At 67.0% G+C, this 922,746-nt stretch carries 752 protein-coding genes, 4 tRNA genes, 1 other RNA gene, 13 pseudogenes and 1 riboswitch (2 of these 771 only partly in view); of the genes and pseudogenes, 489 read left to right on the top strand and 281 right to left on the bottom strand.

Translation table 11 applies throughout. The annotated features are described in order from the left end of the window. Positions 1–32: the beginning of a cysteine peptidase family C39 domain-containing protein gene (locus tag GII31_RS18040; protein WP_213244743.1), read on the bottom strand. The gene continues 934 nt to the left of window position 1, outside the view; the window shows 32 of its 966 coding nt (coding positions 1–32); it begins with the start codon at positions 30–32; the stop codon falls past the left edge of the window. Positions 33–270: 238 nt separating this feature from the next. On the opposite strand from GII31_RS18040, the gene GII31_RS18035 reads away from it, so the two are divergent. Together GII31_RS18035 and GII31_RS18030 are read left to right on the top strand one after the other, a co-directional pair. After that, on the top strand, positions 271–1,641 hold the full coding sequence (locus tag GII31_RS18035) for a dynamin family protein (RefSeq protein WP_213244742.1): 1,371 nt from the start codon (positions 271–273) through the stop codon (positions 1,639–1,641). A gap of 125 nt (positions 1,642–1,766) precedes the next feature. Continuing rightward, entirely contained in the window at positions 1,767–3,638 is a 1,872-nt protein-coding gene (locus GII31_RS18030) for a dynamin family protein (RefSeq protein WP_213244741.1), read from the top strand. 11 nt (positions 3,639–3,649) lie between these two features. Here the strand turns inward: GII31_RS18030 and GII31_RS18025 are convergent, their stop codons facing one another. The 4 genes from GII31_RS18025 to GII31_RS18010 all read right to left on the bottom strand — a co-directional run bounded on the left by GII31_RS18025 (position 3,650) and on the right by GII31_RS18010 (position 6,576). Next, positions 3,650–4,183 carry an RNA polymerase sigma factor gene (locus GII31_RS18025; RefSeq protein WP_260840086.1) on the bottom strand — a complete coding sequence of 178 codons (534 nt, stop codon included), beginning with the start codon at positions 4,181–4,183 and terminating at the stop codon, positions 3,650–3,652. A 236-nt stretch (positions 4,184–4,419) separates the two neighbouring features. After that, the gene (locus GII31_RS18020; protein WP_213244740.1) at positions 4,420–4,740 is read right to left on the bottom strand and encodes a hypothetical protein; all 321 of its coding nucleotides are present in this window, start codon (positions 4,738–4,740) and stop codon (positions 4,420–4,422) included. 174 nt (positions 4,741–4,914) lie between these two features. Continuing rightward, a complete protein-coding gene (locus tag GII31_RS18015) occupies positions 4,915–5,391 on the bottom strand; it encodes a hypothetical protein (protein ID WP_213244739.1) in 477 nt (158 codons plus the stop codon). Between the two features lie 108 nt (positions 5,392–5,499). After that, a complete protein-coding gene (locus GII31_RS18010; RefSeq protein ID WP_213244738.1) occupies positions 5,500–6,576 on the bottom strand; it encodes an NYN domain-containing protein in 1,077 nt (358 codons plus the stop codon). A 160-nt stretch (positions 6,577–6,736) separates the two neighbouring features. On the opposite strand from GII31_RS18010, the gene GII31_RS18005 reads away from it, so the two are divergent. Beyond that, on the top strand, positions 6,737–7,126 hold the full coding sequence (locus GII31_RS18005) for a hypothetical protein (protein WP_213244737.1): 390 nt from the start codon (positions 6,737–6,739) through the stop codon (positions 7,124–7,126). Positions 7,127–7,419: 293 nt separating this feature from the next. On the opposite strand, the gene GII31_RS18000 is transcribed toward GII31_RS18005, so the two are convergent. Continuing rightward, positions 7,420–9,051 (bottom strand): Hsp70 family protein, encoded by a 1,632-nt coding sequence (locus GII31_RS18000; RefSeq protein ID WP_213244736.1) that lies wholly within the window; start codon positions 9,049–9,051, stop codon positions 7,420–7,422. Positions 9,052–9,268: 217 nt separating this feature from the next. Here GII31_RS18000 and GII31_RS17995 point away from each other — a divergent pair, with 217 nt between their 5' ends. From GII31_RS17995 to GII31_RS17980, 4 genes are all read left to right on the top strand, one after another. Beyond that, entirely contained in the window at positions 9,269–9,706 is a 438-nt protein-coding gene (locus tag GII31_RS17995; RefSeq protein ID WP_213244735.1) for a hypothetical protein, read from the top strand. Positions 9,707–9,824: 118 nt separating this feature from the next. Next, entirely contained in the window at positions 9,825–10,184 is a 360-nt protein-coding gene (locus GII31_RS17990; protein WP_213244734.1) for a hypothetical protein, read from the top strand. 119 nt (positions 10,185–10,303) lie between these two features. Continuing rightward, on the top strand, positions 10,304–12,580 hold the full coding sequence (locus GII31_RS17985) for an Hsp70 family protein (RefSeq protein WP_213244733.1): 2,277 nt from the start codon (positions 10,304–10,306) through the stop codon (positions 12,578–12,580). A gap of 189 nt (positions 12,581–12,769) precedes the next feature. Next, positions 12,770–13,309 (top strand): hypothetical protein, encoded by a 540-nt coding sequence (locus GII31_RS17980; protein ID WP_213244732.1) that lies wholly within the window; start codon positions 12,770–12,772, stop codon positions 13,307–13,309. A 171-nt stretch (positions 13,310–13,480) separates the two neighbouring features. Here the strand turns inward: GII31_RS17980 and GII31_RS17975 are convergent, their stop codons facing one another. Together GII31_RS17975 and GII31_RS17970 are read right to left on the bottom strand one after the other, a co-directional pair. Next, positions 13,481–15,151, bottom strand: coding sequence for a DcrB-related protein (locus GII31_RS17975; RefSeq protein ID WP_213244731.1), 1,671 nt, complete (start codon positions 15,149–15,151; stop codon positions 13,481–13,483). Between the two features lie 246 nt (positions 15,152–15,397). Continuing rightward, positions 15,398–15,547, bottom strand: a complete 150-nt coding sequence (locus GII31_RS17970) for a hypothetical protein (RefSeq protein WP_213244730.1) — start codon at positions 15,545–15,547, stop codon at positions 15,398–15,400. 19 nt (positions 15,548–15,566) lie between these two features. On the opposite strand from GII31_RS17970, the gene GII31_RS17965 reads away from it, so the two are divergent. Continuing rightward, a complete protein-coding gene (locus GII31_RS17965) occupies positions 15,567–16,016 on the top strand; it encodes an NUDIX domain-containing protein (RefSeq protein WP_213244729.1) in 450 nt (149 codons plus the stop codon). A gap of 216 nt (positions 16,017–16,232) precedes the next feature. Here GII31_RS17965 and GII31_RS17960 read toward each other — a convergent pair whose 3' ends face one another. Beyond that, complete coding sequence (locus GII31_RS17960; RefSeq protein ID WP_213244728.1) at positions 16,233–18,044, bottom strand: Hsp70 family protein; 1,812 nt, start codon at positions 18,042–18,044, stop codon at positions 16,233–16,235. Between the two features lie 573 nt (positions 18,045–18,617). On the opposite strand from GII31_RS17960, the gene GII31_RS17955 reads away from it, so the two are divergent. The 3 genes from GII31_RS17955 to GII31_RS17945 all read left to right on the top strand — a co-directional run bounded on the left by GII31_RS17955 (position 18,618) and on the right by GII31_RS17945 (position 20,444). After that, a complete protein-coding gene (locus tag GII31_RS17955) occupies positions 18,618–19,043 on the top strand; it encodes a hypothetical protein (protein ID WP_213244727.1) in 426 nt (141 codons plus the stop codon). A 296-nt stretch (positions 19,044–19,339) separates the two neighbouring features. Further along, entirely contained in the window at positions 19,340–19,762 is a 423-nt protein-coding gene (locus GII31_RS17950; RefSeq protein ID WP_213244726.1) for a hypothetical protein, read from the top strand. A 505-nt stretch (positions 19,763–20,267) separates the two neighbouring features. Next, the gene (locus GII31_RS17945) at positions 20,268–20,444 is read left to right on the top strand and encodes a hypothetical protein (protein ID WP_213244725.1); all 177 of its coding nucleotides are present in this window, start codon (positions 20,268–20,270) and stop codon (positions 20,442–20,444) included. Positions 20,445–20,682: 238 nt separating this feature from the next. Here the strand turns inward: GII31_RS17945 and GII31_RS17940 are convergent, their stop codons facing one another. The 6 genes from GII31_RS17940 to GII31_RS17915 form a co-directional block, all read right to left on the bottom strand. Continuing rightward, entirely contained in the window at positions 20,683–22,212 is a 1,530-nt protein-coding gene (locus tag GII31_RS17940) for a carboxylesterase/lipase family protein (protein WP_322973033.1), read from the bottom strand. A gap of 49 nt (positions 22,213–22,261) precedes the next feature. Beyond that, positions 22,262–23,944: a SulP family inorganic anion transporter gene (locus GII31_RS17935; protein ID WP_213244723.1), complete on the bottom strand. Its 1,683-nt coding sequence runs from the start codon at positions 23,942–23,944 to the stop codon at positions 22,262–22,264. Next, positions 23,941–24,306: an ArsR/SmtB family transcription factor gene (locus tag GII31_RS17930; RefSeq protein WP_213244722.1), complete on the bottom strand. Its 366-nt coding sequence runs from the start codon at positions 24,304–24,306 to the stop codon at positions 23,941–23,943. The genes GII31_RS17935 and GII31_RS17930 overlap by 4 nt, the downstream gene beginning before the upstream one ends. A gap of 89 nt (positions 24,307–24,395) precedes the next feature. After that, the gene (locus GII31_RS17925; protein ID WP_213244721.1) at positions 24,396–24,878 is read right to left on the bottom strand and encodes a SixA phosphatase family protein; all 483 of its coding nucleotides are present in this window, start codon (positions 24,876–24,878) and stop codon (positions 24,396–24,398) included. Further along, entirely contained in the window at positions 24,875–25,228 is a 354-nt protein-coding gene (locus GII31_RS17920) for a hypothetical protein (RefSeq protein ID WP_213244720.1), read from the bottom strand. The genes GII31_RS17925 and GII31_RS17920 overlap by 4 nt, the downstream gene beginning before the upstream one ends. A 98-nt stretch (positions 25,229–25,326) precedes the next feature. After that, on the bottom strand, positions 25,327–25,782 hold the full coding sequence (locus GII31_RS17915; RefSeq protein WP_213244719.1) for a flavodoxin domain-containing protein: 456 nt from the start codon (positions 25,780–25,782) through the stop codon (positions 25,327–25,329). 240 nt (positions 25,783–26,022) lie between these two features. Between GII31_RS17915 and GII31_RS17910 the strand changes: the two genes are divergently transcribed. The 3 genes from GII31_RS17910 (at position 26,023) to mmsB (ending at position 29,766) form a co-directional block, all read left to right on the top strand. Further along, positions 26,023–27,558: a CoA-acylating methylmalonate-semialdehyde dehydrogenase gene (locus tag GII31_RS17910; protein WP_213244718.1), complete on the top strand. Its 1,536-nt coding sequence runs from the start codon at positions 26,023–26,025 to the stop codon at positions 27,556–27,558. A gap of 5 nt (positions 27,559–27,563) precedes the next feature. Continuing rightward, positions 27,564–28,745, top strand: coding sequence for an acyl-CoA dehydrogenase family protein (locus tag GII31_RS17905; RefSeq protein ID WP_213244717.1), 1,182 nt, complete (start codon positions 27,564–27,566; stop codon positions 28,743–28,745). A 151-nt stretch (positions 28,746–28,896) separates the two neighbouring features. Next, positions 28,897–29,766, top strand: coding sequence for a 3-hydroxyisobutyrate dehydrogenase (gene mmsB / locus GII31_RS17900; protein WP_213244716.1), 870 nt, complete (start codon positions 28,897–28,899; stop codon positions 29,764–29,766). Positions 29,767–29,788: 22 nt separating this feature from the next. Here the strand turns inward: mmsB and GII31_RS17895 are convergent, their stop codons facing one another. After that, positions 29,789–30,292, bottom strand: coding sequence for a MarR family winged helix-turn-helix transcriptional regulator (locus GII31_RS17895; RefSeq protein WP_260840085.1), 504 nt, complete (start codon positions 30,290–30,292; stop codon positions 29,789–29,791). Here GII31_RS17895 and GII31_RS17890 point away from each other — a divergent pair. Then, the gene (locus GII31_RS17890; protein ID WP_260840084.1) at positions 30,276–30,431 is read left to right on the top strand and encodes a hypothetical protein; all 156 of its coding nucleotides are present in this window, start codon (positions 30,276–30,278) and stop codon (positions 30,429–30,431) included. The genes GII31_RS17895 and GII31_RS17890 overlap by 17 nt on opposite strands. After that, positions 30,428–31,411 carry a DUF5336 domain-containing protein gene (locus GII31_RS17885; RefSeq protein ID WP_260840083.1) on the top strand — a complete coding sequence of 328 codons (984 nt, stop codon included), beginning with the start codon at positions 30,428–30,430 and terminating at the stop codon, positions 31,409–31,411. Before GII31_RS17890 ends, GII31_RS17885 begins: the two co-directional genes overlap by 4 nt. Positions 31,412–31,606: 195 nt before the next feature. On the opposite strand, the gene GII31_RS17880 is transcribed toward GII31_RS17885, so the two are convergent. Both GII31_RS17880 and GII31_RS17875 read right to left on the bottom strand, forming a co-directional pair. Continuing rightward, on the bottom strand, positions 31,607–35,353 hold the full coding sequence (locus GII31_RS17880; RefSeq protein ID WP_213244713.1) for an indolepyruvate ferredoxin oxidoreductase family protein: 3,747 nt from the start codon (positions 35,351–35,353) through the stop codon (positions 31,607–31,609). A gap of 221 nt (positions 35,354–35,574) precedes the next feature. Continuing rightward, positions 35,575–37,611: an MDR family MFS transporter gene (locus GII31_RS17875; RefSeq protein WP_260840082.1), complete on the bottom strand. Its 2,037-nt coding sequence runs from the start codon at positions 37,609–37,611 to the stop codon at positions 35,575–35,577. A 177-nt stretch (positions 37,612–37,788) separates the two neighbouring features. On the opposite strand from GII31_RS17875, the gene GII31_RS17870 reads away from it, so the two are divergent. The 20 genes from GII31_RS17870 (at position 37,789) to GII31_RS17775 (ending at position 62,444) form a co-directional block, all read left to right on the top strand. After that, entirely contained in the window at positions 37,789–39,366 is a 1,578-nt protein-coding gene (locus GII31_RS17870) for a carboxyl transferase domain-containing protein (RefSeq protein WP_213244712.1), read from the top strand. Positions 39,367–39,376: 10 nt separating this feature from the next. Continuing rightward, positions 39,377–41,500 carry an acetyl/propionyl/methylcrotonyl-CoA carboxylase subunit alpha gene (locus GII31_RS17865; RefSeq protein ID WP_213244711.1) on the top strand — a complete coding sequence of 708 codons (2,124 nt, stop codon included), beginning with the start codon at positions 39,377–39,379 and terminating at the stop codon, positions 41,498–41,500. A gap of 95 nt (positions 41,501–41,595) precedes the next feature. Then, a complete protein-coding gene (locus GII31_RS17860; RefSeq protein WP_213244710.1) occupies positions 41,596–42,741 on the top strand; it encodes an acyl-CoA dehydrogenase family protein in 1,146 nt (381 codons plus the stop codon). A gap of 75 nt (positions 42,742–42,816) precedes the next feature. Continuing rightward, on the top strand, positions 42,817–43,296 hold the full coding sequence (locus GII31_RS17855) for a MaoC family dehydratase (protein ID WP_213244709.1): 480 nt from the start codon (positions 42,817–42,819) through the stop codon (positions 43,294–43,296). Between the two features lie 4 nt (positions 43,297–43,300). Further along, on the top strand, positions 43,301–44,143 hold the full coding sequence (locus GII31_RS17850) for an HpcH/HpaI aldolase/citrate lyase family protein (RefSeq protein WP_213244708.1): 843 nt from the start codon (positions 43,301–43,303) through the stop codon (positions 44,141–44,143). Position 44,144: 1 nt separating this feature from the next. Continuing rightward, on the top strand, positions 44,145–46,127 hold the full coding sequence (locus tag GII31_RS17845) for an acetoacetate--CoA ligase (RefSeq protein ID WP_213244707.1): 1,983 nt from the start codon (positions 44,145–44,147) through the stop codon (positions 46,125–46,127). A gap of 171 nt (positions 46,128–46,298) precedes the next feature. After that, positions 46,299–47,348, top strand: coding sequence for a DUF5336 domain-containing protein (locus tag GII31_RS17840; protein ID WP_213244706.1), 1,050 nt, complete (start codon positions 46,299–46,301; stop codon positions 47,346–47,348). A 163-nt stretch (positions 47,349–47,511) separates the two neighbouring features. Continuing rightward, positions 47,512–49,092, top strand: coding sequence for a cell division protein PerM (locus GII31_RS17835; RefSeq protein WP_213244705.1), 1,581 nt, complete (start codon positions 47,512–47,514; stop codon positions 49,090–49,092). Between the two features lie 120 nt (positions 49,093–49,212). Further along, complete coding sequence (gene purN, locus GII31_RS17830) at positions 49,213–49,830, top strand: phosphoribosylglycinamide formyltransferase (RefSeq protein WP_407649993.1); 618 nt, start codon at positions 49,213–49,215, stop codon at positions 49,828–49,830. Then, a complete protein-coding gene (gene purH, locus GII31_RS17825; RefSeq protein WP_246221938.1) occupies positions 49,827–51,449 on the top strand; it encodes a bifunctional phosphoribosylaminoimidazolecarboxamide formyltransferase/IMP cyclohydrolase in 1,623 nt (540 codons plus the stop codon). Before purN ends, purH begins: the two co-directional genes overlap by 4 nt. Positions 51,450–51,467: 18 nt before the next feature. Further along, on the top strand, positions 51,468–52,214 hold the full coding sequence (locus GII31_RS17820; RefSeq protein WP_213244704.1) for a sulfite exporter TauE/SafE family protein: 747 nt from the start codon (positions 51,468–51,470) through the stop codon (positions 52,212–52,214). Between the two features lie 212 nt (positions 52,215–52,426). Then, positions 52,427–53,290: an ABC transporter permease gene (locus GII31_RS17815; protein WP_213244703.1), complete on the top strand. Its 864-nt coding sequence runs from the start codon at positions 52,427–52,429 to the stop codon at positions 53,288–53,290. 62 nt (positions 53,291–53,352) lie between these two features. Then, the gene (locus GII31_RS17810; protein WP_407649992.1) at positions 53,353–54,375 is read left to right on the top strand and encodes a taurine ABC transporter substrate-binding protein; all 1,023 of its coding nucleotides are present in this window, start codon (positions 53,353–53,355) and stop codon (positions 54,373–54,375) included. Further along, positions 54,359–55,201, top strand: coding sequence for an ABC transporter ATP-binding protein (locus tag GII31_RS17805; protein WP_213244701.1), 843 nt, complete (start codon positions 54,359–54,361; stop codon positions 55,199–55,201). The genes GII31_RS17810 and GII31_RS17805 overlap by 17 nt, the downstream gene beginning before the upstream one ends. Positions 55,202–55,267: 66 nt before the next feature. Next, entirely contained in the window at positions 55,268–56,236 is a 969-nt protein-coding gene (locus GII31_RS17800; RefSeq protein ID WP_213244700.1) for a TauD/TfdA dioxygenase family protein, read from the top strand. Positions 56,237–56,340: 104 nt separating this feature from the next. After that, a complete protein-coding gene (locus tag GII31_RS17795; protein WP_213244699.1) occupies positions 56,341–56,712 on the top strand; it encodes an ArsR/SmtB family transcription factor in 372 nt (123 codons plus the stop codon). Positions 56,713–56,750: 38 nt separating this feature from the next. Further along, the gene (locus tag GII31_RS17790) at positions 56,751–57,242 is read left to right on the top strand and encodes an SRPBCC family protein (RefSeq protein ID WP_213244698.1); all 492 of its coding nucleotides are present in this window, start codon (positions 56,751–56,753) and stop codon (positions 57,240–57,242) included. A gap of 118 nt (positions 57,243–57,360) precedes the next feature. Next, positions 57,361–58,794, top strand: a complete 1,434-nt coding sequence (locus GII31_RS17785; protein ID WP_213244697.1) for a sigma 54-interacting transcriptional regulator — start codon at positions 57,361–57,363, stop codon at positions 58,792–58,794. Positions 58,795–59,050: 256 nt separating this feature from the next. Further along, entirely contained in the window at positions 59,051–61,078 is a 2,028-nt protein-coding gene (locus GII31_RS17780) for a vWA domain-containing protein (protein WP_213244696.1), read from the top strand. Positions 61,079–61,274: 196 nt separating this feature from the next. Beyond that, positions 61,275–62,444, top strand: a complete 1,170-nt coding sequence (locus GII31_RS17775; RefSeq protein ID WP_213244695.1) for a phosphotransferase — start codon at positions 61,275–61,277, stop codon at positions 62,442–62,444. 46 nt (positions 62,445–62,490) lie between these two features. Here GII31_RS17775 and GII31_RS17770 read toward each other — a convergent pair whose 3' ends face one another. Next, entirely contained in the window at positions 62,491–63,153 is a 663-nt protein-coding gene (locus GII31_RS17770) for a hypothetical protein (RefSeq protein WP_213244694.1), read from the bottom strand. Between the two features lie 93 nt (positions 63,154–63,246). Here GII31_RS17770 and GII31_RS17765 point away from each other — a divergent pair, with 93 nt between their 5' ends. After that, entirely contained in the window at positions 63,247–64,029 is a 783-nt protein-coding gene (locus tag GII31_RS17765) for a DUF1707 SHOCT-like domain-containing protein (protein WP_213244693.1), read from the top strand. Between the two features lie 32 nt (positions 64,030–64,061). Here the strand turns inward: GII31_RS17765 and GII31_RS17760 are convergent, their stop codons facing one another. Then, positions 64,062–64,883 carry a hypothetical protein gene (locus tag GII31_RS17760; protein ID WP_213244692.1) on the bottom strand — a complete coding sequence of 274 codons (822 nt, stop codon included), beginning with the start codon at positions 64,881–64,883 and terminating at the stop codon, positions 64,062–64,064. Between the two features lie 116 nt (positions 64,884–64,999). Then, complete coding sequence (locus GII31_RS17755) at positions 65,000–65,944, bottom strand: AEC family transporter (protein WP_213244691.1); 945 nt, start codon at positions 65,942–65,944, stop codon at positions 65,000–65,002. 125 nt (positions 65,945–66,069) lie between these two features. Here GII31_RS17755 and GII31_RS17750 point away from each other — a divergent pair, with 125 nt between their 5' ends. The 3 genes from GII31_RS17750 to GII31_RS17740 all read left to right on the top strand — a co-directional run bounded on the left by GII31_RS17750 (position 66,070) and on the right by GII31_RS17740 (position 69,636). Next, a complete protein-coding gene (locus GII31_RS17750; RefSeq protein WP_213244690.1) occupies positions 66,070–66,762 on the top strand; it encodes a DUF4190 domain-containing protein in 693 nt (230 codons plus the stop codon). Positions 66,763–66,950: 188 nt separating this feature from the next. Beyond that, entirely contained in the window at positions 66,951–67,124 is a 174-nt protein-coding gene (gene rpmF / locus GII31_RS17745; protein ID WP_005191264.1) for a 50S ribosomal protein L32, read from the top strand. A gap of 145 nt (positions 67,125–67,269) precedes the next feature. Beyond that, entirely contained in the window at positions 67,270–69,636 is a 2,367-nt protein-coding gene (locus GII31_RS17740; RefSeq protein WP_246221937.1) for a CocE/NonD family hydrolase, read from the top strand. Positions 69,637–69,705: 69 nt separating this feature from the next. Here GII31_RS17740 and GII31_RS17735 read toward each other — a convergent pair whose 3' ends face one another. Next, positions 69,706–70,479, bottom strand: coding sequence for an SDR family oxidoreductase (locus GII31_RS17735; RefSeq protein ID WP_213244689.1), 774 nt, complete (start codon positions 70,477–70,479; stop codon positions 69,706–69,708). A 301-nt stretch (positions 70,480–70,780) separates the two neighbouring features. Between GII31_RS17735 and GII31_RS17730 the strand changes: the two genes are divergently transcribed. The 5 genes from GII31_RS17730 (at position 70,781) to GII31_RS17710 (ending at position 76,946) form a co-directional block, all read left to right on the top strand. Next, complete coding sequence (locus tag GII31_RS17730) at positions 70,781–71,740, top strand: AurF N-oxygenase family protein (protein WP_213244688.1); 960 nt, start codon at positions 70,781–70,783, stop codon at positions 71,738–71,740. After that, entirely contained in the window at positions 71,740–73,401 is a 1,662-nt protein-coding gene (locus GII31_RS17725; RefSeq protein ID WP_213244687.1) for an FAD-dependent oxidoreductase, read from the top strand. The genes GII31_RS17730 and GII31_RS17725 overlap by 1 nt, the downstream gene beginning before the upstream one ends. A 160-nt stretch (positions 73,402–73,561) precedes the next feature. Continuing rightward, complete coding sequence (locus tag GII31_RS17720; RefSeq protein WP_213244686.1) at positions 73,562–73,909, top strand: molybdopterin oxidoreductase; 348 nt, start codon at positions 73,562–73,564, stop codon at positions 73,907–73,909. Between the two features lie 131 nt (positions 73,910–74,040). Continuing rightward, on the top strand, positions 74,041–76,614 hold the full coding sequence (gene nirB, locus GII31_RS17715) for a nitrite reductase large subunit NirB (protein WP_246222345.1): 2,574 nt from the start codon (positions 74,041–74,043) through the stop codon (positions 76,612–76,614). Further along, entirely contained in the window at positions 76,611–76,946 is a 336-nt protein-coding gene (locus GII31_RS17710; protein WP_260840081.1) for a Rieske (2Fe-2S) protein, read from the top strand. Before nirB (GII31_RS17715) ends, GII31_RS17710 begins: the two co-directional genes overlap by 4 nt. 367 nt (positions 76,947–77,313) lie before the next feature. Here GII31_RS17710 and GII31_RS17705 read toward each other — a convergent pair whose 3' ends face one another. Next, positions 77,314–82,011, bottom strand: coding sequence for a molybdopterin-dependent oxidoreductase (locus GII31_RS17705; protein ID WP_260840080.1), 4,698 nt, complete (start codon positions 82,009–82,011; stop codon positions 77,314–77,316). Positions 82,012–82,183: 172 nt separating this feature from the next. On the opposite strand from GII31_RS17705, the gene GII31_RS17700 reads away from it, so the two are divergent. The 6 genes from GII31_RS17700 (at position 82,184) to GII31_RS17675 (ending at position 89,479) form a co-directional block, all read left to right on the top strand. Further along, positions 82,184–82,870, top strand: coding sequence for a response regulator transcription factor (locus tag GII31_RS17700; protein WP_213244683.1), 687 nt, complete (start codon positions 82,184–82,186; stop codon positions 82,868–82,870). A gap of 184 nt (positions 82,871–83,054) precedes the next feature. Next, positions 83,055–84,506 (top strand): sensor histidine kinase, encoded by a 1,452-nt coding sequence (locus GII31_RS17695; protein WP_213250645.1) that lies wholly within the window; start codon positions 83,055–83,057, stop codon positions 84,504–84,506. Positions 84,507–84,790: 284 nt separating this feature from the next. Next, positions 84,791–86,458, top strand: coding sequence for a trypsin-like peptidase domain-containing protein (locus GII31_RS17690; protein WP_213244682.1), 1,668 nt, complete (start codon positions 84,791–84,793; stop codon positions 86,456–86,458). Positions 86,459–86,656: 198 nt separating this feature from the next. Continuing rightward, positions 86,657–87,244 (top strand): MogA/MoaB family molybdenum cofactor biosynthesis protein, encoded by a 588-nt coding sequence (locus tag GII31_RS17685; protein ID WP_260840079.1) that lies wholly within the window; start codon positions 86,657–86,659, stop codon positions 87,242–87,244. 794 nt (positions 87,245–88,038) lie between these two features. Next, complete coding sequence (locus GII31_RS17680; protein ID WP_260840078.1) at positions 88,039–88,698, top strand: MspA family porin; 660 nt, start codon at positions 88,039–88,041, stop codon at positions 88,696–88,698. Positions 88,699–88,774: 76 nt separating this feature from the next. After that, the gene (locus GII31_RS17675) at positions 88,775–89,479 is read left to right on the top strand and encodes an MspA family porin (protein WP_260840077.1); all 705 of its coding nucleotides are present in this window, start codon (positions 88,775–88,777) and stop codon (positions 89,477–89,479) included. Positions 89,480–90,154: 675 nt separating this feature from the next. Here the strand turns inward: GII31_RS17675 and GII31_RS17670 are convergent. Next, the gene (locus GII31_RS17670; protein WP_213244678.1) at positions 90,155–91,120 is read right to left on the bottom strand and encodes a hypothetical protein; all 966 of its coding nucleotides are present in this window, start codon (positions 91,118–91,120) and stop codon (positions 90,155–90,157) included. 428 nt (positions 91,121–91,548) lie between these two features. Here GII31_RS17670 and GII31_RS17665 point away from each other — a divergent pair, with 428 nt between their 5' ends. The 3 genes from GII31_RS17665 to GII31_RS17655 all read left to right on the top strand — a co-directional run bounded on the left by GII31_RS17665 (position 91,549) and on the right by GII31_RS17655 (position 93,340). Then, on the top strand, positions 91,549–92,499 hold the full coding sequence (locus GII31_RS17665; protein WP_213244677.1) for an NADPH:quinone oxidoreductase family protein: 951 nt from the start codon (positions 91,549–91,551) through the stop codon (positions 92,497–92,499). A 209-nt stretch (positions 92,500–92,708) separates the two neighbouring features. Next, a complete protein-coding gene (locus tag GII31_RS17660; RefSeq protein WP_213244676.1) occupies positions 92,709–92,951 on the top strand; it encodes a type II toxin-antitoxin system Phd/YefM family antitoxin in 243 nt (80 codons plus the stop codon). Continuing rightward, positions 92,948–93,340, top strand: coding sequence for a type II toxin-antitoxin system VapC family toxin (locus GII31_RS17655; RefSeq protein ID WP_213244675.1), 393 nt, complete (start codon positions 92,948–92,950; stop codon positions 93,338–93,340). Before GII31_RS17660 ends, GII31_RS17655 begins: the two co-directional genes overlap by 4 nt. Before the next feature lie 24 nt (positions 93,341–93,364). On the opposite strand, the gene GII31_RS17650 is transcribed toward GII31_RS17655, so the two are convergent. The 5 genes from GII31_RS17650 to GII31_RS17630 all read right to left on the bottom strand — a co-directional run bounded on the left by GII31_RS17650 (position 93,365) and on the right by GII31_RS17630 (position 98,483). Beyond that, positions 93,365–94,684, bottom strand: a complete 1,320-nt coding sequence (locus tag GII31_RS17650; protein WP_260840076.1) for an alpha/beta hydrolase domain-containing protein — start codon at positions 94,682–94,684, stop codon at positions 93,365–93,367. Positions 94,685–94,764: 80 nt separating this feature from the next. Next, on the bottom strand, positions 94,765–95,169 hold the full coding sequence (locus tag GII31_RS17645; RefSeq protein ID WP_213244673.1) for a carboxymuconolactone decarboxylase family protein: 405 nt from the start codon (positions 95,167–95,169) through the stop codon (positions 94,765–94,767). Continuing rightward, the gene (locus GII31_RS17640; RefSeq protein WP_213244672.1) at positions 95,166–96,044 is read right to left on the bottom strand and encodes an NAD(P)-dependent oxidoreductase; all 879 of its coding nucleotides are present in this window, start codon (positions 96,042–96,044) and stop codon (positions 95,166–95,168) included. The genes GII31_RS17645 and GII31_RS17640 overlap by 4 nt, the downstream gene beginning before the upstream one ends. After that, positions 96,041–96,775 carry an SDR family oxidoreductase gene (locus tag GII31_RS17635; RefSeq protein WP_213244671.1) on the bottom strand — a complete coding sequence of 245 codons (735 nt, stop codon included), beginning with the start codon at positions 96,773–96,775 and terminating at the stop codon, positions 96,041–96,043. Before GII31_RS17635 ends, GII31_RS17640 begins: the two co-directional genes overlap by 4 nt. Before the next feature lie 241 nt (positions 96,776–97,016). Further along, the gene (locus GII31_RS17630; protein ID WP_213244670.1) at positions 97,017–98,483 is read right to left on the bottom strand and encodes an aldehyde dehydrogenase; all 1,467 of its coding nucleotides are present in this window, start codon (positions 98,481–98,483) and stop codon (positions 97,017–97,019) included. A gap of 64 nt (positions 98,484–98,547) precedes the next feature. Between GII31_RS17630 and GII31_RS17625 the strand changes: the two genes are divergently transcribed. From GII31_RS17625 to GII31_RS17590, 8 genes are all read left to right on the top strand, one after another. Then, a complete protein-coding gene (locus tag GII31_RS17625; protein WP_213244669.1) occupies positions 98,548–99,135 on the top strand; it encodes a TetR/AcrR family transcriptional regulator in 588 nt (195 codons plus the stop codon). Then, positions 99,132–100,373: a cytochrome P450 gene (locus GII31_RS17620; RefSeq protein WP_213244668.1), complete on the top strand. Its 1,242-nt coding sequence runs from the start codon at positions 99,132–99,134 to the stop codon at positions 100,371–100,373. The genes GII31_RS17625 and GII31_RS17620 overlap by 4 nt, the downstream gene beginning before the upstream one ends. A 1-nt stretch (position 100,374) precedes the next feature. Further along, positions 100,375–101,157, top strand: a complete 783-nt coding sequence (locus tag GII31_RS17615) for an SDR family oxidoreductase (RefSeq protein ID WP_213244667.1) — start codon at positions 100,375–100,377, stop codon at positions 101,155–101,157. Positions 101,158–101,334: 177 nt separating this feature from the next. Next, entirely contained in the window at positions 101,335–102,741 is a 1,407-nt protein-coding gene (locus GII31_RS17610) for a cytochrome P450 (protein ID WP_213244666.1), read from the top strand. Between the two features lie 42 nt (positions 102,742–102,783). Next, the gene (locus GII31_RS17605) at positions 102,784–102,978 is read left to right on the top strand and encodes a ferredoxin (protein ID WP_213244665.1); all 195 of its coding nucleotides are present in this window, start codon (positions 102,784–102,786) and stop codon (positions 102,976–102,978) included. Between the two features lie 30 nt (positions 102,979–103,008). Continuing rightward, positions 103,009–103,554: a Cif family virulence factor gene (locus tag GII31_RS17600; protein WP_213244664.1), complete on the top strand. Its 546-nt coding sequence runs from the start codon at positions 103,009–103,011 to the stop codon at positions 103,552–103,554. 7 nt (positions 103,555–103,561) lie between these two features. Continuing rightward, positions 103,562–104,839, top strand: coding sequence for a hypothetical protein (locus tag GII31_RS17595; RefSeq protein WP_213244663.1), 1,278 nt, complete (start codon positions 103,562–103,564; stop codon positions 104,837–104,839). Further along, positions 104,839–105,708 (top strand): SDR family NAD(P)-dependent oxidoreductase, encoded by an 870-nt coding sequence (locus tag GII31_RS17590; RefSeq protein ID WP_213244662.1) that lies wholly within the window; start codon positions 104,839–104,841, stop codon positions 105,706–105,708. Before GII31_RS17595 ends, GII31_RS17590 begins: the two co-directional genes overlap by 1 nt. 117 nt (positions 105,709–105,825) lie before the next feature. On the opposite strand, the gene GII31_RS17585 is transcribed toward GII31_RS17590, so the two are convergent. Next, the gene (locus tag GII31_RS17585) at positions 105,826–106,839 is read right to left on the bottom strand and encodes an NAD-dependent epimerase/dehydratase family protein (RefSeq protein WP_213244661.1); all 1,014 of its coding nucleotides are present in this window, start codon (positions 106,837–106,839) and stop codon (positions 105,826–105,828) included. Further along, positions 106,836–108,641 (bottom strand): fatty-acid--CoA ligase FadD1, encoded by a 1,806-nt coding sequence (gene fadD1 / locus GII31_RS17580; protein ID WP_260840075.1) that lies wholly within the window; start codon positions 108,639–108,641, stop codon positions 106,836–106,838. The genes GII31_RS17585 and fadD1 overlap by 4 nt, the downstream gene beginning before the upstream one ends. Before the next feature lie 123 nt (positions 108,642–108,764). Here fadD1 and GII31_RS17575 point away from each other — a divergent pair, with 123 nt between their 5' ends. From GII31_RS17575 to GII31_RS17535, 9 genes are all read left to right on the top strand, one after another. After that, on the top strand, positions 108,765–109,655 hold the full coding sequence (locus GII31_RS17575; protein WP_213244659.1) for a PaaI family thioesterase: 891 nt from the start codon (positions 108,765–108,767) through the stop codon (positions 109,653–109,655). A gap of 180 nt (positions 109,656–109,835) precedes the next feature. Next, positions 109,836–110,645, top strand: a complete 810-nt coding sequence (locus GII31_RS17570) for a TIGR03084 family metal-binding protein (RefSeq protein ID WP_213244658.1) — start codon at positions 109,836–109,838, stop codon at positions 110,643–110,645. Beyond that, positions 110,642–112,375 (top strand): acyclic terpene utilization AtuA family protein, encoded by a 1,734-nt coding sequence (locus tag GII31_RS17565; protein ID WP_213244657.1) that lies wholly within the window; start codon positions 110,642–110,644, stop codon positions 112,373–112,375. The genes GII31_RS17570 and GII31_RS17565 overlap by 4 nt, the downstream gene beginning before the upstream one ends. 3 nt (positions 112,376–112,378) lie before the next feature. Then, a complete protein-coding gene (locus tag GII31_RS17560; protein ID WP_213244656.1) occupies positions 112,379–113,566 on the top strand; it encodes an acyl-CoA dehydrogenase family protein in 1,188 nt (395 codons plus the stop codon). After that, positions 113,563–115,161, top strand: coding sequence for an acyl-CoA carboxylase subunit beta (locus GII31_RS17555; RefSeq protein WP_213244655.1), 1,599 nt, complete (start codon positions 113,563–113,565; stop codon positions 115,159–115,161). Before GII31_RS17560 ends, GII31_RS17555 begins: the two co-directional genes overlap by 4 nt. A gap of 13 nt (positions 115,162–115,174) precedes the next feature. After that, positions 115,175–117,169, top strand: a complete 1,995-nt coding sequence (locus GII31_RS17550) for an ATP-binding protein (RefSeq protein ID WP_213244654.1) — start codon at positions 115,175–115,177, stop codon at positions 117,167–117,169. Beyond that, on the top strand, positions 117,166–118,326 hold the full coding sequence (locus GII31_RS17545) for an acyl-CoA dehydrogenase family protein (protein ID WP_213244653.1): 1,161 nt from the start codon (positions 117,166–117,168) through the stop codon (positions 118,324–118,326). Before GII31_RS17550 ends, GII31_RS17545 begins: the two co-directional genes overlap by 4 nt. A gap of 40 nt (positions 118,327–118,366) precedes the next feature. After that, positions 118,367–119,182, top strand: a complete 816-nt coding sequence (locus tag GII31_RS17540; protein ID WP_213244652.1) for an enoyl-CoA hydratase family protein — start codon at positions 118,367–118,369, stop codon at positions 119,180–119,182. Then, positions 119,179–119,781: a TetR/AcrR family transcriptional regulator gene (locus GII31_RS17535; protein ID WP_213244651.1), complete on the top strand. Its 603-nt coding sequence runs from the start codon at positions 119,179–119,181 to the stop codon at positions 119,779–119,781. The genes GII31_RS17540 and GII31_RS17535 overlap by 4 nt, the downstream gene beginning before the upstream one ends. 45 nt (positions 119,782–119,826) lie before the next feature. On the opposite strand, the gene GII31_RS17530 is transcribed toward GII31_RS17535, so the two are convergent. Beyond that, positions 119,827–120,894 (bottom strand): integrase core domain-containing protein, encoded by a 1,068-nt coding sequence (locus tag GII31_RS17530; protein ID WP_246221935.1) that lies wholly within the window; start codon positions 120,892–120,894, stop codon positions 119,827–119,829. A gap of 148 nt (positions 120,895–121,042) precedes the next feature. Beyond that, positions 121,043–122,425, bottom strand: a complete 1,383-nt coding sequence (locus GII31_RS17525; protein ID WP_213244650.1) for a hypothetical protein — start codon at positions 122,423–122,425, stop codon at positions 121,043–121,045. A 51-nt stretch (positions 122,426–122,476) separates the two neighbouring features. On the opposite strand from GII31_RS17525, the gene GII31_RS22655 reads away from it, so the two are divergent. Continuing rightward, on the top strand, positions 122,477–122,686 hold the full coding sequence (locus GII31_RS22655) for a twin-arginine translocation signal domain-containing protein (protein ID WP_353735573.1): 210 nt from the start codon (positions 122,477–122,479) through the stop codon (positions 122,684–122,686). 86 nt (positions 122,687–122,772) lie between these two features. Here GII31_RS22655 and GII31_RS22530 read toward each other — a convergent pair whose 3' ends face one another. Beyond that, on the bottom strand, positions 122,773–123,066 hold the full coding sequence (locus GII31_RS22530) for a hypothetical protein (RefSeq protein ID WP_213244648.1): 294 nt from the start codon (positions 123,064–123,066) through the stop codon (positions 122,773–122,775). Between the two features lie 33 nt (positions 123,067–123,099). Further along, the gene (locus tag GII31_RS22525) at positions 123,100–123,339 is read right to left on the bottom strand and encodes a hypothetical protein (protein ID WP_213250920.1); all 240 of its coding nucleotides are present in this window, start codon (positions 123,337–123,339) and stop codon (positions 123,100–123,102) included. A gap of 599 nt (positions 123,340–123,938) precedes the next feature. Here GII31_RS22525 and rpsL point away from each other — a divergent pair. The 8 genes from rpsL (at position 123,939) to GII31_RS17480 (ending at position 132,245) form a co-directional block, all read left to right on the top strand. Continuing rightward, positions 123,939–124,307, top strand: coding sequence for a 30S ribosomal protein S12 (gene rpsL / locus GII31_RS17515; RefSeq protein WP_213244647.1), 369 nt, complete (start codon positions 123,939–123,941; stop codon positions 124,305–124,307). Between the two features lie 5 nt (positions 124,308–124,312). Beyond that, the gene (rpsG, locus tag GII31_RS17510) at positions 124,313–124,783 is read left to right on the top strand and encodes a 30S ribosomal protein S7 (protein WP_005193546.1); all 471 of its coding nucleotides are present in this window, start codon (positions 124,313–124,315) and stop codon (positions 124,781–124,783) included. Positions 124,784–124,978: 195 nt separating this feature from the next. Beyond that, complete coding sequence (fusA, locus tag GII31_RS17505; RefSeq protein WP_213244646.1) at positions 124,979–127,096, top strand: elongation factor G; 2,118 nt, start codon at positions 124,979–124,981, stop codon at positions 127,094–127,096. 185 nt (positions 127,097–127,281) lie between these two features. Next, a complete protein-coding gene (gene tuf, locus GII31_RS17500; protein WP_213244645.1) occupies positions 127,282–128,472 on the top strand; it encodes an elongation factor Tu in 1,191 nt (396 codons plus the stop codon). Between the two features lie 343 nt (positions 128,473–128,815). Then, positions 128,816–129,691, top strand: coding sequence for an alpha/beta hydrolase-fold protein (locus GII31_RS17495; protein WP_213250640.1), 876 nt, complete (start codon positions 128,816–128,818; stop codon positions 129,689–129,691). Between the two features lie 35 nt (positions 129,692–129,726). Continuing rightward, positions 129,727–130,482 (top strand): alpha/beta fold hydrolase, encoded by a 756-nt coding sequence (locus GII31_RS17490; RefSeq protein WP_213244644.1) that lies wholly within the window; start codon positions 129,727–129,729, stop codon positions 130,480–130,482. Between the two features lie 195 nt (positions 130,483–130,677). After that, positions 130,678–131,628 carry an o-succinylbenzoate synthase gene (locus GII31_RS17485; protein ID WP_407649991.1) on the top strand — a complete coding sequence of 317 codons (951 nt, stop codon included), beginning with the start codon at positions 130,678–130,680 and terminating at the stop codon, positions 131,626–131,628. Positions 131,629–131,660: 32 nt separating this feature from the next. Further along, complete coding sequence (locus GII31_RS17480; RefSeq protein WP_213244642.1) at positions 131,661–132,245, top strand: TetR/AcrR family transcriptional regulator; 585 nt, start codon at positions 131,661–131,663, stop codon at positions 132,243–132,245. An 80-nt stretch (positions 132,246–132,325) separates the two neighbouring features. Here GII31_RS17480 and map (GII31_RS17475) read toward each other — a convergent pair whose 3' ends face one another. Beyond that, positions 132,326–133,102 carry a type I methionyl aminopeptidase gene (map, locus tag GII31_RS17475; RefSeq protein ID WP_213244641.1) on the bottom strand — a complete coding sequence of 259 codons (777 nt, stop codon included), beginning with the start codon at positions 133,100–133,102 and terminating at the stop codon, positions 132,326–132,328. A 96-nt stretch (positions 133,103–133,198) separates the two neighbouring features. On the opposite strand from map (GII31_RS17475), the gene GII31_RS17470 reads away from it, so the two are divergent. Both GII31_RS17470 and GII31_RS17465 read left to right on the top strand, forming a co-directional pair. Beyond that, the gene (locus tag GII31_RS17470; protein WP_213244640.1) at positions 133,199–133,465 is read left to right on the top strand and encodes a helix-turn-helix domain-containing protein; all 267 of its coding nucleotides are present in this window, start codon (positions 133,199–133,201) and stop codon (positions 133,463–133,465) included. 74 nt (positions 133,466–133,539) lie between these two features. After that, the gene (locus GII31_RS17465; protein ID WP_213244639.1) at positions 133,540–135,486 is read left to right on the top strand and encodes a hypothetical protein; all 1,947 of its coding nucleotides are present in this window, start codon (positions 133,540–133,542) and stop codon (positions 135,484–135,486) included. 84 nt (positions 135,487–135,570) lie between these two features. On the opposite strand, the gene GII31_RS17460 is transcribed toward GII31_RS17465, so the two are convergent. Next, positions 135,571–135,966 (bottom strand): VOC family protein, encoded by a 396-nt coding sequence (locus GII31_RS17460; RefSeq protein WP_213244638.1) that lies wholly within the window; start codon positions 135,964–135,966, stop codon positions 135,571–135,573. A 74-nt stretch (positions 135,967–136,040) separates the two neighbouring features. On the opposite strand from GII31_RS17460, the gene GII31_RS17455 reads away from it, so the two are divergent. Then, positions 136,041–136,811, top strand: coding sequence for a TetR/AcrR family transcriptional regulator (locus GII31_RS17455; protein WP_213244637.1), 771 nt, complete (start codon positions 136,041–136,043; stop codon positions 136,809–136,811). Positions 136,812–136,853: 42 nt separating this feature from the next. On the opposite strand, the gene GII31_RS17450 is transcribed toward GII31_RS17455, so the two are convergent. Together GII31_RS17450 and GII31_RS17445 are read right to left on the bottom strand one after the other, a co-directional pair. Beyond that, a complete protein-coding gene (locus GII31_RS17450; protein WP_260840074.1) occupies positions 136,854–137,738 on the bottom strand; it encodes a universal stress protein in 885 nt (294 codons plus the stop codon). 500 nt (positions 137,739–138,238) lie between these two features. After that, a pseudogene (locus GII31_RS17445) lies at positions 138,239–139,663 on the bottom strand (amino acid permease); the annotation flags it as partial. Between the two features lie 272 nt (positions 139,664–139,935). Between GII31_RS17445 and GII31_RS17440 the strand changes: the two are divergent. From GII31_RS17440 to GII31_RS17420, 5 genes are all read left to right on the top strand, one after another. Then, positions 139,936–140,496, top strand: a complete 561-nt coding sequence (locus tag GII31_RS17440) for a hypothetical protein (RefSeq protein ID WP_322974136.1) — start codon at positions 139,936–139,938, stop codon at positions 140,494–140,496. Continuing rightward, complete coding sequence (locus GII31_RS17435) at positions 140,493–140,996, top strand: hypothetical protein (RefSeq protein WP_213244633.1); 504 nt, start codon at positions 140,493–140,495, stop codon at positions 140,994–140,996. Before GII31_RS17440 ends, GII31_RS17435 begins: the two co-directional genes overlap by 4 nt. Then, positions 140,993–141,619 (top strand): hypothetical protein, encoded by a 627-nt coding sequence (locus GII31_RS17430; protein ID WP_213244632.1) that lies wholly within the window; start codon positions 140,993–140,995, stop codon positions 141,617–141,619. The genes GII31_RS17435 and GII31_RS17430 overlap by 4 nt, the downstream gene beginning before the upstream one ends. After that, complete coding sequence (locus tag GII31_RS17425; RefSeq protein ID WP_213244631.1) at positions 141,619–142,230, top strand: hypothetical protein; 612 nt, start codon at positions 141,619–141,621, stop codon at positions 142,228–142,230. Before GII31_RS17430 ends, GII31_RS17425 begins: the two co-directional genes overlap by 1 nt. A gap of 88 nt (positions 142,231–142,318) precedes the next feature. After that, positions 142,319–143,539 (top strand): NAD(P)/FAD-dependent oxidoreductase, encoded by a 1,221-nt coding sequence (locus GII31_RS17420; RefSeq protein ID WP_213244630.1) that lies wholly within the window; start codon positions 142,319–142,321, stop codon positions 143,537–143,539. 50 nt (positions 143,540–143,589) lie between these two features. On the opposite strand, the gene GII31_RS17415 is transcribed toward GII31_RS17420, so the two are convergent. Further along, positions 143,590–144,645: a ferredoxin--NADP reductase gene (locus GII31_RS17415; RefSeq protein ID WP_213244629.1), complete on the bottom strand. Its 1,056-nt coding sequence runs from the start codon at positions 144,643–144,645 to the stop codon at positions 143,590–143,592. A 107-nt stretch (positions 144,646–144,752) separates the two neighbouring features. Here GII31_RS17415 and GII31_RS22470 point away from each other — a divergent pair, with 107 nt between their 5' ends. Beyond that, positions 144,753–146,039 (top strand): DUF6924 domain-containing protein, encoded by a 1,287-nt coding sequence (locus GII31_RS22470; protein WP_265795690.1) that lies wholly within the window; start codon positions 144,753–144,755, stop codon positions 146,037–146,039. Positions 146,040–146,076: 37 nt separating this feature from the next. On the opposite strand, the gene mftR is transcribed toward GII31_RS22470, so the two are convergent. After that, entirely contained in the window at positions 146,077–146,802 is a 726-nt protein-coding gene (gene mftR / locus GII31_RS17405; RefSeq protein ID WP_213244627.1) for a mycofactocin system transcriptional regulator, read from the bottom strand. Between the two features lie 216 nt (positions 146,803–147,018). Between mftR and mftA the strand changes: the two genes are divergently transcribed. From mftA to GII31_RS17380, 5 genes are all read left to right on the top strand, one after another. Beyond that, on the top strand, positions 147,019–147,123 hold the full coding sequence (gene mftA / locus GII31_RS17400) for a mycofactocin precursor MftA (protein WP_213244626.1): 105 nt from the start codon (positions 147,019–147,021) through the stop codon (positions 147,121–147,123). Further along, positions 147,123–147,470 carry a mycofactocin biosynthesis chaperone MftB gene (mftB, locus tag GII31_RS17395; RefSeq protein ID WP_213244625.1) on the top strand — a complete coding sequence of 116 codons (348 nt, stop codon included), beginning with the start codon at positions 147,123–147,125 and terminating at the stop codon, positions 147,468–147,470. The genes mftA and mftB overlap by 1 nt, the downstream gene beginning before the upstream one ends. 42 nt (positions 147,471–147,512) lie before the next feature. Continuing rightward, complete coding sequence (mftC, locus tag GII31_RS17390) at positions 147,513–148,802, top strand: mycofactocin radical SAM maturase (RefSeq protein ID WP_213244624.1); 1,290 nt, start codon at positions 147,513–147,515, stop codon at positions 148,800–148,802. Positions 148,803–148,850: 48 nt separating this feature from the next. Next, positions 148,851–150,062, top strand: a complete 1,212-nt coding sequence (gene mftD, locus GII31_RS17385; protein WP_213244623.1) for a pre-mycofactocin synthase MftD — start codon at positions 148,851–148,853, stop codon at positions 150,060–150,062. A 109-nt stretch (positions 150,063–150,171) separates the two neighbouring features. Then, positions 150,172–150,984, top strand: a complete 813-nt coding sequence (locus tag GII31_RS17380; RefSeq protein WP_213244622.1) for a mycofactocin-coupled SDR family oxidoreductase — start codon at positions 150,172–150,174, stop codon at positions 150,982–150,984. Positions 150,985–151,045: 61 nt separating this feature from the next. Here GII31_RS17380 and GII31_RS17375 read toward each other — a convergent pair whose 3' ends face one another. After that, positions 151,046–152,176: a CaiB/BaiF CoA transferase family protein gene (locus GII31_RS17375; RefSeq protein WP_213244621.1), complete on the bottom strand. Its 1,131-nt coding sequence runs from the start codon at positions 152,174–152,176 to the stop codon at positions 151,046–151,048. 199 nt (positions 152,177–152,375) lie between these two features. On the opposite strand from GII31_RS17375, the gene mftE reads away from it, so the two are divergent. From mftE to mftG, 3 genes are read left to right on the top strand one after another with little or no spacing between them, the layout of a single operon-like run. Then, entirely contained in the window at positions 152,376–153,116 is a 741-nt protein-coding gene (gene mftE, locus GII31_RS17370) for a mycofactocin biosynthesis peptidyl-dipeptidase MftE (protein WP_213244620.1), read from the top strand. Then, positions 153,113–154,555, top strand: a complete 1,443-nt coding sequence (gene mftF / locus GII31_RS17365; protein ID WP_407649833.1) for a mycofactocin biosynthesis glycosyltransferase MftF — start codon at positions 153,113–153,115, stop codon at positions 154,553–154,555. The genes mftE and mftF overlap by 4 nt, the downstream gene beginning before the upstream one ends. Positions 154,556–154,562: 7 nt before the next feature. Then, a complete protein-coding gene (gene mftG / locus GII31_RS17360; RefSeq protein WP_213244619.1) occupies positions 154,563–155,894 on the top strand; it encodes a mycofactocin system GMC family oxidoreductase MftG in 1,332 nt (443 codons plus the stop codon). Between the two features lie 28 nt (positions 155,895–155,922). On the opposite strand, the gene GII31_RS17355 is transcribed toward mftG, so the two are convergent. From GII31_RS17355 to GII31_RS17340, 4 genes are all read right to left on the bottom strand, one after another. After that, complete coding sequence (locus tag GII31_RS17355; RefSeq protein WP_213244618.1) at positions 155,923–156,411, bottom strand: hotdog fold domain-containing protein; 489 nt, start codon at positions 156,409–156,411, stop codon at positions 155,923–155,925. Between the two features lie 56 nt (positions 156,412–156,467). Beyond that, positions 156,468–157,199, bottom strand: a complete 732-nt coding sequence (locus GII31_RS17350) for an aspartate/glutamate racemase family protein (RefSeq protein WP_213244617.1) — start codon at positions 157,197–157,199, stop codon at positions 156,468–156,470. Positions 157,200–157,297: 98 nt separating this feature from the next. After that, the gene (locus GII31_RS17345) at positions 157,298–158,863 is read right to left on the bottom strand and encodes an NCS1 family nucleobase:cation symporter-1 (protein ID WP_213244616.1); all 1,566 of its coding nucleotides are present in this window, start codon (positions 158,861–158,863) and stop codon (positions 157,298–157,300) included. A gap of 205 nt (positions 158,864–159,068) precedes the next feature. Continuing rightward, entirely contained in the window at positions 159,069–159,767 is a 699-nt protein-coding gene (locus GII31_RS17340) for a GntR family transcriptional regulator (protein WP_213244615.1), read from the bottom strand. A gap of 363 nt (positions 159,768–160,130) precedes the next feature. On the opposite strand from GII31_RS17340, the gene GII31_RS17335 reads away from it, so the two are divergent. The 13 genes from GII31_RS17335 (at position 160,131) to rpsQ (GII31_RS17275) (ending at position 168,149) form a co-directional block, all read left to right on the top strand. Beyond that, on the top strand, positions 160,131–160,568 hold the full coding sequence (locus tag GII31_RS17335) for a MarR family winged helix-turn-helix transcriptional regulator (protein WP_213244614.1): 438 nt from the start codon (positions 160,131–160,133) through the stop codon (positions 160,566–160,568). Positions 160,569–160,656: 88 nt separating this feature from the next. Then, positions 160,657–162,297, top strand: a complete 1,641-nt coding sequence (locus GII31_RS17330; protein WP_213244613.1) for an MDR family MFS transporter — start codon at positions 160,657–160,659, stop codon at positions 162,295–162,297. Between the two features lie 547 nt (positions 162,298–162,844). Beyond that, a complete protein-coding gene (gene rpsJ, locus GII31_RS17325) occupies positions 162,845–163,150 on the top strand; it encodes a 30S ribosomal protein S10 (RefSeq protein WP_003938093.1) in 306 nt (101 codons plus the stop codon). Positions 163,151–163,169: 19 nt separating this feature from the next. Then, a complete protein-coding gene (rplC, locus tag GII31_RS17320; protein ID WP_213244612.1) occupies positions 163,170–163,823 on the top strand; it encodes a 50S ribosomal protein L3 in 654 nt (217 codons plus the stop codon). Next, positions 163,823–164,503 (top strand): 50S ribosomal protein L4, encoded by a 681-nt coding sequence (gene rplD, locus GII31_RS17315; RefSeq protein ID WP_213244611.1) that lies wholly within the window; start codon positions 163,823–163,825, stop codon positions 164,501–164,503. The genes rplC and rplD overlap by 1 nt, the downstream gene beginning before the upstream one ends. Before the next feature lies 1 nt (position 164,504). Then, positions 164,505–164,810, top strand: a complete 306-nt coding sequence (gene rplW, locus GII31_RS17310; RefSeq protein WP_213244610.1) for a 50S ribosomal protein L23 — start codon at positions 164,505–164,507, stop codon at positions 164,808–164,810. A gap of 32 nt (positions 164,811–164,842) precedes the next feature. Continuing rightward, positions 164,843–165,679, top strand: a complete 837-nt coding sequence (rplB, locus tag GII31_RS17305; RefSeq protein WP_213244609.1) for a 50S ribosomal protein L2 — start codon at positions 164,843–164,845, stop codon at positions 165,677–165,679. A 20-nt stretch (positions 165,680–165,699) separates the two neighbouring features. Next, positions 165,700–165,981, top strand: a complete 282-nt coding sequence (gene rpsS, locus GII31_RS17300; protein ID WP_005193585.1) for a 30S ribosomal protein S19 — start codon at positions 165,700–165,702, stop codon at positions 165,979–165,981. Between the two features lie 2 nt (positions 165,982–165,983). Further along, a complete protein-coding gene (gene rplV / locus GII31_RS17295; RefSeq protein ID WP_260840073.1) occupies positions 165,984–166,394 on the top strand; it encodes a 50S ribosomal protein L22 in 411 nt (136 codons plus the stop codon). A 2-nt stretch (positions 166,395–166,396) separates the two neighbouring features. Then, entirely contained in the window at positions 166,397–167,209 is an 813-nt protein-coding gene (rpsC, locus tag GII31_RS17290) for a 30S ribosomal protein S3 (protein ID WP_213244607.1), read from the top strand. Between the two features lie 3 nt (positions 167,210–167,212). Beyond that, entirely contained in the window at positions 167,213–167,629 is a 417-nt protein-coding gene (gene rplP, locus GII31_RS17285; RefSeq protein ID WP_005193588.1) for a 50S ribosomal protein L16, read from the top strand. Continuing rightward, on the top strand, positions 167,629–167,862 hold the full coding sequence (gene rpmC / locus GII31_RS17280; RefSeq protein ID WP_005193589.1) for a 50S ribosomal protein L29: 234 nt from the start codon (positions 167,629–167,631) through the stop codon (positions 167,860–167,862). Before rplP ends, rpmC begins: the two co-directional genes overlap by 1 nt. After that, the gene (rpsQ, locus tag GII31_RS17275; protein WP_213244606.1) at positions 167,859–168,149 is read left to right on the top strand and encodes a 30S ribosomal protein S17; all 291 of its coding nucleotides are present in this window, start codon (positions 167,859–167,861) and stop codon (positions 168,147–168,149) included. Before rpmC ends, rpsQ (GII31_RS17275) begins: the two co-directional genes overlap by 4 nt. An 89-nt stretch (positions 168,150–168,238) precedes the next feature. On the opposite strand, the gene GII31_RS17270 is transcribed toward rpsQ (GII31_RS17275), so the two are convergent. Next, positions 168,239–168,832: a hypothetical protein gene (locus tag GII31_RS17270; RefSeq protein ID WP_213244605.1), complete on the bottom strand. Its 594-nt coding sequence runs from the start codon at positions 168,830–168,832 to the stop codon at positions 168,239–168,241. Positions 168,833–169,113: 281 nt separating this feature from the next. Continuing rightward, the gene (locus tag GII31_RS17265) at positions 169,114–170,823 is read right to left on the bottom strand and encodes a vWA domain-containing protein (protein WP_213244604.1); all 1,710 of its coding nucleotides are present in this window, start codon (positions 170,821–170,823) and stop codon (positions 169,114–169,116) included. A gap of 137 nt (positions 170,824–170,960) precedes the next feature. Between GII31_RS17265 and rpsQ (GII31_RS17260) the strand changes: the two are divergent. Next, a pseudogene (gene rpsQ, locus GII31_RS17260) lies at positions 170,961–171,146 on the top strand (30S ribosomal protein S17); the annotation flags it as partial. Between the two features lie 91 nt (positions 171,147–171,237). Here rpsQ (GII31_RS17260) and GII31_RS17255 read toward each other — a convergent pair. From GII31_RS17255 to GII31_RS17235, 5 genes are read right to left on the bottom strand one after another with little or no spacing between them, the layout of a single operon-like run. Beyond that, positions 171,238–171,888: a Fic/DOC family protein gene (locus GII31_RS17255; protein WP_213244603.1), complete on the bottom strand. Its 651-nt coding sequence runs from the start codon at positions 171,886–171,888 to the stop codon at positions 171,238–171,240. A gap of 8 nt (positions 171,889–171,896) precedes the next feature. Then, on the bottom strand, positions 171,897–172,166 hold the full coding sequence (locus GII31_RS17250; RefSeq protein WP_213244602.1) for an antitoxin VbhA family protein: 270 nt from the start codon (positions 172,164–172,166) through the stop codon (positions 171,897–171,899). Between the two features lie 50 nt (positions 172,167–172,216). Beyond that, positions 172,217–173,038 carry an ABC transporter permease gene (locus GII31_RS17245; RefSeq protein ID WP_213244601.1) on the bottom strand — a complete coding sequence of 274 codons (822 nt, stop codon included), beginning with the start codon at positions 173,036–173,038 and terminating at the stop codon, positions 172,217–172,219. After that, positions 173,035–173,847 carry an ABC transporter permease gene (locus tag GII31_RS17240; RefSeq protein WP_213244600.1) on the bottom strand — a complete coding sequence of 271 codons (813 nt, stop codon included), beginning with the start codon at positions 173,845–173,847 and terminating at the stop codon, positions 173,035–173,037. The genes GII31_RS17245 and GII31_RS17240 overlap by 4 nt, the downstream gene beginning before the upstream one ends. Then, entirely contained in the window at positions 173,844–175,274 is a 1,431-nt protein-coding gene (locus GII31_RS17235; protein ID WP_246221933.1) for an ATP-binding cassette domain-containing protein, read from the bottom strand. Before GII31_RS17235 ends, GII31_RS17240 begins: the two co-directional genes overlap by 4 nt. A 718-nt stretch (positions 175,275–175,992) precedes the next feature. On the opposite strand from GII31_RS17235, the gene GII31_RS17230 reads away from it, so the two are divergent. The 7 genes and pseudogenes from GII31_RS17230 (at position 175,993) to GII31_RS17200 (ending at position 277,951) form a co-directional block, all read left to right on the top strand. Continuing rightward, the gene (locus GII31_RS17230; RefSeq protein WP_246221932.1) at positions 175,993–184,002 is read left to right on the top strand and encodes an amino acid adenylation domain-containing protein; all 8,010 of its coding nucleotides are present in this window, start codon (positions 175,993–175,995) and stop codon (positions 184,000–184,002) included. A gap of 53 nt (positions 184,003–184,055) precedes the next feature. Next, positions 184,056–243,974 carry a non-ribosomal peptide synthase/polyketide synthase gene (locus GII31_RS17225; protein WP_260840072.1) on the top strand — a complete coding sequence of 19,973 codons (59,919 nt, stop codon included), beginning with the start codon at positions 184,056–184,058 and terminating at the stop codon, positions 243,972–243,974. A 151-nt stretch (positions 243,975–244,125) separates the two neighbouring features. Further along, positions 244,126–257,154 (top strand): annotated as a pseudogene (locus GII31_RS17220) (amino acid adenylation domain-containing protein); the annotation flags it as partial. Positions 257,155–257,209: 55 nt separating this feature from the next. After that, a complete protein-coding gene (locus tag GII31_RS17215) occupies positions 257,210–274,528 on the top strand; it encodes an amino acid adenylation domain-containing protein (protein ID WP_407649989.1) in 17,319 nt (5,772 codons plus the stop codon). 51 nt (positions 274,529–274,579) lie between these two features. After that, positions 274,580–274,804 carry an MbtH family protein gene (locus tag GII31_RS17210; RefSeq protein WP_213244595.1) on the top strand — a complete coding sequence of 75 codons (225 nt, stop codon included), beginning with the start codon at positions 274,580–274,582 and terminating at the stop codon, positions 274,802–274,804. A gap of 400 nt (positions 274,805–275,204) precedes the next feature. Continuing rightward, positions 275,205–275,525 (top strand): hypothetical protein, encoded by a 321-nt coding sequence (locus tag GII31_RS17205; protein ID WP_213244594.1) that lies wholly within the window; start codon positions 275,205–275,207, stop codon positions 275,523–275,525. Positions 275,526–275,827: 302 nt separating this feature from the next. Further along, the gene (locus GII31_RS17200) at positions 275,828–277,951 is read left to right on the top strand and encodes a glycosyltransferase family 2 protein (protein ID WP_213244593.1); all 2,124 of its coding nucleotides are present in this window, start codon (positions 275,828–275,830) and stop codon (positions 277,949–277,951) included. Positions 277,952–278,005: 54 nt separating this feature from the next. On the opposite strand, the gene GII31_RS17195 is transcribed toward GII31_RS17200, so the two are convergent. The 5 genes from GII31_RS17195 to GII31_RS17175 all read right to left on the bottom strand — a co-directional run bounded on the left by GII31_RS17195 (position 278,006) and on the right by GII31_RS17175 (position 281,523). Continuing rightward, complete coding sequence (locus tag GII31_RS17195; protein ID WP_213244592.1) at positions 278,006–278,533, bottom strand: DUF4878 domain-containing protein; 528 nt, start codon at positions 278,531–278,533, stop codon at positions 278,006–278,008. Between the two features lie 110 nt (positions 278,534–278,643). Next, complete coding sequence (locus GII31_RS17190) at positions 278,644–279,717, bottom strand: alpha/beta hydrolase (RefSeq protein WP_213244591.1); 1,074 nt, start codon at positions 279,715–279,717, stop codon at positions 278,644–278,646. A gap of 85 nt (positions 279,718–279,802) precedes the next feature. Beyond that, positions 279,803–280,204, bottom strand: coding sequence for a hypothetical protein (locus GII31_RS17185; RefSeq protein WP_213244590.1), 402 nt, complete (start codon positions 280,202–280,204; stop codon positions 279,803–279,805). Positions 280,205–280,262: 58 nt separating this feature from the next. After that, the gene (locus tag GII31_RS17180; protein WP_213244589.1) at positions 280,263–280,655 is read right to left on the bottom strand and encodes a hypothetical protein; all 393 of its coding nucleotides are present in this window, start codon (positions 280,653–280,655) and stop codon (positions 280,263–280,265) included. A 79-nt stretch (positions 280,656–280,734) separates the two neighbouring features. Continuing rightward, complete coding sequence (locus tag GII31_RS17175) at positions 280,735–281,523, bottom strand: acetoacetate decarboxylase family protein (protein WP_213244588.1); 789 nt, start codon at positions 281,521–281,523, stop codon at positions 280,735–280,737. A gap of 127 nt (positions 281,524–281,650) precedes the next feature. On the opposite strand from GII31_RS17175, the gene GII31_RS17170 reads away from it, so the two are divergent. The 14 genes from GII31_RS17170 to GII31_RS22520 all read left to right on the top strand — a co-directional run bounded on the left by GII31_RS17170 (position 281,651) and on the right by GII31_RS22520 (position 290,141). Then, positions 281,651–282,361, top strand: a complete 711-nt coding sequence (locus GII31_RS17170; protein WP_260840070.1) for a response regulator transcription factor — start codon at positions 281,651–281,653, stop codon at positions 282,359–282,361. Between the two features lie 5 nt (positions 282,362–282,366). Beyond that, positions 282,367–283,644, top strand: coding sequence for a sensor histidine kinase (locus GII31_RS17165; protein ID WP_213244587.1), 1,278 nt, complete (start codon positions 282,367–282,369; stop codon positions 283,642–283,644). After that, complete coding sequence (locus tag GII31_RS17160) at positions 283,641–284,687, top strand: hypothetical protein (RefSeq protein ID WP_213244586.1); 1,047 nt, start codon at positions 283,641–283,643, stop codon at positions 284,685–284,687. Before GII31_RS17165 ends, GII31_RS17160 begins: the two co-directional genes overlap by 4 nt. Positions 284,688–284,843: 156 nt before the next feature. Then, a complete protein-coding gene (locus GII31_RS17155; protein WP_213244585.1) occupies positions 284,844–285,218 on the top strand; it encodes a LuxR C-terminal-related transcriptional regulator in 375 nt (124 codons plus the stop codon). Between the two features lie 420 nt (positions 285,219–285,638). Then, the gene (rplN, locus tag GII31_RS17150) at positions 285,639–286,007 is read left to right on the top strand and encodes a 50S ribosomal protein L14 (RefSeq protein WP_213244584.1); all 369 of its coding nucleotides are present in this window, start codon (positions 285,639–285,641) and stop codon (positions 286,005–286,007) included. Between the two features lies 1 nt (position 286,008). Continuing rightward, a complete protein-coding gene (gene rplX, locus GII31_RS17145) occupies positions 286,009–286,326 on the top strand; it encodes a 50S ribosomal protein L24 (protein ID WP_213244583.1) in 318 nt (105 codons plus the stop codon). Between the two features lie 2 nt (positions 286,327–286,328). Next, the gene (rplE, locus tag GII31_RS17140; RefSeq protein ID WP_213244582.1) at positions 286,329–286,907 is read left to right on the top strand and encodes a 50S ribosomal protein L5; all 579 of its coding nucleotides are present in this window, start codon (positions 286,329–286,331) and stop codon (positions 286,905–286,907) included. A 1-nt stretch (position 286,908) separates the two neighbouring features. After that, the gene (locus GII31_RS17135) at positions 286,909–287,094 is read left to right on the top strand and encodes a type Z 30S ribosomal protein S14 (protein WP_213244581.1); all 186 of its coding nucleotides are present in this window, start codon (positions 286,909–286,911) and stop codon (positions 287,092–287,094) included. Positions 287,095–287,679: 585 nt separating this feature from the next. Next, positions 287,680–287,925, top strand: coding sequence for a FitA-like ribbon-helix-helix domain-containing protein (locus tag GII31_RS17130; RefSeq protein WP_213244580.1), 246 nt, complete (start codon positions 287,680–287,682; stop codon positions 287,923–287,925). Then, positions 287,922–288,317 carry a type II toxin-antitoxin system VapC family toxin gene (locus GII31_RS17125; RefSeq protein WP_213244579.1) on the top strand — a complete coding sequence of 132 codons (396 nt, stop codon included), beginning with the start codon at positions 287,922–287,924 and terminating at the stop codon, positions 288,315–288,317. The genes GII31_RS17130 and GII31_RS17125 overlap by 4 nt, the downstream gene beginning before the upstream one ends. Before the next feature lie 92 nt (positions 288,318–288,409). Further along, positions 288,410–288,652, top strand: a complete 243-nt coding sequence (locus tag GII31_RS17120; protein WP_213244578.1) for a ribbon-helix-helix domain-containing protein — start codon at positions 288,410–288,412, stop codon at positions 288,650–288,652. Further along, complete coding sequence (locus GII31_RS17115) at positions 288,649–289,086, top strand: type II toxin-antitoxin system VapC family toxin (RefSeq protein ID WP_213244577.1); 438 nt, start codon at positions 288,649–288,651, stop codon at positions 289,084–289,086. Before GII31_RS17120 ends, GII31_RS17115 begins: the two co-directional genes overlap by 4 nt. Then, positions 289,047–289,607, top strand: coding sequence for a DDE-type integrase/transposase/recombinase (locus tag GII31_RS17110; RefSeq protein WP_213250631.1), 561 nt, complete (start codon positions 289,047–289,049; stop codon positions 289,605–289,607). Before GII31_RS17115 ends, GII31_RS17110 begins: the two co-directional genes overlap by 40 nt. Positions 289,608–289,931: 324 nt before the next feature. Beyond that, positions 289,932–290,141 (top strand): PIN domain-containing protein, encoded by a 210-nt coding sequence (locus GII31_RS22520; RefSeq protein WP_322973031.1) that lies wholly within the window; start codon positions 289,932–289,934, stop codon positions 290,139–290,141. A gap of 63 nt (positions 290,142–290,204) precedes the next feature. Here the strand turns inward: GII31_RS22520 and GII31_RS17105 are convergent, their stop codons facing one another. The 6 genes from GII31_RS17105 to GII31_RS17080 form a co-directional block, all read right to left on the bottom strand. Further along, positions 290,205–291,413, bottom strand: coding sequence for an MFS transporter (locus tag GII31_RS17105; RefSeq protein ID WP_260840069.1), 1,209 nt, complete (start codon positions 291,411–291,413; stop codon positions 290,205–290,207). Then, the gene (narI, locus tag GII31_RS17100; protein ID WP_213244575.1) at positions 291,410–292,159 is read right to left on the bottom strand and encodes a respiratory nitrate reductase subunit gamma; all 750 of its coding nucleotides are present in this window, start codon (positions 292,157–292,159) and stop codon (positions 291,410–291,412) included. The genes GII31_RS17105 and narI overlap by 4 nt, the downstream gene beginning before the upstream one ends. Positions 292,160–292,164: 5 nt before the next feature. Continuing rightward, on the bottom strand, positions 292,165–292,827 hold the full coding sequence (narJ, locus tag GII31_RS17095) for a nitrate reductase molybdenum cofactor assembly chaperone (RefSeq protein ID WP_213244574.1): 663 nt from the start codon (positions 292,825–292,827) through the stop codon (positions 292,165–292,167). After that, the gene (narH, locus tag GII31_RS17090; RefSeq protein WP_213244573.1) at positions 292,824–294,488 is read right to left on the bottom strand and encodes a nitrate reductase subunit beta; all 1,665 of its coding nucleotides are present in this window, start codon (positions 294,486–294,488) and stop codon (positions 292,824–292,826) included. The genes narJ and narH overlap by 4 nt, the downstream gene beginning before the upstream one ends. Further along, a complete protein-coding gene (locus GII31_RS17085; protein WP_213244572.1) occupies positions 294,488–298,216 on the bottom strand; it encodes a nitrate reductase subunit alpha in 3,729 nt (1,242 codons plus the stop codon). Before GII31_RS17085 ends, narH begins: the two co-directional genes overlap by 1 nt. 298 nt (positions 298,217–298,514) lie before the next feature. After that, positions 298,515–315,377, bottom strand: a complete 16,863-nt coding sequence (locus GII31_RS17080) for a non-ribosomal peptide synthetase (RefSeq protein ID WP_260840068.1) — start codon at positions 315,375–315,377, stop codon at positions 298,515–298,517. A gap of 399 nt (positions 315,378–315,776) precedes the next feature. On the opposite strand from GII31_RS17080, the gene GII31_RS17075 reads away from it, so the two are divergent. The 3 genes from GII31_RS17075 (at position 315,777) to GII31_RS17065 (ending at position 317,073) form a co-directional block, all read left to right on the top strand. Further along, positions 315,777–316,022: a hypothetical protein gene (locus GII31_RS17075; protein WP_213244570.1), complete on the top strand. Its 246-nt coding sequence runs from the start codon at positions 315,777–315,779 to the stop codon at positions 316,020–316,022. Further along, the gene (locus GII31_RS17070; protein WP_213244569.1) at positions 316,019–316,444 is read left to right on the top strand and encodes a TA system VapC family ribonuclease toxin; all 426 of its coding nucleotides are present in this window, start codon (positions 316,019–316,021) and stop codon (positions 316,442–316,444) included. Before GII31_RS17075 ends, GII31_RS17070 begins: the two co-directional genes overlap by 4 nt. Before the next feature lie 443 nt (positions 316,445–316,887). After that, entirely contained in the window at positions 316,888–317,073 is a 186-nt protein-coding gene (locus GII31_RS17065; protein ID WP_213244568.1) for a hypothetical protein, read from the top strand. A gap of 651 nt (positions 317,074–317,724) precedes the next feature. Here GII31_RS17065 and GII31_RS17060 read toward each other — a convergent pair. The 16 genes from GII31_RS17060 to GII31_RS16985 form a co-directional block, all read right to left on the bottom strand. Beyond that, positions 317,725–318,975 carry an IS256 family transposase gene (locus GII31_RS17060; protein WP_260840067.1) on the bottom strand — a complete coding sequence of 417 codons (1,251 nt, stop codon included), beginning with the start codon at positions 318,973–318,975 and terminating at the stop codon, positions 317,725–317,727. Positions 318,976–319,189: 214 nt separating this feature from the next. After that, entirely contained in the window at positions 319,190–321,715 is a 2,526-nt protein-coding gene (locus tag GII31_RS17055) for a LuxR C-terminal-related transcriptional regulator (protein ID WP_260840066.1), read from the bottom strand. Beyond that, complete coding sequence (locus tag GII31_RS17050; protein WP_260840065.1) at positions 321,712–324,207, bottom strand: helix-turn-helix transcriptional regulator; 2,496 nt, start codon at positions 324,205–324,207, stop codon at positions 321,712–321,714. The genes GII31_RS17055 and GII31_RS17050 overlap by 4 nt, the downstream gene beginning before the upstream one ends. A 107-nt stretch (positions 324,208–324,314) precedes the next feature. Next, positions 324,315–325,661: a lipopolysaccharide biosynthesis protein gene (locus GII31_RS17045; RefSeq protein WP_246221929.1), complete on the bottom strand. Its 1,347-nt coding sequence runs from the start codon at positions 325,659–325,661 to the stop codon at positions 324,315–324,317. Positions 325,662–325,664: 3 nt separating this feature from the next. After that, positions 325,665–327,239 carry a long-chain-fatty-acid--CoA ligase gene (locus GII31_RS17040; protein ID WP_213244565.1) on the bottom strand — a complete coding sequence of 525 codons (1,575 nt, stop codon included), beginning with the start codon at positions 327,237–327,239 and terminating at the stop codon, positions 325,665–325,667. Further along, positions 327,236–327,766 carry an FcoT family thioesterase gene (locus GII31_RS17035; protein WP_213244564.1) on the bottom strand — a complete coding sequence of 177 codons (531 nt, stop codon included), beginning with the start codon at positions 327,764–327,766 and terminating at the stop codon, positions 327,236–327,238. The genes GII31_RS17040 and GII31_RS17035 overlap by 4 nt, the downstream gene beginning before the upstream one ends. An 81-nt stretch (positions 327,767–327,847) precedes the next feature. Continuing rightward, a complete protein-coding gene (gene scoE, locus GII31_RS17030; protein WP_213244563.1) occupies positions 327,848–328,726 on the bottom strand; it encodes a (3R)-3-[(carboxymethyl)amino]fatty acid oxygenase/decarboxylase in 879 nt (292 codons plus the stop codon). A 103-nt stretch (positions 328,727–328,829) separates the two neighbouring features. Further along, positions 328,830–329,900, bottom strand: coding sequence for an alpha/beta fold hydrolase (locus GII31_RS17025; RefSeq protein WP_213244562.1), 1,071 nt, complete (start codon positions 329,898–329,900; stop codon positions 328,830–328,832). Between the two features lie 160 nt (positions 329,901–330,060). Beyond that, the gene (locus GII31_RS17020; protein WP_213244561.1) at positions 330,061–330,870 is read right to left on the bottom strand and encodes an SDR family NAD(P)-dependent oxidoreductase; all 810 of its coding nucleotides are present in this window, start codon (positions 330,868–330,870) and stop codon (positions 330,061–330,063) included. Positions 330,871–331,121: 251 nt separating this feature from the next. Then, positions 331,122–332,051: a hypothetical protein gene (locus tag GII31_RS17015; protein ID WP_213244560.1), complete on the bottom strand. Its 930-nt coding sequence runs from the start codon at positions 332,049–332,051 to the stop codon at positions 331,122–331,124. A 119-nt stretch (positions 332,052–332,170) separates the two neighbouring features. Then, on the bottom strand, positions 332,171–332,641 hold the full coding sequence (locus tag GII31_RS17010; RefSeq protein ID WP_213244559.1) for a hypothetical protein: 471 nt from the start codon (positions 332,639–332,641) through the stop codon (positions 332,171–332,173). A gap of 2 nt (positions 332,642–332,643) precedes the next feature. Beyond that, on the bottom strand, positions 332,644–333,948 hold the full coding sequence (locus tag GII31_RS17005) for a hypothetical protein (RefSeq protein ID WP_260840063.1): 1,305 nt from the start codon (positions 333,946–333,948) through the stop codon (positions 332,644–332,646). 89 nt (positions 333,949–334,037) lie between these two features. Then, on the bottom strand, positions 334,038–335,192 hold the full coding sequence (locus tag GII31_RS17000) for an SPFH domain-containing protein (RefSeq protein WP_213244558.1): 1,155 nt from the start codon (positions 335,190–335,192) through the stop codon (positions 334,038–334,040). Positions 335,193–335,297: 105 nt separating this feature from the next. Further along, a complete protein-coding gene (locus GII31_RS16995) occupies positions 335,298–338,564 on the bottom strand; it encodes a helicase HerA domain-containing protein (RefSeq protein WP_260840062.1) in 3,267 nt (1,088 codons plus the stop codon). Beyond that, positions 338,564–339,340, bottom strand: a complete 777-nt coding sequence (locus GII31_RS16990; RefSeq protein ID WP_260840061.1) for a hypothetical protein — start codon at positions 339,338–339,340, stop codon at positions 338,564–338,566. The genes GII31_RS16995 and GII31_RS16990 overlap by 1 nt, the downstream gene beginning before the upstream one ends. Next, the gene (locus GII31_RS16985; RefSeq protein ID WP_213244555.1) at positions 339,267–340,298 is read right to left on the bottom strand and encodes an endonuclease domain-containing protein; all 1,032 of its coding nucleotides are present in this window, start codon (positions 340,296–340,298) and stop codon (positions 339,267–339,269) included. Before GII31_RS16985 ends, GII31_RS16990 begins: the two co-directional genes overlap by 74 nt. Positions 340,299–340,654: 356 nt before the next feature. On the opposite strand from GII31_RS16985, the gene rpsH reads away from it, so the two are divergent. The 9 genes from rpsH to map (GII31_RS16940) all read left to right on the top strand — a co-directional run bounded on the left by rpsH (position 340,655) and on the right by map (GII31_RS16940) (position 346,213). Continuing rightward, positions 340,655–341,053 (top strand): 30S ribosomal protein S8, encoded by a 399-nt coding sequence (rpsH, locus tag GII31_RS16980; RefSeq protein WP_005187635.1) that lies wholly within the window; start codon positions 340,655–340,657, stop codon positions 341,051–341,053. Positions 341,054–341,066: 13 nt separating this feature from the next. Then, positions 341,067–341,603, top strand: a complete 537-nt coding sequence (gene rplF, locus GII31_RS16975; protein ID WP_213244554.1) for a 50S ribosomal protein L6 — start codon at positions 341,067–341,069, stop codon at positions 341,601–341,603. Between the two features lie 3 nt (positions 341,604–341,606). Then, on the top strand, positions 341,607–342,005 hold the full coding sequence (rplR, locus tag GII31_RS16970; protein WP_213244553.1) for a 50S ribosomal protein L18: 399 nt from the start codon (positions 341,607–341,609) through the stop codon (positions 342,003–342,005). A 46-nt stretch (positions 342,006–342,051) separates the two neighbouring features. Continuing rightward, the gene (gene rpsE / locus GII31_RS16965; RefSeq protein WP_213244552.1) at positions 342,052–342,684 is read left to right on the top strand and encodes a 30S ribosomal protein S5; all 633 of its coding nucleotides are present in this window, start codon (positions 342,052–342,054) and stop codon (positions 342,682–342,684) included. 3 nt (positions 342,685–342,687) lie between these two features. After that, positions 342,688–342,867 carry a 50S ribosomal protein L30 gene (gene rpmD, locus GII31_RS16960; protein ID WP_213244551.1) on the top strand — a complete coding sequence of 60 codons (180 nt, stop codon included), beginning with the start codon at positions 342,688–342,690 and terminating at the stop codon, positions 342,865–342,867. Positions 342,868–342,871: 4 nt separating this feature from the next. Further along, positions 342,872–343,312, top strand: a complete 441-nt coding sequence (rplO, locus tag GII31_RS16955; RefSeq protein WP_213244550.1) for a 50S ribosomal protein L15 — start codon at positions 342,872–342,874, stop codon at positions 343,310–343,312. 219 nt (positions 343,313–343,531) lie between these two features. Further along, positions 343,532–344,851, top strand: coding sequence for a preprotein translocase subunit SecY (gene secY / locus GII31_RS16950; protein WP_213244549.1), 1,320 nt, complete (start codon positions 343,532–343,534; stop codon positions 344,849–344,851). Then, a complete protein-coding gene (locus GII31_RS16945) occupies positions 344,848–345,402 on the top strand; it encodes an adenylate kinase (RefSeq protein ID WP_213244548.1) in 555 nt (184 codons plus the stop codon). Before secY ends, GII31_RS16945 begins: the two co-directional genes overlap by 4 nt. 19 nt (positions 345,403–345,421) lie before the next feature. Then, positions 345,422–346,213: a type I methionyl aminopeptidase gene (gene map / locus GII31_RS16940; protein WP_213250622.1), complete on the top strand. Its 792-nt coding sequence runs from the start codon at positions 345,422–345,424 to the stop codon at positions 346,211–346,213. A gap of 81 nt (positions 346,214–346,294) precedes the next feature. Here map (GII31_RS16940) and fdhD read toward each other — a convergent pair whose 3' ends face one another. The 8 genes from fdhD to GII31_RS16900 all read right to left on the bottom strand — a co-directional run bounded on the left by fdhD (position 346,295) and on the right by GII31_RS16900 (position 354,256). Then, complete coding sequence (fdhD, locus tag GII31_RS16935) at positions 346,295–347,137, bottom strand: formate dehydrogenase accessory sulfurtransferase FdhD (RefSeq protein ID WP_213244547.1); 843 nt, start codon at positions 347,135–347,137, stop codon at positions 346,295–346,297. 14 nt (positions 347,138–347,151) lie between these two features. Then, on the bottom strand, positions 347,152–348,219 hold the full coding sequence (locus GII31_RS16930; protein ID WP_246221927.1) for an IS110 family RNA-guided transposase: 1,068 nt from the start codon (positions 348,217–348,219) through the stop codon (positions 347,152–347,154). A 219-nt stretch (positions 348,220–348,438) separates the two neighbouring features. Then, positions 348,439–348,906, bottom strand: coding sequence for a D-aminoacyl-tRNA deacylase (dtd, locus tag GII31_RS16925; protein WP_213244545.1), 468 nt, complete (start codon positions 348,904–348,906; stop codon positions 348,439–348,441). Continuing rightward, a complete protein-coding gene (locus GII31_RS16920; RefSeq protein WP_260840060.1) occupies positions 348,849–350,144 on the bottom strand; it encodes an MFS transporter in 1,296 nt (431 codons plus the stop codon). The genes dtd and GII31_RS16920 overlap by 58 nt, the downstream gene beginning before the upstream one ends. Beyond that, a complete protein-coding gene (locus GII31_RS16915; protein WP_213244543.1) occupies positions 350,141–351,496 on the bottom strand; it encodes an LLM class flavin-dependent oxidoreductase in 1,356 nt (451 codons plus the stop codon). Before GII31_RS16915 ends, GII31_RS16920 begins: the two co-directional genes overlap by 4 nt. A 20-nt stretch (positions 351,497–351,516) precedes the next feature. Then, on the bottom strand, positions 351,517–352,305 hold the full coding sequence (locus tag GII31_RS16910) for an ABC transporter ATP-binding protein (protein WP_246221926.1): 789 nt from the start codon (positions 352,303–352,305) through the stop codon (positions 351,517–351,519). Beyond that, the gene (locus GII31_RS16905; protein ID WP_213244542.1) at positions 352,281–353,171 is read right to left on the bottom strand and encodes an ABC transporter permease; all 891 of its coding nucleotides are present in this window, start codon (positions 353,169–353,171) and stop codon (positions 352,281–352,283) included. The genes GII31_RS16910 and GII31_RS16905 overlap by 25 nt, the downstream gene beginning before the upstream one ends. After that, complete coding sequence (locus GII31_RS16900) at positions 353,168–354,256, bottom strand: ABC transporter substrate-binding protein (protein ID WP_260840059.1); 1,089 nt, start codon at positions 354,254–354,256, stop codon at positions 353,168–353,170. Before GII31_RS16900 ends, GII31_RS16905 begins: the two co-directional genes overlap by 4 nt. A 318-nt stretch (positions 354,257–354,574) precedes the next feature. Here GII31_RS16900 and GII31_RS16895 point away from each other — a divergent pair, with 318 nt between their 5' ends. Beyond that, positions 354,575–355,429 carry an LLM class F420-dependent oxidoreductase gene (locus GII31_RS16895; RefSeq protein ID WP_213244540.1) on the top strand — a complete coding sequence of 285 codons (855 nt, stop codon included), beginning with the start codon at positions 354,575–354,577 and terminating at the stop codon, positions 355,427–355,429. 16 nt (positions 355,430–355,445) lie between these two features. Here GII31_RS16895 and GII31_RS16890 read toward each other — a convergent pair whose 3' ends face one another. Then, entirely contained in the window at positions 355,446–356,159 is a 714-nt protein-coding gene (locus tag GII31_RS16890; protein WP_213244539.1) for an SIMPL domain-containing protein, read from the bottom strand. A 34-nt stretch (positions 356,160–356,193) separates the two neighbouring features. Further along, positions 356,194–356,598, bottom strand: coding sequence for a phage holin family protein (locus tag GII31_RS16885; RefSeq protein ID WP_213244538.1), 405 nt, complete (start codon positions 356,596–356,598; stop codon positions 356,194–356,196). 300 nt (positions 356,599–356,898) lie between these two features. On the opposite strand from GII31_RS16885, the gene infA reads away from it, so the two are divergent. The 8 genes from infA (at position 356,899) to truA (ending at position 361,921) form a co-directional block, all read left to right on the top strand. Beyond that, on the top strand, positions 356,899–357,120 hold the full coding sequence (infA, locus tag GII31_RS16880; RefSeq protein WP_005187701.1) for a translation initiation factor IF-1: 222 nt from the start codon (positions 356,899–356,901) through the stop codon (positions 357,118–357,120). Positions 357,121–357,282: 162 nt separating this feature from the next. Then, positions 357,283–357,396, top strand: a complete 114-nt coding sequence (gene rpmJ / locus GII31_RS16875) for a 50S ribosomal protein L36 (RefSeq protein WP_040515091.1) — start codon at positions 357,283–357,285, stop codon at positions 357,394–357,396. Positions 357,397–357,629: 233 nt separating this feature from the next. Beyond that, positions 357,630–357,998 carry a 30S ribosomal protein S13 gene (gene rpsM / locus GII31_RS16870; protein WP_005187704.1) on the top strand — a complete coding sequence of 123 codons (369 nt, stop codon included), beginning with the start codon at positions 357,630–357,632 and terminating at the stop codon, positions 357,996–357,998. Next, positions 357,998–358,405 (top strand): 30S ribosomal protein S11, encoded by a 408-nt coding sequence (gene rpsK, locus GII31_RS16865; protein ID WP_005187705.1) that lies wholly within the window; start codon positions 357,998–358,000, stop codon positions 358,403–358,405. Before rpsM ends, rpsK begins: the two co-directional genes overlap by 1 nt. Positions 358,406–358,428: 23 nt before the next feature. Continuing rightward, positions 358,429–359,034, top strand: a complete 606-nt coding sequence (rpsD, locus tag GII31_RS16860) for a 30S ribosomal protein S4 (RefSeq protein WP_213244537.1) — start codon at positions 358,429–358,431, stop codon at positions 359,032–359,034. A gap of 90 nt (positions 359,035–359,124) precedes the next feature. Further along, entirely contained in the window at positions 359,125–360,177 is a 1,053-nt protein-coding gene (locus GII31_RS16855) for a DNA-directed RNA polymerase subunit alpha (RefSeq protein ID WP_213244536.1), read from the top strand. A gap of 92 nt (positions 360,178–360,269) precedes the next feature. Beyond that, a complete protein-coding gene (rplQ, locus tag GII31_RS16850) occupies positions 360,270–360,977 on the top strand; it encodes a 50S ribosomal protein L17, sunset domain variant (protein WP_213244535.1) in 708 nt (235 codons plus the stop codon). An 89-nt stretch (positions 360,978–361,066) separates the two neighbouring features. Then, the gene (gene truA / locus GII31_RS16845; RefSeq protein ID WP_213244534.1) at positions 361,067–361,921 is read left to right on the top strand and encodes a tRNA pseudouridine(38-40) synthase TruA; all 855 of its coding nucleotides are present in this window, start codon (positions 361,067–361,069) and stop codon (positions 361,919–361,921) included. A 123-nt stretch (positions 361,922–362,044) separates the two neighbouring features. On the opposite strand, the gene GII31_RS16840 is transcribed toward truA, so the two are convergent. Beyond that, entirely contained in the window at positions 362,045–363,133 is a 1,089-nt protein-coding gene (locus GII31_RS16840) for an alpha/beta fold hydrolase (protein WP_213244533.1), read from the bottom strand. Between the two features lie 829 nt (positions 363,134–363,962). Between GII31_RS16840 and GII31_RS16835 the strand changes: the two genes are divergently transcribed. Further along, positions 363,963–364,643, top strand: a complete 681-nt coding sequence (locus tag GII31_RS16835; RefSeq protein ID WP_213244532.1) for a hypothetical protein — start codon at positions 363,963–363,965, stop codon at positions 364,641–364,643. A 514-nt stretch (positions 364,644–365,157) separates the two neighbouring features. Here GII31_RS16835 and GII31_RS16830 read toward each other — a convergent pair. From GII31_RS16830 to GII31_RS16815, 4 genes are all read right to left on the bottom strand, one after another. Next, the gene (locus tag GII31_RS16830; RefSeq protein ID WP_407649831.1) at positions 365,158–366,174 is read right to left on the bottom strand and encodes an alpha/beta hydrolase; all 1,017 of its coding nucleotides are present in this window, start codon (positions 366,172–366,174) and stop codon (positions 365,158–365,160) included. Positions 366,175–366,188: 14 nt separating this feature from the next. Next, entirely contained in the window at positions 366,189–368,081 is a 1,893-nt protein-coding gene (locus GII31_RS16825; protein WP_246221925.1) for an ABC transporter ATP-binding protein, read from the bottom strand. Positions 368,082–368,112: 31 nt separating this feature from the next. After that, a complete protein-coding gene (locus tag GII31_RS16820; protein WP_213244530.1) occupies positions 368,113–369,852 on the bottom strand; it encodes an ABC transporter ATP-binding protein in 1,740 nt (579 codons plus the stop codon). 149 nt (positions 369,853–370,001) lie between these two features. Continuing rightward, a complete protein-coding gene (locus GII31_RS16815) occupies positions 370,002–370,127 on the bottom strand; it encodes a hypothetical protein (protein WP_260840058.1) in 126 nt (41 codons plus the stop codon). A gap of 451 nt (positions 370,128–370,578) precedes the next feature. Between GII31_RS16815 and GII31_RS16810 the strand changes: the two genes are divergently transcribed. Both GII31_RS16810 and GII31_RS16805 read left to right on the top strand, forming a co-directional pair. Further along, positions 370,579–371,223 carry a hypothetical protein gene (locus GII31_RS16810; protein ID WP_213244529.1) on the top strand — a complete coding sequence of 215 codons (645 nt, stop codon included), beginning with the start codon at positions 370,579–370,581 and terminating at the stop codon, positions 371,221–371,223. Positions 371,224–371,312: 89 nt separating this feature from the next. Further along, entirely contained in the window at positions 371,313–371,942 is a 630-nt protein-coding gene (locus GII31_RS16805; protein ID WP_213244528.1) for a hypothetical protein, read from the top strand. Between the two features lie 107 nt (positions 371,943–372,049). On the opposite strand, the gene GII31_RS16800 is transcribed toward GII31_RS16805, so the two are convergent. Together GII31_RS16800 and GII31_RS16795 are read right to left on the bottom strand one after the other, a co-directional pair. Further along, positions 372,050–372,175 carry a hypothetical protein gene (locus GII31_RS16800; RefSeq protein ID WP_260840057.1) on the bottom strand — a complete coding sequence of 42 codons (126 nt, stop codon included), beginning with the start codon at positions 372,173–372,175 and terminating at the stop codon, positions 372,050–372,052. A gap of 245 nt (positions 372,176–372,420) precedes the next feature. Then, positions 372,421–373,905: a MinD/ParA family ATP-binding protein gene (locus GII31_RS16795; RefSeq protein WP_246222341.1), complete on the bottom strand. Its 1,485-nt coding sequence runs from the start codon at positions 373,903–373,905 to the stop codon at positions 372,421–372,423. A gap of 484 nt (positions 373,906–374,389) precedes the next feature. Between GII31_RS16795 and GII31_RS16790 the strand changes: the two genes are divergently transcribed. The 13 genes from GII31_RS16790 (at position 374,390) to ahcY (ending at position 384,886) form a co-directional block, all read left to right on the top strand. After that, a complete protein-coding gene (locus tag GII31_RS16790; RefSeq protein ID WP_213244527.1) occupies positions 374,390–374,782 on the top strand; it encodes a hypothetical protein in 393 nt (130 codons plus the stop codon). A gap of 9 nt (positions 374,783–374,791) precedes the next feature. Next, on the top strand, positions 374,792–375,112 hold the full coding sequence (locus GII31_RS16785) for a YbaB/EbfC family nucleoid-associated protein (protein WP_213244526.1): 321 nt from the start codon (positions 374,792–374,794) through the stop codon (positions 375,110–375,112). A 312-nt stretch (positions 375,113–375,424) separates the two neighbouring features. Further along, a complete protein-coding gene (locus tag GII31_RS16780) occupies positions 375,425–375,742 on the top strand; it encodes a hypothetical protein (protein WP_213244525.1) in 318 nt (105 codons plus the stop codon). Further along, positions 375,739–377,136 (top strand): hypothetical protein, encoded by a 1,398-nt coding sequence (locus GII31_RS16775; RefSeq protein WP_246221924.1) that lies wholly within the window; start codon positions 375,739–375,741, stop codon positions 377,134–377,136. The genes GII31_RS16780 and GII31_RS16775 overlap by 4 nt, the downstream gene beginning before the upstream one ends. Positions 377,137–377,182: 46 nt before the next feature. Then, complete coding sequence (locus tag GII31_RS16770) at positions 377,183–377,488, top strand: PE domain-containing protein (RefSeq protein ID WP_213244524.1); 306 nt, start codon at positions 377,183–377,185, stop codon at positions 377,486–377,488. A gap of 2 nt (positions 377,489–377,490) precedes the next feature. Further along, entirely contained in the window at positions 377,491–378,627 is a 1,137-nt protein-coding gene (locus tag GII31_RS16765) for a PPE domain-containing protein (RefSeq protein ID WP_213244523.1), read from the top strand. Further along, positions 378,624–379,457 carry an ESX secretion-associated protein EspG gene (locus GII31_RS16760; protein WP_213244522.1) on the top strand — a complete coding sequence of 278 codons (834 nt, stop codon included), beginning with the start codon at positions 378,624–378,626 and terminating at the stop codon, positions 379,455–379,457. Before GII31_RS16765 ends, GII31_RS16760 begins: the two co-directional genes overlap by 4 nt. An 88-nt stretch (positions 379,458–379,545) precedes the next feature. Next, positions 379,546–379,878, top strand: coding sequence for a WXG100 family type VII secretion target (locus GII31_RS16755; protein WP_213244521.1), 333 nt, complete (start codon positions 379,546–379,548; stop codon positions 379,876–379,878). Positions 379,879–380,011: 133 nt separating this feature from the next. Continuing rightward, positions 380,012–380,311: a WXG100 family type VII secretion target gene (locus GII31_RS16750; RefSeq protein WP_213244520.1), complete on the top strand. Its 300-nt coding sequence runs from the start codon at positions 380,012–380,014 to the stop codon at positions 380,309–380,311. 209 nt (positions 380,312–380,520) lie between these two features. Further along, positions 380,521–381,453: a cation diffusion facilitator family transporter gene (locus GII31_RS16745; RefSeq protein ID WP_213244519.1), complete on the top strand. Its 933-nt coding sequence runs from the start codon at positions 380,521–380,523 to the stop codon at positions 381,451–381,453. A 92-nt stretch (positions 381,454–381,545) separates the two neighbouring features. Next, positions 381,546–383,126: a sodium-dependent transporter gene (locus GII31_RS16740; RefSeq protein ID WP_213244518.1), complete on the top strand. Its 1,581-nt coding sequence runs from the start codon at positions 381,546–381,548 to the stop codon at positions 383,124–383,126. Beyond that, a complete protein-coding gene (locus tag GII31_RS16735; protein ID WP_213244517.1) occupies positions 383,123–383,305 on the top strand; it encodes a methionine/alanine import family NSS transporter small subunit in 183 nt (60 codons plus the stop codon). Before GII31_RS16740 ends, GII31_RS16735 begins: the two co-directional genes overlap by 4 nt. 129 nt (positions 383,306–383,434) lie before the next feature. Further along, positions 383,435–384,886 (top strand): adenosylhomocysteinase, encoded by a 1,452-nt coding sequence (gene ahcY / locus GII31_RS16730; protein WP_213244516.1) that lies wholly within the window; start codon positions 383,435–383,437, stop codon positions 384,884–384,886. Between the two features lie 100 nt (positions 384,887–384,986). On the opposite strand, the gene GII31_RS16725 is transcribed toward ahcY, so the two are convergent. Beyond that, on the bottom strand, positions 384,987–385,616 hold the full coding sequence (locus GII31_RS16725) for a dTMP kinase (protein WP_213244515.1): 630 nt from the start codon (positions 385,614–385,616) through the stop codon (positions 384,987–384,989). A 127-nt stretch (positions 385,617–385,743) separates the two neighbouring features. Here GII31_RS16725 and mtrA point away from each other — a divergent pair, with 127 nt between their 5' ends. The 3 genes from mtrA to GII31_RS16710 are packed head-to-tail and all read left to right on the top strand — an operon-like array spanning position 385,744 to position 389,800. Further along, entirely contained in the window at positions 385,744–386,430 is a 687-nt protein-coding gene (gene mtrA, locus GII31_RS16720; RefSeq protein WP_213244514.1) for an MtrAB system response regulator MtrA, read from the top strand. Further along, entirely contained in the window at positions 386,427–388,067 is a 1,641-nt protein-coding gene (mtrB, locus tag GII31_RS16715) for an MtrAB system histidine kinase MtrB (RefSeq protein ID WP_322974135.1), read from the top strand. Before mtrA ends, mtrB begins: the two co-directional genes overlap by 4 nt. Next, complete coding sequence (locus GII31_RS16710) at positions 388,064–389,800, top strand: LpqB family beta-propeller domain-containing protein (RefSeq protein ID WP_213244512.1); 1,737 nt, start codon at positions 388,064–388,066, stop codon at positions 389,798–389,800. Before mtrB ends, GII31_RS16710 begins: the two co-directional genes overlap by 4 nt. 94 nt (positions 389,801–389,894) lie before the next feature. On the opposite strand, the gene GII31_RS16705 is transcribed toward GII31_RS16710, so the two are convergent. Continuing rightward, positions 389,895–390,587 (bottom strand): ComF family protein, encoded by a 693-nt coding sequence (locus GII31_RS16705; protein WP_246221923.1) that lies wholly within the window; start codon positions 390,585–390,587, stop codon positions 389,895–389,897. A 508-nt stretch (positions 390,588–391,095) separates the two neighbouring features. Between GII31_RS16705 and hpf the strand changes: the two genes are divergently transcribed. The 9 genes and pseudogenes from hpf to GII31_RS16660 all read left to right on the top strand — a co-directional run bounded on the left by hpf (position 391,096) and on the right by GII31_RS16660 (position 402,686). Beyond that, entirely contained in the window at positions 391,096–391,866 is a 771-nt protein-coding gene (gene hpf, locus GII31_RS16700) for a ribosome hibernation-promoting factor, HPF/YfiA family (protein WP_213244511.1), read from the top strand. A 238-nt stretch (positions 391,867–392,104) separates the two neighbouring features. After that, positions 392,105–394,607: pseudogene (gene secA / locus GII31_RS16695) on the top strand (preprotein translocase subunit SecA); the annotation flags it as partial. A gap of 462 nt (positions 394,608–395,069) precedes the next feature. Beyond that, positions 395,070–395,648 carry an Rv3235 family protein gene (locus tag GII31_RS16690; protein ID WP_213244510.1) on the top strand — a complete coding sequence of 193 codons (579 nt, stop codon included), beginning with the start codon at positions 395,070–395,072 and terminating at the stop codon, positions 395,646–395,648. A gap of 86 nt (positions 395,649–395,734) precedes the next feature. Beyond that, positions 395,735–397,201 (top strand): wax ester/triacylglycerol synthase family O-acyltransferase, encoded by a 1,467-nt coding sequence (locus GII31_RS16685; protein WP_260840056.1) that lies wholly within the window; start codon positions 395,735–395,737, stop codon positions 397,199–397,201. 133 nt (positions 397,202–397,334) lie between these two features. Beyond that, positions 397,335–397,901 (top strand): DUF6912 family protein, encoded by a 567-nt coding sequence (locus tag GII31_RS16680; RefSeq protein ID WP_213244508.1) that lies wholly within the window; start codon positions 397,335–397,337, stop codon positions 397,899–397,901. Between the two features lie 104 nt (positions 397,902–398,005). Then, complete coding sequence (locus GII31_RS16675; RefSeq protein ID WP_213250605.1) at positions 398,006–399,202, top strand: ferredoxin reductase; 1,197 nt, start codon at positions 398,006–398,008, stop codon at positions 399,200–399,202. A 182-nt stretch (positions 399,203–399,384) separates the two neighbouring features. Beyond that, on the top strand, positions 399,385–400,686 hold the full coding sequence (locus tag GII31_RS16670; RefSeq protein ID WP_213244507.1) for a fatty acid desaturase family protein: 1,302 nt from the start codon (positions 399,385–399,387) through the stop codon (positions 400,684–400,686). 193 nt (positions 400,687–400,879) lie between these two features. Next, positions 400,880–402,106 carry a fatty acid desaturase family protein gene (locus GII31_RS16665; protein ID WP_213244506.1) on the top strand — a complete coding sequence of 409 codons (1,227 nt, stop codon included), beginning with the start codon at positions 400,880–400,882 and terminating at the stop codon, positions 402,104–402,106. Positions 402,107–402,137: 31 nt separating this feature from the next. Further along, positions 402,138–402,686: a nitroreductase family protein gene (locus GII31_RS16660; RefSeq protein ID WP_213244505.1), complete on the top strand. Its 549-nt coding sequence runs from the start codon at positions 402,138–402,140 to the stop codon at positions 402,684–402,686. A 26-nt stretch (positions 402,687–402,712) separates the two neighbouring features. Here the strand turns inward: GII31_RS16660 and rsgA are convergent, their stop codons facing one another. The 5 genes from rsgA to GII31_RS16635 form a co-directional block, all read right to left on the bottom strand. Continuing rightward, positions 402,713–403,822 (bottom strand): ribosome small subunit-dependent GTPase A, encoded by a 1,110-nt coding sequence (rsgA, locus tag GII31_RS16655; protein WP_246221922.1) that lies wholly within the window; start codon positions 403,820–403,822, stop codon positions 402,713–402,715. A gap of 40 nt (positions 403,823–403,862) precedes the next feature. Beyond that, positions 403,863–405,125 (bottom strand): 3-phosphoshikimate 1-carboxyvinyltransferase, encoded by a 1,263-nt coding sequence (aroA, locus tag GII31_RS16650; RefSeq protein ID WP_213244504.1) that lies wholly within the window; start codon positions 405,123–405,125, stop codon positions 403,863–403,865. 31 nt (positions 405,126–405,156) lie between these two features. Continuing rightward, a complete protein-coding gene (locus tag GII31_RS16645; protein ID WP_213244503.1) occupies positions 405,157–405,540 on the bottom strand; it encodes a VOC family protein in 384 nt (127 codons plus the stop codon). 4 nt (positions 405,541–405,544) lie between these two features. Next, positions 405,545–405,793 carry a hypothetical protein gene (locus GII31_RS16640; protein WP_213244502.1) on the bottom strand — a complete coding sequence of 83 codons (249 nt, stop codon included), beginning with the start codon at positions 405,791–405,793 and terminating at the stop codon, positions 405,545–405,547. A gap of 139 nt (positions 405,794–405,932) precedes the next feature. Beyond that, the gene (locus tag GII31_RS16635) at positions 405,933–407,618 is read right to left on the bottom strand and encodes a nucleobase:cation symporter-2 family protein (protein ID WP_213244501.1); all 1,686 of its coding nucleotides are present in this window, start codon (positions 407,616–407,618) and stop codon (positions 405,933–405,935) included. 352 nt (positions 407,619–407,970) lie between these two features. On the opposite strand from GII31_RS16635, the gene GII31_RS16630 reads away from it, so the two are divergent. Next, positions 407,971–408,609, top strand: a complete 639-nt coding sequence (locus GII31_RS16630) for a TetR/AcrR family transcriptional regulator (RefSeq protein WP_213244500.1) — start codon at positions 407,971–407,973, stop codon at positions 408,607–408,609. Here the strand turns inward: GII31_RS16630 and GII31_RS16625 are convergent. From GII31_RS16625 to GII31_RS16610, 4 genes and pseudogenes are all read right to left on the bottom strand, one after another. Continuing rightward, positions 408,606–410,162 (bottom strand): PH domain-containing protein, encoded by a 1,557-nt coding sequence (locus GII31_RS16625; RefSeq protein WP_213244499.1) that lies wholly within the window; start codon positions 410,160–410,162, stop codon positions 408,606–408,608. The two genes, GII31_RS16630 and GII31_RS16625, sit on opposite strands and share 4 nt — an antisense overlap. Further along, positions 410,149–410,667 carry a PH domain-containing protein gene (locus tag GII31_RS16620; protein ID WP_213244498.1) on the bottom strand — a complete coding sequence of 173 codons (519 nt, stop codon included), beginning with the start codon at positions 410,665–410,667 and terminating at the stop codon, positions 410,149–410,151. The genes GII31_RS16625 and GII31_RS16620 overlap by 14 nt, the downstream gene beginning before the upstream one ends. Positions 410,668–410,807: 140 nt before the next feature. After that, positions 410,808–411,158 (bottom strand): annotated as a pseudogene (locus GII31_RS16615) (SDR family NAD(P)-dependent oxidoreductase); the annotation flags it as partial. Positions 411,159–411,197: 39 nt separating this feature from the next. After that, positions 411,198–412,979, bottom strand: a complete 1,782-nt coding sequence (locus tag GII31_RS16610; RefSeq protein ID WP_260840055.1) for an acyl-CoA dehydrogenase — start codon at positions 412,977–412,979, stop codon at positions 411,198–411,200. Positions 412,980–413,406: 427 nt separating this feature from the next. Here GII31_RS16610 and GII31_RS16605 point away from each other — a divergent pair, with 427 nt between their 5' ends. Beyond that, positions 413,407–414,678, top strand: a complete 1,272-nt coding sequence (locus GII31_RS16605) for a polysaccharide pyruvyl transferase family protein (RefSeq protein WP_213244495.1) — start codon at positions 413,407–413,409, stop codon at positions 414,676–414,678. Positions 414,679–414,711: 33 nt separating this feature from the next. Here GII31_RS16605 and GII31_RS16600 read toward each other — a convergent pair whose 3' ends face one another. Continuing rightward, the gene (locus GII31_RS16600) at positions 414,712–415,884 is read right to left on the bottom strand and encodes an aminotransferase class I/II-fold pyridoxal phosphate-dependent enzyme (RefSeq protein WP_213244494.1); all 1,173 of its coding nucleotides are present in this window, start codon (positions 415,882–415,884) and stop codon (positions 414,712–414,714) included. Between the two features lie 195 nt (positions 415,885–416,079). On the opposite strand from GII31_RS16600, the gene GII31_RS16595 reads away from it, so the two are divergent. The 4 genes from GII31_RS16595 to GII31_RS16580 all read left to right on the top strand — a co-directional run bounded on the left by GII31_RS16595 (position 416,080) and on the right by GII31_RS16580 (position 418,687). Further along, a complete protein-coding gene (locus GII31_RS16595) occupies positions 416,080–416,271 on the top strand; it encodes a hypothetical protein (RefSeq protein WP_213244493.1) in 192 nt (63 codons plus the stop codon). Positions 416,272–416,307: 36 nt separating this feature from the next. Beyond that, a complete protein-coding gene (locus tag GII31_RS16590) occupies positions 416,308–416,571 on the top strand; it encodes a GlsB/YeaQ/YmgE family stress response membrane protein (protein WP_213244492.1) in 264 nt (87 codons plus the stop codon). Between the two features lie 74 nt (positions 416,572–416,645). Then, complete coding sequence (locus tag GII31_RS16585) at positions 416,646–417,296, top strand: SDR family oxidoreductase (protein WP_213244491.1); 651 nt, start codon at positions 416,646–416,648, stop codon at positions 417,294–417,296. Between the two features lie 8 nt (positions 417,297–417,304). Continuing rightward, positions 417,305–418,687 carry an FAD-binding oxidoreductase gene (locus tag GII31_RS16580; RefSeq protein ID WP_213244490.1) on the top strand — a complete coding sequence of 461 codons (1,383 nt, stop codon included), beginning with the start codon at positions 417,305–417,307 and terminating at the stop codon, positions 418,685–418,687. A 10-nt stretch (positions 418,688–418,697) separates the two neighbouring features. Here GII31_RS16580 and GII31_RS16575 read toward each other — a convergent pair whose 3' ends face one another. Beyond that, the gene (locus GII31_RS16575) at positions 418,698–418,829 is read right to left on the bottom strand and encodes a hypothetical protein (protein ID WP_260840054.1); all 132 of its coding nucleotides are present in this window, start codon (positions 418,827–418,829) and stop codon (positions 418,698–418,700) included. Between the two features lie 51 nt (positions 418,830–418,880). Between GII31_RS16575 and GII31_RS16570 the strand changes: the two genes are divergently transcribed. The 3 genes from GII31_RS16570 (at position 418,881) to GII31_RS16560 (ending at position 421,687) form a co-directional block, all read left to right on the top strand. After that, entirely contained in the window at positions 418,881–419,057 is a 177-nt protein-coding gene (locus GII31_RS16570) for a hypothetical protein (protein ID WP_213244489.1), read from the top strand. A 47-nt stretch (positions 419,058–419,104) separates the two neighbouring features. Beyond that, positions 419,105–421,231 carry a 4-alpha-glucanotransferase gene (gene malQ / locus GII31_RS16565; RefSeq protein ID WP_213244488.1) on the top strand — a complete coding sequence of 709 codons (2,127 nt, stop codon included), beginning with the start codon at positions 419,105–419,107 and terminating at the stop codon, positions 421,229–421,231. Positions 421,232–421,309: 78 nt separating this feature from the next. Continuing rightward, on the top strand, positions 421,310–421,687 hold the full coding sequence (locus GII31_RS16560; RefSeq protein WP_213244487.1) for a DUF5313 family protein: 378 nt from the start codon (positions 421,310–421,312) through the stop codon (positions 421,685–421,687). Here GII31_RS16560 and GII31_RS16555 read toward each other — a convergent pair. Then, positions 421,684–422,445: an SOS response-associated peptidase gene (locus tag GII31_RS16555; RefSeq protein ID WP_213244486.1), complete on the bottom strand. Its 762-nt coding sequence runs from the start codon at positions 422,443–422,445 to the stop codon at positions 421,684–421,686. The two genes, GII31_RS16560 and GII31_RS16555, sit on opposite strands and share 4 nt — an antisense overlap. 378 nt (positions 422,446–422,823) lie before the next feature. On the opposite strand from GII31_RS16555, the gene GII31_RS16550 reads away from it, so the two are divergent. Both GII31_RS16550 and rsrA read left to right on the top strand, forming a co-directional pair. After that, on the top strand, positions 422,824–423,648 hold the full coding sequence (locus GII31_RS16550; protein WP_407649988.1) for a sigma-70 family RNA polymerase sigma factor: 825 nt from the start codon (positions 422,824–422,826) through the stop codon (positions 423,646–423,648). Continuing rightward, entirely contained in the window at positions 423,645–423,977 is a 333-nt protein-coding gene (gene rsrA / locus GII31_RS16545) for a mycothiol system anti-sigma-R factor (RefSeq protein ID WP_213244485.1), read from the top strand. The genes GII31_RS16550 and rsrA overlap by 4 nt, the downstream gene beginning before the upstream one ends. Before the next feature lie 118 nt (positions 423,978–424,095). On the opposite strand, the gene GII31_RS22645 is transcribed toward rsrA, so the two are convergent. Further along, positions 424,096–424,170, bottom strand: a complete 75-nt coding sequence (locus tag GII31_RS22645; protein WP_370452957.1) for a 50S ribosomal protein bL37 — start codon at positions 424,168–424,170, stop codon at positions 424,096–424,098. A 126-nt stretch (positions 424,171–424,296) separates the two neighbouring features. Between GII31_RS22645 and GII31_RS16540 the strand changes: the two genes are divergently transcribed. Both GII31_RS16540 and GII31_RS16535 read left to right on the top strand, forming a co-directional pair. Next, positions 424,297–424,512, top strand: coding sequence for a biotin/lipoyl-binding carrier protein (locus GII31_RS16540; RefSeq protein WP_213244484.1), 216 nt, complete (start codon positions 424,297–424,299; stop codon positions 424,510–424,512). 29 nt (positions 424,513–424,541) lie between these two features. Further along, positions 424,542–426,077: a sensor histidine kinase gene (locus GII31_RS16535; RefSeq protein ID WP_213244483.1), complete on the top strand. Its 1,536-nt coding sequence runs from the start codon at positions 424,542–424,544 to the stop codon at positions 426,075–426,077. 285 nt (positions 426,078–426,362) lie between these two features. On the opposite strand, the gene GII31_RS16530 is transcribed toward GII31_RS16535, so the two are convergent. Beyond that, positions 426,363–426,617: a WhiB family transcriptional regulator gene (locus GII31_RS16530; protein ID WP_005190251.1), complete on the bottom strand. Its 255-nt coding sequence runs from the start codon at positions 426,615–426,617 to the stop codon at positions 426,363–426,365. A gap of 476 nt (positions 426,618–427,093) precedes the next feature. Continuing rightward, entirely contained in the window at positions 427,094–428,035 is a 942-nt protein-coding gene (locus GII31_RS16525) for a diacylglycerol/lipid kinase family protein (protein ID WP_213244482.1), read from the bottom strand. 121 nt (positions 428,036–428,156) lie between these two features. On the opposite strand from GII31_RS16525, the gene GII31_RS16520 reads away from it, so the two are divergent. Next, positions 428,157–428,693 carry a hypothetical protein gene (locus GII31_RS16520; RefSeq protein WP_407649830.1) on the top strand — a complete coding sequence of 179 codons (537 nt, stop codon included), beginning with the start codon at positions 428,157–428,159 and terminating at the stop codon, positions 428,691–428,693. 118 nt (positions 428,694–428,811) lie between these two features. After that, complete coding sequence (locus GII31_RS16515) at positions 428,812–429,603, top strand: ParA family protein (RefSeq protein WP_213244481.1); 792 nt, start codon at positions 428,812–428,814, stop codon at positions 429,601–429,603. A gap of 12 nt (positions 429,604–429,615) precedes the next feature. Here the strand turns inward: GII31_RS16515 and GII31_RS16510 are convergent, their stop codons facing one another. Then, complete coding sequence (locus GII31_RS16510; RefSeq protein ID WP_213244480.1) at positions 429,616–430,932, bottom strand: Rv3212 family protein; 1,317 nt, start codon at positions 430,930–430,932, stop codon at positions 429,616–429,618. Between the two features lie 27 nt (positions 430,933–430,959). Then, positions 430,960–432,624, bottom strand: coding sequence for a DEAD/DEAH box helicase (locus GII31_RS16505; protein WP_213244479.1), 1,665 nt, complete (start codon positions 432,622–432,624; stop codon positions 430,960–430,962). Positions 432,625–433,013: 389 nt separating this feature from the next. On the opposite strand from GII31_RS16505, the gene GII31_RS16500 reads away from it, so the two are divergent. Then, positions 433,014–433,727 (top strand): ferritin-like fold-containing protein, encoded by a 714-nt coding sequence (locus GII31_RS16500; protein WP_213244478.1) that lies wholly within the window; start codon positions 433,014–433,016, stop codon positions 433,725–433,727. 156 nt (positions 433,728–433,883) lie between these two features. After that, on the top strand, positions 433,884–434,114 hold the full coding sequence (locus GII31_RS16495; protein ID WP_213244477.1) for a DUF3107 domain-containing protein: 231 nt from the start codon (positions 433,884–433,886) through the stop codon (positions 434,112–434,114). A gap of 146 nt (positions 434,115–434,260) precedes the next feature. On the opposite strand, the gene GII31_RS16490 is transcribed toward GII31_RS16495, so the two are convergent. Beyond that, on the bottom strand, positions 434,261–434,887 hold the full coding sequence (locus GII31_RS16490; protein ID WP_213244476.1) for a TetR/AcrR family transcriptional regulator: 627 nt from the start codon (positions 434,885–434,887) through the stop codon (positions 434,261–434,263). A 169-nt stretch (positions 434,888–435,056) separates the two neighbouring features. Here GII31_RS16490 and GII31_RS16485 point away from each other — a divergent pair, with 169 nt between their 5' ends. Further along, entirely contained in the window at positions 435,057–436,058 is a 1,002-nt protein-coding gene (locus tag GII31_RS16485) for a DUF3152 domain-containing protein (protein WP_213250597.1), read from the top strand. A gap of 102 nt (positions 436,059–436,160) precedes the next feature. Further along, a complete protein-coding gene (gene moeZ / locus GII31_RS16480; RefSeq protein ID WP_213244475.1) occupies positions 436,161–437,336 on the top strand; it encodes an adenylyltransferase/sulfurtransferase MoeZ in 1,176 nt (391 codons plus the stop codon). Here moeZ and GII31_RS16475 read toward each other — a convergent pair. Continuing rightward, positions 437,306–439,780 (bottom strand): helix-turn-helix transcriptional regulator, encoded by a 2,475-nt coding sequence (locus GII31_RS16475; RefSeq protein ID WP_213244474.1) that lies wholly within the window; start codon positions 439,778–439,780, stop codon positions 437,306–437,308. The genes moeZ and GII31_RS16475 overlap by 31 nt on opposite strands. Positions 439,781–439,869: 89 nt before the next feature. Between GII31_RS16475 and GII31_RS16470 the strand changes: the two genes are divergently transcribed. The 7 genes from GII31_RS16470 to GII31_RS16440 all read left to right on the top strand — a co-directional run bounded on the left by GII31_RS16470 (position 439,870) and on the right by GII31_RS16440 (position 447,946). After that, the gene (locus GII31_RS16470; RefSeq protein ID WP_213244473.1) at positions 439,870–440,097 is read left to right on the top strand and encodes a hypothetical protein; all 228 of its coding nucleotides are present in this window, start codon (positions 439,870–439,872) and stop codon (positions 440,095–440,097) included. Positions 440,098–440,263: 166 nt separating this feature from the next. Continuing rightward, entirely contained in the window at positions 440,264–441,118 is an 855-nt protein-coding gene (locus tag GII31_RS16465; RefSeq protein ID WP_213244472.1) for a TIGR02569 family protein, read from the top strand. A 201-nt stretch (positions 441,119–441,319) separates the two neighbouring features. Next, positions 441,320–442,837, top strand: coding sequence for an MFS transporter (locus GII31_RS16460; protein ID WP_213244471.1), 1,518 nt, complete (start codon positions 441,320–441,322; stop codon positions 442,835–442,837). A 53-nt stretch (positions 442,838–442,890) separates the two neighbouring features. Further along, positions 442,891–445,446 carry a nitrite reductase large subunit NirB gene (gene nirB / locus GII31_RS16455; protein ID WP_213244470.1) on the top strand — a complete coding sequence of 852 codons (2,556 nt, stop codon included), beginning with the start codon at positions 442,891–442,893 and terminating at the stop codon, positions 445,444–445,446. A 93-nt stretch (positions 445,447–445,539) separates the two neighbouring features. Further along, the gene (locus GII31_RS16450) at positions 445,540–445,947 is read left to right on the top strand and encodes a nitrite reductase (NAD(P)H) small subunit (protein WP_246222337.1); all 408 of its coding nucleotides are present in this window, start codon (positions 445,540–445,542) and stop codon (positions 445,945–445,947) included. After that, complete coding sequence (locus GII31_RS16445; RefSeq protein ID WP_246221921.1) at positions 445,944–447,197, top strand: uroporphyrinogen-III synthase; 1,254 nt, start codon at positions 445,944–445,946, stop codon at positions 447,195–447,197. The genes GII31_RS16450 and GII31_RS16445 overlap by 4 nt, the downstream gene beginning before the upstream one ends. Then, on the top strand, positions 447,197–447,946 hold the full coding sequence (locus GII31_RS16440) for a sirohydrochlorin chelatase (protein ID WP_213250591.1): 750 nt from the start codon (positions 447,197–447,199) through the stop codon (positions 447,944–447,946). The genes GII31_RS16445 and GII31_RS16440 overlap by 1 nt, the downstream gene beginning before the upstream one ends. Positions 447,947–448,079: 133 nt before the next feature. Here the strand turns inward: GII31_RS16440 and GII31_RS16435 are convergent, their stop codons facing one another. Further along, positions 448,080–448,385 carry an MGMT family protein gene (locus GII31_RS16435; protein ID WP_213244468.1) on the bottom strand — a complete coding sequence of 102 codons (306 nt, stop codon included), beginning with the start codon at positions 448,383–448,385 and terminating at the stop codon, positions 448,080–448,082. A gap of 4 nt (positions 448,386–448,389) precedes the next feature. Further along, entirely contained in the window at positions 448,390–449,178 is a 789-nt protein-coding gene (locus GII31_RS16430) for an alpha/beta hydrolase (protein WP_213244467.1), read from the bottom strand. Between the two features lie 60 nt (positions 449,179–449,238). Between GII31_RS16430 and GII31_RS16425 the strand changes: the two genes are divergently transcribed. From GII31_RS16425 to GII31_RS16400, 6 genes and pseudogenes are all read left to right on the top strand, one after another. Next, on the top strand, positions 449,239–452,784 hold the full coding sequence (locus GII31_RS16425; RefSeq protein ID WP_213244466.1) for an ATP-dependent helicase: 3,546 nt from the start codon (positions 449,239–449,241) through the stop codon (positions 452,782–452,784). Continuing rightward, on the top strand, positions 452,777–456,178 hold the full coding sequence (locus tag GII31_RS16420) for an ATP-dependent helicase (RefSeq protein WP_260840053.1): 3,402 nt from the start codon (positions 452,777–452,779) through the stop codon (positions 456,176–456,178). Before GII31_RS16425 ends, GII31_RS16420 begins: the two co-directional genes overlap by 8 nt. Before the next feature lie 155 nt (positions 456,179–456,333). Beyond that, positions 456,334–457,419, top strand: coding sequence for a potassium channel family protein (locus GII31_RS16415; RefSeq protein WP_213244464.1), 1,086 nt, complete (start codon positions 456,334–456,336; stop codon positions 457,417–457,419). Next, a complete protein-coding gene (gene nudC, locus GII31_RS16410) occupies positions 457,412–458,509 on the top strand; it encodes an NAD(+) diphosphatase (protein WP_213244463.1) in 1,098 nt (365 codons plus the stop codon). The genes GII31_RS16415 and nudC overlap by 8 nt, the downstream gene beginning before the upstream one ends. A 48-nt stretch (positions 458,510–458,557) precedes the next feature. Continuing rightward, positions 458,558–458,836, top strand: coding sequence for a mycoredoxin (locus GII31_RS16405; RefSeq protein ID WP_213244462.1), 279 nt, complete (start codon positions 458,558–458,560; stop codon positions 458,834–458,836). A 78-nt stretch (positions 458,837–458,914) separates the two neighbouring features. After that, positions 458,915–461,067, top strand: a pseudogene (locus GII31_RS16400) (ATP-dependent DNA helicase UvrD2). Between the two features lie 28 nt (positions 461,068–461,095). On the opposite strand, the gene GII31_RS16395 reads toward GII31_RS16400, so the two are convergent. Continuing rightward, positions 461,096–461,560, bottom strand: a complete 465-nt coding sequence (locus GII31_RS16395) for an SRPBCC family protein (protein ID WP_246221919.1) — start codon at positions 461,558–461,560, stop codon at positions 461,096–461,098. A 226-nt stretch (positions 461,561–461,786) separates the two neighbouring features. Here GII31_RS16395 and GII31_RS16390 point away from each other — a divergent pair, with 226 nt between their 5' ends. The 4 genes from GII31_RS16390 to GII31_RS16375 all read left to right on the top strand — a co-directional run bounded on the left by GII31_RS16390 (position 461,787) and on the right by GII31_RS16375 (position 464,679). Beyond that, positions 461,787–462,152 carry a hypothetical protein gene (locus GII31_RS16390; RefSeq protein WP_213244460.1) on the top strand — a complete coding sequence of 122 codons (366 nt, stop codon included), beginning with the start codon at positions 461,787–461,789 and terminating at the stop codon, positions 462,150–462,152. A gap of 180 nt (positions 462,153–462,332) precedes the next feature. Further along, positions 462,333–462,620 carry a WhiB family transcriptional regulator gene (locus GII31_RS16385; RefSeq protein WP_260840051.1) on the top strand — a complete coding sequence of 96 codons (288 nt, stop codon included), beginning with the start codon at positions 462,333–462,335 and terminating at the stop codon, positions 462,618–462,620. 264 nt (positions 462,621–462,884) lie between these two features. After that, positions 462,885–463,664: a class I SAM-dependent methyltransferase gene (locus GII31_RS16380; protein WP_213244458.1), complete on the top strand. Its 780-nt coding sequence runs from the start codon at positions 462,885–462,887 to the stop codon at positions 463,662–463,664. Further along, positions 463,651–464,679: a polysaccharide deacetylase family protein gene (locus tag GII31_RS16375; protein ID WP_213244457.1), complete on the top strand. Its 1,029-nt coding sequence runs from the start codon at positions 463,651–463,653 to the stop codon at positions 464,677–464,679. The genes GII31_RS16380 and GII31_RS16375 overlap by 14 nt, the downstream gene beginning before the upstream one ends. Before the next feature lie 12 nt (positions 464,680–464,691). Here GII31_RS16375 and GII31_RS16370 read toward each other — a convergent pair whose 3' ends face one another. From GII31_RS16370 to GII31_RS16360, 3 genes are all read right to left on the bottom strand, one after another. Next, the gene (locus GII31_RS16370) at positions 464,692–466,008 is read right to left on the bottom strand and encodes an ABC1 kinase family protein (protein ID WP_213244456.1); all 1,317 of its coding nucleotides are present in this window, start codon (positions 466,006–466,008) and stop codon (positions 464,692–464,694) included. 51 nt (positions 466,009–466,059) lie between these two features. Further along, positions 466,060–466,992 carry a hypothetical protein gene (locus GII31_RS16365; RefSeq protein WP_213244455.1) on the bottom strand — a complete coding sequence of 311 codons (933 nt, stop codon included), beginning with the start codon at positions 466,990–466,992 and terminating at the stop codon, positions 466,060–466,062. 66 nt (positions 466,993–467,058) lie between these two features. Beyond that, positions 467,059–468,525 carry a zinc-dependent metalloprotease gene (locus tag GII31_RS16360; protein ID WP_213244454.1) on the bottom strand — a complete coding sequence of 489 codons (1,467 nt, stop codon included), beginning with the start codon at positions 468,523–468,525 and terminating at the stop codon, positions 467,059–467,061. 161 nt (positions 468,526–468,686) lie between these two features. On the opposite strand from GII31_RS16360, the gene GII31_RS16355 reads away from it, so the two are divergent. Then, a complete protein-coding gene (locus GII31_RS16355; protein ID WP_213244453.1) occupies positions 468,687–469,727 on the top strand; it encodes a YlbL family protein in 1,041 nt (346 codons plus the stop codon). A 127-nt stretch (positions 469,728–469,854) separates the two neighbouring features. Here the strand turns inward: GII31_RS16355 and GII31_RS16350 are convergent, their stop codons facing one another. Further along, complete coding sequence (locus GII31_RS16350; RefSeq protein WP_246221918.1) at positions 469,855–470,421, bottom strand: PPA1309 family protein; 567 nt, start codon at positions 470,419–470,421, stop codon at positions 469,855–469,857. Between the two features lie 215 nt (positions 470,422–470,636). Here GII31_RS16350 and GII31_RS16345 point away from each other — a divergent pair, with 215 nt between their 5' ends. Then, the gene (locus GII31_RS16345; protein ID WP_213244452.1) at positions 470,637–473,615 is read left to right on the top strand and encodes a UPF0182 family protein; all 2,979 of its coding nucleotides are present in this window, start codon (positions 470,637–470,639) and stop codon (positions 473,613–473,615) included. A 160-nt stretch (positions 473,616–473,775) separates the two neighbouring features. On the opposite strand, the gene GII31_RS16340 is transcribed toward GII31_RS16345, so the two are convergent. Further along, complete coding sequence (locus GII31_RS16340) at positions 473,776–474,081, bottom strand: hypothetical protein (RefSeq protein WP_213244451.1); 306 nt, start codon at positions 474,079–474,081, stop codon at positions 473,776–473,778. Between the two features lie 233 nt (positions 474,082–474,314). On the opposite strand from GII31_RS16340, the gene GII31_RS16335 reads away from it, so the two are divergent. Next, a tRNA-Met gene (locus tag GII31_RS16335) sits at positions 474,315–474,391 on the top strand. 414 nt (positions 474,392–474,805) lie between these two features. Here GII31_RS16335 and GII31_RS16330 read toward each other — a convergent pair. The 3 genes from GII31_RS16330 to GII31_RS16320 form a co-directional block, all read right to left on the bottom strand. Next, the gene (locus GII31_RS16330) at positions 474,806–475,180 is read right to left on the bottom strand and encodes a histone-like nucleoid-structuring protein Lsr2 (protein ID WP_213250583.1); all 375 of its coding nucleotides are present in this window, start codon (positions 475,178–475,180) and stop codon (positions 474,806–474,808) included. A 115-nt stretch (positions 475,181–475,295) separates the two neighbouring features. Beyond that, entirely contained in the window at positions 475,296–477,410 is a 2,115-nt protein-coding gene (locus GII31_RS16325; RefSeq protein WP_213244450.1) for a 3-hydroxyacyl-CoA dehydrogenase NAD-binding domain-containing protein, read from the bottom strand. 2 nt (positions 477,411–477,412) lie between these two features. Continuing rightward, complete coding sequence (locus tag GII31_RS16320; RefSeq protein WP_213244449.1) at positions 477,413–478,621, bottom strand: thiolase family protein; 1,209 nt, start codon at positions 478,619–478,621, stop codon at positions 477,413–477,415. A 425-nt stretch (positions 478,622–479,046) separates the two neighbouring features. On the opposite strand from GII31_RS16320, the gene GII31_RS16315 reads away from it, so the two are divergent. The 3 genes from GII31_RS16315 (at position 479,047) to GII31_RS16305 (ending at position 484,280) form a co-directional block, all read left to right on the top strand. Next, on the top strand, positions 479,047–480,726 hold the full coding sequence (locus GII31_RS16315; RefSeq protein WP_213244448.1) for a hypothetical protein: 1,680 nt from the start codon (positions 479,047–479,049) through the stop codon (positions 480,724–480,726). Positions 480,727–481,262: 536 nt separating this feature from the next. Then, the gene (locus tag GII31_RS16310; protein WP_213244447.1) at positions 481,263–482,081 is read left to right on the top strand and encodes a hypothetical protein; all 819 of its coding nucleotides are present in this window, start codon (positions 481,263–481,265) and stop codon (positions 482,079–482,081) included. 315 nt (positions 482,082–482,396) lie between these two features. Then, positions 482,397–484,280: a propionyl-CoA synthetase gene (locus GII31_RS16305; RefSeq protein ID WP_213244446.1), complete on the top strand. Its 1,884-nt coding sequence runs from the start codon at positions 482,397–482,399 to the stop codon at positions 484,278–484,280. Positions 484,281–484,434: 154 nt separating this feature from the next. On the opposite strand, the gene GII31_RS16300 is transcribed toward GII31_RS16305, so the two are convergent. Both GII31_RS16300 and GII31_RS16295 read right to left on the bottom strand, forming a co-directional pair. After that, complete coding sequence (locus GII31_RS16300; RefSeq protein ID WP_213244445.1) at positions 484,435–485,658, bottom strand: acyl-CoA dehydrogenase family protein; 1,224 nt, start codon at positions 485,656–485,658, stop codon at positions 484,435–484,437. 33 nt (positions 485,659–485,691) lie between these two features. Next, positions 485,692–487,062: an acyl-CoA dehydrogenase family protein gene (locus GII31_RS16295; RefSeq protein ID WP_213244444.1), complete on the bottom strand. Its 1,371-nt coding sequence runs from the start codon at positions 487,060–487,062 to the stop codon at positions 485,692–485,694. A 178-nt stretch (positions 487,063–487,240) separates the two neighbouring features. Here GII31_RS16295 and GII31_RS16290 point away from each other — a divergent pair, with 178 nt between their 5' ends. Continuing rightward, positions 487,241–487,900, top strand: a complete 660-nt coding sequence (locus GII31_RS16290; protein WP_213244443.1) for an MBL fold metallo-hydrolase — start codon at positions 487,241–487,243, stop codon at positions 487,898–487,900. Between the two features lie 205 nt (positions 487,901–488,105). On the opposite strand, the gene drmC is transcribed toward GII31_RS16290, so the two are convergent. The 3 genes from drmC to drmA are packed head-to-tail and all read right to left on the bottom strand — an operon-like array spanning position 488,106 to position 494,552. Continuing rightward, a complete protein-coding gene (drmC, locus tag GII31_RS16285) occupies positions 488,106–488,810 on the bottom strand; it encodes a DISARM system phospholipase D-like protein DrmC (RefSeq protein WP_213244442.1) in 705 nt (234 codons plus the stop codon). Continuing rightward, positions 488,800–490,842: a DUF1998 domain-containing protein gene (gene drmB, locus GII31_RS16280; protein WP_260840047.1), complete on the bottom strand. Its 2,043-nt coding sequence runs from the start codon at positions 490,840–490,842 to the stop codon at positions 488,800–488,802. The genes drmC and drmB overlap by 11 nt, the downstream gene beginning before the upstream one ends. Next, complete coding sequence (gene drmA / locus GII31_RS16275) at positions 490,842–494,552, bottom strand: DISARM system helicase DrmA (RefSeq protein WP_260840045.1); 3,711 nt, start codon at positions 494,550–494,552, stop codon at positions 490,842–490,844. Before drmA ends, drmB begins: the two co-directional genes overlap by 1 nt. Before the next feature lie 113 nt (positions 494,553–494,665). Between drmA and GII31_RS16270 the strand changes: the two genes are divergently transcribed. Further along, a complete protein-coding gene (locus tag GII31_RS16270) occupies positions 494,666–495,811 on the top strand; it encodes a helix-turn-helix domain-containing protein (protein WP_213244439.1) in 1,146 nt (381 codons plus the stop codon). After that, positions 495,808–496,326, top strand: a complete 519-nt coding sequence (locus tag GII31_RS16265) for a hypothetical protein (protein ID WP_213244438.1) — start codon at positions 495,808–495,810, stop codon at positions 496,324–496,326. Before GII31_RS16270 ends, GII31_RS16265 begins: the two co-directional genes overlap by 4 nt. Here the strand turns inward: GII31_RS16265 and GII31_RS16260 are convergent. Continuing rightward, positions 496,300–497,622, bottom strand: coding sequence for a recombinase family protein (locus GII31_RS16260; protein WP_213244437.1), 1,323 nt, complete (start codon positions 497,620–497,622; stop codon positions 496,300–496,302). The genes GII31_RS16265 and GII31_RS16260 overlap by 27 nt on opposite strands. A gap of 77 nt (positions 497,623–497,699) precedes the next feature. Between GII31_RS16260 and GII31_RS16255 the strand changes: the two genes are divergently transcribed. Both GII31_RS16255 and GII31_RS16250 read left to right on the top strand, forming a co-directional pair. Beyond that, positions 497,700–498,164, top strand: a complete 465-nt coding sequence (locus GII31_RS16255; protein WP_213244436.1) for a prevent-host-death protein — start codon at positions 497,700–497,702, stop codon at positions 498,162–498,164. A gap of 104 nt (positions 498,165–498,268) precedes the next feature. Continuing rightward, a complete protein-coding gene (locus GII31_RS16250; RefSeq protein ID WP_246221915.1) occupies positions 498,269–498,472 on the top strand; it encodes a hypothetical protein in 204 nt (67 codons plus the stop codon). A gap of 32 nt (positions 498,473–498,504) precedes the next feature. Here GII31_RS16250 and GII31_RS16245 read toward each other — a convergent pair whose 3' ends face one another. Then, the gene (locus GII31_RS16245; protein WP_213244434.1) at positions 498,505–499,755 is read right to left on the bottom strand and encodes an IS256 family transposase; all 1,251 of its coding nucleotides are present in this window, start codon (positions 499,753–499,755) and stop codon (positions 498,505–498,507) included. A gap of 261 nt (positions 499,756–500,016) precedes the next feature. Here GII31_RS16245 and GII31_RS16240 point away from each other — a divergent pair, with 261 nt between their 5' ends. Beyond that, the gene (locus tag GII31_RS16240; protein ID WP_213244433.1) at positions 500,017–501,312 is read left to right on the top strand and encodes a type IIL restriction-modification enzyme MmeI; all 1,296 of its coding nucleotides are present in this window, start codon (positions 500,017–500,019) and stop codon (positions 501,310–501,312) included. Between the two features lie 8 nt (positions 501,313–501,320). Here the strand turns inward: GII31_RS16240 and GII31_RS16235 are convergent, their stop codons facing one another. The 3 genes from GII31_RS16235 to GII31_RS16225 all read right to left on the bottom strand — a co-directional run bounded on the left by GII31_RS16235 (position 501,321) and on the right by GII31_RS16225 (position 509,083). Continuing rightward, positions 501,321–505,364: an Eco57I restriction-modification methylase domain-containing protein gene (locus GII31_RS16235; RefSeq protein WP_260840043.1), complete on the bottom strand. Its 4,044-nt coding sequence runs from the start codon at positions 505,362–505,364 to the stop codon at positions 501,321–501,323. Further along, a complete protein-coding gene (gene drmD, locus GII31_RS16230; protein WP_213250580.1) occupies positions 505,364–508,549 on the bottom strand; it encodes a DISARM system SNF2-like helicase DrmD in 3,186 nt (1,061 codons plus the stop codon). The genes GII31_RS16235 and drmD overlap by 1 nt, the downstream gene beginning before the upstream one ends. A 135-nt stretch (positions 508,550–508,684) precedes the next feature. Beyond that, a complete protein-coding gene (locus GII31_RS16225; RefSeq protein ID WP_213244431.1) occupies positions 508,685–509,083 on the bottom strand; it encodes a VOC family protein in 399 nt (132 codons plus the stop codon). Positions 509,084–509,256: 173 nt separating this feature from the next. Here GII31_RS16225 and GII31_RS16220 point away from each other — a divergent pair, with 173 nt between their 5' ends. Beyond that, entirely contained in the window at positions 509,257–510,420 is a 1,164-nt protein-coding gene (locus GII31_RS16220; RefSeq protein WP_213244430.1) for a DUF6924 domain-containing protein, read from the top strand. A gap of 7 nt (positions 510,421–510,427) precedes the next feature. Here the strand turns inward: GII31_RS16220 and GII31_RS16215 are convergent, their stop codons facing one another. Beyond that, positions 510,428–511,228 carry an inositol monophosphatase family protein gene (locus GII31_RS16215; RefSeq protein ID WP_213244429.1) on the bottom strand — a complete coding sequence of 267 codons (801 nt, stop codon included), beginning with the start codon at positions 511,226–511,228 and terminating at the stop codon, positions 510,428–510,430. Between the two features lie 33 nt (positions 511,229–511,261). Here GII31_RS16215 and GII31_RS16210 point away from each other — a divergent pair, with 33 nt between their 5' ends. The 10 genes from GII31_RS16210 (at position 511,262) to GII31_RS16165 (ending at position 519,750) form a co-directional block, all read left to right on the top strand. After that, entirely contained in the window at positions 511,262–511,639 is a 378-nt protein-coding gene (locus GII31_RS16210; RefSeq protein ID WP_260840042.1) for a hypothetical protein, read from the top strand. A gap of 52 nt (positions 511,640–511,691) precedes the next feature. After that, the gene (gene prfB / locus GII31_RS16205; RefSeq protein WP_213250577.1) at positions 511,692–512,807 is read left to right on the top strand and encodes a peptide chain release factor 2; all 1,116 of its coding nucleotides are present in this window, start codon (positions 511,692–511,694) and stop codon (positions 512,805–512,807) included. Between the two features lie 5 nt (positions 512,808–512,812). Continuing rightward, positions 512,813–513,766: a mechanosensitive ion channel family protein gene (locus GII31_RS16200; protein WP_213244427.1), complete on the top strand. Its 954-nt coding sequence runs from the start codon at positions 512,813–512,815 to the stop codon at positions 513,764–513,766. Between the two features lie 2 nt (positions 513,767–513,768). Continuing rightward, positions 513,769–514,215 (top strand): hypothetical protein, encoded by a 447-nt coding sequence (locus tag GII31_RS16195; protein WP_213244426.1) that lies wholly within the window; start codon positions 513,769–513,771, stop codon positions 514,213–514,215. A gap of 90 nt (positions 514,216–514,305) precedes the next feature. Further along, positions 514,306–514,992, top strand: coding sequence for a cell division ATP-binding protein FtsE (gene ftsE, locus GII31_RS16190; RefSeq protein ID WP_260840041.1), 687 nt, complete (start codon positions 514,306–514,308; stop codon positions 514,990–514,992). A 91-nt stretch (positions 514,993–515,083) separates the two neighbouring features. After that, positions 515,084–515,992: a permease-like cell division protein FtsX gene (ftsX, locus tag GII31_RS16185; RefSeq protein WP_260840039.1), complete on the top strand. Its 909-nt coding sequence runs from the start codon at positions 515,084–515,086 to the stop codon at positions 515,990–515,992. Between the two features lie 15 nt (positions 515,993–516,007). Next, entirely contained in the window at positions 516,008–516,481 is a 474-nt protein-coding gene (smpB, locus tag GII31_RS16180; protein WP_213244424.1) for an SsrA-binding protein SmpB, read from the top strand. Positions 516,482–516,485: 4 nt separating this feature from the next. Next, entirely contained in the window at positions 516,486–517,790 is a 1,305-nt protein-coding gene (locus tag GII31_RS16175) for a glycoside hydrolase family 27 protein (protein WP_322973077.1), read from the top strand. A gap of 113 nt (positions 517,791–517,903) precedes the next feature. Beyond that, the gene (locus tag GII31_RS16170) at positions 517,904–518,845 is read left to right on the top strand and encodes a neutral zinc metallopeptidase (RefSeq protein ID WP_246221914.1); all 942 of its coding nucleotides are present in this window, start codon (positions 517,904–517,906) and stop codon (positions 518,843–518,845) included. A 98-nt stretch (positions 518,846–518,943) separates the two neighbouring features. Continuing rightward, positions 518,944–519,750, top strand: a complete 807-nt coding sequence (locus tag GII31_RS16165; protein ID WP_213244423.1) for a molybdopterin-binding protein — start codon at positions 518,944–518,946, stop codon at positions 519,748–519,750. A 9-nt stretch (positions 519,751–519,759) separates the two neighbouring features. Here GII31_RS16165 and GII31_RS16160 read toward each other — a convergent pair whose 3' ends face one another. Next, the gene (locus GII31_RS16160; RefSeq protein ID WP_213244422.1) at positions 519,760–520,908 is read right to left on the bottom strand and encodes an acyl-CoA dehydrogenase family protein; all 1,149 of its coding nucleotides are present in this window, start codon (positions 520,906–520,908) and stop codon (positions 519,760–519,762) included. 215 nt (positions 520,909–521,123) lie between these two features. On the opposite strand from GII31_RS16160, the gene ssrA reads away from it, so the two are divergent. Both ssrA and GII31_RS16150 read left to right on the top strand, forming a co-directional pair. Continuing rightward, positions 521,124–521,497, top strand: a transfer-messenger RNA (tmRNA) gene (gene ssrA / locus GII31_RS16155). Positions 521,498–521,571: 74 nt separating this feature from the next. Further along, positions 521,572–521,775 carry a hypothetical protein gene (locus tag GII31_RS16150; protein ID WP_213244421.1) on the top strand — a complete coding sequence of 68 codons (204 nt, stop codon included), beginning with the start codon at positions 521,572–521,574 and terminating at the stop codon, positions 521,773–521,775. Between the two features lie 99 nt (positions 521,776–521,874). Here the strand turns inward: GII31_RS16150 and GII31_RS16145 are convergent, their stop codons facing one another. The 5 genes from GII31_RS16145 to GII31_RS16125 all read right to left on the bottom strand — a co-directional run bounded on the left by GII31_RS16145 (position 521,875) and on the right by GII31_RS16125 (position 529,100). After that, positions 521,875–524,043, bottom strand: coding sequence for an MMPL family transporter (locus GII31_RS16145; protein WP_260840517.1), 2,169 nt, complete (start codon positions 524,041–524,043; stop codon positions 521,875–521,877). 422 nt (positions 524,044–524,465) lie between these two features. Continuing rightward, positions 524,466–525,350: a formate/nitrite transporter family protein gene (locus tag GII31_RS16140; RefSeq protein ID WP_213244419.1), complete on the bottom strand. Its 885-nt coding sequence runs from the start codon at positions 525,348–525,350 to the stop codon at positions 524,466–524,468. Positions 525,351–525,637: 287 nt separating this feature from the next. After that, positions 525,638–526,168: a hypothetical protein gene (locus GII31_RS16135; protein ID WP_213244418.1), complete on the bottom strand. Its 531-nt coding sequence runs from the start codon at positions 526,166–526,168 to the stop codon at positions 525,638–525,640. Next, positions 526,165–528,378, bottom strand: coding sequence for a DUF2339 domain-containing protein (locus tag GII31_RS16130; protein WP_260840035.1), 2,214 nt, complete (start codon positions 528,376–528,378; stop codon positions 526,165–526,167). The genes GII31_RS16135 and GII31_RS16130 overlap by 4 nt, the downstream gene beginning before the upstream one ends. 104 nt (positions 528,379–528,482) lie before the next feature. Continuing rightward, on the bottom strand, positions 528,483–529,100 hold the full coding sequence (locus GII31_RS16125; protein ID WP_213244416.1) for an alpha/beta fold hydrolase: 618 nt from the start codon (positions 529,098–529,100) through the stop codon (positions 528,483–528,485). Between the two features lie 128 nt (positions 529,101–529,228). On the opposite strand from GII31_RS16125, the gene pgm reads away from it, so the two are divergent. The 3 genes from pgm (at position 529,229) to GII31_RS16110 (ending at position 531,915) form a co-directional block, all read left to right on the top strand. Beyond that, on the top strand, positions 529,229–530,872 hold the full coding sequence (gene pgm / locus GII31_RS16120) for a phosphoglucomutase (alpha-D-glucose-1,6-bisphosphate-dependent) (RefSeq protein ID WP_213244415.1): 1,644 nt from the start codon (positions 529,229–529,231) through the stop codon (positions 530,870–530,872). Positions 530,873–530,993: 121 nt separating this feature from the next. Continuing rightward, entirely contained in the window at positions 530,994–531,725 is a 732-nt protein-coding gene (locus GII31_RS16115) for a DsbA family protein (RefSeq protein ID WP_213244414.1), read from the top strand. Between the two features lie 117 nt (positions 531,726–531,842). Then, positions 531,843–531,915: transfer RNA gene (locus tag GII31_RS16110), tRNA-Ala, on the top strand. Positions 531,916–531,994: 79 nt separating this feature from the next. Here GII31_RS16110 and GII31_RS16105 read toward each other — a convergent pair. Together GII31_RS16105 and GII31_RS16100 are read right to left on the bottom strand one after the other, a co-directional pair. Next, on the bottom strand, positions 531,995–533,197 hold the full coding sequence (locus tag GII31_RS16105; protein ID WP_213244413.1) for a tyrosine-type recombinase/integrase: 1,203 nt from the start codon (positions 533,195–533,197) through the stop codon (positions 531,995–531,997). Next, positions 533,194–533,748, bottom strand: a complete 555-nt coding sequence (locus GII31_RS16100) for a hypothetical protein (RefSeq protein WP_213244412.1) — start codon at positions 533,746–533,748, stop codon at positions 533,194–533,196. The genes GII31_RS16105 and GII31_RS16100 overlap by 4 nt, the downstream gene beginning before the upstream one ends. Before the next feature lie 53 nt (positions 533,749–533,801). On the opposite strand from GII31_RS16100, the gene GII31_RS16095 reads away from it, so the two are divergent. The 7 genes from GII31_RS16095 (at position 533,802) to GII31_RS16065 (ending at position 538,582) form a co-directional block, all read left to right on the top strand. After that, the gene (locus tag GII31_RS16095) at positions 533,802–534,035 is read left to right on the top strand and encodes a helix-turn-helix transcriptional regulator (RefSeq protein WP_213244411.1); all 234 of its coding nucleotides are present in this window, start codon (positions 533,802–533,804) and stop codon (positions 534,033–534,035) included. Positions 534,036–534,441: 406 nt separating this feature from the next. Beyond that, positions 534,442–535,614 (top strand): AAA family ATPase, encoded by a 1,173-nt coding sequence (locus tag GII31_RS16090; RefSeq protein WP_407649987.1) that lies wholly within the window; start codon positions 534,442–534,444, stop codon positions 535,612–535,614. A 248-nt stretch (positions 535,615–535,862) separates the two neighbouring features. Then, positions 535,863–536,147, top strand: coding sequence for a hypothetical protein (locus tag GII31_RS16085; protein ID WP_213244409.1), 285 nt, complete (start codon positions 535,863–535,865; stop codon positions 536,145–536,147). Continuing rightward, positions 536,144–536,341 (top strand): hypothetical protein, encoded by a 198-nt coding sequence (locus GII31_RS16080; RefSeq protein ID WP_213244408.1) that lies wholly within the window; start codon positions 536,144–536,146, stop codon positions 536,339–536,341. The genes GII31_RS16085 and GII31_RS16080 overlap by 4 nt, the downstream gene beginning before the upstream one ends. Then, positions 536,328–537,062: a hypothetical protein gene (locus GII31_RS16075; protein ID WP_213244407.1), complete on the top strand. Its 735-nt coding sequence runs from the start codon at positions 536,328–536,330 to the stop codon at positions 537,060–537,062. The genes GII31_RS16080 and GII31_RS16075 overlap by 14 nt, the downstream gene beginning before the upstream one ends. Positions 537,063–537,099: 37 nt before the next feature. Next, the gene (locus GII31_RS16070; RefSeq protein WP_260840033.1) at positions 537,100–537,834 is read left to right on the top strand and encodes a hypothetical protein; all 735 of its coding nucleotides are present in this window, start codon (positions 537,100–537,102) and stop codon (positions 537,832–537,834) included. A 184-nt stretch (positions 537,835–538,018) separates the two neighbouring features. Continuing rightward, a complete protein-coding gene (locus GII31_RS16065) occupies positions 538,019–538,582 on the top strand; it encodes a hypothetical protein (RefSeq protein ID WP_213244405.1) in 564 nt (187 codons plus the stop codon). A 297-nt stretch (positions 538,583–538,879) separates the two neighbouring features. On the opposite strand, the gene GII31_RS16060 is transcribed toward GII31_RS16065, so the two are convergent. The 7 genes from GII31_RS16060 to GII31_RS16030 form a co-directional block, all read right to left on the bottom strand. Continuing rightward, entirely contained in the window at positions 538,880–539,143 is a 264-nt protein-coding gene (locus GII31_RS16060) for a hypothetical protein (protein WP_246221913.1), read from the bottom strand. A 215-nt stretch (positions 539,144–539,358) separates the two neighbouring features. Next, positions 539,359–539,889 (bottom strand): helix-turn-helix domain-containing protein, encoded by a 531-nt coding sequence (locus GII31_RS16055; protein ID WP_213244404.1) that lies wholly within the window; start codon positions 539,887–539,889, stop codon positions 539,359–539,361. 330 nt (positions 539,890–540,219) lie between these two features. Continuing rightward, positions 540,220–541,236, bottom strand: coding sequence for an aldo/keto reductase (locus GII31_RS16050; protein WP_213244403.1), 1,017 nt, complete (start codon positions 541,234–541,236; stop codon positions 540,220–540,222). An 18-nt stretch (positions 541,237–541,254) separates the two neighbouring features. After that, positions 541,255–542,286: a zinc-dependent alcohol dehydrogenase family protein gene (locus GII31_RS16045; protein WP_213244402.1), complete on the bottom strand. Its 1,032-nt coding sequence runs from the start codon at positions 542,284–542,286 to the stop codon at positions 541,255–541,257. A 228-nt stretch (positions 542,287–542,514) separates the two neighbouring features. Further along, on the bottom strand, positions 542,515–542,736 hold the full coding sequence (locus GII31_RS16040; protein ID WP_213244401.1) for a hypothetical protein: 222 nt from the start codon (positions 542,734–542,736) through the stop codon (positions 542,515–542,517). 25 nt (positions 542,737–542,761) lie between these two features. After that, positions 542,762–543,652 (bottom strand): IS982 family transposase, encoded by an 891-nt coding sequence (locus GII31_RS16035; protein WP_260840032.1) that lies wholly within the window; start codon positions 543,650–543,652, stop codon positions 542,762–542,764. Positions 543,653–543,706: 54 nt separating this feature from the next. Next, positions 543,707–545,101: a Na+/H+ antiporter gene (locus GII31_RS16030; RefSeq protein ID WP_213244399.1), complete on the bottom strand. Its 1,395-nt coding sequence runs from the start codon at positions 545,099–545,101 to the stop codon at positions 543,707–543,709. Between the two features lie 676 nt (positions 545,102–545,777). Here GII31_RS16030 and GII31_RS22640 point away from each other — a divergent pair. Together GII31_RS22640 and GII31_RS16020 are read left to right on the top strand one after the other, a co-directional pair. Beyond that, positions 545,778–546,497 (top strand): annotated as a pseudogene (locus GII31_RS22640) (SDR family oxidoreductase); the annotation flags it as partial. A 12-nt stretch (positions 546,498–546,509) separates the two neighbouring features. Beyond that, entirely contained in the window at positions 546,510–547,403 is an 894-nt protein-coding gene (locus GII31_RS16020; RefSeq protein ID WP_353735613.1) for an SDR family oxidoreductase, read from the top strand. Positions 547,404–547,568: 165 nt separating this feature from the next. Here the strand turns inward: GII31_RS16020 and GII31_RS16015 are convergent, their stop codons facing one another. Continuing rightward, complete coding sequence (locus GII31_RS16015; protein WP_213244397.1) at positions 547,569–547,844, bottom strand: nuclear transport factor 2 family protein; 276 nt, start codon at positions 547,842–547,844, stop codon at positions 547,569–547,571. 102 nt (positions 547,845–547,946) lie between these two features. After that, positions 547,947–548,783, bottom strand: coding sequence for a helix-turn-helix transcriptional regulator (locus tag GII31_RS16010; RefSeq protein ID WP_213244396.1), 837 nt, complete (start codon positions 548,781–548,783; stop codon positions 547,947–547,949). A 137-nt stretch (positions 548,784–548,920) separates the two neighbouring features. On the opposite strand from GII31_RS16010, the gene GII31_RS16005 reads away from it, so the two are divergent. Then, on the top strand, positions 548,921–549,748 hold the full coding sequence (locus GII31_RS16005) for an SDR family oxidoreductase (RefSeq protein WP_260840031.1): 828 nt from the start codon (positions 548,921–548,923) through the stop codon (positions 549,746–549,748). A 522-nt stretch (positions 549,749–550,270) separates the two neighbouring features. Here the strand turns inward: GII31_RS16005 and GII31_RS16000 are convergent. Together GII31_RS16000 and GII31_RS15995 are read right to left on the bottom strand one after the other, a co-directional pair. Continuing rightward, a complete protein-coding gene (locus tag GII31_RS16000) occupies positions 550,271–550,891 on the bottom strand; it encodes a response regulator (protein ID WP_213244394.1) in 621 nt (206 codons plus the stop codon). Beyond that, on the bottom strand, positions 550,888–552,078 hold the full coding sequence (locus tag GII31_RS15995) for a sensor histidine kinase (RefSeq protein WP_213244393.1): 1,191 nt from the start codon (positions 552,076–552,078) through the stop codon (positions 550,888–550,890). Before GII31_RS15995 ends, GII31_RS16000 begins: the two co-directional genes overlap by 4 nt. Before the next feature lie 152 nt (positions 552,079–552,230). On the opposite strand from GII31_RS15995, the gene GII31_RS15990 reads away from it, so the two are divergent. Both GII31_RS15990 and GII31_RS15985 read left to right on the top strand, forming a co-directional pair. Next, positions 552,231–553,322 (top strand): ABC transporter permease, encoded by a 1,092-nt coding sequence (locus GII31_RS15990; RefSeq protein ID WP_213244392.1) that lies wholly within the window; start codon positions 552,231–552,233, stop codon positions 553,320–553,322. Then, entirely contained in the window at positions 553,319–554,080 is a 762-nt protein-coding gene (locus GII31_RS15985) for an ABC transporter ATP-binding protein (protein ID WP_213244391.1), read from the top strand. Before GII31_RS15990 ends, GII31_RS15985 begins: the two co-directional genes overlap by 4 nt. 12 nt (positions 554,081–554,092) lie before the next feature. Here the strand turns inward: GII31_RS15985 and mhpA are convergent, their stop codons facing one another. The 3 genes from mhpA to GII31_RS15970 are packed head-to-tail and all read right to left on the bottom strand — an operon-like array spanning position 554,093 to position 557,803. Next, positions 554,093–555,727 carry a bifunctional 3-(3-hydroxy-phenyl)propionate/3-hydroxycinnamic acid hydroxylase MhpA gene (gene mhpA, locus GII31_RS15980; RefSeq protein WP_213244390.1) on the bottom strand — a complete coding sequence of 545 codons (1,635 nt, stop codon included), beginning with the start codon at positions 555,725–555,727 and terminating at the stop codon, positions 554,093–554,095. Beyond that, on the bottom strand, positions 555,720–556,667 hold the full coding sequence (locus tag GII31_RS15975) for a fumarylacetoacetate hydrolase family protein (RefSeq protein ID WP_213244389.1): 948 nt from the start codon (positions 556,665–556,667) through the stop codon (positions 555,720–555,722). The genes mhpA and GII31_RS15975 overlap by 8 nt, the downstream gene beginning before the upstream one ends. Next, positions 556,664–557,803, bottom strand: a complete 1,140-nt coding sequence (locus GII31_RS15970) for a VOC family protein (protein WP_213244388.1) — start codon at positions 557,801–557,803, stop codon at positions 556,664–556,666. The genes GII31_RS15975 and GII31_RS15970 overlap by 4 nt, the downstream gene beginning before the upstream one ends. 138 nt (positions 557,804–557,941) lie before the next feature. Between GII31_RS15970 and GII31_RS15965 the strand changes: the two genes are divergently transcribed. The 4 genes from GII31_RS15965 (at position 557,942) to dmpG (ending at position 561,689) form a co-directional block, all read left to right on the top strand. Beyond that, a complete protein-coding gene (locus tag GII31_RS15965; protein ID WP_407649829.1) occupies positions 557,942–558,577 on the top strand; it encodes a TetR/AcrR family transcriptional regulator in 636 nt (211 codons plus the stop codon). Between the two features lie 314 nt (positions 558,578–558,891). Continuing rightward, complete coding sequence (locus GII31_RS15960) at positions 558,892–559,695, top strand: 2-keto-4-pentenoate hydratase (RefSeq protein ID WP_213244386.1); 804 nt, start codon at positions 558,892–558,894, stop codon at positions 559,693–559,695. A gap of 12 nt (positions 559,696–559,707) precedes the next feature. Beyond that, positions 559,708–560,682: an acetaldehyde dehydrogenase (acetylating) gene (locus GII31_RS15955; RefSeq protein ID WP_213244385.1), complete on the top strand. Its 975-nt coding sequence runs from the start codon at positions 559,708–559,710 to the stop codon at positions 560,680–560,682. After that, positions 560,679–561,689: a 4-hydroxy-2-oxovalerate aldolase gene (gene dmpG / locus GII31_RS15950; RefSeq protein WP_213244384.1), complete on the top strand. Its 1,011-nt coding sequence runs from the start codon at positions 560,679–560,681 to the stop codon at positions 561,687–561,689. Before GII31_RS15955 ends, dmpG begins: the two co-directional genes overlap by 4 nt. A 138-nt stretch (positions 561,690–561,827) precedes the next feature. On the opposite strand, the gene GII31_RS15945 is transcribed toward dmpG, so the two are convergent. The 3 genes from GII31_RS15945 to GII31_RS15935 are packed head-to-tail and all read right to left on the bottom strand — an operon-like array spanning position 561,828 to position 565,311. Further along, positions 561,828–562,895: a VOC family protein gene (locus GII31_RS15945; protein ID WP_213244383.1), complete on the bottom strand. Its 1,068-nt coding sequence runs from the start codon at positions 562,893–562,895 to the stop codon at positions 561,828–561,830. Beyond that, entirely contained in the window at positions 562,892–563,764 is an 873-nt protein-coding gene (locus tag GII31_RS15940; protein WP_260840029.1) for an alpha/beta fold hydrolase, read from the bottom strand. Before GII31_RS15940 ends, GII31_RS15945 begins: the two co-directional genes overlap by 4 nt. Beyond that, positions 563,761–565,311: a bifunctional 3-(3-hydroxy-phenyl)propionate/3-hydroxycinnamic acid hydroxylase gene (locus GII31_RS15935; protein WP_213244381.1), complete on the bottom strand. Its 1,551-nt coding sequence runs from the start codon at positions 565,309–565,311 to the stop codon at positions 563,761–563,763. The genes GII31_RS15940 and GII31_RS15935 overlap by 4 nt, the downstream gene beginning before the upstream one ends. A gap of 186 nt (positions 565,312–565,497) precedes the next feature. Between GII31_RS15935 and GII31_RS15930 the strand changes: the two genes are divergently transcribed. Beyond that, entirely contained in the window at positions 565,498–566,145 is a 648-nt protein-coding gene (locus GII31_RS15930) for a TetR/AcrR family transcriptional regulator (RefSeq protein ID WP_213244380.1), read from the top strand. Between the two features lie 39 nt (positions 566,146–566,184). Then, positions 566,185–567,306 (top strand): amidohydrolase family protein, encoded by a 1,122-nt coding sequence (locus tag GII31_RS15925; RefSeq protein ID WP_213244379.1) that lies wholly within the window; start codon positions 566,185–566,187, stop codon positions 567,304–567,306. A gap of 5 nt (positions 567,307–567,311) precedes the next feature. On the opposite strand, the gene GII31_RS15920 is transcribed toward GII31_RS15925, so the two are convergent. After that, positions 567,312–568,541 (bottom strand): pyridoxal phosphate-dependent aminotransferase, encoded by a 1,230-nt coding sequence (locus tag GII31_RS15920; RefSeq protein ID WP_213244378.1) that lies wholly within the window; start codon positions 568,539–568,541, stop codon positions 567,312–567,314. A 94-nt stretch (positions 568,542–568,635) separates the two neighbouring features. Here GII31_RS15920 and GII31_RS15915 point away from each other — a divergent pair, with 94 nt between their 5' ends. From GII31_RS15915 to GII31_RS15895, 5 genes and pseudogenes are all read left to right on the top strand, one after another. Next, positions 568,636–570,141 (top strand): aminotransferase-like domain-containing protein, encoded by a 1,506-nt coding sequence (locus GII31_RS15915; RefSeq protein ID WP_213244377.1) that lies wholly within the window; start codon positions 568,636–568,638, stop codon positions 570,139–570,141. Positions 570,142–570,299: 158 nt separating this feature from the next. Then, a riboswitch (cobalamin riboswitch) is annotated at positions 570,300–570,478 on the top strand. Positions 570,479–570,618: 140 nt separating this feature from the next. Beyond that, positions 570,619–571,632 (top strand): ABC transporter substrate-binding protein, encoded by a 1,014-nt coding sequence (locus GII31_RS15910; RefSeq protein ID WP_213250566.1) that lies wholly within the window; start codon positions 570,619–570,621, stop codon positions 571,630–571,632. A gap of 92 nt (positions 571,633–571,724) precedes the next feature. Continuing rightward, the gene (locus GII31_RS15905) at positions 571,725–572,684 is read left to right on the top strand and encodes a FecCD family ABC transporter permease (protein ID WP_213250564.1); all 960 of its coding nucleotides are present in this window, start codon (positions 571,725–571,727) and stop codon (positions 572,682–572,684) included. Continuing rightward, complete coding sequence (locus GII31_RS15900; protein ID WP_213244376.1) at positions 572,681–573,448, top strand: ABC transporter ATP-binding protein; 768 nt, start codon at positions 572,681–572,683, stop codon at positions 573,446–573,448. The genes GII31_RS15905 and GII31_RS15900 overlap by 4 nt, the downstream gene beginning before the upstream one ends. Before the next feature lie 101 nt (positions 573,449–573,549). Further along, positions 573,550–573,871: pseudogene (locus tag GII31_RS15895) on the top strand (IS481 family transposase); the annotation flags it as partial. A gap of 115 nt (positions 573,872–573,986) precedes the next feature. Here the strand turns inward: GII31_RS15895 and GII31_RS15890 are convergent. Continuing rightward, the gene (locus GII31_RS15890) at positions 573,987–574,565 is read right to left on the bottom strand and encodes a TetR/AcrR family transcriptional regulator (RefSeq protein WP_213244375.1); all 579 of its coding nucleotides are present in this window, start codon (positions 574,563–574,565) and stop codon (positions 573,987–573,989) included. Positions 574,566–574,619: 54 nt separating this feature from the next. Between GII31_RS15890 and kstD the strand changes: the two genes are divergently transcribed. Continuing rightward, entirely contained in the window at positions 574,620–576,293 is a 1,674-nt protein-coding gene (gene kstD, locus GII31_RS15885) for a 3-oxosteroid 1-dehydrogenase (protein ID WP_213244374.1), read from the top strand. Positions 576,294–576,554: 261 nt separating this feature from the next. Here the strand turns inward: kstD and GII31_RS15880 are convergent, their stop codons facing one another. From GII31_RS15880 to GII31_RS15865, 4 genes are read right to left on the bottom strand one after another with little or no spacing between them, the layout of a single operon-like run. Then, positions 576,555–577,235 carry an NUDIX hydrolase gene (locus tag GII31_RS15880; RefSeq protein WP_213244373.1) on the bottom strand — a complete coding sequence of 227 codons (681 nt, stop codon included), beginning with the start codon at positions 577,233–577,235 and terminating at the stop codon, positions 576,555–576,557. Further along, entirely contained in the window at positions 577,160–578,506 is a 1,347-nt protein-coding gene (locus GII31_RS15875) for an adenylosuccinate synthetase (RefSeq protein WP_246221908.1), read from the bottom strand. Before GII31_RS15875 ends, GII31_RS15880 begins: the two co-directional genes overlap by 76 nt. Continuing rightward, entirely contained in the window at positions 578,503–579,459 is a 957-nt protein-coding gene (locus tag GII31_RS15870) for a hypothetical protein (RefSeq protein ID WP_260840028.1), read from the bottom strand. Before GII31_RS15870 ends, GII31_RS15875 begins: the two co-directional genes overlap by 4 nt. A 10-nt stretch (positions 579,460–579,469) precedes the next feature. Further along, positions 579,470–580,363 (bottom strand): hypothetical protein, encoded by an 894-nt coding sequence (locus GII31_RS15865; RefSeq protein ID WP_213244371.1) that lies wholly within the window; start codon positions 580,361–580,363, stop codon positions 579,470–579,472. Between the two features lie 101 nt (positions 580,364–580,464). Between GII31_RS15865 and GII31_RS15860 the strand changes: the two genes are divergently transcribed. Then, complete coding sequence (locus tag GII31_RS15860; protein WP_213244370.1) at positions 580,465–580,806, top strand: GNAT family N-acetyltransferase; 342 nt, start codon at positions 580,465–580,467, stop codon at positions 580,804–580,806. Positions 580,807–580,815: 9 nt separating this feature from the next. On the opposite strand, the gene GII31_RS15855 is transcribed toward GII31_RS15860, so the two are convergent. The 4 genes from GII31_RS15855 to GII31_RS15845 all read right to left on the bottom strand — a co-directional run bounded on the left by GII31_RS15855 (position 580,816) and on the right by GII31_RS15845 (position 583,784). Then, the gene (locus tag GII31_RS15855; RefSeq protein WP_260840027.1) at positions 580,816–582,318 is read right to left on the bottom strand and encodes a carboxylesterase/lipase family protein; all 1,503 of its coding nucleotides are present in this window, start codon (positions 582,316–582,318) and stop codon (positions 580,816–580,818) included. 132 nt (positions 582,319–582,450) lie between these two features. After that, positions 582,451–582,633: an alpha/beta fold hydrolase gene (locus GII31_RS22515; protein ID WP_322973028.1), complete on the bottom strand. Its 183-nt coding sequence runs from the start codon at positions 582,631–582,633 to the stop codon at positions 582,451–582,453. Beyond that, positions 582,618–582,998 carry an alpha/beta fold hydrolase gene (locus tag GII31_RS15850; protein ID WP_322973027.1) on the bottom strand — a complete coding sequence of 127 codons (381 nt, stop codon included), beginning with the start codon at positions 582,996–582,998 and terminating at the stop codon, positions 582,618–582,620. The genes GII31_RS22515 and GII31_RS15850 overlap by 16 nt, the downstream gene beginning before the upstream one ends. Before the next feature lie 15 nt (positions 582,999–583,013). Then, the gene (locus tag GII31_RS15845; RefSeq protein ID WP_213244368.1) at positions 583,014–583,784 is read right to left on the bottom strand and encodes an SDR family NAD(P)-dependent oxidoreductase; all 771 of its coding nucleotides are present in this window, start codon (positions 583,782–583,784) and stop codon (positions 583,014–583,016) included. Between the two features lie 250 nt (positions 583,785–584,034). Between GII31_RS15845 and GII31_RS15840 the strand changes: the two genes are divergently transcribed. Together GII31_RS15840 and GII31_RS15835 are read left to right on the top strand one after the other, a co-directional pair. Then, entirely contained in the window at positions 584,035–584,160 is a 126-nt protein-coding gene (locus GII31_RS15840) for a hypothetical protein (protein ID WP_260840026.1), read from the top strand. Next, a complete protein-coding gene (locus GII31_RS15835; RefSeq protein WP_213244367.1) occupies positions 584,145–584,846 on the top strand; it encodes a phosphosulfolactate synthase in 702 nt (233 codons plus the stop codon). Before GII31_RS15840 ends, GII31_RS15835 begins: the two co-directional genes overlap by 16 nt. Before the next feature lie 125 nt (positions 584,847–584,971). Here GII31_RS15835 and GII31_RS15830 read toward each other — a convergent pair whose 3' ends face one another. Continuing rightward, entirely contained in the window at positions 584,972–586,045 is a 1,074-nt protein-coding gene (locus tag GII31_RS15830) for an LLM class flavin-dependent oxidoreductase (protein ID WP_213244366.1), read from the bottom strand. 188 nt (positions 586,046–586,233) lie between these two features. Between GII31_RS15830 and GII31_RS15825 the strand changes: the two genes are divergently transcribed. From GII31_RS15825 to GII31_RS15810, 4 genes are all read left to right on the top strand, one after another. Beyond that, complete coding sequence (locus GII31_RS15825) at positions 586,234–587,265, top strand: aldo/keto reductase (RefSeq protein ID WP_260840025.1); 1,032 nt, start codon at positions 586,234–586,236, stop codon at positions 587,263–587,265. Between the two features lie 126 nt (positions 587,266–587,391). Beyond that, complete coding sequence (locus GII31_RS15820; RefSeq protein ID WP_213244364.1) at positions 587,392–587,706, top strand: FeoA family protein; 315 nt, start codon at positions 587,392–587,394, stop codon at positions 587,704–587,706. After that, on the top strand, positions 587,699–589,693 hold the full coding sequence (gene feoB / locus GII31_RS15815) for a ferrous iron transporter B (RefSeq protein WP_213244363.1): 1,995 nt from the start codon (positions 587,699–587,701) through the stop codon (positions 589,691–589,693). The genes GII31_RS15820 and feoB overlap by 8 nt, the downstream gene beginning before the upstream one ends. Then, entirely contained in the window at positions 589,690–590,340 is a 651-nt protein-coding gene (locus tag GII31_RS15810; protein ID WP_213244362.1) for a NifU family protein, read from the top strand. The genes feoB and GII31_RS15810 overlap by 4 nt, the downstream gene beginning before the upstream one ends. Before the next feature lie 7 nt (positions 590,341–590,347). On the opposite strand, the gene GII31_RS15805 is transcribed toward GII31_RS15810, so the two are convergent. Beyond that, the gene (locus GII31_RS15805; RefSeq protein ID WP_213244361.1) at positions 590,348–591,001 is read right to left on the bottom strand and encodes a response regulator; all 654 of its coding nucleotides are present in this window, start codon (positions 590,999–591,001) and stop codon (positions 590,348–590,350) included. After that, a complete protein-coding gene (locus GII31_RS15800; protein WP_213244360.1) occupies positions 590,998–592,161 on the bottom strand; it encodes a sensor histidine kinase in 1,164 nt (387 codons plus the stop codon). Before GII31_RS15800 ends, GII31_RS15805 begins: the two co-directional genes overlap by 4 nt. A gap of 150 nt (positions 592,162–592,311) precedes the next feature. On the opposite strand from GII31_RS15800, the gene GII31_RS15795 reads away from it, so the two are divergent. Both GII31_RS15795 and GII31_RS15790 read left to right on the top strand, forming a co-directional pair. After that, positions 592,312–593,226, top strand: a complete 915-nt coding sequence (locus tag GII31_RS15795) for an ABC transporter ATP-binding protein (protein WP_213244359.1) — start codon at positions 592,312–592,314, stop codon at positions 593,224–593,226. Next, positions 593,223–594,026 (top strand): ABC transporter permease, encoded by an 804-nt coding sequence (locus GII31_RS15790; RefSeq protein WP_213244358.1) that lies wholly within the window; start codon positions 593,223–593,225, stop codon positions 594,024–594,026. Before GII31_RS15795 ends, GII31_RS15790 begins: the two co-directional genes overlap by 4 nt. A 72-nt stretch (positions 594,027–594,098) precedes the next feature. On the opposite strand, the gene GII31_RS15785 is transcribed toward GII31_RS15790, so the two are convergent. Together GII31_RS15785 and GII31_RS15780 are read right to left on the bottom strand one after the other, a co-directional pair. Beyond that, positions 594,099–594,437 (bottom strand): histone-like nucleoid-structuring protein Lsr2, encoded by a 339-nt coding sequence (locus GII31_RS15785; RefSeq protein ID WP_213244357.1) that lies wholly within the window; start codon positions 594,435–594,437, stop codon positions 594,099–594,101. A gap of 228 nt (positions 594,438–594,665) precedes the next feature. Beyond that, complete coding sequence (locus GII31_RS15780) at positions 594,666–595,457, bottom strand: hypothetical protein (protein WP_213244356.1); 792 nt, start codon at positions 595,455–595,457, stop codon at positions 594,666–594,668. A gap of 1 nt (position 595,458) precedes the next feature. On the opposite strand from GII31_RS15780, the gene trhO reads away from it, so the two are divergent. The 5 genes from trhO to GII31_RS15755 all read left to right on the top strand — a co-directional run bounded on the left by trhO (position 595,459) and on the right by GII31_RS15755 (position 600,512). Further along, positions 595,459–596,334, top strand: a complete 876-nt coding sequence (gene trhO / locus GII31_RS15775) for an oxygen-dependent tRNA uridine(34) hydroxylase TrhO (protein ID WP_213244355.1) — start codon at positions 595,459–595,461, stop codon at positions 596,332–596,334. Further along, a complete protein-coding gene (locus tag GII31_RS15770) occupies positions 596,292–597,398 on the top strand; it encodes a CobW family GTP-binding protein (protein WP_407649986.1) in 1,107 nt (368 codons plus the stop codon). Before trhO ends, GII31_RS15770 begins: the two co-directional genes overlap by 43 nt. A gap of 141 nt (positions 597,399–597,539) precedes the next feature. Beyond that, a complete protein-coding gene (locus tag GII31_RS15765) occupies positions 597,540–598,667 on the top strand; it encodes an N-acetylmuramoyl-L-alanine amidase (protein ID WP_213244353.1) in 1,128 nt (375 codons plus the stop codon). 100 nt (positions 598,668–598,767) lie between these two features. After that, on the top strand, positions 598,768–599,649 hold the full coding sequence (locus tag GII31_RS15760; RefSeq protein ID WP_260840024.1) for an SDR family oxidoreductase: 882 nt from the start codon (positions 598,768–598,770) through the stop codon (positions 599,647–599,649). Between the two features lie 305 nt (positions 599,650–599,954). Next, positions 599,955–600,512, top strand: a complete 558-nt coding sequence (locus tag GII31_RS15755; protein WP_213250558.1) for a nucleosidase — start codon at positions 599,955–599,957, stop codon at positions 600,510–600,512. Positions 600,513–600,561: 49 nt separating this feature from the next. Here GII31_RS15755 and GII31_RS15750 read toward each other — a convergent pair whose 3' ends face one another. Further along, positions 600,562–601,428 carry a DUF6542 domain-containing protein gene (locus GII31_RS15750; RefSeq protein WP_213244351.1) on the bottom strand — a complete coding sequence of 289 codons (867 nt, stop codon included), beginning with the start codon at positions 601,426–601,428 and terminating at the stop codon, positions 600,562–600,564. Positions 601,429–601,488: 60 nt separating this feature from the next. Further along, positions 601,489–602,703: a DNA recombination protein RmuC gene (locus GII31_RS15745; RefSeq protein WP_213244350.1), complete on the bottom strand. Its 1,215-nt coding sequence runs from the start codon at positions 602,701–602,703 to the stop codon at positions 601,489–601,491. 90 nt (positions 602,704–602,793) lie between these two features. Here GII31_RS15745 and GII31_RS15740 point away from each other — a divergent pair, with 90 nt between their 5' ends. From GII31_RS15740 to GII31_RS15710, 8 genes and pseudogenes are all read left to right on the top strand, one after another. Continuing rightward, complete coding sequence (locus GII31_RS15740; RefSeq protein WP_213244349.1) at positions 602,794–603,078, top strand: hypothetical protein; 285 nt, start codon at positions 602,794–602,796, stop codon at positions 603,076–603,078. Between the two features lie 99 nt (positions 603,079–603,177). Beyond that, positions 603,178–604,452, top strand: a complete 1,275-nt coding sequence (locus tag GII31_RS15735) for an AI-2E family transporter (protein WP_246221905.1) — start codon at positions 603,178–603,180, stop codon at positions 604,450–604,452. Positions 604,453–604,458: 6 nt separating this feature from the next. Further along, the gene (ychF, locus tag GII31_RS15730) at positions 604,459–605,538 is read left to right on the top strand and encodes a redox-regulated ATPase YchF (RefSeq protein WP_260840023.1); all 1,080 of its coding nucleotides are present in this window, start codon (positions 604,459–604,461) and stop codon (positions 605,536–605,538) included. A gap of 33 nt (positions 605,539–605,571) precedes the next feature. Beyond that, positions 605,572–605,853 carry a type II toxin-antitoxin system RelE/ParE family toxin gene (locus GII31_RS15725; protein ID WP_213244339.1) on the top strand — a complete coding sequence of 94 codons (282 nt, stop codon included), beginning with the start codon at positions 605,572–605,574 and terminating at the stop codon, positions 605,851–605,853. Next, complete coding sequence (locus tag GII31_RS15720; protein WP_213244338.1) at positions 605,813–606,148, top strand: HigA family addiction module antitoxin; 336 nt, start codon at positions 605,813–605,815, stop codon at positions 606,146–606,148. The genes GII31_RS15725 and GII31_RS15720 overlap by 41 nt, the downstream gene beginning before the upstream one ends. Before the next feature lie 316 nt (positions 606,149–606,464). Continuing rightward, positions 606,465–606,719, top strand: a pseudogene (locus GII31_RS22635) (hypothetical protein); the annotation flags it as partial. Between the two features lie 38 nt (positions 606,720–606,757). Beyond that, entirely contained in the window at positions 606,758–606,910 is a 153-nt protein-coding gene (locus GII31_RS15715; RefSeq protein ID WP_213244337.1) for a hypothetical protein, read from the top strand. 166 nt (positions 606,911–607,076) lie between these two features. After that, complete coding sequence (locus GII31_RS15710) at positions 607,077–607,766, top strand: TetR/AcrR family transcriptional regulator C-terminal domain-containing protein (RefSeq protein WP_246221903.1); 690 nt, start codon at positions 607,077–607,079, stop codon at positions 607,764–607,766. 12 nt (positions 607,767–607,778) lie between these two features. Here the strand turns inward: GII31_RS15710 and GII31_RS15705 are convergent, their stop codons facing one another. Genes GII31_RS15705 through GII31_RS15695 form a run of 3 tightly spaced genes read right to left on the bottom strand, consistent with a single transcriptional unit; the run spans position 607,779 to position 610,782 of the window. Then, entirely contained in the window at positions 607,779–608,576 is a 798-nt protein-coding gene (locus GII31_RS15705; protein WP_213244335.1) for an MBL fold metallo-hydrolase, read from the bottom strand. A gap of 5 nt (positions 608,577–608,581) precedes the next feature. Beyond that, positions 608,582–610,195, bottom strand: a complete 1,614-nt coding sequence (locus GII31_RS15700; RefSeq protein ID WP_213244334.1) for a zinc-binding dehydrogenase — start codon at positions 610,193–610,195, stop codon at positions 608,582–608,584. Between the two features lie 23 nt (positions 610,196–610,218). Further along, positions 610,219–610,782, bottom strand: a complete 564-nt coding sequence (locus GII31_RS15695; RefSeq protein WP_213244333.1) for an ester cyclase — start codon at positions 610,780–610,782, stop codon at positions 610,219–610,221. A gap of 202 nt (positions 610,783–610,984) precedes the next feature. Between GII31_RS15695 and GII31_RS15690 the strand changes: the two are divergent. Continuing rightward, positions 610,985–611,101, top strand: a pseudogene (locus tag GII31_RS15690) (VOC family protein); the annotation flags it as partial. Between the two features lie 10 nt (positions 611,102–611,111). Here GII31_RS15690 and GII31_RS15685 read toward each other — a convergent pair. From GII31_RS15685 to GII31_RS15675, 3 genes are all read right to left on the bottom strand, one after another. Next, the gene (locus tag GII31_RS15685) at positions 611,112–612,794 is read right to left on the bottom strand and encodes an acyl-CoA dehydrogenase family protein (protein WP_260840022.1); all 1,683 of its coding nucleotides are present in this window, start codon (positions 612,792–612,794) and stop codon (positions 611,112–611,114) included. Between the two features lie 191 nt (positions 612,795–612,985). Then, a complete protein-coding gene (locus GII31_RS15680; protein WP_213244331.1) occupies positions 612,986–614,029 on the bottom strand; it encodes a hypothetical protein in 1,044 nt (347 codons plus the stop codon). Continuing rightward, positions 614,026–615,363 (bottom strand): hypothetical protein, encoded by a 1,338-nt coding sequence (locus GII31_RS15675; protein ID WP_213244330.1) that lies wholly within the window; start codon positions 615,361–615,363, stop codon positions 614,026–614,028. The genes GII31_RS15680 and GII31_RS15675 overlap by 4 nt, the downstream gene beginning before the upstream one ends. Before the next feature lie 60 nt (positions 615,364–615,423). On the opposite strand from GII31_RS15675, the gene GII31_RS15670 reads away from it, so the two are divergent. Further along, positions 615,424–617,082: a tetratricopeptide repeat protein gene (locus tag GII31_RS15670; protein ID WP_213244329.1), complete on the top strand. Its 1,659-nt coding sequence runs from the start codon at positions 615,424–615,426 to the stop codon at positions 617,080–617,082. A 62-nt stretch (positions 617,083–617,144) separates the two neighbouring features. Here GII31_RS15670 and GII31_RS15665 read toward each other — a convergent pair whose 3' ends face one another. Both GII31_RS15665 and GII31_RS15660 read right to left on the bottom strand, forming a co-directional pair. Continuing rightward, entirely contained in the window at positions 617,145–617,615 is a 471-nt protein-coding gene (locus tag GII31_RS15665; protein ID WP_213244328.1) for a lipoprotein LpqH, read from the bottom strand. A 156-nt stretch (positions 617,616–617,771) separates the two neighbouring features. Further along, positions 617,772–618,941: a CHAT domain-containing protein gene (locus GII31_RS15660; protein WP_213244327.1), complete on the bottom strand. Its 1,170-nt coding sequence runs from the start codon at positions 618,939–618,941 to the stop codon at positions 617,772–617,774. A gap of 153 nt (positions 618,942–619,094) precedes the next feature. Here GII31_RS15660 and GII31_RS15655 point away from each other — a divergent pair, with 153 nt between their 5' ends. From GII31_RS15655 to GII31_RS15640, 4 genes are all read left to right on the top strand, one after another. After that, positions 619,095–620,069: a glycoside hydrolase family protein gene (locus GII31_RS15655; RefSeq protein WP_213244326.1), complete on the top strand. Its 975-nt coding sequence runs from the start codon at positions 619,095–619,097 to the stop codon at positions 620,067–620,069. Positions 620,070–620,209: 140 nt separating this feature from the next. Continuing rightward, a complete protein-coding gene (locus GII31_RS15650; protein WP_213244325.1) occupies positions 620,210–621,181 on the top strand; it encodes an oxygenase MpaB family protein in 972 nt (323 codons plus the stop codon). A 26-nt stretch (positions 621,182–621,207) separates the two neighbouring features. Continuing rightward, positions 621,208–622,545 (top strand): cytochrome P450, encoded by a 1,338-nt coding sequence (locus tag GII31_RS15645; protein WP_213244324.1) that lies wholly within the window; start codon positions 621,208–621,210, stop codon positions 622,543–622,545. Between the two features lie 19 nt (positions 622,546–622,564). Then, positions 622,565–623,449 (top strand): SDR family NAD(P)-dependent oxidoreductase, encoded by an 885-nt coding sequence (locus GII31_RS15640; protein ID WP_213244323.1) that lies wholly within the window; start codon positions 622,565–622,567, stop codon positions 623,447–623,449. A gap of 222 nt (positions 623,450–623,671) precedes the next feature. On the opposite strand, the gene GII31_RS15635 is transcribed toward GII31_RS15640, so the two are convergent. Next, complete coding sequence (locus tag GII31_RS15635; protein WP_213244322.1) at positions 623,672–623,998, bottom strand: transglycosylase family protein; 327 nt, start codon at positions 623,996–623,998, stop codon at positions 623,672–623,674. Between the two features lie 426 nt (positions 623,999–624,424). On the opposite strand from GII31_RS15635, the gene GII31_RS15630 reads away from it, so the two are divergent. The 10 genes from GII31_RS15630 (at position 624,425) to GII31_RS15585 (ending at position 635,018) form a co-directional block, all read left to right on the top strand. Continuing rightward, entirely contained in the window at positions 624,425–625,207 is a 783-nt protein-coding gene (locus GII31_RS15630; protein WP_213250552.1) for an enoyl-CoA hydratase, read from the top strand. Positions 625,208–625,549: 342 nt separating this feature from the next. Beyond that, positions 625,550–626,836 carry an urea ABC transporter substrate-binding protein gene (gene urtA, locus GII31_RS15625; RefSeq protein ID WP_213244321.1) on the top strand — a complete coding sequence of 429 codons (1,287 nt, stop codon included), beginning with the start codon at positions 625,550–625,552 and terminating at the stop codon, positions 626,834–626,836. A 109-nt stretch (positions 626,837–626,945) separates the two neighbouring features. Next, positions 626,946–627,833, top strand: a complete 888-nt coding sequence (gene urtB / locus GII31_RS15620) for an urea ABC transporter permease subunit UrtB (RefSeq protein WP_213244320.1) — start codon at positions 626,946–626,948, stop codon at positions 627,831–627,833. Continuing rightward, positions 627,830–628,966 carry an urea ABC transporter permease subunit UrtC gene (gene urtC, locus GII31_RS15615; protein WP_213244319.1) on the top strand — a complete coding sequence of 379 codons (1,137 nt, stop codon included), beginning with the start codon at positions 627,830–627,832 and terminating at the stop codon, positions 628,964–628,966. Before urtB ends, urtC begins: the two co-directional genes overlap by 4 nt. Next, on the top strand, positions 628,963–629,826 hold the full coding sequence (gene urtD, locus GII31_RS15610; RefSeq protein WP_213244318.1) for an urea ABC transporter ATP-binding protein UrtD: 864 nt from the start codon (positions 628,963–628,965) through the stop codon (positions 629,824–629,826). Before urtC ends, urtD begins: the two co-directional genes overlap by 4 nt. 2 nt (positions 629,827–629,828) lie before the next feature. Then, positions 629,829–630,521 carry an urea ABC transporter ATP-binding subunit UrtE gene (urtE, locus tag GII31_RS15605; RefSeq protein WP_213244317.1) on the top strand — a complete coding sequence of 231 codons (693 nt, stop codon included), beginning with the start codon at positions 629,829–629,831 and terminating at the stop codon, positions 630,519–630,521. 17 nt (positions 630,522–630,538) lie between these two features. Next, entirely contained in the window at positions 630,539–631,246 is a 708-nt protein-coding gene (locus GII31_RS15600; RefSeq protein WP_213244316.1) for a GntR family transcriptional regulator, read from the top strand. 114 nt (positions 631,247–631,360) lie between these two features. Next, the gene (locus GII31_RS15595) at positions 631,361–631,777 is read left to right on the top strand and encodes a hypothetical protein (protein ID WP_213244315.1); all 417 of its coding nucleotides are present in this window, start codon (positions 631,361–631,363) and stop codon (positions 631,775–631,777) included. 184 nt (positions 631,778–631,961) lie between these two features. Further along, positions 631,962–633,635 (top strand): S1 family peptidase, encoded by a 1,674-nt coding sequence (locus GII31_RS15590; RefSeq protein ID WP_213244314.1) that lies wholly within the window; start codon positions 631,962–631,964, stop codon positions 633,633–633,635. A 9-nt stretch (positions 633,636–633,644) separates the two neighbouring features. After that, positions 633,645–635,018, top strand: coding sequence for a WS/DGAT/MGAT family O-acyltransferase (locus tag GII31_RS15585; protein ID WP_213244313.1), 1,374 nt, complete (start codon positions 633,645–633,647; stop codon positions 635,016–635,018). Positions 635,019–635,027: 9 nt separating this feature from the next. On the opposite strand, the gene GII31_RS15580 is transcribed toward GII31_RS15585, so the two are convergent. The 5 genes from GII31_RS15580 to GII31_RS15560 form a co-directional block, all read right to left on the bottom strand. Next, positions 635,028–635,957 (bottom strand): hypothetical protein, encoded by a 930-nt coding sequence (locus GII31_RS15580; RefSeq protein WP_213244312.1) that lies wholly within the window; start codon positions 635,955–635,957, stop codon positions 635,028–635,030. Between the two features lie 125 nt (positions 635,958–636,082). Further along, complete coding sequence (locus GII31_RS15575; protein WP_213244311.1) at positions 636,083–636,652, bottom strand: HhH-GPD-type base excision DNA repair protein; 570 nt, start codon at positions 636,650–636,652, stop codon at positions 636,083–636,085. Positions 636,653–636,710: 58 nt separating this feature from the next. After that, positions 636,711–637,430 carry a lysoplasmalogenase gene (locus GII31_RS15570; RefSeq protein WP_213244310.1) on the bottom strand — a complete coding sequence of 240 codons (720 nt, stop codon included), beginning with the start codon at positions 637,428–637,430 and terminating at the stop codon, positions 636,711–636,713. Then, positions 637,427–638,599: a hypothetical protein gene (locus GII31_RS15565; protein WP_260840021.1), complete on the bottom strand. Its 1,173-nt coding sequence runs from the start codon at positions 638,597–638,599 to the stop codon at positions 637,427–637,429. The genes GII31_RS15570 and GII31_RS15565 overlap by 4 nt, the downstream gene beginning before the upstream one ends. Before the next feature lie 283 nt (positions 638,600–638,882). Continuing rightward, on the bottom strand, positions 638,883–639,782 hold the full coding sequence (locus GII31_RS15560; protein WP_213244308.1) for an Rv1157c family protein: 900 nt from the start codon (positions 639,780–639,782) through the stop codon (positions 638,883–638,885). Positions 639,783–640,183: 401 nt separating this feature from the next. Between GII31_RS15560 and GII31_RS15555 the strand changes: the two genes are divergently transcribed. From GII31_RS15555 to GII31_RS15540, 4 genes are read left to right on the top strand one after another with little or no spacing between them, the layout of a single operon-like run. Next, on the top strand, positions 640,184–641,194 hold the full coding sequence (locus GII31_RS15555; protein ID WP_260840514.1) for a thiamine ABC transporter substrate-binding protein: 1,011 nt from the start codon (positions 640,184–640,186) through the stop codon (positions 641,192–641,194). Beyond that, positions 641,194–642,858 carry an ABC transporter permease gene (locus GII31_RS15550; protein ID WP_213244307.1) on the top strand — a complete coding sequence of 555 codons (1,665 nt, stop codon included), beginning with the start codon at positions 641,194–641,196 and terminating at the stop codon, positions 642,856–642,858. The genes GII31_RS15555 and GII31_RS15550 overlap by 1 nt, the downstream gene beginning before the upstream one ends. Further along, entirely contained in the window at positions 642,858–643,961 is a 1,104-nt protein-coding gene (locus GII31_RS15545) for an ABC transporter ATP-binding protein (RefSeq protein ID WP_213244306.1), read from the top strand. Before GII31_RS15550 ends, GII31_RS15545 begins: the two co-directional genes overlap by 1 nt. After that, positions 643,958–644,359, top strand: a complete 402-nt coding sequence (locus GII31_RS15540; RefSeq protein WP_260840020.1) for a (deoxy)nucleoside triphosphate pyrophosphohydrolase — start codon at positions 643,958–643,960, stop codon at positions 644,357–644,359. The genes GII31_RS15545 and GII31_RS15540 overlap by 4 nt, the downstream gene beginning before the upstream one ends. 2 nt (positions 644,360–644,361) lie before the next feature. On the opposite strand, the gene GII31_RS15535 is transcribed toward GII31_RS15540, so the two are convergent. After that, positions 644,362–644,538 (bottom strand): hypothetical protein, encoded by a 177-nt coding sequence (locus tag GII31_RS15535; protein WP_213244304.1) that lies wholly within the window; start codon positions 644,536–644,538, stop codon positions 644,362–644,364. Between the two features lie 141 nt (positions 644,539–644,679). Here GII31_RS15535 and typA point away from each other — a divergent pair, with 141 nt between their 5' ends. The 7 genes from typA to cofG all read left to right on the top strand — a co-directional run bounded on the left by typA (position 644,680) and on the right by cofG (position 654,568). Beyond that, positions 644,680–646,590 carry a translational GTPase TypA gene (gene typA, locus GII31_RS15530; RefSeq protein WP_213244303.1) on the top strand — a complete coding sequence of 637 codons (1,911 nt, stop codon included), beginning with the start codon at positions 644,680–644,682 and terminating at the stop codon, positions 646,588–646,590. A gap of 197 nt (positions 646,591–646,787) precedes the next feature. Next, a complete protein-coding gene (locus GII31_RS15525) occupies positions 646,788–648,857 on the top strand; it encodes an ABC transporter substrate-binding protein (protein ID WP_213244302.1) in 2,070 nt (689 codons plus the stop codon). 84 nt (positions 648,858–648,941) lie between these two features. Continuing rightward, the gene (mshB, locus tag GII31_RS15520; RefSeq protein ID WP_260840019.1) at positions 648,942–649,850 is read left to right on the top strand and encodes an N-acetyl-1-D-myo-inositol-2-amino-2-deoxy-alpha-D-glucopyranoside deacetylase; all 909 of its coding nucleotides are present in this window, start codon (positions 648,942–648,944) and stop codon (positions 649,848–649,850) included. Beyond that, positions 649,840–650,445, top strand: a complete 606-nt coding sequence (locus GII31_RS22510; protein WP_322973025.1) for a hypothetical protein — start codon at positions 649,840–649,842, stop codon at positions 650,443–650,445. The genes mshB and GII31_RS22510 overlap by 11 nt, the downstream gene beginning before the upstream one ends. Before the next feature lie 90 nt (positions 650,446–650,535). Further along, positions 650,536–651,657, top strand: a complete 1,122-nt coding sequence (locus GII31_RS15510; protein ID WP_213244301.1) for an FO synthase — start codon at positions 650,536–650,538, stop codon at positions 651,655–651,657. A gap of 134 nt (positions 651,658–651,791) precedes the next feature. Continuing rightward, positions 651,792–653,300, top strand: a complete 1,509-nt coding sequence (locus GII31_RS15505; protein WP_246222332.1) for a flavin-containing monooxygenase — start codon at positions 651,792–651,794, stop codon at positions 653,298–653,300. Next, a complete protein-coding gene (gene cofG, locus GII31_RS15500; protein WP_213244300.1) occupies positions 653,297–654,568 on the top strand; it encodes a 7,8-didemethyl-8-hydroxy-5-deazariboflavin synthase CofG in 1,272 nt (423 codons plus the stop codon). The genes GII31_RS15505 and cofG overlap by 4 nt, the downstream gene beginning before the upstream one ends. A 45-nt stretch (positions 654,569–654,613) precedes the next feature. On the opposite strand, the gene GII31_RS15495 is transcribed toward cofG, so the two are convergent. Further along, positions 654,614–655,153 carry a cupin domain-containing protein gene (locus tag GII31_RS15495; RefSeq protein ID WP_213244299.1) on the bottom strand — a complete coding sequence of 180 codons (540 nt, stop codon included), beginning with the start codon at positions 655,151–655,153 and terminating at the stop codon, positions 654,614–654,616. Between the two features lie 467 nt (positions 655,154–655,620). On the opposite strand from GII31_RS15495, the gene fdxA reads away from it, so the two are divergent. Both fdxA and dapC read left to right on the top strand, forming a co-directional pair. Then, positions 655,621–655,944, top strand: coding sequence for a ferredoxin (gene fdxA, locus GII31_RS15490; protein WP_213244298.1), 324 nt, complete (start codon positions 655,621–655,623; stop codon positions 655,942–655,944). A 99-nt stretch (positions 655,945–656,043) separates the two neighbouring features. Continuing rightward, the gene (dapC, locus tag GII31_RS15485) at positions 656,044–657,150 is read left to right on the top strand and encodes a succinyldiaminopimelate transaminase (protein ID WP_213244297.1); all 1,107 of its coding nucleotides are present in this window, start codon (positions 656,044–656,046) and stop codon (positions 657,148–657,150) included. A 15-nt stretch (positions 657,151–657,165) separates the two neighbouring features. On the opposite strand, the gene GII31_RS15480 is transcribed toward dapC, so the two are convergent. Both GII31_RS15480 and GII31_RS15475 read right to left on the bottom strand, forming a co-directional pair. After that, a complete protein-coding gene (locus tag GII31_RS15480; RefSeq protein WP_213244296.1) occupies positions 657,166–657,579 on the bottom strand; it encodes a type II toxin-antitoxin system VapC family toxin in 414 nt (137 codons plus the stop codon). After that, complete coding sequence (locus tag GII31_RS15475) at positions 657,576–657,854, bottom strand: type II toxin-antitoxin system Phd/YefM family antitoxin (protein WP_213244295.1); 279 nt, start codon at positions 657,852–657,854, stop codon at positions 657,576–657,578. The genes GII31_RS15480 and GII31_RS15475 overlap by 4 nt, the downstream gene beginning before the upstream one ends. An 80-nt stretch (positions 657,855–657,934) precedes the next feature. On the opposite strand from GII31_RS15475, the gene GII31_RS15470 reads away from it, so the two are divergent. Continuing rightward, entirely contained in the window at positions 657,935–659,974 is a 2,040-nt protein-coding gene (locus GII31_RS15470; RefSeq protein ID WP_213244294.1) for a GmrSD restriction endonuclease domain-containing protein, read from the top strand. A gap of 162 nt (positions 659,975–660,136) precedes the next feature. Here the strand turns inward: GII31_RS15470 and dapD are convergent, their stop codons facing one another. Beyond that, a complete protein-coding gene (dapD, locus tag GII31_RS15465; RefSeq protein WP_213244293.1) occupies positions 660,137–661,087 on the bottom strand; it encodes a 2,3,4,5-tetrahydropyridine-2,6-dicarboxylate N-succinyltransferase in 951 nt (316 codons plus the stop codon). Positions 661,088–661,223: 136 nt separating this feature from the next. Between dapD and dapE the strand changes: the two genes are divergently transcribed. The 10 genes from dapE to GII31_RS15415 all read left to right on the top strand — a co-directional run bounded on the left by dapE (position 661,224) and on the right by GII31_RS15415 (position 670,750). After that, positions 661,224–662,342, top strand: a complete 1,119-nt coding sequence (dapE, locus tag GII31_RS15460) for a succinyl-diaminopimelate desuccinylase (protein ID WP_213244292.1) — start codon at positions 661,224–661,226, stop codon at positions 662,340–662,342. Between the two features lie 276 nt (positions 662,343–662,618). Beyond that, positions 662,619–663,686 carry an IS110 family RNA-guided transposase gene (locus GII31_RS15455; protein ID WP_246221901.1) on the top strand — a complete coding sequence of 356 codons (1,068 nt, stop codon included), beginning with the start codon at positions 662,619–662,621 and terminating at the stop codon, positions 663,684–663,686. A gap of 74 nt (positions 663,687–663,760) precedes the next feature. Continuing rightward, positions 663,761–664,504 (top strand): LOG family protein, encoded by a 744-nt coding sequence (locus GII31_RS15450; RefSeq protein ID WP_246222330.1) that lies wholly within the window; start codon positions 663,761–663,763, stop codon positions 664,502–664,504. Next, positions 664,501–665,046: an LOG family protein gene (locus GII31_RS15445; protein WP_213244289.1), complete on the top strand. Its 546-nt coding sequence runs from the start codon at positions 664,501–664,503 to the stop codon at positions 665,044–665,046. Before GII31_RS15450 ends, GII31_RS15445 begins: the two co-directional genes overlap by 4 nt. 122 nt (positions 665,047–665,168) lie before the next feature. After that, positions 665,169–666,944, top strand: coding sequence for a long-chain-acyl-CoA synthetase (locus tag GII31_RS15440; RefSeq protein WP_213244288.1), 1,776 nt, complete (start codon positions 665,169–665,171; stop codon positions 666,942–666,944). Positions 666,945–667,077: 133 nt separating this feature from the next. Then, positions 667,078–667,944, top strand: coding sequence for a dihydropteroate synthase (gene folP / locus GII31_RS15435; RefSeq protein WP_213244287.1), 867 nt, complete (start codon positions 667,078–667,080; stop codon positions 667,942–667,944). Continuing rightward, the gene (locus GII31_RS15430) at positions 667,941–668,972 is read left to right on the top strand and encodes a glucosyl-3-phosphoglycerate synthase (protein WP_213244286.1); all 1,032 of its coding nucleotides are present in this window, start codon (positions 667,941–667,943) and stop codon (positions 668,970–668,972) included. Before folP ends, GII31_RS15430 begins: the two co-directional genes overlap by 4 nt. Positions 668,973–669,050: 78 nt before the next feature. Next, a complete protein-coding gene (locus GII31_RS15425; RefSeq protein ID WP_246221900.1) occupies positions 669,051–669,506 on the top strand; it encodes a DivIVA domain-containing protein in 456 nt (151 codons plus the stop codon). Positions 669,507–669,617: 111 nt separating this feature from the next. After that, positions 669,618–669,785 carry a DUF3117 domain-containing protein gene (locus GII31_RS15420; protein ID WP_005192435.1) on the top strand — a complete coding sequence of 56 codons (168 nt, stop codon included), beginning with the start codon at positions 669,618–669,620 and terminating at the stop codon, positions 669,783–669,785. Positions 669,786–669,913: 128 nt separating this feature from the next. Beyond that, a complete protein-coding gene (locus tag GII31_RS15415; RefSeq protein ID WP_322973076.1) occupies positions 669,914–670,750 on the top strand; it encodes a methyltransferase domain-containing protein in 837 nt (278 codons plus the stop codon). On the opposite strand, the gene glgA is transcribed toward GII31_RS15415, so the two are convergent. Then, entirely contained in the window at positions 670,741–671,952 is a 1,212-nt protein-coding gene (glgA, locus tag GII31_RS15410) for a glycogen synthase (RefSeq protein ID WP_213244285.1), read from the bottom strand. The genes GII31_RS15415 and glgA overlap by 10 nt on opposite strands. 143 nt (positions 671,953–672,095) lie before the next feature. On the opposite strand from glgA, the gene glgC reads away from it, so the two are divergent. Next, positions 672,096–673,319 carry a glucose-1-phosphate adenylyltransferase gene (gene glgC / locus GII31_RS15405; RefSeq protein WP_213244284.1) on the top strand — a complete coding sequence of 408 codons (1,224 nt, stop codon included), beginning with the start codon at positions 672,096–672,098 and terminating at the stop codon, positions 673,317–673,319. 31 nt (positions 673,320–673,350) lie between these two features. Here the strand turns inward: glgC and GII31_RS15400 are convergent, their stop codons facing one another. The 3 genes from GII31_RS15400 to cofD are packed head-to-tail and all read right to left on the bottom strand — an operon-like array spanning position 673,351 to position 676,342. Next, positions 673,351–673,929, bottom strand: coding sequence for an NUDIX hydrolase (locus GII31_RS15400; RefSeq protein ID WP_213244283.1), 579 nt, complete (start codon positions 673,927–673,929; stop codon positions 673,351–673,353). Next, positions 673,926–675,287, bottom strand: a complete 1,362-nt coding sequence (locus GII31_RS15395) for a coenzyme F420-0:L-glutamate ligase (RefSeq protein ID WP_213244282.1) — start codon at positions 675,285–675,287, stop codon at positions 673,926–673,928. The genes GII31_RS15400 and GII31_RS15395 overlap by 4 nt, the downstream gene beginning before the upstream one ends. Further along, positions 675,284–676,342, bottom strand: coding sequence for a 2-phospho-L-lactate transferase (gene cofD, locus GII31_RS15390; RefSeq protein WP_213244281.1), 1,059 nt, complete (start codon positions 676,340–676,342; stop codon positions 675,284–675,286). The genes GII31_RS15395 and cofD overlap by 4 nt, the downstream gene beginning before the upstream one ends. A gap of 819 nt (positions 676,343–677,161) precedes the next feature. On the opposite strand from cofD, the gene GII31_RS15385 reads away from it, so the two are divergent. After that, positions 677,162–677,395 carry a WhiB family transcriptional regulator gene (locus GII31_RS15385; protein ID WP_260840513.1) on the top strand — a complete coding sequence of 78 codons (234 nt, stop codon included), beginning with the start codon at positions 677,162–677,164 and terminating at the stop codon, positions 677,393–677,395. A gap of 99 nt (positions 677,396–677,494) precedes the next feature. Here the strand turns inward: GII31_RS15385 and GII31_RS15380 are convergent, their stop codons facing one another. After that, positions 677,495–678,004 carry a metallopeptidase family protein gene (locus GII31_RS15380; RefSeq protein WP_213244279.1) on the bottom strand — a complete coding sequence of 170 codons (510 nt, stop codon included), beginning with the start codon at positions 678,002–678,004 and terminating at the stop codon, positions 677,495–677,497. A 209-nt stretch (positions 678,005–678,213) separates the two neighbouring features. Here GII31_RS15380 and GII31_RS15375 point away from each other — a divergent pair, with 209 nt between their 5' ends. The 3 genes from GII31_RS15375 (at position 678,214) to manA (ending at position 681,270) form a co-directional block, all read left to right on the top strand. Continuing rightward, positions 678,214–678,705 carry a DUF3499 domain-containing protein gene (locus GII31_RS15375; RefSeq protein WP_213244278.1) on the top strand — a complete coding sequence of 164 codons (492 nt, stop codon included), beginning with the start codon at positions 678,214–678,216 and terminating at the stop codon, positions 678,703–678,705. 90 nt (positions 678,706–678,795) lie between these two features. Further along, positions 678,796–679,947, top strand: a complete 1,152-nt coding sequence (locus tag GII31_RS15370) for a hypothetical protein (protein ID WP_213244277.1) — start codon at positions 678,796–678,798, stop codon at positions 679,945–679,947. Then, the gene (gene manA, locus GII31_RS15365; protein WP_213244276.1) at positions 679,948–681,270 is read left to right on the top strand and encodes a mannose-6-phosphate isomerase, class I; all 1,323 of its coding nucleotides are present in this window, start codon (positions 679,948–679,950) and stop codon (positions 681,268–681,270) included. Here manA and eccE read toward each other — a convergent pair. Next, positions 681,194–683,074: a type VII secretion protein EccE gene (gene eccE / locus GII31_RS15360; RefSeq protein ID WP_213244275.1), complete on the bottom strand. Its 1,881-nt coding sequence runs from the start codon at positions 683,072–683,074 to the stop codon at positions 681,194–681,196. The genes manA and eccE overlap by 77 nt on opposite strands. A 247-nt stretch (positions 683,075–683,321) precedes the next feature. Here eccE and eccB point away from each other — a divergent pair, with 247 nt between their 5' ends. Then, positions 683,322–684,722, top strand: coding sequence for a type VII secretion protein EccB (eccB, locus tag GII31_RS15355; protein WP_407649828.1), 1,401 nt, complete (start codon positions 683,322–683,324; stop codon positions 684,720–684,722). Between the two features lie 60 nt (positions 684,723–684,782). Here the strand turns inward: eccB and hpxO are convergent, their stop codons facing one another. Then, positions 684,783–685,940, bottom strand: a complete 1,158-nt coding sequence (gene hpxO / locus GII31_RS15350; protein WP_213244273.1) for an FAD-dependent urate hydroxylase HpxO — start codon at positions 685,938–685,940, stop codon at positions 684,783–684,785. A gap of 115 nt (positions 685,941–686,055) precedes the next feature. Further along, positions 686,056–686,646 carry a TetR/AcrR family transcriptional regulator gene (locus GII31_RS15345; protein ID WP_246222328.1) on the bottom strand — a complete coding sequence of 197 codons (591 nt, stop codon included), beginning with the start codon at positions 686,644–686,646 and terminating at the stop codon, positions 686,056–686,058. A gap of 264 nt (positions 686,647–686,910) precedes the next feature. Here GII31_RS15345 and GII31_RS15340 point away from each other — a divergent pair, with 264 nt between their 5' ends. The 6 genes from GII31_RS15340 (at position 686,911) to GII31_RS15315 (ending at position 693,233) form a co-directional block, all read left to right on the top strand. Then, positions 686,911–687,507: an NADPH-dependent FMN reductase gene (locus GII31_RS15340; protein WP_213244272.1), complete on the top strand. Its 597-nt coding sequence runs from the start codon at positions 686,911–686,913 to the stop codon at positions 687,505–687,507. Between the two features lie 399 nt (positions 687,508–687,906). Next, the gene (nrdH, locus tag GII31_RS15335) at positions 687,907–688,140 is read left to right on the top strand and encodes a glutaredoxin-like protein NrdH (RefSeq protein WP_213244271.1); all 234 of its coding nucleotides are present in this window, start codon (positions 687,907–687,909) and stop codon (positions 688,138–688,140) included. Between the two features lie 283 nt (positions 688,141–688,423). Then, positions 688,424–688,894, top strand: coding sequence for a class Ib ribonucleoside-diphosphate reductase assembly flavoprotein NrdI (gene nrdI, locus GII31_RS15330; protein ID WP_213244270.1), 471 nt, complete (start codon positions 688,424–688,426; stop codon positions 688,892–688,894). 119 nt (positions 688,895–689,013) lie between these two features. Continuing rightward, a complete protein-coding gene (gene nrdE, locus GII31_RS15325; RefSeq protein WP_213244269.1) occupies positions 689,014–691,209 on the top strand; it encodes a class 1b ribonucleoside-diphosphate reductase subunit alpha in 2,196 nt (731 codons plus the stop codon). A gap of 49 nt (positions 691,210–691,258) precedes the next feature. Beyond that, the gene (gene nrdF, locus GII31_RS15320; RefSeq protein ID WP_213244268.1) at positions 691,259–692,263 is read left to right on the top strand and encodes a class 1b ribonucleoside-diphosphate reductase subunit beta; all 1,005 of its coding nucleotides are present in this window, start codon (positions 691,259–691,261) and stop codon (positions 692,261–692,263) included. A 676-nt stretch (positions 692,264–692,939) separates the two neighbouring features. Beyond that, positions 692,940–693,233, top strand: a complete 294-nt coding sequence (locus GII31_RS15315) for a ribbon-helix-helix domain-containing protein (RefSeq protein WP_213244267.1) — start codon at positions 692,940–692,942, stop codon at positions 693,231–693,233. A 93-nt stretch (positions 693,234–693,326) separates the two neighbouring features. Here the strand turns inward: GII31_RS15315 and GII31_RS15310 are convergent, their stop codons facing one another. Then, a complete protein-coding gene (locus GII31_RS15310) occupies positions 693,327–693,506 on the bottom strand; it encodes a type II toxin-antitoxin system ParD family antitoxin (protein ID WP_213244266.1) in 180 nt (59 codons plus the stop codon). 157 nt (positions 693,507–693,663) lie between these two features. On the opposite strand from GII31_RS15310, the gene GII31_RS15305 reads away from it, so the two are divergent. Both GII31_RS15305 and GII31_RS15300 read left to right on the top strand, forming a co-directional pair. Then, a complete protein-coding gene (locus GII31_RS15305; RefSeq protein ID WP_213244265.1) occupies positions 693,664–694,182 on the top strand; it encodes an NfeD family protein in 519 nt (172 codons plus the stop codon). Positions 694,183–694,236: 54 nt separating this feature from the next. After that, positions 694,237–695,811 (top strand): flotillin family protein, encoded by a 1,575-nt coding sequence (locus GII31_RS15300; protein ID WP_213244264.1) that lies wholly within the window; start codon positions 694,237–694,239, stop codon positions 695,809–695,811. Between the two features lie 152 nt (positions 695,812–695,963). On the opposite strand, the gene GII31_RS15295 is transcribed toward GII31_RS15300, so the two are convergent. The 4 genes from GII31_RS15295 to GII31_RS15280 all read right to left on the bottom strand — a co-directional run bounded on the left by GII31_RS15295 (position 695,964) and on the right by GII31_RS15280 (position 701,251). Further along, entirely contained in the window at positions 695,964–696,731 is a 768-nt protein-coding gene (locus tag GII31_RS15295; protein WP_213244263.1) for an SWIM zinc finger family protein, read from the bottom strand. Next, positions 696,728–699,610, bottom strand: a complete 2,883-nt coding sequence (locus GII31_RS15290) for a DEAD/DEAH box helicase (protein WP_213244262.1) — start codon at positions 699,608–699,610, stop codon at positions 696,728–696,730. The genes GII31_RS15295 and GII31_RS15290 overlap by 4 nt, the downstream gene beginning before the upstream one ends. 108 nt (positions 699,611–699,718) lie before the next feature. After that, positions 699,719–700,147, bottom strand: coding sequence for a pyridoxamine 5'-phosphate oxidase family protein (locus GII31_RS15285; RefSeq protein ID WP_213244261.1), 429 nt, complete (start codon positions 700,145–700,147; stop codon positions 699,719–699,721). 93 nt (positions 700,148–700,240) lie between these two features. After that, the gene (locus GII31_RS15280; RefSeq protein WP_322973024.1) at positions 700,241–701,251 is read right to left on the bottom strand and encodes an ABC transporter substrate-binding protein; all 1,011 of its coding nucleotides are present in this window, start codon (positions 701,249–701,251) and stop codon (positions 700,241–700,243) included. A gap of 403 nt (positions 701,252–701,654) precedes the next feature. Here GII31_RS15280 and ctaD point away from each other — a divergent pair, with 403 nt between their 5' ends. From ctaD to GII31_RS15265, 3 genes are all read left to right on the top strand, one after another. Continuing rightward, positions 701,655–703,412 (top strand): aa3-type cytochrome oxidase subunit I, encoded by a 1,758-nt coding sequence (gene ctaD / locus GII31_RS15275; protein WP_213244260.1) that lies wholly within the window; start codon positions 701,655–701,657, stop codon positions 703,410–703,412. Between the two features lie 89 nt (positions 703,413–703,501). After that, positions 703,502–704,737, top strand: a complete 1,236-nt coding sequence (serB, locus tag GII31_RS15270; RefSeq protein WP_213244259.1) for a phosphoserine phosphatase SerB — start codon at positions 703,502–703,504, stop codon at positions 704,735–704,737. 4 nt (positions 704,738–704,741) lie between these two features. Beyond that, on the top strand, positions 704,742–705,476 hold the full coding sequence (locus tag GII31_RS15265; RefSeq protein ID WP_246221897.1) for an aminoacyl-tRNA hydrolase: 735 nt from the start codon (positions 704,742–704,744) through the stop codon (positions 705,474–705,476). A 28-nt stretch (positions 705,477–705,504) separates the two neighbouring features. Here the strand turns inward: GII31_RS15265 and GII31_RS15260 are convergent, their stop codons facing one another. Continuing rightward, positions 705,505–706,491, bottom strand: a complete 987-nt coding sequence (locus GII31_RS15260) for an LLM class flavin-dependent oxidoreductase (RefSeq protein WP_213244257.1) — start codon at positions 706,489–706,491, stop codon at positions 705,505–705,507. Between the two features lie 181 nt (positions 706,492–706,672). On the opposite strand from GII31_RS15260, the gene GII31_RS15255 reads away from it, so the two are divergent. The 8 genes from GII31_RS15255 (at position 706,673) to GII31_RS15215 (ending at position 714,524) form a co-directional block, all read left to right on the top strand. Next, positions 706,673–707,497 (top strand): ABC transporter ATP-binding protein, encoded by an 825-nt coding sequence (locus tag GII31_RS15255; protein WP_246222327.1) that lies wholly within the window; start codon positions 706,673–706,675, stop codon positions 707,495–707,497. A gap of 158 nt (positions 707,498–707,655) precedes the next feature. After that, positions 707,656–708,501 carry an NUDIX hydrolase gene (locus tag GII31_RS15250; RefSeq protein WP_213250508.1) on the top strand — a complete coding sequence of 282 codons (846 nt, stop codon included), beginning with the start codon at positions 707,656–707,658 and terminating at the stop codon, positions 708,499–708,501. Between the two features lie 81 nt (positions 708,502–708,582). Beyond that, positions 708,583–709,374, top strand: coding sequence for an NUDIX hydrolase (locus tag GII31_RS15245; protein WP_407649985.1), 792 nt, complete (start codon positions 708,583–708,585; stop codon positions 709,372–709,374). Positions 709,375–709,777: 403 nt separating this feature from the next. Further along, on the top strand, positions 709,778–710,566 hold the full coding sequence (locus GII31_RS15240; RefSeq protein WP_213244254.1) for an enoyl-CoA hydratase-related protein: 789 nt from the start codon (positions 709,778–709,780) through the stop codon (positions 710,564–710,566). Between the two features lie 137 nt (positions 710,567–710,703). After that, a complete protein-coding gene (locus tag GII31_RS15235; protein ID WP_213244253.1) occupies positions 710,704–711,693 on the top strand; it encodes a class I SAM-dependent methyltransferase in 990 nt (329 codons plus the stop codon). Between the two features lie 25 nt (positions 711,694–711,718). Continuing rightward, complete coding sequence (locus tag GII31_RS15230; RefSeq protein ID WP_213244252.1) at positions 711,719–712,942, top strand: class I SAM-dependent methyltransferase; 1,224 nt, start codon at positions 711,719–711,721, stop codon at positions 712,940–712,942. A gap of 462 nt (positions 712,943–713,404) precedes the next feature. Continuing rightward, positions 713,405–713,998 (top strand): hypothetical protein, encoded by a 594-nt coding sequence (locus tag GII31_RS15220; protein ID WP_246221895.1) that lies wholly within the window; start codon positions 713,405–713,407, stop codon positions 713,996–713,998. 16 nt (positions 713,999–714,014) lie between these two features. Further along, on the top strand, positions 714,015–714,524 hold the full coding sequence (locus GII31_RS15215; RefSeq protein WP_213244251.1) for a hypothetical protein: 510 nt from the start codon (positions 714,015–714,017) through the stop codon (positions 714,522–714,524). A 42-nt stretch (positions 714,525–714,566) separates the two neighbouring features. On the opposite strand, the gene GII31_RS15210 is transcribed toward GII31_RS15215, so the two are convergent. Both GII31_RS15210 and GII31_RS15205 read right to left on the bottom strand, forming a co-directional pair. Next, entirely contained in the window at positions 714,567–715,310 is a 744-nt protein-coding gene (locus GII31_RS15210; RefSeq protein ID WP_213244250.1) for a GntR family transcriptional regulator, read from the bottom strand. A gap of 47 nt (positions 715,311–715,357) precedes the next feature. After that, positions 715,358–716,518, bottom strand: a complete 1,161-nt coding sequence (locus GII31_RS15205) for an acyl-CoA dehydrogenase family protein (protein ID WP_260840018.1) — start codon at positions 716,516–716,518, stop codon at positions 715,358–715,360. A 251-nt stretch (positions 716,519–716,769) separates the two neighbouring features. Here GII31_RS15205 and GII31_RS15200 point away from each other — a divergent pair, with 251 nt between their 5' ends. From GII31_RS15200 to GII31_RS15125, 16 genes are all read left to right on the top strand, one after another. Then, positions 716,770–717,765, top strand: coding sequence for a MaoC family dehydratase (locus tag GII31_RS15200; protein ID WP_213244249.1), 996 nt, complete (start codon positions 716,770–716,772; stop codon positions 717,763–717,765). Continuing rightward, complete coding sequence (locus GII31_RS15195; protein ID WP_213244248.1) at positions 717,762–718,913, top strand: CoA transferase; 1,152 nt, start codon at positions 717,762–717,764, stop codon at positions 718,911–718,913. The genes GII31_RS15200 and GII31_RS15195 overlap by 4 nt, the downstream gene beginning before the upstream one ends. Positions 718,914–719,032: 119 nt before the next feature. Continuing rightward, a complete protein-coding gene (locus GII31_RS15190) occupies positions 719,033–719,650 on the top strand; it encodes a TetR/AcrR family transcriptional regulator (RefSeq protein ID WP_213244247.1) in 618 nt (205 codons plus the stop codon). A gap of 285 nt (positions 719,651–719,935) precedes the next feature. Beyond that, complete coding sequence (locus tag GII31_RS15185; RefSeq protein ID WP_322974153.1) at positions 719,936–720,757, top strand: hypothetical protein; 822 nt, start codon at positions 719,936–719,938, stop codon at positions 720,755–720,757. Positions 720,758–720,882: 125 nt separating this feature from the next. After that, the gene (locus GII31_RS15180; RefSeq protein WP_213244245.1) at positions 720,883–722,004 is read left to right on the top strand and encodes a phosphotransferase family protein; all 1,122 of its coding nucleotides are present in this window, start codon (positions 720,883–720,885) and stop codon (positions 722,002–722,004) included. A 41-nt stretch (positions 722,005–722,045) separates the two neighbouring features. Next, positions 722,046–723,110, top strand: coding sequence for a DUF7064 domain-containing protein (locus GII31_RS15175; protein ID WP_213244244.1), 1,065 nt, complete (start codon positions 722,046–722,048; stop codon positions 723,108–723,110). A 53-nt stretch (positions 723,111–723,163) separates the two neighbouring features. Beyond that, positions 723,164–724,783 (top strand): phytoene desaturase family protein, encoded by a 1,620-nt coding sequence (locus GII31_RS15170; RefSeq protein ID WP_213244243.1) that lies wholly within the window; start codon positions 723,164–723,166, stop codon positions 724,781–724,783. A 27-nt stretch (positions 724,784–724,810) separates the two neighbouring features. Then, complete coding sequence (locus tag GII31_RS15165) at positions 724,811–725,863, top strand: MlaD family protein (protein WP_213244242.1); 1,053 nt, start codon at positions 724,811–724,813, stop codon at positions 725,861–725,863. Next, positions 725,863–726,888, top strand: coding sequence for an MCE family protein (locus GII31_RS15160; protein WP_260840016.1), 1,026 nt, complete (start codon positions 725,863–725,865; stop codon positions 726,886–726,888). Before GII31_RS15165 ends, GII31_RS15160 begins: the two co-directional genes overlap by 1 nt. After that, on the top strand, positions 726,876–727,868 hold the full coding sequence (locus GII31_RS15155; RefSeq protein ID WP_213244240.1) for an MlaD family protein: 993 nt from the start codon (positions 726,876–726,878) through the stop codon (positions 727,866–727,868). Before GII31_RS15160 ends, GII31_RS15155 begins: the two co-directional genes overlap by 13 nt. Beyond that, positions 727,868–728,953, top strand: a complete 1,086-nt coding sequence (locus GII31_RS15150) for an MlaD family protein (RefSeq protein ID WP_213244239.1) — start codon at positions 727,868–727,870, stop codon at positions 728,951–728,953. Before GII31_RS15155 ends, GII31_RS15150 begins: the two co-directional genes overlap by 1 nt. Before the next feature lie 35 nt (positions 728,954–728,988). Continuing rightward, positions 728,989–729,936: an MlaD family protein gene (locus GII31_RS15145; protein WP_213244238.1), complete on the top strand. Its 948-nt coding sequence runs from the start codon at positions 728,989–728,991 to the stop codon at positions 729,934–729,936. Beyond that, positions 729,933–730,943, top strand: coding sequence for an MlaD family protein (locus GII31_RS15140; RefSeq protein ID WP_213244237.1), 1,011 nt, complete (start codon positions 729,933–729,935; stop codon positions 730,941–730,943). The genes GII31_RS15145 and GII31_RS15140 overlap by 4 nt, the downstream gene beginning before the upstream one ends. A gap of 35 nt (positions 730,944–730,978) precedes the next feature. After that, on the top strand, positions 730,979–731,794 hold the full coding sequence (locus GII31_RS15135) for a hypothetical protein (protein WP_213244236.1): 816 nt from the start codon (positions 730,979–730,981) through the stop codon (positions 731,792–731,794). Then, positions 731,791–732,411: a cytochrome c oxidase subunit 3 gene (locus GII31_RS15130; RefSeq protein ID WP_213244235.1), complete on the top strand. Its 621-nt coding sequence runs from the start codon at positions 731,791–731,793 to the stop codon at positions 732,409–732,411. Before GII31_RS15135 ends, GII31_RS15130 begins: the two co-directional genes overlap by 4 nt. 3 nt (positions 732,412–732,414) lie before the next feature. Then, positions 732,415–732,711, top strand: coding sequence for a cytochrome C oxidase subunit IV family protein (locus tag GII31_RS15125; protein WP_213244234.1), 297 nt, complete (start codon positions 732,415–732,417; stop codon positions 732,709–732,711). A 62-nt stretch (positions 732,712–732,773) separates the two neighbouring features. On the opposite strand, the gene GII31_RS15120 is transcribed toward GII31_RS15125, so the two are convergent. After that, complete coding sequence (locus GII31_RS15120) at positions 732,774–733,661, bottom strand: PaaI family thioesterase (RefSeq protein WP_213244233.1); 888 nt, start codon at positions 733,659–733,661, stop codon at positions 732,774–732,776. Positions 733,662–733,893: 232 nt separating this feature from the next. Between GII31_RS15120 and GII31_RS15115 the strand changes: the two genes are divergently transcribed. Next, complete coding sequence (locus GII31_RS15115) at positions 733,894–735,270, top strand: DUF445 domain-containing protein (protein WP_260840015.1); 1,377 nt, start codon at positions 733,894–733,896, stop codon at positions 735,268–735,270. A gap of 159 nt (positions 735,271–735,429) precedes the next feature. Continuing rightward, complete coding sequence (locus GII31_RS15110) at positions 735,430–735,684, top strand: hypothetical protein (protein WP_213244231.1); 255 nt, start codon at positions 735,430–735,432, stop codon at positions 735,682–735,684. A 94-nt stretch (positions 735,685–735,778) separates the two neighbouring features. Here the strand turns inward: GII31_RS15110 and GII31_RS15105 are convergent, their stop codons facing one another. From GII31_RS15105 to GII31_RS15080, 6 genes are all read right to left on the bottom strand, one after another. Beyond that, entirely contained in the window at positions 735,779–736,834 is a 1,056-nt protein-coding gene (locus GII31_RS15105; RefSeq protein ID WP_213250505.1) for an LLM class F420-dependent oxidoreductase, read from the bottom strand. Between the two features lie 41 nt (positions 736,835–736,875). Beyond that, entirely contained in the window at positions 736,876–737,157 is a 282-nt protein-coding gene (locus tag GII31_RS15100) for a cytochrome C oxidase subunit IV family protein (protein ID WP_213244230.1), read from the bottom strand. Beyond that, entirely contained in the window at positions 737,154–737,741 is a 588-nt protein-coding gene (locus tag GII31_RS15095; RefSeq protein WP_213244229.1) for a cytochrome c oxidase subunit 3, read from the bottom strand. The genes GII31_RS15100 and GII31_RS15095 overlap by 4 nt, the downstream gene beginning before the upstream one ends. Beyond that, a complete protein-coding gene (locus GII31_RS15090; RefSeq protein ID WP_213244228.1) occupies positions 737,738–737,899 on the bottom strand; it encodes a hypothetical protein in 162 nt (53 codons plus the stop codon). The genes GII31_RS15095 and GII31_RS15090 overlap by 4 nt, the downstream gene beginning before the upstream one ends. Positions 737,900–737,981: 82 nt before the next feature. Next, complete coding sequence (locus GII31_RS15085; protein ID WP_213244227.1) at positions 737,982–739,184, bottom strand: phosphotransferase; 1,203 nt, start codon at positions 739,182–739,184, stop codon at positions 737,982–737,984. A 108-nt stretch (positions 739,185–739,292) separates the two neighbouring features. After that, positions 739,293–740,834 carry an acyl-CoA carboxylase subunit beta gene (locus GII31_RS15080; RefSeq protein WP_260840014.1) on the bottom strand — a complete coding sequence of 514 codons (1,542 nt, stop codon included), beginning with the start codon at positions 740,832–740,834 and terminating at the stop codon, positions 739,293–739,295. A 151-nt stretch (positions 740,835–740,985) separates the two neighbouring features. Here GII31_RS15080 and GII31_RS15075 point away from each other — a divergent pair, with 151 nt between their 5' ends. Further along, entirely contained in the window at positions 740,986–741,849 is an 864-nt protein-coding gene (locus GII31_RS15075; protein WP_213244225.1) for an SDR family oxidoreductase, read from the top strand. Between the two features lie 91 nt (positions 741,850–741,940). Here GII31_RS15075 and GII31_RS15070 read toward each other — a convergent pair whose 3' ends face one another. The 4 genes from GII31_RS15070 to GII31_RS15055 form a co-directional block, all read right to left on the bottom strand. Then, entirely contained in the window at positions 741,941–743,089 is a 1,149-nt protein-coding gene (locus GII31_RS15070; protein WP_213244224.1) for an acyl-CoA dehydrogenase family protein, read from the bottom strand. A 4-nt stretch (positions 743,090–743,093) separates the two neighbouring features. Then, entirely contained in the window at positions 743,094–744,245 is a 1,152-nt protein-coding gene (locus GII31_RS15065) for an acetyl-CoA C-acetyltransferase (protein WP_213244223.1), read from the bottom strand. Between the two features lie 96 nt (positions 744,246–744,341). Then, complete coding sequence (locus tag GII31_RS15060; RefSeq protein WP_213244222.1) at positions 744,342–744,953, bottom strand: TetR/AcrR family transcriptional regulator; 612 nt, start codon at positions 744,951–744,953, stop codon at positions 744,342–744,344. Beyond that, entirely contained in the window at positions 744,950–745,753 is an 804-nt protein-coding gene (locus GII31_RS15055; RefSeq protein WP_213244221.1) for an SDR family NAD(P)-dependent oxidoreductase, read from the bottom strand. Before GII31_RS15055 ends, GII31_RS15060 begins: the two co-directional genes overlap by 4 nt. 189 nt (positions 745,754–745,942) lie before the next feature. On the opposite strand from GII31_RS15055, the gene fabG reads away from it, so the two are divergent. The 31 genes and pseudogenes from fabG to GII31_RS14900 all read left to right on the top strand — a co-directional run bounded on the left by fabG (position 745,943) and on the right by GII31_RS14900 (position 777,572). Further along, positions 745,943–746,677, top strand: a complete 735-nt coding sequence (fabG, locus tag GII31_RS15050; RefSeq protein WP_213244220.1) for a 3-oxoacyl-ACP reductase FabG — start codon at positions 745,943–745,945, stop codon at positions 746,675–746,677. Next, entirely contained in the window at positions 746,674–747,465 is a 792-nt protein-coding gene (locus GII31_RS15045) for an enoyl-CoA hydratase/isomerase family protein (protein WP_260840013.1), read from the top strand. Before fabG ends, GII31_RS15045 begins: the two co-directional genes overlap by 4 nt. A gap of 37 nt (positions 747,466–747,502) precedes the next feature. Further along, complete coding sequence (locus GII31_RS15040; RefSeq protein ID WP_456071410.1) at positions 747,503–748,321, top strand: enoyl-CoA hydratase/isomerase family protein; 819 nt, start codon at positions 747,503–747,505, stop codon at positions 748,319–748,321. Beyond that, complete coding sequence (locus GII31_RS15035) at positions 748,318–749,100, top strand: enoyl-CoA hydratase/isomerase family protein (protein WP_213244219.1); 783 nt, start codon at positions 748,318–748,320, stop codon at positions 749,098–749,100. The genes GII31_RS15040 and GII31_RS15035 overlap by 4 nt, the downstream gene beginning before the upstream one ends. A 42-nt stretch (positions 749,101–749,142) precedes the next feature. Then, positions 749,143–750,840, top strand: a complete 1,698-nt coding sequence (locus GII31_RS15030) for a class I adenylate-forming enzyme family protein (protein ID WP_213244218.1) — start codon at positions 749,143–749,145, stop codon at positions 750,838–750,840. A gap of 133 nt (positions 750,841–750,973) precedes the next feature. Next, a pseudogene (locus tag GII31_RS15025) lies at positions 750,974–751,927 on the top strand (class I adenylate-forming enzyme family protein); the annotation flags it as partial. Positions 751,928–752,084: 157 nt separating this feature from the next. Next, positions 752,085–753,374: an aromatic ring-hydroxylating oxygenase subunit alpha gene (locus GII31_RS15020; RefSeq protein WP_213244217.1), complete on the top strand. Its 1,290-nt coding sequence runs from the start codon at positions 752,085–752,087 to the stop codon at positions 753,372–753,374. Between the two features lies 1 nt (position 753,375). Next, positions 753,376–753,918 (top strand): aromatic-ring-hydroxylating dioxygenase subunit beta, encoded by a 543-nt coding sequence (locus GII31_RS15015; RefSeq protein ID WP_213244216.1) that lies wholly within the window; start codon positions 753,376–753,378, stop codon positions 753,916–753,918. 19 nt (positions 753,919–753,937) lie between these two features. Next, positions 753,938–754,204 (top strand): hypothetical protein, encoded by a 267-nt coding sequence (locus GII31_RS15010; RefSeq protein ID WP_213244215.1) that lies wholly within the window; start codon positions 753,938–753,940, stop codon positions 754,202–754,204. Positions 754,205–754,249: 45 nt separating this feature from the next. Beyond that, a complete protein-coding gene (locus GII31_RS15005; RefSeq protein ID WP_213244214.1) occupies positions 754,250–755,461 on the top strand; it encodes an acetyl-CoA C-acetyltransferase in 1,212 nt (403 codons plus the stop codon). Then, positions 755,458–756,846 (top strand): OB-fold domain-containing protein, encoded by a 1,389-nt coding sequence (locus GII31_RS15000; RefSeq protein ID WP_213244213.1) that lies wholly within the window; start codon positions 755,458–755,460, stop codon positions 756,844–756,846. Before GII31_RS15005 ends, GII31_RS15000 begins: the two co-directional genes overlap by 4 nt. Then, on the top strand, positions 756,846–758,051 hold the full coding sequence (locus GII31_RS14995; protein WP_213244212.1) for an acetyl-CoA acetyltransferase: 1,206 nt from the start codon (positions 756,846–756,848) through the stop codon (positions 758,049–758,051). Before GII31_RS15000 ends, GII31_RS14995 begins: the two co-directional genes overlap by 1 nt. Continuing rightward, positions 758,048–759,295 carry an enoyl-CoA hydratase-related protein gene (locus GII31_RS14990; protein WP_213244211.1) on the top strand — a complete coding sequence of 416 codons (1,248 nt, stop codon included), beginning with the start codon at positions 758,048–758,050 and terminating at the stop codon, positions 759,293–759,295. The genes GII31_RS14995 and GII31_RS14990 overlap by 4 nt, the downstream gene beginning before the upstream one ends. Before the next feature lie 6 nt (positions 759,296–759,301). Then, on the top strand, positions 759,302–760,465 hold the full coding sequence (locus tag GII31_RS14985) for an acyl-CoA dehydrogenase family protein (protein ID WP_213244210.1): 1,164 nt from the start codon (positions 759,302–759,304) through the stop codon (positions 760,463–760,465). Between the two features lie 46 nt (positions 760,466–760,511). Beyond that, positions 760,512–761,813, top strand: a complete 1,302-nt coding sequence (locus tag GII31_RS14980) for a phytoene desaturase family protein (RefSeq protein ID WP_260840012.1) — start codon at positions 760,512–760,514, stop codon at positions 761,811–761,813. A 129-nt stretch (positions 761,814–761,942) separates the two neighbouring features. After that, positions 761,943–762,740, top strand: a complete 798-nt coding sequence (locus tag GII31_RS14975; RefSeq protein ID WP_260840011.1) for a hypothetical protein — start codon at positions 761,943–761,945, stop codon at positions 762,738–762,740. 50 nt (positions 762,741–762,790) lie between these two features. Then, complete coding sequence (locus GII31_RS14970) at positions 762,791–763,330, top strand: cytochrome c oxidase subunit 3 (RefSeq protein WP_213244207.1); 540 nt, start codon at positions 762,791–762,793, stop codon at positions 763,328–763,330. A gap of 122 nt (positions 763,331–763,452) precedes the next feature. After that, entirely contained in the window at positions 763,453–763,710 is a 258-nt protein-coding gene (locus GII31_RS14965; RefSeq protein WP_213244206.1) for a cytochrome C oxidase subunit IV family protein, read from the top strand. A 379-nt stretch (positions 763,711–764,089) separates the two neighbouring features. Then, a complete protein-coding gene (locus tag GII31_RS14960; protein WP_213244205.1) occupies positions 764,090–764,494 on the top strand; it encodes an SCP2 sterol-binding domain-containing protein in 405 nt (134 codons plus the stop codon). A 111-nt stretch (positions 764,495–764,605) separates the two neighbouring features. Next, the gene (locus GII31_RS14955) at positions 764,606–766,144 is read left to right on the top strand and encodes an acyl-CoA synthetase (RefSeq protein ID WP_213244204.1); all 1,539 of its coding nucleotides are present in this window, start codon (positions 764,606–764,608) and stop codon (positions 766,142–766,144) included. 14 nt (positions 766,145–766,158) lie between these two features. Beyond that, a complete protein-coding gene (locus GII31_RS14950; protein ID WP_213244203.1) occupies positions 766,159–766,950 on the top strand; it encodes a coniferyl-alcohol dehydrogenase in 792 nt (263 codons plus the stop codon). Between the two features lie 28 nt (positions 766,951–766,978). Then, positions 766,979–768,661 (top strand): phytoene desaturase family protein, encoded by a 1,683-nt coding sequence (locus GII31_RS14945; protein WP_213244202.1) that lies wholly within the window; start codon positions 766,979–766,981, stop codon positions 768,659–768,661. Positions 768,662–768,906: 245 nt separating this feature from the next. After that, positions 768,907–769,725: an MlaE family ABC transporter permease gene (locus GII31_RS14940; protein WP_407649984.1), complete on the top strand. Its 819-nt coding sequence runs from the start codon at positions 768,907–768,909 to the stop codon at positions 769,723–769,725. A gap of 6 nt (positions 769,726–769,731) precedes the next feature. Continuing rightward, complete coding sequence (locus GII31_RS14935; RefSeq protein WP_260840010.1) at positions 769,732–770,598, top strand: ABC transporter permease; 867 nt, start codon at positions 769,732–769,734, stop codon at positions 770,596–770,598. Between the two features lie 3 nt (positions 770,599–770,601). Further along, complete coding sequence (locus tag GII31_RS14930; protein ID WP_213244200.1) at positions 770,602–771,654, top strand: MlaD family protein; 1,053 nt, start codon at positions 770,602–770,604, stop codon at positions 771,652–771,654. After that, positions 771,654–772,676 (top strand): MlaD family protein, encoded by a 1,023-nt coding sequence (locus tag GII31_RS14925; protein ID WP_213244199.1) that lies wholly within the window; start codon positions 771,654–771,656, stop codon positions 772,674–772,676. Before GII31_RS14930 ends, GII31_RS14925 begins: the two co-directional genes overlap by 1 nt. Next, positions 772,673–773,656, top strand: coding sequence for an MlaD family protein (locus GII31_RS14920; RefSeq protein WP_213244198.1), 984 nt, complete (start codon positions 772,673–772,675; stop codon positions 773,654–773,656). The genes GII31_RS14925 and GII31_RS14920 overlap by 4 nt, the downstream gene beginning before the upstream one ends. Beyond that, positions 773,656–774,744 carry an MlaD family protein gene (locus GII31_RS14915; RefSeq protein ID WP_260840009.1) on the top strand — a complete coding sequence of 363 codons (1,089 nt, stop codon included), beginning with the start codon at positions 773,656–773,658 and terminating at the stop codon, positions 774,742–774,744. Before GII31_RS14920 ends, GII31_RS14915 begins: the two co-directional genes overlap by 1 nt. Then, positions 774,741–775,751, top strand: a complete 1,011-nt coding sequence (locus GII31_RS14910) for an MlaD family protein (RefSeq protein WP_213244196.1) — start codon at positions 774,741–774,743, stop codon at positions 775,749–775,751. The genes GII31_RS14915 and GII31_RS14910 overlap by 4 nt, the downstream gene beginning before the upstream one ends. Beyond that, entirely contained in the window at positions 775,748–776,758 is a 1,011-nt protein-coding gene (locus GII31_RS14905) for an MlaD family protein (protein WP_213244195.1), read from the top strand. The genes GII31_RS14910 and GII31_RS14905 overlap by 4 nt, the downstream gene beginning before the upstream one ends. Before the next feature lie 46 nt (positions 776,759–776,804). After that, positions 776,805–777,572 (top strand): hypothetical protein, encoded by a 768-nt coding sequence (locus tag GII31_RS14900; RefSeq protein ID WP_213244194.1) that lies wholly within the window; start codon positions 776,805–776,807, stop codon positions 777,570–777,572. A 103-nt stretch (positions 777,573–777,675) separates the two neighbouring features. Here the strand turns inward: GII31_RS14900 and GII31_RS14895 are convergent, their stop codons facing one another. Further along, positions 777,676–778,365: a TetR/AcrR family transcriptional regulator gene (locus GII31_RS14895; protein WP_260840008.1), complete on the bottom strand. Its 690-nt coding sequence runs from the start codon at positions 778,363–778,365 to the stop codon at positions 777,676–777,678. A 218-nt stretch (positions 778,366–778,583) separates the two neighbouring features. Here GII31_RS14895 and GII31_RS14890 point away from each other — a divergent pair, with 218 nt between their 5' ends. Continuing rightward, positions 778,584–779,546 carry a hypothetical protein gene (locus GII31_RS14890; protein ID WP_213250488.1) on the top strand — a complete coding sequence of 321 codons (963 nt, stop codon included), beginning with the start codon at positions 778,584–778,586 and terminating at the stop codon, positions 779,544–779,546. Between the two features lie 159 nt (positions 779,547–779,705). Here the strand turns inward: GII31_RS14890 and GII31_RS14885 are convergent, their stop codons facing one another. From GII31_RS14885 to GII31_RS14875, 3 genes are all read right to left on the bottom strand, one after another. Continuing rightward, positions 779,706–780,350, bottom strand: a complete 645-nt coding sequence (locus tag GII31_RS14885) for a TetR/AcrR family transcriptional regulator (RefSeq protein ID WP_213244193.1) — start codon at positions 780,348–780,350, stop codon at positions 779,706–779,708. Positions 780,351–780,418: 68 nt separating this feature from the next. Then, positions 780,419–781,849 (bottom strand): aldehyde dehydrogenase family protein, encoded by a 1,431-nt coding sequence (locus GII31_RS14880; RefSeq protein ID WP_213244192.1) that lies wholly within the window; start codon positions 781,847–781,849, stop codon positions 780,419–780,421. An 88-nt stretch (positions 781,850–781,937) separates the two neighbouring features. Next, positions 781,938–783,197 carry a cytochrome P450 gene (locus tag GII31_RS14875; RefSeq protein ID WP_213244191.1) on the bottom strand — a complete coding sequence of 420 codons (1,260 nt, stop codon included), beginning with the start codon at positions 783,195–783,197 and terminating at the stop codon, positions 781,938–781,940. Between the two features lie 246 nt (positions 783,198–783,443). Between GII31_RS14875 and GII31_RS14870 the strand changes: the two genes are divergently transcribed. Then, a complete protein-coding gene (locus GII31_RS14870; RefSeq protein WP_213244190.1) occupies positions 783,444–784,028 on the top strand; it encodes a TetR/AcrR family transcriptional regulator in 585 nt (194 codons plus the stop codon). Between the two features lie 75 nt (positions 784,029–784,103). On the opposite strand, the gene GII31_RS14865 is transcribed toward GII31_RS14870, so the two are convergent. Next, on the bottom strand, positions 784,104–784,931 hold the full coding sequence (locus tag GII31_RS14865) for a hypothetical protein (protein ID WP_213244189.1): 828 nt from the start codon (positions 784,929–784,931) through the stop codon (positions 784,104–784,106). Positions 784,932–785,062: 131 nt separating this feature from the next. Between GII31_RS14865 and GII31_RS14860 the strand changes: the two genes are divergently transcribed. After that, the gene (locus tag GII31_RS14860) at positions 785,063–786,064 is read left to right on the top strand and encodes a spirocyclase AveC family protein (RefSeq protein ID WP_246221892.1); all 1,002 of its coding nucleotides are present in this window, start codon (positions 785,063–785,065) and stop codon (positions 786,062–786,064) included. A gap of 60 nt (positions 786,065–786,124) precedes the next feature. On the opposite strand, the gene GII31_RS14855 is transcribed toward GII31_RS14860, so the two are convergent. Together GII31_RS14855 and GII31_RS14850 are read right to left on the bottom strand one after the other, a co-directional pair. Next, complete coding sequence (locus GII31_RS14855) at positions 786,125–786,724, bottom strand: TetR/AcrR family transcriptional regulator (RefSeq protein WP_213244188.1); 600 nt, start codon at positions 786,722–786,724, stop codon at positions 786,125–786,127. 10 nt (positions 786,725–786,734) lie between these two features. Further along, positions 786,735–787,418: a TetR/AcrR family transcriptional regulator gene (locus GII31_RS14850; protein ID WP_260840007.1), complete on the bottom strand. Its 684-nt coding sequence runs from the start codon at positions 787,416–787,418 to the stop codon at positions 786,735–786,737. Between the two features lie 388 nt (positions 787,419–787,806). Between GII31_RS14850 and GII31_RS14845 the strand changes: the two genes are divergently transcribed. Beyond that, positions 787,807–788,982: an ABC transporter ATP-binding protein gene (locus tag GII31_RS14845; protein ID WP_213244187.1), complete on the top strand. Its 1,176-nt coding sequence runs from the start codon at positions 787,807–787,809 to the stop codon at positions 788,980–788,982. A 162-nt stretch (positions 788,983–789,144) separates the two neighbouring features. Here the strand turns inward: GII31_RS14845 and GII31_RS14840 are convergent, their stop codons facing one another. Continuing rightward, a complete protein-coding gene (locus GII31_RS14840) occupies positions 789,145–790,509 on the bottom strand; it encodes an outer membrane protein assembly factor BamB family protein (RefSeq protein WP_213244186.1) in 1,365 nt (454 codons plus the stop codon). Between the two features lie 102 nt (positions 790,510–790,611). On the opposite strand from GII31_RS14840, the gene GII31_RS14835 reads away from it, so the two are divergent. After that, complete coding sequence (locus GII31_RS14835; RefSeq protein ID WP_213244185.1) at positions 790,612–791,373, top strand: acyltransferase; 762 nt, start codon at positions 790,612–790,614, stop codon at positions 791,371–791,373. A 31-nt stretch (positions 791,374–791,404) separates the two neighbouring features. Here GII31_RS14835 and GII31_RS14830 read toward each other — a convergent pair whose 3' ends face one another. From GII31_RS14830 to GII31_RS14815, 4 genes are all read right to left on the bottom strand, one after another. Next, complete coding sequence (locus GII31_RS14830; protein WP_213244184.1) at positions 791,405–792,070, bottom strand: AIM24 family protein; 666 nt, start codon at positions 792,068–792,070, stop codon at positions 791,405–791,407. A gap of 96 nt (positions 792,071–792,166) precedes the next feature. Next, a complete protein-coding gene (locus tag GII31_RS14825; protein WP_213244183.1) occupies positions 792,167–793,417 on the bottom strand; it encodes a glycosyltransferase family 4 protein in 1,251 nt (416 codons plus the stop codon). After that, positions 793,405–795,027: a 1,4-alpha-glucan branching protein domain-containing protein gene (locus GII31_RS14820; protein WP_246221890.1), complete on the bottom strand. Its 1,623-nt coding sequence runs from the start codon at positions 795,025–795,027 to the stop codon at positions 793,405–793,407. Before GII31_RS14820 ends, GII31_RS14825 begins: the two co-directional genes overlap by 13 nt. A gap of 32 nt (positions 795,028–795,059) precedes the next feature. Next, positions 795,060–795,860, bottom strand: a complete 801-nt coding sequence (locus tag GII31_RS14815) for a class I SAM-dependent methyltransferase (protein ID WP_213244182.1) — start codon at positions 795,858–795,860, stop codon at positions 795,060–795,062. Between the two features lie 236 nt (positions 795,861–796,096). Here GII31_RS14815 and GII31_RS14810 point away from each other — a divergent pair, with 236 nt between their 5' ends. From GII31_RS14810 to GII31_RS14795, 4 genes are all read left to right on the top strand, one after another. Continuing rightward, positions 796,097–796,876 (top strand): electron transfer flavoprotein subunit beta/FixA family protein, encoded by a 780-nt coding sequence (locus tag GII31_RS14810; RefSeq protein ID WP_213244181.1) that lies wholly within the window; start codon positions 796,097–796,099, stop codon positions 796,874–796,876. Between the two features lie 63 nt (positions 796,877–796,939). Further along, a complete protein-coding gene (locus GII31_RS14805) occupies positions 796,940–797,896 on the top strand; it encodes an electron transfer flavoprotein subunit alpha/FixB family protein (protein ID WP_213244180.1) in 957 nt (318 codons plus the stop codon). Between the two features lie 220 nt (positions 797,897–798,116). Beyond that, complete coding sequence (locus GII31_RS14800) at positions 798,117–798,962, top strand: GNAT family N-acetyltransferase (protein WP_407649827.1); 846 nt, start codon at positions 798,117–798,119, stop codon at positions 798,960–798,962. 5 nt (positions 798,963–798,967) lie between these two features. After that, a complete protein-coding gene (locus GII31_RS14795) occupies positions 798,968–799,882 on the top strand; it encodes a lysophospholipid acyltransferase family protein (RefSeq protein WP_213250479.1) in 915 nt (304 codons plus the stop codon). On the opposite strand, the gene GII31_RS14790 is transcribed toward GII31_RS14795, so the two are convergent. Next, complete coding sequence (locus tag GII31_RS14790) at positions 799,866–803,435, bottom strand: BTAD domain-containing putative transcriptional regulator (protein ID WP_213244178.1); 3,570 nt, start codon at positions 803,433–803,435, stop codon at positions 799,866–799,868. The two genes, GII31_RS14795 and GII31_RS14790, sit on opposite strands and share 17 nt — an antisense overlap. A 114-nt stretch (positions 803,436–803,549) precedes the next feature. Here GII31_RS14790 and GII31_RS14785 point away from each other — a divergent pair, with 114 nt between their 5' ends. The 5 genes from GII31_RS14785 to GII31_RS14765 all read left to right on the top strand — a co-directional run bounded on the left by GII31_RS14785 (position 803,550) and on the right by GII31_RS14765 (position 809,009). Then, a complete protein-coding gene (locus GII31_RS14785; RefSeq protein WP_213244177.1) occupies positions 803,550–804,950 on the top strand; it encodes an FAD-binding oxidoreductase in 1,401 nt (466 codons plus the stop codon). A gap of 100 nt (positions 804,951–805,050) precedes the next feature. Beyond that, the gene (locus GII31_RS14780) at positions 805,051–806,256 is read left to right on the top strand and encodes a cysteine desulfurase family protein (protein ID WP_213244176.1); all 1,206 of its coding nucleotides are present in this window, start codon (positions 805,051–805,053) and stop codon (positions 806,254–806,256) included. Further along, positions 806,253–807,359: a tRNA 2-thiouridine(34) synthase MnmA gene (gene mnmA, locus GII31_RS14775; protein ID WP_213244175.1), complete on the top strand. Its 1,107-nt coding sequence runs from the start codon at positions 806,253–806,255 to the stop codon at positions 807,357–807,359. Before GII31_RS14780 ends, mnmA begins: the two co-directional genes overlap by 4 nt. Positions 807,360–807,379: 20 nt before the next feature. Next, a complete protein-coding gene (locus tag GII31_RS14770; protein ID WP_260840006.1) occupies positions 807,380–808,387 on the top strand; it encodes a uroporphyrinogen decarboxylase/cobalamine-independent methonine synthase family protein in 1,008 nt (335 codons plus the stop codon). Positions 808,388–808,640: 253 nt separating this feature from the next. Further along, the gene (locus GII31_RS14765; protein ID WP_213244174.1) at positions 808,641–809,009 is read left to right on the top strand and encodes a hypothetical protein; all 369 of its coding nucleotides are present in this window, start codon (positions 808,641–808,643) and stop codon (positions 809,007–809,009) included. A 4-nt stretch (positions 809,010–809,013) separates the two neighbouring features. Here GII31_RS14765 and GII31_RS14760 read toward each other — a convergent pair whose 3' ends face one another. After that, positions 809,014–809,400, bottom strand: a complete 387-nt coding sequence (locus tag GII31_RS14760) for an MmcQ/YjbR family DNA-binding protein (RefSeq protein WP_213244173.1) — start codon at positions 809,398–809,400, stop codon at positions 809,014–809,016. On the opposite strand from GII31_RS14760, the gene GII31_RS14755 reads away from it, so the two are divergent. From GII31_RS14755 to ligA, 3 genes are all read left to right on the top strand, one after another. Then, a complete protein-coding gene (locus tag GII31_RS14755; protein WP_213244172.1) occupies positions 809,399–809,671 on the top strand; it encodes a hypothetical protein in 273 nt (90 codons plus the stop codon). The two genes, GII31_RS14760 and GII31_RS14755, sit on opposite strands and share 2 nt — an antisense overlap. Before the next feature lie 105 nt (positions 809,672–809,776). Then, complete coding sequence (locus GII31_RS14750; RefSeq protein ID WP_213244171.1) at positions 809,777–810,763, top strand: LLM class F420-dependent oxidoreductase; 987 nt, start codon at positions 809,777–809,779, stop codon at positions 810,761–810,763. 251 nt (positions 810,764–811,014) lie between these two features. Further along, the gene (ligA, locus tag GII31_RS14745; protein ID WP_213250473.1) at positions 811,015–813,102 is read left to right on the top strand and encodes an NAD-dependent DNA ligase LigA; all 2,088 of its coding nucleotides are present in this window, start codon (positions 811,015–811,017) and stop codon (positions 813,100–813,102) included. Positions 813,103–813,186: 84 nt separating this feature from the next. On the opposite strand, the gene GII31_RS14740 is transcribed toward ligA, so the two are convergent. Both GII31_RS14740 and GII31_RS14735 read right to left on the bottom strand, forming a co-directional pair. Continuing rightward, complete coding sequence (locus GII31_RS14740) at positions 813,187–813,678, bottom strand: hypothetical protein (protein ID WP_213244170.1); 492 nt, start codon at positions 813,676–813,678, stop codon at positions 813,187–813,189. 5 nt (positions 813,679–813,683) lie between these two features. Further along, entirely contained in the window at positions 813,684–814,154 is a 471-nt protein-coding gene (locus GII31_RS14735) for a DM13 domain-containing protein (protein WP_246221889.1), read from the bottom strand. Between the two features lie 182 nt (positions 814,155–814,336). Here GII31_RS14735 and GII31_RS14730 point away from each other — a divergent pair, with 182 nt between their 5' ends. Further along, positions 814,337–815,047 carry a response regulator transcription factor gene (locus GII31_RS14730; RefSeq protein WP_213250470.1) on the top strand — a complete coding sequence of 237 codons (711 nt, stop codon included), beginning with the start codon at positions 814,337–814,339 and terminating at the stop codon, positions 815,045–815,047. Continuing rightward, on the top strand, positions 815,044–816,213 hold the full coding sequence (locus tag GII31_RS14725) for a sensor histidine kinase (RefSeq protein ID WP_213244168.1): 1,170 nt from the start codon (positions 815,044–815,046) through the stop codon (positions 816,211–816,213). Before GII31_RS14730 ends, GII31_RS14725 begins: the two co-directional genes overlap by 4 nt. 15 nt (positions 816,214–816,228) lie before the next feature. On the opposite strand, the gene GII31_RS14720 is transcribed toward GII31_RS14725, so the two are convergent. Beyond that, positions 816,229–816,885 (bottom strand): ACT domain-containing protein, encoded by a 657-nt coding sequence (locus GII31_RS14720; RefSeq protein WP_213250467.1) that lies wholly within the window; start codon positions 816,883–816,885, stop codon positions 816,229–816,231. Between the two features lie 192 nt (positions 816,886–817,077). On the opposite strand from GII31_RS14720, the gene gatC reads away from it, so the two are divergent. Both gatC and gatA read left to right on the top strand, forming a co-directional pair. Continuing rightward, positions 817,078–817,389, top strand: coding sequence for an Asp-tRNA(Asn)/Glu-tRNA(Gln) amidotransferase subunit GatC (gatC, locus tag GII31_RS14715; RefSeq protein WP_213244167.1), 312 nt, complete (start codon positions 817,078–817,080; stop codon positions 817,387–817,389). Between the two features lie 59 nt (positions 817,390–817,448). Continuing rightward, positions 817,449–818,936: an Asp-tRNA(Asn)/Glu-tRNA(Gln) amidotransferase subunit GatA gene (gene gatA / locus GII31_RS14710; RefSeq protein ID WP_213250463.1), complete on the top strand. Its 1,488-nt coding sequence runs from the start codon at positions 817,449–817,451 to the stop codon at positions 818,934–818,936. An 80-nt stretch (positions 818,937–819,016) separates the two neighbouring features. On the opposite strand, the gene GII31_RS14705 is transcribed toward gatA, so the two are convergent. The 4 genes from GII31_RS14705 to GII31_RS14690 are packed head-to-tail and all read right to left on the bottom strand — an operon-like array spanning position 819,017 to position 822,900. Further along, entirely contained in the window at positions 819,017–820,027 is a 1,011-nt protein-coding gene (locus GII31_RS14705; protein WP_213244166.1) for an Rv0361 family membrane protein, read from the bottom strand. A gap of 34 nt (positions 820,028–820,061) precedes the next feature. Beyond that, entirely contained in the window at positions 820,062–820,952 is an 891-nt protein-coding gene (locus tag GII31_RS14700; RefSeq protein ID WP_213244165.1) for a hypothetical protein, read from the bottom strand. A 53-nt stretch (positions 820,953–821,005) separates the two neighbouring features. Continuing rightward, the gene (locus GII31_RS14695; RefSeq protein ID WP_213244164.1) at positions 821,006–822,286 is read right to left on the bottom strand and encodes an alpha/beta-hydrolase family protein; all 1,281 of its coding nucleotides are present in this window, start codon (positions 822,284–822,286) and stop codon (positions 821,006–821,008) included. After that, complete coding sequence (locus tag GII31_RS14690; RefSeq protein ID WP_213244163.1) at positions 822,283–822,900, bottom strand: hypothetical protein; 618 nt, start codon at positions 822,898–822,900, stop codon at positions 822,283–822,285. Before GII31_RS14690 ends, GII31_RS14695 begins: the two co-directional genes overlap by 4 nt. Positions 822,901–823,103: 203 nt before the next feature. Between GII31_RS14690 and GII31_RS14685 the strand changes: the two genes are divergently transcribed. From GII31_RS14685 to GII31_RS14675, 3 genes are all read left to right on the top strand, one after another. Then, positions 823,104–824,360 carry a sensor histidine kinase gene (locus GII31_RS14685; RefSeq protein ID WP_213244162.1) on the top strand — a complete coding sequence of 419 codons (1,257 nt, stop codon included), beginning with the start codon at positions 823,104–823,106 and terminating at the stop codon, positions 824,358–824,360. A 21-nt stretch (positions 824,361–824,381) separates the two neighbouring features. Continuing rightward, the gene (locus GII31_RS14680) at positions 824,382–825,098 is read left to right on the top strand and encodes a LuxR C-terminal-related transcriptional regulator (protein ID WP_213244161.1); all 717 of its coding nucleotides are present in this window, start codon (positions 824,382–824,384) and stop codon (positions 825,096–825,098) included. A gap of 96 nt (positions 825,099–825,194) precedes the next feature. Continuing rightward, positions 825,195–826,229 carry an ATP-dependent 6-phosphofructokinase gene (locus GII31_RS14675; RefSeq protein ID WP_213244160.1) on the top strand — a complete coding sequence of 345 codons (1,035 nt, stop codon included), beginning with the start codon at positions 825,195–825,197 and terminating at the stop codon, positions 826,227–826,229. Between the two features lie 19 nt (positions 826,230–826,248). Here the strand turns inward: GII31_RS14675 and GII31_RS22630 are convergent, their stop codons facing one another. Further along, positions 826,249–826,749 carry a PspC domain-containing protein gene (locus GII31_RS22630; protein WP_213244159.1) on the bottom strand — a complete coding sequence of 167 codons (501 nt, stop codon included), beginning with the start codon at positions 826,747–826,749 and terminating at the stop codon, positions 826,249–826,251. Positions 826,750–826,938: 189 nt separating this feature from the next. On the opposite strand from GII31_RS22630, the gene gatB reads away from it, so the two are divergent. Continuing rightward, a complete protein-coding gene (gene gatB, locus GII31_RS14665; RefSeq protein WP_213244158.1) occupies positions 826,939–828,450 on the top strand; it encodes an Asp-tRNA(Asn)/Glu-tRNA(Gln) amidotransferase subunit GatB in 1,512 nt (503 codons plus the stop codon). 170 nt (positions 828,451–828,620) lie between these two features. Here the strand turns inward: gatB and GII31_RS14660 are convergent, their stop codons facing one another. Further along, positions 828,621–829,820, bottom strand: a complete 1,200-nt coding sequence (locus tag GII31_RS14660) for a PQQ-dependent sugar dehydrogenase (RefSeq protein WP_246221888.1) — start codon at positions 829,818–829,820, stop codon at positions 828,621–828,623. A 133-nt stretch (positions 829,821–829,953) separates the two neighbouring features. Between GII31_RS14660 and GII31_RS14655 the strand changes: the two genes are divergently transcribed. Beyond that, positions 829,954–831,666 carry a DoxX family membrane protein gene (locus GII31_RS14655; protein ID WP_246221887.1) on the top strand — a complete coding sequence of 571 codons (1,713 nt, stop codon included), beginning with the start codon at positions 829,954–829,956 and terminating at the stop codon, positions 831,664–831,666. Positions 831,667–831,813: 147 nt separating this feature from the next. On the opposite strand, the gene ilvD is transcribed toward GII31_RS14655, so the two are convergent. Next, positions 831,814–833,658 (bottom strand): dihydroxy-acid dehydratase, encoded by a 1,845-nt coding sequence (gene ilvD / locus GII31_RS14650; protein WP_213244157.1) that lies wholly within the window; start codon positions 833,656–833,658, stop codon positions 831,814–831,816. Positions 833,659–834,018: 360 nt separating this feature from the next. Next, positions 834,019–834,603, bottom strand: a complete 585-nt coding sequence (locus GII31_RS14645) for a PH domain-containing protein (RefSeq protein WP_246221886.1) — start codon at positions 834,601–834,603, stop codon at positions 834,019–834,021. A 314-nt stretch (positions 834,604–834,917) separates the two neighbouring features. On the opposite strand from GII31_RS14645, the gene GII31_RS14640 reads away from it, so the two are divergent. The 9 genes and pseudogenes from GII31_RS14640 to ppsA all read left to right on the top strand — a co-directional run bounded on the left by GII31_RS14640 (position 834,918) and on the right by ppsA (position 843,414). Then, positions 834,918–836,891, top strand: coding sequence for an acetolactate synthase large subunit (locus GII31_RS14640; RefSeq protein ID WP_213244155.1), 1,974 nt, complete (start codon positions 834,918–834,920; stop codon positions 836,889–836,891). Next, positions 836,888–837,391, top strand: a complete 504-nt coding sequence (ilvN, locus tag GII31_RS14635; RefSeq protein ID WP_213244154.1) for an acetolactate synthase small subunit — start codon at positions 836,888–836,890, stop codon at positions 837,389–837,391. The genes GII31_RS14640 and ilvN overlap by 4 nt, the downstream gene beginning before the upstream one ends. Positions 837,392–837,516: 125 nt before the next feature. Further along, positions 837,517–838,530, top strand: a complete 1,014-nt coding sequence (gene ilvC / locus GII31_RS14630; protein ID WP_213244153.1) for a ketol-acid reductoisomerase — start codon at positions 837,517–837,519, stop codon at positions 838,528–838,530. A gap of 390 nt (positions 838,531–838,920) precedes the next feature. After that, a complete protein-coding gene (locus GII31_RS14625) occupies positions 838,921–839,139 on the top strand; it encodes a hypothetical protein (RefSeq protein WP_260840005.1) in 219 nt (72 codons plus the stop codon). Continuing rightward, a pseudogene (locus GII31_RS14620) lies at positions 839,060–839,251 on the top strand (hypothetical protein); the annotation flags it as partial. The gene GII31_RS14625 and the pseudogene GII31_RS14620, both read left to right, overlap by 80 nt. A 148-nt stretch (positions 839,252–839,399) precedes the next feature. Beyond that, entirely contained in the window at positions 839,400–839,876 is a 477-nt protein-coding gene (locus GII31_RS14615; protein ID WP_246222321.1) for a DUF4143 domain-containing protein, read from the top strand. Positions 839,877–839,892: 16 nt separating this feature from the next. Then, a pseudogene (locus tag GII31_RS14610) lies at positions 839,893–840,043 on the top strand (ketol-acid reductoisomerase); the annotation flags it as partial. A gap of 120 nt (positions 840,044–840,163) precedes the next feature. Next, positions 840,164–840,982: a pyruvate, water dikinase regulatory protein gene (locus tag GII31_RS14605; protein ID WP_246221884.1), complete on the top strand. Its 819-nt coding sequence runs from the start codon at positions 840,164–840,166 to the stop codon at positions 840,980–840,982. 32 nt (positions 840,983–841,014) lie between these two features. After that, the gene (ppsA, locus tag GII31_RS14600) at positions 841,015–843,414 is read left to right on the top strand and encodes a phosphoenolpyruvate synthase (protein WP_213244151.1); all 2,400 of its coding nucleotides are present in this window, start codon (positions 841,015–841,017) and stop codon (positions 843,412–843,414) included. Between the two features lie 96 nt (positions 843,415–843,510). On the opposite strand, the gene GII31_RS14595 is transcribed toward ppsA, so the two are convergent. Further along, complete coding sequence (locus GII31_RS14595; protein ID WP_213244150.1) at positions 843,511–844,179, bottom strand: chymotrypsin family serine protease; 669 nt, start codon at positions 844,177–844,179, stop codon at positions 843,511–843,513. A 351-nt stretch (positions 844,180–844,530) separates the two neighbouring features. Here GII31_RS14595 and serA point away from each other — a divergent pair, with 351 nt between their 5' ends. Continuing rightward, positions 844,531–846,126 carry a phosphoglycerate dehydrogenase gene (serA, locus tag GII31_RS14590; protein ID WP_213244149.1) on the top strand — a complete coding sequence of 532 codons (1,596 nt, stop codon included), beginning with the start codon at positions 844,531–844,533 and terminating at the stop codon, positions 846,124–846,126. Next, on the top strand, positions 846,123–847,133 hold the full coding sequence (locus GII31_RS14585) for a 3-isopropylmalate dehydrogenase (RefSeq protein WP_213244148.1): 1,011 nt from the start codon (positions 846,123–846,125) through the stop codon (positions 847,131–847,133). The genes serA and GII31_RS14585 overlap by 4 nt, the downstream gene beginning before the upstream one ends. 256 nt (positions 847,134–847,389) lie before the next feature. Here the strand turns inward: GII31_RS14585 and GII31_RS14580 are convergent, their stop codons facing one another. Beyond that, positions 847,390–848,595 (bottom strand): MFS transporter, encoded by a 1,206-nt coding sequence (locus tag GII31_RS14580; protein WP_213244147.1) that lies wholly within the window; start codon positions 848,593–848,595, stop codon positions 847,390–847,392. A gap of 132 nt (positions 848,596–848,727) precedes the next feature. Here GII31_RS14580 and GII31_RS14575 point away from each other — a divergent pair, with 132 nt between their 5' ends. Continuing rightward, complete coding sequence (locus GII31_RS14575) at positions 848,728–849,516, top strand: fumarylacetoacetate hydrolase family protein (RefSeq protein ID WP_213244146.1); 789 nt, start codon at positions 848,728–848,730, stop codon at positions 849,514–849,516. After that, positions 849,513–850,331, top strand: coding sequence for an alpha/beta fold hydrolase (locus tag GII31_RS14570; protein ID WP_213244145.1), 819 nt, complete (start codon positions 849,513–849,515; stop codon positions 850,329–850,331). Before GII31_RS14575 ends, GII31_RS14570 begins: the two co-directional genes overlap by 4 nt. 616 nt (positions 850,332–850,947) lie before the next feature. Here the strand turns inward: GII31_RS14570 and GII31_RS14565 are convergent. Beyond that, on the bottom strand, positions 850,948–853,731 hold the full coding sequence (locus GII31_RS14565; protein ID WP_260840004.1) for an Ig-like domain-containing protein: 2,784 nt from the start codon (positions 853,729–853,731) through the stop codon (positions 850,948–850,950). A gap of 100 nt (positions 853,732–853,831) precedes the next feature. Here GII31_RS14565 and GII31_RS14560 point away from each other — a divergent pair, with 100 nt between their 5' ends. From GII31_RS14560 to GII31_RS14545, 4 genes are all read left to right on the top strand, one after another. After that, positions 853,832–854,314, top strand: coding sequence for a hypothetical protein (locus GII31_RS14560; RefSeq protein ID WP_260840527.1), 483 nt, complete (start codon positions 853,832–853,834; stop codon positions 854,312–854,314). Between the two features lie 328 nt (positions 854,315–854,642). Continuing rightward, positions 854,643–856,118 carry a glutamate--tRNA ligase gene (gltX, locus tag GII31_RS14555; RefSeq protein ID WP_213244142.1) on the top strand — a complete coding sequence of 492 codons (1,476 nt, stop codon included), beginning with the start codon at positions 854,643–854,645 and terminating at the stop codon, positions 856,116–856,118. Between the two features lie 88 nt (positions 856,119–856,206). Then, positions 856,207–856,278: transfer RNA gene (locus GII31_RS14550), tRNA-Gln, on the top strand. 102 nt (positions 856,279–856,380) lie between these two features. Next, positions 856,381–856,453 (top strand) — tRNA-Glu (locus tag GII31_RS14545). Between the two features lie 219 nt (positions 856,454–856,672). On the opposite strand, the gene GII31_RS14540 is transcribed toward GII31_RS14545, so the two are convergent. Both GII31_RS14540 and GII31_RS14535 read right to left on the bottom strand, forming a co-directional pair. Next, positions 856,673–857,608 (bottom strand): polyadenylate binding domain-containing protein, encoded by a 936-nt coding sequence (locus GII31_RS14540; protein ID WP_213244141.1) that lies wholly within the window; start codon positions 857,606–857,608, stop codon positions 856,673–856,675. 137 nt (positions 857,609–857,745) lie between these two features. Then, entirely contained in the window at positions 857,746–858,480 is a 735-nt protein-coding gene (locus GII31_RS14535; protein WP_213244140.1) for an IclR family transcriptional regulator, read from the bottom strand. A 136-nt stretch (positions 858,481–858,616) separates the two neighbouring features. On the opposite strand from GII31_RS14535, the gene leuC reads away from it, so the two are divergent. From leuC to GII31_RS14520, 3 genes are all read left to right on the top strand, one after another. Next, entirely contained in the window at positions 858,617–860,128 is a 1,512-nt protein-coding gene (leuC, locus tag GII31_RS14530; RefSeq protein WP_246221883.1) for a 3-isopropylmalate dehydratase large subunit, read from the top strand. A 67-nt stretch (positions 860,129–860,195) separates the two neighbouring features. Continuing rightward, entirely contained in the window at positions 860,196–860,789 is a 594-nt protein-coding gene (gene leuD / locus GII31_RS14525; protein WP_213244139.1) for a 3-isopropylmalate dehydratase small subunit, read from the top strand. A gap of 205 nt (positions 860,790–860,994) precedes the next feature. After that, the gene (locus GII31_RS14520; protein WP_213244138.1) at positions 860,995–861,639 is read left to right on the top strand and encodes an HU family DNA-binding protein; all 645 of its coding nucleotides are present in this window, start codon (positions 860,995–860,997) and stop codon (positions 861,637–861,639) included. 102 nt (positions 861,640–861,741) lie between these two features. Here the strand turns inward: GII31_RS14520 and GII31_RS14515 are convergent, their stop codons facing one another. The 3 genes from GII31_RS14515 to cofC are packed head-to-tail and all read right to left on the bottom strand — an operon-like array spanning position 861,742 to position 865,703. Beyond that, positions 861,742–862,710: an NUDIX hydrolase gene (locus tag GII31_RS14515; protein WP_213244137.1), complete on the bottom strand. Its 969-nt coding sequence runs from the start codon at positions 862,708–862,710 to the stop codon at positions 861,742–861,744. A gap of 6 nt (positions 862,711–862,716) precedes the next feature. Further along, a complete protein-coding gene (locus tag GII31_RS14510) occupies positions 862,717–864,948 on the bottom strand; it encodes an RNA degradosome polyphosphate kinase (protein WP_407649824.1) in 2,232 nt (743 codons plus the stop codon). After that, positions 864,945–865,703: a 2-phospho-L-lactate guanylyltransferase gene (gene cofC, locus GII31_RS14505; RefSeq protein ID WP_246221882.1), complete on the bottom strand. Its 759-nt coding sequence runs from the start codon at positions 865,701–865,703 to the stop codon at positions 864,945–864,947. Before cofC ends, GII31_RS14510 begins: the two co-directional genes overlap by 4 nt. A gap of 184 nt (positions 865,704–865,887) precedes the next feature. Here cofC and GII31_RS14500 point away from each other — a divergent pair, with 184 nt between their 5' ends. Continuing rightward, positions 865,888–866,904 carry an NAD(P)H-dependent glycerol-3-phosphate dehydrogenase gene (locus GII31_RS14500; RefSeq protein WP_213244136.1) on the top strand — a complete coding sequence of 339 codons (1,017 nt, stop codon included), beginning with the start codon at positions 865,888–865,890 and terminating at the stop codon, positions 866,902–866,904. Between the two features lie 45 nt (positions 866,905–866,949). On the opposite strand, the gene GII31_RS14495 is transcribed toward GII31_RS14500, so the two are convergent. Together GII31_RS14495 and GII31_RS14490 are read right to left on the bottom strand one after the other, a co-directional pair. Beyond that, positions 866,950–867,621 (bottom strand): DUF3515 domain-containing protein, encoded by a 672-nt coding sequence (locus tag GII31_RS14495; RefSeq protein ID WP_246221881.1) that lies wholly within the window; start codon positions 867,619–867,621, stop codon positions 866,950–866,952. 66 nt (positions 867,622–867,687) lie between these two features. Then, complete coding sequence (locus GII31_RS14490; protein WP_213244135.1) at positions 867,688–867,924, bottom strand: Lrp/AsnC ligand binding domain-containing protein; 237 nt, start codon at positions 867,922–867,924, stop codon at positions 867,688–867,690. Positions 867,925–868,121: 197 nt separating this feature from the next. Here GII31_RS14490 and thiL point away from each other — a divergent pair, with 197 nt between their 5' ends. Genes thiL through GII31_RS14475 form a run of 3 tightly spaced genes read left to right on the top strand, consistent with a single transcriptional unit; the run spans position 868,122 to position 870,390 of the window. After that, the gene (gene thiL / locus GII31_RS14485; RefSeq protein WP_213244134.1) at positions 868,122–869,183 is read left to right on the top strand and encodes a thiamine-phosphate kinase; all 1,062 of its coding nucleotides are present in this window, start codon (positions 868,122–868,124) and stop codon (positions 869,181–869,183) included. Positions 869,184–869,191: 8 nt separating this feature from the next. Continuing rightward, positions 869,192–869,713 carry a gamma carbonic anhydrase family protein gene (locus GII31_RS14480; RefSeq protein WP_213244133.1) on the top strand — a complete coding sequence of 174 codons (522 nt, stop codon included), beginning with the start codon at positions 869,192–869,194 and terminating at the stop codon, positions 869,711–869,713. Further along, positions 869,710–870,390: a uracil-DNA glycosylase gene (locus GII31_RS14475; protein ID WP_213244132.1), complete on the top strand. Its 681-nt coding sequence runs from the start codon at positions 869,710–869,712 to the stop codon at positions 870,388–870,390. The genes GII31_RS14480 and GII31_RS14475 overlap by 4 nt, the downstream gene beginning before the upstream one ends. A gap of 3 nt (positions 870,391–870,393) precedes the next feature. On the opposite strand, the gene GII31_RS14470 is transcribed toward GII31_RS14475, so the two are convergent. Next, positions 870,394–871,191, bottom strand: a complete 798-nt coding sequence (locus tag GII31_RS14470; RefSeq protein ID WP_213244131.1) for an enoyl-CoA hydratase/isomerase family protein — start codon at positions 871,189–871,191, stop codon at positions 870,394–870,396. A 164-nt stretch (positions 871,192–871,355) separates the two neighbouring features. Continuing rightward, a complete protein-coding gene (gene rpmB, locus GII31_RS14465; protein WP_161927841.1) occupies positions 871,356–871,544 on the bottom strand; it encodes a 50S ribosomal protein L28 in 189 nt (62 codons plus the stop codon). 229 nt (positions 871,545–871,773) lie between these two features. Here rpmB and GII31_RS14460 point away from each other — a divergent pair, with 229 nt between their 5' ends. The 3 genes from GII31_RS14460 (at position 871,774) to recG (ending at position 876,292) form a co-directional block, all read left to right on the top strand. Continuing rightward, positions 871,774–872,193 (top strand): DoxX family protein, encoded by a 420-nt coding sequence (locus GII31_RS14460; protein WP_213244130.1) that lies wholly within the window; start codon positions 871,774–871,776, stop codon positions 872,191–872,193. Between the two features lie 197 nt (positions 872,194–872,390). Continuing rightward, positions 872,391–874,055, top strand: a complete 1,665-nt coding sequence (locus GII31_RS14455) for a DAK2 domain-containing protein (RefSeq protein ID WP_213244129.1) — start codon at positions 872,391–872,393, stop codon at positions 874,053–874,055. Then, positions 874,055–876,292 carry an ATP-dependent DNA helicase RecG gene (recG, locus tag GII31_RS14450; protein ID WP_213244128.1) on the top strand — a complete coding sequence of 746 codons (2,238 nt, stop codon included), beginning with the start codon at positions 874,055–874,057 and terminating at the stop codon, positions 876,290–876,292. Before GII31_RS14455 ends, recG begins: the two co-directional genes overlap by 1 nt. Before the next feature lie 2 nt (positions 876,293–876,294). On the opposite strand, the gene GII31_RS14445 is transcribed toward recG, so the two are convergent. Together GII31_RS14445 and GII31_RS14440 are read right to left on the bottom strand one after the other, a co-directional pair. Beyond that, positions 876,295–876,903, bottom strand: coding sequence for a DUF3558 family protein (locus GII31_RS14445; RefSeq protein WP_213244127.1), 609 nt, complete (start codon positions 876,901–876,903; stop codon positions 876,295–876,297). A gap of 41 nt (positions 876,904–876,944) precedes the next feature. Next, on the bottom strand, positions 876,945–877,298 hold the full coding sequence (locus GII31_RS14440) for a hypothetical protein (RefSeq protein ID WP_213244126.1): 354 nt from the start codon (positions 877,296–877,298) through the stop codon (positions 876,945–876,947). Between the two features lie 535 nt (positions 877,299–877,833). Here GII31_RS14440 and GII31_RS14435 point away from each other — a divergent pair. The 13 genes from GII31_RS14435 to holA all read left to right on the top strand — a co-directional run bounded on the left by GII31_RS14435 (position 877,834) and on the right by holA (position 891,295). Beyond that, on the top strand, positions 877,834–878,766 hold the full coding sequence (locus GII31_RS14435) for a hypothetical protein (protein ID WP_260840003.1): 933 nt from the start codon (positions 877,834–877,836) through the stop codon (positions 878,764–878,766). A gap of 131 nt (positions 878,767–878,897) precedes the next feature. Then, positions 878,898–879,614: an HNH endonuclease family protein gene (locus tag GII31_RS14430; protein ID WP_213244124.1), complete on the top strand. Its 717-nt coding sequence runs from the start codon at positions 878,898–878,900 to the stop codon at positions 879,612–879,614. A 401-nt stretch (positions 879,615–880,015) separates the two neighbouring features. Further along, positions 880,016–881,287, top strand: coding sequence for a glutamate-5-semialdehyde dehydrogenase (locus GII31_RS14425; protein ID WP_213244123.1), 1,272 nt, complete (start codon positions 880,016–880,018; stop codon positions 881,285–881,287). Continuing rightward, the gene (locus GII31_RS14420; RefSeq protein ID WP_407649823.1) at positions 881,284–882,177 is read left to right on the top strand and encodes an AAA family ATPase; all 894 of its coding nucleotides are present in this window, start codon (positions 881,284–881,286) and stop codon (positions 882,175–882,177) included. The genes GII31_RS14425 and GII31_RS14420 overlap by 4 nt, the downstream gene beginning before the upstream one ends. Continuing rightward, a complete protein-coding gene (locus GII31_RS14415; RefSeq protein ID WP_213244121.1) occupies positions 882,177–883,604 on the top strand; it encodes a vWA domain-containing protein in 1,428 nt (475 codons plus the stop codon). The genes GII31_RS14420 and GII31_RS14415 overlap by 1 nt, the downstream gene beginning before the upstream one ends. 43 nt (positions 883,605–883,647) lie before the next feature. Beyond that, positions 883,648–884,325 (top strand): nicotinate-nucleotide adenylyltransferase, encoded by a 678-nt coding sequence (gene nadD / locus GII31_RS14410; RefSeq protein WP_213244120.1) that lies wholly within the window; start codon positions 883,648–883,650, stop codon positions 884,323–884,325. 169 nt (positions 884,326–884,494) lie between these two features. Further along, on the top strand, positions 884,495–884,854 hold the full coding sequence (gene rsfS / locus GII31_RS14405; RefSeq protein ID WP_213244119.1) for a ribosome silencing factor: 360 nt from the start codon (positions 884,495–884,497) through the stop codon (positions 884,852–884,854). Further along, the gene (locus GII31_RS14400; RefSeq protein ID WP_213244118.1) at positions 884,851–885,564 is read left to right on the top strand and encodes a histidine phosphatase family protein; all 714 of its coding nucleotides are present in this window, start codon (positions 884,851–884,853) and stop codon (positions 885,562–885,564) included. The genes rsfS and GII31_RS14400 overlap by 4 nt, the downstream gene beginning before the upstream one ends. After that, positions 885,561–886,277 carry a diglucosylglycerate octanoyltransferase gene (gene octT / locus GII31_RS14395; protein ID WP_213244117.1) on the top strand — a complete coding sequence of 239 codons (717 nt, stop codon included), beginning with the start codon at positions 885,561–885,563 and terminating at the stop codon, positions 886,275–886,277. The genes GII31_RS14400 and octT overlap by 4 nt, the downstream gene beginning before the upstream one ends. Before the next feature lie 10 nt (positions 886,278–886,287). Then, positions 886,288–887,148 carry a DegV family protein gene (locus GII31_RS14390; RefSeq protein WP_213244116.1) on the top strand — a complete coding sequence of 287 codons (861 nt, stop codon included), beginning with the start codon at positions 886,288–886,290 and terminating at the stop codon, positions 887,146–887,148. A gap of 127 nt (positions 887,149–887,275) precedes the next feature. After that, entirely contained in the window at positions 887,276–888,724 is a 1,449-nt protein-coding gene (locus GII31_RS22625; protein WP_407649822.1) for a helix-hairpin-helix domain-containing protein, read from the top strand. Then, positions 888,721–890,220 carry a ComEC/Rec2 family competence protein gene (locus tag GII31_RS14380; RefSeq protein ID WP_246221880.1) on the top strand — a complete coding sequence of 500 codons (1,500 nt, stop codon included), beginning with the start codon at positions 888,721–888,723 and terminating at the stop codon, positions 890,218–890,220. The genes GII31_RS22625 and GII31_RS14380 overlap by 4 nt, the downstream gene beginning before the upstream one ends. Positions 890,221–890,317: 97 nt before the next feature. After that, on the top strand, positions 890,318–891,295 hold the full coding sequence (gene holA, locus GII31_RS14375; RefSeq protein WP_213244115.1) for a DNA polymerase III subunit delta: 978 nt from the start codon (positions 890,318–890,320) through the stop codon (positions 891,293–891,295). 222 nt (positions 891,296–891,517) lie between these two features. On the opposite strand, the gene rpsT is transcribed toward holA, so the two are convergent. Continuing rightward, a complete protein-coding gene (gene rpsT, locus GII31_RS14370; protein WP_213244114.1) occupies positions 891,518–891,778 on the bottom strand; it encodes a 30S ribosomal protein S20 in 261 nt (86 codons plus the stop codon). 211 nt (positions 891,779–891,989) lie between these two features. On the opposite strand from rpsT, the gene GII31_RS14365 reads away from it, so the two are divergent. From GII31_RS14365 to GII31_RS14350, 4 genes are all read left to right on the top strand, one after another. Continuing rightward, positions 891,990–893,141, top strand: coding sequence for a sulfotransferase family protein (locus GII31_RS14365; protein ID WP_213244113.1), 1,152 nt, complete (start codon positions 891,990–891,992; stop codon positions 893,139–893,141). 83 nt (positions 893,142–893,224) lie between these two features. Beyond that, positions 893,225–894,994 (top strand): circularly permuted type 2 ATP-grasp protein, encoded by a 1,770-nt coding sequence (locus GII31_RS14360; RefSeq protein WP_260840002.1) that lies wholly within the window; start codon positions 893,225–893,227, stop codon positions 894,992–894,994. After that, the gene (locus GII31_RS14355) at positions 894,991–895,974 is read left to right on the top strand and encodes an alpha-E domain-containing protein (protein ID WP_213244111.1); all 984 of its coding nucleotides are present in this window, start codon (positions 894,991–894,993) and stop codon (positions 895,972–895,974) included. The genes GII31_RS14360 and GII31_RS14355 overlap by 4 nt, the downstream gene beginning before the upstream one ends. Further along, the gene (locus GII31_RS14350) at positions 895,971–896,813 is read left to right on the top strand and encodes a transglutaminase family protein (RefSeq protein WP_213244110.1); all 843 of its coding nucleotides are present in this window, start codon (positions 895,971–895,973) and stop codon (positions 896,811–896,813) included. Before GII31_RS14355 ends, GII31_RS14350 begins: the two co-directional genes overlap by 4 nt. A gap of 21 nt (positions 896,814–896,834) precedes the next feature. On the opposite strand, the gene GII31_RS14345 is transcribed toward GII31_RS14350, so the two are convergent. Beyond that, positions 896,835–897,254, bottom strand: coding sequence for a type II toxin-antitoxin system PemK/MazF family toxin (locus tag GII31_RS14345; RefSeq protein WP_213244109.1), 420 nt, complete (start codon positions 897,252–897,254; stop codon positions 896,835–896,837). After that, positions 897,251–897,877: an alpha/beta hydrolase family protein gene (locus GII31_RS14340; protein WP_213244108.1), complete on the bottom strand. Its 627-nt coding sequence runs from the start codon at positions 897,875–897,877 to the stop codon at positions 897,251–897,253. The genes GII31_RS14345 and GII31_RS14340 overlap by 4 nt, the downstream gene beginning before the upstream one ends. 91 nt (positions 897,878–897,968) lie before the next feature. Between GII31_RS14340 and GII31_RS14335 the strand changes: the two genes are divergently transcribed. After that, the gene (locus GII31_RS14335) at positions 897,969–898,328 is read left to right on the top strand and encodes an endonuclease domain-containing protein (protein WP_213244107.1); all 360 of its coding nucleotides are present in this window, start codon (positions 897,969–897,971) and stop codon (positions 898,326–898,328) included. Between the two features lie 41 nt (positions 898,329–898,369). Here GII31_RS14335 and GII31_RS14330 read toward each other — a convergent pair whose 3' ends face one another. From GII31_RS14330 to GII31_RS14320, 3 genes are all read right to left on the bottom strand, one after another. Continuing rightward, positions 898,370–899,878, bottom strand: coding sequence for a bifunctional phosphatase PAP2/diacylglycerol kinase family protein (locus tag GII31_RS14330; protein ID WP_407649821.1), 1,509 nt, complete (start codon positions 899,876–899,878; stop codon positions 898,370–898,372). Positions 899,879–899,924: 46 nt separating this feature from the next. Continuing rightward, the gene (locus GII31_RS14325; protein ID WP_260840000.1) at positions 899,925–900,629 is read right to left on the bottom strand and encodes a hypothetical protein; all 705 of its coding nucleotides are present in this window, start codon (positions 900,627–900,629) and stop codon (positions 899,925–899,927) included. A gap of 68 nt (positions 900,630–900,697) precedes the next feature. Next, complete coding sequence (locus tag GII31_RS14320; protein ID WP_213244101.1) at positions 900,698–900,922, bottom strand: hypothetical protein; 225 nt, start codon at positions 900,920–900,922, stop codon at positions 900,698–900,700. Between the two features lie 197 nt (positions 900,923–901,119). Between GII31_RS14320 and lepA the strand changes: the two genes are divergently transcribed. From lepA to GII31_RS14285, 7 genes are all read left to right on the top strand, one after another. Continuing rightward, positions 901,120–903,087 carry a translation elongation factor 4 gene (gene lepA, locus GII31_RS14315; RefSeq protein ID WP_407649983.1) on the top strand — a complete coding sequence of 656 codons (1,968 nt, stop codon included), beginning with the start codon at positions 901,120–901,122 and terminating at the stop codon, positions 903,085–903,087. A 1-nt stretch (position 903,088) separates the two neighbouring features. Further along, entirely contained in the window at positions 903,089–905,119 is a 2,031-nt protein-coding gene (locus GII31_RS14310) for a M3 family metallopeptidase (RefSeq protein ID WP_213244099.1), read from the top strand. Between the two features lie 180 nt (positions 905,120–905,299). Beyond that, positions 905,300–905,500 carry a hypothetical protein gene (locus GII31_RS14305; RefSeq protein WP_213244097.1) on the top strand — a complete coding sequence of 67 codons (201 nt, stop codon included), beginning with the start codon at positions 905,300–905,302 and terminating at the stop codon, positions 905,498–905,500. A 240-nt stretch (positions 905,501–905,740) separates the two neighbouring features. After that, positions 905,741–906,823 carry a sulfate ABC transporter substrate-binding protein gene (locus GII31_RS14300; RefSeq protein ID WP_213250420.1) on the top strand — a complete coding sequence of 361 codons (1,083 nt, stop codon included), beginning with the start codon at positions 905,741–905,743 and terminating at the stop codon, positions 906,821–906,823. Continuing rightward, positions 906,820–907,698, top strand: a complete 879-nt coding sequence (gene cysT / locus GII31_RS14295) for a sulfate ABC transporter permease subunit CysT (protein WP_213244095.1) — start codon at positions 906,820–906,822, stop codon at positions 907,696–907,698. Before GII31_RS14300 ends, cysT begins: the two co-directional genes overlap by 4 nt. Then, positions 907,695–908,642 (top strand): sulfate ABC transporter permease subunit CysW, encoded by a 948-nt coding sequence (gene cysW, locus GII31_RS14290; protein WP_213244092.1) that lies wholly within the window; start codon positions 907,695–907,697, stop codon positions 908,640–908,642. The genes cysT and cysW overlap by 4 nt, the downstream gene beginning before the upstream one ends. 1 nt (position 908,643) lies before the next feature. Beyond that, the gene (locus GII31_RS14285) at positions 908,644–909,639 is read left to right on the top strand and encodes a sulfate/molybdate ABC transporter ATP-binding protein (RefSeq protein ID WP_213244090.1); all 996 of its coding nucleotides are present in this window, start codon (positions 908,644–908,646) and stop codon (positions 909,637–909,639) included. Here the strand turns inward: GII31_RS14285 and GII31_RS14280 are convergent. The 7 genes from GII31_RS14280 to GII31_RS22620 all read right to left on the bottom strand — a co-directional run bounded on the left by GII31_RS14280 (position 909,626) and on the right by GII31_RS22620 (position 916,601). After that, positions 909,626–910,420, bottom strand: coding sequence for an alpha/beta fold hydrolase (locus GII31_RS14280; protein WP_213244088.1), 795 nt, complete (start codon positions 910,418–910,420; stop codon positions 909,626–909,628). The two genes, GII31_RS14285 and GII31_RS14280, sit on opposite strands and share 14 nt — an antisense overlap. A gap of 34 nt (positions 910,421–910,454) precedes the next feature. Continuing rightward, complete coding sequence (locus GII31_RS14275) at positions 910,455–911,225, bottom strand: sirohydrochlorin chelatase (RefSeq protein ID WP_213244086.1); 771 nt, start codon at positions 911,223–911,225, stop codon at positions 910,455–910,457. A gap of 5 nt (positions 911,226–911,230) precedes the next feature. Further along, positions 911,231–912,532, bottom strand: a complete 1,302-nt coding sequence (locus GII31_RS14270) for a sulfate adenylyltransferase subunit 1 (protein WP_213244084.1) — start codon at positions 912,530–912,532, stop codon at positions 911,231–911,233. Then, positions 912,532–913,515, bottom strand: coding sequence for a sulfate adenylyltransferase subunit CysD (gene cysD / locus GII31_RS14265; RefSeq protein ID WP_407649820.1), 984 nt, complete (start codon positions 913,513–913,515; stop codon positions 912,532–912,534). The genes GII31_RS14270 and cysD overlap by 1 nt, the downstream gene beginning before the upstream one ends. Then, a complete protein-coding gene (locus tag GII31_RS14260; RefSeq protein WP_213244080.1) occupies positions 913,497–914,246 on the bottom strand; it encodes a phosphoadenylyl-sulfate reductase in 750 nt (249 codons plus the stop codon). The genes cysD and GII31_RS14260 overlap by 19 nt, the downstream gene beginning before the upstream one ends. Next, positions 914,243–916,324 carry a nitrite/sulfite reductase gene (locus GII31_RS14255; RefSeq protein ID WP_260839999.1) on the bottom strand — a complete coding sequence of 694 codons (2,082 nt, stop codon included), beginning with the start codon at positions 916,322–916,324 and terminating at the stop codon, positions 914,243–914,245. Before GII31_RS14255 ends, GII31_RS14260 begins: the two co-directional genes overlap by 4 nt. Before the next feature lie 187 nt (positions 916,325–916,511). Then, on the bottom strand, positions 916,512–916,601 hold the full coding sequence (locus GII31_RS22620; protein ID WP_353735616.1) for a putative leader peptide: 90 nt from the start codon (positions 916,599–916,601) through the stop codon (positions 916,512–916,514). Between the two features lie 112 nt (positions 916,602–916,713). Here GII31_RS22620 and hemW point away from each other — a divergent pair, with 112 nt between their 5' ends. The 5 genes from hemW to GII31_RS14230 all read left to right on the top strand — a co-directional run bounded on the left by hemW (position 916,714) and on the right by GII31_RS14230 (position 922,035). Continuing rightward, positions 916,714–917,913, top strand: coding sequence for a radical SAM family heme chaperone HemW (hemW, locus tag GII31_RS14250; protein WP_213250418.1), 1,200 nt, complete (start codon positions 916,714–916,716; stop codon positions 917,911–917,913). A gap of 93 nt (positions 917,914–918,006) precedes the next feature. After that, entirely contained in the window at positions 918,007–918,810 is an 804-nt protein-coding gene (locus GII31_RS14245; RefSeq protein WP_213244078.1) for an SDR family oxidoreductase, read from the top strand. A 27-nt stretch (positions 918,811–918,837) separates the two neighbouring features. Further along, complete coding sequence (locus tag GII31_RS14240) at positions 918,838–920,112, top strand: acyl-CoA dehydrogenase family protein (protein ID WP_213244076.1); 1,275 nt, start codon at positions 918,838–918,840, stop codon at positions 920,110–920,112. Positions 920,113–920,238: 126 nt separating this feature from the next. After that, positions 920,239–921,285 carry a phosphotransferase family protein gene (locus tag GII31_RS14235; RefSeq protein ID WP_407649819.1) on the top strand — a complete coding sequence of 349 codons (1,047 nt, stop codon included), beginning with the start codon at positions 920,239–920,241 and terminating at the stop codon, positions 921,283–921,285. Positions 921,286–921,360: 75 nt separating this feature from the next. Further along, positions 921,361–922,035: a TetR/AcrR family transcriptional regulator gene (locus GII31_RS14230; protein WP_213244074.1), complete on the top strand. Its 675-nt coding sequence runs from the start codon at positions 921,361–921,363 to the stop codon at positions 922,033–922,035. A gap of 219 nt (positions 922,036–922,254) precedes the next feature. Here GII31_RS14230 and GII31_RS14220 read toward each other — a convergent pair whose 3' ends face one another. Then, positions 922,255–922,746 carry the 3' portion of a phosphotriesterase family protein gene (locus GII31_RS14220; protein ID WP_213244072.1) on the bottom strand. The gene runs 468 nt beyond the window's last position, so only the last 492 of its 960 coding nucleotides appear in the window; the start codon falls outside the window, past its right edge; it ends in the stop codon at positions 922,255–922,257.

The raw sequence follows: 922,746 nt of genomic DNA, 5'->3' as shown, positions 1-922,746 counted from the left end.
TCGGGGTCGGTGTCGACTGCGAAGTCGGCCATCGTGTACTCCTTGTGTCGAATCCAGAAAACTCACAAGATGTGATTGCCTGGTCAGAGGGGGCGCCGATGGGAAAAGTTCCACGGACCTGCCTGAAATGCCGGTAAGAATCACGTCGTTTGCCGTCCCCGGTCCATTTCGACCGTTCGGACGGTGGCGATCGGCCGGGTGCCGTGTCAGAATCTGGGGTCGTACTTGAGTGCGGAAGATTCGGAGAGAGAGCATGGAATCGTCGTGGTGATGGAGGCGATCAGTGCACTGCTCAGCGCCGTCGAGCGCGTCGTACCCACCGAGGAGAAGCCTCAGGTGGCGTCGCTGGCGGCGCGGCTGAGCGGGGTGCCGACCATCGCGCTCGCCGGTCGCGTCAGCTCCGGCAAGTCGACGCTGGTCAATGCTCTCGTCGGAGCGCAGATCGCACCCACCGACGCCGGGGAGTGCACGCGGGTGGCGACGCTCTACGAATGCGGTGCCCCGGAACGATTCGAGTTGCATCCGCTCGGCGACGGCCAACCGGCCCGGATACGTGGGCTGGCGCCCGACGATCTCGGGATGCCACCCGGCCAGGTCGATTACGCCGTCGCCTACACACCACAGTCCCGGTTGCGGGATCAATACCGGGTCATCGACACCCCCGGCCTGAGCAGTCATGAGGTGACTTCCGAGAAGGCCACCCGACGGGCGCTGATCGACTTCGGTGGTCTGCCACAGCCGGAGGTGCTGCTGTTTCTCGTCGAAGGTGGGCATCTGCGTACGGACGAGGTCGACTTTCTGCGCGCCATGGGCGCGACCCGACTCAACACCATCGTGGTCATATCGCGCGCCGATGTGGCCGGCGACGGTGTTCTTGGCGCCACCGACCCGTTCGACACCGCCGCCGAGCATGCCGAACGCCTCGCGCGTGAACACAACGATCTGGCCCGCACTGCCATTCCGGTGGCCGGTCTGATGGCCGAGAGCGCCGAGATCGGGATCTCCGAAGCGGAGGCGGCCGCCCTCGGCAGGCTCGCCGACCTGGACGAGTTCGAGTTGGCCGAAGCGGTGGAACGTGGCGACGACCCGGTAATGGCCGCACTACACGACAAGGTCGGGCTGTACGGGCTCGTCCATGGCAGGCGGACTGCGTGTCGTGGCGCAATTGCTTTGTCGGACTGGCTTATAGAGCGCTCCGGTTTGGGTAATCTGCACCGCGCCATCAACGACCGGATCGCGCATACGGGGGGTGTGCTCAAGGCACGCACCACGTTGGCGGTGCTGCGGCAGTTGGCGTGGACGTCAGCGGCGCGGTCGGAGGTGCTCACGCTGCTCGAACGCGCCGAACTCAGCGCCGAATTGCACTGTTTGCGGGAGCTCGCCGCGATGGACCGGTTGGTGCTCAGTGCCTCCAGCAGCCCGTTGATCCAGGAGCTCGAACACGTTCTGCGCGCCGATAATCCGCGGCAGCTGGTGGGCGTGCCCCGATATGTCGGCGATGCCGAGTTGCGTGATGCCGCACTCGGCCGGATCTCCGCGTGCCGCAGTCGCAAGCTGACGGTGTTCTCGGGGGCCGAACGCGAAGCGCTCACGGTGCTCGAACGCAGCTACCAATTGGCGGCCGGGCGCGCCTTGGGCTGACCCTGCAGGAACACCACCATGGAATGCCGCGTCGTGAATCGGGGAACCTTTCGGTTCGCCGATCACTCCTATCGACTGACCACAGATTCCGCATGGATCGACAGCACCGATATGCAGGAGTGCCGATGACCAAGCCTGCTGCAGGCACCACAGTGGATACGCTCGTGGCGGCGCAGGATTCGCTGCGCAAACGCGACAAGATCGCCGAGGCCGACCGGATCGCCGAAGTGGCGGGCCGGGAACCTCCCACCCGGACTCTGGTGATCGTCGGCGAGATCAAACGCGGTAAGAGTTCACTGGTCAACTCGCTGATCGGCAGATCCGATCTGGCCAAGGTGGACACCAAAATCGCCACCTCGGCGCAGGTGCGGTACATCCCGACCGGCGTCGACACCCCCGACGGTTGGGCCGCGCTGATCCTGCCCGACGGGCGCCGCCACCCGATCCCGGCCGGTGAGGTTCTCGACTGGGTCACCGTCGACGGCGTGCACGCGGCCGACGACATCGACGGAGTAATCCCGATCGGTGCCGAAATCGCAGTTGACGCAGTACATCTAGCGGGAACCGTCATCGTTGACACGCCCGGCGTCAACGGGCTCAACCCGCAGCATGTGCAGGCTACCGTCACCGCCACCGAGGGTGCTTGCGCATTGGTGATGGTGTGCGATGCCCTCGCTCCGATCAGTGCGGCGGAGCTGGAATTTCTGCGCGGTGTCACCGCCGAGATCGGTACCGTGATTCTCGCGGTCACCAAGAAGGACAAGGCGTTACGCGAGTGGCGGACCGTCATCGAGGAGAATCGGCGGCTGCTCGCGCAGCATGCGTCGCAGTTCGCCGGAATTCCGGTGCTCGGTGTGTCGAATGCCTTCGCGTTGCGCGCGATATCGATCGGAGACACCGATCGCGCCGCATCGGCGTGGACGTCGTCGGGAGTTCCCGATCTCGGTCAGGTCATCAACACCGCGCTCGGTGATCCGAAACGGATCGTGCGCCGCAATGCCATCCAGTGCGCCCAGGTGGCACTCGGGCAATTGCGGGGCGAACTGGAAGCGCAGAAGCTGGCGATCGTCGACGCACCGAAGACCCACCGGGAGATGACAGAGGAAAAGGCGAGACTCGAAGAGCTGCAGGCCGCCCAGAAGGAATGGGGGACGCGGCTGACTCAGCGCAAGGACCGCCTGCAGCATGAGACCAACGCACAGTTGAGGAAATACGCCGACGAGTTGAAAACGCGATGGGAGGAGCAGATCGAGTCGATGGGTGCGGTGGCACTCAACAATCAGTCGCGGTCGGTGGTCGCGGATATATCCGTGGAGGTCGAGACGACGTTCGTGGGGATCGCCAGGCGGCTACAGGAGGAATTGACGGCAATCGCCGTTGACATGGTCGGTGAGGCGCAGGTGCAGGCAGGTCCGATGGCCACCGCGCTATCCGGGTTCGATGACATCGACCTGCGCCCGCCGAAGGAGTACGAGCGGTGGAAGGGATTCTTCGATCCGCATCTGGTCACCATGGGCGCGATGGGGCTCGCCGGCGGCGGTGGTGTCAGTACGGCGGCGGCCGGACTCGTCGGCGTGGCCGGGGCCGCGGCGGGGGCGGTGGTGGGGGGTGTGCTCGGCCCTGCCTGGGTGGCGTTCCTGGTGGGTTTTCGTGCCCGTCGAGTGGGCCGACAGAACCTCACCAGGTGGCTGACTGAGACGATTCGGCAGGCACGAGAGGATACGACGGCCGCGATCGGATCGGCGCTCAGTGAGTTTGTGCCCGAACTGCGACTGCGTTACGCCGATATCTTGTCCGAATCTCTCACCGAAACGCAGAAGCTGATCAACGAGTCCGCCGCGGCTGCTCGCGCCGACGATACCGAGCGGCAGAAGCAGGTCAATATCCTCGACACCGAACTGAAACGGATTACCGCTATTCTCAACGCTTTTCGTGCCGAGCTGGCCAAGTCTCAGGCGTCGGACGTTCCTTCACCGGCTGCCGCGCCCGCGTCGTGAGGGCGATGGTTCTACCCGCACCGCAGGTCGGCCAGTGCGGCCTGCAATGCGGATTTGGCGCGCGAGAGTCGGCTGCGGACCGTCTGCACCGGTATCGACAGGTGTTCGGCGATCTCCTGGTAGCTGAGGTCGCCGTACACCCGGAGCACGAACGTCACCCGGTAGGCGTCGGGGAGCTCGGCCAGTGCGGTCTGGATCCGGTCCGAGGTGGTGACATCGGCGGCGATATCGATGAGCGAGGGGGTTTCGTGGTCGTCGATGTTGTCGGCGGGCATCCGCTTCTTGGATTGGGCGATGGCCGCGTTGGAGGCGATGCGGTAGAGCCAGGTGGAGAATTTAGCGTCGCCACGGAAGGTGCCGATGCCGCGCCAGGCGGCGATCATCGCCTCCTGCAGGGCGTCCTCGGCGTCGAGCCGGTTGCCGGTGATGCGGTAGCAGACCGCCCACAGTTGGTTGCGTTGCATACCGACCAGCGTGACGAAGGCATGCCGGTCACCGGCGGTGGCCGCTCGGACCAGATGGTCGGTGTCTGCGGGGGTGCTCACGGGTACCGAACCAGCCGGTCGCGACTCCGGGTCCGGACGCGGTGGGCGAATGTGACCTTGAGCATCAGATGAGCATATATCGGCGTTGCTGTTTCAGGCACTACCCGACCGGAAAAGTTAGACGGTTGCAACATTCGTCTTTATCGGCGGAAACGAGTTCACCGCCCGCGCACCACACGGGAGTGCCGTTCATCTACTTGCGCATTCGTGAAATTATCCGCGAATCAACAGGGGTGCTAACAATGCCCCTGGCCTCCGTCGTCGCTGAAATCCACTAATTCGATGACGGTGTCGTCGTCGCAGAACTCGGAATCGAACGAATGGCTGTCCGGTTCGGTATCGACGGCAGCGTCGAACTCGTCGCCGGCGAGGTGGTCGTCCTGGTCATCGACGGCCTCCCCGGTGATCTCTGCCGGTGTATCGTACAGGTCGTAGTCCACGTCGCGGCCGTCATCGAACGCGGCATCCAGAGCGCCCTGCCAGGTCGCATCGGGTGGCGAGAGATCGGTGTCATCGATCTGGCTCCACCACTGCGGCAGTCCGTCAGGCGTGCTCATTGTGATAATGCTCCTGTCAGTCGCGGTGGATGTCGGCCGTACCGGATTTGATGTTCTACGACTCGACACTATGTGATCTGCGTCCATGCTCCCGACGGTGCCGAGGTTCGTTCAGGGGTGAGCCTCGCAGCGTCAAGCCCCGACTGCGGCTGCATCCGGGGCTTGAGGTATGGCTCAGTAGTATTCGGGGTTGCTCGGATAGCTGTCCTGGGAGTCGTAGATGCCGTCGCCGTCGTAGTCGCCGTCACTCCACGCCGCGGTACCCGACTGCCCGGCCATATCGACGACCAATCCGCCGACTCCGTCGTAGGAGGGCGTGCCGCCGACGACGCCGCTCGGCGCGAAGGTGTCGCCGGTCATCGTGTAGTCGCCGTTGCTGTAGGTGGTCTGCTGGGTGTCGGCGAGGCCGTCGCCATCGGTATCGACGTAGGTGACGCCATTGGTGACGACGGTCTCGTATCGGCCGTCCTGATTGAAGTCGCCGCCGACCGTCTCCATATAGCCGTCGGCGTTCGCGTCCACCCCGGCGCCGTCGATGTAGCCGTCCTGATTCTGGTCGAGGTGGATGGTTTCGGCGTATCCGTCACCGTTGGTGTCGGTCGCGTACGAGTCGTAGATGCCGTCGCCGTTGGCGTCGTATGCCTGCGTCATGGGAACTCCCCGGTGGCTGTCGGTGAATGGTGTCGACAGGTAGGAGGGTGCGTGGGGCGTCAAAGTTCCCACGATCGGCGAATTGCCTGAATTCATCCCGTGGGCGGCTCACGGTCGGCGTGCGTTGAACTTCTGCCAGAACATCTCGCGCAGCCGGTGTCGGACCGGTTCGGGGATGTCGCCGACAGCGAGGGCGTCGGAGGCGTCCATCAGCATCGCCCGGTCGAGATCCTGCGGGATCGACGGCCGCGACGTGGCGAGCGAGCGGACGTCCTCGACAGAAGCGGTGTCGAGGAAGGAGGACAGGACTCGTTCGGCGACTGCTTCGATGGTGTCGTCGTTGTCGACGTCGATGTCCGTGTCGTAGCCAGGCATCAGAAATTTGCTGATCTCCCCGGTATTGGAGCTGTAGGCCAGGGTGCTGGTCGGTTCCGGTTTGGCGACCGGTCCGGGTTTGACTATCGGGATCTGGGCGGACGCGGCGATGGTCGCCGGGGATGCCTTGCGCGGCTCGGTGGGGGTGGGCTTCGGTGCGGCGGGGTACGGGGCAGCCGGGCGTGGCCCGGGTTTCGGTCCGGGGCGGGCACCCTCCGACGGCCTGGCGGCGGGCTGAGGTTCGGTGCTCTCGGGTACCTTCCGGTCGATCTTGATCACCGCGGCGTCGACGGCCGCACCGTCGATGACGCGCATGTCGTCGACGGCGCGCAGCAGGTGCCGGCTGATGCCGTGCGGCTTTCCGGCGGCGTTGGGGACGGCCAGGACCACCACTTGCACGCCGTGCACCTGTGCTTCCTCGACGGCCTCGGTGAGGTCGTCGTCGCCGGACACGAGGAAGAAGACGTCGGAGGCGTTGTTGCGGGCGTGGGTGACCAGGTCGAGCCCGATGCGCAGGTCCACGCCCTTCTGCTCGCCACCGACCCCGAACCGGCCGAGCCGCAACTTCACCTTGGGCAGTTCACCGATCCGTTCCTGTCGGGCATCGGGTACACCGTCTTTCGCCGAGTCGTACCAGTGCACGCGCAGCGTCGGCCGGCCCGACAGGTCGGCGGCGGTGCTGATCAGCGCGGAGATGAGGGCGGCTTCGTCGACGTTGATGCCGCTGCGCAACGAGGTGCCGGTGGCCCGCGTGGCAGCGGAGGCGATGAGGTAGCCGACATCGACGTAGACACAATTGGTGGACCGCATGTGCGCAGTATGCCATCGTGCATCCGGATACCCGCATCTGCGGTGCGGGCCAGCGTTACGCCCCTCGTCGACAACGTTTCCGCCGCCGTGGGAACCTTCTCCCATCATCGGGCCTCATACCTGATCGACAGCAACCACACAGATAGATAAGGACACCCCGATGTCGGATGCAACAACCACCAACCAAGCCGAGCCCGTCGACCTGGACGGCGACGGCGTCATCGACGCGGCCTACGTCGACACCGACGGTAACGGCGTCGTCGACGCCCTGGCCGCCGACACCAACGCTGACGGCGTCATCGACACCGTCGCGGTCGACCTGGACGAGAACGGTGTGATCGACGGTGTCGCCGTCGACGCCGATGGTGACGGTGAGCTGGAGACGGTCGGTGTCGACGCCGACGAGGACGGCAAGTTCGAGACGGTCGCGGTGGGGGAGGATGTGGCGATCGACACCGACGACGACGGCGAGGCCGACACCTGGGTACAGGACGCCGAGCTGGATTCCACCGTGACCGACGACCCGATCGACGGCGCCGACCTCGTCTGAGCCACGTCCACCATGACCCGGCCGGTACACCGGCCGGGTCATGGTGGACGTGCGGACCCGTACGATCGCCGGCGGACTGTGGGTGGACAGAACAGGAAGACTGATCGAGATATGACGATTCGGGTGGCAATCGACTTCGGGACCTGACTGTGCTGGTCGATTCCTATCGCCGATGCGAAGGGTGGCGGGCGCCTTAGGGATCAGCGTGACCAGCTTGTCGAGGTCAGTGGTCCGCACCCGGTGATAGACCCCGGGACCGTCGTCCACTACCTGGGTTGCGGGGCCCGTGGGTGTCAGGCGGTGAAAATGACGACCAGCATGAACGCGTTCACAACGATTCCGAGCGCGCCCAGTGATATTCCGGTGATGGCCGGTGTGTTGCCGCCGATGGTGCCTCCGGAAGTTGCTATTTCTTTGCGTGCACGAATGCCCAGCCACAGTGCGGCGATCGCGAAAGGGAGTCCGAGCCCGCAGAGGAAGATTCCTACGAAACTGCACGCCAACGACCAGATCGCCGACTTGCTGTCGGTGGTCGGTGTGCCGACGGCGTTGACGGTGGTGATGATCGCGTCCGCGGTCGGGAGGGCGGGCAACTGGTGGTCGGCGACGAATGCGGGTGCGACCGAGATCAGCGCGTCACCGGCGTTCACCCCGGACTCCGGGCGCCAGTGGAGCGCTCGCACGCTACCCTCGACCGGCGAGTCCAGGGTGGCTGCGGGCATTCCTAGCGTTGTGCCGTCGTAGCAGGATGCGATTGGTTGGCCGATTCTCACGTGGCTGCCGGGTTGTGCGGTGAGCGTCAAGGTGACTCGCCCCGCCACGGCCGCCGGAATGGTGATCCGGGCACCCGGCGGAGCGGGTTCGGGCCGTCGGCTCGTGGTGGTGCTGTGGCCGAGGGCGCCGCGGACGACGACGGTCTTCGGATCGCCGAGGGTGGCGATCTCTCCCAGGGCGGCGAGTTCGTCGTGCACCAGCGGAATATGGCTTGATCCGCCGACCAGGTAGATGCGGCTCACCGGTTGTTCACTGATCGTGTGGGCGTCGGCGATCAACTGACGGGTGAGGTCGACCGAGCGCCCGATATCAGCCTGGATCAGGGTGTCGAATTCGCCGCGAGTGAGTTGGATGGACGTGCCACCGGGAACGGCGATGTGCGCCCGCGTCGCCATCGACAGTGTTTCTTTCGCGTTGCGCACGTTATCGACCAAGGTGAGTCGTAGATGGGGATTGTCCAGCTGAGCTGCCAGATGCGGTGCGGTGGCTTGTAGCTGACGGACCGTCCAGGAAAAGATGTGGCCGTCCAGATCGGTGCCGCCCAGGTTGTCCAGGCCGCGGCAGGCGGCAACCGAATAGGTGCCGTCAGCGGCTCTGTCGAGTACCGCGACGTCGCAAGTTCCCGCGCCGAAGTCGTACACGCATATGCGCGAGTCCGGCGGCAGGTGGTCCTGTAGCGAATAGTAGGTGGCCGCGGCTCGTGCTTCGGTCACCAGGGTGATATCCCTCCCTGCGATACCCGCTTGGGTGGCGGCGATGCGCAGTTGCTCCTGGCGATGACCGGCCCAACTGTCCGGGTGGGTGAGAACAACCTCGTCGAAGGTGGTGCCGGCAACCCGGGATGCTTCGCTCAGGACGTGGCGAAATACGGATGCGGCCAGTGCCGTACCGGCAAAGCGTTGTCCGCCCAGGTACACTTCATGCTCCTGAAGTCGTCGTTTCGGGTTGGCCTCGAACGCGGTGGGATCGGTGGCCGCCAGGTTGAGCGCAGCCGTGCCGACGACCAGCTGACCGCGGTCGGCGAATACCGCCGACGGCATCAGCGCCGACCTGGGTGATAGACGAATCTCGTGGGTCATGCCGGCGACGTCGGCGAATGCGGCCGCGGTGTTGGTGGTGCCGAAATCGATGCTCAGGCGAGTGTTTGCCATGGTTCCTCGGGTGGTCGTGTCTTGGTCGGCGGACGCCCGCCGTTCGTCTGTTGGCTATGAGGTGCGGTAACCGCTGTTGGTTCCCGCCGCGCCGAAAGCACGGTTGGTCGACGCCGTTCGCGGCCCCGAATATTGGTCTGCCCCCGGTGGAACCTTTCGCCCCTCGACCACTCGGATAGTTCATAGCTTCCGACACAACGAACATGAAGGAGTGAGCATGTCCTATCCCGCCAATCCTCCCCAAGGCAGCGGTGCGTTTCCGCCGTACGTCCGGCCCGGCGCCGACCAACCGAGGGCACGGCCCGGATCGGTGACCGCGGCGGCCGTGATCGGTCTTGTCTACTCGGCACTCATGGTGCTGGTGGCCATCGGAATGACCGCCCTGGTCGGTGGTGGCCTGGGTATAGCGTTGGCGCTGATTAACCTGGTGCTCGCGACGGCGTTGGCCTGGGCCGCATTCGTCGCCTTTCGAGGAGAGTCGGGCACACCGCTGCTCGCGGTGTCCCTGGTCATCATGGGAGTCAACGCCATCAGCCTGATCGTCCTGGTCCTCAATGACGGGCAGCCCGGCCTGGGGATTCTGGGGATTGTGATTCCGGGCCTGATCTTCAGCAATATCGTAAACGGCAACAGCAAGGCGTACTTCGCCCGGTAATCATCGACCGAAGACTGTCTACAGTCAGAGCCGAGCACAAAATCCTCGCTGCCGCGTTCGGCGTCGGCATCAACCCGGCCGGCACCGACCGGGGCACGCGACACATGAGGAGACCGACATGAATGAAACAGTATTCAACAAGGTATGGGCACTTGAAGCGCCGCCCAAGGTCGGACGGATCAAGGACCGTCACACCGGCACGCTGACCCTGAGTTCTGCCGGATTCCGTTATGTATCCCCGAAGCTGACCCGTGAGGTCCCTGTCGGACAGTTCGGGATCGGCGGATTCGGTGCTGCCGGTAGTGATATCGTCAACAGCTGGGTACGTGTCGTCTATCGGGACCCGATGGGTCTGGAACACGAACTATACTTCAACGACGGCCGATACTTCGGCTGGGGTGGCATATTCGGCGGCGCCGACAAGATCCGCGACGCCATCGCCCACGCGCAGAACAGCCGCTGGGGAAATACACCCTAGGGCGTGTCGCCCAATTCTTCCGCCGAGGGCGGCAAAGGGAACGGGGAGACGCGCCCTGGTCGCGGACGTATGCGTCAGATTCGGTTAGGGTTACGGCATCACTAGGAGATCGGCTATCGATGACAAGTGGGGTACGCACGCGGGTTGCCATTGATTTCGGTACCTGCAATTGTGCTGCGGCAATCCAGTTGGGCGACAACGTGCCGACGACAGTAAGGCTGGGGGACGGCGACACGATGCCGTCGGCGGTATACGCCGACGGACAGAACCTGCTGGTGGGCAAGGCGGCCATCAACAACGCGTTGATCGATCCGCCGGCATTCGAGCGGACGCCGAAACGGCACATCGGTGAACAACGAATGCTGTTGGGTGGACGCCAGATTCCGGTGGTTGAGGTGATTGCCGCGGTCCTCGGGGAGGTCCTGCGGGTCGTGCGACGGCACGCCGGTGTGATCGGCGGTTTCGACGAAGTGGTCATCACCCATCCCGAGGGGTGGGGCGGCGACCGGCTGGGTGTGCTGCGGTCGGCGGCCGCATCGGTGGGTGTGCCCACGGCCACGCTTCGCCTGGTGTCCGAACCCGAGGCCGCCGCCTGGTACTACTCGTCCCGAGAGGGCCTGTTGTGGGACCGACGATTGTGTGTCTTCGATTTCGGCGGCGGCACTTGTGATGTCGCGGTCGTCGACCACGACAATTCGGGGTTTCGGGTGGTTTCGGCGGCCGGCGACGCCGGTCTGGGCGGAGACGACTTCGACGGGCGACTGTTCGCTTGGACTGCACGGAGCCTCACAGCACGTGGTGAAGACCCGGCGTGGCAGGACAATCCGGCCATCGTGCTGACCCTGGCCGATCGGGTACGAGATGCCAAGGAAACGCTGTCGGAGTCGAGTCGGGCGGTTGTCGGGTTGCCGATGGGCGGTACGCCGCTGCAAATCACCAGACATGAATTCGATGATCAGGTATGTGATCTGGTCGAGCGAGCGGCCTGGCTGACACGTCAGGCGCTGGACGCGGCCGGACCGTCCGCCAGGCCGGTGGCGATCCTGCTGTCGGGTGGCTCCAGTCGTATCCCGGCGGTGCACGGGCAACTCGCGACCATCGCCGAGATACAAGCCTTGGGTGATCCGAAAACACTGGTGGCACGGGGTGCGTTGCTCGCATCGGCACCGGTCGGGGGGACTTCCCAAGGTGGCGGAGCGGAGGACCGATCGCGCCCTGATCACCGCACCGCCGCCGACCAGTTCCATGAACCCGACCAGTTCCATGAACCCGACCAGTTCTATGAACCCGGCCGAAGCCATGAACGAAGCAACGAGGCCGGGACCAACGACGAGCCCGGGCACACCTATGAGTCGGACGGCCATGGTCGAGCCGGTCACCGCGGCTTCTCCGATGGGGTGGATCGGCCGGGAATCGGTGATCGCACGGAGCTGGTTCCGATCACCGAGAGCCGGGTCCGGTTGTCAAACTCGGTGACCTATACCCGCACTGTATGGGGCAGTTCGGTGCCGGCGACCGAGCTGGCATCGGCGGCAACCACCATGATGGCGCCAGCGCCGGGGCACCGGTTGACCGAAGCCGGGGAACTGTCGGTATGGCTCCGCGACGATGTCGACGCGGCGACGCTCGTCATCACCGACCGGACGATACCGGGGTGGGCCGCTGGTGCCGGAGAATGGTTTCCCGGCTATCTAACGACGGTCGACCTACCGTGGCGTCGCCCCGGCGGGCCGCGGCGCAGTATCCTCACCGACCCGTATCTCATCGGTGGCTCTCTCGGCGCCCTTGCGATTGTGGTGGTGTCCGGTGTGGGTCGCGGCGGCGGCGAGTCGTGGTGGTTCCTGACACTGTTGTTGGCCGCGTTGGTGTTCGGCGTCGGCCTCGGTATGTCCGGCGCGCGAACGGCGTACTCCGCCGCGCTGACAAGTCCGGGGTGGTCGCGATCGGCGATCCTCTATGGCGTCAGCGGGGTGATCGCGCTCTTCAGTGGGCTTGTACTCGCCGTGACGACCGAGGGTATCCACGGCATCATCGAGACGGCCAAGGGCACGTTGCTGATGTATTCGGCGCTGGCCGTTCCGGCCGCCGTGGTTGCCACCATCGGGGCGGCGATCCGGGTTCGCCCCATCGATGACCCGATGGTTCGGGCGCGGGAAACCGCCGCCACTGCGGTGGCCGCGGGTGTCGCCGACGCCGACAGGGCAGTCACCTGGCACTCATTCGGTGGCGCCCGGCAACCTACGGCCGACGAGCGTCGACAGTTCCTCGCCGACACCGACGCACTCATCGCGAGTCTCGGTCGTACCATGGCCGACAGCGGCGATATCTTCGTCGCATTCCGTGTGCGCGGCATCATCACTCGACGTGCGGAATTGGTGCCGTCCCCGGGTCGTTGACGCGGCACCCGATGATCGGCGCTATGAACCGTAGGTGCTCCTCACAGCGGTGTCTCCGCGACAGTCGGCGCACCGCAACCGGTTGGTCGGCGATTCACGGTGGTGAGGAACTTTTCCCGCTCCGGCGTGCTCATAACTGTTATCAATCATCGGTCGACAACAACCGGCGACCAAGACGAGGAGACGACAATGACGCAGGGATTCGACACCGACGGCGACGGTGTCGCCGACACGCTGGCACTTGATACCACCGGCGACGGTGTTGCCGACGCATTCGCACGGGACACCAACGGTGACAACGTGATCGACACCTACCAGTTCGACCGTAACCAGGATGGTCTCATCGACGGTGAAGCCGTCGACATGGACGGCGACGGACACTTCGAGACGGTCGGCGCCGACAATGATCAGAACGGACTGTTCGAGACGATCGTCGTCAACGGCACCACCTACGTGGACACCGATGGTGAAGGTACGGCGGACACTGCGGTAGCGCCGGGCGGGACGAGCACGACCGGGAGTGGCACCGGACCGGGAAGCCCGCTGTGGAACGCGGCCTTCGACGAGTCCGGGAATATCCGGGATCAGAACGCCTACGATCTGATGCAGAAAATTCAGGACAGCGACAACGAGCAGATCGATGTGTGGTTGGCGCCGACCCCGGATGCCGACCGGGATTCGTGGAGTGATGCGGTCGACAGGGAGCCGTACGACTCGTCGGAGTACTGAGGATCGCTGAGCGGACGGTCTGTGCGGCCTGGCATCCAGAAGACGTTGTCTACCGGCCTGCCCAAGCTTGGGGGACAAGGGTTTTCGTGCATGGTAGATTCACTTGGCCCTGCACCGCCGATTTCCTGCCTGATCATCGGTCGTCGCTGTGGCTCTGCGTAGGTCTTACACCTAGGCCCCTCGGCCCAGCCGGAGCGTGGTCAGGGTGCGGCGGAAGACGTCCTCGAAACGATGGAACTGGGTCGACGGTGTGGTCGCTGTCGTGGTAAAGCCGTGTCCCGGTTCGACGTAGTACAGCTGCATCTGGGTGACGGGCACCCCGTCGGGCGGACGCCAGGAGAACACACGCAGATCACAGGACGTACCATCGTCCAATTGTATTCTCTCGAAGGAGATTTCCCGATAGTCGTCGAATTCCTGGCGCAGCAGGTCGCCCTGGACGGCACTGTACCGGTCGAGGCCGATCGACTCGTCGAGCGGTTCCACCGACACGATCGCATTGGCCTCGCCGTCGGGTGCGAACAGACTCACCGACACCTTCTCGAACCATCCGCCCGGGACGTGCACGGTGATCAGTGATTCCTCGGCCACGGGTCCGCCGGTTACCGAAATCACCTTCGGCGCTGCTGGGGGCATGGACGATGCGGCTGGCGTTGGTCCATCGACGTGCACCATCCGCGCCACCGGACGCGATGCCTGATCGGAGAACGACCACTGCGACGTGATGTCGACAGTGGTGACCTGGGTATAGCGGCCACTGTGGAAGTCTTCGGCCACCATATCCGGGGGAATCAGCTCTACGACGGCTTGCCCATTGTCGGCGATGGTGCCGCGCCACACACAGATTCCGGGAAATGGCCATTCGGTTATCGTGTACGCCGAGGCGGCGGGTGCCTTGCAGATCAGCGTGACCAGCTTGTCGACGTCGTCGGGCCTCAGGACGCAGCAAAATTCGGGCCCTTGGCTCGGGTTGCCGAGCGTGATGTCGGTACAGTGATCGGGGCGATTGGGTGCCGGGGTGATGCGGAACGGGTAATCATCGCTGTCCCAGTATAATTCAAGGGCGGCTGGTTTGATTGCCGAGCTGACTTCCGGGTCGGGGAAGAAGATCAGGGCCAGGACGGTGTTGTCGTCGGGTTCAGTGATCGAAAGATGTATCCCACGACCGGTGTCGATGATCCGTTGATCGGTCACTGCGTCATCCCCGAGGCATTCGACGGCAAAGCCCGACTCGGTGACATGCGACCCCAGCTGCCGGTACCACCTGGGTTGCCGGAGGCGCGGATAGTTGACGACCGTGGGTAGGGGTGCCCGAGAATGAGGTCGGCACCTTCCGAATGTGCCGCTGTCCCATACCGCGTGCCGGATATCGGCCACGCCGCCACCCGCGAAGTCGCCGAGCCATGCGAACATCCCCACCCAGCCGTTGTCGCCGAGATCCCCCATATTTCGGACCGGTAACGAGGCCAGATATTCAATGATGGCTGTTACACCGGATTCCGAGCTGCTCGTGCTGAATCCCATGACGTTATGCGGCGCCCGATGCGACCAGTTCTCGATGTATGCCCGACGCATCAGATCGTGGGTGCCGTTCACCTCATGTGGCGGAACCACCACGAAAGCGACGCTCGACCCGGCTGCGGGGCGTAGCCCGAGCAGGGCGATCGACACCGTTCGCTGAGCGATGGACGTACGCTCGTCCCAGGTGAGCAGCACGGCGAAACCCGGGTGGATGTCGACGACCGACCGGCCGGGAGCGGCGGCGATGACCTGTACGGGTGCGCCCGCCGAAATCGTGTGTAGCGTGTGCAACCCGGTGGTCACGTACCAGGAACTGTTCATCAGGTGAATCCCCATGCGATTCTGCTAAGGGGAGCAGGGGTTGGTATCCGAGTTGGAGAGGTCCTGTCCCGCGTGGTTGCCGTCGATCAGTAGGAGTTCTGGCTCGGGCTCAAAGTTCCTGCTTGTCCGTGGGAACTTTCTCCCGCTGGTCGGTCTCCTACCTGATTGACCACGACCGTACAGAGAGAATCACGAAAAGCCCATGTCGGATGCAGTAGTCAACACCCAGGGTTGGCCGGCCGATCCTCAGATCTCGATGGCGATGGTGTCGTCGACGCCGACGAGAACGGCCTGGTCGAGGCGGCTGCGGTAGGTGAACAGGGTGGTGAGGCCGAGTGAGGTTTGCGGGTCAGGTTCGACGAGGTGGTCCTGACCCCACGTGGAGGGTCGGGGCATGACCGATTGGGGAGCAACTATGGCACGTGAACCTATTCCGACGTGGAGTTTCGCACTTGTCGTCGTCCGCTTGGGGCGGCGGATACTGGTGGTGCACGAGCGCAAACACGGTGAGACGTGGTATATCCCCGCAGGGCGGGTCGAGGTGGGTGAGACCTTCGCCGATGCCGCGCACCGCGAGACCATGGAGGAGGCCGGCATCGAGATCACCCTCGATGGCGTGCTGTCGGTGAACTACCAGCCCGTCGACGGCGGCGCCGCGCGGGCCCGCGTGATCTATGTGGCATCCCCGAAGACCGACGACCCGCCCCGCACCGAACCCAACAAGGATACGCTCGGCGCGAGATGGGCGACATTCGATGAATTGCGAAAGCTCGATCTGCGTTCGTCCGAGGTGGTGACATTGGCGCGGCATGTCCTCGGCGGCGGAGTCGTCTATCCATTGACCATTCTGGGACCGGTTCGCTGACCGTCGTCGACCGCGCATCTTGCTGGAATCTGTACCGGGCGGGGGAAACCGCGGCGGTCGTCGGCGTCGCCGATGTCAACAAGCTGATCGTCGGGTATTCGCTCGCCGGCTCCCGGCAACCCACATCGGATGAGCGGCAACGGTTCCTCGCATTCCTCCTGCGCGGCACCATCGCTCGGCGCGCCAAATGGATCCCCTAATCCGAAGTGCGAAAGATCACAGGTACACCTGATTTTGCCACCAGCCGACCACCTGTGTGGCTGTCCGAACGCGTGGATCGTAACCGATGCATGACGCCGTCTTCGTGCTCCATCGGGTAGTGCATATCTGATGCCACGTGCCCGCGTTGGTGCTGAATGAGTACATTCTTCCGCCGGTGGTACCTGTCGGGGTGGTCCACGTGTTCTGTGAATTGGGTTCGGGCCAGGTGCCGTTCTCCGGTGGCTCGGAAAAGTTGACCGCGGTGATTTCGGTGGCTGAATCGGAGTAGTCGTACAGCACCACGCTGTAATACGGTGCGGATGCGTTGGAGGGTGGAAGGCATTGCACAGCCGTGTTCGAACCGCGCCACGGATCAGTCGGATCACAGGTGGCCACGGACTTGATCTCCGACGGCATCTTGGCCAGGAGCTGACATTGGCGTTCGGTGGGAGAGGTCTCGGTCGCGAAACCGCACCCACCGGAGCCCGACAAAACCTCACCGGTGGAACCGTTGTCGGCTGATGTGCCACCGTCGGAGTTGTCGGAAACATCAGTGCCGGAGCCTGCGGGTTCGTACGATCCGCCGGCGTTGTTCGGTGTCGGCGGATCGTCATTCTGCGCGATGACGACGACGGCTGCGACAATGGCGGTCGCGACGACGACGGCCAACGCGAGCATGCCGACGACCAGCGCCCGACGCTTGGGTGGTGGCGGGGGAGGAGGTGGTGGTGTGGGGTCCGGTCGGGGTCCGGGATCCGGAGGGATCGGTGGTGGAGTCACCGGCGCGGGTCGGGCGAGAGCCCCCTGAACGACGACGGTCTTGGGGTCGCCGAGGGTGGCGATGGTGCCGAGTGCGCTGAGTTCGCGATGGACCAGCGGGATGTGGCTGGACCCGCCGACGAGGTAGATCTGGCCCACCGGGGCGTTCGAGGAGCGGTTGGCGGCAGTGATCACGCGTTGGGTGAGGGCGACCGCGCGTTGTACGTCCCGGTAGATGAGTGAATCGAATTCGTTGCGGGTCAGTTGAATTGGTTCTCCGCCGGGGACAGGGATGATAGCGCGGTTGGCTGTGGAGAGGGATTCCTTGGCGTCGCGGACTCGGTCGATGAGAGTCAGCGCGGCGTGTGGGCTGCGTATTTGCCCGACGATGTGGGGGGTGTTGGCGGTGATGTGCCGCAGCACCCAGTCGTAGACGCGGCTGTCGATGTCGGTGCCACCGAGGTCTTCCAGGCCGTCGGAGGCGGCGACGATGTACTGCCCGCTGGGGGTGCGATCGAGTACGGCTACATCGCAGGTGCCGGCGCCGAAGTCGAAGACGCACAGCCGCGGGTCGTCGGGGAAGTCGTGGTTGGTGCTGTAGAAGTGTGCCGCTGCTTGGGCTTCGGTGATCAGGGTGATCTGCTGAGGGTGCAGTCCGGTGCGGGTGGCCGCTTTGCGGAGTCGCGCCTGCATATGTCCGGCCCAGCCGTCGGGGTGGGTCAGGATGACCTGGTCGAACGGTCCGCCGTGCACGGTGCTCGCGGTGGTGATTGCCGACCGGAGGACCGCCGCGGCGAGTTTGGTGGTCTTGTAACGGACGTCGCCGAGAAGGATGTTCGGTTCGCGGAGGCGTCGTTTCGGGTTGGGTTCGTAGGCATCGGGTCTGGTGGCGGACAGGTTGATCGCCGCTGCTCCCACGACCAGGTTGTCACCGTCGGCAAAGACCGCCGAGGGCATCAACGTAGAGGTATGCGACAGTCGGACCTCGTGGAGGTTGCCGTGGCGGTCGACGAATGCCGCGGCTGTGTTGGTGGTGCCGAAGTCGATACTGAGCTTCGATATGGTCATGGGTGCCCCCTAGGTCAACCGTGAACCTCTTGTCGTCCGAGCCGTTGTCGTCCGAGCTGTCGCCGTCGGTGGCCGCAGACTGTGGGCCGTCTCTTGCCGATGATGTCTGTCGGTGAACAGAAGTATGTCAGATCTGGAAAAGTTCCTCACCTTCCGCTGAAACAGCCTCCGGTCGGGTGCGCGGTACCCCCGAATCGTCACCTCGGCTATCGACGATGGGAACGGCGATATGCGGTGGATCGTGGTCATATCTCAGCCCCGATCCACCGCGTAGGGGTTCGGCCGTCGGCACGACATCGGGAGATCACTTACTGCGCATTCGAGAAATAGGAATGATTGTGCAAAATGCGAGTAGTCGATACTGTCGGGGTCGGCGAATCGGCGGAATGCCATGGCTCGTTTGCGGCATTCGAGTAGTCGACTACTCGTTTCATTTCGGCCGACCGCGCCTAAGGTTCGGCTATCGCTCGGATCTGCCGACGATTCTCGTCGCACCTGTTGTGTGATGGGGTAAACGGGTACGCGCCAACGTAGGTCAATGCGCGTGCTCGACTATCTACGAGGAGTGAATCAATGTACAGAAGATTTTCGGTGGCCGTGATGGCACTGCTCATGGCGATCGGACTGGCGGGATGGGGCGCGGCCCAGGCCGTTGCCGCTCCTTCGAACCATGGCAATAACAATGGGAGGCAGGTCTCCAACAAGCTCGACATCACGGTGTCGACGACGAACTGGAATTCGTGGCGGGGCCCGGAGGTGACCATCACCACCAGGTGGGGACGCTACGTCGCCGGCGCCCGGCAGGTCGACCGGTACCGCGATCACGGCCGGACCACCTTCCGCTATGTGGCCCGGGATCTGCCGTGGAACACACCGCTGAAGGTGAGCGTCTCCGGTGGCCGGTACTACGGTGACAATGAGGTCTACTTCGAGCGCACGTGGCGTGATCGGTTCGTCACCGAGTCGGTGTACCTGCGTCAGGGTGGTGGCCGCCGGTAGGCCCGGGTGAGCCGGTCCGTCGGCCGTCCGCCCCGTGCCGGTGATCCGGTATGGACCCCTACCGGTTCGACCGTAACGAGGGCGGTTTCGCCGACGGTCCGCGGATCCGTCGGTAGTCCGGTTGGACGACTCCCCGGGCCCATCGTGAAACAATTCCGGTAGTTGTGACGAAGTGCACTTCGAGGGGATCATCATGAGACGGACGAGACGTTGCATCGGAAGTGTGGCGCCAGATGCGTCCAACGGAAGGAATTTCAATGTTCAGAAAGCTCACGGTAGCGCTTTTGGCGCTGATTATGTCTGTGGGTCTGGCAGGTTTGGTGGCAGGTGAGGCCGCGGCGCGTCCGAACCCGACCGGGCCGGGCAAGAGCTGGATCAAGGAGACCAACCGGGTCGACATCACGGTGTGGACGACCACGACCTCCCGCCCCGATAACCGCGGCCACGGGCCGCGTTCGTTCGGTCAGGCGCCGACGGTGGTCATCACCGACCGCTGGGGCGGTGTCGTCGCGCATGCGCGGAAGGTCGGCACACAGAACAGCGGCCGGTCGGTCGGATACCGCTACGTCGTCCGCAACCTTCCCTGGAACACCGCGCTCACGGTCAAGGTGTGGGGTGCGGGCTCGTTCTACGGCGACAACCACGTCTACCTCAAGAAGCCGTGGCGTGGCGGTGTGGTCACAGACTCGGTGACTCTGCACCAGGCATGGCGCCGCTGATCGGCCCGGCACGATCAACGCCCGCGGGCGACGCACGTCGTCCGCGGGCGTTTTGCTTTTCCGGATGTTGTCGGTGAGCCGGGGTGGGCAGTCCGTGGCGGTCGGTCGGTCGGTGAACCCCCACTCCCGGGCGCGCGGCGGCACAGAGAATTTGCCAACTCGAATGAGCCGCAATACGTAGACACGGGAACGTGAGCTGGATTACCCTACGGTCTAGTAACCTACGTACACGTAACGTTGCTCGGGAGTTGGGAGGACTTCGGGCGAGATCCGTTCCGAAGTCGCGTTCCCGGCGCCGGGACCATCGCGTCGAGTGCCGACGGGGGGCTGCCACAGTCCGGCACTGCGACACGGGGTTCGTCTGAACGAGTCCGTGCGGCCGGGCCGCGTCCCGCGAGGGGTGGGGCGCGCGGGCCGCGCGTCACTCGTGTGCGGTCAGTGCCAACCGCAAAAAGTGCTGTAGATCAACAGATTTCACAAGCCTGCCAAACGTGAGGGGAAATCCGTGAACAACCAGATGGCCGTGGCGCGTCCACCCGTGGACGGCTCGCCCGCCGAGCCCACGGGGCCACGCAGAATGACCTCGGTCGCCGAACTGATCGGTTCGTCCCGCGACGATCTGATCGCCACGTTCGGACCGTATCAGGGAAACCGTCTCTATCTGCTGTGTAACGGCGGCTGATCGGTGGCGTCGGCGCCGCCGCACCTGCCGGTCACCTATAGTTTTCCGGACGGCGACAGTGCCGAGCCGGCCGCTCCCTGTCGCCCCTGTCACGGAGGCTGAGCCCGGCCAGACGCGTAGGACCCAGAAGCCCCAAACCCGGAAATGCCGGACCCGGGACGTCACGACGTATGGAGGCGGGAGATCGGGTTTCGGTGGACCGCCGGGCTGTGGCGTCGATCGGTCTTCGCGGGTGCGGTCACCGAAAGTGCAGGGTCTGATCACCCCACACCCGCCGGATGGCGGCGTCCAGGTCGTCGACAACACGGTCGGTGGCGTCGATGACCAGTGTCGAGCGGCATTCCTCGTCGAAGGCGGGCCACTGCGGTTCGACGCCCGACGGGATGCCGAGGTGTGCGAACGCAGTCCAGCGCCGGCGCATCCTGTGGGAGACGTCCTCACCGGTCTTGCGTCCGTCGAGGCGGAACGCGACCCCGGCGGGCCCGGTCAACGGGTTGCCCCACACGTACGGCAGTTCGGTCGCGTGTGTCGCGCCCATCTGCAGGGCCTTCATGACCTTTGTGGCCCAGTCGAATCGGTACAGGTATACGGGTGAATGGCGGCCGTGTGCCTCGGCCAGCCACACCGTCGGCATGCGGAAGGCGATGTCGCGGGCGATCCCGAGCCCGGCCACCTTGGTACTGGCCCCGGCGTACGCCGTGGACAGCGATTCCCTGGTGGGGACCGCCGCGGTGGGGTCCTCGGCGCGGATGGTGTCGAACATCCGCTTGATCTCGGGAATCTTCACCGGCATCAGCGGCGGCCGCATCAGTGTGAACAGCGCGGCCTCGTCCTTGTTGGTGCCGATCAGCAGCGGCACGGACATCGATTCGCCGGCCCGGTACACGTCCATCGGGTGCCGGGGCAGGAGGTCGCCGTCGACGACCGGCGCGAACGCGAGCGTGCCCGGTGTCTCCTCCGGAACCTGCCCGTACACCTTCATCGTGGCGGGCAGGATCTGCCGGATGTCGAGGTCATGCAACCGCGCCACGTCGCGGACCCCGATCCCGAGCACCGACAGCAGGTTGCCGGCCACCTTGGCGGCCCGTTCGCCGCCGTATACCGAGGTGGCGGGTGAGCTCTCGGCGATGGCCCGGTGGAACAGGTTCTCGGCCGCGGGCATGGTGAGCAGGGTGGTGACGATGCCGGCGCCGGCGGACTCGCCGAAGACGGTGACATTCTCGGGGTCGCCGCCGAATCCGGCGATCTCGGCCCGCACCCAGGTCAGTGCGGCCAGCACATCGCTCATCGCGGCGTTCGACTCGAACCGCGTGTGCCCGGGTTCGTTGAAGGTGGACAGATCGGCGAAGCCGAGCGCGCCGAGCCGGTAGTTGACGGTGACGACGACGACCTGCCCGTCGACCGCCAGCGTGGTCGCGTCGTACAGGCCCTGGCTTCCCGAACCGAACACGTACGCCCCGCCGTGGATCCATACCATCACCGGCAGCGACGCCCCGGGCGTGACGACAGTGGGACGCCACACGTTCAGGAACAGGCAGTCCTCGCTGAACGTGGCGTCCTTGCCGAGGTCGATGCCCGGGATCAGGGCCTGCGGGCACACCGCCCCGTATGTGGTCGCCTCGATGATCTCGGTGTGCGGTGCGGGTGGCTCGGCGCGCCGCCAGCGCCGGGCCCGGGCGTACCGGATGCCCTTCCACACGTCGGCGCCGGATCCCCGGGCGCCCCGGTACGATCCGTGCGATGTGGTGACGACAAGTCCATCGTTCATGCCTCCCATCCCACCATGAACGCGCGTGCGCGCAGTGCGGATCTGGCCGTCAGCCGGGCGTGGCGACGTGCCTGCGGGCGTGGCGAACGGCGTCGTCGAGATCGTTCATCAGGTGGTTCTTGTGCCGTAGCGAGTCGAAGACGCCGACACCGCTGAGTAATCGGTGGTGTTCGTCCTGCGCGCCTTTGAGGATGACGGTGATGCCGCGGCCCTCGAGGTCGCCGACGATCTGCGCGAGCGTGTGGGCCCCGGTCGCGTCGAGCATCCCGAGATGGGACAACCGGATGATCACCACGCGCATGTCCGGGTCGTCCTCGGCGCCGGTGGTGATCGCCGACGAAATACGTTCGGCAGCACCGAAGAACATGGCACCGTCCACGCGCAGGAGGGCGATGTGTTCGTCGCCGGGCAGGGGTTGGCCGGGAAGCGGTTCGCGGGTGACACTCGAGCGATGGGCGAGTTGGCGCAGCGCGAAGAACGCGGCCACCACGATCCCGATCTGCACGGCCTCGATCAGATCGAAGCAGATGGTGATGATCGCGGTCACGAGGAAGATCGCCGCGTCGGCGCGGGTTGATCGCAGGATCGACCGCACGGTGTGCAGCGAGATCATCCGGAACGAGGTCACCATCAGTACCCCGGCCAGTGCGGCGAGCGGTATGGCGGAGACCGGGCCGGTGGCCAGGTAGACCACGGCCAGGAGCACCAGTGCGTGCACGATCGCCGCGACCCGGGTACGTGCCCCGGCGCGCACGTTGACCGCGGTGCGGGCGATCGCACCGGTGGCGGGCATCCCGCCGAACAGGCCCGAGGCCACCGATGCGAGTCCCTGGCCGGTGAGCTCGCGATCGGGGTCGTACGCGGTGGCGGGTGCCCCCGTGGGTCCGGACGGCGTCATGGTGGCGGCGACGCGCGCCGACAGCAGCGATTCGATGGCGGCGAGTGCGGCGATGGCCGCCGCGGACCCGGCCAGCGACCCGAGTGCCCCGGGGTCGATGTCCGGCAGGGTGGGTGCGGGTAGTTCGGACGGCAGCTCGCCGATCTGTGCCACATCGAGGTGCAGGAGCCCGGCGGCGACGGCCACCACGACGACGGCGGTCAGCGATTCGGGGATCGACCGATGGATTCGCGGCAGGATCAGCATGAACGCGGCGACGGCCGCGACCACCCCGAGCGCGGGCAGCGTCCGTTCCCACTGTGTATGTGCGACAACGTCGATCGCGGCGACGAGGGTGCGTTCGCCGGACGGCGCGGTGGTGCCGAATGCCGCCGGGACCTGCTGCAGAAAGATGATCGCCGCGATACCGAGCGTGAATCCCTCGATGACCGGCCACGGGATGAATGTGACGGCCCGGCCCAGCCCGACGATCCCGGCGGCGAATACGATCAGCCCGGCCATGATGGTCACGATCGCGATGCTCCCCAGACCGTGCTGCGCGACGATCGGCGCGAGGATTACCGCCATCGCACCGGTCGGCCCGGATACCTGAACGTGGGATCCGCCGAACACCGCGGCCACCAGGCCCGCGACGACGGCGGTGATCAGTCCGGCGGCGGCGCCCACGCCGGAGGAGATGCCGAAGGCCAGTGCGAGCGGCAGCGCGACGACACCGACGGTGACCCCGGCGATGATGTCGGTGCGCCAGCTCGAGCGCAGTTGGGTGTAGTCGCTGGGGCGGGGCAGGAATCGGGTGCCTCGCCGAAGCACACTCGCCGGACCCGGGCCGCTCATGCCCGCGTCACCGGCGGTAGCGATGCGATGGCGTCGAATTGATCTCGTTGTGCGGCAAGGGTGTCGGCGAGGAACATGCGGGCGATCACCAGCAGTTCACGGATGGACGGATGGGCGAGCTGGTAGTAGACGGCATTGCCGGAGCGGGCGCTGGTGACCACCTTGTGGCGTTTGAGTACGCCGAGGTGCTGGGACAGCGAGGACGGCTCGAGTTCGGTGGCCGCGAGCAGTTCGCTGACCGGGGTCGGGCCGATGCCGGCGGTCAGTACCTCGAGCACCCGGATGCGGGCGGGGTGGGCCAGCGCCTTGAACAGGTTGGCTTTGATCTCGTACAGCGGCTGATCGGGATGTGTGTACGGCACACCGCCCCCTGGTTGATGAATTAACGGATTGATGAATTTCGCAATCCATGGTACGCCAGCGGGCGCCCGATGCGGAAGTGTCGGGTCGACTACCGGGGGATGCGCAGCGCGCGGAGTGTGCCGCCGCCCGGCCGCAGGCCGATCTCGGCCCACGGCACCGACACATCGACGATCGCGTACGCCGAGGTGGGGAAGCGGTCGATCTCGCCGTCGGGGTCCAGGGTCAGCGCGGTGGCCGGCATACCCGGTTCGTGCCCGACGACCAGCACGGTCCTCGCGTCGTCGGGTACGTGGATGCGCAGCGCCTCCAGGATCTCGAACGGAGCGCCGCCGTAGATGTCCTCGACGTAGTCGACCGGCGCGTCGATGCCCGTCCGCATCAGGGTCTGCCGGGTGCGGGTGGCGGTGGAACACAGCACCAGATCGATGCTCAGCCCGTCGTCGGACATCCAGTCGCCGGCGAGGGCGGCCTGACTGATGCCTCGGTCGGCGAGGGGACGGTCGTGGTCCCACACATCCGGCGGATAGCCGGATTTGCCGTGGCGCATCAGCACGAGGGTCCGGCCGCTCATGCGATGCCGGCCTGTGGGGTGCTGTCGGCCCGGTGCCCGCGTGACTCGATCTGTTTGAGCACGGTCACCGTCGCGCGCCATGCGGAGGCTTCCTGGTGCAGGTACATCGCATCGTCGGTGTTGCCGGCGGCGAACGCGGCATCGGCCTGGTCGTCGAGGTCGAGGTACTGGTCGACGGCCTCGGAGATCAGTGGATACAGTGCGCGCGCACCGAGTAGGGCGGCGTCGATGGTGTCCGTGTCGAGCGTGGCGAGCCGTTCGAGTTCTGTCCGGTGCGGGCAATTCGCGGTGCCGGAGGACCGCACGGCAGCGGGGGGCTCTGGGCAACAGCGGCCGGCGGGTTGGTGCATGAGAATACCGTAAGGGGCAACACCGGCGGCAACAACGAGCAACAGGCCCGTCTTGTCAGATTGTTGGTGTGAAGTACGCCGGTGGTGCCTCTGACGGGTCAGGCGGTGACCGAATCGATGACCGAGGTGAGCGCTCCGGCCCATTCCTCGGCCTGCAAGGTCGGCTTGATCGCGGACGCCGCGTCGTGCCGACCGTGGTCGCCCACCTGGGTGGCGCCGAGGTCACTGAGCTTCTTGGCCATGATCTCGCCGCCGTGGTTGAACGTCTCGTCGTAGATCGAGTCGCCGAGCCCGAACACGGCGAACTTCAGGCCGGTCAGGTCGGGCTTCTTCTCGTCGAGTTCTTCGGCGAACGGTTCGGCGCCGGTCGGCAGTTCGCCGTCGCCGTAGGTCGAGCAGACGATGACGTAGAAATCGGCGGCGTCGAGGTCTTCGACAGCGTAGTCGCTCATGTCGTAGATCGACGGGTCGTAGCTGGTGAGGACGTCGGCCACTGAATCGGCGACGATCTCCGCGTTGCCGCTCTCTGTTCCGTAAAGGATGACGACGGACATGTGGCAGCTCTCCTTTCGTTGTGAGGCAGGCTACCCCAGCCGACCCTGAGTCTTGAATACACGCAGGTAGTCGGGGCTGGGCAAATTTACTAGGATGTCCTAGTATTGTGAGTCGTGGGCCACAGCGCGCGCCCTGGCGAACAGTGCCGGACGTGCAGATCATCGGCTCCGATGCGTGCACCATGTCATGCCGCGTTCCGCTCGGCGGGATCAGCGGCGCACCGCGAAAGGCTGAATAATATGACGCAACTCACAGAGATCCGAAGCATTCCGCATTACCTGAACGGTGCCGCCGTGACGGTCACCGAAGGTCGCCAGGCCGACGTCTTCGACCCCAGCACCGGTGCGGTCCAGGCCCGGGTTCCGCTGGCCTCCGCCGAGGAGGTGTCGGCCGCTGTCGCCACCGCGGTCGAGGCGCAGCGCGGCTGGGCCACCTGGAACCCGCAGCGCCGGGCCCGTGTCCTCATGCGGTTTATCGACCTGGTCAACCAGAACGCCGACGAACTGGCCACCCTGCTCAGCTCCGAACACGGCAAGACCCACGCCGACGCCCTCGGCGACATCCAGCGCGGCATCGAGGTCATCGAGTTCTCCGTCGGCATCCCGCACCTGCTCAAGGGCAGCTTCACCGAAGGCGCCGGCCCGGGCATCGACATCCACTCGATCCGCCAGCCGCTAGGCGTGGTCGCCGGCATCACCCCGTTCAACTTCCCGGCGATGATCCCGCTGTGGAAGGCCGGCCCCGCCCTCGCCTGCGGCAACGCCTTCATCCTTAAGCCGAGCGAGCGCGACCCCTCCGTGCCGGTGCGGCTGGCCGAACTGTTCACCCAGGCCGGGCTGCCCGACGGTGTGTTCCAGGTCGTGAACGGTGACAAGGAAGCCGTCGACGCGCTGCTGACCCACCCCGACGTGAAGGCACTCGGCTTTGTCGGCAGCTCCGACATCGCCCAGTACATCTACTCGACGGCCGCCGCCCACGGAAAGCGTTCGCAGTGCTTCGGCGGCGCCAAGAACCACATGATCATCATGCCCGACGCCGACCTCGACCAGGCGGTCGATGCGTTGATCGGCGCCGGTTACGGTAGTGCGGGCGAGCGTTGCATGGCCATCTCGGTGGCCGTCCCGGTGGGGGAGGAGACCGCGGACCGCCTGCGCGCCAAGCTCGTCGACCGGGTCGTCGCGTTGCGCGTGGGCCACAGCCTCGACCCCAAGGCCGACTACGGCCCGCTGGTCACCGGCGCGGCGCTGGCCCGGGTGCGCTCCTACATCGACAAGGGCGTGGAGGAGGGTGCCGAGCTCGTCGTCGACGGCCGGGAACGCGCCAGCGACGAACAGCAGTTCGGCGACGAGGATCTCTCGGGTGGCTACTTCATCGGCCCCACCCTGTTCGACCACGTCACCAAGGAGATGGTGACCTACACCGACGAGATCTTCGGCCCCGTCCTGCAGATCGTGCGGGCCGCCGACTACGAGGAGGCGCTCGCGCTGGCCACCGATCACCAGTACGGCAACGGGGTCGCGATCTTCACCCGCGACGGCGACGCCGCCCGTGACTTCACCGCCCGTGTCGAGGTCGGTATGGTCGGCGTCAACGTGCCCATCCCGGTTCCGGTGGCGTACTACACCTTCGGCGGCTGGAAGCGGTCCGGTTTCGGCGACCTCAATCAGCACGGACCGGCGTCGATCGAGTTCTACACCAAGACCAAGACCGTCACCACCCGCTGGCCCTCGGGTATCAAGGATGGTGCCGAGTTCGTCATCCCGACGATGGATTGAGTTCTGTGACAGCGACTTTCGACCACGCGCTCGGCCCCGACGCTCTCGACGACGACGCCCGCGTCATCGCCGAGACGGCGGCGGCGTTCGCGGCCAAGAAGATCGGCCCGTATGCACTCGACTGGGATGAGAAGCACCATTTTCCGGTCGACGTCCTGCGCGAGGCCGCCGAGCTGGGTATGGCCGCGATCTACTGTTCCGAGGATGTCGGTGGCAGCGGCCTGACCCGGCTCGACGGGGTGCGGATCTTCGAGGCGCTGGCCCATGCGGATCCCGCCGTGGGTGCGTTCCTGTCGATTCACAACATGTGCACGTGGATGGTCGATCAGTACGGCACCGACGAGCAGCGTCGCACCTGGGTGCCGCGACTGGCGTCGATGGATGCGGTGGCCAGCTACTGCCTGACCGAACCGGGTGCCGGTTCGGATGCGGCGGCGCTGGCCACGCGGGCGATCCGCGACGGCGACGAGTACGTGTTGACCGGGGCCAAGCAGTTCATCTCCGGTGCGGGCACCTCCGACATGTACGTCATCATGGCGCGCACCGGCGGCGACGGTCCCCGCGGCATCTCGACGTTCCTCGTCGACCGGGATGCCCCGGGGGTGAGTTTCGGTGCGCAGGAACGCAAGATGGGCTGGAATGCGCAACCCACCGCCCAGGTCGTCCTCGACGACGTGCGGGTGTCCTCGTCCCGGCTGCTCGGCGGCAAGGAGGGGATCGGTTTCGGTATCGCGATGAACGGCCTGAACGGTGGCCGGCTCAACATCGCGGCCTCCTCCCTGGGTGGCGCGCAGGCCGCGTTCGATCGGGCGGCGGCGTACGTGGCCTCGCGTGAGGCGTTCGGTGGCAAGCTGATCGACGAACCGACCATCCGCTTCACCCTCGCCGACATGGCCACTTCGCTGCACGCCTCCAGGCTGATGCTGCACGACGCCGCGCGGGCTCTCGACGCCGGTACCCCCGACAAGGCCGAACGCTGTGCGATGGCGAAACGATTCGTCACCGACGCCTGCTACGCGGTCGCCGACCAGGCGTTGCAGCTGCACGGCGGCTACGGCTATCTGGCCGAGTACGGACTGGAGAAGATCGTGCGGGATCTGCGCGTGCACCGAATCCTGGAGGGCACCAACGAGATCATGCGGGTGGTGGTCGGTCGCTCGGTCGCCGCCCGGTTCGCCGAGGCCTGACCGCCACTCCGCCGACGCTCCTCGCACCTCGACCCGTGATGGTGGACTCCTCATCCCGGCGCGGGGAACGTCGGCCAACTCCGGCACCGAACGCCCGCAACTGCGTGAAAATAGTTCCTACCGACAACCCGAATGCGAAAGCGATGAACCAATGACGACGATAGCTTTTCTGGGACTGGGCAATATGGGTGGCCCGATGGCCGCCAATCTGGTGAAGGCCGGGCATGCGGTACACGGTTTCGATCCGGTGCCCGCGGCGGTGGAGATCGCCCAGTCCAACGGCATCAAGGTGTTCACCACGGCGGTCGAGGCGGTGGTGGGCGCGCAGGTGGTCATCACGATGCTCCCGAGCGGGCCCATCGTGAAGTCCCTGTACGAGGACATCCTGCCCGTGGCCACCTCCGGTGCGCTGTTCATCGATTCCTCGACCATTTCGGTGGACGATGCCCGGCGTATCAACGCCCAGGCCGTCGACCGCGGCTTCGCACAGGTCGACGCACCGGTGTCCGGCGGTGTCAAGGGCGCGGTGGCGGGCACGCTGGCATTCATGGTGGGCGGTTCCGATGAGGCCTTCTCGGCGGCCCGTTCGACGCTGGATCCGATGGCCGGCAAGATTATTCACTGCGGTGATACCGGTGCCGGGCAGGCCGCCAAGGTCTGTAACAACATGGTGCTGGCCGTTCAGCAGATCGCGGTCGGCGAGGCGTTCAAGCTCGCCGAGAAACTGGGTCTGTCCGATCAGGCGCTGTACGACGTGATCACCGGCGCCACCGGCAATTGCTGGGCGGTGCAGACCAACTGCCCGGTGCCGGGTCCGGTGCCGACCTCACCGGCCAACAACGACTACAAGCCCGGTTTCGCCACCGCGCTGATGAACAAGGATCTGGGGCTGGCGATGGACGCGGTCACCAGCACCGGGGCCCGCGCCCCGCTCGGCACGCATGCGGCACAGCTGTACCGGTCTTTCGCCGAGCAGCACGCGGATCTGGATTTCTCGGCGATCATCCAGACTCTGCGCTGAACCCGGTCCCGTATCGAGGGGATCAGAAGTCACCGGCGTCGTGGCGCAACGAATGAATTGCATCCACGAGGCCGGTGATCTTTTCTCCGGGTATGCCGACGTTGCCGAACACGTCCCGGTTGAGCGCGACGGTGGCCGTCTCGACGGTGGACCGGCCGGTATCGGTGATCGCCACGATTGTGGTGCGTCCATCTGTGGGATGCGGTTCGCGCAGCACCAGCCCGGCTTCCTCCAGCCGGCGGATCGCGTGGGTGACGCTGGTGACGTGTACCTGCAGGCGATCGGACGCCTTGGCGATCGGCAACGAGCCCGATCGCGAAAAGGCGAGCAGGCGAAGCAATTCGAAGCGGGCGAAGGTGAGACCGTAGGGCCGCAGGACCGCTTCGACGCGTGCCAGCAAAATCTGGTGCGCCCGCATCACGGAGGTGACCGCGACCATGCCGTCGGCGACATCGCCCCAGCCGGACTCGGTCCAATGGGCCCGAGCTTCCTCGATGGGATCGAAACTCATGCTGCGCCCGGACATGATGTTCAGATTAGGCCATGATGACCGATTCTTCGGCCTCGTGCCCGATCCGCTTGCCGCGGGCGCCGCGAATCCGTTCGGCATGAGCACCGCGAACACGCTCGTTCCCGGTCCCGGCGGCTCTACGATGGACGAGTGACCGGACAGACGCCCCCGCCCGATCCCACCGGGCCGGAACACACCAGGCCGGAGCCGCCGGGACCCGAATCCGAACCCCGATCGGGTAGGTTCCGGGCGCCCGGCGCCGACGACTTCGGGCCGATCCCCGGTGATCCGGTGCGCCGTGACCTGGGGCCCGGTGGTCCCGGACCGCACACCCCCGGACCGCACACCGCCGGGGCTCGTTCCCCCGGGCCTCATACTTCCGGGCCCGGCACTCCGGGCGGGGGATTCCCCGGGCAGACGGGACGGCCGGATCGTCGCGGTGCCGTGGCGCCGCGTCCGCCGGGCGCGCCCAGCTGGCCCTTTCCCGCCCAGCAGCCGCTCGGGCAGCCGCCCGCTCAGCAGCCGCCCAGTCGGCCTTTTGCCGCCCAGTACGGGCCGGGTCCGGCCCAACCGGGCTTCAATCGGGGTGGGCTCCCGGCCTCGGGCGGTCCCCGGTTCGCCGGCCCCGACGGTCCCGGTGCACCGTTCGCCGGCCCACCGCCCGGTCGTCCGGCGCGATGGCGGCCGCTTCGGCCCGGACTGCTGAATCGTTCGACTGTCCTTGTCCTCATCTCCGCGGTGGCCGGTCTGGTCACCTACACGATGGGTTTCGTCGACTGGGTGTCGTTCGGCGCCTCGGTCACCGAGGTCGAGCTGGACCGGTGGGGCAACGACCTGACCGGTGTACCCGGGTTCTTCTCCTACGAGATCCTGCTCAACCCGGGCAAATTCCTGATCCTGATGGGCGCGATGGCGGTGGCGGCGGCGCTGCTGGTGGTGCCGGCGTATCGACGGGCGCTGCCGGTGCTGGCCGTGCTCGCCTCGGGCGGCTGGCTGGCGCTGCTGTCGGCGGCCCTGGCGCTGCCCGGGGTGGTCGATCTCGGCGTGGGTGCGATCGTCGCGCTGATCTTCGGCTTCCTGCAGGCGGCGGCGCTCGTCGCGGCGGCCTTCGTCCAAGGTTTCGCGCGCGACTGAGCGGGCAGCGGCCGTGGGGTCCTGGCACACGGTGACGGTGCCGAGTATCGGGCCGGGCCCGCTCTGTCGTGGATCTGCGGCATTGTGGGTGCGTGGTTTCGAGGCTCGTCGCGCGCGCTCCTCATCCGGTGAGGAAGGTTGTGCTCCTTGTACTTCGATCGGTGAGGGGCTTACGCTTCTCTCTCGGTGACGAGGTCATGTGATCAGGTCGGCCAGTGTGCGCCGCACCGTATCGCGATACTGTGCGACATTGTCGAGCTTGATGTGTTCGTAGCCGCGCACCATGTCGGGCAGGGACAGCAGCCCTATGATCGCCGGCCGGTCGTCCACACCGATCCGGCCGTCGTCCCAGGCGGCCAGCACCTGCCCGATCACCTCCCGGTATTCGCCGATCAGTTCGCGTTCGGTGCGGCGGACCTCGGTGTACCTGAACGGATCGAGGGCGGTACCGCGCAGCCGCTTCATCCGGGCCAGCCCGGTCAGCGCCGGTCGCGCCCACCGGCCGAAGCCGACCTTATGGCGGAGGCCGAGCGCCCGCAGTGTCGGCGGATGCAGCCGCACCGCGGTGGTCGCGTCGTCGCCATAGGTGTGGGCGACGGTGGCGGCGAAAGCGGGGTCGGCGGTCAGCCGGGCCACCTCGTACTCGTCCTTGTACGCCATCAGTTTGTATAGGTGACGCGCCACCGCCTCGGTGACATCGGCGCCGAGAGCAGATCTGTCGACCCGGGCCACCACGGCCAGGTATTCGCGGGCGTAATCGCTGTCGGCGTAGGCCGCCAGCTCGTCGTACCGCAGGCGTGTCACCGCGCCGACAGCAGGATCGGTGATCCCGGCCGCCTCCACCGCACGCACCGCATCGGTCGACGGTGCGGTTTCGGCGTGCCGAACGCGGATGGCGAGCGCGGCCGCCAGTGCATCCGGGTCGGCCACCGACTGGCGGCCGCGACGGAAGGCCTGCATGTTGGTGTCCACCGCGACCCCGTTCAGCGCGATCGCCCGCTCGATCGACGCCGCGCTCACCGGCAGCGCACCGGTCTCGTGTGCGGCCCCGACGAGCAGCATGTTGGCGAACTGTTCGTCTCCGAACAGCGCATCGCTGGTGGCCACCGCATCCAGATACAGTGCCCGACCCACATGTTCGTCGATCGCCGAATGCACAGCGGCGTCGGCGGGAAAACCGACCTTGGTGTCGATCACCATCGCACCGGTGGGCATCTTGGTCGTCGACACCACGGCGGTGGTCCGATGTGCCTCGGTCACCGTGAGATTCACCGGATCGGTGCCCACCAGGGCATCGCACACCAGGTACAGGTCGCAGGTACGGGCCGCCACCTTCGCCGCCTCCTCCGCCGGCTCGGGAGTGATCTTCACATCGCTGACCACCGCACCGCCCTTCTGCGCCAGGCCGGTCATGTCGACGGTGCGCGCCGACCGCCCGTCCAGTGTCGCGGCGGTGGCAATCACCTGGGAGATCGTCACCACCCCGGTCCCGCCGATCCCGGTGATCCGCATCGAGAACGTCCCGGTCGTTCCGTCTCCGCGGCGGATGTCCTCCGGGCCGTTCCCCCCGTTGGTTGAGGTATGACGAGCCGCTGGGCGAGGAGCCTCGAAACCCGGTGACGTGACATTGTCATCGTGCGGGGTTTCGAGGCTCGTCGCCTGCGCTCCTCGCACCTCAACCGACGGGGGCACCTCAACCGACGAAGGGGGCACCTCAACCGACGAGGGCACCTCAACCGACGGGGGCACCTCAACCAGCGACGGGGGGATCACGACGGACAGGTCGGGACCGATGTCATCGACGCCGACGCGCTCGGGCGTGCCCGGGGTGACCGTCACGAACGCCGGACAATCTCCGTCCAGACACGAGTAGTCGAGGTTGCACGAGCTTTCGTCTATGCGGGTCTTGCGACCGAACTCGGTGTCCACCGGCTGCACCGACAGACAGTTCGATTGTCGGCCGCAGTCACCGCAGCCCTCGCAGATGCGTTCGTTGATCATCACCCTGGTGGCCGGGGTGTCCTGTTGTCCGCGCTTGCGTTTGCGGCGCTTGTCGGCGGCGCACTGCTGATCGTGGATGAGTACGGTCACTCCGGGTATCGCGGCGAGTTCTGTGTGCACGGTGAGCAACTCGTCGCGGTGGCGGACCCGTACCCCGGACGGTCGCGCGTCCCGCAGCAGCCGCCGGGTGCGGCGCGGATCGTCGGAGGTGACAACCACCCGCGACACCCCTTCGGACATCAGCAGCGATACCAGCTGTGCCAGTCCGGGTCCGCCGACGGCTTCCTGCCCGCCGGTCATGGCGACGGTGCCGTTGTAGAGCAGTTTGTAGGTGATGTTCTCGCCGGAGGCCACCGCCGCCCGCAGCGCGAGCGATCCAGAATGCGCGAATGTGCCGTCGCCGATGTTCTGCACGAAATGATCCTGGGACACGAACGGCGCCATCCCGATCCACTGCGCGCCCTCACCGCCCATCTGCGTGGTGCCCACCACGTCACCGACCTGCCGCGGATCCATCAGCAGAACCATGGCGTGACAACCGATTCCGGCTCCCACCAGGGTGCCGTCGGCGACCCTGGTGGAGCTGTTGTGGGGGCATCCCGAGCAGAAGTACGGGGTGCGCACCGCCAGTGGCAGCTCGATGCGGGTCCGGGTGCGGGCGGCGTTGCTGAGCCAGTCGCGTGCCGCCGGGACGTGGTGGTGGTCGGCAAGCCGGCCGGCCAGGCCGCGGGTGACGGCGTCGACGTCGAGTTCGCCGAACCGGGAGAACAGGGTGGAGCCGTTCTCGTTGACCTTGCCGACGATCGCCGGTGCACCGGGATGCCGGAACAGGATGTCGCGCAACATGGTTTCCACGAAGTCACGCTTCTCCTCGACGACGATCACCTCGCGCAGTCCGCGTCCGGTGGCGGTGTCGCCGATGAACGTGTGCACGATCTCCGGGTCGAGCGGGTACACCATGCCCAGCTTGAGGATCCGGATGCCGAGGCGGTGCAGATCGTCGTCGTCGATCTTGAACAGCCGCAGAGCATTACGCACATCGAGGTAGGTCTTTCCGGCGGCGACGATACCGATCCGGTCGTCGGGGGAGCTGACCACGATCCGGTTGATCCGGTTGCGGCGGGCGTACTCGAGGGCACGTGGAATGCGGACGGTGAGCTGGTTCTGTTCCAGCTCCATCAGGGACGCGCCCAGAAGTCTGCCGCTGGGCACGTGGGGGCTGCGTCCGATCGATTCGGGCCGCAATCGGTCCGGGTGCACCTGTGCGGTCGAGGCGCCGTCGGCGACGTGTGCGGAGATCTTGAGCGCCGTCCACACACCGGTGGCCCGGCTCATCAGCGCCGCATGGACCCCGAGGTCGAGGATGTCCTGCGAGTCGGCCGGGTACAGGGTGGGGATGCACAGGTCGGCGAGTGCCATTTCCGACGCCGACGGCACCGTCGAACTCTTGGCGCCGGGATCGTCGCCCACGATGGCGACGGCACCGCCGTCGGGATGGGTGCCCACGAGGTTGGCATGCCGGATCGCGTCGGTTGCCCGGTCCAGACCCGGGGCCTTGCCGTACCAGTATCCGACGACGCCGTCGATACCCGAATCCGCCCGCAGCCCGATGCCGGGGGCGAGCTGTGAACCCATCACGGAGGTGGCGGCGAGTTCTTCGTTGAGTCCGGGCCGGTGCACCACGTTCAGCGGTGCCAGGTGGGCGCGGCGACGGTCGAGTTCGAGGTCGAGTCCGGCGAGCGGCGAACCCTCGTAGCCGGACACGAACGATGCGGTGCGCAGCCCGAGTGAGTGGTCGAGGCGGGTGCGGTCGGCGATCATCCGGACGAGTGCGGTGATGCCGGTCAGGTAGACGGTCCCGTCCTCGCGGGTGTATCGGTCCTCGAGCCGGGTTTCGGTCGCGACGGGGGAGGGTGCGGGACGGTGCGGCGTGAGGGTCATGGGATCACCAGGCCTTATGTAGCGTCGCCGAGGGCCTGTTGGTGGTGGCCGGTCGCGACGGTTGTGTCGTGGACGAACCCGGGGGTGATGGGTTCTCCGCCATCGTAGGCCGCCGATGTGACCTGGCGCACTATTCGCCGGATCGGCGCTGTTCGATGTGCCGGATCGGCGCTGTTCGGCCCACCGATCGCCGTGCCCGGTCAGGCGCCGTGCCCGTCAGTTCAGGGCGTGCCCGCCGGTGGGGTGTTGCTCTCCTCGATGGCACGGCGACCGATCCGGTCGAGGGCGGCGGTGACGTCCGCGGTGAGGTCACCGCCGTCGGCGCTCTCGGGCAGCCATTCACGCACCTGGGTGACCAGCCAGTCGCGCCAGATGCGGGTCAGCGTCTCCACCTCGGCGCGACCGGTCCGGGTCAGGCTCAGCGTGTCGCCGTGCCGGGTGAGGTAGCCGGCGTCGATGATGCCGTCGTAGAACGAGGTCAGCACGCCTTCAGGGAGTCCGATCCGCTGTTCGAGGGAGGACTGGGTGGCCGTGACACCGAGGTAGCGTTCGCGGATGCCGACGGTCAGCACGCCCCAGGCGGTCGGCACGTCGATGTCATGGCCGGAGTCGGCGATCACGCGGCGCAACACCCCGTCGCGTTCGTTGCGCCGCAAGACCCGGCCGACGATCGTCTCCAATTGCACCCGGCTGCTGCCCTGCTCGGGCATCCCGAATCCTTCGGCCGGTCCCTGAGCGCTTTCTTTCGCGGCCTCGCGCATCGGCACCTGCGGCAGGAAGATCGCGAGCAGCAACGCCACGACCGCGACGGGGACGACCCACAGGAACACATCGTGCAGTGCTTGCGCGTAGGCGTGGATGATCGGCGCCTTCTGGGCGTCGGGCAGTGCGTGCAGGCCCGCCGGCGTGGTCGCCGCCGCCGGATCGGTCAGGGTCGCCTCGATGATCGCCGGCGGCAGTTCCGATCTCAGTGTGTTGGCGTAGAGCGTGCCCATCACCGCCGCGCCGAACGACATGCCCAGGGTGCGGAAGAAGGTGACCGCCGACGTCGCGGTGCCCAGGTCGGCGTAGCTCGAGGTGTTCTGGACGACCAGGGTCAGCACCTGCATCGTCAGGCCGATGCCCAGTCCGAGGACGAAGATGTACAGCGAGGTCACCAGGATCGAGGTGCCCTCGTCCATGCGGGACAGCAGGTACAGTCCGAGCGCGATCACCGCGGAACCGGCGATGGGAAACACCCGATACCGTCCGGTCTTGCCGACGTAGCCGCCGGCGAGGACCGACGTGAGCAGTAGGCCCACCACCATGGGCAGCATCCGGATACCTGAATCGGTGGCCGATGTGCCCTGCACGTACTGCAGGAATGTCGGCAGGAATGTCATCGCGCCCATCATCGCGAAACCCACGATGAACGACAGGATCGAGCAGATCGTGAACACCCGCCCGGAGAACAGGTGCATCGGCAGGATCGGTTCGGCCGCGCGGTGTTCGACAAGTACAAAGACGGCGAAGCTGAGCACCGACCCGGCGAACAGTCCGATGATCTGTACCGAATCCCACGCGTATTCCGATCCGCCCCACGACAACCCGAGCGTCACCGCGACCGCGCCCAGCGAGACGAAAACAATGCCCAGGTAGTCGATCTCGGCTCGGACGCGTTCGCTGATGCCCGGAATCGTCTTGAATGCCAGCGGAATCACGATCAGGGCGATCGGTACGTTGATGTAGAACGCCCACCGCCACGAGAGATGGTCGGTGAACAGGCCGCCGAGCAGTGGGCCGATGACGGTGGTGACGCCGAAGACGGCGCCGAGCGCGCCCTGGTACTTGCCCCGGTCGCGCAACGGGATCACGTCGGCGATCAGTGCGGTCGCGGTCACGGTGATCGCACCGCCGCCGATGCCCTGCACGGCGCGGGCGACGATCAGCCAGGCCATGTTGTTCGCGAGTCCGCAGAAGAACGAGCCGACGATGAACACGGCGACCGCGCTGATGAAGATCGCCTTGCGGCCGTACAGGTCGCCGAACTTGCCGGCGAGCACCGTCGACACGGTTTGGGCGAGTAGGTAGGAGGTGACCACCCAGCTCATGTGTCCGCCGCCACCGAGGTCGCCGACGATGGTGGGCAGGGCGGTCGAGACGATCGTCGAGTCGAGTGCCGCCAGCAGCATCCCGATGACGATGGTGCCGAAGATCCAGTTGCGTTGTGCCATCGAGACGGCCTGCCCGCCGGTGGGTGCTGCTGTGGTCGGCGTCACGATTCCTCCTGAAAGTTGGCGACATCGTAACCATCCGATCGGACGGTCGGGGCGGCTTGGGCCGTGCTGCCGGCGATCCGGACCGACTTGCCCGATTTCCCGGGGTGGATCGGCTTTCGGTGACGGGCGACACATGGTAGGTTCCATTTCGGTTAATCGCTACTAACTGAAAGGCTGATGGTGACCAGCACAGTCAGCTACCGCGACACGCACGAGGCCAATGTGGCCGCCCTGCGTGACCGCCTGCGTACGGTCGCCGAGGGCGGCGGTGCGGCCGCCCGGCAACGCCACCTGTCCCGGGGAAAACTCCTGCCGCGTGAGCGTGTCGACGGGGTGCTCGACGTCGGTTCGCCGTTCCTGGAGATCGCCCCGCTCGCGGCCATCGACATGTACGGGGACAAGGCACCCTCGGCCGGGATCATCGCCGGCATCGGCCGCGTCCACGGCCGTGAATGCATGATCGTCGCCAACGACGCCACCGTCTCGGGCGGCACCTACTATCCGATCACCGTCAAGAAGCACCTGCGGGCCCAGGAGATCGCCGCGACCAACAGGCTGCCGTGTGTCTACCTCGTCGATTCGGGTGGCGCGATGCTGCTGCAGCAGGACGAGGTGTTCCCCGACCGCGATCACTTCGGCCGTATCTTCTTCAATCAAGCCACCATGAGTGCCGCCGGCATCCCGCAGATCTCCGCGGTACTCGGCTCGTCCACCGCCGGCGGTGCGTACGTTCCGGCGATGAGTGACGAGACGGTGATCGTGCGCGATCAGGGCACCATCTTCCTGGCCGGGCCGCCGCTGGTGAAGGCGGCCACCGGGGAGGACGTCTCGGCCGAGGACCTCGGCGGCGGGCTGATGCATTCGTCGGTGTCCGGGGTGGCCGACCACCTCGTGGACAACGACGAGCAGGCGCTGGCCAAGGTGCGCGAGATCGTCGCCACCCTCGGGCCGCGCCGGTCGGCGGGGTGGGAGACCGAGCCGCCGCGTGAACCGCGGCGGGCCCAGACCGACATCTACGAAGTGGTGCCCACCGACCCGCGTATCCCGTACGACGTACGTAAGGTGATCGAGATCGTCGTCGACGGCGGAGAGTACACGGAGTTCAAGGAACTGTACGGCACCACGCTGGTCACCGCGTTCGCCCGTATCCACGGGCATCCCGTCGGCATTATCGCCAACAACGGCGTGCTGTTCAGCGAATCCGCCCTCAAGGGCGCGCATTTCATCGAACTGTGCGACAAGCGCGCCATCCCGCTGGTATTTCTCCAGAACATCACCGGATTCATGGTGGGCCGTGCCTACGAGGAGGGCGGCATCGCCAAGAACGGCGCCAAGATGGTCAATGCGGTCGCCTGCGCGCGGGTCCCCAAGTTCACCGTGATGATCGGCGGCTCGTTCGGCGCGGGCAACTACTCGATGTGCGGTCGCGCCTACAGCCCGCGATTCCTGTGGAGCTGGCCCAACGCGCGGATCTCGGTGATGGGCGGCCCACAGGCCGCCGACACCCTGGCCACGGTGCGCCGCAACCAGATCGAACGACGTGGCGACACCTGGGACGGCGACGCGGAAGAGGAGTTCAAGACGCCCATCCGCGAACAGTTCGAGCGGCAGTCCGACGCGTACTACTCCACCGCCCGGCTGTGGGACGACGGCATCATCGACCCGGCCGACACCCGCACCGTCCTCGGCCTGGCCCTGGAGACCTGCCGCCACGCACCACTGCCCGACGTCTCCTATGGCGTCTTCCGAATGTGAGCCCGCTGATATGTCCGCAACCGCCATTCGTACAGTTCTTATCGCCAACCGCGGCGAGATCGCCTGCCGTGTCATCACCACCCTGCGCCGCATGGGAATCCGCAGCGTCGCGGTCTATTCCGATGCCGATGTGAACGCCCGGCATGTCGCCGAGGCCGATGTCGCCGTCCGTATCGGTCCGGCCGAGGCGGCACAGAGCTACCTTGATATCGGCAGGATCGTCGGCGCGGCCCGCGCCACCGGAGCCGACGCGGTCCACCCGGGCTACGGATTTCTTTCCGAGAACCGGGGATTGGCCGCGGCACTCGAGGTGGCCGGGATCATCTTCATCGGCCCGCCCGCCGCGGCGATCGCCACGATGGGGGACAAGATCGCCGCCCGCGCCGCCGTCGCCGAACGGAATGTGCCGGTGGTGCCGGGTATTTCGCGGCCCGGCCTCACCGATGACGACCTGATCGCCGCCGCCCCGGGCATAGGTTTCCCGGTGCTCATCAAGCCGAGCGCCGGTGGTGGTGGCAAAGGAATGCACTGCGTCGAGGATCCGGTCGATCTCCCGGCCGCGCTGCGGCGTGCCCGGCGTGAGGCGGGCACGGCATTCGGCGACGACTCGCTGTTCCTGGAACATTTCGTCGACACCCCGCGGCATATCGAGGTACAGGTGCTCGCCGACAACCACGGCACGGTGATTCACCTCGGCGAACGTGAATGCTCGTTGCAGCGCCGGCATCAGAAAGTGATCGAGGAGGCGCCGTCGGCGCTGCTCGACGAGGCCACCCGCGCCCGTATCGGCCGGGCCGCATGCGATGCGGCGCGCAGCGTCGGCTACTCGGGCGCGGGCACCGTCGAGTTCATCGTGGCCGGCAAGCGGCCCGACGACTTCTTCTTCATGGAGATGAACACCCGACTTCAGGTGGAACACCCGGTCACCGAACTGGTCGCCGGTGTCGACCTGGTGGAACAACAGATCAGGGTCGCCCGCGGCGAGACGCTCTCGCTCACCCAGGACGACGTGGTCGTGCGCGGGCACGCCGTCGAGGCCCGGGTGTACGCGGAGGACCCGGCGTCCGGATTCCTGCCCACCGGCGGCACCATCGCACTCCTCCAGGAGCCGGAAGGTCCTGGGCTGCGGGTGGATTCGTCGATGCTACCGGGTCTGGTCGTCGGCAGCGACTACGATCCTATGCTGGCCAAGGTCATCGCCCACGGCGCTGATCGGGAACAGGCTCTGGAACGGCTCGACGCGGCGCTCGCCCACACCCGGGTACTCGGCGTCGTCACCAATATCGACTTCTGTCGGCACGTCCTGAACCGGCCCGAGATCATCGACGCCCGGCTCGACACCGGACTGCTCGATCGCCTCGTGGTGGATTATGTGCGGCCACAACCGGTTCCCGAGGCACTGGTGCTGGTCGGGTTGTGCCGCACCGGCGCCCGTGAGTGCGACGTGTGGCGCAATGCGGTGGGTTGGCGGGTCGGCGGTCCGGCGCCGGTGATCACCCGGATCGCCGACGGCGCCGACGCGTACACGGTGTCGATCGTCGTCGAGGAAGCGACCGGAACGTCGCTGCACGGTGTCGCGACGTTGACCCATGACGACGGCCGTGACCCGTGGACGGCGGGTATCGTGTACCACGAAGTTGCCCAAGGTGTTTCACGTCTCATCGTGAACGGCGTGAGTCAGTCGTGGTCGGCCGTCGACATCGACGGCACCTGGTGGGTATCGGGGGTGCCCGGTACCTGGCGATTCACCCTGGCGCGTTCGGTGCTCGCCGACGCGGACCCCACCCACGCCGGTGAGCTGGTCAGTCCGATGCCCGGTACCGTCGTCGCGGTACCCGCCGCCGACGGCGCACCGGTCGCCGCCGGTGCCCCGGTGATCGTGGTGGAGGCGATGAAGATGGAACACACCCTGACCGCACCCGTCGACGGTGTGGTCACCCTGTCGGCAAGGGCCGGCGATAAAGTGGGCGCGGGCCAGATCCTCGCGACAGTGACCCCTTCGCCGGTTGAGTCACCCCCTTCGTCGGTTGAGGTGCCCCCTTCGTCGGTTGAGGTGCCCCCTTCGTCGGTTGAGGTGCCCCCTTCGTCGGTTGAGGTGCGAGGAGCGCAAGCGACGAGCCTCGAAACCTCGTGAGATGACATCGTCGCCTCACCGGGTTTCGAGGCTCCTCGCCCAGCGGCTCGTCACACCTCAACCAGCGCGGTAGCAACAACGAAAAGGTAACCGACATGGAATTGACACAGGACTACACCGACCTGATGCACACGGTGCGTGACTTCGCGCGGACCGTCGTCGCCCCGGTGTCGGCCAAACACGATGAAGAGCACAGCTTTCCGTACGAGGTTGTGGCCAAGATGGGCGAGATGGGACTGTTCGGACTGCCGTTCGCCGAGGAGTACGGCGGCATGGGCGGCGACTACTTCGCGCTCGCACTGGCGCTGGAGGAGCTCGGCAAGGTCGATCAGTCGGTGGCGATCACCCTGGAGGCGGGCGTCGGGCTCGGGGCGATGCCGATCTACAAGTACGGCACCGAGGACCAGAAGCGGCGCTATCTGCCCGATCTTCTGGCGGGGAAGGCACTGGCCGGTTTCGGTCTGACCGAGCCGGGTGCCGGATCCGATGCCGGGGCCACCGCCACCACCGCCCGGCCGGACGGTGGCGAGTGGGTGATCAACGGCGCCAAGCAATTCATCACCAATTCCGGTACCGACATCACCTCGCTGGTCACCGTCACCGCAGTCACCGGCGTGACCGATGACGGCCGCAAGGAGATATCCACGATCATCGTGCCGTCGGATACCCCGGGTTTCGTGGCCGAGCCCGCCTACAACAAGGTCGGCTGGAATGCCTCGGACACCCATCCGCTCTCGTTCTCCGAGGCCCGCGTGCCCGTCGGCAACCTGCTCGGCGAACGGGGCCGCGGCTACGCCAACTTCCTGTCGATTCTGGACGAGGGCCGTATCGCGATCGCCGCGCTGGCCACCGGTGTGGCGCAGGGCTGCGTCGATGAGAGCGTGAAGTACGCGAAGGAACGGCAGTCGTTCGGCAAACCGATCGGGCAGTATCAGTCGATCTCGTTCGCTATCGCCCGGATGGAGGCGCGCGCACACGTCGCCCGCACCGCCTACTACGACGCCGCCGCCAGGATGCTGGCCGGCAAGCCGTTCAAGAAGGAGGCGTCGATCGCCAAGATGATCTCCTCGGAGGCGGCGATGGACAACGCGCGGACGGCCACTCAGATCCACGGCGGCTACGGCTTTATGAACGAGTATCCGGTGGCCCGGCACTACCGGGATTCGAAGATCCTGGAGATCGGCGAGGGCACCACCGAGGTTCAGCTGATGCTGATCGCCCGTGAACTGGGTTTCGCCTGAGCGCCGCACGTGTGAGCCGCCCACCGGCCCTCTGATATACCAGATGGGTCACACTCGTCGAAGGATGTGGGGAAATTGAGCGAGCGCATCGTGCAGCGCGGTCTGTGGTTCGAGGAATACGACATCGGCGCGATTTACGAGCACCGGCCCGGGCGCACCGTCACCGAGGCCGACAACGTCCTGTTCACCACGTTGACGATGAACACCCAGGCACTGCATCTCGATGCCGCCTGGTCGGCGCGGCAGCCCGGTTTCGGCGGTCAGCGCCTGATCAATTCGATGTTCACCCTCTCGACCGTCGTCGGGCTGTCGGTGGCGCAGCTGACCCAGGGCACCCTGGTGGCCAATCTCGGTTTCGGCGAGGTCGCCTTTCCCGCCCCGCTGTTCGCCGGTGACACCCTGTACGGCGAAACCGAATGCACCGGCAAGCGCGAATCCAAGTCGCGCCCCGGTGAGGGCATCGTCAACCTGACACATATCGGGCGCAATCAGCACGGTGACGTCGTCGCCCGGGCCACCCGCTCGACCCTCGTCCGTAAACGACCCGTGGAGTAATCGCATGACACAGTTGCTGACCAATGCCTGGACCCCGCCCGGCCCGGCGATGCTGTTCTGCCCGGCCGACCGGCCCGATCGCTATCGCAAGGCCCTCGACCGGGCCGATGTGGTGATCCTGGACCTCGAGGACGCCGTCGGCCCGGAGAATCGGCCCGCCGCGCGTGAGGCGCTGATCGCCAACCCGATTGATCCCGACCGCGTCGTGGTGCGGATCAACCCGGCGACCACCGGCGACTATCGGCGCGACCTCGCCGCCGTCGCCGAGACCGACTATCGGGTGGTGATGCAGGCCAAGTCCGAGACCCCCGAGTCGGTGATCGAGACCGCGCTGCAGACGATCGCGCTGGTGGAGACGCCGTTCGGCGCCACCAGGGTCAACGAGATCGCCGCCGTCAGCAACTGCATCGGCCTGATGTGGGGTGCCGAGGATCTGGTGGCCGGGCTGGGCGGCAAGTCGAGCCGCTTCGGTGACGGAGAGGAGAATCCGGGCACCTACCGGGACGTGGCGCGGTGGGTGCGGTCGGTGACCCGGCTGGCCGCGGCGGCGTACGGCAAGTTCGCCGTCGACTCGGTACACCTGGACATCGACGACGTGGACGGGCTGGTCGCCGAGATCCGTGACGCCGTTGCCCTGGGGTACGCCGCCACCGCCTGCATCCATCCCTCGCAGGTGGTGCACATCCAGGCCGGCTACGAGCCCACCGAGGACGAGATCGTGTGGGCGAAGAAGGTTGTCGACGGTTCGGCCGAGCACCTGGGCGGGGTGTTCTCCATCGACGGGCAGATGGTCGACGGCCCGGTGCTGCGGCAGGCACAGGCGGTCCTGGCCCGCGCACGGGGGTGACATGAGCACCGGTCAGATCGAGGCATTCGCCGAATCGGTCGGCCTGGGCGGCGCCGAGTACGGACGGCTGTGGCAGTGGTCGGTCGACAACCCGGCGACGTTCTGGCGCGCGGTCTGGGACTTCTACGGCGTTTCGGAGCGCGCGGCCGCGGCCGACGGCGGTCCGTTGGGTCCCGATGACCACGCGGTGCTGGCCCCGGCGACGTCAGGGGCCACGATGCCCGGCGCGCGCTGGTTCCCGGCGATGCGCCTGAACTATGTGGACCAGATCCTGGCGCACGCCGATCAGCCGGGCACGGCGATCGTCGGCGTCACCGAGGACGGCGAACGCGCGGAACTGTCGTGGTCGCGGCTGGCCGACCAGGTGGCCCGGCTCGCGGGCACCCTGGAGGAACTCGGTGTCGGTGAGGGCGATGTGGTCGCGGCGTATCTGCCCGACATCCCCGAAACGGTGGTGGCGTTCCTGGCGACGGTCTCCCTGGGGGCGATCTGGTCGGGTTGCGGTCAGGACTACGCACCCGAGGGGGCGGCGGCCCGGCTCGGTCAGCTGCGGCCCAGGGTGCTGTTCTCCTCGACCGGGTACCGCTTCAACGGCAAGCTCGCCGACAAGAACGCCGACAGCGCCGAACTGGCCGGTCTGCTGACAGATCTCGTCGCGCATATCGTCGTCGTCCCCGCCGACGGGCCGCCCGCGCCTGACGCTCCGGACGGGCCGGTCCGCGTGTGCGCTTTCGCCGACGCGGTGGGCGGTGCGCACCGCGTGCCGCCGCGCCCGGTGCCGTTCGACCATCCGCTGTGGGTGCTGTTCAGTTCCGGCACCACCGGTAAGCCCAAGGGCATCGTGCACGGTCACGGCGGGGTGGTGCTCGAACACCTGAAGGCCGCGGGCCTGCACGCCGATCTGCGGCGCGGAGACATCTTCTTCTGGCATACGGCGCTGAGCTGGATGATGTGGAACTTCCAGGTGGGCGGGCTGCTGACCGGGGCGACGATCGTCACCTACAGCGGCTCGCCGCTGTATCCCGACGCCGACCGGTTGTGGCGGCTCGTCGAATCCGAACATGTCACCTACCTGGGCACCAGCCCCGGCCAGTTGCGCGCCTCGCAGAAGGCCGGTCTGTCACCGGGCCGCGATCACGACCTGTCCACGTTGCGCACCCTGGGCAGTACCGGATCCACCCTGGCCGCCGACCTCTTCGGCTGGGTGGACGCGAATGTGTCTGCGGGCCTGCCGATCTCCTCGATCAGCGGCGGCACCGACGTGGTCTCGGCGTTCGCCGGTGGCAGTGTGGGTGTCCCGGTTGTCGCGGGCGAGCTTTCGGTACGTTATCTCGGTGTGGCGCTGGATAGCTGGGCGCCCGACCGCACTCCGTTGATCGGTGAGGTGGGGGAGATGGTGATCACCGCGCCGATGCCGTCGATGCCGATCTTCTTCTGGGATGATCCAGGCGGAAAACGTTACCGCTCAGCCTATTTCGACCATGAGTGGGAGGGGGGTGCGGCGTCCGGGCCGGTCTGGCGGCACGGCGACTGGGTAACGGTCACCGACCGCGGATCCCTGGTCATCCACGGACGCAGTGACGCCACCCTCAACCGGCACGGTATCCGGATGGGCTCGGCCGACATCTACGAGGTGGTCGAGGGCTTCGACGAGATCACCGAGGCCTTCGTCCTCGGTGTCGACGGCCCCGACGGCGCGTACTGGATGCCGTTGTTCGTCACCCTCGCCGAGGGGGCGGTGGTCGACGACGATCTACGGGCGCGCATCGCGGCCGAGATCCGCACCCGGCTCTCGCCGCGACACGTCCCCGACGAGGTGATCGAGGTGCCCGGCATTCCACATACCCGCACCGGAAAGAAACTCGAGGTCCCGGTGACGGCCATCCTCGCCGGCCGGTCCGAGGTGAACCTGGATCCTCGGTCGGTCGATGACTTCTCACTCATCGACCTCTATGCGCGACTGGGGCGTCAACACCTCTGGTGACGGCACGGGGACCCCGACCGAGGCTGTGCGCATAGGTGCGAATGCCTCCGATGTTCATGTGGATGTGACGGCGAGGCTTGCGAATCACCGCATCGGGTGTACTACCGTGGAACGAGGTCCATTGCGCTCACCGCGGGGGGCGACCACAACCGAGCAGGAGTACAGAGCATTATGTCGTATCAACCAGGTGGTGGCTACGGGCAGCAGCCCGGCGCTTCCGGTCAGTCCTACGGACAGTACCCGGGCTACGGTCAGCAGGGCCCCGGACAACAAGGTGCAGGACAGCAGGATCCGGCTGCCCAGCAGCAGTCGTACGGGCAGCAACAGAGCTACGGTCAGCAGCCGGCGTACGGGGGCGGAGCGCCCGGCTACGGCCAGTCGCCGCAACAGGCACCCGGCCGCTACGGCTACGGGGCGTCCGGCGCGCCGGCCCAGTCGAGCCAGGGGCTGCCCGCCAACACCTCGCTGATCCTGTCGGCGGCGGTCGGTGTCCTCGGCGTGATCGTGCTGTTCTGCGGTTTCGCACCCGGAATCTCCGACGAGAGTCTGTCGGTGCCTGTGTTCGGCACCAGTTCGCCGTTCGCGGCCCCGTATGTCGCCATCGTCGTCGCGGGTCTGCTCGCGCTCACCGCGTTCCTGCCCGGCGGCAAGACCCCGCCCGTCGGGGTGATCACCGCACTGACGGTGACGGGCACGATCGTCACGCTGTTCGCGATAGTCAAGAAGGGTGATCTGGACCCGGGCACCGGTGCCGGTGCCATCATCGTGCTGGTGGGCGGCATCTTGATGTCCATCGCCGCGGTGCTGTGGCTGCTCGTCGACTCCGGCCTGGTCAAGACGGGTCCGAGTGCTCCGGCCACCCCCGCCGGTGGCACACCGACCGCGGCTCCGGCCGCCCCCACGCAGCCCGGTGCGGACGCGGCGGGCACCCCCTACGGAGCGTCCTACGGCAGCTACGGCGCCGGACAGTACGGCCAGTCCGGCTACGGTCAGGGTGCGGCGGCCGGTCAGGCGTCCAACGCCCCCAAGCCGGCGACCGATCCGGGTGCTGCCGCCTCGGGCGGTCCGTCCTACGGCGGCGGCTACGGCAACACGCCCGGTTCGGACAGCGCGACCACCGTGTTCAACAACCCGAACCAGCCCGGCGGCGGTCAGCCCGGCGGGGGACAGCCCGGCGGGGGACAGCAGAGCAACTTCACCCCCGGCGGCTACGGCTTCTGAGCCTGCGCCGATACCCGGTCCAGCCAGCGAGGGTCTGCCGATCGGGGCAGACCCTCGCTGTTGTTTCGGCCACATCCCGAGTCTGCGGTGAGGATGTGAATTTTGGGGTTGGTGCGGCGCGTCTGACCGATGTTGCCAACGGGACGTGTCAGTCTCGGAAGTGATGGCGACACGAACGGCGACCCGGACCGACAATCTCGCGTCGCGCCTGAGGCAGGCGCGGCGCGACAGGCGTGAGCGCCGCATGGTGGTCGACGGTTCCACCCGCGAACTGCTCATCGTCGCCTTCGTCACACCGCTGGTCACCCTCGCGGTGCTCACCGTCCTCACGGTTCTCACCGTCCTGCTGGCCGGCGGCGGCCTGAGCGGGCTCGTCGGCACCATCGGCGCCCTGTGGCTCGCCGTCCACCAGGTGCCGGTCTCCCTGTCGGGGGTCACCCTCGGCGCACTCCCGCTGCTGCCGACGCTGCTGGTGATGGCCGGCACCGCGCGCGTCGTGCGGTCCGCCGGCCACGGACGCGACCGGGGCGAACTGGGCGCGATCGTCGCCGCGGCCGTCGGCGGGCCGATGGTGCTCACGGCGATGGCCGTGGCCGTCGTCATGGACGGATCGTCGACCTCGCAGATCCAGAGCCCGGACGCACTGGCCGCGTTCACCCACACGATGCTGGTCCACGCGGCCGCCGCCGCGCTCGGGGTGGGGGCCGCCCGGGGCGAGCACCGCGACGGGAGATATTCGCGTCCGCTGTGGGAACGGCACCTCACCGTCACCTCGGCCGACCGCACCGGGCTGCGGTTCGGTGTGGCGGCCCTGCTCGCGTTGTTGGCCGCGGGCGGTGTACTGGTGACGGCCCGGCTGATCCTCAACTGGGACCAACTGACCATCCTGTTCGATGAGGGCTACGACTTCGACGGCTACCTCGGCCTCGGTGTGCTGTCGGTGCTGTACCTGCCCAATCTGATCGTCGGTGCCGCCGCCGTCCTGGTCGGGTCGCGGGCGCAGGTCGGTACCGCCTCCGTCGATCTGATGAGCGTGACCGGCGGCGACGTGCCGCCGCTGCCGCTGTTGGCCGCACTCCCCGGCGAGGGGCTCGGCACCACCGGTGCCATGGGGTTCGCGGTGCCCACGGTGATCGCGCTGTTCGTGGCCGTCCGGTGCCGGTCGGTCAACCCGTTCTCGCACTTGCGCGCCGTCGCCGTCGCCGGTGCCGCCGCCGCGGGCCTGATCACGCTTCTCGCGCAACTGTCCGGCGGCCGGATCGGCGAACTCGGCGAGGTGGGTGTCACACCGGTCACCACCGGCATATTCACTCTGGGCTGGAGCGTCCTCGTCGGTGGTCTGGTCGTCGTGATTCACGCATTGCTGCCCTCCACCCGCGCGGCGCGCGCCGGCCGGTCCGGTGAACCGCGATCGGCCGACGCGCGGAACCGGAACGGACACCGCGACCGGGGCAATGCCACTGATCAGGACGACGATCAGGACTGGGACGACGAGCAGGACTGGGACGACGAGCAGGACTGGGACGACGAGCAGAATCGGGACCGTGACGACCTGGACGCCGAGGATGACCCGGACGCCGGGGACGGTGACCCGGACGAGGACCGGCCCGCCGGGACCGGCGACACCCATCGGGACGGTGGGACCAAGAAGTTTGACGACCTGGCCTTCGATTTCGGCGAGATGGATCTCGACGAGTACGACACCGAACGGGCCATCAGCCGCAAGCTCAACGACAGGATGTGAGTACCCACCCTCGACCTGGCGGCAGGTCACATCCGGGTCACGGCTAGGCTTGCACGAGTGAGTGCAACTCCACCAGGATCACCGTCGGTGACACCGCCGTCCACGGCATCGTCGCAGGTCGTGCCCGTCTCCGGTAGGGCGGCCCGCGTTGTGGTGCTCGCCTCCGGTACCGGTTCGCTGCTGGCCGCGCTCATCGAACGCTCCCGCATTCCCGGGTCGGTGTTCGAGATCGTCGCGGTCGGAGCCGACCGGGACTGCGCCGCGGTGGGCATCGCGCGCGAGGCGGGCATAGAGTCGTTCACCTGCCGCGTCGCCGACCACCCCGATCGCGGGGCCTGGGACGAGGCACTGCGTGAGCACGCCGCACGGGCCGAGCCCGATTGGGTGGTCACCGCCGGATTCATGAAGATCCTCGGACCGCGGTTCCTGGACGCGTTCGGCGGGCACATCGTCAATTCGCATCCGGCCCTGTTGCCGTCGTTTCCCGGCGCGCACGGGGTTGCCGAGGCCCTCGCCCACGGCGTCAAGGTGACCGGCACGACGGTCCACCTCGTCGACGCGGGTGTCGACACCGGGCCGATCCTCGCCCAGCGTGCCGTCGAGATCGGCGATGACGACACCGAGGACACCCTGCACGAACGCATCAAGATCATCGAGCGCGAACTGCTCGCAGACGTGGTGGCCGCCCTGGTCACCAAAGGCGTTGTTATCGAAGGACGAAAGGCCCGCATCCTGTGAACGCTCCCATCCCAACCGACGGTTCCATCTCCACCGTCGGTCGCCGACCCATTCGCCGGGCGCTCGTGAGTGTCTACGACAAGAGCGGGCTGCCCGAACTCGCCGCCGCACTGCACAAGGCGGGGGTGGAGATCGTCTCCACCGGTTCCACCGCGAAGACCATCGCCGACACCGGTGTGCCGGTCGTCGAGGTCTCCACCCTCACCGGATTCCCCGAATGCCTGGAGGGCCGGGTCAAAACCCTGCATCCCACGGTGCACGCCGGGATTCTGGCCGATACCCGCAAGGACGACCACCTCGCCCAACTCACCGAACTCGGCGTCGAGGCGTTCGAACTCGTCGTGGTCAACCTGTACCCGTTCACCCAGACCGTCGCCTCGGGCGCCTCGCAGGATGAGTGCGTCGAACAGATCGACATCGGCGGACCGTCGATGGTGCGCGGTGCGGCCAAGAACCATCCGTCGGTCGCGGTCGTGGTCAATCCCCGCGACTACGATGACGTCACCGCCGCCCTCGACGCCGGTGGATTCACCCTCGCGCAGCGTCAACTGCTGGCGGCCAAGGCTTTTCGGCACACCGCCGACTACGACGTGGCCGTCGCCTCGTGGATGTCGCGGGTCGTGGTGTCCGGTACCGGGCGAGCGGAGCGACGGGAGATTGCCGGTGAGGGCGGGTTCCCCGAATGGGCCGGAGAGACCTGGGAGCTCAAAGAGGTGCTGCGATACGGCGAGAACCCGCACCAGCCCGGCGCGCTGTACCAGTCCCAGCACCGGCCCTCGGGGCTGGCCACCGCCGAGCAGTTGCACGGCAAGCAGATGAGCTTCAACAACTACACCGACGCCGACGCGGCCTGGCGCAGTGCCCACGATTTCGACGGCCCGGCGGTCGCGATCATCAAGCACGCCAACCCTTGCGGCATCGCGGTGGGCGCCGACATCGGTGAGGCGCACCGCAAAGCGCATGCCTGCGACCCGGTCAGCGCCTACGGCGGTGTGATCGCCGCCAACCGCGAGATCACCGTCGAGATGGCCGAGCAGGTGGCCGAGATCTTCACCGAGGTACTCATCGCCCCGGGCTTCGCCGACGGTGCGCTGTCGGTGCTCACCCGCAAGAAGAACATCCGCGTACTGCGGGCGGTTCCGCCCACCGAGGGCGGGGTCGAGCAGCGTCCGGTATCCGGTGGCATGCTCGTGCAGTGGCGCGACGTGATCGACGCCGAGGGTGACAATCCGGCCAACTGGACCCTTGCGGCCGGTGACCCGGCCGACGCCGACACCCTCGCCGACCTCGAATTCGCCTGGCGGGCATGCCGCGCGGTCAAGTCCAATGCCATCCTGCTGGCCGCCGACGGCGCGTCGGTGGGCGTCGGCATGGGACAGGTCAACCGGGTCGACTCCGCACACCTGGCCGTCACGCGGGCCGGGGAGCGGGCCACGGGCAGCGTCGCCGCCTCCGACGCCTTCTTCCCGTTCCCCGACGGCCTGCAGGTGCTCATCGCCGGTGGCGTGAAAGCCGTTGTGCAGCCCGGTGGTTCGATCCGTGACAACGAGGTCGTCGCAGCCGCGGCCGAGGCCGGGGTCACCCTCTACCTCACGGGTGCGCGTCATTTCGCCCACTGATCGCCGGGCCCGGCCCCGATGAACCCCGTCGTCGAGTTCTTCTTCCTGCTCGCGGCCGGGTTCGGGGCCGGGTTGATCGGGTACGTCACCGGCCTGGCGTCGGTGGTCAGCTATCCGGCCCTGCTGGCGGTCGGGCTCAGCCCGGTCGCGGCGAACGTCACCAACACGGTGTCGGTGGTGGCCGTCGGTGTCGGCAGCACCGCCAAGGCGGGCAGGGCGCTGTTCGACGGTGACCGGCGCCGCACGATCCTGGGCATGGTCGCGTCGGTGATCGGCGGCATCATCGGTGCGGCCGCGCTGCTGCTCAGCTCCGACGGATCGTTCGAGGTGATCGTCCCGTTCCTGGTGGCAATCGCCGCGATAGCGTTGCTGTGCCAGCCGATGCTGAGCAGGCTCGCCACCTCGCATGAAGACCGGCGATGGCTGTTCGTCCTCGGGATATTGGTGATCGCGGTGTACGGCGGCTATTTCGGGGCGGGTGCTGGGATCATGATCCTGGCGTTGATGCTGGTGGTCACCAGTGAACCGCTGTGGAAGGCGACGCTGTCCAAGTCCCTGTTCCTCGGTATTTCCAACTCCGTTGCGGCCGTGGCCTTCTTGATCTGGGGTCCGGTTGATCTGTGGGTCGCGGTGGTGATGGGTGTCGGCTGTTTCGCCGGCGGCTGGTGCGGTCCGCCCGTGGTCAGACGGCTGCCCGCCGGGCCGCTGCGCATCACCATCGGCATCGGGGGTCTGGCACTCGCGGTGTGGCTGGGCGTGCGCTGAACCGGCGCACCGGATTCGGCCGAACCCCTGTCCCGGAGCCCGCTGCCACGCCCACCCGAAGGGCTGCGGCCGGGGTCGTCGCTCCCGGCCGCACCCTCATGGGCGTGGTGCACCCACCGCAGTGTGACCCAGATCGGTGATCACCGGCGACATTTCCTCACCGCGACGACAACTATGGCGCGGGGTCGGGTGAACGAACTACACCTTCTCGGGTGAGTCTGACTTCTGAACCACTGCTCGACGACGCGGTGCCGCCCCGGCCGGGCCGGGCCGACACGTCGACGCGCCTGCGCGCACTGGGATCCCGATGGGGGCTGCCCCTGCTGTCGGTGGTGGTGTTCCTGATCGTCTACCAGCTCGTCGCGGTCAGCGGCATCTGGAGTGAAACCTTCGTCCCCACCATCGGCACCATCTGGGACGCCTTCGTCAACCTGTCGACCACCCACGACGGCGTGCGCGGCTATGCCGACTACTACTGGTGGGAACACCTGTACATGACGTTGCGCCGCGTGCTCGCCGGCGTACTGGTCGGTGTGGTGGCCGGTGTGCTGCTGGGTCTGGCGATGGGCTCGGTCTCCTGGCTGCGGCGCCTGCTGGAGCCGTGGCTGACGTTCCTGCGGGCGCTCCCGCCGCTGGCCTACTTCTTCCTGCTGGTGATCTGGCTGGGCATCGACGAAGCACCCAAGATCACGCTGCTGGCCCTCGCCGCGCTGCCGCCCGCCGCCGTCGCCACCACAGCCGCGGTCAGCGCCGCCCCCGTCGCGCTCATCGAGGCGGCCCGTGCGCTCGGCGCCTCGCGCGCGGAGGTGATCCGCGACGTCGTGGTGCCCGCCGCACTGCCCGAGACGTTCACCGGGATCCGGCTGGCCGTGGGCATGGCGTACTCGTCGGTGGTGGCCGCCGAACTGTTCAACGGCATCCCCGGAATCGGTGGCGTGGTCAAGGACGCCAGCAACTACAACAACACCCCCGTCGTCCTGGTCGGCATCGTGTTGATCGGTCTGTCCGGTCTGATCATCGACGGGGTTCTGCGAGCAATCGAGCACCGTGCGGTGCCATGGCGTGGAAAGGCCTGAGAAGTCCCGTGAATATCCCCAACAAGTCCCGCGGTCGTTCGCGGACCCGTGTCTCCGCGCAGATCGTCGGTGCGCTGTCGGCAGTGCTGGTGGCCGTGCTCGCCCTGGCGGGCTGCTCGGTCGACCGCTCCGGTGCCGACGATTCCAAACCCACCATTCGCCTTGCCTACCAGGCGTTCCCGAGTGGTGATCTGATCGTCAAGAACAACAGGTGGCTGGAGGAGGCGCTACCCGGGTTCAACATCAAGTGGACCAAGTTCGATTCGGGCGCCGACGTGAACACCGCTTTCGTCGCCAAGGAGGTCGACTTCGCGGCCATCGGATCGAGCCCGGTGGCCCGCGGGCTGTCGGCGCCGTTGAACATCCCGTACCAGGTGGCGTTCATCCTCGACGTCGCCGGCGACAATGAGGCGCTGGTCGCACGCAACGGGACCGGCGTCAACTCCGTCGCCGATCTGCGCGGCAAGCGAGTGGCCACCGCGTTCGCCTCCACCGCCCACTACAGCCTGCTGGCCGCCCTCAATCAGGCCGGGCTCACCGTCAAGGACGTCAACCTGATCGACCTGCAGCCGCAGGCATCGCTGGCCGCGTGGCAGCGCGGCGATGTCGATGCCGTCTACACCTGGCTGCCGACGCTCGACGAGCTGCGCAAGGACGGCAAGACGCTGATCGCGAGCCGCGAGCTGGCCACCGCCGGCAAACCGACCCTCGACCTGGGTGTGGTGTCCACGGCGTTCGCGGAGAAGAACCCGGAGGCCGTCGACGCCTGGCGCACGGCGCAGGCGCGGGCCCTCGAACTGATCAAGTCCGATCCGGATGCGGCGGCCGAAGCCATCGCGGCGCAGCTCGGCACCACCCCGCAGGACGCCGCCAACCAGCTCAAGCAGGGCACGTACCTGACCGTTGCCGAGCTCACCTCACCCACCTGGCTGGGCACCGAGAGCGCACCGGGAAATGTTTCCCAGAACCTGTACAGCGCGGCGCGATTCCTCGCCGACCAACAGCAGATCCCATCCGCCCCGGCGCTTGAGGTGTTCCAGAAGGCGCTCTATACCAAGGGACTACCCGATGTCCTCAAGCAGTAAGACGACAGTCGCGCCCTCGACGGCGACCACCCCGGCCCACACCTCGTCGGCTGATGGCCGGCCCGGATCGATCAGCCTGCGCGGGGTGTCACAGATCTACGGCAAGGGCGCCGACCGGGTGACCGCCGTCGGTCCCGTCGACCTCGAGGTGGAGCCGGGCGAGTTCCTGGTCCTCGTCGGGGCATCGGGATGTGGCAAGTCGACCCTGCTGCGGCTCATCGCCGGATTCGAGCAGCCCGCGGAGGGCGGCGTCGAGGTATCCGGAGGTGCGGCCGTCCCCGGTCATACCTCGGGGGTGGTGTTTCAGCAGCCGCGATTGTTCCCGTGGCGCACCGTGGGCGGCAACATCGACCTCGCACTCAAGTACGCCGGTGTCGCCAAGTCCGAAAGGCTCGCGCGCCGTAAGGAGTTGCTGGAGCGGGTCGGTCTGATCGACGTGGACAAGCGCCGCATCTGGGAGATCTCGGGCGGTCAGCAGCAGCGGGTGGCGATCGCGCGGGCGCTGGCCGCCCGTACCTCGCTGCTGTTGCTCGACGAACCGTTCGCCGCGCTCGACGCGCTCACCCGCGAACGGCTGCAGGACGATCTGCGCACGGTGAGTGTGGAATCGGGCCGCACCAATGTGTTCGTCACGCACAGTGCCGAGGAGGCCGCGTTCCTCGGCACCCGGATCGTGGTGCTCACCAAACGGCCCGGCCGCATCGTCCTCGACATCGCCTCACCGATCCTGCGGACCGGTCTCAGTGCCGGGGAACTGCGTGATTCGCCCGAGTACACGGTGTTGCGCACCCAGGTGCACGAGGCCATCAAAGGCGCTGCCGAATAACCTGATCCGACTCCGCCGCCCCGGGCTGTCCGGGTCGGCGGAACTTCTGAACCACGGAGGAGTCCGATGTCTGTGACCACCCGGAACGCCGACACCGTTGCCGGCCCCAATACCCCTGCCGGCCCCAATACCCCTGCCGGCCCCGTTACCCCTGCCGGGACCGTGCCGATCCCCGGGCGGGCGGCTGTGTCCTCGGGTGTCGAGTTCGACATCGACGAGTTCGGCCCACGCTTCGGTGCCGAGATCCGGGGTGTCGACGTGGCCTCGGCCTCCGATGATCAGGTGCGGGCCATCCGTGCGGCGCTGGTGGCCTACAAGGTGATCGTCTTCCGGGGGCAGTCGCTCGACGACGGCGCGCACATCGAGTTCGGCCGCAGACTCGGCGAACTCACCTACGGGCATCCGGTGTGGAACAGCGGTGAGGTACCGGCGGAGGTGTACTCCCTCGACAGTGCCGACAACGGTTTTGCCGACGTCTGGCACACCGACGTCACTTTCATGGAGCGGCCACCGCTCGGCTCGATCCTGCGTCCGGTCATCCTGCCGCGTAACGGCGGTGACACCAGCTGGGCCGACGCCGAACTGGCCTACGAGTCGCTGTCCGCGCCGGTGCGTGGGCTCATCGACGGCCTGACCGCCGTGCACGATGGCAACCGCGAATTCGGCTACTACCTCAAGAATCGACGTGGGGGACGCGGAAATCTCTGGGACGGAAAGGAAGTGACCGAACTGGTGCCCGTTCGGCATCCGGTGGTGCGGGTGCACCCGGAGACCGGACGCAGGTCGCTGTTCGTCAACCCGGGTTTCACCTCGCACATCGACGGTGTGTCCGAGGCCGAGAGTCGCGGCATCCTCGACCTGCTCTACGCCCATCTCACCAAACCCGAACACATCGTCCGCCACCGTTGGCGCCTGGGCGATCTGGTGCTGTGGGACAACCGGAACACCGCCCACTACGCCAATCGCGACTACGGCGATGCCCGCAGGGTTATGCATCGCATCACCCTGCGTGGCGACGCCCCGGTCGGTCCGTAGCGCCGGCGGACCGTTCCTCGCGGCGGCTTTATCAACCAGAGGGTTGACAAAGCCGCCGCATAGGCGTTCACTCTTATTCAACCAACAGGTTGAGGAAGGGCTCGATGACGGATCAGCTCTCCAAGGCGTTCGCCGCACTCGCCGACCCCACCCGCCGCGACATCGTCGCCCGGCTGACACGGTCCGATGCGACGGTCGGCGAGATCGCGGAGCCGTACGAGGTCAGTCTGCAGGCCGTTTCCAAACATCTGAAGGTTCTCGAGGACGCGGGACTGGTCTCGCGGACCCGGGAGGCGCAGCGGCGCCCGGTTCATCTGGAAGCGGAGGTATTGGACCTCATGACCGCATGGATCGAGCGGTACCGCAGGCGGGCCGAGGAACGCTACACGCGCCTGGACGCCCTGCTCGAGGAGATGAACGGTGTCGACCTCCCAGACACCCCCGAACGCGACACCACCGAACGCGACGCCGGCTGACTCGACTCCCCCGGCCGCGGCAGAGGAAAGGCACCGGCATGACCACTCACACCCGTTACCCGCAGGCGGCCATCGAGGCCGACCCGAAGGTTCCGATTATCCGTATCACCCGCGACTTCCGGGCTACGCCTGCGCAATTGATGAAGGCGCACACCGATCCCGAGCTGTACTCCCGGTGGGTCGGCCCCGACGACGTGCCGTGCACGATCATCGACTGGGACGCCCGCGACGGCGGCAGCTGGCGGTATGTCGCGGTCGCCGGCGGCGACGAGCACCGTTTCCGCGGGTGCTTCCACACCGTCTCCGCCGACAAGATCGTGCAGACCTTCACCTGGGAGGGCATGCCCGACCAGGTGTCGCTGGAAACGCTCTCGTTCGAGGACCTCGGCGATGGCACGACCCGCCTGCATGCCCAGTCCCTGTGCGACAGCTTCGAAGCCCGCGACGGCTGGCTCGCCTCGGGGATGGAGGTGGGCGTCAACGACGGATACGCCGCCATCGACCGCCTGCTCGAATCCGGGGAGCTTTGAACACCGATGGCGGACCCGCGCGGTATCACCGGTCCGGGTAGCGGATCGGCCCGGCCGGCGGCGATGGTCCCACCCACACCGGCCGGGCGGCCGATGTCCCCCGGATCCGCGGAGTAGCGTGGACGGGGTGCCAGAGGAGACCTTCACCACAACGACCTCGCAGACCACCGAAACCCGCCACCCGGCCGCCCGTACGCTGGGCGAGCTGCGGGCCGGTGGCCACGTGCAGCGGACCGTCCGCGACGAGATCCGCAACAATCTGCTGACCGCGCTGCGGGAGGGCCGTGACCCGTGGCCCGGCATCGTCGGTTTCGAATCCACCGTGATCCCGCAGCTCGAACGGGCCCTCATCGCCGGTCACGACGTGGTGATGCTCGGCGAACGCGGCCAGGGCAAAACGCGTGTCCTGCGCACCCTCGCCGGGCTGCTCGACGAGTGGACGCCGGTCATCGCCGGGTCCGAGCTCGGTGAACATCCGTACGAGCCGATCACCCCGGCGTCCATCCGGCGCGCGGCCGACCTGCTCGACGACCTGCCCATCGAATGGCGTCACCGCTCGCAGCGGTACAGCGAGAAGCTGGCCACCCCCGACACCTCGGTGGCCGACCTCGTCGGCGACATCGACCCGATGAAGGTCGCCGAGGGCCGCAGCCTCGGTGACCCCGAAACCATCCACTTCGGACTCATCCCGCGTGCGCATCGCGGCATCATCGCCATCAACGAACTGCCCGACCTGGCCGAACGGATCCAGGTGTCGATGCTCAACGTGATGGAGGAACGCGACATCCAGGTGCGCGGTTACTCGCTGCGGCTGCCGCTGGACGTGCTGGTGATGGCCAGTGCCAACCCGGAGGACTACACCAACCGCGGCCGCATCATCACCCCCCTCAAGGACCGCTTCGGCGCCGAGATCCGCACCCACTACCCGCTCGAACTCGACGACGAGGTGGCCGTCATCGAGCAGGAGGCCGACCTCACCGCCACCGTGCCCGATGTGATTCTGGAGATCATCGCCCGGTTCACCCGATATGCCCGCGACCATCCCTCCATCGACCGCAGGTCGGGTGTGTCGGCGCGTTTCTCCATCGCCGCCGCCGAAACGGTCGCCGCCGCGGCCCTGCACCGGGCCACGGTGACCGGGGAAGAAACGCCGGTCGCCCGCATCGTCGACCTCGAATCGGTGGTGGAGGTGCTGCGCGGCAAGATCGAGTTCGAGTCCGGTGAGGAGGGCCGCGAACTGGAGATCCTCGAGCACCTGATGCGTAAGTCGACGGCCGATGCCGTGCGCGCGCATCTGGGTGGCGTCGACATGGGTCCGCTGGTCACCGCGCTGGAGGACGGCGAACCCGTCGTCACCGGCGACCGCGTCACCGCCGCCGACTTCCTCGCCTCCATCCCCGACACCCCGGTGGTCGAGGAGATCGCAGCCCGGCTCGACGCCGACGGCGAGGGCGAACGCGCCAACGCCGTCGAACTGGCGCTGGAAGGCCTCTACCTCGCCCGCCGCATCGGCAAGGAAGCCGACGAAACAGGCCAGACCGTCTACGGCTGACCGATGGCCGACGTCGCGGTGATCCCGCCCCTTCGCCGGTGGTGTGAAGACCTGCCAGGTCATGTCCCGGTGATCGCAACCCTTCGCCGGTTGAGGTGTGAAGAGCCGCCAGGCGATGAGCCTCGAAACCCGGTGAGACGACATCGGCACCGTGCGGGGTGCCCAGACTCGCCCGCCGGGCAACCGCACACCTCGACCAACGAGGTGGTGGCGTGATGAGTACTTTCCCGATCTACGCGAATCGAGGCACGTGACCATGGCTGACAAACCGGCAACACCGCGGCGCAGCTTCCACCGCGCCCGCTACCAGCGGTACACGGGCGGACCGGACCCGCTGGCCCCACCCGTCGACCTGCGCGAGGCGCTGCGGGAGATCGGCGACGACGTGATGGCCGGCTCGTCGCCACAACGTGCGCTGCGCGAGTTCCTGCGACGCGGCTCGCAGAACGTGCGTGGCCTGGACAAACTGCGCGAACAGATCAACCGCCGACGCCAGGAGTTGCTGCGTAGTCGCAACCTCGACGGCACCTTCCAGGAGATCCGCGAACTGCTCGACCGGGCCGTCCTGGAGGAGCGCAAGCAGCTCGCCCGCGACCTCGACGACGATGCCCGGTTCGCCGAGATGCAGATCGGGAACCTGCCCGCGTCGACGGCGCAGGCGGTGGAGGAGCTGTCGAACTACGACTGGCGCAGCGCGCGGGCCCGCGAGGACTTCGAGAAGATCAAAGATCTCCTCGGTCGGGAACTGCTCGATCAGCGGTTCGCCGGGATGAAGCAGGCGATGGAGGGTGCCACCGACGCCGACCGGCAACGCATCACCGACATGCTCGCCGACCTCAACAAATTGCTCGATGCCCACAATCGCGGCGAGGACACGACCGAACAGTTCCGCGAGTTCATGGCCGAACACGGCGAGTTCTTTCCCGAGAATCCGCGCAACACGGAGGAACTGATCGACTCGCTGGCGCAGCGGGCGGCGGCCGCGCAACAGTTTTACAACTCGCTCACTCCCGAGCAGCGAGCCGAACTCGATCAGCTCGCACAACAGGCGTTCGGTTCACCCGAGCTGATGAGTCAGCTGGCGCAGATGGATTCGGCGCTGCGGCAGGCCCGACCGGGTCTGGGCTGGGATGAATCGAGCGAATTCTCCGGCGGGCAGGGGATGGGATTGGGCGAGGGCGCCGCAGCCCTGCACGACATCGGCGAGCTCGACGCGCTCAGTGAACAACTCTCCCAACAGTATTCCGGTGCCCAGCTCGACGACATCGACCTGGACGCGTTGATGCGTCAGCTCGGTGAGGAGGCCGTCGTCGACGCCCGGCGCCTGGCCGAACTCGACAAGGCGCTGCGGGACGAAGGATTCTTCGACCGCTCCGCCGACGGTGAGTTCCGGCTGAGTCCCAAGGCGATGCGTCAACTCGGGCAGTCGATCTTCAAGGATGTCGCCGAGCAGATGTCGGGCCGCGGCGGCGAACGGCAGACCCGCAACAGCGGCCGGCTCGGCGAGCCCACCGGCTCCTCACGCGAATGGCAGTTCGGCGACACGGACCCGTGGGATGTGACCCGCACCGTCTCCAACGCCGTCCTGCGCACGCTGAGCGAATCTCCGGACGCGTCCGTGTCGGACCCCGATGCGGCGGTCCGCGCGATCGCCGACGGCGGCGTCCGCATCGACGTGCGCGACGTGGAGGTCGCCGACACCGAGTCGCGCACACAGGCTGCGGTGGTGCTCCTGGTGGACACCTCGTTCTCGATGGAGATGGAGGGCCGGTGGACGCCGATGAAACGTACCGCCATCGCGCTCAATCATCTTGTGTCCACCCGCTTCCGGTCCGACGAGCTGCATCTGATCGCCTTCGGCAGGCACGCCCGCACCATCGACATCGCCGAACTGACCGGGTTGCAGCCGCGCTGGGAACAGGGCACCAACCTGCATCACGCGCTGCTGCTGGCGCAACGTCACCTGCGGCGTTTTCCCAACGCTCAGCCGGTGGTACTGGTGGTGACCGACGGTGAGCCGACCGCCCACCTCGACCCCTCGGGTGAGCCGTTCTTCTTCTATCCGCCGCACCCGCAGACCATCGCGCTGACGGTCCGCGAACTCGACCACATCTCCCGGCTCGGTGCCCAGGTGACGTTTTTCCGCCTCGGTGAGGATCCCGGCCTGGCAGAGTTCATGGACCAGATCGCCCGCCGCATCGGCGGCCGTGTCGTCGCCCCCGACCTCGACGGACTCGGTGCCGCGGTAGTCGGCGACTATCTCCGCTCCCGTTCCCGCCGCTGACCCTCGGCCGTCCGAGTGTGGACGTGCCCCTCTGCCGCCTGAGGTGCGATGACTGCGGACGTGCCCCTTTCTGCTGGTTGAGGTGCGAGGAGCGCTGGCGACGAGCCTCGAAACCACACCACGGCACCCTCATCCCACCGCCCCCGAACCCTGATCCCGGACCACCTACTGTCGTATCAACGGTAGGATCGTCAGGATGGTGGAGATGGCAACGATCGCCGAGGTGGGACGCACCCTCAAGAACATCGCGCTCGGGGCGTCACCGTGGGTGCCCGGGCAGAGCCGTCATGGCGTCGGCGGGTTCACGGCCGACGAACTGACCGCGGCACTCGCGGGCGAGGTGCCCGGCGCCCGCATCGAGAGCGTGGACGTCCGCGCCGGTGACGCGATGACCACCGACCACGCCCATCTCGCCCTCACCTGGAACGAGGCCGGACGCACCGCCGGCCTGCCCACAGCACTGTTCACCAAAGGAACCCCCGCCGGAGCGTCGACACGCATCCTCAACTCGGCGTTCGGCCTGTGCCAGAACGAGGTTCGGTTCTACAACGAGCTGTACCCGGCGGTCGCCGACGTCACCCTCACCCCGTACGGCGCGCGGCTGCGCAGCGGCGGTCGGTTCGCGATAGCCCTGGCCACGCTCGAACCGCACGAGGCGACGTTCTTCGAACTCGGGCAGACCGTTCCGCTCGCGCACGCCGGGTCCGTCGTCGACGCACTGGCGACACTGCATTCGGCATACTGGGATTCACCGAGATTCGGTGGCGATCTGAACTGGCTCACCCCGTACTCCCGCCAACCCGGCTGGCCCATCGGGCAGCGGGTGATGCCACTGGTCAACCGTACCTGGCTGCAGCGCCGTGACGATGTTCCGCCGGCGATCAAACAGCTCACCACCGGATACCTCAAGAATCAGCGCGTCTTCGACGCCGAACTCGAATCTCTGCCGTCGACGTTCTGCCACGGCGACACCCACGCCGCCAACACCTTCGCCCGCGCCGACGGCACTGCGGGCCTGTTCGATTGGCAGCAGGTGCACAAGGCACCCGGCATGCGCGATGTCACCTACTTCATCGGCTGGTCGCTCGAACCGGATGTGCGCGCGGCGTCGGAAAGAGATTTGATCGCCCGCTACCTCGACGGCCTGCGGACCCACGGCGTGACCGGCGTCCCGTCCCTCGATGAGGCTTTCGCGCTGCACCGATGGTTGATGATGATTGCCTGGAACGCGGCCTGGGCGCCGCTGGCGATGTACGGCGGAGACGACCACACCCTCTGCACCCGGCTGTTGTCCCGCTTCATCGCCGCCCTCGATGACCTCGACACCGCGGGTGCGGTGCGTGCCGTTCTCGATCGACACGCCTGACCGCGTTGTGGCCGCGACGAGCCATCGGAGAAATGTCGCCGCGGTGTCAGCGGTTCCAGTTGTCCGGCGGCCGGTTGACCGGGTACCCGCCCGGATCGGCCGGCGGGTAGCCGGGGCCGGCCTGCGGATAGTTCGGGTAGCCGCCGGGCGGTGGATAGTTGGGGTAGCCGCCGGAGGCGGCCGGAGGGTATGTGGTCGGCGGTTGCTTCCGGCTTGCCCCGATGATCCACAGAATCCCGCCGACAACCGCGAGGAAGGCTCCAGCACCGCCACCGAACACCGTGAGGAGAACGCCGCCGACGCTCTGGAAGATCCCTGCCGCCGAGATCTCCGATGTTGCCACCGCATAGCTGTCGCAGGTGATCGTGTACGACCCGGATTCGGTGAAACCGACTCCCTGATACGACTTCACCGAACGGCCGTCGTAGGTGAACGTGGTGTTGAAACCCGAGGTGACGGTCGTGGTCGGAGCCGGTCCGTCGAATCGGCAGTTCGGCCGCTCGTAGTCGGTGCCCGAGCTCTGACCGAACAGGAATATCTCATCGCCCGCGTCGAACTGTCTGGTCACCGAACCTTCGATGACGAAGGCGTTGTCGGCCATGTCGGCGACCTTGCCGAAACCGGTCACGGCGAAGATGACGCCTACGACGACGGACACGAGCATGATCAGGATCCCCAGGATCGTGAACAACTTGCCGACTTTTGCCATGTCTGAATGGTTCCATACTCCGCAGTCGAAGTCAGGGTGTAACTGGGGGATTGTCCGGAGTCCGAACGACCGCACCGCCACTACGCTGGGTACATGACCACCTCGCCCGAGCCATCGGAGGGCCTCACATCAGGGTCCGACGGATCGACCACTCCAGCCGATCCCGCCGTGCCGGTCACCGCACCCGACCCGATTCCGCCGGTCAGCGCGCCCCAGCCGATCCCGCTGCGCAAGACCGATATCGCCGCCGCCCACGTACAGAGTCTTGACCCGCGCGCGCGACTGCGCGCCTCCGACGCCGATCGCGAACTGGTGCAACAGATTCTGTCGGCGGCCCTGTCCAATGGCAGCCTGTCGCTGTCGGAGTTCGACGAACGGTCGTCGAAGGTCTTGGTGGCCAAGACATTCGGCGACCTCGACAATCTCACCGACGATCTTCCGGTGGCTCAGCTGGGAGTGCCGATCCCGCCGGCATCGGGGGTCGTACCGGCATACCGGGCCGGCACCGGTTCGGGGCGCCGCCGGGTGCAGAACGCGGTCGCGGTGATGTCGGGGTGGGAGATCGGTGGCAACTCGGCGGTAGGCGGCAGCCTGCAGGCGTTCGCGCTGATGGGCGGTATCGATATCGACCTGCGCGACGTGGAGTTCACCGAACCCCGGCTCGCCATCCGCTGTGCGGCGATCATGGGCGGCATCGACATCGTCGTCCCACCCGACGTCACTGTCGAGGTGAACGGCTTCGCCCTGATGGGTGGCTTCGGCACCACGGCCGCCGGACTGGGTGCTCCCGGTGCGCCCACCGTCGTCGTCACCGGCCTCGCGCTGATGGGTGGCGTCGATGTCAAGCGCAAACCCCGCAAAGATCGTCCGAAATAGGGGCCGGCTCGGGCATATGCCCGAGCGGAGCCCTATTTCGGACGAACTTTGCGGATGCGGTGGCGACCCGCGTCGGTGACCGTGCAGATGTCGGCCAGTGCCTCGTCCCAGCCGAAGAGCACGTCGTCGTACGTCAGGCGCATTGTCATCCATCGCCCGGCCAGACTCTTGCGGTCGCGGCGCCGATCCTTGCGGTAGTTCTCGGGGCTGGTGTGATGAAGCCTGCTGTCGCACTCGATCAGGAGCCGACCGATACGCAGGTCGGCGTACCCGCCGATGGACTCGATCCTCGGTTGCACGACGACATGAAAGCCGCGGTTTCGCAGGCGGGTGCGGACAATGGATTCGGTTCCCGACTGCGACCGGGCGTCGCACGCCCGCATCCAGTCGGCCACCGGGCTCGGGATGTGTCCCATCCGGAATCGGAGTTCGTCGGCAGAGATCCGTCGTGAGTTCATCACCGAATCGGCGGCGGCTATCCAATGCTCGCGGGTCATGCAGCGCGCCGCGTACATCAGGGCGAGCGGAACATCGTCGACAGCCTTGGTGACCGGCAGCGGTCCGCCGAATCCGGAGCAGAAGCCGTCGGCCATCGATCTGCTGTATTTGCCGGCGCGCACGTGCAGGTCCGGGTAGCCGGGCGCGACCCACACCTGATGTTTGCTGAGTGCGGATACGCACCCGAGCGCACCGCCCCGGCGTACGGCGGCCACGACTTCGGGGTCCGCGGACCGGTCGGCATACCAGCCGCTGCGCACCCGGTGCAGGACGCCCGCGTCCAGTGCGTCGCGGATCTGGCGGTCTCGGTATCCGTGGGCGAGCAGGTCTGCTCGCCGGTAAACGTGATGATCCATGGGGATTGGACGCACGAGAAGCCTGTTTGGATCCATCGAAAATGCTTTCGTCGGATATAGGGGTCGGCGCCGCCATATGTCCGAGCCGGCCCCTATATCGGACGAAGTTTGCGGCCTCAGGCCAGCAGGAGGGCGATCACCGCGATGGTGGGGATGGAACCGAGGGTGGTGATCAGGGCGGTGTCGCGGGCCAGGATCTGGCCGCGGCGGTAGCGGGTGGCGTAGACCAGCACGTTCTGGGCGGTGGGCAGGGCGGCGATCACCACCTGCGCGAACAACTGGTGGCCGGTCTGGCCGAACCCGAATCGTGCCACCAGGTACACCATCACGGGCATCACCACCAGCTTGAGTACGCTCGCCAGCGCGATGTCGCGCCGCGGACTCTCGCCCTTCTTGAACACGGCGACGCCGGTCAAGGACAGGCCGAACGCGAGCAGCGCCGCCGGTACGGACGCCGAACCGAGCATCTCGAACGACTTCATGATGGCCTCGGGCGGTGTCCAGCCGATCAGCGAGATGATCAGTCCCGTGACCCCGCCGAGCACGATCGGGTTGGTGACCGGGGTGATCACCGAGTCGAGCAGGGTGGCGCGCCGGCCGGTTCCCGATTGCCGGCCGAGTGCGGTCAGGTCGAGTGCGGTCAGGGCGATCGGTGAGTAGATGAGGATCTGGAACAGCAGCAGCGGGGCGATGAACGAGGCGTCGTCGAGGACGAAGATCGCGATCGGCAGGCCCAGGTTGACGCTGTTCACATACGACGCGGACAGGGCGCCGATGGTCAGCTCGGGGATCGGCCCGCGCAGCCACAGACCTGCGATGAGCAGGTAGACCACCCCTATCGCGAAGGCGCTGCCGCCGGCGATGACCAAAGTGGAGGAGAACACCACCGACAGGTCCGAGGTCACCAGCGAGTGCAGCAGCAGCGCTGGGGTGCATACGAAGAACACCAACCGGGAGAGCACCTCGTGGGCGTGCTCGCCGAGTGTGTTGGTGCGTCCGAGCAGATACCCGGCGCCTACCACGATGAAGATGACGGTGAACCCGGATATCACGCCAGACATTTGAATGATTCTAGGGAGCCGGGTGGGTGTGACCGGCCACTCGCCGCGGTGGCGGGCTAATCTGGGCGGCATACGAGGGCCGAACCCGCCCGGGAAACCGGCGATGCTCATGGAGGCGACGATTCATGTCCAACTCGAACGGAACGTCCGACCCGGCGGGGCAACCGGACCCGAAGCCCGGTCCGGACCTGACCAAACGAGACGGCGCCGCGGCCGCGGAGACCTCCCGGTTCGGCACGACGCCGGAGGGCTGGTCGCGTGCTCCGGCCGACGGCGACGGCAGCCCCGAGCAGTTCGCGCCCACCCAGTTCGGCGTTCCGTCGCAGTTCGATGTGCCCACCCAGTTCGGGACCACCCCGACCCCCGCGCCCGACAATCCGTACGGGCAACCGGGCGCCCCCGATACGTACGGGCTCGGCGGATCGGGATCGGCCCCGTACAGCCCGTCCCCATACACTCCGCCTGCTTACACTCCATCTGGCTACAATTCGGGGCCCTACGACCCCGGCCCGTACGGTGCGCCGGGCTATGGCCCGTCGCCGTACGCGTACGGCGCACAACCGACCAACAACGGTAAGGCGATCGGGTCGCTGGTGTGCGGCATCGTCGCGGTGGTGGGACTGACTTTTTGCCTCGGGGCTCTCGTCGGTATCCCGGCGGTGATCCTCGGTCCGCAGGCGAAGCGGGAGATCGCCGCGTCGGGCGGAACGCAGACCGGCGACGGGATGGCGACGGCCGGTATCGTGCTGGGCTGGATCTCGATCGGCCTGACCGCGGCGCTGGTCGCGTTCTTCGTGGTGGTCGGTGCTTTCGGGTGACGGTCTCGTCGGCGCCGGAGCAGGCCGTTTTGGAGCTTTGCGGTCATCGGCGCTAGTCTGGTTGGGTTGTGTGTTGCGCCCGGCAGGGCGCTGCGCACAGTTCGGCCGGTCGTCCTACGAGCTTCGATGCGCATAACAGGCGGTCGCGCGAGACTTGTAGTGCAGACAGTAACAAGAAGGGTTCAACCATGGCTGTTCCGAAGCGCCGGATGTCGCGGGCCAACTCCCGTAGCCGTCGTTCGCAGTGGAAAGCGGACAATCCCGCTCTCCAGGAGGTGAAGGTGAACGGTGTTCCGCAGCGTCTGCCGCGTCGCCTCGTCAAGGCCGTGCAGGCCGGGATCCTCGATCTCGACCGTCGCTGACGGCTCCGTCACCGGGTAATCGGTGACCATTAGAAGATACTGACGACAGCCGCCCCGACCATGTGTCGGGGCGGTTGTCGTCGTCGGTGGCAAATGCCGTGGAATCGGGTGCCGGTGGCGCGGGCCTGGTCTAGTGTCGCGCACTATGGGGCGCCTTGCGGGTCGTGTCGATGTTCCGGCGGTGCGTCGAGCGCCGATCATCCCGGGCAGGACGATGCGGACCTGGGTTCCGTTCGTCACGGCCCTGGTGACCGCGGTCCTGCTCACCGTCACCCTGGCAGATCCGCCGCGCGCCGATGCCGCGGTGCGCACCGGTACCGGCGCCGGAAGTGTCACGCAGGCCTATCTGGTCGACGCGGAGCCGGGTGCGCGGGTGCGACTGATCGGTCCGTCGGGCGCGATTGCCGGTGGTGGTCGTGTGGATCGGCTGGGTTCGTTCCTGGTCCGGGAACTGGCCCCCGGCCCCGGCTATCGGTTCGAGGTCGCCGGCCGCGCCGGCAATACGTTCGCGGTGTTGTCCGGACAACCGCCGGACAGGTCGCTGTACCGGGGCCAGCGGTTCGGGGCGGGCTATCACTATGTGCGGATGCGAGACGGTGTGGAGCTGGCGGTGATGGTGCGGCTGCCGGTGGGTGCGACGATGGCCGACGGACCGTTCCCGACGGTCATCGAATACTCGGGTTACCAGGCTGCCGCACCCGGCGATGTCGCGGTCGGTGCGGTGCGCGAGCGGCTGGGCGACGCCGATCCGCTGGCGGCGTCGGTGGGAGTGATCCTCGGTGGTGCGCTCGCCCCGGCCGCGGGTTTTGCCACGGTCGTCGTGCAGATGCGCGGCAGTGGCTGTTCGGGCGGCGCGTTCGACCTGTTCGACTATCCGACGATCTACGACGGCTATGACATCGTAGAAATCGTTGCCGGCCAGCCGTGGGTGGCGGGCAACAAGGTCGGCATGGTGGGCATCTCGTTCTCGGGAATCTCGCAGTTGTCGGTGGCCGGGACGCGCCCGCCGGGTCTGGCGGCGATCGCCCCGATGTCGATCACCGACGATCTGTATTCGACGGGCTTTCCCGGAGGGATCTTCAACACCGGGTTTGCCAATTCGTGGATCACCGAGCGGCAGAAGGACGCGCGGCCCGCACCCGACGGCGGGCAGCCGTACGCGCGGGAACTGGTGCGGCGCGGCGACCGGCGGTGCCTGAACAATCAGAAGCTGCGTCTGCGGACGCAGAACATTCGCCGGTTGATCGAGGAGAACCCAACGCGCACACCCTCGTTGCTCGATCATCGGTCGCCGTCGTACTGGGCGTCGAAGGTCGACGTGCCGGTGCTGCTGACCGGTGCGCTGCAGGACGAGCAGGTGGGGGCGCAGTGGACCTCGATCATCGACGAGTTCAGCGGCAAGGACGACGTGTGGGTCAAGATGATCAACGGACCCCACCTCGACAGCGTGGCGCCGCAACTGCTCGGTTCCTGGTATGAGTTTCTGAATATCTTTGTGGCGAAACGGGTTCCCAGGTTCAGTGCCCCGCTGGTGGCTCTCGCGCCGGTCGTGTACGGGGCGAGTACCTCGACACCGGGGACGCCGGTGCGTACCGATCGGCTCGCCGGTGCCCGCGATGTCGACGACGCGCGACGGCGGTTCGCCCGGGATCCCCGGATACAGGTGTGGTTCGACAGTGGGTCCGGTTCGCCGGTGCCGGGCAATATTTCGGCGCACTGGCAGCGCGGGTTCGCGGCGTGGCCGCCGGCGTCGGTGGGTTCGGGGACCCGGCTGACGCTGGCCGCACGAGGGAGACTGACGGAAGCGAAACCGGCAGAAGGGAAACCGGCCGCAGGGCGTGCGCCGTCGTCGACGGTGTCCCTGCGTCCCGATCCGGGCTCGCGGCCCGCGGGCACGCTGAATGCGGTGGGCGCCTCGCAGGTCCCGTGGCAGGGGCTCCCGCCGTATCGCTGGTTGCAGGCGCCGGGACGGTCGGGTCTCGGGTTTATCTCTACCGCAAACGATCACGATGTGCTGGTGGTGGGTCCGGCGAGCCTGGATCTGCTGTTGGCGTCGTCTGCGGGGGACACCGATCTGCAGGCCACGCTCAGTGAGGTGCGACCCGACGGCCGGGAGACGTATGTGACCACCGGGCAGTTGCGGGCATCCTTCCGGGATGTCACCGCGGCGTCGACGGTCTTTGAGCCGCGGCGCAATTGGCTGAATCCGAGACGCTTACGGGCCGGTTTCCAGAGTGTGCGCATCGCCCTGAATCCGGTGGCGCACGTCTTCCGGAAAGGGTCGCGGATCCGGATCACGATCACCGCTCCGGGCGGTGACATGGCATCGTGGCGATTCGACACCCCGGCGACCGGCGGGCGGATCGTCGACACCATCGCGCTGGGTCCGGGCGGTTCTTCGCTTGTGCTGCCGGTGGTTCCGGGTGGGCGGGCGGGTGCGCCGCTCTCGCCGTGCGGCGGTCAGCGTGGTCGCCCGTGCCGCGTCTACCGCCCCGCGTTCAACGGCGGGTGAGCGGTGTTGGTGAGATGACGATGCCCGCGGCGCCTTGCGGTGCCGCGGGCATCGTGGACAGGGGTGCGGTCAGCTCTGCGCGAGGTACTTGTTGATGGTCCGCGAGACGAAGTTGGGGACGAACTTGGCGGCGTTGGCCAACACGGTGGTCTGCACGCCCACGGTGTAGGACGTGCGGTGCAGCAGCCGGTCCTGGGTACTCGGGTGCACCGACTCCCACACCTTGTCGGCGATCTGTTCGGGGGTGATGCGCACACCGAGGGTCTTGGTGGACTTGGCGTCGTTCTGGGCGAGTGCGGTCTTGGCCCACAGTGGCCAGATGCCGACGACGCGGATGTCGTCGTTCTCCCATTCGAGTTCGAGCGCCTCGGTCAGGCCCGCGACGAAGAATTTGGCCGCGCTGTAGACGGCGATCTCGGGCTGACCGTAGATGGCCGACGCGGAGGCGATGTTCACCAGGTGAGCGCCGGGGGTGCGGGTGAGGTAAGGGTGGGCGGCCTGCGCGCCGAGCGCGACGCCGAGCGCGTCGATCTCGATCTGGCGGCGTACGGCGTCCGCCGAGATGTCGGCGAGCAGACCCGCGACCAGGATGCCGGCGTTGTTGTCGAGCACGTCGAGAGTGCCGCCGGTGTGCGCGGTGAATTCTTCGAGCGCCTGCGCCCACTGCTTCTCGTCGCGCACGTCGAGGGCGCCGGTGATCCACTCGGGGTGCTCGGCCTTGACCGTGGCCAGGCCGTCGGCGTCGACGTCGTAGACGCCCACTGTCCAGCCTTCGCGGGAGAACCGCTCCGCGGTTGCCAGGCCGATTCCGGCCGCGCCGCCGGTGATGAGGATTGATGGCACTTGTGATGCTCCTGCCTTGATGAACACAGATCCGTGACCTGTGCGCGGTGCCCGATGGGCGATGTGCGCTGACGTGATGTGACCAGCAACTTACCGGCCAGTATCAGACCACCGAACACCGGCCCCGACCAGTGACTGTGATCTACGGCACTGTGAGTGGGATTACTGGCGAGGCTCTCAGTGGCGACTCGGAGCCGGCCCTTCCCGGCGTGAACGTGTTCCTGCTAACTTAACAACGACTATTGATATGACAGTGATCGTTGGTATGATCCAAGTCATACACCGGACGGAGGGACCCACGATGACCACCGCAATGGAACGTGATTTCGGCGGCAACGACGCTACTGACCAGGAGAATCTCGACAACGTCGTCAGCATGCGCGACGAGGGCGCCAACGAGGTCTCCAAGCGGCTGCTGGCCTCGGCGGCGCGGCTCTCGCGCAACGCGATGACCGAGATCGACTGGTCGGCGCCGCTCGACCCCACCAAGTACGGGTGCAGCCCCGAATGGTCCTCGCTCTACGGCACCTCCTACTGGGACGAACTCACCGAGGAGCAGCGCATTTCGGTCACCCGGCATGAGTTCTCGTCGATCATGTGCATCGGCATCTGGTTCGAGATGATCCTGCAGGAAATGGTTATCCGCGACCAGTACCTCGGTGCCTACCACAGCCCCGAATTCCAGTTCGCGCTCACCGAGGTCGCCGATGAGTGCCGCCACTCCATCATGTTCTCCAAGGCGTCGGAGAAGCTGGTCGGCCGCTCCTACAAGCCGCGCCCGTACGTCGGCTTCGCCGGTAAGTTCTTCAAGGCCACCGCCAAGAACGAGGTCGCCTACGCCGGCATTCTCGTCGCCGAAGAGGTGCTCGACGTGTTTCAGCGTGGCTGCATGCGCGACGAGCGCGTCCTGCCGCTCATCCGCACCGTCAACGAGATCCACGTCCTTGAAGAATCGCGGCACATGAAGTTCGCCCGCGAGCAGGTGCGCGACTCGGTCAAGGGCATCGGCGCGGCCCGCCGCCGGTTCAGTGCCCTCTACATCGCACTCGGCGCGTACTTCATCGTCTCCAGCCTGGTCCAGCGTCAGGCATTCGCCGACGCCGGTCTCGACGCCGACCGGGCGGTCAAGGAGATGAAGGGCAATGCGCACTTCCAGTCCATGATCCGCAGCAGCTGCGCCCACCTCATGGAATTCCTCGACGAGGTCGGCCTGCTCACCAAGCCCGCGATGTTCTGGTACCGGAAAGCGAATATGCTCTGATGTTTGTTATCACCCAATCGTGTTGCAGCGACGCGGCATGCGTCGCCGTGTGCCCGGTGAACTGCATTCATCCGACCCCGGAGGAACGCGGCTTCGGCAGCTCCGACATTCTGCACATCGACCCGCAGGCGTGTATCGACTGCGGTGCGTGCGCCGACGCCTGCCCGGTGAACGCGATCTATCCGGCCGACAAACTCGGCACCCGTGACAAGGTGTTCGTCGATATCAACGCCGACTATTACAAGAGCCACCCCGAGATCCGGTCCGGCTACGCCCCCACCGGCGCCGAATTGCCCGGCATGGCACCGTTTCCGGACGTGGTCGCCGCCACCGACGACGACTGGCCCGGCATCACCTACCCGGAGATCCCGAAACTTCCGGGGGGACTGCGGGTTGCGCTCGTGGGCACCGGGCCGTCGGGTGGCTACGCACTGCGTACGCTGCTCGACCGGACCGAGGCGACCGTGACCGTCATTGACAGGCTGCCGACTCCGGGCGGTCTGGTCCGTGCCGGAGTGGCCCCGGACCATCCGGGTACCAAGGGCGTGCTGCACGGTTTCGACCTGCTCTACCGCGATCCGCGTGTCACCATGCTCACCAATGTCGGGGTGGGCGACGGGCCCGACGAGGTGACCCCGGCCGAACTGGCCGATCACTTCGACGCGGTCATCTACGCGGTGGGCGCCAGTGAGTCTCGGCTCCTGGGCATTCCGGGCGAGGACCTGCCCGGCTCGACATCGGCGACCGATCTGGTGGCCTGGTACAACGCCGCACCCGGCGCCGACGCGGGCCCGCCGATCCGGGGTGTGGGCGACGACCGCGCGACGGGCCGCGCGGTGATCGTCGGCACCGGAAACGTCGCCCTCGACGTCGCCCGCATTCTGGTGTCGCCGCCGGAACTGCTGGCCACCACCGACATCGCCGACCGTGCCTTGCAGATCCTGCGGGAACAGAACGTGCACGAGGTGGTCCTGCTGGGTCGTCGTGGCCAGGATTCGGCCGCCTACACCGCACCCGAGTTCCGGGCGCTGTCGGCGATCCCCGGCGTCGACATCGAGGTCATCGACACCGCCGACGGTGAGGTCCCCGATCTGTCGGCACCGGCGAACCACGAACGCCGACGCATCGTGTTCCTGTTCCATTCCTCACCCGAGGAGATCATCGGCGACGACGCCGTCGACGCGGTCGCGATCCGTACCGGCGGCACCAGCCACAAGGTGGCCACCGACCTGGTCGTGCGGTCCATCGGCTATCGCTGCACCCCGATCCCGGGGCTGGCATTCGACGACGCGCGCGGGGTGCTGCGCAACGACGATGGGCGACTGCTCGACGAGGCGGGCCGGGTCATCCCGGGTGGTTACGTGATCGGCTGGGCCAAACGCGGCCCCAGTGGCGGTATCGGCGCCAACAAAATGTGCGCGCAGGCCACCGTCGAGGAGTTCATCGTCGATGCCGCGGCCGGAACACTGACCCGTACGGGCAAGGACGTCAAGGCGTTTGGTTCGCTGGTGCGCGGCCGCGTCAAGCACGTCATCGGCTATCGGGGTATGAAGGCCATCGACCGTGTCGAACGTCGTCTCGGTGCCGCCCAGGGCCGTCCCCGCGTCAAGTTCACCCAGCTCGCCGACATGGTCGGCGCGGCCGGCCGCCGTCGACGCTGACGGAGGTCAGCTCACCGGGATTCGTCATCTCACCGGGCGTTGAATCCTCGTGGGCCGACATTGTCGTCTCGCCGGTGTCGCCGCCGCCGGTGAGGTACTCACAACGCGGCCGTAACATCGCGGCAAGTCGCATTTGACCGGACCGACGGATAGTTGCGACATGTCCAGTACACCGCACTTCCTGCAGGGCGTCTTCGACTTCACCGGAAAAGGCCTGGCCGAGCCGGTGCCGATCGACGCGGCGTGCAGATTTGTGGTGCCCACCGGACTGACCGCGCAGCCGCTGTACTTCCGGGGCGGCAACGCTTCGCCCGAACTCATCGTGGTGACACTACTGCGCGACGGAAAACCGATGCGGCTGTTCCCGGTCGGGGCGCAGGACTCGGTGAACGTACCGCTGCGGGTGGTGGAGGACATTGACTCCGACGCCACCCTGGAACTGCTTCTGGCCGCACCCGACGGTGTCGCCGGCCAGGTGGTCATCGACTTCGGCATGGTGGTGTTCTGATGACCGGGGCGAGCGCAGCGACGGGGGATATCGGGGCGAGCGCAGCGACGGGGGATATCGGGGCGAGCGCAGCGACGGGGGATATCGAGGCGGGGGATACCGGCCCGCGGCTGTTGGTGGTGGGCAACGGCATGGCCGGCGCCCGGACGGTGGAGGAGATACTCGCGCGACGGGGCGAGCGCAGCGACGGGGGATATCGGGGCGAGCGCAGCGACGGGGGATATCGGGGCGAGCGCAGCGACGGGGGGTATCGGGGTTCCCGAGGCGGCGTCGCACGCGAATTCGACATCACGATGATCGGTGACGAACCGTACGGAAACTACAACCGCATCATGCTCTCGCACGTCCTGTCCGGTGAGGCCGACGTCGAGGACGACGATCTGATGCTCAACCCCATGGCCTGGTACCGGGAGAATGGCATCGCGCTGCATGTGGGGGACAGTGCGGAGTCGATCGACAGGTTCGCCAAGACGGTCACCTGCGCGAGCGGACGGGTCATCGGCTTCGACACGCTGATCATCGCGACCGGCTCCAACACCTTCTTTCCCAATATGGACGGTCTGCGCGAGTCCGATGGCCGGTTGGCGCGCGGGGTTTTCGGGTTCCGCACGATCGCCGACACCAACGGCATGCTGCAGATGGCGCAGGCCCGCGACGATGTGCGCGCGGTGGTGATCGGCGGGGGTCTGCTGGGGCTGGAGGCGGCGTACGGGCTGACCACGCAGGGTGTGGCGGTGGACGTGGTCCATTCGCCGGGACACCTGATGAATCAGCAGCTCGACGAGCGCGGCGGGAAAGTGCTGCGCAACAAGATCGAATCCCTGGGCGTGGGTGTGCATACCGGCAAACGCACGACCGCCGTCCTGAGGGGGGACGACGGTTCCGTGTGCGGTGTGGGTTTCGCCGATGGTTCCACGATCGCCGCCGACATGATCGTGGTGGCGGCCGGCATCCGCCCGAACATCGAACTCGCGCGGCGGGCGGGGCTGGTCACCGAACGCGGCATCGTCGTCGACGATCAGATGCGTTGCGAGGACGAGGGTTCGATCTTCGCGGTCGGTGAGTGCGCGCAGCACCGCAACGAGGTGTACGGGCTGGTGGCGCCGCTGTGGGAGCAGGCGGTGGTGCTCGCCGATGTGGTGACCGGCGCCGATCCCGATGCGGCATACCACGGTTCGCGTACCACCACCAAGCTGAAGGTGGCCGGGGTGGATGTGGCCGCGATGGGGGTGAAGGGCCCGGAACATCCCGACGACGAGTTTGTGCAGTTCTACGAACCGAAGAAGGGCATCTACAAGAGCGTCGTGGTGCGCGACAACAAGCTGATCGGCGCGATGCTGCTCGGCGACGTGTCCAAGGTGGGATTCCTCAGCCAGGCCTTCGACGACAAGGTGCCGCTGCCCGAGGAACGCATCTCGATGCTGTTCGACATGGGAACCCCCAGTGCCGCAACCGGTGCCGCCGAACTGTCCGACGACGCGGTGGTGTGTAACTGCAATGGTGTCAGCAAGGGCGACATCGTCGCGTGTGTGGGCTCGGGCTGCACCAGTGTGGCGCAGGTGTGTGCCAAGACCCGCGCCGGCAAGGGGTGTGGCTCGTGCAAGGGGATGGTCGCCGACATCGTGGCCCTCGCCGCGGGCGGGGATCTGACCGTCGACGCCTCCGCCGACTGGTACGTGCCGTCCATTCCGATGACCAAACCCCAATTGATCGAAGTGATCCGGGAGCGGGAGCTGCGGTCGGTGAGTGAGGTCATCGCCGAACTCGCCCCCGACGGTGAGGACGCGGCGGCGAAGATGCCGCTCGCATCGCTGCTGCGGGTGATCTGGGGCGCGGAGTGGAAACGGGAGGAGGGTGCCCTGTTCATCAATGACCGTGTACACGCCAACATTCAGCGAGACGGGACGTTCTCGGTGGTTCCGCAGATGCGGGGCGGGGTCACCTCGCCCGAACAGTTGCGCAAGATCGCCGACGTCGCCGAGAAGTACGAGATCCCGATGATCAAGGCGACCGGCGGGCAGCGGCTGGACCTGCTCGGGGTGCGCAAGGAGGATCTGCCCAAAGTGTGGGCCGATCTGGGGATGCCGTCGGGCTACGCCTACGGCAAGAGCTTCCGAACGGTGAAAACATGTGTGGGAACCGACTACTGCCGGTTCGGTCTCGGTGATTCGACCGCGCTCGGTATCGCGCTGGAAAACCGGTATCAAGGATTGGAGTCGCCCGCGAAGCTGAAGCTGGCGGTGACCGGCTGCCCGCGAAACTGCGCCGAGTCGCTGTGCAAGGACTTCGGCGTGGTCGCCATCGGCGAGGGCAAGTGGGAGATCTACGTGGGCGGGGCGGCCGGTGCCCACATCCGCAAGGGTGACGTGCTGGCCACCGTCGATTCGGCCGACGAGGTGATCCGGTTGTGCGGCTTGTTCATCCAGTACTACCGGGAGCAGGCCAAATGGCTCGAACGCACGTATGCGTGGGTGCCCCGGGTGGGTATCGAGGAATTGCGCGCGATCCTCGTCGACGACCGGGACGGGCTGGTCGAGGGCCTGCAGCGACGCATCGATGAGGCCGTCGCCGGTTACGTCGATCCATGGCTTGACCGGGCCGAACCGAAGTCGCCCGTCCAGTTCACGCCCGCCCTGCCGCTGCTGCCGCTTCCCGCGGTCCCGGCGCGCGGTGCGGCACCGTCCCCGTCGGTGGTGGCCTCATGAGTGTCGACACAACGTCGGGTACCGCGGTGGTGCTCGGACCGATGTCCGATGTCCAACTGGGGGAGGGCCGGGCGTACGCGGTCGGTGACCGGCAGATCGCCGTGTTCCGGCTCTCCGACGGCACTCTGCGCGCCACCGACGCGGCCTGCCCGCATAAGGGCGGCCCACTCGCCGACGGCCAGTCCGATCTGGGTGTCGTCGTGTGCCCGTTGCACCAGTACGCTTTCCGCTTCTCCGACGGCGGCTGCACCACCGCCGGGATCGGTGCGGTCCACACCTACCGGATCTCCGACGAGGCCGGGAACATCGTCGTCGTCATCGACCCGGACTGAGTTCCCGGCCGGGGTGTTCGGGATTCCCAAGTCGGTGCCAAGCCGGTTCCAAGGGCCCGGACGCATCCTTTCGGCATGTACTACGAACTGTTGTCCTCGCCGGCGTTCCAGATTGCGCACCGCGTCGTCGTGATCGCATCGAGCTGTGGCCTCATGGTTTTGGCCGCCTATCATCCCGCGCTGTTGCCGTGATCTGGGCGGGGTGGTCACCGGGGGTTTCGAGGCTCCTCGCCTGGCGGCTCGTCGCACCTCAACCGGCGCCTGGCGGCTCGTCGCGCCTCAACCGGCGGTTGGGGGCTCGTCGCTCCTCGGCCGGCGGATGGGGTTTCGGTCGCGGCTCAGGTGGCGGTGGGGCGTGAGGTGCCGGTCAGTAGACGTCGCGGACGTAGCGCTTCTCGGCGGCAAGGGCCTTGACGTAGGCCTCGGCGCTCTTGGGGGAGAGTTTGCCGTGCTGGGCGACGATGCCCTTGAGGGTACGGTCGACGTCCTTGGCCATGCGGGAGGCGTCGCCGCAGACGTATACGTGGGCGCCGTCGTGGAGCCAGCGGTATAGCTCGGCGCCCTGCTCCCGCATGCGGTCCTGGACGTAGATCTTGCGGTCCTGGTCGCGGGAGAAGGCGACGTCGAGCCGGGTGAGCAGGCCGTCGGACAGCATCGAGGTGAGTTCGTCGCGGTAGTAGAAGTCGGTGGCCGAGTACTGTTCTCCGAAGAACAGCCAATTGTGGCCTTCGTGGCCGAGGGCCTGCCGTTCGTGGAGGAATCCACGGAACGGGGCGATGCCGGTGCCGGGGCCGATCATGATCATCGGTGCGTCCGGGTCGGCGGGCGGTCCGAAATTCGCTGCGTGGGTGACGAACACGCCGATGTCCTGGTCGTCGTCGGCGTGGTCGGCGAGGAACGTCGAGCACACACCGCCCCGGGGTACCCCGAACCGGTTATAGCGCACGGTCGACACCGTCAACTGCACCTCGTCGGGCTTTTCCCGGGGACTCGACGAGATCGAATACTGGCGCGGTGTCAACGATTTGAACACCTCCACCCACTCCTCGGCCGAAGCGGTGACCGGGTACTCGGCCAGCACGTCCACCGGTTGCCGTCCCCACGCCCACTCGCCCAGTGCCTGCTTGTTGCCCGGCGTGGCCAGGTTGTGCAAGTCGTCGGAACCGTTGCGCTCGGCCACGAACCGTACGAAATCCGCCGATATCTTGGCGAATTCGAGGCGTTCGCGCAGCGCCCGGCGGAATGTCATGTCGTCGCCCCACACATTGACCCGGGTGTTCTCGTCCAGTCCGGTGACGGCGAGCCATTCGTCGATCAGCGGGTGACTGTTGAGTGGCCACACCCCGAGTGCGTCACCCGCGGTGTACGGCAGGATGTCGGAGGGCAGGTGGAAGGCGAGGTTGCGGACATCTTTCGCCGACCCGTCGGCGTTGAGCCGGTGATTGCGGGTCAGAGTGGTGACGAACGGCTTCTTCCGGGAGAAGGTGCCGGTCCTGATCGACGGTGCGGCCGACGAATCGGCGGGTTCGCTGACCACCACCACCCGGTCGTCGGGCGTGCCGGTCGAACTGTCGGGCGCCTGACGGTGACTCATCGCTGTGACGATCTTGTCGAGCCACCCGCCCGCGGTGTCTTCGTAGTCGGGTTCGCAATCGGCCCGGTCGGCGATGCGGGTGCCGCCGAGTGCACCGATCCGTTCGTCGAGTTTGCGGCCGTGGCCGCAGAAGTCGTCGTAGCTGGAGTCGCCGAATGCCAGCACCGAGAAGTTGACTCCCGACAGGTCGGGCGCGGAATCGGCGGACAAGGCGTCCCAGAACGAACTGCCGTTGTCCGGCGGGTCACCGTCGCCGGTGGTCGAGGACAGGAACAGGGTGGTGCCGGTGAGGTCGTTGATGTCGAGTTCGTCCATCGCGCGGGCAACCACCTCGCGGCCTGACTCCTTGAGCCGGGCGATGCACTGTTCGGCGAATTCCTCGGCGGTGCCGGTCTGTGAGGCCCAGGTGACGGTGACCTTCTCGGCGGGGGATTCGGCGGTGTCCGCGGTGGGGGTGCTGCTCAGGGCGGTGAGAACGGTGTCGAGCCAGGCCCGTGCGGTGTCGCCGTAGTCGGGTTCGCAACTGGCCCGGTCGGCGATGCGGGTGCCGCCGAGTGCACCGATCCGTTCGTCGAGGTTGCGGGCGTGGCCGCAGAAGTCGTCGTAGTTGGAGTCGCCGAAACCCAGCACGGCGTAGTTCACGCCGGCCAGGCTCGGCGCCGAGTCGGCGGACAGCGCATCCCAGAAGGAGCTGCCGTTGTCCGGCGGGTCGCCGTCGCCGGTGGTGGCCGTGAGTACCAGCACTGTGCCGGTGAGGGCTGTGACATCGACGTCGTCCATCGCGGACGAGATCACCTCGCGTCCCGAATCCTTCAGTCGCGCAACACACTCACCGACAAACTCTTCGGTGTTTCCCGTTTGCGAGGCCCAGATGACGGTGACGGTCTGTACCGCCGCCTCGGCGGTGGTCTCGGCGTCGATGATGACTTCGCCCGGTGCGGCCGCCGTGATACCGGCGGAACCGGCGGGCAGTGCAGCGGCCGCGCCGACGATGTGGCTGCGGGCGAACATTCCTGACAGCAGACCCGCCACCCAGTTGCGGATCTCGGGACGCAGCGGGGCGTCCGGCGGAATCGTGGGAACACCCGCCGGATTCGCCTGCAGGCCGGCGACGAGTCCGGCGAGATAGATGCGCTCGGCATCGTTGGGTTCGGGTGCGGCGATCCCGGTGACCCCGAGCGACTGGGCGAGGAGGGTGAGCAATTCTGGTCTCCATTTCTCGGTTGTCTCCGCACCCGCCGTTGTCTCCGCCGCTGTCGGCTCCGCATCCGGCTTGGCGGAGACGGCGGGGATCTTCACCTTGGTGAGGGTGACCGCGCACACCTTGAACTCGGGTTGCTGGGAGGCCGGGTCGATGGCGTCGGAGGTGACGGCGTTGATGGCGAGGTGCTCGCCGAACGAGTCGTTCCAGTGGAAGGGCGCGAAACAGTTGCCCGGTCGCACCCGGTCGGACACGGACGCGGGCAGCACCGCCCGGCCCCGGCGGGAGGCCACCTCCACCGGATCGCCCTCGCTGATGCCGAAACGTCCGGCGTCATCGGGATGGATTTCGATGAACGGCCCCGGATTGAGCTTGGTGAGTTTGGCGACGCGGCCCGTCTTGGTCATGGTGTGCCACTGGTGCGCCAGCCGGCCGGTGTTGAGCAGGATCGGATAGTCGTCGTCCGGCATTTCGAACGGATCCATGTGCGGCCGGGCGAAGAACTGGGCCCGGCGGTTCGGGGTGGCGAACGCGAGCCGCGGAATGCTGCCGTCCGGTGCGGTGAACAGGCTTTGGCTGATGCCGTCGTTGAGGTACCGGATGGGGTTGCGGGCACCGTCGGCGGTGGGGTCGGGCCGTTCTTCCGACGGCGGTGGGCACGGCCACTGCATCGGGGTCTTGCGCAGCCGGTCGTAGGTGACCCCGCGAATGTCGTAACCTGTTCGCGGATTATGGAATTGCTTGATCTCCTCGAAGATCTCCTCGGCGTCGGCGTAGGTGAACGCGTCGGCGTAACCCATCTCGCAGGCGACGCGGGCGATGATCTGCCAGTCGGGGATGGCCTGACCGGGTGCACGCAGCGCAGGCTCGAACAGCGTCAGGTTGCGTTCGGAATTGATGAACACGCCTGTCGATTCACTCCACAGGGAGGCGGGCAGCACGACATCGGCGTAGGCGCTGGTCTCCATGTCGACGAACGTCTCCTGCACGATCACCAGCTCGGCACGTTCGAGTCCCTCGATGACGGTTTTCCGGTTGGCGACGGACGCAACGGGATTGGTGCAGATGATCCAGCATGCCTTGATGTCGCCCGCGGCCATCTTGGCGTACATGTCGATGGTGCCGCCGCCGAGCCGGGTGTGCAGGGTGCCTTCCGGTACACCCCAGATGTTTTCGCAGAAGGCGCGGTCGTCGTCGGACAGGACGGCCCGCTGACCGGGCAATCCCGGTCCCATGTAACCCATTTCGCGGCCGCCCATCGCATTGGGCTGGCCGGTGAGGGAGAACGGTCCGCTGCCCGTGCGGCACAGGGCCCCGGTGGCCATGTGCAGGTTGAGCAGCGCGTTGGTGTTCCAGGTGCCGTGCGTGGACTGGTTCAGACCCATTGTCCAGCAGGACATCCAGTTCTCGGCGGTGCCGATGAGCTCGGCGGCCCGCCGTAGGTCGTCGGCGTCGATCCCGCAGGTCTGCGCGACCACATCCGGCGGATACTGGGCGGCGAATTCGGGCATCTGCTCGAAACCGTCGGTGAAGTCGGCGATGAATTCGGGGTCGGTGTGCCCGTTCTCGATGATCAGGTGCAGCAGACCGTTCAGCAGGGCGAGGTCGGTGCCGCCCTTGACCTGCAGAAACAGGTCCGCCTTCTCGGCGGTGGTGTTGCGCCGTGGATCGACCACGATCAGCTTGGCCCCCGCTTTGACCCGATCCATCATGCGCAGGAACAGGATCGGGTGGCAGTCGGCCATGTTGGCGCCGATGACGAAGAACACGTCGGCGTGGTCGAAGTCCTGATACGAACCGGGCGGGGCGTCGGAGCCGAACGTCTGTTTGTAGCCGGTGCCCGCGCTGGCCATGCACAGCCGCGAGTTGGACTCGATCTGATTGGTGCCGATGAACCCTTTGGTGAGCTTATTGGACAGGTACTGCGCTTCCAGCGACATCTGCCCCGACACGTACAGCGCGACGGCGTCGGGTCCGTGTTCGTCGATGATGGCGCGCAGGCGCCGGGCGGTGTGGGTGATGGCGATGTCGACGTCGATGGCGGTGGGTTCGTCTCCGCGTGTGGGCCGCACCTGGGCTGTGGTCAGGCGTCCACCCGCGTTCAGCATGTCGGCGGTCGTGGAGCCTTTGGTGCACAGCCGCCCGAAGTTGGTGGGGTGATTCTTGCGGCCGGCCGATTTGGTGACCTTCGCGTCACCGTCGACGGTGAAGTCCACGCCGCAGCCGACACCGCAATAGGCGCACAGCGAGGACACGGTCGTGGTGGTCACGCGCTCCAGGGTCGCCACGTCATGTTTCCCGTCGGCGCTGTGTCGGTTACGCGACCGTCAACCAGATCTCACAGCCCTGATCGCGATTGTGATGGATGCGGTACCGGTGGGCGTCACCAGCGAATGTGCGTGTCTCAGCCCGTTCACAGTCGTGGTCATTAAGACTGTATGTATGCGAATTCTGGTGGTCGACGATGATCGTGCGGTACGCGAGTCGTTGCGACGGTCACTGACGTTCAACGGGTACACCGTCGACACGGCCGGCGACGGTCTGGAGGCGTTGGAGAAGATCCTCGCCGACCGGCCCGACCTGGCGATTCTCGATGTGATGATGCCGCGGTTGGACGGGCTGGAGGTGTGCCGACGGCTGCGTTCGGCCGGCGACGACCTGCCGATCCTGGTGCTCACCGCCCGCGACACCGTGTCCGAGCGGGTGTCGGGGCTCGACGCCGGCGCCGACGACTACCTGCCCAAGCCGTTCGCGCTCGAAGAACTGCTGGCCCGGCTGCGGGCTTTGCTGCGCCGGTCGTCGGCCGTCGGTGAGGAGGAGTCGGAGGCGATGACGTTCTCCGATCTCACCCTGGACCCGGTGACGCGGGATGTGACGCGCGGGGAGCGCTCCATCAGCCTGACCCGCACCGAGTTCGCGCTGCTGGAGATGCTGATGGCCAATCCACGCCGGGTGCTCTCACGCAGCCGCATCCTCGAGGAGGTGTGGGGCTATGACTTCCCGACGTCGGGCAACGCGCTGGAGGTGTACGTGGGCTACCTGCGCCGCAAGACCGAGGCCGACGGTGAGCCGCGGCTGATCCACACCGTGCGCGGCGTCGGATACGTCCTGCGCGAGACCCCACCGTGATCACAACCTCCCCGTCGGTTGAGGTGCCAGCGTGCGCAACGTCCCTGTCGGTTGAGGTGCGAGCTTGCGAGCCTCGAAACCCGGTGAGCAGACGTTGTCGTCTCAGCCTCACGGGGTTCCGAGGCTCCTCGCCCGGCCACTCCGCGCACCTCAAGCAGCGATGGGACGAGGGAGCTGATTCATGATGCAGTTGCGGGCGCAGAGCGCCCGGCCCCGGGAGATGCGTGCGCCGACACCGCTGACGAGGTCGGTGTCGTTGCGCAGCCGCGTCACCGTGCTGTCGGCGACGGTGGTGCTCGTGTCGGTGAGCCTGATGGCGGCGGCGGCCTATTTCACGGTGCACCGGGCGATGTACGCGGACATCGACAAGCAGTTGGAGTCGCGGGCCGACGGTCTGACGGCGATGGCGAGCGTGTCGCTACTGCAGCGGCAACCGGAGGCGTTGCTGCAGGGCACGGTGTTCTCCACGAGCATCTCGGTGATGATGGTGTCGGTCGGCGGGCTGGCGTTGCAGATCGGTGATGTGCCGGTCGGTGCCCGTGAGCGGGCCATCATGGACACCCCGGAGTCGGCGCGGTCGGTGCAGAGCGTGCGCACGGTCGAGGGCAAACGGGTGCTGGCCCGCAAACTGCCCAACGGCAGCACGGTGATCCTGGCGGAGAGTCTGCTGCACACCGATCGGGTGCTCAAACGGCTGGCCTGGGTACTGCTGGTGGTGGGCGGCGGTGGTGTGGCCTTTGCCGCTCTTGCCGGTACCGCGGTGGCGCGGGCCGGGTTGCGGCCGGTGGCCAGGCTCACCAGCGCCACCGAACGGGTGGCCAAGACGCAGGACCTCACGCCGATCCCGGTGACCGGCAAGGATGAGCTGGCGCGGTTGACGGAGAGTTTCAACACGATGCTGGCGGCGCTCGCCGAATCTCGCGACAGGCAGTCGCGACTGGTTGCCGACGCCGGACACGAATTAAAGACGCCGCTGACCTCGTTGCGCACCAACCTGGAGTTGCTGATGGCGGCGAGTGCGCCCGGAGCTCCGGTGATGGACGCCTCGGACATGATCGAGCTGCGTTCGGATGTGCTGGCGCAGATCGAGGAATTGTCGACGCTGGTGGGCGATCTGGTGGATCTGGCGCGTGAGGACGCCCAGCACGTGATCCTCGAGGAACTCGACCTGGTGGAGATCACCGAGCGGGCGCTGGAGCGGGCGCGTAGGCGCCGTACGGACGTCGAGTTCACCACGACGCTGGTGCCGTGGTTCGTGTTCGGTGAGGAGCACGGGTTGAGCCGGGCCATTCTCAACATCCTCGACAACGCCGCCAAGTGGAGTCCGCGCGGTCATGCGGTGGAGGTGACCCTCGACCAGGTGGGTCCGACGACGGTCGAGCTGACGGTGGCCGATTCGGGTCCGGGTATTCCGGCCGAGGATCGGGAACTGGTGTTCGAGCGGTTCTACCGGTCGGCGGAGGCCCGGTCGATGCCGGGGTCGGGGCTGGGTCTGGCGATTGTGCGGCAGGTGGTGTTGCGGCACGGCGGCACGATCTCGGCCGAGCAGTCCGATGCGGGCGGGGCACTGATCAGGATGACGTTGCCCGGTCATCCCGTGGCGATGGAACCAACCCCGCGCGTCGTTCGTCAGTAGGATCAGGTGCGGCCGGCGCAACGGCCGTCGGGGTGGCTCGGTCCGTCCGGCTGCGAACGGACGGCCGGCGATGTGCCGGGTCGCCGGTGCCGGAAAGTGCCGGGAAGTTCATAGCCGTGCCCCAGGTTGACGTCAGTACCGCAAAAGACTGTGGCGGTACACATAGAGTCGATACCAACAACAATTGAATCAGCCGGTCCGCACAGGCCCGGTGAACCCACAAGTCGGCACGGCCGCCGGGGCACCAAGCCCGGTGCGCTCGTGGAGCGGATGAGGAGAACGAGATGACCGGTGGCGGCTCGCAGGGCGGCTTTCCCGGATACGGCGACCACGGCGCGGCCGGCGGTGGCAGCGGTGACGGTTCGGGCTCCCGCGGTCCCGCAGACCCGGATTCGGCCACCACCCGGATCGGCCGTGACGGCGCGACGACGCCGGAATCGGCCGGGTTCGGGGAACAGCCGACGAAGGCGGTGCCCAATCCTTTTGCCGGGCAGTACGGCACGGGTTCGATCCCGGCACAGTCGCAGTGGGCTGATCCTGCTGCGGGACAACAGTCTTCGGATTCGCCGTCCCCGGGGCAGCAGGGTCCGGGCGGCGGTGAGCAGTCGCCGTATGGCAGTTCATTCCCGCCCGCCGGCTATTCGCCCTACGGCGCGACCCAGCAGGTGACCGGCCAGCCGGTTTCGGGCCAGCCGGGTTCTGGCCAGTACGGCTACGGTCCACAGCCGTTCGGTGCGCAGAGCTACGGGAACCAGGGGTTCGCGGCAGCAGGTCCGGGATCAGGGCCGTCCTCGCCGTTCGATACTGAGCCCGAGGCCGGGCAGCCGCCCAAGAAGAAGGGCGGGCGCAAAGCGCTGGCGGCCGCGGGGGTGGTGACCCTCGCGCTGGTTGCCGGTGGTGTCGGCGGGGTCGTGGGCGCCAACATCGGTGACGACGACGCGACGTCCGTGACATCGGCCACCGGCTCCGGACCGCTCGGCGGCGACCCGAACAGTCAGGCCACCCAGCAGGTCGACGCACCGAAGGGGTCGGTCCAGGACGTGGCGTCCCGGGTGCTGCCGTCGGTCGTGTCGATCGATGTGGTGGTGGGCAACCAGCAGGGTGAGGGTTCGGGTGTGGTGCTCTCGGCCGACGGTGTGATCATGACCAACAACCACGTGGTCAGCCTCACCGGCACGCCCGCCGACGCCGTGCAGGTCAATTTCTCCGACGGCACGTCGGCGCGCGCCAAGGTGCTGGGCACCGACTCGATCTCCGATATCGCCGTCCTCAAGGCCGACAAGACCGGCTTGACGCCCATCTCGGTGGGTACCTCCAAGAATCTGGCCGTCGGCCAGGACGTGATCGCGATCGGCGCGCCGCTGGGTCTTGCGGGCACCGTCACCACCGGCATCATCTCGGCGCTCAACCGCCCGGTGTCCACCTCGCGTGAGTCGGGCACCACGTCGGTGATCGACGCCATCCAGACCGACGCCGCGATCAACCCCGGTAACTCCGGCGGTGCGCTGGTGAACGCGCGGGGTGCGCTCATCGGCATCAATACGGCGATCGCAACGCTCGGCGGCAGTTCGAGCTCGGAGGCGGGCAGCGGCAGCATCGGACTCGGTTTCGCCATCCCGATCGATCAGGCCTACCGGGTGGCCAAGCAGTTGCAGGAGACGGGCAGCGCCACGCACGCCGGGCTCGGCGTGTCGGTGCGGCAGACCGCGGGTGTCATCGGGCAGACGGGTGCGCTGCTCAGCGATGTACAGGCGGGCGGTCCGGCCGGCAAAGCGGGTATCCCGAAGGGCGCAGTGGTGACCAAGTTCGGTGACCGGCTGATCGCCTCGGGTGATGCCCTGGTGGCGGCGGTACGTTCGCATGAACCGGGCGAGCAGGTGCAGGTCACCTACGAGGTGGGCGGCCAGACCAAGACGGCGACGGTGACGCTCGAGGATCTGAAGGTCGGCTGACCCGGCCCCGGCCTGAGGCGTTCGACCCTGAGGTGTTCGACCCCGAGGAAGTCAACCCTGGGGAAGTCAACCCTGAGGAGTTCGAAAGAGTCCGGCCGTTCCGCTGGTGTGTGGTCGGCCGGACTGGTCAGATTGTTAGGGCGACGTATGCCGGTGGCCGCCGGGGACCCGAGCGCGTCGCACGGCGAGGAGGCAGCAATGAACAACCTGGGTTCCACGATCGATCCCGAGGACGTGGTGGCGGCCGACGCCGCCGCCCGCGAGTTTGTGCAGCGCCACCGTGACGACGACCCGGTGGTCACACCCGTCGACGAGATCGGCCGGGCTCTGGTGGTGGTGGTCGACGACCGCGCCGCGCATGGCGAACGGCCGAGCCCGCTGGGCCCGCTGGTGCGGGAATTGCTGGCGGAGGCGGGTTTTCACGTCGATGCGACGGTCAGCGTGCCGGGCGACGAGATCGAGATCCGCAACGCGGTGAACACCGCCGTGATCGGCGGTGTCGATCTGGTGGTGTCGGTGGGCGGTGTGGGCGTGGGTGCCCGCGATGTGACGCCCGAGGCCACCGGGCCGCTGCTGGATCGCCGGTTGCGTGGTATCGAGGAGGCGATCCGTAGTTCGGGTCTGGCGGCCGGCGCCACCGACGGTGGATTGTCGCGCGGGCTGGCCGGATTGTCGGGGCAGACGCTGGTGGTGAACATAGCCAGTTCGCGGGCGGCCGTGCGCGATGGCATGGCCACCGTCGCACCGCTGGCGAAGTATGTCATCGAGGCGATCAGTGAGTTCTGAATTCGGGAATTCCACGCTCGGGAGTTCCGGGTCCGGTGATCGCGGCCGGACCGGATCCGGCCCGGGAGATCTCGGCCCGGGGCGTCGCGAATCGGGAGATTCCGAGCCCACGCGCGCTGATTCCGGGGTGTCCGCATCCGGCGCGGACGCACCCGATCTATCCGATCGGGCAGGTGCTGACCTGCCCGAATCGGCCGCAGCTGATCGCCGACCATCCTCCGACGGCCGCGAGGCGGACTGGCGCCGCCGCCGCCGGCTCGATGCGATCTTCGGCTCGGGAGAGGGGCGATCACCGTCCGCAGAATGTGATGAAGATCACATTTCATTCACGGGTGAGTGGTACGCCTCCAATCGGCCACCGCATCACGCGTAGTGGCGGTACCGGGCAACATGCCGAGTGCTGCGTGTTTTCCTTCTGTTAACAGACGCGCATATTTCCATTCCCCACAGTGCATATGTTTCTGCACGGAGGCGGACGTCTCATTCTGAGGACAATTTGTGACAGGCCTGAGTGCATCTGTTGCCGCAGCTGAGACAACTCCGATACCGTTCGCGGTGATGTAACCGGCGCCCACCCTTCCGGGTGCCGGGGAGATCCTGCGGTCTACGTCTGAGTAGGACCCCTTCTCATCGGAGGCCGTGGTGGCCATGGCAGGAGTTGCAATGTTCGCGATGACGACCCGCACAGGCGGGGGTCGGACCACTCGCGGTCGCGCACATTGACCACGCCGGTGGCCGGGGGTGTGGGCGTAGTCCACGTCTTTAGAAGCCGAACATCCTCTGAGAGGGAACGAATGAGCAAGTTCAGCAAGCTTGGGCTGCGTCGTGCCGCTGGTGCGACAGCTCTGGCCGCCGTTGCGGCACTGGGCCTGGGAAGCACCATCGGAACGGGTGCGGCTGACGCAAAGCCGCTGCGCGATGGGTTCAAGTCCGTCAGCGGAATCGATGGCGAGAAGGCCAGTCTGTGGCGTCAGCACGAGTCGCAGTTCTCGGTCAAGCGCGTCGCCTACAACGGCCTCGGCCGCACCGCCCTGCTGTCGGGCGTGTACACGACCAAGCTCAGCAAGGATGTCAACGGTAACCTGCAGACCTACGTCCTGGCTGGCTGCCAGGTCGATGTGAGTGGCATCAGTGCGTCGAGTGCTGCCAGCCTCCTCATCAAGGCGGAGCCGTCGGTCAGCCTGACCGGTGGCCTCAGTGCACCGCTGCGGCCGGGCGAGGTCACCGCTTACACGGTCACCGACAAGGACATCGCCGCGGGCAAGGCCGGCGCGATCCAGCTGTCCAACTTCGAGATCGAATTCCCGAACTGCGGCGGCTACGCCTCGGCCCGTTCGGTGGTCAAGGTCATCGCCGCCAAGGGCTTCGAGATCAACGGCGATGACGACGTCGTGACCGGTGAGGGCACCCTCCTGCAGTCCACCCTGTACGGCCAGCCCTTCTTTGTGAGCTGACGTTCAGCAGATAACCAGAAGACCACTGAGATTTATCTGCCGAAGCGCAGATCTTCACACTCCACGAAGGGGAATCATGAGCAAGACCATCACGCGCCGCGTGGTCGCCGGAGTCAGCCTCGCCGCTGTCTCCGCGTTCGGCCTGAGCGCCCTCGGCGCCGGTGGCGCCGTCGCCGGCAAGGTGCCGGGCACCACCGCCACCAAGAAGCTCGTCGACGGCACCCCCGTCAAGATCGACCTGTTCGATCAGAACGTCCGCTACAAGAACACCATCGTCGAGTCCTTCAACCTGACCCGCGAGGTGTGGGTGTCGGGCAAGGTTCGCGTCACTGTCGGCGGTAAGGCCGAGGGTGGCAGCATTGCAGCTGGCTACATCATCGGTTGCCAGGTAGCCATTGGCATTGACTCGACGGCTGACGTTAGCGGTGATGTGTCAGGAACCCTGGCACCGTCTTCCAATGGTGCAACATTGACAACCGGGGGCGGCATCGACACCCCCGGAGACAGCGGCGTTCCCCCAACGGCTTCGGCGAACCTGTCCCTCGGTCCCGGTCAGGCCGGTTACGTGCCGATCATCCAGGAGGCCGATGACGACGACGATGCCGTCAACTCCTTCAGGTTCAAGGGTAAGAAGGGTGGCGCCGCGTTCAAGGACGAGTCCTTCAAGGTCACCGGCTGTGGAGGCTTTGCCGAGGGCAAGGCCAAGGTCAAGGTTACCGTCAACACCGAGGCCGTCAAGGGTGTTGTCAGCATCTACGGCAAGCCGTTCAGCCTCGGCTGATTGAGCAGAAACCGGTAGGCCGGTAAGGGCGGGTGTTCATAACAAGCGGACCCCGCCCTTATCGCTTCCGGCACCAGATCCGCTGGGCACCGATCCGGCGCATGTGCGATGCGGGCATCCGAGTTCCGCACGTCACCACCACATGAATGGAGAAGTCACATGGTAGGCAAAGATCTTCTCTGGCAATTCGAAAATACGCTGGTTTTCGACCTCGTCACCGGCAGCTCCGATGGGGGCACCGAGTGGGGCAGCAGCTAAGCGGGCTTGCTTCCGCTCCCAGCGCATCGTCAATCTTCATTTGCGGGCACGCAATAACTATACGATCATGAAAGGAATCCGAAATGGCACAGTTCGGTAATACCTTCGAATCCCTCCTCGTCAACCTGTTCGACGATGGCTCCTCGGGACAGAGCAGCGACGGCCAGTCCTCGAGCCCGACCACTCCGACGACGCCCGCTTAGCAGTAGCTGGCACGGCATCGACGAGAACCGCCCCGCCATATGCGGGGCGGTTTTCGTAGGAGGAGTGCCGATACTCTCCGCTGAAATAGCATCTGCCCGCTGTTGTTTCAGCGGCTTCTTGGTATCTCGTTGAGACTGGGCCGCGACCGTAGCGAGTAGGTGCTGGTGCTGGCAGATGGCATAGGCGGCGTATTCGGCCGGCAGTCGATGTACGTCAGTCGAAGACATCGGCGAGGACGGTGGCGGTGGCCGCGCGGGTTGCCCACGTTTCGAGTTGGTCGGGGTCCTGGCATCGGGTGATGCGCTCACGTACGGAGTCATCGACGTCGATGCCACGGGCGTGCAACACCGCCAGTACCATCCGGGCCTGGTAGGCGAAGCCCTGTTGCATCCCCTGTTGCATCCCTTGCTGGATCCCTTGCTGCATCCCTTGTTGCATGCCTTGTTGCATGCCTTGCCGCATACCTGTGGCGAGCCCTTCCTTGGTGGCTTCGGCCCTGATTTTGTCGATGAGTTCTCGGCCCCAGTCGGTGTCTGCGACCCAGGCGTGTGCTTGCGTGGTCATGATCATTCCCAGTCGTTGTCGGGCGGCTTCGGGTAAGACGGTCTGGCTGATCGCAGCGTACATCCGATGGTGAGGGATGTCAGGGGCGAAAACGGCGGGAAGTGCGTCGATGACGTCCGGGTTGTCGGGGTGGGTCATCGCCGAAAGCACGGCCAACTCGGGAGACGCCCGGGTGGTCGCGGCGTCGGTGATCGCCGGTATCTGTTCGGGACCCAGGACTGTGGGAGCGAACAGTCCGGTGCCGGTGTCGATTGGTGTGGCTGCCCATCGCGCGGTGCCGGTGTCCGGGCAGATGACCAGCAGGTATACCTTGCTTCGGAGTCTGCTGCGCAGTGCGCTGGCGTAGAGGGGCCAACTGAATCGCTTGCTGTCGTCGGGGCGGCGCTGGACTTCGATGACGATTCCGGCGACCATGTGGTGCTCGTCGTCGCGTAGCACGATGACGGCATCGGCAAGTAGTTGTTTGGATACCGGCGTAGTCAGGTCGCTGTCACCGATGGCGGCACTCTGGTGATTCGGGACCGAGACATCGGCGATGGCGGTGAGCAACTCGACTCCGAATTCTGCCCTGTTGCGGATGAGGTCCAGTGGCGCTTCGTGTTCGGGTGCGGGCATAGTAAGACGGTAGGGCCTGATCCGGTGTTCGATCAGTCGCGGACGGTTCGCCTTGCGACTTTGGGGACAACCCCTCTGTTGTGGACCAACCGCTTGGATACCTCGGCCGCCTTGTCGTAGTGGAGAACTATGTCTTCAAGTGTGGTTTCGGTTCGGCATGAGGCGATCGTCGAGTCGATTCGGTCGCGTCCGGGGTTTGCGGAGGATATGCCCACCGGCATCGCCGATATTTCTGTACCCAATACGATTCGGCGATGTTGGCCTCTGCCGCCCTGGGGGTGCGGTGCCGTCCGAGTGCGCCGACGCCGTTGTCGCGGTGAGTGATAGGGGCGGCAGTTGCCGCCTCCTTGTGACTTGAATTCCGATTCAGGTAAGGTGTCGCCATCGGCGCGGGACTCGCCGCGCCCCGCCGGAAGGGTGACAGGCACATGCGCGCGATCCACATCAGCAGACTCGACGGTCCGGAGGCGATGGAGGTCGTCGACGTCCCCGCGCCTGTCGATGACAGCAAAGTGCTCATCGACGTCAAGGCTGCCGGTGTCGCATTCCCGGAGCTGCTGCAAACGCGCGGGCTCTACCAGGTGAAACCGCCGCTGCCGTTTATTCCGGGCGCCGAGGTGGCCGGTGTGGTGGTGTCGGCGCCCGAAGGCTCGGGGCTGGTGACCGGTGACAAGGTCTGCGCACTTCCACTGATCGGTGGATTCGCCGAACGGGTTGTGGCACAGCCGGATATGGCGTTCAAGTTGCCCGACTCCGTATCGTTCGAGCAGGGTGCGGCGTTCATGTTCAACTACGGCACCAGTTACTTCGCGCTCATCGAACGCGGACATCTCGCCGAAGGTGACACCGTGCTGGTTCACGGCGCGGCCGGCGGAATCGGCACCAGCGCCATCCAGGTGGCCAAGGCGTTCGGCGCGGGCCGGGTCATCGGTGTGGTCTCCACCGACGAGAAGGGCGCCATCGCGCTGGAGGCCGGTGCCGACGAGTACGTGCTCGCCGACGGATTCAAGGATGCCGTGGGCAAGAACGTCGACATCGTCGTCGACCCGGTGGGCGGCGACCGCTTCACCGATTCGCTGCGCACCCTCCGCGAACACGGCCGGTTGCTGGTCATCGGTTTCACGGCGGGGCAGATTCCGACCGTTGCCGTGAATCGTCTGCTGCTCAACAACATCTCGGTCACCGGCGTGGGCTGGGGTGCGTTCTGCCTGCCGCGCCCCGGGCACATCGCGGGCGAGTGGGCGGCGATGCTGCCGCATCTGGCCGGCGGTGCGCTCAGACCGGTCCCGGGACCGGCCTTTCCGCTGGCGCGGGCCGCGGAGGCGGTGCAGTGCCTGGAATCCCGTTCGGCCACCGGCAAAGTGGTCCTGACTCTCTGACCCTCCTGCCGCCATCGTCCACCGGTACTGTCGGACGATGGCCTGAGGGTTGCCGGGTCGGCTACGGCGGCGGCGCCGGATGGCTGGTCTCGGAGCCATGAGCGCCGCCGAGCCGCCCCGCCATCGGTGGCTTCTGCACGTGGACCTCGACCAGTTTCAGGTGGCCGACGATCGTCGCGACAGGGGACTAACTTAGCTAACATGTGTTCATGGAGCAGTACAACGTGCACGACGCGAAGTCTCAATTGTCGCGGATCCTTGAGCGGGTGGAGAACGGCGAAGATGTGGTGATCAGCCGGGCCGGCGTCCCCGTCGCGAAGGTCGTCCGGTACCGGCGGCGCGCGGCACGTACCAGCAGGGGTGAGTTGGCGGGGAAGATAACCTACTCGTCCGACTGGGATTCGGATGAGGTGAACGCCCGAATTGCGGCAGACTTCGAGGGCAAAGGGTGACGGCGCCGAAGGGTGACCGACTCCTGCTCGATACCCACATCGTCCTGTGGTGGCTGACAGATTCCGATGAACTGACCGATGCGGTGAAATCCGCCATCGACAATGAGCCCGAGGTCTACCTCAGCGCGGCCTCGGTGTGGGAAGTTGCTATCAAACAGCAGATCGGAAAGTTGCGATCCGACCGGAATCTTGGTGCGACGCTGGAACAATGCGATCTTCAGCCATTGCCGATCTCGCTGCGACACGTGCGTGCGGTCGGCGAGCTACCACTCATCCACCGCGACCCGTTTGATCGCATACTCCTCGCACAAGCCCGTACCGAGGGTCTGACCCTGTTGACCAGGGATCCGATCGTGGCGTCCTATGGTGGTGCGGTCATCGTGGTGTGACGCGAACGGGGTTGTCACCGTCGGCTACTCGGGGATGAGGTCGGGGCGGGCGTCGGCGAGGAGTTCATCGCGATCGTCGGCGAGGGCGAACCCCGCGGTGATCGCGGCGTCGGTGTGGGCTCGGTAGGCGACGAGATACGCCTGGCGGGAACCGTAGCGGGCATGCAGCGTGTCGCCGGGGATCGAGCCGGTGGAACCGAACAGCATGCAGATGCGAGAAGGCGCGTCCGGTACGATCCCGGACAGAACCTGCGTGGGCGCCTCCACACACGGGGTGCGGACACCGCCCCGGGCATTGCCCAGCTCGTCGACGTCGAAGAACGGTTCGGCCGTCTCCACGCCCAACAGGGTGGTGACCACCGACAGCGGCGGCGCCACCGGCGGAGCCGTACCCTCGTGCACCCAGGAGTTCAGGTGGCGCAACGCCGCCCGCAACACGAAACGCTGCTGGCCCCGGTTCACCGGCTGAGGACAGCCCAGATACTCCTCGAACGGACCCACCTGATGCAGGTCGGCGTGCGCCGAACCGGCCACCTCCCAGGTGCGTACGGTCCCCGAATCCCGCTGGCGGGCCAGATGAAAGCGAAAATCGGTGAGCAGATCGGTCTCGGTCTGCACGGTGAACACCGGAACCGGAACGGAGCCGTCGATGGGAGTCGGCGCGCCCCGGAAGGTCGCGGCGATATCGGCGGCACCGCCCACCGGACCCAACGGCAGACCGGCCAGCGCGCGCGAATGAATCAGAAACCCGTCGAAGATGCCGTGCTGGGCGGCAAAGGTGTTGACGTAGGTGGTCAGAGCCATCGCAGACTGCGACTCGCCGATCGCCAGCACCTTCTCGACGGACAAACCGGCCAGCGGGGTGCCGGTGCGCAGAGCGCCGGCAATGGCGGCGAACATGGTGTGACAGTAGGCATCACCCGGGTGATGCAGAGAACCGTAACGATCCGGGTCCTTCGTCGCCAGACTGTCGCCGCCGATGCCCACCGACCCCGAACCGCCCTCGACGCCGACGAACTGCGCCGACACCCCGACCCACACGTACCCGCCGCGTACCAACTCCGGTGCCACATAGGTGTACTCGGCCGGGGTGTCGTTGCCACTGCTCACATTCAGCCACTCCACCACCACAGTGCCGTTGAACCTCGCGCCGTCCGCCGGCCGGCGCACCAGGATCCGCGTGGTGAACTCCGCGGCCGGAACCGGCCCGTCCGATGCCACGCCCTCCACTGAGCCCGACACCGCGTACTCGGTTTCGGTGTAGCCGGCGGCCGCGAGGTCGGGCCCGGGCACGGCACTGAGCAACGAGCACCCGTTGCCCCCGGACAGCGGTGCGAATTTCATTGTTCTCCTTGGGATTTACTGACGGTGGTCAGGTTACCCCTCGCCGGTTGTGGTACCCCGCACCTCAACCGGCGAGCGGGCTATTCGGCGGCCTTGGCCTGCTGCTTCTGGTAGTTCTTGATCACCTTGCCGAACATGAAATGCATCTTGGTGCCCAACGGCCAGCCGACGTAATAGCAGAGGAACAGCGAGATCTCCTCCAATTGCTGAGGGGTCAGCTCACCGTTGGTCAGCGCCGCACCAGCCTGGATCTCGGCGACGTCCTCCTGGCCCGCGGCCGCCAACGCACCGAGCAGCAACAGCCGGCGGTCCCGATTGGTCAAACCCTCACGTGTCCACACCGTGCCGAACACCTGATCACAGGTGTGGGCGAAGAAGTCGCCCGGGCCGTCGGACATCTCCCAGCCGTACACCTCCGACATCTTGGCCAGACCCCGCCTGCGGAGTTCGGTCTGCTCCGGTGAATCCACCGATTCGGTTGTCATGCTGATTCTCCTTCGATATGCGGGACGCCGATCGCGGCGGCGAAATCACGCAACGCGATCTCGCCGAGCGGCAGATCGACACCCAGTTCCCGGCCCAGATCCAGGGCCAGCGACAGGTCCTTTTCGCCCAATGTTCGCACCGGCGCGAAGATGCCGTACCAGAAATCATCGGATTCGATCGGAGCCGTGGTCTCGCGCAACATGATCGATCCCGCACCGCCGGTGATGGCATCGGTGTGCCGAACCACCTTGCCCAGCTTGGCGATGTCGATGCCGGCGGCCTCGGCCAGCCGCGACGCCTCCGCGGTGGCGGTGAACGCGATGAAATGCAGCAGGTTACGGGCCAGCTTCATCCGGGTACCGGCACCCACCTCGTCACCGGCATGGATCAGCATCTCGGCGGTCAGCTTGTAGGGCTCCTTGAGCCGGGTGTACGCCTCGCGCGGACCGCCCACCATGACCGCCAGCCGGCCCGATTGGGCGGCGACCGCACCCCCTGAGATGGGGGCGTCCAGGACGACGACGCCCTTCTCCGCGGCCTCGGCCGCCAGATCGATCGCAGTCCGCGGACTGATCGTCGAATGGATCGCGATGATCGTGCCCGGAGCGGCGGTCGACAGCAGACCGCCCTCACCCGACACCACCTGGACCACCTGCGCGTCGTTGAGAACACAGATGCCGATGATGTCGGCTCTCGCCCCGAGATCGGCAAGCGAATCCGCCGCGGCCGCACCGGCGTCCACGAGCGTGGCGACGGCCTTTTCGGACAGATCGAAGACGGTCATCGCGCCTTCCCACTTGGCCAGGCTCGTCGCCATCGGCCCGCCGATATTGCCCAGACCCACATAGCCCAGACGAATCGTGTTCCCACTCATGCCCGGTACACCTGACCGCCGTCGACGTTGAACACCTGTCCGGTGATCCAGGACGCCTCATCGGAGAGCAGGAACTTGAGCATCCCCACGTGATCCTCGGCCTTGCCGAACCGCTTGATCGGCAGCGCCTTGACCATGTCCTTCACCATCTCCTCGGGGGTGGTGGTGCGGGTGGCCTCGGTGTCGGTGGGGCCCGGGGCGATCGCGTTGACGCGGATCCTGTTGCCGCCCAGCTCTTGGGACAACTGGAAGGTCAGATTGTTGATACCGGCCTTGGCCAGGCCGTAGAAGCCGCTGTAAAGCCAGGCGGCGGTGGAGGACTGGTTGACGATGGCGCCGCCCTCGGTCATCTTCGGATACACCGCGCGGGTCACATTCAGCGCGCCGTCGAGGTTGACCGACATGAACTTCTTGTAGTAATCCCACGGCACGGTGATCAGGAAGTCGAGCTTCATACCGCCGTAGATCGCCGCGTTGTTCACCAGGCCGTGCACCGGGCCCGACTCGGCCGCGAACTCGGCCAGTGCCAGTGCTGAATCCGGATCGGCGACATCGGTGTGGATGTAGCGGCCACCGATGTCGGCGGCCACCTTCTCGCCGGCCTCGTCGTTGAGGTCGGCGATCACCACGGCGGCCCCCTCCTCGGCCAGGCCGCGGGCGTACGCCTCGCCGATACCACCGGCGGCGCCGGTCACGATGATGTTCTTGCCGTCAAAACGTCCGGAACTCATGGGATTCTTCTTTCTTCGTTGACTATCGGTGGTTGATGTTTCGGGTTTCGTCGCGCGACTGGGGCTTTGGTGGCCGGTTGCCGACATTGTCGTCTCACCGGGTTTCGAGGGTCCTCGCCTGGCGGCTCGTCGCACCTCAACCGGCGGAAAACGGGCTCCTCCTTGCCGGTTGAGGTGCGAAACCGGGATTCTGCCGGTTGAGGTGCGAGCCTGCGAGCCTCGAAACCCGGTGACCAGAGGGTCAGACGGGCCGGGCGACGGCCTTGATCTCCAGGTATTCCTCGAAGCCCCGGACACCCATCTCGCGGCCGATGCCCGATGCCTTGTAGCCGCCGAACGGTACGTCGGCCGCGTACCAGATGCCGCCGTTGATGCCCATGGTGCCGGTGCGCACCCCGTCGACGACCTTGTTGATGCGGGTCTCGTCGGTGCCGTACACCATGCCCGACAGGCCGTAGGGGGAGTCGTTGGCGATGCGGATGGCGTCGTCGTCGCCGTCGTGGGCGATGACCACCAGGACGGGTCCGAAGATCTCCTCCTGGGCCACCCGCGCCGAGTTGTCCAGACCCGAGATGAGGGTTGGCTCGACGTAGAAGCCCTTGTCCTTGTCGGCGGGGCGTCCGCCGCCGACCTCGATGGTGCCGCCTTCCTCGACGGCCAGCCTGATGTACGACTCGACGCGTTCGCGCTGGGTCGCCGAGATCAGTGGGCCGCAGATGGTTCCGGGATTCGTCGGGTCGTTGGCGGCGAGTCCGGCCATCGCGTCACCGGTGGCCTTGATGGCGTCGGCGAGTTTCGCACGGGGCACCACCAGCCGGGTGGTGATGGCGCAGCCCTGGCCGGCGTGGGTGACCACGGCGAAAGCGGCCATCGCGCAGGCGGAGCCGAGGTCGGCGTCGTCCAGGACGATGAACGCCGACTTGCCGCCCAACTCCAGGAACACCTTCTTGAGCGATTCGGCGGCGGCGGCCATCACCTTGCGGCCGGTGGCGGTGGAGCCGGTGAACGAGACGATATCGACACGCGGGTCCGACGAGAGTTGCGCGCCCACGGCGTGATCGGAGGAGGTGACGATGTTGATGACGCCGGGCGGGAAGTCGGTTTCCTCGGCGATCACCTTGCCGACGAGTGCCGCGCACCACGGGGTGTCCGGGGCTGGTTTGAGCACCACGGTGCAGCCGGCGGCCAGGGCCGGGCCGATCTTGGCGAAGTTGATCTGGTGCGGGAAGTTCCACGGGGTGATCGCACCGACCACGCCCACGGCTTCCGATCGCAGTTCGCGGTGGTTCTTGATGCCCATCGGTGTGGCTTCGCCCAGGTCCTGGGTCCAGGCATGGCTTTCGGCGAGGTCGGCGAAGTAGCCGAGATCGGTGATGGGGCCTTCGAGTTGCGGGCCATGGGTGAGGAAGACCGGGCAGCCCACCTCGGCGACGGTGAGTTCGCGCAGTTCGTCGGCGTGGGCGAGCAGGGCGTCGCGCAGCTGGCGCAGGCAGCGGGCCCGCAGCGCATGGTCGCGGGACCAGTCGGTGGTGTCAAAGGCGTTGCGGGCAGCGGCTATCGCGCTGTCCATATCGGCGGCGGTGGCATCGGCGGCCTTGCCGATGACCTCTTCCGAGGCGGGGTTGACGATGTCGAAGGTGCCACCGGATCCGGGGACGAGTTTGCCGTCGATCAGCAGATCGGATGCAACCGCGGGGCGAAGTGTCATGAACTGGAACCCTATCTGGACAGGTGTCTGGACTCACGTTCAAACCTAGTGTAGTGTGCCTCACATGTCCAGCCCCGTGTCCCAGGAAAGTACGCGTCGCCGACTCTCCGCTCAGCAGGCCGAGACCGTCGCCAAGCTGACCGACGCCGCCGTCGACGTGCTCAATACGGAGGGGTTCGACGGGCTGACCGTGCGGATGGTGGCCAAACGCGCCGGGGTTGCGCCGGCCACCGCGTACACGTACTTCTCGTCCAAGAGTCACCTTGTGGCCGAGGTATTCTGGCGCAGGCTCGCCGACGGTGTGCAGGCTCCCGATCCGGGCCTCGACCCCGTCGATCGCGTCGCGGGCGTGCTCCGCGCGGTATCGCTGGTGGTGGCGGGGGAGGGGCAGCTCGGCGGCGCGGTCACCGTCGCCCTGCTGGGTACCGACCCTGATGTCGAACACCTGCGCTGGCGGATCGGCGGCTTCATCCGCGTCCGCCTCGCCGAGGCCGTCGGGGTCGACCCGGAAAATCCCGGCCCTCTGGTCGACGCCCTGGAGATGCTGTACGCCGGCGGCCTGGTCCACGCCGGGATGGGCCATCTGAGCTACGAACAGACTTCCGAACGACTTGTCGCCGCAGCCCGAATGATCATGGAGAACCAGCAATGACCGATACGGCCACCCGTGCGGGAATGGAACATCTCATTCCGTTCGATCCGTACTCCTACGACTTTCACGAGGACCCGTACCCCACCTACGCCCGGCTGCGCGCCGAGGCGCCCGTGTACTACAACGCCACCCAGGATTTCTGGGCGCTGTCCCGGCATAAGGACGTGCGCAACGCATTTCGCGACACCGTCCGGCTGTCCAACAGCTGGGGCGTGTCGATGGACCCGTCGTCGTACGGACCCAACGCTCATCTGGCGATGTCGTTCCTGGCGATGGACGATCCCAAGCACATGCGTATCCGCAAGCTGGTGTCCAAGGGATTCACCCCGCGCCGCGTCAACGAACTCGGCGCGCGTATCCGGGAACTGACCGCCCAGCATTGGCAGGTCTGCCTCGACAAGGGCGAGTTCGACTACGTCGGCGACTTCGCCGGTCTGCTGCCGATGGATGTGGTGTCCGAACTGCTCGGCGTGCCCGAATCCGATCGCGCGCACCTGCGCGCACAGTCCGACGCGCTGGTGCACCGTGACGAAGGCGTGCTCGACGTTCCCGAGTCTGCCGTGTTCGCCTACCTCGAATTGCACCGCTACTACGCCGCCCTGATCGCCGAGCGGCGCAAGAATCCGGGGCAGGACATGGTCTCGGCGCTGCTGGGTGCCGAGATCCTCGACGACGCGACCGGTGAGAAGAGCTCGCTTTCGGACGACGAACTGATCGGCTTCATGATCCTGATGATCGTGGCCGGCAACGAGACCACCACCAAGCTGCTCGCCAACGCCGTCTACTGGGCCGCCCGCAATCCTGATCAGCTCGCGCGGGTGCTGGCCGACCCGGAACTGGTCCCGGACTGGACCGAAGAGACCCTGCGATACGACAATTCGAGCCAGATGGTGCTGCGCAAGGTGCTGTCAGACGCGGAGTTCGGCGGTATCACCATCCCCGAGGGCGACAGGGTCCTGCTGCTGATCGGCTCGGCCAACCGCGATGCCGACGTGTTCGGGCCCGACGTGGACAAGTACGTCATCGGCCGCGACAACGGACAGAACCTGATGAGTTTCGGTATCGGAACCCACTTCTGCCTCGGCTCCCACCTGGCCCGCCTCGAAGGCAACATCGGCCTCGCGCAGGTGATCGGCACCGTGAAGAACTACGACATCGACTTCGACCGGGCCGTCCGGGTGCATTCGGTGAATGTGCGCGGATTCGCCGAACTTCCGATGAAAGTGCAGGCACGCTGACATGGCATTCATCCCACATCCCGAACGACGCCCCGTCCTGGTGGCCGGTGCCTCCTCCGGAATCGGCGCGGCGACAGCCGAATGGCTCGCCGCGGCTGGACATCCGGTGGCCCTGACCGCGCGGCGCGTCGACAAACTGCAGCAGCTGGCCGACAAGATCACCGCTGCCGGCGGCGAGGCGGTGGCCGTGCCCCTGGACGTGACCGACGAACAGTCCGTGCTCGACTGCGTCGCCAAGGCCGAAGCGGCACTGGGTGCTCTGGAAGTGGTGGTCTCCGGTGCCGGCGATCTTGCGGTCGGGCGCTCCTACGAAACCCCGGTGGAACAGTTCACCGACCAGATCAACATCCACCTCAACGGTGCCTACCGCCTGTACCGCGCGGTGGTGCCCGGCATGATCGAGCGCACCCGAGGCGACTTCGTGTTCATCGGCTCCGACGTCACTCAGCGTCCGCGCACCTTCTCCTCGGCATACGTGGCCGCAAAATCCGGCATCGACGGCCTCGTCGCCACCGTGCAGATGGAACTCGAAGGCACCGGTGTACGCGCGGGCCTCGTGCGTCCCGGCCAGACCCTCACCGGCATGGGCATGGATCTGGACCAGAAGACCACCGAGGACATGCTCAACGACTGGATCAAGTTCGGCAACGCGCGGCACGGCAACTTCCTCTCGCCCGAACACATCGCCCAGGCGATCGCCGGAATGATCGCGATGCCCCGCGGGGCGCACATGCGCATCGTGGAGGTCGAAGCCGAGGGCGCCGTGCCGAAAACGAAGCACTGACCATGATCCCGCATCGGCCGGCGACCGGATGCCCGTGCGATCGGAATGTCGGCGGGTGTCCACCGGCATCGTCGGTCGGGGGTTTCGAGGCTCGCAAGCTCGCACCTCAACCGGCGGGAAGACCACAGCTCACGCCTGAATCGGCGACACAACTACCTGTGAAAGGACTGACACGTCATGACCGTCGTGACCGAATCGGGCCTGAGTGAAGACCTGAAAGAGCCCCAACGTGTGTCCGGAGGAGAGGGGGAGCACGGTCACCTCGACGAGCTCGCCACCGATCCCATCGCCCTGTTCTGGCGTATCCGCAACGAGTGCGGCGACGTCGGCAAGTTCCAGCTCGCCGACCGCGAGGTGGTGCTGGTGACCGGTGCCCAGGCCAACGAGGAGTTCTTCCGCGCACCCGACGAGGTGCTCGACCAGGCCGCCGCGTATCCGTTCATGACCCCGGTGTTCGGGGAGGGCGTGGTGTTCGACACCAGCCCCGAGGAGCGGTCGAAGGCGCTGCACAACCAGGCGCTCAAGGGTGCCCACATGAAGCAGCACGCGATCACCATCCCCAACGAGGTCGAGCGGATGATCGCGGACTGGGGCGAGCAGGGGGAAATCGACCTGCTCGAATGGTTCGGCGAGCTGACGCTGTACACCTCGTCGTCGTGTCTCATCGGCCGCAAGTTCCGTGAGAAGCTGTCCAAGCGGATCTCGGGGATCTACCACGATCTCGAACGCGGCACCGACCCGTACGCCTACGTGGATTACAACGCCGACATTGAGAGCTTCCGGCGCCGCGACGCCGCCCGCGCCGAACTCGTCGAGTTCATGGCCGGTGTGCTCAAGGAGTACGAGGCGAACCCGGAGTCGGACAAGGAGAAGCGCGACCTGCTCGACGTGCTGGTGTCGCTGAAGAACGCGGACGGCACGCCGATGTTCAGCGCCGACACCGTCACCGGCATGTTCATCTCGATGATGTTCGCCGGGCACCACACCACCCAGGGCACGGCCGCGTGGACACTGCTGGAGCTGTTGCGCAATCCCGGCTACATGGAGCAGGTTGTCGCCGAGCTCGACGACATCTACTCCGATAAGGGAGAAGGCAAGCCCGCCTACAGTTTCGCCGCGATGCGCCAGATCCCCAAGCTGGAGGCCTCGCTGAAGGAGGCGCTGCGTCTGCACCCGCCGCTGATCATCCTGATGCGGGTGGCGCAGGAGGACATCGAGGTGGAGGGCCACATCATCCACAAAGGCCAGTCGATCGCCGTCTCGCCCGCGGTGTCCAACCAGCTCGAGCCCGACTTCGTGAACGCCGGATCCTTCGACCCTGACCGGTATTTCGATCCTCGGCAGGAGGATCTGGCCAACCGGTGGACCTGGATTCCGTTCGGTGCCGGCCGGCACCGTTGTGTCGGAGCGCCTTTCGCCATCATGCAACTCAAGGCGATCTTCTCGGTGCTGCTGCAGAACTACGAGTTCGAGCTGGCGCAGCCGCCGGAGTCCTACCACAACGATCACTCCAAGATGGTTGTGCAGCTTGCCCAGCCGTGCAAGGTGCGCTACCGGCGGCGGACGTCGCCGGCGGCCCGGTAACGGCAGCTCCCGAACAGCCGAAGCAAGAAAGGCCGCACGCAGATGCGTATCGAAGTGGATCTGGACCTGTGCCAAGGACACGGCATGTGTGAACTGGAGGCCCCGGAAGTCTTCGAGGCGCACAAGGACTGGGTGGAGGTTCTCGACAAGGAACCCGACGAATCCCTGCGGGCCCAGGTGTTGGCCGCGGTCCAGTACTGCCCGACCCAAGCACTACGAATTGTCCCAGAAGCTTGACGAACCGACGACTGAACCATGGAGAGACACATGTCTTTTGATCGCGCCGAACTGGAAGAGATGAAAGAGCGCTGGCTCGCCGCCAACATCGAGGCCGAGAAGGCCGGTGACTGGAAGCCGCTCGCCGAGTTCTACACCGAGGACGCCACCTACGGCTGGAACTACGGCCCCAAGAAGGACTTCATGGCGGTGGGCCGTGAGGAGATCCGCGAACTGGCCCTCGGTCAGGAGATGGAAGGCCTGGAGGGCTGGACCTATCCGTACCAGGCGTGGGTGATCGACGACCGTACCGGCGACATGATCGGCCTGTGGAAGCAGGTCTACGAGGCTACCCGCGAGGACGGCTCGCACTACGCCCTCGACGGCATCCAGGGCTCCTGGTTCAAGTACGGCGGCAACTTCCAGTTCTCCTGGCAGCGTGACTTCTTCGACTACGGCAACGTGTCGTCACTGTTCATCGAACTGATGACGGACAAGAAGATGAGCGACTCGATGCTCAAGCGTGTCGAGAAGTCGGCCCCCGGCACCCTGCCCGGCTGGTACGACTACGGCACCGCGCCGGTCAAGTTCTGGTAGTCGCCCGATGACCAACGCAGCCCCCTACGGCGGCCTGAGTCAGGAGCAGTTGGCCACCATGGTGCCCGAACTGCTCCTGACCGGTCAGCTGATCGACCGTAGTGGCATGGCGCACCTCATCGGCGCGTTCGGACGTGATGTCATGGGGCAGGTCGCCATCGAGGAATGGATGGCGGCCAGTCCCGTGTACACCCACCGCATGCGCACCGCCCTCGGCATCGACGGCGACGGCGTGGAGGACATGTTCAAATGCCTCCAGCTCGACATCGGCGCACCACCGCAGTTCATGGACTTCCGGTACGAGATCGAGGACGAATACCACGGTTCGTTCGTACTCAATCATTGTGGCGCACTGCTCGATGTGGAACCGATGGGCGATGACTATGTCACCACCATGTGCCACGACATCGAGGACCCGACCTTCGACGCCACCGCCATCGCCACCAACCGGCGTGCCCGGATCCGGCCCATTCACCGGCCGCCACGCGCACCGGCCGACCGGCATCCGCACTGCGCGTGGACGGTCACCATCGAACCCGACCGCGAGGAACTGCCGCTGCCCGAGGACGCGGCGCGCATGTTCATGTCGCGGGCCGGTACGGTGGCGCTCTCCCCGATCGATACCTCCGCCGTCGATGGCTGGGTCGACTACCGCGGACCGCTCGTGGCCGACATCCAGTTCCGCGAATGGGCACACACCACGCTCACCCGGGTGGCCGAAGAGGTTGCGCTGCAACACCAACTACTGGCATTGGGCTTTCTGTGGAGCGTCCGCCGACAGACCGACGACGCCGACCAGATCCTCGACATCTACCGCAAACAGCTCAGCGGTATCGCCGGGATCGCGGCCGAACGGGTCCGCAATGCCCTCGGGTTGGGCAGCGGTGCGGCCGATCTGGCCAAGGTCTTCCGGCTGCATCCGTGCTTCGGTCCCGTCCAGTACACCGGGGTGAGTGCGGAGGTCATCGAAAATGCCGATGGCACTGAGGATGTGGTGGTGATCATCCCCGACGATTCACCCGCTGTCATCGACGGCGGCTGGGTGTCGGTGCTCGACGCCGAACATCTCGAACCGCTGCAGGACGCGGCCACCGCCGTCGGTGACCGCTGGGTTGTGTCCGCCGAGGACACCCAGGGCGGTCTGCGGGTCCGGATCACGCTGGGCGCCGAGAGCCGGCGGGAGTCGGGCGAGGTGGCCATCGCCCGGTTCAGCAAGGGAGCCAGCTGGGAGTTCGAGAACCGGGGCCGTTCCATCCCGATCACCCCGGTGGGTGCGAACCTCTGATGAATACACCAGGTCTGGCCGGTCAGGTGGCCGTGGTCGCGGGCGCCACCCGCGGCATCGGTCTGGCCGTCGCCTATCAGCTCGCCGGGTCGGGGGTGTCCCTGGTGATCAACGGCCGCGACCCCGATGCGGTGGACGCGGCCGTCGCCGAGATTCGTGGCAGCGGCGGCTACGCGGTCGGCGTCCGCGGATCGGCCGGCGAGGAGAGCGTCGCGCAGCAGCTGGTCGACACCGCGCTGGGTGAGTTCGGTGCGCTCGACATCGCCGTCAACTGCGCGGGAATCGCCGAACCGGCCGGTTCGACCGTCCTGACCATCACCACCGACGAGTTCCGCGCACAACTCGACGCCCACCTGATGAGCGCCTTCCACCTCACCCGGGCCGCCGGACGGGTGTTCGCCGACCAGGGGTCGGGGTCGATCGTGCTCACCGGATCGGCGGCCTCCCTCGGCATGTTCGGCGGCAGTGGCTATCCGGCGGCCAAGGGCGGGGTCAACGCGCTCGCGCTGGCCGTCGCCGCAGACCTCGGCCCCTCGGGGGTACGGGTGAACGTGATCACCCCCGGCGCCAGGTCACGGCTGTCGACGGGGGAGGACTACGAACGACACATCCACGGCCTGTACGAGCGCGGCATCCTCGACGAGTTCACCCGCGACGCGGCGCTGAACCCGGCACCGCCGGACTACGTCGCGCCGCTGTACGTGTTCCTCGCCAGTCCGGCCGCAGCTCACATCAACGGGCAGATATTCAGCGCCGCAGGAGGATTTATCGGTAAGTTCGAGCCGCATCAGCCGGGTTTCGTCGCCTATCGCGACCATGCCGACTCCGCCCCCTACACCCTGACCGAGCTGGTCGGACTACTCACGTGACACGGTGACCTCCGGTAAGTGGAGATCAGCTGCCGAAGACGGTGTGTCGCAATCACCGGTCCGTGTTTCGTGGCGGTCTTGCATCGGTCGGCCGCCGAACACCTCGGACGGACCCGGTCACACGCGTTCGGCCCGGCGCCGGTCGCGGCGCTCCACCCAGAAGCGGGCGCCCTCGGCGACGGCGTCGAGAACCGGACGCGGATGCCAATCCAGTTCGGTTTCGGCCTTGGCATGGCTCATCGGTGACATGAAGTGCATGAGACGTACCGTGTCGATGTTGAGGATCTGCGGTGTGCCGGTGACCTTCGCCAGCGCACTGCCGCCCGCGCCGATCGCGTACATCACCGGTCGCGGCAACACCGGGCGCGGTGGCCGCCGCCCGGCGGCCACCGCGGCGGTCTCGATGAGTTCACCCAGATCGAGAAACCGTTCGGAGACGATGTAGCGTTCACCGCTGCGGCCGCGCGCGGCGGCCAGCGTCATAGCCAGCGCGGCGTCGTCGACGGCGACCGACTCGGTGGCCATGCCCCGGGTGCGGAACGGAAAGCCACCCAGGGCAGGACCTTTGACAAAGACTCCGTGGTTGGTGGGTTTCCAGTCGTACGGTCCGTACGTGTTGGCCACACACATCGCCCGCACCGGCACCCGGCCCTCGCGCGCATACCGCAAAGCCACGTTCTCGGCCGCCACCCGTGACCTGATGTAGTCCGTGGCCACATCACCCCAATTGAACTCGTCGGTCTCATCGACCGTGCGGTCATGATGACCGATGGTGCCGATGGTGGAGGCGAACACGAACGACCGCAGATCGGCGCCCGCGGCGGCGTCGAGCACGTTGCGCAGGCCGTCGACGTTGGCGCGGAACAGCGGCGCCGGATCGATCAGCCAGGCGCGGGTGTCGACGGCACAGTGGAACACATCGTCCACCCCGCGCATCGCCGCGACCAGTGACGCGCGGTCGAACAGATCGCCGGTGACGCGCTCGATCCGACCGTCGCCGGCGGGGATCTCGTCGATAGCCCTGGTGTTGCTGGTGGCGCGGGTGAGCACGCGCACCTGCTCGCCGTCGGCGACCAGGCGGCGCACCACATGTGAGCCGAGAAAACCGTTGGCGCCGATCACCAGTTTCATGCGCCCGACACCTCGTAGGAGCGGGTGCGGGCAGGTCTGATCCATAGTTGCCCGCCGGCCGCGGTCGCGCCCTCGTTCTTGAGTTGGCGCTTGATGATCTTGTTGGTGGCGGTCGTCGGCAGGTCGGAGTTGATACGCACATAGCGCGGCCAGGCCTTCGGCGACAGGTCGCGCTGATCGCGGAGAAACTCCTCGAACTGCTGCGGGGACAGGGAGTCGTCGTCGCCCAGGACGATAGCCGCCATCACCGCATCCCCGACATGCTCATCGGGGACCGCGTAGACGGCCACCCGGTTGACCTGAGGTAGCCGCTGCAACACACGTTCAACGGGGCCGGCGGTCATGTTCTCGCCGTCGACACGCATCCAGTCGCCGGTGCGCCCGGCCAGATAGATCCAGTCGTCGGCGTCGACATAGGCCAGATCGCCCGACCAGTACATGCCGTCGTGCAGGCGTTCACCGGTTGCCTTGTCGTCGTTGTGGTAGCCGGTGAACAGTCCGCCGCCGCCGGTGTTGACGATCTCGCCGATCGCCTCGTCGGCGTTGAGCAGAGCGCCGTTCGCATCGAATCGCGCCCGCGGACATTCGGTGAGGGTGTCCGGGTTGTACACGGCCACACCGGGAAATCCTTTGCCGATGGAGCCGGCCGGGGTGCTCGGTTCGCGGGTGATGATCACCGCGAGCTCGGTGGAACCGTAACCGTCCCACAGCGCGCACCCGAACCGTCTGCTGAACTCGTCGAGATCGCGGTCGGAGGCCTCGTTGCCGAACCCGGCACGAAGCGGGGTGTCGGCGTCGTCGGGGCGTTCGGGGGTGGCCAGCACGTACGACAGCGCCTTGCCGACATAGTGCACATAGGTGACGCCGTAGCGGCGCAGGTCGTCGACGAAGGTGGACGCCGAGAACTGGGCGGGTACGATCGCCGCCCCGGCCACGAGCGCCACGCAATAGCCGCCGAGCAGCGCCGCCGAATGGAACAGCGGCATCGACAGGTAGCAGATGTCCTCGGAGGTGATGCCGAACTTCTGCACCAGTGGCGGGCCGGCGAACGGAATCATCATGTGCGCGAATCGGACCGGCTTGGGATTGCCGCTGGTTCCGGAGGTAAAGATCAGCATGAACGGATCCATCGGTCCGGGAACCGAATACGGAGTCAGATCTCCGGCCTGTGCTGTGCGGCCACGCCATTGGTCACCATCCACGTCGAACACCCGCACGCCGGGCAGGTCGAGGCCGTCGAGCAGCGGCCGGTGTGCCGCGTCGACAAGCAGTATCCGGCAGTCGGCGCGGGCGATATCGGCGCCCAGCGCCGCACCCCGGCGGGTGTTGTTGACCCCGACGGTCACGTACCCGCCGAGCGCGCCCGCGGCCAGCGCGATGAGCATCTGCGGGGTGTTGCCCAGCAGGACGCCGACATGCAACGGGACATTTCCCGTCGCTTCGCTCGCCGCGGTGTCATTTCCCGTCGCTTCGCTCGCCGCGGTGTCATTTCCCGTCGCTTCGCTCGCCGCGGTGTCATTTCCCGTCGCTTCGCTCGCCGCGGTGTCATTTCCCGTCGCTTCGCTCGCCGCGGTGTCATTTCCCGTCGCTTCGCTCGCCGCGGTGTCATTTCCCGTCGCTTCGCTCGCCGCGGTGTCATTTCCCGTCGCTTCGCTCGCCCCGGCGACCTCGATGGTGGCCGACGCCCAGCGGGTGGCCTCGGCGACGTACTCACGCCATGACCAGCGTTCGTCGTCGTAGATGATGGCGGGATTGTCGTCCTCGGCACGTTCGAGGAGCAGCTGTGTCACAGTGTCGGCCATCACACTAATTTAGAACATGTTCTCGTTGCCGCCTATGCCGGGTTTCGGCACCTGCTGTGATTCACCCGACACCGCATGGAACCTGAACTAGGCGTCAGGTGCGGCGCTTGGTAGACACGGTGCATGAGCTCAGCAGACACCGCCGACCAGGCGCCCGCCTTCGACAACCCGCTCACGCCGTTCGGCGTCGGCGACCTCGGCCGGGAAGGTCTGGTGGGCACGTTGGTGGGCCAGCTCGGCCCGCGCCTGGCCGACCATCGCGGCCGAATCGACCTGCCCGTGTTCGCGGTTCTGTTCGATCACGTCGGCGGCTTCCCGTTCTTCCTCGCCCAGGAGGACGGAGCGTCGACGTTGCAGTCGCGGCTGTCGATGTCGCTGCTCGCCGACGTCGCCGTCACCGAACGGCTCACCGGCCGCGCCGAGGTGCGAACCGATGACGGTACCTACGGGGTCAGCACCGTCGACCTGCGTACCGCCGCCGGGCGGCTGTGTGTGACCGGCACCGCCCGCAGCGTGCGGGTCGGTCGCGGTGGTGAGGACACCGACATGGATTCGCTCGCCGCGCCGTCCGCCGCCGGTGAGGGCTGTCTGCCCGAACCGATAGACCCCGAACTGTCCGGGCGTGACATCGTCGACGCGATCGCCGCCGGCGCCCTCGACCCCGGACCGATCGTCCGGCTGCTCGACGGCCGGATCGAGGAGGGACGGTTCGTGGTGCGCACCGCCCCCTGGATGGGCAATCACTTCGGCACCATGCACGGCGGGCTCATCGCCACCATCGTCGCGCAGGGGATATCACTTGCCGCGCAAGCTCATACCGCGCCGGGGGTGGACTACCGGGTTGCCGATCTGAGTGTCGGCTTCTATCGGTCGCCGGCCGTCGACGGCGGCGAGGTGATCGTCGAGGTGGAGCCGGTGAAGGTGGGCCGGCGCATCGGCTCGTTCGACGCGGTCCTGCGCACCCGCGATGGCCTGCTGCTCAGTAAGGCCGTCGCCGACGTGATTTTCCGCTAGGGCGGTCTTCCGCCGGGGCGATGCGCTGCCGGGGTGATGCTCTACGGGGTGATCTTCCGCCGGGTGTGGCGTGAGGAGTCGTCCGTCCTCCTTGCGTCGCGCCGGTGGGGTGTGCGGAGGCCGCTCATAAAACAAGCGTTCGTGCTTGCTTTTTTGTGGGAGGTGTGTGATCGTCTGAACATGGCGCTGATCGATGAGCTGATCGCGGACCTGCACGCCGAGTCGGCGAGCCTCGACGCGATCGTCGCGGACCTGCCCGCGCGGGACTGGGCCACGCCCACCCCGGCGGCCGGCTGGACCGTCGCTCACCAGATCGGGCATCTGTGCTGGACCGATATGGTGGCCACCATCGCCGTCACCGACCCGGACGCGTTCGGGTCGGTCCTCACCGACGCGTGGTCCAACCCGCTCGGCTTCGTCGACGCCGAGGCCGAGGCGATGGCCCGGTGCCGGCCCGCCGAGATACTCCGGGAGTGGCGGCGGTGGCGGCCCGGCCTGACCGATGCGCTGGCGGCTGTGCCCGCCGGGGCCGTGATCGCATGGTTCGGTCCGCCGATGTCGGCCGCGTCGATGGCCACCGCCCGGCTCATGGAGACCTGGGCGCACGGCCTCGACGTCGCCGAGGCGCTCGGGGTGCGCCGCGAACCCACCGACCGGATCAAGTCGATCGCGCATCTCGGGGTGCGTACCCGCGACTTCGCGTACCTGGTCAACGAACTCGAACCGCCCGCCGGACCGTTCCGGATCGAGCTGACCGCACCGTCGGGCGAACTCTGGACATGGGGACCGGTCGACGCGTCGAACACCGTGCGCGGCAGCGCCATTGACTTCTGCCTGCTCGTCACCCAGCGGCGGGCGTTCGGTGATCTGGCGTTGGCGGTGTCCGGCGCCGATGCCCGGACGTGGGTGTCGATCGCGCAATGTTTTGCCGGTCCGCCCGGGCGGGGACGAGGGGTCGGCGACGGCCCGGTACGAGGAGAGGAACGATGATCAGAGTCGGAAACGCGTCGGGCTTTTACGGGGACAGATTCACGGCGGTCCGCGAGATGCTCGAAGGCGGTGAGCTGGACTACCTGACCGGGGACTATCTGGCCGAGCTCACCATGCTCATCCTCGGCCGCGACAAGCTGAAGAATCCCGACCTCGGCTACGCCAAGACGTTCCTGCGGCAGATGGAGGACTCACTCGGTCTGGCCGTCGATCGCGGGGTGAAGATCGTCGTCAACGCCGGTGGGCTCAACCCGCATGGACTGACCGTCGCGCTGCGCGAGCTGGCCGACAGACTCGGCGTCGACGCGTCGATCGGCTTCGTCTCGGGCGACGACCTGCTGCCACGGGCACAGGCGCTGGGATTGGAGAATACCGACGGTGCGGGGACGCTCCTGACCGCCAACGCCTATCTGGGCGCGTTCGGCATCAAGGCGGCACTCGACGCGGGCGCCGACGTGGTGGTCACCGGCCGCGTCACCGATGCCTCACTGGCCATCGGCGCCGCCGCCGCCGCGCACGGCTGGGGGTACCACGACCTCGACGCGCTCGCCGGTGCGACCGTCGCCGGCCACATCATCGAATGCGGCGCCCAGGCCACCGGCGGCAACTACGCCTTCTTCACCGAGATCGGGTCCGCGACGCGCATCGGATTTCCCATCGCCGAGATCGCCGCCGACGGATCGTCGGTGATCACCAAACACGAGGGCACCGGCGGCGCGGTGACCGTGGGCACCGTGACCGCGCAACTGCTGTACGAGATCGGTGGGCCACGCTACCTCGGACCGGACGTGACCACTCGCCTGGACACCATCGAACTGAGCCAGGCGGGCCCCGACCGGGTGGCGGTGCGCGGGGTGCGGGGCGAGGCACCCCCCGCGACGGTCAAGGTGTCGCTCAATTACCTTGCCGGACTGCGCAACGAGATCAACGTGGTGCTCACCGGTCTCGACATCGACGCCAAGGCCGCACTGTTCACCGAACAGTTCGAGGCCGCACTGCCGACACGGCCGGCATCCCTGGACTGGACCCTCTCGCGACTCGACCGGCCCGACGCCGACACAGAGGAACGGGCCAGCGCGCTGCTGCGCTGCGTGGTGCGCGACACCGACCCGGCGATCGTCGGACGGACGTTCACCTCCACGGCCGTCGAACTCGCACTGGCCAGCTACCCCGGCTTCACGATGACCGCACCACCCGGACATGGCTCGCCCTATGGTGTTTTCGAACCCGGATACGTCGACGCCGGCGAGGTGGAACATCGGGTGGCGTTGCCGTCGGGGGTGGTGCAGCGCATCGACCCGAGCCCGCTGCGCGGCCGGCCGGCCGGCGACGAACCGGCCGAGCCGGTCGCCGGTTACACCGACCACGGTCCGACGCGCCGGGTGCCGCTCGGACTCATCGCCGGCGCCCGCTCCGGCGACAAGGGCGGCAGCGCGAACATCGGTGTGTGGGTGCGAAACCGGGAACAGTTCGACTGGTTGTCGGCGACCCTGGACACCGACAGGTTGCGCGAACTGCTGCCCGAGACCACGGATCTGGTGGTGCACCGCCATTCGCTGCCCAACCTGCTCGCCGTCAACTTCGTCATCGAGGGCATCCTCGGTCGCGGTGTGGCCGACAATGTCCGCTTCGACCCGCAGGCCAAGGGGCTCGGCGAGTGGTTGCGATCGAGGAATATCGATGTCCCCGAACGATTCTTGTCCGGCACAGGTGCCGGTGGGGAGGAATGAACAGTGCCGATAGGTAGCTCGGTGTGGGATACCCCCGAACGGCTCGCGCTACGGGCGACGGTGCGGGAGTTCACGGAGAAACTAATTCTGCCGCACCAGGACAGGTGGGAACGCGACGGCGAACTGCCGCATTCGCTGCACCGGGCGGCCGCCGACATCGGCCTGCTGGGGATCGGAATCGACGACGAGGTGGGCGGATCGGGCGGCGATCTGATCGACGTCACCGTCGTCGGCGAAGAACTGCACTACGCGGGAGCCGCCGGCGGCGTCTACGCCTCGCTGTTCACCCACGGAATCGCATTGCCGCACATCATCGCGGCCGCGGACCCGGCACAGATCGACACGTGGGTGCGGCCGACCCTGGCCGGTGAGACCATCGGCAGCCTGGCGATCACCGAGCCGGGCGGCGGCAGCGATGTGGGCCACCTGCGCACCCGTGCGGTCCGCGACGGCGACCACTACGTCGTGAACGGTGCCAAGACGTACATCACCTCCGGGGTACGAGCCGACTTCGTGGTGACCGCGGTCCGTACCGGCGGGCCGGGTGCGGCGGGGGTGTCACTGCTCGTGGTGGACACCGGCACACCCGGATTCACCGTCACCCGCGCACTCGACAAGATGGGCTGGCGCAGTTCGGACACCGCCGAACTGTCGTATGTGGATGTCCGGGTGCCGGTGGGCAACCTGGTGGGACCGGAGAACTCGGGATTCGCGCAGATCGCGGCGGCGTTCGTCACCGAACGTGCGGCCCTGGCGGTGCAGGCGTACGCCGGTGCACAACGCTGCCTCGACCTGACCGTGCGGTGGGCCCGTGACCGGGAGACCTTCGGCAAGCCGCTGATCTCCCGGCAGAGCGTGCAGAACACCCTCGCCGACATGGCCCGCCGCATCGACGTCGCCCGCACCTACACCCGCGCGGTGGTCGAACGGAAGGTGGCCGTCGAATCGGGAGATGCCGGCGCGGGCCCCGGCGACGACCTGCTCGCCGAGGTGTGTTTCGCCAAGAACACCGCCGTCGAAACAGGGGAATGGGTGGCCAACCAGGCGGTGCAGCTGTTCGGCGGACTCGGCTACATGACCGGTACCGAGGTCGAACGCCAGTACCGGGACATGCGGATCCTCGGCATCGGCGGCGGCACCACCGAAATACTCACCGCTCTGGCGGCAAAACGATTGGGGTATCAGCGATGACAATACTTCGCTCGAGTGTGGACGTCACCGGCGAGGCCTACGCCGACGCCGGTGCGGCGATGGCCGGGAAACTCGGCGATCTGTCCGCCGAATTCGACAAGGTGCTCGCCGGTGGTGGTGAGAAATACGTCGAGCGCCACCGCGCGCGCGGCAAGATGCTCGCCCGCGAACGGGTCGAACTGCTCATCGACCCCGATACCGCGTTCCTGGAATTGTGCCCGCTCGCCGCACACGGGTCACAGTTCCCGGTCGGTGCGTCGGTGGTGATGGGGATCGGTGTGATCGAGGGCGTCGAATGCCTGATCGTGGCCAACGACCCCACCGTCAAGGGCGGCACCTCCAACCCGTGGACCCTGCGGAAAATACTGCGGGGAAACAATATAGCGCTGGAGAACCGCCTGCCGGTGGTGTCCTTGGTGGAGTCGGGCGGGGCCGATCTGCCCACCCAGAAAGAGGTGTTCATCCCCGGCGGCCGGATGTTCCGGGACCTGACCCGGCTGTCGGCCGCCGGTATCCCCACCATCGCGCTGGTGTTCGGCAACTCCACCGCGGGCGGCGCCTACGTGCCCGGTCTGAGCGATCACGTCGTGATGATCGAGAACCAGTCGAAGGTGTTTCTGGGCGGACCGCCCCTGGTGAAGATGGCCACCGGCGAGGAAAGCGACGACGAATCCCTGGGCGGCGCACAGATGCACGCGCGCACCTCCGGCCTGGCCGACTACTACGCCACCGACGAACAGGACTGCATCCGCATCGGCCGGGGCATCGTCGCCCGCCTCAACTGGCGCAAGAAGGGGCCCGGACCGAACGTGCCGTTCCTCGAACCACGTTACGACGCTGAGGAACTCATCGGCATCGTGCCGCCCGACCTGAAAATCCCGTTCAATCCGCGTGATGTGATCGCCCGCATCGTCGACGACAGCGACTTCGACGAGTTCAAGGCCGAATACGGGTCGTCGCTGTGCACCGGCTGGGCCCGGATCCACGGCTACCCGGTGGGGATCCTGGCGAATGCGCAGGGGGTGCTGTTCAGCGCCGAATCGCAGAAGGCCACCCAGTTCATCCAGCTCGCCAACCGCAGCGACACCCCGCTGCTGTTCCTGCACAACACCACCGGCTACATGGTGGGCAAGGAGTACGAGCAGGGCGGCATCATCAAACACGGATCGGCGATGATCAACGCGGTGTCCAATTCGACGGTGCCGCACATCTCGGTCCTGATGGGTGCCAGCTACGGTGCCGGACACTACGGAATGTGCGGGCGCGCCTACGATCCGCGGTTCCTGTTCGCCTGGCCCAGCGCCAAATCCGCGGTGATGGGGGCGGCGCAACTGGCCGGCGTCATCTCCATCGTGTCGCGCGCCGCCACCGAGGCGCGCGGCGGTGTGGTCGACGAGCAGGCCGACGCCGGACTGCGCGCCATGATCGAGGCACAGATCGAACTCGAATCGGTACCCGCGTTCCTGTCGGGGATGTTGTACGACGACGGCGTGATCGACCCGCGTGACACCAGGACGGTGCTCGGCCTGTGCCTGTCGGCGATCGACTCGGCAGAGGTCACGGGCACCAGCAACTTCGGCGTCTTCCGGATGTGAGGGAAGCAATTACATGAGTATCACTTCAGTGCTGGTCGCCAACCGAGGCGAGATCGCCTGCCGGGTGTTCGCCACCTGCCGGCGGATGGGACTGTCGACGGTCGCGGTGTTCTCCGACCCCGACGCCGATATGCCGCACGTGCGGGCCGCCGACCTCGCCGTGCGGCTACCGGGACAGACCGCGGCAGACACCTACCTGCGGGGTGAGGCGGTCATCGGCGCGGCCCTGTCCGCGGGCGCCGATGCGATCCATCCGGGATACGGGTTCCTCTCCGAGAACGCCGGATTCGCGCAGGCGGTGCTCGATGCCGGTCTGGTGTGGATCGGCCCACCGCCGGCCGCGATCGAGGCGATGGGTGCCAAGGTCAACGCGAAGGAACTGATGCAGCGGGCCGGGGTTCCGGTGCTCGGTTCCATCGACCCGGCCTCGGCCACGGCCGCCGACCTGCCGCTGCTGATCAAGGCATCCGCCGGTGGCGGCGGGCGCGGCATGCGGATTGTGCGCGAGCTGGCCGACCTCGACTCTCATGTGGTGTCCGCCGCGCGAGAAGCGCAGTCGGCGTTCGGTGATCCGACCGTGTTCTGCGAGCCGTACATCGAACGCGGACACCACATCGAGGTGCAGATCCTCGCCGACACGCACGGCGGCGTGTGGGCGGTGGGCGAACGGGAATGCTCCATCCAGCGCCGGCACCAGAAGGTGGTGGAGGAGGCGCCCGCCCCGCTCGTCGACCGGGTCGGCGGCGATCTGCGGGACCGGCTGTACGCCGCCGCGCGGGATGCGGCCAAGGCGATCGACTACGTCGGCGCCGGGACCGTCGAGTTCCTGGCCGATGAACAGGGCCGGTTCTACTTCCTGGAAACCAACACCCGGTTGCAGGTGGAACACCCGGTCACCGAACTGACCACCGGTACCGACCTGGTGCAGTGGCAGCTGCGGATCGCCGCGGGCGAGCCCTTGGACGCCGCGGAACCGGTCAGTGACGGACACGCCATCGAGGTGCGCCTGTACGCCGAGGACCCTGCGGCGGACTGGCAACCCCAGTCCGGGGCGGTGCACGCCGTCGACATCCGGTCCGACAGCATGTTCTCCGGACTGTCCCGGCCGGGTATCCGCGTCGACGCCGGCATCGCATCGGGGTCGGTGATATCGACCTTCTACGATCCGATGCTGGCCAAGGTGATCTCGTGGGCGCCCGACCGGCGTCTGGCCGCCGCGATGCTTGCCCGCACCCTGGCTGATGCCGCGCTGCACGGGCCGGTCACCAACCGCGACCTGCTGGTGAACATCCTGCGGGACAAAGACTTTCTCGACGGTCACACCGACACCGGTTTCCTCGACGCCGCCGGCGACGGGTATGCCGCACTGGTCGCGCCGGCGGCCGATGACGATGCCGCGCGACTGGCCGCCCTCGCCGCGGCGTTGGCCGACGCGGCGGCCAATCGGGTGTCGGCGAGAGTCCAGGGCGGGCTGCCCGGCGGGTGGCGGAACCTGGCGTCGGGCTACCAGACCAAAAAGTTCGTGGCCGCAGGTGGTACCGACGAGATCGTCGTCCGGTACCGGCCGGCGCGGGGCGGGTATGAACTGCCGGACCACCCCGGGGTGCGGGTCGTCAGAACCGCGCCCGACGAGGTGCGTGTCGACGTCGACGGGGTGCAGCGCGCGCTGGCCGTTGCCCGGTACGACGACACCGTCTACGTCGACGGGCCGGGAATCGCCGTGGCGTTGCGGATCGTGCCGCGGTTCACCGACCCGTCCGCGGTGCGCACACCTGGCTCGCTGCTCGCGCCGATGCCAGGATCGATTGTCAGGATCGCCGTCGCGCAAGGGGATCGGGTGACCGCGGGTCAGCCGCTGATCTGGCTGGAGGCGATGAAGATGGAACACACCATCGGCGCCCCCGCCGACGGTGTCGTCGAGACACTGGCGGTCACAGAGGGACAACAACTTTCCGTCGGCGACGTACTCGCCGTGATCACCGAAGCAGCCGAAGGGGACGACGCATGAGCGCATTCACCGAAACCAGCGAGCACCGAGAGCTGCGCAACGCCGTGGCGGCTCTCGCGGCCAAATATGGGCGGGAGTATTTTCACACCTGCGCCAGAGAAGGCCGCAAGACCGACGAATTGTGGTCCGAGGCGGGCACACTCGGCTTCATCGGCGTGAACCTGCCCGAGGAGTACGGCGGTGGCGGGGCGGGCATGTACGAACTGTCGATCGTCATGGAGGAGATCGCCGCCGCGGGCACCGGCCTGCTGATGCTGGTCGTGTCACCGGCCATCTGCGGCAACATCATCGTCCGCTACGGTACCGACGAACAGAAGCAGCGGTGGGTGCCGGGCCTGGCCGACGGCACGTACACGATGGCCTTCGGAATCACCGAACCCGACGCCGGATCCAACTCGCACCGCATCAGCACCACCGCCCGCCGCGACGGCTCCGACTGGCTGCTCAGCGGACAGAAGGTCTTCATCTCCGGTGTGGACCAGGCCGATTCGGTGCTGATCGTCGCCCGCACCGAGGACGCCAGGACCGGCACACTCAAGCCGGCGTTGTTCGTGGTGCCCACAGACGCACCCGGATTCAGCCGCACCATGATCGACATGGAACTGCTGAACCCGGAGAAGCAGTTCCAGTTGTTCCTCGATGACGTACGGCTGCCCGCCGACGCACTGATCGGTGACGAGGACGCCGGCCTCGCCCAACTGTTCGCCGGGCTCAACCCCGAACGCATCATGGCCGCCGCATCCGGCATCGGACTGGCCCGCTACGCACTCGACAAGGCCGTGGACTATGTCAAGGACCGCACCGTGTGGAAGGCGCCCATCGCCACCCACCAGGCCATCGCGCATCCGCTCGCGCAGTGCAAGATCGAGATCGAGATGGCCAAGCTGATGATGCAGAAGGCGGCGGTCCTGTACGACTCGGGCGACGACCGGGGAGCCGCCGAAGCCGCCAACATGGCCAAGTACGCGGCCGGTGAGGCATGTGTGAAGACCGTTGACCAGGCGGTACATTCACTCGGTGGCAACGGGCTCACCGCCGAGTACGGGCTCGCCTCGGCACTCGCCCTGGCGAGGATCACCCGGATCGCGCCGGTGAGCCGGGAGATGATTCTCAACTTCGTCGCCCAGACGGCCCTGGGACTGCCGAAATCGTACTGAGCACGTCGTCGTGGGGTTTCGGAGCTCGAAACCCATTGAGATGACGGTGCTGGAGAAGGAGATCGTGGTGACCGAGACCAAGGTGCGGCAGGACGTCGACGCGGGAGTGCTGACGTTGACGCTGGATTCGCCGACCAACCGGAACGCGTTGAGCACAACGCTTGTCACACAGCTGGGTTCGGGGCTCGCGGAGGCCGCGCGAAACCCGGATGTGCGGGCGGTGGTGTTGACACACACCGGTGGAACATTCTGCGCCGGAGCCGACCTGAGCGAGGCCCTGGCGTCGGGTGCGACACCCGAACAGGCGTCCGCGCAGGGGACCGGTGCGATGATTGCGCTGATGCGTTCGATCCTGGAACTGCCGAAGCCGGTGATAGCCCGGATCGACGGTCACGTACGGGCCGGTGGGTTCGGTCTCGTCGCCGCCGCCGACATCGCGATCGGCGGTCCGGCGTGCACATTTGCGCTCACCGAGTCGCGGCTCGGGCTGGCGCCGGCGGTCATCTCACTGACAGTGCTACCCCGGCTTTCCTCGCGGGCGGCCTCACGCTACTTTCTGACGGGAGAGAAATTCGGCCCGGGGCAGGCCGTCGAGATCGGTCTGCTCACCGCGGCCGCCGACGACGCGGAAGGGATCGACGCACATATGACCGATGTACTGACCGGTGTTCGCAAGGCGTCGCCGCAGGGGCTGGCGGCGTCGAAGGCACTGACCACCGAACACGTCCTGGCGACATTCGCCGACTCGTCGGCCCGGCGCGCCGAGGAGTCCGCGGCACTGTTCGGCACCGATGAGGCACACGAAGGGATGACCGCGTTTTTGTCGAAGCGGAAACCGGCCTGGGATCTGACGTGACCGAACGCGTTCCGCAGCAAGAGCGTTCGCGTATCACCCGGGAAGGGTTGCTGCGCGCGGCCGTCGACGTACTGGCCGAGCAGGGCTGGTCGGCGGCCACCGTCGCCACCGTCGCCGCCCGCGCCGGGGTATCCAGGGGAGCCGCCCAGCATCATTTCCCCACCCGCGAGGCACTCGTCACCGCCACGCTGGAACAGATCTTCGCCGATCTGACCGAGGTGGCATCGTCGGCCACTGCCACTGCCACTGCCACTGGGGAGGGCGACCGCGTCGCGGCTGTTGTCCACCGCGCCGTCGGCATCTACACCGGCAAGGAGTTCAAGGCCGCGCTACAGGTGTGGGCGGCCGCGGCCTCCGACCCGGCCCTGCGCGAGCTGATCCTGCCGCTCGAGGCGAAGTTCGCCCGCGCCGCCCACCGCATGACCGTCGAGGCGCTCGGGCACTCCGACGACCAGGCACACATCCATCGCATCGCCCAGCTCACCCTCGACCTCGCGCGCGGACTCGGCCTGGCCGACACTCTCTCCGACGACTCCACACGCCGTGCCCAGGTTGTCGCGACCTACATCGACCTGGTGCGGTCGGCGCTGGGGGAGTGACGGGCGGTGCTCGGCCCCGAGCCGCGCCCGAGCAGGCGAGCGGGTTCAGAGGTTTCGGTGGAGGGCGGCGGTGATGGTGGCGGCGTCGGTGCCGTCGGGGTCCATCTGGCGATTCGTGGCCGAGCGGCGACCGGCGTACCAGCGGTCCACGGCGGTGGCCTGCTGCTCCAGATTGCAGTCGGCCCAGACGACGGGGTCCTCGCCGATGCGATAGACCTGGTCGCCGAGTTCGTTGCGGATCTGGACGTCGGCGGCATGGGAGAGAAACGCGGCCAGTGACGGGGCGTGCGCGATCTGCCAGGCGTGGACCAGTTCGTGGACGAGGATCTGGCCGATCGCCGGATAGAGGCGGTTGCCGTCGAGTGGGGCGGCGAATCCCTTGCGGCCCAGGTTGAGATAGGTGTGGCCATCGGCGCCGGGGAAGGCGAACGCCCGTCCGTTCTGAACCGAGATCGAGGTCAGGCGGACGTCGTCGAGCCAGTCGGCGTCACCGAACACCTGCACCGCGATCGCCCGCTCGTACCGGTCGAGCGGCCGGGAACGCACCCGCCACGCGATGGCCGCGGCGGCGATCGAGCCGGCCGCCGCCGACGCGACCACCCCGATCGGCCCGAGCCAGAACGTCAGCGCGAGCACGTGCGCGCCGGCCAGCAGACCGATCGTCGACGCCGGTCCGGGCAGTCGTGGGAAACCCGCGCGACGGGCGGCGGTCAGCAGCACGCCTACGGCGCCGCCGTAGACGCGGGCCACCCTGGTCGCGACCGGTGTCACGGCCCGGGCCAGTGCCGGGTTCGCCCGCGCGAATCGGGCCGCCATCACTTCGCCTTGGCGTGCGGCGGCGGCACCATCGTGCCGCCGCGCGCGGCCGGACGTTTGACGGAAGTCGACATACCAAAAGGTTACCTGTTGGTCCGGTGGGACGTGCTTGAGTTCACCGTGGGGTCTCCTGTGGTTGAACCAGTCGATGTACTCGGCGACGTCTGTCTCGACGTCGCCGACGGACTTCCAGCCACCGGTGGGTCGCATCACAGAGTTGCGGATGCATTCGGTCTTGAACAGCGAGTTCAGTGCTGCGGCCAGCACGTTGTCGTACGAATCGCCATGGCTCCCCACAGGAGAAGACTCGCAAGACCACCCACGGCGAGGGAGTCGAGACACCGCGGCCCGAGGACCGCGTCGAACGCGACTTCACCGCGTTGCCATGACTCTCATCCTTCGCTGGTTTGAGAGTCTCCATCAGACTCGGGGCGATTCACTGTGATCAGCTTTGCATGACCCAGTCCCGTATTCCGGGGATACTGTAGGCGATTTGCCATGTGCCCATGTGTTCGGATGCTCCGCCACCGGTGGATGGCACGGTTCCGGGTAAGAACGATACGTAGTTGATGTTGGTTTCCTTCGATGTAACGTCGTCAACCGCGGTGGCAAACTGTGCCTGGGTGGCTCGGGCGTCCCAGGTGGCTGTGGTGACCTGGCCGCCGTTGTCCTGGACGACGGCCATGGTCTCGTTCCCCATCGGGTATGCCTTCGCATCGCCCTGGGAAACGGTCACCCATAATCGCTTGTGTGCCAAGGGTGCCGCTTGATCGGAGGGCCATTGCCCGGCGACCACGTAGGACGTGGAGAACAGGTCGGGGTGACGGATGTTGAGGCCCAGCGTCATCATCGCACCCATCGACTGGCCGGTCGCGTGCATATGTGCCGTGTCAATCGAATACTGCGAGGTAAGGGTGTTGATCAGATTGACGGTGGTTTCGAATAGCGGTCCCGGGTTGTAGTCATCGCTGACGACGACAGTCTGGTATTGCGGTGCCACCACGAAACATTCGTGACGGGCCTGATCTTCAGGTGATGCCCAGCAGACCGCGCCGAGCCCTTGTACCAGTGTCCCTTTCACGTCGGCGCCGACGACGCTCGCGTCGTGCATGAACAGCACGAGCGGATACTTCCGTGCCGGTGAGTAGTTCTTGGGCACAAAGAGGTTGTACTGCAACGTCTGTCCGGTTGTGGCGTCGGAAAAGGTCTTCTGCTCGAACAGATCGACGAGCGGATCGACGGTCTTGGTTGTGGTGACCTCGGCGGTCGGGGTACCCGCATATGTGGTGCCTGCGGTCGTGGTGACCGCCCCGGTCTGGCTCACCGTCGCGGTCGCGGACTTGATCACCGGCTTACTGGACGATCCAAGGGGCGGGCCCGCAACGGAGGGGTCCTGACTTGCGGGTGTCGACGACTGCCCGGCCGGCGCTGTGCCGGCGGAGGGGTCCGTTGATCCCGAGGTTCCGCCGTTGGCCGGTTCGGGACCGGCCCACAGGAGTGCGTTTGAATCCGTCGGCGATAGTTCGACGATGACGAACGGGCCGTTGACCGGCGTGTCGGTGATTGCGGCTGACGTGTTCGCGTAGACCTTGGTCACTGTACGGCCGGTCACCGTAAACGAAGAGGTCGCAAGTTTGGTGGTGTCGATGTTCGAGTCGTATTCAATCCCGACCGCGATGAGTTTCTGTCCCTCGCCATACACCTGGGTGATCGCGGTCGCACTTCTCACGTGTTCCATCTCAATAGATGATCCGGAGGAGCACGCCGTGCCAATGGCCGTAACCGCGCCCACGCCGATGGTGCCGAGAATGAATTGCCGTCTGTTCATGGTTCTCCGAGGCTAGCAGCCTCTCGTGCCCGATTTCTGTAGTTCGGCTGGATGCCCGCTGTGAATCGGCGTCCGGGAACCGTGAGTGAATCACCGGCACCGATGACTCCCTTATTGTCGAGTGCCGACGTCGGAAGGGAGCAGATAACGACAAAGATTTCGCGACGGGCGTTTCTCGGTGGTGTGGCGGCCACCGCGGCGGCCTGCGTTTGGGTGAGGCCGGTGAATGCCTCACCAGCCCAAAAGTTGTTCTGCGCATAGTGGATCGTGCGCTCGACCCGAGGCTTGTCGGTCGGTGTACCCACCCTCGCAGTGTCGGTGACGAACCCGGCATGCCGACTGTAATCCTACCAACCCCGAGATAATCTCGGGTTCAGTGTGTAAGCCTGGGTAACAACAGGTTTCATGTTGTCCGGGATCAGCACCGCGAACACCTTGCGGCGCTTCCCTGTTTCCCCGTCATCAAGCATGCCCAGATGGCCGAAGTCGATCTGGTATTCCGCTCCGGGATCACCATCAACGATCCGCACCGTCGTGGTGCGGCGATACCCACACCGATCAGAGGCGAACCGGATCAACGTACGATACGGAACCACGATCCCCTGACGGCCCAACAGAACATGAATCTTGGTGACCGTCAACGGAACCGGATGCTCCTTCGTACCCCCTTTGGCTCAGGTCGTGATCTGATCAATCAACGGCACCAACGATTCTCGCGCCTGACCATGACCATCGGGCCGCACCGGACGAACCCCGGCCACCACCGACGAGATCAACTCCGCCGCCCGCGCCGCCGCCACGTACCGTCGGACCGCCTTGCGATCGACGCCCGCATGTGCGGCGATCGTAGGCAGCCCCGGCGCCGGCAACCCCATCGCCGACCCCAACCGCAACACTTCCCTGATCTCCTCCACAGCAACCTCCCTGTAGCCATGCCGCACCCGCTTCCATGACGTCGTCACAGCCGCGTCAACGGACAGACGAGAGGCCACCAGCGCGACACGCCGGTGGTCCCATAACTGGCAATCGAGGTGGCCCCATCCTCATGGCAAGAGATCAGCCCAGGGTGGTCCCTTCGCGGTGGCAGATGACACGTCGCACCTCACAACCGGCTGAAGGGGACGGCTCGACCAGCTGGAGGGGAGGATCGGGCGGTGGAGGGGACGGTCGGGTTGTGGTCGTCGTGGGTTTACCTCTTGTTTGCGCTGGGTAGGCGCTTTTTGACCTGTGCAAATCGGATCGGTAGAGTGAATCGCCGGTGCCCGGCACATGCTGGGCCAGTCTGCGTGCCCACCCGCATGCTCGGAGGTGACTCCGCGGAGGGCGTGCAGCGCTGACAGGCGCTGATACGAGGCCAGGCAACACGCCCGACCTCGGGGTAGCGATACGTGTACTGACCAGCACAAACGGGCTGGTGGGGCGAGTTGCGGAGTAACCGCGGACCTCGGTTCGCGGATGCTGCCCGGAGCACAAACCGCGACAACAGAAGATTGCCAACCAAGGAAGGGCCTCAGTGCCAACCATTAATCAGCTGGTCCGCAAGGGCCGCCACGACAAGCCGGCGAAGACCAAGACCGCGGCTCTGAAAGAGAGCCCGCAGCGTCGCGGTGTGTGCACGCGCGTGTACACCACCACCCCGAAGAAGCCGAACTCGGCGCTCCGGAAGGTCGCCCGTGTGCGACTGACCACCTCCGTCGAGGTGACCGCCTACATCCCCGGTGAGGGCCACAACCTGCAGGAGCACTCGATGGTGCTCGTCCGCGGTGGTCGTGTGAAGGACCTCCCCGGTGTTCGTTACAAGGTTATCCGCGGCTCGCTCGACACCCAGGGTGTCAAAGACCGCAAGCAGGCCCGCAGCAAATACGGCGCCAAGAAGGGATAAGCGACATGCCACGTAAAGGACCCGCCCCCAAGCGTCCGCTGATCAACGACCCGGTCTACGGTTCGCCGCTGGTCACCCAGCTGATCAACAAGATCCTCCTCGACGGCAAGAAGTCGACCGCCGAGCGCATCGTGTACCAGGCCCTCGAGCAGGCCCGTGATAAGACCGGCACCGATCCGGTCATCACCCTCAAGCGTGCGCTCGACAACGTCAAGCCCACCCTTGAGGTCAAGAGCCGTCGCGTCGGTGGTGCCACCTACCAGGTGCCGATCGAGGTCAAGCCGGGCCGCGCCAACACCCTGGCCCTGCGCTGGCTGGTCACCTTCAGCCGTCAGCGCCGGGAGAAGACCATGGTCGAGCGCCTGGCCAACGAGTTGCTGGACGCCTCCAACGGTCTGGGCGCCTCGGTGAAGCGTCGCGAGGACACGCACAAGATGGCCGAGGCCAACCGGGCCTTCGCGCACTACCGCTGGTGACGATATTCGCTTCGCGCAGTCGGTGGTAAATGGTGAGATGGTGATCATGAACCGACACGCTCCGGCCGGGACCCGGGCCCTCGCCACGAGCGGGGCCGCCCGGCCGGCCCGCCCGGCATCAGCCGGGCGGGGCGAAGCGACAACCGGCGAAAGCCACTACAGACTTACAGTCCACGAATTCCCGAAGGGAACGTAATGGCACAGGAAGTGCTCAGCGACCTCAACAAGGTTCGCAACATCGGCATCATGGCGCACATCGATGCCGGCAAGACCACCACCACCGAGCGAATCCTCTTCTACACCGGTGTGAACTACAAGATCGGTGAAACCCACGACGGTGCCTCGACCACCGACTGGATGGAGCAGGAAAAGGAGCGTGGTATCACCATCACCTCCGCCGCGGTGACGTGCTTCTGGAACAAGAACCAGATCAACATCATCGACACCCCCGGCCACGTCGACTTCACCGTCGAGGTGGAGCGTTCGTTGCGCGTCCTCGACGGCGCCGTCGCCGTGTTCGACGGCAAGGAAGGCGTCGAGCCGCAGTCCGAGCAGGTGTGGCGGCAGGCCGCCAAGTACGACGTCCCCCGGATCTGCTTCGTCAACAAGATGGACAAGCTCGGTGCGGACTTCTACTTCACCGTGCAGACCATCATCGACCGCCTCGGTGCCAAGCCGCTGGTCCTGCAACTCCCGATCGGTGCCGAGGACGACTTCGTCGGCGTCGTCGACCTCCTGGAGATGCGCGCGCTGGTCTGGCCGGGCGACGCCAAGGGCGACGTGACGATGGGTGCCTCGTACGAGGTGCAGGAGATCCCCGCGGATCTCGCCGACAAGGCCGCCGAGTACCGCGAGAAGCTGCTGGAGACCGTCGCCGAGTCGGACGAGGCACTCATGGAGAAGTACTTCTCGGGTGAGGAACTCTCCGTCGAGGAGATCAAGGGTGCTATCCGCAAGCTGACCGTCAACTCCGAGCTGTACCCGGTGCTGTGTGGTTCGGCGTTCAAGAACCGCGGCGTGCAGCCGATGCTCGACGCCGTGATCGACTTCCTGCCGACCCCGCTGGATATCGGCGAGGTGCACGGCCACAAGGTGGGTGACGAGGAACAGGAACTGATCCGCAAGCCCAGCAAGGAAGAGCCGTTCTCGGCGCTGGCCTTCAAGATCGCGGCTCACCCGTTCTTCGGCAAGCTGACGTTCGTGCGTGTGTACTCCGGTCACATCACCGCGGGCACCCAGGTGCTGAACTCCACCAAGGGCAAGAAGGAGCGCATCGGGAAGCTGTTCCAGATGCACGCCAACAAGGAAATGCCGGTCGAGGACGCCACCGCGGGCCACATCTACGCGATGATCGGTCTCAAGGACACCACCACCGGTGACACCCTGTGCGACTCGGCCTCGCCGATCGTGCTGGAGTCGATGAGCTTCCCGGACCCGGTCATCAACGTCTCGATCGAGCCGAAGACCAAGTCCGACCAGGAGAAGCTGGGCACCGCGATCCAGAAGCTCGCCGAAGAGGACCCGACCTTCTCGGTCAAGCTCGACGAGGAGACCGGCCAGACCGTCATCGGCGGCATGGGCGAGCTCCACCTCGACATCCTGGTCGACCGTATGCGTCGTGAGTTCAAGGTCGAGGCGAACGTGGGCAAGCCCCAGGTCGCCTACCGCGAAACCATTCGCCGGGTGGTGGAGAAGCACGAGTACACCCACAAGAAGCAGACCGGTGGATCGGGGCAGTTCGCCAAGGTCATCATCAAGCTCGAGCCGCTCGTGGACGCCGAGGACGGCGCCACCTACGAGTTCGAGAATGCTGTCACCGGTGGCCGTGTTCCGCGCGAGTACATCCCGTCCGTGGACGCGGGTGCGCAGGACGCCATGCAGTACGGTGTCCTCGCCGGCTACCCGCTGGTGAACCTGAAGGTGACGCTGCTCGACGGTCAGTACCACGACGTCGACTCGTCGGAAATGGCCTTCAAGATCGCCGGTGCGCAGGCCCTCAAGGAAGCCGCGAGGCAGGCCAACCCGGTCATCCTCGAACCGATCATGGCCGTCGAGGTCACCACGCCCGAGGACTACATGGGCGATGTGATCGGCGACCTGAACTCCCGCCGTGGCCAGATCCAGGCCATGGAGGAGCGCAGCGGTGCGCGCGTCGTCAAGGCGCAGGTGCCGCTGTCGGAGATGTTCGGCTACATCGGAGACCTTCGGTCGAAGACTCAGGGCCGGGCAAACTACTCCATGGTGTTCGACTCGTACGCCGAGGTTCCGGCGAACGTGTCGAAGGAGATCATCGCGAAGGCCACCGGCGAGTAGTAGTACCGCCGCCTGGTGGTGGGTGGACCACCTTCTCCGTCCACCACCGGCCCACGCGGAGCGCTTCTCGTGATGAGGACCGCGAGCGTCACCCCGGGCATCGGGGAACCACGGCGCGACACAACCCATAAATAGATCTCTGCTGGGATCCGCCCAGCAGTGCAACAGTCCAGGAGGACAATCAAGTGGCGAAGGCGAAGTTCGAGCGGACCAAGCCGCACGTGAACATCGGCACCATCGGTCACGTCGACCACGGCAAGACCACCCTGACGGCGGCCATCACCAAGGTGCTGCACGACAAGTACCCGGACCTCAACAAGAGCTTTGCGTTCGATCAGATCGACAAGGCTCCTGAGGAGAAGGCTCGCGGTATCACCATCAACATCTCGCATGTTGAGTACGAGACCGAGAAGCGTCACTACGCACACGTCGACGCCCCGGGCCACGCCGACTACATCAAGAACATGATCACCGGTGCCGCCCAGATGGACGGCGCGATCCTGGTGGTCGCCGCAACTGACGGCCCGATGCCGCAGACCCGTGAGCACGTGCTGCTGGCCCGCCAGGTCGGCGTTCCGTACATCCTGGTCGCGCTGAACAAGGCCGACATGGTCGACGACGAGGAAATCCTCGAGCTCGTCGAGATGGAGGTCCGCGAACTGCTGGCCGCTCAGGAGTTCGACGAGGAAGCCCCCGTCGTCAAGGTGTCGGCGCTCAAGGCTCTTGAGGGCGACCCGGAGTGGGCCAAGTCGGTCGAGGAGCTCATGGCTGCCGTCGACGAGTCGATCCCGGACCCGGTCCGCGAGACCGACAAGCCGTTCCTCATGCCCGTCGAGGACGTCTTCACCATCACCGGTCGTGGCACCGTCGTCACCGGTCGTGTGGAGCGCGGCTCGGTCAACGTGAACGAGGAAGTCGAGATCGTCGGTATCCGCGAGAAGTCGCAGAAGACCACGGTCACCGGCATCGAGATGTTCCACAAGCTGCTCGATTCGGCCGAGGCCGGCGACAACGCGGGTCTGCTGCTGCGCGGCCTCAAGCGTGAGGACGTCGAGCGCGGTCAGGTCATCGTGAAGCCGGGTACCACCACCCCGCACACCGAGTTCGAGGGCCAGGCGTACATCCTGTCGAAGGACGAGGGCGGCCGCCACACCCCGTTCTTCAACAACTACCGTCCGCAGTTCTACTTCCGTACCACCGACGTGACCGGCGTCGTGACCCTCCCCGAGGGCACCGAAATGGTCATGCCGGGCGACAACACCGAGATGAGCGTTGTGCTCATCCAGCCGGTCGCCATGGACGAGGGCCTGCGCTTCGCCATCCGCGAAGGTGGCCGCACCGTCGGTGCCGGTCGCGTCACCAAGATCGTCAAGTGATCTGCTGATCATCTGGTGATCTGACTCGACGAGTCATCGAAGACACCCAGCCGGGTTCACCGGCTGGGTGTCTTTGTGCGTGTCGGTCCGGTGCGGTCCATTCCGGTGGATAGTCCGTCACAAGGCTATATTCCAGTCACACTGTTCACTTTGGTAACAACCATGTTTCGATCTGTCCCGACCTCTCGCATTGCGAAGACTTGTCGCATTGACTGGTCGGGTGAGATCCCTGCCTGTCCGGATTTCCGCTCGACCGCTGACCGAGCCCCCGAGGCGCGGGCGTCGGCGGTCGACGCGTGTGGGCGCCTTCCTGGTGGTCGTGCTGATCGCGGTGGGTCTCGGGATGATCGGTGCGGGCCGGGCCTCGGCCGTCGCGCACTACCGGTTCCACATCGGCGGCTGCGGTATGCCGGCCACACCCGTCGACATGTGGGCCGGCTACGGCAACTACAAGACCGTGATCGCGCTCGACGGCCTCCGCGCGACCAGCCGCACGAGCGGCTGGGCGCACCAGACCAACATCGCCAAGATGGCCTACAGTGGGGTCAACGTGGTCCAGCCGGTCGGCGGGCTCGCCAGCTTCTACACCGACTGGGACGCCAAGTCGGGGAACAAGGTCAAGTACCGGTACCGCTGGACGTGCAGGCTCACCAAGATCATCGAGGAACTCGACGCCCGCGGGATGGCCGTCGGGCGCAGCGGCAAGTACGCCATCATGGGCATCTCGATGGGCGGCGGCGCGGCCCTCACCTACGGTGCCTATCACCGCAAGCGCATCTCGCACGCCTTCTCCATGTCGGGATACATCAGCCTGGCCTCGCCCGGTATGCGTACCGCGATCCGGCTGGCGATGATCGACGCCGGTATCGAGGCCGGGGTGGGTCCGTTCAACTCGGACGCGATGTGGGGGCCGCCGTGGAGTATCCGCTGGATCAACAACGATCCGGTCATGCAGCTCAACCGGATGCGCGGCATGAAGGTCCGCATCGCCTCGGCGACCGGTATCTGGGGCCGGTACAACACCGACCCCATCGGGTCGGTCAAGGGCACGCCGCTGGAGATACTCGCATTGCAGCAGGCCGGAATCTTCCAGGCCGCGGCCGCCGCCCAGAGTGTGCCGATCACCACCGACTACGCACTGCTGGGCACCCATCAGTGGGGCTACTGGCAGGACATGGTCTGGCGGGCCAAGAACTCGGGCTGGTTCCGCGACCGCTGATCCGGGCGTGCGGGCCACCCCCTACTCTGGACGGCATGCGAACCGTGTCCGGTGCCGACGGCACCACCCTCGCGGTCCGGACATCGGGACCACTCGGCAGCGGCACTACTCCGGTCCTGCTGGTGCACGGGATGGGATCGGACCACAGCACCTGGCGGTCGACGGCGGCGTTGCTGCGCGCGGCCGGGCGCCCGGTGATCGCCTCGGATCTGCGCGGCCACGGGCGTAGTGAGCACACCACCGACTACGGGCTCGGCACCTTCGCCGACGACCTGCGGGCCGTCATCGACGCGCTGGGTGTCGGGCAGGTCGATGTGATCGGTCATTCGCTGGGGGCGCATGCGGCGCTGCGGCTGGCGATGGACCATCCGGCGCGGGTGCGTTCGCTCGTGCTGGAGGAGGTGCCGCCGATGCCGCGCGACGACGCCGACCTCGCCGAGGAGATCACGATGGGAGCCGGTCTCGGGGAGCGGGTGCGGGGTGTGGCCGCGCTGCTGCGCAACCCGCTGCCGGTGCTGCGATCCGACCGTGCCGTCGGCGAGGCGGTGCAGCGCCAGTTCGCGGCCGCGGACCCGTACTGGTGGGACCGGCTGGCGCGCGTACGGTCACCGGCGCTGATCGTCTCGGGCGGCTCCCGGAGTTTCCTGCGACCGGATCATCTGCGCGCACTGGCGGCGAGTCTGCCCGGATCGGACTTCACGACGATCGACATCGGGCACAGCGTGCACCGCGACGCCGGTACCGAGTTCAACTCGGCCGTGGCGACATTCCTCGGGATCGGTCGGTCCTGAGTGGCCCGCGACCATCGGTGTGTGCGTCCCTGCGCGCCGGCCGGGTGCGCGATACTGGTCGGATGCGTGAGTTGATGATCGACGCGATGGGCTGTCGGTATGACCGGTAGCGGACCCGGGACCGGATTGCCGGCCGGCTTCGCGTTGCCCGACGCCGCCGATATCGACGCCACCGCGGTGGTCGTCTCCCTGCCCATGCGTACCCGGTTCCGGGGTATCACCGCGCGTGAGGTCATGCTGTTCCGGGGACCGGCGGGTTGGGGCGAGTTCGCCCCGTTCACCGAATACGACGACACCGAATCGGCGGCGTGGCTGGCGGCCGGGATCGAGGCCGCCTATCTCGGGCCGCCGCCCGCGCGCCGCGACCGGGTGCCGGTGAACGCGACGGTTCCGGCGGTACCCGCCGACCAGGTCGCCGCGATACTCGCCCGATACCCGGGGGCGACGACGGCCAAGGTGAAGGTGGCAGAGCCCGGCCAGAGCCTCGATGACGATGTCGCACGGGTGGCGGCGGCGCGCGCAGTGGTGCCGTCGGTGCGCATCGACGCGAACGGAGGCTGGTCGGTGCGGGAGGCGGTGACCGCCATCGCCGCGATCGGTGAGGTCGAGTACGTCGAACAGCCCTGCCGCACCGTCGACGAGTTGGCGCGGGTGCGTCGGTGCGTGGACGTGCCGATCGCCGCCGACGAGTCGATCCGCAAGGCGGGCGATCCGTTGCGGGTGGTGGCCGCCGACGCCGCCGATATCGCGATCGTGAAGGTGGCCCCGCTCGGCGGGATGCGTGCGGTGCTGGCGCTGGCCGAGCGGATCGGGCTGCCGGTGGTGGTGTCGAGCGCGCTGGACTCGGCGGTGGGGATGGCGGCCGGGGTGGCGGCGGCGGCCGCGCTGCCGGAATTGGGGCTGGCCTGCGGGCTGGGTACCGGATCCCTGTTCACCGTGGATGTGGCACCGTCGTTCGTGCCGGTCGAGGGATCGGTGACGCCGCGCTGGTTCGGGGCGACGGGGAGTGTCACCGGGGCGAGCGGAGCGACGGGGGATATCACCGCCGGCGGTGTCGAGATTCCGGGCATGTTGCGGGTGGATGCGTCCCGTGAGCGGTGGTGGCGTGCGCGGCTGGCCCGCTGCCACTCGTTGCTGGCGGGCTGAATTGTGTATGTGTACGAACGGAGTAGCACGTGATGTCAGGCCGCAAGACCCGGAACACCCTCAGCTCGCAGGATCAGGAATTGATGATCCTGGCGGCGGCCGAGTTGGAGTTCACCGAGGCCGGGGTGCGCAAGGCGAACATCGACACCGTCGCCGCCCGCGCGGGGGTCAGCCGGAGCACCCTGTATCGGCGGTTCGCCAACAAGGAGGAACTGCTGCTCGCGGTGGCCCAGCACGTGTATGACCGGGTGATGCGTGAGCTCGACACCGCGGTGGCCGGGCTGAGTCCGCAGGATGCGGTGGTGGAGGCGTTCGTGGCGGGCGCGCGGATCATCGAGCAGGACAACCTGGTCCGACGACTGCTCGTGGACGGTGACGTGAAGGTACTGACGGCACAGATGCCCGCCCTGTTCATCGAGTTGGCCATCGCGCGGGTCGCGTCCACGTTGCGCCGGGCCGGTGCCCGGATGCCCGATGCCGATCTGCATGACGTGGTGGAGATTCATGTGCGGCTGGTGATGTCGTTCATGGAGGTGCCGCCGTCCGATACCGGCCGGTGGGCGCCCGCGAAGGTCCGCGACACTGTCGGCAGGTTCATCGCCCCGATGGTCTGGTAGCCCCACCGCGGGTCGAGACGTGAGGAGCCGCCGGGGTGGTGAATCCCGCGAGGGTTCCGGCGGCGGCCGGCGGGACGGACTCAGTCGGCGAGGGTGAGGATGCGCGGGCCGTCGTCGGTGATGGCGATGGTGTGTTCGGTGTGCGCGGTCATCGATCCGTCGGCCGAGCGCAGTGTCCAGCCGTCGGGGTCGATGGTGAGCCGGTTGGTGCCGCGTGCCCACCACGGTTCGATGGCCAACGTCATCCCGGCCCGCAGACGCAGCCCGGTGCCGCGTTCGCCGAGGTTGGGGATGTGTGGGTCCTCGTGCATGGTGCGGCCGAGTCCGTGCCCTCCGAACTGGGTGTTCACGGTGTAGCCGTCGTCGATGGCGACGGCGCCGATCGCGGCGGAGACGTCGCCGAGGTGCCCGCCCGGCACGGCGGCGGCGATTCCGGCGGCCAGGGCCCGCCGGGTCGAGTCGATGAGTCGCTGGTTGGCCTCGCGTTCGGGGCCGCCGCTGCCGGCGATGACGGTGATCGCTGCGTCGGCGACCCAGCCGTCGATGGAGACGGCGAAGTCGAGGGTGAGCACGTCGCCGTCGGCGAGGACGTGGCTGCGTGGTTTGCCGTGCAGGACGGCGTCGTTCACCGACAGGCAGATCACGTTGCGGAACGGTCCGTCGCCGAAGGAGGGCGCGTAGTCCCAGTAGCACGATTGCGCACCGCGTTCGGCGACGAGCTCGCGCGCGTGGTGTTCGAGGTCGAGCAGGTTCACCCCCGGTTGTGCCCGCGCGCCGAGGGTGGCCAGGGTCTGTGCGACGAACCGCCCGGTGACCGCCATCTTGTCGATCTCCTGTGGCGTCTTCAGTTCGGTCATCGGTTTCTCCTGGTTCGATTCGGCCGGTATAACAATACCGGTATTTGTATACCATGTACGGTGGTTCGGCTGTCGCATACCGACTACCCTGGCCGCATGGTTCGCGTTCCCCTCACCGCAGAGCAGGTCGCGGCAGGACGGCGTCTCGGCGGAGTCATCCGGGCCGCTCGCGGAGACCGGGATCCCCGGCGCATCGCCGTCGCCGCCGGCATCTCGCCGGAAACGCTGCGCAAGATCGAAAGCGGGCGGATGCCCAGCCCGGGTTTCGGCACGATAGTCGGTCTCTGCGACGCACTCGATCTGCCGCTGGCGGAGGCCGTCGACGCCTGGCGCGGCGCCGTCGCTGACCAGTCCATCGCCTGACGCATTCGCGCGCATCGGTTCCCGGGAAGTCGAACCGGGACGAAGTGTCGGGGGTGGGGCATACGATCGTCGGCATGACGTCCCGACCTGATGTGACCCGGCTCGTGCTGTTCAAGCATGGCATCGCCTATCTGGAACGCAGCGGTCCGGCCGACGGTGACTTCGAGTTGTCGTTCCGGAAGGGCGACATGAATGACGTGCTCAAGTCGCTGTCGGTCGGGGTTGTCGCCGGAGATGCGACGGTGGAGGCGCTGGCGTACGAGGCGCCGACCGATCCCGACGACGAGCTGGCCCGGCGCAATCTGTATCTGGAACCGGGCGAGGCGCTGCCGGGGCTGCTGACGGCGGTGCGTGGCCGGGTGGTGGAGGTGCGGACCGCCGACGGGGTGACCCATCGCGGTGAGGTGATCGGAGTCGACGAGAGCGGGACCGGCACCACCGGGGTGCGGCGGCTGCTGGCGATCCGTACCGACTCCGCGGCCGTCGGGCTGGTCGATCTGGCGCAGGTTCGGTCCATCGGCTTCGCCGACGACTCCTCCCGCAGCGACCTGGCCTATCTGATCGACCGGTCGCGGGCGGCCACCGCCGGGGAGAACCGGACGGTCCGGGTCGTCGTGAACGGGCGCGCCGATCGTCTCGACATCTCGTACGTGCTGGCCGCGCCGATCTGGCGGATTTCGTACCGGCTTGTGCGAAAACAGGATTCGGTGACGATTATCGCGATGGGGATTGTGCACAATCCTGTCGATGAGGATCTCACCGACGTGGAGCTGACACTCACCACCGGGCAGCCGGTGTCCTTCGACATCGACCTGTACAACGCGCGCTGGGCCGGGCGGGCGCTGATCGAGGAGGCCGAGCGTGGTGGGGTGGTGCCCACCAGCTACGGGCAGGCCTACGGCGGCGCGGACATGGATCTGCCCGACGCCGAGCTGCCTGTACTGGAGGTGCCGGCGCCGGTCGGCAGGCTGATGGCACGTTCTTTCGCTACCGAGAAACTGGCCGTAACAGGTTCTGCCGGTGAATATTTCGAGTACAGGGTGGGTGTTCCCGTCTCGCTCAGGCGTGGTACCGCGGCAATGGTCCCATTGGTGGTGGCCGACCTGGACGGTGTTGTCACCGAACGCATCTGGCGGGACGGATCGGGCCCAAACCCCGACATCGTGCTCAGTTTCGACAACAACAGCGGCGCGGTGCTGGAGGAAGGTCCGGCGGTGGTCTATGATGCGGCGGCGGGGGACGGTGCCGAGGGCTTCGGTGCTGCCGGCTACGCGGGCGAGGCGATGATGCCGTACACCACGCGTGGCACTCATGTGCGGCTCGGCTTCGCCCGCGACCTGTCGGTACGATGCGGCCGGTCGTCGACGGTGAACACCGTTGACACCCGTCTGCGGCTCACGGCCAGCGCGCTGGTCGCCGAGATGCGCCGCGACGAGATTCACACGATCCGGGTGGAACACGACGACGACTCGGAGACGGAGGTGATCGTCGAACTGCCCAGGAATCACGACACCACCCTGATCACCCGCGCCGGGTACCTCACGCCGTTCGAGGAGACCGCCGACCATCGCCGGTTCAGGGTGACGGTGGCGGGCCGCGGCGTCACCGAGGTGACGGTGGGCGAATCGAGGGTGCTCTCGCGGTACACCGGATACCCCGACCTCACCGGTCCGGCGCTGGACGAGTGGCTGTCACAGCGGCTGCTCGACCGCACGACCTTCGATGAACTGTCCGCGGTGATGGCGCACCGGATCCGGGCACGGCACCTGGGTGACCTGGTCGAACAACTCGAAGCCGAACGGGAAGCGGTGTATACCAACCAGTCCCGGGTGGCCGAACAGCTCAAGGTGCTCGGCGAGGCCGGTGAGGAGGGTCGGGTGCGGCAACGGACCGTCGCCTCGCTGGTGTCCCTGCAGGACCGCGAGGCCGCACTGGACGCCGAGATCGACAGGACCAAGGCGGCGGTGGCCGCGGAACTGGCCGCCGCCGAGGACCAACTGGCCGGGCTGGTGCGGGAGTAGCCGGCCCGCGCCGTTCGATCGTGCGGCGCGCAACGCCGCCGTGCCGCTCGTCGGCGCGACACGACAGGGGTTCGGCCGGTCCTGTCAGTGTGTGGGATCGAGTGGTTCGACCCATTGGACCAGTTGGTAGATCACGCCGTTGGGGTCGGCCATCTGGAAGAAGCGTTCGCCCCACGGCTCGGTGTCGATGGGGGTGACGATCTCGACTCCGCTGTCGCGCAGTCGTGCGTAGTCGGTGTCGATGTCGTCGACGGTGAACACCACGAGCAGCCCGTCGGCGGTGCCCGACGCCGAGGATGGTGTGAACGTCGGTAGGCCCGTCCGCAGGTAGATCAGGTTGAAACCCGCGTCGGGACGGGTCAGTGAACTGAAGCCGTCCGCCGACATGACCTCCTCGAAATCCAGGTATGTGCGGGCCCATTCGACTGATGCCCGCACATCGGGGACGTTGACGGAAATGGCGGATGCGGTGATCTGCATGGCGGCTCCTCGGCCAGGTACTCTGTACGTTGTACAACGTACATCGTATAGCAAAGATGTGCCAGAATTGCCCCATGGCCGACAACAGAACCGGGGCCGGTGAGCCCAGCCGCACTCTCGCGCTGTTGTGGGGCGAGCAGTCCGCACCCGCGCGGCGCAAGGGGCCGGCCCGGTCGGTCACCGTCGGCCAGATCGTCGACGCCGCTGTGTCGCTCGCCGACGAGCACGGCCTGTCGGCGGTGACCGTTCGTGCGGTCGCCGACAAGGTCGGTGTGTCGGCGATGTCGGTCTACACCTATGTGCCGGGAAAGCCCGAACTGCTCGACCTGATGGTCGACACCTGCTACGCCCGCATGGAACGCCCCCGGTGGGGGCGGGAGCGCTGGCGCAGACGGCTGATCGCGGTCTCGGAGTCCAATCGTGCGTTACTGCTGGCACATCCGTGGCTGACCGAGGTGGCCGCACTGAGCCGGCCGCCGTTGGGGCCCGGGGTGATGGCGAAGTACGAGCACGAGCTGGCGGCACTCGACGGCACCGGGCTGTCCGATATCGACACCGATGCCGCGCTCAACTATCTGCTCGGTTTCGTCCGGTCGCACTGCCGGGCCGCACACGACGCGGTGCGGGCAACCACCGATTCGGCGATATCCGACGCCGATTGGTGGGCGGCCAATCAGCCCGTCCTGGCCAGGGCCTTCGACGCCGAGCGCTATCCGCGGGCGGTGCGTATCGGCGCGGCCGCGGGCGAAGCCCAGGGCAGCGCCTGGAACGCCTACCTCGCCTGGGAGTTCGGGCTGGCCCGGACCCTCGACGGTCTGGCGGCACTGATCGATTCGGCGCGCTGAACCGGTTCCGGGGCCAGCGCGTGAGTGGCCGGGTCGGGAGTGTCACCGGGGCAGGACGACCACCGGTACGGGGGAGTGCCGGATCAGTGTGGTCGAGCGTGAACCGATGAACACCCGGCGCAGCGGACCTTCGCGGGTGCTGCCCAGCAGCAGCACCTCGCCGCCCATCCAGTCGATCGAATCGACGGCCTCGCGCCACCCCCGCCCGATGGCGAGGTCGGTGATCGTGTCGTCGGCGACGAGTCCGTCGGCGCGCAACGCCTCGTGCGCCCGGGTCGACTGGGCGATCCACTGGTCCAGGACCTCGTCCTCCCCGGCGAGCCCGACCAGCGGCGGATACATGGCGCCGCCGCGTACCGCGAAGGTCACCACCCGCAGCGGCGCGGTCATGGTGTCGGCCAGCTCGTGTGCGCGGGCCAGGACGGCGCGGTCCTGTGGGTCGTCGCCGGCGATCGCCACCGTGACCCTGGTGAGCAGGCCGTCGCGGGGAGACCGGTAGCCGCGCGGGCTCAACCCGACGGCAACCTCGCACCGGTGCAGCAGGGCGTCGGCGGTTGAGCCGACGACGATCTGCCCGAGCTGGCCGTCGCCGGTGGAACTGAGCACCACCGCCGCTGCCCCGATCCCGGCGGCATGCGCGGCGAGCGCGGTGGCGGCCGCACGATGGTCGAGGCGGTCGAACCGCCAGGTCAGCGCTGCCGGGTAGCTGTTCATGTAGGCCGACACCTCCGAGTACGCCTGGTCGATGAACCGGTCGGTCCAGTCGACGAATTCGGCATCGACCCGCGCCATCGACGGGTTGGTCCACGGTGTCGGCGCGACCGTCGCGATCACCAGGTCGGTGTCCAGGGATTCGGCCAGCATCGCCCCGAGCCGGATGCCGGCCGTCCCACCCTCCCCGGGCACATAACCCACCACGATCGTCATCGCGTAGGCCCCGTGACGGTCACACGCTGCACACACGGTGTGTCACCCAGTTCGATGAGGGCCGACAGGCGATCCTCCGGCGGGAAGTCGTCGCCGTCGATGCGCTGGGCGATGTCGAAGGCGGCGCGGTAGTCTCGCCCGCCGACGGACCGGGGCACCTCGATCAGGCCGACCGTCGTCGGATCGTAGGCGCGATCGTCGACGAAGACGCGACCTCCCCGGGTGGGGGCGGCCTCGACGTTCGAGCGCGCCTCGCTGCCCGCACAGGTGACCGTGCGCGCGGCGGCCCAGTCCTTGTCGTCGACGGCGGTGAAGAAGTCGGTGATCAGTGACGATGCTTCGGTGAGGGTGGTGGCGTCCTCGTTGTGGTCGCCGTGGTTGTAGACGGCGCCGAACGCGAAGAGCGCCACCCCGGCCGCGGCCAGGACCCCGGTCCAGATCTTGAAGCCGCGCCCGAGCGGGGCGGTCGCCGAGGAGCCGGACCGTTCGGCCGGGAGGTGGTTGAGTTTGCTGGACTTGCGTCCCCACACCAGATAGATCGTCACGAATACGAGCACCCACAGTCCGAACGCGAGGTAGGTGACGAGCTTGAGACCCGAGAGGATCCACAGGCACGCGGCGATCGACAAGATGGGGGTCACCGGGTAGCCCGGCACCCGGAACGAGCGTTCCAGGTCGGGCATCGTGTTGCGCAGGATGAGGACCCCGGCGGAGACGACGCTGAACGCGGCGAGCGTCCCGATCGACACCATGTCGATGAGTTTGCCGATGGGCAGCAGTCCGGCCAGGAGGCCGACCACCACGCACACCACCACGGTGTTCCACACCGGTGTCATCGTCCTGGGATCGACCTGGGCGAACTTGCCGGGCAGCAGTCCGTCGCGGCCCATCGCGAACAGGATGCGGGTCTGCCCGTAGAGCACCACCAGTGTCACCGAGAAGATGGAGATGACCGCACCGGCGGCGAGCAGCGTTCCCGGCCAGGTGGATTCGGTGACGCGTTCGATGATCACCGCGAGCCCGGCCTCGGCCTGGTCGGGGGAGGCGAATTTGGGCCAGGCCTGCGCGCCGATTCCGGCGACGGCGACCAGCAGGTAGATGGTGACGACGGTGATGAGCGCACCCATGATGGCCCGTGGCATCGCCTTCTGCGGGTCCTTCACCTCGTCGCCGGCGGTGGACACGGCGTCGAGGCCGATGAAGGAGAAGAAGATCGCGCCCGCCGCCGCGGTGATGCCGGCCGCGCCGAACGGGGCGAAACCGGCGAAGTTGTCGGTGGAGAAGGCGGTGAAGGCGATCCCGGCGAACAACACCAGCACGGCCAGTTTGACCAGCACCATGACGGCGTTGGTGCGGGCCGACTCGCTGGCGCCGCGGATCAACAGGAAACAGCACAGTGCCACCAGGACGGCCGCCGGAAGGTTGAACCAGCCCGGTTCAACGCCTTCCTCGGTGAGCGGCGCCGCCGACAACGCCTGCGGGAACCGGAAACCGAACAGGTTGTCGAGGAGTTTGTTGAGGTAGCCGCTCCATCCGACGGCCGTGGCGGCGGCCGACACCCCGTATTCCAGCAGTAGGCAGGCGCCGATGGCGATGGCGACGAGTTCGCCCATGGTCGCGTACGAGTAAGAGTAAGACGATCCGGACACCGGGACCGACGAGGCCATCTCGGCGTAGCAGATGGCGGCGAGCCCGGCGGCCAGTCCGGCGACGAGGAAGGCGATGATCACCGCCGGACCGGCGTCGGGCACCGCCTCGGGCAGCACGAAGAAGATACCGGTGCCGACGGTGGCGCCCACGCCGAACAGGGTCAGCTGGAAGGTGGTGATGCTGCGTGCCAGGTGCGGCTCGCCGCCGACGTCCGCGCCCCGGGCCTGCGTACTCCCGGGCGGATCGACCGGTTTGCGGCGCAGCAGTGTCGCCATCGAGATCGGTGCGGTTCGAGATGCTGTCATCGCCAACACTCCTGGAGGCCCGGGTGCGTTCGATTGTGCGCCCTGGTCTGCGCGCGTGCACGGGGAACGCGCGATGTGGCGCGGCTGCCGGTGCGGATACTGTAATGGTCACGGCGCAGGGTCGGACGGGAACACGGGAGAGGTGACGATGGCGCGCAGCGAGGTGCTCGCCCGCGAGCGGGCCGCGCGCGTGGCGCTGCGCGAGGCCGTCGACGATCTGCGCGCCGCGCAGGTCGCCGCAGGTGGCGGCGCCCGCGCCGCGGTGGTGGCGGTGGGCGGCGGTGGTGGCCGTGGTGGTCTCGGTGGTGGCGGCGGGCTGGGGGGTCGCACGATGGGCGGCGGCCTCCGGCCGGATCACCGACGCAGGCTACGAACGGGCGGCCACAGATCGGGTCACGCTGCTGTTGAGTCCGGACTACCGGCAGCCCGGCCGCGCCCAGCGGATCCTGGCCGGCGCGACCGGCGAGTTCTACGACGAGTTCGCGCAGTCCGCCGACGCGTACACCCGGTTCGTCGCCGCCCGCGGCACCGTCGCCGAAGGACTGGTCGACGGCGCGGCGATCAGCGGCCGGACCGAGGCCGGCGCGACCGTGCTGGTGGCGGCCACCGTGCGGTTCACCGGGCCCGACACAGGCGCGAACACCACAGGCCAGACCACGCCGGGTTCGGACGGCGGGGGCACGGCCACCGGGGACCCGGATTCGGGCGGGACGGGGGACCGGACGCAGCGATTCCGGCTGCGGGTGTTGCTGACCGATTCGGACGGCGGCCCGAAACTCGCGGCGGTGCAGTACCTGCCATGAGACCACCAATCCCGGCGGCGGTGCGCCGCCCGATCATCGGCACCCGGACCGCGATCACCGCACTGGTGTCCGCACTGTTGGTCGTCGCGGTCCTGGCCGCCGTCGTGACGGTCGCCGCCCGCGACGGCGATCCGGTGGTGGACCGCGACGATCTGCGCGCGTCGTCCGGCCGCGTCGTCGCCGCCGTGTTCTCCGTCGCCGCCGGATCATGGAAGGCCGATCGTAACCGGGCCTCAGCCCTGGTGACCGCCGATTTCGCCGAATCCTACGGCGACCTGCTGCAGGGTCCGCCGCAGTCGGGGGTGCGCAGCGTGGTCTGGCGCCCGACATCGTCGTCGATCATCGAGTCCGGCCGGGACTGGGGTGAGACGCTCACCGCCTTCGACGTCGTGACCACGCCGGAATCGGGGGAGCCGGTGACCACCACCCACACCCTGTGGGTGCGGCTGGCCGAGTCGGCGGGCACCTGGAAACTGTCTCGGGTCTGGGAGGTCGCATGAGCGGCACCGGCGATCGGGTCGAGGCGGCCTCCGACCGGGTGCGGGCCGCCGAACGAAACGCCAGGCTCGCCCGGATCGCGGCGGCCGACGAACTCCGGACCGGTGCGATCGCCCGTACCCGGATGCTCAAAGCGGCTGTCGCAGTCCTGATCGTGGTGGCCGTTGCGTCGGCGGCCGCGGCGATCGTCCTGTTCGCGACCGGTGCGGAAGGCCACGACGATGCGGGCCGGGCGCAGGTGCTGGCCGCGGCCACCGAGGGGGTCACCACGATGCTGACCGCAGACCCCGCCGACCCGGAGGGTTTCGCCGATCGGGTGATCGCGGTGTCGGCGGGCCCGCGCCGCGAACAGCTCACCGCCGCCCGTGACGTGCTGATGGGTGAGGCCGCCGGGCTGACCGCGCCCAGTGTCGGTCACGTGGTGGCCGCGGGTCTGCGCATCGATCCCACCGATGGCGATGCCGAGGGTTCGGCCGCCGAGGTGCTGCTGGTGGCCGAGGCGTCCGATCCAGAACTCGTCGGCAGCCTCTCGCAGGGCGACAGGATCACCCTCACCGTGCGGCTGGTGCGTACCGCCGACGGATGGCGGATCACCGGTGCGGTTCCGGTGAAGGCGGGGTCGTGATGACGGATACACGTCGCGTGGGCCGCGGTGCCGGCCCGTTCACGCCGCCGGCCCCCGCGCGCCGACTCGGCCCGGGGTATCGGCGGTGGCTGACGATGTGCGCGGTGATCGTGGTTCTCGCGCTGGCAGTGGGGGTGGTCGCGTTCGTGGCCGCGGCGCGTTCGTCCACCGGGATGAGCCGCGATCATCGCGACCTGTTGCAGGCGGCCACCCGTGATGCCGTGCAGGAGTTGATGACCTTCTCCCCGGCGACGGAGCAGCGGGACCGCGAACGCGTCGCCGTGCATCTGACCGGCCGGTTGGCCGCCGAGTACGGCTCGCAGGGGCCGGATGTGGTGTTCGTGGGGGCACGGCGGCTCAACGTCACGATGACCGCGAAGGTGGTCGGGGTGGGGGTCCGGACGGCCGGCCACGACGGGGACGATGTGGGCTGGACGCGCATGCTGGTGTTCGTCGATCAGACGATCACGGTTCCCGGCAACGCCGATACCACTGACCAGCGGGCCTCTATCGCCCGATGGGCGTTTATGCGTAATGTCGACGGGAATTGGCGACTGGCCGACCTCACTCCCGTGGGCCGGGTGGCGGGAGGCGGCAGTGTGCCGCAATAGCATCCCGGTTCCGCGAATATCACCGGGCGAGCAGATTTGACGGGGAAATGCGACCGCCCGATCGGGCAGACAAGGAGAACAATCGCACATGGGTCAGAACGCTGGGGTGGTCATCGTCGGTGCGGGACTCGGTGGAATCCGGGTTGCCGAGGCGGTGCGCACCGCGGGATACGACGGTCCGGTCACGTTGATCGGGGCCGAGGCACATCCGCCGTACGATCGGCCGCCGCTGTCGAAGGGGGTGCTGGCGGGTAAGCAGGAACGCCCGGATCTCAAGCCGGAGAACTTCTTCGCCGACTCGTCGATCGATCTGCGGACCGGTCGCACGGTGGTGTCGGTCGATCCGTCGGCGCATACGCTGATCGTGGCCGAGGCCGGTGATCCGGAACGCACGGAGACCGTCGCCTACGGCAAGCTCGTGCTGGCGACGGGGCTGACGCCGAGGACCTTTCCGGGTGTCGACGGGGGGCTGTCGGGCCTGCACACCTTGCGGACCATCGACGAAGCACTCGCCTTGCGCGCCGAAATCGACGGTGCGCGTTCGGCTGTGGTGATCGGCGCCGGGTTCATCGGCTGCGAGGTGGCCGCCACCATCCGTGAGCACGGGGTTCCGGTGACGCTCGTGGAGCCCGCACCCACACCGCTGGCGGCCGCGCTCGGTGAGCAGATCGGCGCGTTGGTGACCCGGTTGCATGTCGGCAATGACGTGGACGTGCGTGCCGGGGTAGGGGTCACCGAGATAGTCGGCGGCGGAGCCGGACCCGATGCGAAGGTGACCGCCGTCAGGCTCGACGACGGCACCGAGTTGCCCGCCGACATCGTCGTCGTCGGCATCGGATCGATACCGGTGGTCGACTTCCTCGACGGCTCGGGTATCGCGCTGGCCGAGCCGTCGGCGGGTGGCGGGATCGCCTGTGATGGCAGTGGTAAGACCTCCGACGAGGACGTGTACGCGGTCGGCGATGTTGCCAATTGGCTTGATGACGAAGGTAATCCGAAGCGGGTCGAGCACTGGAATCATGTTGTCGAGCAGGCTTCGGTCGTTGCCGCGGCCATCACCGGTGGTGAGCCGGTACGTGGGGCGGTGCCGTACTTCTGGAGTGACCAGTTCGACGTCAAGATCCAGGTGCTCGGCGAGCCGCGCGTCGATGACGACGTCCACATCGTGGACGACGACGGCAAGAAGTTTCTCGCCTACTACAGTCGCGGCGGAATCCTGACCGCGGTGGTGGGGGCGGGTAAGGTGGCCGCGGTTATGAAGACCAGGCCCAAGCTGATGACCGAAACCCCGATCAGCGAACTGATCTGAGGGTTTGCCGCACCCCCGTACCGATCGGTGCGGGGGTGCGGCGCATCGGCTCAGAACTCCACGCGCAGCCGGTCCGCGGTCGGTTTGGACTGGCAGCCCAGGATGTATCCGTCGGCGATGTCGTCGTCGTCGAGCGCGCCCGGATTGTCCATGTCGACGGTGCCCTCGGTGAGAGTGCAGGCGCACGAACCGCATTCGCCTTCCAGGCACGAGTACGGAACGTCGATCCCGGCGGCGATCATGACGTCGACGAGGCTGCGTTCGCGCGGCCACCGCAGTGTGTGCGTCTCGCCGTCGAGTTCGACCTCGACGGTCGCCGCGTTGGCTTCCTCCTCGGCGGTGGGGGCGTCGATGTCGATATCGGTGAAGGGGTCGCCCGACAGCGAGCTGTAGACCTCCGAGTGCACGTCGTGGTGGGGGAATCCGGCGGCGGCCAGACCTTTGTGAACGGCGTCCATGAAGGGGCCGGGACCGCACAGGTAGGCGTGGTGGCCGACGAACGGGGAGAACACCCGCGCCAGCGTCGTCTCCGAGGGCAGGCCGGACAGGCTTTCGAGCCAGTGGATGACGGTGAGCCGGTCGTCGTGGGCGTGGGTCAGCTCACGCAGTTCGGTGGCGAAGATGACGTCGTTCTCGGAGCGGTTGGCGTAGAAGAACACGATCGGCGCACTCCCGGCGGCGAGGGCGGTCTTGAGGATGGACATCACCGGGGTGACCCCGCTGCCGGCGGCGATCAGCAGCAGCGGGGCGTCGAGGTCGGTGGGGGTGAAGACGCCGCTCGGCGGCAGCGCCTCGATCTGCGATCCGGCCGTGAGGTTGTCGCACACCCAGTGGGAGCCGTAGCCGTCGCGGGTGCGTTTGACGGTGACCTTGGGCAGTTCGCCCGACAGCGGCGAGGATGCGAGGGAGTAGCAACGGGCCACCGACCCGGTCCGGTCGCTCGGTATGCGCAGGGTGAGGAACTGGCCCGGCCGGTATCCGGTGAACTTGTCGGCCATCGCGGCGGGGACATCGAAGATGATCGACCGGGCGTCGTCGGTCTCGTCGACCACGTCGGCTACGGTAAGGATCACGCTGCGGGAGCTGTGGGGGGTCAGGTCGGTCATCGATTCTCCGCCTCTTGGTGCTGTACACCACAAGTAGAACATGTTCTAGTTTTGCTTGCCAGTCCCTCGGCCGACGTGGGTGTGCGTGGCGCTGTTATCGTCTGCGAATGGGTACCGGGGCGAGCGGAGCGACGGGGGATGTCACCGGGGCGAGCGGAGCGACGGGGGATGTCACCGGGGCGAGCGGAGCGACGGGGGATGTCACCGGGGCGAGCGGAGCGACGGGGGATGTCACCGGGGCGAGCGGAGCGACGGGGGGCACCCCGACGTGGGAAGAACTCCTTCGCCGAAACCGTGCGACCGCGACCAGCGCCATCCGCGCGACCGTCCATACCTCCGGGCCCGGTGGTCTGCGCGTACAACACGTCTGGCACGCACCTCCGGACCTGTGGCGGATAGAGGACGCGGACGGGAACCCCGAGCGGATCGTCGGCACCCGCTGGTGCTTCGACCGGTCGGGTGAGGTGATGGTGCGCACCGATAGGTTCGCGCAGCGGGCCACCGGCGCCGCGCATGCCGGCGGTCCCGAACAACTGCTCGTGCTGCACCGTGACTGGCCGGCCGAGGCTCCGCGCACGGCGTCGTTGCAGGCGATCGTGCTAGACGCCGACGGGACAGGGGGACGCTCGGCCACCTTCGAGGCTCCCGAGGCACCCGAACCTCCCTACCGTCCGGTCGGCACGATCGAGGCCGCCGTGGTCGGCGGCCGGGCCGGGTGGACGGTGCACTGCGTGCGCACCGCGAGCGGGCACCCGATCACCTGGACATTCGACGACGAGACGGGAGTCGTCATCGGCCGCAACGCCGGTGGGTTCGGTGCGATCGAACTCGTCGATGTCGAGATCGCCGACCACTTCTCGCCCGCGGTATTCGGTTTCCACGGCGCCTTCACCGATCTCGCGCAGCTGCGCCGCGACAGCGAACGCGGCATGTTGCTCGATGAGGACTACCGTGACAACCAGGGTGCCGGGGATGGCCTGGAACGTCACCTCGGCACCTTCGTGCCGCTGCTGGTGCGCACCGACTTCACCGACAGATCGTCGTGGGAGGCGGTGGTGGGCGTGGTCGGCGGCCGCACCAGTGACGGCGACGAACCCGACTTCACGCTCATCGACAACCCCGACTACGACGGGTGGACGCCGGAGCGGTTCCTGGAGGTCATCGACGGGATTCCCGACTACGTCCTCCTCGCCGACGCCACCACCATGACCCACCCGGACCTGCCGGTGCTGTTTCTCTCCACCGCAGACCCGGCCGCCACCTGGGCCGGCCGCGGCGCGCGGGTGCGGGTCGCCGCCCGTTCGGTCGCCGCCGTCGACGCCGCGCTCTCGCTCGGAGACCGGACCGTCGCCGACATCGCCGCGGCGGCCGGCCGCGACGGCGTGTACCGGTGAGGGCGGTGTGTGCTGACGGCGTGGGCGGGCCCGTGAATCAGTGGAGCGCGCCGACGCCGTCGGCGAGCAGGTCGCTGCCCGCCTCGATCAATGCGAGCAGATCGGCGCCGGGGTCGGCCAGCCACTGCTCGTAGGCGGCCAGGGCGGTACCCAGGCACAGCCAGCCGATGGCCTGGGGAAGGTGTTCGTTCGAGTCCGCGCCGAGCCGGGCCGCACAGAAGGTGGCGATCACCTGCCGCCAGTCCGCGTACATGATCATCGAATGAGCTTGCAGGGCTGGGACTTCCAGGAGCAGCCGCAGGCGGCGGCGATGGTTGTCGAGTTCGCCGTCCGGTATCTCGTTGAATGTCACCAGGGCCTGGCGCAGCGCATCGGCGATGGGCAGATCGTCGGGTATCAGCGTGAGCCGGGTGCGCATCGCGTCGAGATGGGCGGCGAAGTCGCCCCAGGCGATGGCGTTCTTGCTCGGGAAGTAGCGGAACAGGGTGCGCCGCGCGATGCCCGCGGCCTCGGCGATGTCGTCGACGCTGGTCTCGTCGAAACCCTTGCGGGTGAACAGGTCGATGGCGATGGTGCTGATCTGGGCGTGTGAGGTGACCGGCCGGCGGCCGGGCTGCGGCGGGGGGACGAGCGGATGCGGGACCCGGCCCGGGGCGGCCCTCCCGGCTGCCGCGGCTTCCGTCTCCGCCCCTGTTGCGGTCACCGTTTTCGCGGTCAGCTCTGTCGCGGTGGTGCGGTCGGCGGCGACGTGATCGACGGCCATGGTCACCTCCCCCGGTGGGCCTGGGCGGCGCCGCGGGAGGGCGGTGCCGGGGTCATCGTTGTCCGGAATCATCGTATTCCCGATGCCGCCCGCCAGGGAAAATACCTGGATCGGACTGTCTGTTCGGCTAGTTTCGGCCGGGTAACTGGATTGATGCACCGGGTGCCATTATAGTATGTCGTGATCCGCATCACTACTGATACAGGAGGATGGATCATGGCAGACCAAACAGCCAATATGACCGAGGTGACCACCCCCGAGCTCGTCGGCGAATCGCTCGTCGAAGAGGTGTCGATCGATGGGATGTGCGGGGTCTACTGATGTCGGCCCCGGCAACCATGCCGGACTCCGGCGGTCGTGGAGACACGGCCGCCGGGGCCCCGGCGCAGACACATACATCCGGCGCCTTCGACCTCGGCGCCGCCTGGGTGCTCAATCCGAAGGTGGCATTGCGTCCCGAACCGTTCGGTGCGCTGCTCTATCACTTCGGCACCCGCAAGCTGTCATTCCTCAAGAACCTGACCGTCGTCGCCATCGTGCAATCCCTCGCCGAGCAGCCCTCGGCCGAGGCCGCGCTGGCCGAACACCGCATCACCCACGCCGAACGTCCCCTCTATCTGCAGGCCCTCGGGGCGCTCGCCGACTCGGGGATGATCACCCGGCGCTGACGCCGCCCTGCCCGTACCCACACCACCACCTGGAGACTTCCGATGACCACACTTGAGATGCCGCCCAGCGCAGCAGATCTGGCAGCGCAGGTACGGGCTACGCCGCAGCTCGACCTGCCCGCCCCGCCCAAGGTCGGCCGCCTGGTCGATCAGTTCGAAAAGGGCCTGGACGCGCCCATCTGTCTCACCTGGGAACTCACCTACGCCTGCAACCTGGCGTGCGTGCACTGCCTGTCGTCGTCGGGCAAGCGCGACCCGCGTGAGCTGTCCACCGAACAGTGCAAGGCCATCATCGACGAGCTCGAGCGCATGCAGGTGTTCTACGTGAACATCGGCGGCGGCGAACCCACCGTCCGCTCGGACTTCTGGGAGCTCGTCGACTACGCCACCAGCCACAAGGTGGGCGTCAAGTTCTCCACCAACGGCCTGCGGATCGACAAGAAGGTCGCCGCGCGTCTGGCCGCGTCCGACTACGTCGATGTGCAGATCTCGCTCGACGGCGCCACCGCCGAGGTGAACGACGCCGTGCGTGGCAAGGGCTCGTTCGACATGGCGGTGCGGGCCCTGGAGAACCTGCACGAGGCCGGCTTCAAGGACGCCAAGATCTCGGTGGTGATGACTCGCGAGAACGTCTCGCAGCTCGATGAGTTCAAGGCGCTCGCCGACCGCTACAACGCCACCCTGCGCATCACCCGCATGCGCCCGTCCGGCCGCGGCGCCGACGTGTGGGATGACCTGCACCCACTGCCAGAGCAGCAGCTCGAGCTGTACAACTGGCTTGTGGCGCACGGTGATCGCGTGCTCACCGGTGACTCGTTCTTCCACCTGGCCGCATTCGACCAGGGTGGGGGAGGACTGCCCGGCCTCAACCTGTGCGGCGCCGGCCGCGTGGTGTGCCTGATCGACCCGGTCGGCGACGTGTACGCCTGCCCGTTCGCGATCCACGAGAACTTCCTCGCCGGAAACATCCTGTCCGGCGGCGGTTTCCAGGAAATCTGGCAGCGTTCGGATCTGTTCACCGAACTGCGCGAACCGCAGTCGGCGGGCGCGTGTGCCAAGTGCAACCACTTCGACGCCTGCCGTGGCGGCTGCATGGCCGCCAAGTTCTTCACCGGTCTGCCCCTCGACGGACCCGACCCCGAATGCGTTCAGGGTTACGGGGAGTCGCTGCTCGCCGGTGAGCGCACCAAGCCGACGGCCAACAAGGATCATTCGCGAGGCACTCCGCTGACGCTGATGACCCGCGGCTCCGACGGCAGCTTCACCCCTCTCGGGCGGCCGTCCAAGAGCTGTGACGAGAATCCGCTGGCCGGGTTCAGTCCCGTCGGCTGACGAGGTCGACCCACCACTCAACGCATCAAACCCAAAGGCGAAAGATCAATGGCGAACTTCAAGCTGACCAACCCCTGGGCCCGAAATCCCTGGTTCGAGACCGTTGCCGAGGCTCAGCGGCGGGCCAAGCAGCGCTTGCCCAAGTCGGTGTACTTGTCTCTCGTGGCCGGTACCCAGGGCGGCATCACCGTCAACGACAATGTGGACGCTTTCTCGGAGATCGGTTTCGCCCCGCACGTGGTGGGTGCCCAGGACGAGCGCGACATGTCGACGTCGGTGATGGGCGTGGATCTGTCGTTCCCGGTGATGATCTCGCCGACCGGCGTGCAGGCCGTCGACAAGGACGGTGAGGTGGCGGTGGCGCGGGCCGCGGCCGCCCGTGGCACCGCGATGGGTCTGTCGAGTTTCGCCAGCCACCCGATCGAAGAGGTCACCGCGGTCAACGACAAGATCTTCTTCCAGATCTACTGGCTCGGCACCAAGGAGGAGATCCTGGCCCGCGCCGAACGCGCCCGTGAGGCCGGTGCCAAGGGCCTGATCGTCACCACCGACTGGGTGTTCAACATCGGTCGTGACTGGGGTAGCCCGGAGATCCCGGAGAAGATGGATCTCAAGGCGCTGATCCGATTGGCGCCGGAGGTCGCGGTCAAGCCGCGCTACGCCTGGGACTGGTTCAACAAGGGCAACCTGACCATCCCGGATCTGACCGCCCCCAACGTCTCCCACGGCAAGGGGCTGCCGGGCCCCACGTTCTTCGGTGCCTACGGCGAGTGGATGAACACCCCGTCGCCCACCTGGGAGGACCTGGAGTGGTTGCGCGAGCAGTGGGGCGGGCCGTTCATGGTCAAGGGCATCACCCGCATCGACGACGCCAAGCGCGCCGTTGACATCGGCGCCACCGCGATCTCGGTGTCCAACCACGGCGGTAACAATCTCGACGGCACCCCCGCCACCATCCGGCTGCTCGGCCCTATCGCCGACGCCGTCGGCAAGGACGTCGACGTGTTGCTCGACGGCGGAATCCGCCGCGGCAGCGACGTGGCCAAGGCCGTCGCCCTCGGCGCCAAGGCCGTGATGGTCGGCCGCGCTTACCTGTGGGGTCTGGCCGCCAACGGCCAGGCCGGCGTCGAGAACGTTCTCGACCTGCTGCGCATGGGGCTCGACGGCGTGCTCATGGGTACCGGCCACAAGTCGGTGCACGATCTGAGCCGCGACGACCTGATCCTTCCGGAAGGATTCGAGCGCTCGTACGGCGGGTAGTCCGCCGCACATCACACGAACAGCCCCCGGCGACGCGAGTCATCGCGACGCCGGGGGCTGTTCGCGGTATCACACGTAGCCAAAAACTAGAACGTGTTACAGTTTTTGTATGGGTAATTTCGACGGCAAGGTCGTCTACATCACTGGTATCGCCAGAGGCCAGGGACGCAATCACGCGCTCCGTTTCGCACGCGAGGGTGCCTCGATCATCGGCCTGGACATCGCCGGCCCGATCGCCGAGCACACCACATATCCGCCCGCCACGCGCGAGGACCTGGATGAGACGGTCCGGCTTGTGGAGGAGGCCGGCGGCAAGATCCTCGCCCGGCAGGGCGATGTGCGTGACCTCGCGTTCCAGCAGCAACTGGTGGCCGACGGGGTCGCCCAGTTTGGCGGACTGGACTTCGTGGTGGTCAACGCGGGCGTGCTCACCTGGGCCCTGACCTGGGAGATGACCGAGGAACAGTTCACCGACGTCATCGACATCAACCTCGTCGGTGCGTGGAAGACGTTGCGCGCCGCACTTCCCGTGATGATCGAGGGGGGAAACGGCGGCTCTGTCGTTGTCGTGTCGTCGGTGGCCGGACTGAAGGCGATGCCGGTGCAGGCCTCCTACAGCGCGTCCAAGTACGGGCTGACCGGGCTGGCCCAGACGCTGGCGAAAGAGGCTGCCCCGTACCAGATTCGGGTCAACTCGCTGCACCCGTACGCGGTCAACACCCTGATGGGTGTGGGCGACACCTCTGCGGTAGAGGCATTCGTGGATCCGAAGTTCTCCCGGTACTTCCCGTCGATGATGGACCACAACCCGATAGCCGATCCGGACGAGATCTCCGACGCCATCCTGTACCTGTGTTCGGATTCCGCCAAATCCATCACCGGAGTGCAGTTCCCGGTCGATATGGGTCATTCCAAGGTCTGACGGATCACGAACACCGATGAGGGGTACCTCCCGACGGGAGGTACCCCTCATCCGTTACCTGCTATACCCAGACGGTTGCGGGGTCGGTTGCCTCCGTGGTCGGTCCGGCCGGTGTCTCGGGTGAGGTGCGCGAGAACCGCGGGGCCACCTGAGCCTGCCGTACGCCGTCGATCTCGACGAGATTGGCGCGGGCCGCCATGTGCGGTTCGTCGGGAGCCTCACCGAATGTGAGGACGGGCGAGACGCAGGCATCGGTACCGTCGAACACGGCGGTCCACTCCTCGCGGGTGCGGGTGGCGAAGGTGTCGGTGAAGACCTTGCGTATCTCGGGCCAGCGCGAGATGTCGCCCTGCCCGGGCAGGGCGGCGGCGTCCAGGCCCAGTCCCGCGAGGAGTTGGGCGTAGAACTGCGGCTCGATGGCGCCCACGGCCATGTACTTTCCGTCGGAGGTCTCGTAGACGTCGTAGAACGGCGCGCCTGAGTCGAGGAAGTTCACGCCCCGCTCATCCGACCATCGACCACTCGCGCGGAAGGCCCACATCATCTGTCCCAGAAGCGAAGCGCCGTCGACCATGGCGGCATCGACAACCTGTCCGCGGCCCGACGACTGGCGTTCGAGGAGCGCCGAGAGGACACCCACGACCAGGAACATCGATCCGCCGCCGAAGTCGCCGAACAGGTTCAGCGGCGGCACGGGGCGTTCCCCGGCACGGCCGACGGCATGCAGCAGTCCGGTCAGTGAGATGTAGTTGATGTCGTGACCGGCCCGATCGGCGCGCGGGCCCTCCTGGCCCCACCCGGTCATCCGCCCGTACACCAGGCCGGGGTTGACCTCGGCGAGATCGTCCGGCCCGAAACCGAGACGTTCCATCACGCCGGGACGGAAACCCTCGATGAGCACATCAGCTTTGGCGATGAGGCCGAGCACGGTCTCCCGGTCCGCGGGACTCTTGAGGTCGGCCTCCACCACCGTGCGCCCGCGCAGCAGGGCGTCACCGACGTCGCCAGGCGCCGGCAACTGGCCGGGCCGCTGTACCCGCACCACGTCCGCGCCGAGGTCCGACAGCAGCATCGCGGCGTGCGGACCGGGGCCGATGCCGGCGAATTCGATGACCCGGATCGCGTCCAGGGGGCCGCTCTTTCCGCTGGTGTTGCCGGTCTTCCCACTGGTACTACCGGGGGTGGATGTCATGGCTTCCGATCTCCTCAAGGAATGGCGACCCCGTCCTGCCGGCCGGTGCCCGTCGGCTGCGTGGTCTGATGATTGTGTTGTCGGTCACCACAGCTTGGCACAACCCGAGCGATCGTTCGGGAAGGGGTGGGCAAATCATATATGTGTCGGGGTCGGGTTGCCCTTACCTCGATGCCGACGCATCGCTAGAGTTGACCGAATGACGCGTGGCACGGGACTCGGCGCACTCTGCTGGCCTGAGCTTGACGGTTCTGCCGTCACATTGCTCGTTCCACTCGGCGCCGTCGAACAGCACGGCCCCCACCTTCCGCTCGACACCGACATCCGGATCGCCGACGCCGTGGCCCGCCGTGCCCAGCCCCGGCTCGCCGGCGACCGACCCGATTCGGAGTTGTTCATCGTGGCTCCCGGTCTGCCGTACGGGGCCTCGGGCGAACACGAGGGCTTCCCGGGCACGGTCTCGCTCGGCCATGAGGCGCTGCGGCTGGTGCTCGTGGAGTACGGGCGCAGCGCGTGCCGGTGGGCGCGTCGGATCGTGTTCGTCAACGGACACGGCGGCAACGGCCGGACCCTCGTCGATGCGGTGCGGCTGCTGCGCTACGAGGGGCGTGAGGTGGCCTGGTTCGCCTGTGGCCATCCCGGTGGCGATGCGCATGCCGGTGATACCGAAACTTCTGTGCTGCTCAACCTTTCACCCGACGACGTGCGCCTTTCGGAGGCTGTCGCCGGTAACCGCGCACCGATCGCGGAGTTGCTGTCGCCGATGCGATCCGGCGGGGTGGCCGCCGTCAGCGCCAACGGCGTACTCGGCGACCCCACCACCGCCACGGCCGACCGCGGCGGCACGCTGCTCGCGGGGTTCGCCGACGCCCTGGTGGCGGCCGTCGGCCGCTGGGACGTCGACGAGCGCGGGCTGCTGCGGGGCGGAGCCGCCGCGTGAGTGTGCCGGACAGCCGCGGCCGGGATGACGGTGTCGCGGCCGCGCGGACCGACCTGCCGGACGGCTTTCAGGTTCAGGTCGACCTACGGTGCGCGCAGCGCGGCGATCTGCGCTATCTGGTCGGCGGGTCCCCGACACGGATGCTGCGCCTGTCCGAAGCGGCGCTGGGGATGATGTCGGCGGACGGACGTATCGCGGTGTGTGACAGCGCCACGCGCACGCTCTGCCGACGCCTGCTCGACGCCGGGATCGCCCATCCTCGGCCGATGTTCGGGCCGTCCGCAGACCAGGTGACCGTGGTGGTTCCGGTGCGCGACAACCAGGAGGGGATCGACCGGTTGATCCGGACCCGTGGCAAGGCCCGGATGATCGTTGTCGACGACGGTTCGGAGCCGCCGATCACCGTGCACGGCGACGGGGTGAGTGTGCTGCGGCTGGACCGCAATCAGGGTCCGGCCGCCGCCCGCAACGCCGGAGCGGCCACCGCGACAACTGATTTTGTGGCGTTCATTGATTCGGACTGTGTACCGGCCCCGGACTGGCTGACGATGCTGCTGCCGCATTTCTCCGACCCGGCGGTGGCGATCACCGCCCCCCGAATCGTCGGGCTGAACACGCGGCCCGGGTTCTTCTCGCTCGCCGCGCGCTATGAGAACGGCTACTCCTCGCTCGACATGGGGCCGGCCGAGGCGCCGGTGGTGCCGTCCACTCCGATGCCGTATGTGCCCAGCGCGGCGATAGTGTTGCGGCGCAGTGCCTTCCCCGGATTTGACGAGTCGTTGCGGGTGGCCGAGGATGTGGATTTGTGCTGGCGTCTGCACGACGCGGGCTGGCGGTTGCGCTACGATCCGGTGGCTCGGGTGGCCCACGAGCACCGCACCGGTCTGCGCACGGTGCTCGATCGCCGGCGCTTCTACGGCACCGGAGCCGCCTATCTGGCCGACCGGCACGAGAGGCTGGCCGCGCCGATGGTCATGTCGGCGACCATGGCCGCGGCCGTCGTCGCGTTGCTCACCCGCACCGCCACCGGCTCGGCCATCGCGCTGTTGCTGCTCGGACAAATGGCGGTCCGGTTGCGCCGACGGCTCGACGGGCTGCCCCGCGCTCCGCTGGTTGCCGTGCAGATGACCGGCAGGGCTGCGGGTTTCGGTCTGCTGCAGGCGGGTTCCGCGATCTGCCGGCATTACTGGCCGATAGCGCTGCTGCCCACGCTGTTCTCGCGCCGGTACCGCACGCTGGTGGTGGAGGTCGCGATTGCCGAGGGACTCATCGACTGGGTGCGGCGGGTCATCAGCGAACCGGGGGTGCGGCCTGCTCTGGGGCCGGTCAGCTACCTCGTCATGCGCCGGCTCGACGACCTGGCCTACGGGCTCGGGCTGTGGCAAGGGGTGATCACCCATCGCGACGCGGGCGCACTGCGGCCCGTGCTGAGCAAGTGACCGCGCGGTGGTTCACGACGTCGTCATCGTCGGTGCCGGCAGTGCGGGATGCGTACTGGCCGAGCGATTGTCCCGGCATCCCGACCGTTCGGTGCTGCTGCTTGAGCGCGGACCGGGGTGGCCCGGCACCGAGGTGACCGACCTGTACCATCTGCCCGTCGGTGCCGATGCCGCCCGGCTGGGGCGCACCGTCGGTTACCCGGTGAGGCCCGACGGGTCGACGGTGGTGCGCGGGAATGGTATCGGCGGTTCGGCCGCGGTCAATGGCGCCTACTTCCTGCGGTGGCATCGTGACGACTTCCGATCCTGGGAGCACACCCTCGCCGACATCGACGCCGCCTACCGTGACGTGGAGTCGGCGATGTCGGTGAGTGCCTTTCGCGATGACGAACTGACCGATACGACACACGCTTTCGAGCAGTGGTTCGGGCCGGTGGCCGGCGGCCGGTCGTCCGTCGATGCCGGGAGGGGTCCGGCCGGCCGGGAGGGTATCGATAGCCGGTGGCCGAGGGTCGGGGTGAACAGGGTTCGGTCCAACAGTATTCGTGACGCATGCGGCGGACGCCGGGTCACCTCGGCGGAGGCGATCCTGCGGCCGGCGCTGGATCGTTCGAATCTCACGGTGCGTATCGGGGCGGAGGTGACCGCACTCGAGCGGTCCGGTGATCGGGTGACCGGCGTGCGTTGCGGTGCGGAGGTGATCGGCTGCGGCGAGGTGGTGCTGTGCGCGGGCACGCTCGGCACGGCGTCGTTGCTGTTCGGCTCCGGGTTCGCGGCCGGATCCCTGCGCATCGACGAGCACCGGGAGATCCTGGTGCACTATCAGCCCACCACCCCGGCCGAGTGTCCGGTGCCGCTGCTGCCGTCGGTTGCGCACACCGAATCGGGTGTGGAAATCCGCTGCTACGGCGGTGATTTCGCTGACTACATCGACGGTGTGCCGCGCGTCGGTCCGGCGATGGGGGTGGCCGCGATGTCTCCGGCGACCTCAGGTGAACTGAGATGGGACGGCATCGGGCTGACTGTCGACCTGGGTGCGGCCCCAGACCTTCCCGCCCGGCTGGGGCCCGAACTCGACCAGGTACGGGACATGCTGCACTCCGCCGCTTTCCGTGGCCTCGTCGTGCCGAGTTCGGTGCGGGTCGATCCGGTGGTGCGCACCTCGCAACACGCGTTCGGCTCATTGCCCATGGGCGAGCGAACCGACCGGTTCGGCGTAGTCGAGGGTGCCCGCGGACTGCGCGTCGTCGACGGGTCGATTCTGCCCGTCGGCGGGCGCAGCGGTCCACACGCCACCATCACCATGCTGGCCGGGTTGATCGGGGCGAGCGCGCGGTGAACCCGGACCCGTCGGGGGTTGTTGCAGGTCAGGCCGGAGTCACCCATGTGGTGATCTCGCAGTGGACCACTTCGGTGCCGGCGGTGTCGCGGATCTCGATGGATACCACCACGTCGGTACCGTCGGTGACGGTCGCGAAGTCGATCGGGGTGGCGAGGGTGGCGGTCGCGGTGAGCCGGGTCGTGGCCTTGGTCAGGTACGAGGCCGACATGCCCTTGGGGATCCAGCGGTGGGTGGTGGGGGTGGTCGCTTCCATCAGCATGCCCATCGCGACCTCGGCGAGGTTGCACGCGGCGATGGCGTGGAACGTGCCGATGTGGTTGTGCACCCCGAACCACTTCGGTGCGGTGACCACACAGCGACCGGGTTCCATCTCCGAGACGTACGGCAGGACGGTGCCGAAGTAGGGCACCCGAGCCACCATGCCCAGCGAGAAGACGGCGTTTCCGACGATGTTGTCGGGCAGCTTCCGGCGTAGGCGGTAGGTGGCGCTTCCGGCTGATGCGGCGATCGACATGGACACGATCTTACCGCTGGGTAAGAAAGGTGTGCTACCGAGCCTCGCCGACCAGCTCAGGAGCCGCGAGCGAACGGTTCGAGCAGACCGGTATACCGTTTGGCCGGGGGGGCGGCGAACTCTCCACCCCGGGTCCCGGTCCGGGCGCCGACCGACGCAAGTGCGGACAGCATGCCCACCCCGGCGGCCACTCCGTCGATCACCGGCGCGCCGATGTCGGCGCCGATCCGCGCGGCCAGGTCTGCCATCCCCGCGCAACCGAGCACGATCGCATCGGACCTGTCGTGCAGCAGCGTCTCCGCGCAGGCCGCGGTGATGATGTCGGCCGCATCCGGGTTGGAGTCCAGATCGAGGACCGGGATCTCGCAGGCATGGACTCCTCGGCAGCTGCGGGTGAATCCGTAGTGGTCGACCAGATCCCGGGCTCGGCCCACCGTCCGTGACAGCGTCGTCACGATCGAGAATCCACGGCCCAACGGCGCGGCGAGATGCATCGCTGCCTCCGCGATCCCGAGCACCGGTGCCACGGCGATCTCCCGCGCGGCGTCGAGGCCCGGATCACCGAAGCACGCCAGTAGATATCCGTCGGCACCGGGGTTGGCGTCGACGGCTGCCAACACGCCGGGGACCGCGAGCGCCTCGTCGTAGTGGCTCTCGATCGAGACCGGCCCCATCGGTGAGGTGACGCTGACGATCTCGGCGTCGGGCCGGGCGACCGAGCGGGCCGCGGCGTCGATGCCGGCGGTCATCGACGCGGTCGTGTTGGGGTTGATGACGACGATTCGCATGACGACTCCGGGCGTAGGCGGTGGTTCGAATACGGGTGAACGCTCCCCGAGGGCATGCGATGCCCTGATGACCGGGGAGCGTTCCACTCGGTTCGGCCTCAGAACAGGGTGCGGTCTGCGCTCCCGTCAGCTGCGTCTTCGCCGACCACCGGCGCGACGCCGGTGTCATAGAGGAAGCTGTCCGGCGCGTAACGCATCCCCAGCCAGTAGACCGCTCCGGCCACCCCGGCACCGATGAACCAGGTGAAGCTCGCCGCGTAGGCGGTACCCCAGATGACCACGCACAGTGGGGGAACAAGGCCCACGACGGTGGCGATCACGGCGACCGGGTTCACCCCCTTGCGGTAGGCGTAGGTGGCTCCCGGTTCCATGCTGAACAGATCGTCGACCACCACCTTCTGCTTCTTGATGATGTAGAAGTCCACCAGCAGGATGCCGAACAGCGGGCCGATCACCGCGCCGAGGGTGTCGAGGGTGTAGTGGATGGCGTCGGGATTGTTGAACAGATTCCACGGGGTGATCAGCACCGAACCCACAGCAGCGATCATTCCGCCGGTACGCCAGGTGATCTTGGTGGGCGCGACATTGGAGAAGTCGAAGGCGGGGGAGACGAAGTTGGCGACGATATTGATACCGATGGTGGCGATCGCAAAGGTCAGCACGCCCAGAACCGCGGCGGTGGTGTTGTCGATGCGGTCGACGATGTGCACCGGGTCGGTGATGATCGCTCCGCTCTCGTCCTTGCCGATGACCGTGACCGCGGCGGAGACGGTGCACACCACCAGCAGCGAGAAGAACAGGAAGTTGACCGGAAGGCCCCAGAAGTTGCCCTTCTTCACCTCGCCGAATGTCTTGCCATATCGGGAGAAGTCTCCGAAGTTGAGCATTGGACCCGAAAAATAGGACACCACAAGGGCTATCGCGCCGATAGTCGCGGTCACCGAATCCCAGCCGACCTTGCCCGGGCCGACGGACAGATCGAGCGATACGTTGCTCCATCCGGCCTTGGCGATGAGATAGCCGGCGAGGATCACCATGACGACATAGACGGCGGGTCCGCAGAAGTCGATGAACTTGCGGATGGTTTCCATGCCGTTCCAGAAAACGACGGCCTGTAGAACCCACATCAGAATGAAGCCACCCCACCCGAGGAGGCTCAGGCCGAGGAACCCGTAGTCATCGACGTTGTCGTATTTCGCCAGACTTGGCCAGAACTTGAGGGCCAGCAGGCCGAATGCCACCGACGCCAGGTATGTCTGGATTCCGTACCAGGCCACCGCGATCAAGCCGCGCAGAATCGCCGGAATATTGGCGCCCATCACGCCGAAGGACACGCGGGTGGTCACCGGGTAGGGAACCCCGGCCAGCTGGGAAGGTTTGGCCACCAGGTTACACAGGATGTTGACGGCCACGATGCCGATGATCAGTGCTACCAGCACCTGCCAGGCCGCGATGCCGAGGGCGAATAGGCTGCCGGCGAAAACATAACCGCCGACACTGTGAATATCGGACATCCAGAAAGCGAAGAAGTTGTACCAGGTCCAGCTTTGTTTACGCAGCGGCGCGAGGTCGCTGTTGGTCAATCGCTGGTGATACTCGAGCTTTATGACGCTTTCGCCCGCGGCGCTGTGCGCGGCCTCGGATGCGTCCATCGTGGAAGTCATATATTCTCCTCGGTTAACCCGCCGGTCGGGTCGACGTTGACTGCACACAACCTAAGAAGGCTGTGTTACTCGGCGATTACCTCGCGGATATATTTTTCGCCGCCGCCGCCGCCGCCGCTGTCCGGTCCGAAGAACGGCCGACCGGGTCTTCCGGGGCGTTCGATGCGGGCATCGACAACCGGGGACAATAAAATTGTGCGGTGACTTACCGATGATCCGGTCGAAGCGTGAGATCGGCTTCGGCCATGGCTATGGCATCGGCAAGACGCGCATGATGGCTTCTCGCGAGGGACAGCACGGTATCGGTGTCACCGGCCGCGACCGCGTCGAGCGTTCGGGCGTGGTCGTCGTTGAGGGTGTGCTGGATGTCCTCGGACACCGATCGCATCACCTGAAATGGCTCGGTGAGATTCCAGGTCGACTCGAACATGTTGAGTAGCCGCGGCATCGCGCAGGGCAAGACGAGTTGCCGGTGGAACTTGCGCGAGACATCGTGAAACGACTTGCGGTCGCGGAACTTCGTCGCGGTCAACAATTGCTCGTGATACCTGCGGGCGCGGGTCAGGTGGTCCTCGGTCATCTTTTCCACGGCGCGGGCGAGGGCGGCCTCCTCCAGCACGCCACGGACGAAGTAGATCTCGTGCAGTTCCTCCACCGACAGCAGGCTGACGTTGTAGCCGCCGTGCGGCCGATGATCGACGAGACCCTCGCCGATCAGTGTCTTGAGTGCCTCGCGCACCGGAATAGTGCTGATGGAGAACGCGTATGCGACGTCCGCCGGGGGGATCTGGGTGCCGGGTGGCACCGACCCGGACAGGATGAGGCGGCGCAGCTCCTCCAGCACGTTGGCGCGGGTGTTGCCCGAGCGTGTCTCGGCGAGTTGGGCGATGAGGTGGTTGGACACCGGGCGGGGCGGCACTCCTCACCGCCCCTGTGACATCTGCATGGGTCCGCGTGACATCGACCGGGAACCCGGCGGACGCCTCCGCGCAGTCGGTGGCATCGCCGGAGCGTGCGGCGCGGTCTGTCGAGTCACCTTGCAGAGCGTACGGCCACCGCCCGCCGTCGGCAGCGCGAACGGCGACGCGGAAGCGGACGGTCGGTGGCCGGCGGACCGGGCGGTGGTCGGATGGCCCGGTCGGCCGGGCGGTGTCGGGGTGTGGTGCGGCGCCGCGTGGGAGGAAGGTCACCCGGTCGGGCTGGGGCGGCGGGTGCGGGCAGGTGTAAAGTTACTTGTGTCAATCAACTATATAGAAAGGTTTTGCCAATGGCGCCGCGACGTGAGACCGTCGTCGAACTCGTCGACGAGATGTCGTTGCTGATACGCGCGGCACGGGCGATGGTCCAGCATTCGAGCGTCCGCCTGGACATGCCCGTTCCGTTGCTGGGCGTGTTGTGGGCGCTGTACACCCACGGCGCGCTGAGGCAGAACCAACTCGCCGAGAGGCTGTGCATCAGCGAATCGGCGCTCAGCCGGCAGATCGCGGCACTGGCCGCCGACGGGCTCGTCGAACGGACCCGGAGCGAGGAGGACGGACGCGTGAGTCTGGTGCAGATCAGCGACGTCGGCCGCGAACGGATGAAGGTCGGACTCGAACATCGCGTCGACGACTACGCGCCCAAATTCGCGGCCTGGTCGGACGAGCAGACCAGAGAGGCGCTCGACACCGTCGCCCGGCTCCGGCGCGCGATCGCCGCCGAATGACAGGACGACCCGCTCCGGCCCCACAATCGGCCGCACGGGGTCGTCAAGCAGATCTTTCAGGGATGTGAAGCAAGTAGAGGATGAGGAAATGAGTTCACCAACCGCAGCGGCGGAGGCATCGCCCACCACCGCCATGACGCACCGCGAGGTTCTGGAGGCCATGACCGGCCTGCTCGCGGGTCTGTTCACGGCCCTGCTGTCGTCGACGATCGTCGCCACAGCCCTGCCGACGATCGTCGGCGACCTCGAGGGCACACAGACCCAGTACGCCTGGGTCGTCACGGTGGCGTTGCTCGCCAACGCCGCGTCCACGCCCATCTGGGGCAAACTGTCGGATCTGTTCAACAAGAAGCTCCTGGTCCAAACCGCGCTGGTGGTCTTCGTGGTCGGCTCCGCAGTGGCCGGTGTCGCGCACAACATGGAACTGTTGCTCGTCGGCCGCGTCATCCAGGGCCTCGGCATGGGTGGTCTGACCGCGCTCGTGGTCGCCATCATCGGCTCCATCGTCGCGCCGCGCGAACGTGGCCGGTACTCGGGTTACATGGGTGCGGTGATGGCGCTGGCGATGGCCGGTGGACCCGTCCTCGGCGGCGTCATCGCCGACAGCCCGCTCGGCTGGCGCTGGTGCTTCTATGTCTGCATCCCGCTCGCGGTGATCGCCCTGGTCGTGCTGCAGCGCACGTTGCACCTGGAAACCCAGCGCAAGGAGAACGTCCGCATCGACTGGCTGGGTGCGGCCCTGATGACCGCCGGTGTCAGCATCCTGCTGATCTGGGTCTCGTTCGCCGGTAAGGACGACTACTACGACTGGATCTCCACCGAGAGCGCCCTGTACGTCATCGGCGGCGTGGCGCTGCTGGCGCTGACCGTCTTCGTCGAATCCAGGGTCAAGGACCCGATCATCCCGCTCAAGATCGTCACAGAGCGCACCACCGCCCTGGCGATCATCGCCTCGATCATGGTCGGCCTGGCACTGTTCGGTGCCATCACCTTCCTCGGGCAGTACTTCCAGACCGCCCGGCACTACAGCCCCACCGAGGCCGGTCTGCTGACCATCCCGCTGGTCGCCGGCATGCTCACCGGCACGCTCGTATCCGGTCAGATGATCACCCGGTTCGGTAAATGGAAGCCGTTCATCATCGGCGGATCCATCCTGCTGACCGGCGGGCTGCTCCTGCTGGGAACCATCGACCACGCGACGAACATCGTGCTGATCAGCGTCTACATGTTCATCATGGGTCTGGGAACCGGTTCGCTGTTGCAGAACCTGGTCCTGGCGGTGCAGAACACGGTGAGTGTCGAGGACATCGGCGCGGCCTCGTCCAACGTCGCGTTCTTCCGGACCTTCGGCGGTGCGATCGGTGTGTCGGTGCTCGGCTCGGTGCTCGCCACCCACGTCGCGGACCTGTCCAAGAGCGGGCTGGCCAAGCTGGGCGTGGACACCACCAGGCAGTCCGGCGGCGGCAGCCTCGACCTCGACGCGCTGCCCGAACCGGTGGCCGAGGTGATCCGGCACGCCTACGGCGACGCGACGGCGACGATCTTCCTGATCGGCGCGGCCTGTGCCGCGGTCGCGATCGTCGCGATCTTGTTCATCCCGAACAGGCCGTTGCGCAAGACCATCGACATCGAGACGCCGGCCGTCGCGGCCGAGGTGGTCGAGGTGGCCACGGAGATCACCGGTGCCGATACCGAAACCGACGAGCAGAGCCGCTCCACCGCCGGTTGAGAGGCGAAGCGCCCCTTCTTGCTGGTTGAGGCGTGAGGAGCGCAAGCGACGAGCCTCGAAACCCGGTGAGCCGACGATGGCATCCCACCGGGTTTCGAGGCCCATCATCGGACGGCGCCTAAGCCGACGAGGGGCACCGCGGCCGGCACCAGGGGCGCTTCGGCCGGCGAGGTGTGCCGATTTGAACCCGACAGCCCCGATGGTGCATACTTGTCGGGTTGCCTTGACCGGCGCCGTGGTGAACTGCTGCATCGGGTGAGGTGAATGACTCCCAGGCTCCCGACGCGGGATCTGGCGTGTTCCGCGTGCAACCGATCAGGTTTACGGCCACGACACGCCCGACCGCGGGTGCCGGAGCGCAACAGGTTCGTTCAAGCAACGAGCCAACGTACAACGATAGATGAACAGCGTCGATCCCCGAATCTCACGCGGGTGGTCATGTGACCGTCGGCCTTCGCGCCGATGCCCCGGTGCCGTCGTGGCAGCGGATGCGTAACGGACACGCGGTGTTTGTCTGTCGAGAACAACTGACGGAAGAGGACACAGCGTGGCGGGACAGAAGATCCGCATCAGGCTCAAGGCCTACGACCACGAGGCGATCGACGCTTCGGCGCGCAAAATCGTGGAGACCGTGACCCGTACGGGTGCACGCGTCGTCGGCCCGGTGCCGTTGCCCACCGAAAAGAATGTGTACTGCGTCATCCGTTCGCCGCACAAGTACAAGGACAGCCGCGAACACTTCGAGATGCGCACTCACAAGCGACTCATCGACATCCTCGACCCGACGCCGAAGACCGTCGACGCGCTGATGCGCATCGACCTTCCGGCCAGCGTCGACGTCAACATCCAGTAGGGCGGGGGCGAGAAAAGACATGAGCAACCAAGCCAGTACCAAAGGCATCCTGGGCACCAAGCTCGGCATGACGCAGGTTTTCGACGAGAACAACCGCGTCGTTCCGGTCACCGTCGTTCAGGCGGGCCCGAACGTCATCACCCAGCTGCGCACCGCCGAGCAGGACGGCTACACCGCCGTGCAGCTCGCCTACGGCGCCATCGACCCGCGCAAGGTCAACAAGCCTGTCGCCGGTCAGTTCGCCAAGGCCGGGGTCACCCCGCGCCGGCACCTGGCCGAGATCCGCGTCGCCGATACGGCCGAGTACAGCGTCGGCCAGGAGCTGACCGCCGAGATCTTCGCCGACGGAGCGCTGGTCGACGTGACCGGCACCTCCAAGGGCAAGGGTTTCGCCGGCGTCATGAAGCGTCACGGCTTCGCCGGTCTGGGTGCCAGCCACGGCGTTCACCGCGTGCACCGCGCTCCCGGTTCGATCGGTGGCTGCGCCACCCCCGGCCGCGTGTTCAAGGGCATGCGGATGGCCGGACGCATGGGCAACGACAAGGTGACCACGCAGAATCTGACCGTCCACAAGGTGGACGCAGAAGCGGGTCTGCTGTTGATCAAGGGCGCGATCCCCGGCCGCAAGGGCGGCATCGTGGTGATCCGCGACGCAGTGAAGGGTGGTGCGTAATGAGCACCGATCTGACCAAATCCGCAACCAAGCTGACGCTGGACGTCAAGGCCGCCGACGGCTCCGTCAACGGCACCGTCGACCTGCCGGCAGAGCTGTTCGACGCACCGGCCAACATCTCGCTGATGCACCAGGTCGTCATCGCACAGCAGGCTGCCAAGCGTCAGGGCACCCACGCGACCAAGACCCGTGGCCAGGTCAGCGGTGGCGGCGCCAAGCCGTACCGCCAGAAGGGCACCGGTCGGGCACGCCAGGGCTCCACCCGCGCACCGCAGTTCGTCGGCGGTGGCACCGTCCACGGCCCGCAGCCGCGTGACTACAGCCAGCGCACCCCCAAGAAGATGAAGGCAGCCGCCCTGCGCGGAGCCCTCTCGGACCGGGCCCGCAACGAGCGCATCCACGTAATCACCGAACTGGTCGCCGGACAGGTTCCGTCCACCAAGTCGGCGCGCACCTTCCTCGAGTCGCTCAGCGACCGCACCAAGTTCCTGGTGGTGCTGCCGCGCGAGGATCTGACCGCATGGAAGAGTGTGGCGAACCTGCAGAACGTTCTGCCGATCGCCGCGGATCAGCTCAACACCTATGACGTCCTCGATTCCGATGACGTGGTGTTCAGCGTCGAGACGCTCAACGCGTTCATCGCCGCGAACACGAAGACCGCGAAGACAGAGGAGGCGTGAGATGGCGACCATTGCCGATCCTCGCGACATCATTCTGGCGCCGGTGATCTCGGAGAAGTCCTACGGACTCATCGAGGATGACGTGTACACCTTCGTGGTGCACCCGGATGCCAACAAGACGCAGATCAAGATCGCCGTGGAGAAGATCTTCGGTGTCAAGGTGGCCGGCGTGAACACGCTGAACCGTCCGGGCAAGCGCAAGCGCACCCGCTACGGCTACGGCCGTCGCAAGGCCACCAAGCGCGCCATCGTCACGCTGGCCGAGGGCAGCAAGTCCATCGAGATCTTCGGAGGCCCGGTCAGCTGACCGGGTTTCGAAAGTAGGGACTGAATTCAACTATGGCTATTCGTAAGTACAAGCCGACAACCCCCGGTCGCCGCGGGTCCAGCGGCTCCGACTTCGCCGAGGTCACCCGTGACCACCCGGAGAAGTCGCTGGTCCGCCCGCTGCACGGCCGCGGTGGCCGTAACGCGCACGGTCGTATCACCACCCGGCACAAGGGTGGCGGCCACAAGCGCGCCTACCGAGTCATCGATTTCCGCCGCAACGACAAAGACGGCATCAACGCCAAGGTCGCTCACATCGAGTACGATCCGAACCGCACCGCGCGGATCGCGTTGCTGCACTACGTCGACGGCGAGAAGCGATACATCATCGCACCCAAGGGCCTGAACCAGGGCGCCGTCGTCGAAAGCGGACCCGGTGCCGATATCAAGCCCGGCAACAACCTGCCGCTGCGCAACATCCCCACCGGTACCCAGGTGCACGCCGTCGAGCTGCGTCCGGGCGGCGGTGCCAAGATGGCCCGCAGCGCCGGTGCCTCGATCCAGCTGCTGGGCAAGGAAGGCCCCTACGCCACGCTGCGTATGCCTTCCGGCGAAATCCGCCGTGTCGACGTGCGCTGCCGCGCCACCGTCGGCGAGGTGGGCAACGCCGAGCAGTCCAACATCAACTGGGGCAAGGCCGGCCGTATGCGGTGGAAGGGCAAGCGCCCCACCGTCCGCGGTGTGGTCATGAACCCGGTCGACCACCCGCACGGCGGTGGTGAGGGCAAGACCTCCGGTGGTCGCCACCCGGTCAGCCCCTGGGGTCAGCCTGAAGGCCGCACCCGTAAGAACAAGGCCAGCGACAAGCTGATCGTCCGGCGTCGTCGCACCGGCAAGAACAAGCGATAAGCACAGGAGGGAGTTAGAGAATGCCACGCAGCCTCAAGAAGGGCCCGTTCGTCGACGACCACCTCCTTGCGAAGGTGGACGCCCAGAACGAAAAGGGTACCAAGCAGGTCATCAAGACCTGGTCGCGCCGCTCGACCATCATCCCCGACTTCATCGGTCACACCTTCGCCGTCCACGACGGTCGCAAGCACGTGCCGGTGTTCATCTCGGACAACATGGTCGGACACAAGCTGGGCGAGTTCGCGCCCACCCGCACGTTCAAGGGTCACATCAAGGATGACCGGAAAGCGAAGCGCCGGTAACCATGAGCACACAGACTGAAAACCCGACCGCCAAGGCCACGGCGCGCTTCGTGCGTGTCACGCCGATGAAGGCCCGTCGCGTGCTGGACCTGATCCGCGGCAAGGATGTCGACGAAGCGCTCGACATCCTGCGGTTCGCCCCGCAGTCGGCGTCCGAGCCGGTGTACAAGGTGCTCGCCAGCGCCATCGCCAACGCCACCAACAACCTCGGTGTCGACCGCCGGACCCTCGTGGTCAACACGGCGTTCGCCGACGAGGGCCCGACGCTCAAGCGGTTCCAGCCGCGTGCTCAGGGTCGTGCGTTCCGTATCCGTAAGCGCACCAGCCACATCACCGTGGTCGTCGAGTCGCTGCCGGAGAAGGCGACCGCGGGCCGTGCACGTTCGCGCCAGCCGAAGAAGAAGGGAGCCTAGTAGTGGGCCAGAAAATCAACCCGCACGGCTTCCGGCTGGGTATCACCACCGACTGGAAGTCGCGGTGGTACGCCGACAAGCAGTACGCGGAGTACGTGAAAGAGGATGTCGCCATCCGCAAGCTCCTCTCGCAGGGGCTTGAGCGCGCCGGCATCGCCAAGGTGGAGATCGAGCGCACCCGTGACCGGGTTCGCGTCGACATCCACACCGCCCGTCCGGGCATCGTCATCGGCCGCCGCGGCGCCGAGGCCGACCGGATCCGCGGCGACCTGGAGAAGCTGACCGGCAAGCAGGTTCAGCTCAACATCCTCGAGGTCAAGAACGCCGAGTCCGAGGCCCAGCTCGTGGCCCAGGGTGTCGCCGAGCAGCTGAGCAACCGTGTGGCATTCCGCCGCGCGATGCGCAAGGCGATCCAGTCGGCGATGCGTCAGCCGAACGTGAAGGGCATCCGGGTCCAGTGCTCGGGTCGTCTGGGCGGCGCCGAGATGAGCCGCAGTGAGTTCTACCGCGAGGGACGCGTGCCGCTGCACACGCTGCGCGCCGACATCGACTACGGGCTCTACGAAGCCAAGACCACCTTCGGCCGCATCGGCGTGAAGGTCTGGATCTACAAGGGCGACATCGTCGGCGGCCGTCGCGAACTGGCCGCTGCTGCTCCGGCATCGGAAGACCGTCGTCCCCGCCGTCCCAGCCGTCCGCGTCGCAGCGGTTCGTCGGGCACCACGGCCACCAGCACCGAAGCGGGTCGCGCCGCCGACGCTCCGGCCGAGGTTCCCGCGAATGCCGGTGCGGCCACCGAGAATCAGGAGGGCTAGCCCATGTTGATCCCTCGCCGGGTCAAGCACCGCAAGCAGCACCACCCCAGCCTGAAGGGCCAGGCATCGGGTGGCACCAAGGTCACCTTCGGTGACTACGGTATCCAGGCGCTCGAAGGCGCCTACATCACCAACCGGCAGATCGAGTCCGCTCGTATCGCCATCAACCGGCACATCAAGCGTGGCGGCAAGGTCTGGATCAACATCTTCCCGGACCGCCCGCTCACCAAGAAGCCGGCCGAAACCCGCATGGGTTCGGGTAAGGGTTCTCCCGAGTGGTGGGTCGCCCCGGTCAAGCCGGGCCGGGTGCTGTTCGAGATGACCTACCCCAATGAGGAGATCGCTCGCGAGGCCCTGCGTCGCGCGCAGCACAAGCTCCCCATCAAGACCAGGATCGTCACCAGAGAGGAGCAGTTCTGATGGGACTGGGAGTGGCAGCCGCAGAGCTGCGTGACCTCACCGACACCGATCTGGTCGACCGTCTGAAGGAGTCGAAGGAAGAGCTGTTCAACCTTCGTTTTCAGATGGCCACCGGCCAGCTCGACAACAATCGTCGGCTGCGGACCGTGCGTCGCGAGATCGCCCGGATCTACACCGTGATGCGTGAGCGTGAACTCGGCCTCGCGGCCGGGCCGGACGGTGACGACGCATGAGTGAGGACCAGAACGTGACCGAAACCCAGGCTGAGGTCCGTAACCGCCGCAAGGAACGCATCGGTTACGTCGTCAGCGACAAGATGCAGAAGACCATCGTGGTCGAGCTGGAAGATCGCAAGAGCCACCCGCTCTACAACAAGATCATCCGGACCACCAGCAAGGTCAAGGCACACGACGAGAACGGCGATGCCGGCGTCGGTGATCGCGTGCGGATCATGGAGACCCGCCCGCTGTCGGCGACCAAGCACTGGCGTCTGGTCGAGGTGCTGGAGAAGGCCAAGTAGGCCCGATTCACAACCATATGAAAGTTGGCCCACTTCCGAAAGGAAGTGGGCCACTTTGTATTACACCCGGTATTACGCCCGGCGTGTGCTCATGGTTTCACACCCTGGTCGGCGCAGTCGAACGCACTCGTGTGGGCGTCCCACATGTAGCTGAAGCTGGAGTCGGCGATGTTGTCCGACCCGGTGGGCTGCCAACTCGAGCCGACGAATGTGTAGTAGTTCTCCTCGCGGCGCCCGCCGCCGGGTACTGCTATCCCTTCCGAGGTGGCAGCAGTCAGTACGGTCAACGCGATCTCACCGGGCTGCCGGCACCTGACGGAGTCTTGTCCACCGTGCGAGGAGCGCAAATACCAGATACCTCTCTGTTCTGCACCGGTCAGGTTCGTTCTGGGTGGTTCAGGTAGGGCGACGAGGCGGTCGCCGTCCCAGCTGATCACGGCGAACTGCTCGGCATTGCCGCTACCGTCGACGAGGTGCAGTACGAGGTCGGCGCCGTGGGCACGACTGAGCAGGAATGCGCCGCGATAGATATCGGTCGGGTCGGTATACGGCACACCTGTGACGCTGTGGGCGATGCTGTGCCGGGTGCCGTTGATCGCGACAATTGTCGTGACTCGACCTGTCGCATAGGCGATGCCGATTTGATCGGGGGTCCCGTCTCCGTCGACGTCGGTGTTCGCCACATGTGTGCAGGTGCCGGGTGCACCTGCACACGGGTCGACCACTATGGCGGTCTGTGTGGCATGAGATGGCGAGGTCGATTCACCAGGCGGAGCCGATACCGATTCCGCGGGCGGGCGCGATGCCGATCCGCCGGGCGGACGCGACGCGTTGTCGTTACCGGAGGAACTGCCGCAACCGGCTGCGGCGAACGTTGCGGTAAGGATCGTCAAGGCAGTGATCACGAAGCGGCGAGAGTGGGTCACGGGCAGGACCATTCTGTGGAAGGGGTTGAAACGCAGGGCTATTCGCCGAAGCCGACGTAGGTCACCTTGGTGACGGTGAGGGATTGGAGGGGCCTACTGCCGTCTTTGCCGTAGGTTGCCGTCCACGTGGAGCCGCGTCGGAAGGGGTCGGCATCGCCCTGCGACCAAAGGTAGGTCACGTCTGTGCCGATGCCACCGCAGCTGTACTGTCCCTTGGCGTCGGGTGCGGTCTCGTTGGTAACTGAGAATCCGCGGACGAGGCTGTAGGCGCATGTGATGCCACCTTCGAGCGTGACCCACAACGGCATATGCGGCGACATCGCCTTGGGAACCACCGTGAGCGCTTTCGATGGTGTCTTGAGGGTCAGGACCTTCCGCTCCGGATCGATTACGCACAGCAGTGCGTTGCCGTTGAACGATTTCGCACAGACGCCTTGATCAATTCCCGACGACCCCGAACACCAGTACAGGCCGTCGTCGACGACGCCCGGCACGGGGGAGTGGTCACATCCGTAGTAGCCGTGATTGTGGGTGGCGTCTTTCATCCATCCAGCGGTCGTCGAGCCTGTCTTCGTCACGGGTCGCAGTACCTCCGTGACAGGTCCGCTTGCCCCGGATTGTGGGTGAGTACCGCATGAGCACACGATGATTCGCGTCACCTTGGCGCTGTCGCCGGAGCCGTCGAAGGTGATCCGGTAGCCCGCATCGGAATTCGAATCAGCATTAAACGTGTAGGTGACGGTGTCGCCGGTCTCTCTCGCCTGGGCGGTGGGGTTGCCGTAGTAGCGCTTCACCTCGGCGAAGGTGCTGCCCACGGTGATCCCGTCTATCGTACGTCCGTGATAGGGGCGGATCTCGGTCAGCGCGCCGTCGGAGCCGAACACCCAGCCGCAGTCGCGCCAGACGATGACGGTCGTGTCGCCGTCGCGGCGCCCGCCCGCCGGAAAGTCGCTGTGCTGTTTCCGAACGTCGATAAGCTTGGTGCCCAGGGCGATACCATCCAGCGCGTCGCCGTTGATCAATGCCGTGGTGTCACCGCTGGTGGTGGCCAGCAGTCGAGCCTCCAATTGCGCGGAGTTCTGTGCGGCGACGAATAGCCCATCGCTCGCGTCGGCGATGCACCGCAGTGCTGAACTGGCGCGTCCATCGGTGCGGAATCCGACAGTCGAGATCTGCAACTGAGGGTGAGCTTTCACCAGTGTGCGAGCTACCGGGCACGGCGGGCGACCGCAGGTATCCTTCCCGTCGGAGACCAACACGATCGACGCGGGTCCCGGTGCTGTCAACAAGGCCGCGGCGCGGGTGAGTGCTTCAGCGATCGGGGTGAGCCCGCGCGGGGTGAGCCCGTTGATGGCGGCGGTGGCTGTGGTGCGGTCGACGCTGCCGAGTGGTACGAGCGTGCTGACGTCGCGACAGCCTTTGGCGTGTTCTGCCGGGGTGGTGCCGGTACCGGTTCCGTAGGTGAGGATCGCCAGCTTGGCTCCCTCGGGCAGCGCGTCGACGAGTCCACTTGCCGCCGACTTCGCCGCGTCGATGCGCTTGCCGGGAGCATCGTTGGTCAGCATCGAGTCGGAGGCGTCGACGATCAGCACGGTAGGCGCGATGGCGGTGGCTGTGGTGGTCGAGGCTGCGGAATTCGACGCAGCGGAAGCTGAGTCGGCGGGCGCGGCGGTGCCATTGCGTGAACAAGCGGCGACGCCGAGCATAAGGGCGATCGACAGTATGGCGATGATGTGGCGAGCACACATGTCCGTATTGTTCCGGTCGGACGGTGTCCGGTGATATACCCCAAACAGCTGAACTCACAGCAAAACGGGCGTTCGGGAACACTGTCCCGCGGTGAATGGTCGCAGGCAGGGCTCCGCAGGATCGTGACCCCGGCGAGGTCAAGCTGGAAGATCGCAAGAGCCACCCGCTCTACAACAAGATCATCCGGACCATCAGCAAGGTCAAGGCACACGACGAGAACGGCGATGCCGGCGTCGGTGACCGCGTGCGGATCATGGAGACCCGCCCGCTGTCGGCGACCAGGCACTGGCGTCTGGTCGAGGTGCTGGAGAAGGCCAAGTAGGCCTTTCCCGAAGCCCTGAAGCGGCCCGTTTCCCCACTCTGTTGACGCGGAGCACAGGGGGAGCGGGCCGCTTCGCCGTTTCCGGGCGCCGCTACCCGGCCGGAGCGATGAGCGCACGAAGAAAAGCGGGCACCAGGTAGGCCGGGTCCGGTTCGGTGTCCCGACCCCACGCGGTGCCGACGGTCACCTCGGGCAGGCTCAACCGGGAACCGTGGATCCAGTCGGCGATGCTCACCCGCGAGTAGTCGACCTCCCAACCGTGCTCCCGGGCCAGCAGCCGGACGAACAGCTTGCCGGCCCGCCCGTTGCAGTCACGGAACGGATGGGCGTAGTTGAGCCGCGCGTACACCTGCGCCAGGGCGGCAGCCGTCTCCTCGTGGCCCAGCGACGCCCAGCGCTGCCCGCGGACGAATCGTGCGGTCTTGCCCAGCTGGCCGTCGATGATGTGGGTGGGGGCGAAGGAGACGCTGCCACGAGCCAGTTCGTAGCCACGGCACCGGCCCGCCCACGGATAGATGTCGCCCACCAGGGCCACATGCAGCGCCTTGAGATGGTCGAAATCGTAGGTCGCGGCGATGGCGGTGGAGCCGTCGAGGATGCGCAGTTCGGCGTCACACGCCAGTACGAACTCGGCCCGCTGCAACTGCCGGGCGTCGGTGATGCCGAGCGAGTTGGCCAGGATGTAGGTGCCCGGGATGAACGTGGCCTCCCACTCGGCACGGGCTCTGCGCTGTTTGAACACGGTCGGGGTCAGCCGCCGAGGCGCCAGGCCGCGAGCAGGTCGGCGCGGCTGACCTCGCCCTGGCGAAGCCGGACCATCGTCGTCACGAACTCCTCATCGGGGTCCAGGCCCTCGTGCATCGCGCTGCCCAGGGTGCCGACGAGGTCGGCGCGGGCCCGCGCCGACAGCGGTGCCAGGACATCGCGGAAGCGGCCGGCCAGGTCCGCGGACTCCGGTGCGCCTCGCTCGGGGTCCGCACTGCCGGGACCCGCCGACGGTGGCGGTTCGGAAAGGCTCATGTGACGACTGTGTCAGCAAGTGCGGACATCCGCAGGCTTGGCGCGGGGAGTCAGCGACCCGACGCGGCCTTGTGGTATCCGCGCAGCGCCGGATAGATCGACAGACCCAGGATCACCACCGACCAGATCACCACCAGGATGAAGTGTTCGGTGACCGGACCGCCCAGCGACAACGACTTCATCGTCTCGACGGCCGGTGACATGGGCTGATACTTGACGATCGGCTGCAACCATTCCGGATACATCTCCAGCGGCACGAACCCGGTGTTGAAGAACATCATCACGCTCGAGAGCAACGACAGATACGGCACCAGGGTGACGCCGGGACGGGTGCTCACGGACACCGCCAGAACCATCATCGCGAAGGCGACCGCATACATGAACGCCACGGCGATGATGGGCAGCACCGTCCAGATGCCGTTGGGGAATCTGAACCCGATCAGGCTGCCGACGGCGAGCAGTACGCAGGTGGTGATGATGATCCGGATGAGTTCGCTGACGATGCGGGCGGTCAGGTCGGCGCCGCGGCTGATCGGCATCACGTACAGCCTGCTGAGCAGGCCGGTGGCGCGTTCATTGTTGAGCCGGATACCGGCGACCATCGACCCGAACATCGAACCGATCAGCACGATCATCGGTACGGTCCGGTAGGCGCTGTTCTGGCCGGTGGCGAGCTCGATCGAATCGCCGAGCACCACTTTGAGCATGACCATCGAGAGCGCGGGCATGAGGATGCTTTGCAGCATGGTGACCGGTTCCCGGGTCCAGACGATGAGCTGTCGCCCGATCAGCGGAACAGCCTGCGAGATGAGCGCTCGCAGGCTGCCCTCCGGTGGTGCGTCGGCCGGTGCCGGCATGATCATGATGGTCATCGGGTTGCCTTGTTCGCCTTCCGGATTCCCAGTGTCAGCAGCAACGAGCCCAGCGCCAGCAGGCCCAGGCACCACCAGACGGTCGGGCCGATCGTGTACCAGGACGCGTTGCCCTCGTCGAGGGAGCGCATAGCCGTCGCGAGCTGCGAGATCGGCTGGTTGCGGACGAACGGCCGAATCCATTCGGGGAACCGTTCGATCGTGCTGAAGCCGGTGGAACACATGCCCAGGATGATCATCGGCAGACCGGTGAGCTGACTGGTTGCCTGCGGCGAGGTGGCCATCATGCCGATGCCGTCGGCCAGGAGGCTGACGATGACCCCGATCGCGAGCGCGAGCGCGTACAGACTGATGGTGCCCCACAGTCCGCCCTGCGGCCGCCAGCCGATGACCAGGCAGATGAGGCTGGCGAAGATGATCGACACGGTGAGCAGGCCGACATTGGTGGCCATCCTGGCCAGGGTCGGGATCGCGCGGTTGATGGGCAGCACCCGCAACCGCTGGTCGATGCCGGTACCCAGGTCCATTGATGCCCGCATCGCCGAGGTGCCGGCGGCGAAGCCGACGGACTGCAGCACGATGATCGGCATCAGGAACTGGGCGTAGTCGATGCCCTGCCGCTCCATCACCCGGTGAAGCGGGAGGTAGAAGCACACGGCCAGGAACAGCGGGGAGACCACCGAGAAGATGAACTCGCCGCTCTTGATGACGTTCAGGACGCCTCGGCGGGTGAGCGCGGACAGCTGCCCCCACGAGCTGATCGACGTGGGGGACCGGCCGAGCAGTGTCGTGGTGTCGGCCGCGCTCATGAGTCGGAGTCCCCGGCGGCGTCGGGATCGGTCAGCCGCAGGAACACCTCGTCGAGGGAGGGGCGGCGCATCGTGATGTCCGACAGCCGTAGCCCGCTCTCACTGGTCCGCCGGACGACCTCTACCAGCGTGTCGGCACCGTCGGGCGCCGGAACGACCACCGTCAGGCCGGTCTGCCGGTGACCCGGTGGCAACAGGTCGGCGAGGATCGCGAGCAATCGCGGCAGGTCCGCGGCGTGTTCGGGGGTGACATCGCAGTACGAGGCGCCGGTCGCGGCCTTGAGCTCGTCGGAGGTGCCCTCGGCGATCACCCGGCCGCGGTCGATAACCACGATATTGTCCGACAGCATGTCGGCCTCTTCGAGGTACTGGGTGGTCAGCAACGTGGTGACACCCGCGTCCTTGAGCTGTTCGACCAGTGCCCACACGTCCTGTCTGCTGCGTGGATCCAGGCCGGTGGTGGGTTCGTCCAGGAACACCACCTTGGGTGAGGTGACCAGGCCGCAGGCGATGTCGATGCGGCGGCGCATACCACCGGAGTACTCCCGGACCCGTTTGTCGGCGGCCTCCACGAGGCCGAAATGTTCGAGTAGATCCGCACCCCGGGATTTGGCCTCGTCCTTGCGCAGGCCGAGGAGCCGGCCGAACAGGATGAGATTCTCCCGCCCGGTGAGCCCCTCGTCGAGGGCGGCGAACTGACCGGTCAGGGAGATCATCCGGCGGACCGCCGGTGCCTCCTCGGCCACGTCGTGTCCGTGGATGAGTGCCGTGCCGCCGTCCGGTTTGAGCAGTGTGCACAGCATGTTGACGGTCGTGGTCTTACCGGCCCCGTTGGGGCCGAGGAGTGCCACGATACTGCCCGCGGGGACACTGAAGGTCACGTCGTCGACGGCGAGGGTGTCCTTGAAGCGTTTGTGCAGATTGACGGCCTCGATGGCGATGGCCGACCGTGCGGGGGTGGCCGGGGTGTGGGTCGCGGCGGCGTGGACCGTACGGGCCGGGTTCGCCGGAGCAGCGGCCACGGCACCGGATAACCGTCGCGGCGCCGGTCCGGTGATCGGTATGCGCAGGGTCTCCTGATCGTCGTCGTAACCCGAGCCGTACTGCCCGCCCGAACTGTACCCGGAGAAGCCGTTGTGCCCGCCCGACTCGTGCGCGCCCGAGGTGTCCCGAGCTTCCTCCGGTACCGTCCGGCGCGAGTGCGTGGGCCCGCGCGACGTCGTGGTCACGGGGTCCGGTGACATCGAGGGCTGTCGTCGCGCCCGCAGATTGGGCGTGGTGGAGGGCGCGTAGCCACGTGCGCGCAGGTCGTCATCACCGTCGCGGGCGACCCGGTTCATCGAGCTATGCGGACCGTCGGCTGACGCGTCACCCGGGAATGCCGACGTGTCGGCGGGGTCGGGCGTAAGGCCTGCGGCCTCAGGCATGGTGCTCCTGGTGTCGTCGCTGGGATGGCTGTCGTGTCCGGCGGGGCGCGATGCCGCCTATGGGCATGGTGACTATCGACTTTGTGAAAGCATACTTCCCGGTTCTCGTGTGCCGGCCCGACACTGTCACGGCACTGCATCGATATGCCGGTGCGGCACTCGCCTCGCCGCGGGCGTGGCTACGGTCGAACGTCGAATGACATGCGATGTTCATGCAGATGTGTGTGACGACCGCTGTCGGTGACCCAGGAGGAGGGCCTCACGACTATTGATGGTGCATTTTCAATCGTTCGGGCTACTTTTCGGAGGCGATGTCCCTGCCCGGCCCACCGGTCCGGCGGGCTAAGTGCAAGGTCAGTCGCCTCTACATGCACATTCGCCCGTCGGTCGGGGGGATGGTCCGTGTCGTGCGTCGGCCACGGGGTGACAGAATGGTTGATGCCCTATGGTTAAACGCTCGGTATCGAACTCAGGAGTCGCTACGTGGTTGTAACGTCCAGTGTGCTCTGGTCGAACACCGGGGTGGCGGTAAACCGGGTTACGGTTTGGCGAACAGACACGCGGCTACGAGGCGGGAGTGAAGGGCGGTACGGATACGGCGCGGCGCTACCTACGTGATTTCCGGTGTGGGGGTGCAGAACACGTGGTGGTCAGAGGTGGCGAGCGAGGGAGGTAGAGGTCGATGACTGGGTCGAGCGCGGACTGCGGTGGAGATTCCGTGGAGCGTGTGGACGGCGTCGAGTCGTTGCCCGGCACTGTGCTGCCCGACGATCTGTTGCCGCTCACCCCCGCACAGCGCGGCATGTGGTTCGCCGAGAACCTGTCGCCCGACTACTCCGTCAACATCGCCCAGTACGTCGATATCCAGCACGCACCCGGCGGTTTCGATGACCGGCTCTTCACCGAGATCTGCGAACTCGTCGGCAAGCAGATCCAGTCGCCGTACGTGCGGATCACCGAGGTCGATGGCGTGCCCATGCAGTACGTCGACCTCGACTTCGACCAGCATTCGCAGATCATCGACCTGCGTGAGGACGCCGATCCCGTAGCGGCGGCCATGACCTGGATGGAAGCGGAATACCGCCGTCCGGTCGATCTGATCACCGATCAGTTCATCGTCCTGATTCTGCTGCGCGTCGCCGACGACCGCGTATTCTGGTACATGCGCAGCCATCACATCATCGTCGACGGCTATGCCGCGCTGTCCATCCTGCGTCGCATCGTCGACCACTACAACGCCGTACGCCGCGGTGAGCAGGTCGTCGACGTCAAGCCCGCGGCGACGATGGCCGAGATCGTCGACTACGAGAATTCCTACGTCACCGGCACCCGGCGCACGACCGACCGCGAGCACTGGCTGGAGCGGGTCCAGAATCTGCCCGAGCGGGTCACGTTGTCGCATGTGCCCACCACCGCGCCGCTGTCCTTCGACAACGTCGTGGTCAGCCAGGCCCTCGACGCCTCGCTGCAGGCACGGCTCGAAGCGACCGCCAAGGAGTGCCGTTCGTCGATGGCGGTGGTCCTCACCGCGGCCTTCAGTGCCTTCCTGGGGCGGATGTCGGGTACCGACGACATCGTGATGAGTCTGCCGGTCACGGGCCGATCCACGGCCAAGATCAAGCGGTCGGGCGGCATGGTGTCCAACATCCTGCCCATCCGGCTGCGGGACGTGTCGGCCCAGACGGTGCGTGAGCTCATCGGATCGGCGCAGTTGGAGATGACGGGGGCGCTGCGGCACCAGCGGTACCGGTCCGAGGACATCAAGCGCGACGCGGGTATGGACGGCAGTTCTTTCGGGTTCGGCCCGCGGATCAACATGGTCTTCTTCGATGAGCCCATCGCCATCGACGGGGCTGAGGTCACCTATCGCATCCTGACCTCGGGCATCCTCGACGATCTGTTGGTCAACCTGTACCAGTCGAGCCCCGGTGCGCCGCTGGTGGTCGATCTGCACGGCAATCCCCACCTGTACACCCGGGTCGAGATCGAATCGCATCACCGGCGCTTTCTGGCATTCGTGGAGCGGATGCTCAATGACCTCGACGCCGGTGTCCGCGACATCGAACTGCTGCTGCCCGGCGAGGCCGCCGACCTCACCGCGCTGCAGACCGGTCCGGTCCGGGCCTGGGACGAGCGCTCCGCCTGCGACACCGATCTGCTGGCGCTCTTCCGCGCGCGGGTGGCCGAGCACCCCGATCGGGTGGCGATCACCGACGACACCGCTGAGTGGACCTACGCCGAGTTCGACGCCCTCCGGCGCGCGCTGGGGGCGCGGCTGGTGGCCGACGGCGTTCGTCCGGGTGATCGCGTAGGCGTGGTACTTGATCGCGGCATCGAGCAGGTGGTGGCGATCTACGCGGCGCTGACCGCCGGCGGTGCGTACGTGCCGCTCGATCCGACCTCGCCCGAGGGCCGTCGTCGGCTGGTGCTCGACACCGCCGGGCCGACCAAGGTCATCGACGCCGAATACCTGGCCGAGATCGGTTTCTCCGCGGTGCCGGGCGAGTTCGGGACCGACGGGCCGGTGATTCCCCGCGCGGCGCGCACCGCCTATGTCATCTTCACCTCCGGGTCGACGGGTGTGCCCAAGGGCGTGAACGTGAGTGTGGCCGCGGTGTCCAACCGGCTGGCCTGGATGCAGGCGCACTATCCGGTGGGCGCCGGTGACGCGGTCCTGTACAAGACACCGTTCACCTTTGACGTCTCGGTGGGCGAGCTGTTCTGGCCGCTACAGGTGGGCGCCCGGATGGTGATCGCCCGCGCGGGCGGTCACCGCGACCCGGCCTATCTGCGCTCGCTCATCGTCGAGCGCGAAGTGACCAACGTGCATTTCGTGCCGTCGATGCTGGACGTTTTCGTCGACGCGGCCACCCCGGGCATACCCGCGCTGCCCGCCTCGGTGCGGCGCGTGTTCACCTCCGGCGAGGGTTTGCCGGCGGGGCTGGCCCACCGGGTCGTCGGCGAGTCCGATGCCGCGCTGATCAACCTATACGGGCCGACGGAGGCCGCGGTCGAGGTCACCGAGTACCAGGTGACCGGCGGTGAGCACGCCATCCCGATCGGCCGTCCGGTGCCCAACACCCGCACCTATGTCCTCGACGCGCAGCTGCGCCGGGTTCCCGTCGGCATCGCCGGCGAACTCTATCTGGCCGGAGTGCAACTGGCCGACGGCTACGAGGCCCAGTCGGCGCTGACCGCGGAGCGTTTCGTCGCCGATCCGTTCGTATTCGGTGAGCGTATGTACCGGACCGGCGACCTGGTCCGCTGGAACGTCGGCGGCGACCTCGACTACCTCGGCCGCACCGACTTCCAGGTGAAGATCCGTGGCCAGCGGGTCGAACTCGGCGAGATCGAGGCGACCCTGCGCGGTGCGGGCAGCATCGACGGCGCCGTCGTGATGGTCCGGCACGAGACCGGCTCGCCCGCGATCGTCGCCTATGTGCGGCCCAAGGCCGGTACACCGGTGGCCAACCTGTCCGACGCCCTGATGCGCTGGTGCCGCCGGCATCTGCCGCGCTACATGGTGCCCTCCTCCGTCGTGGTTCTCGATGCTTTTCCCGTCAACACCTCGGGCAAGCTCGACCGCGCCGCGCTGCCGGTGCCGACGCTGGTCCTCGATGAGACGGTCGAGTATGTGGAGCCGGAGACCCAGGTCCAGCACCGACTGGTCGCCGTGCTGTCGGAGCTGCTGGAGTCCGAGCGGATCGGTCTTCGGGACAATATCTTCACGCTCGGGGCCGACTCGCTGATCGCGGCCCGGCTGGCGGCGCGTCTGCGTAACGAGTTCGGTGTGGCGGTCTCGCTCAACGACATCTTCGACAGCCGGGACGTGGCCGAGTTGGCCACCGCGATCGACAGCGCCGACAACGTCGGGCAGCGGCTTCCCCTGCATGCCGGGACACGTCCGGCGCGTATCCCGGTCGCGTTCGCCCAGGCGCGGATCTGGTTCATCAACCGGATGGATCCGGACGCCCCGACCTACAACATGCCCGGTGCCGTCCGGCTCGGCCCGGACATCGACCTGCCGGCGCTGCGCACGGCGGTCCTCGACGTGGTGGCCCGGCACGAGATCCTGCGTACCAGGTTCCCGGCCATCGACGGTGAGCCCGTCCAGGAGATCCTCCCGGTCGCGGATGTGGCCGACCGGTTCGCCATGGACGTCATCGACTGTGCTCCCGGCGAGTTGGACGCCACGGTCACGGCCCAGGCCGCGCGGGGCTTCGACCTGATCTCCGAGATCCCGTTCCGGGCCTCGGTGCTGCGATCGGGCGGCGACTACGTCCTGGTCCTGGTGCTGCATCATGTGGCCGGCGACGGCGCGTCGCTGCGACCGCTGATCTCCGATCTCATGGCCGCCTACCTGGCCCGCCGCGACGACCACGCGCTGATGTGGGAGCCGCTGGCGGTGCAGTACGCCGACTTCGCGATCTGGCAGCGCGCCGTGCTCGGCGAGCCGGACGACCCGGACTCTCAGCTGAGTCACGAGCTGGCCTTCTGGCAGGACGAACTGTCCGGCCTGCCGGAGTTGCTGGCGCTCCCGACGGACCGGCCCCGGCCGCGCACCCCGACGGGGGTCGGCGCGTTCCTCGACACCGAGTTGTCGTCGGAGACCGCGGCACGGGTGCGGACCCTCGCGGGCCGGCTCGGGGTGACCACGTTCTCGGTGCTGCACGCGGCGCTGGCCGTGGTACTGCACCGGCTCGCCGACACCGACGATGTGGCCGTGGGCACCGCCGTCGCCGGTCGTGACGAGCCGGAGACCTCCGATCTGATCGGCATGTTCGTCAACACGGTCGTGTTGCGCACGCTCATCGATCCCTCGCTGTCGGTGGCCGAGGCGGTGGCCACGGCCCACCGGTCCCGCACGCGCGCGCTGCAACATTCGCAGGTCCCGTTCGAGCAGGTCGTCGACGCGGTCGCGACCAATCGTTCGCGGCTGCACAGTCCGTTGTTCCAGGTGATCCTGTCGATGCAGCGCGACCCGGTCGGGATCTCCGCCGACGATGGCGGGCTCGACGTCCTCGACGCCCGCGTGCCGGTGGCCAAATACGATCTGGGCCTGACCGTCATCGAGTCGGACGCCGGGGCGCCCCGGCTCGCGCTGGAGTTCTGCTACGCCACCGACATCTTCGATCACGAGACCATCGCCGACCTCTCCCGGCAGTTCATCCGGGTCGTCGAGGCGATGGTGGCCGACCCGGCCCGGCCGGTCGGCCGGATCGACATCGTCGACGATGGGGTGCTGGCGGGTCTGCGGCAGCCGCTGCCCGGCCCGCCCGGACAGACCCTGCGTCAGTTGTTCGCCACGGGCACCCGTTCGGTGGGCCGGCTGGGGCCAGCGGTCAGCGGTGCCGGCGAGATCATCTCGCACCGGCTGTTCGGCGCCCGGGTCAATCAGCTGGCCCGTGACCTGATCTCCCGCGGCATCGGTCCCGGAGATGTGGTGGCCATCAGCATTCCGCGATCGCCGCAGTCGGTGATCGCCCTGGCCGCCGTGGCCACGGCGGGTGCGGCGTTCGTGATGATCGATCCGCGCCATCCGCTCGACCGTAAGCAGGTGATGGTCGCGGACTCGGACCCGATCGTCGGGCTGACCGTCGGCGAGGTCGCAGAGCTGGCGGAACTGGACTGGATCGTCCTGGATTCGGCGGATGTGGAGCTGCGGCTGGCCGGCTACAACGGTGCGGCGGTGTCCGATGCCGAGCTGGTTCGGCCCGCCCACGTCGCGGACGTGGCGTATCTGCTGTACACGTCCGGCTCCACGGGGGCGCCGAAGGGGGTTTCGGTCGCCTCCGGTGGGCTGGCGAGTCTGTGCGCGGACACGATTGAGCGGCTCGGCCTCGACCACGACTCGTGCGTGCTGCATGTGTCGGCCCCGAGCTTCGATGCCACGGTCCTGGAGCTGATCATGGCGCTGCCGGTGGGCGCGGAGCTGGCCGTCGCCGATTTCGACACGTTCGCCGGCGCCCAGCTCGAGGAGTTCATCAACGAGCATCAGGTCACCCACACGTTCCTGGTGCCGGCGCTGCTCGACACTCTGGATCCGGTCCGGGTACCCACGCTCACCACGATCTGTGTCGGCGGAGAGGCGCTGCCGCCGGATGTGATGCGTCGCTGGGTGTCCCAGGACCGCCGCGTGGTCAACATCTACGGGCCCACCGAGACCACGGTGTGGGTCACCGTCGACGACCCGTACTCGATCGACGACGAGATCACCATCGGCCGGCCGGGAACCTCGGTCGGGGCCCTCATCCTGGACCGCGGTCTGCGTCCGCTGCCCCTCGGGGTTCCGGGTGAGCTGTACATCAGCGGTGATCGGCTCGCGGAAGGGTACCGGAATCAGCCCGGTCTCACCGCGGCCAGGTTCGTCGCCCACCCGTTCCTGCCCGGTGCCCGTATGTACCGCACCGGCGACCGGGCCACCCTGCGCGCCGACGGCCGCATCGAATACCACGGCCGTACCGATTTCCAGCTCAAGATCCGCGGTCAGCGGATCGAGCCGGGTGAACTCGATGCCGCATTGCTGTCGCATCCGGATGTGCGCAACGCCGTCAGCCTCGGTGTCGACGGCCCGTCGGGTGAAAAGGTCCTGGTGGCCTATGCGACGCTGTGGCCGGGGGCCGCGGTGACCGGTGAGTCGTTGGTCGCCTATGTCACCGACCTGCTGCCGGTGTACCTGATTCCGCTCACCGTCAAGATCGTCGACGAGTTCGCCACGACCGCCGTCGGCAAGGTCGACCGGTCCATGTTGCCACCTATCGACTTCACCGAGGTCGTGGGTGCCTTCGTCGCTCCGCGAACCCAGCTGGAGTCGGTTGTCGCCGACATCTTCGGTCAGGTTCTGGGCGTGGACCGGGTGAGCGTACACGATTCCTTCTTCGACCTGGGCGGCAACTCGCTGTCGGCGACCAAGGTCGTCGCGCGGATCGGTGCGGTCGTCGACCGCCAGGTGCCGGTGCGGGAACTGTTCGAACATCCGACCGTCGCCCGGCTCGCCGAGTACGTGTCGGGTCTGATGGCCGGTCAGGCCGCACCCCCGCTGGGGCCGCGAACGCGTGCCGCGGTGGTTCCGGTGTCGGGTGTGCAGCGCAGCATGTGGCTGATCAACCGCGCGGACCCGCATTCGCCGGCCTACAACATCGCGATGGCGCTGCGGCTGGCCGGTCCGCTCGATCTGGCCGCGCTGCGCAGTGCGGTGGGTGATCTGGTCCGCAGGCACGAGACACTGCGCACCAGCTACCCGATGATCAACGGTGAGCCGTCGCAGGTGATCAGCCCGCCGGACGCGATCATCGCCGGTCTGGTGCTCAATCCGGTACCGGTCGAGGGAGCGCTGGACGAGGCGATCCGCAAGGTCACCGCCACGGGTTTCGACATCACCACCCGGCCGCCGGTGCGACTGGCGTTGCTCCGGACCGGCCGGGACGAGTACGTGGTGGTGCTGGTGATTCACCACATCAGTGCGGATGGTGCGTCGATGGCGCCCCTGGCCCGGGATCTGATGACCGCATACGCCTCCCGGGTCGCCGGTACGTCCCCGACGTGGGCGCCGTTGCGGGTGCAGTACGCCGATTACACTCTGTGGCGTTCGGAGCGGCTGGCCGCGATCGGTGCCGACGGTGTCGACGAGGAGACCCGTCAGCTCGATTATTGGCGCGGCCGTCTGGCGGATGCGCCCGAGGTCATCACGCTGCCCACCGACCGGGCCCGTCCACCGGTGCCGACGTTCGAGGGCGAGCAGGTGCCGTTCGAGGTGTCCGCGGAGCTGGTGGCCGGACTCGAATCGGTGGCGCACGCGCACAACACCACGTTGTTCATGGTCACCCAGGCCGCGTTCGCGGTGCTGCTGGGCAGGCTGGCCGGCACCACCGACGTGGTGGTCGGCACCCCGTACGTCGGCCGCGGCGACCCGGCTCTCGATGATGTGATCGGTATGTTCGTCAACACGCTGGCGTTGCGCACCACTCTGGACTCCACCGAGATGTTCGGTTCGCTGCTGGAGCGGGTCCGGACCTCGGACCTGGCCGACATGGCCAATGCGGATGTGGCGTTCGATGAGGTTGTCGGCGTGCTGGGGCGCTCGCGCACCAGTGCCTTCAACCCGGTGTTCCAGACGATGTTCGCCTTCCAGAATCTGGACTTCCCGACCGTCGAGTTGGCGGGGCTGGAGATCTCCCCGGTGTCCGAGGAACTGGTGGCGGCCAAGGTCGATCTGCAGCTCACGCTGTTCCCCAGCGATCCGACGGATCCGGGGCAGGCCGATCCGGACAGGCCGATGCGCGGCGAGTTGCTCTTCGCGACCGATCTTTTCGATGCGGCGACGGTGGCCAGGCACGCTCAGCGGTATCTGCGGATCCTTGAGCAGATCGCGGAGGATCCGTCGCGGGTGGTCGGTGACATCTCAATCGCCACCCCCGACGAACTCTCCGACGCCCAGGCGGGTGCGGAGGAGAAGGCGCAGTTGCCGCTGCCCGAGCTCGTCGCGTCGGCCGTCGCGGCCACTCCCGATGCCGAGGCGTTTGCCGATGGCGGAATGACGGTGAGCTTTGCCGCGTTGTCGGCGATGGCCACCGCGATGGCGGCGACCCTGCCCGATGCCGACTCCGCGCTGATCACGGCACTGATGAGTCTGGTGCCGAGCTTGGCAGTGCAAGGACCGGAGAAGCTGGGCGAAGCGCTGGACACACTCCGCAGCAACGCGACAGCGTCGACATCGTCCACACTGTAGATGGCTCGAAGACTTTCTAAGACGTTTGCTGAATATCGAAAGTACGGAAAAACGTGACTGATCTCGAAGTGTTGGCTGCTGCATTCTCCAGGATCTGGGGAGCCGAACCGTCAACCGTCGATCTGATCGGCTTCGCCGCCGCCGCGGCTCCGGACCTGCCGGCTCTTCCCGGGACGCAGGTGCCGGTGACTTTTGCCCAGCTCAATGCCCAGATCTCGGCGACCGTGACGGTGTTCGCGGCGCAGGGGCTGGACACCGAGGCCGCGGTCGGTGCCGCCGTGACCCCGGCGCTGCTGGCGGCCGGCACGGCGCCCGGTGATCTGGCGGCCGCCACCGGTGAGGCGATCTCGGCGATCCGTACCGCGGCGTTCGATCTCGCCGGTTCGGCGGATCTGGGCTCCCTGCCGGGTATCTTCGCGTCGATCGCGGCGCGGTTCGGCGACAGGACAGCGGTGCGCGATACCTCCGGTGCCTCGCTGACCTATGCCGAGCTCGATGAGCGTTCCGATGTTCTGGCGGCCGGTCTGATCGCCGCCGGCGCGGGACCGGAGACGCTGGTCGGTGTGGCATTGCCGCGTGATGCCGATCTGATCGTCGCGCTGCTCGCGGTGTCGAAGACGGGTGCGGCATATCTGCCACTGGATCAGTCCCATCCGCTCGATCGGCTGGCGACGATCGTCGATGACGCACACCCGGTACTCGCGTTGACCGACGAGGCGACGGTCGGGGCGTGGGCGGAGTTGAACGTTCCCCTGGCCACCATCGCGGAACAGTCCGCGGCCGCCACCGAGCGCACTCGTGCCGCGATCCCGTCCCGGGTCGACGGCAGGCATCCGGCGTACGTGATGTACACCTCCGGCTCGACAGGTAAGCCCAAGGGTGTGGTGGTCACGCACGCCGATGTGGTGGCGTTGCTGTCGGCGATGGGTCGTGAATACGACTACACCCCCGACGATGTGTGGACGATGTTCCAGTCGTACGCCTTCGATGTGTCGGTGGGCGAGATCTGGGTATCGCTGGCGTGGGGCGGCACCCTGGTGGTCTTGGACTACCTGACCACCCGTACCCCGGACGAGTTCGCACGGGTTCTGCGCCGTGAGCGCGTGACGGTGGTGAACCTGACGCCGTCGGCGTTCTATCAGCTCGCCGGTGCCGTGCGCGAGCCGTCACCGGAGACATTGTCACAGTCGGTGCGGTCGATGATCTTCGTCGGCGAGGCCCTCGACTTCGAGCAGGTGCGGCGCTGGTTCGCCGATCGGCAGCGCTACGACGGCAACGACGGTCCACAGCTGAACAACATGTACGGGCCCACGGAGGCCACCGTATACATGACTCGCCGGGAGCTGACCCCGGCTTTTGTCGCATCTACGCTGGCCAGCGATGTGGGTGCGGCGCTCGATTCCTCACGGATGTACGTGCTCGACTCCCGGCTGGCCAAGGCACCCGACGGCGTGCCCGGCGATCTGTATCTGGCCGGCGATCAGCTGGCCCGCGGCTATGCGGGCCGGTTCGCGCTCAACGCCACCCGGTTCGTGGCCGACCCGCACGGGGCGCCCGGCGACCGGATGTACCAGTCCGGCGACGTGGCCATCTTCCGCAACGGCAGCCTGGAGTTCCTTGGCCGCGCCGACGACCAGGTCAAACTGCGTGGCTATCGCATCGAACTCGGAGAGGTCGAGGCGGCGCTGCTGTCGGCGGACGGGGTGAACGCCGCGGCCGCCGCGATCAAGGTGCGGCCCGGTTTCCCCGATCAGCTCGTCGGCTATGTGGTCGGTGCGTCGGCCGACGGCGGCGAGCTCGTCGCGGCCGATATCAAGCAGGCCGCCGCCACCAAGGTGCCCGACTACATGGTGCCCGACATCATCATGGTGCTCGAGCAGTTGCCGCTGAACGTCAACGGCAAGCTCGATCGTCGCGCCCTGCCCGACCCGGTGATCGAGTCGACGGTGGAATACATCGCGCCCGAGACCAACACGGAAACCGTGCTGGCCACGATCTTCGCCGAGGTGCTCGGTGTCGACGAGATCAGCGTGCTCCAGTCGATCTTCGACATGGGCGGCAACTCGCTGCTGGCCGCCCGGATCGTCGGGCGCGCCTGTGACGAACTCGGTGTCGATCTGAATCTGCGTGACCTGTTCGAGGCGCCCACCGTCCGTGCCTTCGCCGAACGCGCCGGCCAGGTGGATGCGGGTCTGCCGCCGGTCACCGCGGTCGTGCCGCGCCCGGACCGGATTCCGGTGTCCTTCGCGCAGGCCCGGATGTGGTTCATCAACCAGATGGACACCGCGTCGGCGGCGTACAACATCCCGGTGGTGCTGCGCATGAGCGGCGATCTGGATGTGTCGGCGCTGCGCGCGGCTGTGGTCGACGTGGTGATGCGGCATGAGGTGTTGCGCACCGTTTTCCATTCCGACCGTCAGCAGCTGAGCCAGATCGTCACGCCCGCCGAGTCGGTGGACGCGAATCTGGACTGGGCGGTGGCCGGGTCGGCGGCCGAGCTGTACGACGCCGTCGCCGAGGGCTTCGACGTGTCGGTGCGGACGCCTATCCGGGTACGGGTGCTGCAGACCCTGGCCGGCGATTCCCGGACGCAGCCCGAATGGCTGTTGGCCGTGGTGGTGCACCACATCGCCGCCGACGGCGAGTCGATGCTGCCGCTGGTCTCGGACATGCTGACCGCCTACGTGGCGCGGGCGGCCGGCCGGGCCCCCGAGTTCGAGCCGTTGCCGGTGCAGGTCGCCGACTTCGCTCTCTGGCAGCACGCCGAGCTGGGTTCGCCCGACGACCCGCAGTCGGTGGTGGGCAAGCAGCTGGCGTACTGGACCGGGCAGCTGGACGGTCTGCCGGATGTGCTCGAGTTGCCGACCGATTTCCCGCGTCCGGAGGTGGCGTCGGGCCGGGGCGGCAAGATCACGGTCGGGATCCCCGCGCTCGTCGGCGGGCAGATCGATGATCTCGCCCGGGGTTACGGCGTCACCCCGTTCATGGTGGTGCACGCCGCGCTCGCGGTGCTGCTGGCCAGGCTCAGCGCCTCCGAGGACATCGCGATCTCGACGCCGATCGCCGGGCGCGGGCATGCTGCGCTCGACGGGCTGGTCGGCATGTTCGTCAACACCCTGGTGTTGCGTTCTGCCGTGGCACCGGGAATGACGTTCGTGGAGTTGCTCGATCAGATCCGGTTGACCGATCTGGATGCCTTCGCCAACTCCGACGTGCCGTTCGAGACGATCGTCGAGGCCTCGGCCCCGGTGCGTTCCCAGGCCTTCGAGCCGCTGGCGCAGGTGATGTTGTCGTTCAATCCGGCGGCCGAGGTGGCAACTCTCGACATCTCGGCGGCGGGACTGCAAGTCACCGAGATCGATCCCGAAGATGTTCCGACGCAGCGCGATCTCACAATCGTGGTGTCCCCGGGAAGTGATGGGTGGCGGTGTTCGGCCACCTTTGCCACCGATCTTTTCACCGAATCCACCGTCGCCGCGATGATGGCTCGTTTCGTCCGGTTGTTGTCGGTGCTGACCGATGATCCGCTGCGTGTGGTGGGCGACGTGGATCTGCTGTCGGCACACGAGGTCGAGCGTCTGGCCGAGCTGCCCGCGCCCGTGACCCACACCATGAACGCGGGCCGCTCGCTGGTCGATGTCTTCAACCAATCAGCTGCGGCGCATCGTGATTCGACGGCGGTCAGTGCCCATCCGGGTACCCCTCACGAGCAGGTGCTGTCGTACGCGGAGTTGGCGCGCCGTTCGGATGCGATTGCCGCGAGTCTGGTGTCCCGAGGTGTGCGGCCCGGAGATCTGGTGGGCGTGGCCACCGCGCGGTCGGTCGATCTGGTGTCGGCGGTCGTCGGTGTGCTCAAGGTGGGTGCTGCCTATCTGCCGCTGGATGTGACCAACCCGGTCGGTCGCCTGAGTCATATCGTCACCGATTCCGGTGTGCGCGTGGTGATCACCGATAGCTCGACTGCCGGCCACGAGTTGTGGACCGTCATGCCCGCCGATGTGGCGGTCGTCGACGTCGCCGCGTTGATCGCGGACTCCGGTACCGGCTTCGTCCCGGTACCGGTGCTCGCCGATGCGCGTGCGTATGTGATTTACACCTCCGGTTCCACCGGCCTGCCCAAGGGGGTGGAGGTCACCCACCGCGACGTGGTGACCCTGATGGACACCACGGTGGAGGATTTCGACTTCCGGTCCGACGACGTGTGGACGCTGTTCCACTCGTACGCCTTCGACTTCTCGGTGTGGGAATTGTGGGGCGCCCTCTATCGGGGCGCGCGGTGTGTCATCGTCGGGGCCGAGCTGGCGCGCGATCCTGACGCATTCTGGGAAGTTCTTGCGGCGCAGGGCGTCACGGTGCTCAGTCAGACTCCGTCGGCCTTCTACCAGCTGATCGACGCGCGTCGTCGTGCCGGTGAGCGGGCGGCGGGGAACTCCTCGTTGCGCTACATCGTGTTCGGCGGCGAGGCGCTCAGTTTCGATCAGGTGCGGCGATGGTACGACACGTTCGCAGCCGACGATGCCCTGCTGGTCAACATGTACGGCATCACCGAGACCACGGTGCACGTCAGTTTCCGTGCGCTCGAACGTGACTCGGTGTCGGCGTCGGACGCCTCCTACATCGGCCGCCCGCTCGCCTCGCTCGGTATCCACATCCTCGACACCCGGCTCAATCCGGTGCCGGATGGTGTCGCCGGCGAAATCTACGTCACCGGTGGGCAATTGGCGCAGAGCTATCTGAAGCGCGCGGGGCTGTCGGCGACCCGGTTCGTCGCCGACCCGCATCCGTCGTCCGCCGGCGGATCGCGGATGTACCGCACCGGAGACCGGGCCCGCCGGGTCGCCGGCGACATCGAGTACCTCGGTCGCGGCGACTCCCAGGTCCAGCTGCGCGGTTTCCGGATCGAGTTCGGCGAGGTGGAGGCCGCTCTGCTGCACGCCCCCGGAGTGGTGGCGGCCGCGGCGCGGATCATCGTGGCGCCCACCATCGGCGAGCAACTCGTCGGCTACGTGGTGGCCGATGCCGATGTGGAACTCGATGTTCGGCAGGTACGCGAGACCGCGGCGCTGTACGCGCCCTCGTACATGGTTCCCTCGGTGGTCCAGGTGATCGGGGCGTTGCCGCTGACGGCCAATGGCAAGCTCGATCGCGATGGCCTGCCCGAGCCGGACTTCGGTTCCCTCGACGTGACCTATATCGCGCCCGAGAATGACAGGGAGATCCTTGTCGCCCAGGTGTTCGCCGATGTGCTCGGGGCCGAGCGGGTCGGGGTCACCGAGTCGTTCTTCGATCTCGGTGGCAACTCGCTGTCGGCCACCAGGCTGGCCGCGCGGACCGCGGAGGTGCTCGGCGTCGATGTGGCCATCCGCGACGTCTTCGACGCGCCTACCGTGAGGTCGCTGATCGTCAAGGTGTCCGACAACGCCAGTGCACTCGCCCCGGTCACCATCGTGGTGCCGCGGCCCGATGAGGTCCCGCTGTCGTTCGCCCAGCAACGCATGTGGTTCATCAACCAGTTCCAGCCGGGACTGCCCACCTACAACATTCCGGCCGTCGTCCCGGTGACCGGCGCGCTCGATGTCGATGCCCTGCGCACGGCCGTCACGGATCTCGTCGCCCGGCACGAGGTTCTGCGCACTGTCTTTCCCGCCGTCGATGGTGTTCCGGTGCAGCGGATCTGCGACATCGCCGAGTTCGACGAGCAGCAGGTCTGGGCGGTCGTCGGTTCGCGGGAGGAGCTCGAGAACGCGCTGACCACCGGTTTCGACGTGCGCTCGGAGTGGCCGCTGCGCGTTCGCCTGTTGCCGTCGGCCGATACGCCGGACGCGTACTCGCTGGCCGTCGTGGTACACCACATCGCCGCCGACGGTGAGTCGATGCTGCCGCTGTTCTCCGACGTGATCGCCGCCTATTCCGCGCGCGTCGACGGGCGGGCACCCGAATTCGATTCCCTCACCGTTCAGTTCGCGGACTACGCGATGTGGCAGCATGAGGTCCTCGGCTCACCGGACGATCCGGATTCGGTGGTCGGCAGGCAGGTCGGCTACTGGCGCGAGCGATTGGCGGGCATCCCGGACGTGCTCGACCTGCCCGCCGACCGGCCCCGGCCCAAGGTGTCCTCGCATCAGGGTGCGGAGGTGTCCTTCGCGGTGCCGGCGAGTGTGGTCGACCGCATCGGAGCGGTGGCCAGGGAACGCGGAGTCACCCCGTTCATGGTGGTGCATGCGGCGCTGGCGGTCCTGCTGTCCCGGTTGAGTGCGACCGGCGACATCGCCATCGCCACCCCGATCGCCGGCCGGGGATCGGCCGCTCTGGACCGCGTGGTCGGCATGTTCGTCAACACCCTGGTGCTGCGTACCGAGGTGACGCCCGAGATGTCGTTCGCGGAGCTGCTCGAACAGGTCCGGACCGTCGATCTCGATGCCTTCGCCCACGCCGACGTGCCCTTCGAGTTCGTCGTCGAGGCCATCGACCCGGTGCGGTCGGAGGGCTTTTCGCCGTTGGCGCAGGTCGCGTTCTCGTTCGATCCGGCCTCGTCGGTCGCCGGCGCGGACATCTCGGTGGCCGGGGTGCGGTTCGCGCCCGCCGAGGCGCCGCTGCTGACCGCCAAGGTGGACCTGTCGCTGATCCTGCGGACCACGCAGGACGGCAGCGACTGGTCGGGCTGGATGGTGTACGCCACCGACCTGTTCGACCAGGCCACGGTACAGCGGTTCGGTGACGGGCTGGTTCGGGTCCTGACGACTGTGACGGCCGATCCGGCCGCGGCGGTCGGTGACGCGGCGGTGCAGGCGCCCGAGCATCAGCGTGAGATGCTCGCCCTCTCGGAGGGTGAGGAGTCGCTCGCGGTGGCGGCCACGGTCGCCGATATGGTCGCGGCGCAGGTGGCCTCGCGTGCCGACGAGACCGCACTGATCTTCCGGGACCGGCGGGTGTCCTACCGCGAATTCGGCGCTCGGGTGAATGTTCTTGCCCGCGAACTGATCGCAGCGGGAATTGGGCCCGAGACCCCGGTGGGGATCGTGATCGACCGTAGCGTCGAGATGTTCGTGGCCGTCCACGCGGTCATCGCGGCCGGCGGCCAGTACGTTCCGATCGCCACCGACGCCCCCGCCGACCGGGTGCGCTACATGACCGAGACCGCGGGTGTCGGCATCGTCCTGGTCGTCGACAATGGTGCGCGCGTCGACGCCGCCCGCACCATTGTCGTCGACTGCTCCGGTGCCGCCGATCTGACCGTTCCGCCGGTCACCGACGCCGAGCGGATCAGCCCGCTGCGCGCCGACTCGGCGATCTACACCCTGTTCACCTCGGGGTCCACCGGCCGACCCAAGGGCGTGACCCTCTCGCACGCCGCGGTCGCCAACGTGCTCACCTGGTTCGACGCCGACGGCCAGGGCAGCGCCCATGTGGCGCTGGCCAAGACGCCGTACACCTTCGACGCGTCCGGTCTTGAGCTGCTCGCGCCGCTGACGATGGGTGCGGCGGTGGTGATCGCCGAACCCGGTGGGCATCGGGATCTGGCGTACCTGATGGATCTCATCGATACCCACCGGGTGTCGCTGCTGCAGTTCGTGCCGTCGCTGTTGTCGGTGTTCGTCGACGCGCTCGAGTCGGCGCCCCGGCGGCTGCCCGCGCTGCGCCGGATCTGGGCGGGCGGTGAGGCACTGCCCGCGTCGGTGGTGGCCCAGACGTACCGGCTGCTGCCGGATGTGGTCCTGGTCAACAAGTACGGTCCCACCGAGGCGGCGATCGATGTCACCGCGCGGGTGATGGAACCGGACGACGTGGTGGTGCCGATCGGTGTCCCGGGTGCGAATACATCGATGTACGTGCTCGATTCGCGGCTGCGTCCGGTGCCCGAAGGCGTGCCGGGCGAGCTGTACCTCGGCGGTGTGCAGGTGGCCCGCGCCTACGTCTCGCAGCCCGCGCTGACGGCCGAGCGGTTCGTCGCCGACCCGTTCCATCCGGGTGAGCGGCTGTACCGCACGGGCGATCTGGCCAAGTGGAATGTCAACGGTGAGATCGAGTATCTCGGCCGCACCGACTTCCAGGTCAAACTGCGCGGCCAGCGACTGGAGCTCGGCGAGATCGAGGCCGTGCTGGCATCGGTCCCGGGCGTAGTCCACGCCGCGGCGATGGTGGCGTCGACGGAGTCGGGGGCGGAGTTCCTCGTCGGCTATGTCGCGCCCGCCACCGCCTCGATCGACGACGTCAAGTCGGTGGCCGCCGACTCGCTTCCGTCGTACATGGTTCCGACGGTGTGGGTCCGGCTCGAGGACGTGCCGTTCAACTCGTCGGGCAAACTCGACCGGCGCGCCCTGCCCGCCCCCGACCTGGAATCGGCCGCGACCGCCGACTACGTCGCTCCCGAGTCCGCGGACGAGGCTGCTCTGGCGGAGATCGTCGCGGAGCTGCTGGGGTTGCGGCAGGTATCGGTCACCGAGTCGTTCTTCGACCTGGGCGGCAACTCGCTGGCCGCGATGCGGCTGGCGGCCCGGGCCGGTGACGTCCTCGGTGTCGAGGTCGCGATCCGTGATGTCTTCGGCTCGCCGTCGATCCGTGAATTGGTGGCGACGGTCGCGGGACGGTCGGCCACCTCGGTGCCCGTCACCGCCGTGTCGCCGCGCCCCGAACGGATTCCGCTGTCGTTCGCGCAGCAGCGCATGTGGTTCATCAACCGCTTCGATCCGTCGTCCTCGGCGTACAACATCCCCACCGTGCTGCGGCTCACCGGCACCCTCGATGTGCCCGCGATGGCCGCCGCGGTGGCCGATGTCGTCGCACGCCAGGACATTCTGCGCACAACCTTCCCGGCCGCCGACGGCGTTCCGTACCAGCTGATCGGCGCGGTTGATGAGTTCGACGCTCGTGGGATCTGGCAGACCGTCGATGACGAAACCGCGCTCTACGCGGCGGTGACCGGCGGGTTTGACGTCACCACCGAGTGGCCGTTGCGGGTACGGCTGTGGCAGTCCGCGCCGGATGCGTATGTCCTGGCCGTCATCACCCACCACATCGGTTCGGACGGTGAGTCCAGACTTCCGCTGATCACCGACGTGGTGACGGCCTATGCGGCGCGGGCGGCCGGCCGCATGCCCGAATTCGGACCGCTGCCGGTGCAATTCGCCGACTTCGCCATCTGGCAGCACGCGGCGCTCGGTGCGCCCGACGACGCCGGGTCGGTAGTCGGACAGCAACTCGACTACTGGCGCCGACAGCTCGCGGGCCTGCCCGACGTGCTGGACCTTCCCACCGACCGCCCCCGCCCGCACAAGGCCTCGCAGCGCGGTGAGTGGATTACGTTCACCATGCCCGAGGTGCTCGGCACCCGGATCGAACGGGTCGCCCGGGACAACGGTGCCACACCGTACATGGTGGTGCACGCGGCACTCGCGGTGCTGCTGTCGCGGCTGAGTGCCACCGATGACATCGCGGTGGCCACCCCGATCGCCGGTCGCGGCCAGCGGATCCTGGATCCGCTCGTCGGTATGTTCGTCAACACCCTCGTGCTGCGCACCGAAGTGCGCTCGGATGAGACGTTCGCCGGACTGCTCGACAGGGTCCGCGCGGTCGACGTCGAGGCATTCGCGCATGCGGACGTTCCGTTCGAGACGGTCGTGGAAGCACTCGACCCGGTGCGGTCCGAGGCGTTCGCGCCGTTGGCGCAGGTCACGCTCTCATTCGACCCGGCCGCCGCCGCGGCTGCCGCCGATGTGTCGATCGCCGGCCTCGACATCACGCAGGTGCAGCCGCGATCGGTCGCCGCCCGCGATGACATGACTGTTGTGATCCAGTCGGGCGCAAGCCGTTCCGACGGTGACGCGGGGTGGTTCGGGTCCGTGGTGTATGCCACCGACCTGTTCGACCAGGCCACGGCCCGTGCCTTCGCCGACCGACTGGTCGCGCTGCTCGACGCCCTGACCGCCGATCCGCGGACCGTCGTCGGCGACGCGGTGCTGCTGACCGCCGACGATGTGGCCGCCGTCGCGGCGGCCGAGCGCGGACCGGTGGTGCCGGTGACCGCCGATTCGGTGGTGGATTCGGTGTTCGCGCAGGTCAGCCGTACTCCGGAGGCGCCGGCAGTCTGGTTCGAGGGGCGAAGTGTCTCTTATGCCGAGTTCGGTGCGCGGGTGAGTGTGCTCGCGCGGGACCTGATCTCGATGGGCGTCGGCCCGGATACCGCGGTGGCGCTGTGCATTCCGCGGTCGGTCGAGATGGTGGTGGCGATCCACGCGATCGTCGCCGCCGGCGGCCAGTACGTGCCGATCGGCCTGGGTACCCCGGCCGATCGCATCCAGTACATGCTGGAGACCTCCGGCGCGACACTGATCCTCGCCACCGAGCACACCGTCCCGGCCCTTGCCGAAGCGACCACTTCGCCGGTTGAGGTGCGAGGAGCGCAAGCGACGAGCCTCGAAACCCCGCAAACCGGCAACGTCCGCATCCACGTCATCGACTGCACCGCAGAGGTCGACCTGGCCACCCCGCCGGTGACCGACGCCGATCGGGTTGCCCCGATCCGCCCCGATGCGGCGATCTACACGCTGTTCACCTCGGGTTCGACGGGCCGCCCCAAGGGGGTGACGTTGCCGCACGAGGCGGTGGTGAACCGCCTGTGGTGGGGTGTCGACGAACTGCCCATCGACGGCTCCGACACGGTGATCCTGAAGACGCCGTATACCTTCGACGTCTCGGTGCCGGAACTGTTCGCGCCGCTGATGGTCGGTGCGCGGATGGTGATCCTCAAGGAAGGCGGCCACACCGAGCCGCTGTATGTGGCCGATGTGATCGAACAGACCCACGCGACGATGGTGCATTTCGTGCCGTCGATGCTGTCGGTGTTCGTGGACGTGGTGGGCACGGGCCGGATCGCGGCGATGAATTCGGTGCGGATCATCTCGATGACCGGTGAGGCGGTGCCGCCCGCGGTTGCCGCGCAGGTCCGGGAGGCGTTGCCGGGCATCCTGTTCTACAACCTGTACGGCCCCACGGAGGCGGCGGTCGAGATCACCGCCGAGAACATCGAGCGGGTGTCGGCCTCCGACGGTTCGGTGCCGATCGGCGTGCCGATCTGGAATTCGTCATCGATGGTGCTCGACGCGCGTCTGCGCCGGGTGCCCGAGGGTGTTGCGGGTGAGCTGTATCTCGGCGGTGTGCAGCTGGCGCGTGGTTACGCCGCGCGTGGTGATCTGACCGCCGATCGCTTCCTGGCCGATCCGTACGGCGCGCCGGGTGCGCGCATGTACCGCACCGGGGACCTCGTCCGCAGAAGTGCTGACGGCGTGTTGGAATACCTGGGACGCACCGACTTCCAGGTGAAGCTGCGTGGTCAGCGCGTCGAGCTGGGGGAGATCGAGTCGGCAATCGCCTCGGCACCCGGTGTGGTGCACGCGGCGGCGACGGTGCTGGAAACCGAGTCCGGTGATCAGCATCTTATCGGCTATGTCTCGCCGGCGACGGTCGACACCGATGTCGTGCGTGCGTCGGTGGCCGCGATGCTGCCGGGGTACATGGTGCCGTCGGTGTGGGTGGGTATCGAGGAGGTGGTGCTCAACTCTGCGGGCAAGCTGGACCGCAAGGCGCTGCCCGCACCCGATTTCGCCACCGTCGAAGCCGAATACGTGGCGCCGGAGTCCGGCACCGAGGCGGCGCTGGCGGAGGCCTTCGCCGATGTCCTCGGTGCGCAGCGTGTGTCGGTGACCGCATCGTTCTTCGATCTGGGCGGCAACTCGCTGTCGGCGATGCGTCTGGCCGCGCGTGCCGGAGATGTTCTCGGGGTGGAGGTGTCGGTGCGCGAGGTGTTCGACGCCCCGACGGTGCGCGAGTTGATCGCGGCCACCACCGGCAACGCGGAGGTGCTCGCGCCCGTCACCGCCGGCCCACGCCCGCAACGTATTCCGTTGTCGCCGCTGCAGCGGCGCATGTGGTTCATCAATCAGTACGACACCGTCTCGGCCGCCTACAACATCCCGATGCCGTTGCGTTTCACCGGCTTGATCGACCTCGACGTGCTGCGTGCGGCGGTGGCCGATGTGGTTGCCCGGCACGAGATCCTGCGCACCCGCTATCCGTCCGACGAGATCGGTCCGTGGCAGGAGATCGTCGACGGGCAGAGCGCCGCCGGTGCCCTGGACTGGGCGCGGTCGGATGCTCAGGCAGAGTTGTTCGCCGCGGCCCGCACCGGATTCGACGTCGCGACCGACCTTCCGCTGCGTGTGCGGTTCTGGCGCTCGCCGGACGGCAACACGACTGATGTGCTTGTCGTCGTCCACCACATCGCCTTCGACGGTGAGTCGGCCAAGGTGCTCGCCGCTGATCTGCTCACCGCCTACGCCGCGCGTTCGGCCGGTGACGCACCGCAGTGGTCGCCGCTGCCGGTGCAGTACGCCGACTACACACTGTGGCAGGCCCGCGAACTCGGTGATATCGACACCGAGGGCAGTAGGCTGGCCCGCCAGCTCGATTACTGGACGGGCACGCTGGCCGATCTGCCGGCGGTCACCGATCTGCCGATGGACCGGCCGCGTCCGGCGGTGTTCGATCCGGCGGGCGGACGTGTGCGGATCACCGTCCCCGACGAGGTGGCACAACGTATTCCGGAGTTCGCCGCCGAACACAACGTCACCCCGTTCATGGTGTTCCACGCGGTGCTCGCGATCACTGTCGCGCGACTGGCGGCCACCGCGGATGTGGTGATCGGCGCACCGATCGCCGGTCGCGGCGACGCCGCCCTCGACGGCCTGCTCGGAATGTTCGTCAACACCCTGGTGCTGCGGACGCCGGTGGATGCGGGTGCTGGTACCGCGGAACTGCTCGCGCAGGTCCGCGCCACCGATCTCGACGCCTTCGCCCATCCCGACGTGCAGTTCGAGCAGCTGGTGGAAAAGCTCGCGCCCGAACGCTCCACGGCGTACACGCCGCTGTTCCAGATAGTGCTCACGCACACCGCCGGCGATCTCGACACCGGTGCGGCGGTGCCGCTGTCCGACGGTGGGGTGTCGGTCGAGCCGATCACCCTCGATGTCGACGAGGTCAAGTTCGACCTCACCGTCGGTGTCCACGAAGGGTCGCGTACGACTGTCGAATTCGTCTACGCGGCTTCGCTGTTCGACGAATCGACGATCATCCGCCTGGCCGCGGTGTGGCAGCGGGTGCTCACCGCCATGATCGACGACCCGGCCCGGGCCGTCGGTGACATAGACATCATTCGGGACATAGACATCATTCGGGACATAGACATCATTCGGGACATAGACAGCACAGGGGAATCCGTGACCAGCGAGCCGACTTCGGGGCAGGCCCGCCAGATGACTCCCACTGCGGGAATGCCGTCGGCCGAGCGCACAGGCGCGCCCATCGGCGGAACGGCGGAAACGGGTACCCTCCCGGCGATGCTCGCCGAACGCGACCTCGATCCCACCCATCCCGCGCTGATCTGCGGCGACGACGAGATCGATTACGAGGAATTCGAAGAGCGCACCAACCGTGTCGCCCGCGAGCTGATCGCCCGCGGCGCCGGTCCCGAGGACGTGGTGGCGGTCGGGCTCGAACGTTCCATCGAGTCGGTGGTCGCCGTATTCGGCGTCATCAAGTCGGGCGCCGCGTACGTCCCGATCGACCCCGCCTATCCGGTCGATCGCATCGAATACATGCTCTCGGATTCGGGTGCACGCCTCGGGATCACGAGCGAGCAGACGCGCGCCAAGCTGGGTGATTCGGCGGCCACCTGGCTCGACATCAGCGAGTTGGAGGCCACCGGACATCCGACCGACCCGGTCTCCGATGCCGAGCGGCACGGTTCGGTCCGCGTGACCAACCTCGCGTATCTGATCTACACGTCCGGTTCCACGGGCCGGCCGAAGGCGGTGGCGGTCACCCACTCGGGTCTGCCCAATCTGTTCGCGACCGCCGAATCCCTCAGCGGCACCCGCGAGGACAACCCGGACACCCGCGTGCTGCACGTCTCGTCGCCGAGCTTCGATGCCTCGGTGTGGGAGATGCTGCTGACCGTGCTGGCCGGGCACACCCTGGTCATCGCACCGCAGTCGGAGTACGCGGGCGACGTGCTCGGCGAGGTGATCGAGCGCGGCGAGGTCACCGACATGCTGATCACGCCGACGGTACTGGCCACCGTCGACCCGGCCTACGCGGAGACGGTCCGCACCCTGATGCCCGCCGGTGAGGCGTGCCCGCCGGAACTGGTGCAGCGCTGGGCCGCCCGCGGTCGCCGCATCTTCAACATGTACGGACCCACCGAGTGCACGGTCATCTCCACCCGCGCCCGGCTGATGCCGAAGAAGCCGATCACCATCGGCCGCGGCATCGAGGGATTCACCACCCTGGTTCTCGACGCCCGGCTGCATCCGGTGCCCCAGGGCGTCACAGGTGAGCTGTATCTGGCCACACCTGCCCTGGCCCGTGGTTACCTCGGGCAGCCCGACCGTACCTCGACGACGTTCATCGCCAATCCCTATGGTGCTCCGGGCGAACGGATGTATCGCACGGGCGACCTCGTGCGCATCACCAAGTCCGGGGACATCGAATACGCCGGCCGCGGCGACCACCAGGTGAAGGTGAGCGGCCAGCGCATCGAACTCGGCGAGATCGAGTCGGTGCTCGGCGACGTCGCCGGCGTCACCCGCGCCCTGGTCGTCGGCGTCAAGGACGAGGGCACCGGCCGTACCCGGCTCGTCGGCTACCTGGAGACCCCCGGCGGCGACGTGAACGTCGACGATGTGATGACACAGGCCGCCGAACGTCTTCCGGCACACATGGTTCCGTCGCAGTTGATCACTGTGGAGGAGATGCCGGTCACCCCCGGCGGCAAACTCGACCGGGATGCGCTGCCCGCGCCGGGCGCGGTGGCCGAGGACGAGTACGTAGCCCCCGGGACCGATGCCGAACGCACCATCGCGGGCATCGTCGGCGGCCTGCTCGGGCAGGACAGGATCAGCGTCACCGACTCGTTCTTCGCGCTCGGCGGCGACTCGATCATGTCGATCCAGCTGTCGTCGGCGCTGCGCACGGCGGGATTCGAACTTCGCCCGCGTGACATCTTCGAATTGAAGACGGTCCGGGCACTCGCGGGTGCCGCGGCCGGCAGTGCGGCCGTGGTGCTCGCCGAGCTCGACGGGGGACCCGCCGGCGAGGTGACGCTGCCGCCGCTGATCGAGTGGATGATCGAACGCGGCGACAGCCCCGCCGACTACGCCGACTTCTCGCAGTCGCGGGTGCTGGTACTGCCGGCGGGCACCACCGAGCAGACCATCGCAGCGGTGTTGTCGGCGATGGTCGCCTGCCACCCCGCCCTCACCGCCACGCTCACCGTCCCCACCGGTGACACTCCGAACCCCGGCGGTGTACCGGTGATGCGTACCGGTGCGGTCGACTTCGATGCCGCGGCGGCGATCACCGTCGACACCGCGGCCGGCGCACCCGGAAGTCCCGAGTTCACCGAGGCGGTCGAGGCCGCCCACACCGCGGTGCTGGGCCGGCTCGACCCGGCGAGCGGCCTGATGGTGGCCGCCGCCGCACTCCTGCCCGCCGACGGCGCGGACGGGCGCCTGATCCTGGCGATCCATCACGCTGTCGTCGACATCGTCTCGTGGCAGACGGTGCTGGCCGACCTGGTGACCGCCGCCGGCCAGCTCGGTGCCGGGCAGGCGATCGCCCTGCAGGCCGAGGGCACCTCGGTGCGGCGCTGGGCACAGGTGCAGGCCGAACTCGGTGCCGACCGCGGCGCCGAGATCGACTACTGGCGCAGCCAGTTGCCCGAGACACCGGAGTGGTTCGGGCACACCGTGAACCGCGCCACCGACCGGGAACGCGCACTCGCGCGGACCGCCGTGCGGGTGCCGTCCGACGTCACCGAACGTCTGCTGTCGGAGGTGCCGGAGGCATTCCGCACCGGACCGTCGGAGGCGATGATCGCGGCACTCGCCGCGGCGGTCGACCGCTGGAGCCGCGGGCACGGACTGGCCGCCGCCCGCGTGTCGATCCTGCTGGAAGGGCACGGTCGTGCCGAGGAGATAGCCGCCGGTGCCGATCTCGCCCGCACAGTCGGCTGGTTCACCGCATTCTCGCCGGTGTCGGTCGATGTCACCGACACCGATCCGCGAGCACTGGTCAAGCAGGCCAAGGAAGCCATCCTGAGCCAGCCCGGTGACGGAATCGCCTTCGCACCACTGCGTTACGGGCCGCACCGGGACGCCTTCGCCGATGCCCCGATGCCCGCGGTGTCGTTCAACTACGCCGGTAACCGTGGCGTGCGTGCCGACGACGACGCGGCACTGGCATCGCTCGCGTTCGCGCCGGCCGCCGAGGGCTACGATCTGCCCGGTACACGGTCGGGAGCGATGGTGGCCTCGGCGGCGCTGACCTTGGACGCCGGAATCGGCAGTGACGGCGGCAACCGGGTACTGGTGGCCAACATCGGCTACCTCACCTCGGTGCTCTCGGCGGACGACGCCGCCGAGATCGGCCGCCACTGGGTCGAGTACCTCGCCGAGGTCGTCGATGCGGTGGCCTCCTCGGACGGCCTCGTGGGCCGCAGCCCCTCGGATGTGGTGGGGGTCGACCTCACCCAGGCCGACGTCGATGTGCTCGACGCGCGCTACCCGACCGCGCAGCTGTGGTCGCTCTCGCCGTTGCAGCAGGGCCTGTACTTCCAGTCCCAGCTGGCCGCGGCCTCCGACGGCGCCGTGGACGTGTATGTGGCGCAGGCCGTCCTGCAACTGGGGCAGGTCGACGCCGAACGGCTGCACACCGCCGCCCGGCAGGTGGTGGCCCATCACGCGGTGCTGCGGTCCGGATTCGTGTCCGCGCCGAGCGGTGCGGTGGTCACCGTCGTCCACGATGAGGCCGAACTTCCCTGGGCGGTAGTCGATCTGACCGGCCTCGAGGAGTCGGTCGCGCAGCGGCGCGTCCAGGAGATCGTGGAGGAGCAGCGCGCCATCCCGTTCGATCTCACCGATCCGCCGCTGGTGCGGTTCGTGCTCGCCATGCACGGTGATTCGTCGACGCTGGTGGTCACCAACCATCACATCATCCTCGACGGGTGGTCGGGCCCGCTGGTGGTGGCGGACGTACTGGCGCTGTACGCGCTGGGGCGGCCGTTCACCCCGGTCACCGACTTCTCCGAGTATCTGGCGCAGATAGCGCGCACCGACGACGCGAGCGGCCTGGCCGCGTGGAACGAGGTCCTGGCACCCGTCGACAGTCCGACGATGGTGGCCGCCGGGCAAGAGGCGCAGCGTGATTCGCTGCCGCGCGATCGACGTGAGCGTCTCGGCGCCGAACTGACCGCGGGCCTGGAGGCCGTATCGCGGTCGACCGGCGCCACGATGGCCACGATCACCCAGTTCGCGTGGGCGGTGCTGCTCTCGCGGCTCACCGGCAACCGGGTGGTCACCTTCGGTGAGACCGTCTCCGGTCGTCCGGCCGACCTGCCCGGCGTCGAGTCGATGGTGGGCCTGTTCATCAACACGCTGCCCGCGGTCGTCGACGTCGACCCCGACGCGTCGATCGCCGACGTGCTCGCGAAGCTGCAGGCCGACAAGGTCAAGGTTCTTGACCATCAGCACCTGGGGATGCCGCAGATCCTGGCCCACACCGGGCACGGACCGCTCTTCGACACGCTGACGGTGTTCGAGTCCTACCCCGTCAACACCGACACCCTGACCACCGCCGACACATCCTCGGCCGGTCTGGACGTACGGCAGGTCGACGTTCTCGACTCGGTGCACTATCCGCTCGGCTTCGGTGCGACGCCGACCGATGACCAGCTGCAGCTGCGGCTGGCATACCTGCCGTCGGTGTTCACCGACGCGCAGATCGAGGTGTTCGTACGTGCACTCGCGCACATCCTGCGGGTTGTCGCCGAGGGGCCCGATACGCCGACGCGGGAGATCGGGCTGCTCGACGGACCCGACCGGGAGCAGTTGCTCGCGTGGTCACGTCCGGCGGCGCCCGTGGTCGGGCGTGAGCTGGTCAGTGACCTGCTCGCGGCGCGTGCCGCCGATGCCGCGGACGCGACCGCGCTGATCTTCCAGGGGCGTGGTGTCTCTTACGCTGAGCTCAATGCCCGGGCGAGTGTCCTTGCACGCCAACTGATCGCGTTCGGTGTGGGCCCCGATACCGCGGTCGGGGTGATGATCGGCCGATCGGTCGAGATGATGGTCGCCATTCACGCGGTGCTCGCCGCCGGCGGACAGTTCGTGCCCATCGACACCGAAGCCCCGGCCGACCGGGTCGAGTACATCGTCGAGACCGCCAACCTCGCACTGGTCATCACCTCTGCGACCACCCCCTCCGGGGCCGACGCGGATCGGTCGCTGCCGTCCGGCGTGGCAACGGTCGTCGTCGATGCCGGTGGTGCCGTCGACTTGGGTACCGCACCGGTGTCCGACGCCGAGCGCAGTGCGCCGGTACACCCCGACAACGCCGCCTACACGGTGTTCACCTCGGGCTCCACCGGACGCCCCAAGGGCGTCACGGTGTCGCACCGGTCGCTGATCACCGAACTCGTCGCCGACCGCGACCACTACGGTTTCGACGGTTCCGACGTGTTTCTGCAGGTGCTGGAGTTCACCTTCGACCCGTCGGTGATGGAGTTCCTGCGCCCGGTCCTGGTGGGTGCGCCGCTGGTGCTGCTGGCGCCCGGTGAGCACCGCGACCCGGTGGCGCTCTCGGCGGCGATCGCCGCCCATGGCGTGACCACGGCCATGATCGTGCCGTCGATGCTGGCGGTACTGCTCGACGTGCTCGGCGACGACGTCGCGTGGGCGTCATCGTTGCGGCGGATCAACACCGGCGGCGAGGCGGTCCCCCCGGCGGTCGCCGCGGGTGTGGCCGCCACCTGGCCGGGTGTGCGGGTCTTCAACCAGTACGGCCCCACCGAAACCACCATCTACTCGACGATTCAGGAGTTCGACCCCGAGGTCGGCCGCATCACCATCGGCCGTCCCGTCGCGGGCGTCGCCGGCTACGTCCTCGACGAGCGGCTGCGGCTGCTGCCGGTGGGTGTGCCGGGCGAGCTGTATCTCGGCGGCCCGCAAGTGGCGCGCGGATACGCTGCACGTGCGGATCTGACCGCCGAACGCTTTGTCGCCGACCCGTTCTCGTCCGACGAACTCGGTACGGCGGGCAACCGTCTCTACCGCACCGGCGATCTCGCCCGGTGGACGGACGACGGCGAGATCGAGTACCTGGGCCGCACCGACTTCCAGGTGAAGTTGCGTGGTCAGCGCATGGAACTCGGCGAGGTCGAGGCAGCTCTCACGGCCGCGCCCGGCGTGGTGTACGCGGCGGCGGCTGTCGCCACCTCACCCACCGGGGCACAGCATCTGGTGGGGTACCTCTCACCCGGAGGCGTCGACGTCGAACACGTGAAGTCGGTCGTCGCGCAAACGCTGGCGACCTACATGGTGCCGACGGTGTGGGTGGCGCTGGAACAGATGCCGCTGAACTCGGCGGGCAAGGTCGACCGAAGATCTCTGCCTCAGCCCGACTTCGCCGCCATGGAAAGCGAATTCGTGGCACCGGCCACCGGCACCGAGTCGGCGCTGGCGGCCGTGTACGCCGAGCTGCTGGGCGTGGAGCGGGTATCGGTGACCGCGTCGTTCTTCGACATCGGCGGCAACTCGTTGTCGGCGATGCGGCTCTCCGCCCGGGCGTCCGAGGTGCTCGGCGTGGAGGTGTCGGTCCGCGACATCTTCGGCGCGCCGACTGTTCGTGAGCTGATCACCGCCGTCGCCGGCAACACCGCGGCCCTGGCTCCGGTGACTGTGGTGTCGCCGCGCCCGCAGCACATTCCGCTGTCGTTCGCGCAGCAGCGCATGTGGTTCATCAACCAGTTCGACACCAACGACGCCACCTACAATCTGCCGGCCGTTCTCGAGCTGACCGGATCGCTCGACGTGGCGGCGCTGCGTTCGGCGGTCCTCGACGTGGTGACCCGGCACGAGGTGCTGCGGACCTCGTTCCCGGCGGCCGACGGCACGCCGTACCAGTCGATCGGCGATCTCACCGAGTTCGATGACCGCGGCATCTGGCGGGCCGTCGAGACGGAGGCCGATCTGTCGGCGGCGGCGACAACAGGTTTCGACGTCAGCGGCGAATGGCCGCTGCGCGTCCGCCTCCTCGAACGCGGACCGGGCGATCATGTGCTGGCAGTCGTCGCACACCACATCGGTGTCGACGGCGAGTCGATGCTGCCGCTGGTCACCGACATCGTCACCGCCTATGCGGCGCGCGCCCACGGGCAGGCGCCGGAGTTCGCGCCGCTGGAGGTACAGTTCGCCGACTTCGCGATCTGGCAGCACCAGGTTCTCGGTACGGCGGATGACTCCGATTCTGTTGTGGCACAACAGCTGGAATACTGGACGGACAAGCTCGACGGTATCCCCGATGTCATCGAACTGCCGACCGACCGTCCGCGGCCGCAGATCGCCTCGCATCGCGGCGGCCGTGTCGCATTCACGATTCCCGCGCACATCGCCGAACGTATCGAACCGCTGGCCCGTGATTTCGGGTCGACCCCGTTCATGGTGGTGCACGCGGCATTCGCCACGCTGCTCTCGCGGCTTACCGCGAATGGTGATGTGGCGGTGGCGACTCCGATCGCCGGGCGCGGCGACCGGGTGCTCGATCCGCTGATCGGCATGTTTGTCAATACGCTGGTGCTGCGTACCGAACTCGCGAGCGGTGAGACGTTCGCTCAGTTCCTCGAACGTGTTCGTACCACCGACCTCGATGCGTTCGCACACGCCGACGTCCCGTTCGAGGCGATCGTCGAGGCCGTCGATCCCGTTCGTTCCGAATCGTTCTCACCGCTCGCGCAGGTGATGCTCTCGTTCGATCCGGCCGCCTCGATCGCCGACGCCGATGTTACCGTCGCCGGAGTCGAGATCAGTCCGGTGACCCTGGACGTGATCCCGGCCCAGGTCGACCTGACGATGTCGGTGTCGACGGCGGCGTCCGGCGATCTGGACGAAGGCAGCTGGTCCGGTGCGTTCACCTACGCCACCGACCTGTTCGACGAGTCGACGGTCACCGAGTTCGCCGCTCGTTTCGTGCGGGTGCTCGACGCGGTCACCGCCAATCCGGCCATCGCCGTGGGTGATGTTCCCGTCCTGGTCGAGGCAGACCGTGACGCCGTCCTCGCGCGATCCGTGGGTCCGGCTGCCGTTGTCCCGGCCGGTACCGTCGCTGATGCGCTTGTGGCGCGGGCTGCTTCGACGCCTGAGTTGTCGGCGTTGTGGTTTGAGGGGCGCAGTGTCTCTTACGCCGAGTTGTCGGCGCGTACCAGTGTGCTTGCCCGTGAGCTGATGTCGGTCGGGGTTGGGCCGGATGTGGCTGTCGGTGTGTGTATCGACCGCTCGGTGGAGATGGTCGTGGCAATCCACGCGGTGGTCGCCGCCGGTGGCCAGTACGTCCCGATCGCCACCGATGCTCCGGCTGATCGTGTCCAGTACATGCTGGACACCGCCGGTGTGGGTGTTGTCCTGGTGTCGGACTCGTCATCTCACGTGGTGTCGGGGCTCGTCGCTGACGCTCCTCACACCTCAACCGGCAATGAGGATTCGTCGGTTGAGGTGCCGCGAGCGCCGGCGAGTGGCCTCGAAACCTGGCGGGCCGGGAATGTCCGCACGATCGTCGTCTCGTGTGATGGTGAGGTGGATCTGTCGACCGCTCCGGTCACCGATGCTGAACGTATAGCTCCGTTGTCGTTGGATAACGCGTTGTACACGCTCTTCACCTCCGGTTCGACGGGTCGGCCGAAGGGTGTGACGGTGTCGCATCGTGCGGTGCTCAACCGCCTGTGGTGGGGGTTGGATGCGTTTGCGTGGGGTGTGGGCGACAGGGTGATTCAGAAGACGCCGTACACCTTTGATGTGTCGGTGCCGGAGTTGTTCGCGCCGTTGTTCACGGGCGCTCAGGTGGTGATCGCGCGTCCGGGTGGTCATGCGGATCCGGAGTACATCGCGGATCTGATCGCTGAAACTCAGGCAACCTCGGTGCATTTTGTGCCGTCGATGTTGTCGGTGTTTGTTGATGTGGTCGATCGTGACCGGTTGGCGCAGTTGACGAGCTTGAAGTGGGTGTTTGCTTCGGGTGAGGCTTTGCCGGCGGCTGTGGTGGCTCAGGTGCACGAGGTGTGGCCGTGGGTGGGTATTCATAATCTGTTCGGTCCGACTGAGGCTGCGGTTGAGGTCAGTTGGGCGGATGTGTCGGATGCGCCGGAGTCGGTGACGATTGGTGCGCCGGTGTGGAATACCGAGACACTGGTGTTGGATGATCGTCTGCGTCCGGTGCCGGTGGGTGTTCCGGGTGAGTTGTATCTGGGTGGTGTGCAGGTGGCGCGTGGTTACGCCGCGCAGCCTGATCTGACCGCTGAGCGGTTCATCCCGGATCCGTACGGTGACCCCGGTTCACGGTTGTACCGCACCGGTGACCTGGTGCGCTGGAACACCGACGGCACTATCGAGTATCTGGGTCGTACGGACTTCCAGGTGAAGTTGCGTGGTCAGCGCATCGAGCTCGGCGAGATCGAAGCGGTCCTGGCGGCCGCACCCGGAGTGGTACACGCCGCTGCCACCGTCGCTGCCACCGAGACCGGCGCCGAGCACCTGGTGGCCTACCTGGCACCGGCCGGCGTCGATGTGGACGCGGTCAAGGCGGCCGCGGAACACGCGCTGCCGAACTACATGGTGCCGTCGGTGTGGATGGTGATCGATGAGGTGCCGCTCAACAGTGCGGGCAAGCTGGATCGTCGTGCCCTGCCCGCACCCGACTTCGGTGCCCTCAGCGCCGACTACGTGGCCCCGCTCGGTGCTGTTGAGGAACTTCTTGCCTCGATCGTCGCCGGTCTGCTCGGCGTGGACCGGATCAGTGTCACCGAATCGTTCTTCGCGCTCGGCGGCGATTCGATCATGTCGATCCAGCTGGCGTCGGCGGTGCGGGCCGCCGGGTTCAATCTGTCGCCACGGGAGATCTTCGAACGACGCACCGTACGGGGGATGGCTGCGGCAATCACCGACACCTCGGCCCGACTACCCGAACTGGCCGAGCCTGACGGTGGCGCCGTCGGTGTGATGCCGGTGCCGTCGGTGGTGTCGTGGATGCTCGAACATTCCGACACCGCCGCGGATTTCGCCGACTTCAACCAGTCCGCAACCCTGGCCGCACCGAAAGGCCTGACCGAGGACGTGCTGGCCGAACTGCTCGGCGAACTCGTCGCCCATCACCCGATGCTGTCCGCGTCGCTGGTGCCGACCACCTCGCCGACGGCCGGCTGGGAACTCGTTGCCGGTCGCGAGTTCGATGCCGCGGCGGCGGTATCGTCGTTGACCTCCGAACATGCCATCGGAACGGATGGTTTCGACGCGGATCTACAGTCGGCACACGTCGCGGCCACCCGCCGATTCAACACTGCCACTGGTCAACTGGTGCAGGCTGTGCTGGTCACCGACGCAACAACCGGTGCAGCGCGCATCGTGCTCACTGTTCACCATCTCGGTGTGGACGCGGTGTCGTGGCGCGCGATCATCGAGGACCTGGTCACCCTGTGGGCGCAACGTAGCGGAGGGCACCGGTATCAGTTGCGGGCCACCACCACCTCGCAGCGCGCATGGATGACGGCGCTGGCCGGCCGCACCGATGCCCATATCGCCGAGGCGGACTACTGGCTGGACCGTCTTCCCGAGCACCGCAACAACTTCGGGACCGAACTCGACCCTGCCCGCGACCGCCAGCACACCACGGTGACGGTGACCGGCCAGATCGACGCGACAGTCACCGAAGCGATACTCACCAGTGTTCCGGACGCGTTCGGTAGCAAGGCGACTGCGGGCAATGTCAACGACGTGCTCCTCGGCTCCCTGGCCCGCGCGGTACGGGCCTGGCAGCATGACCGCGGTCTCGTCGATCACGCGCCGATCTCGGTGCTCACCGAAGGCCACGGCCGCTACGAAGACGTCCTCGAAACCGGACCCGAGCCGGTACGCGCCGACCTGTCCCGGTCGGTCGGCTGGTTCACCTCGATCGCACCGCTGGCCCTCGACCCGGCCGCCGACATCGTGCACGCGATCAAGGCCGCCAAGGAAGAACGCCTGGCCCAACCGGATTCGGGCATCGGATTCGGTTGGCTGCGGTACAACAACGTGACATCTCCCGTCGCTGCGCTCGCCCCGGTTGCCGGTCTGGCCGAGCGTCCGCTCCCGGCGATCCTGTTCAACTACCTCGGTGCCGCGGGGGCGGGCGCGGACTCCGGAGATCCGTTGCCGCTGAGCGGTGTCCGCGGACCGGTCTACGATCCGGCACCCACCGGTGCCATGGCCGCCCTGGCGGCACTGAACCTCAGCGTCGGCGTTGCCGTCGGCGACGACGGTTCGCGCCGCCTCAACGTGATCGCGAATGTGCCGCGGGCAATCCTGTCCGAGGCCGACGTCGACGACCTGATCGGCTTCTGGGCCGCCGAACTCACGTCGGCGGTTGACGCGGTGGCGCACACGTCACCGGGTTTGTCACCGTCGGATGTGCCGGGCGTCGACATCTCCCAGGACGATCTCGACGACCTGGCCGTTCGTTACCCCGGTTCGGATGTGTGGGCGCTGGCCCCCTTGCAACGTGGTCTGTACTTCCAGGCCGAGTTGGGCCATGCGGCGGCCGACGACGCGGCGGTGGACGTCTATCTCACCCAGGTGGTGTTGCATCTGGGCAGCACGGTCGACGTGACCAGGCTGCGTGGTGCGGTTGATGAGATGGTGTCCCGGCATCGGGTACTGCGTTCGGGCTTCGTCCGCACACGTGGTGGTTCGGTTGTCGGACTCATCCAACCGTCGGTAGAGGTTCCTTGGCAGACAATTGATCTCGGAGACATGTCGGGGACCGATGCCCGTGCTCGTATTGCCGAGATCGGCATCGAGCAGAAGACTGTTCCGTTTGATCTGGCGGCGCCGCCGCTGCTTCGGGTGGTGGTGGTGCGGCATGCCGACGGTATCGGTGTGGTCATCACCAACCATCACATTCTCTTCGATGGCTGGTCGGGTCCGTTGGTGCTGGCCGATCTACTGGCCTTGTACGCGACCGGCGATGTGTTCACCGTCGATACCGGCCACGATTTCGCCGACTTCCTCGCCGCTGTTGCCGCCAAGGACACCACGGCCGGATTGGCGGCCTGGCGTGGCGTGGTGGAACGTGCCGACGGCGCCACCCTGGTGGCGCCGGGTATCGAGGCGACTGTCGACTCGATGCCGCGCAAACACGCTGCCGTCCTCGGTTCGGAGATCGTAGCTGCGCTGGAATCAGTTGCTCGGAAACATAATTCGACGATCGCGACGACGCTGCAAACGGCCTGGGCGATTCTGCTGTCTCGGATCACCGGCAATCGGGTGGTCACCTTCGGTGAGACCGTGTCAGGGCGCCCGGCAGACCTGCCGGGGGTGGAGACGATGGTTGGTTTGTTCATCAACACTCTGCCGGTGGTGGTCGATGTCGACCCGAACGCGCCGGTCGCGGCGGTCATCGAACAGGTGCAGGCCGACAAGGTGGCGGTCCTGGACCATCAGTATCTGACCCTGCCCGAAATCCTGGCAACCACGGCAGTGCCGGCCGGATTCGATACTCTGACGATCCACGAGTCGTATCCGGTGAATACCGAATCGTTGTCGGCCGCCGACACCGGTGCGGCGGCCGGTCTGCGGATTCTCGAGGTCGAAGCCAGTGACGCGACCCACTATCCGCTGAATATGGTGACTGCTCCGGTCGCTGACGGATTGTCCGTGGAAATCAAGTATCTTCCGGGCGCGTTCGCCGACGATCAAATTCAGGTGTTCGCCGACGCTCTCCTGCAGATCTTGTGCGGTATCGCTGCCGACGCCGACCGGGTATGCGGTGACATCGAGCTCCTGAATTCCGCTCAATTGGCCGTCGTTGAGGCCGCCGAGTGGGGTGATCGGGTTGATGTGCAGTCCGCAACCACTCTCGACAGTCCTGTATTCGCGCAGGTCACACGCACTCCCGAGGCGACAGCGCTGTGGTTCGAGGGGCGAAGTGTCTCCTATGCGGAGTTCGGTGCACGCGTTAGCGTGCTTGCCCGCGAACTGATCTCACTCGGGGTGGGGCCGGACACCGCGGTAGCCCTATGTATTCCTCGCTCGGTGGAGATGGTCGTCGCCATCCACGCGATTGTGGCGGCGGGTGGTCAGTACGTGCCTATCGGCTTGGGCACTCCCACGGACCGTGTGGAATACATGGTGGAAACCGCAGCCGCGGAACTGGTGCTGGCTGTTGAAACCACAGCCCCCGCAATGGCGCAGGTGCGCGGGCCGCAGGCGATGAGTGCCGGAACCGCGCAGGGCAACGGGATCCATATCCACTTGGTCGACTGCTCAGGTGATGTCGACCTGGCGACCCCGGCGATTACGGCTGCGGATCGGTTGGCTCCGGTGTCCCCGGACAACGCTGCCTACAGTCTGTTCACATCCGGTTCCACGGGCAGGCCCAAGGGCGTCACCCTGTCGCACAGGGCTGTGCTGAACCGGCTGTGGTGGGGTTTGGACGAACTCCCGATCGACCAGTCGGACACGGTGATTCTGAAGACGCCGTATACTTTCGATGTATCGGTGCCCGAGTTGTTCGCGCCGTTGATGGCGGGTGCGCGGCTGGTCATCCTGAAAGAGGGTGGGCATACCGAGCCGCTGTACGTGGCCGAGGTCATCGAGGATACGCGGGCCACTATGGTCCACTTCGTGCCGTCGATGCTGTCGGTGTTCGTCGACGTCGTGGGTACGCACCGAATCTCGGCAATGGATTCGGTGCGCATCATCTCGCTGACCGGCGAGGCGGTTCCACCCGCAGTTGCCGCGCAAGTGCGCGAGGCGTTGCCGAACATTCTGTTCTACAACCTGTACGGCCCCACTGAGGCCGCGATCGAGATCACCGCCGAGAACATCAAGCGGGCAATGGCATCCGACGCGTCGGTGCCGATCGGTGTGCCGATCTGGAACTCGTCCGCGCTGGTTCTCGACGCACGCCTGCAGCGGGTCCCGGCAGGGGTGCCGGGTGAGTTGTACCTCGGTGGTGTCCAGTTGGCGCGAGGCTACGCATCGCGGGGCGATCTGACCGCGGACCGGTTCATCGCCGACCCGTGCGGCGAGCCGGGCACCCGCATGTACCGGACCGGCGACCTGGTGCGTCGGCGTACCGACGGGGTGTTGGAGTACCTGGGTCGCACCGACTTCCAGGTCAAACTCCGCGGCCAGCGAGTCGAACTGGGCGAGATCGAGTCGGCGATCGCGTCGTCGCCGGGCGTGGTGCATGCGGCGGCGACCGTGCTTGAATCGGCGACCGGGGACCAGCACCTCATCGGATACGTGTCTCCGGCGTCGGTGGACACCGAGGCGGTGCGAGCGTCGGTGGCGCAGTCGCTGCCGGTATACATGGTGCCGACCGTCTGGGTGGGTATCGATGACGTGACACTCAACTCGGCGGGCAAACTGGATCGTAAGGCTTTGCCCGCGCCGGATTTCGAGACCGTGGCCGCGGAGTTCGTGGCGCCGGCAACCGCGGTTGAAGCGGCGTTGTCGACGGCGTTCGCCGATGTCCTTGGTGCTGACCGGGTCAGTGTTGCCGGCTCGTTCTTCGACCTCGGCGGTAATTCGTTGTCCGCTATGCGGTTGGCGGCGCGGGCGTCGGAGATACTCGGCGTAGAGGTAACGGTGCGTGATGTGTTCACCGCGCCGACCGTGCGGGAACTGATCGCGGCTACGACCGATCATGCGGGCGCGCTCGTGCCCGTTACCAAGGCCGATCCGCGCCCCGAGCGAATCCCGTTGTCCTTTGCCCAGCAGCGGATGTGGTTCATCAACCAGTTCGATACCAGCGCAACCGCCTACAATATCCCGGTCGTACTGCGCCTATCCGGGACGCTGGACGTGCCCGCCCTTCGCGCGGCCATCATCGACGTGCTGAACCGGCACGAGATCCTGCGGACCGTCTTCCCCGCCGTCGACGGTGTGCCGCATCAGGTGATCGGCGACATCGCAGAGTTCGACGGCCGCGGTATCTGGCGTACGGTTCACTCCGACGACGACTTGTTCGCCTCCGTGGCAAGCGGTTTCGATGTCACCCGGGAGTGGCCTGTGCGTGTCGTTCTCCGCGAGACCTCAGGTGGTACGGCTCCGGAGGTCAATGAGTATCTCCTGGCCGTGGTTGCCCACCATATCGCCGCCGATGGTGAGTCGATGCGTCCGCTGGTCACCGATATCGTCACCGCATACGTGGCGCGGGTCGCCGGAGTCGCGCCGGAATTCGTACCGCTGGATGTGCAGTTCGCTGATTTCGCGATCTGGCAGCATCGCGTGCTGGGTTCGCCCGGCGATGCGGATTCGGTGGCAGGTCGGCAGCTGGGGTACTGGCGTGAGCAGTTGGCCGGTGTTCCCGACGTGTTGGCACTACCGACCGATCGGCCGCGGCCACCGGTGGCCTCGCAGCGGGGTGGGCGGGTCCAGTTTGCGATTCCGGCGTCGTTGTGCGCCAGGATCGAGCGGACGGCGGCCGGTCATGGGGTGACCTCGTTCATGGTGGTGCACGGTGCGTTGGCCGTATTGCTGGCACGGTTGACGGCGTCCGACGACATCACGATCGGTACTCCGGTCGCCGGTCGTGGTCAGGCAGCGTTGGACCGGTTGGTCGGAATGTTTGTCAACACGCTGGTGTTGCGGACGCGGATGGACCTCGGTGCGAGGTTCATCGATGTCCTCGCTGATGTCAAGGACACCGATCTGGCTGCGTTCACACATGACTCCGTCCCCTTCGAAGCGGTCGTCGATGCGGTGAGCCCGGTCCGTTCGGAGGCCTTTGCGCCGTTGACGCAAGTGTGGTTGTCGTTGTTCCAGAACGCCGCTGAGACCGCACCTTCCGGGCGAGATGCCGCCGCCGGTGACGACTTGATGGTGTCGGCGGTCGACCTCGATGCCGCACCGGTTCAGGTTGACCTGATCATCGAGATCGCGGTAAACGAACCCGGAACCGGTTGGTTCGGCAGTGCACGGTTCGCAACAGACCTGTTCGACGAGCCGACTGTCGAGTCGATGATGTCCCGGTTGATCATGGTCCTCGATGCCGTGACACGGGATTCGTCGGTTGTGGTCGGTGATGTCGCACTGCTCGACGATGCCGGGGCCACCTGGGTTGCCGAGCTGGCGCACGGTGTGGATCTGATTGGTGCCGAACCGTATTCAGTCACAGGTTCGATTCCGGCGACACTGGCGGATGTGGTGGTCCAGCGGGTTGCCGCTTGTCCCTCGTCTCCGGCGCTGATCGCCGGCGAGGTGACACTGTCGTATGCCGAGTTGGGTTCGGCAGTCGCGGCGTTGGCGCTGCGACTGGGTGAGCTGGGTGTGGGTGTCGAGGATGCGGTGGCGGTGTGTTTGCCGCGATCGGTGTCGTTGGCGGTAGCGGTGTACGCGGTCGCGGTGGCCGGTGCGCAGTTCGTGCCGGTTGACCCGGAATCCTTGGCCGATCGGATGTCGTACATCGTGGAGACCGCGGGTGCGCGGGTGGTGTTGGTTCCGGCCGGTGGTGGTTCGGAGCAGGTTGCGGTGGCCGTGGAGCGGACCGGTGTTCGGATCGTCGAGGTCGATGACGCGCAGGTGATCGCGACGGCACGTGCGGGGGATTCGGTGCCTTTGGGTGAAGTCGCACGGGCATGTGATGTCGATGCCGCGGCATACACGATGTTCACATCGGGGTCGACGGGTCGGCCCAAGGGTGTGGTGGTGTCCCATCGTTCGGTGGTGACGCATCTGCGCCACGATGTGGCGGTCAATGGGTTCACTGATCGGGATGTGTTCGCGCAGGTGCTGTCGTTCACCTTCGATCCGGCGGTGCTGGAGTTTTTCCGGCCGATCGCCGTAGGCGGTTCGCTGGTGATGTTGACCGGTGACGAGCATCGTGACCCGACCGCACTGGTGGCGTTGTGGGCTCGGCATCGGGTGAACACGGTGATAGTGGTGCCGTCGATGCTGGCCACGATCATGGAGGTCGTCGACGATGCGGTGTTGAGGACGATCGGACTGCGGGTGTTGTGTGTGGGTGGGGAACCGATGCCACAGATGTTGGTGGACCGGGTGGCCCACATATGGCCCGCGGTGGTGGTGGCCAATCAGTACGGTCCCACCGAGGCGACGATTTACGCCACACGTGCACAGTTGTCCGCGCATCGGCCGGTGACGATCGGTGCTCCGGTGTCACGGACGGTCGCGAGGGTCCTTGACGGCCGATTGCACCCGGTGCCGGTGGGGGTGGCCGGCGAGTTGTACCTCGGTGGTGCGTTGGTGGCGCGCGGCTATGCCGGGCGGTCCGCTCTGACCGCCGAGCGGTTCATCGCCGATCGGTTCGGCGATGCGGGTGACCGGCTGTACCGCACCGGTGACATCGTGCGGTGGAACACCGACGGCGACCTGGAGTATGTGGGCCGTACCGATTTCCAGGTCAAGCTGCGTGGGCAGCGGGTGGAACTCGGTGAGATCGAGGCGGTCCTCGTCGCAGCACCGGGTGTGTCCCATGCCGCTGTCACCCTCGTGGGCAAGGGTGAGGATGCGGTGCTGGTGGGGTACGTGTCACCGTCCTCGGTGGATATCGATGCGGTCAAGGCCCATGCGGCGGCGTCGTTGGCCGGGTTCATGGTGCCCGCGGTGTGGGCGCCGGTGGAGCACATGCCGCTCAACGCGGCGGGCAAGATCGACCGCACGCAGTTGCCCGCACCCGATATCGAAGGCGACAGAGCCACCCGGTTTGTGGCACCTCATACCGGTTCCGAACACGTCCTCGTGACGGTGTTCGCTGAACTGCTCGGTGTCGAGCGCGTGTCGGTCACCGAGTCGTTCTTCGATATCGGTGGGAACTCACTGTCGGCGATGCGCCTTGCAGCGCGGGCATCGGCGGCGTTGGGTGTGAACGTGTCGGTGCGTGATGTGTTCGCTGCGCCGTCGGTGCGTGAGCTGATCGCGGTGGTGTCGGGTCACGGGGCGGCGCTCGTGCCCATCACCAAGGCCGATCCGCGGCCTGACCGAATCCCGTTGTCGTTCGCCCAGCAGCGGATGTGGTTCCTCAATCAGTTCGATCCGACACAGCCCACTTACAACATCCCAGCGGTGCTGCGGATCAACGGCGATCTCGACGTGGACGCGTTGCGGGAGTCGGTCACCGATCTGCTTGTGCGGCACGAGGTGCTGCGGACATCGTTCCCGGTGGTCAATGGCGAACCGGCTCAGGTGGTCGGTGATATCGCGGAATTCGCCGACCGGGACGTGTGGTCGATCGTCGAGGCTGAGCAGGATCTGACCAATACCGTCACATCCGGATTCGATGTCACCACTGATTGGCCGATACGGATCCGATTGCTGCGCAGTAATACCGATGAATTCATCCTCGCGGTTGTGGTGCATCATATCGCCTCGGACGGCGAGTCGATGTTGCCGTTGGTGACCGATCTCACTGTGGCCTATGCCGCTCGGGTGCAAGGAAAAGCACCTGATTTCACGCCGTTGGAGGTGCAGTTCGCCGACTATGCGATCTGGCAGCACTCGGTATTGGGGTCGGCTGCTGATCCCGAGTCTACGGTGGGTCGTCAGCTGGGTTATTGGCGTGATCAACTCACCGGTGCTCCTGACGTGTTGGATCTGCCGGCTGATCGTCCGCGGCCGCTCGTCGCGTCGCATCGTGGCGCGCGAGCAGACTTCCAGATTCCCGCCGAGGTGGGTGCTCGGGTGGAGGCGGTGGCACGTGAGCACGGTGTTACCCCGTTCATGGTGGTTCATGCGGCGTTGTCGACGTTGCTGGCCCGGTTGAGCGCGACTGCCGATATCACTGTTGCCACGCCGATCGCCGGCCGTGGTGATCGGGTACTTGATCCGTTGGTCGGTATGTTTGTCAACACGTTGGTGTTGCGGACCGAGGTGTTCGCCGGTGTGTCGTTCGCCGAGTTACTGGAGCAGGTGCGCACCGTCGATTTGGATGCGTTCGCTCATTCTGATGTGCCGTTCGAGACGATTGTCGAAGCTCTCGATCCGGTGCGTTCGGAAGCGTTCTCGCCGCTGGCGCAGGTGATGCTGTCGTACGATCCGGCAGCTTCGGTTGCTGATACGGAAGTATCGGTGGCCGGACTGGAGATCAGTCCGCTCGCCGCCCCGATTGTCCCGGCGCAACTGGATCTGTCAGTGCTCGTCGCGCCGCGCGGCGATGGCTTGGACTGGGCTGGTTCGGTGGTGTTCGCCACCGAACTGTTCGAGGAGTCGACGGTGTTGTCGATGGCGGACAAGTTCGTTCGGCTTCTGGACGTACTGACTGCTGACACGTCGATTGCAGTTGGTGATGCGTCGTGGTTGTCGGCGGACACCGTCCGGGCGGCGTTGGACGCCGCTACCGGCCCCGAGGTTGTTGTTCCGCGTGGCACGGTCGCTGATGCGCTTGTGGCGCGGGCTGCTTCGACGCCTGAGTTGTCGGCGTTGTGGTTTGAGGGGCGCAGTGTCTCTTACGCCGAGTTGTCGGCGCGTACCAGTGTGCTTGCCCGTGAGCTGATGTCGGTCGGGGTTGGGCCGGATGTGGCTGTCGGTGTGTGTATCGATCGTTCCATCGAGATGGTCGTGGCAATCCACGCGGTGGTCGCCGCCGGTGGCCAGTACGTCCCGATCGCCACCGATGCTCCGGCTGATCGTGTCCAGTACATGCTGGACACCGCCGGTGTGGGTGTGGTGTTGGTGACGGACACGTCATCTCACGTGGTTTCGAGGCTCGTCGCTGACGCTCCTCGCACCTCAACCGGCAATGGGGCAACCTCGTCGGTGGAGGTGACCTCTTCGCAGGTTGAGACGTTCTCTTCGTCGGTGGAGGTGTCGCCTTCGTCGGTTGAGGTGCCGCGAGCGCAAGCGAGTGGCGTCGAAACCTGGCGGGCCGGGAATGTCCGTACCATCGTCGTCTCGTGTGATGCCGAGGTGGATCTGACGGCACCGCCGGTCACTGATGCTGATCGTCTGGCTCCGTTGTCGTTGGATAACGCGTTGTACACGTTGTTCACGTCGGGTTCGACGGGTCGGCCGAAGGGTGTGACGGTGTCGCATCGTGCGGTGCTGAACCGTTTGTGGTGGGGGTTGGATGCGTTTGCGTGGGGTGTGGGCGACAGGGTGATTCAGAAGACGCCGTACACGTTCGATGTGTCGGTGCCGGAGTTGTTTGCGCCGTTGTTCACGGGCGCTCAGGTGGTGATTGCGCGTCCGGGTGGTCATGCGGATCCGGAGTACATCGCGGGTCTGATCGCGGAGACGGAGGCGACGTCGGTGCATTTTGTGCCGTCGATGTTGTCGGTGTTTGTTGATGTGGTCGATCGTGATCGGTTGGCGCAGTTGACGAGCTTGAAGTGGGTGTTTGCTTCGGGTGAGGCTTTGCCGGCGGCTGTGGTGGCTCAGGTGCACGAGGTGTGGCCGTGGGTGGGTATTCATAATCTGTTCGGTCCGACTGAGGCTGCGGTTGAGGTGGCGTGGGCGGATGTGTCGGATGCGCCGGAGTCGGTGACGATTGGTGCGCCGGTGTGGAATACCGAGACTCTGGTGCTCGATGATCGTCTGCGTCCGGTGCCGGTGGGTGTTCCGGGTGAGTTGTATCTGGGTGGTGTGCAGGTGGCGCGTGGTTACGCCGCGCAGCCTGATCTGACCGCTGAGCGGTTCATCCCGGATCCGTACGGTGACCCCGGTTCACGGTTGTACCGCACCGGTGACCTGGTGCGCTGGAACACCGACGGCACTATCGAGTATCTGGGTCGTACGGACTTCCAGGTGAAGTTGCGTGGTCAGCGTGTCGAGTTGGGTGAGATCGAGGCGGTGCTCGCCGCAGTACCGGGTGTGGTGCACGTGGCCGCCACGGTGGTCTCCGCCGAGACCGGTACCGAGCATCTGGTGGCGTACCTGTCGCCGTCGAGCATTGACGTAGACGCGGTGAAAGCGGCTGTTGCGCAGTCGTTGCCGTCGTACATGGTGCCGTCGGTGTGGACGCTCATCGATGATGTTCCACTGAACAGTGCGGGCAAGCTGGATCGGCGTGCGCTGCCATCACCCGACTTCGCTTCCGTCACGGCCGAATTCGTCGCGCCGGAAAGCGGTACCGAAGAGTCGGTGGCACAGGTGTTCGCGGAGTTGCTTGGTGCTGATCGGGTGTCGGTGACCGAGTCGTTCTTCGATATCGGCGGCAACTCGTTGTCGGCGATGCGGTTGGCGGCCCGGGCGTCGGAGGTGCTCGGGGTTGCGGTGTCGGTGCGTGACGTATTCGAGGCGCCATCGGTGCGTGCACTGATCACGGCAACTTCCGGTCATGGCGCCACGGTCGCGCCGATCACCGCGGTTGTGCCACGGCCGCAGCGGATTCCGTTGTCGTTCGCGCAGCGTCGCATGTGGTTCATCAACCAGTTCGATCCGACCCGGCCGACGTACAACATCCCCGCGGTCCTGCGCCTGTCCGGCGAACTCGACGTCGACGCGCTGCGCATCGCCGTGCGTGACGTGCTGGGCCGGCACGAGGTGTTGCGCACCTCGTTCCCGGCCGAGGACGGTCATCCCTACCAGCTGATCGGTGATATCGCCGAGTTCGACGACCGCGGAGTGTGGCGAGTCGTTGACTCCGACGACGACCTGTTCACCAGCGTGTCAACCGGTTTCGACGTGGCGCGGGAATGGCCGCTGCGCGTCGTGGTGCGTGAACAAACCGGCGGCGAATACCTGCTGGCCGTGGTCGCGCACCACATCGGCGCCGACGGTGAGTCGCTGCTGCCGCTGGTGACCGACATCGTCACCGCGTACGCGGCACGCACCGCGGGTGAGATCCCGTGGATCGAGCCGCTGACGGTGCAGTTCGCCGATTTCGCGATCTGGCAGCACGACGTGCTCGGCGATCCCGCCGACGAATCGTCGGTGCTCGGTCGTCAGCTCGCCTACTGGCGCGGCAAGCTGGCCGGCGTCCCCGACGTTCTCGAACTGCCCGCGGACCGTCCCCGTCCGCTCATCGCCTCCAACCGGGGCGCTCAGGTCGGATTCGAGATTCCCGGCGATATTGCCGCCCGTGTCGAGGCCGTTGCCACCGAACGCGGTATCACCCCGTTCATGGTGGTGCACGGCGGGCTCGCCACGCTGCTGGCGCGGCTGTCGGCCACCGAGGACATCGCGGTCGCCACCCCGATCGCCGGTCGTGGCCAGCGGGTTCTCGATCCGCTGATCGGTATGTTCGTCAACACCCTCGTGCTGCGCACCACCGTCGCCACGGGCGGATCGTTCGATGAACTGCTCAACCAGGTCCGGAGTACCGACCTCGACGCCTTCGCACACTCCGACGTGCCGTTCGAGGCGATCGTGGAGGCGCTCGATCCCGTCCGGTCCGAGGCGTTCTCGCCGCTCGCTCAGGTGATGTTGTCATTCGATCCGGCGGCCTCTGTCGCTGATGCCGACGTGTCCGTCGCGGGTGTGCAGATCAGCCCCGTCACGGTGGACGGCGTACCCGCACAGCTCGACCTGTCGGTCGCGGTATCCACCGCAGACAGCGGATCGGCATGGTCCGGTCTGGTCACCTATGCCACCGATCTGTTCGACGAATCCACCGTCGCAGAGTTCGCCAACCGGTTCGTCCGGGTACTCGGCGTGCTGACCGCCGACCCGTCGATCGCGCTCGGCGACGCCATCTTCATCGACGACGCCACCCGCACCGCGGTACTCGCGCGGGCCGTCGGTCCTGACGTCGCGGTGCCCGCCGGTACCGTCGCCGACGCTCTTGTCGCGCAGGCTGCGTCGACCCCCGATGCGCCCGCGTTGTGGTTCGAGGGGCGAGTTGTCTCGTACGCGGAGTTGTCGGCCCGGACGAGTGTGCTCGCTCGTGAGCTGATCTCGATCGGTGTCGGTCCGGACGTGGCAGTCGGTGTGTGCATCGATCGCTCGATCGAGATGATCGTCGCGATCCACGCTGTGGTTGCCGCGGGTGGCCAGTACGTGCCGATCGCCACCGACGCTCCCGCCGACCGTGTTGAGTTCATGCTCGATACCGCCGGTGTGGAGATGGTTCTGGTCGTGGACACGTTCGGGATCGGCGGCGTCCGCACCATCGCCGTGTCGTGTGCCGACGAGGTGGATCTGTCCATCGCACCGGTTACCGATGCTGAACGTTCGGCGCCGCTGACGCCGGATAACGCGCTCTACACGCTGTTCACCTCCGGTTCGACAGGCCGCCCCAAGGGGGTGACGGTGTCGCACCGGGCGATCCTGAACCGGCTGTGGTGGGGTCTGGACGCCTTCCCCTGGACGGTCGGGGACAGAGTGATTCAGAAGACGCCGTACACGTTCGATGTGTCGGTACCGGAGTTGTTTGCGCCACTGTTCACCGGCGCGCAGATGATTATCGCCCGCCCGGGCGGCCATGCCGATCCGGATTACATTGTCGATCTGATCGAGGAGACCGCGGCGACGTCGGTGCACTTCGTACCGTCGATGCTGTCGGTGTTCGTCGATGTTGTCGACCGTGACCGGTTGGCGCAGTTGACGAGCCTGAGGTGGGTGTTCGCCTCGGGTGAGGCGCTGCCGGCCGCTGTGGTCACGCGGGTCCACGATGTCTGGCCGAACGTCGGTATTCACAACCTGTTCGGCCCTACCGAGGCCGCGGTCGAGGTCAGCTGGGCCGATGTATCCGACGCGCCGGAGATGGTGACGATCGGTGCGCCGGTGTGGAACACCGAGACGTTGGTTCTCGATGATCGCCTCCGTCCGGTGCCGGTCGGTGTTCCCGGGGAGCTGTACCTCGGTGGCATCCAGATCGCGCGCGGTTACGCCACGCAGCCCGGTCTGACCGCCGAACGGTTCATCCCAGATCCGTACGGTGTCGATGGCTCACGGCTTTACCGGACCGGTGACCTGGTGCGCTGGAATGCCGACGGGAACATCGAATACCTGGGCCGCACCGACTTCCAGGTCAAGTTGCGTGGCCAGCGCGTCGAGCTCGGCGAGATCGAAGCGGTACTCGCCGCCGCACCGGGCGTGGTGCACGCCGCCGCGACGGTGGCGCGGGCCGAAACCGGTGCCGAACATCTCGTGGCGTACCTGTCTCCGTCCACGGTCGATGTGGATGTGGTGAAGTCCGCCGTGGAGCAGGCACTGCCGTCGTACATGGTGCCGTCGGTGTGGATGCTGCTCGGCGAAGTGCCATTGAACTCGGCGGGCAAACTGGACCGTAAAGCGCTGCCTACTCCCGACTTCGGTGTGGTGAGCCTGGACTATGCGGCCCCGCTGGGTGCGGTTGAAGAGCTTCTGGCCTCCATCGTCGGGGGCTTGCTCGGTGTTGACCGCGTCAGCGTCACCGAGTCATTCTTCGCGCTCGGCGGTGACTCGATCATGTCGATCCAGCTCGCCTCCGCGGTGCGGGCAGCGGGCTTCGATCTGTCGCCGCGAGAGATCTTCGAACGGCGCACGGTGCGCGGGATGGCCGCCGCCATCACCGACACCTCGGCGCGTCTGCCCGAGCTGGCTGAGCCCGAAGGTGGTGCGTCCGGTGTGATGCCGGTGCCGCCGGTGGTGTCGTGGATGATCGAACATGCCGATACCGCAGCCGATTTCGCCGACTTCAACCAGTCGAACATCCTCGCTGCCCCCAATGGTCTGACCGCGGACGTGCTGGCCGAGCTGCTCGGCGAACTCGTCGCCCACCACCCGATGCTGTCGGCATCACTGACATCTTCGCCGGCCCCGGTGCGAGGAGTGCAGGCGACGAGCCGCGAAACCCCGCAAGAATCCCTTGGCGGCGCAACGGCATGGGAGCTCGTCGCAGGCAACGACTTCGACGCCGCCGCGGCGGTGTCCGCGATCAGTTCCGAACACACCGTCGGCACCGAAGGATTCAACGCCGATCTGGTGACCGCGCACGAACAGGCAACCCGCCGGTTCGGCACCGCCACCGGACAACTGGTGCAGACCGTGCTGGTCACCGATCCGGCCGGTACCGGCCGGATCGTGCTCGCGATCCATCACCTCGGCGTCGACGCCGTGTCGTGGCAGGCCATCATCGAGGACCTGGTCACCCTGTGGGCTCAGCGTTCGCAGGGGCAGCCGTACCAGTTGCGGGCAACCACCACCTCGCAGCGGGCATGGATCACCGCACTGGCCGAACGCTCCGGTGACCACGCCGGTGAAACCGGGTACTGGCTGGAACGACTCCCGCAGCGGCCCACCGACTTCGGCACCGCACCGGACCGGACCCGCGATCGTGTCTCGACCTCGGACACCTATCTGCACCAGGTGGCCGCGGAAATCACCGAACCATTGGTGACGACGGTGCCGGAAGCCTACGGCGCCAACGTGTCCGACGCACTCCTCGGTGCCTTCGCCCGGGCCGTTCGGTCCTGGCAGCGCGACCGCGGCATCGTCGATGATGCGCCCGTCTCAGTTCTCATCGAAGGCCACGGCCGTTATGAGGACGTCCTCGAATCAGGGAGCAACCCGGCCCGGGCCGACCTGTCGCGTACCGTCGGCTGGTTCACCTCCATCGCACCGCTGTCCCTCGACCCGGGCGCCGACATCGTGCACGCGGTCAAGGCGGCCAAGGAAGAACGTCTGGGACAACCGGATTCGGGAATCGGCTTCGGCTGGCTGCGCTACGGCCCGCACGCCGACAGTGAACTCGCAACCCGCCCGCTGCCGTCGGTGGTGTTCAACTACCTCGGCGCGAGCGCGGGTGGCAGCGGATCCGACGCCGAACCGCTCGCATTCGGCGGTGCGGCCGGACCGGGACTCTCACCGTCGCCGGCCGGCGGCATGGTCGCGCAGGGTGCGCTCACTATCAACGCCAACGTCGGTACTGTCGCCGGGCAGCGCCGTCTCGGCGCGTCCGTCACCTACCCGCGCGGCGTGTTCGCCGAGGACGACATCCGCGACCTGATGGACCGCTGGACAACCGAACTCGGGGCAGTTGCAGCATCCGTCGCCGACGGCGCGGATCCCGGTCTCTCGCCATCCGACGTACCCGGCACCGACATCACCCAGGCCGACCTGGACCTGCTCGCGACCCGGTATCCGGGTGCGGACGTGTGGCCACTCGCGCCACTGCAGCGCGGCCTGTTCTTCGAGTCCGAACTCGCCAGTGCGTCCGATGCTGCTGTCGATGTGTATGTGGCGCAGGGTGTCGTCACCGTCGGGGCGATCGACGCGCATCGGCTACGCGAGGCCGCGTCCCGGTTGCTGACCACGCACCGGGCGCTGCGGGCAGGGTTCGTGCTGACGGCGAGTGGTGCGGCGGTGTCGGTGGTGCCCGCCGACGCCACCCTGCCGTGGACGGAGCTGGATCTGGCAGACGCGGCAGATGACGTTGTAGCCGAACGTATTTCAGAGATCGCTCAGCAGCAGCGACTCGTCCCGTTCGACCTGACCGCACCGCCGCTGTTGCGGTTCGTGCTGATCCGGCACGGTGGGGCGTCGACGCTGGTGGTTACCAATCACCATCTGATCCTCGACGGCTGGTCCGGCCCGCTGGTGATGGCAGACCTGCTGGCCCTGTATGCGACGGGACAGCCGTTCACCGGTGTGCAGAGCGCCGATTTCGGTGACTACCTCGACCTGATCTCACGTCGTGACGAAGCGGTCGGCATGGCCGCGTGGAAGAAGGTGCTGGACAAGGTCGACGGACCGACGCTGGTGGCGGCCGGGCAGACCGGCAGCACCGACGTACTGCCGCAGGAGGTGCACACCTTCCTCGACGCCGAACTGGTGTCCGGGGTGGAGGAATCGGCACGCGCCAACGGTGCGACCCTGGCGACCGCACTGCAGGTGGCGTGGGGTGTGCTGGTGTCGCGGCTGACCGGTAATCGGGTCGTCACGTTCGGCGAGACGGTGTCCGGACGCCCCGCCGAATTGGCCGGTGTCGAGACGATGGTCGGCCTCTTCATCAACACCCTGCCCGCGGTGGTCGACGTCGACCCGTCCGCGAGTATCGCGCAGGTGCTGGCGGCAGTGCAGGACGACAAGGTCGCGGTGCTGGACTACCAGCACCTGAGCCTTCCCGACATCATCAGGGGCACAGGTGTATCCGTCGGGTTCGACACCCTGGCGGTGCACGAGTCGTACCCGGTCGACGCGCAATCGCTGTCGGCCGCCGGTCAGCAGGGCGCCGACGGTTCAGGTGGTGAGCTGGGCATTCGATCGGCACAGTTCACCGACTCGACCCAGTACCCGCTCAATCTCGGTACCTCACCCGCCGCCGGCGGCGGGCTCGCGGTGCGGCTGGCGTATCTGCCGGCCGCGTTCACCGCAACTCAGGTCGAGGTGTTCGCCGAGGTGTTCACGCAGATTCTGCGGGTGATCGCGGCGGAACCGCAGACATTGACCGCCGATATCGCCCTGGCTTCGTCGGGAACGCTCGACACGGTGCTGGGATTTGCCGATGGGCCCGCGCTTGCGGAGGCCCCGCAGGTGGTCGGAGGGGACACGATCGTCGACCTGCTCGCGAATCGGGTGTCGGCGACCCCGGAGGCGACGGCGCTGTGGTTCGGCGACCGGTCCGTCTCGTACGCCGAGCTCGGTGCCAGGGTGAGTGTCCTTGCCCGTGAACTGATTTCGCTCGGTATCGGGCCGGACGCCGCGGTCGGCCTGATGCTGCCGCGTTCGGTGGAGATGATCGTGGCGGTGCACGCGGTGCTCGCCGCCGGTGGCCAGTTCGTGCCCATCGACCCCGCGGCGCCCGCCGACCGGGTGGAGTACATCACCGCGACGGCGGACGTGTCGGTGATCGTCACCGGTCCTGACGCACCGGCCACTGTGGCCGGAGCGGCTATCGAGTCGGTTGTCGCCGTGGATTGCTCGGGCACGGTCGACCCGGCGACACCGCTGATCGGGGTCGCGGACCGGCGCGGTCGCGTGCATGCGGAGACCGCCGCTTACACAATCTTCACGTCGGGTTCGACGGGCCGGCCCAAGGGCGTGACCGTGTCGCACGGTGCGCTGCTGACGGAAGTGATCGCGGACATCCAGTACTACCGTCTCGACGAGTCCGACATCTTCCTGCAGACGCTGGAATACACGTTCGATCCGGCGGTGTTGGAGATCCTGCGGCCGGTGACGACGGGGGCGCCGCTGGTGTTGTTGGCACCAGGCGCCCACCGTGATCCGCGGGCGATCGAGACTGCCGTGCGTGGCCGGGGCGTGACCACCATGATGATCGTGCCGCCGATGCTGGCGGTGATGGTCGAGGTGACCGCGGACGACCGGAGTTGGGCCGCGACCCTGCGTCGGATCAATACCGGTGGTGACACCTTGCCGCCGGCCGTGGCCGCGGCTGTGGCGGACGCCTGGCCGTGGGCGCGGTTGTACAACCAGTACGGACCGACCGAGACGACGATCTTCTCCACGATCGATCAGTACGATCCGGCGGTGCCGCAGGTAACCATCGGCCGCCCCCTGGCCGGTATCCGGGCATACGTGCTCGATGAGCGGCTGCATCCGGTGCCGGTGGGAATCCCCGGTGAGCTGTATCTGGGTGGTGCGCAGGTCGCGCGTGGCTACGCCGGACAGGCCGGCCTGACCGCGGAGCGGTTCGTCGCCGATCCGACGGGGGAGCCGGGCCGGCGGCTGTATCGCACGGGTGACCTGGCTGTGTGGGATGCCGATGGCCGACTGACCTACCTGGGCCGTTCGGACTTCCAGGTGAAGCTGCGCGGCCAGCGCCTGGAACTCGGCGAGGTGGAAGCGGCACTTGCCGCGGCACCGGGCGTGCGGCACTCCGCGGCCACGGTGTCCTCGACTGAATCCGGCGCTCAGCATCTGGTGGCGTACCTGTCGCCGGGCAGCGTCGACGTGGATGCGGTGAGAGCGTCTGTGGCGCAGACCTTGCCGGTGTTCATGGTGCCGACGGTCTGGAATGTGCTGGACGAGGTGCCGCTCAACAGCGCGGGCAAGATCGATCGTCGCGCTCTGCCTGCGCCGGACTTCGGTTCGTTGACGGCCGACTACGTCGCTCCGGACACCGATACCGAACGGTTGCTGGCCGACGTGTTCGGGCAGCTTCTCGGGATGGAGCAGGTGTCGGTCACCGAGTCGTTCTTCGACCTCGGCGGCAATTCACTGTCGGCGATGCGCCTGGCGGCCCGTGCCGGCGAGGCGCTGGGTGTGGAGGTGTCCGTCCGCGACATCTTCGGCGCTCCGTCGATCCGCGAGCTGATCGCCGCGACCGCCGACCACGCCGCGGCCCTCGCCCCGGTCGTCGCGGTCGATCCTCGGCCGCAGCGTATTCCGCTGTCGTTCGCGCAGCAGCGGATGTGGTTCATCAACCAGTTCGATCCGACCGAGGCCACCTACAACCTACCCGCGGTCCTGCGGCTCACCGGTGAACTCGATACCGCGGCGCTGCGCGTAGCCGTGCTCGATGTGGTTGCCCGGCACGAGGTGCTGCGGACCTCGTTCCCGTCAGCGGACGGCAAGCCGCACCAGTCGATCGGTGCGATCGGCGAGTTTGACGAGCGTGCGATCTGGCGGACGGCGGACTCTGAGGCCGATCTGTTCGCCTCGGCGACAACCGGTTTCGATGTGAGCCGGGAATGGCCGCTGCGGGTGCGCCTGCTCGCGCAGGGCGAGCAGGAACACCTGCTGGCGGTGATCGTCCACCACATCGGCGCAGACGGCGAATCCATGCTGCCGCTGGTCACCGACATCGTCACCGCATACAGCGCCCGCGTCGACGGGCAGGCGCCGCAGTGGGAGCCACTGGCCGTGCAGTTCGCGGACTTCGCGATCTGGCAGCATGAAGTGCTCGGTAGCGCCGACGACGCCGATTCGGTGGTCGGCCGCCAACTGGGCTACTGGACCACCCAGCTCGCCGGCCTGCCCGACGTTCTGGAACTGCCGGCGGACCGTCCGCGGCCGCAGGTCGCTTCCCACCGCGGAGACGTCGTCAACACCGAGATCCCCGCCGAGATCGGTGACCGCATCGTCGCCATCGCCCAGCGGTACGGTGTCACCCCGTTCATGGTCGTCCACGCCGGCTTCGCGACGCTGCTGTCGCGGCTGTCGGCAACCGACGACATCGCCGTCGCCACCCCGATCGCCGGTCGAGGCGACCGGGTGCTTGACCCGCTGGTCGGGATGTTCGTCAACACCCTGGTACTGCGTACGCAGATCGCCCCGGGTGAATCCTTCGCCGACTTCCTGGGCCGAGTCCGGGTCACCGACCTGGATGCCTTCGGCCACGCCGATCTGCCGTTCGAGTCGCTGGTGGAGGCACTCGACCCCGTTCGCAGCGAGGCATTCTCGCCGCTCGCGCAGGTGATGCTGTCGTTCGATCCGGCGGCCTCGGTCGCCGATGCGGGGGTGTCGGTCGCCGGTCTGCAGGTCGGTGCACTGCCCACCCGGACCGCCGCCCAGCTCGACCTGTCGTTCGAGGTGTCCTCGGGCGCGGCCGGTCAGGGCTGGCCGATCGCCGCGATCTTCGCCACCGATCTGTACGACGCCGACACCGTGGCGACGATGGTTGAGCGGCTCGTCCGGATCCTCGACGCCGTCACCGCCGACCCCACAGTCGCGGTCGGCGACATCGCGCTCACCGGCGACGACACCGCCGTCCTGGCGGCCTCGGCCGGCGAGACGATCCCGGTTCCGGCCGGATCGATCGCCGATGCTGTTGCCGCGCAGGTGGTGTCGGTCCCGGATGCGACCGCTGTGGTGTTCGGGGACCGGGTTGTCTCGTTCGCCGAGTTCGGTGCGCGGGTCACTACGCTTGCGCGTGAGCTGATCGCGGCCGGTGTGGCTCCCGATGTGGCTGTCGGTGTGGTGATCGACCGCAGTGTCGAGATGATGGTGGCGATTCACGCGGTGGTCGCCGCGGGTGGCCAGTACGTGCCGATCGCGACCGATGCTCCGGCCGATCGTGTGCGGTACATGCTCGATACCGCCGGTGTACGGATCGTGTTGGTGACGGACACGTCATCCCACGTGGTTTCGAGGCTCGTCGCTGACGCTCCTCACACCTCAACCGGCGGCAACAGCTCGTCGGTTGAGGTGCGACGTGCGATTTCGGCCGGTAGTGATGGTTCGTCTGAGGTGCGACGTGCGACTTCGGCCGGTAGTGATGGTTCATCGGTTGAGGTGCGAGGTACGGGCCTCGAAACCTCGCAGGCCGAGAGCGTCCGCACCATCGTCGTGTCGTGTGACGGTGCGGCAGATCTGTCGGTTGCCCCGGTGACCGATGCCGATCGGATCGCGCCGATTATGGCGGATACGGCCTTGTACACGTTGTTCACCTCGGGTTCGACGGGTCGTCCGAAGGGGGTGACGGTGTCGCATCGTTCGGTGCGGAACCGTCTGGCCTGGATGGCCGACTGGTACGGGCTGTCGTCGGCGGACGTCTATGTTCAGAAGACACCGACCACATTCGATGTGTCGGTGTGGGAGCTGTTCCTGCCGTTGATGGCCGGCGCGACGCTGGTGATCGCCGAGCCGGACCGTCACGGTGACCCGGCGTACGTGGCCGATCTCGTCGAGAGGCGGCGGGTGTCGGTGATGCACTTCGTGCCGTCGATGCTGTCGGCGTTCGTCGACATGCTGGGCGCCGATCGTCTGGCGGATCTGGTGTCGCTCGGTGTGGTGTTCACCTCCGGTGAAGCACTCACCGCGCAGCCGGCGCGGGCACTGCTGACGGCGATCCCGTCGGCGCGGCTGGTGAACCTGTACGGCCCGACGGAGGCCGCGGTCGACGTGACCGCGTACGAGGTGCGTCACGGGGATACCGTGATCCCGATCGGTGTTCCGGTGCCGAACACCACGACGCTGGTGCTGGATGCCCGTCTGCGTCCGACACCGGTGGGTGTGCCGGGTGAGTTGTATCTCGGTGGCGTGCAGGTGGCACGTGGCTATGCGGCACGCACGGATCTGACCGCCGAACGTTTTGTGGCCGACCCGTTCAACACGGGCGGCGGCCGGCTGTACCGCACGGGCGACCTGGTCCGGTGGGGCCGCGACGGTCAGCTGGAATATCTGGGCCGCACCGACTTCCAGGTGAAGTTGCGCGGTCAGCGTCTGGAACTCGGGGAAATCGAGGCCGTGCTGGCATCGGTACCGGGTGTGGTGCATGCGGCGGCAACCGTCGCCACCACCGACGCGGGTGCCCAGCACCTCGTCGCCTACCTGTCGCCGTCCGGTGTGGACCTCACCCAGGTGCAGGCGGCGGCCGAGGCCGCGCTGCCCGCCTACATGGTGCCCACCGTGTGGAACATGCTCGACGACGTGCCGCTGGGCAGTTCCGGCAAACTCGACCGCAAGGCCCTGCCCGCACCCGACTTCGGAGCGCTCACCGGCGATTACGTCGCACCGCTCGGCGCGGTCGAGGAACTGCTCGCCTCCGTGGTGGGCGGTCTGCTCGGCGCCGACCGGGTGTCGGTCACCGAATCGTTCTTCGCCCTCGGCGGCGACTCCATCATGTCGATCCAGTTGGCCTCGGCGATGCGGGCGGCGGGATTCGCCCTCTCCCCGCGCGACATCTTCGAACACCGAACCGTCCGCGCGATGGCGGCGGCGATGACCGATCCGAGCGCACATCTGCCGGAACTGGCCGAGCCGGACGGTGGTGGCGCGGGCGATATGGTGATCCCGCCGATCGTGTCGTGGATGACCGAATACGCCGACATTCCGGCCGACTTCGCCGACTTCAACCAGGCCGTGGTGCTCGCCGCACCGCGCGGTGTGTCCGTCGACGTGCTCGCCGAACTGCTCGCCGTGCTGGTCGCGCAGCATCCGATGCTGTCGGCGCGTCTGACCCGAACCGGCGGTGACTGGGCACTGACCGCGGGCACCGAATTCGATGCCGCATCCGCTATCTCGGCGATGACTTCCGCACATGCGTTGGGCAGCAGTGGCTTCGACGACGACTTGGTGGCCGCGCACGCCGCCGCAGCCGGTCGTCTGGACCCGGCGACCGGCCGGATCATCGAACTGGTGGTGTTGGCCTCCGCAGATGGTGTGGGCCGCATCGTCACCGTGATCCATCACCTCGGTACCGATGCGGTGTCGTGGGCGGCGATCATCGAGGACCTGGTCACGCTGTGGGCACAGCATTCGGCCGGTCATCCGCTGCACCTGCGTGACACCGGAACCTCGCTGCGGGCCTGGTCCGCGGCGCTGGCCGAGCGTATCGGCGAACGTGAAGCCGAGACCGGATACTGGCTGGACCGGTTGCCGCAGCGGCCCACCGACTTCGGTGCGCCCCTGGACCGTAGCCGGGACCGGGCGTCGACGGCGGTGTCGCTCACGCACACCGTCGACCCCGATGTCACCGAAGCCGTGCTGACCACGGTTCCGGAAGCATTCAGCAGCAAGGCTTCCGGCGGCAACGTCAACGACGTGCTGCTCGGTACGTTCGCGCGGGCGGTCCGCGGTTGGCAGCACGATCACGCTATCGCCGACCACGCACCCGTCTCGATCCTCCTCGAAGGCCACGGCCGCAACGAAGAGGTCCTCGAGACCGGAGCAGATCCGCGGCGCGCCGACCTGTCCCGGTCGGTCGGCTGGTTCACCACCATCGCCCCGGTGTCGATAGACCCCGCCGATGATGTGCTCCATGCCGTCAAGGCGGCCAAGGAAGAACGTTTGGGACAACCGGATTCGGGCATCGGTTTCGGCTGGCTGCGCTACCGGGCGGCCACAACCGCCGAACTCGCGCAGCGGCCGTTGCCGTCGATCCTGTTCAACTATCTCGGCGCCGGTGGCCGGTCGGCCACCGAACCCGGCCGGGAGCCGTCACCGTTCACCGGCGTGCCCAACCCGGGCTTCGCGGCCTCGCCCGCCGGAGCGATGGCCGCGCAGGCGATTCTCGCGATCAACGCCGGTACCGACATCGTCGACGGCCGGCGCTGCCTGACCGCGACCATCGCCTTCCCCGAAGCGGTCCTGGGCGCCGACGCCGTGCGGGAACTGATGGACCGGTGGTCGGCCGAGCTGGCCGCGGTCGTCGACGCGGTCGCCGCCGGCTCGCCAGGGCTGTCGCCGTCCGACGTTCCGGGTGCCGCCGTCACGCAGGCCGACCTCGACGCGCTGGCCGAGCGGTTCCCGGGCGCCGATGTATGGCCGTTGTCGCCGCTGCAGGGTGGTCTGTACTTCCAGGCCGAGATGGCTGACGAGCATGCGCTCGACGTCTACCTGACGCAGGCCGTACTCGACCTGGGGCCGGGCGTCGACCTGGACCGTCTGCACCGGGCCGTCGACACCCTGGTCGACCAGCATCGGGTGCTGCGCTCGGCGTTCGTGCGCACCGACAGCGGTGCCGTCGTCGCCGTGGTCCCGACGTCGGTGCGGGTGCCGTGGCAGATCGTCGACCTCGGCGCTCTCGCCGGAGAAGAAGCCCGGACCAGGGTCGCCGGCATCGCCGCCGCCCAGAAGACGGTGCCGTTCGACATGGCCGCGGCCCCGCTGCTGCGGGTGATCGTGGTGACCCACGCCGACGGGATGAGTGTGGTCATCACCAACCACCACATTCTGTTCGACGGCTGGTCCGGACCGCTGGTGCTCGCCGACCTGCTGGCCCTGTACGCCACCGGTTCGACCTTCACCGGCGCCGCTCCGGAGAGCACGGACTTCGCCGACTACGTGATGTCCGTCGCGCGCAAGGGTGACACCGGGCTCGACGTCTGGCGGCAGATCGTCGGCCGCGCCGACGGCGCCACCTTCGTCGCACCGGGTGCCGAAGCCACCGTCGAGGCGATGCCGCGCAAGCTGCACGCGCTTCTCCCCGCGGATGCGCTCGAGCGTCTCGAAGCGGTTGCTCGCGAACACAACGCCACTCTGGCCACCGCTCTGCAGGCCGCGTGGGCGGTGCTGCTGTCGCGGATCACCGGCAACCAGGTGGTCACCTTCGGTGAGACCGTCTCCGGACGCCCGGCCGAACTCACCGGCGTGGAGTCGATGGTGGGTCTGTTCATCAACACCCTGCCGGTGGTCGTCGACGTCGACCCGGCCCGGACCGTGGGCGGACTCCTCGAAGCTCTGCAGGCCGACAAGGTGAAGGTGCTCGACTACCAGCACATTCCGTTGCCGAAGATCTTCGCGGCCGCGGGAGTGGCGGCATCGTTCGACACCCTGATGGTGCACGAGTCGTACCCGATCAACACCGACTCGCTCTCGACCGCGGACGCCGGTGCAGTCGGCGGTCTGGAGATCGTCGGCATCGAGGCCACCGATGCCACGCACTACCCGCTGAACATGATCACCGCACCGGTCGCCGACGGCCTCGCCGTCGACCTCAAGTACCTGCCGTCGGCGTTCAGTGCCGAACACGTGCAGCAATATTCGGATGCGCTGGTACAGATCCTGACATCGTTCGCCATGGGCGATGACCGCGTACTCGCCGACATCGACCTGCTCACCGACACCCGTCGGGCGCAGGTAGCCGAACTCGAACGTGGCCCGGTCGCACAGGTTCCGGCCGGTACCGTTGCTGATGCTCTTGTGGCGCGGTCTGCTTCGACTCCTGAGTTGTCGGCGTTGTGGTTTGAGGGGCGCAGTGTCTCTTATGGCGAGTTGTCGGCGCGTACGGGTGTGCTTGCGCGTGAGTTGATTGCGGCTGGGGTGGGGCCGGATGTGGCTGTGGGTGTGTGTATCGACCGCTCGGTGGAGATGGTCGTGGCAATCCACGCGGTGGTCGCCGCCGGTGGCCAGTACGTCCCGATCGCCACCGATGCTCCGGCTGATCGTGTCCAGTACATGCTGGACACCGCCGGTGTGGGTGTGGTGTTGGTGACGGACACGTCATCTCACGTGGTTTCGAGGCTCGTCGCTGACGCTCCTCGCACCTCAACCGGCAATGGGGCAACCTCGTCGGTGGAGGTGACCTCTTCGCAGGTTGAGACGTTCTCTTCGTCGGTGGAGGTGTCGCCTTCGTCGGTTGAGGTGCCGCGAGCGCAAGCGAGTGGCGTCGAAACCTGGCGGGCCGGGAATGTCCGTACCATCGTCGTCTCGTGTGATGCCGAGGTGGATCTGACGGCACCGCCGGTCACTGATGCTGATCGTCTGGCTCCGTTGTCGTTGGATAACGCGTTGTACACGTTGTTCACGTCGGGTTCGACGGGTCGGCCGAAGGGTGTGACGGTGTCGCATCGTGCGGTGCTGAACCGTTTGTGGTGGGGGTTGGATGCGTTTGCGTGGGGTGTGGGCGACAGGGTGATTCAGAAGACGCCGTACACGTTCGATGTGTCGGTGCCGGAGTTGTTTGCGCCGTTGTTCACGGGCGCTCAGGTGGTGATTGCGCGTCCGGGTGGTCATGCGGATCCGGAGTACATCGCGGGTCTGATCGCTGAAACTCAGGCAACCTCGGTGCATTTTGTGCCGTCGATGTTGTCGGTGTTTGTTGATGTGGTCGATCGTGACCGGTTGGCGCAGTTGACGAGCTTGAAGTGGGTGTTTGCTTCGGGTGAGGCTTTGCCGGCGGCTGTGGTGGCTCAGGTGCACGAGGTGTGGCCGTGGGTGGGTATTCATAATCTGTTCGGTCCGACTGAGGCTGCGGTTGAGGTGGCGTGGTCCGATGTGAGTTCCGCGCCCGGCGTGGTGACTATTGGTGCGCCGGTGTGGAATACCGAAACCCTGGTCCTGGACAACCGTCTGCGGCCGGTACCTGTGGGTATCCCCGGCGAGTTGTACCTCGGTGGCGTCCAGATCGCTCGTGGTTATGCGGGGCAGCCGGGGATGAGTGCTGAACGGTTTGTCGCCGATCCGTACGGTGAGCCCGGTTCACGGCTGTACCGGACCGGTGATCTGGTGCGGTGGAACACCGCTGGTGAGATCGAGTATCTGGGTCGTACTGATTTCCAGGTGAAGTTGCGTGGTCAGCGCATCGAGCTCGGTGAGATCGAGGCGGTGTTGGCGGCGGTGCCGGGTGTGGTGCACGCGGCGGCGACCGTCGCCGCGACCGAGACCGGCGCCGATCATCTGGTGGCGTATCTGGCCCCGGCCGACATCGATGTCGAAGCGGTGAAGTCCGCTGCGGCACAATCGTTGCCGTCGTACATGGTGCCGTCGGTGTGGATGCTGCTCGATGAGGTGCCGCTGAACTCGGCGGGCAAGCTGGATCGCCGGGCTCTGCCCGCACCCGACTTCGGTGCGGTGAGTGCCGACTTCGTCGCCCCGCTCGGTGCGGTGGAAGAGCTCCTCGCCTCTGTCGTCGCGGGCCTGCTCGGTGTGGACCGGGTCAGTGCCACCGAGTCGTTCTTCGCGCTCGGTGGTGACTCGATCATGTCGATTCAGCTGGCTTCGGCGGTGCGGGCGGCCGGGTTCGATCTGTCGCCGCGGGAGATTTTTGAGCGGCGCACGGTGCGGGGGATGGCTGCGGCGATCACCGATACCTCGGCGCGTCTGCCTGAGCTGGCCGAGCCCGAAGGTGGGGCGGTGGGCGCGATGCCGCTACCCGCGATCGTCTCGTGGATGCTTGAGCATTCGGACAGCGCAACCGATTTCGCCGACTTCAACCAGGCGGTCACCCTGGCCGCGCCGCGGGATCTGACCGTCGAGGTGCTCACCGAGCTGGTGGCCGAACTGGTCGCGCATCATCCGATGCTGTCCGCTGCGATGGTGCCGTCGGCGAGCCTCGACGCCCCACGACACGACCTCGCGGTCGCAGCCGCGTGGCAGTTGTTCGCCGGTGCCGACTTCGATGCCGCCGCAGCGGTGTCCGTGATCAACTCCGAACACGCCGTCGGTACCGCCGGATTCTCGGCCGACCTCACCCGCGCCCACCGACTGGGGGCGGGCCGCCTCGACCCGGCCACCGGCAGCATGGTGCAGGCGGTACTGGTGACCGGGGCGAGCGCGGCGACGGGGGATGATACCGACGCGGCAGGCGTCGGGCGGATCGTGCTCACGATCCATCACCTGAGCGTGGACGCGGTGTCATGGCAGGCGATCATCGAGGATCTCGTCACCCTGTGGGCCCAGCGTTCTCAGGGCCATCCGTACCGGTTGCGGGTCAACACCACCTCGCAGCGCGCGTGGGCCACTGCCATCGCCGAGCGTGCCGGTGAGCACACCGGTGAGGTCGGTTACTGGCTCGAACGGCTGCCCGAGCGGCCCACCGATCTCGGCGCCACGGTCGACCGGGCGCGTGATCGCGTCAGCACGCTGCGCGCGCACACCGGTTTCGTCGACGCCACCGTCACCGAAACGGTCCTCACGGCCGCGCCAGAAGCGTTCCGGTCCAACGTGAGTGATGTGCTGCTGGCCGCACTCGCGCGGGCCGTGCGCTCGTGGCAGCGCGATCACGGCATCGTCGACGACAACCCCGTGTCGGTGCTCGCCGAAGGCCACGGACGGTACGAGGAAGTCCTCGAAGCCGGGCCGGACCCGGTGCGGGCCGACCTGTCGCGGTCGGTCGGCTGGTTCACCAGTATCGCACCGCTCAACCTCGACCCGGCCGCCGACGCGGTACACGCGGTGAAGGCCGCCAAGGAGGAACGGCTCGCACAGCCGTACTCCGGCATCGGATTCGGCCCGCTGCGTTACGGCGCCGCGACAGAGCTCGCAGCCCGTCCGCTGCCGTCGATCGTGTTCAACTATCTGGGTGCCGGTAGCGGCGGAACATCCCGGGCCAGCGGAACGACGGGGGGATCGTCGACAGCCGCCGCGACCGAGCCGCTGCCGTTCATGGGTGCCGAAGGCCCCGGCTACCCGGGTTCGCCCGCCGGCGGCATGGTGGCCCAGGGGGTTCTCAACATCAACGTCGCCACCGTCGGAGTCGACGGCGGACGCCGGCTCAGTGCCACCGTCAGCTACCCGGCCGGTGTCATCGGCGAGGCCGACGTGGCAGACCTGACCGCACGCTGGTCGGCGGAACTGGCCGACATCGCCGCCTTCGTCGCCGCCGGCAACGATCCCGGTCTGTCGCCGTCGGACGTTCCGGGGACCGACATCGGGCAGGCCGATCTCGACGCCCTGGCGCAGCGGTACCCGACCGCCGACGTGTGGCCGCTCGCACCACTGCAGCGTGGCCTGTTCTTCGAGGCCGAACTGGCCGCCGCCACCGACGCCGGCGTCGACGTGTACGTCGCCCAGTCTGTCGTCGCGCTCGGCGACATCGACACGGCCCGGTTGCGTAGTGCCGCCGACGGCCTGGTCGCCCAGCACCGGGTGCTGCGGTCCGGCTTCGTGCTGACCGACTCCGGGGCGGTGGTGTCGGTGGTGCCCGAGCAGGTGACGGTGCCGTGGTCCGAGATCGATCTCGGCGACATCACCGACGATGCCGCATCGCGCCGTGTCTCGGAGATCGCGACGCAGCAGCGGGTGCTGCCGTTCGACCTGGCCGTACCGCCGCTGCTGCGGTTCGTTCTCGTGCACTACGGCGCGTCGTCGACGCTGATCGTCACCAACCATCACCTGATCCTCGACGGCTGGTCGGGTCCGCTGGTGATGGCCGATCTGCTGTCGCTATACGCCACCGGCAAGCCGTTCACCGGCACCCGGCCCACCGACTTCGGTGACTACCTGCGGCTCATCGCGCACCGCGACGAAGCCGCCGGAGTACAGGCCTGGCGCGAGGTACTCGCGCCGGTCGAGGGCCCGACGCTGGTCGCCGGAGCCGTCGAGGCCAGCGAAGCCCTGCTGCCGCGCGACAGCGAAACCGTTATCGACGGTGAGCTGATCACCCGCGTCGAAGCGGTGGCCCGCGAACACGGCGCCACCCTGGCCACCGTGCTGCAGGCCGCGTGGGCGGTGCTGCTGTCGCGGATCACCGGCAACCAGGTGGTCACCTTCGGTGAGACCGTCTCCGGACGCCCCGCAGACCTCGACGGGGTCGAATCGATGGTGGGCCTGTTCATCAACACCCTGCCCGCGGTGGTCGACGTCGATCCGTCGGCGACGATCGCGCAGGTGCTGCGGCGGGTGCAGTCCGACAAGGTGAAGGTGCTCGACTATCAGCACCTTTCGCTGCCCGACATCGCTGCGACATCCGGAAGCCGGATCGGCTTCGACACGCTCGTGGTGCACGAGTCGTATCCGGTGGATGCGGCGGCCATCGAGAACGCCGGCGCATCGGGGGCAGGTGGTCTGGCGGTGCGTTCGGCCGACTTCAGCGACTCCACGCACTACCCGCTCAACATGGTGACCATGCCCGAGGGCGACGGCCTACTGCTGCGCCTGAAGTACCTGCCTGCCGCGTTCACCGAAGCTCAGGTGCAGGTGTTCGCCGGTGCGCTGGTGTCGATCCTCGATGCGATCGCCGCTGATCCGGACGGCCTGACGGCGGACATGGTGTTGGCTTCCGCCGACGTTCTCGACGCCGCGGTCGCGTCCGGGACCGGCCCGGTCACCACGGTTCCGGCCGGTACCGTTGCTGATGCTCTTGTGGCGCGGGCTGCTTCGACTCCTGAGTTGTCGGCGTTGTGGTTTGAGGGGCGTGGTGTCTCTTATGCCGAGTTGTCGGCGCGTACGGGTGTGCTTGCCCGTGAGTTGATTGCGGTCGGGGTGGGGCCGGATGCGGCTGTTGGTGTGTGTATCGACCGCTCGGTGGAGATGGTGGTGGCTATTCACGCCGTCGTTGCTGCCGGTGGTCAGTATGTGCCGATCGCCACGGATGCTCCGGCTGATCGGGTGCGGTTCATGCTCGAGACTGCTGGTGTGGGTGTTGTCCTGGTGTCGGACACGTCATCTCACGTGGTTTCGAGGCTCGTCGCTGACGCTCCTCACGCCTCAACCGGCAATGGGGCAACCTCGTCGGTTGAGGTGCCGCGAGCGCAAGCGAGTGGCGTCGAAACCTGGCGGGCCGGGAATGTCCGTACCATCGTCGTCTCGTGTGATGCCGAGGTGGATCTGACGGCACCGCCGGTCACTGATGCTGATCGTCTGGCTCCGTTGTCGTTGGATAACGCGTTGTACACGTTGTTCACGTCGGGTTCGACGGGTCGGCCGAAGGGTGTGACGGTGTCGCATCGTGCGGTGCTGAACCGTTTGTGGTGGGGGTTGGATGCGTTTGCGTGGGGTGTGGGCGACAGGGTGATTCAGAAGACGCCGTACACGTTCGATGTGTCGGTGCCGGAGTTGTTTGCGCCGTTGTTCACGGGCGCTCAGGTGGTGATTGCGCGTCCGGGTGGTCATGCGGATCCGGAGTACATCGCGGGTCTGATCGCTGAAACTCAGGCAACCTCGGTGCATTTTGTGCCGTCGATGTTGTCGGTGTTTGTTGATGTGGTCGATCGTGACCGGTTGGCGCAGTTGACGAGCTTGAAGTGGGTGTTTGCTTCGGGTGAGGCTTTGCCGGCGGCTGTGGTGGCTCAGGTGCACGAGGTGTGGCCGTGGGTGGGTATTCATAATCTGTTCGGTCCGACTGAGGCTGCGGTTGAGGTGGCGTGGTCCGATGTGAGTTCCGCGCCCGGCGTGGTGACTATTGGTGCGCCGGTGTGGAATACCGAAACCCTGGTCCTGGACAACCGTCTGCGGCCGGTACCTGTGGGTATCCCCGGCGAGTTGTACCTCGGTGGCGTCCAGATCGCTCGTGGTTATGCGGGGCAGCCGGGGATGAGTGCTGAACGGTTTGTCGCCGATCCGTACGGTGAGCCCGGTTCACGGCTGTACCGGACCGGTGATCTGGTGCGGTGGAACACCGCTGGTGAGATCGAGTATCTGGGTCGTACTGATTTCCAGGTGAAGTTGCGTGGTCAGCGCATCGAGCTCGGTGAGATCGAGGCGGTGTTGGCGGCGGTGCCGGGTGTGGTGCACGCGGCGGCGACCGTCGCCGCGACCGAGACCGGCGCCGATCATCTGGTGGCGTATCTGGCCCCGGCCGACATCGATGTCGAAGCGGTGAAGTCCGCTGCGGCACAATCGTTGCCGTCGTACATGGTGCCGTCGGTGTGGATGCTGCTCGATGAGGTGCCGCTGAACTCGGCGGGCAAGCTGGATCGCCGGGCTCTGCCCGCACCCGACTTCGGTGCGGTTGCGGCAGGATACGTCGCCCCGGCGACCGACTCCGAAACCTCGCTGGCCGCGGTGTTCGCACACCTGCTCGGCGTCGAGCAGGTGTCGGTGACCGAGTCGTTCTTCGATATCGGCGGCAACTCGTTGTCGGCGATGCGCCTGGCCGCCCGAGCCTCCGATGCCCTGGGTGTGGAGGTGTCGGTGCGTGATGTGTTCTCCGCACCGAGTGTTCGGGAACTGATCGCCGCGACCTCCGGTCACGGCACCGCTCTGGCCCCGATCACCGCTACCGTGCCCCGGCCGCAACGGATTCCGTTGTCGTTCGCGCAGCAGCGGATGTGGTTCATCAACCAGTTCAATCCGGGATCGGCCGCGTACAACATGCCCGCAGTACTCCGGTTTGGTGCGGCCAGGGAGGTCGATACCCGACTGGACCTCGAAGCGCTGCGGTTGGCTGTCATCGATGTGCTGTCCAGACAGGAGGTGTTGCGCACGACGTTCCCGGCAGAGGCCGGAGTGCCGTGGCAGCACATCGGTGATGTGAACGAGTTCGATGCTCGTCACATCTGGTCGGTAGTCGATTCGGAGGCCGATCTGGTCGCCGCTGCCACAACCGGATTCGATCTCACTGCCGACTGGCCGGTACGGGTTCGGGTACTCCCCGAAGGCGATTCGGTGCTATTCGCCTTGGTCCTGCACCACATTGCCGCGGACGGGGAGTCCTTTGCTCCGCTGTTGACCGACATGATCGCCGCCTATATGGCACGGTCCGCCGGCCGGATACCGGACTTCGCACCGCTGGAGGTGCAGTTCGCCGACTACGCGATCTGGCAGCACACGCAGTTGGGTTCACCCGATGATCCCGATTCCGTGGTGGGCCGCCAGCTCTCTTACTGGCGTGAGCAGTTGCGCGGAATCCCCGACGTCCTGGCATTGCCCACCGATCGGCCCCGTCCGCCGGTGGCTTCGCAACACGGCGGGAACGTCGGGTTCTCGCTACCGGAAGAACTCACCGAACGTATCGGGCGAACAGCCCGCGCCCACGGCGTCACTCCGTTCATGGTTGTGCACGGTGCACTGGCCGTGCTGCTGGCTCGACTGAGCGGATCCGACGACATCACCATCGGCACTCCGGTCGCCGGTCGTGGTCAGTCGGTGCTGGATCGACTGGTCGGCATGTTCGTCAACACGCTGGTCCTGCGGACCCGCGTAGATTTCGGAGCGACGTTCGATGACATCCTTGCCGACGTCAAGGCCACCGATCTGGCCGCATTCACCAACGACGCGGTGCCTTTTGAAGCGATCGTCGATGCGCTCAACCCGATACGGTCCGAAGCGTTCGCGCCACTGACCCAGGTGTGGTTCTCGGTGCAGCAAGATGCCGGGGCGGAACTGATCCCAGCCGACGGAATCACCGCTGACGATGCACTGGTGGTCTCTTCCGTCGACACCGGACCGGCGCCGGTACAGGTCGATCTCATCATCGATATCGACACCCGGGCATCGGCAGGCCACTGGCAAGGTAGCGCTCGGTTCGCGACCGACCTGTTCGACGAGGCATCGATAGAGCTTCTGGTGTCGAGGTTGGTCATGGTTCTCGATGAGGTGACCAAGGACTCGTCGGTGGTGATCGGCGATATCGGATTGCTCGACGAAGCAGAGGCCACGGCGATCGCATCGCTTGAGTCCGGTGTCGATATCGAGACTGACGGTACTGATCCGGTGATCGTCGGCGAACAGGTCACGCTGGCGGATCTGGTGGTGCGGCGGGTGGAGCAATCACCGTCACAACTGGCACTGATCGCCGGCGACGTGAGGTTGTCGTTCGCCGAACTGGGATCGGCCGTCACATCGCTGGCACAGCAGCTGGGTGTGGCTGCGGAGGACGCGGTTGCGGTCAGCATGCCGCGGTCGGCGTCGCTGGCGGTGGCGGTATACGCCATTGCGGTGTCCGGTGCCCAGTTCGTGCCGCTCGACCCTGAGGCACTGACTGATCGAGCGTCCTACATTCTGCGTACTTCGGGTGCACAGGTGATTGTGGTGCCCGCAGGTGGGGTATCGGCCGAGATCGCCGAAGCGGCCGCGCGTGCCGGTGCCCGTCTCATCGAGGTCGATGACGAGGCGGTGATCGAGGCCGCACGTGGAGCCGACGCGGCGGATCTGGAGTCGGTCGTCCACGTGCCTCGGATGGATGCGGCGGCGTACACGATGTTCACCTCCGGGTCGACGGGTCGGCCGAAGGGTGTTGTGGTGTCGCATCGCTCGGTGGTGACGCATCTGCTCCACGATGTGGCAGCCAACGAGCTAACCGCGCGCGATGTCTTCGCGCAGGTCCTTTCGTTCACATTCGATCCGTCGGTGCTGGAGTTCTTTCGGCCGGTCGCCGTTGGCGGTCCGCTCGTCATGCTCACGCAGGACGAACACCGGGATCCGGCCCAGTTGGTGTCGTTGTTCGTCCGGAATCAGGTGTCAACGGCGATCATGGTGCCGTCCATGCTCGCGACGATTCTGGAGATTGCCGCCGACACGTCGCTCAGAGCGATTCCGTTCCGGGTGTTGTGCGTTGGCGGTGAGACGATGCCGGCAGCGTTGGTGCGTCGGGCGTTCGAGCTGTGGCCGGGATTGCTGGTACCGAATCAGTATGGGCCGACCGAGACGACGATCTACGCGACGCGAGCGGAGCTGTCACCGGGGGTCCCGGTGACGATCGGTCGGCCGCTGTCGAAGACCGTGGCTCGGGTGCTTGATGAGCGTTTGCATCCGGTTCCGGTGGGTGTCGCCGGTGAGCTGTACCTGGGTGGCGACTTGGTGGCGCGCGGCTACGCGGGGCGGCCCGGATTGACCGCTGAACGGTTCATCGCCGATCTGTACGGTTCAGCCGGCGAGAGGCTGTATCGCACCGGTGATGTGGTGCGGTGGACGGCTTCGGGCGAGCTGATGTACGTGGGCCGGTCTGATTTCCAGGTGAAATTGCGTGGTCAGCGTCTGGAGCTGGGGGAGATCGAGACCGTCCTTGCGTCGGCGCCGGGCGTGTCGCATGCCGCAGCCGCGTTGACCGGTAGTGCTGCGGACGCGGTCTTGGTCGGATATGTGTCACCGGCGTCGGTGGACCTGAATGCGGTCAAGGAACACGCATCGGCGTCGTTGGCCGCGTTCATGGTGCCGTCGGTGTGGGTTCGGCTGGAGACCATGCCGCTCAGCGCCTCGGGAAAGACCGATCGCAGGGCGTTGCCCGCAGTCGGCGCGGGCGGAGCGGATCGGGAGTTCGTCGCACCTGAGACCGGGCGGGAACAAGTCCTCGCCGCGGTGTTCGCCGAGTTGCTCGGCGTCGATGAGGTGTCGGTGGCCGAGTCGTTCTTCGACCTCGGCGGCAACTCGCTGTCGGCGATGCGTCTGGCCGCCCGAGCCTCCGATGCGCTGGGTGTGGAGGTGTCGGTGCGGGATGTGTTCGACGCACCGAGCGTGCGGGAACTCATTGTGGCCGTGGCCGGGAACTCCGCGGCACTGGCTCCGATCACGGCGGCCGACCCGCGGCCCGCACACATCCCGCTGTCGTTCGCGCAGCAGCGCATGTGGTTCCTCAACCAGTTCGATCCGGCGGCGGCGACCTACAACATCCCGGTCGCGCTCAGCGTCTCGGGCGATCTGGACGTGGATGCGCTGCGGCAGGCCGTGATGGATGTGGTGGCCCGGCACGAGGTGCTGCGCACCACCTTCCCTGCGGTCGACGGTGAGCCCTACCAGCAGATCCACGATGTGGACTGGGCACAGGCCAACCTCGACTGGCAGGTCGTCGACTCGCAGGACGAGGTCGCCGCCGCGATGTCGACGGGCTTCGATGTGGCCCGCCGGCCCGCGTTCCGGGTGCGGCTGCTGCGCACCGCCCCGGCCGAATGGGTGTTCGCGGCGGTCATTCATCACATCGTCGGTGACGGTGAGTCGATGCGTCCGCTCGTCACCGACGTGATGACCGCCTACATCGCCCGGTCGGCCGGACATGCGCCGGAGTTCGCGCCGCTGGAGGTCCAGTTCGCCGACGTCGCGATCTGGCAGCACACGATGCTCGGCGACCCGCGTGATCCCGAATCGGTGGCCGGCGGCCAGCTGGCGTACTGGCGACGGCAACTCGGCGGCCTGCCCGACGTACTCGAGCTGCCCGCAGACCGGCCGAGGCCCATCGTGGCCTCGTCGGCAGGTGCGCAGATCGGTTTCACCGTGCCCGCCGACGTGTCGGCCCGCATCGACGAACTGTCGGCCCGTCGCGGGGTCACCGCCTTCATGACGGTGCACGCCGCGCTCGCGGTGCTGTTGTCCAGACTCACCGCGACCGACGACATCGCCGTGGCCACCCCGATCGCCGGGCGCGGTGATCGGGTGCTCGACCCGCTCGTCGGCATGTTTGTCAACACTCTGGTGCTGCGGGCCGAGGTCGATCCGGTGATGTCGTTCAGTGACCTGCTCGATCAGGTCCGGTCGGCAGACCTGGGCGCCTTCGCCAACGCCGACGTACCGTTCGAGGCCGTCGTCGACGCCGTCGACCCGGTGCGGTCGCAGGCATTCGCACCGTTGGCGCAGGTGATGCTGACGCTCGTGCATACGGGCGGGAGTTCACCGGACGCGCAGAACTCCGACGGTGTCCAGGCCGGTGGTGTGCGGGTCACACCGATCGACGCGCCGCTCACATTTGCCCAGCGGGACCTGTCGGTGAACATCGGTGTGGTGCCGGGCGGTGAATGGGGTGGATCGCTCACCTATGCGACCGACCTGTTCGACGAGGTGACGATGCGTACCTTCGCCCGGCGTCTGGTGATGCTTCTCGACGCGCTGACCGCCGCGCCGGACGACGCGGTCGGCACCGCGCCGATCATCGCAACCGACGAACGTGACAACCTGGCGCAATGGTCGAGCGGTTCGGTGATGACTCTGACGTCGCGGACTATCACCGACTCGCTGGCCGTCCTCCGTTCGGGCGATAGAATTAACGGTTCGGGTGCCCTGGGCGATAATCGACCTGGTGACAACTGAGCGGTGAGGGCATCGCGTGGCGTGGTGACACGCCTGGCGATGCCCCCACGGCGACGTTGCCCACCGCCGACCAGCAGGTACCCGGGTACGACACCCGGAGACACCGGGTACGTCGTGACCAGCCGGCAACCAGGACAAGGGGCAGTAACACGTGGCTGAATTCATTCAGGCAGCTACAGGTTCGGAGCGGATCGCACTCGCGTTCGGCGGCCGGGCAGTGGGCTACCAGGAATTTTCGGCCCGCGTGGCGGTTCTGGCCCGTGACCTGATCTTGCGTGGCGTGGGCCCCGACGTCGCCGTCGCCGTCAGTATCGATCGTTCGGTCGAACTGCTGGTGGCCATCCACGCCGTCGTCGCCGCCGGCGGCCACTACGTGCCGCTCGACCCCGAGGCGCCCGCCGATCGCGTCGAGTACATGCTGCGGACCTCGGGTGCCCGGATCGTGCTCGTGGCCGGGGACACGGAACCTCACGGTGTTTCGAGGCTTGTCGCTGACGCTCCTCACACCTCAACCGGCAATAGCTCGCCGGTTGAGGTGCCGCGAGCGCAGGCGAGTGGCGTCGAAACCTCGCACGGCGACAGCGTCCGCACCGTTGTCGTCGACTGCTCGGGCGAGGTGGACCTGTCCACGCCGCCGGTCACCGACGGTGAACGCCTGGCGCCGGTACGTCCGGAGACGGCCCTGTACACACTGTTCACCTCCGGCTCGACCGGTCGCCCCAAGGGCGTGACCGTGTCGCACGAGGCGGTGGTGAACCGCCTCGAATGGATGCGTCTGTGGTACAGCCTCACCGCTGACCACATTTTTCTGCAGAAGACCCCCACCACCTTCGACGTGTCGGTGTGGGAGTTGTTCCTGCCGCTGCGCGTCGGCGCCGGTCTGGTCATCGCCGAACCGGGCCGGCACGGCGACGCCCAGTACCTTGCCGACACCATCGCCGCCCACCAGGTCGGTGTCGTCCACTTCGTTCCGTCGATGCTGTCGGCGTTCGTCGACGCGCTGGGCGGGCAGGTTGCGCGGCTCGACTCGTTGCGATTCGTGTTCACCTCCGGTGAGGCCCTCACCGGGGGTCCGGCGAACGCCCTGCTGTCGGCGTTGCCGTCGCTGCGGCTGGTCAACCTGTACGGCCCCACCGAAGCAGCCGTCGACGTCACCGCATACGAGGTGCGGCAGGGCGACCGGACCATCCCCATCGGTGGACCCGTGCCCAACACCTCGACGATGATCCTGGACCGCCTGCTCCAGGTGGTTCCCGCCGGTGTTCCGGGTGAGCTGTACCTCGGCGGCGTGCAGTTGGCCCGCGGCTACGCCGCCCGCGCGGACCTGACCGCGGAACGATTCGTCGCCGACCCCTTCGGCGAGCCGGGCAACCGGCTGTACCGCACCGGCGACCTGGTCCGCTGGAACTCCGGCGGCGATATCGAATACCTCGGCCGTACCGACTTCCAGGTCAAGCTGCGCGGGCAGCGTCTCGAACTCGGCGAGGTCGAGGCGGTCCTGGCATCGGCGCCCGGCGTGGTGCACGCGGCCGCCGGGGTCACCCGGCTGGCGGGCGGCGATCACCTCGTCGGCTACCTGTCTCCGGCCGACGTCGACATCGAGGCCGTCAAGAAGGCGATCGCCCAGATCCTGCCCGAATACATGCGGCCCACCCTGTGGGTTCCGCTCGACGAGATGCCGTTGGGTTCCTCCGGCAAAGTCAACCGCCGGCTGCTACCGGCACCCGAACTGGAATCGCACGAGTACGTGGCCCCGGCCAATGAGGCCGAGACGGCGGTGGCCGCGGTCTTCGAAGAGCTGCTCGGCGAGGGGCCGGTCTCGGTCACCGCCTCGTTCTTCGACCTCGGCGGCAATTCGCTCGGCGCCACCCGGCTGGCCGCCCGCGCGGGTGCCGTACTCGGTGTCGAGGTGTCGGTGCGGGAGGTGTTCGACGCGCCGTCGGTGCGGGAGCTGATCGCGGCGGTCGCCGGTAACGCCGTCGCCCTGGCGCCGATCGTCGCCGTCGACCCGCGCCCGGACCGGATCCCGTTGTCGTTCGCGCAGCAGCGCATGTGGTTCATCAACCAGTTCGACAAATCCAACGCCACCTACAACATCCCGGCAGTCCTGCGGGTGACCGGCCCGCTCGATGTCGACGCGCTGCGCGATGCCGTCGTCGACGTGGTGGCCCGCCACGAGGTGCTGCGTACCACCTTCCCGTCGTCGGACGGTGTGCCGTATCAGCGCATCGGCAAGGTGTCGACGATCGGCGCCAAACTCGACTGGGACATCGTCGAGGACCTGTCCGAACTCGAAGAGGCCGTGGGGGAGGGTTTCGACGTCACCCGGCAGTGGTCCCTGCGGGTGCGGGTTCTGGAAGTGGGTCCGGAGGAGAACGTGTTGGCGGTGGTGGCACACCACATCGCCGTCGACGGTGAGTCGATGCTGCCGTTGCTGATGGATCTGGTGACCGCCTACACCGCGCGGGCCGCCGGCGACGAACCCCATTTCGCCCCGCTCCCAGTGCAATTCGCCGATTTCGCGATCTGGCAGCACGAGGTTCTCGGCTCGCCGGACGATGCGGAGTCGGTGATCGGCAAGCAGCTCGCCCACTGGCGTGAAGCGCTCGCCGGAGCCCCCGATGTCCTGGAGTTGCCCGCCGACCGGCCGCGGCCGAGAATCGCCTCGCACCGTGGCGCCTCCACCGACTTAGAGATTCCCGCAGCTATCGGCAAACGTATCGAGGTACTCGCCGGACAGTCCGGTGCGACCCCGTTCATGGTGGTGCACGCGGCACTTGCCGTGCTGTTGTCCCGGTTGAGCGGCACCGACGACATCACGGTCTCCACTCCGGCAGCCGGCCGTGGACAGGCCGTCCTCGACCCGTTGATCGGCATGTTCGTCAACACCCTGGTTCTGCGTGCGCGGGTCGATCCGGCGACGTCGTTCGCCGCGCTGATCGAGCAGGTACGCGGCACCGATCTCGATGCATTCGCCCATGCCGACGTGCCCTTCGAGTCGGTCGTCGAGGCCGTGGACCCGGTTCGCTCCGAAGCGTTCTCGCCACTGGCGCAGGTGACCCTGTCGTTCGATCCGGCGGCCTCGGCCGGTGACGCGGCCGTGTCGGTGGCCGGGATCGGTTTCGAGCCCGTCGCCTCACCCGTCGTTCCCGCGCACACCGACCTGTCGGTGGTGGTGCATTCGGGTCCCGCCGACACGCCGTGGTCGTTGTCGCTGCTGTACGCCACCGACCTGTTCGACGAGTCGACGGCGCATACGATCGGGGAACGATTCGTCCGGCTTCTGGACGGGCTGACCGCCGATCCCGGTGTGGCCGTGGGCGATGCGATTCTGCTCGATACCGCCGACGAGCGTGCGGCACTCGCCGCGGCCGAGGGTGAGCCGTTGAGCGTGGGGTTCGCGACCGTCGCCGACATGGTGGCCGCGCAGGTCCGTGCGCGTGGCGACGGGGCCGCGCTCATCTTCGGTGAGCGCAGTGTCTCATACGCCGAGTTCGGGGCCAGGGTCACTACCTTTGCCCGGGAACTCATCTCGTCGGGTGTCGGTCCGGAGTCCGCGGTCGGCGTCATGATCGACCGCAGTGTCGAGATGTTCGTGGCCATTCACGCCGTCATCGCCGCAGGCGGCCAGTACGTGCCCATCGACACCGAGGCGCCCGCCGACCGTGTGCAGTACATGATCGACACCGCCGGGGTGGAACTGCTGCTGGTCGCCGACACGGAGAGTCCGGTGGTTTCGAGGCTCGTTCCTCACACCTCAACCGGCAAGGGGCAGAACCCCTCTCCACGTGATGAGGACGATTCGACCCCCTCGCCGGTTGAGGTGCGAGGAGCGCAAGCGACGAGCCCCGAAACCTCGCGAGCCGGCACCATCCGCACTGTCGTCATCGACTGCTCCGGCGATATCGACCTGTCAGCAGCCCCGATCACCGACGCCGAACGGATCACCCGGCTGCGGCCGGAATCGGCGATCTACACACTGTTCACCTCCGGCTCCACCGGTCGCCCCAAGGGTGTGACCCTCGACCACGCGGCGCTGGTGAACGTCCTCACCTGGTTCGACGCAGCCGGACAGGGCGCCGGTGAGGTGGCGCTGGCCAAGACTCCGTATACCTTCGACGCCTCCGGTCTGGAGTTGCTGGCGCCGTTGACAATGGGTGCGGCGGTGGTGATCGCCGCACCGGGCGGGCACCGCGACCTGGCCTACCTGTTGGGTCTGATCGAGACGCACGGAGTGTCGATCCTGCAGTTCGTGCCGTCACTGCTGGCGGTGTTCCTGGAGGGAATGGAATCGGCGCCACGCGAACTGCCCGCGCTCAAACGTATCTGGGCCGGAGGCGAGGCGCTGCCCGCCTCGGTGGTCGCCAAGGCCGCACGGCTGTTGCCCGATGTGGTGGTGGTGAACAAGTACGGACCGACCGAGGCCGCGATCGACGTGACCGCGCGGCCGATGGCCGGCGACGAGACAACCGTACCGATCGGCGCCCCGGGTGCGAATTGCTCGATGCTGGTGCTCGATTCGCGACTGCGGCCGGTGGCCGACGGGGTACCGGGCGAACTGTATCTGGGCGGGGTGCAGATCGCCCGTGCCTACGCCTCGCAGCCGGGGCTGACCGCCGAACGTTTCGTTGCCCATCCCGTAGCGCCGGGTGAACGTCTCTACCGCACCGGAGATCTCGCCAAACGGAATCGCGCCGGTGAGATCGAGTACCTGGGCCGCACCGACTTTCAGGTCAAGCTGCGCGGCCAGCGACTCGAGCTCGGCGAGATCGAGGCAGTCCTGGCGGCGTCACCGGGCGTGGTGCACACGGCCGCGACGGTTGCCGCCTCCGACACCGGTGCCGAATTCCTGGTGGGCTACCTGGCGCCTGCCACGGTCGACCTGGATGCGGTGAAGGCCGCCGCCGCAGCGGCATTGCCCGCCTACATGGTGCCCACGGTGTGGGTTCTGCTGGAGACCGTGCCGTTCAACTCGTCGGGCAAACTCGACCGGCGTGCGCTGCCCTCGCCTGATCTGCAGACCGCCGCGGCCGAGTACGTGGCGCCCGACACCGACACCGAGCGCACACTGGCCGCGGTGTACGCGGACCTGCTCGGCCTGACCCGGGTGGGCGTCACCGAGTCCTTCTTCGATCTCGGTGGCAACTCGCTGGCCGCGATGCGTCTGGCCGCCCGGGCCGGAGAGGCGCTCGGCGTGGAGGTCTCGGTGCGCGACATTTTCGATACCCCCACCGTTCGCGGCCTCGCCGCCGCCGTCGTGGGAAACCAGGTGGCGCTGGCCCCGATCGTGGCCGTCACCGATCGTCCCAAGCGCATCCCGTTGTCGTTCGCGCAGCAGCGCATGTGGTTCATCAACCAGATGAATACCGATTCGGCCGTGTACAACCAGCCGACGGTGCTGAAACTCTCCGGCGACCTCGATATCGACGCTCTGCACGCCGCGCTCGTAGATGTTGTTGCCCGGCATGAGGTTTTGCGCACCACATTCCCGGCGGCCGACGGCGTGCCCTATCAGAAGATCGGCCGCGCCTCCACGATCGGCGCCAAACTCGACTGGGACGTCACCGATGAGCCTGCCGAGTTCGCCGAGGCCATCGGCGCCGGATTCGACGTCACCAAGCAGTGGCCGATCCGGGTACGGGTACTCGAACTGGACGATACCGACGACTACGTGCTCGGCGTGGTCACCCACCACATTGCCTCCGACGGTGAATCGCGCACCCCGCTGATCACCGATATGGTGACCGCCTACAGCGCGCACGCCGCCGACCGCACCCCCGAATTCTCCCCGCTGGAGGTACAGTTCGCCGACTACGCGATCTGGCAGCATGAGGTTCTCGGCTCGCCGGACGACCCGGAATCGGTGGTCGGCCGCCAGCTCGAGTACTGGCGCGGTCAGCTCGCCGGCCTGCCCGACGTGGTGGACCTGCCCGCCGACCGGCCGCGGCCGTCGACTGCCAGTGGTCGGGGGGCCGCCCTGGGCTTCGAGATCTCGGCCGACACCGGAAGCCGCCTCGTCGAGTATGCGGCGCAGGTCGGTGCCACCCCGTTCATGGTGGTGCACAGCGCACTGGCGGTGCTGCTGGCCCGGTTGTCGGCCGGCGACGACATCGCGATCGGTACACCGGTCGCCGGCCGTGGTCAGCGTGTCCTGGACCCGCTGATCGGTATGTTCGTCAACACGCTCATCCTGCGCACCCACGTCGACGGATCGCTGTCGTTCGGCGACTTCGTCCGCAACACACGGGCCGTCGACCTCGACGCCGTCGCCAACGCCGACGTGCCGTTCGAGACGGTCGCCGACGCCGCGGGTGCGGTGCGTTCGCAGGCGTTCTCACCGTTCTCGCAGGTGTGGCTGAGCCTGAACAGGGCCGTGCTCCCCGAACTTGCCGACGTCGACACCGCCACCGGAGAGGTTGCCGGGCTGACGGTCTCGGGCGTCGGAACCGACGAGGTGCCGGCCAAGGTCGACCTGCTCGTCGGCATCGGTCAGACCGACACCGGACCATGGCATTCGTCGATGGTCTACGCGACCGATCTGTTCGACGAGGCAACCGTGCAGGTGTTCGCCGACCAGTTGCTCGCGATCATCGACGCCGTGCTCGACAATCCCGATATCGCCGTCGGCGACATCGAGTTGGGCTCGGGGGTGAGCGGGTTGACCAGGCAGCGACCGTCGGTCGCCGCACCGGCACCGGTCACCAGGCAGATCGTGGACGCCGACTACGTTCTCACCGGCGGTCGGGGTGTCGATCCGGTGGTGCTCGGTGACCTGTTCGCCCGTGCCGCCGAGAAGTGGGGCCCACGGCAGGCGGTGATCGACGGCTCCGGTGCCACGCTCAGCTATACCCAACTCGATGAGCGGTCGAATCGTCTGGCGCGCTGGCTGATCGGTCGCGGAGTCGGCGCCGAGGACCTGGTGGCGATCTCGATGCGCCGTTCGGTGGAACTGCTCGTCACCATCGCTGCGGTCGCCAAGACCGGTGCCGGTTATGTGCCCGTCGACCCCGATTACCCCGCCGACCGCCGTCAGGCGTTCATCGCGGATTCGGCGGCGTCGCTGTGTCTGACGATCATCGCGGACGCGGACGCGGACGCGGACGGTTCCGGTGGCGCCACGGCGGACATCGAATACGTGCTGCTCGACGACCCGGCGGTGGAGGCCGAGGTCACCGCGCTCGACGGACGGCCGATCACCGACGACGACCGGCTGCGCCCGATTCGCCCGGACAACCTCGCTTACATCATCTTCACCTCCGGTTCGACGGGCCGCCCCAAGGGCGTGGCCGTGACCCACTGGGGTCTGGCCAACCTCGGCCGCGAACTGGTCGACCGGGCCAACGCGGACGAGTACTCGCGGATCCTCGGGTTCGCCTCGCCGAGCTTCGACGCCTCTGTGCTCGAATACATGATGGCGCTCACCGCCGGTGGTGCGCTCGTCTACCGTCCGGTCGACGCGGTCGGTGGAGATGTGTTGCAGGACTTCATGTCCCGGCAGGCGGTCTCCCACCTCTTCCTGACCCCGACTGTCCTGGCGACACTCGACCCGGCGACGCTGCCCGCGCTGCGGATGGTGTACGTCGGTGGCGAGGCCGTACCGCAGTCCCTCAAGGACGCCTGGGCGCCGTTCCGCCGGTTCCAGAACCTGTACGGTCCCACCGAAACAACCGTTGCCGTGACGATCTCGACACCTCTGTCGGTCGGCGCCCCGGTGGTGCTCGGTGATGCGTTCACCGGGACCGGACTGATGGTGCTGGACGGCCGGCTGCGTCCGGCGCCGACGGGTGCGGTGGGTGACCTGTACATCACCGGCTTCGGGATGGCGCGCGGGTACCTCGGCCGTGCGGCACTCACCGCGGGCGCGTTCGTGGCCAATCCGCACGGCAACCCCGGCGATCTGATGTACAAGACCGGCGACCTGGTGCGTGTGCGCCGAGGCGCCGACGGCGCGACCGAACTTGAATACGCCGGGCGTTCGGACGACCAGGTGAAGCTGCGGGGACTGCGCATCGAACTCGGCGAGATCGAGTCCGTGCTCACCGGGCACCCGTCGGTTCATTCGGCGGTCGTGGTCGGTGTGGGCGGGTCGGTGGCCACCGCGCTCGCCGCGTACGTTGTTGCCGACAAGGGCGCCGAGATCGACGTAGACGAGTTGAGAGCCGCTGCCGGACAGCATCTTCCCGACTACATGATCCCGGCCTCGATCATGGTGCTCGACGAGTTCCCGCGCACCCCGATCGGCAAACTCGACAAGAGCGCGCTCCCCGAACCCGTCATCGAGGCGGGGGAGTACGTCGCACCGCAGACCCCACGGGAAGAGGCCGTCGCCGCGGCGTTCGCCGAGATTCTCGGTGTGGACGAGCTGTCGGTGACCACCTCGTTCTTCGAAGCGGGCGGAAACTCGCTGTCGGCCACCAGGGTCGCGGCGCGGGCGTCGGCCGCCCTCGGCGTGGAGGTCACGCTGCGCGACGTGTTCGAGGCGCCGAGCGTGCGTGAGCTGATCGCCGCTGTCGCCGGGAACTCGACCGCGCTCGCACCGGTGACGGCCGTCGACCCGCGACCGGACCGGGTCCCGTTGTCGTTCGCGCAGCAGCGCATGTGGTTCCTCAACCGGTTCGATCCCGGCCTGTCGACGTACAACATTCCGGCGGTACTGCGTCTGTCCGGGTCGCTGGATGCGCAGGCGCTGCATGCGGCGGTCATCGACGTGGTCAGGCGCCATGAGGTGCTGCGCACCACGTTCCCGGCCGCCGACGGCGTCCCGTACCAGCTGATTGCGCCCATCGAATCGGTTGCCCCGCAGCTGGACTGGGCGATCGTCGACTCGCAGGCCGAGGTCGAGGCCGCCGTCACGAGCGGATTCGATCTCACCGCGCAGTGGCCGATCCGGTTCCGGTTGTGGCGGACCGGTGAGGACTTCGTGTTCGCGCTGGTTGCCCATCACATCGCCGCGGACGGTGAATCACTGGCACCGCTGGTCACCGACCTCGTCACCGCTTACGCGGCGCGCGCCGCCGGGCAGCAGCCACAGTTCACCGAACTCGAGGTGCAGTTCGCCGACTACGCCATCTGGCAGCACGAGGTGCTCGGCTCACCCGAGGACCCCGAATCGCCGGTCGGCCGTCAGCTCGCCTATTGGACAGAGCAACTCGCGGGCATGCCCGATCTACTGGAACTTCCCACAGACAGGCCCCGGCCGCCGGTGGCCAGTCAACGCGGCGCGGTCATGTCGGTACCGGTTCCCACCGAATTGTCCTCGGCCATTGAAGAACTCGCCACCGATGTCGATGTCACCCCGTTCATGGTCTTCCACGCGGCGCTCGCGGTCGTCCTGTCGCGGCTGTCCGGGGCCGACGATGTCGCGGTGGGTACCTCGGTGGCCGGCCGCGGGCAGGCGGCACTCGACCCGCTCATCGGCATGTTCGTGAACACGATCGTGCTGCGTACCCGGATCGACGGCGGCCGGTCGTTCCAGGATCTGCTCGCCCAGGTCCGGCAGACCGACATGGACGGCTACTCGCACGCCGAACTGCCGTTCGAGACGTTGGTGGAGGCGCTCAATCCGGTGCGTTCGGAGGCATTCGCACCGCTCGCACAGGTGCTGTTGTTCTTCAACAACGGTGCTCCCGCACGCCCGGTCGCCGTATCCGGCATCACCGTCAGCCCCGTCGAGGCACCGGCCGCGACTTCCCGGGTCGATCTGACCGTCGGCGTCGGCGCACCTCCCGGGGCACAGTGGGCCATCTCGCTCGAATACGCCACCGACCTGTTCGATGCCGCCACCGTCGACGCATTCGGCGCCCGGTTGCTGTCGCTGCTCACGCAGGTCACCGCCGACCCGGAGATCCTCGTCGGTGACTGCGACCTGCTGCTGTCCTCGGACACCGTCTCCGGCGACGTGGAGTGGGGTCCGGAGATGTCGGTGCCCGCCGGCACCGTGGCCGAGGCCGTCGCCGCGCAGATCGCCCGCACCCCCGACGCGGTCGCGTTGCGATTCGAGGACCGCGAGGTGACCTACCGCGAGTTCGGTGCCCGCGTCAACCGACTCGCCCGCGACCTGATCGCAGCCGGTGTCGGACCGGAATCGGCCGTGGCGGTATGTATTCCGCGTTCGGTAGAGATGATGGTGGCCATTCATGCGGTAATCGCCGCCGGTGGCCACTATGTGCCGATCGCCGTCGACGCCCCCGCGGACCGGGTGCAGTACATGTTCGACACCGCAGGTGTCGAGATCGCGGTGGTCTCGGACGTGTCATCAACCCCGCGAGCCGAGGGGGTTCATACCATCGTCGTGGACTGCTCGGGATACTGCGACCTGTCCGAACCGCCGGTCTCCGACCCCGATCGCCGGGCCCGGCTGACCCCGGACCACGCGGTGTACACGCTGTTCACGTCGGGCTCCACGGGCCGGCCCAAGGGTGTGACCCTGACCCACGAGGCCGTCGTCAATCGCCTGTGGTGGGGTCTGGACGAATTGCCGATCGACTCCGGCGACACGGTGATCCAGAAGACCCCGTACACCTTCGACTGCTCGGTGCCCGAACTGCTGGCCCCGCTGATGGTGGGCGCGAAGCTGGTGGTGCTGCGCGACGGAGGCCACCTCGAGCCGCTGTACGTGGCCGACGTGATCGAACAGTCGCGGGCTACCATGGTGCATTTCGTGCCGTCGATGCTGTCGGTGTTCCTCGACCTGGTGGGCACCGAACGGCTGGCCGCGATGTCGTCGATCCGGATCATCTCCACCACCGGTGAGGCATTGCCGCCGGGTGTGGCCGCGCAGGTGCGTGAAGCGTTGCCGCACATCCTGTTCTACAATCTGTACGGCCCCACCGAAGCCGCCGTCGAGATCACCTACGAGAAGATCGAAACGGTTTCCGCCGGCGACCTGTCGGTGCCGATCGGTGTGCCCGTATGGAATTCGTCGGCGGTGATCCTTGACGCCCGCCTGCATCGGGTGCCCGACGGTGTGCCCGGCGAGCTGTACCTGGGCGGTGTGCAACTGGCCCGCGGCTACGCCTCGCGGGGCGACCTCACCGCCGACCGGTTTATCGCCGACCCGTACGGTGCGCCCGGTGCGCGGCTGTACCGCACCGGCGATCTGGTGCGCCGGTCGCCGGACGGGAGCATCGACTACCTGGGCCGCACCGACTTCCAGGTGAAGTTGCGTGGCCAGCGCATCGAACTCGGTGAGATCGAATCGGTCCTGGCGTCGGCTCCCGGTGTGGTGCACGCGGCCGCGACCGTCGCCGACGGTCCGGGCGGTTCTCAGCATCTGGTCGGCTATCTGGCCGGCCGGCCGGGTCAGCGGCCCGATGTGGACGCGGTCACCGAGGCGGCACGACGTGCGCTGCCCGTGTACATGGTGCCGAGCGTGTGGATGGTGCTCGACGACATCGCGCTCAACTCCGCGGGCAAACTTGATCGTAAAGCGTTGCCGGAACCTGATTTCGCCTCGGTCGAAGCGGAGTTCGAGGTGCCGGTCAACGCCGCCGAGGAGGCGGTCGCCGCGGCGTTCGCCGACGTGCTCGGTGTGGACAAGGTGTCGGTGACCGGTTCCTTCTTCGATCTCGGCGGCAACTCGCTGTCGGCGATGCGGCTGGCCGCCCGCGCCGGTGACGCTCTGGGCGTGGACATCTCGGTGCGGGACATCTTCGAGTCGCCCACCGTACGCGGACTGGTCGTGGTGTCGTCCGGCCTGGGAGTCGCGTCGACCCCGATCACCGCCGTCGATCCGCGGCCGCAGCGGATTCCGCTGTCGTTCGCGCAGCAGCGGATGTGGTTCATCAACCAGTTCGATCCGGCCCAGCCCACCTACAACATCCCCGCGATCCTGCGGCTGCGCGGCGATCTCGACGTGCCCGTGTTGCGCTCGGCCGTCATCGATGTGGTTGCCCGCCAGGAGATCCTGCGGACCAGCTTCCCATCGGAGGACGGCTCCCCGTATCAGCTGATCGGCGACATGGCCGAGTTCGACAGCCGGGGTGTGTGGCGCACCGTCGACACCGACGAAGAGGTGCTCGCCGCCGCCGCAACCGGATTCGACGTCACCCGGGAATGGCCGCTGCGGGTGGCCCTGCGCGGCGGTGACGGCGACTACCTGCTCGCGGTGGTCGTCCACCACATCGGCGCCGACGCCGAATCACTGGCACCGCTGGTCACCGACATCATCACCGCCTACACCGCCAGGCTCGCCGGGCAGGAACCGCGGTGGGAGGCACCGACAGTGCAGTTCGCCGACTACGCGATCTGGCAGCACGAGGTGCTCGGCTCCGCCGACGACGCGTCATCGGTGGTCGGCCGCCAGCTCGACTACTGGCGCGAGCACCTCGCGGGCCTGCCGGACGTGCTTGAACTACCGGCCGACCGGCCGCGCCCGCCGGTCGCCTCCCATGTCGGCGCACGAGTGACCGCCGAGATCCCGGGACCGGTTGCCCAGCGCGTCGACGCTCTGGCACGCGACCTGGGCGCCTCGCCGTTCATGGTGGTCCACGCCGCACTGGCGGTTCTGCTGGCCCGGCTGTCGGCGACCGACGACATCGCCATCGCCACACCCATCAGCGGCCGGGCGCAGGAAGTGCTGTCGCCGCTGATCGGGATGTTCGTCAACACGTTGGTGTTGCGCAGCGCCGTCGACCCCGATCAGCCGTTCACCGCGTTGCTCGAGCGCACCCGCACCGACGACCTCGACGGATTCGCGCACGCCGACATCCCGTTCGAAACCCTCGTCGAGGCGCTCGATCCGGTGCGCAGCGAGGCATTCTCGCCGCTCGCCCAGGTGATGCTGAACTTCAACCCGGGTGCGTCGATCGCCGATGCCGAGGTGAGCATCGCGGGTCTGGAGGTGTCACCGGTGGCCGCGCCCGTGGTGCCCGCACAACTGGATCTGACGGTGGTGGTATCGCAGGCGGCATCCGGCGAGGGCTGGCCGGTATCGGTGCTCTACGCCACCGAGCTGTTCGACGAGAGCACGATCGCCGCGTTCTGCCGGCGGTTCGTCGCCGTGATCGACGCGCTCACCGCCGACCCGACGCTGGCCGTCGGCGACGCACCGCTGCTGATCGGTGCCGAACACGACCAGGTGGCGGCCTGGTCGGGCGGACCGGTGCGGTCCGCACCTGAACGCAGCGCCGTGGACTGGCCGGCCGAACGGCTCGGCGGTACATCGGACGCGGTCCGATGACCGGCACCCGAACAAGTGACGACCATTCGACGATTTTCAAAGGGGCATGACCACAGTGGCTGAGTTCGCTGAAATGGCCGCGACGGCTGACCACACCGCACTGATCTTCGGCGACCGGCATGTTCCGTACGGCGAATTCACGGCGCGGGTATCGACTCTCGCGCGCGAGCTGATCGCCGACGGCGTCGGACCCGACGTCGCGGTCGCGGTCCGCATCGACAGGTCGGTGGAACTGCTGGTCGCGGTGCACGCGATCGTCGCGGCGGGCGGCCAGTACGTGCCCATCGCCACCGATACCCCCGCCGACCGTGTCGGGTACATGCTCGACATGTCGGGCGCCCGGTTGATGCTGCGATCGGCGGATGCGGCCGATCCGGCCGAATCCGGCGGCATCCGAACACTGGTCGTCGACTGCTCCGGTGATGTCGACCTGGCCGCGTCACCGGTCACCGACGCAGAACGGGTGTCGCTGCTGAGTCCCGACAGCGCCGCCTACACCCTGTTCACCTCCGGCTCGACAGGCCGGCCGAAGGGCGTGACGGTCACGCACCGGGCGCTGGCGAACCGACTGGACTGGATGGCCGACTGGTACGGGCTCGGCGCGGGCGATGTGTTCCTGCAGAAGACGCCGACGACGTTCGACGTGTCGGTGTGGGAATTGTTCCTGCCGTTCGTGATCGGTGCCCGGCTGGTGATCGCCGAGCCCGGCGGCCATGCCGACCCCGACTACCTGGCGGACACGATCACGCATCAGGGTGTCTCGGTCATCCACTTCGTGCCGTCGATGCTGTCGGCCTTCGTCGACGTGCTCGGCGGCGACCGGATCGCCGCGCTGACGTCGCTGCGGGCCGTATTCACCTCCGGCGAGGCGCTGACCTCGCAGCCCGCGCAGGAACTGCTCGCGGCTTTGCCGGGGTCGCGGCTGCTCAACCTGTACGGGCCCACCGAGGCCGCGGTCGATGTCACCGCATATGAGGTGCGGCGCGGCGACGACCTGATCCCGATCGGCGCACCGGTCACCAATACCGCCACCCGGATCCTGGACCGGCGACTGCGCATGGTCCCGGTGGGCGTGCCGGGCGAACTCTACCTCGGCGGGGTCCAGTTGGCCCGCGGCTACGCCGCGCAACCGGGTCTGACGTCCGAGCGGTTTGTCGCCGACCCGTTCAATCCGGGTGTGCGCCTCTACCGCACCGGTGACCTCGTGCGGTGGAATGCCGCCGGCGTGATCGAATACCTGGGCCGCACCGACTTCCAGGTCAAGCTGCGCGGTCAGCGACTGGAACTCGGCGAGGTCGAGGCGGTGCTGGCCGCCGCTCCGGGTGTGGTGCACGCCGCGGCGGCCGTGGCCACCACGAACGGCGGTGAGCAGCATCTGGTCGCCTACCTCGCGCCCGGCTCCGTCGCCGTCGAAGAGGTTAAATCGTTTGTGGCGGCACGACTTCCGTCGTACATGGTCCCCACGGTGTGGACCGTGCTCGACGAGGTGCCGCTCGGCAGCTCCGGTAAACTCGACCGCCGGGCCCTGCCCGCACCCGACTTCGGTTCCGTCGAAGCCGAATACGTCGCACCGGTCAACGCAGTCGAAGAAGCGGTGTCCGCGGTGTTCGCCGGGGTACTGGGTCTGGACCGGGTATCGGTGACCGATTCGTTCTTCGATCTCGGCGGCAACTCGCTGTCGGCCACCAGACTCGCCGCCCGCACGGGGCAGGAACTCGGCGTCACGGTGTCGGTGCGCGATGTGTTCACCGCGCCGACGGTCCGGGAACTCATCGCCGCGGTCTCCGGAAACGACGAGGCATCGGCCCCGATCGTCGCGGTCGTGCCGCGGCCACAACGGATTCCACTGTCGTTCGCGCAGCAGCGCATGTGGTTCATCAACCGGTTCGAACCCAGATCCGCGGTGTACAACCTGCCCGCGGTGCTGCGGCTCACCGGCGAACTCGACGTGCTCGCACTGCATCAGGCGATCCTCGATGTCATCGAGCGGCACGAGATCCTGCGCACATCGTTCCCCGACGACGGCGGCGTGCCCTATCAGCTGATCGGGGAGATCGGCGAGGCACCGGACCGGAAGGTGTGGGAAATCGTCGACTCCGAGGCCGAACTGTGGGGCGACGTCACCACCGGTTTCGACGTCGGCACCGAATGGCCCATCCGGGTGCGGCTGCTCGTCGCCGGACCCGCCGAATACCTGCTCGCGGTGGTCACCCATCACATCGGCGCCGATGGTGAGTCGTTGCTGCCGCTGGTCGCCGACATAGTCACCGCGTACGCCGCCCGCGCTGCCGGTGCGGCTCCGTCATTCGCGCCGATGCCGGTGCAGTTCGCCGACTTCGCGATCTGGCAGCACAAGGTGCTCGGCGCGGCCGACGACCCCGCGTCCACGGTGCGTCGCCAGCTCGACTACTGGACGGCGCAATTGGCGGGTCTGCCCGAGGTATTGGACCTGCCGGCGGACCGGCCGCGGCCACAGGTGGCCTCCCATCGCGGCGCACGGATCCGGTTCGGTATCCCGGCACACGTCGGTGCCCGCGTCGAGGCACTGGCCGCCGGACTGGGTGCGACACCGTTCATGGTGGTGCACGCCGCACTCGCCGCGCTCCTCGCACGACTGACCGCAACCGACGACATCGCGATCGCCACGCCGATCGCCGGCCGAGGTCAGGCGGTCCTCGACCCGCTCGTCGGCATGTTCGTCAACACACTGGTGTTGCGAACCCGGGTCCGGTCGGGCGAATCGTTCACCGGTCTCGTCGAACAGGCTCGCATCGCCGACCTGGACGCGTTCGCACATGCCGACGTACCGTTCGAAACGGTCGTGGAGGCCGTTGATCCTGTTCGCTCCGAAGCATTCTCGCCACTGGCCCAGGTGATGCTGTCCTTCGATCCGGGTGCCTCGGTCAATGAGGTCGACACCTCGGTGGGCGGACTGGCGGTCGAACCGGTCGCCGCGCCGGACGTCCCCGCCCAGCTCGACCTGCTCGTCGTGGTGTCGTCGGCGCCGGACGGACACGACTGGCTGGGGTCGATGGTGTTCGCGACCGATATATTCGACACCTCGCGGGTGGCGGAGCTGAGCGAGCGGTTCGTCCGGCTGCTCGACGAACTCACCGCCGAGCCCGCCCGCGCGCTCGGTGACGCCGGCCTGCTCGGGGTGGCCGAACGCGACACCGTCGTGGCGCGGTCCGTCGGTCCCGATGCCGTCGTTCCGGCCGGTACCGTTGCTGATGCTCTTGTGGCGCGGTCTGCTTCGACTCCTGAGTTGTCGGCGTTGTGGTTTGAGGGGCGCAGTGTCTCTTATGGCGAGTTGTCGGCGCGTACGGGTGTGCTTGCGCGTGAGTTGATTGCGGCTGGGGTGGGGCCGGATGTGGCTGTGGGTGTGTGTATCGACCGCTCGGTGGAGATGGTCGTGGCAATCCACGCGGTGGTCGCCGCCGGTGGCCAGTACGTCCCGATCGCCACCGATGCTCCGGCTGATCGTGTCCAGTACATGCTGGACACCGCCGGTGTGGGTGTGGTGTTGGTGACGGACACGTCATCTCACGTGGTTTCGAGGCTCGTCGCTGACGCTCCTCGCACCTCAACCGGCAATGGGGCAACCTCGTCGGTGGAGGTGACCTCTTCGCAGGTTGAGACGTTCTCTTCGTCGGTGGAGGTGTCGCCTTCGTCGGTTGAGGTGCCGCGAGCGCAAGCGAGTGGCGTCGAAACCTGGCGGGCCGGGAATGTCCGTACCATCGTCGTCTCGTGTGATGCCGAGGTGGATCTGACGGCACCGCCGGTCACTGATGCTGATCGTCTGGCTCCGTTGTCGTTGGATAACGCGTTGTACACGTTGTTCACGTCGGGTTCGACGGGTCGGCCGAAGGGTGTGACGGTGTCGCATCGTGCGGTGCTGAACCGTTTGTGGTGGGGGTTGGATGCGTTTGCGTGGGGTGTGGGCGACAGGGTGATTCAGAAGACGCCGTACACGTTCGATGTGTCGGTGCCGGAGTTGTTTGCGCCGTTGTTCACGGGCGCTCAGGTGGTGATTGCGCGTCCGGGTGGTCATGCGGATCCGGAGTACATCGCGGGTCTGATCGCGGAGACGGAGGCGACGTCGGTGCATTTTGTGCCGTCGATGTTGTCGGTGTTTGTTGATGTGGTCGATCGTGATCGGTTGGCGCAGTTGACGAGCTTGAAGTGGGTGTTTGCTTCGGGTGAGGCTTTGCCGGCGGCTGTGGTGGCTCAGGTGCACGAGGTGTGGCCGTGGGTGGGTATTCATAATCTGTTCGGTCCGACTGAGGCTGCGGTTGAGGTGGCGTGGGCGGATGTGTCTGATGCGCCGGAGTCGGTGACGATTGGTGCGCCGGTGTGGAATACCGAAACCCTGGTGCTCGATGATCGCCTCCGGCCGGTGCCGGTCGGTGTGCCGGGCGAGTTGTACCTCGGTGGTGTGCAGGTGGCGCGTGGTTATGCGGCGCAGCCTGGTCTGACTGCTGAGCGGTTTGTCGCCGATCCTTTCGGTGAGCCGGGTTCACGGCTGTATCGGACCGGTGACTTGGTGCGGTGGAACACTTTCGGTGAGATCGAGTACTTGGGTCGTACTGATTTCCAGGTGAAGTTGCGTGGTCAGCGTGTCGAGTTGGGTGAGATCGAGGCGGTGTTGGCGGCGGTGCCGGGTGTGGTGCACGCGGCGGCGACGGTCGCTGTGACTGAGAGTGGTGCTGAGCATCTGGTGGCCTACTTGGCACCCGCGTCGGTGGATGTGGAGGCGGTGAAGTCCGCCGCGTCGCAGGCGTTGCCGAACTACATGGTGCCGTCGGTGTGGATGGTGATTGATGAGGTGCCGCTCAACAGTGCGGGCAAGCTGGATCGGCGTGCCCTGCCGGATCCTGATTTCGGTGCGGTGAGCCTGGATTATGTCGCCCCGCTCGGTGCGGTGGAAGAACTCCTCGCCTCTGTCGTCGCCGGTCTGCTCGGTGTGGACCGGGTCAGTGCCACCGAGTCGTTCTTCGCGCTCGGTGGTGACTCGATCATGTCGATTCAGCTGGCTTCGGCGGTGCGGGCGGCCGGGTTCGATCTGTCGCCGCGGGAGATTTTTGAGCGGCGCACGGTGCGGGGGATGGCCGCGGCGATCACCGATACCTCGGCGCGTCTGCCTGAGCTGGCCGAGCCCGAAGGTGGGGCGGTGGGCGCGATGCCGGTGCCGCCGGTGGTGTCGTGGATGCTCGAACATTCCGACACCGCAGACGATTTCGCTGATTTCAACCAGTCCGTAACCCTGGCCGCGCCGAGTGGCCTGACCGAGGACGTGCTGGCCGAGCTGCTCGGCGAACTCGTCGCCCACCACCCGATGCTGTCGGCATCACTGACACCCTCGCCGGCCCCGGTGCGAGCAGCGCAGGCGACGGGCCTCGAAACCCCGCAGGAATCAGTCGGTGGCGCAACCGCATGGGAGCTGGTCGCGGGCAACGACTTCGATTCCGCCGCGGCGGTGTCCACGCGCGTCTGCGGGCATGCCGTCGGCACTGACGGGTTCGACACCGATCTGCGGGCCGCGCACGTCGAGGCGACCCGCCGGTTCGATACCGCGACGGGACAACTGGTGCAGGCGGTGCTGGTGACCGATCCGTCGGGCTCCGGGCGGATCGTGCTCGCGATCCATCACCTCGGTGTCGACGCGGTGTCCTGGCGGGCGATCATCGAGGACCTGGTCACCCTGTGGGCACAGCGTTCGCAGGGGCAGCCGTACGCGTTGCGTCCGGTCAGCACCAGCCAGCGCGCCTGGATCACCGCGCTCGCCGCACGGGCCGGCGACCACGCCGACGAGGCCGCCTACTGGCTGGAGCGGCTCCCGGCCCGGCCGACCGGATTCGGCGCAACCCTCGACCGGACCCGCGACCGGGTCTCGACCACGCGAACCGTCACCCACCAGGTCGATACCGAGGTCACCGAGGCCGTACTGGCCGATGTTCCCGAAGCCTTCGGCGGCAACGTCGCCGACGTCCTGATGGCGGCGTTCGCACGGGCGGTGCGCTCGTGGCAGCACGACCACGGCATCACCGACGATTCGCCTGTTTCCGTGCTCACCGAAGGCCACGGCCGCTACGAGGATGTTCTGGCGAAGGGGCCGGACGCCGTCCGCGCCGACCTGTCGCGGACTGTGGGGTGGTTCACCACAATCGCACCGATCCGGCTCGATCCGACGGGCGACATCGTGCACGCGGTCAAGGCAGCCAAGGAAGAACGTCTGGGACAACCTGATTCGGGTATCGGATGTGGTTGGCTGCGCTACGGCACGGAAGCCGACGAGGCCATCGCAGCCCGTCCGCTGCCGTCGGTGGTGTTCAACTACCTCGGCGCGGGCAGGCGTTCGACCCGCACGGCAGGTGTCGCCGAGCCAACCCCGTTCGCGGGTGTCCCCGGCCCGTTCTACGACGCCTCACCCGCGGGTGGCATGGCGGCGCAGGCGGTGCTCACCATCAACGTCAACACCGTCACCGGTGACGGTGGTCGGCAGTTCAACGCCTCCGTCATCCACCCGCCCACCGTGATCTCCGGTGACGACGTCTCCGACCTTATGACCCGGTGGTCGGCGCAGTTGGCGGCTGCCGTCGACGCCGTGAGCGCAGGCCCTCCGGGGCTGTCGCCGTCGGATGTGCCGGGCACGGGCATCACCCAGGCCGAACTCGACGCACTCGCGCAGCGGTACCCGGGTGCCGATGTGTGGCCGCTCGCGCCCCTGCAGCGCGGCCTGTTCTTCCAGTCCGAATTGGCCACCGGTTCGGATGCGGCCGTGGACGTGTATGTGGCGCAGGCAGTGGTTACGGTCGGCGCGATCGACGCGGACCGACTGCGAGGTGCGGCGGCACAGCTGTTGGCCACCCATCGGGTGCTACGGTCGGGCTTCGTTCTCACCCCCGGCGGTGCGGTGGTATCGGTGGTTCCGACCGAGGCCGAGCTGCCGTGGACAGAGGTGGACCTCGGTGATGGATCCGACGACGTTGTTGCCGAACAGATATCAGAGATCGCCCAGCAGCAGCGGGTGACCCGGTTCGACCTCGCCGAGCCGCCACTCGTGCGGTTCGTACTGATCCGGCACGGCGAATCGTCGACCTTGGTCACCACGAACCACCACCTGATTCTCGACGGCTGGTCGGGTCCGTTGGTGATGGCCGACTTGTTGGCGTTGTACGCGACGGGTCAGCCGTTCACCGGTGCGCAGAGCACCGACTTCGGTGACTATCTTGATCTGATCGCCCGCCGCGATGATGCGGCCGGTATGGCGGCGTGGCAGCAGGTGCTGGCTCCGGTCGACGGTTCCACTCGGGTGGCGGCCGGGATGACCGGGACCACCGATGCCTTGCCGCGGGAGGTGCATACCTTCATCGGCCCCGAGTTGGTGTCGGGGGTGGAGGCGTCGGCGCGGGCCTGCGGTGCGACGCTGGCCACGGCGCTGCAGGTGGCGTGGGGTGTGCTGTTGTCGCGGCTGACCGGTAACCGGGTGGTCACCTTCGGTGAGACGGTGTCCGGGCGTCCCGCAGATCTGCCGGGTGTGGAGAGCATGGTGGGTCTGTTCATCAACACGCTCCCCGCGGTGGTCGATGTGGACCCGGATGCGAGTGTCGCGCGGGTGCTGGCCACGGTGCAGGACGACAAGATCGCCGTGCTCGACCACCAGCATCTCAGCCTTCCCGAGATCTCCTCGGGCACAGGTATATCCGTCGACTTCGACACCCTGGTGGTGCACGAGTCCTACCCGGTTGACGCCGAATCATTGTCGGGCGCGGGAGTCGCCGATGGCGGTGACGGATCTCAGGATCGGCTGGGGATTCGTTCGGCTCGGTTCACCGACTCGACCCATTACCCTCTCAACCTGGGTACCTCGCCCGTCGGTGGTGGGCTCGCTGTTCGGCTGGCGTATTTGCCGGATGCGTTCACCGCGGGTCAGGTTGAAGTGTTTGCCGAGGTGTTGACTCAGGTGCTGCGGGTGATCGCGGCTGATCCGCAGACGTTGACCGCTGATATCGCGCTGGTTTCGCCGGAAACACGTGACACGGTGTTGGGGTTTGCCGATGGGCCTGAACTTTCGGGGGCTCCGCAGGTGGTCGGCGGGGATACGCTGGTGGATTTGTTGGCCGAGCGGGTGTCGGCGGCCGCAGAGGTGACTGCGTTGTGGTTCGGTGACCGTTCGGTGTCATATGCCGAGTTGGGTGCTCGGGTGAGTGTTCTTGCCCGTGAACTGATCTCGCTGGGGGTGGGCCCGGAAGCGGCGGTGGGACTGATGCTGCCGCGTTCGGTGGAGATGATCGTGGCGATTCATGCGGTACTGGCCGCCGGTGGTCAGTTCGTGCCCATCGACGTCTCCGCGCCCGCCGACCGGGTGGACTACATAACCGCTACCGCGGGTGTGTCGACGATCATCACCGGCCCGGACTCCCCGACCACAGCACGTAGCGCAGGCATCACATCGTTTGTTGTCGTGGACTGCTCGGTGGCGATCGACTCCGTCGCCGCGCCCATCACTGATGCCGATCGGCGTGGCCGGGTACGCCCGGAGTCGGCCGCGTACACCATTTTCACCTCGGGATCGACGGGCAGGCCCAAAGGTGTGACGGTCTCGCACGCGGCTCTGCTCGCGGAGGTGGCCGCCGACCGTCAGTACTACGGACTCGATGAATCCGACGTCTTCCTGCAGACATTGGAGTACACCTTCGACCCGTCGGTGCTGGAGATCCTGCGCCCGGTGTCGGTCGGAGCGTCGCTGGTGCTGTTGGCGCCCGGAGCCCATCGCGACCCGCGGGCCATCGAATCTGCCGTCGCCGACCGGGGCGTCACCACCATGATGATGGTGCCGTCGATGCTGGCGGTGATGGTTGACGTGGCCGGTGACGCCGATGGTGGTTGGGCGTCGACTCTGCGCAGGATCAACACCGGCGGTGAGGCATTGCCGCCCGCGGTCGCGGATGCGGTGTCGGCCGCCTGGCCGTCGGCGACGCTGTACAACCAGTACGGACCAACCGAGACCACGATCTTCTCCACCATCGACGCCTACAACCCGGCAGAGCGGAAGGTCACCATCGGTCGTCCTGTCGCCGGAATACGGGCATATGTACTCGACAGGCGATTGCGTCCGGTGCCCGTTGGGATTCCCGGCGAGTTGTATCTGGGCGGTGTTCAGGTTGCGCGTGGGTATACGGGGCAGCCCGGGCTGACCGCGGACCGGTTCATCGCAGATCCGGTGGGGCAGGCGGGTGAACGGTTGTACCGCACCGGTGACCTCGCGGCATGGGATGCCGATGGCAGACTGAACTATCTGGGGCGCTCGGATTTCCAGGTGAAGTTGCGCGGTCAGCGGCTGGAACTCGGTGAGGTGGAAGCGGCACTCGCCGCGGCCCCTGGAGTACGGTATTCGGCTGCGACCGTAGTGTCGACGGAGTCGGGTGCCCAGCACCTGGTGGCCTATCTGTCGCCCGACACCGTCGATCTGAATGCGGTGAAGGCGTCGGTGGCGCAGACGTTGCCGGCATTCATGGTGCCGACGGTCTGGACAGTGCTCGCACAGGTGCCACTCAACAGTGCCGGAAAACTCGATCGTAGCGCGTTGCCCGATCCGGATTTCACTTCCGTCGCAGCCGAATACGTGGCACCCGGCACCGATGACGAGCGGTTGCTGGCCGGTGTCTTCGGCACACTTCTCGGGCTGGACCGGGTGTCGGTGACCGAGTCGTTCTTCGATCTGGGTGGCAACTCGTTGTCGGCGATGCGGCTGGCGGCCCGTGCCGGTGAGGCCCTGGGCGTCACCGTGTCGGTGCGAGACGTGTTCGAGGCGCCCAGCGTGCGCGAACTCGCCGCGGCCTCGGCGCGGCTCGGTACTGGCCTGGCACCCATTGTGGCCATATCGCCACGACCGCAGCATATTCCGCTGTCATTCGCGCAGCAGCGGATGTGGTTCCTCAACCGGTTCGATCCGGGACTGCCCACCTACAACATTCCGGCGGTGCTGCGGATCACCGGCCGCCTCGATGTCGCCGCCCTGCGTACGGCGGTGGTGGACGTGGTCCGCAGGCACGAGGTGCTGCGCACCACCTTCCCGGCCGTCGACGGCGAACCGTATCAGCTGATCGATTCGCCCGAATCGGTGGACAAACACCTTGACTGGGCGATCACGGGATCGCCCACCGACATCGAGCACGCCGTGACCACCGGCTTCGACGTGACCACGCAGTGGCCGTTGCGGGTGCGGGTGCTGCACACGCCGAGCGATTCCGGCCCCGACGAATACGTACTGGCGCTGGTGGCCCACCACATCGCCGCGGACGGCGAATCCAGGATTCCGCTGGTTCGCGACATCGTGACCGCCTACGCCGCACGCAGTGTCGGCCGGACACCCGAATTCACCCCGCTGGAGGTGCAGTTCGCCGACTACGCGATCTGGCAGCGTGAGAACTTCGGATCCGCGGACGACCCGGAATCATTGCTCGGCCGTCAATTGGCCTACTGGACACAGCAACTCGCCGGACTGCCGGACGTACTCGAGCTGCCCGCCGATCGGCCCCGCCCGGTCGTGGCCGGACATCACGGTGGCCGCGTCGATCTCGTGGTGCCCGGCAGTGTCGTCGGTGCGGTGGACATTCTTGCCGCACAGCACAATGCCACCCCGTTCATGGTGTTGCACGCCGCGCTGTCGGTGCTCTTGGCGCGTTTGGGATCCACCGAGGACGTGGCCGTCGGAGCGTCCGTCGCCGGGCGCGGTCAGGCGGTACTCGATCCGCTGGTGGGCATGTTCGTCAACACTCTCGTGCTGCGCGCGCGGATCGATCCCGGTGAGTCGTTCACCGAACTGCTCACCCGGGTCCGGCGCGACGACCTCGATGCCTTCGCTCATGCCGACGTACCGTTCGAGGTGCTGGTCGAAGAGCTCAACCCGGTGCGCAGCGAGGCGTTCGCGCCGCTGGCCCAAGTCCTGCTGTTCTTCAACGAGACCGGTCTGGACACCGGTGAGCAGACACCCGCGCCGGACGGTTCGGGACTGAGCGTGCAACCGATCGCCGCGGACTCGACCACCGCTCGCGTCGATCTCACGTTCTCGGTGGCCACCCGCGGCCCGGGCGAGCCATGGTCGGTGGGCGTCGAGTATGCCGCGGAACTCTTTGACCGGGGCACCGTGGAAACCTTCGGCCGACAGCTTGTCGACCTGCTCGCCGGTCTCACCGCACGACCCGGGTCGGCCGTGGGCGATGTGGATCTGATGGCCGGAAGCGATGATCGGATCGCCGCCCGCGAATACGGCGATATCGTCCCGGTGCGGTCGGACACGACGATCGACACGGTGGTGGCCGCACAGATCGAGCGCACCCCGGACGCCGTCGCCCTGTGGTTCGACGGGCGAGAGGTCGCCTACGGTGAATTCGGTGCCCGGGTCAACGCCCTGGCACGACAACTGATCGCAGCCGGAGTCGGACCGGAGACGGCCGTCGCCCTGCGTATCCCGCGATCGGTGGAAATGGTGGTGGCCGTTCACGCGGTGCTCGCCGCCGGTGGCCAATACGTACCGGTCGATGTCTCGGCACCCGCCGAACGTGTGCGGTACATGTTCGAGACCGCGGGTGTGACCGTACTGCTCGTCACCGCCGGCGCCGATCCGGGTGCGGTGGCCGCCGGGGTGCGAACGATCGTCGTCGACTGTTCGGATGCGGTCGAGCGGTCGGCCACCACGCCGATCACCGACGCAGAACGGCTCGCGCCAGTCCGGCCCGACGCCGCCGCCTACACACTGTTCACCTCGGGATCGACCGGCAGGCCCAAGGGCGTGACCCTCAGTCATCGTGCCGTGCTCAACCGACTGTGGTGGGGTCTGGCCGAACTGCCGATCGATGAGAGCGACACCGTGGTGCTCAAGACGCCGTACACGTTCGACGTGTCGGTGCCCGAACTGTTCGCACCACTCATGGTGGGGGCCAGAGTGGCGGTGCTCGACGCCGACGGACACCTGAATCCGCACTATGTGGCAGATGTCATCGAACGGACACGGGCGACGATGGTGCACTTCGTGCCGTCGATGCTGTCGGTGTTCTGCGACGTCGTCGGAGGCGACCGGATCGCCACGCTGACCTCGGTGCGGATCGTCTCGACCACGGGTGAGGCGCTGCCGCCCGCGGTGGCCGCCCAACTGCGTGCCGCGTTGCCGGACGTGTTGTTCTACAACCTGTACGGGCCGACCGAGGCCGCGGTGGAGATCACCGCCGAGCGTATCGAGGCGGTGCAGGCGGGTGCTTCATCGGTGGCCATCGGTGTGCCGGTGTGGAACTCGTCGTCGGTGGTGCTCGATTCACGCCTGCACCGGGTGCCGGACGGGGTGGCCGGCGAGTTGTACCTCGGCGGTGTCCAACTGGCGCGCGGGTACGCGGCGCGGCCCGACCTGACCTCCGAACGTTTCGTCGCCGACCCGTTCAACGCGGGCGAACGGCTCTACCGCACCGGCGACCTGGTCCGCAGGCGGACCGTCCGGGGCGAGCGCAGCGACGGGGGATTGCGCAGCGTGCTGGAGTACCTGGGCCGCACCGACTTCCAGGTGAAGCTGCGTGGCCAGCGTGTTGAACTCGGTGAGATCGAGTCGGCGATCGCGTCGGCGCCGGGCGTGGTGCACGCGGCCGCGACCGTGCTCGAAACCACTTCCGGCGAACAACATCTGGTGGGGTACGTGTCACCGGCCTCGGTGGACACCGAGATGGTGCGTGCGGCCGTGGTGTCGGCGTTGCCGGTGTACATGGTGCCCACCGTGTGGGTGGGCATAGACGACGTGGTGCTGAACTCTGCGGGCAAACTTGACCGCAAGGCATTGCCGGCACCGGATTTCGCCTCGGTGACCGATCTGCACGTCGAGCCGGCGACGGAGGAGGAAGCCACCGTCGCCGCGGTGTACGCGGAACTACTGGACGTTGAGAGCGTCGGGGTCACCGAATCGTTCTTCGACATCGGCGGCAACTCACTGTCGGCGATGCGGCTGGCGGCACGGGCATCGGATGCGCTGGGCGTCGAGATCACCGTCCGCGACGTCTTCGAATCGCCCAGTGTGCGTGAGCTCGTCGAGGCGTCGTCAGCCAATTCGGCGGCGCTGGCACCCATCACCCGGACAGATCCGCGGCCCGACCGGATCCCGCTGTCGTTCTCGCAGCAGCGGATGTGGTTTATCAACCAGTTCGACGGCGATTCCCCCGCCTACAACATCCCGGCCGTCGTCGAACTGGCCACCGACCTCGACGTGGACGCGCTGCACCAGGCCGTCGTCGACGTCGTCGCCCGGCACGAGGTGCTGCGCACGGTGTATCCGTCCGCCGACGGTGTGGCCTACCAGCAGATTGAGGACATCGATGGCTTCAACCGCAATACGGTGTGGCAGGAGGTGCGCGCCCAGAGCAGTATCGCGACGGCCCTGTCCACCGGGTTCGACGTGACCACCCGATGGCCGCTGCGGGTGCGCCTGTGGCAACCACGCGGCGGCGACCGCCCGTATGTGCTGGCCGTGGTGGCCCACCACATCGCGGCGGACGGGCAGTCGATGGCACCGCTGATGAACGATCTGGTGACCGCGTACACCGCCCGCGCCGCCGGACACGCGCCGGCGTTCGACGAACTGCCGGTGCAGTTCGCCGACTACGCCCTCTGGCAGCATCGTGAACTGGGCTCGCCCGAGGACCCGGCCTCGCCGCTGGCCCGGCAGCTCGGCTACTGGCGGGACCGGCTCGCCGGACTGCCGGACGTGCTGGACCTGCCCGCCGACCGGCCACGGCCGTCGGTGGCGAGCCGGCGCGGCCGTCGAGTGCGGTTCGAGATCCCGGAGACCGTGACGGCCCGGATCACCGAGCTGGCGACGGCATCACGGACCACCCCGTTCATGGTGATCCATGCGGCGCTGTCGGTGCTGCTGGCGCGACTGAGCGCCACCGACGACATCGCGATCGGTACCCCGGTCGCCGGACGCGGCCAGGAGGTCCTGGACCCTCTGGTCGGTATGTTCGTCAACACGCTGGTGTTGCGTGCACGGGTCGAGGGCACCGCGTCGTTCGGCGAGTTGCTCGATCACGTCCGCGACATCGACCTGGCGGCCTTCGAACACGGCGTCGTGCCGTTCGAGACCGTCGTCGAAGCGGTGAACCCGGTGCGCTCCGAATCGTTCGCGCCGCTCACCCAGGTCTGGCTGTCCGTGGAGAAGGGTGCGGCCGCCTCGCGTCCGCCCGCCGATGGCCGGCCTGCGCCCGACGCACTGGTGGTATCGGCCGTCGACAGCGATGATGTGCCGATCCAGGTGGACCTGATCGTGGAGATCGTGGCAGCCGAGGCGGGCGAACCATGGCGCGCCGCCATCCGGTTTGCCACCGACCTCTTCGACGAGACGACCGCGGCCCGGTTCGGCGACGGACTGCGGCGGCTGCTGGAGTCGGCAACCGCAGAACCGCGGATACCCGTCGGTGACCTGCCCATCCTCGACATCGAGCAGGCGGTCGCGCTCGGCGAATGGTCGCACGGTGTCGCCCATGTGGCGCCGCGCCACGATGCGATGTTGGCGGATCTGTTCGTCGAACGGGTCGCCGCGACACCCCGTACGGCGGCCCTGGTGACCGACGAGGTCGTGCTCGACTACACCGGACTCGACCGGATGGTCGGTGAGTTGGCCACCGTCCTCACCGACTCGGGCGTCGGCCCGGACGATGCCGTCGCGGTGTGTATGCCGCGGTCGATCACCCTGATCGGCGCGCTGCATGCCTGCTCGATCGCGGGTGGACAGTTCGTGACCGTGGATCCGGCTGCTCCCGCCGAGCGGATCAGGTACCTGCTGCGTACGTCGGGGGCCCGCGTGATGCTGGTACTCGCCGACGATGCGCTGCCGGAGGTGATGGCCGCGGCCGACGAGTGCGATGTCCGGGTCGTCGAGGTGTACGAGGACGTGCTGCTGCAGGCCGCGCACGATGAATCATCGGTGACCGCCACCGAGATCGTCGCCGCACAGTCGTTCGTGCGCTCGCCCGACGCTGCGGCGTACACCATGTTCACCTCGGGATCGACCGGACGGCCCAAGGGCGTGGTGGTCTCGCACCGGGCCATCGTCGCCCACATGCGTCATGACGCGGCGTCCCACGGCTACGGTGACGGGGAGGTGTTCGGTCAGGTGTCGGCAGCGACGTTCGACGCGTTGGTGCTCGAGCTCCTGCGTCCGATTGCCGCGGGCGGCACCCTCGTCGTGCTCGCCGAAGGTCAGCAGCGTGACCCGCGTGCGCTGGCCGAGGTATTCGCCCGGCACTCGGTGACCGCGGTGCTGCTGGTGCCGTCGATGCTGTCGACGATGCTCGATGTGCTCGACGAGCGGCAGCTCTCGTCGATCAGGCTGAACCATCTCGATGTCGGTGGCGAGGCGGTGACACCGGCGCTGGTCCGTCGGGTCAATGAGTTGTGGCCGTTCACGCGCATCCGCAACATGTACGGTCCGACCGAGGGCGCCATCTGCGTCACCGCCACCGAAGCGCTGAGAGACCCCGGACCCGCCGTGCCGATCGGCGGACCCACCTCGTACACGGTGGCCCGGGTCCTGGACGCGCGGCTGCATCCGGTGCCGGCGGGCGTCCCCGGGGAGCTGTACGTGGGTGGTCCGCAGCTGGCGCGCGGATATGCCTCGCGCGCGGATCTGACCGCCGATCGATTTGTGGCCGACCTGTACGGAGCACCGGGTGAGCGGCTCTACCGCACCGGCGACCTGGTGCGCTGGGTGCGCACCGATCAGGGTTCCGGTGGTGAGCTGGAGTACCTGGGCCGCACCGATTTCCAGGTGAAGCTGCGCGGTCAGCGCATCGAACTCGGTGAGATCGAGTCTGTGATCGCGGCATCGTCGGGGGTGGTGCACTGCGCCGCGGCCGTGGGGGTGGCGTCCGGCGGCGGCCAGTATCTGGTGGCCTATGTCTCGCCCGCGTCGGTGGATACCGACGCGGTGCGGGCTGAGGTCGCCGATTCGCTGGCCGCCTACATGGTGCCGTCGGTGTGGGTGTCACTGGACGAGTTGCCGTTCAATGCCGCGGGCAAAATCGATCGCCGCGCACTGCCCGAACCCGACCCGTCGGCGTTCGTTGCCGGCTTCGTGCCCCCCGCAGGACCGATGGAGACCATCGTCGCGCAGGTCTTCGGGCAGGTACTCGGGCTCGAACAGGTGTCGGCGACCGCGTCGTTCTTCGACCTCGGCGGTAACTCGCTGTCGGCGGTGCGGGTCGTCGAACGGCTCCGCGCCGACCACGGCATCGATGTCGGGCTGGCCGGTCTGTTCTCGGACCCCACGGTTCGGGGGATCGCCTTCCAGGTGGAATCGGAGGCCCGCGCGGCCAACGGAGTGCTGCTGACATTGCGCGCCCAGGGCGACCGGGCACCGCTGTTCTGTGTGCATCCGGCGGGTGGTCTGTCGTGGTTCTACGGCGGACTGGCGCCGTATCTGCAGGACAGGCCGATCTATGGTCTGCAGGATCCGCATGTGGTCGCCGATGAACCGACCCGCACCGACGCGGACGAACTCGCCGCGAGGTATGTCGAGGAGATCCGCCGGGTTCAGCCGACCGGTCCGTACCACCTGCTGGGCTGGTCGGTCGGTGGGGTGATCGCCCAGGCGATGGCCACCCTGCTGCAACGTGACGCCCAGACGGTCGCCTACCTCGGGGTCATGGATACCGCGCCGCTTCCGGTGGTGCCGGAGTCGGGCGATGCGGCGGTATCCGGTGCTGAGGAGCCGGTCGCCGACGCCCGGGCCGTGGATGTGGACGATTCGGCCACCGCTGATTCGGCCACCGATGCCGGGTCCACGGCACCGGTGGCCGCCGACGGTGATCTCCCGGCTGCGGGTTCACCCACGTGCCCCGACGTCGGCGCCGCACACGACGGTGAGGAGCCGGCGCAGCCGGACGGGACCGAGCCGGACGGGGCCGAGGTGGTGGCCGACCTCCTCGGCGGTTGGCGTGATCTGTTCGATCTCGGTGACCTGACGGTCAGCACGCCTGAGGAGGCGGTCGACGTGGTCCGGCAGCAGATCGCCGCGATGGGTCTGTTCACCGAGGACGAGGTGGGCCGGGTGATGGATTCCTTCTCGTCGGCCGGCGCGGTGCTGTGGGGCTTCCGGCCGCGGCACTACGAGGGTGACCTGCAGGTGTTTGTGGCGACCGCCGACAAGGACGATCCGTCGGCGGTGGCCGAGGCGTGGCGTGGCTACGTGTCCGGCAAGGTGAGCGAGGTTCCGGTGGACACCTACCATCTTGGTCTGGCCAATCCAGAGGCACTGTCGGTGATCGGTCCCGAGCTCGAGCGGGCGCTGCTGCATGCGGCGGCCGGGCGGAGAAGTGGCGGCGAGCAGGACGCGTAGCCGATATCACGACATGCCCTACAGTGTATTTCTGAGAAAAGGAGAAAGTGAATGACCAACCCCTTTGACGACGAGAACGGCCGTTTCTTCGTGCTGGTCAACGACGAGAACCAGCACTCGTTGTGGCCGACCTTTGCCGACATCCCGGCCGGCTGGACGAAGGTGTTCGGCGAGGAGAGCCGTGAGGCCTGCTTGAAGTACGTCGAAGAGAACTGGACGGACCTGCGGCCCAAGAGCCTCATCGACGCCATGGAGGCCGACAAAGCACAGAGCTGACGGGCGCGTTCCGTCATGCGTGAATCGCCCCGCCGGCCGCTCGTGTAGGCCCGGGGCGATTCGTCGTGCCGCGAGTAGGTGGGTGTGATCGGGCAGTGTGCCGGGATCCTGTTACACCTGCGTTACATTCTCGCTGTCCCCAGTTCTGGGGGCGTGAAATATAACACTTCGACATCGACCCTGCTGCCCCACCTGTCACACGAGTGACCTCAGTCACCTTGCATCTCACCAGCAACAAGCGTCCGATACGAATTTGTTACAAAACCCGCTGTAGCTATTGATGAAGCACCGATCGTAAGGCACAGTAGAGAGCAGGAAATTTCGGTCCCGGATCCTGGGGATGGACCCCCATCTGAAGGGCCACGGCTGTGGCGGACTTTGCGCAGACGAGGAGGGTGACATGTACAACGATCCTGAGATTCGGGATGTGATCACCGATATCCATCAGCGCGCCCGGACTACGCCGAGTCTGGTAGCGGTGCGTCTCGATGGCCAGGCGATCACCTATCGCGAACTCGACGAGCGGATCGTCGACTACCGCACCGTGCTGGAGCGTTACGGGATGTCGGGAGGGTCTCCGTTCGCCGCCGCACTTATGCATTGCGTGCCCAATCTCAGCGGGCGTGATCTCTCCTGCGCCCGTCGGATCAACGACGCGGCCGTATGGCTCGGACGGCATCTCGACCCGCCGGCCCACGGCGGTCTGCGCGTCGTCAGCTGACGCTCGCCGCGTTCCCCGTTTTCTCAATCGGTGCCCGAGTCCTGACTCGGGCGCCGATTTTTCTTTCGTCCGTGGTGATGGTGCTCACATTGCTGCGTTGGAAGTGTTCAAGGTGGGTATATGTATTCCTCGAATGGCGGCTCGGGGTGGCTGTCGCTAGACTTTCGGCTGACGGCTATCTGCTCTGAAAGTCGTTGTTAATCAAGCTAAGTGGGGATTCTTGGCTGATGTCAAGGCTGTGGACAGAGTTGATGACTCCACGATGAAATCTGCGTGAAATCACAGGGGGTCGGGGAATTAGAATGGATAAAGCGGTTCCGAACGCGGCCGGAGTATCGACGCCGCGGCATGCATTGCCGGATGGGCCTCTTCAGCCTGCCGGCGACGGTTCCGAGGTCAGGGTCGCCGAGGCGCTGGTCGCGCATTTCGGGCGTCCGATGGTGGTGAACGCGCACAGGCGGGGCAGATCGCAGTTCCTGGTGACGATCACGCTGGGCGACTGCAACGAGTACGGGAACCCACGAGAGCCCGAATTGCTGAGGCTGCTGGTCGACACGCTGCATCACGAGGTCGTGGCAGGGCTGATCGCCTTGGAGGTGGCCTGGGTCGATCAGGACAGTCACTCGGTGGTCGCCCTCATGAGTGCGCCCGGCGCTGCTCGGCTGCGAGCCCGCGTGGGCGACATCTGCCGGACCCTGACCGGTACGTCCTGGGTGCTCGATGACGGGACGGTGCACCGGATCGTGCTGGGTGCCGGCTATTCGCGGATCGGCAGCGAGGTCACACGGCAGGAGGTCGACGAGGCTGTCGAGACGGCGCTCGGCGCGGCACGGCGTTCGATGGCGCGCCGCGACCTGGTCTGCCTGGGCCCACAGCGTACGCGCAAGGCGTGGCGGGGGCTGCCGGCCCGGCTACGGTTGCCGGTCCAGATTCTCTTCACGCTGTCGGTGAGTATCCTCGGGCCGTACGCCGTCTTGCGTCTCGCGTACTCCCACGGTGTCGATCTGTCCGGCTACGCGTACATCGGCATCGTCATCGCCCTCGGTTTCACGGCCCTACTGATCTGGGCGGAAACGTTGTGCGCGCTGTCTCGGCCCAGGCTTCCCGCGATGCCCGACATTCCGGCACCGACCGCGACGGCGGTGGTGGCCGCCTATCTGCCCAATGAGGCCGACACCATCGTCGAGACTCTCGGGCACGTACTCGGGCAGCAGTACCCCGGCGAGTTGCAGGTGATCCTGGCGTACAACACGCCCGTGGATCTGCCCGTCGAGACGGAGCTTCGGGCGTTGGCGCGCAAGCATCCGGAACTGATGCTCCTCAAGGTCGAGGACAGTACGTCCAAGGCCCAGAACGTCAACGCGGCTCTCGGCGTGGCCGTCGGGGAGTTCGTGGGAGTCTTCGACGCCGACCATCACCCGGCCCCGGATTCGTTCACCCGGGCGTGGCGATGGATAGCCGACGGCGCGGACGTTGTCCAAGGGCACTGTGTGATCCGGAACGGGAACGAATCGTACGTGGCCCGCGCGGTGGCAGTGGAGTTCGAACAGATCTACGCGGTCAGCCACCCGGGGCGCGCGCGGCTCCACGGCTTCGGCGTTTTCGGTGGATCCAACGGATTCTGGCGCACCGATATGCTTCACGAGGTGCGGATGCGGGCAGACCGCCTCACCGAGGACATCGATGCGTCGCTGCGTTCGTTGCTGCGCGGTTCGACGATCGTGAGCGATCCGGACCTGCTCAGCCGCGAACTCGCCCCGGTCACCATGGCCGCGCTGTGGCGGCAGCGAATGCGATGGTCACAGGGCTGGTTTCAGGTTTCGGTACGTCAGTTGTCGTCGGTCGTGACCAGCCGGACGATCGGGATGAGACAACGCGTCGGAATGCTGGTCCTGTTCGGATGGCGGGAGGTGAACCCGTGGGTGTCGCCGATGGTCTTCGGCGTCCTGCTGTTTGTATTGTGGCGTGATGACCACCTGTCGTGGGCGACTCCCATATTTCTGCTCACGACGCTCTACACGCTGTCGGCCGGGCCGGTACAGCTGATGTTCGCCTGGAAGCTGGCCGCACCCGATATCCGTGCGCGCACGAAGTGGTTTGCCTGGTACCTGGTTTTCGCCGCGCCGCTGTACACCGAATGGAAGAACCTGATAGCCCGTATCGCCCAGCTCAATGAACTCATGGGCGACCACGAATGGCACGTCACCCCCCGCGGGACTATGCGTGTTCATAAACCGGCGTCGGCACCACCGCGCGCCGAAACCGCAGACGCTGCCGAAATCGCACACTGTGCCGAGACCGCCGATCGTGCCGCGCGGCGGGCCGACGAGCGCCCGGCGGAGGTGGCGGCACCCGACCGGAAGTCCGGTTGGGACCCCGAACTCGCGATGCGCATCCCGGTGCTGCCCGAACGCAAGGCGGTATGAGAATTGCCCGGTCCGATCCAGGAGAAGGTCGGGCCGGGCAATCTCACCGTAGGGTCAGCGACTGTACTGCTGGGCGAACGAGGTCAGCATGTTGATCGCTTCGGAACTCAGCTTCCAGGAGCCGTCGACCTTGGCGTACGTCAGCTCCACATCCACCGGCATCGGCGCGTGGGGGCTCTTCACCGCCACCGTTGCGGTGGCCGTGTCGCCGCTGACGCTCACCTTGGACACGGTGTACACCTCGGGAGTGTAGCCGGCGGCGTTCGATGCCTTGGCGAAAGCCTGCAGCGTGCCGATCACGGCCGGGTTGCCGGAGTCGACGACCTTCTTGAGGTCGTCGGCACTCGTCTCGTCGGATACGGCGGTGCGCAGAATGGTCTGCGCGCTCTGCTCGGTGAGCTCGGAGAGCGTGTCCGTGTCGCTGTCGGATGTAGGAGTGGTCGCATCGGATTCGGAAACGGTCTGCGATACGGCAGTCGTCGTTGAAGTGGCACTCGAACTGTCGTCGTCCGAGCACGCGGCAACACCCAGGACGGCGGCACCGGCGATGGCGGCGGCCGCGAGGGGCCTTCTCAACATCATGTGTACTCCTTTGATCAAGGTGGCCCTCACCAACCTACTCCGGGCGTCCGGCCGGCCCGTGAACGACACAAGCCCCGGCCGTGCGGCCGGGGCTTGTGTGCGGTGGTGATTCAGGCGCCGAGATCCTTGGCGAGCTTGGGCCAGGTGCGGTGCAGGTCGCCTTCCCAGTAGGCCCACGAATGGGTACCGGTGGGACGGAAGTCCACGTTGACCGGGATCTTCAACTGATTGAGCTTGTCGACCATCTGATGCGTGCACAGGTTGGCCGCGGCCTCGATACCACCGCCGACGATGAGCAGGTCGGCCCAGACCAATGCGTTGCCCTTGGGCTGATCGTGGAGACCGTCGCGCTTACCGGGGAGCCCGCTTCCGGTGGTGAGGTAGATCTTGGTGCCACGGAGCTTGGCCGCGTTGAGGTACGGGTCGTTCTTGCGCCAGCCGGCGCCCGTGAGCGGGCCCCACATGTTCGTCATGTCGCCGCCGCCGCGAACCTCCACGACCTGCTTGATGTATTCCTGGCCGAGCGGATCACTGGTTCTGGCGCAGCCGCTGAAGCCGGCCACCGACTTGTACAGCCCGGGCGCGGCGATCGCGATGTTCAGAACGCTGGTGCCGGCCATCGAGATGCCACCGATCGCGTTGACCTTGGTGGTCTTGAAATTCGCGTCGATGATCGGCGGGAGTTCCTTGGTGAGGAAGGTCTGCCACTTGCTGCGGCCGAGCTTCGGGTCGTCCTTCTGCCAGTCGGTGTAGTAGGAGAACGCGCCACCGATGGGGGTGACCACGAAGACGTTCTTGTTCTTGAAGTACTGCTTGTACTTGGTCTTGGCGTTCCAGGTGGCGCCGTCCTCGCCGCCACCGGCACCGTTGAGCAGGTAGAAGACCGAGCGTGCCTTGCTCTGATCGTGCGGGGTCAGCACGGTGACCGGTATGACCTTGTCCATCGACGGGGAGTAGACGGACACCGTCACTTCCTGCTTGTCGACCTGGACCTTGGCCTCGACCTTCGCCGCCTTCTGAGGCGCGGCCTGCGCGATGCCTCCGCCGGCGAGCGGGATCAGGGCCGCGACCACCGCGATGGCCGCTGCGCGCTTGCCGCGCGTGCGAACACCGGTCCGTCTGCTGGCAGATTTCAACACTGGCACTCCGTCCTGGTCGCGTTGGTGCGGCGACGTGGTTTGCATGAGGCACACTACCCGCGGACCCGGACAGCGCACAGGATTCTCCCAGACGCACAACCTATGGCGCGCATCACATAAATCGGGTGGATCAGCAGTTGGCCGAGCCGCCGCTGCCGTTGGTGGCCGCATCGACGATCCGGCCGTTGATGCGTACCTCGCAGCGCGCGTAGCTGCCGCGAGAGGTGATCTCCGTTCCGGCCGGTTGCTTCGTCGAGGCGCGGTGCGAAAGGCGCAGGCGATACTTCTCGCGGCCGTGTCCGCTCGGGTTGGGGCCGAAGTGCGAGTAGGTGCGCTTCATCAGCGTACCGTTCTGGCCGTAGTAGCTGAACGTGTTGCGCGCTGTGTCCGACCAGTACGTGTAGGTGATCAGCGAGCCTTTGGCGGCGGTGTGCGGCGTGATGGCCGGTGCGGCGTCCGCGGTGGTGGGCGCGGTCAGTGCGCCGGCGGCGATGCCGAGGGCAGCCGCGGCAGTGGCGAAGCGTCGTTTCACGACCTTGTCTCCTTGTCGACGGGACGGACCCGGGTGGGTGACTCTGGTGGGCCGGCGATCAGCAGACCGCGAAGCCGCCGCTGACGTTGCGGGCCGAGTCCACGCGCCGGCCGTCGATACGGACCTCGCATTTGGCGTACTTACCGCTGCCGGACCGGATGCGGATGCCCGCAGGCTGTGTCCGCTGGGCCTTGAAAGTAACGGACAGGGTGTACGCGCCGCCGCCGGTGTCGCTGAACCGCGCGTGGTGGTTGGTCGTGATGAGCGCGCCCTTGAAGCCGTAGTAGTGGTACACGTTGCGGCGGGAATCGGACCACAGTGTGTACGTGATGTCGGACCCGGCAGGTGCCGTGTGCGGGGTGATCCGGGGGGCTGCGTCGGCGGTGCCGGGCACTGTCAGCGCGGTCGCGAGGCCTGCGAGCGCGGCGGAGACCGCCAAGGTGCGTTTCACGATTGTTCTCCTAAGGGAAGAGGTCGGGGCTCAGAGTACCCGTCCCTGTCGGGCCTTTCGAAAAAGTAGATCGCTTGAACTACACCGCACTGTTACCAGTCGGGTCGACTGTTTCGGCGTCACCGAAGGACATTTCCAGATGGCCGACCGAACTGGTCATCAGTGCGCGGCGGCTCAGCTTCAGCCCGGAAAGCTCCCGCGCGATCTCGTGGTCACCGAGGGTCAGCGACGCCCCGCCCAGCCGGGTGCGGGTTCCGGCCGTGCCGGTCATCCGCCACGGTGTGGCCCGTAGCACCCCGTCGAGCTGCGAATAGGCATTCAGTACGGTGTCGCCGGAGGTGTCGGGTACGCGCAGACCCTTGCGGACGGACACGTCGACGATCAGCCTGCCGTCGGCGCTCACCCGGCCGTGTTTGGTGGCGGAGTCGTGGTCGACGTCGAAGTGGGCGAGGGTCTTGGGGAAGCCCCAGATTCCGCGGCCGGCGGCCAGGGTGAATTCGCCGTCGACCGGCAGCCGGTGGATGAGCGCACGGGCGTCGCCCTTGGCCAGGGCCCGCAGCGCCGCGATCCGCGAGGCAGGTGGATCCGCGGGGTCCTCGACGAGGAAGCACACACCGAACTCGTTGTACGGCCCGAGATCGCCGTCGATGTAGTCGACGAAGACCAGCATGCACATGGTGCGGCCCGGCCGGATCTGCAGCGGCCGCAGGCGCGTTGTGCCGTCGCCGGCCCGCGCGATGGCCGCCGACACCGCGGTCGCGTCGGCGGTGAAGCCCGCGACGAAGCACGTGGCGTGGCGGATACGTACGGGTATGGTGACGGTGCGGTCGAGGATCTGATGGGTGGGCGGTGTCGGATCGGCGGGCATCGGGGCAGCTCCTGTACGGTATTCGACACAAAACTAGAACATGTTCATCTTATGTGACGATGTTGCCCGCGGTCGATGCCGTGGCGTCCGGCGTCTGTGCTTTCGGGGGGCACTAAACTCATCGACCATGACGGGGCTATCGGGCGACCGAGTACTACGGGTCGGAATGGTCGATGACCACCGATCGCCGATCTGGGGAATCGAGCGGCTGCTGGAGGCGGAGCCGGATCTGGAAATGGTATGCGCGGGGAGCACCGTCGACGAGCTTCTCGGTCAGGCGGGACAGCTCAGCGAAGGTCTCGACATCGTCATCCTCGATCTTCGGCTCGGCGACGCGTCCACGCCCCGGGAGAACGTGATCCGCTTGACCGAGGCCGGTATCGGGACCGTGGTGTACACCTCCGGCGAGCACCCGGCGCTGCTGCGGTCGGCGGCCAAGGCGGGTGTGCTCGGTGTGGTTCTCAAGTCGGCGGCCGAGGCCGAGATCATCGGTGCGATCCGGGCGGCGGCGCAGGGCAACGAGGTGCTGACCACCGAATGGGCGGCGGCCATCGACGGCGATCCCGAACTGGCCGCCGTCGACCTGAGTCCGCAATTGCAGCGCGTGCTGGCGCTCTACGCCTCGGGGGAGACCTCGGCGACCGTGGGCCGATCGCTCGGTGTCACCGCCGACACGGTCAACGAATATCTGAAACGGATCAGGCAGAAGTACGCCGACGCCGGACGGCCCACCCGGACCAAGGTCGATCTGTTCAAACGTGCGGTGGAAGACGGCTGGCTGCCCGTGCCCGAGCGTGGTGCCGATCGATCGGCCGGGTCGGCCGCGCACGATCATTGATGGGAGTGGGTTCGCAGCTGGCGGCGTGGCGGGACCGGGCCGGCGAGATCCTGATGCGCCCGCGCACCGACCGGAAACGGATCGTCGCGTCCCAGACCGTGCGGCTGCAGGTATTCGGCGGGTACCTGCTGCTCAGCGGTGTCGTGGTGAGCCTGGCGATGGGCGTCCGGTCGATGCCGACCGAGCACGCGGCCGCGTGGTTCGACCCGGTCGCGGTCGCGCTGGTGGTAATCCCGACGGTGGGCGTGGTGCTGGCCGCGGCCCATCGCAACGCGCGCATGCTGGATATCTCCACCCGCATCTACGTGGGCGGATACTTCATCGCCATCGCGCTGTGGGCGGTGGCCTGGGACGGTGTGCCGATCGACGACGTGCGCGTCAACTGGCTGACCAGCCTCATCGGCCTGGCCGCGTTCGCGGCGGTGATCATGCAGCCGTTCGCGGTGGCGCTGTTGGTACTGCTGCTGAGCGTCATCGGCTATGTGTGGATGAGTGCGATCTCCTCGGTCGACGGCCTGAGCCGGGACCTGATCGCGACGGCGATGTGGCCGCTGCTGTTCACCGCGCTGCTGCTGACCCTGGCTCGCAAGACACTGAACACAGTGCGTGAATACGATGACGCGCGCTCGATGGCCATCGAGGAGGCCGTCGAGGAGGCGCGGCTGGAGGCCGGTAATCGCGAGCGGGCCCGTTTCGACGCGCTCGTCCACGACAGGGTCATCGCCACGCTCATCGCGGCCGAACCCGGTGCGCAGAGCCCGACCACGATCGCGCAGGCCCGCTCGGCGCTCAGCGAGCTCGACCGGCTCGCCTCCGGTGGCCTCGACGGGGCGACCATCGGTGACACCGAATCGCTGGCCCGGCTGCGCAACGCGGTATCCGATCTCAGCGACCGGGTGGAGGTACGTGTCGAGGCCCGGTTCGACCTGGGCCGCGAACCCGATGCGGACGGCGGATCCGACAGTGGTCCCGAACCGGTGTCCTACCCGTCGCCGGTGGTGCACGCTCTCAGCGAAGCCGCAGGTGAGGCGGTCCGCAACAGCCTGCGGCACGCCGGGGACGACGCGAACATCGCAGTGCTCATCGAGATGAAGCCGCGATTCGTGCGCGTCACCGTTTCCGACGACGGACGGGGTTTCGACCCGGCGGCGGTCCCTCCCGAACGCCTGGGCATCGCGGTCAGCATTCGTCGCCGGATGTCCCTGATCGACGGCGGCTGGGGCAGGCTGGCCAGTGTCATCGACCGGGGCACCACGGTGCAGGTGGGGTGGAGTGGCTCATGACCTCGATGCTGCGCCAGCGCTATCTGCTCGACCCGCGCCGGGACGGTCTGACCGACGCGATGGGGCTACCTACGTTCCCGTTCCGGCTGCAGGTCGCGGTCTTCGTGCTGTCGTGCGCCGCGCTGGCCGTCGTCGACCCGACACCGGTCAACTGGCCGGTCTACCTGCTGGGGCTGGTGCTGGCCACTGCGGGGGTCACGGTGGCCGCGCGTGCGTCCGGCGACCCGGTCGACACCCGGAGTGCGGTGCTCTCGGCGGTGTTGTCGATGCCGGCATTCCCCGCGATTCTCATCGCCTACGACGGAGTGGCCTGCGCGGGCGCGCTCACCATCGCGGGGGTCGGGGCGCTCAGCGCTGTGCTGCTGATGCTGCGTGGCGCGATGCTCGTGACGCTGGCCGCGATGGCGTTGTACGTCGCGATGGGGTGTGTGGTGGGTATCGCGCTGGGTATCGATCCGGTGCCCCAGCTGCTCCTGCACTTCAACCTGGCGCCCTCGCTGTCGATCGTCGGATTGTGCGCGATCGTGGCCCGTCCGGCGGTGTCGGCGGCGATGGCGCTGCGCACCCAGATCACCCAGGAGGCGGCGGCCGGCGCCGCGCAGGCCGCTGCACTGCGGGAGAGGGATGCCCAACTCGGGCGACTCGACAGCGATGCCCGCGAGATGCTGGAACGGATCGCCGTCGGTGAGGAGTTCAGTATCGCCGACGTCCGGCGGTGCCGCCTCATCCAGGCCAGATTGCGCGACGGCATCCGCGCGCCGAGTCTGGACTCGCCCGAACTGTCCGATGCGGTGTGGGCCGCCCGCGACCGGGGAGTGCGTGTCACCCTGCTTGATGACCGGGCGGGCGGTGCAGACACCATCAAGGAGGAACTGGCGCGGGTCCACGCGTCGGCCATCGATGTCATCGCCGGGGCGAAGGCGACCGACGAGGTGACGGTGCGGGTGCTGCCGATGGGCCGCGAACATCTCGCGACCATCGTGTCCCGGTCGCCGGACGGCGGCGTTCGGCGTGAGTTCTCTCTTGACGGCTCGCTGACCTGACGTTTTTCGTCCCGAATCGCGATGACCCTATTTCTGGGTCTAACGTCCAAGTCTTTCGTCCCATAGTCTCTTCCGCACATGCGAGGACCATCAACTCGACGTTGTTCCGATCATGACCACCAGAGCACTTGATGCCGATCCGCAGGGGGTTAGGACATGGGATTTGACGGTAGGACCTCGGCTCGCGCGGTCAGGAGCGAGGTTGCGGGTGCGCGCCCGGCCCCACTCGGGCGGGAGGCCGTCCAGGACGCGCGACTCGCACGGCTGGCCGACTATCGCCCTCATTCCGTCTTCGGTCAGCTGACCAAACCCGACCTGTCGGCCCGTGAGGTCGAGGTCCTGCTCACGTGGCTGGCCTCGGATTCCAAGGAGCAGGCGGCCGAGGCGCTGTTCATCTCGGCATCCACGGTGAGTACCCACCTCGCGCGCATCCGCGCCAAGTACACCGCGGTGGGTCGCACAGCGCCCACCAAGACGCACCTGTTCGCCCGTGCTCTCCAGGATGGTTACACCAGCCTCGACCGGTGGTGATGCCGTGCTTATGCGGCGGGCCTTGGTTGTTGATGCCTTGACCCCCGTTCTTCCTCCGTCGTTCGCGCGGGCTCCCTTCGAGGCTCGTACCTCGCACCTCAGGACGGCGCCTTCGTCGCCCGGCTTTCTCCGTCGTCCAGAACGGGGCGGCCTCAACAGTCAAACCCGCCTGGGCGACCAGGATTCCGGGTGGCGTTGGTAGTGGCCTCTTACGTTGGTTTGGCATCTACCTGGGTGTTCGCGTACGATTGACGGGTTGCCTACGACGCTGCGTGCGTCGTGAATCGGTTCGCGAACCCACTCCGGCGGTCATCTTGATGGCATTCCCGGCGGCAGGCGCGTGTCCGACGGCAGCAGACCGTGTGCGTCGGGTCGGAAATCCGGCGTACATAACGTTCCAGGTCAAGGAGACTACGCACTGTGATTCAGCAGGAATCGCGTCTGCGCGTCGCCGACAACACCGGTGCCAAGGAAATCTTGTGCATCCGCGTGCTCGGCGGATCGTCGCGACGCTACGCAGGCATTGGTGACGTCATCGTCGCCACTGTCAAGGACGCCATCCCCGGTGGCAACGTGAAAAAGGGTGAGGTCGTCAAGGCCGTCATCGTGCGCACCGTCAAGGAGCGTCGCCGCCCGGACGGCAGCTACATCCGTTTCGACGAGAACGCTGCCGTCATCCTCAAGGGTGAGAGCGACCCGCGCGGTACCCGCATCTTCGGCCCCGTCGGCCGTGAGCTGCGTGAGAAGAAGTTCATGAAGATCGTGTCGCTGGCACCGGAGGTGATCTGACATGAAGGTGCACAAGGGTGACACCGTGATCGTCATCTCGGGCAAGGACAAGGGCGCCAAGGGCAAGGTCATCCAGGCCTTCCCGAAGACCCAGCGTGTCCTCGTCGAGGGCGTCAACCGAATCAAGAAGCACACCGCCGCGTCGGCCAATGAGCGCGGTGCCTCCTCCGGCGGCATCGTGACCCAGGAAGCCGCCATCCACGTGTCCAACGTGATGGTTGTGGACTCCGACGGCAACCCCACCCGCGTCGGGTACCGCATCGATGAGGAGTCCGGCAAGAAGGTCCGGATCTCGCGCAAGAGCGGGAAGGACATCTGAGCATGACCACCACCGAGAACGTGACGCCCCGCCTGAAGACCCGCTACCGCGAGGAAATCAAGGCCGAGCTCAACAAAGAATTCGACTACGCCAACGTGATGCAGATCCCGGGCGTGGTCAAGGTTGTTGTCAACATGGGTGTGGGCGATGCCGCCCGCGACGCCAAGCTGATCAACGGTGCCGTCGCCGACCTGGAGCTGATCACCGGTCAGCGTCCGGAGATCCGTCGCGCCCGCAAGTCGATCGCGCAGTTCAAGCTGCGTGAGGGCATGCCGATCGGCGCCCGCGTCACCCTGCGTGGCGACCGGATGTGGGAGTTCCTCGACCGCCTCGTGTCGATCGCACTGCCGCGTATCCGCGACTTCCGTGGCCTGTCGGACCGTCAGTTCGACGGCAACGGCAACTACACGTTCGGCCTGAACGAGCAGTCGATGTTCCATGAGATCAACATCGACAAGATCGATCGTCCGCGCGGTATGGACATCACTGTCGTCACCACCGCCACCAATGACGACGAAGGCCGTGCGCTGCTGCGTCACCTCGGCTTCCCGTTCAAAGACAACAACGCCAAGGAGGCCTGACATGGCAAAGAAGGCTCTGGTCAACAAGGCCAACAAGAAGCCGAAGTTCGCCGTGCGCGGCTACACCCGCTGCAACAAGTGCGGCCGCCCGCACTCGGTGTACCGCAAGTTCGGCCTGTGCCGCGTGTGCCTGCGCGACATGGCCCACGCCGGCGAACTGCCGGGCGTGCAAAAGTCCAGCTGGTGACCCGCCCGGCTCGCTGAGCCGACCTCGAAACCACCGACAGCTCCCACCTTCGTCTCGAAGATGGGGGCTGTCGGCGTTGTGGCCGTTTCAGGTTGCCGTTGAACCCGGTTTCCGGGATCAACAGCAACCTGAGTGGCGGTCGTGAGCACTACGACGTCATCATCGCTTGCTTAGGACCTCAAACCCGTTGCGAAGCAATAGGTCACGTGCCCCTCGTGACTCCTCCGCTAACGTTCCGGACCTCGGGGATCAGGATGCCGTCCCCATCAACGAATCGGCCGACGAGCTGCGGAGTCATGCCCTCCTGGTGCGAATCGCCTGTGATCTGGTGAGAATCAAGCAGTGCGACAACAAGTCCGACCCTACCGGAGAAGACGTACGTACGCACCAGACGTTGCGCGTCGACCAAGCGGCAGTGGGTGAGGTAGAAGTATCCGTCGGTCAAGCGAACCGCCGCGATCCACACCGTCAACGAGATGATGGCACCTTGTATCGCGGCCGAGCAACTGAACAACAGGGGAGAAAGAGATGACTCAGCATAGTGCCGAAACCTGATGCATGAAAGTAGCATGATAGTCTCATGTAGTGAGCACCCTTCAGATTCGGAACCTCCCGGACGAGTTGCACGCGCTGCTCAGTGAGCGGTCGGCGCGGCTGGATATGTCGATGTCCGAGTACGTCACCAGACTGTTGCGTGACGATCTGAGCCGGCCGCTGTTCGATGACTGGGCCGACGCCATCCGGGGCGACGGACCACGGCGGCCCATCGACACTGTCGGTGCACTCGACGCGGTTCGCGAGGAGTACGACGCCGCCGACGCTCAAACATGAGGCGGGTTGTCGACGCGAGCGCCCTGATCGACTCACTTCTCCCATCGGATCGCCAGGACGCAGCCCTCGCCGCAATGTCGGGACGTGAGCTATGGGCGCCGGCGGTCATCGACATGGAGGTCAGCTCCGCGATATGGCGGCTTGAACGCACCGCGCAGATCAGTTCCGGCGAAGCTGAGCGTGCCGTCGCGGCGCTGTGGACGGTGCCGTTGCGTCGTGCGCAGAACGGGCAGATATCCCGTGCGGCATGGAGATTGCGGAAATCCCTGCGAGTCTCCGATGCGTTCTATGTGGCGACGGCACAGCTACTGCATGCCGAGCTGATCACCGCCGATGCGCGGCTGTCCCGCGCTCCCTCGCTCGTCATCCCGATCGTCGTGCTCCCGCACTGAGCTCGCCGTACTGTCTGCAAAGTATGGGCCGTGTGTCGTCGCCGGATGCGGAGAAGACCACTGGCCCGGCAACAGCAGGTACCATATATGGCATGCACAAGACCACGGTGTACCTGCCGGAAGAACTCGACCAGAGGCTGGAGGCCGAGGCGAAGGCTGAGGGCGTCAGCAAGGCCGAACTCATCCGCAGAGGAGTGACCAAGCTGCTCGACGAGAGTCGTCGGCCCCGGCAGGCGAAACCGTTTCCGGTCTTCCGGAGCGGACGTAGTCGGACTGTCGACGAGCTGCGGGAGGATTTGGTCGGGCAGATCGCCGAGCGTGCCGCGCGTCGATGATCGTCATCGCCGATACGTCGGCGCTCTTCGCGCACTTCGACGCTGACCAGGACGAACACGTGCGTGCTCAGGAGGTGATGGCCGCGGAGCGGATGGTGATCTCGCCATTCGTTCTTGCCGAACTTGATCACCTCGTTCACCGTGATGTGGGGTACCGGGCCGCGGTACTTGCTGTTGAGTCCCTCACCGACAGGATCGCCGACGGCGACTACGTGCTTGCCGCCGTCTCGAACGACGACCTCACCGCGGCGGCGCGCGTTCGACAGCGATACGCGGACTTGAGGCTGGATCTGGCGGATGCGGTGGGCGTGGTGATCGCCGACAATTTCGGCACCAACCGCATCTTCACCTTGGATCAGCGTGACTTTAGGGCGATCGTTCCGTTGACTTCGGGATTCGACAGCTTCACGATCCTGCCCGCAGACAGAATCTAACACCTGAACCTCCCCGGTTTGAGTGGACACCTGAGATAGCGGGGCGAAGGGTCCTGCTGGGAGGATGTCAGCATGTCCAGGACGCGTCGGTCGTTTACAAACACTCACGTCGGGTACTGGGCTGGTCGCTGGCTGATCACATGCGAACCGAGTTGGTCGAGGCCGCCGTGGACGCTGCGGTGTTCACCCGTGGCGGGTCGGTGGCCGGCACCATCCTGCATTCGGACCGGGGCAGCCAGTACACCGGCTACGACATGGCCGCGGTCTGCGGCAAGCACCGCTTGCGGCGCTCAATGGGGGCAACGGGGATCTGCTGGGACAAAGCCGGTGCCGAATCGCTGTGGTCGACCGTCAAGCACGAGTACTACAAGCGCCACGCGTTCACTACCTACGCGAATCTCACTGCGGGACTTGACAAGTACATCCGATTCTACAACCATGGCAGGAGGCACGCGGCGTTGGGCATGATCTCGCCCATCGACTTCGAGATCAGGTCATTGGCAAGTCAGCAATCAAGCTAACCGTGTCCACTTTTCCGGGGTCAAGTCCCGTCGCCCATTGTTCGCCGACTGGGCGGCCGGCGTCCGGGGCGATGGACCCGGCGACCTATCAACACTATCGGTGCGCTCGACACGGTCCGCGAGGAGTACGACACCGAGCCATGAGGCGGGTTGTCGACGCGAGCGCCCTGATCGACTCCGTTCTCCCATCGGATCGGCAGGACGCGGCCCTTACCGCGATGTCCGCAGGCGAGCTGTGGGCGCCGCCGGTGATCGACATGGAAGTCAGCTCCCCGATATGGCGGCTCGAACGTACCGCGCAGATCAGTTCCGCAGAAGCCGAGCGTGCCGTCGCGGCGTTGTGGACGGTGCCGCTATGCCGCGCTCAGAGCGTTCAGATTTCCCGATTCGCGGAGATTGCGGAAATCTCTGCGAACCTCCGATGCGTTCTACATGGCGACGGCGCAATTACTGGATGCCGAGCTGATCACCGCCGACGCGCGACTGTCCCGCGCGCCGTCGCTCGGCGTCGCGATTGTTCTGTTGCCGCGCTGAGATGGCCCGAGCCACATTTTCGACTCGTCGAGCTGATCGCGGCGGGCTCCTCGGCGATTTTCCTCAGGTGCGGTCTTGCTTACGGATGACGAAGGCGGTGGTCAGGGCTGCGGCCACGGCGAAGGCAGACAGGAGCGCCAGGCCGAGGGTGTAGCTGTGGGCGTCGGCGTCGTAGGTGGCGCCCATGACCATCGGCGGGAAGAAGCCGCCAAGCCCGCCGGCGGCGCCGACGATTCCGGTGACCGATCCGACGCGTTCGGGCGGGGCGACCTGGGCGACCCAGGTGAACACCGAGCCGGATCCCAGGCCCATGAACAGCGCCATCAGCACGAAGTCGATGCCGGCGGGAATCTCCAGGGGTGGCTTGGTGAGCATCCAAATCGCCAGAACCGCGGCGCCCGCACACGAAATGAAGGTGATCAGGCGGGGGCCGTATCTGTCGGCGAGCACACCGCCGGCGGGGCGGGCGATCACGGCTGCGATGGCGAATCCGGCGGTGCGGGTGCCGGCGCCCTGGGTGTCGATGGAGTAGACGTCGTTGAGGTAGGTGGGCAGATAGGTGGAGAAGGCGACGAATCCGCCGAACGCCGCCGCGTACAGGAAACCCATCTCCCAAGTGATGGGCAGTTTCGCGGCGCCGACCAATTTCGGCAGCACCGGGTCGTGGTTGGGTGCCCAGCGGGGTGAATCACGCATGAATGCCCGGCAGATCACGGCCACCACGACGAGTACGACGGCGATGATGACGTGGGTGGTGAAGTAACCGAACCAGTCGACGAAGCGCGGGGTGAAGAACGCCGACAGTGCGGTGCCCCCCATGCCCGCACCGAAAACGCCGGTCGCGAAACCACGTCTGGACGGGTCGTACCAGGCGTTGACGAACGGGATGCCGACGGCGAAGGTGGTGCCGCCGACACCGAGGAAGAATCCGGCCACCAGCAGCAGCCAGTAGCTGTCGAGTTCACCGGCGACGGCGATGAGCAGTACGAACGGCACGGTGGCGATCAGCAGCGCCGGGAACATGGTGCGGCCGCCGTAGCGGTCGGTGAGCGCGCCGGTGATGATGCGGCCGAGGGAGCCGACGAGGATGGGGATCGCCACCAGCACCGACTTCTGGCCCGCCGACAGGCCGAGGTCGGCTGCGTACGTGATGGCCAACGGCCCCACCAGGTTCCACGCCCAGAAGCTGACGGTGAAGGCCAGGGTCGCCAGTGCCAGGTTGGTGGCCTGGGCGCGGGAGGTGATCGGGGGTGCGGGGGTTGCGGTGGTCATCGGTCGCGGTCCTTCACTCCGACGGGAGCCCAACCACGCCTGGTGGGCCGGGCACCCGGTGCGGGATGCGGGTCACGGCTGCGGTAGACGATGTAGGGGCGGAACAGGTAGTGCAGTGGCGCGGTGAAGATGTGAATGAGACGGGTGAACGGGACGAGGCAGAACAGGGCCATACCGACCAGAACGTGTACATGAAAACGCAAGGGGGCTTGCGACATCGCGTCGATGTCGGGCTGCAGAAAGAAGATCGACCGGAACCACGGGGCAACGGTTTCCCGGTAGTTGACGCCGACCCCGTGCGGGTCAACGGTGCCGACGAGCGTGATGAACGTGCCCGCGAGCAGTGCCGACACCAGGACCACGTACATCAGTTTGTCGTTGCGGGTGGTGGCCATGAACACCGGTCCGGTGCGCCGGCGCCGGTAGATCAGCAGTGCGCATCCGACTACCGTGGCGGCGGCGGCGATGAGGCCGGAGATCGCGGCCGTCCAGTGGTACAGATCCTCGGAGATGCCGAAGAACTCGGTCCATGATTCGGGGATCACCAGGCCGATGGCGTGACCGGCGATCACCACCAGGATGCCGTAGTGGAACAGCGGGGAGGCGATGCGCAGCAGCCGTGACTCGTACAGCTCCGATGACCGCGTGGTCCAGCCGAATCGATCGAACCGGTAGCGCCAGATGGTACCGCCGATCACCAGAAGCAGTGTCACGTAGGGGATCACACCCCACAGAAAGACTTCCATGTTTGCTATCTCCGGTTCGGTGCTTGCGTCGGCTGTAGCGGAAGCAGCCGGGGATCGTACGGTTCGAGTCCGACGGATTCGAACGGTGTGCGGTGTTGCGCAATCGGATTCAGGTCAGATGGGGTGTCGGGCAAGGTGGCGATGACGGCGGTGAGGGCGTCGGAGTACAGGCTGCCCCGGTCGCGTAGTGCCCGTTCGATCTGCTCGAGTGCGCCGCGATAGCGGGTGAGGAGTTGCAGGCCCCGCTCCTGGTCCGCGCGGGCGGTGAACTCCAACACGATGGGCAGATGGTCGGGCAGTTCGCCGCGCAGGTCGGTGACGAAACCGCTGTCGCGGTAGAGCTGTTTGACCGCGCCGAGCGACTCACCGCGCCGCCTGGTATCGCCGTCGGTCCAATATGTCAGGTACAGGGTGTGATTGCGAGACAGGTCGAACACATCCACGTATGCGTGGCACAGTTCGTCGGGGTCGGCGCGCAGCAGGGCCTCGACGACGTTGCCGAGCAACGCCACCGGCCCGCTGCGCGGTTGTTCGTCGAGGGCCGAGCGGATCAGTGGCAGTAGTCCCAGCAGCCTCTCGTCGGGGTAGCTCAGGCACCACGACGCGCCCTGATGGACGATCCGCCAGTCCGATATCGCGGGTTTGTGTTGCAGCAGAGGAATTCTCATGTCCGTGGCGCCTTCTCCGGGAATAGTCCCGCCGGTGCGCCGTTGCCGTCCCAGTTGAGCAGGTTGGTGCGTCCGGCGAGCGCGGACTTCCCGGTGGGGGAATCACTGGTCTGTCGCTGACGCAGGGCGTGGAAGGTTTCCACCGACACCGGCGCCGGGCGTCCGCTGGCCTCCCCGAACATGCCGGAGTCGAACATTCCGGGGCCGCCGTCGTAGTCGAGCGAACACGCCGTCTCATCGAGACCACCGGCCTGTTCGCTGTGCGCGGTCGGAATCACATAGCGGTCATCGTATTTGGCGATGGCGAGCAGTCGGTACATCTCGTACACCTGCTCCTCGGTCATGCCGACCGCGGCCGGGATCTCGGGCCGTGTCTCGCGGCCGAGGGTGATATCACGCATGTACGAGCGCATCGCGGCCAGCTTGCGCAGCACCCCGTCGACGATGGTGGTGTCACCTGCGGTGAACAGCTCGGCCAGGTAGTCCACCGGAATCCGCAGCGCGTCGATGGCGCCGAACAGGGTGGTGTGCGATTCGGCGTCGTGGCCCTGATCGGCCAACAGATCGACGATGGGCGAGAGCGGCGGGACGTACCAGACCATCGGCATGGTGCGGTATTCCGGATGCAGCGGCAGCGCCACCTTGTACTTCTTGGCCAGCGCGTACACCGGTGACCGCCGGGCCGCGGCCAGCCAGTCGTCGCTGATACCGTTCTCGCGGGCGGCGGCGATGATCGTCGGATCGTTCGGATCGAGCAGCAGGTCGAGTTGCGCCCGGTACAGGTCCTTCTCGTCGGGTGTCGACGCCGCCGCCGTCACCGCGTCGGCGTCGTAGAGGAACACCCCGAGATACCGCAGCCGGCCGACGCAGGTCTCCGAACACACCGTCGGCAGCCCGGCCTCCACGCGCGGGTAGCAGAGGGTGCACTTCTCCGCTTTTCCGGATTTGTGGTTGAAGTAGATCTTCTTGTACGGACAGCCGGTGATGCATTGCCGCCAGCCGCGGCATTGATCCTGGTCGACCAGCACGATGCCGTCCTCGCTGCGCTTGTAGATCGCCCCGGAGGGGCACGAGGCCATACATGAGGGGTTGAGGCAGTGTTCGCAGATGCGCGGCAGGTAGAACATGAAGGTCTGCTCGAAGCTGAACTTGATCGCATCCTCGGACTCTTTGCGGAGCTTGGCGACGATCGGATCGAGGTGGCCGAGTTCGGTCGTGCCGCCGAGATTGTCGTCCCAGTTGGCCGACCAGGAGACTTGCATGTCCTGGCCGGTGAGCAGTGATTTGGGCCGGGCGACGGGAAAGTCGTCGCCCAGCGGCGCCTCGACGAGGGTCTGGTAGTCGTAGGTCCACGGTTCGTAGTAGTCGTTGATGGTGGGCTGTACGGGGCTGGCGAACAGGGTCAGCAGCTTCTGGAGCCGACCACCGGTGCGTAGCCGTAGCTTGCCGCGACGGTTGAGCCGCCAGCCGCCGCGCCACTTCCGCTGATCCTCGTATTGCCGTGGATAGCCCTGTCCGGGACGGGTTTCCACGTTGTTGAACCACACATACTCGGTCCCCGCCCGGTTGGTCCAGGCCTGCTTGCAGGTGACCGAGCAGGTATGGCAGCCGATGCATTTGTCGAGATTCATCACCATCCCGACCTGAGCCATGACGCGCATCAGTAGGTCACCTCCTGGTTGCGTTTGCGGATCGTCGACACCATGTCGCGCTGGTTTCCGGTGGGCCCGAGATAGTTGAAGGCGTACGAGAGTTGGGCGTACCCGCCGATCAAGTGGGTGGGTTTGACCAGCAGCCGGGTCACCGAATTGTGGATGCCGCCGCGCCGTCCGGTGGCCTCGGACTTGGGTACGTCGATGGTGCGTTCCTGAGCGTGATGCACGTATATAACACCTTTCGGCATGCGGTGGCTGACGACGGCCCGGCACACCAGCACCCCGTTGGCGTTGGTGCATTCGATCCAGTCGTTGTCGGCGACGTCGATGGCGGCGGCGTCGTCGGGGCTCATCCAGGCCGTCGGGCCGCCGCGCGACAGTGACAGCATGAACAGGTTGTCCTGGTACTCCGAATGGATCGACCACTTGGAATGCGGGGTCAGGTAGCGGACCGTGATCTGTTGGGCACCATCGGGTCCCAGTGTCGGCTCGGCGAAGAGCCGGTGCATGTCCAGTGGCGGCCGGTAGGTGGGCAACGACTCGCCGGTATCGATCATCCAGTCGTGGTCGAGGTAGAAGTGCATCCGGCCGGTGAGGGTGTGAAAAGGTTTGAGTCGCTCGATGTTGACCGTGAACGGGGCGTATCGCCGTCCGCCCGTCTCGGACCCGGACCACTCGGGCGAGGTGATCACCGGGACGGGGGCGCGTTGGGTGTCGGCGAAGGTGATCCGCTTTTCCTCCGATCCGCGGGCCAGGTCGTCGAGCAGGAAGCCGACGCGCTGTTGCAGGGTGCGGAAACCCTGCACGGCGAGTTCGCCGTTGGTGGTGCCCGACAGTGTGAGGATGGCCTCGGCGAGTTTGGCGTCGGTGTCGATGGCGGGCCGGCCGTCGCCGGCGCCGCCGAGCATCACCCCGTTCGACGTGGCCAGCTTCCCGGTCTGCTCGGTGAGGTCGAAGGTGACGTTCTTGACGGTGAAACCGAGCTTGTCGGCGAGTGGCCCGATCGAGGCCAGCTTGTCGGCGATCGCCGTGTAATCGCGTTCGGCCACCACGAAATTGGGTGCGTTCCGCCCCGGTCGCACCGGATGTTCACCGTCGCGCCAGTCGGCGACCCGCCCGTGCGGTTGCGCCATCTCACCGGGGGTGTCGTGCTGCACGGGCACACTCACCAGATCCTTGCGCACACCCAGGTGCTTGCGGGACAGGTCTGAGAGCCTTTGTGCCAGAGCGTGGAACAGGTCGAAGTCGGTTTTTGCCTCCCACGGCGGATCGATCGCGGGGGAGAAGGCGTGGACGTACGGATGCATGTCGGTGGAGGACAGATCGTGTTTCTCGTACCAGGTGGCCGCCGGTAGCACCACATCCGAGAGCAGGGTGGTGGAGGTCATCCGGAAGTCCGCCGACAGCAGCAGATCGAGCTTGCCCTCGGGTGGGTCGTCGTGCCAGGCGATGTCGACGGGCCGAGGTGTGTTCGGGTTCTCGTGACCGAGCACGTTGTGATGGGTGCCGAGCAGGGTGCGCAGGAAGTATTCGTTGCCCTTGGCTGAGGATCCGAGCAGATTGGACCGCCACAGCACCAGAGTGCGCGGCCAATTCTCCGGGGCGTCGACGTCGTTGATCGCGGGCGTGAGCGAACCGTCCCGCAGCCGCGTGGCCACATAGGATGCGGGGCTGTCGGCGGTGCCGGCCTCGACGGCGGCCGCCGCCGCCTCGCCCACATCGAGCGGGTTGCTGCCGAACTGTGGGTAGAACGGCATCCAGCCCAGCCGCGCCGACTGGGCGATCGCGTCGGCGGTGTGTTTGTCGCCCAGGGAGCCGGTCGCCAGCGGCGAGGCCAGCGATGCGGTCGAGTAGCCGTCGTTGCGCCACTGACCGGTGTGCATGTACCAGTACGACGTGCCGGTCATGGTGCGGGGCGGCCGCGACCAGTCCAGCGCGTTGGCAAGCGATATCCAGCCGGTGATGGGGCGGCACTTCTCCTGCCCCACGTAGTGGGCCCACCCCCCACCGTTGCGGCCCATGCAGCCGGTGAGGATCAGCAGGGTGAGAATGGCGCGATAGGTGGCGTCGCCGTGGAACCACTGGCAGATGCCGGCACCCATGATGATCATCGAACGACCGTCGGAATCGACCGCGTTGCGGGCGAACTCTCGGGCCACCCGGATCGCCGCCTCGGCGGGCACGCTGGTGATCTCGGCCTGCCAGGCCGGGGTGTACGGTGCGTTCGCGTCGTCGTAGCCGGTGGGCCACCGTCCGGGCAGTCCGTCGCGGGCGACACCGTATTGTGCGAGCATCAGGTCGAAGACGGTGGTGACCAGGTGACCGTTGACCCGCACCGCGGGCACCCCGCGGGAGGTGATCACCCCGCTGCCGTCCGGGGTGTCGAACGCGGGGAACGACACCGGAACCGCCTGCGCCTCGGGGCGTTCGAACAGGGTCAGGGCCGGGGTGACGCCTTCGAGGTCGAGGTTCCATCTGCCGTTGCCGTCGGCCGAGTACCGGAAACCCATGGATCCGTTGGGAACCACCGGCGCTCCGGTGCTCTCATCGAGCAGCACGGTCCGCCACGCCGCGTCCTCACCTTCTGCATTCGCACTGTCCGCACCCCCGCTATCCCCGTCGAGGTCTTCTTCTGTCACGAACTTCCCTGGAACATAACCGGTTTCGTGTTCGTCGAGGTGGATCAGGAACGGCAGATCGGTGTAGGTGCGCACATACTTGTCGAAGAACCCGGTGCGCCGCTCGACGAAGAACTCCGTGAGAATCACGTGTCCCATCGCCATCGCCAGGGCGGCATCGGTGCCGGCCTGCGCCGGCAGCCATTCATCGGCGAACTTGGTGTTGTCGGCGTAGTCGGGGCTGACGGTGACCACCTTGGTGCCCCGGTAACGGACCTCGGCCATCCAGTGGGCGTCGGGTGTGCGGGTGACCGGCACGTTGGATCCCCACATCATCAGATAGGTGGCATCCCACCAGTCGCCGGACTCGGGTACATCGGTCTGATCACCGAACACCTGCGGGCTGGCGACCGGAAGGTCGGCGTACCAGTCGTAGAACGAGGTCATCACGCCGCCGATGAGCTGAATGAATCGTGTTCCCACACAATGCGAGACCATCGACATGGCGGGGATCGGGGAGAATCCGGCGCACCGGTCGGGGCCGTACTTCTTGATGGTGTGTACGTGTGCGGCGGCGGCGATATCAATGGCCTCCTCCCAGCTCACCCGCACCAGGCCACCTTTGCCGCGGGCCTGCTGGTATGCGCGACGGCGCAGTGGATCGCCGACCACATCGGCCCAGGCCAGTACCGAATCGCCCAGGCGCGCTTTGGCGTCGCGGAACATCTCGACCAGGACTCCACGCGCGTACGGGTATCGGACGCGCGTGGGCGAATAGGTGTACCACGAGAACGCGGCTCCGCGCGGACATCCTCGCGGCTCGTACTCGGGGCGGTCCGGTCCGACCGACGGATAGTCGGTTTCCTGGGTTTCCCAGGTGATGATGCCGTCCTTGACGTACACCTTCCACGAGCAGGAGCCCGTGCAGTTGACGCCGTGGGTGGATCGCACGATCTTGTCGTGACTCCACCGGTCCCGGTAGAACACATCTCCGGCACGCCCGCCCTCGCGGAACACGGCACGACCGTCGTCGGACTCGTCCCAGCGGGTGAAGAACCTGCCGAGGTCGAGAAGTGCCGTCGCGGCCTTCCCCTGGACATCAGATGAGCGGGCCATGGGGCCACCATACGAGCGACTGCTGCTGTCCGTCGGAGTTTGATTGCACGTCCGCGATACCCACAGCCGTTGTGGTAACTCCGATGTCACAATCGTTCCGGCAACGTCCGGTATGCACAGTGGCTTAAGTCCCTAGCGTGGCATGCATTCATCCCGATGTGTTCCCCTGAAATTGCGCACGAAAGGTGAATAACCCCTCGAAAGCGCGAAAATCACAGGAATTCAGATGCGGATGTGAGGTCTATTTCGTTATCGGCACGATCAGGAATAGGTCGTCATCGATCGTTGACCATCGACATCAGTAGCCCAGCCGCCCGGCATACCGCCCGACGCACTCCGGGGAGAGCAGATCGGCATGGCGGCACGGTGCCTCGATGACACGGACCGGTCCCGCGAGGTGACCGGACCAGTCCGCTACGGCGGGCGGTCCGGCGGTGCGGTTGTTGCCGGTGGGGTCGATGGCAGCGGAGACGGCGGCGGTCACGAACACCGTGGCACCGGTGAAGACACCCGGATGCCACACCGCGGCAGCCGGACCGGCCTGCTGATACACCGCGTGCAGGGCCGCGACATCGGCATCGCTGAGTGCGGCGAGCGGACCGCCCGCACTGCGCACCACCCTGGCGATCTCCGGCAGTCCCGGTTCGGGCCCGTCGGCGGGCATCGCGGCCCCACCGAGCTCCGCGAGCAGTTCCCGGGTCGACGGTTGCCGTTGCAATTCGGGGCGTGCGGACACGACGTAGGTGTCGAGCAGGGTGAGCTGTTCGACGATCCGACCGTCGCGTTGCAGGGTGGCGGCGATCTCGTGGGCGACGAGTCCACCGATCGACCAGCCCAGCAGGTGGTAGGGCCCGGTGGGTACGATCTCGGTGATCAGCCGGACGTAATGTGCGGCAAGATCACCGATCAAGATGGTTCCCGACCGGGTGGCGATATCGGTGCCCGCAAGCCCGGGGTGCTGGAGGCCGTACACGGCCCGACCCGCGCCGATGTGCGGCAGCAGGGCGCTGTAGCTCCACGACAATCCCATCGCCGGGTGGATCACGAACAGCGGCGGCGGGGTGTGCCCGTCGGCCGTGGGCCGGCGCAACGGCAGGACAGTGGCGAACGCGGGCGACACGGTGGTGGGTCCGGTTGTGGCGAGCGCGACGGCCAACTCCGCCGGGCTGGGTGCGGCGAACAGCATTTGCACGGTGACCTCGGTGCCGAGCGCGGCGCTGAGCCGCGTCGCCGCAGTGGTCGCCAGCAGGGAGGTTCCGCCCAGGTCGAAGAAGCCGTCATCCGCCCCCACCGCGTCTGCCCCCGCGGCGCCGGGTTCGGCCGGGTCGCCGCCGACGTCGAGGCCGAGCAGCCGGGTGAACTCGGCGGCGATGATCGATTCGGGTCCGGGCGCCGGTGCCCGGCCGGGAGCGGTGCGCGGTATCGGCAGCGCCCGCTGGTCCAGCTTTCCGGCCGGGGTCAGCGGGAGTTCGTCGAGGACGGCGACGGTCGCGGGCACCATGTGCCGGGGCAGCCGGCGGGCGACCGATGAGCGCAGCACAGTCGGGTCGGGCGGCTGCGCGGCGGATCGGTCCCCGATCACATAGCTGCGCAATATCGCAGTGCCGTTGCGGGTGTCGACGACGGTGACGGCGCTGCGTACACCCGGCTGCGCGGCGAGGACGGCGTCGATCTCGGAGAGTTCGATCCGGAAGCCCCGCACCTGTACCTGGGTGTCGGCGCGGCCCAGGTACTCGAGAGCGCCGGCCGCCCCGGATGCGGTGACGGTCCACCGGACGAGGTCGCCGGTGCGATATATCCGCCGCCCGGCATGGCCGGGACCGAGTGCGGCGGGAGCGGCGACGAAGCGGGCCGCGGTCAGAGCCGTCTGCCCGTGGTAACCCCGCGCGATCTGATCGCCGAGCAGGTACAGCTCACCGGTCACGCCGGCCGGTACCGGATGCAGGCGCGCGTCGAGGACGACGGCGCCGACTCCGGCGTTCGGGCCGCCGATGGTGACGGGGGCGTCGCCGAGCAGCACGCCGCTGGTGGTGGTGACGGTGGCCTCGGTGGGGCCGTAGAAGTTGACCATCGTGCGGCCGGCCGCCCATGCCCGCACCACCTGTGGGTTCGTGGCCTCGCCACCCACGCCGAGATGCGTCAGCGACGGTGCCGCCGCCGGATCCATCCCGGCCACCGCGGCCGGTGTGATGAACGCGTGGGTGATGCGGTGCCGGTCGATGAACGTGGTGAGGTCGGCGCCGCCGTAGATGCCCGGCGGCACGATCACCGCGGTCGACGCGGCGGCGGTGGACAGCAGCATCTCCAGGATGGCCGCGTCGAAACTGGGTGATGCGAAATGCAGTACCCGCGAAGTGCTTTCGGTGTTCATACGGCTTCGCAGGGTGGTGCTCAGGGCGGCGATGCCACGGTGCGGGACCAGGACGCCCTTCGGTGTTCCGGTCGATCCGGAGGTGTAGATCAGGTACGCCAGGTGGTCCGGGGTGAGCCTTGCGCGTCTTGCCGAGTCGGCGATCGGCGCGGTGGACACCAGCGACAGCAGGGAGCGGGTGTCGGGGTCGTCGAGCAGCACGGCGTGCCGTCCGTCGCGTAGTGCGGCGTCGGCGGCGGTGGTCACCACGAGCGTCGCGTCCGAGTCGGTGAGCATGTGCGCGATCCGTTCTGCCGGATAGCCGGGATCGATCGGCAGATACACCGCGCCGGTCTTGACGATCGCCCAGAAGGCGACGAGCGCGTCGACCGAGCGGGTCAGGGCCATGGCGATCACCGGTTGATGTCCGTCCCAGCGCGATGGGAGACGGCCCAGCAGCACCCTCGCGAGCGCGTTGGAGCGGGCATCCAGTTCGGCGTAGGTCATCGAACATGCTGTCCCGGTGCAGTTGTCGCCGACCACCGCCACCGTCGCGGGCGCCGACATGACGGCGCCGGCAAGGATCTGGCGGACGGTGACGGCCTCGGGGGCCGGTGATCCGGCGGCCGGTGCGATCGCACGGATCTCGCCGGGTTCGGTCACCGCGATGTCGCCGATCGTGGCCCCGGGGGTGGTGACGATCGTGGTGATCACCCGCACGAGTCGCCGCAGGAGTGCGGCCGCATGACTGTCGTCGTAGCGTCCGGTGTCATAGGTGAGGCTGATACGTGGGGCCGCGGCCGACTCCCGCATCCCGGTGACGGTGAACTGCGCGTCGAATTTCGCTGCTCCGGTGTCGGATTCGCGGACCGTGGCACGCAGCCCAGGCAACACGTCGAGGTGTGCGTCGACGGTGTCGGCGTAGTCGTGCACGGACAGTACGATGCCCACCAGCGGATGACGCCCGGGCACCCGATCGGGGTTGACGGCCGCGACGACGTCGTCGAACGGCGCGTCGAGATGATCCCAGGCCGCGGCGTCGTCGGCCGTCACCTGCGCGAGAAGCGTTTCGGCGCTGTCGGAGTGGGCCAACACGGTGCGCAGTGCGAGCGTGTTGACGAACATGCCGACCACCCCCGGATAGTCTGCGCGGCCCGCGGCGGGCGTGCCGATCACCAGATCGTCACCGGTGCCGAGTCTGTGCAGCAGGATCGCCAGCGCGGTATGCAGCATCGAGAAGGGCGTGCTGCGGCGGGCGCGGGCAAATCCGATCAGGCTGTCGCGCAGCGACTCTTCCAGTTCGATCGACACCGTCGCACCGGACGTTCGGCCCGTCGGCGGGTGTCCGACCGGGGGCAGAGTGGTCTCGGCGGGCGCACCCCGCAACGCATCGGTCCAGTACGCCAGCGCCGCTGAGGCCCGATCGGCCTGCCCGCTGCCGGTCCGGCCTGCTCCGGCCATGGCGAAGGCGTAGTCGCGGTAATCCGGGCCCGCCGGTTCCCACACGGCGCGGCGCCCGGCGGCGCGTTCGGTGTACGCGGTCAGCAGGTCGCCGACCACGATCGGCAGCGATGCGCCGTCGGCGGCGATGTGATGGACGAGAAGGACCAGCGCGTGGTGGTCGGCCTCGCACCGCACCAGCGCGGCCCGGAACGGTGCCTCGACGGTGATATCGATTCCGGTGTCGCACAACCGGCCGGCACAGTCGGCGGCGTCGACGTCCTCGCGTACCGGGAGGTCGCCGACGACCGAGGCCGGGTCCGCCACGATGGTGCCCATAGCGCCGTCAGGGGTGTCGGCGAATGTGGTACGCAGCGCCGTATGTCGGGCGACCACGTCGATGAGCGCGTTCCGCAACGATGCGATATCCAGATGACCGTGCAGTTCGACGATCAGCGGCAGCAGATAGTCGGCGGACCGGGGTGCGCTGCGGGCGAACAGCCACAGCCGTCGCTGCATGGGGGCCAACGGTATTCCGGTGATCGGTCGCGGACCGGCGGGTATGGCGGGAGCCGGTGATGCCGGCAGGGCCGGTGATTCGGGCAACAGTGCGGCCAGCTCGGCGGGGCTCGGTGAGGTGAACAGTTGCCGGACCGAGGTGTCGACGCCGAGGGACCGCAGCCGGGATACGAGCGTGGTGGCCGTCAGCGACGTCCCGCCCAGGTCGAAGAAGTCGTCGTCGGCGCTCACCGGTGCTCCGCCCAGAACGTCCGAGAACGCCTGCGCGATCAGTGCTTCGGTGACGGTCCGCGGGGCGCGGCCACCGTCGCCGTCAGGGATCGGCAGCGCGGCGACATCGAGTTTGCCGTTGCGGGTGCGCGGGAACTCCTCGAGCACGGTGATGCTGGTGGGCACCATGTGCCTGGGCAACCGTCGGCCGAGGGATTCACGCGTCCGATCGGCCAGATCCGGTGCCGCGTCGTCGTTCCCGATGAGGTAGCTGCGCAGGACGGGGGAGCCGCGTCGATCGTCGACGACGGTCACGCAGCCGCGTACACCGGGGCAGTCGCCGGCCGCGCTGTCGATCTCGGACAATTCGACCCGGAATCCTCGGATCTGTACCTGATCGTCGGAGCGGCCCACATACTCCAGGGCGCCGGCGGTGGTCCATCGCACCAGATCGCCGGTGCGGTACATGCGTTGCGAGCCCGTGCGTTCCAGCGTCGCCGGCACCGCGAGGTACCGGGTGGCGGTGAGCCCCGGCCGGCCCTGATAGCCGCGGGTCACCTGCTCGCCGAGCACATACAGCTCACCGACCACCCCCGGCGGCACCGGATGCAGCCGGGTATCGAGGACGGCCACCGCCACACCGCGGTTCGGCTGCCCGATGGTGACCGGATCGCCCTGCGCCACCTGGCTGTTGGTGACGATGATCGTCGACTCGGTGGGGCCGTAGACGTTATGCAGGACGCGTCCCGGCGCCCACCGGCGTACGAGATCGGCCGGCACGGCTTCGCCGCCCACCGCCAGTTGGGTCAGCCCGGGCACCGCGGTGGGGTCCATGCCGGCCACTGCGGCCGGGGTGATGAAGGCGTGCGTGATGCTGTTGCGGGCGATGAACGCGGTGAGGTCGTCGCCGCCGAGGATGTCGGGGCCGGCGATCACCATCGTGGACGCCGACGCGGTGGCCAGCAGCAGTTCCAGCACGGACGCGTCGAAGCCGGGGGAGGCGAAGGCCAGGACCCGGGAGCCGGTGCGCGGGCGCATCATCGTCGCGAGTTGTTCACTCACCGCGCCCAGACCCCGATGCGGCACCAGAACACCCTTCGGGGTGCCTGTCGATCCCGACGTGTAGATGATGTACGCCAGATGATCGACCGTGATGGCGGGGCGTTCCCGCCCGGTCAACGGTTCGGCGGACGAAGCGGCTATCTGCCGGAGCACCGCCAGATCATCGAGGCAGAGTGCCGGTGTGTCGGGCCGGTCGGCCGTGATGGCGGCCGCGGTGGCCCGGTCGGCGGCGAGAACGAGTTCGGCGCGGCTGTCGGTGAGCATGTAGGTGATGCGATCGCGCGGATATCCGGGGTCGACGGGCAGGTACGCGGCGCCGGTCTTGGTGATCGCCCAGATCGCGATCAGCGCGTCGACGGACCGGCCGACGGCCATCGCCACCACGCTTTGCCGCCGTGGATCGCCGTTCACGCCCCGCTCGAGCAGAACCCGCGCGAGCCGGGTGGAGCGGGTGTCGAGTTCGGTGTAGGTGATGGACACGGCGGCGCCGTTGTCGGTTTCCGAGATCGCCGCGATACCGCCGGGGTCGGAGGCGACGGCACGGGCGAACAGTTCGGCCAGAGTTGCCGGCCGCCCCGCCCGCGGACCGGCCGCGGGGGTCAACCGGGCCAGCTCGTCCGGGCCGCTGAGGGCGATGTCGCCGACGGGAAGTTCAGGTGTTTCGGTCAGCGCGTGCAGGACCCGGACAAATCGATCGGTCGTGGCGCGGGCGGTCTCGTCGGTGTACAGGTCGGTCGCGTAGGTCAGGGTGAGGGTGGGCCGCTCGGCTCCGGCGGAGACTCCGGTGATGGTGAACTGGGCATCGAACTTGGCTACGCCGGTGTCGAATTCGCCGCACGAGAGTGACAGGCCGGAGTCGTCGGGAGCGCCGGGGGTCAGGTTGTCGGCAAAGCCGTGCACGGACAGTATCACCCCCAGCAGTGGATGATGGCCTTGTCGCCGAGTGGGGTTGAGTACGGCGACGACGTCGTCGAACGGGGCGTCGAGGTGATCCCAGGCCGCCAGGTCGTCGTCCCGGACCCGGTCGATGAGCGTGGCCGCGGCTTCGGCCGGATCGATGAGTGTGCGCAGTGCCAGCGTATTGACGAACATGCCCACGACCTCGGAGCAGTCGAGTCCGGCTCCGGGCACGCCCCGGTTGCTCACGGGTGTGCCGATGACGAGATCGTCGCCGGCGCCGAGCCGGTGCAGCAGAATGGCCAGCGCGGTGTGCAGGACGGTGAACGGTGTGGTCCGGTGTGTTCGTGCCACGTCGATCAGTTTGTCGCGCAGGGATGTTCCGAGTTCGACGGAGACGCTCGATCCGGGCGGCGCGCTCTCGCGGGCCGGCGCCGGCCCCGAGTACGGTACGGCGGTGTCGGTGGGGGCGTCGGCGAGGAGTCCGGTCCAGTAGTCGGTGTCGGCGGCGGCGGACTCCAGCGCCTCGTCCGAGGTCATCGCCAGGGTGTAGTCGCGGAAATCGGGATAGGCCGGTTCCCATGGTGCGGTGCGACCGGCCACCCGTTCGTGATAGGCGGCCGCCAGGTCGCCGACAAGGATCGGCAGCGATGCGCCGTCGGCGGCGATGTGATGGATCACCAGCAACAGCGTGTGCGTGCCGGGATCGACCGCCACCAGCACCGCCCGCAACGGTGGACCGGATGCGAGATCGATTCCGGTGGAAAGCAATTCCCGTGCATACTCGTCGACACCGCCGTTGGTGCGGACCGGCAGATCGCCGACGGCCTCGGCCGCGTCCATGAGCGCGCCCTCGGCCCCGTCGGGGGTTTCGGTGTACACGGTGCGCAGCACGGCATGGCGGGACACGATGTCCACGAGCGCCCCGCGCAGCGCGAGCGTGTCGAGGTCGCCGCGGAATGTGATGGTCAGCGGCAGCAGATAGTCCGCGGCCGACGGATCGGTCCGGGAGATCAGCCACAGTCGTCTCTGGTTGGGTGCCTGCGGAATCCGCGTCTCCGGGCGCGGCCCGAGGTCGCGCTGCCGGACGGGTGCGGCCCCGTCGAGACGGACCAGCCGGGCGAGCGCTTCGACGGTCGGCTGGTCGAAGACCGCGCGCACCGGGATGCGATCGCCCGTGTGCACGGCATTGATCCGCGAGATCAGCGTTGTCGCGGTCAGCGAGGTGCCGCCGAGTTCGAAGAAGTCATCGGTTGCGGCGATCGACCCGGCTGGGTGCCCGATGATATCGGCCACGACCCCGGCGACGGCGAGTTCCTCGGCGGTGTCCGGGGCCCGCCCGGCATCGCCCGGGTCGTGCGCCAGGATCGGGGCGGGGAGCGAGGACCGGTCGACCTTACCGCTGGTGGTCAACGGAATCCGGTCGAGGACCAGCACCGCGTCGGGCACCATGTGCCGTGGCAGCCGTCCGGCGAGCACTGTGCGCAGACCGGGGCCGGTGATGTCGGCGCCGGGCTCGACGGTCACGTATGACGCCAGACCTGCCGACGCGCCGTCACCGTGCGGGACCGTGACCGCGAACTCGACCGACGGATGCGCGAGCAGGGCGCCGTCGATCTCACCGAGTTCGATCCGGAACCCGCGCACCTTGACCTGTTTGTCGGTGCGGCCACGGTAGATGAGCCTGCCGTGATGGTCGGTCATCACCAGGTCGCCGGTCCGGTACATGCGTTCGCCGGGCCGATCGGGATGGGCCACGAACGCCGCCGCGGTCCGGCCGGGCTGCCCGTGGTAGCCGCGGGCCAGGCCCGGACCGCACACATACAGTTCGCCGGGCACGTACGGCGGCAGCGGGTGCAGGCGTGCGTCGAGCACCAGCAGCCGGGTTCCGTCGACCGGACCGCCGATCGGGATCGGTCCGGTAGCTCGCAGCGGTTCCGAGATCGTCGCCGCCACAGTGGTTTCAGTGGGCCCGTACATGTTGATCACATGCCGGCCGGGAATCCACGGCGCGATGTGTTCGGTGCGCAGCGATTCGCCGCCCAGGCCGAGTGTCCGCAGGTGCGGCAGCGGCCGATACGATGCCGCCGCGAGCGCGGCCGGGGTGATGAACGCGTGGGTGATGCGTTGATCGTCGAGGAAGTCGACCAGTTCGTCTCCGCCGTAGATATCGGTCGGTGCGATCACCAGCGTCGCACCCGAATTGGCGGCCAGTAACAATTCCAGGATCGATGCGTCGAAGGTGGGTGAGGCGAAATGCAGGGTACGCGAGCCCGGCTCGACGCCGAAGCGTCGGGTCTGGCTGTCGGCGAAGGCAATCAGCCCCCGGTGGGTGACGGCCACACCCTTCGGCCGTCCGGTCGAGCCTGATGTGTAGATGACGTAGGCGACCGATGCCGGGTCCGCGACGGCCGGTGCCGTCGCCGGGACCTCGTGCCGACCGGAGTCCAGATCGGCGATCCTGATCCAGGGAATCCGTTGCGGCAGTGTGGCGACGGAGTCTTCGGCGGTGATCCCGAGGACGGCCCTCGAATCGGCCACCAGATGTGCGACGCGTTCGGCCGGCTGCCGGGGATCCACGGGGACGAAGGCCGCACCGGCCGTCGTCACCGCCCACACCACGGCCACCGATTCGATGGACCGGGAGACGGCCACGACCACGGCATCTTCGGCGCCTATCCCACGGTCGGCCAGGGCCACCGCCCAACGCCGGGTCAGGGCACCGAACTCGCGGTAGGTCAGCGCGCGCACACCGTCGGTGACGGCCGGACGATCGGGGTGCGCGGTGACGACGTCGGCCAGCAGCAGCGCCAGATGCCGTGGTTGCCGGGCCGGCACACCCACGAGGGCGGCGGCCACGCAGTCGTCGGGGACGTGGTAGTCGTCCAGGCGTCGATCGGGGTCGGCCACCACCTGCTCGGCGAGCCTGCCGAGCACCAGGGCCAGGCCCCGCACGTGCTGGTCGGCGAACACCGTCGCGTCGTAGGTGAATCGTGCTACGTCGCCGCGAACCCGCACCTCCAACGCGAAACGTGTGTCGCCGGTGTCGAGTTCCTCCGGGGTGACCGTCAGGCCGGCCAGGTCGATCGACGGAGTGGACGGCAGATTCTCCACCGACAGGATGACGTCGAGGAGTCGCGGTCCGCCGGGGCGGGTGGATCCGTCCGCCGATCCGGGCGCGGCGGCCAGGACCTCCTCGATCGGGATGTCGGCGTGCGAGAAGGCGTCCAGGTCGGCCGTCCGGACCTTTGCCAGCAGATCCGCGAACGTCTCCGACGGGTCGATCCGGGTGCGTAGGGCCACCAGGTTGACAAACATGCCGACCACATCGCCGAGGCGGTGGTCGTCGCGACCGGCGCTGGGCGTGCCGATGATGATGTCACCGCCGTGGTGCCGGACATCGATGTCGGTGTGCGTGCGGAACAGCAACAACGCCACCAGCGCGTGCACCGCCATGAACTCGGTCGCACCGGAAGGATGTCGGGTGTCGACGCGTCCGCGCAGGGCCTCGCGCACCGACGCCGGGAACGGCACCTCGATGAACCCCGCACGTGCGCCGCGCGAGTCGTCGTCGCGGTAGTCGGCACTGGCCATCACCGCCGGGGCGGTGCCGATACCGGCCAGCTCCCGCGCCCACCAGTTCGCCGACGCGGTGAGGTCCAGGGCGGCCTGGCGGCGCAGGTAGTCCCGGTAGGTCACCGGCAGCGGGGTCAGGGACGGTGCGTTTCCGCCGGTCAGGTCGGCGTAGGCGCGGGTGATGTCGCGGGCCAGCGGCGCCATCGACCAGCCGTCGGCGGCGATGTGGTGGATGACGACCGTGAGCTTGTGATGGTCGGGGGCCAGCCGGTGCAGCCACACCCGCAGCGGCAGTTCGGTGGTGAGATCGAAGGGCAACCTGGCCGATTCCCGTGCCAGCGCGAGCCACTCGTCGGCGTCGGCGGTGACGGCCTCCAGGGAGAAGGTGACCTCGCCCGCCGGTCGGATGTCGAGCACCGGCCTGCCATCGGACTCCGGGTAGCGCGTGCGCAGCGGCTCGTGGCGTTCGACGGCGGCCAGCAGCGCACCCCGCAGAGCATCCACGTCGAGCGGTCCGCGCAGATCCAGGGCGAACGCGATCGCATACTCCGCGCCGGCCTCGTTGATCCGGTTGGCGAACCACATCCGGTGCTGAGCGGTCCCCGGCTCGGCGGGGGCACCGGGATCGTGCACCAGACCCGGCAGCTCACGGACGTCGGGGGTGCATTCGGCGACAAACCTCGCCAGATCCGCGATCCGGGGGTGCTCGAAGATCGCCCGGACCGGGACGCGCCGGCCGGCGAGTGCTTCGAGTTGCCCGCCCATCACCGTCGCCAGCAGGGAGTTGCCACCGAGGGCGAAGAAGTCGTGGTCCCGGCCCACCGAATCGGGTTCGAGTTCCAGGATTTCGGCGACGGTCGCGGCGATCCGGGCCTCGATCGGTCCGCGCGGGGCCACGTACTCGGCCGTGCCGACGATATCGACATCGCCGGCCGCGAGTGTCCGAGGGTCGGGAAGTGCCCGCAGATCGGTCTTGCCCACCGGGGTCAGCGGGATGGTGTCGACTCGTACGATCGTCGGCGGGACCATGTGCGCCGGTAGATGATCGGACAGCACGGTGCGCAGGGCGCGTAGGTCGAGCCCGGTACCGGTGACATAGGAGACCAGAGCGGCTTGCGTTCCGGTACCTGATACGACAGTCGCCGATCGGGTCACCGACGGATCGCCGGCGAGGACCGCGTCGATCTCACCGAGCTGGATGCGGAAGCCGCGGATCTTGGTCTGCTGATCGATACGGCCCCGGAACTCGAGCCGACTATCGGCACGCCATCGCACGAGATCACCTGTGCGGTAGAGACGTTCACCGTTCTCGCCGTACGGGTTGGCGACGAACCGGGACGCGGTGATCGCCGCCGCACCGTGATATCCGCGGGCCAGGCGACCGCCGCCGATATACAGCTCGCCGACAACGCCGGGTGCCACCGGGCGCAGTCGCTCGTCGAGAACCAGCAACGACGCCCCGCGCAGCGGAGAACCGAGCGGCACCGAGCCGTCCGCGAACACGTCCGCGGCGGTCAGCGGGTCCGACGAGGTCACCATGACCGTGGTTTCGGTGGGGCCGTATCCGTTGAACAGCATCCGGTCGATCGACCACTGACGCACCGCGTCGGGGTTCGGCGCCTCCCCACCGATCACCAGGGACCGGAGTTCGGGGACGTCGGCCGGCGACATCGCCGTCAGCAGCGACGGTGTCATGAACGCGTGGGTGATGCGATGGCGAGCGATGAAGTCGGACAGCTCGCGGCCGCCGACAATGCCGGGCGGCACTATGTACATTGTCGAGGACGTAGCGAGCGGGCTGAGCAGTTCGAGGATCGAGGCGTCAAAACTCGGTGAAACAAGTTGTATCGTACGGCTGTTCGAATGAACGCCGTAATTTTCGACGGCGGAGGCCAGCAGATCTGCCAGGCCGCGGTGGGTGACCGCCACGCCCTTCGGGGTGCCGGTGGTGCCGGAGGTGTAGATCAGGTAGGCGATGTGATCGACGCGAATCGGTGCGGTGCGTTCGGCATCGACGATCGGTGCCGACGAATACGCGTCGAGTTCGGCGGCCAGTTCGGGGCTTCCGAGAACGATGGTCCGGTGTCCGGAGTCCGGGCCGGATTCGGGATCGGTGTCACCGGCGTGGTCGATATCGGTGATCACCAGCCGTGCACCGGAATCGGCGAGCATGAACGACCGGCGGCGAGCGGGGTAGGCGGGGTCGACCGGCACCCAGGCGGCACCGGTGCGGGTGATCGCCCAGATCGCCACCAGCGACGCCATGCTGCGCGGCAACGACACCGCCACATACTGTTCGGGTCCGGCTCCGGCCCGGATCAGCACGCGGGCAAGCCGGTTGGCGAGGCGATCGAGTTCGGTGTAGGTGAGTGACCTGTCGCCGTCGACCACAGCCGTCGTCCCGGGCGCCTCGCGCACGGCATCGGCCAGGAGTTGCGACAGGTGCCGGGGGGTGCGTGAGGCGCGACCGGGCGCGGGCACGAGAGCGATGCGTTCGTGCGGTTCCAGAACCTCGATGTCGCCGATCACGATGTACGGGTCAGCGGTGACCGCGGCCAGCACCCGCTGCAGTCGGATGGCCAGGGCGTCGATTGTGGTCCGATCGAAAAGATCTGTTGCGTAGGAGAACTCGATATCCATCCGGGACGGCAGGCTGCCCGTGGTCACTCGGTGCGGGACGAACGACACGTGCAGATCGAATTTGGCGATACCGGTGTCGACGCGCGAGGCCGTCACCGACAGTCCGGGGAAGTCCAAGTCGATGGCGACATCGTCGTCGAGTCCGACGGCCACGCTGAAGAACGGCTGGCCGGTGCCACCGCGCGCCGGATTGAGTTCGGCGACGATCCTGTCGAACGGATAGGAGGCGTTGTCGAAGGCGTCGAGATCGGCGGACTTGACCTGTGCGAGGAACTCCGCGAACGTCAGTGACTTGTCGGTTCGGGTGCGCAGCGCGAGCGTGTTGACGAACATACCGACCAGCGAGTCGAGTTCGGCTGCGCCACGCCCCGATACGGCGGTGCCCAGCACGATGTCGTCGGTGCGGGAAAGGGTGCGCAGCAACACCGCCACCACCGCGTGCAGCACCATGAACATCGTCGCGTCGTGGGCGGCCGCGATGTCGCGGAGCCGGACCAGTACCTCGGGGGCGATCGCCGAGTGCGCCGTGGCTCCGGCGAGCACTCCGCTCGTTGGTCCCGCGCTCGTTGGTCTCGCGCTCGTTGGTCTCGCGCTTGTTGGTCGTTGACCGGTGTAGGGCAGTTCGGTTTCAGCCGGGGTGTCGCGCAGCGTGCGTGACCAGAAATCGAGTTCGGCCGGGGCGCTCGAGCGGGGATCGTCGAGCCAGGTGTGGGCGGCGAGCGCGGCCCGGCTATAGCTGACCGGCAGTGCGGTCCATGCGGGGGCGGTGTTCTCGCGGCGTGCCCGGTAGGCGGCGGCGAGGTCGGCGGCCAGGGGAGCCAGCGACCAGCCGTCGGCGGCGATGTGATGAATCACCATGGTCAGGCTGTGATCGTCGTCTGCGTGGGTGACGAGTCGGGCCCGGATCGGCAGGTCGGTGGCCAGGTCGATGGGCAGCCGCGCGAAGTCGCGGTCGGAGAGCGCATCCCCGCTGTGGGTGTCGAGTTCGATGAGGTCGGGCCGGACGTCGACGATCCGCTGGTACGCGATGCCGTCGACCTCCGACACCGTGGTGCGCAACGGCTCGTGGCGGGCGACCACGTCGTTCAATGCGGCACGCAGCGCCTCGACGTCGAGCGGTCCGACAAACCGTACGGTGAACGGGATATGGTAGGCCGCCGATTCCCGGGGGTCGATCCGGGCGGTCAGCCACAGTCGGTGCTGGGCCGGGGACAGCGGTACCGCCCGCTGGTCGGCGGTCAGTGTGTCATCGGTCAGTGCGTCGGCGGTCAGTGCGTCATCGGGGCCGGTCGGTGCCGCCGATCCCATATTGTCGGCCACGTCGTCATCGGTGACGCCCGACTCCCGCAGCGCGGCGACGATGCCCGCGGCGTCGTCACCGTCGAAGATGGCCCGGATACCGATCCGGCGCCCGGTCGCCGCGGACAGGCGTGCGGCGACCCGGGTGGCGGCCAGCGAATTGCCGCCGAGGTCGAAGAAGCCGGTCGTCATCGACACCCCGGTGTGGTGCGGTGCACCGATCTCCGGTGCGTCGGCGATACCCAGGACATCGCCGATGGTGCGGGTCACCAGCCGCGACAACCGGTCGGTGGGCACCACCATCTCGGCGTCCGGTTCGCCGAGTACGGGTTCGGGAAGTGCGCGACGGTCGAGCTTGCCGCTCGGCGTGAGCGGCAGATCGTCGAGGACGACTATCGCCGTGGGCACCATATGCGCGGGCAGATGCGCGGAAAGCTCTTTGCGCATGACCTGACTGTTGAGATTGTCGGCACCGCAGACATATCCGGCGAGGATGGCGGTGTCGGCGGTGGTCCCGCCGACGATCACGGCGGCCGCCGAACGCACCCCCGGCAGCTGGGTGAGTGCGCTTTCGACCTCGCCCAGTTCTACGCGTTGCCCGCGGATCTTGACCTGGGCGTCGTCGCGGCCCACGTACTCCAGTGCGCCGTCGATCCGCATGCGCACCAGGTCACCCGTGCGGTACAGCCTCTCGCCCGGGCCGCCGAACGGGTCGGCGACGAATCGGGAGGCGGTGAGCGCGGGCCGGTTCACATACCCGCGGGCCAGTTGTACCCCGCCCAGATACAGTTCTCCGATCGCCCCGGCGGGCTGTGGCCGTAACGCGCGGTCGAGTACCCGGACGGTGGTGTTCCAGACGGGGCGGCCGATGGGAATCACCGAATCGTCCGCGCGGCAGTCATTGTGGTGGGTCACGTCGATGGCGGCCTCGGTGGGCCCATACAGATTGTGGACGGGCGCCGGGCAGATCGCGGCCATCGCGGCGACGGTGGTCGGTGTGAGCGCTTCGCCGCTGGTGATGATACGGCGCAGGCCGCGCAGATCGTCCCCGGCGCCGTCGGCGTGGGCGGCGGCGAACGCCGACAGCATCGACGGCACGAAATGCACCGTGGTGACACCGTGCCGGGCGATCGTCTCGCGCAGATACCAGGGATCGCGATGTCCGTCGGGGGTGGGCACCACCAGACCCGCGCCGACGATGAACGGCCAATAGAATTCCCACACCGACACGTCGAAGGTGGCCGGGGTCTTCTGCAGGACGCGATCCTGTTCGGTCAGCGCGTATTCCGCCTGCATCCAGCGAAGCCGGTTGACGATGGCACGGTGACTGATCACCACACCCTTGGGCAGGCCGGTGGAGCCGGAGGTGAACAGGACATACGCGGGGTGGTCGGGCCGGGGCCGGGCGGGTGCGACGCCGGTGGTGTCGGCGGCCAGATCGTCGAGGGTCACCACCGGGACATCGATGCCCGCGTGTGGGGTATCGGCGGCGATGACGAGTGCCGGCCGGGCCGTGGCGAGAATGTGCGCGCGTCGCGGGGCCGGTTCACCGGGGTCGATGGGCAGGTACGCCGCACCGGAACGGGTGACGGCGTGCAGCGCGACCACCTGGTCGACGGACCGGGGGATCATGACCGCCACCACCACTTCGGGCCCGACCCCGCGTGCGGCCAAGGCGCGGGCGATCCGCTCGGCGCGCACGCGCAGTCCGGCATGGGTGAGGGTGGTGTCCAGGTCGTCGGTGAGGGCGGTCAGTTCACCGTGCTCGTCGGCGGTGGCGTCGAGCAGATCGATCAGTGTGTGTTCGCCGACGGTGACGTGTTCACCGGCGGCGCCACGACCGTCGGTGCCCGGATCGGCGGGCAGCGTGACGGCGGCGACGGGAGCGTCGGGGCCGACGTGTACCAGCTGATGGAGCAGGTCGATGATCCGCCGGTGGTGCAGCTCGATGTCGTTGGCACTGTATATGTTCGGATTCGCCTCCAGGTCCAGGCGCATGCCCCCGTCGAATCCGCGGTAAAGATTGATCGACATGTCCTCGACCGGCCCGGTGGTTACCACGTTGACGTCGGCGCGGGTGGGACCGAAGTCGAGGTGGGACATGAACATCATCACGTTCACCATGGGCCCGAAGAACCCGCGGCGGCCCTGCGCGGCGGGCAGGATCTCGGTGGAGATGTCCTCGTGGCGGAACCACTGATGCCGCACCGCTCCGGCGATCTCGGTGTCAACCCGGGCGAGTAGCTGGGCGACGGTCGGCGACGTGCCGTCATCGCCGGTCAGGCGCGCGCGGATCGGCAGGACGTTGGAGGTCACGCCCGCGCAGCCACGTAGTTCGTCGGTGTCCCGGACGGCGAGTGGTAGGCTCAGCGTCGCATCGTCGACGTCGTTGAATCGGGCGAGATAGATTGCGACGGCGGTGGCCAGGATCGTGGCCGTGCGGACCCCGGACTTCTTCGCGAGGTCCCGGATATGTTGCGTCAGCGTGCTGTTCAGGTCGGCCGATCGGACGATGGCCACGGGTGCGGCAGGTTCGGAGGTCGCTGAGAACGACATCATTTCCGGTTCGTCGGCCGATCCCGCGAGGCGTTCGGTCCAGTACGCGAGGTCGGCGGCGAAGCGTTCGGACTGCCGGTAGTGCTCGTCGACGCCGGCGAGCTGCGCGAGGGACAGGGGTTCGAACGTGGGCAACTGCTCACCGGCGACGCCCGCCGCGTAGTGCGCGGCGACCCGGGCCATCGCGATGGTGGCGCCATAGCCGTCGAGGACCAGATGGTGGCACCACAGGTACCAGATCGAGTGACCTTCGCCGAGGTGCAGGAGATGGGTGGTGACCAGTCTGTCCGCGAGCACGTCGACGGGCGTGGAGCGGTGGTTGTCGATCCACGACATAGCGGCCTGCCGTGGATCGTTGGATTGCGAAAGGTCCACGTGGCGCAGTGTCAGATCGAGGGAGGTGTCGACGACGAGTCGCGGCTCGTCATCTCCGGCCGGCTGCAGCCGGGCGAAACCCGACTGGGTCTCCATGCATGCGGCGACCGTGGCCCGTTCGAGCAGGTCGGCGTCGACCGTGTCGTGGAACTCGAAGAACGCGGCCACCGACATCGGGACGTCCGGGTCGAGCTCCTGCGCGTAGAAGATTCCTCGCTGAGCCGCGGTGAGGCGCATCGTGCCATCGGTAGCGGGCGCACTCGTCTCTGCAGTCGGGCGCGACGACGTCTCGGGGGAACTCAAGCGGGTAACTCCTTGCCAACATCAATCCGTACCCGGTCGGGTGCGGTCCCCCTCACATCCGGCCGACAAGTACCAAACAGTACGTCGGGTACTAGGACGTAAGGCTATCCCGACCCATGACAAAAGTCCTAGCCGAGTAGGGCATTTGAGACCGTTGGGTGTATCGCGCATCACACTAGGACGTTGCGCGCGAGCGCTGCACAGTCCAGTTGTGGCGACACGTGCAAGGCGGCCCGACCGTCCTTCGCTCTCGGTTCCCGGCGCCCGGGCGGAGGCCGGGACACCGGGGGCTTCCTGCGGAGATGCGCCGCGGCTGAGTGCTAATATGCTTTTATGCGCACAACTGTCGATCTTCCCGCTGAGCTGATGCGTGCGGCCAAGGTTGCCGCCGCGGATCGCGGCATGACTTTGAAAGAGCTGGTCATCAAGGCTCTGACCAGAGAGGTCGCGGCCGGGGTCAACGATGGGCAACGTGTCACGTTTCCGCTGATCAAATCCGATGGGCCTCGCGTGGATATGACCAACAGCGACATCGAGGCCGCTCTCGATGCCGAGGAAGTGGAGAAGTACACCCGATGATCCTGGTGGATGTGGGTGTCTGGCTGGCCGCGGCGTGGGGACGGCACGTGCATCACGAGCCCGCGGCGCACTGGTTCGACGCACAGACCGAGGACTTGATTCTGTGCCGAGTCACGCAGACCGGTCTGTTGCGGTTGATGTCCAACCCGTCGGTGATGGGCGACGATGTCGTGACTCGTGCGCAAGCATGGCAACACGTCGATGCGATCGCCGCCGACGAGCGGGTGATCTGGGCAGACGAACCCGCTGCCCTGGACACCGTTTTCCGGGCGTTTTCCGCACAGCCTGACGGTAGCCACAAACTGTGGACCGACGACTACCTCGCCGCGTTCGCTCATTCGGCAGGCGCTGGTCTGGCGACGCTCGACCGCAAACTTGCCGCGCGATATCCATCCGTCCGAGTGCATACGGTGCGGCTGTAGCCGGGCCGTGTGCCACCCGCTCCAATTGCTGGTCGCGGGCGTTGCTCATCGTACGCGGAACGGCGACCCGCTGGTATCGAATTGACTGCATACCAGGCGATTGGCGGACTGACGCCAGCGACCACCACCCGAGCATCAGTGCGCATGTACGAGCAACTGCCCTGGCGTCGAATCTGCATGTACTCGGCCGTCACGGTCATGTTCGAGACCGCAGGGTATTCGGCGCTGCATCTACCTCATCATGATCCAGGATGCTCAGGGTCAACGTCAGACATTTCGCACGGCTGGGTGTGCCTTTCATAGCGTCTTCCTGCCCGTGCCGGGCATGTTCGTGCGCTTCGGACGGTCGGTCCACAGCAGACGGGCGGACTATTCTGCACATAACCCGCTTACGTCATTCGAAGGCTCCATCCAGAGTCCGCTGCATCGGAGCCGAACTTATCGTGAATCATGTCTCGATTTCTGCCCTGGATCTTGAACGATCCTACCCTTCTCTGTTGTTTGGCGGTGAATATCCAGTAGCAACCCTTGTTGCACGCGATCAGAACCTGGTCGCCTTTGGCGAAGATCGAGAGATCTCCGTCGTCTTCGGTGTGCTTCATGAGCATGGCAATTCAACTCTCAATTGAATGCGTGAGGATACTTTTTTGACTCATTTTAGTGCCCATTTCACGATACGGTAGAAATTCTACACTAACTATGGAATAGTCCGTATTCTCGGCGTGGATCCAATGTTTCCCGGATCGACTGTGACATCGCTCAAATTCCTGTTGTTGGATCGGCCTGTTTAATCACGACAATTCGGGTTGCGCCCAAGACTGCCACTGTCTGCGGTGCCGACCTGCCCGGTGTGATGTGGAGGTGGCCGTACGGTTGGCCGGGAAGCGTGGTGGTTGCGGTGGGGTGCCGGCGGGATGCCAGTGGAGTGCCGGGCATGATTCTTGTGCGAGACGCGCATTCGGACACACTCCAGGGATAGTTCGATGAAGCTTCCTCAATGATCACCGGTGCCGTCGGGCGGCGATATGTGAGCCGACTACCTATTTTCCTCCGACGACTACTCAATTGTGCGATATGTGCAGGTGGAGGCGTGGTTATCGCGACAGTTGCATCTGTTCGGGATACAGTCCGAACGTACGGTTCGGGGGATGCGCGACTGACCGTAGGGACGCTTTCGACGGCTTGGGCGCGGTGCTGTTCGTCGCGATCGATAGCGACCGCACGTCGCTCAGGTCAAGTCCCGCGTAGTGGTGTAACTGGTTGTGGTCCTTCGTAGGTGGTCAGGCGGGTAGTTGGATCAGTGGGTCGGTGTTCACCTCCGGTGTGTGGTCGGTGTCGGTGACGGTCAGTCGGCAACGGCTGAGCACTTCGAGGCCGAGGTAGCGGCGGCCTTCGGCCCATTCGTCGGTCTGCTCGGCGAGCACTGCGCCAATGAGACGGACGATGGCATCGCGGTTCGGGAAGATGCCTACGACGTCGGTGCGGCGCCGGATCTCGCGGTTGAGTCGTTCTGTGGGGTTGTTGGACCAGATCTGGCGCCACACGTCATCAGGAAACGCGGCGAATGCCAGCAGGTCTTCACGGGCGTCACCGAGGTGTTCGGCCACTTCGGGTAGGCGGTCTTCGGTGTATTCGAGCAGCCGGTCGAACTGGGCGTTCACCGCACCAGCAGTGGGTTGGTCATAGACGCTGTGCAGCATGGCCTTGACCGCTGGCCACATCGACTTCGGACACACCGCCATCAGATTCGCCGCGTAATGGGTGCGGCAGCGTTGCCAGGCAGCTCCCGGTAGGTTCGCTGCGATCGCCTCGATGAGCCCGGCATGGGCATCGGAAGTCACCAGGCGAACTCCGCCCAGGCCGCGGGCCACGAGGTCGGCGAAGAAGGTGTTCCACGAGGCTGTGGTCTCACTGGTGGCGACCTGCATGCCAAGCACCTCACGATGACCGTCACCATTGACTCCGGTAGCCAGCAGCACGACGGCTTTGACGACCTGCTTGTTCTCGCGGACCTTGATCGTCAACGCATCCGCGGTGACGAACGTGAACGGTCCCGCCTCGTCCAGTCGGCGGTGACGAAACGCGGCAACCTGTTCGTCGAGGTCTTCGGCCATGCGGGAGACCTGCGACTTCGACAACGAATCGATGCCCAGGGTCTTGACCAACTTGTCCATCCGGCGGGTCGAGACCCCGGCGAGATAGCAGTCAGCGACCACGGTGATCAGCGCGGACTCGGCGCGTTTGCGGCGTTCGAGCAACCACTCGGGGAAGTAGGTGCCCGACCGGAGCTTGGGCACGGCGACGTCGATGGTGCCTACGCGGGTATCGAGGGGTCGGTGGCGGTAGCCGTTGCGGTAGTTGGTGCGCTCTTCGGACCGGCGGCCCCATTCGGCGCCGCACACGGCGTCGGCATCCGCAGACAGCAGGGCGTTAATCACTGTCTGCAGCAGCTCGCGCATCAGATCCGGTGACGCGTCGGTCAGAGCTTGGCTCAACAGGCCGGCCGGGTCGACAATGTGGGGTGCGGTCATCGTGATGACTCCATTCGAGGATTCTGTGAGAGGTTGACTCGAAGGATCACACGGTGACCGCTTCCATACCGACAGCCACACGCTGCCGGCCACGGTCCTGGTCACCGAGTTACACCACTCTATGGGGCACTACTGTCGCTCACGGAGAACGCGTCGACAGTTGCGTGTCACTCGGGGGCGTTCACCGGTGCGGCCGTGGATCAAACGGCTGTGCTCACGAACTGATACGTTCGCGGACTTTCGACCGGAATGCCGTCACCGTCGACGGTCGGATGCCCAAGGCCTGCGCCACCTCGGCGCGGGAACTGCCCGCCTCGGTCATCGCATGGATCTCCAGTTCACGGGGCGAAAGATTGACGCCCAGTTCGGCGGCGAGAACAGCGGGTGACAGAAAGTCGTCGGCGGTGCGGCGGAGCCGGCCCAGTCGCGGCGTCAGGCCGTGTGCTTTGCGCCGCGATCCGCACGCCCGCAACGCCACGATGGAGTGTGCGAGTGCGTCGGCGGCGTAGGGAATATAGCCGAGCTCGGCGAATTCATCGCTGACGGCCTGTAGCCCGCGGGCATCGCCGTCGAGGAACGCGCGCGCATGGGTCGCCATCAGCTGGGCGATCGCGCCCTCACCCCGGTACCTGGGGTCGCAGAGTTGCCGGGCCGCGTCCCGATCGCCGAATCGGACCGACCAGTACAGGTAGATCATGCCGTCGGCGACCTGCTGGTGGGAGAACAAAATCGCGGCCGCAGAGCGGAAACAGTCGATCGGCGCGGAAATCTCGCCGCCGGCAGCACGGACGAACCCGTCGCACTGAATCAGGTTCACCTCGGTCCAGTCGTCGATGTGGAAGGTCATCGATTCGCACTGCTGCCGGGCCCATCGCGCGCCGTCCACGTCACCGAACATCGCCCGGACCCCGGCCAGCGATGCCGCGACACCACGACCCAGCCCGCTACGGTCGTCGGCGGGCAGCGCGTGCAGACTGTCCAGGGCCAGACGCTGCGCCTTGCCGAACCGGCCCTCCGCGATGGCCACCAGCGTTGATGTCGAACACGCTACCGCACGCGGAAGTGACTGGAGTGCAACATTGTCGGCGAATCGGTCCGCCACAGCCCGTGCCTCGTCGAGTCGGCCCCGGGCGATGTGGATGAGGGTGACGGTGCGGAGTGCGCCGACGCCTACGAGGGGACCGACCGCAGCCGACAAGTGCACCGCGTCCTCGCCGATGACCGTCGGTCGATGGGTCTCACCGAGTCTGCGCAGCACTTCGGCCTCGACGTAACGGGCCAGCGCAACCCACACCATGTCATCCCACTCACCTGTCAAACACGCACGTGCACTGGACAATGCCTCAGCGAGTCGGCCGGCGTTGAGCGTGACTATCGCCCGCATGGCGTGGGTAGCCCCGCGCAGCGGCGGCAGTGCGATCAGCGGGCACAACTCGTCCAGCAGCCTCAATGAACGAGTGTGCTCACCGATGGCGGCCGAATAGTGCACGCACGCCGTCACCAGGTACGTGGCAAGTCCCACTTCGTCGAGAGTGTCGACATCAATATCATCGAGCAGTCGTCGCGCGCGGACCGCATCGCCCTGGGCGGCCACCGCACGAACCTGTTGGCAACGGGCGAACGGTGAGGAATCAACCGATGCCGCCAACGACGCCAGCCGCTCGGACAACACGAACTGACCGTTGTTGAACGCAGTTGCCGCGGCGTCGAGATTCGCCTGCGCGGGCAGTGGCCGACCGATCTCGTCGGCAAGCCGGGCCCGGTGCAACGCGGCGACCGGGGTGGTTGCCGTCGCCAGTACATCCACCAATTCGGCGGTGAGCTGGGCGCGGCGCAGCCGGCCGAGTCGGCTGTACACCACGTCACCGATGATCGCGTGTGCCGGGTATACCACCGCACCGGTGGTGGTCACCAGATCGGCAGGAGCGGATGTGGCGGTATCGCCGAGGCCGAGTGCGGACACCATCGCCATCGACAGCGGATTGAGAATACTGAGAAACTCCAACAGTTTTCGGGTGTTCGGACCGGCCGTGTCCACGGCGGCCCCGACGATCGCGCCCAGTTCCGGGGTGACAACAAACTCCCGTCTCAGGAAGTACGTTCCGTCTGGCCGCCGATCGAGCGCGCCGACCGAACCGGTGACCAGATGCCGGACATAGAACGGGTTGCCCTCGCACTCGGCGTGAATCCGCGCCACATCTGCGTAATCCATCGGTGCGAGCAGGAAGTCGCCAATCACTGTGGCGACTTCATCGACCGACAGCGGGTCCGGCGTCACGTGCACCGCCCGTGTCACCGTCAGTGCCGCCACCAGGGCCGGGTCGACGTCGGCGAGGGTCGTCGATCGGCTCATCACCACCACTCCGGGTGCCGCACCGGCCCGGACCAACTGCGCGAGCACCGTTGCCGACGCCGTGTCGAGCTGATCGGCGCCCTCGACGGCCAGTATCGCCTCGCGTTCGGTCAGGCGTTCGGTGAGAGCGGCGAGAACCGCTCGCACGTCACCTAGTCCGTCTATCGGAACGACCGGAACGAGCGCGCCGAAGGCGTTGTCGCGTAAGGACTCTGATCCGATCACCCAGTCGATTGCCGACCCGCGTCCGGTCAGCGCGGCCCTTGTCAGACTGGTCTTGCCGATTCCCGCCGGCCCGGTGACCACCACCGGGCGCCGGTCATGCACCGCGGTGATGATGGTGCGTGCTTCGGCCGGTCGCGGCAGATACGGCCACACCCGGCTCACGCCGAAGGACTCCATATGTGCGCGGCCTCTCCGCGGGAGCGCACACCGAGTTTGGCGCACACCCGCAACACGTGCCCCTCGACGGTGCGCACCGACAACTCGAGCTGGTCGGCGATCTCCTTGTTGGACAACCCCCGACACACCAGCTCGATGATCTGCTTCTCCCTCCTGGTCAGTCGGGCGCCGTCCTCGATGCGCTGTTGCGCCGGTGATCTCAGTCGATCGAAGCGGGCGGACAGTAGCCGGGCCTGGGTCCGGGCCGCGTACGCACCCGGTCCGTCGTGGGCATCGTCGAACGCTTCGGCGGCCTGTGCGGCGGCGTCGGCGGCGGTCGGCAGGTTGCCTGCCGTCTCGAAGTCCCTGGCGACGGCCCGCAGTGCTTCGCCGTCCTGGTGCTGCCAGGCATCGGCGTAATGCACTGTCAGTGCAAATCTGCTGAGCGGATTGTGTCGTCGGGCAAGGTCGCGCAGAGCGGTCGGTACGCAGGCTTCGTCGGGGTGGCACAGCCGGGTGGCCAGTTCGCTGCAATCGGCGGCAACCGCGGGTGCGCCGCCGGCGACGGCATCATGTGCGGCGTCCTGCAACATCGCCACCGCGTCGTCGATCCTGTTGTCGGCCACCATCACCCACGCGCGATTGGTGACATCCATCGAGGTGAACGAGGTGACCGTAGAACCTCCGGGTACAGGCGATGCCGACACCGCGAACTCGGTGTCGATTGTTCCCGATTCCATCGCCGATATGCGGGCGATCAACCCTGTGAACAGTTGTCGGCCCACCGAGTCGACGAAGATCTCGGCTCCCTCGTGCAGACCGGCACGCGCCTGCGCGAACTGACCGGATTCGGCGTACGTGGCGGCGGCCACGAGTGCGGCCATCGCACGCACTCGCGGCGGGGCAGTGCGGGTGTCTTCGATGAGCCGGTCGGCACTGGCGCAGGCACGGGCCACATCCCCGCACATACGCAGCGCCATGACACGAGTGCCACGCATATAGAGGTTGAGCATTGCGTCCGAGGTCGTCGGCCCGGGACCTGTGCCGACCGGGTCGGCGAGCGCCAGAATGGCCCGGACCGTGTCGATATCGCCGGCGACGGCGAATGCGTTCGCGTACAGCGCGGCGATCCACGTTCCGACGATGGTGTCGGCGGCCAGTGCCCTGGTGACCGCCGCGCACGGGTCCGCTGTGAGAGAACGCAATTCGCCCGGACCCCGGCCCGCCCACACCTCGACGCATCCGGCCACGGCGACCAGCGCGGGGAATCTCGGGGTCGATGCTGCCAGCAGCTCGCGCAGCTTCGCCACATCCGCCAGATGCAGTGCGGCCCAACCCACCGACTCGGGCGGGCTGGGACAGGCGCTGCCGAGCCGGATCGTGGTGAGGTGTTCGCCCTGGCGCAGCGCGGCGTCGGCGGCTGCCGCCAGTACATCCGGGTCCGGACGCGGTGTCAACCGGCTCAGCTCACCGGCCAGCATCAGGGTCCGGTCGGTCGTGTCGTCGTCCGCGCCCGGGTCGGTGGAACGGCGCGCGGCCAGCAGACAGCCGTCGGCCAGCCGCTGCGCCCACATCGCGGCGTCCAATTGCCGGGTACCGGACGCCGCCCACGACGCGAGGTACGGTTTGCGTAGCCATACCTGGCGGCGGTCGGCGTCGAGCACTCCGCACTTTTCCGCCGCCACCAGATCCTCCACCGCACACACCGCCAGCACCGCGTCGAGGGGAATCCCTCCACCGCAATGGGACTCGCAGGCCAGCGTGGCCACCGCCAGGGACGCGACCACCTGCTGGACCGGCTCGGGCAGTGCCGTGAACTCCGCACACGCCTGGTCGTGCAGGCGGGGAGTGAGAGCCGGCGTCCACCGGAATACCGCGACATCGCCGGTCTCCACCCAGCAGCGGCGCTCGATCGACAGGGCGACACCTTCGACGAACGCGGCGGGGCTGCCACCGGCCCAGCGCAACAACCGGGACACCCCCGAGGCGGTGGGTGCCCGACCGAGCGCCGCCCGGAGGTAGTCGGTCGCTTCGTCGACGGTCAGGTCGGCCAGATCCAGGCGGGGCAGGTGGCCATCTTTCCAGATCGTGGCGATGGCCGCAGGCGCCGACCGGTCGGGTGTCTCGGTCCGGCAGGTCAGGAAGGTCGGGATGTGGTCGTGAACCGCCAGGGCGTGCACGATGGCCGCGGACCCGGCGTCGAGCAGATGGGCATCGTCGATGGCCAGGGCCGCGGCGTCGGACCGCAGGCGTTCGGCCACCACCCAGCGGGCGGAGTCTCCGGTGGTGTCGGACAGGCCCGGAAAAGCGAGGCCGAGGTTGCCGAGCGTGCCCGAAATCATGGTGACGGGGCCGCCGATCGTGCGTGTCAATTCCAGTAGGGCTGTCGTCTTGCCCGAACCCGGGCCACCGATGATGACGCAGCCGCCGGGGAACGTTCCGCTGTGCGCCGTCGCCCGATTCAGGGCCTGGGCGCTCCGCACTTCGGATAGCGACATCGACACCTCTCACATAATGGGGGGCAGAGCCGCCCTATGGGTAGGTGAAACCGCATTCTTAGCCCGAACGGTGTCCGATCGGACAGGTCGGGGTCGGGATAGGGGGTTCAGTGCCGGGGGTTGGGCTGCGCGGGAACCGCCCGGAGGTCGGTGCGCAGCCGCCGCCACAGCGGCACCGCGATCAACAGCGAACCGAGGGTTTCCACCGCGGCGTACGTCCAGCCGATGCCGGTGATGCCGTGCCGCGGGATCACCCACAGGCAGCCGGTGATGACGCCGACGGTGGACACCACCTGCAGCGCGACCGCAGGCGCCATGGTGCGGTGTACCCGGCACAGGCACGCGAACACAACTCCGGGTGCGCTCGCGATCGGGACCAGCGCCGCCGCCAGCATCAGCGACCACGCGTTGGCCGCGTAGTCGGGGCTGACCAGCCACAGTGCGACCGGACCTCCGACCCCCAAAGCGCACGCGGCCAGCACGCTGGCCGCACCGAACAGGCGCAGGAATCTGCGCAGGAGGGCGGCGAGTTGCTCGGGGTGGGCGGCGGCCTCGGCGATAAACGGCCCGCACACCATCAGCACCGCCACCAGAATCGCCGAGACGATGGTCCATGACACGGTGAAGTAGGCGGTGTCGGTGGCCCCGGCCTGCACCACCACCAACAGCGGCAACACCAGCGGGGTGATGCTGGCCAGCGCCGCGATGCCGAACGTGCTCGCGAAGTAGCTCAGCAGCTGCCGATTGGGCGGCAACGACGGCTCGGTGCGGGACTGGGCACGGACCGACATCACCACCACGGCCTGCACCGCGATCACCGCGACGGCCGCCGTGAGCACCCACGACACCTCGATCGCCGTGCTTCCGGGCATCGATCCGCCGGACATCGAATCGTTCCGGTCGGCCACGGTGATGCCGAGCCCGCACAACACGGTGAGCTTCAGCACGGCGAGGGTGATGTTCTTGACCGCGGCCCACCGGGCGATGCGCAGACCCACGAGCACCGAATCGGCCAGCGCGAAGGCGGCCAGCACGGCCACGCACAGCGGGAACAGCCCCTTGCCCGTGGTGGACCCGAACAAGTCGTCGGCCGGACCGACGGCGATGAAGATCGCGCCGAGGGTCAGTGCGAGCGTCCCGGTCACGACGTAGCCGCGGATCAACAGTCCGCCGGTAAGGCGTCCGGCGAGCGGAAGGAAGCGTTCGTACAATGCGCCGAGACTCAGGTTGGCCAGCGTCGACAGCATGACCGCGGTGTTGATGACCGCGCCGGCGCGCCCCACCTCGGCTTCGACGAAGAAGCGCGCGGCCAGCGCCCAGAACACCAGGCCGAGCGCACTGTTGATCAACCCCGCCGCCATCAGCGCGGTTGAATTGAACTCCAGGCTCTGCCACCGTGACCGGCCACCCGGGTCGGTGGACGGTTCGGCTCCCATGGTGACCTGCTCTGTCACGGCCTAGTTGACCTGACGGTCCCGGCCCGACCAGAATTCGGCTCGCAGTTCACGACGCAATATCTTGCCACTGGGATTACGCGGAATCGATTCGACGATGTGATACCTCGCTGGAAGCTTGAACGCCGCGAGCCGCGTGGAGGCGAACTCCACCAGCGAGCGCGTCTCGATCTGGGCACCCGCGGTCACGGTGACAAACGCGTGGATCGCCTCGCCCCAGCGTTCGTCGGGGACGCCGATCACCGCGACATCGTGTACCGCCGGATGCCCGGCGAGCACGTTCTCGATCTCGGCCGGATACACGTTCTCACCCGCGGAGATGATCATGTCCTTGATGCGGTCGTGGATGTACAGATATCCGTCGGAATCCAGGTATCCCGCGTCGCCGGTGATGATCCAGCCGTCGACGAGGGTTGCCGCGGTCGCCTCCGGCAGCCGCCAGTACTCCAGCATCCGGGCCGGGGTTCGCAGATGCACCTCGCCGACGACTCCCACCGGCAGCGTCCGACTGTCGTCGTCGACGATGCGGCACTCGACACCGGGATAGGGGCGTCCGGCCGCACGCATCCGTGTGGTTCCCGGGCGATGCTGGTCCGGCGGCAGGCAGACGGCGGTATTGCCGGTTTCGGTGAGTCCGTAGATCTGTGCGAAATCGCATCGGAGGATCGTCATCGCCCGTTGCAGCAGATCCTCGCTGATGGGTGATCCGCCGTAGATGACCTTGCGCAGTGAGGCGAAGGTGCGCCGCGACACCGACGGATCGCTGAGCAGGATCTGAATCATCGCCGCCGCCATGCAGCCGGTGGTGACACGGTATCGCGAGAACAGGGCGAGCGCGTGTTCGGCGCTGAAGAACGGCATCACCGCATTGGTGATCCCGGCACGGAAACCCTGCATCGCCCACCACAATCCGCCGATGTGGAAACCAGGCAGGCCGATCAGGCTCACATCGCCCTCGCGCCAGTCGATCCAGTCGACCCCGGCCTCGGCGAGCAGGTCGCCGATGGCGAAGAAGCTGCGTTGCGGCAGTACGACACCCTTGGGCAGACCGGTGGTGCCGCTGGTGTACAGCTGGGCGATCGGGTCGTTCTCTGTGGTGTCCGGTATCACCGGAGCGTCATCGAACCGGTCGAGCCAGTCCGGGTAATCGCTTGTGTCATAACGAATCATGGTGACCGAGGGCAGTTGTTCGGCGGTGTCGGTCGAGCCGTCGGCGAACAGGAACATGGCCTGTGAATCGTTGAGGATGTGCGCCACCTCGGGGGCCGACAGTCGCCAGTTGACCGGGACCAGGACGGCCCCGATCTTGGCCACCGCGAACAGCAGCTCGTAGTAGTGGGCGCTCTCATGCCCGATCACCGCGATCCGGGTGCCGGCCTCGGCGCCGGCGTCGGCCAGGGCGCGAGCCAGTCGGTTGCTGGTGCCGTCGAGATCGTGGTAGCTGAGCGTGGACTGCGCGGTCACCACCGCCGGATGCTCTGGTATCCGTGCGGCGTGAAAGGCGAGTGTTCCTGTGAGGGTGCGGCATTCGGGAAAGTAGAGCCGATCCTGGGTGATCTGGTGAGCGGTGTCGGTCATCGCTTCACCGGCGGCTGGACGATGGCCAGGCGGACGGTTCCCGAGCACTGCCCGCCGGTGTCGTCACTGAAGGCGATCGCGGTGTCCAGGACCAGGAGCCGGTTGCCGGCCATCGTCGATGTGACGGAGAACCGGCCGGTGAACGCGGTTGATGCGATGGGCCGGATGAACTTGGACGTGGTTTCGACGATCAGGACATCGGGCAGTTGCTTGGCCCAGTAGTCCTCCAGTGTCCACGGCGCGAACTGCGGGGTGAGGTCATCGCGTACCGCCACCGCAAGGGCGTGGTACATCAGCTGGTTGTAGCAGATGATGAACTCGGCCGCGTTGAAGTGGCCGGTGTCATCGATGTAGCAGGGCTCGGAAATGCTGTAAGAACCTGCACTACAAAGGTTTCCGTCTTCGACGGTGACTGTTGGCGGTTCGGTGAGATAGATGGCCCGTTTGCCGGCGTACGGGGCCATGACCCGTGTGAAAAGCTCGGCGTCGGAAAGTCTTCGATGATGTTCGGGCAGGGTGACGGTCATGTCGGGATAGTCCAATCGTGAGGCGAGACCGGGCCGGACAGATCGTGTGCGGCCCGGTCTCGCCGGTAAGGCGGGTAGTGCTCAGACCGGCTGGAGGGTTGCTCCGTCGGACACGGTGACGCGGTGTGAGACGGTCGGTTCCGGCGTGGGGGTGTGTAACGCACGATGGATCAGCGAGCGGTTGTCCCACATCAGCAGATCACCCGGTTCGGGGGTCACCAGGTGGGTGCCCGGCTGCGAGCAACTGTCGTCGAGTTGGCCGGTGGCCTCGAACAGGCGTTGTAGCAGGTCCTCACCCAGATCGTTGCCGTCGCCGTCCTGGATTCCCACGGTGAAACCTTCACTGATATACAGCACCGGCTCACCCGTACGTGGATGCTTGACGACGGTCGGGCAGATGTGCGGCGGGGTCTTGGTCTCCACCTCGCGGATGACCTCACTGAGCGGCCGGTAGACATCGCTCGGGCGGATCTTGAAGTACTTGCGCACCGAATGGACGCTGTAGGTGCCCTCGATCTCGCGTTTGAGGTCCCCGGGCAACCTGCGGTAGGCGTCGGCCATGTTGATGTAGAAGGTGCCCCGGTTTTTGATGGGGATGACTTGCGGATAGATGAAGGTGATGGCGAAGGGGTCGGACCGGAACTGGTAGTCCGAATGCCAGAACTTTCCGGTGCGCGGCACACCGATCTGCTTGCCGTCCTTCGGAACGTTCGACGAGACGAAGATGTCCGGGTGCTCGGGGTGTTCGTACATCGGTTCGTAGTAGCGGACGACGTCACCGAATCGGCGCGCGAATTCGAGGTAGTCGGGGCTGGGCAGATCCTGGTTCTTGAGAATCACCAGCTTGTGTTCGAACACGGCGTCGTGCAATTGCCTGATCTCGTCATCGGTGGCCACCTGCGGAATCAGTCCGCGCACAGTGATTCCGAGTTGATTTGCCGACACGGTAGAAAATTCCATAGCGCCTCACCAAGTCTAAAATTAGGTAAGCCTTAGCTAACACTATTTACTGTCTCTTTGCAAACCGGCCGGGTGTGCCCGGTTGATGTGGGGCACAAGGTCCCTACGGTGCGTGGTTGAGGCTGTCCAGACACCGCTCGGTGATGAGATCGGCGCACAATGTGGCGACAAAAGTGTCCCGCAACGGATCGTTGTGCCGCTCGCAGATCTCGGTGAATTCAGTTTCCGAGCCGGTGAAATGCCGCCACAGTTCGATGTGGTCGATGTATTCGCGGCTGAAGGCGATCGTCATCGGGTGGTCGAAAGGGCGCAGGCGGTGCCGATCGTGAGACCGCCGGCCACGCTCCCAGGCGATGTCCTGTTGCGTCTTGACGTCGAACTGCACGATACCGCACGCCGCGACCCTGGCGTGGGTGAGCAATCTTTCGTGCATCGGCGGGGTGGCGGCGGCCGGAGCGCCGTCGCCGCGGGCTCGCCCGGCCGGCGGATTCGCGGAGTCGGTCGGGTTCGCGGGCGCGGAGCGGGCCGGGACCCGCGGATCAATCAGCACCAGCGGCGCCACCTGCGCTCCGGAATCGCGCAGCAGTCGAGCGCACTCGAGGGCGACGACCGCACCCGAGGAATGTCCGGCCAGGTGGTAGACGCCCGACGGTTGGATCGCACGGATCTGCCGGACCTGGCGCCGCGCCTGCCCCTTGAGGGTCAATTCGGGGATGCCCCGCGTTTCCTGGCCGCGCCCGTGCAACGAGTAGACGGTGATGTCGGGCTCGAGCGCGGCGGCGAGTCTGACAAAGCTGAGCGTTGACGCACCCGCACCGGCCACGCAGAACAGCGTGTCACCGGGCGGCGAACCTTCTTGCAGCCGAATGGTCGTCGATGTCCGGGTGCGGAAACCGCGGCTGCGGACGGCGTCAATATGTGCGGCGAACTCGCGCAGCGTCGGGTGCTCGACGAGGTCTGCGGGGGTCAGTGCGACGGCCCAGTCGTACCGGAAACCGTCCAGCATCTCGACCACCTGCAGTGACGAACCGCCGAGATCGTAGAACGTGTCATCCGGGCCCACATCGACGCCGCCGAGCGCCTTCGCCCAGCGCTGCGCCAGCAGTTGTTCGGTGGTGGAGCCCGTCTGACGGCCCCTGGTTGTGCGCAGGATGCGGCGGCGACCCAGCGGCATCGCACTCCTCCTGACACATACCGACGGCCGTCAACCCGTCGGCGACAATGCGCGACGAGTTTGTTATGGCTTGCCTAACCAGGGCCTTGCCATCGCGAATCCTGTCACAGTGGACTCACAGGGTCAAGAGGTGTTGTGAGGTACCCCGGGGAGTCCGAGGTCAGAAGTCGGAACCTCCGTCGACGTTGAGGTCGGCGCCGGTCATGTATGTGTTGGTCCGCGACCCGGCGAACGCGATGACCGGCCCGATCTCGGCGGGCAGGGCCGCGCGGCGGATGAAGGCGGGATGACCGAACTCGGCGTCGATCGAGTCCATGACCGCGTACAGATCATCCAGGTCGGGACGACGGTCCTCGGGAAGCCGGGACAGGTAGTCACGCAGGCCCTGGGACAGGAACGATCCGGGGGAAACCGTGTTGACCAGGATTCCCTCGGGTGCAAGGGTTTGCGAGAGGTTCTTGCTGACGCTGGTCAGTGCGGCCTTGGCGGCGGTATAGGCGATCAGGGTGGGCGACTGGCGTCGCACCGAATGCGCGGACACGTTCACGATGCGTGCCCACTGCGCCTTGCGGAGCAACGGGAGTGCGGCCTCGACACATTTGACGGCGCTGAGGGTGCCGATGTCGAAGGTGGCGTGCCAATTGGCATCGTCGACGGCATCGAGCGGGCCGATGCCCACATCGACCGGCCCGACGGCGTTGACCAGCGTGTTGACCACGCCCCAACGCTGCCCGATCGTGGCGAACGCGGCGTCGATCTCGGTGCGGCTGTTGAGGTCGGTGGGAATCGGCAGGACGTCGGCGGCGCCCAGCTCGGTCAGTCGCGCCGACGTATCGGCCAGACCCTGCTCACCCCGGGCCAGCAGCGCCACCTTCGCGCCTTCGGCCGCGACCGTCTCGGCCGCCGCCCGGCCCATCCCCTTGGTGCCGCCGTTGACCACGACCACGGCGCCGGCAAATCCCAGATCCACGTCTCAATCCCTCCACCGATCGACTCTTGTTCAGCTTACTGTAAGCCATTCGGTTTGGATGACGGTCGTGGCCACTGATAACCCGGCACCTGAGTCGAGGAACTGCGCCAACGCGACTGAAATCACGTTGGGCACCAGGTGTGCCTTCGCTCCAGCGTGGCGACGCCGGCTTGATCAAGAATCTGAACTGACTGAGATCATCACGCGGGACGGCATACCTTCCCCGATCTACAGTTCGTGATCATTCCTCGTCAGCCGACGGTCCAGCGGTACAGCGTCGTACCGGGCGGCTTCTGGTGCGACTTGTCGAGGGTGGTCACCCCGACGGTCTTCAGTGTCGACCTCTTCGGGACCTCGATGACCCTGCAGAAGTCACCAGTGGAGGCAACGTTGCCGGTGGTGTTCTTGCACGAATCGAACGGCTCGCTGAAGGTCAGCGTGCTCACGAGCTGGTCGTCGGAGGTGCCGAAGGAGAACTCCGGGTTGATAATCACGTTCGGCTGAGCCTCGTAGGGACGATCGTCGGACATCACCTCGACGGTGAAGCGCAGGTACTTGATCGGACCGTAGGAGTTGCGCTTGTTTCGGTTGATGCGCAGGAAGTCGCTGCTCGACAACGGTGCGACCTCGGTGACAGTGAACTTCACCTTGCCCTGGCGACCCTCATAGTCGGTGTACTTGACCAGCACCGGCTCGCCGAGCTTGACGGTGGTGCCCTCCGGTGTGGTCCCGGTGATCGGAGCATGCTTGTCGGGCTCGGGTACCTTGCCCGCCGCGAGGATCTGGCTCAGCTCGTCATGCTGCGCCGTAGTGCCTATCCACCCGTCGCACTTCTTGCGGAACGCCTCGAAAACCTGCTTCGTCTGAGTGACGATCTGGTTCTGTACGGCAGGATCCTTGGTCTCGTTGAGGCGGTTGGCCAGCGAGGCGCCCTGCTCGGCAAGCTTCTTCAGCTCCGGATCGTGGATCTGGTCCAGCTCGTCCGATGTCAGCACGACGGCGGACAGCGTCGTCGTACCGCCACTCTTCTTGTAGCGCTCGAGAGTCTGTGGGACATCGGACACGGCGCGCCACACGGCACCGCAGTCGGCCGTCGCCTTCTCCTCCGGACTGTCGGAACACGCACCCAGCGCGAACGCAGCAGACAAAGCGAGCGCGACCGCGCTCCATCGTGAAGCCAAGAGACTCCCCCTCCCAGATACGAACGGCGTGATGTTAGCAGCGCTCCGCAGAACCACTGAGCGCGACCGGCCCGACACGCAATTGTGTCGGGACCTTCTCCCCGCGTCGCATACCCCGTCTAGCCCGAGAACGGGTTCTGCTTGGTGACCTGCTCCAGTTCGCCCACCTCGAGTCGTTGCCCGAGGATCAGCCTTCCGGTCACCGATTCCAGTGCGCCGACCCACCATTCGGCCCTGGCCAGCACCGGCTCGGCGACCGATCGGTCGACGGCGCTCAGGGCGACCAGGCGCTGAGCCACATCGTCGGCGGCCAATTCGATCTGCACACGCCCGTCGATCAGCGAGATGTCGGTGCCGGGCGCGTTGTGCAGCGGCGTGAGGGCGTCCCGGATGCGCCGGAACAGCCGTGCCTCCGGGGAATGTCCGAGTGCCCAGCCCTCGGGCGCCTCGATAGACCTGCCCGGATACAGCTGCGTCGACTGCTGCAACTGTGCCCGAGAAGACCTGCGCAACATCAGCAGCAGTGCGACCACGGCAACCGCTACACCGGCGACAACGAGCACAATGGCGCCCAGTACGAGGATTCCCATCGCTATCTCACCGCCTGTACGAGAATGACTATCGCCGCGATGAGCGCGAGGGCGGCGACGATCGCGGAGATGATCTTGGTCTTACTGTACGGCCGCGAACCCTGCACCTCGCCGGTGACACCGTTGATGTACACCTGGAACGGTTTCGAGTCGTACACCACCGTCAGCAGCCAGATGGGCAGCAACAGATACCGGAACTGCAATGGGTTGAATCGCGATTCCGACGACGAGATGCGCTGCTTGTCGCCGCCGATATCGCGGCGCACCGTCGACGTGATCCGCGCATCGATCTCCTCGCGGCGGGCGATCTGGAAACCCTCATCGGGGCCGATCTCATAGGTGCGGGCGAGGTGACCGGCCAGATACTCGCCGGTGAACGGGCGTGCCGTCTGGATCGGCCACGGCTTGAGTTCCTCCACACGCTCCGCATCGATGCCCTTATTTGCCAGGGCTGCAACATCTTTGAAGTTATCGACCACCTCGCCGTGAACGTGGCTCCAGCGGGTGCGGGTTTCGGTGTGCCTATCGTCTCCCTCGCCGACGACGACTGTGTAGTCGTCACCGCGCTGCCCGGAGTAACGGGTGTAAGCGGTGGTGTCGTAACTGAAGTACGAGAAGTACACGCTGGAGAACGAACCGAGGGTGCGGTATTTCTTGAACTCCGTCGGCGCGAACCAGCGTGAACTGATCCATTTCTCGATATTCTGCCGCGCCTGTTTGCTGTCGACCCCGAACGGGATCACCCCGTCGACGGGCAACGTCTTGGGCGCGTCCTGAATGTCGTCGCGCTGGATCGGTGACGCGCAGTACGGGCAGCGGGTTGCGGTCAGTGTTCCGGTGAACACGGTTGTGCCACCGCAGTTCTGGCACACCACCTGGTGTTCGTCGGAGGCTGCGGGATCGTCCGCCGACAACAGCCCACGGGTGCTGCCGGCCGCGACCTCGGAACTGCGCAGATCGTGCAGACCGATCCTGGCGTCGGTGCGGGCGATTTCGCGGGTGCTGTTGCAGCTGGGGCAGCGCAGCACGCCGGTCGCCGGATCGAACACCAGGTTGGCGCCGCAATTGACGCACGGAAACGTGCGGGTGTCCTCGGTGGCGTGATACTGGCCGGCCCGCCCGGAGCGTGAGTCGGGCACCGGGGCCTGCGCGGCAGGCGGTCGTCGGTCCTGCGGCGGCCCGGCCTGCCGGGGCGGGATCGGTGGCGGGCTGCCCGCACCCGTGGGTGGCAGCGGTGGTGGGGCGCCGGGCGGTGGAGGTGGCGGTCCGTCGGACGGCAGCGGTGGCGGCACGGGGGGAGTGGTCATCGAGGGATCCTCTCGGACAAGAATGCGGCGGTCTCAGGTCGGGTGCTGAACCTGGCCGAGCATCTGGACCGGTGAAATCTGGCGAGTGTCTAGGCCGGGGGCATCGATGGCGGCAGCGGCGGCGGAACGGCGGGGAACAGCGCGGCGAGTTCGGGAACCTGCCCGGCCGCCGTCCACCCGGCCATGTTCGCCGACCACACCAGCGTCTGCCTGGTCACCGAACCGGCGGCGATGGACTGCTGCAACTGCGCGGCCGTGTACGGTCCGCCGGCCTGACCGTTCTGTTCCACGTGATATTGGGTGGCCGTCGGCAGCGGCGGTGGTGCCGCCGCGGGGGCCGGAGCCGGCTGTGCGGGACCGGCGACGGCGCCGCCCATGCCCATCTGCTGGCCGAGCGCCATACCCATACCGGCACCCAGGAAATCGCCCACCGAACTGCCGCCGGGATTGGCCGCGCCCGCGACCATCGCCTCACCGAGCTTGCCCTGCTGATAGCGCTGCATGTCGTCGACCTGATTGAGGAAACCCTGCTCCTCCACACCGCGCGCCACGCCCCGGGTCATCGCCGCGGTGATCTCCTCCGGCAGCGACACGTTGAGCAGAATGTCCTCGATCCCGAGTCCGTACTCGTCGTCGACCCGCTCCTGGACGAACACCTTCAGCTTCTGCGAGAGCTCACCGACCTTGCCCTGCAGATCGATCACCCCGACGCCGGTCTGCAGGATCATGTCGGAAAATGCCTGCGCGATGATGCGCCGCAGCAACTCCGAGATCTCATCGACGTTGACGTTGCTGTCGGTGCCGATCACCTCACGCAGGAAGATCGCGGGATCGGCCACCCGCACCACACACATGCCGTTGGCCCGGACCTGCACCATCTTGAAATCGGGGTCGCGGATGGTGATCGGGTTGGGGGTGCCCCACCGCAGTTCGGTGACCGGCCGGGTGTTGATGAAGTACACCTCGGAACGGAACGGGCTCTTGAAACCGTGCTTCCACCCCTGGATCGTTGACAGGATCGGCAGATTTTCGGTGGTCAGCTCATAGTTACCCGGCCCGAAGGTGTCCGCGAGCCGGCCGCGGTACACGAACACCGCCTTCTGGCCCTCCCGGACGATCAGCTGGGCACCGTTCTTGATTTCGTTGTTGTAGCGCGGAAAACGCCACGCCAGCGTCGTGCGAGTGTCGTCGAACCATTCGATGATGTCGACGAGCTCGCCCTTGAGCTTGGAGATCACGCCCATGTCTCTGCAGTCCTCCGGTCGGTGATGCGTCAGGAGCGTTAGCCAGCCTAGTCACTTCCTGCGGGTTCGGGAGGAAGTGTCGTGCCATCGGATGAGTGGTGCGGATCAGTGCGAGGACGCCGAGGTGCGGGCGATCGCAATGACCTCCTCCTCCGAGGGCGGGCTCGGCGGGTGGTAGCTGAGGCACAGGGGGGTGCGGATCTTGGTGAATGGGCCGCCGTCGACGGCCGCGTAGTAGACACCGGTGGTCAGACGGCCGATGTCCGAAACGTCTGAACTCTTGGCTGCCGCGAGTTCCTTGGCCGCAGAGATGTGGACCGGCGACTGGAATCGGCCGAGGAACTGGTTGGAGGCGTTCCCCGCGATCTTGCTGTGCAGGCCTTTAGGTGCCTGAGTCGCGAAGATGAGGCCCAGCCCGTACTTCCTTGCCTGAGCTGCCAGTGCCAAGGTGCTTTCCGTGCATGTCGTGGTTTTCTCCGACGGTGCGAAATTCTGCGCCTCGTCCATGACCAGGACGGCACCGAGCGGTTTGTTGCCGGCCGGGTGCTTCTTGATCCACGCGAACAGCGACATTTGTAGTTGGCCGATGAAGTTGTTGCGCTTGTTGGCGTCGGGCAGACCGGACAGGTTGATCACCGAAACCCTGGCACGGTAGCCGGGCGGAGGTGTCAGCAGGACCGACGGGTCGACCGGTTCGTTGCTGTACACGTGGTCGGTGATCAGGTCGGAACGCAGGTTGTCCGATAACTCCCGCCCGAGTTTGGGGCTGTCGGCGAATTCGCACAAGGTGTCGGGGAGGTCGGCGAGCAGGTCCACGAGCGTGTCGATGGTGCCGCCACCGGTCCGGCCGAAATGTTCGATGGTCTGTTTGAGCGTGGCCATCATGCGCTTGTGCTTGGCCGACTTGCCGATCGCGAGGGCCCGTGGCGCCAACGCTCCGAGCGCCGAGGCGACTGCGGCGCCGAACTCGTCGGGGTTGTCGACGACCTCGGTGAAGTCGGGCAGCATCTGGAAGCTCAACGGCCGCCCCGACATCTTTCCCGGAGTGAACACGGCGACATCGGTGTTCGCGATGTAGTCGCGGGCCGCGGTCTCCTCGTCGGCGTTCGGCCATTCACGGGAGCCCGCCGGCCATGGCTGTCCGAGGCGGGCGAGGTCGTTGTTCACATCGAGAACGATGGATGAGACTCCACGCAAAGCGCACTCTTCAATGATGCGCCGGATGAGAACTGTTTTGCCTGAACCGGATCCGGCGAAGATCACCGTGTGTTTGCGCAGTGCCTCCAGGTCGATGCCGACCTCGCGCGCGGTCAGTGCGCCGACCACCGACCCCAGGGTGAAATGATCCGGTCGCACCTGGATGGGCTCTGGGTGCGGTGCCGGAGCCACTGGTTCGGCGTTGCGGGTGGGTTCGTCGTCGGCGGACGGTTGTGGAGAGATGGAAGTAGTGGCGTTGTTGCTCTCGGGGTACTCGGGCCTGTCATTATCTGGACCGTCACTGTTCTGCGGGTGAACATCCGGCGGGGGTGGAACCGCGCTCGGTTCGTGATCCGGTTCGTGCGGTGAGGGTTCACCGGAAGGAGCGCCGGAACTGTCCCCGGTCGGGGATAGGATTTGATCGAGCCACGCGATTCGTGACACGGGGTTCCGTGACACGATCCATTCACCGAGACGGTCGGCGTGTTCGGCGCGAAGCGCGCGCACTGCGATCAATACCCGGATGTCGTCGGCGGACCAGGCGATCACCCGGCCACCGCGATCGATGAATTCGGTGACCACGGTTGCGGTCTTGGGGCCCGACGGCCACGGTGCCTGCCGCAGGATGACCAGAGTATTGAGGTGGTTGGTTAATCCGGCTGCGGCGGAGGCTTTCGCCAGACGGGTCTGTGCCGCAATCGCGTTGGTCGATGCGATGGCCCGGAACGACCAGGATTGTTGGGCGTCGGTGTCCGGGTCGATGGTCCGGCGAAGTCGGGCATGGAGATTGGGTTGCTTACCCGGCCTATCATCCCACCGGTAGGATTCAGCGTCGGCCGCGAGGGCACCGACCCAGGTCGCCAAACCGGCCATCAATAACTCCGGGACACGGGTGTCCTCCGTCGACGGGTCGATGATCGCCGTCGGATCGGCTGCCCGGATCAAATCGTCGAATCGCTGGTCGAGCGCGGCGAACTCAGGGTCGTCGTGAGCGGTCACGGTCTTGGTGGTACTGCTGTCGCGGAGGGTCATCATCTCCGATGATGTTCCCGTGCGCAGACATATCCCAATGTGCCGATCGGCGGCCTGCATCAGCGTGCGTGGGGTGTGGTTGATGGATTCGGCCAGAGCGGCCTCATTGATCGGCCAGGTCGGGTACGGCGGGGTGAAGGAAGCTGTTTCGTAGAACGCGGCGAATCGTCTGGCCAGTAGGGCGCGGCCGAAGTCGGCCGACGTCGGCCGTTGCAGTGGCGGTAGTTTGCGGAATCTGTCGACGACCGCGCGTGGGGCTTCGTCTTCGAGGATGGTCCAGGCAGTCGACAGGCATGACACAATTGACGTTGTCCGGCTGAGTGTTTCACGTAGGGTCATCAAGCCGTGCGCGATGGTGTCGACGGCGCTCTGGTCGGAGTGTCCGTCGTGGTCGGTCACGATGAGGGTGTCGAGCTGGTCGATCGCGAGCACGGCCGCTTCGTCCATGGCCAGGATGCGCGAAATATTCTCGACGACCTCCTGGTATCCGAGCCTCTTGACCTGGATGCCCCAGGTCTTGGCTTCGTCGTCATCGTCGAGTTGGAGAAAAAGGAAAGCGGCACCGAGGTCCTGGAGAGCGAAATCCTCTGCGGCGGTGAGGACAAGGGCGCGCAGAATGTGCTGAGAACGTCGGCGGTGCGTGGGGTGCTTGCGGTAGACACGACGGATGAATCGTTCGAGAATCTCAGGTGACAGCGGCGCGTCGCCGACGATCGACCGCTGGTCGTCGGGGGACAGGCCGGCTTCCCGGCCGAGTTGGTCGAGAAGCTGGACCAATTGTGACGAGTGGGTCGGCGACGGCCGATTCAGGTCTTCGGTGATGCACACGATGATCGATTGCCAAAAGTTCGTACCATCGAGGAGCTTGGCGAGAAAGAAGTAGCCGCCCGCGTTCTGGACTCGTTCGCGGACCTGTCCCAGCAGGTGTGTTTTTCCCGATCCGGCGGGCCCCTGGATCACCACGCCGAGCGGGCTCGCTGCCGTGCTGGCCCGCGCATCGCTGAACGATCGCATCGTCTCGTCGATGACGGCGCTATGCAGGCCGTCGACGTGTACCAAGGCCTGAGGTTCCCAGATGTCGTCGCGGGTGGTCGCCCAATCCAGTCGGATCGATTCGAGTGCCCGTCGTGTTTGTGGATCCATCAGTCCTCGATCGCAAACAGGTGGCAGAACTGATTGCCGACCCGAACCGCTGCGGCACGATCCTCGGCGGTGAGCGAAGACTGCTTCTCGTTGGGCTCAAGGCGGACGCCGGGCTCATGCTGCAACGCGACCAGGGTTGCGTCGAAGTCGTTCCGGTCGATGTCTGCCAGCGAGGCGCGCAGTTCGGCGACCCGCACCCACGCGCCGGGGCGAGAACGCATGCCGCCATATGCCGCGCGCACGCGGGCTCCGAGGTCGGCTGCAGGACCTGCGGACGTCTGGTTTGCGGATTTCTGTTGCGGGGGCGCCTCGATACCGAAAATGTCCGACAACAGTGTGTCAGTGGCGCTCAGGTAGCGGCCGATGCCGCGCAGGACCTCGGCCAGCGCTCTCTCCGCGGTTCGTGCCTTCGGTGGCGTCGGTGCACTGAGTTCCGCCGAACACCAGGCCCAACCGGCGTCGGTGAGGGTGTGGACGTAAGTCCGTGTGACCATTGAGGACTCGACCAGTCCCAACTTGTTGAATTTCGCCCTGCGAGTCGGAGTCATCTCGGGTGCGATTGCCTTGAGGTCCGGGTTCCGGATCGTGGTCGCATGAGCCATCAGCGCGAAGAGGATGGTGCGTTCGGGAGGCGACAGTGCATCGTTGGTCACAGGGTGATCTTTCCTTATTGCCAGGGTTGCTGCCCAGTCTTCGGTCGGCCTAATCGCTTCGAGCGCGCACGACTTCGCGGAGTTCGGTGACGACCGCCCCCACATCATCGAGAACTCGTTCATTCGGATAGCGCAGGACCATATAGCCGGCAAATTGGAGGAGGTTGTCGCGCAATCGGTCTGCGGCGTATTTCTGCGGAGCGCGATGGTCGGCGCCGTCGAGCTCGACGATGATGCGTTCGTACCGCCACTGCAGGTCGACGCGGATGGGCTGAGCCAGTGCATCCAGACCATCCACGCCACGGTTCCACACCCGTTCACTCGCCCACGGTTCACGCGCCAACGCCCGTTCGAGGAACTGTTCGGCTGCGCTGTTCGCCGCGGGTCGGCCACCGAACGGGGTGAGCGTGATGGCCGCCGATGCCGTGGCCGTATCTGGGGATCCGGAGGGGACGGCTGTGGCTGTGGCCCCGCGGTCGCAACGCAGATTGATGCACGGTATCCGGGTGAGCTGGTCGAATTCGTGGCCGACGAGCCACACGGTGAGGCGTCCGGCATGTGCCAGCCACTCGGCCGCAGACCCGATCGCTGCCGCCCTGTCGGTGACCTCGTAGTCCGCGGTCACGACTATGACGATGTCGTCGCGACCGTAACTGCGCCGAAGCAGATCGGCCAGACCGGACAATCGGATATCGGTCGGGTACTCGGATCGTGGTTGTGTGTTCGATGCGGCCGACCGGGCAAGATCGACGACGAACGGTGAGTAGGCGGTGGTCTGTTTGCTCATACGCCGGGCGATCGCTACTGCGGCTGCAACACCGAGCGAACCTCTATCAGCCGTGAGGCCGGCGTCGCCGAACGCCGATAGCCATGTCGGGTACAGATTCAGCACGGCGTTCTGCAGTTCCCCGGCGACCAAGTCGACGATCGTCCGCGCCCGGGCACCTGATTCAGGAGGGCAGAGCCCGACGACGATCGGACTGTTCGGGGCATCGATCTCCGTCAGCGCGTCAAGGTCGTCACCGCTCACGCCGAGCACGCGCAGCGCCTTTCCCGCCCGGATCGCCTCCTGCCACCACATCGGCCCGCCGCCTTCATTGGGATTGATGCTGGATGCATTCTCACAACTGCATCCGATGGTAGGTGTGGCTACTGACAGCTGCAGCTATCTGGAATGGGTCGACAAGCGGTGGGGTTTGGGACCTGATCCGGGACGATTTGGGTTCTGACCGCAGGTTCCCTACACTTGAGCGGTTGCCTGGGTGAACTGTGCCCCCAGGAGCCACAACTTCATACCCGACGCGGTGCCGGCGAAAAGCCAATGGCATCGCCAGGGGAGAACCTGCACAACTGTCCACTTCGTGGAAGGCCCACCGGGGGAGTGTCCGCACTCCCGCGTTGTATGGGAACCACTACGAGAAAGGTTGACGGTCAACCATGACCATGACTGACCCGATCGCAGACTTTTTGACACGTCTGCGCAACGCCAACTCGGCGTACCACGACGAGGTCACCCTTCCGTCGTCGAAGATCAAGGTGGCTATCGCAGAGATCCTCAAGCGCGAGGGTTACATCACCGACTTCCGCACCGAAGATGCAGAGGTCGGCAAGAGCCTGGTCGTCTCCCTCAAGTACGGCCCGAGCCGTGAACGCAGCATCGCCGGTCTGCGCCGCGTCTCCAAGCCGGGTCTGCGGGTGTACGCGAAGTCCACCAATCTGCCCAAGGTCCTGGGCGGCCTCGGCGTGGCCATCATCTCCACGTCGTCCGGCCTGCTCACCGATCGTCAGGCGGCCAACCAGGGCGTGGGCGGCGAAGTCCTCGCCTACGTCTGGTAAGGGAGGCTGAACAATGTCGCGTATCGGTAAGAATCCCATCGCCATCCCCTCCGGTGTCACCGTCTCGATCGACGGCCAGAACGTCACCGTGAAGGGCCCCAAGGGCGAGCTCACCCACACCGTCACCGAGCCCATCGCGGTTGCTCAGGAAGACGGCAGCATCGTGGTGACCCGTCCCAACGACGAGCGCCGCAGCCGTGCCCTGCACGGCCTCAACCGGTCTCTGGTGAACAACCTCGTCATCGGCGTCACGCAGGGCTACACCAACAAGATGGAAATCTTCGGTGTCGGCTACCGCGTGCAGGCCAAGGGCAAGGACCTGGAGTTCGCGCTCGGTTACAGCCATCCCGTGCCGATCGAGGCTCCCGAAGGCATCACCTTCGCCGTCGAGTCGCCCACCAAGTTCTCGGTGTCGGGTATCGACAAGCAGAAAGTCGGCGAGATCTCGGCGGTCATCCGTCGCCTGCGTCGCCCCGACCCGTACAAGGGCAAGGGCATCCGCTACGAGGGTGAGCAGATCCGTCGCAAGGTCGGAAAGACGGGTAAGTAAGCCATGAGTGAAACCAAGATCGATCGCAAGCCGCTCGGCAAGGACGTCTCGACTCGTCGTCGCACCGCGACCGCGAACCGGCACTTCCGTCTGCGTAAGAAGGTCGCCGGCACCGCCGAGCGTCCGCGTCTGGCCGTCAAGCGCAGCAGCCGCCACATCCACGTCCAGCTGATCGACGACCTCGCCGGCAAGACCGTTGCCGCCGCGTCGTCGATCGAGGCCGAGGTTCGCTCGGTGGACGGCGACAAGTCGGCACATGCCCGCAAGGTGGGCGAGCTGATCGCCGCCCGTGCCAAGGCCGCCGGTGTCGAGGCCGTCGTGTTCGACCGTGGTGGCAAGGACTACCACGGCCGTATCGCCGCGCTCGCCGACGCCGCCCGCGAGGGAGGCCTGAGCTTCTGATGACCATCTCGACCAGCAACACCACAGTGACCGGAGGGAACCTCTGATGCCCGGACGTCAGCGTGACGGCGGAAACGGACCCGCCGGAAACGACAACAACAACAACAACGAGCGCCGCGGCCGCGGCGACCGCCGTGACCGCGGCGGCCGTGATCGCGAGCAGGACCGCAATCAGCTTGAGCGCGTGGTCGCGATCAACCGCGTGTCCAAGGTGGTCAAGGGTGGCCGTCGATTCTCCTTCACCGCTCTCGTGGTGGTCGGCGACGGCCAGGGCCTCGTCGGCGTCGGCTACGGCAAGGCCAAGGAAGTTCCGGCCGCGATCCAGAAGGGTGTCGAAGAGGCTCGCAAGAACTTCTTCCGCGTCCCGCTGATCGGCGGCACCGTGACCCACCCGGTTCAGGGTGAGGCCGCAGCCGGTGTCGTCATGCTTCGTCCGGCCAGCCCCGGTACCGGTGTGATCGCCGGTGGCGCGGTTCGTGCCGTGCTCGAATGCGCCGGTGTGCACGACGTTCTCGCCAAGAGCCTCGGCTCCGACAATGCGATCAACGTCGTCCACGCCACCGTTGCCGCGCTCAAGATGCTGCAGCGCCCCGAAGAGGTCGCGGCCCGTCGTGGCCTCCCGATCGAAGATGTGGCACCGGCCGGTATGCTCCGCGCCCGTGCCGGTCAGGGAGTGTAGATCATGGCCGAACTGAAGATCACTCAGATCAAGGGCACCATCGGTACCAAGAAGAACCAGCGTGACAGCCTGCGGACCCTCGGCCTGAAGGGCATCCGCAAGACCGTCACCCGCGAGGACACCCCGCAGAACCGCGGTCTGATCAACGTGGTGCGCCACCTCGTGACAGTCGAAGAGGTTTAAGCAAATGACCATCAAGCTTCATCACCTTCGCCCCGCGGAGGGCGCGAAGACCGAGAAGACCCGTGTGGGTCGCGGTGAGGGTTCCAAGGGTAAGACCGCCGGTCGCGGCACCAAGGGCACCAAGGCACGCAAGAACGTGCCCGCCGCATTCGAGGGCGGCCAGATGCCGATCCACATGCGGCTGCCGAAGCTCAAGGGCTTCACCAACCGCAACCGGGTCGAGTACCAGGTTGTGAACGTCGGCGACATCGCCCGGCTGTTCCCGCAGGGCGGCACCATCGGCGTCGACGAGCTCGTCGCCGCCGGCGCGGTCCGCAAGAACCAGCTGGTCAAGGTGCTCGGCGACGGCGACCTGTCGGTGGCCGTCAACGTCACCGCCAACAAGTTCACCGCCGCGGCCAAGGAGAAGATCACCGCCGCCGGTGGTAGCGTCTCCGAGCTCTGACAAGCTCACGAGCCGCCGGACAAGAGCAGCCTCATGCGCTTCTCTTGACCGGCGGCTCGCTGCGGTTTGTGTCGGCCGCCAGTCGGCCGTTCATTAGCGAAACCGACAAAAGTCCTGGTCACACTGTGGCCGACGAGCCGGTTTCGGCGCCACTGTTAGAGTTTCACATGACGTTCCCGGCCACCTCGGCCGACACCACCCCGGACTAGGAGGAACTTAGTGCTCTCCCCCCTCGTCGCGGCCTTCAGGACGCCGGACCTGAGGAAGAAGATCCTCTTCGTCATCGGCATCGTCATCCTGTACCGCCTCGGCGCTACCATCCCGTCCCCGGGCGTGAACTACAAAGTAGTGAACGACTGCATGGACCAGATCAACTCCGGTGACAACCAGGTCTATGCGCTGATCAACATGTTCTCCGGCGGCGCACTTCTGCAGCTGGCGGTGTTCGCGATCGGCATCATGCCGTACATCACCGCGAGCATCATCGTGCAGCTGCTGACCGTCGTCATCCCGCGCTTCGAACAACTGCGCAAAGAAGGCCAATCCGGCCAGGCCAAGATGACGCAGTACACCCGCTACCTGACGGTGGCGCTGGCCCTGCTGCAGTCGACGGGCATCGTCGCTCTCGCCTCGCGCGGTCAGCTCCTTCCCGACAGCTGCACCGGCGACGTGCTCAACGACGAGTCGGTGTTCGCGCTGACGATCGTCGTGCTCGTCATGACCGCGGGCGCCTGCGTCGTCATGTGGATGGGCGAGCTGATCACCGAACGCGGCGTCGGCAACGGAATGTCGCTGCTGATCTTCGCCGGTATCGCCGCCCGTATCCCCGCCGAGGGCAAGGCCATCCTCGACCAGCGTGGCGGACTCGCCTTCGCGCTGGTGTGTGTGGCCGCACTGGTCATCGTCGCCGGTGTCGTGTTCGTCGAGCAGGGCCAGCGCCGTATCCCGGTGCAGTACGCCAAGCGGATGGTCGGTCGCAAGATGTACGGCGGATCGTCGACATATCTGCCGCTCAAGGTCAACCAGGCCGGTGTTATCCCGGTGATCTTCGCGTCGTCGCTGCTGTATTTGCCGCAGCTGATCCTGCAGCTCACCGCGGGCTCCGACGACACCTCGGGCTGGAAGAAATTCGTCAACGACTATCTGACGGATCCGACCAGCTGGTCGCACATCCTGATCTACTTCGCGATGATCATCTTCTTCACGTACTTCTACGTGGCGGTCACCTTCAACCCTGAAGAGCGGGCCGACGACATGAAGAAGTACGGCGGCTTCATCCCGGGTATCCGTCCTGGCCAGCCCACCGCCGACTACCTCGGTTACGTGCTGAGCCGAATCACGCTGCCCGGTTCGATCTACCTCGGTATCATCGCCGTGTTGCCCAATGTCTTCCTCGACATGAGCAGCGGTGGCGCGGCCAGCGGCCTGAACTTCTTCGGTGGAACCGCGGTGCTGATCATGGTGGGTGTCGGTTTGGACACGATGAAGCAGGTCAACAGTCAATTGATGCAACGGAAGTACGAAGGGTTCCTCAAGTGAGACTCGTTATTCTCGGTCCGCCCGGCGCGGGTAAAGGTACACAGGCAGAGCTGCTGAGCGAGGCGCTGGGAATCCCGCACATCTCCACCGGCGATCTGTTCCGGGCCAACATCTCGCAGGGCACCCCGGTGGGCATCGAGGCCAAGAAGTACCTCGACGCCGGCAACCTGGTTCCGTCGGAGATCACCGTCGACATGGTGCGCGCCCGGCTCGCCGAGCCCGACGCCGTCAAAGGCTTCATCCTCGACGGGTTTCCGCGCTCGACCGAACAGGGCGATGCGCTCGCCCAGATCCTCGCCGATCTCGACGCGACCCTCGACGGTGTGCTGTCGTTCGATGTCGACGCCGACGTGGTGGTGGAGCGGATGCTGTCCCGTGGCCGTGCCGACGACACCGAGGACGTGATCCGCAACCGGCTGTCGGTGTACGCCACCGAGACCGCGCCGCTGCTGGAGTACTACGCCGGACAGGTCACCACCATCGACGCCGTCGGTGATGTGCAGGAAGTCCATCAGCGTGTGCTCGCGGTGCTCGCCGCGGTGGAGAAGTGAGTCGTCGACTCACGTGAGTGTGTTACGTAGAGGCAGAAAGCGCGTACCGTTTCGCACGGCCGGCGAGGTCGATGCGATGGCGGCGGCGGGGGCGGTCGTCGGGGCTGCCCTCGTCGCGGTACGTGCCGAGGCCACAGCGGGAATGTCGACCCTCGACCTCGACGAGATCGCAGAATCGGTGATCCGCGAGGCGGGGGCGACCCCGTCGTTCAAGGGCTACCACGGCTTTCCCGGATCCATCTGCAGTTCCGTCAACGATGTGGTGGTGCACGGCATCCCCACCAAGGACGCTGTCCTGGCCGAGGGCGATCTGGTGTCCATCGACTGCGGTGCCATCCTCGACGGCTGGCACGGCGACTCCGCCTGGACGTTCGGTATCGGCGAACTGTCGCAGGCCGATTCGGATCTGAGCGAGGCCACCCGGTTGACGCTGGAGGCGGGCATCGCCGCCATGGTCGACGGTGCCCGGCTCACCGATATCTCCCACGCTCTGGAAAAGGCGACCCGCGCCGCCGAGGTCACGTTCGGTCGCAGATTCGGCATCGTCTCCGGCTACGGCGGTCACGGCATCGGCCGCGAAATGCACCTCGACCCGTTCCTGGCGAACGAGGGCAAACCGAACCGGGGGCCGCTGCTCGTCATCGGTTCCACCCTCGCCATCGAGCCGATGCTCACGCTCGGCACCACCGAGACGTCGGTGCTCGATGACGACTGGACCGTCGTCACCGATGACGGATCGCGGGCCGCGCATTGGGAACACACCGTCGTCGTGACCGGTGACGGACCGAGGATCCTGACCACGCGCCCGTAGCGCGACGTCGGCCCGAACAGTCCCGTCGGTTCACCGGACCGACGCCGGATACCAGCGGCGACGGGCGGTGCCACATCGCACTCACACCGGTGCCGCCCCGTCGATGCGGTCCTCACGGGTATAGGCGACGAGGGAGTCGCCGCGGACGAAACCGAGGAGGGTGAGGCCGGATTCGTCGGCGAGGTCGGCGGCCAGTGATGATGGGGCGGACACCGCCGAGAGCATCGGGATTCCGGCCATCACCGCCTTCTGCACCAATTCGAAACTGGCACGGCCGGATACCTGGAGGATGTGGCCGCGCAGCGGCAGCAGTCCCTGGGTGAGGGCCCAGCCGACGACCTTGTCGACGGCGTTGTGCCGGCCTACGTCCTCACGCACCACCACCGGCTCACCGGTGGCGCCGTCGAAGAGTGCGGCGGCGTGCAGGCCGCCCGTCTTGTCGAAGACGTTCTGGTGATCACGCAGGCGGTCGGGCAGCCGCAGGAGCATGGTGGCGGTAACCGTCAGCGGGTCGTCGGCGACACCGAACGACGACCGGGTGCCGATCGCGTCGATGCTGTCCTTGCCGCACACCCCGCAGGCGCTGGTGGTGGTGAAGCTGCGCGCCAACTCCGGCGCGGGGGGAGCCACGTGCGGGGCGAGCGCGAGGTCGAGGACGTTGTAGCTGTTGGCGCCGTCGGCGTCGGCGCCCGCGCAGTAGCGGGCGGTCAGCAGGTCATCGGCTCCGGTCAGCACACCCTCGGACACCAGGAATCCGGCGGCGAGTTCGACGTCGTGGCCGGGGGTGCGCATGGTCACCACCAGCGACCGGCCGCCGACCCGGATCTCCAGTGGCTCCTCCACCGCGAGCGTGTCCGGTCGCCGCACGGTGTGCCCGTCGCCCCTGATTCGGGTGACGGGGCGGCGGGTGGTGATACGTCCCATGCGTTTCTCCTATGTCAAGCCGCTTGGGCGAGGGCGGTCGTCGCGGCGGCGTGATCGGCGGTCATGCGGTTGAATACGACGCGCGCGAGGCGCCGTTTGAGGCATCGCAGGGCCTCGGGTGTGGACATGCCTTCGGCCTTCTTCTTCTCGTAGTAGGCCCGGCCGAGGCCATCGAGTCGGATCTGGGTGACGGCTATGCGGTGGATGGCTGCGTTCAGTTGTCTGTTGCCTGACCTGGTGAGCCGGACCCGGCCCTTGGTGTTGCCCGACCAGACCGGGATCGGCGCGATCCCGGCATGCCGGGCGAACGCTGCCTCGGATTTGAACCGGCTGATGCCGGCGGCTTCACCGACTAGCTTGGCCGCGGTCAGGGCGCCAACACCGGGCATGGCCAGCAGCGTCGGCGCGGCCTGCTCGACCAGCCCCGCGATCCGCCGCTGGAGCTGGTTGATCCGCACCGTCAGATCGACGATGTCAGCGAGCTCGTCACGGGCCAGTTCGGCCACGATCCCGGGCGCGCCAGCGAGCCGGTCAGCAAGGATCTGCTGGTGCTTGGCCAGGTCTAGAGACGTCGCCTTCGGCGCCCATGCAGGGTCGAGTTCGTGGACGCGCCACAGTAGTCGGTTGATCGTCGCCGTGCGGTGTTTGACCAGGTCATCACGCCTGTCGACCAGCAGCTTCAGCTCCCGCGACTGCTCATCATGGGAGGCGATCGGAAGGTCCGGCTCGCGTAACGCGGCCCGGGCGACCGCGAGCGCGTCGATCGGGTCCGACTTGCCCCGCGTGCGGGCGGTACGTCGCTGCTCGGCCATCATCTTCGGCGGCACCCGCACCACCTGCTGGCCCACGGTCAACAGATCACGCTCAAGTCGTGCTGAGAGGTGGCGGCAGTCTTCGATCGCCCACAGCAGCTCGGTCCCGAACCGTTCACGCGCCCACGCGACGGCCTTGCGATGGCCAGCGGAGTCCGCGTCGAACGTCTTGTGGCCGAGCTCGCGGCCAGCCTCATCGACAGCGACAAACGTGTGCGTCCGCTTGTGTACGTCGGCTCCAACAACAACCATGGTGGTTGCCTCCTTCACTCAGATGCGAGGACGATTGGGCCGGTCGGCGGACACATCTCAGTCGGGGCGACGCCACGCTCCTATCAAGTCACGCCGGCCGGTCCTTCACACCCGATGCCGGCAAAACGCATGCTCGTCAGCCCGAAGGCGACACCAACGCTATGAGCCAGGCACCGAATGCTCAGGATCCAACCAGCCACCGATGGCGGCTGCCTTAACCCTGACACTGAGCCAACGCTAACGCCGGTCGGTGTCCAGGATGAGGGTGACCGGCCCGTCGTTGACCAGCGACACGTGCATGTGGGCACCGAAGCGCCCGGTGGCGACGGTGGCACCGAACGATCGCAGTTCCTCGACCACGGCGTCGACGAGTGGTTCTGCCACCGGTCCGGGAGCGGCGGCGTTCCACGACGGTCGGCGACCCTTGGCGGTGTTGGCGTACAGGGTGAACTGGCTGATCACCAGGATCGGTGCGCCGAGATCGGCGGCGGACAGTTCGCGCTCGTCACCGGGCAGGATCCGCAGTCGCCAGAGCTTGTCGGCAAGGCGCACGGCGTCATCGGTGGTGTCGTCATGGGTGACGCCCACAAGCACGACGAGGCCGTGCTCGCAGGTGGTGCCGGTGCCGGGGATGTCGAGGACGGCGACTACTTCGCCATCGACGGTGACACTCGCCTGGCTGACTCGCTGGATGACCGCTCGCATCGGTCCAGGATGCCAGCCTCGCCGGTGCGGTGCGTGCGGGGCAGGAACACCCCGAACACCACCGCACCGGCGAGACCGACCAGCCCGGTGCACGCCGATGCCGCGCCCAGCCCGAGCAGCCCGGCCAAGGCACCGACCGCCGCGGGTGCGCCCGCCGACCCGCCGTCGTGCAGCAGCCGCCACAGAGCGAGGAACTGCGGACGGGCATCCTCGCAGGCGGCGTCGGCGCCGATCGTCATGACCAGCCCATTGGTGAGGCCGTTCGCCGAGGCGACGACGAGCGCCACGATCCACACCCCGGCCTCGGAGTCGGCCAGTGGAATGCACAGCAGGCCGGCGGCATAGAGCGTCATCGCCGGGACGGCCATTGCGCGCCGGCCGAACCTGTCGAGGCCGACCCCGGCCGGATACGACAGGCCGACGTCGAGTGCGCCCGCCACACCGAACACGAGGGCGATCGTCGCACCCGACATACCGATGTGCTCAGCCCACAGCGGCAGCACCACCGTTCGCGAGGCCCGGACCGCGCCGAGTGCCAACGCCCCCGGGCCCAGACGCAGCAGTGTTCCGCGTTCGCGGGCGGCGACCCGGCGGATCGGTAGCGACACGGTGCGAGCGCGCGGCTGCGGCGGGTCGGCCATGGTCGCGAACAGCACGCCGGCGATCACCACCATCGCCAGCTGCACCGCGAACACGTACGACAGGTGGCCCGAACCCCCGTCGTCGCCGGTGGTTTCCGCCCCCAGGATGACGGCGGTGATGAACGGGCCGAGGAAGAAGCCGAGCCTGCTCATGCCGGCCATCGCCGAAATCGCCCGTGCCCGTTGCCCGAACGGCACGACCGCGGTCAGGTACGACTGCCGCGCCAGCCCCCACACAGCCTGCGCGAGGCCGAGCAGGACCACTCCGGCGCCGAGCGTGAGCAGCGAGACGTCGGCCACGCACAGCAGCGCGCCGATCACGCCGATCGCACTGCCGATGGCGATGGACCAGCGTTCCCCGATTCGTGCCACCAGGCTTCCGGCGGGCAGATCGGCCGTGACCATACCGAGCCCGCCGCCGGCCACCACCAATCCGGCCTGCGACACCGACGCCCCGTGGGCCAGCGCCGCCAGCACCACGATGGGCGCGGTGGCGCCGCCGGCCACACCGAGCAGACCTGTCGGCAGGTGGACGTGCAGGGCGAGCGTGCGGGCGGATGCGGTCTCGCCGGTACAGGCGGGGTCCGAGCCCCTCAACTGGCGCTCTGCGCCGACGCCTGCCGGACGGCGAACTGGTTCTCCGGCCGCGGCAGGCCGAGATGATCGCGCAGGGTGGTGCCGGTGTATTCGGTACGGAACAGGCCGCGGCGCTGCAGTATCGGTACGACGTGCTCGGTGAAGTCGGTGAGTCCGCCCGGGTAGTAGGGCGGCATCACGTTGAACCCGTCGGCGGCGCCCCGGGTGAACCACTCCTCGATGGTGTCGGCGATCTGTTCGGGGGTGCCGGCGACGACCCGATGTCCGCGCGCCCCGGCGAGCCGGTGCAGCAGTTCGCGGACGGTGGGCCGTTCCTTCGCGACGATCTCGGCCACCACCTGCTTGCGGCTGCGCTGGTTGTCGGTGACGTTGCCCGCCTGGCCGAATGCGTCGAGGGGGACCGGGGCGTCGAGGTCCAGGGCCGATAGGTCGACATCGGCGATGCCGCGAATCTGCTTGAGGCCGTAGGCGGGAACGGTGAGCTTGTTGAACTCGCGCTCCAAATCCTTCGCCGCTGCCTCGGTGTCGCCTATGAACGGGCTCAGGCCGGGCAGGATCTTGATGTGATCGGGGTTGCGGCCCAGGCCGCGTGCCTGGTCCTTGATGTCGGAGTAGAAGGCCTGCGCGTTGGCGAGCGATTGATGCGCGGTGAAGATCGCCTCGGCGTACCGTGCGGCGAACGCACGCCCGTCGTTGGACGCCCCCGCCTGCACCAGCACCGGATAGCCTTGCGGGGAGCGAGGTGCGTTGAAAGCGCCGCGCACCGTGAGATGTTCGCCGACGAACTCGGCGCGGTGGATCTTGTCGGTGTCCGCGTACTGTCCGTTGTCCCGGTCGAGGACGACCGCATCATCCTCCCAGGAATCCCATAGCCGGGTCGCGGTGTCGACGAACTCCGCGGCCCGTCGATACCGCGCCTGCGGATCGGGATGTGCGGTGAGGCCGAAGTTTTCGGCGGCGGCATCGGTGGAGGTGGTGACGATGTTCCAGCCGGCCCGACCCTTGGAGAGGAAGTCGAGTGTCGAGAACAGGCGCGCCAGATTGTACGGCTCGTAGTAGGTGGTGGAGGCGGTGGCGATCAGACCGATTCGTTCAGTGGCCGCGGCGATCGCGCCGAGTACGGTGATCGGTTCGAGCCGGCCCGCGGTGCTGAAGGCGGCCTCACTGCGCAGCGCTGGGCCGTCGGCGAAGAAGACCGCATCGAAAAGCGCTGCCTCGGCGGCCTTTCCGATCTCCTGGTAGTAGTCGGCATCGAAGATGCGGTGCGGTTGGCTGCGTGGGTGACGCCATGCGGCCTCGTGATGGCCCGCGGGATAGATGAAGGCATTCAGGTGGAGCTGTTGTGTGCTCACGGGTGTGTTCCTTCCGTCGGTCAGTGAGTGGTGATGTCGACGCCGAGCGCGGCGAGCAGGGCTTCGCGATGGGCGACGAACTCGGGGTCGCGCAGGGAGCGCAGGGGGCCGAGCGAATCGAGATCGCGGTCGGCGACGAACCGGCCGTTGTCCAGGACCAGGACCCGGTCCGCGAGGGTGATCGCCTCGTCGACGTCGTGGGTCACCAGCAGCACCCCCGGCCGGTACTTGCCGCACAATTCGCGGAGCAGGCCGTGCATGCGGATACGGGTGAGGGCGTCGAGCGCGCCGAAGGGCTCATCGGCGAGCAACAGCTCGGGTTGGCGCACGAGCGATCTGGCGAGTGCCACCCGTTGCTGTTCGCCGCCGGACAATTCGTTGGGCCAGGCCCGCATCCGGCCTTCGAGGCCGACGTCGGTGAGCGCGGTGCGCCCGGCGTCGGCGGCGTTGCGGCCCGACAGCCCGAGGGTGACGTTGGGCAGTACCCGTGACCACGGGAGCAGGCGCGAATCCTGGAACACCACGGACGAATTGCGGGCGACGAACAGGTCGCCGGTGCCGTCGACACCGACGTCGAGCCCGGCGACCGCGCGCAGCAACGTGGACTTGCCGCTGCCGCTGCGGCCGAGCAGGGCCACGAACTCACCGCGCGCGATGGTCAGGTCGATCTCGTCGAGGACGGTGCGCTCGCCGAACCGGCGGGTGAGCTTGTCGGCCACCAGAACCGGATCGTCGACCACTGCCCGGTGTGCCGCCGGTGTGGGTTGGTGCCCAGGAGAATCGATCAGCTGCCCAGTGACTTGCGCCATGTCAGTGCCCTCCGTTCGATGATGCGTACCACGGTGTCGCTCAGGAGACCGAACACGCCGTATACGACGAGTCCGACGACGACGATGTCGAGTTGCCCGTAGGTGCGGGCCTGGTCCATCAGATAGCCGATACCTTTGGTGGCGTTGATCTGTTCGACCACCACCAGTGCCAGCCACGAGGTGGTGACGGCCAGTCGCAGGCCGGTGAAGAAGCCGGGGATGGCGCCGGGTAAGGCGACCCGCCGGATGAACTCGAGTCGGGAAAGACCCACGGTCTGAGCGAGTTCGACGTGCCGCAGATCCACGCCACGCAACTGGGCGTGGGTATTGATGTAGATCGGGACCAGCACGGCCAGGGCGATGATGGTGATCTTCATGGTGTCGCCGATGCCGAACCACATGATCGCCAGCGGGATGATCGCCAGAGTGGGGATGGCGCGTTTGATCTGCACCGGCCCGTCGAGCAGGGCCTCTCCGAGTCGGCTCAGGCCGGCGACCAGCGCCATCACCAGGCCGGCGAGTACGCCGATCACCAAGGAGATCGAGGCCAGCTTGAGCGAGGCGAGAATGTTGTCGGGGAGCCGGCCGTCGGACCACAGGTCGGCGCCCGTCTCGGCGATCGTCCAGGGGGCGGGCAGCGTGCGTTCGTCGATGAACCCGGTGGCCGAACCGATGAACCAGATCGCCACCAGCAGCGCCGGTCCCAGCAGCCAGCCGCCGCGGATCGGGTTTCCCGGGCCGAGCCTTCGCCGTGGCGCGCCGGTGCGATGTTCGAGGCCCGGATAGTCGTCCGACCTGTCGGTGTCGCGTGGTGGGGCGGTGTTTTGGTTGCGGGACAGACTGTTCCGCGCGACTGTGGTGGTCATCGGATGACTCCCGATTCACTCGGCGCGCCCGATTCCTTCTTGGCGTCCTCGATCACTGGGGTGAAGCGGAGATCGAAATCGTCTGCTGCGCGCACCTTCTTGGGCAACTGGCCGGCGTTGTCGAGAACGTCGATGGTGGCCTGCTGGCGTTCGATCAGCGCGTCGTCGAGCGGCGGGAAGGCGACGGTGCCGGTGCTGCGCAGGATGCGCCGGCCGTCGTCGGCGGTGACGTTCTGATTATTGACGTAGTACTGCTCGATCCACTCGGCCGGATGGGTGTTGGCCCACTGGTATGCCTTGATGACCACGCCCACGAGGTGGCGCAGCGCGGCGGCCTTGGCCGGGTCGGTCAGTGATTCGCCGCGGGCGTACACGTAGCTCAGGCCCTCCGAGACCCGGCCGAGGCTGTTCGGATCGACCGTCGAGGCGCCGTCACGACCGAAATCGCGCAGGTAGCGGGTCAGTCGCGGCTCGTTCAATGGTGCCACATCAACCTGATTGGCGCCCAGTGCATCCGAGAACTCCGCGAGTTTCAGCTTGACCAGCCGGACATCCCTGACCTCAAGTCCGGCATTGGCCAGGGCACGCAGTACCACGGCCTGCTGGGCGGTACCCTCGGCGTAGGCGATCTTCTTGCCGCGCAGATCGGTGGCGGTCTTCACATCCGCCCCCGGGGCGGTGGCCAGATCGTAGGTGGTGAGGCTGTTCTGCAGCGCCAGCACGATCGGTACCTTCTGATCGGTGAGTTGCGCGTGGATCGGGGGCACGTCACCGACTCCCGCGATATCGGCGGTGCCGGCGCGGAACGACTCGAGGACGGCGGGCCCGCCGGTGAAGTTGGCGTATTCCAGCTTGTAGGGCAGGTCCTTGTCGAGACCGGATGCGGCGAAAAGGGTTTGGTACTTGTTCTGTTGGTCGGCCCACACGATCGTGGTTCCGGCGGGGATCTCGGTGGGCAGATCCTTGCTCAGGTCCACCCCGTGGTCGTCGGAGGAGCCGCAGGCGGTGAGGACCAGCGCGATGATCGCGAGGAGGGCTGACAGGATCGGGAGGGTGGCGGATCGGGTGTTCCGGCTGATGCGCACGGTGTTCGCTCGCTTCGGTGTTGACGAATCAGGGTGGTGAAAGCAGTCGGGGCACGGCCAAGCGGTGCGCCCGATAACTCGGGTAAGAGTGCCAACACGGCCGTGCACACCCAACGGTTGGATTCGGGCTGAGAAATAGTCGCCCCCAAGGAATGAGAACGTGCGATCCTGCGTTGACCCGGATCGGCTGCGGGCGCAGAAGACCCCGGAACGGCCCGGTTCGTCGGGAGCGGTGCCGGGGGCCAAGGCGTGTCCGCCACATACGGGTGGCCCCACACACGGGCCACCCGCATACAGGGAACGACGAAGGGAACCCCGATGTCCGGTGATGATGACCTGAGCTCGCGGGCGGCACACAAGAAGCGGTTCGGCACATACGGTGTCTGGGGCGGATTTGCGCAGTTCTCCGCCGACGAGGTGGCCCGGTTCGAGCGACTCGGGCTCGGCACCGTCTGGCTCGGCGGGTCACCGGCGCACCTGCGGCCGGTGCGAAAAGTGCTCCAAGCCACCGAGAACATCACCGTCGCCACGGGCATCGTCAACATCTGGAACACCGACCCCGCGGTGATCGCGGGCGAGTTCCGGGCGCTGGACGAGGACTTTCCGGGCCGCTTCTACCTCGGTCTGGGCGCCGGTCATCCCGAGGCCACCTCGGAGTACACGAAACCGTATGAGGCACTGACCGACTACCTCGACGTGCTCGATGCCGAAGGGGTTCCGCGCGATCGACGGGTGCTCGCCGCGCTCGGGCCGCGGGTGCTGAGACTGTCGGCGCGGCGTGCCCTCGGCGCGCATCCCTACCTGGTGCCGGCGGCCCACTCGCGGGTTGCCCGCGAGATCCTCGGGCCGGAGGCGTTGCTCGCCCCGGAACACAAGGTGGTCCTCGACGCCGACCCGGTCTCGGCGCGAGCGGTGGGCAGGCCGCCGGTCGATCAGCCCTACCTGCACCTGGTCAACTACACGAACAACCTGCGCCGGCTCGGATACACCGACGCCGACATTGGTGCCGGCGGCAGCGACTCGCTCATCGACGCGCTGGTGGCGCACGGAGATGCGGCCGACGTCAAGAAGCAGATCGACGAGCACCTGGCCGGTGGCGCCGACCACGTCGCCATCCAGATCCTCGGTTCGTCGGCACCCGCCGAACAACTCGCCGCGATCCTGGGGGCCTGAGCGGGTCCCGGCCGGGCTACGTGAGTGTGAACGACACCGTGACCGTGAAGGTGAGGGTCTGTTGTCCGGGGGAGATGAGAACCGCGGCGTCGAGAGCGCTCTCGCGGGCATAGTTCTTGGGGGAGGCGCCGCTGACCTGCTCGTCGATCGAGAGCACCGGGCCGAGCTTGTCCCCGGACAGGGACGCGTACTGTTCGGCGCGGGTGCGGGCGTCGGTGAAGGCGCGGGTGCGGGCCTGTTCGAGCAGGTCGGCGTCGTCGTCGATGGACAGGCCGACGCTGGTGATACGGGTGTTGTCGCCACCGGCGTCGACGGCCGCGCTCAATGCCACGGAGGCGGTGCCGACGTCGCGGACCTTGATGGTGAGCGTATTGGCGGCGGTGTACCCGCCGATACCCGACACCTGCCCCGGTCCCGGGCTGGTGTGTCGCGGGGACAGCGAGACCTGCTGGGTCTGCACGTCTTCGGCCTTGACGCCGACCTTGACCACGGCGTCGGTGACGGCCTTGATCTTGGTGTTGGCCTCGTTCAGGGCTGTCGACACGTCGTCGCCCTCGGCCTCGACGCCCACCACCGCGGTGACGGTGTCGGGGACACCGGTGACCTCGCCGGTGCCGATGACGGTGACCCTGCGGGGTTCGTCGCCGGCGGAACCGTCGTCGCCACAACCGGCGAGCAGTCCCGCCGCGACAACCGGAACCGACAGCAGGATCAGCGGACGTGTGGTCATCGGGCGCCTTCGGACGATTCGGATGACACCGACCCTATCGGTCGGCCCACCGCCACGGGTCCTCTTTCAGCGTCAGGTCGAGGATCCAGCTGACGATCGAGACGACGATCGCGCCGAGGATCGCCGACCAGAAGAAATCGTCCACGGCCAGCCCCCAGTGGGTGGTGTTACGCGTGATCCAGGCCGTCAGCTCCAGCATCAGCGCGTTGATCGCGATGTGCACGAGCCCGATGGTGAGGATGTACAGCGGGATCGCGAACAATTGCACGACAGGTTTGACGACCGCGTTGACCAGGCCGAAGATGATCGCCACGACAACGACGATGCCGATCTTCTCCCACGTCTCGTCGCCACCGACGAAGTCGAGGCCGGGCACGATCAGCGTCGCTATCCACAGGGTGATCGCCGTCAGCGCGGTGCGCACCAGAAACTGCTGCATCAGCCAAGTGTGCCAGGCCGACGCCCGCGCGTGCAGGCCGGATCGCCGGTCGCGCCCGCGGAGCTTTCTCGTGGCGGACGCCGCTTCGGCGTCGCATTTGGACCCGATAGCGCACTAGGCGTAACATGGATCGTCGGTGCGCGTCGCGTGCCCGGTTTTCGCGTGTCATCGCTCCGGCGGCGGCTCGTGGCCGGGGAGGCGCACCACGGTGGTCTCCGGCAGCGGAGTGCCATCACCCTAACGGATAGACATGGATTCAACCGGGCTTGCGGGCAATCGCACGCCAGGATCGCGGAGGATATGGCGAAGAAAGACGGGGCCATCGAGGTCGAGGGGCGTGTTGTCGAACCTCTGCCCAATGCGATGTTCCGCATTGAGCTGGAGAACGGACATAAGGTCCTCGCCCACATCAGCGGCAAGATGCGGCAGCACTACATCCGCATCCTGCCTGAGGATCGGGTGGTCGTTGAGCTTTCGCCCTACGACCTCGGACGTGGCCGAATCGTGTACCGGTACAAGTAATCGGGTCTGGTAGTCACACCACTGGACCGCCCAGCCGGTCTGGTGGGCAGGAAGGCGTGTCCGGTCTGGACTGACGAGCGAGGGGGAGCTTGCGATCCCGAGCGAGGAGGGAAGACCGGACTCAAGCCCGACGCCCAGCAGGCCCATGTTAAGGAGCGAGACGTGAAGGTTCAGCCGAGCGTCAAGCCGATCTGCGAGAAGTGCAAAGTGATCCGCCGCAACGGCCGGGTCATGGTGATCTGCGACAACCTGCGCCACAAGCAGCGTCAGGGCTGATCACAGCACCACTCGTGGTCGCTTGAGACACACAACTGAATACGCAAGAACTGAGTTAGGCACGACCAGAGCTGAACAGACTTTTGTGAAGCCCTCCCAGCACCAGCGTCGGCATACGCCGCAGGCGCCCACCCCCGGTTCAGAGGCCGGGGCCCGATACGGATTCACCACGGAATCCGCACAGGCGGGACGGACTGGGAGCAGACCTCTGACAAGTAAAGGAATCACGCCACATGGCACGTGTTGCTGGTGTGGATCTTCCCCGCGAAAAGCGGCTGGAGATCGCACTCACGTACATCTACGGAGTTGGTCGCACCACCTCCAAGGAGATCCTGGCCGCCACCGGCCTGAGCGCCGACCTGCGCGCCAAGGATCTGACCGACGCAGACATCTCTAAGCTGCGCGAGTACATCGAAGCCTCGGTGAAGGTCGAGGGTGACCTGCGCCGCGAGGTCCAGGCCGACATCCGTCGCAAGATCGAGATCGGCTGCTACCAAGGCCTGCGCCACCGTCGTGGTCTGCCGGTCCGCGGACAGCGCACCAAGACCAATGCCCGCACTCGTAAGGGCCCGAAGAAGACCATCGCCGGGAAGAAGAAGTAATGCCTCCGAAGTCACGCGCCGCAGGCCCCAAGAAGGGCACACGCCGTCGGGATAAGAAGAACGTCCCGCACGGCAACGCACACATCAAGTCGACGTTCAACAACACCATCGTCTCGATCACCGACCCCAACGGCAACGTGATCAGCTGGGCGTCGTCGGGTCACGTGGGCTTCAAGGGTTCGCGTAAGAGCACCCCGTTCGCCGCGCAGCTCGCCGCCGAGAACGCCGCCCGCAAGGCGCAGGAACACGGCGTCAAGAAGGTCGACGTGTTCGTCAAGGGACCGGGTTCGGGTCGCGAGACCGCCATCCGGTCGTTGCAGGCCGCCGGCCTTGAGGTCGGCACCATCTCCGATGTCACCCCGCAGCCGCACAACGGTTGCCGTCCGCCCAAGCGGCGTCGGGTCTAAGCGGGAAAGGAACAGAGAAACTCATGGCTCGTTATACCGGCCCCGCCACCAAGAAGTCTCGTCGTCTGCGTGTCGATCTCATCGGCGGAGACCAGGCGTTCGAACGTCGCCCCTACCCGCCCGGCCAGCACGGCCGCGCGCGGATCAAGGAGAGCGAGTACCTGCTCCAGCTGCAGGAGAAGCAGAAGGCCCGCTTCACCTACGGCATCCTGGAAAAGCAGTTCCGCCGCTACTACGAGGAAGCCAACCGTCGCTCCGGCAAGACCGGTGACGAGCTGCTGCGCATCCTCGAGACGCGTCTCGACAACGTCGTGTACCGCTCCGGCATCGCCCGGACCCGTCGCCAAGCCCGCCAGCTGGTCAGCCACGGCCACTTCACCGTCAACGGTGTGAAGGTCGATGTGCCCAGCTACCGCGTCAGCCAGTACGACATCATCGATGTCCGGCCGAAGTCGCTGGCCACCACGCCGTTCCAGATCGCCAAGGAGCTCGTCGGCGATCGTCCGGTTCCGGGCTGGCTGCAGGTGGTTCCGTCGACGCTGCGGATCCTGGTGCACAACGTTCCCGAGCGCGCCCAGATCGAGATCCCGATCTCCGAACAGCTCATCGTCGAGTTCTACTCCAAGTAGTCCTCAGATCGCTACAGCCTTACAGCACAAGCTGTTCGGTCCACTTCTAGGCCGTCAAATAGCGGTCGGCCATAGGGAGAAATCCACCAGATGCTCATCTCACAGCGACCTGCCCTCACCGAAGAGATCGTCGCCGAGAATCGGTCGAAGTTCGTCATCGAACCGCTCGAACCCGGTTTCGGCTACACCCTCGGTAACTCGCTGCGCCGTACCCTGCTCTCGTCGATCCCGGGCGCTGCCATCACCAGCATCCGCATCGACGGTGTCCTGCACGAGTTCACCACCGTCCCCGGCGTGAAGGAGGATGTCACCGACATCATCCTGAACCTCAAGGGCCTCGTGGTGAGCTCCGAGGAAGACGAGCCGGTCACCATGTACGTGCGCAAGCAGGGGCCGGGCACCGTGACCGGCGCCGACATCGTGCCCCCGGCCGGTGTCACCGTGCACAACCCCGATCTGCACATCGCCACCCTCAATGACAAGGGCAAGCTCGAAATCGAGCTCGTCGTCGAGCGTGGCCGCGGTTATGTTCCCGCGGTGCAGAACAAGGCGTCGGGTGCCGAGATCGGCCGGATTCCGGTCGACTCGATCTACTCGCCGGTCCTGAAGGTCACCTACAAGGTCGAGGCCACCCGCGTCGAGCAGCGCACCGACTTCGATCGGCTCGTGCTCGACGTCGAGACCAAGAACTCGATCAGCGCACGCGATGCGCTGGCGTCGGCGGGCAAGACCCTCGTCGAGCTGTTCGGGCTCGCCCGGGAGCTCAACGTGGAGGCCGAGGGCATCGAGATCGGGCCGTCGCCGGCCGAAGCGGATCACATCCAGTCGTTCAGCCTGCCGATCGAGGAGCTCGAGCTCACCGTCCGGTCGTACAACTGCCTCAAGCGCGAAGGTGTGCACACCGTCGGCGAGCTGGTTGCCCGCACCGAGTCGGACCTGCTCGACATCCGCAACTTCGGCCAGAAGTCGATCGATGAGGTGAAGGTCAAGCTGCACGCGCTGGGTCTGTCGCTCAAGGACAGCCCGGCCAGCTTCGACCCGTCGCAGGTCGCCGGTTACGACCCGGCCACCGGCACGTGGTCGGACGATGCCACGTTCAGCGATGAAGGCGGCGAGGATTTCGCAGAGACCGAACAACTCTGACCGAACAGCGCTGGGGGCTGTAGCCCACCATCAGAACCCGTGACTCGAGGTCTTCGGAAAAGATCGAGAGTCGTCTCTTCTAGGAGATAGCAATGCCCAAGCCCACAAAGGGTGCCCGCCTCGGCGGGTCGGCGAGCCATCAGAAGGCGATCTTGGCGAACCTCGCCACCTCGCTCTTCGAGCACGGCCGCATCACCACCACCGAAGCCAAGGCCAAGCGGTTGCGCCCGTACGCCGAGAAGCTGATCACGCACGCCAAGCACGGCAAGCTCGCCAACCGTCGTGAGGTCCTCAAGGTCATCCGTGACAAGGACATCGTGCACGTGCTGTTCGAGGAGATCGGTCCGTCGTACGCCGATCGCAACGGCGGCTACACCCGCATCATCAAGACGCTGAACCGCAAGGGCGACAACGCCCCCATGGCAGTGATCGAGCTGGTGACCGGTGAGACTGTGTCGACCGAGGCCAACCGCGCCAACCGCGCGGCCGCGTCCAAGGCCGCCGAGGCGCAGAAGGCGGCCGAGGCCACCGACGCCCCCGAGTCCGAGGAGACCGCCGCTCCGGTGGGTCTGCTCGACACCTCGGAGGCTCCCGCGGCCACCGGTTCGCACGCCCCGCTCGAGGACGGATCGCAGCCGGAGGGCTTCCCGATCAAGGGCAACGAGAGCTCCAAGCTCTACCACCGCCCCGGCACCCGGTTCTACGACTCGACGGTCGCCGAGGTCTGGTTCGCCACTGACGCCGATGCCGAGGCCGCGGGTTACTCGCTGCCGCCGAGCCAGCAGGAGTCGGAAGACTGAGCAGCAACGCTGCCCACGAACCCGTCGTCACCTCAGGTGACGACGGGTTCGTTGTGTGTGGGATCAGCGGGGATACGCAACGAGGCCCGGTGAATCAGCTCAGCGGGTTAGTCCGTCTGCGGCTCGATGTGGGTTACGACGGAACGGATTTCGCGGGCTGGGCGCGGCAGACCGATCAGCGGACGGTATGCGCGGTCCTCGAAGACACCCTGGCGATGGTGTTGCGGGTGCCGGTGCGGCTTACCGTCGCCGGCCGCACCGATGCGGGAGTACACGCCACCGGGCAGGTATGCCACGCGGACATCCCGGAGTCGGCCCTCGACACCCGCAGCATCGCGGGCGATCCGTCGATGCTCGTCGGAAGGCTGGGCAAGATGCTGCCCGACGATGTGCGGGTCAAGGAGATCCACCGGGTGCCCGCCGACTTTGATGCCCGCTTCTCGGCGTTGCGACGGCACTACGAGTACCGGCTTACCGATGCCCGGTGGGGTGCCGAACCGGTGGTCGCCCGCACCACAGCCGCGTGGCGTCGGCCGCTCGACGTCGACGCGATGAACGCCGCATCACAGACTTTGTTGGGGCTCAACGATTTCGCCGCATTCTGCCGGCGACGTGAGGGCGCCACCACCATCCGCGAGCTGCAACGCTTTACCTGGCGCCGCGACGACGACGGTGTGCTGGTCGGATCGGTGAGCGCCGACGCGTTCTGCTGGTCGATGGTCCGCTCCCTGGTCGGCGCCGTCGCCAGTGTCGGAGACGGCCGTCGCGACATCGGCTGGTGCCGACGGTTGCTCGGTGCGACTGAACGCAACCAGCAAGTACCTGTCGCAGAGGCCCGCGGATTGTGCCTGATCGGTGTCGACTATCCCGCCGACGCCGAACTCTCGGCTCGCAACGCGATCACGCGTGACGTGCGAACTCCCGGTGGCTGCTGCGGCACCTGAACCCTTGCCGCCCACCGTGCCGGTTGAGGCGCGAGGAGCACGAGTGACGAGCCTGGACCGACGGGTGGGTCGCCTTCCGGCCGCCGCCGCGGATATTCGGAATCGCCCGGCTGAATCGGTGGGTCAGGTGGCGCTGCGCTCGTCCTCGAACGCTTCGAGCACCTCGTCGATGGTCTCCTCGTCACCTTCGAAGTCGGCGGTCTGAGCGCCTCCCGAACTCATCAGTTCACGCCACATGAGCGGATCGAAATCCAGCGGTGTGGTGCGTTCGATGAAGTCGATGAGGGTGCGGGTGAAGCGTTCGGGATCGTCGTGGAACGGGAAGTGACCGGAGCCCTCGAAGGTGACGAGCTCCGAATGCGGGATGACGGTGTTGGTGATGATCGCGTGATGGTAGGGGATGACGGTGTCCTCGTCGCCCCAGAGCACCAGCATCGGCAGGCGTTCGGTGAGATAACAACGGTCGAGCATGGTGACCGACTGCCCGCGCCAGTCGACGACGGCGTGCAGAGTCCGCAGGAACGCCTTGGAAGCGCCCGGGTCGGCGAGTCCGCTCACAACCCGCAGTAGGTCGTCGTGGTCCTTGAGCGCCCCGCTCGGTGACCAGCCGGCGGGGACACCGGGCAGACGGGGTGCATCGGCCAGCTTGTCGACGCCCCAGCGCACTGCGGGCAGTACGCCGGGAATCCGGAGCATGGCCAGGAGTTCGCCGGCTCCGGGCAGGGTCACCATCCGCAGGACGGGGTTGACCTCGCGCATCACCCCACCCGCCGCGACCAGCACGAGCCGTTCGACGAACCGGGGGAACTGGTAGCAGAACTGCATGGCGACGCCGCCGCCAAGGGAATGGCCGATCACGGTGACCTTGGGGATACCGAGTACCACCAGCAGGTCACGCATACCGTTGGCGAAAGCGGCCACCGAATAGTCGGCGCGCGGCTTGTCGGACTGGCCGTGGCCGAGCAGGTCGGGAGCGATCACGGTGTAGTGCTGAGCCAACGTGGGAATGATCTCGTCCCAGGTGGACGAGTTGTCGCCGATGCCGTGGATCAACAACAACGCGGGGCCGCCGCCGGCGATCCGGAACGCGCGCCGGTAGCCGTGCACCGTCCGGTACTCGATCCGGATCCGGGTGTCGGAGACGGGACGGAGGTTGGGCGCGCCGGGTCGGGTGCCGGGTGGCGGGGTGTGGGGCTTGTCGGGGCCGGGCACGGTGACTCCTCGGTGAGCGGCGTCGCGGGCTGGCTGGATGTGGCACCGGATGCGACGTTTCCGGCGTCCACCCGACAGTCAACCGTATGTTCGCCGGATATGCGCGCCGAAGTCGTCCAGGAGCAACCGGGTGGTGGGCAAACGCTCAACGGGGCCGGGTTCGTGCTCGGGCGGCGCTGGGACGGCTTGTGGCGCGACCATTGTGGAGTCGTGATTACCGCGTGATATTAGTTTAGTTAAAGAAGGATTTGCGACAGGAATATACTGAAAAGCTCGTGATGGTGCCGGTAGTGCAGCCCGATCGGCGGGTGTCAACAGATGGTCCCGTGATTCTTGATCAGTGTTCTGCGCACACTATGGGCGCCCGGCGTTGCCACCATCTCGTTCGCATTTCACACATACGAAGAGAGAGAACGGATTCGATGTTCAGAATCCGTTCTCTCTCTGGTGGATCGAAAACTAGTCGCCCGACGAACCGCCGCCGTCGATGAGGCCGCCGACGATGCTGCCGACGATGTCGCCGATGATGTCGCCCTGGCTGGGAACGCCGCCTTCACGAAGTGCCATTATTGCTCCTTATAGGTGGGTGGTCATGGCCGATTCGGCCATGACCAGAAGTTAGCATAGAGGATCAGGAGTGTGCCAGCTTTTCGGATTTGTGGGTGGAACGACCACATATCGAGTCGTGATCGGGGCGCAATACACCGGGGGCGAGTTGGCAAACCTGCCGCTGTGTGGCCGGTCGTGGTTTAGTCTGCCCATCGGGACCCGAGGCCGTGGCGATCGGATCGGGCGAGGAACGGCGACGAGCCGAGATGGAGGTGGGCGGGTGAAGCCGACAGGCCGCGGGCCGATGGTGATCGGAGGCCATGACCGTGAGGTGAGTTGCCGGATGCTGGGTCCCGGCGACCGGGAACAGGTGGTGGATCTGGTGAGTGCTGCCTATCTGGAGTTGCCTGTGTACCGCTGGTTGTTCGGGGACGCGCTGTCGTATGAGTCTGCGCGCTGGCTGGCCGACATCCGGTGCGGTGTGCTGGAGTCGGGGGATGCGTTCGGCGCGTTCGACGCTTCGGGCGTGCTGGTCGGTGTCGTTCTGCTGCGGGTGCCGGGCCGTTCGCCCGCCCCGGCCTCCGAGGAACAAGTGGCATATACCAAGGCCTTTGTCACGGCGCATCCGGACTTTGCGCAACGGTACGCGGCCATGCGCGATGCCGACGCCGCGGTGTGGTCAAATCCTGAGGCCATCGACGTAAGCCTTGCGATCGTCAGCCCGAACACCCGCAATACCGGGGTGCTGTCGGCGCTTGTGCTGGAGGTTGGGGACCTCGCCGAGGCCCGCGGCGAATCGGTTGTGCTGCGGACCAACGATCCGGCGCTGGCCGACATGTACCGGCGCAAGTGGTCCTTGGCCGATCGTGGTGCCCACGCGCATGTTGCGGGCTTGACCGTGTGGACATTCGAGGTGGTCGCCGCCGACATTCCCGCGATCAAGGCCGGCCTGCGCGCATAGCTGATTCTGGTCGTCCACGACTCGCCGATTCTGGTCATACACGACAAGGCCGGTCACGCTCAGCGTGACCGGCCTTGTGTGCGGCATATCCAGAGGCTGAGGCTACTCCGAGCTCAGCCCCGACGTTCCTCACTCGGAGGAACTGTTGACAATCTGATCCGCGACGGCGCCGACGATGACCGTTGCGATTGCGCCACCGATGACGTCTGCCTTGTGAGCCATGTGGGTCTCCTCTGTGGGTAGCGATCCGGCCTGGATGGCCATGGGAAAGCTAACACCCACCAGCGGCCCGCTATATGACCCGGAACACACCAGCATGAAGGGTTATCAATTTGTGACAATATGGTTGTAATGGGGAGAGAGTGTGCAGCTCACAGGTGCTAGGAGAAGTGAACGCTGTTATTACACAATGATAACTTTCACGAAGGATTCAACTGTTGTATACGTGCTCCGGGGGCGACGATTCCGCCCCTCTCGCGGTCGATCGGCGAGAGGGGCGGGACAGAGAATCGTCTCAGCGCAGAGCCTGCTCGTAAAACGACCACGAACGGTGCAGCTGTGACTGCCAGTACAGCCACGAATGCGAGCCCGCGGGCTCGAGATCGACGGTCGCCGGAATCTTCAGCGTGCGCAGGCGCTGGGCGAGATTCTGGGTGCAGTACAACGACCCGCCCTCCAGGACGCCGCCCACCACGATCTGATCGGCCAGCGTCTTGGCGTCCGTGACGTAGCGGAAGTTGTCGTAGCGGCCGGGCAGACCCGAGCCGCTCGACAGGTAGAGTTTGAGACCACGCAACTTGTCCGCGTGCACCACCGGGTCATTGGCCCGCCACGCCGGACCGTCGAGCGGCCCCCACATGTTGGTCGCATCGCCGTTGCCCCGGGATTCGACGACGAGCCGGATGCTGCGCTGCCCGAAGGCGTCCGAGGTCTGGGCACAACCGCTGTAGGCGGCCACGGCCTTGTACAGGCCCTTGTGCTCGATCGCCAGGTTCAGAACCGACGTGGCCGACGACGAGATGCCGCCGATGGCATTGCGGCCGTTGGTGTTGAAGGTGGCGTCGATGACCGGTGGCAATTCCTTGCCGAGGAAGGTCGACCACTTGTACACACCCAGTTCGGGGTCGGGCTTCTGCCAGTCGGTGTAGTAACTGAACCGTCCCTTGTTGGGGATCACCACGTAGAGGTTCTTGTTCGCGGTGAACTTCTCGATGTCGGACTTGTTGAGCCAGTTGGCGTTGTCCTCGCCGCCACCGGCACCGTTGAGCAGATAGATAACCCCGCGCGGCCTGGACTGATCCTTCGGCTTGATGATTGTCAGCGGGATGTCGTTGTTCATCGACGGCGAATGCACGACGATGTCGGTGACCCGATCGGACGTGGAACCGGCGTCGACCAGCAGCGACGACGGATCGGCGGACGCGACCCCGGTCGCCGAGGACGCGATCAACGACAGTGCGGTGACCGCGGCGGCGATCGCCCCCACCCGGGCGAACGCAGTGACGGGACGCTGACCGATGCGTACTTTCAACACAAGACCTCCATCTATTCCCAGGGAACCGTCGTGTTGATACGGCCCAATACCTGTGTCGGTGTTTCGTCGTAACTGGCCCGGCGGGCCCCCCGAGTGCGCGAGGCGACGTCGGAGACATCCTCTTGCCTGTCTCGCTCGCATCGTTGAGCGTAGCTGCCCCCGGCGGCGATCAGATCACGATGGGTGCCACATTCGACCACCCGGCCGCCTTCAAGGACGACTATCTGGTCGGCGAGGGCCGCCGTGGCCAGGCGATGGGTGACCAGCAGGGTGGTGGTTCTGCTGCGCAAGCGCAGCAGTGCCCGCTGAATCAGCAGTTCGGTACGGGGATCGGCGGAGCTGGTCGCCTCATCGAGCACCAGGATCCGGGGCTGGGCCGCGATCGCTCGGGCCACGGTCACCAGCTGGAGTTCACCCGCGCTCAGGTTTCCGCCGTCATTGCCGACCGTCGTGTCCAGGCCCTCGGGCAGAACGGACACGATCTGGCCCACATGACTGTCGACGATGGCCTCGGCCAGGGCCAGTTCACGTGCCCCCGCATCGCTCTGGTCGTCGGTCTCGCGCAGCCCGTAGGCCACGTTGTCGCCGACGCTGCCGGTGAACAGCCACGGCTCCTGGGCGACGGCCGCGATCATCGAGCGCGTCCCCGCCCTGCCCAGGTCGGTGACATCGGTGCCGTTGATCCGGATGCTGCCCGAATCGGGGGTGTAGAAGCACTGCAACAGGCTGGTCAGTGTGGTCTTGCCCGACCCGGTGGTTCCCACGATCGCCGTGGTGGTTCCCGGTGGCATCGAGAACGAGACCTCGTGCAGCACCCGGGCGCCGGGATCGTAGCCGAAACCGACGTTGTCGAACTCGATTCGCGGTGGACCCTCCGGCGAGACCGGCAGCTCGGCGGCGTCGACGGCCGGATCGGATTCCGCGGGAGTCTGCAGCAGGTCCCGCACCTGGCCCGCGGACACGGCACCGGACTGGATGCGTGGCAGGAAGCCCGCGAGTTCCTTGACCGATCCGGCCAGCTGAGAGGCGAAGACGACCACGACCTGTGCGGCGCCGAGGCTCAGGTCGCCGTTGATCACCTGCACACCGCCCACCACCGCGAGGATGAGATATACGATCGCGTTCATGCAGGTCAGGGCAGGAGCCAGAGTTCCGGCCGTCCACTGTGCCGACCGCATCGACGAGAACAGGGTGTCGTTGAGTGTGGTGAACCGCTCCCTCACGAGGTCATCGGCCTCATAGGCCTTGAGCATCTGCCGCGCGGTCAGCTCCTCCTCGAAACTTCCGGACAGCGACGAGGTGGCCTGCCACTGCCGCGTCAGGTTCGGCTTGGCGCGTTTGGCGACGACCATCGCGGCCACCGCCGAGACCGGCGCGGACAACAGGATGATCGCCGCCAGCAGTGGCGAGATCCAGAACAACACGACGGTGGTGAACACCGCGGTCAGCAGATTGGTCGGCAGTGAGACGAACAACGGCCCGAGCACCGTGGTGGCGTTGTCGATGTGGGTGGTGGCCTTGGCCATCAGCTCACCGCGTTTGGTCGACTCGGTGAACCCGATGGGGACCCGCGGGATCAGTTCGGACACCTTGGCGCGCAGCCTCGCGATCGACAGTTGCACGGTGGTGGTCAGCAGCAGCCCCTGGGTCAGCGTGCAGACATAGCTGATCAGGTAGATCGCGGCGGCCGCCACGATCAGGGTCCACAGCAGGTCCCAGTCCATCGCGCCCGATTCGGCGCCGACCGGTCCGGTGGTGCCGTCGACGATCACGTTGGTGGCGGCGCCCAGGATGATGGGGGTGGCGAGCGTGCCCACCGTGGCGAGAACGGCCAGGGCCGACACCGCCGCCATCCGCGGACGGCTCACCCGGATCTGCGTCAGCAGCCAGGCCAGTGTTCTCATTCCGGTCGTATCCTCCGGCGACGAGGTCTGCTCAGACACCGGCCACCGCCTGCGCATCGGCCAGTTCCCGGTACACGGTGGAATCGGCGAGCAGCGAACGATGCGTCCCGACGGCGACGATGCGGCCCGCCTCGATGACGGCGATCTGATCGGCGTTCCGTATCGACGAGACACGCTGGGTGCCGATCACGATGGTCGAGGTGGGGCATGCGGTCCGGATGGCTCGGACGATCGCCTGTTCGGTGTCGGTGTCAAGGGCGCTGAACGGCTCGTCGAGAACGAAGACGTCGGGACGGCGCAGAAGGGCCCTGGCAAGGGCCAGTCGCTGCCGTTGTCCACCGGAGAAGTTGCGGCCTGCGGGTGTGACCTGCGCGTCCAGGCCCCCGTCGCGTTCGCGGACGAAGCCTGCCGAGGCCAGGTCGAGGGCCTGCCACAGTTCGTCGTCGGTGGCGTCGGTCCGGCCGATACGCAGGTTGGTGGCGATGGTGCCGGTGATCAGGGACGTGCCGGCGGAGATGTAGGAGATTCTGGACCGGACCTCGGTGGGCGCGAAGTCGGTGGCGTCGGCGCCGTTCCAGCGGATGCTGCCCGCCGTGGGATCGATGAGTCGGGGCAGCAGTGCGAGCAGCGTCGACTTGCCGCTCGCGGTGCCGCCGATGATGCCGGTGGTCGATTGCGGCCGCAGGGTCAGGGAGATCGAGTCGAGCGCGGGGGATTCGGCACCGGCGTAGCGGAAGCCGACCCGGTCGAGGTCGATCAGCGGGGCCCGGTCGGTGACACCGCCGGCGGTCAGGCCCGCCGATTGGCCACCGGGGCCCGCACCGTCGATGGACGGCTCGCAATCGCGGATCTCGATGATGCGGGCGGCGCTCGCGCTGGCCCGTGGAATCACTCCGGCGACCACCGAGAGCGTCGAGACGGCGACGAGGATCTGCATCAGGTAGCCGCTGGTGGCGGTGAGCTGACCGATCCTCATCCAGCCGTGGTCGATGAAGATCGCCCCCAGTGCCGACACCGCGACCGTCGCGAGCCCCGAGACGAGGGTGACCGTGGGCAACAGCGCCGTCTGCCAGCGTCCCATCCGGAGCGCGACGGTGAACAGATCGGTGTTGGCCTCCTCGTAACGGGCCAGTTCGGTGCGTTCACGGCTGAATGCGCGGATCACCCGTTGTCCCGAAAGCTGTTCGCGGATGACCCGATTCAGGGCGTCGATGCGCTTCTGCAGGAGTGTGGCGGCGGGTATGAGTTGCCGGATGAACAGGCCGATACCCGCCGACAGGATGATTCCGGCGACGATGATGACCGGAGACAGACGCCACCCCTGCACAAGTGAGAGCACGGTGGCCCCGACCAGGATGAACGGGGCCGTGACCGCGACCGCGAGGACCGCGAACAACAGCACCTGCACGTTGGATACGTCACCGGTGGCGCGCGTGAGCAGGCTGGGGACGCCGAAACGGGATGCCTGGGCGTCCGACAGCAGGGCAACCCGGTCCCGGACCGATATCCGCAGCTCCCGTGCCATCGACGCGGAGATGTGCGCCGAGAGGTATGTCGCCGCGAGCGAGACCACGAGGTTGACCAGCGCCACGATCAGCATGTAGCCGCCGACGCGGTAGATGGTGCCGGTGTCGCCGGCCATGATGCCGTCGTCGATGATCCGGGCGTTGAGTGCGGGCTGTGCCAGCGCGGTGAAGGTGGCGGCGAGCTGACACAGCGCGAACAGCGCGACGAGCCGCCACCGCGGAGCCAGTGCTTCGGTGAAGAGCACCGACAAGGGCCTTCGCCGTGCTGTGTGGGTGTCCTGAACGGGATGCGCGGAGGCGCGACCGGTGTCTGTCATGGCCCTCTAACAATACGAACGAGCCGCCCCGCGTGTTGCGCGGGACGGCTCGATCCAGGTCGGCAGGTGTGCCCGGTTCAGGAACCGGTGCTGCCGGTTCCGCCGGCGTTGCCCGCGTCGCTGCTGCCGGCGCCGGTGAAGATGGCGTTGCCGATCTGCTGGATTGCGTCCTTGATGACGGTGTCGGGACCGATATCGGCCATGGTGTCGCTCCTGGTAGTTCGTGGGTTGCTAGGCGTAGGGATGAGCAGAATGGGCGGTCAGTGCGCCGTCGATCACCCCGGGTGGCTGGGGAGCCGGCGGATCAGGAGCCGGTGCCCTGCGAGCTGACGTCGCCTGCGACCGCCTGGACGGCCTGCGAGATGGTGGCGTTGAGGACCTCGTCCACGGTGTAGCCCATGTCATTGCTCCGATCTGGATGTGAAGAACGTCAGCAATCGCTACTTCGGATTGCGCAAGGCTAACCTAACATGGATGATCCCGTCAGAGTAAAGCGATGGTCATGGTGAGGTAAAGACAATGGCCCGCGGCATCTTCGGATGCGGCACTGGATGCATTCGGTTTACCGGTCTGAACTGCGGTGATGCCGCAGGTGTTCGCGTGGTGGGACTATGGATGAGATGAAGATCACGGACGGGACGAAACGGAGACGGCGTGTATACCTCGGAAGGCCTGACCACGCGGGCGATCAGACTCGACGATCGCGCGGAATGGGCCCGGGCAGTGGAGATCCTGGTCCAGGCCATCCCGGAGATTCCACACTTTCGATGGTTGATGGGTGATCTGATGTCCCCGCCGCTCGTCCGCTGGCTGGCCGAGGTCGTGTTGTCGCCGGCGCGCACCGAAGGCGTGCACGGCACGTTCGACGAATCGGGAGAGCTGTGTGCCGTGGTCGTGTGGTCCGCACCGGATCACCCCGCATATGCGCCCGACCCGGAGTTGATCGCGAAGGGGGCTGAACTGTTCGGGCGGGACGCCGGTTTCGTGGCGCGCTATCGGGAGAGCCAGGAGGCCGACGCCGAGACGTGGTCGGTGCCCGGTGCCCTCAACATCTCGATAGCGGCCGTCGCGAGCGACTACCGCCGGCGCGGAATACTCAGTGCCACAGTGGCGCCCGTGGTGGAGGAAAGTATCAGGCGCAACGTTCCGGGGGTGATCAGGACCGGTACGCGGGACCTCGCCGACGCCTACGCCAGACTGTTCGCGGCCGTCGAGCTCGGCAGCTATAAGCTCAGTGACGGGTCGACGGTCTGGGTACTCGAGGTGCCGGTCGGCGGGCGGGCACGGTCACCGCACTGACCCGCGGGCGAACAGCCAGGTCCGTCGGCAGCTGCCCGGCGTCGGCCGGGAAACGGCGATTGCGGCAGCAGTGAGAGTCGGAGGTCCGGATGACGGCGACACCGAGCGGGATGATCGCACGTGCTGTGCGGCTCGACGATCCCGCCGAGCGGGCGCGTGCGGTGGAGATCGTCGCGCAGGGCATTCCCGATATTCCGCATTTGAACTGGCTGTTCGGTGATCTCATGTCGCCGCGGTTGGCGCGTTGGTTCGCCGAGGTCGAGCTCAACCCGGCGCGGCAGAGCGGCGTGAACGGGGCGTTCACCGAATCCGGTGAATTGCTCGGGGTCGTGGTGTGGTCGGCGCCCGACCATGTGAAGGTGTCCCCGCTGCCCGAGCAGGTCGAGGAGGGCCGGGAGCTCATCGGTGGCAACGAGGCATTCATGGCCAGATTCAAGGAGAATGGCGACGCCGAACGGAATTCGTCGCGGGTCGAGGACTCGGCGAGCGTGGTGCTTGCCGCCGTGGCGCCGGAACATCGCCGATCCGGTGTGCTGCAGGTGGCGGTCCGGCCTGTCATCGAAGAGGCCACCGCACGTCGGCTGACCTTTCTGCTCCGGGCCGGGACGAGAGAACTGGCCGATGCGTACACCCGCACCTTCGGTCTCATCGAAGGGGAGAGCTATACCCTTACCGACGGGCCGACGGTGCAGGTCCTGGAATGGCGACCGCCCGCGTAACCCGGTCCGGGGTTGCGGCGTGATCCGGGCTCGGCGTGGCGTGGGGTACGAAAAGCCAAAACCGCCCCACATCGCTGTGCGGGACGGTTTTCGTATTGTTCGGCGCGCTACGGGGTGGACGAACCGGTGCTGTCATCGTGCCAGGTGGTGGTATCGCTGCTGGCGAGGCCCTCGAGGAGCTTGACGATCTGACCCAGTGCGTTATCGGCGCCATTGCCCTTGGTGGTGTGCATTGATTCCTGCTTTCGATCGTGCGAGCTGTTGCTTCGGCGGTGTCGGCCGGAGCTCGCATGAACACTAACCTGAGAGCGATTCAAATCACAATCGAGGCCTATCGACATAGCCTATTTGCTTAGGCGAGCGAATGATATTTCGCTATGGTCCAGCTTTGGAGGGGGTGAATCCTTTCGTCCGTCGGGTGACCGGACGCATCCGGTGACTGTGCGACTCGGCAGACTATTGTGACCGGACCGGTCGATTACCGGCCCGGCTGCCGAAAGGTGCTCGCGAAATCGTCGGCCATCGTCGCGGCGAGTTCCACAAAAGCGAGCCGCGTCTGCTTGTTGATCAGGTCGAGGTCGATTTCGGCGCCCTCGGCCAGATGATCGTCGAACGGGATGCGCTGCACCGCACGGCAGCGGGTGAGGAAGTGTTGTGCGAGCTTGACCGTGTCGATGGTCGACGCGCCGGGGCGGGCCGAACTGAGCACCACGACCGATCGCGGTACGAGGTGGGCGTAGCCGTGGGAGCTGAGCCAGTCGAGGGTCGCCGCAGCACTGCGGGCGCCGTCCATCGCCGGCGAGGTCACCAGGATCACCGCATTGGCCAAATCGAGAACGCCGTTCATGGCCGAATGGCTCAGGCCGGTGCCGCAGTCGGTGATGATGATGTTGTAAAAGCGCTGAAGCACCGACATCGCGGTGCTGTACTCGGCGGCGTTCAAGGTCTCCGCGGCCGCCGGGTCGCGCTCGGAGGCGAGCACCTCCAGGCGGCTCGAAGCCTGCGAGGTATGTGCGCGCACATCGGCGTACGACGTCACCGATTGCTCCGCGATCAGGTCGCGCACCGTAGATCCGGTCTGCTGAGGCACCCGCTGCGCCAGCGTACCGAGATCGGGATTGGCGTCGACCGCGATCACCCGGTCACCGCGCAGCCAGGCGAAGGTGGAGCCCAAACCGACCGACGTGGTGGTCTTGCCCACCCCGCCCTTCAGGGATAGGACCGCGATCCGGTAGTCACCGCGCACCGGTCGGTTGACACGTTCGAGCAGCCGGGCGTACTCGATGTCTGCCGGTGATTCGCCCGGATTGATAGCCCCGCCGGACAGGGTGTGCACCAGGCGCCGCCAGCCGTGGGTGGGCGCGCGCCGGTTCGTGCGCAGCAATGCCACGTCGTCGAGTCCGCCGACGAGCATCGGGGGTGGGGGATTCGGGGGTCCGGCCGGGGTGGCCATCGGTACCGCGCCGGGGCCGGTGGGTGCGGCCGGCGCCGGTGGGCTGTCGGCGGGGTGGCAATCGGTGGCTGCGGGCTCGCCGGGACGGACGGACCGAACCGGTGACGACAGCGTCGCCGGACGTCCCGATCGCGACCGGCGCGACCGGAAGGGGACTTGTCCGGCTGTCGGGTTTTGTCCGGCGGCCTTGGTCGGTCCGGTGGGCGGAGTGCGCGCAGTTGCGGCCGAAAAGGGCTGCCCGGCCGGTCCCGGAACGTCGGACCGCGTTGTGGGTGGCGCGAATTGAGGTGGCCGGGCGGCGGATTCGGGAGGGGCGGGAGTGTCCGTGATGTCCCGTCGCAGAGGGGGCAGGGGAGGCCGCGGACCGTCGGGGCGTGGCAGTGGACGGGCCGGATCGATTGCCGCCCTTCGGGACCGGGGTGTGTCCGGGGTTGATTGCCGGGCGCGTTGTGTCGGTGGAGGCCTGTTGACGCGCCGATCGGCGGGCGGCGGACCCTCGGTTACCCGCATGCCGGGTCGCGGCCACGCCGGCAGAGGTGTCCGCGGGCCGTGCGGGGCCCCGGCCGCACCAGGGGAGTCGGGGCCCAGCGGCGGCCTGGCGGGGAAGGGGAGCAATGCGCCGGTGCCGTCGGTGGTGTTGTCGGTCATCGATCAGCTCCCCATCGGCGTGGTGGACGGCCGGTGAGGCCGATGGCGTGCAGTCTACCGAACCCGATACGAGGTCCTGCTGCCGTCGCCGGACGGTTATCCACAGGCGCGCGGCGAGGCCTCAACGAATGCCGTGAGCGACGACATCACCATGCCGTCGCCGGACGGTTATCCACAGGCGCGCGGCGAGCCTATGGCCAGCCGTGGGTGTATATGGCACTATCACCTCAGCGCAACCGACAAGCCGGACAATCACTATCTGCACAACTGTCTGGTAGCTGGTCAAGATTATTGTGGTACAGGGTATTCCATGTAGTGCAATTGATAGTTGACACGGTGTACCCAGGTGCGCCACAACAACGATACGGGGGTATTCGGGTTGAAGAAGGGTGCAACGCTCACCGATCAGTGGTGGGCACGCTCGCAGGGTGATTGTTCCAGCGGATTCGCCGACGCGTTGGCCACGGTCAGGTCGCGGTCCGGTGCGGTCACGGTGACGGCGACCAATCAGGGCCTGCCGGTGTCGATCAAGATCTCCGATGACGAAATGCGGTGCGATATGGCGGGGTTGGCCCGCGAGATCACCGCCCTGTGTCACAGTGCCGCGATGGTGTCCGGAATCCGTTTGCGGGCACAGCTTCTCGAAGAGGGTGTGGATGCCGACGTGGTGGGTGCGATGGGACTGCCCACGCCGGACGACCTCGCCGAGCTTGAGCGCTCCGTCGACGATATTCGGTGAGCGGGCGAAATGAACTGGGAAATAGATGAACTCGAATCCCGGGCGCGCACGCAACTGAGTCGGATGCAGGACTTTTCCGACCGACTCGGGGCAATCGCGGTACGTGAGACATCGCCGGACGGAATGGTTTCCATCGAGGTCGACGGTGTGGGCGGGGTTCGTGGTATCGAGTTGTCGCCGCAGGCCGGGCGGCTGGGTGCCTCGCGTCTCGGGGAGACGATCGTCGCCACCGCGGCCTTGGCCGCGCAGCGGGCGTTCGCCCGGCGTGCCCGGATCACCGAGGAATTCACGGAATCCTTCGCCGAACTGCTGGGCAGTCGGCCTCGCTGACGTCAGGGGCCACTGAACATCCGGCACCACTGACATCCGGCACCACTGACATCCGGCACCACTGACATCGGGCACCACTGACATCCGGCCCACCGGCAGACGACCGGCGCATGGCGGTCCGCGTGATCGAGTCGGTGCCGGCCCGCCCGTGCCGCCCGCGAATGTCGGCCGCTATGTGCGCAGTCGCATCCCAATTTCGTTGTCACCACAGGTAATTGATTGTCGCCACATTGTTGAATATCGCCGGGCTATCGAGTAATGCAACGTCGGGTAGTCGGCAGATGGACTCGGCGACTGATGAAGGGGGAATCGATGAATACCACTGTCGTTCCTGATGCGGTCCGGATCTACGGGGAGAGTGCGGCCGCCATCGGCGTTGCCGTGGCCGGTGCCGGTGCGATCAACGCCGGCGCCAATACCGCTGCGCTCATCCCCGTGTTCGGCCTGATCGGGCAGGAATTCCTGGCGTCGTTCATCGGCGCCCAGGCCAATCATCTGCTGTCGGTGGGTGAGGTGTCGGCAGTCCATCTCGGCACCGCCGCGGCCGCCATCCACGGCGCCGCGGACTTCGAGGGTACCGATCGTGACGGTGCATCCGGCATCTCGCACACCCTCGGGATGAAGGCATGAGTGCGGGCGATGCGGGGACCCGGAACGGTGTGGTCGGGGTCGGCCACCCGCTCCGCGGTGACGTCGGGGAGATGTCGGTCAACGACATGATCGCCGCGACGCCGCTCGGGCCGATTCTCGATCGCCCGGTCAACGACATCCTGTCCGGGCTGTCGCTGCCCACTCTGCCGCGCGTCCCGGAGATTCCGCCGCTGCCGGGGCTGCCGGTACTGCCCACCCTCGACCTGACCGCGCTGCTCAAGCCGCTCACCGATCTTCTCGGCGGTTTCGGGACCGGGAACCTCGCAACCGCCGCGATCGACCCGTCGAAGCTGTTCACCGCGTTGTCGGGGGCACTCGACAGTGCGGTGTCGACATCGTCGGGCGCGCTGAAGGTGGCCGCGCAGATCTGGGACGGTCAGGCGTCGCAGGCCGCGCTGATCAAGAACGTGAAGGTCGGTGCCGACACCACCGCGGTATCCAGACAGGGCGCCACGATGTCGATCGACATCCAGGCCGCGGCCACTATCGTCGGTACCGGGCTCACCCAGGTGCAGGGCATCATCGCGGCGACGGTGAGCAAGATCGGCGCGACGCTGCCGGTCATCGGGACACCGGCCGGACAGGGGCTCGCGCTGGGCTTCGCGGCCGAGGGGCTGGCGCAGGCGATCGCGGTGGTCACCGCCACCCGCGCACAACTGCTGGGACCGACCGCCCACATGAGTACCAACGGGCTCAAGATCAAGGTCACCAACGTGCCGCGGGTCAACGGGGTCAACCCGTTCTCCGTCGCCGGTTCCGCACTCGACGCGGTCACCCCGGTGGTCAGTGCGGCCAAACAGATCCCGACCGAGCTCACCACCCGCACCACTCCGGACCCGGTGAAGACCGTTCCGACAACCACCACACAGACCACGACGACCACCACGAAGGCCGACAGGTTATTGACCGCGACACAGAACGATCCCCCGGTACGGTCCGCCGCCGCGGGCCCGGGCACAATCGGCCACCCGTCCTCGGCGCAGCTGTCGGCAAACGCCCCGGGGCTTCCTACGGGTGGGCCGGCATCGCAGACGCCCGCCGGTACCTATCGGCCGACGATGCCGACCGGCGGCGCCGAACCTGCGGTGGGGCCGGGCGTCCGAACCCTCGCCGGAAGCAGTACGTACGGGCCGGGCGCGCCGATGGCCGCCACGCCGGTCGGCGGCGCGGCTCGCGGTGGCGGGGACGGCGCCCACGGCAGCGCGGCCTACCTCGTCAACGAGGACAACGGGCGCAGGGTCGTCGGCGAGACCGGGCCCGCCGTGCCCGCGGTGTTCGGCGACGACGACCGCGTCCCGGCCGAGCGGGCACCGGCACCGGACATCGCGTTGAGGCTGAACCTCTCCCTCTCCGCCGACATCGGCAGGTCCTGATCCCGGTGCGGCCGGGGTATTCCTACTTGTGAATCGAGCAACTTCCATGACCACACATGACTTCTGGGTGGACGCCCATGCGTTGCGGGTCACCGCGGCACAATTCGACACCTACGCCGAACGGATCTGTGATGTGGCACGTACACGTGGGCCCGCACTGACCGTCCGGCCGGCGGCACTGGACGAGGTGTCGGCTGGTGTGGCCCGCTCGGCGGGCGCGGGCGGCGACCGGTTCGTGTCCGAGATCGACTCCGGCGCAGCGGAACTACGTGCGGTGGCGGTAGTGCTTCGTGCGCATGCCGACGAGGTGGACACCGCCGATGAGCGGCTCGCCACTCGATTGCGGCTGTAGCGATGGTCGGGTTCACAGGTGTCGAATGGGAGAACAGGACCGCGCTGCGGCTGACCACCGATCTCGCCGCGGGCCCGGGCGCCATGCCGCTCGCGGAGGCGGCCGCGGCCTGGACCGGTGCCGGTGGTGACCTCGCCCAGATCGGCGTCGACCTCAGCGCGACGGTACGGCGACTCGGTACCGTGTGGAGCGTCGCCGACGGGCCGGAGGTGAGTGCGGCGTTGCGCCGTATCGTCGACTGGATCGCCGAAATATCCCGCTCCGCACATCAATCAGGCGATCTCGCCGACCGTCAGGCCGCGGCCGTGGAGGTGGCGCGAAGGACGATGCCGCACCCGGACACGATGGCCGGGACCGAACTCTCCCGCGCACTGGCGGCCATCGGTCCCGCCGGTGCGGTCCTGCTGGGGATCATGGCCGACGTGGAGCACGCGCAGCAGTCGGGACGGCTGCGTGCCGCGCGGGTGATGGCGGCGTACGAGCAGGCCGCGACGGAGGCGGTCCGGTCCTGGTACGCGCCGACCGGACCACCGACGGCGCTCGCGACCAAGCAGGGACTCGCCGACCCGGTGGTCGGCGACACCGAACGACACACCGGCGACCACGACGTGACCGGACCACGGGAGCCCCGGACATCGGTGACGGGGACCGGGGCCGGCACGCCGGGCATAGCCATGGCCGGTGTGTCCATGGTCCCGGGCCCGGCCGCGCCCGGGAGATACACCCACACCAGGGTCGGTGCGACCGGTGGCGACGGTTCCGGAACAGGCTCGCGGACAGCGTGTTCGGCGACAATCGACGAGACCGGCGTCATCGGGAACGCGGCACGGTCACCGGCGCCCGCCGGCACATCACCGGGAACCGGAGCCGTGCCCTCGGCGGTGCCCGCAGCCGCGCCTGTCCCGGCACAACCGGCGCCAGGTGCCCAGGCCTCCCCGACGGGTGACCGATGGGCCCGCGTCGAGGCCGACGCCGCGCCCGGCGACAGCGATCGTCGACCGACCTGGGCCGATATCGCGGTGATGGATGTCGCAGCGGTGGATGTTGCGGTGATGGATGTCGCGGCAGCTGACCACGTGTCCGGCACGACCACCGCTCAGTCCGCTGCGCCACCGGAAGCCGGAGGGGGTGACCGATGACAGCGCCCGCCGAATACGCCGTCGGAGCCGAAGGTCTGAGTGCGCTGCGGGCGGCGATCGGAGTGCAGACCTGGCCCGCGGTGCTCGACGAACCACCGACCGGCGACGAGGCCCGGCCCGCGGGCGACGAACCGGCGGACAGGGACGGCCCGACGGACGAGATCCCGTGGTGGCTCGCGGAAAGCCTGCGCGTCCTGGCAAATCCGTCGTGTCACATCGAGATCAGAACCGTTGATGACAGTCGGGGCGATATCGAGAGAACCTGTGTCGCGGCCGGGCCGGGCCGGGTTGTTGCGGCGACAGCCACACGGCGGTGCGGCGACGGCATGACAACGATGTTCCGTGACCTGGGCACACCCGCCGATCTCGTCCGCGACGGTCCGGCCGTCCTGGCCGCCGCCGTGCGGCGGTACTTCGGCGACGCGGCCACACCCGCGTTCGGGTCGGTGACCGCGCCCCGCGACCACGTCGTCGACATTCTGCGGCATGCGGCCGGACTGGAGGACACGGCGCTGCGCGAGGCGGTGGCCGACGGTCTGCGCCGCCTGTGCGCCGACGATCACCGGGCACGGAGCGCGGCGGCATTCGCGACCGCCGGTCGGCGCAGCGAGATAGTCGCCTACGCGGCGGCCGGTGCGGTCCGGACCCGGTCGTCGGGGGCCGTAGGGATCTTCGAGTGCGCGGGCGGGCGGATCATCGCCAGTGCCGCCGACGCCGCGGACGGCCGACTGTGGACGACCTTGTCCCCGGGCACCGGCCACCGTATCGAGCAGTCGGTGACATTACTGCTCGAACCACTCCACGGGCTCATCGCCGCCGGGGCGCACTGACCGTGCGCGCGTCACCGGCACCAGCGGCGACACCATCGGTATCCACCCCAACCGGCTCGCTCCGGTTGTCTCAACAAGAGGAGAAACAATGCAGTTCGGTTCATCCAACGGAGTGTCCATCGATCTGGCGGCCAGCCAGTCCTCGGCCAACTCCATCAGCACCATCGTCGGTGAGATGAAGGGGATCCTGGGCCAGATCCGGACCTCGGCGGGCACCGGCCAATCCACGTGGAGCGGGCAGGCGGCCATCGCCTTCGGCAACACCCACAACAACTGGCAGGATGTCGCGACCCGGCTCAACACCGCACTCAACGAGATCGAGGCCAACCTGACCACCAGCTTCAAGGGTTACGACAGCCAGGACTCGGAGGTCGCGAGTGCGGTGACCCAGAGCGTGGGCACCTCGACCCTCAAGCTCTGATCCCGCTCGCGGCCTCATCCGGTCGGGCCTCATCCGGTCGGGCCTCCGCCGTCGTCTGGAGTCCGCCACAGAATCCACCGTCGGGCGATCGTGTCCACCAACCTTTCACCACTCACAACCTCAGGAGCACACCATGTCCAACAACGGCGTCATCGCCTACAACTTCGCCGGCCTCGACACTCTTTCCGGTGACCTCAAGAGCCAGTTCGCCAAGCTCGGCGCGCTCGCCGACGAGCTCAAGACCCAGGTCAACAAGCTCGGTGCGAACTGGCAGTCACAGGAGGGTGCCGCGTCATATCAGGCGGCGCAGAACAAGTGGGACATCGCTTTCGCCGATGTCCGCACCCAGCTCAACGGCCTCGGCAGCGGTGTCGAGAACGCGGGCGTGATGATGCGCAACGCCGACCGCCGGGTGCGCGACAGCTTCGCCTGATCCGCCGGAGACCACCGCATCGCCCCGACCGGGTCGCCACACCGGCGGCTCGGCGGGGCGATGCACCGTCGACGCAGTATCGTCAACGCTGATCGAGCCGCGTCGACCTGTGCAGGGCCGAGGTCCGCACGGATCGGTCCGCGTGAGCGTCCACCTCACGTGCCGATCAGGCCGGTTCCGACCGTGTCGTCGCCGAATTCAGGAGTGCCGTGTCCGCAGAGGGATCCAAGCGCGCGATCATCGCCGCGCTGCTGGCCAACGCAGGAATCGCCGCAGCCAAGTTCGCGGGCTTCCTCATCACCGGATCGTCATCGATGGCCGCCGAAGCGGTGCATTCGGTGGCCGACACCTCCAATCAGGGCCTGCTGCTGCTGGGGCAGAACCGCGCGGCCAAGAAGGCCAACCGGCTGCACCCGTTCGGCTACGGCCGCAGCCGCTACTTCTACTCGTTCGTGGTCGCGCTCGTGCTGTTCACCCTCGGGTCGATGTTCGCGATCTACGAGGGCATCGAGAAGATCCGGCACGCGCACGACCACGGACTCGAGTCACCGATCGTCGCGGTGGTGATCCTGGTGGTCGCGATCTGCCTGGAGAGCTACAGCTTCCGGACCGCCTACAAGGAATCCAAGCCGCTCAAGGGCGATGCCACCTGGTGGCAGTTCATCCGCAACGCACGGACCCCCGAGCTTCCCGTCGTGCTGCTGGAGGACACCGGTGCGCTCATCGGTCTGGTCCTGGCGCTCGGCGGTGTCGGACTGACGATGATCACCGACGACGCCATCTGGGACGGCGTGGGCACACTGTCGATCGGGGTGCTGCTCGGCATCATCGCGGTCGTGCTGATCGTCGAGATGCACAGCCTGCTGATCGGTGAGGGTGCCACCGACACGGAGGAACGGACACTGCTCACCGAGTTGGCCGCGACCGACGGCGTCGACCGGGTCATCCACATGAAGACCCAGTACCTCGGTCCCGACGAGATGCTCGTCGCGGCCAAGATCGCCATCTCCCCGGGCAGCGACATCGGGAAGATCGCCGACACCATCGACGCGGCGGAACTTCGTGTGCGCACCTCACTCCCGCAGGCGCGGCTGATCTATCTCGAACCCGATATCGACAAGGGTGGGGACGACCGGAGCTGAACCCTGCGTAACCGGCACGAGAACCGGCACCGGTGCGCTAGCGTCGATGCGGTGACGGGGGCCCGGTCTCGACGAGGTGAGAGGACGCTGCGGTGGCAAGTGCGGACACGGCCGGTACGAGTGCGCCGGGCCAGAACAGGGAGACCTGGACGCGCAACTCCGGTTTCATCTTCGCCGCCATCGGTTCGGCGGTGGGGCTGGGAAACATCTGGCGTTTTCCCGGCGTCGCCTACGAGAGCGGTGGCGGCGCATTCCTGATTCCTTATCTGATCGCGCTGCTGACAGCGGGTATTCCGATCCTGTTCCTCGATTATGCGATCGGCCACCGCCACCGGGGGACCGCGCCGCTCGCGTTCCGCAGGATCAAAAAGCCGGCGGAAGCACTGGGCTGGTTCCAGACGATGCTGCTGTTCCTCATCTCGATCTACTACGCCGCCGTGATCGCCTGGGCACTGAGCTACTTCTTCTATTCGTTCACCCAGAAATGGGGCGACGATCCGGCCGACTTCTTCGTCAACAAGTACCTCAAGGTCGACGATCCGGGCGTGTCGACGACCGTCGTCGGACATGTCGCACTGCCGCTGCTCGCGGTCTGGCTGGTCGCGCTGGTGGTTCTGGCGCTGGGCGTGGCCAAGGGCGTCGAGAAGATGAATTACATATTCATCCCGCTGTTGTTCGTCGGTTTCACCGGACTGGTCATCCGCGCGGTCACCCTCGACGGTGCGGTCGACGGACTCAACGCCCTGTTCACACCTGATTGGGGTGCGCTCACCGATCTGGACGTGTGGATCGCGGCCTACAGTCAGATCTTCTTCTCGCTGTCGATCGCGTTCGGCATCATGATCGCCTACTCCTCGTTCCAGCGCCGTAAGGCGAACATGACCAGTTCCGGTCTCGTGGTGGCATTCGCCAATTCGTCGTTCGAGATACTGGCGGGTATCGGGGTGTTCAGCGCGCTCGGTTTCCTCGCACATCAGCAGCAGGTCGCGGTGGCCGACCTCGAAGGCCTCACCGGTCCGATCCTGTCCTTCGTCACGTTTCCCGCGGTGATCTCGGAGATGCCCGGGTCGGCATTCTTCGGTGTCTTGTTCTTCGGGTCGTTGGTGATCGCGGGTTTCACGTCGCTGATCTCGTTGCTGATCGGCGTTTCCAACGGCATTCAGGAGAAGTTCGGAATCGGCCGGACGACGGCTGCCGTCGGTGTCACCGTCGTCTGCGGACTGATCTCGCTGGGCCTGTTCTCGACCACCACCGGCCTCATCGCGCTCGACACCATCGACATGTTCGCCAACAACGTGGGTGTGGTGTCCTCCGCGATCATCATGACGGTGTTCACGGTGTGGGTCGCCCGCAACGCGGATCTGCTGCGACTGCATCTGAGTGCGGTGTCGACGTTCAAGGTGGGGCGGTGGTGGATCGTCCTGATCGGTGTCGTCGGACCGGTATTCCTGACGATCATGCTGGTCGACAAGCTCCTGTCGGTGATCCAGGACGGCTACGAGGGCTATCCGACGTGGTACATCGGTGTGTTCGGCTGGGGTGTGATAGCCGTGGCGATCATCGGCGCGATCGCGCTGACCCTGCCGTCGTGGCGCGGCCGGGACGATCCGGGCTTCGTGCCGTGGCCTCCGGAGGCCGAACTGCTCAACCGGGAGAAGGAGGCGGTCCGATGAGCACGTCCGCGATCGTGATGCTGATCATCGCGGTCACCATCGTGTGGGGAGGGCTGGTGGCCGCCATCGTGTTCATCAGGCGGTACCCCGACGTGGTGGATGGCCCGTTCGAGGACCCGGACCTGGTGCATGAGGACGAGGTACGCGCCGGGCTGCCCCATCCCACCCGCGACACCTGAGTCGGCGGCCCGATACTCACACACCGCACCTGAGGGCACCCTAACCAAAGGCCGTCGGATAGCCTCGGAGTCGACTGCCTACGCGCCGGACGACAACAGTGCCGTGCTGCTATCGACGAAGGGTTACAGATGACATCTGTGGACACGCTCAACGGGATCGACTTCAAGGTCGCCGACCTGGCGCTGGCCGAGTTCGGCCGCAAGGAGATCGACCTGGCCGAACACGAGATGCCGGGTCTGATGTCGCTGCGCCGCGAGTACGCCGATGTGCTGCCGCTCAAGGGCGCGCGCGTCTCGGGTTCGCTGCACATGACCGTGCAGACCGCCGTCCTCATCGAGACGCTCGTCGCTCTCGGGGCCGAGGTCCGCTGGGCGTCGTGCAACATCTTCTCCACCCAGGACCATGCCGCCGCGGCCGTGGTCGTCGGCCCGCACGGCACCGTCGAGGAGCCCAAGGGCGTGCCGGTGTTCGCGTGGAAGGGCGAAACGCTCGAGGAATACTGGTGGGCCGCCGAGCAGATGCTGACCTGGCCGGGCGAGCCGGCCAACATGATCCTCGATGACGGCGGCGATGCCACCATGCTGGTGCTGCGCGGAGCCGAATTCGAGAAGGCCGGTGTGGTGCCGCCGGCCGACGACGATCATTCGGCCGAGTACAAGGTGTTCCTGGAACTGCTGCGCACGTCGTTCGAGAACGACAAGACCAAATGGTCGACGATCTCCGACTCGGTGCAGGGTGTCACCGAGGAGACCACCACCGGTGTGCTCCGTCTGTACCAGTTCGCCGCAGCCGGTGATCTGACATTCCCGGCGATCAACGTCAACGACTCGGTCACCAAGAGCAAGTTCGACAACAAGTACGGCACCCGCCACTCGCTGGTCGACGGCATCAACCGCGGTACCGACGTCCTCATCGGCGGCAAGAAGGTGCTCGTCTGCGGCTACGGCGACGTGGGCAAGGGATGTGCCGAATCGCTCGCCGGACAGGGCGCGCGCGTGCAGGTCACCGAGATCGATCCGATCAACGCGCTGCAGGCGCTGATGGACGGCTTCGACGTGGTGACCGTGGAGCAGGCGATCGGCGAGGCCGACATCGTCATCACCTCCACCGGCAACCTGGGCATCATCACCCTCGACCACATGAAGCGGATGAAGAACCAGGCCATCCTGGGCAACATCGGTCACTTCGACAACGAGATCGACATGGCCGGCCTGGAGGGTTCGGGCGCCACCTGCCTCAACATCAAGCCGCAAGTCGACAAGTGGACCTTCGACGACGGCAAGTCGATCATCGTGCTCAGCGAGGGCCGCCTGCTCAACCTCGGCAACGCCACCGGCCACCCGTCGTTCGTGATGAGCAACAGTTTCTCCAACCAGGTCATCGCGCAGATCGAGCTGTGGACGAAGAACGACGAGTACGACAACGAGGTCTACCGTCTGCCCAAGCACCTCGATGAGAAGGTCGCCCGCATCCACGTCGAGGCACTCGGCGGCACCCTCACCAAGCTCTCCAAGGAGCAGGCCGAGTACATCGGGGTCGACGTCGAAGGCCCGTACAAGCCGGAGCACTACCGCTACTGAGCATTCGGAGCAGTCGCGGCACCACGTGATTCGGCAATACGTGAAACGGACGCCCTCGCCCACCCGGTCGGGGGCGTCCGCCCGTCACGACCACAACCCGTCACGAACGCAATCGGTGGGCGAGTTCGGCCGGGTCGGCGCCGTCGGTGACGATCCACGGTGAATGCCAGTGTGTGCGCGCCAGCTGGTGATAGACGACGTCGACGCGGTGTTGCAGGCTGTTGTCGCGCTCGTAGAAGTCGCGTTCGCGCGCGGCGGATTCCTCGCGCCCGCGGGCCCGCGACATCGCGACCTCGGGGGTCACTCCCAGCAGCACGTGCCGGTCGGGGACCGGCAGACCGAACCGGCCGAACTCCAGCTCGTCCACCCATGTCACCACCTCGCCGTCGGCGTCCTGCCCGAGCCGCCCGGCGTTGTACGCGGCGTTGGAGGCCACATACCGATCGCAGATGACGATGTCGCAGTCGGCGACCGCCGCGGCGATGGACGCATGCGCCGCACGCCGGTCCAGCGCGAACAGCAACGCCATGGCGTAGACGCTCTCGCGCAGATCACCGTGGCCGCCGTGCAGGGCCTCGGCGGCCAGGTCGGCGTGCACCGACCGGCCGTAGCGGGGGAAGGTGAAATGTGCCACGCGCAGCCCCCCGGACTGCCAGATGGCGGTCAGCGCCGTCACGAGAGTGTTCTTGCCCGCACCGTCGAGCCCTTCGATGGCGATGAGTTGGCTCATGACCGGAGATGGTAATCGTCGCCGCTATGGCGCACCGTGCCGCCCCGAACGAAAAAGTCCAGGTCGGGAGCGGGGGGTCGGCCGGTACGGCGCGTCATATTCGTCGTTTTCCGGCGAAGATGCCACCATGGGATCCATGAAGCCACGGATCCTTGTTGTCGACGACGATGCCGCGCTCGCCGAAATGCTGACGATCGTGCTCCGTGGCGAAGGTTTCGAACCGTTCGTGGTGGGCGACGGGACCCAGGCGCTGACGGCGGTCCGCGAGATCAGGCCTGACCTGGTGTTGCTCGACCTGATGCTCCCGGGCATGAACGGTATCGACGTATGCCGGGTGCTGCGTGCCGATTCGGGCGTGCCGATCGTCATGCTCACCGCCAAATCCGACACCGTCGACGTCGTCCTCGGACTGGAGTCCGGCGCCGACGACTACATGGTGAAGCCGTTCAAACCGAAGGAACTCGTCGCCCGCATCCGCGCCCGGCTGCGCCGAACCGACGACGAGCCGGCCGAGCTCCTGTCGATCGGGCCGGTCGAGATCGACGTGCCCGCGCACAAGGTCAGCCGCGACGGTGTCCCGATCTCCCTCACCCCGCTCGAATTCGATCTGCTCGTGGCACTGGCCCGTAAGCCGCGACAGGTGTTCACCCGCGATGTGCTCCTCGAACAGGTTTGGGGCTACCGGCATCCCGCCGACACCCGGCTGGTCAACGTGCACGTGCAGCGACTGCGCGCGAAAGTCGAAACCGACCCGGAGAACCCGGAGATCGTGCTGACCGTGAGAGGGGTCGGCTACAAGGCCGGACCGCCGTGATCGGACGTTCCAGGAGAATCAACAGCACCCTGGGGCAGATCACCCGGGCGGCCGCACGATTCGGCCGCTCGTCGAGCAGGATCTGGCGGCGCTCGCTGCAACTGCGAGTGGTGGTCTCCACACTGTTGCTGTCGTTGGTGGTGTTGATGGTGCTCGGTCTGGTTCTGGTCAGCCAGATCACCGACAGCCTGCTCAACGTGAAGCTGGCCGCCGCCACCGAGGCACTCGACCGCTCCCGTGTCACCGTCGAACGAGACCTGTCGAGCAGCGACGGTGCGATGTCCACCGAGAACCGGCTGCGTCAGACCCGGTCACTGCTCACCGATCGTAGGTCGGGCTCCGGCCAGGGAACCGACGACGTCGGAACGTTCGACACCGTGCTGATCGTGCGCAATTCGGTCCGCGACAGTGCCGAGACCGGCGCCGGACCGGGCAACGAGATCCCCGACAACCTGCGCGACATGGTGCAGGGCGGGCAGGTGGCCTACCAGTACTCGTCCGTCGACAACGGCTCCGGCACCGATGTTCCGGCACTCATCATCGGCACCCCCACCAACTCGGCGATCGCCGGGCTCGAACTGTATCTGGTGTTCCCGCTGACCAACGAACAGAACATGGTGAACCTCGTGCGCGGCACCCTGCTCACCGGCGGAGTGGTGTTGCTCGGACTGCTGGCCGCCATCGCCTGGCTCGTGTCGCGGCAGGTGGTGATCCCGGTCCGATCCGCATCGCGCATCGCCGTGCGTTTCGCCGACGGCCGGCTCAAAGAACGCATGCCGGTCCGCGGTGAGGACGACATCGCGCGTCTGGCGATGTCGTTCAACGACATGGCCGAAAGCCTGTCCAAACAGATCACCCACCTCGAGGAGTTCGGCGGCCTCCAACGCCAGTTCACCTCCGACGTCAGCCACGAACTGCGGACGCCGCTCACCACCGTCCGGATGGCCTCGGATGTGCTGTACGAGGCCCGCGACGAACTCGACCCCATGTATAAGCGGTCGGTCGAACTGCTCGACAAGGAGCTCGACCGATTCGAGACGCTGCTCACCGAGCTCCTGGAGATCTCCCGGCACGACGCGGGCATGGCCGAACTCGCCGCCGAGCGCATGGACATGGCCATCCCGATCGAGGGCGCCATCGCCACCGTCCGCCATCTCGCCGAGGACACCGGCACGACACTGGTGTTCGACCTGCCCGAGGAACCCGTACTGGCCGAGATCGACCCGCGCCGTGTCGAGCGGATCCTGCGCAACCTTCTCGCCAACGCCATCGACCACGGTGAACGCAAACCCGTCACCCTGACCATGCGTTCGGACGGCGACGCCGTTGCCATCACCGTGCGTGACAACGGCATCGGGTTGCGGCCGGGGGAGGAGAAGCTGGTCTTCAACCGTTTCTGGCGTTCGGATCCGTCCAGGTTCCGGCGATCGGGCGGTACGGGACTCGGCCTGGCCATCAGCATTGAGGACGCCCGGCTGCATCAGGGCCGGCTCGAGGCGTGGGGCGAACCGGGCAACGGCGCCTGCTTCCGGCTCACGCTGCCACTCGTGCGCGGCCACAAGGTGCTCGGCAGCCCGCTGCCCCTCAAACAACCCGGCCATCCCAAGGCCGCCGTCACCGAAGGTGAGCTCACATGACCGCCCGCAACCGGGCGACGATCATCGGTGCGTTGCTCACGGTGCTCGCCGTCGTCGCCGGCTGCGGAGCGATACCCGACAACTCCTCGCCCCAGCCTATCCGCGCCTTCCATCGCGAGAACCCGCCCAACGCGGTACCCGTGCCGCAGGCCGACATGGATTCGGAGGCACTGGTGCGTGCCTTCGTCAAGGCCACCGCCAACCCGCGCGGCAACTACCGCGCCGCTCGCAAGTTCCTCACCAGAACCGCCTCCGCACAGTGGGACTCCAGCGGTGACATGGTTGTCGTCGATGAGGTCAATGTGTTCATCGACGAGCGCAGCGCCACCACCGTGCGGTTACGGCTCGTCGGCGACAACGTGGGCACACTGCGTCCCGACGGCCAACTCCTGCCCGCCACCGGACGTGTCGCGGCCACTTTCGATCTGCGCCTCGTCAACGATCAGTGGCGTATCGACGGCCGCCTGCCCAGCGGCACGCTCATCGACAAGAACCAATTCGAATCGCTCTACCGGTCGGCCACTCTCTACTTCCCGAACAACGAGCGCACCGCCCTGGTACCCGATCCGCGCTGGCTGTACGCGGGCACCGACACCGACCCCGGCACCCTCATCCGGCGACTCATCGCCGGACCGGCCGCCGACCTGCGCGCCGCCGCGGGCACCGCCTTCCCCCGGACCGCCGCGTTGCGCGGCAAGGTCGGCGCCGTCGCCGACGGTGGGGTTCAGGTGCCGCTGACGGGCATCGGTGAACAGTCCGATGCCGACCAGCAACTCATGGTCGCGCAGATCGTGTGGACCCTCGAAGGGCTGGAGATCGCCGGTCCCTACCAGATCACCGATGACGGCCACCCGATCCGCGAGGACCACGCCGACGGCTGGCAGAGCACCGATGTCGCCGGACTCGATCCCAACGGAACCGTCACCGCGGACGCCGGACTCAGCGTCATCCGGGATGGCGCGCTTCTGCGGGTCGGTGCCACCACCACCCCGGTGGCCGGTGAACTCGGTACCGGTGACGATCTGCGCAGCGCCTCGATCTCGCCCGACGGCAAACGGGTCGCCGGGGTGCTGGCCCGCAGGCCCGGCGCCGCATCCTCCGAACTCGTCGCCGCCCCCTACGGCGGCGCGCCCACCACGCTCGTGGTCGCCGACTCGATCGCCCGGCCGTCCTTCGGTCATGACGCCGGGACGATCTGGTCGGTCGTCGATGGCCGGGTCCAGCGATGGGAACGTGGTGAGGACGGTGCGGACCACATGTCCGCCGTCGACATCACCGCTGTCAACAACGTCGTTCGTGGCGCCGTCACCGAACTGCAGGTCGCTCCCGACGGTGTGCGCGTGGCGATGGTCGTCGACGGTCAGCTGGTGTTCGCCGTCGTCTCCACCAACATCGAGGGCCGGGTCATGCTCAGTGGTCCCCGCATCGCCGCCTACAACGTCGGCAGCCGGGTCACCGCCATCGACTGGGCCTCACCGACGACGCTCGTCCTGGCCCGGGACGCGCCCGAATCACCGGTACTGCAGCTGTCCATCAACGGCACCCAGGCGGTGGGGCTGCTCAGCGGAAACCTGTCACCGCCTGTGCGTTCGGTCGCCGCGGACCTGTCCACGGTCTACGTCGGCGACAGCCGCGGCGTGCTCAGTCTGGGCAGCACCAACGGCGAGCCCGACCAGTACTGGACGGAGGTCGAGAGCGCGATGACCCCAGGAGCCACACCGGTATTGCCGTGAGCTTCGCCGCGGTCGGACAGGTGGCCGCGGGGGCAACGGACTGCCGCCTCTCGGACGGCCTCCGCTGTCCGGGCCGCCCAGTGTGTGGGGACCGCTAAGCGGCGGCGAGGACCAGTACCGCGTCGAGTGCGATTCCCCGGGCGGCCAGGACCCTGGCCGATTCGGCGGCGGTGGTGCCGGTGGTGATCACGTCGTCGACCAGGACCGTGACGGCGCGCGGGTGCAGGCGCGTGTGTGTTCTCGACCGGATCCGGCCGGACAGGTTGCGGGTGCGTTCGGCCGCCGACAGGCCCGCTGAATCTGCCGTCCAGGCCGCGGTGTACAGGGCCGGCACCACCCGGACGCGGGCGCCCAGCCCGGTTGCCGCCGCGCGGGTCATCGCCGTGACGGTGTCGCCGCCGCGCCGCCGGGCCGACGTCGCCCGGGTGGGGGCGGGCAGCAGTTGCAGCAGCGGACCGTCGGGCAGCTCGCCCCAGTGCGCCAGCACGCGCAGGGCGTGTGCCAGTGCGGCGCCCAGGGGTGCCGCCAGGTCGGTGCGGCCGTGTTCCTTGCCCGCGATCACCGCCCGCCGGGCCGGGCCCCGATACCGCCCGCACGCCCACACGGGGGCGGGCACGGGCACCCGGGTGGTGATCGCGATGGGCGAATCCGTCAGCACCGCGGCACACCGCGGACACCAGCGGATGCCGGGACGATCGCAGCCGGCGCAGCACAGCGGCACGGCCAGGTCGATGCCCGCCCGAATCACTTTCCCGCAGAACGCCTTCAGCTGATGTGGTGTGCTCACACCGACACTCTGCCAGGGCGTGCTGCCAGACCCAAAGGTCCTGTCCACACCCTGCCCGGCAGGAGTCCGATGGATCGAATTGGTCCCCACTAGCCGACATGCTCGCCGGAAACGTAGCCGTTCGGCGAACTTCGGGCTACGGTCGAAGGCACGAAAGGTTACCGGCGACGATGCCGGTACCTGGGACCACCCGACCAGGGCGGTCCATGCGTCAGGGAGGTGATAGCGCGTTCGTGAGTGCCAGCCGTCGGCTGGTATGGCCACCATCCCCGTCTTCACGGAAAATCGGAGCCGTCGGGTCACGGAACGTCGAACGCTATCAGGTGGTGAGACCCGCAGAGATATCCGAGATCCCATGTACCGCAGTCTGATCGGATGTCAAGAGTCCGATCGACCACAGCTGTGGAGTGGGGGCCGGGTCATCTGCGCAGACGCCGCCCGGATATTCGCCGGACCGTCAGGCCACGGTGACCGCGTGGACCGGGGAAGTAATTCAGGAGGAAATTGCATGTCCAGTGTCATCCACCGCAAGGGCCAGCGTGAACCGAAAGTCGACGCGCGAGCGATCCGCGACGACGAGATCGATTCGGCATTCGTCGTGCCGCCGGGGACCATCGAGTCCGCCGAGCCCGCGGAGCCTGACGCCGCCGTCGAGTTCACCGGCCGCAACGTGACCATTCCCGACCACTATCGGGTCCACGTGCGCGACAAGCTCGCTCGGCTCGAACGTTTTGATCCTGGAATCTTCCGCTTCGACGTGCGGTTGAGCCACGAACGTAACCGCAGACAGTCCAAGGTGTGTCAGCAGGTGGAGCTCACCGCCATCGGCAAGGGGCCGGTGGTCCGCGGCCAGGCGGGTGGGGAGAACTTCTACTCCGCACTCGAGACCGCGGTCAGCAAACTCGAATCCGGCCTGCGCCGGGTCAAGGACCGCCGGCGTGTCTCGCACGGCAACCGCACCCCGATCTCGGTGGCAACGGCGACCGAGGTCGGCGCACCGCCACTGCGAGGTGATCAGCTCGCCCACGAACTGTCACAGCCGGTGGACGAGAGCGAGCAGACCTGGGACGACGGCGTCACCGAACGCACACCGGGGCAGATCGTCCGCGTCAAGGAGCACAAGGCGCCGCCGATGACCGTCGACGACGCCCTCTACGAGATGGAACTCGTCGGTCACGACTTCTTCCTCTTCCATGACAAGGAGACCGACAAGCCGTCCGTGGTGTACCGGCGCCACGCGTTCGACTACGGACTTATCCGCCTGGCCGACACGCACTGACGCGCCGCGCCGCACACCCTGGGGTGGGTTCACACAAGTGGACCCACCCCAGAGTCATGTCGGGTCCGTGGGCCGGTGGCCGTCGCGTGCCGGTCAGCGTCTACTCAGCCGGGCTGAGTACCATGGTCGGCGATCTGTGCTTCGGTGGCCGCGGTGGGAAAGTCGCGGTGGGAAACCGGGTGGGGATTCGGGGCGTCGGACGACGGATCCGAAGGACTGAGTGAGGATTGGCAACACGGTGCTGAACAAGCTGCTGCGCATGGGCGAGGGCCGCATGGTCAAACGACTCGATGCGATCGCATCCCACGTCGAAGCGCTCTCCGACGAGATGGAGGCCTTGTCGGACGCGGAGCTGAGCGCCAAGACCGACGAGTTCAAGGAGCGCTACGCCGGGGGCGAGACCCTCGACGAGCTGTTGCCGGAGGCGTTCGCAGTAGCCCGCGAAGCGGCGTGGCGGGTGCTCGACCAGAAGCACTTCCACGTACAGATCATGGGCGGTGCGGCGCTGCACTTCGGCAACATCGCCGAGATGAAGACCGGTGAGGGCAAGACCCTGACCTGTGTGCTGCCGGCTTACCTCAACGCCATCTCCGGCGAAGGCGTGCACGTGGTCACCGTGAACGACTACCTGGCCAAACGCGACTCCGAATGGATGGGGCGCGTCCACCGCTTCCTCGGTCTGGAGACCGCGGTGATCCTGACCGGGATGAGTCCGGACGCCCGCCGGGAGGCGTACCGTGCCGACATCACCTACGGCACCAACAACGAGTTCGGCTTCGACTACCTGCGTGACAACATGGCGCATACGCTCGACGAACTGGTGCAGCGCGGCCACTACTTCGCGATCGTCGACGAGGTCGACTCGATCCTCATCGACGAGGCGCGCACCCCGCTCATCATCTCGGGCCCCACCGATTCGTCGAGCAAGTGGTACGCCGAGTTCGCCCGCATCGCCCCGTTGCTGGAGAAGGACGTCCACTACGAGGTCGATATCAAGAAGAAGACCGTCGGCGTGCACGAGGCCGGTGTCGAATTCGTGGAGGATCAGCTCGGCATCGACAACCTGTACGAGGCCGCCAACTCGCCGCTCGTCGGCTACCTGAACAACGCGATCAAGGTCAAAGAGCTCTTCCACCGCGACAAGGACTACATCGTCCGCAACGGTGAGGTGGTGATCGTCGACGAGTTCACCGGCCGCGTGCTCGACGGTCGCCGGTTCAACGAGGGACTTCACCAGGCCATCGAGGCCAAGGAGCGGGTGGAGATCAAGGCCGAGAATCAGACGCTGGCCACGATCACCCTGCAGAACTACTTCCGCATGTACGACAAGCTCGCGGGCATGACCGGTACCGCCGAGACCGAGGCGGCCGAGTTCGACCAGATCTACAAGCTCGGTGTGCTGCCGATCCCCACCAACCGGCCGATGATCCGCAAGGACCAGTCCGACCTCATCTACAAGACCGAGGAGGCCAAGTTCGCCGCGGTCGTCGACGACATCACCGAACGGCATGAGCTGGGCCAGCCGGTGCTGATCGGCACGACCAGCGTCGAACGGTCGGAGTACCTGTCCCGGCAGCTGGACAAGCGCGGCATCCCGCACTCGGTGCTCAACGCGAAGTTCCACGAGCAGGAGGCGCAGATCGTGGCCGAGGCCGGCCGGATCGGCGCGGTCACGGTGGCCACCAACATGGCCGGCCGCGGCACCGACGTGGTGCTCGGCGGCAACCCCGACATCATCGCCGACGTGCGGCTGCGCAAGGCCGGACTGGATCCGGTGACCACGCCCGAGGAGTACGAGGCGGCGTGGGACGAGGCCATCACGATCGCCCGCGAGGATGCGGCCGAGCAGGCCAAGGCGGTGCGCGAGGCCGGCGGTCTCTACGTGCTCGGTACCGAACGGCACGAGTCGCGTCGTATCGACAACCAGCTGCGCGGCCGGTCGGGACGTCAGGGCGACCCGGGCGAGTCGCGGTTCTATCTGTCCCTGGGCGACGAGCTCATGCGGCGGTTCAACGGTGCGGCACTCGAGGCGATCATGACGCGCGTCAACCTGCCCGACGACGTGCCGATCGAGGCCAAGATGGTCACCCGTGCCATCCGCAGCGCGCAGACGCAGGTGGAGCAGCAGAACTTCGAGGTCCGCAAGAACGTCCTCAAGTACGACGAGGTGATGAACGAGCAGCGCAAGGTCATTTACGGTGAGCGGCGCACCATCCTCGAGGGCGAGGACCACGCCGACGAGGTGCGGCGGATGATCGACGATGTCGTCGGTGCCTATGTGGACGGTGCGACCGCCGAAGGCTACGCCGAGGACTGGGACGTCGACGAGCTGTGGCGGGCCATGCGCACGCTGTATCCGCTCGAACTCGACCCCGACACGGTCTTCCACACCGATGTCGACGGGACACGGGACGATGTCTCGCCGGAGGATCTGCGCGAGACCCTGCTCAATGACGCGCACGAGTCGTATACCGCCCGCGAGACCGAGATCGATCAGATAGCCGGCGAGGGCGCCATGCGCCAGCTCGAGCGCAGCATCCTGCTCAACGTGATCGACCGCAAGTGGCGTGACCACCTCTACGAGATGGACTACCTGCGCGAAGGCATCCATCTGCGTTCGATGGCGCAGCGTGACCCGGTCGCCGAGTATCAGCGTGAGGGCTTCGACATGTTCACCGGCATGCTCGAAGGCATCAAGGAGGAGGCCCTGGGCTTCCTGTACAACGTGCAGGTCCAGACGCAGGAGATCGCACCCGCGCCGTCGCTCAGCAAGCCGGTGCCGGCGCCGATGCTGTCGGCGGCGGCCGCCGCACAGGCGGAGAACGAGGCCGCCGGTACCCAGGCCCCCGCCGCGCTGCGCGCGGTCGGGATCGGCGAGGGCGGTCCCGCCGATTCGGAGATGACCTACAGCGGTCCGGCGGAGAACGGCGGGGTGGAGATCCTCACCGACGAGGAGGAAGAGGGCGACCCGGCGTTGACCTCGCGTCGCGAGCGCCGAGCCGCGGCCCGTGCCGGGACGAAGGGCGGAGCCAAGCCGCCGAAGTCGAAGAAGCGCCGCCGCTGACAGTTCGCGGACGTACCGCTCCTGCCTTCCATCAACCGTGCAACGGCGTGTCGCATGCGGCACGCCGTTGCACTTGATTTGGTGAAAGAAAGTTGCCCCTGAAAGGGAACCAAACGGTGTTTCGCTGCGTCCGATTCCCATGCAGACACCTCGAGTAGTTATCCGCACCGCGCCCGACTACGAACGTCCGGCCGTCGCGGCATCCGCACCGTCCCCGTCGGGCGACCCGCGCCGACCGCACGGTCCGGGCGGGCAACAGCGGCAGCGTGGGCGGTCCGGGCAATCGGGCGCCGGGGCACGGACGGCCCCACCCGCGGCGCCGCACGAGGGCGCTCAGGTGCGCACGTTCGCCATCGGCGCCCTCACCGTCGTGTTCGAGGCCCTCGACGGTCGTCGTGGTTTCGGGCAGTTATCGGCGTCGGTGGCGCCGGAGCTTCTCGACCGGCTCACCGTGCTGCGCCGACTGGGCGTGCGCCCGCACGCGCGTGAGTTGCCCGTCGCGACCGGTACCGCGACGCTGCGCCGCGTCCACGTGCAGATGAGCGGCGACGGTTCGGCGAGGATCTTCGGCAGTTATACGATCGGCGGCCGGGTACGCGCCTTCTGCGGGGTCACCCGGCGCACCCCGCACAAGATTCCCCGGCCGATCGACGCGGATGTGCTCACGCCCGCACGCTGGGAGTATCGCTGGCAACTCGTCGCGCTCGACTTCTGCTGACGCCGACCGGCCGCGTCGGCGGGATCGCCCGACAGCTACGCGGGCGCCGGGTATAACGTTATGCCGGTGAGTGCTCGAGGTGCCCGATGACACGGCTGAGTCCCAGGGATGCGACCTTCTATTTCCTCGACGAGGCCGGGGCGACGACGCACCTGGGCGCACTGCTGATCGTCGCACCCGACACGCCGACCAAGGCGAAGCAGGCCGGGGCGAAGCAGGCCGGGGAGGCGTCGGCGCCCGCGCGGCCGGCGCTCGACTACAAGCGTCTGGTCGAACTGGTGGAGAACAGGCTGCAGCTGGTGCCGCGCTACCGGCAGCTGGTCATCCCGGTCACGCTCGGGCTTGCTCGGCCGGTGTGGGCCGACGACCCGGATTTCGACATCAACTTCCACATCCGGCGCGCCGGGCTGCCGGCGCCCGGGGCGACCGATCAGCTCGACGACCTGGTGTCGCGGATCATGTCGCGGCCGCTGGACCGGACTCGGCCGCTGTGGGAGATGTACCTGATCGAGGGGCTGGCGGACGGCAGGCTGGCGGTGCTGACCAAGTCGCATCGCTGCCTGGTGGACGAGATCGAGCACCGCGAGATCAGCGAGGTCCTCACCGACGACTCCCGCGAGCAGGAGATGATGCCGGAGGATCTGTGGATGGCGCGTTCGGTGCCGACCGCCTCGCGGCTCGCGGTGGGTGCGATCGCCGAGGCGGTGGCCCGGCCGGGGGATCTGATCAGTTCGGTGCTCACCGGCAACGGCCTGGTGTCGGAGGCGTGGTCGCTGGCCGGGCGCACCGTGCGGCGCACCGGATCGCTGGTGCAGCAGGTGATGGATTCGGCGCCGGCGAGTCCGCTCAACCGGTCGAGCACGCCGACGCGATCGTTCACCGAGGTGTCGGTGCCGCGCCGTGGCTGCGCGAAGATCGCCGAGCGCTACAACTGCACCGTCAACGACGTGGTGCTCACCATCATCAGCGGGGTGCTGCGGCGGTGGAAACTGTCGCTCGCCTCGACCATCGCGCCGGGCGACACCGTGCGGGTGGTGCTGCCACTGTCCTCGCGCGATCCGTCGATGCAGCACCGAATGGATACCGAGCCGCGATCGGTGGCCGTGGGAACGCCCGGATTCGTCACCGATCTTCCTGTGGGCGAGGACAACCCGTCGATGCGCCTGGTGCAGGTCGCGGGTCTGGCCAACCGCTACGCGCATTCGTCACGCCGGGTGTCGATGGGTATCCGGCCGATCCTTCCCGAACTGGGTATGGTGCCGTTTGCCGAGTTCAGTTCACGGGCGTTGAGCACCATCACCAGCCGCCCCTACAACGTTCCGGTGACCATGCCGAGCGCGCCCATCTCGCGTCGATATCTCGCCGGGCACAAGGTGTCGGACATGTATTCGGTACCGGTGTTCCTGCAGCAGCACGCTCTCGCCGTAGGAGTGGTCGAATACTGTGGCACCCTGCAGTTCTCGTTCATCGCTGATCGCGGTGTGCTACCGGATCTGGTCGCGATGTCGGAGTACGTCACCGAGTCGTACGAGGAGCTTCTCGCGGCCTTGTGAGGTGCGGCAAGGGCGTGTCCCCCAATTCTTCTGCCGGGCCCCGATTCTTCTGCCGGGCCCCAATTCTTCTGCCGGGTATCGGGCCGCCGAGGGCGGCACAGGGAAGTCGGAGACATGCCCTAGGCTCGTGGTCATGAGGATCTACCTGCCCGCAACTCTGGCGATGCTGATGCGGTTGGGCGAGTCGGGGGAGTTCACGCCGGTCGGCGGCACCGCGTTCGCGCTCACACCCGCGTTGCGGGAGTCCTATCTGTCGGGAGACGACGAGGAACTGTCCGAGGCCGCGATGCGTGAGGCGGCGCGGGCATCGTTGCGCCTGCTGGCCGGTGAGTCGCAGGTGTCGGCGGACGGCGGCGCGCGGCCCGAATCCGAGCCCACTGTCGGCACGCCCGAACCTGTTGACATACAGAGGTTTCCGCCCCGGCGGGTGGTGGTCGCGGCCGACGTGGAGGAGGTGCGGCTGCGCCCGGATCTGGATGCCGCGGTGGTGAAGGTGCCGGGTCCGGTGCCGTTGTCGGCGATCGCGTCGGTGCATGTCGACGGTGCCGACGCCGAGGATGCGGTGCGTGTGGCGGTGGTGGTCGTGGACGCGGCCGATCTCGGTGATGAGGACGCCGAACTGGCCGTTGGCGACGTGGAGGATTTCGATCTGGCCTGGTACGCGACCCAGGAGTTGCCGTTCCTGCTCGAATTGCTCTGATCGGCCGGGTCGGCCGGGATGGGCGTGGTGGCCGTCGAGCGCAAGTTCCGGTACCGTAACCTACGCATGCGTAGGTTTGCTCGGCTCACTGAATGAAGGTGCATATGGTCATGGGTATCGATGATCGCGGCGTGAACGATCCCGGTGTGGATGGTTCTGGTGTGGACGATCGTGAGCCTCGTGCGCGGTCGTGGCGGGAGCGTTTCGAGGCGCCGGTGGCGCACGTCTCGTCGCAGAATCGCGCGGCCAACTGGGTTCGTGCGGCCGCCGCGCGGATAACCACGCCGCTGCTGCCCGACGACTACCTGCATCTGGCCAATCCGTTGTGGTCGGCACGCGAGCTGCGCGGCAAGATCGTCTCCGTCAGTCGGGAGACCGAGGACTCGGCCACCATCGGCATCAAGCCGGGCTGGGGATTCTCGTTCGACTACACGGCGGGCCAGTATGTGGGCATCGGTGTGCTGGTGGACGGCCGCTGGACCTGGCGGTCGTACTCGCTGACATCGGTCCCGGACATCTCCCGCTCGGACAAGACGATCTCCATCACCGTCAAGGCGATGCCCGAGGGCTTCTTGTCGACGCACCTGGTCAACGGTCTGCAGCCCGGAACGATCGTGCGGCTGGCGGCTCCGCGCGGCGAGTTCGTGCTGCCGGACCCGTTGCCGCAGAAGATCCTGTTCGCCACGGCCGGCAGCGGTATCACGCCGATCATCTCCATGGTGCGGATGATCCGTCACCGCGGCCAGGAAGCCGACATCGTCCTGGTCCATTCGGCGCCCACGCGCGACGATCTGCTGTTCGGTGACGAACTCGCCGAGCTCTCGGGCGACGGCGTCGTCACCGTGCACACCGTGTTCACCCGTTCCGACGGCAAGCTGACCGCACAGCGCCTGGCCGCGTTGTGCCCTGATCTGGCCGACCGGCAGACGTGGGCGTGCGGTCCGGCCGGTTTCCTGGAGATGCTCGAGCAGACGTTCGCCGACGCGGGCGTCCCCGACAACCTGCACCTGGAACGGTTTGCTCTCGAACGCGGCGCGTCGGGGGCACAGGGCGGCGAGGTCACCTTCGGTCGTAGCGGCCGGACCGCGACCGTGGACGGCGCGACCACGCTGCTGGAGGCGGGCGAGCAGTCGGGTGTGTTGATGCCGTTCGGCTGCCGGATGGGTATCTGCCAGAGCTGTGTGGTGATGATCGACAAGGGCGCCGTGCGCGATCTGCGCACCGGCCGCGAACATGTCGAAGGGGAGCGGGTGCAGACCTGTGTCAGTGCCGCGGCGGGGGACTGCACTCTCGACGTGTGATCGGCGCGGAGAAGACGATAGGGGGCGTGGCCTCGGATTCCGGTGACGGAAATCCGAGGTCACGCCCCTTTTTCCTCAGCCCGCAACCGTGGATCGCCGAGGGCTGGACAACTACGCTACCGTAACCTACGATTGCGTAAGTTACGGTTACGTAGTCGATGGGTTGGAGATAGACGGAAACGATGGCGATTACTGACATCCCCGAATACGCGCACCTGTCCGAGTCGGACGTCGAGGCGCTGTGCGCCGACCTCGACGCGATCCGCGCGGACATCGAGGCGGACCGCGGTGAACGTGATGCGCGCTACCTGCGCAACACGATCCGCTTTCAGCGAGGCCTCGAACTCGCCGGACGCGTGATGATCGCGGGTTCCACGAAGCGGCCACTCTGGTGGGCGGGCGCCTCGGTGCTCGGCGTCGCCAAGATCGTCGAGAACATGGAACTCGGGCACAACGTGATGCACGGGCAGTGGGACTGGATGAACGATCCGGAGGTGCACTCCACGACGTGGGAGTGGGACAACACCGATCCGTCCGCGCACTGGAAGCACACGCACAACTACATCCATCACAAGTACACCAATGTGCTCGGGATGGACGACGACGTGGGCTACGGCCTGCTGCGGGTGACCCGCGACCAGCGCTGGCGCCCGTTCTACCTGGGCAATATCGCGTACAACACGATCCTGGCGCTCGCCTTCCAGTGGGGTGTTGCCGCGCAGCACCTGGAACTGGGCAAAAAGCGCAAGACGCCCGAGGCCAAGGCCGAGTTCCGCCGCGACCTGGCCGACGTGGGCAGCAAGGTGGGCAAGCAGGTCGCCAGGGACTACCTCGTGTATCCGGCGATCGTCGCGGCCACCACGGGCACCAAGGCCGGTCGTGCGCGGGCCTTCGGCAAGGCGGTCACCGCCACCGCCCTGGCCAACGTGATCCGCAACGTGTGGGCCAACGCGGTCATCTTCTGCGGACATTTCCCCGACGGCGCCGAGAAGTTCACCAAGCAGGACGTCGACTCGGAGACCCAGGGCGAGTGGTACCTGCGGCAGATGCTCGGCAGTGCCAACTTCCGGTCCGGTCCGGTACTGGCGTTCCTGAGCGGAAACCTGTCGTACCAGATCGAGCACCACATCTTCCCGGATCTGCCCAGCAACCGGCTGGCCGAGATCTCGGTGCGGGTGCAGGCGCTGTGCGACAAGTACGACCTGCCGTACACCACTGGCTCATTCCTGCTGCAGTACCTGAAGTCGTGGCGGACCATCGCCAAGCTGTCGCTGCCGGACAAGTACCTGTCGGCGACCCGCGACGATGCGCCGGAGACGGCATCGGAACAGCGGTTCAAGCAGGAACTGTCCGAGGGTGAGCGGCTGCGGACCACCATCGACCCGGACACCGGCCGTCGTCGTGGCCTGCGCACGGCCATCACCTCGCTGCGTGGCAGGGGACGCCGGTCGGTGGGCATCGTCACCGAACGGAAGGCTGCGTAGCGCACCACGCGACGGACAGGCGCCGACGAGTAGAGCTCACCGCGCTCCCGTGACAGCACAGGCCGGCCGTATCTCTCACCGGGTGAGGGGTACGGGCCGGTCTCGTCATGACGGCGACACCACGGCCGCAAATGGGGGCCGTGGTGTCGGGCTCGCACGCCGGACATCCGTCACCGAGTGCATACTTGTACCAATGGCGATTTCCGATATCAATTCATACGCGCATCTCACCGATGCGGACGTCGAGGCCCTGGGGCACGAACTCGACGCCATTCGTCGCGAGGTCGAAGCCGATCGCGGCCGGCGAGACGTCCGGTACCTGCACCGGACGATCAAGCTGCAACGATCCCTGGAGCTGTCCGGCCGGGCGGTGCTGCTCGGCAGCCACCGCAGATCGTTGTGGCTGCTGGGCACGGCGGCCCTCGGGCTGGCCAAGATCATCGAGAACATGGAGCTCGGGCACAACGTGATGCACGGGCAGTGGGACTGGATGAACGATCCCGAGGTGCATTCGACCACCTACGAGTGGGACATGGTGTGTGCGTCGCCACACTGGAAGCATTCCCATAACTACATCCATCACAAGTACACCAACGTCATCGGGATGGACGACGACGTGGGCTACAAGGTTCTGCGGGTCACCCGCGACGAGGCATGGGAACCGCGCCGGCTCTTCCAGCCGATCACCAACGTCGTACTCGCCTCGACCTTCGAATGGGGCATCGGCCTGCACGATATCGGTCTGCGCGAGATCATCGACGGTGAGAAGCCCAGAGAGATCGGAGTGCCACAGCTGAAACTGTTCGGCCGCAAGATTATTCGGCAAATGGGCAAGGACTACGTACTCTTTCCTGCGCTCACCGGACCGAATTTCGTGAACACCCTCACCGCCAACGCCACCGCGAACCTGATCCGGAACCTGTGGGCCTATGTGGTCATCTTCTGCGGTCATTTCCCGGACGGGGCCGAGAAGTTCACCGTCGAGAGTCTGGAGCACGAGACGCAGGGCCAGTGGTATCTGCGGCAGATGCTCGGCAGCGCGAACTTCCACGCAGGCCCGGTGATGGCGTTCATGTCGGGCAACCTCTGCTACCAGATCGAGCACCACCTGTTCCCGGACCTGCCGAGTAACCGGCTCGCCGAGATATCGGTGCGCGTCCGGGAACTGTGCGAGAAATACGACCTGCCGTACACCACCGGATCGTTGCCGGTGCAATACCTCAAGACGCTGCGCACCATCAACAAGCTCGCGCTGCCCGACCAGTTGCTGCGCGACACCGCCGACGACGCACCCGAAACCGCCTCCGAACGACGCTTCGCGTCGCTGCCCGAACCGAAGGGTCTCCGGGTGTCGGGTGGCCTCAAAACCGCCATCGCGGAGCTGCGTGAACAGCGCAGACGGCGCAAGGCCCGGCGGTAGTCGCGGCGCGGCCGGTGGGTAGGGTGGCGCCATGGGATCCGACACCGTGACGTCCGTCCGTGAAGCGATGCTGGCTCGCTGCTCCTGGTCCAAGGTGACCGACGACGCGCCCACCCACGATCAACTCGTCGCCCTGGTCGCCGCGGCCGGCCGGGTCGCCGACCACGCGGGCCTGGCCCCATGGCGACTCATCGAGCTGCGCGGGGGTGACAGGGAACGGCTCGGCGCCGCGTTCACCGAGGTTCTCGGTCACGACGGCTCGGCGGACAAACCGCTGCGCGCGCCGCTACTCATCGCGATCGTATCGAGCACCACCGCGCACCCCAAGGTGCCCGATTGGGAGCAGGAGGCGGTCGCCGCCGGAGTCGGGCACGCGCTGAGCCTGCTGCTGGACGAGGCAGGCTACGGCGTCATCTGGCGGACCGGTCCGTTCACCCGGGCCGAACCCGTCGCCCGTCTGCACGGGCTCGGCGACAACGAAAAGCTCCTCGGCTGGCTGTACGTCGGCGGAAAACCTGACGGGGCACCCGTCCGCCGGCCCGTCGACGCCGAACGATGTGTGACCCGGCTGCCCGACTGAGGCCCCCGACTGAGGCCCCCGGCATCTCAACCGGCCGGCGGTGCGGCGGGCGACTCCGGGTCGTCGGGGGCGGGTGTCCCCGAGGTCACCGCGATCAGCAGCCGGCGGACCGCCATCGCCCGCCGCCGTGAATGCCCAGTCAACGCGTCGAGCGCGCACTCCGGATCGGCGGGAGGGCCCAGGTGTGTACAGCCGCGCGGGCATTCGTCGATCGTGTCCCGCAGGTCGGCAAACGCGTCGACGATGTCGTCGGGCTCTACATGAGCCAGCCCGAACGACCGGATACCGGGGGTGTCGACCACCCAATCGTATCCCGTGGCTTCGCCCGCCACCCGGCCCGCGGGGCTGTGTTCTTCGGTCCGGCCCAGCGGCAAGGCCACCGACTGGGTCGAGGTATGCCGGCCCTTGCCCACCCCCGACACCTCGCCGGTTGCCCGATCGGCTTCGGGAACAAGTCGATTGACCAACGTCGACTTCCCTACACCCGAATGTCCCACCAGTGCGGTGATCTTGCCCGCCAGCATCGCGGTGACCTCGGTCAGATCGTCGTCGCGCCCGGCCATCACCACCGGCAGATCGAGATCGGCGAAAGCGGCCGTGAACTCGGCCGGATCGGCCAGATCCGACTTCGTCAGACACAGAATCGGTGCCAATCCGCCCACATACGCCGCGGCCAGGGCGCGTTCGACGAAACCCGTCCGCGGCGGCGGATCGGCCAACGCCGTCACGATCAGCAACTGGTCGGCATTGGCCACCACGATCCGTTCGTACGGATCCGTGTCGTCGGCGGTGCGCCGCAACACCGTCGACCGTTCGGCCACCCGCACGATGCGCGCCAGGGAGTCCTTGCGTCCGGTCAGATCACCCACCACACCGACCCGGTCACCCACCACCACCGGGGTGCGGCCGAGTTCCCGGGCCCGCATCGCCACCACCCGCCGGTGCGGATCCCCGTCGATCACACAACCCCACCGGCCCCGATCCACCGACACCACCATCGCATCGGCCGCATCATCATGTGACGGACGGGTTTTGGTTCGCGGGCGCGAACCCTTGCCCGGCCGCACCCGGACATCGGACTCGTCGTAGCTGGCCGCCGCGCGCCGGCGGTGCGCCGAGGCGTTCACCGCGGCCACGATGCGGCCCTTCCTGCCGGCGGGTGCGATGAGACGGCCATCAGCCCGCGATCATCCGCTGCCACATGGCGGGGAAATCGGGGAGCGTCTTGGCGGTGGTCTCGATGTCGTCGACGTCGACATCGTCGGTGACCAGGCCGATCAGGGCGCCGGCGGTGGCCATGCGGTGGTCGGCGTACGACAGCCACCTCCCGCCGTGCAGTGTCGCCGACTCGATGCGCAGGCCGTCGTCGGTTTCGGTCACACGCCCGCCGAGACGGTTGATCTCGGTGGCCAGCGCGGTCAGCCGGTCGGTCTCGTGGCCACGCAGATGCGCGATCCCCGACAGTACCGACGTGCCGTCGGCGAGCGCGGCCAGCGCGGCGATGGTCGGGGTGAGCTCCCCGATGTCGTGCAGGTCGATACCGATGGGCGACAACCGATCCGGACCGGTGACCGTCAGCAGTCCGTCGGCAGATGTGACCTCGCAGCCCATGTCGCGCAGAACGTCGGTGATCTGGGCGCCCGGCTGCGTGGTGATCGCCGGCCAGTTGGGCACCGAGATGCTGCCGCCGGTGGCCGCGGCGGCCGCCAAGAACGCCGCCGCATTGGACAGGTCGGGTTCGACGACCCAGTCGACGGCTGTGATCGGCCCGGGCGCCACCCGCCATGTGTCGGCCCCGGATGCGTCCACCGATACCCCGGCCGTGGTGAGCATGTCGACGGTCATGTCGATATGCGGCGTCGACGGAACCGGTTTGCCCACATGATGGACCGTCACACCGTTGTCGAAACGCGGCGCCGACAGCAGCAGCCCGGACACGAACTGCGAAGACGCCGACGCGTCGATCGTCACCGCGCCACCGGGCGCCGTGCCCCGGCCGTTGACCGTGAACGGCAGCGCATCGCCGGCCACGTCCACGCCCAGCACCCGCAACGCGCCCAGAATCGTCGACTGCGGCCGGAGACGCGCCTGCTCGTCGGCGTCGAAGCGGACCGGACCGGACGCGAACGCCGCGACCGGCGGCAGGAACCGCAACACCGTGCCGGCGAGCCCGCAGAACACGTCGGCCCCGCGCAGCGGCGCGGGGGTGATGCGCACGGTGGTCGCCCCCGGAGTGTCGGGTTCGATACCGACGCCGAGCGCCGACAGCGCGCCGAGCATCAGGTCGGTGTCCCGGCTGCGCAGCACTCCGCGCACGGTCGAGGGACCGTCGGCCAGCGCGGCCAGGATCAGGGCGCGGTTGGTGATGGATTTGGATCCGGGCAGCTCGACGGTGGCCGTCACCGGCCCGGTGACCCTGGGGGCACGCCATACAGTCATGCGTTCAGTCTGTCATCACCACGAGAGGCGGCTACGTCCGCAGGTCACGCCGCAGGGGGTGGTCCTCCGGGATCTCCACCACGATCAGCGCGCGGCCGTCGGGATCGGCGATGTGCATCTCGATCAGCCCCCATGGTTCGGTGACCGGTTCGCGGGTCACGCTCACCCCGGCGTCGCGCAGCTGCTTCTCGGTGCCGGCGATGTCGCGGACCTGCAGCCACAACACGGCGCCGGAGGTTCCCACCGGATCCGTCGACATGTGTCCGGGCACCTCGATGAGCCCGGAGCCGGCGTGAAAGACGATCCCGCCCGGATATTCGCGGGCCACGGCGAGACCGAGCTGATCGCGGTAGAACCGTTGCAGCCGCACCGGGTCGGGTGATCGCAGCAGTACCCGGCTGGTCAGTACCTCCACCCGCTCACCTGCCCTCGGTGGTGCCGCCGCTGCCGCCGACGGCGTGGCCACGGTCGATGGGCGCCGAGGTCCGGGCGGCGTCGTAGACGGCCCTCTCGCGGGCGATGCGGTCGGTCTCGCCGATCGGTGTGGCGTCGCCGAATGCGAACGGCGACCCGTGCTCGTAGGTGTGAGGAACGTCCGGATCGGGTTCGGGGGCGGGTTGCGGATGGGAGCCGGGCTCTGCGGTGCCGAATTCGTGTGGACTGGGCATACCTTCCACGATAGGCGTCGCGGCACCGGATCCGGTGTCGTTGGGGCTATGTGTTTGTTGCGGAACGGCTTTCGCCGCAGACTCGGCACACACGCGAACGGCGGGCCCCTGAATCCGGCGGCCCGCCGTCGGGCGGAGGTCAGCTGCCGCCGCGGGTGGAGAAGCTGCCGTGGGTATAGCCGTCCCACTTCTCGAACAATCGCAGCACCTTCGGATCGCCGAGCCCCTTGATCCAGTCGCACAGATCCTTGGGCGCCGACGGGTTGGTGACGATGAACGGGTGCAGACCCTCGTCCCGTTCGGCGAGATACCGCAGGGTCTCCTCGGAGGTCGCCGGGTCGGCGGCCAGCAGTGCGTCACGCGGGTCGAAGGCGGGACCGCGCGGGGCGTCGGAGGCCGCCGGCGCCACGTCGATCTCGCCGGTGTTGTGGTAATCGACCGGGTCGGGTGAGGTCGACCTGGTGTTGAGGATCAGATTCAGGACGATCGCGCACACCGCACCCGCGGAGATGCCCGAGTGGAAGATTGTCTGGAACCAATCGGGGAACTGGTGATACAGGTCGAGCTTCACATTGACCGGTTCGTCGCCGGATCGGTCGGTGTAGTAGAGGCTGGCCTCGGTCAGCATCGCCACGCCGATCGAGATCGCCACCACCAGGATGTTGGTGTTGTCGAATTTCACCTTGGACAGGGTCCGGATGCCGCTGGCCGCGACCATGCCGAACAGCGCCACGCCGGCACCGCCGAGCACCGCCTGCGGAATGCCCTCGACGACCGCACCCATCTTGGGCAGCAGACCGAGGATCACCAAGATCACGCCCGCGCAGGTCGCCACATGCCGGGTGCGGACGCCGGTGATCGCGACCAGACCCACGTTCTGGGCGAAGGCGGTGTACGGGAAGGTGTTGAAGATGCCGCCCAGGACAGTGCCCGCGCCGTCGGCACGCATGCCGTCGGCAAGCCTGCGCGGGGTGATCTTTTTGTCGACGATCTCGCCGACCGCGACGATGTCGCCGGTGGTCTCGGTCATGATGACGATGGCAACGATGATCATCGAGATGATCGCCGACAGCTCGAATTCGGGCATGCCGAACTGGAACGGCTGCGGAACGCCGATCCAGGCGTTGTCGCCGACAGAATCCCACGTGGGCATCCCGAACGGGATGGACACCAGGGTGCCGATGATCAGACCGAGCAGCACCGACACGCGGCGGATCGAGTCGGGGGCGAAGCGTTCGATGGCCAGGATGAGAACGAGGGTGCCGAAACCGAAAGCGATGGCCTGGGGATCGCCGAAGTCCTCGCCGGTTGCGGTGCCGCCACCGAACCAGCCGGCCGCCACCCGCATCAGCGAAATACCGATGATCACGATGATCGTGCCGGTCACCAGGGGTGGGAAGAATCTGATGAGTTTGCCGACGACCGGCGCCATCACGATCATGAAAACACCCGACGCTATCACCGCGCCGTAAATGGCGGTTATGCCATGGCTGGTGCCGATCGTGATCATCGGACCGACGGCCGCGAACGTGACGCCCTGCATCAGCGGCAATCGAACACCGAATCGCCAGAAGCCCACCGACTGCAGCAATGTGGCGATACCGGCGACGAACAGGTCGGCCATGATGAGGTGGACGATGTCGCCCTCGTCGAGTTCGCCCGCGCTGACCATCGCCCCGCCGACGATCAGTGGAACGGCAACCGCGCCCGCATACATCGCGAGCACATGTTGCAGACCGAGCGGGAACAATTTGACGAACGGGGGAATCTCATCAACGGGATGTGGCGTCTTCTTCCCGTTCTTTATCGTATCGAGGACAGTCATGGACAATTGTGTACGGGCAGGTTGTTTCCGCCGAACCGCATGACGGTGACGGCGATATTTCCCGCAATTAATATCAGTGCCGGCCGCCGGCGCAATGGCCGAATGACACGCCCGACATCCGCGCACCAGGAGTCGCCGGTGCCGAGCGGGTGGATCCCGACCGGCTGTGGGGATCGCGATCAGGACCGTCCCGTGGTCATGGGTCCTGGGCCGTACCCTGCGCGAGCGCGGGCGAGTGTGACCGGGGTCTCGCCGGGTGTTAGTGTGTGTCACCATCCTGAGGGTGCGGCATCGGACAGGGGCGTGCGATCCGGGCCGAACCCCGACACGACGGAGTGGACCAAGGGGGCAGATGTCGGACTCTTTCGACCTCGATTGGGCGGGGCTGCGCCGTATCCCGCAGCAGGCCCGTAGCCGCGAGCGGCTGTTGCAGGTGTTGGCCGCGGCCGATCGCATCTTGGTCTCCGAAGGACCGGCGATGCTGACCACCACCCGCGTCGCCGCGGAGGCCGGGGTGTCGGTGGCCTCGCTCTACCAATATCTACCCGACCGGGACGCGATCATCGAAACCCTCGCCGAGACGTACCTGCATCGGTTGGAGACCCGGATGCGACTGCTGCTCGAGCTGTCGGGTCGGCGCACCTGGTCCGATCCCGTAGGGATCCTGTTCGATACCTTCGTCGACGCGTACCGGGTCGAGGACGGTTTCCGTGCCCTGTGGTTCAGCAGGTCGTTGACCGAGGCGACGCAGGCGGTCGACCGGGAGCACAAACTGCGGATGACGCGGATGCTGCGGAGCATCCTGACCGCACAGGGCATCGCGGATTCGCCGCGCCTGGAGGTGGTCACCCGGGCCGCGCATCTGGTGGCCGACACCATGCTGCAGGAGGCCTTTCGTTCCGACCCCGACGGCGATGCCGCGCTGATCGACGAGGCCAAGACCATCCTGCGCGGCTACCTGCGCGAGTACCTCGCCACCGCCGAGTTCTAGGTTTCCCGATCCCGGGTGCCGGGGTCCGGGGTGCGGGGGTTTGGGGTACGGGGACGGCGGAGGAACGGTTCGACGAGTCCGGGTGAGATCCGCGCCGCAAGTGCGCTCGCGTCGGCACCGTCGACGTCGATGATGCCGTACGCCTCGGTGCCCGCGGCGCCGGCGGCCACCAGGGTGACCAACCCCTGACGACGCTGGAACCAGGTGGCGCGAACCGACCAGCCGATGATGCCGTCCGGGTACAGCAGATTGCGGTGGCGCGCCGTCGTCGGCGGCGCGATCACCAGGGCACGGTCGGTGAAGCGGTGCCCGAGATTGCGGTAGCGCAGTTCACCGACCGCCGCACCGGCGCACAACAGCGCTACGACCCCGGCGATGGCCACCGCGAGCGGCAGCGGCCCCGGTGTCCACGCGACGATCAACGCGGTGGACAGGACGAGCGCACCGACGACGGCGCGGGTGATCCGGCGCCGCCGGGCGGCCCGCGGGTGCGCGACGAGCGGTGCCGACAGGTCGCCGCCCGCCCCTGACACCGCCCGGCCGACATGCCCGACCACGTCGGCGGGGGCCGGTGGCAGCAGCAGCGGATGCTTCTGCGCGCCGGTGGCGATGGCGTGCAGCCGGGCCCCGCGCAGCGGCCGCATCAGCAACGGCTCGTGCAGATGCACACCGCGCACCCGGTTCTCGTCGAGCGTCGTCGACGTGGTGGTGAACAGTCCGCGACGCACCCGAAGCGTGCCGTCGTCGTGGCGGGACAGGGTGAAATCCCAGTAACTGAGCACGTATGCGGTCACCGACAGCAACGCTCCGACGGCGATGGTCACGATGATGCCGACGACGATGACGACTGCGAGCGGGATGTCGTCGATCTGATCCCACAGGCCGGTGCCGAACTCGGCGGCGTGATCGAACAGCCCGAGTTCGTCGGCCAGCTGCGCGCCGAAACCGAAAACCGCTGCCGCGGCTGCAATACCGAGCAGCGAGAACGGAGCGAAGCGAAGCCAGCGCGACTCGTAGCGGGCAAGGATGACAGGTGGGTGCGCGGAACCGGGGAGAGCGCCGGCCTCGGTATCGGCGGGATCGGAAGGTACGCCGGTGGGCATCAGATGGTCGCGCAGCGCGCTCGCGTACCGCTTGTCGACGGCGGTGAGCACCACGTTCGACGACGCCTTGTCGCCGCCGGTGCCGATGGTCACCTTCTCCAGCGCGAGCAGCCGATGCACGAGAGAGGCGGTGGTTTCGACGCTGCGGATACGGTCGCGCCGCGCCGTGGCCACCTTGCGGTTGACCACCCCGCTGCGGACCCGGACGTGTTCGTCGGTGGCCTGATATGTGGTGGCCAGCCATGGCACCACCGTCACCAGCGGGGCGAGCACGATGGCGACGACGAGCGCGATGACGGGTGCGGCCTGGGCGGCGAAGACGATGCCGACCAGACCGGGCAGCAGTTGCGGGGCCAGTTCGATCGGCCGCACCACCATCATGCCGGGGGACAGGCGATGCCAGGTGTCGGGCCCGTCGACCCGGGGTGCACCGCCGTCAGGTCGCGTCACCGGTGTGCTCCTGGGTGGCGATGGTCAGGTCGGCGGCGGTCCGAGCGGCGACGGCCGCGTCGAGCCCGACGATTTTGACGGTGCCCGCCGACGATGCGGTCGTGACGGTGAGGGTGGCCAGCTTGAGCAGTTGTTCGAGCGGCCCGGCCTCGGTGTCGACCACCTGGATGCGGGCGATCGGGATGATCACCGCGTGCCGGGTGAACCAGCCCGACTGGGTGTACACCGCATCGTCGGACACCTCCCACCGGTGGAAGTGGTACCGCCACGCCGGTACCACCGCGACGTAGAGAACGAGCAGAGGCAGTGTCGCCGCCAGCACCAACAGGGGGATCCACCGATACGATCCGCTGAACGCCACGGCGATCAGCGCCCCGATCGCGACCGGAACACCGCAGATCAGCGGCACGATCCGCCACAGTCGCTTGGCTCGCGGATCGACGCGGTGGACCGGCTCACGCAGGCTCAGGTTAACGGCGGATGGGGACGTCGGTGTGGGTTCCATCATTTCCCAGTATGTCGGTTCGGCCGACACAATCGTCCGATATAGGTGCTGGCTCGGGCATATGCCCGAGCCAGCACCTATATCGGACGAAGTTATCCCGGTCAGTTGATGGTGATGCCGCCGTCGACCGGGATGATCTGGTCGATGACCTGGCGGAACTGTTCGGGGGTTTCACGGGTCGCCGGCACCGCGGTGCCCACGTCGGCGTTGTTGATCAGGATGTCGACCCTGCCGAACTCGGCCAGCGCGGCGTCGACGGCGGCGCGGCGCTGTTCGGGATCGGACACATCGGTCCGCACCGGCAGGGCCTTGCGGCCGGCGGCCTCGACGAGTGCGGCGGTGTCGGTGAGCTTCTCCAGACGCCGCGCCGCGAGCACCACGTCGGCGCCGGCCTCGGCGAATCCCTTCGCGAACGCGACGCCGAGGCCCGACGATGCGCCGGTCACGATCACGACCTTGTCGGTGAGGGCGAACCTGTCCATGATTGTCATTGTGTAGGTTGGCCTTTCGTGTGAATCGGTAGGCGTTGGTCAGAACCATTCGGCCGGGGTGTCGAGGGTGGTGCGATCCTTGGCCATCACGAGGTCGAACATCGGGCCGGTCTTGGGTAATTCGTAGGTGAAGAAGTAACGGGTCGCGGCCCGCTTGCCGTCGTAGAAGTCGCCTTCCTTGCCGTCTGCGGCCAGAAACTGCTCCAGCCACAGCCAGGCCAGGACGGTGTGCCCGGTGGCCTCCAGGAACGCGGTCGCGTTGGCCAGTGCCACGGCGGGGTCTGCGTCGGCCCATGCGGTGAGCACGGCGGCCGGGATCCGCTCGAGGGCCGCCCGCAACGCGGCCGCGTAACCGGCGGCCGCCCCGCCTGCGGCGGTGGCGCGGTCGATCGTCTCGGTGATGGTCTCGACCAGCACCCGAAGACCTGTCCCGCCCTTCATCGTGAACTTGCGGCCCAGCAGGTCGATGGCCTGAACGCCGTGCGTGCCCTCATGGATGGGGTTGAGCCGGTTGTCGCGATAGCACTGCTCGACGTCGAACTCCTTGGTGTACCCGTAGCCGCCGTGTACCTGGATCGCCAGATCGTTGGCGGTCAGGCACCACTGCGACGGCCAGCTCTTGCTGATGGGCGTGATCACATCGAGAAGCAGTGCGGCACGGGCACGTTCGTCCTCGTCGCCGGTGGTGGCGACGCGATCGACCAGCAGTGACGACCACAGGCAGAGCGCCAACGCACCCTCCACGTACGACTTCTGCGCCAGCAGCATCCGCTTGACGTCGGGATGTTCGATGATCGCCACCGGCTTGGCGGCGGGATCCTTGGCGTCCACCGGCCGGCCCTGCACGCGGGTCTTGGCGTACTCCACCGACTGCAGGTAGCCGGCGTAGCCGATGGCGGTGGCCAGGAAGCCGACGCCGATGCGTGCCTCGTTCATCATGTGGAACATGTAGAACAGGCCCTTGTGCTCCTCGCCGACGAGGTAGCCGAGCGCGCCCTGCCCGTCGCCCACCGGGAACGTGCCGTCGCCGAAGTTGAGCAGGGTGTTGGTGGTGCCGCGTTGCCCCATCTTGTGGTTGAGGCCCACCAGAGCGACGTCGTTGCGGGTGCCGTCGGGCAACACCTTGGGCACGATGAACAGGGAGATGCCCTTGACGCCCGGCCCGCCGCCCGGCGCCTTGGCCAGCACCAGGTGGACGATATTCTCGCCGAGTTCGTGATCGCCGGCCGATATCCACATCTTGGTGCCGGTGACGCGGTAGGTGCCGTCACCGACGGGGGTGGCCTTGGTGGTGATGTCCGACAGCGACGACCCGGCGCCCGGCTCGGACAGGCACATCGTCCCGAAGAACCGGCCCTCCAGCATCGGCCGCACCCAGGTGTCGATCTGGTCGGGCGTGCCGTATTCGGCGAGCAGGCCGGCATTGCCGACGGTCAGGAAGGTGTACGACGACATCGCCGGGTTGGCGGCCTGGAACCAGATCATCGCCGCCTGGTGCACGGTGGCCGGCAGGCTGCCGCCGTCGAGTTCGGTGCCGAAGGGCCCGGCGATCAGTCCGGCGGCGAGAAATTCGCGCACGGCGTCGCCGGTGGCGTCGGGCAGTACCACCTTGCCGTCGTCGCCGATATACGGCTCGTTCTGGTCGCAGTACTTGTTGAACGGCGCGTACTTCTTGATCGCGATGTCCGATGCCAGGTCGAGGACTGCGTCGAAGGTGTCCTTGGAGTGCTCGGCGTATCGATCGGCCTTGGTGAGTTGTTCGACGTCGAGCCACTCGTAGAGCAGGAAGTCGACGTCGCGGCGGGAGATCGGGTCGGCCATGAGAACTCTCCTCAGGATGGTCTTGTCGGGATGGTCTTGATGACCTCGTGGAACTAAGCGATCGCTCATAGAGTAAGCACTCGCATATGATGCACCTCACGTATCGGCCGCGGGCGGTGGTCGCGGCGTTCGCCGCGTGGCAGGCCCGCCACCACAAACACCCCAAGGTTGTGTAGTACGAGCTGTATGCCCTCGACCCACACCACTTCCGGGGGCGATCATCGGAAACATCGTTCACGAGGGGATCCGGTGCGGTGCGTACACTGTCGACAATCCCGACGAGGCGGTGCCGGCCATCTCGTCGCTGTGCGGGGACGTATGCCGCTGGTTCCCGAGCCGTACCCGCTCGGACCCGGCGGCGGTCGGTGCCGACTCCGCCGGGCTCGCCCTGCGCATGGTGCGGTGAGGGGTCGGTACAGTCGCAGGCATGCAGATCAGGGGACTGGACCCGGCCGGTGTCGTGGACAAGCTGCGCGACCCCGACCTCGTGGAGAAACTGCGGCGCCGCGAGATCATCTACCTGATCGCGCCGTCGGGCTACCCCAACTACGGCGACGAACTGATCGCCCGTGCCTGGCTGAGATATCTGGCGAGGGAACGGCCGCGGGCCACCGTGGTGCTCGACTGCCACTCCCCGGGCCAGGCGGCATTGCTGTTTCGGGGAGTGCATCCTCGTGCGGTCTTCGTCGACACCGTCTGGAAGCTCACCGTGCACGCAGGCGGGCTGTCGGGTGAGGTGGCCGACACCGAGGGCCTGGACCCGGACCGGCCGTGGGAATGGGTCGCAACGGCGGCAACCGAATTCGGGCACGCTCCCGGCCTGGCCGAGGGCGTCGACCTGTTCCGGCGGGCATCCTCGGTGCATCTGCTCGGCGGCGGCTACGTCAACGCCGTGTGGCCGTACCAGGTGAGTCTCGTGTCCGCGGCCGCCGCGCTGGCGCGGACCACCGGCGTGCCCGCCTACGCGAGTGGGCTGGGACTGATCCCGGCAGTCGCCGAACCCGCGTTGTCCGCCCTGCGTGAGGCGGCGCGCGTGTTCACCGTGTTCGACGTGCGCGACACCGCCTCGGCCGCGGCACTGGGCGATGACGCGCGGCTCGGTGGTGACGACGCATGGCTCGCGTGGGGAGATCGGCGACTGCTCACCCGGCGGCCCCGGCCGGCTCCGGGCGGTGTGACCCTGTGCATCCAGGCCGACCTGACCGAGGATTTCGCCGCATTCGGGCAGACCGGCGTCGACGCGCTCACCGAGGTGGTGCGCCGGACCCTGGACGCGTGGGAGGTGCCCGGGTCGGCGGTGACCGTGGTGGAAGGGATTCCGGGCAAGGACATGACGGTGCCGGTGAAACTCGCCGACCGCCTTGAGGGGTCGACGTCGGTGTCGTTCCTGGACATCTGGCGGCGCGGACTGCCCGCCGGCCGTGGAGACACCTGGATCAGTACCCGGTTCCATCCGCATCTGATCGCGGCGGCCGCGGGCGCGTCCGGCGTCGCGCTGGTTACGCGACCCGACTACTACACCACCAAGCATGCCTCGCTCGCCGACATCGGTTCGCGCTGGACGATCGTCGATGACCCCGAGCAGATCCCGGATCGCCCGCATTCGGGTGGTTTCACCGTCGCGGACCGATCCCGTGCCGTCGAGGCCAAACGTGTACTGGCGGCGGAGCTGTACGGCCGCAAACGGATCCACGGCTGACTCGCCCCTCCGGTCGGCCTGTGCGGCACCGGCTCAGCGGGTGAACCGGGCCAGCCGGGAGATCCCTTCGGACAGTTGTGATCTGTTGACCGAATAGGACAGCCGGACGAACCGATCGGCACCGGCGACGCCGAAATCCTTTCCGGGGGTGAGAGCCACGTGCGCCTCGGTGAGGGCGCGATCGCAGAACCGGGAGGCGGTCAGTCCGGTGGAGCTGACATCGATGTACACGTAGAACGCCCCGTCGGGGACCACCGGGACGTCGAGGCCGATCGCGGCCAGGCCCTCGAGCACCAGCGTTCGGCGTTCCCGGAATTCGGTGCGCCGGGCCTCGGCCACTGCCAACGATTCTTCGCCGAAACAGGTCAGTGCCGCGAACTGGGACGGGGTGGGCGGGCAGATGTAGTAATTCTGCGCCAGCCGCTCGAACACCTCGACCAGGTCGTCGGGCACGATGGCCCAGCCGAGCCGCCAGCCGGTGAGGCCGAAGTACTTGGAAAAGCTGTTGATCACAATCGCATCCGGGTCGGCGGCGAGCACGCTGCGCGGCGGCAGGTCCGGATGCGACCCGTCCGGATCGGCCAGGCCGAGGTAGATCTCGTCGACGATCCGCCGGCCGCCGCGGGCGCGGGCGACATCACAGATCGCGGCCAGTTCGCCGGCCGGTACCGATGTCCCCGTCGGATTGGACGGGGTTGCCACCATCACCACGCGGGTGGCGTCCGTCCACGCGGCCGACACCGAGTCGGCGGTGAGCTGGAACCGGTCGGACACCGTCGTTGGGACTAAATGCACTGCTGCGCCGAAGCTTTCGGCGAACTGCCGGTTGCATGGGTACGACGGATCGGCGATCAACACCTCATCGCCCGGGTCGACGAGGGCCGCGCACGCCATCAGCAACGCCGCCGACGCACCCGAGGTCACCACCACCCGCCGCGCCGGGACGTCGCAGCGGAAATGGTCGGAGTAGAACCGCGCGATCGCCTCCCGCAGCGTGGGCGATCCGAGCGCGTCGGTGTAGGGGAGTGGACGGCCGTCGCACAGGTCACGCGCCGCGGCCAGGAACGCCGGCGGCGCCCCGAAGTCGGGTTCACCGATGTTGAACCGGATCACGTCGTGGCCGTCGGCGATCAATTCCGCCGCGCGCCGGCCGTATTCCATCGCGTAGAACGGGCTGATCGCGGCGGCACGGCGGGAGATCCTCATGTCTGCGATTGTGTCAGGCCCGCTGCCGGTGCCCGGCGGGTCACCGCCGGAACCAGGCATGCTCGTTGCCGCTGAGGGCGTGGGTGATGCACGGTCGGGATCCATGATGGGCGAAGGTCACGGGGCACCCTGATTTATCCCCCAAACAGGCGTCTCAGGGTGTCGCCGCCGACGGCGGGCGGGCATGGTGGAGGCATGAACACATCAGCTCCTTTCAACACCTCCACCGGCGGTGGTCTGGGTTTCTGGAAGATCCTGGCCGTCATCGCCGTCATCCTCATCGCGTGCGCGGTGATCGTTCCGATACTCAAGGGTCTGTTCTGGGTGGCGCTCATCGGACTCGCGCTGTACGGCGGATTCATGCTTTTCGGCAAGTCGAATCAGTAGCATCGCTACTACCGACTCTTCGAAAGCAGGTAGGTCATGTTGGCACTGGGGTTTTTCGGCTGGGTCATCATCGGCGGTCTCGCCGGATGGATCGCGGGCAAGGTCATGGACGACAAGAAGGGCCTGATCCTCAATATCGTGCTCGGCATCGTCGGCGGCCTCCTCGGCGGCTGGCTGCTCAAGATCATCGGCGTCGACGTCGAGGGCGGCGGGCTGATCTTCAGCTTCGTCACCTGTCTGGCGGGCGCGTGCCTGGTGTTGTGGATCGCCAGGCTCCTCGGGGCCCGATCCCGGGGGTAGCCCGATCTCGGAGGTGGTGACGCCGTGGCTCGCTACTGTGGGATAAGACAATTCACCCCACGAGAGCAGGCCCCATGAGTTCGATCGCCATCATCGGCGGGCACGGCAAGATCGCGCTGCGCCTGGCCGCAATTCTCACCGGCCGTGGTGACACGGTCACCTCGATCATCCGCAACCCCGACCACGCCGACGACATCATCGGCACCGGTGCGACCCCGGCCGTCGCCGACATCGAAACCCTCGACACCGACGTCCTCGCCGAACTGCTCGGCGGGCACGACGCCGTCGTGTTCTCCGCCGGGGCCGGTGGTGGCAATCCGGCCCGCACCTATGCCGTCGACCGTGACGCGGCGATCCGCTCCGTCGACGCTGCGCGGGCCGCCGGGGTCCGCCGTTACGTGATGGTGTCGTACTTCGGAGCCGGACCCGGCCACGGCGTCGACCCCGGTGATTCGTTCTTCCCGTACGCCGAGGCGAAGGCGGCCGCCGACACCTATCTCAAGGCCTCCGACCTGGACTGGACGATTCTCGGCCCCTCCCGGCTCACCGACAATCCGGGCACCTCGGCCATCTCCGTCGGCGCCGGCGGCATCGAGACAGCGGAGGTGAGCCGGGACAATGTCGCACAGGTCATCGCCGCCGTCCTCGGGAATCCTGCGACCGTACACCGGGTCATCGAGTTCAACGACGGCCCTACGCCCATAACCGAAGCCCTCGGCGGGTAGTGGTGACGATGTCGCCGCAATCGGCCCTGGATCGTCTCGCCGCGATCGTCGGCGCCGCCCACGTGATCACCGACCCGGACACCCTCACCGGGTATCTCACCGACTGGACCGGCCGGTGGACCGGTGTCGCCGACGCCGTGGTTCGTCCCCGGACCTGCGAGGAGGTCGCCGAGGTGATCGCCGTGTGTGCGGCCGACGGCATTTCGGTGTGCGTGCAGGGCGGCAACACCGGCCTTGTGGGCGGCTCCATCCCACCGGCCGCCGGGGATTCGCCGACGCGGCTGACCATCGTGCTCAGCACCGCCCGGATGACCGACCTCGACGACGTCGACGTGATCGGCCGTAGCGTCGGTGTGGCGGCGGGGGCGACTGTCGATGCCGTCGACCGGCACGCGGCACGGCACGGGCTGCGGTTCGGGGTGGATCTGGCCGCCCGCGAGTCGGCGACCGCCGGCGGCGTGGTGGCCACCAACGCGGGCGGCATCCGGATGATCCGGCACGGCAACACCCGCAGCCAGGTGCTCGGTATCGAGGCGGTGCTCGCCGACGGCCGGATTCTGCGTCGCTGGTCGCCGCTGATCAAGGACAATGTCGGCTACGATCTGCCCGGTCTGCTCGCGGGCAGCGAGGGCACCCTCGCGGTCATCACGAAAGTCCTGTTCTCACTGGTCACACCGCCGGCTGCGACAACCGTCGCGGTGGTGGCCGTCGACAGGGTGGCCGCGGCCACCGAACTGATCGCGGTGGCGGGCAGGCGCGGGCTGGTCGTCGAGGCCGCCGAGATCATGACCGAGGCCGGAATCGAACTGGTTCACGCACACGGTGCGCGGCGTCCGGTTTCCGAACCGGCGCCGTTCGAGTTTCTCATCGAGGTCTCCGGGGCCGGTGCGGTGGACGAAGAGCTGTTCGCCGCGATCGAGGACATCGACGGGGTACTCGACGCGGTGGCCGAGCCCGGTCCGGCGCCCGCCCTGTGGGCCGCCCGGGAGACACACACCGAGGCGATCGCCCGCGACACCAGCACGCCGGTGGTGAAACTGGATGTGTCCGTTCCGATCCGGTCCTTGCCCGCCGCCTTCGACCGACTGCACGCGGTACCCGGCGACCTCGGCATCGGGTGCCGGCCGATCCTGTTCGGGCACGTCGGTGACGGCAATATCCACGCCAACTTCCTCGACGTCCCCGCCGCCGACGTCCACCGGGTCACCGAGGCGGTGTTCTCCGTCATCGCCGATCTCGGCGGCAGTATCTCCGCCGAGCACGGCATCGGCCGGGCCAAGTCCGCGTGGATCGGGCTGGGCCGCGGCGATGTCGACCTCGGCGTGATGCGCACCCTCAAGACGGCCCTGGACCCGCAGGGCCTGCTCAACCCGGGAGTCATCTTCGGCTGACCGGCTCTCGTCACCACCGATCACATATCCGGACGTCCAGGAGGTCGCCGGCCAGTCCCGTGTTCGAGTCCACGACTTCGCCATCTCGCTCGACGGTTTCGGTGTCGGGGAAGGCCACACCGGGCAGTCGCCGTTCGGCCATGCCGCACCCGACTCCTGAGAATGGGCCTTTCCGACCCGCACGGGCACCGAGATGGGTCTGGACGGTGAACGGCCGGGTTCCGCGGGCATCGACGAGACGTTCGCCGGTCGATGGAACGTCGGGCTCGAAGAGCTCGAAGAACGCTTCGGCATCGAATCGGTGACCTCGCCGAGCGGAGTCATACACGTGTCGTCCTCGCGCCGCCGTGACCGCGCGCGGGGAGACTGAGCCGCACTCATCCGGCGTGCCGGGCCGAATGCTGCGACGATGGTCGGGTGAGCACCGTTGACCGTACGCGGCTGGTGGAGTTGGCGGCCCGGCTGGGCGTCGCCGACAGCTACGTGGGCTGGGACAAACTCGATCACGAGGTGGCCGACGACACCCTGATCGGTGTGCTGGCCGCGCTCGGCGTCGACACCGAGCGCCCGGACTGGGTCGGGGCGGCGCTGGCCGATGCCGACGCCGACGATTGGCGGGATTTCTTGCCCGCCGTGACCGTGGCCGTCGAGGGTTCCGGTCACTGGTTCCACGTGCACGTACCGCACTGGGATCCGGTCCACGTGTGGATCACCGACGAAGGCGGCCGGTCGGTTCCGGTCCGGCAGGCCGATCACTGGGTGGAGCCGCGGGAGATCGACGGCGTGCTCACCGGACGGGCGAGCTTCATCGTCCCGCCGGAGCTGGGTATCGGCTACCACACGCTGCACGCGCACAATCCGGCGCGCGAGAGCACCGTCGAGGCCCCGCTCATCGTGACTCCGGCGCGGCTCACCACCGCCGACGCCCTCGGCGACCGGCAACGATGGGGGCTGGCCGTTCAGCTGTACTCGATCCGATCGGCGGCATCGTGGGGGGTGGGTGACCTGGGGGATCTGGCCCGGATCTGTGAGATCGCGGGCACCGGATACGGTGCGGACTTCGTGCAGATCAACCCGTTGCACGCCGCTGAACCCACACCGCCGGTGGAGGATTCGCCATATCTGCCGACCACCCGGCGCTTCGTCAACCCGCTCTACATCCGCGTCACCGACATCCCGGAGGTCGCGCGACTGTCTAAGGGGCTGCGCAAGAAGTTGGGCAAGGTCACCCGGGAGTTCGCGGCGGTCAACACCTCGGCCCGCACGATCAAGCGTGACAAGTCCTATCGGCAGAAGCTGCGGTGGCTCAACAAGATCTATGCGGCGGGCCGGTCGGAGGAACGGGCCGCGGAGTTCGCGGCGTTCCGGGAACGCGAGGGTGAGGGCCTTGTCCGGTTCGCCACCTGGTGCGCCCTCGCGGAACGGTACGGTTCCCGCACCGACCGCTGGCCGGATCGGCTCGGCGATCCGGAGCAACTGGCGCGCAAGGTGTCCCGGCTCGCCGATCGCATCGACTTCCACTGCTGGCTGCAATGGATCTGCGACGGGCAACTGGCCGCCGCCGATTCCGCGGCGGCCCTGGCCGGCATGGCGATCGGGGTGGTCGCGGACCTCGCGGTCGGGGTCAACCGCACCGGAGCCGACGCCTGGGCGCTCAGGGATGTCCTCGCCCAGGGGGTCGGTGTCGGCGCGCCACCGGACGGATTCAACCAGCAGGGGCAGGACTGGAGCCAGCCGCCGTGGCATCCGCGCCGACTCGCCGAGGCCGGCTATGCGCCCTACCGTGACATGCTGCGCACCGTTCTCCGTCATGCGGGCGGAGTGCGTGTCGACCACATCCTCGGGCTGTTCCGGCTGTGGTGGATACCTGAGGGCAACCCGCCCTCGGCCGGCGCCTACGTGCGCTACGACCACAACGCCCTCATCGGAATCCTGGCACTCGAGGCGCAACGCGCCGGAGCCGTCGTCATCGGCGAGGACCTGGGCGTATTCGAACCCGTCGTGCAGGACACGCTGTGTGAGCGGGGCATTCTCGGCACGTCCATCCTATGGTTCGAACACGGGCCGTACGCACCCATCGCACCCGAGGAGTATCGGGCGCTGTGCCTGACTGCCGTCACCACCCACGATCTGCCGCCCACCCTCGGCTACCTCGCCGGGGACCACATCGACCTGCGCTCGCAACTCGGTCTCCTGGAAACCGGTGAGGAAGCCGAAAGGGCCCGCGACGTACGCGACCGTGACGCCATCGTGAACCTGGCCGTCGAACGCGGCCTGCTCGCTGCGGGCGCCGAACTCGTCGACCGGACGACCGTCGAGGCGCTGCACCGGCTGATCGCGCGCAGCCCGTCGGTGCTGCTCAGCGTCGCCCTCGTCGACGCCGTCGGGGAGCGGCGCATCCAGAACCAGCCCGGCACCACCGGCGACCGGTACCCCAACTGGCGCATCCCGCTGGCCGACGACACCGGGACCGCGGTTCTCGTCGAGGACCTCGCCGACAACCCGCGCATCGCCTCGCTCATCGACGCGCTCACCAGGGGGTGAGGCGATGGCGTCGGCCCCCGCCGACGCCTTCGCCGGTGTGGCTGTGCCGAATCGGCGGTGAGTGCGATCATGGAGGGCATGTCACGTACCGAGCCTTCCCTGATTCAGCGCGTGAAGTACCTGCTCGGCCGGCCGTTGCCCGACGAGATGCGCGAGTGGGTGCGCAACGACGTCACCGGGCCGGGGGCCGCCCGCCGCTATTTCATGCGCGGCATCGTGCCGCTGATCCCGATCCTCATCGCGTTCGCGTTCGTGCCGGGACCGGTGATCATCCGGCTGTGCATGATGCTGTTGCTGCTGCTTCCACTGCTCTACTTCCAGTTCGCTCTGATCAAGGTGTACCGCCGGCACCTGCTCAGCACCAACGGCCTGGACCCCGAGCTGATCAACGCGACCCGCGATCGTCGCCGGGACAGCACCCGGAGCGAATACGAAAGCATCTACCGGCGGGACTAGACCCGAGCCAGCAACTCCGGACCGTTGTTGGCGACCCGGTTGACCAGCGGCGACACCTCGCGGATGGCGATGGCGTCGGCGAGGTGGGCCGACGGTGCGCGGAACAGTGCGCTGGGCGCCAGGTGATCGGGGTCGAGCCACCGATCCCACTGGTCGAACGGCATGATCAGCGGCATCCGGTCGTGGACCTCGCGCAGTGCACCGACGGCGTCGGTGGTCAGGATCGAGCAGCTCAGCAGCGGAGGAGCGGTCGCATCGTCCGTCGGGTGCCACACCGACCACAGCCCGGCCATGAACAGCCGGGTGCCGTCGCGCGGTGACATGAAAAACGGCACCTTGGTGGGTTTCCCCGTGCTGTCGAGCGGTCCCTTCTTCCACTCGTACCAGCCGTCCATCGGCACCAGACATCGATACGACCGCACCGACGACCGGAACGAACTCTTCTGCGCCGCCGTTTCGGCGCGGGCGTTGAACAGCAACGGTCCCTTGCCCGGTCCCTTCGACCACGACGGCACCAGGCCCCAGCGCATCGCCCGTATGCGCAGTCGGGGGTCGTCGTCGGGCTGAGAGTAATCGTGACGGCTGACCACCGTCATCACCGTGGTGGTGGGGGCGACGTTGTAGCTGACACCCGGCACACCCCTGGCCGCCGCCACCGGGTCGGTGCCCTCGGCCGGGAGGTCGGGAACCTCGTTGATCGCGTCGATCTCGGCGGCCAGCTTCGCCGGATCGGTGGTCACCGCATAACGTCCGCACATCCGTCCATGGTGTCGTACGTCGGTACCGGGCGTCGCGCATAGAGCGCCGCGGCCATGGCCGTGAGCGACAGTTTCCCGGGGACCGCCCGATCGCCTCCGCCGGCGGCCGGGTCGTTTCCACCACCAGCGTCGTGACGATCCGGTCGGGGTCGACGCCCGGTGTGGACGACGTACGGAACAAACTCCTACGGGACTCTGTTGGCAAGTCATGTCACCTGCCCATGCCGACAGCGGAGGTCGAAAGCCGTGAGCGCCAGCCCCAGCCTGCTTCCCCGAGAGTACGGCGACGAGTCGACCGCCCCACATGCACCCGGCGGGGAGGCACCGTCGGTAAGCTTGTCCGACAGCAGTGGGCGCCCCGGCACGTTGCCGCGGCACATCGAGTTCCGTCAGGTGCTCACCGTGCCGCAGACGCCGGTGCCCGCGCCGGTCGACATCGAAGGGATCGCAGTGGCTGACTCGGATTCGGGCGCGACACATGGTTCAGCCGTGGAGGCGGACGGGCACACGACATCGGATGCCGCGCCCCGCCGCGCCGACCCGAACGAATCGGATACCGAGCTGAGCGCCAGATTCGAGCGGGACGCGCTGCCGTTGCTCGACCAGATGTACGGCGCCGCGCTGCGGATGACACGCAACCCGGCCGACGCCGAGGACCTGGTGCAGGAGACCTACATCAAGGCCTACACGGCGTTCGCCTCATTCCGCGACGGCACCAACCTGAAGGCCTGGCTGTACCGGATCCTGACCAATACCTACATCAACTCCTACCGTAAGAAGCAGCGCCAGCCCGCGCAGTACCCGACCGACGAGATCACCGACTGGCAGCTGGCCGCGACGGCCGAGCACACGTCGACGGGTCTGCGCTCGGCCGAGATCGAAGCACTCGACGCGCTGCCCGACGACGAGATCAAGCAGGCCTTGCAGGCATTGCCGGAGGACTTCCGGATGGCCGTCTACTACGCCGACGTCGAAGGGCTGCCGTACAAGGAGATCGCCGAGATCATGGACACCCCCATCGGGACGGTCATGTCGCGGCTGCACCGCGGCAGACGCCAGCTGCGGGAACTGCTCTCCGAGGTGGCCCGCGAGCGCGGTTTCAATCGTTCGCCCCAGGGTGCCGGCGCGAGCACGGCTTCCGCCAAGAAATCCGACGACAAGAAGGCTGCGCCCGGAGCGCGGAAGAGCGAGGTATCACGGTGAGCGTCACTGAACCGGATGGCACCGGCGTGCCGGGAGATGCCGACCCCGAGTTCGTCACCCTCGATTGCAGCGCGGTACTCGCCGACGTGTGGCTGCTGCTGGACAACGAATGTGACTCCGATGCCCGGACCCGGATCCAGGGCCACATCGACAACTGTCCGTCGTGCCTGGCGCATTACGGTATCGAGCGTGACCTCAAGGCACTGATCAGCCGCAAGTGCGGCGGCGACGAGGCCCCGCAGGGCCTGCGCGATCGGCTGCGCATCGAGATCCGTAAGACCGTCATCAGCCAGACCACGGTCGTCTTTCCCGACGACAACGGTCGCTGACCCGCAGCCCCGGCCTTAGGGAAACGGGGGTTGGGCGGATGCGACAAGACCCGGGCGCACCGTGTGCGGTCCCGGGTCTTGTGGGTCGAACTCGACGTTTGTCGTTTACAGACGTATGTCAGGAGTTCGGGCGCTTGCCGTGGTTGGCTGCGTTCTTCTTGCGAGCGCGCTTCTTGCGTCCACGCTTGCCCATGGCGGATCTCCTTTGATGTCTACCGTTGGTCAGCGTCGATCATCCCACGTCGAGGCCCGCACCCGGAAATCAACCCCGCCGCCGGGGCCCGTCCCGCGACCGCGCGGGGTCGGCTAGATTCTCCTCATGGCTGAAGATGTCGTCGCGGAGATCGTGGCAACCGTCCTGGAGGTCTCCGCGTCAGCGGGACAGCATGTCGAGGTGGGGGACACCCTGGTGCTGCTCGAATCGATGAAGATGGAGATCCCGGTGCTCGCCGAGGACGCCGGCACCCTCGCCGAGGTGAAGGTCGCGGTCGGCGATGTGATCCAGGCCGGCGACATCATCGCCGTCTACCGATAGCCGGCAGCGACCTCCAGGTGCGGGGATAGATGTCGACGCTGGTTGATCTGCTCGCCGAACACACCACACTGTCCGATGCCGCGGCCGGGCATCTGCAGCGGCTCGTCGCCGAATGGCAGTTGCTCGCCGACCTGTCGTTCGCCGACCTGATGCTCACGGTGCGCGGCGACACCGGGGCAATGGTCACCGTCGCCCAGTGCCGGCCCAACACCGCCTCCACGGTGTTCCCCGCCGACGAGGTGGGGCGCATCCTCGCCCCCGGCGCCGACGACCAGGTCGCCAGAGCGTTCGCCGACGGACGGATTCACCGCGACGAGGATCCGACCTGGCACGGTGCGGTCGCCATCCGGCGTGAGGTGATACCGGTGGCGAATCCGCTCACGCCACCGGAAGCGGGTACCGACCCGGCGATTCTCGGGGTGCTGATCAGGGCCACCGACCTGACCCATCCGCGGCTGCCGTCCCCGTTGGAGATGGCGTACCAGGAATCGGCACACGACCTGTGCCAGATGGTGGCCGACGGCACCTTCCCCGAACAGGAGGGCAACTCGCAGGGATTGTCGACGCCGCGGGCCGGTGACGGATTCATCCGGCTCGACCCCGCCGGTGTGGTCTCCTATGCCAGCCCCAACGCGTTGTCGGCATTTCACCGGATGGGGTGGACCTCCGAACTGGCCAATCGGCGGCTCACCGAGGTGGCCGCGGATCTGCTGACCGACAGGTTCGAATCCGAGGATGTGGCCGCGATGGTCGACACGGCCGTCGGGCTCGGGCGGGCCACCCAGGTGCCCTACCGCGACGACGTGGGCATGCGGATGGAGGTCGACGCCCGCCGGGCGACGGTGCTGCTGCGTGCGGTGGCCCTGCGCCCACGCGGCACACGACATGGTGCGGTCATCCTCATCCGCGACGTCACCGAGGTCAAACGCCGCGACCTCGCACTCATCAGCAAAGACGCCACCATCCGCGAGATACACCACCGTGTCAAGAACAACCTGCAGTCGGTGTCGGCGCTGCTGCGGCTGCAGTCGCGGCGCACCACCAACCCGGAGGCGAAAACCGCACTCGACGAAGCGGTCCGGCGGGTCGCGTCCATCGCACTCGTACACGAACTGCTGTCGGGGAGTGTGGACGAGGAAGTCGACCTCGATGAGGTCACCGACCGGCTGGTGCCCATCCTCGTCGACGTCGCCGGCGAGTCCCGGGTCTCGGTGCGGCGCGTCGACCGGCTCGGTGTGCTGCCCGCCGATCAGGCGATGCCGCTGGTCATGGTCCTGACCGAGCTCATCCAGAACGCCATCGAACACGGCATCGGCAGCGGCGACGACGAGGCGAACCGGACCGCGCACATCGAGGTCCGCGCCAGCCGAGACGTGCGCGAACTGGTTATCGAGGTGATCGACAACGGTGCCGGCCTGCCCGACGGGTTCGACCTGAGCACCTCCGACAGATTGGGCCTGCAGATTGTGCAGACGATGGTCTCGATCGACCTCGGCGGCACTCTCGACATGCGCCGTGCGGACACCGGCGGTACCGAGGCCCGGGTTGTGGTCCCGCTGCGCTGAACGGTTGCCCGTGCCGCCCCCTGCGGCCCACACCGGACACTGCGACGGGGATTCGGGATCACCGGAGGCCGCGGCCAGAGTCCGGGAGGTGGCGAACAGATCCGTACGGTGACGGACATGGGAACTATGGTGGGGCGAAGATCACGCTTGATCCGGAAACGTGCCTGGTCCGAAGACGGGGCTTGATCCGAAGACTGGGCTTGATCCGGAAACGACGATGGGCCCGGCAATGATGCCGGGCCCATCGTCAGTGATTCTCCGACAGACGAATGCCGGAAACCGAAGTCACACGGAGCTGCGGGTGCGGGTCCGCGCGTTCCGGCGCTTGAGGGCGCGACGCTCGTCCTCGCTCATGCCACCCCAGACGCCCGCGTCCTGTCCTGACTCGAGCGCCCACGACAGACACTCGGCGGTGACCGGGCACCGGCCGCAAACAAGCTTCGCGTCGGCGATCTGCGCGATGGCCGGTCCGCTCGTTCCCACGGGGAAGAACAGTTCCGGATCCTCGTCACGACAGATGGCCTTGTGCCGCCAGTCCATTCCAACTACTCCTTCTGCGTGCTGCGTGCACGGTTCGACAATGCTTATAAAACTTCGGATGGCTGTAACCGATCGTTCACACGGAGGCACCAGATGTTTCCGTGCTGTTGCTTGTGAATACTTTCACGAATTCAGCCGAAGTCAATGGTGTTCCGTTAACACGTGTGCAATGTCACCCTTTCGGCGTATAGCACTTGTGCTGTGGAGCTGGGTCAAGGGGTGCTTGCACCGGTTGTGTACCGATGCACTATGCTACGCCGGGTTGGTCTCGCTGTCACCGGATATTTTGCGAATGTGTATCTGGTTGTGACATTTTGCACTAGCGCTTGAAAACCGTCTGACCTTGCAGTACTCGGCGGTAACCAGCGGTTGTGGCGGCTCGGTCGACCCCGGGTCTCACGCGCCGTTCACACGGGCTCCCACGCCCGCACTGTTCACTCGGCGGTCGGCGGTGGGGTCGGGCGACACCGACCCGATCAGGAATCGGAGACGGGCGCGACCACCGTGATGGCGTCGGCACGACGGCCGAAACTGAGGTGGGTGTGGGTGCCGATGTAGTCGCCGTCCATCTGCACGTCCAGGGGCGTCTCGGCCTCGAAACGCACCCAGTTGAGGTCGTCGTTGCGATACAGGTGGCGGGCCTTGGGGGAGCTTTGCGCCAGGAGCCGGGTCGCCAGCGGCAGATTGCGCACCACCGAGGTCGAGGTGGCGGCGAACAGGCCGAGCCCGGTGTTGAAACCAGTGCCGGGGTTGGTGCGGATCTCGCGGGTGCCCAGGTAGGTCCACGGGCTGGTGTTGCTGACGAATCCGAATTTGACGCCGGTGATGGGGTCGTGGCCGGGGACGTGCGCGGTGAAGCTCGCGGGGTTGGTGGCGTTGGCGAAGAACGAGGTGACGGTGGTCCACAGATAACGGCTGGGTGTTGCGGTTTTTCCGTTGTGCCGTTTGCGTTCCATCTCGCGGACGACGATGGCGTCCATGCCCATGCCGGTGTTGAACAGGAACCAGCGGTCGGCGGTGTGACCGAGCCCGATGGAGCGGTGCTGCCCGGTTTCGAGGAGTTCGATGTGCTGGCGGGTTGCGGTGAGCGGGTCCGCGTTGACGCCGAAGGTGCGAGCGAAGACGTTCGCGCTGCCGCCCGGGATGACACCGAGCTGCGGTTGTGGACGGGTGGTGAAGTCGGCGGGGGCGCCGAGCATGCCGTTGACGGTCTCGTTGACGGTTCCGTCGCCGCCGTGGACCAGGACCGCGTCGTGGCCGGCGGCAACCGCCGCGGCGCCGAGTTCGCTGGCGTGCCCGCGGTGCGTGGTGTGTTCCACGTCGACGGTGAACCGCGATTCGAGGGTGTGGACGAGGGCGTCCCGTCCTGCCGCGGTGGTTGCGGTGGCGAAGGGATTGACGATCAGCATGACGCGCACGAGAACCCAGGATATGGGGCCGGAGGGTCTTCGGCTAAATCTGCGGTGGGTCGGGTGGGCCGTCCGGTGGGCCGACGGGGGATTACCTCGCGGTCGGCGCGGGGCGAATAGGGTGGTCTGCGTGAGTGAGAATCGTCCCGGCAGAAGCGGCGGTACGGGTGGTCGGGGAGGCGCCGGTGAGCCGGAACCGTCGGCCGGTGTCCAGGACGTCGATGGGGTGCCCCGGTATGTACGGATCGCGGGGGCGATAACCATGGCCCAGGGCGCGGTGGCGATCGTGATGGCGGTCATACTGGTCATCCGGGAGGCGGCGGGCCACAAGGAGGCCGCGATCAGTGGCTACGGCACGGCGGCCTGGTTCGGGATCATCTTCGGGGGTGTGCTGGCCGGTGGCGCGGCACTGTGGACCGGTCGCCGCTGGGGCCGGGCGATCGCGGTGGTGGCGCAGTTGCTGTTGCTGCCGGTGTCGTACTACCTGGTGACCAGCGGTCAGGCGGTGTTCGGGGTGCCGTTGGCGTTGATCGCGATCGGTGTTCTGGTGTTGCTGTTCATGCCGTCGTCGGTGCAGTGGCTGGCCAACGACTACGCGCCGGACGCACAACCCGGCGATACGGGCCGGCCGGGGCAGGGCCGTGATCGGGGCCGGCGGCCGCGCTGACGCGATGACATACCCGCTGGTGCGGGAGTTGCCGGGGTGTGGTTCGTTCGGACGATGTCGGCGCGGCGCGGTGCGATGGTGACGCACGTCGGTGGACCTGACCTCGTATGGTTGGGGAATGACACGGATTCTGGCGGTTGCCAATCAGAAGGGCGGCGTCGCGAAAACCACGACAGTGGCCTCGCTCGGGGCAGCACTGGCCGATCTGGATGCGTCCGTCCTCGTCGTGGATCTGGATCCACAGGGGTGTCTGACGTTCTCGCTCGGCCACAATCCGGATGAGCTGGAGGCCTCGGTCCACGATGTGTTGCTGGGCGATGAGGAGATCGCCGATGTGCTGCTCGACACCGGCGACAAGGTGACGTTGCTGCCGGCCACGATCGATCTGGCCGGTGCCGAGGCGTTGCTGCTGATGCGTCCGGGCCGCGAATACGCGCTCAAGCGTGCGTTGGCGGAGGTCGCCGAGGATTTCGATGTCATCCTGATCGACTGCCCGCCGTCGTTGGGGGTGCTCACCCTGAACGGATTGACCGCGGCCGACCAGGTGATAGTCCCGCTGCAGTGCGAGACGCTGGCACATCGGGGTGTCGGGCAGCTGATGCGGACGGTGACCGAGGTGCAGCAGATCACCAACCCGGGGTTGCAGTTGCTCGGCGCGGTGGCGACGTTGTTCGACGCCCGCACCACTCACAGTCGCGATGTGCTCTCCGATGTGGCCGACCGTTACGGGTTGCCGGTGCTGGATCCGCCGATCCCGCGGACGGTGCGGTTCGCGGAGGCCTCGGCATCGGGCACATCGGTGATGCAGGGCCGAAAGAACAAGGGCGCCACCGCTTATCGCGAGCTGGCAGAAAATCTGTGGAAGCATTGGGAGGCCGGCGAACAGGTGCGCACCTCCGACTTGTCCTGACCTTCGGCACGCTCAGTCGGGCGGGCCGTACACGGCCACCGTCGACGACCACTGCTCGACGACCCGGTCGCCGAGTACCCGTAGTGCGATCTGGCCGTCGCGATCGCGGTCGTAGCCGTCGCGGCGGTAGCCGATCGTGCCGGTCTCACGCATCGTGGCCGGATCGCGCACGCTTATCCCGGAGTCGATCGGCAGCAACAGTTTTCCGGCCATCACCTGTCCGGGGCCGAGTGTCTGCGGTACCTGGAACAGCGGCCGCATACTGTTCGCGTCGAGTACGACGGTGGCCTGCCCGGTCCAGAAGGTGGTGAGTCCGTCGCCGGTGATCGAGGCGTTGACCCTGGGCAGGGACTGCTGACCGTTGACGGTGTTGGTGCGCTGCTGCACGCCGTCGACGCTGAACTGCCGGACGGCCGCGCGGCGCGGTGCGGCGCTGTCGGCGACGGGCGCAGTGTCGGGTTCGGGTGGGTTGGCGCCGCCGTCGTAGACGGCGATCGTGGTGCCACTCATGGCGACCACCGCGGGCGGCGGGCCGTCGGCGGTGCCGCGGGTGATGATCGTCGACCCGAACTGGCGGACCTTCTCGTCGTCGTCCTGATTGATTCCGAGCACCGTCAGCCGGTAGCCGCTGTCACCGTCGCAGTGTTCGACCACGGCGAGCCGGTCGGTGCCCAGGACCGCGGAGGAGATGACGCATCCGGTGCGTTGCGGCTGCGCGTCGGGTTTCACCGGCGCATCGATCCTGCCGTATTCGATGCCCCGCACCAGGTTCGATCCCCACGTCTCGAGTCGGGTGCGGCCCTGGGCGAGCACGTGCCCGGATCCGGCGACGAGTTCGACGGCATCGTCGGCGTCACTGGAGCGTGCGCCCGACCGTGCTCCGGTGTCGGCACGCAGGGCCGTCACCTCGCTGCATCCACGGGAATCGCGGTACACCGACAGCACGGTGTCGTGGGAGTCGGTCCAGGCCGCGAGTACCCCGCACAGCTGCCGGTTGCGGTGATAGCGCCACACCGGGGTGCCGGTCGCCGGATCACGTCCGGCCACGGCCCCCTCGTCGCCGGTGACGACGAGGGACCGGGTCAAGGCCGGGATGTGGGTGGCCGCCGACGGCGCCTGCCACAGCGGTACCAGTGCGGCGGGCACCTCGGCGGCGCGCTCGGCGGCCGGAACGATGCGGCCGCTCTGGTCGAGTGTGGTGTGCCGTACCGGGCTGAACCACCAGATCACCGCACCGGCGACCAGTACCGCCACCACGATCAGCACGCTGATCAGCAGATCGGTCCGGGTACGCCGTTCCGGTGCGAGCCGGGACCACCTAGGTCGCATGGCATCCCAGGGTAGCGGTGCGCGAGGTCATTCGGCCGCCGCGACCGCCTCACCGGATGCCGATGCGCCGTCGGCGGTGTCACGGGCCGGTGTGCGGCCCGATCCGCCGCGTCGGCGCCGACGGCGGCGCGGCGCCTTCGCGGCCCCGCCGCCCTCGGCCGCGTCGGTTGCGGTGTCGCTCCCGGTCGCGGCGGTCTCGGTGTCTTTCGGCAGGTTCTCGTCGGTCCGGGTGCCGCCGTCCGTGGCTGCCGGCGAATCGGAGTCGCCGGTGCCGGAGTCGGCGTCGTCGACGGGCCTGCCGCCGCGGGTCCGCCTGCGCGAACGGGTCCGGGTCGGCGCCGACCGCTCCCGGCGCGGCCGGGGCTCGGCGGACGCCTCTCGCGGCGGCGGGGTCACCCGTCCGGTCGCCGACTCGGGTACGTCAAGGTCGGTGCGCAGGTTCTCCGAAGTCGAATACGTCTCCACCGGTTCGGGGATACCGATGCCCAGCGCCGAATTGATCAGCTCCCAGCGGTGCAGCTCGTCCCAGTCGACCAGTGTGATCGCGATGCCGGTGCGGCCGGCGCGACCCGTACGGCCGATGCGGTGCACATACGTCTTGTCGTCCTCGGGGCACTGATAATTGATGACGTGCGTCACATCGTCGATGTCGATGCCGCGCGCCGCCACATCAGTGGCAACAAGCACGTCGATCGTGCCCTCGCGGAACTTCTTGAGTGCCTTCTCCCGTGCCACCTGCCCGAGATCGCCGTGTACGGCGCCGACCTTGAAACCGCGTTCGGCCAGATCGTCGGCGACCTTCTGCGCGGTCCGCTTGGTGCGGGTGAAGATCATCGTCGCGCCCCGGCCCTCGGCCTGCAGGATGCGCGCCACCAGTTCGGCCTTGTCCAGCGCGTGCGCGCGATAGACGAACTGCGCGGTGCGGTCGTGGACCGCCGAATCGTTGGCCTGTTCGGCGCGGATATGCGTCGGCCGGTTCAGGAATGTGCGGGCCAGCGTCACGATGGGGCCGGGCATCGTCGCCGAGAACAGCATCGTCTGCCGATCGGCGGGCAGGCTCGCCAAGATGCGTTCGATGTCGGGCAAGAAGCCCAGGTCGAGCATCTCGTCGGCCTCATCGAGGACCAGTACCTGGACCTTGCCGAGGATCAGATGGCCCTGCTGGGCCAGGTCGAGCAGTCGTCCCGGTGTGCCGATCACCACGTCGACACCGGTCTGCAGTTCAGCGATCTGTGACTCGTAGGGGCGGCCGCCGTAGATCGAGGTCACCCGCAGCGGGCGGGTGTCGTCACCGAGCGGAACCCGGACCTTCTTCGCGGCCAGTTCGATGTCGCCGGTGACCTGGATGCACAGCTCGCGGGTCGGCACGATGATCAGGGCGCGCGGTGTGGTGTCGAGGGCGCGGACCCCGGTGGTCTCCGCGTTCGCGAGGCGGTGCAGCAGGGGAACACCGAAGCCGAAGGTCTTGCCCATGCCGGTGCGGGCCTGACCGATGAGGTCGTCGCCGGCCATCGCCAGCGGAAGGGTCAGTTCCTGGATCGCGAAAGTGTGGGATTTGCCGTCGGCGACGAGCGACTCGACGATCTGCGGGTCGACGCCGAGTTCGGCGAACGTCGGCGGCACATGCGCCTCGTCGACGATCGTCGTGTGGACGTCATGTGATCCCGCGGTAGTGGTATCGGGGTTGGACATATTCGGTTGGAGCCTTTCGGTATTGCGTCAGCACGCACGCACCTACTCAGCTGCGGACGAATCGCCCCCGGACGCCACACCGCACCTGCGGAAGGGCGTGCCGGGCGATCACAGACCGGCTTCCCGGCGCCGAACGCGATGGGCGCGTTCACGCGGGGCGACCTGGTGATCGCGATTGTGCTCAGGTTGTGCGCGCACAAGTCAGGTGCCGCGACCGCCTCGGGAAGTCCACGGTCACAGTCAGGTCACAGTGGGACTGCCCGGCCATGCTCATCGAATCGTCCAGGAACAAGGACACACAGATCGACGGACATCGCGGTCGGCGATGGCACCACCGCACAGTGTACTGGTAGTTGGTGCCGTCCGGCCGCAGTGCCTACGATCGGCGCATGACCTCGACAGCCGCGCCCTCGGGAGGCGCCACCGGCCGACCCTCCGCACAGACCGGTCAGGCGGCCATCACGGGCGCGTCCGCGACCACCAAGATGTTCGCGATTCTGCTGGCGGGCGAACATGCGGCCTTCACCCGGCTGATGATCGAATCGCAGCTGGCCCCCGATACTGCCGGGCAGGTCGCGCTCGGCAAGCTGATCGCCGCCGAGGTGGACCACTACAACACCCTCGAACGCTTCATCCGCGCCGCCGGCATCGACCCGGTCGACGCCATCACCCGCTATCGGGGGGTCTTCGACCAGTACCACGGGGCGACCACGCCGTCGAACTGGAACGAGGTCCTCATCAAGGCGTATATCGGCGACAACCTCGCCGCCGACTTCTACGCCGAGTTCATCGACGTGGTGCCGGCCGTGCCGATCGGCGACACCATCCGCGAGGTGATGTCGCAGACCGACCACTCGCAGTTCGCGTGTGCGCACGTGCGCGCGGCCATCGCCCGCGACCCCGACAGCGCCGCCCCCCTCAAACTGTGGGCCCGCAGGCTCCTCGGCGAGGCCGTCACCCACGCCCAGTGGGTACTCGCCGCAGAGGAGGACGTCACCGATCTGCTGTTCTCGGGGATGACCTCCCTGCAAGGTGTCGCGAACTTCTTCGACACCGTCGAACAACGCCATGCCCAGCGGATGGCCGACCTCGGGCTCGTCTAGAACCTGCGGCCGGGCACGGTGTTGCGTCGGCCATGGCCTGCTGCGTTCGCTGGTAGCGGAGTGGTGAGTGGTGCCGGCGCCTTCTGCACTAACGTGGGGGCGAAGCTTTGGTGATGTGATGCCGGGTCTACCGGCTGCGGATGGAAAAGGGTGGTCATGGCCGTAGAAGTGAAGATCGGGATCGTCGACAGCCCGCGTGAGCTGGCCGTGCAGACCGCGCTGTCGAGCGACGAGGCATACGCCGCCGTGCGGGCGGTGCTGGCCGGTGACTCGGCGTCCCTGGAACTGACCGACGACAAGGGTTCGCGGGTGCTGGTTCCGGCCGCGCGAATCGCCTACGTCGAGGTGGGCGCCGCCGAGGCACGCAAGGTGGGCTTCGGTTCCTGACAGACAGGACACAACAGCTGAGGAGGGCTCCGGTTCACGAACCGGAGCCCTCCTCAGCTGTCAACGACGTAGTGGTCGAGATTCAACCCTGTCTGTCGCGTTCAACCCTGTCGCGTTCAACCCTGTCGCGTTCAACCCTGTCGCGTTCAACCCTGTAGCGGCACGTGGGACAGTCCACCCCAGAGCAGGGTGACGGTGGTGTCGATGGCGGTCTGCTTGTCGACCGGCCGTTTGGCTTCGAGCCAGTAGCGGGCGTTGACCTGGCTGGCCCCGACCAGACCGGCCGCGAGCATGCGTGAACGGTGCGGGTCGAGTCCGGAGTCGTGCATGACGAGGCCGTAGACGGCGTCGACACAGCCCTCGGTGGCGCTTTCGATCCGCCGGATGACCGCGGGGTCCATCGCATCGGAGGAGAAGATCAGCCGGTACCCGGAGTTGTCCTCGTCGATGAAGTCGAAGAACGCCTTGACCGCGGCGCGCACACGCTGCTTGTTGTCGGTGGTGGTGAGGAGCGCGGTGTTGACGTCGCTGACGAGCTTTTCCGCATGCGAGTCGACCACTGCGAGGTACAGGTCGAGTTTGGAAGGGAAATGTTGGTAGAGAACAGGTTTGCTGACTCCGGCGTGAATGGCGATCTCGTCCATGCCGGCGGAGTGGTATCCGCGCTCGACGAAGATCTCACTGGCCGCTTCCAGCAACTGCAACCTGCGCGCACTGCGCGGCAAGCGCGTGCTGCGTCCCGCGTTGGCGGGTGAGTTCGTGGCAGTCGACATGCTCTGAGAGTACTCGTGCTGTGACGATGTGTTGGTTCGGGCGGTCCTGTGCTGCCGGACGGCCGACGGGACGCACCCCGTTCACGTGCATGGCAATCGCCGTGGCCTGTGAGAAAGTTGTCTCGTGACTGGCCCAGAGGAAGGTGAGCGAGGTTCGGCGCCCGATCCGATGAGTGCGGGGTTCGGTACCGGCGGTCCTGCGTGGGGACGGCGGAACCGGCCGTATCCGGACCAGCCGTTGCGAGCCCGGTGGGATCCCACCGACAGCAGCGGCCGCCGGCGGGTGGACCGTGATGCGCAACCCGAGCCTAAGCAGCGGAGCGCGCTGGGCCGTTTCGTGTCCACCTACGGGTGGCGCGCGTACATGATCCCGGCGCTGACGGTGCTGACCGTCGTGCTGTTGGTGCTGACCATCCGCAACGGCGAGCCCGCGGCGCTGGACGACGGTCCGGCGGATCTGACCGCGCGCAACCTCGACATCAACAAGACGACGACCGCGGTCGGTGCGCCCAGTGAGCAGGTCAATCCCGACGCGATGCCGGCGGGCGTGCTGCCGGCGGGCGGTCCGTTCACCGCGCAGGGCGAAAAGGTGTATCACCAGGTGCGGGAGTGGGGCGCGCAGGTGGGCACCGGTCAGGTGTACACCTACACCGTCGAGGTGGAGGACGGGGTGGACCCGCAGAATTTCGGCGGGGAGGCGTCGTTCGCGAAGATGGTCGACGCGACGCTGGCGAATCGGCGCAGTTGGATCGGTGACGGGAAGATCGCGTTCCGGAGGGTCATCTCGGACAATCCCGATATGCGTATCTCGCTGAGTTCGTCCGGGACGGCGCGGGAGCTGTGCGGCTATCAGATCAAGTTGGAGACGTCGTGCTACTACCCGCCCGACAAGCGGGTGGTGCTCAACGAGGCCCGCTGGGTGCGGGGCGCACATTCCTACCAGGGCGATGACCTGCTGTATCGGCAGTATCTGATCAACCACGAGGTCGGTCACGGAATCGGCTACGAGCATCATCTGCCGTGTCCGCGCGACGGTGCGCTCGCCCCGGTGATGATGCAGCAGTCCTTCGGTGTGTCGAACAAGGACATTCTCACGTTCGACCCGGACATCGACGCCGATCCGTCGTTCGTATGCACACCCAATCCATGGCCGTTCCCGGACAAGGGCTGATCGCATGTCGGGTCGGCGGTGACGTAAAGCCCGGGCGCGGGATTACCGGGGCGGCCGGCGCCGTTGAGGACGGATAAGACCAGTCCAACACAGGAGTTTGCCGTGTCTACTCTTCCTCCGCTGGTACAGCCGGCGGCCGAACTCAGCAACGACGAGGTCGCCCGATACAGTCGGCACCTGATCATCCCCGATGTGGGTATGGACGGGCAGAAGCGGCTGAAGAACGCGAAAGTCTTGGTCATCGGTGCGGGCGGGCTGGGCTCGCCGACGCTGCTGTACCTGGCGGCCGCCGGTGTGGGCACCATCGGGATCGTCGAGTTCGATGTGGTCGACGAGTCGAATCTGCAGCGGCAGGTGATTCACGGCCAGTCCGATGTGGGCCGGTCCAAGGGGGAGAGCGCCCGCGATTCGATCCACGAGATCAACCCGTACGTGACGGTGAATCTGCATCAGCGCCGACTGGAGGCCGAGGGCGCGGTGGAACTGTTCAGCGGGTACGACCTGATCCTGGACGGTACCGACAACTTCGCCACCCGCTACCTGGTCAACGATGCGGCGGTGCTCGCGCACAAGCCGTACGTGTGGGGTTCGATCTACCGGTTCGAGGGGCAGGTGTCGGTGTTCTGGGAGGATGCGCCCGACGGTCGGGGCATCAACTATCGGGACCTGTATCCGCAGGCGCCGCCGCCGGGGATGGTGCCCTCGTGCGCGGAGGGCGGGGTGCTGGGCATCCTGTGCGCGTCGATCGGTTCGATCATGGGCACCGAGGCGATCAAGCTGATCTGCGGAATCGGGGAGCCGCTGCTGGGCAGGCTGATGGTCTACGACGCCCTCGACATGACCTACCGGACCATCCGCATCCGCAAGGATCCGGACGGGGCCAAGATCACCGAGCTCATCGACTACGACGAGTTCTGCGGTGTGGTGTCGGCCGAGGCCGTCGACGCGGCGGCCGGTTCGACGGTGACCGCCGCCGAGCTGAAGGCGAAGTTCGATGCCGGTGAGCGGTTCGCGCTGATCGATGTGCGGGAGCCGGTGGAGTGGGACATCGTGCACATCGAGGGCGCCGAATTGGTGCCCAAGGGCGACATCCTGTCGGGTACGGGGCTGGCGAAGATCCCGCAGGACAGGCCGACGGTGCTGTACTGCAAGACCGGCATCCGGTCGGCGGAGGCGCTGGCCGCGCTCAAGCGGGCGGGGTTCGCCGACGCTACGCACCTGCAGGGCGGGGTGACGGCGTGGGCCCATCAGGTGGACGCGTCATTGCCGGTGTACTGAACCCGCTCCGGCCCCGAGTAGCCGGGGCCGGGTTCCGGACGGGCGGTGGCCGGTCTGCCGTGGATGCCGAGTTTGCGGTAGGCGCGGGCCACGTGATTGCGCACCGTGGTCACCGACAGACCGAGCTCGTCGGCCACCTCCCGCGCCGTCCAGCGCCGCGTGTACAACGCCATCACCTCCGCTTCGCGCGGGGTGAGGACGTCGGCGCGGCCCAGTGATCGGCGCAGCGCGGTGACCATCGGCGCCGCCGGCCCGCGGGGTACCGATGTGCCGGCCGCCAGTGCCGCATCGAGGGCCGACGCCAATTGTTCGGCGTCGATGTTGTTCTCGCGCATGGTTCTGCGGGCCCTGTCGATGTCGGTTCGTCCGGACCTGCCGCGACGGGCGGCCAGGACCGCGGCGGCCAGGTGGGTGTGATGCTCGCCGGTGACGGCCGCACCGGGCAGTGCTGCGGCGTCCTTGAGTGCGGTTGCGGCCCAATCGCTGTGGCCCGCGCAGGCGCAGGTGAGTGCGAGCCATTGCCGGGCGATGCGTTCGTCGCTGCGGTGATGGCTGCGCCGTAACAGTTCGGCCGCGGTGCGTGCCGACCCGGCCGCCTTTTCGAAATCGCCTGACCAGAAGGCGATCTCGGATCTCAGTGTGGCCAGCCAGGCTCGCATGCGCAGGTCTCCCAGGGTGACGGTGGCTTCGGCGGCCGTGGCGTGAAGGTCGGCGGTGGTCAGATCGAGTACATGAATGTTTGTGCGGCACCGCATCGCATGGAGCTGTGTGGGGCTGAGCCCGTGTGTGGCGGCGTCGGCGATGGGCGGCAGTAGGGCCAGGGTCGCGGTGTCGGCGGTCAGATCGGCGGCGAGGAAGGCCGCCGACCATGCGGCTCCCCGCACGGCCGGATCGCCGGTACCGGTGATGATCTTCAACGGTGTTGTCGTGTCGGGGTTTCCGGTGTAGGTGCGCAGCAGCGCGCCGGCCACGACGACCAGCGGGTGGGTGCGGTCGGTGATCCGGTCGAGTCGCGCCGTTGCGGCGTCGGGATCGGCGTCTTTGATCAGGGTGATCAGGGCGGCCGGCGCCGCCAGTTGTGGGCCGAACCCGCCCAGGGTCTGGCCGATGTGGTCGATGCTGTGGGCGACCTCGGCACCCGACTGGGTTCCCAGGAGCATGGCGTGCAGCCAGCCGAAGGCGGTGTCGGGGCCGGGCGCGGCGCGCCACGCGGTTTCCGCGAAGCGGCGCGCGGTGTCGGTGTCACCGGCGCGCAGCGCGTGATCGGAAGCCGCGACGAGTTCGTCGACCGGAGGATTCTCACCGATCTCCAGCGCCCAGCGCACCCGTGCGACGGGGTCCGCGACGGCGGTACGCAGGCGCCGGGCGTGCTGTCTGCGCCGGGCCCCGGTGCGTCGTTCGTTGACTGTGTCGGCAACCAGTGCCGACCTGGGCCGCACGCCGTCGCCCGTGGCGGCCACCAGGTCCTCGTCCTCGAGGGTGTGCAGGTCCTCGAGCAGGTTCAGCGTCTCGGCCGCGGCCCAGTCGAGGTGACCGGCCTGGGCCAGCAGGTCGAGGGTGTCGGCGCAGGTTCCGGGCAGATCGGTGAGCCGGTCGGCGACGGCACCGGATGTCCGGTCGTGGGCGAGTGCGCAGATGAGTTCGGGGTTACCGGCGGCGGCGGCGATCAGGGCTGCGGCCCGCGGGGTGTCCGGCAACCCGGCCGATCGGCCGAGCAGGCGCGCGGCGTCGTCGCCGAGCGGGCCGATCCGGTGCTGCGCCCACGATCGGGTGAGCAGCGGCAGGCCGCATGCCCACGGTAGGTCGGCGCCGGTCCGCGCCGACGCCACGAACGCCGGTGCGTACAACTCGCCGACCGCGGCGATGAAGGCGCAGGTGGTGGTGTCGGCGTGGTGGAGGTCGTCGACGATGATCGTCGCGGTGTGCCGTTCGGCGCCGAGCGCGTGGTGGAGCGAGCGGAGGTGGAGCGCGGAGTTGACGGGCCCGATCAGGTGCACGGGGCCGGTGCGGCGGGCGGCGAATTCGGCGAGTACCCGGGTCCGGCCGAGTCCGGCCGAACCGGTCACCAGCACACCACCGTGGGTGCGCAGCAGGGTGCCGATCGTGTGCAGGTCGACGTCGCGGCCGACGAGCGGGACCGGTACCCGGCCGCCGCCGGGCAGCCCGTGCAGTCGGTAGCGGCCACCGGTGCGGGTCAGGGTGTGCGCGGGCAGGTGGTTGTGCAATCTGCTGATCGCGGTCCGAAGTGTCGCCGGGGGATCTGCGGGTGGGTGTTCGGCCCAGACCATGGCGATCAGGTCGTTGTCGTCGACACCGTCGGGATGCCGGAGCAGCACCCCGAGCAGCCGCTGCAGGGTGGGGCGGATGGGGATCCGGTCGCCGGTGTTATCGACGAGATGGGTGTCGGGGATGGTCGCGTAGGCCACCGCGCGAGGACGCATCATCCGATGATGGCACGCATTTCCATGATGAGTTGCCACCTGATCAATCAGTGATCATGTGGGGTGGTCGACAGCCGATCACCATCGAGGTCATGTGGAAACTCGTGATGGTGATGTGGACGTCGGCACTGGCCTGGATGGTGTGCCTGGTATCGGGAGGTCTCGCGCTGACCTGGGCGTCGTCCGACGGGATGGGCGATGAGGCGGTGCTGGCCGCCGGGGTGGCGGTGTTCTCGAGCGCCGTGGCGGTGGGCACGATCGCGCTGGTACGGGCATGCAATCGCCGCAACGGGACCACATACACGATCTTCACCCTATGACGGCGATGCCGACCCGGGGCGGTGTCGCCCCGGATCGGCGGTTCACCACGGGCCGGCGGTTCACCACGGGCCGGCGGCACCGGACATACGGCCGAAAGAGCGCCATGGTGGCAGGTGTTCGCGTCGTTGGGTGCGATAGTAAGTTCGCATCGCTAACCTCAACGATGTGAACACGTTCGCCCCGCCCGACCATGTGCTCAATACATTCGGTCTGACCGCGCATCCGCCGATAGAAGTCGGTGATGTGTGGCACGGTGGCTGGCGCGTGGGCGAAGTGGTGCTGTCCCTGGTGCCCGACCACGCCCGGGCCGCGTGGTCGGCGAAGGTCCGCGAACATCTGTACGTCGACGGTCTGCGGATCGCGCGCCCGTTCCGGGCCACCGACGGGCGATACGTGGTGTCCGGGTGGCGGGCCGACACCTACATCGCCGGCAGCACCGAACCGCGCCACGACGAGGTGCTGGCGGTCGCCGATCGCCTGCACGCCGCGCTCGCCGACATCGAACGGCCGCGTTTCCTGGCGCAACCACCGGCGCCGCCGCACACCGACGTCGACGTGTTCACCGCCGCCGACCGTGCGGCGTGGGAGGACACGCCGCTGCGTTCGGCCCGGGCGGCGGGGATGGCCGAACCCGTCTCCGTCGACGGGCAGACCAGCGTCGAGGCGCTCAAGATGCTCGCCAAGCTGCGCAAGCCGGTGGAACTGCCATCACAGGTGGTGCACGGCGACCTGTTCGGGACGGTGCTTTTCGCCGGTGCCGCGGCCCCCGGTATCAGCGATATCGTGCCGTACTGGCGGCCGGCGGTATGGGCCTCGGCGGTGGTCGTGGTGGATTCGCTGGCCTGGGGCGGTGCCGACGAAGGCCTGGTCAACCGCTGGGCCGATCAGGATGAGTGGCCGCAGATGTTGTTGCGTGCCACGATGTTCCGACTGGCGGTACATGCGCTGCACCCGCGTTCGACGGGTGGGGCACTACCCGGCCTGCTGCGCGTCGTCGACGTGGTGCGGCTGTTGGTCTAGTCCCCGGCCGCATCCGGATCGGACCGGCACGGCATCTCTCACCTTCGCCACGGTGATGTGAGAACAACGTGATTGTTCGGTCACCGACGGGCAAACCCGCGAAACACACGCTTTCTACCTTGGATCACAACCGACATCGGGGTCGGCGACATATCGGCACCGGCGCCGGTACCACCCGACAGATGATCCAAGGGGAGTCATATGCCGTCAACTCTGTTGGCCAACCTGCGGCGCGACCGCACAATCACCGATTGGGATCCCGAGGACCGGGAGGCCTGGGACAACGGCAATGCCGCGATCGCCAAGCGCAACCTGGTGTGGAGTGTGATCTGCGAGCACGTCGGATTCTCCATCTGGTCGTTGTTCTCGGTGATGGCCCTGTTCATGGGGCCCGAGTACGGGATCAGCCTCGACCAGAAGTTCATGATCGCGGCGACGGCGACGTTCGTCGGTTCGTGCCTGCGCATTCCGTACACCCAGGCCACGGCGCGTTTCGGTGGTCGCAACTGGGCCATTTTCAGCGCGATCGTGCTGGTGATCCCCACCGGGCTCACCATGATGCTGATGATGAACCCGGGAGAGTTCGGTTTCGGCTGGTTCCTGGCTGTCGCGGCGATCACCGGTTTCGGCGGCGGCAACTTCGCCTCGTCGATGACCAACATCAACGCCTTCTACCCGCAGCGGCTCAAGGGCTGGGCGCTGGGCCTGAACGCCGGCGGCGGCAACATCGGTGTGCCGGCCGTGCAGTTGATCGGTCTGCTGGTGATCTGGCTCGCCGCCGACAGTCCCGAGATCGTGTGCGCCTTCTACCTGCTGCTGCTGGCCGTCGCCGGTGCGGGTGCGGCCCTCTACATGGACAATCTCGATCACCAGACCTCCAGCGCCACGGCGATGATCGACTGCCTGCGGCACCGCGACACCTGGGTCATCGGCATCCTGTACGTCGGCACCTTCGGCTCCTTCATCGGTTTCGGATTCGCCTTCAGTCAGGTCCTCAACATCAGCTTCACCTCCTCGGGCGCCGCCAAACCGGCACTGGCCGCGGCGCAGATCGCCTGGATCGGCCCGCTGCTCGGCTCGCTGGCCCGTCCGTACGGAGGCAAGCTCGCCGACCGGATCGGCGGCGGCAAGGTCACCATGTACACGTTCGTCGGCATGATCGCCGCCGCGGCGATCCTGGTGGTCGCGGGCACGATGGCCGACAACAACGGCAAGGTCATCGACAGCGGACACCTGGTGGGCCTGATCGTCGGCTTCATCCTGCTGTTCCTGCTTTCCGGTATCGCCAACGGCTCCGTGTACAAGATCATCCCGACCATCTGGGAGGAGAAGGCGCAGTCCCGCACCGACCTGGGCGCGATGGAGAAGGTCACCTGGTCGCGGTCGATGTCGGGTGCGCTGATCGGTCTGGCCGGCGCGGCCGGCGGCCTCGGCGGCGTAGGAATCAACCTGGTGCTGCGGGCCAGCTACAAGTCCAATCAGTCCGCGACGGTGGCGTTCTGGATCTTCATGGCGTTCTACGTGCTCGCCGCGGTGATCACCTGGTGGTTTTACGTGCGCAGCCGGTCGGTCGTGAGCAATGAGACCACCGACATCGTGGTCGAGGTTCCGGGTACCGCCCCGGCGGCGGACATGTCCGCGGGGGGCGCCGAGGCGGCGGTGGAAACCGCCGGGCAGCCGAAGGTTTCGACATCAGCCGGAAACGGGACGCTCGCCTGACGGCGTACGTCCGCCACGCAGACACCGAATACGGTTCGAGGAGAAGTATCAAGATGAGCAGGCAGACAGTGGTGGTCGCGGGCCACGGTATGGTCGGACACCGGTTCGTGCAGGCTTTGCGCAACCGTGATTCCGGGGGTGACTGGGACGTGGTGGTGATCGGCGAAGAGGCCGACCCCGCCTACGACCGGGTGGCACTTTCCTCCTATGTCGGTTCCTGGCACCGTGATTCGCTGGCACTGGACGGCAACACCTACGCCGGTGACGAGGCGGTGGTCAGCCATCTCGGTGAGTTGGTCACCGGGGTCGACCGCTCCGGCAAGCGGGTCACCACCGACTCCGGCCGGGTCGTCGACTACGACGCGCTGGTCCTGGCGACCGGGTCGTATGCCTTCGTCCCGCCCGTCGACGGCCACGATCACCGGCGGTGCTTCGTCTACCGCACGCTCGACGATCTCGACGGCATCCGCACCGCCGCAGAGGCCGCCGGGCCGGGGGCGGTGGGTGTGGTCGTCGGCGGCGGTCTGCTGGGGCTGGAGGCGGCCAACGCGCTCAAGCTCCTCGGAATGACCCCGCACGTGGTGGAATTCGCACCGCGGCTGATGCCGATGCAGGTCGACGACGGCGGCGGCGCCGTGCTCAAGGGCCTGATCACCGACCTCGGCCTGCACGTGCACACCGGTGTGGGTACCTCGAGTATCGCCGATCACCCGGACGTGCCCGACACCCTGCGGGTCACCCTCAGCGATGATTCGACCATCGACGCCGCGCTGGTGGTGTTCTCCGCCGGTGTGCGCCCGCGCGATCAGCTGGCCCGCGAGGCCGGTCTCGACGTCGGCGAACGTGGTGGTGTGCTCACCGACTCCTATTGCCGCACATCCGATCCCGATGTGTACGCGATCGGTGAGGTGGCCGCCGTCGACGGCCGGTGCTACGGCCTGGTGGCACCCGGATACACCACCGCAGAGGTGGTGGCCGACCAGTTGCTCGGCGGTGACAGCCGTTTCCCGGGTGCCGACATGTCCACCAAACTCAAGCTGCTCGGCGTGGACGTGGCGAGCTTCGGCGATGCGATGGGCACCACCGAGAACGCGCTGGAGATCGTCTACCACGACCCGGTTGCCGGCCGGTACGCCAAGGTGGTGCTCTCGGACGACGCCAAGACGCTGCTCGGCGGCATCCTGGTGGGCGATGCCTCGGCGTACGCGATGCTCAAGCCGATGGTCGGCCGCGAGATCCCCGGGGATCCGTCGTCGTTGATCGCGCCGTCCTCGTCGGGGCCGTCGATCGGGGTCGACGCACTGCCCGACGACGCCGAGATCTGTTCGTGCAACGGTGTTTCCAAGGGCACCATCTGCTCGGCGATCGCCGAGGGCGCGTGTGACCTGGCCGCGATCAAGGGCTGCACCTCGGCCGGGACAACCTGCGGTGGCTGCCTGCCGTCGATCAAGTCGCTGCTGGCCGCATCCGGAGTAGAACTGAGCAAGTCGCTGTGCGAACACTTCTCGCAGTCCCGCGCCGAACTGTTCGAGATCGTCTCGGTCACCGGCATCCGGACCTTCTCCGGCCTCATCGAACGTTTCGGCACCGGTCAGGGCTGCGACATCTGCAAGCCGACGGTGGCCTCGATCCTGGCGTCCACCTCCAGCGAGCACATCCTCGACGGCGAGCAGGCCGCTCTGCAGGACACCAATGATCACTTCCTGGCCAACATGCAGAAGAACGGCTCGTACTCGGTGGTGCCGCGGATGCCCGGCGGCGAGGTGACACCCGAACAACTCATCGTGATCGGTGAGATCGCCCGCGACTACGGCCTCTACACCAAGATCACCGGCGGTCAGCGCATCGACCTGTTCGGGGCTCGCGTCGACCAGCTCCCGGAGATCTGGCGGCGGCTGGTGGCGGTCGGCATGGAGTCGGGGCAGGCGTACGGCAAGAGCCTGCGTACCGTCAAGAGCTGCGTCGGCTCCACCTGGTGCCGGTACGGCGTGCAGGACTCGGTGGGGATGGCGGTGTTCCTGGAGAAGCGCTATCGCGGCCTGCGGTCACCACACAAGATCAAGTTCGGCGTGTCGGGGTGTGCGCGGGAGTGCGCGGAGGCCCGCGGCAAGGACGTCGGCGTCATCGCCACCGAACACGGCTGGAATCTGTACGTGGCCGGCAACGGCGGACAGAGCCCCAAGCATGCGGTGCTGCTGGCCGGCGGAGTGGATGACCAGACGCTGGTCGCCTACATTGATCGGTACCTGATGTTCTATATCCGCACCGCGGACAGGCTGCAGCGCACCGCGCCGTGGCTGGAGTCCCTGGACGGTGGTCTGGACCATCTCAAAGCGGTGGTCTGCGACGACAGCCTGGGCCTGGCCGCCGAATTGGAGGAAGCGATGGAACGCCATGTCGCGGGGTACCGCGACGAGTGGGCGGCGGTGCTCGACGACGAGGAGAAACTGAGCCGCTTCGTCTCCTTCGTCAACGCCCCGGACGTCGCCGACCCGACCATCCGCTTCGCCGACTACGAGCGGCGGGTACCGGTTCTGCTCGACATGCCCCCGATGCCTCCGGCCCCGGCCGGGGTGTCCACCGAACAGGATTCACCGGCGTCGGTGTAACCGGACCCGACCGATCGGCTCTTCCCAGCCCGAAGGAGCACTGAAATGACAACACAACAGACAACCGACGAGACCCTGGTCGCCCCGCGCTCGATGGTCCGGGAGGTGGCGGCGACCCATCCCGGCGCCGTCGACGGATCGTGGGTGCGGGCGTGCATGCTGGCCGACCTCTCGATCGGCCGCGGCGTGGGGGTCCTCGGACCGGATTTCGAACAGGTCGCGCTGTTCCGCGTGCCTGCCGCCGAATCGGACCGCGAGGCCGGTCCCGGCCGCAGCAAGCTGTACGCGGTGGGCAACATCGACCCCTTCGCGCGGGCCGCGGTGATCTCGCGTGGGCTGACCGGAGACCGTGACGGCGAGCCGATGGTGACCAGCCCGCTCGGCAAACAGGCATTCTCGTTGCGCAGCGGCGTGTGCCTCGACGACGACTCACGGTCGTTGTCGAGCTATGCGGTCGTCGTGCGGGCCGGCGCCGTCGAGGTGTTCTTCCCGAAACGATGAGTACCGGACCAACTGGGAGCGTCGGTCCGGTCGGGCGGACGGCATCCACCCGCGCCAGGACCGTCCCGCCCGCACCCGGCGCCGACACGTCCGACGACGGTGACGGAGGTGATGCCCCGTTGCCGCTGACCGGATTCACCATCGGACTCACCGCCGCACGCCGCTCGGAGGAGTTCGGCGCACTGCTCGCCCGGCGCGGCGCCCAGGTGATGAGTGCGCCGACGATCATCATCGTGCCGCTGGCCGACGATTCGGCGCTGGCCGAGGTCACCGAGGAGATCATCGCCGATCCGCCCGATCTGATGGTGGCCACCACCGGCATCGGCTTCCGTGGCTGGGTCGAGGCCGCGGAGGGTTGGGGGAATGCCGAGGAATTGCTGGGGGCGCTCGGCGGCAGCAGACTGATCGCGCGTGGCCCCAAGGCCAAGGGTGCCATCCGGGCCGCCGGACTGACCGAGGAGTGGTCGCCCGACAGTGAGTCGTCCTCGGAGGTGCTCGACAAACTTCTCGACGAGGGTGTCGAGGGTCTGCGGGTGGCGGTGCAGTTGCACGGGGCGACAACCGAATGGGAACCACTGCCGGACTTCTGCGATGTGTTGCGGGCTGCCGGTGCGAACGTGCTGCCGGTGCCCGTGTACCGCTGGAACGTCCACCCGGACGTGGCACGGATCGACAAACTGATCGCGGCCGTCATCCGGTCGGATCTGGACGCGATCACCTTCACCAGCGCACCCGCGGTGGCCGCGCTGTTCACCCGCGCGAAGGAACTGGGCAAGATGGCCGCGCTCACCCACGCCATGCGTACCTCGGTGCCGGTGTTCTGCGTGGGTTCGGTGACGGCGGGGCCGATTGAGGCGCAGCAGATTCCGACGATATACCCACACCGCTACCGGTTGGGCGCGCTGGCCCGGCTGATCACCGACGAACTGCCGCGGCGCAGCCACCGCCTCCGCGTGCACGGCCACGACACCGCCATTCGCGGCCAGTCGGTGATAGTGGACGACAAGCTGCTCGAACTGTCGGCGACCAGCATGACCCTGCTCAAGACCCTGGCGGTCAACCCGGGCAGGGTGGTCTCGCGCACCGACCTGCTCGCGGGTTTGCCCGGGGACAGCTGTGACACCCACGCCGTCGAGGTGGCCGTGGCCAGACTTCGTGGCGCGCTGGGTGATCCGAAGATGATTCAGACCGTGGTCAAGCGCGGGTACCGGCTGGCCGTCGACCTGGAGTACGACGGGGAGGACGAATGATGGAGACACCTTTGCCCCTCGGCGACCGGATGCGGGAGGTGAATCCCGTGATCGTTGCTCATGGGACGCGAAACCCGCATGGCGTCAACATGATCGCCGAGATCGCCGCCGCCGTCGGTGAGCGGGTCGGAACCACCCGGACCGCGTTCGTCGACGTTCTCGGCCCGACACCGGCCGAGGTGCTCAACGATCTCGCCGACGATCGTCCGGCCGTCATCGTTCCTGCCTTCCTGGCATCGGGATATCATGTGCGCCAGGATCTTCCGGGATATATCGCAGAGTCCGGACGTTCCGGATCGATCGTCACGCGCGCACTCGGGCCCGACCCGGTGATCGCCGCGGTGCTGCGATTGCGGTTGATCGAGGCCGGCTGGGAGCCCGGTGACACGGTGGTGCTGGCGGCGGCCGGGTCGTCGGATGCCTCGGCCCGGGGGCAGGTGCATCTGGCCGCCCGGCAGCTCGAATCCCTGATCGGGGGCCGGGTTGAGGTCGGTTTCATCGCCACCGCCGAACCCACTGTGCCCCAGGCGATCGCCCGTTCCCGGCGACTGCTGCGCCGCGGCGGGAAACTCGTCGTCGCCAGCTATCTGCTGGCACCGGGTCTGTTCCATTCCCGGCTGCACACCATGGACGTGGACGCGGTCGCCGAACCCCTCGGCGCCGACCCGCGCATCTGCGACCTCATCGTCACCCGGATGCGCGCCGCCGTCAGCCCCTACCGTCGCTCCACCGCAGTCACCTGGCGCTGAAATCGCCACCCCTCGCCGGTTAAGGTGCAAGGAGCGTAAGCGACGAGCCTCGAAACCCCGTGAGATGACGCGTGGCGGGTTTCAACGCTCACAGCGCTCAACTCGTCGCAGCCCTCGACACGCAATGCTCCGATCATGCCGTGGGCGGCTGCCACCGGCATTCCCGCAGCCGGATCCGGCCGTCGGCGCAGGGCACGCCTTCCTCTCGCAGCCGGTCGAGTTGACGGTTCTCCAGGTGGGCGGCGGGCCGGCCGCTCGCGGGGACCACCCGGTGCCAGGGGAGGTCGGCGGAGTCGGTGCGCATGATCCAGCCCACGATCCGGGGAGACGACAGACCGACGGCGGTGGCCAGGTCGCCATACGTGGTGACCCGACCTTCGGGGATTGCGGCGACGAGGGCCCGGACCGCCTCGATGTCGTTGTCGGAAACAGTAGCCATCGGGCTACCAGATCGCCTCGCGGATCAGCCGGGCCACCAGGCCGGGTTCCAGGAACGGCACCATGTGTTCGCAATCTGCATGCAGCACAGTCACATCCGGTCCGCAGTCGGCGAGGAATTGTTCGCTGATGAACGGGGGGTCGACGCGGTCGGCGACCACGATCGTCGTCGGAACACCTTCGGGTGCGGCCACCGCTGGCCGGGCCATCTCACTCCACGCGGTCGCCGCCGCCGGTGCGCTGACCCGCCACTGCACCCGGCCCGCGGAGTTGGGGACCAGGTGCGTGGTGATCTCGTGCTCGAGAATGTATTCGGGCACCAGCGCCCATCCTTCGGCGCGTTTGGCCGAGCGTGCGGCGTCGGCATCGGCGTAGTCCCAGTGCTCCAGGCTCAGCGTCGACACCTCCAGCGCCCGCTGCGGGTCGAGGCCCTGCGCCGGATCGAGCGCGATGACCGCCCGCACGCGTACCGCCGACGCGGCGAGCCGGTGCGCCAGCCGCATTGCCAACGCGCCGCCGAATGAATGTCCCACGATCACCAGTTCAGTCGGATCCTCTATGGCGACAATATCTTCGAGACCGTCGAGGTTGGCCTCGAAGGACCACGGAGGGGTGAACGGTGACTGTCCGTGCCCACGCAGATCGGGTGCGAGGATGCGGACCTCCGGCAGGTCGGCGGCCAGGAAGCGCCAGCGGTCACCGTGCCCGGTCAGCCCGTGGATCGCCAGAACCGTGGGTGTTCCGGTCGGCACCTCGTGGCGGGCCGGACCGAAAGCGTGGGTGAACAGAGTCATGCGGCCATTATCCCGGACGCCGGGCGGGCAGTGTCGGTGGCGCGTGATTGCATAGGGATCATGTCCCGACGGTCACAACCACGCAATCAGCCAGTGCGGGGTACCGCCCTGCGCGCGCGGCTGATCGCCGCACACGGCGACATGGGTGCACCGCGCCGGTGGCCCGAGCCGGTGCGCAGGGTCATCGACGACGTACGCCGATCACCGGATGCGCGGGCGTGGCGGCCGTACCGGGTGCACGGCGGACCGGGCACCGGTAAGACGGCGCTGGTCGTCGACGCCGCCGTCGCCAGGCTGTCCACACCCGGCGTCGACCCCGAATCGGTGCTGGTGATCGCGCCCAGCCGGCGGGCGTCGATCGCGCTGCGGGAGGAGATCACCCGGCGGGTACTGGCCGGCCGGGACCCGGCCGTCGGAACCGCCGGGTTCGGCGGCGCGTTGCGGGAGCCGCTGGTGCGTACCGTGCATTCGTACGCCTTCGCGATCCTCCGGTTGCAGGCCGCCGCACACGGCAATCCGCCGCCCCGGCTCATCACCGGTTCCGAGCAGGACGTGGTGTTACGGGAGTTGCTCGCGGGCGACATCGAGGACGGGGCCGGGTACTGGCCGGTACACCTGCGGCCCGCGCTGGGTACGGACGGATTCGCGCAGGCGTTGCGTGATCTGCTGATGCGGGCGGCCGAACGTGGCGCCGGTCCTGAGGAACTGGTGGCGTTGGGGCGCAAGCATAAACGTCCCGAATGGGTGGCGGCCGGCCGTGCCTATGCCCAGTACGAGCAGACGATGCTGCTGCGCGGCAGCGTCGGCCTGTCCACCCCGGGAGCCTCCGCGCCGGCCGTCGACGCCGCCGAACTCGTCGGGTCGGCGTTGTCGGCGTTCGCCACTGATCCGGACCTGCTCACCGCCCAACGCCGTCGCATCCGCCACCTCATCGTCGACGACGCCCAGCACCTGGACCCGCAGGCCGCCTACCTGCTGAAGCTCGTCGGCACCGGTACCGCATCGACGATCATCACCGCCGACACCGACCAGTCGGTGTTCGGATTCCGCGGCGCCAGCCCGGTTTTCGCGGATGGCCTCGCCGAGTCCGGCAGCGACCACGACATCGTCCTCACCGAGGACCTGCGTTCGCATCCCGAGGTCAACCGCGTCGGCGGACTGCTGGCCCGTCGGCTGCCCGGTGCCCGCCCGCACCCGTATCCCGAACCCCAGGACCCCGAACCACAAGACCCTGAGCAACCCGACGCCGAGGAGCGGCCGGGGTCGGCATCGGTGCGGGTGTTCAGCTCGGCGGCAAAGGAAGCCACCGCCGTGGCCGATCTGCTGCGCCGGGCGCATCTGTTCGAGGGGGTGCCGTGGTCGCAGATGGCGGTGATCGTGCGCTCCGTGTCGTTGTCGATGCCCGCGTTGCGGCGCGCGTTCCGGTCGGCCGGGGTACCGATGAGCACCCAGACCTCCGATCTGCCGCTGCACCGCCAGCGCGCGGTGACCGGCCTGATGCTGGTGCTGCGCGCCGTCGCCGCCCGCGATGATCCGGCCCTGTCCGAGCGAGGGAGGAAGACGGGGTCTGAGGGGCCGGCCGGGACCCGACCATTGGATACAGAGCTGTTCGGGATCGACCACACCGTCGAGCTGATCACCGGGGTGATAGGTGGCGCCGATCCGGGCGCGATGCGCAGGTTGCGTCGCGGTATCCGGCGGTACGACGAGGCCCATCCTGCGCAGATCGCCGGTGACGGCCAGGTGCCCGATTCGCTGGTGTCGTTGCGGGCGGCGATCCTCGACGACGCCGTGGCCGATCGGTACGCGAAAGCCTTGTCCGACACCGAACTCGCGCCACTTAACCGGGTGCGCAAGGCCGTCGGCGCCGGGTATCGGGCGCATGCCGGCGGAATGGGACTCGAACACACCCTGTGGGCGGCGTGGCAGGCGACCGGACATGATCGGCGCTGGGCGGCAACGGCTTTGCGGGGTGGTCCGATCGGCGAGCAGGCCGACCGGGATCTGGACGCGGTGATCGCGATGTTCGAGGTCGCCGGAACGTTCACCGACAACCTGCCCACGGCCGGACCGGCCGCGTTCGTCCGTCATCTGACTCAGTTGCAGATTCCCCGCGACAGTCGTACCCCGCATGTGGCCGCAGAATCGGTGTCGGTGATGTCGGCGCATGCGGCGGTGGGCCGCGAGTGGGAGGTCGTCGCGGTGGCCGGGGTGGCCGACGGTCTGTGGCCGTCGCTGCGCAGCCGGGGCAGCGTGCTTGCCACCGGGTCGCTCGTGGATCTGCTCGACGGCGTGCATCCCGATGCCGTCGACACCGTTGCCCGTGGGTCGGTGGCGCTGGCCGACGAACGCAGGCTGTTGCTGGTGGCGTGCAGCCGGGCGCGGCGCACGCTGATGCTTTCGGCGGTCGATGACGGCGACACGTCGTCGCCGTCCCGGTTTCTGTTGGAGATCGCCGACACTCTCGGCCTGACCACATCGGACCCGGCGGACGGGCAGGCGCCGCCCGCAGATCTGCCACTGGACCCAGGCGTCGACAGGGTGTTGTCCCTGCCGTCGCTGGTGGCCGCGCTGCGGACCGCGCTGGTGGCGGGAACCGAAGGTACGGAACCGGAGTCGGTGCGCCGGGTGCAGGCGGCGGCTGCGTTGTTGGCCGAGCTGGCCGACGCGGATGTGCCCGGTGCCCACCCGCGCGACTGGTACGGGCTGGCCGGACCCAGCACCGATGCCGCGCTGTGGACGCCCGACGACGGGCCGGTGGTGCTGTCCCCGTCCACCACCGAGACGTTGTCGCTGTGTTCGCTGCGCTGGCTGCTGGAGCGGCACGGGGGCCGGGACGGCGATCAGGCTCCCGCGGTCACCGGCACCCTGGTGCACACGCTGGTGCAGGCCACGGCCGGCCGGATCGACCCCGCCGAGGTGACCGCGGCACTGCGGGAGGTGTGGGATCGGGTCGACAGTGGTGCGGCGTGGTTCTCGCGACGCGAACTCGAGCGTGCCGAGGCGATGCTGGCCAATTTCCGTGAGTGGCTGAGAGTGTCGCGGGCCGATCTCAGCGAGTTCGGGGTGGAGGCCGATATCGACGCGGTGCTGCCGCCGGAGAGGGGCGACGGCGGCGAGGATGGTCCGGCTGACCCCGCGGTGCGTCTGCGAGGGCGGATCGATCGCCTCGAACTCGATCACAGGGGGCGTCCGGTGGTGATCGACGTGAAGACCGGAAAGACCCCGATCTCCAAGGCCGACGCGCAGGAACACGCCCAGCTGGCCACCTACCAGGTGGCGCTGACACTCGGCGGGGTGCCGGGGCTGGGCGGGAACAAGAACGGTGAGGACAAGAACGGTGCGGACAAGAACGGTGTGGGGGACACCGGGGGTGGCCGGCTGGTGTATGTGTCCTCGTCCAATCGCACCACCGGTGCGTCCGAACGAGTGCAGGACCCGCCCGATGCCGAGGTGATGGACGAATGGATCATGTTGATACGCAAGGCTGCCCGGGCATCGATCGGACCGCGGTATGCCGCCTCGCCCAATCCTGGTTGCCCGCACTGCCCGGTCACCACCAGCTGTCCCGCCCACCACGAGGGCAGGACCGTTCTCGATGATTAGTGCGCGGGCGTTGGCTGCCGCATTGGGTTTGCCGTCGCCGACGGAGGAACAGGTGGCCGTCATCGAGGCACCGATGGAGCCGGTGCTGGTGGTGGCGGGTGCCGGCGCGGGCAAGACCGAGACGATGGCCTCACGGGTGGTGTGGCTGGTGGCCAACCAGCTGGCCGGGCCGGAGGAGGTGCTCGGGCTGACGTTCACGCGCAAGGCGGCCAGTGAACTGGGGGCGCGGATCCGGCGGCGGCTGTCGATGCTGGCGGGTTCGCCGGCATTGCGTATGTGGGATCCGGGTGGGGAGTTGGCCGCCCGGCTGCGCAGCGCTGATCCGGAGGTGAGTACCTATCACGCGTACGCGGGCAGGTTGATCGCCGACTACGGGCTGCTGTTGCCGATGGAGCCGTCGTCCACGCTGCTGTCGGAGACGGAGTTGTGGCAGTTGGCGTTCTCGGTGGTGTCGAACTGGGTGGGTGAACTCGACACCGACAAGACGCCCGCATCGGTGACCGAGGCGGTCTTGTCGCTGTATTCGGAGTTGGCCGAGCATCTGGTGGACGTGTCCGCGCTCGCGACCGCCGGTGACACTCTGTACGGGCTGATCGACACGCTGCCCAAGGCGCCGCGCCAGCGGGCCGAGCCGAGTCAGGCGCTGCGCAAGGTTCAGGCGGTGATCGACGAGCGGCGGCAGTTGGTGCCGCTGGTGGTGGAGTTGGGTGCGGAGATGCGCCGGCAGTCGGCGCTTGATTTCGGGTCGCAGATGTCGATGGCGGCGCGGCTGGTGCGTGACAATCCGGAGGTGGCCGAGTCCGAACGCGGCGCGGTGCGGGCGGTGTTGCTCGACGAGTATCAGGACACCGGACATTCCCAGCGGATCCTGTTGTCCTCGTTGTTCGGTCGGCAGATCGGGGGAGGGGGGTCGGTGGCGGTGACCGCGGTGGGCGATCCGATCCAGTCCATCTACGGCTGGCGTGGTGCGTCGGCGGCCAACCTGCCGCGATTCACCCGTGATTTCCGGTGGGCGGACGGTTCGCAGGCCCGGCGCCTGGAGCTGCTGACGAGTTGGCGCAACAGCAGGACCGCGCTGAAACTGGCCAACGAGACCTCCGAAGAGTTGCGGCGCAGGGGTATTCCGGTGAGCGTGCTGCGTCCGCGCGAGGGTGCGCCCGCCGGTGTCGCGAGATTAGCGCTGTGCGACACCGTCATCGACGAACGCGACTGGGTGGCCGACCGGATCGAGGACCGGTACCGGGCCGCGGAGGAGGCCGGGCGGACCCCGCCGACGGCGGCGATCCTGGTGCGGCGCAACGAGGACTCGGCGCCGCTGGCCGCCGCGCTGGCCGCCCGGGGTATTCCCGCGGAGGTGGTGGGCATCGGCGGCCTGCTGCACGTTCCGGAGGTCGCCGATATCGTCGCGACGCTCAAGCTGGTGGCCGACCCGCTGGCGGGGTCGGCGGCGATGCGCCTGTTGACCGGTCCGCGCTGGCAGCTGGGGGCCGCCGACATCAGCGCGCTGTGGCGCCGGGCCCGCGAACTGGCGGTGGCGTCGGGCTATGGGACGTCGGGGGCGGTGGCCACCCGGGAGGAGTTGGACAAGGCGCTCGACGCGGTGCTGCCGACCGACCTGATCGACCAGGCCGGTATCGGTGACGCGCTGGTGGATCCGGGTGACCCGGACCGCTACAGTCCCGACGGCTATGCCCGGATCCGCGCCTTCGGCGGGCAGGTGGAGTCGTTGCGCCGCAGGATCGGTCAGCCGCTGCCGGAGCTGGTGGCCGATGTGGAGCACACCCTGGGAGTGTCGGTGGAGGCACAGATCCAGGCGCGGCGGATGCGCGGAACCGTCACCGGCCGTGAGCAACTCGACGCATTCGCCGCGTACGTGTCGAGGTTCGCCGACCGGCCCGGCGCGAATCTGCCCGGTCTGCTGTCGTTCCTGGCCGCGGCGCAGTCCATCGAGAAGGGGCTCGAGCCCGGACATGTGGAGGTAGCCGAACATCGGGTGCAGATTCTGACGGTGCACGCCGCGAAAGGCCTGGAATGGGATGTGGTGGCCGTGGTGCATCTGTGTGACCGGATCTTCCCGGGAGGCAAGGCCGATTCGACGTGGCTGGGCAGTGCGCGGGAACTGCCCGCCGAGCTTCGTGGTGATCTGGCCGATGCCGGCACGAAAGGTGCTGAATCAGAGGGTTTTCCCCGATGTGATGTGTCCGGGGCGGCCGACCGCAAGGAGTTGGAGAATCTCCTGGTCGAGCATCGGGAGGCCATCAAGGAGCGTCGGCTGGAGGAGGATCGCAGGCTGTTGTATGTGGCGCTGACCCGCGCCAAGGACGAGTTGCTGGTGTCGGCTCACCACTGGTCCGAGGGCGATGATAAGCCGCGCGGTCCGTCGGTGTTCTTCGACGAACTGCTGGAGATCACCCGGTCGGCGCTGGCCGATCCGGCCGCCGACTCCGAGGGTCTGCGACTGGATGAGGTGGCCGATCCGCCCGAGGACGGCGACAGCAATCCGCTCGCCGAGCTGGACGCCTCGCGGCCGTGGCCACACGATCCGCTCGCCGGGCGGCGGGAGGTGATGCGTGAGGCCGCGGACCGGGTGTTCGGCGCCCTCGCCGGACGGGAGGCGCCGGGCCTGTTCGACGCGCCGGCCGAAGCCGCACCGCGAAAACCCGGGCGTGGGAGCCGCAAACGTGGCCCTGCCGCATCGGCTCCGGTGGTGGCCGACCCCGACGATCCGGTGATCGCGGCCTGGCGTGCCGAGGCCGACGCACTGCTCGCCGAACTGCGCAGTGTCAACCAGGCGCTGATCGAGGTGGAGTTGCCGGCACATCTGTCGGTGAGTCAGCTCGTCGAACTCGACGCCGACGAGCAGACTTTCGCGCAGCGCCTGCGCCGGCCGACCCCGTTTCCGCCGAATCCGACCGCGAGGCGCGGCACCGCCTTTCACGCCTGGGTGGAGCGTTGGTTCGGGGCGACCCGGCTCCTGGACATCGACGAGTTGCCGGGGGCCGCCGACGCGACTGCCGCGCCCGACTCCGATCTGGACGCACTGCGGGAGCGGTTCCTTGCCTCACGATGGGCTCAGCGCACCCCGAGCGAGGTGGAGGTGCCGTTCGAGACGGTGATCGGTACGACGGTGATCCGCGGCCGCATCGACGCGGTATTCGCCGAGGGTGAGGGCCGCTGGCTGGTGGTGGACTGGAAGACGGGGTCGGTGCCCGAACCGGCCAGGCGGACGTCGTTGATCGTGCAGCTGGCCGCGTACCGGATCGCGTGGGCGCAGCTGGCCGGGGTACCGGTGGAGAAGGTACGCGCCGCGTTCCACTACGTGCGGTCGGGGGAGACACTCGAACCGGACGATCTGCCCGACCGGGAGGCGCTCGCGGCGTTGCTGGCCAGATAGGCGCGGAGGCGGCCGGCGAATCCCGGTGCGGCGTGCCGCGTCCGCCCCTGCTTGCGAAACCGCCGGAGGGTATTAGATTCAAGGTCTTGTGAGGCATGTATCGCGCGCTACGCGACACCGGGCGTCGGTTGCCGGACGCGGGTTGACGATGACCGATGGGCGTCGGTGTGGCCGTCCGTAACCGGATCCGGCTGCGCTCGGATCAGTTGTCGGAGGGGCCCGACTACGCGCTCGTGGGCGTCATCAGTATTCCCGAACTGCAGGCCAGCCCGTGGCGGGCGATCGGCAAGCGGGTGGTGTTCGCGGTCGTGGCGCTGTTCTTCACCGCGGTGATCGTCTACCTCGACCGCCACGGCTACCGCGACGCGCAGGGCAACGCGCTGTCGTTCCTCGACTCGCTCTACTATTCGGCGGTCACCCTCTCGACCACCGGCTACGGTGACATCACGCCGCTGTCGCCGCAGGCGCGGCTGGTGAACATTCTGATCATCACGCCGATGCGTGTGCTGTTCCTGATCGTGCTGATCGGTACCACCCTGGAGGTGCTCACCGAGCGTTCGCGGCAGGCCTTGAAGATTCAGCGATGGAGGAACTCAGTGCGTAATCACACGGTGGTGATCGGTTACGGCACCAAGGGCCGCACGGCCGTCGAGGCGATGATCGGCGACGGCATCAAACGGGCCGAGATCGTCGTCGTCGACGCCGACGCGGCGGTGCTGGAGGCGGCCGCGCAGGACGGTCTGGTGACGGTGCGCGGTGATGCCACCAAGTCCGATGTGCTGCGGCTGGCGGGGGTGGCACACGCGGCATCGATCGTGGTGGCCACCAACCGCGACGACACGGCGGTGCTGGCGACGCTGACGGCCCGTGAGATCAATCCGCGGGCCAAGATCGTCGCCTCCATCCGGGAGGCCGAGAATCAGCACCTGATGCGCCAGTCGGGTGCGAATTCGGTTGTGGTGTCGTCGGAGACGGCGGGCCGGTTGCTGGGCATCGCCACCAAGACCCCGACCGTGGTGGAGGTGATCGAGGATCTGCTGACCCCGGATGAGGGCTACTCGATCGCCGAACGCGAGGTGGACCCGACCGAGACCGGCGGCTCGCCCAAGCACACCAAGGACATCGTGCTCGGGGTGGTTCGTGAGGGCGTGCTGTACCGCGTGGACGACAGTGAGGTGGAACAGATCGAAGTGGGCGATCGCCTGCTGTACGTACGACAGGGCGGACCGGCCGATGACTGAATCCCGACGTCAGGCGCTTCGGTTCACGCTGACGCAGCCGCCGCTGTTGTCGCGTGCGACATTCCACCGTGCCGACGAACTGCGTGACGACCCGGCCGCGCTGCTGTCGGGCTGGCCGTCGGCGCGGGTGCTGCTCGTCGATTCCACCGGACGCTATCCGGTGACCGGCGATGGCACGCTGCACTGGGTCGATGCGCAGACGCTCGGCCCCGAACCGGGCCCCGATGCGGTGTTCCTCGGGGTGTCCGACGCGGTGTCTGCCGGAGTCTCCGACGCGCAGGACGCTTCCGGTCACCTGTGGGCGCGGCGCGTCGATCATGTGGACGGGCCGACCGCCGACCCCCGCCGCGGAGCCGAACTGCTCGGCGCCGACGAGGCGGGGCTGCTGGTCACCGCCCTGGGCATTCTCAATTGGCATGCCACCGCTCGTTTCTCGCCCGTCGACGGGGTACCGATCGTCGCGGCGCGCGGCGGTTGGGTGCGCCGGCCCGCACTGGGCGGCCCGAACCTGGCCGGACACAACAAGGCGACCGCCGCCGACGAGTTCCCGCGTACCGATCCGGCGATCATCACGGTGGTGCACGACGGTGCCGACCGAGTGCTGCTCGGCCGGCAGGCGGTGTGGCCCGACGGCTGGTACTCGACTCTGGCCGGTTTCGTCGAACCGGGTGAATCGCTGGAACAGTGCGTGATCCGCGAGGTGCACGAGGAGGTCGGCATCACGGTGCGCGACCCGCGGTACCTCGGCAGCCAGCCGTGGCCGTTCCCGCGATCGCTGATGCTCGGATTCGAAGCGCTCGGCGACCCCGACGAGCCGCTGCGCTTTCTCGACGGCGAGATCGGCGACGCCATCTGGTTCCATCGCGACGAGGTGCGCGAGGCGCTCGCGGCGGGCGGCGGCTGGTCGCGCGCCGACGGCGCCCGGATATCTCCCGTCGCCCCGGCATCTCCGCTCGCCCCGGCATCTCCCGTCGCTCCGCTCGCCCCGGCACCGGCCGGTGCCGGGGCGCCGCGGCTGCGGCTGCCCGGTTCGATCTCGATCGCCCGCGCCATGATCGAGGCGTGGGCGGACCCGCAGGCCGGACGGTAACGCGACTCCACCCGGAACACCGCGCCGACCTGTGGTGTTATGTGCTGCATGAGCAATGTGATCGATGACGACACGCGTACCTCCGACGACGGCGAACTGACCATGTACACCACCTCGTGGTGTGGTTACTGTGCACGGCTCAAGACCGCGCTCAAGGCCAGCGGTATCGGCTGGCAGGAGATCGACATCGAGGTCAACCCGGATGCGGCCGAGTTCGTCGGCAGCGTCAACGGCGGCAACCATGTGGTGCCCACCGTGCGGTACGCCGACGGCAGCACCGCCACCAATCCGTCGATCGCCGAGGTGAAGGCCAAGCTCGGAGTGTGATCAGAGCGAGCGGAGCGACGGGGGATGTGCAGGCGAGCGGAGCGACGGGGGATGTGCAGGCGAGCGTAGCGACGGGGGATGTCCCGGTCACCCGGCGAACGGGTGTGCGAAGACGCTGTCGTAGGGCCCTGCGATAGTGGTGTCGTGCCCGACATCCTCGATGGTCTCGATCCCGAGCAGCGTGCCGCCGTCCTCGCTCCGCGCGGACCGGTGTGCGTGCTGGCGGGTGCGGGCACCGGCAAGACCCGGACCATCACCCGGCGCATTGCGCATCTCACCACATCGGGGCAGGTCAATCCCGGCCAGGTGCTCGCGGTCACGTTCACCGCGCGGGCGGCCGGGGAGATGCGCGGGCGCCTGCGCTCGCTCGAGGTGGGCGGAGTACAGGCGCAGACCTTTCACGCCGCGGCGTTGCGTCAACTGCGCTACTTCTGGCCGCAGGCGTTCGGTGGGCTGCGCTGGGAATTGCTCGACAACAAGTTCCAGATGGTCTCGCGGGCCGCGCACCGGGTGGGTCTGCCCACCTCGAAGGAGGCGGTCCGCGACCTCGCCGCCGAGATCGAATGGGCCAAGGCATCGCTGATCGGTCCGGCGCGCTATGTCGAGGACGTCGCCGAACTGGGCCGTGACACACCGCAACCGGCCGAGCGTGTCGCCGCCGTGTTTGCCGCGTACGAACGGCTGAAGGTCGACGAGAACGGTGATCGGCTCTTCGATTTCGACGATCTGCTGATCTACACCACCGAGATTCTGCGGACCGACCGGGCGATCGCCGAGGAGTTCCGCGAACGTTATCGTTGCTTCGTCGTCGACGAATACCAGGACGTCACCCCCGTGCAGCAGGGCCTGCTCGCTGAATGGCTGGGTGCCCGGGACGATCTGACGGTGGTGGGGGATGCCAACCAGACCATCTATTCGTTCACCGGTGCCACCCCGTCGTACCTGCTCGACTTCACCCGTCGATTCCCCGATGCCACCCTGGTGCGGCTGGAACGCGACTACCGTTCGACACCGCAGGTGGTCGACCTCGCCAACCGGGTGATCGGGCAGGCGCGCGGCCGGATCGCCGGTACGCGGCTGCGGCTGCTGGGTCAGCGGTCGGCCGGGCCCGAGCCGGTGTTCGCCGAGTATCCGGACGAGCCTGCCGAGGCGGCCGCCGTGGCGCTGAAGGTGGCCGACCTGATCGAGCAGGGGGTGCCGGCGTCGGAGATCGCGATTTTGTACCGGATCAACGCGCAGTCGGACAATCACGAACAGGCGCTCACCGAGGCCGGTATCCCGTATCAGGTGCGCGGCGGCGAATCGTTCTTCGCCCGCACCGAGGTGCGGCAGGCGATGCGCGGGCTGACCGAGGCCGCGCATCGCGACGATCTGCCCGCCGACGCCGATGTGCCGATGGTGACCCGTGCCGTGCTGGCCCCGCTGGGGCTGTCTCCGGATGAACCGTCGGGCGCGCAGGCGCGGGCCCGCTGGGAGTCGCTGCGGGCGGTCGCGGCCCTCGTCGACGATCTTGCCGTTGCCCAGCCCGATCTGACGCTGCGCTCGGTGGTGGCCGAACTGAACGCCCGAGCGCAGTCCCGGCACCCTCCCACCGTGCAGGGCGTCACGTTGTCGTCGCTGCACGCGGCCAAGGGCCTGGAATGGGATGCGGTGTTCCTGGTCGGTCTGACCGACGGTTCGTTGCCGATCTCGCAGGCCATCAATTCCGGTTTCGAGGCGATCGAGGAGGAGCGCCGGCTGTTCTACGTCGGTGTGACCCGCGCCCGGGAACATCTGCGGGTGTCGTGGGCGCTGGCCCGCAACGAGGGCGGCCGGGCCCGGCGCCGTTCGCGCTTCGTCACCGACGACATCGTGCCCGACACGTCACCGGCCTCCCGGATCGCCGAACCGGCGCCGGTACGCCGCGGCCCGTCGTGCCGGATCTGCGGCACCCGTCTCGTCGGGTCGGCGGCCGCGCTGCTCGGCCGCTGTGAACGCTGCCCGGCCGACATCGACGAGAATCTGCTCGCCGAACTGAGGCAGTGGCGCGACGAGGTCGCCGACGCCAAGAAGGTGCCCGGTTTCACCGTTCTGAGCGAGAAGCTGCTCACCTCGATCGCCGAACAGGCCCCGGCCACCCCCAGGAGTTGATCAAGATCCACGGCATCGGCCAGAAGAAGCTCACCGACTACGGCGACGACATCGTCGCGATCGTCGTGAGAACGCGGTCATCCGGTCGTCTGCCCGGCTAGTGGTAACGGATTCCGGCCGCCCGGATGGTCAGGGACGGTCTTCGGCGAGCGCCTTGATCCGCCGGAGCGTATGACGGATTCCCTCGTCAGCATCCTTACGGCGGATGGTGAACCATTTCTCGGCATCATCGCCGTACCTGTCGACGTAGAAGGCGCTGCCCGTTTCGGTGAACTCGGTGTACTCGGTGAGCAGCGTTCCGGTCGATGACGGCTCGAGTCGGTATCCCCAGCGGGTGCCGGTGACGACGACCTCCCAGGAGAATTCGCTGTTCGGGTCACTCGCGACAACGGCCGACACGGTTGACCATTCCTGGTCAGTGGTGCGGTTATGGCCGGTGAAAGTCGCGCCGACGCCGCGTTCGCCGGTATCCCATTCGCATCGGTAGCACTGCGGACTCCACTCCCCGGTTCGGGTGACGTCACTGACGAGTGCGAACACAACCGGCGGTGCGGCATCGACGGTGAGGGAGTGACTGAGTCGGTAGGTCATCATGTGTCCGAGGCTAGCCCGCGAGATGGCGCGCAGGGGAGGGTCGGATCGTCGGCGGGTCATGCCGCATCTTCGTGAAAAGTGCTGGTCAAAATTAGGTTGTGTGGTTTCTGATCGGCCTCTACTCTGGTCAGCACGACACGGGGAGAGTGTCGTGTGTCCCACATCGGGTGGGCTCGCCCAGTACCCAGCAGTCTCCCGATCGAGCACGGAAAGGAGTGTCGGACCCATGAACAATCGAGTCGATGATCAGCTCGTCGCCGGCGCTGCTCCGTGCGCGGCCGATGTCCATCCGGCGGCCTCGTCGCCGTTCGGGTATCCGGCCGTGACCGATCGGGTGTCGGGCGTTGGCCATCCGGCTCCGGGGGCAGGCGCTGAACATGCGCACGCCACCGCCCGCGCGACCGCGGTACAGGCACAACACGTCGACGGACTGCATTGTTCGTGGCGTGGATGTGAATTGTCCGGCAAGGCGAAGCCCGCTCCCGCGGCAATCGCATCTGTCGGCGCACTGCGTATCGCCGAGGCCGGTATCGACGCGATTGCGCGAGCCAGGCAAAGATTCCCCGTGTTCTTGCCGAAATCCCTGAAATAGGGAGATCGGGCAGCACAGGCCACGGCGGATCGCGAAGACGAACCCCGTGGCCCTTTTGATTGTGAAACCTCGTGATCGTTTCCCTCCCCCCCGGAGCGGACGTCCGAGGACCACATCCACGGCGGCGGGTCAGTCACCAAAGACCGACAGCTTCAAACCGAGATGTGGAGACAACAAGTCATGACCGTTGAGTGTGTACTCGAGTCGTGTACCGGGGCGGACCGCAAGGCCGCGCTCGATCTGCCGTGCCAGGTGGCAGACGCCGACCTGTGGTTCGCCGAGGACCCCCGTGAGCTCGAACAGGCCAAGGCACTGTGCGCGCAGTGCCCGCTTCGGGCCGAATGCCTGCGGGCAGCCCTCGATCGGGGCGAGCCATGGGGCGTGTGGGGCGGCGAGATCTTCGATCGGGGCACCGTGGTGGCGCGCAAGCGCCCACGCGGCCGCCCGCGCAAGGATGCCGTCGCCTGATGTCCGGCCGTCGAGTGCGGTCCGGCCGGGGCGCGGTTGACAGGCAGGTGAGACGACAACCGGTAGGCCACCCTGACGGCGAGGGCGGCCTACCGGTCGTCGTGGCCACGGCACGGATCCCCGGTACCGACGAATTCTGGGTATCGTCGCAGGTCATCGCATACAGACGAGGCAAAAGCCCGACAATGTGCAGCTTAGGGTAGCCTAAACCTGCGATAGTGTTGCCCTGACATCGGCTCGGGGCCGACTGGGGAACGGATGACGATGACCATTCTGGACGTGAATCGGACTGCCCTGGCCAAACAGGTCCTGGGTGAGGACGGTTACCGGCGGGCGATCCGCAAGTGGGGGATCTGGAAGCAGCGTCCACGGGTGGGCCATGTGCGGTTCGGGCAGCTGCGGCGCACCGAACCGATCTGCCGCGAATATGGTTTCGCGCGGGGACTGCCCATCGACAGGTACTACATCGAGAACTTCCTCGATGAGGAGCGCGCGTTGGTCACAGGCCGGGTGCTGGAGATCGGGGAGCGGACCTACACCGAACGCTTCGGCCACGACGTCACCGCATCGGACATGTCGCACTTCAACGAGGTGCCCGGCGCCACCTATGCTGCCGACCTCACCGACGCCCCGCACATTCCCGGCGACACCTACGACTGCATCATCATCACGCAGACGCTGCAATTCATCTTCGACATGCGGGCCGCCGTTGCCACGCTGCACCGCATTCTCGCACCGGGAGGGGTGGTGCTGTGCACCGTCCCAGGAATCAGCCAGATCGCCGATCCTGACTGGCAGGCGAGTTGGTCGCTCAACGATCAGACCGCGCGGTGGTTGTTCGCCACCGCATTCGACGACAGCGACCTGAAGATCACCACCAACGGCAACGTGCTGTCGGCGACGGCGTTTCTGCACGGGCTCGCCACGAGCGAGTTGACCACAGACGAACTCGACGTCGTCGACACCGAATATCCGGTGACGGTGACCATCGTCGCCCGGAAGGGAGCGGCCACACCCGAATCGGACGCCGATGGCGATTCCTGATGTGAGGCTGGTCCGGTCGGGAATCCGTCGGCGGGTGCGCGCATATCGTCCGCGTGGCGGGATCCTGATGTACCACCGGGTGATCGATACGGCGGTCGACCCGTGGGGCGTCTGCGTGTCGCCGGAGAAGTTCGGCGAACAGATGCAGGTGCTTGCCGAGTCACGCGGCGCCGTCGGCATCGACGGTTTCGCCGGTGGGGGCCGGGCGTACCGCACGTCCGGCCGCCGACTCGCCGTGACGTTCGACGACGGCTATGCCGACAATGTGGCCGTCGCGCTGCCGATCCTGGAACGGCACGAGATTCCGGCGACCGTGTTCGTGATCGGCAACGCGGTCGGCCGGACCCGGGAGTTCTGGTGGGACGCGCTCGACCGTGCGGTACTCGCACCTGCGGTGCTGCCCGGCGAACTGGAGATCAACCTGGGCGCCGATCGGCGCCGCTTCACCATCGGCGACGGTTCGGACATGCGGGCGGGCGACGGACGCTGGCGTGCCGACATCGACCAACCCGTCACCGACCGGCAGCGACTGTTCTTCGAGCTCTGGAATGCGATCGTGGTGCTCGATCCCGATGAACAGAACCAGGCCGCCGATGAACTGCTCGCCTGGTCCGGACAGCCGGGGTCGGTGCCGCCGATCATGATCGACGGCGACGAGTTCGCCGCGCTCGCCGGGCATCCATTGATCACCATCGGCAGCCACACCCTGGACCATCTGTCGCTGACCGACCTGTCGCCGCAACGGCAACGCGCACAGATCCATGACGGGCACCGGCGGATCGAGGAGCTCGCCGGGCGTCGGGTCACATGCATGTCGTTCCCGTTCGGGCGCTTCGACGATTCATCGGTCGGCGCGGTCCGTGAGCTCGGCGTCGACATGGCCTGTACCAGCGTGCCCGAGGCCGCGACGGCCACCGACGATCGGCACCGGCTGCCGCGACTGCAGGCCCTCGACATCGGCGGCGACGAGTTCGCCCGGTGGCTCAGGGACGATCACCGGCTGCTGCGGACCTGAGCGGCATCCGGTTCAGCCGGCGACGCCGGGCACCCACTTCTCCATGATCGACCGGTAGGGGGCCTCGGCGTTCATCTGCGCGGCGATGCCCACACACCCGGCGAGCACCCGGAACACCATCACATACTGTTTGGGCACGTTCAGGTGCCGTGACGTCTTGTACACGTCGCCGCGGATGTCGGTGGCCTGCCCCGCGGCCCGCTGTAACCATGCGCGGGTGAAGTGGAACGACTCGGTGTACAGCGGGTCGACGTACGGTTTGAGGTAGTTCTCGATGTCAACCGCACTGACCTTGGCGACATGGCTGGGCCGGATGAAATCGGCTTTGACCAGGAGGTCCTTGAGTTCGCTGTAGCGCTTGTCGCGGGCCAGCCGCAGAATCGGGCCGACATCGGGCGGGAGGCCGTCCGGGAAGTGGCCGACCGCGCCGAAGTCGAGCACCCCGAAGCGGCCGTCGTCGGCGAGGAAGAAATTGCCGGGGTGCGGGTCGCCGTGCAGCAGACCGACCCGGACCGGCGACGAGAACTCGAAGGTGGCGAGTCTGGTGGCGGCATCGTTGCGGGTGGCCTGGTCGCCGGTGCTGATGATCCGCGAGAGCGGAATGCCGTCGACCCATTCGGACACGATCACCTTCGGGGCGCTGGCCACCACCTTCGGTATCACGAAGTCGGGATCGTCGGCGAACGCCTTGGCGAAGGCGCGCTGGTTGTCGGCCTCGCCGAGGTAGTCGAGTTCGGCCTCGGTGCGGTCGATGAGCTCGTCCATCATCGACTTGACGTCGGTGCCGGGAGACATGCGCTGCATGAGTCCCGACATCCGCGACAGTGTTTTCAGGTCGGCCTTCAGCGCGTGATCCGCGCCCGGGTACTGGATCTTGACCGCCACCTCGCGGCCGTCGGACCAGACGGCCTTGTGGACCTGGCCGATGCTCGCGGCGGCCGCCGGATCGTCGGAGAACTCCTTGAACCGGCCGCGCCACCGGGTGCCGAGTTGCTGGTCGAGAACGCGGTGCACCGTGGCCGCGGGCAGAGGCGGCGCCTCGGCCTGCAGCTTGGTGAGAGCCTCGCGGAACGGTTCGCCGTACTCCTCGGGGATGGCGGCTTCCATGATGGACAGCGCCTGTCCGACCTTCATGGCACCGCCCTTGAGTTCACCGAGTACGGCGAACAACTGCGCGGCGGCCTTGTCCATCAACTCCTGGTTGACGGTGTCCTTGTCCTTGCCCGCGATACGTTTGCCCAGCCCTGCCGCCGCCCGTCCGGCGATACCGATCGGCAGGGCCGCCAGTTTGGCATTGCGTCGGCCCGACCCGCGGGTGATCTCATTCATGCGACTCCTTTCCCCACCCGCGACATTAGCGGACTGCGGCCGCCGCCGATCCTAGTAAGCCGCAGATGCTTCCCGGCAGCCGCACAGCGGATGAGGTGTCCAGTGCCGCAGTTCGAATCGGGTCGGTCCGGGGTGCAGTTCGAGGACATGATCGACCAGCTGCGGCGGACCGGGCCGGGCCCGGCCGTGGGCGATCGACGCCACGGCGTCGGCCAGTTCCTCGATCTGCCATTGGGCGAGTGCGGCGGTGGCCCGTATCTGGGCGAGCGCGGCGTCGGAGGTGCGGCCGACCAGCCCGGCGGCGATGACCGGCCACTGCGGTTCGACCGTGGTGCGGTGATGGTCGGCGCAGCGCAGACAACTGGTCCGGCCGGGCAGCACGAGCGGCCCGATCAATCCGGCGCCGTCGCGCATGCGGACCTGTAGGTGGGCCCGGCCGCGGCGCATCAGCGTGTCCACGACGTGCGGGTCGGGGACGAGATGGTCGGCGAGAATCGTCAGGTTGGCGTCGTCGAATCCGGTCACGGCGATGCCGACACCCGGCAGGTGCGCCCGCAGCCGCGTGGTCAGCGGCCCGCGGCCCTCGATGCTGACGCGTACCGGCCGCCGGGTCTCGTGCTGCCGGGGCTCGTGTTGCCGCAGGGTACCGGCGGTGGCGTCACCGACCGGGTGCGGTGGGTCCTCGGTGAGGCCGGCACCGATGAGTGCGTGGACGACGCCGGTGATGTCGCGGCGCGTCAGGCCGACGGTGCGGGCGCGGCGGATGATGTCGTCCCGGCGTCGGCGGACCCGCATCCAGCCGAGCAGCGCGCACATCCTGTCGATGTCGATGTCGTCGGCCACGATCAGTTCAAGGCTGCCCGCGGGGCCGGAACCGATGCGGATCCGGTTGCGCGTCAACGCGATGACATGCACGTGCGGGTGCAGTGCGGGAAAACTCGTCGGCGGTGACGGCGTGGTGTCGGCGATGATCCCCCTGCTCATCAGGCAAGTGTGCCAGCCGAATCAGTCGCTCCGCGGTGTCGATCTCGCGGCTGTGGATAACCCGCGCTACCCGCTCGTGCCGCCGTTGTTCTTGTCACCGTCCTGCTCGTCGGTGTTGTTCTGCCGTCCGCCCTGCTCGCGCTCCTGGGCGAGGGTGCGTTCGAGTTCGGCGATCGGATCGTCGAAAGCGCTTGTGTCGCCACCGATGACCCGATCGACGAAGGCGGCCGGGTTGTCGAGGTCGGTGGAGTCGGGGATCAGGTCGGGGTGTGCCCACACGCCGTCGCGGGTGGCGACGTCGGAGGCCTCCAGCAGTTGCCGCCACAGCGTTGAGGCCTCACGCACCTTGCGGGGCCGCAGCTCGAGTCCGATCAGCGTCGCGAAGGTCTGTTCGGCGGGACCGCCCGAGGCCCGCCGCCGCCGCATCGTCTCGGTGAGCGCGCCGGTTCCGGGGATGCGATCGCCGAGGGCATGGGTGACAACCTGCTCGACCCAGCCCTCGATGAGGGCCAGCAGCGTTTCGAGCCGGGTGAGCGCGGCCTGTTGTTCGGGGGTGGTCTTCGGCTCGAACGATGCCGAGGAACTGATGAGCTCTTCGAGCTTGGACGGGTCGGAGAACAACTGGGTGGGATCGAGGTCGGTGGTGAGCTGTTCGATTCCGCTGAAGTCGATGCTGATGCCGCGCGCGTACTCCTCGACCGTCGACAACAGCCGCTGGCGCAGCCATGGCACGTGTGCGAACAGCCGGACCGCGGCCGCCTCGCGGGCGGCGAGGAACACCAGCACTTCCTGCGCGGGCTGTTCGAGGCCGTCGGTGAACGTGGCGATCGCCTCGGGCAGCAGCACCGCGACACCGTCGGGCGCCAGCGGCAGACCGATGTCGGTGCCGCCGAGCACCTCCTTGGCGAGTTGGCCGAGTCCCTGACCGAGCTGGGTACCGAAGGCCATCCCGCTCATCTGTGTGAGCATGCCCATCATCGGTCCGGCGAACTGGGCGGCCTCGGCCGGCAGATTGCTCTCCCACGTCTTGGAGAGCTGGACGGCGACCGGGTCGCAGAGTCGTCGCCACGTGGGCATCGTCTCCTCCAGCCACTGCACCGGTGTCCAGGCCACGGATGTGCTGATGCCGCTGGGGAACACGGCGGCGTCGTCGAGCCACACCTCGGCGAGCCGGATCGCGTCCTCGACGGCCTTGGTCTCACCCGTGCTGACCGGGGTGAACCTGCCGATCTGCTGGCGGGCGAGGTTGCCGGCGAGCTGGTAGTTGACCGGCCCCGCAGATCCGCCGGCCGACATTCCCGACCCCATGCCGCTGAACAGGCTGCCGAGTTGGGAGAACATCTGCCCCAGCGCGGCGGGGTCGAACGCGGACGGGTCGAAACCCGGTGCGCCCGCACCACCGAACCCGAACGGGTTCTGGCCGCCCGGGCCCCTGCCCGGGTTGTCGTCGCCTTTCCCGCCGCTGTTGTCGCCGGAGTCATGGCGGTCCTCGTCGTCGCCGGATGAGGAGAAACCGAAGGGCAGGTCAGTCATGCCTTCAACGGTACAGTTCGGATCCCGGGGATATCGGTCCGAGGCGTTCGCCGTGAGCGATAGCCGGTGCCCGATGGGCGGGCGCCGCCGCGACGATGGGAAGCCGGAGGAAGACAGGGGCGTGAGGGGCAAAATCAGGTCCGCCGCATACACTGGGCCGAATGAGTCTGAAGCCCGGCCTTCGGCGCCTGGTCACCGTGGCCGTGACGGTACTGGCATTCGTGGCGCTTCTGGTGATCGGTACATCCGTCAAGGTTCCCTATGTCGCATTGGGGCCGGGTCCCACCGTCAACACCCTGGGCATGGCCGGTGACAAACCGGTGGTGCAGATCGAGGGGGCCCAGGTCGACAAGACCGCGGGCAATCTCAACCTGACCACGGTGTCGGTCGTCGACGGGATGAGCCTTTTCGACTCGATCGGCAAGTGGGTGTCGGGCGAGTACACACTGTCGCCGCGGGACCGGGTGTTCCCGTCCGATCAGTCGCCCCAACAGGTCCGCGAAGGCAATCTGCGCGACATGACCGACTCGGAGGACAACGCCACGCTGGCGGCGCTGCTGCATCTGAATCGACCGACCGAGCTGATCGTGGAAGACGTGGCGGCGGACGGTCCGGCCGCCGGCGTGTTGCGTAAGGACGACGTGCTGGTGAGTGTCGCCGGCGAGCCGGTCAGGACGACCGCCCAGGTGCAACAGATCATCCGCGCGCTGGCGCCGGGCACCGCGCTGGCGCTTGAGGTGCGGCGGGGCACGGCGATACAGCACGTCTCGGTCACAGTGGGCAAGCGGCCGGACGATCCCAAGCGCGGATACCTCGGCGTGACGCCGGAGCTGCGCAACGCCGATCCGAATCTGAAGATCACCTTCAACGTGGGTGACATCGGCGGTCCGTCGGCGGGTCTGATGATGACGCTGGCGGTGATTGACAAACTCACTCCCGGCCTGCTGAACAGCGGCAAGTTCATCGCCGGAACCGGCACGATCGATCCGGACGGCAATGTCGGGCTGATCGGCGGTATCACCCACAAGACGCGTGCGGCCAGGGACGAGGGTGCCACGGTGTTCCTGGTTCCGGTGGGCAATTGCAGCGAGGCCAAGGGCGACAAGCCCGACGGTTTGGAGCTGGTCAAGGTGAACACCCTCGATGACGCACTCGGTGCCCTCGAGAAGCTGGGAGCCGGACAGCCGCTCCCGCAGTGTTGATCCCCGCAGTGTTGATTCCCGCAGTGTTGATTCCCGCGGTGTTGATTCCCGCAGTGCTGCCCAAAGGATGGGATCGGTCGGGTTCGGATCGGGTGGGATCGAGCGGAGCCTGATCCGGCCCCGGACGTCACAGCGTCGACGCGAGGGCCGCCACCAGATTGGGGGCGAGGTCGGGATGGGTGAGGAGTTCTTGGGGGTCCTCGTCTCCGGTTTCTGGCTTGAGCTGCATGAGGACCAGCTGCGTTCCGCCGCGCAGCGCGCCGACGATGAGCCGGGCGACCCGGCTTCCGGGGTGCGTCCTGGCGACTTCGCGGGCGGCGGCCTCTGCGGCGTCCGGGTCGCCCAGGAGTGGTTCGAAGGCGGAGTCGAGGGCGGCCTCGGCCTCGGGCGGGACGACGACAACCTGCAGGACGAGAGCGCAGCCCGCGACGGCGTCGGGCCACGAGGTGGTGGCGAGGACCTGTTCGAGTTCGGCGTGGTGGTCGTCGGTGTCGAGGCGGAGCGGGTCCTGGGCCACGGGACTCAGTTCGGAGTCGTCGCCGGCGTCGATGAGTCCGGGGTTGGCCGCGGCGAGGACGTGGGTGGGGACGAGGGCGAAAAGGGCGGGGGGCTGGTTCCAGCCGTCGGCGCCGACATATGTGGCGACATCGCGCAGCGCGCTGCCCAGCGCGTCGGGGGTCAGTGCGGTACTCACCCCTTCATCTTGCCCGTATCGCCGCGATCGGGCCCGGGTGGTGTCGGGTGCCGGTTCTATCAGGTCGGCCGTGCGGTGACCGTGCGCAAGTAGAGTGGGTGACCGATGTCCGGCTTCGCCGTGGTGCGGGGCGGGTGGTGGCATTCTGGTGGTCACTGCCATGTGGCTAGAGTTCTGGTAGATGTCCGAATTGGGAACTTTGGAGAGTAGGTCAGGTGAGCGTTCGCGGGCCGGCGGGATTGCCGACACTGTCACGCAGAAGCAAGGTGGTGATCTGGATCGGCGTTGCCGTCCTGATCCTGCTGTTGGTGGGCCCTCGTGCCGTCAGCCTGATCACTGATTGGTTGTGGTTCTCCGACATCGGATACACCGAGGTGTTCTCCACGATCATCTGGACGCGGATCATCGTGTTCCTGGTGGCGGCGGTGGTCACCGGGTTGATCGTGTTCGCGGCGATCGCGGTCGCCTACCGGTCCCGGTCGGTGTTCGTGCCGTCGGGGATCGGACCGGATCCGCTCGCGCGGTATCGCACCACGGTGATGAGCCGGGTGCGCTGGTTCGCGGTGCTGCCCCCGGTGCTCATCGGTGTGCTCGCCGGTCTGGTGGCGCAGGGGTCGTGGTCCACGGTTCAGGTGTTCCTCAAGGGTGAGTCGTTCGGCGTGAAGGACCCGCAGTTCGGTCTGGACGTGGGCTTCTACGCCTTCGATCTGCCGTTTTGGCGTTTCGTGCTCAACCTGCTGTTCGTCATCGTCGTGGTGGCCTTCGTGGTGAATCTGCTGACGCACTACCTGTTCGGGTCGATCCGGCTCGGCGGTGGTGGCGTCGCGCCGTCGATCTCCATGTCGGCGCGGGTCCAGCTGTCGGTGCTCGCGGGCATCTTCCTGCTGCTCAAGGCGGTGGCGTACTGGCTGGACCGCTATGCGCTGCTGTCGAGTGAACGCAAACAGGAAACGTTTACCGGCATGAGCTACACCGACGCCAACGCGGTGCTGTCCTCGAAGCTGATCCTGATGGCGATCGCGATCATCTGCGCGGTGGCGTTCTTCGCGGGCGTGGTGCTGCGCGACCTTCGGGTCCCGGCCCTGGCGACCGTGCTGATGCTGGTGTCGGCGTTGCTGATCGGTGTGGGATGGCCGCTGGCGGTCGAGCAGTTCTCGGTCAAGCCGAACGCCGCGCAGAAGGAGGCCAAGTACATCGCGCGAAATATCGAGGCCACCGAACAGGCGTACGGCATAGGCGAGGACAACGTCACGGTCAGAGACAACTGGGCCTCGACCGACCCCGATCCGGCCACGGTCAACGGCGACAAGGCGACGCTGTCCAATATCCGCATCCTCGACCCGAACATCGTCTCGGGCACGTACACGCAGTTGCAGCAGCGGCAGAACTTCTACGGCTTCCCCAGCCAGCTGTCGATCGACCGGTACAAGGTCGACGGCGAACTGCGCGACTACGTGGTGGCGGTTCGCGAGATCGATCCGGACCGGCTGGCCGGCGACCAGGCGAACTGGCTCAACAAGCATCTGACGTACACGCACGGCAACGGTTTCGTCGCGGCCCCGGCCAACACGGTCCGCAAGGCCGCGGCCGACGAGAACGACACCCAGGGTTCGGGTGAACCGGACTTCCTGGTGGGCGACCTGAGCAACTACCGGTCGGAGGAGTACCGCAAGAATTCGCCGATCAAGGTCACCGAGCCGCGCATCTACTTCGGTGAGCTGATTTCCAAGGGCACTCCCGACTACGCGATCGTCGGTTCCGACGGTGCCCCGGCCCGTGAATACGACACCGACAACACCAAGTACACCTATCAGGGTGACTCGGGGGTGTCGCTGGGCAACTGGCTCAACCGGTTCATGTACTCGGTGAAGTTCGGCGAGCGCAACTTCCTGCTGTCGAGCGAGATCAACAAGAACTCCACGATCCTGTACAACCGGGATCCGCGGGACCGGGTCAAGAAGGCGGCACCGTGGCTGACCGTGGATTCGAAGACGTACCCGGCGGTGATGTCGGACGGCTCGATCAAGTGGATCGTCGACGGTTACACCACGCTCGAAAGCTATCCGTACGCGCAGAAGACATCGCTGCAGGCGCTGACCACCGACGCGCAGGAGCTCAACCGCGGGCAGACCGGACGTACCCAGGTCAATCGGACCGTGTCGTATGTGCGCAACTCGGTGAAGGCCACGGTCGACGCGTACAGCGGTGAGGTGAAGCTGTACCAGTTCGACGACAAGGACCCGGTGCTCAAGACGTGGATGAAGGTGTTCCCGGGCACCGTCGAAACACGTGCCGAATTCGACAAGCAGGGCGATCTGCGTGACCACGTGCGGTATCCGGAGGATCTGTTCAAGATTCAGCGGACCCTGCTGGCGAGGTATCACGTGAAGGACCCGCAGGCGTTCTTCCAGGGCAGCCAGTTCTGGTCGGTGCCCGCGGACCCGACCAACGAGCAGGCCGACCGCCAAGGCCTCGATCAGCCACCGTATTACTTCGTGGCGGCCGATCCCGACGACAAGCGTTCCTCGTTCCAGCTCACCTCGGTGATGACGCGGCTGAACCGGCCGATCCTGGGTGCCTACATGACGGCGTCGTCCGATCCGGACGATTACGGCCGGATCACGTTGCGCACGTTGCCGCTGAGCTCGCAGCGAGTCGGTCCCAAGCAGGCGTTCAACCCGATGAAGGCCGACCCCCGGGTCTCGGAGAACCTGAAGAACCTGGAGAACACGGCCACCACCCAGTTCGGCAACCTGCTGACACTGCCGGTGGGCGACAACGGCGTCCTCTACGTGATGCCGCTGTATGTGCAGGCCAAGGGTGAGGGTTCGTATCCACGTCTGTTCCGGATCGTGACGCAGTATCAGGACAAGATCGGCAGTACCGCACGCATCGGTTACGCCTCCACCACCGCCGGTGCGCTGGCGCAGGTGGGTATCGACCCGGAAAACGCGGTCACCGTCCCCGGCGAGACGACCACGCCGAACCAGCCCGAGGGCAATCAGCAGGGCACGACGACGCCGCCGGCGACGTCGGGTGGGCAGTCGTCGCAGCGTGACAATGCGGTCGCGGCGATGGGTTCGGCGCTCGACGAGCTGAAGGCCGCCCAGCAGGCGGGCGATTTCACGGCCTACGGCGAGGCCTTGGACAAGCTCCAGCAGGCTGTCGACGCATACGAGAACGCCGGAGGCTGATCCTCGGGCGGAGTGCCTGCGCGGCGGAGTCCCCTGGTCCTGGTGACCGGGGGACTCCGTGCCTTCTGTTGACGTCGTGCTTTCCGTTGACGCGGTGCCTTGTGTTGACGTCGTTCGTCCGTTGCCGGTGTGCTCTCTGCCGGCCGTGTGGCTTCTGCCGTCAGTCGCGGTACTCGTGTAGGTATCGCCGGGTCTCGGCGTCGGTGTTGTCGGGCAGGAGCGGACTGTGGTGGGTGCGCCGGGTCAGCATCACGAAGATGGTCACCGCGCTGCCGAAGGCGAGTGCCGCGGCGATGCCGTAGCCGATGGCGGGGCCCGTGCTGTCGCCGGCAAGGTGTACCAGCCAGAGCGCGGCCGTGGTGAATCCGGTGAGAACGAGGATGAATCCGACGTAGCTCATCGGGTGGTTTCCGTGGCTTTCGTGCCTGTGCGGGTAATGGGTGGTGTACGAGCTGTGGGCGGTCATGGGAACCTCCTGTGGGTCGCCTCCTGCTGATCTGGTGTAGGGCAAGTCTCAGCGTACGCCTGTGTGTGCCAAATCACATATGCCGCTGATCGGCGGATATGTCGCAGAATCCACGTCCGTCGCCGGGATTTGTCGCCTGTTGCGAGTAAATTCCCAGTTCAGAGCGTGTCGAGGGCTACGTGGCAACTGATTTGCGTGCGCGCTTGGCCGCCCTGTAACGTGGTGTTCACCAACGCGGGGTGGAGCAGCTCGGTAGCTCGCTGGGCTCATAACCCAGAGGTCGCAGGTTCAAATCCTGTCCCCGCTACCAACGACGCCTCCGCCGGTGATTCACCGGCGGAGGCGTCACTTTTCCCCGGCGTGACGCCTCGATACGGGCCTGTCGCCGATCGCCGATGTGGGCCCGCCAAGGCCGTCCGGTCTGATTCGCGATGAGAGTTGCTCGCGGGCTGTCTCTTTCGATGCCAAGCTTTGTGTGGTGGTGCGAACTGGTATGCACCGCAACGCTATCGGATATCGAAACGAAAGTATCCAATTCTACGGGAGATCAATTCACCTGATACTGTCGGCAATCTGCCGCACCCGAAAATGTGGCTCGGGATAGTTGTGTGATCCCTGTCGTCCCATCTCGGGATATGACAGCGGCCGCGGTCGACACCGGAAAACCAGTACCGCCGCGGCCGTGAACCACCGGGCTGCAAGAACCACTGGGCTGAAAGAAAGGTCAGTGAGCTGCTTCGTACGCCTCGATCACCTCGCGGGCGATGCGGCCGCGAGGTGAGACGCTGAATCCGTTCTCCACCGCCCATTCGCGGATTTCGGAGGTGTTGGAACTTCCGCCGCGGGCTGCTGTGCTGCTCGGTGCCGGGGCCGCCGGACGACCGAAGGTTGAACGCTTACGGCCACCGACGCGGGTGGAGGAGTCCAGCAGCTTGGCAACGGTAACCTTACCGTTCTCGATCTTGTCGAGGTTGGCACCGGAAACGTCCAGTTGATATTCGACGCCCAGCCACGTCCACGAAATCGTGTGCTGATCGTCCGGGTCGAGCTCCTTGCCGTCGAGGTCGTCAACAAAGGTGACAGTTTGAATCTTCGCCATGCGTACACGGTAACCGAACATCGGCACATTGTGCGAGAACTGGCCGTGTTTGCGAATGAAATAGCCCCGGCTCACCGATGACGGTGGCCGGGGCTATCGGCTTGTGACGACCGGATCAGTGGAACTTTCGTCCGGCCACCTTTTCCGAGATCCCTTCCCGGTCAAGCAGTTGCGTGATTCCGCCATTCCAGAACTGGAATCCGGCGCCCGTGATCATCGCCAGATCGATATCTTCGGGCGCCGATGCGACACCTTCGTCGAGCATCCGGCGGATTTCGTCGGCGAGGCCGTCGAGAGTGATGCTGCGCACCTCTTCCGGCGACAACTGCTTGTCGCCGACGGTGAGCAGAGCCTCGACCTCCGGGTCGAGCTTTCCGTCGGCGCCGTAAAACGACCGTTTGCCCGCCTCAACCACCTTGTGCAGATTCTCCGACAGGTAGAACCGGTCGGGGAACGCCTTGGTCAGCGTTTCGTTGTTGTGGTAGGCGATAGCCGGGCCGACAAGTGCGATCAACACATACGGCGGCATGGGTGCGACACCGGCGAATGCCGAATCCACGACGGCGACCGGGGTTCCCTCATCGGCGATGCGGGCGACCTCTCCCATGAACCGGCCGAGCAGCCGGTTCACGATGAACGACGGCGAATCCTTGACCAGAATGGTGGTTTTGCCCAGCTTTTTCCCGGTGGCGAAAGCGGTGGCCAGCGCCGCGTCAGAGGTGTACTCGCCCTTGATGACCTCCAGCAGCGGCATCACGGCAACCGGGTTGAAGAAGTGGAAACCCACCACCCGTTCAGGGTTCTTCAGTTTCGAGGCCATTTCGGTGATCGACAACGACGAGGTGTTGGTGGCGAAGACCGCTGTTTCGGGGGCCACCAGCTCGGCATTGTGGAAAACGGTCTGCTTGACGCCCATTTCCTCGAAAACCGCTTCGATGATGAAGTCGGCGTCGCCGAATGCCTTCTGGTAGTCGACCTCTCCGGTCACCAGTGCCTTGAGGCGATTGGTGGCATCCTGGGTCGCCCGGCCGGCGGCGAGCTTCTTGTCGAGTTCGGCGTGCACATACGCCACACCCTTGTCGGCGCGGTCCTGGTCCAAATCCACCAGCACCACAGGAACTTTGAGCTTCGAGACGAACAGCAACGCGAACTGCGAGGCCATCAATCCGGCGCCGATGATGCCGACCTTGGTGACCTTCTGTGCCAGATTCTTGTCGGGTGCGCCGGCCGGGCGTTTGGCCCGCTTCTGCACCAGCTCGAACGAGTACAGCGATGCGACCAGCTCCGGTGTCCGCGACATCGCGACCAGCGCGTCGTCCTCGGCGGCGAAACCGTCGTCGGCGGTGGCGGTCTTGGCCAGCGTGAGCAGCTCGATGGCCTTGGCGGCGGCGGGGGAGGTGCCACTGGTCTTGCCCGCGACGAAGGCCGCGGCCTTGGCGACGGCGTCGTCCCAGGCCTGGCCGCGGTCGATCTCCGGCCGGGACACCACGATCTCACCGGTGAGCACCTTGTCGGCCCACACCAGCGACTGCTCGAGGAAGTCGGCGCCGTTGAACGCGACGTCGGCGATACCCAGGTCGCGCACCTGCAGGCCCTTGAGCACCCTGCCGTTGTTGAGCGGATTCTCGATGAACACCTTGGCGGCGTTCTCCGGACCGATCAGGTTGGGCAGCAGGTAGCCGCCGCCCCAGCCGGGGATCAGGCCCAGCATCACCTCGGGCAGGCCCACGGCCGGGACCGAGTCGATGACGGTGCGGTAGTCGGCGTGCAGCGCCACCTCCAGGCCGCCGCCGAGCGCCAGACCGTTGATGAACCCGAACGACGGCTTACGGCGCTGATTCGGCCCGCTCGCTGCGCTCCCGGCGCCGCCGCTGATCTTACGGAACACGGCGTGACCGAGTTCGGCGATCGTGCGGATGCCGTCGGGGCCACCGGCCTGCAACGAGGTCAGGTCGGCGCCGGCGGCCAGGATGAACTGCTTGCCGGTGACCGCGATCGCGTCGATGTCGTCGTCGGCGAGGGCGGCGTCGTAGGCGGTGTTCAGCGACACCAGCGACTTGGGTCCGAACGTGTTGGGGCGGGTGTGGTCGAGCCCGTTGTCGAGGGTGACCAGGCCCAGTACCTTGCCTGAGGCCAGGGTGACCTTGCGCAGATGCGCGGTGGTCACCACCTCGTCGTCGCTGTAGAGCTTCGCCACGTCGGCGAGCAGGGTTTCGATGGGGGTGCTCATGATCAGGCCGCGCCCTTCTTCTCGCCGTTCCAGTGCGGGTTCTCCCAGATGACGGTGCCGCCCATACCCAGGCCCACACACATGGTGGTCAGGCCGTAACGGATCGACGGATCCTCCTCGAATTGCCGGGCCAGCTGGATCATCAGCCGCACGCCCGAGGAGGCGAGCGGATGGCCGAAGGCGATGGCGCCGCCGTACGGGTTGACACGGTCGTCGTTCTGGTCGATGCCGTAGTGATCGAGGAAGGCGAGCACCTGCACGGCGAACGCCTCGTTGATCTCGAAGGCGTCGATGTCCTCGATGGTCAGTCCGGCCTTGGCCAGCGCCTTGTCGGTGGACGGAATGGGGCCGACGGCCATCACCTCGGGTGCCACGCCCGCGAATGCGTAGGTGACCAACCGCATCTTGATGGGCAGACCCAGTTCCTTGGCGGTCTCCTCCGAGGCGAGCAGCGAGGCTGTGGCACCGTCGTTGATGCCCGCGGCGTTGCCGGCGGTGACTCGGCCGTGCGGGCGGAACGGCGTCTTGAGCTTGCCGAGGTCGTCCACGGTGGTGCCGGGGCGCATCGGTTCGTCGGTGGTGGCCAGGCCGAAACCGAGCTCGGCCGAGCGGGTGGCCACGGGTACCAGGTCGGGTTGGATCTTGCCGTCGGCGTATGCCTGCGCGGCCAGATCCTGCGAGCGCACCGCGTAGGCGTCGGTGCGGTCCTTGGTGATGGCCGGGTAGCGATCGTGCACATTTTCGGCAGTGTTGCCCATGACCAGCGCCGACGGGTCGACGAGACGTTCGGACACGATCCGCGGGTTAGGGTCGACGCCCTCACCCATCGGGTGGCGGCCCATGTGCTCGACACCGCCGGCGATGGCGACGTCGTAGGCGCCGAAGGCGATCGACCCGGCGGTGGTGGTGACCGCGGTCATCGCGCCCGCGCACATGCGGTCGATGGCGTAGCCGGGGACGGACTCGGGCAGGCCGGCCAGAATGGCGGCGGTGCGGCCGATGGTCAGGCCCTGATCGCCGGTCTGGGTGGTGGCCGCGATGGCGACCTCGTCGATCCGCTCCGGCGGGAGTTCGGGGTGCCGGCGGACGAGTTCACGGATCAGCTTGACGACCAGGTCGTCGGCGCGGGTTTCGGCGTACTGGCCTTTGCCTTTACCGAAAGGTGTGCGAACGCCGTCGACGAAGACGACCTCGCGCAAGGGGCGTGTCAACAGACTCTCCTCAATCTTTGAGTTCTTCGAAGTGAGCAGGGGAGTCCCGCGCTCAGCACCGGCCATGTTACTCGCTGGTAGCTTGTGCCGCGCGTGGATGCCCCGTGGTTGGCCGGGGTCTGATGGTGAGGCCGACGAAGCACTGTGGCGGCGATGTACGGACCTGTGGACAACGGAGCTGACTGCGGCGGACCGATCGCCTAGTGTTGTCGACCGGGGAGCGGTGAATACCGCGAGGGAGGGAACCGGCAGTGGGGGATGTACCGGGTTGCGGCGCGGACAGCGGCCGCGGATCGATGATGCGGCAGGCGCAGATCGATGCCCTTGGAGTAGCGAGAAGTGTTCCGGTGCAATCGGTCCGGACGCCTTGGTCGATGCGGTCGGCGGCACTCTTCGCGGGGATCGGAATGGTATGTGCCGCTGGGATGTCGGCGTTCGTCTGCATTGTTCGCACAGGTGCGGTGCGCGGTGGTGTGCAGCCGGATGATCGATTGAGGTTCGATCAACTGTGGCTTCCGGCGAATGCGATCGTGGCAATGGCGACGGTTGCCGTGTGCCTCATCGCGGGTATTGCTCTGATCCGAGGTTCCGCTTCGCGGCAGGTGGTGACGGTAGCGGTGGTGGCCGGGCTGATCTTTGTCGGTGCGGTGGGCCTCGTCGTGGGCGTATCGGATGCTCGCGATCTGATATTTGCCGCCGGTAGCTGGCCGCGCCCATCTCTGTTGCTGTGGACCTACATATCGGCGGTCGCCGGATTCGGTGCGATTATTATTGGTACACAATCATTGTCAGATAACAGGCGCGGGGTCCGAAATCTCTTGGCTGCGGCATGTGCGGTGACACTCGTCGCCGGCGGCGCGACGCTGATCGCCTGGCCGGACGACAAACCCGATGTGTCGCCGGTGATCGTCACGGCCGACATGCACGACGTGCGGCTCGGCCTGCCCGATTCGGTGACCACCCGGCCCGCCAACCTCGAGAATCCGACGTGGCTGTGGCCGATAGCCGCGGTCGGTCCGGGATTCGTCTCGCTCGGCCGCAGAGATGGGACCCCTGGCCACAACACCGACTATCGCTTCGCCGTCGGTGCCCACGAATGGGCCGAATCCTCGTACAGCATCAGATTCACCAACGGCGACGACCTCACACCTCGATGGTGGATGCGGCTGCCCTCACACGGCTGGCTGTCCCGAGTTGTCGTCGTTCCCGCCCACACGGTGATCGTGGCCACAGTGACGACCGAAGAGGGATCGCTCACCTACGGGATCGATCCCACTGCGGGCAGAATCCGTTGGTCACGGCCAGGAGAACTGATCGGCGATCTCCGCACCCTCTCTACGAGGACGCCCGGCCCGCTTCCGCCGCCGACCTCCGAGATGACGACCGCGTCAAGCTTGGTCGATATCGAACCCCTCGGACGTGCGGTGACGGCTTGGTCGCCGGACACCGGCGCCGACCTCTGGCAACACGACGTCGGGCCGGACTGCTCGGCACACTCGATCGAGGATGAGCGGACGTGGATCAACGTGGGCGTGAGTTGCCCCGGCGGAGTCAAGACCGATCGCGCCCTCGATACGCGCGACGGCCGGTACATCGGGGAATGGTCGATGTTCGACAACCGGCGTGAACCCGGTAGGAACTGCGCGCCCTATATGTGCGTCGCCCGGATTCCGCAGGATCAGGCAACCGGGGATGTTCAGTTTTCCTGGTACGACTTCCCCAACGATCTGGTCGACATGCGGACGGGAAGGACGGTGCTGTCGGTGTCGGCGGGCGAGTTTGTGGCCTGCAACGACGGCGGCGACTGCATTGTCTCCGACCGGGAAAACAATGTGCGGGTGGCACGTGCCGGCGGAACATCGGTACGTGTCAGGGGAATTGCCGGCGTACACGGCAGGCCGAGCACGGGAACAGTGGTGTCTTTGCGTGACCAGATCGTATGGCGGACCGGTGGGTCCGAGGTGGTGGTGATGCACAGGGCAACGGGCACGGCCACGATGTTTGCGGCGCACGACACGGCGAGCGACAGCGGGACACTCGTGCAGGCCGGGTATCTCTTTATCACCGACAGTGGTCGCGCCGTGATCCTGCCGAGGGGGCGGTGATGTCGGGTGACGTGGACGGCCAGGGAGCGACGAGGCCCGGAGTGCCAGCAGGAAGCCGGTCGGCAATTCCAGGTGAACTTATCGGTGCAGCAATAGGTTTCGGTGCTGCTGCGGCCATTCTCGGCGGCTTGTCGATTGCCTTGTCGGCCGACCTCGCCAGTGTCGGCGTCGGGGTGGGAATCGCATCCGCGGCGTTCGCGGTCGTCGCCGGAATGACCGTGTCCGTTCACGCGTGGCGCATCCGTCAGCGCACGTCCGTTCCGGGCTTCGCCATCCTGAGTACAGGCACCCGGCGTGGCTATCTGATGCTCGGGGCAGCCTGCCTGTGGCTGGGTGTGATGGCTGCTCGTCGGGTGTCGGCCCCGCCTGACATCCTCAGGGCGGTCGACGGGGCCGGAGCGACCGTTCTCGCGGCGATGGCCGGTGCCTGCGGGGGAATCGCCGCGCTGGTGACGGCTGCGGCGACCCCCGAGGTTCGCCGTGATCGTGGCCGGCGCGATCTTGCCGCAGGGCTTGTTGTGGCCGTGGTGTGTTCGGTGACGGTCGCCGGTACGGCCAGGCAGTTCTATTCCGCTTACGGCGCCTGGTCGCCGGCGGTGGCCGAACAGGTTCTCGTGCCGGATCTGCCGGTCTCTGTCGGCGCCGTCGCCTATCGCACTCGGCTCGCCGAATCGCCCGATGCGCTACTGAAGGCCGGCGCTGGTTTTGTGATCAAGACCGGTTCCCGGCTGATCGCCTACGGCGGTCGCAGCGGAAAGGTGCGGTGGCAGGCGGACTTCTCGCAGATCGGAGTCAAGGACCTGGACCTCTCGGATATTTCGCAGGGAAAGGTTGCGGGTACCGATGTACTGCGGATCCGGGTAGGCGCAGTCTTGTTCTCGCTCGACGAGATCACCGGGAGAATCGTGAAAACTGAACATGTGAACGATGATTCGAATGGTCCTTCGGCGCTGAAGGGGTTCCGAGAGGAACTTCGTGACCTGAGGTTCGGGGACGGTGGGACTGTCACCGCGAGACAATCTCTCAAGGGGCCCCGAGTTATTCGCCTCGATTATCGGGCTGACCTTGAGGAGAAGCCGAAGCGCACGGAGATACAGGTTGTCGACGCCGGGTTCGCCCGCCCCAACCTCGAACGTATCGGCGGTCATGTTGTGGTTGTCGCCTCGCCTGCGAACCTGTACGAAGTCGATCCGGTCGCCGGTAACGTTGTCGGCGCACACACCAACCCGTGTGCGCCTGATGGCGAAACTCGGCTCTACTCGGTGCCTGGGGCGTTCGTGGTGTGGTGCAGGCACTTCGAAGCCACGGCCATCAGCCACGATGAAATCGTCGGCCTTGTCCCACGGACTCGGTGATTTCACCCAGTAGCCGACGTCCCCGGCCGCCGATTTTCCCAGCCTGATCCACCCAGATCAGGCGACGAGTACCTGCGCGACGTACGCCTGCACGATCGGCGGCACCCGCGTCCCGGCGTCCGATACTCCGTGGTGGACGGAGGATGGCAGATGGCGTCACCGGGGTGAGGTGGCACCTACCGTTTGTCGCGTCCGGCCGACCGATCGGCGCAGCCTTGCCGATGCATCGCCTCGGCAATGTGGCTGCCTATACAGTTTGGGGGAAAGTGTGACGTAGGTCGCGACATGGTGGTCGTGACGAGAAGGAGGAACCAGATGGGTAAGTACGCCGACGCATTCGACCGCAGTATCAGCGACCGGGAATCCTTCTGGCTCGACGCGGCACGGGCCGTCGACTGGGTGACCCCGCCCGGCACGGCGCTCGACGAGTCGGCGGCCCCGCTGTACCGCTGGTTCCCCGGCGCCGAACTGAACACCTCGGTCAACGCCCTCGACCGGCACGTCGCCGCGGGCCGGGCCGATCAGGCCGCGCTCATCTGGGATTCGGCGATGGTGGGGGAGGTACGCACCTACACGTACGCGCAACTGCTCGACGAAGTGTCCAGATTTGCGGGTGTGCTTGCCGCGCAGGGCGTCGCCAAGGGTGACCGGGTCATCATCTACATGCCGATGATCCCCGAGGCCGCGATCGCAATGCTGGCGTGCGCGCGTATCGGTGCCGTCCACTCCGTGGTGTTCGGCGGATTCGCCGCCCCCGAACTGGCCACCCGCATCGATGACGCCCAGCCGGTCGCCCTTGTTGCCGCATCGGGCGGTATCGAACCCGGACGCACCATCGAATACCTGCCGATGGTGGCCAAAGCACTTGAGTTGTCCGAGTTTCCGCCCACCACCGTCATCGTCAAGGACCGCACGCAGGTGGCCGGTTCGGCAGCCGACCACGACGGCTGGCTCGACTGGGACACCGAGATCACCGGCGTCGCACCCGCCGACGCGGTCACCGTGGCCGCCACCGACCCGCTGTACGTGCTGTACACCTCCGGCACCACCGGCAAACCCAAGGGCGTGGTGCGCGACAACGGCGGACACGCCGTCGCGATGACCTGGTCGATGACCAACGTCTATGGCATCAACCCCGGTGACGTCTTCTGGGCGGCCTCCGACGTCGGCTGGGTCGTCGGGCACAGCTACATCGTGTACGCGCCGCTGCTGTCGGGCGCCACCACCGTCATGTACGAGGGCAAACCCGTCGGCACCCCCGATGCGGGTGCCTTCTGGCGGGTTGTCGCCGACCACAAGGTGAACGCACTGTTCACCGCCCCCACCGCGATCCGCGCCATCCGCAAGGCCGACCCGGACGCCAAAGAACTCGCCAAGTACGACGTCTCGTCGATGCACACACTGTTCGCAGCCGGTGAGCGCCTCGACCCCGACACCTACGAGTGGGCCACCCAGGTTCTCGGGGTGCCGGTCGTCGATCACTGGTGGCAGACCGAAACAGGCTGGGCGATCGCCGCCAACCTGCGCGGCCTGGAGCCGTTGCCCCTCAAGGCCGGTTCGCCGACCGTCCGGGTGCCCGGCTATCAGGTGGAGATCCTCGATGCCGGCGGCACCCGGATCACCGACGGCAGCGAAGGCAACATCGTCATCAAACTGCCGCTGCCGCCGGGCACCCTTGTCGGCCTGTGGCGCGACGACGACCGCTACCGCTCCTCGTACCTGTCGGCGTTCGACGGCTACTACCTGACCGGCGACTCCGGCTACATCGACGCCGACGGTTACGTGTTCGTGCTCGGCCGCTCCGACGACGTCATCAACGTCGCCGGACACCGCCTGTCCACCGGCGGTATCGAGGCCGTGGTGGCCTCACATCCGGCGGTTGCCGAATGCGCCGTGATCGGCATCCACGACGACCTCAAGGGTCAGCGGCCCAGCGGTTACGTGGTGCTCAAATCGGGTGTCGAGATCGATCCCGACACGTTGCGTTCGGAACTGGTGAAGCTGGTTCGCGACGAGATCGGCGCCGTCGCCACCTTCCGTGACGTGACCGTCGTCGCGGCGCTGCCCAAGACCCGTTCGGGCAAGATACTGCGTAAGACGATGCGCCAGATCGCCGACAACGAGGAGTACACGGTGCCCTCCACCATCGAGGACCGCGCCGTCCTCGACGCGCTCGCCGCACAACTCGGCGGCAAGTAGCCCCCGTTGATGGTTGAGGTGTGAGGAGCGAAAGCGACGAGCCTCGAAACCCGGTGAGGCGACATTGTCATCTCACGAGGTTTCGAGGCTCATCGCCTGGCGGCTCTTCGCACCTCAACCAGCAGCGGGGTGATCGCTCAACCAGCGAAGGTGATCACTTCAGTTCGGCGCTGCTCTTTCCGAGAACCCGTCGGGCGATGATCAGGTTCTGGATCTGCTGGGTGCCCTCGAAGATGTCGAGGATCTTGGAGTCGCGGGCCCACTTCTCGATCAGCAGGCGCTCGGAGTAGCCGAGGGTGCCGGTCAGCTCCACCGTCTTGTTGGTGATGTCGGTGACGGTGCGGCCGGCCTTGGCCTTGGACATCGACGCCTCGGTGGAGTTGGGGATTTTGTTGTCGGCCATCCAGGTGGCACGCATCGTCAGCAGGTAGGCGGCCTCGAAATCGGCTTCCATCCGGATGAATTCGGCCGCGGCGGCATGCTGGTCGGCCGCGGGACGGTCGTAGTCGATCTCCACGCCGGCCTCCTCGAGGATGCCGCGCAGCTCTTCGAGGGCGGCACGCGCCAGACCGACGGCCATCCCGGCCACCAGCGGACGGGTGTTGTCGAAGGTCTGCATGACCCCGCCGAATCCCTTCTTGACATCCACCTCGGGGGAGCCGAGCAGGTTGTCCTTGGAGACGCGGCAGTTGTCGAAGCGGATGACGGCGGTATCGGACGCCTTGATGCCGAGTTTGTGTTCCAGGCGCACGATCTCCACGCCCGGATGTTCACGCGGTACGACGAACGACTTGATCGCCGCCCGGCCCAGGCTCTTGTCGACTGTCGCCCACACCACGATGTGGGTGGCGCGCGAACCGGAGGTGACGAAGATCTTCTCGCCGTTGATGACGTAGTCGTCGCCGTCGCGGGTGGCGGTGGTGCTTACCGCGGCCGAGTCGGAGCCGAAGCTCGGCTCGGTGATGGCCATCGCGGCCCACACCTTGCCGAACTTCTTGAGCTGCTCGTCGGTGGCGACGGCGGCGATCGCCGAGTTGCCCAGACCCTGGTACGGGATCGACAGCATCAGGCCGACGTCGCCCCACGAGGTCTCCATGACATTGAGGACCGACTGCATGTTGCCGCCGTTGACGATCTCGCCCTCGGCCTTCGGCTTCTTCTTGGCGGTCTGACTGCGACCGCCGTCGGCGCCGGCACCGGCCTGGCCGGTTTCGGACAGGCCGTCGTACAGGCTGGCGAGGGTGTCGAGCTCGACCGGGTAGGCGTGCTCGGCCAGGTCGTACTTGCGCGAGATGGGACGGAAGATCTCCGCGGCCGCCTGGTGCGCCTGGTCGATGGTGACGTGCAGCTTCTTGGGAAGCTCAAGGTTGATGGCCATGAGTGTTCTCTCCTAAACCCTTCTGCCGCGCCGTCAGAGGACGACGATGCCCTCGCCGATGCCCGCGCCGCGCAGGTCGCGGTACCAGCGCTCGACCGGATGTTCCTTGGTGAAGCCGTGGCCACCCAGCAACTGCACGCCGTCGAGGCCGATCTGCAGGCCCTTGTCGATGGTCAGCTTGCGCGAGAGTGCGGCTTCGCGGGCGAACGACAGGCCCTGCTCGGCACGCGAGGCACCACGCAGGGTGACCAGTCGGATGGCGTCGAGTTCGGTGGCGATGTTGGCCACCATGAAGGCGACCGCCTGCCGGTTGGAGATCGGCTCGCCGAACGCCTCACGCTCGTTGACGTAGGGGATCACGTAGTCGAGTACGGCCTTGCCGGTGCCGGCGGCGAGCGCCGACCAGCCCAGGCGCGACAGGCGCACCACGTCGCGGTAGGCGGCGAACGCCTCCTCGCCGGGCTCTTCGCCCAGGAGCGCGGACTCGGGCACGGCCACATCCTGCAGCAGCAGTCGGCCCATGCCCGCGGCGCGCACGCCCATGCCCGGGTCGGCCTCGATGATCAGGCCCTTGGAGTCCGACTCGACGATGAACAGGGCGGGCTTTCCGTCGAGCTGGGCGCCGACGATGAACAGTTCCGACGATCCGGCGGCCGGAACGAACGACTTCACACCGTTGAGGCGGTAGCCGCTGGGCACGCGGGTGGCCTTGGTCGCCAGGGCGAACGCGTCGAACAGCGGTCGCGGTTCGGCGATGACCACGGCCGACTGCGGCACGTTCTCGCCGGCGAAGTCGGGCAGGTAGGTCTTCTGCTGGCCCTCGGAGCCGAAGTTGGTGAGGGCGGTGGCCACACCGCTCGGGGCGAGCAGCGGCAGCGCCAGACCCATGTCGCCGTACGCCATGGCCTCGGCGACCAGCGCGTTGGTGACCACACCACGCTCGGAGGCGGCGCCGTCGTATTCCTCGGGGACGTTGATCATGGTGATGCCGAGTTCGGCCGACCGCGTGAGGATGTCCTCGGGCGTGGTGGCGTCGTGGTCGGCGTCGTAGGCGGCCGGGCGCAGGATCTCGGTGGCGAAATCGGTGACCGTCTCGGTGATCATCTGCTGCTCGTCGTCGGGCGTCAGATTGAAGTAGTTCTTGGTGGACTTGGCCGGGCGGGCCGCCTCACCCGAGCCGCCCTGTACCTTCTTGAAGGCCCGGCCCGCGGCGCCGAGGGACTGGAAGCCGGTCTTGGTGGCCTGGTAGGCGACCCGGTTGATGGGCTCGCGGAGCTGGTACTTCTCGGCGAACTCGGAGCCGGTGACCGTGGTCAGCACGCGCATCGCGGTGCCGATGAAGTTGCGGGGATGCGGATTCTTTCCGACTGCGGAGGTGTCGCGCGGTTCGGCGTGAGTGGTCATGTCCTCAGCTCTTCTTCCTGGGCCCCCGGGGCGGGTGTCCCCGGGACTGGATGGAAACGTTCGCACCGATCTTACTCGGTAGTAAGAACAGACCTTACTACTCGGTCAGAACGATGTCACGCGTCGGTGCGAACGTGTTTCACCGACGTACGGACGGGTGCGGTGCGAGAGTGGATACATGCAGATCACCCACTTCGGCCATTCCTGCCTTCTGGTGGAAATCGACGGCACCCGGATCCTGTTCGACCCGGGCAATTTCTCCCACGGCTTCGAAGGACTCACCGGGCTCGACGCGATCCTGGTGACCCACCAGCATCCCGACCACTGCGACGTGGCACGCCTGCCCGACCTCGTCGCCGCCAACCCCGGTGCCGTGCTCTACGCCGACCCGCAGACCACCGCCCAGATCACCCGCGACGACGTCGCCGGATCATGGACGGCCGCGCACGCCGGCGACCAGGTCGCTGTCGGCGAGGTGTCGGTGCGGGTGACCGGCGGTCGGCATGCCGTCATCCACCCCGAGATCCCGGTCATCGACAACGTCGCCTACATCCTCGACAGCGCCGACGACCCCGGCCGGTTCATGCATCCGGGTGACTCGTTCTACATCCCGTTCGAGAAGGTCGATGTCCTCGCCCTCCCGTCGGCCGCGCCCTGGATGAAACTGAGCGAATCGGTCGACTACCTGCGCGCCATGGCACCCCGCGTCGCCGTCCCCATCCATCAGGCAATCCTGTCCGATGCCGGCACCGGCATCCACTACGGTCGGCTGGCCGACATGAAAGCTGCCGCCACCGAGTTCCGGGTCCTCGACAGGGAATCGGCCGTCGAGATGTGAAGAAGTTGCTCCGGGTCTATCGGCAAACTCAGACCGGCCGCTGCCGCACCCAGCGGTACGACCGCGTTAATGACTTTCATGCAAGCCGTTATCGGGTCCGTGGGGGCGAAACCGAACCCTTCACGGAGACCATCGATCACGACCTCGCGCTTCTCGGCGATATGGCCTGATCGCCTGGTGGGCTAAATAGTCCGTTGTCACGCTCTCAGGCCAGTTCGTACAGGGTGCCGTGTTTGCCGGCCATAGTGGATTCGACGGACCGCGCGAGGCCCGAGTCCTGGACGAGGAGCCCGAACTCGATGTTCCGGTTCTCCGCGCTGAAGGAGAAGTTGGCGCTGGTGAGCAGTAGCATCTCGTGGTCGATGACGACAAACTTGGCGTGGCTCACTACGAGCCGGCCATTGGGCAGTTCGGCTGACTTATAGATAGTTGCGCGTGGAAGTTGGGTCTTTACCTTTGCCGCGTCGGCCTTGTCGCCGTCAACGTATACGGTGACATCGACGCCGGGCTCCTCGGATGCCTCCTTCAGCACGGTCCACATCTGGGAGGTTTGCGCGAAGTTGTAGGTCGCGCATACGACGGACTGACGAGCAGCCTGGACCAGGTGATGGAACTGCCCGGTGAGGTGGCCGGTCGTTGCCTCGTTTCCGGGCATGGTCCACACCGGGGTGAGGTCGCGGTTGTGCGACTTGGCCCCGGCGATGGCGCGCAGGACTCCCGCAGCGCGCTCCGCGTCGTGGTGGTCGAGCCCGGCCTCGCCAAGGAGTCGCTTCGCTTCGGCGCGTCGCGCGGTGTTCACCACCGCCAGCGCTTTGACTACATGCCTGTCTGAATCAAGCTGGACGGCGAGCGCCTCGGCCTCCCGGGCGGTCAGGAACTCCCCGAGCGCGACGAACGGGTCAGAGGGCATCCGCGCTCCCGAAGAACCCCGGCACGGTCTCGCCGGTGGCCGACGGCAGGTCGAGTAGGAATCGCCGGTCGAGGAAGCGGTTGGCCTTCTCACAGGAGGTTTCCGAGGCGAAGGCACAGCAGTGGCAGGCGGCGCCGTGCAGGAAGTCCTCCGGGTCACTCGGGACCCGGCTTGCGCACACCGGATCAGACGAGCAGCGCGCGGCACGACGCAATGCGGCCACCACGAGTCGCCTGAGGCGATCGGGCTCGGATAATGCCACCAGGCCACCCAGAGTGCCCGCGCTGTCCGATGCGGTAGTGCAGATCAACAGTCCGGCGGCGGCCTCGCGCTGCGGGGTGCGGGTCCAGCCGTAAATGCGTTCACTGAGGCTGGCCGCGCCGTACCCGCTCGACATCGCCATCTCCCGGATGAGTGTGTGCGCGAGGGTGTGCAGCAACCAGTAGCGCGGTGCGGGTAGTCGGGAGTCGGGCTCGACATCCTTTGCTGTCTCGGAAAACCTGCGCCGGAAGTTGCGTTCGTGTGACGCCCGGTGGGCCTCCCACAGCGGCGTGTTGCTGATGGACTGTTCCCAGTTGTCCACAGCGGCCAGATCCAGTTGCAGGAAGATGCCTTCCCCCCGATCCTCGGTCGCGGGTACCCACTTCGGCCTGCGGTCGCGCGTGAGAGTGACCAGGCGTCCGGGCAGATCATTCACGCGGTCCATCTCGTCGAGGCGGGTGAATCCGAAAACGGCGTTGACCTTCTTCATCTTGTTGACCGCGACCACCCGGCTGATTCTCGGATGCAGGTCGCTGTCGCGTGTCATCTCGGTGACCATGAGGCCGTCGGCGTTTGGTTGCTGCTGGAACAGTGTCTTCTTCTGGAGGTACCGCCATTCGGGAACGAGTAGTTCGACCGGGTCCCAACCTTCAAGCTTCTTGTTGCGCTCCTCGTCTGACTCGGCAGGGGTGAGTGCGTCGCCGACGGCGGCAGCGATATCGCCATCCGTGAAGCCTTCGAGGTCAATACCGTTCGCGGTTGCCAGTGCCTTGATGACCGCGATTTGGCTACCGAACTGCTTGATCTGTTCGATTCCGAGTGCGGCGCGCAGGCGATCGGAAAGCGCGTCCTTCTCTTCGGCGTCGCTGCGTGGTATGACGATCACTGACTGGGTTGAGGCGAACCACAGATTGGATGCACCCATCATGATGAGTGCCGGCTTCGCCTCACATTCCTTGTCGAATGCGTTGAGGTGTGGGTGGCGCCCACGACACTTCTGCGGCAGTTTCTCTCGTCCGATGGACCCCTGTGCTTCGGCCATGCCCCGGGTCTGACCACAGGAGGCACATGCGATGGTTGATCCGACACTTTTGCCGACGTTGGCGTCGCGCATTTTGAGGTCGGGCAGTTCAGCTTTGGGGCACTTCTTTCCACGGTGCACCCATAGCGAGTATGGAAACTCGTCCAGGTGACCGTTGGTGCAGGTCAATAGATGCTGCGCGGGGACAGCCGGGCTACCTGGTCCCTTCTTGGGCTTGCCGCCACGACCCGGGCAGTTCTTGTGGGTGAACTCGGCATGGTCGGGTCGGAACGGTTGGGTGTTGGTGTAGTGGAATCGGGGTAGCGGTCCGAGGTAATCGCAGCCGGTGCACCGCAGCCACTGGGGAAACACGCGGGCGGGTATGCCGAGGTCGGAACCTTCGGTGGACATGCCCATCCGCTGCGGCTGCCACGGGTAGGGGCGCAGCGAGTCCACCTGTCGTCCCAGATGATCGCGAACGACTTTGAGGAGCCGCGGTTCGATAATTGTTGGAATATGAGTGCGGCGCTGCCAGATCCGGTCCCAGTCGCCCAGGCCGGCTGGCATGATTGAGAAGTGCGGCAGGTCCATGATGGCGCCGGGGCCGTAGGTATAGAGCAACGACGAAGGTCTGGCGGAGCCCACCTTGGCACGGTTCTTGACCGCGTTCTTTTCTGCGTCGCTGATCGGGTCGAGTTCCTCGTCGGTGCTCAGCATGTCGTCGTCTGATTCCGGTAGCACGTCGGTCATCAGTTCTCCTCCTCACTGGGGAGTTTCCAGTCGTCGACGTCGTCGGGCGTTCTGGCGAACAGTAGTTCCGGGACAGGACTGACCAACAGGTTGATTTCGGGCTGTACTTCGCGCATGGAGTTGGCGATCGCGAAGGGCGGCTCCTTCGATCCTCCGGCGGACGCCTGGAGATTCTCCGGACTGATGATGAGCGGGAGGTACTTGTCGCCCTCGCCGGTTCGTTCGTAGACGAGTGTTTGGCCACCGGCAGTCGCACTGGCGGCACGTGTGTCCCAACGTCCGATCCTGTTGATTAGCAGGTCGTTTGCTCGTTTGATCGAGGCTTCTTCGGGGGCGGCTGCGGCGATACGCTTCTTCAGTTTCGCTACGATCGCCTCCACCGCAGTGCGTTGATCTTTGATCCGCCACGCCGCACGTTCCGGTGAGAGCCCGTCGGCAACCGACGCCTGTACGACTCGGGCAGCGCTGACGAGGAGCCCACTGATGCCGCGCTCGAGCGAGGTCGGCGAGAAAGGCGTCACCGACAGCGCTTCGACTTGGGCGTAGAACGTCTCGTGATAATGCCGGAATTGTTCGAAATGCGCGAGGTCCCGGGGTCGTGCCCAGTTTCCCAGTGACACAACTAGTCCCGGCCGGTCGGAAGGATCGCGTCCGACGCGTGAGGACGCCTGGATGTATTCGGCCGTGTTCTTCGGCTGGCCGACCACGAGCATGAGCCCCAGCCGCTGCACGTCCACACCCACCTGCAGCATCGATGTCGCGAGTACGACGTCGAAGGGTGAGTCGGCTTCGGAGCGGCGCGGAACCTTCTTGCCGTCCTTGGCGTCGGCGATGCGTTGATGAGCGGCCGCTGTCGTATCGTAGTCCGGATCGAATTCGAGCCCGAGTCGGTCGAGGTTCGTACCGATCTCCGCCGACCCGATACGTGAGGTCAGTTCACCCTTCTTGAGCAGGCCGAAACTCGCTCCGCGCCTACTCGGGAATCCGGAATCCTTGCGTGGCCGTTTGACTCGGCTCTGGACGTCGTCGGTGACGTAGCGCGCCATACCGGCCAGTTCGCGGGTGGCGTTGAAATAGCCGACCAACGTCATGTACGGATCGGCGGCCGCACCCGCCTTGTCGAGGAGTAGTTGCCCGGCCGACAGCAGCACTTCCGCCACGCGGATCTCGGCGCTCGACAGCCGGACACCCTGCGCGCTGACGCCGATATAGCGACGACCCGGGTTCTTGGAATCGATCGGGACTTCCTGCGAGAAGTAGGTGTCGGCGACGTCGAGGACCTGCGGCGGGAAGATCTCGACGAGGCGGCCATAGAGTCCGCGCACTTGGTCTTGGGCGTTGCGGGATGTCGCGGTGGAGGCCACGATGAGTGGTTTGACCGATGCGCCGTCGGGTGTCTCCCACGACGACAACGTTTCGACAACCACCTCGAACAGGCCGACGGAGGTGCCGAGCGCGCCGGTGATGAGGTGCAACTCGTCCTGGATGATGAGGTCGGGCGGACGCAGTCGGCCGACGGGTGCGACAGTCGCCGCCGGTAGGCCGTTTTTCGCCGTATGCGACCCGACGTTGCACGCCGGGTAGTCCTGGTGGACGTAACCATGCCGTCCGCAACGTCGGCTGACGTACCCGAACAGTGCGGCGGCCTCGCCTTCCCGTGCGAGCCGGGCAAACTTGTCGACGGTGGCGATCACGAATGCCGGTGTAAGGCGGTAGATTTCCTCGTCGACGGTCAGTACCGGCAGTCCTTCGCGGACGGCACCGCCTTTGGCGAATGGGCACCGAGCCAACTCATCGCCGCAGTGCACGAACACGCGGCGGTAGTTGGCGTCCGCTTTGACCTGCTTGCCGGTGATCGGTGTGCCGCACCACGGGCACCGTTGAATCTGCAGGACGGTCAGGCGATGCCCGTAGCCCTCGTTCACTTTCTTGAGTTGTTCGTCGGCCTCCTCGAAACGTTTGGGGCTGACATCGGTTCCAACCCACAGGCCGATACGGAAAGGTTCTGTTCCCCAGGTCGTTTCGTCTTCGAGGCGGGCGAGTTCTGCGGCGCAGACAAGTGTGGTCGCGCGCTGGAACTGCTGCGCGGTGAGCAGCCGAAGCGTGTAACGCATCAACACCGCGATACCGCTGCGGCCGTCGAGCGGTCCGTCGGCCGATTCCACGACGCCTTGGCGACGTCGGATTGCGAAAGTGTATGCCGCGAGCCCGAGATACGCCTCGGTCTTGCCGCCACCGGTCGGGAAGAACAGCAACTCGACGTTCGACAGATGCTCCGAACTACGGACTGTAGTTGTCGGGTCGGTCAGCGCGCCGAGCTGCATCAGGATGAAGGCGAGCTGGAACGGACGCCACGACGCGGCGGCAGGCCCGCGCGCCGCCACAATCTCCTGGGCCGCGTCGATGGGTAGCGCGGAGTCGGCGGCCCGAGCCGCGGCGACCTGCGACGCGATGCGCTGGTCACGCATGACCCGGTTCATGAACTGGAAGCAGCGCAGCGCCTCGGCGTCGGTGACGACATGGTCGAGCCCGGCGGCGAGCCGTTTGTGTGCGTGGCGGGCTTCCGACAAGGCCGCGTCGGCGGTCTCCCGAAGGTGCTGGGGCAAGTCGGCGGCGGCGGCTTCCTGGGTGCCGAGCCAGGTGTTGTAGCCGTTGACCAGTGGCTCGAGTCCCGCGCGCAGCCCGTCAGCAGACACCGTCGCCAGTGCGTCCATCGACAACAGCGCATCATCGACCGACCGCGCCTTTGTCTGAGGTGTCTCGCCGATAGGGAGCCACGTCGTTTCGACGGCTGTGGCGCGACGGGCCCCCGTCCTCACCGTCCAGTCGGCTGAGCAGGTTCGGCCGATGGCGAATTCCATGCGGTTGCGATACTGCAAGTTGAGGCGTTTGATCTCGTCGTCGTGTTCGGGCCAGTCGTGGTCCATCACGTCCTGCACCGGTAGGAAGACTTCGGACCCGCCGGCGTCGACAAGCAACTTGGTTTGGAAGATCCACATGTTCAGTGGGATCGGCATAGGGGTTTCGCGGTCGTTGCACAGTGCGATCTCGACGAGCACCCGACCGTACGCGGCGTCGTCGTAGCGATCGACCCGCAGCACAATCGACTCCCGCAACACCACGGTTGCCGTGCGGCCGGGACTCAGATCGGCGAGGCGGATGGTGCGAGTTTCCTCGACCGGTGTCCGCTGATGTTCGCGCACCGGATTGCCGGTCTTGGTGACCTTGCCAGTTTCAACCGTCTCGTAGGTTCCCCACGACGCGACCACACGAAAGGTATCGAGGTCGGCCGGGACTTGGAACCGCAACCCCATCGATGCGGGGATCATCAGTCCCTGCTTGGGGGCGCGGTCCTCCACATCGTCGTCTTCAGCATCGGCCTCGGAGTCGTCGGCGGCGTACGTTGGAACACCGCGGCCCTCGGCGGCACCGTCGGTGTCGGTGCGCACTTCGATGATGTCGTCACCGTCGGTGTTCTCCGATGTCGCGGTCGCGGCGCCGGAAATTTTGACCGGCGCGATATGACCGACCAGGTACTGCGAGCGAGGGCTGTACGGCAGCGTTTCCTCAGGACCGTGGATCGGGCCGAGCAGTTCGCGTTCGAGGATGTCGACGAGGTTCTCGCGCACCGCGTTCGACGACCCGTCCAGGTCGTAGTTCAGCTCGTACGTCGCCTGGGGGCCTGTTGCCTGGGTAGCTGCCTCTGCCATGGCGGTCAGTCTGCCTTAGGGGTCGGACAATGGTCCGTTGAATCGGTCGTGTCGGACCCATCGGCCATACTCCAACCATTGGGAAATCCCCAAAGCATGGTTAGGGTGGGGGAATGGACGCGATGGTTGAGCTTGGTCAACGGGTCCGGAGTCGTATGCCGGCGGGGATGAGTCAGAACCGTCTTGCCGAGCGTGTCGGTATGACACCGGACGCGTTGTCGCGTGCGCTGAATGGCCGACGCGGACTGTCCTTAACTGAGGTGACGTCGATCGCCGAAGTGTTGGGTGCCGACACCCACTGGCTCATCACCGGCGCCGACGACCCGTTCGCGGTGTCCGTCGCGGCCCGCCATTCGTGGGATGCCCGCAGCAGGGTGCGCGTCAACAACGGCCGCGCCGACGATCAGGTGGTTCTCGATCAAGTGGTCGCGCTCTACCGTGCCGCCTACCCGCCGCACGGGCCAGGTGCCTCGGTCGAGCTCCCCGCCGACCCATCAACGCTGCGGGACCTGCTCGGACCGTCGTTCACTCGGACGTTCGCCGACGTGACCGAGCAGAATCTCGGTGTCGATGTGATCCGAATCCCGGGCTTGAAGACCGACTACTCCGTCCGGATCGGCGGCAGGGGAGTGATCGTTCTGGCGACGCGGTCGAGTTGGTTCCGCAGCAACTGGTCCCTGGCGCATGAGCTCGGGCACCTGGCTTTGGGGCATCACAGTTCTTATGGTCCGTCGCGCCGGGATCAGCCCGACGAACAGGCCGCAGACAAGTTCGCCGCCGCGCTGCTCCTTCCCGCAGCAGTGGCGGACGAGTTCACCACGCTGACGAGCGAAGCGGACGCTGCGCGGGTCGTATGGGATTTGGGAGTGTCCACCGAAGCTGTCCGGAACCGACTTCGCAGCACCGGAAGCCAGCTGACGGAGGTTGTCGCGGCGGCGTTGGAGAAAACGACGCCACGGCTGCTACAGGACAACCGTGCGGCGATCGGACTCGCGACCGAACCTGATCCCATCGTCGTGCGGGAACAGCAATCGTCGGCGCGCCGGGTCCCGCTCACGTTGCTCTCGGCGCTGCAGCACCAAGTCGACCGGGGCTCGGCGTCGCCGGAGCTGTTGGCGTGGGCGCTCGATGTACCCGTCGATGACATCGACTTCCCCGAACCTGACGACGACGCGGCCGCTGACGCGTACGCCGTGATGCTCACCGACCGCCCGACAGTGGCCGACTTGCGGGCTATGGTCACCGGCGCGGCCGGATGACTGATGAGCTGTCTTGGCAACACATCACCACTCGCCGCGAGGCTCGGATTCTGCAAGGGTTCACCTGCACCACCGACCTCCCACGGACTTCTGGCGGGCGAAAACTGCCGCATATCCGACCGTGGGAGTGGGAGGCGCAAGCCCACCTGCGGCAGCTGTGGCAGCGGCTCCGGCCTGGTGATCTTGTCTTGGTGGGGCGCGCGGAGTCCGAGATACTCGCGTGCGCCCACCTCCAATTCGACCGGCAGGACGAAGTCCTCAATGCGTTTCACGTAGTGGCCGGAGTATCGATGACGGTGCGTGGCCAAGGCGGACAGATCGCCGACCAACTCCTCTCACAGGCACGTAAAGTCGCCGTCGAGCGGGCGACCGAGTTGGAGTGCGTGGAGGTTGTGCTCAGCGGCAAGATCCACGTCAGCAATGGCGCGAGCGAACGAATGGTGGTTCGCGCGGGCTGGGAGCCGCAAGGACCGCCGACCGATTACCAGCTATGGGCGGCGATCCTGACTCTGTGATTCCGGTACGGAAGGCTGTTCGGCAGCCGAGTCCCGCCACCGGAGCAGCACCCTGTTCTCATCGAAGTAGCGGCCGACGACACCCCGGCGGACGCGCAGACTCGCCAGTTGGGTGAGCAGAATCTCCCGCCGCGCCTCGTCGCTGTTCCCGGCAGCGGCCCAGTGAGCCCGCACCGTGGAACCACCGAGAGGTTCGGCGCCACGCTCATCCAGCAGCCGCGTGATGAGATACGGGTCGAAAGCTGAACGACTCATCGTCTGGCGACACGACGGACAATAGAGGACGGGTCGCTTCTGGTTCGTGCCCCGACACATGAACACGTCACAGTCGTCGCAGCGGACGACGCGGGAGAGGAACGGGCTGGTGGGTTCGCGTTCGCTGCGCTTACGGGCCTGCGGCGTACTGCGCGAATCGAGGAGCATCTGCAGCGTCCTGAACTCTTCGGTGGTGATGACCGCCAGCGTCTCGTTGACGACCGCCTCGCCGGTCTCGTCACGGAACACCGCGAATGGGTCGGCACGTTTGGCGCTTTTCGGCCGCCCCGGATTATGCGGGGTCATTCCGGCCAGTACCGGGTTGCGGAGGATACCGTCGACGGTTTGCCGATTCCATCCGGTCGCCCCCGACTTCCGTCTGGCGATCGAGCCTTCGGGCAGTGGTGCCCCTGCGGTGGTCAGCCAGGTGGTGATGGCATTGACGGTCGCTCCGCCGAGTGCCTTACCCACGATCTCGGTCAGCCACGGCTGCCGCTCCGGGTCTTTGACCAGCACCCATCCCGGACCGTCCGGGTTCGTCGACGACCGGTAACCGTACGGAATACCACCGCCCGCCCAGCGGCCGTCCTTCAGCAGCTGCGCCCGCGCCGCTCGCACCCGAGCGCGAATCGCCTCGGCCTCCATCTCCCCGAACACCGCCAGCATCACCGCAAAAGCCCGCCCCTGCGGGCTCGTCATGTCGATCGGATCCTCGACGGCCACGAGACCGGCACCACGCTTCTGCAGTGCTTCGTCGGCGTGCAGAAAGTCGAGTACGCGCCGGGCGAGCCGGTCGACCTTCCAGATGATGACCGCATCGAAGTCGGTCGCCGCGAGCAGTGCGGCCCACCCTTTCCGATCCTCGGGCTTGTTGGCCGTGGCGGACACACCATCGTCGATGAACTCGCCGACCACCTCCCAGCCCCGCGCCTCGGCGTACCGACGACACGACAGCAGTTGGCGGGCAATCGAAACGGACTCTTCCTTGGTGACGCTGAGCCGTGCATAGAGCACGCAGCGCCGTGCTTGTTGTGTATTCACCCACCCATCTCAGTGACGAGGCATGCGTCACCCTTTGCGCGATGGAGTTCTGAATACATTCCGAATATGGTGGCTGCATGACGACGTCGACTGCACGCCGCACCTCTACGCGCAGATCTTCGGACCTGAGCAGGCACTCTGCTGAGGTATTCGCCGAAGCTGAGGACCACCCTGTGACGGTGACCCGCCGTGACGGTGATCCCCTTGTGCTGATGTCGCAACGGGAGGCCGACAATCGTGCCCGGTTGCTTGAGTTCGCCGCACAACTCATCGGAGTAGTGGTGGACGATGATGGCCCGCTCGCCGGACGGATGGCTCGCGCGTTTCCCTGGATGTTCGCGCTGTCCCCCGACGACAGGGAGACCTGTGCCCAAGACCTCATCAACGCCGCACGAGCGTCGTTCTCCACCGATCAGCCGCATCTGATCGTTGCGGAACTGACTTCGTGGCGAGAAACTTCGACCGCCATTGCCGCCGGGTTGGGTGGAGCCGAGGTGGATTGGCTCGATGAGAGTGATGACACCGCCGTCGAGCGCCCGTAGCGATGGGAGAACGCGGAAAACTGGTCCCACGGCCGCCGAAGAGGGTTGAGTACGAAATCTGTTTCGCGAGCACACAGGCACGGAGGGGATGGCAGGACTTGGCAGTGACGACCCGCAATCCACTGGCCGACGCGTGGGACTTCCTGACCCGGACTCCGACGGCGGTAACGCCGACCAACTATCCACTGCGCGGAGAGCTCGGCGACATCGTCCGCGATGGCGAGACCTACACCCGATGGCAGCATAAGCCAACCCTCAAAGGGTCCGCCCGCATCTGGTTCTACGTCCAGGGGTCAAGTCCCGCGTAGTGGTGTAACTGGTTGTGGTCCTTCGTAGGTGGTCAGGCGGGTAGTTGGATCAGTGGGTCGGTGTTCACCTCCGGTGTGTGGTCGGTGTCGGTGACGGTCAGTCGGCAACGGCTGAGCACTTCGAGGCCGAGGTAGCGGCGGCCTTCGGCCCATTCGTCGGTCTGCTCGGCGAGCACTGCTCCGATGAGCCGGACGATGGCATCGCGGTTCGGGAAGATGCCTACGACGTCGGTGCGGCGCCGGATCTCGCGGTTGAGTCGTTCTGTGGGGTTGTTGGACCAGATCTGGCGCCACACGTCATCAGGAAACGCGGCGAATGCCAGCAGGTCTTCACGGGCGTCGCCGAGGTGTTCGGCGACGTCGGGTAGGCGGTCTTCGGTGTATTCGATGAGTCGGTCGAACTGGGCATTGACCGCACCAGCAGTGGGTTGGTCATAGACGCTGTGCAGCATGGCCTTGACTGCTGGCCACATCGACTTCGGACACACCGCCATCAGATTCGCCGCGTAATGGGTGCGGCAGCGTTGCCAGGCCGCTCCCGGTAGGTTCGCTGCGATCGCCTCGATGAGCCCGGCATGGGCATCGGAAGTCACCAGGCGAACTCCGCCCAGGCCGCGGGCCACGAGGTCGGCGAAGAAGGTGTTCCACGAGGCTGTGGTCTCACTGGTGGCGACCTGCATGCCGAGCACCTCACGATGACCGTCACCGTTGACGCCGGTAGCCAGCAGCACGACGGCTTTGACGACCTGCTTGTTCTCGCGGACCTTGATCGTCAACGCATCCGCGGTGACGAACGTGAACGGTCCCGCCTCGTCCAGTCGGCGGTGACGAAACGCGGCAACCTGTTCGTCGAGGTCTTCGGCCATGCGGGAGACCTGCGACTTCGACAACGAATCGATGCCCAGGGTCTTGACCAACTTGTCCATCCGGCGGGTCGAGACCCCGGCGAGATAGCAGTCAGCGACCACGGTGATCAGCGCGGACTCGGCGCGTTTGCGGCGTTCGAGCAACCACTCGGGGAAGTAGGTGCCCGACCGGAGCTTGGGCACGGCGACGTCGATGGTGCCTACGCGGGTATCGAGGGGTCGGTGGCGGTAGCCGTTGCGGTAGTTGGTGCGCTCTTCGGACCGGCGGCCCCATTCGGCGCCGCACACGGCGTCGGCATCCGCAGACAGCAGGGCGTTAATCACTGTCTGCAGCAGCTCGCGCATCAGATCCGGTGACGCGTCGGTCAGAGCTTGGCTCAACAGGCCGGCCGGGTCGACAATGTGGGGTGCGGTCATCGTGATGACTCCATTCGAGGATTCTGTGAGAGGTTGACTCGAAGGATCACACGGTGACCGCTTCCATACCGACAGCCACACGCTGCCGGCCACGGTCCTGGTCACCGAGTTACACCACTCTATGGGGCACTACTCGTCCATCCAGGACCGAACCGTTCACCTCGAACAGGTACACACCAGCCACCCGAACGAGACGAAGTAGGTGGGGCCAGGATCAGGTGGCACCACTACCCGGCCGGTGACCAGGTGTAAACGTTGCGAATGGGTGCGACCTCGCTCTTGCGAACAAACGGCACCCTCGGGCTCATCGCCACCAACACCGTCGCCCAAGGCGACAGCCGCGAAGTCGGACTCGACGCGATGGTCGAGGGCGGGTTCACCATCACCCGCGCGATCCAATCCCGGTCATGGCCAGCCGCGAGTGCCAACCTCGAGTACGCCGCCGTTTGGGGGACAGTCGGATCAGTCGCCGACGATGTGCCACGGGTTGCCGACGACATCGAAGTACGTCGCATCAGCACCCTCCTCGAAGCGCAAGGGTGCACTGAAGGCAACCCAATTCGGCTCGCCGAGAACGCTGGCATAGCCTTCCAGGGATGCATCGTGCTTGGCATGGGATTCGTCCTCGAGCCGGCAGAGGCGCAAGAGTGGATTGCCGCAGATCCCCGCAACACCGACGTACTCTTCCCATACCTCAGCGGCGAGGACCTGAACCAGCGTCCCGATGCAACAGCCTCTCGCTGGGTCATCGATTTCAACGATTGGTCTGAGGACCGCGCGCGTTCTTTCGCGCTGCCGTACGAACGTCTGGCCCAGCGTGTGAAACCCGAACGCCAGCGACGAAGACAGGACGGTCAGTACGCGCTGAGAAAGCCACTTCCCGAACGTTGGTGGCAATATGCGGAGAAACGTCCCGCTATGCGTAAGGCTATCTCAGGGTTGTCTGAGGTGTTGGTCATCGCTCGTGTCAGCAAGACTGTCATGCCCCTCCGGGTCCCAACTAGTCAGGTATTTCACGAGAAAGTTGTCGTCTTCGCTACCGCGTCATTCGCTATGCAAGCGCTACTCTCCTCGAGCCTCCACCAATTGTGGGCCATAAAATATGGCACTACGCTTCGAACTGATGCCACGTACACGCCTGACCTCGTGTTCGGATCTCTCCCTAGACCCGAGTCGACCGATGTACTGCGGGACGTTGGTTTGGCCTTGGACTCAGAGCGACGCGAGATTATGGCACGTCGGGGAGTCGGGGCCACTAAGCTGTATAGCATGGTCAACAATTTCGACCTCCGTGACGATACCGATATTGCGCGCTTGCGTGACCTACAGGTTGCAGTCGACGAAGCCGCAGTGTGCGCCTATGGCTGGAACGACTTAGAACTCGACCACGGGTTCCATGTGTACCGCCAAGTCGCTCGATGGAGCGTCAGCCCTCGTGCACGCATAGAGTTGCTCGATCGACTTCTTGACGAGAATAAGTCGCGCACCCTAAATCAGGATGCGCATACCGGCGTTGCAGACTTGGGTGTACGGGGCGAGGCATCGTTGTTCGACTGAGGAGGAGGTTATTCGAATAAAGTAGCCTCAGCGCCCGTCATTGTCACCTCGTCCACGGCAGTCTCGTTGACATGGCCTACTCGCGAATGGTTCAGCTCAAGGAGTCGATCAAGGAGTTCGATGCGAGCTGCGGGATCAGGACTCCAGCGTCGAACCTGCCGGTACGAGTGGAACCCGTGCCGAAGCGGAAGGTCCCATCTATACGCTTCAGCGACTGCGTGGTCAATCTCAACCTGAAGTTCCCGGATCCTACGAACGTCGACATCGACGACTTCGGGGTCGTTTACGAAGTTGTAGAGTTTCGTAAGACCAACGCCTCTCCGCTTCATAATATCCCGACGTTCTACGTCAAGAGCAAACCCTGCTGTCTCCATTCTTTCAGTCGGTTCGGGCATCGGGAAGGTAAGAAATACATCCGATGGAGAATAACTCAAGTCGTTCTTCATCGCACCGGAGTACTTGCGCGCCCAGAAATAGTGTAGCGAGGATGATAGAAGAGTCAGCAGCACACGGCTCTCGGACGCGAAGACAACAATTTTGTGGCTCGGGACGATTCCTCGGGGAATGAGCATCGGCTGCGCAGTGTTGCTGACTTGCGCGAGGACCAACACCTCAGACAACCCTGAGATAGCCTTACGCATAGCGGGACGTTTCTCCGCATATTGCCACCAACGTTCGGGAAGTGGCTTTCTCAGCGCGTACTGACCGTCCTGTCTTCGTCGCTGGCGTTCGGGTTTCACACGCTGGGCCAGACGTTCGTACGGCAGCGCGAAAGAACGCGCGCGGTCCTCAGACCAATCGTTGAAATCGATGACCCAGCGAGAGGCTGTTGCATCGGGACGCTGGTTCAGGTCCTCGCCGCTGAGGTATGGGAAGAGTACGTCGGTGTTGCGGGGATCTGCGGCAATCCACTCTTGCGCCTCTGCCGGTTCGAGGACGAATCCCATGCCGAGCGCATAACAGCCTATGAAAGCGATTCCCGAGTTCTCATCAAGTCGCACAGGGTTCCCAACGGTTCGACCCTCCGCTTCAAGCAAGGTGCTTACGCGGCGAACGTCTGTGTCATCGGACACCCGCGGAACGTCGTCATCCACCGGACCGACTGTCCCCCAGACGGCGGCGTACTCGAGGTTGGCACTGGCCGCTGGCCATGACCGCGACTGGATCGCGCGGGTGATGGTGAACCCGCCCTCGACCATTGCATCGAGTCCGACTTCGCGGCTGTCGCCTTGGGCGACGGTGTTGGTGGCGATGAGCCCGAGGGTGCCGTTTGTTCGCAAGAGCGAGGTCGCACGCAGGAAGAAGTAGGCGACGAGGTCGGCGCTTCCCCGGCGGCCTTCGGCGATGATGTTGACGAACGAATCGCGGACGTTGGTTCCCATCGCCCCGGTCAGTTTTTGCCCACCGAGGAACGGCGGGTTGCCGATGATCGCGTCGAATCCGCCGTTGTCGACGACTACGTCCGGTGCCTCGATCACCCAGTGCAACGGTTGCCAGCGCTCATAGTCCGTGTCAACGGTCGGCGTCAGACCTTGCGCGAGCATCGTGTCGAGGACTTGTGCATTCTCGTCGGCGTCGTTCTTCACGGCAATACGAAGGGTCTCGTATTTGTCGTCGAGCGCCCGACCCGGCTTGCTCCCAACCGCAAGGCCGGCGGCGACGATTCCATCCGCCCACCTGCGGAGCTGGTTGCTCAGTTCCCGCGAACGCCGATGTTGCCGACGCTTGGCCGCCGTCGCCAGCATCGGATCACCTTCCTTGACCGGGCTGGTCAAGTCCTTGCGGAGGGAGGCTACCTCCTTGAGGATGCCGTCGATGTCTACGTCGAACTCCTCGGAGAAGACGAACTTCGGCTTCTTCTTCGGGTCGATGTGGAGGTTGCGTAGCTGCCTGCGGTCGGTGATCCCGAGAAGCGAGTTGCCGACGAAGATCTTGTCGTCGACGAAACTGAACGGCTGGTCGCGATCAAGTGAGACGAGCCAGAGTGACAGCTTGCACATTTCGACGGCCATGTCGTTGATGTCGGCGCCGTAGAGGCACCGCGCCACTACTTCGCGGATGGCCCAAGTCTTGAGCTCAGCGCGATCCTCGCGAGCAGGGTCCTCGGCGACGAGTGCTTCGACAAGCCGATCCGCGAGGTAGCGGCCGGCCGCGACAAGGAATGCACCCGAACCGCAGGCAATGTCAGCGACCTTAAGGCTCCGCAACTCTGACGGTGACCTCAGCTTCCACTCGTCCTGGTTGGCTGTCTGGTGCGGACCGGGAGAATAGCAGAGTGGTTGAAGTGCGTGCAGCACAACATCTTCGGCCAGCGACTTCGGGGTGTAGTGCGCCCCGGAGTTTTTGCGGGACGGGGTCTCTTTGACGACGAGACCACCGTCGAGGATTACGAACGGGCGTTGGCGCAGGTCGAGGCGGATCACGCCGAGCCACGGTTTCACTCGATCCCGGAGGTCGAGGTTGTCACCCACGGCCTGGGTGAGGGCGCTGACGACGTTCGGTTCGACATTGGCGCTTATCGCCTTGGCGATTGCTGGCATGGTTGATGGTTTGCATGACGGCTGGTCTTCGAGCACATAGGTGCGGATGGCTGCGGCCAGCTTCTTCGGGTCGGTGTGTTGGGTCGCCAGCTCTTCGAGCTTGGCGAGTGGAATCTCGGGTTCCTCGCCGAGTTTGCCCTTGAGGCCGACGATAATTTCGTCGGCTACTGTGGCGGTGTACCCGAGCAGGCCCTCGTAGATGTAGCCGATCTGTTCAACATCGATGTCGCGGAAGGAGATTCGTCGGGCTTCGCTCTTGATGTCGGCGACTTGTACCGATCGTAGGACGTGCAGCATGACCCGGTCGGAGACGGTGATCGCCAGGGTTCCGTGATCGTTGATCTCGGTGAGGAACGGGAAGCGGTCCGGGTCGAACAAGGAGCCACCGTAGGCTGGCATCCGAAGGTTCTCGAAAGTCGCCCCCTGGTAGAGGGCCTGGCTGGTGGCGAGGAGCCGGTGCCACGTCAACGATGTGGCGTCGAGTGCTTCTTCGCTTTCCTCGGTTTCGCGGGCCTGGAGGCGCTCCAACTCGCGGGCAATTCCGTAGCCCTGCTCGAACAACTCACCCGACGGCAGTAGTCCACGTTCCTCGGCGAACAAGAGGAACACGGTCCGCATCATCACCGTGACAGCCGCTTCATACGTGTCGTGAGTGCGCGTTGGCAGCGGGTCGGGGAGGCCACGGCGGCGGGCGTCGGACGCAGACTCGGAGAAGGACTGGATCAGCAGCTCGACGGCCCGGCGGACCTGCGCACCAAGGGCTTCGGTGATCTCTTCGGCAGCCGCTACGGATTCCTCGAACAGGACGGGCAGTCGTTCCGACGGATCACCGCCGACAAGGTGCTGCCGCCCGATGAGCGTGAAGAAGGCGTCGCGGGTGCGCGACTCCTCGATCCAGGTGAGGGCGTCGATGATGCCGGACGCGGCGACCGCCCCGTCACGGGCGCAGACCAGACCCCACCAGCGGCCGTCGGTGACAATACCGATCGAGACCTTGCTCTCCCGCAACATGACTTCGACGCGGTCGATCGGGGTGGCGGCCCATAGGTCGCCCGGTGTTTGACGTAGTGAGTCGACGGAGTCGACGACATGCACGATCGCACCGATACCGTCAGCACCGCTCAATGACGCCTGCGCCCGGATCGTCACCGCACGGTTTGGTGATTGAGCCTGCGCGTCGGGCACCTCACCCCACGACAGCGACTCAGCCCACCCTGCCACATCACGCAAGATGGTCTCCACCCACTTGTCGCGCGCGACGCGGTAAGAAACCCGCACCTCGTCGGCGTCAGGGGCTTGATCGAGTTGCTCCCAGGCGCCCTCGAAGTCCTTGCGGGCGTCGACGAGTGCGGTTTTGCGTTCGTCATCGAGGCTGGGCATGCCCTGCGGCCATACCCGCTTCAGCGGCGGGATCGCCAGGAATGGGCCGTCGGTGTCGACGAGTTCGAGCCATGCTCGATGCTGGTCGGTGGCATTGATCTTCTTGCCGCCGCGACTTGCTGTGCGTGCCATCAGCTGACCCACCCTTCTGCATCAGTGCCAGTTAGTGCGAACACGACAGCCGCCGCAGTGGTGTGTGGCTTCACGTCCGCGTAGCGGTCGGTGATGGCGGCGATCTCTCGTGCCTCCTCGTCGTCGAGTTCATCGAAGCGGCGGTTCATGGCGTCGATGTCACGCCGCCACTGACGCTGCTGGTCGGGGTCGGCGAACAGTTGCCCCTGAGCCTCGGCTTCCTCTGCGCGTAGCCGGACCAGGGAGTCACGCAGGTTGGTGCGGAACGCCGCGAAAATCTCCTTGGCACGCTGGACATCTGCGGCCTGGCGCTTCGCCAGCTGCTCGGTGACCAACTGGTGCCGACGGTCTGCTCGGGACTTCATCGACTCTTCGAGACGCAATCGCAGCGGTGCGTCGGGGACATTCCACAGGTCACAGAGTTGTCGGCGAACTTGGTCGTCCGCGAGGGACAGGTGCCCGCGGTCGAGTGCCTTGTCGAGGGCGGCTTCGGCCTTCTCCTCGGCCATCGCCCGGCGACCCTTCACCCGAACCCCCGCCAGGAAAATCTCTTCATGCAGGCGCACGCCGCCACGCCCAACCAGCACCATCCGGGTGACGGCTGCGACGAAGGACTCTTCGAGGTCGTCGACCACCACTGCGGTGACCCGGTTGAGTGGCGAGTCGACACTCCACAGCGCGCGCCGCAATAGCCGCTGAGCCTTCTGGACAATCGGATGCCCAAGGTGGACATAGACAAGATCGGCGCGGCCTTCGGCGGTGGCCGGGTCAAAGGTGATCGGTCGCAGTTCACCGGGTTTGAGTCTCGTGTCAAGACCACGGAGCGCGTCATGCCAACCAGCCGTCAGCGAGGGCACGGTGAAGACTTCCGCATCGGTGTCTTGCGCGAACTTGTCGGTGGGGAGCAACGGCGACTGGTGATTGATGCGCAGAGCGGTATCGACGACGCGTCGTAAATTGGCCGGGTCGAGGTGCATCTCGGTGCGTGACCCGTCGTATCCCTGCTCCAATTGGGTCAGGCGGGCGTTCAGTTCCATACCGCCGGCCAGCGCCGAGTTGATGACCTCGTTGGCGTCGACACCCTTTGGCTTCTTCTTCGTCTGCCTCCGCTTGCCGAAATGGCCCTGGATCTCTTCGCCGACAACCTGATTCGCTGACCCGAGATCGTATTCGACCTGTGCGATCTTGCGGGCGATGCGCTCCATGAAGTTCAGATCGGTGGCGTATGTCGAGGAACCGGCGACCGGCACGAAATGGAAAACTTCCGGTGCCTCGGTCTGACCGTAGCGGTCGATGCGGCCGATGCGTTGTTCCAGGCGGGACGGGTTGAACGGGATGTCGAAATTGACCAGCCGATGGCAGTGGGTTTGCAGGTCGATGCCCTCACCGGCGGCGTCGGTGGCGAGCAGGACACGGACCGGTTCGGTGGCCGGGTCGGTGGTGAACTGCGTACGGATGTACTCGCGGTCCTCGGTAGGAGTGGACCCCTGGATGACAGCCAGCCGATCCTCGGTGTACCCACGCTGATTGAGCACCCGGGTCAGCCAGTCGACGGTGTGGGCGTACTCGGTGAACACCACCACCCGCTCATTCGACCAGTGCTTGCCATCCGGTCGGCAGATGGCGTCGAGATGTTTGATCAGCCGGTCCAGCCGCGAATCGGCCCGGCTCTCGTAGCTCAGGCCCCACTCGATCAGGGCGTCGAGCTGGCCGGGTTCAGCGGCGATCAGCGGGTCCGACCCCTTGGATTCACGCAGTTTCGTCGTCTCGTCCTGCTCCCACAGGCCCTCCTCCTCGTCGGCCTGACCTTCGCCGAAGAGATCGTCGTACTCATCGTCGGACAACCCACGCCCGGCTTTCGACGAGAGGTAATGGCTCAGTGTCATTCCGAACGCGAACGGGCTGGACAGGAAACGCTTCTTCAACAGCATCGTGACGATGTCGCCGCCCGGTTTGGTGCCGTTCAGCTTGGCGCTGGCGGTCACGATCTCATCGAGCAGGGAAAACATCTGCTGCTCGGAGTCGGTCGGTTCGACGCCGAGAGCCTCGACTATGCGTTTCTTGAAGCCTTTTCCGGGCAAGTCTGTTTTGAGCCTGCGGACGGTGACGTCCTTCAACGCGGCGGCGTCGAGACTCGCGCCGCGGGCGAAGCGGTGCGGGTCGATCATTTCCATCAGTGCCGTGAAGGACTCGGGATGGCCGTTATGTGGGGTGGCGCTCAGGAACAAGCGGTGCTCGCAGCGCTCCGCGAGTCGGCGAACGGCGACGGTACGTTGCGTGTCTACCGCATAACCTCGGCCACCGGCGATCACCGACGGACTCGACGGCGCGACGTGGTGAGCCTCATCCACCACGAGGATGTCGAAGGCGTAGCGTTTCCCGATCTTCGGGTTGGTCGCCTGGGAGTAGACATCACGGAGCAACCGCTGCGCACGGACCTGCGGGAGCCATGCCATGCTAACGATGACCCGTGGGAACAGCTGGAACGGATTGGCGTGCAAACCGTGGGTCCGACGCACCTGCGCCATCAACTCAGAGTTGACGATGGTGAACTCCAAACCGAACTTCTCGCGCATCTCGTCCTGCCACTTCAACGCCAGACTCGGCGGACAGACGATGACCGCAGTGCGCGCGCGATGACGCAGCAACAACTCCTGAATCACCAGTCCGCCCTCGATGGTCTTGCCGAGACCGACATCGTCGGCGAGGAGAAGATTCGTGCGCGGAGCCCCGAGGGCACGGCGGAGTGGTTCGAGCTGATACGCCTCGACATTCACGCCCGACCAGAACGGCGCCTGGTAACGGTTGGGGTCGGCGCTGGTCACCGCGCCCCACCGCATCGCATCGATGAAACCGGCCAGCGTGGCTGGCTCATCAAAAGCATCGGCGTGGATCACATCGGGAAGTCCCTGAGCAGGCGTGACGGTGTGTCCGACTTCGAGATCCCACACCACCGAGAGCTGCTCGCCGAGCCGGTCCTCGTCGAGTGACTGCAACTCGACAACATGCGAGAGACCAGGGGCGGACTCATCGGCTGAGCTGCGCGTCAAGCCTTGTGCTTGTACATCGGCAACCGCCCACATCGACCCACGCACCTCGACCACCTGGCCCGGTTCTGGGAGCGTTGGCAGAGCAGACCGGCTGCTCCGGGAATGCCGGTCATCGAGCGTGGTGTTTTCGGCCATCGTCACAGGAATAAACGTATCAATGGGTTCGTACAGACGGGGTTTACGGCGGTCACCGACCAGCGTTGGGTGAGCGTAGCGGGCGGCGATCGGCTGTTGAACCCGAAAATCCGGACCCAACAGGAACATTTCAGGTCAGGCAGGTGGTGCGAAGAACTCGAGCGCGATGTTGTCCGGGTCGCGGAACGAGATGCCGGAACCGTAGCGCGCGTGTTTGATACCGCTGCGCGCGACGCCGAGCTCGTCGAGCCGGGCGACCCAGCCGTCGAGCTGGTCGCGGGTGATGGTGAACGCAATGTGATCGAGGCCGACGCGGCGCTCGTCGAATGTTTCGGCGGCGGGCTGCTCGGTGTGGGTGTGCAGTCCGAATAGCATTCCGCCGTCGAGGGCGAACACATTGTGGTGGAAGGTGCCCGACTCCTCATCCTCGTCGAGAACCGGCTGGGCGTCGAAAAGCTTTGCGTACCAGGCGGTGCTGGCCGCCAGGTCGGAGACCGTGATCGCGATGTGGCCGATGCCGGGGAATGCCGCCATTGTCTCACTCCTTCACCGAGGTGTCCGACCGGACGCTAGTCGGCTGTCGGCCCGGTGGCAGCGAATCGACGCTGTGATGTCCGATCGGACAGGTCGAACGAACCATGCGGCCAGGGCGAAACGGCGATCGCCCACCGCGGCTCGGCGAGGCTTGTTAGCCTCGCCGCATAGCAGTGCCGACGTGGGATGAGCTGATAGACCGCAACCGGACCACGGCATCGAAGGCGATCGGTGCGACGGTGTACTCAGCGGGCAACGTGGGCAACGGCTGGGACGCCGAACGGGTGTGGTTCGCGCCGCCGAACCAGTGGCGGGTCGAGGACGACGACGGTGTCTCCCTGGTGGCCGGACCGCGGTGGACGTACCGCCGGGTGGAGGGGCGTCTGGAACGCAGTGCGGCGCCGTCGACACCGCGGATCGACACCGGAACCGTGAACGCATGGAACCACATGCCCCGCGAGCTGCTGGTATTGTACCGGGACTGGCCCGCGCCTGAACCCGAACCCGAGGTCTCGCGGCATGGGACGTCGCGGCGGCCGGTCGCCGGATTCATGCCCGCCGGTGGCCGCGCCCCGGAACCGACATATCTGCCGCTCGGCCCGGCCGAGCAGGCTGACGTCCGTGGCCGGAATGGGTGGACCGTCCCCTGTGAGAAGACCAGGACAGCGCCCTATCGGCAGAAGGTCACCTGGACTTTCGACGACGAGACCGGCGTCGTCATCGGTTGCAACGTGGGTGCGCAGTTCAGCACCGTCGAGGTCGCCGACCTGGTGGTGACCGACGCGTTCGGCCCGGAGGTGTTCACCTACGACGGTCCGTACATCGACTCCGCCGTCGCCGAACGCGAACGCGAGCAGGAGCGGTCGCGGGAGACGCACTATCGCGACAATCGCGGTGCCGGGAACACCGTCGAACGGTACGTCGGCACCTACGGTGTGCCGCTGATCCGGACCGGTTTCAGCGACGACGACGCGTGGAACACCACCGTCGACACCGTTTACGCACCGATCCACGAGGGGTTCGAGGAGTACGAAGTCGGTCTGGCGCTGATCGACAACCAGACATATACGGGGTGGACCGTCGATAGATTCCTCGACCTGATAGCCGACCGGCCCAGCTATATCGTCATCGCCGACACCATGACCATGGCCCACCCGGAGCATCCGGTGCTGTTCCTGGGCACCGATGCCGCCGATACCGAATCGTCGCACCGCGGCCTCGAATTGCGTGCAGCGGCAGCTTTCGCAGGTGTGGTCGAGGCCAATCTGTCGATCGCGAATGTGTCATGGGAAGAGTTCATCGAGACGGCGGGCCCCGACGGTATCTGCCGCGCTTGAGGCAGGGTCAGCGGGTGAGTGCGGCCAGGACCGCGTCGTGCAGGTGACCGTTGGTGGCCACGGCGCTGCCGCCGCCCGGGCCGGAGGAGCCGTCGAGGGCGGTGAACCGGCCACCGGCCTCACGGACGATGATGTCGAGCGGCGCCAGATCCCACAGCGACACCTCGGGTTCGCAGGCGATGTCGACGGCCCCTTCGGCGACGAGACAGTAGCTGAAGAAGTCTCCGTAGGCGCGCACCCGCCACACCTCGTCGGTGAGCCCGAAGAATTTGTCGCGCAGTCCGCGCTCGGCCCAGCCGGAGATGCTGGAGAACGACAACGACGACGATTCCAGCTGCGTGACGCCCGAGGCGGAGATGGCGTGCGCGGGCTGGTCGTCGAAGGCGACGAACGCCCCCAGACCGGACCCGGCCCACCAGCGTCGGCGCAGCGCGGGGGCCGACACCACGCCCACGACGGGCACGCCGTCGACCAGCAGCGCGATCAGCGTCGCCCATATGGGTACGCCGCGCACGAAGTTCTTGGTGCCGTCGATCGGGTCGATCACCCACTGACGTCCCGACAGCGCCACGTCGCCGCCGAACTCCTCGCCCAGGATCTCGTCGCCCGGCCGTATCGCGGCCAGTCGCTCACGCACCATCGCCTCGCACGCCAGGTCGGCGTCGGAGACCGGGGTGAGGTCGGGCTTGTCATCGACACGCAGGTCGACGGCACCGAACCGGCGCATCGTCAGCACGTCGGCCGATTCGGCCAGTGACAACGTCAGTTCGAGATCATCGGAAATCGAGTACGGGTTCTCAGTGGACACGATGGCCAGCGTAGCGCCGGTAGGCTGGCGACCATGCTTGAGTTCGTCTTCATCATCGTGCTGGTGGCCGTGATCGTCGCGCTGGTGGTGCAGTGGCGGGGCGGGCGCGGCGGGAAGGTCCTGTCGCCGGGCGCCGCGGCCCAGTTCGTCCAGGGCGTGTTCACCGTGACAGGTGTGTCCGAGCGTCCGGTCGGGACCGACAAGAACGGCGAGAGTTACTGCACCATCTCCGGCACCATCTCCGGTCCGCAGACGAATCCGACCGAGGTGTACGGGACGCTGGTCGTCGGCGCGCTCGGCCAGTGGCCGCAGATCGGCACCGACATGCCGGTCATCTACAAACCTGACAAGGCCGAGACCACGTGGCGGTTCGGGACCGCCCAGCCGCCGCCGGAGGCGCCCGGGGTGTGACGGTGGGGCTGTGACGACGGCTCCCGGCCGTGAGGCGGTAGGCTCGATCACTGTGCATCCCGATGTGACCGTTGATCTCGAATCGCTCGACGCGACCCTCACCACCGTCGAGAAGGTCGTCGACCTGGAGGAATTGCGCCGTCGCATCGACGAGCTGGAGATGCAGGCGTCCGATCCCGAACTGTGGAACAACCAGGACCATGCCCAGAAGGTGACCAGCGAGCTGTCGCACGCTCAGTCGGAGTTCCGTAAGGTGAGCGAACTGCGCCAGCGTCTGGAGGACATGCCGGTCCTGTACGAGCTGGCCGAGTCGGAGGAGGGCGAGGACCGCACCGCGGCCCTGGCCGACGCCGACGAGGAGCGCGCCTCGCTACGCGTGGACATCGAGGCGATGGAAGTCAAGACGATGCTGGCCGGCGAGTACGACCAGCGCGACGCCCTGGTGAACATCCGGTCCGGTGCCGGTGGTGTCGACGCCGCCGACTGGGCGCAGATGCTGATGCGGATGTACATCCGGTGGGCCGAAAAACACAACTACGGCGTTGAGGTGTACGACACCTCCTATGCCGAGGAGGCGGGCATCAAGTCGGCGACGTTCGCCGTGAAGTCGCCGTACATGTACGGCACGCTATCGGTGGAGCAGGGCACCCACCGGCTGGTCCGGATCAGCCCGTTCGACAACCAAAGCCGCAGGCAGACGTCCTTTGCCGAGGTGGAGGTGCTGCCGGTGGTGGAGACCACCGACCACATCGACATCGCCGAGACCGACCTGCGGGTGGATGTGTACCGGTCGTCGGGTCCGGGCGGACAGTCGGTCAACACCACCGATTCCGCCGTCCGGCTCACACACATACCCACCGGTATCGTGGTGACCTGTCAGAACGAGAAGAGCCAGCTGCAAAACAAGGCCGCCGCGATGCGCGTGCTGCAGGCCAAGCTGCTCGAACGCAAACGACAGGAGGAGCGTGCCGAACTCGACGCACTCAAGGGCGATGGCGGATCCAGCTGGGGCAATCAGATGCGATCGTATGTGCTGCACCCCTACCAGATGGTCAAGGATCTGCGCACCAACGTCGAGAACAACAATCCGTCGGCCGTCCTCGACGGTGAGATCGACCCGTTCATCGAGGCCGGTATCCGCTGGCGGATGGCGTCGGCCGACGCCTGATCGGTATGTTCGCTGACGCGGGCGCGGCACCGTCGACGACGGTGGCCGCGGCCCAGGTGCCCTTCGAGTCGATGATCGGGGACTGGTACCGGTGGGTGGTCACCGACGGCCTGTCGATCCTGCTGTGGGTTCTCGGCGCGGCCATCGTGATCCGGTTCATCCGGTGGCTGGCCGAACGGTACGAGACGCGGATCGAGGCGGACTTCGCCGACAGCGACATGCTGGTGCGGACCGAGCGGTCCAAACACATGCGGGCGGTGATCCAGGTGGTCGCCTGGACGTCGATCGTGATCGTGGCGCTCGTCTGCGGTCTGAAGATCCTCGGGGTGCTCAATGTGCCCGTGACCAGCCTGGTGGGGCCGAGCGCGGTGATCGGCGCAGCACTCGGTTTCGGCGCCCAGCGGGTGGTGCAGGACATCCTCGCCGGATTCTTCGTGGTCACCGAGAAGCAGTACGGGTACGGCGACGTGGTCGATCTCGCGGTTACCGGCGGCAGCAACAAGCAGGGCACCGTCGAGGACGTCACGTTGCGCGTGACCAGGCTGCGCACCAGCGACGGTGAGGTGGTGACCGTGCCCAACGGGCAGATCATCACCGCCACCAACCTGTCGAAGGACTGGGCTCGGGCCGTCGTCGACGTGCCGATCCCGAGCGAGGCCGACATCGCGTGCGTCACCGAGATCCTCGATCAGGTCGGTGAGCGATTCTTCGAGGAAGAGCGCTGGCATAAGTTCCTGCTCGACGCGCCGGCCCCGCTCGGCATCACCGACCTCGAGCTGGAGTCGCTGACCATCAGGATGGTGGCGCGGACGTTGCCGGGTCAGCAGTTCGCGGTGAGCCGTGCGCTGCGCAGCCGAATCGTGCGGGCGCTCGCCGCCGAGGGCATCAGCGTCCGGGAGGTACCCACGCACACCGACCCGGCCCCGGTCGGCGGTTCCGATGAGGGAGGTGCGCGGTAGCCATGGGTGAGGACGGACCCAAGGTCATCTACCGCACCCGCATCCGGGTGCGTACGGCGGTGCTGGTGGTGGCGTTCCTGGTGCTGCAGGGCGTCTACGGCTACACGTCGGAGCGGTATCCGGATGCGCAGAAGCAGGCGGCGCGACAGGTCGTCGACAACCGGCAGGTGACCCCGACCCCGGAAACGTCGGTGTGGCCGTCGAGTTCGGTGTCCACGTCGTCGATACCGGCGAGCAGCACCGACGAATCCGGCACCCCATCGACGACAGGCACGGAGCAGACCGGTGCGGACCGGTCGTCGGACGGCGATACCGGGACGTCGACGAGCACCGGCGGGCGGCCGAAACTGACCACCACCTCGGTGCCCGGGATACCGGTACCGATCCCGCGGATCACCACCGAGGACGGGGAGGAAACCACCACCGCCGAGGAGTCGTCGGCACCTTGAGGGACGTCCGCGGCATCCGGCGCTCGGACTCGCGCGGTCCCGCGCGAGTCTGAGCGGAGTTCTCAGCGGCCCTGGCTACACTGGCTTGCTGTGATCAAGCTGGAGAACGTCTCGATGAAGTACAAGGCGTCGAGTCGGCCCGCCCTGTCGGGGCTCGATGTGGAGGTGGACAAAGGTGAGTTCGCCTTCCTCATCGGACCGTCCGGTTCGGGTAAGTCGACGTTCTTCAGGTTGTTGCTGAAAGAGGACCGGCCCACCGCCGGGGAGGTGTACGTGGGCGAGTACCACGTCAACCGACTCAAGGCCCGGATGGTGCCCAAACTGCGCCAATCGGTGGGGTGTGTGTTCCAGGACTTCCGGTTGCTGCAGCAGAAGTCGGTCGCCGACAATGTGGCGTTCGCGCTGGCGGTGATCGGCAAGCAGCCGTCGGTGATCCGCAAGGTGGTACCCGAGGTACTCGACTATGTGGGTCTGAGCGGCAAGGCCGACCGGATGCCCAACGAACTGTCCGGCGGCGAGATGCAGCGTGTGGCGATCGCTCGCGCCATCGCCAACCGTCCGCTGGTGTTGCTGGCCGACGAGCCCACCGGAAACCTTGATCCGGAGACCAGCGAGGAGATCGTCGATGTCCTGGACCGGGTGAACCGGCGCGGCACCACGGTGCTCATGGCCACCCACGACCGGCACATCGTGGACGCGATGCGGCGACGGGTTCTCGAATTCGACAGCGGGCATCTGGTCCGCAACGACGAACGCGGCGTGTACGGCATCGGCTGACCGTCCCGACTCAGCGGACCCCGACCGCCCCGACACGGCGGCCCCCGACCCGGCGGACCTGCACCCGGGCGACATACGACAACGGAGCACGATGCGCGCGAACTTCATCTTCAGCGAGGTCCTCAACGGGCTGCGCCGCAACGTCACGATGACCATCGCGATGATCCTGACCACCGCCATCACCCTGGCGATGTTCGGCGGCGGCCTGCTGGTCATCCAGATGGCCGACAAGAGTCAGAAGATCTTCCTCGACCGCGTCGAGATGCAGTTTTTCATGAACCTCGATGTCAGCAAGTCCGATCCGGACTGCACGAAGGCGCCGTGCGCCACACTGCGCACCGAGTTGGAGAACGCGCAGGGTGTGGCGACGGTCACCTACATCTCGCAAAAGGAGTCGTACGAGGCCTCGAAGGAGGCGTTCGCCGACAGCCCGGAGATCGCCGAAATGATCGACCCGTCGAGCACTCAGGCCGCGCTGCGGGTGCGGATGAAGGATCCGGACCGGTTCGGCGCAGTGCTCGACGAGTTCGCCGACCGCAAGGATCTGGGTGTGGACAGTGTTCTGGATCAGCGTGATCTGGTCAAACGGATCTTCAGCGTGCTCGACGGCGCCCGGAACGGCGCGTTCGCGGTGGCGGTGGTCCTCGCTGTCGCGGCAATGCTATTGATAGTCAATATGATTCAGATCGCGGCATTCACCCGCCGGACCGAGGTGTCCATCATGCGGCTGGTGGGTGCGACCCGCTGGTACACGCAGCTGCCGTTCCTGCTCGAGGCGATGGTGGCCGCGCTGGTCGGTGCGTTCCTGGCGATCGGTGGGCTGTTCGGTGCCAAGGCGCTGTTCTTCGACCGGGCCCTCGAAGACCTGTACGGTATCAATATTCTTGCCCGCATCACCAATTCGGATGTCCTGGTGGTGGCGCCGTGGTTGATTCTGGGCGGAATCATGTTGGCCGGAATCACCTCGTATGTCACGCTTCGTGTGTACGTACGTGAATGAGGAGGTGAGATAACCATGCCCAAGGAGAAAGGTCGCAGTGTGATCGCGACCAACCGCAAGGCGCGGCACAATTACGCCATCCTCGACACCTACGAGGCCGGGATCGCGTTGGTCGGCACCGAGGTGAAGGCGCTGCGCGACGGCAAGGCGTCGCTGGTCGATGCGTTCGCCACGGTCGACGACGGCGAGGTGTGGCTGCGTGGGCTCAACATCGCCGAATACGGCAACGGTTCGTGGACCAACCACGCCCCCAGGCGGAACCGGAAGCTGCTTCTGCATCGACGTGAGATCGATAATCTGATCGGCAAGATCCGCGACGGCAATCTGACGCTCGTCCCGTTGTCGCTCTACTTCAACGACGGCCGGGTGAAGGTCGAGCTGGCGCTGGCCCGCGGCAAGCAGGCCCACGACAAGCGTCACGACATCGCCCAGCGCACCGCCAGGCGGGAAGTGGAGCGGGAAGTCGGCAGGCGCGTCAAAGGTATGTGAGGTGATGGGCATCCGCCGGGTCCTCGGGGGACGACCGGACCACGACCGTCGGGGCCGGATCGCCCGTGCCGTGGTCGCCGCGCTCGCGCCGGCGATGGTCGTGGCCGGATGCACCGCCGTCCCGGAGGATCGGATCGGCGGCGAGCGTCCCGCCATCGACGGTGTGGCGAAAACCCCGCCGATGGGCTGGAGCAGTGCCCAGTCACTTGGCTGCGAGGTGTCGGAGACGGCGATCCATGAGCAGGCCGACGCCCTGGTGTCGTCGGGTCTGCGCGATGCCGGGTACCGGTATGTGATCGTCGGCGATTGCTGGTCCGCGCGCGAACGGGCGGCGGACGGCGCCCTGGTACCGGACCCTCGCCGCTTTCCGTCCGGGATGACCGCGCTGGGGCGGTATCTGCACGATCGGGGTCTGCTGTTCGGGCTGTCGTCGGCGGCCGGTACCCGCACCTGTGCCCAGCATTCAGGTCGTAGCGCGGGCAGCACCGGCAGTCTCGGACATGAGGCGCGTGATGCCGCGACATTCGCCGACTGGGGTGTGGACTACCTTGCCTACGACTGGTGTTCGGCGCAGTCCGACCGCGACGAGCAGATCGCCGCGTTCACCGTGATGCGTGATGCCCTGCGTGAATTGGGCACGCCGATCGTGTACGCCATCAACCCCAATCGCGGACTCGACACGACCCGTCCGGGATGGGACTCGTACTGGGGTGGCGTCGCCACGGTCACCAGGGTGACCGGTCCGACGGTGCCCGCCTGGTCGACCGAGGGCCGGGACCGCAAGGCACAGGGGGTCGTCGAGGTGATCGACGCGCTGGCGCCGCTGGCCGGTCGGGTGCGGCCGGGAACCTACAACGACCCGGGTCTGCTGCCGGTGGGTATCGCGCCCGGCTCCGGTGAACTGACCGAATCGGAGCAGCGGACCCAGGTGTCGATGTGGGCGATGATGGCGGCGCCGTTGATGGTAGGCGTCGACCTGACCCGGATGCCCGGGTCGGCGATCCGCATCCTCACCAATCGCGCCATCGTGCGGATCGACCAGGACGAGCGGGTCAGCGCGGGTGCCCGGGTCGCGGGCAATCCGGAGGTGTGGTCGCGGGCGATCGGCGACAGGGGACTGGTGGTATCTCTGACCAACCGCGGCCCGGCGCCGCGCAGATTGTCGGTGTCGTTGCGCGATCTCGGACTCACCGGTGACGGTCGGGTCGCCGGTGTGGATGCCTGGACCGGCGACCGGTACCGGGCTGTCGACGGCAGACTTGCCGTGACGGTGGCCGCGCACGACACCGCCGTCCTGACGATCGTCTGACGATGTCATTCGGCTTGCCGACACCGGCTCCGCGTCGACCGGGGACCTGCTAGGTTCGCTGTCACACAGACCCGACAGGGTTCCCCGCAGCTTCTCGTGATCGGAGACGTGCCGTGCCAGTGGCCCGCGCCGGAAAAGTGTTCGTGCTGGCCGTGGCGCTGGTGCTGGGTGTCGGCACCGGGTGTTCAGACCTGTTGTCCTCGGACGGCGACCCGGCCGGGACGCCCGATACCCCGGTTACGTCAACGGCTGTGGTGAATCCGAAAGCCTGTCTGCCCGATTCGTGCCCGCAATTGCCCACGCCGGCGCAGCAGTTCGACGGCAGCGGGGTGACTGCCGACAATGCCGACACCACGGTGTCGCCCTACCTGGTGTCGCTGCTCGACGACCTCGACGATGCGTGGGGCGGCTGGTTCGTCGAACTCGACTGGGGTGATCCGTCGACGGGCCGCGCACTGATCGAACCGGGCACCACTTTTCGGACGGACTGCACTGACGGTGATGCCACGATCGGCGCCGTGTCTTCGGATATGAAGAACGCCTTCTTCTGTGGCGTCGACTCACAGCCGAACGGGCAGGGCGCAATCACCGAGGGCACGGTCATCCTGCCGGTGGAAACGTTCGTCGGCATCTGGCGCGGCGACGTATTCGGGGCGTCGGTGCCGTCGGCCGTCGTGGGTGATTTCACCGCGGCCACGGTGGTGGCGCACGAATACGGGCACAACGTGGTCTTCCGGATCGCGCGGGCGCTCGGCATCCCCGACAGTTCATACCCGCAGGGCAACAATCGGGAGCTGATCGCCGACTGCTTCGCGGGTAACTGGGCGGCAACGGTATTCGATCGCGACGACCTGTCGGTCCGCAACATCCTGCAGGCCGCGACGCTGCTGCCGCTCATCGGCGACCCTGGCCCCGACCAAGGGCATGGGACGATCCGGGAACGCGCGGCAGCGCTGACCACCGGGCTGACCGGCAAGGCGCTGCCGACCTTCGAGCGCCGCGGTCAGCCGGTGGACTGTCTCGTCAAGTACTGGCCGGAACGATTCTCCGGCTAGGACATTCACCGCGCGAATCGAGGCCCCGCGGCGCACATCGCTCATCGGTGGGAAGCGGTATGTGAGCGATCGGCCCCCTGCGGGAAACGATCGCGTGAATGGCAGGCAATACGCCGGCGCGATCCTTGACGTGCGGCCTCGATGCGGCCGACAACTACTACGGGGAGGTGTGGTCGATGCATTCGATGACCCGGAGCGTTGCCGACGTGCGGTCCAAGCTGCGGTCGGCCGTGCCGCGGCTGCCCGTCCGAGACGACGGCCGGGCGGCTGTGACGGCGGCATGTGTGTTGCCGGTGGGCGGTCCGGAGGCGCCGCATGATCACACCGTCGACATCGTGTTGCCGCACTACCTGCGTTCGCTGGGGGTGGACTGCGTCCGGGTGCTGCGGTGCGCCGACGATACCTCCAGCATCCGGGAGGCCATCCGGTCGGCATCCGACGTCGACCTCGTGTGTGTGGTGGGCGCCATCGACAGCCCCGATGACTGCGTGCGTCCGGCGCTCGGTCAGCTCGGCGCCTCGACCGTCGTCGACGGAGTGCGGTGCGATCCCGGTGGCACACAGATCGTGGCGCAACTGTTCGCCGGGCCCATCGTGCACTGCCTGCCCGCGGAACCGTTCGCGGTGACGGCGGCGGTGTTCGTGGTGACCGCCGCGATCGTCGACGCCCTGACCGCGACATCGTCGGTGATACCGAGTTTCACGACGGTGCCGCATGCCTTCTCGGTGGTCGACGCGGTGCGGGTGTTGCCCGCGACCCGGATCGGTGACGGTTCGTGGCATGTCGAGGACGCCGACGGTGCCGACTCCCACGGCGGACTCATCGACCGGGACGCGATAGCGCTGGTCTCGCCGTCGTCGGATGCGGGAGTGGCACTCGTCGAGCTGATCGAACTGCCGCGGTAGCCCCGGGAACTAGACGCCCAGGCTGCGGCCGATCAGATCCTTCATGATCTCGGTGGTGCCGCCGAAGATCGTCTGGATGCGGATGTCGGTGTAGGCGCGGGCCACACGGTACTCGTTCATGTAGCCGTAGCCGCCGTGCAACTGCAGGCACGAGTCGACGACCCGTTTGCTCAGCTCCGTGCCCCACCACTTCGCCTTCGAGGCGTCGACCGCGCTGGCCTCGCCGTCGAGTACGCCCTGGATGCAGCGGTCGATGTAGGCCTCGGCGACGTCTAGTTCGGTGGCCATCTCGGCGAGGGTGAAGCGATTGGCCTGGAACGTGCCGATCGGTTTGCCGAATGCCTTGCGGTCTTTGCAGTACTGCAGTGTCTCCTCGTACACCGAACGCGCGATCGCGGTGGCGGTGACCGCGATCGACAGCCGCTCCGACGGCAGGTTGTGCATCAGGTGATAGAAGCCCTGATCGACCTGGCCGAGAACGTTGGCGGCCGGAACCCGCACATTGTCGAAGTGCAGTTCGGCGGTGTCCTGCGATTTCAGGCCCATCTTGTCGAGCTTGCGGCCGCGTTCGAAGCCCGCCATACCGCGTTCGACGACGAGCAGCGAGAACGCCTTGTGCTTGGCCGCGGGGTCGGGGTTGGTGCGGCACACCACCACCACGAGGTCGGAGTTGATGCCGGAGGAGATGAAGGTCTTGCTGCCGTTGAGGACCCAGTCGTCGCCGTCGCGGACCGCGCTCGTCTTGATCCCGGCGAGGTCGCTGCCTGCGCCGGGCTCGGTCATCGCGACGGCGACGATGGTCTCGCCGGTGGCCATCCCGCGCAGCCAGCGCGTGCGTTGTTCGTCGTTCGACAACGAGGTGAAGTAGGGCACGACGACGTCGTTCTGCAGAGTGAACGCGGGGCCGGCGTGGCTGGCGCGGGCCATTTCCTCGGCGACGACGACGTTGAACCGGAAGTCGTCGACACCTCCGCCGCCGAACTCCTCGGCCACGTTGAACCCGACGAGCCCGGCCTCGCCGGCCTTGCGGTAGATGTCGCGATCGACCTGACCCGCTGCCTCCCATTCTTGCGCGTGCGGCTCGATTTCCCGGGAGATGAACGCGCGAACCGTGTCGCGGAACTGTTCGTGCTCGGGTTCAAAGATCAGGCGCTTCATCGCGTGCCTTCCAGGTGGCGGGGTGTGTCGTAGGTAACCATACAAGTACCTCCCGGGTGACCGATCGTTCGGTCGGGCCACCTGTCGGAGGCCGGTATCCGCAGGTTGTCGCCGCTATAGGGCCGCAGCCGGACCACTCGGGAAATTGGGGATGAAAAGACGGCGAGAGGTTGTTAGTATCGAGTGCCCGCCGGAAAACCGGAGGGACCTGACTCGGGGCTGATCGGATTCGACTACGTGCGCCGAGGCAGGGGAAGCGTGCCGGTGCAGGCTGGAGACCACCGTATAAGCGTCGCGGCAACCAATTAAGCGCCGATAAGAATCAGCGCGACTACGCCCTCGCTGCCTGAGCAGCGACGGCTAGTCTGTCGGCCCGAGGGTGCTCTCACCTCGGTCCCCGGCATCATCTTCGGGAGCTCACCGTCGCCGCCGGTCGCGGGTGGCGACGGGACAACTCACAGCGACTGGGATCGTCATCTCGGCTTGTTCGCGTGACTGAGAGATCCGAGTAGAGACGCAGCGGACTGCGCACGGAGAAGCCCTGCCGACTCGACGGAGGACCCGGGTTCAATTCCCGGCAGCTCCACGGAAGTCCCCCACCTGTTTGCGCAGGTGGGGGACTTTTTTCGGGCCCTATCGCCGCCGGTACCGTTTGCGGGCGCCATGCTCGTGGCAATCGGCGTGGTCCTCTACGCAGCCGATGCCCAGGCCGCCGGAACGGCTCTGGTGTTCGCCGGAGCGGGATCGATCGGCGCGGCGGCTCTCGTTCTGCTCCTGTCGAGCCCGGACAAGCGCGGTGCGGCGCTGAAGCAGGGTGTGATCCCGCTCCTCGCCGTCCTCGCCGTCGCCATCGGTCTCGGTGTCTGACGGCCGGAGAGCACCGCAGATCGCCACGACAAAGAGTCTGTCCCCGCCTGTGAGGCCGCATGAACGACACCCGCGGGCACCCCCATTCACCACCATGAGCTATTTCGGCGATCCTGCACTATCCGATCCCGTGCCGATCAGTGGACCAGGTTTGCCTCCGTCATCACCGGATCCGTGCATGCCGTCCACCCGCGGTACCCAGTTGAGCCATGACGGCCAGTACCAGTTGTGCCGTCCCAGGATCTCCATCGTGGAGGGAACCAACAGCATTCGCACTACCGTCGCGTCAACGAAAACTGCCACCGCCAGCCCCAGCCCCATGGCCTTGAGACCTCGATCGTCGAAGAAGATGAAGCTGGCAAAGACGCAGACCATGATCGCTGCGGCTGCGGTGATCACCCTCGCTGTTGCCGCCAGGCCTTCGGTCACCGACGTGGTGGGGTTGCCGGTCGTGAGGAATCGCTCCCGGATGCGTGAAACCAAGAACACCTCGTAGTCCATTGCCAAGCCGAATGCCACGGCGAACAGCACGATCGGCACCCAGGCCTCGGTCGGACCCACTTTGCCCACCCCGATGAGTTCCATCCCCCAGCCCCATTGGAAGACCGCGACGATCACGCCGAAGGATGCCCCCAACGACAACAGATTCATGATGATAGCTTTGACCGGCACCACCAGTGATCGGAATGCCAAGGCCAACAGAATGAACGAGCAGGCCAAGACGACTGCGACCATCAGCGGAAGCCGCTGAAGTGTTAGTTCGGCGAAGTCGCTGCCACCGACCGTCGCTCCGGTCATCTCGATGGGGAGTCCCGAGCTCGGCACGATGTCATCGCGAATGTGGTGGACGAGGTCCAGAGTCGCGGCTTCTTGAGGCCCCGTCGTCGGGGTCACGATCAACATCGTGACTTCGTTTCCGTCGACGGACCCGACTCCGATCGGCGGACTCACCGACGCAACACCATCGGTCGTGTCGAGCTCGGCCGCGAGTGCGGCCAATTTATCGCCGTTGTCAGGGTTGTCAGGCAACTCGGCAACCAGGAACAGCGGACCGTTGGACCCGTCGCCAAAGCCACGGGCCAGGTCGTCGTAGGCGATTCGGGTGGTGTCGCTGGTCGCCCGATTCCCGGCGTCGCCGAAGCCGAGGTGCAGATCATAGGCCGGAATCAGCATGATACCGAGGATGATCAAGGCCGACAGCACACCAAGGTAGGGATGCCGCTGAACGATTTTGCTCCAGCGTTGGGCCAACGCCCCCTCCGAGCCCGGTGTGGTGCGCAATCCGGGAACGGCCAGCCTGTTGACTCGGGTACCGACGATCGCAAGCAGAGCAGGAAGCAGGGTGAGCGCCGCGACCAGCACTGCCAGGACACCAGCGCAACCGGCCAATGTCATTGTCGGCCCGATGACTCCGCCCTGGGTAAGCAGCCCGGCGATGGCGATCGTCACCGTGGCGCCCGCGAACACCACGGCACGTCCAGCGGTATTCATCGCGGAGATGATTGCCTCCGGAACGTCGTGGCCATCGGCAAGAGCTGATCTGAACCTGGTGAGAATGAGCAGCGCGTAGTCGATTCCGACACCGATTCCGAGCATCGCCGCCAAGGACACCGCGAAGTCTGGAGTCTCGATGACATTCTGCAGCAAGATCAGGATCGACGCTCCGACTCCGACGCCGAAAAGTGCCGTCAGCAGGGGCAAACCTGCGGCCACCACAGTTCCGAAAGCGATCAGTAGGATGATCATCGCCAAACCGAGACCGATGGCCTCGCCCACCCCCGCGGGAGCGACATCGGCAAACCAGTCCCCGGCGAAGGATAATCGGACGCCGTCTGCGTCGAACTCCGTTGCGGTGTCCTTGATCTTCTCGACCAACGCATTGCGCTCGTTGTCGGAGTCCGATTCGACGGTCAGTGTCGTGTAGGCAACCCGCCGATCCGGTGAGATTGCGACATTGCGCGAGAGTCCGGTCGCGTAGAGGTCCGCCATTCGTGTGGTCGGGTCGATCTCGGTGATTCGCTCACGTAGTGCGTCGACCTCCGCACGCACCTCAGCGTTGTCGATCCCGCCGGCGACCGATGGGTCGACCGCGAAAACCACCCGCGCCTCATCGGCCGCCGATCCTCCGCCGGCAGCATTCATTGTCGCCAACGCACGTCCCGATTCGGTCCGGTCATCGTCGGCGAAGTCGGTAATCGAGTCACCCCCGAAGGCGCCCGCCAATATGATGCACGACACCACGGCAGCCACCCAGCCGCCCACCACCATCCACCGATGCCGTACCGACCAACCCGCAAGTGAATTGAGCATGGAGCTGATCGTTCCCTAGTCGTCACGTTCTTGGGAATGGGGGATTCCCCCGATCTGCCCCTGACAAGTACTCCCGACAGTCGACCTCATGATGTGCAATATCCGTGACTTGTACTGGCGCGCAACGTGATCACCGAGAATATCCCCGATGGCCGGTCCGGTGCCGGTGCCGAGGTCTCCGTCATGTGGGCGGAATCACAGCGGATGCACCGGGTGGATTCAATGTCGTTCGGCCACATGACAGAAGTGCCCCCGACCGGCAGACGGTTCGTGTGATCGTCGCAGCAGTCGGGGGCACATTGTTTCTCCCCCATTTTGGTGTCATCCGTTCGGACCTCGGCTGCGCGGGTGGGGCTGCCGAACTCCGAACGGATCGCCGGTCAACGGGTTGCGTCGACCCGGACGTTTTCGGCCACCGCGATGTCGGTGGTGTGCGGTGCCAGGGCAGTGGGCAGCCGCGGCTCACGAGTCTTGGCGTGCGTCCAGTACATGGTCAGGCCGACGAACGACAGACCGCCGACGATGTTGCCGAGCACGGTGGGGATCTCGTTCCACACCAGGTAGTCGCCGATGGTGAAGTCGGCACCCAGCAGCAGCCCGGACGGGAACAGGAACATGTTGACGATCGAATGTTCGAAGCCCATGTAGAAGAACAGCATGATCGGCATCCACATCGCGACCGCCTTGCCGACGACGCTGTCGGACATCATGGCGCCCGCGACACCGGTGCACACCATCCAATTGCACAGCATGCCCCGCACGAACAGGGTGAGCATGCCGGCCGCCCCGTGGTCGGCGTAGCCGACGGTCCTGCCGTGCCCGATTTCGCTGATCGCCTGGCCCACCGCGTTCGGTTCGGTGTCGAATCCGTAGGTGACGATGATCGCCATCAGGACGGCGACGAGGAACGCGCCGAGGAAGTTTCCGAGAAACACCAGTCCCCAGTTGCGCAGCAGAGCCTTCATCCCGATGCCGGGCCTGCGGTCGATCCAGGCCAACGGGACCAGCATGAACACCCCGGTCAGCAGGTCGAAGCCCATCAGGTACAGCAAGATGAAACCCACCGGGAACAGCAGCGCACCCAGCAGTGGCTCCCCCGTGTTCACGGTGACGGTCACCGCGAACGCCGCCGCGAGCGCGAGGATCGCGCCGCCCATGAACGCGCGGACGAGGGTGTCGCGCGTCGACAGCAGCGCCTTGTACTCGCCCGCGTCGACCAACCTGTTCACCAGGTCTGCGGGTTTCACGTATGCAACGTCGGACATCGATTCCAACTCCTTGTGCACCACACGGGTGCGGCATCTGTCGGTTCCGCCCGCATCGTCGGGGGCAGGAGGTCTGCCGAACAGAGTTGTTCGTGGGGATTGCCGAGGGTTCACCGGTCTATTGCGGCGATGACGCCAACATCGCACGCGGGCCGTGTCGTCGGGTGAGCTTTCACGATCGCGCGGTGACATTCGAGATGCCGGCCGACACCGACTCCCGACAGGGGCGAGACGGGTACGTGCTGACCGGACAGCGGTGACCGCAGGTCAGCACTCATTCAATTCGGTCACCGCCGACCGCCGACAGTACCGTCCGGCCGGGTCCGGCCTCCGGCGACACCGACACCGACGGCCAGGAGAGCGACCCCGATGACCGAGAGGTACCGGGTCCACTCGGTGTCGCCGATATGGGAAAGCTTCAGCGCGGCCTCCATCCAGCCGACCAGACCCGCCGACAAGACCGCCGCGATGACCGCGACGGTGCGCCGGCCGGCGAGAACGGCGATCGCCGTCACCGTCGCGGCCGCCGCGAGCAGACCGTGGCCCCAGACAAAGAACGCCCGCGCCACGGTCGTAGGCCATCCCGGACGAGCATGTGTGCCGCACAACTCGGGCACCCGTCGGGCCGCGTCGACGAACGTGCTGCCGCCCGGGTCCTGGCCGGGCACCCAGTTCGCGGCGTACAGGCACAGCAGCGTGGCGATCGCCCCGCACACGGCGAGCAGGCCCGCCGCTCCCGCCCTGTGGTCGGCGACCCTGCCCACACCGAACCCGGCCCGGCGCCGCGGTCCGGGATCGGTGGGCCGCGACGCCGTCACGGCGCGTGCGCGTGACGATCGCCCGGCCGGGTCATCGTGGTCAGGGACTTGGCGTACACGCTGCCCAGCGTCAGGATCATCAGCCCGCTGACGATGAACACGATCACCCGGAACACCCCGTCGAGCGCGGCCAGATCGAACAGGAACAGCTTCGCGACGGCCGCCGCCACCAGTATCAGCCCGGCGGTCAGCGTCAATGCCCGCAACGGTCCGTCGGCACTGCCGAACGCTGCGCTCGTCGGAACATTTCCCGTCGCTGCGCTCGCCGGAACATTTCCCGTCGCTGCGCTCGCCGGAACATTTCCCGTCGCTGCGCTCGCCCCGGGCCGTCGGCGCGTGTAGCCGAGCAGGACGGCGGCCGTCGTCATCCACACGATGGTCGCCGCCACGTGTCCGGCGCGGAAGCCCGCATCGGGGTCGACGAGGACGCCGACGCTCACGCACAGGTCGGTGATCGCGGCCACCGCGACGAACCCGGAGAAGCACCACATGATGCGCGCCGATTCACGGTCGGTGAGCCGCTGGTAGCCGTGGCCGATCGCGATCGCCGCCGTGCCCAGCACGATCGCGTACAGCGGCTCCCATGACTGTCGCGGGCCGTCGAGTTGATCGTTGACGACAAGTGCGGCGAGTCGATCGGCGTTCAGGAAACTCAGCGCGCCGAGCGTGCCGAAGGCTGTCGCGATGAACAGGACGGCCTTGCCGGTGTCACCGAGGACGGGTGCGGCCACCGCGCACACGACCGCGACGGCCAGGACGGTGACCGCGAGCGCCGGCCCGCCGAGCAGCATGGTGGCGGCGGCGAACACGGCTGTGGCCGAGGCGGCCAGCCAAATCTGCCGGACGGCGGGCGTCACACCGGGTAGGCCGGGCGCGGTGTAGACCACGACCAGCAGCACAGCGGCGCAGCCGAGCAGGCAGATCGCGACCGGCGCCGACTGCGTCGAACCGCCCGCGACCGCGAACGGGACGAGCGAGAGTGCGGCAGCCACCGCGTACTGGGCACCGAGACCGGTGCGGCGCAGTGCGAGCAGGGCACCACCGAAGGCGAGAACGACGCCGAGCAGGCCCGCGACCGGGTACAGCCACGCCGACATGCCGTCCACGCGGAGGTCGTCGGCGTTGGTCACCAGCACGCCGGTCAGGGTGGCAGATGTGGCGACGACCCGTGCGGTGAACAGTCCGACCCAATCGTGGTCGATCTGCGTCAGCAGTCCCGCCGCCGACAGCGCCAGCATGAAACACGCGGTGACCAGGTCGAATCCGCCGGTGATGATGGGTGCCAGAACCATCAGTGGGACCATCACGAGCAGCCCGAGGGCCTCGCTCGACCACCGGTGCGCCAGCGCCAGCCCGGCCCCGCCGATCACTCCGCACACCACCAGGCCGACCGGCTCGGGCAGCCAGCGATAGATGACGGTGGCGGCGAGAACGTCGAGATAGGCGGCACCGACACCGGTGGCGCACAGCGAGATCGCGCCGGTCCGGTATCCGGGTCTGCCCGACAGCCATAGACCGCCGCCGACCAGTGCGGCGGCGAGGACGCCGCCGCCGGCAACTCGTAGACCGGGCCCGAGCCAGCCCGCCTGCGCGGCCAGCACCAGCAGCAGAACGACACCGATCAGGGTGACGCCGACGCCGAGGCCGGCGAGGATCCTGCCGACCAGACCGCGATCGAACGCCGCCGACAGACGTTCGGAAAGAGGGACTACCGGGGGAGCGGGGTAGTGCGGCGCACCGTACGCGGGCATCGGGGGCATTGTGGACCGGGCAGGAGCAGGGTGGCCGGCCGGTCCGATCGGCTGACCGCCCGCAAACGCTCCCACGCCGCCGGGAGGCCGGAATCCCGGTGCCGGATATCCGGCGGCCGGCCCCTGGGGGAACGGTCGGGCCTGATGGCCCACGCCGGTCGGGACGGAGCAGGGAAATGCGGTGCCGGCGAACGCCGGGGTGACCATGGTGTTCATGCCGGAGAACACGGTATTCGGTCCGGCGGCGATCGGATCGGCCGGAACGTGCGGTGGCGCGGTCGGAACCGGTGGTGGCATCGGCGCTGCGGGGGTGGGTGCCGCACCGGATCTGAGCAGCGCGGTGAGCGAGTCCACCTCGGCGCCGACCCGCGCCAGGCGCGCCGACAGGTCGGTGACGTCGTCGGACAGCCTGTTCAGGCCGGTCAGGACGGCAGCTCGGGAATCTGCGGGCGTTGTCATGGTGTCGAGTCTGGCGTCGGTGCCACCGGGGCACATCCGCACAACTACCTACTGTCGACGACACCGCCTGCGCACGGGTGAGAACAGTTGCGAGGCAGGTCCGCTCACCGTGCGAGCGCGCGGGCTTCCTCGAGCGAACGCCCGACGAACCGAAGCGCCTCACCCTGCCAGGTGAGTATGTGGTCGAGCATCGGATGGCCCCCGCCGGGGATCGGTACATATGTCGCGTCGACTCCGCGTGCGGAGAGTTCGGCGACACCCTTCTCGGTGCGCCGTGCGTAGGTGCGGGTGTCGGCGGTGCCGTGCACGGCAACCACCCGGACGTCGTCGTGGATGTGTCGCCAGTCGGCGAACTGCCACCACGGGGCGAGGGCGAGCAGTGATCCGACGCTGTGGTGCGCGGCCAGCCGCGCACCGACCCGGCCGCCCATCGAATGCCCGATGAGCGCCACCGGAATCCCCGGATGGCGTGCGGTGATGTCGTCGAGGGCTTTGCGCGCGTACAGCATCGGACTGTTCTGCTCCCCGTTCCAGCCGTACACCCGATAGCGGACGTCGCGCACCGCCACCGCCGACCCGTAGCGGGCGCGGATGGAGGCACTGAACGGGTACATGCGCATCGCGGACCCTTGGAGTGGGCTGAACGGTTTGTAGCTGGAATCGGTACCGCCGGGCAACACCAGGACGGCCAGTGCCGGGGACGACGGGGCGCGCAGAAGCATGCCTGCCGTTCTACACGATGTGCCGGCCGCGATGTCCGGCCGGCGACGATCTGGGGCCGGTCTGTGGACTGACGGTGAACGTGGTGTGATCATGCGCGCGCGGACCGCTCCGATGGCAGAATCGGCCTATGGCTCACCCGCGCGCAGGAACCCCGGCCTTACCCGAAGATCTGATCGACGTCGACGCCGTCGAGCGGGCCTACTACCAGAACAAGCCCGATCCGTCGGATCCGTTGCAGCAGGTCGTGTTCGGTACCTCCGGGCATCGCGGATCGAGTCTGGACAACGCGTTCAACGAGGATCACATCCTGGCGACGACGCAGGCGATCGTCGAATACCGTGCGGGGGCGGGGATCACCGGGCCGCTGTTCATCGGTTTCGACACCCACCTGCTGTCGATCCCGGCATGGCGCAGCGCGCTGGAGGTGCTCGTCGCGAACGGGGTCAGCGTATGCACGGCGGCCGGTGACGCGTTCACGCCCACCCCTGCGGTCAGTCACGCGATCCTCGCCTTCAACCGTGACCACCCGGGTGTGCTCTCCGACGGCATCGTCGTCACCCCGTCGCACAACCCACCCCGCGACGGCGGATTCAAATACAATCCGCCCAGCGGCGGTCCGGCCGACACCGGCATCACCTCGGTGGTCGCCGATCGGGCCAACCAGCTTCTCGCCGAAGGTCTTTCCGGGGTCAGGCGGGTGTCGTTCGAGGCGGCGCGGGCCAGTGACCTGGTCGCCGACCACTCCTTCATCGACGGCTACTTCGCCGATCTGGCCGGCGTCGTCGACATCGACGCCATCCGCTCGGCGGGTGTGCGGATCGGCGCCGACCCGATGGGCGGTGCGTCGGTCGGCTACTGGGCCGAGCTGGGTGAACGGTTCGACCTGCCGAACTTCACCGTCGTCAACGCCACGGTCGACCCCACATTCGGTTTCATGACCCTCGACACCGACGGCAAGATCCGGATGGACTGCTCCTCGCCGAACGCGATGGCGTCGCTGATCTCCGCCCGCGACAACTACGACATCGCCACCGGCAACGACGCCGATTCCGACCGCCACGGCATCGTCACCCCCGACGCCGGTCTGATGAACCCGAACCACTATCTGGCCGTCGCCATCGAATACCTGTTCACGCACCGCCCCGGCTGGAACCCGGCTGCGGCGGTGGGCAAGACACTCGTGTCGTCCTCACTCATCGATCGGGTGGTGGCCGGTATCGGCCGCACGCTCCTGGAAGTGCCGGTGGGATTCAAATGGTTCGTCGACGGCCTGCTCGACGGGTCGATCGCGTTCGGCGGAGAGGAGAGCGCGGGGGCCTCGTTCCTCACGTTCGACGGCAGGCCGTGGTCCACCGACAAGGACGGCATCATCCTGGCGTTGCTCGCCGCCGAGATCCAGGCGGTGACCGGACAGTCGCCGTCGCAGCACTATCGCAGGCTCGCCGACACCTACGGCGAATCGGTGTACGCCCGCGTCGACGCCCCGGCCAGTCGCGAACAGAAGGCGACGCTGGCCAAGCTGTCGGCCGACCAGATCACCGCCACCGAACTCGCCGGTGAACCGATCACCGCGATCCTCACCGAGGCGCCCGGGAACGGCGCGGCGATCGGCGGGCTCAAGGTGACCACCGAGAACGCCTGGTTCGCGGCCCGTCCGTCGGGCACCGAGGACGTGTACAAAATCTACGGCGAATCGTTCAAGGGCGCCGATCACCTGGCCCAGGTGCAGGAGCAGGCGCAGGAGGTCGTCGACGCCGCGCTCGGTGGGTGACCCGGAAACGTCGGGCACGCGTTCAGGAAGCTCTTACGGCCTGGTCGCTAAAGTTGTCGAGGAGACACTCAGCCCGGCCGTGTCGTGACGGCCTGGCTCTGAACAGCAGAAGGACAGGTCAGTGAGCAAAGACCGCAAGCAACAGGTGCCCAAGGTAGGAAAATCGGGGTACAAGCCACAATCCAACTCGAGCACGATGACCTACATCCTGTTCGGTGTGGCGATTGTGGTGATCGCTGCGGTCGTCATCGGCGGCATCGTGTGGAGCAACAACGACGGCGGCGAGCAGGTCGACGAATCGCAGCTCACCAACACCGCGCTGGCCATCGGCGAGGAATCCGCACCCGTCACCATCGACGTGTTCGAGGATTTCATGTGCCCGGCCTGTGGCCAGTTCGAGGCCTCGCAGGGTCAGCAGATCCTCGAAGCGGTCAACAACAAGCAGCTGCGGGTGCGTTACCACATGCTCAACTTCCTCAACAGGAGTTCGGCATCCGGTGACTACTCCACCCGCGCGGCCGCGGCCTTCCAGTGCGTCGCCGACGGTGGCGAGAAGCAGGACGTGATCGAGAAGTTCCACTCCACCCTGTTCCAGAACCAGCCCACCGAGGGCGGTTCAACCGACCACGACAACAAGCAACTGGCCGAGTTCGCCGCCGACGCCGGCGCGAGCAGCAACACCCAGGCGTGCATCTCCTCGGGTGCCCGCGTCAAGAAGGCCGAGGAGAACGCCGACGCGGCGCAGCAGACACTCGCCAAGGCCACCGGCGGACAGGTCAGCACCCCATCGGTGCTGCACGACGGCAAGCTGGTCACTCTCAGCGACACCTGGCTAACCGACCTCCTGAAGTAACCGTTATCGTCCCGGTCGCCGCGTTTACGCAGGTGACCGGGACGATTTGGTGAGCGTGCCGATGGTGGTGTAACTTTTCAAAGGCGCTCAGGGAAACCGCGAGCGACAACCGAATACGGGGCTATGGCGCAGCTGGTAGCGCACCACACTGGCAGTGTGGGGGTCAGGGGTTCGAGTCCCCTTAGCTCCACCGATGAGAAACCCGTTCCGACCTGCGTCGGAACGGGTTTCGTCGTTGGTGGGGTCGTTGCCTACCCTCGCCGGATTGCCTAACTATTGCCTACGGCCTTGGAAAATACGTCAGCGGCGGCCTTGAGTCGGTCGTCGCTCACGCGCCCGTAAACCGCCGTCGTCATGCGCTCGCTGTGGCCGTGCCACGCCGCCACGACGTCGGCGGGTACGCCCGCCGCCCGCATACGCGAGACCGACGAGTGCCGAAGGTTGCGCAGCGTGATCGGCGGGAGCTTGGCCGCCTTGCGCCGAGCGGTGAACAACCGCGTGTAGTCGCGCACCGGGAGCGGCGACCCGTCGATCCGAGCGAGGATGAGATCGCCCTCGGCCAGTGGCCGGCCGACGGCCATGCGCTCGCGGAGGTGGGCGGTGCGCATCGCCTTGACCATCGCGAGTTCGCGCGGCGGGATCGGCAGGTCGCGCACGCTGCGCGCGTTCTTCGGGTCGCCGACGACGTCGCGCCCGTTGACGTCGACCCGAGCCTGACGGATACGCAGCTCGCCCGCGTCGAGGTCGAGATCCGACCAGCGCAGCCCGCCGACTTCCTCGCGGCGTAGGCCGAGCAGTGTCAGGGCGAAGCAACCAGCGAGGCGATGGTCGGCCACCGAGTCGAGAAACGCCGTCATCTGCTCGGGCGTCCAGATCTCACCCTCGGCGACGGCCACAATCACCTTCTGACCGGGCGCGTCGAGGTTGGCGGTCGGGTCGTAGTTCACCCACCGCATCCGCACCGCGTGCGCCATGACGGCCTTAACCGTGACGATCGCGCGCCGCTTGGTCGAGGCCGCGAGCGGTCGGCCGGGCTTGGGCGTGCCGTCGGCGTTGGTGCCGGGCTTGGTGGTCAGGTTCAGCGACCAGTCGACCAGCACCTCGGGCGTGAGCTTCTGCACGGCCACCGACCCGAACGCCCGCCGGGCGTATGCCAGCGACTCGCGATCGGCGCGGATCGTGTTCGCGCGCGTGCCGTCGTCGGCGGCGCGCACCTTGAGCCAGTGGTCGGCGACGTCGTCAAAGGTGCGTTCGGACTTGGCCGACCACGTGTGCGCGTCCCACTGCTTGCGCTGCTCGGTGATCCATTCGCGAGCTGCGCCCTTGGTCGAGAACGTGCGGTAGGGCCGAACCTGTTTGCCGGTCACCGGGTCGGTGCCGAGGGTCGGCCGGGCTCGCCAACGCCCGTCGGCGAGCTTGGTCAGACCGTCGTCGGTTCTCGGGCCGCGCTTGCGGGTGTCGTCGGCGCTCATCGGTTCGTGTCCTTCTGTCGGGGTTGTGGGCGTTTCGGCAGGTCGTCGGCGTCGAGGAATCCCTCGGCCTTGGCCTTGGCGAGTAGGCGGTCGGCGGTGCGCGTCGACACCACGAGGTCGTCGGCGACGGTCTGGCGCACGGGCAGCCCGAGGGCGAGCGCCCGGTCGGCGATCCGCGCGGCGTCCCACACTCGCGGGTCGGCGTCCTCGGGTCGCGTGCGGGTCTCGGCCTGGTCGCTCGCGTAGGCGACCTGGCCGCCGAGTCGCGCGATCCACTGCGCGGCCGAGTATGCGAGGCGGCGGGCCGGGATCTCGCGGAGCGCCGCCGGGTCGACGGTAGTTCCCGCGTCGGCGATGACCGACAACTCGGTGAGCTGTGGCTCGCGGCCGGTTGTCACGACGCGCACGACGTAGGTACGCGGGTGTCCGTGAAGGCGGATCGCGACGCGTTCATCGGGTGCGGGCGCTCGAAACGGACTGCGGCGCTTGGGCTGTGGGTCGGCGTATGTGATTGAGGCAACGTCTCCCCGGTCTCGCCGTGCTGTGCTCATGTTGGCGACTCTACACGCTAGACATTCGCCATGCGAGTAACGACGCTAGAGACATGACCACAACCGACAGCACCGCCGCCCCGACACTTGACGAGCTGCGCGAGGGACCGCCCACCGTGAGCATCGAGCGCGCCGCCGAATACCTCGGCGTCTCCCGCGCTTACGGTTACCGGCTCGCGCAAGCCGGGCATATCCCGACGATCCGCCTCGGCGCGCGGCGTCTGCGAGTCCCGGCGGCGGCGCTGTATCGGCTGCTGACTGAGGGCGAGACCGCCACCTCGGCGTAACGAGACCAACTAGCGCGCGGTGATCCGGCGAGACCGGCCGGCATGGTTTCGGACCTCGGCCGGTCTCGCCGTCAACTTGTGAAGTGAGGCAAGGGAATTGACCAAGAATGAGAGTGCCCGCCCGGTGGCCTCACCGGACGGGCAACGCGAACCCGAGGGCACGGGGTCGGTCTTCGATCCTACCGCTCTCGCGGCGGAAACGGTGAGCCCGTTCCCGAGCAACCCGCCGACCGCCCGGGCGACCGCCGAGCGTGAGGTGGCGACCGAGGCGCGTCTCAAGCGGTGGGCCGGTTGCCGTTTCGCGCTGGCCGATCTCCCGACGACCTCGCAACTGTGGGCGCGCAAGCTCGCCGACAAGGTCGAGCGCGACAACGCATTCACGCTCGGGAGCAAGACGCCGACGCTCATGGTCAAGGGTGACGCGGCGGTGTCCGCCGGCGCGACCGACGACCAGCTCGCCGCACTGACACCGCTCGACCTCGACGGGATCGCGGCGCTACTGATAGAGGCAGCCGCGATCGCCGACGACGTTCGCCGTCAGATCGGCACGCGCTCCCGCTCGCTCGCCGCGCAGCGCGAGGCGGCCGTGGTGCCGCCCGCCCCGACGAACCTCGCTGATCTGCTCGCGCAGCCCGACGACGAGGCCGCCTACCGCGTCGGCGAACTGTGGCCCACGGGCGGGCGTGTACTGCTCGCCGCGCAGTTCAAGGCCGGTAAATCGACACTGGTCGGCAACGTGTTGCGGTCGCTGGTCGACGGCGACAAGTTCCTCGACAGGTTCGACGCGGTGCCGGTGGGTCGGGTCGCGTTGATCGACACCGAACTCGACACGCGCACACTGCGCCGCTGGCTGCGCGAGCAGGCGATCGACAACACCGAGCGAGTCTCGGTTCTCCCGCTGCGCGGTGCGGTCTCGACGTTCGACATTCTCGACCCAGCGACGCGTGCACGGTGGGCCGCGCAGCTCTCCGGTGCCGACGTCGTGATTCTCGATTGTCTGCGGCCGATCCTCGACGCGCTCGGGCTGAGCGAGGACAAAGACGCCGGCCGGGTTCTGGTCGCGTTCGACGCGCTGCTCGCCGAGATCGGCGCAACCGAGGGCTTGGTCGTGACGCACATGGGGCACGAGGCCGAGCGCGCTCGCGGTGACTCACGGTTGCGCGATTGGCCCGACGCCGAATGGAAGATCGCGCGCGGCGGTGACGACAGCGATGACGACGGGCGGCGGCCTCGATACTTCTCGGCGCTGGGCCGTGACGTCTCGCTGCCTGAGGGGCTGCTCACGTTCGATCCCGAGACCCGCCGACTCGCGTACGGCGAGGGCAACCGACGCGATTCCAACGCCCGCGCAGCGCTGCCCGAACTCATGGCGTTGATCCGAGCCGAGCCCGGCACCCTGTCGAAGAACGCCGCCGAGATCCGCCTACGCGACGAGCACGCGATACCGCAACGCGTGGCGCGTCAGGCCATCGCCGCCGCGATTCGATCGGGCGATCTCGACGTCACGGCCGGGCCGCGCAACGCGAAGCTGCTCTCGCCCGGGGCCGATCCGTTCACCGTCGAGGCGGTCGGAATATGAGCCAGCTCAACAGTTCAACGCAGTTCGTCAAAACGAACTGTCGAAGTCCCGAGATCGAGTTCGTTAGTTCGTCTATAGGACGAACTAACTCACTCGGTGCGAACTGGCGGGGTCCGGGGCGACCTCGACGTAACGAACTCAACCGACATCGGGCGGCCATGGCCCGAGAGCGGTGTGACACCGCACCCGTCGCCGACACACAGCTACCCAACGCCGGGAGCTGTGACCAACCCGAGGGAGCAACCGACATGACCGCGATTCACGAACTGAGCCGAGAACGCCGACGCCGAGCGGCGGCGGCCGAGCTTGGCCTCGGCCCTGACCTGACGCCGCTGCCGCCGAGAGCTGCGCTCGACCGAGCCCGCTCGGCCGCCGACGTGCTCGACGCCGAGAGCGGCGGGCACCGCGACGCCGTCGAGGTGACCTCGGCACTCGCTGCGGTCGCGTCGGCCGAAGCTGCGGAGCGTTCCGCCGCCGCGCTCGAATCGATCGCCGCCGCACTGACCCGCCTCGCCGAGGTGGCCGAGCGGTGAGCGCACCGACCGCCGGCTATGACGCGCTCGGCCGGGAGACCGCCGACGCGTTCATGGCCGGGCGTCTCGATACCGACGGCCTCGCCGAGGTCGCCCGGCACGTGCTCGCGCTCGACCTCGCCGGCGCGTTCACCGCTGTCCGTTCTGGCATGTCCGCCACTCACACCGAAGGGAAACACCATGCCCAAGCCTGACCAGCCCCAGCCCGGCGAGCGCGAACGCGCGGTCGCTGCGCTGAACCTGCGCCGCGACGGCCTGCCGTACCGCGAGATCGCCGCCCGGCTCGCCTACGCCGACGAGAGCGGCGCACGTAAGGCGGTGAGCCGCCTACTCGACCGCGTCGAGGCCGAGGGGGTCGCCGAGCTGCGCCGCCTCGAATCCGAACGCCTCGACGCGCTCATGGCCGGGCACTGGTCGGCTGCGATCGCCGGTGACACCGACGCCGCGCGGATCGTGCTCGGCGTGATCGACCGCCGTACCAAACTGCTCGGCCTGAACGCACCGACCGCCGTGTCGGTCGGCGTCGAGCCGATCGGTGAGCGCGAGTTCGCCGAGGCTGCGGTCGAGCTGATCGCGTCGTTGCGCCCCGACATGGCCGACGCCCTCGCGGGCACGCTGCCCGGGATCCACGGTGCCGCCCGATCGGCGGTGCCCGAGGGTAACCAGACCAGCGAGCCGGTTTCGCCCGCGAGCGTGGCGCACAGCGCCGAAACCGACGTCGAGTCGTGGGCCGACGTGGACGACTACCCGGTGCGCGCACCTGCGCCGGCCGCACCCGAGCCCGTCGAACCCGAGCCGGTCGCCGAGCCCGAGCCGACACCGCGCCGCGTCTACGCACCGCCGTCCGCGTTCCCGGGCTTCGCCCAACGCCTCGGCGGTAACCGGCCGACGACGATCATCCACAACGCGCCGTAATCGACTGCACAACAACGACTTAGGAGGAATCGTCACCATGACAGTTCGACACACCACGCGCCGCGACATCGACCACCGCGACACCTCGACGCCGACACACGCGGCGCTGCGCGCCCGACAACGCCGCTGGCCCGCTCGTACCGAGCCGATCATCTACGACCAGACCGAGCAGCGAGCGCGGCGGCGCAACCGCTTACCCGTCGCGCTCGACGGACGGTTCGATCTCGCCGTCGAGGTCGCCGCGATCCTCGGCCCGGTCGCCGAGGTGGTGGCCGCCGAGCCGAGCCCGGGCGCGTACCTCGCGCCCGCCGACGAGGTGATCGACGCGACGTTCGCCGCCGTGTCGACGCTGGCCGACCTGCTCGCCGATCGTGGCGCGCGCGGCCAGCTCGACGCCGTGCGACCCGACGATCGAGGCCGTGCACGCCGTGCGCTGCGCGCTCTCGCACCGCGCCCGAATCGGCCGACTCTGACCCGCGACGATCTCGCCGGCGGATCGTGGGCGGCGACCCTGGCCGACATGGCGCGCCCGTTCGCTGAGCCGCTGGCCGACTACCTCGGCCGCGTCGTCTCGCCCGACGGTGAGCCCTCGGCGGTGAGCGACACCGTGGTCGAGGCGCTGCGCGGGATCGACCGAGCGGCGCTCTCGCTGACCCGCCGGGCCGAGCGTGCCGCGTTCTATCGCCGCGAGTGCGCCACCTCGACGCCGAGATCCGAGGCCGACCAGCACCGGGAGACGCTGCGCGAGCTGGGAATCGAGGTCGAGCGGTGAGCGCCGACTACTTGCACGCCTGCACCGGCTGCGGGACGCCGACGGTCCGGTGGCGCGGCACCGTGCACGGGTACACGTGCGATCGGTGCATGACGGCGCGGATCGGCCTCGATCGGCCGCCGACACGACAGCAGCGGCGAAACGCCCACTACATCGAGCAGGGACACCCGAAGGAATCGAACCGATGACCAAGACACTGACCGACCTCACCGCCACCGAGCGGCGCGAACTGACGACCGCGCTGCACGAGGCGGCGCACGCCGTCGTCGGGCGCGTCATGGGCCTGACCGTGCGGCGCGCCGTGATCCACGCGCCCGACAGCCTCGGCCACGCCGGCCGCTGCGAGTTCGCCGCCGCACCGCTCGGCAAGCCGGGCGAGGTCGACCTCGCCGGTACTGTCGCCGAGCTGCGATTCGAGCGCGGCCCGAGGTTCAGCGCCTACGCCGTGACCGACCGCCTCGGCGTTCACTGCGACGACCGCGACGCGCTGACCGCGAGCGGTGACCCGGGCACCCTCGACCGAACGCGCCGAGTGGTCGAGACCACTTGGCGGCCGATCCGCGAGCTTGCGGCTCGGCTGTACGGGTATCGCGAGGTCAGCGGCGAGCAGGTCGACGCCGCGCTACGTCTGTCCGAGTACGCCGACGAAGCGGTGATCCAGCTCTCGGCGATCCGCTCGGGCCGCTGGCCCGCCGCCCGGCCGATCGTGCCCGGTGGCGGCGACCAGTGGCGTCTACACCTGCACTGACGCGAACGCGTGTTCGGGGCTGCGGGCGATTGCCTACCGATTGCCTAAGACACCGAGACACCCGGTGCGACTCGGTAGACGCATGAGGACGTAGAACCGCTGGCAGGCGCGACGCCGAGCGACGCGGGAGACACCCGAGTACACCCGTATTCACCCTGGCAGTGTGGGGGTCAGGGGTTCGAGTCCCCTTAGCTCCACAAGCAGAATCCCCCCTGCGTCGGAGGGGTTTCTCATTCCCGGGGTAGCCCGACTCAGAGCCTCAGTGGGCCAACGGTGGGCCAAGGGTTTCAGTGGGCCTCACAGCCGCCCGTTGGCGAAGGGCAGACGGCCGTGGTGGTCACGGAACGCGGCGATCATGGCGCTCTCGGTCGGGGCGGCGTCGGCGTCCGATATCTCGCGCCAGCCGACGAGAAAGTTGGCGTGACCGGCGAGCTGCCAGACACGGCGGCCTCCGGTGTGCGCGACGGGCTCACCGGCTCCGTAGCGGCGGTACTCGCTCAGGCGCACATGGAGTCCGCGACGCCCGGTCTTTCCGGCGTTGGCTTTGCCGATGTAGATCACACGGCTCTCCGGTACCCAGCGATCCTGGAGGGCGGCGATGGGCTCGGTGCGGTCGATGCCTTTGAAGTGGCCTGCCGGTGATACGTCCAGTCTCCTCCATGATTCGGTCTCTCCACAGCGGGAAGTACGCCCGTTGCTCGGCGAACGTGAGGCGCAGGTCAACTTTGTTGGTCGCACCAGCACGCAAGCGTCGAGCAACGGGCGAAACCCCGCCATTACCCCTTGCGCTCCTCAGCAATCTCGTGGCGAGCAGTGCGTACGGCGTCGCGGTAGTCCTCGGCGGGCACGTCGTACAGGCCGCTTTCCTCGGTGTCATCCACGAGAACTTGCAATGCCTTGCGCCGCTCCACAGTCCGCTGCGACTGGTAGTCGAGCAGGTCACCCAACTCCACGCGCCGGTGACGGCTGCCCTCGACGGTCTCGAAGGGGATCTTGCCGCTCTCTAGCAGTTTGATGAGCGTGGGGCGGCTGATGCCGAGGTAGTCGGCGGCCTCCTGAGTCGAGAGCTTCTGATCGACCGGAGCGACCACGACTGCACGGTGAGCGCACATGGCTTCCACGATCTGTGTCAGCGTGCTGTAGACCTCCAGCGGGAGGGGGATTTGCTCACCGTCGGGGCCGAGGAGCGTGGCGGGCTCATCGTGGTGGTCGAGGAACTTCGACAGGTCCATGAGGGCGTCGAGGTTGGTGGCGTCTGTCGGAGGGAAGAACGTTCCTTTTCGGCGGGGTGCGGTGGCGGTGCTCATGTAGCCAGTTTGCCGACTAATCGAAATAACCGCAATGCCTGATGATGGGCTGTGGATAGTCCACGGCTACCCACGCGTGCCGACGGTGCTCACCGGAGGCGGTGATCATCGCCGCGTCGTTGGTGTTGCGTGCCAGGCTGCGGCGGATTCCGGCTGAGGTCCGATCGCGACGATCCGCGGGAGTCCCTGAGCAGCGGGGGAGCGCCACAGCCTCCCACGCACGTGAGCCCGTCGAACCAGGCCGGCCGTCCACCTGTCCGGGCCGCGAGTGCGGCCGAGATGCCGTACCACGGAAACCCGCGCATCGTGGCGAGGCGCGGACGAGAGGCGTCAGCGGCGCCGGGCGGTCGGGGCCAGCTCGTGGGCGCCGTAGCTGTTGTCGTCGGGGTTGACGGTCACGCCGGGCGCGACGATCTCATCGATCCGGTCCAGGACGTCGGCGGAGAGGGGGGTTCCGGCGGCGGGCAGCTGGGACTCCAGCTGGTCCATGGTGCGCGGGCCGATGATCGCGCTGGTGACGCCCGGGTGGCGGATGACAAACGCGATCGCCAGCTGCAGGAGCGGGATCCCGGCGTCCTCGGCGAGCAGGGCCAGGGTCTCCACGGCGTCCAGCTTGCGGAGGTTCGCGGGCGCGGTCATGTCGAAGCGGGCGCTGGGCCGCGCCGAGGAGGTAGGCCGTCCCGCGGAGTCCTTCCGCCAGCGTCCCGACAACCAGCCGCCCGCGAGGGGGCTATAGGTCAAGGTGCCCATGCCGTGCCGCTGCACGGCGGGCAGGACGTCCTCCTCGATGCCGCGCACGAGGATCGAGTACGGCGGCTGCTCGGTGACGAAGCGCTCGAGCCCCCGCTCGCGGGCCGCCCACTGGGCCTCGACGATCTGCGAGCCGGAGTAGGACGAGGAGCCGAGGTATCGGACCTTGCCCTGCCGGACGAGGTCGGTGAGCGCGCCCAGGGTTTCCTCGACGTCGGTCGTGGCCGAGGGGCGGTGGACCTGGTAAAGGTCGATGTAGTCGGTGCCGAGCCTGCGCAGGGAGTCCTCGACGGCGCGCATGATGTACTTGCGCGACCCGCCGGAACGGTTGGGACCCTTGCCCATCGGCATGAAGAACTTCGTGGCGAGGACCACGTCGTCGCGTCGCCCCTGCAAAGCCTTCCCGACGATCTCCTCGCTCACGCCCGCCGAGTAGACGTCGGCCGTGTCGACGAAGTTGATCCCGGCGTCGAGCGCTCGATGGATGATGCGGATGCTGTCGGCCTTGTCGTCGTTGCCCCATGGGCCGAACATCATCGTGCCCAGGGCGAGGGGGCTGACGGACACGCCGGTGCGTCCGAGCCGGCGGTATTCCATGGGGGCTCCTTCGATCGGTCAGGGGCGGACGAGGACCTTGAGGGCCTCGCGGTCGGCCATCGCGCGGTATCCGTCGGGAACGCCGTCCAGGTCCACGGTGCGGTCGAAGACGCGGCCGGGCTCGATCGTCCCGTCCAGCACCAGCGGTAGCAGCGTCGGGATGTAGGCGCGGGCCGGGGCGACGCCGCCGGTCAGGGTCACGTTGCGCAGGAAGCCGCCGAACCCGAACGGCACCCCGGAGTACTGCGGAGCGCCGACCCGACTGATGACGCCGCCGTCGCGGACGATCGCGAACGCTGTCTCCAGCGCGGGCTTCAGCCCCACGGCCTCCAGGACGACGTGGGTGCCGTCGCCGCCGGTGAGCTCGGTGACCCGGGCGATGCCGTCGTCGCCGCGTTCGGCGACCACGTCGGTGGCCCCGAACTCGCGGCCCAGATCGGTACGTGCCTGGTGGCGGCCCATCAGGATGATCCGCTCGGCGCCGAGCAACTTCGCCGAGAGCACGGCCGAGAGCCCGACCGCGCCGTCACCGATCACCGTCACGGACTTGCCCGGGGCGACGCCGCCGGTGACGGCAGCGTGGTACCCGGTCGACATCACATCCGAGAGCGCCAGCAGCGACGGGATCAGCGCCTGGTCGAATCCGGCGGGGACGACCACGAGGGTGCCGTCGGCCTGCGGGACACGGACCCGATCGCCCTGGCCGCCGTCGTTGGCGCCGCCCCAGTGGGCCCCGTGGCGGCAGGAGGTCTGCAGGCCCTCCCGGCAGAAGTCACAGGTCCCGTCGGAGGCGACGAACGGGGCTATCACGAAGTCGCCGACGGCGACGCCGGAGACCTCAGCGCCGGTCTCCTCGACCACGCCCACGAATTCGTGGCCCATCCGGCGTGCCGTCTCCGAGGCCGCCATGGATGCGTAGGGCCACAGGTCCGATCCGCAGATGCAGCCGGCGACCACGCGGACGACCGCGTCGGTGGGCTGTTGGATCACCGGGTCGGGGACCGTCTCGATGCGGACGTCCCCGGCGTGGTGCATGACTGCTGCGCGCATGTGCGTGTACTCCTGATGTCATTCGGTTCTCGGCGGCCGGCCCAGGACTGTCCGTGGTCGCGGCCTCCGGCTGAATCGGTGGGTGCACCCCGCCGGTCTTCGCCCTCAACTATTCGACCGCGGATGAGGATCGGGAGGAAGCTACTGCCAGTACCTCCCATCCGGGCCTCACGCGGCCGCTCCGGCTGCGCGCCGGTGCTCAGTCGAGCAGGTCCAGGCCAGTCAGCCTCAGCTCCTCGACGTCCAGGCGTGTCTGGATTCTGCGGGCGACGGCGTCGTCGATGGCCCCGTCTCGTTTGAGCCTGAGCAGTACCCGCGCTTGCGGGCGAGCACCGCCAGCCGCAGCCGTGACTGGTCGTCCGCGACGCCTATCGGCGCGGCGCCGCTTTCGTTCTCTTCGCGCGCATTGGAACGGCGGTCAGCGTCGTCGGGATCGTTGTCGCCTTCCACTAGATGGTTGATTCCTTGGACGCGGTCAGTGGTCGTACGCGATCAGGGATCGTTTGGTGGTGATGCCGGTGGTCCAGTTGTGCCAGATGCCGGCGGACATCGCCAGGAGGCGTTGACTCACTCGGGCGAACACTCCGTGGGTGGTCCGGCCGCCGTGTTTCTCCAGGCCGAGCTGCCCTTTGAGGGTCTGGTTGACCGATTCGATCCACTGCCGCACCCCGCCGAGGTTGCCGTTGCGGTAGGTCTCGTCCTTGCGGTCCGGGCGCAGCAACCGCAGGCCCATCGCGGCGGTTGTGGCAGCGAACGTCTTTCCGGAGAAGCCCTTGTCGGCGAGCAGCACCTGCCCGGAGCGGATGAGGTGGTGATCGCGTTCGAGCAGCGCGGTCACCACCTCGCGTTCACCGATCTTCGGATGCGCCAGGCACCACATGATCGGCATCCCGTCGCCGGCGCACACCAGATACAACTTCAAGCCCCAGTAGAAACGCGAGTGTGACGCGCAGTAGCCGTATCCGGCGTGCCCGGCCAGGCCGGACCGCTTGACCGTTTCCCTTGACATGCCACACGGAACCGGGGTGGCGTCGGTGATCCACAGGTCGTCGAACCACGACGGTGAGAGCCGTGCCACCGCCTGAATTGTCTTGCACAGCAACCCTCGTGCCGCCCTGACACGCTTGTTGTAGTCGGACTGGCCCGGCAGATACGGGAACAGTGCGCGCAGTTGCTCGTTGCCGTGGACGTGCCGGATCCAACGCCGTTCACTGTCGAACCCGAGCAACACCTGCGCTACCGCGAGCGTGAGCAGTTCGGCATCGGAGAGCAGCGGGCGCCAGCCGCGTCCCGAGCGGGGTTCGACGACGTGGTCGTCGATGAGGACATAGAGTTCAGTCAGGAGGGTTTCGAGTTCTTTCGTCACACATTGATCTTGAAGCCCTCCGCCTACCTCGTTGCCGACGGCACCTTCAAGGAATCAACCATCTAGCGGGGGCTTCGTGAACTCGAGGTGTCGGTGGTAGTCCTGGCGGAGCTGCTCGCGCGCGTGCGTGCCGATGCCGAGTTCATCGGCCAGCTCGTCGATCGCCGCGACGGCGGCGCTGCTCAATGCTCGTTCGGCGAGTTGCTCCTCCTCCTGCTCCTGCGCGTCCTCGGGCAGGCGCGCCCAGCGCACGATGACCGGGAGGAGTGGGCCCTGCACGAGCAGGGTCAGCAGGATCACTCCGGCGGTGACGAAGACGATCTCGTCCCGCCCGGCCAGGGCATCGCCGGCGTCGGTCGTGACGGGCACGGCGAGGGCGATCGCCAGGGACACCGCGCCTCGGAAGCTCGCTGCGGAGCTCACCATGCGGGCGCGATAGGTCATGCGGCGTTGCCGCTGGGACGGGCGTCGATCCAGCAGCCGGATCACCGTGATGCTCAGCGTTTCGAAAGCGAAGCGGACCACCATGAGGATGATCCACACTGCGATCGTGATGGCGGTGAGCCGGCCGACGGTCTCGGCGGAGATGTCGCGGACGACAACCTGCGCCTCGATGCCGATCAGCACGAAGAGCGCGCCGTTGAGGAGGGTCGATCCCAGCGGCCAGACCGCCTCGGTCTGGGCGCGCGAAGCCGCGGTGCTGATCCGCGGGCCCGCGTAGGCGACGATCAGTCCGGAGGTAACGACCGCCAGCACACCGGAGGCGTGAATCAGCTCCGCTGACAGGAACGCGGTGAAAGGTACGAGCAGGAGCGCGATGTTGATCACCAGCGCTTCCGTCAGTCGCCGCATCACCGAGACGGCGAGCAGCCCGACCACGACGCCGGCGGCGATGCAGCCCACGTACGACAGGGTGACTATCGCCGTGACGTCCAGCGGCGTATAAGACCCGCCGGTCGCGAGCCCGACGGCGATCGCGTAGACCACCAGCGCCGTGCCGTCGTTGGTGAGGCTCTCGGCTTTCAGGAGCGTGAAGTTGCGCCGGGGCAGCATCCGGCCGGGCGCCGCCACCGCGGTCGCGTCCGGAGGCGCGACCGCTGCACCGAGAATGAGCGCGGCCTCCCACGGCAGGCCCATGAGGTGCGCGATGCCTGCGACGGCGAAGGCGGTCGCCACCACCAACAGGGTGCTCAACAGGACGATCCCGCGCAGGTCGCGCCGGATCGAGCGCAGCGAGGTGGTCAGGCTCTCCCAGAACAACATGACCGGCAGGAACAGCAGGAGCACCGTCTCGGGCGGCAGCTGTACGTCTCGCACCTCCGGTACGAAGGCAAGCAGGATGCCGAGCACCACCAGGGCGAGCGGCGTCGCGATCCGCAACCGCGGCGCGAGGAGCGTCCCTGCCAGGACCGCTGCCCCGAGCAGTACCGTGACCTCCAGTCCGTCCATTCCTGGCTCCTGTCCATCACCATCAGTCAACCGGGCGGATCACCACGTCGAGGCGACGGTGTCCTGTGCGATATGGCCGTCCGGCGTCCGCTCGAACCTCATCGTCAGCCGCAGTCGCCACGTCCCGTGGCCGCCCCATCAATCCTCGGCCCGGTCGAACAGGTGAACCAGGTACCACGGGTATCCCTGTGCGCACCGGCATCGGCCGGGAACCCGCCGACGTGGCAAGGTCCGACCCGTCGATGCCTGATCGACGGGTCGGACGACGCCGCTCAGCGTGACATAGATGTCGAAACAGTGGAATTGGGTGAGTGCGAGCGCCCGTCCCCGGTCGTTCCGTGAGGTCGAGACGGTCTCAGGAGGGGCGCGGTGAGTCGTCGAGGCTCCGCTGCGCCGGCCGGTCAGCGTGCAGGCTTGCCAGCAGCGCGAGGGTATCTGCCTATGGGCTGCCGGGTTCCGCGCTGTAGATGATCATCGTCAGGCCGGCGTCGGCCGTCAGTTCCATCGGCTCGTAGTTCAGCTCGAGGAGTTCACTCGCTGAGGCGCACACGTCGAAGGGAGGTACTGACGGTGTCTGGTAACGGCGCTCACCGCCGGACGAGGATGTGAGGGCAGGGATGGACGAGGCGGGGATCGCTTCGGACCTCACAGATCGAAAGGGGACAGAGGGAACATCATGACCAGTGTCATCGTCGCCATCGGGGCGGGTCTGATCGAGCAGGCCATCGCCCGCCGGGTGGGCTCCGGCAAGCATGTGCTGCTGGCCGACGTGCGCCAGGAGAACGCCGACGCCGCTGCGCGGGTGCTCGCCGACGCGGGGTTCGAGACGAGCACCGCCGTGGTGGATGTCTCCTCCCGCGACTCGGTGCACGCGCTGGCCGAGACCGCCACCGGCCTCGGCGAGGTCACCGGCGTGATCCACGCCGCCGGAGTCTCGGCCAGCCAAGCAAGCATCGCCCAGATCCTGCACGTCGACCTGTACGGCACCGCCCTCGTCCTCGAGGAGTTCGGCCGCGTGATCGCCGCGGGCGGATCCGCCGTCGTCATCTCCTCGTAGTCCGGGCATCGCCTCCCGGCGCTGTCTGTGGACCAGGACCGGGCGCCGGCGACCACGCCCGTCGACGAGCTGCTCGCCCTGCCGATGCTGCAGGCCGGTCGGCTCAGCGACGGCCTGCACGCCTACCAGGTCTCCAAACGCGCCAACGTGCTCCGCGTGCAAGCCGAGGCCGTGCGCTGGGGCGAGCGTGGGGCGCGGGTGAACGCGATCAGCCCCGGCATCGTCATCACCCCACTCGCCCGTGACGAGCTCAACGGCGCGAACGGTGCCGGCTACCGACGGATGATCGAACTCGCCCCCGCCGGCCGCGCCGGCACCCCGGACGAGATCGGCACCGTCGGCGAACTGCTCATGACCGAGCGCGGCGCGTTCATCACCGGCAGTGACGTCCTCATCGACAGGCGGCGGCACCGCGTCGTTCTTTTACGGCTCGATCTCCGGCCAGGCCCCGACCCCGAAGGACTGACAGTGACGCCCGAGAACTCCACGGCCCTCATCGTCGGCGCGACCGGCAGCATCGGCCGCCACGCCGTCTCCGAGGCGCTCCGCCAGGGCTACGACGTGCGCGCCCTCGTCCGCGACCGCAACGGAGCCGAGCGCCTGCTGCCGGACGGAGTCGAGTTCGTCGTCGGCGACCTCGCCCGTCCTGACACGCTCGACGCGGCCGTCGACGACGTCGACGCGATCGTCTTCACACACGGCTCGAGCACCCGGGAGTCCGACGTCCGCGACATCGACTACGCCGGCGTCGCGAACGTGCTCGCCGCGCTCGCCGGCCGGCCGGTGCGGATCGCGCTGATGACGGCCGTCGGCACCACCCGTCCCGGCGTCCCCTACGCGGCCTGGAAGCGCCGCGGCGAGCGGCTCGTCCGGGCCAGTGGCAACGACTACACGATCGTCCGCCCCGGCTGGTTCGACTACAACGACGCCGACCAGCGTCGCATCGTCATGCGCCAGGGCGACACCGCCCAGTCCGGCGGACCCGCCGACGGCGTCATCGCCCGCGACGAGATCGCCCGAGTGCTCGTCGACAGCCTGAGCTCCGACCCCGCGAACCGGAAGACCCTCGAGCTCGCCGCGGAGAGGGGTGCGGAGCAGGACGACCTCGCCGCGGTGTTCGCTGCGCTCCGTCCCGACGAACCCGGGGCGCTGGACGGCGTCCTGGACACCAACACGGTGCCGGTGGATGACGAGCCCGCACGGTTCCGCGACGATCTGTCACGGATCGCCGGAGGAAGCCAGTAATCAGGAGCGGGTCCTGGCCGAGACGCCGGGCCCCAGCCCGGCCCGGGCCAGATCCTCGTCCGCAACCGGGCGTCGGCGACGAACAACGCCGACCTGCTGATGCTCGCGAAGGCCGATCCCACGAGCGGGGGCCCTGGCCGGTAAGACCATCCACCCGTTCCTCTGTCAGAATGTGCCGGCCACGGATTGCATGACTCTCCATTCACCATCCACTTTGGCCAGGCGGGCGGTGCCGGTGAGGTTCCACACCCGGCGGGTCCCGTAGATGGTGGCATCGATGCTGGTGCGACTCTCGATGATCGCGGTGTCGCCATCGATGGTCAGTTCCCATGCCACCTCTTCGCTGGAGTGGTATTGTATCTGCCCGCTGCTGATGTCGGCGAGCCATTCGTCCTTCGGCTGGACGTAGCCGCTGATGTTGAGTGGCTGTGAAGCCGTCATCGAGGAGACGATCCAGCGTCTCCACGTCGTCGGCGAGTACGGACGCCCAGTGGCGTGGACGTCCGGAAGGGACGGTTGAGCCAGGCACCACCGGTGCACCTCTTACTCGATCGCGGCTTCCAACCGGTCGAGTGCGGCGCGCCCGGCTGATCCGGGCGAGGCCGAGTACACAAACAGCAGCAAACCCTCGTCTCCGCCCAGTTCCATCGCCTCGTAGTCAACCTCGACGTCTCCGACGACCGGATGACGGATGAGCTTCGTGCCGCTACGACTGAAGCTGACCTCGTGTGACGCCCACAACTGCCGGAATTCCGGCGACTGCTCGTTGAGATCGGCGATCAGCGCATTGAGGTCCTCATCGACCGGGTACCGGCCGACCGCATAGCGCAGCATGGCCGTGGTCTCCCAGGCTCGCTGGTCCCAGTCCCACCACGAATCCTTGGACGCCCGGTTCAAGAACAGTTCCCTCGGGTAGTTCGCCGTCGAGCCTGCATTGGGGGTATCGGAACGGTACAACTCCAGCATCAACGGGTTGATCGCCAGGATGTCTACGATCGAGTTCTGGACGAAGCAGGGCACCCCGCGGGTTTGCTCGACCATCGCCCGAACCGACGGACGCAGCACAGTGGTCGAGCGCGTCCGCTGCGAAACCAATATCCCGGCCCGGCCCTGATCGACCAGGTCGAGCAGATGGCGGCGCTCAAACTCATCAAGCCGCAGGGCACCCGCGATCGCCTCCAGCACCTGATCGGACACCCCCGCCAACTGGCCGCGCTCAATCCGGTTGTAGTAATCGACGCTCACGTTGGCCAGCAGCGCAACCTCCTCGCGACGCAGTCCCGGCACGCGCCGGCGACCACTGACCGCGAAACCCGCATCCTCGGGGCTCACCGCGGCGCGCCGCGACCGGAGGAACTCACCTATGTCGCCGCCCGTCATGACCTCACTTTAGGGTGCCCTGCCAGGACACGGATCAGCACGACCTTCCAGACGCCGGTGGCAAACGCGTTTCCTTGAAGGTGTCGCCGCTCCCGTCCGAACGGAGCCGATCGACGAGTCAACCCGAGGAGAACAGAATGAACAACCAAGTCGTCGTCGTTACCGGAGCCGGCTCGATGGGTCTGGCCATCGCCCGCCGCGTCGCCCAGGACCGCACCATTGTGCTGGCCGACATCAACCGGACCAATCTGGATGCCGCCACGACCCTCCTCACCGGCGAGGGCTACCGGGTGACAACCCACGTGGTCGACACCTCTGATCCCGCCTCGGTGGCCACACTGGCCGCCGACGCCGCCGCGCTCGGCGATGTGCACACGCTGATCCACACCGCTGGGGTCTCGCCCAACCTCGCGCCCGCACAGAAGATCATCGCGGTCGATCTGATCGGCACCGCTCACGTCCTGGAGCAGTTCGGCAAGGTCATCGCCGACGGTGGTGCCGGTGTCGTGATCGCCAGCCAGGCCGGCCATATGGGCGATCCGCTCTCCGCCGACCTGGCAGATTCCTTGCGCGTCACCCCCGCCGCGGAGCTGGCCGACCTCGAGTTCATCGCCGCGATTGATGACCCCGGCATGGCGTACGGCGTCGCCAAGCGGGCCAACTCGCTGCGGGTCCAGGCGGAGTCAGTCACCTGGGCCGACCGCGGCGCCCGGCTGAACGCGATCAGTCCCGGAGTGATCTGCACCCCACTCGCCATCCAGGAGATGGACGGACCCAACCGGGCCGGCTACGAGAACATGATCACCACCAGCGCAGCCGGACGTATGGGCACCCCCACCGAGATCGCCGAACTGGCCGCGCTACTGCTCGGCGAGAACGGAAGGTTCATCTCCGGCGCCGACTTCCTGATCGACGGAGGCGTCATCGCCGCCATCGCCACCGGACGCTACACCCTCGGCGGCTGACCCCGGCCGCCCGGACCGCGGTCGCCGTCGCGACCGCGCTGCGCGCTGAGGAATGAGGTCGGCTGCTTCGTGGATACGGGAAGGATCGAACCGTCCACGGCGGATCGTCACCTCCCGACGGGTGGGGAGGGCGAAGCCGCCAGAGCCACAGAGGCCGGTCGCACCGATTTTCTCCCCGTCCACGAACGCGCGGTCGCCGAGGTAGACGACTCCGGCGTGGAAGCCAGTCGGTGTACACGTCTTTGGCCATACTCAGAGCGGTCCAGGACTAGGTGTAAGTCTCATCCAGGATGCTCATGCGTTCACCGTGCCCGGCACCGAGCTCACGGGCTCACGGGCTCTTCGCCGTCGGCCTGGTACCAGCCGCCGCCGCCGCCCGTGCCGTGGTGGATGTGCCGGTTGTTGCGGCAGCCCCACGCTCCCAACCGTCACGATATGGTCGGCGTGATGGGCCGCGCCGGCGCAGCCGGAAACAACGCGTCCATGGAGTCGTTCTCCGGCCGGCGGCGGGGCGTCGTGGGTTTACCGGAACAGGCCGGAGTCGCGGGCCGTGGCGACAGCGGCCGTGCGGGAGGAGACGCCGAGTTTGGTGTAGATGTGCACGAGGTGGGATTTCACCGTCGCTTCGCTGATGTGCAGGCGCGTGGCGATGTCGTTATTCGTCGCGCCGCCGGCAACGAGGCGCAGAACTTCGAGCTCGCGGGTGCTGAGGCCGGGCCGCGGTGAGCGCATCCGGGCGAGTAGGCGGCCCGCGATCGCGGGGGCCAGGGCGGTCTCTCCCGCGGCGGCGGCGCGGATCGCGGCGATCAGCTCATCGGGTGGGGCGTCTTTGAGGAGGTAGCCGCTCGCGCCGGCCTCGACGGCGCCGAGGATGTCACCGTCGGTGTCGTAGTTCGTGAGCACCAGCACCGCCGGCGGTGCTGGTAGGGCGCGGATGCGGCGGGTGGCATCGGCACCGGTCTCCGCCGTCCCGAACTGCAGGTCCATGAGCACGACGTCCGGCCTCAGGTCGGTCACGAGGGCGACGGCGTCGTCGGGTGTGGCGGCTTCGCCGATCAGGTCGAGATCGGGGTCACCGGCAAGCATCGCACGCAACCCCGCGCGCACCACGGGGTGATCGTCGGCGAGCACGATCCGGATCATGGCCGTGTCCTGCTTTCCGTCGGGAGCGGCAGCCGGGCGGTGACCTCGCTGCCGTGGCCGGGGGCCGAGGTGATGGTGAGGGTGCCGTCGAGTTGTTCGACCCGCTCGCGTATGGCGTGCAGTCCGAACGAGCCGGCCTCGGGGGAGTCAGCGACCGCGGTGGACACATCGAAGCCGTGCCCGTCATCGCGCACCACCAGTGATACGGCGTCGTCTGCGGCGAGTGCGATGGTGATCCGGGTGGCGTTCGCGTGACGGATCGCGTTGGACAATGCACCCTGAGCGATGCGCAGCAGTGCGGTCTGGGTGCCCATCGGGAGGGCGAGGTCCTCGGCGGTCACCTCGATCGGGACCGATGCGCGGTCGGATTGCTCCTGGCCGAGCCTGCGCAGCGCGGCGGCGAGGCCGTCGTCGAGACGGGCGGGGGTGAGTTCGCGGATGATCTGCCTCGTGTCGACGAGGCTGTCGGCCGCGGCCTCGCGGGCCGTTCTCAGATACCCGGCGCCGGGTTCGGGGGTGTCGCGTTCGGCGGCCCGCAGGAGCATCTGAATCGAGGAGAGCCCCTGGGCGACGGTGTCGTGGATGTCGCGGGCCAATCGTGCCCGCTCAGCCAGCGCGCCCTGTTCGCGCTCGGTGTCGGCGAGTTGCTGCCGGGTGTGGATCAGTTCGGTGAGGAGTCGTTCGCGTTCCTCGGCTTCGCGGGTGAGCGCGCGATAGGCCAGCCCGATGAGCAGGGCGACGCCGGCGCCGATGAGCGGGCCGATCACCCCGCCCACGCTGAAGCCGAGGTGCAGGCCTAGCGCGAAGATCGCGAACGCGGTCGTGACCACGATCGCCGCGACCCCGCGCGGGCCGGGCAGGACGTGAAGGTAGAGGAAGAAGAGGGGGAAGACCAGGTAGGCGCCCTCGGGGCTCAACCATGTCAGCACTGCCCACAGCAGCGTGAGCGCCGCCGCCCAGCCGACGGCGAAGCCGCGCCGCGGGATCTTCGTCCGGAGCGCGCGGGCGGCCCCGGCGCCGGTGAGGTAGACCGCGACGAATGCGATCCCGACAGTCAGTACCCATACGGCGGCCGGGGACGAGACGACGAATGCGCGCAGCACGGCGAAGCCCGCGAGCCCGATGAGCAGAGCGTGCAGGCCGAGCCGGAGACCGGTGAACACCGGGGCGAGGGTGGAGTGCGGCATGACAATCCCCAGCCTATGCGAGTCGGTTTCCCCGGCCATCAACCGAAAGGTTGACCGCGAATCCCATGATTCGGGCGATGCCGGCCCTTGCCTCCGGAGACGAGGGTTGAGGGGTGGCTCGTGCAGAGTGCGCGAGGGGAAAGGTACTCATCGTGTTCGTCGCGTGGAGAGAGCTGCGGTTCGCCCGTGGCAGGTTCTTGCTCATCGGGGCCGTCGTCGCCCTGATCACCCTGCTCGTCGGGTTCCTCTCGGGGCTGACCGGAGGGCTTGCCGCCCAGAACATCTCCTCCGTGCTACACCTGCCCGGCGACCGTCTCGTGCTGCAGCAGCCCCAGAGCAGCGCACCGAGCTACGCCACCTCCTCCCTCGATCCGGACACCGTGCGGGCGTGGGAACACGCTGACGGGGTCACGTCGGTGACACGGGTCGGGATCGTCCAGTCGCGCGCATCGGCCGACGGCACCGACGACCCGACCGGTGTCGCGCTCTTTGGGCTACCGCCGGATGCTTCGGGCACCGGATCGGGCCCGCTGGTCGACCTCACCCCCGCCCACGACAACGAGGTCGGTCTCTCCGCCGGAGCGGCCGAGGACCTCGGCGTTGAGGTCGGTGACACGATCTCGATCACCGGTACCGACTTCACCGTCGCCTCCATCGGCGGGGACCTCTGGTACAGCCACACCCCGGTCGCCGTCATGTCGCTGGACGCGTGGAGTGCGGCCGGCAAGCGTGTCGGCGGCACCGGGGAGGCGACCGTCCTCGCCGTCACCGGCGACGCGGACTGGGCGGCCATCGGTTCCGAGACCGGCACGGTCGCCCAGACACGACTGTCGAGTCTGACCGCGCTGGAGGCGTTCCGGTCCGAGATCGGATCGCTCGGGCTCATGATCGCCATGCTGTTCGGCATCTCCGCCCTCGTCGTGGGTGCGTTCTTCACCGTGTGGACGATGCAGCGCGCCGGCGACATCGCCGTCCTCAAGGCGCTCGGCGCCACCACCGGTTCACTTATACGAGACTCCCTCGGCCAGGCTCTCATCGTCCTGGCCGCCGGGATCAGCGTTGGACTCGCCGCCGTGCTCGGCCTCGGCATGCTCGCGGGTCGGGCGCTGCCGTTCATCGTCAGCCCGCTGACCACCCTCGCCCCGGCCGCCGTGATGGCGGTACTGGGTCTCGCGGGAGCCGCGTTCGCGCTGCGCTCGGTCACCAAGGCCGACCCGCTCACCGCCCTCGGGAGCAACCGATGATCGAACTGCAGGACGTCACCCTCACCTTCCCCGACGGCCAGAACCGCATCACCGCCGTCGACCATGTCACCCTCCGCGGCGACAACGGCACCGTCACCGGCATCACCGGACCCTCCGGATCGGGCAAGTCCAGCATCCTGGCCGTCGCCGCGACCCTGATCCGCCCCGACTCCGGCGGCGTCCTCATCGGCAACGACACGGACACTGTCGACGCCGCCCAGCTGTCGAGGACCGCCGCGACCACGCTGCGCCGCGAGCGCATCGGCATCGTCTTCCAGCAGTCCAACCTGCTCCCCGCGCTGACCGTGCGTGAGCAGTTGCAGGTCATGGCCCGGCTCGGCGGGGCCGCCGTCCGGAACAGGCGGGTGAAGATCGATGCCCGTGTCGGGGAGTTGCTCGATGCGGTGGGCCTCACCGAGCACGCCGACAAACACCCTCACCAGCTTTCCGGCGGGCAACGCCAGCGGGTCGCGATCGCCCGCGGCCTCGTACACGACCCTGAGGTTCTCCTGGTGGACGAGCCCACCAGCGCCCTCGATCAGGAGCGCGGTGCCGAGATCATGCAGCTCATCGCGCGGCTTACCCACGAGCGTGGCACGGCCACACTGCTCGTCACCCACGACCTGATCCACCGCGATGCCCTCGATGCCCTCGTCGCCGTCGTCGATGGCCGGATCACCACCTCGGTCGCCGCCCTGCCCGCCACCACGCGCCGAGTACGACAGCGCGGGAGGGAGATGGTGTGCTGTTGTGGATGAGAATGCGATATGTCAACCCGCATCGGGGATTTGCCGGCGGGGAACCCGGGGGGTCGGCGGTCCGCATCCGGCGTACGCGGTGTTGCTGTTGACGGCTGTTTGCGGGGCGTAGGTGTACACTGCGGCGACGGATTTTCCGGAGACCATCACATACCGGTCGGGACGAACTACTGCCGCTCGCTGGCCGGCGTCCGAGAGCCATTGTCCGAGAGATGATCCGGGTTCCAATTCGATGACGTCCGTGCCGCGTCGGGAGAGTTCGGTTCGCTGGTCCGACCTGGGTGGATCGAGGGTGACCAGGGCGAATCGGGGGCCGACGATGTCGTCGAAACGGCTTTCGCCGTCGACAAGGGCATTGGGGCACAGGGTGCCGGCCAGTTGCCGCGACGACAGATGCGCGACTGCGGGACGAAGTGTGGCGGGCAGGGCGGCGGCCGACCGCGGGCGAACGAACGCCGACGGCGGCAGCGGCGCGGTCGTGCTGTCGACAGCCTTGGCGGCCAGTGACGGAACGTACTGGGTGCGAGGTACGATGACGCGGCGCAAAGTGTTTCCGGTTCTTCCGCCACTGGTCATGATGACCCCGACCGTCATCGCCAGCCGGATGAGGCCGACGGTGTGTGGTTTGCGTTCGGCCTGGTAGCTGGCGAGCGCGTCCGGGCCGAGTGTCCCGTTCAGCACGGCCGCGAGCTTCCAGGCGAGGTTGTGTGCATCCCGGAGTCCTGAGCCGAGACCTTGGCCGATGAACGGGGGTGTCAGGTGTGCGGCGTCGCCGGCCAGCAGGATTCGGCGGTCGTGCCACCGGTCGGCGACTCGCGCCCGGAAGGTGTACTCGGTGCTGCGCACCAGCCTCACGTCGGTGTGGTCGTCGCCCAGCCACGGCCCCAGCAGTGGTGCCAGCGTGGTCAGGTCCTGGTAGTGGTCGGCGGTTTCGGAGTCGTGCAGCCGGAATTCCCACCGGTACCGGGTGTCGCCGATCCGCATGAATGTGCCGGCCCGGTCGGGGTCGCAGATTTGATAGACGCCGTCCCACGCGTGCAGGTCGCGGGGCGTGTCGATGTCGACGACCAGCCAGCGTTGGGTGAAACCCAAATCTTGCCAACGGCTTCCGATCTTGCTGCGCACGATACTGTTGGCTCCGTCGCAGCCGATCACGTAACGTGCACGCAGCACGCGCCGCTCGCCGGAGACCCGGCCGGCGGTGAGCACCCGGACCCGGTCACCTTCGATGAGGACATCGAGTACCTCGGTGTCGGGGACGAGGGTGACCAGGTCGCGCTCGGCGACCGCCGCCCGCAGTACCGCCTCCAAGTCGGGCTGGTCGTACATCGACGCACTGCGAAAGCCGTGCCGGCCGACCGGTTGGTCCCGTCGATACTCGCCGAGCGTCCGCAGTTGCGCGTCCACCAGACGCAGACCATGCCCGGCACGCGAGATCTCCGCGAAGGCGTCGGCGACACCGATGTGACCGAGGATGCGCAGCACCTCGTCGTCGAGGTGCACGGCCCGGGGCTGCGGGTAGATACCCGGCCACCGTTCGACGATCGTCGACGCGATCCCGAGGTCGGCCAACAGCGCCGCGGCGGTGAGTCCGGTCGGCCCCGCACCGACGATCAGAACCGTTGTGTCGACCGTTGATTCAGGCATATCTGACCACCGTGCGCTGAGTACCCAGATCGAGGGCGCCGTCGGCGGTGGCGGCGGTGAGTTCCACGACGTCTCCGTCCCGCAAATACTTCGGATTATTGCTCTGCCTGTCGAAGAAGGTCTTCCACTTGACGTGCGGCGGCAGCAGCGACCCGATGATCTCCACGACCTTTGCCGGCGCACTCAGCGCGGTACCGGCGGGGGTGCCGGTCAGCAGGACGTCGCCCGGGTCAAGTCGCTGAAAGCCCGACAGTCCGGTTACCGCCGCCAAAGGTGAGAACACGATGTCGTCACCGATCACCATGTCCTGGCGTACTTGACCGTTGACTCGCAGCGTCAGGTGCAGATCGCCGAACCGGTCCAACTCTCCGGCCTCCAGCAACACCAGCCGCGGCCCGAGCGGAGTGAACGTCGGATACGACTTGGCCTCGTAGAACTGGGTTTTGGGCAGCTGAAGGTCGCGCGCCGATACATCGTTGGCGATGACGACACCGGCGACGTACTCGGCCAGGACTTCCCTGGTGACCGGTGTCCCGACCGGGAGCGACTTGCCGAACACCAGACCGATCTCGATCTCGTAGTCGAGGAGTGTCACGTGTACGGGTTTGACGATGTCATCGTACGGTCCGGAGATCGACCCGGACGTCTTGCGGAAGAACGTCAGTGGAACGGTGTCCGGGTTCATTCCCGAATCGGTTATGTGCGACCGGAAGTTGGTCATCTGCGCGACAATCCGGCACGGCGCGCTCACCGGTGAGATCGGTTCGAGGAGCGCGACGTCGGTGAGGTCGCCGGTGCCCGATGCGGCGGCGTCGACGGCGGTACGGTCGGTGAGAAGTTCGGCGGTGGTGCTCGCGGCGGTGTCGACGCGGCGGGCGGCGGTGGCGTCGTCGGTGAGCACCCACCAGGCGTCGGCGGTGCGGAGGACGGAGATGCTCATGCGTTGGGTACCTTCAGTAGGCCGAGCAGGCGTTCGGCGTCGAATTCGTTGTCGGGGGTTGCAAGGGCGCTCAGGATCGAACGCACCTCCTTCATCGATCTGGTTCCTGGCTTGACGCCGAGGAAGTCGGCGGTGGCCGGTGGTCCCCACTGCGCCAGACCCGACGCGGTCATCGGTGCCCAGCCCGGGTTCAGTGAGCAGTCGAACAGGTCGCCGTCGGCGTAGTGTTCCACCAGGAATCCGTCCGGATCGCGCCAGTAGTCGAAGATCTGGCTTCCCTGGATGTGCCGGCCGATGCCCCACGACCGGTAATGGCCACGGCCACGCAGGAATTCGCCACCACGAGCAAGGGTATCGAGGTCGGCAACCTGGAATGCCGAGTGCACATAGCGATTCGACGGCCCGAGCGTCATCGCCAGAGTGTGGTGATCGGCGGGCGTGTCGCCGCGGTCGCAGCGGATGAAACTCATCACCGGTCCCCGGGCGCGTTGTCCCGGGTAGAACAGGAAGTCACTGACGATCAGCCCGAGATGTTCGAGGTACCAGTTCAGGGTTTCCAGGTAGCGGTTCGATTGCAGGACGATATGTCCGATGCGCTGCACCTGCGCCGGTGCCAATGGGGCGCGTTGGGTGGTGTTGACCCGGGCGGGGTGGTCGCGAAAGTTGTACTGCCGTTCGGCGGTTGCATCGGGGAGCGCCGGGTGAGTGATCGCCCCCGATATCACGCGGACCCGGGCGCCGCCGGGGTCGGCGGCGGTGACGGCGATGCCGCCGAGTGTATCGGGCAGTGGCCGGGGTGCGATGCCCAACCGGTTCGACAGCCGGAGCAGGTCGTCGTGATCGGCGGCGTGGAACGCGGGGCCACGGAAGACCGACCGACGGCCTTTGCGCACGATCACACACGGCGGCCCGGGTAGCGAGCCACGCAGATGCAGTTCGTCGTCGGTGTGCAGGGTAGGTGTGAAACCGAAATCGGCAGCGAACGCCGCGGTCCTGGGCAGGTCGGGTTTCTCGAACTCCAGCCAGGCCAGCCCGGTGGCTTTGATCACGGGATTGGGGTGCCTGCCGGGATGCTCGCCGGGCAGCGCGCCCTGATCGACGTGCAGTCCGTGGTGGACGTCGTGGTCGACAGGCATTGCCGCACCACCTTTCGCAGAGACAACTACTAACTGACGAAATCGTCACATATGAGCCCAGGGTTGGTCAAGGGATTCTGACGAAATCGTCATAAATGATGTTCGCTAGCATCGAGGTGGATGACGGAGGAGATGTCGATGGCCATCGGGAATGAGGCGACGCCGACTCGTGTCGACCGGCGCAAAGCCGCGACTCGTGCCGCGCTCATCGGTGCCGCGCAGAAACTGCTGGCCGAGGGGCGCCAGAACGTGCCGGTCCTGGAGATCACCACGGCCGCCGACGTCGGCATGGGTTCCTTCTACAACCATTTTTCCAGTAAGGAGGAGCTGTTCGAGGCCGCTGTCCTGGCGGCACTTGATGCGCACGGCGCGATGATGGACGCCTACTGCGCCGACCTCGACGACCCGGCCGAAGCGTTCACCCAGAGTTTTCGGCTAACCGGACGCATGCACCGCCGGCTACCCGAACTGAGTCTGGCCATCCTGCGGGCGGGAGGGGGTCTGGCCTACGCCGAGCGTGGTCTGGCCGAACGTGCCCGCCGCGACATCGGAGCCGCCGCCGCCGCGGGCCGGTTCGACGTCGCCGACCTGGACGTCGCAATGATCGGGGTGGTCGGCAGTGTTGTGGCGTTGGGGCAGTTCCTGCATGATCACCCCGACCGGGACGACGCTGTCATCACCGACGCGGTGACCCGCACCCTGCTGCGCGGTTTCGGGATGAGCGCTGCCGACGCCGAACAACTCTGCGACCGGTCGCTGCCGGATCCAGCTTGATATAGAGACGTGCTTTGGCTGGAGTACAGGTGCCACCAGGTGGCACCTGTACTCCGTGTTGGCCTGCCGGACAATCGCGATCGTGGTGTGGTCGGCGGCCGCGGCCCGGGTGACGCAGCGAGGCCGCGCATGTCTCGGCCGGCGCCGTGTCGACGTTCGACGGCGCGCCGCGGGAGATGGTTGAGCGCGATCAATCGAGTGTCTGCGTCCGAGGGCTCTCCGGTATGCCGAGTGGCCGCGGCTCACACTTGTTAGTGTAGCGGTCACTACATTAAGGTGGGGGCTACTCAACCCGACCCTGAGGAGCGCCCGCAATGAGTGACGCATCCGTTCGAGCCGGCACCGATTCGATCGAGCAGTTGGCCGAGAGCCTGCATGAAGCCCTGATCCGAGCACGTCCGGTTCCGCCGCTCACCGAGCGGAATCCCGCGCTCGGGGTCGCCGACGCCTACGCGATCCAGCAGATCAATCTCGGCCGTGCGTTGGCCGCCGGGGCCACGTTGGTGGGTCGCAAGATCGGCCTGACTTCCGAGCCGATGCAGAAGCTGCTCGGCGTCGACGAACCGGATTTCGGATACATCCTCGACTCGATGCTCGTCCCCGACTGCGGGACAATCGTGAGGTCGCGTATGTGCGCTCCGCGGGTGGAGCCGGAGATCGCTTTCCGTCTGTCACGACCGCTGTCGGGTCCAGGCGTCACCATCGACGACGTTCTGGACGCAACGGAATACGTAGCCGCCGCACTGGAGATCGTCGACAGCCGGATCGCCGACTGGCGAATCACCCTGCCCGACACGGTGGCCGACAATGCCAGCTCCGGGATGGTGGTGCTCGGCTCGTGGGTGGACATCAAGGACGTGGCTTCGCTCGGCACCGTCGCGGCCTCGTTTGCCGTCAACGGCGTGACCATCGACTCCGGGCTCGGGTCGGCGGTGTTGGGTCATCCGGCCGCGGCGGTGGCCTGGCTGGTCAACGCGCTGGCGCCCTTCGGTACCGGAATCGAGGCCGGACAATTCGTCATGTCCGGTTCGATCACCGGCGCCTCTTTTGTGGACACCGGTGACACGGCATCGGCCCAGCTCGCCGGCCTCGGCACCGTCTCCGTCCACTTCGCCTGAGGGAGAAGAATCATGTCCGACAACGTATCCGCGCCGGGAGACTACCCGGTTGCGATCATCGGCTCCGGCAATATCGGCACCGATCTGATGCTCAAGATCATCGCCGGGGCGGGACCGCTGCGAGTGGCCGCCATGGTCGGTATCGACCCGGCATCCGACGGGTTGGCCCGTGCGCGCGGGTTCGGCATCACCACGGTGTCCGACGGAGTGGAGGGACTGTTGGCCCTTCCCGATTTCGACGCCGTCCGGCTCGTATTCGATGCGACTTCGGCCGGTACGCACCGGGCCAACTGGGCCGCACTCAAGGACAGCGGGGTGCGAGTCCTCGACCTCACCCCGGCATCGATCGGCCCCTACTGTGTGCCGGTCGTCAACCTCGATGAACACCTGGACGAACCCAATCTCAACATGGTCACCTGCGGTGGGCAGGCGACGGTCCCCATCGTCGCCGCCGTGGGCGCGGCGGCACCAGTGGCCTATGCGGAGATCGTGTCGGCGATCTCGTCGCTGTCGGCAGGTCCCGGCACCCGCGCGAACATCGACGAGTTCACCGAGACCACGTCGGCGGCGCTGTGCGCTGTCGGCGGCGCCGGACGGGGCAAGGTGGTGATGATTCTCAACCCGGCTGATCCGCCGATCATGATGCGTAACACCGTTTTCTGTCTCGTCGAGGGATCGCCGGACCATCATGCGATTGAGAAATCGGTCCAGGAGATGGTGGCGCGGGTGCACGCGTATGTGCCCGGTTACCGGCTTACACAGGACGTGCAGTTCGAAACCTTCGGCGTCGACGACCCACTGTTCATCCCTGAAACGGGAAAGTTCGTGGGTACCAGGGCCACGGTCGTGCTCGAAGTCACCGGCGCCGCCCACTACCTGCCCGCGTATGCCGGAAACCTCGACATCATGACCTCCGCGGCCATGGCGACCGCCGAACGAATCGCACGCCACGCCAACGCAACCACCCGGTCGGGAGCACACCGATGAATCCTTCACCACAGATCTACGTCAGCGACGTCACCCTGCGCGACGGCCAGCACGCCGTCCGCCACCAGTATTCGATTGAGCAGATGGTCGCCATCGCCACCGCACTCGACCGGGCAGGCGTCGATTCCATCGAGGTGGCCCACGGCGACGGGCTGTCCGGGTCCAGTTGTGTCTATGGTTTCGGCGCGCACACCGACCTCGAATGGATCGAAGCGGTTGCCGGTGCGGTCGACAACGCCGCGGTGGCGACGTTGCTGCTCCCCGGTATCGGTACGGTCGGCAATCTCAAGGATGCCTACCGCGCCGGTGCGCGTATCGTGCGTGTCGCCACGCACTGCAGCGAGGCCGACATCTCCGCCCGGCACATCGCGGCCGCCCGCGAATTGGGTATGGACACCGTCGGATTCCTGATGATGAGTCACATGATCACCCCCGCGGACCTGGCGGAGCAGGCGGCGAAGATGGAATCCTACGGCGCCACCTGCGTGTACGTTGTCGATTCCGGCGGTGCGATGACGATGCCCGATATCGCGAGCCGGGTCGACGCGCTCCGCCGGACATTGGATGCGGCCACCGCCATCGGTATCCACGCTCATCACAACCTGAGTTTGGGTGTGGCGAATTCGATTGTCGCGGTGGAGCACGGCGCGACACGCGTGGACGCCTCCCTGGCCGGGATGGGTGCGGGCGCCGGTAACGCGCCGTTGGAGGTGTTCATCGCCGCCGCCGCCCGAATGGGTTGGGAGCACGGCTGCGACCTGCATGCACTGGAGGACGCCGCCGACGACATCGTCCGGCCGCTGCAAGACCGTCCGGTCCGCGTAGACCGCGAAACACTCACCCTCGGCTATGCCGGGGTGTATTCCAGCTTTCTGCGCCACGCCGAGAATGCCGCCGCACGCTTCGACGTCGATGCTCGCAGCCTGCTGGAGGAAGCCGGGCGGCGTGGGATGGTGGGCGGCCAGGAGGACATGCTCATCGACATCGCACTCGATCTCACGAGGTAGTGGCCCGAACGGCGACCGGCCAAGGACGCCGACGCGATCAGCGTCACGGTGAGGGAGCTTTCACGCTGATTGGTCGTCGTGAAGGTAACGGTCGTGTCCTGACCGGAGCTCCCAGCTCGACGGTCATGGTGCTCGGGATCAGTCGTCGGCGATACCGGGACCGCTCAGCGCGGCCACCGGGTCCTCGTGGTGTCCGAGATTGCCCACGGCCTCTCGGACGCGCGTGAATGCGTTGACGAACTTGTCCACCTCGGGCCGATGCCCCCAGATGCTGATGCCCTGATGGGTCGTCGGTTCCCACGCGTTCTCGTCGATGACGATCGGATTCCAGCCGGTTTCCCACTCGAAACCGGACGGTGTGCGGGCATAGAAGGACAGTTCTTTGTCGTTGGTGTGTTGTCCCATCGACATGGTGATACCGAAGCCCAGTTCTTTGGTCCGCTGGTACGCCTGCATCATGTCGTCGAGTTCGGTGACCTGAATATTGAGGTGCTGCACCCTGGTTCGGACCGGATTCAGTGGTGCGTCGCGCATATTGGCGATCGCGATCGAATGATGACGTTCGTTGACCCGCATGAACCGGATCTTCATGCGGGCGCCGCTGATCGTCTCATCGATGTAGTCCGAGAGGCGGGCGTCGAAGACAGTGGAATAGTAGCCCCGCATCTGGTGCGGATTCTTGGTGACGACGGCGACATGCCCCAGACCCGATTCGCCGGTCACGAATCCGCCCGAAGCCACCGCGACCAGCGGCTCGGTTGTGGTGTGCGCGCGGGTGAACAATTCTTGGACAAGACCATTGGGCCCCGGGAATCGGACGGCGCGTTCCACTCCGCGTAGCTGGGCCTCCTCCGGTCGCAATTCGACCAGCGGCACACCGTGCGCGATCACCCGGGCCAGCACGCCGTCGAAGGATTCGTGGTCGTCGATCTGCCAGCCGATTGCCATGACGTCCTCGGCCGGGCCACGCCGCAACAGGAATCGGGTTTTGTGGTCGTCGAGCCGAAACCGCAGTACATCGCCGGTCGGCGTGTCGACGTGCAGCCCGATCGCGTCGCGACCGAAGCGTTCCCAATCGCTGAACTTGCGAGTCTCGATCACGATGTAGCCCAGATGAACTCGTCCGAAGATCGACGAATCCGGGGGCGCGGGTGCGGCGGGTAAGCCCGCGGTGGTGGTGCCGGTCGGCGAATAGGCCGTGATCATCGCAGTCCTCCATCGGTTGCGGTGAGGAAGTCGATGACAAGCCTGTTGAACAGGTCCGCCCGTTCCCACTGCAACCAGTGCCCCGTCGCGGCGGTCATCACCAGATCGGCGTTGGGGAGGGTCTTGTGGAGACGATAGCCGCCTGCCGGGCGGTTGACCTTGTCCTCGGCTCCCCACAGGATCAACGTCTGTGTGTGCAGGTGGGTCAGCCGCGGATCGCGGGTGAGGTCCATCTTCCACACGGTCTTGAGAGCCCCGGGACCAGATGGTCGGCGCAGCGGCGGATTCGCCACGACCTCCGGATCGATCGACGCCCGGTACCGTTCATCGATCACCTCGTCGGGGACGGCGCCCCCGTCGAAGACGAGATAGGTGCGGACGAAGTCGGCGAGCTTGTCCCTCGACGGTCCGTCGCCGGTGTAGTAGCCGAGCAGACAGTTCAGTCCCCTGGTCGGTACACCGCGCGTGGTGCCGATCCCCCCCGGCCCCATCAGGACGAGCTTGCGGACGCGGTGCGGGGAGTCCAACGCCAACCGCAGTGCGCACGCACCGCCGTAGGAATTGCCGATCAGGTCGGCGGTGTCGATGTCGAGCGCGTCGAGCAGCCCGCGGATTCCGTCGGCGAGTGAACCGAACGGGTCCGCCTGGTCGAGGTTCTTGCTCGACTTCCCGTATCCGGGCATGTCGGGCACAATGACCCGGAAATGCTGTGCGAGAGCATCGATGTTGCGGCCGTAGTTGGCCACACCGGAGGCACCCGGGCCGCCACCGTGCAGCATGACGACGGGAGTTCCCGAACCCGCCTCGACGTAGTGGATGTCGGTGTCACCGTTGACGGTGACGGTGCTGGCGGTCAGTTCGACTGTCATGACGCCATTTTCATCGAGCCGGGGGGTGGGGGTAGGGGTGTGCCGGGGGATGCTGCGGCGTACACGAATCCGTCGGGCCGGATCGCGACCGTCTCGGCGTCGTGCTCACGCAGCCAGGTGGTCAGGATCCCGGTGGCGTCGACGATGCTGCCCGGCGTCCCGGGGCGGTTCGCGACGATGATCGTGGGTACGGCCACGTCACTCCACGCCGTCGGGCGTGGCGTCGCCGATGTGGTGAGGACGGTCCACCCCTTGCCGCGCGTATCGTCGAACCGCACCGTGGTGCCGTTGTCGTCGATGACGTCGGGCTGTGGGAGTTGCCAACCGCGTGCCTTGTGTGCGGTGGGGTGGACGAAGCCTTTGGGGTAGTGCGCGTTGGGAATCCAGTGTGTGGCGACGATCCACTTGGCGAAGCCGGGGATTCGATTGAGGCCGCGCATCGTGACGTTGCGGATCGCGGCCACCCATTCGCGGCGTTCGGTGATGAGGCGACCGCTGAACACCGCGTGATCGGTGGTTTCCCGCACGTGCGGATCACGTTCGGTCTGGTAGCTGTCGAGCACCGACTCGTCGAGGTTTCCCCGGATCACGGCCTCAAGCTTCCAGCACAGGTTGGCGGCGTCGCGGACGCCGGCAGCCATGCCCTGCCCGATCCACGGCGGCATCGCGTGCGCGGCGTCGCCGGCGAGGAAGACCCGGCCCACTCGCCACCGGTCGGCGAAACGCACGTGGTGGCTGTAGATCACCGCGCGCAGGATCTTCACCTGCTGGTCGGTGATGCCCTGATCGTTGAGGACCCGCCAGATGCTTTCGCCCTTGACCAGTTCGTCTTCGTCCTCGTCGGCGCGGACCGGGAACTCCCACCGATGATGGTCGAGCGGCGTGGGGCAGTCGACGGCCGGCCGTTTCGGGTTGCAGTGGAACCGCAGGCGCGAACTGCCCGGCCAGTCCTGGAGGACTTCGGTGTCGATGACGACCCACCGTTCGGAGAAGGTCTTACCCGCATACCCGACGCCGAGGATTCCGCGGATCGCCGACGACCCGCCGTCGGCGGCGATCACATACGACGCGCGAATCCGGACGAACTCGTCGGTCACCAGGTTCGCGGCCAGCACCTCGACGGACTCCCCGTCTTGTTTCACCTTCAGCGCCTCGTGCCGGGTGAGGATGGTGACGTTGGGGAACCGGTCGGCCCCCTTGCGGAGCACGCCGTCGACGGCGGGCTGATAGATGAACTGCTGAGCTGGATGACCTGCTCCGCGGGAGGGTGGGCTGACCTCGGAGAACGGCCGGCCGTCGGCGTCGACGAAAGCGACGACCCCGCCGGGAAGCATGCTTTCCTGCAGTTCGTCGGCCAGTCCGACGCTCTGCCAGATGCGCATGACCTCCTCGTCGGTGGAGATGGCGCGGGCCCGTCCGTAGATGTCCGGGTCGCGTTCGAGGACTACGACCCGCAGCCCTGCCTGTCCGAGAATGTTCGCCGCGGTGGCGCCCGTGGGGCCGTAGCCCACGATCGCCACGTCGAAAATGGAGTCTGTCTCGCTCACGTTCTGTTCCTGATGTTGGACCGGGGCCACCGAACCCGCTCGTGTTCCGGCTGAACACGAGCCCGATAGTTTGGACCGAAGGCGACTCGCACGGGGCGCCGCGGCGATTCAGTGATGCTGTAGTGATCACTACAGTAATTGTCGGGGTGCCGTGCGTCAATGCCCCGACGAGAAAGGAGACCCCAGATGGCCGCAGAATCGGCACGTAAGCGACGGGCCAACGGAGAGGAATCGCGCAATAAGATCCTCGACGCCGCCACCGAGATCGCCGGGGAGCGCGGCTATGAAGGCACGAGCATCGGGAGGGTGAGTAAGCAGTGCGGTTTGCCGGCGAGTTCCATCTATTGGCACTTCAAGGACAAGGACGACCTCATCGCGGCGGTGATCGAACGATCATTCGCGGACTGGCTCTCGGCATGGGAACTGCCCGACGCGTCGACACCTCGGGACCGGGTGATCGAACTCGGCCGCCAAGTGGCGAAGTCCCTGCTGGCGTCACCCGATTTTCTTCGGCTCGGTCTGATGCTCGCCCTGGAGCGGCGTCCCGAGGAACCGCGCGCCCGCGAAAAGTTTCTTCAGGTACGCGCGCAGGCGACCGAACGGATGATGGCGGTGGTCCGCGACCTGGCACCCCAACTCTCCGAGGATGGCGCTCGTCAGGTCGTCCTGTACGCGATCGCCGCAGCCGACGGCCTGTTCATCGCCAAGGAAATCGGGGGTGACGACGTCGATCTCGGCGCGCTGTTCGAAATGCATGCGCACGCGGTACTTGCGGTGGTCAGTGCCTATGGCGGTATTGTAGCGATCGATACAGGAATCCGGGCCCCGGAATGAGCTGACCTGGCCGGGCATCAAGACGCAGGAGTCGACGCCGTGAACAAGCCCCAGACCCAATCGGACCCGGCGGCCTCAGGCCCCAGTCGTCGTCGACTCATCCAGGGCGCATCCCTCGCGGCGGGGGCGGTGCTCGCCGGGGCGGCGACCGCGACGACCGCAGGACCTGCCGGTGCCGCGCCTACCGGGCGCTATCGGATCGATCTGCACGCCCACTTCCTTCCACCGGAGTACCGCTCGGCGCTGCTGTCCCACGGACATGTCACCATCGGTGGCTACCCGACCCCGGCGTGGTCGCCGGACGCGGCGATCGACTTCATGGATCGGTGGGGCATCGAGGCGCAGGCGCTGTCGATCTCCGATCCCGGTGTCGGATTCCTACGGGGTAAGGAGGCCCGCGACATGGCGCGCTACTGCAACACCTACGTTTCGCGGCTGTTCACCCGGCATGGCAAGCGATTCGGCGCGTTCGCGGTGCTGCCGATGCCCGACGTCGCGGCATCGATCACCGAACTCGCCTACGCACTCGATACGCTGCGCCTGGACGGTGTCGTCCTACTCAGTGCCTACCACGGTGTGTACCTCGGTGATCCGCGGTTCGAGCCGCTGATGGCGGAGCTGAATCGGCGCGGCACCTACGTGTTCATCCATCCGGCCGCCATCCCGGATTCGGCGAAGCCGGGGCTGCCGCTGCCGGACTTCTTGTACGAGTTCACTTTCGACACCACCCGAGCCGTGACCTGGTTGATGGCCACCGGGGTGATGAACAGGTACCCTCGTATCCGGTTCCAGCTCGCACACGCCGGCGGTACCGTCCCGTTCCTGTCACACCGGCTGGGTGTGGTCTCGCAGTCCGCCGTCGGGCAGGCGCTACCGAAGATGGCGCGGGCCTCGCTACTGGACACCAAGAAGCTGATCTCACGGTTCTACTACGACACCGCCCTGAGTGCCTCGAAAGCAGCGATGAGTGCGGTCGGTGCGGTCGCCGACCGCTCGCACATCGTGTTCGGGTCCGATTGGCCGTTCAGTGCGCTGACCTTCAGCGGCGGCGGAGATCCGGCGCCGGGACTGAGCGAGGTGTTTACCGCCGCGCAGCGGCGGGAAGTGGAGCGGCTCAACCCGCTCACACAACTGCCGAGGCTTGCCGCACGACTACGATGACGCACCTACCGTCGTCGGCGATCGAGGTAGCCGCCGATCGACGCGACCGCCTGCTCCAGGACCGCGTCGTCGGGTAGGCAGACGATGCGGAAATGGTCGGGTTCGGGCCAGTTGAAGCCGGTGCCGTGGGTGACCAGGATGTGTTCGGCGCGCAGCAGATCGAGGACGAACTCCTCGTCGCTGTCGATGCCGAACAGCTCGGTGTCGATGCGGGGGAAGCAGTACAGCGCTCCGCGCGGCGCGACGCAACTCACCCCGGGGATGGTGTTGAGCGCGTCGGCGGTGAGCGCGAGTCGCCGCTCCAGCACCCCGCCGGGGTCGACGATGTCGGCGGGCAGTGGAGAGCCCGGTGTTCCGGCGCCGAGGGCAAGGGCGATCGCGTGCTGGCCGGTGACATTGGGGCAGACCCGCATGTTGGACAGCAGGGTGATTCCTTCGAGGAGATCACCGGCCAGGTGCAGGGGTCCGGTCGCCACAACCCAGCCGGCGCGGTACCCGCACACGCGATAGGCCTTCGAGAGGCCGCCGAATGTCAGGCACAGCACGTCGTCGCCGGCGGCGCGGGCGGCGTAGTGATGCCGCGCCTGGCCGAACACCAGCTCCTCGTAGATCTCGTCGCTGAGCAGGATCAGTCCGTGGCGGCGGGCGATGTCGGCGATCCCGCGCACGGTCTCCTCGCTGTAGACCGCCCCGGTCGGGTTGTTGGGGTTGATCAGTACGAGCGCGGTGGTTCGCGGGGTCACCTTCGACTCGATGTCCTCCAGCGACGGATTCCAGCCGTCGGACTCGTCGGCCAGATAGTGCACGGGTACACCGCCGGTGAGGTTCACCGCACCGGTCCAGGTGGGGTAGTCGGGTGCGGGCACGAGGATCTCATCACCCGGGTTGACCAGCGCCTGCAGGGTGAGGGTGATGAGTTCACTGACCCCGTTGCCCAGGAACACGTTGTCGGCCCGCACACCGTCGATCCCGCGCCCCAGATAGTGCTCGGCCACCGCCTGCCGGGCCGCGGGGATGCCGCGTGAATCCGAATACGCTTGGGCCGTATCCAGGTTGGCGGCAACGGCGTCGACGATCTCCGGGCGTGCGACGAGCCCGAAGGGGCGCATGTTGCCGAGGTTGAGCCGCAGCACGTCATGTCCCTGGCCCTCCAGGCGCATCGCTTCGGTGAGGATCGGGCCGCGGACGTCGTAGCGCACGTTTTTGAGGCGGTGGGATTGCCGGAACTTCGTCATGACGCCATTCCATCGCGTAAGTGGCCGTTGATGAAGGTCCACTTCCGTCAATTCGGCGGGACCACTTTGGCCCGGATCGGCCTACTCTTGTGCCATGGCCCGTACCGCTCGCCCCGGATCCCTGGTTCTCGACGACGTCTCGGGAGCGGCGGATCTGGTGGGTGCGATCGTCGACCGTATCGCCGACGGTGTGCTCGCCGACGGTGACCGGCTGCCGTCCAGCCGTGCACTGGCGGGGCAGACCGGACTGTCCCGGGGCACTGTGGTGCGTGCCTTCGACGAACTGGCGGCCGCGGGATTCATCGTCGCCGAACACGGTTCGGGAACGCGGGTGAGTGCGGGCGTGGTACAGGCGGCGCGGGCCGGGGCGCGCACCCGGGGCCTGCGCGAGGCCGTACCGGAGAGGGCGCTCGCGCCACGACGGGGGCGTTCGGTCCGTGACCTGCGTCCGGGGATTCCCGATGCGGGCCTGGTCGACCGGCGGGCGTGGCGCAGCGCGGTCCGGGCGGCGGCCTCCGACGGCATGGCCGGACTGAACCCGTGGGAGGAGCCGAGTCCGCGACTGCGCGCCGAACTGTCCGGCCACCTGCGCCGGCATCGAGGCATCGCCGACGCCGATCCGTTGCTGTTCGACAGCTCGCGTTCGGCGATCGCCGCGCTGTGTGCGGCGTTCGCCGCCGAACGTAGGGCTTCTTGTGGTCGGGTCCCGGTCGGCCCTCAAGACCGGGCCGGGCCAACCGAACCCTCCGATGCGTGCGGGATTCCGTTCCACATTGAGGACCCCGGCTATCGCGGGGCCCTGCTCATGGCACGTGAGCAGGACCTCGATGTCCGGTTCCACCCCGTGGAAGCCGACGGACTCGACGTCGCCGTCCTCGGCGACGAGCCGGGCATCGTGTTCACCACGCCGGCGCATCAGTATCCGCTCGGTCACCGGATCAGTGTCGACCGTCGGGTTGCCCTCGTCGAATGGGCCAGGCGAACAGGATCTTTGGTGATCGAAGACGACTACGACGGCGAGTTTCGCTACGGCGTCGCCCCGCTGCCCGCGCTGGTCACACTGCCCGGCGCGAGCGGGTGCGTGGCGTATGTGGGCACCTCGTCGAAGTCGGTGTCGCCGGATCTGCGCGTCGCCTGGTGCGTGCCGCCCGCCGCGCTGCGCAGGTCCGTCGAGCGGTGGCTGGCAGTGCATCGCCGAGGGCCGTCGGCGCTGCCCGCCGACGCGCTGGGTGAATTCATCGGCTCGGGCGCGATGGACCGCCACCTGGCCAGGGCCGCCCGCGTGTACAGCGATCGCCGCGCCAGGCTGGTGGCCGCACTGGCCCGCGAATGCCCCCGACTGGCCGTCACCGGGGTCGAGGCCGGTCTGCATCTGTGTGTGCTGCTACCGGGACTCGACGACGAGGCGGTGGTCACCGGACTTGACCAGGCCGGCTGGCGCACAAGGTCATTGAGCAGCCAGTCGGCAACACACGCGGTGTCCGGGCTGGTGCTGTCCTATTCGCGGCTCGGTGGCCGCGGAGCGGGGGAGTTCGCGTCCGCGCTGCGCGTGGTGGTCGGGCGCGTGCGGGGTCAGGAGTTCGGTCCGGCCGGTCCTTGAGCCGGAGGATCGCTTCGTGCAGGTCTCTTTGCAGCAGTTCGGCATTCCAGTGCGGTGTTCCTTCGGAAGGTCACCGGCATTCCTGGCGCTGTGTAGGGCCGACCGTAGCAGCGGCGGCCGGGAGTCGGCGGGCACGATGTCCGAGTTCGGGCGGTCCGTCCTATACTCAGCGGACCAGCATGCCCACATGGGCGGGGAACCCGGTGCAAATCCGGGACTGACGCGCAGCGGTGAGAGGGACGTGCCGGACACGATGCCACTGGTCGAGGAAGACCGGGAAGGCGCCCGGCGGCGGTTGATCTCGAGTCCGAAGACCTGCTGGTATCGTGCGGGCCGCCGCCCGCGCGATCGCAGGACAACGGCCCCGCGAGATGGGCCGCGACCAGAAGGAACCTCGTTATGCGCGCTCGGCGTACCTCCCCGTCCCGACGCTCGACGCTCTCACCGCCGCGGGCTTTCGCGCGCCGACGTCCGTTGATGCTGGGTACCGCGCTGCTCGGCGCGGTCGCGGTGGTGCTCGCCGGATGCTCCGACGTCGACCACGAAGGGGACGACGCGGTGGCCGGTGAAGGCTTCCCGGTGACGGTGGAGAACTGCGGTGAGAAGGTGACGATGAACGCCGCGCCGCAGCGCATCGTGTCGATGAACCAGGGCACCACCGAGGTGCTGCTGTCACTGGGCCTGGCCGATCGGGTGGTGGGCACCGCCACCTGGACCGACCCCATCCTCGATTCGTTGGCCGGGGACAACGAAGGCATCAAGCGCCTGGCCGACAACAAGCCGTCCCTGGAGGCGGTGCTCGCCGAGAACCCCGATTTCGTCACCGCCTCGTTCAGCTCGACACTCGGGGACGGTGGCGTGGCCACCCGCGCCCGGTTCGACGAGCTGAAGGTCCCCAACTATCTGGCGCCGTCGGACTGCGAGGGCAAGGTCGCCGACGGGGGTGACGGTACGCGGGAGAGCCCGGCGAGCCTCGACCAGGTGTACAAGGAGATCACTCAGCTCGGTGAGCTCACCGGTACCTCGGACAAGGCGACGTCGGTGATCGACGACCTCAAGGGACGGGTCACCGCTGCCCAGAAGTCGGTGAACGCCCAGGGCGTCAGCGTCCTGTACTGGTTCGCCAACGCCGAACAGCCGTATATCGCCGGCTGCTGCGGGGCGCCCGGCATCATCACCAACACGCTCGGCCTCAAGAACGTCTTCGATGACACGAAAGCCGAATGGCCGCAGGTGAGTTGGGAAGCGGTCGCCAGTCGTAACCCGCAGGTACTGGTGCTCGGCGACCTGACCCGCAAGAGCCAGACCGCCGAAACCGGCGAGGCCAAGATCCGGTTCCTGGAAACTAATCCGGTGACCAGGGAGATGGACGCGGTCAAGAACAAGCGGTACATCCTGGTGACCGGTGCGGAGATGAATCCGTCGCTGCGCACCGTGTACGGCATTCAGAACGTCGCCGACGGGTTGGTCGAACTCGGCTTGAGCAAGTGACCGCGACCGCCACGGTCCGCGATGGCGGACGGCGGTACGGCCGTGTCGGCGGGATCGCGGTGCTGTGGGTGGGTGGACTGATCGCGCTGGTCATGTCCATCGCGTTCGCCATCACGATCGGACCCGCCGGGCTGGGGATCGGCGATGTGCTGCGATCGGCACGCGCCCACGTCGTCGGCGGCAGCACCGGGCTCACCGCGCTCGAGGATGCGATCATCTGGGACTCGCGGCTGCCGCAGTCGTTGCTCGCGGCCACGTGCGGCGCCGGTCTGGCGGTGTGCGGTGCGGTGCTGCAGGCGCTGCTGCGCAACCCGCTCGCCGACCCGTTCGTGCTCGGTATCTCCTCGGGTGCGTCGGTGGGTGCGGTGGCGGTGGTGCTGCTGGGCGTGGGATCGGGAGTCGTCGGCATGGCCGGCGGCGCGTTCGTCGGTGCCGGACTGGCCTTCTCGCTGGTGCTGCTGCTGTCGTGGCTGGCCGGCGGCACCACCGATCGGGTGCTTCTCGCCGGTATCGCGGTGACGCAGCTGTTCTCGGCACTCACCTCGTTCATCGTCTACACCGCCGCCGACGCGGAGCAGACCCGGGGGGTGCTGTTCTGGCTGCTCGGTTCGCTGTCGGCGCCCACCTGGTCGCAGGTGCAGATCTGCGCGGCGGTGGCGTTGATGGGTGTGCTGGTGTGCTTGTTCTCATCGGGTTCGCTGGATGCGTTCACTTTCGGCAACGACACCGCGCTCTCGCTCGGTGTCAATGTCGCCCGCGCCCGGATAATCCTGCTGACGGTGACCGCGCTGCTGACCGCGGTGATCGTCAGTGTTGCCGGTGCCATCGGTTTCGTCGGCCTGGTCCTGCCGCACGCGGCGCGTGCACTGGTGGGGGTGCGCCACCGCATCATGCTGCCCACGGTGGTGATTCTGGGTGCGCTGTTCCTGGTGTGGGCCGATATCGCGGGCCGGGTGCTGGTCTCGCCGCAGGAGCTTCCGATCGGCGTGGTGACCGCGATCGTCGGAGTGCCGGCGTTCGTGATCATCCTGATCAGGCAGGGCCGACGATGAAACTCACCGCCACCGGCGTCCGCTGGAAGGTGGGCCGGCGCACCATCCTCGACGGGATCGACCTGTCGGTCGCCGAAGGTCAACTGGTGGGGCTGATCGGTCCCAACGGCTCGGGCAAGTCGTCGCTGCTGCGGCTGCTCGCCGGGTTGCGCAGGCCCAGTGCCGGGGTGATCGAACTCGACGGCCGGTCGTTGCAGTCGTTGCCGCGCAGGGCGGTGGCCCGCCGGATCGCGTTCGTCGAACAGGCCGCGGTCACCGATCAGAACCCGCTCGTCCGTGACGTGCTCGACCTGGGACGCACACCGCACCGGCAGGCGTGGTCGATGGTCTCGGACACCGATCGGGCGGTGATCGACAGGGTGGCCCGCGACACCGACATCGAATCGATGCTGCTCTCGCACTACGGCTCGCTCTCCGGCGGGGAACGCCAGCGGGTGCAGATCGCCCGCGGATTCGTGCAGGAACCGGAACTGCTGATCCTCGACGAGCCGACCAACCACCTCGACATCAAGTACCAGCTGAGTCTGCTCGAGCTGGTCGCCGAGAATGTCCGGCGCACCGGCACCGCGGCCATCATGGCGGTGCACGATCTCAACCTCGCCGCGATGTACTGCGACCGCATCGTCGTCCTGGCCGGCGGTCGCGTGGTGGAGGAAGGAATCCCGCGCGAGACCATCACCGCCGCCACCATCGCCGGTGTGTTCGGTGTGGATGCCGACGTGACCGTCGACGACGGGCTGTGGGTCCGGCTGCGGCGGGGCTAGACTAGCTGTTCTTCCCTGAGCGGTTGTGAACGCGTGAGGTGAACGAAGCCTCCGGGCAGGGTTGGGTTCCCACGACTCGCGTCCACACCACGGAGGCGGTCATGACTCACGCTAATGCACCCTTGACCCCGGGAGCGCGTCGTCGTCTCGCGGTGTTGATCGTCGAGGACGGCTGACCCTAGCGGCCGGCGTGCTGTCGCACGATTCCAGCGCTCACCGTCGACAGCGAAGCGGTGGGCTGATCGCTATCGGGCCGGGCCGTCGCTGACTGATCGGTCCTCGCGGCCGCGTCGGTCACCGCAACGAATCTCCCGCAAACGTGAACGCCGGATCATTGGTTTGCGGTTCACCCGGCGGTGGGGACCACACGGGATCGCCTATCACTTCGGGATCGCCCGTTCCACGGTCGGGCGCTCCATCACTACAATCACCACCGACCACATACCGGCATCGGAGGCCAGACCCCCGCCGACCGAGTCCCTAACCTCTCGGGGAGAAGCAACTAACTACCGGTTGCGCACCCCGGAATGGGTCCCGATCACCGGCAGGCCAGGTACGACTGCAACGCCGAATCGATGCACTCGATCAGAGCGACGTTCTCGTCGGTCTCACCCATCCAACGCCGGAAGCCGAACTCGACCACCGCCAAGAGGCTGCAGACCGTGGTTCCGGGCATCCAGTCCCGCTCGGGGTCACAGCCCATGCGCTCCGCCGCGAGGCGGATTAGCTCCCGCCGGTCGGTTTCGGTTATCAGGGCAACCCGGTCGAGGACACCGGGCACGGCGCGGATTACCGCACGCCAGCGCAAGTGCAGTTCCGGGTCGATCTGGGAGGTCTGGGCGCGGATCGCCTCGACGAGTCCGGCGATGACATCGGATCCAGAGTATGCGGAAAACAGCGCGACGATACCGGCGCTACTCGATCGTAGCGGCCGCAACAGTAGGTCGACCTTGCTTGGGACGTGCCGGAAGTACGTGCTCGGTGAGACGCCGGCCGCGGCGGCGATCTCCTCGGTCGTCACCCGCTCGTAGCCGTGTTCCACGAAAAGTCGCAAGGCAGCCGCGTCGATGTCGCTGCGCACCCGGAGTCGCTGTTTGGTCCTGAGTGAGGAAGCCATGAATTCATCAAACGCGGTTGTGGATAAACTCGCAACCTGATAGAAACTGTCACCATGAGTTTAACTGTCACAAATGAGGTAGACCTCGTGGTGGTGGGAACCGGCGCCGGAGGAATGTCCACTGCCATCAGCGCGGCCGGACATGGACTGTCGGTCTGTCTACTGGAGAAATCCGCAACCTGGGGAGGCTCAACGGCACGCTCCGGGGGCGGCGTGTGGATCCCAGGGAACGACATCCTCCGTCGTGAAGCCCCCGCCGACCATCTGGAGGATGCGCGCCGGTACCTGCACGCCATCGTGGGCGACGACGTATCGCCCGAGCGCATCGACGCGTACATCGACCGCGGCCCGGAGGCACTGCGGTTCCTCATTGACCGGTCCGAGCTGGACTTGCATTGGGTACCCGGGTACAGCGACTACCTTCCCGAACAACCTGGCGGCCAGGCGGCCGGGCGGTCGGTGGAGCCCCGTCCCTTCGACGTCCGGCGCCTGGGTGACGACGAGACGACCCTGACGCCCTTCTATGCGAAGGCCCCGGCCAACATGGTTGTCCTGCAAGAGGATTACCGGTGGATCAGCACAGGTCTTCGCACGTGGCGCGGACCCTGGCACATGCTGCGAATCGCCACCCGCACAGCAGTCGCCCGAGTCCGCGGACAACGCATGGTGGGCCTGGGGAATGCGCTCGCCGGGTCGCTGATGCTGGGCGTGCGCCGGGCTGGTGTGCCGGTGCTGCTCAATACCGCCGTCGTTGATCTGATCACCGAGGGCAACCGCGTGACCGGCGTCGTGACCTCGGACGGTGCCCGGATCGCGGGGCGCCGCGGAGTGGTGCTGGCCTGCGGGGGATTCGACCACAATGAGGAGATGCGGCGCCAATACCAGCGAGAGCCCGCGAGTGCGGCGCTGTCGCTCGGGGCTACCGGTAACACCGGTGACGGGATCCTGGCGGCCCAACATTTGGGAGCTGGCACGGCCTTGATGGATGACGCCTGGTGGGCGCCGTCCATTCCGCTACCACGCCGGCCGTGGTTCGCGCTCGCAGAACGATCCCTACCACGCAGCCTGATGGTCAACGACCGTGGCCGGCGATTCATGAACGAATCGCTGCCCTATGTTGAGGCGACCCACGCAATGTTCGGTGGGGCGCGGGGCGCCGGTGACGGGCCGGCGGAAAACCTGCCCGCCTGGCTGATCTTCGACCAAGGTTACCGGGACCGCTATATGTTCGCCGGCAGACCTGCGCGTACGCCACTTCCGCAAGCGTGGTTCGACGCAGGAGCATTGATTCGGGCCGACTCGATCGGCGCCCTGGCAACGGCGATCGGCGTCGAACCACACGCACTGGAATACACCGTCACCCGCTTCAACCGCTTCGCCATGGACGGGGTGGACACCGACTTCAGCCGCGGCGAGTCGGCATACGACCACTACTACGGCGACACCTCCAACAAACCCAACCCGAGCCTGGGACCACTGGACAGAGCTCCGTACTACGCTGCGCAAATGGTACCCGCTGACCTGGGAACAAAAGGGGGACTGTTGACCGACCACGTCGCACGGGTCCTGACCGACGACGGGCTCGCGATAGACGGCCTGTACGCGGTCGGCAATACCGCAGCGGCAGTGATGGGCCGCACCTACGCCGGCCCGGGAGCCACCATCGGCCCGGCTCTGGTCTTCGGCTACCTCGCCGCGAGACATGCTGCAGGACTGGAACCTCGCTGACATGCCCCGAGTGGCACGTGTCCAGATATTCTTCTGGCGACCATTAATCCATCTTGGTGAAACATATTGCATAACAACGATTTAGACGGTTCTCGGATGGTGGAATGACCTTAGTTAAGGGTTCCCGGCATTGCGCGAAAAACCGCGCTAACGCACCTCACGGGTGAACACCATTCGAGGTAGACGCGGGTACGTGCGGGTACTCATGGGAGCGGTACCCTCAGCATTACGTGAGTGTCGTCGCGGATGCACGGCTAGCGCTCAGACCCACTTCCAGAGTTTGGGTGGACGGCCGCCGGTGGCCGGCGCGGTTCCCGCCTCGGCCAGTGCCGCGTTCTTGGCGAGGTCGCGGTTGAGGTTGGCCCGGTGCGGCGGCCGACCGTCGAGTTGTTCGGTGATGGCGACGGCGTCGGTGGCCGAGAACACCGGCCCGGTCAGCGCTCGGGTGAACCGGGCGTCCCGCCACAGTGAGTCGGCCAGCAGGACGCGGGCGGCCTCGATGATGGCGTTGTGGTCGAAGGCCAACTCGGGCACTTCCCCGAACGGGAACCATTCGGCGTGGTCAGCCCGTCGGGCTGCCGCGTCGTCGAATACCGCCCACATGGCGATCGACAGGGACGGCCCGCGCGGATCGCGGGCGGGCTCGTCGAAGGTACGCAACTGGCCGACGGCGTCGGGGGCACTGAGCCCGAGCTTGGCGAGCGCCCGCCCGGCGGCGTCGCGCAGACGTTCACCACTGGTCACCACCACACCGGGCAGGACCAGCTGTCCGGTGAACGGTTCGCCCGTGCGCCGATGCACACCGACGACGACCCGCCGATCGTCGCGCCGATAACTGAGCGCGACGACGTCGACACACACGATGCTCAACAGATGAGGTTCGGGCACAACATCCTTCGGTCGGTTCGCTGCGGACCTGCCGCGATGAGGACCACCGGGCATCCGGTTGCCGAAGTTATCATCTCAAGCACCTCCTCGACAGTGCCGGGCAGCGGCCGGTAGTCCGGTCGCGCCGCCGCCGCCCGCGCGGTAAGTGCCTCCAGCTCGCCGGTGTCGGTGCCCGACGGTTGTGGCAGGGGATCGGCGGTTCCCGACCAGCCGGTGGCCACCGACAGCCCGGCGGTACCCACCGCGTCGAGGTGCGAGACCCCGATACCGTCGACTCCGCCGGCCGCGGCCACTGCGTACCGCAGCGCCGGCAGATCCAGATGTCCTGTCCGCCAGGTGCCTTGGTATCGGCCCTCCTTGTTGTGGACGTCGGGCAACGCGAGTGCCGGGTCCTCGGTGGGCATGGGCCCGGCCCCGTGCCGGGTGGCATAACTGCGCGTCAGGCCCAGCACATAGGGCCGGTGACCCGCCGCGCGGAGCGCGGTCACCAGGTTCCGGGGCGTGATTGTCGACCAGGTGGTGTACGGGTGGAAGCCGTACCACTCGTCGAGCAGCACACCCTGGCTGCCCTCGAAGATCACCGTCCCGGACGACAGCGCGTCGCCCAGGTGGGCATCGATGTCGTCGGCGACGCGCACCTGCGCGGCGATCTCACATAGCGCGTCGGCGATCGCCGTCACCGGTTCGTGTGCCGCGTCGGGGTGCCGCACCGATTCCAGCAGCGGCCGTGCGTAACCCGCCAGGGCGTCGAGGGCGGCGACGGTGTCCGGACGGTCCCGCAACGTGCCCATGGTGAGCGCGGGGGCGTCGGGGAGGTCGGCGTGGACCGGGAAGTTGCCCACCGAGTCCCCGCGCCGGGCCCGGGACCCGACCGCCAGCGCGTACGCCCGGGTCTCCCCGACGCCCTCTCCACACGAACCGTGCCGTGCCGCGCCCCGGGCGATCTCGCGGGCCCGGTTCATCGCCACGTGGATCGGTGTGGTCACCAGCGCGTTCGCGTCGACGGTGAGCAGCCCGAACGGGTCGCCGACCCCGAGCACCGCCAGTTCGGCGGCCTCGGTGGCCAGCGAGATCGGGTTGACCAGCATGGGTGCCCGCGCGATGGTGCGCACCCCGCGCAGCGTGCCCGAGCCGAACTGCCGGAACGTGTGGTGCCGTGGGCCGTGACACACGTTGTGGGCCGCCTGCCCACCCCCGGACCAGCGCACCACCGCGGCGGTGTCACCGATCGTGGAGGCGAGGTAATCGACTGTGGCGCCTTTTGATTCGTCGCCGTAGCCCAGTCCAACCACCACGATCGGCCGGCCCGGCACCCGCGCGGTCACAGGTCCTCCGGCAAGCGGCCACCACCGGCGGGCACCGGGCGGTCGGCGAAGGGGATGAGGGCCTTGCCGACCGCGCGGCCTGCGGTCGAACCAGCGTCCTTCAGGTCCGCCAGACCCTGCTTGAGGTCGATGGCGTCCTCGGTCATCCCGATCGTCAGTGCGATCAGGTCGGCCACCCCGGCGGGGTCGTCGAGTTTGAGGAAGCGTTCACCGACCAGCGGGCGCCAGTGGTTCTCGATCTCCGGATCGTTGTAGTAGCTGGTGAGATCGGGCAGCACGTAGAAGGTGTGCCAGCGCCGGGCCAGTTGCTCGTACACCTGCTCGACGGCCAGGTCCTCGGTCAGTTCGTCACCGAGGACGCGGCGCACCGACCGCGCGTAGACGGCGGGTTTGTTCATCTCGTCGCCGATGAAGAACACATATCCCTTGCGGCCGCGCCGATCCCAGGCGTCGGTCTGGGCGCGGGTGTTCAGGAAGTACGCGGCCAGCGCGTAACCCTCGCGCTTGTCGCCGCCGCCACCACCCTCGAGATAGATGTTGCGCAACTGCTCATCGATCCGGTTGTCGGATTCGAACTGACCGATCTGCAACGGTACGTCGTCGAACTGGTCGTCGCCGATGGCGCCGATCATGATCTGCGGGTCGGTGGTGTACCCGCCCCGCGTGAGCAGGCCGAGCAGGTCGGCGAGCCGTTTCTGTACGGTCACCGGCACCATTCCCATCGATCCGGTGACGTCGAACAGGACGACGATCGGTGTCGAGGCGGGGTGCTCGTCGCTGTCGCGGGACTCGCGGCGCGTGGCGCCGAAGACGTCGAGTTCGGGTGCGGCGGTGCGCTGATCGCGCGGCAGGTTCCGCATCCGGTTGCTGTATCCGAAGTCGGGGTCCCCGGCTGCCTTTCTGGCCGCCGCGGCCGCGTCGAATGCGCTTGTGTCCCAGTATCCTCCGCCCATGATGGGCCTCCTATCGACTGTTGTTGGGGTCGGGCATCGTGAACGGCCGGAAACGTCTGCGGCCGTAGGTGTGTCGCAACAGCAGGTTGTATTCGGCCAGTTGCCGCTCGGGCGGTAGGTGCCGCGCCGCGCGCATGAACCGGGACTGGCGCGGGTCGCCGGATCCGAGCATCGTGTCGGTGAGCTCGGCCAGGGCCGGCCCGTCGCCGCCGGTCGCCGCGGTCCACCCGGTGAGCACCACGCCGTGCTGGTCGGGATGGATGAGCACGGTGTCGATGCCCAGGTTGCCGTGTGGCCGGCGCGCGGTGGCCAGTGTCATCAGGATCCGGCGCAGCATCCACGCCCAATCGCGCCCGTCGAGACCATCGGGGTATGCCGCATGGACCTCGCGCAGTGACACCATGCCCGGCGGCACCCGATAGGCGATCCAGCCGCGTCCGCCGGTGACCTCAGCGTCGATGATGTCGGGCAGGAATGACGACATTCCGCTGAGTGCGACGTCGGGCCAGACCTCGCCGAGCGCGCCGGTGCAGCGCCCGCCCGCGGCGCGATCGAGCTCGATCCGTACACCGGCTTCGGCGCCGGCGTAGCAGGCGACACGCTCGTCGGCCCACAGGCGCACTCGTAGCGGATAGGTGCCGTGGGTGCCGATGACGTGCGGTCCGGGTGTGCTGTCTTGCTGCCAGTCCGCGTACAGCTCGGACAGCCGGGCGGCCGCGCCCCGGGCGTGGTCCTGTCCGGTGGCGGCGGTGCGGTCGGGGTGTACCGCGGCGAGCAGGGACCGGAAGGTCCGGCGGGCGGCCAGCCGGTCAGCGCTGTTGCGGGGGTCGCCGGCGAACAGGTCACGGGCGGCGGTGGCACGGCAGATCAGGGTGATCGCCTGCCCGGGGGTCGTCTTCCTCATGCCTTTTACTCTAACAGAGTAAAAGAATCTGTCAATGGGCCTACCCCGGACGTGGACCAAAAGCGGCATCGGCCGCCGGGGTACGGGGCTACCGTGAATGCATGAGTACGGAGATCCCGGTTCCCCCGCCGACCCTCGCCCTCGACCCGGAGCCCGCGCTACGCGACAACCCGGGCAGCGAACGGTATGAACTGTGGTCCGGCGACGAACTCATCGGCCTGGAGGGATACCGGCATCGTGACGACGGCGCGCTCGTACTGCTGCACACGATCGCAACCGACGCCTACGAGCGAAAGGGGTTCGCCCGGCTGCTCGTCCGATCGGTTCTCGATGAGGTTGCCGCGCAGGGGCTCACGATCGTTCCGGTGTGTACCTATGTCCGGTCGTTCCTGGAGCGCTTTCCGCAGTATCAGGTGCTCGTCGCCGACGACACGCGGGAATGAATGGCCCGATCACCGCCGCGCGGTGAGCATGGCCCGCACCGACCGGTAGTCATCGGCTCGAAGTGCCGAGGGGGTACCGAAAACCTTTACCGGACTTCCGGTTTCCTCGTACCGGGGCCAGCCCGGGTCCCCGTCGGTGACGAAATCGACCGCTGCGCGATGTACTTCGTCGGCAAGTGGCCGGGGCGGATGCCCGCCGGTGAGCGGCGCCAGCGCCGGACCGTCGAGGCAGTCGAAGAAGAACGGCACATCGATGCAGTGGCCGGCCAGGCCGTCGTTGCCCGACGGCCACGAGAACCGGTACGTCCAGGTGGGGCCCGGGCCGCGGGCCTCGAGTATCCGCAGCACATTGGCCCGGAACACCGCGTCGGTCAGCACCCGGCCGGTCAGCCGGATCTTGCCGAGCGCTGCCACCTCGGCGTTGGCGGCGAGGTATGCGGTGCGGGCGTCGCCGCTCAGCCCCGCCGTGCGCAGGAGCAGGTTACGGGGGATCCACCGCAGCACCGCCCCGCTCCGGGCGGCCACCGCGGTGAACTCGTCGTCGGCCGAGCCCACCACGAACGGTTTGTCGCCGCCGATGCCCTCCCGCAGGGATGCCAGCGGCGAACGCCGGATCAGGTCCCCGTCGACGGTCGGCCCCAACGGCAGCCCGCCTGTGCGCATCGACCTCAGTGTGCGCGGGCCGATCCTGGTCTGGTCCTTCTGTAGTTCGAGGATGCGTTCCTCCGGCAGTGCCGACCAGCCGAGACGGGTCGGTGCCACCCCGCCGCGTTCGGCAAGTGCCCGCCCGAACTCCTGCGCCCTGGCCGCAGGCAGCGCGCCCATCGCGCCGGAGAGGCAGTACGCGCTGTGGAACAGGTGCTGTGCGGACTCCATGCCCAGCAGCGTGGTCACCGCCCCGCCGCCCGCGGACTGACCGGCGATGGTCACTCGGCCCGGGTCACCGCCGAATGCCGCGATATTGCGCCGTACCCACTCCAGGGCCAGTAGCCAGTCGCGCACACCGCGATTGGACGGCGCGTCCTGGATCCAGCCGAAACCGTCGAAACCGAGCCGATAGGAGATGGTCACCGTGACCACACCGTCGCGGTTGAAGTTGCGGCCGTCGTACCAGGGACTGGCCGGCGAACCCGCGTAGTAGCCGCCGCCGTGGATCCAGACCAGCACCGGCAGACCCGGAAACCGGCGGCGGGGTGCCGGAGTGAAGACGTTGACATTGAGGGTGCTCGGTCCCGGCACGCTCGGCTCCGGGATGAGGGTGACGCCCGGATCACCGCGCTGGGGGGTGGCGCCGAACGCTGTCGCATCAAGCACCCCGTCCCACGGGGCTTTCGGGACGGGGGCGGCAAACCGGAGTTCCGCGACCGGTGGCTCGGCGAACGGGATCCCCAAGAACGCCGCCGACGACGCCGCGCCGGTACCTCCGGTGGTAGGCCGCCACCAGCCGCGCACCCGGCCCTCGGCGGTCGCGACCTCCGGATATTGTTCCCGTGCACCCGTATCCGACCCCATGGCACGAATCTACCGGCATGTTCGGGCGGTGTCTCATGCCCCGGCGGTGGATGTCACAGGGCGCGGATGTCACAGACGGTGGATGTCCGAGGCGGTGTATCTCACGGACGGCGTCTGTCCCGGTCGTGAGGTTCACACCTTGGACAGAAACCCCGGGACGGCGTCGGTGAAGGCGTCGTTCACGTCGCCGGCGACCATGTGCCCGGCGCCCCGGACGTCGACGAACTCCGCGTGCGGTACCAGATCGAGAAACTCGCGCGCGTCGTCCTCGGTGAGGACGTCCGATTCTCTGCCCCGGATCAGCAGGACCGGCAACGTGAGTGCGCGCGCCGCGGCGAACAGGCGCTCACGGTCGACGACATCAGGCCGCTGAGTGAGGCCCCGATCAGCACCGGATCGGGGAAGGTGCGGCCCAGCACGTCGATGTCGTCGACGAGAGCGTCCAGTGAGTAGTCGCCGGTCGCCGACCATCCGCTGTCGCCGTGGCCGCGCAGATCCACCGACACCGCCGTCATGACGCTGCCGGCGATGGTGCGGGCCGTGGCGCGCCACGACTGCCGGGTCTGGCCACCGCCGTGCAGGAGGATCGCGGTGCCGTCGGTGTCGGTGTTCTCGAAGACATCGGCCGCCAGGGTGAGGTCGTCGCGGTCGATCCGGTGCCGCGTCGGGAGTGTTGGCATTTGTCGGGATTCCTCTCAGCTCGTGGTGTATCCGCCGTTGATCGGGATGGTCTGGCCGGTGGTCCAGCCGCCGTCCTCGGACACCAGCCACGATACGGCCGAGGCCACGTTGTCGTAGGTGCCGAGCCTGCGCAGCGGATATCGCTTGGCGTGGGCCAGCATCCGGTCGGTACCCGCCACCTCGGCGGACACGATGGTCCCCAGTGACAATGTGTTGCAGGTGATTCCGGCGCGGCCGAGTTCCTTGGACAACGATCGCATCAGCGATGCGCCCGCCGCCTTCGATGCCGCGTACACCGCCATCCGCGCCTCACCGGTGCGTGCCGAATCGGAGGTGATGGTGATGATGCGACCCCAGCGGAGTTCGGTCATCTGGCCGATCACCGCGTGGGTGCATTGCAGGACGCCGTAGATGTTCAGCCGGATCATCGCGTCCCAGTCGTCGGGGGAGGTCTCGGCGAACGGGGCGAGGGCGACGCCGCCGGCGGGGATGCCCGCGTTGTTGACGAGGATCGCGATCGGGCCGAGCGTGTCCCGTACGTCGTCGACGATGCGGGTGACGGTGGCCGGGTCGGTGATGTCTCCGGGAACCGAGACGGCGCGCCCGCCCGCTGCGACGACGGCGGCGGCCGATTCCTCGGCGCGTGCGGGTACCAGGTCGTTGACCGCGATCGCGATGCCGTCGGCGGCCAGCCGCAGCGCGGTGGTGGCACCGAGACCGCGGCCGGCGCCGGTGATCAGTGCGACACGCGGCGTCGGTGGGGGAAAGGGCGGTTCGTCGGGCATCGACGGTCTCCGATCGGTTCGGGCGGCAACGGGTGGCTACTTCGAAACTACAACCGTTGCCCTTACCGTTGACGGCCGCGTTCGAATATTCGACTTGGCCGCGGTGTGTCGGCGTCCGATTCCGGGTGGGGACCGGAATGTGAGCACCTTGTATTCCGCGCGGGAGCTACCACTGCGGCCGAGAGTGCGCAACACTTGACGAATAATAAGGTAAGGCTAACCTGGATATCACCACGATATGGAGGTAGTCATGACAGACGTTCAAGCACTCGCGCGTTTCGTGGCCTCGGCGGATTACGACCAGCTCAGCGACAAGGCTTTGCAGCAGACGACGGATTCTCCGCGCGGTTCCCGGCGGAGATGCCCGCCGACCTGACGGTGGTCCTGGCCGACGGCATCAAATGGGCGGGCGGATCGTTCTCGCTCGTCCCCTCCGAACAGGTGAAGGCGTGCAGCGACATCGCCCATGACCATGGTGCGTACGTGTCCTCGGGCGGCTGGATCGAAACCGTCCTGCGCTACGGTGACGATGCCGTCGACCAGTACCTCAAGGAGGCCAAGAACGTCGGGTTCGATGTCATCGAGATCTCCACCGGCTTCATCATGCTCAACACGTCGGGACTGATCCGGCTGGTGGAGAAGGTGGTCAAGGCGGGTCTCAAGGCCAAACCGGAACTGGGAATCCAGATCGGGTCCGGTGGCGACTCGGGCGAGGCCGAGCTGGCCGCGGAGACCAAAAAGGATGTGGGCGACCTCATCTCACGTGCTCAGAAATGTCTCGATGCGGGTGCCGACATCATCATGATCGAATCCGAAGGCATCACCGAGAACGTCGGCGTGTGGAACACCGGGGTGGCCGCATCCATCATCAACGGCGTCGGCCTGGAGAACGTGATGTTCGAGGCCGCCGACGGACCCGTCTTCGAGTGGTATGTCAAGAACTACGGCAACGAGGTCAACCTGTTCGTCGACCACAGTCAGATCCTCCAGCTCGAAGGCCTGCGCCAGAACATCTGGGGCAACAAATCCACCTGGGGGCGGGTGATCAACCCGGCGCCATAGCCGCGTCCCCATTGCCGCGATGCCCAGGTGCTGCCGTCGAGCGTACCTGGGCATCGGTCTTTTCCGGGACGCGATCTTCTTCGGGGCAGCGACCTTCTTCCGGCGTCGTCACCGGCCCGCGGCGGCTACCCCCGCAGCAACGGCAGGAGCCGGCTGCCCTGACGTTCGATCTCACGCAGGTACGGGGTATCGGACAACACGAACTGGGTGATGCCCAGATCGGCATATTTGCGAAGCGATTTGGCCACGTCCTCGGCCGAGCCGACCAGCCAGGTGGTGCCCGCCCCGCCGCCGCCGAACGTGCCGGGGGTGGTGTACAGATTGTCGTCGAGGACCTCACCGCGCGCGGCAAGATCGAAGAGGCGGCGCTGGCCGACGGCCTCGCGGCGCCGGACGAAATCGGTGGCGGTGGGCTCGGATTCGGCCATCTGCGCCACCCGGGCCTGCGCCTCCGACCATGCCTGGTCGGTGGTATCACGGATGAATGTGGTGATACGCAAACCGAATTCGAGAGGAGCGTGCTGCCGGTCGACGGTCTCCGAAAGCTTCTTGAGTCGGTCGATACGCTCGGCGACACCGTCGAGCGGTTCACCCCAGAACAATTGGACGTCGGCCTCGGCGGCGGCCACCCGCTCGGCCGCCGCCGAGGCGCCGCCGAAATAGATCTTGGGATGCGGGCGTCCCTCGCGGGCGGCGATACGCGGTACCACCGTGGAATTCTCGACGGAGAAGTGTTCACCCCGGAACGTCACGTTCTCCTCGGTCCACAGTCTGCGGATGATCTGGATGAACTCGCGGGTGCGGTCATAGCGGTCCGCCTGCTGCGCCTCCGCATCGCCGTACGCGCCGAGATCGTCCTTGCCGGAGACGATGTTGATACGCACGCGTCCGCCGGTCAGATGATCGAGGGTGGCGATCGACGAGGCGAAATTGGCCGGCCGCCAGTATCCGGGCCGCACCGCGATGAGTGGCTCGAAGGTGGTGGTGCGCGCGGTGAGCGCCGTTGCCACGGTGACGGTGTCCGGGCGCCCCCACGAGGTGCCGATGAGCGCACCGGTCCAGCCGTTGCGCTCGAGCGCCAATGCGTGCCCGGTCAGCGTCTCCAGGCTGTTGTGGCCGTCGACGGCGGTGTCGCCGCGATGGCCGGGCTCGTTCTGATTGGGGATGTACCAGAGGTATTCGGACTCGGCGGTGCTCATGACGTTCTCACTTGCGTGGTCGGGGATATGCGGCCTACGAACCTCACGAAAGCTAGTGCCGCACAGGCGTAGCGCGACGACTTGCGATCACCGCGGGCACAACGGGTGACCGGCGGTCCGGGCAGCGCCTAGGTTCGCGGCAGAACTGCCACGTGTGCAGCACACGAGCCGCAACCGGAAGGAAACCCGTGTCCTACGGACCCACCGAACTCACCTATACCGCCGATCCCGCCCGCTACGACAACGCGACATTCCGCCGGACCGGCCGCTCGGGACTGGACTTGCCCACCTTCTCTTTCGGCCTGTGGCAGAAGTTCGGCGCCGACTACGCCTATCAGACGCAACGCGAGATCATTCTGCACGCCTTCGACCTGGGCATCACCCACTTCGACAACGCCGACCGGTACGGCCCGCCGCACCGCGCCGCCCAGCACAACTTCGGCCGGGTCCTGGCCAAGGATCTCGCGCCGTACCGCGACGAACTGATTCTGTCCACCAAGGCCGGCAATCCGATCGGGCCGAGTCCCTATCTGAAGGGCGGATCGCGCAAGTCGCTGCTGGCCTCGCTCGATCACAGCCTGCGTGACCTGGGCACCGACTACGTCGACATCTTCTACCACCACAGCCCCGATGAGTCGACGCCGCTGGAGGAGACGGTGTCGGGTCTGGTGTCGGCGGTGCGCTCGGGCAAGGCGCTCTACGTCGGCATCTCCAACTACCTGCCCGACCGCGCGCACGCGATCGCCGAGGCACTGGCCGCGGAGGGGGTGCCGCTGCTCATCCATCAGCCCCGATACTCGATCTTCGATCGGCGCATCGAACAGAACGGTCTCCTGGACGCCGCCGAGCGCGACGGATTCGGTGTGATCGTGTACTCGCCGTTGGCGCAGGGCCTGCTGACCGACAAGTACCTGGAGGAGATCCCCGAGGGAGCGCGTGCGGTCAACTCGACGTTCCTGAACCCCGACGTCATCGACGACACCTACCGCCGGCGGGCGCGGGAGCTGAACAAGCTGGCCGAATCCCGTGGGCAGTCCCTCGCGCAGCTGGCGCTGCAGTGGGTGCTGCGCCGTCCACAGGTCACCTCCGCGCTGATCGGGGCCAGCTCCACCTGGCAGCTCGATCACAACGTGGCCGCCGTCGACTTCCCGGAGTTCGCCGACGACGAGCTGGCGCTGATCGACGAACACGGCGTTCACGGCACCGGACTCGCGCTCTGACGAGCACCCCGTGGCCGGGCCCGGTGATCCACGTCGCGGATCAGGGTCATTTGGGTTGATGTAATGGGACTTTGGCCCCGTGAAGTGCGGTTTGCCTAAGCGTACGTTTCGTACTCGAGGTGAGAAATGTCTGAATCAGCCCAGCCCGGACCCGGCCACGACGGAGTATCGGCGACCGTCCAGTACAGCACACTCGATCGTGTCCGTCCCGGCCATACCGCAACCGTGGTCGGTATATCCGGCAACGCGGAAGGCCATGTGGCGCACCGCCTCGCCGCGATGGGGCTGGTGCGAGGCACGGAGGTCACGGTCCTGCGCGCGGCCCCACTGCGTGATCCACGACAGTACCGCTTCCGGGACACCTCGATCTGCCTGCGCGGCGTGCAGACCTCGCTGATCGACGTCGAGATATCCGGCGAGGCCGGTGGCGGCCATGACTGAGCACTGCGATCACGGGTCGAGCACCGAAGCCGCCTGTCCACATTGCGATTCCGGTCCCAGGACGGAGAACCGGACGCTGGCGGCCTCGTCGGCGAAGGTCGCACTCGTCGGTGCGCCCAACACCGGGAAGTCGACGGTGTTCAACGCCGTCACCGGCCTGAAGGCCAAAACCGGCAACTACCCGGGCGTCACCGTCAGCAGAACGGTCGGCATCGTCAAGGTCGGTGACAAGCAGATCACGCTGGAGGATCTGCCGGGCACCTACGACCTGACCCCCGTCAGCATCGACGAACAAGTGGTCGCCGACGTGCTCGCCGGGGAGATCGAGGGCGTGGAGAAACCCGACGCGATCGTGGTGGTGGCCGACGCGGGTACCCTGCGTCGATCATTCGGGCTGATCGCCGACGTGATGTCGCTGGATCTGCCGACGGTGTTGTGCCTGACGATGCTCGACGAGCTGGCCCGCCGCGGCGGCTCCATCGACACCGACAAACTCGGTGCGGCCCTGGGTATTCCGGTCGCCGCCATCGACGGGCGGCGTAAGGGTTCCGGTGCGCGGGTCCGGGATCTGCTCGGCGACATCGACCACTGGTCGCATCCGGTGATCGACCCCCCGACGTCGGGCACCGAAGAGTGGGCCGCGTGGAGCGAGTCGGTGCTGGCCGAGGCCGACTACCGTTCACCCGATCCCGATCCGATTACCGAGCGCATCGACAAGGTGCTGCTGCACCCGGTGATCGGCACACTGATCTTCTTCGCGGTGATGTTCGGCTTCTTCCAGACGATCTTCGCGGTGGCCGCACCGCTGCAGGACTATGTCGAGACGGGCTTCGGGCACCTCGGCGACTGGGTGTACGAGGTGGGTGGTGACAACTGGTTGACCGGCTTCATCGCCGACGCCCTCATCGGCGGCGTGGGCGGTGTGCTGGTGTTCGTGCCGCAGATCGCGCTGCTGTTCGTCCTCATCACCTTCCTGGAACAACTCGGATACCTTTCGCGCGCGGCCTTCCTGATGGACCGGGTGATGGGCACGGTCGGGCTCGAGGGCCGGGCGTTCGTGGCGATGCTCTCGTCGGTGGCCTGCGCTATCCCCGGCATCATGGCCACCCGCACCATGCCGTCGGCGCGCCAGCGATTCGCCACCATGATGTCGTTGCCGCTGATGACCTGTGCGGCCCGGATGCCGGTGTACACGCTGCTCATCGGGATGCTCGTCGCGTCCGAGTCCAAGGTGTGGATCTTCAACGCGCAGGGCACCGTGCTGTTCGGGCTGTACCTGCTCGGGGCGATTTCGACCATGACCGTCGCCAAGATCATCTCGGTGTTTTCCCGGCGCCGCGGGCCGGTGATGCCGTTCACGATGGAGATGCCGCCGTACCGGGTGCCGTCGTGGAAGCTGATGCTGGTCGAGATCTGGTCCCCGGTCAAAGGTTTCATCCGCAAGGCCGGCACCATCATCCTGTTCGCGACCGTGGTGCTGTGGGCGTTGCTGAACCTGCCGATACGTTCGGACGCCGCTCTCGAGTCGGCAGGTATCGACCCCACCGACTCGGCGGCGGTGTCCACCTACACGATGAACCACAGTATCGCCGCGCGACTCGGGCACAGTGTGGAGCCGATCTTCGATCCGCTCGGTTTCGACTGGAAGACCAACGTGGCCGTGCTGTCGTCGCTGGCGGCGCGGGAAACCTTCGTCGCCACCCTGGGCCAGATGTCGGCGGCCGAGGACCCGGAGGACCCGGCGGCCCGGCTCGAAGAGGCCCGCTACGACGACGGATCCAACAAGGGCGACAAGGTGTTCACCCCGCCGACCATCGTGGCGCTGCTCGTCTTCTTCGTTTACGCACTCCAATGCACCTCGACGCTGGCGGTACTGCGCCGCGAGACCGCCACCTGGCGCTGGCCGATCATCATCTTCGCCGCGTACTCGTTGCTGGCCTGGGTGATGGCGTACATCGCGCACACCATCGCCGTCTGGGTGTGGTGACCGCACCCGTGCTGAACAGAGTCGTGCCGAACAGAGCGCGGGCCGCCGCCAGGCACGGACACCCACGCGAGACCGTCGCACTGGACCTGCCGACGGTGCGCGTCGGTGAGCGCGCCGCGGCCGTCCCGATGCACCCCGAACCCGGCGACCTGCCGGGCCAGATCCGGTGGATCATCGGACCCGGCATCCTCGACGTGCGCGGACCGGTGCGGGCACCGGGTGAACTCGGCCGAATGCAGCACGACGGGACTATTCGCGAGATCACCGTCGGACCGCGTTCGGTGGTACTGACCGCCGACGAGGCGGCGTGGCGCCGGATCGGGTCGGCGGTGCGTACCGCGCTCACCGACGCCTTGCGCACGCCCGGCGACTGGCGGCCGGATACCGCGGCATCGAGCGGTCAGATGTCCGACGAGGCGATCGCCCGGATCGTGCACGAGGTGATCGGCACCCGGGTCGGGGACTACGTCCGCTCACACGGCGGCCGGATCGAACTGGTCGGGGTACACGACGGTGTGGTCACCGTCGACCTGTCCGGTACCTGTCGGGATTGCCCGGCGTCGGCGGACACGCTGCGTTCGGGTGTCGAGGCAGAGCTGCGGCGGCTCTGCCGCGATGTCATCGGGGTGCGGGCCCGCAGGCGCTGAAACCCGCTCAGGCCAGCCCGGCGTCGTGCATCACGATGGCCACCTGTACCCGGTTGGCGGCACCGAGTTTTCCGAAGATGTGCGAGATGTGGGCCTTGACGGTGGCCACGCTCATGAACAGCTCGGCGGCGATCTCCGCGTTGGAGTTGCCCGTGGCCAGGCACACCGCGACCTCGCGTTCACGGTCGGTGAGCAGTGCCGCGGCCCGCCGTGCGGCGGCCGACCGGTCGCCGCCGGAACCATCGACGACCTGCTTGATGAGCGCCGCGGTCACCGACGGACTCAGCGCCGGCCGTCCCGCCAGCACCTCACGGATCGCGTCCACGATCTCCGGTGGATCGGTGTCCTTGAGCAGAAAGCCGTCGGCGCCGACAGCCAGGGCGCGCACCACGTAGTCGTCGGCGTCGAAAGTGGTCAGCACCAGGATCGCCGGCGGCGTGGGCAACTGCTTGAGGGTGCGGGTGGCGTCGATGCCGTCGAGGACGGGCATCCGCAGATCCATCAGCAGCAGATCGACCGGGTCGGCGGTGTACATGGTCACCGCCTCACGGCCGTTCGCCGCCACGGCGACAATCGCCAGATCGCTCTGGCCGCCGAGCAGCAGACGCAGCCCTGATCGGACGAGTGGGTCGTCGTCGACGAGCATGATGCGTGCGGTCACGAGGTCCACGGTAGCCACACGTGCAGAACGAAACGCCGGTCGTCGGTCAGTGTCGCCGAGTACCGCCCGCCCGCGAGCGCGACCCGTTCGGCCAGGCCGACCAGACCGAGCCCCGACGCGGGAACACCGGCCGGTGCGGTCAACGGCAGCGGGTTGTCTACCAGCAGGTCGACGCCGCCGCTCCCGGAATCCTTGAGCCGCACCGAGACCAGCACGCCGGGCGCGTGTTTGCGGGCATTGGTCAGTGCCTCCTGCAGGCAGCGGTACAACGTGCGCAGGAGTGGCTCGGGCAGCTCGGCCAGCTCCATCGACCGCGTGTACGTGACGCGCGTTCCGTCGCGCACGCCGTCGGCGATCAGTTCGTCTATGTCGAAAGCCCCCGATTGTGGTTGTTCGGGATGGGCGTCGCCAGGGTCGTCGCGCAACACTCCGAGCACCTCGCGCAGCTCGTGCAGCGCCAGGTTGGCGGTGTCCCGGATGGTCTGCGCGGTCTCGCGCATCGCCCCGGGCGGGAGGTCGGTGCGAAAGGCGAGTGCACCCGCGTGCATGCTGATCGCCGAGATGCGGTGTGCCACGATGTCGTGCATCTCGCGGGCGATGCGGGTGCGTTCGAGGGTGCGGGCACGTGCCACCTCCGCGTCGCGTTCGGCCTCGGCCAGCACCGTTCGCGCCCGCAGTTCGGCCAGGAGTTCACGTCGCGACCCGATGTACATGCCCCATGCCACCAGCGCCGCGGTGACCATCGTCGCCGCCCCGTACTGCACCGCCTGCGATTCCGGCCGGGGCGTGCCGAAGAACTGCTGCGCCACCACCGTCATCATCAACCCCAGCAGTGCCTGCGGAATGATCTCGACCCATCGGCGTCGCGTCGAGAGCGATACCAACGCCAAGCAGGCCGGACCTGCGCAGGTAGCCGACACCGTTGACGCGACATTGATGACTGTGTTGACAGCCACGGGGTGCGAGCGGCGCCATCCCACTGCCACGAACGATGCCGCGCCCAGCGCCAGGTCGGCGACGAACTGCCACCGCACATGTTCCCAGAGATACGCCGCGCGGCCTTGGTCGGCGAACCCGATTGCACTGACCAGCAGCATCAACGCCAGCCGCCACGCATGACTGCGCGCGGTGAGCACGGGCTGATAGTCCTCGGGGCGCACATGGACAACGCTATCGGCATCGCGGGAAGTCGGGGACTTCCGGTGGAAACCTCGACCACAAGTATCGGGGTGGAATCCGACTTTCGGCCGATGCCCGATTCGTACCGCCGCCCGATGTGCGCGGTGCCGGGCCGGACGAGGATGGAGACCATGATCACTGTCGAACACCTCACCAAGAGATACGGCGACTACGTCGCGGTCGATGACGTGTCGTTCACGTCGAAACCGGGACGGGTCACCGGATTCCTCGGACCCAACGGTGCCGGGAAGTCGACCACGATGCGCATCATCGCCGGTCTCACACCCGCCACCTCCGGAACTGCCACGGTCGACGGCACCGCCTACCGGGACATGCCCAACCCGGCCACCGAGGTCGGGGTTCTGCTGGACGCGTCCGCGCAGCACGCCGGGCGCACCGGCGCCGAGATTCTCCGGCTGAGCGCGATGACCCTGGGCGTCGGCAAGGGCCGCGTCGAGGAGATGCTGGACATGGTCAGTCTCACCCCGGAGGAGTCCGGGCGCCGGGTGCGCAACTATTCGCTCGGTATGCGCCAGCGTCTGGGAATCGCCAACGCGCTGCTCGGCAACCCTCGGATCCTGATCCTCGACGAACCCGCGAACGGTCTGGACCCGGCCGGTATCCACTGGATGCGGACCCTGCTGCGCGACTACGCCGACCGCGGAGGAACGGTGCTGCTGTCCTCGCACCTGCTGCACGAGATCGAGATCATCGCCGATGACCTCGTCGTGATCGGGCACGGTCGCATCGTGGCGCAGGGCACCAAGGAGGAACTGCTCGCCGGTAATGGAACCCGGGTGCGTTCGCTCGATGACGACGCGCTGCTACGGGCGATGACGGCGGCCGGTATTGTCGCGCGGCCGGTCGCCGAGGGTGGCTTTCTCGCCGACGTCGCGCCCGAGGTCATCGGCAGGCTCGCCGCCCGTGTCCAGATACCACTTGTCGAACTGCGTCCCGGTGACGGGGCCAACCTGGAGCAGATGTTTCTCGATCTCACCGCGGCCACGGCGCGGGAGAGCACAACCACCCAAGGGGCTCGGCCATGACAACCACACCCACCGGAACCACACCCACCGGCAGCGGTGTGCACCGTCCGGGAATCCCGTTGGACAGACTCGTCCGGGTCGAGTTGCGAAAACTCGTCGACACCCGTGCCGGCTTCTGGTTGATCGCCTCGATCGGAATCATTTCGCTGGCCGTGATGATCGGCATCCTGGCGGGCAACCGGAACAATCCCGAGAACCTGAACTTCGGCGAGTTCTTCGGCCTGATGAACATTCCCACCGCGATCATCCTGCCGGTGATGGCGATTCTGCTGGTCACCGGCGAATGGAGTCAGCGGACGGCGCTCACCACATTCGCGATGGAACCGCGACGGGAACGGGTGGTACTTGCCAAACTCGCCGCCGCCTTCATCGCCGCGGTGGGTGCCGTCGCACTCAGTCTGGTGCTCGGGGCGGTCGGCAACGTCATTGCCGGAGTCGTCTATTCCGATCCGGCCGGCGCGTGGTCGATGCCTGTGGCCGGCATCGTCAATTCGTTCGTCATTCAGATCTTCAATCTGTTGCTCGGCTTCGCGTTCGCGGCGCTCATCCTGAACACGCCGGGAGCGATTGTCGGCTACTTCGCACTGCCGACCGCGCTGAGCATCGTGAACGAGCTGTTGCCCTCGTTCCGGGACAGCGTGGGCGAGTGGATCGATTCGTCGCTCACGCAGGTTCCGTTCCAGTCGGGTGACTGGGTCGGCGGCGGGGAATGGCTGCGCCTGATCGTCTCGGGCATAGTCTGGATCGGCATTCCACTGACGCTGGGCATCATGCGGATTCTGCGTACCGAGATCAAGTGATCGTGCTGTGGGAAGGTGCGTGCGGCCCGGTTGTCGAAACCGGCCCGCACGCACCGCTGTGCGTTCCGGACGTCAGTGCGCGGCCTCGTACGCCTCGATGATGAAGTGGGCGATCCGGCCTCGATCACTGACCTCGTAGCCGTTGTCCTGTGCCCATTCCCGGATGGCCTGGGTCTGTTCTTTGCTTCGCACACCTTTGACCGCGGTGCCACGATGAGACGCGCGGGCCGGTGAGGTCGGCCGGGAAATGGCGACATAGGTGGCGAGCGTGTCCCGGAACTCTTCGGCGTGCTCGGCTGAGGTGTCGAACTCGTACGACTTGCCGTCGAGGCTCCACTCGATGGTTTCGTATTCGTCGAGAGCCGCGCCGTCCAGATCATCAATGACCTGGATCACTTCCTTCTTTGCCATTCTGCGCTCCGTTCGTGATTGCCAAGTCGTGACATGTCGATATCGGTCGAGCCTGTCGACCGAAAGGGTGAAACAAGCATACAACAGCGAGTGGGAACCTATAGTTCGGCTGATGTCCGCGGGTTTGTGATCAGATGGTCCCGAATGCGCGTGGGTCGAATTCCTGCCATAGCGAATCGAGGTCGATACCGAAACATACGCCACTATTCACAGGAAAATGTAAGGTTTCTATCCCGTCGGGCCGGTCGGCATCGTACTGATGTCCGGGTCGTCTTCCGTAAGCATCGATTTCGGCGCGGGATCGGAGGCGTAGATCACGGCGAATTGCTTGTCGGTGATCATGAAACCGCTATTGGACCTCGATTCGAGGCAATATAGACCCGACACATCGGCCAGACACGAAATCCGCGACATCGTGATCGTGGTGCCGTAGGGCAGCACGGTACTGCGATACAGAAGGTTGACCTCCGTGCCGGCGTCGCACAACCCCGGCCGCGAGCCGTCCCTGGTCAACGTGACCAGATTCTCGCTGCCGTCGCAGGTCATCCCGGCGCTGTCTGTGCCCGAGGCGCCGGAGCCGGGTGCGCCGGTGAGATCGCCGTCGTTGTTGCGGCATACCAGTGTGCGATTGTCGAACGAGGTGGAGCAGTTGATCTCACGGTCGGGGGTGGAGAAGTGGAAGCCCGACGCCGTACCGCGCGATCCCGTCGGGGATGTGGCGCCTCTGCCGTAGTCGGCGGTGTCGGCCCGCGGGGCCATGGCGATGACCCGTCCGATGGTCCCGGACCGAAGCCGGTCCGGGGTGTCGCCGCCGGTCTCCTCGGAGGTGGGCGCCGTCGTCGTGGAGGGGGCGGTGAACGTCGACAATTCGTCGGTGGGCGGCAGCACGATGCCCTCGGGTGCCGAATCGTCGAGCAGTGAGCATCCGGCGATCAGCAGCGGCGCGATCATCGCGAGCCCCGATCCGGCGGTCCGTCGGCGCGACCGCGTCCGGTGTGCGCCGAGTCCGTACCATGGCACCGTGGCAACCCCTAAGATCGTGCTTTTCTACGTGTTCACCCCGTTGGCGGACCCGGAGGCGATCAGGCTGTGGCAGCAGGCGGTCGGCGAGTCCGCCGGGGTCACCGGCAGGATAATCGTGTCCACCCACGGGATCAACGCCACGGTCGGTGGCGACATCTCCGAGGTCAAACAGTACGTCAGGGCAACCCGCCGGTACCCGCGGTTCGCCGACGCCGACATCAAGTGGTCCGACGGCACGGGGACCGACTTTCCCCGGCTCAGTGTCAAGGTCCGGCCCGAGATCGTCACCTTCGGGGTGCCCGGTGAGGTCGAGGTCGACGAACACGGCGTCGTCGGCGGCGGCACCCGCCTGACACCCGAGCAACTGCACCGGCTCGTCGCAGACAGAGGAGACGACCTGGTCTTCTTCGACGGCCGCAACGCCATCGAGGCCCAGGTCGGCCGGTTCAAGAACGCCGTCGTCCCGCCGGTGGAGACCACCCGCGACTTCGTCCCACTCCTGGACAGCGGCGCGTTCGACGAGCTCAAGGACCGCGCCGTGGTGACCTATTGCACCGGCGGCGTGCGCTGCGAGGTCCTCACCAGGCTGATGAGGGCACGCGGTTTCGGCGAGGTCTACCAGCTCGACGGCGGCATCGTCCGATACGGCGAAACCTACGGTGACGACGGACTGTGGGAAGGATCGATGTACGTCTTCGACGACCGGATGACCGTCGACTTCTCCGACCACACCGAGGTGATCGGGCGGTGCGGCGAATGCGGTGCGCCCACCAGCAACATCGAGAACTATCCGGATCGGCTCGGCCGCGAACTGCGCGTGGTGTGCCCCGACTGCGTGCCGGCGGGCACCGCGGTCGCCCCCGCGAACTCGTGAGCGTGCGCCGGCACCGGGAGGCGATCCCGGTGGTCATCGTCGCCGGATTTCTGGGTGCGGGCAAGACGACACTGCTCAACGCGCTGCTCGCCAATCCGGTGGGTGCGCGACTGGGGGTGATCGTCAACGACTTCGGTGCGATCAACATCGACGCGCTGTTGGTGGCCGGGCAGAGCGCGGGCACGATCAGCTTCGGCAACGGATGCCTGTGCTGCAGCGTCGATGCGGACGGCCTGGGACAGGCGCTGGCCGGTCTGGCCGATCCGGCGGCCGGGCTGGACGCGATCGTCGTGGAGGCCAGCGGCATCGCCGAACCGCGGGCCCTGATCAAGATGATCGCCGGGATCGCCGATCGGGCGATCCGGTACGGCGGCCTGGTCTACGTCGTCGACGTCGCCGCCGTGACGGCCACCGTGCGGCGTCACCCCGAGATCGGCGGCCACATCGCGATCGCCGATCTGGTGGTTGTCAATAAGGCGGACCTGGTCGACGGCGAGACACTCGCGGAGGTACTCGCAAAGGTCGCCGAACTCAATCCGACGGCGCCACGGGTGGTCACCTCCGACGGCCGGATCGATTGCACGGCGCTGTTCGATCCGGCGCCACGCCCGGACGACGACGCCGATGTGCCGCGACAGTTGACCCTGGACGAACTGCTCCGCGGCGAGGGGCCGGAGTGCGGGCACGGTGGCCACCTGCACGAACAGTTCAACTCGGTCTCGGTGCAGGTGCCCGGCGTCCTCGATCCGCGCAGGCTCGCGCAGGTGCTCGAACGACCGCCCACCGGGTGCTACCGGATCAAGGGTGTGGTGTGGCTTGCGGGAGCCGACGAGCAGTTCGGGGTGCATGCCGTCGGCGGCTTCGTGCGCACCGAGCGGACGGGCTCCCGGCGGCTGCCGGCCGCACCGGGCAGCAGCCTCGTCGTCATCGGCACCGGCCTGGACGAGGCTCGGGTCAGGGCGCTGCTGGAGGGGCTGGTCGCCGCCCCGGACCTCGACGACGAGTTCGGGATCCTGGGTATCATGCGGCATCTTCCGGCGGCGTCACAGCTGCCTAACGATTGATCCCGCAGGCTCTCGCGGAGTTACCTTTCTGGCGAAGATCTGGTTCACTTGTTACAAATGAGGCTGTTGTGACCAGTGTTGCGCAATTGAAGGGAGGCGGCACGGAACCCGCACACCCGTGCGGCGTCGTGCCGAAGATGCATGAACAACACCCGATTCGCTCGAAAGCGCATATCCGTGGCCATGGTGACGTTCGCGGCCACCGCGTCGACACTCGCCGCGACCACACTCGTCGCACCCGACGCCCACGCGGCCCCGCGAACGGCGTCGCTGGCCGGTAAGACCGTGTTCCTCGATCCGGGGCACCAGGGCAGCGCGGCCGGGAACCGGCTCAACGCCCAGGTGCCCGACGGCCGAGGCGGAAAGAAAGACTGCCAGACCACAGGCGCCACCGGAGTCAACGGCGTGCCCGAACACACCGTCAACTGGCAGATCGCCCAGCTGGTGAAGGCCGGGCTGGAAAGTCAGGGTGCCAAGGTGGTACTCAGCCGCCCCGACGACACCGGATGGGGCGGGTGCGTCGACAAGCGGGCCGCGGCCGCGAGCCGGTCCGGCGCGGCCGTCGCGGTCAGTCTGCACGCGGACTCCACCTCCACCGGCGCCGACGCCACCAACAAGGGCTTCCACATCATCGTGCCCACACTCCCGATCCCCGACGCGACCGTCAACCGGGTGCAGTCCGGGGCCGGGCGAACCGCATCGACCGCGATGCGGGACGCCCTCGTCGGAGCCGGTCTGTCGCCGGCCAACTACGGGGGTGTGACCGACGGCCTGCAGACCCGATCGGACATCGCCGCGGTGAATCTCACCAAGGTGCCGGTGGTGTTCATTGAGATGGGCAATCTGTCGAACCCGGCGGAGGCCGCGGCGCTGACTTCCAAGGAGGGACAGCTCAAGTACGCGCTCGCCATCACCGACGGCATCACCCGGTACGTCACCAAGTCGGGCAACAAGGTGGTGTCCACGGCCGCGTCGAAGACCCCTGCCATGGATACCACTGCCATGGATACCCCTGCCTTGAAGACGCCCGACACGACTCCGGTGAGCACGGGCAACCCGCCCGATCCGACCACCCCGGCCGCCGACGACGACAACCCGTTCACCGGGCTGCGATCGGTGCTGCCGTTCGTGGAGAAGGTGATGGCCGCCGACGACACCTCCGAGATCATCAAACTCCTCACCACCGACGGATCGGACGTTTTCTCCGACGTGCTCAAAGCGATGCTCGAGGTCGTGTACGGTCTCGCGGGAGGCAAACTGCCGATCTGACCCCGCCGACCCGACCGTTGGACCCACCGGGTTCACAGCACACCTCACGCGAGTAACGGGGTGGCGTGAGCGCCGACCGATCGCTGATTAAGGTCAAGCTATGGCATTGAAGGAACTCGTCGTCATGAAGCCGCCGGTGCCCACGCTCCGTGGTCGCACGGTTCTCATCACCGGAGCGGCCAGCGGCATCGGCCGGGCGACCGCGCTCGCCGCCGCCCGCGACGGTGCCCGGCTGGTGCTCACCGACCTGCGCGCCGCCGACCTCGACGAGGTAGTCGCCGAGATCGCCTCCTCCGGCGGCACGGTCGCGCTGCACCGGGCCGGGGACGTGTCCGACTACGACTGGGTGGTGTCCTTCGCCCGTGAGGTCGATGAGCAGGTCGGCACGATGGACGTGGTGATGAACGTGGCCGGCATCTCCGCGTGGGGCACCGTGGAGAACCTGGAGCACCGGCACTGGCGGGCGATGGTCGAGGTCAACCTCATGGGGCCCATACACATCATCGAAAGCTTTGTGCCGCAGATGGTTCGGCGTGGCGAGGGCGGCCACCTGGTGAATGTCTCGTCGGCGGCCGGGCTGCTCGCACTGCCCTGGCACGCCGCCTACAGCGCCAGCAAGTTCGGCATCCGCGGGGTGTCCGAGGTGCTGCGGATGGACCTGCGTCGGCACAACATCGGGGTCTCGGTGGTGTGCCCGGGCGGTGTGGCCACCCCGCTCGTCGGAACCGTCGACATCGTCGGCGTCGACAAGAATGATCCCAAGGTGCGCAAACAGATCGACAACTTTCACAAGATCGCCGTCACCCCGGAGAAGGCGGCCTCGGCGATCATCTCCGGTGTCGAGAAGAACAAGTTCATCGTGTACACGTCTTTCGACACCCGCTTCGGTTACTGGTGGAAGCGCAAGTTCGCGCTGCCGTACGAAGTGGTGATGCGCATCGCCAACAACAGGTTCAGCGCACTGGCCCGCCCGAGAGCGTAAACCACCGCGCAGACCGCACGCCGACGAGGCGATCGGCAAGCACCGGCTCGGTGCACGGCGGACATCGGGAGACCGATCTGGCGATGCTCGAACTGGTCGGCGTCCGGCTTTCGGACGATATTCTCGACGGCTATCTGACGGAGTTCCCCATCCGGCCGGCCGCCGCGATCGGGTGCCGCCGCGATCGGGTGCCGCTGCACCGGCTGCATCCGCGCGCCGTCCATGCCGTCGGTCACGGACCCGGCTACGGGCACCGCGCTCGGCCGGGCTGCGCGGGCCAACGCCGCAATGGCAGCATAGGCGGCGTGACCGTACTCGATCCCGGAATCCTGCTCGTGTCCGCCACCCGATCAGAGGCCCGCTACGTTCCCGACGACGCACGCCTGCTGATCACCGGTATCGGCAAGGTCGCCGCGGCCGTCGCCGTGACCCGCGAGCTCGCGGCCGGCGCGCCGACCCGCCGCATCGTCAACATCGGCACCGCCGGAGCGCTGCATGATCACCACGCAGGTCTGTTCCTGCCGTCGACGGTCATCGAACACGACATCAGCAGCGAGGCGCTGCAGGCCATGGGGTATCCGGTGGTCGACAGCTGGAACCTGGACGGCGGCGACGGCACCGTGCTCGCCACCGGTGACACCTTCGTCGCCGATCCCGTTCACCGGCAGGCGCTCGCCGTCCGCGCGGATCTGGTCGACATGGAGGGCTGCGCCGTCGCGCACGTCGGCGCCGCGTTCGAGATTCCGGTGACGTTGGTGAAGGTGGTCAGCGACAGTGCCGACGAGAAGGCACTCGACTGGCCGCAGCTGGTCGACCGGGCCGCACGGGACCTGGGGGACTGGGTGCGCGCCGAACTGTCCTGACCGGTGATCCGGTGCACACTCGGCCTCACTTGATCGGGTGCCCGCCCGATCAGGTGAGGTCGGTCGGCGGTGTCTCGAACGCCTCGGTGCGCTCGGCGGCGGGCGCACCGGGAATGAAGGATTGGGCGGCGGCCCGTGACACCTGTCCGGCCGTCGCCCGCCGCTGACCACCGGCGGCGGTGTGGGCCGGAGCGGCGTGAGCCGGCTGGCCGGTACGGGCGGTACGGGACGCCCCGGATTCGCCGGCCTGACCGGGCGGCCGTGTCCGGCGTGTCCGGCTTCGCTCCGAGGGGGTGATCACCGTCTGCTCACCGGACGACGGCGGTTCCCGATCACCCCGGTTCGGATCGCCCCGGTCCGGATCGCCCCGGCGGGCCTGTCGGGTGGTCGTGCCCGCGGAGTCGGTTGTCCGGGGTGGTCGGGTGTGCTTGCGCCTGGTGGTCGAGTCGGCGGTGCGCGGCGTGGACGAGTCGGGTTCGGCTTCTCTGGTGATGTACCAGCGGCCGACGACCAGGGCCAACGTCACCAGGAAAGTGAACGCCAGCCACGGGAACACATCCGCGATCGGCAGGAGGACCTGCAGGATCAGGCTCTTGAGGCTTGCCGCCGATTCGTCGGTGTTGGCCGTGTACAGGGTGATGATGCCCACGCCGAAGGCGACCAGCGGAGGTTGCGCGGCAGCGGTGAACAGGGCCCGTCGGCGCACCAGCAGGGCCGCGGCGACACATCCGACCAGGAAGCAGAACCTGAACGTCCCGCCGAGTTCGCTGGTGCTGCGGGCGTCGATACCCGCGCCCACCGCGGTGACCGCGACGGCGATCAGAACCGCTCCCCACCAGGGAACACCGCGCATGGCGGGCAACACCGACTGTTCATCGGCGGGCACCGCCGATGCGGTTCGTTGCGCAGAAAACACATTTAGACGGTACCGGTAATGGAGCCCGATGCGCCGTACCGCTGTGCAGGTGTCTTCCGATCAGTGTTGCTGGGTACGACTCCCGGGGATCATGGGGCGGACGGTGTCGTCGTCGTCGGCGCGCTCCGGCGCGGCCGATCTGGGCACCGCGTCCACCTCCGCCGGTGTGGTGGGTTCGGCCAGGTCACCGAGAGCATCGAGATCGGCCAGCTTGCGCGCGGTGACCGCGACTCGGGTATCGATGACGCCGATCACCGAGTTGTACGACTCGACCGCGCGACGTAGCGACACCCCGACCCGGTCGATGTGACTGAGCACACTGTCGATCCGCTGATGGAGTTCGACGCCGAGCCGGTGGATCGTGGCCGCATCCTGCGCCATCGCATCGGTACGCCACGACAGGGCGACGGTACGCAGCAGCGTCATCAATGTCGCCGGTGTAGCCGGCACCACGTTCAGGCCGAACGCGTACTCGATCAGATCCGGATCGGCGCGGGCGGCGGCGTCGAGCACCGGGTCGCTGGGCAGGAACAAGACGACCAGCTCGGGAGTGTTGTCGAAGGAGGACCAGTACGCCTTCGACGAGAGTTGTTTGATATGCCCGCGCAGCGCCCGGGCGTGCGCCGTCAGGGCATCGGCGATCGCATCGGGGTCGGTGTCGGCGGCCGCCTCCAGGTAAGCGTGCAGTGGCACCTTGGAGTCGATGACGATGTTGCGGCCCCCCGGCAGATGTACCACCATGTCGGGCCGGACCCCGGACGGATCGTCGCCGCGGCTGCCCGCGCGCGAGACCTGCGTGGAGAAGTCGCAGTGCCTGCTCATGCCGGACAACTCGACGACGCGCTCGAGCTGGACCTCACCCCAGCGGCCCCGGACATGCGGGGTGTGCAGAGCGTTGGTCAGCGCGCGGGTCTGGTCCTGCAGCCGGTGCGAGGTCTGGTGCATGCCCCGGACCTGCTCGGTCAGACCGGCGTAGGCGTTGATGCGGCCGTGTTCGACGCGGCGCAACTCTTCGCCGAGCTGGTTGAGGGTGCTGCGTAGCGGATCGACCAGATGTCCCACCGCCGATCCGATGGCAGCGGATTGTCTGCGCGCGGCGTCCTCGGACGCCGCGGCGAGGGCGCCCGCGGCCATCTCGTGCGACGACCGCAGGGCGGCGGCCTCGGCGCGGGCGGCGGCCAGTTCGGCCCCGCCGCGGGCGGCGCGGGTGGTCCAGCCCAGCGCGAAACCCACCAACAGCGCGATGGCGGTCAACACGACGGCGGCGAGACTCATGGGTCACATGATGCCCGGTGGCTACGACAATCGGTCCCACGTTGCCGCCACGTTGGTGATGCAGATCATATCTGGTGTATTAATGAGTGCATGAGCACACCATTTCGTCTGGGCGGCACCGATCCGGGAGCCGGAGACGTACCCCTGTCGGAATACCCGCGATGGGCGCTCGATGTTCTCGCCGGGCTCTACGGTGCCGACGCCGTCGACGCCGAGGTCCGGCGCGAGGAGCACCGGACGGCACCGGCCCCACGCCCCGACGGAGTGACCGTTTCGGCGACCTGTCTCGAACTCGAGGCCATCACACAACTGGCCCGGGCCATCGAAGGGTGGTTCGGGCGTCGTCGGCGTGCCCGGCACGCCGATCCCGCCTGATCGCCGGAATTCGGTTGAATTCGACTGTTCGGCGGAACCGTGTGAGCGGCGATCAGCGCGTCCCGCTCGGAAGACACCGAAGTGTGTGAGGATGCGAGGGTGACTGACACACCCGACGGGGGCGGTGCCGCCGCATCCGGGCAATTTCCGACTCGTACAGCCGTCTTCTTGAGTGGGCTGCGGTCGACGGCCGTCGTCAGCCTGCAGGTGGCGGCGTGCGCGCTCGGCCTGTGGATCCTGTTCTGGGTATTGGGCAAAACCTGGGTGGTCCTGCTGCCGGTGCTGTTCGCCATCGTGCTGTGCACGGTGCTGTGGCCGCCGGTCCGGTGGATGGTTGCCCACCGGGTGCCGCCGGCGGCCGCGGCGGTGGTGATGATGCTGGTCGCCCTCGGGGTGGTTGCCGGAATCCTCGCGATCATCGTGCCCACGATCATCGACCAGGCGCCGGACTTGGCGAGCAAGGCCACCGACGGCATCAATAAGGTGTACGACTGGTTGCAGGGGCCGCCACTCAACATCGACGACAACCAGGTCGACAACGTCGTCGACACCATCATCGACAAGGTTCAATCGAGCGCCACCACCATTGCCGCCGGCGTGTTCTCCGGTGTCGGCACCGCCACCTCGATCATCGTGACGCTGTTCACCACGCTGGTCCTGGTGTTCTTCTTCCTCAAGGACGGGCCGAAGTTCGTGCCGTGGCTCGACCGCACGGTGGGACGTCCCGCCGGCTACCACATCGGCGAAGTGCTGCGGAGGATGTGGGACACCCTCGGCGGATTCATCCGCACGCAGGCGTTGGTCAGTTTCATCGACGCCTTCTTCATCGGTCTCGGTCTGCTGATCCTCGACGTTCCGCTGGCCTGGGTGTTGGTGGTGATCACCTTCCTCGGCGGCTTCATCCCGATCGTCGGCGCGTTCGTCGCCGGTGCGCTGGCCGTGCTGATCGCACTGGTCACCAACGGCCTGACGACGGCGCTGATCGTCCTGGGCATCATCATCGCAGTGCAGCAGTTGGAGGGGAACGTGCTGCAGCCGTGGCTACAGGCCAAGTCGATGGATCTGCACGCGGTGATCGTGCTGCTCGCGGTCACTCTGGGCAGCTCGATGTTCGGCATCACGGGCGCCTTCCTGGCGGTGCCCGCGGCGGCGTGCCTGGCCGTGGTGTTCCGTTATGTCAACGAGCAGATCGCCGAACGGGCGGGGGAGACACTACCGCCGGTCGGTGCTCCGCTCCCGGAGATGGGCCACGACGACGAGCCTTCTTCCGACGATGAGGGCGCGGGCGTGCCCGCCGGCTCCGGTGGCGCGGCCGACAAGCCGGAATCGGAGCAGGACGGTGGTGAGGACGCCGGGTCGCGCCCGATAGACTGACCCCTCGTGAGCCTCACCCTCGGGATCGTCGGTCTGCCCAACGTCGGCAAGTCCACCCTCTTCAACGCCCTGACCCGTAACGACGTCCTCGCCGCGAACTACCCGTTCGCGACGATCGAACCGAACATCGGTGTCGTCGAACTGCCCGATGCCCGGTTGACCCGGCTCGCCGAGATCTTCGGCTCGGAGCGGATACTGCCCGCCACGGTGTCGTTCGTCGACATCGCCGGCATCGTCAAGGGCGCCTCCGAGGGGGAGGGGATGGGCAATCAGTTCCTCGCCAACATCCGTGAGGCCGACGCCATCTGTCAGGTGGTGCGGGTGTTCGCCGACGACGACGTGGTGCACGTCGACGGCCGTGTTGATCCGCTCGCCGACATCGAGGTCATCGAGACCGAACTGATCCTCGCCGACCTGCAGACGCTGGAGAAGGCGATCCCGCGGTTGGAGAAGGAGGCGAAGAAGAACAAGGATCTGGCCGAGAGCCTCGCCGCCGCCAAGCAGGCACAGGAACTGCTGAACTCGGGTAAGACCCTGTTCTCCCAGCACGATTCGTTCGATCTGTCGTCGGTGCGCGACCTGCATCTGATGACCGCCAAGCCGTTCCTGTACGTCTTCAACGCCGACGAATCGGTGCTCACCGACGCCGACAAGAAGAAGGAACTGCTGGCGGCCGTCGCCCCCGCTGACGGCGTGTTCCTCGACGCCAAGGTCGAAAGCGAACTCCTCGAACTCGACGAGGAGGACGCCCAGGAACTCCTCGACTCCATCGGCCAGGACGAACCAGGCCTGCGCTCCCTCGCCCGCGCCGGCTTCCACACCCTGGGTCTGCAGACCTATCTCACCGCCGGTCCCAAAGAGGCCCGTGCCTGGACGATCAACCAGGGCGACACCGCCCCCAAGGCCGCAGGTGTCATCCACACCGACTTCGAAAAGGGCTTTATCAAAGCCGAAATCGTCTCCTTCGACGACCTCGACGCCAACGGCACCATGGCCGCCGCCAAAGCCGCGGGCAAGGTTCGCATGGAAGGCAAGGACTACGTCATGAAAGACGGCGACGTCGTGGAATTTAGATTTAACGTATAGCGTTACTGACGATCTCCGTTATATACTGGTCGAGTGATCAGGTCGTTCGGGAGCAAGGACACCGAGCGCATCTGGCACGAGCAGTACGTCACGGGCGTTGATCGGGTCGTGCAGCGAGCGACGCTGCGGAAACTCGAACTGATCCATGCGGCGAAGGCTGTTGAGGACCTCAGGATCCCGCCGGGCAACCGGTTGGAGCAGCTTGTCGGCGACCGTCGCGGGCAGCACAGCATTCGAGTCAACGCGCAGTGGCGGATCTGCTTCGTCTGGACAGATGGAGGTGCGGAAGATGTCGAACTCGTCGACTACCACTGAGGCCGACCTGATCGAGCCCATTCACCCGGGAGAGATCCTGATGGAGGACTTCATCGAGGGCTTCGGGATCACGCAGAACAAGCTCGCGGTCTCGGTCGGTGTGCCGCCGCGGCGGATCAACGAGATCGTGCACGGCAAGCGGGGGATCACGGCCGACACGGCGATTCGCCTGGCGCGCTATTTCGGGACGTCCGAGGAGTTCTGGATGAACCTGCAGGCGAATTACGAGCTGCGACTCAAGCGCCGTGTGTTGCGGGATGCCGTCGCCGCGATCACGCCGTTGGAGGTCGCGTGAGTGCGGCTTCACGTTCGCCGGGTTGGGTTGCTCATGTTCGTCAAGTTCAAGCCCTCATGTCTGCTGATTCGAGGGAATGGAACTGAACGGATGTGTTCCCCGCCGTCTCAGTGAGATCTTGGCGGGGCAGGTGCAGATCGAGCCGGTGATGGCGCTGCATGGTCCACGGTCGGTGGGCAGGTCAACGGTGCCTCCATTCGCTCACGTCCCCAAGGGGAGCTCGAGGGAGCTCGGGAGAACCTGCTCGAGACGCTCTCAGCGGATGCTGGTGCTGTCGTGAGCACCGACCCGTCGTCGACGGCGACGCGAGCTGAGTATGTCGATCGCGTGTGCTCCGGTGGGTTGCCTCTCGCGCTGCGGCGATCAGGTCCGGCCAGGGCACGGGTGGTTCGACGACTTCGTCCTAGCGTCCGTCGAGCGCGATGCTGTCGAACTGAGCAGGATCCGCGAGCGTCAGGCGCTGGCGGACCGCCTCGGGTATGTTGCGGCGCCGACCGGTCAGCTGCTGAACGCGACAACGGCGGCTGAGAAGCTGGGCGTCAGCAGGCCCACCGCTGAGAATCATCTCCGGCTTCTTGAGGATCTCTTCCTGATCGTGCGTCTCCTCGCGTGGGGCAAGCCCCCGGGAAGGAGTTCCGTGCTCGGGCCCAGCTCCGTGACCTGCTGGGGGAGAGGTTTATCGGAGGCATCATGCTCATGACCGGTGCCCGTTCCTACACCTACGAGGATCGGCTGCATGTGATGCGCATCGACCGACTCTGAACGCCAGTCCCTACCTGAACGTCGCGCACATGGTTCTTTGTGCGGAACGTGGTCGAGTTCCACTCTAATGTAAAGCGTTACTGACGGAAGTCGTTATGTCACTGATGATTCGGAGAGACTCGCCCAGAAAATACCCACTATGTGGATTTATGGCACAATCGACGTTGTGAAGAACGCGGCAGGTGCACGTCGAGGTCGGCCGCCGAAGGGTGCGTCAGTGTTGTCGAGGGAGACTATCGTCGGCGCGACCTTCCAGGTGATCGACACAGCGGGCGTCGGCGGCGTCAGCATGCGTGCCGTGGGCCGGGTCCTCGGCGTCGACCCCAAGAGTCTCTACAACCACGTCGACGGTAAGGAAGGCCTTCTGGATGCCGTAGCCGAGGCGCTTCTGAGCACTCTCGACCTCCCCGAACCGACGGGTGATCTGACGACCGACTTGAGAGCGATCGCTTACGCGTTCCGAGCCCGGGCCCTGTCGCACCCGGAGGCGGCGTCACTGGTCCTCACCCGCCAGCTGTCCTCTTTCGAGGGCCTTGCGCCCATTGAGGCGGTACTGAGAATCCTGCGCGACGCGGGCTTCGACGTAGAGGAGTCGGTCCATCTTCTTCGAGTTGTGCTCGCCGCGTTGATAGGCACGCTCCTGCGCGAGGTCAATGCGGGACCGACCTACGGGTCAGAGGATGCCGCTGGTATCGCGGAGCGTACGGCTGTCCTTGAGGCCAGTGAGCTGCCCGCGGTGACCGCTGCCGCTTCTCACCTGGCGAGATTCGATGCGGACAAGGAATTCGAGTACGCGGTTGAGTTGGCGCTGGATGCCGTGGTTCATCGTGCGCCGAAGGGGCAGAACCAGCGCTGAGCAGAGCGATCGTCATGCGGTGTTCCGCACTGCTCGGAGGAGCGCCGGGTCATGGGCGTTGACGATCTGCAGGCCAGGATCGCCCGATGCCCACAGTTCGGCCAAACGGTGGTGGTTGTCGCGGACTTTCGGCCAGTCGTAGGCGATGACGCGCTCCATTCCGGTGAGAGCGATCGGCGCTCTGCTGTGTCCGTCGATCTGCCCGTGGTGGTAGAACGAGTCGCCGGCGTGCAGGATCCAGCGGTCGTCGCCGGCGTCGACCGCGACTGCGGCGTGACCGCGACTGTGGCCCGGCAGGGCCAGCAGAACGACTCCGTCGGCGACCTCGGTCAGTTCGGTGGCGGTGGCGAAGCCGTGCCATTGGTCGCCGACCTCGGGATGGTGGCGAACCAGGTCGGGGTGGTGGTCGCGCTGGGCCGGTAGGTAGCGTGCCTTCTCGGTGACCGTCCGCGGGGCGAGTGCTGCCGTGGCTTCGTCTCCGGTGAGATGGACTCGCGCCCAGGGAAAGTCGGCGAGTCCTCCGACGTGGTCGGCGTCGAAGTGGGTCAGGATGATGTCGCGTACGTCATGCGGATCGAACCCGAGTGCGCGGATCTGGTTGATCGCGGCTTCGGCCTCGTCGAAGACCGGGCGGACGTAGAACCGGGACGGCCCGAACAGCTTTCCGGGTGCGCGGCCGTAGCCCAGGCCCAGGCCGGTATCGACCAACGCCAGCCCCGAGGGGGTTTCAACAAGCAGGACATGGCAGACCAGTCCGCTGGGTACGCCCCATGGGCGCATGGTGCCGCAATTGAGGTGATGGACTTTCATAGTGCCTATCCCAACTCGGCGAGCAGTGCGGCCGCTACTTCGGGGTCTCCGCCGATCAGCGCCGGATCGATCTCCTGGATGGGATTGGATCCGTCCCAGCCCTCGGCGGCCATCTTGATCAGACCGAAGACGAATGCTTTGGTGCCGCCGAGGTCGCTGATTTCGATGACGGTCCCGGGATGGGTTTCGGTGGCCAGGTAGGCGAAGCGGCCGTCGTCGCCGCCGATACGACCCTCTTGCCCGACGGTGAATCCCGCGGCCAGGGCGCGGTCGTAGAGGTCTTGGTAGTTCTCCGACCAGTATGCGACGTGCTGAACTCCTTCGTTCCCCGCGTCGAGGAAGTCCTTGTACATCGAGGGCGCGTCGTTGGTGGGGGTGATCAACTCGATCTGGATGTCGCCGCTGTTGGCCACGGCCACGTCCATCGCCATCTCTGACGGCTGTCCGCGGTAGGTGAAGTCGCCGGGCTTGACGTCCTTGAGGTAGAACCAGGGCCCGATACCCGACTGGACGAACCTCGCCATCGACGCCTCGATGTCCTTGACGACGTAACCGATCTGGCGGATGGAGCCGAAGAAGTTGGCCACCGGTACCGGCGCGGGTGCGGCGCCGGTATGGGCCTCGGCGAAGGAGAGGACGATCTTGCCGGTGGCGCCGTTGGCGCGCAGCTTCTCCGCCGCTCTTGCGGCGTCCTCCGGTGTGTACACGCTGTCGAGACGGCCCGTTACCGTGCCTTCGGCGACTGCGGGCAGAGCCTGGTCGGCCAGGGCGGCGACGACCTCGCCGAGTTCGGTACGGGTCCGGATGCTGAACGTCGTACCGATCAGCTTTTGACGTCGGAAGGCGACGGTGTCCAGGTTGAGGTTGGTGGCCGGTCCGGCCAGGCGCCCGATGCTCACGATGCGGCCACCGATCGCGGTGGCGTTCGGCAGCGACCCGAACTGGGTGCCGCCGACGTGGTCGAGGGTGATGTCGGCGCCGGCGCCGTCGGTGGCGGCCAGGACCGCCTCGATGAGGTCTTCGTTGCTGGTGTCGACTGCGGCGTCTGCGCCGGCGTCGAGGAGGACCTGGCGCTTGTCGGGGCTGGTGGTCGTCGCGATGACCTTGCCCGCGCCCAGGGCTTTGGCCAGTTGGATGCCGATCAGGCCGATGGAGCTGGTGCCGCCGACGACGAGGACACTGTTTCCGGCGGCGAATCCGGCCTGGGTGACGAGGGCGTCATGCTCGGTGATCAGGCCCACCGGCACAGTGGCGGCTTCCTCGAAGGAGAGGCCGTCGGGGATAGGCACCATTAGTCGGGGGTGGCCCAGCGCGTAGTCGGCGAATCCTCCGGTGGTGATGCCCATGACCCGGGTGCCGGCCGGCAAGTGCGGGGCGAGGGGGCTGCTGCGTTCGACGATGCCGGCGATCTCCATGCCCGCGGTGAACGGGCCGTCCTCCTGGGAGTTGGCGGTGTATGAGCCTTCCAGGGCGTACAGGTCGGCACGGTTGAGGCCTGCGGCGTGCACCTGAATACGCAAGGCGCCCAGCTGCTCGGGCAGATCGACCTGTTCAAGGGTCCAATCGTCGCCCTTGCCGCCGATCAGTGCGCGCATGGTGTCAGTTCTCGTGGTGGTCATCTTCGGTTCCTTCCACAGTGGGGTCAGTCGGTGAAGTCGGGCGGAGTCGTGGTCATCAGCCTGGGGTCGGGCTGGGAGCCGGCCATGGCAAGCGCGCCCTTGAGCACACCGGCGAGTGTGGCGAGGTCTTTCGGGCTGGACTTGTCCAGGCCGCCGATGAGCTGCTTGAGGATGGTGAGCTGGTCGAAGTAGATGCGCTCGATGATCAGGTGCTCGTCCTCGTCGAACACGAAGTACGCGGTCATGCGGGTCCGGTGCTTGCTGCCGGTCGGCGGGATCTTGCCCAGATACCCCTTGTGCGTGCCCAAGAGCCAGAACTCGACGATGACAGCGTCATGGCTGTGCCGGAAGGCGATGATTTCGTGGTCCTGGTCCGGGAAGGCCGCGCGAGTGTCGTTGTAGTAGTCACGCACTTCCTGATCACCGTCGTGCACGATCATCTGAGCGATCAACTCGTAGTGCGGATGCGGGAACGTCGAGAGGGTCGCGTCCCAATCCTGTATCACCTCGTCATGGAAGTGGTCCAGGACGAGCTTCTCGCGGGCGCGGAGAACATCTTCCGAAGGAAGAGTGAATCGGTCGGTCACGGAGGGGCCTCCTTGATGCGTTCGGGGCTGTTGACCGGGGTGAGGCCGGGCGGTGTGGCTGATCGAACCGTGAATGAAGGTCGGGGTACGGCAAGTCAGCGACATCAGCCAGTGGAAACCCCGTCGTGACTCCTTGATTAATCCACGACGTGGGTTATTTGTTGCGCCGTCGACAATATATCCACGGCGTGGATTTGTCGAGGAGTACATCTATCCGGCGGCGATCGAGACGCCTCCGACGCTGCCCAACGAGACCGGCATGCATCGCGTGGCCATTTCCGTCGACGATCTCGACAGGGTGCTCGAGATCGCCGCGCGGGCGGTGGCCGTCAGTGGCGGGCGAGGATGGTCTGCAGGTCGGTACCCACCGGCAGCGTGCCGTATTCGAAGCCACGGTCGTCGCCGAGCCGGGCGGCGATGAATGCCTCGGACACCGCGGTGGGGGAGAACCGCACCAGCAGTGAGGCCTCCAGCGCCAGCGCCATCGACTCGACGGTCCGTCGGGCGCGGCGTTGCGCCGCGGCGGCATCGAGTCCGGCCAGTTCGGTGAGCTCGCGGCGTAGCCGATCCAGGTGGCCGTCGAGAACGGGGTGTGTGCCGCGCGCGAGGTTGACCTCGGTGTCGAAGGCGGCCACCGACTCCGGTTCGCGGGTCATGGCGCGCAGCACATCGAGGGCGATCACATTGCCCGAACCCTCCCACACCGCCATCACCGGCTGCTCGCGGTAGCGCATCGCCAGCGGGAAGGCCTCGGTGTATCCGTTACCGCCCAGGCATTCCAGTGCCTCGTAGGAGTGATGCGGTCCGCGCTTGCAGATCCAGTACTTGGCGACGGCGGTGGCCAGCCGGCGGAAGGCGCGTTCGGCATCACCGGCGTCCTCGTCGTGGGCGCGGGCCAGCCGCATGGCGGTGACGGTCGCGGCCTCCGATTCGAGTGCCAGATCGGCGAGCACCGCGGTCATCGCCGGCTGATCGGCGAGCATGGCGCCGAATGCGGTGCGGTGGCGGGTATGCCACAGCGCCTCGGCCACCGACTGGCGCATGCCGGCGGTGCTGCCGAGCACACAGTCGAGGCGGGTCTGGGAGACCATCTCGATGATGGTGCGCACCCCGCGACCGGGCTCGCCGATCATCACCGCGACGGTACCGTCGAGTTCGATCTCGCTCGATGCGTTCGACTTGTTGCCCAGCTTGTCCTTCAACCGCTGGATGCGGAACACATTGCGGGTGCCGTCGGGCAGTACCCGGGGCAGCAGGAAGCAGGAGAGTCCTTCGCCGCCAGGACCTTCCGCCTGGGCCAGGACCAGGAACGCATCCGACATGGGTGCCGAGCAGAACCATTTGTGACCGGTCAGCAGATACTCGGCCCCCGGGCCACCGGCGCCCACCGGCCGGGCGACGGTGGTGTTGGCGCGAACATCGGACCCGCCCTGCTTCTCCGTCATCGACATTCCGAAGATCGCCGATTGCTTGTCGGCGCTCAGGTCGGGGGAATAGCTGCGCGAGAGCGCTTTCGGTACCCACAACGCGGCCACGTCCGGCTGCAGCTCCAGCGACGGGATCACCGCATGGGTCATCGACACCGGGCAGGCGTGACCGGGTTCGATCTGGCCGAACAGCAGGAAGATCGCGGCCCGCGCCACATGTGAACCGGGCCGCGGATCGTCCCAGCAGCGGGTGTGCGCGCCGTGGGCGACCGCGGCGGAGATGATCCGGTGATACGCCGGATGGTAGTCGACATCATCGATCCGGTGTCCCCACCGGTCGAAGGCGCGCAATTCGGGCGTGTGGATGTTCGCGAGCGCCGCGTCCTGCTGGAACCGGGCGGAGCCGACCAGGGCGCCTACCTGCCGCAGTTCGTCGTCGGCCCAGCCTGCGTCGTGACGGGTAACCGCCTCGGCAAGAACAGGATTCAGGTCGTACTCGTTGACGTTTACACGCGGTTCCGGTTGGTTGAACACCTCGTGCGTAGGGTGGGGTCGCGGATGTGTGACGGGACTGGTGGCGGTCATCGATCACCTTCTCCTCGGCGTGCCGCCCGCACCCGCCCGGCTCCCTGCGCCGGTATGCATGTATGACGCACAGGTTTGTATGGCAGACAGTATGCCCCTGATCCCTGCCGGTCAAGGCCCCTCACTGCCGGTCGTGACGGTATTGCGGTCCCGGATCGCCGGTGTTCACCCCGGGTGGGTTCGCGGGCGCCTCAGTACGAGTTGTCGGCGACGATCTGTTCGGCGACGAACAGGCCGGCCGGTTCACCGTTGCCGTCGATGCGCTCGCGCACCAGTGCGCGTACCCGCTCGCGTGAGGTGCGCGAATCGCGGGCGTCGACTCCGCCCACCGCAACAACCAGCGCCGACCAGTCCGTACGCCATGCCTGTGCTGCGTTGAGCGGCAACGGGATCGGGATGGTTCCGGTCGGATCCAGTGTCGCGCGCGCGTGGAGTTCGGGTTCGGGCAGCGACACCGCCACCTGTACCGGTTCGGCCGTCCGGCCGGGCAGCAGCTCGATCCGGATCTGGGCGACCACCTCGGGCGCGGCGTCCACCGACCAGCTGATCGTGTTCTCGGCGGCGTCGAAGGTGTGCGCCGGCACCGACTCCCACGGCAGTGACGCCCGTCCGTGGGCTATGCCCGTACCCGGTCCGGCGGACCTGCCCGGGCCGGCGGCCAGGGCATAGTCGTCGGCATTGCCGGACGGGATCGACATCGGTTCCGGTTCTTCGGCGTCCAGGTCGAGTAGTAGCCGATGCAGGTTGCGCACGTCCGGCCGGGGATGTCGCGCCAGTGCCGCGATGTCGGCGTCACTGTGCCCGCCGAGCGCCGCGCGCGGGTCACCGTCGAAAGCGGTGCCGTCGAAGTACATCTCGCAATCGGTGGTGAGGACGGCTACCTCCGCGTCGAGCACCACGGCGGGCAGGGGGTCGATGCCGTCCCTGATGCTCGTCGGCCACCAGCGGCGCAGCCAGTGACCCCACGCCAGCCGGTGCAGCAGGGCGAGTTCGCGGGGACCGGTCACCTCGACGTCGGTGTCGCGGCGGGTGGCCGGCGCCGTCAGCGTGTCCACGTGCGCCGATTCGCCGACGATCCGCCACAACCAGTCGGCGTCGCCGGCTGCCCACAGCTGCAGATGCGGGGCGGCGTCGCGAGGTTGGTGCAGGTCCCAGGTGAACGTGCCTCCGGCCACCTCCAGAACGAGCGCCGACCAGGGCGTCGCCGGCGCCGCGGGGGCGGAGGAGATCCTCATCGGCCCGTCCTCTCGATGGCCGAACGGATACGTGAACGCTGATCGTAGCTGACCGATCGGGCGATTCCCTCCAGCAGATCCAGCAGTGCGACCGAATCGAATTCAGCTGTACCCACGTGTGATTCGGTCACCGACCGGCCGTGCAGGCGGACCCATAGCCGGTTCATATACGGTCGCCAGAACACCGCCAGGTCGTCGGCGAGACCTGCGCAGGCCGGCGGCTGCGACAGCAGATACCGACGGGTGTAGGCGATATGCGCCTGCGTCGCCAGCCGCCGGGACATTGTGTCGGCGAAGGCATGCACGCACGACTGCGGGGCCAGCGGGCGCAGTTGCGCCGCGACCACGACACCCACCAGCATCGCCGCCTGCCACACCGCTCCATCCAGCGCCCACGGGGCCCGTGAGCGCACGATCTCGTCGTCGACAAGTTCGCCGATGGCGGGCAGGTCGCCGCGGTCGCGGGACCGGCGCAGGGTGGTGCTCACCCGGGATGCGATCGATCTGTCCAGCGGACGCTCCTCACCCGAGCCCCGCAGCGACGGCCTCGTGGGTGGTGATTGTGCCGAGAGCGTCGGCACGTCAACGACTTCGACGATCGTCACCCCGCAGGAATCGAGCAGGTCGGCGATCGTCGACCCCGGCGTGAAGACGGCGAGTCCGATCCGGGCCGCGAGCCCTGACCCGGCCAGCCGATCCCAGTGCGCGTCACGCTCGGCGGTGGTCGCCGAACCGTTCAGCAACGCGTCCAGCAGGGCTGCCGTCTCGGTCCCTGCGGGTGGGGCCTGGTCCCCGGTGGGCGCGGCGGCCCACACCCGGTCCAGCTGGGCGTCGAGGTCGGCGTGCTGACGGTCGAGGTGGGCGGCGAGATCGTCGACCGATCGGCCTTCGCCGGGGCGGTGGATGTCGTCGATCATCTCCGCGGCGACGGCCCGGGCGTCGGGACCCGGCGGACCGAAGGCGACCGCGAGCTCGAACGCACGCGGAAAGTACTGCTCCTGGATGTTGCCACCGGTGATCCCGGCCGCTCGGCGGCATGCCTTGAGCTCGGCGAACCAGCGCGCGGCATCGGCGATACGCGGTGTGGCCTCGGCGATCAGCACGGCCACCTCGCCCTGGCTGTCGGCCTCGAGCAGTGGCCTGCCCAGCGCCGGATTCGCACGAATCCGCAGCACCAGCGGGTCGAGGAGGCACTTCACCGTGCGCGCGAGCGGTCCGCCGTCCCGGCCCGTCATCACCGACAGTGGATCGGTGCCGGTCCCGATGACGGTGTCGGCGACGGCCGTGCGCCATGCCTCGTCGATCACCGCGGTGCGCGGACGGGGAGCGGTCACGGGTATCGGCCTTCTGCTGCGGTGCGTGCACAACTGTCCCGCAGAATCTACCGTGAACCCATGGTCGAACTCGATGACGAGGCCGTGCGGGTGCGCCGGCTGGTGGAGATCCTGGCCGGACAGTTGCAGGCCGGCGACCCGCAGTGGTCGGCGACCCTGGAACAGGCGCGGACCGTCGCAACGACCATCACCGACCCCCGCTCGCGGATCGACGCCCGACTCCGGGTGGCCAACATCGATCACGTGATCAGCCTGAATGCCGGCGATGTGAGCGGGGCGCTCGGACATTTGGACCGCTGCCTGGAACTGATCGGTGCCGCGCGTGTCGTCGATGTCGCCGAGGCCGACCAGCGCAGACTCGACGAGCAGGAATGGGGTGTGCGGCTCAACCGCAGTCAGGCGTTGCAGGCGATCGGCGACATCGACGGCGCCGACGCCGAGTGCGTCGTCGCATTGGATCTGGCTTCGCGCACCGGCAACGCTGGCCGCCATCGGGCGGCCACCCTGTGCACTGTCGCGGCCATTGCCTCCGAACGTGAACAATGGTCGCGGGCACTGCGTTATGCCACCGAGGCCGTCGATGAGTGCGCGGCGCACAATCCGGCCGCGCTCGGGGTCGCGCTGGTCAATCTGGCTCAGGCACATGCCGCGATCGGTGACTACGACGAGGCCTCTCGGGTGGCGGACCGGGCTGAGGCGGTTGTGGACGACGTGCAGTCCGGGGCCGCGCTGGCACATGTGCGCGGCTACATCGCCATGGGCCGCAAAGATGTGGAGCGTGCCGCCGAACTGTTCGGCGAATACGCCGAATCGGCGAAGGAACACGCTGATTTCCTTGAGCCGCACCATCGGTCGGAATCGTTGAAGGCTCTGGGTTTCGGTGTGCACCGGCGTGACCCGCTGGGTGCGCGCGAACATTATCTGGTCGTGGTCGAGCGGATCAGGGCCGAGGAGGGCGCCCCGATGACACTGGTGGCCGCGCTCGTGCAACTGTCGGGTGCGACGCAGGATTGTGCGCTGACCGAAGTGGATCCGGTGACGGCGCAGGCGTGGCACGAGGAGGCCGTCGGTCTGGTCGCGCAGGCCGCCGATCTGGCTCTGGCACACAATCGGCCGACGATGGCGGCGGTGTGCGACCTGACGGGGGTGCGGTACGCCGAGCAGTTCTTTCGTGAGGCGACCGCCGTCAACCGGCCCGCGTTGCGGGCGGCGCTGGCGACCGTCCTGGCGGCCGCCGTATACCTGCACCATGCGAGCTTCTCCTCCTCCCGTCACGCGCAACGCCGGCACTTCGCGGCCGAACGTGGCACGGAGGCGTTCGCGCTGGCCTTCGTCGTGGCCGCCCGGTTGGGGGCCGGCGACGTCATCGCCGAACTCGTCGAGTTGCGCAGTGCGGCAGCATTCTTCATACCGACTCGCGGCGTGCGGGACATCGGGGACTCCGGTACCCGCACGCCGCGCGAGCAGACGGGCCGCGAGCAGTTGGGCAGTGCCGGATCCGGCGGCGCCGACGGTGATGTCCCCGGCCGCCCCGATCTCGCCGACCTGATGATCGGTGACGGCCCGGCACCGGCGGCCGGCGGCACCCCGTCACTGGTGGCGACCGCACCGCCGCCGCTGCTGCTGACCCCGTCCGCGGTCGTGCTCACCGAGGCGTTCGACGTCGCGCGTACGCGATTCGGCCTCGTCGACGACCGCGACGCGGTGGCAACCTGGTAGCCGCGGTGACCGCCGCCGGGCTCGGCCCGGTACCGGACGGTCCGCCGCGGCGTGGCCGGACATCACGGGCAGGTGACCTTGATCTCGAAGGACTTCTTCGACGGCGCGGTCGGGTTCGCGGTGTCGACGGCGGTCACATTTCCGGAGATCATGTACTTCTTGCCGTCCTTGGTGGCCGTGGCCTCACCGCCCGGGGTGCCCTTGACCCAGCCGAGCACCTGGCCGCCGGCCGAGCCCAGACCCACCGTCTCGACCTGTGGGTTGTCGCCGGTGGTCAGGGTCGCGCCGACCCCGGTGCCCGCGCCCGCGGCGGTGCCGTCGCCGATCGCGATCACCCACTTTCCGGCCTGCTCGGTGCAGACGACGGTCGTCGATCCGAGATCGAGCGCCTTGCCCTCGACGGTCACCGATGCCTGGCCACCGGACTTGACGGCGTCCGGGGATGCCGATGTGTCGTCGTCCGAACAGGCGCTCATGGCGCCCATCAGGCTGATGGCGGCGATGCTGACGATGAGGGACTGGATCTTGCGCATGATGTTCTCCTGAGGTTGTTCGTATCCGGCACCCGCTCCGGGGAGAGCGGTGCGGCCCGGTCTTTCGTCCGGGACCGGCGGCGCTGGTGGGCCCGCTGAGAAGAAACCTAGAAGCGTGATCGGCCTACCGATCACAGGTTGTGCGCGATATCCACATCACACGGTGGTGGTGAGTGCCGACCACAGCAACGGATTGTCGGCGGGTCGGCCGTCGTCGTACCAGCGTGTGCGGGATTCGGTCTGCCCGCGCCGCAGGTCGCCGACCGGGTCATCACCACGATGCGCGGCGTCGACGGCCAGGACCAGTTCCTCCAGCGGCGCACGGTCACCGAGATCGCCCGCCCGGGCGAGCGCCCGGTTGGTGGGCACCGCCCACCGGGTGGCCGTCACCAGATGCGCGCCGGCCGCCAGCGCGGCCATCGACAACCCCATCCCGTCGGGGTGGGCGAGGTCGCCACCGGAGTTGCAGCCGATCAGCGCCGTGCGCGGCGGGAACATGTAGTCGCCGGTGAGCATGTCGTGGGCCCGGAGTGGGAGGTGTGCGCCACCGTTGTCGGTGCAGCACAGGTGCAGCGCAGCGTCGACGCTCTCGCCGGTGGTCTCGGCGGCGCTGACATGCCCCACGTACAGCAGGCGAGAAGCACTGATCATGTTCTCGCGCAGCCATTCCCGGTCGATGTCGGTACGCCTGGCCAGTTCGCGGTAGCTCGATACCATGGGATGGATGCCGGCCGAGTCGCGCATGAGCGCGGCCAGCGGGGAGTTGTCGGCAGGTCTGCCCAGAACCGATCCGAGTGCGGAGGAGGCCGACTGTCCGGGGATGCGCGGATCTATCACGGCCACCGCCGGGCCGCCCGGCCGATCGGTGGAGCGGCGGCGCGGCACACTCGACGGAGCCGAGGACACCACGTCGGCGAGGTCGTCGACGGTGGTGTCGTCGATCAGCAGCATCTCCCACGGCACCCGGGTCAGCGATTCACTCGGCTGGATGCGCAGCAGCGGGCGGTGCGGAGCCTGCCGGATCGCCGCCACGAGGTCGTCCGGCAGCAATACCCGGCTGAGGTCGCGGGCCAGCCGCGCCGTCGATTCGGGATGCGAGAACGGTCCGCGCAGCAGTGCCCGGTCGATACCCTCGGACACCGTTTCACCCGGCAGGGCATCGGGTACCGCGCGGGCGAGCGTGTCGCGGACCGCGGCTATCTGGGCGGCGCCGATCGCGGCGACCCCTGTGAACGGGTCGGGGCCGTCGGCGCGAATCCATCGCCACGTCAGGTATGCGTCGCCGGCCTCGGCGAACTTGACCAGCAGCGTCTGTGTGTCGGGCACTACTGAAGTGTGCCAGCCGCCCCGCAAACTTCGTCCGATATGGCGGCCCGCTCGGACATATGCCCGAGCCGACCGCCATATCGGACGAAGTTTGCGGGTAACGATTCGGGAGCACTCCGGGATGTCACGTATGAGGTTGTTGATACTGGTGTGATGACTGTTGCGCGGCGATGTGCTGTGGTGCTGGGGACGGTGCTGATCGCGGGTGTGTTTCTGATGGCACCGGGAGTGGTGCGGGCCGAGCCCGCGCCGCAGTGGCGGTACACCCTGGTCGGATTCAGCAGTGCCAGTGCCCGAGATATGGATGTGTACGAGTCGCCGGACGGCACCGACTTCACGATGATCGGAAAGTCAGCGTACCGGCCCGCGGTCGGGTATGTGCGCGATCCGAGCATCGTCAGGCACACCGACGGCATGTATTACGTCACCTATACCACCGCCGACGGTGCCACCATCGGTATCGCGCGCAGCTCCGACCGCCTCGGCTGGGAGCATGTGCGCACTGTGCCGTTGCCGCTGTGCTGTGCCTTTCTGTGGGGGACCGGTGACGGAAAAGGCCCGGTCGCACCGCCGCTGTTCTCCGGCTCGGCGGGGTTCAGGGACGGACCGTCGTTGTCGCCGTTCACCACCAAGGCATGGGCACCCGAGTGGTTCGTCGACGGTGACCGCGTGCACATCATCGTCTCCCTCTCCACCGGTGGCGGATTTGTGCCGTACCTGCTCACCGCGACCGATTCGTCACTGCGGAAGTGGGGCTGGCCGGTGCCCATCGCCGGGATCGGTGCCGACCATATCGACACCACCGTGGTGAAGGTCGGGTCGCTCTATCACGCGTTCACCAAGAACGAGACGAAGAAGCTCATCGAGCATGCCGTCGCGCCGGCGCTGCGGGGACCGTATTCATTTGTGTCACCGGGAAAGTGGGGGCACCTCATTGAGGGCCCGGCGGTCATCGAACTGCCGGACGGAAAGTGGCGGATGTACCTCGACGCCTACGCCGAACGCAAGTACCTGTACTCCGACAGCGCGGATCTGACCACCTGGTCGACGCCGAAGGAGTTGCCCGGGCTGTCCGGGACGGTTCGTCACTTCAGTGTGCTGAGAGAGCCCGGGATTCCGGTGGGCTGAGAGGAGCGACTCGGCGGGAGGGCGCGAAGGCAGGTCTGGTTGTGGTGTTCATCACGTGCTACTTTGAGCATCAAAGAAACAAACTAGCCGATCCATTCCAACAGTCCGGATCGTCGCGAGTCAGATGCCTGGAGTAGTCGATGACCCTTGCCGACAGCACCACCCCCGATACGCGTGATGCAGTGGCGAACGACGCCGCCCCGACCTTCGAGGACGGGGTGCGGCAGGCGCGCCCGATGCCGGTGTCCACCGCCGAGGTCAACCAGGTCGAGCCGCTGGGGCCGCACTCGCTGGTGTGGAAGTACTACGGCGACCACCGGCAGGTCCTGGGCTTCCAGCGTGTGGCCGGCACCGAGAACTGCATCGAGCAACTCGCCAAGGGTGTCGAGGACCATTCGGTGATCTTCTCCGACTTCATGGGCCGGGCCGAGCGTACCGTGCCGCCGATCATGAGCACCGTCTACAGCGCCGAACCGCACGCCTGGGGGCGTAAGGTCCGCGACTTCCATCGCAACATCAAGGGCACCGTCGACAGTGACGGATCGTCGTACCACGCGATGAACCCGGAGCTGTTCTACTGGGCGCACGCCACCTTCGTCGATCAGGTCATCTACGTCGCCGACACCTTCATCCGCAGGCTCAGCCACGAAGAGAAGGCGCAGATCTTCGAGGAGAGCAAGCGCTGGTACGCGCTCTACGGTGTCGACGACCGCGCCGAGCCCCAGACGTACGAGGAGTTCCTCACCTACTGGGACGACATGCTCGAGCGCTTCGTGCCGACCAAGACCATCATGTACGCGACCGGTTACCTGCGAAAAGGTCTGCCGCGACCCAAGCGGGTTCCGCCCGCGGTGTGGTCGATCGTCTCGGTTCCGGTGAACGCCCTGGTGCGCACCCTCGTCATCGGCACGCTGCCCCGCCAGATGCGCGAGGTGTGCCAACTCGAGTGGAACGACCGGATGCAGAAGCGCTTCGACCGGATGGCCGCTCTCATCAGGGCGCTGAACCCCGTCATCAACAGGCTGCCGGTGGATAAGCTGTACACCCCATGGGCGGCGCAGGCGTGGGCGCGGACCGGGGTCGACCCCCGCCGGATCAACAACGGACGATAACAGCCCGAACGTCAGGAGTGATCGAGATGACCAATTACCTCGCCCCCGCACCCGCCGGCAGTGGATTGAAGCCGGTGCCGTGCTCCAACGTGCCGGGCGTGATCGATGTTCTTACGACACGACGTGACCCATACGAAAAAACTGCCAAACGGGTGGCGGCGATGGGTCCGATCTCGGGTATGAACGCCTTCGGGATCAAGATCGTCAACGTGTCCGGCGCGGCCGGTGCGCAGGAGATCCTGATGAACAAGGACAAGGCCTTCGCCAACGGTCCGGCGTGGAGCTTCTTCATCGGGCCGTTCTTCCATCGCGGTGTCATGCTGATGGACTTCGATGAGCACCGCTATCACCGCCGGATCCTGCAGGCGGCGTTCACTCCCACCGCGCTGAAGGGCTATCTGCAGGAGATGCAGCCGGTGATCGCCGAGCGGGTACATCAGCTCCCGACCGGCCAGGTGGAGATGTTCAGCTGGATCAAGCAGTTGACGCTGGACGTGGCGCTGGAGGTCTTTCTCGGTGTGGAATTGCCCCGCGCGGAGGCGGACAAGCTGAACAAGGCCTTCATCGACACCGTGGCCGCAGGGACCGCCCTGGTGCGTCACCCCGTTCCGGGCGGTCGCTGGTGGCGGGGTCTGCGCTCTCGGAAGGTGCTCGAGGAATTCTTCTACGCCAACATCGCCGCCAAACGTGCCCATGAGACCCCCGACCTGTTCTCGGCGCTGTGCCACGCCGAGAGTGAGGACGGTGACCGGTTCACCGACGAGGACGTGGTCAACCACATGATCTTCGTCCTGATGGCCGCGCACGACACTTCCACGATGACCATGTCACAGATGGTGTACTGGACGGCCAAGAACCCGCAGTGGCAGGACCGGGCCAGGGAACAGTCCCTTGAGCTCGAGCCGGAGATCGGCTTCGACACGCTGAACAGGTTCACCGACCTCGACCTGATCATGCGGGAATCGCTGCGGATGTGCCCACCGGTTCCCGCGATGCCGCGGATGGCGCTGAAGGACACCGAGGTCCAGGGGTACCACATTCCCGAGGGGTCGATCGTGGCGGTGCTGCAACAGACCAATCACCGCGATCCGGCCTACTTCACCAACCCCGACGTCTTCGATCCCGATCGCTTCTCGCCCGAGCGTGCGGAGGACCGCGGACACCGGATGGCGTGGTCGCCGTTCGGCGGCGGGGCGCACAAATGTATCGGGCTGCACTTCGGGCAGATGGAGATCAAGACGGTGATGCACCGGCTACTGCGTGAATTCGAATGGTCGGTACCGGACGACTACGAGGTACCGATGAACTACAGCGCGCTGCCGGTACCCAAGGATAACCTGCCGGTGTTCATCCACCGACGCTGACGACACGGATCGGAACGACATGAGCAGGATATGGAGGGGCCGGAGACAGGCCGGCCCGCGCGGATCAGTGAGCGGAAAGGTCGTCGGTATCACCGGCGGAGCCCGTGGAATCGGCTTTCGGACAGCGCAATTGCTCACCGAGGCCGGAGCGGTGGTGGCGATCGGCGATGTCGACGCCGATGCGGTGGCAAAGGCGGCCGCAGAGATCGGGATCGACGGCGGTGGGGTCGATGTCACCGAAGGCGGATCGTATGCGGACTGGCTCGACGGAGTCGAGGAACGGCTCGGGCCGATCGACGTGCTCATCAACAACGCGGGCATCATGCCGGTCGGATCGTTCCTCGACTACGATCCGGCGATCATCCGGCGCACCGTCGAAATCGACTTGCTCGGGGTGTACACCGGGTCACAGCTCGCCGCCCGGCGGATGGTCGAACGCGGTTCCGGGCACATCATCAACATCGCCTCGGTCGCGGGGCGGATGGCGACACCGGGACTCACCGTCTACAACGGTGTCAAAGCAGGGGTGATCGAATTCTCCGAGGCGCTCGACGCCGAGCTCGAAGGCCAGGGAGTGCGGGTGTCCGCGGTTCTGCCGACATTTGCCCGGACCGGGCTCATCTCGGGACTGCAGACCAACAGCGTCGTACGTGCGGTCGAACCCGACGACGTCGCGCGGGTGATCGTCCAGGTCGTCGCCCGGCCGCGTGTCCGGGTGACCGCACCCGAGAACATGCGCTGGGTGCACACCAACGCGATGCTCGGCGAGGGGATGAAGCGGCGGCTGCGCCGGTCGACCGGGATCGACCGGATCTTCCTGGACTATGACGCGGGCGCACGGGACGAGTACTCGCGACGTATCGCGGGTCCGGTCAGTCGTCCACGGACCGCACAGACCGGGTGACCCCGGGGACCGGACGGGCCGGACGCACACGGGTGGCTTCGGGCCACCGTGCCGGGTGGATACGGATCGCGCGGCCCTGACGGGCGCGTTCCCGAACGCCGAAGGGCGGCCCCATGACGGGGCCGCCCTTCGGTGGCCATGAGGGTGGCTGCATCGGGGCGCGGTCGGCCCTGCGATGTGCCCTCGGTGGGCCGTGAGGCCCACAGCCCGGTTCGGCGGTGCTTACAGGTAAGCGCCGCACACCGGCCATGCGCCGGGGCCCTGGCTCACCAGGGTGTTCTCGGCGACGCGGATCTGCTCGTCGCGCGGAGCCAGGTGCGGCATGCCGTAGCCACCGTTGGCGGCCCAGGTGGACGGCGAGAACTGCAGGCCGCCGTAGTAGCCGTTTCCGGTGTTGATGCCCCAGTTGCCGCCGCTTTCGCACGCTGCGACCGCGTCCCAGTTGTGGCCGGCGGCAGATGCGGTGGCGGTAGCCAGACCGAAGGGCACCGCGGCCAGTACGCCGATAACGCCGGCTCGGGCGGCGAACTTCTTCATGGTGGTCGTCATCGTTTCCTCCTGTCGTCCGCCCTGTGTCGGCGGTGCGATTCTCGGACCGGTGACGACACTAGAGGCCGATAACGGCGCGGTCACATCGCATTCGTGACCTGCGACGAGCGGATAACAGTCGGATAACACCTTTGTTGTTTGGCATTTTGCCTGCATATCGCTGCTATTTGTAAACAATTACAAAAGCAGATTGTGAATCGAAATGTGACGGATAACACTGTCGAATTGTGAAACCAATCACTCAAATATAAGTAGTTCTTTCATCAACTCGCCGGGGTATGGCCGGCGCGGATTCGCGAGAAACTAGCAATGCGGCCAGGTGAATCCTGGTCGATATCGGTGTTGACTGGGGTGGTACGGATCGCCGATGAAGGGACTACGCGCATGAGCAACAGTGACTCCGTCACCGATCAAGCGTCGAGTGTGATGCAGGACACTCCCGTGCCGGTGGTTGTGGAGGTCGAGGCGCCGCTGGGCATCATCACCCTGAACGCCGCGCGCAGGCGAAACCCGCTTTCGGCGGCCACGATGACGGCGGTCACGGAGGCCTTGCGCGCGCTGGGGGAGAACGAGGGTGTTCGCGTGGTCATAGTGCGGGCGGACGGACCCGCCTTCTCGGCCGGGCACGATCTGGCAGAACTGCGCGATCGGACGCAGGAGGACGAGCGTGCGGTCTTCGATACCTGCGTGGAGCTGATGACCGCAGTCCATGACCTCGACCGGCCGGTGATCGCCGAGGTGGCCGGCGCGGCCTTCGCCGCCGGGTGCCAGCTGGTGGCCGCCTGCGACCTGGCCGTCGCGTCGACCGAGGCGACCTTCAGTACACCCGGGGTGCGGATCGGGTTGTTCTGTTCGACGCCGATGGTGGCACTGACCCGCGCGGTGGGCCGCAAGCGTGCGATGAAGATGCTGCTGACCGGCGATCGGATAGACGCGATCACCGCGGCCGAGTGGGGTTTGGTCAACGATGTAGTGGCACCGGACGAGCTGGCCGGTGCGGTGCGCGAGTTGGCCCTGCGGATCGCCGGATCGAGCAGGTCGACATTGTCCATCGGTAAGCGGGCGTTCTATGCGCAGGTTGACGCCACCGAGCCCGATGCCTATTCGATGATGGCGGCGACCATGGCCGACAACGCGATGACCTGTGACGCGCAGGAGGGGATCGCGGCGTTCCTGGAGAAGCGGCGACCGGTGTGGAGTGATCGATGATCGCGCGCTGAACCGCACCGTCACCCGTGCGCGGTGGACCCGCCCTGCGACCTGGGTCGACGAGAACCCGCCGACGGCAACGTCGGCGGGTTTTTCTGTGGCGGACACTCTGCACTATCGAGAAATCGTGGTGGTAACGACCCGGAAACCGGTTGTTCATCGCGATTCACGCGTCAGTAACACGCCACCCCTATCTTTCTCTCTTGTATACAAACCTTGTGTACGTGGTTATCCCGCGCCCGGTGTTCAACGATGATTATGTGGCGCCAAGTGCTGTACTCGTGCTTGTGATGCGCTCCCTTTCCCGGTGTCATCATGTTCTGCTCTTAGAAAGGTTCATCTATGTCGTCAGACCTCACGACGCGGCCCGCGTCGTCTCGCCGCCGAAATTCCCGCCGCCTCGCGCTGGCGCTGCCCGCCGCATTGTCGGTGGTGGCGGTGGCGCTGAGTGCCTGCGGTGCTTCTGCGGATGAGGAGAGTTCGTCCTCGGCGGCGTCGTGCGTGGACACCTCGGGTGCCAAGATCAAGGTCGGATCGCTCAATTCGCTGTCCGGTACGATGGCTATTTCCGAAGTGACAGTTCGTGATTCAATCAAACTCGCGGTTGAGCAGATCAACGCCTCCGGCGGTGTGCTGGGCAAGCAGATCGACCTGGTCGGCGAGGACGGGGCCTCGGAGCCGACGGTGTTCGCGGAGAAGGCCGAGAAGCTGATCAGCGGCGATTGTGTGGCCGCGGTGTTCGGTGGCTGGACCTCCTCCAGCCGCAAGGCGATGCTCCCGGTGTTCGAGGACAAGAACGCGCTGCTCTATTATCCGGTCCAGTATGAGGGCCTGGAATCGTCGAAGAACATCTTCTACACCGGCGCCACCACCAATCAGCAGATTGTTCCCGCTCTGGACTATCTGAAGGAAAAGGGAATCACTTCGCTGTATCTGGTGGGCAGTGACTATGTATTCCCGCAGACCGCGAACCGGATAATCAAGGCGTACGCCGGTGCGAACGGCATCGAGATCAAGGGCGAGGACTACACGCCGCTCGGCTCGACGGACTTCTCCACCATCGTCAACAAGGTTCGCGCGTCGAACGCCGGTGCCGTGTTCAACACGCTCAACGGTGACTCCAACGTCGCCTTCTTCCGCGAGTACAAGAACGTCGGACTGACCCCGGCGACGATGCCCGTGGTGTCGGTGTCGATCGCAGAGGAGGAGGTCGGCGGCATCGGCGTGCAGAACATCGAGGGCCAGCTGACCGCCTGGAACTACTACCAGACCGTCGACACCCCCGCCAACAAGGCGTTCGTCGAGGCGTACAAGGCCAGATACGGCGCCGACAAGCCCACCTCCGATCCGATGGAGGCGGCCTACACCTCGGTGTTCCTGTGGAAGAAGTCGGTGGAGAAGGCCAACTCGTTCGCGGTTCCGGACGTGCAGAAGGCGTCCGGCGGAGTGAGTTTCGACGCCCCTGAGGGCACTGTGACCATCAACGCCGAGAACAACCACATCACCAAGACCGCCCGGATCGGTGAGATCCGTGACGACGGTCTGATCTACACCGTCTGGGATTCGGGCCAGCCCATCGAGCCGGACCCCTACCTCAAGGGCTACGACTGGGCCGAGGGTCTGGGATAGCCGACGACACCGCCCGGCCGCGTCGGCGCGCCATGCGTGCGGCCGGCCGGGCGGTGTCGGTGGTTCGTGTCCTCGCCCGGCGAGGCAACCGACATAGAGAGGGAGAGGCGTGGAAACGCTGATAGGGCAGACGTTCACCGGCCTGAGTCTGGGCTCCATCCTGCTGCTGGCAGCTCTGGGGCTGACGCTCACCTTCGGCCAGATGGGCGTGATCAACATGGCGCACGGTGCCTTCATCATGGCCGGCTCATACACCGCGTACACCGTCCAGGAACATCTGGTTTCCAATACCGATGTGTCGCTGATTGTTTCACTTTTCATCGGGTTCATCGTCGCGGGCCTGATGGGGGTGTTGCTGGAGGTCACCCTCATCCGGAGAATGTATGATCGCCCGCTCGACACGCTGCTGGTCACTTTCGGTGTGGGACTGGTGTTACAGCAACTCGCCCGCGACATCTTCGGGGCGCCCGCGGTATATGTCGACGCGCCCGGCTGGCTCGACGGGTCCTACGACATCCTCGGCGCGGTAGTGCCCAAGACCCGGATCTTCATCCTGGTGCTGGCGCTGGTCTGCGTGTGCGCGGTGGCCGCCGCCATGCGGTACACGGCAGCCGGCCGACGCATCAGGGCAGTGGTGCAGCACCGGGATCTGGCCGAGACGAGCGGTATTTCGAGCCGTTCCACCGACATCACCACCTTCTTCGTGGGTTCGGGCCTGGCAGGTGTGGCCGGTGTGGCGCTGACGCTGATCGGTTCGACCAGCGCCAACACCGGGACGTCGTACCTGGTGGATGCGTTCCTGGTGGTGGTCCTCGGCGGCCTCGGCCAGATCAAGGGCGCGGTGATCGCCGCGTTCGCTCTCGGCCTGCTCAATTCGTTCATCGAATACAGCACCACCGCATCGGTGGCGAAGGTCATCGTGTTTGTCATCATCGTGATCGCGTTGCAGGTCAAACCGCAGGGCCTGTTCACGGTCCGGACGAGGAGTCTGGTGTGAGGAACAATCTCGCGAACAGCTGGAAGGTATACGCGGGCTTCGCGATCGCCGCGATCGTACTCTTCGCGATCGCCCCCGCGATGCTCTCGGACTTCCGTCTCAACCAGTTGGGCAAGTACCTGTGCTTCGGCATCGTCGCGGTCGGTATCGGCCTGGCCTGGGGGCGTGGCGGCATGCTCACCCTCGGGCAGGGCGTGTTCTTCGGCCTGGGCGCGTACATGATGGCGATGCACTTGAAGATCGCCGACGCCGAACTGCGTGGCCAGGACGTGCCCGACTTCATGCAGACCGCGGGCCTGACCGAACTTCCCGGCTACTGGGTGCCGTTCACCTCACCGGTGGTGACCATCGTGGGCATCGTGGTACTCCCGGTGCTGGTCGCGGTGGTGCTCGGTCTCGGGGTGTTCAAACGCAAGGTCAAGGGCGCCTACTTCGCGATCCTGTCGCAGGCGCTGGTGGCCGCGTTCGCCACGCTGCTGATCGGTCAGCAGAAGACCACCGGCGGCAGCAACGGCCTCAACTACTTCCGGAGCTTCTTCGGTCTCGCGCTCAACGACCCGGCCAACCGGCGGCTGCTGTTCTTCATCACCGCGGCGACATTGCTGATCATCGTGGCCATCACCCGGCAGATCATGTACAGCCGATATGGGGAACTCCTTGTGGCTGTGCGTGATCAGGAAGAGCGGGTCCGCTTCCTCGGTTACGATCCGGCCAACGTGAAGGTGGTCGCCTACGCGGTGGCCGCACTGTTCGCCAGCATCGCCGGAGCGCTCTTCGTACCGATCGTCGGGATCGTCTCGCCCAACGACATCGGCGTGGTGCCCTCGATCGCGTTCCTCATCGGGGTGGCCATCGGCGGACGCACCACACTGCTCGGACCCGTCCTCGGCGCTATCGCGGTGGCCTGGGCGCAGACGAGCCTGTCGGAGAACTTTCCGTCCGGCTGGACTTACGCACAGGGCCTGATCTTCATCTTGGTCGTCGGATTCTTCCCGGCGGGCCTGGCCGGCCTCGGCGCGGTGGCCCGTCGCCGGAAGAAGCGGTCCGATACGCATCCGTCGGCGACCTCCGATATCGCGACCATCACCACCGATGCGGGCACCGTACCCGCGGAAGGGGCCAAGACGCCATGAGTCCGGCCGCACAGACAACCACCACCGACACGCCCCCGGGACCGATCGCCGGCGGCAACGCGGGCATGGACAGCGAATACCTGCAGATCCGCAACCTTGCAGTGCAATTCGACGGCTTTCGGGCCGTCGACGGTGTGGACCTGACTCTGATGCAGGGCGACCTGCGCTTCCTCATCGGACCCAACGGCGCGGGCAAGACCACCATCATCGACGCGATCACCGGTCTGGTGAAAGCCACCGGCTCCATCCAGAAGTCGGGTGTCGAGGTGGTGGGCAAGAAGGTCCACCAGATCGCCCGGCTCGGCATCGGCCGGACCTTCCAGACCGCGAGCGTCTTCGAGGAACTGACGGTGTTGCAGAACCTGGACATCGCGGCGGGCGCGGGCCGGTCGGTGTGGACGATGCTGCGCAGGCGTCCGGCGCAGATTCCCGACGACATTCTCGAGGTACTGGAGACGATCGGTCTGGCCGATCATCGCGAGACCAAGGCCGGGGTGCTCGCACACGGTCAGAAGCAGTGGCTGGAGATCGGAATGCTGTTGGTGCAGAACGCGTCCGTTCTGCTGCTCGACGAACCGGTGGCCGGTATGAGCGGCGAGGAACGCGAGGAAACCGGTCAGTTGCTGCGTCGTATCGGCGGTGAACGGACGGTCGTCGTCGTCGAGCACGATATGGATTTCATGCGGTCGTTCGCCACGTCGGTGTCGGTTCTGGCCCGGGGCAAGGTGATCGCCGAAGGGTCGGTCGCCCAGGTGCAGGCCAACCCGAAGGTGCAGGAGGTCTACCTCGGTACCGCCGCCGCTGTCGGGAGTGCCCCTGTCGGGAGTGCCGACGCCGATGCGTCCGCGGAGAAGGAGTGAGCATGCTGGTTTTGGAGGACGTGCGCGCCGGATACGGCCGGACGGAAGTGATTCACGGTGTGAGCCTTGAGGTTCCAGCCGACGGGGTGGTCGCGGTGATGGGACACAACGGCGCCGGCAAGACCACCCTGCTGCGGGCGGCGGTCGGTCTGGTGAAGACGAACTCGGGAAAGATCCTGTTCGACGGCGAGGACATCTCGTCGTTGCGGCCGAGCGGACGGGTGCGCCGTGGCATCGCCTATGTGCCACAGGGACAGCAGAGCTTCCCGCAACTGACGACGGCAGAGAACCTGCAGGTGGTGGCCGATGGCCGCACACGCGGTAAAGAACTGATCGGTGAGATGCTCGACCTGTTCCCGGCACTCAAGGATCTGCTCGGACGCCGGGCGGGCCTGCTCTCGGGCGGCCAGCGCCAGCAGCTGGCGATCGCGCGGGCACTGATCACCGAACCGAAGATGCTGATCCTCGACGAGCCGACCGAGGGCATCCAGCCGTCGGTGGTCGCCGAGATCGAGCAGACCATCACCTCGCTGACCGAGCGCGGCGGTCTGGGCGTACTGCTCGTGGAACAGCACATCGGGTTCGCGCTCGGTGCCGCGCAACGCTACTACGTCCTCGAAAGCGGGCGGATGACGTCCTCGGGTGCCGGTGGGGCAGGCTCGGAGCAGGCCGTGCGCGAGGCGATGACCATCTGACGTGCGAGGTGGGTGAGATGTCGGGGACCACGGACAAGAAGCGTGTGCGGCGGCGAGAGCCCTTGTCGCAACGCATCTATCGAGAACTGAGCAAGGATCTCGCGGCCGGTGAGTTCGGCCCGGGAGCAACACTGGGCGAGGAGCGCCTGGCCGAACGATATCGTGCCTCGCGTACCCCGGTGCGCGAGGCACTGGTCCGGCTCATCTCCGACGGGCTGGTCGAACGGCGCGGCACCATGCTGTATCCGGTGCGGTCGCCGGCCGACGGGCTGGCCGAGTACTACGACGCGCGGGCACTCATCGAGGTCGCGGGCCTGGACCGGGTCCGCGCAGGGCTGTCCCGGGCGCACGATCCGGCCGTGCTCGCGGTGGAGGCCGACCGGTGGCGGGCGATGCGTGCGGAACCCGGTGGCGGCGATGTCGGGGCCGACATCGACTTCGTGCTGGCCGACGACCGCTTCCACGTGGCGCTGCTCGCCGCCTCGGGCAACGGCGCCCTGGCCGAGGCGCTGGTGGCGGTCCAGAAGAAGATCCGCGGCGTATGGCTGCTGGACTATCCGACACCGGGCAGGACACGGATGATCGTCGAGGACCATCTGGTGATCGTCGACGCGCTGCGGGCCGGTGACCTGGACACCGCACGCGCGGTGCTGACCGCCCACATCGACGATTCCCGGCGGCTGGTGCAGGCCGCACCCGGCGCGGGCCACGGCCGTCCGGCCTGACCCGGGCGTCCGCCGGTATCGGCGACGGTGACGGTGGCGGGCCCGGTGCCGGGTGTGGACACTGGAGGGCAGCGCCCGGCACAAGGCGTCGGTGCCCACACAAGGGATGTGATCATGGCAGGCAACAACTGGAACAACGGTCCGTTCGGTTTCGGCCCCGAGGACTTCGATCGTTTCGCGCGGGAGGCCGGCGAAGAATTGCGTGAGGTGGTCGGGCGGCTGTTCGAGAGCAAGGGCGCGCCGGCGGCGTGGTCGGCGATGTTCGAGTCCGGATTCGCGCCCAGGGCGCCGCACACCGCACCCGCGCCCGAACCGGAGACCACCGGCGACACCGGGTCGGGGGTGTGGGCGGTGTTCGTCGTCGACGACGGCGGCGGTGCTCGCGTCGAGCAGGTGTACGCCACCGAACTGGACGCGCTGCGCGCCAACGCCCGCAACACCGATCCGCTGCGCAAGGTACGTTTCCTGCCTTACGGCATCACGGTGAGTGCGCTCGACGAGGAGGACCGGGGTACACCGGAGCCCAGGTGACCGCGTGACCCGGTGTTCGGGAGCGGGGCGGCTATCCACAGGTGGTCGCGTCCGTCGCTGACAGGCGCCCGACCGTCGGGTACGGTCTGGGACCAGCGGGCCGGGTTCGCGCACTTCGCGTGACCGTACCCGCGGGGTGACCGGGGGCGGCGCCGCCGATCGGCGCCGGGACGAGGGGGGCTGCGTGCTACGCAGGATCGTGGGTGTTGTTCTGGTGTCGGGGCTGTTGCTGGCGGGCCTCAACGGGTCGTGGTGTGTGGTGGCCGCGGCGGACGAGGGAAACGCGGCGGTGGTCGAGAAGGTGGGCGCTTCGCTCGTCTTCATCAGGACCCAGTTCATCGGACAGGTGAGGATGTCCACCGAAGCCGGTACGCAATGGTCGGATTCGTACGTGGTTGCCGGACAGTGCACGGGATATGTGGTCGATCCGCGCGGCTACATCGTCACCGCGGGGCATTGCGTCAACGGCGCCGACAAGGAGATCCACAACGCACTGCGGATGAAGTTGCTGGCCGAGGCCGCGCAGGTACTGGGCAAGGGCAGTGAATGGGTGCGCAACTGGTATCAGGTGGCCGTTGCCCAGGAGTGGCTGATCCGGGGTGATGAGAAGACCGCCGGGCCGGTGGTGGAGGTGTCGGTGCGGCAACCGGCCGGTACCGGTCAGGTGTTGCGATCGTGGGCCGACGCCCACGTGGTGGACTTTCAGGAGTTCACGGCCGGTGACAACGCCATTCTCAAGGTGGCTCCGGTACGGGAATTGTCGCCCCTCGTGATCTCCGGTAGGACGCCCACTCCAGGTGACGACGTGGTGAGCGTCGGATTTCCCGGTGCGGTGCGCGCGAACGCGGGCGGTGCCGCGGTGCCGCAGCCGTCGTACAAGACCGGAACCGTGTCGTCCCGGCAGGTCGACGTTTCCGGAATCACCCGTACCGAGGTCTCGGCGACGATGGGCAGCGGTATGTCCGGTGGGCCCACCGTCAACGCCAGGGGCGAGGTGATCGGCACCAACTCGTCGGGCAACTCGCTGCCGGAGGAGAACGACAGCTTCAACTTCATCACCGACAACCTGGCCCTGCGGACGTATCTGTCGGCAAACAATGTTGTTCTGGCGCAACCGGAACCGGAGGACCGGCGGTCGGTGTGGGCCTGGCAGGTGGTGCTGGCCGGCGTGCTTGCCGCGGTGATCGTCGTGATGCTGGTCGTCATCTGGCTGCGCAGGCGCCGCCGGTCCGTGCCGCCGCCCGCGTTCCACCTGCCCCCGTCCGGGCCGCCGCCGCACAGTCCTTACGACGCGGCGCAATTCGCCCGGCCGCCGATGCCGACTCCTCCGGTTCGGCCACAGCAGGTCTCCGTGCCCGGTCCGCCGGTACATACCGCCCCGGTTGTGCGATCGGCGCCGCACGGGCATGTGTCCCAGCAGGTGCCCCCGTACCATCCGGCGCCCAGTCCTCCGGTACCGCGCGAGCAGATCGGGCACCAGCCCGTACCGCTGTGGCGTGGTCCGACGATGATGGCAGGCCCGGCCGGTGGTGTGGCGGTGGGGATGCGGGCAGCATCACATTCGCCGGCGCCGCTCCATGTGCGGCCGACGGTGCCGGTCGCGGTTCCGGTTGCGGCCCAACCCCCGACACCCCAGAACCCGACACCCCAGAACCCGACACCCCAGACCGGTGCGGTGGTCCGGACCGGAACGCCCCAAGCGGCTGCGGTTCCGGGCGGGCGGCCGCCGGAGGTATCACTGCGACAGGCGACGGCGGACAACGATCCGGGGCCGACGATTGTGGGGCCGACGATCGTGGGGCCGACGGCGGTCATCGCGCTGCCCGCGAACCCGGCCGCCGCCGAACCGGATCGGTAACGTGGACGGATGCGGAGACTGTCGGCGCCGGATGCGGCGATGTACTGGCGATCGGCGATGCTGCCCAGCGACCAGTTCGTGGTCTACTGCTTCGATGCCCCACACGAACAGGTCGACCTCGTTTCGGTGATGGCCGGACTGCGCGAACGCTCTTGTGGGATCAACGATCTGCGGCTGCGGATCCTGCCCGTACCCGGCGACCTCGACCGTCCGTACTGGGTGCGGGCCGACGTCGATCACGCCGCGTTCGCCGTTCATCGCCCGGCCACCTGGGGCGAGTGTCTGACGATGATCGCCGAACTCATCGACGATCAGCTTGATCCCGCCGAATCTGCTTGGCGGGTACACCTTTTCGGTCCGATCGCTGATGCGCCGTGTGGAGACGGGGGTGGCGACGGCCCGGCCGTGGTGGCAGTCGTGCAGGTCAGTCACGCGCTCGCGGACGGGCGCGGAACCGCTGCCATCTGCCGGGCGCTGTTCGGCACCGGCGGTCGCGAGGTGACAGATCCCGCCGGCGACGTCGCGGGGTGGACAGGGGCGGTGCGGTGGATACGGACGATGCGGTGGATGCTGGCGGCGGCGGGTGTGGTGCGACTACCGGTGTCGGTTGGCTCGATGATCTGGTTCGGGATGCGATCATTCATCGAATACCGCAGGGCCGCAACAGAACAAATCGCCACGCCGACCCGCGCACCGCAGCCGGCCGGTGTGCTCAACAGGCATCCCGGGAGCCGGCGTTCGCTGCGTGTGATCGTGCTGCCGCGCCCGTCGCTGTCCGCCGATCACAGCGTGACCGTCGTCGCGCTGACCGCGATCTCGTTCGCACTCGACGAACTGCTCGGTCCGGCGCCGCGACGTGCGATCGAACTCACCGTCGGTACACCGCCCCGGGCGGGGCAACGCAACAACTTTCGCAATGCGGCGATCGAGCTGCACCCGGAGTCGACCGGCGCGGGCGAGCGGATGGCACGGATCGCCGAGGAGGTGGCCGTTGCGCGGCGCTTCGTGGCCGACCCCGATCCGGTGGCCGTCGCGGCCCGGCGCGCCGAATCGGCCACCCCGGCGTTCCTGGCGCACTGGGGAGTCCGGCAACTCGAGGCCGATACGCCGCCGAGCACCGTCACCGGGGTCACCGTCGTGTCGTCGGTCAACCGGGGGCCGGCGGACCTCATGCTGGCCGGGGGTGCGGTGCGGTTCACGGCCGGCTTCCCGGCGCTGTCCCCGGCGCAAGGACTGACCCACGGCGTGCACGGCATCGGCCTGACCGTGGCGATCTCGGTGACCACGTCACCGGAGATCGTGGACGTGGACTCCTACATCGCGATGCTGCGCCGCGGACTCGACCGGGTCACCGGTGACGGCGAGGGCCGTGCGGCCCGCTGAGTCCGTCGCTCAGCGCTCGTGACTGTCGTCCTCGGGCGTCGAGGAACCGAGTGCCCGCGATTGGCCGTGGCCCGACGACCCGCCGACGGGTGTGCGTGGTTTCGCCGTGAGCCGTTTGGGCAGGCGCTCAGCCAGACCGCCGAGCGGCGCGACGCTCTGGGTGAGCAGATCAACCGTCGCCGACAGTTCGTGCACCGTGTCCTGCATCGCGATGAGTGTCGGTGCGAGCTGCCCGATCATCTCGGTGAGTTCGGCGATGCGGTCGAGCGGACCGCCGGGCGCGATCGCGCGTTCGACGGCACCGCCCTCACCGACGAGTTGCTCGAGCAGACCGTCGTCCTCGACCATCCGGTCCAGGATTCCGCCTGGTGCGCTGATCTTGTCGAGCACGCCGTCGGGCGCGGTGAGTTTGTCGAGCACACCGCCCGTGGTGGTCAGCCGCTCGAGGATTCCCTCGTTATCGGTGATCTGATCGATCACGCCGCCCTCACGGGTGAGACGGTCGATGGGGCCGCCCTGCGCGGCAACCCGCATCAGGATGCCGTCCTCGGCGGTGATCTGATCGAGCAGACCACCCCTGGCGGTGGCCTTCTCCAACAGCCCATCCTTGGCGACGAGGCGGTCGATCACCCCGCCGTGCACCAGCAGTCGTTCGAGGGGACCGCCCGCGGCCAGGATGCGGCCGAACGGGCGGTCGGGGCCGAGCAGATCGGCGAGCTGGGTCAACAGGGCGATCGGGGTCCGGGCGACGCCGAGTTCGTCGCTGTCATCGATCCCGAGGGACTGGTTGATCTCGTTCTGCACGCTGTCGGCGGTGACCCGGGCGATGTTGACGGCCGACTCCGACGCCGTGAGCACGACGCCGGTGATGGCGAAGCCCATGCGGAAGGGCAGCCCGACGAGGGCCCGGGGCGAGGTTCCGGACGAGGACAGATCCATAGGACCAAAGACTAGGCCACCGGGTGCGGGCCGTGCGCATGCCTTGCGCAAACGCGCGCATGGAATCCATCGGGGGAATCTGTCCGGGAATCCGACCCGGGGAACCGGCCCGGCGCCCGTGATCGCTAGGTCGACGCCTTGGCGGCGGCCTTCGCCGCCTTTTTGAAGTCACGAACCTTCTGCAGCGAGTCGGGGCCGGTGACATCGGCGACCGAACGGAAACCGGTCTTGCTGTAGTCGCCGGTCACGGTGGTCCAGCCGGCGGGTTTGACGCCGAGCTGTTTGGCCAGCAGGGCCACGAAGATCTTGGCCTTCTGCTCGCCGAACCCGGGCAGCGCCCGCACCCGCGCGAACAGGTCACGCCCGTCGCGGGCCTGCGACCAGATATTCTCGGCATCACCGTCGTAGTCGGCCACCACGGTCGCGGCCAGCGCCTGCACGCGGGCGGCCATCGAACGCCCGTACCGGTGCACGGCCGGCGGCGTGGCACACAGGTCGGCGAACGCCTCGGGGTCGGCGGCGGCGATCGCCTCCGGGTCGAGGGTGCCCAACCGCTCCTTGATCTTGGCCGGTCCGGCGAAGGCGCGTTCCATCGGGAATTGCTGGTCGAGCAGCATCCCGGTGAGCAGCGCGAAGGCGTCGGAGGACAGCAGTTCGTCGGCGACCGGGTCCTGGGCGATGTGGAGTTCAGCCATGAGCTCATCGTAGTGAGCCCTGGCCGCGACACCAGCCATCTGCCCCGGCCCGCCCAGATCAGTCGGTGCGCAGGCCAGGGGTGGTCGTCGCGGTGACCAGCGAGGTGACCAGCAGCCACTGCGCGGCGAAGTAGGAGCCCAGCACCCATGTCTCGGCGACCAGTCGCGAGCGCGGATCGGTGAGCAGGTACCGGCGGTTGATGATGGCCAGGTCGGACAGAACGAACAGCACCCCGCCGGCGCGCAGTGCGGGCTGTGGCCGCGGCGCGTCGGAGGCCAGCGCCGACATCGTCGCGAGCGCGTTGCCGTACGGGCCGAGTACCGGGAGCGCCGCCGGATCCTTGCGGGCAAGGATGACGGCCGATTCACCGAGCAGCGCCAGTCGCGGCAGGAGTTTTGCCACCCGCGGGCGGGCGCCCCGCCGCACCAACAATGCGCACAGGCAGGCCTGTGCGCCCGCGAACAGGCCTGCGCCCAGCGCCAGGTGCCGTTCGCGCAGGTCGGCATCGGTGCCGAATTCCTCCAGCAGCATCGCGCGGTCACCCGCCGCGGAGAACGCGACGGCCCCGACGAGCAATGCGGAGTCGGCCGCGCGGGTGTTCTCCTTGCCGATCGTCGATACCGTGACGGCGCCCAGCACCAGCATCGGCAGGGGTTTGGTCAGCGCGGCCAGTCGGCGATGCCCGCGGGCGCCGGCGATGGTGGCCGCTGCGGCGCTCGCCGTGTACAGACCGGCGGCGATCACGGCCCGTGACGGTGTTCGGCGGGAGAGTGTCATGAGGTTGCCACACGGATTACCGGAACGAACGAGCAACCACGTTCATCGTCGCGGGAGGTGTTCGACACAAAGGCCAGCTCGGTGCCGAACCGGGACTTGATCGGGGCCAGTCGGAGCCCGTGCGAGGAGGCGAGGGCGCGCGGCAGGGTTTCGGTGGTGGCATCGGTGACCAGGTCGGCGAATCCGCCCTGCAACGTCGTGGTGTTGAGCCAGGCGATCCGGATCGGGCCGGTGGCCGCAGTCTTCTTCCCGGCGCTGCTGTTCGGGGCCTGCCCGGTCGGGGCGGGGGCGGCCCGGAGCCGTCGGTCGGCTGTCGTCGTGCTCGTGGGGGTGGGTGTGGTCACCGGTGCCAGTGCGAACGCCACCTCGCCGGTGTCGACGAGTCGCGGGTCGATCGCGGTGGGCAGGACGAGCCGGGGCAGATTCTGGGCCCGGGTCGCCGCCGCGAGGGTGCGCGGGGATTCGGCGACCGGCCACCGCCCGCTGAGGTGCCCGACGAGAGTGGCCAGGCCGAGCGGATTGTCGGAGGTGGGCCGGGTGCAGATGGGCGCCGACACCGGGGTGAACGTTCGCAGACCGGTCCGCTGCCCTGCACTCCGGTCCGGCCGTGTCGTCGGCCGTGGTGCCGCGGTTCCCGGTGCTGTGGTTCGTGATGCTGTGGTTCGTGATGTCGTGGTTCGGTCCGCCGCCGTTCCCGGTGCCTCGGTGGGGGTGCCGGCGTATCCGCGGTGCGTTCGGCCGATGTTGTTGTACACGGTGGCCACCGCGCTGTTGAGCGCGTCGACGGACAACTGGCCGTTGCTGGCCAGGATCACCTGGGCGGCCTGTATCGCCATTTGGTCGATTCCGGCGGCCTTGAGCATACGCACGACGCCGGCCAGTTCGCGGTCGAGGGGTACGGCGATCGCCTCGATCTCCTCGCGGGTGGGCAGTCTGTTCCCCGGTGTGGTGCGCTTACGGGTGGCCGACTTTTTCTTGGAGCCGGGGTTCTGGTGGCTGTTCTTCTGGGCGGTGGCCTTGGGGGCGGTGGCCGTGGGAGCCGCCTGGGCCGTGCCGGCGGGCAGCGCGACCCCGAACGCGGTCACGGCGCCGATGGCCAGCGTTGCCGTCGCGACCCGGACCGTCCCGGTGCGGCTGCGTGCTTGTCCGGTACTCAGGCTCCCGGCCATGCGTTCTCCTCGGCGTTGGTGACTCCACGGGTGGTACGTCCGGTGCTGCGGCTGGTGGCCACGGCGTATCGGCGCGGCCGGTGCTGATGTTGCTGATGTTACTAGTGATGTTAGCGAACCATTGATCGGGCGGGAATTCAACCACTTGTGGTGCGTCGTGATGCTCTTGCGACGTCGCGGCCACCGAATGCGCTCCCTCGGACGCGCGTGCGCCGGGGGTGGAGAAACACCGACACCCCCGGCGCTGCCGGGGGTGTCGGTGTGGAATGTCGGCTGTCGCCGATCAGATGATGGCCAGGCCGATCGTCGGGGCGATACCGCACGAGGCGACCTTGCCCTTGCTCGTGGTGGTCACCGTGCCGTGGATGGTGGAGATGACACGGCCCTTTCCGGTGCGGGCGATGCCGGTGAAGGTGCCGGGTCCGTCCGCGACGTTGATCCGCTCGTTGCGCTTGAGCTCGGTCTGTCCGTTGCGGCCGGTGTCGATGTTGAGCCAGCTCACCCACAGCTTCTGGGCGGGGTTCTTCACCGCGGGACCGGTGCCGAGGGCGGTGTACACGTAGCCGGCCTCACCGGTCTTGGGGCCGGGAGCGGGTGCTTCCTGCGGACCCGCGGTGGTCAGGGCCCGTCCGAGCGAGGCGGTGAAACCGTCGGACAGGCCCATGCAGCCGATGCCGATGGTGGGGTACAGGAACTCCTGGATCTTCGGGGCATTCGGTCCGGTCGGGATCACCGGATCACTTTCGGCCTTCTTCCTGGTGTACTTCTTGGTGTCGGCCTCGGGAACGACCTTCGTGCCGGCCGCCTTCTGCTGGGCGATCAACTTCTTCTCGCCGGGTGTGCCGACGAAATCCATCACCGTGTTCCAGATCTTGGTGGCATCGGCGGGAACGCCCGGCGCGGTCGCGAGCGAGCGGGCCTGCCGGATCAGCCCGGCATTGACCTTCCCGTCGGGGCCGGGGGTGGTGACCGCGCCGATGATCGCGGGCGCGAACACGCCCATCGTGTCGAGGACCCGTTTGTCGACGTTGCCGATGGACTTGGGGCCGACCGACTTCGATGCGGGTGCCGCGTGCGCTGCCGGAACGGTCAGCGACGTGGCGGCCGCGATGGCAGTTGCCGCGAGGACCAGGCGAGCCGCGCGCCGGGGGCTACGCGAGGACGGGTGGGCTGGCAGGCGCACTGTGATGAGTCCTATCGGTCGATCGGGGTCCGGCCGCGGGGAGGTCCCCCTAAGGTCGGTGCCCCAGAGGTTGATTCAAGGAGCGGGTCGCCGCACATTCTACGCACAATCGCGTCGGTGACTAGTCAGGAGGCTACCGCAGAGTTATGTCTACTTATGATAGAGAAAGTGTAATTGTAATCTAGTGTGACGAAAGTTGCTGGGGTGGTGTGCGGTGTTGGGCCGGGCCACACCCAGTGGTCGACTTTTGCCTGGTTAGATCGGATATGCCTGCCGGAGGCAGACTGTCGACGGCGTGAATATCAACCGGGAGGACCACCAGAGTGAGCGTCATCAGGCTGTGCGGCGGACGCCGCAGTAGGGGAGTGGGCACACCGTCCCGGACCGTCACCGTCGCGGCGATGGTCGCGGTCTGCGGCGTGCTCGGCGCGGGACTGACCGCGTGCGGCGATGACGACGACGAGTCCTCCGGCGCAGGTGGTGAGGTCACGATGCTGACCCACGACTCGTTCGAGCTGCCCGACTCGGTCTACGAGACCTTCACCGAGGAGACCGGATTGACCCTGCGGGTCATCAAATCCGGTGATGCCGGCAAGCTCGCGTCCACGATCTCGCTGACCCCGGGGAAGCCGAAGGCCGACGTCGTCTTCGGGATCGACAACACCTTCGCCTCCCGCCCCATCGAGAACGGCGCACTTGAACCGTACAAGTCGCCGCTCGCCGAGGACGGGGCGTCGGCCTATGCGGTGGCGGACTCGAACAACGAACTGACCGCGGTCACCCGTGGTGATGTCTGCCTCAACCTCGATGACTCCTGGTTCGAGAAGAACGACGTGGAGCCGCCCAAGAGTTTCCGTGATCTCACCGATCCCAGGTATGCCAACCTGTCGGCATTGCTCGACCCCGGCACCTCCTCGCCGGGCATGGCCTTCCTGCTCACCACCGTCAACGCCGACCCCCGTGGCTGGCAGGACTACTGGAAGAAGCTGGCGGCCAACAAGGCGACCATCGTCTCGGGCTGGGAGATCGCCTACAACCAGCTGTTCTCGGCCGGCGAGGGACGCGGCCAGAAACCGATCGTGCTGTCCTACGCGTCGTCGCCGGCCGCCACCCCCGGAACCTCGGCACTGCTCGACAGCTGCTTCGGCCAGGTCGAGTACGTCGGGGTCCTCAAAGGGGCCAAGAACGCCGCCGGTGCCCGCAAGGTCGTCGACTTCATGGTGAGTCAGACCGTGCAGCGTGAGCTGCCCTCATCGATGTACGTGTATCCGGTGCAAAAGGACACGCCGCTGCCCGACGGCTGGCAGGACCGGGCGCCCGTCCCGTCGTGGACGGTCAAGATTCCGCCCGCGGTGATCGCCAAGAACCGTGAACAGTGGCTGCAGCAGTGGCGAGACGCCGTCGGGCGTTGATGTCCCGCGTGCCACTGCCCCGGCTGTCCGGCCGTTGGGTACCGGCACTGATCACGCTGGTACCGGCGCTGTTCGTCGCGGTGTTCTTCGGGTGGCCGGTGCTCGCGCTGGTCCACCGCGCCGTCATCACCTCCGACGGGGCCGGGATCGGTGAACTGCTGGGCAACGCCGACGCGTTCGAATTGCTCGCGATCACTCTCGGGCAGGCGCTCGCCTCGACCATTCTGGTCGCGGTCGTGTCCATTCCCGTCGTCTGGCTCGTGGCGCGGGTGGACCTGCCCGGCTCGAGTCTGCTGATGATGGTGGTGACCGTGCCCTTCGTGCTGCCCACGGTGGTGGTCGGCATCGTCTTCCGGGCCGTGTTCACCGGTCCGCTCGCCGGGCTGGGCATCGAGTCCGGCTTCTGGGCCGTGCTGATCGCGCACGTGTTCCTCAACGTCGCCGTGTTCGTGCGGGTCGTCGGGGCGGCGCTGCGCTCGCAGGCAACCCGCGCCGCGGAGGCCGCACGCTGTCTCGGTGCGACCCCGGTGCGGGCATTCGTCACGGTGCTGTTGCCGCCGTTGCTGCCGGCGATCGGGGCCGCGGCGTCGCTGGTGTTTCTTTTCTGCTCCACCAGTTTCGGCGTGGTCATCATTCTCGGCGACGGCAGGCTGCGGACGCTGGAGACCGAGATCTATCAGCAGGCAATCAGCTACTTCCGGATTCCCGAGGCGGTGGCGCTGTCGTTGCTGCAGATCGTGGTGGTGATCGCGGCCCTGCTGCTCACCAGGATCTTCACCGATCCGTCCGCGTCCGGGGCGGCGGGGGGACCGGCGCACCGGCGGCGGCCGCACGGTCTGGGGTGGGTGCCGGTGGCCGCTGCCGTCGTCTACACCGTGGTGCTGTTGGTGGGGCCGTTGCTGGTGCTGGCGATCCGGTCGGTGCGGCCCGCCGCCGACGGCGGCTGGACGCTGCGCGGGTATCGGGCGCTGGCCGACGGCGTCAACGGCATCAGCCCACTCGACACCGTCGGCTACTCGCTGACCACCGCGGCCTCGGCGACCCTCATCGCGACGGTGGTGGGGACGCTCGGGGCGCTCGCCCTGCATCGGGCCTCGGGGGCGGTGGCCGTGGTCGGCAACGTCCTGGCGATGATTCCGCTGGGTGTCAGCGCCGTCACCCTGGGTTTCGGATATCTGATCGCGCTGTCGGAACTACCTGCCCGGGTGGCGGCGTCGCCGCTGGTCATTCCGTGTGTGCAGGCGCTCATCGCCGTGCCGTTCGTGATCCGGGTACTGCTGCCGGCGCTGGCGTCGGTGCCGCCCAGGCTGCGGCAGGCCGCGGTGGTGTGCGGCGCCTCGCCGTGGCGGGTGTTCATCACCATCGACCTGCCGACGATCGGTCGATCGCTCGGTGCGGCGGGCGGTTTCGCCTTCGTGATGGCGCTCGGCGAGTTCGGCGCCACCGGATTCCTGGCCCAGCCGGACACCACGACACTGCCCGTGCTCATCGGCTCGGCCCTGAGCCGCCCGGGTGCGGACAATCTGGCCACGGCGATGGCCTCGGCGATGCTGCTGGTGGTTGTCACCGCGATCGCCGTCGGTGTCATCGAATTGTTCGGTCCGCGGCCGCACCGCTCCCGTACGGGGCAGTCGGATCGGCCCGGGATACGGGCGGTGATCTGATGCTGGAGATCGACTCGATCGCGGTGCGCTACGGCGCCGACGTAGTGATCGACGACCTGAGCTGGTCGGTCGGTGCGCAGGCGCCGGCAGCGGCGCTGCTCGGTCCGTCGGGGTGCGGGAAGTCGACGCTGCTGCGGGCCATAGCCGGACTCGAACCGGTGGTTGCCGGACGGATCTCGTTCGACGGTCAGGACCTGGCCTCGGTGCCGGCGCACCGGCGGGATTTCGGGGTGGTGTTCCAGGACGGGCAGTTGTTCGACGGCCGGTCGGTGGCCGCGAACGTGGCCTACGGGCTGAAGATGCGCCGCTGGCGTCGCCGCGACATCGACGCCCGGGTCGAGGAGATGCTGTCGCTGGTCGGCTTGGCCGGCCTCGGCGGCAGATCGGTGCGCGAGATCTCCGGTGGGCAGGCGCAGCGGGTGGCACTCGCCCGGGCGCTGGCCCCGCGGCCCCGGCTTCTCCTGCTCGACGAACCGCTGGCCGCGCTCGACAAATTGCTCCGCGACCGACTCGCCGTCGATATCGCGGCCATCGTGCGCGAGACCCGTACGCCCACCGTCATCGTCACCCATGATCACACGGAGGCCGCGCTGATGGCCGATCGGGTGTCGGTGATGCGGGACGGGCAGATCGTGCAGACCGACACCCCGGCCCACCTGTGGCGCAGTCCGATCGACGAGTGGACGGCCCGATTCCTGGGTATCACAACGATTCTCGACACCACGGTGTCCGGCGGTGTGGCGGACTGCGCGCTCGGCCGGGTCGTCCTCGACGTCCCCGATGGTGTGGTACGTCTCGGTTTGCGTCCAGAATCTGTTGTTGCCGAACCTATTTCCGGGAGCGAGAAATCTGTTACCGGCGATACCGGGGCCGGCTCGACGCCGGCGGAGGTGATGCATGTCGCGGTGCTGCCCGGTGGGGTGCGGTTGGATGTGCGCCCGCACCCGGATGTCGGTGATGAGGTGATCGCGGTGACCTCGCGATCGGACCGGATAGCTCCCGGCGACCTGGTGTGCCTGCGGCTGGACGCCGACCGCGTCGCGGTAGTGGGGCCGGATCGGGCCGGGCCGGATGCCCGGACGGACCCGGGGGTGCGGCGGTGAACAGGATCGTCGTGGCGGCGGCCATCATCGACGACACGTCGCGAATGCTGCTGCTCGCGCAGCGCCGCTATCCGCCGGAGGTCGCCGGGCTGTGGGAACTGCCCGGTGGCAAGGTGGAGGACGGCGAGAGCCGACGGTCCGCGCTGGAGCGGGAGATCGCCGAGGAACTCGGCACCGCGATCGAGGCGGGTGAGCAGGTGGGTGCGGCGGTGGTGTTGCGGCCAGGACTGGAACTGGTGGCCCTGCGCGCGCGTCTGGCCGGGCCGCCGCCGCGGGCCCTCGATCACACGGCGCTGTGCTGGGTGGATGCCGGCCGGCTACGGGCGATGGCCGCCGCCGGTGAGCTGGTGCCGGCGGACACGGCGTGGGTGCCGGACCTGCTGGAGCTGCTCGCCTGAGATCAGGCGGCGCGGGCCTTCTTCAGGGCGTGGGTGAGTTCCTTCTTAGACATGTGACGGGTGTCGAGTTTGCCCATCCGGTGAATCACGACGGGGCAGCGCACACACCGCGTCTTCTTGCGGCAGCACTTCTTCTTCGCCTTCAGGCCCCCGACCTTCGCGGGATTCACCTTGCCCATGGATTCACGTTAGCACCGCCTAACATAAATGCCCCCGTAACCCTGTGATCGGCGTCGCACAGCACCCAAGCGGTACCATAGGCCGGTTGACCTGCCGATCACGGCCGGTTCACTACTGCCCAACACCTGGAAAGAGAGTCAGTGAGCGCTGCCCCCAACTTCCGTAACGTCGCGATCGTCGCGCACGTCGACCATGGTAAGACCACGCTGGTCGACGCGATGCTCCGCCAGTCCGGGGTTTTCGGCGAGCGAGCCGAACTCGTCGACCGGGTCATGGACTCCGGTGACCTCGAACGCGAGAAGGGCATCACCATTCTCGCCAAGAACACCGCGGTGCACCGTCGACAGCCCGACGGCACCGAGTTCGTCATCAACGTCATCGACACCCCCGGCCACGCCGACTTCGGCGGCGAGGTCGAGCGCGGTCTGTCGATGGTCGACGGTGTCGTCCTGCTGGTCGATGCCTCCGAGGGTCCGCTGCCGCAGACCCGTTTCGTGCTGCGCAAGGCGCTGGCGGCGTCGCTGCCGGTGATTCTGGTGGTCAACAAGACCGACCGCCCCGACGCCCGTATCCAGGAGGTCGTCGACGAAAGTCAGGACCTGCTGCTCGACCTGGCCTCCGATCTCGACGACGAGGCCGCCGAGGCGGCCGAACTCGCCCTTGAACTGCCGGTTCTGTACGCCTCCGGCCGGGCCGGTATCGCGAGCACCGAGCAGCCCGCCGACGGCGAGGTGCCGGCGGGGGAGAACCTCGACCCGTTCTTCGATGTGCTGCTCGAATACGTGCCCGCGCCCAAGGGCGATCCCGCAGCGCCGTTGCAGGCGCACGTCACCAACCTCGACGCGTCGGCGTTCCTGGGCCGGCTGGCCCTGGTGCGCATCCACAACGGCACTCTGCGCAAGGGACAGCAGGTGTCGTGGTGCCGCGAGGTCGACGGCGAAGCCGTGGTCGAACGTGCCAAGATCACCGAACTGCTCGCCACCGTCGGCGTCGACCGGGCGCCCGCGGAGTCCGCCGTCGCCGGTGACATCGTCGCCGTCGCCGGTATGCCCGAGATCATGATCGGCGACACCCTCGCCGATCTGGAGAACCCGGTCCCGCTGCGGCGCATCACGGTCGACGAACCCGCGATCTCGGTGACCATCGGCACCAACAGCTCGCCGCTGGCCGGCCGGGTGTCCGGGCACAAGCTGACCGCCCGCATGGTCAAGAGCCGCCTCGACTCCGAGCTCATCGGCAACGTCTCGCTGCGGGTGCTCGACATCGGCCGCCCCGACGCGTGGGAGGTACAGGGCCGTGGTGAACTGGCGCTCGCGATCCTGGTGGAGCAGATGCGCCGCGAAGGCTTCGAACTGACCGTCGGCAAGCCGCAGGTGGTGACCAAGAAGGTCGACGGCAAGGTGCACGAGCCGTTCGAGCATCTCACCGTCGACGTTCCCGAGGAGTACCTGGGCGCGGTCACCCAGCTGCTGGCCGCCCGCAAGGGCCGGATGGAGCAGATGAACAACCACGGTACCGGCTGGGTGCGCCTGGAGTTCGTCGTGCCCTCGCGTGGCCTGATCGGTTTCCGTACCGACTTCATGACCGAGACCCGCGGCACCGGTATCGCCAACGCCGTGTTCAACGGATATGACGCGTGGGCCGGGGAGATCCGCGCCCGGCACACCGGTTCGCTGGTGTCCGACCGTGCCGGCAGTGTCACCCCGTACGCGATGATCCAGCTCGCCGACCGTGGCACCTTCTTCGTCAACCCGGGCGATGACAGCTACGAGGGGCATGTCGTGGGCATCAACCCGCGCGCCGAGGACCTCGACATCAACGTGTGCCGCGAGAAGAAGCTCACCAACATGCGGCAGTCGTCGGCGGACGTGATGGAGACCCTCGCCAAGCCGATGCAGCTCGACCTTGAGGGCGCGATGGAGTTCTGCGCCGCCGACGAGTGCGTCGAGGTCACGCCCGAGGTGGTGCGGGTACGCAAGTTGCACTTGGATTCCTCAACGCGTGCCCGCGAGCGTTCGCGCGCCAAGGCACGCGACCAGTCTGCGGGCTGAGGGTCTGCGGGCTGAGGGTCTGCGGGCTGACAGTCTGCGGGCCGGGCGGCCTGTGAGTCCGAACGGGCTGTGAGTCCGAACGGGCTGTGACTTCGACCAAGCAGGGGGCCGGCACCGCCTACTGTGGTGGATCAGGGCGTGACGGCGCCCGATCCACCACGGTCACAGTCACGTGGTCCGGTACGACTCCGAAGGAGATGCGACGGGTGCGCGAACGACGCAAGGCGGTGCTACCCGCGCTCGCCACGGCGATTCTGCTGATAGCCGGATGCAGTGCCGACCCGCCCCCACCGGTGCGGGAGACGGCCCCCCCGGCCACCCCGGTGCCCTACCCGGACGACAAGACCATCTATGTCGCCACCGGATCGATCGGTGCGGGATTCAACCCGCATCTGGCCGCCGACCAGGGTGTGGTGACCACGGCGATCGCGGCGATGACATTGCCGAGTGTGTTCGCGCCCGTCCAGACACCCACCGGCATCCGATGGGACCTGCAGGAGGATTTCGTCACCTCGGCCGAGGTCACCAGGACCGAACCGTTCACCGTCACCTACCGGATCCACAAGAACGCCCAATGGTCCGACGGGCTCCCGGTGACCGGCGATGACTTCAGCTACCTGTGGAAGCAGATGTCGCGCCGGCCGGGCACCGTGGCCCCGGCCGGCTACCGGCTCATCGACTCGGTCGCCACGAGTTCGGGCGGCAAGACCGTCGAGGTGCGTTTCGCCGCCGCCTTCCCCGCGTGGCGGGAACTGTTCACCGGTCTGCTGCCCAGCCACGTCCTGCGCGGCACGCCGTCGGGATTCGAGACCGGCATGGACAGCGGGATGCCGGTGTCGGCGGGCCCGTTCCTGATCCGCTCGATCGACCAGACCCGTGACGAGGTCCGGCTCATCCGCAACGACCGATACTGGGCACAGCCCTCCGAGCTCGATCAGGTTGTGCTGCGCCGTGCCGGTACCGTGCCGCAGATGGTCGCCTCCATCCGGGTACGTGACTCGGCGATCGTGAACTTTCCCAGCGGGCAGTCGACCCAGGCTGAGCTGTCGGCGGTGCCGGGTACCGCGACCCGCCGCAATCCGGTACCGCGGGCGCTCACCGTCAGCGCCAACACCCGCACCCCGGCGATGCGCGAGCTGGGTGTGCGCACCGCGATCCTGGGCGTGATCGACCCGCAGGTGGTGACGTTCGCGGCAGCCGGCGACGAGGTGGCCACACGATTCGCCAACACGGTGTACGCGCCCTCGGACGCCGGTTACCGGCCCGTCGACAGGCAACGTCCGGACAAGGCGCGCATCGAGACGTTGCTGACCGACGCCGGATATGTGCGCGGTCCGGTGGTCACCGACGACGCCGACGAGGATTCGGTGGACGGCGGTGATTCGGGAAGCGGCGGTGACTCGGGAAGCGATGGGGTGCCGGGGTCGTCGACGGTGCCGCAGTCCCCGACGACGACCGGCGCGCCGGGTCCGTCGTCACCGGATGCGTCCGGGGTGCCGTCCGGCACGGCGGGCGAGAGCGGCGCCCCGGCGAGTGAGGTCAGCGGCACCACGGGTGAGAGCACCGAGCGCGACGATTCCGATGTGCCGTCGGTCCCGGTGGGGGTGGCGCCGTTCCAGAAGGACGGCCGCGACCTGACGATCCGGGTCGGTGCGATCTCGGGGGATCCGCGTGCGACATCGGCGGCGGCGACGATCGTCGATCAGCTGCGTGCGATGGGTCTTCGTGCCCGCACGCGACTGCTGGCCGGCAATGAACTGTATGGGTCGGCGCTGATGGAGTCGGAGGTCGATCTGGTGGTCGGCTGGACCGGGCTGGGTATGCCGCCGGCCGTCACGTTCGCCTCGCAGGTCGACTGTGCGGCACCTAAATCCGAATCGGCCGACGCGGAGGTGTCCGGCTCCCCGACGGCGCCGACGACACCCGCAGGTTCATCCCCCGGGTCACCGGCGCCCACGTCGACGCCCGGCGCGGGGCCCTCGTCGTCGGGTGTTCCGGCCGACGGTGCGGATTCGGACTACATCAGCAACACGTCCGGGTTGTGCGACGAGGAGCTGATCAGGCTGGCGCGCGCGGCGCTGTCGGCGCAGGATCCGGCTCCGCTGCTGGAAGAGGCCGAGCCGCTGCTGGCCGCGCAGTCGGTGTATCTGCCGATCTATCAGGAGTTGTCGCTGGTCGGGGTGACCGATCAGGTGACCGGCGTGCCGTTGTCCGGACCGATCCAGGTGGGGATCTTCGGTGATGCCGACCTGTGGGATCAGAAGTGACGCCCGTGACCGGGGCGAGCGCAGCGACGGGGAAGTCGACCGGGGCGAGCGCGGCGACGGGAATCGAACAAGAAGGGTGCGAGTGTGGATGAATCGGTGACGGCAGGTCGCAGGCTGCTGCTGGTGCATGCCCATCCCGACGACGAGACGATCATGACCGGTGGCACGATCGCCCGCTATCTGGCCGAGGGCGCGCAGGTAGCGGTGGTGACCTTCACCCTGGGCGAGGAGGGGGAGGTGATCGGTGACCGGTGGGCGCAACTCGTCGCCGACGGCGGAGCCGATCAGCTCGGCGGGTTCCGCATCTTCGAACTCACCACGGCATTGGCGGCGTTGAGTCCACCCGATGCGTCGGCCGAACGGGTGCTGCGGCCCCGGTTCCTGGGCGGTGCCGGACATTTCCGCGATTCGGGGATGGCCGGCTCGCCGTCGGCGCGGCATCCGCGCGCGCTGGTGCAGGCGCCGCTGGACGCGCCGGTGGCCTTGCTGGCCGACATCATCACCGAGTTCGCCCCGCAGGTGGTCGTCACCTATGACCCTGCCGGAACCTATGGGCATCCCGATCATGTGCGGGTGCACGAGGTGACCGCGGCGGCGTTGCCGATCGCCCGCGGTCGGCTCGGCACCGACATCAAGGTGTACGAGTCGGTGACCGGGCAGAGCGCACTGGAGTCGGGTCTGCGGGCGGCGGCGGGACGCGTGCCGTCGGGCTGGCGGATGCCGCACGAGGGTGAGCTGCCGCGCTGTCCCGACGATGTGATCACCGCCGAGGTCGATGTCCGCGGGGTGTATGCGCGCAAGGTGGCGGCGCTGGCCGCGCATGCCACCCAGGTGACCGTGGCTCCGTCGGGCACCGAGTACGCGCTGTCGAACAACATCCTCACCCCGATCAGTGAGGTGGAGCATTTCGTGCAGGTGGACGGACCGCGTTCAGGTGCGGTGGGCCGCGAGAGCGATCTGTTCGCCGGACTGGACTGCGGGTATGGCGGCTGAGAGGAAGCGGCGCGGCGCGTCGGCGAAGAAGCGCCGGAACGCGGCGGCGAAGAAGCACAAGGACGCTGCTGAGGACAAGCGCAAAAACCCGACATCGGCTCCCACGGGTTCTCTCGCGCCCCCGAACGATCCCGCCCCGGCGCGGCCGCAGACCCTGGTGGGCACGCTGAAGGTGTCTCTGGCGCGCATCGCCACGGAGGTGGCCGAGGCGTGGTCCGGGCCCAGCGTCGTCTTCGACCGGGTGATGCTGGGATTGCTGGTGTGCGCGGCGGTTCCGGTCGCTCTGTTGTCGGTGGGATTCGCCCCGCAGCGGTTTTTCGGTGAGCCGATCCCGGTGGTGGCCGTTCTCGCCGGGCTGGCCAATGCGGTGTTGCTGTGGCTGGCCGCCGGGTTCACCGGTGGTGTCGGTCGGGTGGCGCCGCTGATCGTGTGGTTGTTGACGCTGATGGTGGCCGCGATGGCGGGCCCCGGGCACGATGTGGTGTTGCCGCTGGACGGCACGACTGTGCTGCCGACATTTCTGCTGGTGGTGGTGGGGGCCGGATTGCCGTTGGCCCTGTTGTGGTCGGGACGGTTGAACACCGGTCCACGCTGACGGGGCGGTGATGCGGCGGCGATCCCACCGTCCGGGTCGGGTGCCGGAGCCCCCGGTGGTTCTGGAGCCCCCGGTGGTTACAGTGTGATCATGGTCCTACGCGCGTGGGCTCGGGATGTGGTGGCCGAGACGTCGGATGTTCGTGCGGCGCTGCGGCGTGTGTCGGCCGATCCGACCTCACCCACCGACGACGACTGGGCGGCGTTGCTCGGCGCCGACGGCGACGAACTCGACGAGTTGTGTGCGGTCGCCGATTCGGCCCGGCGGTCGGTGACCGACCCGGACGCGTTGACGTTCGTGGTCAACCGCAATGTCGATACCGCGGTGATCGCCGCCGGCGGCCCTGACGTGCCGGATCTGGCCGAGCTGGTCGGTGAGGCCTGGCGGCTGGGTGCCACCGAGATCTGTATGCAGGGACCGCTGCCGGCCGACGCACCCGCCGACGGTTATCTGCGGTTGATCGAGCAGGTCCACCGCGCGGCACCGGAGATCCATCTGCACGCGTTCCGGCCGCCGGAGGTGCGTGACGGCGCCACACGGATGGATATGCCGGTCGCGGCGTTTCTGGGTGCGGCCCGCGATGCGGGGCTGGGTTCGGTACCGGGTACCGCGGCCCAGATTCTCGACGACCAGGTGCGGGCGCGGTTGTCGGGTGGGTCGGCGCCGCCGGTGTCCGAGTGGGTCGAGACCATCGAGGCCGCCCACGATGTGGGGTTGTTCTCCACGTCCACGCTGCTGTACGGGCATGTGGAGTCGCCCCGGCATGTGGTCGCGCATCTGCGTCTGCTGAACGAGATCCAGGAACGGACCAACGGCTTCAGCGAGCTGATCGTCATGCCGATGTTGCCGTCGGCGGCACCGGCATATCTGGGCGCCCGTGGTGTGGCCTCGCGGCGGGAGACGCGTGCGGTGCATGCGGTGGCGCGCCTGCTGACGTTCGGGCGTATCGCTCATCTGCAGGTGGCGTGGACCAAACTCGACCCGGATTCGGTTCTCGACGTGTTGCGCGGCGGAGCCGACGACATCGGGGGGCTACTGCTCGACGGTGTGTTGATGCCGGAGGCCGGTCAGGAGGCGGGCCGGGTGCTCTCGGCACGGGAGGTGGCCGACATCGCGGCCCGCGTCGGTCGCACACCGGTGCAGCGCACCACCGGCTACGGCGCTCCCTCGGCGGCGTTGTTGACACCGATCCCGCAGGTGCACGGTCGGTGAGCCGGGCGAGCGAAGCGACGGGGGATGTGGTCGCGAGCGAAGCGACGGGGGATGTGGTCGCGAGCGAAGCGACGGGGGATGTGGTCGCGAGCGAAGCGACGGGGGATGTGGTCGCGAGCGAAGCGACGGGGGATGTGGTCGCGAGCGAAGCGGCGGGGGATTCGGTCGCGACTGATGTCGATGTGGCCATCGTGGGGGCGGGTTTCGCGGGTATTGGCATGGCGACGCAGTTGATGCGGCGCGGCCGGGAGTCGTTCGTGGTGCTTGAGCGGGCCGATGCCGTCGGCGGTACGTGGCGCGACAACGTGTATCCGGGAATCGCGTGCGACATCCCGGCCCACCTGTACTCGTTCTCGTTCCGGCCGCCCGCCGACTGGGCGACGTTGTTCCCCCGAGGCGCCGAGATCCGGGATTACCTGCAGCGCACCGTCGATGAGGAGGGCGTGGCGCCGTTCATCCGGCTCGGGTGCGAGGTGCTTGATGCGCGTTGGGACGCGGAGTCGGCGCGGTGGTCGGTGACGACCACCGGCGGCGGCCCGGTCCGGGCGCGGATGCTGGTGCTGGCCGTCGGCAGGTTGTCCGAACCGCATAGTCCGCAGGTCGAGGGTCTTGACGGGTTTTCCGGGACGGTGGTGCACACCGCGCGGTGGGATCCGGGTGCGGTGTCGGGCGGTGAGCGGATCGGTGTGGTGGGCAGCGGGGCGTCCGCGGTGCAGATCATCCCGCATCTTGCGGAGTTGGCCGAGGAACTGGTTGTCTTCGCGCGTACTCCGGCTTATGTTGTGCCGCGCAGGGATCGGGCGTTCAGCGCGGAGGAGCGGGCCCGGCTGCGCGATGTCGGTGCCGCGAAGGAGTTGCGGGAGCAGTTGCTGCTCGATGCCGATCGGGCGTTCGCGCAACGGTTGCGGCTGGTACCCGATATCGACCAGATCCGGGATCTGGCACTCGGCCATCTACGCGATCAGGTTGCCAATCCGATTCTGCGGCAATATCTCACACCCGACTATGAGATCGGCTGCAAACGTATTCTGCTCAGCGATGACTACTATCCGGCGCTGGGGCGGCCGAATGTGGTGTACGAGCCGAGTGCGTTGACCTCGGTCGTGGAGAACAAGGCGTGTGCGGCGAACGGTGCCACGCACGATCTCGATGTGCTGGTGCTGGCCACGGGATTCGAGGCGACGCGCCCGCCGGTGGCGGTACGGGTTCGCGGACGCGACGGGAAGGTGCTCGACGATCATTGGTCGAAGGGCATGGTGTCGTACGCGTCGACGACGGTGGCCGGTTTTCCCAATATGTTCGTGATCGACGGGCCGAATGCCGCGCTCGGCCACAACTCGGCCATCTACATGATCGAGACGCAACTCGACTACGTGCTGGGTGCCCTGGACTATGTTGCCGCCGAGTCGGTGTTGTCGCTGGAGGTGTCCGCGGAGGCGGAGGCGGCCTACACCGCCGAAATCGACGAGCGCAGCGCACCGACGGTATGGCTGACCGGCTGCAACAGTTGGTATGTCGATCCACGCAGCGGTCGGCTCACGTTGTTGTGGCCGGGTACGGCGGTGTCGTTCCGTGAACGCAACGGAACCTTCGACCCGGCGCCGTATGTGGTGTGTGTCGACGGCGCGGGAGGTGTTCGATGACCACGGGGTTGGTGTCGATGGCGCTGGACGCGGCACGGGTCGCGGCGGCGACGGGCCGGTCGGCGGCGCTCGACGACGTGGTGACGTTGTTGTCGTGCCGGGGTGCGGACCTGCGTGAGTTGCAGTCGGTGGCCGCGCGGCTGCGTGACGAGGGTCTGGCGGCGGCGGGCCGGCCGGGCCGGATCACGTACTCGCGCAAGGTCTTTGTGCCGCTGACGCGGCTGTGCCGGGACCGTTGCCACTACTGCACTTTTGTGACCGTTCCGGGCAAGCTGCGCCGCGACGGCCACGGCATGTATCTGGAGATCGATCAGGTTGTGGCGCTGGCCCGGCAGGGGGCGGCGCTCGGCTGCAAGGAGGCGCTGTTCACGCTCGGTGACCGGCCCGAGGACCGGTGGCCGGAGGCCGGGGAATGGCTTGCCGCACGCGGCTATTCGTCGACTCTGGACTATGTGCGGGCCGCGTCGGTGGCGGTCCTGGAAGGCACCGGACTGTTGCCGCATCTGAATCCGGGCGTCATGTCATTGGCGGAGTTGCGCGAGTTGCGTCCGGTGGCGCCGTCGATGGGCATGATGCTGGAGACCACCGCTCGGCGGCTGTTCACCGACAAGGGGCAGCCGCATTACGGAAGCCCCGACAAGGACCCGCTGGTGCGGCTTCAGGTGTTGCGCGACGCGGGTACCGCGAAGGTGCCGTTCACCACCGGAATTCTGGTCGGTATCGGCGAAACCCTCACCGAGAGAGCTGAATCGCTACTGGCGATCGCCGATGTGCATCGTGCCTACGGGCATATCCAGGAAGTGATCGTGCAGAACTTCCGGGCCAAGCCCGATACCGCGATGCGCGGGGTGCCGGATGCGGAGATGTCGGAGTTTCTCGCCGCCGTCGCGGTGGCGCGGGTGGTGATGGGGCCGGAGGTGGCGATTCAGGCACCGCCGAATCTGGTGTCGCAGGAGGAGTGCGCGGCGCTGATCGCCTCGGGGATCGCGGATTGGGGGGGTGTGTCGCCGCTGACCCCCGATCATGTGAACCCGGAGCGTCCGTGGCCCAACCTGGACACGCTCGCCGATCTGACGGCGCGGTGCGGGTTCACCCTGACCGAACGGGTGACCGCCGAACCGCCGTTCGTCCTCGACCGTGAGAGTTGGATCGACGATGCGCTCACCGGGCATCTCGACGCGCTGGCCGACCCGGTGACGGGTCTGGCGGCCGATGTGCGGCCGGCGGGTCTGCCCTGGCCGGGGGTGCCGGCGGCTCGTCCCGCCTGACGGCCCGGCCCGGCCGGTGGGTCGAGCTGGGACGGTGGGCCGAACTTACTCGGGGAGTTGTTTCAGCTCGGTCCGTGTGCGTCGCAACGTGCCGTGGTCGGTGACCTCGTAGTACGACTGCGCCGTCAGCGGTGGCGAGTACACCTGGACGGTGAGGGTCGGAGCGGCCTCGGGTACGGCGTCGGCCGGGTCGGGGCCGCGCATCAGATCGTGCACCCAGCCGATCGGGAACGATGCCTGGTCTCCCGTGCCGAGGACCCGGACGCGCAGGTCCTCACCGGTCCAGTGATATTCGCGCAGCGATCCCGACATCACGGTGAGCGCGCCGAGTGAGCCGGCGTGATCGTGCAGTTCGGATTCGCCGTCGTCGATCCAGCTGACCAGCCACAGTTCGAGGTCGTCGCGCTGTTCGAGGCGGGTCGCCGATCGGTTGGCGCGGTCCCATCGGGAGGGCAGGAGGGCGTCGTAGCGGCCGTCGAGGATGTCGGCGACGCCCTGGTCGGCGATCCGCAACAGATCGGCGGGGCGCAACCGGGTGGGCAGGTGCCGGGTCTGTGGGGGTCGAGCGCGGCCAGGTGCGGACATGCCCGCGCGAGATGTCCCCGCTTGAGATGTCCCCGCTTGAGATGTCCCCGCTTGAGATGTCCCCGCTTGAGATGTCCCCGCTTGAGATGTCACGGATGCCGTCATGACGTCCACAGTGCCCGACCCGGGTTCCGCGGTCGACGGTTAGTTGCACGCTGATCGCAAGCGCGCAAGCGCGCAAGCGCACATAGCCCCCGGCAGTTGTGATCCGTGTTACTCGTAGGTCCGGAAGGCGCTGGTGAGGTCATCGTAGTCGCTGGTTAGGGCACAGTCAGTTTTTCTTCGGGGAGGTGTAGGGCGGATACTGTGGTGCGCGATCTTTTCGCTGGGCACAGGCGTGCCCGCGAGAGGGTTCGCAGGTGGTGCAATCAGCCCTTGCGCCATTTGCCGCCGCGGCACCCAACCGCCGACACCGGTCGCCGGCATCGGCCCGACGCGGCGGATACGAACGTGCAGCGAAGGAGAGAGTGGTGACCTACATCATCGCGGAGCCTTGCGTCGATGTCATGGACAAGGCCTGCGTCGAAGAATGCCCGGTGGACTGCATCTACGAGGGCGGGCGGAGCCTGTACATCCAGCCCGACGAATGCGTCGACTGTGGTGCCTGTGAGCCGGTGTGTCCGGTCGAGGCGATCTTCTACGAAGATGATGTACCCGACGAGTGGGAACCGTACGTCAGTGCCAACGCCGACTTCTTCGACGACCTCGGTTCGCCGGGCGGCGCCAGCAAGGTCGGCAAGACCGACTACGATCCGCCGTTCGTCGCCGCGCTCGCGCCGATCGAGGAATAGTCTCGAGCCCGTAGTGACACGGCCGCACGTCACGCGCTGAATGCGGTCGGCGGTCGGTCGATGAGGCCTGCGGAGACGGGCTCAGGGAATGGGGAACCAGTGGGAATCGCAGCACGTCGCAGGGTCAGTTCGACGCTGCCAGACTTTCCGTGGGACACGATCGCCGGGGCGAAGGCCACTGCCGCCGCACACCCCGACGGTATCGTCGACCTGTCGGTCGGCACACCCGTCGACCCGGTCGATCCGCTGATCCGGCGCGCTCTCGACGACGGTTCGCGGTTTCCGGGGTATCCGACGACGATCGGCACCACCGAGTTGCGCCAGGCGGCGGCCGCCGCACTGACCAGGCGCTACGGTGTGGCGGAGCTGGGCACTGATCAGATCCTGCCGGTGATCGGTACGAAGGAGGCCATCGCCGGCCTGACGTCGACACTGGGTTTCGGTGCGGGCGACACGGTGGTGATCCCCGAGGTCGCCTATCCGACGTACGAGGTGAGTGCGCTGTTGGCCGGGGCCACCGTGCTGCGGGCGGATTCGACTGTGCAGATCGGGCCGGCGAGCCCGGCGCTGATGTTCATCAACTCCCCGTCCAACCCCACCGGCAAGGTGCTGGGTATCGACCATCTGCGCAAGGTCGTCGAGTGGGCCCGGCAGCGCGGCGTGATCGTGGCTTCCGACGAGTGCTACCTGGGTCTGACCTGGGAAGGTGAGGCGTACTCGATCCTCGACCCGCGCGTGTGCGACGGCGACCACACCGGTCTGCTGGCCATCCATTCGCTGTCGAAGGTGTCGAACCTGGCGTCGTACCGGGCCGGGTTCTTCGCCGGCGACCGCGACCTGATCGGCGAACTGCTCGCCGTCCGCAAACACGCCGGGCTGATAGTGCCGTTCCCCATCCAGGCCGCCATGACCGCCGCGCTGAACGACGACACGCACGTCGACGCCCAGCGGGAGCGGTACCGTGTCCGCCGTGACGTGCTCAAGACGGCCGTCGAGAATGCCGGATTCACCGTCGACCACTCCGAAGCGGGCCTCTACCTATGGGTCACTCGCGGCGAGGACTCCCGCACCGCCCATAGCTGGCTGGCCGAACGCGGCATCCTCGCCGCCCCCGGCGACTTCTACGGCCCGGCCGGCACCACACACGTCCGGATGGCCCTCACCGCCACCGACGAACGCATCGCCGCCGCAGCCGCCCGACTCTGACTCCGATTCCCCCAGTCAGAAGCGTTCGGTGGCCGCGCCGGGTGCGATCACGTCGATCCCCGCCGACCTTGCCGCTTCAGCGAGCCTGCGGTCATAGGTCAGCACCGCCGCGGCTTCGAGCCGGATTGCCGCCTCAAGATGCAGGGCATCGAGGGTTCGAAGGAAGGGCATCGGCAGGAAGCCCGCATTGCGGAACGCCGCCCGATCGAGGGCTGCGAGCGAGATACCTTCGAGAATTCGGGTCACGTCGGCATGGTCGAGATCTTCGCGGACCGCGAGGCGACGCAACTCGGTCTCGAGCAGATCGCTCGATACCAGCGTGACATCAGCTGTGTCCAACCACTCCTCGACGTGTGCGCTCTCGGGTTGTTCGATCAGTAATGCACCGAGTGCCGACGTGTCAACGTAGACGACAGCTCGATGGGTCACGCGCGGTCACTGCGCAGGTCATCGAGGATTGACTGGGGCTCTTGGGTAGTGCGCTTGCGCACGATCCGCAGATCAGCCCAGCCACCGGTGCGGCGGGCCGGACGTGTGATAGGCAATGCCTGCGCGGGGGCGTCGAGGGGAACGATCCGCCCGACGGGAACGCCGCGATTGGTGAGAACGAACGAGTGGCCCTCACTGACCGACCGCAGCACCCGACCTGACTCGTTACGCAACTCTCGCTGCGACAGGCTCTCCAACGGTTCAGGCGTACTCACGAACTCGATCGTAGCACGTGCGCTACGGAACCGAATGGGTTGATCGGTGATAGTGAATTCTTCGACCAATCCAGGGATGCGTGCGATCGGATGCGACCCACTTTCTCGGGGCAATCGTTATCCAGCAGGTTCCGACGACGCTCGGCGGGCTGCCCACCTGGAACGTCATCGACGGCCAGCAGCGGCTCACCACGATTCAGCTGCTCCTCGATGCCTTGCACGCCGAGTTGGAGCATCGGGGCTGGGCACAGCTTGCCGGTCAGATTCTGCCGCTGGTTGAGAATCCGGCCGACTACTGCGACGACGAGCACGATCGTTACAAGTTGTGGCCTACCAATCGCGACCGCAACGCCTTCGTCTCGGTGATGTCGGCGGCAACACCGGTCGACTACGCGGTGGTTGCGAAGTCTCGGCTGAGCGATGCCCATCGATTCTTCGCGGAGTCGATCAGCACGTGGCTCGGGGACGACGTCGGTGAGCGCCGTGCACGGATGCTCGTCGCGACCGTCATGGAACGGTTGGAGATCGCGAGCATTCGTCTCGACGCGAACGAGGACGCGCAAGCAATCTTCGAGACGTTGAACGCCCGTGGTACTCCGCTGTCAGCTGCCGATCTCATCAAGAACTTCGTCTTCCAATCGTTCGCTGGCGCACCGTCGGATGCGGAAACGGCATACCTGAGCTACTGGGCAGAGTTCGAGACGCCCTGGTGGGAGACCGAGATCACTACAGGGCGAATCAAGAACTCCCGTGCATCGCTGTTCCTCTGGCAGTGGCTCACCGCGCGCACCCTGGATGACTTTCCGATCCGCGAGGTGTTCACCCAGTTCAAGCACTATGTCAACACTGTCGCCAAGGACGTGGGTGCCCTCCTGCCTCAGATCAAGGCGGCCGCCGACCGTTACCGGGCTGCCATCGAGGGCTCGGAGCAAGTGCATGGGCCGCTCAGCCGCGTCGAGCTGTTCAGCTACCGGGTTGGGACGCTTGACTCGGAGATCTCGCGCCCGTTGCTGATATGGCTGGATGAGCCCGAACAATCAGGCATCCCTCCCGCCGATCGCGGCAATATCCTCGCAACCCTGGAGAGCTGGTTCGTGCGGCGGGCTCTGGTCAAGGCACCATCGCAGGGATCGAATCGCTTCATCATCGACCTCATGCAACATGTCAGCACACAGCCGAAGGAAGAGGTCGCCGCCGCAGTCACGGCTTATCTTGAGACGAACCATACCTCGGTCGGGTACTGGCCGGGTGATGCGGAGGTGCGTGAGGCGCTCACAGGGGCAACTGTCTACCGGAGGTACCGGCTTGCTCGTTTGCGTATGGTGCTGGAGGCTATCGAAGACGAGAAGCGTGGATACCCCGACGGCAAGAAGCTCGCTATGGGTCCGATTGCTCGGGGCATAGGTACCATCGAACACCTCATGCCGCAGAAGTGGCGCAAGCATTGGCCGGCCGACCTGACCGAAGACCAGGAGTCGGTTCGTGATCGTGTCGTGCAGCAGCTCGGCAATCTCACGCTGGTCACGCAAGAACTCAACAGCAAGTTGAGTAACGGACCGTGGACAACAAAGCGTGACCATTTCCTGCAATACGACGATGTACTGCTCACAAAGGATGCGTTGAACCCGGGTGATACTTGGGACGAACTGAGTATCGAGCAGCGCACAGACCAACTGGTGGAGCAGATTCTGAATCTTTGGCCGACTCCGGCGGGCCATGTCGGCCTCATAGGTGGCTCGGGTCTGGCACCTGCTGCCGTGAGCGTGGACGTTGCGCAACTCGTGGCGACAGGTTGGCTAGAGCCAGGCACTCGACTGCGGTGTCGTTATCCGGGTTCGCAGCATGCAGATGCTCTTGCGCTTGTTGCGCAGGACGGTCGGCTATATGTCGGCGACGTCGCATTCCAGACTCCATCGGGAGCCGCTAGTTCGATCACTGGGAAGACCGCGAACGGATGGTGGTGGTGGGTGATCGAAGGAACTCAGACCAGCCTTCAGGACATTCGCGAGAACTACGTGGCGAGCCTCGGTGAGGCCGACGCCGAGATTGCGGACGACGAGCCCAGCGGGAGCACGGGTCAACTAACGCTGGTCGTCTACGACGATGACCGGGCCGAGTAGCGAGCGATGCCCCTCTCACGGCAGCCTTTGAACGTGACGGCGTCACCTGACTTATCGTCTGGGGGTGGATCTTGCTCCGCGTCATGGTTTCGGTCCGCCTGTCGACGGACCGAAACCACGGGCAAGGTCAGATGTGAACGCGACGTGGGCGCGTCGCGAGGCTCAGTCGTTTTTATGCAGGATGTGGTTGAGGGCGATGCCGTCGCCCTTCCAGGGCAGTACCTCGACGGCGCCGGTGATGCTGTTGCGACGGAACAGCAGGTTGGAGGCGCCGGCGAAATCGCGGGCGCTGACCCGGGTGCCGTCGGGGCCGGTCACCTTGGTGCCGGCGGTGACGTACAGTCCGGCCTCGATGACGCAGTCGTCGCCGAGCGGGATACCGCAGCCGGAGTTCGCGCCGAGCAGGCACCGTTCGCCGAGTGCGATGATCTCTTTGCCGCCGCCGGACAGTGTGCCCATGGTCGACGCACCGCCGCCCACGTCCGAGCCGTCGCCGACGACGACGCCCGCCGAGATACGGCCCTCGACCATCGAGGTGCCGAGGGTGCCGGCGTTGAAGTTGACGAAACCCTCGTGCATGACGGTGGTACCGGATGCCAGGTGTGCGCCCAGTCGCACACGGTCGGCGTCACCGATCCGGATGCCGGTGGGGATCACGTAGTCGACCATCCGTGGGAACTTGTCGATGTGGGTGACGGTCACGGGGCCGCGGGCCCGTAGCCGCAGCCGCGTCTTCTCGAATCCGTCGACGGCGCACGGGCCGTGGTTGGTCCACACCACGTTGGTGAGCAGCCCGAACTGGCCGTCGAGGTTGATCCCGTGGGGTGCGACGAGCCGGTGCGAGAGCAGATGCAGTCGCAGGTACACGTCGTGGGCGTCGATGGGGGCGGCGGCGATGTCGGCGATGGACGTGCGGACCGCGACGATCTTGACCCCGCGTGCCTCGTCGGTGCCCACGAGCGGTTCGAGGTCGGCGGGGATGTCGGCGAGGTCGAGGATCTCCGTGCCGGTGGTGGCGACATCGTTCTCGAGTGCGGGTTCGGGGAACCAGGTGTCGAGGACGGCGCCGTCGTCGGTCAGGGTGGCGATACCAGTTGCGATTGCTCCAGTCACGTGGTGCAGTTTACGGCCTGCCCGCGGGTGCGGGCCGCGCCGATGTGTCCGGCTGCGGCGGTGAATGCGATGAGGTGAACGGGAAGGGCCAACCCGACGGTGGGATTCGTGGCGGGGCGCCGACTACCGTGGACGTGTGAGCATCCCGCAGCTGGACCTGAGCGCCGATCCCGTCGAACTGACCGCGGCTCTGGTCGATATCGAGAGCGTGTCGCGCGACGAGAGCTTGATCGCCGATGCGGTGGAAGCGGCGTTGCGGGCGCAGACCAGCGGTTTCGACGTGGTCCGGCACGGCAACTGCGTGCTCGCCCGCACCGATCGTGGTTTGCCGACACGGGTGCTGCTCGCCGGGCATCTCGACACAGTGCCTATCGCCGGGAACGTTCCGCACCGCCGGGGTTCGGGTTTCGACGAGCACTACGGCATCGACGACGAGTTCCTGCACGGGTGCGGTACGACCGACATGAAATCGGGTGACGCGGTGTTCCTGCATCTGGCGGCGACCCTGGAGAACCCGGCACACGATCTGACGTTGGTGTTCTACGACTGTGAGGAGATCGCCGCCGAGTTCAACGGTCTCGGGCACATCCAACGCGATCTGCCGCACTGGCTGGCCGCCGACGTGGCGATCCTCGGCGAGCCGACGTCGGGCCTCATCGAGGCGGGCTGTCAGGGCACGCTGCGGGTACGCCTGACGGCCGGTGGAACACGCGCGCATTCGGCCCGATCGTGGATGGGGGACAACGCCGTTCACAAGCTCGGCGATGTGCTCACCACGTTGGCGTCCTACCAGCCGCGCCGTGTGGACATCGACGGCTGCGAATACCGTGAGGGGCTTTCGGCGGTGGCGATCGGCGGTGGCGTCGCGGGCAATGTCATCCCGGATGCGGCGCACGTCGACGTGAACTTCCGGTTCGCACCCGACCGGAGCATCGACACCGCGCTGGCGCATGTCCGGGAGGTGTTCGCCGCTCAGCTCGATTCGGGATCGGTCACGCTCGAACTCACCGATGCGGCGGCGGGGGCGCTGCCGGGTCTGGCGCATCCGGCCGCGGCGGCGCTGGTGGCGGCCGCGTCAGGGCGGTTCCGGGCGAAGTTCGGGTGGACCGACGTGTCCCGGTTCTCCGCGCTCGGGATTCCGGCGGTCAATCTGGGGCCGGGCGATCCGAGCCTGGCGCACCGCGCCGACGAACGGGTGCCGACGAGTCAGATCCGTGAGGTGACCGATCTGTTGCGCGGCTATCTGTCGGCCTGATCGATTGGCCGGGGCAGAATCGTTTCAATCCCGAAACGAGCTGTCACGCGCTGCTAGCGTTGCGTCAGTGTCAGGGTTAAGGCAGCCGCCATCGGTGGCTGGTTGGATCCTGAGCATTCGGTGCCTGGCTCATAGCGTTGGTGTCGCCTTCGGGCTGACGAGCATGCGTTTTGCCGGCATCGGGTGTGAAGGACCGGCCGGCGTGACTTGATAGGAGCGTGGCGTCGCCCCGACTGAGATGTGTCCGCCGACCGGCCCAATCGTCCTCGCATCTGAGTGAAGGAGGCAACCACCATGGTTGTTGTTGGAGCCGACGTACACAAGCGGACGCACACGTTTGTCGCTGTCGATGAGGCTGGCCGCGAGCTCGGCCACAAGACGTTCGACGCGGACTCCGCTGGCCATCGCAAGGCCGTCGCGTGGGCGCGTGAACGGTTCGGGACCGAGCTGCTGTGGGCGATCGAAGACTGCCGCCACCTCTCAGCACGACTTGAGCGTGATCTGTTGACCGTGGGCCAGCAGGTGGTGCGGGTGCCGCCGAAGATGATGGCCGAGCAGCGACGTACCGCCCGCACGCGGGGCAAGTCGGACCCGATCGACGCGCTCGCGGTCGCCCGGGCCGCGTTACGCGAGCCGGACCTTCCGATCGCCTCCCATGATGAGCAGTCGCGGGAGCTGAAGCTGCTGGTCGACAGGCGTGATGACCTGGTCAAACACCGCACGGCGACGATCAACCGACTACTGTGGCGCGTCCACGAACTCGACCCTGCATGGGCGCCGAAGGCGACGTCTCTAGACCTGGCCAAGCACCAGCAGATCCTTGCTGACCGGCTCGCTGGCGCGCCCGGGATCGTGGCCGAACTGGCCCGTGACGAGCTCGCTGACATCGTCGATCTGACGGTGCGGATCAACCAGCTCCAGCGGCGGATCGCGGGGCTGGTCGAGCAGGCCGCGCCGACGCTGCTGGCCATGCCCGGTGTTGGCGCCCTGACCGCGGCCAAGCTAGTCGGTGAAGCCGCCGGCATCAGCCGGTTCAAATCCGAGGCAGCGTTCGCCCGGCATGCCGGGATCGCGCCGATCCCGGTCTGGTCGGGCAACACCAAGGGCCGGGTCCGGCTCACCAGGTCAGGCAACAGACAACTGAACGCAGCCATCCACCGCGTAGCCGTCACCCAGATCCGACTCGATGGCCTCGGCCGGGCCTACTACGAGAAGAAGAAGGCCGAAGGCATGTCCACACCCGAGGCCCTGCGATGCCTCAAACGGCGCCTCGCGCGCGTCGTATTCAACCGCATGACCGCCGATCACGCCGCCGCGACGACCGCCCTCGCCCAAGCGGCTTGACATAGGAGAAACGCGTGAGTCAACCAGATCTGCCGCCCACCCCGGATACGTCGGCCAGCTACGCCGGACCGATCATGTTTCGCCGCGACCCGTCCGAGGAGACCACCGACCGGCATCTGCTGGCCTGGGTTGACCCGCGTGACCCCAACCTGCGGGTGGACCGCACCGTCCGCGATTCGTGGCGGGTACTGCGCATCCAGTCCGAGTTCGTCGCCGGCTTCGACGCGATGAGTGAGGTGGCCGAGGCGGTCACGGTGTTCGGGTCTGCCCGCATCAAACCGGACACCGAGGCCTACCATCTGGCCGTCCGGCTCGGTCAGGCGCTCGGGGAGGCCGGCTACGCGGTGATCACCGGCGGCGGTCCGGGTGTCATGGAGGCCGCCAACCGTGGTGCCTACGACGCCGGCACCCAGTCAATCGGTCTGAACATCGAGTTGCCCTTCGAGCAGCACATCAACCCGTGGGTCGATGTCGGCATGAATTTCCGGTATTTCTTCGTGCGTAAGACGATGTTCGTCAAGTACGCGCAGGCGTTCGTCTGCCTCCCGGGCGGCTTCGGCACCCTCGATGAGCTTTTCGAGGCGTTGACCCTGGTGCAGACCAAGAAGGTCGGGCGGTTTCCGATCGTGCTGATCGGCCGTGAGTACTGGGGTGGCCTGATCGACTGGATGCGTGAGCGGCTGCTCGGGGAGGGGATGATCGCGGTCGATGACCTGGATCTGCTGCACGTGGTCGACACCCCCGAGGAGGCCGTGGAGATCGTGAAAACCGCGTGCCCCACCTGTGGCAAGGACGATAACGGACGGCTGGTCCGATGAGTGCCCCGATCACGATCTGCGTGTACTGCGCCTCCGGTCCGGTCGACGGGCACTACCTGGATCTGGCGGCGGAGGTGGGTGCGGCGATCGCCGCGGGCGGTCACACCCTGGTCTCGGGCGGCGGCAATGTATCGATGATGGGTGCGCTGGCCCGGGCGGTGCGTGCGGGCGGCGGTCGCACCGTCGGGATCATCCCCACCGCGCTGATGGAGCGGGAGGTGGCCGACGTCGACGCCGACGAGCTGATCGTCACCGACACGATGCGTCAGCGCAAGCAGGCGATGGACGACCGCGCCGACGCGTTCATCACTCTCCCCGGGGGGATCGGCACGCTCGAGGAACTGTTCGAGACGTGGACCGGTGGCTTCCTCGGGATGCACGACAAGCCGGTCGTCCTGCTCGATCCGGAGGGCTTCTACGCGCCGCTGCTGGACTGGCTCAACGCCCGCCTGGCCGACGGGTTCGTGTCGCGGCGGGCCATGGACCGGTTGCTGGTGGTCGATTCGGTGGTCGGTGCGCTCGAACTTGCTACCGGCCGGTAAAGTGATCTGCACCACCGGTGCCGGCGGTGACGGTTCCCTGCGGGGGGCCGGCCTCAGGGTATCCGGTGTTCACGTGTGCACTCGATGGCTGTGGCCAGAAGACCAGGGGAGATCCGAAACATATGGGCAACGACGATCGTAAGACAGTCGGTGTGGCCGACGTGGCACGCGGACTGGTGAAGATGGCCCCCGACATTCCGGGCATCGTCAAGCACGCTCCGGGTCTGGTCCTGCGTTCGCCTTCGATGAAGAAGACCATCGGCCTGATCTTCCAGAACCTGGCGAAGGCGCATCCGGAGCGCCCGTTCGTGCGGTTCGAGGGCGTCACCACCTCTTACGGCGAGGCCAACCGCCTGGTGAACCGGTACGCGGCGGTACTCGTGGAGAACGGCGTCGGTAGCGGCGACGTGGTGGCGATCCTGTCGAAGAACTGCCCGACCGATCTGTACGTCATCCTGGCCACGGTCAAACTCGGCGCGACCGCGGGAATGATGAACTACAACCAGCTCGGGGATGTCGCCGAGCACAGCCTGTCGCTACTCCAGGCCAAGGTTCTGGTGTACGACCCCGAGTGCGCCGACGTGTATCACTCGGTGTCGTCGGCCGCGTTGCCGCCGCGGGCCTTCGACTTCACCGCGCTGAACGTGGCCGCCGACGGCAAACCCGACACCGATCCGGCGATCACCAAGGAACTGCCCGCCGCCACCGACGCGTTCTACATCTTCACCTCCGGCACCACCGGCCTGCCCAAGGCCAGCGTCATGAGCCATAACCGCTGGCTGGCCAACTATTCGGGAATCGGTGGTCTCGGGGTGCGGCTGCATCACGACGACACCATGTACGTAGCGCTGCCGCTGTACCACAACAACGCGCTGTCGGTGTCGCTCGGATCGGTCCTGGCCGGTGGGGCGTGTGTGGCGATCGGCCGCAAGTTCTCGGCGTCGAAATTCTGGGACGACGTGATCCTCAACCGCGCCACCGCATTCTGCTACATCGGTGAACTGTGCCGGTACTTGGCCGCGCAGCCGCCCAAGGAGACCGATCGCGGGCACTCGGTGCGCCTGATCGTCGGCAACGGTATGCGCCCGGACATCTGGGAAGAGTTCGCGCAGCGATTCGGTATCGACCGGATCGTCGAGTTCTACGGCGCGAGCGAACTCAACATCGCCTTCATCAACGCGTTCAGCGTCGACAAGACCGCCGGGTTCTGCCCGTTGCCGTACGTGATCGTCGACTACAACGACGACGGCAGCCCCAAGCGGGATGCCAAGGGACGCCTCTCCAAGGTGGGTAAGGGTGGTACGGGCCTGTTGCTCGCCCAGATCAGCGACCGGGTCCCGCTCGACGGCTACACCGACGCCCAGGAGACCGAGAAGAAGGTGATCCGCGATGCCTTCAAGGACGGTGACGCCTACTTCAACTCCGGTGATCTGGTACACGATCAGGGCTTCTCGCATGTCTCGTTCGTCGACCGACTCGGCGATACCTTTCGGTGGAAGGGTGAGAACGTCGCCACCACCGAGGTCGAGGGCGCGGTCGACGTGGTCGACGGGGTCGAGCAGGCCGTCGCCTACGGTGTGGCGATCCCGGGTACCGATGGCAAGGCCGGCATGGTCGCGGTGAAGCTGTATGACGGGCAGAGCCTGGACCCGGTGAAACTGGCCGCACATCTCTACGACACGCTGCCCGGGTACGCGATCCCGCTGTTCGTGCGCATCGTCGACGAACTGGAGGCGACCTCCACGTTCAAGACCCGCAAGGTGGAGTTGCGCAACGAGGGCTACGGCGAGGCGGGCGGTGACCCGCTGTACGTGCTCGCCGGCCGGATGAAGGGCTATGTCCCCTTCTACGACGGGTACGTCGCCGATGTCGCCGCCGCGAAGGTTCCGCGCGGGTAGCGCCCGGGCGCGCCGGGCCGGGGCTGTTCCCGGGGCCGGCTGACGGCCCCGGGGCGGCGACCGCCCGCGCGGGACGGGGCCGGGGATATTCACCGGGTGCCGTTAGTGTGGGAAGTATGACAGTGGGGAACCCATGATCTGGCCAACCCTGTGCGGCCGTCCGGTGGCAACCGACCGCGCGCTCGTGATGGCCATCGTCAACCGCACCCCGGATTCGTTCTACGACCGGGGTGCGAGCTTTGCCGACGCACCCGCGCAGGCGCGGGTGCACCGGGTTGTCGCCGAGGGCGCCGACGTCATCGACATCGGCGGGGTCAAGGCGGGGCCCGGCGAGGAGGTGGACGCCGCCACCGAGGCGCAGCGGGTCGTGGGCATGATCGGCTGGATCCGGGAGCAGTACCCCGACGTGCTCATCAGCGTCGACACCTGGCGCGCGGAGGTGGCCGCCAAGGCCTGCGCCGAAGGCGCCGACCTGATCAATGACACCTGGGCCGGGGCCGACCCGGAGTTGGTGTCGGTGGCCGCGACGATGGGCGCGGGCATCGTGTGCTCGCACACGGGCGGGGCGCGGGTGCGTACCCGTCCGCACCGCGTCGCCTACGACGACGTGGTGTCCGATGTGCTCGCCGAGGTGACCTCGGCCGCCGATCGGGCGCTGGCCGTGGGCGTGGCCCGCGACTCGATCGTTATCGACCCGACGCACGATTTCGGGAAAAACACTTTCCACGGATTGGCCTTGTTACGTCAGCTGAAAGATCTTGTTAATACCGGTTGGCCGGTGTTGATGGCGCTGAGTAACAAGGATTTTGTGGGGGAGACTCTTGGTGTGGATCTCGCAGACCGGCTGGAGGGAACACTCGCCGCAACAGCATTGGCCGCCGCCGACGGCGCCCGGATGTTTCGTGTGCACGAGGTTGCCGCCACCCGACGCGTGGTCGACATGGTCGCTGCCATAGCGGGAACGAGAGCTCCCGCCCGAACAGTCAGGGGACTTGCATGACCAAACCAGCCAAGCGACGCACGCCGAGCAAGATCAGCACGCGCGACAAGGCCGCGATGTGGCCCGCACCGGCCGACACGGGCAGCCCCAGGCGGGACTGGTCCGTCACGCACACCTGGGAACAGCCCGACTGGACGATCGAGGAGCTCGTCGCCGCCAAGGACGGCCGCACCATCTCGGTGGTGCTGCCCGCGCTCAATGAGGAGGAGACGGTCGCCGACGTGATCGCCTCGATCATGCCGCTGTACCCGGATCTGGTCGACGAGGTCATCGTTCTCGACTCCGGGTCGACCGACGCCACCGCCGAGCGTGCCACGGCGGCGGGCGCGCGGGTGATCAGCCGTGAGGAGGCGGTGCCCGAACTCGAACCCGTCAAGGGCAAGGGTGAGGTGCTGTGGCGTTCGATCGCGGTCACCGGCGGAGACCTGATCGCCTTCGTCGACTCGGACCTGATCGATCCCGATCCGATGTTCGTGCCCAAGATGCTCGGCCCGTTGCTGATGAATCCGGAGATCCATCTGGTGAAGGGCTACTACCGGCGTCCGCTGAAGACCGGTGGGTCCTCCGATCCCAACGGCGGCGGCCGGGTGACCGAGCTGGTCGCGAGGCCGCTGCTGGCCTCGCAGAAGCCGGATCTGACCGCGGTGCTGCAGCCGCTGGGCGGCGAGTACGCGGGTACCCGTGAGCTGTTGTCGTCGGTACCGTTCGCACCGGGTTACGGCGTGGAGATCGGCCTGCTGGTCGACACCTACGACAAGTACGGCCTGAACGGCATCGGACAGGTCAATCTGGGTGTGCGCACGCACCGCAACCGGCCACTGATCGAGCTCGGCGTGATGAGCCGGCAGATCGTGGGAACGTTCATGCGGCGGTGCGGTTTTCCCGATTCCAACGTGGGTCTGACCCAGTTCACGGCCGAACCCGACGGTTCGTTCAGCCCGCATACCACCGATGTCTATCTGGAAGACCGCCCGCCGATGAGCACCATCCGCCCGGAAGCGGCCGGTGACGAGGAGATCGCCTCGTAGCCGGCGGGCGCGGGAGTTGATGGACCGCCCACGAGCGGGTGCGGCGATCGGCCGGGCACGCCGTGCCACTATGGAGGCGTGCAGACAATCCTGATCTATCTGCTGGTGATGGCGCTCGTGGTGGTGGTGGTCTTCGCGGTGGTCTGGTTCGTGTTCGGCCGGGGCGAGGATCTCCCCCCGCTGGAGCGCGGTACGACGCTGACCCGGCTGCCGCGGGCCGGGGTGTCCGGGGACGATGTGCGGGCCCTGACGTTCACGCAGGCGGTCCGTGGCTATCGCCAGGACGAGGTGGACTGGGCGCTGGAGAAGCTGGCCCGCGAACTCGACGAGTTGCACGCGGTGGTGGTTCGGCTTCGGGCGCGCCCGGAATCATCCGGCGGGCCGGAATCACCCGAGAGCGCCGGCCGCCCGGAATCAGCGGAGGGTCCGGAATCAGCGGAGGGTCCGGAATCACCCGGAGGCGGGGTATCACCGGAGGTTTCATCAGGGGTTTCATCGGACCACGGGCAATCACTGGACAGTACTGACGGGTAACATGGATGGCTGTGCCGGTTACCCGGTGCCGGACCGGCACGTGATCGGCGTGTACGGGTGGTGCGGCAAGTACTATATGAGCCAGGCAGTTGCTCTGAAGGGAGTTCGAGAATGGCGGCGATGAAGCCACGTACTGGGGATGGTCCTCTCGAGGCGGCCAAGGAAGGGCGTGGAATCGTTGTCAGGATTCCCATCGAGGGCGGCGGACGCCTTGTTGTCGAACTGACGCCCGACGAGGCCAGCGCACTCGGCGAAGAACTGCGCGGAGTCACCGGCTGACCTCGGGTGCTTTCGTCCGGCCCGCGCTCGGCGCGGTGCTTGACGAACTGCGCTGCCCGGTCTGTGCGACCCGAGGCGCATCAGCGTCGGTCGCGTCATCGTCCGGTGACGACGGCCTTGTCGGGTCGCTGCGCGCCGGACCCGGGGGCCGATCGCTGATCTGTGCGGCGGCACACTCCTTCGATGTCGCAAAACAGGGATATGTCTCGTTGCTCGACGGGCGCAGTCGTGGATTGCGTTCGGACACTTCGACGATGGTGGCCGCGCGCGAGCGCGTGCACGGTGCGGGGGCGTTCGATCCTGTGGCGGCGGCGGTGGCCGAGATCGTGTCGGCGGTGATCGCCGAGACCGTGGGGCCGGCGGGTCCGGTCCATCCATACGGTCCGGTCGTCGCGGACATCGGTTGCGGTACCGGGCACTACCTCGCGGCCGTGCTCGACGCGCGGCCGGATGCGCGGGGAATCGGTATCGATCTGTCCAAGTCCTGCGCCAGGGCGACCGTGCGGTCGCACATCCGCTCCGCCGCTGTGGTGGCGGATGCGTGGTCGGGGTTGCCGATTCGTTCGTCGTCGGTGGCCGCGGTGTTGTCGGTGTTCTCACCGCGCAATGTCGCCGACTTCGCCCGCATCCTGCGACCCGGTGGGGTGGTGGTGACGGTGACCCCCGAACCCGGGCATCTGGCCGAACTCGCGGGTCCGATGGATATGCTGCGGATCGCCGAGGACAAGGATGCCAGGCTCGACGCCGATATGGCGGCGCAGTTCGAGCCACCGTCGGCGCGCTCGCTCACCTACCGGGTCGACGCGTCGGCTGCGCTGGTGGCAGATCTGGTGGCGATGGGTCCGACGGCATTTCATCGCGGCGAGGCCGAGATCGCGGCCTCCGCACAGGCGATGGCGGGTGATCGGTCCACGGTCCCGGTCACCGTCGCGGTGCGAGTGGCGGTGTTCCCACTTCAGGGCTGAGGACTGGCGGGGTGTGCGCCCGGGCCGGATTGGGCCTGGATGAGAGTCGAGCGGTACACCTGGAGGGTCTGTTCGGCGATTGCCGCCCAGGAGAACTCCGCGGCGGCCCGCTCGCGCCCGGCGATGCCCATCGCGGCGGCCTCGGCCGGATTGTTCACCACGGCGTTCACCGCGTCGGCGAGCGCATGCTCGAACCCGGTCGGGTCGGCCGGATCGTACGGTACGAGGCTGCCGGTGACGGTGTCCTCGACCACCTCGGGGATACCGCCGACGGCCGAGGCCACCACCGCGGTCCGGCATGCCATCGCCTCAAGGTTGACGATGCCCAGCGGTTCGTACACCGATGGACAAACGAAAACACTTGCCGCGGTGAGGATCTCTCTGATCCGGGGAAGGGGGAGCATGTCCCTGACCCAATACACACCCGCCCGTGCCGCAGAGAGCGCCGCCACCGACGACTCGATCTCGGCCCCGATCTCCGGGGTGTCGGGCGCGCCGGCGCACAGCACCAGCTGGATCGATGGATCGAAGTGGTGGGCGGCGGCCACCAGGTGCGCCACGCCCTTCTGCCGGGTGATCCGGCCGACGAATGCGACGATCGGCCGGTCCGGGTCGACGCCGAGTGCGGTCAACGTCGACTCCGGTCCGTACGGGTCGTCGACCGGATACCACGATTCGGTGTCGATGCCGTTGCGCACCACGTGAACACGGTCGGGGTCCAGACGCGGATAGGTGGTGCACACGTCGGTCCGCATCCCGGAGCTGACGGCGATGACCGCGTCGGCGTATTCGACGGCGTTGCGCTCGGCCCAACTCGACACCCGGTAGCCGCCGCCCAGTTGTTCGGCCTTCCACGGCCGCATCGGCTCGAGGGAGTGCGCGGTGAGAATGTGCGGGACGCCGTACAACTGGGCCGCGAGATGACCGGCCAGGCCCGTGTACCAGGTGTGCGAATGCACGATGTCGGCACCGGCGGCGCCGACGGCCATCCGCAGGTCCGTGGACAGTGTGGTGATGGCGGCGTTGGCCCCGGCCAGTCCGGGGTCGGGCCCGTACACCGCCGCGGTCGGGCGTTCGGCGCCCATGCAGTGCACCTCGACCGTGGTCAAAGCACCGAGATGTCTGACGAGTTCGGTGACATGTACACCGGCACCGCCGTAGACCTCGGGAGGATACTCACGCGTCATCATCGCCACCCGCATGCGCACGACGCTAGTGCTCCGGTCCGCAGTCCGCCACACAACCCGACAATTGGTGACGAAAGGTCCCGAACGTTCGAGGGTCTCGTGAGTATTGCCCGCTCGTTCGTATGGCCAGGGTCCCCGTTGGCGGTTAAGTTGAGAGGGTGAGATCACAGCCGCACGTGCTCGGTATTGTCCTCGCCGGCGGCGAGGGCAAGCGCCTGTACCCACTGACCATGGACCGCGCCAAGCCGGCCGTGCCGTTCGGGGGTGCCTATCGCCTCATCGACTTTGTCCTGTCGAATCTGGTGAACGCCGGTTACGAGCGGATTTGCGTACTGACGCAATACAAGTCGCATTCGCTCGACAGGCACATCTCCCAGACGTGGTGGAGTTCGGGCTTCCACGGCGAGTACATCACTCCCGTGCCGGCCCAGCAGCGGCTCGGCCCGCGCTGGTACACCGGCAGTGCGGATGCGATCTTCCAGTCGATGAACCTGATCACCGACGAGAAGCCCGAGTACATCGTGGTTTTCGGCGCCGATCACGTGTACCGGATGGATCCGTCGCAGATGGTCGAGGCCCATGTGCGCTCGGGTGCCGATGTGACGGTGGCCGGGATCCGGGTGCCCCGGTCCGAGGCCTTCGCCTTCGGCTGTATCGACGCGGACGCCTCCGGTCGCATCACCCGCTTCCTGGAGAAGCCCAAGGATCCGCCGGGTACCCCCGACGATCCGGACGTCACCTTCGCCTCGATGGGTAACTACGTGTTCACCACCGACGCGCTCGTGCAGGCGTTGCGGTCGGACGCCGCCGACTCGGACTCCGATCACGACATGGGCGGCGACATCATCCCCGCCTTCGTCGCCCGCGAGTCCGCGTACGTCTACGACTTCAAGGACAACGAGGTTCCCGGTGCCACCGAACGTGACAAGGGCTATTGGCGCGACGTGGGTACGCTCGACGCGTTCTACGACGCCCACATGGATCTGGTATCGGTGCACCCGGTGTTCAATCTGTACAACAGGCGCTGGCCGATCCGGGGCGAAAGCCTGAACCTGCCCCCGGCCAAGTTCGTCGAGGGTGGCCACGCCGAGAACTCGGTGGTCGGTGCCGGCTGCATCATCTCCGGGGCGACCGTCACCCGCTCGGTGCTGTCCTCGGACGTGGTGGTCGAGACCGGTGCGATCGTGGAGGACAGCGTGCTCATGCCGGGAGTCCGCGTCGGAAAGGGCGCGGTGGTGCGCCGCGCGATTCTCGACAAGAACGTCGTGGTCGCCGACGGTCAGGCCATCGGTGTCGACCCGGAGGCCGATCGTGCCCAGTACTCGGTGAGTTCGGGCGGCGTGGTGGCCGTCGGCAAGGGCGTGACGGTCGGCGGCACCTGACCGGGCTGCCGTACCTGACCGGGCTGCGGGTTCAGGCGCCGGTGGACCGGCGAAGAGCGATGCGGGCCTGCCCGATCAGTTCGGGCAGGTCGGTGCCGTGGTTGTCGGGCAGGGCGTCGACGGGCCACCAGGCCAGGTCGGTCGATTCGTCGCTGCGGGTGATCGGTGGCAGCGAACCGTCGGATACGGGTGCGGTCACCGCGACGAACCGCACATCGAGGTGGCGGGTGGGTACACCGAGCGAACAGGTGATGGGGTGGGTGTGGAGCCCGGCGATACCGGCGCTCAGGTCGAGGTTCTCGATCCCGGATTCCTCCCGGCCCTCGCGCAGCGCCGCGTCGGCGATGCTCGCGTCGTCGGGTTCGCAGTGTCCGCCGAGCTGAATCCAGGCGCCGACGCGTGGATGCAGGGTGAGCAGCACGTGGCTGTGGGTGGCGTCGAGGACGATGACCGAGGCGGTGAGGTGTCCGGGTACCGATCGCCGCAGGCAGGCGTCGGGTGTTGCGTCGAGAAACGCGAGGTAGGTGTGGCGCAACGTGTTCTGCGCCTCGTCGGGCGGCTGCCAGGCACTCAATGTGGCGACGGCCGACCGGTGCAGTGCGGTGCTCACAGTTCCACGACCAAGCCGACGGTATCGGCGGGCGGGCGCAGTCCCGCCTCGCCGAGGGGGTATCCGACGGCGATCGCGCCCAGCGGTTCCCAGTGCGGGTCGAGACAGAGTACCTCGCGGACGGTGTCGGCGGCGAAGATGGTGGAACCGATCCAGCAACTGCCCACGCCCCGCACCGACAGCGCCACCAGCAGCGCGTTCACCGCACCGCCGGCGGCAACGGTGAACATGGTGTGCTCGCAGGTGTTGCGGCGTTCGTCCGGATAAGTGTGCGCGCCGTCGCCGACGAGGAAGGGTATGACCACCTCCGGCGCGGTGTAGAGGATATCGCCCCGGGCCAGTCGCCTGTCGATGGATTCGGCTGTCATGGAATCGGATCGGAGGTCGGTGCGCCAGCGGTCGGCCATCGCCTCCAGCAGCTTTGCCCGGCGGGCACGGTCGCGCAGCCAGACGAACCGCACCGGGTGCGTGTGATGCGGCGCGGGTGCGGTGAGCGCATCGGCACACGCCTCGCGCAGGATTTCCGGTTCGACCGTACGGGAATCGAAGGCACGGACCGAACGCCGCGTCAGCAACGCCTCGAGCCGGCCCTGCCGGATTGCCTCCTCGGTGCCGAGCCGAAACAAGTCGTCCTCGATGGGCCGCACCAGATCGCGGGCGGTGGTGCCGTCGTCGATCACCCGCAGGCCGCGCACAACGGCCACGGGCACGCCGCCGAGCTTTCCCTTGGCGAGGTCGGCGGCGGCGGCGATCTCATCGGCGACCGCGATGTCGGTGACGATCAGCGGGTTGCCGTAGGAGTCCACGGAGCCGTCGTAGCCGTGCGATACGGCGATGCCCGCCGCTCCGATCGCCACATCGGTCTGCCCGGTCCGCCAGGCCCGGCCCATGGTGTCGGTGACGATGACACCGACTGTGCGGCTGGACAGCTCATTGATCCGGCGACGGAGAGCGGCGGCGCTGGCGTCGGGGTCGAGGGGGAGCAGAGCGAGTTGATCGCGGGCCACGTTCGATCCGTCGACACCGGCGGCGGCCTGCACGAGCCCGTTGCGGTTCTCGGTGATCCAGGTGGCGTTCCTGCGGGCCAGGATGCGGACGGTCTCCTCGCTGATCAGCTTGCGGCGCAGCCGGTCCCGTTCCTCGGGGGCGGTCGGCGCCGGCACCATGCGGCCTTCGGTCTTGGAGAAGATCTTGCTGGTCACCACCACCACGTCGCCGTCACGAAGGCCTGGTCCACCGGATCGATCTGTTGCGCCGATGATCTCGGCGGCGATGTCCGAGCCGGGACCGAATTCGCCGAGACCGGTGACCGGGAAGATCTCGATCGCCGAACCGGGCGCGTGGTCGGTGATGGTCATCGGTTCTCCCCGTCGATGTGCGGTGTGTCGACGGCCGGTGTGTCGACACCGACGAGCGCGCAGGCGTCGGCGACTATGCGCGCGGTGGTGCGCGGGTCGGTCATCAGCAACGGTGCGTTGCCGACGGCGATACCGTCGACCCGGGCCTGGTCGCCCTCGGCGATCAGCCAGCCGTCGAGGATTCCGTTTGCCCGGCGCGGACCGTAGTGCGCGGCGATGGCCTGTGCCGAGGTGGACACCCCGATCGCGGACAGGCACTCGTCGGCCATGCCGCGCAGAGGCTTGTTGTCGATGACCGGGGATACGCCCACAACAGGCGCCCGCGTGGTGCGCAGCGCGCCGCGGATGCCGGGTACGGCGAGAATCGCCCCGATGCTGACGACCGGATTGCTCGGCGCGAGCAGGATGATGTCGGCCTCGGCGATCGCCTCGAGCACTCCGGGGGCGGCGGTGGCGCGGTCGGCGCCGATCTGCACGAAGCCGTGCGCGGGTAGCTGGGCGCGATGGCGCACCCACCATTCCTCGAAGTGAATGGCGACGTATTCGCCTTCCCCGCCACCGGGTTTGGCGACCTTCACATGGGTTTCGCAGCGGTTGTCGGTGGCCGGCAGCAACCGTACGCCGGGCTGCCACCTGCGGCACAGTGCGGCGGTGATGTCCGACAGCCGGTATCCGGCGTCGAGCATCTGCGTGCGGATCAGATGGGTGGCCAGGTCGCGGTCACCGAGACCGAACCAGTCGGGATCGGCCCCATAGGCGGCCAATTCTTCTTTGGCGTTCCATGTTTCGTGTTCGCGACCCCAGCCGCGCTCGGCGTCGATACCGCCGCCGAGGGTATACATGCAGGTATCGAGGTCGGGACAGATCCGCATTCCGTGCATCCGGACGTCGTCGCCCACATTGACTATCGCGGTCACCTCATGATCACCGGCCGAATCGGCCGGTTCGCCCGATTCGGTGAGTGGGGGAGGAAACGGAGTCGGGCCGAGCAGCTCACGTACGCCGAGCAGGAATCTGGCGCCGCCGACACCACCGGCGAGCACGGTCACTTTCACCGCATCGAGTCTAGGGCATACCGTGCCGGCGGTCGGTCGTGGTGTTCATGTCGTTCCGTAGTAGTGGGGGTCCTGGACGGTCTGGACGGTCTGGGCAGTTGGTATGACCGGGGTACGGGCAGCAGGGGTATAGGTGCGCGGACTCGGGGCGCCCGGATCGCAGAACACCTCTCGGGTGTTGCGCAGTGCCACGATATGTCCGTACGCAGGACGGACGGCTGCTGTCACCGGTAGGTTTATGGTCCCCGGCGAGGTGGTGTTTGTCGCTGTGAACCGGTTGCCGCCCGTGGGGGACGGAGGTTCGTGATCGGGTGGACGCGGTCGGGAAGGATCGATATTGACTGATCTTGGATTCGGACTTGACCGGAGCGCGCAGGGGCGTGTGTAATCACAACGGTGTCATTTATGATTTGAGATCGAAAATGGTTGAGAGTCCTTGGATGTCACAACGTTCGATCGAATGTTCGATTATTTGCCGACGTGAAGTACTTATTCGGGGTGAGTGATGACACGAAGGATTGTCCAGATCGGCTCGGCCGGTGGCCGGGCGTGGTCATCGGGGGTGTCCGATGACCGGATCGGCGGCGTGTGCCGCCGTGTTGAGGGTTTGAGTTCTGACAGCGACCGGCCGATCGTCGGCACTGACTTTCACGAGGGAGGGGCTCCGAGATGACTTCCGACCACTCGATCGAGAATCCACGTGAAGACCTAGATGCCCGGGAGTTGGGTGGTACACGGGCTGACAGCGTGGAATCTGTTGTTGCGCAACCGAGTTCGGGCGTGCGTCATTTGTCGTTGGTGGCCAACGATTTTGACGACATGTTTGACGAGTTGGAGCACCAGTGGCAGGACCGCGCACTGTGCGCGCAGACCGATCCTGAGGCATTTTTCCCTGAAAAGGGCGGATCGACACGTGAGGCGAAGCGAATCTGCCACGGCTGCGAAGTCCAGGCCGAGTGTCTTGAGTACGCATTGGGCAACGACGAACGGTTCGGTATCTGGGGCGGGCTCTCCGAGCGGGAGCGTCGTCGCATCAAGCGCGGAATCGTCTGACAGGTTTCCCAACACACTGCCGCCGGAGTGACCACATCGCTCCGGCGGCAGTGTGTTTTCCGGGGTCTTCCTCCGGGTCGGCCGTCACGGTGTCACGCCCTAGTCCGGGCCGTTGTCGATGGTGTCCTCGTCGACACCGAGATGGGTCGCGACCTGCTGCACGAGAACCTCATGGATGAGTTCGAGCAGGTCGGACCCCCGTTTGGCCCGCATCTCCAGCGGGCGTCGAAAGAGGATGATCTGCGCGCGCGTGGGCCGTCCGTGCACGTCGATCCCGGCGGGTATCAGGCGCGCGAGCGGGACGGCGCCGTCGGCCGTCACCTCGTCGGGCCACTGTACCGAGTCCGGATCCATCGGCAGCATCCGCGGGATCTCGTCGACGGCGATGTCCAGATCGGCGATGCGGTCGTGCCAGTGCTGATCGATGTCGGCGAAGGCTTCGAGTGCGTTGCGGTCGAAGTCATCTGACCTGCTCATATGAGCAGGCACCGTCTGCGGCAGCAGAGGGGCGCGCAGACCGCGGCCACGCCGGTCCCGTCCCGCGCGGGAGGTGCCCCGGCGGTTGAGGGTGCCGGCTGGTTCGTTCCGGCGTCGGGGATCGGTGCGCATGGCGAAAGTGTAGTGCCACGGCGTGTCCGGACGTGCATCGCGCGCCGACTCCGGTGCGGCGCGCGCCGCCGGCAGGCGACCGGTGGTCCGCGGATCGAACCGCTGCCACGCTTGTCACCAATTGCGGTGACAAGCGTCCGGTGATTCAGTGTGCGTGTTGGTGCGTGTCTGAGGTATCGGTAAGCGCTCCGGCACGATAATCTCGTGGGGTGAAACTTCCACGACAGTGCTGCAGGCCCGGTTGCTCGCGGCCTGCCGTGGCGACTTTGACGTTCGTCTACGCCGAGTCGACGGCGGTGGTGGGACCGCTGGCGACCACGGATGAGCCGCATTCCTGGGACCTGTGTGAAGACCACGCCCTGCGGATCACCGTGCCCCGCGGATGGGAGATGCTGCGCAGCGAACGAGGGTTCTCGGCCCCGGTCGCCGAGGACTACGAGCTGACCGCACTGGCCGAGGCGGTGCGGGAGGTCGGCGGCAGATCGCGGATGGCCACCGAGAGCATGGCCGGGTTCGACGGCCTCGACGAGACCCGGGTGGGTCGGCATCGCCGGGCCGGGTTCTCGCCGCGGTTGCCGGGGGAGACCATCTACGACCGTCCCATGCGCGGCGACGGCGGTGGCGGTCAGCCGTTGTCACCGGTGAAGCCGCGGCCCGGCAGGCGTGGGCACCTGCGGGTACTGCCCGATCCCGTCGACTGATTGCCGATCTGCGATCGGGGTGACCCGTTCGATACAGATCACCGCGGACGGGGTGCGCGGGTTTTCGCCACGGGACATTAGGGTGTAATCATGCGCACCGGGATTCCGGATCTGGATGATGTCGAGGGATTGGTGGCACTTGACGTCGATGGGCTGTTGCAGTCGGTCGCGCGTGCGGGTGCTCAGGTTCGCGCGGTCGCCGAGGCCGTGCGCGAGGGCGGCCTCCGGCCGCTGGCCGATCTGCGTCCACGCAGCGTCGTAGTTGTCTTCGGTTCCAGCCGTACCGCCGCCTGCGCTGCCGAACTCGCTGTCGCGGTGCTTGCCGCGCACACCGATGTGCCGCTGGTGTGTGGTCCGGCGTTGCCCGGATGGGTGGGTCCGCTCGATGTGGTGGTGATCGTCGGGGATGACGCCGGTGATATGGCGCTCGCCGATGCCGCGGCCCGGGCCGCCCGCCGCCGTGCCGAGGTCGTGATCGGTGCACCGATGGAGGGTCCGCTGCGCGATGCGGTGGGCGGCACCGGCATCGATCTGTCCCCCCGGGTCCACGTCGACCGCCGATTCGGTTTCGCCGGCTTCGTGGCGGTCATCGTGTCGGTGGTGATGGGTCTGTCGTCGGTCCGGTTCTCCGGTGCGGGTCCCGACCTCGACGCTCTCGCCGATGCGCTCGACGCGGAGGCGGCCACCAACCATGTTGCCCGTGAGTTGTTCCGCAACCAGGCCAAACTGCTTGCGTCACGAATGTCGGGCACCACCATGGTGCTCTGCGGCGACACACCCGCCTCGGTCACCGTCGCCGCACACGCGGCCCGGACGGTGCTGGCCGTCGCCGGCGATGCGTGCGGAGCGGCCGACGTCGCCGACGCGGTGGCGCTGGTCCGCGATCACGGTTCGGGCGACGCGCCCGTGGACTCACTGTTCCACGATCCGTTCATCGACGGTCCGGCACCGCGGGCCACCACCATTCTGGTACTGGGCGTGCCGCGCCACGAATGGCGTCTGCGCCGCCTGCTGGGCGCACTCGGAGACGCGGTGTTGGTCGTCGGATCCACGCCCGCCGACGCCGCCCCCGCTGCTTTTCCGGTCGCCGGGTCTCTGGTCGGGCAGGAAGATCGGCCGATCTATCCCGATTCACCGAGTGATGCGGGCGGCGATCTTCCCGCCGATCTGGAGGCGTTGTTGTTGGCGTTGCTGCGTGTGGACATGGCCGCGGTGTATCTGCGGCTGATCAGGGGAAGCTGAATGGAACTACTGGAAGGGGTGGTCCGCCCGTATGCGTGGGGGTCGCGGACAGCCATCGCATCGTTGCAGGGCCGGCCAACCCCCTCGGCACATCCGGAGGCCGAACTGTGGTTTGGAGCGCACCCGGCCGCACCCGCGCAGTGTGTGAGAGATACCGCCGTCGAACAGAATTCGTCCGACAGTAACCTGCTGTCGGTGATCCGGGAGGATCCGGCGCATGAGCTGGGTGCGGCCGTGCTCGGCAGATTCGGTGAGCGGCTGCCGTTCCTGCTCAAGATCCTCGCCGCCGAGGAGCCGCTGTCGCTGCAGGCACACCCGACCCTGGCGCAGGCCGACGAGGGTTTTGCCCGGGAGAACGCACTGGGGCTCGCGCTGGACGCGCCCGAGCGCAACTACCGCGATCCATGGCACAAACCCGAACTCGTCGTCGCGGTGACGCAGTTCGACGCACTGGCGGGTTTCCGTCCGCCCACCCGGACCGTCGAGCTGTTCCGCGAGTTGCAGGTGCCCGCACTCGACCCGTACCTGGGGTTGCTGGCCGGACAAGCAGATCGAGACGGCCTGCGCGCGTTGTTCACCACCTGGTTGACCTTGCCGGACAAGGCGATCACCACATTGGTGACGGCGGTTCTCGAAGGCGCTGTCGCCGTGCTCGAGTCGGGTGCTGACACATTCACCGACGAACTGCGGACGCTTCTCGAACTGGGTGAGATGTATCCCGGTGATCCGGGCGTGCTCGCCTCGCTGCTGCTCAACCGGGTGCGCCTGAATCCTGGTGAGAGTCTCTATCTGCCGGCGGGGAGCCTGCACGCCTACCTGCACGGAACCGCGGTCGAGATCATGGCGAACTCCGACAACGTGCTGCGGGGAGGCCTGACGCCCAAGCATATCGACGTACCCGAACTGCTCCGCGTGCTCGACTTCACCCCGACGTCGGACGACGAGTTGTTGCCCACGGTCCGGACGCTGGGCGCCGAACGCATCTACCTGACCCCGGCCGCCGAATTCCGCCTGTCCCGGATCGAATTGGACGGGACCGGATTGCTTTTGTCGCAATCGATCTCGTTCGACATGCCGGGTCCGCAGATGCTCGCCGTGCTGGGTGGAACGATCGAGGTCCGTGCGGCCACCGGCGATACGGTGTCCGTTGCCGCCGGATCGGCGCTGTGGCTTGCCGACGGAGATCCGGATGTCGTCGTGCGCGCGTCGTCGTCGCGGGCCACATTCGTGCGGGTACTCGTTCCGGTCAGTCAGGTTGCGGCACCGGGACAGGTGCCGGCGGTACCGGGATCGGCCGGCGCGGGACCGGACGCGCCGGAGTAGGGCGGGATATCGCCGGGCGGCCGGCGATGATCGTCCATTCATAGTCCACTGCCACAACCGATAGTGTTGTGGTGCCGGTGTGTGTGTCGACGCTGAAGGAACGTTGATCGTGGCGGTCCTGCCTGATGAACACGGTCGAGGAGGGTGTATCGCCGGGCCTGGCCGAATCGTCGTCCTGTCCCCGTATGTGAAAGATCGTGACGCCCGGCGAGTCCTCGGGCGGTGTGCGCCCGTCGTAGACGTGTACCGGTGACCACAACCCGGTGGGCTCGGTCGGGACGGCGCTGAGCCGGTCCGGCGAATCCACAGTGGCGATCATCGGTTGCCACCGGGTCTGATCGTCGGTATGCAGAACGATCCGCGCACCGGTGGCGATGGCCCGCAGTACGATCTGCGCGGCCAACGGCCACTGCGCGTCGATGATCACCCGCGACACTCCGGGTCCGGCGAGCGGCAGGGCCACCGGTCTGCCCTCGCGGTCCGCACCCAGGAGCTGTCCTGAACCGCTGCACGGCAGGGCTGTTCGCCGCACCAGCTGGGTGGCCGCCGAACCCCGCACCGGCGCCACGTGGTGCCACACGGTGTGCGAGTCCGGGTGGAGGAGACCGGCGAACGAGGCCACGGCCTGGTGGCCGCACAATGCGTGGGTCTCGGGCGCCGGGTCCGGTTCGGTGGGCGGGAGCCCCTCACCCGCGGTGGTGACCATACGGGTCAGCGCGCGCACGTAGGGTGCCTCGGCCGTACCGGTGAGGTTGATGACGGTGGTCGTGGCGACAACGTCGGAGGGGAGTTCGCCGCCGACCGCGGGGTGGGTCGCCGAATCGATGGCGGCATAGCGTTCGGCGGCGCCGCCCCGGTCGACCGGGATCGTCCGGCACCGCAGGCCGTCGGAGTTGAGATGGTCCCAGTGTTCGCGGCCACAGGACTGGTCCCGGCCGCAGGTCAGTTCGTGTAGCACGCCGGGAATGTCCGCGGCGGCAAGCACATCGGCCGTCAGGCCCTGTTCGTTGATGCGCGCGGCCACCCGCCTGGTGGCCACCGCGACGGTACGCAGCGTGCCGTCGGCCCCGCCTCCACGCCGCGCGATCGCCTCGGTGCAGCTTCTCGGATCGAGGCGCACGACCACGTACGTGCTGGTGCGCGGGATGGACCTCATGGGTCCCAAAGTTTCTGCGTATGAGCGTGATACCGGGTCCGGAGCATTCTCGTGCGGGGTATGGACGAGCACATCGATCGAATGCAGGACGATGTCGAACTGGGCCAGGCACTCGGCCAGCGGAGCAAGCGCGAGCTGTGGCTCGGTGCCCGGGCCGCTGTCACGTCCGGTGCGGGTGAGGTGACGGATCGCCGGTGAGGTGGGCCGGACCCGGATCACGGTGACCAGCATGCCCGCCGACACCGACACACCGATGTCCTGCCGGGACCGTGCGGCCCGGATCGGTGCGGGGACCAATGCGTCCGTCAGTGGGCCACCGGCCGCGGGGACGTCGAGCACGTCCACCCCGAACGGTGCCGGGTCACCGGATGGCCGGCCGGCCGGTGCCGTGCCGGTCTGTGTACTTCTGGATCGTGACATATTGATACGAAACATGATTCGTGTCCAGAATGAGCGGACCGCCCGGATTCGGGTGCAACACCACCAACTCCCGATCAGTGCCGTCGCGACGGTGCCCACCACGGCGGCCGACGTTCCGGAATAGCGGTTCCATACCCCGAGTACTGCCGCCGCGGCGATCTGGACCGTGAGCAGATAGCCGATCCCGCTCTGGGAATCGGATTGCGGCAGTGTCCGGTTCGATGTCACGCTACCCCCCTTGGCGCGGAAGCGGCCGATGCGCGCAGACTCTGCTGTGCATGAGGCTCTCGCCCGGCCGCCGTCGTTTCGATACGCTACTACGGCATCAACCCGCCGCGAAAGGGCCGTACGCCGGCCCTGTGGATTGCCGATCCGCCGATGCGTGGCATGGGGGAGATCGCATGGCTGACTGTGTGGGGAGGACACATTGGCAAGGCAACTGACTACGCGTGCGCAGGTCAACGGATACAGATTCATGATCCGCAGGCTCGAGCACGCCCTGGTCCGCCGGGACGTGCGGATGATCGACGACCCGATGCGATCGCAGACCAATGCGCTCGCGGTCGGTGCGGTACTGGCCGTGGTGATCCTGGCGGGCTGTGCCATCTGGGGCATGATCCGGCCGCAGGGGGCGATCGGTGATTCGGTGATCGTCGTCGGAAAGAGCAGCGGGGCAACGTATGTTGTGGTGTCGGGGCGCCTGCATCCGGTGCTGAACCTGGCATCGGCCAGGCTGATCACCGGCAGATCCGATTCGCCGCGATCGGTCGCCGACAATAAGCTGGGCAGCTATCCTCGCGGACCGCTGCTGGGGATTCCAGGCGCCCCCTCGGCCCTGCCCGGGGCCGGCGAGGCCGCGCGGGCATGGACGGTGTGCGATGAGGCGGACGGCTCGTCGGGAGCGGCCGGGTCCGTACGGCTCAGCGTGATCGCGGCGCCGCCGGAGGCGGCCGGAGGTGCGGCTCCGGCGGGACGGCGTTCGGCACTGCTGATCTCGTACGCGGACACCACGTATCTCGTCTACCGATCCGAGGGCGAGGGGTCCGCGGTGCGGGCCCGGGTCGATATGAACTCGGCCGAGGTACGGTCGGTCTTGCACCTGGACGGGATCGAGCCACGGCCGGTCAGCGCAGGTTTGCTCGCGCTGTTCCCGGAGGTACCGCCGATCGAGGTTCCCCCGATTCCGGGGAAGGGCCGCAAGGGTGTCATCACCGACCCGGGGGTCGGGGTGGGGTCGGTGGTGCGGTCGGTCGCCGTCAACGACGTGGTCTCGTACTACCTCGTGCTCGCCGATGCGATACAGAAGGTGGGCCCGGTGGCCGCCGAGATCCTGCGGACCGTGGATCTGCGTGGATCGGGCGCGGTGACCACGGTGGCTCCCGCCCGGATCGCCGCGCTGCCCACCACCACAGCGGTGGCCGTCAACGACTTCCCGGCGGCGGTCCCGATCATCGCATCGGCCGAATCCCGGCCGGTCGTATGCCAGTCGTGGTTGCCGGCCGTCGACGGTGGGGCGGCGCGCATGACTCTGCTCCTGGGTTCGGCGCCACCGGTTCCCGCCGGCGGTGTGCCGGTGCCGGTGGCGGGCGCGGACGGCGGCGGCCCGGCCGTCGACAGCGTGTACCTGCGGCCGGGCAGTGGTGAGTCGGTGATCGTCACCGGTATCGAACCCCGCAGTGCGCGAGCACAATCCCGCTACTACATCGGTGACTCGGGAGTGCGATTCGGGCTACCCGATCAGCAGGTGGCGTCGGTGCTCGGGCTGTCGGCGGAGCCTGTGCCGGTGCCCTGGCCCATCATCTCTCTGCTGCCGGTCGGCCCCACCCTGAGCAGGTCCGCCGCGCTCGTGGCGCACGACGGTCTCGGCCAGGGCTGAGGCACGCCCGGCCGGAGACGGCAGGCGGGGCCGACCGTGTGGCCTGCCCGCACACGTGTCTCAGGTCAGCGGACCGCCGATGATGTTGCCGACGATGCCGCGCAGGATGTTGCTGCCGTCCTCCTCGCGGAGTTCGGCGTACCAGGCCGCGGTCTTCTCCGGATCCTTGCCGTGTGTCACGTCGCAGCGTTTGCGGGCACGCAGCACCAGGTCGCCGGCGCGGGCGGTGCGCGCCGACTCGTACGCGGCCAGTGCCGCGTCGATGTCGCCGGGATGGTCGGAGAAGGCGGACTGCAGGCTGACGGCGTCCTCCATCGCCGAGCAACCGCCTTGGCCGATATCGGGTGTGGTGTTGTGGGCGGCATCGCCGAGGAGCGCGACACGTCGCTTGACCCACGTGTGGAACGGGTCGAGGTCGAGTATCTCCACGCGGTTGGTGGTTGCCGGGTCGAGCTTGTCGATGAGCTTGCGCACACCCGGAGCCCAGTCACCGAACTCGTCGGCCAGGACCTCCCGGGCAGTTCCCCGCTCGTAGGGAACACCCTGCGGCATAGGCACATCGAAGAAGAAGTAGAAGCGGTTCTCCGATACCGGCATCACCGACACCCGCCGGTTCTCGCCCACATAGGTCGTCCATTCGGTGGCGGCGCCGATCTCCTCGTCGACCTCGACCAGTCCGTTGAAGTTCACGTAGCCGGCATAGCGTCGATCCACCGGTCCGCCCAGTACATATTCGCGGGTGAGGGAGCTGGCACCGTCCGCCCCGATCATGAAATCTCCTGTGGCGGTAGAGCCGTCGCTGAAAGTGACCGTGACTCCCGCCTCGGTCTCAGTCAGTGACACCATCTTCCGGCCGAAGGCGATGTCGTCGAATCCGTAGGCGTTCATCAGCATCAACTGCAGTTCGGCGCGCGCCATGGGGTACGGCCGCTGGCCGACCTCGTCGATCAGTGGTTGCATACTGAACCGGCACATCGTCTCGCCGGTGCGTGCCTCGAGGTAGCTCATCGTGTCGACGATGCCGCCGAGCGCTGCCGCCTCGGATTCCAGGCCAAGGTGATTGAGGCATTTGACGCCGTTGGACCATACCGAGATGGCCGCTCCGACTGGCTTGTTCTCGGTGACCCGTTCGTAGACCTCGACCTCGATCCCGATCTGCTTCAAGGCGATCGCCGCGCTGAGTCCGCCCATTCCTGCGCCGACAACGATTGCTTTCATCGTGTCCTCGTCTCCCTGTTGATGTCCGGGCATGTCGCGGTTCAGGGTAAGTCCGCAGCACCGGCCGCGCATCGCGAGCGGCTGCCGAAGGCGCCCGGCGGGACCGGGGGCGGGTTCAGAGCGCGGCCCGCGCACCCGAGACCAGGAGCCGGACCATCGCCTCCCATTGATCGAAGATCGTCTCGGTATCCAGGCCGACAACGTTGCGCATATGGGCGACCGCGGAGGCGTTGAGCGGCGTCTGGATGGCGACGGTGAGCACCTCGACCCTCGGTCCGAGGCCGAGTAGCCCGAGCAGGAATCCGACGTGGGTGGTCGACGCTGCCCACACGGGGTGGCTCAGGAAGGAGCCGCCGGCGCTGTCGGCCTCCAGGAGCACGTCCAGATGGGTGACCGTCATCTCCAGCCGGGCGCGACCGTAGGCGATGAGCCGCTCCAACGGCGGTGCGCCGGGGCCCAGTGGCGGCGGGCCGGACAGGAATCCCTGCTGGAGTTCTGCCTCGGAATGGTCGAGCAGGGCGATCATCAGGCCGGTGCGGCTGCCGAAACGCCGGAACACCGTTCCCTTCCCGACACCGGCCTCGTGGGCGACGGCCTCCATCGTCAGCGACGAGACCGGCTGTGTCGCCATCAATCGGTGCGCGGCGGCCAACAGCAGTCTGCGGTTGCGTGCGGCATCGGCGCGCTCGGGTTCAGCGGCGAACAGTCCGGCGGAGTGCGGCGAGAGCGGGAGTGCGTGTGTGTGAACCGGGACGACGCGGCTGCGGGTGGTGCGGTCGGCGTCGTCCGGCCCGGGACTGTCCGGCACGGGACCGTCCGGTCCCGTGCTGTCGGCTGCCACGTCGTCGGACACGCCACCGAGCCTATCCCTTGCACCCGTCCGGAATATATCGGACCCCGGTCCGGTTAGTCGTGGACAGTAGATAGTCATGGTCACGTGGATCACGATGCTTCAGGAAGGGGCATATTCATGTCGCAGGATTCGATCGAGAACGATCAGGTACGGCCGGCCAAGGTCGTGGCGCTCGTCGGCAGTCTTCGCCAGGCGTCGGTCAACCGGCAGCTCGCGCAGGTCGCCGCGGACAACGCGCCCGACGGTGTTCGGGTGAGCGTGATCGACACGCTCGGCGCACTGCCCTTCTACAACGAGGACACCGATCCGTCGGTGAATCCCGCCGCGGGCGAGGTCGACGCTCAGGTCGCGGGGTTGCGGACCGTCGTCGCCGACGCCGACGCGGTGCTGATCGTCACCCCCGAGCACAACGGCAGCATCCCCGCAGCGCTCAAGAACGCGATCGACTGGCTGTCGCGGCCGTACGGAACCGGTGCCATCAAGGGCAAGCCGGTCGGTGTGATCGGCGCGGCGCTCGGCCAGTACGCCGGCACCTGGTCGCGCACCGAGACCCGTAAGTCCGTCGGCATCGCCGGCGGGCAGGTCGTGGAAGAGGTCGAGGTCGGCATCAACTCGTCCAAGCTCGGCGAGCAGGGCGTGTCCGCTCCCGAGGTCGTCGAGCAGGTCGTCGGCGCCGTCACCCGGCTCACCGGCGAGGTCGCCGCTGCCGTGTAGTGCCCGGTTCACACCACCGGCCGTGTCCGGTCGTCCGCAGGGGCGTCCCGGGCGCGGCCGGCGGTGGTGTGAGGGGGTTGGCCGGGCGTTCGCGCGACACTCCCGATGACCAGGGAGTCTAGGATCGCGGACCGCTTCTACCTGCGACTTTCACGTATGTAATTCCCAAGGTCTAGTGGCGTGGGCAAACGCTACCCACTAGGTGTAGTGTTTGTGGAACCGGCGGGGCGGACTGACGAGCGATCGGTGAATCGCGGATCACATGCACGAGGTTTGAAGTCGCGTACGAGACTGTTGGGTCGCGTAGGTCACGAACTTCGCGCTGGGGAGGCTTCCCGAAGGGGCGCCTCGCAGCACCGTTCGAGACAGCAGCAGCAGTCAGATCACGAGGGAGATTCGATGGCTATCACCGTCTACACCAAGCCGGCCTGCGTGCAGTGCAACGCAACGTACAAGGCCCTCGACAAGGCGGGTCTGTCGTACGAGGTCGTCGACATCAGCAAGGACGACGCCGCCCGCGATTACGTCATGGCGCTCGGTTACCTTCAGGCCCCGGTCGTCGTGTCCGGTGACGAGCACTGGTCGGGATTCCGTCCCGATCGCATCAAGGCACTGGCCACCAACGCAGCCTGACCGCGCCGTCGGGCACAGCAATATCAGAGGACGGTCCGGGTCCGGCGCACGTGCCGGGTCATCGGGTACGGATCGGCAGGATGTAGTGAATCGGCGGTCGTACGACCGATCGACGGGAATGCGATGGGGAAGTCGAATTCTCTCGTATCCGATTCACCGGATCTGACGACCCACGCTCGCCGACCGCACCGTCGTTTCGCCGGTGCGGTCACCCGGCGCGTCCGCCGTCCGGCACGTTCGCCCTGTCGGTCGGCAGTTCACCCGTCAGATGGAAGGTGCGGCGATGCCCAGCCACGAGCTGCCACTCCACCACGAGCTGCCACTCATCGTGTACTTCTCGTCGGTGTCGGAGAACACCCACCGCTTCGTCACCAGGCTCTGCGCGCGTGCGATCCGTATCCCGGTCAACGATCGGCACGGCACCGTGACCGTCGACGAGCCGTACGTCCTGATCAGCCCCACCTACGGTGGTGGCAAGGTCTCGTCCGCGACGGGCGGCGGGTATGTGCCCAAGCAGGTCATCAGATTCCTCAACGACGCGCACAACAGATCTCTGATCAGGGGCGTGATCGCTGCGGGAAACACCAACTTCGGCGAGGAATTCTGCCTCGCCGGTGACGTGATATCGCGTAAGTGCGGTGTACCGTACCTGTACCGGTTCGAACTGATGGGCACCACCGACGACATCGAGCGGGTGCGTTCCGGACTGGCGGAGTTCGCCACCGGAATGAGTGCGTACCACGCGCCCGCCTGACCAGTCCGATCCAGGTCTACCGCCGATATACCTGCACGCCAGCCCCTTTCATTTGTGTCACTGTCACATCCACCCTGATTCCGCCCCAGACGTATCCGTCGTGTCACCAGGAGCATCCCGTGTCGCCAACCGCATCAGTCACCGACAACATCGCGTCGGCAAGCCAGTCCGGTGTGCACGCCGGTCCGTCCGGACATGAACCGGGCGACCTCGACTATCACGCGCTCAACGCGATGCTCAACCTGTACGACAGGGACGGCCGGATCCAGTTCGACCGGGATCGCGAGGCCGCCCGGCAGTACTTCCTGCAGCACGTCAACCAGAACACGGTGTTCTTCCACGACCTGGACGAGAAGCTCGACTACCTGGTGGAGGAGAACTACTACGAGCCCGAGGTGCTGGACAAGTACGACAGGGAGTTCGTCAAGGGCCTGTTCAAGCAGGCCTACGCGAAGAAGTTCCGCTTCCCGACGTTCCTCGGCGCATTCAAGTACTACACCAGCTATACCCTCAAGACGTTCGATGGCAAGCGCTATCTGGAGCGGTTCGAAGACCGGGTCTGCATGGTGGCGCTGACGCTCGCCGAGGGTGACACCGCTCTCGCCCGCAACCTCGTCGACGAGATCATCGAGGGCCGATTCCAGCCGGCCACTCCCACTTTCCTGAATTCCGGCAAAAAACAGCGCGGCGAGCCGGTAAGCTGTTTTCTGCTTCGCATCGAAGATAATATGGAATCCATTGGTCGGTCCATCAATTCGGCGTTGCAGCTGTCCAAGCGTGGCGGTGGTGTGGCCTTGCTGCTGAGCAATGTGCGCGAGCACGGCGCGCCGATCAAGAAGATCGAGAACCAGTCCTCGGGTGTCATCCCGATCATGAAACTGCTGGAGGACTCGTTCTCCTACGCCAACCAGCTCGGTGCGCGGCAAGGTGCGGGTGCGGTGTATCTGCACGCCCACCATCCCGACATCTACCGCTTCCTCGACACCAAGCGGGAGAACGCCGACGAGAAGATCCGTATCAAGACGTTGTCACTGGGTGTGGTGATCCCCGACATCACCTTCGAGCTGGCCAAGGCCAACGACGACATGTACCTGTTCAGCCCGTACGACGTCGAACGCGTCTACGGGGTGCCGTTCGCCGATGTGAATGTCACCGACAAGTACCACGAGATGGTGGGCGACAAGCGGATCCGCAAAACCAAGATCAAGGCGCGCGAGTTCTTCCAAACACTCGCCGAGTTGCAGTTCGAGTCGGGTTACCCGTACATCATGTTCGAAGACACGGTGAACCGGGCCAATCCGATCGACGGCAAGATCACCCACTCCAACCTGTGCTCAGAGATCCTGCAGGTGTCCACACCGTCGACGTACAACGACGATCTCTCGTACGCCGAGGTCGGCAAGGACATCTCGTGCAACCTGGGTTCGCTCAACATCGCCAAGACGATGGATTCACCCGACATCGGGCAGACCATCGAGACCGCGATCCGGGGTCTGACCGCGGTCAGCGATCAGACCGCGATCACCTCGGTACCGTCGATCGAGAAGGGTAACAACGAGTCCCACGCCATCGGTCTCGGGCAGATGAACCTGCACGGCTACCTGGCGCGCGAGCGGATCTTCTACGGCAGCGACGAGGGCGTCGATTTCACCAACATCTACTTCTATACGGTGCTCTATCACGCGCTGCGGTCGTCGAACAAGATCGCCCGCGAACGTGGCCGGGCGTTCGGTGGTTTCGAGAAGTCGACCTACGCTTCGGGCGAGTTCTTCGCCAAGTACATCGACCGGGCATGGGAGCCGAAGACCCAGAAGGTGCGGGATATCTTCGGGCAGGCCGGGATTCATATCCCCAACCAAGACGACTGGCGCGAGCTGCAGGCCGCGGTACAGCGTGACGGCATCTACAACCAGAACCTGCAGGCGGTGCCGCCGACCGGTTCGATCAGCTACATCAATCATTCGACGAGTTCTATCCACCCGGTCGCGGCGAAGATCGAGATCCGCAAAGAGGGCAAGATCGGCCGCGTGTACTATCCGGCGCCGTACATGACCAATGACAACCTGGACTACTATCAGGATGCGTACGAGATCGGGTACGAGAAGATCATCGACACCTACGCCGCGGCCACCCAGCACGTCGATCAGGGGTTGAGCCTGACCCTGTTCTTCAAGGACACCGCCACCACCCGCGACGTCAACAAGGCGCAGATCTATGCGTGGCGCAAAGGCATCAAGACGCTCTACTATATCCGGCTGCGCCAGCTCGCCATCGAGGGTACGGAGGTGGAGGGTTGCGTCAGCTGCATGTTGTGATGGCACAACGGAATTCATCCATCACGCCCGTTAATTCCAGGAGAGTCCGATGACCACCACCGAGAGCCACAGCCCCGCCGACGGCGCACCCATCAAACTGGTGAGCCGGGTATCGGCGATCAACTGGAACCGTGTTCCCGACGAGAAGGACGCCGAGGTCTGGGACCGGCTGACCGGCAACTTCTGGCTGCCCGAGAAGGTTCCGGTGTCCAACGATATTCCGTCGTGGAACACGCTCACCGAGTACGAGAAGCAGCTGACGATGCGGGTGTTCACCGGCCTGACTCTGCTCGACACCATTCAGGGCACCGTCGGCGCGGTGTCGCTGATCCCCGACGCGGTCACCCCGCACGAGGAGGCGGTGCTCACCAACATCGCGTTCATGGAGTCGGTGCACGCCAAGAGCTATAGCTCGATCTTCTCCACGCTGTGCTCCACCAAGGACATCGATGAGGCGTTCCGCTGGTCGGAGGAGAACGAGCACCTGCAGCGCAAGGCCCGCATCGTCATGGACTACTACCGTGGCGACGACCCGCTCAAGCGCAAGGTAGCCTCGACGCTACTCGAGTCGTTTCTGTTCTACTCGGGCTTCTACCTGCCGATGTACTGGTCGAGCCGGGCCAAGCTCACCAACACCGCCGACGTCATCCGGCTCATCATCCGTGACGAGGCCGTGCACGGCTACTACATCGGCTACAAGTACCAGCGCGGCCTGGAAACCCAGACCGCCGAGCGTCGTCAGGAACTCAAGGACTACACCTTCGAGTTGCTGTTCGAGTTGTACGACAACGAATCGGACTACACCGAGGCGCTGTACGACGAGGTGGGTCTCACTGAGGACGTCAAGAAGTTCTTGCGCTACAACGCCAACAAGGCGCTGATGAACCTCGGCTACGAGGCGATGTTCCCCAAGGATGAGACCGACGTGAACCCGGCGATCCTGGCGGCACTGTCGCCCAACGCCGACGAGAATCACGATTTCTTCTCCGGCTCGGGCAGTTCCTATGTCATCGGCAAGGCCGTCAACACCGAGGACGAGGACTGGGACTTCTAAGCGCGAACTCGGTCTCCTCGGCCGTTCAAGCCGGGGCGAGCGCCGTCTATCGTTCGAGCTGATCGGTAACGTTCGGTGCGTCGCGGACGAAGGTCGTTTTCCACGACAGCAAGCGATCGTTGTGAAGCCTGGGCGGTTTCGGAACTTGTCAAGCGGGACACGCCGGAGGCTATGGACGCACACTCGGATTTGTCCGCACAGATCCTGAACAACCCAGTCGTCCGCGACAATGTGGAGTCGGAGTTGATTCCGGCGATCTATCGTCGATTGCGTGCCGAGTAAGCCTCGTAGCCACTGTTGCCTGCCACGGCTGTGCCCTATGCGTCGGAGCACGTCCCGGAGCTGCTACGCGAGGGTTGTGTGTACGAAACACTCGGAGTATCGTGTACGTAAATAGTCGGGGGTGACTGTGACGCGTGTGCTGGTGCAGGTGCACGAGTCGGCACTGGAGCATGGGCTGAGTGTCGACGAGGTGGTTCGAAATGTGGATCGAGGGTGTGGATGAGGTGGTGATCGACGATGACGAGCCACCGCGATACCTGCGGCTTGCATTTGACGATGCCGGCCGACCCTGGGAGATTGCCGCATTGCGCTTCGGGAACGGTGCACGGGATCTTGTTATCCACGCGATGCCTGCGCGAAGGTCGGTTGTGGCGAAGGTTCAGAGGAGGCGTCGATGAGTGACCGGGTGGCAAAGCCGGTGAACGGTTCTTTCGGGAGTATCAACGGGGTGGAGATCACCGAGGAGGTGCTAGCGCGGCTGGTCAAGAACGCCGAGAGCGGGTTTCCGGGTGCGACCTTTCGGGAACCCGGACGGCCGTCGCGAACCGACGAGCCGACCCGCGCTGTCACGGTCAGGCTGAGCGAGTCCGAACTCGCCGCGGTGATGGCGCGCGCCGATCGAGAGCATTTGACACGTTCCGAGGCGATACGCGAGGCACTCGAGCTATGGGCACACGCATCAGCCTGAGCGGTGACCTTCCCGCGTCACCAACTGCGTCCCGCGTATCGGATTCTGCGACATCCGATACGCGGGACGCAGTTCGCTACGCGGGAGCGGGGCTCATGAATCGGTGTCGTCGGAGCGGTGGTTGAGGTAGATGATCCGCTGCTCGTGCTCCTCCAGGAGACGCAGGCCGGCACGGATGACATCGCTGGCCGATCCGTAGCGTCCGGACTCGACGAGATCGTGCACAAACGCGTTGAAGTGATCACCCAGGATGATCGAGGTGTTCCGGGCCACAGTGCCCTCCCTTCGGATGATGTATTATTAAGTAATACTCGCCTGGTCGTGATGGTACCGCGTCGGCTGAATGGGTTACGGGAGGCATGCGGGGCGAGGCCCATACCGCTTATCGTGCGGGGGATCACGTGAGGCGGTCACACGGAAGGGGTGGCGCGTGACGGTTGTGTTCGGAGTTGTTTTCGCGATCGGTCTGCTTGCATTGCTCGCCGCGCTCTTTGCCGGCGAGATCGGCGAGGTGGGCGAGATCGGCGACGACGGCGGTCTGCCGTTCCTGAGTCTGACGACGCTGGCCACGGCCTTGTTCGGGTTCGGTGCGGGTGGCCTCGGTGCCGACCTCACCGGCCTGCCCACGCCGGCGGCCATCGGTATCGGTGCGGGTACCGCCGCCGTGCTCGTCGGGATATTCCGGGGCCTGCTGCTCCCGTACATGCTTCGGCAACAATCGAATTCGCACTTCGGACGGGCGTCGTACCTGGGTATGACGGGCCGGGTCGAGCTCCCGATCGCCCCCGACGGATGGGGCGAGATCACCATCGTCGATCCGGACGGTGCGCGCGTGCGGCTCAAGGCCAGAAGCGAGGAAACGGCCACGCTCAAGGCCGGTGAGCAGGTGTACATCTGCGACATCGATGCCGAATATGTTCGAGTGGTGTCGATTCCGGCGCTGGACTGACCGAAGTTTCGGCGTCACAACAAGACCTGACAACACAACACAGAGGGAAACGGGGTGCACATGGTTACGATCATTGCAGTGATCGCCGTCGTGGCGATCGTGGTGTTCATTCTCATTCCGGTGATCTACGTCCGGAACTACATCAAGGTCCCACCCAATGAGGTCGCGGTGTTCACCGGTCGTGGGGCGCCCAAGGTGGTCCGGGGTGGCGCGCGTTTCCGGATACCGGGCATCGAGCGGGTGGACGTGATGTCGCTCGAACCCTTCAACGTGAATATCAATCTGCAGAATGCTCTGTCCAACAACGGTGTTCCCGTCAATGTCGAGGCCGTCGGCCTGGTGCGTATCGGTTCGGCCGATGAGGCCGTGCAGACCGCCGTGCAACGGTTCCTCACCTCCGACAGCAATGAACTACAGCGCCAGATCAACGAGATCCTGGCCGGCAGCCTCCGCGGCATCACCGCGACGATGACCGTCGAGGACCTCAACTCCAACCGGGACACCCTCGCCCGCAGCGTGGTGGAGGAAGCCGGCGGCGACCTCGCACGCATCGGCATGGAGGTCGACGTCCTCAAGATCGCCGGCATCTCCGACCGCAACGGTTACCTCGAATCGCTCGGCCAGCGCCGTATCGCCGAGGTCAAGCGTGATGCGGCCGTCGGTACCGCCGAAGCCGAACGCGACTCGCAGATCTTCTCCGCGAAAGCACGCCAGGAGGGTTCGACCGCGCAGGCCGAGGCCGACACCGCGATCGCCACCGCCAACCAGCGCCGTGACGTCGAACTGGCCAGGTTGCGCGCGCAGACGGAGGCGGAGAACGCCGAGGCCGATCAGGCCGGTCCGCTCGCGCAGGCCCGCGCCGAGAAGGCAGTCGGCATCGCCAGGGAAGAGGCGGAGGCGGCCCGTGTCGAAGCCCGCACCGAGGTGGAACGTAAACGTACCCTGCAGTCGCAGGCCTCGCTGGAAGCGGACGTGATCGCCCCGGCCGAGGCCGAACGGCAGGCATCGGTGGCGCGCGCCGAAGGTGAACGTCAGGCCGCCATCCTGCATGCGCAGGCCGAGGCCGAGGCTGCCCGGCAGTCGGGTGCGGCCAGCGCCGACGCCCGCAAGCTCGCCGCCGACGCCCAGCGATCGGAAGCGCAGGCCCAGGCCGACGGTCTGCTCGCCAACCGTGCCGCCGAGGCCGACGCCCGCAAGCTCGCCGCCGAGGCGTTGCGCGCCGAACAGCAGGCCGAGGCCGACGGTCTGAAGGCGAAGCTGGAGGCCGAGGCCACCGGTAAACGCCAGATCGCCGACTCGCTCAACGCGTTCAGCGAGCAGGCCGTGCGGATGGAGATCCTGCCCGCGGTGCTGCAGGCGCTGGTCGAGGCCACCGGAAAGTCGGCCGAGCAGCTCGGCAACATCGACAAGATCTCGATTATCGGTGGATCCGCGGAGGCCAAGTCCTCGCTCGGCGGACTGCTCGGGATCTCCCCGCAGACCATCGCCGGGGTCATCTCCACACTCGAGGACTCCGGTATCGACGTCACCGGCCTGGTCAACGGCCGGGGCGCGGCGAAAGCCGAGCCGGTGGCGCCGAAGGGAATCGTCACCGCCGACGACGCCGAGGCGACCCAGCTCGATGCTTGAGGTACCAGGCGCAGCTGGGCGGTGAGCTCCGAGACCCGATGAGGTAGCCGTGTCCGCAACCACCTTCACCGGTGGTTGCGGACATTCTCGTGTTGTGGGGTTCGCGGGCCCGGCGACGTGCCTCGCGCACCTGCGCCGGGTGAGTGAACGACTCAGCCGGCCGGCGGATCGACGACGAGGACGTCGTAGAGTTCGGCGAGCTGGTCGACGGCCTCGCCGACGTCGCCGGCCGCAATGCCGCAGGCGCGCAGCGCAGCGTGCAGGGCCTTGATATCAAGGTCCATGATCGGATTCATCCGCGGCGGATCCGGCAGTGGGGGCAGCGTCGGCGCAGCCGGCAACGACAGGGTGGAGTCGGCGGACGCGGCGTCCGGTGTCGTGGTGCCTGACTGGGATTCGACCGCCGAGAGCAGTTCGGGCAGGTCGGTGCCCATCAGGGTGAGCAGCGTGGTGGCGTGCCTGTCGATCTCGGCCGCCACCTCGTAGGTGACGGCGAGAACGTGAATACAGCGGACCGTGTCGTCGGGACAACTGCACTCGGAGGCGATGTCCGCGGATTCGGTGGGCAGGACAAGTTGGCCGAGCACCTCGGGCTGGGTGCCGCGGGTCAACGACAGCAGGTCCTCGACGGAGTTCTGTGAGCGCAACAGCGTTGCGACGGTGGGGGCGTGGACGGTGCGCATCGTGACCCGCACCTGGAACGGCTCGAGCTGGCTGCCGTCGACAAGAGCGGTCACCAGGCCGTTCCCGATGGTCAGCTGCCGGACGTTTCGGTCTCGAAAGTAGCTGCGGGCCTTGTTGATGCGGCGAGAATCGACGGGGCCCACGTCGCGTCCCTCCACCACATCACACAGGGCGCGCGACCACGGAGTCGCCGCGTAACCGCGGGTCGGCGTGCGTCCGCCGCCGCGCGGGCTCATTCGCCCACCGCCTCGTCGCGCAGCGCGAACAACTCGTACAGCTCGTCGTTGCCGAAGTCGCCGAGCCAACTCTCACCCGTGGCGACGGTCAACGCCGACAACTCGCGTTTGCTGTGGATCATGTCGTCGATCCGCTCCTCCACGGTGCCCACGCACACGAAGCGGCGAACATGCACGTCACGGCGCTGCCCGATGCGGTACGCGCGGTCGGTGGCCTGGTCCTCGACGGCCGGATTCCACCACCGGTCCACGTGAATCACGTGGTTGGCGGCGGTCAGGTTCAGACCGGTGCCCCCGGCCTTCAGGGTCGCCACCATGACCGGCGGCGCGTCGTCGCCCGATTGAAAACGGGCCACCATCGCGTCGCGGTCGGTGCGCGGGACCCCACCGTGCAGCAACGGGACCTCGGTGCCGAGCAGTCCGCCGAGCCACCCGGTCAGCAACTCGCCGAACGCCGCGAACTGGGTGAACACCAATGCCCGATCACCCTCGTCGACAAGGGTTGTCACGATGTCGGCCAGCAGTTCCACCTTGCCGGACCGGTGACCGTCGCGGCGGGTGACCGGTGAGCCGTCGGCGAGATAGTGGGCCGGATGGTTGCAGATCTGTTTGAGCCGGGTGAGTGCGGCCAGTACGGTGCGTCGGCGCAACACCCGCTGCTCCCTGTCGCTGAGGGCTTCCATCAGCTCGTCCACGACGGCCCGGTACAGACCGGCCTGCTCGACGGTCAGGTTGGCCCGGACTGTCAGTTCCTTCTTCGCCGGCAGATCGGGAATGATTGCCGGATCGGTCTTCTCGCGGCGCAGGATGAACGGGCGGGTGAGCCGGCCCAGATGCCGCAACGCCGCCCGATCGCGTTCGCGTTCGATCGGTTCGGCGAACCGCGCCCGGAATACCGAACCGGAACCGAGGAGTCCGGGATTCACGAAATCGATGACCGCGCGCAGATCTTCGAGCCGATTCTCCACCGGGGTGCCGGTGAGCGCGATGCGGTGGTCGGCGGGGATGGTACGGATCGCCTTGGCGGCAGCGGTGTTCACATTTTTGATGTGTTGGGCCTCGTCGACGACTATCCGCCGCCACGGACGTCCGGCCAACAGCGCTCGGTCGCGGGTGGCGGTGGCGAAGGTGGTGATGACCACGTCGGCATCGCGATGCTGCGCCGCGAATGCCGCGCCGCCCGCGCGGTGCGGTCCGTGGTGCATGACAACGCCGAGTTCGGGTGCGAAACGGCCGATCTCGCGTTGCCAATTGCCGATCACCGACATCGGGCAGATCACCAACGTGGGCAGCGAGGCGTCGTCGGGCCCACTGCCGCGTCGCTCGTGCGCCAGTACCGCGATCACCTGGACGGTCTTGCCCAGGCCCATGTCGTCGGCCAACACCGCGCCGACCCCGAGACCGGACAGGTGGGTCAGCCATTCGAATCCGCGCTGCTGATAGGGGCGCAGCGTCGCGTCCGACAGCGTTGCCGCCGGAAGTTCGGGCGGACGAAGCGAACCCGCGTCGGCGATGTCGTCGAGCCAGGACATGCCCGAGACCGTCGTGACAGGCACGCCGGTGCGGTCGTCGGCGCCGGTCACCAGATCGAGCAACTCGCCCATGCCGGGCGGTGTGCCCGCCGCGGCGGCGGCGCGCTGGGCGGCGATGAACCCGGCGGCCCGCGTCAGCGCGGCCCCTTCCGCGTGCATCCAGATTCCCCGCACCCGGACCAGAGCGCCCTTTTGCCTGGCCAATTCGTCGATATCGGCATCACTGAGCGTGACCGCGTCGCCGCCGGTGCCGAGCGCCAGCCGCCACTGGAAGTCACGCACCGCGCGCAGCCCGACCATCGCGTTGCGGCGCGGACTGCCCACCACCGGTCGCCCGGTGAGCGAGAGCGTGGGCCGGACATCGGCGACGGTGCGCGGCAGCAGGACCGTGAAACCGGCCCGGCCCAGTGCCGATACCCCGTCGGAAAGGAGTTCGGTCACCGCGTCGGTGGTGAGCAGGTAATCCAGACTCGAGCGGTCCGGCCGGGCCTGCCGCAGCGGCCCGAACGCGGTGACCGCCGCCGCCAGATCGGTGGTCACCCGGTCCAGATCGGTCGGCGCGAGCCGGTGCGGAGCGACCGGCTCGAGGTGTCCCTCGGCATCGCGCAGGCAGACCTGGAACCGCCACAGCACCTCGGTGTCGAGATCGGGTGGGTCCTCGTCCTCGTCGGGCTCGTGCAGCCGGAACACCAGCGAGGTCTCGTCACCGCCGGCGCTCTCCTGCCACGAGAGCCACGCCGCCCGCGCCGCACCGGCCCGGCTCTGTGTCACCGCCTCGTCCGTCGAGCCCGGCAGTAGAGCGTTGACGAATCCGAAGCGGTGTCCCCCCGGCCCGCCGGCGCAGGCCGCGCCCGAGGTGTCGGATCCGATCGATCCCAGACGAGCCCGGCACAGGTGATCGGTGAGCTCGATGACCAGATCGTCGACGGCGGCGCGCGGGTCGGGATTGTTCGCGGCGATCAGTTCGGGGGCCGCGCCCCACAACACCGCCGACCAACTCCGCCACACCGGGGTGGAGATCGGCTGCCAGCGCACCAGTGGTGCGCCCGCCGTCGAGGTCACGGTGGGGGCGACGCATCCGGCGCCGACCACGCGCCGCACCCCGTCGAGCAGGTGGCGGTACCACGCGATCTCCGGTGATGCCGACAGCGATCGTGAGGCGTCCAGAAAGACCACGGTTGCGGTGATGCCGAGGGTGGCGGTGGCGGCGAAGTCCCGGCGGCTGTCCGAGCCGATGACGGCGACCCTCGTGCTGAACCGCCGGCCGGCGAGCAGCGCGGCGATCGGATCAGGGAGGGCGGTGATCGGATCAGGGGTGGTGCCGGGGACATCGGGCCACAATGCCATCCCGGCCCCCGGACGCCAGAGGGCGTGGAGGCCGAGCGGGTGACGCGGTTCGGATGTGGTGGCGATGATCGAACACTTTATCGGCCACCGGTGACATCAGGTCGGCGCTCAGCCCGCGTGGGCCGCAGAGGGAGCCTGCGGTGCGGTCCTGGGGATGAAGTGTTGTGCGTCGAGGATCAGCACCACCCGATCGTCGACATCGGCGGGAACCGGCTCGTCGGGGTTGCCGTAATGGCGACCGAGTTGGCGGTAGAAGTCGCCGTCGGGATCTCCGCCGACGGTGACCAGCCAGCCGGTGATCTCCAGCACGCGTTCCGGGATGTCGGGGTCGGTGATGATGAACGAATAGTTGGGGTTGGCCTGTAGCGGCACGAACTTGCGCCGCGGGATGGTCTGGCTCATCCGCAGGTGGGCGCCGTCCCAGGTGAACCGCATCGGCTGTTGGCTGGGGCGGCCGTCGGGGGAGACGGTCGCGAGGATCCCGATGAGCGGCCGCTCAAGCAGATCCCGGTACTCGTCGGGCAGTGTGTGGATCATGGGTTCGATGGTAGCGACCCCGGCCCGATATTGAAAAGCTTTCGGTAGGCATTCCCGTAACGGTCCGACGAGGGCCCGGTGATCGGTCGGCGATCACGACGCCGAGTCCAAGGACCCCTTCACGTCGTTGAGCACGAGCCACGCCGCGGCCAGCCCCGACGTCGAGTACCAGACCGTGTCGTCGACGGCCAGGACCCGCTTCCACGTGGGTGCGCCCATGTCGAGCCAGCGGTCGCTCTCCAGAATCGAACGGGCGTGTCCGAAGGCGGTGCTGCCCTTCACATCCGGGCCGGTCACGTCGCCCGCGTCCCGGTAGCTCACGTAGATGAGATCGGCATCCGCGTCTGTGAGGTTGTCGTCGGTCAGCCCGGTGCTGCCCGGCCGGCGCTGGGAAACCGGCCGCTGTACCCCGATCGCGGCCAGCACCTGCGCGGCGAACGAGTCGGTACCCTCCATGGTCTGCCCATCGGCGGCGAACCGCACCAGGGACACCTCGGTGTGCACGGCATCTTTGCGTGTGCCGGTCCTGGTGGCCTCCCGGGTGAATCGGGCGAGCAGGTCGGTGGCCGCCGTCGTCCGGTTCAGCGCCGAGGCCACCGACAGGTAGCGATCGGCCCAGTTCGCGGCCGGATCGGCGGTGGGGTCGACGGTCACAACGCGGGTCCCGGCGAATCCCGCCGCGCGTGCGGACGTGTCCGGTGTGGTCAGCACGATGTCGGGGTCCGCGGTGCCGACCGCGGCCGCGTCGGGCGACTCTCCGATCGTGGGCACCGAGGCCAGCTGCGGGCCGAGGTAGCGCGGCACGTCGCCGTCGGCCACGGTGATCCCGGTGACCTTGGCGCCGACGCCGAGCGCACACAGGTCGTCGAGCAGCAGCGGATCGGTGACGACGATCCGGTTCACGTCCTGCTTGCCAGGATCGGGGGCGGTCGGGGCGAAGCAGGTCTTGGCGTAGTCGCGGTCGGCGCCGACGATGTTGACCTCGGCCAGTCGTGTGGTCGGGGTGGAGATGAGTGAGCCGTCCGGGGTGGTCAAGGTCTGGTCGTCGCCACCACAGGCGCTCACCAGCAGCATCGCCGCGGTCAGCGCCGCCACTCCGGTCACCGCCCGAGTGGACAGGGCGGGTCGTGAGCGGGTCGGTCGGAGGCGGGAGTTGCTGGTTCCGGGGCGGCATCGCACCCGCCCAACGTAGTGGGCGGTCTCGGAAACCGGCAACCGGCTCGCGGCGACCGGCACGGGCCTCGCTCGGCGGCCCCGGGGACCGATCCGGCCGGCATCGCCCGGTCGCGGCGCGCCGCGCCGCGCACGCGGTCCGACCCTCCTGAAGGCATTCTGACCTGCATATATGCGTGCGGCACCGGATCAAGTACGACAGTTCGTAGGACCCGCTCTGTCAGGGCGGTCCGGAGGGTTTAGGATCACTACAAGCGCTCGGCACTGCCATGTGCCGACCCAGGGGCGGATTGTCCGTCGCCCACGACACAAAGGTCGCGCTAGAGGAGGATCTGTGACTGCGGTAGACCAGCCCGCCACGCAAGTGGCACCAGTGCGTCCGTTCCCGGAGCGCTATCAGCCCAAGGGCTCGTTCTTCTACAAGCTCATCACCACGACCGATCACAAGCTGATCGGAATGATGTACATCACCACCTGCTTCGCGTTCTTCCTCGTGGGTGGTCTGATGGCTCTGCTGATGCGCGGCGAACTCGCGCATCCGGGTATGCAATTCCTGTCGACGGAACAGTTCAACCAGCTGTTCACCATGCACGGCACCGTCATGCTGCTGCTGTACGCGACGCCCATCGTCATCGGTTTCGCGAACTTCGTGCTGCCGCTGCAGATCGGCTCGCCCGACGTCGCGTTCCCGCGTCTGAACGCGATGGGCTTCTGGCTCTTCCTGTTCGGTGCGCTCGTGGCCCTCGGCGGCTTCCTGACCCCCGGTGGTGCCGCCGACTTCGGCTGGACCGCCTACACTCCGCTGACCGACGCGGTGCATTCGCCGGGTGTCGGCGCCGACCTGTGGATCATGGGTCTGGGCGTCGGTGGTCTGGGTACCATCCTCGGTGCGGTCAACATGATCACGACTGTGGTGTGCCTGCGCGCCCCGGGTATGACGATGTTCCGGATGCCGATCTTCACCTGGAACATCCTGGTCACCAGCGTGCTGATCCTGCTGGTGTTCCCGCTGCTCACCGCGGCCCTGCTCGGCCTCGAGGTCGACCGCCAGTTCGGCGCACACCTCTACGACCCGGCCAACGGCGGCGTCATCCTGTGGCAGCACCTGTTCTGGTTCTTCGGCCACCCCGAGGTGTACGTCATCGCCCTGCCGTTCTTCGGCATCGTGTCCGAGGTCTTCCCGGTGTTCGCCCGCAAACCGCTGTTCGGCTACTCAGGCCTGGTGTACGCGACCCTGGGTATCGCCGCGCTGTCGGTGGCCGTGTGGGCGCACCACATGTACGTCACCGGTGCGGTCCTGCTGCCGTTCTTCTCCTTCATGACCTTCCTGATCGCGGTCCCGACCGGTGTGAAGTTCTTCAACTGGATCGGCACCATGTGGAAGGGAAACATGACCTTCGAGTCACCGATGCTCTTCTCGGTGGGCTTTATCGTCACGTTCCTGTTCGGTGGTCTGACCGGTGTGCTGCTCGCCAGCCCGCCGCTGGACTTCCACCTGTCCGACTCCTACTTCGTGGTCGCGCACTTCCACTACGTGCTCTTCGGCACCATCGTGTTCGCCACCTACGCCGGCGTCTACTTCTGGTTCCCCAAGATGACCGGCCGGATGCTCGACGAAGGCCTGGCCCGCTGGCACTTCTGGCTGACCTTCATCGGCTTCCACACCACGTTCCTGGTCCAGCACTGGCTCGGCAACGAGGGCATGCCCCGTCGCTACGCCGACTACCTGCCGTCGGACGGATTCACCGAACTCAACATCATCTCGACCGTCGGTGCGTTCATCCTCGGCCTGTCGACGCTGCCGTTCCTGTGGAACGTCTTCCGCAGCTACCGCTACGGCGAGGTCGTGACCGTCGATGATCCGTGGGGCTTCGGCAACTCGCTCGAATGGGCCACGAGCTGCCCGCCGCCGCGGCACAACTTCACGGAACTGCCCCGCATCCGGTCCGAGCGCCCCGCGTTCGAGCTGCATTACCCGCACATGATCGAGCGGCTCAAGGCCGAGGCGCACGTGGGTCCCGGCCACGGCAACGCCAAGGAATCGGTCGGCGCGGGTTCGGGCGGCGGTTCGCTGCCCGGCGGATCGCACTGACACCGGATCGAATACAGCACGCGGAACGGCCCTCGCTCAGCGAGGGCCGTTTGGCGTTGCGGCGATCGCGCCCTCTACGATTTGGACTCGTGGCCAATTCCTCCGAGGAGACAACAGTTCTGATCACGGTCACCGGGCCCGACAAGCCCGGTGTGACCTCGACCCTGATGGGAGCACTGGCAGGTCAGCGGGTGAGTCTTCTCGACGTCGAGCAGGTCGTCATCCGCGGACGGCTGACGCTCGGGGTCCTCGTGGCGAGCACCGGTGACCCGCAGGACGTTCAGGAGGTGGTCGAGCAGGCCATGGACTCGGTCGGCATCGACGTGCACGTCGATGTCGGCGTCAACTCGGGCAGCCGGAGCCCGTCCACACATGCGGTGGTGCTCCTGGGCAGCCCGGTCACCGCGCGAGCGTTCCGGGCGGTCGCCGCGGCGCTGGCGGCCCAGGGCGGCAACATCGATTCGATCCGCGGGATCGCCGACTACCCGCTCACGGGTCTGGAACTGATGGTGAGTGTGGCCGGCCGCGACGATGTCGCCGCCGACGCGGTACTGCGCAAGGCACTCGCGGAGGTCGCCGCCGGACACGAGGTCGACATCGCCGTCGAACGCGGCGGCCTGGCCCGGCGGGCCAAACGGCTGATCGTGTTCGATGTCGACTCCACCCTGATCCAGGGCGAGGTGATCGAGATGCTGGCCGCCAAGGCGGGCCGTGAGGCCGAGGTCGCCGCGGTCACCGAGTCGGCGATGCGCGGCGAACTCGATTTCGCGCAGTCGCTGCACCAGCGGGTGGCCGCCCTGGCCGGTCTCGACGCATCGGTCATCGACGAGGTCGCCGCTTCGCTCGAGCTGACGCCGGGCGCCCGCACCACGATCCGGACCCTGCACCGCCTCGGGTATCACTGCGGTGTGGTGTCGGGCGGCTTCCGCCAGGTGATCGACCCTCTCGCGGCCGAACTCGAACTCGACTTCGTCCGGGCCAACACGCTGGAGATCGGCCCCGACGGCACACTCACCGGAAAGGTGGTCGGCGAGATCGTCGACCGTCCGGGCAAGGCGCGCGCCCTGCGGGCATTCGCCGAGCAGGTCGGTATCCCGATGGCGCAGACCGTGGCCGTCGGCGACGGCGCCAACGACATCGACATGCTCAGCGTCGCGGGGCAGGGAATCGCGTTCAACGCGAAGCCGGCGTTGCGTGAGGTGGCCGACGCCGCGCTCAGTCACCCGTTCCTGGATGCGGTGCTGTTCATCCTGGGCATCACCCGAGACGAGATCGAGGCCGCCGACGCCGCAGACGGGGTGCTGCGCCGCGTCCCGCTGGACTAGTCTCGTGAACCCGGACGAGCAGCACGTGGGTATCGAGGCGTACCGGCGGCTGACCCGCTACGTCGGCGGGCACGAGGACCCGCCCGATCCCGCCGACGTACTGGCGATGCAGATGGTGCTGCGCATCGAGAAGACCTCGCCGCCGGACCGTACCGATCTGCTGACCGCCGCGGCCCGCGCGGTGGCCCTGCTGTGCCTGGACGAACGGACCGAGGGCGAGGGTCCGTGGGCGGCGCCGATGGACGCCTGGTGTGATGCCCGGATCCGCAAGATCGCCCGCCGGGCGCGGGGCGCGCAGTGGGAGGCGGCCCAGCAGGTGTGGGGCGTCACCGCCACCGAAGGCGATGCCGGTGCCCGGGCCTACGTTCCCGGCCGGGTCGGGGACATCGACCGGAGGATCGGCAAACTGCAGATCGGCGGCACCGACGTACCCGGTGAGCTGCAGACGGCACCCGGCCCCGGCGTGGTCCTGTGGCTCGGTCCGGACCTGAACATGACCGTCGGCAAGTGTGCCGCCCAGGTGGGGCATGCCGCGATGCTGGCGGTGCGCCTGATGTCCGCCGGGGACGCCACGCGATGGCACGACGACGGCTGCCCGCTGATGGTGCGTCAGGCGGCCACCGGACGCTGGCACGCACTGCTGGAGGCGGACGCGCGGGGCACGGCGGTGGCGGTGCGCGATGCCGGGTTCACCGAGATCGCGCCCGGCTCGGTCACCGTGATCGCCGACATCGGCTGACCCGTCGCCCTGCCGCCACGGCGGGGGTTCAGCCGACTGGTGCCGGAACGGGGGCCAGGTGGGCGAAGGTGTTGCGCCACACCTCACGGTCGGGGGCGAACGAGGCGAGGATCAACTCGTCGGCGTCGGCGTGTCCGGTGAACCAGTCGAGGTATTCGCGCACCTGCGCTGGGGTGCCGACGCCGCAGTAGGTCATCATCTGTTCGATCTGGCGTCCCTGCGGCATCGTCAGGATCGCGTCGCACTCCTCGTCGGTGAACTGCCGGTCGCGTGCGAACAGGACGTTGATGCGGGCCCGTTTGGCCGCCCGCAGCTGGGCCGCGGCGCGATCGGCGTCCTCGTCGGCGATCACCCCGACACCGGCGATCACATATGGTTGCGCGAGTACGGCAGACGGGCGGAACTCACGCCGGTACAGGGCGACGGCCTCGGTGAGGGCCTGCGGTGCGAAGTGTGAGGCGAAAGCGTAGGGGAGCCCGAGCGCGGCGGCCACCTGGGCGCCGAACAACGACGAACCCAGGATGTAGAGTGGCACGTCGGTGCCCGCACCGGGGGTGGCGGTGACGCCTTCGACGTGGGACTGCCCGGTCAGGTATCCCTGCAACTCCAGAACGTCCTGCGGGAAGCGTTCGGCGTCGGCGATGGTGCGGCGCAGCGCGGTGAACGTCTTCTGGTCGCTGCCGGGAGCCCGGCCCAGGCCCAGGTCGATACGCCCCGGATGCAGTTCGGCCAGTGTCCCGAACTGTTCGGCGACGGTGAGCGGTGCGTGGTTGGGCAGCATCACGCCGCCGGCGCCGAGCCGGATGCTGCTGGTGTGGGCGGCCACATGTGCGATGAGGACCGCCGGGGCCGAGGAGGCGATGGTGGACATGTTGTGGTGTTCGGCGTACCAGATGCGCTTGTAGCCCCATTGTTCGGCGCCTCGGGCCAGGTCGACGCTCGCGGCGAAACTGGCCGCGACGGTTTCCGAACGGCCTACCTGTGCAAGATCGAGAATCGAAAGATCAACGGACATATGGAAGTCAAGGGATTCGGGCGCCCGGGTATTCCGGCGGGCAGATTGTGCACCGTGTTGTGGACGTGGCGGTTTTGCACGTGGCGAGGCACGTGTGGCGGGGCGGTGATGCAAGATGGACACCGTGACATCGCCGCAGAGTGCCGCCGCCGAATCAGACTCCGTGCTCGAATCAGACTCCGTGCTCGAATCCGATCCTGATCTGCTCATCGATTTTCGTGATGTGTCGGTGGTCCGTGACGGGAAAACACTTCTCGGGCCGGTGTCCTGGCAGGTCGAACTCGACGAGCGCTGGGTGATCATCGGTCCCAACGGCGCCGGTAAGACCACTCTGATGCGCCTTGCCGCGGGCGAGCTGTACCCGACGACCGGTGCCGCGTTCGTCCTCAATGAGCAACTCGGCCGCGTCGAACTGCGCGAGTTGAGCACCCGGATCGGGGTGTCCAGTCCCGCACTGGTGGATCGGGTGCCCGACGACGAGGTGGTCAGCGACGTGGTGGTGTCCGCCGGCTACGCAGTGCTCGGGCGGTGGAAGGAACAGTACGACGATGTCGATCGGTCGCAGGCGGTGGAGTCACTCGAATCGATGGGTGCCGAGCATCTGGCCGACCGTGCGTTCGGCACCCTGTCGGAGGGGGAACGCAAGCGGGTGATCATCTCGCGCGCGTTGATGACCGACCCCGAACTGCTGTTGCTCGACGAACCGGCCGCAGGGCTCGACCTGGGCGGGCGGGAGGAACTGGTGGCCCGGCTCTCGGATCTGGCACAGGACCCCGACGCCCCGGCGATCGCGTTGATCACCCACCACGTCGAGGAGATCCCGGCGGGCTTCACCCACGCCTTGCTGCTCTCGGAGGGCGGGGTGATCGCGCAGGGACTGTTGCCGGAGGTACTCACCAGCGCCAATCTGTCCACCGCGTTCCGCCAGCAGATCATGCTCTCGAAGTCGGGGGGCCGGTTCTTCGCGCGGCGTAGCCGCAGGGCCGGGGGACACCGCCGGGCCTGACACCGGGACGGGTACTCGCCGACCTCCGCCGATCGTGCGATCGGTCGGCCCGCTAGGGTCGAGACAGCGCGGTCCCCGACGGTGGGCCGACGAGTGCAGGAGGTGCGGCCATGGCAGATCAGTCACGGGTGGATAGGTCGGCGATGGATAGGTCGGTGATGGATAGGTCGGGGTCCGGGGTCGACCCGGACACCGGGGCGGCCGTTCCGGCACAGCCGTCGGTACCGCGTGATGCGGCCACGGTGCTGCTGGTCCGCGACGGCACCGACGGCGTGGAGGTGTTTCTGCAACGGCGCGTCAAGACGATGGCGTTCGCCGGTGGGATGACGGTATTTCCCGGTGGCGGTGTCGACGAGCGTGACGCAGAGGCCGATATCGCCTGGAGCGGCCCGGATGCCCAGTGGTGGGCGCGGACCTTCGGATCCACCGAACCGGTCGCGCAGTCGCTGGTATGTGCGGCGGTCCGTGAGACGTTCGAGGAATGCGGCGTGCTGATCGCCACCGACGTCGACGGCAGATTTCCCGAACCCGGCACCCTTGCCGACGAGCGCGCGCGGCTCGTCGACAAGTCCCTTTCGCTGGCCGGCTTCCTGACCGCCCGGGGATTGACGTTGCGTGCGGATCTGCTTGCGCCGCTGTCGCATTGGATTGCCCCGGTGATTGAGAAGCGACGCTATGACACCCGTTTCTTCATCGCGGCCCTGCCCGCGGGTCAGCAGGCCGACGCCGAGACCTCGGAGGTGTCGGTCGCGGGCTGGTTGTCGGCGCGTGAGGCGCTGCGCCGTTGGGCCGATCGGCAACATTTCCTGCTGCCGCCCACCTGGTCGCAGCTGCGCGAGCTCGCTCGTCACGACACCGTCGCCGAACTCATGGCGGCACCCCGTGAGATCACCACCGTGATGCCGGAGGCGACCACGGCGATGATGACCGGGCTGCGGTTCCCGTTCTCGGACGAGTACTTCGTCGAGCTCGACGGCCGGTTGCCGTCCGACGCGCTCCGCTGAGCGGGACGTTTCAGGAGCGATATGCCAGAGGAGAAGTCCCTCGACCGGTGGCTCGTCGAGGCAGGGCAGCGCACCGCGCCGATGCCGGAGGTGATCGCCACGCCGCGTGATGCGGCGACGGTGGTTCTGGTGCGGGACGGGGTGTCGGGGCTCGAGGTGTTCTTGCTGCGCAGGGTCGCCGAGATGGCGTTCGCCGCGGGGATGACCGTGTTTCCCGGCGGCGGCGTCGATGCCGCCGACGACACCGACGTGGATTGGGCCGGGCCGGGGCCGTCGTGGTGGGCCGACAGGTTCGGTACCGATCCGGTGGCCGCCCGGATGCTGGTGGTGGCCGCGGTCCGGGAGACTTTCGAGGAGTGCGGGGTGCTGCTGGCCACCGGCGGCGACGGACTGGTCCCATCGCCCGGTGAGGTGGCCGCCGACCGCGACGCGCTGGTGGCAAAGGAGTTGTCGTTCGGCGGCCTCATGCGCCGCAGAGCCCTCACACTGCGCGCTGATTGGCTTGCGCCCCTGGCGCATTGGATCACTCCGCCGGTGTCGGTCAGGCGGTACAGTACGCATTTCTTCCTCGCGGCACTGCCCGACGGGCAGGAGGCCGACGGTTCCACCTCCGAGGCCTCCGCGGTGGCCTGGGTCCGGCCCGGCGACGCTCTGGAAGCGTGGTCACGAGGCGTGCATTCGCTGCTTCCGCCAACCTGGGCGCGGTTGCGTGAGCTGAGCTCGTACCGCACGGTCGCCGACGCCTTTGCCGCCGAACGGGCGGTCGAGGTGGTGGGCCAGGACGACGCCGCGGACCCGTACGGCCTGACGTTCGACGGCTCGGCCGACTATTTCGCCATGTTCAACGCACGGGATGATCGATCCGGTCGGTGACACCGCGGATCCGGTCGGTCACGGTGCCCCGATCTGCCGGTTGACGTGCCCTGATCAGCCGGTGATCCGGTGATCCGGGTGGCTCGGCTCGGCGGGGATTCGGGACCTCCATCGGCGATTCGGGGATCTCACCCGTCGGACCGGTGTCCTTCCGGGTTGTCGCGGTCGGCCCGGTCGAAAGTACTCCGACCGGGACTCGAGGGGGCAATGGTGCGTCCGCCCACTGTGCGCTCAACGCTATCGGCTGGTCGTGTTCCCACCTCGCCAACCGTGGTGGTCGGCGTCACCGATGGCAGGCGAGTTGCCGAGTGACCGCAATTAAATCCCGTAAGCCATCCGATAAGGCAAGCGTGAGCTAACCCAAGGGTTGCTTGACGGCGCCGGAACGGTAGCCTCGGTGTCCATGGCCGAGTATGTCACCCTCGAAACCTCCGCGGACCACCCCGGTGTGGGCACGATCCTGCTGAGCAGACCGCCGATGAACGCGCTGAGTCGGCAGGTACAGGCCGAGTTGGCCGCAGCCGCACGTGAGGCGTCGGTGCGCGACGACATCAAGGCCGTCGTCGTCTACGGCGGCCCCAAGGTGCTGGCCGCGGGCGCCGACGTGAAGGAGATGAACGACCTGAGCTACGCGGAGATAACGAAGATCACCGCCGACCTGCAGGCCGACCTCGGTTCGATCGCGGGCATCCCCAAGCCCACGGTCGCGGCGATCACCGGTTACGCCCTGGGCGGCGGCCTTGAGGTGGCCCTGGGCGCGGACCGGCGCATCGCCGGTGACAACGCGAAGCTGGGCGTGCCGGAGATCCTGCTCGGCATCATCCCCGGTGGCGGTGGCACCCAGCGGCTCGCCCGGCTCATCGGCCCGGCCAAGGCCAAGGATCTGATCTTTACCGGCCGCTTCGTCGGTGCCGAGGAGGCATTGGCGATCGGGCTGGTCGACGAGGTCGTGGCCCCCGATGACGTGTACAGCGCGGCACTGGCGTGGGCCGGCCAGTTCGTCGGCGCCGCTTCGGTGGCGCTGGCCGCGGCCAAGGCCGCCATCGACCTGGGAGTGGAAACCGACCTGGCGACCGGCCTGAAGATCGAGGAACAGCAGTTCGCCACGCTGTTCACCACCGAGGACCGGACCATCGGCATGGCCTCGTTCGTCGAGAACGGTCCCGGTAAGGCCACGTTCGTCGGCCGCTAGTTCGCGCCGTCGGCCTGGTCCGCGCCATCGATCGTGTCCGTGGCATGGAACTTGTCCGGGCCGTAGCACTTGTCCGGGCCGCAGCACTTGGCCACGTGACTGGACACTTTGTACTACCCCTGAAGAAAGCTGAGACGATGACGACCGAACCCACCATCGATCCCGAACCCAACCCGCACGCCACCGAGGAGCAGGTGCAGGCGGCACTCAAGGACACCAAGCTCGCGCAGGTGCTCTACCACGACTGGGAAGCCGAGACCTACGACGAGAAGTGGTCGATCAGTTTCGACGAGCGCTGCATCGACTACGCGCGTGGGCGTTTCGACGCGGCCATCGGGGCGGACGATGCTCCGTTGCCGTACGGCCGGGCCATGGAACTGGGTTGCGGCACCGGATTCTTCCTGCTCAACCTGATGCAGTCCGGCGTGGCGGAGAAGGGTTCGGTCACCGACCTGTCGCCGGGCATGGTGAAGGTGGCGCTGCGCAACGCCGAGAACCTGGGCCTGGACGTCGACGGCCGCGTCGCCGACGCCGAGAAGATCCCGTACGACGACAACACCTTCGATCTGGTTGTCGGGCATGCGGTGCTGCATCACATCCCGGACGTCGAGCTGTCGTTGCGCGAGGTGCTGCGGGTGCTCAAGCCCGGCGGCCGGTTCGTGTTCGCCGGTGAGCCGTCCACCATCGGTGACTTCTACGCCCGCTGGATGAGCCGCGCCACCTGGTGGGCCACCACCAACATCACCAAGATCGGCCCCTTGCAGTCGTGGCGCCGCCCGCAGGAGGAACTCGACGAGTCCTCGCGCGCAGCGGCTCTGGAGGCCGTGGTCGACATCCACACCTTCGATCCGGACGAGCTGGCCGGCATCGCCCGCAGCGCGGGTGCCACCGACGTCAAGACTGCCACCGAAGAGCTGGCCGCCGCCATGCTCGGCTGGCCGGTGCGTACCTTCGAGGCCGCCGTACCCGCCGAGAAGCTCGGCTGGGGCTGGGCCGGATTCGCCTTCGGCGGCTGGAAGCGGATGACCTGGCTCGATGAGAACGTCCTGCGCAAGGTCGTTCCGCAGAAGTACTTTTACAACGTCGTAGTCACCGGTGTGAAGCCCGGCGAGCCGTCGGACGTCTGATCGCCGATCGATAGGGGGCGGCGCGTTGGGCTATTCGTTCACGGCCGACGACGTCGCCTTTCTGCGGTCGGGGCAGGGACATGCGGCGTTGCGTGCGGCCTCGTCGCTGCCGCTGAGTCCGGCGTCGATGATCGCCGACATCGGTGAACTGCGCGGCAGGTACACGCCGTTCGACGCCGCGTTGATCGAGACGGTGACCTGCCGGCGCAGGGCACGGACCAAACTGCGGCACGCCGATGATCTGCTGTTGACCGACGACGCGGTGCAGCAGGCCACGGCATGGCCGGTGGCGCAGGCACGTTCGGTGGAGATCGTGCGGCGCTATCCCGATGCGGTGGTCCATGACGTGACCTGCTCGGTAGGGGCCGAACTTGTGGAACTGTCCTCGCGGCTCGGTGTGGCGGGTGTCATCGGCAGCGACATCGACCCGGTGCGCGTGGCGATGGCGGCGCATAACGCCGGGACCGTCGAACTGTCGGCGCCGACGGTGCTGTTGCGCGCGGATGCGCTCACCCGGGCGTCCTCGGCCGATGTGGTGCTCGCCGACCCGGCTCGGCGTACCGGATCGGGCCGGGTGTTCCGGCTCGACCAGCTCACCCCATCGCTGTTCGAGCTGTTCACCGTGTATGCCGGGCGTCCGTTGGTCGTGAAGTGTGCGCCGGGGCTCGACCATCAGAACCTGCGCGAGCAGTTCGGATTCGATGGGGAGGCGCAGGTCACCTCCCTCGACGGTGGTGTACGTGAAACCTGCCTCTGGTCGGGGCCGGGTACGCGGCCGGTGCGCCGGGCCACGGTCCTGCGTAGCGGTGAGGGCGGTGCGGTCGCGCGCTACGAGATCACCGATGACACCGACGACGACGTCCCGTCCGCCGAACCGGGGGAGTGGATCATCGACCCCGACGGCGCGATCGTGCGCGCCGGACTGGTGCGCCACTACGCTCACCGGCACGGGTTGTGGCAGTTGGATCCGCAGATCGCCTACCTGACCGGTGATTCGGTTCCGGAGGCCGGCCGTGGGTTCCGCATCATCGGACAGACTACGGTGTCGGACAAGGTATTACGCAAAGCCCTGCACACACTCGACTGCGGCGCGCTGGAGATCCTGGTCCGGGGACTCGACGTGGACCCAGATGCCTTGCGTAAGCGACTCAAGCCCAAGGGGACCCGGCCGCTGTCGTTGGTGCTCACCCGCATCGGACGCAAAGGTGTGGCGTTCATCTGCGAACCCGGGGTGCGCGGCGAACGTTGATCGGGTCAGCGTTTGATTGTCCGGACGGCGTCCGGTGCCCGGATGCGTGGCCGCGAGATCAACGATGGGCGAGAGGTCCTCGCGGTCGCGGGCCCGTCGGTTCGCATCGATTCGGTCGGGGTCGAACTTCTTTTGTTGCGCAACCTGATTGAACACCCGGAGGAGCGGCGCGGCATCGGTACCGTAGCCGGCGCCCCATTGCCGATTGAACGGGTTGCTGGCCTCGTCGGCGTTGACGAGCGTGTCCCAGAATCAGGCCGCGCCGATATGCCGGTCTATTGGTATCGGCGCTCCCTGTGGGTGTGGTCCCGTCGGTGTGAGCGGGTGGCCACCAAATACGGGCGCCGCGAACGCGGGAACTTTGTCGGACTGCCCGCTCTCTGAAGAGTTGACCGGAACGAACGACTGAACGTACAAGCTTCCACCGCTGGTGCGGGTGGAGGACCTGGGAGGAGTGACCTGATGGACTACGATATCGATGGCGACGGAGTGGCCGACGCATTCGACACCGATAACGATGGGGCCATCGACTACCGCCGATTCGACACCAACGGTGACGGTCTGTTCGACGTGTTCGCTTACGATTCGAACGGTGACGGAGTCGACGACATCATCGGGTACGACACGAACGGCGACGGCGTGGTCGATCAGGTGAGGATGGACGGCGACGCCGACGGATACCTGGAGGTGGCCGCGTTCGATTCGAATCAGGACGGTGTTTTCGAGGTCGTACACATCGATACCGATCGCGACGGACACTTCGACCGTTCGGTCAGCGGCGAGCCGTCGCACGCCCAACAGGTCACCTGGAACGATACGGGCCGTGGCTACTCGGTCTCCGAACTGCCGGGCGGCTACATCACCCCGAACATTGTCGGTGACAACGGATTGTATGAAGAGCTTGCCGCGCAGCACCAGCCGGGTGCGAGCGCCTTGTGGGAAATCAACAACAGCCACAATACGGCCGTGAACGAGATCTGGTTGGAGACGGACAGCGACGGCGACGGGATCGCCAACCATCGCGACATGTATCCGAACGACCGTGGCCGTAACTGATCGACCGGAGTATCCGATGGTCCACCAGCCATACGAAGAGCCTTATCCATCCGGCCCGCTGGGTATCTTGCCCGCCGACCGTCTTCTCCCATACTCGTCGCAATCGATCCAGGGCGAGGGCTCCACGCATCTGTCCATCCTGTGTCAACAGTCATGCGACCCGGTGGCGGTGGTGGCGACGGCACTGTTCGAGGACCTGCTGGTGCGGGGGAAACAGATCGACAAGATCACCATCGACGGCGACGGCGACAGTCTCCGGGTGAGCGTGTCGGTCGGTGGAGAGGTCGGCAACACCCACTACATAGTGAGCACCAGACCGGACGGACCGCCCGGCTACCATCATCCTGTCCACCCACGTACGAGATCGTTCCTGTTGTCGTCGTCGATGTATTGCCCGGCTCGGTCGGATGCGAACGACATGACCACCGACGGCAAGGGTGCGACCGGGCAACGATCCCGACGCGGCGCTGCCCGATTCTTTGGGGCCCGGTTCCTTTGGGGCCCGGTTCCTCCGGGCCGGAGGTGAGGTCCTCGCCGCAACGGGATCGAGGCTGACCGGGCAGTTGCCCTATGCTCCCGACCTGCGCAGGGTCACCCGGTACGTGTAGTGCTCGGGGAGGAAGTAGCTGACCGCCAGCTCGACGCCGACCCCACGCGCGTTGTTGTACAGTCGGTCCACCCGCAACACCGGATGCCCCACCGGGCAACCGAGCACCTCGGCGACCCGACGCTCGGCCGTGGCCGCGGTGATCGACTGTATACATTCGGAGATCGGTTCGGCCAGAAGCGGTTCGAGCAGTCCGATCATGGTGTGTTCGCTGACCGCGCCCGCCGACACCTCAGGCCTGCCGACGATCAGTTCGGCTACCGGAGCAGGCCACCACACCGTGGTCAGCACGAACGGAACATCGTCGTGGGAGCGGGTGAAGACGATCCGGTAGACCACGTCGGTGTCCAGCCGCAGGCGACCGGCGGCGGACACGTCCACGCGCCGGGCCGGTGGTTCGACCACCCGCATCTCGGTGTCGGCCGACAGATTCATCAGATCCTCGATCGACCCGAGCTGACGAAGATACCTGCCGGCGTTCTCGCTGGCGAACGTGCCCCGACCCGGTATCCGGTAGACGGCGCCTTCACCGACGAGCTCGAGGAACGCCCGGCGCACGGTCTGCCTGCTCAGGCCGAACTCGGCGGCGAGTTCGGCCTCGGTGGGCAGGCGCACACCGTCGGGGTAGTGGCCGGCCATGATGCGGCCGCGCAATTCGGCCGCCAGCGTGCGGTAGGCCGGCTCGGACTGCTCAGGCGCGTTCATCGATCACAATCCTGCCACCGGTGCCGGGTCGCGGTCACGACGGCGTGTCAGATGCCGCCACGGGCGACCAGCTGTCCGGCGATCACGGTGCGCTGGATCTCGTTGGTGCCCTCACCGACGATCATCAGCGGCGCGTCGCGGAAGTAGCGTTCGACGTCGAACTCGGTGGAGTAGCCGTAACCGCCGTGGATCCGGACGGCGTTGAGCGCGATCTCCATCGCCACCTCCGATGCGAACAATTTGGCCATCCCGGCCTCCATGTCGCAGCGCTCGCCGCTGTCGAAGCGACGGGCCGCGTGCCAGGTGAGCTGGCGGGCGGCGGTCAGTTTGGTGGCCATATCGGCCAGATAGTTGCCGACGGACTGGTGCTTCCAGATGGGTTGCCCGAAGGATTCGCGTTCCTGCGCGTACCGCAGTGCGTCCTCCAGGGCCGCGGTCGCGACACCCAATGCGCGGGAGGCGACCTGGATGCGGCCGGTTTCCAGGCCCTTCATCATCTGCGCAAAACCTTTGCCCGGCACGGTGCCCAGGATCGCCGACCGCGGTACCCGGTAGTCGTCGAACGACAGTTCGCACGTTTCGACGCCCTTGTAACCGAGTTTCGGCAGATCCCGGGACACGGTCAGCCCCGGTCCGTGTTCGGCGAGTACGATCGAGATCCCGCGATGGCGGGGTTCTGCCTTCGGGTCGGTCTTGCACAACAGTGCGATGAGGCCGGATCGGCGCGCGTTGGAGATCCACGTCTTGGAGCCGTTGATGACCAGATTGCCGCCGTCGGCCCGGGCGACGGTGGCCATGTTCTGCAGGTCCGAACCGCCGCCGGGTTCGGTGAGCGCCATCGTCGCACGCAGCTCACCGGAGGCCATCCGTGGCAGATAGTTCTGCCTCTGCTCCTCGGTGCCGAAGGTGGTCAGCAGCTTGGCGACCACCGTATGCCCGCCCATCGCACCGGCCAGGCTCATCCAGCCGCGGGACAGCTCTTGGGTGACCTGCGCGTAGCACGGCATCGACACCGGCGCGCCGCCGTATTCCTCGGGGACGGCCAGTCCGTAGATGCCGAGTTGCTTCATCTGCTCGATCCACGTCTCGGGGTAGGCGTTGTCGTGTTCGACCTGCTGCACCGTCGGCTTCACATCGCGGTCGACGAACGCGCGCACCGTCTCGACCAGCATCGTTTCTTCGGCATTGAGATCTTCTGTTGCGTTCATCTGACACCTCGCGTCGTACTGCCCAGATTTGTACGGCCATATTGTCGCTACCGGGTTCGTAAGTCAAGTTACGGCTCGGTATTCACCGAGCTATCAGGGCTATTCTGTAGTAAATATCCTGTTCACGCAGGATGTGCGAAGGCGCACTTCTCCTGACGCCGACGATCTGCTAGAACAGGAGGGGCGTTTTTTGGCCGCACATTTGAGACCTGGTTACCACCATCACCTCACCGAGAATCGAGACACCATCGATGACAGACGAGCGAATCCGCGTCGGAGGCCCCTACTTCGATGACCTGTCCGTCGGCGACGTCTTCGACGGAGCACCGTCGATCACGCTGACCGATGGTCTGGCGGCGAGCCACCAGGCGATCCTCGGGGATCGGCTCCGGCTTCCCCTCGACGCGACGCTGGCACACGCGGTGACCGGCGGGGGACCACCCGCCCATCCAGGTCTGGTCTGCGATCTCGCGATCGGGCAGTCGACTCTGGTCACTCACCACGTGAAGGCGAATCTGTTCTACCGGGGCCTGCGGTTCCTGCGGTACCCGCTCATCGGCGACACGCTCACCACCACCACCGAGGTGGTGGGACTCAAGGAGAACTCGACCAGACCAGGCCGTGCCGCAACAGGATTGGCGGCGCTGCACATGGTGACGGTCGATCAGCACGGTGAGACCGTGCTCGACTTCCACCGGTGTGCCATGATCGCGCTGTCGGCCGACGCGGACCCGGACCGGGTGGTCCACGCCGACGACCTGTCGGCGATCGGGCCGGCCGACCCGCCCGAACCGGTGCTCCCGCCATGGGACCTCGCGCGCTATCGCACGGAGGTCTCGGGTGAACACTTCACCACCGACCTCGTCGGCAACGTCTACCTGTCGAGCGGCGATGTGGTGTCGAGCGCACCGGAATTGGCCCGCCTTTCACTCAATGTCGCTGCCACCCACCATGATCAACGGATCGCCGGCCGCCGCCTGGTCTACGGGGGGCACACGATCGGGCTGGCACTGGCCCAGGCCACCCGGGCGCTGCCGAACCTGGTGACGGTGGTGTCGTGGGATTCCTGTGATCACACCGGACCCGTCCACGAAGGTGACACCTTGTCGAGCGAACTCCATGTCGAGGAGGCCGCCGAGGCCGCCTCCGGTGGTGTCCTCACCCTGCGCTCGCGTGTCTTCGCGCATGAATCCGATGGCAGCGCACGTGATGTGCTGGATTGGCGGTTCCGGGCGGTGATGGCATGAGCGCCCGTCCGCTCGAGGGTATCCGGGTGGTGGAGGTGTCGAGTTTCGTCGCCTCGCCGCTGTGCGGGTTGACCCTGGCGCAGCTCGGCGCCGAAGTGATCCGGATCGATCCGGTCGGCGGCGCAGCCGATGTCCACCGCTGGCCGCTGACCTCCGACGGCCACTCCATCTATTGGACGGGGCTGAACAAGGGCAAGAAGTCGGTGACCGTCGATCTGCGGTCGCCCGAAGGTCAGACGTCGGTGCAGGATCTGGTGACCGGCTCGGGTCCCGGCGGTGGCATTCTGGTCACCAATGCCGGTGGGCGCCAATGGATGAGCCACGACACGCTGGCCGCGCTCCGGCCGGATGTGATCACCCTGGAGCTGCTCGGTCGATCCGACGGATCACCCGGTGTCGACTACACCGTCAACGCCGGTATCGGCTTTCCGTCGATCACCGGTCCGCTCGATGCGGCCGGTGAACCGGCCGGAGTGGTGAATCATGTTCTGCCCGCTTGGGATGTCGTCTGCGGAATCTATGCCGCGCTGGCGATCACGGCGGCGGTCCGCCGCCGCGAACAGACCGGGACCGGTGCCCGCATCACGCTGCCGCTGGAGGACACCGCGCTGGCGATCGCCGGAGCCCTCGGCTATCTGACCGAACCTCAGGTGAACGGAGCGGTGCGGCCGGCCACCGGCAACGACGTCTACGGCACGTACGGAACCGATTTCGAAACTGCCGACGGCGGGCGCTTCATGATCGTCGCCCTGACGCCCCGGCATTTCCGTGATCTGGTGCGGCTCACCGGGACCACCGACGCGGTGGACGCGGTGGAGAAGTCGCTGGGGGCCGATTTCTCCACCGACACCGACCGATTCAATCACCGTGCGGTGCTCACCCCGCTCTTCGCGGCCTGGTTCGCCCGGCATACCACCGCCGATGTCGAGGAAGCACTCGCATCGTCGTCGGTACTGTCGCAGCGCTACCGCGACTTCGCAGAGGTCGCCGGTACCGATCTGACCGGCAACCCGCTGTTCGCGCCGCTCGTCCAACCCGGTCTCGGCGAGTATCTCGCGGCCGGTCTGCCCGCCGTGTTCGACGGCGAGCACTATCACACCGGACCCGCACCGGCGCTCGGGGCGGACAACGGCACAGCGTTCGGATAGTTCCGGCGGCGGCGCGGGGGCGGCACGAGGCCGTCGTCGCGCCGCTGTGGTGTGCGGCCGGCCCGTGGTGCGGCCCGCTGTGCTTTTGAATGAGATTTCAATCGTGACATACTGGGGCAATGTCAACGCCACCCGCGCAGACCCGGACCGAGCGCCGTCGCGCCCGGACGCGGCAGAACCTCACTGCGGCGGGGCGGGAATTGATCGCCGAGAAGGGCGTTGCGGGCCTGCGTATCCAGGACATCACCGAACGTGCCGATGTTGCCATGGGCTCGTTCTACAACTATTTCCAGACCAAGGACGACCTGGTCGACGCGGTTGTCGCCGAAACCCTGGAAGAGCTCGCGCGCACGTCGGTGCAGTCCGACGATGAGTCGCAGGACCCCGCGTACGGCGTCGCCCGGGCCGCGCGCCGCATCGTGCGGCTGGCCTTCGACGATCCGGGGTTCGCGCGGTTGCTCATCAACCTCAACCACGCGGGTCCGCTGTTCGAGCACGCGATGTACCCGTACGCACGGGCGTTGGTCGATCGCGGTATCGAATCGGGCCGGTTCTCCACCCCGGACGTGGATCTGATGCTCAACCTGATCATCGGGGGATCGTTGTCGCTGATCCGCGGCATCGTCGACGGCAATTTCGGTGAGGGCACCGAGGTCACCCATGCCGAGGTCGTCCTGCGAGCGCTGGGTCTGGACGCCGCGGACGCCGCGCACGTCAGCCGCGCTTCCGTCATCTGATCCGAACACACTCCGGCCGCTCGCGCGGTCTACTGCCGAAGGCACCGTCGGCCCCGACCGGCCGGGGCTGTGCCGGTTGTGCACAATTTCTAGTCTGAACTAATTTTCAGTCTTGAGTTCTCCTTCATTCGTGGTGTAATGTGAGTCACGTTCCAAATGGCAGGCGACCACGCCGCCATATCCAGGCCGAGTCCGGTCAAGCCCCCGTCCTCGACGACAGGAGTGACGTTGCACCCCGCTTTCATCCTCGCCGCGCCGGCTATACCGGCCCACCCGACGACGCAGATGCCGGAGTCGGCGGAGATCATCTTCACGATCTTCCTCGGGCTTCCGGTTGCGATCGGATTGTTCTTCGCCATCCGGCACCTGCTGACCGGCCGCGGCCCATTGCTGCTGATGTGCCTGCTGGGCGGTGCGCTCGCGTGCCAATTCGAGCCGATAGTCGACACCTTGGGTCTGTGTTACATCCGCGAAGGCGCGATGATGACCACCTTCTCCTCATTCGGTCGCGACTTTCCGTTGTTCATCAATTTCGTATATATCTGGTACGTGGGCGGTCTGGCCTACCTCGCCTACCGCATCTTCTCCAACGGCGTGACGGTCAAGGGGATATTCCAGCTGTACGTCATGGACGTCTTCATCAATATCTTCCTGGAAAGCCCGGGTGTGTTGATGGGCGCGTACGAGTACTACGGCCCACAGCCGCTGAACTTCTGGGGTCTTCCGCTCTGGTGGGTGTGCGTCAATCCGATCATGCCGATGACCGCCGGCGCGTTGATCTATCGACTGCTTCCGCATCTGCAGGGGTGGAAGATCGCCCTGGTCATCGCATTTATCCCGATGGCCGACGGAATCGCCAACGGAGCCACCGCATGGCCGATGTGGACAGCGCTCAATCTCAACACCTCGCTCGTGGTGTCCCATCTCGCATGGCTGGTGACGCTCGGACTCGCGATCACCGCGGTGTGGATCCTGTCCTTCGTGGTCTGCCGGCCGGACGACGAGGTGCTGATCACCTCCAAACTCGGCATCGTCAAAGCCGCGATCTTCGGTATCCCCGTCGACAGCGAGCCATTGCTGCAGAAGGACATCCAGCCCCAGACGTAGTCAATCGGTCACAGAGGCAGTCAATCGGTCACAGGCATAGTTGTTCTGCCACAGACATCGTCGATCAATAACAGTCGATAGAGGCTCCCGCACAACTGATCCCATTTTCGAAGGGAAATAAAAAAATGGCACTACAGAATTCGACGGATCCGGCCGAGGCCGCCCGGGCACTGGAAAAGTGGCTGCAGCAGAAGCTGCCCGAGGCAGGTGACATCGTGGTCTCGGACGTGAACACACCGTCGGCGGCCGGGCTCTCCGCCGAAACCCTGCTCTTCGGCGCCGCATGGACCGAGGACGGTACGCGGGTCGCCCATCAGCTCGTCGCCCGGGTCGCCCCGTCGTCACCGGGGATCTTCCAGCACTATCGCCTCGACCGCGAATTCGCGGTGATCAACGCGCTGTACAACACCGGCAGCGTACCGATCCCGAAAGCGTGGTGGTACGAGGAGGATTCGTCGGTGCTGGGTGCCCCGTTCCTGGTGCTGTCGCGGGTGGACGGGCGAATCGCGGCCGACGACCCGCCCTTCACCGCGGCCGGCTGGGTCGCCGAACTGCCGGCCGATGAGCAGGGTGTCCTGGTGGAGAACTCGCTGGCCGGGATGGCCGCGATCCACGCCGTCGACCGACAGGCGGCAGCCCTTCCCGCACTTGACAGTTCCGGCGCCGACGGCGACGAACTCATCACACGGCACCTGGAGATCTGGCGCGAGTACTACCGCTGGGCGGGTGCGGGCGAGTCGAGCCCGACGATCGACGCCGGCTTCCGGTGGCTCGAGGAGAACCGGCCCGCCGTCGTCGGGCCGACCGTGCTCAACTGGGGCGACGCGCGGCTGGGCAACCAGATCATCGGCGACGATCTGTCGGTGCTGGCGACCATCGACTGGGAGATGGTCGACTTCGGCACGCGCGAAATGGATCTCGCGTGGTGGATCTTCATCCTGCGGCACCACACCGAGGGGATCGGGGTGCCCCGGCCCGACGGTATCCCCGATCGCGAGGCCATCGTGGCGGCCTACGAACGCATCAGTGGTCAACCGGTCAACGACCTGCACTACTACGAGGTCTTCGCGGCGGTCCGCCTCTCGGCGATCATGTTCCGGGCGGGCAGTCTGATGATCGAGATCGGGTTCCTGCCCCCGGACGCCCCGATGAAGCTCAACAACCCGGCCAGTCAACTTCTCGCCGGTCTGATCGGGTTCGACATACCCGACGGCGACGCGCAGACATTCATCGGCAACCGCAACTGACCGAACCGCCCGCAGGATCTACGACCGAAGGAATTACGACTATGTCACTGGTAACCCAACCCGGCGAAAGCGATCTGTGGCTGGCCCGGCCCGCCGACGGCGCGCAGTGGAATCCGCACACGATTCATACCCACTATTTCGGCTTCGCCGTGCCCGAGGCGCAGATCGGTGCCTTCCTCTATGTGCGGTGGATGCCCGCCTTCGGCCTGATCCAGGGCGGTCCGGTCCTGTTCCAGGGCATGGACAATGTGCACACCACCGACAATCTCTTCCAGGACTATCAGATGACGATGCCCTGGCCCGAGGTCGTCGACAACGCCTACACCACGGCGAACGGGCTGCGCGTGGAGTTCCTCGAACCCGGGTCCCGAATCCGGGTGGCCTTCGACAGCGGTGACGGCGCCGTGGCATTCGACACGGTCCACGAAGCGGTGACCCCGCTGCTGGCCCGCGGGCACATCGTGCCCGGTGAGGACGATCATCACGGTGATACCACGGTGGCGGCCACGGGCGGTTCCGAACAGTTCATGCATGTGACCGGTACCCTCACGCTGCACGGTGAGCGGTACGCGATTGACAGCCACTATCCCCGGGACCGGTCCTGGGGTCAGGTGCGGGAAGAACGCCGCGGCGGTCCTCGTCCGATGCCGCCGGTGGGCTGGTCGCCGATGTACTTCGGCGAGGATCTGATCTTCAACCAGATCAGCGTCGAACATCCCGACACCGACCCGGCGTGGGCCGATGCCTTCGAGTTCCCGGCCGGCGCACCGACGCACCATTTTGCCTGGGTGGTGGAGAACGGGGTGACCAAGGAGATCGTGCGCGTGCATCGTCAGGCACACGAGTATCACCCGACCCTCGACGTCGTGACCCGGCAGACCGTCGAGGCGGAAGCCGCCGACGGTACGGTGTACCGATTCACCGGTGAGGCCATCGCGGCGGCGAATGTGCCCGCATGGCCCAACGCATCGTTCCGGGACACCGTCTACCGCTGGGATGACGGACGTGGCCGGGTGACGCATTCGACGTACCAGGAATTGTGGTACGACAAATATCAGAATGTGATGAACAATCGCCGTCGCGCCGTGACCTCAGCCGGCCGCTGACAATGATCAGCCGAATTTCTGATGACCCTTCACTATCTGGAGCCTACTGATTCATGATCACCGACATCGACCTGTCCGCATACGAATTGCCCGCTGAGACCGACTATCTCATCATCGGTGCCGGACACAACGGATTGACCGCCGGTTCCTATCTTGCCCGCGCCGGCCATCAGGTGACGGTCGTGGAGACCTCGCCTACGCTCGGCGGAATGACCTCGACCAATGCGATCATGCCGAAGGCGCCGGGGCACCGATTCAACGAGGGCGCCATTCAGGCCACCGGCATCTACAACGTCTCCGGTGTCACCGAGGACCTGGAACTGCACAAGTACGGTCTCACCCTCATCCCGGTGGATCCCGCCCACGTGCAACTCGCACCGGACGGCAGCTCGCTGGCGATCTGGACCGATGCGAGCCGTACCGCCGACGAACTGCGCAGGTTCTCCCGCAAGGACGCCGACACCTGGCTGGAACTGGCGAACGCGCTTGCGCCCGCGATGGACATCGCGGTCGCCTACATGAAGACCCATCCGCTGCGGCCGTGGTCGAAAGAGCTCGGCAAAGCGATACTGCGCGCCTCTGCGCACCCGAAAAGGCTTGCACCACTGATTCATTTCGCGACGGCATCGCACACGGAGTTTCTGGAGGAGACCTTCGAGACGGAGCTGCCCAAGGGCGCGTTGGCGGCGATGGCGGCGTTCTCCCAGATGCGCCTGGACATGACCGCATGGTCGATGATCTACCTGGGCATCGTCCAGAAGGTTCCCAATGCGATGCCGATCGGCGGTACCGGTGCGCTGCCCGCGGCGATCGCCCGGTATCTACTGGCGCACGGCGGCACCATTCACCCGAACTCGCCGGTGGCCGAAATCGTTCTCTCGCACGGCCGCGCGACCGCGGTCAAACTCGTCGACGGGCGGACGGTGCGCGCGCGCAAGGGAATCATCAGTGCCTGCAATCCGGTGGTGACGTTCGGCGAGCTGCTGCCCGAGGACGCCCTGGACCATAGGCTGGCCACCCGTGCCAAGGACATCCCGATCCGGAAGACCCATGCCACGTCGCTGAAGATCAACGTCGCGCTCGAAGGCGAGGTGTCGATGGAGCGGCACGAGCAGTGGCGCGGCGACGGGCTCGACATCCGCAAGCACCTCGTGTCCTGGCATACGCTCGAAGAGCAGGACGCGGCGTGGAACGCTGTGGTGCGGGGTGAATGGCCCGAGATCGTGCCCAACAGTTGTTCGATGATCCCGTCGGCGGTCGACCCGACTCAGGCACCGCAGGGCCAGAGCACATTCTGGTTCTGGTCCGGCGTCATCCCGGTGACACCACGCGAACCGTGGGATGACGTGCGGGACAAGATCGGCGATGCCGTGCTGCGCGACTGCGCCCTCTACTACAAGGGACTGGACAGCCTGGAGATCGATCGCCGGGTCCTCGGCGGACCGGACATCGAGGAGAGGTTCAACGCGCCGGCCGGCAATGTCTACCATGTCGATCCGCTGATCACCCGATTCGGTCCGCTCAAGCCGGCACCGGGGCTGGGCGGCTACAGCCTGCCCATCGACGGGCTGTTCCTGAGCGGGGCGGGCACCCATCCGGTCGGCGGTGTGTGCGCGCTGCCGGGCAAGCTCGCGGCCGAAGAGGCACTCCGCGTCGAGGCGAAGCGGCGCTAGGCGTCGGCGACAGCGGATAGGTGACCGATGGTTTCGGGGTTTCTGGTCGGCTCGGAGCGGGCTCGGCAACGCAGGCTGCGGCGTACCGGCGCGGTGGGGGCGGCCACCGTGGCGGCCGCGCTGGTGGTGGGAACGGCGGTGGTACCCGCATTGCGGTCGGACGGCGACGATGCGGTGAGGGTCTCCATCGTCACCGACAGGGTCGGTGCTGGTATCGATGAGGGCACCGCGGTGATGCTGCACGGTGTCGAGGTCGGTACCGTCACCGCGCTCACGTCCCGCGACGACGGCACGGCGGAACTGTCGGCCACGCTGCGGCGCGGGCTGATCGACGGCGTCAAACAAGATCTCGAACTCGACTTCCGGCCGAAGAACTACTTCGGCATCAGTGCGGTCACGATCGTCGAGGCCGGGAGCCCGAACGCCGGGCCCCTGCGCGACGGTGCCCGCGTGATGCGCCGCGACCTGGCCGACAACACCATGGCGACGATGATCGAGCAGGCCTCGATCGTCACCGGCGGAACACTGCAACAGGACATGGTGAACTCGATCGACCGGGTGCTGACCTACGCCGACACGCTCGAACCGCTCTTCCATGCCGGCGTCGTGTTCGCCGACGAGGTCGCCCAGGTGCAGCGCAAGACCCCGGCGTACCTGATCGACCGGTACAACGAGGTGGTCGGCTCGTTGCCGCCGTTCGTCAACGGGATCAGTGTGGCGGTGGATTCGATCTACCGCAGTCCGCTGCACCCCACGGGCGATGAGATGCAGAACCGCCTCGCCGAATCGTTGTACGCGGTGGCCGACAACTTCTTCACGTTGGTCGGGCGCCTGCTCAACGGCAACGCCGACAAGCTCGCGCCCGCGACGGCGGTCATCGGGAAGGCATCCGAACTCCTGCCCAACATCGGTGCCGGCGCGGTGAACACCGAATCGGTGGGTGACCTCCTGCGGCGACTGAACGGAGCGTTCACGGCAGGGCCCGACGGCGGGCCGGTACTGAATCTCAAGGTCCTCCTCGAATCGAACCGCTCCCGCGCCGCCCAGGCCGGTGACCGGCCGGCGAATGGCGGTCGATGATGCGGGAGAGGCTAGCGGGTTCGGTGCGCGTCCTGTCGCCGCTGTGGCGGCTGTGTCTGGCGGCGGTGGTGGCCGCCGGGCTGATGATGCTCATCATCGGTGGCATCACCACGCCGATCAGGGGCGGTACCGACGACTACTCGGCAGATTTCACCGACACCTCCGGCCTGCGGCCCAACGCCGATGTCCGGATACGCGGCGTCAAGGTCGGCAAGGTCACCGCCATCGACCTCGAACAGGACGCCACCACCAACAGCGTCCGGTCGGTGGTCTCATTCACGCTCGACAAGAACCACCGGGTGACCGGTCGGTCCACGGCTGCGGTGAAATACGCCAACCTGTCCGGCGTTCGGTATCTCGATCTGGCGAATGTGGATGGCAGTGGAAACACGTTGCGGCACATAGGACTCGAAAACACCACGCCGTCCTTCAACATCACGAGGCTGTTCAACGGTCTGCAGCCGGTGTTGCAGACGTTGAGTACCGACGAGATCAACCGATTCACCGAGAACGCGCTGACGGTGCTACAGGGCGACGGAAGCGGCCTCGGCCCGATGCTGGCGAGCGTGGACAAGCTCAGCCGGTACACCACCGATCGGGGGCAGGTGATCTCCGCGCTCGTCACCAATATGTCGAGAATATCGGACACCCTGGGTGGGAAATCGCCGCAGATCGTCCAGTTTCTCCGCGAAATGGAAACCCCGATCGACGCCGCCAACTCGGTGCTCGACGAGTTCCGCAAGGCCGCAACATTCGGACCACCGTTCATGCGGCAGATCGATCACCTCCTGCAGGCGCTGGGGCTGGAGCAGGGGCGCGAAATCGACCGCCAGCTCTCGGAGGCCTTCCCGACCATCGATGATGCCTGGAAGTCGCTGCGCCTGCTGCGCTCGATGATCCAGAGCATCCAGCTGCCGGCCGTCGCGGACGGCAAGGACAACCGGTGCTCCAAGGGAAGGCTCGACATGCCCGGTCTCGCACAGGTTCTCGTCAACGGTGTCGGGGTGAGCGTATGTCGCGGCTGAGGAAGCTCGGTGCTGCTGTGGCGGGAAACGATCTGCTGGCCGGTATCACCGCCTGTGTAGTCGTCGCGGCGATGATCGCCGGTGCGGCATGGTTCTACCTGTCCCCGCCGGGACGGCAGACCGTCTCGTTCACCACCCGTGACGCGGCGGCGATCAAAGGCGGCGACGACGTCCGCGTCGCCGGGGTATCGGTGGGCAAGGTGGCGTCGGTGGACCTGCGCGACAACGATGTCCGGGTGTCACTGGACGTCGACAGCGATATCCGGATCGGTGACCGGACCTCGGTGCGGGTGGAGCTGCTGACGGCGGTGGGTGGCTACTTCGTCACCATGACCCCCGGCGGCGCCGTCACCACCGGCAGCCACGAGATCTCGCCCGAACGGGTCACCGTTCCCTACACCATCGCCGATATCCTGCAGGAGTTACCGCGGGTCACCGATGACGTCGACGGCCGGCCGGTGGACGAATCACTGCGACAGGTGGCCGACGGACTCGCCGACAATGTGAGTTCGCTGCGCACCACGATGCGGGGCCTGCAGACGATGGCCGCCATTGTCGACAAGCAGAAGTCACAGGTGGAGTCCGTCCTCCGGATGGCGAGTTCCTACACGGTCACCTTCAATGACAGCAAGGTGTTCATCTTCGATCTGGTACGGCGCGCCAACATTCTGTTGTCGCAGTTCCATACCTATCGGGTCGGATTCGTACGCGCCTACGCAGAACTGGGCAGCGTTCTGGAACGGCTGGCCCTGGTCGCCCGCTTCTACTTCACCCACCGCGACGAGATCTTTCCCGTCATCGACCAGATGCGGGACAAAGCAGGAGAGATGACAACGGTGATCGACAAACTTGTATCCCAGTTGGGGCCGGCGCGCGACGGTCTCCTCACCCTGCTCGGGGGCACGTCACCGGACCGCTCGACGCAGTGGATCATCGACGCGACATCGATGTGTCTGCCGGTACCAGGACAGAGATGCTGATGAGCAGGCAAAGATTGCGCAATGTCGCGGTTCTGGGTGTGGTGGTTGCCGTCGTCGTCGCGGCTGTCGCGTTCGTGGGTTCACGCGGATCGAGGTCGGTGTCGGGCTACTGTGCCTATCTGCCTGACGCCATCGGTCTGTACGAGGGAAATCCTGTGACACGCATGGGTTATGAACTCGGCAAGATCACCTCGATCTCGGCCGCCGGTACCGGTGTCCGGGTCGGGTTCTCCGTGGAAGAAGGACGCACGATACCGGCCGGGGCCGCGGCGGTCACCCGTTCGAAGTCGGTGCTGGCCGACAGATCGCTGGAACTGGTGGGCAACTCGACCGGGCATGCACTCGAACCCGGCGAATGCATCTCCCGGGAGAACTCACACACCCCGAAGAGCATTTCCGAGATCATGGGTTCGGCCGCCGATCTCGTCGAAGAGATGGCTCCCGGCGGCGATGACCGCACGATCGCGGACTCCGTCGACGCGATCGCACGAGCGATGGACGGCGGCGGTGCGGACCTGGACAAGCTGCTCCGGACCGCATCGTCGGCGGTGAAGAACCCGGACCGGATGATCTCCGACATCGGCGCCATCATCGTGGCCACCGGTCCGCTGACCGGCGCGGTCCTCGACCAGTGGCGGGACATCGCCTCGATATTCCGGAAACTCCCGGCATCGATGCGGATCGGCGCCGACGAGATGTGGCCGGGCCTATATCACATGATGTGGGGGCTCAGTCCGGTGTTGCAGATGGTGTACGACGTCATGGGGAGATACGGCGAGGACATCTACCGGCTGCTGGACTTCGCCGGCACGGCCGAGATTCCGATGGCCAAGGTGAACTCGGTGAGCCAGGCGCTCACCGTGCTGCCGACTCTCGCGAGCGCGGCCACCCTGACCGTGGTCAAGGGCAAGGGGGCGGCGGTGCGCGTGTCCGGCCCGGCAGTCACCGTCAAACACCAACGGCCCGAAATACTGTGCCAACAGCTCAACGGAATTCGCACAGGCAGTTGTCAGGTGCTCCGCGACGGGCCCGAGCCCGCTGCCAAGGTCAATGTCATGGGACTGCTCGGGGAAGTGCGGAGGTGATCGGCCGGAGGAGGAACTGGTCACGATGTGTGGTCGTGGCGCTGACCGCCCTGATCGTCGCCGGATGTGCGGTCGATCCCGGAACCTTCACCTCGTCGGTGCGGTCCGGTGGCGGCGACAGGACGCTGACGATCCGGTTCGCGGATGCGCTGAATCTGCCCACCGGAACCGATGTCACGTTGAACGGGCTGCGCATCGGGTCGGTGTCCTCGGTGCGGCTTCACCGATCTCGTGTCGACATCGTGGCCAAGGTGCGCGAGAACTCGCGGATCACCACCGACGCCGCCGCGTCGATCCGGCAGGACACGGTACTGGGCGACCCGTACGTGGCGATACTGTCCTCGGTGTCCGCGCCACTGCTTGAGGGAGACACCATCGAGCTCGAACGTACGGCGTCGGCACCTCCGCTGGAGGACACGCTGTCGGTGGTCGCCAACTTTGTCAACGCCGGCAGTATCCAAGACATCGAGAAGGTGATGAGGTCGGCCAATACTGCTCTGCCCCATAGGAAGCAGACCACAAGGGTTGCCCGGATCGCGTCGATCGACCTGCGCAGTCTGGCCGCCGACACCCGTCGGATCGACCAGATGCTCGACGGTCTCGATGCCACCGCCGGCACGGTGAACCGGTGGCTGCCGTCCCTGTCGCAGGCGCTGGCCCCCAAGGGAATGCACTGGTGGAGCCAACTGTCGAACGCATCCGGTGGAATCGGCGTACTGCTGCCGAGCATCGGCAGCGTGTTCGAAGGGGGTATGTGGCTCATGCCGATGCTCACGAGGCTGAACGGTTCGGCCGACGTCATGGTCGAGTGGGTGCACGCGGTTGCCCGCAACGATGACCAGATCCGGAAGTTCGTGGTCGACAACTTCTTTCCGTTCGTGCAGAGTCCGCGTATGAACATCGTCACCGCCACTGCCGCCGAGGGACAGGAAATGATCGGGACCATCACCCGGCTGCTGCGAATGCTGGGAGCCGTCCGATGAGGAGCCGGAGGTTGTCGGCGCCGGCCGCCCGATCGGCCCTGTCGGTCGCGGGACTGCTCACGCTGATCGTCGTGGCGCTGGCCTACCTGGGCTCGGTGGGCGTCAGCGTGACCGAGAATCGGCATGTGCGGACCGCGACGCTCCACGTCCCCGACGCGAACGGTCTCGTGGAAGGATCACGGGTGCTGTATCTGGGGATCCCGATAGGCCGGATCGTCGGGGTGACATCATCGGGCTCCGGCGTCGAGATCGCCTGGAACTACAAGACCAGGTACCGGATCCCGGAGGATTCGCACTACCGGGTCGACAATCTGTCGGCATTGGGGGAAAGCTACCTGGGTATCACACCGCAGGTCGAATCCGGCCGGGCATTGCCCGACGGCGTGCGGCTCACCGGTGCACGCACCACCGTTCCCACGACCTTCACAGAGCTGTCGGCCCGCCTGACCAGATTGCTGGAGCAGGTCAATGTCACCAATGTCCGCAAGATCATCACCGAGACCAACACCGGGCTGGTGTCGGACCCGGTCGTCATCGATCAATTGGCCAGGGCCGGTGCCCTGCTCGAATCCACGGTGCTCACGACCCGGGGGTCGTTGCGGGATCTGCTCGAGAGGTTCCAGACCTGGCTCGACCATGGTGCGGCGATCAGCCCCTACGCCCGCGCGTCGGGCGTACCCATCGCCGACTTCGGCACGGGATTCTCGAAGTTCCTCGGCATCGCGGCGGGGACGAAGGAGTACACGCCCGACCATCGCGACGGATTCGTCCCCGCGACGGATTCTCCGCGGCTGCTGAACGAGGTCGCCGGACCGCTCCTGCAGAAGATCGAGCGGGTGCTCGACAATGTCTCGCCCGCCGCCCAGCAATGGGGCGTGGCATCCATGCCGTCGGTGACCTCGGCCGTCGAACGGATGCGTTCGGTCGATGTCAGCGATCTGATGCGGACCGCGATGGCGACGGCCGGTGACGGCGACGGGCTGGTGGTCCGGGTGGGCGGTCGGTGAGTGATGCGGCGTACCGACAGGGAAGGTTGAGCGAAATGGTCTCTACCGGATACAAGTTCACCGACGAGGATGTTCTCGCCGATATCGAGTTGACCCGGCGGATACAGGTATTCGGCGCCTGGTGCGGCCCGGCATTCGTGCTGTTGCTGTTCGGTTGCTGGGGGTTGATGGCCGGCTTCATACCGATGATTCCGCCCGATGCCGCCCCGGGTGAGGTCGCCGACCGATACGCCGACAACCAGGCGTTGCTGTTGGTGGGCCTGATTCTCGGCATGGTCGGCGTGTTCTTGACCCAGCCTTACTTTTTCGTCGTCAGTATGCAGATGCGCAGATCGGCACCGGGGGTACCCGCACTGGCCATAGTGCAATTCGGGGCCGGCATCGTCACGACCGTTGTGCTGTTGATCCCCATGTTGATTTTCATCGTCGGCGGGTTTCGCCCTGAGCGGTCACCCGAGCTGACCCAGATGCTCAACGACATGTCGTACATCATGTTGATCCTGCCGTGGCCGCCGATCCTCGGCCAGAACATCCCGCTGGCGATATCGGTATTCAGCGACAGGCGCCGGCGTCCTGTGTTTCCCCGGTGGGTCGCCTATGTGAATCTGTGGATAGCGGTTCTCGTGACACCGGCGAGCCTGCTCATCTTTTTCAAGGTCGGGCCGTTCGCCTGGAACGGGCTGCTGGGATTCTGGATTCCGGCGGCTGTGTTCGCGAGTTGGTACATAGCGATGACCTACGCGTTGCTCCGCGCGGTCAGGGACGAGGCCGAGGAGGCCCGGCGTGCGGTCATGGCGGACGGCGACGCCGCCGGGGGCGCGGCGGCAAGGAAAGGTGAGGCAGTCGTATGACCACTCGGGAATCTGTGTTGCCACCACCGGTGGCCGACAACCACTCAGGGCCCTCGGCGCACCCCCGGCGGGTGCCGGGTGAACCCGGACTCTGGCTGATCATCCTCGGCGACATCGTGATGTTCGCGGTCCTGCTGTGCGTGTTGCTGTACTACCGGAGCTCTGATCGCGCGGGATACGCCGCAGCGCAATCACATCTGTCGATTTCGCAGGGACTGGCCGAGACCCTGGTTCTGCTTGCCAGTTCGCTCGCGGTGGTGGTGGCGGTCGTCGCCTACCGGGCGCAACGGATCGGCCGGGCCAACGGCGCGATGCTGATCGCGCTGGGTCTGGGTGCGGCGTTCACCGTGTTGAAGGTCGTGGAGTGGTCGACACACGCCGCCGACGGTCTCACGCCGCACAGCAATGACTTTTTTATGTTGTACTACATTTTGACCGGGCTGCATCTCGGCCATGTCGTGGTCGGGATGTTCGTCCTCGAACTCGTCCGCCGGATGGCCAAACGGCCTTTGCCGGGCAAACACGACACCGACTACTTCGTCGGGGCCGCGGTGTTCTGGCACATGGTGGATCTGATCTGGCTCTTTCTGGCCCCGCTGTTGTTCTTGGTGGTGTGACCGATGGATACGAATTCTTCCCTCTTACGCGATCCGGTGCTGCGGTCCTCGTGTGCCGTCTGGCTCGCAGTGGTGATGATCACCGTGGTTTCCTGGGCGCTCGGGGCAAATCACGGATTGTCCGAGAACGCCACCGCCGTCGTGATCATCTCGTTGGCGGTCATCAAATCCATCGTGGTCGCCGCGTACTTCATGGAGTTGCGGGACGCGCCGCGCCGCCTCGCCTATGCGGTGTACGCGACGCTGGTGGCAACGGGTGTGGCGATCGTGGTGTTCATCGTGGCGGCCCCGCCCCTATAGACCCCTGCCGTTGTGGACCCACCGCCCTGGCCGGGCCACGCCGGGCCACGCCGGGGGGGGGGTCACGGGGTCCGCAGGCACAGCGTGGCGGTACTGCGAGCGAACAGCTTCCCGGACTCGTCACGCAGGTCGATGGTCATGACGACCAGTCGACGGCCACGGCGGATGATGTCCACCGCGAACTCGTATCCGGCCGCCGACGGGCTCGGCGATCGCATCAGTTCGATGCTCAGGTCGGTCAGCGCGCAATCGCCGGCACCCTCATCACGCAGTGCGTCGCCGACGATGTCGGTCACCGCCGCGGTCGCGCTGAGAATGCTGCCGCCCTGCGCGGTGCCCAGTGAGTTGAGTGTCCATTCCGGTACCTGCCAGCGGACGCCGAACCGATCGGCCGACGATCCGTCGTTGATCCGGGTGAGACCGAGGTGGGTCGAGAGCGGCTGCTGGTCGTCGAACGCCGCGGGGTCCGACCGGAACTCCGCGAGCAGGTCGTCGGGCAGGTTCGGCCGCACGGTCTGCACGGATCGGCATCGTGCGGCCGCGATGAGTGTGGTACCCGATTCCATCCGGGCGGTGGCCAGACCGGTACCGGTGTGGTCGTCGACCGCCAGTGGGGAGGCGGTGGCGATCACCTCGTCGCCGATGACCTCCCAGGGGGCCATCGACACCGAGATGTGCGAGACCACGTATTCGTTCTCGGGCCGCAGCAGGTAGATGCCCGAGCCCGCGGTGACATCGAGGAGGATGCCGAGGGATGCCAGGCCCGCACGTCCTTGCCGGTCGCGCTGCCAGGCCTGGACCCGCTGGGCGAACGCGACCTCGTCGGGGGCCGTCGCATGGGCGAGCCGAACGCCGGCGGTGTTGCCGGCGGGGTCGGTGGTGAACTTCGCGAGCAGTGTCGCGGGAAGGGTCCGGGGATCGGGATGACCGGGCTCGGGAGAGTTGCGCACAGGGTCACGGTAGCAAGGGCTGTGGGTTCCGGGCACGATCCGGTCGCTCCCTATTCAAATTTGACTTCGATATCGATCGCGACCCCCTGGCGGCTGAGACATCTGCCATATTACGAATTTAATGCAGAATAAAATATGTGAGATTGGCATCCTGACGTGGAAAGCGCGTCATCTCCGTCCGGCGATCGGCCGGGCGCCAGGTGGACGCAGTCATGTAGGAGAAGCAAGAGCAGTGCAGACATGGGCGCAGATCACCGACGACTTCCACCGGAACTGGCCGATCTATGTGGCGATGCCGTTCGTGGCTGCACTGATCGGCTGGGTCACCAAGGTCGTCGCCATCCGGATGATGTTCCGTCCGCATACGTTCAAGGGCATCGGGCCGATGGGGTGGCAGGGCATCATCCCGAAGCGGGCTCCGCAGATGGTGACCGTGCTGTGCGAGACACTGACACCCCGGCTGGTCAATGCTCAGGAGATCGCCGAGCGGATCGATGCCGCCGAACTCGCGGCGCTGATCGATCGTCCGTTGCGTGCCGAGGTCGCGCGGATCACCCGTAAGGTGCTGGCCGAGTATCAGCCGACGCTGTGGGGCGTGCTCCCACCGCTCGCGCAGGACTTCCTGGTCGAACGGATCCAGCGGTCGGCTCCCGATGCCATCGTCGCGGTGGTCGACGGGGTCGTCGATCGTATCGACGACGTCTTCGACCTGCAGACGATGGCGACCAAGGAGTTCCTGGACGATCCGATCACACTGGAATCGATGTTCCGGGACGTCGGGCGGCGGGAGTTCGCGTTCATCCGACGCAGCGGTCTCGTCTTCGGATTCTTCATCGGCCTCGTGCAGGTCGCGGTCTGGGCGCTCACCCACAATCCCTGGGTCATGCCCCTGTTCGGGTTGTTCACCGGCTGGTTCACGGACTGGGCGGCGCTGCGGCTGATCTTCTACCCCCGGGAACCGAAGAAGTACTTCGGCCTCGTCACCTGGCAGGGATTGTTTCAGCAGCACCGGGTGCCGGTGGCCAAGGAATACGGTTCGCTGATCGCGACAAGGGTGTTGACGCCCGACAGACTCATCCGGAGTATCTGCGGCGGCGGCGATTCCGCCGACGTGGTGAACGTGGTCGCGCAGGTGCTCGAGACGGAGTTGTGCAAGGAACTCGGTGATCTCAATCGCTATGTCGACCTGGAACTGCGGGAGCTGCCGCTGTTCCGGGACCTGGACCTGGGCGCCCTGCGAATCGCGGGCCTGTCGGCGACCGGGCTGGTGAACGGTTTGCTGGACGTGCTGAGCGGGCCGACCAGGGGTGTCGCCGGTGTCGGCCTCGATCTGACGCAGATCGAACCGATGTGTGCGGCATTCGCATCCGAGGCGGTGGACGTGTTGCCCGATCTGCTGCTCGGCTCGGCGGAGCGATATCTGGTGCAGACCCTCGACATCGAGGGCACGATGTCGGAGAAGATGGCCGCGATGACGCCCCAGGAGTTCGAAGGGGTGCTGCGGCCCGCCTTCCGTGCCGATGAGAAGACCTTGATTGCGGTCGGTGCGGCGCTCGGCTTCCTCGTCGGTGAGCTCCAGGTCCTCCTGGTGGAGCATATGACGAGATGATCGATTGCAGCACAACAGATTCAGATCGGTAGCACAAAATTCTTCCGGTCGGCAAGAATGGGGGTTGACGCACTATTACGCTCCGTGTAGCGTATTACGCAGAGCAGAATAACGCTCGAATCCTTACCGGAACCCCCCTCACAAGATTGGAGACCTCCCATGGGAGCTCGACGCAAGAACACCTTCACCACCTTCCTCAGCGACGTGATCGACGACAGCAAGGCGCTCGTCGACGATCTGATCGACCGGGCTCAGGAGTTCGAGGAGAAGACCCGTGATGCGGCGACATCGGCTCTCGGAGATGAAGATTCGTCTTCGCCCAGCGCAGATGAGGTCGCCGGCCTCAAGTGCGCGCTCAGTGAACTCACCGAGAAGGTCGACCGGCTGGCGGCGGTCAAGGCCGGCGCCAAGTAGCGCTACCGCGGTAACGGTAGACACGACGATCCACCGCCCCTGGGGTATTCGCCCGTAGATCCGGCGAATCCCGTCGGTGCGGTGGATCTGTCGGTCAGCCGCCGATCAGCGCGCGCAGCGTCTGCATGTCCTCGAGACGCTCGGGGTGAGTGGGGGCGACCGGCTCGACCAGTGCGCAGCCGACGCCCGCCGCCTCGAATGCCGCGACGCGTTCGGCCACGGCCGACTTCGTGCCGATCATGGATATCGCGTCCACCAGGTCGTCGGGCACCGCCGCGGCCGCCGCCTCCTTGCGTCCGCCCAGATAGAGGTCCTGGATCAGTGCGGCCTCGCGCTCGTATCCGTATCGCACGGCCAGCGCGTTGTAGAAGTTCTTGCCGCGGGCACCCATACCGCCGATGTAGAGTGCTGCGTGGTCCCGGACGGCCTGCCTGGCCCGTTCGATCTGCTGCCGGTCGTCGGTGACGAGCAGCGAGGCGGTCACGACGATCGTCAACGGCGGCAGCGCGGGATCGCGTTTGGCGGTTCCCTCGCGCAATGCGTCGCCGAATGCGGCACGGGCGTGTTCGGGATGGAACAGGAACGGCTGGAACTCCTCGAACAGCTCGGCGGCCAGTGCGGTGTTCTTCGGGCCGGTGGCGGCCAACAACATGGGGATCCGGTCGCGCACGGGATGATGCATGAGCTTGAGCGGTTTGCCCAGACCCGAGCCGCCGCGTTCGGGTGTGAGCGGAAGGTCGTAGTGGGTGCCGTGATGTTCGACCTTCTCCCGGCGCCACACCTGACGGCAGATGTCGACGTGTTCGCGGGTGCGGCCGATCGGAAAGTCGTACTTCACGCCGTGAAAGCCCTCGATCACCTGGGGGCCGGACGCACCGAGTCCCAGCACGGCCCGGCCGTCGGAGACGTAGTCGAGGCCCGCTGCGGTCATCGCCAGGTTGGTGGGGGTCCGGGTGTAGAGCGGCAGGATCCCGGTCTGCAGTTCGATCCGTTCGGTGCGCGAGGCGATATAGGCGAGCTGGGTCACCGAATCGAAGGTGTACGCCTCGGGGACGGCAACACGTTCGACTCCCACGCGCTCATAATCGACGATGGCGGCGACAGTCTCGCGGAAATTCTCCGCACGGTACACCTGCATACCGAGTTTCATTGACATTCTGGGCATCTTTCCGGATAGGCGACTATTGCGGGTTACCGCAGGATGAGTACGAGTGAGATGAGGCCGACGACCAGCAACCAGGTATCGGCGAATCGTTGCGCAGTGGTGCCGCGCAATTCCATGAAGTCCATGGCGACAAAACGTGCCTTGATAAAGGCGAGTACGGCTGCGCAGGCGGCGGCGCCGCGGACGCTAAAGATGTCGCTGATGCTCGGCACGGTGACCAGCAGAGCCACGAATGTCAGAGCGACCAGCACCAGGAGTACCGCAGTGGCCCGGTCGCGAGGAGCGATCAGGGGAGAACGGACGTTCATGTGTGGCTCCCGATGTAGACGAGCGAGAAGATGACCAGCCACAGCAGGTCGACCATGTGCCAGTAGCCCGCGCAGCATTCGGCGAACCGAATCGACTGCTTGCGGCCGGTGCGCTGCCCGTGCCTCCACGTCATCAGCAGCACGCTGCCGATGGCGACGTGCATCAGGTGCAATCCGGTGAGCACGAAATAGTACGTGAAGAAGGTCGACGATGTCAGGGTGTGATCGCCGGCGATCTCGACGCTGTATTCGGTGATCTTGATGACGGCGAAGCACGCCGCACCGCCCAGCGCCCAGGCGATCAGGGTACTCGGATCGGATCCGGCCCGTTGTGCGCGGACCGCCAGCACCACGGCATAGGACGAGGCCAGCAGGATCAGGGTGTTGATCAGTCCCGGCCACACGCTCACATGCGCTGCCTCGCGGGCAAACCCGGATCGGTCGCTGCCGAATTCCCACAGATATGCGATGAAGAACCCGGCAAACACCGTCATATCGGCGAAGACGAAACCCCAGAACGGTGCTTCGGCGGGTAGCCTTGTGTGGGTAGCGCTTTCGCTCGGTGCGGTATCGGTCTTGCTCATCTTGAGGGCTCCGCTTCGTCGTCGGTGTCGACGGCCACGGGCCGCAGTGCCGAGTAGCGGACGAACAGTCCCATCACCACCAGAAATATCGTGTACGTGGACAGTGCGAGCCAGAAGATCAGAACCCCGTTCCAGGCGAACGGTCCGCGATGGATCACCAGCGCCAGCACATCGAAGGAGAAGGTGAACGCGATCCAGCAGTTGAGATACCCGCACTGTGGACATAGTTTTCCTGATTCGCTACCAGCGTGGCGCGCGGTCGAGGCTGCGCAGTGAGTTGAGATCGACGATGGCCTGCCCCGTTCGCTGTACGAGGGTGCGGACGTGCGCCTCGGGCTGAAGGGGCGAGATCTTGCCGACGAGATGGGTATATGTCCAGTAGATGAATCCGCGAAACATCTGTTGCCGGTATGCTAGGAACGCTTCATCAACTGTCGGGGGTTTGCCCCCGAACTCGGCCAGCCGGTCGACGTATAGTTCGATGAGGTCGTGCTCCCACTCGCGTCGGTCGTCGGTGGTCAGCGCCGCGCTGAGCGCATAGCTCACATCGAGTGCCCAGCCACCGCGGCCGATGCCTTGCCAATCGTAGAGATTCAGCGAACCGTCGGGCAGACGAAACCAGTTTCCGGGATGGACGTCCTGGTGTAGCAATGTCATTGGTCCGTCCACGTTGTACTCCAGCGACCGCATCAGCGCGGTCCGGATGTCCTTCTTCCGGTTCTGTAGTATGTCAGGGACCTCCTCGCGGAGCATGCGCATCGCCACCGTCGCACCGCGGTCGAAGCCGATGCGTGCGTTGAACATTCGTTGCCAGTCGTTGGCCGCCAGTAGATTCCAGGAACCTTCGAGTCGAGGATCCTCCCAGAGTCGGCCGTGGTAGCGGGCGAGTTCGGTGACCATCGACTCGGCGCTGCTCCTGTCGATATACATCCTTGATGCGTCGGCGAATGTCGCGCCTCGCGTCGTGGCGACATCCTCGGTGAGCACCATTGACCGGCATGATCGCGGCTCCCACGATCCGTGGTAGCCGGCCGGTGCGCCGATATCGAGGTGGGGACGAATATCTTGGTAGAACAATGCTTCGGCACCCGCAGCGCCCGTGGTACCGATCAGTAGCCGATTCAGCAGTGTTGGTGTGGATTTGGAATATATCGCGGTGGGTAGACCCGCTGCGGTTCCGGTTTCGTTCCACTCCACGGTAATCGCCCGGCGCGAACTGGTCCCGTCCGAGCCCTCGCCGAGCCGGAAAGCGGTGACGGTGGCACCGGGGACATGCGCGCCGAGTGCAGCGGTGAGCCACTCCTCGGTGAGTTGGTCAACGGTGGCCGGGGTTTCGGCCGGTCGCCTCACCTTGTGGCGTCCCCGGATTTTTTCGCTACCGGAGGCGCCGACGACTCGGGCGACCGCGCCGAGCATCAGTACTGGTTCGGGTACAGCGGACATGAGCGAGGACCGTACAGGGCGGGCCGGGGGAGTATCAGCAGGGCGCACGGCGCGATCCTTTCACTGCAATTCGTGGACCTGAGTTCAGGGACTCGGACATGGTGCTCGTCAGATCGGTGAGATCGAACGGCGTTTCCCGGGCACCCGTACGTCGCGACGTCGTCGGGCACGCCGAACGGCCTGGATGAGAGCTGCTCTGGTCTGTCCGGGGGTGATGATGTTGTCGATACCGAAACCCGATGCGGCTCGCAGCGGGTTGACGCCGGCGCGCAGCCGGTCGATGACGGCGTCGCGGTGCGCGGCGGGATTATCGGCCGCCTCGATCTGACGCCGGTAGGCGATGTCGACGGCGCTGTCTATGGGCATCGCGCAGATCTCCGCGGTCGGCCAGGCCACGACGAGGTCGGCGTCGATACTGCGGCCACCGCCCATGGCGACATACGCTGCGCCGTACGCCTTGCGCATCACGATCACATAGCGCGGTACGGTGGCCACGGCCAGCTCATACATCAGGCGTCCGCTTCGGCGTCCCAGTTGGCTGGACTCGGCGGCAGTGCCGATCAGGAAACCGGGCAGGTCGATCATAAGTACCAGCGGCAGGCCGAAGGCGTCGCACACGGCGATGAAATGTGCAGCCTTCTCACATGCTCCGCTGTCGAGCGAACCCCCCAGGTGCATAGGCTGATTGGCGACCACGCCGACAGCTTTTCCGCCGATGCGGGCGAAACAGGTGACGATGTTCGGTGCGGCGGCGCCCCGGATCTCGAACAGTGAATCCGCGTCGGAGATCGCCTCAACGACGTCGCGGACGTCGTAGGCGCGGCGCGGTGAATCCGGGATCAGTGCGTCGGCGTCGATGCTCGATTCCACGCCACTGCCCAGGGGGATGTCCCCATCGGCTGCCGACGGCAGGTAGCTGAGGTAGGCGCGGACGGCGTCGAGCGCCTCGTGCTCGTCGTCGGCGGCGATGTCGGCGATCCCGTTGCGGGCCTGGACGTCGGCTCCGCCGATCTGTTCGTTGGTCAGTTCCTCCCCGGTACCGGCCTTCACGAACGGTGCCGCCGACATCCCCATCGTCGAGATGCCCCGGACCATCACGACGAAGTCGCACAGCGCAGCGAGATTGGTTGCCAACCCGAATCCCGGGCCCATCATCACCGCCACGGTCGGCACCAGGCCGGACAGATCGACCAGACGGGTGAGCATCGTCGATCCGAGTGCGGCAAGCCGGGAGTCTAAGCCCTCCTGGATCCGGTGCCCGCCGCCGTCGCACAGCAGCACCAGCGGGATCCGGTCATCCAGTGATGTCTGGATGCAGCGGCCGATCTTTCGCATGCCGACGTCGCCATTGCTGCCGCCGAGGACGGTGAAGTCGAATGCGGCGATCGTGACCGGCCTGCCGTCGACGAAGCCGGTCCCGGTGACCACGCCGTCTCCGTGGAGGCAGGTGTTCTCGGCGTGTGGTTGTCCGGCGATGAGATCGGGGGTGGCCAGGGCGCCGAATTCGGCGAAGTCATCCCCGCACAGCAGTGAGATCCGTTCCCGGGCACTGAGCTTGCCCCGGTCGTGCTGGGCGGTGACCGGGCCGGGTCGGGCCGGATCGGCGGTGGCGGCGTAGGCGGCGGCGATCTGGTCGAAACTCGTTGGCACTGGGCGGCCTCCTGGCTGTGGGAACGAGGCTTGCGGGTCGGGCTCCGCCTGGCGGCGGCGGACCGTTGTGTCGCAGTTTAACTTAATCTACATTCGAATTTATAGAGTTCGCCGACGGACCGCGGATGCGGCCGGAATGAGGAGTGTGATCGTGGCTGGTGTGGATCAGCGTGTTGTCATTGTGACCGGGGCGGGCGGCGGCCTGGGCCGCGAATACGCCGGGCTACTGGCGTCGCGAGGAGCGAAAGTCGTGGTCAACGACCTGGGCGGGGCAAGGGACGGATCGGGATCGGGGTCGGCCGCCGCCGACGGTGTGGTGGCCGAGATTGTCGCGGCGGGCGGGCAGGCCGTCGCCAACTACGACTCGGTGGCCACCGCCGAGGGTGCGGCCTCGATCGTGGCCACCGCACTGGAGGCGTTCGGCGAGGTACACGGCGTGGTGAGCAATGCGGGCATTCTGCGCGACACCAGCTACGCCAAGATGACCGACGAGCAATGGGATGCGGTGCTGCGGGTTCACCTGGACGGCGGCTACCACATCACCCACGCCCTTTGGCCGCACTTCCGTGAGCAGCGGTTCGGCCGGATCGTCGTGGCGACCTCGACCACGGGGCTGTACGGCAACTTCGGACAGGCCAACTACGGTGCGGCCAAACTCGGCCTGGTCGGGTTGATCAACACCCTGGCCATCGAGGGCGCCAAGTACGGCATCTTGGCCAACGCCGTCGCGCCGATCGCGGCCACCCGCATGACCGAGGACCTGGTGTCCGAGGAGGTGCTGGCCAAGCTGCCGCCCGCGTTCGTCGCACCCGTCGTGACCCAACTGCTGACCGAGGAACTGCCCGACACCGGTTCGGTCTTCGTGGTCGGCGGTGGCCAGGTGCAGCGTGTTCAGCAGTTCGCCAATGCCGGAGTCACTTTCGCCGAACCGCCGGCTCCCGAGGTGATCGCCGAACGGTGGGCCGAGATCACCGACATGACCGGTGCGGTGCCCGGCGTCAATCCGGTCGGCTGAGCGCCGGTCGCCGGATACCGACCGGGTGACCGACGAGGGGGCCGGGGCGACATCGTCGCCCCGGCCCCCTCGTCCTCGTCATGCAGGCACGCTACCGGGCGATATCGCGACCGATGATCTCCTTCATCACTTCGGTGGTCCCGCCGTAGATGGTCTGGATACGGGTGTCGATATAGGCCTTGCCGACGGCGTATTCGCGCATGTAGCCGTATCCACCGTGCAATTGCAGGCAGCGATCGACGACTCGTTTCTGCAGTTCGCTGATGTACCACTTGCCCTTCGCCGCGTCGACCGGGGACAGTGTGCCCGCGTTGTAGGCGAGCACACTGGCGTCGACATACGCTGTCGCGATATCGATTTCGGTGGACATCTCGGCCAGCTCGAATCGGGTGTGCTGCAGATCGATGATCGGTTTGCCGTAGGCCCTGCGGTCCTTGCAGTAGTCCACTGTCAGCTCGTAGATGGCGCGGGTGGTCGCCATCGCCTTGGCCGTCACCCCGAGTCGTTCGCGCGGCAGGTGACCCATCAGGTACTGCAGGCCGCGGCCTTCCTCTCCGAGCAGGTTCGCCGCGGGTACCCGGGCGTCGTCGAAGAACAGCTCCGCGGTGTCCTGCGCGGGCAGGCCGATCTTGTCGAGCTGGCGTCCCCGGACGAATCCCGGCGTGTCCCTCTCCACCACGAACAGGCTCAGGCCGCGCGAACCGGCGTCCGGGTCGGTGCAGGCCGCCACCACGACCAGGTCGGCCATGATGCCGCTGGAGATGAACGTCTTCTGCCCGTTGAGAACCCAGTGATCCCCGTCGCGCCGTGCACTGGTCCGGATGCCGCGCAGATCGCTGCCGGTGCCGGGCTCGGTCATCGCTAGGGCACCGATGGTCTCGCCCGCGGCGAATCCCGGCAGCCAGCGCTGCTTCTGCGCGTCGTCGGTCAGGTCGAGCAGATAGTGCAGCACGAGGTCGTCCTGCAGACTGACCGTCAGGCCGAACGACAACGCGTTGATCCGGGAGACCTCTTCGCACACCACCATCCGGTACCGGTAGTCGGGCTCGCCGGAACCGCCGTACTGTTCGGGAACCTGCAGTGCGTAGATGCCGGTCTTGGCCGCACGGGCGAACACCTCCCGGTCGATCCACTTCTCGTCGTCCCACTTGTCCTTGTGGGGTTCGACCTCGCGTGCCAGGAACTCGCGCACGGTCTCCCGATAGGCCTCATGGTCGGCGTTGTAGAGGGAACGCTCCATGGTCTCAGAGCCTTTCGAGAATGGTGACGTTGGCCTGGCCGCCGCCTTCGCACATCGTCTGCAGGCCGTAGCGGCCGCCGGTGCGCTCGAGTTCGTGCAGCATCGAGGTCATCAGCCGCGCACCGGTGCATCCGATGGGGTGCCCCAGGGCGATGGCGCCGCCGTTGGGGTTGACCTTGGCCGGGTCCGCGCCGAGTTCCGCGAGCCAGGCCAGCGCCACCGGGGCGAAGGCCTCGTTGATCTCGACGGTGTCGATGTCATCGATCGACAGTCCGGCGCGTTTGAGCGCGTGCTGTGTGGCGGGAATCGGTGCGGCGAGCATCATCACCGGATCGGCGCCGCGGGCGGAGATATGGTGCACGCGGGCGCGGGGGGTGAATCCGTAGCGCTTGACGGCGGCCTCGGAGACCACCAGCAGGGCGGCCGCGCCGTCGGAGATCTGGCTGGCGACACCCGCGGTCAGCATGCCGCCCTCGACCAGTGTTTTCAGTCCGGCCAGCTTCTCGGCCGAGGTGTCCCGACGCGGTCCCTCGTCGGTGGTGATGCCCTCGTATCCGGTGATCTCCTTCTCGAAATACCCGTTGTCGATGGCCGAAAGTGCACGCCGGTGGCTCTCCAGAGCGAACCGCTCGTTGTCCTCGCGGGACAGTTTCCACTGCTGCGCGATCATCTCCGCGCCCCGGAACTGCGAGATCTCCTGGTCGCCGTACCGCTCGTACCAGCCTTTGCAGCCGGTCCACGGATCGGCGGAGCCGAAGGGCTCGCCGGCGCCGAAGGCGGACAGGATCGGGTACTGGCTCATCTTCTGCACGCCGCCCGCGACGATGATGTCGGCCGTGCCGCTCATCACCGCCTGCGCCGCGAATGACACGGCCTGCTGGGCCGATCCGCACTGCCGGTCGACGGTCACCCCGGGCACGCTCTCGGGCAGACCGGCGGCCAGGGCGGCGGTGCGGGCGATGTCGCCGGCCTGTGAGCCGATGTTGTCCAGGCAGCCGAGGATGACGTCGTCGATATCGGACGGGTCGAAGTCGTGCCGTTCGACGACGGTCTTGATGACGTGTGCGGCCATGTCGGCCGGATGCGAATCGGCGAAGCCGCCGCCTCGCCTGCCGACGGCGGTGCGTGCCGCGTCGACGATATATGCCTCTGGCATTGATCCTCCTCGAGATGATGTCCAGTTGAATTTAACATAGACTCAAAATTGTTGGCGCGAAATCTCACGGCCCCACAGCGGCCGGGCCGGTGGGACTCAGCCGGCCAGCGCGGCGGTGACAAGCGTGATGGCGGTGGCCGCGAGTTCGTCGACGGGGTTGTCGGGGGTCCACCATTCGACGGCCCAGTTGAGCGCGCCGATCACCAGCATCCTGGCCACCGAGAGGTCGAGATCCTCACTGATGTCGCCGGACTCGCGCCCGCGCTGGAGCAGCGCCCGCCACACGTCGTGGTAGGCGTCGCTCTCGGCCTGTATCCGGTCGCGTGCGGCGGGTGGGCCATGGCCGGCGTTGCGGCTGACGGCCCTGGCGAAATCGGCCATCTCCAACTGGACGCCGAGGTGGGCGGTCACCGCGGCGGCCAGCTGGTCCGGCCACGGTCCCGGTGTCGCCCGGATCGCCGACTGAACCCGTTGCCGGAGCTTGCGCTGCCCGACGCACAGGGTGTCGGCGACGAGTTCGTCGCGTGAGGAGAAGTGGTAGTAGATCGCCGGGCTCCGAACGCCTGCCAGGGCCGCGATGTCCTGGAGGCGGGTCTGCCCGTATCCCTTTTCCGCGAGGATGGCCGCGGTGCTGCGCAGCAGCCGGTCCCGGGTGTCGGCACCCCCGCGGGAATCCGTGCCGACGTGGTGGCGGTCGGCGGTGGTCATGGCATCGTGTAGCCGCCGCTGACCGAGATCAGCTGTCCTGTCACCTGTCGGGCGGAGATATCGGAGCTGAGCCACAGCACCGCGTCGGCGATGTCCTTGGCCAAGGTGAGCCGTTGCAGGGGGGTGTCTTTGAGTAGATAGTCGATCTGCTTGTCGTTGAATACCGCGTCCGTCCCGCCCGACCAGAGGCTCTGATCCCCGACGGCCTCGGGGCCGTCGGGGATCACCAGGCCCGGGCAGACGATGTTGGACCGGATGCCGTGGCGGCCGTGTTCGCGTGCCACGGTGCGGGCCAGTGCGACCTGCGCGGCCTTGGTGGCGCCGTAGACGCCCTGGCGGATCTGGCCGAAGGCGGCCTCGCTGGCCACGGTCACGATCGAACCGCCGGGGGTGTCGTCGGCGCGCATCGCGGCGATCGCGGCCTGGGTGGTCTCGATCGTCGCGAACAGGTTGATGTCGACCAGCTTCTGCCACCGGTCCCGGTCGTGATCGCGGGCCACGAACTCGCCGATGCTCCAGCCCGCGTTGTTGACCAGAACGTCCACCCCGCCCCAGGCCGCGACAGCCTCGCCGATGGCCCGCTCACCGGCGCCGGGGCCGGTCAGGTCGGCGACAACGACCAGCACCTCCGCAGCGCCGCGCTCGCGCGCCTCACGCTCGACGCGCGCGGCCTGCTGTCCGTCGATGTCGCAGAGCAGTATTCGCGATCCCTCGGCGGCGTACCCGTGGACGATGCCCCGGCCGATATTCGAAGCGCCGCCGGTGACGACAACTCGTGCGTTATCCAGTCCCAGATCCATGTTTCACCAATTCGCGTTCATTGACTTGATCGGTGACTTAATCTAGCTTCAATTTTGTAGGGCGTCCAGAGCCCGCGGTGATCGGCGGCGGGGCCGTTGCGATTTCGCGACGGCGGTGATCGCCGACGGATGACGGCGGGTCGACGGCCCGCCCGGGATCGCCGGGAACAGCGTGCGGAAGGTGATGTGATGGTTGGACTGCTGGCGGACAAGCGGGCGGTGGTGACCGGTGCGGCGCAGGGGATCGGGTTGGCCATCGCCACCGAACTGACGGCGCACGGGGCCAAGGTGGCGCTGATCGATCTCGACGCGAAACGTGCGGGTGAGGCGGCGGCGCAACTCGGTGCGGACGCGATCGGCATCGGCGCCGATGTTACGTCCGAGGAGGACATGCGCGCGGCGGCCGATGCGGTCGTAGGTGCCTGGGGTGGCCTGGACATCTGGGTCAACAACGCGGGCGTGACCCGTGACGCCTCGTTGCGCAAGATGACGCTGGCCGATTTCGAACTCGTCATCGATGTCCACCTGCGCGGGAGCTGGCTCGGCGTCCGGGAGGCCGCGGCGATCATGCGGGGCAAGGGCGGCAGCATCATCAACCTGTCCTCGATGTCGGGCAAGATCGGCAATCCGGGACAGACCAACTACAGCGCCGCCAAGGCCGGGATCGTCGGGCTGACCAAGGCCGCGGCCAAGGAACTGGCCCACCATGGGGTGCGGGTGAACGCGGTCGCTCCCGGTCTCATCAGGACACCGATGACCGCCGCCATGAGTGCGGAGGCCTTCGCGGCCACCGAGGCCACCATTCCCATGCGCCGCGCCGGAGAGCCTCGCGAGGTGGCCGGCGTGGTCGCCTTCCTGGCATCGGATCTGGCCGGCTATGTCACCGGAACCGTCACCGAGGTCAGCGGCGGGCGGGGAATGTGAGTACCACACCGACACCGGTCGTCGAGGTGACGGTGGCCGATGCTATCGCCACGATCACGCTCAATCGGCCCGAACAGATGAACGCGATCACCGTCGAACTCGGTGAACAACTCCGGAGAGCGCTGGCCGAGTCGTCGATCCGCGCCGACGTCAACGTCGTCGTCGTTCGGGGATCCGGCGGAAACTTCTGCGCCGGAGGCGACTTCGCCGAGGTGGAGCGGCTGCGTGCGGTGGGTGCCGATGGGTTGCGGGAGTTGTTCGTCAACTTCTCGCTCGCCTGCGCGGAGGTGGCGCGGAGCCCGGTGCCGGTGATCGCGGTGGTCGAGGGTGTCGCGATGGCGGGCGGATTCGAGTTCATGCAGGCCGCCGACATCGTCCTGGTACGCGAGGATGCCCGGATCGCCGACAACCACATTCGGTTCGGGCAGATACCCGGTGGCGGGAGTACTCAGCGTCTGCCCCGGATCGTCGGGCGCCAGCGCGCACTGGGGCTGCTGCTCTCGGGCGCACGACTGTCCGGTGGTGAGGCCGTCGACCTCGGACTCGCCTATGCCGCGTGGCCGGCCGAGACCTTCGAGGCCGAGGTCCAGGCCTTCGTCGGGGCCCTGGCGCAACGGCGCCGCGATGCCGTGATTTGCATTAAAAAGCTTGTTCTGCAAGGGCTGGGTACGGATCTGGACGCGGGGCTGGCCGCCGAACTCGACGCCGTGGTGGCGCACATCGGCGGCGATGCCGGCGGCGACGGAGTGCGGGCGTTCGGTACCAGAGACTCCGCCGGCCCGCGGTGAACGAAGACGACAACAAGGTCAGGAAACAGGAGCAGCCATGAGTGAGGATTCGATGTCGAGAACCGGCGGGGCACCCGCGGTGTTGCTCGACATCACCGACGGCATCGGATGGATACGGCTCAACCGGCCGGACGCGGCGAACGGTCTGGACGTGGAATTGCTGCGCGCACTCAACGACGCCGTGCTCACCTGCCACGGCGATCCGTCGGTACGGGTGGTGATGCTGACCGGTGAGGGCAAGATCTTCTGTGCGGGCGGTGACGTGAAGACATTCGCCGCCAAAGGGGAACAACTGCCGGACTATCTGCGTGAGGCGACCGCGTGGCTGCAGATCGCGACGGCCTCGCTGCTGCGGCTCAAGGCGCCGGTGGTCACCGGCATCCACGGTTTCGCCGCAGGTGGAGGCGGTCTCGGGCTGGTGTGCGCGTCCGACATCGTCGTGGCCGCACGTTCGACCAAACTCTTCTCCGGTGCGGTGCGGGTCGGTATGGCGCCCGACGGCGGCACCACCGTCACGCTCACCCAGCTGGTCGGACTGCGCAAGGCGCTGGAGATCCTGCTGACCAATCCCACGCTGACGGCTCAGGAGGCCAAGGACATCGGCCTGGTAACCGAGGTGGTCGACGACGACGCGCTCACAGACCGGGTCCGCGAACTGGCACGGCAGCTGGCCGACATGGCTCCGCTGGCGGTCGCGGCCACCAAGCGGCTCGTCTGGGACGGGGTGGGGTCGTCGGTGGAGGCGCGGCTGGGCGAGGAGGCGCGCGTGGTGTCGGCCCTGTCGGGCACGGCCGATTCGCTCGAAGGACTGGCCGCCGTCATCGGCAGGCGCGCACCGAAGTTCGTGGGATCATGAGCGCCGCGACGGTCCTGACCGAACGCCGGGGTGCGGCCCTGCTGGTCACCCTCAATCGGCCCGACCGGCGGAACGCGATCGATCTGCGACTGCGGGCCGAACTCGCGGAGATCCTCGAAGCGGCCGCGGCCGACGATGCGGTCCGGTCGATCGTGATCACCGGGGCGGGCAAGGTCTTCTGTTCGGGTGGTGATGTGTCGACGATGAAGCGGGTGACACCCGAGGAGGCGCGCCCGCGCACCGAGGCCGCCCAACGGGTGATCCGGGCCATCTGGGGGACGCCGAAACCGGTGATCGCCGCGGTGGAGGGCGCCGCGTACGGTGCGGGGGTCTCGCTCGCACTGGCCTGCGACCGGGTCGTCGTCGGCGACACGGTGCGGATGTCGATGGCGTTCACCGGCGTGGGTCTGGCCGGTGACATGGGCATCTTCGCCAGTCTGCCCGCCCGGGTCGGCCCGGCCCGGGCCAAACAGCTGCTGCTGCTGCCGAGAGTCGTGGCCGCGCCCGAAGCGCTGCAACTGGGTATGGCCGACGAGGTGGTGCCCGAGGGCGAGGTGCTGGCCAGGGCCCTGGACGATGCGGCGGTGTTGGCGGCCGGACCCGCCGGTGCCTACGGCGCCATCAAATCGATGCTCGCCGAGCCGGTCGGGACCGTCCCGGAGATCCTGGACCGTGAGCTGGCCAACCAGATTCAGCTTTTCGCCAGCGATGACTTCGCCGAGGGGGTCGCGGCATTCGCCGAACGCCGCACACCCCGTTTCGGGCAACCGACGATCTGACCGTATCCATCCGCGCACGTGCGCGTTCACCACGAGGTGTCCATGGCAACACAGTCCCAGACCCCATCACTTTCGGCCCCGTCACCCTCGAACCCGTCACGAGCGGGGACATCGTCCGGGCTGACCGAATCATTCCGTCCCGCAGACACATCGGTGCCGCTGGAAGAGCTGACGGTGGGCGAACTGCTCATCCGCCGGGCGGCCGAACACCCCGGGCGCCCGGCACTGATCGGTACCCGTCACGGCAGCGGCGACAGTGCCCGGCTCACCTATGCCGAACTGCTCGACGAGGCCGCGCGGGTGGCCACCGGTCTCTCCCGGCTCGCCGACCGTGGCGACTTCGTGGCGCTGTGGGCGCCGAATGTCGTGGAATGGCCGATCATCGAGTTCGGTGCGGCGCTGGCCGGGGTCACCCTCGTGGCACTCAACCCGGTTCTGCGGCTCGATGAACTGGACTACGCCATCGGGCATTCCGGGGCGAAGGTGCTTATTCACGCCGACCGGAGCCGGGACTACGACATGGCGGCAGTCGCCGCCGAACTGGTGGCCGCACGACCCGACGTGCGTGCGGTGAGTTTGTCCGAGACCGACGTGTATCGGCCCGATCACGCCGCCGAGACAATCCTGGCGCAGGCACCGACCGATCCGTCGGCACCGGTGATGCTGCAGTACACCTCGGGGACCACCGGCAACCCGAAAGGGGTGCTGCTGCGGCACCGTTCGCTGGTGAACAATGCCCGGCTGACGATGCTCGGCGTGCACGCCCGCCCGGGTGCCGTGGCGGTCAACCCGCTTCCCATGTTCCATACCGCGGCCTGCGTGATCGGGACGCTGGGTCCGCTGTGGATCGGCGGGACGCACATCTTGATCGAACAGTTCGCGCCGGCGACGACCCTGGACCTCATCAGGTCCGAAAGCGCCGACATCCTCTTCTACGTGCCCGCGATACTCGGTGCGGTACTCGCGGCCCAGGCGGCATCGGCCGGGCCGGCCCCCCGCCTGGACATCATCATGGGCGGCGCCTCGGACGTGCCGGCGGCGATGATCGAGGGCGCCGAGCAGGTGTTCGGCGCGGGCGTGTTCAACCTCTACGGCCAGACCGAACTGGCGCCGGTACTGGCGGTGACCCGGCCCGGTGACAGCCGTGAGGATCTGCTGCGCAGCGTGGGTCGTCCGCTTCCGCACGCCGACTGCAAGATCACCGATCCGGCGACGGGTGCGGTGGCCGGTATCGGGGTGGCCGGTGAGATCTGCGCGCGCGGCTACCAGCAATTCATCGAGTACCTGCACGATCCGGCCGCGACATCGGCCGCGGTCGATTCCGACGGGTTCGTGCACACCGGCGATCTGGGCGTGATGGACGAGCGCGGCTATCTGAAGGTCACCGGCCGGCTGAAGGAACTGATCATCCGCGGCGGTGAGAACATCGCCCCGGTCGCGGTGGAGAACGCGATCGCCGAACATCCGCTGGTGGCGGGTGCGGCCGTCATCGGGCTGCCCGACGAGAGATTCGGCGAGATCGTGGCCGCGGTGCTGATCGTGCGCGGCCAAACGCCCGACGACCTCGCCGACCAGCTCAGAGCGCATACCGCAGAACGTATATCGCCGTTCATGGTGCCCTCCCGCTGGTTCGTGGCCGATGCTTTCCCGGCCACGCCGACGGGAAAGGTCCGCAAGTTCGCGGTACGCGATCAGGTGATCTCGGCGCGGCTGCGTGAGATCACGCCGACCAAGGATTGAGACCGAGGATTGAGACCGGGGAGCCATGATGATCGACAAGACCACCGCGACCGACAAGACCACCGCGACCCACACACCCACCACGACCCACACGCCCGGCCCGAGCAAACCCGTCGATGAGCGCCGGGCGGCCCTGCTGGCGCGGTTCCCGGAATGGACACCGCGAACCCTGGACGGCTGGCTCGACGTGTGCGCGGCCGACTACGCGGACCGGCCACTGGTCATCACCGACGAGGTGACGCTGAGCTATGCCCAGGTCGCCGATCTGTCCCGGACGATCGCCGACGCCCTGGTCTCACTCGGAGTTCGCCCCGGTGACAGGGTGGGCATGCTGCTGGCCAACTATCCCGAGTTCCTGCCCATCAAGTTCGCGATCGCGCGGGCCGGCGCCATCGCCATTCCGTTCAACTTCCTGTACCGCACCGAAGAACTCGGCTATGTGCTGGAGCAGTCCGAGTGTTCGGTCCTGTTCACCATGACCGGATTCGCGGGCCTGGACTATCTGGACATGCTCGACACCCTGTCGCCGGGATGGGAGGGCGCGCCGGCGTTCGCCGCGTTGCGTCAGGTGATCACCTTGTCCACGGACGGCCGTGAGCGGTCCGGCGCGCTGCGCTACGCCGACCTCCTCGATCGCGGGGCGCAGCACGCCGGTGCGGCCTCGGACGTGGCGCACACCCCCGGGGACATCGGCGACATGCTGTACACCTCGGGCAGTACGGGTTCGCCCAAGGGTGTGGTGGTCACCCACGACGCGGTACTGCGTACCGGCTACGCCTCGGCACTGACCCGGGCCTATGACGACGGCCGCCGGATCCTGTTCTCGCTGCCGTGCTATCACATGTTCGGATACATCGAGGGCATCCTGTCGGCGATGTACGTCGGCGGGGCGGTCGTCCTGCAGACCTCGTTCAGCGCCGAGGGCTATCTCGCCGGAATCGAGCGTCATCGTGCCGACGACATCCTGTGTGTCCCGACGATGGCGGTGGCGATGGTCGAATCGCCCCGGCGCGCGGACTACGACACCTCGTCACTGAGCGCGATCCTGTGCGGCTCCGCACCGGCACCGACGTGGTTGTGGGAGCAGCGGTTCAAGGTGCCCAAGAGGGTGGTCTTCGTCGACGCCGACGGCCTGCCGAAGACGCCCACCGGGAAGGTGCAGAAGTACCGACTTGTGGCCCTGGTCTCGAATCTAGGTTAAAAATAGTGTTTAATGCAGATTAAACACTAGAAAGGGAGATGTCATGACCTCTGTCGTCGGCCCCGGCGCTGGTCTGGAAAACCCGCAGCGCGAAGCGAAGAGCATCGTCAGCGATCTGATCAGGTCGGACCAGGTTCATGGTTCGCTGTACACCAACCCGGAGATCTTTGCCGAGGAACTGCGCAAGATCTGGTTCACCACCTGGGTGTTCGTCGGGCACGAGAGCGAGGTGCCCCAACCGTTCGACTACGTCCGCAAGAAGCTCGCGACCCAGGATGTGGTGATGACCCGGGACAAGAGCGGCGAGGTGCACCTGCTGATCAACCGGTGCGCGCACCGGGGTCTGCAGGTGTGCGACGCCGACAAGGGCAATTCTCGCGCGTTCCGCTGCCCCTACCACGGCTGGACGTTCCGCAACGACGGCAAGCTGATCGGCTACCCGTTCGCCAAGGGCTACGGCGGATCCAAGGAACTGGACCTGAGCATGGGCCGGGTCCCGCGCGTCGCGTCGTACCGGGGATTCGTCTTCGGCTCGATGGCTGCCGACGGGCCCTCGCTGGAGGAACACCTCGGCGCGGCGGCGGGCGAGATCGACCGGCTCGCCGGGCTCTCGCCCACCGAGGAGATCACCCTCGACGCCGGCTGGCTCGGCCATCGCACCCGGTCGAACTGGAAGTTCCTTGCCGAGAACGAAACCGATGGCTACCACCCGCAATTCGTGCACGGCTCGATCTTCACCGTCACCGGAAGCACCATCGGGCCGCTCTACGGCGATTCGTCCACCGCGGTGACCAGGGAACTCGGCAACGGCCACAGCGAGAATGACCTGCGGCCGGAGTTCCGGAAGTTCGACGAACCGATGCGCTGGTTCGCCACCACGCCCGAGCGCGTGCCCAGGTACGCGGCGGCCATGGAGGAGGCCTACGGTCAGGACGCCCGGCGCCGCATGGTGGAAGGCGCTCCGCACGTGATGATCTTCCCCAACCTGTTCATCGCCGAGATCCAGGTGTTCAACATTCAGCCGGTCGCGGTCGGCGAATGTGTGTCGTACGCGACGGCCGTCCAGCTGGGCGGCGCCGAAGAGCTGAACCGCCGGTTCATCCAGCAGTCGATCGGTTCGGTCGGACCGGCCGGCATGCTGCTCGCCGACGACACCGAGATGTACGAACGCAACCAGGTCGGGGTGAGCATGCTCGACCCCGAATGGCTCGACGTACGACGCGGACTGATCCGTGAGGACATCGACGATAACGGCTTCCGCATCGGTGGCGCCACCGACGAGACCGGCATGCGCGGGTTCTGGAAGCACTACCGCACTTTGATGGAGGCCTGAGATGACCGCATCGACATCGACGACCCCGGGCACCGATCAGCTGGGCCCCGTACCTGTGGACTGGACCTACGACGAGGTCTGCCAGTTCCTCTACAAGGAAGCCCGGTTCGCGGACGAGAACAACTACGACGACTGGGAAGATCTCTGGACCGACGACGCCCTCTACTGGGTTCCGGCCGGTGGAGCAGATATCGACCCGATGCGTACCGTCTCGGTGATCTACGACAACCGCAACCGTATTCGCACCCGGCTCAAGCAGGTCCGGACCGGACGACGCTACGCACAGGCGCCGCCGTCGGATCTGCGCCGGCTGATCAGCAATATAGAACTGCTCGGTGGACGTGAGAATGCCGGGGGCACGGTCGACATCGAGATCGGCGCCAACTTTCTCGCCTTCGAGTCCAAGGAGCGGGGCAATCAGCTCTGGGGTGGGCGCACCACCTACCGGCTGCGCAGGGTCGACGGCGATATCAAGTTGGCCTACAAGAAGGTGGTTCTGGTGGACAACGAGAAGCCACTGCCCACGCTGGCCTTCCTCATCTAGCCGGCCGAAAGGGATTGTGATGTCTATTGAGATGGGTGACCGTGGCCCGTTCGACATTCCGGACATCGGGCCGGTGGTGGGCAGCGAGTTCGCCGAGGTGACGGTGGACGTGGACAACGAGGCGAACTCCCCGAGGCTGCGCCTGAAGGACCTGCGTACCGGCCGCGTCCGCTTTCTCGACGCGCTCGAGCTCGAAACCCTCATCTGGTTGCCGGAGGGGCATCTGACCCGGCTGCTCGATCCTTCCGCCGACAGGTGGAAGGAAGGTCCGTCGGGACAGCGCTGAATGCCCGTCGGCGACCGAAACAGATCGTGTAGGAGGAGAACAACTGTGAGACGTGTGGCGATAGTGCAGCCGGTGCGTTCGGCCGTCGGGGCCTTCGGCAAGACGCTCCGCCCGCTGGCCGCGGCGGATCTGGCCGCACAGGTGCTGACGGCGCTGGTCGACCGGACCGGGATCGACCCGGCGACCATCGAGGAGGTGGTGTTCGCCCAGTCCTACGCCAACTCCGAGGCGCCGTGCATCGGCCGGTGGGCGGCCCTGGCCGCCGGGCTGCCGGTGGACGTGCCCGGATCGCAGACCGACCGGCGGTGCGGTGGTGGCCTACAGGCGGTCGCGACCGCCGCCATGATGGTGCAGACCGGTGCCGCCGACGTCGTCGTCGCGGGCGGTGTGGAGTCGATGAGCAATATCGAGCACTACACGACCACCGCGCGCTGGGGCTCACGCTCGGGCAATCAGACGTTGTACGACCGCCTCGAACGCGGCCGCGAACGCTCCCAGCCGGAATGGCGTTTCGGGAAGATCAGCGGAATGATCGAGACCGCCGAGAATCTTGCCGACAAATACGGCATCGGCAGGGAAGAAGCGGACCGGTTTGCCGCCCGCAGCCAGCAGAATGCCGCGGCCGCAACAGAATCCGGAAAGTTCGCCGAAGAAATCGTCCCGGTGCAGGTTCCGGTGCGCCGTGGCGATCCGGTGATTCTCGACCGCGACGAGGGAATCCGTCCGGAGACCACCGAGCAGACCTTGGCCGGTCTGCGTCCGCTCATTCCCTGCGGCACCGTCACAGCGGGCAATTCGGCTCAGCAGAACGATGCCGCCGCGGCCTGCCTGGTGGTGGCCGAGGACCACCTCGACAGACTCGGCCTCACCCCGCTCGCCTGGTTCGAGGGCTGGGCCGCGGTGGGCTGCGAGCCCGCGACGATGGGGATCGGCCCAGTCGGGGCGGTCGACAAGTTGTTCCGCCGCACCGGCATCGGCTTCGACGATCTCACACTGATCGAAATCAACGAGGCCTTCGCGGTGCAGGTGCTCGCGGTGTTGCGCGAGTGGGGTCTGCCGCCGGACGAACTGGTAGACCGGCTGAACGTCAACGGGTCCGGCATCTCGCTGGGCCATCCGATCGGCGCCACCGGCGGCCGGATACTGGCCACGATGCTGCGTGAACTCGATCGCCGGGGCGGCGGCCTGGCCCTGGAGACGATGTGCGTGGGCGGCGGCCAGGGCATCGCCGCACTCTTCCGGGGGGCATCGGCATGACCAATGCGATTCTCGCGTACGCGAGCTATCTGCCGTCGTGGCGGGTCGACCCCGCGGGCCGGGGGACGGCCCGGCGGATCGTCGCCTCGTTCGACGAGGATGCGATCACGATGTCGGTGGCCGCCGCCCGGTCGCTCCGTGCTGCCGAATCGGCGCGGTCGCTCGTGTTGGCGACGAGTTCACCGGCGTACCTGGACAAGACCAATGCGACGACGGTCCACGCGGCGCTCGGTCTGGACCGCCGGATCCCGGCATCGGATGCGATCGGGACGGCTCGCTCGACGCTCGCGGCGGTACGGGCCGCGGTTGCCGGGCAGGGGGCGCTGATCGTCGCGGCCGACGTGCGCACCGGTCGCCCCGGGTCCGCGGACGAGCGGACCGGGACCGATGCGGCGGCGGCGGTGCTCATCGGCGCTGCGACGCCGGAGCAGCCGGCGATCGCCGAGGTGTTGGCGACGGTGTCGCTCACCGAAGAATTCCTCGACAGGTGGCGCTCACCCGCCGAGCCGTCGGCATCGAGTTGGGAGGAGCGGTTCGGCTACGAACAGTACGCGCCGCTGGTCCGGGAGGCGGCCACCGCCGCACTCGACGCCGCGGGCGTTGCCCAGGCCGATCATGTGGTTCTCACCGGTTCCAACAGTGCCATCACCAAGAGGGCGTCGACCCTGGTCAAGGGCGTTCTTTCCACAGGTGGATCGCCTGTCGGTTTCGCCGGGGCGGTCGATCCGCTGCTGGGCCTGGCCGCGGTACTCGACGAGGCCGGCCCCGCGGAGACGATTCTGCTGATCTCGGCGGCCGATGGCGTCGACGCCACCGTGTTGCGTACCACCACCGCGCTTTCCGCGCACCGGCAGCCCGAACCTGTTGCCGCCGCCGCGGCGGCCGACGGGCGTATGGTGCCCTATCCCACCTATCTGTCGTGGCGGGGACTTCTCGACATGGAGCCGCCGCGCCGGCCCGAACCGGACCGCCCCGCAGGTCCGCCGTCGGCTCGCGCGGCCGGCTGGAAGTTCGCACTCACCGGAAATCGCTGCAGCGCATGCGGATTCTTGCACGTGCCGCCGATGCGCGTGTGCCGGGCGTGCGGGGTTGCCGATCAGAGTGAACCGGTATCGGTACGTGACCGCGGCGGGCGGATCGCGACGTTCACCGTCGACCGGCTCGCGTATTCGCCGTCACCGCCGGTCGTGGACGTGGTGGTCGACTTCGACGGCGGTGGCCGCGCCACCTTCGAGGTCGCCGATGCCGCTCCGGAGGCGCTGGGCGTGGGCGGCGAGGTCACGATGGTGTTCCGTCGCCTGTTCACCGCGGGCGGAGTGCACAACTATTTCTGGAAAGCACGCCAGGTGCCGGCGGCCGCCGACACGTCCGGTGAGGAGAACTGATGGGCAGCAAGGGAATCGCCGACAAGGTCGCGATCGTCGCGATGGGCTGCACGCAGTTCGGTGAACTCTGGGACCAGTCCCAGGAAGACATGATCATCACCGCGGTCGATGAAGCGCTCGGCCGGGCCCGGCTCGCCCGCGACGACATCGATGCCTTCTGGCTGGGCACGCTCGGCTCGGCGCAATCGGGGCTTCTCCTGTCCCGGGCGCTGGGTACCGACTACAAGCCGGTCACCCGCGTGGAGAACTATTGCGCCACCGGATCGGAGTCCTTCCGCAACGCCTGCTACGCCGTTGCTTCGGGCGCATACGACCGGGTCATGGCGGTCGGTGTGGAAAAGCTCAAGGATTCGGGCTTCGCGGGTCTGCTGCGCGGCGATCCACCCGGCGACGGCACCGCCCCGGAACTGTCGGTCACCGCACCGGCCGCGTTCTCCCTGCTCGACCCGGCATATTGCGCCAAGTACGGCGTGGACGCCGGGCAGATGCGGGAGGCGATGACCCACGTCGCCTGGAAGAACCACGTCAACGGCGCACGGAACCCGAAGGCGCAGTTCCGTTCGGAGGTATCCAAGGAGAAGATCACCGGTGCGCCCAAGGTGGCCGGCCGGCTCGGCGTCTTCGACTGCTCCGGGGTGTCCGACGGCGCGGCGTGCGCGATCATCGTGCGCGCCGAGGACGCCTACGACTACACCGATCGGCCCGTCTTCGTCAAAGGGCTTGCACTGGCGGCGGGTCCGGCGCGCGGCTCGGTCGATCCCGGCTACGACTTCACCACCTTTCCCGAGGTGGAGCGATCGGCGCAGGACGCCTACGAGCAGGCCGGGATCGCCGATCCACGAGCCGAGATCTCGCTGGCCGAGGTACACGACTGTTTCACTCCCACCGAACTCGTGCTCATGGAGGATCTGGGGTTCTGCAACCGCGGGCAGGCGTGGAAGGAATCGTTGTCGGGGGCCTTCGACGCGGACGGCCGGCTGCCGGTCAATATCGACGGCGGGCTGAAATCATTCGGGCATCCGGTCGGCGCCAGCGGGCTGCGGATGCTGTACGAGGCATGGCTGCAACTACGTGGCGAGGCCGGTCCACGGCAACTCGACGATCCACGAACGGCGTTGACCCACAACCTCGGTGGCAGGCCCGGCGCCTGTGTGTCGTTCGTGGCGGTCGTCGGTTCGCAACTCTCCGGTTCGGCAACCCGATGAGGGGCGCCCAGGCAGCGGACCGGGTCAGCACCGCGCAGACCCTGTACTCCGCATTGGCGCACGGCGATGCCGAGACGGTCCGCGGTCTGCTCGACACGGAATTCGTCGGCGAGACCGCGCCGGGCCTGCCGCTCGGGCTCGGCGGCACCTATCGCGGCCGCGACGACATGATCGGCAATTTCTGGTGGCGGCTGGGCCGGACGTTCCGGGCCCGCGCGGAGGCCGACAGTTTCGACCTTCTGGACGGCAACCGCCTTCACGTGAGCGGCACCTATCGCGGGCGGTGCAGGCCGACCGGACGTGAACTGAACGCGGCGTTCGTCCACGTGCTGACGTTCTCCGACTCCGGAACCATCACCGGACTGCGGCAGTTGACGGACACCGCGCTCTGGCGTGAGGCATTCGCCGGCGGCGAGGTCGGCACCTTCCCGGGGTATTCGATGCCGACGATCGCCGAACTCGAAACGATCGACTATTCGGTGGACCGGGGTGTGGCCCAGGTGATCCTGGATCGACCCGAACAACGCAACGGGATCAACCTGCGGCTCGCCGAGGAGACGCTGGTGGTGGCCCGCGCCATCGAGGCCGATCCGCGGGTGCGCGCGGTGTTCATCGCGGGCAACGGTCCCGCGCTGTCGGTGGGCGGGGACCTCGACTATTTCCGGACGGTGCAACCCGGCACGATAGGTGCCCTGACGTCGGGAATGACCGAACCATTCCACGAGGGCTTCCGCATCCTCGACCGACTCGACGTACCGATCGTCACCGCGGCCCACGGATCGGTGGCCGGCGGCGGCCTGGGATTCGTCTACGCCGCGGACATCGCGATCGCCGCGACGAACACGATCTTCTGCACGGCGTTCAGCGCGATCGGGATGTCCGGAGACGGCGGCGGAACATGGCACCTGCCACGTCTGATCGGCCCGGCCAGGGCACGCCGGATGTATCTGACGAACCTGCGAGTGGATGCGGCACTGGCCGAGCAGTGGGGGCTGGTGGCCGAGGTCGTCGGCGACGACGAACTGCGCGATCACGCCCTGACCACAGCGCGAAAACTCGCCTCCGGCCCGACTCTGGGTTTCGCGGCACAGCGCAGGCTCTTTCGGGACAGTCCCGGCAGCAGTCTGTCGGACCAACTGCGCGCCGAGACCGACGCCCTCGCGGTGGTGGGCAGAACCAGGGACGCACAGCACGCGATCGAGGCATTCATTGACAAAGAAGTACCGATCTTTGAAGGAAGATAGCAGCCCATGACCGGTTTGATACACGACAGCGACGACCACCGGGCGATCCGGGAGAGCACCCGTGCCATCGCGAAGAAGTACGGGCCGCAGTACTTCCTGGAACGCGGCCGTTCGGGCGGCGATATCGATGAACTGTGGCAGGATCTCGGCGCCGCGGGCCTGCTCGGTGTTCACCTTCCCGAGGAGTACGGCGGCGGAGGCGGGGGAATGGCCGAAGCCGTGGTCATCGTCGAAGAGCTTGCGGCCGAGGGCCTGCCACTGCTGATCTGGGTGATCTCCCCGGCGATCTGCGGCTCGATCATCGCCGCACACGGCAGTGAGCAGATGAAGCGGAACTGGCTGCCGTCTCTGGCGGACGGTACTCGCAAGATGGCGTTCGGCCTGACTGAACCGGACGCGGGATCGAACAGCCACAACGTGAAGTCGACCGCCCGCCGCGATGGTGACGGTTGGCTGATCTCCGGCCAGAAGTACTACATCTCGGCGATCGATCAGGCCGACGCGGTCCTGCTCATCGCCCGCGACGGCGACCTGTCGACCGATGAGAAGAAGAAGCTGTCGATCTTTGTGATCCCCACCGACTCACCGGGCCTGACCATCCAGCAGATCCCCACGTCGATCGTCTCGCCCGATAAGCAATTCACGGTGTTTCTCGACGAGGTGCGCGTCGGACCGGAGGCATTGGTGGGGGAGGCCGGAAGCGGCCTGCACCAGGTGTTCGCCGGCCTCAATCCCGAACGCGTCCTGGTCGGTGCGCTGTGTGGCGGCATCGGTCGCTACGCGATCGCCAAGGCCACCGACTACGCGCGCAACCGCAAGGTCTGGTCCACCCCGATCGGTACGCACCAGGGTGTTTCGCATCCCGTGGCCGAAGCACACATCAATGTGGAGGTGGCCCGGCTCGCGACGCGGTTGTCGGCGGAACTGTCCGACAGCGACTCGCCGGGCGTCGGTGAGGCCGCCAACATCGCGAAGTTCGCCGCGTCCGAGGCCGCGCTGAAGGCCCTCGACCAGGCGATTCAGGTGCACGGCGGCAACGGACTGTCGCACGAGTACGGACTGTCCGAGCTCTGGTTTGTCACCCGGCTGATGCGGACCGCGCCGGTGAGCCGCGAGATGGTCCTCAATTTTGTGGCACAGACCTCGCTGGGTCTGCCGCGTTCGTACTGAACCTCTTTCGCCGGCGGACTGCGAAAGATACGGAAGGACAATGAGTATGACAGTCAATGACTACGATGTGATCGTCATCGGGGCCGGCGCGGGAGGTCTGTTCACCGCCGCCAGGCTCGCCCATCGGGGTTATCGGACTCTGGTGGTCGAGCGGCTGGACAAGGTGGGCGGCCGCGCCTCCACCACAGACGTGGACGGCTTCAAGGTGAACGACGGTGCGATCGTCATCGAGGTCGGCGGCATCACCGAGCAGACCTTCGACGAGGTGGGTGCCACGTTCGACATCCGTGAACCACAGCCCCCTATCCTGTACCGGATCGCCGGCAAGGACGTCGACGTCACCCGGGGAGGGTGGGGCCTGCTGCTGGGCAAGTTGACCCGGCAGGGTGCCAAGCTCGCCAAGGGCATCGGTGCCGCCCGCCATGACTCGGGGTTGCCCGAGGACGAGTTGTCCACCGCGGACTGGGTGCGTAAGTACACCAAGAACGAAGGGGTACACGGCATCTTCCGCAACATGTGCGCCTCGGTGTTCGCGGTGGGCTCCGAGGAGCTGCCGGCGCGGGTGTTTCTCACCTACTTCACCCGCAAGAGCGCGTTCAAACGCTTCGGCTTTCATCCGGAGGGGACGATCGGCGTGTGGCGGGCGCTGGCCGAGGCGTTCATCGGGCACGGCGGTGTGCTCGAACTGTCCACCGAGGTGACCCGGATCAACGTCGCCGACGGAGCGGTCACCGGGGTGACGCTGGTGCGTGACGGCGACGAGCGAACCGTCACCGCACCGGTCGTGGTCAGCGATATCGGACCGTTCGCGACCGTCGGCCTGGCCGGCGAAGACGCCTTCGACGAGGACTACGTGAGTCTGGTCAACAAGCGCAACCGCCCGTGCGCGATGCTCACGATCAACTTCGCCGCCCAGGAGCCACTGCTCGAAGCCCCCGGTATGCTCAGCTTCTCCAGCAGCCGCCGGCTGGCCTACATCGCGAACTTCACCGAGACCTGTCCGGAGATGGCGCCCGCCGGCTGGCACCTGTATGTCGGGACCTCGGTGCCCGAACCGGCCATCGGCGATTTCGACGAGGCGGCCGAGATCGAGCTGTTGCGTGCGGATCTGCGCGAGACGATTCCCGGATTCGATGACAAGGCACGGATTCTGAGCACCGTCATCACCCGAGACGGGTGGCCGCCGCAGCGTGCCGTGGCCGGATTCGACCTGCCGCACACCACCGACATCACCGGTCTGTGGAACGTCGGTGACGCGGTGAAGGAATACGCCAACGGCGGTACCACGGCATGTGCGGAAACCGCGAAACTGGTGGTCGATGAGATCGTCGGACAATTCCCGAAGTAGTGGAACACATTCGGCATAATCTTGTAATCTAACATCAAATCGAATGACTCGGGGTGGTGTCGCCGACGGGGGCGCGGCGTATTCGCCGGCGACACCCCTCCCGGGCCGCGACAACTCGTGGGAGCCATGATGACACTGATTTCACCGCAATCGGATCTGCGGGCGGATCTGCGGGCACCGGAGACGAATCTCGACGCGGCCCGCATCCGTAACGACTACCGGCTCCTGCGGACGGCGTTGCTCCTGGTCGGCTGTTACGTCTTCTTCGGCCTTCTCGGCTTTGCCGTCTTCGCCGGATTCTGGCCACCGCCCGGCCCGGACATGAGCGCGGCCGAGATTCACTCCTACTTCGTCGAACACCAGACCGGCCTCACCATCGGAATGGTCATGATGGCATTCGCCGCTCCCTTCTACGCACCGTGGAGCGTCGCGATCTCGCGCGTCATCAGCAGGATGGAGAGCCCGATCGGCGGGCTGGCCCAGATCCAGCTGATCGGTGGCGTGCTGACCGCGGTGGTGACCCTGGTGCCCGCGACGATCTGGCTGACGGCCGCGCTCCGCGCCGACGAGTACTCCGCCGAGATCGTGCAGTTGTTCTACCACTTCGGCTGGACGTTCTTCGACACCACCTACGTGTGCTCGGTACTGCAATGCGTCGCGATCGGAGTGGCCATACTCTGCGACCGCCGGATGCGTCCGCTGCTGCCGAAGTGGTTTGCCTGGTGCAGCTTCCTCACCGCTGCCTGCTACGTCCCGCTCAGCCTGATGCCGTTCTTTCGCACCGGGCCGTTCGCGTGGAACGGGATCGTCAGCTTCTGGGTCGTCTTCGTGGAGTTCTTCGTCTTCACGGCGATGGCCACGTTCTTGTGCCTGCACGCGCTCAGGCGCCTGGAAGCAGAAGATCTGCTCGCGGTATCGGACCGATGACGAGCATCGACACCCGACCCCCGCCGACAAGCAGCCGTACCCCCCGGCGGATGCCCGGCATCGAAGGGTTCTGGGTGTTCATCGCCGGTGATATGGCGATATTCACGCTGATGTTCCTGGCATTCGCCGTCACGCGCCGGGACGACGTGCCAGGATTCGAAGCAGCCCGTGCGACCCTGGATATCGACCGGGGAGGTATCAACACCCTTGTGCTGCTCACGAGTTCGGCATGCGTGGCGTCGGCGCTCAAGTGGCTTCGAGCGGGTGAACAACACATCGCGGCCAGGTGGACGGCCTGGGGGATCGTCGGTGGCCTGGTGTTCATCGCGCTCAAGAGCACCGAGTACGTTACGGGATTCCGAGACGGCCATACCCCCGCCGCGAGTGAGTTCTATGTCTACTATCTGGCCATCACGGGTATTCACCTGATCCACGTCATCGCCGGATGCATTGTGCTCGGCACCTTCTGGGTGCGTATGCGTCGCTCACCCATGCCGGGTGTCACCGGTTTCGAGACCGCGGCCTGCTATTGGCACCTGGTGGACCTGTTGTGGTTGCTCATCTTCCCGCTCATCTACCTGATCAGGTGACCACAATGAACCAGCCGCGATCGAACCTCGGCACGGAGAACCGCGCCACGAAATATCCGGCGGGGCAGAACCGGGCAGCGCGCCAGAGCTCCCGTGGGGTGTGCGAAGACACGCTCCGACGAGTGCTCGGGGTCAGGCCGATCGGCGTGACCTGGGGTCTGCTGGTGGCTGCCACGGTGGTGACGACCTGGATACTGACAATGCACTCGATCGACCATCGGTGGGCGGCGTTCGCCATGCTGGCGGTGGCCGCGTGGAAGGTCTGGCTCGTATTGTCGGACTTCATGGAACTGCGTGATGCCCCGCCAGCGGGCCGGCTGCTGTTCGGTGGGTGGGCGGTGGCACTCCCGGTGGTGCTGGCGGTCCTCGTCTGGCACTGACCGCCGGGCGAGATCTCCCAGGCCCGTCAGGAAAATGAATCTACGATAGAAACTTGGCCCGCGCAAGGTGTCCGGCGATCCGCGTGTGGGATGCGTCCGGTGCGCAGGCGGGCCGGGTGTGTGGCCGCGGGTCGGCCGAACCCCGGCACCGTAGATCCTTGCCGAATCCAGATTTGAAAATGCCTGGACATAACTCCGGTTGTCGCCTAGCCTGAGAGGCAGATCACACGGAGTCACGGCTCGTCTGCGGTCTTGACTATAAGTCAGCTTACGCTAGGCTGTGATCCGGCTCATACGGACACATACGGGGCCTGATGGCCCGCGGGTGGCTCTTCGATTCAGTTTTGAATCGAATTTATATTCTAATCGGAGGATGGACATGGGATTCAAGGACTCGGCCGAGGTTGTCAAGTACATCGGCGGCATCTTCGAGACGGCGTTCGAGGACGCCGAGATCGGCCCCAAGCTGGTCGACAGCGGTCTGGTCTTCGCATTCGACTTCACCGAGCCCGCGGCGGTCGTGGTGGTCGACGCGGTGAACAAGCAGGTCTATGACGCCTTCGAGGGCAATCCCGAACCGATGGCGACGATGAAGATGCCCGCCGAGACGGGCAACGCCTATTGGCAGGGCAAGGTGAATCTTCCGCTGGCGATGGCCAAGAAGAAGATCGGCGTCGAGGGCAACGTCGCGAGCCTGCTCAAGCTGGCGCCGCTGGGCAAGAAGCTGTTCCCGGTCTACGTCAACAATCTCAAGTCCGACGGGCGTGAGGACCTGCTGGTCTGAGTGCCCCGCCGGCCCACGCCGTCTATGCGTGGGCCGTTGTTCGGCCCGCACCACCACCCGCGCTTCGTGGAGCGCGTCACCGCCACCCACTATCTGAGGAGAACAAGCGACATGTTTCCGGGAGTACACGCCGCGTCGAATCCGGACCATCCGGCGATCATCATGGCCGGCAGTGGCCGCGTGACCACATACGGCGAACTGGAGGAGCGTTCGGCGGCGCTGGCCGGTGCTCTGCACGACCGTGGCCTGCGCAAGGGCGATGTGATAGCCGTGCTGAGCGAGAACGCGGCCGAGGTCATGGAGATCTTTTGGGCGGCCATGCGTTCGGGCCTGTACATCACCGCCGTCAACTGGCACCTGCAGCCGGCCGAGGTCGCCTACATCGTCAATGACAGCGACGCCAAAGTGCTGTTCGCATCGGCCGGGCAGGCAGAGCTGGCCCGGCAGGTCACGGCCGGGTGCGACAACCCGGACCTGTTGTCGGTCGCCTTCGCCGGATCGATCGAGGGCTTCGGTTCTTACGACGAATTGCTATCCTCCACGACGCGACTGGCGGAGATTCCGCGTGGTTCGGAGATGCTGTACTCGTCGGGCACCACCGGCCGGCCGAAGGGGATCAAGCCGACGCTCCTGCCGATCCAGGTCGATCAGCCCGGAGATCCGATCACCGGTCTGGTCCAGCACGTGTTCAAGGTCGGGGCGGCCGATGTTTATCTGTCGCCCGCGCCGATGTACCATGCGGCACCGCTCAAGTGGGGCGGGGCGGTGCACGCGCTCGGCGGAACAGTGGTTGTTCTGGAGAAGTTCGACGCGGAGGCCGCGCTGGCGGCGATCGACAGGTACAAGGTCACCATCGCCCAGTTCGTTCCGACTATGTTCGTCCGGTTGCTACAACTGCCCGACGAGGTCCGGGACCGCTACGATGTGTCCTCGCTGAGGATCGCCGTCCACGCGGCCGCCCCCTGCCCACCCGAGGTGAAGCAGGCGATGATCGATTGGTGGGGACCGATTCTGGTCGAGTACTACAGCGCGACCGAGCAGCACGGCACCACCATCATCACCAGCCAGGAATGGCTGACCAAGCGCGGGTCGGTGGGGAAGTCGGCGCTGGGGCCGGTACACATCTGCGACGACGACGGCAACGTCCTTCCGGTCGGCGAAGTGGGCCAGGTCTACTTCGAGCGGGAACGCCGGACATTCTCCTATCACAAGGATCCGGACAAGACGAAGGCCGCCGAACACCCCGACCACGAGAACTGGACTACGGTGGGCGATCTCGGGTATGTCGACGAGGACGGCTATCTGTTCCTCACCGACCGCAAGGCGTTCATGATCATCTCGGGCGGGGTCAACATCTATCCGCAGGAGATCGAGAACGCGCTGACCCTGCATCCCAAGATCTTCGACGTCGCGGTGATCGGGGTCCCTGACCCCGAATACGGGCAGCAGGTCAAAGCGGTGGTGCAACTGCGTGAGGGACATCAGGCGTCCGAGTCGCTCGCCGCGGAGATCATCGACTACGCGCGATCGAAGATCGCACACTTCAAGGCTCCCAGATCGGTCGATTTCGTGGACGAACTGCCGCGGTCGGCGACCGGAAAGCTCGTCAAACGCGAGATCGAGAAGAAGTATCTGGCAGCCGCACACTGACGGGAGTAGGAACAATGTCTGAATTCACTGATAAGCGCTACGTCGTCACCGGAGCGGCCTCCGGAATCGGCGCGGCGGTAGCACAGCGTCTGCTCGCCGACGGCGCGCAGGTATACACCCTGGACCGCAACGTCCCGACGTTCGAGGCGACCGCTCACGTCGAGGTCGATCTGGCGAATCCCAACAGCATCGACGCCGCTCTGGAGCAACTTGAGGGCAGTTTCGACGGATTGCTCAACGTCGCGGGTATTCCCGGAACGGCACCGTCCGAACTGGTCTTCGCGGTCAACTCGCTGGCCGTGCGGCATCTGGCCGAGGCGTTCTTCGAGCGCCTCAATCCGGGCGGGTCGATCACGGTGGTGTCCTCGACCGCGGGCTTCGGCTGGCCCGCCCGGCTCGATGCGATCAGGGACCTGCTGGCCACCGACACCTTCGAGGAAGGTCTGGCGTGGTTCAAGGCCAACCCGCAGGAGGGCAATACCTACAACTTCTCCAAAGAGGTGACCACCGTGTACACGCAGTCGATGGGACTCGCGCTGGCACAGTTGGGATTTCGGATCAACTCGGTACTTCCGGGACCGGTGGAGACGCCGATCCTGGCCGACTTCGAGGAATCGATGGGCAAGGAGACCCTCGACGGGGTGAAGGATCTTCTCGGGCGGCACGCGACGCCCGACGATATCGCGGACGCCCTGCTCTTCCTGGCCTCCGACGCGGCCCGGTGGATCAACGGCCACGCGCTCGTCGTCGACGGCGGTATTACCGGAGCGGTCGTCACCGGCGTGGTTCCGGCACCCGAAATCTGACCGACATCTCACGGAAGAGAAAAGACCTATGACCGAAGCAGTGCAAAACACCGCGGATGTGATCGTGGTCGGTGCCGGCCACAACGGATTGGTCTCGGCCGCCTATCTCGCGCAGGCCGGACTCGATGTCCTGGTGGTCGAGGCATCGCCCACCATCGGCGGTATGACCTCGACCAATCCGTTCGAACCGGAGGCGCCCGGGTACATCATCAACGAGGCGTCGATGCAGGCCTCGCTGTTCCGGACCACGACCATCGACAAGGACCTCGGTCTGTCATCGAAATTCGGTCTGCGCCAGACGGTTATCGATCCGGCACATGTGCAGCTGAACTATGACGGCACCTCGTTGGCCCTGTGGCGTGATCCCACGCGGACCGCGGACGAACTGCGCTACTTCTCGCCGGCCGACGCCGAGGCGCTGATCGATCTGTACCGGGTCATCGATGCCGCGGTGGAGATCGGTCTGCCGCTGATGCAGACCAGCCCGGTCTCGCCCGATATCAAGGCGGTTCTGAAGGCGGCCAAGGGAATGGCCAAGAACCGCAAGGAACTCATCGCCATCGGCCGGTGGATGGCATCCTCGCAGGCCGAGGCCATCGAGGACAGTTTTGAAAGCGACGCGATCCGTGCGCCCCTGACCATCGCGCTCCCGTTCATGCCGTTCGACGCCGATCTGTCGGGCTGGTCGTTGATCTATCTCGGGGTGCTCAGCAAGTACGGCGTGTCGATGTTCCACGGTGGCACGGGGGCGTTCCCGGCGGCGCTGGCCAAGAGCATCGCCGCCAATCGTGGGCGGATCAGGACGTCCGCACCGGTGGAGTCGTTGGTGGTGACCAACGGCCGGGTGACCGGTGTCCGGTTGCAGGGCGGGGAGGAACTGTACGCCAGGCGCGCGGTACTGACGGCGTGCAGCCCGAAGACCACCCTGACGCGGTTGCTGCCGGAGGGGACCCTGCCGCGGGTCCTGCAGAACAAGGCCGACAAGATTCCCACCCGCCGGCGCGGAATCGCCGACTACAAGCTGAATGTCGCGCTCAGTGGCAAGATCACGATGGAAAAGCACGAGAAGTGGCGTGGCGACGGCATCGACCTGCGACTTGGCTGCAACAGCTTCAACACCTATCAGGAAAGCCTGGATGCGGCCAAAGCCAGTATCAGGGGCGAAGTGCCCGAGCATATTCCGGGTCTGGGTCACGCGACTACATCGTTCGACCAGGGATTCGCCCCCGAAGGCTGCGACATCTTCTGGTTCTGGGCGGGTATCACCCCGTCCGATCCCCGGGTCGGCTGGGATGAGGCGAAGAAGCAGATCACCGAGCGGGTGATCAAGGATGCCTCGCACTACTACCAGGGAATCGAATCCCTGGAGGTCGCCCGGCGTGATCTGGCACTGCCCGACATCGAGGAACGGTTCTGGGCGATCGACGGCAGCGTGTATCACGTGGACCCGGTGATCTCTCGTTTCGGTCCGCTCAAGCCCGCGGAGAAGTTCGCCGGCTACCACACCCCGGTTCCGGGTCTGTACCTCACCGGTGCGGGCACCCATCCGGTCGCGGGCATCTCCGGTATGCCCGGCCAGAACGCGGCGAGGGTCATGCTCAAGGACTTCCGCAAGCAGGACAACGGAGGCCTGACCGACCGGGTGAAGGCGGCCGCGGCCACCGAGAACATCCTGAGTGCTCGTTTCGACAAGGCGAATTCCGCGAAATAACCGCCCGCGCATCGGCGGCGTGCTACGTTCCGGCGTGAACGTCAGCACGCCGCCGTAGGCCGGCAGTTTTGAATCAAATCTCAATTAATATTGTCTCAGGGCGCCGCCTCGACCGTCGTTCCGGGAATCAGATCGGAGAGGGAGGAATGCAGGGTCTCAATCCCGTCGACGCGCGGCTGGAAGCGATGGCAGGCCACGCTGCCCTGGACGCGCCGGCGCCGATGTTCGCAGGTGCCGGTCCGGCCATGGACCGGGCGATGGAGGGGGTCGTCACATGGGTGACCACGGTACCGAGAAATTCGCTGGCGACCATCGGGCGAGCCGCCCAATTGGCTGTCCAGGTGATCTGGTACGCGATCACCGGTATCGCACGAATGCGCATACCTGTGGTGGAAACCCTTGAGCAGGCATGGTTCCTGCTGACGGTCACCGCCCTGCCCGCCGTGCTCATCGCACTGCCCTTCGGCACCGAGATCTCCATCCAGGTCGGCGCCGTGGTCAATCAGGTCGGCGCCAAATCGCTGGCCGGCGCGGCCAGCGGCATCGGGGTCATCTCCCAGGGCGCGCCGATCGCGGCGGGCCTGCTCATGGGCGGCGCGGCGGCATCGGCCATCGCGGCCGACCTCGGCGCCCGCTCCATCCGTGAAGAGATCGACGCGATGCGGGTGATGGGTGTCAATCCCGTTCAGCGCCTGGTGCTGCCGCGGTTGCTGGCGATCCTGCTCATCGCTCCTATTCTCTGTGTGGTGATCGTGGCCTCGGCCGTGGCCGCGGGCTTTTCACTGGCGGTGTCGATCAACGGGGTCATCCCGGGAAGCTTCTGGCAGTCATTCGGCGCGTTCGCCACGACCACCGACTTCTACTTCGCGATTCTCAAGACGATGTTGTTCGGGATGGAGGTCGTGATCATCGCCAGCCTGCGCGGACTGGAAGCCAAGGGCGGGCCACGGGGCGTGGCCGACGCGGTGAACGCATCGGTGGTGCTGGGCTTTATCGCCGTGTTCATCACCAACCTGCTCACCACGCAGATCCAATCGATGTTCTTTCCGAGCGCGGTCGGGTGATCTGAGATGGCACAGCCGAGCACACATACGGCAGATCACGCGGTCACCCGCGTCGGTCGATGGTTGTCCACCAGTGTCTTCGCCATCGGCGAGGGCATAGGCCGGTGGATCCTGTTCACGGTCCAGACCATCGTGCACCTGCCGTACACGTTGCGTCACTATCGCAAGCAGACCACCAAGACCATGAACAGCATGGCCTGGGGGCGCGGATCGATCATCGTCGACGGCGGCGTCATCCCGCTCCTGATCATCCTCGGTATCGCCATCGGTGTGGCCGTCGCGATCGAGGCCTACAACACACTCAATCTCATCGGATTCGGTCCGCTCACCGGTGTGATCGGAGCGTTCCTCAACATCCGTGAGATGGGTCCGATCATGACCGGCATCGGTTTCGCGGCCCAGGTCGGCTGCCGGATGACCGCCGAGATCGGTTCGATGCGGATCGCCGAGGAGATCGACGCCACCGAAACCCTGGGCATCAGGTCCATCCCGTTCGTGGTGGGCACCCGCCTGGTCGGTGGCATGCTCTGCGTCATCCCCGGCTACCTGCTGAGTCTGGCGATCGGCTTCCTCACGGCCAGCACGTTTGTCAAGTATGTACAAGGTGCGCCCGAAGGTACTTACGATCACTATTTCAGTCAGTTTCTCGACCCGGTTGAAGTGTTCTATTCGCTGGTCAAAGCGGTGACATTCTGTGCGGTGATCACCATTATCCATTGCTACTACGGGTTTTTCGCCTCCGGCGGGCCCGAAGGGGTGGGCCGTGCGTGTGGGCGGGCCATCCGGGCGAGTCTGGTCATGACCATCGTGATGAATCTTGTGATGACGATCCTGCTGTGGGGTCTGCATCCGGATCTGGTTTTCAAGGGGTAGACGATGGTCTCAGGATTTCTGGTCGGTTCCGACCATGCGCGCCGGGCGACGATGCGAAAGACCGGGCTGATCGGGGTGATCGTCGCGATTGCCGTGGCGCTGCTGTTCGCCTTCGTGATTCCCGCGATCACCCCGAAGAACAAGGATCTGATGACGGTGGACATCAACACCGCGGCCGTGGGGTCGGGCGTCGAACACGGTACCGAGGTGATGCTGCGGGGTGCGGCCGTGGGCCGGGTCAGTCATCTCAAGGTCAACGAGGACGGCAGCTCCCGCGTCACCGTCGAACTGAGCAAACGTCTGGTCGAGGGAATGGGCGAGGACTTCGCGGTGGACTTCCGGCCGAAGAACTACTTCGGGATCACCGGGATCACCATCACCGACCCGGGAAGCGGCCGGGCCGCGCCGCTGCGGGACGGGGCACGGGTGGAGCGCCGGGACGCGGCCGACTACTCGATGGCGACGATGATCGAGCGGGGTTCGGATGTGGCCAACGGCACGCTGGTGGATGAGACGATCACGGTGATCGAACGAATGCTGTCCTACAGCAAGGCGTTCGAGCCGCTGATGCACACCGGTGTGGTGTTCGCCGACGTGGTGGCCAAGACGCAGGCGCACACCCCGGCCTATCTGCTCGACCGATACAACGACATAGTCACCGCGCTGCCACCGTTCGCCGACGGGGCGCTCGCGGGCCTGACGTCCTTCTACGACAGCGACATCCGGCTCTCGGGCGACACGGTGCAGAACAACTTCACCAACACATTGCAGGCGATCTCGGACAACTTCTTCTCCATGGTGGGCAGGTTGCTCAAATCCAACGAGGCAAACCTGCTGCCCTGGGTGAACATCATCAAGGAGGTAGGCACGGTGCTGCCGGCGATCGGGGAGGGGACAGTGACCACCACGACCGTGCGGGATCTGATGACCCGGCTCAACGGGGCATTCGGCCCCGGCCGTGACGGAGGCAGGAATCTCAAGGTCAACCTGGCCATCGAGCAGCTGCCATCGTTCGCCGGGCCGGTCATCGGCCTGCCGATCAAGGCGGGTCGCTGATGGGCGGGCAACTGGCGGGAAGCATCCGCGTCATCCGGCCGCTGTGGAAGCTGATCGTCGCCGCGCTGGCCGCCCTCGTCCTGTACTTCGTGATCGCCAACGGGATCACCGCCCCGTACAGCGGCTCGACCCGCGAGTACAGTGCCGACTTCACCGATGCCACCGGGTTGCGGCCCAACGCCGACGTCCGTATCCGCGGCGTCAAGGTCGGCAAGGTCACCGGAGTCGAACTACAACAGACCGATGACAACTCGGCGGTGGCCAAGGTCGAGTTCACCGTGAACCAGGATCACTCGCTGACCACCGAGTCCAAGGCCGCCGTGCGCTACGCCAACCTCTCCGGCGTCCGGTACCTCGACGTGACCGGCGCCGACGGTCGCGGCGAGCGGGTGCGGCACCTGCCCACGGCGAACACGGTGTCCTCGTTCGATGTCACCGAACTGTTCAACGGCCTGCAACCGGTTCTGCAGACACTGAGCCCGGAGGAGATCAACGACTTCTCCAACAACGCGCTGACGGTGCTGCAAGGGGACGGAAGTGGGTTGGCCCCGCTGCTCAAGAGCGTCGACGAACTGAGCCGATACACCGCGAACCGTGAGAAGACGATCTCCACCCTCGTCGGCAACATGGCGCGGATCTCGGACAGTCTGGGCGGAACCTCGCCGCAGATCCTGCAGTTCCTCAAGGAGATCGAGGTGCCGATCGATTCGGTGCTGACCGTGCTCGACGAGTTCCGCAAGGCCGACAAGTACGGTCCGCCCCTGATGACGGTGCTCAACCAGCTGATGGCCGCGATCGGATTGCAGACCACCACCGATCTGGATCAGGAACTGGCCCGGGCATTCCCCGATATCAACAACATGTGGAAGTCGATGGACCTGTTCCCGAGCGTCGTGGAGAGCATGCAATTGCCGGCGATCGCGTCGGAGAAGACCAACAAATGTTCCAAAGGAGAACTGCCCTTGCCCGAGCTAGGCCAGATTCTGGTGAACGGCAGTGGGGCGGTCGTATGTCGCGCATGAGAAGGTTCCAGGAGCGTCTGACGAACAACGATCTGCTCGCCGGAGCGCTGGTGGTGGCGGTGATCGCCATCGTCGTCGCGGGGGTGTCGTACTTCTACCTGGCCCCGCCCGGCCGCCAGAGCGTCACATTCACCACCCGCGACGCGGCCGCGGTCACCGGCGGAGAAGACGTGCGGGTCGCCGGTATCTCGGTGGGCAAGGTGAGTTCGGTCGAACTGCGGGACAAGGACGTCAAGGTGACCGTCGAACTCGACGACACGGTCCGGGTGGGCAACCGCACTCGGGTGAAGGTGCAACTGCTGACCGCTGTCGGCGGCTACTTCGTCGCGCTCCAGCCCTCGGGCCCGGTGTCGCAGGACAGCCGCACGATCACACCCGACCGGGTGACCGTGCCCTACACCGTCGCCGACATCCTCCAGGAACTGCCCAGGGTGACCGACAATGTGACCGGAGCGCCGGTCGATCAATCGATGGTCCAGGTGGCCGACGGCGTCGGACGCAACACCGCCGCCTTCCGCAACGCCATGGACGGACTGCAGACGGTGGCCACGATCATGGACCGGCAGAAGGGACAGGTCGAGTCGATCCTGTCGATGGCCGGTCAGTACACGGGCACCTTTGCCAAGAGTCGAGACTTTGTGATGGAACTGGTCCGCAAGGTGAATGTGGCACTGTCGCAGTACTATACGTATCGCTACGGGTTCTCCGAGGCGTTCCGCCAACTCGGCGGCGTCCTGGAGCGGCTCGGTGTGCTCACGCAGTTCTACCTCAATCACGAGTACGAGTTCGACAACGGCGTCGTCGGCCTGCGAGACCTGGCCAAGCGGCTGGAAACCTCGACGCAATCGGTGATCGACAGGCTCGAACCGATGCGCGATCAGCTCATGCGGCTGGTGGGCGACGGAAAACACAAATCGAGTGACCAGTTCGTGATCGACGCGTCGGCCATGTGCCTGCCGGTACCGGGAAGGACCTGCTGATGGCGAAAAAATCATGGATCACACTGCTCGCACTGATCTGTGTGCCGGCCACCGTGGTGTCGATGATCGTGATGTCCGGGCGCAACAACTCCTCGCAACGGACCGGGTTCTGCGCGATGCTGCCCGACACCATCGGCCTGTACGTCGGGAACGCCGTCACCCGGATGGGATATCAGGTCGGCAAGATCACCTCGATCAAGCCGTATCCGGACGCGGTGCGGGTGCAGTTCAGTATGGAAACGCGCTGGTCGGTGCCCGCCGACGTCAAGGCGGTCACCCGGTCCAAGTCGATCCTCGCCGACCGATCGCTGGAACTGGTAGGCGATTCCGCCGGAGCGAGGCTGGCACCGGATGCCTGCATTTCGGTCCAGGACTCGTACACACCGAAAAGCATTTCCCAGATCACCGGCTCGGCGGCCGATCTGATCGACGCGATCGCCCCGGACGGCGACACCCGCGCGGTGGAGGGCTCGATCAATGAGCTGGCCCAAGCGCTCGACGGTACCGGACCGACCCTGGCGAATCTGATGAAAACCGCGGGGAGAGCGGCGAAGAACCCTGAATCGACCATCTCCGACATCGGTTCGATCATTCTCAATACGGCACCGTTGACCACAGACGTCCTGAACCAGTGGTCCGACGTGGCCTCGATCATCACCAAACTGGCGCCGGCGGCCCAGGTCGGTGCCGACATCCTGTGGCCGGGTGCGGTACACATGATCTACGGAATGCAACCCGTACTCCTGGCGATCTACAAGTTCGAGCCACGCTACGGAAAAGAACTGTACGACTTCCTCGACGGTGCCCCGCCGAGCATCCACGTCGCCGCGACACAGTCGGGCAAGATCAGCCGAGCGCTCCAGTCACTGCCGGTCCTGGCCACCACGGCCTCGCTGGTCACGGTGAAGAACAAGGGTGCGGGGATCAGCATCGCTGTCCCGCAGATCCGGGTTCAGACCTCGGCGCCCAAGACGTTCTGCCGCGGCCTGAACAGGGCGCGCGCGGGATCGTGTGTTCCGGAACAAAATTCGAGCAGACTGGTGCGGGTTGATGCGCTGGATCTGCTGGTGGCGGGAGGCGTGCGATGAGACCGAGCGCAGACAGGCCACGCCGCGTGCGAGGCCTCGGACGCATCTGGGGATTCGTGGCCGCAGCCGCGATGATCGCCGCATTCAGCGGATGTTCGCTCAACCCCTCGGACATGGCATCGTCGATCCGCTCGTCGGGCGGCGGCAAGACGCTCACACTGCAGTTCACCAACACCTTGAACATGCCCGAGGGCGCCGATGTCACCCTCAACGGGCTGCGCGTGGGATCGGTGAAGGATGTGGTGCTGCGCCGCGGCTACGTCGATGTGACCGCCACCGTCGACGACGTACGGATCTCCGCCGATGCGACGGCCGCCATCCGGCAGAGCACCGTCCTGGGCGATCCGTACGTGTCGATCCGGGCATCGGGCACAGGTCCGGAGCTGGCCGAGAGCACCATTCCGCTGGCCGGCACGATCTCGCCGCCGGCGCTCGAGGACACTCTCGTCGTCCTGGCGAACTTCGTGAACGCGGGCAGCATTCAGGACATGCAGGACGTCATTCGTTCGGTCAACGCCGCCCTGCCCGAGATCAAGCAAACACAGCGGGTGGCCAACATCGCGGCCGTCGACCTCAGGAGCGTGGCCCGGGACACTTCCCGGATCGACACCCTGATAAAGGGTTTGAACGACACGAGCAAGACGGTGATCCCGCGCCTGCCGAAGATCGAGGAGATGTTCAACCCGGCCGGCATGCACTACTGGGACCAGATGTCGCGGTTGTTCGGCAATATCGGCATCGTTCTGCCGAGTATCGGCAGCGTGTTCGAGGGCGGCTTCTGGCTGGTACCGATGCTGGACTCGCTCAACGACACCGCCGACACATTGGTGGGTGTGGGGACGGCGATCGGGGAGAACGACGCGCTGATCCGGAAGTTCCTCACCGAGAATCTGCAGCCGTTCATGAAGAAACCAGGCCTGGATATTGTGTCGTTGCGGACCCCCGAGGGGCAGAACGTGATCACCGACATGGTCCGGCTGCTCAAGATGCTGGGAGCGGTGCGATGAACAGGGTCAAGGCGATCACCGCATCCGGGATGCGGACCGGACTGTCGGTGCTGGCGATGCTGGCGTTGATGGCCGTGTCGATCCTCTATCTCGGCTCGGTCGGCCTGAGCGTCACCGACAACCACGGTGTGCGAACGGCGAACCTGGAACTGCGCGAGACCAACGGCCTGGTGGTCGGATCGCGTGTGCTGTACCGAGGTGTTCCCGTCGGCAAGGTGACCAAGGTCGAACCGTCGGTGACCGGAGTCGCCGTCGAGTGGAACTACAAGGAGAAGTACACGATTCCCGCGAACTCCGGGTTCCGGGTCGACAATCTGTCGGCACTCGGCGAGACCTATCTGGGGATCACCCCGCGCGGCGCCGGCGGACCGGAACTGTCCGACGGGGTACGCCTGGCGGCCTCGAGTGTTGAGGTACCCACGACCATCGACGAACTGTCGGCACGGTTCACCCGGCTGCTCGAGCAGGTCAACGAGAAGAAGGTCCGCACGATCATCGACGAGGCCAACACCGGTCTGGTGCCCGACCGCGAACTGCTCGGCGACATCGCCAATGCCAGTGCTCTTCTGGAAGCGACGATCATCACCACGCGCGGTTCGCTGACCGAGTTGCTCGACCGGTTCCAGCCGCTGCTCATCAAGGGCGCCGAGGTGAGCGACGCGATGGCGGCAGCCGGGAAACCGTTCGCCGGGTTCGCCGACGGCCTGGCCCTGTTCGTCACCGAGGGCGGCAAGAGCAGACCGACCAGCCGGGACGGCAAGGACGGATTCATCGTCTCCACCTACGCCCCGGACTCGCTGAACAATCAGGCCGGACCGTTGCTGACCAACATTCAGCGGTTCCTGGATCGATCCGCCCCGGACCTGAAGATTCTGGGTGAGGCCGTCTCACCCGCGGTGACCGCGAGCGCCGCCACACTGCGGACCGTTGATCTCGGTGACCTGATGCGCACGGCATTGGCCACCGCGGGAGACGGAAACGGTCTGGTCGTCACGGTGGCGGGCTGACCTTCGGCCGCACAGGCGTGGAGCCAGGAGCGAGAGGAAAACGGAAGTGACCATCGATATAGGCGAAGGCGAAGGCGAAGCCGACATGGAGTCGACCGAACACGACGACAACAGTCACGCCGAGAGCACGCGCGACGAGAGCACGCACGACGGCGGCACCAAGGATGACAGCAACACGGACGCGCGGGACAATGCAACCGTCCCGGCGGACGAGGGTGCTGCGGACGAGAGCACGAAGGGCGGACCCGGAAAGCGGACACAATCGCGACGCGCCGCGACGAAGCCGGACCGGGCGCCGCGCTCGTTCCGCATCGGTGCGACGACGCTCGTACTGGGCGCGCTGGTTGTTGTCCTCGCGGTTGCCGTGGGTGTGCTCAGCTACGTGGTCACCGACCGGGGCGGCACGATCGACACGATGAGATCCGACGCGGCCGATACAGTCCACGCCGAGAAGGTGGCGCTGGACTACGCCACCGGCGCCGCGCAGATGGACTACAACGATCTGGCCGCGTGGAACAAGCGACTGACCGCGGGCACATCCAAGGAACTGGCTACGAAACTCACTGATGCGGCCACGGCGATGGAGCAGGTCATCGTGCCGCTGCAGTGGAAGTCGACCTCGGCGCCGGTGTCGGCGAAGGTGAAGAGTCAGGACGGCGACATCTTTGTCGTCGCGGCGTTCGTCAGCGTGAACACCAAGAACGCGCAGGCCCCGGACGGGGTGCAGTCGACGGCCAGCTACACCGTGACGGTCGATCGGTCCAGGAAGTGGCTGATTACCGATGTCGGCGGTGTTGACGCCGCAGTCAAGTAGATCGCGCAGTCAAGTAGATCGCGCAGTCAAGTAGATCGCGCGATCACATAGATCCTGTGGTCACATAGATAGATGGTGGCTTTGCGGGTTTTCCGCGAAGCCACTATCGCTTCTCCCGGACCGGCCCGGAATCGCCGTAGAGGGTACCGCGCCACATCGTGATGAGTGCGTCGACCGCGGATTCCTCGTCGGGCAACGCCGGATCGACACCGAGCCCGGCGATGTGCAGGACGCGTTCGGTTCCCCAGAAGAGGGTGGTCGCCAGGGTGCGTCCGGGCAGGGGCGAGGCGATGACACCGGCGGCCTGTTCGCGTTCGATCTCACGCGCGCCGGCGTCGATGAAGCGCTCGGCGATGGCCAGCCAGACCTCGCGAAGGTCCGGGTCGGTGGGCCACTGGAGCGCGACCGACCGCAGGACGGTGCGGTGTGTGTGCCAGCTGTGGGCCACCGATCGGATGCTGCGTTCGAGGGCGCGTCCCACCGGCTCCGGCGATTCGGCTTCGGGTGACGGCCGATCCCGCCCTTCGTTGCGCAGGAACGGCGTGACCGTGGCGAAGATATCGTCCATCGCGCGTTCGAGCAGCCTACGCAGTACCGCGGGTTTGGATGAGAAGTACGCGTAGAACGTGGTGCGGGAGATGTTTGCGCCCGTGAGGATCTGCGCGACGCTGATCTCGGGGTAGGGCGTCGTCTCCATCAGCCGAAGCGTCGCGGTGTAGATGTCCTCGGCGATCGTTCCCTCGCTGTCGTCGAGGGAACGCTGTTTTCCGCGGGTGCGCACTGTATCGGCCACGTTCGACGAGAGTACCGGGCTTCACGCCATAGCCACACTTTCTACTGTTACTTCAAAAAGTGCTGTACACAGTGTTTGGCAAATGCTAGTGTGACGCGGTACACAGATGTTCGTTTTCGCTCCGCTCTTCATCTGAGAGGTGACATACCGTGAGTAATATTCTGAATCTGGCCGACAGTGCGTGGCCACTGGTCACGGAAGAGGGGTGGCCGCCCAATATGGAGCCGCACCCCAGCAATTTCAGCGTGGGTTCGGCTCAGGAGATCGCTTTCTTCTTCATCGCCGGGGCCGCCGTGGTCATCTTCGCGCTGCCGTGGGCGGTCAATGCCGCGGCCAAGAGCCGTAACTGGGTGCCGCTGTTGGTGATCGGCAGTGGTCTGATCTGTAGCCTGCTTGAGCCGATGCTGGACCTGCTCGGCCACCTGCACTGGGCCAACAACCTCATTCCGGCCTTCACCAACTTCGGTATCACGGTACCGGCGCTGATTCCGCTGTGTTATGTCGCGTTCTTGGGTCTGGAAGCGTATTTCTGCTACTTCGTAATTCGCAATGGCGCGCACCGCAAGCATTTCGTGATGCTGCTCGGAATGGGCATCATCACCGATGCCGTGATGGAGACGATCGGTATCAACCTCGGCGTGTACGAGTACTACGGTGTTCAGCCCTTCGAGGTGTTCGGCTTCCCGTACTGGTGGGGATTCATCAACGGTGGGTCCTTCGTCACCATCGGCGCCATCCTCGCGTTCGCCGTGCCGCGACTCAAGGGCTACTACAAGCTGATGATCCTGCTGTCCGCGCCGTTCGGCATGATGGTCGCCTACTTCGGGGTCGGCTGGGTGCACATCCTGGTCCACAACTCGGCACTGTTCACCTGGATTCGCTGGGTGGCCGCCGCTGTGATGATGGTGATGATGGTCGGCTGGATGTTCGTGCTGCACAAGCTCGTCGGCCGCAAGGACACCGAGCCCGCACCGAACTGGAACCTGGGCCGCATGTTCCTCTACTCGTGGGTGCTGCACACCAAGGCCGGCCGGCAGCGGCTGTGGGACAAGATGATCGACGACGCCGGACCGGCCGCACGGGCCCAGCTCGCCGCCGATCCCGAGAAACCCGAACTGGTCGTTGTCGGAGCACACACCCCGCTCGGCACCGGTGTCCGTGAGGCCGATCTGGTGCACTGATCGGTCGGATCCCGGGGGCGACCGGGTCGGATCCGTAAACCGGCTCGATCAGATCCGGAGAACACCGGCAGGGCCCGGCAGCCATCGTGCGGCTGCCGGGTCCTGCCGGTGTTCTCCGGTGAGGTGTTGAGGCGGTGCGGGGGAGGGAACTCGGGCTGATCAGGCGTCCTGAGGATGGGGCATCAGTGCGTTGCGGACGAAGTCCTGGGTGGTCGCGACCACCTTCTCCACCGACCCGCGTCGCGGGTTCCACCATTCCGCCGCCCAGTTCAGGGCCCCGAGGATCAGCATCTGGGTGATGTAGAGATCCAGATCGGGGCGGATCGCGCCTTCGTCGTGGGCGGCGCGGATGAGCTCGCGCCAAATGCGCCCGTATTTGGTCTCCTCGCTCACCTGACGCTTGCGGATAGAGTCCGGTGTCTGCCCGGAATTGCGGATCGACGCCGTGGTGTACGAGGAGATCTCCAGTTCGTGGCGCAGGTGGGTGTCCACCGCGACCAGAATCCGCTCCATGGGGTCGGTGCCGTCGGGCAGCGCATCGAGCACCACCGTGAGGTGTTTACGCATGTCCGCGATCCCGAACCACATGACCTCCTCGATGAGGTCCTCGCGCGAGTCGAAATAGTAGTAGATGGCCGGGGCCTGGATCTCGGCCACCTGGGCCACATCGGTCAGACGCATGCCGGCGTAACCCTTGTGACTGAGTACCTCGGCCGCGGCGTCGAGAATCCTGGCGCGGGTGCGTTCGGACTTGGACGCGGACTCGTCGGTCGTCGGACTCTGGCGGGGCTTCCGGGGCGGCATACGCCGAATTCTAATCTACGATCAGCACAACACCGCAGGTGGTGTTACCTGCGGTGTCGTGCCGTGCCTCAGAGGACGCGTCGTAGCAGCTTCTTCGCGAACTCACTGTACGGCGGGTACTGCAGTCTCAGATCGGGCTTTTGGGTCTTGGTCAGGACCGCCTTGCGGTGGCTGAACGTCTCGAATCCCCACCTGCCGTGATAGGTGCCCATGCCGCTCGCGCCCACCCCGCCGAACGGCAGGCTCGGCACCAGGCAGTGCATCGCCACGTGATTGACCACCGCGCCGCCCGAGGGGACATCGCGGATCAGCCGGTCGGCGGTGGCCCTGGACCGGGTGAACACATAGAACGCCAACGGCTTCGGCCTGCTGTTGACGAATGCCACCGCGGCCTCGGCATTCGCGACACCCAGGACCGGGAGGATCGGGCCGAAGATCTCCTCGGTCATCACCGCATCGGTCGGGGCGGGTTCGTCGATGATGGTGGGTTCGATGGAGATCGACGCGGCGTCGGTGCACCCGCCGGTCACCACAGATCCCGACGTGGACTCCAGATAGCCTGCCAGACGAGCGAACTGGCGTTGGTTGACAATGCGCTGCGCGTCGGGTTCGCCGGCCCGCAGTTCGGCGAGCACCTTGCGCAATGCGTCGATGAACGCCGGTTTGACCGAATTCTCCACCAGGATATAGTCGGGTGCGATACACGTCTGGCCCGAATTGAGCAGCTTGACCCACAGGATGCGCCGGGCCGCGACCTCCAGATCGGCGTCGGACAGGATCACCACCGGGCTCTTGCCGCCCAGTTCCAGCGTGACCGGCGTCAGCGTCTTGGCCGCACCCTCCATGATCTTCTTGCCGATCTCGGTGCCGCCGGTGAACAGCGCGTGATCGAAGCCCTGCGCGAGCAGGGCCTGAGTGCCGGCGCCGTCGCCCTCCACCACCCGGATGGCCTCGCCGTCCACGTACTGCGGCAGGATGCGGGCCAGCAGCTCAGAGGTCTTCGGGGCCAGCTCGGACGGCTTGATCACCACCGTGTTGCCGGCCGCGACGGCGCCGACGAGCGGCGACAGGGTCAGGAACACCGGATAGTTCCACGGACCGATGATCAATACCGTGCCCAGCGGCTCGAACTCCACCCGGGCCGAGCCGGGCAGCTGGATCAGCGGCAGCGACCGGCGCTGCGGGCGCACCCACCGCTTGAGGTTCTTGCGCGCGATGTCGATCTCGGCTTTGGTGCCGACGATCTCACCGAACCACGTGTCATAGGCATTGCGCCCGAGGTCGGCGGCCATGGCCTCGGCGATCGCCGGTTCCTGCTCGGCCAGCAGCCGGTCCAGGCCGTCCAACTGCGCCAGCCGCCAGGCCAGCGGCCGGGTACGCCGGGTGGCGTACACCGCGCGCAGGTCGGCGACGACGGTGTCGGCGCCGGGGGTGGGACTGATTGCCACCGCGGCAGCCGGCTTCGTTTGCCTCTTCGATGGGGTCGTGGCCCGGGTCATGGACTCTCCTGTATGGCGTTGGGGGATTGGTGTTCAGCGTCTGTGGCTGTTCACGGCGTGTGTGGCTGTTTACAGCGGGTAGGGCTGTTTACAGCGTGTAGGGCATGGACTTCACGGCGCGGACGAAGTTGCCGGTCAGGTACTCGGGTTCACCGACACGCAGGGTCGGGGCACGGTGCAGCAGCTCGCGGAAGATCTCGCGAAGCTGGGAGCGCGCGACGAAGTTACCCATGCAATTGTGGGGGCCGCCACCGCCGAAACCCAGGTGAGGGTTGTTCGTTCGCGTGATATCGAACCGGTCCGGATCGGCGAAGACCTTCGAGTCGCGATTGGCGGAGGAATAGATGATCGCGACCCAGTCGCCTTCCCGGATGAACTGGCCGCCGAGTTCGACGTCCTGAGTCGCCGTGCGCCGGAATGTCATCACCGGGGAGGCGAAACGGACAAACTCCTCCACCGCGTCGTCGATCCGGTTGTCGAAATCGGCGAGCAAGAGGTCCCGCTGGTCCGGAAAACCTTGAAATGTCTTGGTGGTCAGCGTGATCGAATTGCGCGTGGTGTCATTTCCGGCGACCGAGAGGAGGACGAAGAACGAGGCGATCTCCTCGTCGGTGAGTTGTTCGCCGTCGACCTCGGCCTGTACGAGGTTGGTCATGAGGTCATTGCGCGGACTGATGCGGCGCTGATCGGCCAGGTCGAAGCCGATCTCCAGCAGGCCGACCAGTGCGTCGTTGAGCACCTCGCCCGGCTCGCGGCCCGCCGCGACATCCTCATCGGCCCAGGAGACCATGCCGTCGGCGTGGTGCGCTGCCAGTTCGCGCGCTTCCTGATCGTCGAGCCCGACCATCTCGTAGATGGTCCACATCGGGAGTTTCTTGGAAACCGCAGAGACGAAGTCGCCCTCCGGGGCGGCCAGCAGATCGTCGACGATCACCTTGGCCTGGTTACGGATCTGGTCGTGGATCTTGGCGATCTGTTTGGGGGTGAACGCCGTACTCACCAGCCGTCGGAGCTTGGCGTGGCGCGGATCGTCCATGCCGAGGAAGGAACCCGCTGCGGTCAGGATGTCCTCGGGTACTTCCTCGAACTGGAAGCCCCGTCCGGAACAGAATATCTTCGCCTTGCGGCTGACCTCCCGTACCAACTCGTGGCTGGTCACCACCCACACGCCGTCGTTCTCCGGCGGCATGAGAGATCCGTCGAGCGGACGATGCCAGCTCACCGGGCGGTTCTCGCGCAGAACCTTGAAGGTCTTGTCCCGTTCCTCGGCCGTCGCGGCCCAGAAGTCAAGGGACGAGACGGAGAGTTCGTCGTAGGCGGGGCGGGACGGTGCGGCGACGGTGGTCATCGGAGTCTCCTCGGGGGCGTGGACTGGTTGTTCGAAAAGGGGCGGTGCCATGTCGGTGGCTGTGCCGACGGGCGGATACCGATCGAGGTACGCTGCCGACATCGACATAACTCAAGTTATGCGACCTGGCTCGCAGTCTAGGTGCTACGGTCGGCGTTGTCGAGGACTTTTCGAATATCTATTAACAAATGGGGTTCGTGCGGTGGCCGGAGAGCCGGCGCCCACGGGCGGAAAGGGATGCGACAGATGGGCAGAGCCATGCGTCCGGCCGAACTCTACTTCGACGCCGCGTACGCCATCCTGGCCGAGCAGGGACACGCGAACCTGAAACTGTCGGCGATCTGCGGTCGTGTGGGAGTGACGACCGGCGGCTTTTATCACAACTTCGACAGCTGGCGTGATTTCACGGGCCAGTTCCTTGAGCACTGGCATGCCAACCAGACCACCAGGCTCGTAGGAATCGTTGTGCGAGAACCTGATCCGATCGTGCGGCTGAGACTGCTGCTGGAAAGTGCGGCTCGGCTGCCGCACCGTGCGGAGGCCGCGATCCGGGCCTGGAGTGCTGCGGACGAGCGGGTGGCCGCGGTGCAGCGCAGTGTCGATGACGAACGGCTACAGGTTGTCGTCGAGTCGTTCAGGCAGATGTCACTGCCCCCCGGCCAGGCGCGATCGCGAGGGCTGGCCGGGATGTACCTGTTGATCGGCTATGAACTGGGTGAGGCGATCCGGGACGACGACGCGCTGCGCTGGGGGTTGGCGATGCTGATCGACGGCGTGGATGGTCTGGGCCGTACGAATATGACGAACAAGGCTGTGCCCGAATCTCGTTGAGTTCAACCCGGTGGGGTCGACGAAGTGCCGGCCGAGACGTTCGGCCGGCACCTGCCGGATATGAGGCGGGCTCGTTCAGCCGGCGACGGCGAACTCCCGGTCGGCCGCCGAGGGGTGTGGGCGCAGCGACGGATCGCGCGGCGGCTGCCCTTCGACGAGGTGTTTGCCGAGCATGGCGATTGTCCAGGCGATCACGCCGGCGACGGTGAGTGCGCCGAGGTAGAGCGCCCACATCGGCGGGTTCTCCGATGCCGTACGGATCGACAGATAGATGATGCCGCCGCCGAACAGGCCGTAGGCGAAGCAACTCGGTATCAGGAGAACGAGGTACAGCTGCGACGCGCCGCGCAGCAACGGCACGAGACGACTGGCGATGATCCCGCCGACGACCGCCGACATCGCGTTGGTGAAAGCCAGGAACATCGGATAGCCGAGAACCTTGAAGGGGTGCTCACCCGGATAGCCGTACACCTCGAGCACGCTGATGTAGGTGATCTCGGCGATCAGTGCCATGGCCACGACGGCGAAATACATGCGCCACACCGTGCGCATGCTCGGGTACCGGGCGATGGTGCGCGCGATGATGACCGACGCGCCGCCGTAGAAGGCGACGTACGCCGCGGGGACCCACACCGGCTGCGCGCTGCCGAACGTCGTGTACAGGTGCCACTGTCCGCCTCGGGGGAACACCAGGCCGTAGAGGTGATCGAACAACGGTTCCATCAGGGCGGCCAGTCCGCCGGACACCGTCAGGATCGCCGGCCAGATGATCTTCTCGCGGATGCAGATCCGCGCGACGAAGCAGATTGCCGCTAACGCCAGTGCAAAGGTCAGCCCGGTGGCCAGCCACTGGCCAACCTCGCTGACCTGCGCGTTGAGTACTTCAGGGGATTCCGGTTTCATCGCTTCCTCCCATTGGGAACTTTAATCTGGTTTCAGAATCTACCATAAGTTGAGTTATAGTGTGCCGGATCACACAGTGAATCTGGGATGGGGCGGCCTCGGCCACCCGAACGGGAGTGAGGAATCAGAAAGTGACCAGTGTCAACGAACGTTGCGTGGACGACACCTCGGTGTTACCCGCGGTACCGGATGTGCCACCACTGCAGCGACGCGGCTCGACGACCTTCCTCGCGTCAATCGGACTCGTCTGGTTCGCGCTGTGCGTCGTCGTGGTGGCCAGGTGGGTCGGGTCGGACCAGTTCACCCCCGCACCCAAGATCGGGCCAGACGAAATGGAGACCTGGCGGCTGATCGCCCTCCGGGTCTTCGAAGTGATCAGCCTTATCGTGCTGCTGCTGTTCCTCTGGTACTCGGTGATCAAACCGGTCCGCCAAACCGGGAGGCTCAGCCTCGACGGCCGGTTCGTCATCGGCGGTCTGATCTGCTTCGTCGCCGATGCCTTCCTGAACGTGCAGAAGTACCTGTTCGCCTGGAACAGTGAGAACATCAACATGGGTGTCTGGGTGAAATTCCTGCCGTTCCACGGTTCGGACGCGCCCACGCAGTACGCGGAGTCACTGATCTGGGGCCCGCCGATGTACGTCTACTTCTGCGCGGGCGTGGCGATCGTCGCCTGCTATCACGCCAAGAAAGTCCGGCGCCGCTGGCCCTACATCAGCAAGGTCACCTTGTTCGTCGGGATCTTCGTGTTCGAGTTCCTCTTCGACTTCATCGTGGAGAACGTGGTCATCCGCACCACCCACGCCTACGCCTTCGCCAACACCTACGAGCCGCTCACGCTGTGGGCCGGTGAGGTGCACCAGTTCCCGATCTACGAGTCGATCCTGGTCGCCTTCGTCGGGTGCGTGTTCACCTGGATGCGGATGGAAGCCGAGGACCATCCCGAGGGTCTCTCGCCGATCGAATCCGGACTCGTGCACTGGCGGCCGGAACTGCGAGGCTGGGTGCGCAACTTCGCGGTGCTCGGATTCTGCATGGTCACCCTCTGCTTCGTGTACCACCTGCCGTTCAACTGGCTCGGGCTCATCGGCGACTCGGTGGCCGACATGCCCAGCTACCTGTTACCGGCCTGACACGCGGGCGGCGCACCCTGCCCGCACAGGCCCGGGAGATCACGAGCGGACCGTCGCCGGTCAACCCGCGGCGGTCCGCTCCGTGGGCACCCCCGCGGCCGTCCGCTCCGTCGACACCGAGGCGCGTTCCCTGGAGATGGATTCGACCCACTGCGCCGCCGTCCACCGGAGGGTGTCGAGATCGACCGACAGGGTTGTCTGCTCGTAGCCGATGATGATGAGGAGCGCCCAGTGCGCGTAGCGCGCACCGGCCTCGGGATCGAGCACCCGGCCGACGATGTTGTGGACGACGTCGTAACGAAGCTGGTCGGCAACCTCCACGACGCGTCGGACCGCGGGATCGGCCGAACTCCACGAGCGGATGGCGCCCTCGGCCCCATGCGGCAGCATCAGGCCGTACGAGATGAGCGCGTCGAGTGCGACGTCGGCGTCGGGTTCGGCGAGCAGCGGACCGAGATGGCTCTGGGTGTGCGTGGTGAACCAGTAGTCCGGCAGCGCGCTGGTGTAGTCGGCCCAGTTGCGAAAGAAATGGTAGAACGAGCCGGTGGTCACACCCATCCGCCGACACACCTCGGACTGCTTGAGCGCGCCGTAACCGTCGGAGGCGAGGATCTCCAGGCCGATCCTGAGGTACGCGTCGCGAGATGCGGTGGTTGCCATCTGTCTTACGTTAACCGAGCGTGGCCACGGTCTGCTGAGCCGCATGAGGTGCCGTCAGCGCCTGCCTGATCAGGGCCTGTGCGGACGTCACGACGGTGGCCACCGGAACGAGGTCGGCGCGGTGCCATTCGGCGGCCCAATTCAGGGAGCCGAGCAGCAGCATCCGCACCACAAAAAGATCCATGTCCGACCGGATCTCGCCCTCGTGGGCCGCGTCCTCGATGAGCTGGTGCCACATCCTGCCGTAGTCGGCGGCCTCCTTGCCGGCCCGTGTGCGCAGATGCTCGGGGATCTGCGCGGTGTTGCGAATCGAGGCCGTCGTGTAGTCGGACACCTCGAGTTCGCGGCGCAGATGGGCGTCGACCGCCATCATGATGCGGTCGATGCGGTTGTCGCAGGGGCCGGCCGCGTCCAGGGTGTCGCGGACATGCCGGCGTAGATCGGCAAGGCCCCACCACAGAACCTCCTCGACGAGCGCGTCGCGGGAGTCGAAATAGTAGTAGATAGCGGTCGCGCGTACGCCCGCGACTTCGGCGACATCGCGCAGATGGGTGCCCGCGTAGCCCTTCGTGCTGAGCACCTTCGCGGTGGCATCCAGGATTCGGGTGCGGGTCTGGATCGACTTGCGACCGCGTCGCTCCCCGCGCTCCGACGGGGACCCAACCCCCAATTCTGATTTCGAATTAGATGCCACGGTATCGACTATAGGGTGGCGGAACCGTTGGGCGGTTGAGCATTTGGTCCCTCTGACCGGCCGGGCGCCGACCTGACGTGCGTGCGGACATCGAGGTCAGGGCATCGGTGGGCCGATCGGCGGGCAAGGGTACCGGCATGGATCGAATTAGGGTAGTTTGTCCCTGTGGTCGACAGCACAAATAGACTAAGGAGTGGTGTGTACCATCCTGACGTCCGTCGTCTCATCGGTCATCTGTGATGAGATGTGTCGGCCAGCGTTTCACACGCGGTGCCGGGCGACCACCTGACGGTGTCCGCCGCGGCACCCCAACCACAAGTGCCTCCTGGGCGATCGGGCCGTTTCGGCCGTCGCGAACGTGGGGGGCGCCACATGTCTGGAGGATGCAGTGGGTGTAGAGGTCAGTGTCGAGGGGCTTACCAAGTCGTTCGGGTCGCAGAATATTTGGCGTGATGTGACGTTGACGTTGCCGACGGGTGAGGTCAGTGCGTTGTTGGGGCCTTCGGGTACGGGTAAGTCGGTGTTTTTGAAGACGTTGATCGGTCTGCTGCATCCGGAGCAGGGGTCGGTGGTCATCGATGGCACTGATATCACGCAGTGTTCGGCGAAGGAGTTGTACGAGATTCGTAAGTTGTTCGGTGTGCTGTTTCAGGATGGTGCGCTGTTCGGTTCGATGTCGTTGTATGACAATATCGCGTTCCCTCTTCGTGAGCATACGAAGAAGAAGGAGGACGAGGTTCGTCGGATCGTGATGGAGAAGGTCGACATGGTCGGTCTGTTGGGGGCGGAGGATAAGCTGCCGGGTGAGATTTCCGGTGGTATGCGTAAGCGTGCCGGCTTGGCGCGGGCGTTGGTGTTGGATCCGCAGATCATTTTGTGTGATGAGCCGGATTCGGGTTTGGATCCGGTGCGTACGGCTTATATTTCGCAGTTGTTGATCGATATCAATGCGACGATTGATGCGACGATTTTGATTGTGACGCACAATATCAATATCGCGCGGACGATTCCGGACAATATTGGGATGTTGTTCCGGAAGGAGTTGGTGATGTTTGGTCCGCGTGAGCAGTTGTTGACGTCGGAGCAGCCGGTGGTGAAGCAGTTCTTGTCCGGTGATCGGTTTGGTCCGATCGGTATGTCGGAGGAGAAGGACGAGGCGGTGGCGGCTGCGGAGGCGGCGATGCAGGCTGCGGGTATTTCCGGTGGTGGTACGAAGGATGATTTCACGGAGATCATTCCGCAGGTGCAGCCGAATCCGGGTATGCCGGAGCGGCAGGCGGCGATTCGGCATCGTGCGCGGGTGCATGAGATGTTGCATACGTTGCCGCCGAATGCGCAGGAGGCGATTGTGCGGTCGATGGCGCAGGAGGATGAGATCAAGGCGCAGAATCGGGCTGAGCGGGCGCAGGCGCATGCCGCGGCCGGGGTCGGTGTGGGTAAGCCGCAGGCCGATTATGCCGGTGATGATGCGGTGACGCAGAGTTGGGCGGTTGTGCCGGGTGTGGCTGATGGTCCGACCGTTGAGTACGAAGTCCCGAACGAGGGTGGGCGGCACAGCTCCTAGATCCGCGTTCACCGGGCACACAGTGGTGTGCGCCGGAGCATGATCCCGAGGCCGGTGCACCGCAGTGAAGGTGGTGCACCGGCTTTTGTGTTGCTTCGGTCCGCTGTTGCTTCGGCCTGGCGTTGCTTCGGACCGGTGCCGCCTTGTCTGCGGCGAAGGGGATCAGTAGCGGTTGCGGGCGGAATCGAACAGATAGACCTCGCCGATGTGGGTGGCCGTGGCGACCTGCCCGGCCGCCGACACCGCCACACCGGTGGCAAAGCCCTTCGAGCCCGGCATCGGGATCGTCGTGAGTGTCCGGCCGTCGGCCACCGACACCTGCGTCAGTGACAGCGAGTCCTTCCCGGCGTCGCGCACAACGGTCCAGGCGGTGTCCTGCGCGGTGAGCGTGGACAGACTGACCACGGCCAGATCGGTGCGCTGCCACACCTGTTCGGCCGAGTCGCCGGTGTCGCGGAGCAACGTGAGCGGGGCACCGACCGAACCGGTGGGAATGATCAGGCCGTCGGGGGAGACGCTGAGCGTGGCAAAACCGTGCTCGCCGAGATCGTGTGTCCACACGATGTCGCCGGTGGTGGTGTCGACGGCCACCAGCTTGCCGGGTGCGGAGACGGCGTAGACACGGCTGCCGTCGGCGGACAGCGTGGGCGGACCGACCATGCCGCCGGGGATCGGCGACGACCACGCCTGGCCGATCGCACGTTTGCCGTCCTTCTCGCCGTAGTCGAGTGCCACCAGCGCCGACGCGTCCGCACCGGACGGCCACACGTTCAGGTAGGCGCGCTGACGGCCGGCATCGACGGCCGGAGGTGCCGGGACCGGGCACTGCGGGCCGTCGGTGATGCAGTCGCCGTAACCGAAAGCCGGATCGTCGAGATCGACGTCCTCGCGCAGCCGCAGTTCGGGAGCCACCTGATCGCCGGTCTGCGAGTTGAGCAGCAGTACCTGCCCCTGCGTGGTGGCCACCAGCACCACACCGCGGTCGGCGAACCTGGCCGAGCGCGGGATACCGATCGTCGGGACCCGCCAGCGGATCGCGCCGCCCGCGTTGAACGCGATGAACAGGCCCTTCTCACCCACGTACGGCTGGTCGTACTGGTCGACGAGCAGAGTGTTGGTGGCGGCACCGTCCTGCATCCGTTTGCAGTAGTTCTTGCGGCCCTGTCGCGGGTCGAACACAAACAGATTGCAGCCGTTGGAGGTGGTGGCGGTGACCCCGATGTTGCCGTTGCCCGAGATCGACAGCGGTGCGGTGATGGGACCACCGGTGGGACGTGACCAGCGCAGTTCCAGATCGTCGGGGATCTGCGGGTACGCGAAATTCGCGTTGGCCGAACTGCCGCCGTAACCCGACCAGCCCCACGCCGACACCGACCGCACGTCGGTGTGGCCGTCGGAACAGGCCGACACCGCCAGCATGACGAGCGTCGTCAGCAGCGCGAATCCGGTTCCGGCCCGCCGCCGCCGGCCGGCATACCCCGTCGCTGAGTTCGCCCCGGGCTGATGCGCCCCGGCCGCTGCAGGCATCCCGCTCCCATCACCGTCGTCTCTCGGATCGTCGGGTACCGCCGGCACCCAACCTCCAGAGCCTATCGTGTGCGATTTTGCGCTCGGTTAATGTTTGTCCTCATGACCACCATGTGGAATGCCTCCTACCGTTCCCGCTGGAAGGCCGGTCGGCGCCGCGACCCGGCCCAAGTGCGCTTCCTGACCCTCGACTCGCTGCGCTGGGTGCTGCGCAACAAGGCGTACACGCCCTGGTACCTGGTGCGCTACTTCCGGCTGGCCAAATTCCGGCTCGCCAACCCCCACGTGGTGCTGCGCGGCATGGTGTTCCTGGGTAAGGACGTGGAAATCCACGCCACACCGGAGATGTCGCGGATGGAGATCGGCCGGTGGGTGCACATCGGTGACGGCAACTCGATCCGCTGCCACGAGGGCAGCCTGCGTATCGGCGACAAGACGGTGTTCGGCTGCAACAACGTCGTCAACGCCTACCTCGACATCGAGTTCGGCGGATCGACACTGATCGCGGACTGGTGCTACATCTGCGACTTCGACCACGTCACCGACAACATCAACATGCCGATCAAGGACCAGGGCATCGTGAAGGGCCCCGTGCGGATCGGCCCCGACACGTGGGTCGCGGCCAAGGTGTCGGTGCTGCGAAACACCATCGTTGGCCGTGGTTGCGTACTGGGCGCGCACTCGGTGGTCAAAGGTGTGATCCCGGACTACTCGATCGCCGTCGGCGCACCGGCCAAGGTGGTCAAGAACCGCAACGAGGCGTGGGCCGCCAACGCCGAGCAGCGCGCCGAACTCGAACGCGCCCTCGCCGACATCGAACGCAAGAAGGCCGCCGCCGAGGCGAAAGCCGTATCGGAGGGCTGACACCTTGTGCCGGGGCGTGCTCGCCGGTGGGTCACGCCCCGCGGAACGGCCTGCCCTCGCTCGGCTGGATCACGACGAAACCCGGACCTTGGAACGCGAGCTGGAACGATTCACCCGAGCCGCGGCCGATGAGCGAACCCATCTTGAAATCGTTCTTGATGGTCGGGTTGAGATTGGCCGACCAGCAGATCGCGGCCTGCGGGTCGACGTAGGTGGGCTGCCGGGAGCAGTCCAGGATCAGCGGCGGACCCTCACTGGTGACGCCCACGGTGCCGTGTCCGGAGACCTGCAGGTTGAACAACCCGCCCGCCAGCATCCCGGCGTTGCCGATGGTGGTGATGTTCCACTGCAACGTCGCGTCGAATGCGAGCAGACTCGACGTGTTGATGGTGATGGCGTCGCCCTCAAGGTCCATCGTGAATACGTGCGCGGCGTTGCGGGCGAAAAACACCTCGCCCTGACCGCTCACCCGCATCAGGCTGCCGCCCTCGTTGGTGACGGCGCGTTTGAGGAAGTTGGTCATGCTGCCCGCGCCCTCATGGCTGAAGTCCATGACCCCGTTGTAGGCCACCATCGCACCCTTGGCGGCCAGCGCGTCGGGCCCGAACCCGACACGCAGCATCCGTTCGGACTGCAATGCCCAACGTTCGTGGGACTGGACCACCTGGTGTTTCTGGTCGAAAATCGGACTGCGCATGACCGCAGCCTACTGACCGGTGACAAACGTCTGGCGATATAGCTCCCCGCACGGGCATATGCCCGAGCCAGGTGCTATATCGCCAGAAGTTTGTCGCTACTTGCCGGGGTCGCGTTCGGGGAGGGGGCGTTCGATGATCGTCGGGCGACCGTAGGCGTGGCGGACGCGGCGTTTGGCGGCCAGGTAGACGCCTTCGGTGCGCTCGGCCACCTCACGCCAGGAGAAGTCCTCGGTGAGGCGGTCGCGGGCGCGGCGGGCGCGCACGGCGGCGGCGGCCGGGTCGTCGAGGGTCTTGCGGATGGCGGTGGCGATGCCGGCGACGTCGGCGGGTTGGAAGGTGAAGCCGCTCATACCGTCGTCGACGGCCTCACCGAGTCCACCCGCGGTGGACACGACCAGCGGAATGCCGGTGGCGGCCGCCTCGAGGGCGACGATACCGAACGGTTCGTAGCGGCTCGGCAGCACGATCGCGGCGCACCGCTGCATCGCGGCGACCAGTGCGTTGTGATCGAGGGCGCCGACGAACCGCACCGACCGGGTCACCTTGTGTTTGCGGGCGGTCTCCATCAGCCAGTCGAGCTGGGTGCCGGTGCCCGCAATAGTCAGGGTAGTGCCGGGATGGGTGCGGCGTACCCGCGGCAGTGCGGCGAGCAAATCCTGCACGCCCTTCTCATACTCGAGGCGCCCGGCGAACAGCAATTCGGCCGGACCGGCGGTCTGCGGGCGCGGCGCGAACGGCCAGGTGTCGACGTCGATGCCGTTATGGATGACCTGGATCTCCTCGGGACCGAACAGCCGGTTGACCTCGTCGCGCATCGACTCCGAGCAGGTGATGAGGGCGTCTGCCTCGTTGGCCAGCCACCATTCGACCGAGTGGACCTGCCGGTTGGTCGATCCGCTGACCCAGCCGCTGTGCCGGCCCGCCTCGGTGGCGTGGATGGTGGCCACCAGCGGTACGTCGAAGAACTCGGCGAGGGTGATGGCCGGGTGCGCGACGAGCCAGTCGTGGGCGTGCACCACATCGGGCACCCATGCGGTCTCCTGGTCGCCCGCCAGGACACGCAGGCCCGCCCGGACGAACGAATGGCCCATCGCCAGCGTCCACGACATCATGTCGGTGCCGAACCGGAACTCGTGCGGGTCCTCGGCGACCGCGATAACCCGTACCCCGTCGGACCGTTCATCGGTGGTGGGGTGGGTCAGCGAGTCGGTGCCCGACGGCCGGCGGGTGATGACGGTGACCTCATGTCCCATCCCGGCCAGATCGATCGCCAGATGGTGCACATGGCGGCCAAGGCCCCCCACGATCACCGGCGGATACTCCCACGACACCATCAACACACGCATGTGGCAGTCCCCCCGTCAGTGTCCGTGCCGGCCGCTTTCGTGGTCTCGGCGGCCGAGGTGCGGGTGGCATCCCCGGTCAGTGTTGTATCGCCCAGTGCTGGATCCCTCAGCGGTTCGCCCGAGAGTAGTGCTTCCGCCACCAGTCTGCGAGCGTCGATCCCGGCGAATAGATTGTCGGCCCGCGCCCAGCTCTCGGCCAGTCGGGCGGCCTGCTCGTCCTTGCCGCGCGCGGCGGCATCACAGATCTCGCGCGTGGCGTGGGCGTGTTTGTGCGCCCGGTCCACCGCGTAGCCGGCCGCGGTGTCCTTGGACACCATGAACGGCCAGTCCGACTGCACCGTCATCAGCGTCTCGCGGACGATCTGATCGGCGACCCGATCCCGGGTGCCGATGCCGGCCAGACGTTTGTCGACGGTGTTGAGCGCGGTCTCGACGACCTCTGCGTTCAGTTGCACCAGGTGCTGCACCTGCGGTCCGTTCCACACCCGCCAGTCCTTGCCCGAACCCCACGACGAGGCGGGCAGGTTCACGGGCTCACCCACATATCCGGCGCGGCGGGCGCCGGCGAGGGTGCCCACGTTCACGCCGACCTCGGGCAGCCTGCGCAACACCTTGTCGAGCCACATCGGACCCTCGTGCCACCAGTGGCCGAACAGTTCGGTGTCGAACGCGGCGATGACGAGCGCGGGCCGGCCGATGCGTGCGGATTCGGCGATCAGCCGCTCCCGGACGTGACCGACGAAATCGTCGACGTGCTTGTCGAGCACGGACTCGATGCGCGATGGATCGTACGGCTTCTTCTGATCAGACGGCACCGTGCGGCCGGTGACCCGGGACGGTTTGAGTCCGGTCTCGTGGTCGTAGGTGTGAAAGTCGCGATACACCGCATGCCCCGGATAACCGGATTTGGGTGACCATACGCGGTAGCTGACCGACAGGTCCCGGCCGAATGCGACGACGTCGGTGTCGCCGACGGGCCGACCGAGCGCGGTGTCGCCGTGCAGGCTGGGGCCGTCGACCATGAAATGCCCGATGCCCGCAGCGGCATACTCGCGTTCCATACCTGGTGTGAACGCGCATTCGGGTGCCCAGATCCCGGGCGGATCGTATCGCCAGCGGGCGTGCGCGTCGGCCAGGCCCTCACGTAGTGAGAACCGGCGCAGTCGCGGATCGAGCAGTGGCTGGAACGGATGTGCAAGCGGTCCGCCGAGCAGTTCGATGACGCCGGAGTCGATGAGCGCGCGGATCTGCGGGCTGCCACCGTGGCGCCACTGCGTCTCGAACTCGCGCAGCGCGTGCGCCGACGCGCGGTATTCGCGGTGGCCGAGTTCACGGCGGTCGCCGTCGCGGGACACGGCGGCCTCCATCGACCGCAACTGCCAGTCGGCGAGCCATTCGTGCATCGACGACAGACAGTGCGGGTCGTCGAGTTGGGCGGCGAGCACCGGGGTGATGCCGAGCGACATCTGGGCGCGGTAGCCGTCGGCGGCCAGGCCGCGCAGCACCTCGAACACCGGCAGATACGACGACGCCCACGATTGGTACAGCCACTCCTCGCCGACGGGCCAGCGGCCGTGGTTGGCCAGCCACGGCAGGTGCGAGTGCAGCACCAGGGTGAACTGTCCGGGGACATGTGTGGTGTTCAGGGCCGCACCGCCACCGCGAACAGGTCGAGGCTGGCGTCGATGTCGCCGGTCCCGCGCGTGGTGTCGAGCACATCGAAGTCGTCGGTGGCGATGGCGGCGACGTCGTCGGTCAGCTCGGCCGGCCACGGCACGCCCGCCAGCGATCGTTCGATCTGGGCGTCGATGATCGACCCGCCCCACTTCTCATCGAGCGCGATCAGCGCCGCCCCATGGTAGACGCCGAACATCGTCTCGACCTCGAAACCGCCGTCGACCAGCAGTTCGGTGAGTTCGGCGGCGTTGAGCTCGCGGGTATGGAACGGGTTGAGCGGGGTGTCGCGGCCGGGGGAGAAGGTGATCCGGTTGGGTGTGGAGATCAGCAGTCTGCCGCCGGGACGCAGGACGCGCAGGCATTCGGCGACGAACTGCGGCTGATCCCACAGATGCTCGATGACCTGGAAGTTGACGACGATGTCGACGGCCGCGTCGGCGATCGGCAGTTCGATCAGGTTGCCCTGGTGGACGGTGAGTTCGGGATACCGGCGGCGGGTGTGTTCGACGGCGGAGGTGTCGTAGTCGACGCAGATGACCGATTCGGCGACCGTGGCCACCATCGATGCGCCGTAGCCCTCGCCGGAACCGGCTTCCAGCACCGTCTTGCCGCGGCACTCGTCCAGGATCGACGTGTAGGCGATCTCGTGGCGGCGGAACCAGTAGTTCTCCTCGGCGATACCCGGAACGGTGCGCTCACCGGTGAGCGCGAGCTGCGTGTCCGGCGCCGTGGCGTCTTGTGCTGCCGATTCGTGGTGAAGGGTCACCTGACCGAGCCTAGGGTATGACCGGCCGACTTATCGAACCCCATACAGTATCGGGGAGCTCTCGGGTCCGATGGCAGGTCGGGCCGTACTGGCCGGACTCTCGGTCCGGCGCCCGCGGATACTGTGACGAAGTCGGTGTTCAGTGTGTTGGACCAGCACGTTAAAGTAGGTGAGACCAAACGCAACTTACTCGTCGGTAAGTTGCTGACACCGACGCAGGAGGTCGACGTAGACCCATGACAAACATTGTGGTTCTGATCAAGCAGGTTCCCGACAGCGGTTCCGAGCGCCAGCTCAGTGATGACTTCTCGCTGGATCGCTCGATCGATCCCGTGATCGACGAGATCAATGAAAAGGCCGTCGAAGCCGCTCTGCAGATCAAAGAGGCCAACGGCGGTGAGGTCACCGTACTGACCGCAGGCCCCGCCGGCGCGACCGACGCGATCCGCAAAGCACTGTCGATGGGCGCGGACAAGGCCATCCACATCCAGGACGACGCGCTGCACGGCTCCGACGCCGTCCAGACCGCCTATGTCCTGGCCCGCGCGCTGGGCACCGTCGAGGGTGTCGAGCTGGTCATCGCCGGCAACGAGGCCACCGACGGCCGCGTCGGAGCGGTTCCGGCGATGATTGCCGAATACCTGGAGCTCCCGCACCTGACATCGCTCCGTTCGCTGAAGGTCGAGGGTGAGACCGTCACCGGTGAGCGTGAGACCGACGAAGGCATTTTCACCCTCGAAGGGGAGTTGCCGGCCATCGTCAGCGTCAACGAGAAGATCAACGAGGCACGCTTCCCGTCGTTCAAGGGCATCATGGCTGCCAAGAAGAAGGAGATCGCGGTCGTCAGCCTCGCCGAGATCGATGTCGAGGGTGATGACGTAGGCGCCACGAACGCGGGCAGCGAGGTTCTCTCCGCCACTCCGAAGCCGCCGAAGCAGGCCGGTGAGCGTGTCGCCGATGAAGGTGACGGCGGTACCAAGGTCGTCGAATTCCTGGTCTCGCAGAAGATCATCTAGTTCTCCTCGACCAGAATTCATCCAGACCTAACCGACGACATTCATTCCAGGAGTTAAGAAATCATGGCAGAAGTACTCGTTCTCGCCGAGCTCGACGCCGAGGGTGGCCTGAAAAAGGCAACCGGCGAGCTCATCACCGCCGCCCGTGAACTGGGCACCCCGTCGGCCGTCGTGGCCGCCGGTCCCGGCACCGCCGACGGCGTCATCGATGCCCTCAAGGAGGCCGGCGCCGAGAAGATCTACGTCGCCGAGTCCGACACGATCACCGGCATCCTGATCAGCCCGAAGGTTGACGTCCTCGCCTCGATCGCCGAGTCGGTCTCTCCTGCCGGGATCATCGTTGCCTCCAGCACCGACGGCAAGGAGATCGCCGGCCGTCTCGCGGTGCGCCTGGGTTCGGGTGTGCTGGCCGACGTCGTCGCCATCAAGGAAGGTGGCGTGGGCGTGCACTCGATTTTCGGTGGTTCGTTCACCGTCGAGGTGCAGGCCAAGGGCGAGGTTCCCGTGTTCTCACTGCGTCCGGGTGCTGTCGACGCGGTCGCGCAGGCCGGTGCCGGTGAGCGTGTCGACGTCGAGGTCCCCGAGCAGGCCGAGAACGCCGTCAAGATCGTCAAGGCCGAGCCGAATGTCGGCGGCGACCGTCCGGAGCTGACCGAGGCGTCGATCGTCGTCTCCGGCGGTCGTGGTGTGGGTTCGGCGGAGAAGTTCTCCGTCGTTGAAGCCCTCGCCGACTCGCTCGGTGCCGCCGTCGGCGCATCGCGTGCGGCTGTGGATTCCGGCTACTACCCGGGTCAGTTCCAGGTCGGTCAGACCGGCAAGACCGTGTCGCCGCAGCTGTACATCGCCCTGGGTATCTCGGGCGCCATCCAGCACCGCGCCGGCATGCAGACCTCGAAGACCATCGTGGCCGTCAACAAGGACGAAGAGGCCCCGATCTTCGAGATCTCCGACTTCGGTGTCGTCGGTGACCTGTTCAACGTCGCACCGCAGCTGACCGAGGCCGTCAACGCTCGTAAGTGATACTTGGGCTCGTAAGTAATACTTGGGCTCGTCAGTGATTCACCGGTGAGGTCCCCCGCCCCGCGCTCGGCGGGCGGGGGACTTTCCCGTTTCCGGGACATGATCGCCGGCTGAAGTCCCTCGGCAGACGTTCATCTGCCGCGCCCCGACGCGACAGGCCGTGGTCGCCGGGTTGTCGTGCCACGGGTCTTGTATTCGGGTCATGACAACTACGCAGGTCATGACCACGACAGCGGGGCCGGTCGGAGCCGGTCGCGCGCCCGCCACCGGCGAACCGATCGCGATGCTCAGCGCCGGCCCGGTGCGGGTGCTGCTCTCCGACGCCCCGGCCGACATCGTCGCCGCCCAGCGGCTACGGTACCGGGTGTTCAGCGAGGAGCCGGGCTTCTCCGACCGCATCGGTGACCACGACACCGGCCGGGACGCCGACCGATTCGACGACTTCGCGCAGCAACTGATCGTCCGGCACGACGACGACGGGGTGATCGGTTGCGCGCGGCTACTGGCACCGGTGCGGGCCGCGGCGGCCGGCGGCTGGTACTCGGCTACCGAATTCGACCTGCGGGCCCTGGACCCGATCGCGGCGCGGACCGTCGAGATGGGCCGGGCATGCGTGGACTCGGCCCATCGCAGCGGCTCGGTGACCGCCCTGATGTGGGCGTCGGTGCTGCGCTACCTCGATCTGACCGGGCTGCGATATGTGATGGGTTCGGTGTCGGTTCCGTTGCGCGGCAGCCTCGGCGCCCCGCGCGGTGCCGAACTTCGTTCGGTGCGTGATCGGCTCGTCGAGCGCCATCTCGCGCCGTGGCGGACAGAACCGCTGGTGCCTCCGCGTGTCGACGGCACGGCACTCGACGACATCGCGCCGTACCCGGAGACGGCGTTGCCGCCGTTGCTTCGTGGCTACCTGCGCCTGGGTGCCCGGGTGTGTGGGGAGCCGGCGGTGGACGAGGTGTTCGATGTCGGGGACTTCCTGACCGTCATCGACCGGGACGGTGCCACCCGCCGCTATCTCGACCGACTCACCTCCACGGTGACCCGGCTGGCGGGATCGGGCGGCCGGTGACCACGATGGGTTCGGCGGCGCCGGCGGTCGATCCCGCACCCGTTCGCCCGTCGCCGGTGACACCGCTCTCGGTGGTCCCGGACCGGGTCGGGTCCGGTGATCCGGGCCGGGTGGCCGTCGCGCCGGACAGCGGATTGCATCCGTGGTACCCGCTGAGTCCGTGCGGTACGGAATGTATTGACGAGCAGCGAAACCGGGTGTCGACGATGCGGATGGCCGTACGGGTGCTGCGGGTGGCCGCGGTTATCCTGTCGGCGGTCTGCGCGTGGCCGGTGGTCGCGGTGTCGCCGGCCCTGGCGCGCCGGCGGTTCCTGCGCGGGCTGTCGCGGCGGGTGCTGCGGGCGCTCGGGCTGACCGTGGTGATCGACGACCGCCGGCCGTTCGCCTCCCACACCCGCGGACTCGTCGTGGCCAACCACGTCTCGTATCTCGACATCCCGGCCGTGGCGATGATCAGCCCGGCCTCCTTCGTGGCCAAGGCCGAGATCGCATGCGACCCGGTCTCGGCCGTGCCGGCCAGGATCTTCGGGACCATCCGCGTCGAGCGGAACTCCTTGCGGCAGTTGCCGGCAACTGTTCGCACCGTGACCGAGCGGCTGGAGGCCGATGCGTCGGTGGTGGTGTTCCCGGAGGGAACCACCCGCTGCGGTACGAGCATCGGCACGTTCGCCCCGGCGTTCTTCCAGGCGGCCATCGACGCGGGTGTGCCGGTGCTCCCGATCGGGCTGGAGTTTGCCACGGCGTCGGGACATCGCGGGGCGGCCGCGTTCATCGGGGACGACACGCCCTGGGACACACTGCGCCGGGTGCTGCGCACGCGGGGCCTGAGCGTGCGGGTCACCGTGCACGAGAGCCAACTGGCCGGTGAGGACCGCCGCGAACTCGCGGCCAGGTGCGCACGGCTCATCGCAGGCGCGTGACCTCCTCGATCACATCGGGCAGTCCCAGACGCGTTGCCCGGTTGTGGATGTCGTCCAGGTCGCGGGTGCGCCGCGCCGACGGGGCGGTGCGTGCGACGGCGAGCAGGCGGCACCGCAGCTCCGACGGCGCACCCGAGCCGCGGGTGGCGACCTCGTGTGCCTCGCGCAGGGCCGCGTCGCCCTCCTCGTCCTCGCCCACCAGATAGTGCAGTCTGGCCAGGGCCAGCCCGACCGTGCCGACCTGTCCGATCTGGCCGAGGGTGGCGATGCAGCCCCGGTAGGGCGTGAGGTAGTCGATGAAATACCGTGCGTAACCCGGTAGTCGGAGATCGGCGACGACATAGGCCAGCAGCACCGCCTGGCACAGCGAGGTCCACACCATCGGCCGTTCGTCGGACAACCACACGGTGATCATCCGTTCGGCGAGAACGTGATCGCCGTCCGCGTCGGCGATCATCGCGACACCCGCGGCCAGCAACACCGTCATCTGGTCGTCGGAGAATTCGTCGGCGATCGACCTGGCCCAGTCGAGGGTGGACACATTCTTGTCGGCCAGCTCGTTGGTCTCGATGACGGCGTCGAGCAGATGCCGTTCGGTGGCCAGCCCGATCATGGCCACGGTGTCGCTTCCCGCCACGTACAGCTCGGTCATCTGCTGGACTTTGACCGCGGTGCGGAAATGCTCCATCGCCACCTCGAAGTCGCCGTGCCACACCGCGAGTGAGGTCTCCATCCAGCGCAGCTGGGCGCGCAGGATCGGCAGCCGGAAGCGCTCGCTGCCGACGATACCGCGACGCACCAGCCGTTCGGTTTCGGCGACGTCGCCGAGCGTCATCGTCGACATGGTGAGTACCGTATCCACGATCACGTCATCCACATCGGTTGCGGTGTAGCCAGTTTCATCACTACTGGGGCGCATGCCGGCGCGTATGGCCCGGATCCGTTCGGCGAGCCCGATCGACAGTGTCGCGTACTCGGCCACGCCCGAATAGGTGATCAGGCGGGCCATCAGCACATCGACGAGCACCGAGTCGTCATCGAGACCGGCGGCCACCTCATCGGCCCGATCGAGCAGACCGGCCGGAACGGATGCGTCGTGGTGGTAGCAGTGACCGACGGCCAGCGCACCGAGTGTCCGTGCGGTCGCCGGACCGTCTCCCGACACCGCGTCGAGTGCCGATTCCAATGTCGAGCAGAGCCGTTCGTTGTCGACGTTGGGACCGACCCAAGGCCACGAACCGCCCGCGCGCAACAGGATTCCGGCCAGCGCGCCGAGTGTCCGCGGTGAGCCTGCGGCGATCGCCTCGACCAGTCGGGTCTCGACGGTGGCCAGTGCCTGCTGCACCTGTCCGGCACGGGTCTGCGCGGTGAGCAGTCCCACCAGCAGACCGTCGCGTTCTGCGATGTTCGGACTGAGTCGTTGCGAGGACTCGACAATCCGCAGCGCGGCGTCAAGCCAGTAGGCGGCCTTCTCCGAATCCCAGGCGGCGGTGGCGTCGGCGGCGGCGGCGCGGCAGGCGGCCACCACCTCGCCAGGGTCGGCGACCGGGAGCGCGTCGAGCAGGTGGGCCGCGCGTACCGCCCGCGCATCGCCGCCGTCGATGTCGGCGAGTGCCCGCGCGATCCGCAGGTGGATCCTGGCCCGGCGCAGCGGCCGGATCATGCCGAGCGCGCCCTGGCGGAGCAGCGAGTGCGCGAACCGGGTGGCACCGGGTGCGGTGCGCCGGTCGCCGGGGAGATCGTGCGCGGCGCGGGTGATCAGGATGTGCTCGTCGACGGCCTCGTCCAGACAGTCCGCGACGTCATCGGGGTCGCGCCCGGTGACCGTCACCAGCAGCGGCACGTCGATGCCCTCGCCGATCGCCGCAGCGTAGCCGATCACCTCCAGCACCGCCGGATCCAAGGACTTCAGGCGGCGGTCGAGGATAGACCGGATCGCCTCGGGGATCTGCTCGTCGCGGCGCCCGTCCTGGGTGAGCCGGGCGAACTCGGTCACGAACAACGGGTTTCCGCCCGTCCGCTCGGTGAGCAGGTCGAGATCGGCCGATGAGATCCGTTCGTCGGAGACGGCCCGCACGAGTTCGGCGACCTCGTCGCGGGCCATGTGCGGGACGGCGATCACGGTGGCGCCGGTTCTGTTGGCCGTAGCCCGGAATCTGTCGACGTCGGGCCCGCCCTCGCCGTCGCGGGCGGTGGCGAGGGCGGTGATCGCGCTGCCGCGCAGCACCGACATCAGGTAGGAGAGCAGCCCGAGCGACATCGGGTCGGCCCACTGCAGGTCGTCGATCACGAGGACCAGCGGTGAATCGGCCGCGGCCTGCTCGAGCATCGTGTGCACCCGGTCGTAGACGGTGAACCGGGCGGTGTCCGCGTCCGAACCCGCCGGCACCGACAGCACCCGCGCGGGGTCGGCGCCGAGCGCGCGGCACGCCTGCCGAAGCGGCCACCAGGCGGGGATGCCCTCGGTGTCCGGGCACCGCACCCACACCACCGTGGTGTCCTGTCCGTGGAGGTCGGTGGCGATGCGCACCGTCTCCTCGGCGAGGGCGGTCTTCCCGATCCCCGGCGGTCCGGTGAGCAGCATCCACCGTGGGTCGGGCGATGCCTCCGACACCACGGCACGCAATCGCCGCAGTTCCTCGGCGCGGCCGATGAAGCGCGGCCCGGCGGGCGGGGTGGGGTCGTCGACGGATCGTTGCGTCACGGCCCCGGCGGCCGGCGCGCTGACCTCCACCGACCCCGTCCAGTGCGGTGGGCGCGGCCAGGCCGCGATCACCGGGTCGTGCCGCAGGACCGCACCCTGCAACGCCACGAGTTCGGCGCCCGGGTCGAGGCCCAGATCGGTGTCGAGGACGGCGGCGTAGTCGGTGTACGCCGCCAGGGCCTCGGTGCCCCGGCCGGCGCGATAGAGCGCGACCATCTGCAACCAGACGGTGCGTTCGCGCAGCGGGTCACGGATACGGAGTGCGGCGATCTCGCTCAACGCCCCGCCGACGTCGCCGCCGGCGAGCAGGGCGCTGATATGGATGTCGTCGACGGCCGTGCGGGTTTCGGCCAGCGCGGCGGCCTCGGCGGCCGCCCATCCCACCTCACCGAGTTCGCCGCCGGCCAGTTCGCCGCGCCACAGGGCCAGCGCCGCCGACGAATCGTCGAGGGCCTGCGCCCAGCGCGCCTCGTCGCGGGCCGTGCGCGCGGCACCGGCGAGCCGGATGAAGTCGGCGACGTCAACCCGATCCTCGCCCACCACGAGCCGGTAGCCGTTGCCGATCCGCTCGATGGGGGACGGGTCCGAACCTTCGGTCCGCAGGGCCCGGCGCAGATTGGAGATGTAGGCCTGCAGGCTGGTGGTGGCCGCGGCGGGTGCGCCCGAGGGCCACACCGTGTCCACCAATCGGTCGACGGACACGACCGCGCCGCGCGCCAAGATCAGCGTGGCGAGAACCGCCCGCTGCTTGGGAGAGCCGAGATCGACGGGCGTGCCCTCGCTCCGAACCTGCAGGGGCCCGAGCACCCCATATGCGCGGGTACCCGAATCCGCGCTCGCGCTTGCCATCACAGAGACAGTTTAGAGGCAGATCCGGGCTTTCCAAGTCGATGCCAAGAGTCTCTCAAGAGTCCTGCCTGACGCTGTGGTCACCAGTTCGCAGACCCCTTGAAGGAGATTGACATGACCATCGGCCCGATCACCGTCCGACCCGATCTGACGGCGCTGCGCGCGGTCGTTGGCGGCGCCGTCCACGGTCCCGGCGACGCGGGATACGCCACGACCGGTTTCAACCTCGCGGTCACACGCACCCCGTGTGCGGTCGTCGATGTCGCCGACACCGACGACATCGCGGCCGTCATCCGGTTCGCCGGTGACGCGGGGCTGCGCGTGGCGGTGTTCGCCACCGGGCACGGCGGCGTCGAGGTCGGTCCCGACACTGTCCTGGTGCGCACCGCAGCCCTGGACGTGTGCGAGATCGACCCGTCCACCAGGACCGCGCGGATCGGCGCGGGCGTACGGGTGCAGACCGTGCTCGATGCCGCCGCGCCCCACGGACTGGCTCTGGTGTGCGGGTCCTCGACGACGGTGGGTGTCGTCGGATTTCTTACCGGCGGCGGGATCGGCCCGCTGGTGCGGTCGCTCGGATCGTCGGCCGGGTACGTGCGGTCGGTGCGGGTGGTGACCGGCGACGGGACCGTCACGGACGCGTCCGCCGAGGTCAACCCCGAACTGTTCTGGGGTCTGCGTGGCGGCAAGGCGACGCTCGGGATCATCACCGAGGTTGTCGTCGACCTACTGCCGATCTCCGAGATCTACGGCGGTGCGGTCTATTTCGACGGCGCCGAGGCATCCGGACTGCTGCGTGCCTGGCGGGACTGGGCGGCGGACCTGCCTCGGGAGGCCGGCACCTCGGTGGCACTGATGCGCCTGCCCGAGATGCCGGGTGTGCCGCCCGCGTTGGCCGGCAGGCTCACCGTCGCGGTGCGGTTCGCCGCCGTCGGTGATCATGGCGCCGCCCAGCGCCTGCTGGCGCCGATGAGGGCGGCGGCGACCCCGTTGCTCGACGCGATCGGTCCGCTCCCGTACGCCGCGATCGGTGCGATCCACGCCGATCCGGCCGTCCCCATGCCCGTACACGAGGGCACCACCTTGCTGCGCGATGTGTCCGACGGGACGATCGACGCGATCGTCGGCGCCGCCGGGCCGCGATCGGCGTCGCAGCTGATCGTTGTCGAGTTGCGTCAGCTCGGTGGTGCGTTCGCCGACGAACAGAAGGTGCGCAGTGCGTTCGGTCACCGTGATGCCGCGTTCAACCTGCACGCGGTCGGGGTACTCGCCCCGCCGCCCGGCCCGGATCACGGCTCCGCCGACGGCGTCGAGCCGGTGTCCTCCACCACAGCGCACCTGCTGGCGGCTGTGCGGCCGTGGAGCACCGGCACCAGCCTGGCCAACTTCAACGCCTCGGCCGATCCGGCGGTGATCCGCACCTGCTACGACGAGGACACCTACGCCTGGCTCGCCGCCCTCGCGGCCCGTCTGGACCCCCGGGGCGTCCTGCACACAGGCCAGGTCGTGCGGTGAACGGGGGAGTGTGCCGCGGCGGTGTTCGGCGGGCCCGGGCCGGGTCCGGTGTGCACGGGAATTTGTCCCGGCTGCCCGCACGTTTATCCTTGGCAGCGACATGTCCACACCGTCCCGGCCCCCCGTCTACCTCGATCACGCCGCATCGACCGTGATGCTTCCCGAAGCCGTCGAGGCGATGACGGCCGTCCACGCCCATCCCGGCAACGCCTCGTCGCTGCACGGTTCGGGGCGCCGGGCGCGGCGCAGGCTCGAAGAATCCCGCGAAACCATCGCCGGGGCATTGGGTGCGCGGCCGTCGGAGGTCATCTTCACCGGCGGCGGCACGGAGTCGGACAATCTGGCGATCAAGGGCATCTATCGGGCCCGCCGGGCGGAGAACCCCGAGCGTCGCCGGATCATCGTGTCCGCGGTGGAGCATCACGCGATCCTCGATCCGGCGCAGTGGCTCGCCGACGACGAGGACGCCGAACTGGTGGTGCTCCCTGTCGACAGCACCGGCATCGTCTCGGTCGACGACCTTCGCGGCGCGCTGGCCGAACACGCCGGACGCACGGCGCTGATCTCGGTGATGTGGGCCAACAACGAGGTCGGTGCGATCCAGCCGGTCGCCGACCTCGCCGCGCTCGGCGCGGAGTTCGGCGTGCCGGTGCATTCGGACGCGATCCAGGCGGTGGGCCACATCCCGGTCGACTTCGCCGCGTCGGGGTTGTCGGCGCTGAGCCTGGCCGCGCACAAGTTCGGCGGGCCCCAGGGGACCGGTGCGTTGCTGCTGCGCCGGGACGTGGCGTGCGTGCCGCTGCTGCACGGCGGTGGCCACGAACGTGACATCCGCTCGGGCACGCAGGACGTGGCCGGTGCCGTCGGCATGGCCACGGCCCTGCACAGCGCCACCGGGTCGATGGCGGCCACGGCAGCGCGGATCACCCGGCTGCGCGACCGACTGGTCGATGTGCTGCTCGAGGTTCCCGGCGCGAGCCTCAACGGGCCCGTCGGCGACCTGCGGCTGCCGGGCAACGCACATGTCACGTTCGGCGACTGCGAAGGCGACTCATTGTTGATGCTGCTCGATGCCAACGGCATCGAATGTTCCACCGGGTCGGCGTGCACCGCCGGGGTGGCACGGGCCAGCCATGTGCTGCTCGCGATGGGTTTCGACGTGGCGCACGCCCGCGGCTCGCTGCGTTTCTCGTTCGGCGCCACCAGCACGGACGCCGACGTCGACGCGGTGGCCGAGGCGATCGGCGACGTGGTGGACCGGGCGCGCACCGCCGGGTTGGTTTCGGTTCGTGGAGGTATCCGGTGAGAGTTCTTGCGGCGATGAGCGGCGGCGTCGATTCGGCGGTGGCCGCGGCGCGTGCGGTAGAGGCCGGGCACGACGTGGTCGGCGTGCATCTGGCGTTGTCGACGGCGCCGGGTGCGCTGCGCACCGGATCGCGCGGGTGCTGCTCGCGCGAGGATGCCGACGACGCCCGGCGCGCGGCCGATGTGCTGGGTATCCCGTTCTACGTGTGGGACTTCGCCGACCGCTTCAAAGAGGACGTGATCGACGAGTTCGTCGAGGCCTACGCTGAGGGGCAAACCCCCAATCCGTGCCTGACCTGCAACGAGAAGATCAAGTTCGCGGCGCTGGCCGACAAGGCCATCGCGCTTGGCTTCGACGCGCTGGCCACCGGTCACTACGCCCGGCTCTCCGGCGGTGAGCTGCGCCGGGCCGTCGACGACGACAAGGACCAGTCGTACGTGCTCGCGGTGCTCGATCACGCGCAGCTGAGCCGGGCGATGTTCCCGTGCGGCGACACCCCCAAACCGCAGATTCGCGAGGAGGCGGCGCGCCGCGGTCTGTCGGTGGCCGACAAGCCCGATTCCCACGACATCTGCTTCATCCCCACCGGAGACACCCGCGCCTTCCTGGGCGCGCGCATCGGCATCCGGCCCGGTGCCGTCGTCGACGCCGACTCGGGCGAGCGCCTGGCCGAACACGAAGGCGTGCACGGGTTCACGATCGGCCAGCGCAAGGGCTTGGGCGTCGAGGCGCCGGCCGTCGACGGCAAGCCCCGTTACGTCACCGACATCGACCCCGAGTCGGGCACCGTCACCGTCGGATCCGCCGAACATCTGCAGGTGTGGACGATCGAGGCCGGGCGCGCGGTGTGGACGTCGGGCCAGGTTCCCGACGGTCCCGTCGACTGCGTCGTACAGGTGCGCGCCCACGGCGGTCTCGCACCCGCCAGGGCGATCCCGGTGATCCGCGACGGTGATGCCGGCATCGACATCGAACTCGCGCAGCCGCTGACCGGCGTCGCCCGCGGGCAGGCGGCGGTTCTGTACCTGCCGGACGAGACCGACGGCGACCTCGTGATCGGTTCGGGCCGTATCATCGGCACGTCATCCCTGGCCAGGGTGTGACGGGCTCCATACCCACCGCGGTGGGTACGGGTATCGGGTCGATGCCCGGCACCGATCCGCGGGAGTCCGCCGCGATCATCAACGGTGAGCTGGACTTTGCCCACCTGGTCGAGCTGCCCGCCCGGGGTATGGGGGCGGACATGGTCGGCCGGATGGCAACGATCCTGGTGGACATGCCGATGGATGCGGGCGCGTGGGGGTACCGGCTGTCGGGTCGGCGTTCGGCGGTGGCCAGGCGGGCGGCCGATTTCCTGTCCGCCGATCTCGACGCCGTCGAAGAGCTCTGGGATGCGGCGGGTTTCATCGGAACCGGGCGGCCGTTCAAGATTCAGGTGTGCGGGCCGTTCACCTTCGCCGCATCGGCCGAACTTGCCAACGGGCACAAGATCCTTCGTGACAAGGGTGCGTGGTCGGATGTGATCGCCTCGGCCACCGAGGGCATCGGCGTACTTGCCGCCGAGACCGAACGCAGGCTCGGTGCGCGGGTCGTCGTGCAACTCGACGAGCCGTCGATCGGGTCGGTGATCGACGGGACCGTCCGGCCGCTGACGCGTTTCGACACGATCGCGGCGATTCCGGTCGCCGAGGTGGCCGACGCGCTCGGGGAACTGGTCGCCGGAGTGGGTCGGCCGCTGATCCTGCACGACTGCGGTGGGCCGCGGTGGGACCTGATCCGACTCCTGCCCGGGGTGGCGCTGTCCTGCGATGTGTCGTCGTGGACCGACGGTTCGAGCATCGATCTCGACGGTGCCGGTGCGCTGATCGACGGGGGTGGGGTCCTGATGGCCGGGCTCGTGTCCACGACGGCACCGGCGAGCGCGGGAAACGATACGTCCCGCGCCGAGCTGGTCGCGTCGGCTGCGGCGCGGATCATCGACCGTATCGGGCTGAACCGGTCGGTACTGCGCGACAACGTCGTCATCACACCGACCTGCGGGCTCGCCGGGGCCGGCGCGGGGTGGGCGAGGTCGGCGGCGTCGATCGCGGCGAAGGCGGGGGAGTTGCTGACCGACTTCGACGCGCTCTAGCTGTACATCTAGCCGACAGTGGACTGCACCTCGTTATAGCGATGGGGGCGCCCGCCGCGCCCGCGTCATTGCACAGAAACTTTGTGCAATTGAACAGTGTTCCGGCTCAGTGGGTTTCCGCTGTGTGAACACCCTCACCCGGGTATTTCCGGTCCGGTATCGGGGTCGGTAGACTTGCGCCACCCGCGTCGTCGAGAAGCCACCGACGTCGCGGGCGGGGTAGAACAGTCACGCGAACGCCAGGGGGTGTTTCATGGATGCTGAAACGCATTCGCGAGATCGGTGGCGCCCGGTGCGGTCCGAGGCGACCGAACCGAAGGACAACGCGCCGCTCGGCGACATGTTGCGCGCCCTCGTGGAGGAGGCGGCCCGCCAGTGGCTTCCGCGCCGGGCGACCAGCCACGAACAGCCGGGTCCCCCGGAACGGCCCGCGTGGTCGCCGTATCAGACCACCTCCTACGAGGTGCCCAGACTCGAACCCCTGCGCAACCCGGCGGACATCACCCGCAGGACCGAGCTGCCGCCGCTGGACAGTGACCGCCATCGCGACCCGGGCGCGACGGCGGGAGAGCGCCGGCAGCGCCGCGAACCGGGCCGCAGCCGGCACCTGCCACCGCTCTGAACGTTCACCCAGCCTCATCGAGTTTCGCGACCGACCGTTTCGGGGCCACCTGCCGATAGCTGGCGTCGAGCAGTTCGGTCACCTCGGTCCAGTCGGTGTCGTCGTCGAGCAGAATGCCGAGCCAGCCGGCCGGCCCGAAGTAGGCGGGCACGTAGAAACGCCGGTCGCCGATGAGGGCCGCACGCTCGACGGGGTCGGGGATGAACAGCAGCGACTGCTCGTGCCGCACACCGCCCTTCACCGATCCGCCGTAGTTGCCGAACATCTTTCCGCAGCGGAATGTCGGGCGCCCGTGCGCGACGGCCTCGACCGCATCGGGCAGCGCCAGCGCGATCGCGCGAACCTCGGCCAGGTAGGGGTCGTCGTCGCTGAACATGATCGGATGCGGCATGGATCTCAGCGTAGGCGGAGAAGGACGGGACGGCCGAGATTTGATCTCCTCGTTCGCCGGCCGGGTCGCTCAGGAGCGTCCGGGTATCGGGAAGGGAGTCGCGACGATGTCCTTCGGGGCACTGATCGAGCGCGGGGTGTTCGCCCGGAAACAACCCGGCGCCACGCCGCGGGAAAGGTTTGGCGACCTCGACACCGGGTCCATGATCGACACAGCGTTCATAGTCGACACGGGGATCGTGATCAGTGCGGCCAACCCTGCGCCGAGTTAAGCGCGCGGTGGTCGATAACCTTGTCGGGCCCGCCACCTTCGCCGATGCGCGGCCGGTCATGGTCATCGGTACCCGCGCCGGCGCGGTAACACTAGGTTGGTGCGCATGGACTTCGGAATCTTCATCCCGCAGGGCTGGCGCCTGGACCTGGTCGGTGTCGAACCCGCCCACCAGTGGCCGCTGATCAAACGTCTCGCGCAGGATGCCGACGCAGGACCGTGGACATCGCTCTGGGTGTACGACCACTTCCACACCGTGCCCGCCCCGACACAGGAGGCGACACACGAAGCCTGGACACTGATGTCGGCCTTCGCCGCATCGACGGACCGGATCCGGCTCGGGCAGATGTGTACTTGCATCGCCTATCGCAACCCCGTCTATCTGGCCAAGGTCGCCACCACCGTCGACCATGTCTCCGGTGGGCGCGTCGAGATGGGAATCGGTGCGGGCTGGTACGAACATGAATGGCTGGCCTACGGATACGGATTCCCCGGTGCCGGTGAACGGCTGCGCGCCCTCGACGAGGGCGTGCGCATCTTCGTCCAGGCCTGGCGCGAGGGCAACGTCACCCTCGACGGCGCGACCTATCAGGTCGACGGTGCGATCGTGCAACCACTGCCGCTGCAGGACAACGGGATCCCGCTGTGGATAGCCGGTGGCGGGGAGCGCAAGACGCTGCGGATCGCCGCGAAGTACGCGCAGTACACCAACTTCGACGGCACTCCCGAGGGTTTTGCCCGTAAGTCGGCGATTCTCGAGCAGCATGCCAAAGAGCTCGGCCGCGATTTTGCCGAGATCACCCGCTCGGCGAACTACAACGTGGTCATCGGCGAGACCGACAAGGACGTCGCAGACAAACTCGACTGGATTCAGGCCCACTACAGCAAGCTGGTTCCCGGCGAACCGGCCGAACGCTACAACACGACGTTCCGCTCCGGCCATCTGGTGGGCACACCCGAGCAGATCGTCGAAAAGCTGGGTACCGTCCGTGACCTCGGGCTGGACTACACCATCACCAACTTCGTCGATCTGGCCTATGACCAGACGGGGGCGCGACTGTTCGCCGACAAGGTGATCCCGGAGTTCTCCTAGGTTTTCCCGGCACAAGACCCACCGGAGGACCCGTACGGTCACGACCGGTGTTCCTTGCACTGAGGCTCGCCCTTGCCCCGTGGAAGCGTGGCGCGTACGGCTGCGAATACAGCGCCATCACCCCGCGTGCGAATCTCGCCCAGGATGACGGCTGATCGTCGCGGGGAGATCCGCGCGACTGGGTTAACCTCGACGGCGTGGCAGAGGACAACACGACCCCCCCAGAGGGCGATCGAGCAGACGGCGACGTGATCGAGCCCGTCGCGACGGGTGCCGGACGCGCGGACACGGCCACGCACGAGCGATGGACGGAACTGGTCGAGGAGATCCGCGACCACCAGTTCCGGTATTACGTGCGGGACTCGCCGATCATCAGCGACGGCGAGTTCGACGCGCTGGTGCGGCAGCTGCAGGAGCTGGAGGACCGCTATCCCGAACTGGCGGTGGCCGATTCACCCACCAAGCTGGTGGGTGGGGGATTCTCCACGGCCTTCACCCCGGTCGATCACCTCGAACGGATGATGTCGCTGGACAATGTCTTCGACTACGACGAGATGACCGGGTGGGTGCAGAAGGTCGATGACGACGCCGGGGCGGCGGTCGAGTTCCTGTGCGAACTGAAGATCGACGGTGTCGCGCTGAGCCTCGTGTACGAGGACGGTGTGCTGGTGCGGGGGGTCACCCGTGGCGACGGCCGGACCGGGGAGGACGTCACTCTCAACGCGCGCACCATCGAGGACATCCCGGCCAGGCTCACCGCCACCGACGACTACCCGATCCCCACGCTGCTGGAGGTTCGGGGTGAGGTGTTCTTCCGGCTGGAGGACTTCGCCACCCTCAACGCCTCACTGATCGAGGACGGCAAACCGCCGTTCGCCAACCCGCGCAACTCCGCGGCCGGCTCACTGCGGCAGAAGAACCCGCAGGTCACCGCGCGACGGCGGCTCCGGATGATTTGCCACGGCCTCGGCAAGGTCGAGGGCTGGCGGCCCGCATCCCTGCACGATGCCTACCTGGCGCTCGGCGCCTGGGGCCTGCCCGTGTCGGGGCACACCGCCAAGGCCGGTTCCGGCACCGAGGTCCTGGACAAGATCAGCTACTGGGGCGAACATCGGCACGACGTCGAGCACGAGATCGACGGCATCGTGGTCAAGGTCGACGACTTCGGTATCCAGCGCCGCCTCGGTGCCACCTCGCGTGCCCCGCGCTGGGCGATCGCCTACAAGTATCCGCCCGAGGAGGTCACCACCCGGCTGCTCGGCATCGAGGTCGGAGTCGGGCGCACCGGTCGCGTGACCCCGTACGCGGTTCTCGAACCGGTGCCGGTCGCCGGCTCGACCGTCGCCCGGGCCACTCTGCACAACCAGTCCGAGGTGAAACGCAAAGGTGTCAAGATCGGCGACACCGTCACCATCCGCAAGGCCGGCGACGTCATTCCCGAGGTCCTCGGACCGGTCGTCGACCTGCGGGACGGGTCCGAAACCGACTTCGTGATGCCCACCGTATGTCCCGAATGCGGGGCGCAGCTGCGTCCCGAGAAGGAAGGTGACGCCGACATTCGTTGTCCCAACAGCGAATCCTGCCCGGCACAACTGCGCGAGCGGCTGTTCTTCCTCGCCGCGCGCGGCTCCTTCGATATCGAGGCGCTCGGTTACAAGGCGGCCCAAGCGCTTCTCGAGGCCGGGGTGATCCGCAACGAGGGCGACCTGTTCTCGCTGACCGCCGACGACCTGCTCAAGGTCCCGTTGTTCACCAACAACACCGGCGAACTGTCGGCCAACGGACAGTGGCTGATCGCCAATCTGGACAAGGCCAAGGAGATCCCGCTGTGGCGGGTGCTGGTGGCGCTCTCGATCCGGCACGTCGGACCATCGGCGGCCCGTTCCCTGGCAACGCATTTCGGATCCCTACGGGCCATCGAAGACGCCTCGGCCGACGATCTGGCGCAGGTCGACGGTCTGGGCGCGACCCTCGCGCAGAGCATCGTCGACTGGTTTGCCGTCGACTGGCATCGCGTGATCGTCGAAAAGTGGCGTGCCGCGGGTGTTTCCATGGCGGACAAACGCGATGAGACGATCGCCCGCACCCTGGAGGGCAAGACCATCGTCGTCACCGGCTCGCTCCAGGACTTCTCCCGGGATGGCGCGAAGGAGGCCATCCTCTCCCGCGGCGGCAAGGCATCGGGATCGGTGTCGAAGAAGACCGACTACGTGGTGGTGGGCGACTCGCCCGGCTCGAAAGCCGCCAAGGCCGAACAGCTCGGGGTGCCTATTCTGGACGAGGATGCCTTCAAGGCGCTGCTGGAGACCGGCACCGCACCGGGGTCCGCGGACAACTGACACGCACATGGGAGTGTAGGTGTCATCCCCGTGGCACCTACACTCCCGGTGGTTCGCCGTCCACTCGCAGTGGTTCGCCGTCGCCTATCGCGGCCGTGACGACGACGTGGCGAGCAGGAACGTCGACAGCAACACCATGATCGGGTACTCCCAGATCAGCTGATCGGACAGCCAATAAGTCGTGAGCGTGAAGACTGATCCACCACCTACCATGCGCGCGAGTATCGTTGTCGGCAGTCGATCGGCGAACTTCCGCGACGCGACGACCGCGATGAACCCGATACCGAGAGCCACTTCAAGAGCGGGCATCGCGAAGCCGAACAGTCCGGCATTCGGACCGAGAATGTGGGTGCAGAATTCTTGGAAGAATCCGGGAACCCGTGAATTCTGGGCGGCGCTGTCGGCGACGAGACGGATGTCGGCGGCACCGAAGCCGGCGTGATACTTGGTCCAACCCTCACCGATCCACAACACCCCGAGCGTCACACCGACGATTCCGGACAACACGATCACGGCGACGTGCCGCCGGGAGGTGCCATCGGCCGAACCGGGGACCACCGTCGTCGCGGTAGTCATCGCGATCAGCTCAGCATCGCGGCGCCGAATACCACTTTTGCTTTGTCGCAATGGATGACGACGTTGTGGTACATGCCGGTGTCGATTCCGTCGAGGGAGAAGGTCTGCGAGTTCTTCATCAGATCGATGGCGCTGATGTGCTTGCCCGCCATCACCGCGGCCTCGTCGGTGCCGTTGGTCAGATACACATGCAGATCGGGCCCCTCGTCGGTCCGGAAGTCCGACAGTGTGAGCATACCGTCGGCGATGGTCGCCATACCGGCCACACTCTTGCCGCCGAGTCCGGAGAATGTGCCGGTCATCGACGCCATCATCGGCGCCGACATGGGCATCGACGATTCGGGTGCCATCGACACCGCCGCCGACATCGAAGCGGTGGGCATGGAATCATCGTCGGAATCGCCACAAGCACTCAATGTCAGGGCGGTGGCGATGATTCCCGCGCCGATGATTCCGGAATAGATCTTGGTACGCATAGCTCTCACCTTTCGGTTGCTGGAAATACTTTCAGTCGCTGGAAATGCTTCAGGTGGCACGTGCGCCACGGCACCGAACGTAACCGCACACAACGCCGATCGGGTCAAACATTTCAGCTCCGTAAGAAGTGGCCGCACCGGCTGTGCGGGCGACTATCGTCATCATCGTGACGGCGACGGTGATGATCGTGGAGGACGATGCGGCGGTGCGGACCGCGGTCGGTGACTACCTGCGTGCGGCGGGCTACGCGGTGACCGCCGTCGCCGACGGTGGCCGGGCCCGCACCGAACTCGCCGATCACACCCCTGACGTGGTGGTTCTTGACCGGATGCTGCCGATTGTGGGTGGTGACGTGCTGTGCGGCGAGATCCGGCAGCACTCACCGCAGGTCATGGTGATCATGCTGACCGCTCTCGATTCGGTGGCCCAACGAATCAGTGGTCTCGAACACGGCGCCGACGACTATCTGGTCAAACCGTTCTCGATGCGAGAACTACACCTGCGCATCGAAACCCTGCTGCGGCGTGGGCAGAAGAGTCCACTGGTGCCGATGGAACTGGGACCGTTCCGCATCGACCCGGCCCGACGGATCGCATTCCTGCACAACACGGCGATTGAACTCACCACCCGCGAGTATGAATTGTTGCTGTTCCTGATGCGCCATCCCGATGAGGTGCTCACCCGCGACGACATTCTCCGCGAGGTGTGGGGCTGGACATTCGGGGAGGCGTCGACGGTGACGGTGCATGTGCGGCGATTGCGCGAGAAGATCGAGCCCGAACCGCGCTTTCCGCGTTACCTGCTCACCGAATGGGGTGCGGGATACCGGTTCACGGTGGGCGACGTGGCGGCCCGCGCCGACAAGGTGCCCGGGACGGGAGCCGGCCGATGATGTTGCACACCTGGGACATCGCGCAGATCGTCGCCATCGCCGCGGTGTGCACCACCGTGGTCACCGCGCTCTGCGCGGGCGGCGTCCGGTGGAATGCGCGCGGTTCGATCACCTCACAGATCTGGCTGATGGCCATCGCCTCACCGCTGTCGGTGGTGGCCGCGGTCACCGTGATCGCCGTTCAGATGTACGTCTCGCAGCACGACTTTCAGGTGCTGTTGTGGGTGCTCGGGGTGTCGTCGGTGATGAGCGTGGCGGCCGCCACCGTCGTCGGCCGCACCGCCCGGTTGTCGATGGTGGCGTTGCGTGACTCCGCACGCCGCGTCGGTGACGGCGATGTCGTCGGCGCCGACGGGACCGGGTGGAAGGAGTTCGCCGAGGTGTCTCAGCAACTCGCCGACACGTCGCGGCGACTCGCGTCAGCCCGCAGGGAGATCGAGGAACTCGACGCCTCCCGCCGACAGTTCTTCGCGTGGATCTCGCACGACCTGAGGACGCCGCTCACCGGTGTGCGGGCGATGGCCGAGGTCCTCGAGGAGGGAGTGGCGGCCGATCCCGGTGACTACATTCGCCGCATCCGGGAACAAGTCGACAGTATGAGCCGCCTCGTCGACGATCTCTTCGAGCTGTCCCGACTGACCGAGAGCGGACTGCGGCTGCGTTGCGAACCGCTCGAGCTGGTCGACATCGTTTCCGACGCCGTCGCCGATGTGCGGGTGGCCGCGGCCGAACGCGGCATGCGGATCATCCACGATGGGGTACACGGCATCACGGTGTGGGCGGACCCGCACGAGTTCACCCGGGTGGTGGTGAACCTGCTGACGAACAGCATCAAGTACGCACCGCGCGGATCGGAGATCCTGATTTCGGCCCGTACCGATGAGCTCACCGGCAACACCGTGGTGAGCGTCGCCGACCAGGGGCCGGGTGTGGCCGATGCCGACCTGCCGAGCATCTTCGAGGTGGGCTGGCGGGCGGATGTCGCGCGGACGCCGTCGTCGCGGGATTCGTCGCTGTCCGGGAGTTCGTCGTCGGCCGGGCTGGGACTGGCCATCGTGCGCGGCATCGTGCAGGCACACGGGGGCGAGGTGCGCGCCGAGAACGTCTCCGGAGGTTTCCGGCTGGACGTGGTGTTGCCGGGGGAACGTCGATCGGGGTCACGCTGACCCGGCAAGCGCGGGTCAGAGCGAGGTACGCAGCACCGTGCTGACGATTCCGGCGAGATAGCCGAGCCGGGCCACCTCCGACGGCCGGAAATCGGGGCCGCCAATCCGGCCGAGCAGGATCGCCTTGTCGCCGTGACCGAGTGGCGCGGCGGCCAGTCGGGTGTCCATGTCCTTCCATGTCTGCGGAACCCAGTCGCCGTCGGAGTCCAACTGCACCGGACGCGTCAGCGGAAGCCAGTCGACCTCCGCCAACTGTGTTTCCGGTGCGCCCGAGGAGGCGAACAGTTGCAGCACACCGCTGCCCCCGGAAGTGATGACCGTCGCCCACGACACCCGCAGCACCCGCGGGGTGTTGTCGACGAGGACCTGCAGTTTGTCGCCGGCGGTGGCCACCTGGTCGATCAATTCCAGCTCACGGTGGGTATCGAGGACACCCGAGTAGGGCCGGATCGAATCGACCCGCACACCCTCTACCTTCTCCGCCGCGGTGATCAGACTGTCGGGCAGACCGCCCGGCGCCACATCGACGACGAGGTCGTCGACCGCGTACCCGGCGCCGCGTTCGACCACCTCCAAGGAGAGGATGTCGGCGCCGACGGAACCGAGTTGGACCGCCAGCAGGCCAAGACTGCCCGGGCGGTCCTGCAGATAGACGCGTAGCAGATACGACACGGCCACATTGTCGCACCGGGCACGGATGTGCGTGCGGCGAGTGGCTTCGGGCACAGTGATCGGCATCTGCTACGGCTGTGCCGCCGTCACCGGCGGCGACGGCGCGGGTAAGTGGAGGCTGCTCTCGGTTCTCGCGGCACGGTCCCATAGGCTGGGCGATGAATTGTGTCCCCGGTGAGAAAGGACGGCTCGGTGGCAGCAGAACCGCAGTCGATATCGCGCGCGGAGGTCGAGCATCTGGCGCGGCTGTCGCGGCTGGCGTTGACCGACGACGAACTCGACCAGTACGCCGCGCAGCTCGACTCGATCCTCGCGCACGTGGCGCAGGTGTCCGAGGTGGCCGCCGACGACGTACCGCCGACAGCGCATCCCGCGCAGCTCGCCAATGTGCTGCGCAGCGACGAGGTGGTACCGGGCCTGACCACCGACGAGGCGCTCTCGGGTGCCCCGGCCGTGGAGCAGGACCGGTTCGCCGTTCCGCAGATCCTGGGAGAAGAGCAGTAGTGGCCGGGGCGAACGGAGTGACGGGGAATGCCGGGGCGAACGAAGTGACGGGACGTGAGATGGCGGGTACCCGCGCCGCGGGCGATATCACCGGCCTGTCGGCCGCCGAACTCGCCGGCAAGATTGCCGCGCGCGAATTGTCGTCGGTGGAGGTCACCCAGGCTCATCTGGACCGTATCGCCGAGGTCGATGACCGGCTCGGCGCGTTCCTGCACGTCAGCGGCGCCGAGGCGCTGGTGGCGGCCAAGGCCGCCGACGACGCCATCGCCGCGGGCAACGCGCCCTCGGCGCTGGCGGGTGTGCCGCTGGCACTCAAGGACGTGTTCACCACGACCGATGCCCCCACCACATGCGGTTCGAAGATGCTGGAAGGGTGGGTGCCGCCGTACGACGCGACGGTCACCGCCCGCCTGCGTGCGGCGGGCATCCCGATCCTGGGAAAGACCAACATGGACGAGTTCGCGATGGGATCGTCCACGGAGAACTCCGCCTACCACGTCACCCGCAATCCGTGGGACACCGACCGCATACCGGGCGGATCCGGTGGCGGCAGTGCCGCGGCGCTGGCGTCGTATCAGGCGCCGCTGGCCATCGGCACCGACACCGGCGGCTCGATCCGTCAGCCGGCCGCGGTCACCGCGACCGTCGGCGTCAAACCCACCTACGGCACCGTGTCCCGGTACGGACTGGTGGCCTGCGCGTCGTCGCTGGATCAGGGTGGCCCGTGTGCTCGTACCGTGCTCGACACCGCGCTGCTGCACGAGGTGATCGCCGGTCATGACCCCCGTGATTCCACCTCCGTCGACGTCCCGGTGCCCGACGTGGTGGCCGCCGCTCGGGCCGGCGCCGAAGGCGATCTGACCGGCGTGAGGATCGGCATCGTCACGGAGTTGCAGGGCGAGGGCTATCAGACGGGCGTGCTCGATTCGTTCGCCGCGGCCGTCAAGGTGCTCACCGACCGCGGTGCCGAGGTGATCGAGGTGTCGTGCCCCAAGTTCACCTACGCGCTCGGCGCCTACTATCTGATCCTGCCGTCGGAGGTGTCGAGCAACCTCGCACGGTTTGACGCGATGCGGTACGGCCTGCGCGTCGGTGACGACGGATCGCACAGTGCCGATGAGGTCATGGCACTCACGCGGGACGCGGGTTTCGGCCCGGAGGTCAAGCGGCGCATCATGATCGGCACCTACGCGCTGTCGTCGGGCTACTACGACGCCTACTATGGTCAGGCGCAGAAGGTCCGTACGCTCATCGCCCGCGATTTCGCGGCGGCCTTCGAGCGGGTGGACGTGTTGATCTCACCCACCACACCCACCACGGCGTTCAAGCTCGGTGAGAAAGTCGACGACCCGCTCGCGATGTATCTGTTCGACCTGTGCACGCTGCCGGTGAACCTGGCCGGTGTCGGTGCGATGTCGGTGCCGTCGGGTCTGTCCGCCGACGACGGGCTGCCGGTGGGTCTGCAGATCATGGCACCCGCCCTCGCCGACGACCGGCTCTACCGGGTGGGTGCGGCGTACGAGGCGGCGCGCGGCCCGATCGGCTGACGTCCCCACCCCGATCACGAGCAGACGGTACGGCAACGGTCCACGAGCGCGAAGCTCGTGGACCGTTGCCGTACAGCGGGTCAGGAACCGAAGTCGGCCGCCGCGGTGTCGCATACCACCCAGTTGCCGTCTTCCTTCGTGAAGTACAGCGTGGATGTCCGGCCGTCCGACGGGAACGTCAGTGTTGTCTTGGCGCTGTCGCCGGACACCTCGGTGCCGGAGACATCGAACTTCTCGGGGGCAGCCGCATTGTCGCCCTCGCCGGAGGTGGGGGCGGTGGAGTCGTCGGTACCCACCCGCTCCGCCTCGGCCTGACACATGAGGCCGGTCATCGTCGAGGTGTCCTGTGCGGCGACGGCGTCGGCGAACTCCGAACTCACCCGTTCGATGGCCTCCTCGTCGCTCTCACCGCGATTCAGGAACCAGAACAGACCGCCGCCGATAACGGCGAGCAAGGCCACCACCGCGGCCACGATCAGCGCGATCTTGAGGCCCTTCTTGCTCTTCGCGGGCTGTCCCGGCTGATCGGGGAAGGGTGGTTGCCCGGAGGCGGGTCCGCCGTAGGGCGGGAACGGCTGTGAACCAAACGCCTGCGAGTCGGCCCCGTAGGGCTGCTGCTCGCCGAACGGTGTGGTGCCGGGCTGTGTGCTGCCCGAGGGCGCGCCGTACGGCTGTCGGCTGTATGCCTGTGCGGGATCGGGCTGGTCGGCGGCGGGCATCCCGAACGTCGGCTGGCCGACCATCGTCTGATCGTATTGGGCTGCCTGATCGTATTGGGCTGCCTGATCGTATTGGGCTGCCTGGCCGTATTGGGCAGGTTGGCCGTATGGGGATCCCGGGTTGTACTGGGGCATCGCCGGTGTTTGCCCGGGTCCGGACGGGAACGCCCCGGCCCCCGACCCCGGCGGCGGGGTCTGTGGTGACGGGTTCTGGGGCGACGGGTTCTGGGGCGACGAGACCTGAGTCCGGTCGCCAGGTGTGTCCGACCACTGTGCCCCGGGCAGGTGACCGTCCGACGGCTGTCCCCCCGACTGCTGGTTGCCCGATTGCTGGTCGCCGGGCTGCTGGGGTCCTTGGGGTGGTTGCGTCATGGTTTCTCCGCACCCGCTGCTCGGGCGATGGTCGTCACTGCGGCTTCTCGCTCGCGATGAGCTGGGCGATCAGGGTCACCAGCTTCTGCTCGATGCCGGTCTGCAGGTCGATCTGCTTGTCGAACCACGTCTCGTCGGTGCCGGTGACCGCGGCGACACTGCCGGAGACCCTCGACAGCGAGGCGTTGCGGGAGAGCCATTGCAGGTTGAGCGGTGCCCGCGAGACGTAGTACATCGATTCGGCGCTGAGCTTGGTGAATCCTTCGACCGACAGCAGTCGGGCGAGCGGGACCACCCGGTCGACGGTCACCGCGACCTTACCGTCGGGCGCCTTGACGATGGTTCGGCCGCTCTTGGCCGAGTAGGCGGCGTCACGGTCGCCCACGGTGGGCTTGGACACGCTCTGCAAGGTGGCCTCCGCGGCGGGTTGGAGGTTGCCGTCGTCGAGTGCGTCGTAAAGCGGCTGCAGTTCGGCGGCCACTACGACGGTGGTGGTCGAGCGGGTGGGCTTCTGCAGCGCCGGCGGCGTGTATCCGGTGGGGATCTTCGCCGCCGCGTCCTTGATCTTGGTGATCGTCGCGGCGTCGGGGGCCGGGATGTCCTGATTGTCGGTGAGCGCCTTGATCGCGGCCACACAGTTGGTGTAGTTGGTGCGGGTCGTCTTGATCTGCGAGTTCAGCTTGGCCGCACGCGCGTTGTAGGCGTCGTAGGCGGCTTGCTGGGCGGGCAGCGTGAATGTGCGCGGCTCGGCGTTGTGGGACCGGATCTGCTTCTGGATGTCCAGGAAGGACTGGTATTGCGCGTCGCATGGCTGCGCGGCGGTCGCCGGCGCGGCCGCGACAACGCCGGAAACAACGACCCCGAGACAGATCCCTGCAACAGCAACACGTCCGCGGAGCGTCTTACGTGATGAGAGGGGAGGCACGATCCAGATGCTATATGTCCTGGGACCCAGGACCAATGTCACGAACCCGATCGTTATCTGTCGGTGCTGGTGATGGTGGTCGGATGTCGTTCGGCCGGGGGACCGATCAGTCTGCCCTGCCCGGTGCCGTAGCTGTGCCCGGTTCCTGCGGGGCCGTCGAGGGAGGCGATCAGGTCGATGCTGGTCTGCACAAACGAGACCACCGGCAACCAGGGTGGTGCGGACAGTCGGGGGCCGGTTGGGATGACGTTGTCCGGGGAGCGCGCCGGACGCCACAGGAGGGCGGGTGACCAGCGGGTCACCGGGTCGGAGTGGTTGGCGATGATCGTGCGTGGGGTGGCGCTTCGTGCGGCCACCGACCCGGCGGGCATACCGGCGAGCACGGTGCCCGCGATCGCATCCCGGGCATGGGTCTGCGCCCACTCGCGGGCGTCGTCGGCGCCCACCGCGCCCAGGCTCTGCCCGTACAGATAGATCGGTGGCAGGCCGTCGCGGGGTGCGGCGGCGATCACCGCGCGCAGGAGGGTGATCGCACTGCGTCCGGCGCTGTCGCGGTCGGCGGTGAACACCCGCCACGACGGTGCGTCCGCGTATTGCAGGGCCAGCATCGTGACCCGCGGCCCCCACCGCAGGCGAACGCCGTCCACCATGTCGGGGTCGACCCAGCCCGAGCCCGTAGGTACCGCGATCACCAGGGGTGAACCGGGGTCCGGGTGCGCGCGGGTCCAGCGGTCGGCCAGTGCGCGGGCCCGCCGGTCCAGGTCCGATGCGCTCTCGCCGGACGACGGCAGGGGGCTGTAGAGCACCTGTCCGGGCGCGCGTGGTGACCGCGCCCCGGCGTCGGCCACCGACAGGTGACCGCACACCAGCGCGGCCACCAGCGCCGCGCCGATCGCCGTCACCCGCGGACACCAGATGATCGCGGCGCCCACTGCCAGTGCGGGACCGGCGACGACGGCCGCCCACTGCCAGGCGAACAGCGGCCCGGTGGGCGGGGTTCCGGTGGCCGCGGCGATCTCATCGCGCAGCAGCGCCTGCCAGTGGCCGCCGGCCACGGTCGCCCCCACCGACACCACCGTGGCGGTGGCCAGGGCCGTCCGGCCGGCCCGGGCGCAGACCGGATGTGCGCAGACCGGGTGTGCGCAGACCGGGCGTGCGCCGTGCCGCCGCTCGCGCATACCCACCAGGGCCGTCGCGAGCAGTGTCCCGGCGGCACAGAACAGGGCCGTCACCAGTGCGGCGACCAGCGGGGAACGCGGCAGCAGGCTCGGATAAGAGGCGACCAGGATTCCCGCGCAGGCCGCGGTGGGGATCAGCGGGTGCGGGGTGCTCATCGGGCGATCTCGGTCACGGCGTGCAGCGGTGCGGTCCACAGGCCCGCGACGGCGCCCACCAGGGACACCCCGGCCGACAGCGGGGACTCGGCCGAGATGGGCGGGCCGAATCGCTGTCGCCACGAGTTCAGGCCCAGACCGATCCGGGCGGTCTCGGCCGCGGCGTGGCAGGTGGGGTCGGTGCAGGATGCGTGCATCTGCCGGATGAGTGTGTGGTCCAGGGTCAGCCGGGCCCAGCCGCCGAGCGGCCGGTGTTCGCGGTCGGCGTAGCGCAGCAGGTCGTATCCGAAATCGTGTGCACGACAGAATGGTTCAAATTGCCGCGGCAGATCGACCGGGGACGAACAAGAGCCGTTCGGATTGACCGTCAGCCCCTCGGACACCACCGGGCGATAGCCCATCACCGCCGCGAAACCCGGCGGGATGTGCACCGCCGCGAGATCGGGCCGGTTTCCGGACAGGATCCGGATCGCCTGCGCAGCAGGGGAGGTGTCGGACATGCCGGTGCCGCGCAGGGCGGCGGCGTGGCCGGCGCCTGCCTGTAGCCCGAGGATCACCAGAACCCCCGCCAGCAGGGTCGTTGAGATGCTCCGCCGTATTAAGTGAAAGTCCATGTGGCTCAAGCTATGAGCGGATAGCACTCGCACACATCGGACTGTCGATGGGTCTACCGCTCACCCGTGTGGACTATCCGCCGCGAGTACCCGCCCCCGATGTACGGGGACGAATTCACCCAAAAGTATGAGGACCGGCGAGACCGGCGCCGATAGCCTCGGACGAAGACCCGGGCGGTGTGCCCGGCGAGGTGAGGACAGAGATGCAGGGCAAGTTCGTCGACGGAATCCGTTCGGTCGGTACGGTACTCGTGCGTGAGGTGGCCGATCATCCGGCGATGACCGACCCCGCCGTACGTCGGTACTTCTCGTCCAAGGTCAACTGGTTGTTCCTGATGGTTGCGCTCATCATGTACGCGGTCGCCTGGCCGACGCTGACACTGACGCACGATCTGCCCGCCTATTGGCTGCCGATCGTGTCGGCGTTCGCGGCACTGCCCATCGCCCTGTCGTGGTCAGCGCCGTCGGTGGGCTGGGCGGTGTCGGTCCTGTCGGCCTACCTTGTAGCGCTACTGGTCCCCGTCGACCCCGGGTGGAACTGGGAGATCCAGGTCGTGCACATCATCGAACTGCTGGTGCTCACGTTCTTCGTCTTCGCCCGCGGCCCGCTGAGAAGTCTTCCGCTGGTGTGGATCTGTACCGTCGTGATCTTCGTCCTGGTCGCGCCCGCCGAGGCCCGCGTCGGCTGGGCGGTGGGTCTGACCTTCCTGGCCGTGGTCACCGCGCTGGTGCGGGGGCTGCTGCGGGTCAGCACCCAACTGCGAGCCAGCACAGAGGAAACCGAGCTCGCCGAATCGCGCAAGGTGGTCCTGGAGGAACGGGCCCGCATCGCCCGGGATCTGCACGATGTGGTCGCCCACCGGATGTCGGTGGTGGTGGTGATGGCGCAGACCGCCCGCTACCGGCTCGACGACGTCGGCGACGATGCGGTCGCCGAGTTCGACGCGATCGCCGACGCGGCCCGCGCATCGCTGGACGAGGTACGCCAGATGCTGGGCGTGCTGCGGCTGGACGACGGTTCGGGCTCCTATCTGGCGGCGCCCAATCCGGGCCTGGGCGACATCGCCGAACTGGTCGCCCAGACCGGCCGTACCGGCGTCGACGTCCTGCTCGACGACACCGCCGACCGGGAGACCGTCGGCGACGCGTCGGCGCTGGTGATCTACCGGATCGTGCAGGAATCGCTGGCGAACGCGACCAGACACGCACCGGGCGCGGCCATCAGTGTGCGGCTGTCCCCGGCACGTGGGGAGGCCACCGACGTCGTCATCACCAACGGGCCTGCGCGCGGTGAACCGCTACGCCTGGCGGGGGCCGGCACCGGGCTGGCGGGAATGGCCGAACGGGCCCGCATCGTCGGCGGCAGCGTGTCCGCCGGTGAACGGGACGGCGGCGGTTTCGAGGTCCGGGCGCAGATCCCGGACGGGCCGTGGGCCGCCACCGGCGTGGCCGGGCGCTAGCGCGGCGATACTGTCGAGAACGTGCCCACCTCACAGCAACCCGCCCCGCGATCCGGTCCGGTCACCGTTGTCGTGGTCGACGACCAGGCCATGGTCCGGCAGGGCTTTACCGCCCTGCTGGCGGCCCAGCCCGACATCTCGGTGCTCGGCGACGCCTCCGACGGGGTGGAGGCCGTCGAACTGTGTTCGCGGTTGCGGCCGGACGTTGCGCTCATGGACGTGCGGATGCCGCGTCGCGACGGGTTGTGGGCGGCACGGCAGATCCTCGGCGGCGATCCGGGTTCGCCGGGCCCCGGTTCTGCGGGCCCGGGTTCTGCGGGCACCAGGGTGCTGATGCTGACCACCTTCGACATCGACGACTATGTGTACGAGGCACTGCGGATCGGGGCCTCGGGCTTCATGCTCAAGGATGCCCCGGCCGACGAACTGGTCCGGGCCGTGCGTGTGGTGGCCGCGGGGGAGGCGTTGCTGGCGCCGTCGATCACCAGACGGCTCATCGAGGAGGTGACCGCCCGCCGGGCACGCACGCCCCGCTCGTCGGCGGTCGACGCCCTCACCCCGCGTGAACGGGAAGTGCTGGAACAGGTGTCCGACGGAAAGTCGAACGCTGAGATCGCGGCCACGTTGTTCGTCTCCGAACAGACCGTCAAGACCCATGTCAGCAGCGTGCTGGCCAAGTTGGCGCTGCGCGATCGGGCGCAGGCCGTTGTGTTCGCCTACGAGAACGGATTGAAGTAGCCGCCGGTACCACGCGGGATACGCCGTGGTGCCCTAGATTGGTGGGCGTTGTGGTCTTCCGGTAGAACGCGGACACTCACAGAAGGCGGGCGAAGAATGGGTAAGCGATTCGGAATACTGACTTCGGGCGGTGACTGCCCCGGCCTCAACGCGGTGATCCGCGGTGCCGTTCTCAAAGGTGAGACCGTATACGGCCACACCTTCGTCGGCTTCCGCGACGGCTGGCGGGGCCTGGTATACGGCGACGTCCTGGAATTGGACCGGTCCACCGTCCGCGGCCTGTCCAATCAGGGCGGCACCATCCTGGGCACCAGCCGGTTCGGCCCGTACACCGAACCCGACGGCGGCCCGGAGAATATCAAGAAGGTCCTCGCCGACCTGGACCTGCAAGGGGTGATCGCGATCGGCGGCGACGGCACCGCCGCCGCCGCCAACCGGCTCTTCAACGACGGCATCAATATCGTCGGTGTACCCAAGACGATCGACAACGACATCGATGCCACCGACTACACGTTCGGCTTCAACACCGCGGTCGAGATCGCGACCGAGGCCATCGACCGGCTGCGCACCACCGGGAACTCCCACCGGCGTTGCATGGTGCTGGAGGTGATGGGTCGGCACGCCGGCTGGATCGCGCTGCATTCGGGGATCGCGGGCGGCGCTCACGCCATCCTCATCCCCGAACAACCTGAGAGTCTCAACCAGATCTGTGCTTGGGTCACCAGCGTCAAGAACCGTGGCCGGTCACCGATGGTGGTGGTGGCTGAAGGGTTCACCCTCCCCGACATGAAGGAAGCGCACGCCGTGAAGGGCCTCGACGGCTTCAACAGGCCGCGCCTCGGTGGGATCGGTGAGGTCCTGGCGCCGCTCATCGAGGAGCGCACCGGCATCGAAACCCGCGCCACCGTGCTCGGCCACATCCAGCGCGGGGGTGTGCCGAGCGCCTGGGACCGGGTGCTGGCCACCCGCATGGGCATGGCCGTGGCCGATCTCGTCGCCGACAGCGCCTGGGGTCACCTGGTGGCCCTGCATGGTACCGAGATCGCCCGCATCACCTTCGACGAGGCGCTCGGCAACCTCAAACAGGTTCCGCAGGACCAGTATCAGGAGGTCCGGGTCATCTTCGGCTGACCGTCGGTCCTTGCGACCGTCATGCGGCCGCGCGCGGAATCACCAGCCACAACGCCAGGTACACCAACAACTGTGGCCCGGGTAGCAGGATCGACAGCGCGAAGGCCAGCCGCACCAGATTCGGGTCCCAGCCGAAATACTCACCGATACCGCCGCACACGCCGCCGATCCAGCGGTCCTGCCGCGATCGCAGGAGCCGTTTGGGGTCCGATCCGAACCCGGGTGCGGCCGGAGTAGCGGCGTACGACGGGCCGGTGGCGGCGGCCACCCCGAACGATCCGGGTGTATAGCCCGCGGTACCGGTGCCCGGACCGGACGGGACGTATCCGGCGAAGGCGGTGGGTCGGCCCAACTGCGGAAAGACCTCGGACGGGTCCGGAATCCGGCCGGCCCCGGCTCCGCTGTCGGCGTCCTGGCCGGCCGCGGCGGGCCGGTCGCCGCCCGACACCTCGTCGGCGGGATGTTTGTCGAGATCAGGGGTGGTCGCGGGGGCTGCGCCGATCGGTTCTGATGTGCTCATCGCGGGATCCTTTCGTCACGATCCACGCTAGAAGCGCGAGCACGCCGCAGCATCGGGGTACGCCCTGATCTTGTCCCGGACATCTTGATCTTGTCCCGGACCTCGTGATCTTGCGCCGGACCTCGTGATCTTGCGCCGGACCTTGGCCCGCGCCGGTGACCGTCGCCCCCTCCGCATAAACTGTTGGCCATGACTTCGGCTACGACTGAACTTCTCGACTATGACCAGGTCATCGCGGATTTCGATCCGGTGATGGGTCTGGAGGTACATGTCGAGCTCGGCACCCGGACCAAGATGTTCTGCGGCTGCCCCACGGCGTTCGGCGCCGAACCCAACACCCAGGTGTGCCCGGTGTGCCTGGGCTTCCCCGGTTCGCTGCCGGTGGCCAACAGCAAGGCCATCGAGTCGGCCATCCGCATCGGTCTGGCCCTGAACTGCTCGATCCGGCCGTCGAGCCTGTTCGCGCGCAAGAACTACTTCTATCCCGATCAGCCGAAGAACTACCAGATCTCCCAGTACGACGACCCGATCGCCTACGACGGGCATCTGGACGTGGTGCTGCCCGACGGCACGCCGTGGCGGATCGAGATCGAACGCGCCCACATGGAGGAGGACACCGGAAAGTCGCTGCACATCGGCGGCGCCACCGGACGCATCCACGGTGCGAGCCATTCGCTGCTCGACTACAACCGGGCCGGGGTGCCGCTGGTGGAGATCGTCACCAAGCCGATCGTCGGCGCCGGGGAGCGGGCGCCGGAGGTGGCCCGCGCGTACGTGAGCGCGCTGCGTGATCTGCTCAGGGCGCTCGACGTCTCGGACGTGCGCATGGATCAGGGTTCGATGCGCTGCGACGTGAACCTGTCCCTGATGCGCAAGGACGCCGACGAATTCGGCACCCGCACCGAAACCAAGAACGTCAACTCGCTCAAGAGTGTCGAGGTGGCCGTGCGGTACGAGATGGGCCGCCAGGGCGCCATCCTCACCGACGGCGGCGAGATCGTGCAGGAGACCCGGCACTTCCACGAAACGGACGGCACCACCTCGGCCGGCCGCCGCAAGGAGACCGCCGAGGACTACCGGTACTTCCCCGAACCCGATCTGCCCCCGGTGCAGCCGGCCGCCGAATGGGTCGAGGAACTGCGCGGCACCCTCCCCGAACTGCCCTGGGTGCGCCGCGCGCGCATCCAGCAGGAATGGGGCGTGTCCGACGAGGTGATGCGCGACCTGGTGAACGTGGGTGCGGTTGAGTTGATCATCGCCACCACCGATGCCGGCGCCAAAGCTGACGCCGCACGCAGCTGGTGGGTGTCGTTCCTGGCGCAGCAGGCCAACACGCGCGGCACTGAACTCGCCGACCTGCCCATCACCCCCGCCCAGGTCGCCACCATCATCGGTTTCATCGACGAGGGCAAACTCACCACCAAACTCGGCCAGCAGGTGGCCGTGGCCGTCCTCGACGGCGAGGGCGAGCCCGCCCAGATCGTCACCGACCGCGGACTGGAAGTGGTGCGCGACGATTCGGCGCTGCAGAAGGCCGTCGACGACGCGCTGGCCGCCAACCCCGACATCGTCGAGAAGATCAAGGGCGGCAAGGTCAAGGCCGCCGGCAAGATCGTCGGCGACGTGATGAAAGCCACCCGAGGCCAAGCCGACGCCGCCCGCGTCCAAGAACTCGTCCTCGCAGCGGTCAACGGCTCCTGACCGACCCATCGTCGGTTGAGGTGCGAGCCTCGAAACCTGCCCCTCCGTCGGTTGAGGTGCGAGCTTGCGAGCCTCGAAACCCGTTGAGAAGACATCGTTCTCTCACCGGGTTTCGAGGTTCGTCGCCAGCGCTCCTCGCACCTCAACCGGCGAAGGTGCGCCGCCGCGAGCTACATACGATCCTCGGTGGGCTGGGGCGGGTTGAAGATGGCGACGCGGTCGTCGTAGGTTTTCACTTCGGCACCGGGCACCGACTTGTTGACCGTGGCCAGCTGGACACCGCCGGGGATGGGGGCCAGGCGGGCGACGTGACCGAATCGTTTGGCGACGTCGGCGGGTGCCGGATCGGTGATGGTGGGTTTCTGCGCGGTAGGCGCGGCGATCGAATCGATGCGCTTGGCGCGGGTCATCGCCACGTAGATGACACCGCCGGACGCCGCACAGCCGCCGATCTGCGGGTTGTCGTTCCACTGCCACAGCTTCTTCGGACCGTTCTTGTCGACGGAGAACAGCCGGTCACCGGCTTCGCCGTGGTCGGCGACATAGAGGGTCTTGGTGTCGGAGTCGGGGCAGAGGGCGACGTTGCCGCCGAATCCACCGGCCACCACCTGGGGGCGTCCGGCATCGCGGAACGGGGACACCTTCAGCACCTTGCCCGCGAGTGAGGACGGGTTGTCGGCGGCGGCCGTACTGCCCGCGTTGCCGGTGGCCACGATCAGTTCACCGGCCGACTGAAAGTACATCGACCCCATGTTGCCGGTGGCGCCTTTGGGGATTCCGGTGAGAATCGGTTTGGGCACATCACCGGCCGCCACCCGCACGATGCGGTTGTCGCTGCCGGTGGTGATGAGGGCGAAGATCAGCCCGTCCTGGTCGTAGGTGGGCGAGAAGGCGAAGTCGATCAGCCCGCCGTCGCCACTCGCATCGACCGGAATCGTGGCCAGAACACGTTGTGGCCCATATCGTTTGGAAACGATGATGTTGCCGGTGGTGCGTTCGGCGACGTAGGTGGTCCTGCCTTCGGCGTCGGCCGGGTGCACGCCGCCGGTGGATGTCAGGCAGGTGGCGATCACCGCGTTGTCGGGGTCGACGCAGGGTCCGGTGGGTGGCGGCCCCTGTTGCCCCTCGCTCGGGTCGGCCGGTGAGTCCGGGGTGGTCGGCGCGATGATGTCGGGTACCGGATTGTTGCTGAACCCGCCGGCTTCGCGGGTCTGATCCTGGTCGTTGAAACTGACACACCCGGACAGGGCGAGGACAGTTGAACCGAGGATCGCGGCAACCCCGAGCGAGGCACGCCGGAAGGTGCCGTGCGCCGCGCCGACGGGATCACCGGCACGGCTGTCGGTGGGGGCGGCGGGCCGATTGCGCATGCCTCCACAGTAGCGATCGTCCGAGGGTGGGTTCGCGTCCGATCGGATGCGATGGCGGTACCCGGCCGGTGGTGGCCGACTCGCCGCAGCGTGATCCGGCGGACGCGCGCCGCCAGTGTTTACAGTCGATGATGTGAGCGGCGGCAACAGCGACGACGGGAACGGTGCGAGCCCGTACGACGAACCGACGGGCGCGTTCGAGCTGCCCGACAGCGCGCGACAACCACAGTCGAGACCCCGGCCGGGTGAGGACGTCGACCGGGACAGTTTCTATGATCGGCATGCGCGGGCGGGGCTCCGCCGGGTCGATGATCTGGACGACCTGGATCCGGGGGAGGTGGAGACGGTCACCCCCAGTGTCCGCGGCAGGCGGCAGGATCCGTCGGTGCGCCCGGACCAACCGCCCGCGGCGCCGGTTGCCGCCGAATGGAGGGCGCCGGATCAGGCGGGCGTTCCGGGTCAGGCAGGCGCTCAGGGGTGGGACGTGCCGCAATCGGCGCCGGCCGCCGTTCAGGCTTCGGCCCCCGAATCCGGTGACTTCTCCGGTGACGTCCGGTCAGCTGATACCGGCGACACGTCGGCGGACGTGGCCACCGAACCCATCGCGTCCGCCCCGGCGGGCCCGGATCCGACCCCTGATCGGGCGTGGCCGGATCAGGCGGAGTCCGATCAGGCGTGGCCGGATCAGGCGGAGTCCGGTCAGGCGTGGCCGGATCAGGAGTCGGATCAGGCGGGGCCGGATCAGGGGTCGGAACCGACGGAGGTGGTCGAACGTCCGGCCGGGCGGGCAGTCCCGCAACGCATCGAATCGGTGAAGAAATCCCGCTGGGCAGCCTTCCGTCCAGGTGGCGGCGCCAAACAGGACGAACCGCCCGCCGACCCCGGAGCGCAGGAGCAGCCGGGCGAGGCGACAGGGTACGCGGCGGCTCCGCACACCGACGACACGGAAGCGCAACCGTCGGCGACCGCCGCCCCGGCCACCGATCCCGATCCCGATCCGGCAACCGTCGCGACCGCCTCGATCCGCAACCCCGTCCCCATCGATGACGCGGCCGATGACGAATACCCCGCCGGCCCGGCCACACCACAGCCGACGCAGGAGCTGCTTCCTGAACCGGCGATGGCGTACTCGGCGGTCGGCCCGGCACTGTACGACGAGCGCTGGTCCGACGATCCGGGCGAGCCGGCACGTGTGGACACCGCCGAAACGTCCGTACTCGACCCCCGCGACACCGTCGATCCGGCCGCCGATCACACGCAGGCCGCCGAGGGCACCGAAACCCGCCGCGGCACCCTCGACGTAGGTCTTCTGGTGCTCCGGGCGGCCGTGGGGGCGGCGGCACTCGCGCACGGGTTGCAGAAGTTGTTCGGCTGGTGGAACGGTCCCGGCCTCGACGGATTCGAGGACTTCCTGGTCAATGCGGCCGATCCGTCGATCGGCTTCGACAGTTCGGCCGCCGGCTGGTTGTCGGTGCTCGGGGCGGTCAGCGAGGCAGCGGGCGGCGCGCTGCTGATCCTCGGGTTGCTGACGCCGGTCGCGGCGTCGGCGGTGCTCGGGGTGATGCTGGTGGCGGCCACGTTCAAGGTGACTCTGGCCGGTGGCCTGTGGTACTTCACCGGCAGCGGGGTAGGCATCGAGTATGAGGTGACGCTGATCTGCGCGGCCCTGGCGATTCTGCTCACCGGCCCGGGCCGGCTGGCCCTGGACTACGGTCGTGGCTGGACCACGAGGCCGCTGTGGGGATCACTCGGTCTGGTCGTGGTCAGTGTGGCCGCCGCGGTCACGATCTGGGTGTTGTTCAACGGCACCAATCCGCTGGACTCACCGGGAAACCCGGCTCCCTGATCACGACGTACCCTCGAACCCGGTGAGCGGACATCGTCGTCTCACCGGGTTTCGAGGCTCGCAGGCTCGCACCTCAACCGGCGTAAATCAGGGCTGCGCCTCAACCGGCGGGTGTCGGGGCTTGCGACTCGGACGGTGGGGCGAGGGTCAGTCGACCTGACGGACGGCGCCCCTGTCGGCGGAGGTGGCCATCTTGGCGTAGGCGCGCAGCGCCATGGTGACCGGACGAACGCGGTCCTTCGGCTGCCACGGCCTTTCCGATGCCTCCATCTTGGCGCGACGTTCGGCCAGCACATCGTCGTCGACGAGAACCTTGAGGGCGCGCGTCTTGACGTCGATGAAGATGCGGTCGCCGTCCTCGATCAGGCCGATGGCTCCGCCGGATGCGGCCTCGGGGGAGATATGGCCGATCGACAGGCCCGACGATCCACCGGAGAACCGACCGTCGGTGATGAGGGCGCACTTCTTGCCCATGCCGGTGCCTTTCATGAAGGCGGTGGGGTGCAGCATCTCCTGCATGCCGGGACCGCCCGCGGGGCCCTCGTAGCGGACCACCAGCACCTCGCCGGCCTGAATGGTCTTGGACAGGATGACCTGCACGGCCTCTTCCTGGCTTTCGACGACGCGGGCGGGGCCCTCGAAGTTCCACAGGTCTTCGTCGATGCCGGCGGTCTTGAGGATCGCGCCGTCGGGTGCGATGTTGCCGCGCAGCACGCACAGTCCGCCCTCGACGGTGTAGGCGTGCGCGAGGTCGCGGATGCAGCCGCCTTCGGCGTCGGTGTCGAGGCTGCTCCACTGGTTGGCGGTGGAGAAGGGCTCGGTGGTGCGCACCCCGCCCGGGGCCGCGTGGAACAGGGCGAACGCCTCGTCGACCGCCCTGCCGCCGCGGATGTCCCAGTCGTCGAGTGCCTGCGCCATCGACGGGGAGTACACGGTGCTCGTCGAGTCGTCGATCAGTCCGGCACGGCGGAGTTCCCCGAGGATCGCGGGGATTCCACCGGCCCGGTGCACGTCCTCCATGTGGTAGTCGGAGTTGGGGGAGACCTTCGACAGGCACGGCACGCGACGGCTGATCTCATCGATGGTGGACAGGTCGAAGTCGCTGACCTCGCCTTCTTGGGCGGCGGCGAGGATGTGCAGCACGGTGTTGGTGGAGCCGCCCATCGCCACGTCGAGCGCCATCGCGTTGCGGAAGGCGGTGGCGGTGGCGACGTTGCGTGGCAGCACGGAGGCGTCGTCGTTCTGGTACCAGCGGTTCGCGGCCTCGATGACGATGCGTCCGGCCTTCTCGAACAGTGCGCGGCGTGCCTCATGGGTGGCCAGTGTCGAGCCGTTTCCGGGCAGGGCGAGGCCGAGTGCCTCGGTGAGGCAGTTCATCGAGTTGGCGGTGAACATGCCCGAACACGACCCGCAGGTGGGGCATGCCGAGCGTTCGACCTCGCTGAGGCCGTCGTCATCGACGTCGCTGTTGGCGGAGGCGGAGATGGTGGTGATCAGGTCCGACGACGGGTGCGCCACCTCGCCGACGATCACCGCCTTGCCGGCCTCCATCGGTCCGCCGGAGACGAAGACGGTGGGGATGTTCAGCCGCATCGCCGCGTTGAGCATGCCGGGGGTGATCTTGTCGCAGTTGGAGATGCAGACGAGGGCGTCGGCGGTGTGTGCGTTGACCATGTATTCGACGGAGTCGGCGATGATCTCGCGGCTGGGCAGCGAGTACAGCATGCCGCCGTGGCCCATGGCGATGCCGTCGTCGACGGCGATGGTGTTGAACTCCTTGGCGACGCCGCCGGCGGCGCGCACCGACTCGGCGACGATCTCGCCGACATTGCGCAGGTGCACGTGACCGGGCACGAACTGGGTGAACGAGTTGGCGATGGCCACGATCGGCTTGCCGAAATCGTCGTCGGTCATGCCGGTCGCGCGCCACAGGGAGCGTGCGCCGGCCGCTTCGCGACCGAAGGTGGTGGTGCGTGATCTCAGGGCTGGCATCGTGGTTTCCTCTGAATCTCCGTGAGAGAACTGAGCTCTCAGGACCTCTGGTGTGGTTGAGATGCCGGTCGGGCGGGGCAGAGGTGGCTTCCCGCCGGCCGGCCGACGCTGGATGTCCTGGGTTCAACACCAAGCGGTGGGCTGTTTATTCGCTCGACGCTGTAAGCGTCACACCCAGCAAGATTACGCCCAGTCCGCACACCGCATCAAAACCGGCCGCGTGGCGAAGTCCGGTGACGGGGCGTGGCGAACGTGCGGCTGATCCCGGTCGTACTTGTGTGTTTGTCAGGCCGCCCGGCCTCGGTGACCGCCGGTGCGCCGCACCTCGCCCGGCGAACGGGTCACTCGGGCACGGACCGGCTATTTCGCGTACGGGTCGGGGATTCGCCCGTCGCTGGCAGCCGAGAGCAGAGGGAGGTCGCGGAAGGTGACGGCGGGCAGGCGGACCCGCGAACCGTCGTCGAGGACGGCCCGCACCGACGACCATTTCGGGAATTGCAGGCCGCGGATCCGGTCCCAGGGCAGATCCTTCTCGCCCAGGGTGTGTACGACGTGCAGGCCGGTGTCGGTGACGTCGGTGCGGACGCGGCGGATCCAGAGCAGCAGGAGGACGGGCACGATGATTGTCCAGCCGAGCCACACGACGGATGCGCCGGCCAGGATCACCGCGACGAGGAGGGTGAGGGGGATGGTGAAGTAGGCCAGTTTGCTGATGTGGAAGGACACCGGCAGCGCGATCACCTCGGTTGCCGGGCGTGCCGGGTTCGCGGCCACCGCCCCGTCGGCCTTACCGTCGCCGGTCGTGCTGTCGGACGGCGCTCCGGTGTTCACCGCGTCCGCCGCGTCATCGTGTGCCGGGCTGTTGTCGCCCGAGTTGTTGTCCACTGCGTTGTTGTCCAGAGCGTTGTTGTCCACAGAGTCGTTGTCGGCCGGGTTGTTCTCCACGGTCCTCATTGTGGACGACGGCCCTCGTCGGGGACGACCGGGTCGGGGTGGTGGACACAGTGGAGTGGATTCGACCTGCCATTTCCCAAAATATGGGAGTATTTGGGATGGAGTTTGACTCCGCAGTAGGTGCGGTTCTACGGTGTTTGCCGTGATGCAGTTTGAGTTTCTCGTAGTAATCGGCCGGCGCGTCGTCGCCTGACCGGTCACTTCGTAGACCTCACAGCATCGACGCGCCACCCTCGCACAGCACAGCTGTCGAGGGTTTTTTGTTGTCAGCAGCAGTTTCAGTCAAACCAGATGAGGATCGTGCAGTGAGCGCACCAACAGCACGCAGCGGGGCGGGCGAGGCGCCAGTCTCAGATATCGCAGCAGGCGCGGCGCGAGGCCGGCAGCCGTCGCCCGCGGGTGGCAACCTCCGTGCCATTTCCCAGAATGTCGTCGCGCCCGAGCGGGTCAGCGGAGCGCAGTCGGTGGTCCGCTCGCTCGAGGAACTCGGCGTCGACGTGGTCTTCGGTATCCCCGGTGGTGCGGTGCTCCCCGTGTACGACCCGCTGCTCGATTCCACCAAGGTCCGGCATGTCCTGGTCCGTCACGAGCAGGGCGCGGGTCACGCCGCGACCGGTTACGCGCAGGTCGCCGGCCGGGCCGGTGTCATGATGGCCACATCGGGCCCGGGTGCCACCAACCTGGTCACCCCGCTGGCCGACGCCCAGATGGATTCGGTTCCGGTCGTCGCGATCACCGGCCAGGTGGCCCGCCACCTGATCGGTACCGACGGGTTCCAGGAAGCCGACATCTCCGGTATCACGATGCCGGTCACTAAGCACAACTTCCTGGTGAAGGCCGCCGCCGACATCCCGAAGGTGATCGCCGAGGCGTTCCACATCGCCGAAAGCGGCCGTCCCGGTGCGGTTCTCGTTGATATCCCGAAGGACATCCTGCAGGCCCAGACCACGTTCTCGTGGCCGCCGCAGATCGATCTGCCGGGCTACCGCCCGGTCACCAAACCGCACGGCAAGCAGGTGCGGGAGGCCGCGCGGCTCATCAACGCCGCCAAGTCCCCGGTGCTGTACGTCGGCGGTGGCGTCATCAAGGCCAACGCGTCGGCCGAACTGCTGGAGCTGGCCGAGCTGACCGGCATTCCGGTGGTCACCACGCTCATGGCGCGTGGCGCCTTCCCCGACAGCCACCAGCAGCACCTGGGCATGCCCGGTATGCACGGCACCGTCGCCGCGGTGGCCGCCCTGCAGCGCAGCGACCTGCTGATTACCCTCGGTGCCCGGTTCGACGACCGCGTCACCGGCCAGCTCGACTCGTTCGCACCCGATGCCAAGGTCATCCACGCCGACATCGACCCGGCCGAGATCGGCAAGAACCGGGCCGTCGACGTGCCGATCGTCGGTGACTGCCAGGCCGTCATCATCGACCTGATCGAGACCCTGCGGGGCGAGCGGGCCACCGCTCCGGCGGTGCCCGACATCAGTGAATGGTGGGCGTACCTGAACAAGATGCGCAGTACCTACCCGTTGAGCTACGACCGTCAGTCCGACGGTTCGATGTCGCCGGAGTTCGTCATCTCCTCGATCGGCAAGGCGGCCGGTCCGGACGCGGTGTACGTCGCGGGCGTCGGCCAGCACCAGATGTGGGCCGCGCAGTTCATCTCGTACGAGAAGCCGCGCAGCTGGCTCAACTCCGGTGGCCTGGGCACGATGGGGTACGCGGTGCCGGCGGCGATGGGCGCCAAGATGGCCTCTCCCGAGACCGAGGTGTGGGCCATCGACGGCGACGGCTGCTTCCAGATGACCAATCAGGAGCTGGCCACCTGCGCCATCGAGGGCATCCCGATCAAGGTCGCGCTCATCAACAACGGCAACCTGGGCATGGTCCGGCAGTGGCAGACCCTGTTCTACGATGAGCGATACTCCAACACCGACCTGTCGACGCATTCGAAGATGATCCCCGACTTCGTCAAGCTGGCCGAGGCACTCGGCTGTGCGGCGTTCCGGGTGGAGAACGAGGCCGACGTCGACGAGGTGATCGCCCAGGCCCGCGCCATCAACGACCGCCCGGTGGTCGTCGACTTCATCGTCGGCAAGGACGCGCAGGTGTGGCCGATGGTCGCCGCCGGTACCAGCAACGACGAGATCATGGCGGCCTTCAATATCCGGCCGCTATTCGACGAGGAGGACTCGGCGTCCGATCCGGTCGACATCCACGAAACGATGGCCCGCCCGGACGCGGCGGCCGACAACAAGGCCACAGACGGCAAGAAGGGTGACCAGTGAGCACCACACATACCCTCAGCGTGCTGGTCGAGGACCTGCCGGGTGTTCTGGCCCGCGTGTCCTCGCTGTTCTCGCGCCGCGGATTCAACATCGAGTCCCTCGCGGTGGGACCGACCGAACTCAAGGGTGTTTCGCGGATGACCATCATGGTCAGCGTCGAGGACTTCCCGCTCGAGCAGGTCACCAAGCAGCTCAACAAGCTCATCAATGTCATCAAGATCGTCGAGCAGGATCCGGCGGCGTCGGTGGCGCGTGAGCTGATGCTGATCAAGGTGCGGTCGGATTCGGCGGTCCGCAGCGAGGTTCTCGAAGTGGTGAATCTCTTCCGCGCCAAGGTTATCGACGTCTCACCCGAGTCGCTGACCGTCGAGGCCACCGGTACCTCGGAAAAGCTGGAGGCGCTGCTGCGGATGCTCGATCCGTACGGCATCCGGGAGATCGCGCAGTCCGGTGCCGTGGCGCTGGGCCGCGGTCCCAAGAGTATGTCCACCAACCGCTGAGCAGCCCCTGCTCATCGGCCCCATGCTCTTTCGCTTCGGGCCGATCGGCTAAGACTGATAGCAACCACCCACTCCGTGAGAAGCGCAGAGTTTCTCCGCGGGCCACATATCGAAGGGAATCCACTGTGGCGATCGAACTTTTCTACGACGACGACGCTGATCTGTCGATCATCCAGGGCCGCAAGGTCGCCGTCATCGGCTACGGCAGCCAGGGACACGCACACTCGCTGTCACTGCGCGACTCCGGCGTCGAGGTCGCGATCGGTCTCCGCGAGGGCAGCAAGTCGCGGGAAAAGGCTGAGGAGCAGGGTCTGAAGGTGCTCAGCAACGCCGAGGCCGCCGCCTGGGCCGACGTGATCATGCTGCTGGCCCCCGACACCAGCCAGGCCAAGATCTTCACCGAGGATATCGAGCCCAACCTCAAGGACGGCGACGCGCTGTTCTTCGGTCACGGCCTCAACATCCACTTCGGCCTGATCAAGCCCCCGGCCAATGTCACCATCGGCATGGTCGCCCCGAAGGGCCCCGGTCACCTGGTGCGCCGCCAGTACGTCGACGGCAAGGGCGTGCCCTGCCTGATCGCCGTCGACCAGGACCCCAAGGGCGAGGGTCAGGCCCTGGCGCTGAGCTACGCCTCCGCGATCGGCGGTGGCCGCGCCGGCGTCATCAAGACCACCTTCAAGGAAGAGACCGAGACCGACCTGTTCGGCGAGCAGGCCGTGCTGTGTGGTGGCACCGAGGAACTGGTCAAGACCGGTTTCGAGGTCATGGTCGAGGCCGGCTACGCCCCCGAGATGGCCTACTTCGAGGTGCTGCACGAGCTGAAGCTGATCGTCGACCTCATGTACGAGGGCGGCATCGCGCGCATGAACTACTCGGTGTCCGACACCGCCGAGTTCGGTGGCTACCTGTCGGGTCCGCGCGTCATCGACGCCGACACCAAGGAGCGGATGCGCGCCATCCTCACCGACATCCAGGACGGCACCTTCGTCAAGCGTCTGGTCGCCAACGTAGAGGGCGGCAACACCGAACTCGAAGGTCTGCGTAAGGCCAACGCCGAGCACCCGATCGAGGTCACCGGTAAGAAGCTGCGCGATCTGATGAGCTGGGTGGATCGTCCGATCACCGAAACCGCCTGATTCTCAGCGCTTTTCATCGCACCGTCCGGGTCTTCATCCGATTGGATGAGGACCCGGACGGTTGCTTCTATGGGTTCGGATAGGAACGTGGATCTTCCGTTTCGATGTCGATCTCACAGGGGTCCTCGCTTTCGTAACCGGCGGTACCGGTAACGCAACTGCACCCATCGAACACACCAGCGACTCGTCGATTGTGTCGCCGAACACGAAAACAACCACACTCGTACCCGGCACAAGCTAGTGGTTGATGCGCTTACCAGGCCCTGAAGGACCGGGCTTGCGCGCTACGTTTCCCGGTCATCGCGTCTGGACGATCTTCGTCCGCAAATGGTAGTGTATCGACCCCGTGAGAGGTAGCGTAGTGATTCCGTGAGAGGTGGCGTAGCCGCAGTGACCTACCTGGACCGGACCGTTGACCTCGAACTTGATGAGCTGTTGCCAGCCGCACCGGCGATCGCGCTCGACGGACCCAAGAATGTGGGCAAGACGGACACCGCGCGCCGTCGCGCGACTGCGGCTCTGTACCTCGATGACCCAGCCCAGCGTGAGGTGGCCAGAGCGGATTTCACACTCGCGTCCTTGCCCGAGTGGCACAGTTCTGATCGATGAGTGGCAGAAACTACCTCAGGTCTGGGATTCGGTTCGGCGACAGGTCGATACCGGAGTGCCGGTCGGCCGATTTCTGCTCACCGGGTCGGCGACCGCAGGTGACGCCGGGGGCACGCACAGTGGCGCGGGTCGAATTCTGTCGTTGCGTATGCGGCCGATGGGTTTGCACGAGCGCGGAATCACGGTTCCGACGGTCTCGCTGTCGACTCTTCTCGACGGGAGTGGCGTGATCTCCGGGCAGACGACATTCGGGATCGGTGATGATGATGAACCCGATCCCGGGATGGTTGCCGGCGAACAACGCGATCAGCCGACTTCAGCAGGCCCCGAAACATCAGCTCGCCGATCTCGCGCTCGCCGCGCGCCTGTTGAACCTATCGGCAGAATCGCTGCTCGGACCAGTCGGTGCGCATATGGCCGGACCATTGTTCGAATCGCTGGTAATGCTTGGTATTCGGGTGATGGCACAGGCGGCGGAGGCTCGCGTCAGCCACCTTCGCCTCGCCGGAGGCGACCGCGAGGTCGATCTCGTCGTCGAAGGTGCCGATGGTCGTATCTTGGGCGTCGAGGTGAAGCTCGCGCCTGATGTGACCGCGCGAGATGTGCGTCACCTCATCTGGCTCCGAGAACGGCTGCCGCATCGAATGGCCGACCTCATCGTTGTGACGACGGGCACGACCGCTTATCGGCGATCCGACGGTGTGGCGGTGGTGCCGCTCGCGCTCGTGGGTCCGTGAGAGCCGGGCCGGGCTGGTCAAGCGCCTCGTCGCGAACGTTGAGGGCGGCAACACTGAGACTCGAAGGTCTGTGTAAAGCCAACGCCGAGCACCCGATCGGGGTCGCCGGAAAGAAGCTGCGCGACCTGATGAGCTGGGTTGATCGCCCGATCACCGAAACCGCCTGATTTGGGGCGCTTGTAAGTCAGAACGGCCTTTCCGCAGGTGAATCGACCGGCCGCCGCGTGGCGGCGGCATCGCCTGTTGGTATGTTGGCCGATACGGCCAACGGCGACAGGGAGCGTGTGGTGAGTCCGAAGCAGCGGCCGGTGTTCTTCGTCTCCGACAGCACCGGTATCACCGCGGAGACACTGGGCAACGCGCTGCTCGTACAGTTCCCGGATTTCGACTTCGAACGGCATGTCCTGCCGTTCACCGACTCGGTCGAAGCGGCCCGCCGAGCCGTCGGCATCATCCGTGCGGCGGCGGACGGGTCGGCGGTGAAGCCGATCGTGTTCGTCACCGTCCGTGCGGCCGGTGTCGCCGAAGAGTTCCAGGACGCCCCGGGGGAGATCATCGACCTTCTCGGGCCGCATCTGACGCACCTGGAAGAGGCCCTGGACACCATCCGCACCGGGGAGGCGACCGAATACCATCGCGTCGGTGACCTGGCCCGCTACCACGAGCGCATCGACGCGGTGGAGTACACCTTCGCCCATGACGACGCCCAGTCCCTGCGGCACATCGACCGGGCCGACCTGATCATCGTCGCGCCGTCGCGCTGCGGCAAGACTCCCACCGCGATGTACCTCGCTCTGCAGTACGGCCTGCGGGTGGCCAACTACCCACTCACCGACGACGACACGCCGGGTGTGATGCCCGAAGCGATCGCACCGTACCGCGATCGGCTGTTCGGGCTGACCACGACCGCACAACGGCTGAGCCAGGTGCGGGGCGAGCGCAGGCCCGGCAGTGGCTATGCGTCTCTCGCGCGTTGCCGCACCGAGCTGCGCGACGCAGAAACCCTGTACCGGGACAACGGGATTCCCTTCATAAACTCCCACGCCATGAGCGTGGAAGAAATGGCCAGCATCATTCTCACGACGATGAAACTGCGCCACCGCTGATACGGACGGCACACCACCCGAAAGGCTCCTCGATGTCTACGATTCTCTGGTTCACCGAAATCGGCATGTCCGATGTTCCGCAGGTCGGCGGTAAGAACGCCTCGCTCGGCGAGATGGTCGTCAACCTCGCCGATGCGGGTGTCCGGGTCCCCGGAGGCTTCGCCACGACGGCCGACGCGTACCGGGACTTCCTCGCCGAGGGCGGGCTGGATGCGACGATCCGGGACATCCTCACCGGACTCGACGTGGAGGACGTCACCGAACTCGCCAAGCGCGGTGAGCAGATCCGCCGACTCATCCTCGACCACCCGTTCCCCGAGCCGCTCGAGCACGACATCCGCGCCGCCTACGACAAACTCGTGGCCGCCGACACCCACCCGGACGAGGTGACCTGGGCGGTCCGTTCCAGCGCCACCGCCGAGGATCTCCCCGATGCATCGTTCGCCGGCCAGCAGGAGACCTACCTCAACATCGGCGGCATCGAGAACATCCTCGAAGCGGTCAAGTCGGTGTTCGCCTCGCTGTACAATGACCGCGCAATCGCCTACCGCGTCCACCACGGCTTCGTCCACGACGAGGTCGCCCTGTCCGCGGGTGTGCAGCGGATGGTGCGTACCGACATCGGTGCCTCGGGGGTCATGTTCACCGTCGACACCGAATCGGGTTTCGACCGGGCCGTGTTCATCACCGCCGCCTACGGACTCGGTGAGGCCGTGGTGCAGGGCGCGGTGAACCCGGACGAGTTCTACGTCTACAAACCCGCCATCGAGGAGGGCAAGAGCGGCCGCGACGCCATCTTGTCGCGCACCGTCGGCGAGAAGGCCGTGGCGATGCGGTACGCGGAGGGGACCGGTATCGATTCGGCGACCCGCTGGGTGGACGTCGACGCCGACGAGCGGCTGCGGTTCTCCATCGACGACGACGAGGTCACCGAACTCGCCCGGCACGCCGTCGCGATTGAGAAGCACTATGGCAGGCCGATGGACATCGAATGGGGTCGTGACGGCCTCGACGGCCGGCTCTACATTCTGCAGGCGCGGCCCGAGACGGTGGTCTCCCGGCGCGGCGAGGCCGGACAGTCGTTGTCGCGGTTCGAGATCGATCGTGCCGCCGCCGACGCAGCCGACGTCCTCGCCGAGGGCCGCTCGATCGGGCAGCGGATAGGGTCCGGTCCGGTGCGGGTGCTGCGCTCGATCAAGGAGATGGACCGGGTGCAGCCCGGTGACGTGCTGGTCGCCGCGATCACCGACCCGGACTGGGAGCCGGTGATGAAGCGCGCCGCAGCGATCATCACCGAGCGCGGTGGCCGTACCTGCCATGCCGCGATCATCGCCCGCGAACTGGGCGTACCCGCGATCGTCGGGACCGGCGATGCCACCACCACGCTCACCGACGGCCAGGACGTCACCGTGTCCTGCGCCGAGGGTGACACCGGCCGGGTGTACCGGGGACTGGTGCCGTTCCAGGAGCATCTGACGTCGCTGGAGGACATGCCGGAGATCCCGGTGAAGCTGATGATGAACGTCGCCACCCCCGACCAGGCTTTCGCGTTCGCCGCACTGCCCAACAGTGGGGTGGGGCTGGCGCGGATGGAGTTCATCATCAACCGGCAGATCGGGGTGCATCCGAAGGCGCTCATCGAACGTGACACGCTGGCACCGGAACTGCGTGATCAGGTCGACCGGATCACCGCCGCATACCCGACGCCCGCAGAGTTCTTCACCAGCCGTGTCGCCGAGGGGGTGGCCACGATCGCCGCCGCCTTCGATCCGAAACCGGTGATCGTGCGCCTGTCGGACTTCAAGTCCAACGAGTACGCCAACCTGCTGGCCGGCGACATCTACGAGCCCGACGAGGAGAACCCGATGATCGGGTACCGCGGTGCGGCCCGCTACGTCTCCGAGGGTTTCCGGGAGTGTTTCGCCCTCGAATGCGAGGCGCTGCGCCGGGTCCGGGACGAGATGGGCCTGCGCAACGTCACGATCATGGTTCCGTTCGTGCGGACCGTCGAAGAGCTCGATGACGTGCTGGAGATCATGGCCTCGCACGGTCTGCGGCGCGGCGAGAACGGTCTGCGGGTTGTCATGATGTGCGAGGTTCCGGTGAACTATCTGCTCGCCGACGAATTCCTCGACCGCGTCGACGGCTTCTCCATCGGCTCCAACGACATGACCCAGCTGATCCTGGGCGTCGACCGGGATTCGGCGCTGGTGGCGCACGACTTCGATGAGCGCAATCCCGCGGTTCTCAAGGTGCTGGCCTCGGTCATCGAAACGTGCGTGCGCCGCGGCAAGTACGTCGGCATCTGCGGCCAGGGCCCCTCGGACCACCCGGACCTCGCGGCGTGGCTGGTGGAGCGGGGGATCGAGTCGATGTCGCTGACTCCGGACACCGTGGTGCAGACCTGGCTGTCGCTGGCGGGCGCCGAGTAGCGAACCCCCGGGCGACGTGCCCGCGATGCCGAACACCCCGCGTCACGGACGCGGGGTGTTCGGCATCGGGTGTTCGAGGTTGCGGCGTGGCGCCGGTCAGATCGTGCGGAACCCGCCGTAGGAGGGCAACGCCGCGACGCGGGTGAGGATGGGGCCGATGTTGGTGCCGGTTTCGGTGCCGATGCAGCCGAATGTGTAGTAGGCGTTGACCATTCCGACCAGTTTGTCACCGACGACGACGGGGGAGCCCGAGTCGCCCTCGACGATGCAGATCTGGCTGTAGTGTTCGTGCCCCTTCGAGAACCAGGCGATGCCGCAGGTGTTGCCGGTGGTGCGGCCCTGCTTGCAGGCGATGGTCGGGAATGACAGCGGCCGGGCGTCGATGCCGTTGATGGCCACACCCTGCACCTTGCGCAGCGGGGTGACCAGCTTCTCGTCGAACTCGATGACGGCGATATCGATGTCCTGGGCGGAGTAGGTGATCACGCCGGCGATGCCACGGTCGGTGAACTTTTCCGACAGCACGTACTGCCCGCGTTCACCGCAGTGCCCGGCGGTGATGCCGATGAGCTTGTTGGTCTTCTTGGCGCGGCCGATGGTGGTGAGGGTGCAGGACGAGGCCATATCCTTGCTCTTCATCACGTAGATGCCCGATCCGCCGCCGAGAGGGATCTTCGCCGGTGCCGCATTCGCCGCACCCGACCCCCAGGCTGCCAGCACCATCGTGGCCAACACAGCCACCAGTGCCGTCAGTTTTCGCGCCATTCCCGCTCCAGCTTCGTCTCAGTGCGCACCACCGACCGTCGGCAGTGATGTGTTCCCGGAGCTCATGGTGCCCGGTTGTCAGGCCCGATGGGCCCGATAGGGTCCGAGTGGTTCCGTCGTGTTCCGATCCGCGACGGCTGAGTCCGTGTGGTCCCATGTGAAGACAGACCCTACGGCATGTAATACCGACCACAATGTATACAACAATGTGCCGACGCTCCATGTGTGGCAGATCCGCTGGCCCGGCCCGTTGTGGCGACCTCTAAGCTGGCGGGTGCGCACCTAGCATTTCGCCCGGTCGGCACCACGGTGTCCGGGGTGGATCCATTCCGAAAACTGGAGAAGAGAACTGTGACCTCAGCAGGACGTCCGGTCGTCTTGATCGCTGACAAACTGGCCCCCTCGACCGTCGAGGCTCTCGGCGACGGTGTGGAGGTCCGCTGGGTGGACGGTCCCGACCGTCCCAAGCTGTTGGAGGCCGTCGTCGACGCCGACGCCATCCTGGTCCGATCGGCCACCACCGTCGACGCTGAGGTGCTTGAGGCCGGTAAGAACCTCAAGATCATCGCCCGCGCCGGTGTGGGCCTGGACAACGTCGACGTGCCCGCCGCCACCGAACGAGGCGTGATGGTCGTCAACGCGCCCACCTCGAACATCCACACCGCCGCCGAGCACGCGATCGCGCTGCTGATGTCGGCGTCGCGGCAGATCCCGGCCGCCGACGCCACCCTGCGCGAACACACCTGGAAGCGGTCCTCGTTCAACGGTGTCGAGATCTTCGACAAAACGGTCGGCGTGGTGGGCCTGGGCCGCATCGGCCAGCTCGTCGCGGCCCGTTTGGCCGCCTTCGAAACGCACATCATCGCCTACGACCCGTACGTGTCGGCGGCCCGCGCGGCTCAGCTCGGCATCGAGCTGGTCACCCTCGATGAGCTGCTCGAGCGTGCCGACTTCATCACCGTGCACCTGCCCAAGACGCCCGAGACCCTCGGTCTCATCGGCGCCGACCAGCTCGCCCGCACCAAGAAGGGCGTGGTCATCGTCAACGCCGCCCGCGGTGGCCTGGTCGACGAGCAGGCGCTGGCCGACGCCATCACCTCCGGCCAGGTCCGCGCTGCCGGCCTGGACGTGTTCAACTCCGAACCGTGCACCGATTCGCCGCTGTTCGACCTGCCCCAGGTCGTGGTGACCCCGCACCTGGGTGCCTCCACCAGCGAGGCGCAGGACCGCGCCGGAACCGACGTCGCCAAGAGCGTACGGCTGGCCCTGGCCGGACATTTCGTGCCCGACGCGGTCAACATCACCGGCGGCGCTGTCGACGAAGAGGTCGCCCCGTGGCTGGAGGTGGCCCGCAAGCTCGGTGTGCTCATCGGCGCCATCACCACCGACGTACCCACCTCGATCAACGTCGAGGTGCTCGGTGAACTCGCCGCCGGCAACGTCGACGTGCTCGGCCTGTCGGCGCTGCGAGGTCTGTTCTCGGCGGTCCTGGACGAGCCCATCACCTTCGTCAACGCCCCCGCGGTTGCGCAGGCGCGCGGCGTGACCAGTGAGGTCACCACCGCCACCGAAAGCCCCAACCATCGCAGCGTCGTCGACGTCAAGGCCGTGTTCGCCGACGGGTCCGTCGCCAATGTGTCGGGCACCCTCACCGAGCCACGCCTGGTGCAGAAGATCGTCAACATCAACGGCCGCAACATCGACCTGCGCGCCGAGGGCCTCAACCTGATCGTCAGCTACTCCGATCAGCCCGGTTCGCTCGGCAAGGTCGGCACGCTGCTCGGTACCGCGGGCATCGACATCCTCGCCGCCGCGCTGTCGCAGGATGTCGAGGGCGACGGCGCCACCCTGATCCTGCGCGTCGACCGTGAACTCGGTGACGACCTGATCGCCGAGATCCGTGACGCCGTCGGCGCCACCCTGATCGAACAGGTGGACCTGGCATGAAACTGGCAGTGATCGCCGGCGACGGCATCGGACCCGAGGTCATCGATCAGGCGCTGCGGGTCGCCCGCAAGCTCGAGCCGGAACTGACCACCACCGACTACGACTTCGGTGCGCGGCGCTACCACGCGACCGGTGAGCTGCTCACCGACGCCGATCTGGCCTCGTTGCGTGAGCACGACGCGATTCTGCTCGGCGCGATCGGCGACCCGTCGGTGCCGTCGGGCGTGCTCGAACGCGGCTTTCTGCTGAAGCTGCGGTTCGCCATGGACCACCATGTCAACCTGCGGCCGTCGATCCTGTTCGACGGTGTGCGGTCGCCGCTGGCCGGTGACCCGAAGATCGACTTCGTGGTGGTCCGCGAGGGCACCGAGGGCCCGTACACCGGCAACGGTGGCGCGATCCGCGTCGGCACTCCGCACGAGGTGGCCACCGAGGTCAGCGTCAACACCCGCTTCGGTATCGAGCGGGTGGTACGGGACGCGTTCGCGCGGGCGCGCGAGCGCGGCAAGAAGCTGACGCTGGTGCACAAGAACAATGTGCTCACCTTCGCCGGTTCGATGTGGGCGCGGACCGTGGAGGAGGTGGGCGCCGAGTTCCCCGACGTCACCACCGACTACTGCCATGTCGACGCCGCCACCATCTACCTCGTCACCGATCCGTCGCGGTTTGATGTGATCGTCACCGACAATCTGTTCGGCGACATCATCACCGACCTCGCGGCCGCGGTGACCGGCGGTATCGGGCTGGCCGCCTCGGGCAACATCGACGCCACCGGCACCAACCCGTCGATGTTCGAGCCGGTGCACGGCAGTGCGCCCGACATCGCCGGCCAGGACAAGGCCGACCCGACTGCCGCCATCCTGTCGGTGGCGCTGCTGTTCCGGCACCTGGGCCGTGCCGACGACGCCGCCCGCATCGAGGCCGCGGTGGCCGCCGATGTGGCCGAGCGTGGTGACGAGACCCTTGGCACCACGGCGATCGGCGACCGGATCCTCGCCCGCGTCTGATTCCGACCCCGATGTCCGCGACCTCCTTCTGGCGGTCGCGGACATCGTCGTCTCACGGGGTTTCGGCGCTCACGCCCGCCGACCCGTGAAGCGCCGTCCCACTGACCGAGGTACGAAGAGCCGCCCCGCGATGAGCTGTCCTGCCGGTTGAGGTGCGAAGAGCCGCTAGGCGATGACTTGTCCTGCCGGTTGAGGTGCGAAGAGCCGCTAGGCGATGAGCCTCGAAACCCCGTGAGATCACCCTGTCCGCAACCACTTACGTGGCATCGCGCGGGATTAGCGGCAGCGCGATCAACGGGGCGAGGGCCGTCAACCCGAAGGCGGCCGCGAAACCGAGATGCGAGACCGCCGAACCGAGAAGCGGTGTGGTGGCGGCTGTCGCCAGGTGCTGCGCGGTGTTCTGGATTCCGAGGCTGCGGCCACTCCAGCGGGGACCGGCGTATTCGGCGATCGCCGTGAACGCGAGACCGTTGTCGGCGACCGACGCGATCGAGGCGATGACCATGATCGCCACCGCGACCGGAGAGTTGACGGCGTCGAGCACTGCCAGCGCACCGGTGGCGGTGCCTGCGGTGATGGCGATCAGGCTGATCGGCCGCATCCGCGAACCCATCACGTCCGAGAGCTTTCCGGCCCCGATGCGGCCGAGTGCGCCGGTGATCTGTGTTGCGGTGATCAGGGTTCCGGCGGCGGCCGGTGCCCAGCCGCGGTCGACGATCAGCCAGGTGGGTACGAATGTCCACAGCATGGACTGCGGAATCACCAGCGCCACACTGAGTGCGTGCACGCGGGCCAGGAAGTTGCTTGTTCGGTAAGGATTGTCCGGGGTGGCCGGCGTTGTGTCCGGTCGGCTCGGGCCGGCGGATTCGGTGGTCGAGGGCGGGTCCTGGATGCCGAAGACGCAGCAGGCCAGTCCCACCGCGGTGACCGCGACCGGGACCAGCAGTGCCGCACCGACCCCGTGTGCGGCGGCGATGATGGGCATCGTCAAGGCGCATAGTCCCATACCGAGGGGCTGAGCCATCTGCCGGAAGCCCATCGCGGTGCCGCGCCGGTGTGCCGGGAACCAGCCGACGACGATCCGGCCGCTGGCACCGTTGGCGGCACCTGAGGCCACGCCGCCCAGGAACAGGCACGCCGAGAGCGCGGCGGTCGGTGCGTCGCCGAGTGCGGCGGCCGCGGCGGCCACGGCGGCCACGAGGGTGCCCGACAGCGACACCATCAGCACCAGTCGTTCGCCGTAGCGGTCGAGCAGTACGCCCCACGGGATGATCCCGATCATCAGGCCGATGGTGGGAACGGTGGCCACCACGGATGCGGTGGTCAGTGACAGTCCTTCGTCGGTGTGCAGCGTGGGGATGAGGTAGGGGACGCCGCTGACGACGCAGGTGGTGGTCATCGCGGCGATCATCGAGCAGACCAGCATCGACCACCGTTGCGCGTTGCTCACATCATCGTGCATGGGGGCGCCTTTCGGGAGCGGCGTTGTTGAGTTCCCAATATTTGGGAACATATGTCCATATTCTAGTACAGGCGGTGTGACGTCGATTGCCGGGGTGCATAGCGCTGCCACTCCGTCGGCTAGGCTTTCCGCATGCGTTTAGGTCGTATCGCCAGTCCCGACGGCGTCGCGTTCGTCTCCATCGAAGACGGCTCCACCGCTGAGAACGGGGGTGTGCCCGTCGCCAGGGAGATCGCGGAGCATCCTTTCGGCACGCCGACTTTCACCGGCCGGTCCTGGCCGTTGGCCGACGTGCGGGTCCTGGCTCCGATCCTGGCCACCAAGGTGATCTGCATCGGCAAGAACTACGCGGCGCATATCGCCGAGATGGGCGGTGAGGCTCCCGCCGATCCGGTGATCTTCATCAAACCCAACACCTCGATCATCGGACCCGAGGTGCCCATCGTGCGTCCGCCGTCGTCCCGGCGCGTCGACTTCGAGGGTGAACTCGCCGTCGTCATCGGCAAGCCCTGCAAGGACGTTCCCGCGGCGAAGGCTGCGAGCGTCATCCTGGGCTACACAATCGCCAACGACGTGACCGCCCGCGATCACCAGCAGGCCGACGGGCAGTGGACCCGGGGCAAGGGGTACGACTCCTTCTGCCCGCTCGGCCCGTGGATCGACACCGACTTCGATCCCTCCGATGTCGAACTGATCACCGAACTCGACGGTGAGGTGAAGCAGCGCTCGCGGACCTCGCTGATGATTCACGACATCGGCGCGATCATCGAATGGATCTCCCGGGTGATGACACTGCTACCCGGTGACGTCATCCTCACCGGCACTCCCGAAGGCGTGGGTCCCATGGTAGCGGGCCAACGTGTTTCGGTCAGCGTCGCCGGCCTCGGCACACTCTCGAACCCTGTGGTGGACAAAGCATGAAGAAACCTGAGATCGCCCGCATCAACGGCATCGACATCTCCTATGAGGTCGCCGGCTCCGGCCCGCTCATCGTCATGGTGATGGGAACCGGTAGCCCCGGACGGGTCTGGAAGGCCAACCAGCAACCCGCCCTCCTCAAAGCCGGATTCCGCGTCGCCCTCTTCGACAATCGCGGTATCGCACCCAGTTCCGAATGCCCCGACGGGTTCGCCATCGGTGACATGGTGGCCGATACCGCCGGACTCATCGAACATCTCGGAGAGGGTCCGGCCATCGTTGTGGGCACCTCCCTCGGTGCCCACATCACCCAGGAGTTGGCCCTGGCCCGGCCAGATGTCGTTCGTGGTGCCGTCATGATCGCCACCTATGGCCGTAACACCCCACTGCAGCGGGCGATCTCGGCCGGTGAACGTGCCCTCTACGACAACGGCATCAACCTGCCGCCGGAGTACGAGGCCGCGATCACCGCCCACCTCAATCTGTCGCCGCACACCCTCGACAACGATCGGGCCGCCCAGGACTGGCTCGACATCATCGGTTTCTCCCCTCAGAAGGTCACCCCGGGCGTGCGCGCCCAGTACGGGATCCACCAACACGAGGGCAACCGTCTGGCCGCCTATCGCGGTATCACCGTTCCGTCCATGGTGATCGGCTTCGCCGACGACCGCACACTCCCGGTCAAACTCGCCAAGGAAGTAGCCGACGCCATCCCCGGCTCACGCTACGAGCTTGTCGAGAAGGCCGGTCACTTCGGCTACCTCGAACAACCCGAGGCGGTGAACGCGCTGCTCATCGACTTCGCGCGCGGGTTGTGATCGGGACGAGAAGCGCGCAAAAGACCGGTCCTTCAGGTCGTTGACCTGACCGTCCAAATGTTGCTGTGGGGTCCGGATTCCGGACCGCACAGCAACATTTCGCGCAAGTCGTCGCCGGATCTGTAGTTGCCGGTAAGGCCCGTGCTCCGAACAGCCCGAGCGGTGCCGCGATCCGTCGGCGACCGGACTGTTCAGTCGAAGACGTCGCTGATGGTCTCGGCTGTGGCGGCCGGGCTCAGCCATGTCGGGAGTGTGTCGATATCGTCGCAGTCTCGCACGCGGTCACCGAGCGCGTCGGGCGCGTCAATACCTTGCGCTGACAGAACGGACAGGACGGCGACGACCGTCTCTTCAATCTTGCTTTTGGCCTTGCCCTTTCAACCTTGCCCGCCCCGAAGTAGGTCCGGGTGACGGGGGATTGGTATTCCCATGCTGTATTGGTCATCAGTTGGGCTGAGTCATGTTCTGTAGACGGCGGAACCCCTGATTTTTATGCGGCCTGATCGGCTGTGGGGTCGGTGCGGGCGAGGAAGTTGTTCATCGCGTGTGCGGGGTTTGGTCGTTGATCGTTGCCGCGCTCGGGCAACTCGTCAGAGCTGGGATTGTTCGATAAGGATCACACCAGCGCTGTGGTGTCGGCACGTTTGATTACGACCAGCCGTGTGACATCGCCATCGGTCACGAATTGGAGCACGGTTCCGTCGGCCGCGATCTGAACTCCGCCGACAGGCCTGTCGGGCACGGTTGTCGTGGTTGTCGTGCCGGTGGCGCTGAGGCTGGTGATGTGGGTGGTGCCGTCGCCGGTGCTGAAGTCGTAGGTGTAGGTCGCTCGGTAGACGGTGCCATCGGGGCCGAGCTGCATGTCGCCGGCGGGCTCTCCGAGCAATGGGGTGGTGGTTATGGGTCCGGTAGTGCTGATACTGGCGATGTGGTATGTGGTGAATCCGGTGTTGGGGTCAGAGGTGTGGATGGTTTGGTAGACAGCGCCGTCAGGGCCGATCAGCATGTCGCCCCAGGGGGCGCCGGGCAGGGGCGTTGTGGTTGTGGTTCCGGTGGGGCTGATGGTGATGACGTACGTTTCGTCGGTGTTGGGGTCGAGGCTGCGGGTGATTTGGTAGGAGGTGCCGTCGGGGCCGAACTGCGTGGCGTTGCTGTAGGGGTAGCCGGGCAGGGTGGTGGTGGTGACGGTTCCGGTGGTGCTGATGCTGGTGATGTGAAAGGTGTCGACGCCGGTCATGGGGTCTGAGGTGTATGTGACTTGGTGTACGGTGCCGTCCGGGCCGATCTCCATGACGGAGTAAAGGAAGCCGGGCAGGGTGGTGGTGACGGTTCCGGTGGTGCTGATGCTGGTGATGTAGTAGCTGTAGTCGCCGTAGGTGGTTTGGTAGATGGTGCCGTCCGGGCCGATCTGAACTCCGCCGACAGGCGAGCCGGGCAGGGTTGTGGTGGTTGTGGTTCCGGTGGTGCTGATGCTGGTGATAGTGGTGTTGGTGTCGTAGGGGCCGGTGGTTTGGTAGACGGTGCCGTCAGGACCGATCTGCATGGTGCCCAAGGGGTAGTCGGGCAGGGTTGTGGTGGTGGCGGTTCCGGTAGGGCTGATGCTGGTGATGCGGTAGCCGTAGTCGCCGGTGTTGGGGTCGATACCCATGGTGGTTTGGTGTGCGGTGCCGTCAGGGCCGATCTGAACGCTGCCCAAAGGTGAGCCTGGCAGGGCGGTGGTGATGGTTCCGGTGGGGTTGATACTGGTGACGTACGTTTCGTCGGTGTTGGGGTCGATGGCCATGGTGGTCTGGTGGACGGTGCCGTCAGGGCTGAACTGCATGCCGCCGGAGGGGAAGCCTGGAAGGATTGTGGTGGTTGTGGTTCCGGTGGTGCTGATGCTGGTGATGTAGAAGCCGTTGGGGGAATGGGTCGTGGGGTCGCTGGTGAAGGTGCCCTGGTGGGCGGTGCCGTCAGGGCCGACGTTAATGACACTGAAGGGCATGCCGAGCAGAGCGATGGTTGTGGTTCCGGTGGGGCTGATACTGGTGATGTAGACAGTGTCGAGGGCGCCGGTAGTGGGGTCGACTGTGGCGGTGCCCTGGTGGACGGTGCCGTCAGGGCCGAACTGCGTGTCCAAGTAGCCGCCGCCGGGGAGGATTATTCCGGATACCGGCGCGTCGATGCTTTCGGTGACAGTTCCGCCGTGTCCGTCGTCGACGGTGAGAGTGACGATTTCTGAGAGGTCCGCAGTGGTGGCGTTTACGTAGGACGCCGCGAGTTGTTGTGCGCCGGAGGGAGTGTACGTGTAGGTGCCGGTGGTCGGGTCGATGACCAGCGTGGCGCCGCCTGCGGTGATGAAAGTATTTGTGCCGGTGGGTGTTGCACCGGCAACAGTGAAAGTGAGGTCGTCGGAGTCGTTGTCTCCGGTGGTGATGGTGCCGGTGACTGTTGCCGAACCTGGTGTGGGGGTGGATGGTGGGGAGATCGCGAGGGTGGGGGTGGTGTTCTGCGGGCCGATGGGGACGACGACGGTGAGGTCGACGGTGCCGCCGTTACCGTCATCGGCGGTGATGACGATGGTGTGGGTGTGCGGGGCACCCGGGACGGCGGCGTCGTGGCGAAGTTCGGTGGTTGGTGTCCACGTGAAGGTGCCGGGGTTCTGATCGTCGAAGACGACGTCGGTGTCGGTGGTGTAGAAGATCAGTGGGTCGTTGTCGGGGTCGGTGACCATGCTCGCCAGGCCGGTGACCACCACCGAACCGGTGACGGCGTCGGGGGTGCCGACAGTGGGTTCCTGGTCGGGGTCGACCACCGGCGGCTGGTTGGCAGGTGGCGTGCTGGTTTCGGGGATGTGGATGGTGACGGTGCGGGTGTGTGGGTTCTGCCCGGTGAAGAGGGCGAGAATACTTGCCAGTCCGTGAATGTGGGGACCGGAGTCACTGATGGTGACGGTGAACTGATCGGCGGCGGTACTGCCGGCGTTGGGGGTGTAGGTGAAGGTGCCGTCGGCGTTGGGGGTGATGACACCGTTGGTGGGCTGTGTGGTGATGGTGGTGGTGAGTGGGTCGCCGTCGGGGTCGGTGGCGCCCAGGCTGATGGTGTACCCATCACCCGTTGGGGTCAGTGTGGGTGCGGCCGTGGGGCTTTGGTTGTTCAGCAGTGACCGGGCGCGTTGGGTCCACCACAGCAGGGTCCACGGTGCGGGGTTGGCCGCCGGTACGACCGGGCCACCGGCGGGCAGTAGTCCGAGGAATGCCAGAGCACCGACCAGGCCTTGGGAGGTGCTCGGAGCCGGAACCGGGGCTGTTGTGGTGGTCGTCGCCGCGGCCATGAAGGCCTGTGGCGCGGTAGATCCCGCCGACGGCGTGAAGGTGACCGGTTCGGGGGCTCCTGGTGCGTCGATCCCGGGTTCGGACACTGTTGACGCGGCCGGTCCGGTGATGTCAGCGGCCGGTTCGGTCGGGGTACTTGAGTCGGGCTCGGTGGCGGAATTATCGCTACTGGAGTTTGTTTCGTGCGTGTCGGTGGGCGATGGGGCCGAATATCCGGTGGTCGAGCCGCTCGTATCGGGTTCGGTGCTGGTCCAGATCGAGGTGTCCGAGGCTGCGGGTTCGGTGGCCGGGGCTTGCTCGGTGGCCGGTTCAGGCGGCGTTGTGTTGGTGGTGTCTGGTTCGGTCGAGGATTGTTCGGTGCTGGTGGCCGGTGCCGACGCGTCCGGGGTGTCGATGGTGTCAGACGAGTCAGGAGAGTCAGGGGCTACGGTACCGGTGTCGCTGGAGGAATCGGTCGAGTCGCCCGAGGAATCCGGCGAATCCGAGGACGTTCCGGAGGAGTCTGAGGACGTTCCGGAGGTGTCCGAGGAGGTGTCCGAGGCGCTTGAACTCGGCGCATCCGATGCTCCGCTGCCCGCCGACGAGTCACCGCCGGAGGAGCTTTCGGTGTCCGAGGACTGCGAGGAGGTGGAGTCCCCGGATGAGCTGGTGTCGTCGGCGGCGGCTTGACCTGGGTTGACCAGCAGTGCGACACCGGCGGCTGCGGCGATGATGCGGGCACGGTTTTTGGTTGAGATGCGCATGACATTCCTAGGCTGGTTGTCCGATGTGTCAACAATAATCTGATATGCGTGATCGCGAAATATAACTTCACTGCCTGATGTGTCGCGGGACACTGCATCGATTGGGTGAATGCCCTGGTCAAGGGGATTCAAGTGCGGACAGTTCATCCGTTCGGACTACACGGCGGGTGTGGGTCGCCGGTCCGCTACGAGTCCAGGTGGCGATTGATCTACGCGCTGCGGGACACTGTTCCCGATTCGATACCCTGATCGGCATGTCCAGTCCTGATCAGGTTCGTGTCCGTTTCTGTCCGTCGCCGACAGGTACCCCGCACGTGGGAATGGTGCGTACCGCGCTGTTCAATTTCGCGCAGGCCCGCCACAACAAGGGCACCTTCGTGTTCCGAATCGAGGACACCGACGCCGCCCGTGACAGCGAGGAATCGTACGAGGCCATCCTCGATTCGCTGCGCTGGCTGGGGCTGGATTGGGACGAGGGCCCAGAGGTGGGGGGACCGTACGGTCCGTACCGGCAGTCCGAACGCGCGGACATCCATGACGATGTGGTCCGCAGACTTCTCGACGCGGGCGAGGCGTACGAGGCGTACTCGACGCCCGAGGAGGTGGAGGCACGCCATCGCGCAGCGGGCCGCGACCCCAAGCTCGGCTACGACAATTTCGATCGCGACCTCACCGACGAACAGCGTGCCGCCTACCGGGCCGAGGGGCGTAATCCGGTTGTGCGACTGCGGATGCCCGACCGTGACTTGATTTGGGATGATCTGGTGCGCGGCACCACCACCATCAAGGCCGGCACCGTGCCCGACTTCGCGTTGACCAGGGCCAACGGCAAACCGTTGTACACGCTCGTCAACCCCGTCGACGATGCCATGATGAAGATCACGCATGTGCTGCGCGGGGAGGACCTGCTCTCGTCCACGCCGCGGCAGATCGCGTTGTACGAGGCACTGATGCGGCTCGGCATCGCCGACAGGGTGCCCGAGTTCGGGCATCTGCCGTTCGTGATGGGGGAGGGCAACAAGAAGCTCTCCAAACGTGATCCCGAATCGAATCTCCTGCACCATCGTGACCGCGGGTTCCTGCCCGAGGGGCTGCTGAACTATCTGGCGCTCCTGGGCTGGGGGTACAAGGCCGACGTCGACGTGTTTACCCTCGACGAGATGATCGAGGCCTTCGACGTACGCGCGGTCAACTCCAACCCGGCCCGCTTCGACCAGAAGAAGGCGGATGCGATCAACGCCGAGCACATCCGTCGGCTGAGCCCGGAGGACTTCGCGGGCAGGCTCAAGACCTACCTCGTCGGCCACGGACTGCTCCCCGAGCAGATCGATGAGGCCGCGTTCGCCATTCTCGCGGACTTGGTCCAGACCCGGATCCAGGTTCTCGGCGACGCGTGGGGCCTGATGTCGTTCCTGTATGTCTCCGATGACGAGTTCACCATCGACGAGAAATCCGCGGCCAAGAATCTGGGCGCCGACGCGGCCCCCGTGCTCGACGCTGCGGTCGCCGCGCTCGAATCGGTGGAGTGGACCACCGACGCCATCCAGTCGGCCCTCCAGGCCGCGCTGGTGGACGGTTTGGAGCTCAAACCGCGTAAAGCCTTCGGCCCGGTCCGTGTCGGCGTCACGGGATCGGCGGTCAGCCCGCCGCTGTTCGAGTCGATGGAACTACTCGGCCGCGACACCACCCTGGCCCGGCTGCGCTCGGCACGCGCAAACTGCCCGGTTTAGGGCCTCTGACCTGCCGATTTGTAGTTTAGGGGTATATCTTTGCTAAGGTTCTTCTCGGCCCTGAAGGGGGCCGAGAGGGTAAACCCCTTGGGGTATGGTGTAATTGGCAACACAGCTGATTCTGGTTCAGCCATTCTAGGTTCGAGTCCTGGTACCCCAGCGAGCACTCGCCCACCACGGTGTGCAACACTACCGTGTACGAGAGTTCAGAACTGAATATGCGGGTTCTCTGGCGACGATGTCGCCGGCGGAACCGTTCTAGGGCCCCGTCGTCTAGCGGCCTAGGACGCCGCCCTCTCAAGGCGGTAGCGCGGGTTCGAATCCCGTCGGGGCTACAACCGAGATCGACCCTCACCGGCAAGGTGAGGGTCGATCTTCGTCGTGTGGGCCGTTGCTCGGTCACGGGCGTCGAGGATGATCGCCACGGGGTGATCGGCGACACACGGCGGTGGCCATGAACACAGTGCAGCGATCATCTACGCAGAGCGAGGGGGTGTCCACCACATCGGGTGGACACCCCCTCGCTCAGCCTCTGGGCGGGATCGTGTCGGCGCTCAGGACGCGTTGGCGATCAGTTCGCGCTGCTGGTTGAACATCGATGCCAGATCGGATTCGACACCCGATGCGGACTCGGCGCCGGTGCTGACCAGGCTGTGGGTGATCTCGATGCCGACCTGTCGTTCGATGCCGAGCACGACGTGCATGATCAAGTTCACCTTGACGCCGCTCATCTCGAAGGCGCCCGTCATCGTGGCGGCCTTGTAGGTGCCGGTGATGCCGGGGACCGAAAATGTCGACATCGTCATCGTCGCTGTGACCGGCGTGCCGTCGTTGTTGATGGTCATGGTGAAGTCCGAGCATTTCGACACGATGTCATCGAAGTCGTCGAGCTCGGAGCCGTCGACGGGTTTGGTCACCTCGGCCTCGTAGGAGGTCTCGGAGAATGACCCGGTACCCGAGCGCGAGATCGTGAGCTCGCGCGAGGCCTTCTCCCGGTTCCCCTCCGACTCGGCGTTGACGATGCTGTTGCACGCGTCGTTGTCGATGGTGACGTCGTCATCGTCATCGTCGTCATTGCCGTCGGAGGTGGAGAACTCACCGCCGACCGAGCTGGGGAAACCGGACTCGGACAGGACGAGGTCCTTGGCCGCGGCCACAGGCGCCGGCTTGCCGGAGTCGTTGTCGTCGCCCGAGGTGGTCAGGGCTAGGACCAGGGCGATGATGGCCACCACGACGAGTGCGGCGACACCGCCGCCGAGCCACAGCAACTTCTTGGAGCCGCCGCCGGACGGTGGAGTCGGCGACGGATACGGACCGCCCTGGCCGGGCCAGTTCGGTTGCGGCTGCGCTGCGCCCTGCGCCGGCCATCCCTGCTGGGGGTGGCCCGCCTGCTGGCCGGGCACGTTCTGCGCGGGATTCTGCGGCCATTGCTGACCGCCCGGGTACTGCTGGGGGTTGCCCGACTGTGTCGGGTCGTACGGGTTGCCCAATGTCGGGGTCCTCTCGAATCGGTGTTCTCACAGATCCTCGCACGTGGGCCCCGCGAAAATACAGACAATCCCGGCGGACGCCATCCATCCGAATTACCGCGTGCGGGTCCCCGCGTGGCCTCGACGGGGCCGCGCGGTCAGGATTCGCCTGCCGCCAGACGCTTCTGGATGGCGTCCGCGGCGGCGAGCAGGTCGGCCGCCCAGCGTGCGCCGGGGCGCCGCCCCATCCTGTCGATGGGGCCGGAGACGGAGATCGCGGCGATCACCTCGCCGGCGGCGTCGCGTACCGGTGCGGACACGCTGGCCACCCCTGCCGCGCGTTCACCCGCGCTCTGAGCCCAGCCGCGGCGACGGATCTCGTGCAGTGCGCGTTCGCCGAACACGCTGTCCGAGAGTAGCGCCCGCTGCGTGGCACCCTCGGTCCAGGCGGCCAGGACCTTGGCCGCCGAACCCGCGTTCATCGGGAAGCGGGTGCCCACCGGCACGGTGTCGCGCAGCCCGGTGGGCGGTTCCATCGCGGCGACACAGATACGTTCGGTGCCCTCGCGACGGTAGATCTGCACCGATTCGCCGGTGATCTCACGTAGTCGCGGCAGCACCATCAACGCGGCCTCGCGCACCGGGTCGTGGGCCGAGGACGCCAGCTCGCCCAGCGCCGGGCCCGGGTACCATTTTCCGGAAGCGTTGCGCGCCAACAGCCTGTGCGATTCCAGGCCGACGGCGAGACGGTGCGCGGTGGCCCGCGGCAGGCCGGTCCGCTCGCACAGCTCGCCGAGGTTGCACGGAGCGTCGGCCACCGCTCGCAGCACAGTGACCGATTTATCGAGGACGCCGATTCCGCTGGTGACCTCGGGTGCGCTATCCTTTCCCATAGGACGATACTAGCTGTCCATATAGTGGGATCGCTAATTTTGGTTCCGGGCGGGTGCGAGAATGCCTCACCGGAGCCGGAAGGCCATGCGGAACAGCCCCCGGGTGGTTGGCGAATGAGTAGATGCGGGTACAGCCATGAGCAGTGAGCGAATCGAAGAATCACCGAACGCGCAGTCGGCGAACGCGGGCGGCGACACACGCGGTCGGTCCGGCGGCGCCGGCCCGGACCGGCCGCGAACCCTTGCCGAAAAGGTGTGGGACGACCACGTTGTGGTGCGTGGTGAGGTCGACGAGTCCGGCAACCGGAATCCCGATCTGATCTATATCGACCTTCATCTGGTGCACGAGGTCACCAGCCCGCAGGCCTTCGACGGTCTGCGGATGGCCGGACGCCCCCTGCGCCGTGTCGATCTGACGATCGCGACCGAGGACCACAATGTGCCGACGATCGATATCGACAAGCCGATCGCCGACGAGGTCTCCCGACTGCAGGTCGACACGTTGCGCCGCAACTGCGAGGAGTTCGGTGTCCGGCTGTACAGCATGGGAAACCGCGAACAGGGTATTGTTCACGTCGTCGGCCCGCAGCTCGGTCTGACCCAGCCCGGCATGACCGTCGTCTGCGGTGACAGCCACACCTCCACCCACGGCGCCTTCGGTTCCATCGCGATGGGCATCGGCACCTCGGAGGTCGAGCACGTGATGGCGACGCAGACCCTGTCGCTCAAGCCGTTCCGCACGATGGCCATCAACGTCGACGGCGAGTTGGGGCCGGGCGTCACCAGCAAGGACCTGATCCTGGCGGTGATCGCCAAGATCGGCACCGGCGGCGGTCAGGGCTACGTGCTGGAGTATCGCGGCGCGGCGATCGAGAAGCTGTCGATGGAAGCGCGGATGACCATCTGCAACATGTCGATCGAGGCGGGGGCCCGGGCCGGCATGATCGCTCCCGACGAGGTCACCTACGAGTACCTCAAAGGCCGCGAGCATGCGCCGAAGGGGGCGGACTGGGACGCCGCTGTGGCGTACTGGGATTCGCTGCGCACCGACCCGGACGCGCGGTTCGACGCCGACGTGCACATCGACGCGTCGTCGTTGACCCCGTTCGTGACCTGGGGTACCAACCCGGGTCAGGGTGCCCCGCTGGGTGATCGGGTGCCCGACCCGGCGCTGATCGCAGACGAGACGGAGTCGCTGGCCGCGGCCAAGGCGCTGGACTACATGGGTCTGGAAGCGGGAACACCGCTGCGGAATGTGAAGATCGACACGGTTTTCGTCGGATCATGCACCAACGGCCGGATCGAGGATCTGCGCGCCGTCGCGGGAATCCTCAAAGGCCGCCACGTGGCCGACGGTATGCGGATGCTGATCGTGCCGGGCTCGATGCGCGTGCGCGCACAGGCCGAGGACGAGGGGCTCGGTGAGATCTTCACCGCCGCCGGGGCCGAGTGGCGTCAGGCCGGATGCTCGATGTGCCTGGGTATGAACCCGGACCAGCTGTCGCCGGGTGAGCGTTGCGCCTCCACGTCCAACCGTAATTTCGAAGGGCGCCAAGGCAAGGGCGGCCGTACGCATCTGGTGTCGCCGCTGGTGGCGGCGGCGACGGCGGTTCGGGGCACGCTCTCGGCACCCGCGGACCTGGCCTGACCGGCGCACCCCACGAACACCACAGCACGCCGGACAACGGTTTCCGAAGACTATCGAAAGCTTTGACATGCAACCTTTTATCACGCACACCGGAATCGGCGTCCCGATGCGCCGCAGCAACGTCGACACCGACCAGATCATCCCGGCCGTCTACCTCAAGCGGGTCACCCGCACCGGCTTCGAGGACGGGCTGTTCGCCGGCTGGCGGGCCGATCCCGACTTCATCCTGAACAACGAACCGTGGAGCCGGGGCTCGGTTCTGGTCGCCGGCCCTGACTTCGGCACCGGCTCGTCCCGTGAGCACGCGGTGTGGGCTTTGTCGGACTTCGGCTTTCGGGTGGTCATCTCCTCCCGCTTCGCGGACATCTTCCGTGGCAACGCAGGCAAGGCCGGTCTCGTCGCCGCTCAGGTCGAGCAGTCCGATGTGGAGTTGCTGTGGAAGCGCCTCGAGCAGGAGCCGGGTCTGGAACTGACCGTGAGCCTTGAGGATAAGACGGTGACCGCCGGAGACCTTGTGGTGCCGTTGGCGATTGATGACTACACACGCTGGCGCCTGATGGAGGGCCTGGACGACATCGGACTGACATTGCGCCAGGTAGAAGCGATTTCCGAGTACGAGAAGTCGCGTCCGGCATGGAAGCCGACGACGCTGGGACAGTGATCTCGGCCCCTCGGGTATGACCTCCACCGGGACCATACCCGAGGGTCCTGTTCGGGGATTACGGCAAGCCGCATACCCCTTGACGTTTCGGGACACGCCTCACTAATTCGTGTGGAAGATGGACCTTTTCGGTTCCGACGTTTACCGTGTGTGGTTAAGTGACCACGTTCGGAGTGGTTTACAACGGCTTGCGGAGGTACCCAACATGAACAAGGCAGAGCTCATCGACGAGCTGACCAAGAAGCTCGACGCGGATCGGAAGACCGCGACAGAGGCGGTCGAGCTGGTCGTCGACACGATCGTGCGCGCGGTCCATCGCGGCGAGAGTGTCACCATCACCGGCTTCGGTGTCTTCGAGAAGCGCAAGCGCGCACCGCGTGTGGCGCGTAACCCGCGCACCGGTGAGACCGTGAAGGTCCGGGCCACCTCGGTGCCCGCGTTCCGTCCGGGTGCGCAGTTCAAGGCTGTCGTCGCCGGAAAGCAGAAGTTGTCGGCTACCGGCCCGGCCGTCAAGCGCGGCAGTGCCGCCAGCACCGCGGCCGCCAAGAAGGCCGCGGCCAAGAAGACCACCGCGGCCAAGAAGACCACCACCACCGCGGCTGCCAAGAAGACCACCGCGGCCAAGAAGACCACCACCACCGCGGCTGCCAAGAAGACCACCGCGGCCAAGAAGACCACCACCACCGCGGCTGCCAAGAAGACCACCACCACCGCCGCGGCGAAGAAGACCACGGCCGCCAAGAAGGCTCCGGCGAAGACCACCACCGCGGCCAAGAAGACCACCGCGGCGAAGAAGACCACGGCCGCCAAGAAGGCTCCGGCGAAGACCACCCGCCGCAGCAGCCGCTAGCCGAACTCTGGTCCGACCACGTTCAGCCCACTCCTGCCCCCGACGGACTTCCCCCGTCGGGGGCAGGATTGTGTTGTGGTCCCTACGGTGTCGATGTGATCCCTATGGCGCCGATGTGGCGGGAGCGGATGCGGAAGTGCCGCCGATGAACCCGGACGGTGTCCGGTCGGCGCCGGGCAGTGGGCTGTCCCAATAGTCCGCGGCAACCAGAACGGGGCCGTCGACGGTCAGTACCCACATGCTGGCCTTGTGATTGCCGACATCCGGAAGCCGGATCCCGCTGCGCCGACTCCACTCCGCGAGCAGCGGCGGAACCACCTTGCCCTGGCTGCACACCGCGTGGATGCGCGCGTGGGACGCGATGTGGATGATGCGGGCCAGCGCGCGGGCCGGGTCGCCGCGATAGCCTTCCTCCGACAACGCGGGCTCGTCGTGCACACCGGCACCGAGACGTTCGGCCAGCGGGGCCAGCGTCTGTCGGCAGCGCACCCTGTCGGCGGCGTGCAGCTTCTGCGCGCCATACGCGGCCAGCAGCGGCGCCAATGCCTCGGCCTGCTCGTGGCCGGAGTCATCGAGAGGACGCTCGCGGTCGTCACCCCGGTAGTCGGAACGGTTGCCCGCCTTGGCATGGCGCACCAGCAGCACGGTATGCAGGTCGGCGGGCAGACGGGTGAACTCATCGAGGACCTTCTGGTCCAGCCGGTAGGAGAGCCGTTCGCGGGCGGCGGGTATCGGCAACCACTCGACGCGATCGACCTCGTGATTGGCTTCGAACGATCCCGAGATCGCCCGCGCCGACCAGTAGCGGACGTGTTTGCTGTCGCCGCGCGGCAGCCGGTAGGTCACATCGCGCAGCCAGCGTCCGAGCCGGACCGCATGCCCGGTCTCCTCGGCCAGCTCTCGGACGGCCGTGTCGGCCAGCGTCTCGCCCGCGTCGGCTTTGCCCTTGGGCAGCGACCAGTCGTCGTAGTGGGGCCGATGGACCAGCCCCACCTCCACCGGCGAGTCGTCGGACTCCTTGCGCCACAGCACGCCCCCGGCCGCCCACACCGTCTTGTCGTTCTTGGACATGACGGGTCAGGCGGAACGCTCGGGACGGCGGCGGTGGCGCCTGATCATCTGGAGCTGATGATCGCGCACCTCCTCGCCCGCGGCGGGTGAGGCCAGCCAACTGCCGTCGGACTGCAATACCCAGCAGCGGGTGCGCGCGTCGAGCGCCGAATCGAACATGTCACGGATCTCGACCACCGAGTGCGCGTCGCGCACCTGCACCATCACCTCGACGCGCCGGTCGAGGTTGCGGTGCATCATGTCGGCCGAACCGATCCAGTACTCGTCCACCGAACTGAAATGCAGGATGCGCGAATGTTCCAGGAATTGGCCGAGGATGGAACGGACGACGATGTTCTCGCTGAGTCCCGGTATGCCCGGTCGCAACGCGCAGATACCCCGCACCACCACATCCACCGGCACCCCGGCCTGCGAGGCCCGGTAGAGCGCGTCGATGATCTGCTCGTCGACGAGCGCGTTGGCCTTCAGCTGAATTCGCGCACGCTTGTCGCCGGCACGGCTGCGGTCGATCTCGGCGGCGATCCGGTCCACGATGCCCGACCGGATTCCGTGCGGCGACACCAGGATGTTGCGGTAGCCGGTCTTGCGCGAGTATCCGGTGAGCGTGTTGAACAGATCGGTGAGGTCCGCGCCCACATCCGGTGCTGCGGTGAACAGGCCCATGTCCTCGTACAGGCGCGCGGTCTTGGGATTGTAGTTGCCGGTGCCGATGTGGCAGTACCGTTTGATCGTCGATCCCTCGCGCCGCACCACCAGGCACGTCTTGCAGTGGGTTTTGAGTCCGACGAGGCCGTACACCACGTGTACGCCCGCCTGCTCGAGTTTGCGGGCCCAGCGGATGTTGGCCTGCTCGTCGAAGCGTGCCTTCAACTCCACCAGCGCCACAACCTGTTTGCCGGCCTCGGCGGCGTCGATGAGGGCGTTGACGATCGGTGAATCACCGGAGGTGCGGTACAGGGTCTGCTTGATGGCCAGCACGTGCGGGTCGGCCGCCGCCTGCTCGATGAACCGCTGCACGCTGGTGGAGAACGAGTCGTACGGGTGGTGGACCAGCACATCACCCTCCTTGAGGGTGGCGAAGATGCTGCGCGGCGTTTCCCTTTCACCGAACGCCGGGTGGGTGGCCGGCACGAACGGGCGGTCCTTGAGCTGTGGGCGATCCACCCCGTAGATCTCGAACAGCGACGACAGGTCGAGCAGGCCGGGCACCTGGATCACGTCGGCGGGGTTGACGTCGAGTTCGCGCAGGAGCAGCTCGAGCATGTGCTCGGTCATGTCATCGGCCACCTCCAGGCGGACCGGTGAGCCGAATCGTCTACGAGCCAGCTCACGTTCGAGGGCCTGCAGCAGGTCCTCGTCGCGGTCCTCGTCGACCTCGAAATCGGCGTTCCGGGTGACACGGAAGGCATGGCAGTCGGCGACCTCCATGCCAGGGAACAGATGCTCGAGGTTGGCCGCGATCAGCCGTTCGGTGGGCAGGAAGACCGCCGCGGCGGGTCCGTCGTCGGAGCTGTCCGGCTCGGGGATGAGGGTGTCGACGCGGACGAAGCGCTTCACATTGTCCGGGACCTTGACGCGGGCGAAGTGCTCCGGTCCTTCTGGAGAGTCACGAACCGTGACAGCAAGATTCAGGCTCAGGCTGCTGATGTAGGGGAACGGGTGGGCCGGGTCGACGGCCAGTGGGGTGAGGACCGGGAACACCTGCTCGTTGAAGTACTGGACGAGCCGCTCGCGTTGTTGCGGTGACAGATCGTTCCAGCCCACCACGTGAATGTTGTTCTCCGCCAACTCAGGCTGCACCATGTCGAGGAACACCCGGGCGTGCCGGTCGGCGATCGTCTGGGTACGGCCGGCGATCCGCTGCAACTGCTCGCGCGGCGACAGCCCGTCGGCCGACCGCACCGACAGTCCGGTTTCGTCTCGACGTTTGAGACCGGCCACCCGGACCATGAAGAACTCGTCGAGGTTCGAGGCGAAGATCGCCAGGAACTTGGCCCGCTCCAGCAGCGGCTGCGAGGTGTCCTCGGCCAGCGCCAGAACCCTGGAGTTGAAGTCCAGCCAACTCAATTCACGGTTGAGATAGCGGTCGTCGGGCAGATCGGTGAGTTCATCGGGGCTGAGTGTGGCCGCCGGTGGCGCTCCCGGAATCGCCACATCCGGGCCGTCACCGGCCGCGGCCGCCTGGGAGGGGATCGTGTTGACGCTGTCGGGGCTTGCGGTGTCGTCGGCAGGGCTCACCGGTCAATCATGACGTATCCGCGTCCGCGATGGCATGCGGTGGGTGAACATTCCGCGGTACCGGGGATATCGGGGTCGGGACCATCACACAGGACCCGCGCCGTGCGGACGCCCACCCCCAGGGCCGCCGCCGCGACCAGATCCTCGGCGGTGTCGACGTCGCGGCGCAGTCCGGGCCATCGGGCGCGCCCGGGATCGAGTTCGGTCGCCCCGTCGCGGCGGTGCAGCGCGGCCGAGTCGGGGCCGAAGCGGGTCGGTGTGCCGATGTGGGCATCGCGCACCAGCATGGCGGTGCCGTCGCCGCGCACATCTGCCACCAGCGCCTGACGATGCGGGGCAGCCGCGACGAGTGCCTCGAGGATCTGCTTACCGGTGGCCGCGGGCAGGTCCGCCTGGACCAGCAGCACCCGGCGCAGTTCGGGGAGCCGGCGGCGAGCCGCGCCGATCCCCTCGGCCATCGCGAGGTTCAGGCCGTCGCCGGTGCCGGTGAGGGTCTCGGCGATCCCAGTCGCGCCCGAGTCGGCGGCCTCCCGCAGGACCACCGGGTCGGGCGAGACCACCCACACATGCGGGCATCCGGCCGCGCGGATCGCGGCGATCGTGTCGGCGAGCATCGCGGTCACCAGTGCGCGGCGGTTGTGATCGTCCCAGCCGGTGAGCCGGGACTTGGCGTCGGCCAGGGACTTCACCGCCAGAATCGCGGCGGTGTGGTCCGTCGCGGGTCGGTGATCCGGCCGGTCGGCTGGCATGGTCATGGCCTCCATCATGGCCGACGGCCCGGCGGGCTGCGAGGGGGTGCCGGGGCGGCGCGCCGATGCGGTCCCGCCGCGCGGTGCACGAGCGCTACTGTGTCGGTAAGGACGGGTGGCCCGGCGGGTCGGCGGGTGGCCCGATGGCGGATCGACTGCCCGAGAGTGTGGCCCGGCGAGAGGACTGTGTGTGCGTGCTGTGGTGATGGGATCCGGATCGTGGGGGACGGCAACCGCGAAAGTGCTGGTCGATGCCGGTGTCGAGACCACGATGTGGGCGCGTCGCCCGGCCCTGGCCGAGGCGATCAACACCGCTCACACCAATCCCGATTATCTGAAGGGGATCGCGCTGCCCGAGTCCCTGCGGGCGACGTCGTCGGTGCCCGAGGCGTTGAGCGGCGCGGACATCGTGGTGTGCGCGGTGCCGTCGCAGTCGCTGCGCGCGAATCTCGCCGAATGGCGCGAACACCTGCGGCCCACGGCATCGCTGGTGTCCCTGGCCAAGGGCGTGGAAACCAGCACCCTGATGCGGATGACCGAGGTGATCGCGGAGGTCAGTGGTTTTCCCGCCGACCAGATCGCCGTACTCAGCGGACCGAATCTGGCTCGCGAGGTGGCCGAGCAGCAGCCGGCCGCGACGGTGATCGCATGCCCGGACGAGGCACGCGCCACCGAGCTGCAGGCCGCGTTCTCCACCGCTTACTTCCGTCCGTACACCAACACCGACGTCGTCGGCTGCGAGATCGGCGGCGCCGTCAAGAACGTGATCGCGCTGGCATGCGGGATGGCGGGCGGGATGGGCTTCGGCATGAACACCCTGGCCAGCATCATCACCCGGGGGCTGGCCGAGACCATCCGGCTCGGTCATGCCCTGGGGGCGCAGGCCGAGACGTTCGCGGGGCTGGCCGGGGTCGGGGATCTCGTCGCCACCTGTTCCTCGCCGCTCTCACGCAACCGCACCTTCGGCGCAAAACTGGGTGAGGGCGCGACGATGGAGGAGGCGCAGGCGGCCACCAACGGGCAGGTCGCCGAAGGCGTCAAGTCGTGTGTGTCGGTGCGCGCGCTCGCCCGCGAGCACGGTGTGGAGATGCCGTTGACCGATGCCGTCGCCGCCGTCTGCCACGAGGGGATGTCGACGGGAGAGGCGGTCAGCTCGCTGCTGGGCCGTAGCCGCAAACCCGAGACCTACGGCCGCCCCACCGCCTGAGCGCTCGACTGTACCGACCGATATCCGGGTCGGCCGAGATCAGGGTCAGCCGAAGTCCAGTGGGGCCATCGGCAGGGTCTTGCTGATGATCGCGGAGATATCGGTGATCGGTGCATTGCCGGCGTTGACCGGCAACCACAACGCCACGTAGGGGCGACGGTCGACGCTCACGTACGCCTGGCCGGACCCGTCGCGGGTGTCGGTCATGAACCACTGCACGGGATTGACCACCTGCAGATTGCTGGTCGGGGCCAGGCCCGCGGGCCGGTCGACACCGCACCGCAGCACGATGTCGCCGTCAGAGGAGGTGTATCGCACCAGCCCGTCGTCGGATGTCTTCTTGTCGGAGAAACCGTCGAATCGGTCGGGTAGTGCGTCCACGAGTGCGGCGCATTCCGTCGACGACGACCCCGGCGCGGCCAAGGACGCGACCGGGTTGGCCTCGGCATCGGGCTTCAGTGCCGCCACCACGATGAAGAAGGTCAGCACCACCACGGGGATGGTGACCAGGGTCGCGATCAGTGCGGGGCTGAGTCGGCGCGAATCATCGCGCGGTGCCGGAACAGCCCGGGTACCGGTGCCGGTGACATCTGGACCGGGGGTATCGGCCGGGGGAGAGGTGTCCGCGGGGGCGGGCGCGCCGGGCCCGTCGCCGGCGGGGCTGCTGCCGGCGGCGGGCGACCGGTCGTCGGACTGCCCGGATCCTGAGTCGTTCACAACACCAAGGCTAAACGCGGCGCGCATGGGCACCGGCGCGGGTCCCCAGGCGGGGGCCCACCGGTCTCAGCGGGCCCCGACGACCGGACAGGTCAGGGTGCGGGTGATGCCGTCGACCTTCTGGATCTGCGGCACGATGTCCTCGGTGAGCCGACCGGCGTCGGTGGTTTCCACGCGCACGATCACGTCGTACGGTCCGCTGACCTCCTCGGACGAGGACACCCCGCTGATCTCCGCGATCGCCGCGGCGGCCAGTGCGGCCCGCCCTACCTCGGTCTGAATCAGTATGTATGCCTGAACCATTCGCGTCCTCCGTCCTGCGCCGGCACCGTGGTGCCCCGCGCCGTGTTCCGTCGGCGGCGCCGAGATGGCCACCGGCACCGGCAGCACCTGCCGCCACGGCGTGACGCCGGCGCGGGTGCGCCGACCCCTACACTGTCGCCATATTGTCGCCGACAACGCAGGTGCGCGCGACTCAAACGACCCGGCCAGGAGATCCAGTGGAACCGATTGCTCCCGGCCCGGCGCCGGCACCGCCGCCCGGGCGCACCGTAGGAGAGGTGGGCGAGCGCGGCGTGCTGACCGAACTGACGCGCGCCGCCGATCCGCCCGGTGGCACAGGTACGCCGGTGTCCGGCATCACCGTGGTGGGCACCGGCGACGATGCCGCGGTATTCCGGTCCCCGGGTCACACGGCGATCAGTACCGACACCCTCGTCGAGGGGCGCCACTTCCGGCTCGACCTGTCGTCGCCGTGGCAGATCGGTGCGCGGGCGGTCGTGCAGGCCACCGCCGATGTCGCCGCGATGGGGGCGCGCATCACGGGGGTCGTCGTGTCCATCGCGGTACCAGCCTCGACGGCCGTCGAGGCGGTGACCGGTATCAATCGTGGCATCGTCGACGCCGCCGCAGACCTCGGCGCGGTGTTGCTCGGCGGCGATCTCGTCGCGGCGGACCAGATCGTGATCACCGTGACCGCGCTCGGTGCCATGGACGGGTACCGGCCGGTACCGATCGGCGGTGCCCGGCCCGGTGATGTGCTGGCCGTCAGCGGCCCGCTCGGCGGATCGGCCGCCGGCCTGGCGATCCTGCTGTCCGGTCGTCGCGACCTGGGTGACGACTTCGCCGAGCTCGTCGCAGCGTTCCGGATTCCCGGCCCCGACCTCGGACAGGGTGTGATCGCCGCCGCGGCCGGAGCCCATGCGATGACCGACGTCTCCGACGGGCTCATCGAGGAACTGATCACCATGGCCGACAGGTCCGGGGTGCGGGTGGCCGTCGATACCGACGCGGTGCCGAGGCCCGCGGCACTCGGCGCGGCGGCCGCCGCGCTCGGTTCGGACGCGACGGACTGGGTGCTGGCCGGGGGTGAGGACCACCAGCTGCTGGCCGCGTTCGGGCGGGCCGACCAGGTGCCGTCCGGCTGGACCGTCATCGGTGATGTCCGGGCGCAGCCGCCGGGCGCGGCCGGGGTACTGATCGACGAGGTACTGATCGACGGGGTACTGATCGACGGGGCACCCGCCGGAGCGGTGCGTGGCTGGCAATCGTTCGATGGTTAGATCGTGGAATGGCGATCTACGCACTCGGCGACCGTGAACCGACCTTGGGGAAGGACTCCTACGTCCATCCCGACGCCACCGTGATCGGTGCGGTGACCCTCGGCGACGGGGTGTCGGTGTGGCCGGGGGCGGTGCTTCGCGGTGACTACGGTGCCATCACCATCGGTGCGCGCAGCAATATTCAGGACGGCACCGTCATCCACTGCACTATGGTCGACGCGACGGTGCTGGGGGAGGGCTGCGTCGTCGGCCACAACGCCCACATCGAGGGATCCACCATCGGCAACGACGTACTCATCGCCTCCGGCTCGATCGTGCTCAACGGTTCGGTGATCGGCGACGGGGCGATCGTCGGGGCGGGTGCGGTGATCCCGTTCGGGTTCACCGTCGGGCCGCGGCAGATGGCGCTCGGCGTGCCGGCCAAGATCCGCCAGGGCTATGAGGTGCCCGAGGGGCACCTGGACCTGAACGCGACGATGTATTACGAGAACGCCCAGTACTACCGGCGTGAACTGAGGAGACTCGATTGAGCCCGAAACCACTGTCCGAATTGGTCGATCCGGGGTGGGCGCGGGCGCTGGAGCCGGTCGAACCGATCGTCACCGAGATGGGACAGTTCCTCCGGGACGAGGTGACGGCCGGGCGCCGGTACCTGCCGGCCGGAGCGAATGTCTTGCGCGCCTTCACCTATCCGTTCGACGACGTGCGGGTGCTGATCGTCGGACAAGATCCCTATCCCACCCCCGGGCACGCGGTCGGACTGAGTTTCTCTGTGGCACCTGATGTTTCGCCGATCCCACGGTCGCTGGCGAATATCTACACCGAGTACTGCCAGGATCTGGGCTACCCGATGCCCGGCACCGGTGACCTCACCCCGTGGGCCGACAACGGTGTCCTGCTGCTCAACAGAGTCCTCACGGTGCGGCCGGGAGAGGCCGGATCGCACCGTAAGAAGGGCTGGGAGCAGGTCACCGAATGTGCCATCAAGGCCCTCGTCGCGCGCGAGGCCGAACCGCTGGTGGCGATCCTGTGGGGCCGTGACGCGCAAAGTCTGGAGGAGTGGCTGCCGGATGTGCCGGTGATCAAGTCGGCACATCCGTCGCCGCTGTCCGCCAGCCGCGGGTTCTTCGGTTCCCGGCCGTTCAGCCAGGCCAACGAGGCTCTGGAAGACCTCGGCGCCGAACCCGTCGACTGGCGACTGCCGTAGCGGTCACCCCCAGTTGGGCTTGCGCTTTCCGATGAACGCATCCACACCCTCGATGCCCTCGGGCCGCCCGGCGAGGGTCGAGATGGACCGGGCCTCGATGTTGAGGTGTTCGTCCAAGGAGTTGCCCGCCGACGTGCTGAGCAGTCTGCGCGCCGCCCGGATCGCGTTCACCGGTCCTGCGGCGATCTTTCGGGCGCGTTCGAGGGCCACCGCGTTCACCTGATCGTCGTCGACGATCTCGGAGAGGATGCCCCAGGACAGGGCCTCGTCGGCGGTGATGACGCGGTTGGTGAGGATGACATTGCGGGCGCGCGCGGCGCCGATGGCGCGGGGCAGCGCCCAGCTCATGCCGCCGTCGGGGGACAGGCCGATGCCGCCGTACGCGGGCTGGAGTTTGGTGGACGGGCCGCCGATGACGACGTCACCGTGCAGAACGAAGCTCATCCCGATGCCCGCTGCCCAGTTCTTGGCGGCGACGACGACGGGGATGTCGGCTTCGTAGATGGCGCGGACGAAGGCGTGCGCGTCGTCGGCGAGCCCACGCAGGTATGCCGAACGGTCGTCGGCGGAGGCGAACGCCCGCACATTGCCGCCGGCGCAGAAGTTGGCACCGCGACCGGAGAGCAGGAGGACTCTGGCATCGCGGTCGCCGCGGGCGACGGCCTGCAGAGCTGCCGCGCCGTCGAGGATGGTGTCGCGGGCCATCGCGGTGCCGGCTGCCGGGTCGGCGATGGGGACGATCAGGACGTGGCCGTCCTGGGAGACGACGTTGCCGGTCGAGGGATCTGTGGGTGCGGTCATGCCGAGAACATTATCGGGGCGGTTCGTGGTTCCGGTCACCGGGCGCGAGCGAGTGTTCGGTCGCTGAATGGATTGTCCGCACAAGCACACTGGGCTGTCCGTAAAACAAACATCGACGGCACGCCCACCAGGTGTGGGCGACCGCCGATGTCGGGTCGGTAGGGCTAGACGCTGGTCTTGCCGGCCTTCAAGCACGAGGTGCAGACGTTCTTGCGCTTGCGGTTGCCGGGGGCGACCTCCACGCGAACGGACTGGATGTTGGGATTCCACCGACGGTTGGTGCGACGGTGTGAGTGCGAGACGGACTTGCCGAAGCCCGGGCCCTTGCCGCAGATATCGCAGACGGCAGCCATGTTCGAACTCCCTTGGGTAGATGGATGGTCGGTGGTTCTACCTCGGGCGTACCGGCGGCCGGATGGCCGCGGACGTCACAAGGCAACCCTGCAAGAGTAGCCGGACCGGGCGGCCCGAACAAAATCGGGCGGCTGGCGACAGCTGACCGGAGACGCTACCCTTGTTCAAAGCGGACTGCGGTCCGTTTTTCTGGTCGGGACCACCACGACGAAATTGGGAGAACACACAGTGCTCGGAATCAACAGCGGCGCCCACCTGGTGGCGCGTGTCATCCTCGGCTACATCTTCGTGATGCACGGCTGGCAGAAACTGTCCACCAACGGCATCGACGCCACCAAGGCCGGATTCGACGCCATGGGTGTGCCGGCCCCCGGACCGGCCGCGTACTTCGCAACCTGGGTGGAACTGATCGGCGGCATCCTGCTGATCGTGGGACTGGCCCTCCCGCTCGCGGCGGTCCTCCTGATCGCGGACATGATCGGCGCCATCTTCTACGCCCATCTCGACGCCGGCCTCTGGTCGATGGACGGCGGCTACGAGTTCCCGCTCGCCCTCATCGCCGGCCTCTTGGCGGTCGGCTTCGTCAAGGCGGGCCCGATCGCCGTCGACCACTACGTCCTGCCCCGTATGCGCGGCCAGGCAAGCTGACCGGCACCCCTCACCGGGACGGACACTCGCCGACAGCCCGCGCGGGCAGCCGGGGGACCGGGTTCCGGTGTCCCGCCCGAACGCCCGGGGCGGGCTCGCGTGCGGACGACTCACCGCCGGTGTCCGGGTAGTCTCAGACCACCCGGCGATCCGATTGTGACCGGCGACAGACGCGCGGCAGAGCGAGAGGTGTGTGGATGACGGCCCCGGACGGACCCCTTCCCGCGTCGGTGAATCCGCAGGTGGTGCGTGACTGGGCCGACGCATGCGTCGCGGGGCTCGACGAACTGCGCGGCGAGATCAACGACCTCAACGTCTTTCCGATCCCCGACTCCGACACCGGCAGCAACATGCTGTTCACGATGCGGGGGGCGGCCGAGGCGGCGCGGGCCACCCCCGCCCGCGCCGATCTGGCGACGGTGACCCGCGCGCTGGCCGACGGCGCGGTGTCGTCGGCGCGTGGCAACTCCGGCATCATCCTGTCACAGGTACTGGTCGGTCTGGCCGATGCCGCCGACGTGCTGATGCAGGACCCTGATGCGACGTTCAACATGCTGTACTCGTCCGGTCTGCGGCTCGCGGCCCGCGGCGCCGTCCGGGCGGTGAGCGATCCACGCGAGGGTACTGTGCTCACAGTTGTCGCGGTCGCCGCCCGGACCGCCGCCGAGCACGTCGGCGACAGCCCGGCCGACCTGGCCCGTGCGGTTGCCGACGACACCGCCGAAGCCCTCGAACGCACCCCCGAGCAGTTGCCCGAGCTCGCGTCCGCGGGCGTGGTGGACGCGGGCGCCCGGGGCTTCCTCGTCCTGGCTGACGCCCTTGTCGGGGTGCTGACCGGGGTGACGCAGCGACGGCGGCGCTATCGCGGAATCCTCACCGGTGGCGGTCAACCCGGACATTCGGCCGACGAGGCGTGCACGTCGTCGGACATGGACTACGAGGTGATGTTCCTGCTGGAGGGCAGCGCCGCCGAGCATGTGGCCACCCTGCGTGCCCGGCTCGACGAGATCGGCGACGCGGTGGTTATCGTCGGTGACAGTTCGGGCGATGCGGGCGAACGGTTCTCGGTGCATGTGCACACCGATCAGCCGGGTGCGGCGGTGGAGGCGGGTATCGCACGGGGCACGCTCTCCGACATCCGGATCTCATGTTTCGCCCTCGACGAGATCAAGAAGCAGACCGTCAACGACGGACCGCCGCCCCGGCACCGGCGCGCGGTGGTCGCGGTCGTGCGCGGCGAGGGTGCGGCCGCCTTGTTCGCGGAGGCGGGCGCCGCGGTGGTGCGTGCCGACGACGGATTGACCCCCGAGCACCTGGCCGAGGCGATCCGCGACACCGACAGCGCCCACGTGGTGGTGATGGGCAACGGCGCGATGTCGTCGGCGGATCTGGTGGCGGTGACCTCGGACGTGCGCACCCCGCAGCGTGCGGTGGTGTCGTTGCCGACCCTGTCGATGACGCAATGCCTTGCCGCGCTTGCCGTCCACGATCCCGCCGAAACACCCGACGCCGATGCCTACGCGATGGCCGAGGCCGCGGCGGGCGCGCGATGGGGTTCGCTCACCGTTGCCGAGACGAAGATGATGACGCTCGCCGGAACGTGCGATGTGGGTGACATCCTGGGTCTGATCGGAAGCGACGTCCTGGTGGTGGCCGAGCAACAACCCGAGGCCGCGACCGCCCTGATCGACCTCATGCTGGCCACCGGCGGCGAGATGGTGACGGTGCTGGCAGGTGCGCAGATCGGCGATGACACCGTCACGGTCATCGACCAGCACCTGCGGCGGTCGTACCCTGGTGTGGAACTGCTCGTATATCAGACCGGGCAGCGGAACGATCTGATTCAGGTGGGAGTCGAATAGTGCTGTCGTTGCAGGACTCGCCGGATGTCCTTCTCGACAAGAAGACGACCGAAGGCCTTGCCTCGCTCAACATCACCACTATCGGTGAGTTGCTGCGACACCCGCCACGACGCTATGTGCGGCAAGGGCACCTCGACCAGCGTGAGCGGCTCGAGGCCGGCGAGTGGACCACCGTGGTCGGCACCATCGCCTCGTCCCAACTGATCTCGATGAAGCGCAAGCACGGCCAGTTCCTCAAAGTGGTTGTCGACGACGGTCATCAGCGGATCGAGGCGACCTTTTTCAACCCCCGCGCCATCCGCCGCGCCCTGCAACCGGGTGCGCGGGTCATGATGGCGGGCAAGGTGAAATACTTCCGCGAACAGGTGCAGCTCTCGCATCCGCAGTGGGCGGTGATCCCCGACGGCGACGCCGACACCGGCAAGGTCATCGGTTCGGCGATGGCCACCGAGATGTACACGGCCGACAACGAATTGTCGGAACAAGACCAGGAGGCGCCCGCGTTCGACCGGCCCATCATCCCGATGTACCCGGCCTCCAGCGACATCCAGACGTGGACGATCTGGAACGCGGTGCGCCGTGTACTCGTCCGGCTGCCTCCGCAACCGGATGCACTCGATGAGCGGTCGCGGCTGTCGCGGGGCCTGATCACCGCCGACGAGGCGCTGCGCAAGATCCATCTGCCCGACACCGAGGACGATATCGTCGCCGCGCGCGAGCGCCTGAAGTTCGACGAGGCCCTGGCCATCCAGACCGTGCTGGCGCGGCGGCGGATCGGCGGTCACCGCGAACGCGCGGCATCCTGCCCGCCCGTCGCCGACGGGCTGGAAGCGAAACTACTGCGACGACTTCCGTTCGAACTCACCGCGGGGCAGCAGGAAGTGGTGGCCGAGATCGGCGAGGACCTGGCCGGTGAGAGCCCGATGAGCCGGTTGCTGCAGGGTGAGGTGGGCTCGGGTAAGACGCTGGTGTCGTTGCTCACGATGCTGCGCGTCGTCGACAACGGCCACCAGTGCGTGTTGATGGCCCCGACCGAGGTTCTCGCCGCACAGCACTACCGGACCATTCGCTCGATGCTCGGCGACCTGGCGGAGGCGGGGGAGCTGACCGCGGCCGAGGGTGCCACCAAGATCGCGCTGCTCACCGGATCGATGAGAACCAAGGGCAAGCGGCAGACACTCCTGGACGTGGTCACCGGTGAAGCCGGCATCATCATCGGTACCCACGCACTCCTCGAGGAGAACGTGACCTTCTTCGATCTGGGCATGGTGGTGGTCGACGAACAGCACCGGTTCGGCGTCGAACAACGCGACATTCTCCGGGGGCGGGGCAAAGACGGTGCGCAACCACATTTTCTGGTGATGACGGCAACACCGATCCCGCGGACCGTCGCCATGACCGCGTTCGGCGATCTCGACACCTCGACATTGCGGGAGCTTCCGCGCGGCCGGCAACCGATCAGCACCACGGTTGTCCCGATGGGTAACGGCAAATGGGTTGATCGGGTGTGGGCGCGTGCGGCCGAGGAGATCGGTTCCGGTCGGCAGGTGTACGTGGTCTGCTCGCGTATCGGCGACGACGGTCCCGAGGACGAACTGCGCAAGGCCGACGACGACCCGGCGCTGCGTACCACTTCGGTGTCGGAGATGTTCGAAGAACTGTCGAACGGGCCACTGGGCGGGCACAGCATCGAGATGCTCCACGGACGGATGCCCGCCGACGAGAAGAATCTCGTGATGGACCGTTTCGGTGCCGGTGACGTCGATATCGTCGTCTCCACCACGGTCATCGAGGTCGGTGTCGATGTCCCCAACGCCACCATGATGGTGATCGTCGACGCCGACAGGTTCGGGGTGTCCCAGTTGCATCAGCTGAGGGGACGCGTCGGCCGCGGCGGGCACGCCGGACTGTGCCTGTTGATGACCAAGGCCAACCCGGTGTCGCAGTCGATGGAACGTCTCACCGCGGTCGCCGGGTCTGGTGACGGATTCGAACTCGCTCGGATCGACCTACAGCAACGCCGCGAAGGCGACGTGCTCGGTTCGCTACAGTCCGGCGGTAAGTCGTCGCTGCATTTCCTGTCGCTGCTCGATGACGCCGACGTGATCGCCGACGCCCGCGAACTCGCCGAAGAGATCGTCTCGGCCGACCTCTCCCTCGCCGACCATCGCCCGCTCGCCGAGCTCGTCGACGGCATACTCGCCCCACAGAAGGTTGCCTACCTCGACAAGTCATGACGTCAAGGTGCCGGCGGCGGCATCTTCGGGAGTGTCAACTTCGTGAACTCGATTGCCAGGTTGCACAGTTCGGACTCGGGAGGTGGATTCCAGAGTCGGGTGACGATTGTCGAAACTGACGCGTGCTCGACCTCGACAGTGGTTATGCAGCGGGACGAATCCCAATAGTCGACCAACACCAGGCGTCCGTCGATCGTAATGTCGTATGACTTCTCGTACCACGACCGGTCTTTCTTTTCTTCTTCAAATGTCGGTTTGTCGCCCGTGAAATGACTGACCCCTCCCATCCAGCGCCCACGGTATGACCAGATACAGCCACGGGCAGTTTGGTGGTTGGCCAAAGCGACGTCTTTGACGGTCGTGGGGTCGACACCCAGAGCGGACAACTCGGTGTCGGTGAGGGATGTGCACGGTTCGTACGTTGTTCCGTCGTTGTTGGCCGACCACCGATCTGGGAACTTTGTCGTAAACGGCAGTTCCTTGCCGTGGTCGTCGGTTTGGCGAATAGACGTCGGCGTACTGGTGGTGTCGGTGCTGTCCGCAGATGGTGATGGTACACCGGCGATCGCGCAGGATACCGTCGCGAAAGCGGCTCCCAGCGACCAGAGCATACGCCAACGCGGCCGGCTAGACATGTTGTGATACAAGATGACTAGCTATAAGATTGGATCTTATCCGCAGCCTCGCTGTCGGCCGCCGAGATTGTGCGCGCAGCCGCGTAACACGATTTGGCCAGGTTGTGGGCGGAAGCTGCTTGATCTCGAAGGTCTAGCACCCACGTGTCTACGATTCCGCGGAACAGCTCGTGGGTGGCGCGTCCTTCCACGCAGTCGCCCCAGTGGTTTTTTCGGAAAATCGGATCGACCTGCTCGATGAGGGCGTGCAGGTCGTTTGCGGCGGTTTCGGCTGCTCTGCCTCGCGCCTTCCACCATCCCTCACTGGACTCCAGCAGGTCGCCGGTGTCGAAGTTGTACTGCTGCCCCCGTGATTCATTGTCGCCTGCCATGGCATCCCCGTGTTGTGGTATCGAACATTCTTTGTCAAGTGAAACCTGTTGATGGATCACTTAACTCGTCACAGTGAACACGGTAGAGTCGTCGCTGTCCAGAGCGTGACAGGTGCCGTGAACAGATTCGGGGGTGGCTGTGGTGGGGAGTCCGTGGGCTTTGATGAGTATTGGCGAGGTGCTCGTCGTCGTACGATCGATGAATGGAGGCGACGTCACCGGTGACACTGATGCGTTGAGCCTCGCGATCTCGGAGGCGCATCGCATCGGCTTCGAACTGAGTGGGAGTTTCAGCGATGCCGGTGCGAAAGGCGTTGGTGTGGAGGCATGCCGGGATGCGGGCGACATCCTCGGATGGAACCTGCGGGTCCGAACCGAGCGGCCTGCCGTAGGCCGGGATTCGGCGAGCACGGCGCGGGGTATCGTAGGTGCGACGGTCGGGCGTGAACCAGATTTGGTAAGTCTGCAAGGGTATGCCACCTCCAGTCTTGGACGGTTACAGACCGCGACCATTCGGTCCTACCTTGAGCAGACGATGAATTCCACGTACACGTATCCGATCACGGGTATCAATGTGTCGACCGAACGCGAATTGCGGGACGCCGACAAGCGTATGGCCACCCTCTCGTCGTTCGCCACCACACATGCGTCCGGAGCCATCACCGCAAGCGTCCATCCATCGGCGTCCGTACCGTCGACGACCACCGCGCCGAACAGAATATCTCCTGTGACACATACTGATTCGAGCGATGACACGACGACCTCCGGAAACTCCCCGGCGGCGACGGCGCGGCAGACCATCACCGGACAACCACACACCCGGACAACGCCGAATACCACCACGACCACCGACACGTCGCCGAACACGGCCCGCGACACGACGAATACCACTACACGTCAACAGGATACGAACAACGTCGACGACCGGAAGGTCGCCGCGGCCAGGGACACCACATCGCCGACGGCCTCCCCGAACAATGCGGCTCCCAACACCCCAGGTCCCAACACCGGCGGCCCGCACGGCACCGGGCCGGGCGATCGGAGCCTGAACCTGTCGGCACCGCTGTCGTTGCCGGGACTGAACACGCCCACCGGCACACCGGGATCGCCGACGTCCACGCCACGGACGATCAACGGTCCGGTCACCCCTGGAGGCCCGCGTACGACGATATCGCCGCGAGGTGCCGGTCCCGTCTCCACCACGACGGGGACCCCGCCGACATCGACGGTGCCCGGAACGACCCGGCCGACGGCCGGTGGCACCGTGCCACCGGGAGCCCGCTCGGCCGGATCACGAGAGGGTGACGGCCGGCATACGGTGGCCGGCTACCTGCGCACCCAGGGAAACGGTGCGGAAGCGGTGGGGTCGCTGCCGCTGGTATCCCCGCCGGTTCTCGGTGACTGGTCGGCAGGTCCGGAAACCGCTGAACGGGACGACGATTCCGGCACCGACGATCGCGACCGCTGACCGAGAGACGGGGAACGAGGGATTCGACGGTGCCCGGTGGACGGTCCCGCCATTGCCGGACATGCCGCTGCACAGCGTATTCCACTGTTCGGCGATGGCAACTGGTGGTGCACCGGTATCGCCGGTGGCTGATGCGCACCGTGTCCTCGTCACGGTGGCCGGTCACTCGTTGGCTCGCCGTGTGGGCAGCGGCGGTGACCGCGGTGATCGTCGCGATCGGTGCGGTACTGGCCGACACCGGAGCGGGCGCCGATCCGGCGCTGCGCCGGGCGGCGGACCGGGCGGCCGCGACCCTGGCGCGCATCCCGACAGTCGAGTACCGTGCCGGAGCCGACGGCAGTTACGACCGCGCGCGGTTCGGCAGCGCCTGGACGGATGCGGTATCGGTGACCGGCGGCGGCAACGGTTGCGACACCCGCAACGACGTCCTCACCCGCGACCTGTCCGACATCACCACCGGTGTCACCTCCTCGTGTCCGAAAGCGGTGCTGTCGGGGGAGTTCCGCAGCCCCTACACCGGCGAGTTCATCGTGTTCTCGCGGGAACGGGCGCCGTCGGCGGTGCAGATCGACCACATCGTGCCGCTTGCTTTCGCATGGGCGATGGGTGCGCGCGGCTGGCCGGCGGCGCGACGGTACGCGTTCGCCAACGACCCGGCGAATCTCGTTGCCGTCGATGCCCGCTCCAACCAGGACAAGAGCGATGCCGAACCGGCACGGTGGATGCCGCCGCTCACCGGGTTCCGATGTCAGTACTCGATACAGTTCGTCGCCGTCGTCGATGCCTACGGCCTGGCACTCGACCTGCCGTCCCGAAAGGTGCTCGCGCAGGTATTGCGTGGCTGTTGATCAGATAGTGGACGGCCGGGTGGACCTGCGCCGAGCGGGGTTCGCAGTCGACGACCTTGACGCGCTTCCGGTGCGGACCAGTCCGCACCGGCCGCCTGGTGCCAGGGTGTGGGCGCTTCGCGAGAATGTCACCCCGTACGACGCGCTCTACGTGGCCCTTGCCGGGGCACTTGAGTGCGTGCTCGTGACCACGGATGCACAGCTCGGTCGGGCCCCGGGAATCGGCTGCCGGTGTGAGGTGCTCGTCTCCGAGAGATAGGCACATGCGTGTGCCTGTCTCCCACTGCACGGACTCCCTTGGCCGGTGGGGATCTGCACCGACTATAGGGGGACGTGCCAGGAAGACACCCGGGCTCGGATACGCTGGTGACCGACCGATTGCCGACGTCAAGCGAGGATTCATGAGCGCACCCACCGCAGAATCGGTCGGGACCGACATCGAGAGCGTGGTGTTGTCGCAGGCAAGCGCCGCCAAAGCCGCCTCGCGCAGCCTGACCGGGCTCACCACCGCCACCAAGAACGAGGTGCTGCTCGCCGCCGCCGATGCCATCGAGGCCAACGCCGATTCGATCCTGGCGGCCAACACCTCCGACGTCGGCCGCGCAGAGGCCGCCGGCACCGAGGCCGGTCTGATCGACCGGCTGCGACTGACCGCCGACCGGGTCAGCGGTATCGCCGATGGCCTGCGTCAGGTCGCCGCCCTCGCCGACCCGATCGGCGAGGTGATCTCCGGCAAGACCCTGCCCAACGGTCTGGAACTTCGGCAGGTGAGGGTACCGCTCGGTGTGGTGGGCATCGTGTACGAGGCCCGCCCCAACGTCACCGTCGACGCCTTCGGCATCGCCTTCAAATCCGGCAACGCGGTGCTGTTGCGCGGGTCGTCCTCGGCGGCCGGCTCCAACGCCGAACTGGTCCGAATCCTGCGCGAGGTACTCCTGGCACAGGGTGTGAACGCGGACGCGGTGGCCTTGCTGCCCAGCGAGGACCGGGCCAGCGTCACCGCGTTGATCCGCGCCCGTGGCCTCGTCGACGTCGTCATCCCGCGCGGAGGCGCCGGACTGATCAACGCCGTCGTGTCCAACGCGACCGTGCCGACCATCGAAACCGGCACGGGCAACTGCCACGTGTACGTGCACGCCCTCGCCGACATCGATGTGGCCACCCGCGTGGTCCTCAACGCCAAGACCCGCAGGCCGAGCGTGTGCAACACCGCCGAAACCGTCCTCATCGACAAGGCGGTCGCCGCCGACGCGTTGCCGCAGATCTCGCAGGCCCTGCAGGTGCAGGGGGTCACCATCCACGGCGACGAACCCGGCATGGTCCCGGCCACCGACACCGACTGGTCCGACGAATACCTGTCGCTCGACATCGCGATGAAGGTGGTCGACGACCTCGACGCCGCCGTCGCACATATCGACACCTACGGCACCGGCCACACCGAGGCCATCATCACCACCGACCTCGCCGCGGCCCGTGAATTCACCACCCGCGTCGACGCGGCCGCGGTGATGGTCAATGCGTCCACCGCCTTCACCGACGGCGAACAGTTCGGTTTCGGTGCCGAGATCGGTATCTCGACGCAGAAGCTGCACGCCCGCGGACCGATGGGGCTGCCCGAACTGACCTCCACCAAATGGGTGGTGTGGGGCGACGGCCACGTGCGGCCCGCATGAGCGCGATCGTTCCGTCGTTCCACGGCGTGCCCGACGTTGTCACGCGACTGCGCCAGACCGGCTACCTCGCCGACGATGCCACCGCCACCAGTGCCTTCCTCGCCGACCGGCTCGGTAAACCGCTGCTGGTGGAAGGTCCCGCCGGTGTCGGCAAGACGGAGTTGGCGCGAGCGCTGGCCACAGCCACCGGTGCCGAACTCATCCGTCTGCAGTGCTACGAGGGCATCGACGAGGCCCGCGCCCTGTACGAGTGGAACCACGCCAAGCAGATCCTCGCGATCCAGGCGACCGGCACCCGTTCGTGGGACGAGGCCAAGAGCGACATCTTCTCCGACGAGTTCCTGCTGCCGAGACCGCTGCTGCGCGCCATCTCCCGCGACGAACCCACGGTCCTGCTGATCGACGAAGTGGACAAGGCCGACGTCGACATGGAAGGTCTGCTGTTGGAGGTGCTCAGCGATTTCGCCGTCACCATCCCCGAGATGGGTACGGTCGCCGCGACCCGACGCCCGATCGTGCTGCTCACCTCCAACGCCACCCGCGAACTGTCGGAGGCGCTCAAGCGGCGCTGCCTGTACCTGTACATCGATTTCCCCGACAGCCACCGCGAACGGGAGATCCTGGCCTCGCGGGTGCCCGAGCTCGGTGGCGCGCTGTCGGCGGAGATCGTGCGGATCATCGGGGTGCTGCGCACCCTGGACATCCGCAAGAAGCCGTCGGTGGCCGAAACCATCGACTGGGCCAACACGTTGCTCGCGCTCGGTGCCGGCGACGACGTGTCCGGGCGTCGCGCCACGCTCGACGACGGGTTGATCGCCCGCACCCTCGGCGTGGTGCTCAAGCATCGCCCCGATCTGAAGACGGCGATCAAAGAACTCAAACTCGGTTGATGACCGACACCGCGCGGACCACGCTCGACGACGTACCCCTGGTGGGGCAGCTCACCGGGTTCGTCGATGCTCTGCGCGGGCGGGGTATGCCGGTCAACCCGTCGGCGCTCATCGACGCCGCCCGCGCGATGGCGGTCCTCGATCTGCTCGACCGCACCAGCCTGCGAGAAGGTCTGGCGGCGACCCTGCTGACCGATCAGACCCATCGGCTGGTCTTCGACAAGCTCTTCGACCTGTGGTTTCCGCCCGCACCGGGGGTACGCACCACCACATTCGAGTTGCCCCGCGACACCGACGGTGAGATCGACGTGGAGGCGACCCGCTCGATGATCGCCGACCTGCTCGCCGACGACGAGGCCGAGCGCGACGGGCGGCTCGCGGAGCTGGTGGCACAGATCGTCGACCAGCTCGGCCGGTACGAGTCGACGCGTGGGGAGGCGTTCTCCACCTATCAGGCGATGTCGGTGGTCAGCCCGCAAACCCTCATCGCCAAGATCGCCGCCGCGTTGGACGCCGGCAACGACGAGAGCGCGGGCCGCGCCGGCACCGCCGAACGGTACCGGGCGGCGGCCCGCGCCCGCGCCGGTGGGCTGCGTGCGGCGATCGAATCGGAAACCCAGCGGCGGATGGCGATGCGCAACGGCCGCGACGCCGTCGCCGACTATGCGGTGCCCAAGCTGCCGGAGAACATCAACTTCCTGTCGGCCGGGGCGCGTGAGCAGGCGCAGATCCGGCGCACCATCGAGCCACTGGCCCGGCTGCTGGCGGCGAAACTGGAGATCCGCCGGCGCCGTTCGCATCGTGGGCAGGTCGATGTGCGCAAGACGCTGCGGGCGTCGATGTCCACCGGTGGGGTGCCCATCGACCTCATCCATCGCGCACCGCGGCCGCACCGGCCGGAACTGGTGATCATCTGCGATGTGTCGGGGTCTGTCGCCGGTTTCTCCCAGTTCACACTGCGGTTGGTTTACGCTCTGCGGCAACAGTTCTCGAAAGTGCGGGTATTCGCTTTCGTGGACACCGTCGATGAGGTGACCGAATACTTCGACCGGCACACCGACGACGGAGACTTCGGCGCCGCGATGCACCAGATGATCTCCACCGCGCGCATCGCCACCCTCGACGGGCATTCGGACTACGGCAACATGCTGCGCGGATTCGCCGACGAGTACGCCGAGTCGCTCACCCATCGGGGTGCGCTGCTGATCCTCGGTGACGCCCGCAACAACTACCACGACGCCCGCCTCGACGCGCTCACCGAACTCGTCGACCGGGCCCGCAACTCGTACTGGCTCAACCCGGAGGCCGAATCGGTGTGGGGAACCGGCGACTCCGCCGCGACCCGGTACGCGCAGGTGATCCAGATGTACGAATGCCGCAATGTCACCCAGCTCGGCGAAGTCATCGCCGACCTGCTGCCGGTGTAGGGTGCGACGGCCCCTCCGGCCTGCACCGGTAGACTCACCCTTCATGTCCTCCGACCGCCCTCGCGTGCGCCGTATCGGTGTGATGGGCGGAACCTTCGATCCCATTCACAACGGGCACCTGGTGGCGGCCAGCGAGGTCGCCTACCGGTGCAGGCTCGACGAGGTCATCTTCGTGCCCACCGGGCAGCCGTGGCAGAAGATGACCGGTGACGCGGAGAACGGCACCGCGCCGCGTTCGGTCAGTCCCGCCGAGGACCGTTACCTGATGACAGTGATCGCCACCGCGTCCAACCCGCGATTCAGCGTCAGCCGCGTCGACATCGAACGCGAAGGCGCCACCTACACCGTCGACACCCTGCGCGATCTGCGTGCCGTCCTCCCCGATGCGCAGCTGTACTTCATCACCGGCGCCGACGCGCTCGAATCGATCCTGTCGTGGCAGCACTGGGAAGAGCTGTTCGCCCTGGCCAAGTTCGTCGGCGTCAGCAGGCCCGGCTACGAACTGCACGCCGAGCACCTCGCCGACCACCTGAAGACGCTGCCCGCCGACACCTTGCAGACCCTCGAGATCCCGGCCCTGGCGATCTCGTCCACCGACTGCCGCGAACGCGCCGCCACCGGCCGGCCCGTCTGGTATCTGGTGCCCGACGGGGTGGTGCAGTACATCGCCAAACGGCGTCTCTACCGAGCGCGCGCCTCGCGCGGGGTGAGCGCACCATGACCGCTGCTATGTCGGTTGAGGCGCGACGTCGCCCGCCGGCCGAGCCTCGAAACCCCGTAAGAGAACAATGTCTTCTCACCGGGTTCCGAGGCTCGTCGCTTGCGCTCCTCGCACCTCAACCGGCGGTGGGTCCGCCACCGAGTTCGATCAACAACGAGAGGGGACGCCGTTGAGCGCCGCACCTGAATCCCTGACGATGGCCGAGGTCGCCGCCCGGGCGGCCGCCGACAAGCTGGGCCACGACATCGCCGTGATCGACGTGTCCGAGCAGTTGGTGATCACCGACCTGTTCGTGATCGCCTCCGCCGACAACGAACGTCAGGTCAACGCGATCGTCGACGAGGTCGAGGACAAGATGCGTGAGGCCGGGTACAAGCCCGCGCGTCGCGAGGGCACACGTGAGGGACGCTGGGTGCTGCTCGACTTCATCGACATCGTCGTCCATATCCAGCACGCGGAGGAGCGCAGCGTGTACGCACTGGACCGGATGTGGAAGGACTGCCCGGTCATCGAGATTGACGGCCTATGAGCGGCGGACCCGACTCGCACGACACCTCCGTCGAACGGTTGACGCCGGTGGCGCGCAGGCTGCTGCTGTTGCGGCACGGTCAGACCGAGTACAACGCGGACAGCCGGATGCAGGGCCAACTCGACACCGACCTGTCCGAACTCGGGGTGCGGCAGGCCGCCGCCGCGGCGACGGTGCTGGCGAAGCGCTCGCCGCTGCTGATCCGGTCGTCGGATCTGCGGCGCGCGCACGACACCGCGCTCGCGCTGGGCGAGGAGTCCGGGCTGGAGGTCACCACCGATATCCGGCTGCGCGAAACACATCTCGGCGACTGGCAGGGTATGACGCACCTGGAGGTCGACCAGATCGCGCCGGGTGCCCGGCGGGTGTGGCGCGACGACGCGACGTGGGGTCCGCCCGGCGGTGAAACGCGCGTGGATGTGGCTGGCCGCGCCGCGCCGGTGGTCGCCGAACTGGTCGATGCCCTGCCCGAGTGGGGGACCGGTGACAATCCGGACGCGCCGGTGGTGCTCGTCGCACACGGCGGGGTGATCGCTGCGATGACCGCCGCACTGCTGGACCTGCCGATCGGGTCGTGGCCGGTGTTCGGGGGTCTGGCGAACACCAGCTGGGTGCAGTTGTCCGGGCACGGGGTGCCCGGTGAGGCGCCGAGGTGGCGTCTGGACGTCTGGAATGCGTCGGCCGAAGACGCCGACCCGGGAGTGCAATGAGCATCGTCGTTCTGTCCGATTCTCTGGCGTTCTTCGGTCCGAAAGGGGGTTTGGCGGCCAACGATCCGAACATCTGGCCGTCGATCGTCGCCGCCGACTGCGCCCGCGAACTCAAACTGTTCGGCCGTATCGGCTGGACCAGCCGCGACGTGTGGTGGGCGCTGACCCAGGACCCCAACATCTGGGCCGCCATCCCCGACGCGGAGGTCGTGGTGATGGCGTTCGGTGGCATGGATTCGCTGCCGTCCCCGTTGCCGACGGCGTTTCGGGAACAGATCCGCTACATCCGCCCCAACTGGCTGCGCCAGCGCGTCCGTGACGGCTACCAGTGGGTGCAGCCGCGCGCGTCGAAACTCGGTAAGCCGCTGGCGTTGCCCGGGTCGGTGACCGCCGAGTACTGGGACAAGATCGGGTCGTCGATCAAGCAGCTGCGGCCCGAACTGCCGATCGTGGTGTGCCTGCCGCCGACACATGCGAGCCCGTACTACGGCTACGTTCACAAGGGCCGGATGGAGACGACCACCGCCATCGCCGACTATGCGCGGGCCAACTCGTTTCCGACCGTCGACTTCTATCCGACGACACGCGATGCGTTCGCCGACCCCGATCAGCAGATGAATCCAGACGGCATCCATTGGGGTTTCCAATGTCATCGTGATCTCGCGGCGCTGGTCACGCCGGTGGTGAGCAAGGCATTGACGGTGACGGGATAACGTAGACGCCGTGCCTGTTGTCGTCGTCACTGATTCGTCGTCCTGTTTGCCGTCGTCGGTCGCCGACCACTACGGGATCCGGCGTGTGCCCTTGCATCTGACGGTCGACGGCGTCGACTACAGCGACGGCGTCGACGAGGTGCCCGACGACATCGTGCGGATCCCCGGGGTGAGCACCTCCGGCGCCAACCCGCACGAGATCGGCGAGGCGCTCGAGGAAGCGGTGGCGGCCAGCGACGGTGCCGGTGTGGTGGCGGTGCACATCTCCCGCAAGTTGTCCGGTACCTGGGGGGCGGCACGGCTCGCGGCGGAGAAGTTCTCCGGTCAGGTGCGTGTCGTCGATTCCCGTTCGGTGGGCCTGGCCGTGGGGTTCGCGGCGATCGCCGCGGCGCAGGCGGCCACAACCGGAGCCGACCGGGACCGCGTGTACGAGGCGGCGATCCGGCAGGCCGCGACCGTCGACTCCCTGTTCTGCGTGCAGACCCTCGACAACCTGCGCGCAGGTGGCCGCATCAGTGCGGCCGGGAAGATGCTCGGCTCGGCGCTGTCGATCAAACCGATCCTGCACATGGTGGACGGCACCATGACCCTGCGTGAACGGCACCGCACCTTCTCCAAGGCGGTCGCCAAACTCGAGGAGGGTGCGCTCGAATCGGCCGGTGGGCGAGCGGTGACGCTCGGTGTCCAGCATTGCGAGGCACCCGAACTGGCCCACGAGGTGGCCGACGACCTGCGCAAGAAGCTCAAGATGGTCACCTCGTCGCTGATCGTCGAGATCTCCCCGGTCCTCGGCAGCCATGTCGGCCCGGGGGCGGTCGGTGTGGTGATCGGAACCCACCTCGATCCCATCGAGGGAATCGCCGAGGACTGAGTCGGCCGGGAAGTCTTTGTCAATTGCGCGATGCACAGCCGCGCACATGTCTCGACTTGTCCACAGATATTGCGGCGTAAGCACTTTCGTCGGTCTCGATCGCTGGGTCCGGCCGTAGGGTCGAGCCATGGCCTCCAAGATCGGTGAACAGTCGTCGCGCACACCTGCGGGTGAGAACAAGCGGGAACCGCACCGGGGATCGACGCCGGCGAGCCCGCTGGAGCGCTTGCGCAGCGCACCGCCCTTCCTGGCCGACGATGACCGGTTGCCGGGTCCGTCCGGTATCACGCCGCCCACCGAACCCGATGTTCCCGTCGGCCTGGAACCGCCCGTCGGCCCGGAACCGCCGACCGACCTGGAACCGCCCGTCAGCCCGGAACCGCCCGTCAGCCCGGAACCGCCCGTCAGCCCGGAACCGATCGTGCGGTTGCCGTCACCGCCGAGACATCACGACACCGACGGTCCTGTGCCCGCGGATGATCAGACCGATCCGGAGCCGATCACCACTGCCGCCGGGACGTGGGGACGTCGCGACGACGGGAGTGGCGGGAGTGGCGCGCGCGGGATGGGATCGGAGTGGGCTGCCGGGAGCATGCCTGCGTGGCTGTCCGGTGTACCCCCGGCGATTCCGCGCGTGGAACCGGCCGATGCGCGCGGACATCTCGACGGTGTTCCTGACCCAGACCAGCGCGGCACCGACTATCGCGACACCGACAATCGAGACACCCGCCATCGAGACACCGATGACCGGCGGAGAGACACCGATGACCGGCGGAGAGACCGATGGGACGAACCGGACGAGGACTGGGAGTGGGACGACGACGAACCGCCGGGTGGGCGATCCCGTTCCAGGTTCGCCGTGGCACCGCCCGCCGCGATCGCCTTGATTCTGGTGGGGGTCATCGCCTGTGCGGTGGCGGGTTTCGCAATCTGGGGCAGTGACGACCCGGTGCCGGGCGTGGACTTTCCGGCCGCCGCGGCACACACCTCGACGGCCCCGTCGACGGTGCAACCGGCACCGGACGAGTCCGCACCGGCCCCCGCCGCGGCCGAACCGAGCAGGTCGGCCCCGCAACCGGATGCGATGGTGGTGAGCGTGGTGGGGCTGGTGGGCAGGCCGGGGCTGGTCCGGCTGCCGCCCGGCGCGCGGGTCGCCGATGCCATCGAGCGGGCCGGCGGTGCCCGTAAGAATGCGGACCTGTTGTCGCTCAACCTCGCTCAGCTGCTGCGTGACGGCGACCAGGTACTCGTCGGATACGCCGGACGCGACGGTGAGATGTCGATGCGCAGTGCCGTTGTCGGGGCCGGGCCGACGAGTGCACCGGCTTCGGACGAATCGTCCGTTCCCGACCCGGCCGGTGGGACGGCCCCGACCGGTGGGTCGGGCACCGTCAACCTCAACACCGCCTCGCAAACCGAGCTCGAATCTCTGCCCGGCGTCGGACCGGTGACCGCGAAGTCGATCCTCGACTGGCGGCAGCGCAACGGCCGGTTCACCTCCGTCGACCAGCTCACCGAAGTCGACGGGATCGGGCCGGCGCGGCTGGAGAAGTTGCGCGACAAGGTCATCGTGTGACCTCGACGCGCGACCTGCGGCTGGTCGCGCCCGCCGCGGCGGTGTGGATGATCACGATGGTCGGGCTGGCCGCCCCGTCCGCGATCAGGGTGATCGTGATCATCGGTGGTGCCGCGCTGTTCGGTGTCACGGGTGCGGTGTGGTTGCGGCTGCTGTCGTGGCGGCTGGTCGGGCCGGTGGTGCTGATGCTGGGTATGGCAGTCACGGCCGGTATCGCGCTGTCCCTCAAAGTCACCGCGATACAACAATCTCCGCTGCATGAGGATCGTGGAAAGTCGACGGTCACCGTCCGCGTCGTCGACGATCCCGTGCCGCTGCGGCCCGCGGCGTCGGGGCGATCGCGCATCCGGGTCGACGTGGTGGCCGTGGGGGAGCGGCAGATCGGCGCGGCGGGTGCGCATCTGGTGGGAGCAACGCAACAGTGGTCGCAACTCGTACCTGGGCAACGGGTCAGGGTGCTGGTGCGGGTCCGGCCTCCACCCGAGCACACCATGCTGGTGGCCTCGCTGACCGCCGTGGGCACCCCGGCGCTGGTGGGCGCGCCGCCCGCACACCAGCGGGTCGCCGCGTACATCCGGGCCCGGCTGCGCACCATCAGCGCCCGGGCCTTGGGCGCCCCCGAATCGGGCCTGCTGCCCGGCCTGGTGCTCGGCGACACCTCAGGGCTCGATGACGATGTGCGCGAAGACTTTCGGGATGCCGGACTCACCCACCTGACCGCGGTATCCGGTAGCAACTTCGCGATCGTATGCGGTGCGGCGCTGGCGGCGCTCGCGCTGATCGGTTGCCCCCGCGGATATCTGCCGGTTCTCGGGCTGATCGTGATCGCCGGCTTCGTCATCCTGGTCCGACCGTCGCCGAGCGTCCTGCGGGCGGCGATGATGGGTGCCGTCGGCCTTCTGGCGATGCTCGGCCGACGGCGATCACAGGCACTGCCCGCGCTGGGGACGGCGGTGATCGTGGGTCTGCTGTGGTGGCCGGAGTTGGCGCTGGCGCCTGGTTTCGTGCTGTCGGTGGCCGCGACCGCGGGGATCGTGCTGTGGGGGCCCGCTATCCGGGATTTGTTGTGGGACCATCGGGTCCCGACAGGTGTCGCGGAGGTGCTCGGCATGGCGATTGCGGCGCAGTCGGTGACCGCGCCGTTCATCGCGCTGATCAGTGGCCGGTTCAGTGTCGTCGCGATCCTTGCCAATGTCGTGGTGGTGCCGGTCGTCGGCGTGATCAGCGTGGTCGGCACCCTTGCGGCTCTGATCGGTTCGCTCGGCCCGCCCGGCGGCGTCGGCTGGGTTCTGGCCGAATTGCTCGCCCGGATGCTCGGCCCGGCCTTGTGGTGGATGGTGACCTGCGCGCGTGTTCTCGGCGGGTGGGCGTGGTCGTCGATCCCTGTTCCCGATGGTGTGCTGGGCGCGGCGGTGGTGGCGGGCGCGACGGTTGCTGTGGGGCTGGTGGTGCGGAATCAGCTGTCCCGTCGTGGGTTCGGCCCCGATGGGCGGTAGTTCGTCGGCCCGTACGCTGGTGTCGGTTCAGGGCGTGCGGTAGCCGGTGCCGGAGGGGGTGAATGTCGGCGGTGGCGGTTGCGGATCGTCTGGCACGATGGTGGCCGTGAGTGAACGGCTGCACCTGCTGTTGGGTGACGACGACTTCCTGACCGGTCGCGTCGTCGAATCGATCGTCGCCGAGCGATCGGCGCAGAGCGGTGCCGACGTGCCCGTCACCCGGGTCCGCGCCGGGGATGTGACCGAACACGAACTGGCCGAACTGCTCAGCCCGTCCCTGTTCGCCGAGGAACGGGTGATCGTCGTCGAATCGGCCGCCGAGGCAGGCAAGGCCCCCGCCGAACTGGTGGCGACAACCGCGAAGGCGCTGCCGGACGGCATCACGCTGGCGGTCGTGCATTCCGGCGGTGGCCGTGCCAAATCGATGGTCCCCGCGCTCAAGAAGGCCGGCGCCGTCGAGTACGACTGCGCATCGCCGAAATGGCCGTCGGACCGGGCCACGTTCGTCAGCGCCGAATTCACACGGCTCGGCGCGCGGGTCAGCGGTGATGTCGTCGAGCAGGTCGTCGACAGCGTGGGCGGGGAACTGCGGGAGCTGGCGGCCGCATGCGGCCAGTTGGTCGCCGACACCACCGGCAAGGTGACCCGTGACATCGTGCTCACCTACTATCAGGGCCGCGCCGAGGTCACCGGATTCGAGGTGGCCGACAAGGCCGTCACCGGCGACCGCGCCGGTGCCCTCGAATCACTGGCCTGGGCGTGTCACCACGGCGTGCCCAGGGTGCTGCTCGCCGACGCACTCGCCGAAGCGGTACACGCCATCGCGCGTGTGCGCGGAGTGTCCGGTGACCACTACTCGGTGGCCCGCGAACTCGGCATGCCTGCCGGGCGCGTCAAGAAGGTGCAGGGGCAGGCGCGGGCATGGGATTCGGTATCCATCGCGCAGGCGATGATCGTCGTCGCCCAACTCAACGGCGACGTGAAAGGTCAGGCCGCCGACGCCGACTACGCCCTCGAACACGCGGTGTCGACGGTTGCGGGTCTGCGGCCGGACGTGCGTTCGCGGGTGCGGTGAAGGGCATACGCTTGTAAGTGCGGGCCTTGTGCGAGCTTGTGAGTGTCGACACCACTCGGCCGGACGGTGCTGTCCCACGGGGTTTCGAGGTTATCTCACCGGGTTTCGAGGTTCGTCGCTTGCGCTCCTCGCACCTCAGCCGGCTGGGTGAAGGGCGGGGTGTGGACACGCCAGAAACCCGGTGATCGCGTGGAGATCACCGGGTTGTTCGTCAGCTACAGGTCAGAGCTTGTTGACGGCCAGCGCGATGGCCGACTTCTTGTTGGCGGCCTGGTTGGCGTGGATGACGCCCTTGCTGGCGGCCTTGTCGAGCTTCTTGCTCGCGAACTGGCCCAGCTCGGCGGCCTTGTCCTTATCGCCGGTGGCAACGGCCTCGCGGAAGTTGCGGATCGCGGTCCGCAGCGACGAGCGCACCGACTGGTTGCGCTGACGACGCGCTTCGTTGGTCAGGTTGCGCTTGATCTGCGATTTGATGTTTGCCACGCGGGTTCCCTCTACGTTTGCGGTGAAAAAGCTGTCAACTGTTCATGTGTGGTGGCTTGCACCACCGGATCACACCTGCCATGGGTGGCGGTGTGCAACAGCGATCTACTTTACCTGACGGGCCGCGACGCCCCCAAATCCGTCGGCAACCGGCCGAGATGGACGGCTCCTCCCGGTTCCCGTCGGCCCGACCCAATAGGCTCGGTTCATCATGTCAGTCGTATACCTCCACATCGGACTACCCAAGACCGGAACCACCCATCTGCAGGATCGTCTGTGGCGCAACCGGGACCTCGCGCTCGACTCGTCGGGCCTGCTGTATCCGGGCAACGAGATCGCCGACCATTTCCACGCCGCGGCACATCTGCAGCCCGAGCGCTACCTGGACTGGGTAGACCCGGAGTTTGCGTCGGCGTGGCCGACGATGGTGGCCCAGATGAAGGCGTGGCCGGAGCGTTCCCTGGTCAGTCACGAACTACTGGCCACGGCCACCGAGCCGCAGATCGGGAAACTCATGTCGGATCTGGGCTTCGCCGACGACGTGCATGTGGTGGTGACCGTGCGTGACCTCGGTCGGCAGTTGCCGTCGGTGTGGCAGGAGAACGTCAAGAACCAGCGGACCGCCACGTTCGCCGAGTTCGTCGACTCGGTCCGCGCGCACGCCGGCGGCCCACACACTCCGGCGGCCGGCGGCGACGGGCCTTCCCGCCAAGCGCGCGTCGGTGAAGAACCCTTTTGGGAATTCCAGGACTATGTGCGCATCCTGCGCACCTGGGCGCCGTTCGTCGGGCCCGACCGGGTGCATGTGATCACCGTCCCGCAGACCCGTGGCGGTGACGAACTGTGGAATCGGTTCCTGTCGGTCATCGGCGTCGATCCGGCGGCGCTGACCATCGCGGTTCCCGACCTGAACTCGTCGCTGTCGGCGGTGCAGACGGAGTTCGTGCGCCGGCTCAACACCCGACTGCAACCCGATGCGATCGAATGGCGGCGGTACGAGCGGGTGATGAAAGGCCAGATCATCGGCGAGATCCTGTTCGCCGAACGCGGCGGGACACCGCGCCGGATATCGGGGGAGCAGTTGGCCTGGGCGGCCGAACAGAGCCGCGCGATGATCGCGGAGATCGCCGCCGCCGGTTACCGGATCGCCGGTGATCTCGACGACCTGGCACTCGCCCGGCCGGACGACGCCGTGCCCGAACCGACGGACGCCGATGTCCTCGAGGTGGCATTGGACACAGTGGCGGCGCTGGTCGTTTCGGCACCCCTGCCACGGGTGCGTCCGCGCTGGCAGACACGGGCGGCGAATGTGGTGCGCAGGGGACGGCGCCGGGTCCTCGGGATGCGCCGGCACCTGCGCTGATCCGGGCGCGCGATGGGTGCCGGGGCGAATCAGTCACTCAACAGTCCTGCCGAGTCGGGGTTTTTGTAGCACCATGTCAAGTTATGAGTCCCGCGTCGACAACCAAGGCCGCCAAGCGGACCCCCGCCAAGGCTGCCGCGACCAAGCCCGCGTCCACGGCGGCGGTCGTCCCCAAGTCCGCCACATCCAGAGCCGCGGCCAAACGCGCCAAGCCGGCGACGGCGCAGTCGCGGGCGCTGACGGACACGATCTTTGACGGTTACACCGGCGCCCCGTCGTTCGGCAGGCCATACGACGAGATGTTCGATGCCAACGGCGACATCCGGCCGGCCTACCGGGGCATCTTCAAGGCGATGGCCGAATCGGATCGTGCCGACATCGAAACCCGGATCGACGCCCTGGGAAGGGCATTCATCGATCAGGGGGTCACCTTCTCGTTGTCGGGTAAGGAACGTCCGTTCCCGCTCGACGTCGTACCGCGTGTCATCTCGGCCGCCGAGTGGCACAAACTCGAAGGCGGGATCGCCCAGCGGGTGCAGGCACTTGAGCTCTTCCTCGACGACGTGTACGGGACGCAGGAGATCCTTCGCGACGGGGTGCTGCCGAAGCGACTTGTCCACTCGTGTGAGCACTTTCACCGTCAGGCGGCAAACATCCGACCGCCCAACGGGGTTCGGATCCATGTCGCCGGTATCGATCTGATCCGCGACGAGAACGGTGAGTTCCGGGTGCTGGAGGACAACCTGCGCTCGCCGTCGGGTGTGTCGTACGTGATCGAGAACCGGCGCACGATGGCGAGGGTGTTCCCGGACCTGTTCGCCTCACACAAGGTTCGTGCGGTCGGGGACTACCCGAGTCATCTGCTGCGCGCGCTGCGGGCCTCGGCCGCGGTCAACGAGGCCGACCCCAACATCGTGGTTCTCACTCCGGGCGTTGCCAATTCGGCCTACTTCGAACATTCGTTGCTGGCCCGGCTGATGGGTGTCGAACTCGTCGAGGGCCGCGACCTGTTCTGCCGCGACAATGTCGTCTACATGCGCACCACCGAGGGCGAGCAACGCGTGGACGTCATCTATCGGCGTATCGATGACGATTTCCTCGACCCCATGCAGTTCCGTCCCGACTCGATGCTGGGCGTGGCCGGCCTGCTCAACGCCGCCCGCGCCGGCAATGTGGTGATCTCCAGCGCCGTGGGCAACGGTGTCGGCGACGACAAGCTCATCTACACCTATGTGCCGGAGATCATCCGGTACTACCTGGGCGAGAAGCCATCTCTCAAGAACGTCGACACCCTGCGGTGCTGGTTGCCCGAGGAATGCGAAGAAGTCCTCGACCGCATCGACGAACTCGTCGTCAAACCCGTTGAAGGATCCGGTGGTTACGGTATCGTTTTCGGTCCGGACGCGACCGGCGCCGAACTCGACGCACTGGCCAAGAAGGTCCGCAACGACCCGCGTGGCTGGATAGCGCAGCCGGTGGTGCAGTTGTCGACGGTGCCCACCAAGGCCGGCGATCAGCTCCGGCCGCGGCATGTCGACCTGCGGCCGTTCGCGGTCAACGACGGTGAGTCGGTCTGGGTGCTGCCGGGTGGTCTGACCCGCGTCGCCCTGCCGGAGGGCTCACTGGTGGTCAACTCCAGCCAGGGCGGCGGCTCCAAGGACACCTGGGTGCTGGCCGCGCGTGGTTCCGAGGGGGAGCGCGAACTGGCCGGGGCCAAGGTCGTGTCGAGCCGCGTGGCGGCGCGCCCGGCCGAGAGCGCCCCCGAACCCGTGCACACCCAGACCCAGCAACAGCAACAGCACGGGACGGCCCCCGCACAGGCCCGCGAAGGACAGGAAGAGGTCGGGCAATGATGCTGGCCAGAAATGCCGAATCCCTGTATTGGATCGGCAGATATGTGGAACGTGCCGACGACATGGCCCGCATCCTCGACGTCGTGGTCCATCAGATCTTGGAGGATTCCACCGTCGACGTCGATCGGGCCGCGCGGCGGGTGATCCAGGTGCTCGGCCTGCAGGCGCCCGACGCCGGCGTCGAGGCGGACATCTTCACCCTTACCGAACGCGTTGCCTACAACCAGGATTCGTTCGGTTCTATCGTCGATCTGATTCACGCGGCCCGCGAGAACGCCCGCGGCGCGCGTGAGGTCACCTCCTCGGAGATGTGGGAGTGCCTCAACACCACCTACAACGGGCTCAGCGACGCCGAGAAGCGGGCCCGCACACTCGGCCCGCACGAATTCCTGTCGTATGTGAAGAACCGCGCGGCGATGTTCGCCGGGCTGGCCGACGCCACCCTCAGCCACGACGACGGATACCGATACCTGCTGCTCGGCCGGTCCATCGAACGTGTCGACATGACCATCCGCATGCTCCTGTCCCGAGCGGGTGACCGGGTCACGTCACCGCAGTGGGTGAGTGTGCTGGTGTCGGCGGGTGCACACGACACCTACCTGCGCACCTACCGGGGCGTGATCGACGCCGAGAAGGTGCTCGAATTCATGTTGCTGGACCGGCTTTTTCCGCGGTCGGTGTTCCATGCGCTGCGCGTGGCCGAACACAATCTGTCCGACCTCGAGAAGGGTCCTAGCCGCGTCGGTGCGCAGGCACCGGCGCTGCTGTTGCTGGGCCGGGCGCGCAGTTCACTGGAGTTCCTGGATTCCGGGGTACTGCTCGAGGGGCTCGAGGAGCGTCTGCTCGATCTGCAGGACACCTGCCGCGCGGTCAACGAAGCGGTCACCAAGCAGTACTTCCACGTGTCACCGTATGTGTCATGGGCCGACGCCCGGGTGAGCGACGGCGAAGTGCTCGTCATCGAGGAGAGTGAACTGTGAGCTGGCGTCTGCGGGTCGTCCATTCGACGGGTTTCGCCTACAAGAGTGCCGTGACCTCGTCGTACAACGAGGCGCGGCTGACACCGCGCAGCGATCACCGGCAGAACGTCATCGTCAATCGTGTGGAGACGGTGCCGTCCTCACGCGCGTACCGGTACACCGACTACTGGGGGTCGGCGGTCACCGCTTTCGATCTGCACGCACCGCACAACGAGCTCGAGGTGTCAGGGCTGTCGGTGGTGGAGACCGATGCGGGCGAGCGGCCACAACAACAGGCCACCTGGGAGGAGTTGCACACCGAGTACATCAAGGACCGCTACGACGAGATGCTCGCCAACACCGCGTACGTGCCGAAGAACCGGGGCCTGGGGACGACGGCAAAACGCCTGGCCAAGGGCCGCACCCCGGAGGACGCGGTCGAGGCGGTCTGCAAGTTCGTGTACGACGAGATGGAGTACGTACCCGGCACCACCGGTGTGCACACCACCGCCGTCGATGCCTGGAACGAACGCAAAGGTGTCTGCCAGGACTACGCCCATCTCACCCTGCTGATGCTGCGGTCTCTGGGCATCCCGTCGCGGTACGTGTCGGGGTATCTGCACCCCGACCCGAACGCGCCGATCGACAAGACCGTCGCGGGCCAGAGCCACGCGTGGATCGAGGCGTGGACCGGCGGTTGGTGGGGCCATGACCCCACCAACGACACCACGATCACCGAACGCCACGTGTCGGTGGGTGTGGGCCGCGACTACGCCGATGTCTCACCGCTGCGCGGGGTGTACACCGGCGGCGGGGCCACCGACCTCGACGTCGTCGTGGAGATCACCCGGCTGGCCTGAGCCATCGACCCAGTGGACGACTCAGCGCCAGTCGTAGTGGGTTCGTAGTTCGGCGGCAATCGCAGTGAAGTGACGCTCGTCCAGGATGGCTCCTTCGCGACGGATTCCGTTGTCGTCGATGACCAGTACCCGGTCGAGTCGGATGTAGCTGTCGCGGTGTTCGGCATCCCACTCGCCGGTGCCGATGGCCAGCCAGTGCTCGTCGTCGCGGCGGTGGCCTTTGCTCGACAGCATCAGCCCGAGCACATTGTCGGGATCGTTGTCGCGAAGGTCGCGGCCCACCACGAGTACCGGACGGTCCTTGCCCTGGTTCGGGTCGTCCTCGTAGGGAACCCATGTCCACACGATCTCACCGGGGTCGGCGTCGCCGTCGAGTTCGGGGGTGTAGCTGATGACGCGCGCGAGGTCGGCGGTGCGGCGGCTGCGCGGAGCGGGACTCACTGAAGGGCCTTTCGGTCGAAGAACAAGGTGTCGACGGCTTTGGCGGCGAGCCCGGAGACTCCGGTCTTGTCCGGTTTGAGGTCGTGCGGTGCGGTGACCTCCACAACGCGCACCGGCGCGGTGAACAGCGCGATCGCGCCGGCGAGTTCGGTGGTGGTGGCGAACGGGTCTCGGGAGCCGTGCACGATCACCGTCGGCACCGTGATATCAGGCAGGTGCTCGGTGCGCATCCGTTCCGGTTTGCCCGGCGGATGCAGCGGATACGACGACAACAGCAACCCGTCGGCGACGCCGGGATCCTCGGCGACAAGCATCGATGCCTGCCGTCCGCCGTACGAGTGTCCGCCCACGATCAGCGGTCCGTCCGATTCGCCGCGGAACTGTGCACACGCCTCCCGGATCCCGTCCCGGTCGGCCGCGGCCTTCGACGGACTCGGCGGACCTTTCGGTCGCTGCTGCCGATACGGCATATCGATCCGCGCCACCACCAGCCCCCGCGCGCACAGCGCGTCGGCGTACGCGCGCAGGATGGCCGCATCCCGGTTCCCACCCGCGCCATGCGCCAACACCACAACCCCCCGCACCGCCCCATTGGGCCGCACCACATCCGCCACCACACTCATGTGCCCACGTTAAGCCATCGCATACTCAGCGCTTTGTGTCGCCTGGCGCGACAAATCGCGGAGTTTTCGGTTGAGATGGAACCACCCCGAGATGGTTCGGCTTCTGGAAGGTGTCGGAGACGGCGCGCGGTCGGCGGCCGAACGTGTGGTGGCCGTGCTGCTGCGCCGGGCGCGGATTCGAGGGTGGGTGGCCAATCATCCGACCGCCGGCTACTGCGTCGATGTCGCGTTCCTGGAGGAAATGCTTGCCGTCGAGATCGACGGCATGGCCAGTCATGGCGGTGCGCGAGCCTTTCAGCGCGACAGAACTCGTCGGAACGCACTGATCGCCGCAGGTTGGACGGTACTCAACTTCACGTGGGCCGACCTCATTGAACGCCCCACCTACGTCCCCGACTCCATCCACCAGTCCCTCGCCGCCCTCACCGATCCAAGACTCCGCGTCTTGTAGCGCCAGGCGACACAAAACGCTGATCATGCGGTTACGTGGCTTTACACGACCGAGGTTCCGAACACCCGCAGCTCGCGATAGCCGACGCGGAAGCGCGCACGCGTATGCAGGTTGCCCGCTTCACCGTCGTGCGCGACGCGGAAGGGTTCGTCGGATTCGATGGTCACCACCGGTGCCTGCAACTCGCGGTAGATCGTGGAGTTCCGGAGCCGGCCGCCGAGCCACGATGCGAGCAGCCGTGTGGTCGCGTTGCGGTGCCCGACCTCGAGGTAGCGGACGTCGAGCACACCGTCGTCGAGACGGGTCCGCCTGCCGGGAAGGAAGCTCGGGGCACCGTAGACGGAATTGCCCAGAAAGAAGTACGAGACCGTGACCGGGCGGCCCTCGATGCGCACCCGCACCGGCGACGAGTCGCGCAGCACCTTGAGCACCGCGTGCATGGTCGCCGTGGGTCGTTCGATGCGCCGGCGCTGGTAGCGCGAACGTGCGCGCACGAAATCCGGGTATGCGCCGATGCTGGCCGTGTTGAGCAGCAGTGTCTCGTCATTGAGCCACACCACGTCGACACGCGCCACCCGGCCGGCCTGAAACGATTCGATGCTGGAGGCGACGTTCACCGCATCGATGTCCTTCGCGAAGTGGTTGAACGTTCCCGCAGGGAAGACCGCCAGCGGCTTGTCCGCCGCGATCGCGTGCCGGGCGACGGCGGCGACCGTGCCATCGCCGCCCGCGACGCCGAGGAAGTCGGCGCGGGCGGCGGCGTCGGCGGCGATCGCGTCGATATCTGAATCGTCGTCGAGTTCCACGATCTCGGCCGCCGGAAGACTGTCCCGCAACTCGTCTGCGACCCGCGCGCCCGACCCGTCGCCGGACGCCGGATTGAGCACGACGACGAGCCCGGCGCCGTCCGGATCGGGTCGCAGGTTCTCGACGCTCGGCTCCGCGATGAGGGCCCGGCTGTCCTCGACCGCCGGGATCACCCGCGCACCCGCGACCGCGATGCCCGCGCCCAGCGTGAACCCGGCCAGCACATCACCGGGAAAGTGCGCGCCCGTCGCGACACGGGAGAGCCCGACCGCGCCGGCCAGACCGGCCAACAGATAGCCGGCCGTCCGGTTCTCCAGGCCGACGCCGATCGCGAACGCGGCCGCGCTGGCGGAATGGCCCGACGGGAAGGAGTTGGATGTCGGCTGGCGTCGTAGCCGCGAGAGCGGCACACCCGTGGACAGGGGACGGGTACGCGGGTAGAGCCGTTTGAACCCCTGATTGACCACCAGGCTGGTGACCCCGAGAGTCACCAGGCCGCGCGCCGCGCCGCGCCGCATCGACAGACTTCCCGACGATCCCAGGCCCGCGCCGATCAACATCCACAGCTTGGAGTGATCCGCGGCCGCGGACAGCGGGCGCATGGTGAGGTCGAGCAGGGGGCTCGGTGACTCGGCGACGGCGTCGAACAGTCGGCGGTCGAGGTCCTCGAGTCCCTCGCCGAGGGTCCGCAACGGGTATGGGAGGGAGCGTGGCATGGTGTCGAACGTACCCGTGGCGGGCATCGGTACCGGCGTGTTTCGTCGCGCGACGCACCGCCGCGTCCGCGGGCTATGTCGGCAGGTCTCGGGGAGCGCCTCCGGAGGCGTCGATGAGAAGTTGCAGGAACTGGGCGATGACGGGCGCCGAGATCAGCCATCCCACGATTGCCCATGCCAGGTTCAGATGGGTCATCACAGCGCCGACGGCGCGAATCCCGTCAAGCGCGTACGACGGCGAATCGTGCTCGTACCGGATCCGGCGCAGCGCCCCGGGATGATCCTCGGCGGCGGTCAACGCGATCAACAACACACCGCAGACCTGCATGGGGTTCGCCAGGTATGCGTACGGGCCGCTGGTGACCAACTGCTCCGGCGGATCCCACGGCCACGGCGTGCCGCCGGCACAATAGAACTCGATCACCGCGGCCAACGCGATCAGCGTGATCACCGCGCCGATCTGGATGAGGATCATGTCGACCGGGCCACCGACGTGCACACGCCGGTCACCCGCCACGCGGAACGCCGGCGCGTGCCGCGTTGCCGTCATCGTCAGAACCGGCACCGCGACGAACAGCACCGAAGTGAACAGCATCACCTGCAACGCGACCCGGACCCGTAGCGCACGACGTCGGACGGTGAGTTCGGCCAACAGCACACCCGGCAGCAGGCAGACGGCTATCGCCAGCAGTTCGCCCCACCACCAGTCGGCGGCCAGTGGGACGATCGGATCGAGCCGCGCCATCCCGTACACGTCCAGGAGCACCGGCCCTGTCACCAGATACGGTAGCGGAATCCACCTGGCCATGAGCACCGGGATCAATGACCACAGCAGTGCCCACGCGATCAGCAGGTCGACGGGTGCGGTGTGGTGCCCTCCAAAGCCAGCATCCCCAACAGCACCGGGGCCACGAACAACCCGGCACCCGGCGGTCGATCGCCCTCACGCCACGCCTCCACCGACTTGGCGCCGGTGAAGACGAAGAAATAGAACAGCGGCGCGGCCAGCAGCACACAGATCGCGCCCTCGCCCAGCACCGGTACCGACAACAGCAGAAGCAGCGTCGTCACCCTCAACGCGGTGCCGGTCGCTCGCTTCGGTGGCGCCGACAGCGCCAGGATGACGGCGAGGACGAGGGGATGCCCACGTACAGCGCCGCCGATCGACCGAGGTCGCCGTCGTGCCTGAACCAGCGATACAGCACGAATCCGGCCCCGAACGCCACGATCGCGCCCACCAGGGTCCACTGACGGGCCGTCGGCCGATGATGCCCGGCCGGTGGTGGTGCCTAGGGTACGGGTTCGGTCATGCGGCGACCCTATCGAGCGGGTGTGGGAAACTGGACGGTGACCTGTGCCAGTACGTGGCACCCGCCGAAGGAGCAGTAGAGATTCCCAACTTCGCCGACACCACCTTCACCGACCCATCACTGATCCGGAACTTCTGCATCATCGCCCACATCGACCACGGCAAGTCGACGCTGGCCGACCGGATGCTGCAGCTCACCGGCGTGGTGGAGGAGCGTGCGATGCGCGCGCAGTACCTGGACCGGATGGACATCGAACGCGAGCGTGGCATCACCATCAAGGCGCAGAATGTGCGGTTGCCGTGGAAGGTGGACGACCAGGACTACGTCATCCACCTCATCGACACCCCCGGCCACGTCGACTTCACCTACGAGGTGAGCCGGGCACTGGAGGCGTGCGAGGGGGCCGTGCTGCTCGTCGACGCCGCTCAGGGCATCGAGGCACAGACCCTGGCCAACCTGTACCTGGCGATGGACAACGACCTCACCATTATCCCGGTGCTCAACAAGATCGATCTACCCGCCGCCGATCCCGACCGGTACGCCGGGGAGATCGCGCACATCATCGGCTGCGAACCCGAGGACGTCCTGCGGGTGTCGGGCAAGACCGGTGTGGGTGTGGCCGAACTGCTCGACGAGGTGATCCGGCTGGTGCCGCCGCCGGAGGGCGACCCGGACGCGCCGGCGCGGGCGATGATCTTCGACTCGGTGTATGACACCTACCGCGGTGTGGTCACGTACGTGCGGGTGGTCGACGGCAAGATCGTGCCGCGCGAGAAGATCGCGATGATGTCGACCGGCGCCACCCACGAGTTGCTTGAGGTGGGTATCGTCTCGCCCGAACCGAAGCCGTCGAAGGGGCTCGGTGTCGGCGAGGTGGGCTATCTCATCACCGGCGTGAAGGACGTGCGCCAGTCGAAGGTCGGCGACACGGTCACCACTGCCCGTCACGGCGCCGCCCAAGCGCTCACCGGCTATCGTGAGCCCCGCCCGATGGTGTACTCGGGCCTGTACCCGGTCGACGGATCGGACTATCCGGTGCTGCGCGAGGCCCTGGACAAACTGCAGCTCAACGATGCCGCGCTCACCTACGAACCCGAGACCTCGGTGGCGCTGGGCTTCGGTTTCCGGTGCGGCTTCCTCGGGCTGCTGCACATGGAGATCACCCGCGAACGCCTCGAACGCGAATTCGATCTCAACCTGATCTCCACCGCGCCCAACGTGGTGTACCGGGTGGTCATGGACGACGGTGCCGAGCACATCGTCACCAACCCGTCGGACTGGCCGGAAGGCAAGTCGCGCACCATCTTCGAACCGGTCGTGAAGATGACGATCATCGCGCCGAGCGAGTTCATCGGCGCCATCATGGAGTTGTGCCAATCCCGGCGCGGCGACCTCGGCGGTATGGACTATCTGTCCGAGACGCGGGTGGAGATGCGGTACACGATGCCGCTGGCCGAGATCATCTTCGACTTCTTCGACGCCCTCAAGTCACGCACCCGCGGCTACGCCAGCCTCGACTACGAGGAGGCCGGTGAGCAGGAGGCCGACCTGGTGAAGGTCGACATCCTGCTGCAGGGTGAGGCCGTCGACGCGTTCAGCGCGATCGTGCATAAGGACGCCGCCTACACCTACGGCAACAAGATGGCGCTCAAACTCAAAGAACTCATCCCTCGGCAGCAGTTCGAGGTGCCCATCCAGGCGGCGATCGGATCGAAGATCATCGCGCGCGAGAATATCCGGGCCATCCGCAAGGACGTCCTCGCCAAATGCTACGGCGGCGATATCTCGCGTAAGCGCAAGCTGCTGGAGAAGCAGAAGGAGGGCAAGAAGCGGATGAAGACCATCGGCCGCGTCGACGTGCCGCAGGAGGCGTTCGTCGCCGCGCTCTCGACCGATCAGTCCGGGGACAAGCCGAAGGGTAAATGAGATGAATCCCGTTCTCGCGCAGTCGAAGCTGCCGCATGGTCTGCCAGATTTCGCGTCGATCTCCGACGACGACTTCCTGCCCGCGTTCACCGAGGCCATGGCCACCCGGCTCGCCGAGGTGGACAAGATCGCGGCGAATACGGAGCCGGTCACCTTCGCCAACACCGCCGAGGCGCTGGAGTTGTGCGGCCGGGACCTGGCGCGCGCGAGCGGGATCTTCTTCAACCTCATCGGACCCGACACCAACCCACGGCGCAACGAGATCGCCCAGCACCTGTCGACCGCACTCACCGATCACGCCAACACGATCGCGATGAACCCCGAACTGTTCGCGCGGATCTCGTCGCTGCACGAGCGTGCCGACGACCTCGGACTGACCGAGCCGCAACGCCGCCTGCTCGACAAGCAATATCGCGGCATGGTGCGCTCGGGCGCGGGACTGTCCGCCGACGGGCAGGCGCAGATGCGGGAGATCTCCTCGCGGCTGGCATATCTGACCACCACGTTCTCGCAACTGCTACTCGATGACACCAACGATTCGGCCGTCCTCGTCGACGACGCCGCCGATCTCGACGGGTTGTCGGTCGGTCAGATCACCGCGGCCGCCCGGGCGGCCGCCGACGCCGGACACGACGGCAAGTACCTGCTGGCGCTGCAACTTCCGACCAGTCAGTCGGTGCTCACCTCGCTCACCGATCCGGCTGTGCGGCAACGGGTTTTCGATGCCTCGGTGCGGCGATGCCTGCGCGGCAACGACTTCGACACCCGGGATATCGTGCTGGAGATCGTTCGGTTGCGGGCACGACGTGCCGAACTACTCGGCTACCGCACACATGCCGACTATGTGATCGCCGAGGAGACCGCACCCGATCCGGCGGCCGTCGAGAACCTGCTGGCCGAGCTGGCGGCGTCGGCGATGCGCGCGGGTACGGCCGAGCTGGACCGGCTCGCCGAGCTCGCGGGCGGCGCCATCGGACCGGCCGACGTCACATATTGGCTCACCCGCGAGCGCACGGCGCAGGCCCCGGTCGACCTGAGCGCGTTCACCGAGTACTGCGAACTCGATCGAGTGCTCGACGACGGTGTGTTCCATGCCGCGGGCAGGCTGTACGGCCTCGAGTTCACCCCGCGCCCGGACCTGCACGGCTACCATCCCGATGTGCGGGTGTGGGAGGTCCGCGACGACACCGGCGCCGGTATCGGACTGTATCTTGGTGACTTCTACGCCCGTCCGTCCAAACGCGGCGGGGCGTGGATGAACAGCATCGTCGACCAGTCCACGGCGCTGCGCAGCACACCGATCATCGTCAACGTGCTGAACTTGACCAAGCCCGATGCGGGCGAACCGTGCCTGCTCTCGACCGACCAGCTGACCACGCTGTTCCATGAGTTCGGGCATACGCTGCACGGTTTGCTGTCGTCGGTGGAGTATCCCTCGCAGTCGGGCACGTCGGTGCCGCGTGATTTCGTCGAATTCCCTTCGCAGGTCAACGAGATGTGGGCGCTGCACCCCGACGTGCTGGCAAACTACGCCCGCCACTACAGCACCGGTGAGCCGATTCCCGCCGACCTGGCGCAGGCCGCGCGGGATGCGGCCACCACCGAATCCGCGCACGGCACCGTCGAATACCTGGCGGCGGCCGTCCTGGACCTGGAGTGGCACCGGCTGAGTGCGGAGCAGGCCGAAGCCGTCACCGACGTCGAAGAATTCGAGCGGGCGGCGCTGGAGAAGGCCGCTCTGGCCACCGATCTGATCCCGCCCAGGTATCGCACCGCCTACTTCAACCACATCTTCGGCGGCGGCTACTCGGCAGGCTATTACTCGTACATCTGGTCGGAGATCCTCGACGCCGAGACCGAACAGTGGTTCCTCGCCGAAGGCGGACTCTCGCGTGAGAACGGCCGCCGGTTCGCCGAGTCGACGCTGTCGCGCGGAGACAGCGTCGATCCGCTTGCCGCGCACCGGGAACTGATCGGCCGCGCCCCGGGTATCGATCCGCTGCTGAGGCGACGCGGGCTCGCGGTGTCGTGAACGCGGAGCAGGATCGGGCGTGGGGATGACGTGCCCGACGATCCACAGCTCATCGCGCGGGCGCCGGAAGCGGTGGACGTAGGATGGGCGTCGGCCCGGTGCGCCGTTTCGGAGGCCGGGGTAATGCAATCAGGATGAATGAAACCTCCGCCCGCAGGCGGACCGACGAGGTGAGATGACGTGGCGGCCTTCCTGGACTGGTGGGACGGCGTCGAGGAGTGGCTGACCGGATTGGCGTTCGTGCCGCAGCTGCTGGTGACCCTCGCGGTGGTGGTGCCGTTGGCCGTAGGGGCTGCCGTGCTGCTGAATCTGCTGGTCGGGGCGGTGTCCGGTCTGGTCGACCGGCGGCGGTTTCTCGACGACGATGGGACTGGGCTGTAGCGATGATCCGTTCACGTGTGACGATGGCGTTGCTCGCCCTCCTTGTGCTGGTGCTCATCGCCTGGCTGATCACCCGCTGACACCGCAGCTCAGGGGGGTTCGGATCAGCGTGATTGCAAGGCGCCTCGAGGTGCCCTGCCATTGCTAGCTTGTATCGGCATCAGTCATTCGGGGTCCTGACAGGGGATCCGACCGCCGGTGAGGAGAGCAATGAACAGAAGGGCCAGGTCATGGCGTGCCATGGTGACCGGACTGGTCGCGCTCTGCGCGGCCGGCACCGTCACCGCGTGCGGCGGCGGATCGACCGACGAACCCGGCGGAGAGGACATCTCCAGCGGCAGCCAGCACGTCAACCTCGTTGCCTACGCCGTCCCGAAAGCCGGGTTCGACCTGATCATCCCCGCCTTCCGGGAAACCGATGAGGGCCGCGACGTCGGCTTCTCCCAGTCGTACGGTGCCTCGGGCGACCAGTCGCGCAAAGTGGCTCGCCGTGTCCCCGCCGACGTCGTCAACTTCTCGGTCGAACCCGACATCACGCGTCTGGTGAAAGAGGGCGTCGTCGACAAGGACTGGCAGGACCAGGCGCCCAATAGGTCGACACCGTTCGGTTCGGTCGTCGCGCTGGTGGTGCGCAAGGGCAACCCCAAGAACATCAAGGACTGGGACGACCTGCTCAAGCCCGGTGTCCAGGTGGTCACCCCCAATCCCGGCAGCTCGGGATCGGCAAAATGGAACCTGCTCGCCCCGTTCGCGGCGAAGAGCAACGGCGGCCAGAACGTTCAGGCCGGACTCGACTACGTCAGCGAACTGATCCGCGATCACGTCACCGTGGTGCCCAAGTCGGGCCGCGAAGCCACCACCGCCTTCGAACAGGGGCAGGGTGATGTGCTGATCAGCTACGAGAACGAGGCGATCATGCTCGAACGGCAGAACGCGACATCGTCGAAGAATCAGCAGGTCGACTACGTGCTGCCGCCGCAGACGTTCAAGATCGAGAACCCGGTGGCCGTGGTGAACACCTCCGACCACAAACCCGCGGCCAGGGCGTTCGTGGACTTCCTGTTCACCTCCGAGGCGCAGCGGCTATGGGCCAAGCAGGGATTCCGCCCGGTCGTGCCCGAGATCATCACTGAGACCGCAGGCCAGTTCCCCGGCACGATCGAGAAGCTGTGGACCATCGACGAGCTCGGCGAGGTCCTCGGCGTGGGCACCGCAGACAAGAACGACGGTAAAGACCTGACCGGCTGGAAAGCGGTCGACGGCGCGCTCTTCGGCTCCAAGGGCGCTATCACCAAGATCTACAACTCCGGAGGGCGACTGTGAGTACCGCAACCGACCACAAACCCTCCGGGGACAAGCCCGCCGGGGCGGGGGCGCCGGGTGGATTCCTCGGCAGATCCCGCACCTTCAGCGGCGTCTCGCCCGTCCAGATCGGCGTCGCATGGCTGTGGCTGAGTATCATCGTGCTGTTGCCGCTGGCCGCGATCACCGTCCAGTCGTTCGACAACGGCTGGAGCGGGTTCTGGGACGCCATCACCGACGACGCCGCGATCGACGCGCTGCGGATCACCGTGTGGGTGTCACTGATCGTCGCACTGATCAACGTCGTCTTCGGCACCCTCATCGCCTGGGTGCTGGTGCGCGACGAGTTCCCCGGTAAAGCGTTCGTCAACGCCATCATCGACCTGCCGTTCGCGCTGCCGACGATCGTCGCCAGCCTCGTGCTGCTCTCGCTGTACGGTCCCAACAGCCCGATCGACATTCAACTCAACGCCACCCAGCCCGCGCTGGTCATCGCTCTGACATTCGTCACGCTGCCGTTCGTGGTGCGCCAGGTGCAGCCGGTGCTGCTCGAACTCGACAGGGACGTCGAGGAAGCGGCGGCGGTACTCGGGGCCAGCAACGTCACCACCTTCACCAAGATCGTGCTGCCGGCGTTGCTGCCGTCGATCCTCACCGGTGCAGGCCTCGCGTTCACCCGCGCCATCGGTGAATTCGGGTCGGTCGTGCTCATCGGCGGCAACATCCCCGGCGAAACCCAGGTGGCATCCCAGTACATCCAGCAACAGATCGAGGTCGACGAGCCGGTGAACGCCGCCGCCATCTCGGTGGTCCTGCTGGTCATCGCGTTCATCGCACTGCTCGTCCTGCGGATCGTCGGCAGGCGGCAGTCGGTCCGAGAGGAGAAGGACCAGTGAAAATCACACCCTGGGTCCGCCTGAGCCTGCGATCGGTGGCACTCGCCTACCTGTTCGTGCTACTCGTCGTCCCGGTGTCGCTGATCTTCTGGCGCTCCTTCGAACACGGTTTCGGCCAGTTCTGGGACTGGATCACCACACCCGCCGCCATCTCGGCTCTGCAGCTGAGCCTGATCATCGTCGCCATCGTGGTGCCGCTGAACGTGGTCTTCGGCATCGCCACCGCGCTGGCGCTGGTTCGCGGCAAGTTCCCCGGAAAGGGGTTCCTGCAGGCGGTGGTGGACCTGCCGTTCGCGGTGTCACCGGTCGTCGTCGGCGTCGCGCTGATCCTGCTGTGGGGACACGGCGGCTGGTTCGGCGGCATCGAAAGTCTCGGATTCCGCATTATCTTCGGTTTCCCCGGTCTGGTCCTGGCCACCATCTTCGTGACCCTGCCGTTCGTGGTGCGTGAGGTGGAGCCGGTGCTGCGGGAGATCGGCACCGAACAGGAACAGGCCGCCGCCACCCTCGGCGCCAACGCCTGGCAGACCTTCTACCGCATCACACTGCCGGCGATCCGGTGGGGCCTGACCTACGGCGTCGTGCTCACCATCGCCCGCTCGCTCGGCGAGTACGGCGCGGTCACCATGGTCTCGTCCAACTTCCCGGGCGTATCGCAGACCCTCACATTGCTGGTGCACTCGCGCTATACCGACGATTACAACGAGTTCGGCGCATACGCCGCCGCGACATTGTTGATGTTCGTGGCCATCCTGGTGCTGATCGCGATGACCTTCATCGAACATCGCGCCAAAGGTCGCCTCGCCGAGGCAAGCCAGTCCTACACCGCCGCCCCCGGTGGGTCGGCGGACACAGCAGAATCCGCCGCATCGGGCGGCGACAATCATCCCTCCGGCAGCACAGCGGTTCTCGCAGGGGCCACCGGCGGCAAGGAAGGTGTGTGACATGTCCATCACAGTGACCGGCGCCAACAAGCGCTACGGAGATTTCGCCGCACTCGACGACGTGTCGATCGAGATCCCCGAAGGCTCGCTCACATCGCTGCTCGGACCGTCCGGTTCGGGGAAGTCGACACTGCTGCGCGCCATCGCGGGACTCGACGCACTCGACTCGGGCACTGTGGTGATCAAGGGCAATGATGTGTCCACCGCGTCCCCGCAGAAGCGCGACATCGGGTTCGTGTTCCAGCACTACGCCGCGTTCAAACACCTCACCGTCCGCGACAATGTGGCGTTCGGGCTCAAGATCCGCAAGCGGCCCAAGACCGAGGTCGATGCCAAGGTCGACGAACTGCTGGAGATCGTCGGGCTCGCCGGCTTCCAGAAGCGCTATCCGGCACAGCTTTCGGGCGGTCAGCGCCAGCGTATGGCGCTGGCCCGGGCACTCGCGGTCGATCCGCAGGTGTTGCTGCTCGACGAGCCGTTCGGCGCCCTCGACGCCAAGGTCCGCGATGACCTGCGCAAATGGTTGCGTCGCCTGCACGAAGACGTCGGAGTGACCACCGTGCTGGTGACCCACGACCAGCAGGAGGCGCTCGACGTGTCCGACCGGATCGCGGTACTCAACAAGGGACGCATCGAGCAGGTCGGCTCACCCGACGACCTGTACGACCGCCCGGCCAACGAGTTCGTCGCCTCATTCCTCGGACAGACCGTCCGGCTCAACGGCGAGCTGGTGCGTCCGCACGACATCCGGATCGGCCGCAACCCCGAACTCGCCCTGCCCGCCGCCGACGCCAAGCTCGACACCGGCGTCATCAAGGCCACCGTCGACCGGGTGGTTCACCTCGGTTTCGAGACCCGCGTCGAGCTCACGTCGTTGGCCTCGGGAGAGGAGTTCGCCGCACAGATCACCCGTGGTGACGCCAACGCGCTGAACCTGGTCACCGGCGAGCAGATCTACGCCCGCGCCACCAAGGTCCCGGCCCTCACGACCGTCTGAGTATCGGCCGGGTGAGGCGGGTGATGGCGGCGGCGACGTCGGCGGGGCGTTCCCGGTGCAGCATGTGGCCGGCGTCGGGGAGGTCGATGCGCTCGACGTTCGGTGCGGCGGCGGAGATGGTGTCGGCGATCAGGCGCATGTCCTCGACATCCCGGCCACCGCTGAGCAGGACGGTCGGCGTCCGGAGGGTGTGCAGGCGTTCGATGTCGGGGAGTTCGGGACGCTGGTCGTCGCCGAGCCATTGCCGGCCGTGATAGCGGTCCAGGGCCTCTCTCAGGTCGCCGGCACCGGAGGTTTCCCGTACCGCGTCGAACATCGGGTGCGCCCACCACAGAGATCGGGCGGCATCGATGTCGCCGGCCCGGACCAGTGCGGCGACGTCCCTCCAGCGGGTGCGCCAGTCGCGGGACCAGCGCCAGCCGATCAGTCCCGGGCTGATCAGCACCAGGCCCGACACCCGATCGGGATGGTTGAGCGCGGTGTTGGCGACGATCGCACCGCCCATCGACACCCCCACCAGGACGGCGCGGTCGATGCCCTGGGCATCGAGCACGGCGATCAGATCGTCCGAATGTGAAAACGTGACGCCGTCGGTCGCCGTGGACGCACCGAACCCGCGAAGGTCGTAGCGCAGGAGCGCGAGCGAGTCCGGAAGCGTGTCGACGAGCATGTTCCAGTCGTACCGGTCACCGGCCATCCCGTGCACCAGCACGACGGCCGGTGCCTCGGAGGTTTCGCCCGAAAGCCGTGCACCGTCGACATCGGTGATGAAATCCCGCATGGTGTGAGCCTATGCCCGTGGGCGGGCATAGGCCTCAGCAGGATCGGAGACCTTCGGGGACGAGCTCGTCGGCCCGGCCGTCGGACGCCGGACCGAACCCGGCGGCGTCGGCGTACAGGTCGGTGACCGCGCTGACCACATCGGGGTGTGCGCCGAGGGGGCCGGCAACCAGGGCGTCGGGGCACAACCGGTCGAGGGCGGTGTCGACGCGTTCGGTGAGCAGACCCGCCGACAGGAAGTAGGGGCTGAGCGCGATGCGCCGCGCACCGGTGGCTTTCAGCCGCCGGACCGCGGACAGCAGCTCGTGTTCACCCGATCCGAGTTTGGTGGCGAACACGACCTCGACGGGCCGGTGCAGCAGTGTCGACAGTTCGATGGCGCGGTGCCGGACATGCCGGTCGGCGCCCGCGTCGGACGAACCGACGGCGCACAGCAGTACGCCGTCGCCGTCGCACAGGCCCGCTTCGGCCAGCCGGTCGGCGAGCGCGCGGGCCAACGGATGAGAACCGATCACCGGGGTCTGGACCACCCGGCGACCCGGAAGGGAATGTTCGGCGATGATCGCCGGCAGATCGATCTTGGAGTGGAATCCTTCGGCGAACAGCAGCGGGACGACCACACAGTCGCCGGACCGCTCGATCGCCTCACCGATGGTCGGTTCGTTCAGATCGAGGTATGCCAGTTCGACATCGACACCGGGCATCGCCGAGGCGACCGATGCCGTCACCCGTCGCGCGGTGGCCGCGAACCGAGGATCGCGGCTCCCGTGCGCGACGAGCAGCAGCCGGGGAGAATCGACGGGCACAGCCGTCAGACGAGTTCGGCCTGCTGCAGGTGCAGTGGGGCCAACGCGTCGCCCACCAAGCCCGCGGCCAGGGTGTTGCCGCCCTGCGGGTCGATGAGCAGGAAGCTGCCGTTCTCCCGGTTCACCTGGTAGTCGTCGGCGACGATCGGTTCGGCCGTCTGTACCGTGATACGGCCGATCTGGTTGAGTTCCACCGTGTTCGGTGACTCGATCAGGGTCAGATTCTGCTCGTCGAACAGCGCGTCGAGGCCGCCGATGATTGCCTGCGTGGTGCGGGTGCCGTGTTTGAGGAGCAGCCGGGCACCCGGGCGCAGCGGCTTCTCGGCCAGCCAGCACACCGTGGCGGTGAACTGCTGAATCGGCTCGGGAGCGTCCGCGACGGCGGCGATGACATCACCGCGGGAGGCATCCACATCGTCGGCGAGCAGCAGGGTGACGCTGCGCCCGGTGTGCGCGGTGGCCAGTTGCCCGTCGGCGGTATCGATCTGGCTGATGGTGGTGCGCGTTCCCGACGGCAGTATCACCACCTCGTCGCCCACCGACACCCGGCCGGCCGCGATCTGTCCGGCATAGCCGCGGTAGTCGGGGTACTCGGCTGTGCGGGGACGGATGACGTACTGCACCGGAAAACGCAGGCCCACCTGGCGGCGGTCGGTGACGTTGGGCACCGTCTCCAGGTGCTCGATGAGAGTCGGACCGTCGTAGTAGGGGGTGCGGTCGGACTTGATCGCGACGTTGTCGCCGTGCAGTGCCGACACCGGGATCTCGATGACCTGGTCATCGGACCAGCCGAGCGAACGGGTCAGTTCGCCGAACTCCTGCGAGATCTGCGCGAACACCTCCGCGGGATTGTTCACCAGATCGATCTTGTTGACCGCCAGAACCAGTTGCGGCACACCGAGAAGTGCCATCACCGCGGCGTGCCGCCGGGTCTGGGCGACGACGCCGTTGCGGGCGTCGACCAGCAGGATGACCAGCTGTGCGGTGGAGGCGCCGGACACGGTGTTGCGGGTGTACTGCACGTGGCCGGGGGTGTCGGCGAGGACGAACGAGCGCTGCGGCGTGGCGAAATAGCGGTAGGCCACGTCGATGGTGATGCCCTGTTCACGCTCGGCGCGCAGGCCGTCGACGAGCAGGGACAGGTCGGGGCCGTCGAGACCGCGGTCGACCGATGCGCGTACGACGGCGTCGATCTGGTCGGCCAGAACGGATTTGGTGTCGTAGAGCAGCCGTCCGACCAGGGTGGACTTACCGTCGTCGACGCTGCCCGCCGTGGCGATGCGCAGCAGATCGGGGAGGTGTTTCATCAGAAGTATCCTTCGCGTTTGCGGTCTTCCATCGCGGCCTCGGAGACCCGGTCGTCGCCGCGGGTGGCGCCGCGTTCGGTGAGCCGGGACGCCGCCACCTCGTCGAGGACGGCCTCGTTGGTGTCTGCATCGGAAAGTATTGCGCCGGTGGTGGATCCGTCGCCCACGGTGCGGTAGCGCACTGTGCGGACCTCCACGGTCTCGTCTTCGCGGGGCCCGCCCCACGAACCGGAGGTCATCCACATGCCGTCGCGTTCGTACACCTCGCGCTCGTGCGCGTAGTACAGCGGAGCGAGCAGGACCTGTTCGCGGGCGATGTAGCGCCAGATGTCGAGTTCGGTCCAGTTGCTCAGCGGGAACACGCGCACATGCTCACCCGGCGCGTGCTTGCCGTTGTACACGTTCCACAGTTCGGGACGCTGACGCTTGGGATCCCACTGGCCGAAGGCGTTGCGCAGCGAGAAGATCCGCTCCTTGGCCCGCGAACGCTCCTCGTCGCGGCGACCGCCGCCGAACACCGCGTCGAAGCGGTTCTCGGTGATGGCGTCGAGCAGGGGGATGGTCTGCAGCGGGTTGCGGATGCCGTCGGGCCGTTCGGTGAGGCGGCCGTCGGCCAGATACTCCTCGACCGAGGCCACATGCAGGCGCAGGTTGTGCCGTTCGACGATCTCGTCGCGGAACTGGATGATCTCGGGCAGATTGTGTCCGGTGTCCACGTGCAGCAATGCGAACGGCAGCGGTGCCGGCCAGAACGCCTTGAGCGCCAGGTGCAGCAGAACGGTGGAGTCCTTGCCGCCGGAGAACAGGATCACCGGCCGCTCGAACTCGCCGGCCACCTCGCGGAAGATGTGGATTGCCTCGGATTCGAGCGCGTCCAGCGTGGTGAACTCGTCGGCGTGGATCTCTTCTGGGGGAAGCTCGTCGATAAACACGTCGGCTCCTGCTCTGCTGGTATCGATGGTGGTCATGCGTGTAGCCCACATTCTGTCTTGGCGCGGCCGGCCCACCGGCCACTGCGCGGATCGGATCCGGGTTCGGGTTTGGCGGTGCACGGGGCGCATCCGATGGACGGATAACCCTCGTCGACAAGCAGATTGACGAGGACGCCGTTGGTGTCGATGTAGTCCTGCATCACCTCGTCGGACCAGGGGGCGATCGGGTTGATCTTGACCAGCCCGAAGCCCTCGTCGAACGAGATCAACGGGGCATTGGCGCGCGTGGGTGCCTCGACGCGGCGGATGCCGGTCACCCAGGCGTCGTAGCGCGCCAGATTGGTCTTGAGCGGCACCACCTTCCGCAACCGGCAGCATTCGCCGGGGTCACGGGAGAACAGGTTGCGGCCCAGCAGTTCATCCTGTTCGGCGACGGTGTGCTCGGGGTGGATATTGACCATCTCCACGCCGTAGACCTGCTCGACCGCGTCACGGGTGCCGAGGGTTTCGACGAAGTGATAGCCGGTGTCCAGGAACAGGATCTTGAGTGGGTGCCCGTCGAGCAGGTCGGTGTCGATGTGCTTGGCGGCCAGATCGACCAGGACGGCATCCTGCATGTTGGAGGCCACCACGAAGTTGTCGCCGAATGTCCGTGCCGTCCAGGCCAGCAACTCCTCCGGGCCGGCGTCGGTGCCGAGTTCGGCGGCACCCCGCTCGGCGATCGCGCGCAACTCGTCCTCGCTGTGCCGTCTGCCAGTGCGGGTCACGGTTCCGGTGGTCATCGCAGTGCCTCCTCGTCTGCGCGAACGGCCCATTGGGCGAACCGCTCGCCTTGCTCACGCTGTGCGACGAAATTGCGGACGACCCGGTCGATGTAATCGCCCAGTTCGACGGAGGTCACCTTGTGCTGACGCAGCTTGCGGCCGAAACCGGAATCCAGGCCGAGGCTTCCGCCCAGGTGCACCTGGAAACCCTCGACCTGCCCGCCGTTGTCGTCCTCCACGAGCTGGCCCTTGAAACCGATGTCGGCGACCTGCGAACGCGCGCACGAGTTGGGGCAGCCGTTGATGTTCACGGTGATCGGAACGTCGAGCTGAGAGTTGATATCGGCCAGGCGCTCTTCGAGTTCGGGCACCAGATCCTGGGAGCGCTTGCGGGTTTCGACGAACGATAGCTTGCAGAACTCGATTCCGCTGCACGCCATGAGGTTGCGGCGCCAGTTGGACGGGCGGCCCGACAGTCCGTGACCGGCGAGCTCGGAGATGAGCGAATCGACCTTGTCGTCGGGCACATCGAGCACGATCAGCTTCTGATATGGGGTGAACCGGATCCGGTCCGAGCCGGCACGTTCGGCGGCGTCGGCGACGGCGGTGAGCTTGGTACCCGACACCCGACCGGCGATGGCGGCGAAACCGACGGCATTGAGGCCGTTCTTGAGCTTCTGCACCCCGACGTGGTTACGTGGTTCGGTGAGTGGTTCGGGTGCCGGGCCGTCGATGAGTTTGCGGCCGAGGTACTCGTCCTCGAGGACCTGGCGGAACTTCTCGATTCCCCAGTCCTTGATGAGGAACTTCAGCCGTGCCTTGGACCGCAACCGGCGGTAGCCGTAGTCGCGGAAGATCGAGCACACGCCCTCCCACACATCAGGGACCTCGTCCAGTGGCACCCACGCGCCGACCCGCTGGGCCAGCATCGGGTTGGTCGACAGACCGCCGCCGACCCACAGGTCCAGACCTGGGCCGTGTTCGGGGTGGACGACACCGATGAAGGCGATGTCGTTGATCTCGTGCGCCACATCTTGCAGGCCGGAGATGGCGGTCTTGAACTTGCGCGGCAGGTTGGACAGGTTCTTGTCGCCGATGTAACGGCGGACGATCTCGTCGATCGCCGGGGTGGGGTCGAGAACCTCATCGACGGCCTCGCCGGCCAGTGGTGAACCGAGCACGACGCGGGGGCAGTCGCCGCAGGCCTGGGTGGTCTTGAGTCCGACGGCCTCGATACGTTCCCAGATGGTGGGCACGTCCTCGACGCGGATCCAGTGGTACTGGACGTTCTCGCGGTCGGACAGGTCGGCGGTGTCGCGGGCGAATTCGGTCGACAGCTGACCGAGCGTGCGCAGCTGCTCGGCCGACAGCGCGCCGGCGTCGCAGCGGATCCGCATCATGAAGTGGTTGTCTTCGAGCAGGTCGATGTTCTCGTCGCCGGTCCAGGTGCCGTCGTAGCCCTCGCGGCGCTGGGTGTACAGGCCCCACCAGCGCATCCGGCCGCGCAGGTCCTGCTTGTCGATCGAGTCGAAACCGTTCTTGGCGTAGATGTTCTCGATGCGGGCGCGAACGTTGAGCGGGTGGTCGTCCTTCTTGGCCTGCTCGTTGGGGTTCAGCGGCTCGCGGTAACCGAGCTTCCACTGGCCTTCGGCGCGGCGCTTGACCGGACGCGCCTTGCGGGCCGGTGCCTCGCCGTCGGTGCGCGGGGTCCGGGGTGCCCGGGTGCGGGCGGGTGCCTCGCCGTCGGTGGGGGTGGCGGCGGCGCGCGGGGTCCGGGTGCGGGCGGGTGTCTCACCCTCTGCCCTTGGTGTGCGCGGGGTGCGGGCGCGGGGTTCCTCACCATCGGCGGCGGGTGTGCGCGGGGTGCGGGCGCGCGGGGCTTCGCCGTCGGCGGCCGGGCGTGGGGTCCGCTGGCGGACGGGGGCCTCGCCGGTGGACGGGGCCCGGGCCGTGCGGGGCCTGGTACGCGGCCGGGTTGCCGGGGCGGCCTCGTCGGACGCGGTGCCGCCGTTCGCGGGTGTGCGGTCACCGGTTACGGCGCTGTCCGAGGGTTCGGTGCTGTCCTGGGTGGTGAGGGCATCCGTGGTCGACGTCATGGAGTCTCCTGTCGGCGCGCAGCGCCGGGTCATGTCACGATCAAATGGGCTGAAGATCACGTGGCGGCATCCCGCGCGGGCGGGGGACTGTTTCGGGGCCGAGAATCTGTCGCGGTGGTTCGAAAGGCGCTGCTGGCCACTGGACCGGGGAACGCGGCGGACGGAATCCGCGACAGTCACACGTCGTCTAAGGACGACAGGATGCGCTGGCTACGCGCTTGAGATCAATGTGGCGACGCATCGTCAGCCACACCCCGGAAGAAGTCACGCCGTCCATGGTGCCACGGGACGGGCCGCCGCGTCTACTTGGGGTTATTTTTCCTCACGGTGACGCAAAAGCTCGATTGGGATAGTCGCAGGACTGGGCGCATGATGGGCGGGTGAGTTCCATCATCGACACCGCCACGGTACCGGTGACGTCCGCGGTCGGGTCGGCGTGCCGCTCGGCCGACCCGTCGAGGGGTTTCGGCCTCTATCTGCACGTGCCGTTCTGCGCCTCCCGCTGCGGCTACTGCGACTTCAATACCTACACAGCCGGCGAACTCGGATCGTCGGCGTCGCCGGCGTCGTGGCATGAGGCGGTGGCCCGCGAACTGGACATCGCCGCAGCCGCACTCGGTTCGGTGAGGCCGGTGTCGACGGTCTTCGTCGGCGGTGGCACCCCGTCGCTGCTCGGCACCGCGGGGCTCGCCCGGCTGCTCGACGACGTGCGTGGCTCCTTCGAGCTGGCGCCGGGTGCCGAGGTCACCACCGAGTCCAACCCCGAGTCCACCTCGCCGGAGTTCTTCGCCGGTCTGCGGGAGGCCGGCTACACCCGGATATCGCTGGGCATGCAGTCGGCCGCTCAGCACGTGCTGGCCGTCCTTGATCGCAAGCACACCCCCGGCCGGGCCGTCGCCGCCGCGCGGGAGGCCCGCGCCGCCGGATTCGAGCACGTCAACCTCGATCTCATCTACGGCACGCCGGGCGAATCCGACGACGACCTGCGGGCCAGCCTCGACGCCGTGTTGTCCGCGGGGGTCGATCACGTGTCCGCGTACGCCCTGATCGTGGAGGACGGCACCGCACTGGCCCGGCGGGTGCGGCGCGGCGAGTTGCCCGCCCCCGACGACGACGTGCTGGCCCGCCGCTACCGGCTCATCGACGCACGGCTGGCCGCCGCCGGACTCGAGTGGTACGAGGTGTCGAACTGGGCGTCCGGCCCGGAGTCGGTGTGCCGGCACAACATCGCCTACTGGGACAGCGACGACTGGTGGGGGATAGGCCCGGGCGCGCATTCACACGTCAACGGTGTGCGGTGGTGGAACCACAAGCACCCGTCGCGCTACGCGAGTGTGCTCGCTGGTGGCGCGCTGCCGATCGCCGACGACGAGAGACTTGCCGACGAGGATCGGCACACCGAACGTGTGATGTTGCAGATCCGTTGCCGCACAGGACTTCCGGTATCGGAATTGTCCGATCGTGAACGGGCCGGGGCTGATGTCTTCGTCGCCGACGGGCTCCTGTGCGACGCCGGTGCCCACCTGGTCCTGACCGACTCGGGCCGCCTTCTCGCCGACGGTATCGTCCGCGACATCCTCACCGCGTAGTCGGGCGGCACCGCATCCGTTGTCGTTGGTGATCGGGCATCCGGCCGGCCCGCGACTATTGAACCTGAAGGCGGATTCAACTACGGTGGGGCCATGCGGATCAATGGTGCGGTGGCTGTGGTGACCGGTGCGGGCGGTGGAATCGGGGCCGCGATCGCGCGGGCGCTGGTGGACGGTGGGGCGCGGGTCGTGCTCACCGACATCAACGGTGACGCGGTCGCCCGGGTTGCCGCCGATCTGCCGCCGGACGCGGTGGCGCTCGCCTCGGGTGACGCCGGCGCCGACGAACACATCGACGAGGTGGTGGCACTGGCCGAGAACACCTTCGGTCCGGTCGACTTCTACTTCGCCAACGCGGGCATCATGGGCGCCCCCGGCCTGCACGCCACCGACGCGCAGTGGGACGCCGCGCTCAACGTCAACGTCCTCGCGCACGTACGGGCCGCCCGGCGCCTGGTGCCGGGCTGGGTCGAACGCGGCAGCGGATACTTCATCAGCACCGCATCGGCGGCCGGGCTGCTGACCCAGCTCGGATCGGCGACCTACTCGGTCACCAAACACGCGGCCGTAGGTTTTGCCGAATGGCTCAGCGTCACCTACGGAGCACAGGGTGTGAAGGTGAGCTGCCTGTGCCCGATGGGCGTCGACACCGCACTGCTGCGCCCTTCGGAGGCGCCCACGGACGCCGAGCAGGCGCTGATGCAGCGTGCGGTGACCACCGCCGGCCGGGTTCTGACCGCCGACGAGGTGGCCGCCGTCGTCCTGGCGGCGATCGTCGAGGAACACTTCCTGATCCTGCCGCACGCCGAGGTGCTGGACATGTACCGGCACAAGGGATCTGACTACGACCGCTGGTTGCGCGGGATGCAGCGCTACCTGAGCGCGTTGACGAGCTGACCACACCCGACAAGATCTGGAGATGACGTGAACACACTTTTCGAGCCGTCCGAGCGCGCCGAGGGCTTCCGGCAGCGGTTGTTGGCGTTCATGGACGAGCACATCTACCCCAACGAATCGGTGTACGAGGAGCAGACGCGTGAGCTGGCCGCGCAGGGCAATCCACATGCCACACCGCAGATTTTGCTCGACCTCAAGAAGAAGGCCAAGGCGGCCGAGCTGTGGAACATGTTCCATCCGCACGCCGAATGGGGGCCGGGCCTGACCAACCTGGAGTACTCGCATCTGGCCGAGATCACCGGCCGCGTGCCGTGGTCACCCGAGGTGTTCAACTGCAACGCCCCCGACACCGGCAATATGGAGGTCTTGACCCTGTTCGGCACCGACGAGCACAAGGAGCGCTACCTCAAGCCGCTGCTCGACGGTGAGATCGCCTCGGCCTTCGCGATGACCGAGCCGGCCGTCGCCAGCTCCGACGCCACCAATGTGGAACTGCGGATGGAACGCGACGGTGACGAGTACGTCCTCAACGGACGAAAGTGGTTTGCCTCCAACGCTGTCCGTCCGGACTGCAAGGTTCTGATCGTGATGGGGAAGACGGACCCGACGGCGCCCACCCACCGGCAGCAGTCGATGATGGTGGTGCCCACCGACGCACCCGGCCTGACCATCCTGCGCAACCTGAACGTCTTCGGCTATGTGGACCGGGAAAGCCACGGCGAGTTGATCTTCGAGAACGTGCGGGTGCCGCTCAAAGATGTGCTCAAGGGTGAGGGCGAGGGGTTCGCGATCGCGCAGGCCCGACTCGGGCCGGGCCGTATCCACCACTGCATGCGCAGTATCGGCATGGCCGAACGCGCACTGGAACTGATGTGCAGGCGGGCGGTCTCGCGCACCACCTTCGGCGCGCCGCTCGCCGACCGGGCCAATATTCAGGACTGGATCGCCGAGGCGCGCATCGAGATCGAGATGGTACGGCTGCTCACCCTCAAGGCCGCGCACATGATGGACACCGTAGGAAACAAGAAGGCCGCCACCGAGATCGCGGCCATCAAGGTGGCCGCGCCCACTATCGCGCTCACGGTCGTCGACCGCGCCATCCAGGTGTTCGGTGGCATGGGCGTCACCGACGACGTGCCGCTGGCCATGTTCTACGCGCATCTGCGCACCCTGCGTCTGGCCGACGGCCCCGACGAGGTGCACAAGCGGGCCATCGCCCGGCGTGAGCTGCGGCCCTATGTCAAGGCGCTGGCCGAGACCGTTCCCGGCGTGTCCGATGACGTGCTGTCGGCGCGTTTCTGACAGCTTCCGGGTTCTGGAACCCCGACAGCCGGAACCCCGACAGCCGGAACCCCGACAACCGGAACCCCGACAACGGGAACCCGGATAGTCGGAATACTGAACAACAATCACGAATGGGGAGACGCGGTGAGTGACGGTTCGGCAGGGTTGGCCACGATTCCGGAATTGGATCCGGCCGAGTTCGGGAGGTGGTCTCGCGGCAACGGGATCGACATTCCGGACGATGTGGCGGTGACCCGGGTGGGTATCGGGCAATCCAACCTGACCTATCTGCTCACCGCCGGGGATGTGCGGTGGGTGCTGCGGCGCCCGCCCGTGGGCAATCTCCTGGCTTCGGCACACGATGTGGTGCGCGAGGCGAGGATCCTGTCGGCGCTGGCGGATACCCCGGTGCCGGTGCCGCGTATCCACGGCGTGTGCACCGATACCGCCGTCGCGCCCGCCCCGCTGGTGGTGATGGAGTTCGTCGAGGCCGTCGCGCTCGACAACCTGCCCGCCGCCGAGGCGCTGACCGTCGAGCAGCGGCGGTCGGTCGGAAAATCGATGATCGACACCCTTGCCACGATTCACGAGGTCGATCTCGAGGCCGTCGGACTGTCCGATCTGGCCAGTCACAAGCCGTACGCGGCACGTCAGCTGAAGCGATGGAGTTCGCAGTGGGAGAAGTCCAGGACACGCGACATCCCGGCCGTCGATGACCTGACGCGGCGGTTTCTGGCCCACGCGCCCGAGCAGCACGAGACACGACTGGTGCACGGCGACTTCCATATCCGCAACGTGATGATCGACCCGGCGGCCGCCTCGGTGCGGGCCGTTCTCGACTGGGAACTGTCCACCCTGGGCGATCCGCTCGCCGATATCGGCAGCACCCTGGCGTACTGGCCGGCGCCCGGCGGGCCGCAGCTCAGCGCGGTACCGGTGGAGTTGCTCGACGGTTTCCCCGACCGGGCCACCCTCGCCGCTGACTACATCGAGCGCACCGGGCGCGACCCGCAGGCCCTGGCGTACTGGCATGCGCTTGGGTTGTGGAAGGTGGCGATCATCGCCCAGGGCATCCTCAAGCGGGTCGAGGACAACGCGTCCAATCGGGCCGCCGGCGGGGTGCCCACCACGACCGTCGTCGACACGCTGGTCGAGATGGCGCAGTCGGTGGCCGGCGAAGCCGGTATCTGAGAGATTTCGTGCCGGGCGATGACATCGACCCGGTCGTCTCCGACCATCAGCGCTGGACCTGGGAAGATGTCCGACATGACACAGAAGCACGCGCCGGAACCGAACTGGCCGTTGCCCTCGCTGGCGGGTGAGTCGGTGGACAAGCCCAAGCAGCCCGTGACCGCGCGCGGTGAGCGCACCAGGAACGCACTGGTCGCCGCCGCGCGCAGGGTGTTCGAGCGCGATGGTTTTCAGGAGTCGCGGCTCACCGACATCACCGCGGAGGCCAACTGCTCCACCGGAACCTTCTACACCTATTTCCAGAGCAAAGAGGAGATCCTCGACGCGGTCTTCAGTGAGGCCCATGAGGACATGCTGCATCCGGGAGCCCCGCATCTCGGCGACGACGCCGACCCGATCGCGGTGCTCGAGGCGTCCAACCGCGCCTACTTCGAGGCCTACCGGCGTAACGCCAAACTGCGGCTCGTCCTCGAACAGGTGACTGCCAACAGCCCCGAGTTCCGCGAGCAACGGCTCCTGCGCGGCAGCGTGTTCTCCGAACGCAACGCCCGCGAGATCGCCCGGTTGCAGGAACGCGGCCTCGCTGACCCCGACATCGATCCGGACTCGGCGGCGGCCGCGTTGTCGGGCATGGTCTCGCGTATGGCGTATCAGGCCTTCGCGCTCGGTTCGGGAGCGGACATCGACCAACTGGTGTCCACGGCAACCCGATTGTGGGCCAACGCCATCGGTATGCGCCGGCCGGACTGACCAGGTGCGGCCGGTGGGCAGTCAGCCGGTGGAGGTCAGGTCGTCGATGTCGATGGCGCGCTTGAGGATCGTGCCGGTGGCGCCGACGTCTCCGGGGTACACGTTGTAGCCGCCCCGGATGATCGAGGTCCTTCTTGCGGTCGACGATCCGGATGTTGCCGTCGGGATCGACCGATCCGAGGTCGCCGGTGGCCGGCCACCCGTCCCGCAGGGTCGCGCTCATTCGACGTAGCGGCGCGGCACGTTCACCAGCATCTCGGTGATCTGCTCGTCGGTGACCCCGCGTTCGCGCAGGGTGGGCAGGACGTCCTCGCTGATGTGCCGGTAGTTCCACTTGGGTGTGACCGCCCGCTTGGCCTCGGGGTCGAACCAGTCGATGAAGCACGAGGCGTCGTGGGCGAGCGCCATCCGGTCGGCGTATCCGCGGTGGGCGAGTTCGACGATGGTGGTGATGCGGTCCTCGAACGGCAGCAGGACGTCGAGGCCGAAACGGTCCATACCCAGGATCGATCCGGCGTCGGCGAGCCGCATCAGGTAGTCGAGATCGGTGCTGTCGCCGGAGTGGCCGATGACCACCTTGGTGAGGTCGACGCCCTCTTCGGCGAGGACCTTCTGGGCGACCAGACCGGACTGGGTGTGCGGGTTGGTGTGAACGGTGATGGGGGCCCCGGTCTGCGCGCTGGTCTGACCGACGGCGCGCATCACCCGTTC

This window comes from Gordonia pseudamarae, from assembly GCF_025273675.1.
GTDB classification, from domain to species: Bacteria; Actinomycetota; Actinomycetes; order Mycobacteriales; family Mycobacteriaceae; genus Gordonia; species Gordonia pseudamarae.
This window is presented reverse-complemented; position numbering and strand designations above follow the sequence as displayed.

Excerpts from the sequence above, each read along its gene's own strand:
- GII31_RS18035 (WP_213244742.1), top strand. The coding sequence starts at position 271 with ATGGAGGCGATCAGTGCACTGCTCAGCGCCGTCGAGCGCGTCGTACCC.
- GII31_RS18030 (WP_213244741.1), top strand. The coding sequence starts at position 1,767 with ATGACCAAGCCTGCTGCAGGCACCACAGTGGATACGCTCGTGGCGGCG.
- GII31_RS18020 (WP_213244740.1), bottom strand. The coding sequence starts at position 4,740 with ATGAGCACGCCTGACGGACTGCCGCAGTGGTGGAGCCAGATCGATGAC.
- GII31_RS18015 (WP_213244739.1), bottom strand. The coding sequence starts at position 5,391 with ATGACGCAGGCATACGACGCCAACGGCGACGGCATCTACGACTCGTAC.
- GII31_RS18010 (WP_213244738.1), bottom strand. The coding sequence starts at position 6,576 with ATGCGGTCCACCAATTGTGTCTACGTCGATGTCGGCTACCTCATCGCC.
- GII31_RS18005 (WP_213244737.1), top strand. The coding sequence starts at position 6,737 with ATGTCGGATGCAACAACCACCAACCAAGCCGAGCCCGTCGACCTGGAC.
- GII31_RS18000 (WP_213244736.1), bottom strand. The coding sequence starts at position 9,051 with ATGGCAAACACTCGCCTGAGCATCGATTTCGGCACCACCAACACCGCG.
- GII31_RS17995 (WP_213244735.1), top strand. The coding sequence starts at position 9,269 with ATGTCCTATCCCGCCAATCCTCCCCAAGGCAGCGGTGCGTTTCCGCCG.
- GII31_RS17990 (WP_213244734.1), top strand. The coding sequence starts at position 9,825 with ATGAATGAAACAGTATTCAACAAGGTATGGGCACTTGAAGCGCCGCCC.
- GII31_RS17985 (WP_213244733.1), top strand. The coding sequence starts at position 10,304 with ATGACAAGTGGGGTACGCACGCGGGTTGCCATTGATTTCGGTACCTGC.
- GII31_RS17980 (WP_213244732.1), top strand. The coding sequence starts at position 12,770 with ATGACGCAGGGATTCGACACCGACGGCGACGGTGTCGCCGACACGCTG.
- GII31_RS17975 (WP_213244731.1), bottom strand. The coding sequence starts at position 15,151 with ATGAACAGTTCCTGGTACGTGACCACCGGGTTGCACACGCTACACACG.
- GII31_RS17970 (WP_213244730.1), bottom strand. The coding sequence starts at position 15,547 with ATGCCCCGACCCTCCACGTGGGGTCAGGACCACCTCGTCGAACCTGAC.
- GII31_RS17965 (WP_213244729.1), top strand. The coding sequence starts at position 15,567 with ATGGCACGTGAACCTATTCCGACGTGGAGTTTCGCACTTGTCGTCGTC.
- GII31_RS17960 (WP_213244728.1), bottom strand. The coding sequence starts at position 18,044 with ATGACCATATCGAAGCTCAGTATCGACTTCGGCACCACCAACACAGCC.
- GII31_RS17955 (WP_213244727.1), top strand. The coding sequence starts at position 18,618 with ATGTACAGAAGATTTTCGGTGGCCGTGATGGCACTGCTCATGGCGATC.
- GII31_RS17950 (WP_213244726.1), top strand. The coding sequence starts at position 19,340 with ATGTCTGTGGGTCTGGCAGGTTTGGTGGCAGGTGAGGCCGCGGCGCGT.
- GII31_RS17940 (WP_322973033.1), bottom strand. The coding sequence starts at position 22,212 with ATGAACGATGGACTTGTCGTCACCACATCGCACGGATCGTACCGGGGC.
- GII31_RS17935 (WP_213244723.1), bottom strand. The coding sequence starts at position 23,944 with ATGAGCGGCCCGGGTCCGGCGAGTGTGCTTCGGCGAGGCACCCGATTC.
- GII31_RS17925 (WP_213244721.1), bottom strand. The coding sequence starts at position 24,878 with ATGAGCGGCCGGACCCTCGTGCTGATGCGCCACGGCAAATCCGGCTAT.
- GII31_RS17920 (WP_213244720.1), bottom strand. The coding sequence starts at position 25,228 with ATGCACCAACCCGCCGGCCGCTGTTGCCCAGAGCCCCCCGCTGCCGTG.
- GII31_RS17915 (WP_213244719.1), bottom strand. The coding sequence starts at position 25,782 with ATGTCCGTCGTCATCCTTTACGGAACAGAGAGCGGCAACGCGGAGATC.
- GII31_RS17910 (WP_213244718.1), top strand. The coding sequence starts at position 26,023 with ATGACGCAACTCACAGAGATCCGAAGCATTCCGCATTACCTGAACGGT.
- mmsB (WP_213244716.1), top strand. The coding sequence starts at position 28,897 with ATGACGACGATAGCTTTTCTGGGACTGGGCAATATGGGTGGCCCGATG.
- GII31_RS17890 (WP_260840084.1), top strand. The coding sequence starts at position 30,276 with ATGCTGCGCCCGGACATGATGTTCAGATTAGGCCATGATGACCGATTC.
- GII31_RS17895 (WP_260840085.1), bottom strand. The coding sequence starts at position 30,292 with ATGTCCGGGCGCAGCATGAGTTTCGATCCCATCGAGGAAGCTCGGGCC.
- GII31_RS17880 (WP_213244713.1), bottom strand. The coding sequence starts at position 35,353 with ATGACCCTCACGCCGCACCGTCCCGCACCCTCCCCCGTCGCGACCGAA.
- GII31_RS17870 (WP_213244712.1), top strand. The coding sequence starts at position 37,789 with ATGGTGACCAGCACAGTCAGCTACCGCGACACGCACGAGGCCAATGTG.
- GII31_RS17865 (WP_213244711.1), top strand. The coding sequence starts at position 39,377 with ATGTCCGCAACCGCCATTCGTACAGTTCTTATCGCCAACCGCGGCGAG.
- GII31_RS17860 (WP_213244710.1), top strand. The coding sequence starts at position 41,596 with ATGGAATTGACACAGGACTACACCGACCTGATGCACACGGTGCGTGAC.
- GII31_RS17850 (WP_213244708.1), top strand. The coding sequence starts at position 43,301 with ATGACACAGTTGCTGACCAATGCCTGGACCCCGCCCGGCCCGGCGATG.
- GII31_RS17845 (WP_213244707.1), top strand. The coding sequence starts at position 44,145 with ATGAGCACCGGTCAGATCGAGGCATTCGCCGAATCGGTCGGCCTGGGC.
- GII31_RS17840 (WP_213244706.1), top strand. The coding sequence starts at position 46,299 with ATGTCGTATCAACCAGGTGGTGGCTACGGGCAGCAGCCCGGCGCTTCC.
- GII31_RS17835 (WP_213244705.1), top strand. The coding sequence starts at position 47,512 with ATGGCGACACGAACGGCGACCCGGACCGACAATCTCGCGTCGCGCCTG.
- GII31_RS17820 (WP_213244704.1), top strand. The coding sequence starts at position 51,468 with ATGAACCCCGTCGTCGAGTTCTTCTTCCTGCTCGCGGCCGGGTTCGGG.
- GII31_RS17805 (WP_213244701.1), top strand. The coding sequence starts at position 54,359 with ATGTCCTCAAGCAGTAAGACGACAGTCGCGCCCTCGACGGCGACCACC.
- GII31_RS17800 (WP_213244700.1), top strand. The coding sequence starts at position 55,268 with ATGTCTGTGACCACCCGGAACGCCGACACCGTTGCCGGCCCCAATACC.
- GII31_RS17795 (WP_213244699.1), top strand. The coding sequence starts at position 56,341 with ATGACGGATCAGCTCTCCAAGGCGTTCGCCGCACTCGCCGACCCCACC.
- GII31_RS17790 (WP_213244698.1), top strand. The coding sequence starts at position 56,751 with ATGACCACTCACACCCGTTACCCGCAGGCGGCCATCGAGGCCGACCCG.
- GII31_RS17780 (WP_213244696.1), top strand. The coding sequence starts at position 59,051 with ATGGCTGACAAACCGGCAACACCGCGGCGCAGCTTCCACCGCGCCCGC.
- GII31_RS17775 (WP_213244695.1), top strand. The coding sequence starts at position 61,275 with ATGGTGGAGATGGCAACGATCGCCGAGGTGGGACGCACCCTCAAGAAC.
- GII31_RS17770 (WP_213244694.1), bottom strand. The coding sequence starts at position 63,153 with ATGGCAAAAGTCGGCAAGTTGTTCACGATCCTGGGGATCCTGATCATG.
- GII31_RS17765 (WP_213244693.1), top strand. The coding sequence starts at position 63,247 with ATGACCACCTCGCCCGAGCCATCGGAGGGCCTCACATCAGGGTCCGAC.
- GII31_RS17760 (WP_213244692.1), bottom strand. The coding sequence starts at position 64,883 with ATGGATCATCACGTTTACCGGCGAGCAGACCTGCTCGCCCACGGATAC.
- GII31_RS17755 (WP_213244691.1), bottom strand. The coding sequence starts at position 65,944 with ATGTCTGGCGTGATATCCGGGTTCACCGTCATCTTCATCGTGGTAGGC.
- GII31_RS17750 (WP_213244690.1), top strand. The coding sequence starts at position 66,070 with ATGTCCAACTCGAACGGAACGTCCGACCCGGCGGGGCAACCGGACCCG.
- rpmF (WP_005191264.1), top strand. The coding sequence starts at position 66,951 with ATGGCTGTTCCGAAGCGCCGGATGTCGCGGGCCAACTCCCGTAGCCGT.
- GII31_RS17740 (WP_246221937.1), top strand. The coding sequence starts at position 67,270 with ATGGGGCGCCTTGCGGGTCGTGTCGATGTTCCGGCGGTGCGTCGAGCG.
- GII31_RS17730 (WP_213244688.1), top strand. The coding sequence starts at position 70,781 with ATGACCACCGCAATGGAACGTGATTTCGGCGGCAACGACGCTACTGAC.
- GII31_RS17725 (WP_213244687.1), top strand. The coding sequence starts at position 71,740 with ATGTTTGTTATCACCCAATCGTGTTGCAGCGACGCGGCATGCGTCGCC.
- GII31_RS17720 (WP_213244686.1), top strand. The coding sequence starts at position 73,562 with ATGTCCAGTACACCGCACTTCCTGCAGGGCGTCTTCGACTTCACCGGA.
- nirB (WP_246222345.1), top strand. The coding sequence starts at position 74,041 with ATGGCCGGCGCCCGGACGGTGGAGGAGATACTCGCGCGACGGGGCGAG.
- GII31_RS17710 (WP_260840081.1), top strand. The coding sequence starts at position 76,611 with ATGAGTGTCGACACAACGTCGGGTACCGCGGTGGTGCTCGGACCGATG.
- GII31_RS17700 (WP_213244683.1), top strand. The coding sequence starts at position 82,184 with ATGCGAATTCTGGTGGTCGACGATGATCGTGCGGTACGCGAGTCGTTG.
- GII31_RS17695 (WP_213250645.1), top strand. The coding sequence starts at position 83,055 with ATGCAGTTGCGGGCGCAGAGCGCCCGGCCCCGGGAGATGCGTGCGCCG.
- GII31_RS17690 (WP_213244682.1), top strand. The coding sequence starts at position 84,791 with ATGACCGGTGGCGGCTCGCAGGGCGGCTTTCCCGGATACGGCGACCAC.
- GII31_RS17685 (WP_260840079.1), top strand. The coding sequence starts at position 86,657 with ATGAACAACCTGGGTTCCACGATCGATCCCGAGGACGTGGTGGCGGCC.
- GII31_RS17680 (WP_260840078.1), top strand. The coding sequence starts at position 88,039 with ATGAGCAAGTTCAGCAAGCTTGGGCTGCGTCGTGCCGCTGGTGCGACA.
- GII31_RS17675 (WP_260840077.1), top strand. The coding sequence starts at position 88,775 with ATGAGCAAGACCATCACGCGCCGCGTGGTCGCCGGAGTCAGCCTCGCC.
- GII31_RS17670 (WP_213244678.1), bottom strand. The coding sequence starts at position 91,120 with ATGCCCGCACCCGAACACGAAGCGCCACTGGACCTCATCCGCAACAGG.
- GII31_RS17665 (WP_213244677.1), top strand. The coding sequence starts at position 91,549 with ATGCGCGCGATCCACATCAGCAGACTCGACGGTCCGGAGGCGATGGAG.
- GII31_RS17660 (WP_213244676.1), top strand. The coding sequence starts at position 92,709 with ATGGAGCAGTACAACGTGCACGACGCGAAGTCTCAATTGTCGCGGATC.
- GII31_RS17650 (WP_260840076.1), bottom strand. The coding sequence starts at position 94,684 with ATGAAATTCGCACCGCTGTCCGGGGGCAACGGGTGCTCGTTGCTCAGT.
- GII31_RS17645 (WP_213244673.1), bottom strand. The coding sequence starts at position 95,169 with ATGACAACCGAATCGGTGGATTCACCGGAGCAGACCGAACTCCGCAGG.
- GII31_RS17640 (WP_213244672.1), bottom strand. The coding sequence starts at position 96,044 with ATGAGTGGGAACACGATTCGTCTGGGCTATGTGGGTCTGGGCAATATC.
- GII31_RS17635 (WP_213244671.1), bottom strand. The coding sequence starts at position 96,775 with ATGAGTTCCGGACGTTTTGACGGCAAGAACATCATCGTGACCGGCGCC.
- GII31_RS17630 (WP_213244670.1), bottom strand. The coding sequence starts at position 98,483 with ATGACACTTCGCCCCGCGGTTGCATCCGATCTGCTGATCGACGGCAAA.
- GII31_RS17625 (WP_213244669.1), top strand. The coding sequence starts at position 98,548 with ATGTCCAGCCCCGTGTCCCAGGAAAGTACGCGTCGCCGACTCTCCGCT.
- GII31_RS17620 (WP_213244668.1), top strand. The coding sequence starts at position 99,132 with ATGACCGATACGGCCACCCGTGCGGGAATGGAACATCTCATTCCGTTC.
- GII31_RS17615 (WP_213244667.1), top strand. The coding sequence starts at position 100,375 with ATGGCATTCATCCCACATCCCGAACGACGCCCCGTCCTGGTGGCCGGT.
- GII31_RS17610 (WP_213244666.1), top strand. The coding sequence starts at position 101,335 with ATGACCGTCGTGACCGAATCGGGCCTGAGTGAAGACCTGAAAGAGCCC.
- GII31_RS17605 (WP_213244665.1), top strand. The coding sequence starts at position 102,784 with ATGCGTATCGAAGTGGATCTGGACCTGTGCCAAGGACACGGCATGTGT.
- GII31_RS17600 (WP_213244664.1), top strand. The coding sequence starts at position 103,009 with ATGTCTTTTGATCGCGCCGAACTGGAAGAGATGAAAGAGCGCTGGCTC.
- GII31_RS17595 (WP_213244663.1), top strand. The coding sequence starts at position 103,562 with ATGACCAACGCAGCCCCCTACGGCGGCCTGAGTCAGGAGCAGTTGGCC.
- GII31_RS17590 (WP_213244662.1), top strand. The coding sequence starts at position 104,839 with ATGAATACACCAGGTCTGGCCGGTCAGGTGGCCGTGGTCGCGGGCGCC.
- GII31_RS17585 (WP_213244661.1), bottom strand. The coding sequence starts at position 106,839 with ATGAAACTGGTGATCGGCGCCAACGGTTTTCTCGGCTCACATGTGGTG.
- fadD1 (WP_260840075.1), bottom strand. The coding sequence starts at position 108,641 with ATGGCCGACACTGTGACACAGCTGCTCCTCGAACGTGCCGAGGACGAC.
- GII31_RS17575 (WP_213244659.1), top strand. The coding sequence starts at position 108,765 with ATGAGCTCAGCAGACACCGCCGACCAGGCGCCCGCCTTCGACAACCCG.
- GII31_RS17570 (WP_213244658.1), top strand. The coding sequence starts at position 109,836 with ATGGCGCTGATCGATGAGCTGATCGCGGACCTGCACGCCGAGTCGGCG.
- GII31_RS17565 (WP_213244657.1), top strand. The coding sequence starts at position 110,642 with ATGATCAGAGTCGGAAACGCGTCGGGCTTTTACGGGGACAGATTCACG.
- GII31_RS17555 (WP_213244655.1), top strand. The coding sequence starts at position 113,563 with ATGACAATACTTCGCTCGAGTGTGGACGTCACCGGCGAGGCCTACGCC.
- GII31_RS17550 (WP_213244654.1), top strand. The coding sequence starts at position 115,175 with ATGAGTATCACTTCAGTGCTGGTCGCCAACCGAGGCGAGATCGCCTGC.
- GII31_RS17545 (WP_213244653.1), top strand. The coding sequence starts at position 117,166 with ATGAGCGCATTCACCGAAACCAGCGAGCACCGAGAGCTGCGCAACGCC.
- GII31_RS17540 (WP_213244652.1), top strand. The coding sequence starts at position 118,367 with ATGACGGTGCTGGAGAAGGAGATCGTGGTGACCGAGACCAAGGTGCGG.
- GII31_RS17525 (WP_213244650.1), bottom strand. The coding sequence starts at position 122,425 with ATGAACAGACGGCAATTCATTCTCGGCACCATCGGCGTGGGCGCGGTT.
- GII31_RS22655 (WP_353735573.1), top strand. The coding sequence starts at position 122,477 with ATGCCCGCTGTGAATCGGCGTCCGGGAACCGTGAGTGAATCACCGGCA.
- rpsG (WP_005193546.1), top strand. The coding sequence starts at position 124,313 with ATGCCACGTAAAGGACCCGCCCCCAAGCGTCCGCTGATCAACGACCCG.
- fusA (WP_213244646.1), top strand. The coding sequence starts at position 124,979 with ATGGCACAGGAAGTGCTCAGCGACCTCAACAAGGTTCGCAACATCGGC.
- GII31_RS17495 (WP_213250640.1), top strand. The coding sequence starts at position 128,816 with ATGATCGGTGCGGGCCGGGCCTCGGCCGTCGCGCACTACCGGTTCCAC.
- GII31_RS17490 (WP_213244644.1), top strand. The coding sequence starts at position 129,727 with ATGCGAACCGTGTCCGGTGCCGACGGCACCACCCTCGCGGTCCGGACA.
- GII31_RS17485 (WP_407649991.1), top strand. The coding sequence starts at position 130,678 with ATGCGTACCCGGTTCCGGGGTATCACCGCGCGTGAGGTCATGCTGTTC.
- GII31_RS17480 (WP_213244642.1), top strand. The coding sequence starts at position 131,661 with ATGTCAGGCCGCAAGACCCGGAACACCCTCAGCTCGCAGGATCAGGAA.
- map (WP_213244641.1), bottom strand. The coding sequence starts at position 133,102 with ATGACCGAACTGAAGACGCCACAGGAGATCGACAAGATGGCGGTCACC.
- GII31_RS17470 (WP_213244640.1), top strand. The coding sequence starts at position 133,199 with ATGGTTCGCGTTCCCCTCACCGCAGAGCAGGTCGCGGCAGGACGGCGT.
- GII31_RS17465 (WP_213244639.1), top strand. The coding sequence starts at position 133,540 with ATGACGTCCCGACCTGATGTGACCCGGCTCGTGCTGTTCAAGCATGGC.
- GII31_RS17460 (WP_213244638.1), bottom strand. The coding sequence starts at position 135,966 with ATGCAGATCACCGCATCCGCCATTTCCGTCAACGTCCCCGATGTGCGG.
- GII31_RS17455 (WP_213244637.1), top strand. The coding sequence starts at position 136,041 with ATGGCCGACAACAGAACCGGGGCCGGTGAGCCCAGCCGCACTCTCGCG.
- GII31_RS17450 (WP_260840074.1), bottom strand. The coding sequence starts at position 137,738 with ATGACGATCGTGGTGGGTTATGTGCCCGGGGAGGGTGGGACGGCCGGC.
- GII31_RS17435 (WP_213244633.1), top strand. The coding sequence starts at position 140,493 with ATGAGACCACCAATCCCGGCGGCGGTGCGCCGCCCGATCATCGGCACC.
- GII31_RS17430 (WP_213244632.1), top strand. The coding sequence starts at position 140,993 with ATGAGCGGCACCGGCGATCGGGTCGAGGCGGCCTCCGACCGGGTGCGG.
- GII31_RS17425 (WP_213244631.1), top strand. The coding sequence starts at position 141,619 with ATGACGGATACACGTCGCGTGGGCCGCGGTGCCGGCCCGTTCACGCCG.
- GII31_RS17420 (WP_213244630.1), top strand. The coding sequence starts at position 142,319 with ATGGGTCAGAACGCTGGGGTGGTCATCGTCGGTGCGGGACTCGGTGGA.
- GII31_RS17415 (WP_213244629.1), bottom strand. The coding sequence starts at position 144,645 with ATGACCGACCTGACCCCCCACAGCTCCCGCAGCGTGATCCTTACCGTA.
- GII31_RS22470 (WP_265795690.1), top strand. The coding sequence starts at position 144,753 with ATGGGTACCGGGGCGAGCGGAGCGACGGGGGATGTCACCGGGGCGAGC.
- mftR (WP_213244627.1), bottom strand. The coding sequence starts at position 146,802 with ATGGCCGTCGATCACGTCGCCGCCGACCGCACCACCGCGACAGAGCTG.
- mftA (WP_213244626.1), top strand. The coding sequence starts at position 147,019 with ATGGCAGACCAAACAGCCAATATGACCGAGGTGACCACCCCCGAGCTC.
- mftB (WP_213244625.1), top strand. The coding sequence starts at position 147,123 with ATGTCGGCCCCGGCAACCATGCCGGACTCCGGCGGTCGTGGAGACACG.
- mftC (WP_213244624.1), top strand. The coding sequence starts at position 147,513 with ATGACCACACTTGAGATGCCGCCCAGCGCAGCAGATCTGGCAGCGCAG.
- mftD (WP_213244623.1), top strand. The coding sequence starts at position 148,851 with ATGGCGAACTTCAAGCTGACCAACCCCTGGGCCCGAAATCCCTGGTTC.
- GII31_RS17380 (WP_213244622.1), top strand. The coding sequence starts at position 150,172 with ATGGGTAATTTCGACGGCAAGGTCGTCTACATCACTGGTATCGCCAGA.
- GII31_RS17375 (WP_213244621.1), bottom strand. The coding sequence starts at position 152,176 with ATGACATCCACCCCCGGTAGTACCAGTGGGAAGACCGGCAACACCAGC.
- mftE (WP_213244620.1), top strand. The coding sequence starts at position 152,376 with ATGACGCGTGGCACGGGACTCGGCGCACTCTGCTGGCCTGAGCTTGAC.
- GII31_RS17355 (WP_213244618.1), bottom strand. The coding sequence starts at position 156,411 with ATGTCGATCGCCGCATCAGCCGGAAGCGCCACCTACCGCCTACGCCGG.
- GII31_RS17350 (WP_213244617.1), bottom strand. The coding sequence starts at position 157,199 with ATGCGAATCGTCGTCATCAACCCCAACACGACCGCGTCGATGACCGCC.
- GII31_RS17345 (WP_213244616.1), bottom strand. The coding sequence starts at position 158,863 with ATGACTTCCACGATGGACGCATCCGAGGCCGCGCACAGCGCCGCGGGC.
- GII31_RS17335 (WP_213244614.1), top strand. The coding sequence starts at position 160,131 with ATGGCGCCGCGACGTGAGACCGTCGTCGAACTCGTCGACGAGATGTCG.
- GII31_RS17330 (WP_213244613.1), top strand. The coding sequence starts at position 160,657 with ATGAGTTCACCAACCGCAGCGGCGGAGGCATCGCCCACCACCGCCATG.
- rplC (WP_213244612.1), top strand. The coding sequence starts at position 163,170 with ATGAGCAACCAAGCCAGTACCAAAGGCATCCTGGGCACCAAGCTCGGC.
- rplD (WP_213244611.1), top strand. The coding sequence starts at position 163,823 with ATGAGCACCGATCTGACCAAATCCGCAACCAAGCTGACGCTGGACGTC.
- rplW (WP_213244610.1), top strand. The coding sequence starts at position 164,505 with ATGGCGACCATTGCCGATCCTCGCGACATCATTCTGGCGCCGGTGATC.
- rplB (WP_213244609.1), top strand. The coding sequence starts at position 164,843 with ATGGCTATTCGTAAGTACAAGCCGACAACCCCCGGTCGCCGCGGGTCC.
- rpsS (WP_005193585.1), top strand. The coding sequence starts at position 165,700 with ATGCCACGCAGCCTCAAGAAGGGCCCGTTCGTCGACGACCACCTCCTT.
- rplV (WP_260840073.1), top strand. The coding sequence starts at position 165,984 with ATGAGCACACAGACTGAAAACCCGACCGCCAAGGCCACGGCGCGCTTC.
- rplP (WP_005193588.1), top strand. The coding sequence starts at position 167,213 with ATGTTGATCCCTCGCCGGGTCAAGCACCGCAAGCAGCACCACCCCAGC.
- rpmC (WP_005193589.1), top strand. The coding sequence starts at position 167,629 with ATGGGACTGGGAGTGGCAGCCGCAGAGCTGCGTGACCTCACCGACACC.
- rpsQ (WP_213244606.1), top strand. The coding sequence starts at position 167,859 with ATGAGTGAGGACCAGAACGTGACCGAAACCCAGGCTGAGGTCCGTAAC.
- GII31_RS17265 (WP_213244604.1), bottom strand. The coding sequence starts at position 170,823 with ATGTGTGCTCGCCACATCATCGCCATACTGTCGATCGCCCTTATGCTC.
- GII31_RS17250 (WP_213244602.1), bottom strand. The coding sequence starts at position 172,166 with ATGAGCCTTTCCGAACCGCCACCGTCGGCGGGTCCCGGCAGTGCGGAC.
- GII31_RS17245 (WP_213244601.1), bottom strand. The coding sequence starts at position 173,038 with ATGACCATCATGATCATGCCGGCACCGGCCGACGCACCACCGGAGGGC.
- GII31_RS17240 (WP_213244600.1), bottom strand. The coding sequence starts at position 173,847 with ATGAGCGCGGCCGACACCACGACACTGCTCGGCCGGTCCCCCACGTCG.
- GII31_RS17235 (WP_246221933.1), bottom strand. The coding sequence starts at position 175,274 with ATGCCTGAGGCCGCAGGCCTTACGCCCGACCCCGCCGACACGTCGGCA.
- GII31_RS17210 (WP_213244595.1), top strand. The coding sequence starts at position 274,580 with ATGACCAACCCCTTTGACGACGAGAACGGCCGTTTCTTCGTGCTGGTC.
- GII31_RS17205 (WP_213244594.1), top strand. The coding sequence starts at position 275,205 with ATGTACAACGATCCTGAGATTCGGGATGTGATCACCGATATCCATCAG.
- GII31_RS17200 (WP_213244593.1), top strand. The coding sequence starts at position 275,828 with ATGGATAAAGCGGTTCCGAACGCGGCCGGAGTATCGACGCCGCGGCAT.
- GII31_RS17195 (WP_213244592.1), bottom strand. The coding sequence starts at position 278,533 with ATGATGTTGAGAAGGCCCCTCGCGGCCGCCGCCATCGCCGGTGCCGCC.
- GII31_RS17190 (WP_213244591.1), bottom strand. The coding sequence starts at position 279,717 with ATGCAAACCACGTCGCCGCACCAACGCGACCAGGACGGAGTGCCAGTG.
- GII31_RS17175 (WP_213244588.1), bottom strand. The coding sequence starts at position 281,523 with ATGCCCGCCGATCCGACACCGCCCACCCATCAGATCCTCGACCGCACC.
- GII31_RS17170 (WP_260840070.1), top strand. The coding sequence starts at position 281,651 with ATGACGGGGCTATCGGGCGACCGAGTACTACGGGTCGGAATGGTCGAT.
- GII31_RS17160 (WP_213244586.1), top strand. The coding sequence starts at position 283,641 with ATGACCTCGATGCTGCGCCAGCGCTATCTGCTCGACCCGCGCCGGGAC.
- GII31_RS17155 (WP_213244585.1), top strand. The coding sequence starts at position 284,844 with ATGGGATTTGACGGTAGGACCTCGGCTCGCGCGGTCAGGAGCGAGGTT.
- rplX (WP_213244583.1), top strand. The coding sequence starts at position 286,009 with ATGAAGGTGCACAAGGGTGACACCGTGATCGTCATCTCGGGCAAGGAC.
- rplE (WP_213244582.1), top strand. The coding sequence starts at position 286,329 with ATGACCACCACCGAGAACGTGACGCCCCGCCTGAAGACCCGCTACCGC.
- GII31_RS17135 (WP_213244581.1), top strand. The coding sequence starts at position 286,909 with ATGGCAAAGAAGGCTCTGGTCAACAAGGCCAACAAGAAGCCGAAGTTC.
- GII31_RS17125 (WP_213244579.1), top strand. The coding sequence starts at position 287,922 with ATGAGGCGGGTTGTCGACGCGAGCGCCCTGATCGACTCACTTCTCCCA.
- GII31_RS17120 (WP_213244578.1), top strand. The coding sequence starts at position 288,410 with ATGCACAAGACCACGGTGTACCTGCCGGAAGAACTCGACCAGAGGCTG.
- GII31_RS17115 (WP_213244577.1), top strand. The coding sequence starts at position 288,649 with ATGATCGTCATCGCCGATACGTCGGCGCTCTTCGCGCACTTCGACGCT.
- GII31_RS17105 (WP_260840069.1), bottom strand. The coding sequence starts at position 291,413 with ATGACCACCGCAACCCCCGCACCCCCGATCACCTCCCGCGCCCAGGCC.
- narI (WP_213244575.1), bottom strand. The coding sequence starts at position 292,159 with ATGGAAGTCTTTCTGTGGGGTGTGATCCCCTACGTGACACTGCTTCTG.
- narJ (WP_213244574.1), bottom strand. The coding sequence starts at position 292,827 with ATGAGAATTCCTCTGCTGCAACACAAACCCGCGATATCGGACTGGCGG.
- narH (WP_213244573.1), bottom strand. The coding sequence starts at position 294,488 with ATGCGCGTCATGGCTCAGGTCGGGATGGTGATGAATCTCGACAAATGC.
- GII31_RS17085 (WP_213244572.1), bottom strand. The coding sequence starts at position 298,216 with ATGGCCCGCTCATCTGATGTCCAGGGGAAGGCCGCGACGGCACTTCTC.
- GII31_RS17080 (WP_260840068.1), bottom strand. The coding sequence starts at position 315,377 with ATGCGCCTCACCGCGGCTCAGCGAGGAATCTTCTACGCGCAGGAGCTC.
- GII31_RS17075 (WP_213244570.1), top strand. The coding sequence starts at position 315,777 with ATGCGCACAACTGTCGATCTTCCCGCTGAGCTGATGCGTGCGGCCAAG.
- GII31_RS17070 (WP_213244569.1), top strand. The coding sequence starts at position 316,019 with ATGATCCTGGTGGATGTGGGTGTCTGGCTGGCCGCGGCGTGGGGACGG.
- GII31_RS17060 (WP_260840067.1), bottom strand. The coding sequence starts at position 318,975 with ATGACCGCACCCCACATTGTCGACCCGGCCGGCCTGTTGAGCCAAGCT.
- GII31_RS17050 (WP_260840065.1), bottom strand. The coding sequence starts at position 324,207 with ATGTCGCTATCCGAAGTGCGGAGCGCCCAGGCCCTGAATCGGGCGACG.
- GII31_RS17040 (WP_213244565.1), bottom strand. The coding sequence starts at position 327,239 with ATGACCGACACCGCTCACCAGATCACCCAGGATCGGCTCTACTTTCCC.
- GII31_RS17035 (WP_213244564.1), bottom strand. The coding sequence starts at position 327,766 with ATGACCGTCACCCTGCCCGAACATCATCGAAGACTTTCCGACGCCGAG.
- scoE (WP_213244563.1), bottom strand. The coding sequence starts at position 328,726 with ATGGAATTTTCTACCGTGTCGGCAAATCAACTCGGAATCACTGTGCGC.
- GII31_RS17025 (WP_213244562.1), bottom strand. The coding sequence starts at position 329,900 with ATGCCGCTGGGTCGCCGCCGCATCCTGCGCACAACCAGGGGCCGTCAG.
- GII31_RS17010 (WP_213244559.1), bottom strand. The coding sequence starts at position 332,641 with ATGGGAATCCTCGTACTGGGCGCCATTGTGCTCGTTGTCGCCGGTGTA.
- GII31_RS17005 (WP_260840063.1), bottom strand. The coding sequence starts at position 333,948 with ATGACCACTCCCCCCGTGCCGCCACCGCTGCCGTCCGACGGACCGCCA.
- GII31_RS17000 (WP_213244558.1), bottom strand. The coding sequence starts at position 335,192 with ATGGGCGTGATCTCCAAGCTCAAGGGCGAGCTCGTCGACATCATCGAA.
- GII31_RS16995 (WP_260840062.1), bottom strand. The coding sequence starts at position 338,564 with ATGGATCCACAAACACGACGGGCACTCGAATCGATCCGACTGGATTGG.
- GII31_RS16990 (WP_260840061.1), bottom strand. The coding sequence starts at position 339,340 with ATGAACGAGTTCTCGATGATGTGGGGGCGGTCGTCACCGAACTCCGCG.
- GII31_RS16985 (WP_213244555.1), bottom strand. The coding sequence starts at position 340,298 with ATGTGGTGGCAGGAGGCGATCCGGGCGGGAAAGGCGCTGCGCGTGCTC.
- rpsH (WP_005187635.1), top strand. The coding sequence starts at position 340,655 with ATGACCATGACTGACCCGATCGCAGACTTTTTGACACGTCTGCGCAAC.
- rplF (WP_213244554.1), top strand. The coding sequence starts at position 341,067 with ATGTCGCGTATCGGTAAGAATCCCATCGCCATCCCCTCCGGTGTCACC.
- rplR (WP_213244553.1), top strand. The coding sequence starts at position 341,607 with ATGAGTGAAACCAAGATCGATCGCAAGCCGCTCGGCAAGGACGTCTCG.
- rpsE (WP_213244552.1), top strand. The coding sequence starts at position 342,052 with ATGCCCGGACGTCAGCGTGACGGCGGAAACGGACCCGCCGGAAACGAC.
- rpmD (WP_213244551.1), top strand. The coding sequence starts at position 342,688 with ATGGCCGAACTGAAGATCACTCAGATCAAGGGCACCATCGGTACCAAG.
- rplO (WP_213244550.1), top strand. The coding sequence starts at position 342,872 with ATGACCATCAAGCTTCATCACCTTCGCCCCGCGGAGGGCGCGAAGACC.
- fdhD (WP_213244547.1), bottom strand. The coding sequence starts at position 347,137 with ATGGGACGTATCACCACCCGCCGCCCCGTCACCCGAATCAGGGGCGAC.
- dtd (WP_213244545.1), bottom strand. The coding sequence starts at position 348,906 with ATGCGAGCGGTCATCCAGCGAGTCAGCCAGGCGAGTGTCACCGTCGAT.
- GII31_RS16910 (WP_246221926.1), bottom strand. The coding sequence starts at position 352,305 with ATGGCGCAAGTCACTGGGCAGCTGATCGATTCTCCTGGGCACCAACCC.
- GII31_RS16905 (WP_213244542.1), bottom strand. The coding sequence starts at position 353,171 with ATGACCACCACAGTCGCGCGGAACAGTCTGTCCCGCAACCAAAACACC.
- GII31_RS16895 (WP_213244540.1), top strand. The coding sequence starts at position 354,575 with ATGTCCGGTGATGATGACCTGAGCTCGCGGGCGGCACACAAGAAGCGG.
- GII31_RS16890 (WP_213244539.1), bottom strand. The coding sequence starts at position 356,159 with ATGACCACACGTCCGCTGATCCTGCTGTCGGTTCCGGTTGTCGCGGCG.
- GII31_RS16885 (WP_213244538.1), bottom strand. The coding sequence starts at position 356,598 with ATGCAGCAGTTTCTGGTGCGCACCGCGCTGACGGCGATCACCCTGTGG.
- infA (WP_005187701.1), top strand. The coding sequence starts at position 356,899 with ATGGCGAAGAAAGACGGGGCCATCGAGGTCGAGGGGCGTGTTGTCGAA.
- rpsM (WP_005187704.1), top strand. The coding sequence starts at position 357,630 with ATGGCACGTGTTGCTGGTGTGGATCTTCCCCGCGAAAAGCGGCTGGAG.
- rpsK (WP_005187705.1), top strand. The coding sequence starts at position 357,998 with ATGCCTCCGAAGTCACGCGCCGCAGGCCCCAAGAAGGGCACACGCCGT.
- rpsD (WP_213244537.1), top strand. The coding sequence starts at position 358,429 with ATGGCTCGTTATACCGGCCCCGCCACCAAGAAGTCTCGTCGTCTGCGT.
- GII31_RS16855 (WP_213244536.1), top strand. The coding sequence starts at position 359,125 with ATGCTCATCTCACAGCGACCTGCCCTCACCGAAGAGATCGTCGCCGAG.
- rplQ (WP_213244535.1), top strand. The coding sequence starts at position 360,270 with ATGCCCAAGCCCACAAAGGGTGCCCGCCTCGGCGGGTCGGCGAGCCAT.
- GII31_RS16825 (WP_246221925.1), bottom strand. The coding sequence starts at position 368,081 with ATGAGAACACTGGCCTGGCTGCTGACGCAGATCCGGGTGAGCCGTCCG.
- GII31_RS16815 (WP_260840058.1), bottom strand. The coding sequence starts at position 370,127 with ATGGCCGATATCGGTCCCGACACCGTCATCAAGGACGCAATCCAGCAG.
- GII31_RS16805 (WP_213244528.1), top strand. The coding sequence starts at position 371,313 with ATGACGGCGACACCGAGCGGGATGATCGCACGTGCTGTGCGGCTCGAC.
- GII31_RS16800 (WP_260840057.1), bottom strand. The coding sequence starts at position 372,175 with ATGCACACCACCAAGGGCAATGGCGCCGATAACGCACTGGGTCAGATC.
- GII31_RS16795 (WP_246222341.1), bottom strand. The coding sequence starts at position 373,905 with ATGCGGGTAACCGAGGGTCCGCCGCCCGCCGATCGGCGCGTCAACAGG.
- GII31_RS16785 (WP_213244526.1), top strand. The coding sequence starts at position 374,792 with ATGAACTGGGAAATAGATGAACTCGAATCCCGGGCGCGCACGCAACTG.
- GII31_RS16780 (WP_213244525.1), top strand. The coding sequence starts at position 375,425 with ATGAATACCACTGTCGTTCCTGATGCGGTCCGGATCTACGGGGAGAGT.
- GII31_RS16775 (WP_246221924.1), top strand. The coding sequence starts at position 375,739 with ATGAGTGCGGGCGATGCGGGGACCCGGAACGGTGTGGTCGGGGTCGGC.
- GII31_RS16770 (WP_213244524.1), top strand. The coding sequence starts at position 377,183 with ATGACCACACATGACTTCTGGGTGGACGCCCATGCGTTGCGGGTCACC.
- GII31_RS16765 (WP_213244523.1), top strand. The coding sequence starts at position 377,491 with ATGGTCGGGTTCACAGGTGTCGAATGGGAGAACAGGACCGCGCTGCGG.
- GII31_RS16760 (WP_213244522.1), top strand. The coding sequence starts at position 378,624 with ATGACAGCGCCCGCCGAATACGCCGTCGGAGCCGAAGGTCTGAGTGCG.
- GII31_RS16755 (WP_213244521.1), top strand. The coding sequence starts at position 379,546 with ATGCAGTTCGGTTCATCCAACGGAGTGTCCATCGATCTGGCGGCCAGC.
- GII31_RS16750 (WP_213244520.1), top strand. The coding sequence starts at position 380,012 with ATGTCCAACAACGGCGTCATCGCCTACAACTTCGCCGGCCTCGACACT.
- GII31_RS16735 (WP_213244517.1), top strand. The coding sequence starts at position 383,123 with ATGAGCACGTCCGCGATCGTGATGCTGATCATCGCGGTCACCATCGTG.
- ahcY (WP_213244516.1), top strand. The coding sequence starts at position 383,435 with ATGACATCTGTGGACACGCTCAACGGGATCGACTTCAAGGTCGCCGAC.
- GII31_RS16725 (WP_213244515.1), bottom strand. The coding sequence starts at position 385,616 with ATGAGCCAACTCATCGCCATCGAAGGGCTCGACGGTGCGGGCAAGAAC.
- mtrA (WP_213244514.1), top strand. The coding sequence starts at position 385,744 with ATGGGATCCATGAAGCCACGGATCCTTGTTGTCGACGACGATGCCGCG.
- GII31_RS16710 (WP_213244512.1), top strand. The coding sequence starts at position 388,064 with ATGACCGCCCGCAACCGGGCGACGATCATCGGTGCGTTGCTCACGGTG.
- hpf (WP_213244511.1), top strand. The coding sequence starts at position 391,096 with ATGTCCAGTGTCATCCACCGCAAGGGCCAGCGTGAACCGAAAGTCGAC.
- GII31_RS16690 (WP_213244510.1), top strand. The coding sequence starts at position 395,070 with ATGCAGACACCTCGAGTAGTTATCCGCACCGCGCCCGACTACGAACGT.
- GII31_RS16685 (WP_260840056.1), top strand. The coding sequence starts at position 395,735 with ATGACACGGCTGAGTCCCAGGGATGCGACCTTCTATTTCCTCGACGAG.
- GII31_RS16680 (WP_213244508.1), top strand. The coding sequence starts at position 397,335 with ATGAGGATCTACCTGCCCGCAACTCTGGCGATGCTGATGCGGTTGGGC.
- GII31_RS16675 (WP_213250605.1), top strand. The coding sequence starts at position 398,006 with ATGGTCATGGGTATCGATGATCGCGGCGTGAACGATCCCGGTGTGGAT.
- GII31_RS16670 (WP_213244507.1), top strand. The coding sequence starts at position 399,385 with ATGGCGATTACTGACATCCCCGAATACGCGCACCTGTCCGAGTCGGAC.
- GII31_RS16665 (WP_213244506.1), top strand. The coding sequence starts at position 400,880 with ATGGCGATTTCCGATATCAATTCATACGCGCATCTCACCGATGCGGAC.
- GII31_RS16660 (WP_213244505.1), top strand. The coding sequence starts at position 402,138 with ATGGGATCCGACACCGTGACGTCCGTCCGTGAAGCGATGCTGGCTCGC.
- aroA (WP_213244504.1), bottom strand. The coding sequence starts at position 405,125 with ATGACTGTATGGCGTGCCCCCAGGGTCACCGGGCCGGTGACGGCCACC.
- GII31_RS16640 (WP_213244502.1), bottom strand. The coding sequence starts at position 405,793 with ATGCCCAGTCCACACGAATTCGGCACCGCAGAGCCCGGCTCCCATCCG.
- GII31_RS16635 (WP_213244501.1), bottom strand. The coding sequence starts at position 407,618 with ATGACTGTCCTCGATACGATAAAGAACGGGAAGAAGACGCCACATCCC.
- GII31_RS16630 (WP_213244500.1), top strand. The coding sequence starts at position 407,971 with ATGTCGGACTCTTTCGACCTCGATTGGGCGGGGCTGCGCCGTATCCCG.
- GII31_RS16620 (WP_213244498.1), bottom strand. The coding sequence starts at position 410,667 with ATGGAACCCACACCGACGTCCCCATCCGCCGTTAACCTGAGCCTGCGT.
- GII31_RS16610 (WP_260840055.1), bottom strand. The coding sequence starts at position 412,979 with ATGGCCGACCCGATCTCCCGCCGCGACGTCGACTTCCTGCTCTACGAG.
- GII31_RS16605 (WP_213244495.1), top strand. The coding sequence starts at position 413,407 with ATGCAGATCAGGGGACTGGACCCGGCCGGTGTCGTGGACAAGCTGCGC.
- GII31_RS16600 (WP_213244494.1), bottom strand. The coding sequence starts at position 415,884 with ATGAGGATCTCCCGCCGTGCCGCCGCGATCAGCCCGTTCTACGCGATG.
- GII31_RS16595 (WP_213244493.1), top strand. The coding sequence starts at position 416,080 with ATGAACACATCAGCTCCTTTCAACACCTCCACCGGCGGTGGTCTGGGT.
- GII31_RS16590 (WP_213244492.1), top strand. The coding sequence starts at position 416,308 with ATGTTGGCACTGGGGTTTTTCGGCTGGGTCATCATCGGCGGTCTCGCC.
- GII31_RS16585 (WP_213244491.1), top strand. The coding sequence starts at position 416,646 with ATGAGTTCGATCGCCATCATCGGCGGGCACGGCAAGATCGCGCTGCGC.
- GII31_RS16580 (WP_213244490.1), top strand. The coding sequence starts at position 417,305 with ATGTCGCCGCAATCGGCCCTGGATCGTCTCGCCGCGATCGTCGGCGCC.
- GII31_RS16575 (WP_260840054.1), bottom strand. The coding sequence starts at position 418,829 with ATGGCCGAACGGCGACTGCCCGGTGTGGCCTTCCCCGACACCGAAACC.
- GII31_RS16570 (WP_213244489.1), top strand. The coding sequence starts at position 418,881 with ATGGGTCTGGACGGTGAACGGCCGGGTTCCGCGGGCATCGACGAGACG.
- GII31_RS16560 (WP_213244487.1), top strand. The coding sequence starts at position 421,310 with ATGTCACGTACCGAGCCTTCCCTGATTCAGCGCGTGAAGTACCTGCTC.
- GII31_RS16555 (WP_213244486.1), bottom strand. The coding sequence starts at position 422,445 with ATGTGCGGACGTTATGCGGTGACCACCGATCCGGCGAAGCTGGCCGCC.
- GII31_RS16540 (WP_213244484.1), top strand. The coding sequence starts at position 424,297 with ATGGCTGAAGATGTCGTCGCGGAGATCGTGGCAACCGTCCTGGAGGTC.
- GII31_RS16535 (WP_213244483.1), top strand. The coding sequence starts at position 424,542 with ATGTCGACGCTGGTTGATCTGCTCGCCGAACACACCACACTGTCCGAT.
- GII31_RS16530 (WP_005190251.1), bottom strand. The coding sequence starts at position 426,617 with ATGGACTGGCGGCACAAGGCCATCTGTCGTGACGAGGATCCGGAACTG.
- GII31_RS16515 (WP_213244481.1), top strand. The coding sequence starts at position 428,812 with ATGACACGGATTCTGGCGGTTGCCAATCAGAAGGGCGGCGTCGCGAAA.
- GII31_RS16510 (WP_213244480.1), bottom strand. The coding sequence starts at position 430,932 with ATGCGACCTAGGTGGTCCCGGCTCGCACCGGAACGGCGTACCCGGACC.
- GII31_RS16505 (WP_213244479.1), bottom strand. The coding sequence starts at position 432,624 with ATGTCCAACCCCGATACCACTACCGCGGGATCACATGACGTCCACACG.
- GII31_RS16500 (WP_213244478.1), top strand. The coding sequence starts at position 433,014 with ATGACCTCGACAGCCGCGCCCTCGGGAGGCGCCACCGGCCGACCCTCC.
- GII31_RS16495 (WP_213244477.1), top strand. The coding sequence starts at position 433,884 with ATGGCCGTAGAAGTGAAGATCGGGATCGTCGACAGCCCGCGTGAGCTG.
- GII31_RS16490 (WP_213244476.1), bottom strand. The coding sequence starts at position 434,887 with ATGTCGACTGCCACGAACTCACCCGCCAACGCGGGACGCAGCACGCGC.
- GII31_RS16485 (WP_213250597.1), top strand. The coding sequence starts at position 435,057 with ATGAGTGCGGGGTTCGGTACCGGCGGTCCTGCGTGGGGACGGCGGAAC.
- GII31_RS16475 (WP_213244474.1), bottom strand. The coding sequence starts at position 439,780 with ATGATGCGTCCTCGCGCGGTGGCCTACGCGACCATCCCCGACACCCAT.
- GII31_RS16470 (WP_213244473.1), top strand. The coding sequence starts at position 439,870 with ATGTGGAAACTCGTGATGGTGATGTGGACGTCGGCACTGGCCTGGATG.
- GII31_RS16460 (WP_213244471.1), top strand. The coding sequence starts at position 441,320 with ATGCCGTCAACTCTGTTGGCCAACCTGCGGCGCGACCGCACAATCACC.
- nirB (WP_213244470.1), top strand. The coding sequence starts at position 442,891 with ATGAGCAGGCAGACAGTGGTGGTCGCGGGCCACGGTATGGTCGGACAC.
- GII31_RS16450 (WP_246222337.1), top strand. The coding sequence starts at position 445,540 with ATGGTCCGGGAGGTGGCGGCGACCCATCCCGGCGCCGTCGACGGATCG.
- GII31_RS16445 (WP_246221921.1), top strand. The coding sequence starts at position 445,944 with ATGAGTACCGGACCAACTGGGAGCGTCGGTCCGGTCGGGCGGACGGCA.
- GII31_RS16440 (WP_213250591.1), top strand. The coding sequence starts at position 447,197 with ATGGAGACACCTTTGCCCCTCGGCGACCGGATGCGGGAGGTGAATCCC.
- GII31_RS16435 (WP_213244468.1), bottom strand. The coding sequence starts at position 448,385 with ATGGCTACTGTTTCCGACAACGACATCGAGGCGGTCCGGGCCCTCGTC.
- GII31_RS16430 (WP_213244467.1), bottom strand. The coding sequence starts at position 449,178 with ATGACTCTGTTCACCCACGCTTTCGGTCCGGCCCGCCACGAGGTGCCG.
- GII31_RS16425 (WP_213244466.1), top strand. The coding sequence starts at position 449,239 with ATGTCCCGACGGTCACAACCACGCAATCAGCCAGTGCGGGGTACCGCC.
- GII31_RS16420 (WP_260840053.1), top strand. The coding sequence starts at position 452,777 with ATGATTAGTGCGCGGGCGTTGGCTGCCGCATTGGGTTTGCCGTCGCCG.
- GII31_RS16415 (WP_213244464.1), top strand. The coding sequence starts at position 456,334 with ATGGGCGTCGGTGTGGCCGTCCGTAACCGGATCCGGCTGCGCTCGGAT.
- nudC (WP_213244463.1), top strand. The coding sequence starts at position 457,412 with ATGACTGAATCCCGACGTCAGGCGCTTCGGTTCACGCTGACGCAGCCG.
- GII31_RS16405 (WP_213244462.1), top strand. The coding sequence starts at position 458,558 with ATGAGCAATGTGATCGATGACGACACGCGTACCTCCGACGACGGCGAA.
- GII31_RS16395 (WP_246221919.1), bottom strand. The coding sequence starts at position 461,560 with ATGATGACCTACCGACTCAGTCACTCCCTCACCGTCGATGCCGCACCG.
- GII31_RS16390 (WP_213244460.1), top strand. The coding sequence starts at position 461,787 with ATGAACAATCGAGTCGATGATCAGCTCGTCGCCGGCGCTGCTCCGTGC.
- GII31_RS16385 (WP_260840051.1), top strand. The coding sequence starts at position 462,333 with ATGACCGTTGAGTGTGTACTCGAGTCGTGTACCGGGGCGGACCGCAAG.
- GII31_RS16380 (WP_213244458.1), top strand. The coding sequence starts at position 462,885 with ATGACCATTCTGGACGTGAATCGGACTGCCCTGGCCAAACAGGTCCTG.
- GII31_RS16375 (WP_213244457.1), top strand. The coding sequence starts at position 463,651 with ATGGCGATTCCTGATGTGAGGCTGGTCCGGTCGGGAATCCGTCGGCGG.
- GII31_RS16370 (WP_213244456.1), bottom strand. The coding sequence starts at position 466,008 with ATGAATGAGATCACCCGCGGGTCGGGCCGACGCAATGCCAAACTGGCG.
- GII31_RS16365 (WP_213244455.1), bottom strand. The coding sequence starts at position 466,992 with ATGAGCAGGGGGATCATCGCCGACACCACGCCGTCACCGCCGACGAGT.
- GII31_RS16360 (WP_213244454.1), bottom strand. The coding sequence starts at position 468,525 with ATGACTGACCTGCCCTTCGGTTTCTCCTCATCCGGCGACGACGAGGAC.
- GII31_RS16355 (WP_213244453.1), top strand. The coding sequence starts at position 468,687 with ATGAGTCTGAAGCCCGGCCTTCGGCGCCTGGTCACCGTGGCCGTGACG.
- GII31_RS16340 (WP_213244451.1), bottom strand. The coding sequence starts at position 474,081 with ATGACCGCCCACAGCTCGTACACCACCCATTACCCGCACAGGCACGAA.
- GII31_RS16330 (WP_213250583.1), bottom strand. The coding sequence starts at position 475,180 with ATGGCGAAGATTCAAACTGTCACCTTTGTTGACGACCTCGACGGCAAG.
- GII31_RS16325 (WP_213244450.1), bottom strand. The coding sequence starts at position 477,410 with ATGAGCACCCCCATCGAAACCCTGCTCGCCGACGTGGCGAAGCTCTAC.
- GII31_RS16315 (WP_213244448.1), top strand. The coding sequence starts at position 479,047 with ATGTCGGCGTTCGTCTGCATTGTTCGCACAGGTGCGGTGCGCGGTGGT.
- GII31_RS16305 (WP_213244446.1), top strand. The coding sequence starts at position 482,397 with ATGGGTAAGTACGCCGACGCATTCGACCGCAGTATCAGCGACCGGGAA.
- GII31_RS16300 (WP_213244445.1), bottom strand. The coding sequence starts at position 485,658 with ATGGCCATCAACCTTGAGCTTCCCAAGAAGCTGCACGTCACCATCGAC.
- GII31_RS16295 (WP_213244444.1), bottom strand. The coding sequence starts at position 487,062 with ATGACCACTCACGCCGAACCGCGCGACACCTCCGCAGTCGGAAAGAAT.
- GII31_RS16290 (WP_213244443.1), top strand. The coding sequence starts at position 487,241 with ATGCAGATCACCCACTTCGGCCATTCCTGCCTTCTGGTGGAAATCGAC.
- drmC (WP_213244442.1), bottom strand. The coding sequence starts at position 488,810 with ATGCCCTCTGACCCGTTCGTCGCGCTCGGGGAGTTCCTGACCGCCCGG.
- drmB (WP_260840047.1), bottom strand. The coding sequence starts at position 490,842 with ATGACCGACGTGCTACCGGAATCAGACGACGACATGCTGAGCACCGAC.
- drmA (WP_260840045.1), bottom strand. The coding sequence starts at position 494,552 with ATGGCAGAGGCAGCTACCCAGGCAACAGGCCCCCAGGCGACGTACGAG.
- GII31_RS16270 (WP_213244439.1), top strand. The coding sequence starts at position 494,666 with ATGGACGCGATGGTTGAGCTTGGTCAACGGGTCCGGAGTCGTATGCCG.
- GII31_RS16265 (WP_213244438.1), top strand. The coding sequence starts at position 495,808 with ATGACTGATGAGCTGTCTTGGCAACACATCACCACTCGCCGCGAGGCT.
- GII31_RS16255 (WP_213244436.1), top strand. The coding sequence starts at position 497,700 with ATGACGACGTCGACTGCACGCCGCACCTCTACGCGCAGATCTTCGGAC.
- GII31_RS16245 (WP_213244434.1), bottom strand. The coding sequence starts at position 499,755 with ATGACCGCACCCCACATTGTCGACCCGGCCGGCCTGTTGAGCCAAGCT.
- GII31_RS16240 (WP_213244433.1), top strand. The coding sequence starts at position 500,017 with ATGGGTGCGACCTCGCTCTTGCGAACAAACGGCACCCTCGGGCTCATC.
- GII31_RS16235 (WP_260840043.1), bottom strand. The coding sequence starts at position 505,364 with ATGGCACGCACAGCAAGTCGCGGCGGCAAGAAGATCAATGCCACCGAC.
- drmD (WP_213250580.1), bottom strand. The coding sequence starts at position 508,549 with ATGGCCGAAAACACCACGCTCGATGACCGGCATTCCCGGAGCAGCCGG.
- GII31_RS16225 (WP_213244431.1), bottom strand. The coding sequence starts at position 509,083 with ATGGCGGCATTCCCCGGCATCGGCCACATCGCGATCACGGTCTCCGAC.
- GII31_RS16210 (WP_260840042.1), top strand. The coding sequence starts at position 511,262 with ATGCTTGAGTTCGTCTTCATCATCGTGCTGGTGGCCGTGATCGTCGCG.
- GII31_RS16200 (WP_213244427.1), top strand. The coding sequence starts at position 512,813 with ATGTTCGCTGACGCGGGCGCGGCACCGTCGACGACGGTGGCCGCGGCC.
- GII31_RS16195 (WP_213244426.1), top strand. The coding sequence starts at position 513,769 with ATGGGTGAGGACGGACCCAAGGTCATCTACCGCACCCGCATCCGGGTG.
- ftsX (WP_260840039.1), top strand. The coding sequence starts at position 515,084 with ATGCGCGCGAACTTCATCTTCAGCGAGGTCCTCAACGGGCTGCGCCGC.
- smpB (WP_213244424.1), top strand. The coding sequence starts at position 516,008 with ATGCCCAAGGAGAAAGGTCGCAGTGTGATCGCGACCAACCGCAAGGCG.
- GII31_RS16175 (WP_322973077.1), top strand. The coding sequence starts at position 516,486 with ATGGGCATCCGCCGGGTCCTCGGGGGACGACCGGACCACGACCGTCGG.
- GII31_RS16165 (WP_213244423.1), top strand. The coding sequence starts at position 518,944 with ATGGCAGGCAATACGCCGGCGCGATCCTTGACGTGCGGCCTCGATGCG.
- GII31_RS16160 (WP_213244422.1), bottom strand. The coding sequence starts at position 520,908 with ATGAAGCGCCTGATCTTTGAACCCGAGCACGAACAGTTCCGCGACACG.
- GII31_RS16150 (WP_213244421.1), top strand. The coding sequence starts at position 521,572 with ATGCTCGTGGCAATCGGCGTGGTCCTCTACGCAGCCGATGCCCAGGCC.
- GII31_RS16145 (WP_260840517.1), bottom strand. The coding sequence starts at position 524,043 with ATGGTGGTGGGCGGCTGGGTGGCTGCCGTGGTGTCGTGCATCATATTG.
- GII31_RS16140 (WP_213244419.1), bottom strand. The coding sequence starts at position 525,350 with ATGTCCGACGTTGCATACGTGAAACCCGCAGACCTGGTGAACAGGTTG.
- GII31_RS16130 (WP_260840035.1), bottom strand. The coding sequence starts at position 528,378 with ATGACAACGCCCGCAGATTCCCGAGCTGCCGTCCTGACCGGCCTGAAC.
- GII31_RS16125 (WP_213244416.1), bottom strand. The coding sequence starts at position 529,100 with ATGCTTCTGCGCGCCCCGTCGTCCCCGGCACTGGCCGTCCTGGTGTTG.
- pgm (WP_213244415.1), top strand. The coding sequence starts at position 529,229 with ATGGCTCACCCGCGCGCAGGAACCCCGGCCTTACCCGAAGATCTGATC.
- GII31_RS16105 (WP_213244413.1), bottom strand. The coding sequence starts at position 533,197 with ATGAGCGCCGACGACACCCGCAAGCGCGGCCCGAGAACCGACGACGGT.
- GII31_RS16100 (WP_213244412.1), bottom strand. The coding sequence starts at position 533,748 with ATGAGCACAGCACGGCGAGACCGGGGAGACGTTGCCTCAATCACATAC.
- GII31_RS16095 (WP_213244411.1), top strand. The coding sequence starts at position 533,802 with ATGACCACAACCGACAGCACCGCCGCCCCGACACTTGACGAGCTGCGC.
- GII31_RS16090 (WP_407649987.1), top strand. The coding sequence starts at position 534,442 with ATGGTCAAGGGTGACGCGGCGGTGTCCGCCGGCGCGACCGACGACCAG.
- GII31_RS16085 (WP_213244409.1), top strand. The coding sequence starts at position 535,863 with ATGACCGCGATTCACGAACTGAGCCGAGAACGCCGACGCCGAGCGGCG.
- GII31_RS16075 (WP_213244407.1), top strand. The coding sequence starts at position 536,328 with ATGCCCAAGCCTGACCAGCCCCAGCCCGGCGAGCGCGAACGCGCGGTC.
- GII31_RS16070 (WP_260840033.1), top strand. The coding sequence starts at position 537,100 with ATGACAGTTCGACACACCACGCGCCGCGACATCGACCACCGCGACACC.
- GII31_RS16065 (WP_213244405.1), top strand. The coding sequence starts at position 538,019 with ATGACCAAGACACTGACCGACCTCACCGCCACCGAGCGGCGCGAACTG.
- GII31_RS16055 (WP_213244404.1), bottom strand. The coding sequence starts at position 539,889 with ATGAGCACCGCCACCGCACCCCGCCGAAAAGGAACGTTCTTCCCTCCG.
- GII31_RS16050 (WP_213244403.1), bottom strand. The coding sequence starts at position 541,236 with ATGGAATACCGCCGGCTCGGACGCACCGGCGTGTCCGTCAGCCCCCTC.
- GII31_RS16045 (WP_213244402.1), bottom strand. The coding sequence starts at position 542,286 with ATGCGCGCAGCAGTCATGCACCACGCCGGGGACGTCCGCATCGAGACG.
- GII31_RS16030 (WP_213244399.1), bottom strand. The coding sequence starts at position 545,101 with ATGGACGGACTGGAGGTCACGGTACTGCTCGGGGCAGCGGTCCTGGCA.
- GII31_RS16020 (WP_353735613.1), top strand. The coding sequence starts at position 546,510 with ATGACCGAGCGCGGCGCGTTCATCACCGGCAGTGACGTCCTCATCGAC.
- GII31_RS16015 (WP_213244397.1), bottom strand. The coding sequence starts at position 547,844 with ATGACGGCTTCACAGCCACTCAACATCAGCGGCTACGTCCAGCCGAAG.
- GII31_RS16010 (WP_213244396.1), bottom strand. The coding sequence starts at position 548,783 with ATGACGGGCGGCGACATAGGTGAGTTCCTCCGGTCGCGGCGCGCCGCG.
- GII31_RS16005 (WP_260840031.1), top strand. The coding sequence starts at position 548,921 with ATGAACAACCAAGTCGTCGTCGTTACCGGAGCCGGCTCGATGGGTCTG.
- GII31_RS16000 (WP_213244394.1), bottom strand. The coding sequence starts at position 550,891 with ATGATCCGGATCGTGCTCGCCGACGATCACCCCGTGGTGCGCGCGGGG.
- GII31_RS15995 (WP_213244393.1), bottom strand. The coding sequence starts at position 552,078 with ATGCCGCACTCCACCCTCGCCCCGGTGTTCACCGGTCTCCGGCTCGGC.
- GII31_RS15985 (WP_213244391.1), top strand. The coding sequence starts at position 553,319 with ATGATCGAACTGCAGGACGTCACCCTCACCTTCCCCGACGGCCAGAAC.
- mhpA (WP_213244390.1), bottom strand. The coding sequence starts at position 555,727 with ATGCCTGAATCAACGGTCGACACAACGGTTCTGATCGTCGGTGCGGGG.
- GII31_RS15975 (WP_213244389.1), bottom strand. The coding sequence starts at position 556,667 with ATGAGCATCTCCGTCCTCCGCACCGCCGACGCCTGGTGGGTGCTCACC.
- GII31_RS15970 (WP_213244388.1), bottom strand. The coding sequence starts at position 557,803 with ATGCCTGTCGACCACGACGTCCACCACGGACTGCACGTCGATCAGGGC.
- GII31_RS15965 (WP_407649829.1), top strand. The coding sequence starts at position 557,942 with ATGGCCATCGGGAATGAGGCGACGCCGACTCGTGTCGACCGGCGCAAA.
- GII31_RS15960 (WP_213244386.1), top strand. The coding sequence starts at position 558,892 with ATGAGTGACGCATCCGTTCGAGCCGGCACCGATTCGATCGAGCAGTTG.
- GII31_RS15955 (WP_213244385.1), top strand. The coding sequence starts at position 559,708 with ATGTCCGACAACGTATCCGCGCCGGGAGACTACCCGGTTGCGATCATC.
- dmpG (WP_213244384.1), top strand. The coding sequence starts at position 560,679 with ATGAATCCTTCACCACAGATCTACGTCAGCGACGTCACCCTGCGCGAC.
- GII31_RS15945 (WP_213244383.1), bottom strand. The coding sequence starts at position 562,895 with ATGATCACGGCCTATTCGCCGACCGGCACCACCACCGCGGGCTTACCC.
- GII31_RS15940 (WP_260840029.1), bottom strand. The coding sequence starts at position 563,764 with ATGACAGTCGAACTGACCGCCAGCACCGTCACCGTCAACGGTGACACC.
- GII31_RS15930 (WP_213244380.1), top strand. The coding sequence starts at position 565,498 with ATGGCCGCAGAATCGGCACGTAAGCGACGGGCCAACGGAGAGGAATCG.
- GII31_RS15920 (WP_213244378.1), bottom strand. The coding sequence starts at position 568,541 with ATGACGAAGTTCCGGCAATCCCACCGCCTCAAAAACGTGCGCTACGAC.
- GII31_RS15915 (WP_213244377.1), top strand. The coding sequence starts at position 568,636 with ATGGCCCGTACCGCTCGCCCCGGATCCCTGGTTCTCGACGACGTCTCG.
- GII31_RS15910 (WP_213250566.1), top strand. The coding sequence starts at position 570,619 with ATGCTGGGTACCGCGCTGCTCGGCGCGGTCGCGGTGGTGCTCGCCGGA.
- GII31_RS15905 (WP_213250564.1), top strand. The coding sequence starts at position 571,725 with ATGTCCATCGCGTTCGCCATCACGATCGGACCCGCCGGGCTGGGGATC.
- GII31_RS15900 (WP_213244376.1), top strand. The coding sequence starts at position 572,681 with ATGAAACTCACCGCCACCGGCGTCCGCTGGAAGGTGGGCCGGCGCACC.
- GII31_RS15890 (WP_213244375.1), bottom strand. The coding sequence starts at position 574,565 with ATGGCTTCCTCACTCAGGACCAAACAGCGACTCCGGGTGCGCAGCGAC.
- kstD (WP_213244374.1), top strand. The coding sequence starts at position 574,620 with ATGAGTTTAACTGTCACAAATGAGGTAGACCTCGTGGTGGTGGGAACC.
- GII31_RS15880 (WP_213244373.1), bottom strand. The coding sequence starts at position 577,235 with ATGCCCGGTGGTCCTCATCGCGGCAGGTCCGCAGCGAACCGACCGAAG.
- GII31_RS15870 (WP_260840028.1), bottom strand. The coding sequence starts at position 579,459 with ATGGGCGGAGGATACTGGGACACAAGCGCATTCGACGCGGCCGCGGCG.
- GII31_RS15865 (WP_213244371.1), bottom strand. The coding sequence starts at position 580,363 with ATGAGGAAGACGACCCCCGGGCAGGCGATCACCCTGATCTGCCGTGCC.
- GII31_RS15860 (WP_213244370.1), top strand. The coding sequence starts at position 580,465 with ATGAGTACGGAGATCCCGGTTCCCCCGCCGACCCTCGCCCTCGACCCG.
- GII31_RS15855 (WP_260840027.1), bottom strand. The coding sequence starts at position 582,318 with ATGGGGTCGGATACGGGTGCACGGGAACAATATCCGGAGGTCGCGACC.
- GII31_RS15850 (WP_322973027.1), bottom strand. The coding sequence starts at position 582,998 with ATGCCAACACTCCCGACGCGGCACCGGATCGACCGCGACGACCTCACC.
- GII31_RS15845 (WP_213244368.1), bottom strand. The coding sequence starts at position 583,784 with ATGCCCGACGAACCGCCCTTTCCCCCACCGACGCCGCGTGTCGCACTG.
- GII31_RS15840 (WP_260840026.1), top strand. The coding sequence starts at position 584,035 with ATGACAGACGTTCAAGCACTCGCGCGTTTCGTGGCCTCGGCGGATTAC.
- GII31_RS15835 (WP_213244367.1), top strand. The coding sequence starts at position 584,145 with ATGCCCGCCGACCTGACGGTGGTCCTGGCCGACGGCATCAAATGGGCG.
- GII31_RS15830 (WP_213244366.1), bottom strand. The coding sequence starts at position 586,045 with ATGAGCACCGCCGAGTCCGAATACCTCTGGTACATCCCCAATCAGAAC.
- GII31_RS15820 (WP_213244364.1), top strand. The coding sequence starts at position 587,392 with ATGTCTGAATCAGCCCAGCCCGGACCCGGCCACGACGGAGTATCGGCG.
- feoB (WP_213244363.1), top strand. The coding sequence starts at position 587,699 with ATGACTGAGCACTGCGATCACGGGTCGAGCACCGAAGCCGCCTGTCCA.
- GII31_RS15795 (WP_213244359.1), top strand. The coding sequence starts at position 592,312 with ATGATCACTGTCGAACACCTCACCAAGAGATACGGCGACTACGTCGCG.
- GII31_RS15790 (WP_213244358.1), top strand. The coding sequence starts at position 593,223 with ATGACAACCACACCCACCGGAACCACACCCACCGGCAGCGGTGTGCAC.
- GII31_RS15785 (WP_213244357.1), bottom strand. The coding sequence starts at position 594,437 with ATGGCAAAGAAGGAAGTGATCCAGGTCATTGATGATCTGGACGGCGCG.
- GII31_RS15765 (WP_213244353.1), top strand. The coding sequence starts at position 597,540 with ATGAACAACACCCGATTCGCTCGAAAGCGCATATCCGTGGCCATGGTG.
- GII31_RS15760 (WP_260840024.1), top strand. The coding sequence starts at position 598,768 with ATGGCATTGAAGGAACTCGTCGTCATGAAGCCGCCGGTGCCCACGCTC.
- GII31_RS15745 (WP_213244350.1), bottom strand. The coding sequence starts at position 602,703 with ATGAGTCTCGCCGCCGTCGTGTTGACCGCCATCGCGCTGTTGGTGGGT.
- GII31_RS15740 (WP_213244349.1), top strand. The coding sequence starts at position 602,794 with ATGAGCACACCATTTCGTCTGGGCGGCACCGATCCGGGAGCCGGAGAC.
- GII31_RS15720 (WP_213244338.1), top strand. The coding sequence starts at position 605,813 with ATGGAGGTGCGGAAGATGTCGAACTCGTCGACTACCACTGAGGCCGAC.
- GII31_RS15705 (WP_213244335.1), bottom strand. The coding sequence starts at position 608,576 with ATGAAAGTCCATCACCTCAATTGCGGCACCATGCGCCCATGGGGCGTA.
- GII31_RS15700 (WP_213244334.1), bottom strand. The coding sequence starts at position 610,195 with ATGACCACCACGAGAACTGACACCATGCGCGCACTGATCGGCGGCAAG.
- GII31_RS15685 (WP_260840022.1), bottom strand. The coding sequence starts at position 612,794 with ATGACCGCCACCAGTCCCGTCACACATCCGCGACCCCACCCTACGCAC.
- GII31_RS15680 (WP_213244331.1), bottom strand. The coding sequence starts at position 614,029 with ATGAGGATCTCCTCCGCCCCCGCGGCGCCGGCGACGCCCTGGTCGGCG.
- GII31_RS15670 (WP_213244329.1), top strand. The coding sequence starts at position 615,424 with ATGGTCGAACTCGATGACGAGGCCGTGCGGGTGCGCCGGCTGGTGGAG.
- GII31_RS15665 (WP_213244328.1), bottom strand. The coding sequence starts at position 617,615 with ATGCGCAAGATCCAGTCCCTCATCGTCAGCATCGCCGCCATCAGCCTG.
- GII31_RS15655 (WP_213244326.1), top strand. The coding sequence starts at position 619,095 with ATGACTGTTGCGCGGCGATGTGCTGTGGTGCTGGGGACGGTGCTGATC.
- GII31_RS15650 (WP_213244325.1), top strand. The coding sequence starts at position 620,210 with ATGACCCTTGCCGACAGCACCACCCCCGATACGCGTGATGCAGTGGCG.
- GII31_RS15645 (WP_213244324.1), top strand. The coding sequence starts at position 621,208 with ATGACCAATTACCTCGCCCCCGCACCCGCCGGCAGTGGATTGAAGCCG.
- GII31_RS15640 (WP_213244323.1), top strand. The coding sequence starts at position 622,565 with ATGAGCAGGATATGGAGGGGCCGGAGACAGGCCGGCCCGCGCGGATCA.
- GII31_RS15635 (WP_213244322.1), bottom strand. The coding sequence starts at position 623,998 with ATGACGACCACCATGAAGAAGTTCGCCGCCCGAGCCGGCGTTATCGGC.
- GII31_RS15630 (WP_213250552.1), top strand. The coding sequence starts at position 624,425 with ATGCAGGACACTCCCGTGCCGGTGGTTGTGGAGGTCGAGGCGCCGCTG.
- urtA (WP_213244321.1), top strand. The coding sequence starts at position 625,550 with ATGTCGTCAGACCTCACGACGCGGCCCGCGTCGTCTCGCCGCCGAAAT.
- urtD (WP_213244318.1), top strand. The coding sequence starts at position 628,963 with ATGAGTCCGGCCGCACAGACAACCACCACCGACACGCCCCCGGGACCG.
- urtE (WP_213244317.1), top strand. The coding sequence starts at position 629,829 with ATGCTGGTTTTGGAGGACGTGCGCGCCGGATACGGCCGGACGGAAGTG.
- GII31_RS15600 (WP_213244316.1), top strand. The coding sequence starts at position 630,539 with ATGTCGGGGACCACGGACAAGAAGCGTGTGCGGCGGCGAGAGCCCTTG.
- GII31_RS15595 (WP_213244315.1), top strand. The coding sequence starts at position 631,361 with ATGGCAGGCAACAACTGGAACAACGGTCCGTTCGGTTTCGGCCCCGAG.
- GII31_RS15585 (WP_213244313.1), top strand. The coding sequence starts at position 633,645 with ATGCGGAGACTGTCGGCGCCGGATGCGGCGATGTACTGGCGATCGGCG.
- GII31_RS15580 (WP_213244312.1), bottom strand. The coding sequence starts at position 635,957 with ATGGATCTGTCCTCGTCCGGAACCTCGCCCCGGGCCCTCGTCGGGCTG.
- GII31_RS15575 (WP_213244311.1), bottom strand. The coding sequence starts at position 636,652 with ATGGCTGAACTCCACATCGCCCAGGACCCGGTCGCCGACGAACTGCTG.
- GII31_RS15570 (WP_213244310.1), bottom strand. The coding sequence starts at position 637,430 with ATGACACTCTCCCGCCGAACACCGTCACGGGCCGTGATCGCCGCCGGT.
- GII31_RS15565 (WP_260840021.1), bottom strand. The coding sequence starts at position 638,599 with ATGGCCGGGAGCCTGAGTACCGGACAAGCACGCAGCCGCACCGGGACG.
- GII31_RS15555 (WP_260840514.1), top strand. The coding sequence starts at position 640,184 with ATGGTCGCGGTCTGCGGCGTGCTCGGCGCGGGACTGACCGCGTGCGGC.
- GII31_RS15550 (WP_213244307.1), top strand. The coding sequence starts at position 641,194 with ATGTCCCGCGTGCCACTGCCCCGGCTGTCCGGCCGTTGGGTACCGGCA.
- GII31_RS15545 (WP_213244306.1), top strand. The coding sequence starts at position 642,858 with ATGCTGGAGATCGACTCGATCGCGGTGCGCTACGGCGCCGACGTAGTG.
- GII31_RS15535 (WP_213244304.1), bottom strand. The coding sequence starts at position 644,538 with ATGGGCAAGGTGAATCCCGCGAAGGTCGGGGGCCTGAAGGCGAAGAAG.
- GII31_RS15525 (WP_213244302.1), top strand. The coding sequence starts at position 646,788 with ATGCGACGGGTGCGCGAACGACGCAAGGCGGTGCTACCCGCGCTCGCC.
- GII31_RS22510 (WP_322973025.1), top strand. The coding sequence starts at position 649,840 with ATGGCGGCTGAGAGGAAGCGGCGCGGCGCGTCGGCGAAGAAGCGCCGG.
- GII31_RS15510 (WP_213244301.1), top strand. The coding sequence starts at position 650,536 with ATGGTCCTACGCGCGTGGGCTCGGGATGTGGTGGCCGAGACGTCGGAT.
- cofG (WP_213244300.1), top strand. The coding sequence starts at position 653,297 with ATGACCACGGGGTTGGTGTCGATGGCGCTGGACGCGGCACGGGTCGCG.
- GII31_RS15495 (WP_213244299.1), bottom strand. The coding sequence starts at position 655,153 with ATGTCCGCACCTGGCCGCGCTCGACCCCCACAGACCCGGCACCTGCCC.
- GII31_RS15450 (WP_246222330.1), top strand. The coding sequence starts at position 663,761 with ATGTTTCGCCGCGACCCGTCCGAGGAGACCACCGACCGGCATCTGCTG.
- GII31_RS15445 (WP_213244289.1), top strand. The coding sequence starts at position 664,501 with ATGAGTGCCCCGATCACGATCTGCGTGTACTGCGCCTCCGGTCCGGTC.
- GII31_RS15440 (WP_213244288.1), top strand. The coding sequence starts at position 665,169 with ATGGGCAACGACGATCGTAAGACAGTCGGTGTGGCCGACGTGGCACGC.
- folP (WP_213244287.1), top strand. The coding sequence starts at position 667,078 with ATGATCTGGCCAACCCTGTGCGGCCGTCCGGTGGCAACCGACCGCGCG.
- GII31_RS15430 (WP_213244286.1), top strand. The coding sequence starts at position 667,941 with ATGACCAAACCAGCCAAGCGACGCACGCCGAGCAAGATCAGCACGCGC.
- GII31_RS15420 (WP_005192435.1), top strand. The coding sequence starts at position 669,618 with ATGGCGGCGATGAAGCCACGTACTGGGGATGGTCCTCTCGAGGCGGCC.
- glgA (WP_213244285.1), bottom strand. The coding sequence starts at position 671,952 with ATGCGGGTGGCGATGATGACGCGTGAGTATCCTCCCGAGGTCTACGGC.
- GII31_RS15395 (WP_213244282.1), bottom strand. The coding sequence starts at position 675,287 with ATGACCATCACCGACCACGCGCCCGGTTCGGCGATCGAGATCTTCCCG.
- GII31_RS15385 (WP_260840513.1), top strand. The coding sequence starts at position 677,162 with ATGTTTGACGAGTTGGAGCACCAGTGGCAGGACCGCGCACTGTGCGCG.
- GII31_RS15380 (WP_213244279.1), bottom strand. The coding sequence starts at position 678,004 with ATGCGCACCGATCCCCGACGCCGGAACGAACCAGCCGGCACCCTCAAC.
- GII31_RS15370 (WP_213244277.1), top strand. The coding sequence starts at position 678,796 with ATGCGCACCGGGATTCCGGATCTGGATGATGTCGAGGGATTGGTGGCA.
- manA (WP_213244276.1), top strand. The coding sequence starts at position 679,948 with ATGGAACTACTGGAAGGGGTGGTCCGCCCGTATGCGTGGGGGTCGCGG.
- eccB (WP_407649828.1), top strand. The coding sequence starts at position 683,322 with ATGATCCGCAGGCTCGAGCACGCCCTGGTCCGCCGGGACGTGCGGATG.
- hpxO (WP_213244273.1), bottom strand. The coding sequence starts at position 685,940 with ATGAAAGCAATCGTTGTCGGCGCAGGAATGGGCGGACTCAGCGCGGCG.
- GII31_RS15340 (WP_213244272.1), top strand. The coding sequence starts at position 686,911 with ATGTCGCAGGATTCGATCGAGAACGATCAGGTACGGCCGGCCAAGGTC.
- nrdH (WP_213244271.1), top strand. The coding sequence starts at position 687,907 with ATGGCTATCACCGTCTACACCAAGCCGGCCTGCGTGCAGTGCAACGCA.
- nrdI (WP_213244270.1), top strand. The coding sequence starts at position 688,424 with ATGCCCAGCCACGAGCTGCCACTCCACCACGAGCTGCCACTCATCGTG.
- nrdF (WP_213244268.1), top strand. The coding sequence starts at position 691,259 with ATGACCACCACCGAGAGCCACAGCCCCGCCGACGGCGCACCCATCAAA.
- GII31_RS15315 (WP_213244267.1), top strand. The coding sequence starts at position 692,940 with ATGAGTGACCGGGTGGCAAAGCCGGTGAACGGTTCTTTCGGGAGTATC.
- GII31_RS15295 (WP_213244263.1), bottom strand. The coding sequence starts at position 696,731 with ATGAGCCCGCGCGGCGGCGGACGCACGCCGACCCGCGGTTACGCGGCG.
- GII31_RS15290 (WP_213244262.1), bottom strand. The coding sequence starts at position 699,610 with ATGGCATTGTGGCCCGATGTCCCCGGCACCACCCCTGATCCGATCACC.
- GII31_RS15285 (WP_213244261.1), bottom strand. The coding sequence starts at position 700,147 with ATGATCCACACACTGCCCGACGAGTACCGGGATCTGCTTGAGCGGCCG.
- GII31_RS15260 (WP_213244257.1), bottom strand. The coding sequence starts at position 706,491 with ATGTCCGTTGATCTTTCGATTCTCGATCTTGCACAGGTAGGCCGTTCG.
- GII31_RS15250 (WP_213250508.1), top strand. The coding sequence starts at position 707,656 with ATGGATAGGTCGGGGTCCGGGGTCGACCCGGACACCGGGGCGGCCGTT.
- GII31_RS15245 (WP_407649985.1), top strand. The coding sequence starts at position 708,583 with ATGCCGGAGGTGATCGCCACGCCGCGTGATGCGGCGACGGTGGTTCTG.
- GII31_RS15240 (WP_213244254.1), top strand. The coding sequence starts at position 709,778 with ATGGCCGAGTATGTCACCCTCGAAACCTCCGCGGACCACCCCGGTGTG.
- GII31_RS15235 (WP_213244253.1), top strand. The coding sequence starts at position 710,704 with ATGACGACCGAACCCACCATCGATCCCGAACCCAACCCGCACGCCACC.
- GII31_RS15220 (WP_246221895.1), top strand. The coding sequence starts at position 713,405 with ATGGACTACGATATCGATGGCGACGGAGTGGCCGACGCATTCGACACC.
- GII31_RS15215 (WP_213244251.1), top strand. The coding sequence starts at position 714,015 with ATGGTCCACCAGCCATACGAAGAGCCTTATCCATCCGGCCCGCTGGGT.
- GII31_RS15210 (WP_213244250.1), bottom strand. The coding sequence starts at position 715,310 with ATGAACGCGCCTGAGCAGTCCGAGCCGGCCTACCGCACGCTGGCGGCC.
- GII31_RS15205 (WP_260840018.1), bottom strand. The coding sequence starts at position 716,518 with ATGAACGCAACAGAAGATCTCAATGCCGAAGAAACGATGCTGGTCGAG.
- GII31_RS15200 (WP_213244249.1), top strand. The coding sequence starts at position 716,770 with ATGACAGACGAGCGAATCCGCGTCGGAGGCCCCTACTTCGATGACCTG.
- GII31_RS15195 (WP_213244248.1), top strand. The coding sequence starts at position 717,762 with ATGAGCGCCCGTCCGCTCGAGGGTATCCGGGTGGTGGAGGTGTCGAGT.
- GII31_RS15190 (WP_213244247.1), top strand. The coding sequence starts at position 719,033 with ATGTCAACGCCACCCGCGCAGACCCGGACCGAGCGCCGTCGCGCCCGG.
- GII31_RS15185 (WP_322974153.1), top strand. The coding sequence starts at position 719,936 with ATGCCGGAGTCGGCGGAGATCATCTTCACGATCTTCCTCGGGCTTCCG.
- GII31_RS15180 (WP_213244245.1), top strand. The coding sequence starts at position 720,883 with ATGGCACTACAGAATTCGACGGATCCGGCCGAGGCCGCCCGGGCACTG.
- GII31_RS15175 (WP_213244244.1), top strand. The coding sequence starts at position 722,046 with ATGTCACTGGTAACCCAACCCGGCGAAAGCGATCTGTGGCTGGCCCGG.
- GII31_RS15170 (WP_213244243.1), top strand. The coding sequence starts at position 723,164 with ATGATCACCGACATCGACCTGTCCGCATACGAATTGCCCGCTGAGACC.
- GII31_RS15165 (WP_213244242.1), top strand. The coding sequence starts at position 724,811 with ATGGTTTCGGGGTTTCTGGTCGGCTCGGAGCGGGCTCGGCAACGCAGG.
- GII31_RS15160 (WP_260840016.1), top strand. The coding sequence starts at position 725,863 with ATGCGGGAGAGGCTAGCGGGTTCGGTGCGCGTCCTGTCGCCGCTGTGG.
- GII31_RS15155 (WP_213244240.1), top strand. The coding sequence starts at position 726,876 with ATGTCGCGGCTGAGGAAGCTCGGTGCTGCTGTGGCGGGAAACGATCTG.
- GII31_RS15150 (WP_213244239.1), top strand. The coding sequence starts at position 727,868 with ATGAGCAGGCAAAGATTGCGCAATGTCGCGGTTCTGGGTGTGGTGGTT.
- GII31_RS15140 (WP_213244237.1), top strand. The coding sequence starts at position 729,933 with ATGAGGAGCCGGAGGTTGTCGGCGCCGGCCGCCCGATCGGCCCTGTCG.
- GII31_RS15135 (WP_213244236.1), top strand. The coding sequence starts at position 730,979 with ATGGTCTCTACCGGATACAAGTTCACCGACGAGGATGTTCTCGCCGAT.
- GII31_RS15130 (WP_213244235.1), top strand. The coding sequence starts at position 731,791 with ATGACCACTCGGGAATCTGTGTTGCCACCACCGGTGGCCGACAACCAC.
- GII31_RS15125 (WP_213244234.1), top strand. The coding sequence starts at position 732,415 with ATGGATACGAATTCTTCCCTCTTACGCGATCCGGTGCTGCGGTCCTCG.
- GII31_RS15110 (WP_213244231.1), top strand. The coding sequence starts at position 735,430 with ATGGGAGCTCGACGCAAGAACACCTTCACCACCTTCCTCAGCGACGTG.
- GII31_RS15105 (WP_213250505.1), bottom strand. The coding sequence starts at position 736,834 with ATGAAACTCGGTATGCAGGTGTACCGTGCGGAGAATTTCCGCGAGACT.
- GII31_RS15100 (WP_213244230.1), bottom strand. The coding sequence starts at position 737,157 with ATGAACGTCCGTTCTCCCCTGATCGCTCCTCGCGACCGGGCCACTGCG.
- GII31_RS15095 (WP_213244229.1), bottom strand. The coding sequence starts at position 737,741 with ATGAGCAAGACCGATACCGCACCGAGCGAAAGCGCTACCCACACAAGG.
- GII31_RS15085 (WP_213244227.1), bottom strand. The coding sequence starts at position 739,184 with ATGTCCGCTGTACCCGAACCAGTACTGATGCTCGGCGCGGTCGCCCGA.
- GII31_RS15070 (WP_213244224.1), bottom strand. The coding sequence starts at position 743,089 with ATGGAGCGTTCCCTCTACAACGCCGACCATGAGGCCTATCGGGAGACC.
- GII31_RS15065 (WP_213244223.1), bottom strand. The coding sequence starts at position 744,245 with ATGCCAGAGGCATATATCGTCGACGCGGCACGCACCGCCGTCGGCAGG.
- GII31_RS15060 (WP_213244222.1), bottom strand. The coding sequence starts at position 744,953 with ATGACCACCGCCGACCGCCACCACGTCGGCACGGATTCCCGCGGGGGT.
- GII31_RS15055 (WP_213244221.1), bottom strand. The coding sequence starts at position 745,753 with ATGGATCTGGGACTGGATAACGCACGAGTTGTCGTCACCGGCGGCGCT.
- fabG (WP_213244220.1), top strand. The coding sequence starts at position 745,943 with ATGGTTGGACTGCTGGCGGACAAGCGGGCGGTGGTGACCGGTGCGGCG.
- GII31_RS15040 (WP_456071410.1), top strand. The coding sequence starts at position 747,503 with ATGAGTGAGGATTCGATGTCGAGAACCGGCGGGGCACCCGCGGTGTTG.
- GII31_RS15035 (WP_213244219.1), top strand. The coding sequence starts at position 748,318 with ATGAGCGCCGCGACGGTCCTGACCGAACGCCGGGGTGCGGCCCTGCTG.
- GII31_RS15030 (WP_213244218.1), top strand. The coding sequence starts at position 749,143 with ATGGCAACACAGTCCCAGACCCCATCACTTTCGGCCCCGTCACCCTCG.
- GII31_RS15020 (WP_213244217.1), top strand. The coding sequence starts at position 752,085 with ATGACCTCTGTCGTCGGCCCCGGCGCTGGTCTGGAAAACCCGCAGCGC.
- GII31_RS15015 (WP_213244216.1), top strand. The coding sequence starts at position 753,376 with ATGACCGCATCGACATCGACGACCCCGGGCACCGATCAGCTGGGCCCC.
- GII31_RS15010 (WP_213244215.1), top strand. The coding sequence starts at position 753,938 with ATGTCTATTGAGATGGGTGACCGTGGCCCGTTCGACATTCCGGACATC.
- GII31_RS15000 (WP_213244213.1), top strand. The coding sequence starts at position 755,458 with ATGACCAATGCGATTCTCGCGTACGCGAGCTATCTGCCGTCGTGGCGG.
- GII31_RS14995 (WP_213244212.1), top strand. The coding sequence starts at position 756,846 with ATGGGCAGCAAGGGAATCGCCGACAAGGTCGCGATCGTCGCGATGGGC.
- GII31_RS14990 (WP_213244211.1), top strand. The coding sequence starts at position 758,048 with ATGAGGGGCGCCCAGGCAGCGGACCGGGTCAGCACCGCGCAGACCCTG.
- GII31_RS14985 (WP_213244210.1), top strand. The coding sequence starts at position 759,302 with ATGACCGGTTTGATACACGACAGCGACGACCACCGGGCGATCCGGGAG.
- GII31_RS14980 (WP_260840012.1), top strand. The coding sequence starts at position 760,512 with ATGACAGTCAATGACTACGATGTGATCGTCATCGGGGCCGGCGCGGGA.
- GII31_RS14975 (WP_260840011.1), top strand. The coding sequence starts at position 761,943 with ATGACACTGATTTCACCGCAATCGGATCTGCGGGCGGATCTGCGGGCA.
- GII31_RS14970 (WP_213244207.1), top strand. The coding sequence starts at position 762,791 with ATGCCCGGCATCGAAGGGTTCTGGGTGTTCATCGCCGGTGATATGGCG.
- GII31_RS14960 (WP_213244205.1), top strand. The coding sequence starts at position 764,090 with ATGGGATTCAAGGACTCGGCCGAGGTTGTCAAGTACATCGGCGGCATC.
- GII31_RS14955 (WP_213244204.1), top strand. The coding sequence starts at position 764,606 with ATGTTTCCGGGAGTACACGCCGCGTCGAATCCGGACCATCCGGCGATC.
- GII31_RS14950 (WP_213244203.1), top strand. The coding sequence starts at position 766,159 with ATGTCTGAATTCACTGATAAGCGCTACGTCGTCACCGGAGCGGCCTCC.
- GII31_RS14945 (WP_213244202.1), top strand. The coding sequence starts at position 766,979 with ATGACCGAAGCAGTGCAAAACACCGCGGATGTGATCGTGGTCGGTGCC.
- GII31_RS14940 (WP_407649984.1), top strand. The coding sequence starts at position 768,907 with ATGGACCGGGCGATGGAGGGGGTCGTCACATGGGTGACCACGGTACCG.
- GII31_RS14935 (WP_260840010.1), top strand. The coding sequence starts at position 769,732 with ATGGCACAGCCGAGCACACATACGGCAGATCACGCGGTCACCCGCGTC.
- GII31_RS14930 (WP_213244200.1), top strand. The coding sequence starts at position 770,602 with ATGGTCTCAGGATTTCTGGTCGGTTCCGACCATGCGCGCCGGGCGACG.
- GII31_RS14925 (WP_213244199.1), top strand. The coding sequence starts at position 771,654 with ATGGGCGGGCAACTGGCGGGAAGCATCCGCGTCATCCGGCCGCTGTGG.
- GII31_RS14920 (WP_213244198.1), top strand. The coding sequence starts at position 772,673 with ATGAGAAGGTTCCAGGAGCGTCTGACGAACAACGATCTGCTCGCCGGA.
- GII31_RS14915 (WP_260840009.1), top strand. The coding sequence starts at position 773,656 with ATGGCGAAAAAATCATGGATCACACTGCTCGCACTGATCTGTGTGCCG.
- GII31_RS14910 (WP_213244196.1), top strand. The coding sequence starts at position 774,741 with ATGAGACCGAGCGCAGACAGGCCACGCCGCGTGCGAGGCCTCGGACGC.
- GII31_RS14905 (WP_213244195.1), top strand. The coding sequence starts at position 775,748 with ATGAACAGGGTCAAGGCGATCACCGCATCCGGGATGCGGACCGGACTG.
- GII31_RS14890 (WP_213250488.1), top strand. The coding sequence starts at position 778,584 with ATGGAGCCGCACCCCAGCAATTTCAGCGTGGGTTCGGCTCAGGAGATC.
- GII31_RS14885 (WP_213244193.1), bottom strand. The coding sequence starts at position 780,350 with ATGCCGCCCCGGAAGCCCCGCCAGAGTCCGACGACCGACGAGTCCGCG.
- GII31_RS14880 (WP_213244192.1), bottom strand. The coding sequence starts at position 781,849 with ATGACCCGGGCCACGACCCCATCGAAGAGGCAAACGAAGCCGGCTGCC.
- GII31_RS14875 (WP_213244191.1), bottom strand. The coding sequence starts at position 783,197 with ATGACCACCGTCGCCGCACCGTCCCGCCCCGCCTACGACGAACTCTCC.
- GII31_RS14870 (WP_213244190.1), top strand. The coding sequence starts at position 783,444 with ATGGGCAGAGCCATGCGTCCGGCCGAACTCTACTTCGACGCCGCGTAC.
- GII31_RS14865 (WP_213244189.1), bottom strand. The coding sequence starts at position 784,931 with ATGAAACCGGAATCCCCTGAAGTACTCAACGCGCAGGTCAGCGAGGTT.
- GII31_RS14855 (WP_213244188.1), bottom strand. The coding sequence starts at position 786,724 with ATGGCAACCACCGCATCTCGCGACGCGTACCTCAGGATCGGCCTGGAG.
- GII31_RS14840 (WP_213244186.1), bottom strand. The coding sequence starts at position 790,509 with ATGCCTGCAGCGGCCGGGGCGCATCAGCCCGGGGCGAACTCAGCGACG.
- GII31_RS14835 (WP_213244185.1), top strand. The coding sequence starts at position 790,612 with ATGACCACCATGTGGAATGCCTCCTACCGTTCCCGCTGGAAGGCCGGT.
- GII31_RS14830 (WP_213244184.1), bottom strand. The coding sequence starts at position 792,070 with ATGCGCAGTCCGATTTTCGACCAGAAACACCAGGTGGTCCAGTCCCAC.
- GII31_RS14825 (WP_213244183.1), bottom strand. The coding sequence starts at position 793,417 with ATGCGTGTGTTGATGGTGTCGTGGGAGTATCCGCCGGTGATCGTGGGG.
- GII31_RS14810 (WP_213244181.1), top strand. The coding sequence starts at position 796,097 with ATGACAAACATTGTGGTTCTGATCAAGCAGGTTCCCGACAGCGGTTCC.
- GII31_RS14805 (WP_213244180.1), top strand. The coding sequence starts at position 796,940 with ATGGCAGAAGTACTCGTTCTCGCCGAGCTCGACGCCGAGGGTGGCCTG.
- GII31_RS14800 (WP_407649827.1), top strand. The coding sequence starts at position 798,117 with ATGACCACGACAGCGGGGCCGGTCGGAGCCGGTCGCGCGCCCGCCACC.
- GII31_RS14795 (WP_213250479.1), top strand. The coding sequence starts at position 798,968 with ATGGGTTCGGCGGCGCCGGCGGTCGATCCCGCACCCGTTCGCCCGTCG.
- GII31_RS14790 (WP_213244178.1), bottom strand. The coding sequence starts at position 803,435 with ATGGCAAGCGCGAGCGCGGATTCGGGTACCCGCGCATATGGGGTGCTC.
- GII31_RS14785 (WP_213244177.1), top strand. The coding sequence starts at position 803,550 with ATGACCATCGGCCCGATCACCGTCCGACCCGATCTGACGGCGCTGCGC.
- GII31_RS14780 (WP_213244176.1), top strand. The coding sequence starts at position 805,051 with ATGTCCACACCGTCCCGGCCCCCCGTCTACCTCGATCACGCCGCATCG.
- GII31_RS14765 (WP_213244174.1), top strand. The coding sequence starts at position 808,641 with ATGGATGCTGAAACGCATTCGCGAGATCGGTGGCGCCCGGTGCGGTCC.
- GII31_RS14755 (WP_213244172.1), top strand. The coding sequence starts at position 809,399 with ATGGATCTCAGCGTAGGCGGAGAAGGACGGGACGGCCGAGATTTGATC.
- GII31_RS14760 (WP_213244173.1), bottom strand. The coding sequence starts at position 809,400 with ATGCCGCATCCGATCATGTTCAGCGACGACGACCCCTACCTGGCCGAG.
- GII31_RS14750 (WP_213244171.1), top strand. The coding sequence starts at position 809,777 with ATGGACTTCGGAATCTTCATCCCGCAGGGCTGGCGCCTGGACCTGGTC.
- GII31_RS14740 (WP_213244170.1), bottom strand. The coding sequence starts at position 813,678 with ATGACTACCGCGACGACGGTGGTCCCCGGTTCGGCCGATGGCACCTCC.
- GII31_RS14735 (WP_246221889.1), bottom strand. The coding sequence starts at position 814,154 with ATGCGTACCAAGATCTATTCCGGAATCATCGGCGCGGGAATCATCGCC.
- GII31_RS14730 (WP_213250470.1), top strand. The coding sequence starts at position 814,337 with ATGATCGTGGAGGACGATGCGGCGGTGCGGACCGCGGTCGGTGACTAC.
- GII31_RS14725 (WP_213244168.1), top strand. The coding sequence starts at position 815,044 with ATGATGTTGCACACCTGGGACATCGCGCAGATCGTCGCCATCGCCGCG.
- gatA (WP_213250463.1), top strand. The coding sequence starts at position 817,449 with ATGGCGGGTACCCGCGCCGCGGGCGATATCACCGGCCTGTCGGCCGCC.
- GII31_RS14705 (WP_213244166.1), bottom strand. The coding sequence starts at position 820,027 with ATGACGCAACCACCCCAAGGACCCCAGCAGCCCGGCGACCAGCAATCG.
- GII31_RS14695 (WP_213244164.1), bottom strand. The coding sequence starts at position 822,286 with ATGAGCACCCCGCACCCGCTGATCCCCACCGCGGCCTGCGCGGGAATC.
- GII31_RS14690 (WP_213244163.1), bottom strand. The coding sequence starts at position 822,900 with ATGGACTTTCACTTAATACGGCGGAGCATCTCAACGACCCTGCTGGCG.
- GII31_RS14685 (WP_213244162.1), top strand. The coding sequence starts at position 823,104 with ATGCAGGGCAAGTTCGTCGACGGAATCCGTTCGGTCGGTACGGTACTC.
- GII31_RS14675 (WP_213244160.1), top strand. The coding sequence starts at position 825,195 with ATGGGTAAGCGATTCGGAATACTGACTTCGGGCGGTGACTGCCCCGGC.
- GII31_RS22630 (WP_213244159.1), bottom strand. The coding sequence starts at position 826,749 with ATGAGCACATCAGAACCGATCGGCGCAGCCCCCGCGACCACCCCTGAT.
- gatB (WP_213244158.1), top strand. The coding sequence starts at position 826,939 with ATGACTTCGGCTACGACTGAACTTCTCGACTATGACCAGGTCATCGCG.
- GII31_RS14660 (WP_246221888.1), bottom strand. The coding sequence starts at position 829,820 with ATGCGCAATCGGCCCGCCGCCCCCACCGACAGCCGTGCCGGTGATCCC.
- ilvD (WP_213244157.1), bottom strand. The coding sequence starts at position 833,658 with ATGCCAGCCCTGAGATCACGCACCACCACCTTCGGTCGCGAAGCGGCC.
- GII31_RS14615 (WP_246222321.1), top strand. The coding sequence starts at position 839,400 with ATGATGATGAACCCGATCCCGGGATGGTTGCCGGCGAACAACGCGATC.
- ppsA (WP_213244151.1), top strand. The coding sequence starts at position 841,015 with ATGTCTACGATTCTCTGGTTCACCGAAATCGGCATGTCCGATGTTCCG.
- GII31_RS14595 (WP_213244150.1), bottom strand. The coding sequence starts at position 844,179 with ATGGCGCGAAAACTGACGGCACTGGTGGCTGTGTTGGCCACGATGGTG.
- GII31_RS14585 (WP_213244148.1), top strand. The coding sequence starts at position 846,123 with ATGAAACTGGCAGTGATCGCCGGCGACGGCATCGGACCCGAGGTCATC.
- GII31_RS14580 (WP_213244147.1), bottom strand. The coding sequence starts at position 848,595 with ATGCACGATGATGTGAGCAACGCGCAACGGTGGTCGATGCTGGTCTGC.
- GII31_RS14575 (WP_213244146.1), top strand. The coding sequence starts at position 848,728 with ATGCGTTTAGGTCGTATCGCCAGTCCCGACGGCGTCGCGTTCGTCTCC.
- GII31_RS14570 (WP_213244145.1), top strand. The coding sequence starts at position 849,513 with ATGAAGAAACCTGAGATCGCCCGCATCAACGGCATCGACATCTCCTAT.
- gltX (WP_213244142.1), top strand. The coding sequence starts at position 854,643 with ATGTCCAGTCCTGATCAGGTTCGTGTCCGTTTCTGTCCGTCGCCGACA.
- GII31_RS14535 (WP_213244140.1), bottom strand. The coding sequence starts at position 858,480 with ATGGGAAAGGATAGCGCACCCGAGGTCACCAGCGGAATCGGCGTCCTC.
- leuC (WP_246221883.1), top strand. The coding sequence starts at position 858,617 with ATGAGCAGTGAGCGAATCGAAGAATCACCGAACGCGCAGTCGGCGAAC.
- leuD (WP_213244139.1), top strand. The coding sequence starts at position 860,196 with ATGCAACCTTTTATCACGCACACCGGAATCGGCGTCCCGATGCGCCGC.
- GII31_RS14520 (WP_213244138.1), top strand. The coding sequence starts at position 860,995 with ATGAACAAGGCAGAGCTCATCGACGAGCTGACCAAGAAGCTCGACGCG.
- GII31_RS14515 (WP_213244137.1), bottom strand. The coding sequence starts at position 862,710 with ATGTCCAAGAACGACAAGACGGTGTGGGCGGCCGGGGGCGTGCTGTGG.
- cofC (WP_246221882.1), bottom strand. The coding sequence starts at position 865,703 with ATGACCATGCCAGCCGACCGGCCGGATCACCGACCCGCGACGGACCAC.
- GII31_RS14490 (WP_213244135.1), bottom strand. The coding sequence starts at position 867,924 with ATGGTTCAGGCATACATACTGATTCAGACCGAGGTAGGGCGGGCCGCA.
- GII31_RS14480 (WP_213244133.1), top strand. The coding sequence starts at position 869,192 with ATGGCGATCTACGCACTCGGCGACCGTGAACCGACCTTGGGGAAGGAC.
- GII31_RS14470 (WP_213244131.1), bottom strand. The coding sequence starts at position 871,191 with ATGACCGCACCCACAGATCCCTCGACCGGCAACGTCGTCTCCCAGGAC.
- rpmB (WP_161927841.1), bottom strand. The coding sequence starts at position 871,544 with ATGGCTGCCGTCTGCGATATCTGCGGCAAGGGCCCGGGCTTCGGCAAG.
- GII31_RS14455 (WP_213244129.1), top strand. The coding sequence starts at position 872,391 with ATGACGGCCCCGGACGGACCCCTTCCCGCGTCGGTGAATCCGCAGGTG.
- GII31_RS14445 (WP_213244127.1), bottom strand. The coding sequence starts at position 876,903 with ATGCTCTGGTCGCTGGGAGCCGCTTTCGCGACGGTATCCTGCGCGATC.
- GII31_RS14440 (WP_213244126.1), bottom strand. The coding sequence starts at position 877,298 with ATGGCAGGCGACAATGAATCACGGGGGCAGCAGTACAACTTCGACACC.
- GII31_RS14435 (WP_260840003.1), top strand. The coding sequence starts at position 877,834 with ATGAATTCCACGTACACGTATCCGATCACGGGTATCAATGTGTCGACC.
- GII31_RS14430 (WP_213244124.1), top strand. The coding sequence starts at position 878,898 with ATGCGCACCGTGTCCTCGTCACGGTGGCCGGTCACTCGTTGGCTCGCC.
- GII31_RS14425 (WP_213244123.1), top strand. The coding sequence starts at position 880,016 with ATGAGCGCACCCACCGCAGAATCGGTCGGGACCGACATCGAGAGCGTG.
- GII31_RS14420 (WP_407649823.1), top strand. The coding sequence starts at position 881,284 with ATGAGCGCGATCGTTCCGTCGTTCCACGGCGTGCCCGACGTTGTCACG.
- GII31_RS14415 (WP_213244121.1), top strand. The coding sequence starts at position 882,177 with ATGACCGACACCGCGCGGACCACGCTCGACGACGTACCCCTGGTGGGG.
- nadD (WP_213244120.1), top strand. The coding sequence starts at position 883,648 with ATGTCCTCCGACCGCCCTCGCGTGCGCCGTATCGGTGTGATGGGCGGA.
- GII31_RS14400 (WP_213244118.1), top strand. The coding sequence starts at position 884,851 with ATGAGCGGCGGACCCGACTCGCACGACACCTCCGTCGAACGGTTGACG.
- octT (WP_213244117.1), top strand. The coding sequence starts at position 885,561 with ATGAGCATCGTCGTTCTGTCCGATTCTCTGGCGTTCTTCGGTCCGAAA.
- GII31_RS22625 (WP_407649822.1), top strand. The coding sequence starts at position 887,276 with ATGGCCTCCAAGATCGGTGAACAGTCGTCGCGCACACCTGCGGGTGAG.
- holA (WP_213244115.1), top strand. The coding sequence starts at position 890,318 with ATGGTGGCCGTGAGTGAACGGCTGCACCTGCTGTTGGGTGACGACGAC.
- GII31_RS14365 (WP_213244113.1), top strand. The coding sequence starts at position 891,990 with ATGTCAGTCGTATACCTCCACATCGGACTACCCAAGACCGGAACCACC.
- GII31_RS14360 (WP_260840002.1), top strand. The coding sequence starts at position 893,225 with ATGAGTCCCGCGTCGACAACCAAGGCCGCCAAGCGGACCCCCGCCAAG.
- GII31_RS14355 (WP_213244111.1), top strand. The coding sequence starts at position 894,991 with ATGATGCTGGCCAGAAATGCCGAATCCCTGTATTGGATCGGCAGATAT.
- GII31_RS14340 (WP_213244108.1), bottom strand. The coding sequence starts at position 897,877 with ATGAGTGTGGTGGCGGATGTGGTGCGGCCCAATGGGGCGGTGCGGGGG.
- GII31_RS14335 (WP_213244107.1), top strand. The coding sequence starts at position 897,969 with ATGGTTCGGCTTCTGGAAGGTGTCGGAGACGGCGCGCGGTCGGCGGCC.
- GII31_RS14330 (WP_407649821.1), bottom strand. The coding sequence starts at position 899,878 with ATGCCCGCCACGGGTACGTTCGACACCATGCCACGCTCCCTCCCATAC.
- lepA (WP_407649983.1), top strand. The coding sequence starts at position 901,120 with ATGCCCGGCCGGTGGTGGTGCCTAGGGTACGGGTTCGGTCATGCGGCG.
- GII31_RS14310 (WP_213244099.1), top strand. The coding sequence starts at position 903,089 with ATGAATCCCGTTCTCGCGCAGTCGAAGCTGCCGCATGGTCTGCCAGAT.
- GII31_RS14300 (WP_213250420.1), top strand. The coding sequence starts at position 905,741 with ATGGTGACCGGACTGGTCGCGCTCTGCGCGGCCGGCACCGTCACCGCG.
- GII31_RS14285 (WP_213244090.1), top strand. The coding sequence starts at position 908,644 with ATGTCCATCACAGTGACCGGCGCCAACAAGCGCTACGGAGATTTCGCC.
- GII31_RS14280 (WP_213244088.1), bottom strand. The coding sequence starts at position 910,420 with ATGCGGGATTTCATCACCGATGTCGACGGTGCACGGCTTTCGGGCGAA.
- GII31_RS14270 (WP_213244084.1), bottom strand. The coding sequence starts at position 912,532 with ATGAAACACCTCCCCGATCTGCTGCGCATCGCCACGGCGGGCAGCGTC.
- cysD (WP_407649820.1), bottom strand. The coding sequence starts at position 913,515 with ATGTGGGCTACACGCATGACCACCATCGATACCAGCAGAGCAGGAGCC.
- GII31_RS14260 (WP_213244080.1), bottom strand. The coding sequence starts at position 914,246 with ATGACCACCGGAACCGTGACCCGCACTGGCAGACGGCACAGCGAGGAC.
- GII31_RS14255 (WP_260839999.1), bottom strand. The coding sequence starts at position 916,324 with ATGACGTCGACCACGGATGCCCTCACCACCCAGGACAGCACCGAACCC.
- GII31_RS22620 (WP_353735616.1), bottom strand. The coding sequence starts at position 916,601 with ATGGACGGCGTGACTTCTTCCGGGGTGTGGCTGACGATGCGTCGCCAC.
- GII31_RS14245 (WP_213244078.1), top strand. The coding sequence starts at position 918,007 with ATGCGGATCAATGGTGCGGTGGCTGTGGTGACCGGTGCGGGCGGTGGA.
- GII31_RS14230 (WP_213244074.1), top strand. The coding sequence starts at position 921,361 with ATGACACAGAAGCACGCGCCGGAACCGAACTGGCCGTTGCCCTCGCTG.